825 protein-coding genes, 16 tRNA genes, 3 rRNA genes, 1 other RNA gene, 8 pseudogenes and 2 riboswitches (2 of these 855 cut by a window edge) are annotated in these 922,746 nt (G+C 62.4%); of the genes and pseudogenes, 334 read left to right on the top strand and 519 right to left on the bottom strand.

The features are described from left to right. On the bottom strand, positions 1-1,855 hold the 5' portion of the coding sequence (gene ftsK, locus PspR32_RS09435) for a DNA translocase FtsK (RefSeq protein ID WP_026001533.1). The gene continues 557 nt to the left of window position 1, outside the view; only the first 1,855 of its 2,412 coding nucleotides appear in the window; its start codon is at positions 1,853-1,855; its stop codon lies beyond the left edge, outside the window. Positions 1,856-2,181: 326 nt separating this feature from the next. Between ftsK and aat the strand changes: the two genes are divergently transcribed. The 3 genes from aat (at position 2,182) to infA (ending at position 3,950) form a co-directional block, all read left to right on the top strand. After that, complete coding sequence (aat, locus tag PspR32_RS09430; protein ID WP_010226746.1) at positions 2,182-2,862, top strand: leucyl/phenylalanyl-tRNA--protein transferase; 681 nt, start codon at positions 2,182-2,184, stop codon at positions 2,860-2,862. A 57-nt stretch (positions 2,863-2,919) separates the two neighbouring features. Then, positions 2,920-3,627 (top strand): arginyltransferase, encoded by a 708-nt coding sequence (locus PspR32_RS09425; protein ID WP_036994542.1) that lies wholly within the window; start codon positions 2,920-2,922, stop codon positions 3,625-3,627. Between the two features lie 104 nt (positions 3,628-3,731). Then, positions 3,732-3,950, top strand: coding sequence for a translation initiation factor IF-1 (gene infA, locus PspR32_RS09420; RefSeq protein WP_002553999.1), 219 nt, complete (start codon positions 3,732-3,734; stop codon positions 3,948-3,950). Positions 3,951-4,105: 155 nt separating this feature from the next. On the opposite strand, the gene clpA is transcribed toward infA, so the two are convergent. Further along, complete coding sequence (gene clpA, locus PspR32_RS09415) at positions 4,106-6,376, bottom strand: ATP-dependent Clp protease ATP-binding subunit ClpA (protein ID WP_010226749.1); 2,271 nt, start codon at positions 6,374-6,376, stop codon at positions 4,106-4,108. 30 nt (positions 6,377-6,406) lie between these two features. Further along, entirely contained in the window at positions 6,407-6,769 is a 363-nt protein-coding gene (gene clpS / locus PspR32_RS09410; protein ID WP_010226753.1) for an ATP-dependent Clp protease adapter ClpS, read from the bottom strand. Between the two features lie 225 nt (positions 6,770-6,994). Between clpS and cspD the strand changes: the two genes are divergently transcribed. After that, positions 6,995-7,249 (top strand): cold shock domain-containing protein CspD, encoded by a 255-nt coding sequence (gene cspD, locus PspR32_RS09405; RefSeq protein ID WP_026001534.1) that lies wholly within the window; start codon positions 6,995-6,997, stop codon positions 7,247-7,249. Between the two features lie 63 nt (positions 7,250-7,312). Here cspD and icd read toward each other — a convergent pair whose 3' ends face one another. Continuing rightward, entirely contained in the window at positions 7,313-8,569 is a 1,257-nt protein-coding gene (gene icd / locus PspR32_RS09400) for an NADP-dependent isocitrate dehydrogenase (RefSeq protein ID WP_010226755.1), read from the bottom strand. A 414-nt stretch (positions 8,570-8,983) separates the two neighbouring features. Here icd and PspR32_RS09395 point away from each other — a divergent pair, with 414 nt between their 5' ends. The 24 genes from PspR32_RS09395 to PspR32_RS09280 all read left to right on the top strand — a co-directional run bounded on the left by PspR32_RS09395 (position 8,984) and on the right by PspR32_RS09280 (position 38,036). Next, entirely contained in the window at positions 8,984-11,209 is a 2,226-nt protein-coding gene (locus PspR32_RS09395; protein WP_010226756.1) for an NADP-dependent isocitrate dehydrogenase, read from the top strand. 158 nt (positions 11,210-11,367) lie between these two features. After that, positions 11,368-11,802 (top strand): NUDIX hydrolase, encoded by a 435-nt coding sequence (locus PspR32_RS09390; protein WP_036994537.1) that lies wholly within the window; start codon positions 11,368-11,370, stop codon positions 11,800-11,802. A 70-nt stretch (positions 11,803-11,872) separates the two neighbouring features. After that, complete coding sequence (mnmA, locus tag PspR32_RS09385) at positions 11,873-12,997, top strand: tRNA 2-thiouridine(34) synthase MnmA (RefSeq protein WP_010226758.1); 1,125 nt, start codon at positions 11,873-11,875, stop codon at positions 12,995-12,997. After that, positions 12,994-13,614: a high frequency lysogenization protein HflD gene (gene hflD, locus PspR32_RS09380; protein ID WP_010226760.1), complete on the top strand. Its 621-nt coding sequence runs from the start codon at positions 12,994-12,996 to the stop codon at positions 13,612-13,614. The genes mnmA and hflD overlap by 4 nt, the downstream gene beginning before the upstream one ends. A 202-nt stretch (positions 13,615-13,816) precedes the next feature. Further along, a complete protein-coding gene (gene purB / locus PspR32_RS09375) occupies positions 13,817-15,187 on the top strand; it encodes an adenylosuccinate lyase (RefSeq protein WP_159388346.1) in 1,371 nt (456 codons plus the stop codon). Between the two features lie 82 nt (positions 15,188-15,269). Then, entirely contained in the window at positions 15,270-16,436 is a 1,167-nt protein-coding gene (locus tag PspR32_RS09370; protein ID WP_010226762.1) for a ribosomal protein uL16 3-hydroxylase, read from the top strand. Continuing rightward, the gene (locus PspR32_RS09365) at positions 16,429-16,863 is read left to right on the top strand and encodes a GNAT family N-acetyltransferase (RefSeq protein WP_010226763.1); all 435 of its coding nucleotides are present in this window, start codon (positions 16,429-16,431) and stop codon (positions 16,861-16,863) included. The genes PspR32_RS09370 and PspR32_RS09365 overlap by 8 nt, the downstream gene beginning before the upstream one ends. 160 nt (positions 16,864-17,023) lie before the next feature. Next, positions 17,024-17,788 (top strand): secretin N-terminal domain-containing protein, encoded by a 765-nt coding sequence (locus PspR32_RS09360; protein ID WP_159388345.1) that lies wholly within the window; start codon positions 17,024-17,026, stop codon positions 17,786-17,788. A gap of 489 nt (positions 17,789-18,277) precedes the next feature. Further along, positions 18,278-19,603, top strand: coding sequence for an isocitrate lyase (aceA, locus tag PspR32_RS09355; RefSeq protein ID WP_010220395.1), 1,326 nt, complete (start codon positions 18,278-18,280; stop codon positions 19,601-19,603). Positions 19,604-19,784: 181 nt separating this feature from the next. Continuing rightward, the gene (locus PspR32_RS09350) at positions 19,785-20,447 is read left to right on the top strand and encodes a lysoplasmalogenase (RefSeq protein ID WP_159388344.1); all 663 of its coding nucleotides are present in this window, start codon (positions 19,785-19,787) and stop codon (positions 20,445-20,447) included. Positions 20,448-20,805: 358 nt separating this feature from the next. After that, entirely contained in the window at positions 20,806-21,219 is a 414-nt protein-coding gene (locus tag PspR32_RS09345) for an NADH-quinone oxidoreductase subunit A (protein ID WP_010220397.1), read from the top strand. 10 nt (positions 21,220-21,229) lie between these two features. Beyond that, positions 21,230-21,907 carry an NADH-quinone oxidoreductase subunit B gene (locus PspR32_RS09340; protein WP_010220398.1) on the top strand — a complete coding sequence of 226 codons (678 nt, stop codon included), beginning with the start codon at positions 21,230-21,232 and terminating at the stop codon, positions 21,905-21,907. A 78-nt stretch (positions 21,908-21,985) separates the two neighbouring features. Next, positions 21,986-23,767 (top strand): NADH-quinone oxidoreductase subunit C/D, encoded by a 1,782-nt coding sequence (gene nuoC, locus PspR32_RS09335; protein ID WP_010220400.1) that lies wholly within the window; start codon positions 21,986-21,988, stop codon positions 23,765-23,767. Positions 23,768-23,769: 2 nt separating this feature from the next. After that, positions 23,770-24,267 carry an NADH-quinone oxidoreductase subunit NuoE gene (nuoE, locus tag PspR32_RS09330; RefSeq protein WP_010220402.1) on the top strand — a complete coding sequence of 166 codons (498 nt, stop codon included), beginning with the start codon at positions 23,770-23,772 and terminating at the stop codon, positions 24,265-24,267. Then, positions 24,264-25,637 (top strand): NADH-quinone oxidoreductase subunit NuoF, encoded by a 1,374-nt coding sequence (gene nuoF, locus PspR32_RS09325; protein WP_010220403.1) that lies wholly within the window; start codon positions 24,264-24,266, stop codon positions 25,635-25,637. The genes nuoE and nuoF overlap by 4 nt, the downstream gene beginning before the upstream one ends. Before the next feature lie 133 nt (positions 25,638-25,770). After that, the gene (gene nuoG / locus PspR32_RS09320; protein WP_010220404.1) at positions 25,771-28,485 is read left to right on the top strand and encodes an NADH-quinone oxidoreductase subunit NuoG; all 2,715 of its coding nucleotides are present in this window, start codon (positions 25,771-25,773) and stop codon (positions 28,483-28,485) included. Continuing rightward, positions 28,482-29,489 (top strand): NADH-quinone oxidoreductase subunit NuoH, encoded by a 1,008-nt coding sequence (gene nuoH, locus PspR32_RS09315; protein ID WP_036994526.1) that lies wholly within the window; start codon positions 28,482-28,484, stop codon positions 29,487-29,489. Before nuoG ends, nuoH begins: the two co-directional genes overlap by 4 nt. Before the next feature lie 11 nt (positions 29,490-29,500). Further along, positions 29,501-30,049, top strand: a complete 549-nt coding sequence (gene nuoI, locus PspR32_RS09310) for an NADH-quinone oxidoreductase subunit NuoI (RefSeq protein ID WP_009400993.1) — start codon at positions 29,501-29,503, stop codon at positions 30,047-30,049. A gap of 9 nt (positions 30,050-30,058) precedes the next feature. After that, positions 30,059-30,559, top strand: a complete 501-nt coding sequence (nuoJ, locus tag PspR32_RS09305; protein WP_010220408.1) for an NADH-quinone oxidoreductase subunit J — start codon at positions 30,059-30,061, stop codon at positions 30,557-30,559. 4 nt (positions 30,560-30,563) lie between these two features. Then, positions 30,564-30,872, top strand: coding sequence for an NADH-quinone oxidoreductase subunit NuoK (gene nuoK / locus PspR32_RS09300; protein WP_010220409.1), 309 nt, complete (start codon positions 30,564-30,566; stop codon positions 30,870-30,872). After that, positions 30,869-32,722, top strand: a complete 1,854-nt coding sequence (nuoL, locus tag PspR32_RS09295) for an NADH-quinone oxidoreductase subunit L (RefSeq protein ID WP_010220411.1) — start codon at positions 30,869-30,871, stop codon at positions 32,720-32,722. Before nuoK ends, nuoL begins: the two co-directional genes overlap by 4 nt. A 39-nt stretch (positions 32,723-32,761) precedes the next feature. Next, on the top strand, positions 32,762-34,294 hold the full coding sequence (gene nuoM / locus PspR32_RS09290) for an NADH-quinone oxidoreductase subunit M (RefSeq protein ID WP_010220412.1): 1,533 nt from the start codon (positions 32,762-32,764) through the stop codon (positions 34,292-34,294). A gap of 7 nt (positions 34,295-34,301) precedes the next feature. Then, positions 34,302-35,771, top strand: a complete 1,470-nt coding sequence (nuoN, locus tag PspR32_RS09285) for an NADH-quinone oxidoreductase subunit NuoN (protein ID WP_010220413.1) — start codon at positions 34,302-34,304, stop codon at positions 35,769-35,771. A gap of 210 nt (positions 35,772-35,981) precedes the next feature. Further along, entirely contained in the window at positions 35,982-38,036 is a 2,055-nt protein-coding gene (locus tag PspR32_RS09280; protein WP_159388343.1) for a TonB-dependent receptor family protein, read from the top strand. On the opposite strand, the gene PspR32_RS09275 is transcribed toward PspR32_RS09280, so the two are convergent. Beyond that, positions 38,033-39,097 carry an AI-2E family transporter gene (locus tag PspR32_RS09275; RefSeq protein ID WP_010220415.1) on the bottom strand — a complete coding sequence of 355 codons (1,065 nt, stop codon included), beginning with the start codon at positions 39,095-39,097 and terminating at the stop codon, positions 38,033-38,035. The genes PspR32_RS09280 and PspR32_RS09275 overlap by 4 nt on opposite strands. A 122-nt stretch (positions 39,098-39,219) precedes the next feature. Between PspR32_RS09275 and trhP the strand changes: the two genes are divergently transcribed. Further along, positions 39,220-40,539 (top strand): prephenate-dependent tRNA uridine(34) hydroxylase TrhP, encoded by a 1,320-nt coding sequence (gene trhP, locus PspR32_RS09270; protein ID WP_010220416.1) that lies wholly within the window; start codon positions 39,220-39,222, stop codon positions 40,537-40,539. Between the two features lies 1 nt (position 40,540). On the opposite strand, the gene pvdQ is transcribed toward trhP, so the two are convergent. Beyond that, positions 40,541-42,865 (bottom strand): bifunctional acylase PvdQ, encoded by a 2,325-nt coding sequence (gene pvdQ, locus PspR32_RS09265; protein ID WP_159388342.1) that lies wholly within the window; start codon positions 42,863-42,865, stop codon positions 40,541-40,543. Positions 42,866-43,075: 210 nt separating this feature from the next. Between pvdQ and PspR32_RS09260 the strand changes: the two genes are divergently transcribed. Further along, positions 43,076-43,462 carry a fe2+ zn2+ uptake regulation protein gene (locus tag PspR32_RS09260; RefSeq protein WP_026001149.1) on the top strand — a complete coding sequence of 129 codons (387 nt, stop codon included), beginning with the start codon at positions 43,076-43,078 and terminating at the stop codon, positions 43,460-43,462. A gap of 37 nt (positions 43,463-43,499) precedes the next feature. Here the strand turns inward: PspR32_RS09260 and PspR32_RS09255 are convergent, their stop codons facing one another. Further along, on the bottom strand, positions 43,500-43,688 hold the full coding sequence (locus tag PspR32_RS09255) for a hypothetical protein (RefSeq protein ID WP_010220419.1): 189 nt from the start codon (positions 43,686-43,688) through the stop codon (positions 43,500-43,502). 158 nt (positions 43,689-43,846) lie between these two features. Between PspR32_RS09255 and PspR32_RS09250 the strand changes: the two genes are divergently transcribed. The 4 genes from PspR32_RS09250 (at position 43,847) to PspR32_RS09235 (ending at position 46,278) form a co-directional block, all read left to right on the top strand. Next, the gene (locus PspR32_RS09250) at positions 43,847-44,311 is read left to right on the top strand and encodes a hypothetical protein (protein WP_036994521.1); all 465 of its coding nucleotides are present in this window, start codon (positions 43,847-43,849) and stop codon (positions 44,309-44,311) included. Positions 44,312-44,599: 288 nt separating this feature from the next. Beyond that, positions 44,600-44,980, top strand: coding sequence for a Mor transcription activator family protein (locus tag PspR32_RS09245; protein WP_010220421.1), 381 nt, complete (start codon positions 44,600-44,602; stop codon positions 44,978-44,980). A gap of 63 nt (positions 44,981-45,043) precedes the next feature. Further along, positions 45,044-45,613: a DUF2589 domain-containing protein gene (locus PspR32_RS09240; RefSeq protein WP_010220422.1), complete on the top strand. Its 570-nt coding sequence runs from the start codon at positions 45,044-45,046 to the stop codon at positions 45,611-45,613. A gap of 101 nt (positions 45,614-45,714) precedes the next feature. Next, positions 45,715-46,278 carry a DUF2589 domain-containing protein gene (locus PspR32_RS09235; protein WP_442967000.1) on the top strand — a complete coding sequence of 188 codons (564 nt, stop codon included), beginning with the start codon at positions 45,715-45,717 and terminating at the stop codon, positions 46,276-46,278. Between the two features lie 12 nt (positions 46,279-46,290). Here PspR32_RS09235 and PspR32_RS09230 read toward each other — a convergent pair whose 3' ends face one another. The 3 genes from PspR32_RS09230 to PspR32_RS09220 all read right to left on the bottom strand — a co-directional run bounded on the left by PspR32_RS09230 (position 46,291) and on the right by PspR32_RS09220 (position 52,421). Beyond that, the gene (locus PspR32_RS09230) at positions 46,291-49,965 is read right to left on the bottom strand and encodes a translocation/assembly module TamB domain-containing protein (RefSeq protein ID WP_159388341.1); all 3,675 of its coding nucleotides are present in this window, start codon (positions 49,963-49,965) and stop codon (positions 46,291-46,293) included. Continuing rightward, entirely contained in the window at positions 49,962-51,704 is a 1,743-nt protein-coding gene (locus PspR32_RS09225) for an autotransporter assembly complex protein TamA (RefSeq protein WP_010220425.1), read from the bottom strand. The genes PspR32_RS09230 and PspR32_RS09225 overlap by 4 nt, the downstream gene beginning before the upstream one ends. A gap of 66 nt (positions 51,705-51,770) precedes the next feature. Continuing rightward, the gene (locus tag PspR32_RS09220; protein ID WP_010220426.1) at positions 51,771-52,421 is read right to left on the bottom strand and encodes a GNAT family N-acetyltransferase; all 651 of its coding nucleotides are present in this window, start codon (positions 52,419-52,421) and stop codon (positions 51,771-51,773) included. 162 nt (positions 52,422-52,583) lie between these two features. Between PspR32_RS09220 and xthA the strand changes: the two genes are divergently transcribed. The 3 genes from xthA to PspR32_RS09205 all read left to right on the top strand — a co-directional run bounded on the left by xthA (position 52,584) and on the right by PspR32_RS09205 (position 56,098). Next, complete coding sequence (gene xthA, locus PspR32_RS09215; RefSeq protein WP_010220427.1) at positions 52,584-53,396, top strand: exodeoxyribonuclease III; 813 nt, start codon at positions 52,584-52,586, stop codon at positions 53,394-53,396. 197 nt (positions 53,397-53,593) lie between these two features. Then, positions 53,594-54,910: a substrate-binding domain-containing protein gene (locus PspR32_RS09210; protein WP_159388340.1), complete on the top strand. Its 1,317-nt coding sequence runs from the start codon at positions 53,594-53,596 to the stop codon at positions 54,908-54,910. A gap of 165 nt (positions 54,911-55,075) precedes the next feature. After that, positions 55,076-56,098 (top strand): TerC family protein, encoded by a 1,023-nt coding sequence (locus PspR32_RS09205; RefSeq protein ID WP_100783299.1) that lies wholly within the window; start codon positions 55,076-55,078, stop codon positions 56,096-56,098. Here PspR32_RS09205 and PspR32_RS09200 read toward each other — a convergent pair. Continuing rightward, positions 56,092-57,321 carry an acyl-CoA dehydrogenase gene (locus PspR32_RS09200; protein WP_010220430.1) on the bottom strand — a complete coding sequence of 410 codons (1,230 nt, stop codon included), beginning with the start codon at positions 57,319-57,321 and terminating at the stop codon, positions 56,092-56,094. The two genes, PspR32_RS09205 and PspR32_RS09200, sit on opposite strands and share 7 nt — an antisense overlap. A 138-nt stretch (positions 57,322-57,459) precedes the next feature. Here PspR32_RS09200 and PspR32_RS09195 point away from each other — a divergent pair, with 138 nt between their 5' ends. Continuing rightward, entirely contained in the window at positions 57,460-58,398 is a 939-nt protein-coding gene (locus tag PspR32_RS09195; protein WP_159388339.1) for a LysR family transcriptional regulator, read from the top strand. 32 nt (positions 58,399-58,430) lie between these two features. On the opposite strand, the gene PspR32_RS09190 is transcribed toward PspR32_RS09195, so the two are convergent. Further along, positions 58,431-59,360, bottom strand: coding sequence for an IS110 family transposase (locus PspR32_RS09190; RefSeq protein WP_159387976.1), 930 nt, complete (start codon positions 59,358-59,360; stop codon positions 58,431-58,433). 311 nt (positions 59,361-59,671) lie between these two features. Here PspR32_RS09190 and PspR32_RS09185 point away from each other — a divergent pair, with 311 nt between their 5' ends. Together PspR32_RS09185 and PspR32_RS09180 are read left to right on the top strand one after the other, a co-directional pair. Next, entirely contained in the window at positions 59,672-60,073 is a 402-nt protein-coding gene (locus PspR32_RS09185) for a MerR family transcriptional regulator (protein WP_010226535.1), read from the top strand. 19 nt (positions 60,074-60,092) lie between these two features. Continuing rightward, positions 60,093-60,992 (top strand): hydroxymethylglutaryl-CoA lyase, encoded by a 900-nt coding sequence (locus PspR32_RS09180; RefSeq protein ID WP_010226536.1) that lies wholly within the window; start codon positions 60,093-60,095, stop codon positions 60,990-60,992. 538 nt (positions 60,993-61,530) lie between these two features. Here the strand turns inward: PspR32_RS09180 and PspR32_RS09175 are convergent. After that, on the bottom strand, positions 61,531-62,052 hold the full coding sequence (locus PspR32_RS09175; RefSeq protein ID WP_010226538.1) for an MgtC/SapB family protein: 522 nt from the start codon (positions 62,050-62,052) through the stop codon (positions 61,531-61,533). A 142-nt stretch (positions 62,053-62,194) separates the two neighbouring features. On the opposite strand from PspR32_RS09175, the gene PspR32_RS09170 reads away from it, so the two are divergent. The 5 genes from PspR32_RS09170 to PspR32_RS09150 all read left to right on the top strand — a co-directional run bounded on the left by PspR32_RS09170 (position 62,195) and on the right by PspR32_RS09150 (position 69,586). Continuing rightward, a complete protein-coding gene (locus PspR32_RS09170; protein ID WP_010226539.1) occupies positions 62,195-62,437 on the top strand; it encodes a DUF3203 family protein in 243 nt (80 codons plus the stop codon). 121 nt (positions 62,438-62,558) lie between these two features. Then, the gene (gene ccoG, locus PspR32_RS09165; protein WP_010226540.1) at positions 62,559-63,971 is read left to right on the top strand and encodes a cytochrome c oxidase accessory protein CcoG; all 1,413 of its coding nucleotides are present in this window, start codon (positions 62,559-62,561) and stop codon (positions 63,969-63,971) included. 41 nt (positions 63,972-64,012) lie between these two features. Next, on the top strand, positions 64,013-65,422 hold the full coding sequence (gene mapR / locus PspR32_RS09160; protein ID WP_010226541.1) for a GntR family transcriptional regulator MpaR: 1,410 nt from the start codon (positions 64,013-64,015) through the stop codon (positions 65,420-65,422). A 65-nt stretch (positions 65,423-65,487) separates the two neighbouring features. After that, positions 65,488-67,410, top strand: coding sequence for a PoNe immunity protein domain-containing protein (locus PspR32_RS26265; protein WP_232531826.1), 1,923 nt, complete (start codon positions 65,488-65,490; stop codon positions 67,408-67,410). Positions 67,411-67,492: 82 nt separating this feature from the next. Then, positions 67,493-69,586: a hybrid sensor histidine kinase/response regulator gene (locus tag PspR32_RS09150; RefSeq protein WP_100782869.1), complete on the top strand. Its 2,094-nt coding sequence runs from the start codon at positions 67,493-67,495 to the stop codon at positions 69,584-69,586. Here PspR32_RS09150 and PspR32_RS09145 read toward each other — a convergent pair whose 3' ends face one another. Together PspR32_RS09145 and PspR32_RS09140 are read right to left on the bottom strand one after the other, a co-directional pair. Next, positions 69,587-70,333, bottom strand: coding sequence for an SDR family oxidoreductase (locus PspR32_RS09145; protein ID WP_036994508.1), 747 nt, complete (start codon positions 70,331-70,333; stop codon positions 69,587-69,589). Between the two features lie 61 nt (positions 70,334-70,394). Further along, positions 70,395-71,552: a sterol desaturase family protein gene (locus PspR32_RS09140; protein WP_010226549.1), complete on the bottom strand. Its 1,158-nt coding sequence runs from the start codon at positions 71,550-71,552 to the stop codon at positions 70,395-70,397. 175 nt (positions 71,553-71,727) lie between these two features. Between PspR32_RS09140 and PspR32_RS09135 the strand changes: the two genes are divergently transcribed. From PspR32_RS09135 to PspR32_RS09120, 4 genes are read left to right on the top strand one after another with little or no spacing between them, the layout of a single operon-like run. Beyond that, complete coding sequence (locus PspR32_RS09135; protein WP_159388338.1) at positions 71,728-73,437, top strand: copper resistance system multicopper oxidase; 1,710 nt, start codon at positions 71,728-71,730, stop codon at positions 73,435-73,437. After that, positions 73,430-74,326, top strand: coding sequence for a copper resistance protein B (locus tag PspR32_RS09130; protein ID WP_010226553.1), 897 nt, complete (start codon positions 73,430-73,432; stop codon positions 74,324-74,326). Before PspR32_RS09135 ends, PspR32_RS09130 begins: the two co-directional genes overlap by 8 nt. Before the next feature lie 14 nt (positions 74,327-74,340). Then, positions 74,341-74,769 (top strand): DUF411 domain-containing protein, encoded by a 429-nt coding sequence (locus PspR32_RS09125; RefSeq protein ID WP_010226555.1) that lies wholly within the window; start codon positions 74,341-74,343, stop codon positions 74,767-74,769. 10 nt (positions 74,770-74,779) lie between these two features. Further along, on the top strand, positions 74,780-75,214 hold the full coding sequence (locus PspR32_RS09120; RefSeq protein WP_010226557.1) for a YqaA family protein: 435 nt from the start codon (positions 74,780-74,782) through the stop codon (positions 75,212-75,214). On the opposite strand, the gene PspR32_RS09115 is transcribed toward PspR32_RS09120, so the two are convergent. The 6 genes from PspR32_RS09115 to PspR32_RS09090 all read right to left on the bottom strand — a co-directional run bounded on the left by PspR32_RS09115 (position 75,211) and on the right by PspR32_RS09090 (position 80,799). Then, entirely contained in the window at positions 75,211-75,795 is a 585-nt protein-coding gene (locus PspR32_RS09115; protein ID WP_159388337.1) for a DinB family protein, read from the bottom strand. The genes PspR32_RS09120 and PspR32_RS09115 overlap by 4 nt on opposite strands. Positions 75,796-75,805: 10 nt before the next feature. Beyond that, the gene (zapE, locus tag PspR32_RS09110) at positions 75,806-76,924 is read right to left on the bottom strand and encodes a cell division protein ZapE (RefSeq protein WP_159388336.1); all 1,119 of its coding nucleotides are present in this window, start codon (positions 76,922-76,924) and stop codon (positions 75,806-75,808) included. A gap of 189 nt (positions 76,925-77,113) precedes the next feature. Next, positions 77,114-78,262 (bottom strand): PQQ-dependent sugar dehydrogenase, encoded by a 1,149-nt coding sequence (locus PspR32_RS09105; protein WP_159388335.1) that lies wholly within the window; start codon positions 78,260-78,262, stop codon positions 77,114-77,116. A 30-nt stretch (positions 78,263-78,292) separates the two neighbouring features. Then, the gene (locus PspR32_RS09100; protein WP_100782865.1) at positions 78,293-78,613 is read right to left on the bottom strand and encodes a hypothetical protein; all 321 of its coding nucleotides are present in this window, start codon (positions 78,611-78,613) and stop codon (positions 78,293-78,295) included. A gap of 125 nt (positions 78,614-78,738) precedes the next feature. Continuing rightward, complete coding sequence (speB, locus tag PspR32_RS09095) at positions 78,739-79,698, bottom strand: agmatinase (protein WP_100782864.1); 960 nt, start codon at positions 79,696-79,698, stop codon at positions 78,739-78,741. A 21-nt stretch (positions 79,699-79,719) separates the two neighbouring features. Then, positions 79,720-80,799, bottom strand: a complete 1,080-nt coding sequence (locus PspR32_RS09090) for an extracellular solute-binding protein (protein WP_010226569.1) — start codon at positions 80,797-80,799, stop codon at positions 79,720-79,722. Positions 80,800-80,899: 100 nt separating this feature from the next. Between PspR32_RS09090 and PspR32_RS09085 the strand changes: the two genes are divergently transcribed. After that, a complete protein-coding gene (locus PspR32_RS09085; protein ID WP_159388334.1) occupies positions 80,900-81,790 on the top strand; it encodes a LysR family transcriptional regulator in 891 nt (296 codons plus the stop codon). Position 81,791: 1 nt separating this feature from the next. On the opposite strand, the gene PspR32_RS09080 is transcribed toward PspR32_RS09085, so the two are convergent. The 3 genes and pseudogenes from PspR32_RS09080 to PspR32_RS09070 form a co-directional block, all read right to left on the bottom strand. After that, positions 81,792-84,227, bottom strand: a complete 2,436-nt coding sequence (locus tag PspR32_RS09080) for a TonB-dependent siderophore receptor (RefSeq protein WP_159388333.1) — start codon at positions 84,225-84,227, stop codon at positions 81,792-81,794. A gap of 199 nt (positions 84,228-84,426) precedes the next feature. Next, on the bottom strand, positions 84,427-85,302 hold the full coding sequence (locus PspR32_RS09075) for a FecR family protein (protein ID WP_026001517.1): 876 nt from the start codon (positions 85,300-85,302) through the stop codon (positions 84,427-84,429). Positions 85,303-85,306: 4 nt separating this feature from the next. After that, positions 85,307-85,813 (bottom strand): annotated as a pseudogene (locus PspR32_RS09070) (RNA polymerase sigma factor); the annotation flags it as partial. A 135-nt stretch (positions 85,814-85,948) separates the two neighbouring features. On the opposite strand from PspR32_RS09070, the gene PspR32_RS09065 reads away from it, so the two are divergent. Beyond that, the gene (locus PspR32_RS09065) at positions 85,949-86,425 is read left to right on the top strand and encodes an LEA type 2 family protein (protein ID WP_159388332.1); all 477 of its coding nucleotides are present in this window, start codon (positions 85,949-85,951) and stop codon (positions 86,423-86,425) included. 3 nt (positions 86,426-86,428) lie between these two features. Here the strand turns inward: PspR32_RS09065 and PspR32_RS09060 are convergent, their stop codons facing one another. Then, a complete protein-coding gene (locus PspR32_RS09060; RefSeq protein ID WP_010226576.1) occupies positions 86,429-87,358 on the bottom strand; it encodes a carbon-nitrogen hydrolase family protein in 930 nt (309 codons plus the stop codon). 87 nt (positions 87,359-87,445) lie between these two features. Here PspR32_RS09060 and PspR32_RS09055 point away from each other — a divergent pair, with 87 nt between their 5' ends. Continuing rightward, the gene (locus PspR32_RS09055) at positions 87,446-88,354 is read left to right on the top strand and encodes a LysR family transcriptional regulator (RefSeq protein ID WP_159388331.1); all 909 of its coding nucleotides are present in this window, start codon (positions 87,446-87,448) and stop codon (positions 88,352-88,354) included. Between the two features lie 3 nt (positions 88,355-88,357). Here the strand turns inward: PspR32_RS09055 and PspR32_RS09050 are convergent, their stop codons facing one another. After that, positions 88,358-88,612 carry a hypothetical protein gene (locus tag PspR32_RS09050; RefSeq protein ID WP_010226580.1) on the bottom strand — a complete coding sequence of 85 codons (255 nt, stop codon included), beginning with the start codon at positions 88,610-88,612 and terminating at the stop codon, positions 88,358-88,360. 130 nt (positions 88,613-88,742) lie between these two features. Here PspR32_RS09050 and PspR32_RS09045 point away from each other — a divergent pair, with 130 nt between their 5' ends. Beyond that, complete coding sequence (locus PspR32_RS09045) at positions 88,743-89,063, top strand: DUF883 family protein (RefSeq protein ID WP_036994490.1); 321 nt, start codon at positions 88,743-88,745, stop codon at positions 89,061-89,063. A gap of 54 nt (positions 89,064-89,117) precedes the next feature. Here the strand turns inward: PspR32_RS09045 and PspR32_RS09040 are convergent, their stop codons facing one another. Together PspR32_RS09040 and PspR32_RS09035 are read right to left on the bottom strand one after the other, a co-directional pair. Then, positions 89,118-89,732, bottom strand: a complete 615-nt coding sequence (locus PspR32_RS09040) for a response regulator transcription factor (protein WP_010226584.1) — start codon at positions 89,730-89,732, stop codon at positions 89,118-89,120. A gap of 1 nt (position 89,733) precedes the next feature. Continuing rightward, on the bottom strand, positions 89,734-91,539 hold the full coding sequence (locus PspR32_RS09035; protein ID WP_269467560.1) for a PAS domain-containing sensor histidine kinase: 1,806 nt from the start codon (positions 91,537-91,539) through the stop codon (positions 89,734-89,736). 191 nt (positions 91,540-91,730) lie between these two features. On the opposite strand from PspR32_RS09035, the gene PspR32_RS09030 reads away from it, so the two are divergent. The 3 genes from PspR32_RS09030 (at position 91,731) to PspR32_RS09020 (ending at position 96,341) form a co-directional block, all read left to right on the top strand. After that, positions 91,731-93,353, top strand: a complete 1,623-nt coding sequence (locus PspR32_RS09030) for an acyl-CoA synthetase (RefSeq protein ID WP_010226591.1) — start codon at positions 91,731-91,733, stop codon at positions 93,351-93,353. Between the two features lie 24 nt (positions 93,354-93,377). Beyond that, a complete protein-coding gene (locus PspR32_RS09025; RefSeq protein ID WP_159388330.1) occupies positions 93,378-95,147 on the top strand; it encodes an acyl-CoA dehydrogenase C-terminal domain-containing protein in 1,770 nt (589 codons plus the stop codon). 192 nt (positions 95,148-95,339) lie between these two features. Then, positions 95,340-96,341: a FecR family protein gene (locus tag PspR32_RS09020; protein WP_010226595.1), complete on the top strand. Its 1,002-nt coding sequence runs from the start codon at positions 95,340-95,342 to the stop codon at positions 96,339-96,341. Between the two features lie 26 nt (positions 96,342-96,367). Here the strand turns inward: PspR32_RS09020 and PspR32_RS09015 are convergent, their stop codons facing one another. Next, complete coding sequence (locus PspR32_RS09015) at positions 96,368-97,687, bottom strand: Na+/H+ antiporter family protein (protein ID WP_010226597.1); 1,320 nt, start codon at positions 97,685-97,687, stop codon at positions 96,368-96,370. Positions 97,688-97,956: 269 nt separating this feature from the next. On the opposite strand from PspR32_RS09015, the pseudogene PspR32_RS26660 reads away from it, so the two are divergent. The 4 genes and pseudogenes from PspR32_RS26660 to PspR32_RS09000 form a co-directional block, all read left to right on the top strand. Then, positions 97,957-99,246: pseudogene (locus PspR32_RS26660) on the top strand (HAMP domain-containing protein); the annotation flags it as partial. 102 nt (positions 99,247-99,348) lie between these two features. Next, on the top strand, positions 99,349-100,104 hold the full coding sequence (locus PspR32_RS26655) for a methyl-accepting chemotaxis protein (protein WP_374045273.1): 756 nt from the start codon (positions 99,349-99,351) through the stop codon (positions 100,102-100,104). Positions 100,105-100,257: 153 nt separating this feature from the next. After that, positions 100,258-101,244 (top strand): ABC transporter substrate-binding protein, encoded by a 987-nt coding sequence (locus tag PspR32_RS09005; protein ID WP_036994483.1) that lies wholly within the window; start codon positions 100,258-100,260, stop codon positions 101,242-101,244. Then, positions 101,241-102,092, top strand: coding sequence for an ABC transporter permease (locus tag PspR32_RS09000; RefSeq protein WP_026001520.1), 852 nt, complete (start codon positions 101,241-101,243; stop codon positions 102,090-102,092). The genes PspR32_RS09005 and PspR32_RS09000 overlap by 4 nt, the downstream gene beginning before the upstream one ends. A 66-nt stretch (positions 102,093-102,158) precedes the next feature. Here PspR32_RS09000 and PspR32_RS08995 read toward each other — a convergent pair whose 3' ends face one another. Genes PspR32_RS08995 through PspR32_RS08980 form a run of 4 tightly spaced genes read right to left on the bottom strand, consistent with a single transcriptional unit; the run spans position 102,159 to position 104,765 of the window. Then, positions 102,159-103,478, bottom strand: a complete 1,320-nt coding sequence (locus tag PspR32_RS08995) for a sensor histidine kinase (RefSeq protein WP_159388329.1) — start codon at positions 103,476-103,478, stop codon at positions 102,159-102,161. After that, entirely contained in the window at positions 103,475-104,143 is a 669-nt protein-coding gene (locus tag PspR32_RS08990) for a response regulator transcription factor (RefSeq protein ID WP_010226607.1), read from the bottom strand. The genes PspR32_RS08995 and PspR32_RS08990 overlap by 4 nt, the downstream gene beginning before the upstream one ends. Next, the gene (locus PspR32_RS08985) at positions 104,143-104,445 is read right to left on the bottom strand and encodes a PepSY domain-containing protein (RefSeq protein ID WP_010226609.1); all 303 of its coding nucleotides are present in this window, start codon (positions 104,443-104,445) and stop codon (positions 104,143-104,145) included. The genes PspR32_RS08990 and PspR32_RS08985 overlap by 1 nt, the downstream gene beginning before the upstream one ends. A gap of 11 nt (positions 104,446-104,456) precedes the next feature. Next, the gene (locus PspR32_RS08980; RefSeq protein ID WP_159388328.1) at positions 104,457-104,765 is read right to left on the bottom strand and encodes a PepSY domain-containing protein; all 309 of its coding nucleotides are present in this window, start codon (positions 104,763-104,765) and stop codon (positions 104,457-104,459) included. 159 nt (positions 104,766-104,924) lie between these two features. On the opposite strand from PspR32_RS08980, the gene PspR32_RS08975 reads away from it, so the two are divergent. Both PspR32_RS08975 and queD read left to right on the top strand, forming a co-directional pair. Further along, a complete protein-coding gene (locus PspR32_RS08975) occupies positions 104,925-106,007 on the top strand; it encodes a patatin-like phospholipase family protein (RefSeq protein WP_159388327.1) in 1,083 nt (360 codons plus the stop codon). A 49-nt stretch (positions 106,008-106,056) separates the two neighbouring features. Then, a complete protein-coding gene (gene queD / locus PspR32_RS08970; RefSeq protein WP_010226613.1) occupies positions 106,057-106,413 on the top strand; it encodes a 6-carboxytetrahydropterin synthase QueD in 357 nt (118 codons plus the stop codon). A 150-nt stretch (positions 106,414-106,563) separates the two neighbouring features. Here queD and rrf read toward each other — a convergent pair. The 5 genes from rrf to PspR32_RS08945 all read right to left on the bottom strand — a co-directional run bounded on the left by rrf (position 106,564) and on the right by PspR32_RS08945 (position 111,706). Next, positions 106,564-106,679 (bottom strand): 5S ribosomal RNA (gene rrf, locus PspR32_RS08965). 137 nt (positions 106,680-106,816) lie between these two features. Next, positions 106,817-109,707: ribosomal RNA gene (locus tag PspR32_RS08960) — 23S ribosomal RNA — on the bottom strand. Positions 109,708-109,921: 214 nt separating this feature from the next. Continuing rightward, positions 109,922-109,997 (bottom strand) — tRNA-Ala (locus PspR32_RS08955). Between the two features lie 29 nt (positions 109,998-110,026). Then, positions 110,027-110,103: transfer RNA gene (locus PspR32_RS08950), tRNA-Ile, on the bottom strand. A 66-nt stretch (positions 110,104-110,169) separates the two neighbouring features. Next, positions 110,170-111,706 (bottom strand): 16S ribosomal RNA (locus PspR32_RS08945). The 16S, 23S and 5S rRNA genes sit together here with 2 tRNA genes alongside, the layout of an rRNA operon. A 609-nt stretch (positions 111,707-112,315) precedes the next feature. On the opposite strand from PspR32_RS08945, the gene rhtA reads away from it, so the two are divergent. Beyond that, positions 112,316-113,203: a threonine/homoserine exporter RhtA gene (gene rhtA / locus PspR32_RS08940; protein WP_159388326.1), complete on the top strand. Its 888-nt coding sequence runs from the start codon at positions 112,316-112,318 to the stop codon at positions 113,201-113,203. 185 nt (positions 113,204-113,388) lie between these two features. Next, on the top strand, positions 113,389-113,670 hold the full coding sequence (locus PspR32_RS08935) for a hypothetical protein (protein ID WP_010224282.1): 282 nt from the start codon (positions 113,389-113,391) through the stop codon (positions 113,668-113,670). A gap of 62 nt (positions 113,671-113,732) precedes the next feature. On the opposite strand, the gene PspR32_RS08930 is transcribed toward PspR32_RS08935, so the two are convergent. Together PspR32_RS08930 and PspR32_RS08925 are read right to left on the bottom strand one after the other, a co-directional pair. Next, the gene (locus PspR32_RS08930) at positions 113,733-115,544 is read right to left on the bottom strand and encodes an aminopeptidase P family protein (RefSeq protein WP_159388325.1); all 1,812 of its coding nucleotides are present in this window, start codon (positions 115,542-115,544) and stop codon (positions 113,733-113,735) included. 56 nt (positions 115,545-115,600) lie between these two features. After that, positions 115,601-116,761: an aminotransferase class V-fold PLP-dependent enzyme gene (locus PspR32_RS08925; RefSeq protein WP_036994456.1), complete on the bottom strand. Its 1,161-nt coding sequence runs from the start codon at positions 116,759-116,761 to the stop codon at positions 115,601-115,603. A gap of 346 nt (positions 116,762-117,107) precedes the next feature. Here PspR32_RS08925 and PspR32_RS08920 point away from each other — a divergent pair, with 346 nt between their 5' ends. Both PspR32_RS08920 and PspR32_RS08915 read left to right on the top strand, forming a co-directional pair. Then, positions 117,108-118,217, top strand: coding sequence for a DUF3182 family protein (locus PspR32_RS08920; protein ID WP_010224285.1), 1,110 nt, complete (start codon positions 117,108-117,110; stop codon positions 118,215-118,217). After that, on the top strand, positions 118,204-118,974 hold the full coding sequence (locus tag PspR32_RS08915) for an alpha/beta hydrolase family protein (RefSeq protein ID WP_010224286.1): 771 nt from the start codon (positions 118,204-118,206) through the stop codon (positions 118,972-118,974). The genes PspR32_RS08920 and PspR32_RS08915 overlap by 14 nt, the downstream gene beginning before the upstream one ends. Here the strand turns inward: PspR32_RS08915 and PspR32_RS08910 are convergent. Next, the gene (locus PspR32_RS08910) at positions 118,957-119,334 is read right to left on the bottom strand and encodes an antibiotic biosynthesis monooxygenase (RefSeq protein ID WP_010224287.1); all 378 of its coding nucleotides are present in this window, start codon (positions 119,332-119,334) and stop codon (positions 118,957-118,959) included. The genes PspR32_RS08915 and PspR32_RS08910 overlap by 18 nt on opposite strands. 88 nt (positions 119,335-119,422) lie before the next feature. On the opposite strand from PspR32_RS08910, the gene soxR reads away from it, so the two are divergent. Continuing rightward, entirely contained in the window at positions 119,423-119,887 is a 465-nt protein-coding gene (gene soxR, locus PspR32_RS08905) for a redox-sensitive transcriptional activator SoxR (protein WP_159388324.1), read from the top strand. On the opposite strand, the gene PspR32_RS08900 is transcribed toward soxR, so the two are convergent. Together PspR32_RS08900 and PspR32_RS08895 are read right to left on the bottom strand one after the other, a co-directional pair. Beyond that, complete coding sequence (locus tag PspR32_RS08900) at positions 119,884-121,302, bottom strand: FAD/NAD(P)-binding protein (protein WP_010224289.1); 1,419 nt, start codon at positions 121,300-121,302, stop codon at positions 119,884-119,886. The two genes, soxR and PspR32_RS08900, sit on opposite strands and share 4 nt — an antisense overlap. 78 nt (positions 121,303-121,380) lie before the next feature. Beyond that, on the bottom strand, positions 121,381-122,361 hold the full coding sequence (locus PspR32_RS08895) for a GlxA family transcriptional regulator (RefSeq protein ID WP_010224290.1): 981 nt from the start codon (positions 122,359-122,361) through the stop codon (positions 121,381-121,383). Positions 122,362-122,467: 106 nt separating this feature from the next. Between PspR32_RS08895 and PspR32_RS08890 the strand changes: the two genes are divergently transcribed. Continuing rightward, entirely contained in the window at positions 122,468-123,025 is a 558-nt protein-coding gene (locus PspR32_RS08890; protein ID WP_036994453.1) for a cysteine hydrolase family protein, read from the top strand. Between the two features lie 21 nt (positions 123,026-123,046). On the opposite strand, the gene PspR32_RS08885 is transcribed toward PspR32_RS08890, so the two are convergent. Continuing rightward, entirely contained in the window at positions 123,047-123,610 is a 564-nt protein-coding gene (locus PspR32_RS08885; RefSeq protein ID WP_010224293.1) for a helix-turn-helix domain-containing protein, read from the bottom strand. Positions 123,611-123,694: 84 nt separating this feature from the next. On the opposite strand from PspR32_RS08885, the gene PspR32_RS08880 reads away from it, so the two are divergent. The 7 genes from PspR32_RS08880 to PspR32_RS08850 all read left to right on the top strand — a co-directional run bounded on the left by PspR32_RS08880 (position 123,695) and on the right by PspR32_RS08850 (position 130,852). Continuing rightward, positions 123,695-124,639 (top strand): DMT family transporter, encoded by a 945-nt coding sequence (locus PspR32_RS08880; RefSeq protein ID WP_010224294.1) that lies wholly within the window; start codon positions 123,695-123,697, stop codon positions 124,637-124,639. Positions 124,640-124,788: 149 nt separating this feature from the next. Beyond that, on the top strand, positions 124,789-127,704 hold the full coding sequence (locus PspR32_RS08875) for a monovalent cation/H+ antiporter subunit A (RefSeq protein ID WP_159388323.1): 2,916 nt from the start codon (positions 124,789-124,791) through the stop codon (positions 127,702-127,704). Further along, positions 127,704-128,048 carry a Na+/H+ antiporter subunit C gene (locus PspR32_RS08870; RefSeq protein WP_010224297.1) on the top strand — a complete coding sequence of 115 codons (345 nt, stop codon included), beginning with the start codon at positions 127,704-127,706 and terminating at the stop codon, positions 128,046-128,048. Before PspR32_RS08875 ends, PspR32_RS08870 begins: the two co-directional genes overlap by 1 nt. After that, positions 128,045-129,730: a monovalent cation/H+ antiporter subunit D gene (locus PspR32_RS08865; protein WP_036994449.1), complete on the top strand. Its 1,686-nt coding sequence runs from the start codon at positions 128,045-128,047 to the stop codon at positions 129,728-129,730. Before PspR32_RS08870 ends, PspR32_RS08865 begins: the two co-directional genes overlap by 4 nt. Then, positions 129,727-130,215 (top strand): Na+/H+ antiporter subunit E, encoded by a 489-nt coding sequence (locus tag PspR32_RS08860; protein ID WP_010224302.1) that lies wholly within the window; start codon positions 129,727-129,729, stop codon positions 130,213-130,215. Before PspR32_RS08865 ends, PspR32_RS08860 begins: the two co-directional genes overlap by 4 nt. Next, on the top strand, positions 130,212-130,490 hold the full coding sequence (locus tag PspR32_RS08855; RefSeq protein WP_010224304.1) for a K+/H+ antiporter subunit F: 279 nt from the start codon (positions 130,212-130,214) through the stop codon (positions 130,488-130,490). Before PspR32_RS08860 ends, PspR32_RS08855 begins: the two co-directional genes overlap by 4 nt. Beyond that, the gene (locus tag PspR32_RS08850) at positions 130,487-130,852 is read left to right on the top strand and encodes a Na+/H+ antiporter subunit G (protein WP_036994447.1); all 366 of its coding nucleotides are present in this window, start codon (positions 130,487-130,489) and stop codon (positions 130,850-130,852) included. Before PspR32_RS08855 ends, PspR32_RS08850 begins: the two co-directional genes overlap by 4 nt. 14 nt (positions 130,853-130,866) lie before the next feature. Here the strand turns inward: PspR32_RS08850 and PspR32_RS08845 are convergent, their stop codons facing one another. Then, complete coding sequence (locus PspR32_RS08845) at positions 130,867-131,073, bottom strand: hypothetical protein (protein ID WP_010224308.1); 207 nt, start codon at positions 131,071-131,073, stop codon at positions 130,867-130,869. Then, complete coding sequence (locus PspR32_RS08840; RefSeq protein WP_010224310.1) at positions 131,070-131,540, bottom strand: hypothetical protein; 471 nt, start codon at positions 131,538-131,540, stop codon at positions 131,070-131,072. The genes PspR32_RS08845 and PspR32_RS08840 overlap by 4 nt, the downstream gene beginning before the upstream one ends. A gap of 318 nt (positions 131,541-131,858) precedes the next feature. Here PspR32_RS08840 and PspR32_RS08835 point away from each other — a divergent pair, with 318 nt between their 5' ends. After that, positions 131,859-132,071 carry a hypothetical protein gene (locus PspR32_RS08835; protein WP_036994446.1) on the top strand — a complete coding sequence of 71 codons (213 nt, stop codon included), beginning with the start codon at positions 131,859-131,861 and terminating at the stop codon, positions 132,069-132,071. A 12-nt stretch (positions 132,072-132,083) separates the two neighbouring features. On the opposite strand, the gene PspR32_RS08830 is transcribed toward PspR32_RS08835, so the two are convergent. The 7 genes from PspR32_RS08830 to exaC all read right to left on the bottom strand — a co-directional run bounded on the left by PspR32_RS08830 (position 132,084) and on the right by exaC (position 139,508). Continuing rightward, on the bottom strand, positions 132,084-132,299 hold the full coding sequence (locus PspR32_RS08830; RefSeq protein WP_036994445.1) for a hypothetical protein: 216 nt from the start codon (positions 132,297-132,299) through the stop codon (positions 132,084-132,086). A 115-nt stretch (positions 132,300-132,414) separates the two neighbouring features. Then, positions 132,415-133,635 carry a methyl-accepting chemotaxis protein gene (locus tag PspR32_RS08825; RefSeq protein WP_374045272.1) on the bottom strand — a complete coding sequence of 407 codons (1,221 nt, stop codon included), beginning with the start codon at positions 133,633-133,635 and terminating at the stop codon, positions 132,415-132,417. A gap of 543 nt (positions 133,636-134,178) precedes the next feature. Continuing rightward, positions 134,179-134,583, bottom strand: coding sequence for a TraR/DksA family transcriptional regulator (locus PspR32_RS08820; RefSeq protein ID WP_010224318.1), 405 nt, complete (start codon positions 134,581-134,583; stop codon positions 134,179-134,181). Positions 134,584-134,867: 284 nt separating this feature from the next. Then, on the bottom strand, positions 134,868-136,535 hold the full coding sequence (locus PspR32_RS08815) for a PAS domain-containing hybrid sensor histidine kinase/response regulator (protein ID WP_036994443.1): 1,668 nt from the start codon (positions 136,533-136,535) through the stop codon (positions 134,868-134,870). After that, complete coding sequence (gene ercA, locus PspR32_RS08810; RefSeq protein ID WP_010224321.1) at positions 136,519-137,682, bottom strand: alcohol dehydrogenase-like regulatory protein ErcA; 1,164 nt, start codon at positions 137,680-137,682, stop codon at positions 136,519-136,521. Before ercA ends, PspR32_RS08815 begins: the two co-directional genes overlap by 17 nt. Positions 137,683-137,805: 123 nt before the next feature. Continuing rightward, positions 137,806-137,877: a pyrroloquinoline quinone precursor peptide PqqA gene (gene pqqA / locus PspR32_RS08805; protein ID WP_009394664.1), complete on the bottom strand. Its 72-nt coding sequence runs from the start codon at positions 137,875-137,877 to the stop codon at positions 137,806-137,808. Positions 137,878-137,987: 110 nt separating this feature from the next. Continuing rightward, positions 137,988-139,508, bottom strand: coding sequence for an acetaldehyde dehydrogenase ExaC (gene exaC, locus PspR32_RS08800; protein WP_100782972.1), 1,521 nt, complete (start codon positions 139,506-139,508; stop codon positions 137,988-137,990). 206 nt (positions 139,509-139,714) lie between these two features. On the opposite strand from exaC, the gene PspR32_RS08795 reads away from it, so the two are divergent. Next, on the top strand, positions 139,715-144,226 hold the full coding sequence (locus PspR32_RS08795) for a hypothetical protein (protein WP_159388322.1): 4,512 nt from the start codon (positions 139,715-139,717) through the stop codon (positions 144,224-144,226). A 40-nt stretch (positions 144,227-144,266) separates the two neighbouring features. On the opposite strand, the gene PspR32_RS08790 is transcribed toward PspR32_RS08795, so the two are convergent. The 7 genes from PspR32_RS08790 to PspR32_RS08760 form a co-directional block, all read right to left on the bottom strand. Further along, complete coding sequence (locus PspR32_RS08790) at positions 144,267-145,040, bottom strand: enoyl-CoA hydratase (protein WP_010224326.1); 774 nt, start codon at positions 145,038-145,040, stop codon at positions 144,267-144,269. A gap of 14 nt (positions 145,041-145,054) precedes the next feature. Then, positions 145,055-146,182: an acyl-CoA dehydrogenase gene (locus PspR32_RS08785; protein ID WP_010224327.1), complete on the bottom strand. Its 1,128-nt coding sequence runs from the start codon at positions 146,180-146,182 to the stop codon at positions 145,055-145,057. An 8-nt stretch (positions 146,183-146,190) separates the two neighbouring features. After that, positions 146,191-147,384 carry an acetyl-CoA C-acyltransferase gene (locus PspR32_RS08780; protein WP_010224328.1) on the bottom strand — a complete coding sequence of 398 codons (1,194 nt, stop codon included), beginning with the start codon at positions 147,382-147,384 and terminating at the stop codon, positions 146,191-146,193. An 18-nt stretch (positions 147,385-147,402) separates the two neighbouring features. Beyond that, positions 147,403-148,170, bottom strand: a complete 768-nt coding sequence (locus PspR32_RS08775) for an SDR family NAD(P)-dependent oxidoreductase (RefSeq protein ID WP_010224330.1) — start codon at positions 148,168-148,170, stop codon at positions 147,403-147,405. Positions 148,171-148,182: 12 nt separating this feature from the next. After that, entirely contained in the window at positions 148,183-149,835 is a 1,653-nt protein-coding gene (locus PspR32_RS08770; protein WP_159388321.1) for an AMP-binding protein, read from the bottom strand. Positions 149,836-149,993: 158 nt separating this feature from the next. Then, a complete protein-coding gene (locus tag PspR32_RS08765) occupies positions 149,994-151,025 on the bottom strand; it encodes an AraC family transcriptional regulator (protein ID WP_100782969.1) in 1,032 nt (343 codons plus the stop codon). A 73-nt stretch (positions 151,026-151,098) separates the two neighbouring features. Then, positions 151,099-151,962: a LysR substrate-binding domain-containing protein gene (locus PspR32_RS08760; RefSeq protein WP_036994439.1), complete on the bottom strand. Its 864-nt coding sequence runs from the start codon at positions 151,960-151,962 to the stop codon at positions 151,099-151,101. 112 nt (positions 151,963-152,074) lie between these two features. On the opposite strand from PspR32_RS08760, the gene PspR32_RS08755 reads away from it, so the two are divergent. Both PspR32_RS08755 and phnX read left to right on the top strand, forming a co-directional pair. After that, positions 152,075-153,181: a 2-aminoethylphosphonate--pyruvate transaminase gene (locus PspR32_RS08755; protein WP_100782968.1), complete on the top strand. Its 1,107-nt coding sequence runs from the start codon at positions 152,075-152,077 to the stop codon at positions 153,179-153,181. 56 nt (positions 153,182-153,237) lie between these two features. Then, positions 153,238-154,065 (top strand): phosphonoacetaldehyde hydrolase, encoded by an 828-nt coding sequence (gene phnX, locus PspR32_RS08750; protein WP_100782967.1) that lies wholly within the window; start codon positions 153,238-153,240, stop codon positions 154,063-154,065. 65 nt (positions 154,066-154,130) lie between these two features. Here phnX and PspR32_RS08745 read toward each other — a convergent pair whose 3' ends face one another. Next, on the bottom strand, positions 154,131-154,685 hold the full coding sequence (locus tag PspR32_RS08745; RefSeq protein ID WP_010224342.1) for an NADPH-dependent FMN reductase: 555 nt from the start codon (positions 154,683-154,685) through the stop codon (positions 154,131-154,133). 150 nt (positions 154,686-154,835) lie between these two features. On the opposite strand from PspR32_RS08745, the gene PspR32_RS08740 reads away from it, so the two are divergent. After that, a complete protein-coding gene (locus PspR32_RS08740) occupies positions 154,836-155,054 on the top strand; it encodes a hypothetical protein (protein WP_010224343.1) in 219 nt (72 codons plus the stop codon). A gap of 6 nt (positions 155,055-155,060) precedes the next feature. Here the strand turns inward: PspR32_RS08740 and PspR32_RS08735 are convergent, their stop codons facing one another. The 4 genes from PspR32_RS08735 to PspR32_RS08720 all read right to left on the bottom strand — a co-directional run bounded on the left by PspR32_RS08735 (position 155,061) and on the right by PspR32_RS08720 (position 159,485). Beyond that, a complete protein-coding gene (locus tag PspR32_RS08735; RefSeq protein WP_010224344.1) occupies positions 155,061-157,316 on the bottom strand; it encodes an Orn/Lys/Arg decarboxylase N-terminal domain-containing protein in 2,256 nt (751 codons plus the stop codon). A 78-nt stretch (positions 157,317-157,394) separates the two neighbouring features. Then, positions 157,395-158,192 (bottom strand): DNA polymerase III subunit epsilon, encoded by a 798-nt coding sequence (gene dnaQ, locus PspR32_RS08730; protein WP_081492822.1) that lies wholly within the window; start codon positions 158,190-158,192, stop codon positions 157,395-157,397. A 37-nt stretch (positions 158,193-158,229) separates the two neighbouring features. Continuing rightward, complete coding sequence (gene rnhA / locus PspR32_RS08725) at positions 158,230-158,676, bottom strand: ribonuclease HI (protein WP_010224348.1); 447 nt, start codon at positions 158,674-158,676, stop codon at positions 158,230-158,232. Positions 158,677-158,726: 50 nt separating this feature from the next. Further along, the gene (locus PspR32_RS08720) at positions 158,727-159,485 is read right to left on the bottom strand and encodes a class I SAM-dependent methyltransferase (protein WP_010224350.1); all 759 of its coding nucleotides are present in this window, start codon (positions 159,483-159,485) and stop codon (positions 158,727-158,729) included. A 79-nt stretch (positions 159,486-159,564) separates the two neighbouring features. On the opposite strand from PspR32_RS08720, the gene gloB reads away from it, so the two are divergent. The 7 genes from gloB to PspR32_RS08685 all read left to right on the top strand — a co-directional run bounded on the left by gloB (position 159,565) and on the right by PspR32_RS08685 (position 169,379). After that, positions 159,565-160,344, top strand: coding sequence for a hydroxyacylglutathione hydrolase (gene gloB / locus PspR32_RS08715; protein ID WP_010224352.1), 780 nt, complete (start codon positions 159,565-159,567; stop codon positions 160,342-160,344). Between the two features lie 99 nt (positions 160,345-160,443). After that, complete coding sequence (locus PspR32_RS08710; RefSeq protein WP_010224354.1) at positions 160,444-161,865, top strand: transglycosylase SLT domain-containing protein; 1,422 nt, start codon at positions 160,444-160,446, stop codon at positions 161,863-161,865. A 126-nt stretch (positions 161,866-161,991) separates the two neighbouring features. Then, entirely contained in the window at positions 161,992-163,821 is a 1,830-nt protein-coding gene (locus PspR32_RS08705; RefSeq protein WP_050990027.1) for an extracellular solute-binding protein, read from the top strand. Continuing rightward, positions 163,818-165,671 (top strand): extracellular solute-binding protein, encoded by a 1,854-nt coding sequence (locus tag PspR32_RS08700; protein ID WP_026001399.1) that lies wholly within the window; start codon positions 163,818-163,820, stop codon positions 165,669-165,671. Before PspR32_RS08705 ends, PspR32_RS08700 begins: the two co-directional genes overlap by 4 nt. A gap of 1 nt (position 165,672) precedes the next feature. Further along, positions 165,673-166,746, top strand: coding sequence for a microcin C ABC transporter permease YejB (locus PspR32_RS08695; RefSeq protein WP_010224360.1), 1,074 nt, complete (start codon positions 165,673-165,675; stop codon positions 166,744-166,746). A 1-nt stretch (position 166,747) separates the two neighbouring features. After that, complete coding sequence (locus PspR32_RS08690; protein WP_010224362.1) at positions 166,748-167,767, top strand: ABC transporter permease; 1,020 nt, start codon at positions 166,748-166,750, stop codon at positions 167,765-167,767. Position 167,768: 1 nt separating this feature from the next. Next, a complete protein-coding gene (locus PspR32_RS08685) occupies positions 167,769-169,379 on the top strand; it encodes an ABC transporter ATP-binding protein (RefSeq protein ID WP_010224363.1) in 1,611 nt (536 codons plus the stop codon). A 110-nt stretch (positions 169,380-169,489) separates the two neighbouring features. Here PspR32_RS08685 and PspR32_RS08680 read toward each other — a convergent pair whose 3' ends face one another. The 7 genes from PspR32_RS08680 to PspR32_RS08650 form a co-directional block, all read right to left on the bottom strand. Further along, on the bottom strand, positions 169,490-171,361 hold the full coding sequence (locus tag PspR32_RS08680; protein WP_159388320.1) for a SurA N-terminal domain-containing protein: 1,872 nt from the start codon (positions 171,359-171,361) through the stop codon (positions 169,490-169,492). Positions 171,362-171,559: 198 nt separating this feature from the next. After that, positions 171,560-171,832 carry an HU family DNA-binding protein gene (locus tag PspR32_RS08675; RefSeq protein WP_010224366.1) on the bottom strand — a complete coding sequence of 91 codons (273 nt, stop codon included), beginning with the start codon at positions 171,830-171,832 and terminating at the stop codon, positions 171,560-171,562. A gap of 148 nt (positions 171,833-171,980) precedes the next feature. Then, the gene (gene lon, locus PspR32_RS08670; RefSeq protein ID WP_010224367.1) at positions 171,981-174,377 is read right to left on the bottom strand and encodes an endopeptidase La; all 2,397 of its coding nucleotides are present in this window, start codon (positions 174,375-174,377) and stop codon (positions 171,981-171,983) included. A 151-nt stretch (positions 174,378-174,528) separates the two neighbouring features. Further along, positions 174,529-175,812, bottom strand: coding sequence for an ATP-dependent Clp protease ATP-binding subunit ClpX (clpX, locus tag PspR32_RS08665; RefSeq protein ID WP_010224368.1), 1,284 nt, complete (start codon positions 175,810-175,812; stop codon positions 174,529-174,531). A 108-nt stretch (positions 175,813-175,920) separates the two neighbouring features. Continuing rightward, positions 175,921-176,562 carry an ATP-dependent Clp endopeptidase proteolytic subunit ClpP gene (clpP, locus tag PspR32_RS08660; protein WP_010224369.1) on the bottom strand — a complete coding sequence of 214 codons (642 nt, stop codon included), beginning with the start codon at positions 176,560-176,562 and terminating at the stop codon, positions 175,921-175,923. Positions 176,563-176,653: 91 nt separating this feature from the next. After that, complete coding sequence (tig, locus tag PspR32_RS08655) at positions 176,654-177,964, bottom strand: trigger factor (protein ID WP_010224371.1); 1,311 nt, start codon at positions 177,962-177,964, stop codon at positions 176,654-176,656. 271 nt (positions 177,965-178,235) lie between these two features. Next, complete coding sequence (locus PspR32_RS08650) at positions 178,236-178,538, bottom strand: DUF6388 family protein (RefSeq protein ID WP_159388319.1); 303 nt, start codon at positions 178,536-178,538, stop codon at positions 178,236-178,238. 190 nt (positions 178,539-178,728) lie between these two features. Here PspR32_RS08650 and PspR32_RS08645 point away from each other — a divergent pair, with 190 nt between their 5' ends. Next, positions 178,729-179,262, top strand: a complete 534-nt coding sequence (locus tag PspR32_RS08645) for a sigma-70 family RNA polymerase sigma factor (protein ID WP_269467559.1) — start codon at positions 178,729-178,731, stop codon at positions 179,260-179,262. Then, positions 179,259-180,215 carry a FecR domain-containing protein gene (locus PspR32_RS08640; protein WP_036994428.1) on the top strand — a complete coding sequence of 319 codons (957 nt, stop codon included), beginning with the start codon at positions 179,259-179,261 and terminating at the stop codon, positions 180,213-180,215. Before PspR32_RS08645 ends, PspR32_RS08640 begins: the two co-directional genes overlap by 4 nt. A 6-nt stretch (positions 180,216-180,221) precedes the next feature. On the opposite strand, the gene PspR32_RS08635 is transcribed toward PspR32_RS08640, so the two are convergent. The 11 genes from PspR32_RS08635 to PspR32_RS08585 all read right to left on the bottom strand — a co-directional run bounded on the left by PspR32_RS08635 (position 180,222) and on the right by PspR32_RS08585 (position 187,953). Beyond that, the gene (locus tag PspR32_RS08635) at positions 180,222-180,989 is read right to left on the bottom strand and encodes an ATP-binding cassette domain-containing protein (protein ID WP_159388318.1); all 768 of its coding nucleotides are present in this window, start codon (positions 180,987-180,989) and stop codon (positions 180,222-180,224) included. 1 nt (position 180,990) lies between these two features. After that, on the bottom strand, positions 180,991-182,001 hold the full coding sequence (locus PspR32_RS08630; RefSeq protein WP_036994424.1) for a FecCD family ABC transporter permease: 1,011 nt from the start codon (positions 181,999-182,001) through the stop codon (positions 180,991-180,993). After that, positions 181,998-182,828, bottom strand: coding sequence for a heme/hemin ABC transporter substrate-binding protein (locus PspR32_RS08625; RefSeq protein WP_036994423.1), 831 nt, complete (start codon positions 182,826-182,828; stop codon positions 181,998-182,000). The genes PspR32_RS08630 and PspR32_RS08625 overlap by 4 nt, the downstream gene beginning before the upstream one ends. Next, positions 182,825-183,745 carry a ChuX/HutX family heme-like substrate-binding protein gene (locus tag PspR32_RS08620; protein ID WP_159388317.1) on the bottom strand — a complete coding sequence of 307 codons (921 nt, stop codon included), beginning with the start codon at positions 183,743-183,745 and terminating at the stop codon, positions 182,825-182,827. Before PspR32_RS08620 ends, PspR32_RS08625 begins: the two co-directional genes overlap by 4 nt. Positions 183,746-183,770: 25 nt before the next feature. Further along, a complete protein-coding gene (locus tag PspR32_RS08615; protein ID WP_081492825.1) occupies positions 183,771-184,691 on the bottom strand; it encodes a ChaN family lipoprotein in 921 nt (306 codons plus the stop codon). Between the two features lie 11 nt (positions 184,692-184,702). After that, complete coding sequence (locus PspR32_RS08610) at positions 184,703-187,114, bottom strand: TonB-dependent receptor (protein ID WP_100782962.1); 2,412 nt, start codon at positions 187,112-187,114, stop codon at positions 184,703-184,705. A gap of 209 nt (positions 187,115-187,323) precedes the next feature. Further along, a tRNA-Leu gene (locus tag PspR32_RS08605) sits at positions 187,324-187,408 on the bottom strand. Positions 187,409-187,461: 53 nt separating this feature from the next. Continuing rightward, positions 187,462-187,537, bottom strand: a tRNA-His gene (locus PspR32_RS08600). Positions 187,538-187,621: 84 nt separating this feature from the next. Beyond that, positions 187,622-187,706 (bottom strand) — tRNA-Leu (locus tag PspR32_RS08595). A 53-nt stretch (positions 187,707-187,759) separates the two neighbouring features. Further along, a tRNA-His gene (locus PspR32_RS08590) sits at positions 187,760-187,835 on the bottom strand. Between the two features lie 41 nt (positions 187,836-187,876). Continuing rightward, positions 187,877-187,953 (bottom strand) — tRNA-Arg (locus tag PspR32_RS08585). A gap of 284 nt (positions 187,954-188,237) precedes the next feature. Here PspR32_RS08585 and folD point away from each other — a divergent pair. Further along, the gene (folD, locus tag PspR32_RS08580; protein WP_010224606.1) at positions 188,238-189,092 is read left to right on the top strand and encodes a bifunctional methylenetetrahydrofolate dehydrogenase/methenyltetrahydrofolate cyclohydrolase FolD; all 855 of its coding nucleotides are present in this window, start codon (positions 188,238-188,240) and stop codon (positions 189,090-189,092) included. A gap of 108 nt (positions 189,093-189,200) precedes the next feature. On the opposite strand, the gene PspR32_RS08575 is transcribed toward folD, so the two are convergent. The 6 genes from PspR32_RS08575 to PspR32_RS08550 are packed head-to-tail and all read right to left on the bottom strand — an operon-like array spanning position 189,201 to position 195,135. Then, positions 189,201-190,940, bottom strand: a complete 1,740-nt coding sequence (locus PspR32_RS08575) for an ABC transporter substrate-binding protein (protein WP_036994421.1) — start codon at positions 190,938-190,940, stop codon at positions 189,201-189,203. 50 nt (positions 190,941-190,990) lie between these two features. Beyond that, on the bottom strand, positions 190,991-191,263 hold the full coding sequence (locus PspR32_RS08570) for a DUF2160 domain-containing protein (protein ID WP_010224612.1): 273 nt from the start codon (positions 191,261-191,263) through the stop codon (positions 190,991-190,993). 10 nt (positions 191,264-191,273) lie between these two features. Beyond that, positions 191,274-192,074 carry a carbohydrate ABC transporter permease gene (locus PspR32_RS08565; protein WP_010224614.1) on the bottom strand — a complete coding sequence of 267 codons (801 nt, stop codon included), beginning with the start codon at positions 192,072-192,074 and terminating at the stop codon, positions 191,274-191,276. A gap of 9 nt (positions 192,075-192,083) precedes the next feature. Beyond that, complete coding sequence (locus PspR32_RS08560; RefSeq protein WP_010224616.1) at positions 192,084-192,947, bottom strand: carbohydrate ABC transporter permease; 864 nt, start codon at positions 192,945-192,947, stop codon at positions 192,084-192,086. Continuing rightward, positions 192,944-194,041: an ABC transporter ATP-binding protein gene (locus tag PspR32_RS08555; protein ID WP_159388316.1), complete on the bottom strand. Its 1,098-nt coding sequence runs from the start codon at positions 194,039-194,041 to the stop codon at positions 192,944-192,946. The genes PspR32_RS08560 and PspR32_RS08555 overlap by 4 nt, the downstream gene beginning before the upstream one ends. Beyond that, complete coding sequence (locus tag PspR32_RS08550; protein ID WP_010224620.1) at positions 194,041-195,135, bottom strand: ABC transporter ATP-binding protein; 1,095 nt, start codon at positions 195,133-195,135, stop codon at positions 194,041-194,043. The genes PspR32_RS08555 and PspR32_RS08550 overlap by 1 nt, the downstream gene beginning before the upstream one ends. 244 nt (positions 195,136-195,379) lie before the next feature. Between PspR32_RS08550 and PspR32_RS08545 the strand changes: the two genes are divergently transcribed. The 9 genes from PspR32_RS08545 to PspR32_RS08505 all read left to right on the top strand — a co-directional run bounded on the left by PspR32_RS08545 (position 195,380) and on the right by PspR32_RS08505 (position 203,989). Further along, entirely contained in the window at positions 195,380-197,191 is a 1,812-nt protein-coding gene (locus PspR32_RS08545) for a sigma-54-dependent Fis family transcriptional regulator (RefSeq protein ID WP_159388315.1), read from the top strand. Positions 197,192-197,196: 5 nt separating this feature from the next. Next, positions 197,197-197,400: riboswitch (cobalamin riboswitch) on the top strand. A 106-nt stretch (positions 197,401-197,506) separates the two neighbouring features. Next, positions 197,507-197,893: a (2Fe-2S) ferredoxin domain-containing protein gene (locus PspR32_RS08540; protein WP_159388314.1), complete on the top strand. Its 387-nt coding sequence runs from the start codon at positions 197,507-197,509 to the stop codon at positions 197,891-197,893. A gap of 210 nt (positions 197,894-198,103) precedes the next feature. Beyond that, complete coding sequence (gene ctlX, locus PspR32_RS08535) at positions 198,104-199,021, top strand: citrulline utilization hydrolase CtlX (protein ID WP_036994469.1); 918 nt, start codon at positions 198,104-198,106, stop codon at positions 199,019-199,021. Positions 199,022-199,041: 20 nt separating this feature from the next. Further along, a complete protein-coding gene (locus PspR32_RS08530; protein WP_159388313.1) occupies positions 199,042-200,088 on the top strand; it encodes an ornithine cyclodeaminase in 1,047 nt (348 codons plus the stop codon). 248 nt (positions 200,089-200,336) lie between these two features. Next, positions 200,337-201,116 (top strand): ABC transporter substrate-binding protein, encoded by a 780-nt coding sequence (locus tag PspR32_RS08525; protein ID WP_010224628.1) that lies wholly within the window; start codon positions 200,337-200,339, stop codon positions 201,114-201,116. A gap of 75 nt (positions 201,117-201,191) precedes the next feature. Next, positions 201,192-201,917, top strand: a complete 726-nt coding sequence (locus tag PspR32_RS08520; protein WP_010224629.1) for an ABC transporter permease — start codon at positions 201,192-201,194, stop codon at positions 201,915-201,917. Next, on the top strand, positions 201,914-202,627 hold the full coding sequence (locus PspR32_RS08515; protein ID WP_010224630.1) for an ABC transporter permease: 714 nt from the start codon (positions 201,914-201,916) through the stop codon (positions 202,625-202,627). Before PspR32_RS08520 ends, PspR32_RS08515 begins: the two co-directional genes overlap by 4 nt. Positions 202,628-202,630: 3 nt before the next feature. Beyond that, positions 202,631-203,482 (top strand): ABC transporter ATP-binding protein, encoded by an 852-nt coding sequence (locus tag PspR32_RS08510; protein ID WP_010224631.1) that lies wholly within the window; start codon positions 202,631-202,633, stop codon positions 203,480-203,482. 12 nt (positions 203,483-203,494) lie between these two features. Beyond that, a complete protein-coding gene (locus PspR32_RS08505) occupies positions 203,495-203,989 on the top strand; it encodes an Lrp/AsnC family transcriptional regulator (RefSeq protein WP_010224632.1) in 495 nt (164 codons plus the stop codon). 9 nt (positions 203,990-203,998) lie between these two features. Here PspR32_RS08505 and PspR32_RS08500 read toward each other — a convergent pair whose 3' ends face one another. The 9 genes from PspR32_RS08500 to PspR32_RS08460 all read right to left on the bottom strand — a co-directional run bounded on the left by PspR32_RS08500 (position 203,999) and on the right by PspR32_RS08460 (position 210,474). Further along, positions 203,999-205,051 carry an AI-2E family transporter gene (locus PspR32_RS08500; protein WP_010224634.1) on the bottom strand — a complete coding sequence of 351 codons (1,053 nt, stop codon included), beginning with the start codon at positions 205,049-205,051 and terminating at the stop codon, positions 203,999-204,001. A 12-nt stretch (positions 205,052-205,063) separates the two neighbouring features. Further along, the gene (locus PspR32_RS08495; RefSeq protein ID WP_026001403.1) at positions 205,064-205,861 is read right to left on the bottom strand and encodes a DUF4892 domain-containing protein; all 798 of its coding nucleotides are present in this window, start codon (positions 205,859-205,861) and stop codon (positions 205,064-205,066) included. 115 nt (positions 205,862-205,976) lie between these two features. After that, entirely contained in the window at positions 205,977-206,831 is an 855-nt protein-coding gene (locus PspR32_RS08490) for an alpha/beta hydrolase (RefSeq protein WP_036994415.1), read from the bottom strand. After that, positions 206,828-207,622 (bottom strand): alpha/beta fold hydrolase, encoded by a 795-nt coding sequence (locus tag PspR32_RS08485; protein ID WP_036994414.1) that lies wholly within the window; start codon positions 207,620-207,622, stop codon positions 206,828-206,830. The genes PspR32_RS08490 and PspR32_RS08485 overlap by 4 nt, the downstream gene beginning before the upstream one ends. A 92-nt stretch (positions 207,623-207,714) precedes the next feature. Beyond that, complete coding sequence (locus PspR32_RS08480) at positions 207,715-208,062, bottom strand: hypothetical protein (protein WP_159388312.1); 348 nt, start codon at positions 208,060-208,062, stop codon at positions 207,715-207,717. 91 nt (positions 208,063-208,153) lie between these two features. Next, complete coding sequence (locus PspR32_RS08475; protein WP_010224643.1) at positions 208,154-208,597, bottom strand: hotdog fold thioesterase; 444 nt, start codon at positions 208,595-208,597, stop codon at positions 208,154-208,156. 38 nt (positions 208,598-208,635) lie between these two features. Further along, a complete protein-coding gene (gene sixA / locus PspR32_RS08470; protein ID WP_159388311.1) occupies positions 208,636-209,091 on the bottom strand; it encodes a phosphohistidine phosphatase SixA in 456 nt (151 codons plus the stop codon). Then, complete coding sequence (locus tag PspR32_RS08465; protein WP_010224647.1) at positions 209,088-209,435, bottom strand: DUF4389 domain-containing protein; 348 nt, start codon at positions 209,433-209,435, stop codon at positions 209,088-209,090. Before PspR32_RS08465 ends, sixA begins: the two co-directional genes overlap by 4 nt. 13 nt (positions 209,436-209,448) lie before the next feature. Next, positions 209,449-210,474, bottom strand: coding sequence for an NAD(P)H-dependent glycerol-3-phosphate dehydrogenase (locus PspR32_RS08460; protein ID WP_010224649.1), 1,026 nt, complete (start codon positions 210,472-210,474; stop codon positions 209,449-209,451). A gap of 237 nt (positions 210,475-210,711) precedes the next feature. Here PspR32_RS08460 and PspR32_RS08455 point away from each other — a divergent pair, with 237 nt between their 5' ends. The 5 genes from PspR32_RS08455 to fabB all read left to right on the top strand — a co-directional run bounded on the left by PspR32_RS08455 (position 210,712) and on the right by fabB (position 217,528). Further along, positions 210,712-212,757 carry a TonB-dependent receptor plug domain-containing protein gene (locus PspR32_RS08455; RefSeq protein WP_232531825.1) on the top strand — a complete coding sequence of 682 codons (2,046 nt, stop codon included), beginning with the start codon at positions 210,712-210,714 and terminating at the stop codon, positions 212,755-212,757. After that, on the top strand, positions 212,757-213,650 hold the full coding sequence (locus tag PspR32_RS08450; RefSeq protein ID WP_159388309.1) for an ABC transporter substrate-binding protein: 894 nt from the start codon (positions 212,757-212,759) through the stop codon (positions 213,648-213,650). The genes PspR32_RS08455 and PspR32_RS08450 overlap by 1 nt, the downstream gene beginning before the upstream one ends. Continuing rightward, positions 213,647-215,575 carry a response regulator gene (locus tag PspR32_RS08445; protein WP_159388308.1) on the top strand — a complete coding sequence of 643 codons (1,929 nt, stop codon included), beginning with the start codon at positions 213,647-213,649 and terminating at the stop codon, positions 215,573-215,575. The genes PspR32_RS08450 and PspR32_RS08445 overlap by 4 nt, the downstream gene beginning before the upstream one ends. Before the next feature lie 205 nt (positions 215,576-215,780). Next, positions 215,781-216,296, top strand: coding sequence for a 3-hydroxyacyl-[acyl-carrier-protein] dehydratase FabA (fabA, locus tag PspR32_RS08440; protein ID WP_010224657.1), 516 nt, complete (start codon positions 215,781-215,783; stop codon positions 216,294-216,296). An 11-nt stretch (positions 216,297-216,307) separates the two neighbouring features. Beyond that, positions 216,308-217,528, top strand: a complete 1,221-nt coding sequence (gene fabB / locus PspR32_RS08435) for a beta-ketoacyl-ACP synthase I (protein ID WP_010224658.1) — start codon at positions 216,308-216,310, stop codon at positions 217,526-217,528. A gap of 170 nt (positions 217,529-217,698) precedes the next feature. On the opposite strand, the gene PspR32_RS08430 is transcribed toward fabB, so the two are convergent. From PspR32_RS08430 to PspR32_RS08425, 3 genes and pseudogenes are all read right to left on the bottom strand, one after another. Beyond that, the gene (locus PspR32_RS08430) at positions 217,699-218,757 is read right to left on the bottom strand and encodes a methyl-accepting chemotaxis protein (RefSeq protein WP_442967030.1); all 1,059 of its coding nucleotides are present in this window, start codon (positions 218,755-218,757) and stop codon (positions 217,699-217,701) included. Between the two features lie 81 nt (positions 218,758-218,838). Continuing rightward, a pseudogene (locus tag PspR32_RS26650) lies at positions 218,839-219,309 on the bottom strand (MCP four helix bundle domain-containing protein); the annotation flags it as partial. Positions 219,310-219,463: 154 nt separating this feature from the next. Further along, positions 219,464-219,928, bottom strand: a complete 465-nt coding sequence (locus PspR32_RS08425) for a DUF3859 domain-containing protein (RefSeq protein ID WP_010224660.1) — start codon at positions 219,926-219,928, stop codon at positions 219,464-219,466. 167 nt (positions 219,929-220,095) lie between these two features. Between PspR32_RS08425 and PspR32_RS08420 the strand changes: the two genes are divergently transcribed. Next, positions 220,096-220,956, top strand: a complete 861-nt coding sequence (locus PspR32_RS08420; protein ID WP_159388307.1) for a pirin family protein — start codon at positions 220,096-220,098, stop codon at positions 220,954-220,956. A gap of 103 nt (positions 220,957-221,059) precedes the next feature. Here the strand turns inward: PspR32_RS08420 and PspR32_RS08415 are convergent, their stop codons facing one another. From PspR32_RS08415 to PspR32_RS08400, 4 genes are all read right to left on the bottom strand, one after another. Then, positions 221,060-221,785 carry a dienelactone hydrolase family protein gene (locus tag PspR32_RS08415; protein ID WP_010224662.1) on the bottom strand — a complete coding sequence of 242 codons (726 nt, stop codon included), beginning with the start codon at positions 221,783-221,785 and terminating at the stop codon, positions 221,060-221,062. Between the two features lie 56 nt (positions 221,786-221,841). Further along, a complete protein-coding gene (gene htpG, locus PspR32_RS08410; RefSeq protein ID WP_010224663.1) occupies positions 221,842-223,746 on the bottom strand; it encodes a molecular chaperone HtpG in 1,905 nt (634 codons plus the stop codon). Between the two features lie 94 nt (positions 223,747-223,840). Further along, positions 223,841-224,302 (bottom strand): PaaI family thioesterase, encoded by a 462-nt coding sequence (locus tag PspR32_RS08405; protein WP_010224664.1) that lies wholly within the window; start codon positions 224,300-224,302, stop codon positions 223,841-223,843. Continuing rightward, positions 224,299-224,775, bottom strand: coding sequence for a PaaI family thioesterase (locus PspR32_RS08400; protein WP_010224665.1), 477 nt, complete (start codon positions 224,773-224,775; stop codon positions 224,299-224,301). Before PspR32_RS08400 ends, PspR32_RS08405 begins: the two co-directional genes overlap by 4 nt. A gap of 153 nt (positions 224,776-224,928) precedes the next feature. On the opposite strand from PspR32_RS08400, the gene PspR32_RS08395 reads away from it, so the two are divergent. Then, positions 224,929-225,207 (top strand): hypothetical protein, encoded by a 279-nt coding sequence (locus PspR32_RS08395; protein ID WP_026001405.1) that lies wholly within the window; start codon positions 224,929-224,931, stop codon positions 225,205-225,207. A gap of 87 nt (positions 225,208-225,294) precedes the next feature. On the opposite strand, the gene PspR32_RS08390 is transcribed toward PspR32_RS08395, so the two are convergent. The 11 genes from PspR32_RS08390 to sdhC all read right to left on the bottom strand — a co-directional run bounded on the left by PspR32_RS08390 (position 225,295) and on the right by sdhC (position 239,240). Further along, positions 225,295-226,035: a DUF599 domain-containing protein gene (locus PspR32_RS08390; RefSeq protein ID WP_010224666.1), complete on the bottom strand. Its 741-nt coding sequence runs from the start codon at positions 226,033-226,035 to the stop codon at positions 225,295-225,297. 189 nt (positions 226,036-226,224) lie between these two features. Next, a complete protein-coding gene (gene brnQ, locus PspR32_RS08385) occupies positions 226,225-227,538 on the bottom strand; it encodes a branched-chain amino acid transport system II carrier protein (protein ID WP_010224668.1) in 1,314 nt (437 codons plus the stop codon). A 354-nt stretch (positions 227,539-227,892) separates the two neighbouring features. Beyond that, positions 227,893-228,777, bottom strand: a complete 885-nt coding sequence (gene sucD, locus PspR32_RS08380; protein ID WP_038613108.1) for a succinate--CoA ligase subunit alpha — start codon at positions 228,775-228,777, stop codon at positions 227,893-227,895. Then, positions 228,777-229,943 (bottom strand): ADP-forming succinate--CoA ligase subunit beta, encoded by a 1,167-nt coding sequence (gene sucC / locus PspR32_RS08375; protein WP_010224674.1) that lies wholly within the window; start codon positions 229,941-229,943, stop codon positions 228,777-228,779. The genes sucD and sucC overlap by 1 nt, the downstream gene beginning before the upstream one ends. A gap of 175 nt (positions 229,944-230,118) precedes the next feature. Continuing rightward, a complete protein-coding gene (gene lpdA, locus PspR32_RS08370; RefSeq protein WP_010224675.1) occupies positions 230,119-231,555 on the bottom strand; it encodes a dihydrolipoyl dehydrogenase in 1,437 nt (478 codons plus the stop codon). A gap of 105 nt (positions 231,556-231,660) precedes the next feature. Beyond that, positions 231,661-232,878, bottom strand: a complete 1,218-nt coding sequence (gene odhB / locus PspR32_RS08365; RefSeq protein ID WP_010224676.1) for a 2-oxoglutarate dehydrogenase complex dihydrolipoyllysine-residue succinyltransferase — start codon at positions 232,876-232,878, stop codon at positions 231,661-231,663. Positions 232,879-232,920: 42 nt separating this feature from the next. Beyond that, positions 232,921-235,752 (bottom strand): 2-oxoglutarate dehydrogenase E1 component, encoded by a 2,832-nt coding sequence (locus PspR32_RS08360; RefSeq protein WP_010224677.1) that lies wholly within the window; start codon positions 235,750-235,752, stop codon positions 232,921-232,923. 247 nt (positions 235,753-235,999) lie between these two features. After that, complete coding sequence (locus tag PspR32_RS08355; RefSeq protein WP_010224678.1) at positions 236,000-236,704, bottom strand: succinate dehydrogenase iron-sulfur subunit; 705 nt, start codon at positions 236,702-236,704, stop codon at positions 236,000-236,002. Between the two features lie 11 nt (positions 236,705-236,715). Continuing rightward, positions 236,716-238,488, bottom strand: coding sequence for a succinate dehydrogenase flavoprotein subunit (sdhA, locus tag PspR32_RS08350; RefSeq protein WP_010224679.1), 1,773 nt, complete (start codon positions 238,486-238,488; stop codon positions 236,716-236,718). A 3-nt stretch (positions 238,489-238,491) separates the two neighbouring features. Continuing rightward, a complete protein-coding gene (sdhD, locus tag PspR32_RS08345; RefSeq protein WP_010224681.1) occupies positions 238,492-238,860 on the bottom strand; it encodes a succinate dehydrogenase, hydrophobic membrane anchor protein in 369 nt (122 codons plus the stop codon). Then, a complete protein-coding gene (gene sdhC, locus PspR32_RS08340; protein ID WP_174242293.1) occupies positions 238,854-239,240 on the bottom strand; it encodes a succinate dehydrogenase, cytochrome b556 subunit in 387 nt (128 codons plus the stop codon). The genes sdhD and sdhC overlap by 7 nt, the downstream gene beginning before the upstream one ends. Before the next feature lie 350 nt (positions 239,241-239,590). Between sdhC and gltA the strand changes: the two genes are divergently transcribed. After that, a complete protein-coding gene (gene gltA, locus PspR32_RS08335) occupies positions 239,591-240,880 on the top strand; it encodes a citrate synthase (RefSeq protein WP_010224685.1) in 1,290 nt (429 codons plus the stop codon). A 180-nt stretch (positions 240,881-241,060) separates the two neighbouring features. Here gltA and PspR32_RS08330 read toward each other — a convergent pair whose 3' ends face one another. From PspR32_RS08330 to PspR32_RS08290, 9 genes are all read right to left on the bottom strand, one after another. Then, positions 241,061-241,663 carry an START domain-containing protein gene (locus PspR32_RS08330; protein WP_010224688.1) on the bottom strand — a complete coding sequence of 201 codons (603 nt, stop codon included), beginning with the start codon at positions 241,661-241,663 and terminating at the stop codon, positions 241,061-241,063. A gap of 32 nt (positions 241,664-241,695) precedes the next feature. Beyond that, positions 241,696-241,950 (bottom strand): YkgJ family cysteine cluster protein, encoded by a 255-nt coding sequence (locus tag PspR32_RS08325; protein WP_010224690.1) that lies wholly within the window; start codon positions 241,948-241,950, stop codon positions 241,696-241,698. Positions 241,951-242,078: 128 nt separating this feature from the next. After that, a complete protein-coding gene (locus PspR32_RS08320) occupies positions 242,079-242,396 on the bottom strand; it encodes a translation initiation factor 2 (RefSeq protein WP_442966997.1) in 318 nt (105 codons plus the stop codon). Positions 242,397-242,613: 217 nt separating this feature from the next. After that, positions 242,614-244,059: an aminotransferase-like domain-containing protein gene (locus PspR32_RS08315; RefSeq protein WP_010224694.1), complete on the bottom strand. Its 1,446-nt coding sequence runs from the start codon at positions 244,057-244,059 to the stop codon at positions 242,614-242,616. A 214-nt stretch (positions 244,060-244,273) separates the two neighbouring features. Beyond that, the gene (locus PspR32_RS08310) at positions 244,274-245,083 is read right to left on the bottom strand and encodes an OmpA family protein (protein WP_036994404.1); all 810 of its coding nucleotides are present in this window, start codon (positions 245,081-245,083) and stop codon (positions 244,274-244,276) included. Continuing rightward, the gene (locus tag PspR32_RS08305; protein ID WP_010224697.1) at positions 245,080-245,433 is read right to left on the bottom strand and encodes a DUF4398 domain-containing protein; all 354 of its coding nucleotides are present in this window, start codon (positions 245,431-245,433) and stop codon (positions 245,080-245,082) included. The genes PspR32_RS08310 and PspR32_RS08305 overlap by 4 nt, the downstream gene beginning before the upstream one ends. A gap of 9 nt (positions 245,434-245,442) precedes the next feature. After that, positions 245,443-246,267 (bottom strand): substrate-binding periplasmic protein, encoded by an 825-nt coding sequence (locus tag PspR32_RS08300; protein ID WP_050990025.1) that lies wholly within the window; start codon positions 246,265-246,267, stop codon positions 245,443-245,445. Between the two features lie 115 nt (positions 246,268-246,382). Further along, positions 246,383-247,312, bottom strand: coding sequence for an electron transfer flavoprotein subunit alpha/FixB family protein (locus tag PspR32_RS08295; protein WP_010224701.1), 930 nt, complete (start codon positions 247,310-247,312; stop codon positions 246,383-246,385). Continuing rightward, on the bottom strand, positions 247,313-248,062 hold the full coding sequence (locus PspR32_RS08290) for an electron transfer flavoprotein subunit beta/FixA family protein (RefSeq protein WP_010224703.1): 750 nt from the start codon (positions 248,060-248,062) through the stop codon (positions 247,313-247,315). 544 nt (positions 248,063-248,606) lie between these two features. Here PspR32_RS08290 and PspR32_RS08285 point away from each other — a divergent pair. Beyond that, on the top strand, positions 248,607-250,271 hold the full coding sequence (locus PspR32_RS08285; RefSeq protein ID WP_036994401.1) for an electron transfer flavoprotein-ubiquinone oxidoreductase: 1,665 nt from the start codon (positions 248,607-248,609) through the stop codon (positions 250,269-250,271). A 148-nt stretch (positions 250,272-250,419) separates the two neighbouring features. On the opposite strand, the gene PspR32_RS08280 is transcribed toward PspR32_RS08285, so the two are convergent. From PspR32_RS08280 to PspR32_RS08270, 3 genes are all read right to left on the bottom strand, one after another. Beyond that, positions 250,420-251,730 carry an MFS transporter gene (locus tag PspR32_RS08280; protein WP_010224706.1) on the bottom strand — a complete coding sequence of 437 codons (1,311 nt, stop codon included), beginning with the start codon at positions 251,728-251,730 and terminating at the stop codon, positions 250,420-250,422. A 107-nt stretch (positions 251,731-251,837) separates the two neighbouring features. Then, positions 251,838-252,323 carry a hypothetical protein gene (locus tag PspR32_RS08275; RefSeq protein WP_010224707.1) on the bottom strand — a complete coding sequence of 162 codons (486 nt, stop codon included), beginning with the start codon at positions 252,321-252,323 and terminating at the stop codon, positions 251,838-251,840. Positions 252,324-252,502: 179 nt separating this feature from the next. Continuing rightward, on the bottom strand, positions 252,503-252,982 hold the full coding sequence (locus tag PspR32_RS08270) for a sigma-70 family RNA polymerase sigma factor (RefSeq protein WP_010224708.1): 480 nt from the start codon (positions 252,980-252,982) through the stop codon (positions 252,503-252,505). 226 nt (positions 252,983-253,208) lie between these two features. Between PspR32_RS08270 and PspR32_RS08265 the strand changes: the two genes are divergently transcribed. The 3 genes from PspR32_RS08265 to PspR32_RS08255 are packed head-to-tail and all read left to right on the top strand — an operon-like array spanning position 253,209 to position 257,759. Further along, positions 253,209-254,387, top strand: a complete 1,179-nt coding sequence (locus PspR32_RS08265; protein ID WP_159388305.1) for an efflux RND transporter periplasmic adaptor subunit — start codon at positions 253,209-253,211, stop codon at positions 254,385-254,387. Next, a complete protein-coding gene (locus PspR32_RS08260; RefSeq protein WP_159388304.1) occupies positions 254,388-256,355 on the top strand; it encodes a MacB family efflux pump subunit in 1,968 nt (655 codons plus the stop codon). A gap of 3 nt (positions 256,356-256,358) precedes the next feature. Then, positions 256,359-257,759 (top strand): efflux transporter outer membrane subunit, encoded by a 1,401-nt coding sequence (locus PspR32_RS08255; protein ID WP_159388303.1) that lies wholly within the window; start codon positions 256,359-256,361, stop codon positions 257,757-257,759. 45 nt (positions 257,760-257,804) lie between these two features. Here the strand turns inward: PspR32_RS08255 and PspR32_RS08250 are convergent, their stop codons facing one another. The 5 genes from PspR32_RS08250 to PspR32_RS08230 form a co-directional block, all read right to left on the bottom strand. After that, the gene (locus tag PspR32_RS08250; RefSeq protein WP_159388250.1) at positions 257,805-258,734 is read right to left on the bottom strand and encodes an IS110 family transposase; all 930 of its coding nucleotides are present in this window, start codon (positions 258,732-258,734) and stop codon (positions 257,805-257,807) included. A 254-nt stretch (positions 258,735-258,988) separates the two neighbouring features. Continuing rightward, on the bottom strand, positions 258,989-260,611 hold the full coding sequence (gene pvdP, locus PspR32_RS08245; RefSeq protein WP_159388302.1) for a pyoverdine maturation tyrosinase PvdP: 1,623 nt from the start codon (positions 260,609-260,611) through the stop codon (positions 258,989-258,991). Positions 260,612-260,891: 280 nt separating this feature from the next. Further along, positions 260,892-262,304 carry an aspartate aminotransferase family protein gene (locus PspR32_RS08240; protein ID WP_100782949.1) on the bottom strand — a complete coding sequence of 471 codons (1,413 nt, stop codon included), beginning with the start codon at positions 262,302-262,304 and terminating at the stop codon, positions 260,892-260,894. A gap of 158 nt (positions 262,305-262,462) precedes the next feature. Further along, positions 262,463-263,788: an ATP-binding protein gene (locus PspR32_RS08235; RefSeq protein ID WP_010225960.1), complete on the bottom strand. Its 1,326-nt coding sequence runs from the start codon at positions 263,786-263,788 to the stop codon at positions 262,463-262,465. Continuing rightward, entirely contained in the window at positions 263,785-264,468 is a 684-nt protein-coding gene (locus PspR32_RS08230) for a response regulator (RefSeq protein WP_010225961.1), read from the bottom strand. Before PspR32_RS08230 ends, PspR32_RS08235 begins: the two co-directional genes overlap by 4 nt. Positions 264,469-264,643: 175 nt before the next feature. Here PspR32_RS08230 and dsbD point away from each other — a divergent pair, with 175 nt between their 5' ends. The 4 genes from dsbD (at position 264,644) to PspR32_RS08210 (ending at position 268,498) form a co-directional block, all read left to right on the top strand. Further along, complete coding sequence (gene dsbD, locus PspR32_RS08225) at positions 264,644-266,347, top strand: protein-disulfide reductase DsbD (RefSeq protein ID WP_036994393.1); 1,704 nt, start codon at positions 264,644-264,646, stop codon at positions 266,345-266,347. Beyond that, the gene (locus PspR32_RS08220; protein WP_026001474.1) at positions 266,347-267,204 is read left to right on the top strand and encodes a TlpA family protein disulfide reductase; all 858 of its coding nucleotides are present in this window, start codon (positions 266,347-266,349) and stop codon (positions 267,202-267,204) included. Before dsbD ends, PspR32_RS08220 begins: the two co-directional genes overlap by 1 nt. Further along, complete coding sequence (dsbG, locus tag PspR32_RS08215) at positions 267,189-267,953, top strand: thiol:disulfide interchange protein DsbG (protein WP_010225966.1); 765 nt, start codon at positions 267,189-267,191, stop codon at positions 267,951-267,953. The genes PspR32_RS08220 and dsbG overlap by 16 nt, the downstream gene beginning before the upstream one ends. A gap of 65 nt (positions 267,954-268,018) precedes the next feature. Beyond that, the gene (locus PspR32_RS08210) at positions 268,019-268,498 is read left to right on the top strand and encodes a YkgB family protein (RefSeq protein WP_036994392.1); all 480 of its coding nucleotides are present in this window, start codon (positions 268,019-268,021) and stop codon (positions 268,496-268,498) included. A 4-nt stretch (positions 268,499-268,502) separates the two neighbouring features. Here PspR32_RS08210 and PspR32_RS08205 read toward each other — a convergent pair whose 3' ends face one another. Further along, positions 268,503-281,465 (bottom strand): non-ribosomal peptide synthetase, encoded by a 12,963-nt coding sequence (locus PspR32_RS08205; RefSeq protein WP_159388301.1) that lies wholly within the window; start codon positions 281,463-281,465, stop codon positions 268,503-268,505. A gap of 336 nt (positions 281,466-281,801) precedes the next feature. Between PspR32_RS08205 and PspR32_RS08200 the strand changes: the two genes are divergently transcribed. After that, on the top strand, positions 281,802-282,332 hold the full coding sequence (locus PspR32_RS08200; RefSeq protein WP_010225972.1) for an RNA polymerase factor sigma-70: 531 nt from the start codon (positions 281,802-281,804) through the stop codon (positions 282,330-282,332). 61 nt (positions 282,333-282,393) lie between these two features. Here PspR32_RS08200 and PspR32_RS08195 read toward each other — a convergent pair whose 3' ends face one another. After that, entirely contained in the window at positions 282,394-283,407 is a 1,014-nt protein-coding gene (locus PspR32_RS08195; RefSeq protein ID WP_010225974.1) for a GNAT family N-acetyltransferase, read from the bottom strand. Positions 283,408-283,468: 61 nt separating this feature from the next. Beyond that, the gene (locus tag PspR32_RS08190) at positions 283,469-284,281 is read right to left on the bottom strand and encodes a substrate-binding periplasmic protein (protein ID WP_159388300.1); all 813 of its coding nucleotides are present in this window, start codon (positions 284,279-284,281) and stop codon (positions 283,469-283,471) included. A 155-nt stretch (positions 284,282-284,436) separates the two neighbouring features. Between PspR32_RS08190 and PspR32_RS08185 the strand changes: the two genes are divergently transcribed. Beyond that, the gene (locus tag PspR32_RS08185; protein WP_010225978.1) at positions 284,437-284,988 is read left to right on the top strand and encodes an exonuclease domain-containing protein; all 552 of its coding nucleotides are present in this window, start codon (positions 284,437-284,439) and stop codon (positions 284,986-284,988) included. Between the two features lie 70 nt (positions 284,989-285,058). Further along, entirely contained in the window at positions 285,059-285,343 is a 285-nt protein-coding gene (gene ppnP / locus PspR32_RS08180) for a pyrimidine/purine nucleoside phosphorylase (protein ID WP_010225980.1), read from the top strand. 108 nt (positions 285,344-285,451) lie between these two features. On the opposite strand, the gene PspR32_RS08175 is transcribed toward ppnP, so the two are convergent. Next, positions 285,452-286,141: an alpha/beta family hydrolase gene (locus PspR32_RS08175; protein WP_010225982.1), complete on the bottom strand. Its 690-nt coding sequence runs from the start codon at positions 286,139-286,141 to the stop codon at positions 285,452-285,454. Positions 286,142-286,190: 49 nt separating this feature from the next. Here PspR32_RS08175 and ccoN (PspR32_RS08170) point away from each other — a divergent pair, with 49 nt between their 5' ends. The 16 genes from ccoN (PspR32_RS08170) to PspR32_RS08095 all read left to right on the top strand — a co-directional run bounded on the left by ccoN (PspR32_RS08170) (position 286,191) and on the right by PspR32_RS08095 (position 301,786). After that, the gene (gene ccoN, locus PspR32_RS08170) at positions 286,191-287,615 is read left to right on the top strand and encodes a cytochrome-c oxidase, cbb3-type subunit I (RefSeq protein WP_036994388.1); all 1,425 of its coding nucleotides are present in this window, start codon (positions 286,191-286,193) and stop codon (positions 287,613-287,615) included. A 10-nt stretch (positions 287,616-287,625) separates the two neighbouring features. Beyond that, complete coding sequence (ccoO, locus tag PspR32_RS08165; protein ID WP_010225986.1) at positions 287,626-288,234, top strand: cytochrome-c oxidase, cbb3-type subunit II; 609 nt, start codon at positions 287,626-287,628, stop codon at positions 288,232-288,234. A 5-nt stretch (positions 288,235-288,239) separates the two neighbouring features. Beyond that, positions 288,240-288,437, top strand: coding sequence for a cbb3-type cytochrome oxidase subunit 3 (locus PspR32_RS08160; RefSeq protein ID WP_010225988.1), 198 nt, complete (start codon positions 288,240-288,242; stop codon positions 288,435-288,437). Next, positions 288,434-289,381, top strand: a complete 948-nt coding sequence (gene ccoP, locus PspR32_RS08155; RefSeq protein WP_010225989.1) for a cytochrome-c oxidase, cbb3-type subunit III — start codon at positions 288,434-288,436, stop codon at positions 289,379-289,381. Before PspR32_RS08160 ends, ccoP (PspR32_RS08155) begins: the two co-directional genes overlap by 4 nt. A 487-nt stretch (positions 289,382-289,868) precedes the next feature. Beyond that, positions 289,869-291,311 (top strand): cytochrome-c oxidase, cbb3-type subunit I, encoded by a 1,443-nt coding sequence (ccoN, locus tag PspR32_RS08150; RefSeq protein ID WP_010225990.1) that lies wholly within the window; start codon positions 289,869-289,871, stop codon positions 291,309-291,311. Beyond that, positions 291,311-291,919 carry a cytochrome-c oxidase, cbb3-type subunit II gene (gene ccoO, locus PspR32_RS08145; RefSeq protein ID WP_036994387.1) on the top strand — a complete coding sequence of 203 codons (609 nt, stop codon included), beginning with the start codon at positions 291,311-291,313 and terminating at the stop codon, positions 291,917-291,919. The genes ccoN (PspR32_RS08150) and ccoO (PspR32_RS08145) overlap by 1 nt, the downstream gene beginning before the upstream one ends. A gap of 5 nt (positions 291,920-291,924) precedes the next feature. Then, positions 291,925-292,122 carry a CcoQ/FixQ family Cbb3-type cytochrome c oxidase assembly chaperone gene (locus tag PspR32_RS08140; RefSeq protein WP_010225992.1) on the top strand — a complete coding sequence of 66 codons (198 nt, stop codon included), beginning with the start codon at positions 291,925-291,927 and terminating at the stop codon, positions 292,120-292,122. Further along, a complete protein-coding gene (gene ccoP / locus PspR32_RS08135) occupies positions 292,119-293,099 on the top strand; it encodes a cytochrome-c oxidase, cbb3-type subunit III (protein ID WP_010225993.1) in 981 nt (326 codons plus the stop codon). The genes PspR32_RS08140 and ccoP (PspR32_RS08135) overlap by 4 nt, the downstream gene beginning before the upstream one ends. Before the next feature lie 341 nt (positions 293,100-293,440). Then, positions 293,441-294,856 carry a cytochrome c oxidase accessory protein CcoG gene (gene ccoG, locus PspR32_RS08130; RefSeq protein ID WP_010225994.1) on the top strand — a complete coding sequence of 472 codons (1,416 nt, stop codon included), beginning with the start codon at positions 293,441-293,443 and terminating at the stop codon, positions 294,854-294,856. Positions 294,857-294,868: 12 nt separating this feature from the next. After that, complete coding sequence (locus PspR32_RS08125; protein ID WP_036994385.1) at positions 294,869-295,408, top strand: FixH family protein; 540 nt, start codon at positions 294,869-294,871, stop codon at positions 295,406-295,408. A gap of 102 nt (positions 295,409-295,510) precedes the next feature. Then, positions 295,511-297,964 (top strand): heavy metal translocating P-type ATPase, encoded by a 2,454-nt coding sequence (locus PspR32_RS08120; protein WP_159388299.1) that lies wholly within the window; start codon positions 295,511-295,513, stop codon positions 297,962-297,964. Between the two features lie 12 nt (positions 297,965-297,976). Continuing rightward, positions 297,977-298,189, top strand: coding sequence for a cbb3-type cytochrome oxidase assembly protein CcoS (gene ccoS / locus PspR32_RS08115; RefSeq protein ID WP_010225999.1), 213 nt, complete (start codon positions 297,977-297,979; stop codon positions 298,187-298,189). Further along, positions 298,182-298,865 (top strand): sulfite exporter TauE/SafE family protein, encoded by a 684-nt coding sequence (locus PspR32_RS08110; RefSeq protein WP_010226000.1) that lies wholly within the window; start codon positions 298,182-298,184, stop codon positions 298,863-298,865. Before ccoS ends, PspR32_RS08110 begins: the two co-directional genes overlap by 8 nt. A gap of 83 nt (positions 298,866-298,948) precedes the next feature. Further along, positions 298,949-300,331: an oxygen-independent coproporphyrinogen III oxidase gene (gene hemN / locus PspR32_RS08105; protein ID WP_010226002.1), complete on the top strand. Its 1,383-nt coding sequence runs from the start codon at positions 298,949-298,951 to the stop codon at positions 300,329-300,331. A gap of 118 nt (positions 300,332-300,449) precedes the next feature. After that, positions 300,450-301,184 (top strand): Crp/Fnr family transcriptional regulator FnrA, encoded by a 735-nt coding sequence (gene fnrA, locus PspR32_RS08100; protein ID WP_010226003.1) that lies wholly within the window; start codon positions 300,450-300,452, stop codon positions 301,182-301,184. Positions 301,185-301,237: 53 nt separating this feature from the next. Continuing rightward, positions 301,238-301,786, top strand: a complete 549-nt coding sequence (locus PspR32_RS08095) for an adenine phosphoribosyltransferase (RefSeq protein ID WP_159388298.1) — start codon at positions 301,238-301,240, stop codon at positions 301,784-301,786. A gap of 78 nt (positions 301,787-301,864) precedes the next feature. Here the strand turns inward: PspR32_RS08095 and recR are convergent, their stop codons facing one another. After that, positions 301,865-302,467, bottom strand: coding sequence for a recombination mediator RecR (recR, locus tag PspR32_RS08090; protein WP_036994380.1), 603 nt, complete (start codon positions 302,465-302,467; stop codon positions 301,865-301,867). Positions 302,468-302,831: 364 nt separating this feature from the next. Here recR and PspR32_RS08085 point away from each other — a divergent pair, with 364 nt between their 5' ends. The 4 genes from PspR32_RS08085 (at position 302,832) to PspR32_RS08070 (ending at position 307,845) form a co-directional block, all read left to right on the top strand. After that, positions 302,832-303,377 carry a fimbrial protein gene (locus PspR32_RS08085; RefSeq protein ID WP_010226007.1) on the top strand — a complete coding sequence of 182 codons (546 nt, stop codon included), beginning with the start codon at positions 302,832-302,834 and terminating at the stop codon, positions 303,375-303,377. A gap of 59 nt (positions 303,378-303,436) precedes the next feature. Further along, on the top strand, positions 303,437-304,183 hold the full coding sequence (locus PspR32_RS08080; protein ID WP_100782943.1) for a fimbria/pilus periplasmic chaperone: 747 nt from the start codon (positions 303,437-303,439) through the stop codon (positions 304,181-304,183). Positions 304,184-304,369: 186 nt separating this feature from the next. After that, the gene (locus PspR32_RS08075; RefSeq protein ID WP_159388297.1) at positions 304,370-306,838 is read left to right on the top strand and encodes a fimbria/pilus outer membrane usher protein; all 2,469 of its coding nucleotides are present in this window, start codon (positions 304,370-304,372) and stop codon (positions 306,836-306,838) included. A 17-nt stretch (positions 306,839-306,855) separates the two neighbouring features. Further along, positions 306,856-307,845 (top strand): fimbrial protein, encoded by a 990-nt coding sequence (locus tag PspR32_RS08070; RefSeq protein WP_081492845.1) that lies wholly within the window; start codon positions 306,856-306,858, stop codon positions 307,843-307,845. 49 nt (positions 307,846-307,894) lie between these two features. Here PspR32_RS08070 and PspR32_RS08065 read toward each other — a convergent pair whose 3' ends face one another. Beyond that, the gene (locus PspR32_RS08065) at positions 307,895-308,221 is read right to left on the bottom strand and encodes a YbaB/EbfC family nucleoid-associated protein (protein ID WP_010226011.1); all 327 of its coding nucleotides are present in this window, start codon (positions 308,219-308,221) and stop codon (positions 307,895-307,897) included. A gap of 69 nt (positions 308,222-308,290) precedes the next feature. Further along, on the bottom strand, positions 308,291-310,300 hold the full coding sequence (dnaX, locus tag PspR32_RS08060; protein WP_159388296.1) for a DNA polymerase III subunit gamma/tau: 2,010 nt from the start codon (positions 310,298-310,300) through the stop codon (positions 308,291-308,293). Between the two features lie 113 nt (positions 310,301-310,413). Here dnaX and PspR32_RS08055 point away from each other — a divergent pair, with 113 nt between their 5' ends. After that, positions 310,414-311,163 (top strand): substrate-binding periplasmic protein, encoded by a 750-nt coding sequence (locus PspR32_RS08055; protein ID WP_036994374.1) that lies wholly within the window; start codon positions 310,414-310,416, stop codon positions 311,161-311,163. 105 nt (positions 311,164-311,268) lie between these two features. Here the strand turns inward: PspR32_RS08055 and ffs are convergent. The 11 genes and pseudogenes from ffs to PspR32_RS08005 all read right to left on the bottom strand — a co-directional run bounded on the left by ffs (position 311,269) and on the right by PspR32_RS08005 (position 325,936). Beyond that, positions 311,269-311,365: signal recognition particle sRNA small type (gene ffs / locus PspR32_RS08050), an RNA gene on the bottom strand. A 93-nt stretch (positions 311,366-311,458) separates the two neighbouring features. After that, positions 311,459-315,742: an NEL-type E3 ubiquitin ligase domain-containing protein gene (locus PspR32_RS08045; RefSeq protein WP_159388295.1), complete on the bottom strand. Its 4,284-nt coding sequence runs from the start codon at positions 315,740-315,742 to the stop codon at positions 311,459-311,461. Between the two features lie 36 nt (positions 315,743-315,778). After that, positions 315,779-316,012 (bottom strand): hypothetical protein, encoded by a 234-nt coding sequence (locus tag PspR32_RS26315; RefSeq protein ID WP_232531820.1) that lies wholly within the window; start codon positions 316,010-316,012, stop codon positions 315,779-315,781. Positions 316,013-316,034: 22 nt separating this feature from the next. Next, a pseudogene (locus PspR32_RS26645) lies at positions 316,035-316,160 on the bottom strand (NEL-type E3 ubiquitin ligase domain-containing protein); the annotation flags it as partial. 25 nt (positions 316,161-316,185) lie between these two features. Continuing rightward, a pseudogene (locus PspR32_RS26640) lies at positions 316,186-316,449 on the bottom strand (NEL-type E3 ubiquitin ligase domain-containing protein); the annotation flags it as partial. A gap of 27 nt (positions 316,450-316,476) precedes the next feature. Continuing rightward, entirely contained in the window at positions 316,477-316,941 is a 465-nt protein-coding gene (locus PspR32_RS08030) for a hypothetical protein (protein ID WP_145997587.1), read from the bottom strand. Positions 316,942-316,989: 48 nt separating this feature from the next. Next, positions 316,990-318,141, bottom strand: coding sequence for a zinc-binding metallopeptidase family protein (locus tag PspR32_RS08025; RefSeq protein WP_159388293.1), 1,152 nt, complete (start codon positions 318,139-318,141; stop codon positions 316,990-316,992). A 61-nt stretch (positions 318,142-318,202) separates the two neighbouring features. Then, positions 318,203-320,557, bottom strand: coding sequence for an NAD-dependent DNA ligase LigA (gene ligA / locus PspR32_RS08020; RefSeq protein WP_010226020.1), 2,355 nt, complete (start codon positions 320,555-320,557; stop codon positions 318,203-318,205). A 154-nt stretch (positions 320,558-320,711) separates the two neighbouring features. Beyond that, on the bottom strand, positions 320,712-321,581 hold the full coding sequence (gene zipA / locus PspR32_RS08015; protein ID WP_010226021.1) for a cell division protein ZipA: 870 nt from the start codon (positions 321,579-321,581) through the stop codon (positions 320,712-320,714). 204 nt (positions 321,582-321,785) lie between these two features. Then, complete coding sequence (smc, locus tag PspR32_RS08010; RefSeq protein ID WP_159388292.1) at positions 321,786-325,274, bottom strand: chromosome segregation protein SMC; 3,489 nt, start codon at positions 325,272-325,274, stop codon at positions 321,786-321,788. A gap of 2 nt (positions 325,275-325,276) precedes the next feature. Then, on the bottom strand, positions 325,277-325,936 hold the full coding sequence (locus PspR32_RS08005) for a GntR family transcriptional regulator (protein WP_010226026.1): 660 nt from the start codon (positions 325,934-325,936) through the stop codon (positions 325,277-325,279). Positions 325,937-326,208: 272 nt separating this feature from the next. On the opposite strand from PspR32_RS08005, the gene xdhA reads away from it, so the two are divergent. From xdhA to guaD, 4 genes are all read left to right on the top strand, one after another. After that, positions 326,209-327,663, top strand: coding sequence for a xanthine dehydrogenase small subunit (gene xdhA, locus PspR32_RS08000; protein WP_159388291.1), 1,455 nt, complete (start codon positions 326,209-326,211; stop codon positions 327,661-327,663). Further along, positions 327,656-330,052: a xanthine dehydrogenase molybdopterin binding subunit gene (xdhB, locus tag PspR32_RS07995; RefSeq protein ID WP_036994366.1), complete on the top strand. Its 2,397-nt coding sequence runs from the start codon at positions 327,656-327,658 to the stop codon at positions 330,050-330,052. The genes xdhA and xdhB overlap by 8 nt, the downstream gene beginning before the upstream one ends. A 110-nt stretch (positions 330,053-330,162) precedes the next feature. After that, positions 330,163-331,008, top strand: a complete 846-nt coding sequence (gene xdhC / locus PspR32_RS07990) for a xanthine dehydrogenase accessory protein XdhC (protein WP_010226032.1) — start codon at positions 330,163-330,165, stop codon at positions 331,006-331,008. 10 nt (positions 331,009-331,018) lie between these two features. After that, on the top strand, positions 331,019-332,323 hold the full coding sequence (gene guaD / locus PspR32_RS07985; RefSeq protein ID WP_159388290.1) for a guanine deaminase: 1,305 nt from the start codon (positions 331,019-331,021) through the stop codon (positions 332,321-332,323). Here guaD and aqpZ read toward each other — a convergent pair. Further along, positions 332,320-333,012: an aquaporin Z gene (gene aqpZ, locus PspR32_RS07980; protein WP_010226035.1), complete on the bottom strand. Its 693-nt coding sequence runs from the start codon at positions 333,010-333,012 to the stop codon at positions 332,320-332,322. The two genes, guaD and aqpZ, sit on opposite strands and share 4 nt — an antisense overlap. A 179-nt stretch (positions 333,013-333,191) precedes the next feature. Beyond that, positions 333,192-333,959 carry a GntR family transcriptional regulator gene (locus PspR32_RS07975; RefSeq protein WP_010226037.1) on the bottom strand — a complete coding sequence of 256 codons (768 nt, stop codon included), beginning with the start codon at positions 333,957-333,959 and terminating at the stop codon, positions 333,192-333,194. A 359-nt stretch (positions 333,960-334,318) separates the two neighbouring features. Here PspR32_RS07975 and PspR32_RS07970 point away from each other — a divergent pair, with 359 nt between their 5' ends. Next, positions 334,319-335,668 (top strand): NCS2 family permease, encoded by a 1,350-nt coding sequence (locus tag PspR32_RS07970; RefSeq protein ID WP_010226038.1) that lies wholly within the window; start codon positions 334,319-334,321, stop codon positions 335,666-335,668. A 960-nt stretch (positions 335,669-336,628) separates the two neighbouring features. On the opposite strand, the gene uraH is transcribed toward PspR32_RS07970, so the two are convergent. Next, positions 336,629-336,982, bottom strand: coding sequence for a hydroxyisourate hydrolase (gene uraH / locus PspR32_RS07965; protein WP_010225132.1), 354 nt, complete (start codon positions 336,980-336,982; stop codon positions 336,629-336,631). Positions 336,983-337,380: 398 nt separating this feature from the next. Between uraH and puuE the strand changes: the two genes are divergently transcribed. The 7 genes from puuE (at position 337,381) to PspR32_RS07930 (ending at position 344,363) form a co-directional block, all read left to right on the top strand. After that, positions 337,381-338,310, top strand: a complete 930-nt coding sequence (gene puuE, locus PspR32_RS07960) for an allantoinase PuuE (RefSeq protein ID WP_010225130.1) — start codon at positions 337,381-337,383, stop codon at positions 338,308-338,310. Next, positions 338,307-338,822 carry a 2-oxo-4-hydroxy-4-carboxy-5-ureidoimidazoline decarboxylase gene (gene uraD / locus PspR32_RS07955; protein WP_010225129.1) on the top strand — a complete coding sequence of 172 codons (516 nt, stop codon included), beginning with the start codon at positions 338,307-338,309 and terminating at the stop codon, positions 338,820-338,822. Before puuE ends, uraD begins: the two co-directional genes overlap by 4 nt. Positions 338,823-338,926: 104 nt before the next feature. After that, complete coding sequence (locus PspR32_RS07950; RefSeq protein WP_010225127.1) at positions 338,927-339,430, top strand: ureidoglycolate lyase; 504 nt, start codon at positions 338,927-338,929, stop codon at positions 339,428-339,430. Between the two features lie 50 nt (positions 339,431-339,480). Continuing rightward, positions 339,481-340,806 (top strand): urate hydroxylase PuuD, encoded by a 1,326-nt coding sequence (locus tag PspR32_RS07945; RefSeq protein WP_036994362.1) that lies wholly within the window; start codon positions 339,481-339,483, stop codon positions 340,804-340,806. A 130-nt stretch (positions 340,807-340,936) separates the two neighbouring features. After that, positions 340,937-342,292: a nucleobase:cation symporter-2 family protein gene (locus PspR32_RS07940; protein WP_010225113.1), complete on the top strand. Its 1,356-nt coding sequence runs from the start codon at positions 340,937-340,939 to the stop codon at positions 342,290-342,292. A gap of 135 nt (positions 342,293-342,427) precedes the next feature. After that, positions 342,428-343,213, top strand: a complete 786-nt coding sequence (locus PspR32_RS07935; protein WP_010225112.1) for an outer membrane protein OmpK — start codon at positions 342,428-342,430, stop codon at positions 343,211-343,213. Positions 343,214-343,574: 361 nt separating this feature from the next. Beyond that, the gene (locus PspR32_RS07930; protein WP_010225111.1) at positions 343,575-344,363 is read left to right on the top strand and encodes an outer membrane protein OmpK; all 789 of its coding nucleotides are present in this window, start codon (positions 343,575-343,577) and stop codon (positions 344,361-344,363) included. 107 nt (positions 344,364-344,470) lie between these two features. Here the strand turns inward: PspR32_RS07930 and PspR32_RS07925 are convergent, their stop codons facing one another. Continuing rightward, the gene (locus tag PspR32_RS07925) at positions 344,471-345,379 is read right to left on the bottom strand and encodes a DUF808 domain-containing protein (RefSeq protein ID WP_100783427.1); all 909 of its coding nucleotides are present in this window, start codon (positions 345,377-345,379) and stop codon (positions 344,471-344,473) included. Positions 345,380-345,525: 146 nt separating this feature from the next. Between PspR32_RS07925 and PspR32_RS07920 the strand changes: the two genes are divergently transcribed. Next, positions 345,526-346,134 carry a TetR/AcrR family transcriptional regulator gene (locus PspR32_RS07920; protein WP_010225109.1) on the top strand — a complete coding sequence of 203 codons (609 nt, stop codon included), beginning with the start codon at positions 345,526-345,528 and terminating at the stop codon, positions 346,132-346,134. A gap of 108 nt (positions 346,135-346,242) precedes the next feature. Here PspR32_RS07920 and PspR32_RS07915 read toward each other — a convergent pair whose 3' ends face one another. Then, positions 346,243-346,683, bottom strand: coding sequence for a GlcG/HbpS family heme-binding protein (locus PspR32_RS07915; protein WP_010225106.1), 441 nt, complete (start codon positions 346,681-346,683; stop codon positions 346,243-346,245). A gap of 257 nt (positions 346,684-346,940) precedes the next feature. Here PspR32_RS07915 and gcl point away from each other — a divergent pair, with 257 nt between their 5' ends. The 11 genes from gcl (at position 346,941) to PspR32_RS07860 (ending at position 360,745) form a co-directional block, all read left to right on the top strand. Further along, the gene (gene gcl / locus PspR32_RS07910; RefSeq protein ID WP_010225104.1) at positions 346,941-348,716 is read left to right on the top strand and encodes a glyoxylate carboligase; all 1,776 of its coding nucleotides are present in this window, start codon (positions 346,941-346,943) and stop codon (positions 348,714-348,716) included. Between the two features lie 57 nt (positions 348,717-348,773). Next, positions 348,774-349,556, top strand: a complete 783-nt coding sequence (gene hyi / locus PspR32_RS07905; RefSeq protein ID WP_010225103.1) for a hydroxypyruvate isomerase — start codon at positions 348,774-348,776, stop codon at positions 349,554-349,556. Positions 349,557-349,709: 153 nt separating this feature from the next. Next, entirely contained in the window at positions 349,710-350,603 is an 894-nt protein-coding gene (locus tag PspR32_RS07900) for a 2-hydroxy-3-oxopropionate reductase (protein WP_010225102.1), read from the top strand. Between the two features lie 172 nt (positions 350,604-350,775). Then, a complete protein-coding gene (locus tag PspR32_RS07895; protein WP_159388289.1) occupies positions 350,776-352,056 on the top strand; it encodes a glycerate kinase type-2 family protein in 1,281 nt (426 codons plus the stop codon). Further along, positions 352,046-353,461, top strand: coding sequence for a pyruvate kinase (gene pyk, locus PspR32_RS07890; RefSeq protein WP_010225100.1), 1,416 nt, complete (start codon positions 352,046-352,048; stop codon positions 353,459-353,461). Before PspR32_RS07895 ends, pyk begins: the two co-directional genes overlap by 11 nt. Positions 353,462-353,602: 141 nt before the next feature. Continuing rightward, positions 353,603-354,490, top strand: coding sequence for an urea transporter (locus tag PspR32_RS07885; protein WP_010225099.1), 888 nt, complete (start codon positions 353,603-353,605; stop codon positions 354,488-354,490). 44 nt (positions 354,491-354,534) lie between these two features. Next, positions 354,535-355,359 (top strand): ion transporter, encoded by an 825-nt coding sequence (locus tag PspR32_RS07880; RefSeq protein ID WP_010225098.1) that lies wholly within the window; start codon positions 354,535-354,537, stop codon positions 355,357-355,359. 93 nt (positions 355,360-355,452) lie between these two features. Beyond that, positions 355,453-356,454 (top strand): sulfate ABC transporter substrate-binding protein, encoded by a 1,002-nt coding sequence (locus PspR32_RS07875; RefSeq protein WP_010225096.1) that lies wholly within the window; start codon positions 355,453-355,455, stop codon positions 356,452-356,454. A gap of 159 nt (positions 356,455-356,613) precedes the next feature. Further along, positions 356,614-357,000, top strand: a complete 387-nt coding sequence (locus tag PspR32_RS07870) for a DUF2946 domain-containing protein (protein ID WP_010225094.1) — start codon at positions 356,614-356,616, stop codon at positions 356,998-357,000. A 102-nt stretch (positions 357,001-357,102) separates the two neighbouring features. Then, positions 357,103-359,271 carry a TonB-dependent receptor gene (locus tag PspR32_RS07865; protein ID WP_159388288.1) on the top strand — a complete coding sequence of 723 codons (2,169 nt, stop codon included), beginning with the start codon at positions 357,103-357,105 and terminating at the stop codon, positions 359,269-359,271. 10 nt (positions 359,272-359,281) lie between these two features. Beyond that, positions 359,282-360,745, top strand: a complete 1,464-nt coding sequence (locus PspR32_RS07860) for a PepSY domain-containing protein (protein ID WP_010225090.1) — start codon at positions 359,282-359,284, stop codon at positions 360,743-360,745. Positions 360,746-360,807: 62 nt separating this feature from the next. Here the strand turns inward: PspR32_RS07860 and PspR32_RS07855 are convergent, their stop codons facing one another. Further along, on the bottom strand, positions 360,808-361,737 hold the full coding sequence (locus PspR32_RS07855) for a class I SAM-dependent methyltransferase (protein WP_159388287.1): 930 nt from the start codon (positions 361,735-361,737) through the stop codon (positions 360,808-360,810). A gap of 167 nt (positions 361,738-361,904) precedes the next feature. Here PspR32_RS07855 and PspR32_RS07850 point away from each other — a divergent pair, with 167 nt between their 5' ends. Continuing rightward, positions 361,905-362,558, top strand: a complete 654-nt coding sequence (locus PspR32_RS07850) for a DsbA family oxidoreductase (protein WP_159388286.1) — start codon at positions 361,905-361,907, stop codon at positions 362,556-362,558. Here the strand turns inward: PspR32_RS07850 and PspR32_RS07845 are convergent. Further along, positions 362,555-363,460 (bottom strand): LysR family transcriptional regulator, encoded by a 906-nt coding sequence (locus PspR32_RS07845; protein WP_159388285.1) that lies wholly within the window; start codon positions 363,458-363,460, stop codon positions 362,555-362,557. The genes PspR32_RS07850 and PspR32_RS07845 overlap by 4 nt on opposite strands. Before the next feature lie 22 nt (positions 363,461-363,482). Continuing rightward, positions 363,483-363,784: pseudogene (locus PspR32_RS07840) on the bottom strand (methyltransferase domain-containing protein); the annotation flags it as partial. A gap of 135 nt (positions 363,785-363,919) precedes the next feature. On the opposite strand from PspR32_RS07840, the gene PspR32_RS07835 reads away from it, so the two are divergent. Beyond that, positions 363,920-364,612, top strand: a complete 693-nt coding sequence (locus PspR32_RS07835; protein WP_010225082.1) for an alpha/beta hydrolase — start codon at positions 363,920-363,922, stop codon at positions 364,610-364,612. Here PspR32_RS07835 and PspR32_RS07830 read toward each other — a convergent pair. Further along, positions 364,599-365,504 (bottom strand): DMT family transporter, encoded by a 906-nt coding sequence (locus PspR32_RS07830; protein ID WP_010225081.1) that lies wholly within the window; start codon positions 365,502-365,504, stop codon positions 364,599-364,601. The genes PspR32_RS07835 and PspR32_RS07830 overlap by 14 nt on opposite strands. Before the next feature lie 131 nt (positions 365,505-365,635). Here PspR32_RS07830 and PspR32_RS07825 point away from each other — a divergent pair, with 131 nt between their 5' ends. After that, positions 365,636-366,073 carry an Lrp/AsnC family transcriptional regulator gene (locus PspR32_RS07825; RefSeq protein ID WP_010225080.1) on the top strand — a complete coding sequence of 146 codons (438 nt, stop codon included), beginning with the start codon at positions 365,636-365,638 and terminating at the stop codon, positions 366,071-366,073. Positions 366,074-366,172: 99 nt separating this feature from the next. Here PspR32_RS07825 and PspR32_RS07820 read toward each other — a convergent pair whose 3' ends face one another. Together PspR32_RS07820 and PspR32_RS07815 are read right to left on the bottom strand one after the other, a co-directional pair. Further along, complete coding sequence (locus tag PspR32_RS07820) at positions 366,173-367,084, bottom strand: transporter substrate-binding domain-containing protein (protein WP_100783420.1); 912 nt, start codon at positions 367,082-367,084, stop codon at positions 366,173-366,175. Positions 367,085-367,119: 35 nt separating this feature from the next. After that, on the bottom strand, positions 367,120-368,361 hold the full coding sequence (locus tag PspR32_RS07815; protein ID WP_159388284.1) for a D-amino acid dehydrogenase: 1,242 nt from the start codon (positions 368,359-368,361) through the stop codon (positions 367,120-367,122). A 105-nt stretch (positions 368,362-368,466) separates the two neighbouring features. On the opposite strand from PspR32_RS07815, the gene PspR32_RS07810 reads away from it, so the two are divergent. The 3 genes from PspR32_RS07810 (at position 368,467) to PspR32_RS07800 (ending at position 370,867) form a co-directional block, all read left to right on the top strand. Beyond that, on the top strand, positions 368,467-369,369 hold the full coding sequence (locus PspR32_RS07810; RefSeq protein WP_026001418.1) for a LysR family transcriptional regulator: 903 nt from the start codon (positions 368,467-368,469) through the stop codon (positions 369,367-369,369). Between the two features lie 65 nt (positions 369,370-369,434). Continuing rightward, complete coding sequence (locus PspR32_RS07805) at positions 369,435-370,184, top strand: hypothetical protein (protein ID WP_159388283.1); 750 nt, start codon at positions 369,435-369,437, stop codon at positions 370,182-370,184. Then, complete coding sequence (locus tag PspR32_RS07800) at positions 370,181-370,867, top strand: hypothetical protein (protein WP_100783418.1); 687 nt, start codon at positions 370,181-370,183, stop codon at positions 370,865-370,867. The genes PspR32_RS07805 and PspR32_RS07800 overlap by 4 nt, the downstream gene beginning before the upstream one ends. 3 nt (positions 370,868-370,870) lie before the next feature. Here the strand turns inward: PspR32_RS07800 and PspR32_RS07795 are convergent, their stop codons facing one another. The 4 genes from PspR32_RS07795 to PspR32_RS07780 form a co-directional block, all read right to left on the bottom strand. Next, positions 370,871-371,533, bottom strand: coding sequence for a hypothetical protein (locus PspR32_RS07795; protein WP_010225066.1), 663 nt, complete (start codon positions 371,531-371,533; stop codon positions 370,871-370,873). 205 nt (positions 371,534-371,738) lie between these two features. Continuing rightward, positions 371,739-372,149, bottom strand: a complete 411-nt coding sequence (locus PspR32_RS07790; protein ID WP_010225064.1) for a hypothetical protein — start codon at positions 372,147-372,149, stop codon at positions 371,739-371,741. Positions 372,150-372,165: 16 nt separating this feature from the next. Further along, positions 372,166-372,504 (bottom strand): FKBP-type peptidyl-prolyl cis-trans isomerase, encoded by a 339-nt coding sequence (locus tag PspR32_RS07785; RefSeq protein ID WP_036994339.1) that lies wholly within the window; start codon positions 372,502-372,504, stop codon positions 372,166-372,168. 120 nt (positions 372,505-372,624) lie between these two features. Then, positions 372,625-373,557 (bottom strand): DMT family transporter, encoded by a 933-nt coding sequence (locus PspR32_RS07780; protein ID WP_010225060.1) that lies wholly within the window; start codon positions 373,555-373,557, stop codon positions 372,625-372,627. 153 nt (positions 373,558-373,710) lie between these two features. On the opposite strand from PspR32_RS07780, the gene PspR32_RS07775 reads away from it, so the two are divergent. Continuing rightward, complete coding sequence (locus PspR32_RS07775) at positions 373,711-374,604, top strand: LysR substrate-binding domain-containing protein (RefSeq protein WP_159388282.1); 894 nt, start codon at positions 373,711-373,713, stop codon at positions 374,602-374,604. On the opposite strand, the gene PspR32_RS07770 is transcribed toward PspR32_RS07775, so the two are convergent. The 12 genes from PspR32_RS07770 to ccmA are packed head-to-tail and all read right to left on the bottom strand — an operon-like array spanning position 374,597 to position 383,390. Beyond that, a complete protein-coding gene (locus tag PspR32_RS07770) occupies positions 374,597-375,004 on the bottom strand; it encodes a GFA family protein (protein WP_036994338.1) in 408 nt (135 codons plus the stop codon). The two genes, PspR32_RS07775 and PspR32_RS07770, sit on opposite strands and share 8 nt — an antisense overlap. A 47-nt stretch (positions 375,005-375,051) precedes the next feature. After that, positions 375,052-375,990, bottom strand: coding sequence for a 2-hydroxyacid dehydrogenase (locus PspR32_RS07765; RefSeq protein WP_159388281.1), 939 nt, complete (start codon positions 375,988-375,990; stop codon positions 375,052-375,054). Positions 375,991-376,037: 47 nt separating this feature from the next. Next, positions 376,038-376,451, bottom strand: a complete 414-nt coding sequence (locus PspR32_RS07760) for a hypothetical protein (protein WP_010225056.1) — start codon at positions 376,449-376,451, stop codon at positions 376,038-376,040. 10 nt (positions 376,452-376,461) lie between these two features. Beyond that, entirely contained in the window at positions 376,462-377,664 is a 1,203-nt protein-coding gene (gene ccmI, locus PspR32_RS07755) for a c-type cytochrome biogenesis protein CcmI (protein ID WP_010225055.1), read from the bottom strand. Then, on the bottom strand, positions 377,657-378,133 hold the full coding sequence (locus PspR32_RS07750; protein WP_010225054.1) for a cytochrome c-type biogenesis protein: 477 nt from the start codon (positions 378,131-378,133) through the stop codon (positions 377,657-377,659). The genes ccmI and PspR32_RS07750 overlap by 8 nt, the downstream gene beginning before the upstream one ends. Then, entirely contained in the window at positions 378,130-378,663 is a 534-nt protein-coding gene (locus PspR32_RS07745; RefSeq protein ID WP_010225053.1) for a DsbE family thiol:disulfide interchange protein, read from the bottom strand. The genes PspR32_RS07750 and PspR32_RS07745 overlap by 4 nt, the downstream gene beginning before the upstream one ends. Further along, complete coding sequence (locus tag PspR32_RS07740; protein ID WP_174242323.1) at positions 378,660-380,633, bottom strand: heme lyase CcmF/NrfE family subunit; 1,974 nt, start codon at positions 380,631-380,633, stop codon at positions 378,660-378,662. The genes PspR32_RS07745 and PspR32_RS07740 overlap by 4 nt, the downstream gene beginning before the upstream one ends. Positions 380,634-380,644: 11 nt before the next feature. Next, complete coding sequence (ccmE, locus tag PspR32_RS07735) at positions 380,645-381,103, bottom strand: cytochrome c maturation protein CcmE (protein ID WP_010225051.1); 459 nt, start codon at positions 381,101-381,103, stop codon at positions 380,645-380,647. Further along, complete coding sequence (gene ccmD / locus PspR32_RS07730; protein ID WP_010225050.1) at positions 381,100-381,276, bottom strand: heme exporter protein CcmD; 177 nt, start codon at positions 381,274-381,276, stop codon at positions 381,100-381,102. Before ccmD ends, ccmE begins: the two co-directional genes overlap by 4 nt. Beyond that, positions 381,273-382,049 (bottom strand): heme ABC transporter permease, encoded by a 777-nt coding sequence (locus tag PspR32_RS07725; RefSeq protein ID WP_010225049.1) that lies wholly within the window; start codon positions 382,047-382,049, stop codon positions 381,273-381,275. The genes ccmD and PspR32_RS07725 overlap by 4 nt, the downstream gene beginning before the upstream one ends. Positions 382,050-382,092: 43 nt before the next feature. Next, entirely contained in the window at positions 382,093-382,761 is a 669-nt protein-coding gene (gene ccmB, locus PspR32_RS07720) for a heme exporter protein CcmB (RefSeq protein WP_026001415.1), read from the bottom strand. Then, a complete protein-coding gene (ccmA, locus tag PspR32_RS07715; RefSeq protein ID WP_010225047.1) occupies positions 382,758-383,390 on the bottom strand; it encodes a cytochrome c biogenesis heme-transporting ATPase CcmA in 633 nt (210 codons plus the stop codon). The genes ccmB and ccmA overlap by 4 nt, the downstream gene beginning before the upstream one ends. 163 nt (positions 383,391-383,553) lie before the next feature. Between ccmA and fliK the strand changes: the two genes are divergently transcribed. Continuing rightward, the gene (gene fliK, locus PspR32_RS07710; RefSeq protein WP_159388280.1) at positions 383,554-385,122 is read left to right on the top strand and encodes a flagellar hook-length control protein FliK; all 1,569 of its coding nucleotides are present in this window, start codon (positions 383,554-383,556) and stop codon (positions 385,120-385,122) included. After that, positions 385,119-385,451 (top strand): EscU/YscU/HrcU family type III secretion system export apparatus switch protein, encoded by a 333-nt coding sequence (locus PspR32_RS07705; RefSeq protein WP_010225044.1) that lies wholly within the window; start codon positions 385,119-385,121, stop codon positions 385,449-385,451. The genes fliK and PspR32_RS07705 overlap by 4 nt, the downstream gene beginning before the upstream one ends. A gap of 76 nt (positions 385,452-385,527) precedes the next feature. Here PspR32_RS07705 and PspR32_RS07700 read toward each other — a convergent pair whose 3' ends face one another. The 57 genes from PspR32_RS07700 to PspR32_RS07420 all read right to left on the bottom strand — a co-directional run bounded on the left by PspR32_RS07700 (position 385,528) and on the right by PspR32_RS07420 (position 445,157). Beyond that, positions 385,528-385,920: a DUF2802 domain-containing protein gene (locus PspR32_RS07700; protein ID WP_010225042.1), complete on the bottom strand. Its 393-nt coding sequence runs from the start codon at positions 385,918-385,920 to the stop codon at positions 385,528-385,530. Between the two features lies 1 nt (position 385,921). After that, on the bottom strand, positions 385,922-386,401 hold the full coding sequence (locus PspR32_RS07695) for a chemotaxis protein CheW (protein ID WP_010225041.1): 480 nt from the start codon (positions 386,399-386,401) through the stop codon (positions 385,922-385,924). Between the two features lie 64 nt (positions 386,402-386,465). Next, positions 386,466-387,335 (bottom strand): CheW domain-containing protein, encoded by an 870-nt coding sequence (locus tag PspR32_RS07690; protein WP_159388279.1) that lies wholly within the window; start codon positions 387,333-387,335, stop codon positions 386,466-386,468. Then, a complete protein-coding gene (locus tag PspR32_RS07685; protein ID WP_010225035.1) occupies positions 387,335-388,123 on the bottom strand; it encodes a ParA family protein in 789 nt (262 codons plus the stop codon). The genes PspR32_RS07690 and PspR32_RS07685 overlap by 1 nt, the downstream gene beginning before the upstream one ends. Positions 388,124-388,168: 45 nt before the next feature. Beyond that, positions 388,169-389,056 (bottom strand): flagellar motor protein MotD, encoded by an 888-nt coding sequence (gene motD, locus PspR32_RS07680; protein ID WP_010225033.1) that lies wholly within the window; start codon positions 389,054-389,056, stop codon positions 388,169-388,171. A 3-nt stretch (positions 389,057-389,059) separates the two neighbouring features. Next, entirely contained in the window at positions 389,060-389,800 is a 741-nt protein-coding gene (locus PspR32_RS07675) for a flagellar motor protein (protein ID WP_010225031.1), read from the bottom strand. Continuing rightward, the gene (locus PspR32_RS07670) at positions 389,800-390,915 is read right to left on the bottom strand and encodes a protein-glutamate methylesterase/protein-glutamine glutaminase (RefSeq protein WP_036994331.1); all 1,116 of its coding nucleotides are present in this window, start codon (positions 390,913-390,915) and stop codon (positions 389,800-389,802) included. Before PspR32_RS07670 ends, PspR32_RS07675 begins: the two co-directional genes overlap by 1 nt. Before the next feature lie 45 nt (positions 390,916-390,960). Beyond that, the gene (locus PspR32_RS07665) at positions 390,961-393,183 is read right to left on the bottom strand and encodes a chemotaxis protein CheA (RefSeq protein WP_159388278.1); all 2,223 of its coding nucleotides are present in this window, start codon (positions 393,181-393,183) and stop codon (positions 390,961-390,963) included. A 12-nt stretch (positions 393,184-393,195) separates the two neighbouring features. Continuing rightward, complete coding sequence (locus PspR32_RS07660; RefSeq protein ID WP_010225027.1) at positions 393,196-393,984, bottom strand: protein phosphatase CheZ; 789 nt, start codon at positions 393,982-393,984, stop codon at positions 393,196-393,198. A 19-nt stretch (positions 393,985-394,003) separates the two neighbouring features. Beyond that, positions 394,004-394,378, bottom strand: a complete 375-nt coding sequence (locus tag PspR32_RS07655) for a chemotaxis response regulator CheY (protein ID WP_036990294.1) — start codon at positions 394,376-394,378, stop codon at positions 394,004-394,006. Positions 394,379-394,481: 103 nt separating this feature from the next. Then, positions 394,482-395,222 (bottom strand): RNA polymerase sigma factor FliA, encoded by a 741-nt coding sequence (gene fliA, locus PspR32_RS07650; RefSeq protein WP_010225024.1) that lies wholly within the window; start codon positions 395,220-395,222, stop codon positions 394,482-394,484. After that, positions 395,219-396,052, bottom strand: coding sequence for a flagellar synthesis regulator FleN (gene fleN, locus PspR32_RS07645; protein ID WP_016393812.1), 834 nt, complete (start codon positions 396,050-396,052; stop codon positions 395,219-395,221). Before fleN ends, fliA begins: the two co-directional genes overlap by 4 nt. 120 nt (positions 396,053-396,172) lie before the next feature. Beyond that, the gene (gene flhF / locus PspR32_RS07640; protein ID WP_036994326.1) at positions 396,173-397,483 is read right to left on the bottom strand and encodes a flagellar biosynthesis protein FlhF; all 1,311 of its coding nucleotides are present in this window, start codon (positions 397,481-397,483) and stop codon (positions 396,173-396,175) included. Between the two features lie 11 nt (positions 397,484-397,494). After that, entirely contained in the window at positions 397,495-399,624 is a 2,130-nt protein-coding gene (gene flhA / locus PspR32_RS07635; RefSeq protein ID WP_010225019.1) for a flagellar biosynthesis protein FlhA, read from the bottom strand. 169 nt (positions 399,625-399,793) lie between these two features. Then, positions 399,794-400,930, bottom strand: coding sequence for a flagellar biosynthesis protein FlhB (gene flhB, locus PspR32_RS07630; RefSeq protein WP_159388277.1), 1,137 nt, complete (start codon positions 400,928-400,930; stop codon positions 399,794-399,796). 2 nt (positions 400,931-400,932) lie between these two features. Further along, positions 400,933-401,715 carry a flagellar biosynthetic protein FliR gene (gene fliR, locus PspR32_RS07625; protein WP_036994465.1) on the bottom strand — a complete coding sequence of 261 codons (783 nt, stop codon included), beginning with the start codon at positions 401,713-401,715 and terminating at the stop codon, positions 400,933-400,935. Between the two features lies 1 nt (position 401,716). Further along, a complete protein-coding gene (gene fliQ / locus PspR32_RS07620; RefSeq protein WP_010225013.1) occupies positions 401,717-401,986 on the bottom strand; it encodes a flagellar biosynthesis protein FliQ in 270 nt (89 codons plus the stop codon). A gap of 21 nt (positions 401,987-402,007) precedes the next feature. After that, positions 402,008-402,760: a flagellar type III secretion system pore protein FliP gene (fliP, locus tag PspR32_RS07615; protein ID WP_010225011.1), complete on the bottom strand. Its 753-nt coding sequence runs from the start codon at positions 402,758-402,760 to the stop codon at positions 402,008-402,010. Continuing rightward, positions 402,760-403,203, bottom strand: coding sequence for a flagellar biosynthetic protein FliO (fliO, locus tag PspR32_RS07610; RefSeq protein ID WP_442967029.1), 444 nt, complete (start codon positions 403,201-403,203; stop codon positions 402,760-402,762). Before fliO ends, fliP begins: the two co-directional genes overlap by 1 nt. A gap of 12 nt (positions 403,204-403,215) precedes the next feature. Next, positions 403,216-403,680, bottom strand: coding sequence for a flagellar motor switch protein FliN (gene fliN, locus PspR32_RS07605; protein WP_010225007.1), 465 nt, complete (start codon positions 403,678-403,680; stop codon positions 403,216-403,218). A gap of 46 nt (positions 403,681-403,726) precedes the next feature. Continuing rightward, positions 403,727-404,695 carry a flagellar motor switch protein FliM gene (fliM, locus tag PspR32_RS07600; protein ID WP_010225006.1) on the bottom strand — a complete coding sequence of 323 codons (969 nt, stop codon included), beginning with the start codon at positions 404,693-404,695 and terminating at the stop codon, positions 403,727-403,729. Positions 404,696-404,704: 9 nt separating this feature from the next. After that, the gene (gene fliL / locus PspR32_RS07595) at positions 404,705-405,199 is read right to left on the bottom strand and encodes a flagellar basal body-associated protein FliL (RefSeq protein WP_010225005.1); all 495 of its coding nucleotides are present in this window, start codon (positions 405,197-405,199) and stop codon (positions 404,705-404,707) included. Positions 405,200-405,330: 131 nt separating this feature from the next. Continuing rightward, positions 405,331-406,641, bottom strand: a complete 1,311-nt coding sequence (locus PspR32_RS07590; protein ID WP_159388275.1) for a flagellar hook-length control protein FliK — start codon at positions 406,639-406,641, stop codon at positions 405,331-405,333. 91 nt (positions 406,642-406,732) lie between these two features. Further along, complete coding sequence (locus PspR32_RS07585; RefSeq protein ID WP_010225003.1) at positions 406,733-407,080, bottom strand: Hpt domain-containing protein; 348 nt, start codon at positions 407,078-407,080, stop codon at positions 406,733-406,735. 25 nt (positions 407,081-407,105) lie between these two features. Beyond that, positions 407,106-408,821 (bottom strand): ATP-binding SpoIIE family protein phosphatase, encoded by a 1,716-nt coding sequence (locus tag PspR32_RS07580; RefSeq protein ID WP_010225002.1) that lies wholly within the window; start codon positions 408,819-408,821, stop codon positions 407,106-407,108. Next, positions 408,818-409,123 carry an STAS domain-containing protein gene (locus PspR32_RS07575; protein WP_010225001.1) on the bottom strand — a complete coding sequence of 102 codons (306 nt, stop codon included), beginning with the start codon at positions 409,121-409,123 and terminating at the stop codon, positions 408,818-408,820. The genes PspR32_RS07580 and PspR32_RS07575 overlap by 4 nt, the downstream gene beginning before the upstream one ends. A gap of 93 nt (positions 409,124-409,216) precedes the next feature. After that, entirely contained in the window at positions 409,217-409,669 is a 453-nt protein-coding gene (gene fliJ, locus PspR32_RS07570; RefSeq protein ID WP_036994321.1) for a flagellar export protein FliJ, read from the bottom strand. Positions 409,670-409,675: 6 nt separating this feature from the next. After that, positions 409,676-411,037, bottom strand: a complete 1,362-nt coding sequence (fliI, locus tag PspR32_RS07565) for a flagellar protein export ATPase FliI (RefSeq protein ID WP_036994320.1) — start codon at positions 411,035-411,037, stop codon at positions 409,676-409,678. Beyond that, positions 411,027-411,788, bottom strand: a complete 762-nt coding sequence (fliH, locus tag PspR32_RS07560; RefSeq protein WP_010224998.1) for a flagellar assembly protein FliH — start codon at positions 411,786-411,788, stop codon at positions 411,027-411,029. Before fliH ends, fliI begins: the two co-directional genes overlap by 11 nt. A gap of 84 nt (positions 411,789-411,872) precedes the next feature. Further along, positions 411,873-412,892, bottom strand: a complete 1,020-nt coding sequence (gene fliG / locus PspR32_RS07555) for a flagellar motor switch protein FliG (RefSeq protein WP_010224997.1) — start codon at positions 412,890-412,892, stop codon at positions 411,873-411,875. Next, on the bottom strand, positions 412,885-414,666 hold the full coding sequence (fliF, locus tag PspR32_RS07550) for a flagellar basal-body MS-ring/collar protein FliF (RefSeq protein WP_010224996.1): 1,782 nt from the start codon (positions 414,664-414,666) through the stop codon (positions 412,885-412,887). Before fliF ends, fliG begins: the two co-directional genes overlap by 8 nt. 15 nt (positions 414,667-414,681) lie before the next feature. Then, positions 414,682-415,008 (bottom strand): flagellar hook-basal body complex protein FliE, encoded by a 327-nt coding sequence (fliE, locus tag PspR32_RS07545; protein ID WP_100783115.1) that lies wholly within the window; start codon positions 415,006-415,008, stop codon positions 414,682-414,684. A gap of 120 nt (positions 415,009-415,128) precedes the next feature. Next, positions 415,129-416,511 (bottom strand): sigma-54-dependent transcriptional regulator, encoded by a 1,383-nt coding sequence (locus PspR32_RS07540; protein WP_159388274.1) that lies wholly within the window; start codon positions 416,509-416,511, stop codon positions 415,129-415,131. Then, on the bottom strand, positions 416,511-417,722 hold the full coding sequence (locus PspR32_RS07535; protein ID WP_010224991.1) for a sensor histidine kinase: 1,212 nt from the start codon (positions 417,720-417,722) through the stop codon (positions 416,511-416,513). Before PspR32_RS07535 ends, PspR32_RS07540 begins: the two co-directional genes overlap by 1 nt. A 204-nt stretch (positions 417,723-417,926) precedes the next feature. Continuing rightward, on the bottom strand, positions 417,927-419,402 hold the full coding sequence (gene fleQ / locus PspR32_RS07530) for a transcriptional regulator FleQ (protein WP_010224990.1): 1,476 nt from the start codon (positions 419,400-419,402) through the stop codon (positions 417,927-417,929). A 170-nt stretch (positions 419,403-419,572) separates the two neighbouring features. After that, on the bottom strand, positions 419,573-419,869 hold the full coding sequence (locus PspR32_RS07525) for a flagellar assembly protein FliT (RefSeq protein ID WP_010224989.1): 297 nt from the start codon (positions 419,867-419,869) through the stop codon (positions 419,573-419,575). A 13-nt stretch (positions 419,870-419,882) separates the two neighbouring features. Further along, on the bottom strand, positions 419,883-420,278 hold the full coding sequence (gene fliS / locus PspR32_RS07520; protein ID WP_010224988.1) for a flagellar export chaperone FliS: 396 nt from the start codon (positions 420,276-420,278) through the stop codon (positions 419,883-419,885). 133 nt (positions 420,279-420,411) lie between these two features. Continuing rightward, positions 420,412-421,818, bottom strand: a complete 1,407-nt coding sequence (gene fliD, locus PspR32_RS07515; RefSeq protein ID WP_010224987.1) for a flagellar filament capping protein FliD — start codon at positions 421,816-421,818, stop codon at positions 420,412-420,414. Between the two features lie 76 nt (positions 421,819-421,894). Beyond that, on the bottom strand, positions 421,895-422,260 hold the full coding sequence (locus PspR32_RS07510) for a flagellar protein FlaG (protein WP_026001413.1): 366 nt from the start codon (positions 422,258-422,260) through the stop codon (positions 421,895-421,897). 71 nt (positions 422,261-422,331) lie between these two features. After that, complete coding sequence (locus tag PspR32_RS07505) at positions 422,332-423,180, bottom strand: flagellin domain-containing protein (RefSeq protein WP_010224985.1); 849 nt, start codon at positions 423,178-423,180, stop codon at positions 422,332-422,334. A gap of 440 nt (positions 423,181-423,620) precedes the next feature. After that, positions 423,621-424,550 (bottom strand): ketoacyl-ACP synthase III, encoded by a 930-nt coding sequence (locus PspR32_RS07500; protein WP_159388273.1) that lies wholly within the window; start codon positions 424,548-424,550, stop codon positions 423,621-423,623. A gap of 352 nt (positions 424,551-424,902) precedes the next feature. After that, complete coding sequence (locus PspR32_RS07495; protein ID WP_159388272.1) at positions 424,903-427,689, bottom strand: glycosyltransferase; 2,787 nt, start codon at positions 427,687-427,689, stop codon at positions 424,903-424,905. Positions 427,690-427,760: 71 nt separating this feature from the next. Then, entirely contained in the window at positions 427,761-431,315 is a 3,555-nt protein-coding gene (locus PspR32_RS07490) for a glycosyltransferase (protein ID WP_010224982.1), read from the bottom strand. Positions 431,316-431,386: 71 nt separating this feature from the next. Continuing rightward, the gene (locus PspR32_RS07485) at positions 431,387-432,955 is read right to left on the bottom strand and encodes a flagellar hook-associated protein 3 (RefSeq protein WP_036994316.1); all 1,569 of its coding nucleotides are present in this window, start codon (positions 432,953-432,955) and stop codon (positions 431,387-431,389) included. Positions 432,956-432,968: 13 nt separating this feature from the next. Then, positions 432,969-435,005: a flagellar hook-associated protein FlgK gene (gene flgK / locus PspR32_RS07480; RefSeq protein ID WP_036994314.1), complete on the bottom strand. Its 2,037-nt coding sequence runs from the start codon at positions 435,003-435,005 to the stop codon at positions 432,969-432,971. A 10-nt stretch (positions 435,006-435,015) separates the two neighbouring features. Continuing rightward, positions 435,016-436,215, bottom strand: a complete 1,200-nt coding sequence (flgJ, locus tag PspR32_RS07475; RefSeq protein ID WP_036994312.1) for a flagellar assembly peptidoglycan hydrolase FlgJ — start codon at positions 436,213-436,215, stop codon at positions 435,016-435,018. A gap of 11 nt (positions 436,216-436,226) precedes the next feature. Then, positions 436,227-437,336, bottom strand: a complete 1,110-nt coding sequence (locus tag PspR32_RS07470; protein ID WP_010224970.1) for a flagellar basal body P-ring protein FlgI — start codon at positions 437,334-437,336, stop codon at positions 436,227-436,229. 12 nt (positions 437,337-437,348) lie between these two features. Continuing rightward, positions 437,349-438,044, bottom strand: a complete 696-nt coding sequence (flgH, locus tag PspR32_RS07465) for a flagellar basal body L-ring protein FlgH (RefSeq protein WP_010224969.1) — start codon at positions 438,042-438,044, stop codon at positions 437,349-437,351. A gap of 54 nt (positions 438,045-438,098) precedes the next feature. Further along, positions 438,099-438,884 carry a flagellar basal-body rod protein FlgG gene (gene flgG, locus PspR32_RS07460; protein ID WP_010224968.1) on the bottom strand — a complete coding sequence of 262 codons (786 nt, stop codon included), beginning with the start codon at positions 438,882-438,884 and terminating at the stop codon, positions 438,099-438,101. A gap of 45 nt (positions 438,885-438,929) precedes the next feature. After that, positions 438,930-439,670 (bottom strand): flagellar basal body rod protein FlgF, encoded by a 741-nt coding sequence (locus tag PspR32_RS07455; RefSeq protein WP_010224966.1) that lies wholly within the window; start codon positions 439,668-439,670, stop codon positions 438,930-438,932. A gap of 190 nt (positions 439,671-439,860) precedes the next feature. Next, complete coding sequence (locus PspR32_RS07450) at positions 439,861-440,052, bottom strand: hypothetical protein (RefSeq protein ID WP_010224963.1); 192 nt, start codon at positions 440,050-440,052, stop codon at positions 439,861-439,863. A 72-nt stretch (positions 440,053-440,124) separates the two neighbouring features. Continuing rightward, positions 440,125-441,498, bottom strand: a complete 1,374-nt coding sequence (gene flgE / locus PspR32_RS07445) for a flagellar hook protein FlgE (protein WP_010224962.1) — start codon at positions 441,496-441,498, stop codon at positions 440,125-440,127. A gap of 31 nt (positions 441,499-441,529) precedes the next feature. Next, positions 441,530-442,252, bottom strand: coding sequence for a flagellar hook assembly protein FlgD (gene flgD / locus PspR32_RS07440; protein ID WP_159388271.1), 723 nt, complete (start codon positions 442,250-442,252; stop codon positions 441,530-441,532). A gap of 15 nt (positions 442,253-442,267) precedes the next feature. Next, positions 442,268-442,711: a flagellar basal body rod protein FlgC gene (gene flgC, locus PspR32_RS07435; RefSeq protein ID WP_010224960.1), complete on the bottom strand. Its 444-nt coding sequence runs from the start codon at positions 442,709-442,711 to the stop codon at positions 442,268-442,270. A 3-nt stretch (positions 442,712-442,714) separates the two neighbouring features. Then, positions 442,715-443,122 carry a flagellar basal body rod protein FlgB gene (flgB, locus tag PspR32_RS07430; protein ID WP_010224959.1) on the bottom strand — a complete coding sequence of 136 codons (408 nt, stop codon included), beginning with the start codon at positions 443,120-443,122 and terminating at the stop codon, positions 442,715-442,717. Positions 443,123-443,347: 225 nt separating this feature from the next. Next, entirely contained in the window at positions 443,348-444,175 is an 828-nt protein-coding gene (gene cheR, locus PspR32_RS07425; RefSeq protein WP_010224957.1) for a protein-glutamate O-methyltransferase CheR, read from the bottom strand. 52 nt (positions 444,176-444,227) lie between these two features. Beyond that, positions 444,228-445,157 carry a chemotaxis protein CheV gene (locus PspR32_RS07420; RefSeq protein WP_010224956.1) on the bottom strand — a complete coding sequence of 310 codons (930 nt, stop codon included), beginning with the start codon at positions 445,155-445,157 and terminating at the stop codon, positions 444,228-444,230. Positions 445,158-445,226: 69 nt separating this feature from the next. On the opposite strand from PspR32_RS07420, the gene flgA reads away from it, so the two are divergent. From flgA to PspR32_RS07400, 4 genes are all read left to right on the top strand, one after another. Next, positions 445,227-445,979, top strand: a complete 753-nt coding sequence (flgA, locus tag PspR32_RS07415; RefSeq protein WP_010224954.1) for a flagellar basal body P-ring formation chaperone FlgA — start codon at positions 445,227-445,229, stop codon at positions 445,977-445,979. Positions 445,980-446,147: 168 nt separating this feature from the next. Then, positions 446,148-446,465, top strand: a complete 318-nt coding sequence (flgM, locus tag PspR32_RS07410; protein WP_010224952.1) for a flagellar biosynthesis anti-sigma factor FlgM — start codon at positions 446,148-446,150, stop codon at positions 446,463-446,465. A 45-nt stretch (positions 446,466-446,510) separates the two neighbouring features. Next, entirely contained in the window at positions 446,511-446,978 is a 468-nt protein-coding gene (locus tag PspR32_RS07405; RefSeq protein ID WP_010224951.1) for a flagella synthesis protein FlgN, read from the top strand. 80 nt (positions 446,979-447,058) lie between these two features. Continuing rightward, entirely contained in the window at positions 447,059-447,802 is a 744-nt protein-coding gene (locus PspR32_RS07400) for a flagellar brake protein (RefSeq protein WP_010224950.1), read from the top strand. Positions 447,803-447,865: 63 nt separating this feature from the next. On the opposite strand, the gene PspR32_RS07395 is transcribed toward PspR32_RS07400, so the two are convergent. From PspR32_RS07395 to bkdR, 4 genes are all read right to left on the bottom strand, one after another. After that, positions 447,866-449,203 carry an MFS transporter gene (locus tag PspR32_RS07395; RefSeq protein ID WP_036994460.1) on the bottom strand — a complete coding sequence of 446 codons (1,338 nt, stop codon included), beginning with the start codon at positions 449,201-449,203 and terminating at the stop codon, positions 447,866-447,868. 137 nt (positions 449,204-449,340) lie between these two features. Next, positions 449,341-450,582 (bottom strand): glutamine synthetase family protein, encoded by a 1,242-nt coding sequence (locus PspR32_RS07390; protein WP_174242322.1) that lies wholly within the window; start codon positions 450,580-450,582, stop codon positions 449,341-449,343. A gap of 227 nt (positions 450,583-450,809) precedes the next feature. Beyond that, a complete protein-coding gene (locus PspR32_RS07385) occupies positions 450,810-454,280 on the bottom strand; it encodes a glycosyltransferase (RefSeq protein WP_159388270.1) in 3,471 nt (1,156 codons plus the stop codon). A 121-nt stretch (positions 454,281-454,401) separates the two neighbouring features. Beyond that, complete coding sequence (gene bkdR, locus PspR32_RS07380; RefSeq protein WP_010224946.1) at positions 454,402-454,893, bottom strand: Bkd operon transcriptional regulator BkdR; 492 nt, start codon at positions 454,891-454,893, stop codon at positions 454,402-454,404. Between the two features lie 201 nt (positions 454,894-455,094). On the opposite strand from bkdR, the gene PspR32_RS07375 reads away from it, so the two are divergent. From PspR32_RS07375 to vioA, 6 genes are all read left to right on the top strand, one after another. Further along, complete coding sequence (locus PspR32_RS07375) at positions 455,095-456,327, top strand: 3-methyl-2-oxobutanoate dehydrogenase (2-methylpropanoyl-transferring) subunit alpha (protein ID WP_010224945.1); 1,233 nt, start codon at positions 455,095-455,097, stop codon at positions 456,325-456,327. Position 456,328: 1 nt separating this feature from the next. Further along, the gene (locus PspR32_RS07370; protein ID WP_010224942.1) at positions 456,329-457,387 is read left to right on the top strand and encodes an alpha-ketoacid dehydrogenase subunit beta; all 1,059 of its coding nucleotides are present in this window, start codon (positions 456,329-456,331) and stop codon (positions 457,385-457,387) included. Then, positions 457,388-458,659, top strand: a complete 1,272-nt coding sequence (locus PspR32_RS07365) for a dihydrolipoamide acetyltransferase family protein (protein WP_100783124.1) — start codon at positions 457,388-457,390, stop codon at positions 458,657-458,659. 2 nt (positions 458,660-458,661) lie between these two features. After that, positions 458,662-460,047, top strand: a complete 1,386-nt coding sequence (lpdA, locus tag PspR32_RS07360) for a dihydrolipoyl dehydrogenase (protein ID WP_100783125.1) — start codon at positions 458,662-458,664, stop codon at positions 460,045-460,047. Positions 460,048-460,306: 259 nt separating this feature from the next. After that, on the top strand, positions 460,307-460,885 hold the full coding sequence (locus PspR32_RS07355; RefSeq protein ID WP_145959312.1) for a hypothetical protein: 579 nt from the start codon (positions 460,307-460,309) through the stop codon (positions 460,883-460,885). Positions 460,886-461,087: 202 nt separating this feature from the next. Beyond that, positions 461,088-462,239 carry a dTDP-4-amino-4,6-dideoxy-D-glucose aminotransferase VioA gene (gene vioA, locus PspR32_RS07350; protein ID WP_159388269.1) on the top strand — a complete coding sequence of 384 codons (1,152 nt, stop codon included), beginning with the start codon at positions 461,088-461,090 and terminating at the stop codon, positions 462,237-462,239. Here vioA and PspR32_RS07345 read toward each other — a convergent pair. Beyond that, positions 462,220-463,101, bottom strand: coding sequence for a LysR substrate-binding domain-containing protein (locus PspR32_RS07345; protein ID WP_159388268.1), 882 nt, complete (start codon positions 463,099-463,101; stop codon positions 462,220-462,222). The genes vioA and PspR32_RS07345 overlap by 20 nt on opposite strands. A gap of 118 nt (positions 463,102-463,219) precedes the next feature. Here PspR32_RS07345 and PspR32_RS07340 point away from each other — a divergent pair, with 118 nt between their 5' ends. Then, entirely contained in the window at positions 463,220-463,846 is a 627-nt protein-coding gene (locus PspR32_RS07340) for a glutathione S-transferase family protein (protein WP_010224928.1), read from the top strand. 72 nt (positions 463,847-463,918) lie between these two features. Here PspR32_RS07340 and PspR32_RS07335 read toward each other — a convergent pair whose 3' ends face one another. After that, the gene (locus PspR32_RS07335; protein WP_010224927.1) at positions 463,919-464,374 is read right to left on the bottom strand and encodes a VOC family protein; all 456 of its coding nucleotides are present in this window, start codon (positions 464,372-464,374) and stop codon (positions 463,919-463,921) included. Positions 464,375-464,660: 286 nt separating this feature from the next. On the opposite strand from PspR32_RS07335, the gene PspR32_RS07330 reads away from it, so the two are divergent. Beyond that, positions 464,661-464,876, top strand: coding sequence for an Arm DNA-binding domain-containing protein (locus tag PspR32_RS07330; RefSeq protein WP_010224926.1), 216 nt, complete (start codon positions 464,661-464,663; stop codon positions 464,874-464,876). 825 nt (positions 464,877-465,701) lie between these two features. Beyond that, positions 465,702-475,562: a VCBS domain-containing protein gene (locus PspR32_RS07325; protein ID WP_159388267.1), complete on the top strand. Its 9,861-nt coding sequence runs from the start codon at positions 465,702-465,704 to the stop codon at positions 475,560-475,562. Between the two features lie 83 nt (positions 475,563-475,645). Here PspR32_RS07325 and PspR32_RS07320 read toward each other — a convergent pair. Next, positions 475,646-475,722, bottom strand: a tRNA-Arg gene (locus tag PspR32_RS07320). Positions 475,723-476,026: 304 nt separating this feature from the next. On the opposite strand from PspR32_RS07320, the gene PspR32_RS07315 reads away from it, so the two are divergent. Further along, complete coding sequence (locus PspR32_RS07315; protein WP_010226675.1) at positions 476,027-476,218, top strand: hypothetical protein; 192 nt, start codon at positions 476,027-476,029, stop codon at positions 476,216-476,218. A 3-nt stretch (positions 476,219-476,221) separates the two neighbouring features. Here the strand turns inward: PspR32_RS07315 and phnN are convergent, their stop codons facing one another. After that, positions 476,222-476,818 carry a phosphonate metabolism protein/1,5-bisphosphokinase (PRPP-forming) PhnN gene (gene phnN / locus PspR32_RS07310; RefSeq protein ID WP_010226673.1) on the bottom strand — a complete coding sequence of 199 codons (597 nt, stop codon included), beginning with the start codon at positions 476,816-476,818 and terminating at the stop codon, positions 476,222-476,224. Between the two features lie 36 nt (positions 476,819-476,854). Beyond that, complete coding sequence (locus PspR32_RS07305) at positions 476,855-477,046, bottom strand: hypothetical protein (RefSeq protein ID WP_081492854.1); 192 nt, start codon at positions 477,044-477,046, stop codon at positions 476,855-476,857. 115 nt (positions 477,047-477,161) lie between these two features. Between PspR32_RS07305 and PspR32_RS07300 the strand changes: the two genes are divergently transcribed. Next, entirely contained in the window at positions 477,162-477,488 is a 327-nt protein-coding gene (locus PspR32_RS07300) for an Arc family DNA-binding protein (protein ID WP_010226671.1), read from the top strand. A 162-nt stretch (positions 477,489-477,650) separates the two neighbouring features. Here the strand turns inward: PspR32_RS07300 and mgtE are convergent, their stop codons facing one another. From mgtE to alaS, 8 genes are all read right to left on the bottom strand, one after another. Next, positions 477,651-479,093: a magnesium transporter gene (gene mgtE, locus PspR32_RS07295; RefSeq protein WP_010226669.1), complete on the bottom strand. Its 1,443-nt coding sequence runs from the start codon at positions 479,091-479,093 to the stop codon at positions 477,651-477,653. A 388-nt stretch (positions 479,094-479,481) separates the two neighbouring features. Next, positions 479,482-479,558, bottom strand: a tRNA-Arg gene (locus PspR32_RS07290). Between the two features lie 76 nt (positions 479,559-479,634). Further along, a tRNA-Arg gene (locus PspR32_RS07285) sits at positions 479,635-479,711 on the bottom strand. Between the two features lie 77 nt (positions 479,712-479,788). Then, positions 479,789-479,865 (bottom strand) — tRNA-Arg (locus tag PspR32_RS07280). A 108-nt stretch (positions 479,866-479,973) separates the two neighbouring features. Further along, a tRNA-Ser gene (locus PspR32_RS07275) sits at positions 479,974-480,064 on the bottom strand. 72 nt (positions 480,065-480,136) lie between these two features. After that, positions 480,137-480,325, bottom strand: coding sequence for a carbon storage regulator CsrA (gene csrA / locus PspR32_RS07270; RefSeq protein ID WP_010226667.1), 189 nt, complete (start codon positions 480,323-480,325; stop codon positions 480,137-480,139). A 185-nt stretch (positions 480,326-480,510) separates the two neighbouring features. Further along, positions 480,511-481,746: an aspartate kinase gene (locus PspR32_RS07265; protein WP_010226665.1), complete on the bottom strand. Its 1,236-nt coding sequence runs from the start codon at positions 481,744-481,746 to the stop codon at positions 480,511-480,513. 88 nt (positions 481,747-481,834) lie between these two features. Further along, positions 481,835-484,453 (bottom strand): alanine--tRNA ligase, encoded by a 2,619-nt coding sequence (gene alaS, locus PspR32_RS07260; protein WP_036994269.1) that lies wholly within the window; start codon positions 484,451-484,453, stop codon positions 481,835-481,837. A 353-nt stretch (positions 484,454-484,806) separates the two neighbouring features. Beyond that, positions 484,807-484,958, top strand: a riboswitch (FMN riboswitch). A gap of 92 nt (positions 484,959-485,050) precedes the next feature. Here alaS and PspR32_RS07255 point away from each other — a divergent pair. Beyond that, positions 485,051-485,557 (top strand): 6,7-dimethyl-8-ribityllumazine synthase, encoded by a 507-nt coding sequence (locus PspR32_RS07255; RefSeq protein ID WP_010226662.1) that lies wholly within the window; start codon positions 485,051-485,053, stop codon positions 485,555-485,557. 84 nt (positions 485,558-485,641) lie between these two features. Here PspR32_RS07255 and astE read toward each other — a convergent pair whose 3' ends face one another. The 13 genes from astE to acs form a co-directional block, all read right to left on the bottom strand. Continuing rightward, positions 485,642-486,649 (bottom strand): succinylglutamate desuccinylase, encoded by a 1,008-nt coding sequence (astE, locus tag PspR32_RS07250; protein ID WP_010226661.1) that lies wholly within the window; start codon positions 486,647-486,649, stop codon positions 485,642-485,644. A gap of 10 nt (positions 486,650-486,659) precedes the next feature. After that, positions 486,660-486,950 carry a topoisomerase II gene (locus tag PspR32_RS07245; protein WP_010226660.1) on the bottom strand — a complete coding sequence of 97 codons (291 nt, stop codon included), beginning with the start codon at positions 486,948-486,950 and terminating at the stop codon, positions 486,660-486,662. Positions 486,951-486,964: 14 nt separating this feature from the next. After that, positions 486,965-488,314, bottom strand: coding sequence for an N-succinylarginine dihydrolase (astB, locus tag PspR32_RS07240; RefSeq protein WP_010226659.1), 1,350 nt, complete (start codon positions 488,312-488,314; stop codon positions 486,965-486,967). A gap of 24 nt (positions 488,315-488,338) precedes the next feature. Further along, on the bottom strand, positions 488,339-489,805 hold the full coding sequence (gene astD, locus PspR32_RS07235) for a succinylglutamate-semialdehyde dehydrogenase (RefSeq protein WP_174242321.1): 1,467 nt from the start codon (positions 489,803-489,805) through the stop codon (positions 488,339-488,341). After that, positions 489,802-490,827, bottom strand: coding sequence for an arginine N-succinyltransferase (gene astA / locus PspR32_RS07230; RefSeq protein WP_010226656.1), 1,026 nt, complete (start codon positions 490,825-490,827; stop codon positions 489,802-489,804). The genes astD and astA overlap by 4 nt, the downstream gene beginning before the upstream one ends. 74 nt (positions 490,828-490,901) lie before the next feature. After that, positions 490,902-491,921 carry an arginine/ornithine succinyltransferase subunit alpha gene (aruF, locus tag PspR32_RS07225; protein WP_010226655.1) on the bottom strand — a complete coding sequence of 340 codons (1,020 nt, stop codon included), beginning with the start codon at positions 491,919-491,921 and terminating at the stop codon, positions 490,902-490,904. A gap of 132 nt (positions 491,922-492,053) precedes the next feature. Then, a complete protein-coding gene (locus PspR32_RS07220) occupies positions 492,054-493,274 on the bottom strand; it encodes an aspartate aminotransferase family protein (protein ID WP_036994263.1) in 1,221 nt (406 codons plus the stop codon). A gap of 305 nt (positions 493,275-493,579) precedes the next feature. Then, entirely contained in the window at positions 493,580-494,560 is a 981-nt protein-coding gene (gene argR / locus PspR32_RS07215; RefSeq protein WP_010226652.1) for a transcriptional regulator ArgR, read from the bottom strand. A gap of 98 nt (positions 494,561-494,658) precedes the next feature. Beyond that, positions 494,659-495,423 (bottom strand): ABC transporter ATP-binding protein, encoded by a 765-nt coding sequence (locus PspR32_RS07210; protein WP_010226650.1) that lies wholly within the window; start codon positions 495,421-495,423, stop codon positions 494,659-494,661. A 66-nt stretch (positions 495,424-495,489) separates the two neighbouring features. Beyond that, positions 495,490-496,188, bottom strand: coding sequence for an ABC transporter permease (locus tag PspR32_RS07205; RefSeq protein ID WP_010226648.1), 699 nt, complete (start codon positions 496,186-496,188; stop codon positions 495,490-495,492). Beyond that, positions 496,185-496,874 carry an ABC transporter permease gene (locus PspR32_RS07200; protein ID WP_010226646.1) on the bottom strand — a complete coding sequence of 230 codons (690 nt, stop codon included), beginning with the start codon at positions 496,872-496,874 and terminating at the stop codon, positions 496,185-496,187. Before PspR32_RS07200 ends, PspR32_RS07205 begins: the two co-directional genes overlap by 4 nt. 90 nt (positions 496,875-496,964) lie before the next feature. Continuing rightward, on the bottom strand, positions 496,965-497,750 hold the full coding sequence (locus tag PspR32_RS07195; RefSeq protein ID WP_036994260.1) for an ABC transporter substrate-binding protein: 786 nt from the start codon (positions 497,748-497,750) through the stop codon (positions 496,965-496,967). 576 nt (positions 497,751-498,326) lie between these two features. Continuing rightward, complete coding sequence (acs, locus tag PspR32_RS07190; protein ID WP_010226642.1) at positions 498,327-500,288, bottom strand: acetate--CoA ligase; 1,962 nt, start codon at positions 500,286-500,288, stop codon at positions 498,327-498,329. A 404-nt stretch (positions 500,289-500,692) separates the two neighbouring features. Between acs and PspR32_RS07185 the strand changes: the two genes are divergently transcribed. After that, positions 500,693-500,953, top strand: coding sequence for a DUF2790 domain-containing protein (locus PspR32_RS07185; protein WP_159388265.1), 261 nt, complete (start codon positions 500,693-500,695; stop codon positions 500,951-500,953). Between the two features lie 125 nt (positions 500,954-501,078). Here PspR32_RS07185 and PspR32_RS07180 read toward each other — a convergent pair whose 3' ends face one another. After that, positions 501,079-502,635 carry a sigma-54-dependent phenylalanine hydroxylase transcriptional regulator PhhR gene (locus PspR32_RS07180; RefSeq protein ID WP_010226638.1) on the bottom strand — a complete coding sequence of 519 codons (1,557 nt, stop codon included), beginning with the start codon at positions 502,633-502,635 and terminating at the stop codon, positions 501,079-501,081. Between the two features lie 281 nt (positions 502,636-502,916). Here PspR32_RS07180 and phhA point away from each other — a divergent pair, with 281 nt between their 5' ends. From phhA to PspR32_RS07160, 5 genes are all read left to right on the top strand, one after another. After that, complete coding sequence (gene phhA, locus PspR32_RS07175; RefSeq protein WP_010226636.1) at positions 502,917-503,705, top strand: phenylalanine 4-monooxygenase; 789 nt, start codon at positions 502,917-502,919, stop codon at positions 503,703-503,705. Positions 503,706-503,746: 41 nt separating this feature from the next. Next, on the top strand, positions 503,747-504,103 hold the full coding sequence (locus PspR32_RS07170; RefSeq protein WP_036994257.1) for a 4a-hydroxytetrahydrobiopterin dehydratase: 357 nt from the start codon (positions 503,747-503,749) through the stop codon (positions 504,101-504,103). Then, entirely contained in the window at positions 504,103-505,296 is a 1,194-nt protein-coding gene (locus tag PspR32_RS07165) for an amino acid aminotransferase (protein ID WP_159388264.1), read from the top strand. The genes PspR32_RS07170 and PspR32_RS07165 overlap by 1 nt, the downstream gene beginning before the upstream one ends. Before the next feature lie 227 nt (positions 505,297-505,523). Continuing rightward, positions 505,524-505,652: a hypothetical protein gene (locus PspR32_RS26475; RefSeq protein WP_010226630.1), complete on the top strand. Its 129-nt coding sequence runs from the start codon at positions 505,524-505,526 to the stop codon at positions 505,650-505,652. Between the two features lie 100 nt (positions 505,653-505,752). Beyond that, on the top strand, positions 505,753-506,949 hold the full coding sequence (locus PspR32_RS07160; protein WP_159388263.1) for an MFS transporter: 1,197 nt from the start codon (positions 505,753-505,755) through the stop codon (positions 506,947-506,949). On the opposite strand, the gene arfB is transcribed toward PspR32_RS07160, so the two are convergent. From arfB to PspR32_RS26515, 3 genes are all read right to left on the bottom strand, one after another. Beyond that, the gene (arfB, locus tag PspR32_RS07155; RefSeq protein ID WP_010226628.1) at positions 506,946-507,359 is read right to left on the bottom strand and encodes an alternative ribosome rescue aminoacyl-tRNA hydrolase ArfB; all 414 of its coding nucleotides are present in this window, start codon (positions 507,357-507,359) and stop codon (positions 506,946-506,948) included. The two genes, PspR32_RS07160 and arfB, sit on opposite strands and share 4 nt — an antisense overlap. A gap of 22 nt (positions 507,360-507,381) precedes the next feature. Beyond that, positions 507,382-507,588 (bottom strand): hypothetical protein, encoded by a 207-nt coding sequence (locus tag PspR32_RS07150; protein ID WP_010226627.1) that lies wholly within the window; start codon positions 507,586-507,588, stop codon positions 507,382-507,384. A 104-nt stretch (positions 507,589-507,692) separates the two neighbouring features. After that, the gene (locus PspR32_RS26515) at positions 507,693-508,352 is read right to left on the bottom strand and encodes a helix-turn-helix domain-containing protein (RefSeq protein WP_335927393.1); all 660 of its coding nucleotides are present in this window, start codon (positions 508,350-508,352) and stop codon (positions 507,693-507,695) included. A 21-nt stretch (positions 508,353-508,373) separates the two neighbouring features. Between PspR32_RS26515 and PspR32_RS07140 the strand changes: the two genes are divergently transcribed. From PspR32_RS07140 to PspR32_RS07115, 6 genes are all read left to right on the top strand, one after another. Further along, positions 508,374-509,027, top strand: coding sequence for a DUF1120 domain-containing protein (locus tag PspR32_RS07140; protein ID WP_036994252.1), 654 nt, complete (start codon positions 508,374-508,376; stop codon positions 509,025-509,027). Between the two features lie 276 nt (positions 509,028-509,303). Further along, entirely contained in the window at positions 509,304-509,939 is a 636-nt protein-coding gene (locus PspR32_RS07135; protein WP_036994250.1) for a DUF1120 domain-containing protein, read from the top strand. Positions 509,940-510,036: 97 nt separating this feature from the next. Next, entirely contained in the window at positions 510,037-510,675 is a 639-nt protein-coding gene (locus PspR32_RS07130) for a DUF1120 domain-containing protein (RefSeq protein WP_051636705.1), read from the top strand. 136 nt (positions 510,676-510,811) lie between these two features. Next, positions 510,812-511,528: a fimbria/pilus chaperone family protein gene (locus PspR32_RS07125; protein ID WP_036996288.1), complete on the top strand. Its 717-nt coding sequence runs from the start codon at positions 510,812-510,814 to the stop codon at positions 511,526-511,528. After that, positions 511,525-513,987 carry a fimbria/pilus outer membrane usher protein gene (locus PspR32_RS07120; RefSeq protein WP_159388262.1) on the top strand — a complete coding sequence of 821 codons (2,463 nt, stop codon included), beginning with the start codon at positions 511,525-511,527 and terminating at the stop codon, positions 513,985-513,987. The genes PspR32_RS07125 and PspR32_RS07120 overlap by 4 nt, the downstream gene beginning before the upstream one ends. Positions 513,988-514,067: 80 nt before the next feature. Then, positions 514,068-515,186 carry a DUF1120 domain-containing protein gene (locus PspR32_RS07115; protein ID WP_159388261.1) on the top strand — a complete coding sequence of 373 codons (1,119 nt, stop codon included), beginning with the start codon at positions 514,068-514,070 and terminating at the stop codon, positions 515,184-515,186. Between the two features lie 44 nt (positions 515,187-515,230). Here the strand turns inward: PspR32_RS07115 and PspR32_RS07110 are convergent, their stop codons facing one another. The 6 genes from PspR32_RS07110 to PspR32_RS07085 all read right to left on the bottom strand — a co-directional run bounded on the left by PspR32_RS07110 (position 515,231) and on the right by PspR32_RS07085 (position 521,763). Continuing rightward, entirely contained in the window at positions 515,231-516,652 is a 1,422-nt protein-coding gene (locus PspR32_RS07110) for an amino acid permease (RefSeq protein WP_159388260.1), read from the bottom strand. Positions 516,653-517,353: 701 nt separating this feature from the next. Continuing rightward, complete coding sequence (gene rluB, locus PspR32_RS07105; protein WP_159388259.1) at positions 517,354-518,484, bottom strand: 23S rRNA pseudouridine(2605) synthase RluB; 1,131 nt, start codon at positions 518,482-518,484, stop codon at positions 517,354-517,356. Between the two features lie 150 nt (positions 518,485-518,634). Next, the gene (gene scpB, locus PspR32_RS07100) at positions 518,635-519,414 is read right to left on the bottom strand and encodes an SMC-Scp complex subunit ScpB (protein ID WP_036994248.1); all 780 of its coding nucleotides are present in this window, start codon (positions 519,412-519,414) and stop codon (positions 518,635-518,637) included. A gap of 15 nt (positions 519,415-519,429) precedes the next feature. Continuing rightward, positions 519,430-520,128 carry a segregation and condensation protein A gene (locus tag PspR32_RS07095; protein ID WP_162471132.1) on the bottom strand — a complete coding sequence of 233 codons (699 nt, stop codon included), beginning with the start codon at positions 520,126-520,128 and terminating at the stop codon, positions 519,430-519,432. A gap of 128 nt (positions 520,129-520,256) precedes the next feature. Next, positions 520,257-520,886, bottom strand: coding sequence for an L-threonylcarbamoyladenylate synthase (locus tag PspR32_RS07090; protein WP_010223024.1), 630 nt, complete (start codon positions 520,884-520,886; stop codon positions 520,257-520,259). 13 nt (positions 520,887-520,899) lie between these two features. Beyond that, on the bottom strand, positions 520,900-521,763 hold the full coding sequence (locus tag PspR32_RS07085; protein WP_010223025.1) for a PHP domain-containing protein: 864 nt from the start codon (positions 521,761-521,763) through the stop codon (positions 520,900-520,902). A 66-nt stretch (positions 521,764-521,829) separates the two neighbouring features. On the opposite strand from PspR32_RS07085, the gene PspR32_RS07080 reads away from it, so the two are divergent. The 6 genes from PspR32_RS07080 to PspR32_RS07055 all read left to right on the top strand — a co-directional run bounded on the left by PspR32_RS07080 (position 521,830) and on the right by PspR32_RS07055 (position 525,929). Beyond that, a complete protein-coding gene (locus PspR32_RS07080; RefSeq protein WP_159388258.1) occupies positions 521,830-522,438 on the top strand; it encodes a septation protein A in 609 nt (202 codons plus the stop codon). A 1-nt stretch (position 522,439) separates the two neighbouring features. Beyond that, positions 522,440-522,739, top strand: coding sequence for a YciI family protein (locus tag PspR32_RS07075; RefSeq protein ID WP_010223027.1), 300 nt, complete (start codon positions 522,440-522,442; stop codon positions 522,737-522,739). 121 nt (positions 522,740-522,860) lie between these two features. Continuing rightward, the gene (locus tag PspR32_RS07070) at positions 522,861-523,265 is read left to right on the top strand and encodes a translation initiation factor 2 (protein WP_010223028.1); all 405 of its coding nucleotides are present in this window, start codon (positions 522,861-522,863) and stop codon (positions 523,263-523,265) included. Positions 523,266-523,272: 7 nt separating this feature from the next. Beyond that, positions 523,273-523,950 carry a response regulator transcription factor gene (locus PspR32_RS07065; RefSeq protein WP_010223029.1) on the top strand — a complete coding sequence of 226 codons (678 nt, stop codon included), beginning with the start codon at positions 523,273-523,275 and terminating at the stop codon, positions 523,948-523,950. 119 nt (positions 523,951-524,069) lie between these two features. Beyond that, positions 524,070-524,531: a Spy/CpxP family protein refolding chaperone gene (locus PspR32_RS07060; RefSeq protein WP_010223030.1), complete on the top strand. Its 462-nt coding sequence runs from the start codon at positions 524,070-524,072 to the stop codon at positions 524,529-524,531. Positions 524,532-524,594: 63 nt separating this feature from the next. Further along, positions 524,595-525,929, top strand: a complete 1,335-nt coding sequence (locus PspR32_RS07055; protein WP_159388257.1) for a sensor histidine kinase — start codon at positions 524,595-524,597, stop codon at positions 525,927-525,929. Positions 525,930-526,052: 123 nt separating this feature from the next. On the opposite strand, the gene PspR32_RS07050 is transcribed toward PspR32_RS07055, so the two are convergent. Then, entirely contained in the window at positions 526,053-526,607 is a 555-nt protein-coding gene (locus tag PspR32_RS07050; protein WP_010223032.1) for an NAD(P)H nitroreductase, read from the bottom strand. A gap of 100 nt (positions 526,608-526,707) precedes the next feature. Between PspR32_RS07050 and PspR32_RS07045 the strand changes: the two genes are divergently transcribed. Further along, positions 526,708-528,162 (top strand): TrkH family potassium uptake protein, encoded by a 1,455-nt coding sequence (locus PspR32_RS07045; RefSeq protein ID WP_010223033.1) that lies wholly within the window; start codon positions 526,708-526,710, stop codon positions 528,160-528,162. Here PspR32_RS07045 and PspR32_RS07040 read toward each other — a convergent pair. After that, the gene (locus PspR32_RS07040) at positions 528,119-529,198 is read right to left on the bottom strand and encodes an AraC family transcriptional regulator (protein ID WP_010223034.1); all 1,080 of its coding nucleotides are present in this window, start codon (positions 529,196-529,198) and stop codon (positions 528,119-528,121) included. The two genes, PspR32_RS07045 and PspR32_RS07040, sit on opposite strands and share 44 nt — an antisense overlap. 161 nt (positions 529,199-529,359) lie before the next feature. On the opposite strand from PspR32_RS07040, the gene PspR32_RS07035 reads away from it, so the two are divergent. Further along, positions 529,360-529,671, top strand: coding sequence for a DUF962 domain-containing protein (locus PspR32_RS07035; protein ID WP_010223035.1), 312 nt, complete (start codon positions 529,360-529,362; stop codon positions 529,669-529,671). A 96-nt stretch (positions 529,672-529,767) separates the two neighbouring features. Beyond that, a complete protein-coding gene (locus PspR32_RS07030) occupies positions 529,768-530,364 on the top strand; it encodes an HD domain-containing protein (RefSeq protein ID WP_010223036.1) in 597 nt (198 codons plus the stop codon). Here PspR32_RS07030 and PspR32_RS07025 read toward each other — a convergent pair. Then, positions 530,335-531,177, bottom strand: coding sequence for a UDP-2,3-diacylglucosamine diphosphatase (locus PspR32_RS07025; RefSeq protein WP_010223037.1), 843 nt, complete (start codon positions 531,175-531,177; stop codon positions 530,335-530,337). The two genes, PspR32_RS07030 and PspR32_RS07025, sit on opposite strands and share 30 nt — an antisense overlap. Before the next feature lie 135 nt (positions 531,178-531,312). Between PspR32_RS07025 and PspR32_RS07020 the strand changes: the two genes are divergently transcribed. Beyond that, a complete protein-coding gene (locus PspR32_RS07020) occupies positions 531,313-532,077 on the top strand; it encodes an AraC family transcriptional regulator (protein WP_159388256.1) in 765 nt (254 codons plus the stop codon). A 78-nt stretch (positions 532,078-532,155) separates the two neighbouring features. Next, positions 532,156-533,040 (top strand): DMT family transporter, encoded by an 885-nt coding sequence (locus tag PspR32_RS07015; RefSeq protein ID WP_100783138.1) that lies wholly within the window; start codon positions 532,156-532,158, stop codon positions 533,038-533,040. A 3-nt stretch (positions 533,041-533,043) separates the two neighbouring features. Here the strand turns inward: PspR32_RS07015 and PspR32_RS07010 are convergent, their stop codons facing one another. Continuing rightward, entirely contained in the window at positions 533,044-533,328 is a 285-nt protein-coding gene (locus PspR32_RS07010; RefSeq protein ID WP_010223040.1) for a SelT/SelW/SelH family protein, read from the bottom strand. Between the two features lie 70 nt (positions 533,329-533,398). On the opposite strand from PspR32_RS07010, the gene PspR32_RS07005 reads away from it, so the two are divergent. Next, on the top strand, positions 533,399-535,588 hold the full coding sequence (locus tag PspR32_RS07005) for a patatin-like phospholipase family protein (RefSeq protein ID WP_159388255.1): 2,190 nt from the start codon (positions 533,399-533,401) through the stop codon (positions 535,586-535,588). A gap of 6 nt (positions 535,589-535,594) precedes the next feature. Here PspR32_RS07005 and PspR32_RS07000 read toward each other — a convergent pair whose 3' ends face one another. Further along, on the bottom strand, positions 535,595-536,029 hold the full coding sequence (locus PspR32_RS07000; RefSeq protein ID WP_010223043.1) for a MarR family transcriptional regulator: 435 nt from the start codon (positions 536,027-536,029) through the stop codon (positions 535,595-535,597). 118 nt (positions 536,030-536,147) lie between these two features. Then, complete coding sequence (gene recQ / locus PspR32_RS06995; protein ID WP_010223044.1) at positions 536,148-538,286, bottom strand: DNA helicase RecQ; 2,139 nt, start codon at positions 538,284-538,286, stop codon at positions 536,148-536,150. A 245-nt stretch (positions 538,287-538,531) separates the two neighbouring features. Between recQ and PspR32_RS06990 the strand changes: the two genes are divergently transcribed. Continuing rightward, entirely contained in the window at positions 538,532-539,119 is a 588-nt protein-coding gene (locus tag PspR32_RS06990) for a UPF0149 family protein (RefSeq protein WP_010223045.1), read from the top strand. A gap of 10 nt (positions 539,120-539,129) precedes the next feature. Next, positions 539,130-539,495 carry a YbaN family protein gene (locus PspR32_RS06985; protein WP_010223046.1) on the top strand — a complete coding sequence of 122 codons (366 nt, stop codon included), beginning with the start codon at positions 539,130-539,132 and terminating at the stop codon, positions 539,493-539,495. A gap of 24 nt (positions 539,496-539,519) precedes the next feature. Here the strand turns inward: PspR32_RS06985 and PspR32_RS06980 are convergent, their stop codons facing one another. Beyond that, complete coding sequence (locus PspR32_RS06980; protein ID WP_159388254.1) at positions 539,520-547,376, bottom strand: retention module-containing protein; 7,857 nt, start codon at positions 547,374-547,376, stop codon at positions 539,520-539,522. A 518-nt stretch (positions 547,377-547,894) separates the two neighbouring features. On the opposite strand from PspR32_RS06980, the gene PspR32_RS06975 reads away from it, so the two are divergent. The 3 genes from PspR32_RS06975 to PspR32_RS06965 are packed head-to-tail and all read left to right on the top strand — an operon-like array spanning position 547,895 to position 552,823. Beyond that, positions 547,895-549,268, top strand: coding sequence for a TolC family outer membrane protein (locus PspR32_RS06975; protein ID WP_010223049.1), 1,374 nt, complete (start codon positions 547,895-547,897; stop codon positions 549,266-549,268). Positions 549,269-549,308: 40 nt separating this feature from the next. Further along, positions 549,309-551,456 (top strand): type I secretion system permease/ATPase, encoded by a 2,148-nt coding sequence (locus PspR32_RS06970; RefSeq protein WP_249684610.1) that lies wholly within the window; start codon positions 549,309-549,311, stop codon positions 551,454-551,456. Between the two features lie 11 nt (positions 551,457-551,467). Further along, a complete protein-coding gene (locus PspR32_RS06965; protein ID WP_010223051.1) occupies positions 551,468-552,823 on the top strand; it encodes an HlyD family type I secretion periplasmic adaptor subunit in 1,356 nt (451 codons plus the stop codon). A gap of 122 nt (positions 552,824-552,945) precedes the next feature. On the opposite strand, the gene PspR32_RS06960 is transcribed toward PspR32_RS06965, so the two are convergent. From PspR32_RS06960 to PspR32_RS06950, 4 genes and pseudogenes are all read right to left on the bottom strand, one after another. After that, a complete protein-coding gene (locus PspR32_RS06960) occupies positions 552,946-553,545 on the bottom strand; it encodes a tRNA-uridine aminocarboxypropyltransferase (protein ID WP_159388252.1) in 600 nt (199 codons plus the stop codon). A 78-nt stretch (positions 553,546-553,623) separates the two neighbouring features. Next, a pseudogene (locus tag PspR32_RS26635) lies at positions 553,624-554,598 on the bottom strand (methyl-accepting chemotaxis protein); the annotation flags it as partial. A gap of 279 nt (positions 554,599-554,877) precedes the next feature. After that, positions 554,878-555,183, bottom strand: a pseudogene (locus PspR32_RS26630) (PAS domain-containing protein); the annotation flags it as partial. 142 nt (positions 555,184-555,325) lie between these two features. Continuing rightward, positions 555,326-556,219 carry a LysR family transcriptional regulator gene (locus PspR32_RS06950; RefSeq protein WP_010223054.1) on the bottom strand — a complete coding sequence of 298 codons (894 nt, stop codon included), beginning with the start codon at positions 556,217-556,219 and terminating at the stop codon, positions 555,326-555,328. Positions 556,220-556,441: 222 nt separating this feature from the next. On the opposite strand from PspR32_RS06950, the gene speB (PspR32_RS06945) reads away from it, so the two are divergent. Both speB (PspR32_RS06945) and PspR32_RS06940 read left to right on the top strand, forming a co-directional pair. Beyond that, complete coding sequence (gene speB, locus PspR32_RS06945; RefSeq protein WP_010223055.1) at positions 556,442-557,392, top strand: agmatinase; 951 nt, start codon at positions 556,442-556,444, stop codon at positions 557,390-557,392. Positions 557,393-557,537: 145 nt separating this feature from the next. After that, positions 557,538-558,917 (top strand): sodium:solute symporter, encoded by a 1,380-nt coding sequence (locus PspR32_RS06940; RefSeq protein ID WP_010223056.1) that lies wholly within the window; start codon positions 557,538-557,540, stop codon positions 558,915-558,917. 54 nt (positions 558,918-558,971) lie between these two features. Here the strand turns inward: PspR32_RS06940 and PspR32_RS26470 are convergent, their stop codons facing one another. Next, positions 558,972-559,097 (bottom strand): PA1414 family protein, encoded by a 126-nt coding sequence (locus tag PspR32_RS26470; RefSeq protein WP_010223057.1) that lies wholly within the window; start codon positions 559,095-559,097, stop codon positions 558,972-558,974. Between the two features lie 123 nt (positions 559,098-559,220). Then, complete coding sequence (gene ptrR, locus PspR32_RS06935) at positions 559,221-560,114, bottom strand: putrescine utilization regulator PtrR (protein WP_010223058.1); 894 nt, start codon at positions 560,112-560,114, stop codon at positions 559,221-559,223. A 106-nt stretch (positions 560,115-560,220) separates the two neighbouring features. Here ptrR and PspR32_RS06930 point away from each other — a divergent pair, with 106 nt between their 5' ends. Further along, the gene (locus PspR32_RS06930) at positions 560,221-561,402 is read left to right on the top strand and encodes a YbfB/YjiJ family MFS transporter (protein ID WP_159388251.1); all 1,182 of its coding nucleotides are present in this window, start codon (positions 560,221-560,223) and stop codon (positions 561,400-561,402) included. Here PspR32_RS06930 and PspR32_RS06925 read toward each other — a convergent pair. The 4 genes from PspR32_RS06925 to PspR32_RS06910 form a co-directional block, all read right to left on the bottom strand. Next, complete coding sequence (locus PspR32_RS06925) at positions 561,353-562,279, bottom strand: DMT family transporter (RefSeq protein ID WP_010223060.1); 927 nt, start codon at positions 562,277-562,279, stop codon at positions 561,353-561,355. The genes PspR32_RS06930 and PspR32_RS06925 overlap by 50 nt on opposite strands. A gap of 109 nt (positions 562,280-562,388) precedes the next feature. Further along, positions 562,389-562,781: a hypothetical protein gene (locus PspR32_RS06920; protein ID WP_010223061.1), complete on the bottom strand. Its 393-nt coding sequence runs from the start codon at positions 562,779-562,781 to the stop codon at positions 562,389-562,391. A 218-nt stretch (positions 562,782-562,999) separates the two neighbouring features. Further along, complete coding sequence (locus PspR32_RS06915; RefSeq protein ID WP_159388250.1) at positions 563,000-563,929, bottom strand: IS110 family transposase; 930 nt, start codon at positions 563,927-563,929, stop codon at positions 563,000-563,002. Between the two features lie 236 nt (positions 563,930-564,165). Then, positions 564,166-565,491, bottom strand: coding sequence for a DEAD/DEAH box helicase (locus PspR32_RS06910; protein ID WP_010223062.1), 1,326 nt, complete (start codon positions 565,489-565,491; stop codon positions 564,166-564,168). A gap of 144 nt (positions 565,492-565,635) precedes the next feature. On the opposite strand from PspR32_RS06910, the gene PspR32_RS06905 reads away from it, so the two are divergent. Then, entirely contained in the window at positions 565,636-566,937 is a 1,302-nt protein-coding gene (locus PspR32_RS06905) for a mechanosensitive ion channel family protein (protein ID WP_010223063.1), read from the top strand. On the opposite strand, the gene PspR32_RS06900 is transcribed toward PspR32_RS06905, so the two are convergent. The 3 genes from PspR32_RS06900 to PspR32_RS06890 all read right to left on the bottom strand — a co-directional run bounded on the left by PspR32_RS06900 (position 566,878) and on the right by PspR32_RS06890 (position 568,993). After that, on the bottom strand, positions 566,878-567,756 hold the full coding sequence (locus tag PspR32_RS06900; RefSeq protein WP_010223064.1) for a carboxylate/amino acid/amine transporter: 879 nt from the start codon (positions 567,754-567,756) through the stop codon (positions 566,878-566,880). The two genes, PspR32_RS06905 and PspR32_RS06900, sit on opposite strands and share 60 nt — an antisense overlap. Positions 567,757-567,969: 213 nt before the next feature. Next, on the bottom strand, positions 567,970-568,569 hold the full coding sequence (locus tag PspR32_RS06895; RefSeq protein ID WP_036994222.1) for an FMN-dependent NADH-azoreductase: 600 nt from the start codon (positions 568,567-568,569) through the stop codon (positions 567,970-567,972). 109 nt (positions 568,570-568,678) lie between these two features. After that, positions 568,679-568,993 carry a hypothetical protein gene (locus tag PspR32_RS06890; protein ID WP_010223066.1) on the bottom strand — a complete coding sequence of 105 codons (315 nt, stop codon included), beginning with the start codon at positions 568,991-568,993 and terminating at the stop codon, positions 568,679-568,681. 49 nt (positions 568,994-569,042) lie between these two features. Here PspR32_RS06890 and PspR32_RS06885 point away from each other — a divergent pair, with 49 nt between their 5' ends. The 4 genes from PspR32_RS06885 to PspR32_RS06870 all read left to right on the top strand — a co-directional run bounded on the left by PspR32_RS06885 (position 569,043) and on the right by PspR32_RS06870 (position 573,241). Beyond that, positions 569,043-569,966, top strand: a complete 924-nt coding sequence (locus PspR32_RS06885; protein ID WP_010223067.1) for a LysR family transcriptional regulator — start codon at positions 569,043-569,045, stop codon at positions 569,964-569,966. Between the two features lie 14 nt (positions 569,967-569,980). After that, on the top strand, positions 569,981-570,793 hold the full coding sequence (locus PspR32_RS06880; RefSeq protein ID WP_010223068.1) for an alpha/beta fold hydrolase: 813 nt from the start codon (positions 569,981-569,983) through the stop codon (positions 570,791-570,793). Continuing rightward, on the top strand, positions 570,787-571,344 hold the full coding sequence (locus PspR32_RS06875) for a peptidylprolyl isomerase A (protein WP_010223069.1): 558 nt from the start codon (positions 570,787-570,789) through the stop codon (positions 571,342-571,344). Before PspR32_RS06880 ends, PspR32_RS06875 begins: the two co-directional genes overlap by 7 nt. A gap of 64 nt (positions 571,345-571,408) precedes the next feature. Continuing rightward, positions 571,409-573,241, top strand: coding sequence for an ABC transporter ATP-binding protein (locus PspR32_RS06870; protein ID WP_036994221.1), 1,833 nt, complete (start codon positions 571,409-571,411; stop codon positions 573,239-573,241). A gap of 66 nt (positions 573,242-573,307) precedes the next feature. On the opposite strand, the gene PspR32_RS06865 is transcribed toward PspR32_RS06870, so the two are convergent. From PspR32_RS06865 to hrpA, 6 genes are all read right to left on the bottom strand, one after another. Then, complete coding sequence (locus PspR32_RS06865; RefSeq protein WP_036994220.1) at positions 573,308-574,432, bottom strand: GNAT family N-acetyltransferase; 1,125 nt, start codon at positions 574,430-574,432, stop codon at positions 573,308-573,310. An 84-nt stretch (positions 574,433-574,516) separates the two neighbouring features. Continuing rightward, complete coding sequence (locus PspR32_RS06860; protein WP_010223072.1) at positions 574,517-575,830, bottom strand: OprO/OprP family phosphate-selective porin; 1,314 nt, start codon at positions 575,828-575,830, stop codon at positions 574,517-574,519. A 198-nt stretch (positions 575,831-576,028) separates the two neighbouring features. Beyond that, entirely contained in the window at positions 576,029-576,259 is a 231-nt protein-coding gene (locus PspR32_RS06855; RefSeq protein ID WP_010223073.1) for an anti-sigma factor family protein, read from the bottom strand. Continuing rightward, positions 576,253-576,864, bottom strand: coding sequence for an RNA polymerase sigma factor (locus PspR32_RS06850; RefSeq protein WP_159388249.1), 612 nt, complete (start codon positions 576,862-576,864; stop codon positions 576,253-576,255). Before PspR32_RS06850 ends, PspR32_RS06855 begins: the two co-directional genes overlap by 7 nt. A gap of 111 nt (positions 576,865-576,975) precedes the next feature. Beyond that, positions 576,976-578,097: a beta-ketoacyl-ACP synthase III gene (locus PspR32_RS06845; RefSeq protein WP_100783144.1), complete on the bottom strand. Its 1,122-nt coding sequence runs from the start codon at positions 578,095-578,097 to the stop codon at positions 576,976-576,978. A gap of 206 nt (positions 578,098-578,303) precedes the next feature. Continuing rightward, on the bottom strand, positions 578,304-582,209 hold the full coding sequence (gene hrpA / locus PspR32_RS06840) for an ATP-dependent RNA helicase HrpA (RefSeq protein WP_159388248.1): 3,906 nt from the start codon (positions 582,207-582,209) through the stop codon (positions 578,304-578,306). Between the two features lie 187 nt (positions 582,210-582,396). Between hrpA and PspR32_RS26155 the strand changes: the two genes are divergently transcribed. The 3 genes from PspR32_RS26155 to PspR32_RS06830 all read left to right on the top strand — a co-directional run bounded on the left by PspR32_RS26155 (position 582,397) and on the right by PspR32_RS06830 (position 585,360). After that, positions 582,397-582,561, top strand: coding sequence for a hypothetical protein (locus PspR32_RS26155; protein ID WP_167336594.1), 165 nt, complete (start codon positions 582,397-582,399; stop codon positions 582,559-582,561). Positions 582,562-582,657: 96 nt separating this feature from the next. Continuing rightward, positions 582,658-584,022, top strand: coding sequence for a glutamine synthetase family protein (locus tag PspR32_RS06835; protein WP_159388247.1), 1,365 nt, complete (start codon positions 582,658-582,660; stop codon positions 584,020-584,022). Positions 584,023-584,052: 30 nt separating this feature from the next. Then, positions 584,053-585,360 (top strand): NAD(P)/FAD-dependent oxidoreductase, encoded by a 1,308-nt coding sequence (locus tag PspR32_RS06830; RefSeq protein ID WP_159388246.1) that lies wholly within the window; start codon positions 584,053-584,055, stop codon positions 585,358-585,360. Positions 585,361-585,457: 97 nt separating this feature from the next. Here the strand turns inward: PspR32_RS06830 and fadD1 are convergent, their stop codons facing one another. Both fadD1 and fadD2 read right to left on the bottom strand, forming a co-directional pair. Continuing rightward, positions 585,458-587,155, bottom strand: coding sequence for a long-chain-fatty-acid--CoA ligase FadD1 (fadD1, locus tag PspR32_RS06825; RefSeq protein ID WP_010223079.1), 1,698 nt, complete (start codon positions 587,153-587,155; stop codon positions 585,458-585,460). A gap of 265 nt (positions 587,156-587,420) precedes the next feature. After that, complete coding sequence (fadD2, locus tag PspR32_RS06820) at positions 587,421-589,109, bottom strand: long-chain-fatty-acid--CoA ligase FadD2 (protein ID WP_010223080.1); 1,689 nt, start codon at positions 589,107-589,109, stop codon at positions 587,421-587,423. A 208-nt stretch (positions 589,110-589,317) separates the two neighbouring features. On the opposite strand from fadD2, the gene PspR32_RS06815 reads away from it, so the two are divergent. Together PspR32_RS06815 and PspR32_RS06810 are read left to right on the top strand one after the other, a co-directional pair. Beyond that, positions 589,318-590,262: an alpha/beta hydrolase gene (locus PspR32_RS06815; RefSeq protein ID WP_010223081.1), complete on the top strand. Its 945-nt coding sequence runs from the start codon at positions 589,318-589,320 to the stop codon at positions 590,260-590,262. Positions 590,263-590,297: 35 nt separating this feature from the next. Beyond that, positions 590,298-590,768: a MaoC family dehydratase gene (locus tag PspR32_RS06810; protein ID WP_010223082.1), complete on the top strand. Its 471-nt coding sequence runs from the start codon at positions 590,298-590,300 to the stop codon at positions 590,766-590,768. A 3-nt stretch (positions 590,769-590,771) separates the two neighbouring features. Here the strand turns inward: PspR32_RS06810 and PspR32_RS06805 are convergent, their stop codons facing one another. From PspR32_RS06805 to PspR32_RS06760, 10 genes are all read right to left on the bottom strand, one after another. Next, positions 590,772-592,007, bottom strand: coding sequence for an RNA polymerase sigma factor (locus tag PspR32_RS06805; RefSeq protein ID WP_159388245.1), 1,236 nt, complete (start codon positions 592,005-592,007; stop codon positions 590,772-590,774). Further along, positions 592,007-592,498 (bottom strand): SRPBCC family protein, encoded by a 492-nt coding sequence (locus PspR32_RS06800; protein ID WP_010223084.1) that lies wholly within the window; start codon positions 592,496-592,498, stop codon positions 592,007-592,009. The genes PspR32_RS06805 and PspR32_RS06800 overlap by 1 nt, the downstream gene beginning before the upstream one ends. Positions 592,499-592,517: 19 nt before the next feature. Next, on the bottom strand, positions 592,518-592,862 hold the full coding sequence (locus PspR32_RS06795; protein WP_010223085.1) for a YciI family protein: 345 nt from the start codon (positions 592,860-592,862) through the stop codon (positions 592,518-592,520). An 86-nt stretch (positions 592,863-592,948) separates the two neighbouring features. Next, on the bottom strand, positions 592,949-593,383 hold the full coding sequence (locus PspR32_RS06790) for a YybH family protein (RefSeq protein WP_159388244.1): 435 nt from the start codon (positions 593,381-593,383) through the stop codon (positions 592,949-592,951). A 660-nt stretch (positions 593,384-594,043) separates the two neighbouring features. Then, complete coding sequence (gene aac(6') / locus PspR32_RS06785) at positions 594,044-594,493, bottom strand: aminoglycoside 6'-N-acetyltransferase (protein ID WP_010223087.1); 450 nt, start codon at positions 594,491-594,493, stop codon at positions 594,044-594,046. Further along, the gene (locus PspR32_RS06780) at positions 594,490-594,975 is read right to left on the bottom strand and encodes a GyrI-like domain-containing protein (protein WP_010223088.1); all 486 of its coding nucleotides are present in this window, start codon (positions 594,973-594,975) and stop codon (positions 594,490-594,492) included. Before PspR32_RS06780 ends, aac(6') begins: the two co-directional genes overlap by 4 nt. A 298-nt stretch (positions 594,976-595,273) precedes the next feature. After that, the gene (locus PspR32_RS06775; RefSeq protein WP_026001317.1) at positions 595,274-595,933 is read right to left on the bottom strand and encodes a LysE family translocator; all 660 of its coding nucleotides are present in this window, start codon (positions 595,931-595,933) and stop codon (positions 595,274-595,276) included. A gap of 81 nt (positions 595,934-596,014) precedes the next feature. Continuing rightward, positions 596,015-596,347, bottom strand: a complete 333-nt coding sequence (locus tag PspR32_RS06770) for a type II toxin-antitoxin system HicB family antitoxin (protein WP_010223090.1) — start codon at positions 596,345-596,347, stop codon at positions 596,015-596,017. Then, positions 596,344-596,598, bottom strand: a complete 255-nt coding sequence (locus tag PspR32_RS06765) for a type II toxin-antitoxin system HicA family toxin (protein ID WP_159388243.1) — start codon at positions 596,596-596,598, stop codon at positions 596,344-596,346. Before PspR32_RS06765 ends, PspR32_RS06770 begins: the two co-directional genes overlap by 4 nt. A 57-nt stretch (positions 596,599-596,655) precedes the next feature. Beyond that, positions 596,656-597,612 carry a threonine dehydratase gene (locus tag PspR32_RS06760; protein WP_010223092.1) on the bottom strand — a complete coding sequence of 319 codons (957 nt, stop codon included), beginning with the start codon at positions 597,610-597,612 and terminating at the stop codon, positions 596,656-596,658. 87 nt (positions 597,613-597,699) lie between these two features. On the opposite strand from PspR32_RS06760, the gene PspR32_RS06755 reads away from it, so the two are divergent. The 3 genes from PspR32_RS06755 to ada all read left to right on the top strand — a co-directional run bounded on the left by PspR32_RS06755 (position 597,700) and on the right by ada (position 600,810). Continuing rightward, positions 597,700-599,043 carry an aminotransferase-like domain-containing protein gene (locus PspR32_RS06755; protein ID WP_159388242.1) on the top strand — a complete coding sequence of 448 codons (1,344 nt, stop codon included), beginning with the start codon at positions 597,700-597,702 and terminating at the stop codon, positions 599,041-599,043. Continuing rightward, positions 599,043-599,672: a DNA-3-methyladenine glycosylase family protein gene (locus tag PspR32_RS06750; protein WP_010223094.1), complete on the top strand. Its 630-nt coding sequence runs from the start codon at positions 599,043-599,045 to the stop codon at positions 599,670-599,672. The genes PspR32_RS06755 and PspR32_RS06750 overlap by 1 nt, the downstream gene beginning before the upstream one ends. Before the next feature lie 76 nt (positions 599,673-599,748). Continuing rightward, positions 599,749-600,810 carry a bifunctional DNA-binding transcriptional regulator/O6-methylguanine-DNA methyltransferase Ada gene (gene ada / locus PspR32_RS06745; RefSeq protein ID WP_010223095.1) on the top strand — a complete coding sequence of 354 codons (1,062 nt, stop codon included), beginning with the start codon at positions 599,749-599,751 and terminating at the stop codon, positions 600,808-600,810. Positions 600,811-600,816: 6 nt separating this feature from the next. Here ada and PspR32_RS06740 read toward each other — a convergent pair whose 3' ends face one another. Together PspR32_RS06740 and PspR32_RS06735 are read right to left on the bottom strand one after the other, a co-directional pair. Beyond that, the gene (locus PspR32_RS06740; protein WP_159388241.1) at positions 600,817-601,446 is read right to left on the bottom strand and encodes a lytic polysaccharide monooxygenase auxiliary activity family 9 protein; all 630 of its coding nucleotides are present in this window, start codon (positions 601,444-601,446) and stop codon (positions 600,817-600,819) included. 98 nt (positions 601,447-601,544) lie between these two features. Beyond that, positions 601,545-601,802: a DUF2790 domain-containing protein gene (locus PspR32_RS06735; RefSeq protein ID WP_010223098.1), complete on the bottom strand. Its 258-nt coding sequence runs from the start codon at positions 601,800-601,802 to the stop codon at positions 601,545-601,547. Between the two features lie 366 nt (positions 601,803-602,168). Here PspR32_RS06735 and PspR32_RS06730 point away from each other — a divergent pair, with 366 nt between their 5' ends. Further along, entirely contained in the window at positions 602,169-602,540 is a 372-nt protein-coding gene (locus tag PspR32_RS06730) for a GNAT family N-acetyltransferase (protein WP_081839619.1), read from the top strand. Here PspR32_RS06730 and def read toward each other — a convergent pair. Both def and PspR32_RS06720 read right to left on the bottom strand, forming a co-directional pair. Next, positions 602,492-603,031: a peptide deformylase gene (def, locus tag PspR32_RS06725; RefSeq protein WP_010223100.1), complete on the bottom strand. Its 540-nt coding sequence runs from the start codon at positions 603,029-603,031 to the stop codon at positions 602,492-602,494. The two genes, PspR32_RS06730 and def, sit on opposite strands and share 49 nt — an antisense overlap. Continuing rightward, entirely contained in the window at positions 603,021-604,004 is a 984-nt protein-coding gene (locus tag PspR32_RS06720; protein ID WP_010223101.1) for a YihY/virulence factor BrkB family protein, read from the bottom strand. The genes def and PspR32_RS06720 overlap by 11 nt, the downstream gene beginning before the upstream one ends. A gap of 321 nt (positions 604,005-604,325) precedes the next feature. Here PspR32_RS06720 and PspR32_RS06715 point away from each other — a divergent pair, with 321 nt between their 5' ends. Continuing rightward, the gene (locus PspR32_RS06715) at positions 604,326-604,706 is read left to right on the top strand and encodes a hypothetical protein (protein ID WP_010223102.1); all 381 of its coding nucleotides are present in this window, start codon (positions 604,326-604,328) and stop codon (positions 604,704-604,706) included. On the opposite strand, the gene PspR32_RS06710 is transcribed toward PspR32_RS06715, so the two are convergent. Further along, complete coding sequence (locus PspR32_RS06710) at positions 604,707-605,543, bottom strand: CvfB family protein (RefSeq protein ID WP_010223103.1); 837 nt, start codon at positions 605,541-605,543, stop codon at positions 604,707-604,709. It abuts the gene before it with no gap. 145 nt (positions 605,544-605,688) lie between these two features. Between PspR32_RS06710 and PspR32_RS06705 the strand changes: the two genes are divergently transcribed. Together PspR32_RS06705 and PspR32_RS06700 are read left to right on the top strand one after the other, a co-directional pair. Further along, positions 605,689-606,558 carry a DUF6279 family lipoprotein gene (locus tag PspR32_RS06705; protein WP_036994197.1) on the top strand — a complete coding sequence of 290 codons (870 nt, stop codon included), beginning with the start codon at positions 605,689-605,691 and terminating at the stop codon, positions 606,556-606,558. A gap of 451 nt (positions 606,559-607,009) precedes the next feature. Beyond that, a complete protein-coding gene (locus tag PspR32_RS06700) occupies positions 607,010-607,309 on the top strand; it encodes a DUF6124 family protein (RefSeq protein WP_159388240.1) in 300 nt (99 codons plus the stop codon). A gap of 75 nt (positions 607,310-607,384) precedes the next feature. Here the strand turns inward: PspR32_RS06700 and aceK are convergent, their stop codons facing one another. Then, positions 607,385-609,106, bottom strand: a complete 1,722-nt coding sequence (aceK, locus tag PspR32_RS06695; protein ID WP_010223105.1) for a bifunctional isocitrate dehydrogenase kinase/phosphatase — start codon at positions 609,104-609,106, stop codon at positions 607,385-607,387. Between the two features lie 186 nt (positions 609,107-609,292). Here aceK and PspR32_RS06690 point away from each other — a divergent pair, with 186 nt between their 5' ends. Further along, on the top strand, positions 609,293-610,195 hold the full coding sequence (locus tag PspR32_RS06690) for a DMT family transporter (protein WP_036994194.1): 903 nt from the start codon (positions 609,293-609,295) through the stop codon (positions 610,193-610,195). Between the two features lie 66 nt (positions 610,196-610,261). Here PspR32_RS06690 and PspR32_RS06685 read toward each other — a convergent pair whose 3' ends face one another. The 3 genes from PspR32_RS06685 to cysK all read right to left on the bottom strand — a co-directional run bounded on the left by PspR32_RS06685 (position 610,262) and on the right by cysK (position 613,615). Next, positions 610,262-611,152, bottom strand: coding sequence for a DMT family transporter (locus tag PspR32_RS06685; protein ID WP_010223107.1), 891 nt, complete (start codon positions 611,150-611,152; stop codon positions 610,262-610,264). A 391-nt stretch (positions 611,153-611,543) separates the two neighbouring features. Further along, positions 611,544-612,479 carry an aspartyl/asparaginyl beta-hydroxylase domain-containing protein gene (locus PspR32_RS06680; protein ID WP_036994191.1) on the bottom strand — a complete coding sequence of 312 codons (936 nt, stop codon included), beginning with the start codon at positions 612,477-612,479 and terminating at the stop codon, positions 611,544-611,546. A 161-nt stretch (positions 612,480-612,640) separates the two neighbouring features. Continuing rightward, positions 612,641-613,615 carry a cysteine synthase A gene (gene cysK / locus PspR32_RS06675; RefSeq protein WP_010223109.1) on the bottom strand — a complete coding sequence of 325 codons (975 nt, stop codon included), beginning with the start codon at positions 613,613-613,615 and terminating at the stop codon, positions 612,641-612,643. A 130-nt stretch (positions 613,616-613,745) separates the two neighbouring features. Here cysK and PspR32_RS06670 point away from each other — a divergent pair, with 130 nt between their 5' ends. The 3 genes from PspR32_RS06670 to PspR32_RS06660 all read left to right on the top strand — a co-directional run bounded on the left by PspR32_RS06670 (position 613,746) and on the right by PspR32_RS06660 (position 616,998). Next, positions 613,746-614,819: a DUF748 domain-containing protein gene (locus PspR32_RS06670; protein WP_010223110.1), complete on the top strand. Its 1,074-nt coding sequence runs from the start codon at positions 613,746-613,748 to the stop codon at positions 614,817-614,819. 138 nt (positions 614,820-614,957) lie between these two features. Further along, the gene (locus tag PspR32_RS06665; RefSeq protein WP_010223111.1) at positions 614,958-615,803 is read left to right on the top strand and encodes an AAA family ATPase; all 846 of its coding nucleotides are present in this window, start codon (positions 614,958-614,960) and stop codon (positions 615,801-615,803) included. A 16-nt stretch (positions 615,804-615,819) separates the two neighbouring features. After that, complete coding sequence (locus PspR32_RS06660) at positions 615,820-616,998, top strand: vWA domain-containing protein (protein ID WP_159388239.1); 1,179 nt, start codon at positions 615,820-615,822, stop codon at positions 616,996-616,998. A 96-nt stretch (positions 616,999-617,094) separates the two neighbouring features. On the opposite strand, the gene PspR32_RS06655 is transcribed toward PspR32_RS06660, so the two are convergent. From PspR32_RS06655 to PspR32_RS06640, 4 genes are read right to left on the bottom strand one after another with little or no spacing between them, the layout of a single operon-like run. Further along, on the bottom strand, positions 617,095-618,015 hold the full coding sequence (locus tag PspR32_RS06655; RefSeq protein WP_036994188.1) for a biotin-dependent carboxyltransferase family protein: 921 nt from the start codon (positions 618,013-618,015) through the stop codon (positions 617,095-617,097). Continuing rightward, a complete protein-coding gene (gene pxpB / locus PspR32_RS06650) occupies positions 618,012-618,716 on the bottom strand; it encodes a 5-oxoprolinase subunit PxpB (RefSeq protein WP_159388238.1) in 705 nt (234 codons plus the stop codon). The genes PspR32_RS06655 and pxpB overlap by 4 nt, the downstream gene beginning before the upstream one ends. Next, positions 618,713-619,465: a 5-oxoprolinase subunit PxpA gene (locus PspR32_RS06645; protein ID WP_159388237.1), complete on the bottom strand. Its 753-nt coding sequence runs from the start codon at positions 619,463-619,465 to the stop codon at positions 618,713-618,715. Before PspR32_RS06645 ends, pxpB begins: the two co-directional genes overlap by 4 nt. A gap of 25 nt (positions 619,466-619,490) precedes the next feature. Then, entirely contained in the window at positions 619,491-620,777 is a 1,287-nt protein-coding gene (locus tag PspR32_RS06640) for an MFS transporter (RefSeq protein WP_010223116.1), read from the bottom strand. Between the two features lie 142 nt (positions 620,778-620,919). Here PspR32_RS06640 and PspR32_RS06635 point away from each other — a divergent pair, with 142 nt between their 5' ends. Then, entirely contained in the window at positions 620,920-621,831 is a 912-nt protein-coding gene (locus PspR32_RS06635) for a LysR family transcriptional regulator (RefSeq protein ID WP_010223117.1), read from the top strand. Here PspR32_RS06635 and PspR32_RS06630 read toward each other — a convergent pair. Genes PspR32_RS06630 through PspR32_RS06620 form a run of 3 tightly spaced genes read right to left on the bottom strand, consistent with a single transcriptional unit; the run spans position 621,828 to position 623,651 of the window. Then, positions 621,828-622,349, bottom strand: a complete 522-nt coding sequence (locus PspR32_RS06630; RefSeq protein WP_036994182.1) for a DUF2937 family protein — start codon at positions 622,347-622,349, stop codon at positions 621,828-621,830. The genes PspR32_RS06635 and PspR32_RS06630 overlap by 4 nt on opposite strands. 11 nt (positions 622,350-622,360) lie before the next feature. After that, entirely contained in the window at positions 622,361-623,137 is a 777-nt protein-coding gene (locus PspR32_RS06625; protein ID WP_010223119.1) for a class II glutamine amidotransferase, read from the bottom strand. Between the two features lie 22 nt (positions 623,138-623,159). Next, entirely contained in the window at positions 623,160-623,651 is a 492-nt protein-coding gene (locus PspR32_RS06620; RefSeq protein WP_010223120.1) for a hypothetical protein, read from the bottom strand. 84 nt (positions 623,652-623,735) lie between these two features. Here PspR32_RS06620 and PspR32_RS06615 point away from each other — a divergent pair, with 84 nt between their 5' ends. Continuing rightward, positions 623,736-625,787, top strand: coding sequence for a S9 family peptidase (locus PspR32_RS06615; protein ID WP_159388236.1), 2,052 nt, complete (start codon positions 623,736-623,738; stop codon positions 625,785-625,787). A 137-nt stretch (positions 625,788-625,924) separates the two neighbouring features. Next, positions 625,925-626,398 carry a cyclic nucleotide-binding domain-containing protein gene (locus PspR32_RS06610; protein WP_100783162.1) on the top strand — a complete coding sequence of 158 codons (474 nt, stop codon included), beginning with the start codon at positions 625,925-625,927 and terminating at the stop codon, positions 626,396-626,398. On the opposite strand, the gene PspR32_RS06605 is transcribed toward PspR32_RS06610, so the two are convergent. Next, on the bottom strand, positions 626,395-626,667 hold the full coding sequence (locus tag PspR32_RS06605; RefSeq protein ID WP_010223123.1) for a hypothetical protein: 273 nt from the start codon (positions 626,665-626,667) through the stop codon (positions 626,395-626,397). The genes PspR32_RS06610 and PspR32_RS06605 overlap by 4 nt on opposite strands. A 126-nt stretch (positions 626,668-626,793) precedes the next feature. Here PspR32_RS06605 and PspR32_RS06600 point away from each other — a divergent pair, with 126 nt between their 5' ends. The 3 genes from PspR32_RS06600 (at position 626,794) to PspR32_RS06590 (ending at position 628,139) form a co-directional block, all read left to right on the top strand. Beyond that, positions 626,794-627,165 (top strand): YajD family HNH nuclease, encoded by a 372-nt coding sequence (locus PspR32_RS06600; RefSeq protein WP_010223124.1) that lies wholly within the window; start codon positions 626,794-626,796, stop codon positions 627,163-627,165. Positions 627,166-627,236: 71 nt separating this feature from the next. Then, the gene (locus PspR32_RS06595) at positions 627,237-627,707 is read left to right on the top strand and encodes an RNA methyltransferase (protein ID WP_010223125.1); all 471 of its coding nucleotides are present in this window, start codon (positions 627,237-627,239) and stop codon (positions 627,705-627,707) included. A gap of 66 nt (positions 627,708-627,773) precedes the next feature. Continuing rightward, on the top strand, positions 627,774-628,139 hold the full coding sequence (locus tag PspR32_RS06590; RefSeq protein ID WP_010223126.1) for a YgaP family membrane protein: 366 nt from the start codon (positions 627,774-627,776) through the stop codon (positions 628,137-628,139). Here the strand turns inward: PspR32_RS06590 and PspR32_RS06585 are convergent. Both PspR32_RS06585 and PspR32_RS06580 read right to left on the bottom strand, forming a co-directional pair. Next, positions 628,136-629,350, bottom strand: a complete 1,215-nt coding sequence (locus PspR32_RS06585) for a hypothetical protein (protein ID WP_036994290.1) — start codon at positions 629,348-629,350, stop codon at positions 628,136-628,138. The genes PspR32_RS06590 and PspR32_RS06585 overlap by 4 nt on opposite strands. A 56-nt stretch (positions 629,351-629,406) precedes the next feature. After that, positions 629,407-629,856 carry a YcgN family cysteine cluster protein gene (locus tag PspR32_RS06580; protein ID WP_159388235.1) on the bottom strand — a complete coding sequence of 150 codons (450 nt, stop codon included), beginning with the start codon at positions 629,854-629,856 and terminating at the stop codon, positions 629,407-629,409. Between the two features lie 148 nt (positions 629,857-630,004). Here PspR32_RS06580 and PspR32_RS06575 point away from each other — a divergent pair, with 148 nt between their 5' ends. After that, a complete protein-coding gene (locus PspR32_RS06575) occupies positions 630,005-630,598 on the top strand; it encodes a nitroreductase family protein (RefSeq protein WP_010223129.1) in 594 nt (197 codons plus the stop codon). 91 nt (positions 630,599-630,689) lie between these two features. Here the strand turns inward: PspR32_RS06575 and PspR32_RS06570 are convergent, their stop codons facing one another. From PspR32_RS06570 to PspR32_RS06550, 5 genes are all read right to left on the bottom strand, one after another. After that, positions 630,690-631,622, bottom strand: a complete 933-nt coding sequence (locus PspR32_RS06570) for a D-2-hydroxyacid dehydrogenase (RefSeq protein ID WP_010223130.1) — start codon at positions 631,620-631,622, stop codon at positions 630,690-630,692. Positions 631,623-631,686: 64 nt separating this feature from the next. Continuing rightward, entirely contained in the window at positions 631,687-631,980 is a 294-nt protein-coding gene (locus PspR32_RS06565) for a YcgL domain-containing protein (protein WP_010223131.1), read from the bottom strand. Next, positions 631,977-633,110 (bottom strand): ribonuclease D, encoded by a 1,134-nt coding sequence (gene rnd / locus PspR32_RS06560; RefSeq protein ID WP_010223132.1) that lies wholly within the window; start codon positions 633,108-633,110, stop codon positions 631,977-631,979. The genes PspR32_RS06565 and rnd overlap by 4 nt, the downstream gene beginning before the upstream one ends. A gap of 99 nt (positions 633,111-633,209) precedes the next feature. Next, the gene (locus PspR32_RS06555) at positions 633,210-634,844 is read right to left on the bottom strand and encodes a phosphoethanolamine transferase (RefSeq protein ID WP_159388234.1); all 1,635 of its coding nucleotides are present in this window, start codon (positions 634,842-634,844) and stop codon (positions 633,210-633,212) included. A gap of 169 nt (positions 634,845-635,013) precedes the next feature. Continuing rightward, complete coding sequence (locus tag PspR32_RS06550) at positions 635,014-635,379, bottom strand: 5-carboxymethyl-2-hydroxymuconate Delta-isomerase (protein WP_010223134.1); 366 nt, start codon at positions 635,377-635,379, stop codon at positions 635,014-635,016. 119 nt (positions 635,380-635,498) lie between these two features. Here PspR32_RS06550 and PspR32_RS06545 point away from each other — a divergent pair, with 119 nt between their 5' ends. After that, positions 635,499-635,723, top strand: coding sequence for a YdcH family protein (locus PspR32_RS06545; RefSeq protein WP_010223135.1), 225 nt, complete (start codon positions 635,499-635,501; stop codon positions 635,721-635,723). An 84-nt stretch (positions 635,724-635,807) separates the two neighbouring features. Here PspR32_RS06545 and PspR32_RS06540 read toward each other — a convergent pair whose 3' ends face one another. Further along, positions 635,808-636,611, bottom strand: a complete 804-nt coding sequence (locus tag PspR32_RS06540) for a phytanoyl-CoA dioxygenase family protein (protein WP_036994176.1) — start codon at positions 636,609-636,611, stop codon at positions 635,808-635,810. A gap of 204 nt (positions 636,612-636,815) precedes the next feature. Between PspR32_RS06540 and PspR32_RS06535 the strand changes: the two genes are divergently transcribed. Beyond that, positions 636,816-638,213: an amino acid permease gene (locus tag PspR32_RS06535; RefSeq protein ID WP_036994174.1), complete on the top strand. Its 1,398-nt coding sequence runs from the start codon at positions 636,816-636,818 to the stop codon at positions 638,211-638,213. Here PspR32_RS06535 and PspR32_RS06530 read toward each other — a convergent pair whose 3' ends face one another. The 6 genes from PspR32_RS06530 to PspR32_RS06505 all read right to left on the bottom strand — a co-directional run bounded on the left by PspR32_RS06530 (position 638,214) and on the right by PspR32_RS06505 (position 644,452). After that, on the bottom strand, positions 638,214-639,110 hold the full coding sequence (locus tag PspR32_RS06530) for a LysR substrate-binding domain-containing protein (protein WP_159388233.1): 897 nt from the start codon (positions 639,108-639,110) through the stop codon (positions 638,214-638,216). 41 nt (positions 639,111-639,151) lie between these two features. Further along, positions 639,152-639,805: a DUF1266 domain-containing protein gene (locus PspR32_RS06525; protein WP_010223141.1), complete on the bottom strand. Its 654-nt coding sequence runs from the start codon at positions 639,803-639,805 to the stop codon at positions 639,152-639,154. A 10-nt stretch (positions 639,806-639,815) separates the two neighbouring features. Beyond that, the gene (locus tag PspR32_RS06520; protein WP_159388232.1) at positions 639,816-641,036 is read right to left on the bottom strand and encodes a hypothetical protein; all 1,221 of its coding nucleotides are present in this window, start codon (positions 641,034-641,036) and stop codon (positions 639,816-639,818) included. Next, positions 641,027-643,354, bottom strand: coding sequence for a hypothetical protein (locus PspR32_RS06515; RefSeq protein ID WP_159388231.1), 2,328 nt, complete (start codon positions 643,352-643,354; stop codon positions 641,027-641,029). The genes PspR32_RS06520 and PspR32_RS06515 overlap by 10 nt, the downstream gene beginning before the upstream one ends. Positions 643,355-643,552: 198 nt before the next feature. Continuing rightward, a complete protein-coding gene (locus PspR32_RS06510; protein ID WP_159388230.1) occupies positions 643,553-643,930 on the bottom strand; it encodes a chemotaxis protein CheY in 378 nt (125 codons plus the stop codon). 144 nt (positions 643,931-644,074) lie between these two features. Beyond that, positions 644,075-644,452, bottom strand: a complete 378-nt coding sequence (locus tag PspR32_RS06505) for a hypothetical protein (RefSeq protein WP_010223146.1) — start codon at positions 644,450-644,452, stop codon at positions 644,075-644,077. Between the two features lie 210 nt (positions 644,453-644,662). Here PspR32_RS06505 and PspR32_RS06500 point away from each other — a divergent pair, with 210 nt between their 5' ends. The 7 genes from PspR32_RS06500 to PspR32_RS06470 all read left to right on the top strand — a co-directional run bounded on the left by PspR32_RS06500 (position 644,663) and on the right by PspR32_RS06470 (position 656,950). Next, positions 644,663-647,491, top strand: a complete 2,829-nt coding sequence (locus tag PspR32_RS06500) for an ATP-binding protein (protein WP_159388229.1) — start codon at positions 644,663-644,665, stop codon at positions 647,489-647,491. Beyond that, the gene (locus tag PspR32_RS06495; protein WP_010223148.1) at positions 647,478-648,671 is read left to right on the top strand and encodes an EAL domain-containing response regulator; all 1,194 of its coding nucleotides are present in this window, start codon (positions 647,478-647,480) and stop codon (positions 648,669-648,671) included. The genes PspR32_RS06500 and PspR32_RS06495 overlap by 14 nt, the downstream gene beginning before the upstream one ends. A gap of 79 nt (positions 648,672-648,750) precedes the next feature. Then, complete coding sequence (locus PspR32_RS06490) at positions 648,751-651,981, top strand: hybrid sensor histidine kinase/response regulator (protein ID WP_036994165.1); 3,231 nt, start codon at positions 648,751-648,753, stop codon at positions 651,979-651,981. Positions 651,982-652,052: 71 nt separating this feature from the next. Beyond that, positions 652,053-652,700 carry a response regulator gene (locus PspR32_RS06485; RefSeq protein ID WP_010223150.1) on the top strand — a complete coding sequence of 216 codons (648 nt, stop codon included), beginning with the start codon at positions 652,053-652,055 and terminating at the stop codon, positions 652,698-652,700. Between the two features lie 171 nt (positions 652,701-652,871). After that, positions 652,872-653,468 (top strand): fimbrial protein, encoded by a 597-nt coding sequence (locus PspR32_RS06480; RefSeq protein ID WP_159388228.1) that lies wholly within the window; start codon positions 652,872-652,874, stop codon positions 653,466-653,468. A gap of 87 nt (positions 653,469-653,555) precedes the next feature. After that, complete coding sequence (locus PspR32_RS06475) at positions 653,556-654,299, top strand: fimbrial biogenesis chaperone (protein WP_026001322.1); 744 nt, start codon at positions 653,556-653,558, stop codon at positions 654,297-654,299. 86 nt (positions 654,300-654,385) lie between these two features. Continuing rightward, positions 654,386-656,950 (top strand): fimbria/pilus outer membrane usher protein, encoded by a 2,565-nt coding sequence (locus tag PspR32_RS06470; protein ID WP_232531815.1) that lies wholly within the window; start codon positions 654,386-654,388, stop codon positions 656,948-656,950. 24 nt (positions 656,951-656,974) lie between these two features. On the opposite strand, the gene PspR32_RS06465 is transcribed toward PspR32_RS06470, so the two are convergent. The 7 genes from PspR32_RS06465 to dapA all read right to left on the bottom strand — a co-directional run bounded on the left by PspR32_RS06465 (position 656,975) and on the right by dapA (position 662,663). Beyond that, positions 656,975-657,643: a class I SAM-dependent methyltransferase gene (locus PspR32_RS06465; protein WP_010223154.1), complete on the bottom strand. Its 669-nt coding sequence runs from the start codon at positions 657,641-657,643 to the stop codon at positions 656,975-656,977. 232 nt (positions 657,644-657,875) lie between these two features. Next, on the bottom strand, positions 657,876-658,814 hold the full coding sequence (locus tag PspR32_RS06460; protein ID WP_159388227.1) for a hypothetical protein: 939 nt from the start codon (positions 658,812-658,814) through the stop codon (positions 657,876-657,878). A gap of 158 nt (positions 658,815-658,972) precedes the next feature. Next, positions 658,973-659,062, bottom strand: a tRNA-Ser gene (locus tag PspR32_RS06455). A 93-nt stretch (positions 659,063-659,155) separates the two neighbouring features. After that, on the bottom strand, positions 659,156-659,866 hold the full coding sequence (gene purC / locus PspR32_RS06450) for a phosphoribosylaminoimidazolesuccinocarboxamide synthase (RefSeq protein WP_010223163.1): 711 nt from the start codon (positions 659,864-659,866) through the stop codon (positions 659,156-659,158). Positions 659,867-659,895: 29 nt separating this feature from the next. After that, positions 659,896-660,654 carry an MBL fold metallo-hydrolase gene (locus PspR32_RS06445; RefSeq protein WP_010223164.1) on the bottom strand — a complete coding sequence of 253 codons (759 nt, stop codon included), beginning with the start codon at positions 660,652-660,654 and terminating at the stop codon, positions 659,896-659,898. Next, positions 660,655-661,767, bottom strand: a complete 1,113-nt coding sequence (bamC, locus tag PspR32_RS06440) for an outer membrane protein assembly factor BamC (RefSeq protein ID WP_010223165.1) — start codon at positions 661,765-661,767, stop codon at positions 660,655-660,657. A 17-nt stretch (positions 661,768-661,784) separates the two neighbouring features. Then, entirely contained in the window at positions 661,785-662,663 is an 879-nt protein-coding gene (gene dapA / locus PspR32_RS06435; RefSeq protein WP_159388226.1) for a 4-hydroxy-tetrahydrodipicolinate synthase, read from the bottom strand. 260 nt (positions 662,664-662,923) lie between these two features. Between dapA and PspR32_RS06430 the strand changes: the two genes are divergently transcribed. Both PspR32_RS06430 and PspR32_RS06425 read left to right on the top strand, forming a co-directional pair. Continuing rightward, complete coding sequence (locus PspR32_RS06430; protein ID WP_010223167.1) at positions 662,924-663,484, top strand: glycine cleavage system protein R; 561 nt, start codon at positions 662,924-662,926, stop codon at positions 663,482-663,484. A 10-nt stretch (positions 663,485-663,494) separates the two neighbouring features. Continuing rightward, on the top strand, positions 663,495-663,968 hold the full coding sequence (locus PspR32_RS06425) for a peroxiredoxin (protein ID WP_010223168.1): 474 nt from the start codon (positions 663,495-663,497) through the stop codon (positions 663,966-663,968). 103 nt (positions 663,969-664,071) lie between these two features. Here PspR32_RS06425 and PspR32_RS06420 read toward each other — a convergent pair whose 3' ends face one another. Together PspR32_RS06420 and PspR32_RS06415 are read right to left on the bottom strand one after the other, a co-directional pair. Next, positions 664,072-665,142, bottom strand: a complete 1,071-nt coding sequence (locus PspR32_RS06420; protein WP_010223169.1) for an AI-2E family transporter — start codon at positions 665,140-665,142, stop codon at positions 664,072-664,074. A 24-nt stretch (positions 665,143-665,166) separates the two neighbouring features. Then, entirely contained in the window at positions 665,167-665,406 is a 240-nt protein-coding gene (locus PspR32_RS06415) for a sulfurtransferase TusA family protein (RefSeq protein ID WP_010223170.1), read from the bottom strand. 124 nt (positions 665,407-665,530) lie between these two features. Here PspR32_RS06415 and PspR32_RS06410 point away from each other — a divergent pair, with 124 nt between their 5' ends. Beyond that, positions 665,531-666,964 (top strand): M48 family metalloprotease, encoded by a 1,434-nt coding sequence (locus PspR32_RS06410; protein ID WP_036994159.1) that lies wholly within the window; start codon positions 665,531-665,533, stop codon positions 666,962-666,964. 69 nt (positions 666,965-667,033) lie between these two features. Here the strand turns inward: PspR32_RS06410 and nadA are convergent, their stop codons facing one another. From nadA to PspR32_RS06390, 4 genes are all read right to left on the bottom strand, one after another. Next, a complete protein-coding gene (gene nadA / locus PspR32_RS06405) occupies positions 667,034-668,092 on the bottom strand; it encodes a quinolinate synthase NadA (RefSeq protein ID WP_115088288.1) in 1,059 nt (352 codons plus the stop codon). A 226-nt stretch (positions 668,093-668,318) separates the two neighbouring features. Next, positions 668,319-669,815 carry a YdgA family protein gene (locus tag PspR32_RS06400; protein WP_174242290.1) on the bottom strand — a complete coding sequence of 499 codons (1,497 nt, stop codon included), beginning with the start codon at positions 669,813-669,815 and terminating at the stop codon, positions 668,319-668,321. 54 nt (positions 669,816-669,869) lie between these two features. Beyond that, complete coding sequence (locus tag PspR32_RS06395) at positions 669,870-670,739, bottom strand: isocitrate lyase/PEP mutase family protein (RefSeq protein WP_010223174.1); 870 nt, start codon at positions 670,737-670,739, stop codon at positions 669,870-669,872. 53 nt (positions 670,740-670,792) lie between these two features. Next, positions 670,793-671,707: a helix-turn-helix domain-containing protein gene (locus PspR32_RS06390; protein WP_010223175.1), complete on the bottom strand. Its 915-nt coding sequence runs from the start codon at positions 671,705-671,707 to the stop codon at positions 670,793-670,795. 174 nt (positions 671,708-671,881) lie between these two features. Here PspR32_RS06390 and PspR32_RS06385 point away from each other — a divergent pair, with 174 nt between their 5' ends. From PspR32_RS06385 to PspR32_RS06375, 3 genes are read left to right on the top strand one after another with little or no spacing between them, the layout of a single operon-like run. Then, positions 671,882-673,240 carry a glutamine synthetase family protein gene (locus tag PspR32_RS06385; protein WP_100783017.1) on the top strand — a complete coding sequence of 453 codons (1,359 nt, stop codon included), beginning with the start codon at positions 671,882-671,884 and terminating at the stop codon, positions 673,238-673,240. 50 nt (positions 673,241-673,290) lie between these two features. Then, the gene (locus tag PspR32_RS06380) at positions 673,291-674,379 is read left to right on the top strand and encodes a polyamine ABC transporter substrate-binding protein (RefSeq protein ID WP_159388224.1); all 1,089 of its coding nucleotides are present in this window, start codon (positions 673,291-673,293) and stop codon (positions 674,377-674,379) included. After that, positions 674,376-675,674, top strand: a complete 1,299-nt coding sequence (locus PspR32_RS06375) for an NAD(P)/FAD-dependent oxidoreductase (protein WP_159388223.1) — start codon at positions 674,376-674,378, stop codon at positions 675,672-675,674. Before PspR32_RS06380 ends, PspR32_RS06375 begins: the two co-directional genes overlap by 4 nt. Position 675,675: 1 nt before the next feature. Here PspR32_RS06375 and PspR32_RS06370 read toward each other — a convergent pair whose 3' ends face one another. After that, the gene (locus tag PspR32_RS06370; RefSeq protein WP_010223179.1) at positions 675,676-676,368 is read right to left on the bottom strand and encodes a peptidoglycan DD-metalloendopeptidase family protein; all 693 of its coding nucleotides are present in this window, start codon (positions 676,366-676,368) and stop codon (positions 675,676-675,678) included. A gap of 48 nt (positions 676,369-676,416) precedes the next feature. Continuing rightward, positions 676,417-677,298, bottom strand: coding sequence for a LysR family transcriptional regulator (locus PspR32_RS06365; RefSeq protein ID WP_026001325.1), 882 nt, complete (start codon positions 677,296-677,298; stop codon positions 676,417-676,419). A 95-nt stretch (positions 677,299-677,393) separates the two neighbouring features. Between PspR32_RS06365 and PspR32_RS06360 the strand changes: the two genes are divergently transcribed. Further along, the gene (locus tag PspR32_RS06360) at positions 677,394-678,344 is read left to right on the top strand and encodes a DMT family transporter (RefSeq protein WP_174242289.1); all 951 of its coding nucleotides are present in this window, start codon (positions 677,394-677,396) and stop codon (positions 678,342-678,344) included. On the opposite strand, the gene PspR32_RS06355 is transcribed toward PspR32_RS06360, so the two are convergent. After that, a complete protein-coding gene (locus PspR32_RS06355; protein ID WP_036994147.1) occupies positions 678,286-678,744 on the bottom strand; it encodes a hypothetical protein in 459 nt (152 codons plus the stop codon). The genes PspR32_RS06360 and PspR32_RS06355 overlap by 59 nt on opposite strands. Before the next feature lie 148 nt (positions 678,745-678,892). Between PspR32_RS06355 and PspR32_RS06350 the strand changes: the two genes are divergently transcribed. Further along, on the top strand, positions 678,893-680,146 hold the full coding sequence (locus PspR32_RS06350) for an SMI1/KNR4 family protein (RefSeq protein WP_036994145.1): 1,254 nt from the start codon (positions 678,893-678,895) through the stop codon (positions 680,144-680,146). 168 nt (positions 680,147-680,314) lie between these two features. After that, a complete protein-coding gene (locus PspR32_RS06345) occupies positions 680,315-682,528 on the top strand; it encodes a TonB-dependent receptor (RefSeq protein ID WP_159388222.1) in 2,214 nt (737 codons plus the stop codon). Between the two features lie 134 nt (positions 682,529-682,662). On the opposite strand, the gene PspR32_RS06340 is transcribed toward PspR32_RS06345, so the two are convergent. The 18 genes from PspR32_RS06340 to PspR32_RS06255 form a co-directional block, all read right to left on the bottom strand. Further along, positions 682,663-682,738 (bottom strand) — tRNA-Lys (locus PspR32_RS06340). Between the two features lie 61 nt (positions 682,739-682,799). Beyond that, on the bottom strand, positions 682,800-683,474 hold the full coding sequence (gene queC / locus PspR32_RS06335) for a 7-cyano-7-deazaguanine synthase QueC (RefSeq protein ID WP_010223185.1): 675 nt from the start codon (positions 683,472-683,474) through the stop codon (positions 682,800-682,802). Positions 683,475-683,487: 13 nt separating this feature from the next. After that, complete coding sequence (queE, locus tag PspR32_RS06330) at positions 683,488-684,135, bottom strand: 7-carboxy-7-deazaguanine synthase QueE (RefSeq protein WP_010223186.1); 648 nt, start codon at positions 684,133-684,135, stop codon at positions 683,488-683,490. A gap of 158 nt (positions 684,136-684,293) precedes the next feature. After that, positions 684,294-685,124, bottom strand: a complete 831-nt coding sequence (ybgF, locus tag PspR32_RS06325) for a tol-pal system protein YbgF (RefSeq protein WP_159388221.1) — start codon at positions 685,122-685,124, stop codon at positions 684,294-684,296. Between the two features lie 6 nt (positions 685,125-685,130). Beyond that, positions 685,131-685,628 (bottom strand): peptidoglycan-associated lipoprotein Pal, encoded by a 498-nt coding sequence (gene pal / locus PspR32_RS06320; RefSeq protein ID WP_159388220.1) that lies wholly within the window; start codon positions 685,626-685,628, stop codon positions 685,131-685,133. Between the two features lie 52 nt (positions 685,629-685,680). Next, on the bottom strand, positions 685,681-686,982 hold the full coding sequence (tolB, locus tag PspR32_RS06315; RefSeq protein ID WP_010223189.1) for a Tol-Pal system beta propeller repeat protein TolB: 1,302 nt from the start codon (positions 686,980-686,982) through the stop codon (positions 685,681-685,683). Further along, complete coding sequence (gene tolA / locus PspR32_RS06310; RefSeq protein WP_010223190.1) at positions 686,979-688,055, bottom strand: cell envelope integrity protein TolA; 1,077 nt, start codon at positions 688,053-688,055, stop codon at positions 686,979-686,981. Before tolA ends, tolB begins: the two co-directional genes overlap by 4 nt. Continuing rightward, positions 688,055-688,507, bottom strand: a complete 453-nt coding sequence (gene tolR, locus PspR32_RS06305) for a protein TolR (RefSeq protein WP_010223191.1) — start codon at positions 688,505-688,507, stop codon at positions 688,055-688,057. The genes tolA and tolR overlap by 1 nt, the downstream gene beginning before the upstream one ends. A 14-nt stretch (positions 688,508-688,521) precedes the next feature. After that, on the bottom strand, positions 688,522-689,217 hold the full coding sequence (tolQ, locus tag PspR32_RS06300; RefSeq protein ID WP_010223192.1) for a protein TolQ: 696 nt from the start codon (positions 689,215-689,217) through the stop codon (positions 688,522-688,524). A 2-nt stretch (positions 689,218-689,219) separates the two neighbouring features. Beyond that, entirely contained in the window at positions 689,220-689,675 is a 456-nt protein-coding gene (ybgC, locus tag PspR32_RS06295; protein ID WP_045193538.1) for a tol-pal system-associated acyl-CoA thioesterase, read from the bottom strand. A 125-nt stretch (positions 689,676-689,800) separates the two neighbouring features. Continuing rightward, the gene (gene ruvB / locus PspR32_RS06290) at positions 689,801-690,856 is read right to left on the bottom strand and encodes a Holliday junction branch migration DNA helicase RuvB (protein WP_159388219.1); all 1,056 of its coding nucleotides are present in this window, start codon (positions 690,854-690,856) and stop codon (positions 689,801-689,803) included. Then, positions 690,857-691,465, bottom strand: a complete 609-nt coding sequence (gene ruvA, locus PspR32_RS06285; protein ID WP_010223195.1) for a Holliday junction branch migration protein RuvA — start codon at positions 691,463-691,465, stop codon at positions 690,857-690,859. Positions 691,466-691,573: 108 nt separating this feature from the next. Further along, positions 691,574-692,098, bottom strand: a complete 525-nt coding sequence (gene ruvC, locus PspR32_RS06280) for a crossover junction endodeoxyribonuclease RuvC (RefSeq protein ID WP_010223196.1) — start codon at positions 692,096-692,098, stop codon at positions 691,574-691,576. Positions 692,099-692,215: 117 nt separating this feature from the next. After that, a complete protein-coding gene (locus PspR32_RS06275; RefSeq protein ID WP_010223197.1) occupies positions 692,216-692,962 on the bottom strand; it encodes a YebC/PmpR family DNA-binding transcriptional regulator in 747 nt (248 codons plus the stop codon). Between the two features lie 121 nt (positions 692,963-693,083). Next, positions 693,084-694,859 (bottom strand): aspartate--tRNA ligase, encoded by a 1,776-nt coding sequence (gene aspS, locus PspR32_RS06270; RefSeq protein WP_010223198.1) that lies wholly within the window; start codon positions 694,857-694,859, stop codon positions 693,084-693,086. Between the two features lie 93 nt (positions 694,860-694,952). Beyond that, entirely contained in the window at positions 694,953-695,174 is a 222-nt protein-coding gene (locus PspR32_RS06265) for an FmdB family zinc ribbon protein (protein WP_010223199.1), read from the bottom strand. A gap of 93 nt (positions 695,175-695,267) precedes the next feature. Next, on the bottom strand, positions 695,268-695,594 hold the full coding sequence (locus PspR32_RS06260; RefSeq protein ID WP_026001328.1) for a ribbon-helix-helix domain-containing protein: 327 nt from the start codon (positions 695,592-695,594) through the stop codon (positions 695,268-695,270). 242 nt (positions 695,595-695,836) lie between these two features. Then, the gene (locus PspR32_RS06255) at positions 695,837-696,310 is read right to left on the bottom strand and encodes a Dps family protein (RefSeq protein ID WP_010223201.1); all 474 of its coding nucleotides are present in this window, start codon (positions 696,308-696,310) and stop codon (positions 695,837-695,839) included. 298 nt (positions 696,311-696,608) lie between these two features. Between PspR32_RS06255 and PspR32_RS26500 the strand changes: the two genes are divergently transcribed. Further along, positions 696,609-697,196, top strand: a complete 588-nt coding sequence (locus PspR32_RS26500) for a cold-shock protein (RefSeq protein ID WP_036994135.1) — start codon at positions 696,609-696,611, stop codon at positions 697,194-697,196. A 272-nt stretch (positions 697,197-697,468) separates the two neighbouring features. On the opposite strand, the gene PspR32_RS06245 is transcribed toward PspR32_RS26500, so the two are convergent. The 3 genes from PspR32_RS06245 to PspR32_RS06235 form a co-directional block, all read right to left on the bottom strand. Further along, positions 697,469-698,494: an IS110 family transposase gene (locus PspR32_RS06245; protein WP_159388107.1), complete on the bottom strand. Its 1,026-nt coding sequence runs from the start codon at positions 698,492-698,494 to the stop codon at positions 697,469-697,471. 120 nt (positions 698,495-698,614) lie between these two features. Further along, complete coding sequence (locus PspR32_RS06240; RefSeq protein ID WP_010224728.1) at positions 698,615-698,821, bottom strand: SlyX family protein; 207 nt, start codon at positions 698,819-698,821, stop codon at positions 698,615-698,617. Between the two features lie 3 nt (positions 698,822-698,824). Next, positions 698,825-699,250 carry an HIT family protein gene (locus tag PspR32_RS06235; RefSeq protein ID WP_159389361.1) on the bottom strand — a complete coding sequence of 142 codons (426 nt, stop codon included), beginning with the start codon at positions 699,248-699,250 and terminating at the stop codon, positions 698,825-698,827. An 807-nt stretch (positions 699,251-700,057) separates the two neighbouring features. Here PspR32_RS06235 and PspR32_RS06230 point away from each other — a divergent pair. The 3 genes from PspR32_RS06230 (at position 700,058) to PspR32_RS06220 (ending at position 704,220) form a co-directional block, all read left to right on the top strand. After that, complete coding sequence (locus PspR32_RS06230; protein WP_010224732.1) at positions 700,058-701,362, top strand: OprD family porin; 1,305 nt, start codon at positions 700,058-700,060, stop codon at positions 701,360-701,362. A gap of 170 nt (positions 701,363-701,532) precedes the next feature. Continuing rightward, positions 701,533-703,248, top strand: coding sequence for a proline--tRNA ligase (locus tag PspR32_RS06225; protein WP_010224734.1), 1,716 nt, complete (start codon positions 701,533-701,535; stop codon positions 703,246-703,248). A gap of 18 nt (positions 703,249-703,266) precedes the next feature. After that, entirely contained in the window at positions 703,267-704,220 is a 954-nt protein-coding gene (locus PspR32_RS06220; protein ID WP_036994131.1) for a lipoprotein, read from the top strand. 45 nt (positions 704,221-704,265) lie between these two features. On the opposite strand, the gene dinB is transcribed toward PspR32_RS06220, so the two are convergent. Then, a complete protein-coding gene (gene dinB / locus PspR32_RS06215) occupies positions 704,266-705,330 on the bottom strand; it encodes a DNA polymerase IV (protein WP_159388218.1) in 1,065 nt (354 codons plus the stop codon). Between the two features lie 218 nt (positions 705,331-705,548). Between dinB and PspR32_RS06210 the strand changes: the two genes are divergently transcribed. The 4 genes from PspR32_RS06210 to PspR32_RS06195 all read left to right on the top strand — a co-directional run bounded on the left by PspR32_RS06210 (position 705,549) and on the right by PspR32_RS06195 (position 709,994). Beyond that, positions 705,549-705,625: transfer RNA gene (locus PspR32_RS06210), tRNA-Met, on the top strand. Positions 705,626-705,756: 131 nt separating this feature from the next. Continuing rightward, positions 705,757-705,833, top strand: a tRNA-Met gene (locus PspR32_RS06205). A gap of 223 nt (positions 705,834-706,056) precedes the next feature. After that, a complete protein-coding gene (gene mprF, locus PspR32_RS06200; protein WP_036994126.1) occupies positions 706,057-708,699 on the top strand; it encodes a bifunctional lysylphosphatidylglycerol flippase/synthetase MprF in 2,643 nt (880 codons plus the stop codon). Beyond that, a complete protein-coding gene (locus tag PspR32_RS06195; RefSeq protein WP_010224747.1) occupies positions 708,699-709,994 on the top strand; it encodes a virulence factor family protein in 1,296 nt (431 codons plus the stop codon). Before mprF ends, PspR32_RS06195 begins: the two co-directional genes overlap by 1 nt. Positions 709,995-710,099: 105 nt before the next feature. On the opposite strand, the gene PspR32_RS06190 is transcribed toward PspR32_RS06195, so the two are convergent. Continuing rightward, positions 710,100-711,998: a potassium transporter Kup gene (locus PspR32_RS06190; protein WP_010224748.1), complete on the bottom strand. Its 1,899-nt coding sequence runs from the start codon at positions 711,996-711,998 to the stop codon at positions 710,100-710,102. 201 nt (positions 711,999-712,199) lie between these two features. On the opposite strand from PspR32_RS06190, the gene rimO reads away from it, so the two are divergent. The 5 genes from rimO (at position 712,200) to tsaA (ending at position 716,152) form a co-directional block, all read left to right on the top strand. Then, a complete protein-coding gene (gene rimO, locus PspR32_RS06185; RefSeq protein ID WP_010224750.1) occupies positions 712,200-713,537 on the top strand; it encodes a 30S ribosomal protein S12 methylthiotransferase RimO in 1,338 nt (445 codons plus the stop codon). An 89-nt stretch (positions 713,538-713,626) separates the two neighbouring features. Continuing rightward, positions 713,627-714,097 carry a GNAT family N-acetyltransferase gene (locus PspR32_RS06180; RefSeq protein WP_036994119.1) on the top strand — a complete coding sequence of 157 codons (471 nt, stop codon included), beginning with the start codon at positions 713,627-713,629 and terminating at the stop codon, positions 714,095-714,097. Between the two features lie 130 nt (positions 714,098-714,227). Continuing rightward, positions 714,228-714,938: an rRNA pseudouridine synthase gene (locus PspR32_RS06175; protein WP_010224753.1), complete on the top strand. Its 711-nt coding sequence runs from the start codon at positions 714,228-714,230 to the stop codon at positions 714,936-714,938. Between the two features lie 49 nt (positions 714,939-714,987). Beyond that, positions 714,988-715,449, top strand: a complete 462-nt coding sequence (locus PspR32_RS06170) for a DUF1456 family protein (protein ID WP_010224755.1) — start codon at positions 714,988-714,990, stop codon at positions 715,447-715,449. A 7-nt stretch (positions 715,450-715,456) separates the two neighbouring features. Continuing rightward, positions 715,457-716,152 carry a tRNA (N6-threonylcarbamoyladenosine(37)-N6)-methyltransferase TrmO gene (gene tsaA, locus PspR32_RS06165; protein ID WP_010224757.1) on the top strand — a complete coding sequence of 232 codons (696 nt, stop codon included), beginning with the start codon at positions 715,457-715,459 and terminating at the stop codon, positions 716,150-716,152. Between the two features lie 202 nt (positions 716,153-716,354). On the opposite strand, the gene fpr is transcribed toward tsaA, so the two are convergent. Then, positions 716,355-717,134 carry a ferredoxin-NADP reductase gene (gene fpr / locus PspR32_RS06160; protein ID WP_003222277.1) on the bottom strand — a complete coding sequence of 260 codons (780 nt, stop codon included), beginning with the start codon at positions 717,132-717,134 and terminating at the stop codon, positions 716,355-716,357. A gap of 119 nt (positions 717,135-717,253) precedes the next feature. On the opposite strand from fpr, the gene PspR32_RS06155 reads away from it, so the two are divergent. Further along, positions 717,254-718,180, top strand: coding sequence for a LysR family transcriptional regulator (locus tag PspR32_RS06155; protein WP_010224761.1), 927 nt, complete (start codon positions 717,254-717,256; stop codon positions 718,178-718,180). Here the strand turns inward: PspR32_RS06155 and PspR32_RS06150 are convergent. The 3 genes from PspR32_RS06150 to PspR32_RS06140 all read right to left on the bottom strand — a co-directional run bounded on the left by PspR32_RS06150 (position 718,177) and on the right by PspR32_RS06140 (position 720,239). Continuing rightward, a complete protein-coding gene (locus PspR32_RS06150) occupies positions 718,177-718,542 on the bottom strand; it encodes a diacylglycerol kinase (protein ID WP_010224763.1) in 366 nt (121 codons plus the stop codon). The two genes, PspR32_RS06155 and PspR32_RS06150, sit on opposite strands and share 4 nt — an antisense overlap. 75 nt (positions 718,543-718,617) lie before the next feature. Beyond that, a complete protein-coding gene (erdR, locus tag PspR32_RS06145) occupies positions 718,618-719,268 on the bottom strand; it encodes a response regulator transcription factor ErdR (RefSeq protein ID WP_010224764.1) in 651 nt (216 codons plus the stop codon). Between the two features lie 260 nt (positions 719,269-719,528). After that, on the bottom strand, positions 719,529-720,239 hold the full coding sequence (locus PspR32_RS06140) for a tRNA-uridine aminocarboxypropyltransferase (RefSeq protein WP_010224765.1): 711 nt from the start codon (positions 720,237-720,239) through the stop codon (positions 719,529-719,531). Positions 720,240-720,474: 235 nt separating this feature from the next. Between PspR32_RS06140 and PspR32_RS06135 the strand changes: the two genes are divergently transcribed. Further along, positions 720,475-720,891, top strand: coding sequence for a quorum-sensing-regulated virulence factor family protein (locus PspR32_RS06135; RefSeq protein WP_010224766.1), 417 nt, complete (start codon positions 720,475-720,477; stop codon positions 720,889-720,891). Between the two features lie 5 nt (positions 720,892-720,896). On the opposite strand, the gene PspR32_RS06130 is transcribed toward PspR32_RS06135, so the two are convergent. Continuing rightward, positions 720,897-721,097: a hypothetical protein gene (locus PspR32_RS06130; protein WP_010224767.1), complete on the bottom strand. Its 201-nt coding sequence runs from the start codon at positions 721,095-721,097 to the stop codon at positions 720,897-720,899. 395 nt (positions 721,098-721,492) lie between these two features. Here PspR32_RS06130 and PspR32_RS06125 point away from each other — a divergent pair, with 395 nt between their 5' ends. Continuing rightward, positions 721,493-722,611, top strand: coding sequence for an LOG family protein (locus tag PspR32_RS06125; RefSeq protein WP_036994103.1), 1,119 nt, complete (start codon positions 721,493-721,495; stop codon positions 722,609-722,611). 2 nt (positions 722,612-722,613) lie between these two features. On the opposite strand, the gene recX is transcribed toward PspR32_RS06125, so the two are convergent. The 24 genes from recX to PspR32_RS06005 all read right to left on the bottom strand — a co-directional run bounded on the left by recX (position 722,614) and on the right by PspR32_RS06005 (position 740,328). Continuing rightward, a complete protein-coding gene (gene recX, locus PspR32_RS06120) occupies positions 722,614-723,081 on the bottom strand; it encodes a recombination regulator RecX (RefSeq protein ID WP_010224769.1) in 468 nt (155 codons plus the stop codon). Positions 723,082-723,089: 8 nt separating this feature from the next. Next, positions 723,090-724,157, bottom strand: a complete 1,068-nt coding sequence (recA, locus tag PspR32_RS06115; protein WP_010224770.1) for a recombinase RecA — start codon at positions 724,155-724,157, stop codon at positions 723,090-723,092. 102 nt (positions 724,158-724,259) lie between these two features. Further along, positions 724,260-724,742 carry a CinA family protein gene (locus tag PspR32_RS06110; RefSeq protein ID WP_010224772.1) on the bottom strand — a complete coding sequence of 161 codons (483 nt, stop codon included), beginning with the start codon at positions 724,740-724,742 and terminating at the stop codon, positions 724,260-724,262. Positions 724,743-724,801: 59 nt separating this feature from the next. Next, the gene (locus tag PspR32_RS06105; protein WP_159388217.1) at positions 724,802-725,302 is read right to left on the bottom strand and encodes a lysis system i-spanin subunit Rz; all 501 of its coding nucleotides are present in this window, start codon (positions 725,300-725,302) and stop codon (positions 724,802-724,804) included. Next, positions 725,299-725,850, bottom strand: coding sequence for a glycoside hydrolase family 19 protein (locus PspR32_RS06100; protein ID WP_159388216.1), 552 nt, complete (start codon positions 725,848-725,850; stop codon positions 725,299-725,301). The genes PspR32_RS06105 and PspR32_RS06100 overlap by 4 nt, the downstream gene beginning before the upstream one ends. Before the next feature lie 74 nt (positions 725,851-725,924). Next, the gene (locus tag PspR32_RS06095; protein WP_159388215.1) at positions 725,925-726,467 is read right to left on the bottom strand and encodes a tail fiber assembly protein; all 543 of its coding nucleotides are present in this window, start codon (positions 726,465-726,467) and stop codon (positions 725,925-725,927) included. Between the two features lie 3 nt (positions 726,468-726,470). Beyond that, the gene (locus PspR32_RS06090; protein WP_159388214.1) at positions 726,471-726,662 is read right to left on the bottom strand and encodes a hypothetical protein; all 192 of its coding nucleotides are present in this window, start codon (positions 726,660-726,662) and stop codon (positions 726,471-726,473) included. An 86-nt stretch (positions 726,663-726,748) separates the two neighbouring features. After that, the gene (locus PspR32_RS06085) at positions 726,749-727,648 is read right to left on the bottom strand and encodes a phage tail fiber protein (RefSeq protein WP_232531811.1); all 900 of its coding nucleotides are present in this window, start codon (positions 727,646-727,648) and stop codon (positions 726,749-726,751) included. Positions 727,649-727,760: 112 nt separating this feature from the next. Continuing rightward, entirely contained in the window at positions 727,761-728,492 is a 732-nt protein-coding gene (locus PspR32_RS06080) for a hypothetical protein (protein WP_159388213.1), read from the bottom strand. Beyond that, entirely contained in the window at positions 728,489-728,785 is a 297-nt protein-coding gene (locus PspR32_RS06075) for a hypothetical protein (protein WP_159388212.1), read from the bottom strand. Before PspR32_RS06075 ends, PspR32_RS06080 begins: the two co-directional genes overlap by 4 nt. After that, complete coding sequence (locus PspR32_RS06070) at positions 728,782-732,615, bottom strand: phage tail protein (RefSeq protein WP_159388211.1); 3,834 nt, start codon at positions 732,613-732,615, stop codon at positions 728,782-728,784. Before PspR32_RS06070 ends, PspR32_RS06075 begins: the two co-directional genes overlap by 4 nt. A 58-nt stretch (positions 732,616-732,673) precedes the next feature. Beyond that, entirely contained in the window at positions 732,674-733,291 is a 618-nt protein-coding gene (locus PspR32_RS06065) for a tail assembly protein (protein ID WP_159388210.1), read from the bottom strand. 39 nt (positions 733,292-733,330) lie between these two features. Then, a complete protein-coding gene (locus PspR32_RS06060) occupies positions 733,331-734,089 on the bottom strand; it encodes a C40 family peptidase (protein WP_159388209.1) in 759 nt (252 codons plus the stop codon). A 3-nt stretch (positions 734,090-734,092) separates the two neighbouring features. After that, the gene (locus PspR32_RS06055; protein ID WP_159388208.1) at positions 734,093-734,845 is read right to left on the bottom strand and encodes a phage minor tail protein L; all 753 of its coding nucleotides are present in this window, start codon (positions 734,843-734,845) and stop codon (positions 734,093-734,095) included. Between the two features lie 22 nt (positions 734,846-734,867). Then, positions 734,868-735,200 (bottom strand): phage tail protein, encoded by a 333-nt coding sequence (locus PspR32_RS06050; protein ID WP_159388207.1) that lies wholly within the window; start codon positions 735,198-735,200, stop codon positions 734,868-734,870. Between the two features lie 18 nt (positions 735,201-735,218). After that, a complete protein-coding gene (locus PspR32_RS06045) occupies positions 735,219-736,241 on the bottom strand; it encodes a phage tail tape measure C-terminal domain-containing protein (RefSeq protein WP_159388206.1) in 1,023 nt (340 codons plus the stop codon). Between the two features lie 63 nt (positions 736,242-736,304). After that, entirely contained in the window at positions 736,305-736,559 is a 255-nt protein-coding gene (locus tag PspR32_RS06040; RefSeq protein ID WP_159388205.1) for a hypothetical protein, read from the bottom strand. 29 nt (positions 736,560-736,588) lie between these two features. Further along, on the bottom strand, positions 736,589-736,939 hold the full coding sequence (locus PspR32_RS06035; protein WP_159388204.1) for a phage tail assembly chaperone family protein, TAC: 351 nt from the start codon (positions 736,937-736,939) through the stop codon (positions 736,589-736,591). A 10-nt stretch (positions 736,940-736,949) separates the two neighbouring features. Next, a complete protein-coding gene (locus PspR32_RS06030; RefSeq protein ID WP_159388203.1) occupies positions 736,950-737,441 on the bottom strand; it encodes a phage tail tube protein in 492 nt (163 codons plus the stop codon). Positions 737,442-737,516: 75 nt separating this feature from the next. Beyond that, a complete protein-coding gene (locus PspR32_RS06025; RefSeq protein ID WP_159388202.1) occupies positions 737,517-737,699 on the bottom strand; it encodes a hypothetical protein in 183 nt (60 codons plus the stop codon). Positions 737,700-737,714: 15 nt separating this feature from the next. Then, a complete protein-coding gene (locus PspR32_RS06020) occupies positions 737,715-738,065 on the bottom strand; it encodes a phage holin family protein (RefSeq protein ID WP_159388201.1) in 351 nt (116 codons plus the stop codon). A 45-nt stretch (positions 738,066-738,110) separates the two neighbouring features. Then, positions 738,111-738,449 (bottom strand): hypothetical protein, encoded by a 339-nt coding sequence (locus tag PspR32_RS06015; protein WP_159388200.1) that lies wholly within the window; start codon positions 738,447-738,449, stop codon positions 738,111-738,113. Further along, entirely contained in the window at positions 738,450-739,118 is a 669-nt protein-coding gene (locus PspR32_RS06010) for a hypothetical protein (protein WP_159388199.1), read from the bottom strand. It abuts the gene before it with no gap. Between the two features lie 466 nt (positions 739,119-739,584). Continuing rightward, a complete protein-coding gene (locus tag PspR32_RS06005) occupies positions 739,585-740,328 on the bottom strand; it encodes a LexA family transcriptional regulator (RefSeq protein ID WP_026001408.1) in 744 nt (247 codons plus the stop codon). 160 nt (positions 740,329-740,488) lie between these two features. On the opposite strand from PspR32_RS06005, the gene mutS reads away from it, so the two are divergent. Both mutS and fdxA read left to right on the top strand, forming a co-directional pair. Then, positions 740,489-743,056, top strand: coding sequence for a DNA mismatch repair protein MutS (gene mutS / locus PspR32_RS06000; protein WP_010224803.1), 2,568 nt, complete (start codon positions 740,489-740,491; stop codon positions 743,054-743,056). 140 nt (positions 743,057-743,196) lie between these two features. After that, positions 743,197-743,520, top strand: a complete 324-nt coding sequence (fdxA, locus tag PspR32_RS05995; RefSeq protein WP_010224804.1) for a ferredoxin FdxA — start codon at positions 743,197-743,199, stop codon at positions 743,518-743,520. A gap of 535 nt (positions 743,521-744,055) precedes the next feature. On the opposite strand, the gene rpoS is transcribed toward fdxA, so the two are convergent. The 8 genes from rpoS to PspR32_RS05955 all read right to left on the bottom strand — a co-directional run bounded on the left by rpoS (position 744,056) and on the right by PspR32_RS05955 (position 751,253). After that, positions 744,056-745,063 carry an RNA polymerase sigma factor RpoS gene (gene rpoS, locus PspR32_RS05990; RefSeq protein WP_010224806.1) on the bottom strand — a complete coding sequence of 336 codons (1,008 nt, stop codon included), beginning with the start codon at positions 745,061-745,063 and terminating at the stop codon, positions 744,056-744,058. Positions 745,064-745,169: 106 nt separating this feature from the next. Further along, entirely contained in the window at positions 745,170-746,084 is a 915-nt protein-coding gene (locus tag PspR32_RS05985) for a peptidoglycan DD-metalloendopeptidase family protein (protein WP_010224808.1), read from the bottom strand. 179 nt (positions 746,085-746,263) lie between these two features. Beyond that, positions 746,264-746,941, bottom strand: coding sequence for a protein-L-isoaspartate(D-aspartate) O-methyltransferase (locus PspR32_RS05980; RefSeq protein ID WP_010224809.1), 678 nt, complete (start codon positions 746,939-746,941; stop codon positions 746,264-746,266). Further along, positions 746,941-747,690: a 5'/3'-nucleotidase SurE gene (surE, locus tag PspR32_RS05975; protein ID WP_010224810.1), complete on the bottom strand. Its 750-nt coding sequence runs from the start codon at positions 747,688-747,690 to the stop codon at positions 746,941-746,943. The genes PspR32_RS05980 and surE overlap by 1 nt, the downstream gene beginning before the upstream one ends. Further along, entirely contained in the window at positions 747,678-748,736 is a 1,059-nt protein-coding gene (gene truD, locus PspR32_RS05970; protein ID WP_159388198.1) for a tRNA pseudouridine(13) synthase TruD, read from the bottom strand. Before truD ends, surE begins: the two co-directional genes overlap by 13 nt. Next, complete coding sequence (gene ispF / locus PspR32_RS05965) at positions 748,733-749,206, bottom strand: 2-C-methyl-D-erythritol 2,4-cyclodiphosphate synthase (RefSeq protein WP_010224812.1); 474 nt, start codon at positions 749,204-749,206, stop codon at positions 748,733-748,735. Before ispF ends, truD begins: the two co-directional genes overlap by 4 nt. 71 nt (positions 749,207-749,277) lie before the next feature. After that, complete coding sequence (gene fghA, locus PspR32_RS05960; RefSeq protein ID WP_010224813.1) at positions 749,278-750,132, bottom strand: S-formylglutathione hydrolase; 855 nt, start codon at positions 750,130-750,132, stop codon at positions 749,278-749,280. 8 nt (positions 750,133-750,140) lie between these two features. Continuing rightward, complete coding sequence (locus PspR32_RS05955; RefSeq protein ID WP_036994083.1) at positions 750,141-751,253, bottom strand: S-(hydroxymethyl)glutathione dehydrogenase/class III alcohol dehydrogenase; 1,113 nt, start codon at positions 751,251-751,253, stop codon at positions 750,141-750,143. 106 nt (positions 751,254-751,359) lie between these two features. On the opposite strand from PspR32_RS05955, the gene PspR32_RS05950 reads away from it, so the two are divergent. Then, positions 751,360-752,256 carry a LysR substrate-binding domain-containing protein gene (locus PspR32_RS05950; protein WP_036994082.1) on the top strand — a complete coding sequence of 299 codons (897 nt, stop codon included), beginning with the start codon at positions 751,360-751,362 and terminating at the stop codon, positions 752,254-752,256. 60 nt (positions 752,257-752,316) lie between these two features. On the opposite strand, the gene ispD is transcribed toward PspR32_RS05950, so the two are convergent. The 23 genes from ispD to rpsB form a co-directional block, all read right to left on the bottom strand. Beyond that, entirely contained in the window at positions 752,317-753,024 is a 708-nt protein-coding gene (gene ispD, locus PspR32_RS05945; protein WP_159388197.1) for a 2-C-methyl-D-erythritol 4-phosphate cytidylyltransferase, read from the bottom strand. After that, a complete protein-coding gene (ftsB, locus tag PspR32_RS05940; RefSeq protein ID WP_010224820.1) occupies positions 753,021-753,299 on the bottom strand; it encodes a cell division protein FtsB in 279 nt (92 codons plus the stop codon). Before ftsB ends, ispD begins: the two co-directional genes overlap by 4 nt. A gap of 161 nt (positions 753,300-753,460) precedes the next feature. Then, entirely contained in the window at positions 753,461-754,750 is a 1,290-nt protein-coding gene (gene eno / locus PspR32_RS05935) for a phosphopyruvate hydratase (RefSeq protein ID WP_010224822.1), read from the bottom strand. Positions 754,751-754,903: 153 nt separating this feature from the next. Continuing rightward, complete coding sequence (kdsA, locus tag PspR32_RS05930; protein ID WP_010224824.1) at positions 754,904-755,749, bottom strand: 3-deoxy-8-phosphooctulonate synthase; 846 nt, start codon at positions 755,747-755,749, stop codon at positions 754,904-754,906. 3 nt (positions 755,750-755,752) lie between these two features. Continuing rightward, positions 755,753-757,381 (bottom strand): CTP synthase, encoded by a 1,629-nt coding sequence (locus PspR32_RS05925; protein ID WP_010224826.1) that lies wholly within the window; start codon positions 757,379-757,381, stop codon positions 755,753-755,755. 271 nt (positions 757,382-757,652) lie between these two features. Then, the gene (gene tilS, locus PspR32_RS05920; RefSeq protein ID WP_159388196.1) at positions 757,653-758,948 is read right to left on the bottom strand and encodes a tRNA lysidine(34) synthetase TilS; all 1,296 of its coding nucleotides are present in this window, start codon (positions 758,946-758,948) and stop codon (positions 757,653-757,655) included. Positions 758,949-759,065: 117 nt separating this feature from the next. Further along, complete coding sequence (locus tag PspR32_RS05915) at positions 759,066-760,013, bottom strand: acetyl-CoA carboxylase carboxyltransferase subunit alpha (RefSeq protein ID WP_036994080.1); 948 nt, start codon at positions 760,011-760,013, stop codon at positions 759,066-759,068. 98 nt (positions 760,014-760,111) lie between these two features. Continuing rightward, a complete protein-coding gene (dnaE, locus tag PspR32_RS05910; RefSeq protein ID WP_010224829.1) occupies positions 760,112-763,633 on the bottom strand; it encodes a DNA polymerase III subunit alpha in 3,522 nt (1,173 codons plus the stop codon). 108 nt (positions 763,634-763,741) lie between these two features. Then, positions 763,742-764,371, bottom strand: a complete 630-nt coding sequence (gene rnhB / locus PspR32_RS05905; RefSeq protein WP_010224830.1) for a ribonuclease HII — start codon at positions 764,369-764,371, stop codon at positions 763,742-763,744. Further along, the gene (gene lpxB / locus PspR32_RS05900) at positions 764,372-765,499 is read right to left on the bottom strand and encodes a lipid-A-disaccharide synthase (RefSeq protein ID WP_036994079.1); all 1,128 of its coding nucleotides are present in this window, start codon (positions 765,497-765,499) and stop codon (positions 764,372-764,374) included. Between the two features lies 1 nt (position 765,500). Then, entirely contained in the window at positions 765,501-766,277 is a 777-nt protein-coding gene (gene lpxA, locus PspR32_RS05895; protein WP_010224832.1) for an acyl-ACP--UDP-N-acetylglucosamine O-acyltransferase, read from the bottom strand. Further along, the gene (gene fabZ / locus PspR32_RS05890) at positions 766,274-766,714 is read right to left on the bottom strand and encodes a 3-hydroxyacyl-ACP dehydratase FabZ (RefSeq protein WP_010224833.1); all 441 of its coding nucleotides are present in this window, start codon (positions 766,712-766,714) and stop codon (positions 766,274-766,276) included. The genes lpxA and fabZ overlap by 4 nt, the downstream gene beginning before the upstream one ends. 110 nt (positions 766,715-766,824) lie before the next feature. Continuing rightward, positions 766,825-767,880, bottom strand: a complete 1,056-nt coding sequence (gene lpxD / locus PspR32_RS05885; protein WP_159388195.1) for a UDP-3-O-(3-hydroxymyristoyl)glucosamine N-acyltransferase — start codon at positions 767,878-767,880, stop codon at positions 766,825-766,827. A 2-nt stretch (positions 767,881-767,882) separates the two neighbouring features. Continuing rightward, positions 767,883-768,386, bottom strand: a complete 504-nt coding sequence (locus PspR32_RS05880) for an OmpH family outer membrane protein (protein WP_010224837.1) — start codon at positions 768,384-768,386, stop codon at positions 767,883-767,885. 44 nt (positions 768,387-768,430) lie between these two features. Then, positions 768,431-770,779, bottom strand: a complete 2,349-nt coding sequence (bamA, locus tag PspR32_RS05875) for an outer membrane protein assembly factor BamA (protein ID WP_100782989.1) — start codon at positions 770,777-770,779, stop codon at positions 768,431-768,433. A 74-nt stretch (positions 770,780-770,853) separates the two neighbouring features. Beyond that, positions 770,854-772,206 carry an RIP metalloprotease RseP gene (rseP, locus tag PspR32_RS05870; RefSeq protein WP_010224841.1) on the bottom strand — a complete coding sequence of 451 codons (1,353 nt, stop codon included), beginning with the start codon at positions 772,204-772,206 and terminating at the stop codon, positions 770,854-770,856. Between the two features lie 57 nt (positions 772,207-772,263). Beyond that, positions 772,264-773,454, bottom strand: coding sequence for a 1-deoxy-D-xylulose-5-phosphate reductoisomerase (gene ispC / locus PspR32_RS05865; RefSeq protein WP_010224843.1), 1,191 nt, complete (start codon positions 773,452-773,454; stop codon positions 772,264-772,266). Next, on the bottom strand, positions 773,451-774,266 hold the full coding sequence (locus PspR32_RS05860) for a phosphatidate cytidylyltransferase (protein WP_100782988.1): 816 nt from the start codon (positions 774,264-774,266) through the stop codon (positions 773,451-773,453). The genes ispC and PspR32_RS05860 overlap by 4 nt, the downstream gene beginning before the upstream one ends. Further along, on the bottom strand, positions 774,266-775,021 hold the full coding sequence (gene uppS / locus PspR32_RS05855) for a polyprenyl diphosphate synthase (protein WP_010224846.1): 756 nt from the start codon (positions 775,019-775,021) through the stop codon (positions 774,266-774,268). Before uppS ends, PspR32_RS05860 begins: the two co-directional genes overlap by 1 nt. Before the next feature lie 18 nt (positions 775,022-775,039). Then, positions 775,040-775,597 carry a ribosome recycling factor gene (gene frr, locus PspR32_RS05850; protein WP_036994076.1) on the bottom strand — a complete coding sequence of 186 codons (558 nt, stop codon included), beginning with the start codon at positions 775,595-775,597 and terminating at the stop codon, positions 775,040-775,042. Beyond that, positions 775,594-776,337, bottom strand: a complete 744-nt coding sequence (gene pyrH / locus PspR32_RS05845; protein ID WP_010224848.1) for a UMP kinase — start codon at positions 776,335-776,337, stop codon at positions 775,594-775,596. Before pyrH ends, frr begins: the two co-directional genes overlap by 4 nt. Positions 776,338-776,519: 182 nt before the next feature. After that, positions 776,520-777,383, bottom strand: coding sequence for a translation elongation factor Ts (tsf, locus tag PspR32_RS05840; RefSeq protein ID WP_010224849.1), 864 nt, complete (start codon positions 777,381-777,383; stop codon positions 776,520-776,522). A 189-nt stretch (positions 777,384-777,572) separates the two neighbouring features. Continuing rightward, a complete protein-coding gene (gene rpsB, locus PspR32_RS05835) occupies positions 777,573-778,307 on the bottom strand; it encodes a 30S ribosomal protein S2 (RefSeq protein WP_010224850.1) in 735 nt (244 codons plus the stop codon). 344 nt (positions 778,308-778,651) lie between these two features. On the opposite strand from rpsB, the gene map reads away from it, so the two are divergent. From map to dapC, 3 genes are read left to right on the top strand one after another with little or no spacing between them, the layout of a single operon-like run. Next, positions 778,652-779,434: a type I methionyl aminopeptidase gene (gene map / locus PspR32_RS05830; RefSeq protein WP_010224851.1), complete on the top strand. Its 783-nt coding sequence runs from the start codon at positions 778,652-778,654 to the stop codon at positions 779,432-779,434. Positions 779,435-779,455: 21 nt separating this feature from the next. Further along, positions 779,456-782,155 carry a [protein-PII] uridylyltransferase gene (locus PspR32_RS05825; protein ID WP_036994075.1) on the top strand — a complete coding sequence of 900 codons (2,700 nt, stop codon included), beginning with the start codon at positions 779,456-779,458 and terminating at the stop codon, positions 782,153-782,155. A gap of 23 nt (positions 782,156-782,178) precedes the next feature. Beyond that, entirely contained in the window at positions 782,179-783,372 is a 1,194-nt protein-coding gene (gene dapC, locus PspR32_RS05820) for a succinyldiaminopimelate transaminase (protein ID WP_159388194.1), read from the top strand. 68 nt (positions 783,373-783,440) lie between these two features. Here dapC and PspR32_RS05815 read toward each other — a convergent pair whose 3' ends face one another. Further along, on the bottom strand, positions 783,441-785,087 hold the full coding sequence (locus PspR32_RS05815) for a Na+/H+ antiporter (RefSeq protein ID WP_159388193.1): 1,647 nt from the start codon (positions 785,085-785,087) through the stop codon (positions 783,441-783,443). A 231-nt stretch (positions 785,088-785,318) separates the two neighbouring features. On the opposite strand from PspR32_RS05815, the gene PspR32_RS05810 reads away from it, so the two are divergent. The 4 genes from PspR32_RS05810 to PspR32_RS05795 are packed head-to-tail and all read left to right on the top strand — an operon-like array spanning position 785,319 to position 788,424. Next, entirely contained in the window at positions 785,319-785,681 is a 363-nt protein-coding gene (locus PspR32_RS05810) for an ArsC family reductase (RefSeq protein WP_010224858.1), read from the top strand. Between the two features lie 41 nt (positions 785,682-785,722). Beyond that, positions 785,723-786,757: a 2,3,4,5-tetrahydropyridine-2,6-dicarboxylate N-succinyltransferase gene (gene dapD, locus PspR32_RS05805; RefSeq protein ID WP_010224860.1), complete on the top strand. Its 1,035-nt coding sequence runs from the start codon at positions 785,723-785,725 to the stop codon at positions 786,755-786,757. A 54-nt stretch (positions 786,758-786,811) separates the two neighbouring features. Beyond that, positions 786,812-788,017: an aminotransferase class V-fold PLP-dependent enzyme gene (locus PspR32_RS05800; RefSeq protein ID WP_159388192.1), complete on the top strand. Its 1,206-nt coding sequence runs from the start codon at positions 786,812-786,814 to the stop codon at positions 788,015-788,017. After that, positions 788,014-788,424: a SufE family protein gene (locus PspR32_RS05795; RefSeq protein ID WP_159388191.1), complete on the top strand. Its 411-nt coding sequence runs from the start codon at positions 788,014-788,016 to the stop codon at positions 788,422-788,424. The genes PspR32_RS05800 and PspR32_RS05795 overlap by 4 nt, the downstream gene beginning before the upstream one ends. On the opposite strand, the gene tcdA is transcribed toward PspR32_RS05795, so the two are convergent. Then, on the bottom strand, positions 788,403-789,227 hold the full coding sequence (gene tcdA / locus PspR32_RS05790; protein WP_010224865.1) for a tRNA cyclic N6-threonylcarbamoyladenosine(37) synthase TcdA: 825 nt from the start codon (positions 789,225-789,227) through the stop codon (positions 788,403-788,405). The genes PspR32_RS05795 and tcdA overlap by 22 nt on opposite strands. A gap of 289 nt (positions 789,228-789,516) precedes the next feature. Here tcdA and PspR32_RS05785 point away from each other — a divergent pair, with 289 nt between their 5' ends. The 4 genes from PspR32_RS05785 (at position 789,517) to PspR32_RS05770 (ending at position 794,618) form a co-directional block, all read left to right on the top strand. Then, positions 789,517-792,108, top strand: a complete 2,592-nt coding sequence (locus tag PspR32_RS05785) for a glycosyltransferase (RefSeq protein ID WP_036994069.1) — start codon at positions 789,517-789,519, stop codon at positions 792,106-792,108. Positions 792,109-792,259: 151 nt separating this feature from the next. Next, a complete protein-coding gene (dapE, locus tag PspR32_RS05780) occupies positions 792,260-793,411 on the top strand; it encodes a succinyl-diaminopimelate desuccinylase (RefSeq protein ID WP_010224867.1) in 1,152 nt (383 codons plus the stop codon). Beyond that, positions 793,411-794,223: a putative RNA methyltransferase gene (locus PspR32_RS05775; protein ID WP_159388190.1), complete on the top strand. Its 813-nt coding sequence runs from the start codon at positions 793,411-793,413 to the stop codon at positions 794,221-794,223. Before dapE ends, PspR32_RS05775 begins: the two co-directional genes overlap by 1 nt. A 17-nt stretch (positions 794,224-794,240) precedes the next feature. After that, positions 794,241-794,618, top strand: a complete 378-nt coding sequence (locus tag PspR32_RS05770) for a hypothetical protein (RefSeq protein ID WP_010224869.1) — start codon at positions 794,241-794,243, stop codon at positions 794,616-794,618. A gap of 88 nt (positions 794,619-794,706) precedes the next feature. Here the strand turns inward: PspR32_RS05770 and PspR32_RS05765 are convergent, their stop codons facing one another. Next, complete coding sequence (locus tag PspR32_RS05765; protein ID WP_009395290.1) at positions 794,707-794,916, bottom strand: cold-shock protein; 210 nt, start codon at positions 794,914-794,916, stop codon at positions 794,707-794,709. Positions 794,917-795,138: 222 nt separating this feature from the next. Here PspR32_RS05765 and plsB point away from each other — a divergent pair, with 222 nt between their 5' ends. From plsB to PspR32_RS05750, 3 genes are all read left to right on the top strand, one after another. Beyond that, positions 795,139-797,625, top strand: a complete 2,487-nt coding sequence (plsB, locus tag PspR32_RS05760) for a glycerol-3-phosphate 1-O-acyltransferase PlsB (protein WP_100782981.1) — start codon at positions 795,139-795,141, stop codon at positions 797,623-797,625. Between the two features lie 84 nt (positions 797,626-797,709). Next, positions 797,710-798,108 (top strand): YbaY family lipoprotein, encoded by a 399-nt coding sequence (locus PspR32_RS05755; RefSeq protein WP_010224875.1) that lies wholly within the window; start codon positions 797,710-797,712, stop codon positions 798,106-798,108. A gap of 33 nt (positions 798,109-798,141) precedes the next feature. Beyond that, positions 798,142-798,831 carry a DUF4197 domain-containing protein gene (locus PspR32_RS05750; RefSeq protein WP_159388189.1) on the top strand — a complete coding sequence of 230 codons (690 nt, stop codon included), beginning with the start codon at positions 798,142-798,144 and terminating at the stop codon, positions 798,829-798,831. A 78-nt stretch (positions 798,832-798,909) separates the two neighbouring features. Here PspR32_RS05750 and PspR32_RS05745 read toward each other — a convergent pair whose 3' ends face one another. Together PspR32_RS05745 and PspR32_RS05740 are read right to left on the bottom strand one after the other, a co-directional pair. Then, positions 798,910-801,975 (bottom strand): efflux RND transporter permease subunit, encoded by a 3,066-nt coding sequence (locus tag PspR32_RS05745; protein WP_010224877.1) that lies wholly within the window; start codon positions 801,973-801,975, stop codon positions 798,910-798,912. A gap of 6 nt (positions 801,976-801,981) precedes the next feature. Continuing rightward, a complete protein-coding gene (locus PspR32_RS05740) occupies positions 801,982-803,082 on the bottom strand; it encodes an efflux RND transporter periplasmic adaptor subunit (protein ID WP_010224878.1) in 1,101 nt (366 codons plus the stop codon). Between the two features lie 195 nt (positions 803,083-803,277). Here PspR32_RS05740 and PspR32_RS05735 point away from each other — a divergent pair, with 195 nt between their 5' ends. After that, positions 803,278-803,910 carry a TetR/AcrR family transcriptional regulator gene (locus PspR32_RS05735; protein WP_010224879.1) on the top strand — a complete coding sequence of 211 codons (633 nt, stop codon included), beginning with the start codon at positions 803,278-803,280 and terminating at the stop codon, positions 803,908-803,910. On the opposite strand, the gene PspR32_RS05730 is transcribed toward PspR32_RS05735, so the two are convergent. Then, positions 803,907-804,689, bottom strand: a complete 783-nt coding sequence (locus tag PspR32_RS05730) for a class I SAM-dependent methyltransferase (protein WP_010224880.1) — start codon at positions 804,687-804,689, stop codon at positions 803,907-803,909. The genes PspR32_RS05735 and PspR32_RS05730 overlap by 4 nt on opposite strands. A 95-nt stretch (positions 804,690-804,784) precedes the next feature. Here PspR32_RS05730 and PspR32_RS05725 point away from each other — a divergent pair, with 95 nt between their 5' ends. After that, positions 804,785-805,405: an energy transducer TonB gene (locus tag PspR32_RS05725; RefSeq protein WP_159388188.1), complete on the top strand. Its 621-nt coding sequence runs from the start codon at positions 804,785-804,787 to the stop codon at positions 805,403-805,405. Between the two features lie 3 nt (positions 805,406-805,408). On the opposite strand, the gene PspR32_RS05720 is transcribed toward PspR32_RS05725, so the two are convergent. The 7 genes from PspR32_RS05720 to ppc form a co-directional block, all read right to left on the bottom strand. Continuing rightward, positions 805,409-806,104, bottom strand: coding sequence for an extensin-like domain-containing protein (locus PspR32_RS05720; protein WP_010224883.1), 696 nt, complete (start codon positions 806,102-806,104; stop codon positions 805,409-805,411). A gap of 6 nt (positions 806,105-806,110) precedes the next feature. Beyond that, entirely contained in the window at positions 806,111-806,941 is an 831-nt protein-coding gene (locus PspR32_RS05715) for an isocitrate lyase/PEP mutase family protein (RefSeq protein WP_159388187.1), read from the bottom strand. Positions 806,942-806,973: 32 nt separating this feature from the next. Then, positions 806,974-807,843: a DUF72 domain-containing protein gene (locus PspR32_RS05710; protein ID WP_010224886.1), complete on the bottom strand. Its 870-nt coding sequence runs from the start codon at positions 807,841-807,843 to the stop codon at positions 806,974-806,976. A 3-nt stretch (positions 807,844-807,846) separates the two neighbouring features. Next, a complete protein-coding gene (locus tag PspR32_RS05705) occupies positions 807,847-808,143 on the bottom strand; it encodes a hypothetical protein (RefSeq protein ID WP_010224887.1) in 297 nt (98 codons plus the stop codon). A gap of 129 nt (positions 808,144-808,272) precedes the next feature. Further along, a complete protein-coding gene (gene tsaB / locus PspR32_RS05700) occupies positions 808,273-808,947 on the bottom strand; it encodes a tRNA (adenosine(37)-N6)-threonylcarbamoyltransferase complex dimerization subunit type 1 TsaB (protein WP_036994060.1) in 675 nt (224 codons plus the stop codon). Between the two features lie 87 nt (positions 808,948-809,034). Next, complete coding sequence (adk, locus tag PspR32_RS05695) at positions 809,035-809,682, bottom strand: adenylate kinase (protein ID WP_010224889.1); 648 nt, start codon at positions 809,680-809,682, stop codon at positions 809,035-809,037. 257 nt (positions 809,683-809,939) lie between these two features. Beyond that, complete coding sequence (ppc, locus tag PspR32_RS05690; protein WP_010224890.1) at positions 809,940-812,567, bottom strand: phosphoenolpyruvate carboxylase; 2,628 nt, start codon at positions 812,565-812,567, stop codon at positions 809,940-809,942. Between the two features lie 155 nt (positions 812,568-812,722). Here ppc and PspR32_RS05685 point away from each other — a divergent pair, with 155 nt between their 5' ends. The 3 genes from PspR32_RS05685 (at position 812,723) to PspR32_RS05675 (ending at position 814,592) form a co-directional block, all read left to right on the top strand. After that, the gene (locus tag PspR32_RS05685; protein WP_010224891.1) at positions 812,723-813,067 is read left to right on the top strand and encodes a hypothetical protein; all 345 of its coding nucleotides are present in this window, start codon (positions 812,723-812,725) and stop codon (positions 813,065-813,067) included. A gap of 272 nt (positions 813,068-813,339) precedes the next feature. Continuing rightward, complete coding sequence (locus PspR32_RS05680) at positions 813,340-813,753, top strand: DUF4398 domain-containing protein (RefSeq protein WP_010224892.1); 414 nt, start codon at positions 813,340-813,342, stop codon at positions 813,751-813,753. 50 nt (positions 813,754-813,803) lie between these two features. Then, on the top strand, positions 813,804-814,592 hold the full coding sequence (locus PspR32_RS05675; RefSeq protein ID WP_010224894.1) for an OmpA family protein: 789 nt from the start codon (positions 813,804-813,806) through the stop codon (positions 814,590-814,592). Positions 814,593-814,740: 148 nt separating this feature from the next. Here the strand turns inward: PspR32_RS05675 and PspR32_RS05670 are convergent, their stop codons facing one another. The 16 genes from PspR32_RS05670 to PspR32_RS05595 all read right to left on the bottom strand — a co-directional run bounded on the left by PspR32_RS05670 (position 814,741) and on the right by PspR32_RS05595 (position 831,948). Further along, positions 814,741-815,670 (bottom strand): IS110 family transposase, encoded by a 930-nt coding sequence (locus PspR32_RS05670; RefSeq protein WP_159387976.1) that lies wholly within the window; start codon positions 815,668-815,670, stop codon positions 814,741-814,743. 249 nt (positions 815,671-815,919) lie between these two features. After that, the gene (locus tag PspR32_RS05665) at positions 815,920-816,246 is read right to left on the bottom strand and encodes a hypothetical protein (RefSeq protein WP_010224896.1); all 327 of its coding nucleotides are present in this window, start codon (positions 816,244-816,246) and stop codon (positions 815,920-815,922) included. After that, entirely contained in the window at positions 816,243-817,166 is a 924-nt protein-coding gene (locus tag PspR32_RS05660; protein ID WP_026001410.1) for an alpha/beta hydrolase, read from the bottom strand. The genes PspR32_RS05665 and PspR32_RS05660 overlap by 4 nt, the downstream gene beginning before the upstream one ends. Further along, positions 817,138-818,415 (bottom strand): flavohemoglobin expression-modulating QEGLA motif protein, encoded by a 1,278-nt coding sequence (locus PspR32_RS05655; protein ID WP_010224900.1) that lies wholly within the window; start codon positions 818,413-818,415, stop codon positions 817,138-817,140. The genes PspR32_RS05660 and PspR32_RS05655 overlap by 29 nt, the downstream gene beginning before the upstream one ends. 24 nt (positions 818,416-818,439) lie before the next feature. Next, complete coding sequence (locus PspR32_RS05650; protein ID WP_036994055.1) at positions 818,440-818,985, bottom strand: hypothetical protein; 546 nt, start codon at positions 818,983-818,985, stop codon at positions 818,440-818,442. A gap of 28 nt (positions 818,986-819,013) precedes the next feature. Further along, positions 819,014-819,718: a TetR/AcrR family transcriptional regulator gene (locus tag PspR32_RS05645; protein WP_010224904.1), complete on the bottom strand. Its 705-nt coding sequence runs from the start codon at positions 819,716-819,718 to the stop codon at positions 819,014-819,016. 100 nt (positions 819,719-819,818) lie between these two features. Beyond that, complete coding sequence (gene lysS, locus PspR32_RS05640) at positions 819,819-821,321, bottom strand: lysine--tRNA ligase (protein WP_010224906.1); 1,503 nt, start codon at positions 821,319-821,321, stop codon at positions 819,819-819,821. A gap of 98 nt (positions 821,322-821,419) precedes the next feature. After that, positions 821,420-822,515 (bottom strand): peptide chain release factor 2 gene (gene prfB, locus PspR32_RS05635; RefSeq protein ID WP_100782011.1). Its coding sequence is split into 2 segments (ribosomal slippage): positions 821,420-822,442 and positions 822,444-822,515, totalling 1,095 coding nucleotides; the frame shifts between segments, so codons are not numbered across the junction. Between the two features lie 153 nt (positions 822,516-822,668). Continuing rightward, positions 822,669-823,673 carry a response regulator gene (locus PspR32_RS05630; protein WP_010224910.1) on the bottom strand — a complete coding sequence of 335 codons (1,005 nt, stop codon included), beginning with the start codon at positions 823,671-823,673 and terminating at the stop codon, positions 822,669-822,671. Between the two features lie 51 nt (positions 823,674-823,724). Further along, positions 823,725-824,738: a chemotaxis response regulator protein-glutamate methylesterase gene (locus tag PspR32_RS05625; RefSeq protein WP_010224911.1), complete on the bottom strand. Its 1,014-nt coding sequence runs from the start codon at positions 824,736-824,738 to the stop codon at positions 823,725-823,727. Beyond that, positions 824,735-827,014, bottom strand: a complete 2,280-nt coding sequence (locus PspR32_RS05620; protein WP_036994051.1) for a hybrid sensor histidine kinase/response regulator — start codon at positions 827,012-827,014, stop codon at positions 824,735-824,737. The genes PspR32_RS05625 and PspR32_RS05620 overlap by 4 nt, the downstream gene beginning before the upstream one ends. Further along, positions 827,011-827,676, bottom strand: a complete 666-nt coding sequence (locus PspR32_RS05615) for a chemotaxis protein CheW (protein ID WP_010224913.1) — start codon at positions 827,674-827,676, stop codon at positions 827,011-827,013. Before PspR32_RS05615 ends, PspR32_RS05620 begins: the two co-directional genes overlap by 4 nt. Next, on the bottom strand, positions 827,673-828,941 hold the full coding sequence (locus tag PspR32_RS05610; RefSeq protein WP_010224914.1) for a CheR family methyltransferase: 1,269 nt from the start codon (positions 828,939-828,941) through the stop codon (positions 827,673-827,675). Before PspR32_RS05610 ends, PspR32_RS05615 begins: the two co-directional genes overlap by 4 nt. Next, entirely contained in the window at positions 828,938-829,468 is a 531-nt protein-coding gene (locus PspR32_RS05605) for a chemotaxis protein CheW (protein WP_036994049.1), read from the bottom strand. Before PspR32_RS05605 ends, PspR32_RS05610 begins: the two co-directional genes overlap by 4 nt. 7 nt (positions 829,469-829,475) lie before the next feature. Continuing rightward, the gene (locus PspR32_RS05600; RefSeq protein WP_159388186.1) at positions 829,476-831,098 is read right to left on the bottom strand and encodes a methyl-accepting chemotaxis protein; all 1,623 of its coding nucleotides are present in this window, start codon (positions 831,096-831,098) and stop codon (positions 829,476-829,478) included. 130 nt (positions 831,099-831,228) lie between these two features. After that, on the bottom strand, positions 831,229-831,948 hold the full coding sequence (locus PspR32_RS05595) for a tellurite resistance TerB family protein (RefSeq protein WP_010224917.1): 720 nt from the start codon (positions 831,946-831,948) through the stop codon (positions 831,229-831,231). 187 nt (positions 831,949-832,135) lie between these two features. On the opposite strand from PspR32_RS05595, the gene ydcS reads away from it, so the two are divergent. From ydcS to PspR32_RS05565, 6 genes are all read left to right on the top strand, one after another. Next, positions 832,136-833,287, top strand: a complete 1,152-nt coding sequence (gene ydcS, locus PspR32_RS05590) for a putative ABC transporter substrate-binding protein YdcS (RefSeq protein WP_100782007.1) — start codon at positions 832,136-832,138, stop codon at positions 833,285-833,287. 113 nt (positions 833,288-833,400) lie between these two features. Continuing rightward, on the top strand, positions 833,401-834,441 hold the full coding sequence (locus PspR32_RS05585; RefSeq protein ID WP_010220211.1) for an ABC transporter ATP-binding protein: 1,041 nt from the start codon (positions 833,401-833,403) through the stop codon (positions 834,439-834,441). A 1-nt stretch (position 834,442) separates the two neighbouring features. Continuing rightward, complete coding sequence (locus PspR32_RS05580; RefSeq protein ID WP_159388185.1) at positions 834,443-835,381, top strand: ABC transporter permease; 939 nt, start codon at positions 834,443-834,445, stop codon at positions 835,379-835,381. Next, a complete protein-coding gene (locus tag PspR32_RS05575; protein ID WP_010220213.1) occupies positions 835,371-836,177 on the top strand; it encodes an ABC transporter permease in 807 nt (268 codons plus the stop codon). The genes PspR32_RS05580 and PspR32_RS05575 overlap by 11 nt, the downstream gene beginning before the upstream one ends. Before the next feature lie 18 nt (positions 836,178-836,195). Continuing rightward, a complete protein-coding gene (locus PspR32_RS05570) occupies positions 836,196-837,620 on the top strand; it encodes a gamma-aminobutyraldehyde dehydrogenase (protein WP_010220214.1) in 1,425 nt (474 codons plus the stop codon). Between the two features lie 13 nt (positions 837,621-837,633). Continuing rightward, positions 837,634-839,496, top strand: a complete 1,863-nt coding sequence (locus PspR32_RS05565; RefSeq protein WP_159388184.1) for an NAD(P)-binding protein — start codon at positions 837,634-837,636, stop codon at positions 839,494-839,496. A gap of 191 nt (positions 839,497-839,687) precedes the next feature. Here the strand turns inward: PspR32_RS05565 and PspR32_RS05560 are convergent, their stop codons facing one another. From PspR32_RS05560 to PspR32_RS05550, 3 genes are all read right to left on the bottom strand, one after another. Continuing rightward, complete coding sequence (locus PspR32_RS05560; RefSeq protein WP_010220220.1) at positions 839,688-840,794, bottom strand: NADH:flavin oxidoreductase/NADH oxidase; 1,107 nt, start codon at positions 840,792-840,794, stop codon at positions 839,688-839,690. A 117-nt stretch (positions 840,795-840,911) separates the two neighbouring features. Then, complete coding sequence (gene recJ / locus PspR32_RS05555) at positions 840,912-842,621, bottom strand: single-stranded-DNA-specific exonuclease RecJ (RefSeq protein ID WP_010220221.1); 1,710 nt, start codon at positions 842,619-842,621, stop codon at positions 840,912-840,914. A gap of 57 nt (positions 842,622-842,678) precedes the next feature. Next, positions 842,679-843,221, bottom strand: a complete 543-nt coding sequence (locus PspR32_RS05550) for a YaeQ family protein (RefSeq protein WP_010220222.1) — start codon at positions 843,219-843,221, stop codon at positions 842,679-842,681. Positions 843,222-843,351: 130 nt separating this feature from the next. Here PspR32_RS05550 and PspR32_RS05545 point away from each other — a divergent pair, with 130 nt between their 5' ends. Together PspR32_RS05545 and PspR32_RS05540 are read left to right on the top strand one after the other, a co-directional pair. Continuing rightward, the gene (locus PspR32_RS05545) at positions 843,352-844,551 is read left to right on the top strand and encodes a CaiB/BaiF CoA transferase family protein (RefSeq protein WP_036994040.1); all 1,200 of its coding nucleotides are present in this window, start codon (positions 843,352-843,354) and stop codon (positions 844,549-844,551) included. Between the two features lie 44 nt (positions 844,552-844,595). Next, positions 844,596-845,483, top strand: coding sequence for a TIGR02285 family protein (locus tag PspR32_RS05540; RefSeq protein ID WP_010220224.1), 888 nt, complete (start codon positions 844,596-844,598; stop codon positions 845,481-845,483). A gap of 169 nt (positions 845,484-845,652) precedes the next feature. On the opposite strand, the gene PspR32_RS05535 is transcribed toward PspR32_RS05540, so the two are convergent. Continuing rightward, on the bottom strand, positions 845,653-845,949 hold the full coding sequence (locus PspR32_RS05535; protein WP_159388183.1) for a DUF3509 domain-containing protein: 297 nt from the start codon (positions 845,947-845,949) through the stop codon (positions 845,653-845,655). A gap of 141 nt (positions 845,950-846,090) precedes the next feature. On the opposite strand from PspR32_RS05535, the gene PspR32_RS05530 reads away from it, so the two are divergent. Continuing rightward, a complete protein-coding gene (locus tag PspR32_RS05530) occupies positions 846,091-846,750 on the top strand; it encodes a response regulator transcription factor (RefSeq protein ID WP_100782001.1) in 660 nt (219 codons plus the stop codon). 7 nt (positions 846,751-846,757) lie between these two features. Here PspR32_RS05530 and PspR32_RS05525 read toward each other — a convergent pair whose 3' ends face one another. From PspR32_RS05525 to xerD, 10 genes are all read right to left on the bottom strand, one after another. After that, positions 846,758-847,978, bottom strand: a complete 1,221-nt coding sequence (locus PspR32_RS05525) for an EAL domain-containing response regulator (protein WP_159388182.1) — start codon at positions 847,976-847,978, stop codon at positions 846,758-846,760. An 84-nt stretch (positions 847,979-848,062) separates the two neighbouring features. Then, on the bottom strand, positions 848,063-851,659 hold the full coding sequence (locus PspR32_RS05520) for a transporter substrate-binding domain-containing protein (protein ID WP_335927358.1): 3,597 nt from the start codon (positions 851,657-851,659) through the stop codon (positions 848,063-848,065). A gap of 89 nt (positions 851,660-851,748) precedes the next feature. Next, a complete protein-coding gene (thrC, locus tag PspR32_RS05515) occupies positions 851,749-853,158 on the bottom strand; it encodes a threonine synthase (protein ID WP_010220231.1) in 1,410 nt (469 codons plus the stop codon). Between the two features lie 105 nt (positions 853,159-853,263). After that, the gene (locus PspR32_RS05510) at positions 853,264-854,568 is read right to left on the bottom strand and encodes a homoserine dehydrogenase (protein ID WP_010220232.1); all 1,305 of its coding nucleotides are present in this window, start codon (positions 854,566-854,568) and stop codon (positions 853,264-853,266) included. 79 nt (positions 854,569-854,647) lie between these two features. Then, positions 854,648-855,376 carry a bifunctional protein-disulfide isomerase/oxidoreductase DsbC gene (gene dsbC, locus PspR32_RS05505; RefSeq protein WP_100781999.1) on the bottom strand — a complete coding sequence of 243 codons (729 nt, stop codon included), beginning with the start codon at positions 855,374-855,376 and terminating at the stop codon, positions 854,648-854,650. Positions 855,377-855,550: 174 nt separating this feature from the next. Beyond that, positions 855,551-856,009, bottom strand: a complete 459-nt coding sequence (locus tag PspR32_RS05500) for a hypothetical protein (protein ID WP_159388181.1) — start codon at positions 856,007-856,009, stop codon at positions 855,551-855,553. Positions 856,010-856,246: 237 nt separating this feature from the next. Then, positions 856,247-856,771, bottom strand: coding sequence for a hypothetical protein (locus tag PspR32_RS05495; protein ID WP_159388180.1), 525 nt, complete (start codon positions 856,769-856,771; stop codon positions 856,247-856,249). Positions 856,772-856,836: 65 nt separating this feature from the next. Then, on the bottom strand, positions 856,837-857,115 hold the full coding sequence (locus PspR32_RS05490) for a hypothetical protein (protein WP_010220237.1): 279 nt from the start codon (positions 857,113-857,115) through the stop codon (positions 856,837-856,839). Positions 857,116-857,125: 10 nt separating this feature from the next. Beyond that, complete coding sequence (locus tag PspR32_RS05485; protein WP_159388179.1) at positions 857,126-861,445, bottom strand: RHS repeat-associated core domain-containing protein; 4,320 nt, start codon at positions 861,443-861,445, stop codon at positions 857,126-857,128. A 105-nt stretch (positions 861,446-861,550) separates the two neighbouring features. After that, the gene (gene xerD, locus PspR32_RS05480) at positions 861,551-862,447 is read right to left on the bottom strand and encodes a site-specific tyrosine recombinase XerD (protein WP_010220239.1); all 897 of its coding nucleotides are present in this window, start codon (positions 862,445-862,447) and stop codon (positions 861,551-861,553) included. Between the two features lie 76 nt (positions 862,448-862,523). On the opposite strand from xerD, the gene PspR32_RS05475 reads away from it, so the two are divergent. Then, a complete protein-coding gene (locus PspR32_RS05475) occupies positions 862,524-864,326 on the top strand; it encodes a cation:proton antiporter (RefSeq protein WP_159388178.1) in 1,803 nt (600 codons plus the stop codon). A 136-nt stretch (positions 864,327-864,462) separates the two neighbouring features. On the opposite strand, the gene PspR32_RS05470 is transcribed toward PspR32_RS05475, so the two are convergent. From PspR32_RS05470 to ffh, 6 genes are all read right to left on the bottom strand, one after another. After that, positions 864,463-864,870 (bottom strand): acyl-CoA thioesterase, encoded by a 408-nt coding sequence (locus tag PspR32_RS05470; protein ID WP_010220243.1) that lies wholly within the window; start codon positions 864,868-864,870, stop codon positions 864,463-864,465. A gap of 95 nt (positions 864,871-864,965) precedes the next feature. After that, on the bottom strand, positions 864,966-865,316 hold the full coding sequence (gene rplS / locus PspR32_RS05465) for a 50S ribosomal protein L19 (RefSeq protein WP_010220244.1): 351 nt from the start codon (positions 865,314-865,316) through the stop codon (positions 864,966-864,968). Positions 865,317-865,358: 42 nt separating this feature from the next. Next, on the bottom strand, positions 865,359-866,111 hold the full coding sequence (gene trmD, locus PspR32_RS05460) for a tRNA (guanosine(37)-N1)-methyltransferase TrmD (protein ID WP_159388177.1): 753 nt from the start codon (positions 866,109-866,111) through the stop codon (positions 865,359-865,361). Positions 866,112-866,114: 3 nt separating this feature from the next. Continuing rightward, entirely contained in the window at positions 866,115-866,651 is a 537-nt protein-coding gene (gene rimM / locus PspR32_RS05455) for a ribosome maturation factor RimM (RefSeq protein ID WP_010220246.1), read from the bottom strand. Between the two features lie 5 nt (positions 866,652-866,656). Beyond that, the gene (rpsP, locus tag PspR32_RS05450) at positions 866,657-866,908 is read right to left on the bottom strand and encodes a 30S ribosomal protein S16 (protein WP_010220247.1); all 252 of its coding nucleotides are present in this window, start codon (positions 866,906-866,908) and stop codon (positions 866,657-866,659) included. A 238-nt stretch (positions 866,909-867,146) separates the two neighbouring features. Further along, positions 867,147-868,523 carry a signal recognition particle protein gene (gene ffh / locus PspR32_RS05445; protein ID WP_010220248.1) on the bottom strand — a complete coding sequence of 459 codons (1,377 nt, stop codon included), beginning with the start codon at positions 868,521-868,523 and terminating at the stop codon, positions 867,147-867,149. Positions 868,524-868,719: 196 nt separating this feature from the next. Between ffh and PspR32_RS05440 the strand changes: the two genes are divergently transcribed. The 3 genes from PspR32_RS05440 (at position 868,720) to PspR32_RS05430 (ending at position 872,326) form a co-directional block, all read left to right on the top strand. Then, a complete protein-coding gene (locus PspR32_RS05440; RefSeq protein WP_010220249.1) occupies positions 868,720-869,532 on the top strand; it encodes a cytochrome C assembly family protein in 813 nt (270 codons plus the stop codon). A 13-nt stretch (positions 869,533-869,545) separates the two neighbouring features. Continuing rightward, positions 869,546-870,757 carry a transporter associated domain-containing protein gene (locus PspR32_RS05435; protein WP_036994025.1) on the top strand — a complete coding sequence of 404 codons (1,212 nt, stop codon included), beginning with the start codon at positions 869,546-869,548 and terminating at the stop codon, positions 870,755-870,757. A 264-nt stretch (positions 870,758-871,021) separates the two neighbouring features. After that, positions 871,022-872,326 carry an MFS transporter gene (locus PspR32_RS05430; RefSeq protein WP_010220252.1) on the top strand — a complete coding sequence of 435 codons (1,305 nt, stop codon included), beginning with the start codon at positions 871,022-871,024 and terminating at the stop codon, positions 872,324-872,326. Between the two features lie 91 nt (positions 872,327-872,417). On the opposite strand, the gene purT is transcribed toward PspR32_RS05430, so the two are convergent. The 5 genes from purT to PspR32_RS05405 form a co-directional block, all read right to left on the bottom strand. Continuing rightward, the gene (purT, locus tag PspR32_RS05425; protein WP_010220253.1) at positions 872,418-873,599 is read right to left on the bottom strand and encodes a formate-dependent phosphoribosylglycinamide formyltransferase; all 1,182 of its coding nucleotides are present in this window, start codon (positions 873,597-873,599) and stop codon (positions 872,418-872,420) included. 97 nt (positions 873,600-873,696) lie between these two features. Beyond that, positions 873,697-874,164 (bottom strand): VUT family protein, encoded by a 468-nt coding sequence (locus PspR32_RS05420; RefSeq protein ID WP_010220254.1) that lies wholly within the window; start codon positions 874,162-874,164, stop codon positions 873,697-873,699. Positions 874,165-874,227: 63 nt separating this feature from the next. Then, positions 874,228-874,431 (bottom strand): DUF1289 domain-containing protein, encoded by a 204-nt coding sequence (locus tag PspR32_RS05415; protein WP_010220255.1) that lies wholly within the window; start codon positions 874,429-874,431, stop codon positions 874,228-874,230. After that, positions 874,431-874,955 (bottom strand): gamma carbonic anhydrase family protein, encoded by a 525-nt coding sequence (locus PspR32_RS05410; RefSeq protein WP_010220256.1) that lies wholly within the window; start codon positions 874,953-874,955, stop codon positions 874,431-874,433. Before PspR32_RS05410 ends, PspR32_RS05415 begins: the two co-directional genes overlap by 1 nt. 43 nt (positions 874,956-874,998) lie before the next feature. Continuing rightward, positions 874,999-875,598 carry a CoA pyrophosphatase gene (locus PspR32_RS05405; RefSeq protein WP_010220257.1) on the bottom strand — a complete coding sequence of 200 codons (600 nt, stop codon included), beginning with the start codon at positions 875,596-875,598 and terminating at the stop codon, positions 874,999-875,001. Between the two features lie 134 nt (positions 875,599-875,732). Between PspR32_RS05405 and PspR32_RS05400 the strand changes: the two genes are divergently transcribed. Both PspR32_RS05400 and PspR32_RS05395 read left to right on the top strand, forming a co-directional pair. Beyond that, entirely contained in the window at positions 875,733-876,287 is a 555-nt protein-coding gene (locus tag PspR32_RS05400) for an NUDIX hydrolase (RefSeq protein ID WP_100781995.1), read from the top strand. A 21-nt stretch (positions 876,288-876,308) separates the two neighbouring features. Then, entirely contained in the window at positions 876,309-876,866 is a 558-nt protein-coding gene (locus PspR32_RS05395) for a L,D-transpeptidase family protein (RefSeq protein ID WP_010220259.1), read from the top strand. Between the two features lie 6 nt (positions 876,867-876,872). On the opposite strand, the gene gspN is transcribed toward PspR32_RS05395, so the two are convergent. The 12 genes from gspN to PspR32_RS05335 are packed head-to-tail and all read right to left on the bottom strand — an operon-like array spanning position 876,873 to position 887,513. Then, positions 876,873-877,520: a type II secretion system protein N gene (gene gspN / locus PspR32_RS05390; RefSeq protein ID WP_159388176.1), complete on the bottom strand. Its 648-nt coding sequence runs from the start codon at positions 877,518-877,520 to the stop codon at positions 876,873-876,875. Next, positions 877,517-877,903 carry a type II secretion system protein GspM gene (gene gspM, locus PspR32_RS05385; protein WP_010220261.1) on the bottom strand — a complete coding sequence of 129 codons (387 nt, stop codon included), beginning with the start codon at positions 877,901-877,903 and terminating at the stop codon, positions 877,517-877,519. The genes gspN and gspM overlap by 4 nt, the downstream gene beginning before the upstream one ends. Beyond that, complete coding sequence (locus tag PspR32_RS05380) at positions 877,900-879,009, bottom strand: GspL/Epsl periplasmic domain-containing protein (protein ID WP_159388175.1); 1,110 nt, start codon at positions 879,007-879,009, stop codon at positions 877,900-877,902. The genes gspM and PspR32_RS05380 overlap by 4 nt, the downstream gene beginning before the upstream one ends. Further along, positions 879,009-879,596, bottom strand: a complete 588-nt coding sequence (locus PspR32_RS05375; RefSeq protein WP_100781993.1) for a prepilin-type N-terminal cleavage/methylation domain-containing protein — start codon at positions 879,594-879,596, stop codon at positions 879,009-879,011. Before PspR32_RS05375 ends, PspR32_RS05380 begins: the two co-directional genes overlap by 1 nt. Beyond that, on the bottom strand, positions 879,593-879,961 hold the full coding sequence (locus PspR32_RS05370; protein WP_010220264.1) for a type II secretion system protein GspI: 369 nt from the start codon (positions 879,959-879,961) through the stop codon (positions 879,593-879,595). The genes PspR32_RS05375 and PspR32_RS05370 overlap by 4 nt, the downstream gene beginning before the upstream one ends. Next, positions 879,958-880,392 carry a prepilin-type N-terminal cleavage/methylation domain-containing protein gene (locus PspR32_RS05365; protein WP_036994018.1) on the bottom strand — a complete coding sequence of 145 codons (435 nt, stop codon included), beginning with the start codon at positions 880,390-880,392 and terminating at the stop codon, positions 879,958-879,960. Before PspR32_RS05365 ends, PspR32_RS05370 begins: the two co-directional genes overlap by 4 nt. A gap of 2 nt (positions 880,393-880,394) precedes the next feature. Continuing rightward, complete coding sequence (gene gspG, locus PspR32_RS05360) at positions 880,395-880,829, bottom strand: type II secretion system major pseudopilin GspG (protein WP_010220266.1); 435 nt, start codon at positions 880,827-880,829, stop codon at positions 880,395-880,397. Positions 880,830-880,843: 14 nt separating this feature from the next. Continuing rightward, positions 880,844-882,046 (bottom strand): type II secretion system inner membrane protein GspF, encoded by a 1,203-nt coding sequence (gspF, locus tag PspR32_RS05355; RefSeq protein WP_159388174.1) that lies wholly within the window; start codon positions 882,044-882,046, stop codon positions 880,844-880,846. A 3-nt stretch (positions 882,047-882,049) separates the two neighbouring features. Continuing rightward, positions 882,050-883,498: a GspE/PulE family protein gene (locus PspR32_RS05350; protein WP_026001142.1), complete on the bottom strand. Its 1,449-nt coding sequence runs from the start codon at positions 883,496-883,498 to the stop codon at positions 882,050-882,052. 5 nt (positions 883,499-883,503) lie between these two features. Further along, positions 883,504-885,456: a type II secretion system secretin GspD gene (gene gspD / locus PspR32_RS05345; RefSeq protein ID WP_010220270.1), complete on the bottom strand. Its 1,953-nt coding sequence runs from the start codon at positions 885,454-885,456 to the stop codon at positions 883,504-883,506. Positions 885,457-885,459: 3 nt separating this feature from the next. After that, positions 885,460-885,885: a pilus assembly protein PilZ gene (locus PspR32_RS05340; protein WP_010220271.1), complete on the bottom strand. Its 426-nt coding sequence runs from the start codon at positions 885,883-885,885 to the stop codon at positions 885,460-885,462. Beyond that, positions 885,882-887,513 carry a lipoprotein UxpA gene (locus PspR32_RS05335; protein WP_159388173.1) on the bottom strand — a complete coding sequence of 544 codons (1,632 nt, stop codon included), beginning with the start codon at positions 887,511-887,513 and terminating at the stop codon, positions 885,882-885,884. Before PspR32_RS05335 ends, PspR32_RS05340 begins: the two co-directional genes overlap by 4 nt. Positions 887,514-887,749: 236 nt before the next feature. Between PspR32_RS05335 and PspR32_RS05330 the strand changes: the two genes are divergently transcribed. Next, the gene (locus PspR32_RS05330; protein ID WP_036994012.1) at positions 887,750-889,798 is read left to right on the top strand and encodes a PhoX family protein; all 2,049 of its coding nucleotides are present in this window, start codon (positions 887,750-887,752) and stop codon (positions 889,796-889,798) included. 39 nt (positions 889,799-889,837) lie between these two features. Here the strand turns inward: PspR32_RS05330 and gspK are convergent, their stop codons facing one another. After that, positions 889,838-890,803, bottom strand: a complete 966-nt coding sequence (gene gspK, locus PspR32_RS05325) for a type II secretion system minor pseudopilin GspK (protein WP_010220275.1) — start codon at positions 890,801-890,803, stop codon at positions 889,838-889,840. 143 nt (positions 890,804-890,946) lie between these two features. Between gspK and tatA the strand changes: the two genes are divergently transcribed. The 9 genes from tatA (at position 890,947) to PspR32_RS05280 (ending at position 901,583) form a co-directional block, all read left to right on the top strand. Continuing rightward, the gene (gene tatA, locus PspR32_RS05320) at positions 890,947-891,171 is read left to right on the top strand and encodes a twin-arginine translocase TatA/TatE family subunit (RefSeq protein ID WP_010220276.1); all 225 of its coding nucleotides are present in this window, start codon (positions 890,947-890,949) and stop codon (positions 891,169-891,171) included. Beyond that, entirely contained in the window at positions 891,171-891,449 is a 279-nt protein-coding gene (tatB, locus tag PspR32_RS05315; protein ID WP_036994011.1) for a Sec-independent protein translocase protein TatB, read from the top strand. The genes tatA and tatB overlap by 1 nt, the downstream gene beginning before the upstream one ends. Next, positions 891,449-892,204 carry a twin-arginine translocase subunit TatC gene (gene tatC / locus PspR32_RS05310; RefSeq protein WP_159388172.1) on the top strand — a complete coding sequence of 252 codons (756 nt, stop codon included), beginning with the start codon at positions 891,449-891,451 and terminating at the stop codon, positions 892,202-892,204. The genes tatB and tatC overlap by 1 nt, the downstream gene beginning before the upstream one ends. A gap of 70 nt (positions 892,205-892,274) precedes the next feature. Continuing rightward, the gene (locus tag PspR32_RS05305) at positions 892,275-893,006 is read left to right on the top strand and encodes a GntR family transcriptional regulator (RefSeq protein ID WP_010220279.1); all 732 of its coding nucleotides are present in this window, start codon (positions 892,275-892,277) and stop codon (positions 893,004-893,006) included. 10 nt (positions 893,007-893,016) lie between these two features. Next, complete coding sequence (gene nagA / locus PspR32_RS05300) at positions 893,017-894,114, top strand: N-acetylglucosamine-6-phosphate deacetylase (protein ID WP_036994008.1); 1,098 nt, start codon at positions 893,017-893,019, stop codon at positions 894,112-894,114. Continuing rightward, the gene (locus PspR32_RS05295; protein ID WP_159388171.1) at positions 894,104-895,126 is read left to right on the top strand and encodes an SIS domain-containing protein; all 1,023 of its coding nucleotides are present in this window, start codon (positions 894,104-894,106) and stop codon (positions 895,124-895,126) included. The genes nagA and PspR32_RS05295 overlap by 11 nt, the downstream gene beginning before the upstream one ends. Before the next feature lie 19 nt (positions 895,127-895,145). Beyond that, positions 895,146-897,686: a phosphoenolpyruvate--protein phosphotransferase gene (gene ptsP / locus PspR32_RS05290; protein ID WP_100781988.1), complete on the top strand. Its 2,541-nt coding sequence runs from the start codon at positions 895,146-895,148 to the stop codon at positions 897,684-897,686. A gap of 12 nt (positions 897,687-897,698) precedes the next feature. Continuing rightward, the gene (gene nagE / locus PspR32_RS05285; protein WP_159388170.1) at positions 897,699-899,366 is read left to right on the top strand and encodes an N-acetylglucosamine-specific PTS transporter subunit IIBC; all 1,668 of its coding nucleotides are present in this window, start codon (positions 897,699-897,701) and stop codon (positions 899,364-899,366) included. Between the two features lie 192 nt (positions 899,367-899,558). Further along, complete coding sequence (locus PspR32_RS05280) at positions 899,559-901,583, top strand: HET-C-related protein (protein ID WP_159388169.1); 2,025 nt, start codon at positions 899,559-899,561, stop codon at positions 901,581-901,583. A gap of 76 nt (positions 901,584-901,659) precedes the next feature. On the opposite strand, the gene PspR32_RS05275 is transcribed toward PspR32_RS05280, so the two are convergent. Together PspR32_RS05275 and purL are read right to left on the bottom strand one after the other, a co-directional pair. Further along, on the bottom strand, positions 901,660-901,971 hold the full coding sequence (locus tag PspR32_RS05275) for an NIF3 1 (protein ID WP_010220285.1): 312 nt from the start codon (positions 901,969-901,971) through the stop codon (positions 901,660-901,662). A 2-nt stretch (positions 901,972-901,973) separates the two neighbouring features. Beyond that, positions 901,974-905,873, bottom strand: a complete 3,900-nt coding sequence (purL, locus tag PspR32_RS05270; RefSeq protein ID WP_159388168.1) for a phosphoribosylformylglycinamidine synthase — start codon at positions 905,871-905,873, stop codon at positions 901,974-901,976. Positions 905,874-906,119: 246 nt separating this feature from the next. Here purL and mltF point away from each other — a divergent pair, with 246 nt between their 5' ends. After that, positions 906,120-907,580, top strand: a complete 1,461-nt coding sequence (mltF, locus tag PspR32_RS05265; protein ID WP_159388167.1) for a membrane-bound lytic murein transglycosylase MltF — start codon at positions 906,120-906,122, stop codon at positions 907,578-907,580. A 48-nt stretch (positions 907,581-907,628) separates the two neighbouring features. Here the strand turns inward: mltF and tadA are convergent, their stop codons facing one another. From tadA to PspR32_RS05250, 3 genes are all read right to left on the bottom strand, one after another. Continuing rightward, entirely contained in the window at positions 907,629-908,111 is a 483-nt protein-coding gene (gene tadA, locus PspR32_RS05260; RefSeq protein WP_036994000.1) for a tRNA adenosine(34) deaminase TadA, read from the bottom strand. Continuing rightward, the gene (locus PspR32_RS05255; RefSeq protein ID WP_010220146.1) at positions 908,111-909,487 is read right to left on the bottom strand and encodes a multicopper oxidase family protein; all 1,377 of its coding nucleotides are present in this window, start codon (positions 909,485-909,487) and stop codon (positions 908,111-908,113) included. Before PspR32_RS05255 ends, tadA begins: the two co-directional genes overlap by 1 nt. Positions 909,488-909,619: 132 nt before the next feature. Next, positions 909,620-912,241, bottom strand: coding sequence for a membrane-targeted effector domain-containing toxin (locus tag PspR32_RS05250; RefSeq protein WP_159388166.1), 2,622 nt, complete (start codon positions 912,239-912,241; stop codon positions 909,620-909,622). 210 nt (positions 912,242-912,451) lie between these two features. Between PspR32_RS05250 and PspR32_RS05245 the strand changes: the two genes are divergently transcribed. Beyond that, positions 912,452-915,382, top strand: a complete 2,931-nt coding sequence (locus PspR32_RS05245; protein ID WP_159388165.1) for a membrane-targeted effector domain-containing toxin — start codon at positions 912,452-912,454, stop codon at positions 915,380-915,382. A gap of 65 nt (positions 915,383-915,447) precedes the next feature. Here the strand turns inward: PspR32_RS05245 and guaA are convergent, their stop codons facing one another. From guaA to PspR32_RS05225, 4 genes are all read right to left on the bottom strand, one after another. Further along, positions 915,448-917,025, bottom strand: a complete 1,578-nt coding sequence (gene guaA / locus PspR32_RS05240) for a glutamine-hydrolyzing GMP synthase (RefSeq protein WP_010220149.1) — start codon at positions 917,023-917,025, stop codon at positions 915,448-915,450. Positions 917,026-917,151: 126 nt separating this feature from the next. After that, positions 917,152-918,621 carry an IMP dehydrogenase gene (gene guaB, locus PspR32_RS05235; RefSeq protein ID WP_010220150.1) on the bottom strand — a complete coding sequence of 490 codons (1,470 nt, stop codon included), beginning with the start codon at positions 918,619-918,621 and terminating at the stop codon, positions 917,152-917,154. An 85-nt stretch (positions 918,622-918,706) separates the two neighbouring features. Next, a complete protein-coding gene (locus PspR32_RS05230; protein WP_026001132.1) occupies positions 918,707-919,264 on the bottom strand; it encodes a hypothetical protein in 558 nt (185 codons plus the stop codon). A gap of 18 nt (positions 919,265-919,282) precedes the next feature. After that, positions 919,283-920,053 carry a sulfite exporter TauE/SafE family protein gene (locus PspR32_RS05225; protein WP_159389358.1) on the bottom strand — a complete coding sequence of 257 codons (771 nt, stop codon included), beginning with the start codon at positions 920,051-920,053 and terminating at the stop codon, positions 919,283-919,285. A gap of 114 nt (positions 920,054-920,167) precedes the next feature. Here PspR32_RS05225 and PspR32_RS05220 point away from each other — a divergent pair, with 114 nt between their 5' ends. The 3 genes from PspR32_RS05220 to PspR32_RS05210 all read left to right on the top strand — a co-directional run. Beyond that, positions 920,168-921,049, top strand: coding sequence for a LysR family transcriptional regulator (locus PspR32_RS05220; protein ID WP_036993993.1), 882 nt, complete (start codon positions 920,168-920,170; stop codon positions 921,047-921,049). 85 nt (positions 921,050-921,134) lie between these two features. Then, complete coding sequence (gene xseA, locus PspR32_RS05215) at positions 921,135-922,514, top strand: exodeoxyribonuclease VII large subunit (protein ID WP_010220154.1); 1,380 nt, start codon at positions 921,135-921,137, stop codon at positions 922,512-922,514. A gap of 3 nt (positions 922,515-922,517) precedes the next feature. Further along, a protein-coding gene (locus tag PspR32_RS05210) for a M23 family metallopeptidase (protein ID WP_010220155.1) crosses the window boundary here: on the top strand, positions 922,518-922,746 show its start. Its footprint extends 596 nt past the window's final position; the window shows 229 of its 825 coding nt (coding positions 1-229); it begins with the start codon at positions 922,518-922,520; the stop codon falls past the right edge of the window.

Here is a 922,746-nt window from a genome sequence, read left to right as displayed (position 1 = left end):
GGTGGATACCGGCAGCACGGGCCTTCTGGGCGATACGGGCAATCAGTTCTTCGACCTTCTTGCCGACAATCATCATCATGTCGGCGAACTCGTCGACGATCACCACGATGGTCGGCAGGGTTTTCAGCAGCGGCGGCACGTCGTCCATGCTTTCGCGCTTGAACATCGGGTCGTAGATCGGCTCGCCGGCCTCTTCGGCGTCCTTGACCTTGCGGTTGAAGCCGGCCAGGTTACGCACGCCCATGGCCGCCATCAGCTTGTAGCGCCGCTCCATCTCGGCCACGCTCCAGCGCAGGGCATTGGCGGCGTCCTTCATGTCGGTGACCACCGGGCAGAGCAGGTGCGGAATGCCTTCGTAGATCGACAGCTCGAGCATTTTCGGGTCGATCATGATCAGCTTGGCGTCTTCCGGGCCCGACTTGAACAGGATCGACAGGATCATGGCGTTAACGCCCACCGACTTACCGGAACCGGTGGTACCGGCCACCAGCAAGTGCGGCATCTTCGCAAGGTCGGTGATCACCGGCTTGCCGCCGATGTCGTGCCCCAGGGCCATGGTCACCGGCGATTTGGCTTCGTCGTATTGCGGCGACGACAGCACCTCGGAGAAACGCACGATCTGCCGGTCTTCGTTGGGGATCTCGATACCGACGGTGGTCTTGCCGGGGATCACTTCAACCACACGCACGCTGGTCACGGCCAGGGAGCGGGCCAGGTCCTTGGCCAGGTTGGCGATGCGGCTGACCTTGACGCCAGCGGCCGGCTGGATTTCGTAACGGGTAATCACCGGGCCCGGGTGGATCGAGTCCACCGAGACTTCGACGCCGAATTCCTTGAGCTTGATTTCCAGCAGATGGCCAACGCCGGCCAGGGACTCTGGCGAGTAGTTGACCTGCTTCTTCTCGGCAGGATCGAGGATCGAGATCGGCGGCAAGGTGCCTTCGATGGCGCTGTCGACGAACAGCGGCGCCTGTTTTTCCTTCTGCACGCGCTTGCTCGGCTCCGGCGCCTTGGCCGGGGCCGGCATGATCACCGGCGCCGGCTGCTGCACGCGCTCAGCGACGTGTTTGCTCAAGGCCTGGTCGCGCTCGATGATGCGCTCCTTGGCCTTGGCCTGCTCACGGCGATCTGGCGCTACCGGGGCGACTACCTCGTGGACCTGGTCATCGACCTCGCGCAGCTGCGCCACCAGGCGCTTGCGCTCGTTGCGCGCCTCCCACCAGCGGTTGGCGGCGCCCTGGAACAACTCGAACAGGTCGAGGGTGATCTTGCCGGTGACATCCATGACCTTGAACCACGACAGGTCGGTGAACACCGTCAGGCCGAACAGGAACAGGGCAATGAACATCAGGGTGCTGCCCTGCACGTTCAGGGCGTTCTTGGCCAGGTCGCCGAGGCTTTCGCCCAGGGCGCCACCGGCCGATGCCGGCAAGCTGGCGGCGGAATGGAAATGAATATGCGCCAGCGCCGCGCCCGAAAGCACCAGGAACACCAGGCCGATCAGGCGCCAGGAAAACAGCCAGCCGCTCCACTGCCAGGGTTGGTGGCGTTCGCGGAAGATCTGCCAGGTCTTGATCGCCAGCAGCAACGGGAAGATGTAGGCGAAATAGCCCAGGACCATGAACAGGATATCGGCGAAATAGGCACCGGCACGACCGGCGGCATTCTGCACCTGCTCGACGTTGCTGGTGTGGCTGAAGCCCGGATCGGCCTGGTCGTAGGTCAGCAAGGCCATCCACAGGTACAGGCACAGCGCGCCCACGGCGATCAGCGCACCTTCCTTGAGCCGATAGTGCAGCTGCTGGCGCCAGAGCGGCACGGGCAAGGGACTGGGTGTTGCGGTGGATTTCTTCAAAACGCGTCTATTCCTGCGCTCATTGCGCGTCCAACAGTGATTGACCCAACTGAACAGTCAACAAACCACTACTTTTAACATTACTGCCCGCCTACCGCCATGGCGGCACGCCAGAATGAAGCGTAAACGGGGGCCAATTTCCTATACAGCAATTTGAGCATGCATTTTCTTTTGTGACAAAGGCTTATGCGGTGTTTTTGTCCAAGTGTGACAACAAAGGGTCATGCAAGTTGCCTGCAGGCACCACAGCTGCAGGAGCAGGCTTGTCCCGCGAGGCTTTTTCAGGCCATGCTGGGTGCCCTCCCCTCTTCCATCACTGGACCACGATGCTGACCTGGTTGAGCCGCGACACCCTGACCTTTCCGCCGCTGGACAAAGCCCTGCGCGACCCCAACGGCCTGCTCGCCGCCGGCGGCGACCTGAGTGCCGAACGCCTGGTGCAGGCCTATCGCCACGGCTGCTTCCCCTGGTACCAGGACGGCCAACCGATCCTCTGGTGGTCGCCTGACCCACGCACCGTGCTGTTCCCCGACGAACTGCACGTGTCACGCTCACTGCGCAAGTTCATCCGCCAGGGCCACTACCAGGTCAGCTTCGACCAGGACTTTGCCGCCGTCATCAACGCCTGCGCCGCGCCCCGCGACTATGCCGACGGCACCTGGATCACCGACAGCATGCAGGCGGCCTACCTGAAGCTGCACCAGCAGGGCTTTGCCCATTCGGTCGAGGTTCGCCAGGGCGGCGAGCTGGTGGGCGGCCTCTACGGCCTGGCCATGGGCCGGCTGTTTTTCGGCGAATCGATGTTCAGTCGCGCCGACAACGCCTCCAAAGTCGGTTTTGTCGCCCTGGTCGAGCACCTGCAACAGGCAGGATTCGTCCTGATTGATTGTCAGATGCCTACCGACCACCTGCACAGCCTCGGCGCCCGCGCCATCGCCAGGGCCACCTTTGCCGACTACCTGCAGCGTTATCTCGACCAGCCAAACCGCGCCAGCTGGGTTTGCTAGGCGAGTTTTTCCAGCTGGCTTACACTTAAAACAAAAGCACCTCCCGAGGGGTTGATCATGACAGAGCTGGCGCGGTTGAAGTTTTATGCCACTCAACCCCATTCCTGCAGCTACCTGCCAGACGAACAAGCCACCACGCTGTTTCTCGATCCGAGCCAGCCGATGGACGTCAACGTTTACGCAGACCTGTCGGAAATGGGCTTCCGGCGCAGCGGCGATCACCTGTATCGCCCGCATTGCCAGAACTGTAACGCCTGCGTGCCGGCGCGGATCCCGGCTGCACGCTTTCTGCCCAACCGCCAGCAAAAACGCATCCTCAAGCGCAATGCCGACCTGACCGTCACTGCCGCCCGTCCGGCATTCAAGGAAGAGTATTTCGAGTTGTACCGGCGCTACATCGAGCAGCGCCACGCCGATGGCGATATGTATCCACCAAGCCGCGACCAGTTTTCCACCTTCCTGGTCCGCGACCTGCCGTTTTCGCGTTTTTACGAGTTCCGCCTGGGCGACCGCCTGCTCGCGGTGGCGGTCACCGACCTGCTGCCCAATGGCCTATCAGCGGTGTACACCTTCTACGAGCCGGACGAAGAACGGCGCAGCCTGGGCCGTTTCGCGATCCTCTGGCAGATCACCGAAGCCCTGCGCCTGGGTCTGGGCGCGGTCTACCTCGGCTACTGGATCAAGAACTGCAAAAAGATGAACTACAAGACCCAGTACCGCCCCATCGAGCTGTTGATCAATCAACGCTGGGTGACGTTGAACTGAAATCATTGGCTTGAAGTCCATTTTTCGGGCACAATGCACGCCACTTTTTTTGCCTGGCGCAGCTGTGCACCGGGCCATTAACTGGACACCGAGGGCTTTACTGCATGTCGAAAGAAGACAGCTTCGAAATGGAAGGCACTGTCGTCGACACCCTGCCCAACACCATGTTCCGTGTGGAGTTGGAAAATGGGCACGTCGTTACCGCGCACATCTCCGGAAAGATGCGCAAGAACTACATTCGTATTCTGACCGGTGACAAGGTCCGCGTCGAACTGACGCCCTACGACCTGAGCAAGGGGCGCATCACCTACCGCGCCCGCTAAGCGACACCAACGAAAACGCCCGGCTAAATGCCGGGCGTTTTCGTTGGTCCTGGAAAAGCATCGCTGGCAAGTCGGGTCGCCGCACCGCAGCTCCCACAGGGATTGTGTGGGAGCTGGCTTGCCAGCGATGGGCTGCATAGCAGCCCCAGCCTGCCTTACGCCATCTCAGCCGTGGTCTCGAAGTCGAACACCAGTTCGCCATCGCGGATGTCGATGTGCACCACACCGCCATGCTCGGCCAGCTCGCCGAACAGGATCTCTTCGGCCAACGGCCGCTTGATCTTGTCCTGGATCAGCCGCGCCATTGGTCGCGCGCCCATCTGCGCATCGTAACCACCGGCAGCCAGCCAACTGCGCGCCGCATCGCTTACCTCCAGCAGCACGCGCTTGTCTTCCAGTTGCGCCTGCAGTTCGATGAGGAACTTGTCCACCACGCTCTTGATCGTCTCGTGGCTGAGGCGGCCAAACTGGATGATGGTGTCCAGACGGTTGCGGAACTCCGGCGTGAAGCTCTTCTTGATCACTTCCATGGCGTCGGAGGAATGATCCTGCTGAGTGAAGCCGATGGAGGCTCGCGCAGCGGTTTCAGCACCGGCGTTGGTGGTCATGATGACGATGACGTTACGGAAGTCCGCCTTGCGCCCATTGTTGTCGGTCAGGGTACCGTGGTCCATCACCTGCAGCAGCAGGTTGAAGACTTCCGGGTGGGCCTTCTCGATTTCATCGAGCAGCAACACGCAGTGCGGCTGCTTGGTGATGGCTTCGGTGAGCAGGCCGCCCTGGTCGAAACCGACGTAGCCCGGAGGCGCACCGATCAGACGCGAAACAGTGTGCCGCTCCATGTACTCGGACATGTCGAAACGCACCAGCTCAACCCCCAGGGCCTTGGCCAACTGCCGCGCCGCTTCGGTTTTACCGACACCGGTAGGGCCGGCAAACAGGAACGAACCGACCGGTTTGTCCGGCGCCTTGAGGCCAGCACGGGACAGCTTGATGGCGGTGGCCAACGAATCGATCGCCGCATCCTGGCCGAACACCGTGAGCTTGAGGTCGCGCTCCAGGTTACGCAGTAGCTCCTTGTCGGAACTGGTCACGTGTTTTGGCGGAATCCGCGCGATTTTGGCGACGATGTCTTCGACCTGCGGCACGTCGATGCGCTTGACGCGCATCTCGACCGGTTGCAGGCGCTGGTAGGCACCGGCTTCGTCGATCACATCGATGGCCTTGTCGGGCATGTGCCGGTCGTTGATGTAGCGCGCTGCAAGCTCGGCAGCGGCGCGCAGGGCCTCATCGCTGTACTCGATGCTGTGGTGGCTCTCGAAGCGCCCTTTGAGCCCACGCAGGATGCCCACGGTGTCCTCCACCGATGGCTCGCTGACATCGACCTTCTGGAAGCGCCGCGCCAGGGCCCGGTCTTTCTCGAAGATGCCGCGAAATTCCTGGAAGGTGGTCGAGCCGATGCAACGGATATCACCCGAAGACAGCAGCGGCTTGAGCAGGTTGGAGGCATCCATTACCCCGCCGGAGGCCGCACCGGCACCGATGATGGTGTGGATCTCGTCGATGAACAGGATCGCCTGCGGACGCTTGCGCAGTTCGTTGAGCAGCGCCTTGAAGCGCTTCTCGAAATCGCCGCGGTACTTGGTGCCTGCCAACAGCGCACCCAGGTCCAGGGAATAGACCACGCTGTGGGCCAGCAGGTCCGGCACCTGGCCGTCGACGATGCGCTTGGCCAGGCCTTCGGCGATGGCGGTTTTACCGACACCGGCCTCACCGACCAGCAGCGGGTTGTTCTTGCGCCGACGGGCAAGGATCTGCGCCACGCGCTCGACTTCGAGCTCGCGACCGACCAGCGGGTCGATGCGCCCCTGACGGGCCTGTTCGTTGAGGTTGCTGGCATAGGCATCCAGTGGATTGCCCGACGATGAAGTTTCGCCGCCGTCCTCGTCCTGCATGTCCTGTTCGCCCTCGGAGTGTTCACCATGGCCCGGCACCTTGGAGATGCCGTGGGCGATGTAATTGACCACGTCGATACGCGCCACGCTCTGCTGTTTAAGCAGGAACACCGCCTGGCTTTCCTGTTCGCTGAATATCGCAACCAGCACGTTGGCACCGGTGACTTCACGCTTGCCCGAGCTCTGGACATGGAAGACTGCGCGCTGCAGTACACGCTGGAAGCCCAGGGTTGGCTGGGTCTCGCGGTCCTCGTCGTGCACGGGGATCAACGGCGTGGTGGAGTCGATAAACTCCTGCAGGTCGTGTTTGAGTTTGTCGAGGTTTGCGCCGCAGGCGCGCAGAACGGTCGCGGCGGCCTCATTATCCAATAGTGCCAGCAGCAGGTGCTCGACGGTCATGAACTCATGACGCTTCGAGCGTGCCTCCTTGAAGGCCAGATTGAGGGTGACTTCGAGCTCGCGGTTTAACATAGCTTCACCTCATACCCAAGTGGCCGGCGATTAACCGTCCTTCTCGATTTCACAGAGTAGCGGATGCTGGCTTTCCCTTGCGTATTGGTTGACCTGCATGGCCTTGGTCTCGGCGATGTCCCGGGTAAACAATCCGCACACTGCCCGTCCTTCTGTATGGACGGCCAGCATGACCTTGGTCGCCAGCTCGCGATTCAGGTTAAAAAACACCTCGAGCACTTCGACGACGAAATCCATCGGTGTGTAGTCATCGTTGAACAAAACCACCTTGTACATGGGTGGCGCCTGCAGGGCCGGCTTGGCCTCCTGTATCGCCAGGCCAGAACCATCGTCCTCATGCGATTGCGGGCGATCCTGATTGAATGTTAGTCGAATCTGGCTATGTGCATGCATGGAAAGAAATTCATCATTTCGACAGGTTGGTTTATGGGTTGACCGCACAGGCGACGCGGGACAGCCGTCGCCTCACCTTGACTATCGGCAAAACGGTGTTACAACCAATAAGAACCCACCGTGGTCGATAAAGATCCGCGCAGTCAACCAGAATTTTCGCAGGTTCATATGCGGATGGAGTGGATGATACTCCAGTGATGGAGTCCTTTGCAGAGGGATATGAGGATGGCAAGCGGTAAAGTCAAGTGGTTCAACAACGCCAAGGGCTATGGCTTCATCAATGAAGACGGGAAAACAGAGGACCTGTTCGCACACTACTCGGCTATCCAGATGGACGGTTATAAAACCCTGAAAGCCGGACAACCCGTCAGTTTCGAGATCATCCAGGGCCCCAAGGGCTTGCACGCGGTGAACATATCGAACCTCGCCGCACAAACCACCGCCTCCCCCACCCCCAACCCGCAAACGACTGAAGCCTGAGCCGGCGATCAGACATAAAAAAACCGGCCAGCCCGCAAGGACTGGCCGGTTTTCTTGTGCCGCTTACATGTGCTTGATCAAAGCCTCACCGAAACCGGAGCTGCTGACCAGCGTCGCGCCTTCCATCAGGCGCTCGAAGTCGTAGGTCACGGTCTTGGCGGCGATGGCGCCGTTGGTGCCCTTGATGATCAGGTCGGCCGCCTCGGTCCAGCCCAGGTGGCGCAGCATCATCTCGGCGGAGAGAATCACCGAACCCGGGTTGACCTGGTCCTTGCCGGCGTACTTCGGCGCGGTGCCGTGGGTGGCTTCGAACATCGCCACGGTGTCGGACAGGTTGGCGCCCGGGGCAATACCGATGCCGCCGACTTCCGCCGCCAGGGCGTCGGACAGGTAGTCACCGTTGAGGTTGAGGGTGGCAATCACGTCGTATTCGGCCGGGCGCAGCAGGATCTGCTGGAGCATGGCGTCGGCAATGGCATCCTTGACGATGACTTCACGGCCGGTTTTCGGGTTCTTGAACTTCATCCACGGGCCGCCATCGAGCAGCTCGGCGCCGAATTCGTTCTTGGCCACTTCGTAGCCCCAATCCTTGAAGGCACCTTCGGTGAACTTCATGATGTTGCCCTTGTGCACGATGGTCAGCGACTTGCGGTCGTTGTCCACCACATACTGCAGGGCCTTGCGCACCAGGCGCTGGGTGCCTTCCTTGGAGACCGGCTTGATGCCGATGCCGCAGTCCTGGTCGAAACGGATCTTGGTGACGCCCATTTCTTCCTTCAGGAACTTGATGACCTTGGTCGCTTCCGGCGAACCGGCCTTCCACTCGATGCCGGCATAGATGTCCTCGGAGTTTTCGCGGAAGATCACCATGTCGACGTCACCCGGTTTTTTCACCGGGCTCGGCACGCCTTGGAACCACACCACCGGGCGCAGGCAGACGTACAGGTCCAGCTGCTGGCGCAGGGCAACGTTGAGGGAACGGATACCACCACCGACCGGGGTGGTCAGCGGGCCCTTGATGGACACCACGTAATCCTTGACTGCGTCCAGGGTTTCCTGGGGCAGCCAGGTGTCCTGGTCGTATACCTGGGTGGCTTTTTCACCGGCGTAGACTTCCATCCAGGAAATCTTGCGCTTGCCCCCATAGGCTTTCTCTACAGCAGCATCAACCACTTTGATCATGACGGGGCTTACATCTACGCCAATGCCGTCGCCTTCGATGAACGGGATGATCGGATTATCAGGAACATTGAGAGAATGGTCCGCATTGACGGTGATTTTGTCGCCGACTGCCGGAACCTTGATTTTCTGGTATCCCATGCTGCACTCCGTTTTTTTTGGTGTGGTTCGTCATCTGGATCCCCTGAGCGTACCCCAGTTGAACGGCAACGGGAACCACGTGCGCAAATGCCCTGCAATGGGGCAGCAACGCCTACATCTTTGGTCTAAAAAAGCCCCTGCGACCGGTTGATCTTGATCAATACGACCAAGGCTTTGGTATACTCGCCCGGTGACCAAAGGGTCACTGGGGGCGAACCGTCTGAAACGAGACCTGCGGCCCCGACAAGACTGGGCTGTTACCGCAGTTCAGCCGTTTGACACTCGACTGATGCAATCCACCATCACCGCCCAGAATCTTCGACCTTCTGCTCATGGATGTGTCTGAGCGAAGCGCCTACCCTGCGCACCTCGAGATTCTGCGCACGCTCAGCAAAACAGAGAGTTAACCCGAATATGCCCACCCGATCCAAGATCATCTACACCTTCACCGACGAAGCCCCCGCCCTCGCCACCTATTCATTGCTCCCCGTCATCGAAGCCTTCACCGCTTGCGCCGACATCGCCGTAGAAACCCGGGACATCTCTCTGGCCGGCCGTATCCTTTCTGCCTTCCCTGAACAGCTCGGCGCCGACAAGCAAGTGGCCGACCACCTGGCAGAACTGGGCCAACTGGCAACCACGCCAGAAGCCAACATCATCAAGCTGCCGAACATCAGCGCCTCGGTGCCGCAACTGAAGGCCGCGATCAAGGAACTGCAAGCCAAGGGCTTCAACATTCCTGACTACCCTGAAGCCGCCGCCACCGACGCCGAGAAAGAAGCCAAGGCTCGCTACGACCGCATCAAGGGCAGCGCCGTGAACCCGGTCCTGCGTGAAGGCAACTCCGACCGCCGCGCCCCGCTGTCGGTCAAGAACTACGCACGCAAGCACCCGCACAAGATGGGCGCCTGGGCTGCCGACTCCAAGTCCCACGTGGCCCACATGAGCCACGGCGACTTCTACGGCAGCGAGAAAGCCGCGCTGATCGAAGCCGATGACAGCCTGCGCATCGAACTGCTGGACAAGAACGGCAACACCACCGTCCTGAAAGAAAAAACCGCGGTCAAGGCCGGCGAAATCGTCGACTGCGCGGTCATGAGCACCAAGGCGCTGCGTAAATTTATCGCCGCCGAGATCGAAGACGCCAAAGCCAAGGGCGTGCTGCTGTCGGTGCACCTGAAGGCCACCATGATGAAGGTCTCCGACCCGATCATGTTCGGCCAGATCGTTGCCGAGTACTACCAGGACGCGCTGAACAAGCACGCTGCGGTACTGGAGCAGATCGGTTTCAACCTGAACAACGGTATCGGCGACCTGTACGCCCGTATCAAGACCCTGCCAGCCGAGCAGCAGGCGCAGATCGAAGCCGACGTCAAAGCCGTCTACGACGTCCGCCCGGCCCTGGCCATGGTCAACTCCGACAAGGGCATCACCAACCTGCACGTGCCAAGCGACGTCATCGTCGACGCCTCGATGCCGGCGATGATCCGTGACTCGGGCAAGATGTGGAACACCGAAGGCCAGCTGCAAGACACCAAGGCAGTGATCCCGGATCGTTGCTACGCCACCATCTACCAGGCCGTTATCGACGACTGCAAGCAACATGGCGCCTTCGATCCGACCACCATGGGCAGCGTGCCGAACGTTGGCCTGATGGCGCAGAAAGCCGAAGAGTACGGCTCCCACGACAAGACCTTCCAGGCCAAGGCCGACGGCGTGATCCGCGTGGTTGACGGCAAGGGCAACCTGCTGCTGTCCCAGGACGTCGAAGCCGGCGACATCTTCCGCATGTGCCAGGTCAAAGACGCGCCGATCCAGGACTGGGTCAAGCTGGCCGTCAACCGTGCCCGCGCCAGCAACACCCCGGCGCTGTTCTGGCTCGACCCGCATCGCGCCCACGACGGCGTGCTGATCGAGAAGGTCCAGAAGTACCTGAAAGACCACGACACCACCGGCCTGGACATCCGCGTCCTGTCGCCTGTCGAGGCCATGAAGGTTTCCCTGCAGCGCATCCGCGCGGGCCAGGACACCATCTCGGTCACCGGCAACGTACTGCGCGACTACCTGACCGACCTGTTCCCGATCATGGAACTGGGCACCAGCGCCAAGATGCTGTCGATCGTGCCGCTGATGAACAACGGCGGCCTGTTCGAAACCGGCGCCGGCGGTTCGGCACCCAAGCACGTCCAGCAACTGGTTGAAGAGAACTTCCTGCGCTGGGATTCCCTGGGTGAGTTCCTGGCCCTGGCGGCTTCTCTGGAGCACCTGAGCACTGCCTACACCAACCCGAAAGCCAAGGTACTGGCGGCGACCCTGGACCAGGCCACCGGCCAGTTCCTGGACACCAACAAGTCCCCTGCGCGCAAGGTCGGCGGTATCGACAACCGTGGCAGCCACTTCTACCTGACCCTGTACTGGGCCCAGGCCCTGGCCGCCCAGAGCGACGACGCCGCCCTGCAAGCGCGCTTCGCCCCACTGGCAAAAGCCCTGGCCGAGCACGAAGCAACCATCGTCGCCGAGCTCAACGCCGTGCAGGGCAAGCCGGCCGACATCGGTGGTTACTACTACCCGGATGCCGAGCTGACCAGCAAAGTGATGCGCCCGAGCCAGACCTTCAACAGCGCGATTGCCGCACTGTAAGAGAAGCAGCTTGAAGCAGTAAACAAAAACCCCGGCCACGCACCGGGGTTTTTTTAGCTTTGAGTTTCAAGCTGCAAGCTACAAGAAAGAGCCTTGCGCGCACGGCTTTTACTTGTAGCTTGCAGCTTGAAACTTACAACTTAGGGAGAGAATCGACCGTGCGCCCCCACATCACCGTCGCCACTATCATCGAAGACCAGGGCCGCTTCCTCATGGTCGAGGAATTCAAGGCCGGCAAGCACGTGTTCAACCAGCCCGCCGGCCACCTGGAGACCAACGAAAGCCTGCTCGACGCCGCCCGGCGCGAAACCCTCGAAGAAACCGCCTGGGAGGTCGAGCTGACCGGCATCGTCGGCATCTACCTGTATACCGCCCCCAGCAACGGCGTGACCTACCAGCGCATCTGCTTCGCCGCCAGGCCGCTCAAGCACCACCCCGAGCGCGCCCTGGACAGCGACATCGTGCGCGCCGTGTGGCTGAGCCGCGAGGAGCTGCTGGCCGACCCCGAGCGCTGGCGCAGCGAGCTGGTGCCGCGCTGCATCGACGATTACCTGGCCGGCCCGCTGCACAGCCTGGCGTTGATTCGCGACTGACAGCAACGATGCCTTGCAGGCCGCAGCCTGATAGAATCGTTGTCTTTTTCCAGATACACAGCCGGTACCTATGACCAGTCCAGCACTTTACGAACCCGAAAAGACACGCGTTATCGTCGGCATGTCCGGCGGCGTGGACTCTTCCGTCTCCGCCCTCCTGCTGATGGAGCAGGGCTACCAGGTGGAAGGCCTGTTCATGAAGAACTGGGAAGAGGACGACGGCACCGAATACTGCACCGCCCGCGAAGACCTGGCCGACGCCCAGGCCGTGTGCGACCGCATCGGCATCAAGCTGCACACCGCCAACTTCGCCGCCGAATACTGGGACAACGTCTTCGAGCATTTCCTGGCTGAATACAAGGCCGGGCGCACGCCGAACCCGGACATCCTCTGCAACCGCGAAATCAAGTTCAAAGCCTTTCTCGACTACGCGCTGATGCTCGGCGCCGACCTGATCGCCACCGGCCACTACGTGCGCCGCCGCGACACTGACGGGCGTACCGAACTGCTCAAGGGCCTGGACCCGAACAAGGACCAGAGCTACTTCCTGCACGCCGTTGGCGGCAAGGAAATCGCCCGCACGCTGTTCCCGGTCGGCGAACTGGAAAAACCCGAAGTGCGCGCCATCGCCGAGAAACACGGCCTGGCCACGGCGAAGAAGAAAGACTCCACCGGTATCTGCTTTATCGGCGAGCGCCGCTTCAGCGACTTCCTCAAGCAGTACCTGCCGGCACAACCGGGCGAGATCCAGACCACCGACGGCGAAGTCATCGGCCGTCACCATGGCCTGATGTACCACACCATCGGCCAGCGCCAGGGCCTGGGCATCGGCGGCCTGAAAGACGCCGGTGACGAGCCGTGGTACGTACTGGAGAAAGACCTCACCCGCAACGTGCTGGTGGTCGGCCAGGGTAACGAACACCCGTGGCTGTTCTCGCGCGCCCTGCTCGCTTCAGAAATCTTCTGGGTCAACCCTATCGACCTGTCCAGCCCACGGCGTCTGACGGCCAAGGTGCGCTACCGCCAAAGCGATCAGGGCTGCACCCTGGAACAGACCGCAAGCGGCTACCGCGCGGTGTTCGACGAGCCACAGCGGGCGGTGACGCCAGGCCAGTCGGTGGTGTTCTATGACGGCGAAATCTGCCTCGGCGGCGGCGTGATCGAAACCGCCGAGCCGTGGAGCGCGCGCGCATGAATGCCATGCAAGAGCAGTTGGTTGCCCTGGGCGGTGTATTCCAGGCCGCGGTGCTGGTTGACCGCATCGCCCGCACCGGCCAGGCCAGCGAGGCGAACCTTGGCTGCATGCTCGGCAGCCTGCTGGTACGCGACCCCAAGGACACCCTGGAGGTGTTCGGCGGTGACGACCTGAACCTGCGCGACGGCTACCGCGCCCTGGCCAGCGCCCTGGAGCGCGACCCCGGCAGCCTGCAGCGCGAGCCGCTGCGCTATGCCCTGTCGATGCTGGGCCTGGAGCGCCAGCTGGCCAAGCGCGGCGACATGCTCGATGTGATCGGCAGCCGCCTGCCGCAAATCCAGTCCCAGGCCGAGCATTTCGGCCTGGTACATGAAAACGTCATTGCTTCCAGCGGCGCCCTGTACCAGGACACCCTGAGCACCCTGCGCCAACGCATCCAGGTGCATGGCGACATGCGCCACCTGCAGCAGCCAAGCAATGCCTCGAAGATTCGCGCCCTGCTGCTCGCCGGCATCCGCGCCGCGCGCCTGTGGCGACAGCTGGGCGGCCATCGCTGGCAGTTGGTGGTCAGCCGGCGCAAACTGCTCAAAGAGCTGTATCCGATGTTGCGTGGCTGAACACCCATTGCTGGCAAGCCAGCTCCCACAGGGTCGGCATGTACTGCACCTGTGGGAGCTGGCTTGCCAGCGATGGGGCCTTTGAAGCCACTACGATACTGAATGATTTGCTGGCATTACCTTTTGTCAGCCACCCGACCCGGGCGCGTTTTTCATGTATGATATGCGCCCTTTTCAAAGCCTGACTGTCCGAGAACACCCCATGCAGCTTTCCTCGCTCACTGCGGTTTCCCCTGTTGACGGCCGCTACGCCGGCAAAACCCAGGCCCTGCGCCCTATTTTCAGCGAATACGGCCTGATCCGTTGCCGCGCCCTGGTCGAGGTTCGCTGGCTCCAGCGCCTGGCCGCCCACCCGCAGATCGCCGAGGTTCCGGCCTTTTCCGCCGAAGCCAACGCCCTGCTCAACGGCCTGGCCGATGAGTTCGCCCTCGAGCACGCCGAGCGCGTCAAAGAGATCGAGCGCACCACCAACCACGACGTCAAGGCCATCGAGTACCTGCTCAAGGAGCAGGCCGCCAAGCTGCCGGAGCTTGCCAAGGTCAGCGAGTTCATCCACTTTGCCTGCACCAGCGAGGACATCAACAACCTGTCCCACGCCCTGATGCTGCGCGAAGGCCGCGACAGCGTGCTGCTGCCGCTGATGCGCCAGATCGCCCAGGCCATCCGTGAGCTGGCCCACCGCTTCGCCGACGTGCCGATGCTGTCGCGCACCCACGGCCAACCGGCGTCGCCAACCACTCTGGGCAAAGAGCTGGCCAACGTCGTCTACCGCCTGGAGCGCCAGATCGCCCAGGTTGCCGCCGTGCCACTGCTGGGCAAGATCAACGGCGCCGTGGGCAACTACAACGCCCACCTGTCGGCCTACCCGCAGATCGACTGGGAAGCCAACGCCCGCGCCTTCATCGAAGACGAGCTGGGCCTGGTGTTCAACCCGTACACCACCCAGATCGAGCCGCACGACTATATCGCCGAGCTGTTCGACGCGATCGCCCGCTTCAACACCATCCTGATCGACTTCGACCGCGACGTCTGGGGCTACATCTCCCTGGGCTACTTCAAGCAGCGCACCATCGCTGGCGAAATCGGCTCCTCGACCATGCCGCACAAGGTCAACCCGATCGACTTCGAAAACTCCGAAGGCAACCTGGGTATCGCCAATGCCCTGTTCCAGCACCTGGCCAGCAAGCTGCCGGTCTCGCGCTGGCAGCGCGACCTGACCGACTCCACCGTGCTGCGCAACCTGGGCGTCGGTTTCGCCCACAGCGTGATCGCCTACGAGGCCAGCCTCAAGGGCATCAGCAAGCTGGAAATCAACCAAGCGCGTATCGCCGAAGACCTGGACGCCTGCTGGGAAGTTCTCGCCGAGCCGATCCAGACCGTCATGCGCCGCTACAACATCGAGAACCCCTACGAGAAGCTCAAGGAGCTGACCCGTGGCAAAGGCATCAGCCCCGAAGCGCTGCTGACCTTCATCGATGGCCTGGACATGCCGGCAGAGGCTCGCAGCGAGCTGAAGAAGCTGACTCCAGCCTCCTACATCGGTAATGCCGCGGCTCAAGCCAAACGCGTCTGATCTGCGCCCTGCGCGTAAACGCCCGGCTCAGCCGGGCGTTTTTATTACCGAAAGAAAATTACTTTTTTTCAATAGGTTACACATGAATCCTGATACTCCTCTGCAGCTTCTGGGCGGCCTCACTGCCCGCGAATTCATGCGCGACTACTGGCAGAAGAAACCCCTGCTGGTACGCCAGGCCTTCCCGGACTTCGAAAGCCCGATCGACGCCGACGAACTGGCCGGCCTGGCCCTGGAAGAAGAAGTCGAATCGCGCCTGGTCATCGAGCACGGCGAGCGCCCATGGGAACTGCGCCGCGGCCCGTTCGAAGAAGATGCCTTCAGCACCCTGCCCGAGCGCGACTGGACCCTGCTGGTGCAAGCGGTCGATCAGTTCGTGCCGGAAGTCGGCGAACTGCTGGAGCATTTTCGCTTCCTGCCAAGCTGGCGCATCGACGATGTGATGATCAGCTACGCAGCGCCGGGCGGCAGCGTCGGCCCGCACTTCGACAACTACGATGTGTTCCTGCTGCAAGGCCAGGGCAAGCGCAACTGGAAGATCGGCCAGATGTGCGACAGCGACAGCCCGCTGCTGGAGCACGCCGACCTGCGCATCCTCGCCGAATTCGAGCAGAGCGACGAGTGGACCCTGGAGCCCGGCGACATGCTCTACCTGCCGCCACGCCTGGCCCACTACGGCATTGCCGAAGATGACTGCCTGACCTATTCGGTGGGCTTCCGCGCGCCGGGCGCCGCTGAAGTGCTGACCCATTTCACCGACTTCCTCAGCCAGTTCCTGCCTGACGAAGAGCGTTACACCGACGCCGACGCCGAGCCGGTCAGCGACCCGCACCAGATCCAGCACGACGCCCTCGACCGCCTGAAAAAGCTGCTCACCGAGCACATGGGCGACGAGCGCCTGCTGCTGACCTGGTTCGGCCAGTTCATGACCGAACCGCGCTATCCGGAGCTGGTCAGCGGCGAGCCGCTGGACGAAGTCGAGCTGATCGAGAGCCTGGCCCAGGGCGCGATCCTGATCCGCAACCCGAGCGCGCGCCTGGCCTGGTCGGAAGTCGACGACAACCTGCTGCTGTTCGCCAGCGGCCAGAGCCGCCTGCTGCCGGGCGACCTGCGCGAGCTGCTGAAACTGATCTGCGCCGCCGACGCGTTGCACATTGAAAACCTTGAGCAGTGGCTTGAAAACGATCAAGGCATTACCTTGATCTGCGAACTGGTCAAACAAGGAAGCCTGGGGTTTGCCAATGAATAAGATTCGCGTCCGTCTCGCCGACTGGCAGAAAGACAACGCTGATATCCGCCGCATTCGTGAAGCTGTGTTCATCGCCGAACAGAACGTGCCGCCGGAGCTGGAGTGGGATGCCGACGACAACACTGCCGTGCATTTTCTGGCCATGGAGGGTGACTACGCCATCGGCACCGCCCGCCTGCTGCCCGACGGCCAGATCGGCCGGGTCTCGGTGCTCAAGGACTGGCGCGGGCTGAAGGTCGGTGACGCACTGATGCAGGCGGTGATCGTCGAAGCCCAGAACCGTGACCTCAAGCAGCAGATGCTCAGCGCCCAGGTACACGCCACGCCGTTCTATGAGCGCCTTGGCTTCAAGGTGGTCAGCGAAGAGTTCCTCGAGGCGGGTATTCCGCACGTGGACATGGTTCGCGAATCGCGAGAACTGGTCTGATTGCGATTGGGGCTGCCTTGCAGCCCATCGCCGGCAAGGCCGGCTCCCACAGGCTCGATGCCAACCTGATCCTTGTGGGAGCCGGCCTTGCCGGCGATGGGCTGCGAAGCAGTCCTCAGCCTGACAACCTCGCTCCCATAACTGCTACAAATTTGCCATCATGTCCACTCCACTCGCGGAGATCATGGACATGCCGCTACGCCCCCTTCTCGCCTCCCTGCTTCTGTCGTTCAGCCTGAGTACGCTGGCCGCCACTGAAGTCCTGCCGCTGACCCATCGCACCAGCGCTGAAATCCTCCCCACCGCGCAAGCCTTCATCGGCAAGGACGGCAGCGTCAGCGCCTTCGAGAACAAACTGATCGTCAACGCCGAACCCGAGCGCATCGACGACCTGCGCTCCCTGCTGCAACAGCTGGATACCGCGCCGCGTCGACTGCTGATCAGCGTCGACAACAACGACAGCAATTTCCAGGACAACCGCGGCAATGCCCGGGTCATTCGCTACGGCACCAGCAACCGCGAAGGCGGCCTGCAGCAGGTCCAGGCCAGCGAGGGCAGCCCGGCACTGATCCAGGTCGGCCAGAGCATCCCGGTCACCAGTACCAGCACCGACAGCGATGGTCGAGTGCAGAGCGACACTGAATACCGCAACGTCACCCAGGGCTTTTACGTCACTGCCAGCGTCACTGGCGACACCGTGCACCTGAACATCAGTACCAACAATGACCGGATGAGCCAGGAACGTCCCGATGTAGTGAAGGTGCAAAGTACCGACACAAAAGTCACCGGCAAGCTCGGTGAGTGGATCACGCTGGCAGGGGTCAACCAGCAGAGTCAGTCCGAACGCAGTGCTTCGGCCCTCAGCTACAGCACCCAGCGCGGTGAAAACATGACATTGCGGGTAAAAGTCGACGCTTTGGACTGAACCCAGACAAATCAAGGCCTCGACCAAAGGCCTCGAAACTGACTGACGAGTCGTATTAGACCAAAGATGTAGTGGTGATAAAAAACCACTACAAAACATTTGACGACCCCGAAACGTCGAGGCATGATGGCCCCGCTCCCGCTGATCAGAGGCCCTGGCAAGGGCCTTCGAACCGCGCTCTAACCCACCCACCTGAGCCGGCTCGTGTCTGTACCGCCCACAAGGCAGTTTGACGAGATTGCGACTGGAACGAAGTTGTCCCGAGGGACGGAAGCGCATCAAAAGGTACCCGGCAGCACTGTTCTTTGCAGTTCGGCAACCACGAGCCACCCTGCAACGAAAACCTCGCCCACCTGCTCACTTCCCCCTTCGAGCCCCCATCGTTCGACCGTCGCATATTTCGCCCATACTGACCTTTGCCAGGCTTCTGATCTGCGCAGTAGAGAGCGCGAATTTTTACCAAAGACCGATGCGACGAGGTTTATTTCCATGGCACTGACACGCGAACAGCAAATTGCAGCCCTCGAAAAAGACTGGGCCGAGAACCCGCGCTGGAAAGGCGTGACCCGTACCTACACCGCCGCTGATGTCGTTCGTCTGCGTGGCTCGATCCAGCCTGAGCACACCCTGGCCCGCCTGGGTGCCGAGAAGCTGTGGAAGCTGGTCACCCAGGGCGCACACCCGTCCTTCCGTCCAGAGAAAGATTTCGTCAACTGCATGGGCGCCCTGACCGGCGGCCAGGCCGTGCAACAGGTCAAAGCCGGTATCCAGGCAATCTACCTGTCCGGCTGGCAAGTGGCTGCCGACAACAACTCGGCCGAGTCCATGTACCCAGACCAGTCGCTGTACCCGGTGGATTCGGTTCCTACCGTGGTCAAGCGCATCAACAACTCGTTCCGTCGCGCCGACCAGATCCAGTGGAAAGCCGGCAAGAACCCGGGCGACGAAGGCTACGTCGACTACTTCGCCCCGATCGTGGCTGACGCCGAAGCCGGTTTCGGCGGCGTCCTGAACGCCTACGAGCTGATGAAGAACATGATCGAAGCAGGCGCCGCCGGCGTTCACTTCGAAGACCAGCTGGCCTCGGTGAAAAAGTGCGGCCACATGGGCGGCAAGGTACTGGTTCCAACCCAGGAAGCCGTACAGAAGCTGACCGCTGCCCGCCTGGCGGCTGACGTAGCCGGTGTACCGACCATCATCCTGGCCCGTACCGACGCCAACGCCGCAGACCTCTTGACCAGCGACTGCGACCCGTACGACCAGCCATTCGTGGTTGGCGAGCGCACCCAGGAAGGCTTCTACAAGGTTCGCGCCGGCCTCGATCAAGCCATCGCCCGTGGCCTGGCTTATGCGCCATACGCCGACCTGATCTGGTGCGAAACCGCCAAGCCGGACCTGGACGAAGCTCGCCGCTTTGCCGAAGCGATCAAGAAGGAATACCCGGACCAGATCCTGTCGTACAACTGCTCGCCTTCCTTCAACTGGAAGAAGAACCTGGACGACGCAACCATCGCCAAGTTCCAGCGCGAACTGTCGGCCATGGGCTACAAGCACCAGTTCATCACCCTGGCCGGTATCCACAACATGTGGCACGGCATGTTCAACCTGGCGCACGACTACGCCCGCAACGACATGACCGCCTACGTGAAGCTGCAAGAGCAAGAGTTCGCTGACGCCTCGAAAGGCTACACCTTCGTGGCCCACCAGCAGGAAGTCGGCACCGGCTACTTCGACGACATGACCACCGTGATCCAGGGTGGCAAGTCTTCGGTTACCGCGCTGACCGGTTCGACTGAAGAAGAGCAGTTCCACTGATCGCTGATCGGTTGCTGACATTCGGGTAACACGCAAAACCCGGGGCCTGTGATGGGGCTCCGGGTTTTGTTTTTTATCAGGACTTGGTGGTGCCAGCGATAGGGTCCCCAGCAAATGCACAGGGCTTCCTTATTAATTGCCATTGGCTATGCTAGGTGCACAACAACACCAAGGATCGGCCATGCCCCGCCCTGTCACCCTGCTCTGCCTGGCCCTGCCGGGCGCTGCCTTCTATCTATATGCACTGGCCAGCGGCAACGCGCTGCTGGGCCTGGCGGTCAAACCGATCCCGGTGCTGGCGCTGATCTGCTGGCTGAGTAGCGCCGAGCCCACCGCCTACCGGCGCTGGATCATTATTGGCCTGGGTTTCTCACTGCTTGGCGACATTCTGCTGGCCGTGCCTGGCGACCTGTTCGTGTTTGGCCTGGCGGCCTTTCTCTGTGCACACCTGGCCTATCTGCGCGGCTACCTGGGCGAGAACCGCCAACTGGCGCCCGCTGCGCTGTTGGGTTCGGCGATTGTCGGTGCGGCGCTGCTGGGGCTGCTGATCAGTTCCGGCCTGGGTGAATTGCTGATTCCGGTCAGCGTTTATGCCCTGGCCATCAGCGCCATGCTCTGGCGCGCCCTGGCCTGCGGCGGCCTGGCGGCGCTGGGCGCGCTGGCGTTTGTGTTTTCCGACAGCCTGATCGGGATCGACCGCTTCGTCAGCCCGTTCGCTGCCGCCCAGTACCTGATTATCCTCACCTACTGGCTGGGCCAGTGGGCTATCGCCGCCTCGGCCTACACCAGGCAATCGACAAAAGCCTTGATCCAGAGCGCGGCAGGGCAAGAAAAAACAGGTTAAAACACAAGGTGTGGAAACTTGCAGGTGACGCCTATGTTGCACAACTTTGTAGTTGACTCGAACAGTAGGGCTAATCACGCACCCTCAAATGATATTAATTATCATTACGAAGTTGCAGGTTCATTACGCGTTGCAAGAAACATAATTAACAGAACCCGGGGCAATGCCCGTTCCACGTGGCCTGCAGCCTGTTACGAAAGATTTTTGTTCTTAATCTTACGAATAAATTTGCTGCAGAAATTTTACTTGCACCGGGTTTACCCATAAAATCAGCGCGATAGATTCCGCTGCGACATATCGTCACTGCTCTACTTCTTTTCAAGCCGCAGAGCCTGGTCTCTGTATAAGGATTTTCAGCATGCCCGATTCGACAGGACTCATCGCCCACAACTGGGGCTTTGCCATTTTCCTTTTGGGTGTCGTAGGCCTGTGCGCCTTCATGCTCGGTCTTTCCGCCCTGCTCGGCAGCAAGGCCTGGGGCCGCAGCAAGAACGAACCCTTCGAGTCCGGCATGCTGCCCACTGGCGGCGCCCGCTTGCGCCTGTCAGCCAAATTCTATCTGGTCGCGATGCTGTTCGTGATCTTCGATATCGAAGCCCTCTTTCTCTTTGCATGGTCTGTGTCCGTCCGCGAAAGCGGCTGGACCGGATTCGTCGAAGCACTCGTTTTCATAGCAATTCTGTTGGCAGGTCTTGTCTACCTATGGCGCGTCGGGGCACTTGATTGGGCTCCCGAAGGTCGTCGCAAGCGGCAAGCGAAGCTGAAACAATGAGGCTTTGGCAATGCAATACAATCTCACCAGAATCGACCCGGATGCTCCCAACGAGCAATATCCAATCGGAGAGCGGGAAACCGTCTCCGATTCGCTGCTAGAGGACCAGGTCCACAAGAACATCTTCATGGGCAAACTTGAAGATGTGCTCAGTGGCGCGGTCAACTGGGGGCGTAAGAACTCCCTGTGGCCGTACAACTTCGGCCTCTCCTGCTGCTACGTGGAAATGACCACGGCCTTCACGGCGCCCCACGACATCGCCCGCTTTGGCGCCGAAGTCATCCGGGCTTCGCCGCGCCAGGCCGACTTCATGGTCATCGCCGGCACCTGCTTCATCAAGATGGCGCCGATCATCCAGCGCCTGTACGAGCAGATGCTCGAGCCCAAGTGGGTCATTTCCATGGGCTCGTGCGCCAACTCCGGCGGCATGTACGACATTTACTCGGTCGTTCAGGGGGTCGACAAGTTCCTCCCCGTGGATGTCTACGTGCCTGGCTGCCCGCCTCGCCCTGAAGCCTTCCTGCAAGGCCTGATGCTGTTGCAGGAGTCGATTGGCCAGGAGCGTCGTCCTCTTTCCTGGGTTGTCGGCGATCAAGGCATTTACCGTGCCGAGATGCCGTCGCAGAAAGAGCAACGCCGTGAACAGCGCATCCAGGTCACCAACCTGCGCAGCCCCGACGAAGTCTGATCCAGCGACCTGTTGCCTGCGCATGCGCGACAGGCAGCCTGGCTTCATTCTCTACGTTGACCGAAAGCGACCGAGACCATGACAGCGGACACCGCTATTTATATCCCGCCTTACAAGGCTGACGACCAGGATGTGGTCGTCGAACTGAACAACAAATTCGGCCCCGAAGCGTTCGTCGCCCAGGAAACCCGCACCGGCATGCCGGTGCTTTGGGTTACCCGCGAAAAACTCAAGGACGTGCTGGGTTTCCTGCGCAATGTCGCCAAGCCGTACAGCATGCTCTACGACCTGCACGGCGTCGACGAGCGCCTGCGCACCCAGCGCCGCGGCCTGCCGGGCGCCGACTTCAGCGTCTTCTACCACCTGCTGTCGGTGGAGCGGAACAGCGACGTGATGATCAAGGTGGCCTTGAGCGAAGGCGACCTGAACCTGCCAACCGTCACCGGCATCTGGCCCAACGCCAACTGGTACGAGCGTGAAGTCTGGGACATGTTCGGCATCGACTTTGCCGGCCACCCGCACCTGACCCGGATCATGATGCCACCGACCTGGGAAGGTCACCCGCTGCGCAAGGACTACCCTGCCCGCGCCACCGAATTCGATCCGTACAGCCTGACCCTGGCCAAGCAGCAGCTCGAGGAAGAGGCCGCGCGCTTCAACCCTGAAGCCTGGGGCATGAAGCGCCAGGGCACCAACGAGGACTACATGTTCCTCAACTTGGGCCCGAACCACCCTTCGGCCCACGGTGCCTTCCGTATCGTCCTGCAGCTGGACGGCGAAGAGATCGTCGACTGCGTCCCGGACATCGGCTACCACCACCGTGGTGCCGAGAAAATGGCCGAGCGTCAGTCCTGGCACAGCTTCATCCCCTACACCGACCGTATCGACTACCTCGGCGGGGTGATGAACAACCTGCCGTACGTACTGGCGGTGGAGAAGCTGGCCGGCATCCAGGTGCCGCAGAAGGTCGACGTGATCCGCATCATGCTCGCCGAGTTCTTCCGCATCACCAGCCACCTGCTGTTCCTGGGTACCTACATCCAGGACGTCGGTGCCATGACCCCGGTGTTCTTCACCTTCACCGACCGTCAGCGCGCCTACACCGTGATCGAAGCCATCACCGGCTTCCGTCTGCACCCGGCCTGGTACCGCATCGGTGGTGTTGCCCACGACCTGCCGCGCGGCTGGGAAAAACTGGTGAAGGACTTCGTCGACTGGCTGCCAAAGCGCCTCGACGAGTACACCAAGGCCGCCCTGCAGAACAGCATCCTCAAGGGCCGGACCATCGGCGTTGCCCAGTACAACACCAAAGAGGCCCTGGAATGGGGCGTCACCGGTGCCGGCCTGCGTTCCACCGGTCTTGACTTCGACCTGCGCAAGGCCCGCCCTTACTCCGGCTACGAGAACTTCGAGTTCGAAGTACCGCTGGCCCACAACGGCGATGCCTACGATCGCTGCATGGTCCGTGTCGAGGAAATGCGCCAGAGTATCCGCATCATCGACCAGTGCCTGCGCAACATGCCGGAAGGCCCGTACAAGGCGGATCACCCGCTGACCACGCCGCCGCCGAAAGAGCGCACCCTGCAGCACATCGAAACCCTGATCACTCACTTCCTGCAGGTTTCGTGGGGCCCGGTCATGCCGGCCAACGAATCCTTCCAGATGATCGAGGCGACCAAGGGCATCAACAGTTACTACCTGACGAGCGACGGCGGCACCATGAGCTACCGCACCCGGATCCGTACCCCGAGCTACCCGCACCTGCAGCAGATCCCTTCGGTGATCCGCGGCAGCATGGTCGCGGACCTCATTGCGTACCTGGGCAGTATCGACTTCGTTATGGCTGACGTGGACCGCTAAGCATGAACAGCACGCTTATCCAAACCGACCGTTTCGCCCTGAGCGAAACCGAGCGCTCGGCCATCGAGCACGAGATGCATCACTACGAGGACCCGCGCGCGGCGTCCATCGAAGCCCTGAAGATCGTCCAGAAGGAACGCGGCTGGGTGCCGGACGGCGCCATCTATGCCATCGGCGAAGTGCTCGGCATTCCTGCCAGCGACGTCGAAGGCGTGGCCACCTTTTATAGTCAGATCTTCCGTCAGCCGGTTGGCCGGCACATCATCCGCGTCTGCGACAGCATGGTCTGCTACATCGGCGGCCACGAGTCGGTGGTCAGCCAGATCCAGAGCGAGCTGGGCATAGGCCTTGGCCAGACCACCGCGGACGGGCGTTTCACCCTGCTGCCGGTGTGCTGCCTGGGTAACTGCGACAAGGCCCCGGCGCTGATGATCGACGACGACACTTTTGGCGACGTGCAGCCTGCTGGCGTCGCCAAACTGCTGGAGGGTTACGCATGACCATCACTTCCTTCGGCCCGGCCAACCGCATTGCGCGTTCGGCCGAGACCCATCCGCTGACCTGGCGCCTGCGTGACGACGGCGAGCCGGTCTGGCTCGACGAGTACCAGGCCAAGGACGGCTACGCCGCCGCCCGCAAGGCCCTGGCGCAAATGTCCCAGGACGATATCGTCCAGACCGTTAAAGATTCCGGCCTCAAGGGCCGTGGCGGTGCGGGCTTCCCCACCGGCGTCAAATGGGGCCTGATGCCCAAAGACGAATCCATGAACATCCGCTACCTGCTGTGCAATGCGGACGAAATGGAGCCCAACACCTGGAAAGACCGCATGCTGATGGAGCAACAGCCCCATCTGCTGATCGAAGGCATGCTGATCAGCGCCCGCGCGCTGAAAGCCTACCGCGGTTATATCTTCCTGCGTGGCGAATACACCACCGCAGCGCGCAACCTCAACCGCGCGGTCGAGGAAGCCAAGGCTGCAGGCCTGCTGGGCAAGAACATCCTCGGCAGCGGCTTTGACTTCGAGCTGTTCGTCCATACCGGTGCCGGGCGCTACATCTGCGGTGAAGAAACCGCGCTGATCAACTCCCTCGAAGGCCGCCGCGCCAACCCGCGCTCCAAGCCGCCCTTCCCTGCCGCCGTTGGCGTGTGGGGCAAGCCGACCTGCGTGAACAACGTCGAGACCCTGTGCAACGTGCCGGCCATCGTCGGCAACGGCATCGACTGGTACAAGTCGCTGGCCCGCGAAGGCAGTGAAGACCACGGCACCAAGCTGATGGGCTTCTCCGGCAAGGTCAAGAACCCTGGCCTGTGGGAGCTGCCGTTCGGCGTCACTGCCCGCGAGCTGTTCGAAGACTACGCCGGCGGCATGCGCGATGGCTTCAAGCTCAAGTGCTGGCAGCCAGGCGGCGCCGGTACCGGTTTCCTGCTGCCCGAGCACCTGGATGCACAAATGTACGCCGGTGGCATCGCCAAGGTCGGCACCCGCATGGGTACCGGCCTGGCCATGGCCGTGGACGACAGCATCAACATGGTCTCGCTGCTGCGCAACATGGAAGAGTTCTTTGCCCGTGAATCCTGTGGCTTCTGCACCCCGTGCCGCGACGGCCTGCCGTGGAGCGTCAAGCTCCTGCGCGCCCTCGAAAAAGGCCAGGGCCAGCAGGGCGACATCGAGACCCTGCTGGGTCTGGTCGGCTTCCTCGGCCCAGGCAAGACCTTCTGTGCACACGCACCGGGCGCCGTTGAGCCGCTGGGTAGCGCGATCAAGTACTTCCGCCCTGAGTTCGAGGCTGGCATTGCCGCCCAGGCACCGGTCGCTGCCGCTGCCGGTCTGCGCCCGGACCTGGCGAAGCCGATCGTCGTCGGCGCATAACGAATAACAACGCGGGCGGTCCGTGCCGCCCGCTGCCTGCCCAGCTCGCCCGGGGACACCTGTAGCGGGCTGCAGGCACACAGATTTCCATTAGCCACGCCCGCAGACGCGGGCCAACGAAGAACTTTGAACCATGGCCACTATCCACGTAGACGGCAAAGAGCTCGAAGTCAACGGCGCAGACAACCTGTTACAGGCGTGTCTGTCGCTCGGCCTCGACATCCCCTATTTCTGCTGGCACCCGGCGCTCGGTAGCGTCGGCGCCTGCCGCCAGTGCGCGGTCAAGCAGTACACCGACGAGAACGACACCCGTGGTCGTATCGTCATGTCCTGCATGACCCCTGCCTCCGATGGCAGCTGGATCTCCATCGAAGACGAAGAAGCCAAGGTATTCCGTGCCAGCGTCGTCGAATGGCTGATGACCAACCACCCGCACGACTGCCCGGTGTGCGAGGAAGGCGGTCACTGCCACCTGCAAGACATGACGGTAATGACCGGCCACAACGAGCGCCGCTACCGTTTCACCAAGCGTACCCACCAGAACCAGGAGCTCGGCCCGTTCATCTCCCACGAGATGAACCGCTGCATCGCCTGCTACCGTTGCGTGCGTTACTACAAGGACTACGCCGGCGGTACCGACCTGGGCGTGTTCGGTGCCCACGACAACGTCTACTTCGGTCGCGTTGAAGACGGCACCCTCGAGAGCGAGTTCTCCGGCAACCTCACCGAGGTCTGCCCGACCGGTGTGTTCACCGACAAGACCCACTCCGAGCGCTACAACCGCAAATGGGACATGCAGTTTGCCCCAAGCATCTGCCATGGCTGCTCCAGCGGTTGCAACATCAGCCCGGGTGAGCGTTACGGCGAACTGCGCCGGATCGAAAACCGCTTCAATGGTTCGGTCAACCAGTACTTCCTCTGCGACCGTGGCCGCTTCGGCTATGGCTACGTCAACCGCACCGACCGTCCACGTCAGCCGCTGCTGGCCGACGGCACCAAGCTGAGCCTGGATGCCGCCCTGGACAAGGCCGCGGACATGCTGCGCGGGCGCAACATCGTCGGTATCGGCTCGCCGCGCGCCAGCCTCGAAAGCAACTATGGCCTGCGCGAGCTGGTCGGCGCCGAGCACTTCTACTCGGGTATGGAAGCCGGTGAGCTGGCCCGCGTGCGCCTGGCCCTGCAAGTACTCAACGACAGCCCGCTGCCGGTCCCGACCCTGCGCGACATGGAAGACCATGACGCGGTATTCGTCCTCGGCGAAGACCTGACCCAGACCGCCGCCCGTGTCGCCCTGGCCCTGCGCCAGTCGGTCAAGGGCAAGGCCGAAGCCATGGCCGATGCCATGCGTGTTCAGCCTTGGCTCGACGCCGCGGTGAAGAACATCGGCCAGCACGCCATGTACCCGCTGTTTATCGCAAGCCTGGCCGAAACCAAGCTCGATGACGTGGCCGAAGAGTGCGTGCACGCAGCGCCGGACGACCTCGCCCGCATCGGTTTTGCCGTGGCTCACGCCATCGACCCGAGCGCGCCAGCCGTCGAAGGCCTGGACGCCGAAGCCCTGGCCCTGGCCAAGCGCATCGCCGACGCCCTGGTTACCGCCAACCGTCCGCTGGTGGTTGCCGGTACCTCGCTGGGCTCCAACGCCCTGATCGAGGCGGCGGCCAACATCGCCAAGGCCCTGAAGCTGCGCGAGAAGAACGGCTCGCTGAGCCTGGTGGTCCCTGAGGCCAACAGCCTCGGCCTGGCCATGCTCGGCGGCGAGTCGATCGATGCCGCCCTGGATGCGGTGATCGAAGGCAAGGCCGACGCCATCGTCGTGATGGAAAACGACCTGTACAGCCGCGTCTGCGCTGCCAAGGTCGACGCTGCCCTGGCCGCTGCCAAAGTAGTCATCGTTGCCGATCACCAGAAGACCGCCACTACCGACCGCGCCCACCTGGTGCTGCCAGCTGCATCGTTTGCCGAAGGCGACGGTACCCTGGTCAGCCAGGAAGGCCGTGCCCAGCGCTTCTTCCAGGTGTTCGACCCTACCTACCTGGACAGCAGCATCCTGGTTCACGAAGGCTGGCGCTGGATGCACGCCCTGCGTGCCACCCTGCTCAACAAGCCGGTCGACTGGACCCAGCTGGATCACGTTACCAACGCCTGCGCCGCTGCCGCGCCGCAACTGACCGGCATCGTCAACGCCGCACCGTCCGCTTCGTTCCGCATCAAGGGCATGAAGCTTGCGCGTGAGCCGCTGCGCTACTCCGGCCGTACTGCCATGCGCGCCGACATCAGCGTGCACGAGCCGCGTACCCCGCAAGACAAAGACTCCGCGTTCGCCTTCTCGATGGAAGGTTACTCGGGTTCGGCCGAACCGCGCTCGCAAGTGCCGTTCGCCTGGTCGCCGGGCTGGAACTCGCCGCAAGCCTGGAACAAGTTCCAGGACGAGGTCGGCGGTCACCTGCGCGCAGGCGACCCGGGCACCCGCCTGATCGAAACCCAGGGTGACAAGCTGAACTGGTTCGCCAGCGTACCGGCGGCCTTCGCCCCGGCCCGTGGCACCTGGCAAGCGGTGCCGTTCTACCACCTGTTCGGCAGCGAAGAGAACTCCTCGCGCGCCGCCCCGGTGCAAGAGCGCATCCCAGCGGCCTACGTGGCCCTGGCCAAGTCCGAAGCCGACCGCCTGGGTGTCAACGACGGCGCCATGCTTAGCCTGACCGTGGCAGGCCAGACCCTGCGTCTGCCGCTGCGCATCAATGAAGAACTGGGCGCAGGCCTGGTTGCCCTGCCGAAAGGCCTGGCCGGCATTCCGCCAGCCATCTTCGGTGCATCCGTCGAAGGCCTGCAGGAGGCAGCACAATGACCTGGTTCACCCCTGAAGTGATCGATGTGATCATCACCGTCATCAAGGCCGTCGTGGTCTTGCTGGCCGTGGTGGTCTGCGGTGCGCTGCTCAGCTTCGTCGAGCGGCGCCTGCTGGGCTGGTGGCAGGACCGTTACGGTCCGAACCGCGTCGGCCCGTTCGGCATGTTCCAGATCGCTGCCGACATGCTGAAGATGTTCTTCAAGGAAGACTGGAACCCGCCCTTCGTCGACAAGGTGATCTTCACCCTGGCGCCGGTGGTGGCCATGAGCGCCTTGCTGATCGCCTTCGCGATCATCCCGATCACCCCGACCTGGGGTGTCGCGGACCTGAACATCGGTGTGCTGTTCTTCTTCGCCATGGCCGGTCTGTCGGTGTACGCCGTACTGTTCGCCGGCTGGTCGTCGAACAACAAGTACGCCCTGCTCGGCAGCCTGCGGGCCTCGGCCCAGACCGTGTCGTACGAAGTGTTCATGGGCCTGGCGCTGATGGGCATCGTTGCCCAGGCTGGCTCGTTCAACATGCGCGACATCGTCGACTACCAGGCCCAGAACCTGTGGTTCATCATTCCGCAGTTCTTCGGTTTCTGCACCTTCTTCATCGCAGGCGTCGCCGTGACTCACCGTCACCCCTTCGACCAGCCGGAAGCGGAACAGGAACTGGCCGATGGTTACCACATTGAATATGCCGGCATGAAGTGGGGCATGTTCTTCGTCGGTGAATACATCGGCATCATCCTGGTCTCGGCGCTGTTGGTGACCCTGTTCTTCGGTGGCTGGCACGGTCCGTTCGGCATCCTGCCGCAGATCCCGTTCATTTGGTTCGCCCTGAAGACCGCGTTCTTCATCATGCTGTTCATCCTGCTGCGCGCCTCGATCCCGCGCCCACGCTATGACCAGGTGATGGACTTCGGCTGGAAGTTCTGCCTGCCGCTGACCCTGATCAATTTGCTGGTGACCGCTGCGCTCGTGTTGCTCAACACGCCAGCTGTTGCGGCCCAGTGAGGATTTGACCCATGTTCAAGTATATTGGCGACATCGTTAAGGGCACAGGCACCCAGCTGCGCAGCCTGGTGATGGTGTTCTCTCACGGTTTTCGCAAACGTGACACCCTGCAATACCCCGAAGAGCCGGTCTACCTGCCGCCACGCTACCGTGGCCGCATCGTCCTGACCCGCGACCCGGATGGCGAAGAGCGCTGTGTAGCGTGCAACCTGTGTGCCGTGGCGTGCCCGGTCGGTTGCATCTCGCTGCAGAAAGCCGAAACAGAAGACGGTCGTTGGTACCCGGAGTTCTTCCGCATCAACTTCTCCCGTTGCATTTTCTGCGGCCTCTGCGAGGAAGCCTGCCCGACCACCGCGATCCAGCTCACGCCGGATTTCGAGATGGCCGAGTTCAAACGTCAGGACCTGGTGTACGAGAAAGAAGATCTGCTGATCTCCGGCCCCGGCAAGAACCCTGACTACAACTTCTACCGTGTTGCAGGTATGGCTGTTGCCGGCAAGCCGAAAGGCGCCGCGCAGAACGAAGCCGAGCCGATCAACGTGAAGAGCTTGCTCCCTTAAGGAAGAAAGATGGAATTCGCTTTCTATTTCGCATCCGGTGTCGCTGTGGTGTCCACCCTTCGGGTGATCACCAACACCAACCCCGTGCACGCCCTGCTCTACCTGATCATTTCGCTGATCTCCGTGGCGATGACCTTCTTCGCCCTCGGCGCTCCGTTCGCCGGTGTTCTGGAAGTGATCGCCTACGCTGGCGCCATCATGGTGCTGTTCGTCTTCGTGGTGATGATGCTCAACCTCGGGCCGGCTTCGGTCGCCCAGGAACGTGGCTGGCTCAAGCCGGGCATCTGGCTTGGCCCGGTGGTGCTTGGCGCACTGCTGCTGGTCGAGCTGCTGTACGTGCTGTTCGCCAGCGAAAGCGGCGGCGGCATTGGCCACACTACCGTTGACGCCAAGGCCGTCGGCATCAGCCTGTATGGTCCTTACCTGCTGGTGGTGGAACTGGCCTCGATGCTGCTGCTTGCCGCAGCAGTGACGGCTTTCCACCTCGGCCGCAACGAGGCGAAGGAGTAATCACATGTCTGCAATTCCTCTCGAGCATGGCCTGGCAGTCGCCGGCATCCTGTTCTGCCTCGGCCTTGTCGGCCTGATGGTGCGCCGCAACATTCTTTTCGTGTTGATGAGCCTGGAAATCATGATGAACGCCTCGGCACTGGCGTTCATTGTCGCCGGTAGCCGTTGGGCGCAGCCGGATGGACAGATCATGTTCATCCTGGTGATCAGCCTGGCAGCCGCCGAGGCCAGTATCGGCCTGGCGATCCTGCTGCAGCTGTATCGCCGCTTCCACACTCTCGACATCGATGCAGCCAGTGAGATGCGCGGATGAACCTTATCTTCCTGACGTTCGTATTCCCCCTGATCGGCTTCCTGCTGCTGTCGTTCTCGCGCGGTCGCTGGTCCGAGAACCTGTCGGCGCTGGTCGGCGTCGGTTCGGTGGGCCTCTCGGCCGCCGTGGCCGCCTACGTGATCTGGCAGTTCAACGTCGCCCCGCCGGATGGCGGCGCGTACAGCCAGCTGCTGTGGCAGTGGATGTCGGTGGACCGCTTTACGCCGAACTTCACCCTGTACGTGGATGGTCTGTCGATCACCATGCTCGGCGTGGTCACCGGTGTGGGCTTTCTGATCCACCTGTTCGCCTCCTGGTACATGCGTGGTGAAGCCGGCTACTCGCGCTTCTTCGCCTACACCAACCTGTTCATTGCCAGCATGTTGTTCCTGGTGCTGGGCGACAACCTGCTGTTCATCTACTTCGGTTGGGAAGGCGTGGGCCTGTGCTCGTACCTGTTGATCGGTTTCTACTACAGCAACCGCAACAACGGTAACGCCGCACTCAAGGCCTTCATCGTTACCCGTATCGGCGACGTGTTCATGGCCATCGGCCTGTTCATCCTGTTCGCCCAGCTCGGCACCCTGAACGTGCAGGAGCTGCTGGTACTGGCACCGCAGAAGTTCCAGGCGGGTGATTTCTGGATGGTCCTGGCGACCCTGATGCTGCTCGGTGGTGCGGTCGGTAAATCCGCCCAGCTGCCGCTGCAGACCTGGCTTGCCGACGCGATGGCCGGCCCTACTCCGGTTTCGGCACTGATCCACGCGGCAACCATGGTGACCGCTGGCGTCTACCTGATTGCCCGTACCCACGGCCTGTTCGCCCTGGCTCCCGACATCCTGCACCTGGTCGGTGTGGTTGGCGGCGTGACCCTGGTGCTGGCCGGTTTTGCCGCCCTGGTACAGACCGACATCAAGCGTATCCTCGCCTACTCGACCATGAGCCAGATCGGCTACATGTTCCTGGCCCTGGGCGTTGGTGCCTGGGAAGGCGCGATCTTCCACCTGATGACCCACGCCTTCTTCAAGGCCCTGCTGTTCCTTGCTTCCGGTGCGGTGATCGTTGCCTGCCACCACGAGCAGAACATCTTCAAGATGGGCGGTCTGTGGAAGAAACTGCCATTGGCGTATGCCAGCTTCATCGTCGGTGGTGCCGCCCTGGCTGCCCTGCCGCTGCTGACCGCAGGCTTCTACTCCAAGGACGAGATCCTCTGGGAAGCCTTTGCCAGCGGCAACAACGGTCTGCTGTACGCCGGCCTGGTCGGTGCCTTCATGACCTCGCTGTACACCTTCCGCCTGATCTTCATCGCCTTCCACGGCGAAGCCAAGACCGAAGCTCACGCCGGCCACGGGATTTCCCACTGGCTGCCGCTGGGCGTGCTGATCGTGCTGTCGACCTTCGTCGGTGCCTGGATTCATCCACCACTGGCGGGCGTGCTGCCGCAGAGCGTCGGCCATGCGGGCGGCGAAGCCAAGCACAGCCTGGAAATCGCCTCGGGCGCCATCGCCATTGCCGGTATCCTGCTGGCCGCGGTGCTGTTCCTGGGCAAGCGTCGCCTGGTCACCGCGATTGCCAGCAGCGGCATCGGTCGCGTGCTGTCGGCCTGGTGGTTCGCCGCCTGGGGCTTCGACTGGATCTACGACAAGCTGTTCGTCAAACCTTACCTGCTGATCGCCCACATCCTGCGCAAGGATCCGGTTGACCGCAGTATTGGCCTGATTCCGCGTATGGCCAAGGGCGGTCATGCCGCCATGAGCAAAACCGAAACCGGTCAGCTGCGCTGGTACACCGCTTCGATCGCCGTAGGTGCCGTGCTTGTGCTCGGTGCCGTTGTAATGGCTGCGGTCTGATATGAACCTTGCGACTTTGCGAAAGGAATTGAGCCCGTCATGATTTTGCCTTGGCTGATCCTGATCCCCTTCATCGGCGGCCTGCTGTGCTGGCTGGGTGAGCGCTTCGGCGCCACCCTGCCACGCTGGATTGCGCTGCTGACCATGTCCCTGCTGCTTGGTATCGGCCTCTGGCTGTGGGCCAACGGGGACTACACCCTGGCCCCTGCACCGGGCGCCGCGCCTGAGTGGGCGGTCGAATTCAAAGTGCTGTGGATCGAGCGCTTCGGCATCAGCCTGCACCTGGCCCTCGACGGCCTGTCGCTGCTGATGATCCTGCTCACCGGCCTGCTGGGTGTGCTTTCGGTACTGTGCTCCTGGAAAGAGATCCAGCGTCACGTCGGCTTCTTCCACCTCAACCTGATGTGGATCCTCGGCGGCGTGGTCGGTGTGTTCCTGGCCCTGGACCTGTTCCTGTTCTTCTTCTTCTGGGAAATGATGCTGGTGCCGATGTATTTCCTCATCGCGCTCTGGGGTCACAGCTCCTCGGACGGCAAGAAGACCCGGATCTACGCCGCGACCAAGTTCTTCATCTTCACCCAGGCCAGCGGCCTGATCATGCTGGTGGCGATCCTTGGCCTGGTCCTGGTCAACTACAGCAACACCGGTGTGATCACCTTCGACTACACCCAGTTGCTCAAGGCCGAACTGCCGGCTGGCACCGAATACCTGCTGATGCTCGGCTTCTTCATCGCCTTCGCGGTCAAGCTGCCGGTGGTACCGTTCCATTCCTGGCTGCCTGACGCTCACGCCCAGGCACCGACCGCAGGTTCCGTCGACCTTGCCGGTATCTTGCTGAAGACCGCGGCCTACGGCCTGCTGCGTTTCGCCCTGCCGCTGTTCCCGAATGCCTCGGCCGAGTTTGCGCCGATCGCCATGACCCTGGGTCTGATCGGGATTTTCTACGGTGCCTTCCTGGCGTTCGCCCAGACCGACATCAAGCGTCTGGTCGCCTTCTCCAGCGTTTCGCACATGGGCTTCGTGTTGATCGGTATCTACTCCGGCAGCCAGCAAGCGCTGCAAGGTGCGGTGATCCAGATGCTGGCTCACGGCCTGTCGGCTGCGGCACTCTTTATCCTCGCCGGCCAGCTGTACGAGCGCCTGCACACCCGTGACATGCGTCAGATGGGTGGCCTGTGGCACCGCATCGCCTACCTGCCGGCCATCAGCCTGTTCTTCGCCGCCGCGTCCCTGGGCCTGCCGGGCACCGGTAACTTCGTTGGCGAATTCCTGATCCTGATCGGTAGCTTTGTCGCTTCGCCATGGGTCACTGTCCTCGCCACTTGCGGCCTGGTGTTCGGTTCGGTGTACTCGCTGATCATGATTCACCGCGCCTACTTCGGCCCGGCCAAATCCGATGAAGTCCTGGCTGGCATGGACACCCGCGAAATGATCATGGTACTGGGCCTGGCTGGCCTGCTGATCCTGCTGGGCATCTACCCGCAGCCGTTCCTGGACACTTCTGCCGCCACCATGAGCGGTGTGCAGCAGTGGTTCGGTACCGCTTTCACTCAACTCGCTTCGGCCCGGTAAGAGCGCTATGGACCTGACGATTCAACACTTTATCGCGCTTGCGCCGCTGCTGATCACCACCATCACCACAGTTGTGGTGATGCTGGCGATCGCTTGGCGGCGCAACCACTCGCAAACCTTCCTGCTGTCTATCGTGGGCCTGAACCTGGCCCTGCTGTCGATCATCCCGGCCCTGAAGGTCGCGCCGCTGGCAGTCACCCCACTGCTGACCATCGACAACTTCGCCTGCCTGTACATGGCGCTGATCCTGGTCGCCACCCTGGCTTGCGTCACCCTCGCCCATGCGTATCTGGGTGATGGCGGCAAGGGCTACCCAGGCAACCGCGAAGAGCTGTACCTGCTGATCCTCATGTCGGCCCTGGGCGGCCTGGTACTGGTCAGCGCGCAGCACCTGGCAGGCCTGTTCATCGGCCTGGAACTGCTGTCGGTACCGGTCTATGGCCTGGTTGCCTATGCCTTCTTCAACAAGCGCTCGCTGGAAGCCGGCATCAAATACATGGTGCTCTCGGCCGCCGGTTCCGCCTTCCTGCTGTTCGGCATGGCGCTGCTGTATGCCGACGCCGGCAGCCTGAGCTTCGACGGCATCGGCAAGGCCCTGGCAACCACCAGCATGCCGAGCATGCTCGCCCAACTGGGCCTGGGCATGATGCTGGTCGGCCTGGCCTTCAAACTGTCGCTGGTGCCGTTCCACCTGTGGACCCCGGACGTCTACGAGGGTGCTCCGGCACCGGTCGCCGCCTTCCTGGCCACCGCCAGCAAGGTTGCCGTGTTCGCCGTCGTGGTGCGCCTGTTCATGCTCTCCCCTGCTGCCAGCAGCGGCGTGCTGACCACCGTACTGTCGATTATCGCTGTCGCCTCGATCCTGATCGGCAACCTGCTGGCGCTGACCCAGAGCAACCTCAAGCGTCTGCTCGGTTACTCCTCGATTGCCCACTTCGGTTACCTGCTGATCGCCCTGGTGGCAAGCAAGGGCCTGGCGGTTGAAGCCATCGGCGTGTACCTGGTCACCTACGTGATCACCAGCCTCGGTGCCTTCGGCGTGATCACCCTGATGTCGTCGCCATACAACGGTCGCGACGCTGACGCCCTGTACGAGTATCGCGGCCTGTTCTGGCGCCGTCCGTACCTGACCGCGGTGCTGACCGTGATGATGCTGTCGCTGGCCGGTATTCCACTGACCGCAGGCTTCATCGGCAAGTTCTACATCATCGCTACCGGCGTCGAGTCGCAGCTGTGGTGGCTGGTCGGTGCCCTGGTGATCGGTAGTGCCATCGGCGTGTTCTACTACCTGCGCGTGATGGTCACCCTGTTCCTGATCGAGCCAAACCTGCGTCGCCACGACGCCCCGCTGAACTGGGAACAGCGCACCGGCGGCGTCATGCTGCTGGCCATCGCCATCCTCGCCTTCGTGCTGGGTGTGTACCCGCAGCCACTGCTGGACATGGTCCAGCATGCAGGCCTGCAACTGATCGGTTGATCGATCAGGCACTGACAAACACCCCGCTTCGGCGGGGTGTTTTGTTTTGGGCCGCTCTGCAACCATCGCTGGCAAGCCAGCTCCCACAGGATTTGGTGATGACCCTGTGGGAGCTGGCTTGCCAGCGATGAGGCCGGTACAGATCGGCGACTGTGCTTCGTCTGATAGTTGCGACGTCAGATACCCGCTCACAGTCCCGGAACCCCCTCGATGCGCCCCACCCTACCCCGCTCCGCCCTCGCCTTGCTGATCTCCTGTGCCGCGTCGGCCCAGGCCGGCGATGGCATCGAACTCGGCCAGGTGCTGATCCAGGAACAGGAACACAGCGAGCTGCAGGACGCTCGCGAACGCCTGCAGCAGGTGCCCGGCGCCAGCAACCTGATCGACATGCAGCGAGTGGAGCAAGGCCGGGTCGCCAGTAACCAGGACGTACTGGCCTACCAGCCGGGGGTGTTCGCCCAGTCGGCCGGCAACGACGGCATCAAGCTGTCGATCCGCGGCTCCGGCATCAACCGCGCCCCCGGCGCCCATGGCTCGGGCGTGTACACGATGTTCGACGGCCTGCCGCTCACCGGCCCCGGCGGCACCCCTTATGAATTGTTCGAACCGCTGTGGCTGAACCGCGCCGAGGTGCTGCGCGGCGCCAACGGTTTCGACAAGGGTTCACTGGCCCTGGGCGGCGCCATCGACTACATCTCCCACACCGGCCGCGACGCCGCACCGCTGCAACTGCGCTACGAGCTCGGCAGCCGCGGCTACGCCAAGCGCCAGATCAGCTCCGGCCAGGTATTGGGTGACCTGGACTACTACGTAGCGCTGACCGATTCGGAATACGACGGCTACCAGGATCACAGCAGCGGCAGCAGCAAGGGCGTCGCCGCCAACGTCGGCTACCGTTTCAACCCGAACCTGGAAACCCGCTTCTACCTGCGCTACCGGGAAACCGAGAACGACCTGGCCGGGCGCCTGACCAAGGATCAGATCAAGCACCATCCGCGTGCGGCCAACCCGGCCTACCTGACACGTGATGACAGCCGTCCGCAGCCGGGCAGTACCTGGCTGGGAAACAAGACCACCTTTTATCTCGATGACGATTCGCAACTGGAAGCAGGCCTTGTCTATCACGACTATCCGATGGATCTGCGTGAAGGCCCGATGCGCCTGAAGGTCGCCTACACCGACGTCAGCGGCACCCTGAATTATCAGCGCCGCCACACCCTGTTCGGACACGCGAGCAAAACCACCATCGGCTGGCGTACCACCAAGCACCTGCCCAACAGCGGTGCTTCGCAATACTCGCGGGTCAATGGGGTATTCGGTGCGAAAACTCGTGACTTCACCTACCAGGGTTCGGACAGCGTCCTGCATGTTGGCAACGAACTGGAACTGATCCCGGACCTGTGGCTGACCAGCGGCCTGGCGGCGATCTACACTCGCCGCGAGAGCGCGGTGACCTATCCGGACAACGGCGGCAAGGTCAGCCAGAGTGACTGGGACTACGCACCGCGCCTGGGCCTGCGCTATGACATCAGCCCGCAGTTGCAGGTCTATGGCAACCTCAGCCGCTCGGTGGAGCCGCCGCACCCGTGGTCGCTGATCTGGAGCTCGACCAGCGCCACGCAACCGATTGAAATGCACAACCAGACCGCCACCACCCTGGAGCTGGGTGCCCGCGGCGAGTCGTCCATCGGTCGCTGGGACCTGGCCTGGTACTACTCGCAGGTGCGCCATGAGCTGCTGGCCGTGGAGATCGTGCAAGGCCAGCCCGCCAAGGAGTTCAACGCCAGCCCAACCGTGCACCAGGGCATCGAGGCGGGCCTCGACAGCCTGCTCTGGGAGCGCGCCGCGGTCGGCAAGCTGTCCCTGCGCCAGGCCTACACCTTCAGCGACTTCCACTACCGCGACGACGATACGTTTGGCGACAACCGTCTGCCGGGCATCCCCATGCACTACTACCAGGCCGAGTTGCGCTTCGACCTGCCCAGCGGCTTGTATGCAGGGATCAACACGCAGATGGCGTCCAAGGTCCAGGTCGACTACGCCAACAGCTACCCGGCCGACGCCTATGCCATTCTCGGCGCCACCCTGGGCTACAACTCGCCGAAACAGGACTGGCAAACCTGGCTCGACCTGCGCAACCTGACCAACAAGCGCTACGCCGCCACCGTTACCCCGGGCTACGACGACAAGGGGGCGGACGCCGCCCGCTCGACCCCGGGCGAAGGCTTCGGCGTCTACGCCGGGGTGTCGTACAGCTTCCGCTAACTGGGCAATTGCACCTGCGGCTTGGTCGAGACGAAGATCGCCCAGCTGGAGATGAACAGCGCGGCGATCAGCGGGCCGATGACAAAGCCATTGAGGCCGAATACCGCCAACCCGCCAAGGGTGGACAGCAGGATCAGGAAATCGGGCATCTTGGTGTCCTTGCCCACCAGGATCGGGCGCAGCACGTTGTCCACCAGGCCGATCACGAACACACCGTAGGCCGTCAGCACAGCGCCTTGCCAGAACGCACCGGTAGCGACGAAATACACCGCCACCGGCGCCCAGACGATCCCCGCGCCCACCGCTGGCAGCAGCGACAGGAAGGTCATCAGTACCCCCCAGATCAGGGCACTGGGGATGTCGAGAATCCAGAAAATGATGCCGCCGAGGGCGCCCTGGGTCACCGCCACCACCAGGTTGCCTTTGACCGTGGCGCGCACCACGCGGTTGAACTTCAGTTGCAGGCGACGCTTCTGCTGCTCGGCCAGCGGCACCGCCGTGCGGATCTTGCGCACCAGCTCGGCGCCATCACGCAAGAAGAAGTACAGCAGGTAGAGCATGACGCCGAAGCTGACCAGAAAATCGAAGGTGCCCTGGCCAAAACTGAAGGCCTGGGAGGCAAAGAACTGGCTGCCCTGCATTGCGCCCTTGGCGATCTTGTCGCGCAGGCCTGCCAGGTCACCCATGCCCATGCGCTCAAGAAAGTTCTGCGCGAAGGCCGGAAGGATGTTCTTGAAACGCTCGATATAACCGGCCAGGTCCAGCTCGCCGCTCTCGATGCTCTTGTACAGCGCAGCGCCTTCCTGCACCAGCAGGGTACTGATGATGATCACCGGCAAGATTGCGATCACCAGACAGATGAACAGAGTCAGCCCGGCCGCCAGGTTGCGCCGCCAGCCCAGGCGCGCCAACAGGCGGCGTTGCAGCGGGGCGAAGACGATACCGAGGATCACCGCCCAGAACACGGCGCCATAGAATGGCAGGAGAATCCAGACAAAGGCGATGGTCACCAGCACCAGCAACGCCAGTAGCGCCTTGTGTTGCATGACGGTTTCGTTCATGTGCGCTCCTTGTACGGTCTATTCGTTAGTGCGCCGGACAGTGGTAAAAGTGCCATTGATGCAGATCAATAAAAAGTCGCCACAAGCGGCGTAGCATCCGCGCCTTTTGCCGCGACCCGATCATGACCCTTCTCGCCAAACCCGAACTGCTCGCCCCCGCCGGCTCGCTGAAGAACATGCGCTACGCCTTCGCCTACGGCGCCGATGCCGTGTATGCCGGGCAGCCGCGCTACAGCCTGCGCGTGCGCAACAATGAATTCGATCACGCCAACCTCGCGCTGGGCATCAAGGAAGCCCAGGCGCAGGGCAAGCGCTTCTACGTGGTGGTCAACATTGCCCCGCACAACGCCAAGCTCAAGACCTTCTTGAAGGACCTGGCGCCGGTGATCGACATGGCCCCGGATGCGTTGATCATGTCCGACCCCGGCCTGATCATGCTGGTGCGCCAGCACTTCCCGCACATGCCGATCCACCTGTCGGTGCAGGCCAACACGGTGAACTGGGCCAGCGTCGAGTTCTGGCGCAGCCAGGGCCTTACCCGGGTGATCCTGTCGCGCGAGCTGTCGCTGGAAGAGATCGAGGAGATTCGCCAGCAAGTGCCGCAGATGGAGCTCGAGGTGTTCGTCCACGGTGCCCTGTGCATGGCCTACTCCGGCCGCTGCCTGTTATCGGGCTACCTCAACCGCCGCGATGCCAACCAGGGCAGTTGCACCAACGCTTGCCGCTGGCAGTACAAGGCCACTGCGGCCCGCGAGAATGTCACCGGCGAAATCGTTCGCGAGGTAGAACCGACCCTGGGGCTCGGCGCCCCCACCGAGCAGGTGTTCGTGCTGCAGGAAAGCAACCGCCCCGATGAAGACATGCCAGCCTTCGAAGACGAGCACGGCACCTACATCATGAACGCCAAGGACCTGCGGGCGGTGCAGCATGTCGAGCGGCTGGCGCGCATGGGCGTGCATTCGCTGAAGATCGAGGGCCGGACCAAGTCGCACTTCTACTGTGCACGCACCGCCCAGGTGTATCGCCAGGCCATCGATGACGCGGCAGCCGGGCGCGCGTTCGACCGCAACCTGATGCTCAACCTCGAATCACTGGCCCAGCGCGGCTATACCGAAGGCTTCCTGCGCCGGCATGTGCATGACGAATATCAGAACTACCAACGCGGCAACTCGGTGTCCGAGCGCCAGCAATTCGTTGGCGAGCTAAGTGGCGAGCGGGTCAATGGCCTGGCAGAGGTGCGGGTGAAGAACCGCTTTGCGGTGGGTGATCATCTGGAACTGATGACGCCCAAAGGTAACTACCACTTCGACCTGCATCAGTTGCGTGATCGCCAGGGCGGCGCAATCGAGGTGGCGCCGGGGGATGGGCATACGGTGTACCTGCCAATCCCTGAGCAGGTCGATCTGGCCTTCGGCTTGCTGCTCAGGGATTTGATTCATTGAATCAAGGCGCAGACTTCGCCAGCGCCGCCCCCTCAACCTCGTGAATCACCTGCAAGCGATACTGCGGATCGGCCTTGATCTGCGCCTCGGTGAACGGAATCACCTGCCACTGCTTGGCCGAAAACGCCCGGGTCTGGTCGCCGGCATGGGCCGAGCCCGCTTCACTGGACTCGGAGAACGCCAGCATCCCTTGGGCATGCGGCCCTTGGTCATCGAAGGTCACCAGTTGCAAGTAGCTGGTGCCGCTGACCACCAGGCGTTTGTCCGGCGCGACCGGTACGCTCTGGATCGCGTTGTACACCCCAAGGCTCGCCGGACCGCCATGTATCGGCGTGCCATCGGCAGCCTGCTGGATCTGCCCCCAGCGCGCGTCCTCGGCGAACCCGGCCTTGGTCACTTCAGCGATTGAAGCCAGGGCTGCCTCACGCAAGGCGTTGGCCACGTCGGCCTGATCAACTGCCAGCCCCCGCGGTGTGTGCAGCGGGTCGGCGGCATCGAAACCGACCCGCCAGATATCCTTGCGTCCCTGCAACGCCTGCATGATGCGCTGAAAGTGCACCAGGCCAAGACCACTGTCGAGGTTGGCGCGTTGGTCCCAGGCCTTGAGGCTGGCACACAGCACACTGAGCTGGGCATCGGCCGCTTGCCCGGCGCACCACTTGAGCAGGTCGGGCATGACCAGTTCGGCGAGATAAACCTGGTTATCCATGACCATCTGCTGCAGGTCCGCCTGGCTGATCTTGCCCTTCTCGCTCAGGCTCGCCAGGCGCTGCAAGGCAAAGCGGCTGCGCGAGCCCAGGGGTTGCCCCTCGCGGCTGATCAACGGCGAGTAGCCCTGCAACGGTTTGGCCGGGTTGACCATCCAGGCCGAGTCGTTGGAATGCTGGACGAAGTCGCTACGGCTCAGGCTCGGCTGCAGCTGCGCAGGGAAGATACCCGCCTGCGCGGCACGCGGGTCGATCTTCCAGTTGCAGGCACTGCGCGAGCCGTCGAGCACGATCATTTCCTGGCCGGCAGCCGGGTCGCTGCACTGGGTCAGCAGAGCGGCGTCGACGTACGGTACCACCGACTGGTTCAGGTACAACGCCTGGCCCTTGGCGTCCACCGCCAGGGTGTTGACCCAAGGGATGCCCTGCAGGCGCTGTAACGAAGCCTGCAGGCCTTTCAGGCTGTCGGCGCGGTTCAGCGCATCCCACTGTTGCAGCACCCGGGTGTTGTCGAGGTTGGCGTCACGCAGGCTGAAGGCGTACTGCCTGTTCCAGTCCAGGCGCCCCGGCCACTGCACGATCGGGCCGAACACCGAGCTGTAAACGTCGCGGGTCACCGGCTTGAGCTGGCCGTCCTCGCCCTTGACCGTCACGCTCAGGCGCTGGTGGGTCAAGGCCAGCGACTTGCCGTCGAGCAGGTAGCGGGTCGGGTCCTTGGGGTCCAGCTCCAGCCGGTACAGGGTGAAATGCTTGGAGGTGTCGACCGTGTGGGTCCAGGCCAGATGGCGGTTGAAACCGATATTGATCAGCGGCAACCCAGGCAAGGCTGCGCCCATGACATCGAGCGTGCCCGGCAGGGTCAGCTGCATCTGATAAAAACGCATGCCGCCAGCCCAGGGAAAGTGCGGGTTGGCCAGCAGCATGCCGCGGCCATTGAACGAGCGCTCGGCACCGATGGCCAGCGCATTGCTGCCACGCTCGACGGCAAACTGTTCCTGGCGTGCCTGGGCAACGCTGAGGTCGGGGCGCAGCTGGGCGACGACATTCGGCGGCGTTGCCCCGGCCAGGGCTTCGGCAAACTGGCCGACGCCGCCTTCGACCAGCAAGCGGCGGGTCAGCTTGACCAGGTCGAGGGGGGTGATCGGCCGCAGCCACTCAGCCTGCAGGCATTGCGCGCCCTGCCCCTGGGCCTTGAGCTCGGCCAGCGCGCGGTTGTAGCCCTTGGCATAGCCTTCAAGCCGTGCGCGCATGGCCGCCGGTTGCGCCTGCCAGAAGCCGAACACGGCGGTTGGCGTGTTCAGCCAATTGAAGAACAGGTCGCTTGGCAGGTTTTCGCGCTGCTCGAAGGTGCGCTGCCCGGGGCCGAAGTAACGCGAACGCTCGCCATTGACGGTGACCACTTCGTTCGCCAGCAGGCACAGGTTGTCCTGTGCATAGGCATAGCCAATGCCGTAGCCCAGGCCCTGTTCGTCCTTGGCCAGAATATGCGGCACACCAAAACTGGTCCGGCGGATCTGGGCAGACGCATCGCCCGCGACTACGCGCGCCTGGGCGGGAAGGCTGAGGCCGGCGAGCAGCCCGACCACACAGAGGGTTGCAAAAGGACGAGGTTTGATCACGCGTACTCCGGCTCAATCAGGGGAAAGGTCACTCTGACTGAACGAATTTCTGCGTGAAAATTTACTGGATTGGCCCGGTCAAAACGTCATTTGAGGGTGAGCTTGCAGTTTTTTTTTGTCAGGTACTGCAGTTTTGCCGCGCTCATTCGTCTTATAGGTATAGGCAAGCACTTTTGCTTATCTGGACAGACCATGAAATGGAGCATTCACATGTACAACCAGCAACATTCAGCGGCAATAGCTGAGCCTGGACGCACAAATAACCAACCTGTGGCTGAAAATACCGAAGCCGGCGAAAATGAACGCCCCGGCAATGAGCACATCCGCGAATTGCTCAAGGCCTTTGGCCTGCGCACCAGCCTGATTCGCCTGAAGGTCATCGATGCCTTGCACATGGCCGATCGCAACGGTCGCAGCATTGGTGTACGCGGTGTGCACAGCCAGCTCGAACAGCTGGATATCCCCCTGTCATTCCTCAGCGTTCGCGAAGTACTCAAGCGCTTGTGCGCCGAAGGCGTCATCAGCCTTGGCAGCGACAAGTGCTACAGCCTCAATCCCCAGGCCCGTGCCGTGCTGGAGCAAGCCAGCTCACGTTGAGCGACCGGCCGGCCCATAGCCGGCCGCGCTTAAACCCTCAGGGTTTGACCTTGCGGCGCATGACGCCATTGATCACCACCACTGCCACCGCCACACCGATGGCGATGTACTGGAACACCTGCTCGCTGATCGTCCCCTGTTTTTGCAGGTAGGACAGTCCGAGCATGATCCCCAGCACCAGCAGGGAGATCAGGATGGAGTATTTCAGGCGTTGACCTTGCGTCATTGGTAGTTCCTTGCGACATCGGCGAAAAGGCCCGAAGCGGGCCGTGCGCATGATACAACGTCCCCCGCCGGTCAGCGGACAATTTCCCGCTTCTGTTGTCGCCGCCCCGTCGCCACCATGGTGTCCCGGGCTGATGCCCAGACGAACGGAAGCTCACCATGTTGATGCGAACACTGCTGGGCAGCCTGCTGCTCCTGGGCGCCGCGCTCAAGGTTCAGGCCTTGCCCACCGAAAATCAGCCTCAGGCGCTGCTCCTGACACTCGGCGCCGAACTGGCCAACAACGCCGGCAGTAGCCAATGGCAACAGCTGTGGCAGCGGACCCGACAAGCCGGCCACCTGGGCACAGGCACCGCCACGACGCACTTCACCGTACCCCAGGCACAGCTTGCGCAACTGGTGGCACACGCCCTGGCGACAGCCGATCAAGCCCAGCCACTGAAACAGACCCAGGTCCTGTATCGCCGGGATTTTCACCCCAGCGTCATCGGCAAGGCCTCGGCCCGGGAATTTACCGCCCTGTGCGTATGGGTCGACTGGCGCAGCTTTCCCCTCCACGGCGTTACCCGTCCAGCCAGTTTCCTGGGCCAAGTCAGCCTGCTACTGGCGCGCCCGTGCGAATGAGCATGGGTCGGCCAATCAGGTCGAGTCAAAACTCTCGCATGTGCCAGCAATCAAGGCCCTGCGCGATGCCCTGAACCCCATTCCCACCGGGGTGAGCCTAACAACCTACAAACCGCGTGCAAAAAGGCCACCCTAACCGCCCCACTTGCTGCCTAGCCTGCTTTCTTCATGCTGGCCGAAAATTCAGTTCAAGCCGGTCAGGTGCGAAATGGCCTGAAATGGCTCGAGCCGCTTGGCACGGATGCTCAAGCATCTGGGTGCCAAACCATCGCCTACAAGGAAGTCATCATGGAACTGAGCGAACTGAACCGTATTGATGTCGCGCAACTGCCCCACTCGCTGCAGATGCTGATCGAGTGCCTGGGTATCGAGAATGCCTACAACCTTACCTGTGCCTTTGGTGGGCGCCCCAAGTACATCCCCAAGCATCGAGAGCGCACCGCCCTGGCACAGATCCTTCCCGCCCCGGCGCTGGATGCGCTGATCCGGCGCTTCGCCGGCATGGCCCTGGAAATCCCCAAGGTCGACCATTTCCTGCGCCAACTGCGCAATCAACAGATCCAGCAAGAAAGTGCCGATGGCCAGTCTCGTAGCATGCTGGCCAACAAGTACGGCTTAAGCCTGCGCCAGATCGGCAACATCCGTCGTCAGGAAGCTTGTCCGCGCTGAGTACGGCAAACATGAACCCCAATACTGCACACAAGGTGTGGACCCACGATAAGGAAATCACCCATGGCAACAATCGACAACGATCTGATCGGTTCGGTCATGAACTCCCTGCCCCTGGACCGGATGATTGCCGGACCGCTGCAGGCAATGGTCCAGGCACAGGTAGCCGCTAGCCAGTCCTACGCCGACTTCCTCATGGGTGTCTGTGTCGAGAATGGCAAAGCAGTTGCCATCGAGTTCAACTACGACGAAACCGTCACCGATGAGCAGGGGGCGGCCAAGGGAACCGTTTCCAAAACCATGCGCATCCCGCTGATGGCGGCGATCGCCCACCCCAACATTGTCATCGAAGAAGGTAACGTCGAGTTCGAAGTGACCATCAGCCAACAGGCTGAATCCAGTCGCGAAACCGCAGGCGAAGCGAGTACCGCTGCCTCCTTCGGCTTCGGCAAGTTCAAGATGGAGCTCAAAGGCCAGGTCAGCCACAAGTCGACACAAACCCGCAAGACCGATACCCGTGCGCGCTATGCCTTCAATACCAAAATACGCCGCCAGGAGCCGCCGGAGGCACTGATGCGGGTAATTGATGCCCTCACCGAAGCCGCCAGCAAACCGGTTGCAAGCCCCAGCTGACAGCCACCGTCCCAGCGTAGGGTAGCTGAGCGCACCCCTTCGCCACTGGCCCCTTCCACGGGAGGGGGCTTCAGCTAAAAAATCCCAGGAGTGCCCACCGCTTGGACCCTCGCCCGCCAAACAACGCACCCATCATCGCCAGCGACCTGTGCGATATCACTCGCGGCCTGCAGGAAGCCGCCGCAGCCACCAACAACCTGATTGCCCAGCAGTACATCAAGCTGTTCGACCAGTATTTCGACTATGACGCCGAGGCACTGGGCACGCCGATGAAAGCCAAGATGGTCGAAGTGGCGATGGACGATCAGCACACGATGCAGATCCCGCTGATCGCACTGGTGTCACCGCGTGGGCTGGCACTGGAGCGCATGCAGGTCGACCTGTCTTGGCGGATTCAAAACACCGAAACCACCGAGGCCTGCGAGAGCCTGCAACGCGAGCGCTTCTATGTAACGGTCGGCGGCCAGAGCAAACGCAATGGCGAAGCACCGCGCGACCCCGATGAAGTGCAGATCCGTATGCAGTTCCAGGCCTGTGAACCACCGGAAGCGCTGAACCGGCTGATCGAGGAGTACACCAAACTGATTACCCCGCTTCGCTTGTCCACCCCTGTCCAGCCCACGGACGACAGCAACGAGTTCATCGAAGCGGCGACCGTGCGCTGACACTACTGGCCTCTAGAAGTCGCGCTTGTAGAAGATATCCAGGGAGCTGGCCAGACCACTGGCCGCCTCCAGGTAGACTTTCTTGCTGAGCTTGTAACGCAGGGCAATGGTGTTGGCCGGCTCGAACACCCCAACGCCGTAACGCAGGCTCAAACGCTCGGTCAGGTTACCGCTGGCGACTACCGCAGTGCTATTGCCGCTGCCCTGGGTGTCGAGCTGGAAGTCATCGATACCCAGGCTCGAGGCCAGGCTGCCGGTGATCCCGGCGCTGCCTGCCAGGCCCAGGCCGAGCGCGGCTTCAGCGAGCATGTTGTTGTCTTCCCCGGTAGTACCCAATGGCCGCCCGAGCACCAGGTAGGACAACGCCTGCTCCTGGCTCATGGCCGGCTCCGAGAACACCTGGGTGGTGGGCTGTTCGGCACTGCCGCTCAAGCGGATACCGGCAATCACATCATCGGTCTTGCGAATGGCCTCGATGTCCAGGTAAGGCTGGTCGATGGGGCCGGCAAACAGCAAGCGCGCGCGGCGGATGGTCAGGCGTTGGCCATAGGCGCGGTAGCGGCCGTCGGCCAGGCTCAGTTCGCCGCGGGTATCGAGGTTGTCACCGATGTGCACGTGCCCCAGCAGGTTGGCGGTCAGGCCGAAGCCGCTGAACGAGAGTTTTTCCTGACCGACCTGGACGTCGATATCCATGGCCATGGCCATCGGCGGTTTGCCCTCCTCGGTCTGATGACCAAGGATCACCGTATCGTCGGAAACCTTGACCGTGGACGGCGGTAACTCACGCACGGTGATTTTGCCCTTGGGTACCCGCACCTTGCCGGTCACCGCGAGCTTGTCGTCAATCAGGCTGATTTTCAGGTCCGGAGCGACTTCCAGTGCCGCATAGGGCTCAACATTGACCGGCAGCTGCTGGCCCTGCAGCGCCAGGTTGACAGTCAGTGCCTGGCCCCAGCCAATCTGCCCGTTCAGGCTGCCCTGGCCAGCATCACCGCTTTTCCAGCGGCCGTTGAGCTGGACCTGTTCGCCAGCGATCAGTGCCTGCAATTGCAGATCCTCAAGGCTGATCGGCAGCTCCGAGCCGCTGATTTCGCCACGCGCAAGGTTCAGGCTGCCATTGACCTGGGGCGCCAGCAAAGTGCCGGACAGGCGCCCGCTGCCGTTGAGCTGGCCATTCAAGCGTTCGACCATCGGCGCGAACGGGCGGCCAATGGCCAGGTCCAGGCCACTGAGGCGGAAGTCACCGCTCAGGGGTTTGTTTTTGGCCAGCGGATCAAGCCGGGTATTGACCGCCAGCTCGCCGAGCTTGTCGCCCAGGAAATCCAGACGGGTGTCGATGCGTCGCGGGCCCAGGGTGCTTTGCAGGCGCAGGGTCTGGTAGGGGAAGTCCAGCCAGCGGTCCTTTTCGCGCACCCGCAGGGTACCGCCGCTGGCATCGATGAGGACAGTGCCCTTGGGCCCGCTGGCCGGAACATCGAGGTTGATGTCGGCATTGAGCAGGCCCTGCCAGGCAAAGTCCTTGGGCAGCCACTGCGCCAGGCTTTGCAACGGGAACTGCTTGAGGTGGTAGCGCAGGCGCGGCTCGGGCGCCAGACGCTGATCTTCGCCACACAGGCTGGCCTGGCCGGAACGCCAGCAATGGGCGCTGAAATCCACTTGCCCACTGGCCAGGCGCTGCAGTTTCGCCGGTGCCTGCAGGCGCCAGTCCTGGCCGCCGGCCTGGATTTCACCACTGGCCAGGCGACCGCGCCAGTTGCCCTTGTCCAGTTGCCCGTCCAGGCCCAGGTCCAGCTTGAGCTGCGGCCCGTCCAGGGCCAGTTGCAGCTTTTGCTGGCGAATGTCACCTGCCCCCTTGGCGGTGAGCATGCCAAGGGGGGTGTCACCCAGGCGAATGCCGCCGGCCTGCAGGTCGATAAGCGTGCGTTGCGCGTTGTCCAGACGCGCATCCAGGCTCAGGCGCTGTACACGGTTGTCGGCCTGGGCCAATTGCTGGCCCTGCAGAACGAAGCTGCCCTGGGGCGCCTGCAAGGTTCCGGTAACCTCCAGCCGCCCTTTGACCTGGCCTTGCAACTGCGGCCAGAGTTGGCCCAGGCGCGGCAGGTTGAGATCGATCTGCCCGGCCAGACGCTGTTGCAGGCTGCCGCTGCCATTGATCTGGTTGTCGCCCAGGCGGATGTCCAGGGTGCCCAGGGTCCATTGCTGCCCTGCCCCTTGTGCCACCGCCTTGAGTACGGCGGGCTGGCCGCGCAGGCGGCCCTTGAGGTCAAGGTCGGCATCCAGGCGCAACTCGCCGTTTTTCATTTCACCCTTGCTGCGCAACGGGCCCGCCAGGGTGCCGGGCAATTCGGCCAGCCAGTACGCCGGGTTCAGCGCCGACAGCTCCAGCGCCGCATCCCAGGCCAGGCCATCGGCAAACTGCACGCCGACACTGCCGGCGGCCTTGCCCTGGCCGGCACTGAGCAACAATTGCGGCAAGCTGACCTGCTTGAGGTCGCCCTTGAACGGGCTGCTCAGGCTGAAGGCGCCGGCCGGGCCGTCCAGGTCACCTTTGAACTCGCCCTGGTAGTTGCCATCACGGTACTGCACCTGGCCGTTGAAGCGGCGCAGGGTAACGTCGGGCGTTTGCTCCAGCGGATACAGGCGCAACCAGGGGAAATCCAGCCAGTCGATGCTGGCTTCAGCACTCAGGCCTTGCTGCCAGTCGGCCTTGGCCTTGAGCTTGAGCGCCTGCTCGGCGCTGGCGCTGAGGTCCAGGGTGCTGAGCTCGGCACCTTTGGCATCGACCCGGCCTTGCAGATTGAGCGCCACCGGCCCCTGCTCGGCGGGCAGGCTGGCTGAACCCAGCAACTGATAGCCGCTTTGCAGGTTACCCTTGGCGCTCAGTTGCAGCGTGTTCAGTTGCAGGGTGTCAGGCAGCTCGGCCGAGGGTTTGAAGGCCTCGCTGCTGATCTGCAGGTGCGCCGGCAGGTTGTCGGCCAGGGCTTGCAGCTCGCCGGACAGGCGCGCGTGCAGGTAACCGCTGCTGTCAGCCTTGAGCCTGAGGGTTTTCTGCAGGTCGCCGTCCACCTGCAATGCCAGTTGCCAGGGCTGTCCGTCGACACTCGGCAACTGCAGTTGCCCCTTGGCCTGCAACGGCCAATCGGCTTCGGGCTTGAGCAACCCCTGCAGGTTCAGCTTGAGCTCATCGCGCTGCAGTTGCAGGCTGTCGATCTGCAGCCCGCCCGAGGTCCAATGCGCGGCCAGTTGCAATTGGCTGAGCTGTTCATTGCCGTCCAGGCGCAGATGGCCGATACGCACCTGGCCCAACTCGATGGCCACGGGTAGCTTGAGTGCCGGCAGTTGCAACGGCCCGCTATCAGGCTTCGGCTCGCCGGGTGCGAAGGCCAGGTTGACCTGATCGGCTTGCAACTGTTCGATGCACAGGGTCATGCGCAGCAGGCAGGCCGGCGACCAGGCCAGTACCGGCGCCACCAACTCGACCCGATCGCCGCCTTGTGCCCACAGCAAGCGCTCGGCCTGCCACTGCCCGGCCAGACGCCCCTGGAAGTTATCCAGCTGCAGCCCCGGCACCTGCTCCAAGGCCCAGCGGCTGCCGGCCTGGGTACCAAGCACCAGGCCCACACCCAGCACCACCAGCATGAGCAAGGCCAGCAGGCCAAGAACGATGAATTTGATAACGCGACTCACAGTTCCGGCCCCATGGAGAAGTGCAGACGCAAACCGCCGTCGTCATCCAGCGCGCGGGCCAGATCCAGACGCAGCGGCCCGACCGGAGACACCCAGCGCACACCGATACCGACACCGGTCTTGAGGCTGGGCAGTTCCAGATTATTGAATGAATTGCCCTGGTCGATGAAGGTCGCCACCCGCCACTTTTCTGCAACCGAATACTGGTACTCGGCACTGCCGGCCACCAGGTAACGGCCGCCAATACGATCGCCGTCGGAGTTTTTCGGTGACAGGGTCTGGTAGTCGTAGCCTCGCACGCTCTGGTCGCCACCGGCAAAGAAGCGCAACGAGGGCGGAACCGAATTCTTGTAGCTGTTGGTGGCGCTGCCGCCGAACTGCACACGGCCGAGAAAGCGATGATTCTGGCCCAGGGTGGTCAGGCCCTTGAGCAGCACATTGGCATGCAGCAGGTTGGTGTCGGAGACCAGTCCCTGCTTGGCCGCCTGCACATCGAACTGCAGGCGATAGCCATTGTGCGGGTCGATGCGATTATCGCTGCGCAGGTAGGAATAGCTGATGCCGGGCATCAGCAGGTTGCTCAGGCCCGAATCGTCACCGAGCTTGTACTCTTCGCGCTGGTACTTGAGCGAAATGACCCGCTGCCAGCCGCTGGGCAGCTTGCTGTGCCATTCCGGGCCGACCGTGAGCAGCTTGCTCAAGGTATCGGTGCCGGCGATTTCTTCGTTCTGGTAACCACCGGCAAAACGCAGTTTGTCGGTCAGCGGCGGGTCGAGCGGGATGTCGTACCACAGGCCGACGTTCTGCCGTGGCGCCGACAGTTCGGTTTCCCAGCCGTAGCTGTGACCTTGCGGGTTGACCCAGTGGCGAGTCCAGTTGGCCTTGCCGCGCGGCCCGACGTCGGTCGAAAAACCCAGGCCCAGGCCCATGGTCCGCGGTTTGCGGGTGTCGAGCTGAACGGCCACCGGGATGCTCTGCTCGATAGCGGCAGTGGGCGCGGCATCGACCCGTACGCCTTCGAAGTAGCCGCTCGACTGCAGGGCATTGTTGAGCTCGGCGATCAGCTCGGAATCGTAGGGCGTGTCAGCCTTGAACGGCACCATGCGGTGCAGCAGGTCTTCATCGAGCGGCGTATCGCCAGCAAAGCTGACCTTGCCCAGGCGGTAGCGCGGACCACTGTCGTAGATCAGCTCGATATCGGCAACGCCAGCCTGGGGGTCGACCGCCAGGCGCTGGCGGACGAAGCGGCCACTGAAAAACCCGTAGCGCGAGGCCTGGTTCTGGATCAGGCGCTTGGCGTCTTCGTAGTGGCCATGGTTGAGCACCGCGCCTGAGCGCAACGCCTTGCTGTCGGGAATGCGGAAGGCCTTGAGTTCACTGGCCGGGCCATCGATGCGAATGGTCACATCACGCAAGTGCACCGGCTCGCCTGGGTCGATCGTCAATACCAGCTGCGGGCCCTTGTCGGCCTTGGCCGGCGGTTTGACCTCGCTGTCGATCTGCGCCTGGTAATAGCCCAGGGCCTGGGAGGCCTTGCGTGCCTGCTCGACTGCGCCGCGACTGAAGCGCAGCAGCGCCTCTTCATCGCGTTTACCAAGGCTGCCGATATAGCCTTCGACATTGGCCTTGAGTTCGTTATTGGCAGGTTTGACCCGGACAACCAGCTCGCTTTGCGCATACGCGCCGATGCTGGCAACCCATAGAATCAAACCGCAGGTAAATCGTCCTGAATACGTCATAGGCGCGGATGCTACCAGAGCTTGGCGGCAGCATGGAGCCCGAGGTTTTCCTCACTGCTACGCAATTCAGGCCGATACCTGCTGTGACGACTGCGGATTGGGGTGAAAGAACACGTGTTCGCGGACCGGGCCTACAGCGATCTCGCCAATTTCCTGGTAGCCCTGACGCTGGTAAAACGCCAGGTAGTGCTCGTTGCCGGTGTCCAGCACCACGCCTTGGGAATGCTCATCCACGGCACACCAGTCGTGCACAGCCTGTAACAACTGTTCGCCGTAGTGCTTGCCCTGAAACTGCGGGTGGATCCCCAGCAGCGGCAGTACATGCACCGCGTCACTGGGCAGACAGGCCGCCAGCGCAGCCTGGTAATCCAGGTAGCGGCGGGTACAGCGAAACCCGGTGCTGAGCACCATGCGCATGCGCCAGGCCCAGCTTTCGGTGATGCCCAGGCGCCGCTGCGGCGGGGCAATCAGGGCGATGCCGATCAAGCGGTCTTCAACCAGCAGGCCAATGGCGGGTAAATCCTGGAGAAAATGCTGCTTGACCCGCTCGCGCACGGTGGCGCGAATACGCTGGTCGAACCCGGGACGCTGGGCCTCGAACAGAAAGGCAAAGGTCGGTTCGTGGCGATAGGCGTGATACAACAGGGAGCGCGCCTCGCGGCTGTAGCCGCCATCGAGCAGACGGACTTCAGCCGGTGCGGCAGTCGATTCGGGCATGCTGGCAAACCTCCGGAAATGGGCATTCATTGCCTTTGAGGTGTGCGGGGTGCCAACGTTCACCTCGTGCCACAGGTTAGCAACCTCTCGAGTGGATCGCCATGCTGGCCGACGTCGCCGATGTCGGCTAGGATCCTGGGTTTTACCAGGATTGTGCTGCCCATGAAGATCGTCTCGTTCAACATCAATGGCCTGCGTGCCCGGCCCCACCAGTTGGCGGCGTTGATCGAAAAGCACCAGCCCGACGTCATCGGCCTGCAGGAAACCAAAGTCAGCGACGAGCAGTTCCCGCTCGCTGAGGTCCAGGCTCTGGGCTACCACGTGCACTTTCATGGCCAGAAGGGCCACTACGGCGTCGCCCTGCTCTCGCGCCAGGCGCCACTGAGCCTGCACAAGGGCTTCAGCACCGATGAAGAAGAAGCCCAGCGACGCTTCATCTGGGGCACCTTCGCTGATGCCGATGGCACCCCGATCACCATCATGAACGGCTACTTTCCCCAGGGCGAGAGCCGCGACCACCCAACCAAGTTCCCGGCCAAGCAGCGCTTTTACAGCGACCTGCAGACACTGCTCGAGACCCAGTTCCAGAACGACCAGCCGTTGCTGGTGATGGGGGATGTGAACATTTCGCCGGAAGACTGCGACATTGGCATCGGCGCCGACAACGCCAAGCGCTGGCTGAAGACCGGCAAGTGCAGCTTCCTGCCGGAAGAGCGCGAGTGGATGGCGCGTCTGAAGAGCTGGGGCCTGGTCGACAGCTTCCGCCACCTGCACCCGGAAGTGGCTGACCGTTTCAGCTGGTTCGACTACCGCAGCCGCGGCTTTGAAGACGAGCCCAAACGCGGCCTGCGCATCGACCTGATCATGGCCTCCCAGGGGCTGCTGCCACGGATCAAGGATGCCGGGGTCGACTATGACCTGCGCGGGATGGAAAAACCTTCGGACCACGCGCCGATCTGGCTTGAGCTGGGCTAGTTCAGACGCAGCCCCTGTGGGAGCAGCTTGCCAGCGATGAGACCCGGCTGGCCAAGCACGGTATCGGCCGTGGAAAAGCAACGCCGGCAAGCCGGCTCCCACAGGATTGGCGCAGGCTGGCAAAAACGCTGTCATCTTTTGGTCACCCTTCCGTCTTAATCTCCCGGCACACCCTTTGCCCATGAGTGCCAGACGGCATGTTGCGCCACCTCTCCCTGCTTGTGCTTTGCCTGTTCCCGCTGATTGGCGCCGCTGCCCCGCAGGCGCAATTGCGTATCCAGGGCTCCAACACCATCGGTGCCGCGTTGGCACCGGCGCTGGTCACAGGCTTGCTCGAGCAACAAGGCGCCAGTGCCATCAGCATCGTCAGTGGCGACGCCGCCAACGAACGCCAGGTCCGTGCCCGAGACAGTAACGGCCAGGCCTTGCGCATCGATATCGCCGCCCACGGATCCAGTACCGGTTTTACCGCACTCAAGTCCGGCCAGGCGGAACTGGCTGCCTCCTCCCGTCCGATCAAGCCGGTTGAGCTGAGCGAGCTGCAAGCCCTGGGTGACCTCAACAGTGCCGCCGCCGAGCAGGTCATTGCCCTGGATGGTGTCGCGGTGATCGTCCACCCCGACAACCCGTTGCCGCAGCTGACCACTGTCCAGCTGGCACAGGTTTTTTCCGGGCAAATCCGCAATTGGGAGCAATTGGGTATCGGCAGCGGCCCCATCAACCTGTACGCCCGCGATGACCGCTCCGGGACCTTCGAAACCTTCAAGGCCCTGGTGCTCGACCCGGCACAACACCCCCTGGCCGACACTGCCCGGCGCTTCGAATCGGCCGAGCAACTGGCCAGCCAGGTGCTCGGCGATCGCCAGGCCATCGGCTTCAGCAGCCTGGCCACGGTGCATGGCGCCAAGGTCGTGGCGATTGCCGACGGTGCGTCCCAGGCCATGCTGCCGACACCGGCCCTGGTGGCCAGCGAAGACTATCCGCTGTCGCGACGGTTGTTCTTTTATCTGCCGCCCGGTCAGGCCAATCCACTGGCCCGCGCCCTGGTCGAGTTCGCCCAAAGCGCCCAGGGCCAGGCCATCGTTACCCATAACGGCTTCGTCGGCCAGCAGGTGCAGAGCATCAAGGTACAGCCACGCAAGGAGATGCCCCGCCGCTACCTTGACCTGGCCAGCGATGCCCGGCGCCTGTCGGTGAATTTTCGCTTCCAGGAGGGCAACGCCAGCCTCGACAACAAGGCCCTGCGCGATGTGCAACGGGTGGTCCAGTACCTGCAGGCGCAGCACAAGCTGGCCAACAAGGTGGTGCTGGTGGGGTTTGGCGATGCCAAGGATGACCCGCAGCGCGCCGCCCTGCTCTCGCGGCTGCGAGCCATGGCGGTGCGTCGGGAACTGGCCCGCAGCGGCGTTGAACTGCGCGAGATCATCGGCCTGGGCGATGAACTGCCGGTGGCGGCCAACACCGCCGAACAAGGGCGGATCCGCAATCGCCGCGTCGAGGTGTGGGTCCACTGAGCTGCCGAAGGCTGGCCTGGGCAAACAATTGTTACAGGCTCGATTGGGCGCTCACCCTCCCCGGGGCTAGGCTTGTCCTTAGTGACGCCGGGCCCCTCTGACGGCTGCCAAGCCGCCATGTCGGAGTCACTGTTGCTCAGCAACGTCGACATCAAGGAGGGGCTCATGGCAGCTCTACAGGTATTTCTCGATAACGACTTCCTCGGCACCAGCCTGTGGTTCTGGCTGGCCTTTCTCGGCATCGTCCTGACCCTGCTGGTGCTGGACCTGGGCGTACTGCACCGCAAATTGCACGAAATCGAAATGCGCGAAAGCCTGCTGCTGTATGCCGGCTACTTCAGCGTTGGCGTGCTGTTCGGCGTATGGCTGTGGTTCGAGCTGGGCGCGCAGAAGGCCCTGGAATTCTATACCGGCTTTCTCATCGAGCAGTCGTTGTCGATGGACAACGTGTTCGTCATGGCAATGATCTTCAGCTTCTTCGCCATCCCCCGCCGCTACCAGCACCGGGTGCTGTTCTGGGGCATTCTCGGGGTAGTGGTGCTGCGGGCGATCATGATTGGCCTGGGCAGTGCGCTGGTGCAGGAGTTCGACTGGATCCTCTATGTGTTCGGTGCCTTCCTGCTGTGCACGGGAGTGAAAATGCTGTTCTCCGGCACAGAACCCCACCCGGACCTGGCGAACAATCCGGTGCTCAAATTCGTCCGCCGACACCTGCGGGTCACCGACGAGCTGCACGGCCCGCGTTTTTTCGTGCACATCACCCCGGCCGGGCAGAGCAAGGCGCTGCGCTATGCCACGCCGCTGTTCCTGGCCCTGGTACTGATCGAGCTGGCCGACCTGGTGTTCGCCGTCGACAGCGTGCCGGCAATCTTTGCCATCACCCAGGACCCGTTCATTGTCTACACCTCGAACATCTTCGCCATTCTCGGGTTGCGGGCGCTGTACTTTGCCCTGGCGGCGCTGATGCACCGCTTTATTTACCTCAAGTACGCCTTGGCGCTGGTGCTGGTGTTCATCGGCAGCAAGATTTTCTACCACGGCCTGATCGGTGCCGTGCCGCCGATGCTGTCGCTGGGGGTGACCATTGCCCTGCTTAGCGCTGGGGTGTTGTGTTCACTGTACTCGACCCGTTCGCGGGGCAAGCCCGCCCCAGGAAAAGAGACGGGCTTGCGCGGCAAGCATCAGTGACCGCTACGGAGCAGTTCCCTGGGCACGTACTTGCCGATCTCGTACTTGCCGATCGCCGCGCGGTGCACTTCGTCCGGGCCGTCGGCCAGGCGCAGGGTGCGCTGCATGGCGTACATGTAGGCCAGTGGGAAATCAGCCGAGACGCCGGCGCCGCCATGGATCTGGATTGCCCGGTCGATGACCTTGAGGGCCACGTTCGGTGCCACCACCTTGATCTGGGCGATTTCGCTGCGGGCGACCTTGTTGCCGACGGTGTCCATCATGTACGCGGCCTTGAGGGTCAGCAGCCGGGCCATGTCGATTTCCATCCGCGAGTCGGCAATCTTGTCGACGTTGCCACCCAGGCGCGCCAACGGCCGGCCGAAGGCGGTACGTTCCACCGAGCGCTTGCACATCAGTTCCAGGGCACGTTCCGCCATGCCGATCGAGCGCATGCAGTGGTGGATGCGCCCCGGGCCAAGGCGCCCCTGGGCGATCTCGAAACCGCGGCCCTCGCCGAGCAGCACGTTCTCGTAAGGCACGCGCACGTTCTCGAACAGCACTTCGGCATGGCCATGGGGCGCGTCGTCGTAGCCGAACACCGGCAGCGGGCGCACGATCTTCACCCCGGGAGTGTCGGTGGGCACCAGGATCATCGAATGCTGCTGGTGACGCGGGCCTTCCGGGTTGCTCAGGCCCATGAAGATCATGATCTTGCAGCGCGGATCGCAGGCCCCGGAAGTCCACCACTTACGACCATTGATCACCCACTCGTCACCGTCGCGCACGGCGCGGGCGGCCATATTGGTAGCATCGGACGAAGCCACATCGGGTTCGGTCATGGCGAACGCCGAGCGGATATCACCACGCAGCAGCGGCTCAAGCCATTGGCGCTTCTGTGCTTCATTGGCGTAACGCACCAGCACTTCCATGTTGCCGGTGTCCGGCGCCGAGCAGTTGAACGGCTCGGGGCCGAGCAGCGAGCGGCCCATGATTTCCGCCAGGGGGGCATACTCGAGGTTGGTCAGGCCCGCGCCCAGCTCCGACTCGGGCAGAAACAGGTTCCACAAGCCCTCGGCCTTGGCCTTGGCCTTGAGCTCTTCCATGATCGCCGTCGGCTGCCAGCGATCGCCTTCGGCAACCTGGCGCTCGAACACCGCTTCGGCGGGATAGACATAGGCCTCCATGAACGCCGTGACACGTTCACGCAGCGCCTGGACCTTGGGTGAATAGGCGAAATCCATGGGCAGTACCTTCAGTGGAAAAGGGATCTGATATCGATCCTAGATCAGCAGGCAAAATCCACCTAGTCTATTCTCAGCGTGTATAAACATTCATAACCGATATATGATCCACGGATAACACCAATAAGAGCAGCGCCCATGAACCTGAGCAAGGTCGACCTGAATCTGTTCATCGTCTTCGATGCCATCTACACCGAAGCCAACCTGACCCGGGCCGGGCAGATCGTCGGCATTACCCAGCCGGCGGTGTCCAACGCCCTGGCGCGCCTGCGCGAAACCTTCAATGACCCGCTGTTCGTGCGCACCGCCCAGGGCATGGTGCCCACGCCGATGGCGCAAAACATCATCGGCCCGGTGCGCAATGCCCTCTCGCTGCTGCGCGTGTCGGTGCAGGAGAGCCGCATCTTCAACCCGCTGCAGGCCAACAAGACCTTTCGCATCAGCATGACCGACCTCACCGAGGCGGTGATCTTGCCGCTGCTGTTCCAGCGCCTGCGCCGCCTGGCGCCGGCGGTGGCGATCGAAAGCTTTTTGTGCAAGCGCCGGGAAACCACCAAGGAACTGGCCGCCGGGCGCCTGGACTTTGCCGTCGATGCGCCGCTCAACACCGACCCGCAGGTGCGCCACGTCAAACTGATGCAGGACCGTTACGTCTGCGCCATGCGCCAGGGCCATCCGCTGTTCAAGGACCCGCTCAGCCTGGACAACTACCTGGGCATGACCCACATTCATATCTCCAGCCGGCGCAACGGCCTGGGTTATGTCGACCTAGCCCTGGGCAAGATGGGCGTGCAGCGCAAGATTGCCCTGCGCTCCCAGCATTACCTGATGGCTTCCCAGGTGCTGCAGCAGACCGACATGGTCATGACCGTTCCGGAGCGTTTCGCCCGTCGCCACCAGCTCAACCATGTCAGCCTGCCGGTGGATGTACCGCCACTGGAAACCCATCTGTATTGGCACGAAAGCACCGACCAGGACCCGGCCAACCGCTGGATGCGCGAACAGATCATCGAGCTGTGCCAGGGCGTGGTGGCGCAGGATGAGCGGGCGGCCAAGGCTGAGGTGCCGTTGCAGTGAACACAGAGCCATTGTGGGAGCAACTGTCTTGATCAGGCTGTTTGCACTCGCCAAGGGGTATTGTCCCGCAGCATTGCATTCAGCCTGACGATCAGCACCCGCATACAGGCTACGAGGGCTACCTTGGCGCACTTCCCACGCTCCCGAAGTGCTTCGTAGCGTGCTTTAAATTCTGTGTTGTGACGGATGATGATCCAGCTCGACATGTACAGCACTCGCCTTACATGGGCCCGACCACCCCATATCTGGCGGTGCCCTCGATGGCTACCGCTATCGTTGTTGTAAGGCGCTACGCCCACCAGCGCGGCGATCTGACGGCGGTCCAACTGTCCCAGTTCAGGCAGTGAGGCGAGCAGATTTGCGGCGGTTACCCGACCGATTCCGGTCACTGCCAATAACTGACGCGCCCTGGTATCGTCCAGTTGCACCATCGCCTGATCAATTTCTTCGTCGAGGCGTTTGATCAGCACTTTCAGCTGCTCTATATGCTCATCGAAGTGGGCCATCACTGTTGCCGAGCGACATTGCTGGCGACGCCGCTTGTCGTCATCACGGCTCTGCACAAATTGGGCGCGCTGCTTCACCAGCTCTCGCAGCTCTTCGCGTTCAGGGCTGACCGGTTGGCCTTGAGGGGCGCTGAGGTGTGCAGCGAAGTCCGCAAGGACTTCGGCGTCGATCTTGTCGGTTTTGGCTTTTTTACCCATGGCATCGGCGAATTTTCGGGCACGGGCTGGGTTGATGCAGATGGTTTCCAGTCCTGCTGAGGCCAGGGCGATCAACACATCTTTCTCGTAGCCGCCTGTCGCTTCGATCAGCACTCGACTGATCTTGAAGTCCTTCAGACGCTCAAGCAACGCCTCGAAGCCTGCGGAGTTGTTGGCCACTTCGAAGCGGATTTTTTGAGGTTTGATGCAGATTTCCAAAGTGGCTTTGGCAGTGTCGATTCCAACAGAAGACAACATGGCTGAACCCTCTTACACTCAGTTGTGAGAGCGCTCTGGCTTGGCCCACGCTTGTGATTCGAGAGGCGCTCAATCAACTGTTCGGGCTCGGGCCAGAGTGGAGAGGTGAATGGCAGCTTTGCTCCCACACGTGCTTTGAGCACTACCGGCGTGCAGCTTGCCATTCACCGCTCTCACTTCTGATTCTATTCCTACCTCAAGACACAAGCCGGCGTTGCCGGCGATGCAGGGCATAGCCCTGCCAATCCCTGCTTGACGTATACGTCAACCTGCAATTAGCTTAGCTCCATGCCCTTTTACCGAGCCAAGCAATGAGCAGCCAGACCTACAGCATTTCCGACCTGTCCCGCGAGCTGGACATTACCACCCGGGCGATCCGCTTCTATGAAGAACAGGGCCTGCTCAGCCCGGAACGCCGAGGCCTGGAACGGGTCTACTCGGCCCGCGACAAGGTCAGCCTGAAGCTGATTCTGCGCGGCAAGCGCATTGGCTTTTCCCTGGCCGAATGCCGTGAGCTGATCGAGCTCTATGACCCTTCCAGCGGCAACCTGAAGCAGTTGCACAGCATGCTGGCGAAGATCGCCGAACGCCGTGCCCAACTCGAACAGCAACTGCTCGACATCCAGCAGATGCAACTGGAGCTGGATACAGCCGAGGAACGCTGCGAGCAAGCCCTGGCCGCGACCCTGAACAACCAGAAAAACAGCCATTGAGCCCTGAGGAACCCTGCCCATGTCATTGCCTGAAAAAGTCCGCCTGGTCGAAGTCGGCCCGCGCGACGGCCTGCAGAACGAAGCCCAGCCCATCAGCGTGGCCGACAAGGTCCGGCTGGTCGATGACCTGAGCGCCGCCGGCCTGTCTTACATCGAGGTGGGTAGCTTCGTTTCGCCCAAGTGGGTGCCGCAGATGGCCGGTTCCGCCGAGGTGTTCGCCAATATCCAGCAACACAGTGGCGTGACCTACGCAGCCCTGGCGCCGAACCTGCGCGGTTTCGAAGATGCGCTGGCAGCCGGGGTCAAGGAGGTGGCCGTGTTCGCGGCGGCGTCCGAGGCGTTTTCCCAGCGCAACATCAACTGCTCGATCAGCGACAGCCTGCAGCGCTTCGCGCCGATCATGGCAGCGGCGCGTCAACACGGGGTGCGGGTGCGCGGTTATGTGTCCTGCGTGCTGGGTTGCCCCTATGAAGGCACGATCAGCGCCGAGCAGGTCGCCCCGGTGGCCCGCGAGCTGCACGACATGGGCTGCTATGAAGTGTCGCTGGGCGACACCATCGGCACCGGTACCCCCGGGGCCACCCGGCGCCTGTTCGAAGTGGTCGGCGCCCAGGTGCCACGCGAGCAACTGGCCGGGCACTTTCATGACACCTATGGCCAGGCCCTGGCCAACGTCTATGCCAGCCTGCTCGAAGGCATCAGCGTGTTCGACAGCTCTGTTGCGGGCCTCGGCGGCTGCCCCTATGCCAAAGGCGCCAGCGGTAACGTTGCCAGCGAAGACGTGCTGTACATGCTCCAGGGCCTGGGCATCGACACCGGTATCGACCTGGAGCGCTTGATTGCCGCGGGCTTGCGTATCAGTGCGGTACTCGGCCGTACCACCGGTTCGCGGGTGGCACGCGCGCGGAACGCACGCTGAACACAGGCGGTAACAGCCCAATCACCCCCTGGGTGTTACCGCGCCCGCACTTTTCAGGGAAATTCCGGGTAACACGGAAACAAATCGACAGAATTTCCCGGGACCGTTTTTTGATAAAACCTTCAAACCATTGATTTTATTGGGTTTTAAAAAGTTGGCACGGCACCTGCTATATCTCAGGTACAAGAACAATAAAAAGTGCGACATACCCAATAAAAATAAGACGAAACGACTCTGACATAACAAGAACAACACGACAGAGGCGCAGCTAACAGATTTTTTTGGAGAGGATGTGCTTTCCAGGGGCTTGCCCCGCAACCGGACACAAAACAATAAAACTACCCCAAGGTAGCGCAGGTCACGGTTGGATCAGCAATGATGAAGGTAGATCAGCGCTCAAAAAAATACGTTTGCTCTTGATCCCGGATGGGGATCGCCAGTGATGCAGAGGCAACGGTCACCAAAAACAACAATAGGCCGCCCTCCAATAACAAAAATGAGAGCACGCAACAATCTTTGAGGGGAGCTTAGGCTCCCCTCAGTGCTTCCCGCCCTCACCGTTTTCGTCCTCGTCCTTCTCAAAGCGATTGACCACCAACGGCATCACCCCCAATACCAGCAAGGCCAGCACGGTGCTGATCACCGCCGTAGCTTCACGCCCCATGCCCGCTGCCACGCCGATCGCCGCTGTCATCCACAGGCCCGCCGCGGTGGTCAGGCCTTTGACATTGCTGACGTCCTGGTCGTGCCCCTTGAGAATGGTCCCGGCGCCAAGAAAACCGATCCCGGCGACGATCCCCTGCACCACCCGGCTCAATGCCGCATCGTCGGCCCCGGCCATGCGCGGCACCAGTACGAACAGCGCCGCGCCGAGGGCCACCAGCATATGGGTGCGTACCCCGGCGGCCTTGCCCTTGAGCTCGCGCTCAAAGCCGAGAATGGCACCCAGCAGCGCGGCCATGACCAGGCGCACTGTCACCTGGGTAAGCTGCTTGGCATCGGTGATGTCGGCAAACTCCGCCACCAGGGTAATCCAGACTTGATGCCACCAGGCGTCCATGGGCTTTGTCCGTGCAGGAGGGATTATTCGATGGACAACGGCCGCACCTGCAAGTGCGCCACTGACCGCTGATCGGTTGCCGCCAGCATCCCGTGCGCTCGCGCGGTCCCAAACATAGGACCCCAGCAACGAGGAAGCGGCCATGCCTATTGAAATTGACCAGACCAACCAGCGCTGCACCCTGATCGGCGATCACAACGCACGCATCGAGGGCGAAGCCACGCAGGTGCGGATCGTCACCGACGAAGCCCTGCGCATGTCGGTTGCCGAGCTCAACGGCGAACGCGTACCGATCACTGAACAAGAAGCCGACGCCCTGACTGTAGCGGGTGCGGTGGATGGTCGCAGGCACCTCAAGAGCACCGAGGAGGGCTCGATAATCTGAGGCCTGCAGGCTTTTTACGGAAAATCTGATACGGTTTTTATCGAAATAGCTGAGCCTGTTATGCAAACAGATGGGGCGCCATAGTGCTCTGGCCTGATCGAGGCCTGATGAGCGACGAACCATGAGCGATAGAATCCCCGTCCAGATCGTTGAAATTGCTGAGCCTTCCACTTTCAAGAAGAAGCCTGCCAGCAGCGACAGACAGATCCACACCCGTAGTTTCACCGGCTTGTTTCGTAACCTGCGCCTGGCGGGTGCGGGTTTTCTGTTTTTGCTGTTCTTCGGCACCGTCTGGTTGAACTGGGACGGTCGTCAGGCCGTGCTTTGGGACTTGGCCGACAGCAAGTTCCACATTTTCGGCGCCACTTTCTGGCCACAGGATTTCATCCTGCTCTCGGCCTTGCTGATCATCTGCGCCTTCGGCCTGTTTGCCATCACCGTGTTCGCCGGCCGAGTCTGGTGTGGCTATACCTGCCCACAGAGTTCCTGGACCTGGATCTTCATGTGGTGCGAAAAGGTCACCGAAGGTGAACGCAACCAGCGCATCAAGCTGGATGCCGCGCCGTGGAGCCTGAACAAACTGGCCCGGCGCTCGGCCAAGCACACCTTGTGGCTGGGCATCAGCCTGCTCACCGGGCTGACCTTCGTCGGCTATTTCACCCCGATCCGCCCGCTGGCCGAGGAACTGTTCACTCTGCAACTGGGCGGTGTCAGCCTGTTCTGGATTCTGTTCTTCACCGGCGCCACCTACATCAACGCCGGCTGGCTGCGTGAAGCGGTGTGCATGCACATGTGCCCGTATGCGCGTTTCCAGAGCGTGATGTTCGACAAGGACACCCTGACCGTCGCCTACGACCCGGCCCGTGGCGAGTCCCGCGGCCCGCGCAAAAAGGAAGTCGACCACAAGGCCAAAGGCCTGGGCGATTGCATCGATTGCCATATGTGCGTGCAGGTCTGCCCGACCGGTATCGACATCCGTGACGGCCTGCAGATGGAGTGCATCGGTTGCGCTGCCTGTATCGATGCCTGTGATTCGATCATGGACAAGATGGGCTACGCCCGCGGCCTGGTCGGCTACAAGTCCGAACACACCCTGCAAGGCGGGACCACCAACTGGCTGCGGCCGCGCCTGCTCGGTTACGTCACCGCCCTGGTGGTAATGATTGGCGCCCTGGTCATCGCCCTGCAGCAGCGGCCGATGGTGTCGATGGACGTGATCAAGGACCGTGGCCTGTTCCGCGAGAACAATGCCGGGCAAATCGAGAACATCTACACCCTCAAGGTCATCAACAAGACCCAGCAAGCCCAGCACTATCGCCTGCGCCTGCTCGATGCCGAAGGCTTCGAACTGCACGGCAAGACCGAGTTCAGCCTGGCAGCCGGGGAAATGAGCGACTTGCCGGTGTCGGTGGCGATGTTGGCCGACCGTCCGCAAAGCAGCTCCCAGGACATCAGCTTCGAACTGGTCGACACCGACGAACCGGGCATCCGCAGCGTCGCCCACAGCCGTTTTGTCGCGCCTTTGAACCGCTGATCCCATACACTGCCCGAGCATCCGAAACCTTTCGAGCCATGATGAAACGCTACGAGAAATTCGCCGACGACATTGCCGAACTGATTCGCTCCGGGGTCCTGGGCCCCGGCCAGCGCGTGCCGTCGGTGCGATACGCCAGCCAGACCCACGGCGTCAGCCCGTCCACGGTGTTCCAGGCCTATTACCTGCTGGAGCGCCGCGGGCTGATCCGCGCGCGGCCGCGCTCGGGCTACTTCGTCAACGCCCACGCGCCGCGTCAGTTCAGCGAGCCGCAGATCATCGAGCAAGCCAGCGAGTCCACCGAGGTGGATGTCAGCGAGCTGGTGTTCTCGATTCTCGACTCGATCAAGGACCCGCAAACCGTGGCCTTCGGCTCGGCGTTCCCCAGCCCCAACCTGTTCCCGCTGCCGCGCCTGGCCCGCTCCATGGCCAGCGCCAGCCGCGAGATGGACCCGCGCATGGTGGTCACCGACCTGTCGCCGGGCAACCCGCAGCTGCGCCGGCAGATTGCCCTGCGCTACATGGTCGGCGGCCTGATGCTGCCCATGGAAGAACTGCTGATCACCAACGGCGCACTGGAGGCCCTGAACCTGTGCCTGCAGGCGGTGACCGAGCCGGGCGACCTGGTGGCCATCGAGGCACCGGCTTTTTATGCCTGCCTGCAAATCCTCGAGCGGCTCAAGCTCAAGGCGGTGGAAATCCCCGTGCACCCGCGCGAAGGCATCGACCTCGGGGTGCTGGCCCAGACCCTGGCCAAGCACCCGGTCAAGGCCGTGTGGTGCATGACCAACTTCCAGAACCCGGTAGGCGCAAGCATGCCGGAGGAGAAGAAACAGCAGCTTGTGGAGCTCTTGCGCGAGCATCAGGTGCCGTTGATCGAAGACGACGTCTACGCCGAGCTGTACTACGCCCAGCAGGCACCGAAACCAGCCAAGGCCTTCGACACCGACGGCCTGGTGATGCACTGCGGCTCGTTCGCCAAGAGCCTGGCCCCCGGCTACCGGATCGGCTGGGTGGCCGCCGGGCGTTATGCGCAGAAGATCGAACGACTGAAGCTGATGACCTCGCTGTGCGCCTCGATGCCGGCCCAGGCAGCGATTGCCGACTACCTGCAGCACGGCGGCTACGACCGCCACCTGCGCAGGCTGCGCTACGCCCTGGAGGAACAACAGGCGGCGATGCTCGCGGCCATTGCCCGGTATTTCCCGCCACAGACCCGGGTCAGCCATCCAGCTGGCGGTTACTTCCTGTGGCTGGAGCTGCCCGAGCAAATGGACTCGCTCAAGCTGTTCCAGATGGCCCTGGCCCAGGGCATCAGCATCGCCCCGGGGCCGATTTTTTCGCCGACCCGGCGCTTTCGCAACTGCATCCGCCTCAACTATGGCAGCCCCTGGACCGAGCAATCGGAAAAGGCCATGGAGACCCTGGGAAAAATCGTCCGTTCGTTCTGAGCGGCAGTTGAACTTCGAGCGCGCTTGCTGCACCCTGCGCGCTCGAACGCCCAGGGATGGATGAGATGTACAAGCGACAGCATTTTCTTACGCCGCAGCGTTACCAACGCTTCCTGGAAAACTACCAGGAGTCCCGGGCATTCTTGCAGGACAATCGCCTGCAGGCCAACTCCGATGAACAGGAAGCAGTGTTCCGCGCCCGGCATACGAAAGGCTGGGCCTTTGACCACGTGCTGATCAGCTACACCGCTGGCGTCTCTATCGACACCCTGCCTGCCTTGCTTGCGGTGCTGATCGATGAGTACCAACAGCTGCAACACAAGATGGCTGTCTACACCGAGGCGCCAGACGTCGCCCCGCTGAATCTGGACGATGTCGAAGAGCATCACGAATGCATGCAGGTCATCAGCCTGTGCATCCTGCTCGGCCGCCACGACCTGCTCGAACGCTTCGTCGCGCTGATGGACAACGGCGGCTACGCCGAACAAGACACCCTCTATGAAGACCTGCTGAGCCGGGTACTGCCCGACCGTTACGATGTCGATGAGTGGTACCAGGATTACGCCACGCCGTTGGTGCAAACCATCTATGCCACCAGCCCCGAGCAAGCGACCAGCCGCCTGCAGGGCTACTGCGAGCAATGGTACGAACACTTCCTGCACGCCAGCTGGTACGACACCCATGGCGACGATATAAGCGGCTACGTTGGCTACTGGTCGTTCGAGGCCGCAGCCGTGGCCCTGCTTTACGGCATCGATACCCGCGCACTGCTGCACGTGATCTTCCCCCATGACTTGCTCGAACACGCCCGCAAACTGCCGGTTTACCAAGCCATACGCTGGGAGTGCCTGGGCGACGCTGAAGACCAGCAGGAGGACGAAGAAGTTATCGACGAAGACTGCGACGATGACTTCGCCTACGACATCAAGGCTGCCGGCGTGACCCTGTCCGATGCCATCGATGCCGGCAACATCCCGCACCTGGCCCAGGCCCTTAACACCTATGACACGGTCGAGGCGATCCTGGCCCTGAACCTTGCTGGCGACGCTCAGGAGCAGGACGACGCCTATTTCGACCTGGCCCTGGCCCTGCTCGGCTGGGTACCCGGCCCCGGCCACGGGCTCAAGCGGGTGCTGCGCCTGGTCAATCGCGACCCGCAAAAACACGCCGAGCAGCTTTACGATTTGCTGCGCCATGTGCTGCTCAACTGCAAACTGAAGACCAGCCCGGATGCCCTGCTTGAAGAAAGCCTGAATGCCGAGGTGCTGCGTGCAGAGCTTGCGCAGATCATCATGGCGGTATGTGCCAGTGCGACCTTCCTGGCACTCGATGAGCAACGCCAGGCGCTGGTGCTGAGCGACCTGGAGCAGGCCGGCGAACACCTGGACGATCTGATCGAACGCATCGACGAACGCCTGATGCCGTGGCTTGCGGTGCAACGTAATAGCTCTGCCGAGGCTTCGGGCAGCAGCCTGCGCATCCCGGCGCAAACCAGCAAACCGCAGTCGCGGCGCGTCGACAGCCTGCGCGAGCACGGTACGGTCAGTACCCATCCGGCGGCCACCGATGCCGGCAAACTCAGCCGGGAGCAGATCAACCCGGCGGCCACCAGCAACTGGCTGGAGCTGAGCCTGGACGACGGCAAGCTGGGCGGGGTTCCCGGCGCGGCCTACAAGGTGATCTTCGCCGACGGCAGCATTGCTGAAGGCCATTTGAACAACCTCGGTCATATCCGCCTTGAGGGCGTACCCTTCGGCCCGGCCAAGGTGTATTACGGTGAAGACCCGCGCCCCTACCAACGCCAGCCGATCAAGGCGCTGGACAGCAGTGCAGCGCTGATCGACCGAGACCTGCGCAGCCTGGGTTTCATCCCCTCGAAACTCGACCGGGACGACCTGTATGCCGAAACCACCGGGCGGATTGCACCGTACTGCGAACTGAACGCCCTCTGGTGGGAATGGGCCAGCGCTCGCTACCACGGCCATTGATCCGCCCGACCTGCAGCCGCGCAGTTGTTGAGTGCTGCGCGGGACGCTACATTTGCCGCAGTCCCCAGGTCGGAACACGCGCATGCCGTCGAGCGAACTGCAGTCCCTGCGTCAGCAACTTGAGCAGTCAAAGCAGCAAAATAACCTGCTCAAAGCCCGGCTCGCCAAACGCAATGGCGCAGCCCCTGCACCTGTCGAGCAAGCCGAGGCCGATACCCAGCAGCGCTACCGCTTTCTGTTCGAGGCCATGGACGAAGGCTTTTGCATCATCGAGTTCTTCGACGGCCCCCACGGCCCGCTCAGCGACTACGTCCACATCGAAGCCAACGCCGCCTACGCCATGCATGCCGGGATCGACAACGTGGTAGGCCAAACCCTGCGGCAGCTGGTCCCCGATGAGGCCGAAGGCTGGATTGCCCGCTACGGTCCGGTGCTGCACAGCGGCAACCCGATCCGCTTTGAGCAAGAACTGGTGGCCACCGGCCGCCACTTGGATATCTGCGCCTTTCGCATGGAGCCGGCCAGTCGCAAGCAGGTCGCAGTGCTGTTCCAGGATGTGACTGCACGCAAGCGCGCCGAATCCGCCCTCAGGCGTCTCAACCAGGAGCTGGAACAACGGGTTGCCCAGGCGGTGGCAGAACGCAAGATCCTCACCGATGTGGTCGAAGCCACCCTGGCGCAGATCCAGGTGGTGGATCTGGACATGCGCTGGCTGGCTATCAACCGCGCTGCCCGCGATGAGTTCCAGCGGCTTTTCGGCCTGACGCCGAGCGTCGGCGACAGCTTGCCTGATCAAATGGCCAAGCATCCCGAGGACTGCGCCCGCGGCCTGCTGCTCTGGACACGGGCGCTCAAAGGTGAAGCGTTCGTCGAGATTGCCGAGTTTGGCGCAGGCGACCAGCACCGCCACTACGAACTGCGTTTCAGCCCGCTGCATGACCCGCACGGGCAGTTGATCGGCGCTTACCTGTTCGCCTACGACATCAGCGAGCGGATCCGTGAGCAAAAACGCCTGCGCAAGACCGAAGAGGCCTTGCGCCAGGCGCAGAAAATGGAAGCGGTAGGCCAGCTCACCGGCGGCATCGCCCATGACTTCAACAACCTGCTGACCGGTATCAGCGGTTCCCTGGAGCTGTCGCGCAACCTGATCGGGCGCGGCCGTCACCAGCATATCGATCCCTACCTGCGCACCGCCCAGGACGTGTGCAACCGCGCAGCGTCCCTGGTCCACCGGTTGCTGGCCTTCTCCCGGCGCCAGACCCTGGAACCGCGCACCATCGATGTCAACCGCCTGGTCAGCGGCATGACCGAACTGATCCGCCGTAGCGTCGGCCCGCATATCGAGATCGAGTTGTTTACCGCCAGCGCTACCTGCCGGGCCAGCATCGATTCATCGCAACTGGAAAACGCCCTGCTCAACCTCTGTATCAATGCCCGCGACGCCATGCCGGGCGGTGGCCGGATCACCATCGAAACCCGCCATCTGCAGGCCGATGACCAGATCGCCGCGCACCTGGACCTGCCCCCCGGTGACTACCTGGCCCTGAGCGTCAGCGATAACGGCAGAGGCATGTCGCCGCAAGTGCTGGCACGCGCCTTCGACCCGTTCTTCACCACCAAGCCGGTGGGCCAGGGTACGGGCCTGGGGCTGTCGATGGTCTATGGTTTCGTGCGTCAGTCCGGTGGCCAGGTGCGGGTCTATTCGGAGCCTGGCCAGGGCACCAGCGTGCACCTGTACCTGCCGCGCCTGGACAGCGCCAGTTTACCCGCCAGCGAGCCGCTGCCGGTTGCCCGCACGCCGCGTGGACTGCGCGACATGACGGTGATGCTGGTCGATGATGAAGCAACCATTCGCATGCTGGTGGGCGAGGTACTCAGCGACCTGGGTTACACCAAAATCGAATTCGGCGACGGCCACAGCGCCTTGGCGGCACTGCAAAACGGCGCGGCCATTGACCTGTTGATCAGTGATGTCGGCATGCCCGGCGGTATGAACGGCCAACAACTGGTGGCGGCCGCCCGCCAGTTGCGGCCCGGGTTGAAAGTGCTGTTCATCACCGGCTACGCCGAACAGGCGGTGCTGGGCGGCGGTGTGTTCGAGCCGACTACCCGGGTGCTGAGCAAGCCGTTCAGCCTCGATACCCTGGCCCAGCGTATCGAGGAGATGATCGGCTGATCAGCGCCCACCCCCCAGGTCAAGGAAACTGCCAGTGGAGTAAGAGGCTTTGTCTGACAGCAGCCAAAGAATCGCCTCGGCCACTTCTTCTGCCTGCCCGCCCCGGCCCATGGGAATGCCCGGCGCCAGCTTGCTGACCCGATCCGGGTCGCCGCTGAGCGCATGGAAGTCGGTGAAGATGTAACCCGGGCGCACGGCATTGACCCGCACACCTTCACCCGCAACTTCCTTGGCCAGGCCCAGCGTGAAGGTGTCCAGCGCCCCCTTGGAGGCGGCATAGTCGACGTACTCGTTGGGCGAACCCAGCCGTGCCGCTACCGATGAAACGTTGACGATGCTGCCGCCCTGCCCGCCATGGCGGGTCGACATGCGCTGCAGCGCATGCTTGGCGCACAGCATCGGCCCGACCACGTTGGTTTTCATCAGCTTGAGCAGGCGAAACTCCGACACTTCCTCGACCCGGCTCTTCTGGCCGATGGTGCCGGCATTGTTGACCAGTGCGGTGACCGGCCCGAGCTCGGCATCCACGCGCAGAAACAGCTGGATGATCTCATCCTCGACACTGACATCGGCCTTGACCGCGATGGCTTCGGCGCCCAGCTCGCGGACCTCGGCCAGCACCCGCTGGGCAGCCTCGTCATCGGTCAGGTAGTTGATGCAGATACGGTAACCGGCGCGTGCGGCCAGGCGCGCGGTGGCGGCGCCAATACCGCGGCTGGCGCCAGTGATCACGATAACCTTGTCCATGGATACTCCTTGCATTGACCCCTCAAGGCTAACGCAGTCAGGGGCCGGGCACAAAGCCGCTTCAGGCAGCCGGTGGCGGTGGCGGCGCCTTGGGCTCGGCCTTGCGTAGTGGGTACAGGTGCTGGCTAACGATGCCGTCTGGCAGGTCCTTGCCGAACACACCATAACGCGCCGGCCATTCCTTGGGTGGCAGCTTGAAGGTGCCGAACAGCATGTCCACCAGCGGTGTGTGGATCGCGTAGTTCTTGTAAATGTAATCCTTGTGCCGGGCGTGGTGCCAGTGGTGATAACGCGGCAACACCAGCAAGTAGTTGAGCCAGCCGCCATCGATACGCACGTTGGCGTGGGCCAGTACCGCCTGCACGCCGACCAGGATCACATAGGCGTTCATTGCCTGGGGCGAGAAGCCCAGCAGGATCAAGGGCGCCAGCACCCCGGTGCGGGTCAGGAGAATCTCGCAGAAGTGGATACGCGAACCGGCCAGCCAGTCCATGTGCGTGCTCGAGTGGTGCACCGCATGAAAGCGCCACATCCACGGCACCACGTGATACAGGCGGTGCAGCCAGTACTGGCCGAGGTCGGCGACAAACACCGCGAGCAGAAACTGCACCACGATCGGCAGGCTTTGCACCTTGGCCTGCAGGGTATCGGACACTACCCAGGCGGCCAGCCAGCTGGATGAGGCGGTGACGAAAATAAGGATGAACTGCACCAGCATGTGGCTGACGAAAAAGTAACTGAGGTCGGTGCGCCAGTGCGGGCGCAGGATGTTCTGCTGCGGGTCCTTGGCGTAGAGCTTTTCCAGCGGGATGAAGATCACCGCCGACACCAGCAGCGCCAGCACGAACCAGTCCAGGCCCAGCGAGTACGGGGTCTGGCCAATGACTTCGGTCTGGATGTTGGTACCGCCCAGAAACATCGCCAGCCCCGCTGCGCTGATGCCGGTGAAGCCCAGGCGCTTGCGCTTGTTGAGGAGGATGTTCAGGGTGCCCAGGGCAAAGGCCAGGATCAGCCCGATCAGCAGTACGGTGCGGGCGAAGTGCACGCTGTAGACCTTGCGGAACTCGGCAAAGGTCAGCCACTGCGGAAACAGGAAACACAGCACCGCCAGCAGGCTGAGCAGCCCCAGGGCAGCCGAGATGTAACCGCTGATGCGCCCTTCGCCAAGCTTGAAGGGGTCGTGGCCGTGGCGTTTGAAATAGGCCTTGATTGCCTGCATGAATCGCTGTTCCTTGATGGTGATGGGCTCCGTGCGGCGCGGAGTATACCGACCTGCGGCCGCCAGTGAACCGCCACCTGCACCAGCAACTGACAAATCTGTAATCCACTGCTCAGTTTACTGACAGTCAGCGCTGGCTAAGGTCGTGTCATCCCCGCCCCTGGAATGGCACCCTATGCTTCGACACCCGACCCGCCGAACCTTCGTCAAGGGCTTTGCCGCCGGCAGCGCCCTGGCCGGCCTCGGCCTCTGGCGCCTGCCGGCGTTTGCCGCACCTGCGGTGTTCAGCAATGAACTGAGCGGCCAGCACTTCGAGCTGTTCATCGGTCAGACGCCGGTGAACATCACTGGCCGCTCGCGCACGGCCCTGACCATCAACAACAGCCTGCCCGGCCCGACCCTGCGTTGGCGGCAAGGCGACACGGTGACCCTGCGGGTGCGCAACCGCCTGGGCGAGCCGACCTCGCTGCACTGGCACGGGATCATCCTCCCGGCCAACATGGATGGCGTGCCTGGCCTGAGCTTTGCCGGCATCGAGCCCGGTGGCGAGTACCTGTACCACTTTACCCTGGAGCAGAGCGGTACCTACTGGTACCACAGCCATTCCGGCTTGCAGGAGCAGGCCGGAGTCTATGGCGCCATTGTCATCGAGCCCAAGGTGCCCGAACCCCATCGCTATCAGCGCGACTACGTGCTGTTGCTCAGCGACTGGAGCGACCAGGCCCCCGGTGAGCTGATGGCGACCCTGAAAAAGCAGTCGGATGCCTTCAATTACCACAAGCGCACCGTTGGCGACTTCATCGACGATGTCGCCAGCAACGGCTGGCAGCAAACCGTCACCGAGCGCAAGGCCTGGGCAGCCATGCGCATGAGCCCTACCGACCTTGCCGACATCAGCGCCGCCACCTACACCTACCTGCTCAACGGCCAGCCGCCAGACGGCAACTTCACCTGCCTGTTCGAGCCCGGCGACACCGTGCGCCTGCGCCTGATCAACGGTTCGGCCATGAGCTACTTCGACTTTCGCATTCCGGGCCTGAAGCTCACCGTGATTGCCGCCGACGGCCAACCGGTGCAACCGGTCGAGGTCGACGAGTTGCGCATCGCCGTGGCCGAGACCTACGACGTGCTGGTGCGGGTCGGTGACCTGCCCGCCTACACCCTCTATGCCCAGAGCATGGACCGCAGCGGCTATGCCCGTGGCACCCTGGCCCGCCGCAACGGCCTCAGCGCCGAAGTACCGGAACCGGACCCGCGGCCGATCCTGTCGATGGCCGATATGGGCCACGGCGCCATGGCGGACATGGGCGCCATGGACCACAGCCAGATGGCCGGCATGGACCACTCGATGATGGCCGGCATGCAACAGCACCCGGCCAGCGAAAGCGGCAACCCGCTGGTCGACATGCAGACCATGAGCCCCAAGCCCAACCTCGCCGACCCGGGCATCGGCCTGCGCAACAACGGCCGTCGGGTGCTGACCTACGCCGACCTGAAGAGCACTTTCGCCGACCCCGATGGCCGCGAGCCGTCACGGGAGATCGAACTGCACCTGACCGGGCACATGGAGCGCTTTGCCTGGTCGTTCAATGGCATCAAGTTCTCCGACGCCGAGCCGCTGCGTCTGACCTATGGCGAGCGCCTGCGCATCACTCTGGTCAACGACACGATGATGGCCCACCCGATCCACCTGCATGGCTTGTGGAGCGACCTGGAGGACGAACACGGGCGCTTCCAGGTGCGCAAGCACACCCTCGACATCCCCCCGGGCAGCCGGCGCAGCTACCGGGTCAGCGCCGACGCCCTGGGGCGCTGGGCCTATCACTGCCACCTGCTCTATCACATGGAGATGGGCATGTTCCGCGAGGTACGCGTCGATGAATGAGCCGATCTTGCGACCGCTGCTCGGCGGCTTCGCCCTGCTGGCCTTGCTGGCCAGTGAAGAGGCGCGCGCCGAGGCCATGGATCACGCCGCCATGGGCCACGGCGCCATGAACCATCAAGGCATGCCCGCGCAGAACATGAACCACCAGGGCATGAACCACGGCATGATGCCGCAGACGCCACGTACACCACTAAGGCCGATTACCGACGCCGACCGCCAGGCCGCCTTCCCGCCCCTGCCCGGCCATCAGGTCCATGACCGGCAGAGCAACTGGGCGGTGATCGTCGAGCAACTGGAATACCAGAACTTTGACAGCAGCAGTGCCCTGAACTGGAACGCCAACGCCTGGATCGGCGGCGATATCGACCGCCTGTGGCTGCGCACTGAAGGCGAACGCGAACAGGGCGTGACCCACAAGGCCGAGCTGCAGGCGCTCTGGGGCCATGCCATCAGCCCTTGGTGGGAACTGGTCGGCGGCCTGCGCCAGGACTTCAAACCGGCCAGTGGCCAGACCTGGGCCGCCTTCGGCATCCAGGGCACGCCACTGTACGGCCTGGAGCTGGAGGCCACCTTGTACGCTGGCGAGCGCCAGCAAACCGCGCTGCGCCTGGAGAGCAGTTACGCTATCCTGCTGAGCAATCGCTGGATCCTCGAACCGTCGCTTGAGGCCAACTTCTATGGCCGCAACGACGCGACACGGGACCAGGGCAGCGGCCTTGCCGACAGCGAGATCGGCCTGCGCCTGCGCTACGAAATCACCCGCGGCTTTGCCCCGTACCTGGGCATCAGCTTCAACCGGGCCTACGGCAACAACGCCGAACAGATCCGTGATGAGCACGGCGATATCGGCCAGACCCGCCTGGTCGCCGGGGTTCGCCTGCGTTTCTAGAAGTGGAGAAGTACATGCTGAGCAAAAAAATTGTCGCCTTCGGCCTGCTGGCCTTGAGCACCCTGGCCCAGGCCGGGCAAACCATCGACGTGTACCGCGACCCCAACTGCGGCTGCTGCAAGCAATGGATCAAGCACCTGCAGGACAACGGCTACACGGTCAACGACCATGTCGAGCCGAACATGAGCGCGGTCAAGCAGCGCCTGGGCGTCGAGCCGCGCCTGGCTTCCTGCCATACCGGGGTGATCGACGGCAAATTCGTCGAAGGCCATGTACCGGCCGAACAGATCAAGCTGTTGGCCAAGCGCCCGGACCTCAAGGGCCTGGCCGTACCGGGCATGCCCATGGGCTCGCCGGGCATGGAAATGGGTGACCACAAGGACGCCTACCAGGTCATCGGCCTGACCGCCGAGGGCAAGGACGAAGTGGTCGCCAACTACTGATCCGGCCCTGATGCTCAGTTACTGGGCGCTGTTTCTCAGCGCCTTCGGCGCCGCGACCTTGCTGCCGCTGCAATCGGAAGCCGTGCTGGTCGGCCTGCTGCTGCGCGAGCCCGAGGCGCTGGTCAGCCTGCTGCTGATCGCCACCGCCGGTAATGTCCTCGGTTCAATCGTCAACTGGCTGCTGGGCCGTGGCATCGAACACCTGCGTGACAAGCGCTGGTTTGCGTTCAAGCCCGAGCAGCTGGAAAAGGCCCAGCAACGCTACCAGCGCTACGGCCAGTGGTCCCTGCTGCTGAGCTGGATGCCGGTGATCGGCGACCCCCTGACGCTGATTGCCGGGATCATGCGCGAGCCGTTCTGGCGCTTTGTCATGCTCGTCACTGTCGCCAAAGCCGGCCGTTACCTGGTCCTGGCGCTGCTGACCCTGGGCTGGATGCAGCACTAGCGCCCCCAGATCTGCGCCTCGGTCCAGCCCAGCTCGGCGAAGTCCTGGGCGCGCAGGTGCGCTTCATCCTCACAAAAAAACTCGTCCAACTGCGGCGGTCGCACCGAGGTGTCGTACAGCAACGCGTGCACCTGGCCACGGTGGTGGATCTGGTGCTCGAACAGGTGCGACAGCAGGCGCAGGCGTTGCTCGCGCTGCACCCAGTCGGGGCGCACGATGTTCACGTAGCGGTGTAACTGGTCGTCACGCAACTGGCGGCAGTAGGCGATCAGCCGGTGGTCGGCCTGCACCTGCTCGGCGTGCAGCTCCAGGCAGGTGGCATAGGGTTCCTCGGGCTCGAAGAAGCGCTGGCTGTCCGGGTCGGGCGCTTCGCCGCGCTGCTCGCACTCCAGGGCCTGCAGGTAAAACCAGTCGACGGTGAGGATGTGGTTGAGGGTGGCCTTGATCGACGGGAAGAAACTCGCCCGCGGGGCGACGAACTCATCCTGGCTCAGTTGCCTGCAGGCCTTGTACACCCTGTGGTTGGCCCAGCCATTCTGGTAGGCCATGGTCAGCAGGTGATGCGAGAGAGGCTCGGTCATGATCGATTCCTCAGCAGAAGCGTTGCAGTTGCATCTCCCGCAAGCGGCTGAGCGTACGCCGGAACGGGAACTCCAGATACCCTTGAGTGTAGAGCGCTTCAAGCGCTACTTCGGCTTCCAGGTACAAGGCGATGCGCCGGTCATAGCATTCATCGACCAGGGCGATGAAGCGCCGTACGCTGTCGTCATGCACCGACAGTTGCGGCAGTTCGCGGTCCCCGGCCACCACCCGCTGGGCGCCGTCTTCGGTGCCGCGGGCAATCTTCGCCGGGCGCTGGCGGGCGCCGAGGGCCGGCACCTCGCCCAGCAGGATGGCCTGGAAACTGTCGCACAAGGCCATGAAATCCATGGCGGCAAAGGGTTGCTCACAGAGGTCGGCGTAGCGACACCAGAGCACGCTGTCGCAGCGTTGCACCACGTTCAAGCTGCGCGAGCCGATCTGCAGCGGCTGGCCAGCGCTCGCTTGATCACCACGCAACTGGGCGAAGACCTGCTCAAGGGCACTGGGCCGGCCGTTGTCGCGTACCCAGTAGCGTTGCTGCGCCGCGCCCGGATGCAGGCGATGGTCCTGCTCCCCTGCTACGGCGACCACCTGCATATGCTGCTCGATGGCGGCAATCGCCGGCAGGAAGCGCTCGCGGTTGAAACCGTCGCTGTAGAGCTGCTCGGGCGGCTGGTTGGACGTGGCCACGATCACCACCCCTGCCTCGAACAGGACCTGGAACAGACCACCGAGAATGATCGCATCGCCGATGTCATTGACGAACAGCTCGTCAAAACACAGCACGCGGATCTCTTCGGCCAGGGACAAGGCCAGGGCCCGCAACGGCTCGGCCGTGCCGTTGAGCTGGAACAGGCGTTGATGCACCCAGCGCATGAAGTGGTGAAAGTGCTGGCGCCGGGCCGGTACCTGCAGGCAGGCGTGGAACTGATCCATGAGCCAGGTCTTGCCGCGCCCGACCGGCCCCCAGAGGTAGACCCCCTGCGGGGTCTCGCCACGCTGCAGGGCCGCGAAGCAGGTTTGCAGGGCGCTGGCGGCCTGCAACTGGGCCGGGTCGCTGACAAAGCCCTGGCTGGCTATGGCCTGCTGGTAGAGGGTCAGTGGGGACTGTTCGGTGAAGCAGGACATGCGTGGCGTCCATCGCAAAAGGGGGCATTCTGCGGCTGCAGCGCAGTATGGGGCAAGCCTGCATCCTGTGGGCGCTGGCTTGCCAGCGATGGGGCCAGTACAGCCTGCACATCAGCAGGCGCCTGGATTACGACCGCTGCGCGCTCGATCTCAGGCAAGCCAGCTCCCACAGGGTTCGGGCAAACCGTTCTACAAATCCAGCCCGACTTTGAGCAAAGCCCCATCACGCTCATCGGTCAGCAGATACAGGTATCCATCCGGCCCCACCCGCACATCACGAATGCGCGCCTTGAGCTGACCCAGCAGGCGCTCCTCATGCACCACCTTGTCACCCTTGAGCTCCAGGCGAATCAGCTCCTGGGCCGCCAGCGCGCCGATGAACAGGCTGTGATCCCAGGGTTTGAAACGCGGGTTGTCGTAAAACGCCATGCCGCTGATGGCCGGGGACTTTTCCCAGACATGGTGCGGGTCGACCATGCCATCGACGTGCTCGCCCTTGGCCTCCGGAATCGGCATCAGCGAATAGTTGATGCCGTGGGTGGCGATCGGCCAGCCATAGTTCTTGCCGGGTTTGGGGATGTTGATTTCATCGCCGCCACGGGGCCCGTGCTCGTGGGTCCACAGCTCGCCGGTCCAGGGGTTGAGCGCTGCGCCCTGCTGGTTGCGGTGGCCGAACGACCAGATTTCCGGGCGCACGTTGTCGCGACCGACAAACGGGTTGTCCTTGGGCACCGTACCATCCGGCAGGATGCGCACCACCTTGCCTTGCAGTTTGTCCAGGTCCTGCGAGGTCGGCCGCTGGTTGTTCTCGCCCAGGGCAATGAACAGGTAGCCATCACGGTCGAACACCAGGCGCGAGCCGAAATGGTTGCCGCTGGAGAGCTTGGGTTGCTGGCGGAAGATCACGTTGAAGTCTTCAAGCTTGGCGTTGTCGCGGGACAAGCGCCCGCGGCCCACCGCGGTGCCGGCCGTGCCGCCGTCCCCGCCACCTTCGGCATAGGACAGGTAGACCATGCGGTCCTGCTTGAAGGTCGGCGACAGCAGCACATCGAGCAAGCCGCCCTGGCCCTCGGCCCACACCTCGGGGACTCCGCCCAGAGGGGGCCCGACCTTGCCTTCGGGGCTGACCATGCGCAGGTTGCCGGCCCGCTCGCTCACCAGGATGCCCTGGCCGTCCGGCAAGAACGCCATGGCCCAGGGATTGCGCAGGCCCTCGGCGAGGGTGCTGACCTTGACGCTGCCCTCCTCGCTGTTGAAATCGCGCTCGGGCGCGGCATGGGCCAGCAGCGGCAACAGCGCCGCGGTCATCAGGGTGGGTAGCCAGGTGCGTGGGGACATCAGCGATTCCTTCCAGGGAGGGCCTGTGACTCAGGGCGTACGCGCAGGTTCGCGCGGCGGCCGGCTGGGCTCCAGGCGCGGGGTGGTCTGTTCGCGGCGGATGTTCTCGCCATTGCCGATACCGCGGTTCTCCAGGGTCGGCGGGCGCGGATTGGGCTGGGTCGAAGGGCCGCGCACGGGCGGCGTGGCTGGCACGCTGCCCTGGCGGCTGTTGGGATTGGCGCGCATGATCGGGCTGTTGTAGGGGTTGTTGCTGCTGGCCGCCAGCTGCAACGGCCCGGCAGCGGGCGCCGCCTGCAGCGGCGAGCTCAAGAGCAGGGCCATTGCCAGGCCCGACAGGGATCGGTTCACGCTATTCACCTCCGGCACCACGCGGCGCCGAAAACCAGCGCGCCCAAGCGTTGGATAGCCTAAGGCGCGACAGGTTCGCCGGGAAACCTCAATTTGCCCCGCAGGTGATTCATTTTGTTACCGGATCAGCCATCGACCTTATGCCGGGCGGCATACAGGCAGAGCATCTCCATGGCCAGGGTCGCGCCGGCCAGGGCGGTGATATCGGCATGATCGTAGGCCGGCGCGACTTCCACCAGGTCCATGCCCACCAGATTGATACCGCGCAGCCCGCCGAGGATTTCCAGGGCCTGCACCGTGGTCAGACCGCCACACACCGGAGTGCCGGTACCTGGGGCATACGCAGGGTCCAGGCAGTCAATGTCAAAGGTCAGGTACACCGGCTGATCGCCGACCCGCTGGCGGATCGCCTCGATGATCGCCTGGGTACCGCGTTGATGCACCTGACGGGCGTCGAGCACGGCAAAGCCCTGGGTCTCGTCATTGGTGGTGCGCAGGCCGATCTGCACCGAGCGCGCCGGGTCCACCAGGCCTTCGCGGGCGGCATGCCAGAACATGGTGCCGTGATCGACACGCTGGCCCTCCTCGTCCGGCCAGGTGTCGCTGTGGGCATCGAAGTGGATCAGCGCCAGCGGCCCGTGCTTGCGAGCATGAGCCTTGAGCAACGGGTAGCTGATGAAGTGATCACCGCCCAGGGTGAGCATGGCACAGCCGGCTTCGAGCATCTGCTCGGCATGGGCCTGGATGCTGTGCGGCACGGTATGCGGGCTGCCGTAATCGAAGTTGCAGTCGCCGTAGTCGATCACGGCCAGGTGATCGAACGGGTCGAACTCCCACGGCCAGTGCCGGGCCCAGGCCTGCTGCACCGATGCGGCCCGAATCGCCCGTGGCCCGAAGCGCGCGCCCGGGCGGTTGCTGGTGGCGGTGTCGAATGGCACGCCGCTGACCACCACATCGACACCGCGCAGGTCGCGGCTGTAGCGACGGCGGGAGAAACTGGTGATACCGGCAAAGGTGTTTTCGGCGATGGTGCCGTACAGGCTGTCGCGGGTGATGGCCTGGTCGTTGTCGGGGGCGAGGTCCATGGTCGGGCTCCTGGTCTGTTGTTACTGGCGGCTACGGAAGGTGGTCCACAGGCGGGTGCGCTGGCGCATGTCGGCCAGGCTCATGCTGCGGTCGGCAAACAGCCGCGCGCGCACTTCGGCCGAGGGGTAGATGTCCGGGTCGCTGCGCACCGCCTCGTCCACCAGGGGCGTGGCCGCCTGGTTGGCATTGGCGAAGAACAGCGTGTTGGTCAACGGCGCCACCGAGTCGGGACGCAACATGAAGGCGATGAAGGCGCGGGCGGCGTCCGGGTGCGGGGCGTCCTTGGGCATGACCAGGTTGTCCTGCCAGATCAGCGTGCCTTCGCGGGGAATGCGATAGATCACCTGGTACGGCTTGCCGGCCTTTTGCGCCTGATCGGCAGCCATGGCGGCATCACCGTTGTAGGTCAGGGCCAGGCACACGCTGCCGTTGGCCAGGTCGTTGATCTGCCGGCCGTTGGCGACATAGCTGATCGATGGCTGCAATTGCTTGAGCAGCGCCTGGGCGGCCGCCAGGTCGTTTTTGTCGCGACTGTAGGGATCCTTGCCCAGGTAATTCAAGGCTACGCCAATCACCTCCTGGGGCGAGTCGGACATGGCAATCCCGCAATCCTTGAGCTTGCTGGCGTACTCGGGCTTGAACAGCAGGTCGAGGCTGTCCAGCGGTGCATCGCCCAGCCGCTGGCGCACCGCTTCAAGGTTCATGCCCAGGCCCAGGGTGCCCCAGGTGTAAGGCACGGCGTACCGGTTACCGGGGTCAACCTCGGCGAGCTTGGCCAGCAGGTCCTGGTCGAGGTTGCTGTAACCGGGCATGGCCTGGGCTTGTAGCGGCTGCAAGGCGCCTGCGGCCAGGGCGCGGGCCAGCAGGCTGGCGGACGGCACGACAACGTCATAACCACTGCCACCGGTGAGCAACCTGGTTTCCAGCACTTCGGTGGTGTCGAAGGTGTCGTAGCGCACCTTGTAGCCGGTTTCCTGCTCGAAACGCTGCAAGGTCTCGGGGGCGACGTAATCGGCCCAGCTGTACAGGTTGAGGACTTTTTCCTCGGCCTGCACCGGCAAGGCCAAAGCCAGGGACAACAACCACAGGGATGTACGCATGTCGGGCACCTTTGTCAGTGGATGCCGCCAGCATGCCTGCCGGGTTACATTACTAAAATGGCAAGTCAATTAACCTGACATTCATCAGGAGCAATGTTTGATGTTGGGACAACTGCACGACCTCGACCTGCACCTGCTGCGGCTGTTCGTCACTGTAGTCGAGGCCGGTGGCTTCAGCGCCGCCCAGGGCGTGCTGGGCCTGAGCCAGCCGAGTATCAGCCAGCAGATGGCGCGCCTGGAAACCCGCCTGGGGTATCGCTTGTGCAGTCGCGGCAAGGGCGGCTTTGGCCTGACCGCCAAGGGTGAAGTGCTGCTCAAGGCCACCCGCGAACTGCTGGTGCAGATCGACGCGTTTCGCCATCAGGCCAATGGCGTGGCTGGGCGTTTGCTCGGCGAGGTGCGTATCGGCATTTCCGAAGCCCAGGAGAGCACCGTGACCTTGCGCCTGGCGCGGGCCATCGAGCGTTTTCGCCAGCGTGACGAGTCGGTGCGCCTGGAGCTGGTCAGCGCCATGCCGGCAGACCTTGAGCGCCAGCTTTTGCAGCAGCGCCTGGACCTGGCCATCGGCTATTTTTCCGGCAAGCAGGCAGCGTTCGATTACACCCCGTTATTCGAGGAAAACCAGCGCCTGTATTGCGCCAGCCATCATCCGCTGGCTGGCCAGCTTGACGTGAGCCTGGAGGCGCTGCAACAGGCCGACCAGGTCGAACACCCCTACCGTTTCCAGAGTCGCCAGGAGCCCTTTGACGGCACCAGTGGCACCGCTCGTTCCGAACAGGTTGAGGGCGCGCTGACCTTCATCCTCTCCGGCCGGCACATCGGTTACCTGCCCTGCCACTATGCCGCCCCCTGGGTCGCGCGTGGCCTGCTGCAGGGCCTGGACCCGGCGCTGGATTTCGCCGTGCCGTTCGTGCTGGTGCGCCACCGCGCCCAGGTGCCCAGCGATGCCCAGCAGGCCTTTGCCGCCGACCTGTTGGCCGCCTTCGCCTGACTCAGTAGGCCAGCGACCAGGTCAGGGTGTAGGTGCGGCCACGGCCTTGATAATCGTAGAGGTAGGCCGGGCCATAGGTCGGCGAGTAGAACAGCGTCGCACGCTGGCCCCAGACGGTGCTGTACTGCTTGTCGAGCAGGTTCTGGATACCGGCGCTGAAGGTCCCGAAACCAGTGTCCTGGCTACCCAGCAGGTCGAAGGTGGTGTAGCCGCTGATCTTGTGCTCGGCATCGTCCTTGAGGGTGAAGGCGTGGTTGGCCTGCAAGCGGGCACTTTGGCCATCGCCCTTCCAGCCAACGAAGGCGGTGGACTTGGACAGCGAAGCATAACGGGCATCGCGCTTGATCCAGTCGCCCTCCTTGTCTTGCTCTTCCGAGCGCACCAGGTGCAGGGTGCTGCCGGCTTCCCAGCCGCTTTCGAAGTGGCGGGTCAGCGCGCCTTCAAAACCGAAGTCACGGCTTTTCTGGTCTTCGACGTTGATGGTCAAAGTGGCCATGTCGGTGGTGATGATCTTGTCCGACCAGATGTAGTACACCGCCGCCTGGGCATCCCAGTCCAGGTCGGCGTAGCGCCAGCCCAGTTCCACCTGGCGGCTCTTGATCCCGGCCAGCGGGTTGTCTTCAACGTTCAGGCCAGGCTTGCCGTAGTACTTGGCCGGGTCTGGCAGGTCGAAACCTTCGCCGTAGTTGCTCCAGAGCTGGTGACCGTTCTTGAAGTCGTAGATGGCGCCAAGGTTGAACAGGTTGACCTGGTAGTCGTTGTTACCGCCGGGGACGTTCTTGAAGTCGCCGACATCGACGTCCATCTGCTGGCGACGGGCGCCGCCGGAAACGCTCAGGTTGTCGGTTGCCTTCCAGTCCAGCTGGGTGTAGGCCGAGAGGCCATCGACCCGGTAGCTGGGGTAGCGCGCCGCCTTGCTGGCTTGATCCAGGTCCAGACCGCCGCTTGCGGAGGAGGTCCGGGCATCGAAGGTGGTCTGCTCGGCGTTGAAGCGCTCGCGGTCCAGGTCCACGCCGTAGGTCAGCTTGAGGCTGTCCCACTGCTTGGCAAACAGCGCCTTGAGGCTGCTGACCTCGAAGTTCTGCTGCGAGGCGGCAAAGTACACGCCCTTGGAACCTGCCGGCTTGCCGGCGTTGTAATACGGGAACGGATAGAAGTTGTCGTCTTCCTTGCGGTACGAGGCCTGCAGGTAGAAGTCCTGGCCGAGCACATCGCTGTGGTGGTAATTGGCGTTGAACAGCAGGCGCTTGGTGCGCGGCTCAAGGTCGGTTGAGTAACCACCGCGCAGCTCGGCGTCTTCCAGGTCCGAAGGGCCGTTGTAGTTGAGGTTGGGGAAGTAGATACCGGTGCTGCCATGGTTGCCCGAGTCGTAGTACTGGGCCAGCAGGTCGAGGCTCTGCTCGTCGTTGAGCCTAAGACCCAGGCTGCCGAGCACGTCGATGGTGCGGTTGTACTGCAAGTCGGTCTGGGTGTTGTCAATGAAGATCTGCTCGCCGGCGCCATCGTAGAACGCCTCGTTCTGCTCGGCGGATACGCCCAGGCGCGCATTGATACGCTCGTTGCCGCCGCTGATCGACTGGGCGATGCGGGTCGACAGGTCGTCGCTGTTGTTGAAGCCGCTGCTGGCGCCCAACCGGGTTTCAAAGCGCGCCGCGCCCGCCTCGCCCTTCTTGGTGACGATGTTGATGATCCCGCCGGTGGCGCCGCCGCCGTAGAGGGCGCTGGCGCCGGAGAGCACCTCGACGCGCTCGACGTTGAACGGCGAGATGCTGTCGAACTGGCGCGACAGGCCACGTGAGCTGTTCTGGCTGACGCCGTCGATCATCACCAGCACGTTGCGCCCGCGCATGTTCTGGCCGTAGTTGGTCCGCCCTTCCGGCGCCAGGTCCAGGCCCGGGACCAGCTTGCCGATGGCTTCCTTGAGGCTGACGCCGCTGTCGATCTGCTCGCGCAGTTGCTGCTGGTCGACCACCCAGACGGTACCGGGGATTTCACTGATCGAGGTGCTGGTACGCGAGGCGACGCTGACTTCGATAGGCTTGAGGCTGACACTTGGCGCCGCCGCGCTCTTGCGCAGAATCACCGTGTTCTGCTCGCTGAACTGCCAGCTCATGCCGCTGCCGGCCAGCAGGCTTTGCAGGGCCTGGGCGATGCTGTAGTGCCCCTTGAGTGCCGGGCTTTGGCGGCCGGCCACGTCCTGGCTGGTGAACAGCAAATGCAGGCCGGCCTGGTCGGCGAAGGCCGTCAGGGCCTGGTCGAGGTTCTGCGCTGGCAGGTCCAGGGATACTTCACGTTCCTGCTGGGTGCCGGCAGCTTTTAGCACTTCGCCGGCGTGCACCTGCAGGGTGCCGAGCAACGCGGCAACGGCGGTCGAGGCCAACAGGGCATGTTTGAAATAACCGGTGCAACGGGCGATTGGCTTGAGCGGACCCTTCACTGTTTTCTTCCAGGCAAATGGTTGTAAATGAGAATGGATTGCTGATCAGTCTCACTACGACGATTGGGCGGGGAAGAACTTGCAGTGGGAATTTGAAAATATTTTTTGCGCAGTTACGACCCTATCGCTGGCAAGCCAGCTCCCACAGGTACGGTGCATGCAATACCTGTGGGAGCTGGCTTGCCAGCGATGAGGCCCGTCAGTACACCACCGCCAGCCAAGGCAGGTAGGTAACTTTCAGCGCATAGCGCTGCTCCAGGGTGCGCAACAACCCTTCAGGGTCATTCAGGTCAAACACCCCGCTGACCTGCAGCGCCGCCAGCTGCTGGTCAGACAGCACGATGCGCCCGTGCTGATAGCGTTCAAGCTCGGCCAACACTTCCCGCAGCGGCTTGCCGTTGAAGATCAACTTGCCGCGCTGCCAGGCAGTTTGCGCGCGAGCATCGGGCGAGGTTTCCAGCCACTGCCCGCCGACCCGCGCCTGCCCCTGGGCAACCACCACGCGGTTGCGCACACCGTCACGGCGCACGCTGAATACCGCCGCACTGCCCTGCACGGGTTCAGCCCCGGCATCGACCACGAACGGCCGTGGATCGGCGGCCGGTTCGAACAAGGCCTCACCGGCCTTGAGCACAACGCGACGCTCGCCACTGCTGAAGTCCACCGACAAGGCACTGCCACTATTGAGCGTGACCTGCGAGCCATCGACCAGGGTGATCCGCTGCTGCTGGCCAACCCCGGTGTGGTAGTCGGCAAGCAAGGCCGGCGCCTGTTGCAGGCCGCCGTATCCGAGCAGCGCCAGCACCAGCGAGGCGGCAAGTTTCGAGCCCCAGCGCCGCCGGCCTGGCGCCGTCACCGTGACCTCAGCCGCCGCTCGGGTCTGCCCGAGGTCCGCCCACAACGCCTCGGCTTCACTCGCGGCCTCGGCATGAGCCGGGCTCAGCGCGCACCAGCGCCGGTAGCGTTGTTGGTCGCTGGCGCTGGCGTTGCCCGAATGCAGCAGCACCTGCCAGTCGAGGGCATCATCGGACAAATCGCTGATCGGCTGCGGCGCGGGCATATGAGCATCAGTCATGATTGTGTTTGAGCCAGTCGCGGCAATGGCGCAGGGCCTGGCCGATGTATTTTGCCACCATGCTCTCGGAAACGCCCAGCCGTTGTGCGATCTGCGCCTGGGTCAGGCCTTCGACGCGGTTGAGCAACAAGGCCTGACGGGCGTTGGGCGACAGTTGCAGCAAGGCTTCATCGAGCTGCTCCAGGCGTTCACTGGCCAGCAACGCCGCCTCCGGCGCTGGCGCCGGGCACGGCACCTGGCGCGCCACTTCGCTGTCGTCGAGACTGCTGCTCATGCGTTGCTCGCGGCGCAGGGTATCGATCGCCAGGTTGCCGGCCACGCGAAAGATGAAACGGCGTGCATGCAGCACCGGCAGGTCCTGCTGCTCGATCTTCACCAGTTTCAGGTAGGTTTCCTGGGCGACGTCGGCGGCCCGCTGCCGATCGCTCATACGCCGGGTCAGGAACTGCAACAGGTCATCGTAATGTTCCTGGAAGCTCGCTAGCAGCCCGGACACGGGAGACGTCAACATGAAGGACTCGATGGGCCAGTAAGAGAAATTATCGGGCGTTAATGAGAACAAGTATCTTTCATAACTCACACTACTTTCAACGCCGCTGTGCATTTGCCACACTCGGGGCTGTTCTCCTGTTCTGGAGCTGTGCCCGTGACCCGATGCCTACGCTTGTGCCTGGCCCTGTTGTTGATCGGCGGCCTGAATGCCTGCGCCCTGTTCCAGCCCCGCGACCCGGTGAACATCAGCGTGATTGGTATCGATCCCCTGCCCGGCCAGGACCTGGAACTGCGCATGGCGGTGAAGATCCGCGTGCAGAACCCCAATGAAACCGCGATCGACTACAACGGCATCGCCCTTAACCTTGAGGTCAATGGCCAGCCGTTGGCGGCAGGCGTCAGCGACCAAAGCGGTCGCATCGGCCGCTTCAGCGAAGGCGTGCTGGTGGTGCCAGTGAGCATCACCGCGTTCTCGGTGCTGCGCCAGGCCGTGGGCCTGAGCCACGTGCGCAGCCTCGATGGCCTGCCGTACACCGTGCGCGGCAAGCTGGCCGGCGGCGCGTTCGGTACCCGGCGCTTCAGCGACAGTGGCCGGCTCAACCTGCCGCAACCGGCCAGTGCGCCCTGGTAACCCTCAATCCTGATTGATAAAGCGCACGCCGGGTTTGCTGCGCTCATCCACGCTCAGTTCGAAGATATCCGGCCGTGCATAGTGGCCGACGACGTCGAAGTCATAGCGGGCGCGCACCAGCTCTGCGGTGTCGATCTGGGCACACAGCAGACCGCGCTCACCGACCAATGGCCCGGCCAGCACTTCACCCAGCGGCCCGACGATCACGCTGCCCCCGGCAATCAGCTGGCGCTCGCCCGGCCAGTCGGCGACCTCGATGCCCAGCGCGTTGGGCGAGTCCTGCACCTGGCAGGCACTGATCACGAAGCAACGGCCTTCGGCAGCAATATGGCGCATGCTCATCTGCCACAGCTCGCGCTCGTCCACCGTCGGTGCACACCAGAGCTCCACGCCCTTGGCGTACATCGCCGTGCGCAGCAACGGCATGTAGTTTTCCCAGCACACCGCGGCGCCGATGCGCCCGGCACGACCTTCGATCACCGGCAGGGTCGAGCCGTCGCCACGGCCCCAGATCAGCCGCTCGGTGCCGGTGGGCATCAGCTTGCGGTGCACCGCCACCAGGCCCTGCTCGGGCTCGAAGAACAGCACGCTGCAATACAGGGTATGGCCGCTGCGCTCGATCACCCCGAGCACCAGGCTGGCGCCGGTGCGCGCCGACAAGCCAGCGAGGGCGTCGGTCTCGCTGCCGGGCACCTCGATGGCATTGGCAAAGTAGCGGGCGAAGGCTTCGCGGCCTTCGGGCAGGCGGTAGCCCAGGCGCGTGCCGAAGATCTCACCTTTGGGGTAACCCCCCAGCAGCGCTTCGGGCATCACCACCAGGCTGGCGCCCGCCTCACTGATGGCCTGCTCGTAGGCAAGGATCTGTTCCAGGGTATGGGCTTTGCCTTCAGGCGATGAACCGATCTGCAAGGCGGCGACGACGGACGTGGTCATTAGCGGGTGCTCCGGATGGGCGATGGGTGTTGCAGATTGTCGGCGCCGGGCCAATCATGAATAAAGCCCACTTCGTTTCTGAATGATATGAATCCTGCGAATATCACCGATATCGACCTCAACCTGCTCAAGGTCTTCGAAGCCCTGCATGACGAAGTCAGCGCCAGCCGCGCCGCCGTGCGCCTGGGCTTGACCCAGTCGGCCGTCAGCGCCGCGTTACGGCGTTTGCGCGAGGTGTATGGCGACCCGCTGTTCATGCGCACCGGGCGCGGCCTGGCGCCGACCCTGCGTGCCAACCAGCTCAAGCCGCTGATCAGCGAAGCGCTGAACAAATGCCGGCAAAGCCTGGCCCTGCTCGACCCGCAGGCCGAACAGTTCGAAGGCCGGGCGGTGACCCTGGGCTTGTCCGATGATTTCGAGGTCGCCTACGGCCGGGCCCTGATCGAGCAGGTGCAACGGCTGGCGCCGGGCCTGCGCCTGATCTTTCGCCAGACCCACAGCCAGATTGTCGCCCGCGCGTTACTGGATCGCAGCCTTGATCTGGCGCTGACCTCGGGCGGGTTTTCCGCCCGCCTGCTCAGCCGCCGGGTGCTCGATGAAGGGGATTACCTGTGCCTGGTCGATCCGCATAGCCTGATGCCCGGGCAACGCGGCTTAAGCCTGGAAGCGTTCGTGGCGCGCGAGCAGATCCTGGTGTCGTCGGGAGGCTTCATCGGTATCGTCGACGAAGCGTTGGCCGAGCTGGGCTTGAGTCGCCGGGTGGCGGCCTCGACCAGCCATTTTGCCGCCCTGGCCTATCTGCTCAAAGGCAGCGAGCGCCTGGCCACCCTGCCCGGCCATGCCGCCCGGGCCATTGCCGACACCGCTGGCCTGGTGGTGCTGCCTTGCCCGCTGGCCTTGCCGCAGTATCCGGTGGAACTGGGCTGGCGCACCGGCGGGCAACCGGACCCGGCGCTGGAGAAGGTGCGTGAAGCGGTACTGGCGGTGTTTGCCTGAAGCTTACTTGGCGGCGGCCATCAGCTTGTTGACTTCACTGCGGACCATATTGGCGTATTCGGGCGGCGACATGCCGTCCAGCTCTGCCCGTACCCATTCAGCCCATTTGCCCTTGCGCCGCGGCTTCTCGGCGATCAGCCGGGCGGCATCGGCCTTGGCCTTGCCCAGGTTGGTCTGCCAGAGCTCGAACAGTCGTGCTTTCTCGTCCTCGATCTGCGCCCGTTCGGCGAAGCTCTTGTTGGCCAGATTGAAACTCATGAGGGGTGTCCTGCCGCTGGAAAATAGGCGCTATCTTACACTGTAGCCGCCAGCGCTCGGCAAACCGCTGCAACTTTCCATGCCCGCTGGCATCCACTGTTCAATGCCATCAACTGACGAGGAAGCGCTCATGGCCAGGAGAACCACCGTGCAAAACGATGCCGAGCAAATCAAGGATCAGGCGTTCAGCGAACTGCAAGCGTTGATCGAAGAATCGGAAAAATTGCTCAGCGACAGCGCAGCGCTAGTTGGCGAAGAAGCCGAAACCCTGCGCGCCCAGGTCGGGCTGAAATTGAAGCAGGCCCGCAAGGCGGTCAACGGCGTGCGTAGCAAGGCGCGGCCGGTGGTGGATGCCACCGAGGACTACATCGGCGGCCATCCGTGGCAGACGGTGGCGATTTCGGCGGGGTTTGGCCTAGTGGTCGGTTTGCTGCTGGGGCGCAGGCCTTAAAAGCATCGCAGGTCCGGCTCGCTCCTGTGGGAGCGGGCTTGCCCCGCGATCAATTCAACGCAAGTTCAACGGCTGCACCAACCCACAGGCGATCGCCATCCCCACCAGCGCCGGCAAGTGCTCGGCCTGCATGCGCTTCATCACCCGCGAGCGATACAGGTCGACCGTCTTGACGCTGACCTCGAGCTGCTCGGCAATTTCCCGATTGGTATAGCCCTGCACCAGCGGCAGGAGCACGTCCCGCTCACGGGGCGTGAGGCTATCGATGCGCGCCTGCACGGCCTCCAGCGGCCCGGCATGGCGCGCTCGCCCGAGGGCATCCTGAACGCTGTCGAGCAGCAACTGATCGTTGTAGGGCTTTTCGATGAAATCGCAGGCCCCGGCCTTGAAGGCCCGCACCACGATCGGCACATCGGCATGGCCGCTGACGAAGATCACCGGCAAATCGATACCGCGGGCGCGTAACGCTTCCTGCACACTCAGGCCGCCCATGCCCGGCATGCGTACATCCAGCAGCACACAGGCCGGCAAGTCACCGTCGCAGGCGTCGAGAAACGCCTGGCCGCTGGTGAACGGCAGCGCTTGCAAGCCCACCGATTCGAGCAGCCACACGGTCGAATCGAGCATGCCCTGATCGTCATCGACTACATACACCCGCGGTTCCTGCATATCACTCCCCACTGTTGGCCACCGGCGCCAGCCGACAGCACAAGATCAATCCGCCCACCTCGCCTGGCTGGGCATGCAAAGTGCCACCAAAGCCTTCGACGATACTGCGACTCATGCTCAGGCCCAAACCCAGGCCATCCGCCTTGCTGGTGGTGAACGGGGTGAAGATGCCGTCCAGGCGCTCGGCCGCCACCCCCGGCCCTTGATCGCTGACCCGGATCATTAGCCAGCCCGCCTCAAGCGCTGCGCTGAGCAGGATACGCGAGGCCTGGCCTTTATGTTGCTCGCGGTTGGCGTCGATGGCATTGCGCAACAGGTTGAGCAGCACCTGCTCAAGCAGCACCCGGTCGGCATAGACCGACGGCAGCCCCTCAGCCACCCGCTGCTCGATCCTGACCTGGTCACGGCTGGCTTCCCAATCGCACAGGCGCACCGCTTCACCGACGACATCGACAATCGCCAAGGCCTGCAAGCGCCGCGGCTCCTTGCGCAAAAAGGCGCGCAAGCGTTTGATCACTTCGGCGGCATGGGTGGCTTGTTCGTTGATGCGTTGCAAGCCATGGGCAATGCGCTGCGCAGCCTGCGGATCGAGATCCAGCGCCTGCAGGTAGCGTTGACTGGCACTGGCGTAGTTGACCACCGCCGCCAGTGGCTGGTTGATTTCATGGGCAATCCCCGAGGCCAGCTCGCCCAGGGTGATCAGCCGGGCACTGTGGGCCAGTTCGTCCTGATGGCGACGTTGCTGGCTTTCGCGCAACTCACGCTCGGTCATGTCGCGGGCCACCAGCGAGTAGTAGCGCTCACCGCCAGTCGCGCGATGGGCCAGCAGCACCAGCGACACCGGGAACGCCGTGCCGCCCTGATGCGCGATCAGCCGCGCCTCGGCCTGCCAGACCCCGTGTTGCTCGGCACGCTGCCACCCTTCGTTGTGCAGGCGCTGCTGCAGTGCCGGGTCGAGCAACGCTTGCAGCCTGGGCAGCGGTTCTACGCCCAGCAAGCCCAGCGCCCGGCGCGCCGACTGGTTGAGGTAGCTGAGCTGGCCGTCGCGGTCGCTGAACAACACCAGGTCGGTATTGGCTTCCACCACCTCGGCGAGGCGCCGGCGGTTTTCCTGCGCCTCGATGCGCACGCTGATGTCCCGCGAGACACTGACAATCTCGACCACGGCGCCGGTGTAGGTCTCGCGGATCGCGCGGCTGGCGATCTCGAACCAGCGGTAGCGCCCATCGCGGTGCCGCACCCGGCAGGTCATGGTCTGGTAGCCGTCCTGCTCCAGCGCCTGGGACGCTTGCAGCAGTGATTGCTGGCGATCCTGGGGGTGAAACAGCGTCTGCACCGGCACCCCGCGCAACGCTTCCGGCCAGTAGCCGAGCAGGCGGTACGCGGCAGGCGAGGCATCGATAAAGCTGCCGTCAGGCGTATGCCGGGAAATCAGGTCGGTGGTGTTCTCGGTGATCAGCCGGTACAGGCGCCGGGCCCGGCTGGCCTCACGTTCACCCTGGCGCTCCAGGGTGGCATCCCGACAACGCGCCAGGACCTGTTGGCCGGCGTCATCGGGGATGAAGGTCCAGAGCAGGATCTGCCCAGCCACTTGCGCCTCGACCTCACTGATCGCCCGCGCTTGCTCCAGACAGGCCTGCACCAGTGCCTGATAGTTGCTCGGCAAGCAGAAGTCGGCGTCACGCTGCGGCCAGGGCCCGAGCATGGCCCGCAAGGCCGGGTTGCTGGCCAGCACGCTGGCCGCAGCATCCAGCAACAGACTGGGCTGTGGATCCTTGGCCAGCAGCAGGGAGAAAGGAGTATCCAAAGCGGTGCCTCAGGGCTTTTATAGTATTTATACCATATTGCTATAGTCTATCTTCCAGCTACCATAGCAATTCACGTAAAACTGCGACACCGGAAGGGCCTGCTCCTTCCCGAAACCTGATCAGAGCTAACAATCAGCCATCGGAGGTTTCAGTTCGCCACAGGCGGCTGCCTCCTGCACAGGACGACCTCATGTCGATTTTCTCCCAGGGCCTGGCGCCCGCCCCTGTCAATCATGTTGCCTTGAGCCCCTTGAGTTTCATCGAGCGCACCGCCGCCGTCTACGGCCAGTACCCGGCGGTGATCCACGGCGCCATCCGGCGCAACTGGCAGCAAACCTACGAACGTTGCCGGCGCCTGGCCAGCGCCCTGGCCGGGCGCGGCATCGGCCAGGGCGATACGGTGGCGGTGATGCTGCCGAACATTCCGGCGATGCTCGAAGCGCACTTTGGCGTGCCGATGATCGGCGCGGTGCTCAATGCCCTCAACGTGCGCCTGGACGCCGAAGCCATCGCCTTCATGCTCGAGCACGGCGAAGCCAAGGTGCTGATCACCGACCGCGAGTTCCACAAGGTCGTAGAAGCGGCCCTGGCGCTGATGAAATACCCGCCGCTGGTGATCGATGTCGATGACCCGGAGTACGGCGAAGGCCAGGCGGTCAGCGACCTGGACTACGAAGCGTTTCTCGCCGAAGGCGACCCCGCGTTCGCCTGGCACTGGCCCGAAGACGAATGGCAGGCCATCTCGCTGAACTACACCTCCGGCACCACCGGCAACCCCAAGGGCGTGGTCTATCACCACCGTGGCGCCTACCTCAACGCCCTGGGCAACCAGATGACCTGGGCCATGGGCAATCACCCGGTGTACCTGTGGACCTTGCCGATGTTCCACTGCAACGGCTGGTGCTATCCCTGGACGGTCACCGCCCTGGCCGGCACCCATGTGTTCTTGCGCCGGGTCGATCCGCAGAAGATTCTCACCCTGATCCGCGAACATCAGGTCAGCCACCTGTGCGGCGCGCCGATCGTGCTCAATGCGCTGATCAACATGCCCGACTCGGCCAAGGCGGCCATCGATCACCCGGTCAATGCCATGGTCGCCGGTGCGGCGCCACCGGCCAAGGTCATCGGCGCGGTGGAAGAGATGGGCATCAAGGTCACTCACGTCTATGGCCTGACCGAAGTCTATGGCCCGGTGACCGTCTGCGCCTGGCATGCCGAGTGGGATGAACAACCGCTGGCCGAGCGTGCCCGGATCAAGTCACGCCAGGGCGTGCGCTACCCGACCCTCGAAGGCCTGATGGTCGCCGACCCGCAGACCCTTGAGCCAGTGCAACGCGACGGCAACACCCTGGGCGAGATCTTTATGCGCGGCAACACGGTGATGAAGGGCTACCTGAAAAATCCCGAAGCCACCGCTGAAGCCTTCCGTGGCGGCTGGTTCCACACCGGCGACCTGGCGGTCTGGCATGCCGACGGCTACGTGGAGATCAAGGACCGGCTCAAAGACATCATCATTTCCGGTGGCGAGAACATCTCCACCATCGAAGTCGAGGACACCCTCTACAAGCACCCGGCAGTACTCGAAGCCGCCGTGGTCGCCCGCCCCGACGAGAAATGGGGTGAAACCCCCTGCGCCTATATCACCCTCAAGGCCGGCTGCGAGGGCACCCGAGAAGCCGAGATCATCGCCTTCTGCCGCGAGCACCTGGCCGGCTTCAAACTGCCGAAAACCGTGGTATTCAGCGAACTGCCGAAGACGTCCACCGGCAAGATCCAGAAGTACCTGTTGCGCGACTGGGCCAAGGCGCTCTGACCCCTATTGACTGCGAGAACGGCCATGCCTGAATTCAATGCTCCCCTGCGCGACATGCGCTTTGTCCTTCATGAAGTGTTCCACGGCCCGGCCTTGTGGGCACGCCTGCCAGCCCTGGCCGAACGGGTCGATGCCGACACCGCCGACGCCATCCTTGAAGAGGCGGCGAAAATCACCGGCCAGTTGATCGCCCCGCTCAACCGCAGCGGCGATGAACAGGGCGTGGCCTTCGAGGCGGGCGCCGTGCGCACCCCGGACGGCTTTCGCCAGGCCTGGCAGACCTACCGCGACGGCGGCTGGGTGGGCCTGGCCGGTAACCCGGCGTTTGGCGGCCTGGGCATGCCGAAGATGCTCGCGGTGCAATTCGAAGAGATGCTCTACGCCGCCAACTGCAGCTTCAGCCTGTACTCGGCGCTGAGCGCCGGTTGCTGCCTGGCTATCGACGCCCACGCCAGCGCAGCGCTCAAGGCCACTTACCTGCCGGCGCTGTACAGCGGCCAATGGGCCGGCACCATGTGCCTGACCGAGCCCCACGCCGGCACTGACCTTGGCATCATCCGCAGCAAGGCCGAGCCCCAGGCCGATGGCAGCTACAAGGTCAGCGGCACCAAGATTTTCATCACTGGCGGCGACCAGGACCTGACCGAGAACATCATCCACCTGGTGCTGGCCAAACTGCCGGATGCGCCGGCCGGGCCCAAGGGCATTTCGCTGTTTCTGGTGCCCAAGTACCTGGTCAATGCCGACGGCAGCCTTGGCCAAGGCAACGCGGTCAGCTGTGGTTCGCTCGAGCACAAGATGGGCATCAAGGCCTCGGCCACCTGCGTAATGAACTTCGATGGCGCCACCGGCTACCTGATCGGTGAACAGAACCGTGGACTGGCGGCGATGTTCACGATGATGAACTACGAGCGCCTGTCGATCGGCATTCAGGGCATTGGTTGCGCCGAGGCCTCCTACCAGAATGCCGCGCGCTATGCCTGCGAACGCCTGCAGAGCCGGGCGCCCACCGGCGCCCAGGACCCGCAGCGGATTGCCGACCCGATCATCGTCCACCCGGATGTACGGCGCATGTTGCTGACCATGCGCGCCCTGACCGAAGGCGGACGCGCCTTCGCCACCTACGTCGGCCAGCAACTGGATATTGCCAAGTACGCTGAAGACGCCGAGGAGCGCGACGCGGCGCAACACCAGGTGGCGCTACTGACACCTGTGGCCAAGGCCTTCTTCACCGACAATGGCCTGGAGAGCTGCGTACTTGGCCAGCAGGTGTTTGGCGGCCACGGCTATATTCGCGAATGGGGTCAGGAGCAATTGGTGCGCGATGTGCGCATTGCGCAGATCTACGAGGGCACCAACGGCATCCAGGCGCTGGACTTGCTCGGCCGTAAAGTGGTGGCCGATGGCGGCCAGGCGCTGGCTGCCTTTGCCGCGCAGATTCGCGAGTTTGCCCAGGCACAACCGCCTTTTTGCCAGCCGCTGCTTAACGCCCTGAACGAGCTGGAAGACCTGAGCCAGTGGCTATGCACGCAAGCGAGCCGCGACCCGAACGCCATTGGCGCAGCCTCAGTGGAGTACCTGCAGCTGTTCGGCTACGTCGCCTACGCCTACATGTGGTCACGCATGGCCGCCGTCGCCCGCGACGCGCTGGTGCACGACCCGGCGTTCTACGGCGCCAAGCTGGCCAGCGCCGGGTTCTTCTTCGAACGCCTGCTGCCACGCACGCTGTCGCTGCAAGCCAGTATCCGCGCCGGCAGTGCCCCGTTGTTCGAGTTGGATGCCGCGCAGTTCTGAAACCTGGCCTGCGACGCTGAACAGGCGTCGCAGGCTTACCTTCCGTCCGTGATTTTGTAAGCAATCATTGTCAGATCCGCGGTTTTACGCGGGTTTGACGGTAAAAAAGCCTACAACTGATAGTCATTCGCCATTATCTCGGTTCTCGCCCACCTACCCTGCAAGGTAGAATGGACAAAACCGGGAGTTTCAATGAATCACACCAGTCTCAGCGCCGCCGAATACGATGCCATCACCGATGCCGCCGCGCAGTGGTGCCTGCGCTTGCAAGCTGAAGACTGCACAGCCGCCGAGCGGCGCGCGTTCGAGCAATGGCTGAGTGCCAACCCGCTGCACCTGCAGGAATATCAGGCGATGCTGGAAATCTGGCAGACCGCCGACCATCTGCCCCGCAGCGTCCCGGACAACGTGGTGCCCCTGCCACAGCGCCAGCGCAACCACTGGCAGCGTTTCGCCACGGCGGCAGCCATCGCCCTGGTGGCGCTGCCAGCCGGCGCCTGGGTCGGTTGGGAGCAAGGCTGGTTGCCCAATAGCTATCAGCACCTGGAAAGCAACGGCCAGCTCAGCCGCGTTGTGCTTGGCGACGGCAGCGAGGTCGAACTGAACCTCAATACCGAGCTGCGCTTTAGCAACTACAAGGATGAGCGCCGGGTCACCCTGATCAAGGGTGAAGCCTTCTTCAAGGTCAGCCATGACAGCCAGCATCCCTTCGTGGTGCATGCGGCCAATGGCTGGACGCGGGTCACCGGTACCCAGTTCAACGTGTGGAAGTACGATGATCAGGTCAAGGTGACCCTGGTCGAAGGTTCAGTGCTGGTCAGCAGCGATGGCCAGGCCAGCGACAGCAGCTATCGTCTGGGCCCGGGCATGCAGGCCAGCTACAAGGCCGGCGACTACGAGCCACGCCTGAGCCAGACCTACAACCAGGACAACAGCCTGGCCTGGCGCAGCGGCAAGCTGATCCTCGACAACCAGAGCCTGGCCCAGGCCTTGCCAATGATCAACCGCTACCTGGACAAACCGCTGCTGCTGGCCGATGCCAGCACTGGCAGCATCCGCATCAGCGGTATCTACAACACCAGCGAAATCAAGCGCCTGGTCAGCGCCTTGCCCAAGGTGTTGCCGGTCTACCTGACCCGGAACAAAAACGGCAACATGGTGCTCAACCGCATCTCGCCACCTGCCAAAGGCTGAGCCTTGCGCTCAGCCCGTCGCCTGCGTCAGAGCATCATCGCCGCCAGCCAACCAAATGCCAGCAATGGCAGGTTGTAATGGATGAAGGTCGGTACCACGGTGTCCCAGATATGGTGATGCTGACCATCGACGTTCAGGCCCGAGGTCGGCCCCAGGGTCGAGTCCGACGCCGGTGAACCGGCATCCCCCAAGGCTCCAGCGGTACCGACGATGCACACTGTCGCCACAGGATCGAAGCCCAGTTGTACGCACAGCGGCACGAAGATCGCCGCCAGGATCGGCACGGTGGAGAACGAGGAGCCGATGCCCATGGTCACCAGCAGGCCGACCAGCAGCATCAACAGCGCACCAATGCCCTTGCTGTGATTGATCCAGGCCGCCGAGGCCTCGACCAGGGACTTGACCTCGCCGGTGGCCTTCATCACGTCGGCGAAGCCTGATGCGGCGATCATGATGAAGCCGATCATGGCCATCATCTTCATGCCTTCGGTGAACAGGTCATCGGTGTCTTTCCAGCGCACGATGCCCGAGACCGAGAAAATCAGAAAACCGGCCATGGCGCCGATGATCATCGAGTCCAGCCACAGCTGGATGATGAACGCCGCCGCAATGGCAACACCGGCCACCAGCAGGGTCAGCGGGTTGTAGCGCACCGTGACCTGCTCGACCTGCTCGATTTTCTCCAGGTCATACTCACGCTTCTTGCGATAGCTGATGAACACCGCCACCAGCAGGCCAAAGAGCATGCCCGCGGCCGGGATGGCCATGGCGTGGGTAACGTTGACGCCGCTGACATCCACGCCGCTGCGGCTGACACTGCCCAGCAGGATCTGGTTAAGGAAGATGTTGCCAAAGCCCACCGGCAGGAAGATATACGGGGTGATCAGGCCGAAGGTCATCACGCAGGCCACCAGGCGCCGGTCGATCTGCAGCTTGGTCAATACATACAGCAGCGGCGGCACCAGCAACGGAATGAAGGCGATATGGATCGGCAGAATGTTCTGCGACGAAATCGCCACCACCAGCAGCAGAGCAATCAACAGCCATTTGACCTTGCCGCCGTTGCTATGCCCCTGCCGGTCGATCATGGCCAGGGCGCGATCCGCCAAGGCATGGGCCATGCCCGACTTGGCAATGGCTACGGCGAAAGCGCCAAGCAACGCGTACGACAACGCCACCGTGGCACCGCCACCCAGCCCGCCATTGAAGGCCTTGAGCGTGCCTTCGATGCCCAGGCCACCGACCAGGCCACCCACCAGGGCGCCGACGATCAGGGCGATAACCACATGCACGCGGGACAGGCTCAATATCAGCATGATGCCGACCGCGGCAATTACTGCATTCATTCTGTGACCTCTAGAAACCAGACAAAAAGCGACCGATCCGGCGACAGACTGCTCGCAAGCAGTGGCCGAACGACAGGTATTTTTATGGAGGGCGCACACTCTGAAGCAGACCCCCGCGCTTGTCAAAAAAACGGAGTGTTGCGCCTGCGACAATAAGTCGCCTCAGCGACCGAAAACGACGCATTTCAATTGAACGTTTGAATAAAGAAAACGGCCTCGCGGCCGACATAGTCGGCAGCCTCAATCTTTCAGGATCTAAGGACTTCGCCATGTCGTTCAGACAACTTTCCATACAGTGGAAGATCACCCTGCTGGCCGGCCTGTGCCTGGCAGGCATCGTTACCCTGCTGGTGGGCCTCTCGCTGTATCGCATGGAGCACAGTACGCAACTGGTCAAGGCCAGCAGCATGCAGATGCTCACCGAAGCGGCCCAGGGGCGCATCGAATCCCAGGGCGAAGTCCAGGCCTTGAACATCCGTCGCCAGTTCATGGATGCCTACCAGTACGGTGCCGGTTTCGCCCGCCAGGTGCTGTTCCTGCGCGAACAGGCCGAGAAGCGCTTTCTCGATGCCTTCGACCTGCGCGAGGACATGACCCGCCAGGTACGCGCGGCGCTGCAGGCCAACCCCGACCTGCTCGGCCTGTCGCTGGTGTTCGAACCCAACGCGCTGGACAACAAGGACGCGCTGTTCGTCAACCAGAAAGAACTGGGCAGCAACGAGAAAGGCCGCTTTGCCCTGTACTGGTCGCAACCGACCCCGGGCCAACTGACCTCCATGGCGCTGCCTGAGCGCGACATGAACGACACCAGCATCGGCCCCAGCGGCGAGCCGGCCAACACCTGGTCGGTGTGCCCGCGCACGACCCGCAAGGTCTGCGTGATCGAGCCCTACTTCTATGAGATCAACGGCCAGCAGGTGCTGATGACCAGCATCGTGTTCCCGCTGATGGCCGCCGACAAGGTGATCGCCACCCTGTCCATCGACATCAATCTCAACAGCCTGCAGGCCTTGAGCCAACAGGCCAGCCGCAATCTTTACCAGGGCCAGACCCAGGTCGGTATCCTCAGCCCGGTAGGCCTGCTGGCCGGCTACAGCCCGGATGCCGGCAAGCTGGCCCAACGTTTCGACCAGGTCGACGCGGAAAAAGGCGCCGAGCTGATCCGCCTGCTGGGCGACAGCACGCCGCTGCACAGCCTCCACCACAACCAGCGCCTGAAGGTGCTGGCCTCGTTCGCGCCGATCCCTGGCGGCAAGCCTTGGGGCGTGTTGCTCGACGTACCGGAAAGCGCCCTGACCGGCCCGGCCGAAGCCCTCAAGCAAGAGCTCGACCAACGCAACACCAGCGGCACCCTGATGGAACTGGGCCTGGGCCTGCTGGCGGCCATCGTCGGCCTGCTGCTGATCTGGCTGATGGCGCGCACCGTGACCCGGCCGATCCTCGGCGTGGCGGCCATGCTCAAGGACATCGCCAGCGGCGAAGGCGACCTGACCCGCCGCCTGACCTACGACAAGCGCGACGAACTGGGTGAGCTGGCCGGCTGGTTCAACCGCTTCCTCGACAAGCTGCAGCCGACCATTGCCGAGGTCAAGCGCTCGGTCCAGGCCGCCCGCGATACCGCCGACCAGTCCTCGGCGATCGCCAGCCAGACCAGCGCCGGTATGGAACAGCAGTATCGCCAGGTCGATCAGGTGGCCACCGCTTCCCACGAGATGAGTGCCACCGCCCAGGACGTCGCCCGTAGCGCCGCGCAAGCCGCCCAGGCTGCCCGCGACGCCGACCAGGCCACCCGCCAGGGCCTGGCCGTGATCGACCGCACTACCAGCAGCATCGACACCCTCGCCGCCGACATGAGCACCGCCATGGGCCAGGTCGAAGGCCTGGCCGAGAACAGCGAAAAGATCGGCTCGGTGCTGGAAGTGATCCGCTCGATCGCCGAGCAGACCAACCTCTTGGCGCTGAACGCCGCCATCGAGGCCGCCCGCGCCGGTGAAGCCGGTCGAGGGTTTGCCGTGGTCGCCGACGAGGTGCGCAACCTGGCCCGGCGCACCCAGGAATCGGTTGAAGAAACCCGCCAGGTGATCGAAGAGCTGCAGGCCGGCACCCGCGAAGTGGTCGGCGCCATGGACAGCAGCCATCGCCAGGCCCAGGGCAGCGTCGAGCAGGTCGGCCAGGCGGTCACCGCCCTGCAGCAGATCGGCAATGCGGTCACGGTGATCAGCGACATGAACCTGCAGATCGCCAGCGCCGCCGAAGAGCAAAGTGCGGTGGCTGAAGAGATCAACAGCAACGTGGCTACCATTCGTGACGTCACCGAATCGCTGTCGGAACAGGCCAACGAATCGGCGCGGGTCAGCCAGTCGCTCAACAGCCTGGCCAACCAGCAGCAGGGGCTGATGGATCAGTTCCGGGTGTAACCCCGTGGGAGCTGGCTTGCCAGCGATCGAGCGCAAAGCGCTCGCAGGTGGAGCCTCATGCAGGCCTCATCGCTGGCAAGCCAGCTCCCACAAAAACCTGCCGGCTCTCCTCTACTACACTTGCCAGACTCCCTACCTTGCGAGCGAGGCACAATGAAGCCGATCACCACCCTGCTGACCAGCGCACTCCTTGCGCTGGGGCTGATTACCTGCAGCCACGCCGCCGACAAATCCATGCCCATCCACTTCGGTGACATCACCTGGGAAAGCGGCAGCCTCACCACCGAGATCCTGCGGCTGATCGTCGAGAAAGGCTACGGTTACCCCACCGACACCCTGCCCGGCAGCACCGTGAGCATGGAAGTCGCGCTGGCACGCAACGACATCCAGGTCATCGGCGAAGAATGGGCCGGGCGCAGCCCGGCCTGGGTAAAGGCCGAGCAGGCCGGCCAGGTATTCAGCATCGGCGATACGGTGAAGAATGCCGATGAAGGCTGGTATGTGCCGGCGTACGTAATCAAGGATCTGGCGCCGCACCTGCGTTCGGTGGCCGACCTCAAGCAGTACAAGGCCGTGTTCAAGGACCCGGAGTCCCCCGACAAGGGCCGCTTCCTCAACAGCCCCAGCGGCTGGACCTCCGAGACCGTCAATAGCCAGAAGCTCAAGGCCTATGGCCTGGACAACGACTACGTGAACTTTCGCAGCGGCTCGGGTGCCGCCCTCGATGCCGAAATCACTTCAGCCATCCGCCGCGGCAAACCGGTGCTGTTCTACTACTGGAGCCCTACCCCGCTCATGGGCCGCTACGACCTGGTACGCCTTGAGGAGCCGCCGTTCAATGCCGAGGCCTGGCAGACCCTGACCGATGCCAGCCATCCAAACCCGCAAGGCACGCGCTCACTGCCGGCAAAATTGTCCATTGGTGTTTCTGCGCCATTCAAAAAGGATTATCCGCAACTGGTCGAGTTCTTCGCCAAGGTCGACCTGCCCATCGACACCCTCAACAAGACCCTGGCGCAGATGAGCGAAAAGCGCGAGTCGCCCAAGGAGGCAGCACTCAGGTTCATGCGTGATAACCCGAACATCTGGAAAGCCTGGCTACCCGCCGAGATCGCGGGCAAGGTCGAGGCGAGCCTGTGAGTGGAGGCTTTCCCGAAACGTTGCACTTCTCCTTTGCCGACGCCGTTAACCGCTTCGTTGATTGGCTGGTACTGGCTTACGGCGATCAATTGCGCAATGTCTCCGATGGCCTGCTGCAGGTACTGGTCGGCCTGGAAAACCTGCTACGCCTGACGCCTTGGTGGCTGTTGCTGGTGATCGTCGCACTGATGACCTGGCACGCCAGCCGCAGTGTCGTCCGTGCCCTGGTGCTCAGCGGCCTGTTGTTTCTGATCGGCGTGGTCGGCCTGTGGGACAAGCTCCTGCAAACCTGTGCGCTGGTGCTGGTGAGCACCGGCCTGTGCGTACTGATCGGCATCCCGGTGGGCGTCCTGCTGGCCAGCCGGCCCTTGGCGCGTAAGCTGCTGATGCCGGTGCTCGACGTCATGCAGACCCTGCCCAGCTTCGTCTACCTGATCCCGGTGTTGATGCTGTTCGGCCTGGGCAAGGTGCCGGCCATCTTCGCCACCCTGATCTATGCCCTGCCGCCCCTGATCCGCCTGACCGAACTGGGCCTGAGCCAGATCGACCCGAGCCTGACCCAGGCGGCTCACGGCCTGGGGGCCAGTCGCTGGCAGCGACTGCGGCGGGTGCAACTGCCGCTGGCGATGCCGAGCATCATGGCCGGGCTCAACCAGTCGGTGATGATGGCCCTGTCGATGGTGGTGGTCGCCTCGATGATTGGCGCGCGCGGGCTGGGAGAAGATGTGCTGGCGGGGATTCAGACGCTCAATGTTGGCAAAGGCGTGGAGGCCGGCTTGGCGATTGTGGCGCTGGCGATGGTGATTGACCGGATCACCCAGGCGTATGGCCAGCCGCGTCATAGTTAGCGATTGAGGGCCTCATCGCGGGTCAAGTCGGATCGCCGCACCGCAGCTCCTACATGACCCGCGATGCTATCTGACCTTGCGCGGCAGCTCGATGCTGACCCGCAATCCACCCAGCGAGCTTTCCAGCAAACGCATCTGCCCACCCCAGGCCTCGACGATGTCGCGCACGATGCCCAGACCCAGGCCGTGACCATCGACCTGCTCATCAAGCCGGGTCCCGCGCTCAAGGACTTGCTCGCGCGCCTTCTCCGGGATGCCCGGGCCGTCATCATCGATCCACAGGCAATAGTGTTGCGCTTGTTCTTCGATGCTCAGCCGCACTTCGCTGTCAGCCCATTTGCAGGCGTTGTCCAGCAGGTTGCCCAGCAGTTCGAGCAGGTCTTCACGATCCCAGGGCAGCAACAAACCTGCGGGTACCTGCTTGCTCAGTTCCAGGCCTTCACCATGGATCATGCCCAGGGTCGACAGCAACCCCGGCAGCTCGGCATCGCAATCAAACAGGGCGCCCGGCAATGCGTCACCGGCCAAACGTGCGCGGTTGAGTTCGCGACTCAGGCGCTGCTGGATCTGCTCGAGCTGGTCTCGCAACTGGGCACGGACTTCCGGCAGGTCCCTGAGGCGTTCGCTGGAGGCCAGGCTGAGCAGCACCGCCAGAGGCGTCTTCAGCGCATGCCCAAGGTTGCCCAGGGCATTGCGTGAACGACGCAAGCTGTCTTCAGTGTGGGCCAGCAAGTGGTTGATCTGTGCGACCAGGGGCTCGAGCTCTGTCGGCACCTGGGTATCGAGCTGTGACCGCTGGCCCTGCTGCAACTGGGCGATCTGCTCGCGGGCACGTTCCAGCGGGCGCAATGAACGGGTCACGGTGATGCGTTGCAGCACCAGGATCAGCAACAGCGCGACCAGGCCCAGGCCCAGGCCGATCTGCTGCATGCGCCTGAAGCCATCGCGCACCGGGGTATAGTCCTGGGCGACACTGATGGAAATCGCCTGGCCCAGTCGCCGGTAGTCGGCTCGCAGGACCAACAGTTGCTGGCCCTCGGGTCCAAGCTGCAGCCCGGTGTGCAGGCCCGGTGTTGCCGGAGCCGGCATGTCCATGTCCCACAACGAACGCGAGCGCCAGTTGCCGCCGTCGAAGTCGATGCGAAAGTAATAGCCCGAGAACGGCCGCTTGTAGGCCGAGGAGATCCGTCGCTCGTCCAGTTCCAGCCCGGTCTGGCCGCGCACCAGGGCAACCAGCAGGTTTTCACTCTCCTTGCGCAGCCCCGTCTCCAGGTAGCGTTGCAGCCCGGCTTCGAACAGCCACAGGCTGAGCTGGGCCAGGACCAGCCCGACCAGCACCAGTACCGCAATCAGGCCAAGGCTCAAGCGTGCCTGGATCGACTTCACTCGCTGCTCCCGGCATAGCGGTAGCCCTGGCCGCGGCGGGTCTCGATCACACTGCGGCCAAGCTTGCGGCGCAGGTGGTTGACGTGCACTTCCAGGACGTTGGAATCCCGTTCGGTTTCACCGTCATAGAGGTGTTCGGCCAGGTGACTTTTCGACAGGATCTGTTGCGGGTGCAGCATAAAATATCGCAGCAGGCGAAACTCGGCAGCGGTGAGCTGGATGTCGACGCCGGCGCGGGTCACACACTGGCGGCCTTCGTCCAGCTGCAGGCCGGCGGCGTCCAGGGTCGGCTGGTTGGCAAGCCCGCGCGCACGGCGCAGCAGCGACTGGATACGCAGTTGCAGTTCTTCCGGGTGAAAGGGCTTGCTCAGGTAGTCGTCGGCGCCGGCCTTCAAGCCCTCGATACGCTCGGCCCAGGAGCCGCGCGCGGTGAGGATCAACACCGGTGTCGCCAGGCCAGATGCGCGCCACTGGGCCAGCACCTCGAGGCCCGGCAAGCCGGGCAGCCCGAGGTCGAGAATGATCAGGTCATAGGGTTCGCTGCTGCCCTGGTAGACCGCATCCCTGCCGTCGGCCAGCCAGTCGACCGCATAACCCTGGCGTTGCAGGCTCTGGGTCAGTTCATCTGCCAGCGGCACGTTGTCCTCGACCAGTAACAGGCGCATCAGTCATCTTCCTCGTCTTTGAGCAGCGCTCCATTGGTAGCGTCGAGCTTGATCTCGCGCACCACGCCTTCAGGGGTCAGCAATTCGACCTCGTACTCGTACCTGTCGTGTTTCTGTTCCAGCTCCGCCTCCAGCAATGTCGCCCCGGGATAGCGTCCCAGGGCGTCTTTGAGCAGTTGCTCCAACGGCAGGATGATGCCCCGCTCGCGCAGTTGCAGGGCTTCGTCCTGATCGAGGTCGCGGGCCGAAGCCAGCGAGCAGAGGGCCAACAGCGCAATGAGAACGGTCTGTGCTGCTCGCATGCAAGGGCTCATCAGGTGTCCTGAGCGTCCTTGAGGACTTCGCCGGTCTTGGCATCGAGATCAACGTCCCACTCGACGTTCTGGGCGTCACGCAGTTCGACCTTGTAGAGATAGCGACCGTACTCGTCTTCCAGTTCGGAATCGGTGACGGTTGCGCCTGGGTGCTTGGCGATGGCGGCGGCCTTGAGTTCGTCCAGCGACTTGATGCTCTTGGCGTTGACCAGTTTTACCACTTCATCAGGCTGTACATCTTTAGCCAGCGCGACGTTGGCGCTCAGGGCAAGGGCAGCAGTGGCGAACAGGGCAGTCAAAGTTTTCATCGTGTCTCTCCGTTGAGATCAAAAATGTTTCTACGGGGCCTAGAGTACCCAACCGAACTTAATTGAAGCTGAAAACAACTGGCGACATGATAGCGCAGCCCTGCCCCACATCTGGACCGCTGTTCTTTATAATTACCGGCTCAAGACCGCGAGGCCCGTATGAGCGCAATCCATATCAAGTACCCGGCCCTGACCCTCAAGGCCGGCAGCCGTGCCCTGCAACGCATACGCGAAGGTGGCTTGCAGGCAGCGGATGTGGGTGTGTTGCCAGGCGCTGCGGGCGGCCCCAAGGCTTTGGGCATCCAAGGGCTGGACCTGGCATTGTTCGGCCAGTGGTTACCCGGCACACCGCGTGAACGGGCGCTGATCGGTGCCTCGATCGGCTCCTGGCGCTTCGCCAGTGCCTGCCTGCCCAACCCGGCCCAGGCCCTGCAGCGCTTGGGGCAGCTGTACACCGAACAGGACTTTGCCAAGGGTGTGACCCAGGCTGAAGTCAGCCGCAGCTGCGAGCGCATGCTTGATGAATTGCTCGAAGGGCGCGACGCGCAGGTCCTCGAAAGTTCGGACTATCGCCTGAACATCATGGTGGTAAAAAGCCACGGGCTGCTTGCCCATGATCATCGCGGGCGCCTGGGCATGGGCCTGTCATCGGTGATCGCCGACAACCTGATCGGCCGCCCGCGCCTGGCCCGGCACTTCGAACGGATCATCCTTCACGATGCCCGTAGCGGTCCGCCGTTGCAGGCACTGACCGACTTCCCGTCGCGCTACCTGGCGCTGGATATCAACAACCTGCGGCATGCCCTCCTGGCTTCCGGGTCGATCCCCATGGTCATGCAAGGCGTGCGCGATATCCCCGGCGCAGGCCAGGGGACCTACCGTGATGGCGGGCTGCTCGACTATCACCTGGACCTGCCCTACGCCGGTGACGATATCGTGCTTTACCCGCACTTCACCGACAAGGTCATCCCCGGCTGGTTCGACAAGGCCCTGCCCTGGCGTCGCGGTGACGCCCAACGCTTACGTAATGTCCTGCTGCTGGCACCCTCGCCGCAGTACCTGGCCAGCCTGCCCTACGGCAAGCTGCCGGACCGCAGCGACTTCAAGCGTTTCATGGGGGATGCCGGTAGCCGCCAGCGTTATTGGCACAAGGCAATGGCCGAAAGCCAGCGCTTGGGCGACGAGCTGCTTGAGCTGATAGAAACCGGCAAGCTGCACACGCATCTGCAACCACTGAAGTGACCATGCTGGTAAACTGACAGCCAGCATTGGTTTACAGAGTCAAGACATCGTGGAAATTTTCAAAGAGTTTACATTCGAATCGGCACACCGCCTGCCCCACGTCCCTGAAGGGCACAAGTGTGGTCGCCTGCATGGTCACTCGTTCAAGGTTGCCCTGCACCTGACCGGCCCGCTCGACCCGCATACCGGCTGGATTCGCGATTTCTCCGAGATCAAGGCGATCTTCAAGCCACTGTACGAGCAACTGGATCACAATTACCTGAACGACATTCCTGGCCTGGAGAACCCGACCAGCGAAGTGATCGCCAAATGGATCTGGGATCAGGTCAAGCCGCTGCTGCCGGAGCTGTCCAAGGTACGGATTCATGAGACCTGCACCAGTGGTTGCGAGTACTACGGCGACTGAATCGGTAAATGGATGTGAAGAGACCACCCTGCGGGGTGGTTTTTTTTCGGCTGGTTTTCACTCATGTGGGAGCGGCGGTGCGACGCTCCCACAGACGCCAGAAAGACAAAACCCCTACCTGCGTACGCAGATAGGGGTTTCGGAATTTAATCTTGACGATGACCTACTCTCACATGGGGAAACCCCACACTACCATCGGCGATGCATCGTTTCACTGCTGAGTTCGGGATGGGATCAGGTGGTTCCAATGCTCTATGGTCGTCAAGAAATTCTGTTGCCAGAAGGTCTTGTTTAAGACACTCCAGCGAATCGGGTATGTGATGTTTTGTGAGTTACAAATTCTCGGCTTTGCAGTCTTCACAACACCGCAATCTGGCTTTCGCTCAAATTGCTTGGGTGTTATATGGTCAAGCCTCACGGGCAATTAGTATTGGTTAGCTCAACGCCTCACAGCGCTTACACACCCAACCTATCAACGTCGTAGTCTTCGACGGCCCTTCAGGGAGCTCAAGGCTCCAGTGAGATCTCATCTTGAGGCAAGTTTCCCGCTTAGATGCTTTCAGCGGTTATCTCTTCCGAACATAGCTACCCGGCAATGCCACTGGCGTGACAACCGGAACACCAGAGGTTCGTCCACTCCGGTCCTCTCGTACTAGGAGCAGCCCCTCTCAAATCTCAAACGTCCACGGCAGATAGGGACCGAACTGTCTCACGACGTTCTAAACCCAGCTCGCGTACCACTTTAAATGGCGAACAGCCATACCCTTGGGACCGGCTTCAGCCCCAGGATGTGATGAGCCGACATCGAGGTGCCAAACACCGCCGTCGATATGAACTCTTGGGCGGTATCAGCCTGTTATCCCCGGAGTACCTTTTATCCGTTGAGCGATGGCCCTTCCATACAGAACCACCGGATCACTAAGACCTACTTTCGTACCTGCTCGACGTGTCTGTCTCGCAGTCAAGCGCGCTTTTGCCTTTATACTCTACGACCGATTTCCGACCGGTCTGAGCGCACCTTCGTACTCCTCCGTTACTCTTTAGGAGGAGACCGCCCCAGTCAAACTACCCACCATACACTGTCCTCGATCCGGATAACGGACCTGAGTTAGAACCTCAAAGTTGCCAGGGTGGTATTTCAAGGATGGCTCCACGCGAACTGGCGTCCACGCTTCAAAGCCTCCCACCTATCCTACACAAGCAAATTCAAAGTCCAGTGCAAAGCTATAGTAAAGGTTCACGGGGTCTTTCCGTCTAGCCGCGGATACACTGCATCTTCACAGCGATTTCAATTTCACTGAGTCTCGGGTGGAGACAGCGCCGCCATCGTTACGCCATTCGTGCAGGTCGGAACTTACCCGACAAGGAATTTCGCTACCTTAGGACCGTTATAGTTACGGCCGCCGTTTACCGGGGCTTCGATCAAGAGCTTCGCGTTAGCTAACCCCATCAATTAACCTTCCGGCACCGGGCAGGCGTCACACCCTATACGTCCACTTTCGTGTTTGCAGAGTGCTGTGTTTTTAATAAACAGTCGCAGCGGCCTGGTATCTTCGACCGGCATGGGCTTACGGAGCAAGTCCTTCACCCTCACCGGCGCACCTTCTCCCGAAGTTACGGTGCCATTTTGCCTAGTTCCTTCACCCGAGTTCTCTCAAGCGCCTTGGTATTCTCTACCCAACCACCTGTGTCGGTTTGGGGTACGGTTCCTAGTTATCTGAAGCTTAGAAGCTTTTCTTGGAAGCATGGCATCAACCACTTCGTCGCCTAAAGGCAACTCGTCATCAGCTCTCGGCCTTAAGATCCCGGATTTACCTAAGATCTCAGCCTACCACCTTAAACTTGGACAACCAACGCCAAGCTGGCCTAGCCTTCTCCGTCCCTCCATCGCAATAACTAGAAGTACAGGAATATTAACCTGTTTTCCATCGACTACGCTTTTCAGCCTCGCCTTAGGGACCGACTAACCCTGCGTCGATTAACGTTGCGCAGGAAACCTTGGTCTTTCGGCGTGGGAGTTTTTCACTCCCATTGTCGTTACTCATGTCAGCATTCGCACTTCTGATACCTCCAGCAAGCTTCTCAACTCACCTTCACAGGCTTACAGAACGCTCCTCTACCGCATCACCTAAGTGATACCCGTAGCTTCGGTGTATGGTTTGAGCCCCGTTACATCTTCCGCGCAGGCCGACTCGACTAGTGAGCTATTACGCTTTCTTTAAAGGGTGGCTGCTTCTAAGCCAACCTCCTAGCTGTCTAAGCCTTCCCACATCGTTTCCCACTTAACCATAACTTTGGGACCTTAGCTGACGGTCTGGGTTGTTTCCCTTTTCACGACGGACGTTAGCACCCGCCGTGTGTCTCCCATGCTCGGCACTTGTAGGTATTCGGAGTTTGCATCGGTTTGGTAAGTCGGGATGACCCCCTAGCCGAAACAGTGCTCTACCCCCTACAGTGATACATGAGGCGCTACCTAAATAGCTTTCGAGGAGAACCAGCTATCTCCGAGCTTGATTAGCCTTTCACTCCGATCCACAGGTCATCCGCTAACTTTTCAACGGTAGTCGGTTCGGTCCTCCAGTCAGTGTTACCTAACCTTCAACCTGCCCATGGATAGATCGCCCGGTTTCGGGTCTATACCCAGCGACTAAACGCCCTATTAAGACTCGCTTTCGCTACGCCTCCCCTATTCGGTTAAGCTCGCCACTGAATATAAGTCGCTGACCCATTATACAAAAGGTACGCAGTCACCTAACAAAGTAGGCTCCCACTGCTTGTACGCATACGGTTTCAGGTTCTATTTCACTCCCCTCTCCGGGGTTCTTTTCGCCTTTCCCTCACGGTACTGGTTCACTATCGGTCAGTCAGTAGTATTTAGCCTTGGAGGATGGTCCCCCCATATTCAGACAAAGTTTCTCGTGCTCCGTCCTACTCGATTTCATGACTAAGAGATTTTCGCGTACAGGGCTATCACCCACTATGGCCGCACTTTCCAGAGCGTTCCGCTAATCTCAAAGCCACTTAAGGGCTAGTCCCCGTTCGCTCGCCACTACTAAGGGAATCTCGGTTGATTTCTTTTCCTCAGGGTACTTAGATGTTTCAGTTCCCCTGGTTCGCCTCTTGCACCTATGTATTCAGTACAAGATACTCAGCTTATGCTGAGTGGGTTCCCCCATTCAGAGATCTCCGGATCAAAGTCTGTTTGCCGACTCCCCGAAGCTTATCGCAGGCTACCACGTCTTTCATCGCCTCTGACTGCCAAGGCATCCACCGTATGCGCTTCTTCACTTGACCATATAACCCCAAGCAATCTGGTTATACTGTGAAGACAACATTCGCCGAAAATTTGTAATGACTCACAAATTTTACCTTAGCCTGAACACACACCAGTGAAAGTGCTGTCCAGTCTATCTTTCTATCACATACCCAAATTTTTAAAGAACGATTCTGAAAAAGTTCAGAAATCAATATTCGATCCGAATATTCATTTCTAAGCTTTTACGTAAGGTGGTGGAGCCAAGCGGGATCGAACCGCTGACCTCCTGCGTGCAAGGCAGGCGCTCTCCCAGCTGAGCTATGGCCCCGTATTGCTACAGGCTGCACCACATGTAATTGGTGGGTCTGGGCAGATTCGAACTGCCGACCTCACCCTTATCAGGGGTGCGCTCTAACCAACTGAGCTACAGACCCAATCGTCTTCTTCAATGAATCAAGCAATTCGTGTGGGAGCTCATAAGACAGCTGATGTCTGTCGATTAAGGAGGTGATCCAGCCGCAGGTTCCCCTACGGCTACCTTGTTACGACTTCACCCCAGTCATGAATCACACCGTGGTAACCGTCCTCCCGAAGGTTAGACTAGCTACTTCTGGTGCAACCCACTCCCATGGTGTGACGGGCGGTGTGTACAAGGCCCGGGAACGTATTCACCGCGACATTCTGATTCGCGATTACTAGCGATTCCGACTTCACGCAGTCGAGTTGCAGACTGCGATCCGGACTACGATCGGTTTTGTGAGATTAGCTCCACCTCGCGGCTTGGCAACCCTCTGTACCGACCATTGTAGCACGTGTGTAGCCCAGGCCGTAAGGGCCATGATGACTTGACGTCATCCCCACCTTCCTCCGGTTTGTCACCGGCAGTCTCCTTAGAGTGCCCACCATAACGTGCTGGTAACTAAGGACAAGGGTTGCGCTCGTTACGGGACTTAACCCAACATCTCACGACACGAGCTGACGACAGCCATGCAGCACCTGTGTCAGAGTTCCCGAAGGCACCAATCCATCTCTGGAAAGTTCTCTGCATGTCAAGGCCTGGTAAGGTTCTTCGCGTTGCTTCGAATTAAACCACATGCTCCACCGCTTGTGCGGGCCCCCGTCAATTCATTTGAGTTTTAACCTTGCGGCCGTACTCCCCAGGCGGTCAACTTAATGCGTTAGCTGCGCCACTAAAATCTCAAGGATTCCAACGGCTAGTTGACATCGTTTACGGCGTGGACTACCAGGGTATCTAATCCTGTTTGCTCCCCACGCTTTCGCACCTCAGTGTCAGTATGAGCCCAGGTGGTCGCCTTCGCCACTGGTGTTCCTTCCTATATCTACGCATTTCACCGCTACACAGGAAATTCCACCACCCTCTGCCCTACTCTAGCTCGCCAGTTTTGGATGCAGTTCCCAGGTTGAGCCCGGGGATTTCACATCCAACTTAACGAACCACCTACGCGCGCTTTACGCCCAGTAATTCCGATTAACGCTTGCACCCTCTGTATTACCGCGGCTGCTGGCACAGAGTTAGCCGGTGCTTATTCTGTCGGTAACGTCAAAATACTCACGTATTAGGTAAGTACCCTTCCTCCCAACTTAAAGTGCTTTACAATCCGAAGACCTTCTTCACACACGCGGCATGGCTGGATCAGGCTTTCGCCCATTGTCCAATATTCCCCACTGCTGCCTCCCGTAGGAGTCTGGACCGTGTCTCAGTTCCAGTGTGACTGATCATCCTCTCAGACCAGTTACGGATCGTCGCCTTGGTGAGCCATTACCTCACCAACTAGCTAATCCGACCTAGGCTCATCTGATAGCGCAAGGCCCGAAGGTCCCCTGCTTTCTCCCGTAGGACGTATGCGGTATTAGCGTTCCTTTCGAAACGTTGTCCCCCACTACCAGGCAGATTCCTAGGTATTACTCACCCGTCCGCCGCTGAATCGAAGAGCAAGCTCTTCTCATCCGCTCGACTTGCATGTGTTAGGCCTGCCGCCAGCGTTCAATCTGAGCCATGATCAAACTCTTCAGTTCAATACTGCTTGGGTTTTGAGAAAACCCTAAACTTGGCTCAGCAATCTCAAATGACTTACTTTCAAATCTTTCGATTTTCGTGTAGCCACTTGTGATGCTGATAATCTTTTTGACTATCAGTCTGAGCTCACAAGCACCCACACGAATTGCTTGATTCAGTTGTTAAAGAGCGGTTGGTTAAGAGCTTTTCGTCTCAACCGAGGCGCGCATTCTACGCTTTCCTCAGAGCCTGTCAAGCGTTTATTTTGAAGTTTTTTCAGAATTTCTCTTTCAACTTCAACCACTTGACTCGCTGCGATCTCTCGTCAGCGGGAGGCGAATTTTACAGCGTTTCAAACCGCTGTCAACTGCCTTTTTCACCGCTGTCGATCTTTCGATCGAAGCCCTTCCGGATGACCCTGGAACCGCTAACCCTTTGAAACTCAAGGAGTTTTCAGTTCCGACTGCGCCGGAAGTGGGGCGAATTATAGAGAGATTAAATCGGCCGTCAAGGGTTAATTCAGGAAACCCCGAATAAAAGAATAATGCGCAGTATATTGCTCACCTTTTAGCCTTTGCGCATCATAGGCCGCCCGTGCTTCTACTTACTATAAGGAACGCCCTCCCGCGATGAACAGCCAACCCCGCAGCCTGGCCGCCACTCTCTTCCCTATTGGCTTGCTGCTGATTGCTATGGCCTCGATCCAGTCCGGCGCCTCGCTGGCCAAGAGCATGTTCCCAATCGTGGGCGCGCAAGGCACCACCACCCTGCGACTGATCTTCGCCAGCATCATCATGTTGCTACTGTTGCGCCCATGGCGCGCCAAGCTCAGCACCCGCACCCTGCGCACCGTGATCATCTATGGCATGGCCCTGGGCGGAATGAACTTCCTCTTCTATATGTCACTGCGCACCGTGCCGCTGGGTATCGCCGTTGCCCTGGAGTTCACCGGGCCGCTGGCCGTTGCTCTGTACGCCTCACGACGGGCCGTGGATTTTCTCTGGATCGGCCTGGCGGTCATTGGTTTGCTGTTGTTGATTCCGATTGGCCAGACCAGCGCGAGCATTGACCTGGTTGGCGCCAGCTATGCCCTGGGCGCTGGCGTGTGCTGGGCACTGTACATTCTGTATGGGCAGAAGGCCGGGGCCGAGAACGGCATCCAGACCGCCGCCCTGGGAGTGATGATTGCCGCGCTGTTCGTCGCCCCCATCGGCATCGCTCACGCCGGTAGCGCGTTGCTTACCCCGGCGTTGCTGCCTATCGCGCTGGGCGTGGCGATACTTTCCACAGCCCTGCCCTACAGCCTGGAGATGGTTGCTCTCACGCGCATGCCTGCCCGCACCTTCGGTACCTTGATGAGTATCGAGCCTGCGTTCGGTGCACTTTCAGGCCTGCTGTTCCTGGGTGAGGTACTGACCGTAGCGCAATGGCTGGCTATCGCTGCAATCATCACGGCCTCTGTCGGTGCCACCCTGTCGCTGCGCAAGGAAAGCCCGGCCCTGGTTGCCGCTGACTGATTTGAGAAATATTTGCATTTAAATAGACACTGGTCATTGTGCCGGGCATCCACCATCTTTAAGCTGTAACGTAACGTCAACCTTAAAGATATCTAATTGACAAGACAGGGACGCGAAGAGGCATCAGGGACGAAGCACGGGAAATTAGACACGGGCGATAGACCCGGTACGCATTAAGGACAGGAATGAAACGAATTTTGCTCATCCTAGCCATTTTGACCATCGCGGGGTGTGCGGCGACAGCAAGCACCGAAGTCAAACGAGGCAAGAAAGGTCTGCATATCAATTGCTCCGGCCTGTCTTCATCCTGGGATAAATGCTACGCCAAGGCCGACGCCTCTTGCGGCAGCAAAGGCTACAAGGTGATTGCCCGCTCAGGTGACGGCGACGCCGAACCTGGTGACTACCCGTTTGGCCTCAATCCGGCCGGCTACACCAGTCGCAGCATGATCGTCATCTGCAAGTAACCTGATCCAATAACAAGGGCAGCCCGCAGGCTGCCCTTTTTGTTGGTGCGTGAGCTCTGAACTCAGATCGGCCCGGTTCGAACCTGCAGCCACTTCAAGGCCGCACCATCCAGCAAGGGTTCGAGGCGTTCACGAACCTGTGCGTGGTAATGATTGAGCCAGGCACGCTCCTCGGCGCTCAGCCGATCCGGCAGCAGGCAGCGGGTATCAATGGGGCACAGGGTCAGGGTTTCAAACTCCAGAAAATCACCGAACGCGCTTTTACCCACCTCACGGTTGAACACCAGGTTCTCGATACGTACGCCCCACTCGCCCGGGCGATAGGTACCCGGCTCGATCGAGGTGATCATCCCTGCTTGCATCGCCGTCTGTGGCACCGCGGCCGCCTGATAGGCGATGACCTGCGGCCCTTCATGCACATTCATAAAATAGCCGACGCCATGCCCCGTGCCATGACCGTAATCGACCTGGTCAGCCCAGATCGGCGCCCGGGCAATGGCATCGAGCAGCGGTGATGGGATGCCCCGCGGAAAACGCGCCCGCGACAATGCAATGACGCCCTTGAGCACTCGGGTGCAATCCTGCTTCTGTTCAGTACTGGGCTCACCGATGGGGACCATGCGGGTAATGTCAGTAGTGCCACCAAGATACTGTCCGCCGGAATCGATCAGTAGCAGGCCATTGCCTTCGATACGCGCATGAGACGCTTCGGTTGCCCGGTAATGCGGCATGGCGCCATTGGCATTGAAGGCGGCGATGGTCGAGAAGCTCAGCGAGACGAACCCGGGACGACGCGCGCGCGCGGCGCTGAGCTGTTCATCCACCGTCAACTCTGTGAGCGGCTCTGCACGCGCCTGGGCCGCTTCAAACCAGGCGAAGAATTCGCACAGCGCCGCGCCGTCCTGCGCCATGACCTGGCGAATGTGCTCAAGGTCGACCTTGCTTTTCTGCGACTTCGACAACGTGGTCGGATTCAACCCTTCGATCAGGCGAACCCCAGGGGTGGTATTGGCCAACAAACCACTGGTAACCCGGGCCGGGTCGACCAACAGGCTTTCACCGGCGGGAATCGCGGCCAGCGCCTGAGTCACCTGCGCATAGTCGCGCAAGGTGATGCCATCGACTTCCAGCACACGACGCAAGTGCTCGTCGACCTTACTCAAGGCAACGAACAGGGTTGCCTGGTTCTGGCTGATCAAGGCGAAGGAGACGAACACCGGGTTATAGGAAACGTCACTGCCGCGCAGGTTGAACAACCACGCAATGTCGTCCAGGGTGGCGATGAAGTGCCAATCGGCAGCGCGTTCGCGCAGGGTCAGGCGCAGGTTGGCCAACTTCTCGGCACGGCTGATGCTGGCCTCGGGTGGCAAATGCTGATACACCGGGTTGCCGGGCAATGCCGGCCGGTCATCCCAGACCTCTGCCAGCAAGTCCTTCTCGGTCAGCAAGCGCACATTGCGAGCCTTGAGCCGCTCACCCAGCTGACGCGCCGATGCCAGCGCCATTACTGCGCCATCCACCGCTACCGCACCACCTTCCGGAGCCTGATCGGCCAACCATTCCAGTGGACCAGGTTTACCCGGCTGCAGTTTCACCAGCTCGATAGTGCTGCCCGCCAGCTCCTTCTCGGCTTGCTCCCAGTAACGGCTATCCGCCCACACACCGGCGAAATCAGCGGTAACGATCAGGGTACCGACCGAACCGTGGAAACCGGACAACCATTGCCTGGCCTGCCAGTACCCGGGCAGGTACTCGGAAAGATGCGGGTCAGCCGACGGCACCAGCAAGGCATCGACCCCCTCGCGCTGCATCACTTCACGAATACGTGCCAGACGCGTATTCACCGCTCCCTGCGTTGAAGACTGTGTGCTCATGCTGACTCCTGCTACCACGATATCCATTGTTGTTGGCGCAGATAATGGATCAGCCTTCAGCCATGGGCAACCGCCCAGAAGGGTTGTGAGTGTAACGAGGCCTTTATTGCCCGAACCGCCTCATCAATATCCTGTGCCTGGGTATAGCGCCCCAGGCTCAAGCGAATGGTCTGGCGCGCCGCTTGCGGGGCAAGCCCCAGCGCAAGCAGCACATGGGAAGCAGCATTGGCCGCCGAGTTGCAGGCGGAAGTCGAGGAGAATGCCAGGGTTCGGGCCAATTGCGCGAAGTCGGGACACTCAGCGCTGAAGGTCAGGCTCAGGGTGTGGGCGATTCGCTGCCTGACACTGCCATTGAGCTGAACCCCCGGCACCGTCAATAGCTGTTCCAGCAAGCGTTGCTGCAGTTGGCGGATGCGTGCGGTTTCCTCAACGAAAAGCGCCCCGGCCACGGCAAAGGCCTCGCCCATGCCAACGATCTGATGGGTCGCCAGGGTGCCTGAGCGCAAGCCGCCCTCATGCCCGCCGCCATGGATCTGCGCCTGTAACAAGGGCCTGGCACGCTCGCCGACGTAAAGGGCGCCAATGCCTTTGGGGCCATAGACCTTGTGTGCAGAAAAAGACATCAGGTCCACCTGCCAGCACGCTAGGTCGATCGGTAGCTTGCCCGCCCCCTGGGCAGCGTCAACATGCAGCAGTGCACCATGCTGGCGAACCACCTCGGCTAACGCGGGGATGTCGTTGACGGTCCCCAGTTCGTTGTTCACCAACATCAACGACACCAGGAAGGTGTCTTCGCGCAACGCGTTGCGCAGTGCTTGCGGGCTGATCAGGCCCTGGTCATCGGGCGTCAGCAAGGTCAGGGCGAACCCGTCCTGTTCCAGCTGACGCACCGTGTCGAGCACCGCCTTGTGTTCGATCTGACTGGTAATGATATGGCCACCCCGGCGCCCCTGGGCAAGGCCCTTGAGCGCCAGGTTGTTCGATTCGGTGGCCCCCGACGTCCAGATGATCTGCTCGGCTTGCGCGCCGACAAGCCCGGCAACCTGTGCCCGGGCACGCTCCACGGCCGCACGGGCGCTCTGCCCATAGCAGTGGGAGCTGGACGCCGGGTTGCCGAAAGTGCCGGAAACGCCCAGGCACTCGACCATTGCCTGGATGACTCGCTCGTCGACCGGTGTCGTGGCGGCGTAGTCGAAATACAGCGGAAGATTATTCATGACGGCAGGCTCTCGGGTTGTTGTCGCCGTGCAAAGCAGGCGCTTCCTAAATCCGTGTAGGTAAAGTGCGATCCCATACTGCACCAGCCCTGGTTAGAACAATAAATTATTAATTTTTATACTTATATAACAAATATCGGATCCGCTAATCACCGCTGCTGAACTTCTGCCGCTAAAGGACTTCACAATCAGTAGAGCCCCGCACAGGAGAAATCGCCATGCCACTGGGAAGTAAAGCCAACTACCCCGACAAGCAGTCTGGCGGCGGTAAGCGCGCCGGTGGCTCGCGCGCCAAAACCAGCGATGCCCTGCAGCACGCCTCCTGAACCCCGCAGAGGACCTGCCCATGCTCCGCTCAACCGACCGCAAGCAAGGCGTAGTGCTGCTGGATACGCGTCAAACCACACCCGCGCACGAGCACAGCGTGCACCTGAAGCTCGCCGAACGGCTCGCGCAGCTATTTCACACCGAGGTGGTAACACCCGCACAGCCGCCCACGGCCAAGGAGAACTTCTACTACCTGCCCACCGAAACCTTGATTGGCCTTGCGCGCTATCGGGCGATGGGCATCAGTGCACCTACGGATCTGTATGGAGGCCTGGTCAGCCAGCCCTACATGGCCACCAAGGCGATCTCCCATCCGCTGCCCGCCGATGCACGCTTTCCGCTGGGCTGGACCGATGATTTTGCACGTCTGGCCAGCGACGCGCTGTTACGGGGCTATAGCGTATTCAGCCTGGACGATGCGATTCGGGCCGCCGAGCTACTCTTGCGTGAAGGGCCCCTGCGCCTGAAACCGGTGCGCGCGACCGCGGGGCGCGGGCAAACGGTGGTCAACAACATGAAGGAGCTGGAACGCGCGCTGGCCAGCATGGATGCGCAGGAGATCGCCCTCTGGGGGCTGACCCTGGAAGAAAACCTGAGCGAGGTGCAAACCTTCAGTGTCGGTCAGGCGCTGGTCGCCGGTATCCTTTGCAGTTACTACGGTACCCAGCAGTTGACCCGCGACCACCAGGGTGCAGACATCTACGGTGGTTCCGACCTGGTACTGGTGCGCGGAGACTACGACGCCCTGCTGCAACTGGCGCTGGAGGATCACCTGCGCCTGGCCATCACCCAGGCCAGGACCTACGAACAGGCTGCATTGCAGGCCTTCCCCGGTTTTATCGCTTCACGGCGCAACTATGACGTCGCGCGCGGCCTGAACAGCCAGGGCAAGCTGCGCAGCGGCGTACTCGAACAATCCTGGCGCATCGGCGGTGCCAGCAGTGCCGAGGTTCTGGCGCTGCAGGCGTTTGCCGCCGACCCGGCATTGACACGGGTACGCGCCTCGACCCACGAAGCCTTTGACGCGCCTGAACTGCCCGCCGATGCCACCGTTTTTTATCAGGGGGACGACAGTGAAATCGGAAGCGTCTGCAAATACGCCCGGATCCGCGACTATGACCATCCATAGCGAACCGATTGAAATCCCGGTTGATGGTGAAAGTATTGCCGGGACCATCGTCAGCCCCGGCGCCAAGGTTCCCGGGATCCTTTTTGTGCACGGCTGGGGCGGCAGCCAGCAACGCGACCTGGCCAGGGCCAAGCAGATCACCGGGCTGGGTTGCGTGTGCATGACCTTTGACTTGCGTGGCCACGAGAAAACCGAAAGCCAGCGCCTGAGCGTTACCCGCGAGCAGAACCTGGCTGATCTGGTCGCCGCCTACGATCGGCTGGTCAGTCACCCGGCGGTCGATACCAGCGCCATCGCCCTGATCGGCAGCAGCTACGGGGGTTACCTGGCGACCCTGCTGACGGCATTGCGGCCGGTCAAATGGCTGGCGTTAAGGGTACCGGCGTTGTACTGGGACACTGAATGGGACGTGCCCAAGCAAGCGCTCAACCGTCAACGTCTTAGCGACTACCGTCAACGTGCTCTGGGCCCGGCTGACAACCGTGCACTGGGAGTCTGCGCCGAATTTGCCGGTGACGTGCTGCTGGTAGAGTCGGAACAAGACGATTTTGTGCCACACAGCACCTTGATGAGCTACCGCTCAGCGTTCGTCAGCGCCCATTCGCTGACCCACAGGATTGTCGATGGCGCCGATCACGCGCTCTCCAGCGACCGCAGCCAAAAGGCCTACAGCTCGATACTCAGCGCCTGGATCAGTGAGATGGTCATTGGCGCCCGCCTCGATCGCTACCCACACCATTCACCCTGGTATTCCTGACGCCATCGGCAGTTGGCAGTGCAGCCCATGTTCGGGGCCGCGGGCCAGGCTGCTGAGGGTATGGAAGGTATTGAAGTTGACACTCCTGGCCTGGTGCTGACGTATCAACTGCAAAAAAGGCTCCTGTTCGAAACTGCTGACAGCAGCTTCCCAAGCGGTTCGCGACTGCCATTGCAAGTATTGCAAGACCCTGCTGCCATCATCGCTGGCCTGGATACTGGCCGTTATCAGGCCGCTGTGTTGCTCGGCCAGGCGCTCGCTGCGCACCACCAGCGCCTGAGCCAGGGCGCGTTGGCGAGACGGCGCGACTTCGAACTCGATCATCTGGGTAAAACACAGGCTGTTGTCTGAAACCAGCATGGACATGCTCCCTCTGCCGTTGCACTTGCGGTGTGATGGCAGGCAGGGTAAAACCTCGAGTTAACTAGAGGTCAAGAGAAATTCCGCGATGCCCGATTCAGCCCCGAGCGCCCTCAGTGTCGGCCAATTGTCCGCGCGCAGTGGCGTTGCCGTGACGGCCCTGCACTTCTATGAAAGCAAGGGCTTGATTCACAGCACCCGTAGCGCCGGCAACCAACGGCGCTATCCACGCGAGACCCTGCGCCGCGTAGCGGTCATCAAGATGGCCCAGCGCCTGGGCATTCCCCTGGTAACCATTCATGCGGCACTACAAACGTTACCGGTGGGACGCGCACCCAGTGTGAAGGATTGGCAGCGGCTGTCGGAGCAATGGCGCCAGGACCTGACTCGGCGCATCGACACGCTGCTGGTGCTGCGGGACCAGCTCGACGGCTGTATTGGTTGCGGCTGCATGTCACTGCAAAGCTGCCCGTTGCGCAACTGTGACGATCAACTTGGCGAACAGGGCCCGGGCCCACAATTGCTCGAGCCTGGCCTCGAACGTAGCGACTAGTCGCCAGCCCCTGCCAAACGCAGCGCCAGCGCCTTGGCTTGCAAGGCGACATCGGTGACCGCCGTGCTCTCCCACCATAGGCCGCGCAAGGGTGGCCCCATGGCAAACAGGCGACGGCTCACCTGCCCTTCGGCATCGAGCACCGCCCCTCCTTCGTCGGCAGCGATCCCAAGGGCCAGAGGCCCTGGCTGGACCAGGCGGCGCTGCAGCAGGTTCTGCGGCAACGAGCGGGCAACCCGGCGCCAGTCGTATTCGATACCGGTGGAGTTGATCAACGCGGCAGCCGTTAGCCGTTCGACCAGCGCTTGCCCGCGAAAACGCAGCGTTACCACAGGCTGCCCGTCGACACCGATTTCGACTCCCTGCAGTGATGCCGCATGGATACGCAAACGCCCTTCTTCGACCAGGCGCGCCAGCAATGCCGCGCCCTGAGGCGGCGAACGATGATGATGGCTTTCCCACCAGGGTCGGACGTGGCGTACGAACTGGCGCTTGTGACGCTCGCTGGCCTGGCTCCAGAGCCTGGCGATATGCACACGCACGGTATCGAGCGGTGCCTGCCAGTCGATCCCCTGTTGTTGGGCGGTTCGGCATTGCCCGCGCAAGGCTCGTAACAATTGCAAGGGACTGCGCAGCGTCGGGTCAGTTGCCAGAAAATCTTCCCAGGCCGGCGGTTGCCGGCGTTCATGGGGCAAAAGGCCGTGGCGGGAGAACACCTCGATCAGCCCACGATGCCCGGCCGCCTGCAGCGACACTACGGCATCGACCATGGTCAAACCGGAACCGATGATGACCACCCGGCCATCGGCGTCAATCGACTGCATGGCCTGAATGTCCCAGGGATCGACCGCTGCGGTGTTCAATGCATTGTCGCTGAGCCGCGTGGTACGCGCCGCCGCAAACATGCCGGTGGCCAGCACAGCCCTGGTTGCGCGCAAGGTGCGCCCGTCGGCCAGACTGACGCTGACGCCCTGCTCGCCCACTGTCAGGTCAAGCGCTTCGGCCTGCACATGCTCAAGTTTCGAGCCCTGTTGTGAACCGATCGCCTCAGCTTCGGCCAGGCGCTGGCGCGCATAGACGCCAAACAGCCCGCGCGGCGCAAACAGCTCAGCCACGGGTACCTGCTGCTCGGCTGACTCCGGCCAACCGCCCGCTGCAATAAAGTGGCCGAGCCAGGCGGTCAGGTCATCGGCGTTGTCCGGATCGACACTCATGCGCGCGGCATTGCCATTGAGCGTGTGGCCCAGGTGTGTGGCGCTGTAGGCTTCACCACGGCCCAGCTCGCGGCGCGGCTCGACGATCAATACGCGGCGTTGCCCCGGTTGACGCAATAACTGGGCAGCCAGCATGGCGCCACTCAAGCCACCGCCGATGATCAGGACATCGCTCGCCAGGTTTTCTCGTTGCGCGCTCATCGGCTTCTCCGTCTTGTTTGCGCGCAATAATAAGCAGCAAAACACCCATTGCGCAGCCGGCCCCGTACCAAAGTAGGATCAGCCTCCAGGCGCGCAGAGGCGTCGCCGGTAATCACTGGGGGCAAACCCGGTGACTTTGAAGAACACTTTGCGAAAGGCGCCCGGATCCTGATAACCGACGCCCCAGGCGATCTGGTCGATGGATCGGTTGGTGAACTCGAGCATTCGGCAAGCCCGCCCCACCCGCACCTGCTGGCAGTACTCGGTTGGCTTGAGGCCGGTAGCACTGCGAAAGCGACGCAGGAAGGTGCGCGGCTCAAGGCCGGCACAATCAGCCATGGTCGCCAGCGACACGTCGCGCGCGCCGCTGCCCTGCAACCAGTGCTGGACCTTGAGCACCGCCTCGTCGCCGTGATCCAGCCGTGGGCTGAAAACACTGCCGGGGCGCTGCTCGCCGCTGACCCGCTGCACCGCAAGAAAACGCGCGGTTTGCGCAGCCAGGGTCTCACCCAGGTAACGCTCTACCAGCTTGAGGCCCAGGTCGGTCCAGGCCATCAAGCCGGCCGAGGTAATAATGTCGCCATCATCAAGCAGCGGCAGGTTGGCTTCTACCTGAACCCGGGGAAAACGCTCGGCCAGTGATTGGGCAAAATTCCAGTGAGTGGTCGCCGGGCGCCCATCGAGCAAGCCGCTGGCGGCGATGAAGAACACCCCGACGCAGACCGACACCAGCAACGCACCATCGCCATGCCATTGACGCAGACTGCCACGGTAGCGCGCGAGCAATTCCGGCGACGGGGCCTGGGTCAGGCTCGGCGGAATGACCATCGCGCGAAGTTGATGAGCAATGCCCGGATGGGTGTCGAATGAAACCTGCAACTGTTGATCAGCGCCCTCGCTCCAATGGCTTACGCGCAACACCGGCCGGTCCAGCGCTCCCAGTTCATGGCACAGGCGATTGGCCACGGCAAACAGGTCGGTCAGGCCATGGACCGCAGCCAGCTGCGCACCGGGATACATCAGCACGCCAATTTCCAGAGTGTCCCGCGCTGTCGCCATTGTCAGTTTTTCCCGCCATTTTGTCGTTCGCGCCAATCCGCAAGCGCATCGCTCAAGCCTATAACTATCGCCACACCACAACCACTCTCGACACGAGGCTTTTACGATGAGCAAACAGGCACTGATCGTCATCGACATCCAGAACGATTACTTCCCCGGCGGCAAATGGACCCTGGATGGCGCCGATGCTGCGGCCGACAATGCCGCCAGCATCCTTGCAACCGCCCGTGCCCGCGGCGATCTGGTCGTGCACGTGCGCCACGAGTTCGAGTCCAGCGATGCACCGTTCTTCACCCCGGGCTCCGAAGGCGCGCAGATTCACCCCAAGGCGGCCAACCGCGCCGGTGAGCCGGTGGTACTCAAGCACAAGGTCAATGCATTTTTGGGTACCGAGCTCAAGCACCTGCTCGATGACGGGCAAATCAGCAACGTCACGGTGATCGGCAGCATGAGCCACATGTGCATCGATGCCGTCAGCCGCGCGGCTGCCGATTACGGCTATGGCGTCACGGTGGTTCACGATGCCTGCGCTACCCGCGCTCTGGAGTTCAACGGTGTCACGGTTCCGGCAGCCCATGTACATGCCGCTTACATGGCATCACTGGCCTTCGCTTACGCCCAGGTGATCTCCACCGAGGACTATCTGACCGGCGCCAACCACTAACTGCGCCGACCCGCTGCGTGCTCAGATCACCACATTGCGCACAAAGCGGGTCGCCACTTCACCGTCATTTCTATAGGCATAGCGGCGGTTGCTGGCAAAAGTGAAGAACTCGCCGGCATTGAGCAGGTGTTGTTGCCCCTCGACCTGCAAGGTCAGGCAACCTTCGAACACGAACAACTGCTCGCTCCAGCCATCGGCATCGGGCTCGCAGGGGTAGACCTCGCCAGGCTCCAGGCGCCACTCCCAGAGTTCAACTTCACGGCTGGCAGCGGAGCTGGCCAGCAACACGGCCTTGCTGCCGGGATGCACGCCGGTCCAGGCCAGTTCGTTGATCCGGCTCGGGTCGCGGTTGTCTGGCGCTTTGATCAAGTCACTGAAGGCAACTTGCAGGGCTTGGGCGATCAGATCCAGCGTGGTCAGGCTGACATTTTTCTCGCCGGCCTCGATAGCCACCAGCATGCGGCGGCTGACGCCGGACTTTTGCGCCAGGGTGCTCTGGCTCATTTCGCCAGCATGACGCAGGCGACGAATGTTCTGGCTGACGTGCTGAAGCACCGAAGCGCGTTGACTGGAATCTTTGTGCACTATATTGCTCATCAATAGGGGTTGCGCAGTATACTGCCCACTTTCGCCGCAATTGTGCGTCGACCCTTTCCCGTGTGCAAGGCCATGACCCCAACGAACGCTGCTGAACGCCCTTCCGTTTCCTTCCGGCTGAGCAAGGCCGAACTGGTGCTGGTGTTTATCACCATGCTCTGGGGCGGCACCTTCTTGCTGGTACACAACGTGATGACGGTCAGCGGACCGATGTTTTTCGTCGGCCTGCGCTTTGCCGCCGCCGCCTTGTTCGTCGGCCTGGTCTCAGCCCGTACGTTGCCCGGCCTGACCGCCACCGAACTCAAGGCCGGGGTGTTGATCGGCGTGTCGATCATGCTCGGCTACGGCCTGCAGACCGTGGGCCTGCAAACCATCAGCAGCAGCCAGTCGGCGTTCATCACCGCCCTGTACGTGCCCTTCGTGCCCTTGCTGCAATGGCTGGTGCTGGGCCGCCGCCCCGGCCTGATGCCGAGCCTGGGCATTGGCCTGGCATTTGCCGGCCTGATGCTGCTGGCGGGCCCCGGCGGCGGTTCGCTGCAGTTCAGCCCCGGCGAAATCGCCACCCTGGTCAGTGCCGTGGCCATCGCCGCGGAAATCATTCTGATCAGCCGTTATGCCGGCCAGGTCGATGTCCGCCGGGTGACCGTGGTGCAGCTGGCCACTGCGTCGGCGCTGTCGTTCATGCTGGTGGTACCGACCCAGGAACGCCTGCCGGACTTCTCCTGGCTGTTGCTGCTCAGCGCCGTGGGCCTGGGCGCGATGAGCGCGGTGATCCAGGTGGCGATGAACTGGGCACAGCAATCGGTTTCGCCGACCCGCGCCACCCTGATCTACGCCGGTGAGCCGGTATGGGCCGGCATCGTCGGACGCATCGCCGGCGAACGCCTGCCGGGCGTGGCCTTGCTCGGTGGTGTGCTGATTGTCGTCGCCGTGGTGGTCAGCGAACTGAAGTTTCGTCGCCGTGGCGAAGAGCAGTCCCTGGCGGTTGACGCCGAAGAACCTGAAGCGGGTCTCTGATCGGCAAATGCAGGCTATCCTTTGAAAAAAACTGTTATAAAAAAAAGGATTGATACAGCGTTCTTGTAGGATTCTGCGACAGCTTGCGGGTTGGTGATCGACCGGTCGCCACGTATGATCCCTTACAAACTCCTGCAGATTAGAAATCTATGTCCTTGATAGTGCTACTGCTTCTGCCGTTTATCGGCAGCTGCCTGGCGGCTGTCTTGCCGCACAACGCACGCAACAGCGAATCGCTGCTGGCCGGACTGGTCGCCCTGGTGGGCACTGTCCAGGTCGCTTTGATGTACCCGCAGATCGCCCATGGCGGTGTGATCCGAGAAGAATTCCTGTGGCTGCCGAGCCTGGGCCTGAACCTGGTCCTGCGCATGGACGGCTTCGCCTGGCTGTTCTCTTTACTGGTGCTGGGCATCGGTACCCTGGTGTCGCTGTACGCACGCTACTACATGTCCCCGCAAGACCCGGTGCCACGCTTCTTTGCCTTCTTCCTGGCGTTCATGGGTGCCATGCTCGGCCTGGTGATCTCCGGCAACCTGATCCAGATCGTGTTCTTCTGGGAACTGACCAGCCTGTTCTCGTTCCTGCTGATCGGCTACTGGCACCATCGCGCCGACGCCCGGCGTGGTGCCTACATGGCCCTGATGGTTACCGGTGCGGGCGGGCTATGCCTGCTGGCGGGGGTATTGCTGCTCGGCCATGTGGTCGGCAGCTACGACCTGGACAAGGTCCTCGCTGCCGGCGAGCAGATTCGCCACCATACCCTGTATCCCGTCCTGTTGCCCCTGATCCTGCTTGGCGCGTTGAGCAAAAGCGCGCAGTTTCCATTCCACTTCTGGCTGCCCCATGCCATGGCGGCGCCCACGCCGGTCTCGGCCTACCTGCACTCGGCGACCATGGTCAAGGCCGGGGTGTTTCTGCTGGCGCGGCTGTGGCCGGCGCTCTCCGGCACCGAAGAGTGGTTCTGGATCGTCAGCGGTGCCGGTGCCGCCACCCTGGTGCTCGGCGCCTTCACGGCAATGTTCCAGAACGACCTCAAGGGCCTGCTGGCCTATTCAACCATCAGCCACCTGGGCCTGATCACCCTGCTGCTGGGCCTGAACAGCCCGTTGGCGGCGGTCGCAGCGGTCTTTCATATCCTCAACCACGCCACCTTCAAGGCGTCGCTGTTCATGGCCGCGGGGATCATCGACCACGAAAGCGGTACCCGTGACATTCGCCGCCTCAGCGGCCTGTTCCGGCTGATCCCCTTCACCGCGACCCTGGCCATGGTGGCCAGCGCCTCGATGGCCGGGGTGCCGCTGTTGAACGGCTTCCTGTCCAAGGAGATGTTCTTCGCCGAAACCGTGTTCATCAGCTCCACGGCCTGGGTCGAAGCGGCCCTGCCGGTAATCGCCACCCTCGCCGGTACCTTCAGCGTCGCCTATGCCTTGCGCTTTACCGTCGATGTCTTCTTCGGCCCGCCGGCCACCGACCTGCCGCACACACCCCACGAGCCGCCGCGCTGGATGCGCGCGCCGGTCGAGTTGCTGGTGATGACCTGCTTGCTGGTGGGGATCTTCCCGGCCCAGTCGGTCGGCCCGCTGCTGGCCGCCGCAGCGCTGCCGGTGGTTGGCGGTACCCTGCCCGAATACAGCCTGGCCATCTGGCACGGCTGGAATGCCCCGCTGATCATGAGCCTGATCGCCATGAGCGGCGGCATCGTGCTCTACCTGCTGCTGCGCAATCAGCTCAAGCTCGGGCGCTTCCCGTCACCACCGCTGATCGAGCGATTCAATGGCAAGCGCCTGTTCGAACACGGCCAGGTGCTGATCATGCGAGCCGCCCGCCGCTTCGAACGGGTGTTCACCACCCGGCGCCTGCAGAAGCAGCTGTTCATGCTGGTGCTGATCGCCCTGTTGGCCGGCCTGCTGCCGATGTTGCACAGCGGCCTGAGCTGGGGCGACCGGCCGAAGATTCCCGGTTCCGGGGTGTTCGTCATGCTCTGGCTGATCGCCATCGCCTGCGCCCTGGGCGCCGCCTGGCAGGCCAAGTATCATCGTCTGGCGGCCCTGACCATGGTCAGTGTCTGCGGTTTGATGACTTGCATTACCTTCGTCTGGTTCTCGGCACCGGACCTGGCCCTGACCCAACTGGTGGTCGAAGTGGTTACCACGGTGCTGATCTTGCTCGGCCTGCGCTGGCTGCCTCGGCGAATCGAAGGCGTCTCGCCGCTGCCGGGGACCCAGGAACGTGCACGGCTGCGCCGTCTGCGCGACCTGCTGCTGGCAATCGGCGTGGGAGGCGGCATGGCATTGCTGTCCTACGCCATGCTGACCCGCCCGACCCCCAACGACATCTCCTCGTTCTACCTGAGCCGGGCCATGCCCGAGGGCGGCGGCAGCAACGTGGTCAACGTCATGCTGGTGGACTTCCGCGGTTTCGATACCCTGGGCGAGATCACCGTACTGGTGGCCGTGGCTCTGGCGGTGTTCGCCCTGCTGCGACGCTTCCGCCCGCCCAAGGAAAGCATGCAGTTGCCGGCCCAGCAGCGCCTGCTGGCACCGGACGTGGTCACCGACCTGGTCAACCCGCGCCACGCGGCCGACACCGCGCTGGGCTTCATGATGGTGCCGGCGGCGCTGGTGCGCCTGCTGCTGCCGATCGCCCTGGTGGTATCGATGTACCTGTTCATGCGCGGCCACAACCAGCCAGGTGGCGGCTTCGTTGCCGGCCTGGTGATGTCGGTGGCGTTCATTCTTCAGTACATGGTGGCCGGGACCCAGTGGGTCGAGGCGCAGATGAGCTTGCGGCCGCTGCGCTGGATGGGCACTGGCCTGCTGTGCGCCACCCTGACCGGCGTCGGGGCGATGTTGCTGGGCTACCCGTTCCTGACCACTCACACCGCGCACCTGCACTTGCCACTGCTGGGTGACACCCACCTGGCCAGTGCGCTGTTCTTCGATATCGGCGTGTTCACCGTGGTGGTCGGTTCGACCCTGCTGATCCTCACCGCGCTGGCTCACCAGTCGGTGCGCGGTCATCGCCCGGGCAGCCAACAGAAACCCACTCAAGCAGGAGCCGCCTGATGGAAGAAGTCATTGCAATCGCCATCGGTGTGCTCGCCGCCTCCGGGGTCTGGCTGATCCTGCGGCCACGGACCTTCCAGGTGGTGATGGGCCTGTGCCTGCTGTCGTACGGGGTCAACCTGTTCATCTTCAGCATGGGCAGCCTGTTCATCGGCAAGGAGCCGATCATCAAGGACGGCGTGCCCCAGGACCTGCTCAACTACACCGACCCGCTGCCCCAGGCCCTGGTGCTCACCGCGATCGTCATCAGCTTCGCCATGACCGCGCTGTTCCTGGTGGTGCTGCTGGCCTCCCGCGGCCTGACCGGGACCGACCACGTCGATGGCCGGGAGCCTAACGAATGAGTGCGATGAACCAACTGATCGTCGCGCCCATCCTGCTGCCGCTGCTGACTGCGGCGCTGATGTTGCTGCTCGGGGAAAAACGCCGGCCGCTCAAGGCCCGTATCAACCTGATCTCCAGCCTGCTCGGTTTGGGCATCGCCATCACCCTGCTGCTGTGGGTGCAGGGCCAGGGGCAAGCCAGCTCGATTGGCGTGTACCTGCCCGGCAACTGGCCGGCGCCATTCGGCATCGTGCTGGTGGTCGACCGCCTTTCGGCCCTGATGCTGGTGCTGACCGGCATCGTCGGGGTCAGCGCCCTGGTGTTCGCCATGGCCCGCTGGGATCGCGCCGGCGCCAGCTTCCACGCCTTGTTCCAGATTCAACTGATGGGACTGTACGGGGCGTTCCTCACTGCCGACCTGTTCAACCTGTTCGTGTTTTTCGAGGTCCTGCTGGCGGCGTCCTACGGTCTGATCCTGCACGGTTCGGGTCGTGCCCGGGTCAAGGCCGGGCTGCATTACATCGCCATCAACCTCCTGGCTTCATCGCTGTTCCTGATTGGCGCGGCGATGCTCTACGGTGTCACCGGTACCCTGAACATGGCCGACCTGGCACTGAAGATCCCGCTGGTGCCGGAGGCTGATCGCGGCCTGTTGCACGCCGGCGCGGCGATCCTGGCCACGGCGTTCCTGGCCAAGGCCGGGATCTGGCCGCTGAACTTCTGGCTGGTGCCGGCTTATTCGTCAGCCAGCGCGCCAGTGGCTGCGTTGTTCGCGATCATGACCAAGGTCGGTTTCTACACCGTACTGCGTCTATGGACGCTGCTGTTCTCCGGCCAGGCTGGTGCTTCGGCGTTCTTTGGCGGCGACTGGCTGATCTATGGCGGCCTGGCCACCCTGGGTTGCGCGGCGGTGTCGATACTCGCGGCACAGCGCCTGGAGCGCATGGCCAGCCTGAGCATCCTGGTCTCGGCCGGCACCCTGCTGGCGGCTATCGGCTTCGGCCAGGCGACCCTGACGGCAGCAGCGTTGTTCTACCTGGTCAGCTCGACCCTGGCGCTGTGTGCGCTATTGCTGCTGGCCGAACTGATCGAGCGTTCGCGCTCGGCCAACGAAATCCCCCTGGACGATGAAGGTGACGGCCTGCCCTCCTGCGTAGAATCGCTGCACCCGCCCAAAGGCATCAACCTCGATGACGAACAGAAGGCAGTGATCGGCCAGGTGATCCCCTGGACCATGGCGTTCCTGGGCCTGAGCTTCATCGCCTGCGCCCTGCTGATCATCGGCATGCCGCCGCTGTCGGGCTTTATCGGCAAACTCAGCCTGATCAGTGCGCTATTCAATCCCCAAGGCTTGGGTGTCTCGCCAGAGCAACCACTGAGCGTCGCCGGCTGGATGCTGGTGGCATTGCTGGTGCTCTCTGGCATGGCCTCGCTGATCGCCCTGACCCGCGTCGGCATCCAGCGTTTCTGGACCCCCCAGGAGCGCCCGTCGCCGTTGCTGCGCCGTTATGAGTGCATCCCCATCGTGGTGCTCCTGGGCCTGTGCGTGCTGCTCAGCCTGCGCGCCGAACCATTGCTGCGCTACACCCAGGACACTGCGGCCGGCCTGCAGGACCCTGAGCAATACGTCAGCGCCGTACTCGGTACCCGACCAGTGCCCGGGCCCACCACCCTGGCGGCCAGTAGCGAGGTGCAGCCATGAAGCGTGTGTTCCCTGCCCCGTTGCTGTCCCTGTCGCTGTGGCTGCTGTGGCTGGTCCTGAACCTGTCGATCAGCCCCGGCAATCTGCTGCTGGGTGCCTTGCTGGGCATCGTCGCGCCGCTGCTGATGGCGCCACTGCGGCCACTGCCGGTACGCATACGTCATCCAGGCACCATCGCGCGCCTGATCCTGCGGGTTGGCGTCGATGTGCTGGTGTCCAACCTGCAGGTCGCCCGCGGCGTCTGGTCAGCCAAGCGCCGGCCACCACGCTCGCGGTTCGTGCATATTCCCCTGGACCTGCGCGACGCCCACGGCCTGGCGGCGTTATCGATGATCACCACGGTGATCCCCGGGACCATCTGGTCGGAGCTGGCCCTGGACCGCAGCATCCTCTTGCTGCACGTGTTCGACCTGGACGACGAGACCCGCTTCATTGAGCACTTCAAACACACCTATGAACGCCCGCTGATGGAGATTTTCGAATGACTGGCCTGCTTGCCAATGCCATTCTCGCCAGCCTGTTCATCTTCGCCCTGGCCATGGCCCTGACCCTGGTGCGGCTGTTTCGCGGCCCCTCGGCCCAGGACCGGGTACTGGCGCTGGATTACCTGTACATCCTGGCCATGCTGATGATGCTGGTGCTGGGCATCCGCTACGCCAGCGACACCTACTTCGAGGGTGCGCTGCTGATCGCGCTGTTCGGCTTTGTCGGCTCCTTCGCCCTGGCCAAGTTCCTCCTGCGTGGCGAGGTGATCGAATGATCAATGCCAATGAACTGCCGTTTTGGGTAGAGATGCTGGTCGCCGCGTTGTTGTTGCTGAGCAGCCTGTTCGCCCTGAGCGGTGCCGTCGGCCTGATTCGCCTGAAAGACTTCTTTCAGCGCATGCACCCACCGGCGCTGGCATCGACCCTGGGCGCCTGGTGCGTGGCCCTGGCCTCGATCCTGTACTTCTCGATGCTCAAGGAGTCGCCGGTGCTGCATGCCTGGCTGATCCCGATCCTGCTGTCGATCACCGTGCCGGTCACCACGCTGCTGCTGGCCCGCGCCGCATTGTTTCGCAAACGCATGTCCGGCGATGACGTACCTGAAGAAGTCAGCAGTGGCCGCGATCGGGGCAACTAGGGTCTACCCCAGGATCAACCGCTGAGTTGCTGCAGCTCGCGGCGGACCATAGCGGCATACTCGGGCGGGCTCAGTTTGTAGAGCTCAGTGGCCACCCAATCGAACCAGGCAGCCTGCATCTGTGGGCGCTGCAATAGCCATTGTTCGGCCAGAGCCCTTGCTTGCGCCTGGTGCCGGACATGGAAGTCGGCACGACTGGGGCGTTCGACAGGCTCGCTCACTCGCTGGCCTTGAAGGTGGTCAATTCACCTTTCTGCCATTTGGCAACCTTGCGGGTCACAGCTTTGAGGGTCTTGCTCAGGCCCTCCTGCAACTGCTCATGGGCGGCGAATACCAAGGCTACGCCCTGCCCTTCTTTGAAGACGATGCCTTCGCCTTCCGGTACCGAGACAAAGGCATAATCACCCAGGCCGTACACCGTCAGCTTGATCTCGCGAAATCGAATCTCCAGCTTGCCACCTTCACGGCTGGGCAATACGGCGGCGCGAAAATGATCACCGACCTTGAGCTCCAAGCGCTGTTTGTCATCCACCACCAAGGCGGTTTCAGTATCGATCTCGGCCATGTACAGGCCCTCCGCATTCTGTTCGGTGACATAAACAAAACGCGATTGAAACTGTTTGACCAGTTTCGCCCTGAGGTCGCCCAGAACAAACAGGGCGTGTGTATCCAGATTGCTGACTGCCAAAGAAGAATTCCTCAAAACCGATTACACGCCACTCCCCCACCGGGCCACGAGACGCCCGCAAGGCAGCGGTACTTCAATTCGAAGTCTGAAAGACTAGTAGATTAGTGCGTGAAAAGTCTGTGCAGAGAGGCAAAGCAAGGTGCAGGAATACTTACCCATTGCTGCAAGCCTTGGCCCGTTTGCAGATTTTCAGCGGATTTCCTTAATCGGAAACGCTTTTTCTGACAGCACTATCGCAACAAAAGTGCGATAGATGAGAGCAAGCCCTTCGACAGGGCAGACCCCAGGAAATCATCCACCGCACACAGGGAAGCGAATATGCACGAAAACACTGAATTCCGTCGAGAGGCTAGAGGTGTTTCCTACACGGAATATGCAGCTGGGTACAACCTGAACAGGCCGCCGCGCTTTGTCGTGGTCCCCGCCGGCATCGGCTTCTTTCATATCACCGAGCAGGCAACCGGTCGGGTCAAAGGCTTTCGCCGTGAGCATACTGAAGCCTGCGCGCTGGCCCGCCACCTTGAAAACTGAACCCTGCCGGCCTCACCCGGCCTGACGCGCGACGTCAGGCCGGCCCGCAGTGCTCATCTGCTCCAGCCAGGCAGCACGGCACTCCTGGGCCTCACTGCGGCAGGCAAATGCGGTGCCGCGCCGCTCACCGTTGACCAGCACGACCCAACACACGCGCTTGCCCTGTGCCTGTAGCGCCGTCGGCACGCCGCTGCCAATCATTACCGCCACATCGACTTGGCTATTCATCATTCCCTCCGGAATTTATTAGCAACCTAACGATGTGCGCATGATAAGACCTGCCCGTCTGTGAAAAAAGCTAGCCTGTGCACAGCTGTTTTACATCGCAGGTAACAAAGCCCTGTCAGTTCTGCTGAGGCCGGTAGCCCAGGCGCAAACCACCCCAATGCCTGCCTTGTACCTGGATCGGTACCGACAGGTCGTGCATCAGCTCGCCCGTATCGCGGGTATAGGTTTGCAACAACACCGCCTGTTGATGGCTACCGCAACGAATACCGGTGCGGTCGTCGAACTTGCGCTTGCTGCGGTTGTGCGCGGTGTCCAGGGTCTGATCCCCGGTCAACGGCTGATTGAAGGCGTTGTTATGAGTAGGCACATAGCCCTGCTGGGTGCAGGCTATGGCGAACACCAGGCCTTCATGCTGCTTGAGCAACGGCTCCTGGATCGTCGGCAGGACCTGGTCGGTGTACTGATCGAAGCGGGTCCGGTAGCGTGCCGGTGAGGTCCCCGGCAGTTGCTGGTAATGACGATCAAACAGGTCTTCGAGGCTGATCCGGCCCTGAGCGATATCGTTTTCGAACTGTGCGCCAATCTGCTGTGCGCCTTGGCGGGCCAGGTCGTAAACGCGCTGGTGATAGTCATCCAGGCCGACCTCGGCCAGCCGCTCGCTGATGCTTTCAGCCTGCCCTTCCAGTTGCACGGCAGCCTGGGCCAGGCACTGGGTTTGCTGGTCGCTGACCTGCAGGTCGCTGCGCATCCGCGCGACCGCCTCGAACAGGCTGTCCAGTTGTAGCCGATTGGTCTCGGTGCCCTCGGCAATCTCGCCGATCTGCTGCTCGACCCCGGCGGCCAGCCCGGCGATGCTGTCCAGTTGCTCCCCGGTGTGCTCGACCTGGTCCACGCCGCTGTGCAGGTCATCCGACAGCTCGCGGATCTGCTCGACCACCTGAGCCGTACGTTGCTGAATGTCGGCAACCATCTGCCCGACTTCTTCGGTGGCGCTGGCAGTACGGCCAGCCAGCCCACGCACCTCGTCGGCGACCACGGCAAAGCCGCGCCCATGGTCACCGGCCCTGGCCGCTTCGATCGCAGCGTTCAAGGCCAGCAGGTTGGTCTGGCTGGCGATGGTCTGGATCACCAGGGTGACCCGGGCAATGTCCTCGCTGCGCTGGTGCAGGGCTTCGATCAACTCGCGACTGGCGGTGGCCCGTGAACTCAGGTGATGCATGCGCTGGATCGACTCGGCCAGCACCGTACGCCCGGCAGCGCTGCTTTCGTGGGCGCTGCGGGCAGCGACCAGGGCCTGCTGGCTCAACTGTGAAGTAGCCTTCTCGGTACCGATCATCACTTCGGCACTACTGACAATCTGCGCTGCCGCGCTCAGTTGCGATTGCAGCTTGTCCGCCAGTTGTTGCACCGAGAACGCCACGCCAGCTGCCGACAAAGCGTTGTGGCTGGTGGTGCGGGACAGGTCGCGGGTCAGCTCGGCCAACGGCTCGTTGGTTATCTGCGGCACGGCCGAGGCTTTGCGCAGGCGCGGCAACCACAGCGCCAGCAAGGCCAGGGGCAGGCAGATATAGAACGAAAGCTCGGCAAACGCCATGGCTGCCAGCAACCCTGCCAGCACCAGGCTCTGCAAAACCGAGTCTGACCAGCGCACATCATTGTCCGGGGCAGCTTGCCCTTCAACCACGGCGCCGGGCAGAGATCCTTCTCGCATCATGTTTTGGCTCCATCGCAACACATCTTGTTGTGCGGCCATTAAACGCCACTATTAGGCCATTAGCCATGCTTCCTTGGATGTAAGACTGCCGCTGTTGATACAGGGCAAGAAAAACAAAACCCCCGAAGATCGCTCTGCGGGGGTTTTGTCGGACACCTGCGCGGGTCAGGCCTGACGCTGGTGCTTATCGATTTGCTCGTGCCGCTCTTGAGCTTCGATGCAGTACTTGGTGGTCGGGCTGATCAGCAGGCGTTTCAAGCCAATGGGCTCACCACTGTCGTCGCACCAGCCGAAACTTTCGTCGGCAATCCGGCCCAGGGCCATTTCCAGCTGTGGCAGCAGACGCTGATCGCGCTCGATCGCGTTGACCAGCCAATGGCGCTCTTCTTCGACCGAGGCGGCGTCGGCAGGATCGGCAGGCGTGTCCAGGCTTTCGATGGTTACACGGCTTTGCTCGATGCGCTCATGGGTCTCGACCTTCATCGACTGCAGCAGATCGGTGAAGAAAGCCAATTGCTCAGCGTTCATGTAGTCATCGGCCGGCATGGCCAGCAACTTTTCCTTTGTCATTGATTTCTCTATAAAAAATACGTGCATTAAGGCGAATCGGGTGCTCCTGGCGAACAGCTCGCCAGCAGCGGAATTCTTCAAGCACCATCCGGCACTCAATTTACAGGGGGCGGCAGTCTAAGGCCGAGATTCACACTGGGCAACAGAAATGACGGTGGATTTGACCGAAAAGGCGCTAATGGCCCTCCCCCGGCGCTGGTTTATAACAAAAAAACTGCGCCGTAGGCGCTTTCCCGGGGACAAACGGTAACTCTCCGACAAAAACCTTGTAACAAAGATCCCTTTCAACTCAGCAACTGGCTCAACACCGCACGCAACTTGCCCGGCTTCACCGGCTTGTTCAACAACGGCGCACCCAGGCGTTGCATGGCACGACGGCTCTGGTCACTGCGATCGGCGGTGATCATCACGGCAAAGATACTCTGGGCGAAATGCCGGCGTAAATCTCGCACCACTTCGCAGCCGGTCACGCCGTGATCCAGATGAAAATCAGCCAGGATCAGCTCCGGCGCCCGGCCTTCGAGCACCTCCAGAGCACCGGTAAAATCGCTGGCGGTGAGCACTTCACAGCCCCACTGGCGCAGCAGTGCGGCCATGCTGTGCTGAATAGTCAATTCATTGTCCACCACCAACAGGCGGCGCCCGGGCAACGGATCGCCCACGCTGGGCTGTGCCAGCGCCGACAGGGGTGCCTCGCTCGGCGCCTCGTTCGAGAGCGGCACGTCGATACTGAACACCGAGCCGCGCCCCGGCCAGGAGCGGACCCTGACCGGATAATCGAGTATCCGCGCGATCCGTTCGACAATTGCCAGGCCCAACCCCACCCCTTTGCGGTCGGCAGCGCGGCCGACGTCCAATTGGTTGAACTCAAGGAAGATCGATTCAAGACGGTCGGCGGCAATGCCCCGGCCAGTGTCCCAGACTTCCAGACGCAGGGATTCGCCGCGCCGCCGCGCACCGAGCAGGATGCGTCCATGCTCGGTATAGCGGCAGGCATTGCTGAGGAAGTTACGCAGGATTCGCGTGAGCAGGCGCAGGTCGGTGCGTATTGCCAGGCGCGCGCTGCGCATGCGCAGGCTGAGCCCGGCGGCCTCGGCGACCGGCTGGAACTCCGAGGCCAAGGGCGCCAGCACTTCATCCAGGCGGTACAGGTCCAGGTCCGGCTTGATCGTCGCCTGATCCAGACGGGAGATGTCCAGCAGGTCGGTCAGCAGATCTTCGGCGCCCTCCAAGGCCTGATGCGCTCGCTCCACCAGTTGCTGCTCGCTCGTGGGCAGAGGCCGTTCGCGCAAGGTCGAGATCAATAGCCGTGCAGCATTAAGTGGTTGCAACAGATCGTGACTGGCCGCTGCCAGGTATTTGTCCTTGCTGCGGTTGGCCGCCTGGGCGGCATCACGGGCTTCGATCAGTTCATTGGTGCGCTCGGCGACCCGCTGTTCGAGCTGGTCGTTGAGTTGCTGCAGGCGCTCCTGGGCCAGCTTGCGCTCGGTGATGTCGGCGACAAAGCCCTCGACCACCCCCTCTTCGTCCGGACGCAACAACAGGTTCATCAGTACATCGATGCGGCTACCATCACGCCTGCGCAACTGGGTTTCATAGCCAATCAGCGCCTGCTCGCGCTGCAGCACCTGAGCGATGGCCAGTAGCTCATCCTGGCCACCAGCGAACAGATGGCTGGCCAGATCGTTGCGCGACAACACCAGTGCCTGGGCGTCCGGGTACCCCAGCATGCGCGCCAACGCCGGATTGGCCGCCCGCATGCCATCCTCGAGACTGGCCTGAAAGATGCCATGTACCGCATGCTCGAACAGCCACTTGTAGCGATTGCGTTCGGCTTCCAGCTCTTCAAGGCGCACCGCCAGTTCCGGGTAGTGGCTCTTGCGCACGGTGTGATTGCTCAGCCCCAGCAGCCCGGCCAGGGCATCGCCCGCCGGTTCAGAGGGCCTCGCCATACACCACCTCGACATCGCGCTGGCTGGAGCTGCGTGGGTTGGTCAGGATGCACGGGTCGTCCATGGCGTGCTGGGACAAAAAGGGAATGTCGGTCATGCCGACGCCATGCAGGCCAAGGGTTTCGTGAAAGCCCACGGCGTGCTTGAGCGCAATCAGGTGCTCGACCAGGCGCTGGCTGACCTGCTTGTGACTCAGGCCTCGGCAATCGATACCGAGGGTTTGCGCGATGACCTTGAAGCGCTCGGGGGCGGCGCTGTAATTGAACGCCACCACATGCTCGACCAGTACCGCGTTGCACAGTCCATGGGGCAGGTCGAGAAAGCCACCCAGGCTGTGGGACATGGCATGCACGGCACCGAGAATGGCGTTGGAGAACGCCAGCCCCGCCTGCATGCTGCCGAGCATGATCTTCTCGCGCAGGGCGATGTCGGCCGGGTTGGCGATCATCTGCACCAGGTTGCCGTTGATCAGGCGCATGGCTTCCAGCGCGTGGGGGTCGGTCAGCGGCCCGTGGCCGGTCGAGACGAACGCCTCGATGGCATGCACGAGCGCGTCGATGCCGGTACAGGCGGAGAGGAACGGGTCCATGCTCAGGGTAGTTTCCGGGTCGATCAGCGACACATCCGGCACCACCGCCTTGCTGACGATGGAAAACTTCATGCGCTCCTGTTGGTTGGAGATGATCACGAACTGGGAAACGTCGGCGGAGGTACCGGCAGTGGTCGGGATCAGGATCAACGGCGGGCTCGGCACGCGGATGGTGTCGACCCCTTCGAACTCGAGAATGTGCCGACCATGGGCAACCACGATGCCGATACCCTTGGCGCAATCCATGGGGCTGCCGCCACCGACCGCGACGATCACATCGCACTGTTCGCTACGGTAGCGCTCGGCGCCGGCCATGACCTCTTCAACCCGAGGGTTGGGCGAAACCTCGGTGTACAGGCAGTAATCAATGGCCTGCTGTTGCAGGCTGGCTTCGATATCAGCCACCCAGCCGGCGGCGATCACCCCTGGGTCGCTGACCAGCAGCACCTTGCGCGCGCCAAAGGTCTTGGCGTAATTGGCGACATGATGACGGCAACCGGCGCCGAAGATGATTTCCGGAGAGACGAACTTGCGCAACTGGCTCAGCTTCGGGCTCATGGGACGCCTCTATTCTTGTTGTACTAGCGCCAGCCTAAAGCATCCCGCCTCGATTGCAATCAGACCATCGCAGGCAGAAACAGAAGCGCCGACCGCTGCAAGCAGCGACCGGCGCAAGAGGGATCAGCGATTGGCGAAGTACATGGTCACTTCAAAACCGATACGCAGATCAGTGAACGCAGGCTTTTTCCACATAGGTCCATCCTCTTCTGGCACCACAGGATTGCGGTGCGCCTATTAATACACCGTTGCCGGTGCGGGTCGAATGCTACTTTGGAACCGTTTCTTTCAGGTTATCCGGGCCTTCAGAAGAACCCCAGCGGATTGACGTCGTAACTCACCAGCAGGTTCTTGGTCTGCTGGTAGTGATCGAGCATCATTTTGTGGGTCTCGCGGCCGACCCCGGATTTCTTGTAGCCACCGAACGCGGCGTGGGCCGGGTACAGGTGGTAGCAGTTGGTCCACACCCGCCCGGCCTGAATGCCGCGGCCCATGCGGTAGGCGCGGTTGATGTCACGGGTCCAGACCCCGGCGCCAAGCCCGAACTCGGTATCGTTGGCAATCGCCAGGGCTTCGGCTTCGTCCTTGAACGTGGTCACGCCGACCACCGGGCCGAAGATTTCTTCCTGGAACACGCGCATCTGGTTGTGGCCCTTGAGCAGGGTCGGCTGGATGTAATAGCCGCTGGCAAGGTCGCCCCCCAGGCGTTCACAGTCACCACCGGCCAGCACCTGGGCGCCCTCTTCGCGGGCGATCTGCAGGTAGGAGAGGATCTTGTCGTATTGCTGCTCGGATGCCTGGGCGCCGACCATGGTCTCGGTGTCCAGCGGGTTGCCGCGCTTGATCTGGCTGATCTTTTTCAGAACCTGGGCCATGAACGGCTCGTAGATCGACTCCTGGATCAACGCCCGCGACGGGCAGGTACACACTTCGCCCTGATTGAAGAACGCCAGCACCAGGCCTTCGGCGGCTTTTTCGATGAACGCGGGCTCGGCCTGCATAATGTCTTCGAAGAAGATGTTCGGCGACTTGCCGCCCAGTTCCACCGTCGAGGGGATGATGTTCTCGGCAGCGCATTTCATGATGTGCGAGCCCACCGGGGTAGAGCCGGTGAAAGCAATCTTGGCGATACGCTTGCTGGTGGCCAGGGCTTCACCGGCTTCGCGGCCAAAGCCGTGGACGATGTTGAGCACGCCAGCGGGCAACAGATCACCGATCAGTTCAGCGAACACGGTAATCGACAGCGGCGTCTGCTCGGCCGGCTTGAGCACCACGCAGTTGCCTGCGGCCAGGGCCGGGGCGAGTTTCCAGGCGGCCATCAGCAACGGGAAGTTCCAGGGGATGATCTGACCGACCACGCCGAGCGGCTCATGGAAGTGATAAGCGGCAGTGTGCTCGTTGATCTCGGCGGCGCTGCCTTCCTGGGCGCGGATGCAGCCGGCGAAGTAACGAAAGTGATCGGCAGCCAGTGGCACGTCGGCATTCAGGGTTTCGCGGATGGCCTTGCCGTTGTCCCAGGTTTCGCTCAGGGCCAGCACTTCAAGGTGCTGTTCGATGCGATCGGCGATCTTCAACAGGATCCGCGAGCGCTCCTGCACCGATGTGCGTCCCCAGGCTGGCGCCGCGCCGTGGGCGGCATCCAGGGCCAGGTCGATGTCAGCGGCCGCGGAGCGCGGGAACTCGGCAATGGCCTGGCCATTGACCGGCGAGCTGTTGCTGAAGTACTGGCCCGTCAACGGGGCCACGAATTCGCCGCCGATGTAGTTGCCGTAGACAGCCTTGAAACTGATCAGGGCATCAGGTGAGCCAGGGGGCGCGTAGATCATGGGGGGGCCTCATGTGCGGTGCGGGCCTGTCGGCATGACAGGCAGTTGAGCCGATGGTAAGCAGCCGCATGGCAGGCGCGAATCGGTCCTTGGCAGGTGCCGTCTCGTCAATTGGTAGTAACGCCTGGGTGGTAACCGGCTACCGCCTGCTCATGCGGGCGCAATCGTCTTATGTGGCCTCCCTTCTTTTTTGGAAGCCTCGCCAGATGACCGTCCCTTCCCTCCATCAGTCCATAGCCGAACAGGCGACCTTGAGCTGCGCGGTCGCCAAGCGCTTCGTCAAGCGTCCCGCCCTGCTCGAAATCGCCGGCCAGATCCTGCTTGAGCACTGGGCCCAACGGCAACTGCCACTGCAGCACAATCCGCTGACGCTCTATCTGATCAGCCACACCGAACCTCATGTTCTTATCCGCCAGTTGCCTCAAGTGCTGATCGAGCGATATTGCCTGGGCAGCACCTTGAACCTGAATGACGGGGAAGACTATCTCAGCCGCTACCCTCAACAAGGTGCCGATGCACACCTTGAGGTGGACCTGCATACCGTTGAACTGCTGGTCAATGACTGTGGTCCTTTGATCGTCGAGGCGTTCCTGCAGGCACTGGTCGAATTCTGGAGCCAGAGTGACGCACATGGCGAAACGCCCTGGGGCTGGTACGCCGCTTACCTGCAAAAGCTGATGAAGGATGCGATCGTTGTCGGCCTCAACGCTGGCCGGCTGACCCCGGCGCAAGCGGCTATCGCCAGCATCGTGCCGGCCTTTCCAACACCGCAGCAACGCAGCCGCTTTGACAACCTGCAGGGCTTGAGCGTCCAGCAGATAACGGTCGACCTGACCTCGGCCCAGCTCATTGATGCCGATCTGTCCAGTGCCTTGCTGGTCGAAGACTTTCCCGACCCACCCAAGGCCCAGGTGGCGATGCTGTTTACCCTGGTAGGCGCCCTGGCGCCCTTCGATTCCACCCAGGGTTTTCTCGACATGCTCACCCGGCACTGGCCAAGGTCGTTGTTATCCACACCTCCCCAGGCTCGATTCCGCGAGCCGACAACCTCGGCATTCGAAGCCCAGGCCGTCGGTTTTCTCAAGCAACAATTGCGTTTGATCGAGGTCATCGCCCAGGCATCGAGAACGCCTGAGCAAGCGGCAGCGCTCAACGCCATCATCGACCGCTCGACCTCGATGCTGGACCTGTGCACGGCTCAAGAGCTGGAACGTCAGAACAAGATCGCTTCACTATTGCCGGCATGGCTACTCGACAACGAGCTGGCCATCCGCTACAGCACCTTGCTGATCAATCAGGCCCAATCACACAAAGCGGCCGCCGGCAAAACCTGGCGTGACGGCATCGACACCGCCGAGGCCTTCGCCTGCAAGGCCCTGGACGCGAGGATTGAGCACGATCACCCTGCTGCCGGGTTCAAGGCCAGCGACGTGATAGTCACTAATCATCAGGTCATCGCCAGCGCCAGCGCCGGGCAAGACAGTGTGATCACCGACGGCGTAATCAAGGTCGTCAACTTTTCCCTCGCACAACTGGCCATCGACAATCTGGGCGTGCTGGCCGCAAACACTGTGAGCCTGCATTTGCTCAGCGGTGCCGACCTGCCCGACTGGATGAATGAAGCCTATGTGCGCACTCTGGTAGGTGAATTGGACATTGGTGGGCAATATCCGCAGACCTTGCAACGGCAATTGCTCGACGACCCCGATCAGTCGAAGACGCGGCGGACGCTGTTCAGTGCGCAGCTCAAGACCCAGTTGCCGCTCTTGGCACTGGAGCTGCATCTGCGCGACAAACGCATCAGCCTGGCGGCCTGCCAGGCGGTAGACGCCCTGTTTGGCCAGTCAGCGCCGGGGGGCTTCGTACTCAGGCCCCTGACCCTGCTGCGTGCAAGTGGCGCTACTGCCGATACGCCACTCAATGCATGGCTGATCGAACCTGGCGATGTCAGGCAAGGCCCTTGTTTGCTGTATCGTCCGTTGCATACCGAAGCGCTGCTGGAGTTTCGCGACCGGACTGCCCTGTTCGACGCGCTTGCCAGCAGCGGCCCGTTGCAGGATGACCTGCTCGATCGCCTGCCTGAACAAACCCGTCCGATCTATGCCAATGGCGGCCTGCATGAGCCACACATTCACCGCTTCGTCCCTGGTGCCGAGTTCGAACAGTTGCAGACGCCTGCACCGGCCAGCCTGGGTACGGCTCCGGCACAAGGGTCGCTACGCGAGCTGATCTACCAGGCCAGTGCCGAAGAACTGGTCGAACGGGCCAAGCGCCACTCGACCAGCACCGCGCAATCGCGCTGGAACGCCTGGAAGCAACTGGGTTGGCTGATGTTCAACACTTTGCTGCCGTTGTTCGAAGGCACCGTGGCCAAGGTCACCTGGATGATCCAGGTGCTCGACAGTGCCAAGCGCCTGCTCGAGAGTGATGAAAAGGACAGCCCGGCAGCGCATCGCCAGGCGTTCGCCGACCTGCTGATCAATATCGCCATGGTCCTGTTCGTGCACGCCACCCGCAGGCTGGGCATCCGCCCAGAAGCGCCCACGCCGCCCACCCACGCCTCTGTGCCAGCAAGAACACCCACCGCTCAGACGCTACCCGCACCGCAGGCCGAGCTGAACTTCAGCTGGGCGCGTCCTGACCACCGGCTTACAGCCCAGCAGAAAACCCACCTTGAAAGCCTGGCCAGCCCGCTATCACCCAGTACGCTCGGCTCCCCCATCGCGGACGGGACGCTGCAGGGCCTGTACCTGCACAACGAACAACTCTATTTCGCCCAGGGCGCTCGCGCCTATCCAGTGCAATTCGATGCCGCCATCGACCAACCGCGCATTATCGCCGGGCCCTGGCTGAGAAGAGATGAGGCCCTGCGCTGGACACTCGATCTGCGCTTGCGCCTGCGCGGCGGGCAGCCCCTGCGCAATCGCCTCAAGTCCGCTGACCTGGAGCAGTCGATCGACAACCTGGATCAGACATTACGCACGCAGCAAGCCGAGGCACTGGCCAGCCAGCAACGTCTGCAGGCATTTGCCCGGCAGCTCACTGACGACACCGACCCGCGCATCCTGCAAGGCTATCTGGGCAAGATGGAAACGTTGTCCCAGGACTTCGAGCGACACCGAGAGACGCTGCGTGAACGCAATGAAAAACGCCCCCTCAATCAGTACAAGACACTGCAGGCAAAAGCCCTGTTTGAACGAGCACGTTGCCAGCTGTCCATGCTTTCGACCCTGGGCAAACTGTACAAACCGTTGCGCCAGCGCTTTGTCCAGTCGGTCAGGGAAACCGACGGAGTCTTGCCTGAGCCAGGCTCAAGCAAACATTCAATGCAGGTCGATCTGCTCGACCAGATCGAGCTCCTGCTCGGCAAACTGATCAGCCATACCGAGACCCTGAGCGCTACCCGCGAGCAACTGCACAAGCTGTCCAGCATCCGTCAACCCACTATCCAGATGATGGAACTGAGCCTCAACGAACCTGCCGTCGGTCCTGCGTCGCGGCTGTACTGGTACACCCTGCGCAGCGAGGTGCTGAGCAACCGCTTGAGGCTGGTGGAGGCAGGCGAGGATGCCAGCGAAAGCGATTACTGGCTCGAGCACAGCTGGCGCAATATCGAGCAGGGCATGCTGCAGCGCATGAACCTGCAGGCCTTGAGCCGTGAGCAGGCAGAGGTTCATGCCCGCGTACTGGACAATATCCAGCGCCACTTCAGCACGGCGCTGCGCCAACTGGGCAATCTGAAAAACCTGGTGCCCGGTCAGCAGGCCGCCGACAGCCTGGTGTCCAGGCTCGAAACCGACTTGACCTTGATGCTCAAGGAGACCCGCGCCGACCTCGACGAATACCCGCAGCCGCTGCTTGAGCGCAGCAGCCTGCGTCAGTTGCACCGACAAGTGCCAGGGCTGATCGAAACCCGTGACGAGGGCGTGCTGCTAGGGCAACAGCGACGCGACAGTGAAGGTATCGTCGACATCCACAACCCACAGGACGACAGTATCCGTGCGTCCTACCGTGAAGATCCGCTTACTGGGACCTGGGAGCCCATATCCCCCGAGCAAGCGCTACCTCCACAGGTCACAGACGCCGATCTGAGTGCCCTGCTGCGTGAAGGCATGCGCCTTGCCGCACTCGCTAGGCAAGATATCCAGCGCCTTAAGAACCAGGGCAGAAGCACCTACCTGCCAATCGAAATCGAGGAAATAGCCGATCGCCGCCGGCTGGCGCTGACTGCGCAGCGCCAGGCCATCGAGCGAACCCTGACCCGCGACAACCAGACCGATCAGGCGGCTGGCAACACGGATGCAGCCCTGCAGATCAAACAGCTGGATGAAGTCGCTGGCGAACTGTTGCACACCGGCGAGCAACTGAGGATAGAGGCGGCCCTGACGCAAGCACCGAGCATGCGCGAGCTGGAGTACCTGCTGGGCAAGGGCCAGGTGAAACTCAAGCGGCTGGTCAAGCGCAAGCCGCTGGCCAGTACCCGGGGCTGGGCACAGGAGTACCTGGATGAGTACGTGGTGCTGCACGCCAACAAACCCTTGTGGTATGCGCACTTTCACTACGCGGCCGAGAACACCCCGGTCGACGACTTCAAGGCCGCGCACCTGAAGCTTGCCAGTCAGCGCTATGACCGCGGGCAGTTCGTCGAAGGCAACAAGGTGGTGCACCGCGGGCCGATAAGCCTGGCGGCGGCTCGACAATGGTTTTTCAAGGAGTGACGGTAGAAAACCGGGCGCTGGCAGCAGCGCCCGATCCATTTCAACGATCCTTGAACTGCGCCTCACGCTTGGCGATAAACGCGGCCATGCCTTCCTTCTGGTCTTCGGTGGCGAAGGCCGCATGGAACACCCGGCGCTCGAAACGCACGCCCTCGGCCAGGTTGACCTCAAAGGCACGGTTGACGCTTTCCTTGACCATCATGGTCATCGGGATCGACTTGCTAGCGATGGTCGCGGCCACTTTCAGCGCTTCCTCCAGCAACTCGGCCTGCGGTACTACCCGTGCGACCAGGCCAGCGCGCTCGGCTTCCTCGGCGCCCATCAGGCGGCCGCTCAGACACAGCTCCATGGCCTTGGCCTTGCCCACCGCACGGGTCAGGCGCTGGGTGCCGCCCATGCCTGGCAGCACACCGAGATTGATTTCCGGCTGGCCGAACTTGGCGTTATCGGCGGCAAGGATGAAGTCGCACATCATCGCCAGTTCACAACCGCCGCCCAGGGCAAAACCCGACACAGCGGCGATGATCGGCTTGCGCCGGTTGGCGATGCGATCAGCGTCGCTGAACAGGTCATCGACGTAGATCTGCGGGTAGCGCAGGTCGGCCATTTCCTTGATGTCGGCGCCAGCTGCGAACGCCTTGGCGGAGCCGGTCAGCACCACGCAACCGATGTTCGGGTCGGCCTCGAGCTGGTCCAGGGCCTGGTTGATCTCGCCGACGATCTGCGCGTTCAGGGCATTGAGCGCCTGAGGGCGGTTGAGGGTGATCAGGCCGACCTTGCCGTGGATGTCCAACAGAATGGTTTCAAATGACATGCAAGCTGCTCCCTTCAAAGATTGCGCGCAATGACCATGCGCTGAATGTCGCTGGTGCCTTCATAGATCTGGCAGACCCGCACATCGCGGTAGATGCGCTCCAGCGGAAAGTCGCTCAGATAGCCATAACCGCCGAGGGTCTGCAAGGCATCCGAACAGACCTTTTCGGCCATTTCCGAGGCGAACAGCTTGGCCATCGACGCTTCGACCAGGGCCGGACGCCCGGCATCGCGCAGCGCCGCGGCATGCAGGACCATCTGCCGGGCCACGGCAACGCGGGTGGCCATGTCGGCCAGGCGGAAGGCCACGGCCTGGTGCTCGATCAACGGTTTGCCGAAGCTCTCGCGCTCGCGGGCATAGTCACGGGCCACCTCGAAGGCGGCACGGGCCATGCCCACCGATTGCGAAGCGATGCCGATACGGCCACCTTCAAGGTTGGCCAGGGCGATCTTGTAGCCTTCGCCCTCCTCGCCCAAGCGGTTGGCCACCGGCACGCGCACGTTGTCAAAGACGATCTGGCAGGTGTCGGAGGCGTGCTGGCCGAGTTTGTCCTCGACTCGCGCCACTTGGTAACCCGCTGAGTCGGTGGGCACGATAAAGGCACTGATGCCGCGTTTACCGGCCTCGGGGTCAGTCACGGCAAACACGATCACCACCCCGGCGTTCTGCCCGGAGGTGATGAACTGCTTGCAGCCGTTGAGCACGTAGTGATCGCCATCTCGGCGGGCGCGGGTCTTCAGGCTGCTGGCATCGGAGCCGGCCTGCGGCTCGGTCAGGGCGAAGGCACCGAGCATCGCGCCACTGGCAAGCGGCGTGAGGAACTGCTGCTTCTGTTGCTCATTGCCGAACTTGAGGATCGGTACGCAGCCCACCGAGTTATGCACGCTCATGATGGTCGAGCAAGCGCCGTCGCCGGCGGCGATTTCTTCCAGGGCCATGGCATAGGCGACATAACCGGTGTCGCTGCCGCCCCACTGCTCCGGCACCAGCATGCCAAACAGGCCCAGCTCGGCCATCTCCTGGATGGCCTCCTTGGGAAAGCGGTGTTCGCGGTCCCACTGCTCGGCGAATGGCCGCAGGCGCTCCTGGGCAAACTGGCGCACCGCATCGCTGATTTGCTGTTGTTCGTCATTGATTAGCATGGTGCACCTCAGTACAGACACTCGACGGCCATGGCCGTGGCTTCGCCGCCGCCGATGCAGATGGCGGCAATCCCGCGATGCAGGCCTTTCTGGCGCAGGGCCGCGAGCAAGGTGACAAGGATGCGTGCGCCCGAAGCACCGATCGGGTGGCCCAGGGCGCACGCGCCGCCATGGACGTTGACCTTGTCGTGCGGCAGGTCCAGGTGCTTCATCGCCGCCAGGGTGACCACGGCGAAGGCTTCATTGATTTCGAACAGGTCGACCTCGGCCAGGCTCCAGCCGGTGCGTTTGACCAGCTTGTCGATAGCACCGATCGGTGCGCTGGGGAACAACGCCGGGGTGTCGGCAAATGCCGCGTGACCATGGATCACCGCCAGCGGCTTCAAGCCTTGCTTTTGTGCCTGGGAACGACGCATCAGCACCAGCGCCGCAGCACCGTCGGAGATCGAGCTGGAGTTTGCCGCGGTCACCGAGCCGCCGTCGCGAAAGGCCGGCTTGAGCTGCGGGATCTTGTCCAGGCGCGCCTTGGGCGGCTGCTCGTCGTCGCTGATCAGGCGCTGGGTCTTGCCCTCGGTCACTTCGACCGGAACGATCTCGCTGGCAAAGCTGCCGTCCTTGATAGCCTGCTGGGCGCGGGTCAGCGAGGCGATGGCGAAATCGTCCTGCTGCTCACGGGTAAATCCATTGCTCTGGGCGCAGTCCTCGGCAAAGGTGCCCATCAACCGGCCCTTGTCGTAGGCATCTTCCAGGCCGTCGAAGAACATGTGGTCGATGATCTTGCCGTGGCCCATGCGGTAACCGCTGCGGGCCTTGTCCAGCAGGTAAGGGGCATTGGACATGCTCTCCATGCCGCCGGCCACAACCACATCGGCGCTGCCGGCCAGCAGCAGGTCGTGGGCCATGATCGCCGCCTGCATGCCCGAGCCGCACATCTTGTTCAGGGTGGTGCAGGTGGTGGCCTTGTTCAGCCCGGCGCCCAGCGCCGCCTGGCGCGCCGGGGCCTGGCCCAGGCCTGCCGGCAGCACGCAGCCGAACAGCACCTGCTCGACGCTGTCGGGGGCTACCCCGGCACGCTCGACAGCGGCACGAATGGCCGCAGCACCCAGCTGCGGTGCGGTCAGGCTTTTCAGGTCGCCCTGCAGGCCGCCCATGGGCGTGCGCACGGCGCTGACGATTACAATCGGATCATTGGCAAGGGTCATGATTGAATACTCCGAAAATTATTTGGCAGCCATGCGCAAGGCGCCGTCGAGACGGATCACCTCACCGTTGAGCATGCTGTTTTCAATGATGTGGCGGGCCAGCGCGGCGTATTCCTGCGGGCGGCCCAAGCGTGGCGGGAACGGTACTCCGGCGGCCAGCGAGTCGCGTACTTCCTGGGTCATGCCGGCCATCATCGGGGTTTCGAAAATGCCCGGGGCGATGGTCATCACACGGATGCCGAAGCGTGCCAGTTCACGGGCGGCGGGCAAGGTCAGGCTGGCGATCGCACCCTTGGAGGCGGCGTAGGCGGCCTGGCCGATCTGGCCGTCATAAGCGGCGATCGACGCGGTATTGATGATCACCCCGCGCTCACCGTCGGCGCCCGCCTCGCCTTCGGCCATGGCCGCAGCGGCCAGGCGCAAGAGGTTGAAGCTGCCGATCAGGTTGACGTTGATCACCCGGCTGAAGCTGTCCAGGCCATGGGGGCCGTTCTTGCCCAGAACCTTTTCGGCGCCAACGATACCGGCGCAATTGATCAGGCCATGGAGACTGCCGAAGGCGGCAACGGCGGCATCGACCGCGGCCTTGGCGGCGGCCTCCTGACTGATATCGGCAACTGCAAAGCGTGCCTTGGTGCCCAGCGCCTGGGCCTTGGCAGCGACCGCCTCGGCATTGAGGTCGACCAGCATCACCTGGGCTCCGGCCTCGATGAGCATCTGTGCGGTGGCGGCGCCCAGGCCGGAGGCTGCGCCGCTGACGATGAAGTTCTTGTTGGCAATCTGCATGATGGTCGTTCCTCAGGCGCTGACGGTCGAAGCCTGCGCGGCTTGTTGTTTGGCAATTTCCTGGTTACGCAGGATGAAACGCTGCAGCTTGCCGCTCGGGGTCTTGGGCAGTTCGCTGACGAATTCGATTTCCCGTGGATAGGCGTGGGCGTACAGGCGCTGGCGGACATGCTGTTTCAGCGCCTCGGCCAGTTCCTCGCAGGGCTGTGTGCCGCTGGCCAGCACCACGAAGGCCTTGATCAGTTCGGTACGTTCCGGGTCGGGCTTGCCGACCACCGCGGCCTCGATCACCGCCGGGTGTTCGATCAGCGCGCTCTCGACATCGAACGGGCCGACCCGGTAGCCGGAGGTGGTGATCACGTCGTCACTGCGACCGACAAAGCTGATGCTGCCATCGCTATTGAGCTCGACGGTGTCGCCGCTCAAGTAGTACTTGCCGACGAAGGCCTTGGTCGGCAAACCGTGGTAGCCGTTAAACCAGCACAGCGGCGACTGCTCGCGATCCACGGCGAGAATCCCCGGTTGCCCTGCCGGCAGTTCACGGTGCTGCTCATCGAGCACGACGATGCGGTGGCCGGGAATGGCGAAGCCGGCCGAGCCCAGGTGCACCGGGTGCTCCAGGCCATGGTGGTTGCACAGCACCATGCCCAGCTCGGTCTGCCCGTAATGGTCGTGGATGGTCACCCGCAACTCATCGGCAAACCAGCGGATCACTTCCGGGTTGAGCGGCTCGCCGGCGCTGCTGACCACCCGCAAGCGGCCCTTGATCGGCGTGCTGAACGCGCGGCCGGCAGCGATCAGCAGGCGATAGGCGGTGGGCGAGCCTGCCAGGTTGCTGATGGCGTACTTGTTGATGACCCGGCAGGTGCTTTCGACACTGAACGGCCCATCGAAAAAGGTCGTGGCGTGCCCCAGCGCCAGGGGCCCGGTCACCGCGTAGTAAAGCCCGTAGGCCCAGCCCGGATCGGCGAGGTTCCAGAAATTGTCCTCAGGGCGCAGGTCGATGGCGTCACGCATGTAGCCCTGGAAGGCAACGATCGCCCGCAGCGGCACTTCCAGCGGCTTGGCCGGGCCGGTAGTGCCGGAGGTGAACATCAGCAGGAACGGCGCATCTGCACCGAGCAGCACCGGCGGGCAATGATCATCGGCTGCTGCCAGCGCCGTGTGAAAGTCGATATCGCTGGCGTCGTCGGCGGCACCAACACAGATGATCGTCGGGCAGTCATGGACCTCGTCGAGCTTGCTGCGATTGAGCGGCTCGGTGACCACCACCTTGGCCCCGGACTGTTCCAGCCGGTGCTCGATAGCCTTGGGGCCAAAAGCAGTGAACAGCGGTTGGTAGACTGCGCCCAAGCGCCAGGTCGCCAACACGGTGATCAGCAACTCGACCGTACGCGGCATCAAGCCGGCAACCCGGTCGCCGGCGCCTACACCCTGGGCCCTGAGCACATTGGCCAGGCGCGCAGCAGCTTGCTGCAGTTGCTCGAAGCTGTACTGGGCGCTGCTACCCTCGCGGCCTTCGCAGTTCAGTGCAATACGATTGCCGCCAACATGCCGGTCGCAGCACTCGACGCAGGCATTGAGCGCTTCAAGGCTGCCTTGCAGGGCGGCCGCAGCGGTTTGCGGGTAGTTGAATCCTTGCGCCGCGGCACGGTAATCACGCATCGCCAGACTCCTCGTTTTTTATTGTTGGAATAAAACGATTGATCTGAAGATAGTCGCGCCAGAGCCGTTACGGGACAATGGCCAAAGCTGTCAATCTGGATGACTGGTTTGGCCTCAAGGATTGCGTGGACCGTTTGCCGACGTTGCCGCAGCCGCGATCATCGCGCCGGTGGATGGGCTTCACCCTGCCCGATCAGCGTCCGATAGTGGCCGGGGTTGCAGCCATACCATTTGCGAAACGCCTTGTAGAATGAGCTGCTGTCGGCGAACCCCAGACGCTCGGCAATCTCGGCGAAGCTCACCTGCGCCTCTGCCAGCCAGGCAATCGACAGCTCTTTGCGCACACTGTCCTTGAGGCCCTGATAGGTCGTGCCTTCTTCGGCCAGACGGCGACGCAGGGTCGAGGCCGATATGCACAGCTGCTGGGCCTGGGTTTCGGTTTCCGGCCACTCGCCGGCGGGTAGCTGGCGCAGCGTTTCCTTGATCCGTCGCGCGAGGCTGGCCGGGTCACGGTACTTGACCAGAATGTTGGCCGGCGCCTCGGCCAGAAAGCGCTGCAACTCTTCCGGCGTACGTTTGAGCGGCAGGTCCAGGCAATCGGCCGCGAAGATCATCCGCGTACGCGGGCGGCCGAACTGCAGGTTCTCCGAAAACATTACCCGGTAGTCATCGCAAAATGGCGGTTCAGCGCAACGCAGCTCGATGGCCAGGATCGGAATGCGCCGCCCGGCCAGCCAGCAAGCAACCCCATGGACAATCATCCAGAAAGTGAAATAAGTGAAGGCCCGGCGCGGCTCATCCAGCGGCTCGCCGACGACGATTTCCGCCAGGCTCTGCTGGCGTACCAGGACCGGCTGCAGGTGCTCGAGCATCAGCCCGAGAAACGCCAGGGCGCTCTCCAGCGCGGCGCCCAGGGTTGGCTGGGCCATGGAAGAACGGCACAGGAAGGCCAGGCTGCCGGTGCGCAGGCCGCGCGGGTCCATGCAAAAGAATTCATCGTGGCAACGGCGAGCGAGCAAGCGCCAGAGCTGCGCGTAGGCACTGGCCGGCACCCGTGCGTCAGCTTCGTGCAGTTGCCCGGGATCGATCCCCACGCGGCCGAGCAAGGCCTGGCTGGGTGCACCCGGGGCATAACTCTGCAGCAGCGCTTCACGCACCAGTTGCATGGAGATGGTGTCTTTCTCCGTCATCAGCAGTATTTCGCCTTGCCTGTGTTATTTGATCGCCATCTTAGGAGCCTGCCGGGAAAAAACCAGCCCTGGCTCAGCGTACCGGAGCCAGGTTAAGAAAAGCCTGGATCAGGCGCAGTTCGCGGCGCCGCTGCAAGCAGCCGATCATGTGCTGGTTGACCAGCCCCGATCCGGCGATGGGCCGTGCCACCACCCGCGGGTCATGGCTGATTTCCGCCGAAGACACGATGCCGATGCCAAGCTGCGCAGCCACGGCTTCAGTCACTGCTTCACGGCTATCGAGCTCCAGCAGGACCCGCGGCTGAACACCGGCCTCACTGCAGGCCTGATCGAAGGTGCGGCGGGTGATCGAGCTGGGTTCGCGCAGCACCATGATCTGTGCGTCCAGTTCCCTCAACTGCAGCTCACCTGTACTGCCCGCCCAAACGTGCCCGGCCGGTAGCAAAGCGCAGATCCGTGAATCACCGAGGCTTTGCAGGTACAGGCCCTTGCGCGGTTCGACTTCGGTCAGGACCGCCACATCGGCATGCTCGCAGAGCAGCGCTGCCAGGGTTTCCTGGGCGTTGCCCAGGCGCAGGTTGACGGTGATGCCCGGGTAAGCCTCACGCAACTGCGCCAGCATCGGCATGACCCGGTGCGGGCCATCGGCCGCCACTTCCAGGCGCCCGGTGAGCAACTGCCGGTTGGCCTCAAGCATCACCTGCGCTTCTTCGGCCAAACCGAACATGGCGCGGGTAATCGCCGCCAGGCGAATGCCTTCCTCGGTCAGCTCGACCCGCCGGGCGGTGCGACGCAGCAAGGTGATCTGGTAATGCTCCTCCAGGGCTTTGATATGCCCGGTCACCGCTGGCTGGCTGATGAACAAGCGGTTGGCGGCGCGGGTAAAACTGCCCTCACGGGCCACGGCGTCGAAAGCGCGGAGCTGGAACAGGTTCATATCTATCGGCCTGACTTATGGCTGGCATAACAACAAACAATTTGATTGATAGCTCACGGAATTGCAACTTAGGCCCCATAGATTCAGCCCACCGCTTGTGAGGATTACCGGAATGAGTAACGCCCCTCTCCTGCTGACCCCCGGCCCCCTGACCACCTCAGCCCGCACCCGCCAAGCGATGATGGTCGACTGGGGCTCATGGGACCGCGACTTCAACCAGCTGACCGCCAGCCTCTGCGAGCAACTGCTGGCCATCGTCAACGGCGCCGACAGCCACCACTGCGTGCCCCTGCAAGGCAGCGGCACCTTTGCCGTGGAGGCCGCCATCGGCACCCTGGTGCCTCGCGATGGCAAGGTCCTGGTGCTGATCAACGGCGCCTACGGCCAACGCCTGGCGAAGATCTGCAAGGTCCTGGGGCGTGCCTGCAGCACTTTCGAAACCGCCGAAGACCAGCCGACCACCGCCGCCGACGTCGATCGCCTGCTGGCCGCCGACAGCAGCATTACCCACGTGGCGCTGATTCACTGCGAAACCAGCACTGGCATTCTCAACCCACTGGCGCAGATCGCCGAGGTCATCGCCCGCCACGGCAAGCGTCTGATCATCGACGCCATGAGCTCGTTCGGCGCCTTGCCGATCGATGCCCGCCACGTGCCGTTCGACGCCTTGATCGCCGCGTCGGGCAAATGCCTGGAAGGTGTGCCCGGGATGGGCTTCGTGTTTGCCAACAAACAGTCGCTGGCCGCCGCCGAAGGCAACTCGCCGTCGCTGGCCATGGACCTGCAGGACCAGCATGCCTACATGGCCAAGACCGGCCAATGGCGCTTCACCCCGCCCACCCACGTGGTAGCGGCGCTGCACGAGGCCTTGCTGCAATACACCGAAGAAGGCGGCCTGCCCGCCCGCCATCAACGCTATGCCAGCAACTGCAAGACGCTGCTCGACGGCATGGCCGCGATCGGCTTGCGCAGCTTCCTGCCGGCTGAGATCCAGGCGCCGATCATTGTCACCTTCCATGCCCCGCAGGATCCGCGCTACCAGTTCAAGGACTTCTACGAGCGGGTCAAGGCCAAGGGCTTCATCCTTTACCCAGGCAAGCTGACCCAGGTCGAGACCTTCCGCGTCGGTTGCATCGGCTGCGTCGGTCCGCAGGGCATGCAGGCTGCGGTCAATGCCATCGCCCACGTCCTGCAGGAAATGGAAGTGCTGGACATCTGACACCACGAATTCCTTTTACCTGACCAGCGCCACCACCCGCTCAAGGAACCCTGAACATGAACTACAGCAATCCGACCCACCTGCAAGCCGCGATTCTCGACTGGGCCGGTACCGTGGTCGACTTTGGCTCCTTCGCCCCGACGCAGATCTTCGTCGAGGCCTTCGCCGAGTTCGACGTCGAAGTGTCCATTGAGGAAGCCCGTGGCCCGATGGGCATGGGCAAGTGGGACCACATCCGCACCTTGTGCGACCAGCCGCAAATCGCCGAGCGCTATCGCAAGGTGTTTGGCCGCACCCCGAGCGATGCCGACGTCACCGCCATTTATGAACGCTTCATGCCGCTGCAGATCGAGAAGATCGCCGTGCACTCGGCACTGATTCCCGGTGCCCTCGACACCCTGACCGGGCTGCGCCAGGACGGCCTGAAGATCGGCTCGTGCTCGGGCTACCCGAAAGTGGTGATGGACAAGGTGGTGGCGTTGGCGGCGCAGAACGGTTATGTGGCCGATTACGTGGTGGCCACCGACGAAACCCCGAACGGCCGCCCGTGGCCGGCCCAGGCCTTGGCCAACGTGATTGCCCTGGGGATCGATGACGTCGCCGCCTGTGTCAAGGTCGACGACACCGTGCCAGGCATCCTCGAAGGTCGTCGTGCCGGCATGTGGACGGTAGCGCTGGTGTGCTCGGGCAACGCTCTGGGCCTGACTTACGAAGGCTACCGCGCTCTGGCCTCGGACACGCTCGAACGCGAACGCAAGCGCATTCATGCCCTGTTCGAAAGCTCGCGCCCGCACTACCTGATCGACACCATCAACGAGTTGCCGCAAGTGATTGCTGATATCAACAAGCGCCTGGCACGAGGCGAGATGCCGCAGGCGGTGTAAAACCACCCTCGCGGTGCAAGCCCGCTCCTACAGGCAGGAGCGGGCTTGCACCGCGATTAGCTGCCTCACTTCTGATGCCGCTCGACCCACACGGCAAATTTGTCGATAAAGGCCTGCAAGAACGGCCGGGTCTTCTCCGACAGTTTGCCGTGCTCATCGAACAGCGTTGCCGCCCCTGCGATATACGCCTCCGGCTGCTGCATACACGGCACATCGAGGAACACCAGCGACTGGCGCAGATGATGGTTGGCGCCGAAGCCGCCCACCGCACCGGGCGACACACTGATCACCGCCCCCGGCTTGCCGTTCCAGGCGCTCTGGCCATAGGGCCGCGAGCCCACATCGATGGCGTTCTTCAACACCCCCGGCACCGATCGGTTGTATTCCGGGGTGACGAACAGTACCGCATCACTGCTGCGAATCTGCTCGCGAAAGGTCTTGTAGGCCTGGGGCGGATTGGCATCGATATCCTCGTTGTACAAGGCCAGCTCGCCGATTTCGACACTGTGCAGTTTGAGGTTGGACGGCGCGAGCTCCGCCAGCGCACGGGCGACCTTGCGGTTGAGGGACTCCTTGCGCAAGCTGCCGACGACAACGGCGACTGAATACACCTGGCTCATGGCAATTTCCTGACGTGAAGAAGAAAGGGAGTTGTAGGTATAGATGATCCCGCCGGGGTCTGAAGTTTTTTTCCGTTCGGGCAAAACTTACCAGGCAAAACAGTGGTCTATGCCTGACAGATCCCTATTTCTTCAGAGGTTGCACGGTAAATGACAGCAGTACTGGTCGGACAGTTTCATGCACGGGACGCAGAGGGCCGCATCTATCCCGTTCATGAGTTCCAGGAAGCCACCCTGCAGGCCGACGGTAGTGGCGCAGCCCTGCCGGTTACCACCTATAAGCTGGCAATCGGCGACCGGGTCAATCATCTGGGTGAGGATCGCTTCGAGCTGGTGCAAAGCGGCGTGGAAATCATCCGCATTCCCTGACCGTGCTCACACCTTGATGCAATCGACGGTATAGATCCGCCCCTGCGCAGTCGTTTCGTGCTGCAACCCATGCACATCGGCGACAAAGCCGGGAAAGCCGCTGTCGAAGGCGGCGGCAAACGCCAGGTAATCGATGATCGAGCGGGTCGCCTCGGTAAACCGCTCCCCCGGCATGATCAACGGAATTCCCGGCGGATAGGGCACCAGCATGACTGCGGCGATGCGCCCGAGCAACTGCCCGATCGGCACCGCCTCGACCTCCCCGCGCACCATCCGGTCATAGGCATCGGCGGGTTTGATCACCACTTCCGGCAAGCGGGTAAACAGGCGCTTGAGCTGCTTGGCGATGGCATTGCTGCGGTAGCAGGCGTGCAGTTGGTCGCACAGGTCCCGCAGGCCCAGGCCCTGATAGCGCAGCGGATCGAGCTGAGCGATGCACGGCAGGCTTTCGACCAGGCTGGTATTGGCGTCGTAGTTGCGCTTGAACTCGAGCAACTCGGTCAGCAGCGTGCTCCATTTGCCCTTGGTGATGCCCATCGAGAACAGCACCAGAAAGGTATACAACCCGGTCTTCTCCACCACCAGGCCGCGCTCCCAGAGAAACTTGCTGACCACTGCCGCTGGAATGCCGTGTTCGCTCAAGGCTCCGCCGGCGCTGAGCCCCGGCATCACCAGGGTGACCTTGATCGGGTCGAGCAGCACGTAATCATCACTGACATCGCCAAAGCCATGCCAGTCGGCCTGCGGCTGCAACAGCCAGTCCTCGGTCGCTACCCGGCGTACGCCCTCCTCCAGCGGCGGCTGCCAGATGCTGAACCACCAGTCGTCCTTGTCCATATGCTCGCGCAGTTTGGCCATGGCCCGGCGAAAGCTCAGCGCCTCATCAAACATTTCCTGTAGCAGGGAGCGCCCGGCCGGGCCTTCCATCATCGCCGAAGACACATCCAGCGAGGCAAGGATGCTGTACTGCGGCGAGGTGGAGATATGCATCATGAAGGCTTCGTTGAAGCGGTCGCGGTCCAGCTGCCGGGCGCCACCGTCCTGCACATGAATCATCGACGCCTGGCTGAAGGCTGCCAACAGCTTATGGGTGGAATGGGTGCTGAACACCAGCGGGCTGCCGGCACTGCGCGAAGTACCCATGGCGTAACGCCCGCGGAAGAATTCGTGGAACGCCGCGTAGGCGTACCAGGCCTCGTCAAAATGCAGCACCTCGACACTGTTGCCCAGTTCCTGCTTGATCAGTTCGGCGTTGTAGCACAGCCCGTCGTAAGTGGAGTTGGTCACCACCGCCAGCTTGACCTTGGCCGGCCGGCCCCGGGCCAGGGGGTTGGCCTGAATCTTGGCGTGGATCGACGCCGGGCTGAATTCACTCAGCGGGATTGGCCCGATGATGCCCAGCTCGTTGCGCTCCGGGCACAGGTACAAGGGGATGGCCCCGGTCATGATGATCGCGTGCACCACCGATTTGTGACAGTTGCGGTCGACCAGCACCAGGTCATCACGGCCGACCATCGAATGCCAGACGATCTTGTTGGCCGTCGAGGTACCGTTGATCACGAAGAAGGTATGGTCAGCGCCAAAGTTTTTTGCCGCGCGGGCCTCGGCGGCGGCCAGGGGGCCGGTGTGGTCGAGCAGCGAACCGAGCTCGGGCACCGACACCGACAAATCCGAACGCAGGGTATTTTCCCCGAAGAACTGATGGAAGGCCTGGCCGACCGGACTTTTGCGGTAGGCCACGCCACCGCCATGACCGGGCGTATGCCATGAATAATTCGATTGCGCGGTGTGTTGCACCAGGGCCTTGAAGAACGGTGGCAGCAGTCCATCCAGGTAGCTGTGCGCCGCCCGTGCCACTTGCCGGGCGAGAAACGGCACGGTGTCTTCGAACAGGTAAAGAATGCCGCGCAGCTGGTTCAGCTCGCTCATCACATCGGCGGGGGCGTTTTCCAGCGTCACCTGCTCGCCAAGGGCGAAGATCGGCAAGTGCGGGGCACGCACCCGGGCCAAGCGAATCAGATCGACCATGTTCTGCAGCAAATGGGTGTTTTCGCCTGCGCCTTCGGCGGCAACCAGCATGCAGGCAAGGCCATGGTGGGTCGAGGCGACCAGACGAGCTTCGGCGTAGTCGATCGCCGGCAGGATGGTGAGACCGTCCTGGGCCAGCTCCTGGGCAATACCGCGGACACGCTCGCCGGCGACCGTATCGGCCTTGATGTCGCGATGCACGATCAGGACGGGAAACTTGAGGTCCTTGTACATGGGCGGGCGCTTCCTCCGAGTGACAGCTGCGTCAACTCAGGGTAGAAGGTCGCCAGCGCCTCTGCGCGGCAAATTGCCTCAGTTTGCGTCGGCCAGTTGCTGCCACAGTGCCGGGCCACCGGCGGACTTGGCAATCGCCTCCAGGCGAGCCATGTGCAGCTCGAGCTCTTGCTCGCTGGCGCGGATGATCCGCCCTGGCTGTCGGCTGGCGGGCAGGCGGCGGATCTCGCTGGCGCGGTTGTCTTGCCCCTCCTCCTCGCCGTCGGCACCGTGCCCGGCCAGCGACAGGCTGGTCTGGCCACCGGTCATGTTCAGGTAGACGTCGGCCAGCAGCTCCGAGTCGAGCAGCGCGCCGTGCAGCTCACGGCCGGAGTTGTCGACGCCGTAGCGCTTGCACAGGGCATCAAGGCTGTTGCGCTGGCCCGGATGCCGGGATCGGGCCAGCATCAGGGTGTCGAGAATGGTGCAGTGCTGGGTGATATCGGCGCGGTCGCGCTGACCGAGCAAGGCGAACTCGTTGTTGATGAAGCCAACGTCGAACGCCGCGTTGTGGATGATCAGCTGGGCGCCCTGGATGAACTCGAAGAATTCATCGGCGACCTCGGCGAAACGCGGCTTGTCGAGCAGGAAGGAATCGGTGATGCCGTGGACGCCGATGGCGCCTTCATCGCTCTCACGGTCCGGTTGCAGGTAGACGTGGAAGTGTCGCCCGGTCAAGCGTCGGCCCATCAGCTCGACACCACCGATCTCGATGATTCGGTGGCCGTCGGTGACCGGCATGCCGGTGGTTTCGGTGTCGAGGACGACCGACCTGTTGTTCTGAATCTCCACGCCGGGGGTCTCCTGCCGCGTACAGTCTGGTGAAAAGCCGGCCATTCTACCTCAGCTCAAGGGTGAGTGGCGGCCGCTGTGCTCAACGCAGACTACGGACCTCGTCAACGCCGCGGTTGGCCAACTGGTCGGCGCGCTCGTTGCCATGATGGCCGACGTGCCCGCGCACCCACTTCCAGGTGACCTTGTGCCGGCCCACCTGCTCATCGAGCAATTGCCAGAGGTCGGCGTTCTTCACCGGCTCTTTGGAGGCGGTCTTCCAGCCACGCTTCTTCCAGTTGACCATCCACTCGGTGATGCCTTTCATCACGTACTGGGAGTCGGTCACCAGCAGCACTTCGCATTCACGCTTGAGCGCTTCCAGGCCCTTGATCGCGGCCATCAATTCCATGCGGTTATTGGTGGTGTCGCGCTCGCCGCCCCACAGTTCCTTCTCGACGCCCTTGCAGACCATCAGCACACCCCAGCCACCCGGGCCAGGGTTACCCTTGCAGGCGCCATCGGTAAAGATCTCGACGCTATCGCTCATTTACAGCCTTTTCATCAATGATTTGACCCCGTGCCCTTGGGGCCCGGAACTCAGGGTTCGGAATGGCGCCGGTTGACCTTGGCCATCGGCAGCGGCAGCAGCTTGCCCATCGGTTCGCGGCGCTCCAGACGCAGGGGTCGCAACCCCACCACCATCTTGCGCGCCACCAGCAGGTAGACGCCGCCACCGGCACTCTGCCAGCCACCGGCAACCCGCTCCCAGCCGGCCAGGCGCTGTTGCCAGGCGGGGGATGCGAGCGGCGGACGATAGCACCCGAAGCGGCGTTTCTCCAGCGCGAAGCCCAGCAGGTTGAGCCAGTCGCCGACCCTTGAGGGGGAAATGCAGCGCGCCTTGCGCAGGGCATCATGGGCAAACACCCGACGCATGCCCCAACTGCTCCAGGGGTTGATACCGACGATCAGCAGATGGCCGCCCGGACGCACACTGCTGGCGGCCTCGCGCAACAGGCCATGGGGCGACAGGCTGAAGTCCAGGCCGTGCTGCAGCACCACAACGTCGGCGGCGTGCTCGCTCAGTGGCCAGGCCTGTTCTTCACAGACGATCTCGACCCCCGGCAGCGGCGCGCCCAAGCGCACGTTGCGCTGCACCTGCGGGGCTTTGGGCGGCGCTTCGGCGCAGGGGCCGTAGTGCACCAGGTAACCACCGAAGTAACGCCCCAGCTCCTCTTCGAGCAGGCGTTGTTCCTCCTTGAGCATGAGTTGCCCGAGGGGGCCGGCGAACCAGTCGCGGGCCTGGCTGATCAGCTCCAGCCACTGCGGATCGGCCTGGGCGAAGGCTTGATCGGTCATTGCAGTCTCCCTTGAAGGTTCTCGACAGCGCACATAGCTACTAAGATGCACCCATGTCCACCGTTTGGCGAATCGCACCATGATACAGATCGATGCCCTGCCCGCTTTCAACGATAACTACATCTGGTTGTTACAAGATTCTGCCAGCCAGCGGTGCGCGGTGGTCGATCCGGGCGATGCGGCACCGGTACTGGCCTGGCTTGAACGCCATCCCGGCTGGCACCTGAGCGATATCCTCATCACCCACCACCATCACGACCATGTCGGTGGCGTCGAGCAGCTCAAGGCGCGGACCGGCGCGACCGTCTACGGCCCCGCCCAGGAACGCATTCCCGGTCGTGACCAGGCCCTGGACGACAACGCCAGCGTGCGCGTTCTGGGCCTAGATTTCCAGGTCATCGCCGTCCCCGGACACACCCTGGGACACATTGCCTATTATTGCCAGCAAACAGCCACGCCCGTGCTGTTCTGTGGCGATACCTTGTTCGCCGCTGGATGCGGGCGCCTGTTCGAAGGCACACCGGAGCAAATGCACCATTCCCTGCAGCGCCTGGCCGCCCTGCCCGCCGAAACCCTGGTGTACTGCACCCACGAATATACCTTGAGCAACCTGCGCTTCGCCCAGGCCGTCGAGCCTGAAAACCCGCACATTGCCCAACGCTTCGCCGACGTTACCGAGCTAAGATCACAAGATCGCATCACGTTGCCTTCAACCCTGGCCCTGGAAAAGCTCACCAACCCCTTTCTGCGGACCTCCGTAACATCCGTTAAAGAAAAACTAGACGAACGGAATGGCCCGATAAACCCCACGCCAAGTGCTGTTTTTGCTGGGTTGCGCGCTTGGAAAGATCGGTTCTAAACAGCCGCTGTTGGTGACGGAAAGTTCTGAAAGGTTGACCGTTGAGGGGCCGCTTTCTAGAATCCCCCGACATTTTTGCCCGGAACTTTGTCCCAGCCAATGTCGTCCACTAGCCGCAGAACCTTCAATTCCGTCGCCCTGACGCGCCTGGCCCAAGCCAGTGCGCTGGCCCTGGCCGCCACCCTTGTGGGCTGCCAGAGCACCCGTCAAGTCGACGAATCCGACAGCGTTCGCGCGCACAACTACCAGGCTCGGGCCAAGCAGAAACCGCTGATCGTACCGGTCAAACCGGTGGAGCAAGCGCCTCAGGACGTCTGGGAACGCATGCGCCAGGGCTTCGTGCTGCAGGACGGCGTTGCAGTCAACCCACGCATCGAACAGCAACGCCTGTGGTTTGCCAGCAACCCCTCGTTCCTGGAAAACGCCGGCGACCGCGGCAGCCTGTACATCCATTACATCGTCGAACGCCTCGAAGAGCGCAACATGCCGCTGGAGCTGGCCCTGCTGCCAGCGATCGAAAGCGCCTACAACCCAATGGCCTATTCACGGGCCCATGCGGTAGGCCTGTGGCAGTTCATCCCATCCACCGGGCGTTACTTCAACCTGCGCCAGACCCGTTTCTACGATGGCCGCCGCGACATCACCGCCTCGACCAACGCCGCGCTGGACTACCTGACCCGTCTGCACGACATGTTCAACGGCGACTGGCTGCTGGCCCTGGCGGCCTACAACGCCGGCGAAGGCACCGTCAGCCGCGCCATCGAGCGCAACGAGAAGCTCGGCCTGCCGACTGACTACTGGAACCTGCCGCTGCCGCAGGAAACCCGCGACTACGTGCCCAAGCTGCTGGCCCTGTCGCAGGTGGTGATGACACCGCAGGCCTATGGCGTCAACCTTAACCCGATTGCCAACGAACCGTACTTCGAAGCGGTCGCGATCAAGGACCGCCTCGATCTGTCACGTGTCGCCGCCCTGGCCGAAATCGACGAAGACGAGCTGTTCCAGCTCAACCCGGCCTTCAAGAAGCGCATGACTGTCGACGGCCCGCAGCAGTTGCTGGTGCCGACCGCCAAGGCACAGCTGCTGACCGCCTCGCTGTCGAACATGAAGCCTGAAGAGCTACTGACCCTGCAGCCGAAAAAAGCCGTGTTCGAAGCTGCCATGGCCGAAGCCGCACCGCGCACCAGCACGACCCGCAACAGCCGCTACCGGGTCAAGCGTGGCGACAACCTGGCCAGCATCGCCAAGGCCAACAAGGTCAGCGTCAAAGACCTGCAGCGCTGGAACAAGCTCTCCGGCCAACGCCTGAAGACCGGCCAGACCCTGGTGATGCAGAGTACCCAGCCGGCTGGCGCAAAGAACCAGAAAAAATCCACCCAGTACAAGGTGCGCAAAGGCGACTCGCTGTACCTGGTGGCCAAGCGCTTCAACGTCGAGATGCAGCACCTCAAGCGCTGGAATCCACGCAGCGGCCACGCCCTCAAGCCGGGCCAGACCCTGACCGTCTACCTCAATCATTGAGGCCCGCGCTCCGGTCACTGACCGGAGCGCCCTGCAGCGCCCCATGCGGCACTCTTTTTCCAGTCGATACAAGCTGTTACTGTAGCCGGAATAAAGCCCAAGCCGCCTGGATCGGATCTCGACTTGATACGTCCCCTCCTGTTGCTGTCACTCAGCCTGGCCTTGAGCTTTCCCGCGGGCGCAACAATCAGCGAAAGCCACGGTTACGCCCAGTTCGGCACGCTCAAGTATCCAGCCAAATTCACCCACTTCGACTGGGTCAATCCGCAAGCGCCCAAGGGCGGTACCTTGCGGGCCATGGCATTTGGCACCTTCGACACCCTCAACCCCTATACCTTCAAGGGCTCAAGCCCGGTCACCACGCCGAACTTCTTGCAGTACGGGGTGAGCGAGCTGAACGAAACCCTGATGGTCGGCACCGGCCAGTACGACCCCTCCGGTGATGAGCCCACGTCCAGCTATGGCCTGATCGCAGGCTCGGTCGAGTACAGCGAAGACCGCAGCTGGGTGGTGTTCAACCTGCGTCCCGAGGCGCGCTTTCACGACGGCAAGCCGATAACCGCCAGCGACGTGGCGTTCTCCTACCGCACCCTGCTCAAGGAAGGTCACCCGATCTACCGGACCAACCTGCAGGAAGTAAAGCGCGTCGACATTCTCAACCCGCGACGTATCCGCTTCGTCTTCAAGCGCGCAGGCAACCCGCTGCTGATCCTGCGCCTGGGCGAGATGCCGGTGCTGCCGGCGCACTACTGGAAGGGCCGCGACTTCAAGGCCACCACCTTCGAGCCGCCGCTAGGCAGCGGCCCGTACCGCATCACCCAGGTCCAGCCTGGGCGGCGCCTGGTGTTCGAGCGGGTGAAGGATTACTGGGGCAAGGACCTGGCGGTCAACCGCGGCAAGTACAACGTCGACCGCGTCGAATTCGAGTTCTACCGTGACAGCGCAGTGGCCTTCGAAGCCTTCAAGGCCGGCGAGTTCGACATCTACATCGAGCACCAGGCGAAGAACTGGGCCAACGGCTACAACTTCCCGGCGGTGCGCCGCGGCGACGTGATCAAGGCGCAGATCCCGCACAAGATCCCGACCCAGACCCAAGGCCTGTTCATGAACAGCCGCCGCGCGACCTTCAGCGATGTGCGGGTGCGCCAGGCGCTGGGGTTGATGCTCGACTTCGAATGGACCAACCGCACCCTGTTCAGCAGTGCCTACCAACGTGCCAGCAGCTATTACCCCAACAGCGAGCTCGCCGCCAGCGGCCTGCCGGTGGGCAAGGAATGGCTACTGCTGGCGCCCTACCGCAAGCAATTGCCGGCGGCGCTGTTCACCGAGCCGTACAAGGTCAGCCACACCGACGGCCGCGGTATCAACCGCCAGACCCTGCGCCAGGCCCTTGACCTGCTCGGCCAGGCCGGCTGGAAGCTCAACGGCCAGCGCCTGCTCAACAGCGCCGGGCAACCCTTGAAGCTGGAGCTGCTGCTGGTCAATCCGAACCTTGAACGGATCCTGCAACCTTATGTCGAAAATCTTGCCAGCATTGGCGTCGAAGCACGCTTGCGCACAGTAGACCGGGCCCAGTACAAACAACGCCTGGACCAGTTCGATTTCGACATGATCCTGATGACCCTGAACCAGACCCTGAGCCCGGGCCTTGAACAATGGCTGTACTTCCATTCAAGCCAGGCCTCGACCAAGGGCAGCAAGAACTATGCTGGCGTGAAAGACCCGGTGGTCGATCACCTGCTCGACACCCTGCTGGCCGCCCAGAGCCGTGAGGACCAGGTGACTGCGGCACGCGCCCTGGACCGGGTATTGCTGTGGCAGTACTACATGATTCCCAACTGGTATCTCGACAACCACCGCCTGGCCTACCGCAATCGCTTTGCCTTTGTGGCCACGCCGCCCTACACCCTGGGGCTCAACAGCTGGTGGATCAAGCCTTCGGAGAAAGCCCAATGATGCCAATGTCCCGCCTGCGCCTGAAGGCCTGCGCACTGCTGCTGGCCTGCCTCGGCAGCCAGGCACTGGCTGCACCGCAACACGCCCTGACCCTCTACGATGAAGCGCCGAAGTATCCGGCAAATTTCAAGCACTTCGACTACGTCAACCCCGACGCGCCCAAGGGCGGCACCTTCCGCCAGGCCGGTTTCGGCGGCTTTGACAGCCTCAACCCGTTCATCAACAAGGGCGTAGCGGCCGACGACATCGGCCTGATCTACGACACCCTGATGACCCAGAGCCTGGATGAGCCTTTCACCGAGTACGGCCTGGTCGCCGGCAAGATCGAGAAAGCCCCGGACAACAGCTGGGTGCGCTTCTACCTGCGCCCCGAGGCACGTTTTCATGACGGCCAGCCGATCCAGGCCGACGACGTGGTGTTCACCTTCAACACCTTGATCAAGCATGGCGCACCGCTGTACCGCGGCTACTACGCCGATGTCGCCGAAGTGATCGCCGAAGACCCGCAGCGGGTGCTGTTCAAGTTCAAGCACAGCAATAATCGCGAACTGCCACTGATCCTCGGCCAGTTGCCGGTATTGCCCAAGCACTGGTGGGAAAACCGCGAATTCACCAAGGGCAACCTGGAAATCCCCCTGGGCAGCGGCCCGTACAAGGTCGCCGAGGTCAAGCCGGGGCGCTCGGTCCGCTATGAGCGGGTCAAGGACTACTGGGGCAAGGACCTGGCGGTCAACCGCGGCTTCTACAACTTCGACGAGATGACCATCGACTACTACCGCGACAGTGCGGTCACCCTCGAAGCACTCAAGGCCGGCCAGTTCGACTACCGCCTGGAAACCGCAGCCAAGAGCTGGGCCACTGCCTATGACGTGCCAGCAGTGCGGCACAAGCGCCTGATCCTCGAAGAGCTGCCCAACGGCAACCCGACCGGCATGCAGGGCTTTGTCTACAACATCCGCCGCCCGCTGTTCCAGGATATCCGGGTGCGTGAAGCACTGAGCCTGCTGCTGGACTTCGAATGGACCAACAAGCAGCTGTTCAACGGTGCCTACACCCGCACCGGCAGCTACTTCGAGAACTCCGACATGGCCGCCCGCGGCTTGCCCGACGCCGCTGAACTGAAGATTCTCGAACCGCTGCGCGGCAAGATTCCCGATCAGGTGTTCACCCAGGCCTTCGCCAACCCGGTCACCGATGGCAGCGGCATGATCCGCGAACAACAGCGCAAGGCCTACAAGCTGCTGCAGGAAGCCGGCTGGCGCATTGTCGACGACAAGATGGTCGACGCCCAGGGCAAGCCGGTATCCATCGAATTCCTCCTGGCACAGACAGAATTCGAGCGCATCCTGCTACCGTTCAAGCGCAACCTGGCGGACCTGGGTATCGACCTGGTGATTCGCCGGGTCGATGTCTCGCAATACATCAACCGCCTGCGCTCGCGGGATTTCGACATGATCGTCGGCGGCTACCCGCAGTCCAACTCCCCGGGTAACGAGCAACGCGAGTTCTGGCAGAGCGCCGCCGCCGACAATCCCGGCAGCCGCAACTTCATCGGCCTGAAGGACCCGGCCATCGACACCCTGGTAGAGCAGCTGATCAACGCCGATTCGCGACAGAGCCTGATCGAGCACTCGCGCGCCCTGGACCGGGTGCTGCAATGGGGCTACTACGTGATCCCCAACTGGCACATCAAGACCTGGCGCGTGGCCTACTGGAACCACATCGGCCACCCCAAGGTTTCGCCCAAGTACGACATCGGTATCAACACCTGGTGGATCAAGCCCGATGTCGAGCCGGTGGTGCCGCTGAACCCGGCGCCCGAAGCGCAAGCGGCCGAAGGGGCGAAATAGCATGCTGGCCTATATCTTTCGCCGTTTGCTGCTGATCATCCCGACCCTGCTGGGCATCCTGATCATCAACTTCATCATCATCCAGGCCGCCCCGGGCGGCCCGGTGGAGCAGATGATCGCCAAGCTCGAAGGCTTCGAGGGCGCCACCAGCCGCATCGCCGGTGGCGGCGCCGAAGTTTCGGTGGCCGGCTCCAACTACCGCGGTGCCCAGGGCCTGGACCCGGCCTTGATCAAGGAAATCGAGCAGATGTACGGCTTCGACAAGCCGGCGCCGGAACGCTTGTGGATCATGATCAAGAACTACGCCCACCTGGATTTTGGCGACAGCTTCTTCCGTGACGCCAAGGTCATCGACCTGATCATCGAGAAAATGCCGGTATCGATCTCCCTGGGGCTATGGAGCACGCTGATCATGTACCTGGTGTCGATCCCCCTGGGGATCGCCAAGGCCACCCGTCACGGCAGCCACTTCGATGTCTGGACCAGCTCGGCGATCATCATCGGCTACGCCATCCCGGCGTTTCTGTTCGCCATCCTGCTGATCGTGCTGTTCGCCGGTGGCAGCTACCTGGACTGGTTCCCGTTGCGCGGCCTGACGTCGAACAACTTCGATGAGCTGAGCACCACCGGCAAGCTGCTCGACTACTTCTGGCACCTGGCGCTGCCAGTCACTGCGCTGGTGATCGGCAACTTCGCAACCATGACCCTGCTGACCAAAAACAGCTTCCTCGACGAGATCAACAAGCAGTACGTGGTCACCGCCAAGGCCAAGGGCCTGAGCCCCAACCGCGTGCTCTACGGTCATGTGTTCCGCAATGCCATGCTGCTGGTGATCGCCGGTTTTCCCTCGGCGTTCATCGGTATCTTCTTCACCGGCTCCTTGCTGATCGAAGTGATCTTCTCCCTCGACGGCCTGGGCCTGATGAGTTTCGAGGCAGCGATCAACCGCGACTACCCGGTGGTCTTCGGCACCCTGTTCATCTTCACCCTGCTCGGGCTGGTGGTGAAGCTGATCGGCGACCTGACCTACACCCTGGTCGACCCACGCATCGACTTCGACAGCCGGGAGCACTGAGATGAACCTGTCACCTCTGAATCGCCGGCGCTTCGAGCGCTTCAAGGCCAACCGCCGTGGCTGGTGGTCGCTGTGGCTGTTCCTGATCCTGTTCGGCCTGAGCCTGGGCGCCGAACTGATCGCCAACGACAAGCCCCTGGTGGTGCGTTACGACGGCCAATGGTACTTCCCGGCGCTCAAGCGCTACCCGGAAACCGCCTTTGGCGGCGAATTCCCGCTGGAGGCCAACTACAAGAGCCCGTACATCCGCGAGTTGCTGGCGGCCAAGGACAGCCTGGTACTGTGGGCGCCGATCCCGTTCAGCTACCAGAGCATCAACTACGACCTCAAGGTCCCGGCCCCTGCCCCGCCGTCGACGCAGAACTGGCTGGGTACCGACGACCAGGGCCGCGACGTGCTGGCACGGGTCATCTATGGTTTCCGTATCTCGGTGCTGTTTGCCCTGACCCTGACCATCCTCAGCTCGATCATCGGCGTGATTGCCGGCGCCCTGCAGGGTTTTTACGGCGGCTGGGTGGACCTGGCCGGGCAGCGCTTCCTGGAAATCTGGTCGGGGCTGCCGGTGCTGTACCTGCTGATCATCCTCGCCAGCTTCGTGCAACCGAACTTCTGGTGGCTGCTGGGGATCATGTTGCTGTTCTCATGGATGAGCCTGGTGGATGTGGTGCGCGCCGAGTTCCTGCGCGGGCGCAACCTGGAGTACGTGCGTGCGGCGCGGGCGCTGGGCATGCAGAACGGCGCGATCATGTACCGGCACATCCTGCCCAATGCGATGATCTCGACCATGACCTTCATGCCGTTCATCCTCACCGGCGCGATCGGCACCCTGACCGCCCTGGACTTCCTCGGCTTCGGCCTGCCGCCGGGGGCGCCGTCACTGGGTGAACTGGTGGCCCAGGGCAAGTCCAACCTGCAAGCGCCCTGGCTGGGCATGAGCGCTTTTGCCGTGCTGGCACTGATGCTCAGCCTGCTGGTGTTCATCGGCGAATCCGCCCGCGATGCCTTCGACCCGAGGAAATGAGATGAGCAAGCAAACCTTGATCGAAGTCCGCGACCTGGCCGTCGAGTTCGTCACCGGCGATCAATGCCAGCGGGTGGTCGAAGGGGTCAGTTTCGACATCCGCCGCGGCGAAACCCTGGCCCTGGTCGGCGAAAGCGGGTCGGGCAAGTCGGTGACGGCGCACTCGATCCTGCGCCTGCTGCCCTACCCGCTGGCCCGCCACCCTAGCGGCAGCATCCTGTTCGAGGGGCGCGACCTGCTGACCCTCGACGAAAAACAGATGCGGCGCATCCGCGGCAACCGTGTCGCGATGATCTTCCAGGAGCCGATGACCTCGCTCAACCCGTTGCACAACATCGAGAAGCAGATCAACGAGATCCTCCTGCTGCACAAGGGCCTGCGCGGCAAGGCGGCCACCGAGCGCACCCTGGAGCTGCTGGCGATGGTCGGCATACCCGAGCCACACAAACGCCTCAAGGCGCTGCCACACGAGCTCTCAGGCGGCCAGAGGCAGCGTGTGATGATTGCCATGGCCCTGGCCAACGAGCCGGACCTGCTGATCGCCGACGAGCCGACCACCGCGCTGGACGTCACCGTGCAGCTGAAAATCCTCGAACTGCTCAAATCGTTGCAGGCGCGCCTGGGCATGGCCCTGCTGCTGATCAGTCACGACCTCAACCTGGTCAAGCGCATCGCCCATCGGGTCTGCGTGATGCAAAAGGGCCAGATCGTCGAGCAGGCCGATTGCGAAGAACTGTTCCGCAACCCCAAACACCCCTACACGCAGATGCTTCTCGGTGCCGAACCCAGCGGCGGGCCGGCCGGCAACCCGCCCGGCGCCCCGATGCTGCAGGTCGAGGACCTGCGCGTGTGGTTCCCGATCAAGAAGGGCCTGCTGCGGCGCACCGTCGATTACGTCAAGGCCGTGGACGGCATCAACTTCAGCCTGCCCCAGGGCCAGACCCTGGGTATCGTCGGCGAAAGCGGTTCGGGCAAGTCGACCCTGGGCCTGGCGATCCTGCGCCTGCTTGGCAGCCAGGGCAGCATCCGCTTTCAGGGCACGGCCCTGGAGAACCTGACCCAGCAGCAGGTGCGGCCATTGCGTCGGCAGATGCAGGTGGTCTTCCAGGACCCGTTCGGCAGCCTCAGCCCGCGCATGTGCGTCAGCGATATCGTCGGCGAAGGCCTGCGCATCCACCGCATGGGCAGCGCCGCCGAACAGGAGCAGGCAATCATTGCCGCCTTGCATGAGGTGGGGCTCGATCCGCAGGCGCGGCATCGTTATCCGCACGAGTTCTCCGGCGGTCAGCGCCAGCGCATCGCCATCGCCCGGGCGCTGGTGCTCAAGCCGGCCCTGATCCTGCTCGACGAGCCGACCTCGGCACTGGACCGTACCGTGCAGCGCCAGGTGGTGGAACTGCTGCGCTCATTGCAGAGCAAGTACAACCTCACCTACCTGTTCATCAGCCACGACCTGGCGGTGGTCAAAGCGCTCAGCCATCAGTTGATGGTGGTCAAGCAGGGCCAGGTGGTGGAGCAAGGGGTGGCGGCGGATATCTTTGCCGACCCGCAGCATGCGTATACACGGCAGTTGCTGGAGGCGGCGTTTCTGGCGCCAGCTGCCGTTCAGTAGCCTCTTCGCGGGGCAAGCCCGCTCCTACAAACCGATGGGAGCGGGCTTGCCCCGCGATGAAAACAAAAAAGGCCGCGTAAGCGGCCTTTTCTGTTTTAAGCATCCAGTACTCAGTAGCGAGTGATATCCGCTTTGGCTTCCAGCTGCTTGCGGTACGCCGCGAAGTCCTGCTGGCCGGCGCGCGAAGCGAGGAAGCGGCGGTAGGTCGCTTTCTCTTCTTCAGTGGCCGCAGCGCCTTCGTTGACGCCGTTCAGGCGCAGTACCACCAGGCTACCGTCAGCCAGGGTAACGCTGGCGTACACCGGCTTGTCCTTGGCTTCTGGCTTGCTCATGCGGAACAGCGCCTGCAGCTCGACCGGGTCGATACCTTCCTGGCTGCGCGAAACCGCTTCCTGGACTTTCCAGGCCTGACCGTCCTGGCTGGCCGCCAGGGCAATCTTGCCATCACGCAGACCGGCGATCAGGGCATCGGCCTTGGTCTTCAGGGCAGCAGTCGCCTGCTCTTTGGCCAGGTGCTTGCGGATGCTCTCGGAGACCACTTCAAGGCCCAGTTGCTCAGGCTTGCGGTGTTCCTTGACGCGCAGCACCACGATGGTTTCCGGATCCAGCTCGATCGCCGTGCTGTTGGAGCCTTCTTCCAGCACTTCGGTGCTGAATGCCGCCTGGATCACCGCACGGTTGGCAGTGATGCCTTCGCCGCCTTCACGACCGAACGCCGGCGAAGTCTGCACCTTCAGGCCCAGCTCCTGAGCCGGTTGGGCCAGGTCGGAGGCTTCGAACGCCGAGTCTTCCAGTTGCTTGGTCACTTCGACAAAGCGCTGTTCGACCTGCTGGGCCTTGAGCTCGCGGGTCAGCTTGTCTTTCAGGCTGTCGAAGCTTGGTACTTCCGGCGCCTGGACACCGAGCAGCTTGATCAGGTGGAAACCGTACTCGGTACGCACCGGCCCCGAGACCTGGTCCTTGTTCAGCGCGTACAGCGCCTCTTCGAAGGCCGGATCATAGACGCCCTGCCCGGCATAGCCGAGGTCACCGCCGTTGTTGGCCGAGCCCGGGTCCTGGGAGAATTCCTTGGCCAGGGTGGCAAAGTCTTCGCCCTTGGCCAGACGCGCCTGGATCTCTTCGATCTTGGCCTTGGCCTGCCCCTCGTTCACCTTGTCGTTGATTTCGACAAGGATATGCGCGGCATGACGCTGCTCGGCGAGGTTGGCGATTTCTTTCTCGTACAGCGCCTTGAGCTCGTCCTGGTTGACTTCAACCTGGTCGAAGAACGCGGACTTCTTCAGCTCGATGTAGTCGATGACGACCTGATCGGGGCTCATGAATTCCTTGGCGTGTTGGTCGTAGTGCGCCTTGATCTGCTCGTCGGTAACCTTGACCGCGGCCGGGTCGGCCTTGAAGGTCAGCGAAGCGAAATCACGGGTCTGTTTTTCCAGACGGGCGAAAGCGTTGACCTGGTCGTCGGTGACAAAACCGCTGCCGGCAAGGCCGGTGCGCAGTTGGCCGATGAGCATTTCCTGGGCCAGCATTTCGCGGAATTGCAGACGGCCGTAGCCCATCTGGCGAATGACCTGGTCGAAGCGCTCGGCGCTGAACTTGCCATCTTCCTGGAATTCAGGCGTTTGCAGGATCAATTGGTCGAGGGCCGCCTCGGAGAAAGCGAACTTGGCGTCTTCGGCGCCCTGGAGCAACAACTTGCGATCGATCAGCCCCTTGAGCGCGGCTTCACGCAGCATTTGCTCGTTGAGCATGGCCGGATCGAAATCCTTGCCCAGCTGTTGCATCAGCTGCCGACGTTGCATGTCGACGGCCTGGCTCAGCTCGTTCTGGCTGATCGTGTCGCCATTGACCTTGGCAGCGTCCTGGCTGTTGGTGGTGGCCTGGAAGATGGCATCGAAGCCGGTCAGTGCCATCAAGGCTACGATGACACCGATGATGGTCTTGGCAATCCAACCTTGTGAATTGTCCCTGATATTCTGCAGCATGCGTCCCCCAGAAACGGTTGTACTGAATGAACCAACCGTGGAGCGTGGGTAGAGTCCTGATAGAAGAAAGGCGCATCCGAGGATGCGCCTTCTCGTAACTGGCCGAGCGCCGGGAACCTGGTATCAGGCCTCCCGACGCTCGGCAGCCGGGCCAGGCATGAACCGGGCTCGGTTAGGCGTGTGCCTGAAGGAAGCGACTTAGTTGACGGCTTCTTTCAGAGCCTTGCCAGCCTTGAAGCCAGGCTTCTTGGCGGCAGGGATTTCCAGGGTCTTGCCGGTTTGCGGGTTGCGGCCGGTGCGCGCTGGACGGTCGGTGACGGAGAAGGTACCGAAACCTACCAGTACCACGGAGTCACCTGCCTTCAGGGCGCCGGTGACGGATTCGATTACTGCGTCCAGCGCTTTGCCAGCGCTAGCTTTCGAAATATCAGCAGATGCGGCGATAGCGTCAATCAGTTCCGACTTGTTCACTCTAAGTCCCCTTATATCTCTATTGAGTTTGTTTCTAAGTATGTAATGAAAAGCTAAACGAGCGCTGGGTGGCCTGTTGACACTTAAGTGCCGCTTTATAACAAGGGCCTGAAAATACTGTCAAGAAAGCCCCCCAGCCAAATACGTACTAATGCGTGCTGATTCTTTCCTTGGAATCGCTGTCGCGCTTTTCATCCTTGGCGACAATCTCCGGAGCCACATCGGGCAAGGGCTCCGGGGCGTATTGCAGCGCAATTTGGAGGACTTCGTCAATCCATTTGACCGGTTTAATCTGCAGATCCTGCTTAATATTCTCAGGAATTTCCTTCAAATCGCGCACATTCTCTTCCGGAATGATCACCGTCTTGATTCCACCACGGTGAGCGGCCAGTAGTTTTTCCTTCAAACCACCAATCGCCAGCACCTGGCCACGCAGGGTGATCTCACCGGTCATGGCCACATCGGCACGCACCGGAATCTGGGTCAGGGCCGAGACCAGGGCGGTGCACATGCCGATACCGGCGCTTGGACCGTCCTTGGGCGTGGCACCTTCGGGCATGTGGATATGGGTGTCGCGCTTCTCGTGGAAGTCGGCAGGAATACCCAGGCTCCGCGCCCGGCTGCGCACCACGGTTTGCGCGGCGGTGATCGATTCGACCATGACATCACCGAGCGAACCGGTCTTGATCAGTTGGCCCTTGCCCGGGATAACTGCCGCTTCGATGGTCAGCAATTCGCCGCCCACCTGGGTCCAGGCCAGGCCAGTGACCTGACCGACCTGATCCTGCTGCTCGGCCAGACCGTAGCGGTACTTGCGCACGCCAAGGTAGTGCTCGAGCTGCTCGCCCGTGACCTTCACCGCCACCTGCTTGAGGCCGGCGTGCTCTTTAACCACCTTGCGGCAGATTTTCGCGATCTGGCGCTCCAGGCCCCGCACACCGGCTTCGCGGGTGTAATAGCGAATGATGTCGCGAATGGCCGTGACATCGACCTCCAGCTCGCCCTTCTTCAGGCCGTTGGCCTTGATCTGCTTGGGCGACAGGTACTTGACCGCGATGTTGATCTTCTCGTCTTCGGTGTAACCCGGCAGACGGATGACTTCCATCCGGTCCAGCAGGGCTGGCGGAATGTTCATCGAGTTGGAGGTGCAGAGGAACATCACGTCCGAGAGGTCGTAGTCGACTTCCAGGTAGTGATCGTTGAAGTTGTGGTTCTGCTCGGGGTCGAGCACTTCCAGCAGCGCCGAGGCCGGGTCGCCACGCATGTCGCTGCCCATCTTGTCGATTTCGTCGAGCAGGAACAGCGGGTTGCGCACGCCAACCTTGGTCATTTTCTGAATCAGACGACCGGGCATCGAACCGATGTAGGTACGGCGGTGGCCGCGAATCTCGGCTTCATCACGCACGCCGCCCAGGGCCATGCGCACGAACTTGCGGTTGGTGGCGCTGGCGATCGACTCGGCCAGGGAGGTTTTACCCACACCCGGCGGGCCCACCAGGCACAACACCGGGCCACGGATCTTTTTCACCCGCTTCTGCACGGCGAGGTACTCAAGGATGCGCTCCTTGACCTCTTCCAGCCCGTAGTGGTCGGCGTCGAGGATTTCCTCGGCCTTGGCCAGGTCCAGGCGCACCTTGCTCTGGGCCTTCCACGGCACCTGCACCAGCCAGTCGAGGTAGGAACGCACGACAGTGGCCTCAGCCGACATCGGTGACATCTGCTTGAGCTTGTTCAGCTCGGCCTGGGCCTTGGCATAGGCATCCTTGGGCAGGCCGGCGGCGTCGAGGCGCTTTTTCAGCTCTTCGACTTCGTTGTGACCTTCTTCGCTGTCGCCGAGCTCTTTCTGAATGGCCTTCATCTGCTCATTCAGGTAGTACTCGCGCTGGCTGCGCTCCATCTGTTTCTTGACCCGGCCACGGATACGCTTCTCGACCTGCAGCAGGTCGATCTCGGCATCCAGCAGCGCCAGCACGTGTTCAACACGGGCCGAAAGGTCGAGGATTTCGAGGATTTCCTGCTTCTGCTCGATCTTCAGCGCCATATGCGCTGCCATGGTGTCGACCAGGCGCCCAGGCTCGTCGATGCTGTTGAGCGACGACAGGACTTCAGCCGGTACTTTCTTGCCCAGCTGAACATATTGTTCAAATTGTGACAGCAAGCTACGGACGAAGACTTCAGACTCGCGTTCGGCAGCCTGGGACTCGTCGATCAGCGAAACCTCGGCACGAATGTGCCCGTCGACTTCGTTGAAACGCTCAACGGCACCGCGCTGCTCACCTTCGACCAGCACCTTGACGGTGCCATCGGGCAGTTTCAGCAGTTGCAGGACGGTGGCAATGGTACCGACGCGGTACAGGGCGTCTTCGCCTGGATCGTCGTCAGCGGGGTTCTTCTGGGCCAGCAGGAGGATCTGCTTCTCGCCCGTCATCGCGGCCTCAAGGGCCTCGATGGACTTCTCGCGCCCCACGAACAGTGGGATGACCATATGCGGATAAACGACGACATCACGCAATGGCAGGAGAGGCAAGTCGAGGGTGGTCTTCATGATTTCGCCTCTACAGCGGCCTTATGGCCGGAAACCGATGGAATTTGAGCGTGGAGTTAATGTGGGGGCAGGCCCGCAAAAAAACAAGCGCTGCGACAGGAAAAGCAAAGGGGCCCGAAGGCCCCTTGCTTGAATCGAGCCGCAGGGCGACTCAGACGTCGGGTGCAGCCTTGGCTTGCGGCTCGCTGTTCTCGTAGATCAACAGCGGCTGCGAGGAGCCATCGATGACGCTCTCGTCGATCACCACCTTGCTGACATCCTTCTGCGAAGGAATCTCGTACATGGTGTCGAGCAGGATGCCTTCGAGGATCGAACGCAGGCCACGAGCCCCGGTCTTGCGCTCCAGGGCCTTGCGAGCCACCGACTTGAGCGCATCGCTGCGGAACTCCAGATCCACGCCTTCCATTTCGAACAGCTTGGCGTACTGCTTGGTCAGGGCATTCTTCGGCTCGGTCAGAATCTGCATCAGCGCAGCTTCGTCCAGCTCGTCGAGCGTCGCCAGCACAGGCAGACGACCAACGAATTCCGGAATCAGGCCGAACTTGACCAGATCGTCAGGCTCGACTTCACGCAGCGACTCGCCAACCTTCTTGCCTTCCTGCTTGCTGCGTACTTCGGCACCAAAGCCGATGCCGCCGCGGGTGGAGCGTGCCTGAATGACCTTTTCGAGGCCCGAGAACGCACCGCCACAGATGAACAGGATGTTACGCGTATCGACCTGCAGGAACTCCTGCTGCGGGTGCTTGCGACCACCTTGCGGCGGAACCGAAGCGACCGTGCCCTCGATCAGCTTGAGCAGCGCCTGCTGCACGCCCTCGCCCGAGACGTCACGGGTGATGGACGGGTTGTCCGACTTGCGCGAAATCTTGTCGATTTCGTCGATGTAGACAATGCCCATCTGGGCTTTTTCCACGTCGTAGTCGCACTTCTGCAGCAGTTTCTGAATGATGTTCTCGACGTCTTCACCCACGTAACCGGCTTCGGTCAGGGTGGTGGCGTCGGCGATGGTGAACGGTACATTCAACAGACGCGCGAGGGTTTCGGCGAGCAGGGTCTTACCCGAGCCCGTCGGACCGATCAGCAGGATGTTACTCTTGCCGAGTTCGACATCGTCGTTCTTCTTGTCGCGTTGATTCAGGCGCTTGTAGTGGTTGTACACCGCTACCGCCAGTACCTTTTTCGCACGCTCCTGTCCAATGACGTACTGGTCCAGGATGGTGCTGATTTCTTTCGGCGAAGGCAGTTTATGCGCGCTGCTTTCGGCCTGGGCTTCCTGCACCTCCTCACGGATGATGTCGTTGCACAGGTCGACGCACTCGTCGCAGATAAATACCGAGGGGCCGGCAATCAACTTGCGCACTTCGTGCTGGCTTTTGCCGCAGAAGGAGCAATAGAGCAATTTGCCGTTGTCCTCGCCGTTACGGGTGTCAGTCATTCGATCGATCCAATCCGGTAGGCTTGCAACACAAGATGAAGGCAATTGCGGGCTTTTTCAAGTCCGCAGGTAGGCGCAATGCGCGCCCGCCTGCTCTGGCACCCGGATTCAGGAGGCCAGTTGCCGCTTGTCGTAGACCGAGTCGATCAGGCCGTATTCGGCTGCGCGCTCGGCGCTCATGAAATTGTCGCGCTCAGTGTCACGCTTGATGGTCTCCAGGTCTTGACCTGTGTGGTAGGCCAGCAACTCGTTCAGACGCGACTTGATGGAAAGGATTTCCTTGGCGTGGATCTCGATATCCGTCGCCTGCCCCTGGAAACCGCCCAGTGGCTGGTGAATCATCACCCGCGAGTTCGGCAGGCAATGACGCTTGCCTTTTGCACCCGCAGCCAACAGGAAAGCACCCATGCTGCAGGCTTGGCCGATGCAGATGGTCGAGACGTCCGGCTTGATGAACTGCATGGTGTCGTAAATCGACATGCCGGCAGTCACCGAACCGCCCGGCGAGTTGATGTAGAGATGGATATCCTTGTCCGGGTTTTCCGCTTCAAGGAACAGCATCTGCGCCGCTACCAGGTTGGCCATGTAGTCCTCTACCGGGCCGACCAGGAAGATCACCCGCTCCTTCAGAAGGCGCGAGTAGATGTCATAGGCGCGTTCGCCACGAGCGGATTGCTCGATAACCATCGGGACCAGGCCGCCTGCGGCCTGGATGTCAGAGCTCTGCTGATAATAAGAATTGCGGGACATGTCCTGCACTCACTCCCAAATAGTCATGTCTTGAATACGCACAAGCCAGCTCGAAGGCTGGCTTGTGGTGTTTTCCTACGAAAGAAGGAAATCAGTCAGCGGCAGGTGCCTGGGCTGGCTTGACAGCTTCTTCGTAAGAGACCGATTTGTCGGTCACAGTCGCTTTCTGCAGAACAGTATCCACAACTTGTTCTTCCAGCACAACCGAACGGACTTCGTTCAGCTGCTGGTCGTTCTTGTAGTACCAAGCCACGACCTGCTCAGGCTCCTGGTAGGCCGAGGCCATTTCCTGGATCATTTCGCGAACGCGGGCGTCGTCAGGCTTGAGGTCGAATTGCTTGACCACTTCGGCGACGATCAGGCCCAGCACGACGCGGCGCTTGGCTTGCTCTTCGAACAGTTCAGCCGGCAGTTGCTCAGGCTTGATGTTGCCACCGAACTGCTGAACGGCTTGAACGCGCAGGCGGTTCACTTCGTTTTCCAGCAGGGCTTTCGGCACTTCGATCGGGTTGGCAGCCAGCAGGCCGTCCATTACCTGGTTCTTGACCTTGGTCTTGATCGCCTGACGCAGTTCACGCTCCATGTTCTTGCGAACTTCGGTGCGGAAACCTTCCAGGGTTGCTTCCTTGATGCCGAACTGGGCGAAGAACTCTTCGGTCAGCTCAGGCAGCTTTGGCTCGGCAACGCTGTTGACGGTAACGGTGAACTCGGCGGTTTTGCCAGCCAGGTCCAGGTTCTGGTAGTCCTCAGGGAAGGTCAGGTTCAGAACGCGCTCTTCACCCGCCTTGGCGCCAACCAGGCCTTCTTCGAAGCCCGGGATCATGCGGCCGGAACCCAGCACCAGCTGGGTGCCCTTGGCCGAACCACCGGCGAACACTTCACCGTCGACCTTGCCGACGAAATCGATGTTCAGCTGGTCTTCGTTCTGGGCAGCGCGGTCGGCGGCTTCGAAACGAACGTTCTGCTTGCGCAGCACTTCCAGCATGTTGTCCAGGTCGGCGTCAGCCACTTCGGCGCTCAGGCGCTCGACGGCGATCGAGTCGAAACCGGCAACGGTGAACTCAGGGAACACTTCGAAAATGGCGACGTATTCCAGGTCCTTGCCCTTTTCGAACGATTTTGGCTCGACGGCAGGGGCGCCAGCCGGGTTCAGCTTCTGCTCGACCACGGCTTCGTAGAAGGAAGCCTGTACCAGGTCGCCGAAGGCTTCCTGACGGGCGGCGTCTTCGTAGCGCTGACGGATCACGCTCATCGGCACTTTGCCAGGACGGAAGCCTGGGACCTTGGCACGACGGGCAGTCTGTTGCAGACGCTTGTTGACTTCGGTCTCGACGCGCTCGGCCGGAACGGCGATGGTCATGCGGCGCTCGAGAGCAGAAGTATTTTCAACAGAAACTTGCATGGATATTCCTCGTTGCACAGACGTTAGCCGGCGATACCCGACTCCAGAATCAAGGGCAAGCATTCTAGTGGCTCAAAGGCCAGAAGTCACCCCGTTCAAGACAACGGGAAAGCACGCCGGTCCATTTCATTCAAAGACCCCGGCAAAAATCCCGCCGAGGGCCGCTCAACACACGCAGGCCCTGGCCTGGACCCCACACGTGAACGCATGACGATCCAGCCCCGGGGCTGCAGAAAATATTGTCAAAACACTACAAAACCGAGTCGCCGCATTACGGCGCCTCCTCGATGATGTCGTTGAACGCGCAATACTCTTCCCACTCCATCCCCAGCGCCTCGGCCGCTTCGCGGTGCACCTCAAGGCGCATGGCCGCAAGCTCCCCGGGGGACTCGGCGATCAACTGCAAGGTCAACTCCCAGGGTTCCAGCCCCTGCTCCTGCGCGGCACCCTCGAAGGCCCAGAGGACCTGCTGAGCCTGCTCGTGCTCGCTGAGCGCGGCGATCTCCTCACGCATCTGCGGATGGGCCTGGAGATAGCGCTGCAGGGCAATGGCCTGACGTTCGGGTGAAATCATGGTGCTCTTCCTTTTCGCGACCGCAAACCCGGCCACTGTTTCAACCGGCTGAAATCTATCAGCTTTTGATCGCTTGTCACTAGCCATGCGCGATCAAGTGGCAAGTCAGTTTCAAGCCACCACAAAGACACTAATAACAATCATTAACATTTGATAATTAGTCTCGCTATACTGCGTTCCCGAAACCCCGATGCCGATCTCGCCCCCGATGGACACCCGCCACTCTCCAGCCGCGCTCAACACCTGCCTGAGCACACTCTACAACGACCATCACCGCTGGCTGCACCGATGGCTGCGAAACCGCATCGGCTGCCCGGAACATGCCGCCGACATTGCCCAGGACACCTTCCTGAGCATTCTCAGCTCCAAGGACCTGTTCAGCATTCGCGAGCCGCGCTCGTTCCTGTCGACCGTGGCGCGGCGGCTGATGGCCAATGTCTATCGCCGGCGCCTGGTCGAACAGGCGTATCTGCAAGCGTTGGCCAGCCTGCCCGAAACAGTGGAACCCTCACCCGAAGTCCGCGTGCTGGCACTCGAAGCACTGGCCTTGCTCGACCGCATGCTCGACGCCTTGCCGGGCAAGGTCCGCGAAGCGTTCCTGCTGTCGCACCTGCAGGGTTTGAAGATCGCCGAAATCGCTGAGCGCCTGCAGGTCAGCAGCCGCTCGGTGAAGCTCTACCTGGTTCGAGCCAACCAACACTGCTTTTTTGCCGACCTGTCATGAGCCCCTCGCCATTCAATCCGCGCACCACCCGCGAAGCTGCACAATGGCTCACCGAAACCATGGAAGGCCGGCTCAGCCCCGAGCAGCAGCAAGCGCTGGAACACTGGCGCGCCGCCCATCCGGATAACGAACGCGCCTGGCAGCACATCGAAGCGCTACGCCGCCGGATGGCCGGGCTGGAGCCGCAGGCCGGCTACAAGAGCCTGTCCCTCGGCAAGCGGAGCAGTCGCCGCCAAACGCTGAAAACCCTGGTGCTGCTCGGCCTGTTCGGCTGCGCCGGGCAACTGGCCTACCGCAACGTCTGGCGCCCTAGTCAGACTCTGACCTACAGCAACGGTGCCAGCGCGCCGCAGCACATTACCCTGGAGGACGGCAGCCAGCTGACCCTGGATGCTGACACCGAGGTAGCAGTGCAGTTCGATAGCCAGCAACGCCGCATCGAGTTACGCAGCGGGCGCGTGCTGATCAGCAGCGGCCACCCGCCGGACGCCGCCCAGCGGCCACTTGGCGTGGCAACGCCGCAGGGCCTGGTGCGGGCATTGGGGACACGCTTTTGCGTCGAACTGCAACCGGGCCTGACCCAGGTCGCGCTGTTCGAAGGGGTGATCGAGGTACGCACCGAGCAGTCGCCGGGCAGCACCCTGCGCCTGACACCGGGGCAACGCGCCCGCTTCACCCCGACGCGCATCGAGCCGGCTACCGCTAACCAGACCGAGCCAGCCTGGAGCAAGGGCTTGCTGATGGCCGACAACATGCGCCTGGATGCCTTTGTCGAGCAGCTCAGCCGCTATCGGCCAGGCCTGCTGCGCTGCAGCGACGAGGTTGCCGCGCTACGTATCTCTGGCGTCTATCCGCTGGCCGATACCGATGCGGTGCTCGACGCCCTGCCCCATTCATTGCCACTGCAGGTGCAGCGACGCTCGCGCTACTGGGTGACCTTGAGCGCTCGTTAAGCACCTTCATGGCGCCAGCTCGATGCGCACCTGGTGCCGGCCCATCGGGCTGACATGCACCTGGGCGGCAAATACCCGGGCGATACGCTGCTCGCTGAGCACCTGGGCTGGCGCACCACTGGCACAGAGCCGGCCGCTCTCCAGCAACCACAGGCGATCGCAATAACGCGCCGCCAGATTCAGGTCGTGTAGCACGCACACCACGGCAATCTGCGCGGAGCTGGCGAGCTTGCGCAAAACCCGCATCAGGTTCTGCTGCTGGCCGATGTCCAGGGCACTGGTGGGCTCGTCGAGCAACAGCAGGCAACCCTGGCCATCACGCCAGGCGTCAATCGTGGGGCTGATTGCCAGCTGGTTCATGGCCCGGGCAATGGTCACCCGCTGCAGCTCGCCACCGGACAGGGACAACACCCCGCGCCCCAGCAGATGGCGGATATCCAGGGCGTCGACAATGCCCGCGCAGGGCTCACCGGGATGCTGCTGACCGAGGCGAATGAACTCATCGACCTGCCAATCAAAGGCACTGTCCATCTGCTGGGTTACCAGGGCCCGCCTGCGCGCCAGTTGTCCGGGCAGGTAAGCAGCCAGCTCACGACCCAGCAATTCGATGCGCCCGGAATCTGGCTGCAGGTAACCAGAAATCAGCGAAAGCAGCGTGCTTTTACCTGCGCCATTGGGACCGATCAGCCCGAGCAGCTCACCGGCCTTGATCTGCGCATTGATGGGTGCCAGGGCGAACGGCTGTTCCAGGCTGACATTGATCAGTTCAAGCATCTCAGAACTCCCGCACCTTGCGACCAAGTAACAACCAGAGAAAATACGGCCCGCCAATGATGCTGGTGACCAGGCCTACGGGGATTTCCGCCGGGCTGGTCAAGCTGCGCGCCAGGGTATCGGCCACCAGCAGCAGAATCGCGCCGCAGAGCATCGAAGCCGGAATCAGCAAACGATGGCCCGGGCCGAAATACAAACGCAGGCAGTGTGGCACCAGCAAGCCGATAAAACCGATGATGCCGCTCAAGGCCACACACAAGCCTACCCCCAGCGACGAAGCCAGGACTACGCGACTCTTCAACCGGTCACCATCCAGCCCGGCAGCGTGGGCAGACACGTCCCCCAGCTGGAACAGGTCCAGGTCAGCGGCGCAACGCGCCAACACCCACAAGGTCAATGGCAGGACCAGGCAGGCCACGGCCAGGGTCGACCACTCGGCGCTGCTCAGGCTGCCCATCCCCCACAGGCTCAGTTGGCGCAGCTGTTCTTCGCTGGCGAGGTAGGTAAGGATGCCGCCCACAGCGCCCGTCAGGGTATTGATCACCAACCCCGCGAGCAGCAAGGTAATGGTCGACTCACGCCCCTTGTAACCACGACCGATACGGAAAATCACCAGGGTCACCAGCAAGGCGCCGATGAAACCGGCGAGAAACTGCCCATAGCGCTCCAACCCGGCAAAGCGGCCCTTGAACAGCACCACCCAGATCGAAACCGCAAGCCCCGCGCCGCTGGCTTGGCCCAGCAGCGTCGGGTCGGCCAAGGGGTTGCGAAACAGGCCCTGCATGGCTGTGCCGCCAGCGGCCAGGGTCGACCCCACCAGCACCGCCAGCAGCAACCGAGGCAGGCGCACTTCACTCCACACCTGCCACTCCAGCGCGCTTGGCAGCTCACCGAGCAGAATCCGCGGCGACAAGCCGATACTGCCGACCAGCGAGCACGTCGCCAGCATCGCGCACAACCCTGCCAGCATCAGCACCAGGGTCGGCAATGAGACATTCCCGGCGCCCTTCATGGGAACAGCGCTCCCGCATCCTGACGCAACTGCAACATGGCCTGCACCGTGCGCGGCCCGAGGTTGAGCAGCGCCTGGTCATCGACCAGCACCAGGCGCCGATGCTGTCCGGCGGGAGTGTGCGCCAGGCCGCCGAGCTTCCACAGGTTGTCTTCACCGCCCAATGCTGCCAGCCCGGCCTTGCTGACAATGACGAAGTCCGGTGCCAGCGCCACCATGGCTTCCGCTGCTACTTGCTTATAGGCATTGAAGCCAGCGCCGTTTTCGATACCGGCCTGCTCCAGCGCGGCCTGGGCTTCGGTACCACGCCCCATGATCAACGGCGTCATGCCGGCACGGTTGAAAATGAACACCGCCTTTGGCCCTTTCAATGCCGGCATCGTTGCCAGCGCCGCCGCTAGCTGGCGCTGCTCATCGAGCAACGGCTGAGCCTGTGCCTGGCGATTCATGGCCAGTGCAACCTGCTCGATCTTGCCCGGGATATCGCCAATACCCTTGCCTCGGGCGACACTTACGACCTCAAGCCCGAGACCGCCGAGTTGGCGCAGTACGCTAGTCGGGCGGGCGGCATCGCTGATCAGCAGCCGTTGCGGTTTGAGGGTCAGCACGCCTTCTGCCGAGAGTTGGCGCAAGTAGCCTACCGATGGCAGGTTGGCGATGGCTTCAGGATAACGACTGGAATCATCGCGGCCGACCAGGCGCGAGGTGCCGCCCAGGCGATCGACGATTTCCGCCAGGTCATTGCCGATCACCAGGGTGTCGGCAGATTCGGCCTGTACGGTCATTGCCGTACACGCCGCCAGCAGGCCGAGGAGCAAGCGCTTCATCGCGCCGCCTCCAGAGCATCCAGCCATTCACGCCAGGCCAACTGCTCAGGCTGCCCCGCCGGGCGACGGGCGAACACCTGGACGATCAGACGCTGCTCGGCGTCAAAAAACTCAAGGCTGGTGACGCCGCCGACCTGATTAGGCTTATAGACGCGCCAGATTTGCGCATCCGGCGCATCGGCGATTCTAAAGCCGGTAGGCGCCGCCTGTTCACTGGCAGGCATATCAAACAGCAGCTCAGCGCCCGCCTCGCTCATGCCCGTCAGCCGGCCCGTAAAGATCTGCACGCTACCGGCACTGTAGACGAACAGCATCAATTCCAGCGCACTGGCGGCCAATTGCCGGAACACCGCGACCGGGCTGGTTTGCGCCAGTTGCCGGGCGAACTGCGGCGCCACCAGGGCGTTACCCTCAAAGCGGGTCAGGCCGTGGCGCTTGAGCAAGGCAAAGTGCTCATGGACGTTGGCCATCGCCGCCCACTCTTCGACCAGGCCGGGCACCTGCGGATTGCGCTTGCTGAAGGAAGGTTGCACGCTGAAATCGGCCGGTTTCTCGACGCACCGTCCATACAGCGCTGCCCAGCCGGCCAGTGACGATTGCTCCGTCGAGGCCAGGCACAGCAGCAGTTTGCCGTGGCGATCGAAGACACTGAGGCTGTAGACACCCACCTCAGGATCAAGCGAGATGCCGACCCAGTGCCAGGCGCGCAGGTTCAAGCGCAGATCCAGGCCATCCTCGCCAATCACCAACCCCGCTTCGCTGATGTCGTCGGACTGCGGATAACGGCCTAGTTGCTCGATCGAGGCGTGGCTGGCCGGTGTGCGGGTGCGCACCGGGCCCAGGGTATGCAGTTGGGCGGCCACTTGCACGGCGGGCAGGTCCAGGCACTTGAACCCGCTATCAGTCAGTTGAGTCATGGATAAATTCCTTGTAGTGAAGGGTTCAATGGGCGGGCTGATCGCAGCCGCCCGCGTCGGCAACCAGGGCGGTACCGTCGGCATCCTCAGCTGGCAGCAGCCAGACATAGTCGGCATCCCGGGTCGTAAGGCTATGGCCCTGCTCGCTGATCACCAGCACTTTCAGCCCCGGATCACTCGCCCCTTGCGCCAGGTACTGCGGGGCGCCCAGGCTTTTCAGCGTGTGCAGGACGCCGGCGAACAACAGCCGGGGCGCTTCGGCGCTATCGAGCACCTGCGCCATGCGCTGGTCGCGGGCGTGCTGGATGGCAAGCAGGCCGTTCATGCGCACGGCATCGATCTGCCCGCAATGCATCTCTTTGATGTACTGGCGCTGGCGTGCGGCAATGCCGGGTGACGGGAACAGGCCGTCAGGGTCCTGTACCGCTGCCGCCATCAAGCGCTTGCGCTCAGCGGCCGGCAGGTTGCCGGCCAACAGCGTGGACGGCGCCGTCATCAGGGCCTCCATCAGGGGGCCGTACTGCTCCCAGCTCCAGCGCTCGTCCCAGTGGATGATCTGTTTCAGCCGCTGGCTGCGCACCTGGTTGCCCTGCCCCAGCCAGGCCTGGACTTCATTCACCGGGCGCTGCCGCTCACTGTCGAGCATTTCCAGCACCACCGCGCCCTGGGGCCGACGCTGCGCCAGGTGAGTGGCCAGCCATTGTTCGATCAGGTGATGGGCGAAGTTGTCGTGCACTTCGCCGACCATCACCGTCTGGGCCGGCGCCAGCTCATCGAGCAGTTGAGTGGGCGAGATCTGCTTGCCACTGCTCAGCTCGATGATCGCGCCCCATCCGGGAATGTGCGATTCGACCCGGGTGTAGGCACTGTCGGCCACCGGCGCATTGACGCTGGCGCAACCCGCAAGCAGTGCCAGCCCCATCCCTATAAAGGAAGACTTGAACATAAAGGGTCCTGTCAGTATTCGAGGGTGAAGCCGAACGAGGTCGTGCGGCCACGGCCGTTGCCTTGGTCCATCACCGCCGACATCAGGTAGTCCACCGAGGCGCTGTTGTTGTAGACCTTGTTGCCGACGTTCTCGACGTTGAAGAACAGGCTCAGGTTGTCCTGCACCCGGTAGCTGCCATACAGGTCCCAGATCACGCCGGTGGCGTTGGATTTTTTCGTCTCGTACCAGTCCCAACTGGTTTCCGACGGCCCGGCGTATTCACCACGGGCCCCCAGCACCAGGCGCTCATCGAACCAGCGGGTACCCAGGTCGAGGGTCCAGAAGCGGTCCGGCTGGCTGTTGATGTCCTCCAGCTCGATGCCGGAGGTGGTCGGCGATTTGGTCGTGGCCTTGGTCCACGACAGGTTGGCGTAGAAGAAGCCGGCGTCGTAGCGGCCTTCCAACTCGTAACCGCTCATGCGCACTTCTTCAGGCCAGTTGACCCAGTTCATCTTCGCCGACTCTTCGCCGTCGTCATCGAGGATGTCGAAGGACTGCGGCGTGATGTAGCCATCGATCTTGCTGATGAAGCGGTTGATCTTCAGTTGCCCGTAGTCGGCGTCGGTGAACAGCCCGCTGCGACTGAAATTGACCCCGAACTCGTAGTTGGTCGAACGCTCCTGGCGCAGGAACGGGTTGGCACCGACACCGTCGGCGTCGCTGGCATCGGCCTCCAGTGGCACTTTCTCGAAGAACATTTCCTGCACCCGCGGCGCCCGCGAAGTGCGCGACCAGCTGCTGTAGAGCTGCATCCAGTCGTAAGGCCTGACGGCGAAACCAACCCGTGGGTTGAAGCTGTGTTCGCGGCGGGTAATGTCTATGCCGCCACCGTCGATACCGCGGCACTGGCCAATGATCGAGCACTTGGGCACATGACCGCTGACCTTGTAGCCGTCGTAATGACCGGCCAGGGTCAGGGCATAGATGTCGTAGTTAAACTCCAGGGTGCTGAACAGGCTGTGGGTAGCCTGCTTGCCCTCGGGGTTGGCCCCGCGCTTCTCCGGGGTCTGGGCGACGAAATCATCGGTGTAGTAACGCGCGCCATTACTCCAGCTCGCCTCTACCGGCCCGAGGTTGAAACGGCTGACGTTGGTCAGGTCGAAACCGTGGGCATCGTCACGGGTCTTGCGACCGATGTAGTGGGAGTCTTCTACCGGCGGATACTCCAGCTCGGTCTTGTTCTGGTAGGCATTGACCGTCAGGTTCAGCCATTCGCTGTAGGGCGTATAGGCGTACTTGGCGCGATAGGTCTCGTTATCCAGCTGCCAGGGGTAGTTGTGATAGAACTCGTTGCGGTACTTCACCCCACTCAGGTCCAGGCGATGCATGTCGTTAGGCTGCAGGCGCAGCTTGAGCAAGCCGGAGCGCGGGCTCTGCTTGGTGGTGTCGTATTCGTTGGACTGGCCATTGGTGGTCTTGTACTCGCCGGTCTGGGTGCTGCTGACTGCCGCGACCAGGCCGTAAACGCCCTCGACATCTTCGGGGCGGGTACGGGCACCGGCGGCGAACATGCGGGTATTGCCGTAGCCATTGTTACCGGTGCGATAGGTCGTACGCAGACCTACGCGGTGGTCCGGCTTGACGATGTCATCAATATCGAAGGTACGAAAGTTCGCCGAGCCGCCCAGGGTGTTGGCCCCTTCGGCGCCATCCACCGAACCACGCTGTACATCCACCCCAGCCAGCAGGTTGGCGTCGACAAAAGCCATCGGCCCGCCCGAACCGTGGCCGGCGTTGTTACGGAAGGTTTGGGTGACGCCATCGATCATGGTATTGACCCGGCCCAACCCGGCCAGGCCGCGGATGTTCACCGACACCCCCGGCTGGCTGCGCGAATGCAGGGTATAGGTGCCCGGTATCGAGCGCACCACGCTGTTGAGGTCCTGGCGCTCGGCATGCACCTCGCGACTGCTCTGGATCGCCCCGGGCCGTTCAGCCAAAGCGCCGACCATGGTCGGCCCGACCTCCAGGGCACTATCGCTGCGCTCGTTCACGCGCAACACATAGGTGCGATCCTTCAGCCGCTCGACCCACAGGCCGGTGCCCATCAACAACAAGTCGAAGGCTTCCTTGAGCGTGTAATCGCCACTCAAGCCTTGGGTGCTGCGATTTTCGCCAAGCTGCGGATCAAAGGTGAGGGTCACCCCTGCAGCCCCAGCCAGTTGATTCAAGGCAGGTGCCAGCGGGCCTGGCGGAATGTCGTAAGGCTTGCGCAACGGCGCTTGCTGGGTCGCCGCCCTTTCAGTTGCATAGGCCAACGACCCGCCGCTACACCCGCCCACCAATGCCAGTGCGGTCAGCGCACTGCACGCAACTTTCCATGCACCGCTTTTGTTGTTGTGCTGCAGCCGCTGAACGGCGGCCGGCTGTGTGCTCTTCACGAGGCGCTCCCTTGCAGATGAAATGATCTTGCAAGAGAGGTCACGCGAAGGAATGAAAAAGGGAAATGAAAATCAGTTTTATATGAAACTAATTTCTATTTGGCGAAAAAGTAAGTCGCAGCCGTCAAACCCCAGAAACGACAAAAGCCGCACAAGGCGGCTTTTTCGAGGCTTTCAGGCGCTTCAGCGAAGGGCGGTGAAAGCGTGGATGGTGCGGACGAAGAGACTCGAACTCTTACAGCTTGCGCCGCTGGAACCTAAATCCAGTGTGTCTACCAATTTCACCACGTCCGCATGAAGCGCTTAAAACAAAGGCGCCAGATTTTCATCGGGCGCCTTCGGGAATATGGGGTGGACGATGGGAATCGAACCCACGACCACAGGAATCACAATCCTGCGCTCTACCAACTGAGCTACGTCCACCATATTGCATTTGCCGCAGGGCTTGTGTCAAAGCTACCTGCTGGCACATTCACGCGCTTCAGCGAAGGGCGGTGAAAGTTTGGATGGTGCGGACGAAGAGACTCGAACTCTTACAGCTTGCGCCGCTGGAACCTAAATCCAGTGTGTCTACCAATTTCACCACGTCCGCATGAAGCTTTTAAAGCAAAGGCGCCAGATTTTCATCGGGCGCCTTTTGGAATATGGGGTGGACGATGGGAATCGAACCCACGACCACAGGAATCACAATCCTGCGCTCTACCAACTGAGCTACGTCCACCATATTGCATTTATCGCTTTACTTGTGCCAAAGCTGCCTATTGGCGCACCCGGCAGGACTCGAACCTGCGACCATCCGCTTAGAAGGCGGATGCTCTATCCAGCTGAGCTACGGGCGCATATTTAATCTGCTTTCTGTTACGATTACAAATTAACTTTAGCCGTACTGAACAAGCTAATAAATCTGCTTATTCTGCCTGACCTTGCTAACCAGTGCTAGGCTCTGCCCGACAAGTGCGACGAATCTTATAGACGAGCGGAAAGGTCGTCAACTATTTTTTGAAAAAAATTCATTTTATTTAAGGGCTTAGGGCAATTGCCGGACCAAGCGCCTTTGCCCTCGGCCCCCTTCATGCGAGAATGCGCGCTCTTTTTATTCCCTCTCGATGGTTAATCACGCGTCATGACTGCACACCTTATCGACGGCAAGGCGATCGCCGCCAGCCTGCGCCAGCAGATCGCCCAACGTGTCGTGGAGCGTCGCCAGCAAGGCCTGCGTACGCCTGGCCTGGCGGTGATCCTGGTCGGCACCGACCCCGCTTCTCAAGTCTATGTCTCGCACAAGCGCAAGGATTGCGAAGAGGTCGGCTTTATCTCCCAGGCCTTCGACCTGCCCAGCGATACCACGCAGCAAGCGCTGACCGAGCTGATCGATCGCCTTAATGATGACCCGAACATCGACGGCATCCTCCTGCAGCTGCCGCTGCCGGCGCACCTGGACGCCTCGCTGCTGCTCGAGCGCATCCGCCCGGACAAGGACGTCGACGGTTTCCATCCGTATAACGTCGGCCGCCTGGCCCAGCGTATCCCGCTGCTGCGCCCGTGCACGCCAAAAGGCATCATGACCCTGCTGGAAAGCACCGGTCAGGACCTGTACGGCATGAACGCGGTTGTCGTCGGCGCCTCCAACATCGTTGGCCGGCCGATGGCCATGGAACTGCTGCTGGCCGGTTGCACCGTGACCGTCACCCACCGCTTCACCAAGGACCTGGCCGGCCACGTCGGCCGCGCCGACCTGGTGGTAGTCGCCGCCGGCAAGCCGGGCCTGGTCAAGGGCGAGTGGATCAAGGAAGGCGCGATCGTCATCGACGTCGGTATCAACCGCCAGGACGATGGCAAGCTGGTTGGCGACGTGGTCTACGAGACCGCCCTGCCCCGCGCTGGCTGGATCACCCCGGTGCCGGGTGGCGTCGGGCCGATGACCCGGGCGTGCCTGCTGGAAAACACGTTGTATGCGGCCGAAGCGCTGCATAAGTAAGTGCTGATGGCGGGATAAGAAACGGCACCGGTGAAGGTGCCGTTTTTTTGTGCCTGGCGTCAGGGCCTCATCGCGGGTCAAGCCCGCTCCTACACACAACCTGCGTGGTTACTTGCGTGCAGCCTCCCAGGATTTGAGCAGTTCGCTGTAGCTCACGGTCTCGCCCTTGGGCTTCTCGTTGGCCAGTTTCGGCTTCGGTGCCCCCGGCTGGTCGAACCAGTACTGGGCATCACGTTCCTTGTTCAGCTTGGGTGCGCAAGTCGCCTGAGCCTTGGAGCGCTCCAGACGTTCGAGGATGCGGTCCTGATCCTTGGCCAGGCCATCCAGCGCCTCTTGCGGGGTCTTCTCGCCACTCGCCGCTTCGGCGATATGGCTCCACCACAGCTGCGCCAGCCGCGGGTAGTCCGGCACGTTGGTGCCGGTCGGAGTCCATTGCACCCGCGCCGGGCTGCGGTAGAACTCCACCAGCCCACCGAGCTTGGGCGCAAGATCGGTCATGGCCTGGGAGTTGATGTCCGACTCGCGGATCGGCGTCAGCCCGACAATGGTCTTTTTCAGCGAGACGGTCTTGGAGGTAACGAACTGGGCGTATAGCCAGGCGGCCAGGCGCTGCTTCTCTGGCGTCGACTTGAGGAAGGTCCAGGAGCCGGCATCCTGATAGCCAAGCTTCATGCCCTCCTCCCAGTACGGCCCCTTGGGCGATGGCGCCATGCGCCACTTCGGCGTGCCGTCGGCGTTCATCACCGGCAGGCCTGGCTTGGTCATGTCGGCGGTAAAGGCGGTGTACCAGAAGATCTGCTGGGCGATGTTGCCCTGGGACGGCACCGGCCCGGATTCGGAGAAAGTCATGCCCTGGGCCTCTGGCGGCGCATAGGCGCGCATCCAGTCGACATATTTTTGCGTGGCGTAGACCGCAGCCGGGCCATTGGTGTCGCCGCCACGGGTAACGCTGGAGCCGACCGGGTGGCAGTCTTCGACGCGAATGCCCCATTCATCCACCGGCAAGCCGTTGGGCAGGCCCTTGTCGCCACCACCGGCCATGGAGAACCAGGCATCGGTGAAGCGCCAGCCCAGCGACGGGTCTTTCTTGCCGTAGTCCATGTGCCCGTAAACGCGCTTGCCGTCGATTTCCTTGACGTCCTCGCTGAAGAACTTGGCGATGTCTTCATAGGCCGACCAGTTCACCGGCACGCCCAGCTCGTAGCCGTACTTTTCCTTGAACTTGGCCTTGAGGTCGGGGCGGTCGAACCAGTCGGCGCGGAACCAGTAGAGGTTGGCGAACTGCTGGTCAGGCAGTTGATAGATCTTGCCGTCCGGCGCGGTGGTGAAGGAGATGCCGATAAAGTCCTTAAGGTCCAGGGTCGGCGAGGTGTAGTCCTTGCCTTCGTTGGCCATCAGGTCGGTGATGGATTCGGTCTTACCATAGCGAAGGTGGGTACCGATCAGGTCGGAATCATTGACCCAACCGTCGTAGATATTCTTGTCCGACTGCATCTGTGTCTGCAGTTTTTCCACCACGTCGCCTTCCTGCAGCAAGTCGTGGGTCAGCTTGATCCCGGTGATCTCGCTGAAAGCCTTGGCCAGCACCTTGGCCTCGTACTCATGGGTGGCGATGGTTTCCGACACCACGTTGATCTTCATCCCGCGAAACGGCTCGGACGCCTTGATGAACCACTTCAACTCTTCAAGCTGCTGCTCGGGAGTCAGGGTCGAAGGCTTGAACTCGCTGCCGATCCACTTCTTGGCGGCATCTTCATAGGCATCGGCCCAGGCACTGGCGTGAAAGCTGCCAAGCACCAGCAGGGCTGCCAGGGTCAAATGTCGCCGGTTCTTGTTGTTGTCGAACATTGTGATCTCCCGATTGAGTATTTTCCCGGAGCCGTGCCGATTGCCCTCGGCTAACCCCAGCGCATCACCACCAACAGCCAGGCCAGGGACAGCAGCGAGGCTACCCACAGGTTCCAGTCGCTGAGCCCGATTACCAGCAGGTGCAGGTAAGCGCTGACCAGCAAACCAATGAACAACCGGTCACCACGGCTGGTGGCGATCGGCAGAAAACCACGACGCTCGACGCACGGCCGACGCAGCTCATGCAGCGTCATGCCCAGCAGCAACAGGCCGATCGAGGCGAAGAAGATCGCTGTTGGCAAAGTCCAGGCCATCCAGTCCATAGCGCGCTCCTCAGACCCGGCCCAGGGCAAAGCCCTTGGCGACATGGTTACGGACAAACCAGATCACCAGCATGCCCGGCAGAATGGTCAGTACCCCGGCAGCGGCCAGCACGCCCCAGTCGATCCCCGAGGCCGACACCGTTCGGGTCATCACCGCGGCAATCGGCTTGGCGTTCACCGAGGTCAGGGTGCGTGCCAGCAGCAGTTCGACCCAGGAAAACATGAAGCAGAAAAACGCCGTGACGCCAATGCCGGAGCCAATCAGCGGCACGAAGATCTTCACGAAGAACCGCGGGAAGCTGTAGCCGTCGATGTAGGCGGTTTCGTCAATTTCCTTCGGTACTCCGGACATGAAGCCTTCGAGAATCCACACCGCCAGCGGAACGTTGAACAGGCAGTGGGCCAATGCCACGGCAATGTGCGTATCGAACAGGCCGATGGACGAATACAGCTGGAAGAACGGCAGGAGAAACACTGCCGGTGGCGCCATGCGGTTGGTCAGCAGCCAGAAGAACAGGTGCTTGTCGCCAAGAAAGCGGTAGCGCGAGAAGGCATAGGCTGCCGGCAATGCCACGCTCAGGGAGATCACCGTGTTCAGGCACACGTAGTACAGCGAGTTGATGTAGCCGCTGTACCAACTGGGGTCGGTGAAGATCACCCGGTAGTTGTCGAAGGTGAAGTTCTGCGGCCACAGGGTCAGGCCACCGAGGATCTCGGTGTTGCTCTTGAACGACATGTTCAGCAGCCAGTAGATCGGTACCAGCAGGAACAGGATGTACAGCAGCAGCGGCAGCGTCTTGCGCAGATTCATGGGCGGCCCCTACTGTTTGTCGGCGTGGGTCATGGCGGTATAGAACAGCCACGACACCAGCAGAATGATCAGGAAGTAAACCAGCGAGAACGCCGCCGCAGGTCCCAGGTCGAACTGCCCGACCGCCATCTGCGTCAGGGTCTGGCTGAGGAAGGTGGTGGCATTGCCCGGCCCGCCACCGGTGAGCACGAACGGCTCGGTGTAGATCATGAAGCTGTCCATGAAGCGCAGCATCACCGCGATCAACAGCACGTTCTTCATCTTCGGCAACTGGATATGCCGGAACACCGCCCAGGCCGAAGCGCGGTCGATGCGCGCCGCCTGGTAATACACGTCGGGGATTGCGCGCAGGCCGGAGTAACACAGCAGCGCCACCAGCGAGGTCCAGTGCCAGACGTCCATCACCAGCACCGTGACCCAGGCGTCCATGGTGTTGGCGGCATAGTTGTAGTTGATGCCCAGCTGGTTGAGTGAAGCACCGAGCAGGCCGATATCGGCGCGGCCGAAAATCTGCCAGATGGTGCCGACCACGTTCCACGGGATCAGCAGCGGAATGGCCATGACGATCAGGCACAAGGACGACCAGCGGCCCTTGGTCGGCATGGTCAGGGCGATAGCGATCCCCAGGGGGATTTCGATCAGCAGCACGCAGGCCGAGTAGATGAACTGGCGCAGCAGGGAGTCGTGCAGGCGCGGGTCCTGCAGCACCTGGCGGTACCAGTCGGCGCCAACGAAGTAGCGGCTGGACTGGTCGAAAATGTCCTGCACCGAGTAGTTGACCACGGTCATCATCGGTACCACGGCGCTGAAGGCCACCAGCAAAAACACCGGCAGCACCAGCCACCAGGCCTTGTTGTTGGGCACCTTGTTCATGGCCGGGCCTCCAGCAGCACGTCATCGGCATAGAGCATCAGCCACTGCGCCGGAAAACTGATCCAGGCCTGGCCTTCGGGCAGCGCACGGTCCTCGCCCAGGCGCACCTTGAGCGGCACGCCCTGCAGGTCGAGGGTGAGGATCTTGTAGGTCCCCAGGTCTTCGACATCCACCACCCTGGCGCTGAAGCCTTCGTCGAACGGCGCGTCCCAGACCTGGACGAATTCCGGGCGGATGCCCACCTGCAGGTGCGTGGTGTTGCTCGCCGCCAGGCGCTCCTGCAGATCCCCAGGCAATGGCAGATGGATGCCGGCAAAGCCGACCCCGCCGGGCTGCACCTGCACCGGGATCAGGTTCATCCCCGGGCTGCCGATGAAGTAGCCGACAAAGGTGTGGCGCGGCCGTTCGAACAACTCGCGGGGGGTGCCGAACTGGACGATCTGCCCGCCATACATCACCGCGATCTTGTCAGCGAAGGTCGAGGCTTCGAGCTGATCGTGGGTGACGTAGATCATGGTGATGTTGAACTGCTCATGGATCTGCTTGAGCTTGCGCCGCAGCTTCCATTTAAGGTGCGGGTCGATCACCGTCAGCGGCTCGTCGAAGAGGATCGCCGAGACGTCGTCGCGCACCAGGCCGCGGCCCATAGAGACCTTCTGCTTCTCATCGGCGCTGAGGTTGCGGGCTTTCTTCTTCAACAGGTTACCCAGGTCGAGCACCTCGGCGATCTCTGCCACCTTCTTGCCGATGCGCGCTTCATCCAGGTCCTGGTTGCGCAGCGCAAAGGCCAGGTTGTCGAACACTGTCATGGTGTCGTAGACCACCGGGAACTGAAACACCTGGGCGATGTTGCGTGCCTGCGGCGACAGCGCGTTGACCACCTTGCCATCAAACAATACCTGGCCCTGGGACGGGCTGAGCAGCCCGGAAATGATATTGAGCAACGTGGATTTGCCGCACCCCGAAGGCCCGAGCAAGGCATAAGCACCGCCCTGCTCCCAGACATGTTCGAGCTCGCGCAAGGCATAGTCGTCAGCGCCCTGCGGGTCACGGCTGTAGCTGTGCGCCAGCTGTTGCAGGCGAATCTCGGCCATCAGGCGACCCTCGCTTCACGCAGGCCCGGCGCCTGCACCAGTTGCCCGGCGGTGTCGAAGACAAACAGCTTGTGGGTGGGGATGAACACCCGGATCGGCGCATCGACGTGGTACTCGTGCACGCCGGGCAGGTGCAGGACCAGGCGAAAGTGCTCGTTGCGCACATGCAGGAAGGTTTCCGAGCCGCTGATTTCCGCCAGTTCCACCAGCACTGCCAGCTCCAGGTCATCGTCGTTGGACGGCACCAGGCTGATATGGCTCGGGCGCACGCCGAAGCGGTAGTCGCCATCGCCAATGCGGCGCAGATCGGCGTTCATGGCGAAATGCACGGCACCGGCAAAACTCACCTCATTGCCGCTGATACGCCCGGGCATCAGATTGATTGGCGGCTCGGAAAACAGCTCGGCGGCCAGCACTGTGCGCGGCTGGTGATAGACCTGGGCAGTGGGCCCGCTCTGCACGATGCGCCCTTCATGGAGGATGGTGGTGGTGCCGCCCAGGGCCAAGGCTTCGTTGGGTTCGGTGGTGGCGTACACGGCAATGCAATGGCGGGCGGCGAACAGCTCGCGCATCTCCTGGCGCAGCTCTTCGCGCAGCTTGTAGTCGAGGTTCACCAGCGGTTCATCGAACAGGATCAGTTCGGCGTCCTTGACCAGTGCCCGGGCCATGGCCGTGCGTTGCTGCTGACCGCCCGACAGCTCCAGCGGCAAGCGTTGCAGAAACGGCTCGATACGCAGCATCTGCGCGGTCTGCTGGACTTTCTCGCGGATCAGCGCTTCGGCCATGCGCGCCTGGCGCAAGGGTGAGGCAATGTTCTCGAACACGCTCAGGGTCGGGTAGTTGATGAACTGCTGATAGACCATCGACACATTGCGCTGGCGTACCGGGCGGCCGGTGACATCTTCGCCATTCATCAGCACCCGGCCACGGTCCGGCCGATCAAGCCCGGCCATCAGGCGCATGAGGCTGGTCTTGCCGGCCAGGGTGCGGCCGAGCAGCACATTGAACGAGCCGGGCTCGAAGCTCAGGCAGGCATCGTCGATGCACACCTGGTTATCCACGGTACGGCTGACATGTTCGAGCGTGAGCGACATGGCGCGGCCTTCTTGTTGTTATCGAGCAGGCGCATAAGGCAGAGCCAGATTCGTGCCAGCGGTTGCCAAGCCTTTGCCGGCAAAAGCATTTCAGCGAATTGACCGATGGCCAGGGTTCACACCTGAACAGAAATGAACAGCTTTCGCTGCACAGTTGAACAGCCGCGACATTGACAATGAACAGGACTGAACAACACTGGATCAGACAAAAACAACAACACTGCCACCGGCAGAGGACGGGGCCATGGCCGCATCCACCAGCGCCCATGCGCAACTGATCCAGGCCTCCTGGCAGCGCTGCCGCGCCTACGGCCTGGATCACCAGTCACAACCGCAGTTCGGCGAAGCATCCGCCGCCCAGGTCAGCGAACTGCTCGAACGCGAGCATTCACTGCTGGGCACCACCCGCGACGAGGTGCTGCCGCAATACGCGCACCTGCTCGGCAACTCCAGTTACCTGATCATGCTCAGCGACCATCTGGGCCAGTTGCTCGATGCCTGGGGCACCCGCCGCTTTATCGAGCCGCGTCAGCGCCACGGCTTTGTCGCCGGCGCCTGCTGGCGGGAACAAGGGGTGGGCACCAATGCCATCGGCACCGCCCTGGCTACCGGCGAGGCGGTGCATGTCAGCCAGGACGAGCACTTCCTCAAGCTCAACCGCTTCATGGCCAGCGCCGCCGCCCCCTTGTTCGACGCCGAGCGCCAGTTGATCGGCGTACTCGATGTGTCCAGCGACAGCTACCTGCCGGCGGCGCAAACCCAGGGCCTGGTGCGGATGATGAGCCAAAGCCTGGAGAACCGCCTGATCCTGGCGCGCTTTGCCGGGGATTACCGGCAACTGAGCTTCAATACCGGCGCCAACAACCTCGACAGCCAATGGGCCGGGCTGCTGGTGTTCGATGACCAGGGCCGGGTGCTGGCGGCCAATCGCCGGGCCGACAGTTTGCTCGGCCAGAATCCGTTGCAACTGAACCTGGAGCAGTTGTTCAGGACGCCCCTGGTGCAACTGCTCGGCCACAGCGCAGAGCAACCGTTCGCCGTGCAGGTGACCGGGCGCAACCGTTTTCATTGCCTGCTGCATGCCCCCACCCAAACCCCGCGGGCCACACCGGTCAGCCATGCACAAACCACCTGCGACCCGCGTATCGACAAGGCCCTGCAGCAGGCCGGGTTGTTGCTGGAAAAGGACATTGCGCTATTGATCGAGGGCGAAACCGGAGCCGGCAAGGAAGTTTTCGTCAATGCCCTGCACCGCGCCAGCAGCCGCGCCGGCCAGCCGTTGATTGCGGTGAACTGCGCAGCGATTCCGGCCGAGCTGGTCGAGTCGGAGCTGTTCGGCTACGAGAAAGGCGCGTTCACCGGCGCCCATCACAAGGGCAACATCGGCCTGATCCGCAAGGCCGACCGGGGCATCCTGTTTCTCGATGAAATCGGTGACATGCCGCTGCCGACCCAGGCACGCCTGCTGCGTTTTCTGCAGACCCGCAACATCCAGCCATTGGGCAGTGGTGAACCGATCCCGGTGGATATCCGCGTGGTCTCGGCGACCAACCAGAACCTCGCCGACCAAGTACGCCTGGGCCACTTTCGCCAGGACCTGTACTACCGCATCGCCGGTCTCAGCCTGATGCTACCGCCCTTGCGCGAACGCAGCGACCGCCTGGCCCTGATCGAGCAGCTCCACCAGCAGTACCGCGAGCCCGGGGCGCCGACGCAACTGCCCGGCAAGGTGCTGGAACTGCTGCTCCAGCATCCCTGGCCGGGCAACCTGCGCCAGCTGGCCAGCGTGCTTCAGGTGGCGCTGGCGCTGGCGGGCGGGCGGCCGATTGCTGTGGAGCATCTGCCGGACAGTTTCTTTGCCGACCTGCCCGCCTCCAGGCCGCAGCCCCCCGTGTTGCCGCCGCCAGCTAGCGCTGACGACCTCGGCCAGTGCCTGCAAGGCCTCAACGGCAATATCTCGGCCCTGGCCCGGGCCCTGGGCATCAGCCGCACCACCCTGTACAAGCGGCTGCACGCCCAGGGCCAGGCCGGCACAGTTGACGAACGCCTGGGCTGATGGTCAGATGCCTGCCAGTTTCAGGTGCCTGCCGCCGCCGTGCGTCAGGTGAAACGGGAAGCCGGTGCGTCGTTATCGACCAGTCCGGCGCTGCCCCCGCAACGGTAAGCGAGTGAAGCATTCAACCCGCCACTGTGCCCACAGGCATGGGAAGGCGAATGGCTTCAAGCCTCGCAAGCCCGGAGACCGGCCTGAAGCCCCACGACTGCATGCAGTCATTTAGGCAAACCTGCGGAGGGCGGGCACGAGCCGGCTGCCTGGCGCGTGTTGGCTGGGGCCCTCCTGTGCGCTTCGCGAATGTTTTTCGAGAAGTCCATGACAGCAACAACCCCCAAGCGTCGCCGCGGCCGCGTCGCCGAAGATGAAATCCAGAGCAAGCCCGAGTGGTCGCAGATCCCCGAGCATACCCGCCACGTGATGCTCTGCACCGGCCCTCGCTGCGTGCAACGCGGTGCCCTGCCGCTGTGGAAAATCCTGCGCCGCGAGCTGCTGGTGGCCAATCGTATCGAAACCACTGACGGCGTGCTGCTGACCCGCAGCCATTGCCAGTTCCCCTGCAACCTCGGCCCAGTGCTGACGGTGTATCCGGACCGTTGCTGGTACCGGGTGGCCAACGCCGAAGACGCGCAACGGCTGGTGCGCGAACACCTGATCGAGGGCCAGCCGGTGCCCGATCTGCTGCTCAATGGCCAGGTGTCATGAGGGGGTTCGGCGCCAGCTTACTGGCCGTGCTGAGCCTGGCGCGGCAGCTGCGGGCCTTTAAGCAAGACCCACCTTGAGTCGTCACAGCAGATTCCGCTGTCTAACCCACTACTTCAGCTTTACCGGCTGAGCGCCCAACGCGCTTCAGCCGGGATTTATCATTGATCAGGTCGACAATAAGCACACAGCCAACCCCGGATGCGTGCCTCGATGCAAACAACAAATACAGTCTTGATGATCCGCCCGGCGCGGTTCGCCTTCAACCCGGATACCGCCCTCAACAACCGCTTCCAGCAGGCCCTGCTCGAGCCGGAGCAGGCACAGCAGAAAGCGCTGGAAGAGTTCGATGGTTACGTCGACACCCTGCGCCAGCACGGCGTCGAAGTGCTGGTGGTGCAGGACACCCCGGCGCCGCACACCCCTGATTCGATCTTCCCCAACAACTGGTGGAGCAGCCACGCCGACGGCAGCCTGGTGCTCTACCCGATGGAAGGCCAGAACCGCCGCCTGGAGCGCAGCAAGGGCGTACTCAAGGTGCTCGAGGAACGTTTTGCCGTTCGTCAGACCATCGATCTGAGCCCCCTTGAACAGCAGAGTATGTATCTGGAAGGGACCGGCAGCATGGTCCTGGATCGCGAGCACCGGATCAGCTACGCCTGCCATTCCGGACGCACCCACACCCAGGCCCTGCGCCTGTTCGCCGAACAGCTCGACTATCGCCTGTGCCTGTTCCACGCCGTCGACCGCCACCAGGCACCGATCTATCACAGCAACGTGATGATGAGCGTCGGCCGCGGGCTCTCGGTGGTCTGCCTGCAGGCGCTGCCCGAGGCCGATGAACGCCGCGCCCTGGAGCATTCGCTGCGCGACACCGGCAAGGACATCCTGGCCCTGGACTTCGACCAGCTCGAAGGCTTCGCCGGCAACATGCTTGAAGTCCATGACAAGCAAGGCCAGCCGCTGCTGGTGATGTCGCGCAGTGCCTGGCGCTCGCTCAGGCCCGAACAACGCCGGCAGGTGGAGCAGCACAGCCACCCGGTGGTGGTGAACATCGACCACATCGAGCGCATCGGCGGCGGCAGCGCGCGCTGCATGCTCGCAGAAGTGCACCTGCCCGTCCGTCACTGATTACAACAAAGGAGTTCATCATGACCCGCTATATCGACGTTACCGACCTCAGCCGCCTGGTGGTCCGCAAAGGCCTGAGCACCTGCATCAGCGAGATGGCCGAGTACATCCGTGAGGACTACCTGCGCTGGCACGACTTCGAAAAATGCGCACGCCTGGCCAACCACTCGCCCGATGGCGTGATCGAGCTGATGCCGGTGTCCGACGCCAACCTGTACGCCTTCAAGTACGTCAACGGCCACCCGAAAAACACCCAGCGCGGCATGCTCACGGTGATGGCCTTCGGCGCTCTGGGCGACGTCGATACCGGCGCGCCGGTACTGCTCAGTGAAATGACCCTGACCACCGCCATCCGTACCGCCGCGACCTCGGCCCTGGCCGCCCGCTACCTGGCGCGCAAGGACAGCCGCAGCATGGCGCTGATCGGCAACGGCTCGCAAAGCGAGTTCCAGGCCCTGGCCTTCCACGCCCTGCTAGGCATCGACGACATCCGCCTGTACGACCTGGACCCACAAGCCAGTGCCAAGCTGGTGGCCAACCTCAGCGCCTTCCCGGCAATCAAGGTGAGCGTCGCCGGCTCCGTCGCCGACGCGGTGCGCGGTGCCGACATCGTCACCACGGTGACCGCCGACAAGGCCTACGCCACCATCCTCACCCCGGACATGATCGAGCCGGGCATGCACCTCAATGCCGTCGGTGGCGACTGCCCGGGCAAGACCGAGCTGCACCGCGAAATCGTCGAACGCGCGCGGGTGATCGTCGAGTACGAACCGCAAAGCCGCATCGAAGGCGAAATCCAGCAAATGCCCGCCGACTCGCCGACCACCGAGTTCTGGCAGGTGGTCAACGGCCAGGTGGCCGGCCGCGAGAACGCCGAGCAAGTGACCCTGTTCGACTCAGTCGGCTTCGCCCTCGAAGATTACTCGGCGCTGCGTTATGTGCTGGATGTGGCCAGGGCGCTGGACATCGGCAGCGAGATCGCCCTGGTGCCGGAACTCAAGGACCCCAAAGACCTGTTCGCGCTGCTGCGCGCACCGGTTGAAAACCTGCAGAAAAAACGCGCCTGAGGCCGACCGATTCTGCTGCGCTACGGCGCGGCAGATCGGAAACTGCTGCATGCGAAGCCTAAACAGGAGGTGCTTCAGCCGATTCGGCTGCAATACACGCGTTAACAGCAAAATCCGGCAGCCGACGCCGGCGCAAACGACACAAAAAAAACGTCGTCATCGCGCATTCTGAGCCCGACCCGAGAGTCACTAAAAGACCAGAAGCGCACCACTGCCCTACATCAACTATAAAACTCAGGGATACTCATATGACTTCGCTGCGAAAGCTCCTCAGCGTGCTGCTCCTGCCACTGTGCGCAAGTGCGGTGCAGGCCAAGGAATGGACCGAGATCCGTTTCGGCGTCTACCCCGAATACCCTCCTTTTGAATCCGTTGCCGCCGATGGCAGCCTGCAAGGCTTCGACATCGAGCTGGGCAACGCCATCTGCGCCAAGCTGCAGGTCAAGTGCACCTGGGTGCACAATGAATTCGACGGCATGATCCCGGCCCTGCGGGCACGCAAGTTCGACGCGATCATGTCGTCGATGGCGGTGACCCCGGCGCGGCAGAAACAGATCGACTTCAGCGCCCGGCTGTTCCTCAGCCCGACCTCGGTCATCGTGCGCAAGAACGCCGATTTCGGCGACACCCCAGAATCGCTCAAGGGCAAGCAGGTTGGCGTACTGCAAGGCTCGCTGCAGGAAGCCTACGCCCGCGCCAAGCTGGCGCCGCTGGGGGCCCAGGTCAAGGCCTACCAGTCCCAGGACCAGAACTATGCCGACCTGATCAACGGCCGCCTCGATGCCACTCTGACCGACAAGCTCGAAGCGCAGCTGAACTTCCTCACCAAGCCCGAAGGCACCGACTTCAAGAGCGGCCCGGCGATCAAGGACCCGACCCTGCCACTGGATATCGCCATGGGCCTGCGCAAGAACGACAGCGAGCTCAAGGCCCTGCTCGACAAAGGTATCGCCGCGGTGCACGCCGATGGCACTTTCGCCGAAATCCAGAAGAAGTACGTCGGCGACCTGGATATCTACAACGAGTAAGCCGTGCCGTCGTGATCAGTTCGCCCTGAGCTGATCACGGTCGCATTTGCCCTGCGTCCTACCGAGATTTTTCCCGTGAACGACTTCCTTCACTCCCATGGCTGGCAGGCCCTGAGCTTGCAGGGCTTCGGCCCGCTGTTGCTGCAAGGGACCTGGATGACCCTGAAACTGGCGCTGCTGTCGCTAGCCCTGAGCCTGGCCCTGGGCCTGTTCGGCGCCAGCGCCAAGCTCTCGCGGCACACGTTGCTGCGGGTGCCGGCAACCCTGTACACCACCCTGATTCGCAGCGTGCCGGACCTGGTGCTGATCCTGCTGATCTTCTACACCCTGCAACTGTGGCTCAACGACCTGACCGACCTGCTCGGCTGGGACTACTTCGAGATCGATCCGTTTACTGCCGGGGTCATCACCCTGGGCTTTATCTATGGTGCCTACTTCACCGAGAACTTTCGCGGCGCGATCCTCAGCGTCCCAGCCGGACAACTGGAGGCCGCCACGGCCTACGGCTTGAGCACCGCGCAACGCTTTCGCCTGGTGCTGTTCCCGCAACTGATGCGCTTCGCCCTGCCGGGCCTTGGCAACAACTGGCTGGTGCTGCTCAAGTCCACCGCGCTGGTGTCGATCATTGGCCTGGCCGACCTGGTCAAGGCTGCGCAGAACGCCGGCAAGTCCACCAACAACACCCTGTACTTTCTGATCATCGCCGGGCTTGTGTACCTGCTGATCACCACCCTCTCCAACCGCTTGTTCAAGCACCTGGAGCGGCGTTACAACACCGGTATCAAGGGGCTGGCACGATGATCGAACTCTTTGAGCAATACGGCCAGGCCTACCTCTACAACGATGGCGCCGGGATGTCCGGGCTGGCCATGACCCTGTGGCTGTTCGTCATCACCATGGTCCTGGGCTTTTTCCTGTCGTTGCCGCTGGCCCTGGCGCGGGTGTCGCGCAGCCTGTGGCTGCGCTGGCCGGTGGAGTTCTACACCTTCGTGTTCCGCGGCACGCCGCTGTATATCCAGTTGCTGATCTGCTACACCGGCCTGTACGGGCTGGAGGTGGTGCGCGATCACGCCCTGCTCGACCAGTTCTTTCGCAACGCGCTGAACTGCACCCTGCTGGCCTTCGTGCTCAACACCTGCGCCTATACCGTGGAAATTTTCGCCGGGGCGATTCGCAACATCCCCCATGGCGAGATCGAAGCGGCCCAGGCCTATGGCCTGCATGGCTGGAAGCTGAACCTGTTCGTGGTGCTGCCAGCGGCCCTGCGGCGTTCGCTGCCGGCCTACAGCAACGAACTGATCCTGATGCTGCACGCCACCTCGCTGGCCTTCACCGCCACCATCGCCGACATCCTCAAGGTCGCCCGCGATGCCAACGCCGCCACCTTCCTGACCTTCCAGGCCTTCGGAACGGCGGCGCTGCTGTACATGTTGCTGTCCTTCGCGCTGGTCGGGCTGTTTCGCCTGGCCGAGCGACGCTGGATGGGCTTTCTTGTTCCTGCCCGAGGCTAACTCATGACCACTACCGTACACGCCCTGGCGACCGCCGAGCACACCCACAGCAGCCGCCCCACCCCGCGCATTGCCAGCATTGGCGCCGATGCCACGGTCAAGCTGAGCGTCGCCGACCTGCACAAGCGCTATGGTGAGCATGAAGTGCTCAAGGGCGTCTCGCTGCAGGCGCGCAAAGGCGACGTGATCAGCCTGATCGGCGCCAGCGGCTCGGGCAAGAGCACCATGCTGCGCTGCATCAACTTTCTCGAGCAGCCCGATGCCGGGGTCATCACCCTCGACAACCAAACGATCGAAATGCGCCAGGGCCGGGCCGGTGCCCGGGCGCCGCACCCGGCGCAGCTGCAGAACCTGCGCACGCGCCTGGCCATGGTCTTCCAGCATTTCAACCTGTGGAGCCACATGACCGTGCTGGAGAACATCTGCATGGCACCGCGGCGGGTGCTCGGGGTCAGTAGCCAGGAAGCCGAAGCCCGGGCGCGCAAGTACCTGGACAAGGTCGGTCTGCCGGCCCGCGCCGCCGACCAGTACCCGGCGTTTCTTTCCGGCGGCCAGCAACAGCGGGTGGCGATTGCCCGGGCGTTGGCCATGGAGCCAGAAATCATCCTCTTCGATGAACCGACCTCGGCCCTGGACCCGGAGCTGGTCGGCGAAGTGCTGAAAGTCATACAGACGCTGGCCGAGGAAGGTCGTACCATGCTCATGGTCACCCACGAGATGGGCTTTGCCCGTCAGGTGTCGAGCCAGGTGCTGTTCCTGCATCAGGGCCGGGTCGAGGAACAGGGAAGCGCCGAGATACTTGACCAGCCGCAGAGCGAGCGCCTGCAGCAATTTCTTTCCAACCGTTTGAAGTGAAGCCGAACCTGCATGGATACCAAGGTCAACAGCCCACAGACCACGCCGCCCCTGGACCGGATCGACGAAGCGATCATCGATGTGTTGCGCCATAACGGGCGCATCACCTATGAAAAGCTCTCATCGCTGGTGCACCTCACCCCACGCCCGTGCCTGGAACGAGTGCGCAAGCTGGAACGGCGCGGGGTGATTCGCGGCTATGGCGCAATCATCGATGTGCAGATGGTCTCGCCGGGGTTGTCACTGCTGGTGCTGGTGGCCCTCTCCAACCAGAGCGGGCGCGCCGCGCAAAAGGCTTTTGAGGCCTGCGTGCGCGCCTGTCCGCAGGTGTTCGACTGCCAGCTGATCAGTGGCCACTTCGATTACAGCCTGCGCATGCGCTGCCGTGACATGGAGCACTACCGGGTGCTGACCGAGACCTGGATGAACAACGACGAGCTGCACATCGACAAGCTAGTCGCCCACCCGGAGCTGGCGGTGGTCAAGAACACCGCCCCGCAGCTCTAAACCCGCCAATCAGGTACGCGGCGGCGCCACCGGCCCGCTGCGCGACCAGTCCAGCAACAGGCTGTAGGCCACCGCCAGCAAGGTCGGGCCGATGAACAGGCCGATAAAGCCGAAGGCCAGCAGGCCGCCAAACACCCCGAGCAGGACGATCACCAGCGGCAGGTTGCCGCCACGGCTGATCAGGTAGGGTTTGAGCACGTTGTCGACGCCGCTGATGATGAAAGTCCCCCAGAGGCCGAGGAACACCGCCATGCCGTACTCACCCTGCCAGGCCAGCCAGGCGGTGGCCGGCACCCAGGCCAGCGGTGGGCCCATGGGGATCAGGCTGAGCATGAAGGTGACGATTGCCAGCACCAGTGCCCCCGGTACCCCGGCAATCAGGAAGCCGATCAGCGCCAGCACGGCCTGCGCCGCTGCCGTACCAATCACACCGTTGACGACCCGTTGCACTGTGCCGGCGACCAGGTCCAGGTAATACTCACCACGCTCGCCGATCAGCCGGTCCAGCAGGCGCAGCACAAACGCCGCCAGCCGTGGCCCGTCCCGGTAGAAGAAGAACACGAAGACCAGGCTCAGGGTCAGCTCGAGAATGCCGCTGCCGATCTGCGCGCTGCGCGCCAGCAGCCAGTTGCCGACCTGGCCGAGGTACGGCTTGATCGCCGTCAGTAACGCCGCGCCCTGCTGGTCGATGGTGTCCCACATGCCGACCAGACGCCCGCCCACGAACGGCACGCTACCCAGCCAAACGGGCGCATCGGGCAGGCCGTCGACCTGCACGTCGCGTACGAAGGCGGTGGCATCACGAATGTGATCGGCCAGGTTGAAGCCCAGCCACACCAGCGGCAACGCCACCAGCAGGATCCACAAACTGGTCAGCAAGCCTGCCGCCAGGGTTTCGCGGCCGCCGAGCAGGCGGGTCAACAGGCGCATCAGCGGCCAGCTGGCATAGGCCAGGATGGCGCCCCAGAGCAGCGCCGAGATAAACGGTGCCATCACCCACAGGCCGGCGCCAAGCAGCGCCAGCAGGATGATTTGCACCAACAGGCGGTCATTATTGGGCATCATGCTTCTCGATCAACGAATCAGTTCGACGTGGAAACCATCAGTCTCGGCCTGACCCACTTCCAGCCGCGCCGGACGTACCCCGGCCTTGACCAGTTGCTCGCGCCAGGCTTCGGCCTTGGCCCCGCTCAGGCTCACGCGCAAGGTGGTGCTGTTGTTCAGGCTGCGCCCGAGCAGGTTGATCCAGGCTTCTGGTGGCTCGCCATCAAGGTCAGGGTAGTCGAGCTTGCCGGTGTCGAGCAGTTCGCGCATCAAGGTTGCCGGCGTTGGCAGCAGCTCGCCCAAAGGCGCGTCGGCGACGAATTCCTCGACGTGCAGGTAGGCGCGCTTGTTACCGCGAGTGATGCTGTACAGGGCGACCAGGGTGTTGTTCTGCTCGGCGGAGCGGCGCAGCAGAATGAACGCCTGTTGCTCGTCGGCGCCCGACAGTAGGCGGTTCTTGAACACCTCGTTGGCCCACAGGCTGTTTTCGCCGCAATCGCGGGCCTGACACCAGAACAACGGGTAGCCACCGTCCTTTTGCAAGGCTTCCCGGGCGGCGGTGAAGGCTTCATTGGCGCTGCGCTCGCGCGGCAGCTCATAGGTGGTCGAGCTGACCTGGCCGCGGCTTTCGATCTTGCCTTCGACCCGCAACTGGTTGCTGATCTTGCGCAGGCCACCCAGCGGGTAGACCCGTTCCTGTACCAGCGCCGGGCGCTGATCGACCACCTTGGCGTCCAGCGGGACCGGCAAGCTGTCGGCCAGCAACGGCGCGCTGGCAAGAACGCCGAGCCCGGCCATCGCGGCTTGGATAAAAAGTATGAGCCTCATAGGCTCGCCACCGAGCGCGGGGCGTCAAGGTGGTCAACGGATGTGGCGTTGTCTTGCTCGTTCATGGTTGTCTCCCTGTTCAACCCGCCAAGCCTCGACAGTTGCCCGCCACAAGTCAAGAAATGCCAAAGAAGCGATTGAAACAGTCTGCAACAAGGGTTGCGCCGGTCTCGTCATTCAGGTGCAGGTGATGGCCGCCCGGCAGTTGTTCTCGCTCAAAGGGTAGCTGCTCAAGCAACTCGCCGTGGCGCGCGAGCATACCGTCCGCGGCCACCACCAGTTTCGCCGGGCAGGCGATGCGCTGCACGAAGCTCATCGCCTGGGCTTCGTTGAGCCGGGTCGGTGATGGCAGGGTCAGACGGCTGTCGCTGCGCCAGCTGAAGCCACCGGGTACCGGCATCAGCCCGCGCTGGGCGAGCAGTTCGGCGGCTTCGCGGCTGACCGCCACCAGGCCTTTCATGCGCGCCTCAATGGCCTGGTCGAGGGTCGGGTGCACCGCCTTGCGCTTGCTGTCCAGGCGCAGTTGCGCCTGCAGGGCCATGCCCATGCGCTCGGCGGCATCCTGCGGGCCGCTGGTGGGCGGGATCACCCCGTCGATCAGGGCCAGTCGGGTGACCCGCTCGGGCAGCGCGCCGGCCAGCACGACCGAGATGATCGCCCCCAGCGAGTGTCCGAGCAGGGCAAAACGTTCCCACTCCATCTGCTCGGCGACCCGCAGCACATCATGGGCGTAGTCGGCCAGGGCATAGCCGGCGCCGGCCGGGCGATGCTCGGAATGGCCGTGGCCAGCCAGGTCCAGGGCCAGAATGCGCAAGCCCTTGAGCCGCGGCGCCAGGCGGGCAAAGCTGTTGGCGTTGTCCAGCCAGCCGTGCAAGGCAATCACCGGCAGGCCATCGACCGGGCCGAACAGGTGCGCGGCCAGTTCGATATGGCCGAGGTTCAGGCGCACTTCTTCCATTTCGGTGGTCATGCCGACGTATCCTGCCAGCGGTCGAACAAGCCCTTGATCAGGCTCGCGGTGTCGGTTGGGTGCTCCAGCGGAAACATATGCCCGCCGGGCAGGCTATGGTACTCCCCCCGGGGCATGCCCCGTACAGCCAGGGCATGATGGCGTTTGACCACCCGGCTGTGGCTGCCACGGACCATGGCCAGGGGCAGTTCAAGCAGTTTGGCCGGGCTCGGGCTGGTGTGCGGCAGGCTGCGGTAGATGCTGATTTCGGTGGCCGGATCAAAGCGCAGGCGCAAACCGTCTCCGCCCGGCTGCAGGCCATGCTCCAGGTAGGCGTCGAGGCACTCGGGGTCGAAATGCCGGAACAGCGTCTTGCCGGCGAAATAGGCCCGGGCGCTGTCACGGTCGGCAAACGCTTCGCGGCGCCCCAGGGTACGCCCGGCCGGGGTAATGCGATCGATAAAGCCCATGCGCTTGGCCGCCTGGATCAGCCACTGATCGACCCGGGTCAACACCGGCGAATCGAGCATCACCACGCCGCGATAGTACTGCGGGCAGCGCATGGCGGCATGCAGGTGCAACACGCCGCCCAGGGAATGGCCGACGCCCCAGACCGGCCCCGGCTGTTGTTCCAGGTGATGGATCAGCTCGTCGACCAGGCTCTGCCAGTTGTCATTGACCGGAAAGCGCGGATCGTGGGCGTGTTGGGCCAGGTGGGTCACCTGATAGTCCGGCGCCAGCGCAGCAAAGAGCTTGCCGTAGGTGGCCGAGGGGAAGCCATTGGCATGGGCGAAGAAGATCTGCTGCGACATGGCCGCCAATCCAGAGGGAAGTGATGGCTCATTGTCGGCAACCGCACCCGCGGCGGCAATGTCCGGAAAAGCCATCGGCGACGGCAATCAGGTCAATACTCGCCGAAACTGGCCATCGAGCGGCGCAGGCAAGCCTGCATATAAGCCAACTGCTGCTCCAGCGCTTCGCGGGCGCGACGTCTGTCTTCGACATCGAGTTCGAGTCGGCGCAGGGCCAGGCAACTGGTCTGCAACAGATGCGACATGCGGATACTGGCCTGGCGCAGCTGTTCCAACTCGTACTGGCCTTCGAACTTGCGCAACAGGTAGTCGAGCTTGGCATCGGCGCTGTCTTGCAACATGCGGTACTCGGCAAAATCCAGTGCCTGATGCCTTTGTACCTTGTCGAGCGTGGACCGCACGTCGACCGAGTACACCAGATCCAGATGTCTACTGCTCATAGTCGAATTCCCTGGGACCCCCTGCCCCGCAACTTCAACGCACGCTAACAAGCTGCACGGGACACGACAACTGGTAAAAATGCCAGGTCGATCAGCGGCTGGGGACGTCCTGGCCGAGAGGAATCACGGCCATGGTCAAGCGTGAAATGCAGCTGGCCTTGCCCTCGTCGCTGCTCAGGCGAATATCCCAGACGTGGGTACTGCGGCCGATGTGTACCGGTTTGGCCGTCGCCGTTACCCGCCCGCCACGGATCCCGCGCAGGTGGTTGGCGTTGATTTCCAGGCCCACGCAGTAGAATTTCTGCGGGTCGATGCACAGGCAGCTGGCCATCGAACCGACCGTTTCGGCCAGCACCACCGAAGCGCCGCCGTGCAGCAGGCCGAACGGCTGGTGGGTACGGTGATCGACGACGATGCTGGCGCTCAGCGAGTCTTCGCTGAATGCTTCAAAACGGATGTCCAGCACTTCGCCAATGGTGTTCTTCTGCAAGGCGTTGAGTTGTTCGATGTCAGGCTGGGTATGCCACAGGCTCATGGGCGCAATTCCTTGTTGTGCTTGTTATTGAGGGTGACTCACGGGTGCTTGAGACTCTTGAGGGTCATCAGCCCGGCCAGCGGCCAGTCGCCTTCAAGCTGTGCCAGGCTGGCGGTACTCATGGGCGCCGGGGTGCGGTAATGGCCGTGCTCCAGCAGCCCCACAAGCGTGCCCACCAGCGGCTGGTGACTGACCAGCAGCACCTCCTCCAGGCCCAGCTTGTCCAGCTCGGCGATGACCGCTTGCGGATCGCTGTCCGGCGTCAGCCAAGGCACGGTCTGCACCGGCTTGGCAAAACCGAGGGCCTCGTGGACCAGCGCGGCCGTCTGTTGGGCGCGCACGTAGGGGCTGGCGAGGATCACCTGCGGCGGCTGGCCAAGCAGCCCCGCCGCGCTGCGCAGCACCTGCTCGCGGCCATGGGCGGTGAGCCGACGCTCGGCGTCGGTGTGGGCCCGTGGCTCGGCTTCGCCGTGACGCAAGACCCAGAGCTTCACAGCTTTGGCTCTTCGTCACGCACCGGATGCGGCGCAGGCGGCACGCTGTGCGCGGCTTCGCCTTCCGGCGCGCGCGGGGTTGGCCAATCGGCGAATGGCCAGGGTTTCTGGTCGCTGTGGAAGCTGCCGAAGCGGCCGATCTGGGCCAGGAACTGGCTGAGGCTGTCGCCGAAATTCATCAGGCTGGCGCTCGGTGCACCGTAGATCAGCCGATAGATCAGTTGCACCAGCACCAGGCCGCCGAGCAACAGTTCGGCCAGCTGCCAGACCACCAGGAACACCAGCATCCACAACACGCGCAAGATGATCGATTCGCGCTGGGTCTGGTTGGAAGATTCGTTCATGTCCTGCTCCTGCTTAGTTGAAACCGCTGGTGGAGATAAAGTCGACATCGGTTTTCGGCTCGCCGCGCATCAGCAGCTCGATCACCTGGGTCAGGGTCCGGCCTTCGAACAGGATCGCATGCAGCCCGGCCACCAGGGGCATGTAGACCTGCACTTGCTGGGCTTTGACCTTGAGCACCTTGAGCGTGTTCACCCCTTCGGCGACTTCGCCCAGGCGGCTGACCGCCTCATCCAGGCTCAGGCCCTGGCCCAGGGCGTAGCCAACTTGATAGTTACGGCTCTTGGGCGAGGAGCAGGTGACGATCAGGTCGCCGACGCCGGCCAGGCCCAGAAAGGTCATCGGGTTGGCCCCTTGGCTGACGGCAAAGCGGGTCATCTCGGCCAAGGCGCGGGTGATCAGCATGCTCTTGGTGTTTTCGCCCATGCCCAGGGCCACGGCCATGCCGGCGATGATCGCGTAGACGTTCTTCAGCGCCCCGCCCAGTTCGACGCCAAAGCGGTCGCCGCTGGCGTAAACGCGAAAGGTGCGCCCGTGCAACACGGCCTGAACGCGCTGGCACAGCGCTTCGTCTTCACTGGCAACCACGGTGGCGGTCAATGCGTGTTCAGCCACTTCGCGGGCCAGGTTCGGCCCCGACAGCACGCCGATGCGCGCTTGAGGCGCGATTTCTTCGAGGATCTGGCTCATCAGTTTGAAGCTCTGCGCCTCGATGCCCTTGGTCAGGCTGACCAGCATCTTGCCGCCCAACAGCTGGGCATGGGGCGCCAGCACGCTGCGCAGGGCACTGGAAGGCAAGGCCACGAAGATCAGCTCGCAGGCCTCGAGGGTCGCCAGCAGATCGTTGACCGGCTCAACCCCGGCATGCAGCTTGATGCCTTTGAGGTAGCGCGGGTTCTCGCGGTTGCTGCGCATGGCCTCGGCCTGCTCGGGGTCGCGCATCCATTGCCGCACCCGAACGCCGTTTTCCGCCAGTAGATTCGCCACGGCGGTGCCGAAACTCCCGCCTCCCAGAACTGCAACAGGCTGCTGTTCAGTCATATCCAATCCGTTAAAACCAATTAAAGTGGCGACTTGCGCATTATACGGAGCGCCAGTGCCAGAGCCAGTGGCAGATGACCGAATCGGCCTTGGCATCGCCTTGAGCACGACTGGAAAATACCCGTCACTCGGTTAACATGCCCGACTTGAACCCGCTACCAAGGCCGCACTGTGTCTTTTGGCCCGACCTCCACACGCCCTTTGTTGCTGCTGACAGCCCTGCTCAGCGGCCCCAGTATGGCTGACGACCTGTTCGTCGACAGCCAGGCCCTGCCACAGGTGCTCACCGCCACCCGCCTCAAGCAATCGCCAGCGGCGGTGCCGGGCAGCATGACCGTGCTCGACAGCGAGCTGATTCGCGCCAGCGGCGCCCGCGACATTCCCGAACTGCTGCGCCTGGTGCCAGGCATGATGATCGGCTATGGCGCCGGCAACCAGCCGACGGTCAACTACCACGGCAGCAACGTCAACGATGCCCGGCGCATGCAGGTACTGATCGACGGCCGCTCGGTGTACCGCGCAGGCCTGGCCACCGTGGACTGGAGCGACATTCCGCTGGCGATGGAAGACATCGAGCGCATCGAGGTGTTTCGTGGCCCCAACACCGTCAGCTATGGCGCCAATGCGCTGATGGCGGTGGTCAACATCCTTACCCGCAACCCGGCCGACAGCCATGGCACGCGCCTGAAAGTCACCCGCGGCCAGCGCGGCATCAATGACTGGTACGCAAGCCAGGGCCTGGGCTGGGACGGTGGCGACCTGCGCCTGTCGCTCTCGGGGATGCAAGACGATGGCTTCGACGAAAACCGCTGGGGCCAGGACTACCGCGACAGCCGCCGCCTCAACCGTCTGGGTTTGAGTGCCAGCCACAGCCTGGCCAACAACCAGAGCCTGGACTGGCAATTCTCGGCCAAGGAAGGCAGCGATCAACGGCCCTATACCTATAAACCGGTGTTTCCCTATGTCACTGCGGCAGGCAACAACGCCGACCTCAACGCCAAGGACTATGCCGGTTCGCTGCGCTGGAACATCGACCTCAACCCCGACCACAGCCTCTATGTGCAGGGCTCGGCCCAGCACTGGGAGCGCGAGCAAGTGTGGCGTGCCTGTGACGCGGCGCTGTCCTTCAGCCCGCAACTGACCCAGCTCTGGCGCCTGAACCCGAACTACGCAGAGCAGGTGGCCCGCAACATCACCTCTCCACTGCCTGCAGGCAGCGCCGAGGAGCGCGCCCTGGCCGAACAGGTGCAGCAGCAGTGGCGCAATGGCGGCGCGCAACAAGTATGCGGCGATATCGACCAGAGCACCCGCGAGACCCGCTATGACCTGGAGGTGCAGGACACCCTGAGCCTGTCCGACAGCCTGCGCCTGGTCAGCGGGGCCAACTACCGGTACGACCGCGCCGACTCGCAGACTTACTTCAATGGCAGCCTGGATGACAGCACCTGGCGCCTGTTTGGCCACCTGGAATGGCGCGCCGACGAGCACTGGATCCTCCAGGGCGGGGCGATGTACGAAGATACCCGCCTGTCCGGCAGCTCCCTGACCCCGCGGATGGCGCTCAACTACCTGATCACCCCGCGCCACGGCTTGCGTGCGGTGTACTCCGAAGCCGTGCGCTCCCCGGACATGTTCGAGAACAACGTCAACTGGAGTTATCGGGTCAACAACCTGGTACCCGGCGCCTTCGGCCAGCGCAACGCCGAGTACTTCGTCAAGACCCGCGGCCCCGGCGATCTTGAACAGGAGCGTATGCGCTCGCGGGAACTGGGCTATAACGGATACTTCGCCGATGCCGACCTGAGCGTCGACCTCAAGCTGTTCTACGATGAAATCACCGGCATGATCAGCGAGCCGCTGCGCAACAACCAGTACATTGCCAGCAACAGCAACAGGGCCCGCTTCAGTGGCAGCGAAGCGCAACTGGACTGGCGCCTGAGCCAGGCCGACCGTGTGCGCCTGACCTACGCCTACGTCGACGCCTGGGCCAGCAACCCGGCTGACCGCCGCCTGAGTGCGCGCAACAGCGGCTCGGCCGGCTGGCTGCGTGACTGGGGCATGGGTTGGTCCAGTGCTCTTTTCTACTACGGCGATGACGCCCTCAACCAGTACCGCTTCGAACGGGTTGATCTGCGCGTTGCCAAGCGCCTGCGCTGGGAGCGCACCAGCCTGGAGCTGGCGGGCATGCTCCAGCAGCGCCTGGACGACGAGCCGACGACCATCTACGACAACCGTTATGACAGCCGCCAGGTGCTGTCTTTCAGTGCGCAGTTGGAGTTCTGATGCGTTACCTGCGGCGCTGGCTGCTGCTGATCTGCCTGTGGCCCCTGAGTGCCCTGTCCGCCAGTGAAATCCTGCTCACCGGTAGCCAGGACAGCCCCGGCGTGCGCAACTTCGTCGAGGCGTTACGCGAACGCCGCCCGGCTGACCAGGTGCACTTCGTGCCAGTGGCCGAGCTGCCACGCCCCAGCCAGATCAAAGCCGCCACCCGCTTGATCCTGCTTGATGGCCCCAGCCTCGAATGGCGCCTGAGCGAAACCGCCGGGCCTGCGGCGCTGGCCTTGCGCGTGAGCCGGGTGCAGGCCCAGCAACGCCTGGGCAGCCTGCGCCCGGCGTACCTGAGCCTGCTGTGGAGCGACCCACCCCCGGCCCGCCAGCTGCGCCTGACCCGCTACCTGTTGCCACAGGCCAAACGGGTGGGCGTGCTCTATACCGAACATAGCCAGTTTCTCCTCGACGAGCTGCGCAAGGCGGCGCGCCCGTTGGGCCTGGAAATCATCGCCGAAGCCTGGCCCGACCTGCGCGACAGCCGGCCATTGCAAACCCTGCTGCAAAACAGCGATGTACTGCTGGGCATCGATGACCCGCAGTTGTACAACTCAAAGTCGGCGAAGAATGTTCTGCTCAGCAGTTATGGTCGACAGATGGCGTTGATCGGGCCGAATGCCGGGTTCGTCAAGGCCGGTGCCCTGGCCAGCACCCTGAGTGACCAGGACGACTGGCTGGCGGTGCTCGATCGGCTGCTCGAGCAACCACCCAACCGCTGGCCGCGAACGCTCTACCCTGATCATTTCAGCGTCCTGGGCAACCAGCAGGTGGCCCGCGCCCTGGGCATCGAAGCGATTGACCCGGCCGCCGCCGCCCTGGCCGTGGCCGAAGGAGAAAGCACACCATGAGTCGGCGCCTGAGCTGGGACATTCACACCCGCACGCAGATCATCAGCCTCGGCCCGGCCCTGTTGCTGACCCTGCTGCTGATCAGTTTCTTTACCTTCGTGCGCATCCAGGACCTGCGCCAGGAGCTCAACCACACCGGCCAACTGATCGCCAACCAACTGGCCCCGGCCTCCGAATACGGAGTGATCGCCGGCAACAACGAAGTGCTCGAGAGCCTCATGCGCGCTACCTTGAGCATCCCCCACGTGCGTTTTCTCGAGGTGCAGGACAGTAGCAACCATATTCTCGTCTATGTCGAGCAGCCGGATGAGAGCAGCAACCGTGCGCAGCAGGTGGAAGTGTTCCAGGCACCGATCCGCCTGCAGCAGATTCGCCTGGACAACGACTTTCTGCACAATAACGCGCCAACCAAGAACATCGGCGATGACTACCTCGGAAGGGTCATCGTCGGCATGTCGGACGACGCCTTCAGCGAGCGGCAACAGGAGATCGTGGTCAAGGCCGGGATCCTCGCCCTGTTCGCCCTGCTGTTCACCTTCATACTTGCCCGGCGCCTGGCCCTGAGCCTGGCCAAGCCGATCAGCGATATGGGCCATGCGGTCAAGGCCATCCAGCAAGGCGATTTCAATGCGCCGTTGCCGGTGGTCGATGACAGTGAACTGGGGCACCTGGCCCGGCACATCAACAACCTTGCCAGTGCGCTGGGCAAGGCCAGCCATGAACAGCAACAAGCCATGTCGCAACTGATCCAGGCCCGCGAGGAAGCCGAACAGGCAAACAAGGCCAAATCTGATTTCCTGGCGATGATGAGCCACGAGCTGCGTACGCCGATGAACGGCGTCATGGGCATGCTGCAACTTCTGGAAACAACCTCGCTCAACGAAGAGCAGGCCGAATACACCGCCGTGGCCAGCGAATCCACCGGGCACCTGCTCAAGGTCATCAACGACATTCTTGATTTCTCGCGCATCGAACGTACCGCCCTGGAGCTGGAACACATCGACTTCAACCTCGGCGAGCTGATCGGCAGCAGCGTCCAGTCGTTCCAGCACCTGGCCCAGCAGCGCGAGCTGGACCTGCAGTTGCACCTGCCGCCGGGCATGGAGCAACTGCAGGTAGTCGGCGACCCGACCCGCATTCGCCAGGTGCTGCTCAACCTGATCGGCAATGCACTGAAGTTCACCGAACACGGCAGTGTGCACATCGAACCACGCTGGCAGGTGCTCGACCGCCAGCTGATCTGGTTCACCTGTGCGGTACGCGACACCGGTATCGGCATCGACAACACGCGCCTGGAAATGATGTTCGTGGCATTCCAGCAGGCCGACAGTTCGATTTCCCGCCGCTATGGCGGCACCGGCCTGGGCCTGTCGATCGCCCGCACCCTGACCGAACGGATGGGCGGTACCCTGCGCGGCGAAAGCCGTGAAGGCCTGGGTTCGATCTTTACCCTGGAAATGCCCCTGGCCTTGTCCACCGCGCAAACGCCACGCCTGCCCGGTGGCCTGACCCGTGCCGAAGACGACGGCCAGGGCCGGCGCATCTTGCTGGTCGAAGACAACCCGGTGAACCAGACAGTGATCGAAGCCATGCTGCGCAGCCTGGGCTTTGAGGTGTGCGTCGCCGTCGACGGCGCCCAGGCCGTGGCCCAGGCCGGGCGCCAGCGCTTTGCCGCGGCACTGATGGACTGCCGCCTGCCGATCATCGATGGCTACGAAGCCACCCGGCGCATTCGCCAGCTGCCGCAGGCCGCCGCCATGCCGATTATCGCCCTGACCGCCAATGCCTTGCAGGGTGACCGCGAGCGTTGCCTGAACGCGGGCATGAACGACTACCTGGCCAAGCCGTTCAAACGCACTGATCTGCAGCAAATTCTGCAACGCTGGCTGCCCGGTCAGACAGCTGTGACTGGCGATAAATGCTAAATTGCGGCAGTCTTAGAGACTGGACAAGCGCCGCGAAGGGCTTGAAAATAAAATTTCAGTGCACAAGTGTACTTCTTTGCCCCGTGCGCTGTGACTTTCACTACAACGCAATAGTCTATGTGTAGGCTGCCGGCTCAAACGTACATGTTTTGGGACGGCCGGGAAGATTTGCCCCCTGCCGCACGGGGACTATTGAGGAGCTCGCATGACCAAACAAAACGCCTTTACTCGGGAAGACCTGCTGCGCTGCAGTCGCGGTGAGCTGTTCGGCCCAGGTAACGCGCAACTGCCCGCCCCGAACATGCTGATGGTGGATCGCATCACCCATATCAGCGCCGAGGGTGGCAAGTACGGCAAAGGTGAATTGGTCGCCGAGCTGGATATCACCCCGGACCTGTGGTTCTTCGCCTGCCACTTCGAAGGTGATCCGGTGATGCCAGGCTGCCTGGGCCTGGACGCCATGTGGCAACTGGTCGGTTTCTTCCTCGGCTGGCAAGGCTTGCCGGGCCGTGGCCGTGCCCTGGGTTCGGGCGAAGTGAAATTCTTCGGCCAGGTCCTACCGACCGCCCAGAAAGTCACCTACAACATTCATATCAAGCGCGTCCTCAAAGGCAAGCTGAACATGGCCATCGCCGATGGTTCGGTCAGCGTCGACGGTCGCGAGATCTACACCGCCGACGGCCTCCGGGTCGGCGTATTCACCTCCACTGACAACTTCTAAGGGTTATCCGCATGCGCCGCGTCGTTATCACTGGTCTGGGCATTGTTTCGTGCCTGGGCAATGACAAAGAGACCGTCTCCGCCAACCTGCGTGCAAGCCGCCCTGGCATCCGATTCAACCCGGAATATGCCGAAATGGGTCTGCGTAGCCAGGTTTCCGGCTCCATCGACCTCAACCTCGAAGAACTGATCGACCGTAAAGTCTTCCGTTTCGTCGGTCACGCCGCCGCCTACGCCTACCTGGCGATGGCCGACGCGATCAAGGACTCGGGCCTGACCGAAGAGCAGGTCTCCAACCCGCGTACTGGCCTGATCGCAGGCTCAGGCGGCGCGTCGACCCTGAACCAGATGGAAGCGCTGGACATCCTGCGTGAAAAAGGCGTCAAGCGCGTTGGCCCCTACCGCGTCACCCGGACCATGAGCAGCACCGTCTCGGCGTGCCTGGCCACCCCGTTCAAGATCAAGGGCCTGAACTACTCCATCGCTTCCGCCTGCGCCACCAGTGCTCACTGCATCGGTACCGCCATGGAACAGATCCAGATGGGCAAGCAGGACATCGTCTTCGCCGGTGGCGGTGAAGAAGAGCACTGGAGCCAGTCGTTCCTGTTCGACGCCATGGGCGCACTGTCCAGCAAGCGCAACGACACCCCGGAAAAAGCCTCCCGTGCCTACGACGCTGACCGTGATGGCTTCGTCATCGCTGGCGGTGGCGGTATGGTCGTGGTTGAAGAGCTGGAGCACGCCCTGGCCCGTGGCGCCAAGATCTACGCCGAAATCGTCGGCTACGGCGCCACTTCCGACGGCTACGACATGGTCGCTCCAAGTGGCGAAGGCGCCATCCGCTGCATGCAGATGGCCATGTCCACTGTCGACACCCCGATCGACTACCTGAACACCCACGGCACCTCGACGCCGGTCGGCGACGTTGCCGAGATCAAGGGCGTTCGCGAAGTATTCGGCGACAAGGCTCCAGCCATCAGCTCGACCAAGAGCCTGTCCGGTCACTCCCTGGGCGCTGCCGGCGTTCACGAAGCGATCTACTGCATGCTGATGATGGAAGGCAACTTCATTGCCGGCTCCGCCAACATCGACGAAGTGGACCCGGAAGTAGCCGACATGCCGATCCTGACCAAGACTCAGGAAAATGCCAAGATCGATACCGTGATGAGCAACAGCTTCGGTTTCGGCGGCACCAACGCCACCCTGGTGCTCAAGCGCTGGGCAGGAAAATAGGGGCTAGCCCCCCTTATGTTCGAACGCCCCGACTCGTCGGGGCGTTTTTGTTTGTGCCATCCAGGGCCGCTGCGCGCCCCATCACCGCCAAGCCCGGCGCCCACAGTTACTGCAGGCGCTAGCCCTTGTGGGAGCTGGCTTGCCAGCGATGGGCTGCACAGCAGCCCCTCCTACACCGAAAACCGCCCCACCAACCCATTGAGTTCGATCGCCAGCTGCGACAATGCCTGGCTCGCCGCGTTGGTCTGATTGGCCCCCGCCGAGGTCTGCATGGCCAAGTCGCGAATATTGGTCAGGTTGCGGTCCACCTCCCGCGCCACCTGTGCCTGCTGCTCCGAGGCACTGGCAATCACCAGGTTGCGCTCGTTGATCAGGCTGATGGCCGCGGCTATCTCCTCCAGCGCCGCACCGGCAGCATGAGCGCCCTCCAGGGTGCCGCGAGCCCGTTCGTTGGTCTGCTGCATACCTTCAACGGCGCGATGGGTGCCTTGCTGGATGCCATCGATCATCTGCTCGATTTCACGGGTGGATTGCTGGGTGCGATGGGCCAGAGCCCGTACTTCATCAGCCACCACAGCAAAACCACGCCCGGCATCACCGGCCCGTGCGGCTTCGATCGCAGCATTGAGGGCCAGCAGGTTGGTCTGCTCGGCAATCGCGCCGATCACATCCAGTACCTTGGTGATGCCATTAACCTGCTGCGCCAGTTGCCCGACCTCTTCGGCGTTGGCGGTAACACCGGCCGCCAGGCCCTCGATCGACGTCACGGTCAGGCGCACCTGCTCGCGTCCTTGACGGGCAATGCGGTCCGACTCGCGCGAAGCTTCGGAAGTGGCCACGGCATTGCTCGCCACCTCCTCCACTGCGGTGGTCATCTGGTTGACCGCGGTCGCCGCCTGCTCGATTTCCTGGCTTTGCTGCATCAGCCCACGGGTGGCATCTTCCGTCACCGCGCTGAGCTCCTCGGAGGCCGAGGCCAACTGGCTGGAGGAGTCGGAGATGCGCCCGATGGTATCGCGCAGGCTTTGCTGCATCTGCTTCAAGGCTGCAAGCAAGCGTGCCGGCTCATCCTTGCCCTGCACCGAAATCTGCGGGGTAAGGTCGCCGGTGGCCACCACTTCGGCAACCTTCAGGGATTGCGCCAACGGCCGGACGATACTGCGGGTCAGGGTCAGGGCCAGCACCACAGTGAGCACCACGGCGGCAATCAGCCAGCCAATCACCCAGATCCGCGCCTCCTTGTAGACGACTTCGGCAAGGTCGGTCGCGGTATTGGCATGCTGGTTATTGAGCGCGATCAGCTCGTTGAGGCTGGCCGTCAACTGGTCGGCCAGCTGATTCATCTCACCGTTGACCATGGCCACCGCCTCTTCGAGCCGGTGCTCGGCAGACAGCTCCATCACCTGCGCCTGCAGCTTGAGGTAACGCTGCTCCAGACTCAGGTAGCGGTCGAACAGGACCTGCTCTTCAGGCAGCACGATCAGCGCCTGGTACTTCTGCTGGGCCTTGCCCAGGCCCGCCTTGATCTCTTCGATGCGCGACTTGTTCTGCGCCAGCGCCGCCTCATCGCGATTGACCAGCAGGCGCAGGGTCAAGGCGCGGATGCGCAGCATGTCCTGGGTCATCTGGCCGACCGAAATGACGCTGGGCAACCAGTTGCTGTCGACCTGCTCGGACTGCTGGCGCATGCTGGTCATCTGCATCAGGGCAAACGCGCCCAAGGCAAACACCAGCGCCGCCACCAAGCCAAAACCCAGGCCGGCCCTGGGCGCGATATTCATGCTTCTCAAGCTCATCTTCTGGCTCCCTCCAAAAGCGCTGCACAACAGTGCAGCTGTCCTTGCTTCTAGACGGTATCGGCCTGGCGAAAATTTGCGTAAGACGAAAACGTGATATCAAAAGGCCTTATGATCGCGACGCCCCGGTGGCCCTGACTCAACGCACCGTAAAGCGCTGCTCGGCGAGCAACCGGTCCCCCTGGAAGACCATGAAATGCCACTGCCCCGGCACCATTTCGTGGTTTTCGGTGAACTCATAGGCCATCACATCCTGGGCAGCGCCCGGCACCAGCTTCTGCACGACTTCGAACTTGTCGTGGCGCTTGCCATCCGGGGTGCGCACACCCGGGGTGAGGTACAGCAGGGTCAGCGGCGTGTCTTCGGCGACCTTGCCCTGCAGCCGATAGCGCATGCCGAACTTGCTGCCCAGGCGCGCCGGGATCTCATCGGTCTGTTCAATCGTCTGGTTACTCTGGGTCAGCACCCGCTCGCCCGGCTGGAAGTTCTGGTGGCGGGTTTCAAACAGACCGTACTCGACCGGCCCTTCGAGACGAACCTCGGCGCTGGCCAGGCCACTGACCAGCAACAGCCCGCACAGGGCGCTGAAACGACGTGGAAACATAGTGAACTCCATCAGGTTGATGGCGGCAGGCTATGACGCAGGCATGACAGGCTGATGACAGCGCTGTTATTTGCCCGCCACAAACCCGGGTATAGCGCGGGCATGCGCTCGATATGGGCCACGGCAGGTTATGCTAGAAAGACGTCCCCCTTGGTCTGGAGCACACCGTGAGCCTTCCCCTGGTCATCCGCCCTCGCGCCGAATCGGTCGAAGGCCAACCTATCCTGCGCCCCCTGCCTTCGGCCCAATGCCGCAGCGTCGGGCCATTCGTGTTCTTCGACCATATGCTGGAGACCGACTACCCGGCCGGCCGTGGCATGAACATCCGCCAGCACCCGCATATCGGCCTGTCGACCCTCACCTACCTGTTCGAGGGCGAGATCCAGCACAAGGACAGTCTGGGCTCGGATCAACGGGTCAAGGCTGGCGAGGTCAGCTGGATGACCGCCGGCAGCGCGATTGCCCATGTCGAGCGCACGCCTGCCGATCTGCTGCCCGGCACGTCGCGCCTGCACGGCTTGCAGGTGTGGCTGGCCTCGCCCAAGGCGCACGAGCAAGGCCCGGGGCTCTACAGCCATCACCCGGCGGCGAGCCTGCCGGTCAGTGACAACCTCGGGGTCAGCATTCGCATGATTGCCGGCAGCGGCTTCTGCCTGCAATCGCCGGTGCCGGTGCTGTCACCGACCCTGTATGCGCTGGTGCAGATGCAGGCGGCCACCACCCTGACGGTGCCCACCGAACACGCCGAGCGCGCGCTGTATGTACTGGATGGCGAAGTCAGCCTCAACGACCAGGCGGTCGAGCCGTGCAGCCTGGTGATCTTGCCGCCCGGCGAGGAGATGAGCCTGTATGCCGATAGCGAAAGCCAGTTGGTGCTGTTCGGTGGCGCGCCATTGGACGGGCCACGGCGGATGAACTGGAACTTCGTTGCCAGTGACCCGGGATTGATCGAACAGGCGCGGGCACGCTGGGCGGCCGGAGACTGGCCGACGGTACCAGGGGAAAGTGAACGGATCGAGTTGCCTTGAGATTGATCGCCGGCAACGTCGGCTCCCACAGAGTGGATGCATGCAGGTCCAGTGTGGGAGCCAGCCTTGCTGGCGATGGGCTGCACAGCAGCCCCGCCCCCACTCAGCGCTGGAACACTTCATCGAGCAAATTGAACATCGCCCGGAACGCGCGCTTGGACGTGCGTGCGTCGTACTTCATCTTGCCGGGGATATTCGCTGCGGTATCGGTGAACGAGTGCACCGCGCCGCCATAGCTGATCAGCTGCCAGTCGACCTTGGCCGCGTCCATCTCGGCTTCGAAAGCCGGTAGCTGCTCCTTGGGCACGAACGGGTCGGCGGCGCCATGCAACACCAGCATCGAAGCCTTGACCCTGCCCTCCACGGCTGGCAGCGGCGTATCCAGGGTGCCATGGAACGATACAGCGGCCAGCAGGCGGGCATCTTCACGGGCCAGCTCCAGGGCACAGCAGCCGCCGAAGCAGAAGCCGAAGGTGGCCAGCTTGCCAGGCTCCAATACCGCCCTCGATTGGCCCAGCAACTGGTCCAGCGCCGCCTTCAAGCGCTTGCGCAGCTCGACGCGGTCATTCTTCAGCGGCGTCATCGCCGCACCGGCTTCATCCATGTCCGACGGACGCAGGGTCTGGCCGTAGATGTCGGCCAGCAACACCACATAACCCTGGGCGGCAACCTCGCGGGCGATACGTTCGGCGCCCTCGCCCACCCCCATCCAGTTTGGCGCCATCAAAAGCCCAGGCTGCTCACGGGCGCCCTGGGTATAGAACAAACGGCTCTCATAGGCTTTGCCGGCAACATGATAGACCAGCGATTCGACGGTAACCTTGCTCATGCACTCCTCCTTGCACCATGAAAAAAGCCCGCCGAAGCGGGCTTTCCTGCAACTACTTAAGCCGACAATTCGACCAGTAGCTTGTTCAGGCGACGAACGTACGCCGCCGGGTCCTTGAGGCTATCGCCCGCCGCCAGCGCGGCCTGATCGAAGAGGATGTGCGAGAAGTCGGCGAAACGGTCTTCGCTCTGCTCGTTGTCCAGTTTCTCGATCAGCGGGTGGCCAGGGTTGAATTCGAAGATCGGCTTGGAGTCCGGCACCTTCTGCCCGCTGGCCTCGAGAATCTGGCGCATCTGCAGCCCCAGGTCCTGCTCACCGATGGCCAGGATCGCCGGCGAATCGGTCAGGCGGTGCGACACGCGCACTTCGCTGACGCTTTCGCCCAGGGCCACCTTGAGGCGCTCGACCAGGCCTTCTTTCTCCTTGGCGACTTCTTCCTGGGCCTTCTTGTCCTCTTCGGAGTCCAGCTTGCCCAGGTCCAGGTCACCACGGGCGACGTCGACGAAGCTCTTGCCGTCGAATTCGCTCAGGTAGCTCATCAGCCACTCGTCGATGCGGTCGGTCAGCAGCAGCACTTCGATGCCTTTCTTGCGGAAGACCTCCAGGTGCGGGCTGTTCTTGACCTGCGCATAGGACTCGCCGGTGAGGAAGTAGATCTTGTCCTGACCTTCCTTGGCACGGGCCAGGTAGTCGGCCAGGGCAACGCTCTGCTCGCCGCTTTCATCAAAGGTGGAGGCGAAACGCAGCAGGCCGGCGATCTTCTCTTTGTTGGCGAAGTCTTCAGCCGGGCCTTCTTTCATCACCTGGCCAAAGTTCTTCCAGAAGCCCTTGTACTGCTCAGGCTCGTTCTTGGCCAGCTTCTCGAGCATGTCCAGCACGCGCTTGGTCAGGGCCGACTTCATCGAGTCGATGATCGGGTCTTTCTGCAGGATTTCGCGCGAAACGTTCAGCGACAGGTCGTTGGAGTCGACCACGCCCTTGATGAAGCGCAGGTACAGCGGCAGGAAGGATTCAGCCTGGTCCATGATGAACACGCGCTGTACGTACAGCTTCAGGCCACGTGGCGCTTCACGCTGGTACAGGTCGAACGGGGCACGGGCCGGTACGTAGAGCAGCGAGTTGTACTCAAGCTTGCCTTCGACCTTGTTGTGGCTCCAGGCCAGCGGGTTCTCGAAGTCGTGACCGATGTGCTTATAGAACTCCTGGTATTCCTCGTCCTTGATCTCGGTGCGAGGACGGGTCCACAGGGCGCTGGCGCGGTTGACGGTTTCCCATTCTTCGGCCGGCTTTTCTTCGCCTTCGGCGGCTTCGACCTGTTTTGGCAGCTCGATCGGCAAGGCGATGTGATCGGAGTATTTCTTGACGATGTTGCGCAGGCGCCAGCCGTCGGCGAACTCTTCTTCACCCTTTTTCAGGTGCAGGACGATGCGGGTGCCGCGCTCGGCCTTGTCGACCGTGGCGACTTCGAACTCGCCTTCGCCCTTGGACGACCAGTGCACGCCCTCGGCGGCTGGCAGGCCGGCGCGGCGGCTGAACACGTCGACCTTGTCGGCAACGATGAAGGCCGAGTAGAAGCCCACGCCGAACTGGCCGATCAGGTGCGAGTCCTTCTTCTGGTCGCCGGTGAGGTTTTTCATGAAGTCGGCAGTGCCGGACTTGGCGATGGTGCCCAGGTGCGCGATCACCTCTTCGCGGCTCATGCCGATGCCGTTGTCTTCGAGGGTGACAGTGTTGGTGTTCTTGTCGAAGCTCAGGCGGATTTTCAGCTCGGCGCCGCCTTCGAGCAGCTCTGGCTTGGCCAGGGCTTCGAAGCGCAGTTTATCGACGGCGTCGGAGGCGTTGGAAATCAGTTCGCGAACAAAGATTTCCTTGTTCGAATACAGGGAATGGATCATGAGGTGCAGCAGTTGCTTCACCTCGGTCTGGAAGCCCAGGGTTTCTTTTTGAGTTTCCACACTCATGGTCTTCAACACTCCGATCTGATGACAGTTGTCGCTGGGCAGGCCGACGGCCTGCTTTCACGGCGGGATGCACAACAGATGGGGGTGGCTCGGGCTATTTCAAGGGCGAGGTCATTTCTTCGATCTTGAAATGCGCCCGCGCCGTGGCAATCGGTTCGTCCGGGTCGCCTTGCCAGGCGGTGATCGCGACGTTGGTCACCCGCCGGCCCTGGCGCCACAACTGACACTGGGCGTAAGTGTCACGGTAATGGCCGGCGCGCAGGTAATCGATGGAAAAGTCGATGATTTTCGGGATCGCCGCACTCTCACTGAAAATCAGCAGGTACAGCGCCGCCGACAGCTCCATGAAGCCGGCGATTACCCCGCCGTGGATCGCTGGCAGCAACGGATTGCCGATATTGTCCTGGCTGGCTGGCAGGCAGAACAGCAGGTCGTCGCCCTGGCGGCTGCACTGGATACCAATCAATCCGGCATAAGGAATCAGCCGCAGCAAGGGTTCATAGTTGCCTTCGGCATGTGCCTGGCGCAGTTGCTGGTGCACTTCTGGCGGGATCATTGGCCGCTCCCCTTGAGCGTGTTGGCGAAATTGAGACCGCCCTTGATGCCCTTGCCCAGACGCATGAAGGTGCCGACCACCTGGGCGATCGGTTGCTCGGGATCGTCCTGGTAAGCCACCCCGCGGGTGAAGATCACATCCCGCGAGACGCGGTAGCAATAGGCGTGGCCGAAGATATCCTTGCCGGCCTCGGCCGGGTGCATGTAGTCGATACGCAGGTCTAGCGTCGGGCATACCTCGAACTCAGGCAACACGCAGAGGGTGGCCATGCCGCAGGTGGTGTCCATCAGGGTGGTGATCGCACCGCCGTGCACGGCCCCGGTTTGCGGGTTGCCAACGATCTGTGTGGAATACGGCAGTATCAGGGTCATGCCTTGCGCGTCCGCGTGATGCACCCGCATCTGTAATACCTGACAATGACGCAGTGCCGAGAGAAAGCGTTGGGCCATAGCCTGCAAAGAAGTGTCGATCATTTCAAAAAACTCTCAGGCCGTTGAGGCCATGCACAGAGAAAGGGAAATGTCCATATAGATCCATTTGTTATATATCTGTATGGTGCGCGGAACTTCTACCGGTTACTTGAGCTCAAAGGAACAAGTAACTTATTCCACAAGGAGAAACACCCCATGCGTAAACCTTTTGCTTTTGCCGTTATGCTCGCCGCTGCTCTGGGTCTGGCCGCTTGCGATAAAGCCAGCGAAAATAAAGCCCAAGATGCTCAGCAACATTCCGAGAACGCTCAAGAGAAAATGAACGAAGCTCAGGATAAAGTGAACGAGGCAGCGAAAGAAAACGTCGAAGCCGCCAAAGATCAGGCCGAAGCGCAACAAAAAGCCGCTGAAGAAGCTGCGAAAGAAGCCGCTCCTGCTGCCCCAGTTACTCCTGCTGAGCCTGCTAAACAGTAAGCAAGCCTGCCGGAATAAAAAAAACCCGACACTGTCGGGTTTTTTTATGGCTGCCGAAACTGGATTAAACGATTCAGTCGTCACTCTTCAGGCAAGGTTCTCTTTAGCCGGCTCCGGCGCAGGTGCTTCGGTAGGGGTGTAAACCATCACATCGAGCACATCCGAATGGAACTCGCGACGATAAAGCACCAACACTACCCCGGTACTCATCAGCATGAACAACCAGGGGCCGATAAACCAGCAGAGCATGGCCATCCCGAAGTAATAAGAACGCAAGCCGAAGTTGAACTGGTTGGCCGCCAGCGAAATAACCCTGGCCGCTCTAAGGGCAAATGCCTTGCGCTCCAGTTCACTGACATGGCGCTCACCAATCATCGGCGCCGAGCCCACCAGCACCGCGGCAAAGTTGTATTGGCGCATGCACCAGCTAAAGGTGAAGAAGGCATACACAAAGACCATCGCCAGGCACAGCAACTTGATTTCCGACATCCCCTGGGAAGCCTGCTGGACCAGCGGCAAATCCGCCAGTAACGATACAGCGCGGTCCGAAGCCCCGAGCACGGTGAGAATACCGGCCAGAATAATCAGGGTGCTGGAGGCGAAGAACGACGCATTGCGCTCCAGATTGCCAATCACGCTGGCATCGGCGATGCGGTTGTCACGCAACAACATGCGCCGCATCCAGTCTTCGCGGTAAAGGTGCAGTACGCTGGCCAGGCACGCAGTATCACGGCCCTTCCAGGTCGCGTAGCGGGTATAACCGCCCCAGCAGACGACAAACCAGCAGGCGGCCAGCAGGTGGATCAGATTGCTTTGAATGAAGCTCATGCAAGGTCCTGATTGAAGTTTCGAGCACAATAAAGCCCATTGACCGGCTTTCGACGCTTTACCGCAGAAAAAGACACGTCTTGCCCGCAGAAACGAAAAAGCCCCGCATCCTTTCGGACGCGGGGCTTGGAATCTGCCGTGACGGACACCCTGTTGGCTTGTGGCCGGTGTCCGTTACATGGCTAATTCTCAGGCCAGCGCTTCGCGCGGCTTGCCCAGCATGCGGTCACACAGCACCGCAACACCCAGGGTCACCACCGAAGGCACCAGCCAGGCCAGGCCCTGCTCGCTCAGCGGCAGATGCGCCAGCACGTCCGGCAGTTTGCTGGCCAGCACAGTGCCTTTGATGGCATCGATCATGCCGAACAGCAACGACACCAGCATCACTGGCGCCAGGATGCGAACTTGCGAGTTCCACAGGTCCTTGCAGAAGCTCAGGCCTACCACCACGATGCACGGCGGGTAGATAGCGGTCAGCACCGGGATCGAGAACAGGATCAGCTTGGTCAGGCCCAGGTTGGAAATCAGCAGCGAGAAGGCCGCGAGGATCACCACCAGGGTGCGGTACGACAGCGGCAGCACCTGGCTGAAGTACTCGGCGCAGGCGCAGGTCAGGCCGACGGCGGTCACCAGGCAGGCCAGGGCGATCAACACGGCGAGGAAGCCGCTGCCCAGCGAGCCGAAGGTGTGCTGCACGTAGGCATGCAACACCGCGGCGCCGTTGCTGGCACCGGCGGCGATCTCATGGCTGCCGGCACCCAGGCGGAACAGGCTGATGTACACCAGGGCCAGGCCGACACCGGCGATCAGGCCAGCGATGATCGCGTAGCGGGTGATCAGCTGCGGCGACTCGACGCCGCGCGAACGGATGGCGTTGACGATGACGATACCGAACACCAGCGCACCGAGGGTATCCATGGTCAGGTAACCATTGATGAAGCCCTGGGAGAACGGCGCGGCAACATAGGCTGGCTGTGCTTCGCCGATACCACCGGCTGGCAGCATGAACGCGGCGATGCCGAGTGCGGCCAGGGCAATGATCTTCAGCGGCGCGAGGAAGCGGCCGACAGTGTCGAGCAGCTTGCCCGGGTACATGGACACCGCCAGCACCACCAGGAAGTACACCAGGCTGTAGATGAACAGGGCCAGCGGGCTTTCACCGGTCAGCGGCGCAACACCTACCTCGAAGGATACGGTGGCGGTACGCGGGGTGGCGAACAGCGGGCCTACCGACAGGTAGCACACCGCTGCCAGCAGGCCGCCGGCGACCTTGCCGATCGGGCTGCTCAGCGCATCCATGCCGCCGCCGACCTTGGCCAGGGCGATGACAGTGATGACCGGCAGGCCCACAGCAGTGATCAGGAAACCCAGCGCCGCCATCCACACGTGTGGACCGGATTGCAGACCGACGATAGGAGGGAAAATGATATTGCCCGCGCCGACGAACAAAGCGAACGTCATAAAACCAAGTGCCAGGATGTCCTGGCCTTTCAAAACTTTCATTAAGGAAATACCACACTGCTGAAATCGGGATTTAGAGAGGGATTTCCCCTTGGGTGAGGGAAATGCTGCCTGGCTGGATGAGCCAGACCCGTTTAGCGTGTCGTTCCCTTTTGGGGAGCGGGCACAAAATGAGTGCATAGGTTAACGAATTTGTCATAGAAACGCACTGTTGCAGGGCTGCTTGTCCGATGTGTGAATATGCGTGTCGCTTGCGCGACAGCTCCAAGCCGCAAGTTACAAGCCGCAAGCTTGCCGCAACACCCTCTTGCAGCTTGAAGCTTGTCGCTTGAAGCTGCTGCCCAGTAAACAAAAAAGGCCACCCGAAGGTGGCCTTTCTTGTTTACTGGGCAGTGATTACTTCTTCACTTCCCAGCCAGTCAGCTCGGCCAGGGCCTTGCCGATGTCTGCCAGCGAACGCACGGTTTTCACACCAGCGTCCTGCAGCGCAGCGAATTTCTCGTCTGCAGTGCCTTTGCCGCCGGAGATGATGGCGCCAGCGTGGCCCATACGCTTGCCCGCAGGAGCGGTAACACCAGCGATGTAGGAAACCACAGGCTTGGTGACGTTGGCCTTGATGTAGGCAGCCGCTTCTTCTTCAGCCGAACCGCCGATCTCGCCGATCATGACGATCGCTTCGGTCTTCGGGTCTTCCTGGAACAGCTTCAGGATGTCGATGAAGTTGGAGCCCGGGATCGGGTCGCCACCGATACCGACGCAGGTGGACTGACCGAAACCGGCGTCAGTGGTCTGCTTGACCGCTTCGTAGGTCAGGGTGCCGGAACGCGAAACGATACCGACCTTGCCTGGCAAGTGGATGTGACCTGGCATGATGCCGATCTTGCACTCGCCCGGAGTGATGACGCCTGGGCAGTTAGGGCCGATCAGGGTAACACCCAGCTCGTCGCACTTGACCTTGGCATCGAGCATGTCCAGGGTAGGAATGCCTTCGGTGATGCAGACGATCAGCTTGATGCCGCCGAAGGCAGCTTCCAGGATCGAGTCCTTGCAGAAAGGAGCCGGAACGTAGATGACCGACGCGTCAGCGCCGGTAGCCGCTACGGCTTCTTTGACAGTGTTGAACACTGGCAGGCCCAGGTGGGTGGTGCCACCCTTGCCCGGGGTCACGCCGCCGACCATCTTGGTGCCGTAGGCGATGGCCTGTTCGGAGTGGAAAGTACCTTGCGAGCCGGTGAAGCCCTGGCAGATGACTTTGGTGTCTTTATTGATCAGGACGCTCATTACTTGCCCTCCGCAGCTTTGACAACTTGTTGAGCAGCGTCGGTCAGGCTGGTTGCAGCAATGATGTTCAAACCGCTTTCTGCCAGTACTTTAGCACCCAGTTCAGCGTTGTTGCCTTCCAGGCGAACAACAACCGGTACCTTGACGCCGACTTCTTTCACAGCGCCAATGATGCCTTCGGCAATCATGTCGCAGCGAACGATGCCGCCGAAGATGTTGACCAGAACGGCCGCGACATTGCTGTCGGACAGGATGATCTTGAAGGCTTCGGTAACGCGCTCTTTGGTAGCACCACCACCTACGTCGAGGAAGTTGGCTGGCTTGCCGCCGTGCAGGTTGACGATGTCCATGGTACCCATGGCCAGGCCGGCACCGTTGACCATGCAGCCGATGTTGCCTTCCAGGGCCACGTAGTTCAGCTCGAAGCTGGCAGCGTGGGCTTCACGAGGGTCGTCTTGCGACGGGTCGTGGAAGGTTTTCAGCTTAGGCTGACGGTACATGGCGTTAGCGTCGATGTTGATCTTGGCATCGAGGCAGTGCAGGTCGCCGTCGGCCTTGATGACCAGCGGGTTTACTTCCAGCAGGGCCAGGTCGTGTTCTTTGAACAATTTGGCCAGGCCTACGAAAATCTTGGCGAACTGAGCAACTTGCTTGCCTTCCAGACCCAGCTGGAACGCCAGTTCACGACCCTGGAATGGCTGAGCGCCAACCAGTGGATCGATAGTAGCCTTGATGATCTTCTCAGGAGTTTCGTGAGCGACTTTCTCGATGTCCACGCCACCTTCGGTGGAGGCCATGAACACGATACGACGGCTCGAACGGTCGACTACAGCGCCCAGGTACAGCTCTTTGGCGATGTCAGTGCAGGATTCGACCAGGATCTTGGTCACTGGCTGACCGTTGGCGTCGGTCTGGTAGGTCACCAGACGCTTGCCCAACCATTGCGCAGCGAACGCCTTGGCGTCTTCCTTGCTGCGAACCAGCTTGACGCCGCCCGCTTTACCGCGACCACCGGCGTGGACCTGGGCTTTGACAACCCACTCGGTGCCACCGATCTTGTCGCAGGCTTCTGCGGCAGCTTCAGGGGTGTCGACTGCGAAACCCTTGGAAACTGGCAGGCCGTATTCAGCGAACAGCTGCTTACCCTGATACTCGTGAAGATTCATGCTTTTTACCGTCTTCGTTAGGTACTGCGCTTCGGCGCTGCGCCCCAAAGGAGTGCCGCGCCACCTGTGACCACTTGCCCCCGGTATGCTCCGGGAGTTCGAGTCCGGCGGACTTTCCGCGGTGAGTCATGCACGCAAGACTCACGACGGGCCACCCGCCGTGGTTTCTTATTGTTTAACGCTTCTTACGGTTGGCAACGTGAATGGCACCGCCATTCACTGCCAGCGCGGCTTCATGCAGCGCTTCGGACAGGGTCGGATGGGAGAAAACCATCATGCCCAGATCTTCGGCGCTGGTGCCGAATTCCATTGCGATTGCACCCTGCTGCACCAATTCGGCAGCCGATGGGCCAATCACGTGTACACCCAGGACGCGGTCGGTCTTGGCATCGGCGATGACCTTGACGAAACCACCGGTGTCGTTGGCAGCCATCGCACGGCCGCTGGCCGCGAACGGGAAGGTGCCCACGTTAACCTCAACGCCTTCGGCCTTCAAGGTCTGTTCGGTTTTACCGACCCATGCGATTTCCGGGTGGGTGTAGATAACCGACGGGATCAGGTCGTAGTTCATCTGGGCTTTGTGGCCCTTGATGCGCTCGACAACCATGATGCCCTCTTCCGAGGCCTTGTGCGCCAGCATCATGCCACGAACCACGTCACCGATGGCGTAGACGCCCGGTACGCTGGTCGCGCAGTGATCGTCGACGAAGATGAAACCACGCTCGTCGATGGTCACGCCGCTGTCGGCAGCCAGCAGATCGGTGGTCACCGGACGACGGCCGACCGCAACGATCAGCTTGTCGAAGGTGATCTTCTGCTCGCCGTTGGCATCGGTGTAGGTCACTTCGACTTCAGCGCCATTGACCTTGGAGCCGGTCACGCGAGCGCCCAGCTTGATGTCCAGACCTTGCTTGGTCAGGGTTTTCAGCGCTTCCTTGGAGACAGCGGCGTCAGCGGCCATCAGGAAGGTGTCCAGGGCTTCCAGGACGGTGACTTGCGCACCCAGGCGAGCCCAGACCGAACCCAGCTCCAGACCGATCACACCAGCACCGATCACGCCCAGGCGCTTAGGTACGGCCTGGAATTCCAGGGCGCCGGTGGAGTCGACGATGACATTCTGGTCGACCGGAGCCGGTGGAATGTCGATCGGACGCGAACCGGAAGCCAGGATGACGTTTTCGGCTTCGATGATTTCGGTGGTGCCGTCAGCCTTGGTGACTTCGACCTTCTTGCCAGCCAGCAGCTTGCCGTGGCCCTGGATCGAGGTCACGCCGTTGGCCTTGAACAGGGTGGCAACACCGCCGGTCAGGTTCTTGACGATGCCGGCCTTGCGGCCAACCATCGCGGCGACGTCCATCTTCACTTCGCCAGTGGAGATACCATGGACGTTGAAGCTCTCTTTGGCTTCCTTGTATTTCCAGGAGCTGTCCAGCAGCGCCTTGGAAGGAATGCAACCCACGTTCAGGCAGGTACCGCCGAGGGCCAGCTTGCCTTCGCCGTCAGTGTACTTCTCGATACAGGCAGTGCTCAGACCGAGCTGCGCGGCCTTGATGGCAGCTACGTAGCCGCCAGGACCTGCGCCAATCACTACCACATCAAATTTTTGCGACATTCAGAAAATCCTCTTTAAAGCTGCAAGCGATAAGCTGCAAGCCACAAGTTCAAGCGCAAACCGTTCAGGCTTGCCGCTTGAAGCTTGCAGCTTGCAGCTGCTCAATCAGATATCCAGCAGCAGACGAGCCGGGTCTTCCAGCAGGTTCTTGATGGTCACCAGGAAGGTCACGGCTTCTTTACCGTCGATCAGACGGTGGTCGTAGGACAGTGCCAGGTACATCATCGGACGGATCACGACCTGACCGTTAACGGCCATAGGACGCTGGATGATGTTGTGCATGCCCAGAATCGCAGCCTGCGGCGGGTTGACGATCGGGGTCGACATCATCGAACCAAAGGTACCACCGTTGGTGATGGTGAAAGTACCACCGGTCATTTCGTCGATCGACAGTTTGCCGTCACGGGCTTTCTTGCCGAAGGTGGCGATGCCGTTCTCGATCTCAGCCAGGCTCATTTGCTCGGCGTTGCGCAGTACCGGTACCACCAGGCCGCGGTCGCTGGAAACGGCAACGCCGATGTCCGCATAACCGTGGTAGACGATGTCGGAACCGTCGATCGAGGCGTTGACGGCCGGGAAGCGTTTCAGCGCTTCGGTGGCCGCCTTGACGAAGAACGACATGAAGCCCAGGCGCACGCCGTTGTGGGTCTTCTCGAACAGGTCCTTGTACTTCGAACGCAGGGCCATGACTTCGGTCATGTCGACTTCGTTGAAGGTGGTCAGCATGGCCATGTTCGACTGTGCTTCTACCAGGCGCTTGGCCACGGTAGCGCGCACGCGAGTCATCGGCACGCGCTTCTCGGTACGATCGCCAGTGGCGACAACCGGGGCAGCAGCGGCGGCTGGCTTGGCGGCAGGAGCGGCAGCCGGAGCGGATTTCTTCGCTTCGATGGCAGCAACCACGTCTTCCTTGGTGATGCGACCGTCTTTGCCGGTGCCCTTGATGCTGTTCAGGGCAATGCCGTTTTCTTCGGCCAGCTTGCGGGCAGCCGGAGCGCCGATGGCGTCTTCGTCGCCAGCAGCGGCGGCGGCAGGAGCAGCGGCAGCAGGCGCGGCAGCAGCGGCAGGTGCTGCGCCAGCAACGCCACCTTCTACGATCGAGCCCAGGACTTCGTCGGACAGGACGGTGTCGCCCTCGCCCTTGACGATTGCACCCAGTACGCCGTCAGCGGTAGCCAGTACTTCCAGGACAACCTTGTCGGTTTCGATGTCGACGATCAGCTCGTCACGTTTGACGGCTTCGCCCGGTTGCTTGTGCCAGGTGGCAACGGTGCCATCGGCAACCGATTCCGGGAAAGTAGGGGCTTTGATCTCGATAGCCATTATCAGTGGTTCCTTAAATTCGGTTTCTGGTGCGCGATGGCATTAAACGGTGAAGGCATCTTGCAGCAGTTTTTCCTGCTGCTCGGCGTGCATCGAAGCGTAACCACAGGCAGGTGCTGCCGAAGCATCGCGACCGGCGTACTCGAGGACCAGGTCCTTGTTGTGACGGGTCAGGATACGACGCATGTGGTGCTGGCTGCTGTACCAGGCGCCCTGGTTCATCGGTTCTTCCTGACACCACACCACATCCTTGAGATTGGTGTACGGCGCGAGGATTTCGACCAGGTCGTCTTCAGGGAACGGATACAGCTGCTCGATACGCACGACGGCGATATCTTCGCGGCCTTCTGCACGGCGTTTTTCCAGCAGATCGTAGTAGACCTTGCCGCTGCACAGGACCAGGCGCGTGACTTTTTTCGGATCGAGGGTATCGATTTCCGGGATCACGGTCTGGAACGAGCCTTCGGCCAGTTCTTCCAGGGTCGAGATGGCCAGCTTGTGGCGCAGCAGCGACTTTGGTGTCAGCACGATCAGCGGCTTGCGCAGCGGACGGATGACCTGACGACGCAGCAGGTGGTAGATCTGAGCCGGGGTGGTCGGTACGCACACCTGGACGTTGTGCTCGGCGCACAGCTGCAGGTAACGTTCCAGACGTGCCGAGGAGTGCTCAGGCCCCTGCCCTTCATAACCGTGTGGCAGCAGCATGGTCAGACCGCACAGACGGCCCCACTTGTGCTCGCCGCTGGTGATGAACTGGTCGACAACCACCTGGGCACCGTTGGCGAAGTCGCCGAACTGGGCTTCCCAGATCACCAGCGCGTTTGGCTGGGTGGTCGAGTAACCGTATTCGAATGCCAGGACCGCTTCTTCGGACAGGAACGAATCGTACAGGTCGAAACGTGGCTGGCCTTCATAGAGGTTCTGCAACGGGATGTAGGTGCTGGCGTCCTTCTGGTTGTGCAACACCGCATGGCGGTGAGAGAAGGTGCCGCGGCCAATATCCTGGCCCGTCATGCGAATCGGGTGACCTTCGAACGCGAGGGTGGCGTAGGCCATGGTTTCGGCGTAGCCCCAGTTGATCGGCAAGCCACCGGCTTGCATCTTCTGGCGGTCTTCGTAGATCTTCGAAACCTGACGCTGAACCACGAAGCCTTCCGGCAGTTCCAGCAGCTTGGCCGACAGTTCCTGCAGGGTCTTCAGATCGAAGCGGGTGTCGTGACGCGCGGTCCAGGCGTGGCCCAGGTACGGACGCCAGTCAACGAACAGCTCCTTGTTCGGCTCTTTGACCAGGCTTTTTACGACGTGCAGGCCGTTGTCCAGCGCGTTGCGGTACTCGTCGACCTTGGCCTGGACGCGCTCGGCGTCAAGACGACCCGACTGGGTCAGGGCTTCGGCGTACAGCTCGCGGGTGGTGCGCTGCTTGGTGATCTGCTGGTACATCAGCGGCTGGGTGCCGTTCGGCTCGTCGGCCTCGTTGTGGCCGCGACGACGGTAGCAGACCAGGTCGATGACCACGTCACGCTTGAACTGCATGCGGTAATCAACCGCCAGCTGGGTCACGAACAGCACCGCTTCCGGATCATCACCGTTGACGTGCAGGATCGGCGCCTGAATCATCTTGGCGACGTCGGTGCAGTACTCGGTGGAACGCGAGTCCAGCGGGTTGCTGATGGTGAAACCAACCTGGTTGTTGATCACGATGTGCACGGTACCGCCGGTCTTGAAACCGCGGGTCTGCGACATCTGGAAGGTTTCCATGACCACGCCTTGACCGGCGAATGCCGCGTCACCGTGGATGGAAATCGGCAGTACCTTGTCGCCAACGGTGTCGTTGCGACGGTCCTGACGGGCACGTACCGAACCTTCAACCACTGGCGAGACGATTTCCAGGTGCGAAGGGTTGAACGCCATGGCCAGGTGAACTTCGCCACCGGCGGTCATCACGTTGGACGAGAAGCCCTGGTGGTATTTCACGTCACCGGAACCCAGCTCGACCTTCTTCTTGCCTTCGAACTCGTCGAACAGGTCGCGCGGGTTCTTGCCGAAGGTGTTGACCAGTACGTTCAGACGGCCACGGTGGGCCATGCCGATGACAACTTCCTTGGTGCCGTAGGAACCGGAGCGTTGAATCAGCTCGTCCAGCATCGGAATCAGGCTCTCGCCGCCTTCCAGGCCGAAACGCTTGGTGCCCGGGTATTTGGTACCCAGGTATTTTTCCAGACCCTCAGCGGCGGTGACGCGCTCGAGCAGGTGGCTCTGAATATCCGCGGAGAAGACTGGACGCCCACGTACGCTCTCCAGACGCTGCTGGAACCAGCTGCGCTGCTCGGAGTCGACGATGTGGGTGAATTCGGCGCCAATGGTGCGGCAATATGTCTGCTGCAAAGCGTCGAAGATTTCGCGTAGGCTCGCTTCCTCTTTGCCGATGAACAGGTCGCCGGCACGGAAGGTCGTATCAAGATCGGCATTGGTCAAGCCGTAATGATTGATCGACAGGTCTACTGGCGCAGGGCGCTGCCACAACCCCAGGGGGTCGAGCTTAGCAGCTTGGTGGCCGCGCATACGGTAGGCCTGGATCAGTCGCAGAACTTCAACCTGCTTCTTCTCGTGTTCACTGCTCACGCTGCCGGCGGAAACCGGTTGGGCGCGGCGCTGGTTCTTTGCCAGCAGTACGAAATGGTCGCGGATTGTAGAGTGCGATACATCGGTAGCGGTGCTGCCTTCGGCGGGCAACTTCTGGAAGTAAGTGCGCCACTCTTCTGGCACAGCGTTAGGGTCGTGCAGGTAAAGCTCGTAGAGCTCTTCCACATATGCAGCGTTACCACCTGAAAGGTGGGCGCTATCCCACATGCGCTGCATCACGCTTTCTTGCATGCTTGGTCACCCTCGGTTAGGGGACGGATCGGCAAGAGCCACAGCACGCCTGGAAAAAGTCCTAATGCAGCGACCCAACCAAGCCACCAAGGATCCTACAGATTTTCCGGGTACCAGCCCGGAAGCCCCTGCTGGTCTCATATCTTCATAGGTAAAAGCTTGGGCTTTGTGGGCCCCAGCTCGGGTTTCACCTTGGTGCGGGCAACGGCCCGCACCTTGGCGTACTACGGGTACAACACTTTTAAAATCAGGTACCGCTTTGCAGCAGCATGTTACGTACGTGACCGATGGCCTTGGTCGGGTTCAGACCTTTAGGGCAAACGTTCACGCAGTTCATGATGCCGCGGCAACGGAACACGCTGAACGGGTCATCCAGCGAAGCCAGACGCTCCTGGGTCTTGGTGTCACGGCTGTCGGCCAGGAAGCGATAGGCCTGCAGCAGTGCAGCTGGACCGAGGAACTTGTCCGGGTTCCACCAGAACGACGGGCAGGAAGTCGAGCAGCAAGCGCACAGGATGCACTCGTACAGACCGTCCAGCTTTTCACGCTCTTCCGGCGACTGCAGGCGCTCGATGGCCGGAGCCGGCGTGTCGTTCTGCAGGAATGGCTTCACCTTCTCGTACTGCTTGTAGAAGATGCTCATATCGACGACCAGGTCACGAATGACCGGCAATCCAGGCAAAGGGCGGACGATCAGCTTGTTGCGCTTGACCACGGCCGAAAGCGGCGTGATGCAGGCCAGACCGTTCTTGCCGTTGATGTTCATGCCATCGGAACCGCAAACACCCTCACGGCAGGAGCGACGATACGAGAAACCTTCGTCCTGCTCTTTGATCAGTGCCAATACATCGAGAACCATCAGGTCCTTGCCGCCGGTATCGACCTGGAACACCTGCATCTTGGGTGCCGAGTCGGTATCGGGGTTGTAACGATAAACTTCGACTTGCAACATTGTGGCCACCCTTAGTAAGTCCGGACTTTAGGCTCGAACGCCGGAACGGTTTTCGGCGCGAAGTTGACGGCGCGCTTGGCGACGCGCTTCTCACCCGGGAAGTACAGGGTGTGGCACAGCCAGTTTTCGTCGTCACGGTCTTCGAAGTCTTCACGGGCGTGCGCACCGCGGGACTCTTTACGGACTTCTGCAGCGATTGCAGTGGCTTCAGCGACTTCCAGCAGGTTCTGCAGCTCCAGCGCTTCGATACGCGCGGTGTTGAAGGCCTGGGACTTGTCGTTGATCTTGACGTTGGCGATACGCTCGCGCAGACCGGCCAATTGCTCGATACCCTTCTGCATGTATTCGCCAGTGCGGAATACACCGAAGTAGTTCTGCATGCAGCTCTGCAGCTCGCGACGCAGGGTAGCCACGTCTTCACCGGTGTTGCGCTCGTTGAGCTTGTTCAGGCGGCTCAGGGCAACATCGATGTCGGTGTCGCTGGCGTCGAGGTATTCGATACCGTCGCTCAGCGCTTTTTCCAGGTGCAGGCCGGCAGCACGACCGAAGACCACCAGGTCGAGCAGCGAGTTGCCGCCCAGGCGGTTGGCACCGTGAACCGATACGCACGCCACTTCACCTACCGCGAACAGACCCGGGATGATGTGATCAACGCCATCGGCGTCCTGGGTCATCGCCTGACCATGGATGTTGGTGGCAACGCCGCCCATCATGTAGTGGCAGGTTGGGACAACAGGAACCGGCGCGACCACAGGGTCGACGTGAGCGAAGGTCTTGGACAGTTCACAGATACCTGGCAGGCGGCTGTGCAGCACTTCTTCACCCAGGTGGTCAAGCTTGAGCATCACGTGGTCGCCGTTAGGGCCACAGCCGTTGCCGGCGATGATCTCTTTAACCATGGAACGGGCCACAACGTCACGACCAGCAAGGTCTTTGGCGTTAGGCGCGTAACGTTCCATGAAACGCTCGCCGTGCTTGTTGATCAGGTAACCGCCTTCACCACGGCAACCTTCAGTGACCAGTACACCAGCGCCGGCGATGCCGGTCGGGTGGAACTGCCACATCTCGATATCCTGGACCGGAACGCCTGCACGCAGGGCCATGCCGATACCGTCACCGGTGTTGATCAGGGCATTGGTGGTGGAGGAGTAGATACGGCCTGCACCGCCAGTCGCCAGAACGGTGGCCTTGGCTTTGATGTACAGGGTTTCGCCGGTTTCGATGCAGATTGCAATCACACCGACGAACGCGCCTTCCTGGTTCTTCACCAGGTCAACGGCGTAGTACTCGTTGAGGAAGGTGGTGCCTGCCTTCAAGTTGCCCTGGTACAAGGTGTGCAGCAGCGCGTGACCGGTACGGTCGGAAGCGGCGCAGGTACGGGCGGCCTGGCCACCTTTACCGAAGTCCTTGGACTGACCGCCGAACGGGCGCTGGTAGATACGGCCTTGTTCGGTACGCGAGAACGGCAGACCCATGTGGTCCAGCTCGAACACGGCAGCAGGGCCTTCCTGACACATGTATTCGATAGCGTCCTGGTCACCGATGTAGTCGGAACCCTTGACGGTATCGTACATGTGCCAGCGCCAATCATCGTTCGGGTCGGCCGAAGCGATGGCGCAGGTGATGCCACCCTGGGCCGATACAGTGTGCGAACGGGTCGGGAAGACCTTGGTGATCACGGCAGTCTTGTGACCGCCCTGGGCCAGCTGCAGCGCAGCGCGCATGCCGGCACCGCCGCCACCAATGATGATGGCGTCGAATGTAATCGTAGGAATGTTAGCCATGAATCAGATACCCCAGAGAATCTGCACACCCCAGACGAAGTACGCGAACATCGCGACACCACATACCGCCTGGAACAGGAAACGTACGGCAGTCGCCGACTTGCCCAGCGCCATCGGCGTCAGGTAGTCGGTGGCAATAGTCCACATGCCGACCCAGGCGTGAGCGCCCAGGGCTACAAGGGCCAGCAGACTGAAGATACGCATCGCGTTGTTGGAGAACAGAGCGTGCCACTGGGCAAACTCGATGCCCGGGTGCGCGATCAGGTATCCGATCAGGAAAATGAAATAAGCCGCGAGAACGACCGCAGAAACGCGCTGCGCCATCCAGTCATAGAGGCCCGAACGCGAGAGGTTCGTGACGTTGGTTACCATATCCAAACTCCTGCCAGCACAATCACCACCACGGAAACGGCGATGATAATTTTCGAGCCCAGTCGGCCGCCTTCCAGCGTTTCACCGATGCCCATGTCCATGATCAAGTGGCGCACACCGGCTACCAAGTGATACAGCAAGGCGGACAGGAGGCCCCATGCCACGAACTTGGCCAGCGGACTGGTCAAGCATGCCTTCACCTCGGCGAAACCTTCCTCCGAACCCAGGGATTTGCCCAATGCATAAAGCATGAAGCCAAGGCCCAGGAAGAGGATGATGCCGGAAACACGGTGAAGAAATGACGTAACGCCGGTAATGGGGAGTTTGATGGTCCTTAGGTCTAGGTTTACAGGTCGTTGGCTTTTCACGGCTTTTTTCACACTGAAGAGCCCCTAGCAAGCAGGGCAAAGTTGTTGGTAAGTGTACTGGTCAGGTACCCACCACCCAGGGAGTGACGACCCCAGCAACACGGGCTTGCAAGCCCCTGGCGGTCGGGGGCCGATTATAGACAGTTAGGCTACTAATGACAACGCAGACACCTAGCCCAAATAGCGCATTGCCTTTAATGAACAAAAGGCGTAAACGGGCGGTAATTTCGAGGAAAAACAGCGCCCAAAGCCCTTTACAACCGTGCTTTAGGCAAATTGACATTCGAATTTATCTCACTATAGTGGTGCGGGCCCTGCGTGGGGGGTCTGTCTGATGATTTCAAGCATTAATAGGAGGCCACATGGCTGACAAAAAAGCGCAGTTGGTCATCGAGGGCGCAGCCCCCGTCGAGCTGCCCATTTTAACCGGCACCGTTGGTCCCGATGTTATCGACGTTAGAGGGTTGGGGGCCACGGGTCACTTCACTTTCGACCCTGGTTTCATGGCGACCGCATCCTGCGAGTCGAAGATCACTTATATCGACGGCGACAAGGGTATCCTGCTGCATCGCGGCTATCCGATCGAACAGCTGGCCGAAAAATCCGACTACCTCGAGACCTGCTACCTACTGCTCAACGGCGAACTGCCGAATGCCGAGCAGAAGGCCCAGTTCGTCAGCACCGTGAAGAACCACACCATGGTGCACGAGCAGTTGAAGTCCTTCTTCAACGGCTTCCGCCGCGACGCTCACCCGATGGCCGTCATGTGCGGCGTGGTGGGTGCCCTGTCGGCGTTCTACCACGACTCGCTGGACATCAATAACCCGCAGCACCGCGAAATCTCCGCGGTCCGCCTGGTCGCCAAGATGCCGACCCTGGCGGCGATGGTGTACAAGTACTCCATGGGCCAGCCCATGATGTACCCGCGCAACGACCTGTCGTACGCGGAAAACTTCCTGCACATGATGTTCAACACCCCGTGCGAGATCAAACCGATCAGCCCGGTACTGGCCAAGGCAATGGACCGGATCTTCATCCTCCACGCCGACCACGAGCAGAACGCCTCGACCTCTACCGTCCGTCTGGCAGGCTCCTCCGGCGCCAACCCGTTCGCCTGTATCGCCGCCGGTATCGCTGCACTGTGGGGCCCTGCCCACGGCGGCGCCAACGAAGCGGTACTGACCATGCTCGATGAAATCGGCGATGTCTCGAACATCGACAAGTTCATCGCCAAGGCCAAGGACAAGAACGATCCGTTCAAGCTGATGGGCTTCGGTCACCGCGTTTACAAGAACCGCGACCCGCGCGCCACCGTGATGAAACAGACCTGCGACGAAGTCCTGCGCGAGCTGGGCATCAAGAACGACCCGCAGCTGGAACTGGCCATGCGCCTGGAAGAGATCGCCCTCACCGATCCTTACTTCATCGAGCGCTCGCTGTACCCGAACGTCGACTTCTACTCGGGGATCATCCTCAAGGCGATCGGCATTCCAACCAGCATGTTCACCGTGATCTTCGCCCTGGCGCGGACCGTCGGCTGGATTTCGCACTGGAAAGAAATGCTCTCCAGCCCGTACAAGATCGGCCGCCCTCGCCAGCTGTACACCGGCTACGAGTCGCGCGACATCGTCAAACTGGAAGACCGCAAGTAAGCCTTTGGGCCGAACACGAAAAAGGCTGCCTTCGGGCAGCCTTTTTTATTGGGGCCTGGGGGGGGGGGGGGGGGAACTCATCGCGGGTCAAGCCCGCTCCTACAGAACCTGTGGGAGCGGGCTTGACCCGCGATTATCTAACAGTTGACCAGCACCCCTCACCCACCACAACTGTACTGACTATTTCTCAGCCCTCTCCTTCAATGCCTTCAAGGTATTGAACGGCGCATCCACCACAAACTTGTTGGCCACCATTGACGGCACGCTACCGCCCGGTTCGGTGTGCACCTGGTAAGTTACCTCAGTGCCGCCATCTTTTGGCTGCAGCCTCCAGAAACCATCAACCTTGGCCACCCGCACGAAACCCTTCTCTTCCGGCAGGTATTTCGGCACACCTTCAAGCTTGCGGGTCAGGCTGCCATCGGCGGCCTCGGTAGTGGTGACATGCATGACCGAATCACGCGCAGTGACCGGCCACGGGGTATTGAACTGGGTGTAGGTCCAGCTCTGGTCGCCTTCGGTTTTCAGCAGCTTTTGCGACTTGCACTCATGGATCCAGGCACAGGCACCGACGACATCTTCCTGCAGGGCCCTGACCTTCGCCAGTGGTGCCTTGATAAAGGTGACGCCACGGTAGGCCTTGTAATCGGAACCGGCAACCTCGCTGAGCTCGACCTTGATCCCGTCCTCGTTCTTGGCCTGCTTCCAGTCCTCGGCATGGGCCAGCGGCACCAGTACCGCGCCAAGCCCCAACACCAGTGCCACTTGTTTAAACGATCCCATTCTCTTGTTCCTTATTGTCGAAGATCCGCGATTCAAGCTGCCGTCATTTGCTCCAGCCACCCCAGGATCCTGATTGCCTCGTCGCGGTCGTTGCCGCAGATTTCGGCCTCTGCCTTGAAACCGCCACACACCGCCGGACGCTCGGGTTTGCCGAACAAGCCACAGAGATTGGCAACCGACAGGTGCAAGCAGCGCTCGCCGGCTGGCTTGCCCTTGGGCATACCCGGTATCGGCGAGCTGATGGAGGGCGCGATGCAGCAGGCGCCACAACCTTCACGGCAGTTCATGACAACAGAATCCTCGGAGTAACAAATGATGAATGAACCCGGATAGTAACCGCTTAAACAGGCGTTTGAAATTACTGACGGGATGAAATATCAGCTGCACATGCGATGACCGAACAGTCAGTTTCGCCCTACTGCTTGAACTCGAACTCGATCGCCGCGCCCTCGACATCCTTGCGGCTTTCGTTTCGCAGCTGCAGCTGCATTTCGTTGCTGATCAGCCGGCCATTGAGCTGGAAGGGGCTGTCGGACGGAGGCTTTTCGCCGAACAGGTAGGGCAACAGCGGCTTGGGCAGCGGCGCATGTTCCTGGGTATCGGGCTTGAGCTCCTTGACCATGCCGGAGGGCAGGCTCAGGTCCAGCTTGGCCTTGGGCAATGGCTGTGGTGCCGCCTTGACGTTTTTGCGCGTGCTGCGCTGGGCGGCCTTGGTAGTCGCCTTCTTTCTCACCGGTGCCGCTTTCACCTGCTTTGGCTTGGCGGCAGGCTTGACGCTTTTCGTTGCAGGGGCCTTGCTCGCCGGTGCGGTTTCAGCCACTGCTACCGAGGTACAGGCCAATCCACCCAGCAAACACAGGGACAACCCGATACTACGCAACACTTTCATAGGCACCGACGACTATCCCTGAAAATGCTTATGCTCCCCGTTCCTGACACGACTGGCAAGTCTAGAAAAAAGCGCCCGAGGCAGATTCTTGGCATAACTGGCTGGCCAACATACCCAAGGTCATTACTGCCCGCTCCGCCTCACGGTTCCACGGGATGCCGCAGTTCAGGCGAATGCAGTGGTTGAACTGCTCGGTGTTACTGAAGATCAACCCCGGCGCAATACTGATGCCCTGCTGCAGCGCCCGTACATGCAACTCCTGGGTGTTGACCCGCCCCGGCAAGCTGACCCAGAGGATGAAGCCGCCGGTGGGCCGGGTCATCTGCGTACCTTCAGGAAAGTGCTGCTGCACCGCCAACTGATAAGCACTGAGATTCTTCCGATACTCCTGACGGATGTAGCGCAAATGCCGATCGTAGCCGCCGTTCTCCAGATAGGACGCCACCCCCATCTGGGTCACGCTGCAGGCCGAATGAGTGGTGAAGGTCTGCAAGCGCTGGATTTCCGCCTGGTACTTGCCGGCAACCATCCAGCCAATTCGCACCCCTGGCGACAGGGTCTTGGAGAAACTCGAGCAATAGATCACCCGCCCTAGCCGATCGAAGGCCTTGAGGGACTTGGTCTTGCCTTGCTCGAACATCAGCTCGCCGTAGATATCGTCCTCGACGATCTGAATATCGAAGTCCGAGGCCAGGCGCAGCAACTGCTTCTGCCGGTCTTCCGGGATGGTGCCGCCCAGCGGGTTGCTCAGGCGCGCGGTCAACACCAGCGCCTTGATCGACCACTGGTTGGCGGCCAGCTGCAAAGCCTCAAGACTGATGCCGGTGGACGGATCACTGGGAATTTCGATGACTTTCAGGCCGAGCAAATCGGCCAGTTGCAGCAAGCCGTAGTAAGTCGGCGATTCGGCGGCGATCAGGTCGCCCGGGCGGGTCAGCACCCGTAGCGACATCTGCAGGGCATCGACGCAGCCATGGGTGACCACTACTTCGCTGGGGTCGACCACCACACCGGCATCGCGCATGCGAATGGCGATCTGCCGACGCAGGGGCTCAAAGCCCGGGCTGAACATGTAGCTGAAGGCCCGTGGGCTATGAAAGCGGGTGACCTTGGCCAACTGCTGGTGCAGCGCCCGCACCGGCAGGTAATCGACATGGGGTACCGCCGCGCCAAAAGGGAACACCCCGTCGCGCCGAGCCTCGGTCAGCACCTGCTGGATGATGCTGCTGCGCGTGACCAGGCCGGGGCGCTCGACCCGGGCGATATCCGGCGTCTGCGCGGTCAGTGCCGGGGTCTGGTGCACATAGTAGCCGGACTGTGGCCGCGCGCGGATCAGGCCCTGGTCTTCGAGGTTGGCGTAAGCCTGGAGCACCGTGGCATGGCTGACATTGAGCTGCGAGCTCATCTTGCGCACCGACGGCACGCGCTCCCCTGGCTGATACACACCGCGGCGAATATCTTCGGCCAGTTGCTGGGCGATGCGCTGATAAAGCAGCAGGTTGGTCATGATCAGTTCTCGACACGCAGGCAATGTAGTTGTTTTTGTACGGCTGTTTTGAGCAAGAATACCGGAACAGTTGCGAAGTGTACTGGGACAGATTGCAGAATAGTCGACAATACAGTTGCGTGACAGAGGCTGGCGTGTGCCATTTTTCACAACCAGGCGATCGCCCATAAAAAAACCCGGAGCTGTGCGGCCTCCGGGTTTTTTCATCTATTACTCAGCGCGCCGCGCCAAGCTTGCCCTTCTCGTCGGAAAAGACGATCTCGACCCGACGGTTCTGCGCCCTGCCCCGCTCCGAGGCGTTAGCCTCGACCGGATACTGGTCGCCATAGCCTTCGACCTGGATGCGTTTTTCATCGACGCCCAGATCGATCAGCATATCTGCCACCGCCTGCGCCCGATCACGGGAGAGCTTGAGGTTGTCTTCCGGCGTACCGGTGCTGTCGGTGTAGCCCTCGATACGCACGACCCGCTTGGGGTTGAGCTGAAGGAATTGCACCAGCTTGAGCACGGTGCGGCTGGCCGAGTTCTTCAACTCCGCATGCCCGGTATCGAACAGCACGTCGCCCAAGGTCATGACCAGGCCGCGATCGCTCTGCTCGGTGGCCAGGCTGACAATCTGCGCCTCCAGCCACTTACCCTGCTGCTGCACGCTGGCAAGCTTGGCTTCGCGCAGGGCCAGCTGCAGGCGCTGACGCTCGAGCTCAAGCTTGGCCAGACGTTCCTGATTGAGCACCAGGTTGCTGTGCTCACGGGCGATGTCGCTGTAGCGCTGGCTCAAGTAAGCGTAATGACGCACATCGGCACCGGTGCCCAGATAACTGGACAGGCGCTCGGCACGGGCCAGGGATTCACCGGCACGAATCACGTCACGCGGCGCGCTGCGCAACACGTCGGAATCGTCCTTGACCGTCTGAAACTTGGCCGTAGCCTCATCCAGCGCCACCTCGCTGCGCTGGCTGGCACAACCCTGCAAGCCCACCACGCCGAGCAACAACAGTGCCACCAAAGGTTTGATCGAACTCACCGCTGCTCCCCCAACTGTTTACGCAGGCGATTGACCCGCGACTGCAGCAAGTCCAGCTGCTCCTTGCTCTTGACCGTCAGCACCCGCGCCTCGGCCAGACGCGCATCGAGCTCGGCCTGCTCGGCGCGCATGCGCGCGTCGCGATAGGATTCACTGGTCATGTTGGAACGAGCCCGGGCCAGTTTGTCTTCAGCCAGCTTCAGCTCGGCCACTTCATCGGTGGCACCGACCGCCTTGGCCTGCTCCAGCGCCTGCTCGGACAAGCGCAGCTGTTCATTGGGGGCCGGGTCATTGGCGCACCCGGCCAGGGCCAGCAACGCCAGAACGGCGAATAGTGAATGAGTTCTCACGCAATCTTCCTACTGTTTAGGGGCATCCAGCGGCGCCTGCATCTGCGCTTTCCAGCGTTCGACATTACGTTGCAGTACCGCCTGGGACACGCCGGAGGCCGGCAATTCTGTCAGTTTTTTTGCCAGTTGTCCGCGCAACCAAGCGTCATTGCACGCCGAATTATGCGACAGCGCCAGGTACAACCCCGGACGGTCCAGGGGCAAGCCGCGGGCAATCAACTCGTTGCTCATGCCCAGGGTCTGAGCCATGGCCATGCCGGCGTAGCGACCGGCCAGCACATAGTCGACCTGGCCGAGCAGCAGCTTCTGGAAGGCCTGGGTCAGGTTCTGTGCCGGCGCAAGCTGCAATTGACTCCTTGCATAGGCGGTAAATTCGGGTGTCATCCGCGCCTTTTCCGAGACGCTGCCCTGATGCTCATGCAAATCGGCCAGGGTGTTGTACACCAGCGTCGAATCGTGGCGGGTCCAGACTACATATTCATTGTTCAGCAACGCGGGGTGAACATAGTCGACCGTGGTCAGCTCGGCCACCGCGAAGGGTGAGTCGATCAGCAGGTCGACACGCCCGCTGCGCACCTCTTCCAGCGCCTGGCTGCGGCTGCCGCTGTCGAGGACTTCGACTTTGAGCCCCAACTCGCTGGCGACCTGCTTGAACAAATCAACGTTGGCACCCATCAAGTGCTTGGGATCTTGCGGGTCGCGCCACGAATAAGGCGGGGCATCGGGGCTGCCGGTGGCCACCAGCCGCTCGCACTTACCCACCGCCCAGGCTTGCAACGGCATCAACACCGCAGCGAACACAAGCGCCGTGTTTATCCGGCAACGCCTTCCCATGCAACGACTCCCTGATCTTTTTACCCCGAATGAAAAAGCCCGATCCGACGGGCTGTGCAAGGCAGGCCTGCACAGCCCGAACGGACCGGGCTCTTTTATAAGTGAAGCAGCTGGATTAAACCAGCTTCTCCAGCTCAGGGATGGCTTCGAACAGGTCAGCCACCAGGCCGTAGTCGGCCACCTGGAAGATCGGCGCTTCTTCGTCCTTGTTGATCGCAACGATCACTTTGGAGTCTTTCATGCCGGCCAGGTGTTGGATCGCGCCGGAGATACCGACGGCGATGTACAGCTGTGGTGCAACGATCTTGCCGGTCTGACCGACCTGCATGTCGTTGGGTACGAAACCTGCGTCGACCGCAGCGCGCGAAGCGCCAACGGCAGCGCCGAGCTTGTCGGCCAGGGCGTACAGGTGCTTGAAGTTGTCACCGTTCTGCATGCCGCGACCGCCGGAAACGACGATCTTGGCAGCGGTCAGCTCTGGACGGTCGGACTTGGCCAGCTCTTCGCCAACGAACGCCGACTTGCCCGCGTCGTGGGCAGCAGCGACGGCTTCAACGGCAGCCGAACCACCTTCGGCGGCAACGGCGTCAAAGCCGGTGGCACGTACGGTGATGACCTTGACGGCAGCGTTCGATTGCACGGTGGCAATGGCGTTACCGGCGTAGATCGGACGCTTGAAGGTGTCAGCCGATTCAACCGAGATGATCTCGGAGATCTGGTCGACGTCCAGCAGCGCGGCAACGCGCGGCAGGATGTTCTTGCCGTTGGAGGTGGCAGGTGCCAGCACGTGGCTATAGCCCTTGCCCAGCTCGGCGACCAGTGGCGCAACGTTCTCCGGCAGCTGGTGAGCGTAGGCGGCATTGTCGGCAACCAACACCTTGGCAACGCCGGCGATCTTGGCCGCAGCTTCAGCGACGCCAGCGACGTTTGCGCCTGCGACCAGCACGTGGATGTCACCACCGATCTTGGCGGCAGCAGCAACAGTGTTCAGGGTGGCCGGGGCAACGGCACCGTTTTCGTGTTCAGCGATAACCAGGATAGTCATTTAGATTACCTTCGCCTCGTTCTTCAGTTTCTCGACCAGTTCAGCAACCGACTTGACCTTGATGCCAGCGCTGCGAGCAGCCGGCGCTTCGACTTTCAGGGTCTTGTTGGTGGAGGCGGTGGAAACGCCCAGCGCGTCTGGAGTAACGGTTTCCAGCGGCTTCTTCTTGGCCTTCATGATGTTCGGCAGCGACGCGTAGCGCGGCTCGTTCAGGCGCAGGTCGGTGGTGACGATGGCTGGCAGGTTCAGCGCAACGGTCTGCAGGCCGCCGTCGATTTCACGGGTGACGTTGACCTTGTCGCCAGCGACTTCGACCTTGGAGGCGAAGGTGCCCTGGGCGTAACCGCTCAGTGCCGCCAGCATCTGGCCGGTCTGGTTGTTGTCGCTGTCGATGGCTTGCTTGCCAAGGATCACCAACTGCGGTTGCTCTTTGTCGACCACTGCCTTGAGCAGCTTGGCCACGGCCAGCGAAGTCAGCTCTTCAGCCGATTCGACCAGGATGGCGCGGTCGGCACCCAGTGCCAAGGCAGTACGCAGTTGCTCCTGAGCAGTGGCCGGGCCGACGGTAACGACGACGATCTCGCTCGCAACGCCCTTTTCTTTCAAGCGCACGGCTTCTTCTACGGCAATTTCGCAGAAGGGGTTCATGGACATCTTGACGTTAGCAAGGTCGACGCCGGAGTTGTCCGCCTTGACGCGAACCTTGACGTTATAGTCGACCACTCGTTTGACAGCTACAAGAACCTTCATGGATTCCTCGTTACTCTCCGGTGAAAAGAATGTCGCCTGGGACAAACCCGGCGATTGCGCGTGGGTACAAGGGCACCTCTAAAAACGATCACAGGTGGACGAATTTAACCCTGACCCAGCAGTCTCGATTCGGCCTGTCAGTTGCAAAACCCGTGGGTCATTATTTGTCGTGGCGTGTAAACTCCACTACAAAGCGGGTTGTGGCGTAACTACCCTGCTTTTCGCCTGGTTTTTAGGGGTGCTCCTGCATCCGGCGGTCAGCCTACGGCGAGCGCAAAACCGCTCGTATCTTGACCGTAACGCCCAATCCGGTCAATACGGCAAACCGGTCAGCTTCAAGCCGCGCTTCTTTGATTTTACTGGGCTGGGGCAAATTCAAACAAACGTTTGTATTGGACCCCGTGAGTGGTGTAGATATAATGCGCGGCCAAGAGAAAGCGGTGTAGTCCGTCATCGCTCGAGCTACAACCCGAGCGTCTGAAAAATGACCGCCTGACACCCGCCAACAAAGAAAAACCGATGAGCCTTGAGTAGGAGAGAACCTGTGGAACGCGAATACATGGAATTCGACGTGGTCATTGTCGGCGCTGGCCCGGCTGGCCTGTCCGCCGCCTGCCGACTGAAGCAGAAGGCCGCCGAAGCCGGTAACGAAATCAGCGTCTGCGTGGTCGAGAAAGGCTCGGAAGTCGGCGCCCACATCCTCTCCGGTGCGGTATTCGAACCGCGCGCCCTGAACGAACTGTTCCCGGACTGGAAAGAGCTCGGCGCGCCGCTCAACACCGAAGTCAAACGCGACGACATCTACGTGCTCAAGGATGCTGGCAGCTCGATCAAGGTCCCCGACCTGTTCGTGCCCAAGACCATGCACAACCAAGGCAACTACATCATCTCCCTGGGCAACCTGTGCCGCTGGCTGGCCCAGCAGGCCGAGAACCTGGGCGTGGAGATCTACCCGGGCTTCGCCGCCCAGGAGGCGCTGTTCGACGAGAACGGCGTGGTCCGCGGGATCATCACCGGCGACCTGGGTGTCGACCGTGAAGGCAACCCCAAAGAAGGCCTGTACACCCCAGGGATGGAACTGCGCGGCAAGTACACCCTGTTCGCCGAAGGCTGCCGTGGCCATATCGGCAAGCAGCTGATCAAGCGCTTCAACCTCGACAGCGAGTCCGACACCCAGCACTACGGCATCGGTCTCAAGGAAATCTGGGAAGTCGATCCGGCCAAGCACGAACAGGGCCTGGTGGTGCACACCGCCGGCTGGCCGCTGGACGTGATGAGCCCCGAAAATACCGGTGGCTCGTTCCTCTACCACCTGGAAAACAACCAGGTAGTGGTCGGGCTGATCGTCGACCTGTCCTACAGCAACGCCTACCTGTCGCCGTTCGATGAGTTCCAACGCCTCAAGCACCACCCGGTGATCAGCAAGTACCTCGAAGGGGGCAAGCGCATCAGCTACGGCGCCCGCGCCATCAGCAAAGGCGGCCTGAACTCGCTGCCGAAGATGGTCTTCAACGGTGGTGCACTGATCGGTTGCGACCTCGGCACCCTGAACTTTGCCAAGATCAAGGGCAGCCACACCGCGATGAAGTCCGGCATGCTCGCCGCCGAAGCGGTGGCCGATGCCCTGCTGGCCGGCAGCGAAGGCGGCGACCAGCTCAACAGCTACGTCGAAGCGTTCAAGGCCAGCTGGCTGCATGAAGAGCTGTTCGCCAGCCGTAACTTCGGCCCGGCCATGCACAAGTTCGGTCCGATCTTCGGCGCGGCGTTCAACTATGTCGACCAGAACTGGTTCGGCGGCAAGCTGCCGTTCACCCTGCACGACACCAAGCCGGACTATGCCTGCCTGAAGCTGGCCGCCGACTCGAAAAAAATCGACTATCCAAAACCGGATGGCAAGCTGAGCTTCGACAAGCTGAGCTCGGTGTTCCTCTCCAGCACCAACCATGAAGAAGAGCAGCCATGCCACCTGAAACTGGCTGACGCGAGCATCCCGATCGCCACCAACCTGCCGCTGTACGACGAACCGGCGCAGCGCTATTGCCCGGCCGGCGTGTACGAAGTGGTCACCCAGGAAGACGGCAGCAAGCGCTTCCAGATCAACGCCCAGAACTGCGTGCACTGCAAGACCTGTGACATCAAGGACCCTTCGCAGAACATTACCTGGGTCACCCCGGAAGGCGCCGGTGGCCCGACTTACCCGAACATGTAAGTCCGCTGGCAGCTAAAAAAAGCCCCCTCGCCGTTGTGGCCAGGGGGCTTTTTTATGCTTTGCATCAGGCCAATCTGACCTCTGCGAACAACTCAGGGTGCCCGATCAGCGGTCATTCAGCGAGTAACGATTGTCACAGCAGATGAACTCAGCAGCGTACCGCCTGATCTTCAAAGGCCAGCGCCTCGCGTGCGCCGAAGTACATCGCCGTGAGCACACCCACCGCGCCCATGACCAGACAAAAGCCGACACATACCCATGGGCTCCACGGCATCAGGGCAATCAGCAGCAACGGCGTGGTGCTCGCCCACAGGGCGTAGGCAATGTTGTAGGTAAAGGAAATCCCCGACACACGGATCTGGGCCGGGAACAGCCCGACCATCACCGACGGCACCACCCCCACCACCCCACAGGCCAGGCCTGCAAGCGCATAGGCCAGCCCGGTCCAGCCCCAACCACTGACCAGGCTGGCATAGAGACCGGCAATGCCCAGCGGCAGCAACAGGCTGTAGAACATCAGCGCCCGCCAGGCGCCGATACGGTCGACCAGCAAACCCGCCAGCACACAACCGATGTTAAGGAAGACGATACCCATGCTGCTCAAGGCAAAGGTGTGCCCGGCGCTCATGGCAAAACGCTGCTGCATCACCGTCGGGGTGATCACCACCAGCACCACCACCGCCGACGTCAGCACGCACGTCAGCAACGCAGCCGGAATCAACGCGCGGCGATGGTCACGCAGGACGGTACGCAGCGGAAAGGCCGGCGGCTGCTCACGTTGCTCGCGCAAGGCGAGAAACACCGGCGTCTCGCTCAGCCAGCGGCGCAGCCACACACCAATCACGCCAAACACACCGCCGAGCAGGAACGGGTAGCGCCAGGCGTAATCGAGAATTTCCTGCGGGCTGAACAGCTGTGCCAGCGCCGTCGCAGTCAAGGCGCCCAGCAGGTAGCCGAACGTCAGCCCCGCTTGCAGGAAGCCCAGGGCATAGCCGCGCCGCCCGGGCGGCGCATGCTCGGCGACGAAGGTCCAGGCGCTCGGTACCTCGCCGCCCACCGCTGCCCCTTGCAGGATACGCAAGGCCAGCAAGATCAGCGGCGCCGCATAGCCGATATCGGCGTAGGTCGGCATGACACCGATCAGCAGGCACGGCAGGGCCATCATCAGGATGCTCAAGCTGAACACCCGCTTGCGCCCCAGATGATCGGCAAAATGGGCCATCAGGATGCCGCCCAGCGGCCGCGCCAGGTAGCCGGTGACGAAGATCCCGAAGCTCTGCAGCAAGCGCAGCCATTCGGGCATCTGCGGCGGGAAGAACAGCTGGCTCAAGGTCAGGGCGAAGAACACGAAAATGATGAAATCGTAGATCTCCAGCGCCCCGCCCAACGCCGCCAGGCTCAGGGTCTTGTGATCGCGGCGCGACAGCTGCAACGGGCGTGCAGGGTCAGTGGCAGTCATAGAGGTATCCGCAAATGAACAGAAGCCGGCGCGACCGGGCGCCAGGGCAAACGCAAGAGGATAGCAAATGCCGACCGACCGTACCCAGCGCAAAGGCCGGGACAGGCCTAGGACTGACGGGAAAACGCGGTCTGGGCGAAGTTCATCCGCCGCGGGGCATAGCCCTGGTTGGCAGCGCGCTCGGCAACGGCGGGCAAGCGCCCAAGCACCTGCGGCGAATCGATGATGTTCATGAAGGACTGGATGGTTTCGTTGTCCGGGACCTTGGGCAGGCTGACGCTAACTGCCCGGCGCTGGCTGTCAGGAATGGCGGGGATCTTCAAATGCTGCGATTCATACAACAACGCGTGCTGAATCAACGGGTTGACCTGGCAAAAGCGCTCGAGGTCGACCCCGGCATGGCTGGCCAGGTCGATATTGCCCAGCAGCAGGTTGAACGGTTGCAATGCACTTTGCACCAGGCGCTGCAGATCTTCGAAACTCTCGACCGGGGCGATGCGGTAGTAGCCCATGCCATTGAGCATGCGCTCCAGTTGCAGCAACTGCATCGGATGTTCGTCGGCGATCAGTATTCGCAGCGATTTGTTCGGCATTGTCTATGACCAAGGCAAACAGCGTTAGCGATGTTCCTTGACCATACTGCGCCACTCATCAATTGCAGGCTATTGGCGAGCACCCGCCAGATAAAGGGTCTGTATTGATAGTTGTCGGGAATCGGGCAGAAATCAAGCAACGTCACCACGAATTTTTCACATCCGCCCCGCGCCTGGCCTTACTGCGACTCCCATTCGCGCATCCGCACCCGGCAGTGTTTCATGGCATTGACAATGTGTTTTTCCACCAGACTGCGCGAGATACCCAGGCGCTCGGCAATCTGCGGGTGCGACAGGCCATCGAGCTTGCGCAGCAGGAAACACTCGCGACAAGGCTGGCTGAGCTCGGCCAGGGCACGCTGCATCAGGTCCAGGCGCTGGTTGAGGTCCATGCTCTGGGACGGCGCCGGAGAAAAGAAACGCTCATCGGTATCGAGCACTTCAAGTGGCTCGGCCTGGCGCAGCAGCCCGCGCCGATGACCGTCGATCACCAGGTTCAGGGCCGTACGGTAGAGAAACGCGCGCGGATGCTCTATGTCATTCCCGCCAGTGCGCTCCAGTACCCGGATATAGGCATCGTGGGCAACGTCTTCAGCGGCCTGCCGGTTACCCAGGCGGGCACAAAGGAAACTCACCAGTTCGCGATAGTAGCTTTCCAACACAACACCTGGCCGCGACATCTGCGGGAATTCCCTTGGCTCTGGGTTAAGCGGGTCTGAATGATGGCAGAATGCAATAATACAAATTATAATTATTCTCAGCAAGCACCTCGCACCCCGGTAAATTCCAACGCCTTCACCTCGTTTACCTGGGAGCCTCCCGTGCCTGTCGAGTCATACCGCCAGGGTGAAGTCACGGGCCCTACCTTCTGGCTGGAACCCCTGCATGAGACGTTCTTCCACTCGCCGCCGCGCGGCCCTCTACAGCCTCGGCCTGCTAAGCCTCGGCGCCCTGCTCGCCTGGACAACCCTGCCAGCCGGCAGCGACCCGCTCAGTACCGTGGCCGTCACCCGCGGGGATATCGAAAGCAGCGTCACCGCCCTGGGCACCTTGCAACCCAGGCGCTATGTGGACGTTGGCGCCCAGGCGTCCGGACAGATCCGCAAACTGCATGTGGAGGTTGGCGACCAGGTCAAGGAAGGCCAGTTGCTGGTGGAAATCGACCCTTCGACCCAGCAGGCCAAACTGGATGCCGGGCGTTTTTCGATCGAAAACCTCAACGCCCAGCTCGATGAGCAGAAGGCCCAATACCAGTTGGCCGAGCAACAGTACAAGCGCCAGCACAACCTTGCCGCTGGCGGGGCAACCCGCGAAGAGGACTTACAAAGTGCCCAGGCCCAACTCAAGGTGACCCAGGCGCGCATCGACATGTATCGCGCACAAATCCGCCAGGCCCAGGCCAACCTGCGCAGCGATGAAGCCGAGCTGGGCTACACGCGCATCTATGCACCGATGTCCGGCACCGTGGTCGCTGTCGATGCTCGCGAAGGCCAGACCCTCAACGCCCAGCAGCAGACCCCGCTGATCCTGCGCATTGCCAAATTGTCGCCCATGACCGTCTGGGCGCAGGTCTCCGAAGCCGATATCGGCCACGTGAAGCCTGGCATGACGGCCTATTTCACCACCCTGGCCGGCGGCAAACGGCGCTGGGCCAGCAGTGTGCGGCAGATTCTACCGGTGCCGCCCAAACCCCTCGATCAAACCAGCCAGGGCGGTGGCAGCCCGGCCAGTGCCAGCGGCAGTGGCGCCAGCAGCAAGGTGGTGCTCTACACCGTGCTGCTGGATGTCGACAACCCGGACAACGCATTGATGGCGCAGATGACCACCCAGGTGTTCTTTGTTGCCGGGCGCGCCAGCAAGGTGCTGACCGTGCCGGTGGCGGCACTGGATGAACACGCCGATGGCAATGACCTGCGCATCGCCCAGGTACTCGACAGCAACGGTACGGTCAACCAGCGCCAGGTGCGCACCGGATTGAGCGACCGCCTGCGGGTACAGGTGCTCGACGGCTTGACCGAAGGCGAGCGCCTGCTGATCGGCGCACCCGCCGCGAGCGGGGGTTGAATGTCCACGCCCCTGATCGAACTGCGCGATATCCGCAAATCCTATGGCGGCATCGATACGCCCAAGGTCGAGGTGGTGCGCGGTATCAGCCTGGCCATCCACCCGGGCGAGTTCGTTGCCATTGTCGGCGCCTCCGGCTCCGGCAAATCAACGCTGATGAACATCCTCGGCTGCCTGGACCGCCCCACCTCAGGCAGCTACTACTTTGCGGGCAAGGACGTTGCCGAGCTCGACACTGACGAACTGGCCTGGCTGCGCCGGGAGGCCTTTGGTTTTGTCTTCCAGGGTTACCACCTGATCGCCTCGGGCTCGGCCCAGGAAAACGTCGAAATGCCAGCGATCTATGCCGGCACCCCCGCCACCGAACGCCACGCCCGCGCCGCCGCCCTGCTCGAGCGCCTGGGCCTGGCCAGCCGCACCGGTAACCGCCCGCACCAGTTGTCCGGCGGCCAGCAGCAACGGGTGTCGATCGCCCGCGCCTTGATGAACGGCGGGCACATCATCCTCGCCGACGAGCCAACCGGCGCGCTGGACAGCCAGAGCGGCGCCGAGGTGATGGCACTGCTCGACGAACTGGCCAGCCAGGGCCATGTGGTGATCCTGATCACCCACGACCGCGAAGTCGCGGCACGGGCCAATCGGGTCATCGAGATTCGCGACGGGCTGGTGCTCAGCGACTCGGCAGCGCAACAGACCTGCCCCGAACCCGGCACTCGCGGGCTGCGGGCCGAAGACCTGCGCCAGCGCCTGAGCCAGGGCGCGACCCTGAACGGCGCCTGGAAAGGCGAGCTGGTCGAAGCCCTGCAAGCGGCCTGGCGGATCATGTGGATCAACCGCTTGCGCACCGCCCTGACCCTGCTGGGGATCGTCATCGGCGTAGCGTCGGTGGTGGTCATGCTGGCCGTCGGTGAAGGCAGCAAGCGCCAGGTCATGGCGCAGATGGCCGCCTTCGGTTCGAACATTCTTTACCTCAGCGGTAGCGCGCCGACCCTGCGCGAACCTGCCGGGGTCGTAACCCTCAATGATGTCGCCGCAGTCTCCAGCCTGCCTCAGGTGAAGATGATCATGCCAGTGATCGGCAGCAAACTGATGGTGCGCTACGGCAGCAACAACCAACAGTTCTATGTCGGCGGCAACAACACGTATTTTCCCGAGATTTTCAACTGGCCGGTGGTCGAGGGCAGTTTTTTCACCGAAGCCGACGAACAGCACGCCGCAGCCGTCGCCGTGATTGGCCAGAAAGTACGCGAAAAGCTGTTTGGCGCCAGTACCAACCCCATCGGCCACTACATCCTGGTCGAAAACGTGCCCTTCCAGGTGATTGGCATGCTCGCCGGCAAAGGCGCCAGCTCCGGGGACCAGGACAGCGACGCGCGCATCGTGGTGCCCTACTCGGCTGCGGCAATCCGCCTGTTCGGCAGCCGCGACCCGGAGTATGTGACCATCGCCGCCGCCGACTCGCGGCGCGTGGCCGACACTGAAGCGGCCATCGACCGACTGATGCGCAAACTCCACCATGGCAAGCACGACTACGAGCTGACCAACGACGCGGCGCTGATTCAGGCCGAAGCACGGACACAGAACACCTTGTCGCTGATGCTGGGTTCGATCGCCGCCATCTCCTTGCTGGTGGGTGGCATCGGGGTGATGAACATCATGTTGATGACGGTTCGCGAGCGCACCCGCGAGATCGGTATCCGCATGGCTACCGGCGCCCGCCAGCGCGACATCCTGCGTCAGTTCCTCAGTGAAGCGGTGCTTCTGTCGATGGTCGGCGGCGTGACCGGCATTGCCCTGGCGCTGTTGATTGGCGGCGTGTTGCTCCTGGCCGATATTGCCGTGGCCTTCTCCTTGCCCGCCGTGCTCGGCGCCTTTGCCTGTGCAGTGATCACCGGCGTGGTGTTTGGTTTCATGCCGGCCCGCAAAGCCGCCCGCCTCGACCCGGTCAAAGCCCTAACCAGCGAATAATCCATGAACCTGCCCTGCCGTCTCAGTTTCCTCTCGATCAGTTTGGTGCTTGCCGCCTGCACGTCGACCGCCCCTACACTTTCAAGCGGCCTGCAGGCGCCAGCGCAGTGGCAAGGCCAGGCGACCAGCACCCCGCTGCCCCACGAGAACTGGTGGCGGCAGTTCTCCAGCCCCGCGCTTGATCAACTGATCGAACAGGCCAGGCGCAACAGCTTCGACCTGGCCGCTGCCGCAGCGCGTATTCGCCAGGCCCAGGCTTCGGCGGTCATTGCCGGCGCGCCGTTGTTGCCCGAGCTCAAGTTCGGCCTCGATGCCAGACGCCAACGCCTGCTGCATGGCAACGGCTTCGACCAGCTCGATGCCAGCAGCCGCGAACGCACCAGCACCTCGTTCGGCACCCGCTTGAGCGCCAGCTACGAAGTGGACTTCTGGGGCGGCAAGACTGCCGCACGCGACAGCGCCCTGTTCAACCTGGATGCCAGCCGTTTCGATCGCCAGACCGTCGAACTGACCCTGCTCAGCGGCGTCGCCAACAGCTACCTGCAGAGCCTGGCCCTGCGAGAGCAGGTGCATATTGCCCGCCTCAATCTGAGTAATGCCGAGGATGTCCTGCGCCTGGTCGAAACCCGCTATCAATCCGGCTCGGCCACCGCCCTGGAACTAGCCCAGCAACGCAGCCTGGTTGCCGGCCAGCAACGCCAGGTACCACTGTTCGAGCAGCAGTTGCAGGAGGCGCGCATCACCCTGGCGACCTTGCTCGGCGAGCCAGTGCAGGCGCTGCCCGCCCTTGAAGAATCGATCACCCGCCTGAACTGGCCGCAAATCGGCAGCGGCGTGCCCAGCGAGCTGCTTAGCCGCCGTCCGGATATCGCCACTGCCGAAGCCAGCCTGGCCGCCGCCCAGGCAGACGTACGGGTAGCCCGCGCGGCGATGCTGCCGAGCCTGACCCTGGGCGCCGACCTGGGTTCAGGCGCCGATACCTTTACCCAGGTGATGCGTAGCCCCTACTACACCTTGAGTGCCGGGTTGGCTGCGCCGATCTTCAACAACGGCCGCTTGCGCGCCGAACGCGACAAAGCCCGCGCTAAGCAGGATGAACTGCTGGAGAATTACCGCAGCAGCATCATCAACGGCTTTGCCGATGTCGAAAGGGCCATCAATGGCATCAGTGGCGTCGACCAGCAGCGCCAATCGCAGGATGAGGAAGTGGAGCAGGCGCAGATCGCTTTCAGACTGTCTGAGCGCCGCTACCAGGCGGGTGCCGAGACCCTGCTGACAGTACTGGAAACCCAACGCACGCTGTATCAAGCCCAGGACCAGCAGGTACAACTGCGCCTGGCCCGGTTGCAAGGCAGCGTGGCGCTGTACAAGGCATTGGGTGGCGGATGGCAGGTGGTTCGCTAAATCATTGGCCTGCCTGCACAAACCCTGTGGGAGCAACTGTCTTGATCAGGCTGTTTGCACTCGCCAAGGGGTATTGTCCCGCAGCATTGCATTCAGCCTGACGATCAGCACCCGCATGCAGGCTACGAGGGCCACTTTGGCGCACTTGCCACGCTCCCGAAGTGCTTCGTAGCGTGCTTTAAATTCCGTGTTGTGGCGGATGATGATCCAGCTCGACATGTACAGCACTCGCCTTACATGCGCCCGGCCACCCCATATCTGGCGGTGCCCTCGATGGCTACCGCTATCGTTGTTGTAAGGCGCTACGCCCACCAGCGCGGCGATTTGACGGCGGTCCAACTGCCCCAGTTCAGGCAGTGAGGCGAGCAGATTTGCGGCGGTTACCCGACCGATTCCGCTCACCGCCAACAACTGACGCGCCCTGGTATCGTCAAGTTGCACCATCGCCTGGTCAATTTCTTCGTCGAGGCGTTTGATCAGCACTTTCAGCTGCTCTATATGCTCATCGAAGTGGGCCATCACTGTTGCCGAGCGACATTGCTGGCGACGCCGCTTGTAGTCATCACGGCTCTGCACAAATTGGGCGCGCTGCTTCACCAGCTCTCGCAGCTCTTCGCGTTCAGGGCTGACCGGTTGGCCTTGAGGGGCGCTGAGGTGTGCAGCGAAGTCCGCAAGGACTTCGGCGTCGATCTTGTCGGTTTTGGCTTTTTTACCCATGGCATCGGCGAATTTTCGGGCACGGGCTGGGTTGATGCAGATGGTTTCCAGTCCTGCTGAGGCCAGGGCGATCAACACATCTTTCTCGTAGCCGCCTGTCGCTTCGATCAGCACTCGACTGATATTGAAGTCCTTCAGACGCTCAAGCAACGCCTCGAAGCCTGCGGAGTTGTTGGCCACTTCGAAGCGGATTTTTTGAGGTTTGATGCAGATCTCTAAAGTGGCTTTGGCAGTGTCGATTCCAACAGAAGACAACATGGCTGAACCCTCTTACACTCAGTTGTGAGAGCGCTCTGGCTTGGCCCACGCTTGTGATTCGAGAGGCGCTCAATCAACTGTTCGGGCTCGGGCCAGAGTGGAGAGGTGAATGGCAGCTTTGCTCCCACACGTGCTTTGAGCACTACCGGCGTGCAGCTTGCCATTCACCGCTCTCACTTCTGATTCTATTCCTACCTCAAGACACAAGCCGGCCTTGCCGGCGATGGCCTGCAAAGCAGGCCCAATACAAGGAATCAGGAAACAATCCCGCGCAATGACAGATGCCGCGCATACCAGGGCCGTTGCGGTACCCGGCGGACCAGGTCGCCAATCTTGTCGTCCTCACCAAAAGTGATACGCAAGGCCAGCTTCATGGTCTCTACATCCATTTCCACCGACTTGCCGGGGAACATCCCTGGCGTGGTACTGCAACCATGGGTCACTGGCCCCAGCCACGGGTCATCGACTTCGACCCAGCGTCCCGGGGCAAACCACTGCACCCCATTGACCTCAAGACGCCGTACTTGCCCGGCGTTGTAGCGCTCGTGGGCCCGGAACCAGTCCTCGATGCGGTCATCGATCCAGCCGTGAAAGCCCCAGAACACCGGATTCACATGGGACGAGAACGGGTCGCCGAGAAAGTCGTTTTCTGCTCCGAACCAACGCCCGGCAAAATCGGCCGGATCACGCGCAAAGGGAACCGGAGCACCGTTGACCGGGTCACGTGGCACCGAGGCCCAGCCCATGTGCAGCCAGTCGTGCAGGTTCATCTCCAGCTCCGAACCGAACGTGCCAAGGGTCAGCTTCGACAGGTACAGCGGGTCCTGGTACTGCGACTCCCAGACCTGAAAGTTACTGCAGAACGTCTCCCCGGCCTTGATCGCCGAGACCCACTGGCCATAAGCCTCATCGCCCGGCGCCCGCCACCCGGGCGGCACGCAGTAGCCATCGTGGTTATCGTAGTAGCGGGCAAAGCCCTGGCGGTCGTGCTCGACACTGGGTTGCGGCAAGGGGAAATGCCTCCAGGAAGGCAGGTCCTGCATGGAGCGGGCAGTGCCCAGCATGTGTCGGTGCATGAACAAAAAGTCCACCCCCGAGCCATTGCGATGCTTGCGCGGGCCTCGGGCATCACGCTCCCGCTCGCGCGGGCCAGGCTGCCAGCCCAGGCCGCGCAAGGCACCGTGCTTTTCTTTCGGCAAGCGGTGCCACTTGTCACGGGTGGCATGCCAGAGTTGATGGAACAACCGGTGCTCGGGGCTGATCAGCCACGCCTGCAATTGCGGTGTATAGGGCAACCGCTCACGGGCCTCGGGAAACAGACGTTTGACGGCGACGAAACGGCTGTCGGCCAAGGGCAACGCCATAGAACGATCCAGCGGCTGCAAGCGGCCACTGAGGGTACCGCTGCCGGCATTGCCGAAGTTGCCCCAGACTTCATCCAGGCTCGCCGAACATTCGTAGCCCGGCCCACCCAGGTTGCTCATCAGTCGCCAGCGCACCGTGGCCGTAGAGGCCGCCAGCAAGTCACCCAGCACCCGGTAAGCTGCCGGCCCATCACTGCGCAGGACGCTTTCGCGATCGACATAACCGCGCAGGCCACGGCCCTTGGTGGCGACGTCCAGGTACATCAGCACGCCTTCGCGAGGTAAGCCGGCCAGGCCGCCATCGACACCGTCAAAGCGCAGCTCCCAGACCCCACGCAACTGATCGGCCAATTGCTGGCCAGCGCTATCGGCCAGCTCGACGCTGGCCTCGCCGGGGGTCACGATATCGTCCTCGGGATCATGGGTCAGTTGCTTGTGCGCATAGTAGGCGGCTGGCACGGTCGCGCCCGCCACTGCCAGACCAGCTATGAATCCTCGTCGCGAAATCGTCATCGTCCTACCCGTATCAGCCATGAAGCAGGCTTTATCCAAGCTAGGACGTATCCTGAAAGGGTAAATTTAAGGTTCTTCACGGAATCCTGGGGGGCTAGGATCCTTGGCTTGGCTTGGCTTGTTCCGGCTGCGAGCTTATCCATTTGCTGTGGCGCCGCTGCCAGCAGCGGCGCCACACCGAATGGATAAGCCCACAACCTCAGCATCCCAACCCAGGACTCCGTTAAGAACCATAAAAAAGCCCGGTGCACTGCACCTGGCTTTTTTCCATAACGGAGGTTTACAAGCTCGCCACCGCCGCGCCGACGGCACGGGCAAACCGTCCGGCCACTTCATCGACTTGCTCAGCGGTGATGATCAGCGGCGGCAGGAAGCGCACCACCGCCCCCTGACGGCCACCCAATTCGAGGATCAAACCGCGCTTGAGGCATTCACGCTGCACCAGCGGTGCCAGACGCGGGCAGACTGGCGGATGCCCTTGGGTATCGAGCCGGCCATTGGGATCGACCAGCTCGACACCCAGCATCAAGCCACGGCCACGGATGTCGCCCAACTGCGGGAAGTCTTGCTGCAGACGCCGCAGATGGCCGGCTAGACGCTCACCCATTTCCTCGGCGTGCGCACACAGGTCATGCGCCTTGAGGAAATTGATCACCGCCGAGCCTGCGGCCATGGCCATCTGGTTACCCCGGAAGGTGCCGGCATGCGCCCCTGGCTGCCAGGTGTCCAGCCATTGGCGGTAAACCACCACCGCCAGCGGCAGGCTACCGCCAATGGCCTTGGACAGCACCACGACGTCAGGGGTGATGCCCGCGTGCTCGAATGCGAACATCTTGCCAGTGCGGGCAAAGCCGCTCTGAATCTCATCGACGATAAGCGCTACACCGGCTTTTTCAGTGATACGCCGCACACCGCGTAGCCACTCGATATCCGCCGGAATCACCCCGCCTTCGCCCTGGACCACTTCAACGATCACCGCCGCCGGCAATTGCACGCCGCTTTCCGGGTCGCTCAGCAGGTTTTCCAGGTAGTGCAGGTTGACCTTCACACCCGCCTCGCCGCCCAAGCCAAAAGGGCAACGGTAGTCATAAGGGTACGGCAGGAACTGCACGCCATTGGCCAGCAGGGCCGCCAGCGGTTTCTTCGGCCCCAGGCTCCCCATCAGGCTCAGCGCCCCTTGGGACATGCCATGGTAGCCACCCTGGAACGACAGTACGGTGTTGCGCCCGGTGGCGGTGCGGACCAGTTTCAGCGCCGCTTCCACCGCATCGGTGCCGGTCGGCCCGCAGAACTGGATTTTCGCTTCGCTGCGCAGTTGCTCAGGCAGCAGGCTGAACAGGTCCTGGACGAACTGGTCCTTGACCGGCGTAGTCAGGTCCAGGGTATGCAGCGGCAGTTCATCGGCCAGCACTTGCTGGATCGCTTCGATCACCACCGGGTGGTTGTGGCCCAGGGCCAGGGTGCCGGCACCGGCCAGGCAGTCGATGAACTGACGCCCTTCGACGTCCTCGACATAGAGGCCACGGGCACGCTTGAGCGCCAGCGGGATACGCCGCGGGTAGCTGCGGGCATTGGATTCCTGCTGGTTCTGTCGGGCCAGTAACGGCGATTCGTCGAATGCGTAAAGTGTTTCAGGAGCCAGGGTGTCCGAAGACACCGGGTGCGCCTGGGCAAGGCTGATAGCGACTGACATCGGGGAAAACCCTCGCAAGCAAGCGGATGTGCCCGTCACGCGCCTGTTACCAGATGGGTGCGGGTTGTTATCGCTTGAAAAACGCTTCAGCGCCGCGAGGATTTAGCCGCTTGGCTGTCACCGCTGAGGTTTTTTTCTGGCCCGCAGTACACAGCCCCTCATTGCGCGCGTGTGCGCAATGGAATCTGCAGCAGTACCCGCAAGCCATCGCTGCGGCTGTCAAAGCGCAAGCTGCCGGCGCAGCGCTGGACGATCGCCTGGACGATGGCCAGGCCCAGCCCGCAACCGCCACTCTGGCTGTTGCGCCAGAAGCGTTCGGTCAGGTGCTCAAGGTCCTGGTCGGCAATGCCCGGGCCGTGATCGCGGACCAGGAACGCCACCCGGTCCTGCTCCACCTGCACCGCCAACTCCACGGGTGCGCTTGCGCGGGTATGCCGCAGGGCGTTGTCGAGCAGGTTGCGCAAGGCCGTCACCGCCAGCGGCGTGGGCATGCCGAGGTAGACTTGGGCCGCACCGGGTGCCAGCTGCAGATCAATACGCCGGGCGTTGTCGATGCCGGTGTCCTGAATCGCCTGGCGAGCGATCTGCTCGGCATTGCATTGCAGGCCATCTTCGAACGACAGGCGACCTTCCACCCGCGCCAGCAGGAGCAATTGCTCAAGCGTCCGATGCAGGCGATCAGCGCCCTGTTCGGCATGCTCCAGCGCCTGCTCGCGGACCTCGCCGTCGGTCATCCGGGCCACCTGCAGGTGGGTCTTGATCGCGGTCAGCGGGCTGCGCAGCTCATGGGCGGCATCATCGGTCAGCCGCCGTTCGCGCTCGATGGTCTGGCCGATGCGCAGGAACAGCTGGTTCTGGGTTTCCAGCAACGGTTGCAGCTCACTGGGCAGGCCGCGCACCTGCAGCGGCTCAAGGGAATCCGGGCTGCGCCGGCGCAAGGCATCGCGCATGCGGTTGAGCGGCGCCAGGCCCTTGCCAACCCCCATCCACAGCAAACCGAGACTGCCGAGCAAGGCCATCAGCACCGGCGCCGAGGCCGCCAGCAGGATCGAACGGTTCAGGGCCTCGCGCTCCTGGTGGCGGTCGGCGGTGGTGATGCGTACATCGCCATGGGCATAGGTGAAACTGCGCCAGCGCGCACCATCGATGGTCTGGTCGTGAAAACCGCTGCGCTGGTCGTCGAGGGTCTGTTCGTTGTTGTGGCTGCGGGCGAGGATTTCACCCCGCAGCGAGCTGACCTGGCAGGCCATGCCGTCGACGCTCAGTTGATCAGCGCTCAGGCGCGTGCCCTCGCCCTTGCTCGACAACGGCTGCGGCAACTGGTCGACGAGACCTGCGACCATGCGCGCCGAGGCCACCAGGCGTTGATCGAGGGAGAACATCATCTGCATGCGCAGGTCGCGCAGCATCCACGCCGCCGCCAGCACCCAGATGACGATGAAGGCGGTACCCAGGATCAGGGTCAGGCGCAAACGCAGGGTCATGGTTGCGGCTCCTGCGGCAATTGCGCCGGCCCCAGGCGATAACCCAGGCCACGCACCGTTTCGACGATACCGTTGCCCAGCTTGCGCCGCAGGTGATGGATATGCACGTTCAGGGCATTGCTCTCGACCTCGTCACCAAAGCCGTAGACGCTGTCCTTGAGCTGCTCGCTGGACAACACCCGGCCACGGTTGTGCAACAGCGCCTGCAACAGCGCCTGCTCGCGGCGCGAGAGGTCGACCGGCTGGCCGCCCAGGCAGGTTTCACGGCTGCTGGGGTCGTAGCTGAGCGGGCCGTGTTCGATGACGTTCACCGCCCGCCCGGCCGCACGGCGCAACAAGGTGTGCAGGCGTGCGGCGAGCTCGCGCAGGTCGAAGGGTTTGAGCAGGTAGTCGTCGCCACCGGCTTGCAGGCCCTCGACCCGATCGGTGACCGCATCGCGGGCGGTGAGGATCAGTACCGGCAATGAATGACCCTGCTGACGCAAGCGCTGCAGCAGCTTGAGGCCGTCTTCGTCGGGCAGGCCCAGGTCGAGCACCATGACATCGAATGCTGCGGCCTGGAGCATGGCCTGGGCCGCGCTGGCGCTGGCCACCCGGTCGACGGTCATGCCCTGGGCGGTCAGGCCGGCGCTGATGCCGCTGGCGATCAGGTCATCATCCTCGCAGAGCAATACGTGCATGGTCGGGTCTCGGTCATGAAAGGCCTTATTCAAGCCCAGGCGGATTAACCGAGGATTATGCCGCGCCAGGCCACAGCCGTCGCGGCCTTGGCGACAATCGTCAGGCGCCGGGTTAACTTTCGGTTAATCGGGCTGGGCCAAGCTTGGCCCTTCATCGCATTGCCAAGGCGTCGACATGCGCGTTTTTCTGTTTGCCCTGATGTTCCTGCTAAGCGGCCTGAGCCAGGCCAACCCGTTTGCCCAGAGCGACTTCCTGCCGGTCAACAAGGCCTTCGTGTTCAGCAGCGAACGCCTGGAGACCGGGCAGATGCGCCTGCACTGGCAGATCACCGACGGCTACTACCTGTACCAGAAACGCCTGAAATTCGACGGCCTGGCGCCGGAGCAGCAGCCCGAATTGCCCGCCGCCCTGCCCCACAGCGACGAGTATTTTGGTGAAACCCAGGTATACCGTGGCGAGCTGGAACTGATCCTGCCCGCCAGCGCCAGCGGTGAACTGCGCATGGGCTGGCAGGGCTGCGCCGATGCCGGCCTGTGCTACCCGCCACAAACCAGCCTGGTCAGCCTGGGCGGCACGACCGTCGACACGCAAGCCAGCGACCAGGCCCTGGCCGGTGGCCTGCAGCAGTCCACTCTGGCCTGGAGCCTGCTGGCCTTCCTCGGCCTGGGCCTGCTGCTGGCCTTCACCCCGTGCTCCCTGCCGATGCTGCCGATTCTCGCCGGGCTGGTCCTGGGCAGCGGTGCCAGTGCCCGCCGCGGCTGGTTGCTGGCCAGTGTCTATGTGCTGAGCATGGCCCTGGTGTATGCCGCCCTGGGCGTGGTTGCCGCGCTGCTGGGGGCCAGCTTTCAGGCCTGGCTGCAGCAACCCTGGCTGCTGGGCACCCTGGCCGGTTTGTTCGTGCTGCTGGCCCTGCCGATGTTCGGCGCCTTCGAGCTGCAGCTGCCGGTGTGGATTCGTGACCGCCTGGAGCGGGCCGGGCACGGCACCCGTGGCGGCAACCTGTATGGCGCCGCCTTGCTCGGGGCCTTGTCGGGCCTGCTGATGGGCCCGTGCATGACCGCACCACTGGCCGGCGCCCTGCTGTACATCGCCCAGAGCGGCAACGCCGTGCATGGCGGCCTGGTGCTGTTCACCCTGGGCGTGGGCATGGGCTTGCCGCTGCTGTTGCTGGTGACCCTGGGCAACCGCTACCTGCCACGCCCGGGCGCCTGGATGAACCGGGTCAAGGGCCTGTTCGGCTTCGTCTTCCTGGCCATGGCGCTGTATACCTTGCGCGCGGTGCTAGAGCCGTCGCTGTGGCTCGGCCTTGCCGGCGCCTGGCTGATCGCCCTGGCTTGGGCCGCGTGGCCGGCGTTGCAGGCACTGCGAGCGCTGCGCGCAGCGTCGCTGCTGCTGGGGTTCTGGGGCAGCCTGTTGATCGTTGGCGCTGCCGCCGGTGGCAATGACCCGTGGCAACCGCTGCAGCCGTTTACCGCCGGCAACGGCCCGGCAACCCTCGCCGAGCACCGCGATGCCTTCACCACCGTGAGCCAGCCAGCCGACCTGCAGCGTGAGTTGGAGGCGGCCAAGGCCCAGGGCCAGTGGGTGATGCTCGACTACTATGCTGACTGGTGCGTGTCGTGCAAGGTCATGGAAAAACAGGTCTTCGCCCGTGCCGACGTGCTGGCGGCACTGAGCGGCGTGCGCCTGCTGCGTCTGGATGTAACCGCTGATGCAGCGTCCAGCCGCGAGTTGCTGCTGCGCTACCAGGTCCCGGGCCCGCCCAGCCTGATCTGGATCGGCCCGGAGGGCAGCGAACGCCGGGCCCGACGCATCACCGGTGAAATCGATGCGGCGAACTTTCTCCAACACTGGGCCGCCACCCGGAGCCAAGGATGATGCTGACTGTCGCGCTCGGGCCGCTGACCATGGCCCTGAACCACCTGCTGCTGATCTGTGCCCTGGCCCTGGCCAGCCTGGTCGGCTGGCGCGTCGCCAAGCGCGGTGGCGACAACCCGGAATCAGTGCTGTTCGGCCTGTTCTTGCTGGGCCTGTTCAGTGCTCGCGTGGGTTTTGTCATCCGCTACTGGTCAATGTACCAAGGGGACCTGCTGCAGATCATCGACCTGCGCGACGGCGGCTTCCTGCTCTGGCCAGGCCTGCTCGCGGTCGCCATCGGAGCGTTCTGCCTGGCTTATCGCCGGCCGGCCCTGCGCCGGCCGCTGGGCTGGGGACTGCTCAGTGGCGGCCTGTTCTGGCTGCTCGGCAGCCTGGCCAGCCATCTCTATGACCAGGGCACACAACTGCCCGACATGAGCCTGCGCAAGGCCAACGGCCAGGCCGTACAATTGGCCGAGTACCGCGGCAAGCCGCTGGTGATCAACCTCTGGGCCACCTGGTGCCCGCCGTGCCGGCGCGAGATGCCGGTGTTGCAACAGGCCCAGGGCGACTACCCGGACATCACCTTCCTGTTCGTCAACCAGGGCGAGGCGCCACAAACCGTGGTCACCTTCCTCGCGACCACGGGCCTGAACCTTTCCCACGTATTGTTCGACAGTGGTGGCCAACTGGCACAGAAAGTCGGCTCCATGGCCCTGCCCACGACCTTGTTCTACAACGCCGAGGGCCGCCTGGTCGGCAGCCACCTGGGCGAACTGTCGCGTGCCAGCCTCAGCCACGCCCTGCAATCTTTCGAGCGCGCGCCCGCGCCTGCCGCCCCATCCCCCACAAGGAACGTCGCATGCGATCTCTGCTAAAACTGCCCCTCACGCTGGCCCTGGGCCTGATAACCAGCCCACTGGTGCTGGCCGAAGACTTGCCCAAGGCCGTCCAGCAGCTGGAAGCCAAAGGCGCGAAAATCAAAGGCAGCTTCGATGCCCCCAACGGCCTGCGCGGCTATGCCGCCGAGTACCAGAACCGCGGCTTGGCGCTGTACCTGACCGCCGATGGCAAGCACGTGCTGGTGGGTAGCCTGTTCGACGAGCAGGGCCAGGACCTGAGCCAGGCGCCGCTGGAAAAACTGGTGTATGCGCCGATGGCCAAAGAGGTCTGGGCGAAGATGGAAAAAACCGCCTGGATCGCCGACGGCAAGGCCGATGCACCGCGTATCGTCTACCTGTTCAGCGACCCCAACTGCCCGTACTGCAATATGTTCTGGCAGCAGGCGCGGCCCTGGGTCGAGTCCGGCAAGGTGCAATTGCGCCATATCATGGTCGGCATCATTCGCGAAGACAGCCCGGGTAAATCCGCCACATTGCTGGCCAGCCATGACCCGGCCAAGGCCCTGGCGCAACATGAGCAGGCCGGCAAGGCTAGCACCCTCAAGGCCCTGGAGAAGATTCCCGAAGCCGTACAAAGCAAGCTCGACGCCAACCTGGCGGTGATGGAAGAGCTCGGTCTGTCAGCAACGCCGGCCATTTTCTACCTGGACGACCAGCAACAGCTGCAAACCCAACAGGGCGCACCGCGACCGGAGCTGCTCGGCAAGATCCTCGGCAAACGTTGAACAGCCGGCGGATGTAACAACAGGGCGGTCACGGCGTCTGGAGAATACCTGCCTCATCCAACCACATGACCCGCCCTGCCTGCCTTGACCGTTTCCTCCACTCCTCCCTCGACATCCAGCTGCTGCGCTGGAGCCTGATCCTGATCTTCTTCGGCTTTGGCTATACCAAGTGGTTCGACTACGAAGCCCAGGCGCTGATCCCGCTGATCGATAACAGCCCGCTGTTGTCCTGGCTGCACCTGGCCTTTGGCATCCAAGGCGCCAGCTATGCACTGGGCGTAGCAGAATGGGCGACTGGCGCGGCGTTGCTGGCCGGTATCTGGCAACCGCGGGTGGCAGTGATCGGAGCACTGGGTTCAGTGCTCACCTACACCACCACCCTGACCCTGATCATCACTACCCCGGGCGGCTGGGAGAACAGCGCCGGGGGCTTTCCGGCCATGGGTGGGGCGACGTCCTTCCTGATCAAGGACGCCGTATTGCTTGCCGCATCGGTCGCCTTGCTCAAGCACGACCTGCTGCGTACCCGCCCCGCCCCGGCCTGAAGCCCTACAGCGCTTCCAGCTCGGCCATCAGGTCACTGAGGCGGTCGACCTTGTCGTCGCTCAGCTCACTGGCCTTCAGGCCCTCGACATAGGTCGCCAGTTCCTCGACGGTACTGCACTCGAACATGGCCCGCAGCGGCACGTTCAGTTGCAGCACCTTCTGCACCCGCGAAGCGATCTGGGTGGCCAGCAATGAATGCCCGCCCAACTCGAAGAAGTTGTCGCGTACCCCGACCCGCTCAGCCTTGAGCACCTCGGCCCAGATACCGGCCAGGGTCGCTTCCAGTTCGCTGCGCGGTGCCAGGTAGGCCTGACGGTGCTGGGCGCCGATGTCGATGGCCGGCAAGGCCTTGCGGTCGAGCTTGCCGTTGGTATTGAGCGGCAGTTGCTGGAGCCAGGCCCAGTGTAGCGGCACCATGTACTCCGGCAGCTCGGCACGCAGACGCTGCTTGACCTGTTCCAGCTGCACGGAGGTATCGGCGCCTGCGTTGCTGGCCACCAGGTAGCCAACCAGGTGCTTGCCGTTGACCCCGTCCTGTACCCCGACCGCCGCATCACGAATCGCGCTCTGCTCATGCAGGCGTGCTTCGATCTCGCCCAGTTCGATGCGGTAGCCGCGAATCTTCACCTGATGGTCGATGCGCCCGACGTACTCGAGCACACCGTCGGTACGCCGACGCGCCAGGTCGCCAGTGCGATACAAACGTTCACCAGGCGCACCGAACGGATGCGGGATAAAGGCTTGCGCGGTGCGCACCGGGTCACCGACATAGCCACGGCCGACGCCGGTACCGGCAACGCACAGCTCGCCCACCGCCCCTAACGGCACCAGCGCCTGATCGTCGCCAAGCAGGTACAGGCGGTTGTTGTCGGTCGGCGTGCCGATCGGCAGGTAGCTGCCCCGGGTCGAGGCGGCATCGACGCGGAAGAACGCCACGTCATCCGAGCACTCGGCCGGGCCATAGGCATTGACCAGGCCAATGTGCGGATAACGCTGCAGCCACTGCGACGCCAGTTCCGGCGGCATCGCCTCACCGGTCGGGAGCATCCAGCGCAAGCCATCGAGCTGTTGGTGGTCGTTGGCAAGCATGCCCTGGATCAGCGACGGCACGCTCTCCAGCACGCTGATGCCGGTAGCCTGCACATGCACCAGCAAGCCCTGCGGGTCGTGGGCAATGGCATTCGGCACAATCGCCACCTGGGCACCAAACAGCGGTGCGGCGAGGAACTGCCAGACCGAAATATCGAAGCTCTGCGAGGCGGTCTGGGCAATCACGTCCTGCTCGTCCAGTTGCAGGTACGGCACCTTGCTCAACTGGTTATTGAGCATGCCGCGCTGCTCGACCATCACCCCTTTGGGCAGCCCGGTGGAGCCGGAGGTGTAGATAACATAGGCGAGGTTGTCCGGCCCGCTGTAGATGCCCGGGTTGCCATCCGGCCCGGCAGTTGCCTGGATCTGCTCCCAGATCAGCAGTTTCGGCCGCCCGGCACAGCTCAACTCGTCGAGCAAGGCACGCCCCTGCTCGGCACAGGCTTCACTGCACACCAGCACCGGTGTGCGGCTCAGTTCAACGATCCGTTGCAGGCGCGCACCGGGCAGGCCAGGGTCCAGCGGCAGGTAACCGGCGCCGGCCTTGAAGCAGCCGACGATCATGCCGAGCAATGGCAAGTCGCGTTCGGCCAGCAACGCCACTGGCTGATCGACCGCCACACCGGCGCCCACCAGGGCATGGCCCAGGCGGTTGGCCTGGCGGTTGAGCTCGGCATAGCTCAGCGTCTGCTCCAGGCAACGCGCGGCAATACGCTGTGGATGCGCCGCCACCCGCGCCTCGAACAATTCGGCGTAGCTCTGCTCCAGACTGTAGGCCTGCTCGCTGCGGTTGCAGTCATCGAGCAGGAAACGCCGCTCGGCTTCACCGAGCAACGGCAGTTCGCTGACATCGCCCTGGAAGCCCTCGGCCAGGGCCAGCAGCAAGCGCTTGAACTCGGCCAGCAAGCGCTCGACCGTGGCAGTATCGAAGTAACGCTGGTCGAACGACAGGTGCAGCCCCAGGTCGTCGCCTGGATAACAGACGGCGGTCAACGGGAAGTTGGTGTGGGTGCGCCCGGAATCGGAGCTGGCGTTAAGGCTCTGCGCTCGATCAAGTACGGCAACCTCCACCGGCGCATTCTCGAATACGAACAGGCTGTCGAACAGCGGCTGGCCCTTGGGCAGCTCGCTGCACTCCTGGATGCTCACCAACGGCAGGTACTCGTACTCGCGCAGCTCCATGTTGCGTTCCAGCAGGCCTTGCAGCCACTGGCGCACGCTGCAGCGCTCACCCGCTGCGGGCAGTTTCACCCGCAGGGCGATGCTGTTGATGAACAGCCCGACCGTGCGCTGCATCTGCGGCATGCTCACCGGCCGGCCGGCCACGGTAACGCCGAAGACCACGTCGCGCTCACCGCTGTAACGGCTCAGCACCAGCGCCCACGCGGCTTGTGCAAAGGTGTTGATGGTCAGCTGATGAGCCTGGGCCAACTCGCGCAGGCGGGCACCATCGACGGCATCGAGGCGGGTGTAGCAATCGCCGACGACCATGCCGGCATTCTCCACCGCGTGGTCACGCAGCAATGGCCGGTCGCTGGGCACCGCGGTGCTGCGCTCGAAGCCTTCGAGGTTGTTGCGCCACCACTGGCGCGCCTCGTCCAGGTCCTGATGCTGCAACCAGCCGATGTAGTCGCGGTAGCGCGGCGGCACCGGCAACTGCGCCTGACGGCCCTCGCCCATGGCCAGGTAGATCTCGAAGAAGTCGTTCATCAGCAGCGAACGGCACCAGGCATCGATGAGGATGTGGTGGTTGCTCATCATGAACCAGTAGCGGTCCGCGCCCACTCGCACCAGGCGCAGGTGGAACGGCGCCTGCCGGAGCAAGTCGAAACCGGCTTCGCGCTCCTGCTTGTGCAACGCTTGCAGGCGCGCTTCCTGTTCAGCTTCGGGAATAGCGGACCAGTCCTGATAGTCGACCGGCGTCGCCCCCGGCTTGTGAATGATCTGCAGCATGGCCTCGCCCGCATTCCAGCAGAACGAAGCGCGCAAGGCCTCGTGACGGCCGACCACCGCTTGCCAGGCTGCGGCGAAACGCTGCGGGTCGAGGGCGCTGTTGATCCGGTAGCGGTCCTGCATGTAGTAGATGCCGGTGCCCGGTTCCAGCAGGGTATGCAGCAGTAGCCCCTCCTGCATCGGCGTCAGCGGGTAGACATCCTCGATCTGCGCAGCGGCGACCGGCAAGGCATCGATCTGCTCCTGGCTCAACTGCGCCAGGGGGAAGTCCGAGGGTGTGAAGCTGCCGGCGCCCGGGCTCAGGCAATGCTCGATCAGGCCGATCAGTTCCAGGCGGTAGGCCTCGACCAGGGTTTCGATGGTCTGCAGGTCGTAACGCTCGCGGCTGAAGGTCCAGCGCAGTTGCAGCTCACCGCCATAGACCTGGCCATCAACGCTCAGCCAATTAGGCAGCGGCGACTCCAGGTCGTGGGCCAGCCCGGTACTTTCATCCACCGGCTGGTACAGCGCGCCGGCCTGGAACTGCTGGTCGAACTGGCCCAGGTAGTTGAAGGTGATACGCGCCTGCGGCAGCGCGGCCATGGCTTCGCGCACCGGGGTGTCGGCCAGGTAGCGCAGCACCCCGTAGCCCACACCCTTGTGCGGCACAGTGCGCAGTTGCTCCTTGATGGCCTTGATCGAAACGCCTTGCCCCGCAGCCCCTTCGACGTTCAACGGGTTCAGGCTCAGCGGATAGGCACTGGTGAACCAGCCGACGCTGCGGGTCAGGTCCATGTCCTCGAACAGGTTCTCGCGGCCGTGGCCTTCCAGTTGCACCAGCACCGAACTGTCGCCGCTCCAACGGCACAGCACGCGGGCCAGGGCGGTCAGCAGCAGGTCGTTGACCTGGGTGTGATAGGCACCGGGTGCCTCCTGCAGCAGTTGCCGGGTGCGGGTCGCGTCCAGGCGCACGCTGAGGGTTTGCGCCTGCTGGTGCAGATTGGCCCCTTGCGGATGATCACAGGGCAGTTCGCGGCTGGCGGTACTCAACTGTGCCTGCCACCAGGTTTGCTCGTCACGCAACGAATCACTGCCAGCATAGGCCACCAGCCGCGCGGCCCAGTCGCTCATGGCGCGGGTCTTGGCCGCCAGCAACTGACCGCGGTACAGCGCCTGCAAGTCTTCCAGCAATACGCGCCAGGAAACGCCGTCGACCACCAGGTGGTGGATCGCCAGCAACAGGCGCTGGCGCCCCTCGCCGTCCTCAACCAGTAAGGCGCGCAGCAGCGGCCCCTGCGCCAGATCGAGGCTGCGCTGCACATCGCTGTACAGGGCCTGGCAGTCAGCCAGATCGGTCACCGACGCTTGCCAGAGCAACTCGCGGTGGTCGGCCTGGGCGTATTCGCTCTGCCATTGCCCATCGGCCTGGGTGAAGCGCAAGCGCAAGGCATCATGCTGCTGCAGCAACTGCTGCAACGCCTGCTCCAGGTTCTTGCCATGCAAGCGTTCGACCGGCGCCAGCAGGACCGCCTGGTTCCAGTGCTGGGGTTGCGGCACATCGCTGTCGAAGAACCAGTGCTGGATCGGCGTCAACGCCGCACGTCCGCTCAGCGGGCCCTGATCGACCTGGGTGGTTTCACTGCGACTGACCACCGTGGCCAAAGTCTGGACGGTCTGATGCTGGAACAGGTCGCGCGGGGTGAAGTGCAGCCCGGCCTGACGCCCACGGCTGACCACCTGGATCGACAGGATCGAGTCGCCACCCAGTTCGAAGAAGTTGTCCTGCAGACCGACCTGCTGGACATTCAGCACTTCACGCCAGATCGCCGCCAACTGCTGTTCCAGCTCGCTGCGCGGCGCTTCATAGTGCTGACGGCCCTGCTCCAGGTCCGGCGCCGGCAACGCGCGGCGGTCAAGCTTGCCGTTGCCGGTCAACGGCATTTGCGCCAGCAGCACCAGGTGGGTCGGCACCATATAGTCCGGCAGGTGCAGGCGCAACTGCGCCTTGAGTCCGTCGCGCAGCTCGGCCTGCCCGGCGGCATCGGCCTGGGCCTGGTCGCACACTAGATAAGCGGCCAGTTGCTTGCCGCCAGGCATGTCCAGGGCCAGCACCACCGCCTCGCGCACCGCCGGGTGTTCGAGCAGGCGGGTTTCGATCTCGCCCAGTTCGATACGGAAGCCACGAATCTTCACCTGATGGTCGATACGCCCGACATACTCGACCAAACCGTCGGCACGTTGGCGCACCAGGTCGCCGGTACGGTACAGGCGCCCGCCGTTGTCGCTGAACGGGTCAGCGACAAAACGCTCGGCGCTCAAACCCGGGCGTTCGTGGTAACCCTGGGCCAGGCCGGCGCCACCGACGTACAGCTCGCCAATGCCACCTTGCGGCAACAGGGCCAGGTCGGCATCGAGGATGTACGCCGTGCGGGCACCGACCACGCGGCCGATCGGCACACTGCCGGCGCCGGCTTCAAGTTGCTCGGGAGCCAGGCACGCCAGGGGCATGACCACGGTTTCGGTCGGGCCATAGGCGTTGTAGAACTGCTGCGGCGTGAACGCCTGGCGAATTCGCTGCAGGTGCTCGCCGGTCAAGGCCTCGCCACCGGTAATCACCAGGCGCACCGGCAGGCTTTCATTGCGGCTGGCCAGCCACTGGGCGAGCTGGCTGCCATAGCTGGGCGTAAAGCCTAAGATCGACACCTGCTGCTCGCGGATCAAGCTGCAAATCTCTTGCGCCCCCCACTGCCCTTGCCCACGCAAAACTACCCGTGCACCACAGAGCAACGGCACCAGCAAGCGCTCGGTGGCAGCGTCGAAGTTGATCGAATAAAAATGCAGCTCGCAGTCGTCGCTGCGCATGCCAAAACGCTCGATCACCGCCTGGCAGTGCATGGCGATTTCACCATGGCTGACCACCACGCCCTTGGGCTTGCCGGTGGAGCCAGAGGTGTAGATCAGGTAGGCCTGATGACCCGGCAAGGTCAGCGCTGGCAAGGCTTCGCGACTGTAGGCGGCAAGCGCATCGCGGTCCTCTTCCAGGCACCAGCGGCCGACCTCGGCGGGCAACGCCCCGAGGGCCTCGAACAGTGCACGCTGGCCCAGCAGCAACGCAATGCCGCTGTCCTCGATCATGTAATGCAGGCGTTCCAGCGGGTACTCCGGGTCCAGTGGCACATAAGCGCCCCCGGCCTTGAGGATCGCCAGCAGGCCAACCACCATCTCCAGCGAGCGCTCCAGCGCCAGGCCGACGCGCACCTGCGGGCCGACGCCGCGCTCACGCAGCACGCGGGCCAACTGGTTGGCGCGGGCGTCGAGCTCAGCGTAGCTCAGGTGCTCACCGGCGAAGGTCAGGGCCAGGGCATCCGGCTGACGTGCTGCTTGTTCACTGAACAGCTGGTGAATGTTCTGCCCCAGCGCCAGGGCGCTGTCGCCCTTGAGCGAATCGCACAAGGCCCTTTGCTCGACCGCCGCCAGCAACGGCAACTCGCCCAGGCGTTGCTCGGGATCACCCAGCAGTGCCACCAGCAGGTTCTGCCAATGGGCGGCCATTTTCGCGATGCGCGGCGCGTCGAACAGGTCGCGGCTGTAGGTCAGGCAGCAACCCAGGCGGCGGTCGAGGTCGGTGACTTCCAGGTTGAGGTCGAACTTGGTCGCGCGGGCGTCGTTGACCAGGTACTCGACCTGCATCCCGGCCAACTCGCGGCTTTGCTGGAATTCCCAGCGCTGGACGTTGCACATCACCTGGAACAGCGGGTTGTAGGCACTGCTGCGAGGCGGTTGCAGGGCCTCGACCAGTTGATCGAACGGCAGGTCCTGATGGGACTGGCCATCGATCACGGTCTGGCGCACCTGCTCGATCAACTCAGCGACGCGCATTTGCCCGTCGAGCTGGCAACGCAGCACCTGGGTATTGAGGAAGGCGCCGATCAGGCCCTCGCTTTCCGGACGAATACGATTGGCTACCGGTGCACCGATACGCAGGTCGGTCTGGCCACTGTAGCGGTACAGCAACACCGCCAGCGTGGCGGTCATGGTCATGAACAGGGTCAGGCCGTGCTCGGCATTGAAGGCGCGTACCCGCGCGGCCAGCTCCGGGCTCAGGTCGAAGCGATAGAGCTCACCGCGATGGCTCTGCAGCGCCGGGCGCGGACGATCGGCAGGCAGTTCGAGCACCGGATGCTCATCGCCCAGCTGGGCTTGCCAGTAATCCAGCTGACGCTGGCGCTCGCCGTTTTCCAGCCACTGGCGCTGCCACACGCTGTAGTCCAGGTACTGCACCGGCAACGGTGGCAGCGGCGATTCGCGCTCGTCGACAAAGGCCTCGTAAAGCTCGCCCAGCTCGCGGGCGAAAATATCCATGGCCCAGCCTTCGGTAACGATGTGGTGCAGGGTCAGCACAAAGTAGTGCTCTCGCTCGCCAGCCTTGACCAGGCAGGCGCGCAGCAGTGGCCCGCGCTCCAGGTCGAAGGGCTGGTGCGCCTGCTCGTCGGCGAACGCCTGCAGGCGTTGATCGCGAACCTTCGCTGTGGCACTGGAGAAATCCAGCCAGCTCATCTGCAGGTTGCTGTCCTCGGCCACGCACTGATACGGCACGCCGTCGATGCTCGGGAAGGTCGTGCGCAGGGTTTCGTGGCGCACGATCAGCGCTTGCAGCGCCTGCTCGAAACGGCTGACATCCAGCACCCCGCTCAGGCGCGCCATGCCGCCGACGTTATAGGCCGGGCTGTCCGGCTCCATTTGCCAGAGGAACCACATGCGCTGCTGGGAGTAGGACAGCGGCACCGCCTGGCGACGGTCGATGCGCTGGATCTCGCCTTGCAGGTTGTGCGCACCGCTGCGCTGGATTGCCTCCACTGCCGCGGCAAAGGCGCCCAACTCGCTGGCCTCGAACAAGGTGCGCAGCGGCAACTCGACGTTGCAGGCCTGGCGGGTACGGGAAATGATCTGGGTGGCCAGCAGCGAGTGGCCGCCCAGGGCAAAGAAATCGTCCTGCAAGCCGACCCGCTGGATACCCAGCACCTCGCGCCAGATCGCGGCAATCTGTTGCTGCAGGGCGGTACCCGGTTCGATGTGTTCACGCGATTGCCATTGCGGCTCGGGCAAGGCCTTGCGCTCGATCTTGCCGCTCGGGCCCAGCGGCATCTGCACCAGGTGAACCAGTTGCGCTGGCACCATGTAGGCGGGCAGTTGCTCGGCCAGGGCTGCCAGCAACTGCGCGCTCGCGTCGATACCGCTGTAGTAGCCAACCAGCTGCGGGCCGGCGGCGCTGTCGCGAATCATCACCAGCGCCTGCTCGACGCCGGCCTGCTTCAATAGGCAAGCCTCGACTTCTTCGGGCTCGACCCGGAAGCCACGCAGCTTGACCTGCTGATCGAGGCGGCCAAGGTACTCCAGCGCCCCCAGGTCAGCCAGCCAGCGCGCCCGGTCGCCACTGCGGTACAGGCGCTGGCCGTCGCCATCGGGCTGCGGCACGAACCGTTCAGCGGTAAGCCCCGCACGCCCCAGGTAACCCCGGGCCAGGCCGGCACCGCCGAGGTACAGCTCACCCGGTACGCCAGGCGGCGTCGGTTCCAGCTCGGCATCGAGCACCCGGCACAGCACATTGGCCAACGGCCGACCGATCGGCGAGCGCGTGCCGTCGGCAGCGCTGCATTGCCAGTGAGTGACGTTGATGGCGGTTTCGGTCGGGCCGTAGCGGTTGTGCAGGGCCACCTGCGGCAATACCTGCTGCACCCGCTCGCGCAGGTTTGCCGACAGTGCCTCACCGCCAGAGAACAACCGGCGCAGGCTGCTGCACTGTGCGGCCAGCGGTTCCTGGACAAACACCTGGAGCAAGGCCGGAACGAAATGCAAGGTGGTCACGCCATGCTCGCGCACCAGCTCGGCGATGCGTTGCGGGTCGCGGTGCTCGCCAGGGCCGGCGAGCACCAGCTGGCAACCGTTGGCCAGCGGCCAGAAGCATTCCCACACCGACACGTCGAAGCTGATCGGCGCCTTTTGCATCAGCACGTCGCGGTCATTCAATGCATAGCGCTCCTGCATCCACTGCAGGCGCTCGGCCAGTGCCGCATGGGTGTTGCCAACGCCTTTGGGTTGGCCGGTGGAGCCGGAGGTGTAGATCACATAGGCAAGATTGTCACCGTGCAGGTGCAGGCCCGGCGGCTGGCTTGGCCAGCTGTCGAGCTTGAGGCGGTCCATGGCAATGGCGCTGACCTCGGCCGGCAGGCTCAGGCGCTCGAGCACGTCGCTGTGACTGAGCAGCAGGCTCGCGCCACTGTCGGCGAGCATGTAGGCCAGACGCTCGGCTGGATAATCGACATCCAGCGGCACATAGGCCCCCCCGGCCTTGAGAATGGCCAACAAGCCAATCAGCAGTTGCGGCGAACGCTCGGCGGCAATGGCCACGCACACATCCGGGCCGACGCCCTTGTCACGCAGGTAATGGGCCAGACGGTTGGCTTGCTGGTGCAGGCTGGCGTAGTCGAGACAGCCGCCCTGCCACACCAGGGCGGTACGCTCCGGGGTCTTGCGTGCCTGTTCGTTGAGCTGCTCGACCAGCCAATGCTGCGCCTGCGGTGCCGGGGCCTGGCCCCACTCGAGCAACCGCGCGCGGCCCTCGGCATCGAGCAATTGCAGCGCGCCAAGGGTGACGTCAGGTTGCGCGCAGACCTGTTCCAGCAAGCCGGTCAACTGTTCGATCAGGCGCTGCACGGTCGCCGCTTCGAACAGTTCCACGGCGTAGTCGAACGACAGCGTCAGCCTGCCCTGATGGTCCTCTTCACTGTGCAGTTGCAGGTCGAACTTGGCCTCGCGGCTGTGCCAGGGCAGTTCTTCGGCGAGCACCCCCGGGAGGCGGCGCAAGGCGCTGAGGTCGCGCTGCTGATGGTTGAACATGACCTGGAACAGGCCCTGCTCGCGCGCTTCGGGGAAGGCCTCGAGCAGTTGTTCGAACGGCAGGTCCTGGTGGGCCTGGGCCTCCAAGGTGGTGTGGCGCACCTGGGCCAGCAACTGCTTGAACGGCAAGCGTCCATCAAGCTGTGCGCGCAGCACCTGGGTATTGATGAAAAAGCCCACCAGGCCCTGGGTTTCCAGGCGCGGCCGATTGGCGTTGGGCACCCCGACACGGATGTCGGTTTGCCCGCTGTAACGGTGCAACAGGCTCTGGAAACCGGCAAGCAAGACCATGAACAGCGTGGCGTCATGAGCGCGCGCGAGGCTGCGCAAGGCTTCGGCCAGGCTCGGCTGCAGGCGCACGCTCAAGCGCGCGGCGGCATTGCTTTGGCGGTTTGAACGTGAGTAGTCGGTGGCAAGATCGAGCACCGCCTGCTGCTCACCGAGCCGATCCTTCCAGTACGCCAGTTGCCGGGCGCTTTCGCCCTGGGCCAGCCATTGGCGCTGCCAGCTGCCGTAGTCGGCATAGTCCAGGTGCAAAGCCGCCAGCTTGGCCTCCTGGCCCTGGCAATGAGCCGCGTACAGGCGCGAGAACTCGTCGATGAGAATGTTCATCGACCAGCCGTCGGCGATGATGTGGTGCAACGTCACCCACAGCTGATGGTCGTCGCAGTCCAGCCGCACCAGGGTCACGCGCAGCAGCGGGCCCTGGTGCAGATCGAAGGGTTGCATGGCTTCGGCTTCGCGCTGCGCCAGCACTTCCTGGTCACTGGCGCCAGACAGATCCAGGCGCTGCACGCTAAACGCCAGGCTCGGCAGGATGCGTTGCAGTGCCTGGCCATCCTCCTCGGCGAACACCGTGCGCAGGGACTCGTGACGCTCGACCAGGGCCTGGAAGCTGGCCTGCAACGCCACTTCGTCCAGTTCGCCACGCAGGCGCAGGGCACCGGGTATGTTGTATGCTGCGCTGTGCGGCTCAAGCTGCCAGGTCAGCCACAGGCGGTTTTGCGCCAGCGACTGCGGCAGGGCCTGCTCGCGGCCGAGGCGGCTGATGGCACCCCGGGCGACACCGCCATCGTTCTGCAACGCCGTCACCGCGGCGCTGAAGTCGGCCAGGGTCGGCGCCTCGAACAGCACCCGTACGCCCAACTCAAGCCCCAGTTCATCACCCAGGCGCGCACAGACCTGGGTGGCGGCAATCGAGTTGCCGCCGAGCAGGAAGAAGTGATCGTCCGCGGCAATCTGCTCCACGCCCAACTGCTCACACCACAGACGGCCGATCCGGGCCTGCATGCCGGTCGCCGACGCATCTTGCTCGGCCACGGCCGCCGCCTGCTGATCGGGGAAGCGCGCATAGCAATCGAGGCTGCCGTCGTCCATGCGCAAACGGCAGGCCGAACGCTGCAGCTTGCCGCTGGACGTCTTCGGCAATGCGCCCGGGTTGAGCAGCAGCACCACCGCCGGGGCTTGCTGGCAGGCATCGGCGATCACCTGACGCAGGGTCTTGATCAGGCTCGCCGGGGTCATGATCTTCTGCACGTTGCGGCTGATCTCGACGGCGACGCCAATACCCTCCTCGCCATTGTCATCGACCGCGAATACCGCCACACGCCCTTTGCGCAGGACCTCGACCTCGCGCTCCAGGGTCTTTTCCAGATCTTGCGGGTAGAGGTTGTGCCCGCGCACGATCAGCAGGTCCTTGAGGCGACCGGTAACGAACAGCTCGCCGTCGCGCAAAAAGCCCAGGTCGCCGGTGCGCAGCCAGGTACGCCCGCTCTGTTCGACGAAGGTGGCGGCGGTGGCCTCAGGGTTGCGCCAGTAGCCTTTGGCAATGCTCGGACCGCTGGCCCAGATCTCGCCCACCTGGTTATCGGCCAGCACGGCCAGGCTGTGCGGCTCGACAACCTGCAGCGCATGCTCGGGCTGGCTGCGCCCGCAGCTCATCTGCAGCGAGCCGTTGCCTGGCGCTGCCCGGTTGCATGCCAAGGCCTGGGTATCCAGCTCAAGCGCGCCAATCCCCTGGCCACGGGTGCTGCCGCTGACAAACAGGGTGGCCTCGGCCAGCCCGTAACTGGCGAAAAAGTGTTCCGCGACGAATCCGCAGGGCGCGAACTTGTCGGCAAAGGCCTGCAGGCTGTCCTGGCGGATCGGCTCGGAGCCGGAATAGGCCACCCGCCATTTGCTCAGGTCGAGGCTGGCCATTGCCGCGGCACTGACCCGTTCGCTGCACAGCCGATAGGCGAAATCCGGCCCACCGCTGATGGTGCCACCGTGATCGCTGATCGCCTGCAGCCAGCGCTGCGGCCGCGCCAGAAAATACGCCGGGGCCATCAACACACAAGGCACGCCGCTGAAGATCGGTTGCAGCAGACCGCCGATCAGGCCCATGTCGTGGTACAGCGGCAGCCAGCTGACAATCACGTCGTCCGGGTTTGCATCGATACCAAAGCCATGGCGAATCAACACTTCGTTGGCCACCAGGTTGCCGTGGCTGACTTGCACGCCCTTGGGCAAGGCAGTAGAGCCGGAGGTGTACTGCAGGAAGGCAATGTCATCGGCCTGCAAGGTCGGCGCCTGCCAACCGCCAGCCAGCTCCGCTGCCAGGCTATCGACCGCCAGCAATTGCGGCGCCGCGGGGTCGGCCAGCACGTCGAGGGCCTGCAGGCTGTCCTGCAAGGCGCTGATGGTCAGCAACAGGCGTGGCTCGGCATCGTCGATGATCGACAACAGGCGCTCCTGATGGTGGCGTCGTGAAGACTCCGGCGGGTAGGCCGGCACAGCAATCACACCGGCATACAAGCAGCCGAAGAACGCTGCGACGTAGTCCGGGCCACTGGGAAACAACAGGATCGCCCGATCCCCCACTGCAGTGCGCGCCTGCAAGGCAGCGGCGATGGTCCGCGCTCGCAGGTCAAGGTCGCGATAGGAAAGCACGGCTTCATCGCGCGGGTCTTCGGCCAGAAAGCGCAAGGCAACCCGATCCGGGCTGAGCGCTGCACGTTGAGCCAGTGCCTGGACCAGCGTAACCGGGAGTTCGAAGGCGTCCGTCATGGGGGTTCCTGCCAGAGTCTGTACATGAAATCAGGTCTCGGTTGGCGCGCCGGGCGGGCTTCCAGGCAGCGAAGTGCGCCTTGCCAGAGCCGAGGATGTACACAGAGGAACGGATGGCCGGAGGAAATAATTAAGCGGCGGGAACGGCGGGGGCAGCGGCGAAAAAGTGCGGAGTTTGAAGCCGGTCACAAAGCGCGAGCTTAGAAGCAAAAGGCATAGATACTTATTAACTTTCGCATTTGACAATAATTATCATTAAGAATAGCTTGTCGCACGTCGTAGGAAGCCTCCGATTCTGGAGACTTCCACTTCCCTCTTAGAGATAAGGTGATTTCCATGGCGGAACAACTATCCACAAGTAAGTGCGATTCACCGTTACTCCAGGCGTTTGTCGACAACCGCAGTATCCTGGTCAAGATTGCCGCACGCATCACCGGCTGCCGCTCGCGGGCCGAAGACGTGGTTCAGGATGCGTTCTTCCGGCTCGGCTCGGCGCCGCAGATCACGTCCTCGTTCAAGGCCCAGCTTAGCTACCTGTTCCAGATCGTGCGCAACCTGGCCATCGACCACTATCGCAAGCAGGCCATGGAGCTGAAGTACTCCGGCAGCGAAGAGGAAGGCCTGAACGTGGTGATCCAGGGGGCTTCGCCAGAAACCACGCACATCAACTTCGCCACCCTTGAACACATCGCCGATGCCTTGAACGACCTGCCGCAACGCACCCGCTATGCCTTCGAAATGTACCGCCTGCACGGCGTGCCACAGAAAGACATCGCCAAGGAGCTCGGCGTCTCGCCGACCCTGGTCAACTTCATGATTCGCGATGCCCTGGTGCATTGTCGGAAAGTCTCAAGCCAGAGGGCTTGAGAGCGACAAGCTGCAAGCTTCAAGCGGCAAGTGGGTGGTGATGCCGCTTGCCGCTTGAGGGTCAGAGCAACCTGCAACCTTCGAAGAACCGCTCCCGCCCCAGAATCATCAATGCCGCACGCTTGTGCGGAAAGTCGAATTCCTTCTCGCAATGAAAACACTGCTCGTGCATGTAGCCGATCATCTTGCCGTTGTCCGCTCGCGGCTCGGCCACTACCCGCTGGGTGCGCGGGTCGTCCAGGAACAGGTAGTGGACCAGTGCTGACAACCAGCTGGCGACCTTGTGCGGCCCGCGATGCTGCTCTTCCCCCACCAGCATGTGGATGCCGCGGTCGTAATCATCCACCGCATAGAACGGCGCGATACGGTCTTCCTTGGCCCAGTAGGCCTCGAAGTAGGCGAAGGGCTGATCATCGAAACACCCGATCAGGGTCAGGCTGTGCGGATCGGCCTCAAGCTTGCCGAGGTAGTCACGGTGTTGTTCGAGGCTGCCGCCCTCCTGCCAGAAGTTGAGCACCCGCGGGTTGTTCTGCCAGCGATTGAACCGCTCCAGGTCCTGGTCGATTTCCAGGGTGCGTAACGACACCCACGCCCCCAGCCGCGCATCGAAGCGTCGATACACCTCGCCGCGCGGCTTGGGTGCGCGCCGGGGGTGGCGCTTGCCTTCACTGATCTGCATCTGTTGCGGGTAGACGCCCGCGAACGGCTGGCCGAGCCAGGGTTGAGGCAACTGCCAGAACAAGCTGCGCTCACACAGGTACTGGCCCTGGCGCGCGGTGCTGACCAACAGGCCACTGTTCAACGCCTGCGGTGGCGGCTGATCCAGCTGCCAGGTCAGGCGCTGACAACCGGGGTCACGGGCGAACAACCAGTAGCAAACGGCCCACAGGGCTTGTTGCACACGGTCGCGGGCACAGTCTTCAAGCTGAACCTGCAAGGTCTCGCCACGTTGCAGGCGCACACGCACCAACGGGCTGCCTTCCAGCACCAGGCTCAGATGGCAATCGCCTTCATCGGCGCTGAGGCTACGCCAGCGAGGCAAGGACAAAGTCGGCGAAGCGGAATCGAATGGCATGATCTTGGCTCACAAGGGAATGATCGGCTCACCCTGGTGAACGTCGCCAACACAGACAAATTTAGTCAGCCTTGGGTGTGCTGACAGTGATGCGATAAGGCTGGAAGATTTTCAGCAACTCGCCATTGGCCCGCAAGGACTGCAACAAACCGGCAAATGCCGGGCCACTGATGGGGGCGCCGGGCCGCAACAGGGCGTAATGATGGTAGACCTGGTCAACGCGATCGGACGCCAGCAACTGCTCGGCGCTTTGCGGATTGCGCACCAGGAAGTCACTGAAATAGGAACGGGTGACCAGGGCAACCTCGGCGCGGCCGCGCTGGACCATCAGCAGGTTACTGTCATGGGAATAGGTCAGGGTCGCATTGTAGGTGTCGGCCAGGTACTTGGGGTCGGCGTTGAAATCGGCAAAGGCGTAGTGATAGCCACTGTACAGTGCCAGGCGCTTGCCCTTGAGGTCGCTGAAGTAAGCCTGGTCGCGGCCGGGCTGGCGATGAGCGACGAAGACCTCGGCGTCTTCCAGGCCCATGTCGACACTCTCATGGGGAATCTGCTGCCAGCCCCACGCGGGGTTCTCGAAGATCGCCATGTCGGTGCGCCCCTGCTGGAAGTCACCGAAGCGCCGTTGAATCGAAGTCGGCACCAGGACGAAACGATAACGTTGCTGGACGTTGTTCAGCGCCTCGACCAGTTGCGGCAGCAGGCCGGTGTCGGCGCCTTGCTCCGGGCGCACGGTGTAGGGCGGGAAGTGTGCGGCCCCGACTTTGACCTCGATCTCTGCTGCCGCCCAAGCCGAGGGGGCCAGCCATATCGCGGCAGCATTAACAACAAGGGCACCGTCTGTGGCATGGGCGCTGGACTCAAAGCAACACACTCTTTGCGGGATTAAACCGGAATCTAGCTAAGCTAGGCGTTTTCAAGGCGTTGCACAACTGTCGGTTACGCCAAGCGCAGCAGGCAAAATGCCAGGGGATACCCGGTTGGTCCGAGTTTGGCTACGCTCTTAGCAGTCTTGCATGGGAGCCTACTATGGGCCATTGGCTGGTGATCGACCTTGAAGCAACCACCGACGATGGTGGCTGGCCGGTCACAGATATGGAAATCATCGAAATCGGTGCGGCGCTGGTTGACCGCAAGGGCCGCGAAGTTGGTCATTTTCAGCGTTTCGTGCGCCCCAGGCGACGGCCGCAACTGACCCCGTTCTGCCGTGAACTGACGCACATCAGCCAGGCCAATGTCGATACAGCGGCGACCTTCGCCCAGGTGTGGGCGCAGTTCGAGCGCTGGCTCGAGCATCACGCCGGGCACCTTGAGGGTTGGGTCAGCTGGGGTGACTACGACCGCAAACAACTGTTGCAGGAATGGCAGCAGTACCAGGTCCACAGCTTGCTCGCCGAGTTGCCGCACATCAACCTCAAGCAACGCTTCGCCAAAGCCCGCCAGTTGCAACGGCCGCTGGGACTCAATGGCGCGTTGCAACTCGCCGGCCTGCAATTCAGTGGGCGCCAGCACCGGGCCCTGGAAGACGCCCGCAATACGGCCCGTCTGCTGCCCCTGTCGCTGCCGGCCAACGGCACCTGAAAGCGGATGACGACGCTGCGGGCCTTGGGCATACTGGCCTGCCTTTTTAGCCCCTTTTCAGGAGTCGCCCATGTTTAAAGTCAACGAGTACTTTGATGGCACGGTCAAGTCGATCGCCTTCGGCACCGCTGAAGGTCCGGCCACGGTTGGCGTGATGGCCCCGGGCGAATACGAGTTCGGCACTGCCCAGCGCGAAATCATGCACGTGGTGTCGGGTGCCCTGACCGTCAAACTGCCCGACAGCGACAACTGGGAAACCTTCAGCGCCGGTAGCCAGTTCAATGTCCCGGCCAACAGCAAGTTCCAACTCAAGGTAGCGGTTGATACTGCCTACCTGTGCGAGTATCGCGGCTAAGCCTGAATCAGGCGCCGACCCCATCGCTGGCAAGCCAGCTCCCACAAGTTGTTCACTGCAACCCTTGTGGGAGCTGGCTTGCCAGCGATGGGCTGCGCAGCAGCCCCCTCACTTCAGAAACGCGACAATCCTGTCCGCCGCCGTCGCCAGATGCTCGCCATGGCTGAACCCGGAAGCCTTCAGCGGCTTCAAGTCATGATCCCCCGCCTGCAGCCAGCACAGCTCAATCGCTGACGACAGCTCATAGCCTTCCACCGTTTGCCGATTGCCCAGGGCATCGCGCTCGCCCTGAACGATCAAGGTCGGTGTCTTCAGCCCAGCCAGGTGCGCCACCCGCGGCTTCTCCGGTTTGCCGGCGGCATAAAACGGATAACCCAGGCACACCAGCGCATCGGCGCCCAACTCGTCGGCCAGCAAACTCGCCATGCGCCCGCCCATGGACTTGCCGCCGATGGCCAACGCCCCAGTGACCAATGGTCGCACCTGCGCATACACCTCACGCCAGCAGTCCAGCAATTGGGCCTGCGGATTTGGCGGCCTTTTGCCACCATCGATGCGCCGCTGGGCCATGTAGGGGAACTCGAAGCGCAGCACCCCCAGCCCTTGCTCCGCCAGCCTTTGCGCGATTTCCTGCATGAACCCGCTGTCCATCGGCGCCCCCGCGCCATGGGCCAGGATCAGGCACCGCGATTGCTGGCCATCCCCCTGATTTTGCGGGGCATTCCAGCGCCAGCCGCGGCTTTCGACCAGCCGCGCCCATTGATCCCCGTCAATACCGGCCAGTTGCCCATTACTCATGCTTGCCTCGCTGTTTAGTCTGCCTATAACCGTGGATGGGAACCCATACATGAACACAACCAGCAGTACCGCCTACAACTACAAGGTGGTCCGCCAATTCGCCATTATGACGGTGGTGTGGGGAATCGTCGGGATGGGGCTCGGCGTTTTTCTCGCCGCGCAACTCGTCTGGCCTTCGCTCAACTTCGACCTCCCCTGGACCAGCTTCGGCCGCCTGCGACCGCTGCACACCAACGCGGTGATCTTCGCCTTCGGTGGTTGCGCACTGTTCGCCGCTTCCTACTATTCGGTCCAGCGCACCTGCCAGACCACCCTGTTCTCGCCACGCCTGGCAGCTTTCACCTTCTGGGCCTGGCAACTGGTGATTCTGCTGGCTGCGATCAGCCTGCCGCTGGGTTATACCAGCTCCAAGGAATACGCCGAACTGGAATGGCCGATCGACATCCTCATCACCATTGTCTGGGTGGCCTATGCCGTGGTGTTCTTCGGCACCCTGATGAAGCGCACCACCAAGCACATTTATGTGGGTAACTGGTTCTTCGGCGCGTTCATCATCACCGTGGCGATCCTGCACATCGTCAACAACCTGGAAGTGCCAGTCAGCCTGACCAAGTCCTACTCGCTGTACGGTGGCGCCACCGACGCCATGGTCCAGTGGTGGTACGGTCACAACGCCGTGGGCTTCTTCCTGACTGCCGGCTTCCTGGGCATGATGTACTACTTCGTGCCAAAACAGGCCGAACGTCCGGTGTATTCCTATCGCCTGTCGATCGTGCACTTCTGGGCGCTGATCACCCTGTACATCTGGGCAGGTCCCCACCACCTGCACTACACCGCCCTGCCCGACTGGGCACAATCGCTGGGCATGATCATGTCGCTGGTCCTCCTGGCGCCAAGCTGGGGCGGCATGATCAACGGCATGATGACCCTCTCGGGCGCCTGGCATAAGCTGCGCAGCGACCCGATCCTGCGCTTCCTCGTGGTCTCCCTGGCGTTCTACGGCATGTCGACCTTCGAAGGCCCGATGATGGCGATCAAGACCGTCAACGCCCTGTCGCACTACACCGACTGGACCATCGGCCACGTACACGCCGGTGCGTTGGGCTGGGTGGCGATGATCTCGATCGGCGCCCTGTACCACATGATCCCGAAAATCTTCGGCCGCGAGCAGATGTACAGCCTCGGCCTGATCAACGCGCACTTCTGGCTGGCAACCATCGGCACCGTGCTCTACATCGCCTCGATGTGGGTCAACGGCATCGCCCAGGGCCTGATGTGGCGCGCAGTCAACGAAGACGGCACGCTGACCTACTCCTTCGTCGAAACCCTGGTGGCCAGCCACCCAGGCTTCATCGTGCGCTTCGTCGGCGGGGCGATCTTCCTTACCGGCATGCTGCTGATGGCGTACAACACCTGGCGCACCGTGCGTGCCCCGGTGGCCGCGACTGCCCCTGCCGCCGCGCAGCTGGCCTGAGGAGACCCTGATGAAACACGAAGTAATCGAGAAGAACGTCTTCCTGCTGGTGCTGTTGATGGTGTTTGCCGTCAGCATCGGCGGCTTGACCCAGATCGTCCCGCTGTTCTTCCAGGACGTCACCAACAAGCCGGTCGAAGGCATGAAGCCCTACACCGCGCTGCAACTGGAAGGCCGCGACGTCTACATCCGTGAAGGCTGCGTGCAGTGCCACTCGCAGATGATCCGTCCGTTCCGCGCCGAAACCGAACGCTACGGCCACTACTCGGTCGCCGGTGAAAGCGTCTGGGACCATCCGTTCCTCTGGGGCTCCAAGCGTACCGGCCCGGACCTGGCCCGCGTTGGCGGCCGCTACTCCGATGACTGGCACCGTGCGCACCTGTACAACCCGCGCAACGTCGTGCCCGAGTCGAAGATGCCGGCCTACCCATGGCTGGTCGCCAACCCAGTCGACAGCAGCCACACCGAGACCAAGCTGCGCACCATGCGCACCCTCGGCGTGCCGTACACCGATGCCGACATCGGCGGCGCGGTGGAGTCGCTCAAGGGCAAGACCGAAATGGACGCGCTGGTCGCCTACCTGCAGGTGCTCGGCACCGCGATCAAGAACAAGAGGTAAGCGCCATGGACTTCACACTGGATATCGGCCAATTGCGAGGCCTGGGCACCCTGCTGGTGGCCATCGCCTTCATCGGCCTGTCGCTGTGGGTGTTCAACGGCCGGCGTGACCGTGAATTCGCCGAAGCCAGCCTGCTGCCGTTCGCCGACGACCGCCTGGCACCTGCCGCCAACGAACCCGAACCGAGGAGTAACGGGCAATGACCACCTTCTGGAGTACGTACATCAGCGTACTGACCATCGGCAGCCTGATCGGCCTGACCTGGCTGCTGCTGGGCACCCGCAAGGGTGAAACCAAAGGCACCACCGACCAGACCATGGGCCACAGCTTCGACGGCATCGAGGAGTACGACAACCCGCTGCCCAAGTGGTGGTTCTGGCTGTTCGTCGGCACCCTGGTGTTTTCGGTCGGCTACCTGATCCTCTATCCGGGCCTGGGCAACTGGAAAGGCATCCTGCCGGGCTATGAAGACGGCTGGACCCAGACCAACGAATGGCAAAAGGAAATGAACAAGGCCGACGCCAAGTTCGGACCGATCTTCGCCAAATTCGCCGCCATGCCGGTGGAAGAAGTGGCCAAGGATCCGCAGGCGCTGAAAATGGGCGGCCGTCTGTTCGCCTCCAACTGCGCGGTGTGCCACGGCTCGGACGCCAAGGGTGCCTACGGCTTCCCTAACCTCACCGACAAGGACTGGCGCTGGGGCGGCGAGCCGGAAACCATCAAGGCTTCGATCATGGGCGGTCGTCACGGGGTAATGCCGGCCTGGGCCGAAGTGATTGGCGAACAAGGCGTTGCCGACGTGGCCGCGTTCGTGCTGACCAACCTCGATGGCCGCAGCCTGCCGCAAGACGCCAAGGCCGACCCTGCCAACGGCGAGAAGCTGTTCGCCACCAACTGCGTAGCCTGCCACGGCCCGCAAGGCAAGGGCACCCCGGCCATGGGCGCACCGGACCTGACCCACCCGACCGCGTTCATCTACGGTTCGAGCTTCGCCCAACTGCAGCAGACCATCCGTTATGGCCGCCAGGGCCAGATGCCTGCCCAGGAAGCGATCCAGGGCAACGACAAGGTCCACCTGCTGGCCGCCTATGTCTACAGCCTGTCCCAGGAGGAACCTGCACAAGGCGAAACCCTGTCTGCCAAGTAAAACGATTGAGTAACTGAGCCTTGACTCAAACCGCCGCATCGGCACCCGATGCGGCGGTTCCCTTCACCCCTTGCGACCAAGTGTCGCACCCCGCCCTGCCCCCGCCTTGCACCCCCCTCGATCACAACTAAGCTTGTTGCCACAGCGACTGAAACAGCCGGCGCGCTTGCACCTTTTTGGGGCATTTTTCGTCAGCGGTTCTGCGCAAAGGCTGATGGGGCCGACTCAAGCGCCGATGTGCGAGTGATCAACGGCACTGAGCAAGCGTTCGGCAGAAGCCTTTGCCTTAGACGAAAAATCAAATTTTGGTACACATATCAATTAATTAATTGTGTACAATTTTCCCGCCGAAAAGGCTCGAAACCGCTGTGGGGCAGGCGTTGGCAAGGATCGGCGCGGGCGCCATCGCGTTGCAATAACCACACGGTTTATACATACTTGCGCCGATTTTTACCCTATAAAAACACCCAAACCGTGGAACCTTAGAATGAGCACAGCAATCAGTCCGACTGCTTATAACTATAAGGTCGTCCGCCAGTTCGCCATCATGACGGTGGTCTGGGGGATCCTTGGCATGGGGCTTGGTGTCTTCATCGCCTCGCAACTGGTCTGGCCCCAGCTTAACCTGGACCTGCCGTGGACGAGCTTCGGACGCCTTCGCCCGCTGCACACCAACCTGGTGATCTTCGCCTTCGGTGGTTGTGCACTGTTTGCCACTTCCTACTATGTCGTGCAGCGAACCTGCCAGACGCGACTGATTTCCGACAGCCTCGCGGCCTTCACCTTCTGGGGTTGGCAAGCGGTGATCGTCGGTGCGCTCATTACCTTGCCGCTGGGCTACACCACGACCAAGGAATACGCCGAGCTGGAATGGCCGATCGCCGTTTTGCTGGCCATTGTCTGGGTCACCTACGGTGTGGTGTTCTTCGGTACCATCGTCAAGCGCAAGACCAAGCACATCTATGTGGGCAACTGGTTCTACGGCGCCTTCATCGTCGTCACCGCGATGCTGCACATCGTCAACCACGCCTCCTTGCCGGTCAGCCTGTTCAAGTCCTACTCGGCTTATTCGGGTGCCACCGACGCGATGATCCAGTGGTGGTACGGCCACAACGCCGTGGGCTTCTTCCTGACCACCGGCTTCCTGGGCATGATGTACTACTTCGTGCCAAAGCAGGCCGAGCGTCCGATCTACTCCTATCGCCTGTCGATCGTGCACTTCTGGGCACTGATCACCCTGTACATCTGGGCAGGTCCCCACCACCTGCACTACACCGCCCTGCCGGACTGGGCGCAGTCGCTGGGCATGGCCATGTCGATCATCCTCCTGGCGCCAAGCTGGGGCGGCATGATCAACGGCATGATGACCCTCTCGGGCGCCTGGCATAAGCTGCGCACCGACCCGATCCTGCGCTTCCTGGTGGTCTCCCTGGCCTTCTACGGCATGTCGACCTTCGAAGGTCCGATGATGGCGATCAAGACCGTCAACTCGCTGTCGCACTACACCGACTGGACCGTGGGCCACGTCCACGCCGGCGCCTTGGGCTGGGTCGCGATGATCTCGATCGGCGCCCTGTACCACATGATTCCGAAGGTCTACGGCCGCGAGCAGATGCACAGCACCGGCCTGATCAACGCGCACTTCTGGCTGGCGACCATCGGTACCGTGCTGTACATCTCCTCGATGTGGGTCAACGGCATCACCCAGGGCCTGATGTGGCGTGCAATCAACGACGACGGCACCCTCACCTACTCCTTCGTCGAAGCCCTGCAAGCCAGCCATCCGGGCTTTATCGTCCGCGCCCTGGGCGGTGCGTTCTTCGCCTCCGGCATGCTGCTGATGGCGTACAACGTTTTCCGTACCGTACGCGCCTCGAAGCCGGCCGAAGCTGAAGCCGCCGCTCAGATCGCTGTAGTTGGAGCTCACTGATGAAGCATGAAGTAGTCGAGAAGAATATCGGCCTGCTGGCCTTCTTCATGGTCATCGCCGTGAGCATCGGCGGCCTGACCCAGATCGTCCCGCTGTTCTTCCAGGACGTCACCAACAAGCCGGTCGAGGGCATGAAGCCGCGTACCGCGCTGGAGCTCGAAGGCCGCGACATCTACATCCGCGAAGGCTGCGTGCAGTGCCACTCGCAGATGATCCGTCCGTTCCGCGCCGAAACCGAACGCTACGGCCACTACTCGGTCGCCGGTGAAAGCGTCTGGGATCACCCGTTCCTGTGGGGTTCCAAGCGTACCGGCCCGGACCTGGCCCGCGTTGGCGGCCGTTACTCCGACGACTGGCACCGTGCTCACCTGTACAACCCGCGCAACGTCGTGCCCGAGTCGAAGATGCCGGCCTACCCATGGCTGGTGGAGAACAAGCTCGACGGCAAGGATACGGTGAAGAAGATGGAAGTCTTGCGCACCCTCGGCACGCCGTACACCGATGAAGACATCGCCGGTGCCCGCGACGCGGTCAAGGGCAAGACTGAAATGGACGCCCTGGTTGCCTACCTGCAAGGCCTGGGCACCATCATCAAAAGCAAACGGTGACATTGATGGATATCGGGATGATTCGTGGCCTGGGCACCGTCGTGGTGATGGTGGCCTTTATCGGCCTGGCGTTGTGGGTGTTCAGTTCTCGGCGCAAGTCAGAGTTCGACGAAGCGACCATGCTGCCCTTCGCGGATGATCCCGAAGCCAGCAAGCACGTCGAGCAAGCGCAAGCGAAAGCGTCTAGGAGTAACAACGAATGACTACCTTCTGGAGTCTGTACGTCACCGTTTTGAGTCTGGGCACCATCTTCGCCCTGACCTGGCTGCTGCTGTCCACCCGCAAGGGCCAGCGCAGCGAAACCACCGAAGAAACCGTGGGCCACGCCTACGACGGCATCGAGGAATACGACAACCCGCTGCCCAAATGGTGGTTCATGCTGTTCGTCGGCACCATCGTTTTTGCCCTGGGCTACCTGGTGCTGTACCCCGGCCTGGGTAACTGGAAAGGCCTGCTGCCGGGCTACCAGTACCTGGACAACGACAAGAAAACCGAGTTCGCCAACGGCCAGGCCGGCTGGACCGGCGTGCACGAGTGGGAGAAGGAAATGGCCCGCTCGGACGCCAAGTTCGGGCCGATCTTCGCCAAATTCGCCTCGATGCCTATCGAAGAAGTCGCCAAGGACCCGCAAGCGCTGAAGATGGGCGGCCGTCTGTTCGCCTCCAACTGCGCGGTGTGCCACGGCTCGGACGCCAAGGGCTCCTACGGCTTCCCCAACCTCACCGACAACGACTGGCGCTGGGGCGGCGAGCCGGAAACCATCAAGGCCACCATCATGGGTGGTCGTCACGGGGTGATGCCGGCCTGGGCCGAAGTGATTGGCGAGCAAGGCGTTGCCGACGTGGCCGCGTACGTGCTGACCAACCTCGATGGCCGCAGCCTGCCCAAGGACGCCAAGGCCGATCCAGCCAACGGCCAGAAGCTGTTTGCCACCAACTGCGTGGCCTGCCACGGCCCTGAAGGCAAGGGCACCCCGGCCATGGGTGCGCCAAACCTGACCCACCCGACCGCGTTCATCTATGGTTCGAGCTTCGCTCAACTGCAGCAGACCATCCGTTATGGCCGCCAGGGCCAGATGCCTGCCCAGGAAGCGATCCAGGGCAACGACAAGGTCCACCTGCTGGCTGCCTATGTCTACAGCCTGTCGCACCAGCCTGAGAAGACTGCTGAAGCGAAGTAATTCGCGAGTGTAGCAAAAGGCCCCGTCAGTGCAGACTGGCGGGGCTTTTTTTCGAGCGCTATGCGCTCGATCGCCGGCAAGCCGGCTCCCACAAAGGACTCGCGCGCCCCTGTCGAGGCGGCTTGCCGGCGATGAGCCCGTGCGGATCACGCCTGTGCATGACCCATGTCAATTGACACGGGCCAATACACTATTACCCGCAATTCCCCAATGCGGCCAAAAGTCGCACCCCTCCCCCCTACCCGCAGGACAGGCGTATCATGCGCCCTAGAGCAGCAAGCTTCCGACTGCGGCCGGCAGGTACTGGCCGCGGCACTTCTCCACTGCCGTGGGACTCAATGATGAGCAAGCAGATTCCGGTACATGACGTCACCCCGCCTGCCAGTAAAGACAACAGCAGCGTCGACCTCTACGCCTCGCGTGAAAAGATCTACACCCGCGCCTTCACCGGCGTGTTCCGTAACCTGCGCATGGTCGGCGGCGCCGTCCTGTTCCTGCTGTACTTCGGTACGGTGTGGCTGAACTGGAGTGGCCACCAGGCCGTGTGGTGGAACCTGCCGGAGCGCAAGTTCTACATTTTCGGCACCACCATCTGGCCTCAGGATTTCATCCTGCTCTCGGGGTTGTTGATCGTCGCCGCCTTCGGCCTGTTCTTTATCACCGTGTACGCCGGCCGCGTATGGTGCGGCTATACCTGCCCGCAAAGTGTGTGGACCTGGATCTTCATGTGGTGCGAGAAAGTCACCGAAGGTGACCGCAACCAACGCATGAAACTCGACAAGGCGCCGATGAGCGGCAACAAGTTTCTGCGCAAGCTGGCCAAGCACAGCCTGTGGCTGAGCATCGGCTTTGTCACCGGCATGACCTTTGTTGGCTACTTCTCGCCGATCCGCGAACTGGTGATTGAGTTCTTTACCGGCCAGGCCGACGGCTGGGCGTACTTCTGGGTTGGTTTCTTCACCCTGGCCACCTACGGCAACGCCGGCTGGCTGCGCGAGCAGGTATGCGTGTACATGTGCCCCTATGCACGCTTCCAGAGCGTGATGTTCGACAAGGACACCCTGATCGTTTCCTACGACCCGCGCCGCGGCGAAACCCGCGGCCCGCGCAAGAAAGACCTGGACTACAAGGCCAAGGGCCTGGGCGACTGCATCGACTGCACCATGTGCGTTCAGGTGTGCCCGACCGGCATCGACATCCGCGACGGCCTGCAGATCGAGTGCATCGGCTGCGCCGCCTGCATCGATGCCTGCGACACCATCATGGACAAGATGAACTACCCCAAAGGCCTGATCAGCTACACCACTGAGCACAACCTCTCAGGGCAGAAGACCCACATGGTGCGCCCGCGCCTGATCGGCTATGCCGTCGTGTTGCTGACCATGATCGGCCTGCTTGCCAGCGCCTTCGTCATGCGCTCGCTGGTCGGTTTCGACGTCAGCAAGGACCGCGTGCTGTACCGCGAGAACGCCCAGGGGCGGATCGAGAACGTCTACAGCCTGAAGGTCATGAACAAGGACCAGCGCGATCACGTCTACGTGCTCGACGCTGGCGGCCTGCCCGACCTCAAGCTTGAAGGCGCACGGGAAATACGCGTCGCTGCCGGCGACATTGTCAGCCTGCCGGTACAACTGTCGATGGCGCCGGAACAACTGCCGTCGACCACCAACGAAGTCATCTTCACCCTCAAGGACGCTGACGACAGCGCCACCCAGGTTGAAGCCAAAAGCCGCTTCATCGGCCCGCAAATTCGATAAGAGACTGAGCCCATGCCTTCTGCAACTGCCGCTAGCCCCTGGTACAAGCACCTCTGGCCGTGGATCATCATCGGTGTACTGGCCACCTCGGTGACCCTCAGCCTGACCATGGTGACCATTGCGGTGAACAACCCGGACAACCTGGTCAACGATAACTACTACGAGGCCGGCAAAGGCATCAACCGCTCGCTGGACCGCGAGCTGCTGGCCCAGACCCTCAACCTCAAGGCCAGCGTGCACCTGGATGAGCTGACCGGCGAAGTCGACGTGCGCCTGACCGGCAACAGCCAGCCGCAGACCCTGGAGCTGAACCTGATCTCGCCGACCCAGCCGCAAAAGGACCGCAAGATCGCCCTGACCCGCAGCGACAGCGAAGCCGGCCGTTACCTTGGCCAACTCAGCGACAAGGTCGAAGGCCGTCGTTTCGTCGAGCTGCTGGGCAGCCAGGACCAGCATGTCTGGCGCCTGTTCGAGGAAGAAGAAGTCGCCCACGACAAGACCCTGGTACTCGGGGACGAGGCGCTGCAAGGGGCTGAACACCTCGAGAAATGAGTCGCCCCTATCGCTGGCAAGCCAGCGCCCACAGGTTGCACTATCCCTGTGGGAGCTGGCTTGCCAGCGATGCGGCCACCCTAAAAACCTGCGACGACTACCATGACCAGCCCCACGCCCTGCTACCACTGCGCCCTGCCCGTGCCTGCCGGCAGCCACTTCACCGCCCAGGTGCTCGGCCAGCCACGGGCGTTCTGCTGCCCTGGCTGCCAGGCAGTGGCCGAAGCCATCGTCGCCGGCAACCTGGAAAGCTATTACCAGCACCGCAGTGAAGCCAGCGCCAACCCCGACGCCCTGCCCCAGCAACTGGTCGACGAACTGGCCCTGTACGACCGCGCCGATGTGCAAAAGCCCTTCGTGCGCCACAGTGGCGAGCTGGCCGAAACCACCCTGCTGATCGAAGGCATCAGCTGCGCGGCCTGTGGCTGGCTGATCGAGAAACACCTGCGCAACCTGCCGGCGGTGGCCGAGGCGCGGCTGAACCTGTCCAACCACCGCCTGCAGGTCAGCTGGGCCGACAGCCAGTTGCCGCTGTCCAAGCTGCTCGCCGAGTTACGCCATATCGGCTACGCCGCTCACCCCTACCAGGCCGATCGCGCCGCCGAACAACTGGCCAGTGAAAACCGCACCGCGCTGCGCCAGCTGGGCGTCGCCGGGTTGTTGTGGTTCCAGGCGATGATGGCGACCATGGCCACCTGGCCGGAATTCAACATCGACCTGAGCCCCGAGCTGCACACCATCCTGCGCTGGGTAGCGATGTTCCTCACCACGCCGATCGTGTTCTACAGCTGCGCGCCGTTCTTTCGGGGTGCCGCCCGCGACTTGCGCACCCGCCACCTGACCATGGACGTCTCGGTATCGCTGGCCATCGGCCTGGCCTACGGCGCCGGGATCTGGACCGCAATCACCGGCAGTGGCGAGCTGTACTTCGACGCCGTGGGCATGTTTGCCCTGTTCCTGCTGGCCGGGCGCTACCTTGAACGCCGCGCCCGCGAACGCACGGCCGCCGCCACCGCGCAACTGGTCAACCTGCTGCCGGCCTCGTGCCTGCGCCTGGGCGCGGCCGGGCAGAGCGAGCGGATCCTGCTCAGCGAGCTGCGCCTGAAGGACTGCGTGCTGATCCAGCCCGGTCATGTGATCCCCGCCGACGGGCGTATTGTCAGCGGCCAGTCGAGCATCGACGAATCGCTGCTGACCGGCGAATACCTGCCACAACCGCGCAGCGCCGGCGACGCGGTCACCGCCGGCACCCTGAACGTCGAAAGCGCGCTGACCGTCGAGGTCCAGGCCCTGGGCCAGGACACCCGCCTGTCGGCCATCGTCCGCCTGCTGGAGCGGGCGCAGTCGGAAAAACCGCGCCTGGCGGAAATCGCCGACCGCGCCTCGCAATGGTTTTTGCTGTTCACTCTGATCGCCTCGGCCGCCATCGGCCTGCTGTGGTGGCAGCTCGACCCATCGCGGGCGTTCTGGATCGTCCTGGCCATGCTGGTCGCCACCTGCCCCTGCGCCCTGTCGCTGGCCACCCCGACCGCGCTGACCGCCGCCACCGGCACCCTGCACAAGCTCGGCCTGCTGCTGACCCGCGGCCATGTGCTGGAAGGCCTGAACCAGATCGACACGGTGATCTTCGACAAGACCGGCACCCTCACCGAAGGCCGCCTGACCCTGCGGGCGATTCGCCCCTTGAGCGATACCGATGCCGACCGCTGCCTGATGCTCGCCGCGGCCCTCGAGAACCGCTCCGAGCACCCCATCGCCCGCGCGTTTGGCCGCGCCAGCCAGGCCGCCGACGAGGTCCAGGCAATGCCCGGCCTCGGCCTGGAAGGCAAGGTTGGCCAACAGCAACTGCGCATCGGCGAAGCGGGTTTCGTCTGCGCCCTCAGTGGCACCACCGCTCCGGCGATGCCGGACGAAGCCGGGCAATGGTTGCTGCTCGGTGACCAGCGAGGCCCGCTGGCCTGGTTCGTCCTCGACGACCGCCTGCGCAGCGACGCCGCCGACCTGCTGGCCGCCTGCCGTGCCCGTGGCTGGCACACCCTGCTGTTGTCCGGCGACAGCTCGCCGATGGTCCACAGCGTGGCCGCCGAACTGCAGATCGACCAGGCCATCGGCGGCCTGCGCCCGGACGACAAGCTGGACAAACTCAAAGCCCTGCAGCAGCAAGGGCGCAAGGTGCTGATGCTCGGCGACGGGGTCAACGATGTGCCCGTGCTGGCCGCCGCCGATATCAGTATCGCCATGGGCTCGGCCACCGACCTGGCGAAAACCAGCGCCGACGCCGTGCTGCTGTCCAACCGCCTGGACGCCCTGGTCCAGGCCTTCAGCCTGGCGCGCCGCACCCGGCGGATCATTATCGAGAACCTGCTGTGGGCCACGGCGTATAATGGCGTCATGCTGCCGTTTGCCGCGCTGGGCTGGATCACGCCAATCTGGGCGGCGGTCGGCATGTCGGTCAGTTCGCTGATCGTGGTCCTCAATGCCCTGCGCCTGACCCGCGCCAGCGGCTTGCCGGCCAGCCATGCGCCAGCCACTGCCACGCATCCCGCGACGGCCTGACCAGGAGCCTCCATGCCCGCGCTTTACATCATGATCCCGGCCGCCCTGCTGATCGTCGCCATCGCCATCTACATTTTCTTCTGGGCCGTGGACAGCGGCCAGTACGATGACCTCGACGGCCCGGCCCACAGCATCCTGTTCGACGACCAGGACCCGCAGCACCAGGCCGCGATGGACGAGGCCGACGGCAAGAAACCCGACGACGGTACGCCGCCTCGTGACTGAACTTCTACCCCTGCTCAGCTCGGCTCTGATCCTCGGCCTGCTCGGCGGCGGTCACTGCCTGGGCATGTGCGGCGGCCTGATGGGCGCGCTGACCCTGGCCATTCCCAAGGAACAACGCAGCCGTCGTTTTCGCCTGCTGCTGGCCTACAACCTGGGGCGCATCCTCAGTTACGCCCTGGCCGGCCTGTTGCTGGGCCTGGCTGGCTGGGCCGTGGCCAACAGCCCGGTGGCGACGGCCATGCGCGTCCTGGCCGCACTGTTGCTGATCAGCATGGGCCTGTACCTGGCCGGCTGGTGGAGCGGCTTGACCCGCATCGAAGGCCTGGGTCGGGGCTTGTGGCGGCATATCCAGCCCGTGGCCAACCGCCTGCTACCGGTCTCCAGCCTGCCACGCGCGCTACTGCTTGGCGCCCTGTGGGGCTGGCTGCCATGCGGGCTGGTATACAGCACCCTGCTCTGGGCGGCGAGCCAGGGCAATGCCGCCGACAGCGCGCTGCTGATGCTGGCCTTCGGCCTTGGCACCTGGCCGGTACTGCTTGCCACCGGTCTTGCCGCCGAACGCACCAGCGCCCTGCTGCGCCAGCGCGGTGTGCGCATCGCCGGTGGTGTGCTGGTGATGCTGTTTGGCCTGTGGACCCTGCCAGGGCCGCACCAGCACTGGCTGATGGGCCACTGAAGCGGCGTTGATACAAATCAACACGGGTTTACCCCGCGCTCCCTAGACTCCGGACACTGCTGCTTTTTCTGGGGACTGCCCGCATGCTCGACGTTCTTCGTTGGGACTCCGACCTGATTCGCCGCTACGACCTGGCCGGCCCACGCTACACCTCCTACCCGACCGCGGTGCAATTGCACAGCGAAGTCGGCTCCTTCGACCTGCTGCACGCCCTGCGTGACAGCCGTCGCGCCGTACGCCCGCTGTCGATCTATGTGCATGTGCCGTTCTGCGCCAACATCTGCTACTACTGCGCCTGCAACAAGGTCATCACCAAGGACCGTGGCCGCGCCGCGCCCTACCTGCAACGCCTGGAACAAGAAATCCAGCTGATCGCCTGCCACCTGGACCCCAAGCAGACCGTCGAGCAACTGCACTTTGGCGGCGGTACCCCGACCTTCCTCAGCCACGTCGAGCTGCGCCAGTTGATGGCCCACCTGCGCCAGCATTTCAACCTGCTGGAGGACGACTCTGGCGACTACGGCATCGAGATCGACCCGCGCGAGGCCGACTGGTCGACCATGGGCCTGCTCCGCGAACTGGGTTTCAACCGCGTCAGCCTCGGCGTGCAAGACCTTGACCCGCTGGTGCAACGGGCGATCAACCGCCTGCAGAGCCTGGAGCAGACCCGGGCGATCATCGAAGCGGCGCGCACCCTGCAGTTTCGCTCGATCAACCTCGATCTGATCTACGGCCTGCCCAAGCAGACCCCGGAAGGTTTTGCCCGTACCGTCGAAGAAGTGATCAAGCTGCAACCGGACCGCCTTTCGGTGTTCAACTACGCCCACTTGCCGGAGCGCTTCATGCCCCAGCGGCGTATCGACAGCGCCGATTTGCCGGCCCCGGCGGCAAAGCTGGAAATGCTCCACAACACCATCGAGCAACTGACCGCCGCTGGTTACGTGTACATCGGCATGGACCACTTCGCCCTGCCCGATGACGAACTGGCGATTGCCCAGGAAGAGTCGACCCTGCAGCGCAACTTCCAGGGCTACACCACCCACGGGCATTGCGACCTGATTGGCCTGGGGGTCTCGGCCATCAGCCAGATCGGCGACTTGTACTGCCAGAACAGCAGCGACCTCAACACCTACCAGGACACTTTGTCCACCGCTCAACTGGCCACCAGCCGCGGCTTGATCTGCAGCGAAGATGACCGCCTGCGCCGGGCGGTGATCCAGCAATTGATCTGCCATTTCGAACTGGACTTCGCGACCATCGAGCGGGATTTCACCATCGACTTTCGCGGCTACTTCAACGACCAGTGGCCCGCCCTGCAGGCCATGCACGAGGATGGCCTGATCGAGCTGGGCAACGACAGCATCAAGGTGCTGCCCGCCGGACGGCTGCTGGTGCGCTCGGTGTGCATGGTGTTCGATGCCTACCTGGACCTGCATAACCGCCAACGTTTCTCCCGGGTTATCTGAGGTTTTTTGTCGCACTCCTATCCTGCCTGGCCTCGGCACAATCGTCCAAGCTGGCCGAAACACCCTAGCCTGGGTTACCCTTACGGCTTATGTGTGCTTTCCCACAAGGATTGAAGAAATGTCCGAGCCAGTCAAACTGCGCCCCCACAACCAGGCCCATTGCAAGGATTGCAGCCTGGCGCCTCTGTGCCTGCCCTTGTCGCTGAACTTGGAAGACATGGATGCACTGGATGAAATCGTCAAACGCGGGCGTCCGCTGAAAAAAGGCGAGTTTCTGTTCCGCCAGGGCGACAATTTCGGCTCGGTCTACGCGGTGCGCTCCGGCGCCCTGAAAACCTTCAGCCTGAGCGACAGTGGCGAAGAGCAGATCACTGGCTTCCACCTGCCCAGCGAACTGGTCGGCCTGTCGGGCATGGACACCGAAGCCTACCCGGTCTCGGCCCAGGCCCAGGAAACCACGTCGGTCTGCGAAATCCCCTTCGAACGCCTGGATGAGCTGTCGGTGCAACTGCCACAGTTGCGCCGTCAGTTGATGCGGGTGATGAGCCGCGAAATCCGCGACGACCAGCAGATGATGCTGTTGCTGTCGAAAAAGACCGCCGACGAGCGCATCGCCACCTTCCTGGTCAACCTCTCGGCGCGCTTCCGTGCCCGTGGCTACTCGGCCAACCAGTTCCGCCTGAGCATGTCGCGCAACGAGATCGGCAACTACCTGGGCCTGGCGGTCGAGACCGTCTCGCGGGTGTTCACGCGCTTCCAGCAAAACGGCCTGATCCAGGCCGAAGGCAAGGAAATCCATATCCTCGACCCGATCCAGCTGTGCGCCCTGGCCGGTGGCTCGCTGGAAAGCTGACCCTGCGGATAACGGGTATACTGGCGGGCATTGTTTTTCAGGATACCCGCCTCATGCCCAGCGCCGCCTTCGACCTCAAAGCCCTGATCCGTCCGGTACCGGACTTCCCCAAGCCTGGCGTGATCTTTCGCGACATCACCCCGCTGTTCCAGTCGCCGCGGGGCCTGCGCCATGTCGCCGATGCCTTTATCGAACGCTACGTCGAAACCGACTTCAGCCATATCGGCGCCATGGATGCGCGGGGCTTTCTGATCGGCTCGATCATCGCCCACCAGTTGAACAAGCCACTGATCCTGTTTCGCAAGCAAGGCAAGCTGCCAGCCGATGTGCTCGCCGAGGGCTATCAGACCGAGTACGGTGAAGCCTTCCTCGAAGTGCACGCCGACAGCCTCTGTGAAGGCGATTCGGTACTGATTTTCGATGACCTGATCGCCACCGGCGGCACCTTGCTGGCCGCTACCAGCCTGGTACGGCGCATGGGGGCGCAGGTGTTCGAGGCAGCAGCAATCATCGACCTGCCGGAGCTGGGCGGCTCCCAGCGCCTGAACGACGTGGGTGTGCCGACCTTCTGCCTGACCGAGTTCTCGCTGAGCGAGTATTGACAGCATCGCGGGGCAAGCCCGCCCCCACAGGCTAAGGTTCTGTGGGAGCGCGCTTGCCCCGCGCGTAAAGACCCAGGGTTACAGCGAGATCGGTTTGCGCCCGGCGAACGAATGCGCCAGGGTGCCGCCATCGACCAGCTCCAGCTCACCGCCCAAGGGCACGCCGTGAGCAATGCGTGAAGCGACCAGGCCTTTGTCGGCCAGCAACTGGGCGATGTAATGCGCGGTCGCTTCGCCTTCCACCGTTGGGTTGGTGGCCAGGATCACCTCGGCAAAGGTGCCCTGCTCCTCGATCCGCGCCATCAGTTGTGGAATACCGATGGCTTCCGGGCCCAGGCCATCCAGCGGCGACAGATGCCCCTTGAGCACGAAGTAGCGGCCGCGATAGCCGGTTTGCTCAACGGCATAGACGTCCATCGGCCCTTCCACCACGCACAGCAGCGTGTCGTCCCGGCGCGTGTCGGAACACTGCGGGCACAGTTCCTGCTCGGTCAGGGTCCGGCACTGGCGGCAATGCCCCACCCCTTCCATGGCCTGGTTCAAGGCCTGGGCCAGCCGGGTACCCCCACTGCGATCACGCTCAAGTAGCTGCAAGGCCATGCGCTGGGCGGTTTTCTGGCCGACACCAGGCAAGATGCGCAATGCGTCGATCAGCTGTCGGATAAGTGGGCTGAAACTCATGGGAAAAGGCCTTGATGCAAGTGAAGGCGGTTTATACCTGCCAGACTGGCCAACGTCAAATCTTACAGACATTTAGATTAGCATCGTAAGAAGATAATATTTCTATTTCTTCAGCAGGAACATTCCCTACATAACATACAGCAACTGGCACACCCTCTAACACCGGCAGAAGCACACCCCATCTAAAGTCTCCCAATCGTACAGCATCCGGCTAAATCCCCCCATTGCCACCACCCTCCTCCCTACATCCAGCCAATCAAATAAGCCGCATAATTTCCCGGCGTTCAAAAACAAGTAAATATGCCTCTACAACAACTCATTTACTTATTAACGCACAACCTTTATCAATCTAATTGGAAAACAAATGAACAAACGTACTTTGGGCTTTGCACTGTCTTTACCGCTGCTGGCCGGTATCAGTCTCCATGCCCAGGCAACTGATGGACAGATCGAATTCACCGGCAGTATCTCGGGCACCACCTGCACCATCAACGGCGGCCCTGGCGGCCAGAACTTCACCGTCCCCATGAGCCCGGCGCACACCAGCGAGTTCTCAGGGGCCGGCAGCATTGCCCAACCTCGCACCTTCGAGATCTCCCTGACCAACTGTGCCGCCGGTAGCAGCGGACAGGTAGACATCGAATTCCTGGGGGGCGCCCTGGTGCAGAACGGCCGCCTGAACATGGATGCCGGCCCTGCCAGCGCAACCAACGTGCAGTACCAACTGCTCAACCAACAAGGCGGACCGATCATTATCGGCGGGCCAACCGGTGCGCAGAACACCATCCCTGTGGCTCTGGAAGACGGCTCAGCAACCCTGCGCTACACCAGCCAGTACTACGCCACCGCCGCAACGGTCACACCGGGTGCCGCCAACTCCCGCGTTCAGTACCTGATCAATCTCCCGTAATGAACCGGCAGGCGCGCTCAGCGCGCCTGCTACCCCTAATCAGGCCGGATGTCGCTTTCATGACTCGCTTTTCCCCCTCCCTGCTGGCAGCCCTCGCGCTACTGGCGGCCAGCGTGCCCGCGCATGCCAGCGTTGTAATTACCGGTACCCGCATCATCTTTGCGGCTCAAGAGCGCGAAGCCACCGTCAACCTTGTCAACAATGGCAAAGACCCCAGCCTGGTCCAGGTCTGGGTAGACGATGGCGATACTCGTGCCGCGCCCGAGACCATCCAGGTGCCGTTTACCGTGACGCCAGTGCTGGCCCGTGTCGAACCTGCACAAGGGCAAAGTATTCGCCTGCTGCATACCGGCAGTCCAATGGCCAGTGATCGAGAGTCTCTGTTCTGGTTCAACATGCTTGAGGTCCCGCCAAAAACCAAGGACAGCAATGTCCTGCAACTGGCCTTCCGTACCCGTATCAAGCTGCTGTACCGCCCGCAGGGCCTGCCGGGCAAGGCCGAGGACGCACCGGCCCTGGTGACCTGGCACCGAGCGCCTGGACAAGACGGCAAGCCTGAGACGCTGGTTGGCCGCAACCCGTCGGCCTACTACGTCAATCTCGGTGAAATAAAAATTGAATATAACGGCAAGTCGACTTCACTGGGCACGGGCTACATTGCGCCTTATTCGCTGGGACATTTTATATCCTCGTCACCTGTCAACCCGCGCTCAACGGTCAACTTCACCAGTATCAATGACTACGGCGCCGGGAATAACCATAACCAACTATTGAGCTCTAGGCCTGCCAGTACTCCATCCCCTTAGCCCACTCTCCCTCCTCGACACTCCGGGCGTTCTCGAAGTTTTCGTGCGTGCCCAAGTTTAATATTGGCACCCCTGAAAATGACTTTAATATCATTACACTTTCGCTCGCCCCGAAAACAATCAGCCTCAACAATAAGCCGATTATCTGTTGGTCTGTCCGGTTTGTTGTCATGGCACGTTTCGGTCATGGCCGACACCGCCTTATCCGCGCAGGTTGAATTTGAACCGGCATTCCTGGGCAACGGCAGCAACCTGCCCGTGGACCTGTCGCGCTTCGAGCGGCGCAACGTCGCAAGCCCTGGAATCTACAATGTGGACGTTGTGGTCAACGACGAGTGGCACGGGCGCTTCAACCTCAGCTTCAGGGCCCGGCCCGGTAACGAAGAAGCCCTGGCCTGTTTCGACAATGCCCTGCTAGAGCGTCTCGGCCTGGATAGCAGCAAGTTTTACCCGCAAGCGCAACAGCAACTTTCTGCCGCCCAGGCCTGCATACCCATCGACGGAGCACTGGACGATGCCAGCAGCCGCCTGGACTTTGCCAACCAGCGCCTGTACTTGTCGGTGCCGCAAATCGCGGTCAAACGCAGCGCCCGCGAAACGGTTGACCCGTCACAATGGGACAGCGGCATAACAGCGGGTTTTCTCGACTACAACCTCAACACCTACAGCACCCAGCATCGCAGCCAGGGCAATTTTCGCCAGACCTACCTGGGGCTCGGTGCCGGGCTCAATATCGGGCCGTGGCGCCTGCGCCATGATGGTTCGCTGAACTGGAGCGACCAAGGCCAGCAGCGCTACCAGAGCATTGCCAGCTATGCCCAGCGTGATATCACCCCCTGGCGCTCGCAACTGACACTTGGTGAAAGCTACACCTCGGGCGGGCTGTTCGATTCATTGAGCTACACCGGCATACGCCTGGCCAGCGACGACCGCATGCTGCCCGCCTCGCTGCGCGGCTATGCACCAGTGGTGCGCGGTATCGCCAGCAGTAACGCACGAGTACTGATCCGCCAACGCGGTGTAACCCTGCACGAAACCACCGTCGCACCGGGCGCATTCGAAATCGATGACTTGTATGCAACCGGCTACGGCGGCGACCTGGAGGTCACAGTGACCGAGGCGGACGGCCGCGAACATAGTTTCTCCGTGCCTTACGCCGCCGTTCCGTTGTCCTTGCGCGCCGGTGCCAGCCGCTACAGTGCAACGCTGGGCACCTTGCGCAACCAGCAACTGAACAGCAACCCGGTGTTCGTCGAAGGCACCTGGCAATATGGCCTGAACAACCTGGTCAGCACCTACAGCGGTATGACCCTGGCATCCGGGTATGGCTCAGCCTTGCTCGGTGGTAGCCTGAACACTGAGCTGGGTGCGTTCGGCGCCGACCTTACCCAGGCCCGTACCCACCTGCCCGGGCTCGGCAGTCAGCAAGGCCAGAGCCTGCGCCTGAGCTACGCAAAGACCCTGAGCGAAACCGACACGCAGATCGCCCTGGCCACCTACCGCTACTCCACCCGCGGCTTCTATGGCCTGGAAGACGCCCAGCTCAGCCGCCAGTTCCTGCGCGATGCCGGCGATCAGCGCTACCAGCGCCATCGCAGCCGCACCACCCTGTCACTAGCCCAACCGTTGGCACTAAATTACGGCCAACTGCACCTGAGCGCCTCGGCGTCGAGCTACTGGGACCATGCCGGCAGTGATCTGAGCTACTCGATCGGCTATAGCAATCACTACAAGACCCTGGGCTACACCCTCAGCAGTACTCGGGAACGTGACCGCTTCGGGCGCGCCGGCAACACCCTCTATTTGAGCCTGTCCCTACCACTGGGCAGCGAGCGTGTGCGCAGCCTCAGCAGCAGTATTTCCAGGGACAGCAACGGCAACAGCCGGGCCCAGGCCACCCTTACGGGCGCCACCAGTGACGATCAGCACCTGAGCTACGGCATCACCGCCAGCCAGGACCGCCATCATGGCCAGAACAACCATACACTCAGCAGCAACCTACTCTACCGCGGCTCGGCCGCCGAGCTCAGCGGTTCACTCAGCCAGGGACGGCACACTTCGCAAGCCTCGCTTGGCCTGCGCGGCGCCATCGTCGCCCATGCTGACGGTTTAACCTTGTCGCAACCCTTGAGTGAAACCTTCGGCCTGATTCACGCCAAAGACGCCGATGGCGCACGAGTCACCTCCGGCACCGCGCTGAAAGTCGACAGCAGTGGCTATGCCGTAGTACCAAACCTTACGCCTTACCGGCGCAACACGGTTGCCATCGACCCCAAGGGGCTGTCGACCGACGTCGAGCTGCAATCGAGCAGCCAGCAGACCGTGCCACGGGCCGGCGCCATTCCACTGCTGGTATTCCAGACCCGCTCCGGGCGTTCGGCCGTTATTCACGCCCGCCAGGTCGATGGCCAGCCATTGCCGTTTGGCGCAGCGGTGCTGGATACCGACGGCAATGAATTGGGTGCCGTCGGACAAGGCAGCCAACTGTTCGCCCGCGGCCTTCAGGATGAAGGTGAAATCATCGTGCGCTGGGACAACGGCTCGACAGGCAATTGCCGGATTACCTATGCCCTGCCCCCCGCCGCGAAAAAAACTGCGGGCGCCGCGCCGCAAAATATTCAGTCCGTTTGCCTTGCAACGCCAGCCCACCCTTGAACCGTCGAGACCTGCCCATGCTTTGTTCTTTACCCGCGCGCATCGCCGGCGCGACAGGATTGCTGCTGCTGGCCCATAGCGGCATCAGTGCCGCCAGTTGTGTACATATCGGCTCCAGCCCTTCCCAAGCCTACATCACCATAAACTCGCAGCTGACGGTGTCTGCAATAGATCCGGTAGGCAAGGTGATTTATGACAGCGGCACCCGATACGCGACACGCATGGCCTACCGCTGCTCTGCCGCCCATGGGCAGCGAGCCGGTTTTACCGAGGTTTTCACCCACATCGGCGAAGGCATTCATCGAACCAATCTGGAGGGTATCGGTATCAAGATCACGGGCTCCGAAGCCGGCGCCAGTCGTTTTTATAGCTGGCCGGTCCCCACTATCACGCATCCGGCCGGCACTACCGATGTCACCCCTTGGTACAGACTGCAGTTGATCAAGACCGGACCGGTGAACAGCGGGCTCCTGTTTTTCCCGCAGACAATCATTAGCCACACCTTTGAGCCGCATACCCCGGCCAACACCGCCAGGCTGACGATGGTGCAAACCAGAGTCGAGGTTGTCTCAGCCGACCCCACCTGCGCCGTCGACCCGGGTTCGAAAACGATCCCCGTCAACCTGCTGGATCATCCATCAAGATTCTTTGACGCCGTGGGCAAGGTCACCGCACCCCAGCCGCTCGAGATCCGTCTCAACTGTGTCGGCGGCAGCAGTGGCAGCCGCCTCAACGTCAGCTATACCATCACCGACGCCAGCAACCCGGGCAACCAGTCCTCAACCATCAGCCTGGCCAGTCACGCTACTGCGCGTGGTATCGGTATTCGCCTGCTGCGTAACGACAACACCCCAATCGTGCTGGGCACCCGGCAACCAGGCGGTACCGTGGGTTCAGGCCCGGTGACGCACCGGATCCCCTTGCGCGCACAGTACGTACAGACCACCGCCCAGGTAACCCCCGGCTCTGCTCCAGGCCGGGCGACGTTCCTGATGAGTTACGACTGAGCACAAAAAAGCCAGGCAATAGCCTGGCTTTTTTAACCGTGCAACGACTTCAGAATGGCATCTTGAAACCTGGCGGCAACTGCATGCCGGCGGTCATGCCGCCCATTTTTTCCTGGCTGTTGGCTTCGACCTTGCGCACGGCGTCGTTGACGGCGGCGGCGATCAGGTCTTCAAGCACTTCCTTGTCTTCCTGCATCAGGCTGTCGTCCAGGCTGATGCGCTTGACGTCGTGACGACCGGTCATCACCACGCTGACCAGGCCGGCACCGGATTGGCCGGTCACTTCGGCGTTAGCCAGTTCTTCCTGCATCTTGGCCATTTTTTCCTGCATCTGCTGAGCCTGCTTCATCAGGCCGGCCATGCCACCTTTCATCATGGGGATCACCTCAAGTATTACGTTACGGGGTGCGGCGAGGGCCTGGCCCGGGCCGCTGGTGTTATTGCGTTACTCGCCCTGGGCAACCGGAGCGTCGACAGGTTCAATAGTATCGTGCCTGACCATGGCGCCGAACTGCTGGATCATCTGCTGGATCAGCGGATCATCCTGGATCGAGGCCTCTGCCTGGCCCTGGCGTTCGGCGCGCTTGCGGGCTGCGGCCTGGGCCGGGGTTTCCTGCTCAGGGCGAATCAGCTCGATGGTCAGTTTGAGCGTACGGCCCAGGTGCTGGTTCAACGCATCGTTCAGGCGCCGCTGTTGCGTGCTGTTGAACAAGGCGCTGTGGGCCGGGTCCAGGTGCAGCAGCCAATCGTCGCCTTCGGCACTGATCAGCGTACAGTTGGCGGCGATATTGCCGGTCATCCCGGAAATCGGCAACTGCGGGAACAATTCCAGCCATTTCAGCGCCAGGCCCGTGGCCGGCTGCGCGGCGGGCAATGGCTCGGCAGGCGGCGCATCAACTTCGTGAGCATGCTCGATGGCCAGCTCGTCCAGGTAACTGTAGCTGGCCGGGTCCATTTCCGGCTCGTAATAGTCTTCGTCCAGCGGCGGCTCGTCGTCGCGGTCCATGCCGGCCGGGCTGTAGCCGATGCCATCGTCGGGCGGCGGCACGTGCTGCGGCGCGACCTGCTGAGCCGGCGCAGGCGCGGGCGGCGGCTCTACGGCAACCGGCGCGGGCTCGACCTCAGGCTCAGAAGCGACGGGATCGTTCCAGGGCAGGTCGACAACCGGCTCAGGTAGCTGGGCCTCGACCGGCTCGGGTACAGGCTCTGGCTCTGGCTCTGGCTCCGCAACAGGCTCAGGCTCAGTAACCACGGGCGCAGCCGCCACGGCCGGCGCAGCCTGGGGGGCTGCTGCCACCGCGCTTGCAGAATCAGCTGTGGCCTGGCTGATCCCCACCGGCTTTAGCACCGGCTTCGGCGCATCGTCGGTATCGGCGGGACGGAACGCCAGCATGCGCAGCAGGACCATCTCGAAACCACCACGCGGATCCGGCGCCAATGGCAGATCGCGTCGACCGATCAGCCCCATCTGGTAATAGAACTGCACGTCTTCGGCCGGCAATGCCCGAGCCAGGGCCAGGACCCGGTCGCGATCGCCCTGGCCATTATCGACCGCCTCCGGCAACGCCTGGGCAATGGCCACGCGGTGCAGCACGTTGAGCATCTCGGCCAGCACGCCATTCCAGTCCGGCCCCTGTTCCGCCAGGTGCCGAACGGCTTCGAGCAAGGCCCGCGCGTCGCCTTCCAGCAAGGCCTGAAGCACGCCGTACACCTGACCGTGGTCGAGGGTGCCGAGCATTGCCCGCACATCGGCTGCCAGGACCTTGCCTTCGCCAAAGGCGATGGCCTGGTCGGTCAGGCTCATGGCGTCGCGCATCGAGCCGTCGGCCGCGCGGCCGAGCAGCCACAGGGCATCGTCTTCAAAGGGTACGTTTTCGGCGCCGAGCACATGGCTCAAGTGCTCGACCACCCGCTCGGGGGTCATGTTCTTCAGCGAGAACTGCAGGCAGCGCGACAGGATGGTCGCCGGCAGCTTCTGCGGGTCGGTGGTGGCAAGGATGAACTTGACGTAGGGTGGTGGCTCTTCCAGCGTTTTCAGCAAGGCGTTGAACGAGTGGCTGGAGAGCATGTGCACTTCGTCGATCAGGTAAACCTTGAAGCGTCCGCGGCTTGGCGCGTACTGCACATTGTCGAGCAGTTCGCGGGTGTCTTCGACCTTGGTGCGGCTGGCGGCGTCGATCTCGATCAGGTCGACAAAGCGCCCTTCGTCGATTTCCCGGCACACCGAACAGGTACCACAGGGCGTGGAGGTGATACCGGTTTCGCAGTTAAGGCACTTGGCGATGATCCGCGCGATGGTGGTCTTGCCCACGCCGCGGGTGCCGGTGAACAGGTAGGCATGGTGCAGGCGCTGGTTGTCCAGCGCATTGATCAAGGCCTTGAGCACATGGGTCTGGCCGACCATTTCGCGGAACGAGCGCGGACGCCATTTACGTGCAAGAACCTGATAACTCATCGAAAACCGTCGCGACTGCAAGCTGAAGACCGCTAATCGTAGCGGAGCGGGGGCAAAATTGCACCCCGCCGATCTCGGCTAAGCTGTCAGGCGGGCATCAGGGAGGATGCGGTGTGTGGAGAATACTGAGTGCGTTGCTGCTGGCAAGCACCGCCAGCCAGGCGGCCGACCCCGTACTGCGCTTTTCGGTGGCCGAAAGCTGGGCCATGCCACTGATACGCGTTGAACAGCAACAACCGGTCGAAGGTATTCTGCACGACCTGATGCTGGCCGTGGCCCGAGACGTCGGGCATCGCGCGCAGTTTCATGTATTACCGCGCCTGCGCTTGCAGCACGCCATGGAGAACGGCGATATCGATGTACGCTGCTATGTTGCCCAGTCCTGGCTCACTATCCCCGAGAATACCTACCTCTGGAGTTTGCCGCTGCTCCAGCAACGCGACTTGCTGGTCGGCCAGCCCGGCGAGATGCAGCCGCTGCTACCCAAGCAACTGGCACCGCAAGCCATTGGCACCGTGCTCGGCTACACCTACTCAACTATCGAGCCGCTGTTTGCCAGCGGCCAGTTGCAGCGTGAAGACAGCCGCAATCAATTGCTGGTACTGAACAAGCTGAACGCCAACCGCTACCGCTATGCAATCAGCAACCAGCTATCGCTGGACTGGTTCAACCGCGAGTTGCCTGCCGGGCAACGGCTGCGGCCTCTGGCCGTGGTCGAGGAGCAGAGCCTGGGGTGCGTTGTTCGCAATGCGCCGGACCTGCCGGTACAGGGTATTTTACGCGCGTTGCTGCACCTGAAGGCGTCCGGGGAACTCCAGCAGATCATCGAGCGTTACACTCAGCCAACCGTTGCAACGCCATAACCGCAAAAAACCGAGCGCGCGCCATCATTCGCTGGCCAATGGCAGCCAAGGGCATTCAAGGAGACAAGAGGTGATGCATGACGCACAAGGCGAGATAGGTGGCGACCCCACCAGCCACACCCCGGCACACAATGTCACCGCTGCGGCTGCTCCCTTCCAGGCCTGACCGGGTTCACGGCTGATCGTTGCGGGGGGACCGATGGGGTCACCATAACGCATGCTCATCTGGCGACGAGCCGCGCCATTGTACCGGCATCAGGCCAAGTTACAACCTTTAATTGCTAAAAACTCATCGTTACTCAATGACTTGGCGTTCCTGGCCAGCATCTGCCGGCGCTGTGCTCTCTTCGCGGGTCAGGGTTTGCACCAACGCATCGAAGGCGTTCTGCCGTGCTTCGCCGATCATCGCCGCCTGCTGCCAATAGTTGTCGTCCTCTTCGGCGGCCGCCTCCAGCGCTTGGCGATAAGGCCTCTGCATGGCGGTGAAGCGGTCCGGGTACTTGCGCCGCAGAAAGTCCTGCCAGAAATCCCGCGAACAGACGAACTTCTGCAAGGCCTCACCCTGCTCATCGGCCAACACCTGGAGCCGGGCTTGTTCCAACTGCTGCGGCCCTACCCCGGCCCAATCGTCATGGAGCATGGTGCGCGGCTGCCCCGGTAACGCCAATGCATCGGCCAGACCCAGGCGATAAGCCAGGCGCACTTCGATCTGATCCCGTGCCCGATCCACCAGCAAAGGCCTGGCGGCCAGCTCCTGGTCGGCGAAACTGTCCAACTGCTCCAGGCGAAACAATCCGCGGGCCAGTTTGAGTAATGGAGCGCTGTCGTTGGCATCGAGCGCCAGGGCGCCAACCTGATGCGCCAACATGCGGACCTCCATGGCACTGAAGTTGAGGGCCACGCTGTCGCCACAGGTAACATCACTGACCGCCAGATCGAATAACTCGCTACGCAAACCTGCGCTTGCCCAGGCCGCATCGAACAAGGCCCAGACCCGACACTCGAGATCGCCCCGTTGCAAACGGTAATCAGCGGTCTCCCCGAGACGCGCCAGCAGATCGAAAAACGCCCCGGCGCCGCTTTCGTGCTCCACCAGGGCCCACTGCAGTTCACGCTGCGCTTTCAGGGGCGCCGACAACAGGTCCAGCCAGTAGTAGGAGGCATGCCAGGTGGCCTGCTGACGCGGGGCCAACCCGCCCAGGGTAACGTTGGTACGCTGGCGATACTCCAGCAACCCTTGACGGGCAGCGCTGTCGAACGGGTTGTCACCCAGCAGCACCCGCGGCGCCAGCCGTGAATCAATTGCCAACAGCTCGGCGGGGAGCGTCACGATCGCGTTGTTGCGCAAGTCGGCCAGCTCCAGAAAGGCTCTGCCCGCCAGGCCCTCGGGGCAGGTTTGCAGCCCACAGCTTTGCAGTTGCAAGCGCCGCAGGTAGGGCATCCGTTCCAAGTTCGGCGCGGTACTCAACGGGTTGTCGGCAAGCCTCAGCTCCTCCAGTTGGGTCAGGCCGGACAGCGCCTGCGCCTGCTCCGCCGTCAAGGACAATCGGTTGTGCGACAGGTTGAGATACTTGAGATCGGTGCAGGCGCTGATCTCGGCCGTAAGCCGCTGAAGGTCATTATGATCGAGGGAAAGCCGCTCCAGATCGGGGAATGCAGCGAGAAAACCCTGGGGGATTTCGCTCAATGCCATATCGGTCAAGGTCAGTTCGACCACCAAATCAAAGTTGCAGGCTTCAAGCTCCGGCAGCCGACCGATGCGCGCGCCATGCAAATCCAGGCGAAAGCCATAGGCCTTGCCCTGAGGGTCGTAGGCGCGCTCCGCCTGACGCCCCCAGGCCCGGCGCAACTGCCGGGAAACCCGGCGCCTGGCACTGGTCGACGCCTCGCCAATGGCCTCCCCTTCCCAGTAGCGCAGGTCACTTTCAAGTTGCCTGAGCTCGGCCTTGCGCTGCACCAGGTAGCTCGCCAGCGTGGTGCCGCGAGCCTCCAGATACGCCACCAGTTGATTGATTTCACCATCCGTCATGTTCGGATATAGAGCGCGCACCTGGCCCGACCTTGAAGGGTGAATGGCCCAAAGGCGCCCCCTGCCGCTCAACGGATAGCCGAGCCGCCCCGCATCCAGACGCTGCGGTGAACGCAACCAGGCTGTCTCGTTCTGCAAACCCAGCAGTTGCGCACACCGCCTGCGCTGCAGCAATGCCGCACTGGCCAGTTCTGTACCCAGTTCAGCGGGCTCGGCGAAAGACCCTTGCAACGACGCAGAAAGCCGCTGGAAAAGCGCCGCGATGACATCCGTGTGCGGGTCGATCTGCTCGACCAGCTCTTGCGCCGTGACGGCCAGGGACTCACCTGCTGGCCAGCCCGGCAACCGCGGCAATAACCCCAGCGCCAGACGAGCGGTGTCGATGCCTGCCGATTGCCGGTGATAAAAGCCGATCAGCGCGCGATTGAGGCGCAGTTCACGCAAGGTTCGCACAGCCTTCTCGGCGAGTGCCGGCGCCACACGCTGGCGGCGGTTCATGACCTGCAGTTCAACGTCGGTTGCCGATGCGGCAATTTGTTCGGCGGCACGCACCGATAATCCGGGAAAGTCCCGCAGCAACCATTGACCGTGCACGGAGACCGGTTGCGGCCAGGGCAATCTGGCCCCACCCATCCGCTCGAAGGCATCGACAATCACCGCTGGCAGCGGCTGCTGCTCGATCAACAGCTGGCGAACGGACGCAAGATCATAGCCACAGACTCCCAGCGCCTGGTGAATCTGCTCATCGGCCAGGCCTTCGGCGCATGCCCCGAGGCGGCGTCCAAGCACGTGCAATTGCTGCCATTGCCAGGGTGACTCACCCGCGTGCAGCCAGCCGCCATCGCCGTTATGCCTAAGTGCCGGCGCAAAGGTGTGGCGCTCGTCCACTGGCTGGATATGCCAGGCATCCCCCTGATTGACCACGGCAAAATCGTGCTTCTGCATGCGCAAGTACTGGCCGCCTGAGGCCATGAACAACCCTGGGTGCTCGCCTGGCCCCTCGGCCAGGCGCAGCCCCGCCTGGCGGTATGGTGCAAGGTCGGGGTGCCATAGGCGCTGTTGGTTGCCAACAAGGCGTATTGACTGCAAGGCTTGCATAAAGCCCGAAGCCTCTGCCAGCTCTTGCAATACACGACCGCCCGCCGCCAGCGCGACAGCCCCGGCCACCTGTTCCACAGCGCGCTGCAGATGCTCGAGCGCCTCGTCCCGGTGATCATTGTGCCAAGCCTGGAAGCCTTCAAAGACTTCAGCGGCCAGTTGCACGGCCGCCACCCCCAGCATGACCTCGCCAAGCACCGGAATGAGCAAGCCGGCAACGCCCAGCAAGTCGAGGCCAGCCGTTTCGTACCATTCCCAGTTGCGTTGACGCACCCGCGCATCGACCTGGGCCGTGGGAACCGCCAGCCTGGCTGCATCTTCACGCAAGGCGGCAACTTGTGCGCGAACCATGTCGCGGAACAGGTTGGCTGCCAGCGGGGTGCCCTGGTAGCTGATGCTCAGCTCGACACTGCCAGCGGGTTGTAGACTTGCCAACTGCGCCTGCAACCTGCCGCGATCCTGCACACTGGCAAAGCGCAGCAATGAATCTGCATAGCCCGGCAGCCCGAGGCGCTGCTGCCATTCATCCCGCAGTTCGGCGACACTGGCAAACTCCTTGAGGCTGCCCTGAGCGTCGCCGGGAATGTAGAGGAACAGGCTGGCGGCCTGTTCGAGGGAGTTGCACCGCTGCGGATGCTGGCCGATAACCAGCACCTCTCGCAGGGCCACGCCCATCAGGCTGGGAACAAAGGCGCGGATGTCGATGTTCTTCAAACGCAACGGCCCGGCCTGCGCCGTGAGGTTCTGCATCAGACGGAACCCCCATTCGGTCAGGTCACCTTGAAACCAGGCCAGGTAAGCCGTTACCCGTAAGTCAAAACGGCGCTGCTCTTCGAGCATCTCGTGCACCTCACGGGCCGCTGCCCCCTGGGTTTGGCCGGGACCGTCCATAGGGGTAAAGAGCGCTTCCAGGTGCGCCTGAAAACGCCCGCCCAGGTCCAGCTCACGGCAGCGCCGGGCAAAATCCGCAGCCCCTGCCCGGGCCCGCTTGCCAACGATCAGGTAACTTTCGCCCAGCGTTTCAGCCAGGGTTTCCTCTGCTTCGAAGTTGTCCATTGCAGCCTGCAGCATACTGCGGCGGGTTTCCACGCGCTTGTAGCTGACTCTTTGCGGTGGAATCTGCAGCGAGGATTGAGCGACCCTGGTGACTCGGCAAAACTGATCACGCTGCGGGTCGAAATCCTGCCCGAAGACCGGCACCAGCGCTTTTTTCAGTTCTGCATGGGCAAAGCCCGGCAGTGCCTGCAACGTGCTCAGTAACGACTGCACCCGGGCACGGTACAGGCGGCTCTGAGCCATGCTGTAGGCAAGTTCTGCAAGATGACTGGGCTGGGCCTGAAGCAGCCAGGCGGGCAAAGTACGCTGCAAGGCTTCATGGAAGCTCAGAGCGTCTGCGGGGTCGTGGGATTCAAGCATGGCGTCTTCTCTGTATGAACAGTGGGAAAGCGCCACGCTACCGGCCGCTCGGCGGCACCTGGCGGTAGATATCTACCCGTGCAGGCGACGCAGCCTTGCAACATCCCCCAGATCCCATCGCACCGCCTCTTCGCTCAGGCTGTGGATCAGTTCGGTGGTTTTTTCCTGGAACACTTTGTAGAGGCTCGAGTACCCGGCGTAGTACTCGGCATCGCTGATCGAGGCCCGACGCTCTTCCAACGCCTGCTCCTGTTGCTCCAGCGAGTTGCGCAGGGCAAGGAATGCCTGGGTGTCGCGCTGGCGCAACCAGTCGCACCAGAACCAGGTCCGGGAACAACATTGCCGATGGCTGCCCCGGCAGGTCCAGCACTTCGGCCAGCCTGACCCGATAACCCAGGCTGACTTCCACTTCCTCGACATCGCGCCAGCGCCCCTGGGTGCTTTCCCGCCGCAGCCTGATACCCGTCCAGCACCACCTTGTCGAGCTTGTCCAGGCGGAACAGGCCCTGGCCCAGACGCAGCAGCCGGGCGGTAACCTGGGAGCTCTCGCTTACCGACAGGGCCTGAAAGACCTGGACCTGGATTTCCAGGTAGCTGAAGTTCAGCGCAATACTGTTGCCGCAGGTACGCGGATGGCCCGCCAGCCTGAACAACTTGGCACGCAACTGACTGTCGGCGCTGGCAGCATCGACCATGCGCCAGACCCTGTCGAACAACTCGGTGCGCACCGCATCGTACTCGGCGACGTGCCCAAGGGGTTGTTACTCAGGTCAAGCACCTCCAGCCCGCTGCGCGCCACTGGACTGCGGCGCAGCATCATCCTGCACCCATTGACTCAAAGACTTGCGCAAACTGGCCAGTTCCTCGGCTTTTTCCCTGAGCAGCCTGGGCACATCGACAGCATCCGTGAGCCGCGGAAACAACTGCTTGGCCTGGTCGCGATAGAACTGCCAATACTCGCCCGCCGCACCACGGCCACTCAAGGGATAGCCGATCCGCCCATCGGCCAGGCGTGCGGGTGGCCTGAACCGGTCCTCCAGCACTACCTGGCCACTCAAGCGCCGGGCGCGATTACGGTCGGTATCGCTACCCTCCTGCCCCTCGACGCTGAAATGCCCCTCGGCGCTTTTGACCAGGGTACGCACCTGGCCCCAGCGGTCTGTTCCGGCACTTGCCAGCAGCACGCCGGCAGACCAGCCCGGCAGATGTTCGAGCGGGTCATGTTGGGGCTTCACAAAAGACACGAGGCTATTGCATTGCCCGGCAGCAGTTGCACTACATAGCTATGCCACCGGCGCCAGTTGACAGTCGGCCATGCGCAGATGAATGAAGTGCAGCTTGGCCACCACCGCCGACGGCAGCACGAACGGATAGAAATCCACCTGGCCCATGCTGCGCGACAGCTCATTGAGCATCGCTGACAGCTCGACCCAGGCATTGATAAAAGCGAGAAAATCTTTTGCCCCGGGGTCATCCGGGCGATACAGGTCCTCACAGGTGAAGGGCGGGAAATCCAGCTCCAGGCTGCTGGCACTCATGCCCAAGGCCAGAGCGGTGTCGAGTGCATCGGTCATGTGCAGATAGTGCGCCCAGGTTTCGGCCCAGTCTTCCCAGGGGTGCATGGTGGCGTAGGCACTGACATGGGCGGCCGCCCAATCACTCGGCGCGCCCTGCTGATAGTGACGCTCCAGCGCCTGGCCGTAGCTTTCGCGCTCATCGCCGAACAGGTCGCGAAAGCCGTCGAGCCAATGGCTGCCAGCAATCAAACGGTCCCAATAGTAGTGGCCGACTTCGTGACGCAGGTGGCCCAGCAGGGTTCGATAAGGTTCGTGCAGTTGCACGCGTACCCGCTCGCGCCAGTCGTCATCGGCCTCGCGCACATCAAGGGTGATCAGGCCATTGGCATGACCGGTCACCGGGGCCTTGCCGTCAAGGTCGACGCCGATGAAATCGAAGGCCAGGCCCGGGCCACCCTCCTCGCCTTTCGGCTCCACCGGCAAGCCCAGGTGCAACAGCTGCGCGGTCAGCCGGCGCTTGGCGGTTTCCAGCTTGCGCCAGCGTAGGTGGTTGTCGATGATGGAAAGGTCCGGAATGGTCCGGTTCAGGCGACAGGCCAGGCACAGGCTATCCGGCTCGTGGTCGGCCAGCAGCCAGTTGCAGGCGGCCGGGGTATCGAGGTTGGCGCAGCGCCGCAGCGGGCCGGCCTCAGGCTCACCATCGAGCAGCCAGAGCCCCTCTGCAGGCCCGGGCGAGAGACTCGCCACCCGGTTGCTCGGCGGCCAATAGCCCAGCGCCGACTGGCAGGCCAGGCACTGGCTGTTGCGAAAGAACACCGACTGCCCGCATTGGCACTGCCAGACCCGATCCGGGCGTTGCGGCTGGCTGACGAAGCGCACGGCGATCCTGGCGCCCAGCTGTTCGAAAAAACGGTACATGGCGATCCCTCCCTGGCTGCCTGCCAAGACTAGACCATGGTTACCGTCGCCAGTGCCGTGTTTATACCGCGATGCCGTGACCGGCCAGGAAGCCGACGAAGGCATCTTCATCCAGCACCTTCAGGCCCAACTCGCTGGCCTTGGCCAGCTTGGAACCGGCGCCGGGGCCGGCGACCACGCAGTGGGTCTTGGCCGAGACGGAACCGGCGACCTTGGCCCCGAGGCTTTCCAGCTTGTCCTTGGCCACATCGCGGCTCATGCGTTCCAGCGAGCCGGTCAGCACCCAGGTCTGGCCGGCCAGGGGCAAGCCTTCGGCGACTTTCTTCTCGCTCGACCAGTGCATACCGAAGTCGCGCAGCTGCGCTTCGATGGCCAGGGCCAGGGTGGCGTTTTCCGCGACCTGGAAGAAGGCCCGTACCGCTTCGGCCGGCTTGGCCGCCAAGGCCTGGCGCAGGTCGATGCCGTCAGCGGCGATGATCTTCTCCAGGCTGTCGAGCTTGGCCACCAGTTTTTCCGCGCCGGTGGGCCCGACCGACGGAATATCCAGCTTGGCAATCAACCCGGCCAGGGTAGTGCTGGCGGCGAACTCGGCGCCCAGCTCCCCTTCGTCCTGCAACTGCAAGCCGCGTTCGAGCAACTGCGCGATCACTGTGCGGTTGTGCTCGTCTTCGAAGAAGCTGTGGATCTCGTGGGCGACCTCCAGGCCGATGTCCGGCAGGTAAGTCAGCACCTGCGGCAACGCCGCCATGACCCGCTGCAACGAACCCAGGGAGCGAGCCAGTACCTTGGCCGTCTCCTCGCCCACATCCGGAATGCCGAGGGCGTAGATGAAGCGCGCCAGGCCCGGTTTTTTGCTGGCTTCGATGGCCGCCAACAGGTTCTTGCTCGACAGCTCGGCAAAGCCTTCAAGGTCGACGATCTGCTCAAAGGTCAGCTGGTACAGATCAGCTGGCGAACGGATCAAGCCTTCGTCCACCAGTTGCTCGACGCTCTTCTCGCCCAGGCCTTCGATATCCATGGCGCGGCGCGATACATAGTGAATGATCGCCTGCTTGAGCTGGGCGGCGCAGGCCAGACGGCCGACGCAGCGGTACACAGCGCCTTCGCTGACGGTCTCCTTGCCCTTGCTGCGCTTGACCAGCTGGGTGCGCTCGACCTGCGAGCCGCACACCGGGCATTCGGTGGGGATGTGCACGGGGCGGGCACCTTCCGGGCGACGCTCGGTGACCACCTGCATGACTTGCGGGATGACGTCACCGGCGCGGCGAATGATCACCGTGTCGCCGATCATCAGGCCCAGGCGGGCGACTTCGTCCATGTTGTGCAGGGTGGCATTGGACACCGTCACACCCGCCACCTTGACCGGCTTGAGCCGGGCCACGGGGGTTACCGCGCCGGTGCGGCCGACCTGGAACTCGACGTCCAGCACTTCGGTCAGCTCCTCCATGGCCGGGAACTTGTGGGCAATCGCCCAGCGCGGTTCACGGGCGCGGAAGCCCAACTCGCGCTGGGAAGCCAGGCTGTTGACCTTGAACACTACGCCGTCGATCTCGTAAGGCAGCTCGTTGCGCCGCGCGCCGATGTCGCGGTAGTACTCCAGGCACTCGGCCACGCCAGCGGCATGGCGCAGCTCGCGGCTGATCGGCATGCCCCAGGCCTTGAGCTGCTCCAGGGTGCCGATGTGGGTGTCGGCAACCGGCGCCGATACCTGGCCGACGCCATAGCAGCAGAATTCCAGCGGGCGGCTGGCGGTGATCTTCGAGTCAAGCTGGCGCAGGCTGCCGGCGGCGGCATTGCGCGGGTTGGCGAAGGTCTTGCCGCCCGCGTCGATCTGCGCCTGGTTCAGGCGCTCGAACCCGGCCTTGGACATGTACACTTCACCACGCACTTCCAGCACTGCCGGCCAGCCTTCGCCCTGCAGCTTGAGCGGGATGTTGCGCACAGTGCGCACATTGACGCTGATGTCTTCCCCCGTGGTGCCGTCGCCACGGGTTGCGCCCTGCACCAGTTGCCCATCACGGTACAGCAGGCTGACCGCCAGGCCGTCGAGCTTGGGCTCGCAACTGTAGTCGACTGCGGCGCCGTCACCCAGCAGGTCGCCAGCCGGCAGGTCCAGACCTTCAACCACACGACGGTCAAACTCGCGCAGGTCATTTTCTTCAAAGGCATTGCCCAGGCTGAGCATCGGCACTTCGTGGCGCACCTGGCTAAATGCCGACAACGCCGAGCCGCCAACACGCTGGGTCGGCGAGTCAGCGGTCACCAGCCCTGGATGTTCGGCTTCCAGGGCTTTGAGTTCATTGAACAGGCGATCGTACTCAGCGTCGGGCACACTCGGCTCATCGAGCACGTAGTAGCGGTAGTTGTGCTGGTCGAGCTCGGCGCGCAGTTCAAGGATTCGGGATTCGGCGGTCATGATGTGTCGTCTCTTGCAAAGCAAAAGAGCAGCCTTGGCTGCTCTTTGGGGCATGTCTCTACATATCGGTTGAGGCTTCATCGCCGGCAAGGCCGGCTCCCACAAGGACCGCATACACCGAACCCTGTGGGAGCCGGCGTTGCCGGCGATGCTGTCAGCGCTTCTGGGTCAGCGCCCGGCGCTCGAACTCGACGATGCGCTGGCGGTAGTGCTCGATGGTCTGCGCGGTCATCACGCTGCGCTGGTCATCCTTGAGCTCACCGTTGAGTTCGTGGGCCAGCTTGCGTGCCGCCGCCACCATCACGTCGAAGGCCTGCTTCGGATGACGCGGGCCCGGCAGGCCGAGGAAGAAGCTCACCGCACGGGTGCTGAAGTGGTCGATGTCATCGAGGTCGAACACGCCCGGCTTGACCGCGTTGGCCATCGAGAACAGCACTTCGCCATTACCGGCCATGCTTTCGTGCCGGTGGAAGATGTCCATTTCACCGAAACGCAGGCCGCTTTCAAGAATGTTCTGCAGCAACGCCGGGCCCTTGAAGCCGCCTTCGTCGCGGGAAATCACGCTGATCACCAGCACTTCTTCAACCGGCGGCAGGTCCTTGCCTTCGCTGGAACCGTAGCCAGTGGTTTTCGGGCTTTCGTCGGGGAAGTCATCGTCAGCATTGCCGAACAGGTCCGGCTCACGCGGTTCGGCGGCCAGGTTCAGGTCACCCTGTTGTGGCTCGTTGCCGCGCTTGTTGCGCTTGCCCTTGCCGACCTTGGGTTCACGCTCACGCCCCGCACTCATCGACGGCAAATCGTGTTCGTCCAGCGCTGGCTCTTTGTGGGTGTCGAGCACGCGCGGCTCGCCGATCACTTCGGTGCCACCGCTGCTGTCATCGTCCGGCAGGTTGGAAAAGCTGCGGTCCAGACGGAATTTCAACTTGCCCTTGCCGCCGCGCATGCGGCGCCAGCCGTCGAAAAGAATACCGGCAATGACAATAATGCCGATGACGATCAGCCACTCGCGCAGACCGATTTCCATGTAATCCCGTGCCTCTGTAAAAAATGCTGAAAAATAAAGGGTTTAAACCCCTTTAAAACGTGGCGCCAACTCTATGTTCTGACAGGCGTTTTACCCACGCAAAAAAATAAGTGACATTAAGCTAGCACGACCAAAGATAACTTTACACCGTCTGTCGCAACTGACAGGGCCATTTACCGCTGGTTCACACCTTATTGCTTCAAATCAGGCGTCGACCATGGCCATCGCCTCCTCCACATCCACCGCCACCAGCCGTGAACAACCCGGTTCATGCATGGTAACCCCCATCAGTTGATCGGCCATTTCCATGGCGATCTTGTTGTGGGTGATATAGATGAACTGCACTGTCTGGCTCATCTCTTTCACCAGCCGGGCGTAACGCCCGACGTTGGCATCGTCCAGCGGCGCATCGACTTCATCGAGCATGCAGAACGGTGCCGGGTTCAACTTGAAAATGGCAAACACCAGGGCCAGGGCGGTCAACGCTTTCTCACCGCCCGAGAGCAGGTGGATGGTGCTGTTCTTCTTGCCCGGTGGCCGCGCCATGATCGTCACCCCTGTATCGAGTAGATCTTCGCCCGTCAGTTCCAGGTAAGCGCTGCCACCACCGAAAACTTTTGGGAAAAGTGCCTGTAATCCGGCATTTATCTGATCAAAGGTATCCTTGAAGCGGTTGCGGGTTTCCTTGTCGATCTTGCGAATGACGTTTTCGAGGGTGTCCAGGGCTTCGACCAGATCGGCGTCCTGGGCATCCAGGTAGCGCTTGCGCTCGGACTGCTGCTGGTACTCGTCGATCGCCGCCAGGTTGATCGCGCCCAGGCGCTGGATGCGCGCATCGATGCGCTCGAGCTCTTGCTCGGCTTCCTGCTCGCTGGCCTGCTCGCCCAGGGTTGCCAGTACCCCGTCGAGGTCGTAGCCGTCGGCGAGCAGTTGCTCCTGCAAGGTCTTGCGCCGCACACTCAGCCCTTGCCATTCCAGCCGGTGCTGCTCGAGCTGGCCACGCAGCAGTTGCGACTGCTGCTCGGCCTGGGTGCGGCGCTTCTCGGCGTCACGCAGCTCACGGTCGGCTTCGTCCATGTGCAGCCGCGCCTGACGCATTTCGTCATCGACGCTCATGCGTTTTTCCAGCAGTTCTTCAAGCTTGAGGCGCAGCTCTTCCAGCGGCGCCTCGCCCTCCTCCAGGTTCAGGGTCAGCTGTTCGCGCTTCTCGCTCAGGCGCTCGGACTGCAGTTCCAGACGTTCCAGGGCCTGGCGGGTGGAATCGTGCTGGGCGCGCAATGACCCCAGGCGCACCGCTAATTGATGGGCATGATCCTTGTGCTGACGGGCTTCCTGACGCACCCGATCGAGACGTTCGCGCAAGCTGTCGCGCTGAGCCAGCAGCAGCTCGCGCTGCTCGGTGTCCTGAGCCATCAGGTCGAGGGCTTCCTGCAGTTGCAGCCGTGACTCACCGAGGTTTTCGTACTCGATGCTGCGTTGTTCGAGCAGCTCGGCCAGCTCTTCTTCAAGGCGCCGGCGGCGCAGGCTCAACTGTTCGGCGCGGGCCTTGCCGGCCGAGAGCCGGGCGTTGAGCTCGCTTTGTTGGCGCGCTTCGTCCTGTGCGCGGCGGCGCAGTTGCTCGCGGCGCTCTTCAAGTTGTTGCTGCTGCTCGCGCTGCTCCTGCAGCCTGGCCTCCAGCAGTTCCAGCGTCGCTTCGTGCTCTTGCAGCTCCAGGCCCAGGCGCTCCAGCTCCTGACCTCGGGCCAGCACCCCGCCCTGGGCATCGCTGGCGCGGCTGACACGCAAAAAGTGCCGGCCCACCCAGTAACCGTCCCGGCTGATCAGGCTTTGCCCCTCGGCCAACTGAGTGCGCAGGGCCAAGGCCTGTTCGAGGCGCTCTACCGGTTTGACCTGGCCGAGCCAGGGCGCCAGATCGATGCGCCCTTCGACCTTGTCGAGCAGGCTGCCGGGCATGCGCACGCCTTGGCCGCGGCTGTCGAGCAGGCGCAGCTCGCCTTGATCAAAGGCGCTCAGGTCCAGCCCATTGAAGTCGTCAACCAGCACCGCCTGCAGATCGGCGCCCAGCACGGTTTCCACCGCCAGCTCCCAACCCGGCTCAACGCGCAAGCCTTCGGCCAGGCGCGGACGTTGCTCCAGGCCCTGCTCGCGCAGCCATTGTGCGGTGCCGGTGCCAGGATCGAGCGCTGCTTGCTGCAGGGCTTCCAGTGACGCCAGGCGACCGCCCAGGCGCTGCAATTCGCCCTGGGCTTGCTGCTGGGCCTGTACCGCCTGCTGCAGCTGTTCGCGCAGCGCTTCGAGCTGCTCGACCACCTGCAGCTCTTCTATCTGCAGTTCTTCAAGCAGCAGTTCGCTGGTCGCGACCTGCTCGCCCAGTTCGAGGATCGCGGCGTCTTCCGGGTCGGCACTGAGCTGATCGCGCTCTTCGCCAAGCTTGCGCTGGCGCTCGGCCAGGCGCTCGAGGCTGGTTTCCAGCTGCTGGATACGCGCCTGCTGCACCTCGGCCTGGCGCCGCGGCTCGGCCGAGCGGGTGTTGAAACTGTCCCACTGCTCCTGCCAGCCGTGCATGGTGGTTTCGGCGTATTCCAGGGTGGCGGCGGCCTCTTCGGCAGCGGCCAGGGTCAGCTCCTGCTCGGGCTCGAGCATCTGCAGCTCTTCGCCCAGGGTGGCGAGCATCGTGCGGTCATGGCCCAGGTGCGACTCGGTTTCCAGGCGCGAGCGTTCGGCCTCCTTGAGGTCATCCTGCAACTGGCGCAGACGCTGCTGGCCGTGCTGAATGCTCTGCTCAACCCGGGCAATATCGCCGCCGACCGAATAGAAACGCCCCTGCACCAGGTTGAAGCGCTCGGACAGCTCATGGTGGCCATCACGCAGGCGCTCAATGCTGGCATCGGCATTGCGCTGTTCGGCCACCAGGGCCTCGAAGGCCACTTCCTGGTCGCCGATCACCGCTTCGCGCTGGCCCACCTGATCGTTCAGGGCCTGCCAGCGCAGGGCCGCCAGTTGTGCCTTGAGCTGACGCTCCTCGGCCTTGTATTCCTTGTATTTCTCGGCCGCCTGGGCCTGACGATGCAGGCGTTCGAGCTGGCGCTCGAGCTCTTCGCGCAGGTCGGTCAGGCGTTCGAGGTTCTCGTGGGTGCGGCGGATACGGTTCTCGGTCTCGCGCCGGCGTTCCTTGTACTTGGAAATGCCCGCCGCTTCTTCGATGAAGTTGCGCAGGTCCTCGGGCTTGGCCTCGATCAGCTTGGAGATCATCCCCTGCTCGATGATCGAGTAGCTGCGCGGGCCCAGGCCGGTACCGAGGAAGATATCGGTAATGTCACGGCGCCGGCATTTGGCGCCATTGAGGTAATAGGTATTCTGCCCGTCGCGGGTCACCTTGCGGCGGATGGAGATTTCCGCATAGGCCGCATACTCGCCCACCAGGGTGCTGTCGGAGTTGTCGAACACCAGCTCGATACTGGCCTGGCTCACCGGTTTGCGGCTGGTCGAACCGTTGAAGATGACGTCGGTCATCGACTCGCCACGCAGGTTTTTGGCCGAGCTTTCGCCCATCACCCAGCGCACCGCATCGATGATGTTGGACTTGCCGCAGCCGTTGGGCCCGACCACGGCGGCCATGTTGCTGGGGAAGTTGACCGTGGTGGGGTCGACGAACGACTTGAACCCGGCCAGGCGAATGCACTTGAGGCGCATGCTCAGGCAGTCGCCAGCGCCGCCAGCACCAGCTCGCAGCTGCGCTGGCAGTACTCGGCCAGCACCGTGCGGATACGCTGCGGGTCACGGGCCACCACGGCCTCGAGCAGGTTGGCGAACAGCACCAGGAAGTCGTTCATGTTGGCCTTGCGCTGATCCAGCGCCAGGTAATAGGCACGACTCATGGCCGGTTGCAGGTTCTCGACGGTTTCCTGCAGGTAGGGGTTGTTGGCGAACGGATAGGCGGCGCGCATCACCGCGAAACTGTCTTCGACGAAGACGCGGATGTCCTGGCGTTCGAATGCACTGGTCAGGCGCTGCTGAATCTTGAGGAACGGCAGCAGGTCGCCCTCATTGCGCCAGTTCAGGGCCACGGCGTTGCCGAGCAACGTATACAGCTCGCCCATCAGCGTACACAGGCTGCGCACGTTGTGTTCGTCGAGCTCGGTCACATGGGCGCCACGACGCGGCAGGATGGTCACCAGGTGCCGGCGCTCGAGGATCAGCAACGCCTCGCGCACTGAACCACGGCTGACATTCAATGCCTGGGTGACCTTCTGCTCCTGGATCCGCTCGGTGGGCTTGAGCTCACCGCGAATGATCCGCTCGGCCAGGTAATGGGCAATTTGCTCGGAGAGGCTGTCCGGCGCCTTGAACGTCATGGTTTTCCTTCAAAATCATTGAACTGTGCACAAGCGCCGAATTGTAGCGCACTTGCCCCCACGCCGCGCAGTGGCCATTTGGCAGAAGTTGGCACGATTGGCGCAAAAGATTCGGATCACACAGGGCCAACTATGCTCATAACTGAGCACCTGTAAAAGGGCGGAAGCGCCACGAGAAATTTCCTGACCCGAAGGTCAGAAAATTGTTGACCTGAAAATCAAGTCTGCTTACAGTCCGCTCAACAACAATAAGTCGCTTGTGAGGCCTTCCCGTGATCCAGTTTCTACTTAACCAGGAGCTGCGCAGTGAGCATGCCCTGGACCCCAACCTGACAGTCCTCGAGTATCTTCGTGAACACCTGGGCAAGTCCGGTACCAAGGAAGGCTGCGCCAGCGGCGATTGCGGCGCCTGCACCGTGGTGGTCGGCGAGCTGGCGCAGAACGATGACGGCCGCGAGCACATCCGCTACCGCAGCCTCAACTCGTGCCTGACCTTCGTCTCCTCGCTGCACGGCAAACAGCTGATCAGCGTCGAAGGCCTCAAGCACCAGGGCAAGCTGCACAGCGTGCAGCAGGCCATGGCCGAATGCCATGGTTCGCAATGCGGCTTCTGCACCCCGGGCTTCGTCATGTCGCTGTTTGCCCTGCAAAAGAACAGCGACGCCCCCGACCTGCACAAGGCCCAGGAAGCCCTGGCCGGCAACCTCTGCCGCTGCACCGGCTACCGGCCGATCCTGGCCGCTGCCGAACAGTCCTGCTGCCAGGCCAAGCCTGATCAGTTCGATGCCAGCGAAGCCCAGACCATCGCCCGCCTCAAAGCTATCGCCCCAAGCGAAACCGGTGAGCTCAACAGTGGCGACAAGCGCTGCCTGGTGCCGCTGACCGTGGCCGACCTTGCCGACCTCTACAGCTCGCACCCCGAAGCCCGGTTGCTGGCTGGCGGTACCGACCTGGCGCTGGAAGTCACCCAGTTCCACAAGACCCTGCCGGTGATGATCTATGTCGGCAACGTCGCCGAACTCAAGCGCATCGAGACTCACGACCAGCACCTGGAAATCGGCGCCGCCACGCCATTGACCGACTGCTACGACGCCCTGAGCCGCGAGTACCCGGACTTCGGCGAGTTGCTGCACCGCTTTGCCTCACTGCAAATCCGTAACCAGGGCACCCTCGGCGGCAACATCGGCAACGCCTCGCCGATCGGTGACTCGCCGCCCCTGCTGATTGCCCTGGATGCGCAGATCGTTTTACGCAAGGGTGAAAACACCCGCACCCTGGCGCTGGAAGACTACTTCATCGACTACCGCATCACCGCGCGCCAGGATAGCGAGTTCATCGAGAAGATCGTCGTGCCACGGGCCCGTGCCGACTGGGCGTTCCGCGCCTACAAGGTGTCCAAGCGCCTGGACGATGACATCTCGGCAGTCTGCGCGGCGTTCAACCTGCGCATCAGCAACGGCGTGGTCGAGGCTGCACGCATTGCTTTCGGCGGCATGGCGGCGATCCCGAAACGGGCCCGCGCCTGCGAAGCAGCGCTAGTCGGCAAGGCCTGGAACCAGGCCAGCATCGAGCGCGCCTGCCAGGCCCTGGCAGAGGACTTCACGCCGCTTTCGGATTTCCGTGCCAGCAAAGAATACCGCCTGCTCAGCGCGCAGAACCTGCTGCGCAAATACTTCATCGAACTGCAAACACCGCACATCGAAACTCGGGTGACCGCTTATGTCTAACCATCACGTCGCCAAAAGCCAGGCAGAGCTGGCCGAACTGTTCAGCCAGGACCTGACCACCGGGGTTGGCCGCAGCCTCAAGCACGATAGCGCCGACAAGCATGTGTCGGGCGAAGCGGTGTACATCGATGATCGCCTGGAGTTCCCCAATCAGCTGCATGTCTATGCGCGGCTGTCCGACCGCGCCCATGCACGGGTGCTGAGCATCGACACCAGCCCCTGCTACGCCTTCGAAGGCGTGCGCATCGCCATCACCCATGAAGACATACCGGGCCTCAAGGACATCGGCCCGCTGCTGCCCGGTGACCCGCTGCTGGCCATCGACACCGTCGAGTTCGTTGGCCAGCCGGTGGTCGCCGTCGCTGCCCGCGACCTGGATACCGCGCGCCGCGCGGCCATGGCCGCGATCATCGAATATGAAGACCTGGAGCCAGTGCTGGATGTGGTCGAGGCCCTGCGCAAGAAACACTTCGTGCTCGACAGCCACACCCACCAGCGCGGTGACTCGGTCAGCGCCCTGGCCAGCGCCCCGCATCGCCTGCAGGGCACCCTGCACATCGGCGGCCAGGAGCACTTCTACCTGGAAACCCAGATCTCCTCGGTGATGCCCACCGAAGACGGCGGAATGATCGTCTACTGCTCGACCCAGAACCCCACCGAAGTGCAGAAGCTGGTGGCGGAAGTCCTCGACGTGCCAATGAACAAGATCGTCGTTGACATGCGCCGCATGGGCGGTGGTTTCGGCGGCAAGGAAACCCAGGCGGCCAGCCCCGCCTGCCTGTGCGCAGTGATCGCGCACCTCACCGGCCAGCCGACCAAGATGCGCCTGCCGCGGGTCGAAGACATGCTCATGACCGGCAAGCGCCACCCGTTCTACATCGAATACGACGTCGGCTTCGATGACAACGGCCGCCTGCACGGTATCAATTTCGACCTGGCCGGCAACTGCGGCTGCTCGCCGGACCTCTCGGCGTCGATCGTCGACCGCGCCATGTTCCACGCCGACAACGCCTATTACCTGGGCGATGCCACCATCCATGGCCACCGCTGCAAGACCAACACCGCGTCGAACACCGCCTACCGCGGCTTCGGTGGCCCGCAAGGCATGGTCGCCATCGAAGAGGTCATGGACCACATCGCCCGCCACCTGGCCCTCGACCCGCTGGCGGTGCGCAAGGCCAACTACTATGGCAAGACCGAGCGCAACGTCACCCATTACTACCAGACCGTCGAGCACAACATGCTCGAAGAGATCACCGCCGAGCTCGAAACCAGCAGCGATTATGCCGAGCGCCGCGAGTCGATCCGCCGCTTCAACGCCAACAGCCCGATCCTCAAAAAAGGCCTGGCGCTGACCCCGGTGAAGTTCGGTATCTCGTTCACTGCCAGCTTCCTCAACCAGGCTGGCGCCCTGGTGCACATCTACACCGATGGCAGCATTCACCTGAACCACGGCGGCACCGAAATGGGCCAGGGCCTGAACACCAAGGTGGCACAGGTGGTGGCCGAAGTGTTCCAGGTGGATTTCCAGCGCATCCAGATCACTGCGACCAACACCGACAAGGTGCCCAACACCTCGCCGACCGCCGCCTCCAGCGGCGCCGACCTGAACGGCAAGGCGGCGCAGAATGCCGCCGAGATCCTCAAGAAACGCCTGACCGAGTTCGCCGCCCGTCAATACAAGGTCAGCGAGGAAGACGTCGAGTTTCGCAACGGCCACGTGCGTGTGCGCGATGAAATCCTCAGTTTCGAAGCCCTGGTGCAACAGGCATATTTTGCTCAGGTGTCGCTGTCGAGCACCGGCTTCTACAAGACCCCGAAAATCTACTACGACCGCAGCCAGGCCCGCGGCCGGCCGTTCTACTACTTCGCCTTCGGTGCGGCCTGTGCCGAGGTGATCGTCGACACCCTGACCGGCGAATACAAGATGCTGCGCACCGACATCCTTCACGATGTGGGCGCCTCGCTGAACCCGGCCATCGACATCGGCCAGGTCGAGGGCGGGTTCATCCAGGGCATGGGCTGGCTGACCACCGAAGAGCTGGTATGGAACGCCAAGGGCAAGCTGATGACCAACGGCCCGGCCAGCTACAAGATCCCGGCGGTGGCCGACATGCCGGTGGATTTGCGCGTCAAGCTGGTGGAGAACCGCAAGAACCCGGAAGACACGGTGTTCCACTCCAAGGCCGTGGGTGAGCCGCCGTTCATGCTCGGCATTGCCGCCTGGTGCGCGATCAAGGACGCCGTGGCGAGCCTGGGCGACTACCGCGTGCACCCGCTGATCGATGCGCCGGCGACGCCGGAGCGGGTGCTCTGGGGTTGCGAGCAGGTGCGCAAAGCGGTGGCGGCGCAACAGCCTGCTACCGAGGTTGAGACAGTGACACCGTGAGTCCGCTATCGCTGGCAAGCCAGCTCCCACAGGATCTGTGTACACCGGACCTGTGGGGGCTGGCTTGCAAGCGATGAGGCCAGAACAGGCACCGTAGAGGTAACTGAATAATGCACACCTGGATCAACGCCCTGTCCGACCTGCAATCTCGCGGCGAGCCCTGCGTACTGGTGACCATCATCGAAGAACGTGGCTCGACGCCACGCAACGCCGGCTCGAAAATGGTCGTCAGCGCCGAGCAGCTGTTCGACACCATCGGCGGCGGCCACCTGGAATACAAGGCCATGCACATCGCCCGGCAGATGCTTGCCGAGCGCCGTGAAGCGCCGCACCTGGAACGCTTCAGCCTCGGCGCCAGCCTCGGCCAGTGCTGCGGCGGCGCCACCGTGCTGCTGTTCGAACCGATGGGCCAGGTCCAGGCGCAGATCGCCGTGTTCGGCGCAGGCCATGTCGGCCGCGCTCTGGTACCCTTGCTCGCCGCCTTGCCCTGCAAGGTGCGCTGGATCGATTCGCGCGAGCAGGAATTCCCCGAGCACATGCCGGCCGGGGTCAGCAAGATCGTCAGCGAAGAGCCGGTGGATGAAGTCGATGACCTGCCCGCTGGCAGCTACTGCATCGTCATGACCCACAACCATCAGCTGGATCTGGAACTGACCGCAGCGATCCTCAAACGCAATGACTTCACCTGGTTCGGCCTGATCGGCTCGAGGACCAAGCGCGTCAAGTTCGAGCATCGCCTGCGTGAACGCGGCTTTGCCGAGGAGCGCCTGCAGCGCATGCGCTGCCCGATGGGCATCGCCGAGGTCAAGGGCAAGCTGCCGATCGAGATCGCCGTGTCGATCGCCGCCGAAATCATTGCCACCTACAACGCCAGCTTTGGCCAGCACAACAACGCTGCCAACGCCGGCCCCATTGCCCAATTGCTGCCGCCGTCACGGCGCAGCCAAGCCATATGACGAGAGCCCTATGAGCGCAACCCGCAAAGCCTACCGTGCCGCCATCCTGCACAGCATCGCCGACCCAGCCGAAGTAGGCGTCGAAGCCTCCTATCAGTATTTCGAAGACGGCCTGATGCTGATCGACAACGGCAAGATCAGCGCCCTGGGCCATGCCCGCGACCTGCTGCCGACCCTGGCGGCTGACATCGAGGTTGAGCATTACCAGGATGCCCTGATCACCCCGGGCTTTATCGACACGCATATCCACTTCCCGCAGACCGGCATGATCGGCTCCTACGGCGAGCAGTTGCTGGACTGGCTCAACACCTACACCTTCCCCTGCGAGAAGCAGTTTGCCGACAAGGCGCATGCCGACAAGGTCGCGAAGATCTTCATCGAAGAACTGCTGCGCAACGGCACCACCACCGCCCTGGTGTTCGGCAGCGTGCACCCCGAATCGGTCAATGCCTTCTTCGAACACGCCGAGCGCCTGGACCTGCGGATGATTGCCGGCAAGGTGATGATGGACCGCAATGCCCCGGACTACCTGACCGACACCGCCGAATCCGGCTATATCCAGAGCAAGGCGCTGATCGAGCGCTGGCATGGCAAAGGCCGCCTGCACTACGCGGTGACCCCGCGCTTTGCGCCGACCAGCACCCCGGAGCAACTGACCCTGGCCGGCCAGTTGCTGGGCGAATACCCCGACCTGTACATGCACACCCACCTGAGCGAAAACCTCAAGGAAATCGACTGGGTCAAGGCGCTGTTCCCGGAGCGCAAGGGCTACCTGGACGTCTACGATCACTTCAAGCTGCTCGGCCAGCGCTCGGTGTTCGCCCACGGCGTGCACCTGTGCGACGACGAATGCCAGCGCCTGGCAGAAACCGGCTCGGCCGTGGCCTTCTGCCCGACCTCCAACCTGTTCCTCGGCAGCGGCCTGTTCAACCTGCCGCAGGCCGAGAAGTTCAACGTCAAGGTCGGTTTGGGCACCGACGTCGGGGCCGGTACCAGCTTCTCGCTGCTCAACACCCTGAATGAGGCCTACAAGGTCATGCAACTGCAGGGTGCGCGGCTGAGCCCGTTCAAGTCACTGTACCTGGCAACCCTGGGCGGCGCCCGGGCGCTGAGCCTGGACGACCGTATCGGCAGCCTGCGGCCCGGCAACGATGCCGACTTCGTGGTACTCGATTACAAGGCCACGGCGCTGATGGACTACCGCCTCCAGCAGTCGAACAGCATCGACGAGACGCTGTTCGTGCTGATGACCCTGGGCGACGACCGTACCGTCAAGCAGACCTTCGCCGCCGGCCGCTGCGTGCACCAGCGCTAAGGCTCGCGCGCCAGCCCCCGGTACAAGGCGCCGCCGATCACTGCCCCGATCAGCGGCGCCACCCAGAACAACCACAGCTGCTGCAGCGCCCAGCCACCGACGAAAATCGCCGGCCCCGTGCTGCGCGCCGGGTTCACCGAGGTGTTGGTGACCGGAATCGAGATCAGGTGGATCAGCGTCAGTGCCAGGCCGATGGCAATCGGTGCAAAGCCCGCCGGGGCACGGCTGTCGGTGGCGCCCATGATGATCAGGATGAACATCGCGGTCATCACCACCTCACTGGCAAAGCCTGCCGCCAACGAATAGCCGCTGGGGGAATGCTCGGCATAGCCATTGGACGCCAACCCTGCCGACAACTCAAAGCCCGCCTTGCCGCTGGCAATGAAGTAGATCAGCGCTGCGCCGAGAATCGCGCCAATCACCTGGGCGATGACGTAGGGCAGCAGGTCCTTGAGCGGAAAACGCCCGCCCACCACCAGCCCGAGCGACACCGCGGGGTTGAGGTGGCATCCGGAAATATGGCCGATGGCGAAAGCCATGGTCAGCACGGTCAGGCCAAAGGCCATGGCCACCCCGACCAGGCCGATACCGATGGGGAGCGACGCGGCGATCACCGCACTACCGCAGCCACCCAGCACCAGCCAGAACGTCCCGATCAGTTCAGCACCCATGCGTTTGCTCAGGGGCATCGACATATACCTGTCCTCAAGTAGTTGAAGTTCTACGCATAGCGCGCAAGCCCAACTGCTTGATGAAGGTTTGCGGTGGATCAGGTGAGAATCTAGCAGAGGCTGGATAACCTGCCAGTGGCCGGAAAGCATCGCGGGGCAAGTCGAATCGTCGCACCGCGATTGGGTGTTACTGGCCTTCAACCCTTGAGCGGTGCAACCCCACCACGCTTCTTGGTCTGCAGCAGGTGCGAGAACACCGCATGCAGGTCATCCGACGCGCTGTCTTCGTCGAGGTTGAGCTTGCTGTCGATGTGGTCCATGTGGTGCATCATCAGGCTCACCGCCTGGTTGACGTCACGGGCCTCGATGGCGTCGATCAGTTGCATGTGCTCGTCGTAGGAGCAATGCGAGCGGTTGCCGCTTTCGTACTGGGCAATGATCAACGAAGTTTGCGACACCAGGCTGCGCTGAAAGCTGATCAGCGGCGCATTGCCTGCAGCCTCTGCCAGCTTGAGGTGAAACTCGCCGGACAAACGAATGCCGGCGCCGCGATCGCCACGGGAGAAGCTGTCACGCTCGTCGCGGACCATCTGGCGCAATTCGTTGAGTTGCTCGGCGGTGGCATGCTCGACCGCAAGCTCGGTGATGGCGCGCTCGACCATGCGCCGCGAGAAGAACACCTGGCGGGCTTCCTCGACCGTCGGGCTGGCCACTACCGCGCCGCGGTTGGGCCGCAGCAGCACCACGCTTTCGTGGGCCAGGCGCGACAGGGCGCGGCGGATGATGGTGCGGCTGACGCCGAAGATCTCGCCCAGGGCTTCCTCGCTCAACTTGGTACCCGGCGCCAGACGCTGCTCGAGGATGGCCTCGAAAATGTGCGCATAGACGATATCGTCCTGGGTTCCGCTACGACCGGCCTTGCCGGTACGCACTGGTTTCTTGAGAGGTTGCAGCTGTTCGTTCATGGGCACTCGAGCACGGAGATCCGCCAGTCGGACCCTGACTGTAATACCAGCCAGAGGGGCGATGGCAAGTCCTGGTAAGAAAATTAAACGATTAAGGTATTGGCACATTGTACACAGCCGCAGGGATTTCTGCAGGTGGCGATAGCCTTTATAGCTGCACAGGCAAATTATCTGAGCACAACAACGAAAACATTATTTGCATTCTTTGTATACAAACGCATAATCCATCCGTGCAACTTCCTGACCCAGAAGTCAACAAACGGTCCGGTGGCCTGCCATCCCATCCGCCTCACAGAGCCCCCCAGTGCGTGCGCAGGACTGGCTCTGGAAAACAAGAAAAGACTTGAGGAGTACACGCTGTGGAAAGCCGCAAATCCGACGCCCCTACGCTGGATCTTGCCCCACCGCTCGAAACGAGCTGGCTGGAGCGGATTTTCAAACTCAAGCTACATGGCACCACCGTCAAAACCGAAATGATCGCCGGGTTGACCACCTTCATCACCATGGCCTACATCATCTTCGTCAACCCCAACATCATGGCCGATGCTGGCATCGATCACGGCGCGGCGTTCGTCGCCACCTGCATCGCCGCCGCCCTCGGCTGCCTGTTGATGGGCCTGTACGCCAACTGGCCAGTAGGCTTGGCACCGGGCATGGGGCTCAACGCCTTCTTTACCTACACCGTGGTCGGGACCATGGGCTACACCTGGGAAGCTGCGCTGGGCGCAGTGTTCGTCTCCGGGGTGCTGTTCATGCTGCTGACCTTGTCGCGGGTGCGCGAATGGCTGCTCAACAGCATTCCAGTCAGCCTGCGTCATGCCATGGGTGCCGGCGTCGGATTGTTTCTCGGACTGATCGGTCTTAAAACCGCAGGGATTGTCGTCGACAGCCCGGCGACCCTGATCAAGCTCGGCTCGCTGCACGAGCCTGGCCCGCTGCTGGCGGCCATCTGCTTTTTGATGATCGCGGTGCTCAGCTACCACCGGGTGTTCGGCGCGATCCTGATCAGCATCATCAGCGTCACCCTCGCCGGCTGGGGCCTGGGCCTGGTGGAGTACGGCGGATTGTTCTCGCTGCCGCCGAGCCTGGCGCCGACCTGGATGGCCATGGATGTCGCCGGCGTGTTCAACGTCAGCATGATTGCCGTGGTCTTCGCCTTCCTCTTCGTGCACATGTTCGACACCGCCGGCACACTGATGGGCGTGGCCCAACGGGCCAACCTGGTGAATGCCGACGGGCGCATCGAAAACCTGTCGCGAGCGCTCAAGGCCGACAGTGCATCGAGTGTGTTCGGTGCCGTGGTCGGCGTACCACCGGTGACCAGTTATGTAGAGAGTGCTGCCGGGGTCGCCGCCGGTGGCCGTACCGGGCTGACTGCCGTGGTGGTCGGCCTGTTCTTCATCGCCGCGATGTTCTTCGCCCCGCTGGCCGGGATGATTCCGGCCTATGCGACTGCCGGTGCCTTGATCTACGTGGCGATGCTGATGATGGGCAGCATGGCCCATATCGATTGGGACGAAGCCACCGACAGCATTCCGGCAATCGTCACCGCGATCATGATGCCGCTGACCTTCTCGGTCGCCGACGGCATCGCCCTGGGCTTTATCACCTATGTGGTGCTCAAGGCCGGGACCGGGCGCTACAAGGAGATCTCGGCAAGCCTGTGGGTGCTGACGGCGATCTTCATTGCCAAGTTCGTGTTCCTCTAAACACGGCACACTGCTACAACAGAGCCTCACCTTCGGGTGGGGCTTTTTGTTGTCGGCTAAACAGTGCTGATGCCTGAGTGGTCCCTGTGGGATCTCGAATGACAGGCAAAAAAAAAGGTTCTTCACGGAATTTCGGGGACTATGAGCCTTGGGGTGGGGTTGGTTGCGAGCTTATCCATTCGGTGTGGCGCCGCTGCTGGCCCCTTCCGCCCTTACGGCGGCCTACTTTTCTCTTGGGAAAAGGTAGGCAAAACCGCTTGCTCCTGCATACGGCCCTACGCTGCGCTTCGGGTCCCTTCGCTACGGCGCCCTCCGGGGCATCGCGGCCTACGACTTGCTACGCCAAGTCTACGTCTCGCGTCTTCGGCTGACGCCGAAGGTGCTGCGCACTGCCCCTACAGGCACCTCCACTCAGCCTCCTGAAGTCGCTTTTGGCGGCGCCTGGAATTACGTGCATGAAGATCAAGATCAGCATCAAGATGAAGCAGGCCAGTCCTCGCTTTGGGGTCAGTTTGGCTACGCCATAATCTGCTTTCGCAGATACGCCAGTGCAGGCGCCGCCCGTAACTTCGCGACTTCAGGAGGCTGAGTGTAGGTGTCTGGAGGGGGCTGGTGCGCAGCACCCTTCGGCGTTAGCCGAAGACGCGAGACGTAGACTTGCGTAGCAAGTCGTAGGCCGCGATGCCCCTGGAGGACACCGAAGCGAAGGAACCCGAAGCGCAGCGTAGGGCCGTATGCGGGAGCGAGCGGTTTTGCCTACTTTTCCCAAGAGAAAAGTAGGACGCCGTAAAGGCGGAAGGGGCCGGCAGCGGCGCCACAGCAAATGGATAAGCTCGCAGCCGGAACAAGCCAAGCCAAGCCAAGCCAAGGATCCTAGCCCCCCAGGATTCCATGAAGAACCATAAAAAAAGCCCGCAGTGTGAGCGGGCAAGGACCTACGAAGATTCTTCTAGCGACCAACTAGCTTCCACGGTAGGTCGAGTAACTGTACGGCGAGATCAACAACGGTACGTGGTAGTGATCCTGCTCGGCACTGATGCCGAAACGCAGCACCACCACATCAAGGAAAGCAGGCTCGGGCAATTGCACGCCGCGGGCACGGTAGTAGTCGCCGGCGCTGAACTGCAACTGGTAGACGCCGCTGCGATAATCATCGCCTTGCAGCAGCGGCGCGTCGCAACGGCCATCGCTGTTGGTCAGGGTGGTGTTCACCAGTTCCAGCTGCTGGCCTTCGACCCGGTACAGCTCGACCTTGATCGAACTGCCAGGGCAGCCATGCGCGGCATCCAGTACATGCGTGGTCAAACGTCCCATTGCTTGCTCGCCTCTGTTCTATGTGTGGGCAAAAAATACCCGCACGCCAGGCTCAGAACGCCCGACAACGTGCGGCTGTCGGATTATTAAGACATTTTTCTTAAATATTGTACACAATAATTCAGTATTCTTTCCTGACACCCCGCCCCTCCCCTGTAAATACGCCATCAGTCGCAAAACCACGCCACTGGCCGACGTGCCCGTCATTAGCTGACCGATCAGGCAGGTTTCTTGCAGGGCTCCTTATAGAGGCTGGAGTGGGTAAAAAGGCAAAGAAAAGCGAAAAAACAGGCTTACAAATCGCAAACAAAGTTGTATACAATCATTCTATCGTCGTGGCCGATACCCTACCCGGGTGCCCACGCCCTCCGCATTCACGTACAAGAAGGAAGACTGCAGTGAGCGCTGATTACCCTCGCGACCTGATCGGTTACGGCAACACCCCACCCCATCCGCGCTGGCCGGGGAATGCCCGCATTGCTTTGTCTTTCGTGCTCAATTACGAGGAAGGTGGCGAACGCAACATCCTGCACGGGGATAAAGAGTCCGAAGCCTTCCTCTCGGAAATGGTCGCTGCCCAGCCACTGCAGGGCGCGCGCAACATGAGCATGGAATCGCTCTACGAGTATGGCAGCCGCGCTGGCGTCTGGCGCCTGCTCAAGCTGTTCAAGGACACTGGTGTGCCACTGACCATCTTCGCCGTGGCCATGGCCGCCCAGCGTCATCCGGACGTGATCCGCGCCATGGTCGAAGCCGGTCACGAGATCTGCAGCCACGGCTACCGCTGGATCGATTACCAATACATGGACGAGGCCCAGGAGCGCGAGCACATGCTCGAAGCCATCCGCATCCTCACCGAACTCACCGGCGAGCGTCCGCTGGGCTGGTACACCGGCCGCACCGGGCCGAATACCCGCCGCCTGGTGATGGAGGAAGGCGGCTTCCTCTACGACAGCGACACCTACGACGACGACCTGCCCTACTGGGAACAGAACAACCCGACCGGCAAGCCGCACCTGGTGATCCCCTACACCCTGGACACCAACGACATGCGCTTTACCCAGGTGCAGGGTTTCAACTGCGGCGAGCAGTTCTTCCAGTACCTCAAGGACGCTTTCGATGTGCTCTACGAAGAAGGCGCCGAGGCCCCGAAGATGCTCTCGATCGGCCTGCACTGCCGCTTGATCGGCCGCCCGGCGCGCCTGGCCGCGCTCAAGCGCTTCGTCGAGTACGCCAAGAGCCATGACCAGGTCTGGTTCGCCCGGCGCGTGGACATCGCCCGTCACTGGCATGCCACCCACCCTTTCCAAGCCGAGAAAGCACAATGACCGCATTCAAGACCCTGAAGCCTTCGAGCCTGGATCGCACAGCGTTCGTCGAAGCCTTCGCCGACATCTACGAACACTCGCCATGGGTTGCCGAGAAGGCCTACGACCTGGGCCAGTTGCAGGAAATCGAGCAGATCGAAGCCCTCCACCAGCGCATGAGCGACATCCTCCTGAGCGCCGACCACGCCGCTCAGCTGGCGCTGATCAACGCGCACCCGGACCTCGCCGGCAAGGCCGCGATCCAGGGTGAACTGACCGAATCGAGCACCCATGAACAGGCCGGCGCCGGTATCCACCAGTGCACCGCGCAAGAGTTCGAGCGCTTCACCGAGCTCAACGATGCCTACAAAGAGAAATTCAAGTTCCCGTTCATCATGGCGGTCAAAGGCAGCAACCGGCACCAGATCCTCGCCGCCTTTGAGAAGCGCATCCACAACTCGGTCGAGGCCGAGTTCAAGGAAGCGCTGGCGCAGATCAACCTGATCGCCCTGTTCCGCCTGCTGCAGCTTTAAGGGCGTCGACCGCCGGGCTGGCCCGAGTGCGCTACGCGAGCGTACCCAGGGCCTGACCGGCGCAACAACGACACCCTCCACAACACAGAATAAAGAGAATCCGCATGCGCACTTTAGTGATTGAGCCCCTGAGCAAAGAAGCCTTCGCCCCTTTCGGTGACGTGATCGAAACCGACGGCAGCGACCACTTCATGATCAACAACGGCTCGACCATGCGCTTCCATCGTCTGGCCACGGTCGAAACCGCACAACCCGACGACAAGGCGATCATCAGCATTTTCCGCGCCGACGCGCTGGACATGCCCCTGACCGTACGCATGCTGGAGCGCCATCCGCAGGGCAGCCAGGCTTTCATTCCGCTGCTCGGCAACCCCTTTCTGATCGTGGTCGCGCCACTTGGCGATGTACCTGTATCGGGCCTGGTCCGTGCCTTCATCAGTAATGGAAGGCAGGGCATCAATTACCATCGCGGCGTCTGGCACCACCCGGTGCTGACGATCGAAAAGCGGGATGACTTCCTGGTGGTTGATCGCAGTGGCACTGGCAACAACTGCGATGAGCATTTTTTCAATGAGGATGAGCAATTGATCCTCGCCCCCCACCAATAAGAGAAGACCTGAGCACCCGGCTACAGGGTGCCAGGGTAGAGGTAAAGACTGTGGAAGCACATCTGTTGGAATGGCTGAACCTGAGCGTGCGTTGGGTTCACATGATCACTGGCGTGGCATGGATTGGCGCGTCGTTCTACTTTGTCTGGCTGGAAAACAACCTCAACCGGGCCAACCCGCGCGACGGTCTGTCCGGCGATCTCTGGGCCATTCACGGTGGCGGGATCTACCACCTGGAGAAGTACAAGCTGGCTCCGCCAAAAATGCCGGAGAACCTGCACTGGTTCAAATGGGAAGCCTACTTCACCTGGATGTCGGGTATCGCCCTGCTGTGCCTGGTGTTCTACTGGAACCCGACCCTCTACCTGCTGGCCCCTGGCAGCACCCTGAGCGGCGGTGAAGGCATTGCCATCGGTGTCGGTTCGCTGATCGCCGGCTGGTTCATCTATGACTTCCTCTGCGACTCGCCGCTGGGCAAGCGCCCTGGCCTGCTCGGCCTGGTGCTGTTCGTGCTGGTCATCGCCGCCTGCTACGGTTTCAGCCAGGTGTTCAGCGGCCGTGGCGCGTACCTGCACACTGGCGCGATCATCGGCACCATCATGGTCGGCAACGTGTTCCGCATCATCATGCCGGCCCAACGTCAGCTGGTAGCCGCCATCGAAGCCAACCAGACGCCGGACCCGCTGCTGCCGGCCAAGGGCCTGCTGCGCTCGCGGCACAACAACTACTTCACCCTGCCGGTGCTGTTCATCATGATCAGCAACCACTTCCCGAGCACCTATGGCAGCCAGTACAACTGGTTGATCCTGGCCGGTATCGCGGTGGCTGCGGTGTTGGTGCGTCACTACTTCAACACCCGTCATGACAGCAACAAATACGCCTGGACCCTGCCGGTCGGCGCCCTGGCGATGATCTGCCTGGCGTACGTCACCGGCCCAGCGCCGATGCCAAGCGCCCCTGAGCAGGCCGCCGCCAAGGTCGAGTACCAGCCGTTGCCGGAAACCGCCCTGGGTGGCAAGACCGCTGCCGAGAAAGCGGCTGAACAGGCCGCCGCCCCAGCCCAGCCTGCGGCATCTGCGCAAGCGCCCGCCGGTGCCACCGCCAAGCTCGACGATGCCGGTTTCGACAAGATCCACAGCGTCATCCAGGAACGTTGCACCGTGTGCCACTCGGCCAAGCCGACCAGCCCGCTGTTCAGCGCCGCGCCTGCCGGGGTGATGCTCGATACCCCGCAGCAGATCCAGCAACAGGCCGCGCGCATCCAGGCGCAAGCCGTGGCGACGCAGATCATGCCGCTGGGCAACATCACCCAGATGACCCAGCAGGAACGTGACCTGATTGGCGCCTGGGTCGCCAAGGGAGCACCGACCCACTGAGGCCGCCACACGCTGCCAACTGTAAGCGACAAGCAAAAAGCTGCAAGCCAAGCGCAACCTCCTGCTTCTCCTTGAAGCTTGGCGCTTGAAGCTTGCAGCTCCAAGAATAAAAACAAAACCGAGGTGTTGCATGTCCGAGTCACGCAAGGCGTACATCCCTGTTGCGCCCCCACGACAGCCACTGCCCCTGTTCCAACTGTTCCTGGTGGGTCTGCAGCATGTGTTGCTGATGTACGGAGGCGCGATTGCCGTGCCGCTGATCATCGGTCAAGCCGCCGGACTTTCTCGTGAAGAAGTCGCTTTCCTGATCAATGCCGACCTGCTGGTCGCTGGTGTCGCCACCATCGTCCAGTCGTTCGGCATTGGCGCAGTCGGCATCCGCATGCCGGTGATGATGGGTGCAAGCTTTGCCGCGGTCGGCAGTATGGTGGCCATGGCCGGCATGCCTGGCGTCGGCCTGCAGGGGATTTTCGGTGCGACCATCGCCGCCGGCTTCTTCGGCATGGTCATTGCACCGTTCATGTCCAAGGTCGTGCGTTTCTTCCCGCCGCTGGTGACCGGCACGGTCATCACCTCGATCGGCCTGTCGCTGTTCCCGGTTGCGGTCAACTGGGCCGGCGGCGGTGCCGATGCCGCGCCCTTCGGCTCCCCCGTCTACCTGATCGTCGCCGGCCTGGTGCTGGCCACCATCCTGCTGATCAACCGCTTCATGCGTGGTTTCTGGGTCAATGTCTCGGTACTGATCGGCATGGGCCTGGGCTACATCCTTGCAGGTTCCATCGGCATGGTCGACCTCTCGGGCCTGAGTGAAGCGCCATGGGTGCAGGTGGTGACCCCGCTGCATTTCGGCATGCCGACCTTCAGCCTGGCGCCGATCCTGTCGATGTGCCTGGTGGTGGTGATCATCTTCGTCGAGTCCACCGGCATGTTCCTCGCCCTGGGCAAGGTCACCGACCGCGAAGTCACCCCCGGCATGCTGCGCCGCGGCCTGATGTGTGATGCCGGTGCGTCGTTCGTGGCCGGCTTTTTCAACACCTTCACCCACTCATCCTTCGCCCAGAACATCGGCCTGGTGCAGATGACCGGCGTGCGCTGCCGCTACGTCACCGTGGTCGCCGGCGGCTTTCTGATCCTGCTCAGCCTGCTGCCCAAAGCGGCGTTCCTGATTGCCTCGATTCCGCCTGCGGTGCTGGGCGGTGCGTCGATCGCGATGTTCGGCATGGTCGCCGCCACCGGCATCAAGATCCTCCAGGAAGCCGACATCGCCGACCGCCGCAACCAGTTGCTGGTGGCCGTCAGCGTCGGCATGGGCCTGATCCCGGTAGTGCGTCCGGAGTTCTTCGCGCAGATGCCGCAGTGGATGGAACCGATCACCCACAGCGGCATTGCCATGGCCACGGTCAGCGCCTTGGTCCTCAACCTGCTGTTCAACATCCTCGGTGGCGCCGAACGCGCCGCCCACAACGATACCGTCCACCAGCACTGAGCCTTTGGGCGGCGCTTGCCGCCCGGCATCACCCAAGCAATACGCAAGGCCGTCGACCCGTGGGAGCGGGTCGGCCGGGGCGCTTCGCGCCAAAAAAAACCGAAAACCAACAATAACAAAGCCGGGAATCACAACATGAAAGGCATCACCACTTCCCTCCTGTTGGGTAGCAGTCTGCTGGCCACCTTGCCAGCTGCCGCAGGGGACTTGCTGCTCTGGCACACCAACAGCCTCACCTACCTCTACGGCAAGGACTTCCAGGTCAACCCCGCGATCCAGCAGACGGTGACCTTCGAACATGCCAACAAGTGGAAGTACGGCGACACCTTCCTGTTCATCGACAAGATCTTCTACAACGGCGGCACCGACCGCAGCAAAGGCAACAACACCTACTACGGTGAGTTCAGCCCGCGCCTGTCGTTCGGCAAGATCTTCGATCGCAAATTCGAGTTCGGTCCGATCAAGGACGTGTTGCTGGCCATGACCTACGAGTCTGGCGAAGGCGACAACGAGGCCTACCTGATCGGCCCCGGCTTTGACCTGGCGATCCCCGGCTTCAACTACTTCACCCTCAACATCATGCAGCGCAACACCGAAGGCAGCCGCCCGGGTGATCGCGTCTGGCAGATTACCCCGACCTTTTCCTACACCATCCCTGTGGGCAAATCCGACGTCCTGATCGACGGCTACATGGACTGGGTGGTGGACAACGACCAAAGCAGGCGCGGCACCTATCACGCCAACCTGCAGTTCAACCCGCAGGTCAAATACGACCTGGGCAAGGCCCTGAACCTTGGGGCCAAGCAGTTGTACGTGGGTATCGAGTACAGCTACTGGAAAGACAAATACGGCATCGAGAACAGTGGCCGGCTGGACACCAATCAGAGTGTTACCAGCGCCCTGGTTAAGGTTCACTTCTAAAAGCTGACCAAACGCACAGTTTTTGCCCCACCCGCTCCAGGACGGAGCACTTGAGGACCGGCGCGCAAGCCAGTAATCTGCGCGCCCCCTCGATCAGGGCAGGACGGATCCTGCCTGCGTTTGCTGACCGCTCAGTCAATGAATTCGGGCGGTTGGCAAGCGTCACGCCAACCTGAAATACCCTTTTCAACTGTTCAGAAAGACGTCGAGCAGGATTGCTTGTGACTGACCCGGAAGGTTGGTCCAGCTCTTGCCAAACGTCTGTGGCCAATCGAAAAAAACTGACCCTAAAGACAAGTATTTACCCAAAAGGTGCCACACCAGAGCACCACGAAGAATCCATCAAGGGAGCAACTACGCGATGCGTATTACCAACAGCCTGATCCTTGCCAGCGGCCTGCTGGCGGCCAGCACCGCCGCCACTGCCGGTGATCTGCTGCAATGGCAGAACAACAGCCTGACTTACCTGTGGGGCAAAAACTTTGCCGTCAACCCGTCGATCCAGCAGACCGTGACCTTCGAGCACGCCGATGCCTGGAAGTACGGCGACAACTTCATCTTCGTCGACAAGATCTTCTACAACGGTGGCAAGGACTTCAACAACGGCCCCAACACCTACTACGGCGAGATCAGCCCACGCCTGTCGTTCGGCAAGATCTTCGACCAGAAGCTGGCCTTCGGCCCGGTCAAGGACGTGCTGCTGGCGATGACCTACGAGTTTGGCGAAGGCGACACCGAGTCCTACCTGATCGGCCCGGGTTTCGACCTGGACATCCCAGGCTTTGACTACTTCCAGCTGAACTTTTACCAGCGCAACACCGAGGGCAGCCGTGCCGGTGACAACGTCTGGCAGATCACCCCGGTCTGGTCCTACACCATTCCCGTGGGCAAGTCCGACATCCTCATCGATGGCTTCATGGACTGGGTCGTGGACAACGACGCCACCAGCCGCCGTGGCACCTACCACGCCAACCTGCACTTCAACCCGCAGGTCAAGTACGACCTGGGCAAGGCGCTGAACTGGGGCGAGAAGCAGCTGTATGTCGGTTTCGAATACGACTACTGGAAGAACAAGTACGGCATCAAGGACAGCGACGCCTTCGATACCGATCAGAACACTGCCAGCTTCCTGGTCAAAGCGCACTTCTGATCAAAGAGGCAAAGCCCTTCGGGCTTTGATCGCCGGCAAGGCCGGCTCCCACAGGAGCGGTTCAACACCTGACCCTGTGGGAGCTGGCGTTGCCAGCGATGAGGCCATCAGCTTCTGACAGCACGCCAGAGCTTGCCGATCAGCGCAACCACTGCCAACACTGCAGCACCGGCGACAATCCCCACCCCGGCATTGAGCAGCGTACTGGTCAGCACCCCGCCGCGCCCTTCGCTGAAGGCTTCAATGGCATGGTGCAACGGCGCCACGCCGTGGACCAGAATCCCGCCGCCAACCAGAAACATCGCCGCAGTGCCAATCACCGACAGGCTTTTCATCATGTACGGCGCCGCCCGCAGGATGCCGTTGCCGATCGCCTTGGCCGCGCTCGAGGCCTTCTGGGTCAGCCACAGGCCCAGGTCATCGAGCTTGACGATGCCGGCCACCAGGCCATAGACACCGATGGTCATGACAATGGCGATACCCGAGAGCACGATGATTTGTTGAGTCAGCGGCGCATCGGCAACCGTGCCCAGGGTGATGGCGATGATCTCGGCCGACAGGATGAAGTCGGTGCGCACCGCGCCCTTGATCTTGTCTTGCTCGAAAGCCACCAGATCGACCGCAGGATCGGCCACCGCTTCCGTCAGCGCCACATGCTCGGCCTGGTCTTCTTCCTTGCTGTGGAGGAACTTATGCGCGAGCTTCTCGAAGCCTTCAAAGCACAGGAATGCACCGCCGACCATCAGCAGCGGTGTCACCGCCCAGGGAATGAAGGCGCTGATCAGCAGCGCCGCCGGCACCAGGATCAGCTTGTTGAGGAACGAGCCCTTGGCCACCGCCCAGACCACCGGGATTTCCCGCTCGGCGCGCACGCCGGTAACCTGCTGGGCGTTGAGCGCCAGGTCGTCGCCCAGCACCCCCGCGGTCTTTTTTGCCGCGACCTTGGTCATTACCGAGACATCGTCGAGTACCGTGGCGATATCGTCGATCAATACCAGAAGACTGCTTCCTGCCATGTTTGCCTGATTCCAGCGGGTTGAGAGGGCCACAGTCTAGCTCAAAGTCGCCACCTTGAGCCGCTTGCGAACGCGGTGCTACCATGCGCAACCGCCCTCCCAGGCCCGGTGCCGCCAGCGGCCAGACACGAGGAACAGCGTCAACCATGAGCAGCATTCGCGAGCGCAACAAAGAACTGATCCTGCGCGCGGCCAGTGAAGAGTTTGCCGACAAGGGCTTCGCCGCCACCAAGACCAGCGACATCGCGGCCAAGGCCGGCCTGCCCAAGCCCAACGTCTATTACTACTTCAAGTCCAAGGAAAACCTCTACCGCGAGGTCCTGGAAAGCATCATCGAACCGATCATGCAGGCGTCGACGCCGTTCAATGCCGACGGCGACCCCAAAGAGGTATTGAGCGCCTACATCCGCTCCAAGGTACGCATCTCCCGCGACCTGCCGTTTGCGTCCAAGGTGTTCGCCAGCGAAATCATGCACGGCGCCCCGCACCTGAGCCCGAGCCAGGTCGAGCAGCTCAACGACCAGGCCCGGCACAACATCGAGTGCATCCAGGCCTGGATCGACCGCGGCCAGATCGCCCCGCTCGACCCGCATCACCTGATGTTCAGCATCTGGGCGGCGACCCAGACCTACGCTGACTTCGACTGGCAGATCTCGGTGGTCACCGGCAAGGCCAAGCTCGATGACAGCGATTATGAAGCGGCGGCGCAGACCATCATTCGCCTGGTGCTCAAGGGGTGTGAGCCGGACGCTTAGGCAAATTTGCCGAGATCCCTGTGGGAGCTGGCTTGCCAGCGATGAGGCCAGCGAGCGCTTTGCGCTCGATCGCTGGCAAGCCAGCTCCCACAGGTTCCGCGATAGGCCTTAAGCCGCTACACCGGCATCCGCCGTCAACCCCGCCTCCTCGATCGCACTGATCGCGCACTGCTCGTCGATATCCGAGGTATCGCCACTGATACCGATCGCCCCCAGCACCACGCCCTGCTGATTCCGAATCAGCACCCCACCCGGCGCCGGCACCACCGGGCTCTGGCCCAGGCCATTGAGCGCGGCAAAGAATGCCGGGCGCTGTTGCGCGTCCAGCGCCAGCAGGCGCGACCCCTTGCCCAGGGCAATCGCGCCCCAGGCCTTGCCCATCGCCACTTGCGGGCGCAACAGGCTGGCGCCGTCTTCACGCTGCAGGGCCAGCAGATGCCCACCGTTATCCAGCACCGCCACGGTCAACGGCGCGGAGGAGATCTTGCGCCCGGCCACCAGCGCAGCGTTCACCAGGCTGACAGCGACTTTCAAGGTCAAAGCGTTCATGAAAAGGTCCTCTTGTTGTTAGAAGCCCTGAGGGCAGGTGTAAAAATCAATAGAACAAATAGAACACAATGGCGAACTTATTTGTATACAATATTTTCTGTGCGATGAACCAATCCTGACGAAATGCCATTTTTAAAGGCTTCCCGACGAAAGCACCGATCGCCGATGAAAATGGATTGACCAGAGTCGCTTGGCGTGAATACACTCTGGTGAAAAGCCATTTGTATACAATTACAAAATCAAAGAGGCACAAAACCATGAGCAAAATGAGAGCAATCGATGCAGCCGTTCTGGTGATGCGCCGCGAAGGTGTGGAAACCGCGTTTGGCATCCCGGGTGCAGCCATCAACCCCCTGTACTCGGCCCTGAAGAAAGTCGGCGGTATCGATCACGTCCTCGCTCGTCACGTTGAAGGCGCCTCGCACATGGCCGAGGGCTACACCCGCACCAAGGCCGGCAACATCGGCGTGTGCATCGGCACTTCCGGCCCTGCCGGCACCGACATGGTCACCGGCCTGTACAGTGCCTCGGCCGACTCCATCCCGATCCTGTGCATCACAGGGCAAGCGCCACGTGCGCGTATGCACAAGGAAGATTTCCAGGCCGTCGACATCACCAGCATCGTCAAGCCGGTGACCAAGTGGGCGACCACCGTTCTGGAGCCCGGCCAGGTGCCGTATGCGTTCCAGAAGGCGTTCTATGAAATGCGCTCCGGCCGCCCAGGCCCGGTGCTGATCGACCTGCCGTTCGACGTGCAGATGGCGGAAATCGAATTCGACATCGACGCCTACCAGCCGCTGCCCGTACAAAAGCCTGCGGCCAACCGCGTCCAGGTCGAGAAAGCCCTGGCCATGCTCGACAGCGCCGAACGCCCATTGCTGGTTGCCGGTGGCGGCATCATCAATGCCGATGCCTGCGACAAGCTGGTGGAATTCGCCGAGCTGACCGGTATTCCAGTAATCCCGACCCTGATGGGCTGGGGCATCATCCCCGACGATCACCCGCTGATGGTGGGCATGGTCGGCCTGCAGACGTCGCACCGCTACGGCAACGCCACCATGCTCAAGTCCGACGTGGTACTGGGTATCGGCAACCGTTGGGCCAACCGTCACACCGGCTCCGTTGACGTCTACACCGAAGGCCGTCGCTTCATCCACGTCGATATCGAACCGACCCAGATCGGCCGCGTCTTCACCCCGGACCTGGGTATCGTTTCCGACGCCGGCGCCGCCCTGGATGTATTCCTCGAAGTGGCCCGCGAGTGGAAAGCCGCCGGCAAGCTCAAGGACCGCAGCGCCTGGCTGGAAGATTGCCAACAGCGCAAATCGAGCCTGCAACGCAAGACCCATTTCGACAACGTGCCGGTCAAGCCACAGCGCGTTTACCAGGAAATGAACCAGGTATTCGGCAAGGACACCTGCTACGTCAGCACCATCGGCCTGTCGCAGATCGCCGGCGCGCAGTTCCTCCACGTCTACAAGCCGCGTCACTGGATCAACTGCGGCCAGGCCGGCCCACTGGGCTGGACCATCCCTGCTGCGCTGGGCGTGGTCAAGGCTGACCCGACTCGCAAGGTCGTGGCGCTGTCCGGCGACTATGACTTCCAGTTCATGATCGAAGAGCTGGCGGTGGGCGCGCAGTTCAACCTGCCCTACGTCCACGTGCTGGTGAACAACTCCTACCTGGGCCTGATCCGCCAGGCCCAGCGCGGCTTCGAGATGGACTACTGCGTGCAACTGGCGTTCGAGAACGTCAACGCACCGGAACTCAATGGTTATGGTGTCGATCACGTCGCCGTGGTCGAAGGCCTGGGCTGCAAGGCCCTGCGCGTGACCGAGCCTGGCGAGATCGCCCCGGCCCTGCTCAAGGCGCAGAAACTGGCCGAAGAGTTCCGGGTACCGGTGGTGGTCGAGGTTATCCTCGAGCGCGTGACCAACATTTCCATGGGCACCGAAATCAACGCGGTCAACGAATTCGAAGACCTGGCGCTGGTCGGCAACGACGCGCCAACCGCGATTTCCCTGCTCGACTGATCGCTGCGAAGGCCCTGATGCCGGGTGCACAGGGCCCCTTTTTGCAAGGAGACAACCATGCCACGTTTCGCCGCCAACCTGTCCATGCTGTTCACCGAGCAGGACTTCCTCGCCCGTTTCAAGGCCGCTGCCGACGCCGGCTTCAGCGGGGTCGAGTACCTGTTCCCGTACGACTTCAGCTCGGCTGAAATCAAGCAGCAGCTCGATGCTCACGGCCTGACCCAGGTGCTGTTCAACCTGCCGGCCGGCGACTGGGCCAAGGGTGATCGCGGCATCGCCTGCGACCCGGCCCGCGTTGCAGAATTCCGCGCCGGTGTCGATCTTGCCATCGCCTATGCCCAGGTACTGGGCAACACCCAGGTCAACTGCCTGGCCGGCATCCGCCCGCAAGGCCCGGACTGCGCCACGGTGCGCACGACCTTCGTCGACAACCTCAAGTTTGCCGCCGACAAGCTGCAGGCCGCCGGAATCAAGCTGGTCATGGAAATGATCAACACCCGCGACATCCCCGGCTTCTACCTGAACACCACCCAACAGGCGCTGGAGATCCAGGCGCAAGTTGCCAGCAGCAACCTGTACCTGCAATACGACATCTATCACATGCAGATCATGGAAGGGGATCTTGCCCGTACCGTGGAAAGCAACCTGGCCAAGATCAACCACATCCAGCTGGCCGACAACCCGGGCCGCCACGAGCCAGGCACCGGCGAGATCAACTATCGCTTCCTCTTCGAACACCTGGACCGCATCGGCTACCAGGGCTGGGTGGGCTGTGAATACAAGCCGCTGACCACCACCGAAGCGGGCCTTGGCTGGCTGAAGACCCATAACGCGATCTGACGCACTGACGGGCCTCGACAATCCCTGTGGGAGCTGGCTTGCCAGCGATGAGGCCCTCACAGCTACACCGCATTGTTCCCATCGCTGGCAAGCCAGCTCCCACAGGGGCCCGGCCCGCCAGCCGAGATTGAATAATTACAAGAGGCATTTCTCATGGCTAAAATCGGATTTATCGGCACCGGCATCATGGGCCGGCCAATGGCGCAGAACCTGCAAAAAGCCGGGCACAGCCTGTTCATCTCCACCCACCACGATGCCGCGCCTGCCGACCTGGTCGCCGCTGGCGCCGTGGCCCTGGCCAACCCGAAAGAAGTGGCCCAGGAAGCTGAATTCATCATCGTCATGGTGCCCGATACCCCGCAGGTTGAAGCGGTGCTGTTCGGCGACAACGGCGTGGCTCAGGGCGTGGGCCCGAACAAGGTGGTGATCGACATGAGCTCGATCTCGCCGACCGCCACCAAAGCCTTCGCCGAGAAGATCAAGGCCACCGGCGCGACCTACCTCGACGCCCCGGTTTCCGGCGGTGAAGTCGGTGCCAAGGCCGCGACCCTGAGCATCATGGTCGGCGGTTGCCCGAATGCCTTCGAACGCGCCCTGCCGCTGTTCCAGGTCATGGGCAAGAACATCACCCGCGTCGGCGGCAGCGGCGACGGCCAGACCGCCAAGGTCGCCAACCAGATCATCGTTGCCCTGAACATCCAGGCGGTGGCCGAAGCCCTGCTGTTCGCCGCCAAGAACGGTGCGGACCCGGCCAAGGTGCGTGAAGCACTGATGGGCGGTTTCGCCTCTTCGAAGATTCTCGAAGTACACGGCGAGCGCATGATCAAGGGCACCTTCGATCCGGGCTTCCGTATCAGCCTGCACCAGAAGGACCTGAACCTGGCCCTGCAAGGCGCCAAGGAACTGAACATCAACCTGCCCAACACCGCCAACGCCCAGCAAGTGTTCAGCACCTGCGCCGCGATCGGCGGCGCCAACTGGGACCACTCGGCGCTGATCAAAGGCCTGGAACACATGGCTAACTTCTCGATCCGGGACGAAAAATAAGCTGCAAGCCCCAAGCTTCAAGCGGCAAGAAAAAGCAGGCCGCGCATCGATCTGCTTTCTCTTGCAGCTTGTAGCTTGAAGCTTGTCGCTACCAGCGCCCCTGGATATGCCTGCACGGAGGCGGATCCCGGGGCGCTGTCGATTCTGAAAAACAATAAGATTGGAGCCTGCCATGTCGGTCGATCCGCAACACTTTCTGCGCGAGCTGTTCGCCACGGCCATCGATGCCGCGCATCCCCGCCAGGTCCTTGAAGCCCACCTGCCCAGCGACCGCAGCGGTCGCGTTATCGTCATCGGTGCCGGCAAGGCTGCCGCCGCCATGGCCGAAGTCGTCGAGCGTGCCTGGAAGGGCCCGGTGTCCGGCCTGGTGGTCACCCGCTACGGCCACGGCGCCAGCTGCTCGAAAATCGAAGTGGTCGAAGCCGCCCACCCGGTCCCGGACGCCGCCGGCCTGGCCGTGGCCAAACGGGTGCTGGAAATGGTCAGCAACCTCACGGCTGACGACCGGGTGATCTTCCTGCTCTCCGGTGGCGGTTCGGCGCTGCTGGCGCTGCCTGCCGAAGGCCTGACCCTGGCCGACAAGCAACAGATCAACAAGGCCCTGCTCAAATCCGGCGCGACCATCGGCGAGATGAACTGCGTGCGCAAGCACCTCTCGGCGATCAAGGGCGGGCGCCTGGCCAAGGCCTGCTGGCCGGCCACCGTTTACACCTATGCGATTTCCGATGTACCCGGGGACCTGGCCACGGTGATTGCCTCCGGCCCGACCGTGGCCGACCCGAGCACTTCGGCCGAGGCCCTGGCGATCCTCAAGCGCTACAACATCGAAGCGCCCGCAGCGGTCACCGCCTGGCTGAACAACCCGGCGTCCGAGACAGTCAAGGCCGATGACCCGGCCCTGGCCCGCAGCCACTTCCAGCTCATCGCCCGCTCCCAGCAGTCGCTCGAAGCCGCCGCGGTCAAAGCCCGCCAGGCCGGTTTCAGCCCGCTGATCCTTGGCGACCTGGAAGGCGAATCGCGCGAAGTGGCCAAGGTCCATGCCGGCATCGCCCGGCAGATCGTCCTGCACGGCCAACCGCTGTCGCCGCCTTGCGTGATCCTCTCCGGTGGCGAAACCACCGTGACCATACGCGGCAATGGCCGTGGCGGGCGCAATGCCGAGTTTCTGCTGAGCCTGACCGAAAGCCTCAAGGGCCTGCCCGGGGTCTATGCCCTGGCCGGTGACACCGACGGCATCGACGGCTCCGAAGACAACGCCGGCGCCCTGATGACCCCGGACAGCTACGCCCGCGCCGCGGCATTGGGCCTGTCGGCCAGCGATGAACTGGACAACAACAACGGCTACGGCTACTTCGCCGCGCTCGATGCCTTGATCGTCACCGAGCCGACGCGGACCAACGTCAACGATTTTCGCGCCATCCTGATTCTCGAGAGTGCCCGACATGACGCCTGATAAGAAAGTCAAAATCCTTGCCACCCTCGGCCCTGCGATCAAGGGCATCGATGACATCCGCCAGCTGGTCGAGGCCGGGGTGAACATCTTTCGCCTGAACTTCAGCCACGGCGAACATGAAGACCACGCCCTGCGCTACCAGTGGATCCGCGAGGTGGAGAGCCAGCTCAACTACCCGCTGGGCATCCTCATGGACCTGCAAGGGCCCAAGCTGCGCGTTGGCCGCTTTGCCGAGGGCAAGGTCCAGTTGCAACGCGGCCAGGCCCTGCGTCTGGACCTGGACAGCACCCCAGGCACTGCCTCGCGGGTCAACCTGCCGCACCCGGAAATCATCGCCGCGCTGGAGCCGGGCATGGACCTGCTGCTCGATGACGGCAAGCTGCGCCTGCGGGTGACCGCCAAGCACAGCGACGCCATCGAGACCGAAGTGCTCAACGGCGGCGAGCTGTCCGACCGCAAGGGCGTCAACGTGCCGCAAGCGGTACTGGAGCTGAGCCCGCTGACCGCCAAGGACCGCCGCGACCTGAGCTTCGGTCTGGAGCTGGGCGTGGACTGGGTGGCGCTGTCGTTCGTCCAGCGCCCGGAAGACATCGTCGAAGCGCGCCAGCTGATCGGTGACCGCGCCTACCTGATGGCCAAGATCGAGAAACCTTCGGCGGTGACCCAGTTGCGTGCCATCGCCGAGCTCAGCGACGCGATCATGGTCGCCCGTGGCGACCTGGGCGTGGAAGTGCCGGCCGAAAGCGTGCCGCAGATCCAGAAAAGCATCATCAACACCTGCCGCGAACTAGGTAAACCGGTGGTGGTGGCTACGCAGATGCTCGAATCGATGCGCTTCTCCCCGGCCCCGACCCGCGCCGAAGTCACCGACGTGGCCAACGCCGTGGCCGAAGGCGCCGATGCGGTGATGCTCTCGGCCGAGACCGCCTCGGGTGACTACCCACTGGAAGCGGTGCAGATGATGAGCAAGATCATCCGCCAGGTGGAGAATGGCCCGGACTACCAGGCGCAACTCGACGTCGGCCGGCCGAAAGCCGAAGCCACCGTGTCGGACGCCATCAGCTGCGCGATCCGCCGCATCAGCGGCATCCTGCCGGTGGCGGTGCTGGTCAACTACAGCGAGTCGGGGGCTTCGACCCTGCGCGCCGCCCGCGAGCGGCCACGGGCACCGATCCTCAACCTGACCCCCAACCTGTCCACCGCCCGGCGCCTGAGCGTTGCCTGGGGTGTGCACTCGGTGGTCAACGATCGCCTGCGCCAGGTCGACGAAATCTGCTCCACCGCGCTGGAAATCGCCCAGGCCCAAGGCATGGCCAGCCGTGGCGATACCCTGTTGATCACTGCCGGTGTGCCTTTTGGCAAGCCAGGGTCGACTAACACGCTGCGGATCGAGACCTTGATCTGAAGGTGAGGCCTATCGCGGGTCAAGCCCGCTCCTACAGGCCTGTGGGAGCGGGCTTGACCCGCGATGAGTGCAACACAAACCCCAGGTGGGACAACCCGGCCCAAAGAGGCGCCCCACTCCACATCAACCCAGACTGCCCCCATGTACACCAAGAATTTCGTCAACCCGTGCCCCGACTGGGCCACGGCCTTGCTCAACGGCTTCAGCCAGGTGCTGCTGCAGCGCAATCCGCTGTGTGGCCTGTGCTGCTTGCTGGCGATTACCCTGACCGCGCCCGACCTGGTCGGTGGCGCCTTGCTCGGTGCCCTCGCCGGGCTGCTGACCGCCCAGCGTCGCGGCTACAACCGCAGCGACCGCCAGGCCGGCCTGTACAGCTACAACGGCGTGCTGATCGGCCTGTTGATCAGCTATGCCCTGCCCTGGTCGGCGATCCTGCCGCCCCTGATCATCGCCGCCGGCGGCCTGAGCAGCATGCTCGTGCACCAGTGGCTCAAGCGCGCCGGGCCCCGGCAACTGCTGCCCGCCTACACGGCGCCGTTCGTGTTGCTCGGCTGGGCTGCGCTGGCCATGGCCGAACCCGCCAGCGCCGCCAGCACCAGCGTCGAGGCCAACCCGCTGTTCGCCCTGGCGCGCGGTCTCGGGCAGATCTTCTTGCTCGACCAGCCCCTGGCCGGAGGGCTGATCGCCATCGGCCTGCTGATTTCCAATCGCTACGCAGCAGTCTGGGCCCTGCTCGGCTCGGCCATCGGCGGCAGCGTGGCGTTGCTCGGTGGCGAAGCGATGGCGGCCTATAACGGCCTGTTCGGCTTCAACGCTGCCCTTGCCGCCCTGGCCTTCAGCCAAGAGCGCCAGCGGCCCTGGTTGCCGCTGCTGGCCATCGTCCTGGCGATTGCCCTGCAACCGGCGTTCAGCCTGCTGCCAGTGCCCGGTCTGACCGCGCCGTTCATTCTCGCCTGCTGGCTGCTGCACGGCGGTGGCCGCCTGCTGCGCCTGCCGGCGTCCCACAGCCGGCGTCGCTTGCACAGCTGAGGTGCAGCCCCTAGGCTCTGCCCATCTGCCTTTGGAACGAGCCTATGGACACCCCTTCGAGCTGGCGCGAGCGGCTCTACGTCATCGTTTTTCAAACCGACACGGTCGCCGGCCGGCGCTTCGACAGCATCCTGCTGCTGATCATCCTTGCCAGCCTGGTCACGGTGATCCTCGACAGCATCGACGAGGTGCACCAGCGCTATGCCGGGGTACTGGCGGCCATCGAATGGGGTTTTACCGCGATCTTCCTGGTCGAGTACCTGATCCGCCTGTACTGCTCGCCCAAGCCCTTGCGCTACGCCTTCAGTTTTTATGGCCTGGTCGACCTGCTGGCGATCGTGCCGGGGATCATCGCCCTGTACTACAGCGACGCCCAGTACCTGCTGATCATCCGCGTCATCCGTATGCTGCGGATCTTTCGCGTGCTCAAGCTCAGCCCGTACCTCAAACAGGCCCATTACCTGCTCGCGGCCCTGCGCGGCAGCAAGCAGAAGATCATCGTGTTCTTGCTCAGCGTCTCGACCCTGGTCACCGTGTTCGGCACCCTGATGTACGTGGTCGAGGGCCCCGAGCATGGCTTTACCAGCATCCCCAAGGGCATCTACTGGGCCATCGTCACCCTGACCACCGTCGGCTTTGGCGACATCGTGCCCAAGACCCCGCTGGGCCAGGTGCTGTCATCGATGGTGATGATCACCGGTTACTCGATCATCGCCGTGCCCACCGGGATTTTCACTGCGGAGCTTGCCAACGCCATGCGCGGCGAACAACTGCAGCACGACTGCCCGGTGTGCCGGAAAAACAGCCATGAACACGGCGCCGCGTTCTGCTCGCGCTGCGGCAATGCGCTGTTCAGGAAAACGCTATAAGCAAAGCACTTTTTAATCTTTTAGCGCCTAAAGCCCAACCGCTATAGTCGCTGGCATAATGCCTTTAACGCCAACTCGAACAAGGAATGCGCAGTGAAAAAACTCTTCAGTGCCTCGCTTCTGGCCGCCGGCCTCGCCTTCGGCTCCCTGGCCCAGGCCGCTCCGGCACCGTTGCTGAACGTCTCCTATGACGTGATGCGCGACTTCTACAAGGACTACAACGCCGCGTTCCAGAAGCACTGGGAAGCCGAGCACAAAGAGAAAATCACCGTGCAGATGTCCTTCGGCGGCTCCAGCAAGCAGGCCCGTTCGGTGATCGATGGCTTGCCGGCCGACGTCATCACCATGAACATGGCCACCGACATCAATGCCCTGGCCGACAACGGCAAACTGGTCCCGGATAACTGGGTCACGCGCCTGCCGAACAACAGCGCGCCGTTCACCTCGGCTACCGTGTTCATCGTCCGCAAGGGCAACCCCAAGGCCCTGAAAGACTGGCCCGACCTGCTCAAGGACGGTGTCCAGGTCATCGTGCCGAACCCGAAAACCTCCGGTAACGGCCGCTACACCTACCTCTCGGCCTGGGGCTATGTGCTGAAGAACGGTGGTGACGAGAACAAGGCCAAGGACTTTGTCGGCAAGCTGTTCAAGCAGGCACCGGTGCTCGATACCGGTGGCCGCGCCGCCACCACTACCTTCATGACCAACCAGATCGGCGACGTGCTGGTGACCTTCGAGAACGAAGCCGAGATGATCGCCCGCGAGTTCGGTCGCGATCAGTTCGAAGTGATCTACCCAAGCGTTTCCGCCGAGGCCGAGCCGCCGGTGAGCGTGGTCGACAAGGTGGTCGACAAGAAAGGCAGCCGCGCCACCGCCGAGGCCTACCTGAAGTACCTGTGGTCGCCAGAGGCTCAGGAAATCGCCGCCAACAACTACCTGCGTCCGCGTGATGCGGCGGTACTTGCCAAGTACACCGACCGCTTCCCGAAAGTCGACTTCCTCTCGGTGGAGAAGACCTTCGGTGACTGGCGCACCGTGCAGAAAACCCACTTCAACGATGGCGGGGTTTTCGACCAGATCTATACCGGGCAGTAAGGGCCTCATCGCCGGGCAAGCCCGCTCCTACTGAATGTGTAGGGGCGGGCTTGCCCCGCGACAGCTTCGCGCAATACAACCCGCCGCCGCAGAAAGTCACCGAACAACAGGCCTGATTCGGCTTTAACGCCTGCGGGCATCGGTGCTAAAGTCGCGGCCATGAACCGCACCCCCTCCGACCGCCCGCTGATTGCCTGGACCTTGTACTTCTGTGTCCTGTTCAATCTGTTCGCCTGCGGTTTCGGTCACGGGCAGATGATGGGCTTGCAGCTCAATGGCATTGGCGGCGCCTATTGCTCAGCCATGGGCACCGCCGGGCCGACACTGAAAAGCGATTTCGGCGATCAGGCAGTAGCCGGCTGGGACAGCATGCAGACCTGCCCGGTGTGCGCCGCCGCCGTGGTGTGCCTGGGCCTTGCGCTGGTTATCGGCTGGCTGCTGGCGGTCAGCCGTGTACGCCGCTATCACCGCGAACTGCGCAGCAAGGCGCCGCCGCGTTATTGCTGGCCCGCCGCCAATCCCCGCGCCTCCCCGCTTCTGGCTTGAACCTCCTGGCAGCTCCCCGGGCTGCCTGAAACCGGCCGTTTTTTTGCTGCGCCTGCCTGACAGGTGCAGGCGGCCGTTGGCTCAATTTCCAGAGTGTGATTCATGCCCTACTCCTATCGCCTGTCCGGTTGCGCGGCACTGCTGTGCGCGCTGTCCTTCAATGCTGTGGCCGAGGCGCCGCTGACCTTGCCTGACCTGCGCATCAACAGCCGCGCCGACGCCGAAGACGGCGTACTGCTCGACACCCCTTCGCAAACCGGCTCGCGCCTTGGCCTGACCCCGCGGCAAACCCCGGCTTCGGTGAACATCGTCAACCGCCAGCAGATCCAGCAGCGCGGCGCCCAGACCACCCAGGACGTGCTCAACGGCGTGCCCGGCATGACCGCCGCCTCGCCGCCCGGCTCTGCCGGCTCAGTAGCTTATCGGGGCTTTTCCGGGGCACAGATCACCCAACTGTTCAACGGCATCAGCGTGCAGTACGACTCCATCGCCGCGCGCCCGGTGGACAGCTGGATCTATGACCGGGTCGAAGCCGTCGGCGGGCCGTCGAGCTTCCTCTTCGGTGCCGGTGCCGTCGGCGGCTCGATCAACTACATCACCAAGCTGGCCAGTCGTGACGAGAACTTCAACGAAGGGCGGATCACGTACGGCTCCTACGACAGCAGCGAAACCTCGTTCGGTTTCAACCATGCGCTCAACGACGGCGACGGCATCCGCAACTACGCCCGCCTGGATTTCAGCCACAGCAAAAGCAATGGTTATGTCGATCGCGAAGAGCGCGATGCCTGGACCGTGGCGTTCTCGCTGCTAACCGACATCAACGACCAGCTGTCCCACACCCTGGCCGTGGAGTATCAGAACGAAACGGTCGACAGCCCCTATTGGGGCAGCCCGGTGCTCAACCCGCTGGGTGGCGAAATGAAGGTCGACGAGAGCCGCCGCTTCGAGAACTACAACGTCGAGGACGGCCGCTACGAACAACGCGTGCGCTGGCTGCGCTCGATCACCGACTACCGTTTCAACGACACCACCTCGCTGCGCAACACGCTCTACCACTACAACACCGAGCGGAACTTCCGTAACCTCGAAACCTACGCCTACAACGCCGACAACAGCCGGGTAAACCGCTCCAACGCGCTGCTGCAACGCCACGACCAGGAACTCAACGGCAACCGCTTCGAGCTGCTCCACGAAGGCCAGTTGTTCGGCTTGAACAGCCAGTGGTCGGCGGGCCTGGACTACAGCCACAACGTGCAGATGAGCTACCCGCGCTCGATCACCGGCATTTTCGACAGCGTCGACCCGGCCACCTTCGAACCCGGGCATTTCTATGATCTGAACGGCATGGTCCCGGGCTATCAGAAGAACCGCGAGAACACCGTCGACACCTGGGCCGCTTTCGTCGAAAACCGTCTGCAGCTGACTGAGCGCCTGTCGCTGCTCACTGGTTTGCGCTACGACCATATCGACCTCGATGTGCATAACTACCGCACGGTCGATGCCAACAACCCGCTGGACTTCCAGCGCAGTTACGAGCCTACCACCGGGCGCATCGGCCTGGTCTACGAGCTGACCCCGGCCGCCAACGTCTATGTGCAGTACAGCACCGCCGCCGACCCGCCCTCGGGCATGCTCAGCACCGCCAGTTTTGCCTCGGTACGCGACTTTGACCTGAGCACCGGCAAGCAACTGGAAGTGGGCAGCAAGTTCAGCTTCCTCGACGGTCGTGGCGCCGCCACCGTCGCCGCCTACCAGATCGAGCGCAAGAACCTGGCCACCGCCGATGCCGCCAACCCCAGCGTCACCCAGCCGGTGGGCAAGCAGTCTTCGCGCGGGGTCGAGGTGGCCGCCTCGCTGCATGTCACCCCGAAGCTGTTGGCCGAGGGTAACTTTGCCTATGTCGACGCCCAGTACGATGAGTTCAACGAGAACGTCGGCGGTCGCTCGATCTCGCGCAAGGGCAACACCCCGACCAACATCCCCGAGCGGGTTGCCAACCTGTGGCTGACCTACGACATCGACCCGAGCTGGCAAGTCGGTGCCGACAGCCGCTATGTATCTTCGGTGTATGCCGATGCAGCCAACACCCGCTATGCGCCGTCATACACGATCTTCGGCGCCTTCCTCGGCTTCAAGGTCGATGACGACACGCGCATCACCGCCCGGGTGCGCAACCTGACCGACGAGGTGTACGCCCGCTGGACCTCTGCGAGCATGCTCTACCTCGGTGCCCCGCGCACCCTTGAGCTGGCCGTGCAGACGCGCTTCTAGGACGCCACCGATGAAACGTTACCTGTACCTGTGGCACCGCTGGCTGGGCATCGGCTTGTGCCTGTTCATGGCGCTGTGGTTCTTCTCGGGCATGGTCATGCTGTATGTCGGCTACCCCAAGCTGACCCCGCGCGAGCACTTCGCCCATCTACCAGCATTGCGCCTGACAGACTGCTGCGTCGACCTCGGTACTGCCCTGCGCAGTGCCGATGCCGAACGCAGCCCCGCGAGCATCCGCCTGAGCATGGTGGCCGCGCAGCCGCGCTACCTGTTCAGCTATCCGGGCCGCGCCAGCGTGGCGGTGGATGCCCGCACGGGCCAGCGCCTGCAACCGATCGAGCGCGAACAGGCCCTGGCCAGTGCTCGTCAGTACGACGCCGTGGCCACGGCCAGCTATCGCGGCGCAGTGTTTGAGGACCTGTGGAGCCACTCTCGCGCCCTCGACGCCGAGCGCCCGTTGCAGCGGGTACAGCTCGACGATGGCGAGCGCACCCTGCTGTACATCTCCGGGCACACCGGCGAAGTGGTGCGCGATGCCAGCGCCGTGGAACGCGGCTGGAACCTGGTCGGCGCCTGGCTGCACTGGCTGTACCCGTTGCGTGGCATCGGCGTGGACGGCCTGTGGAGCAATCTGGTGATCTACCTGTCGCTGGCCGCCACGCTGATGGCAGTGCTCGGTGCGGTGATCGGCATCCTCCGTTGGCGCCTGCGCAAGCCCTATCGCAGTGGCTCGCGCTCGCCCTACCGTGGGTTTGCCCGTTGGCACCATATCGGCGGATTGCTGTTCGGCGTGCTGGCGATCACCTGGATCTTCAGCGGCCTGATGTCGATGAACCCGTGGCGGCTGTTCAGCAGTTCAGTGCCGCTGAACGTTGCGGCGTATCAAGGCGGGCCGTTGTCGGCGGCGGCTTTTCCGGTGTCTGCCAGTGAAGCGCTGATGCGCTTTGACCAACAGGGCTTCAACGCACGTGAACTTGAGTGGCGCTTGATCGCTGGCGCGGGATACCTGGTCGCTCATGACGGCGCCGGGCGCACCCGGGTGCTGTCGATGGCCGACGGCCAGGTGCTCGAGCGCCTGCCCAGGGAGCTGCTCGAGCATGCAGCGCAAGCGTTACTGCCACAGGGCCAGATGCACAGCGAGCAGCTAGAAGCCTACGACTTCTACTACTACGCCAGGGCCGAACAGAGCATGCTCGGGCACCTGGAAAAACGCTTGCCGGTGTTGCGCGTGCGCTTTGCCGACCCGCAGCAGACCTGGCTGCATCTGGACCTGTACACCGGCGAGGTACTGGGCGTGCTCGACCAGCCGCGGCGCGTGTCGCGCTGGTTGTTCTCGTTGCTGCACAGTTGGGACTGGCTGCCGCTGTTGCAACAGCGCCCGCTGTGGGATGCCTGGATGATCGCCTTCAGCCTGGGCGGGTTGGTGCTGAGTGTCAGTGGTGTGGTGCTCGGCTGGCGACGGTTAGCCAAGTAGGAGCGGGCTTGCCCCGCGATGCGCGATGGCTGACAGAATGCTATCGCGGGGCAAGCCCGCGCCTACACAAGGTCCCTGAACACCAACGCCTTGAGCCCGCCCGCCGGATCGCTATCGAGGAACTCCGGCGGGTTGGCCAGGCGTTCGACGAAAGTCAGCCCCGGCGCTTCTGCGGCCATGCCGTCGACGAGGAAGTCCGGGCCGATCGCCGGGTCGTTGACGCAGGCCAGCACCGTGCCGCCGTCGCTCAACAGTTCCGGCAGGCGCCGCAGGATCTTGCGGTAATCCTGGGTCAGGACGAAGCTGCCTTTCTGGAAGGTCGGCGGGTCGATGATGATCAGGTCATAGGGCCCGGACTTGCGCACCTTGCCCCACGACTTGAACAGCTCATGGCCAAGAAAACTCACCTTGCCCAGGTCATGGCCGTTATGCCGATGGTTGTCGCGCCCGCGGCTCAACGCCGAACGCGCCATGTCCAGGTTCACCACCTGCTCGGCACCACCGGCAATCGCCGCCAGCGAGAACCCGCAGGTGTAGGCGAACAGGTTGAGCACGCGCTTGCCCACCGCCTGCTCGCGCACCCAGCGCCGGCCATAACGCATATCGAGGAACAGCCCGGTGTTCTGCTTAAGGCCCAGGTCCAACTGATAACGCAGGCCGTCCTCATCGATCAGCCAGTGCTCACAGGGTGTGCCGAGCAACCACTGCCCGGGGCTGTCCGGCAGGTAGCGATGCTGGAGCAGAATCGCCTGGCCACTCCAGCAGGGTGCTTCGGCCAGGGCCAGGAGCATGTGCTCCAGCGCCGGCAACTGGCCCTCGGGCGGCTCGCGAAACAGCGACACCAGCAGCACGCCCTGCAACCAGTCCACCGTGATCTGCTCAAGCCCCGGCCAGCAGCGCCCGCGCCCGTGAAACAGGCGGCGGGTTTCGGCCGGCGCCGGGTCAAGGGCGGCGAGCAGGTGCTGGTGGAGGGTGTCGATCACAGAGGTCATGGGCAGATTCAATCGGGTAAAGCCACCTATTCTACTCTGCCCCGCCGGTGACAGCAGGCCGTTCGGCCATTGATGAACACGATGGGTGAGTGTGGCCGGTTTTTGTCGCTTTTTTTGCCCGCCGCCGTTGCCGATAGTGCCCGCACCTTCACTCGCGGATCTTTGCCATGTCTACCCTGAAAATCGAATTCTTCCACGATGTCGTCTGCGCCTGGTGCTTTGTCCTGGCCCCGCGCCTAAAACAGTTGCAAGCCGAGTTCGAGCTGGATATCCAGCACCGCAGTTTCATCCTGCAAAGCAGCCGCGAGGCGATGATCCAGCGCTTTGGCTCGATGCCCCAGGCCAAGGAAACCATCCTTGATCACTGGCAGGCCTGCGCCCGCGCCGAGGACGAAAAACGCATCAACATCCCGGGCATGCGCGAGCAAGACTTCGAATACCCCAACGGCCTGCTCGCCGCCACTGCCTGCCAGGCAGCCCATGCGCTGGCTGGCAATGCCGGTCACGAACTGATGTTAGACCGCCTGCAGTGGGCGCACCTGGTCAAGAACCGCAACATCGGTGACAAGGCCACTGTGCTGGCAATCGCCGCAGAGGCCGGCTTCGATCCACAGGCCTTCGCCCACAGCTTGCAGCACGATGCGCCTGCGTTGCTGGAGCGGGATCTGCGCCAGGGTCGCGAACTGGGCTTGCGCTCGGTGCCCTCGCTGGTGATCGCCGAGCGCTTTCGCTTGTCTGAATGCCTGACCCTGAAGCAGTTGCGCCAAGTGCTCAGCGACATCCGCGACAACCTGGACAAGACCGAGGCGATTTTGTCTTAAGGTGCGCAGCGGCTATTGCAGCGCTGGCATAGCTCCCCCAGCACCTGCACCAGCAGTTGCACGTCGGGGCTGTGCCGCAGCGCTTGCGGGTAGCCAATGTACAGCGGCACTTCCCGCTGGCGTTGATGCTGCAGCGCCACGCGGCGCAAACGCCCGGCAGCCAGCGATTCATTGATCGCATGCTCGGGCAGCCAGGCAAAGCCCATCCCGCGCTCGACCAGGGTGCAGGCCGCCGCCAGGCTGCTGACCGTCCAGCGCTGGGAGGTGCCGAGCCAGCCGCTGTTCTGCGGATGGCGGGTGCCCGAGTCACGAATCACCACCTGCCGATGCGGCTGCAAATCCGCAAGGCCCAGCTCGCCCTGGCTGGCGGCCAGCGGGTGATCGGCGCCGACCACGCAGACCAGTTTTACCGTCAGCAGCAATTCCTGCAGGTAACCAGCGGGCAGGCTGCTGGCAATTCCCAGCTCGACCTTGCCGTCTTCCAGCAGCTCGCCCGCACCAGACAATGCGGTTTCATACAGGCGAATACGATAGTCCGCGAAAGTTGCCGAATACCCCTGCAAAGCCTCTTGCAACAGCTCGAGCGGGAACAGTACATCGACCGCCAGCGCCAGCTCGTTGAACAACCCCGGCTGGTACTGATTGGCCAATTGTTCAAGCTTTTGCGCCGCGCCGAGCAAATGCTTGGCCTGGGACAGCAACGCCTGGCCCAAGGGGGTCAAAACCGCCTTGCGACCCTCGATGATGAACAGCTCATGGCCGAGCAGCACCTCCATGCGATTGACCGAATGACTGACCGCCGACTGGGACTTGAACAAATGCTCGGCAGCCTGCAAAAAGCCGCCGCACTCGACCGTGGCGACAAATGCACGCCACTGCTCGAGGCTGATTTTGGAAAACATGCCTACCTCCCTGTATGCGCGTTCAACGTTGCGCGGCCACCAGGCACAGCATGGGCCGTTCCTGCTCTTCGGCCAATGCCGGGCAGGCCTGGATCTGTTCAGCGCTCGGCCCCCACTCCTGCACATGGGCCAGGGTGAAGCCGGCGCCTACCAGCTGATTGAGCAAGGTGCCCGGGGTGCGGTGATACTTGATCACGCCATCGGGCGCAAGGCCGCGTGCACGTTGGCGAACAGACGCGGCAGATCGTCGATGTAATGCAGGGTCAGGGAGCTGTAGGCAAGATCGAAGGCGGCCTTGGGCAATTCCAGGGTGTCGAGGTCTGCGCGCGAGCGCCCCGGCTGGCTGTAGCCATGGAAAAAGTCCGGATTGTCGTAGATGTTCTGGGCCATCGGCGCGGTCCTTCATAAGCAGTCATAAGCATCTACACTAGCATTCCACCCCTGCACTGGAGAACGATCATGAGCGAGACCCCGTCCATTGTCCTGGTCCATGGTTTCTGGGGCGGCGCCGCCCACTGGAGCCGGGTCATCCTCGAACTGTCACGCTTGGGCCACCGTAACCTGCATGCCGTGGAAATGCCCCTGACCTCACTGGCCGACGATGCCGAACGCACACGCAAGATGGTCGCCTCGATTACGGGCAAGGTGCTGCTGGTCGGGCACTCCTACGGCGGCGCGGTGATTACCCAGATGGGCAACCAGGCCAATGTTGCGGGCCTGGTCTACATTGCCGCCTTTGCCCCCGAAAAAGGCGAAAGCCCAGGCAGCATCACTGCCAACAACCCGCCTGAAGCGGCAGCCAACCTGCAGCCGGATGGCGATGGCTACCTGTGGATCAAACCCGACAAGATGCATGAAAGCTTTTGCCAGGACCTGAGCAAGGACGAAGGGCTGGTCATGAGCGTGACCCAGAAGGCGCCGCTGGCCAGCACCTTCGGCGACACCATCGGCGACCCTGCGTGGCAACACAAACCCACCTGGTACCAGCTCTCGAGCCACGATCGGATGATCCACCCGGACAACCAGAAACTCATGGCTGAACGCATGCAACCCAAGGAGTTGCTCACGCTGGACGCCAGCCATGCCTCGCTGGCCTCCAGGGCCGCCGAAGTGGCAGCCCTGATCGACCGTGCGGCGGTCAGTCTGGCTTGACCGCCGGAGCCTTGAGCGCGGGCTTGAACCACCAGCCTTGCTGCATACCGGCCGCGGCCAGCAGGATCGCGGCCACCCCCAGCCATTGCAGCGGCTCCAGGCGATGGCCGAAGGCGAACCAGTCGACGAAGATCGCCGCAATCGGGTAGATGAACGACAGCGCCCCGGTCAAGGCGGTCGGCAGCTTCTGGATCGCCCCGTACAGCAGCACGTACATCACCCCGGTGTGAACGATGCCCAGGGTCACCAGGCTGGCCAGCGCGCCGGCATCGCCCGGCAGGCCGCGGGTGTTAGCCCAGGGCGCCAGCAAGAGGATGCCGGTGCACACCTGGATCAGGGCAATCAGGTGCGGTGGGGTGCCGCTCAGGCGCTTGATGATCAGCGCCGCCAGCGCATACAGAAACGCCGCGCCCAGGGCCAGGGCAATGCCCAGCAGGTAGTCGTTGCCGCTGCCGCCCTGGTTGCCATGGGCACTGACGATCGCCAGCATCCCGGCAAAGGAAACCGCCAGCCAGAACAGCTTCGGCACGGTGATTTTCTCGCCGAGAAACAGCGCCGCCAGACCCACCAGCATGAACGGCTGGACGTTGTATACCGCCGTGCCGATGGCAATCGAGGCCCGCGAGTAGGAGGCGAACAGCAACACCCAGTTGCCGACGATGGCCACGCCACTGAGCACCGCCAGGGCGAAGGTGGTCAAGGTCAGGAGATTGGGCTTGAGAAAACCCATGGCCAGGCAAATCAGCAGCAAGGTGCCGGCGCCGAACACGCAGCGCCAGAACACCACATCCAGCACCGGTTGCCCGGACACCAGCACGAACCAGCCAATGGTCCCGGAAATCAACATCGCGGCGACCATCTCAAGCGACCCACGGCGTATTGAACTGTCCATCACTCACCTCCTTGACGATGGGCAAATTATGACAAGGGCTTCAGGGCCCGTTCCAGTGGATAAAACAGGCTAGACTGAACCTCTACCTTTACTATCAAGGCAGATTTGGTTTTTTGCCTAACGAGGCCAGTATGACCGACGACATCGACCAGTTGTTGATCAAGGCGCTGATGGAAGACTCGCGGCGATCGCTTAAAGCCCTGGCGCAGCTCAGCGGCCTGTCATCCCCCAGCGTCAGTGAACGCCTGCGCCGGCTTGAAGAGCGTGGCGTACTCACGGGCTACACGGTGGAGATCGACCCGCGCTGTTTCGGTTACCAGTTGCAGGCGATCGTGCGGGTGCGGCCGCTGCCAGGGCAACTGCAGGAGGTGGAGCGGCAGATCATGGCCATCCCCGAATTCACCGAATGCGACAAGGTCACCGGCGACGACTGTTTTATCGCGCGCCTGCACGTGCGCTCGATGGAACAGCTCGACACCGTGCTGGACAAGCTCAACAGCCATGCCGAAACCAACACCGCGATCGTCAAGAAGACCCCGGTGAAACGACGCTTGCCGCCAATGGCCTGAAGCTGTATGCACTCGATCCTGTGCTGACCGCACTGGCCTCATCGCCGGCAAGGCCGGCTCCCACAGTGGAGTTGTGTGTACCCTGCAGGGCCGGCGGCGTTACTGCACCGGCTCACTCGACGGCCTGGCAATCAGGCCCTTCAATTCACTGGTCATCGGAAACTCCAGGTTAAGGCCATTGGGCGGGATCGGCTGCTGGAACCAGCGATTGTAGATGCCCTCGATGCGCCCGCTGCGATAGACATCCGCCAGCGCCTCGTTGACCAGCGCCAGCAGGCCCTCATCGCCCTTGCGCACCATGCAGCTGTAGATCTCCTTCGATTGTGCCTCGCCCACCACCACCCAGTCATGGGGGTTGCGCGCCTTGGCCCGCTCGCCGTACAGCAGCGCATCATCCATGTAGAACGCCGCCGCGCGCCCGGACTGCAGCATCATGAAGGCCTCGCCATGGTCCTTGGCGCTGATCACCGAGGCGCCAAGGTTGTGCTCCAGGTTGTAGTTTTTCAGGTACTTCTCATTGGTGGTGCCGGCGGTGCTGACCACGTTCTTGCCCTTGAGGTCATCAAGGCCCTGAATGCCGCTGTCCTTTTTGGTCAGCAACTGGCCTTTGACGAAGATAAAGCCATACGAGAAATCCACCTGTTTCTGCCGCTCGGCCGTGACCCCGGTGGTACCGCACTCCAGATCGACCGTGCCGTTCTGCACCAGTGGAATGCGCGTCTGCGAGGTCACCAGGTTGTAGCGCACCTTGAGCTGTGGCACTGCCAGCTTGGCCTGCAGGTGCTTGACGATTTCAGCCGCCAGGTCGACCGAATAGCCCATGGGTTTGCCGCTGTGATCGCCCACATAAGAAAACGGAATGGACGAGTCGCGATAGCCGAGGGTGATGCTGCCGGATTCGGCGATCTTCTTCAGGCTGCCGGTGAGCGGCGGCGTTTCGGCCAGAATGGGCTGCGCGAAGCACAATGACAGGACAAGCAGAGCAGGACGGTGCAAACGGGTAATCGACATCGGGACACTCCTTGCGGTTGTTGTTCTTATTCAGTTCAGGCCGCCCGTGGGGTAAGGCCGTGCAGGTCGATCGACGGCGTACGGCCGCCTATCAGTTCGGCCAGCAGCCGGCCACTGGCACAGGCCAGGGTAAAGCCCAGGGCGCCATGACCCAGGTTGAGCCACAGATTGCGGTACGCCGTGGCACCGAGCAACGGCACGCCACTGGGGGTTGCCGGACGCATCCCGGCCCACTCGCAGGCATGTTGGTAGTCGGCGGCCTCGGGCAAGGTCGCCACGGCCAACTGGCGCATGCTGGCCAGCCGCGCTGGATCGGGCGCTTCATCAAAGCCGACGATATCGACCATGGCGGCGATGCGCAGTTGGTCTTCAAGGCGGGCATAGACGATCTTGCGGTCATAGTCGGTGATGCTCACCTGGGGCGCCTGCTGCCCGGCCTTGATCGGCGCGGTCAGGCTGTAGCCTTTGAGGGGATAGATTGGCAGGTGCAACCCGGGCAGGCCGAGGCTGGCACTGCGGTGCCCGGCACACAGCACCAGGCGCTCCACCGGCAAGACCTGCTCACCCAGTTCCAGCGCCTGCACCACCGCGCCGCTGTAACGGATGCGCGTCACCGTCTGCCCGAGCCTCATGCGGCATTGCCCCGACGCCTGCAAGCGCTCGACCAGGGCCAGGCAGAAGCGGTGACAATCGGCGACCTCCTCATCGGCGGTAAACACCCCACCGATGAAAGGGGCATTGGCCAAGGCCGGCTCCAGCGCGCCGATCTCTTGCCCATCAAGCACGCGCTGGCCTTGCGGGTCGAGCAGGTGCTGGCGGGCATGCGTGAAGCTTGCGCGGTTACGAAAGGTCACCAACTTGCCGTTACGCCGCCAGGCGAACCCATCCAGTGCGTCTTCCTCGCGCCATTGCATCAACGTGCTCTGACTGTGCAGGGCCAGGCGCAGCAGGTGTGCGGCATTGGCACGATTGACCGAACTGCGGCATGCAGCCATGAAGGCCCCCATCCAGCGCCATTGCGCCAGGTCCAGACGCGGGCGCAGTTTCAGTGGCGAGTCGCGGCGCAGCAGCCAGCCCAGCGCTTGCAACGGCACCCCGGCATCGGCCAGGGGTGCGACATAGCGATAAGACAACTGCCCGCCGTTGGCAAAGCTGGCGCCGCCGGCAAGGCTGTCACGTGCCTCGATCAGGTCGACGGCAAAGCCGTCACGCACCAGGGCGTAGGCCGTTGCCAGACCAATGACGCCGCCGCCGATCACCGTTACCCGCTGTGCCATGTGCTTTCATCCGCCAATCCGAAGGCCTTCAGACTAGGCCCGGTGACAGCCTGGCGATAATGAATAAAAATGGGTAAAGCATAAACAAAGGTTATGGGCCGCCCCATGCGCTTGCGTCATATCGAAGTGTTCCAGGCCATCCGCCAGACCGGCTCCATCAGCGGCGCCGCGCAGTTGCTGCACGTGACGCAGCCTGCGGTGTCGAAGATTCTCCAGCACGCCGAAGCGCAGCTGGGCTTCCCGCTGTTTTTGCGCGTGCGCGGCAAGTTGCAGATCACCCCGGAGGCCCTGGCGCTGGAACGTGAGGTCGACAAGGTCAGCGACAGCGTTGAGGGCGTTCGCCGCCTGGCCGCCAGCCTGCGCCGACAACCGGGCATGACCCTGCGTATCGGGGCAACGCCGGCCTTGGCCCTGTCGCTGTTCCCCCCGGTGATCAGCCAGTGGGCCGAGCGCCATCCACAGTCCGAGTGCGAACTGTCGAGCTTGCACAGCCGCGAGCTGGTGCAGCAGTTGCTGATGCGCGAGATCGACGTCGCCCTGACCTTGCGCCATCCCGAACATCCCGGCTTGAATGTGCAGCCCCTGGCCCATGGCATGCTGGTGGCACTGGCGCCGAAGGGCTATTGGCGCGAAGACCGCCAGGGCGTACCGCTGGCGGTTGAAGCCCTGGCCGATGCGCCGTTGATCGGCCTGAGCAGCAGCGACCCGCTGGCCGCCCAGGTCGGCCATTACCTGAAGAGCCTGGAGCCGGCACCGCGAATCAGCATCCGCGTACAGACCTATTCCCTGGCCCGGGCCATGGTCGAAGCCGGTGCAGGGCTGGCGTTGATCGATCCGTTTACCGCCCAGGGCTCGGCGCAAACGCTGGTGCGGCCGTTGAATCCCGCCCTGCCCATTACCCTGTATGCCTTGACCCGTGCCAACGAGAGCCAGCCGCATACCCTCGACGACCTGTTGCGGCTATTCAGCGAGCGGGCCCATGAACAGATCGCCCGGGTCAGCCGCTAGCCATGCCTTGAAAAGCGCTGGCAAGCAGCCCATCCTTGCGCCCCTACCCTTGCAAGGATCGCAGCATGGTTCGCCTGTTCATTACCGTTGCCACGCTGCTGAGCAGCGCCGCCGTCCTGGCTGTGCCGCCCGTGCACGTCTATCAGGGCACCCAGGGCGACACCGAAATCGAAGTCGCCCTGACCTACGACGCCCAGCACAAGACCATCGAGGGTTACTGGCTGGAACCGCAGCGCCAATGGCTGATCCCGCTTGAGCGCACGCCCTACGACCATCGCTTGCCGCTGCTGATCAACATCCTGAACAACCCTGACCTGCCCTCCTGCGCACTGCTGATTCAGCCTTTCGTCTTTACCCATGACCGCGAGCTGCGCGGTGCCCGGGTGAACCTGCGCACCCGCGAACGGCAAACCCTGCAGCTCAAACGTGTTACGCGTTTCAGCGACCGCCAGGATTCGTCCTGGCAGGGCCAATTGCTGCAACTGCCATTGGACGGGCGCAGGCTATTTCGCGTGCACGCGCACAAGGGCGCAGGCGAGTACGTCGGCACTGTCGATAGCATCAGTATCATTGATCGCACCAGCGGCCAGACCGTGCAGGTCATCGACAACCTGGCGTTGTTCTTTCAAGGCAGTGCCAGCCTGAGCTTTGCCGACTTCAACGGCGATGGCGTGATTGACTTCAAGGCCACCCCGGTGGGCCAACTGGCCAGCGGTGGCGCTGCCGGCAAGGCCGTGCAGTACTACGTCTATCAACCGGACAGCGATCGCTACGCGCTCAAGACTGAGCAGCAAGCCATGGAGCGCAACCGATGAGCACACTACGCAAGTGCCTGCTGGCCGTCGGGCTGCTCGGCCTGAGCCTCGGCGCCCAGGCCTACCAGTCGGTGTACCACGGCACCTTGGGCACGCAAGCGATCACCCTGGTGATCGAGAAAACCAACGACTACAAGCACGGCTTCTACTTTTACGATCGCTATCGCACGCCGATCCGCCTCAAGCGCTCGGTGAACTACAGCCGCCAGTTGTTCATGGATGAACTGGACAGCGGCGGCTTGCCCACCGCTCGACTGAGGTTCTACAACCCCGATGGCAATGCCGCCAGAGAGCCCATGCTCGGCACCTGGACAGCCTACGCCAATGCCAGGCAGTTGCCCCTGGAGTTGCGCCTGGTGGCTGACTTCGGTCATCAGCAAGTCTGGCCTGCCGGCACCCCGTCATTACCCCAGGCGGCGTCCACCGAGCGCTTCTATTTCCAGATCCCGCTGGCCGATGACCATGACCGGGTGAAAACCATCGAGGTCATGGAAAAGGCCAGCGGCAAGCGCGTGCAAACCCTCGAGGTCGATCTGCCCGATTGCCACAGTCAGGGCATTGACACCCTCAAGGTGCGGCTCGAGGGCGGCAGCACCCAGGTGTTGCTGGAAGCCAGCAGCTATTGCCTGGGCAAGGTATTTGAGTGGCGCGAAGCCAAGGGCCAGTTCGAAGCACTGAACTGAGGATCAGCTCGGACAGGTGTGCTCGCCGTTGTTCAGGCCCTGCTTGTAGTTGCGGCTGAGCAGGCTGGCCTTGCCGTCGTGCCAGGTCAGGGTCAGCACATACATCGAGTCGAAATCGCCGCCGTCCCAGTCCTCGGTGATCACCCGTTTCTCCCCCAGCGCCTTGCCGGCCACGCTGTTGATCAGTTCCGGCAGGTAGCCGTGAGACCAGGCGGTGTAGACGGTGGCGTTGCGGTATTTGTCCTGCAGCAGCTCGTCGGCCAGCTCGCCGGTGTCATTGGCAGCGAAGTCGATATTGACCGGCAGGCCGAGCTTGATGGCGCTGGGGCTGATGGTCATCAGCGGGCGGATGTAACTGTAGGCGTCGTCCTTGCTGCCCTCTTCAACCTGCCGGGACGGGTTGGCGGCGAACACGTAGTCGGCCTTGCCGAATTTCTCTGGCAATAGCGTGGCCAGGTCCAAGGCACGGTTGAGGCCCTGGCAATTGAGCTGCCCCAGGCCTTCGCCGGGTTTTTCGGCGTGACGCAGGAACACCAGGGTCTGCACACCGTCCACAGGTTCGGCGCGACTTTCCACCGCCTCGACGGCCAGCAGGCCGACACCGGCAAGCAGAGCAAGGGACAACGCGGCGTGACGGTGACGCATGAACAGGGACGGCAACTTCATAGGGCTCTTCACAGCAAAAGGGTTGAGGCTGACCCGCCTGTGCCACCCCGCGGCCGAAGCCGCGGGGGGATCCCTGTCTGATGTTCCGTCCATGGAATCGGGCATGCTTCAGAGTGCAAGAATGCCGATTGGTTCGATCCCTGAAGGCTCGGCCCTGAGCCTGAGGCCACTGTAGCGTGGTGATGTTGCTGAATTAAGACGGCTGTCAGGTGCCGATGGCGATGAACCACTTCGGTTTCATCCGGCCGAAATCCTGCCGGCGGTTGTGCTTGAGGGCCTTCTTGGAGTCCAGCACGTAACACTCACCGGCCTCACGCACGAACACCACCCAATGCCAGAAGGGCCGACCGTTGTGCAAGCGCCATTTGATCGCCAGCAGTGCCCGGTTGGGCAGCGCCTGCCAGTTGCTGAACAGGGTCTGCTCGGCATTGGCGGTAATGCCCAGGTGGCTCAGCAAGCGCCGTACGTAGGTGGCGTCGGACCACAATTGCGGGTCCTCGGCATGAATACCGAGTGAATTGGCCAACTGCCGGGCCTGGGCATAATCGATCTGCGCCAGGGCGGCGCAGGCGGCAATACCGCAGCCAGAAGGCTGCTCTTGAATGACTGCATCCATGCAGGGTGCTCCTGTATCAATCGTCGCGGGTAAGGACTTCGAGCAGTTCGATCTCGAAGGTCAGGTCCGAATTGGGCGGGATCGCGCCTACGCTGCGCTCGCCATAGCCCAGATGCGCCGGCACCAGCAGCTTGCGCTTGCCGCCGACCTGCATGCCCATCAGGCCCTGGTCCCAGCCCTTGATCACCCGGCCGGTGCCGATCACGCACTGGAACGGCTTGCCGCGGCTGTGGGAAGAATCGAATTCGCTGCCGTCGGCGAGCCAGCCAGTGTACTGGGTAGTGATCAGCGCGCCCTTGACCACGGCCTTGCCATCGCCTGGCTGGATATCGATGATTTGCAGTTCGCTGCTCATGCTTGACCTCGTTGAAGCGGAATATGCCTTTGGTGGGCAGCGTTTTCGCAGGGTTGGCGGGGTTTTGCAAGGCCCATGACCATCATGGCATCGCGGGGCAAACCCGCTCCCACACGGGCCTCAGGCAGTCGCTGGCGCCCTGCCCGGCTCATGCTGGCGCATCGACCAACACACGCCGCCGATCACCAGGACAATCGCCGCCCCCTCCAGCAGGCTCGGGCCGCTCTGGCGCCAGATGAAGGCGTAGAGCAAAGCGAACAGGGTTTCGAAGACGATCAACTGGCCACTCAGGGTCAGCGGCATACGCTTGGACGCGGCATTCCACAACACCGCCGCCAGCCACGAGCCGAACACCGCGCACCCCAGGCTGTACAGCCAGAACAGCGCCCAACGCTCAGGCGGCGCCTGGACCTGCAACGGGGCCGGCTGCCACAGCGCCAGCACCGCCACCAGTACCAGGCTGAACACGCCGGTCATCACTCCGCTGAGCACCGACCACTGATGGCTATCAAAATGCCCGCACTGCTTGAGGTAACGGCTGTTGTGCACCGCGTACCAGGTCCAGCAGGCCAGCGCGCCCAGGGCATAGAGCACACCGGCAAGCTTGTCGGCCACCGCCCCGGGCTCCAGCGCAAAGGTCTGCAGGTTGATGCAGAGCATACCGGCAAGGATCAGGCCCAGCGGCAGCAACAATTGCCGCAGCGCCACCCCGCCGCTGTCGTGGCGGCCATACAGGGTGATGGTCAATGGCAGCACGCCGACGATCAACGACGCCGGCGCCACGCCCAGCCGCTGGATCGCCGCCACCAGGCAGATGAAATACAGCAGGTTGCCGATCAGGGCCAGGCGGCCGATCATCCACAGGTCGCTCAAGGTCAGACGTTTCAGGGCTTTGCGCATGGGAATCGCCAACACCAGCGTCACCAGGCCGAACAGCACGAAGCGCGCGCAACTGAGCAGCACCGGGCTGAACTCCGGCAACAGCTGCGGCACCATCAGCACCAGCCCCCACATCGCACCGGCTGTACCGGCATAGACCACACCCCGTTTCACGTGCCTGCTCCTGTTCAAAGAAGTGCGCAGGCTACCGCCTGGATAACGCCTGGACAAAAGATCATTCGGCATGCAGGCATTCTCCTGAGGAATACCTTTAACGCTGAAAGCATCGACCTTATGATTCAGCCATTCCCCAGACCGGATCGCCACATGAGCCGCTTCAGCCGTCACCTGCCACCACTGGACACCCTGATCGCCTTCGAGGCCGTGGTGCGCACCGGCAGCTTTACCCGTGCCGCCAGCGAGCTGTACCTGACCCAGAGCGCGGTGAGCAAACAGATCAAGGTGCTGGAGGAGCACCTGGGCACGGTGCTGTTCGAACGCCGTGCCCGGGGCATTGCCCTGACGCCGGCAGGCGACGGCTTCAACGCCATTGTCGAGCCCATGCTCGAAAGCCTGCTGGCCAATGTGCTGCGCCTGAAAAGCGGCCACGGCAGCCGCAACGTCAGCGTCATCTGCACCCACGCGGTGGCCCAGTACTGGTTGTTCCCGCGCTTGCTGCGCTTCAACGAGCAGCACCCGGAGCTGACGGTGAACATTCACGCCAGCAACGAAATCAGCGAGAGCGATATCGGCAACTACGACTTCGGCATTCTCTACGGCCACGGCCACTGGAGCTCGCTCAAGGCCAGCAAGCTGTTCGACGAAACCATCTACCCCATTGCCAGCGTCAAACGGGCCCTGCCCGCCGTGCATTCACTCAGCGAGTTGCAGACCTTGCCGTTGATCCAACTGGATGCCTCGGCCTGGAACTGCCTGGACTGGCAGGACTGGTTCGCCCATCAGGGCCTGCGCTACCAGGCGCCGGCAAATGCGGTGACGTTCAACCAGGTCAACCTGGTGTTCGATGCGGTCATGCAGGGAATGGGCGTGGGCCTGGGCTGGGAGTTCATGGCCCGCGAGCGGATCGACACCGGTTCGATCCGCCAGGTGTCAGCGTTTGTCGTGCACACCGGGCAAGCCGACTACCTGGTGCGAGACAAACAGGCCCTGCGCTCGCCGGCGGCCCAAGTGTTCGAGGCATGGTTACTGGCGCTTAGCTGAACATGGCCTCGACCTGCGCGGCGGTCATTTCCTCGGTCCGGTTGGCAAAACAGTAGTAGCCCGGTTTCTTGTCGACATACACCTGCAGATCGAAGATCCAGTCGGTATCGCCCTCCAGCACACCGACCGACACCGCATCGAAATTGCCAGATTTCAGCCGGTACAACAGGTGCGTGCCGCAGGTGCCACAGAAACCGCGCTGGGCCCAGTCGGATGAGTCATGGAACACCGGCTGGCCGCGGGTGAACTGCACCGGCTCAGCGCAATGCACCGACAGGAACGGCCCGCCGCCCCACTGCCGGCACATGCTGCAATGGCAGGCGTTGACGCTGGCTTTCTCCAGGCTGACGCTGAGTTTGACGGCGCCGCACAGGCAGCGGCCGTGTTTTTCCAGGGACATGGTCAAGGCTCCTTGCTGGGAGAGGTAGCCGGCAAGTCTAGCAGCTGTTATCCACAGACCGGGGTCAACACCGGCGCGCCGGCAAAGAATGCCTGCAGGTTCTTCAACACCAACTGCACGGTATCGCGCGCAGCCTGCGGCGACTGACCGGCGACGTGCGGGGTCAGCACCACATTGCCCAAGGCCTTCAAGGCATCAGGTACTGCGGGCTCTTGATCGAACACATCCAGCGCCGCGCCAGCAATCACCCCCGACGCCAAGGCCTCGACCAGATCGGCCGTATTGACCACGCTGGCACGGGCGATGTTGACCAGAAAGCCGTCCGCGCCAAGGGCTTCAAGAACCGGTTTGTCGACCAACTGGCGGGTATGGGCGCCGCCCGGGGTGGCGACGATCAGAAAGTCCGATGCGCGGGCCAATGCCAAGGGGCTGTCGCAGTAGTAATAAGCGGCATCGGTACGCGGATTTCGGTTGTGGTAACTCACCTGCATCTCGAAGCCCTGCGCCGCGCGCTTGGCAATCGCCAGGCCGACTGCGCCCAAACCGAGGATCCCCAGGCGCTTGCCGCTGACCGACGGACTGATCACCCGGTTCCACTCACCACGGCGAATCGCGGCATCAGCGCGGGGAATGTCGCGCACCACCCCCAACAGCAAGGCCATGGCATGGTCAGCGACCGCCGTGGCATTGGCGCCGGCACCATTGGTCACGGTGATGCCGCGCGCAGCAGCCGCTGTCAGGTCGACCTGCTCGTAGCCGGCGCCGATCACGCAGATGATCTTCAGTGCCGGCAAGGCGTCGATCTCGTCGGCATACAGGCCCAGCGGACCACGGGTCAGTACCGCGTCGATCTCCCCGCCATGGCGGGCAATGGCCTCGGCGCGCAAGGCCGGGGTCTGCGCGCGAATCAGGCGAAAACCGTTGTTCTCCAAGAGCGGCAGGTAGTCGTCGACCGTTTCTACCAGCACCAATACCGTCTGTGTCATGCCATGCCCCCGGGCTATTCGCGAGGGGGCATTATGCGGACTTCAGGCTACTGGGCGAAAGCCCGGCCCAGGCCGCCCGGCACGCCACTGCTGTCGGTTTCCTGCCACGGGCCGTTGAGGTTGGTCGACCAGCTCCAGCCGTTGTTCCAGCGGTAGTAGGTGCGCTGGCGGTAGAAAGTGTTGGGCTTGCCATCGAGCACGTACACGCCCAGGCGCGGGTCCCAGTGGCTGGCGCCACCGGGCGGTGGCGCAAAACTCGGTGAAGTGCGCTGCACCGGCTTGGGCACCGGGGTCACGGCTGGCTTGCTCGGCACCGCGCCCGGCTTGGGCGCAGGCTTGGTGCTCGGGCCCGGCGGCAGGGTCTCGATCGGCGGCGCGGTGGGTTCGGAGGGCTGATGAACGGTACATGCACTCAAGCCCACAACCAGGGATAGAAGGGTCAGGCGGGCGATGCTGTTCATAGTCGATCTCTTACTGGTCCGGGCGGTCGATGGTCAGGTGCTGCGCAGTGGTGGTGCTGCTGGCCAGGGGAGCACCCTGCCCGATCCATTCGCCACGGGTCGGCTGGCCAGCACGAGAGATGCGCGCAACCAGTTGGACTTCAGGGAAGCTCGACAGTTTCATGTTCGGCATCATCGCGTCGCTGTCGCTCAGCTCGACCTCGATCGGCAACTGGGCCACCGTCACCCGCTTGGCCGCCAGCGGCATCGGCGGGCCTGCACTTGCGCGGGCGAAGATGAACACGGTGTCATCGGGCCTGACCTTGTCCTTGAGCGCCGCCGCCAGCTCCACCCGTACCTTCAGGCGTGCCGTGGCCTGCTCGGCGACCGCCGGTGCGGCCTTGCCCTCGCCGGCCTTGAGCTTCTCGCTGGCGCGCTCGATCCCGCCCTGCAGCGCTGCCCGCGACGCATCGCCCTCGGGCAATTGCGCCAGCAGGCGGTTCCAGTAGCCGATGGCTTGCTGATAGTGCTCGCTCTCGAAGGCGGCGATGCCGAGCAAGCCGAGGCTGGTGACTTCGTTCGGGTCGGCCTTGAGCGCTTCGTCGGTCAGGGCCTGGGTCTGGGCATTCCACTGCTTGTTGTTGGCAAAGTACAACGCCTGGGCCCACTGCCCGAGCAGCTCCGGCTCACGTCCGGCAACCGCCACGGCACGTTCGAAAACCTTGGCCGCGTCACCTGGACGCTCCTGGGCCATGTAGGCACGACCGAGGAAGTACAGGCCTTCGGCCGAATCCGGCTGGGCCTTTACCGCCAGCTCCAGGCGACGGGTCATTTCTTCCATGGACTGCGGCGCCTTGGCAAACTGCTGGGTCAGCTCGACCTGCTCGCTGGCGCCAAAGTGCAGGTACAAGCCCAGGCCCATCAACGGCACCAGCACCGCGGCCAGCAGCGGCAAGGGCTTGCCCAGGCGGCCCAGGCGTTGCGGTTCGGCGCCCTCGGTGTCGGCCAGCAGCTCGCGCGCGGCCTCGTCGCGGCCCTTGCCGAACTGCTCGGCATCGAGCACACCCGCGGCCTGCTGGGCAGCCAGCTCGGCGACGCGCTCCTGATACAGGGCAACGTTGAGGGCGGTGCGGTCTTCTTCCTGCTGCGCACGACGGCCGCGCAACACCGGGATCAGCAAAAAGCTCAGGGCTACCAGCAACAGCAGGCCTGCAGCAAGCCAGAAATCAGTCATGGTTGTGTTCTTTGTCCAGCAATTTGGCGAGGCGCTCGCGCTCCTCGGGGGAAAGGTCGGCGTTACCTGCGCCAGCCTGGCCACGACGCTTGCGCACGATCAGCGCGAGCACGGTAAAGCCGCCCAGCAGCAACACGCCGGGGCCGAACCAGAGCAACCAGGTGCGGGCACTCAAGGCCGGCTTGTAACGGACGAAGTCGCCGTAACGATCAACCATGAAGTCGACGATCTGCTGGTTGCTTTTGCCTTCGCCGAGCATGCGGAAGATCTCCCGGCGCAGGTCGGCGGCAATCGGCGCGTTGGAGTCGGCGATGTCCTGGTTCTGGCACTTGGGGCAGCGCAGTTCCTTGGTCAGCTCGTGATAACGGGCGCGCTCGGCCTCATCGGCAAATTGATAGGTGTCGATCGCCGCCTGGGTCACCCCGGCCAGGCTCAGGCCGAGCACAGCGGCTGCCAGCCAGCGCTTCATGGCTTGGCCTCATCGACCAGGCTCTGGTATTGCGGCGCCAGTTGCTCGCGCCAGACGCTGGCATCGACCACGCCGACGTGCTTGTAGCGGATGATGCCCTTGGCGTCGATCAGGAAGGTTTCCGGCGCGCCGTACACCCCAAGGTCCAGGCCCAGGCTGCCCTGCTCGTCGCGGATATCCAGCTGGTAAGGGTTGTGGAACTCGGCCAGCCACTTGAGAGCGGCGGCGTTGTCATCCTTGTAGTTGACCCCGTGGATCACCACGCCCTGCTCGGCCAGCTTGTTCAGGTACGGGTGCTCGACCTTGCACGACGGGCACCAGGTGGCCCAGACGTTGACCAGCGCCGGCTTGCCGAGCAGGTCGGCTTCGGTCAGCGGCTTGCCGTCCACCGATTGCAGGGCAAAGGCCGGGAACGGCTTGCCGATCATCGCCGACGGCAGTTCGCTCGGGTCGAGGAACAAGCCGCGGTAGAGAAACACCGCCACCAGCAGAAACACCGCCAGCGGCAGCACCATGATCCAACGCTTCATGCAGTTGCTCCAGACATGCCCAGTGCCTCACGCACACGGGTTTTCACCTTGACTCGATAACGCCCGTCGAGCGCCGCCAGCAGGCCACCGAGGCCGGTCAACAGGCCGCCCAGCCAGATCCAGCGCACGAACGGCTTGACGTGCACCCGCACGGCCCAGGCGCCGTTGTCCAGCCGCTCGCCGAGGGCGACATAGAGGTCACGGGTGAAACCGGCATCGATACCGGCTTCGGTCATCATCGACTGCTGCACGGTATACAGGCGTTTTTCCGGGTGCAGCACGCTGATCTCGCGGCCGTTCTCGATCACCCGTACGGTGCCCTTGTCGGACGTGAAGTTCGGCCCTTCGAAGTGCTTGGCGCCTTCGAAGATGAACTGGTAACCGGCCAGCTCCACCGACTCGCCCGGCGCCAGGCGCAGGTCGCGTTCGGCACTGTTGTTGCTCGACAGCACCACGCCCAGGGCACACACCGCCAGCCCCAGGTGCGCGACATGCATGCCCCAGTAGCTGCGGTTCAAGCCCCGCAGGCCCTTGAACAGGCCTTTGTGGCGGGTCTTGTCGAGGATGTCGCGGGCACCGGCGAGGATGATCCACGCGGCCAGGGCGAAGGTGGTCAGCACCTGCCAGTCGAAATCATCCACCAGCAGGCCGCCGATCGGCGCCAGCACGGCGCTGGCGATCAGCACCGGGGTGAGCATGCCCAGCAGCCATTTGCTCGGGGTGTCTTTCCAGCGCACGATCACGCCCACCGCCATTACCACCATCAGCAGCGCCATCAACGGGATGAACAGCGCATCGAAGTACGGCGGGCCGACCGACAGCTTGGCCCCGGTCAGGGCGTCGAGGATCAACGGGTACAGGGTGCCCAGAAGGATCATCGAAGCCGCCACCACCAGCACCAGGTTGTTGGCCAGCAGCAGGGTTTCCCGCGACCACAGGGCAAAGCCGACCTGGCTCTTGACCACCGGTGCGCGCAGGGCGAACAGGGTCAGCGAACCACCGACCACGAACAACAGGAAGATCAGGATGAAGATGCCGCGCTCGGGGTCCGAGGCAAAGGCATGCACCGAGGTCAATACCCCGGAACGGACCAGGAAGGTGCCCAGCAGGCTCAAGGAGAAGGCCGCGATGGCCAGCAGCACCGTCCAGCTTTTGAACACGCCGCGCTTCTCGGTGACCGCCAGCGAGTGAATCAGCGCGGTGCCGACCAGCCAGGGCATGAACGAGGCGTTCTCGACCGGGTCCCAGAACCACCAGCCGCCCCAGCCCAGTTCGTAGTACGCCCACCAGGAACCGAGGGTGATGCCGATACCGAGGAAGGCCCAGGCGACGATGGTCCAGGGCCGCGACCAGCGGGCCCAGGCGGCGTCCAGACGGCCGCCAAGCAAGGCGGCAATGGCGAAGGCAAAAGCCACCGAGAAGCCCACGTAGCCCATGTACAGCATCGGCGGGTGGACGATCAGGCCGATGTCCTGCAGCAGCGGGTTGAGGTCGGCGCCGTCGCTCGGTACCTGCGGCAGCAGGCGCTTGAACGGGTTGGAGGTGATGATCAGGAACGACAGGAAGCCGACGCTGATCATGCCCATGACGGCCAGCACCCGCGCCAGCATCACCTGTGGCAATTGCCGGGAGAAGATCGACACGGCAAAGGTCCAGCCGCCGAGGATCATCGCCCAGAGCAGCAGCGAGCCTTCGTGGGCGCCCCACACGGCGCTGAACTTGAAGTACCAGGGCAAGGCGCTGTTGGAGTTGTTGGCAACATAGGCGACCGAAAAGTTGTCGGTCATGAAGGCGTGGCTCAGGCAGGCGAAGGCAAATGCCAGGAAGGCGAACTGGCCCCAGGCCGCCGGGCGCGCCAGGCCCATCCACAGGCTGTCGCCACGCCAGGCGCCAAGCAACGGAACGCTGGCCTGGACGCAGGCGAAGCAGATCGCCAGGATCATCGCCAGCTGGCCCAGTTCAGGAATGATCAGTGCCGCATTCATGGCTTGGCTCCGGCGTCGGTGGCGGCGGCCTGGCCGCTTTCCTTGAGGGCCTTGGTGACTTCCGGCGGCATGTACTTCTCGTCGTGCTTGGCCAGCACTTCATCGGCCACCACCACGCCTTCGGCATTGAGCTTGCCCAGGGCGACGATGCCCTGCCCTTCGCGGAACAGGTCCGGGAGGATGCCGCGGTAGGTGATCGGCACCGACTTGTTGAAATCGGTGACCACGAAGCGCACGTCCAGCGAGTCGCCAGAGCGTTGCAGCGAACCTTTCTCGACCATGCCGCCGGCGCGGATGCGGGTGTCCAGCGGTGCTTCGCCGTTGGCGATCTGGGTCGGGGTGTAGAACAGGTTGATGTTCTGCTGCAGGGCGCTCAGGGCCAGGCCCACGGCGACGCCGATGCCGGCCAGCAGGCCGAGGATGATGAACAGACGCTTTTTACGCTGCGGATTCACGGTTTGTTCTCCCGGCGCAGACGGCGCGCCTGTTCTTGCAGGTAACGACGCTTGGCCAATACCGGCGAGGCGACGTTGAAGGCCAGCACCAGCAGGCAGATGCCGTAGGCTGACCAGACGTACAGGCCGTGATGGCCCATGGCGAGAAAATCACTGAAGGAGGCAAAGCTCATCGCGCCATCTCCCGACCCAGGCTGTTCATTACTTCCTCCCTGACCCAGCTGGCGCGCGCCTCGCGCTTGAGCACTTCAAGGCGCATGCGCAGCAACAGCACGGCGCCGAAGAAGCAGTAGAAGCCCAACACCGACAGCAGCAGCGGCAGCCACATTTCGGCGGGCATCGCCGGCTTTTCGGTGAGGGTGAAGGTGGCGCCCTGGTGCAGGGTGTTCCACCACTCCACCGAATACTTGATGATCGGAATGTTGATCACCCCGACAATGGCCAGCACCGCGCAGGCCTTGGCCGCGCTCTCACGATTACTGATTGCATGGCTCAGGGCAATGAGACCGAAGTACAGGAAAAGCAGGATCAGCATCGACGTCAGTCGCGCATCCCAGACCCACCAGCTGCCCCAGGTCGGCTTGCCCCAGATGGCGCCGGTAACCAGCGCCACGGCGGTCATCCAGGCACCGATGGGCGCCGCGCACTGCAGGGCAACGTCGGCTATTTTCATCTTCCAGACCAGGCCCACCACACCGGCCACCGCCAGCATCACGTAGCAGGACTGGGCGAGCATCGCCGCCGGCACGTGGATGTAGATGATCCGGAAGCTGTTACCTTGCTGGTAGTCCTGCGGCGCGAAGGCCAGGCCCCAGACCATGCCGACGCCGATCAGCAGCAGGGCGGCAATCGCCAGCCACGGCAGCATCCGCCCGCTGATGGAATAGAACCATTTGGGTGAACCCAGTTTGTGAAACCACGTCCAGCTGATTGCGCTGCTTTTCATCACGGTACATCCAGGGTCTTTGCTGGGCAGTGCCCAGACCTCATTATTCGCCGACGCTGATCTTCAGGCCAGCCGCTATTGCAAAGGGTGCCAGAGTTACTGCCAGGGCGGTCAGGCTGCCAAGCCAGAGCAGATAACCGGTCGCCGGCATAGCTTGCAATGCCGCCTGCAAGGCGCCACTGCCCAGGATCAATACCGGGATATATAACGGCAAAATAAGTAGCGCCAGCAGCAGGCCGCCACGTTTCAAACCGACTGTCAGAGCCGCACCCACGGCGCCCAACAGGCTCAGTACCGGGGTACCGAGCAAAAGCGATGCCAGCAGTACCGGCAGGCAAGCAGCAGGCAAACCTAGCATCAGTGCCAGCAAGGGTGCCAACAATACCAGTGCCAGGCCGGAAAAGGCCCAGTGTGCCAGCACTTTCGCCAGCACCAGAAGAGGCAGGGGGTGCGACGAAAGGACCCACTGTTCGAGCGAGCCATCCTCGAAATCACTGCGGAAAAGCCCGTCCAGCGAGAGCAGAACCGATAAAAGCGCTGCCACCCAGACCAGTCCCGGAGACAAGGTTTGCAACAATTGAGTCTCAGGACCGACCGCCAACGGGAACAGGGCGACGACGATGGCGAAGAACACCAGCGGGTTGGCAAGTTCGGCGGGACGTCGGCACAACAGACGCGCTTCACGGCGCAACAACAGCACAAACACACTCATGCGGCCCACTGCCCCAGGTTCAGTTCACGGTAACCGGACGGTTTGCGTTCCAGCGTGTGGTGGGTGGTCAGCACGACCATGCCGCCCTGCTCGCAATGGGCGGCCAGGTGCGCTTCAAGCTGGGCCACGCCCTGCTTGTCGAGGGCGGTGAAGGGTTCGTCGAGAATCCACAGCGGCGGGCTGTCCAGGTACAGGCGGGCCAGGGCCACGCGGCGTTGCTGGCCGGCCGACAGGGTATGGCAAGGCACGTCTTCGAAGCCACGCAGCCCGACCGCGTCCAGGGCCTCGCGGATTGCCGCAGGCGCTGCCGGGCGATGCAGGGCGCAGAGCCAGGCGAGGTTTTCCTCGGGGCTGAGCACGTCCTTGATACCGGCGGCATGGCCGATCCACAAGAGGATGCGCGCCAGCTCGTTGCGCTGCTCGGCCAGCGGTTTGCCATCGAGGCGGATCTGCCCGGCCGTCGGGCTCATGAGGCCGGCCATCAGGCGCAGCAGGCTGGTCTTGCCACTGCCGTTGGGGCCGCTGATCTGCAGCATGTCGCCTGCGCCCAGGTGCAACTCGAGGTTTTCGAAGAGCATTCGCCAGTCGCGCTCGCAGGCCAGGCCCACGGCTTGGAGATGAGGGGTCACGGTTTCGCCTTATGCTTGGGATGCCTGTCTCAAGTCGGTCCCGGCCTTGCCGTTATACTGGCAACGACGATGTGGCCCGGCCGCGCTGATCGCCAAAGATCGGGCGGCATTATACATGTGATGTCCTACTGTAAAGAGGGCTATTTCAACAGGTTGCGAGCGGATGACAGGCGAAATCAATAACCTAGCTGCACTGATCCCGGCCAACCCGCCGCTACGCGCGGCAATGACCGCCGAACTGTTGCGCCTGCTGCAGCCGCAACAGGCGCTGCTGGCCCCGGGCGAAACCGCCAAGGCCGAAGTGCTGACCCTGCGCCAGGTCGGTCAGGACTTCCAGATGCTGCTCAAGCTCACCCTGGACAACGGCAAGCAGACCAACGTCCAGGCCAGCAGCACCCTGCCCCTGGCCCAGGGCAGCCAGCTGACGGTGAGCCAGAGCAGCAGCGCCAACCTGACCATCAGCGTGCAGCAGGCCATTGCCAGCAACGTGGCCACCCTGACCCGCATCGACACCCGCGAACTGCCGGTGGGCTCCCTGCTGCAAGGCAAGGTGCTGACAAGCCAGGCACTGCCGCAGAACGCCGGCCAACTGGCGCAGTTCCGCTCGCTGGTAACCCTGCTCGGCGGCCCCCAGGCCGGCGCTACCCTGGCCATCGACAGCCCGCGCCCATTGCCAGTAGGCAGCTTGCTCAGCGCTCGGGTGCAGAGTGATCAATCACTGAGCTTCGTACCGCTCAGCGGGCGCCAGGAGCAACTGGCGATCAGCCAGCAGCTAAGCACCCAGCAAAGTCGCCAAGCGTCCCTGCAGGGTTTGCTCAATACCCTGCAACAGCTGCCACGCGACAACAGCCAGCCCAACGAACTGCGCGCCACGGTAGATAAACTATTGGCCAGCCTGCCGGATGTGCGCCAGCTCAGCGACCCCAAGGGCCTGGCACAGGCCTTGAGCAACAGCGGCGTGTTTCTTGAGGCCAAGCTGCTGGCCGGGCTGCCAGCCGCGCTTGCCCCCGACCTCAAGGCCCAGGTGGTGCGCCTAGTGGCGCAACTGTTGCCGGGGCTGCCCGGCAACGCCACATTCAATCCGGGCGCTGCCGCCAGCACCCTGGCCCAGGTGATGCCCGGCATGGTCCGCAATGCCCTGGGCATGCTCGGCCAGGTCAGCCCGCGGCCACATCCCGGTGGCTTTCCCCTGCCCTCGCGCTTGCTGCAGAGCCAGGACGGTGAAGGTGACCTTGAGCATTTGCTGCGCCTGGCCGCTGCAACCATCTCGCGCCTGCAAAGCCATCAGCTGGCAAGCCTGGAACAGACCGGCACCACCGCCGATGGCAACCTGCAGACCACCTGGCAACTGGAAATCCCGCTGCGCACCGGTCAGGACTTCATGCCCCTGCAAATGAAACTGCAGCGCGAAGAAACCCCGGAGCAGCAAAGCGACCCGGAGCGCGAGCGCCGCGACCCGCTGGAGATGCTCTGGCGCATCGAGCTGTCTTTCGACCTGCATCCGCTGGGGCCACTGCAAGTGCAGGCGCAAATCAGCCAAGGCAGCCTGTCCAGCCAGCTGTGGGCCGAACTGCCGAGCACCGCGCAGCTGATCGAAAGCCAGCTCGGCCACTTGCGCGAGCGTCTGCTGGCGCGCGGCCTGAACGTCGGCGAACTGCAGTGCCATCACGGCACACCGCCCCAAGGACCACGCACGCACCTGGAACAACGCTGGGTGGATGAACAAGCATGATTGATAAAAGCCCACGCCAGGCCATTGCCCTGACCTATGACGGCCAGCAGGCCCCGACCCTCAGTGCCAAGGGCGACGACGAGCTGGCCGAGGCAATCCTGGCGATTGCCCGCGAGCACGAAGTACCGATCTACGAGAACGCCGAACTGGTGCGCCTGTTAGCGCGCATGGAGCTAGGCGACCAGATTCCCGAGGCCCTGTACCTGACCATTGCCGAAATCATCGCCTTTGCCTGGCAGCTCAAGGGCAAGGTGCCGGTGGGCTTTGTTGACGAGGGCCCGCAGGAGCGCGATATCACCCCTACCGACCTGAGATTGCCGGGGCCCTGAAAAGCATCGCGGGTCAAGCCCGCTCCTACACGTACCGTAGGAGCGGGCTTGCCCCGCGATCAATTCACTGCAACCCTCAGCTGCGGTGCAACTTGCTCATCAACTCCGCCTCAGCCTGGGTCAAGCCACAGGACTGGGTCAGTTCATCGACGCTGGCACCCATGCCCACCAGCCGCGCCGCTTGCGCGAACGACAGGCTGTTGGGGTCACGCTGCTCCAGTTGCAGGAGCTTGTCCGGCAAGGGGGCAACCACCGCCCGCAGCTCGTGCAAGGCTTCGCCCATGCGCACGCTGCCGTTCTGGTAGTCGTCCAGGCGTTTGCCCAGGTCCTTGATGCGCTGGTCGCGCACGGCATCGCCCTGGGCCTGTTGCGCGGCCAGCTCACGCTGGCGCTTGCTGTAGTTCAGGAAGAACCACAGGCTGACCGCCCACAGCAGCGCCAGAAATATGACTGCAACCTCAAGGATCAACTCAGATGTTCTCCAGCTCGGACCACTCTTCCTCGGTCATCATCTTGTCCAGCTCGACCAGGATCAGCAGTTCGTTGTTCTTGTTGCACACGCCCTGGATGAACTTGGCCGATTCCTCGTTGCCGACATTCGGTGCGGTCTCGATTTCCGACTGACGCAGGTAAACCACTTCGGCAACGCTGTCGACCAGGATGCCGACCACTTGCTTGTCGGCCTCGATGATGACGATACGGGTGTTGTCGGTGATCTCGCTGGACAGCAGGCCAAAGCGCTGGCGGGTGTCGATCACGGTAACCACGTTACCGCGCAGGTTGATGATGCCCAGCACGTAGCTCGGGGCCCCCGGGACCGGGGCGATCTCGGTGTAGCGCAGGACTTCCTGCACCTGCATCACGTTGATGCCGTAGGACTCGTTGTCCAGTTTGAAGGTCACCCACTGCAGGATCGGATCTTCGGAACCTTGTGCAGACGATTTTTTCATTCCCCTATCCCTCAAAATCCGCCATCGGCGGTGTGCTCAGTGCGGTCGCGGCAGATGCGGCCGATTATTTATGGTTGTCGTGCAGCTGCTTGACTGCGCCACTGGCGATCAACTCGGCCAGTTCGGCGACGTCGAGCAGCGCGCACATGTGTTCGATTACGGTACCGGCCAGCCATGGCCGCTGGCCGCGCTGGCTGCGCCATTTGATCTCGTTGGGGTCCAGGCGCAACGAGCGGCTGACCTGATGCACCGCCAGCCCCCATTCGTAGCCCTGAACCGAAATCACGTACTGCAGGCCCTGGCGAAAGTCATCCCGATAACGGTCGGGCATGACCCAGCGGGCGGTGTCCAGGACCTTGAGGTTGCCGCTCTGGCTGGGCAGGATGCCGAGGAACCAGTCCGGCTGGCCGAACAACGGTGTCAATTCGTGGCCAGCCAGCGAGTAGATCGAGCCCAGGCACACCAGCGGTACCGCCAGGGTCAGCCCCGCGACGTCGAACAACAGGCATTCGAACGGCTCGGCGGCCCAGGCCGGACGGCCGTCGATAGTGGCCGGCGGTACCGGTTGATTGGGGGCTGGCGGCAGGTGCACGTCCACCAGCGGCTCGACCGGCGCAAGCTGGGCAACCTCGGCCAGCGGCTGGGGCGCTTCGACTACGGGCTCGACTACCGGCTCGACCACCGGCGGCAAGGTCAGCGGCAACACCGGCCGCGGCGGTTCGGCAAATGGCCGTGGCGCAGGCGTCACCGCCGCCTGGGCCGCAACCTGGGCATCACGGGCCTGCTCTTCACGTACCGCCGCCTGGAATTCGTCCGGCTCGACCGATACCGGCAGCACCTCGTCGAGTTCTTCGGTGGCCTCCTGCAGCAAGCCATCGAGGTAGCTCTGCAAGGCCAGTTGTGGCCGGCTGGCAAGCTGTTGAGGGCGATTCATCAGGCCACCTGCAAGGCAAGGTTCTGCGTCAGCAGGTGCTTGAGCAACGCACGGTAGGCCACCACGCCGCGGCTTTTGCCATCGAATTGCGACGGCGTCTGCCCGGCCCGGCTGGCATCACGCAGGCGCGTGTCGACCGGGATGTAGCCCTGCCAGATATGTTCGGGGTAGGCGTCGCGCAGCACCCGCAAGGTGCCCATGGAGGCCTGGGTGCGGCGGTCGAACAGGGTCGGCACGATGTGATAGGGCAAGGCCTGCTTGCGCGAGCGGTTGACCATCGCCAGGGTGCTGACCATGCGTTCCAGGCCCTTGACCGCCAGGTACTCGGTCTGCACCGGGATCACCAGTTGCTGGCTGGCCGCCAGGGCGTTGACCATCAGCACGCCGAGCAATGGCGGGCTGTCGATGATGGCGTAGTCGAAATCCTGCCACAGCTGCGCCAGAGACTTGGCGATCACCAGGCCCAGGCCACTCTGGCCCGGCGACTGACGCTCGAGCACGGCCAGGGCGGTGCTCGACGGCAACAGCGAGATCTTCTCGTCACTGGTCGGCAGCAGCAATTGCCCGGGCAAGCCTTCGGGCACCGTGCCCTTGTGCAGGAACAGGTCGTAGCAGCTGTGCTCCAGCGCATCGGGGTTATGCCCGAAATAGCTGGTCATCGACCCGTGCGGGTCGAGGTCGACGACAACCACGCGCTTGCCCGCCTCGGCCAGCAGGCCGGCCAGGGCGATGGACGTGGTGGTCTTGCCGACTCCACCTTTTTGATTGGCTACTGCCCAGACTCTCATTGCGTTGCTTCCTCCCGGTACGGCAGCCTGCCCTGCCGGGATCGGTTATAGGGTCGGTGACGGGGAATTGACGCGATTGTCGCCCACCGTCGGTGCTACCGCTGCCGGTGCAGTTTGTGTGCCAGCCCGCTTCATGGCCGCATCCGGGGTGGCATTGGCGCTGCCAGTACCGGTCAGGCTGCGGCGAACCTCCAGGTTGCGCGAGATCACCAGCACCACCCGTCGGTTACGCGCGCGGCCTTCGGCAGAGTCGTTGGCGGCAATCGGCTGGAACTCGCCATAGCCGACCGAGGCCATGCGCGCCGGGTTCACCCCTTCCATGGCCAGCAGACGGACGATACTCGCCGCCCGCGCCGACGACAGCTCCCAGTTGGTCGGGTACTGCGCGGTACGAATCGGCAGGTCATCGGTAAAGCCTTCGACATGCACCGGGTTGGCGAACGGCTTGAGGATTCTCGCCACCTTCTCGATGATGTTGAACGCCACATCGCTGGGCATGGCGTCGCCGCTGCCGAACAGCAGCGAGGAATTGAGTTCGATCTCGACCCACAGCTCGTTGCCGCGCACGGTCATCTGGTCGGATTTGATCAGGTCGCCGAAGGCGTCGCGCACATCATCGGTGATGGTCTTGAGGGGGTCGCTGCTGGCCTGCGCCAGGCCCGCATCGACCTGCTCGCTGTCCTTGATCAACGGCTCGGCCGGCTTGACGCTGAGCGGGCGCTCGTCGCCGATGGGGATCGGCTTCATGCTTCGCTCGGGGTCGTTGAACACGCCGATCAAGGCCTGGGAAATGACCTTGTACTTGCCCTCGTTGATCGAGGAAATCGAATACATGACCACGAAGAAGGCGAACAGCAAGGTGATGAAGTCGGCATAGGACACCAGCCAGCGTTCGTGGTTTTCATGCTCTTCGGGTTGTCGACGGCGCGCCATGTGTTACTCCATGAAGCCCTGAAGCTTCAGCTCGATCGAGCGCGGGTTCTCGCCTTCGGCGATCGACAGCAAACCTTCCAGGAGCATTTCCCGGTAGCGCGACTGGCGCAGGGCCAGGGCCTTGAGCTTGTTGGCGATCGGTAGCAGGATCAGGTTGGCACTGGCGACACCATAAATGGTGGCGACGAAGGCCACGGCAATGCCATTGCCCAACTGCGACGGGTCAGCGAGGTTGCCCATCACGTGGATCAAGCCCATCACCGCACCGATGATACCGATGGTCGGTGCATAGCCGCCCATGCTTTCGAACACCTTGGCAGCCTGCACATCGCGGCTTTCCTGGGTGTAGAAGTCGACCTCGAGGATGCTGCGGATGGCCTCGGGTTCAGCGCCATCGACCAGCAACTGCAAACCTTTGCGCGCGTACGGGTCCGGCTCGGCATCGGCCACCCCTTCAAGGCCCAGCAGGCCTTCCTTGCGCGCGGTCAGCGACCAGTTGACCACCCGGTCGATGCCGCCGGCCAGGTCGACCCGCGGCGGAAAGATAATCCAGCGCACAATCTGCAGCGCACGCTTGAAGGCACTCATCGGCGATTGCAGCAAGGCTGCCGCCAGCGTGCCGCCAAGCACGATCAACGCCGCCGGACCGTTGAGCAGCGCCGACAGGTGACCGCCTTCGAGGTAGTTGCCACCAACGATGGCGACAAATGCCAGGATGATCCCGATTAGGCTCAAGACATCCATCAGACGCAGGCCTCGACCAAGTGCTTGCCGATCTCGTCCAGGCTGTACACCGCGTCTGCCAGGTTGGCTTTGACGATGGCCATGGGCATGCCATAGATCACGCAGCTGGCTTCATCCTGGGCCCACACCGTGCTGCCGCCCTGTTTGAGCAGGCGCGCGCCTTCGCGGCCATCGGCGCCCATGCCGGTGAGCACCACCGACAGCACCTTGTCGCCGTAGGACTTGGCCGCCGAGCCAAAGGTGATGTCCACGCACGGCTTGTAGTTCAGGCGCTCATCGCCCGGCAGGATCTTCACCGTGCCGCGACCATCGACCATCATCTGCTTGCCACCCGGGGCCAGCAGGGCCAGGCCCGGGCGCAGGATGTCGCCGTCCTCGGCTTCCTTGACGCTGATCTTGCACAGCTTGTCGAGGCGTTCGGCGAAGGCCTTGGTGAAGGCCGCCGGCATGTGCTGGATCAATACGATCGGCGCCGGGAAATTGGCCGGCAGCTGGGTCAGAACCCGCTGCAGGGCCACCGGGCCGCCGGTGGAGGTGCCAATGGCCACCAGCTTGTACGGCTTGCGCTTGGGCGCTGGCGACGCACTGGCCGCCGCTGCGCTGGCACGTGCCGGGGCTGCGGCGCGTGGCGCAGGCGTGCTGCCCAGGCTGCTGACGCTCGGCTGGGGGCTCGGTGCCGGGGCTGGCGCGGGGCTGGCGTAGGCGCTGAAACGACGGTTGCTGCGGGAAATGGTATGAACCTTTTCACACAGCAGTTGCTTGACCTTCTCGGGGTTGCGCGAGATGTCTTCGAAGTTTTTCGGCAGGTAATCGACCGCACCGGCATCCAGGGCGTCAAGGGTAACGCGGGCGCCCTCATGGGTCAGCGAGGAGAACATCAACACCGGGGTCGGGCAACGCTGCATGATGTGACGCACAGCGGTGATGCCATCCATCATGGGCATTTCATAGTCCATGGTGATGACGTCGGGCTTGAGCGACAGCGCCTGGTCGATCGCTTCCTTGCCGTTGGTCGCGGTACCGACGACCTGGATAGTCGGGTCCGCTGAAAGAATTTCCGAGACACGGCGGCGGAAGAAACCGGAATCATCCACCACCAGGACCTTGACTGCCATAAACACTCCATTAGGGGGCGCGGCATATGCGCCGCGCCACCAGAATCAAATACGCCGGGCGGCGTAACGCTTGAGCATGCTCGGAACGTCGAGGATCAGCGCAATGCGCCCGTCACCGGTAATGGTGGCGCCCGACATGCCCGGGGTGCCCTGGAGCATCTTGCCCAGCGGCTTGATGACCACTTCTTCCTGGCCCACCAGCTGATCGACGACGAAGCCGATACGCTGCGTGCCCACCGAAAGGATCACCACATGGCCCTCGCGCTGCTCTTCATGAGCGGCCGAACTGACCAGCCAGCGCTTGAGGTAGAACAGCGGCAAGGCCTTGTCGCGCACGATCACCACTTCCTGGCCGTCGACCACGTTGGTGCGCGACAGGTCGAGGTGGAAGATCTCGTTGACGTTGACCAGCGGGAAAGCGAACGCCTGGTTGCCGAGCATGACCATCAGCGTTGGCATGATCGCCAGGGTCAGCGGCACCTTGATGACGATCTTCGAACCCAGGCCCTTGGTCGAGTAGATGTTGATCGAGCCGTTGAGCTGGGAAATCTTGGTTTTCACCACGTCCATGCCCACGCCACGCCCGGACACGTCGGAGATCTCGGTCTTGGTCGAGAAGCCCGGGGCGAAGATCAGGTTGTAGCACTCGGTCTCGCTCAGGCGGTCGGCGGCGTCCTTGTCCATCACCCCGCGCTTGACCGCGATGGCGCGCAGCACGTCGGCATCCATGCCCTTGCCGTCATCGGAGATCGACAGCAGGATGTGATCGCCTTCCTGTTCGGCCGAGAGCACCACCTTGCCGCCGCGGGACTTGCCAGCGGCTTCGCGCTCTTCCGGGGTCTCGACACCATGGTCGACGGCGTTGCGCACCAAGTGCACCAGCGGGTCGGCCAGGGCCTCGACAAGGTTTTTGTCGAGGTCGGTCTCTTCACCGACCAGCTCCAGGTTGATCTCTTTCTTCAGCTGCCGGGCCAGGTCGCGAACCAGGCGCGGGAAGCGCCCGAAGACCTTCTTGATCGGCTGCATGCGGGTCTTCATCACCGCGGTCTGCAGGTCGGCGGTGACCACGTCGAGGTTCGACACAGCCTTGGACATGGCCTCATCGCCGCTGTTCAGGCCCAGGCGCACCAGGCGGTTACGCACCAGCACCAGCTCGCCGACCATGTTCATGATCTCGTCGAGCCGCGCGGTATCGACCCGAACGGTGGTCTCGGTTTCGCTGGCCGGGTGCTTCTCGGCAGCCGGTGCGGCCTGGCGTGCAGGTGCAGGCGCAGGTGCCGGTGCAGCCGCTTTGGCAGCCGGGGCTGGCGCAGCAGCCTTGGCGACCGCTGCCGGCGCAGGCTTGGCCGCAGCCTTGGCTGGCGCTGCGGTGGCGGCAGGTGCAGCAGTGGCTACGGCATCCGGGGCGAACTTGCCCTTGCCGTGCAACTCATCGAGCAGCGCTTCGAACTCGTGCTCGGAGATGTGCTCGCCGTCCGCGGCAGGCGCAGGGGCGGCAGCGGCGCCCGGCAGTGCATCGACGGCAAAGGTACCCTTGCCGTGCAACTGATCGAGCAGCGCTTCGAATTCGTCATCGGTGATATCGCCACTGGCGTCGCTGCCAGCAGGTGCTGCGGCGGGGGCTGGCGCGCCGGCACCGAGGTTGTCGGCGGCGAACTGGCCCTTGCCGTGCAACTGGTCGAGCAGCGATTCGAACTCGGCGTCGCTGATTTCGTCACTGCCAGGTTCGGCCACCTGGGCCTCGGCTTCGGCCTTGACCGCGTTGAGCGAGTCGAGCAGCTGTTCGAATTCGGTGTCGGTGATATCCGCCTCGGCCTCGGCCGCTGGCGCTTCAACCACCTCGGGTTCAGCCGCAGGTGCCGCCACTTCGTCTTCCCCGGCAGGCTCGGCCAGGCGCGACAGCGCCGCCAGCAGCTCGGGGGTGGCAGGTGTGATATCGGTGCGTTCGCGCACCTGGCCGAACATGCTGTTGACCGTGTCCAGGGCTTCCAGGACCACGTCCATCAGTTCGGCGTCAACGCGCCGGGCACCCTTGCGCAGGATGTCGAACACGTTCTCGGCGATATGGCAGCACTCCACCAGCTCGTTGAGCTGGAGGAAGCCGGCGCCCCCTTTTACAGTGTGAAAACCGCGAAAGATCGCATTGAGCAGGTCGGCATCATCCGGACGGCTTTCCAGCTCGACCAGTTGCTCGGACAGTTGCTCAAGAATTTCGCCGGCTTCTACCAGGAAATCCTGAAGGATTTCTTCATCGGCGCCGAAGCTCATTAAACGTGCTCCCTAAAAACCCAGACTGGACAGCAGATCGTCGACATCGTCCTGACCGGACACGACGTCTTCACGCTTATCGGCATGAATCTGCGGACCTTCACCCCGAGTCGGATGTTTTTCTTGATCTTTTTCAGCGCGCAGCTGCTGGTGGTCATGTTCGATACCGGCAAAACGGTCGACCTGGCTTGCCATCAGCACGAGCTTGAGCAGATTGCTTTCTACTTCGGTGACCAGCGTCGTGACGCGCTTGATCACCTGGCCGGTCAGGTCTTGATAGTCCTGAGCCAGAAGGATGTCATTGAGGTGCCCGGCGACCTTGCGGCTGCCCTCCTCGCTACGCGTCAGGAAACTGTCGACGCGTTTGGCCAGCTCACGGAACTCCGGTGCCGCCACTTCGCGGCGCATGAAGCGCTGCCAGTCGACGCTCAGCGCCTTGGCCTCGTCGCTCAGTTCGTTGAGTACCGGCGTGCTGGCTTCGACCAGGTCCATGGTGCGGTTGGCCGCGCCCTCGGTCAGCTTGACCACGTAGGACAGCCGTTCGGTCGCATCGGTGATCTGCGACACTTCCTCGGCCTGCGGCATGTGCGGGTCGATCTGGAAGCTGACGATCGCGCTGTGCAGCTCGCGGGTGAGTTTGCCGACTTCCTGGTACAGGCCTAGGTCACGGGTCTGGTTCAGCTGATGGATCAGTTGCACCGCATCGCCGAACTTGCCTCGTTCCAGGCTGTCGACCAGTTCCTTGGCGTGTTTCTTGAGTGTCGACTCAAACTCGCCCAAGGATGATTGTGTTTGCTCCATAGCGCCCCCGTGGCGTACCTCAGCTATTGACGCGCTCGAAGATCTTTTCGATCTTTTCTTTCAGCACCTGGGCGGTAAATGGCTTGACCACATAGCCGTTGACCCCGGCCTGGGCGGCTTCGATGATCTGCTCGCGCTTGGCTTCGGCAGTCACCATCAGCACCGGCAGGTGCTTCAGGCGCTCGTCGGCACGCACCTTGCGCAGCAAATCGATACCGGACATGCCAGGCATGTTCCAGTCGGTCACCAGAAAGTCGAAATGGCCGCTTTCAAGCATCGGCAGCGCAGTGTTGCCGTCGTCGGCTTCCTGGGTGTTGGTAAAGCCCAGGTCACGCAACAGGTTCTTGATGATCCGCCGCATCGTCGAAAAGTCGTCCACGATGAGGATTTTCATGTCTTTGTTCAATTAGACCTCCAAGCAGTCTTTAACGCGTTCAGCGCGGAACGCGCATTCAATCAATTCGGCACTACATTTCACGACTGCATCGAACCGGTGTTCAACGCGCCCGCCATTCCCCCAGGCGGCCACGCAAACGTGCCGCGCACTGGCTGTGCAACTGGCTGACACGCGACTCACTCACCCCCAGGACCTCACCGATCTCCTTGAGGTTGAGTTCTTCGTCGTAGTACAGCGCCAGGACCAGACGCTCACGCTCCGGCAGGTTGGCGATTGCATCGGCCAAGGCTGCCTGAAAACGCTCGTCCTCCAGATCGCGCGAAGGCTCGAGCTGGGCACTGGCACCGTCCTCGTGCAGGCCTTCATGTTCGCCGTCCTGCAACAGGTCGTCGAAACTGAACAGGCGGCTGCCCAGGGTGTCATTCAAAATCCCGTAATAATCATCGAGACTCAATTGAAGTTCGGCAGCAACTTCGTGATCTTTAGCGTCGCGGCCGGTTTTTGCTTCAATTGCACGAATCGCGTCACTGACCATGCGGGTATTGCGGTGTACCGAACGTGGCGCCCAGTCGCCCTTGCGCACTTCATCGAGCATGGCCCCGCGAATACGGATGCCGGCGTAGGTCTCGAAACTGGCCCCCTTGCTCGCGTCATACTTGTTGGCGACTTCGAGCAGGCCGATCATCCCGGCCTGGATCAGGTCCTCGACCTGCACACTGGCCGGCAACCGTGCCAGCAGGTGGTAGGCGATACGCTTGACCAACGGCGCGTAACGTTCGATCAACTCATACTGGGCATCACGCGAAGCCTTGCTGTACATCCGATAACCGCTGGCGTTCATAGCACCGGACCCGCACTCGTCGGTTGCACCAGACGCTCGACGAAGAACTCCAGGTGCCCCCGTGGGTTGGCAGGCAGCGGCCAGCTATCGACTTTCTGGGCAATGGCCTTGAACGCCAGCGCGCACTTGGAACGCGGAAAGGCTTCATAGACCGCTCGCTGCTTCTGCACCGCCTTGCGCACGCATTCGTCGTAAGGCACCGCACCGACGTATTGTAGGGCGACATCGAGGAAGCGATCAGTGACCTTGGTCAACTTGGCGAACAGGTTGCGCCCTTCCTGCGGGCTCTGGGCCATGTTCGCCAGGACACGGAAGCGGTTCATGCCGTAATCGCGGTTGAGCAGCTTGATCAGCGCATAGGCGTCGGTGATCGAGGTAGGTTCGTCGCACACCACCAGCAGTACTTCCTGGGCGGCGCGGACAAAACTGACTACCGAGTCACCGATACCCGCAGCGGTATCGATCACCAGTACATCGAGGTTGTCGCCGATCTCGCTGAAGGCCTGGATCAGGCCGGCGTGCTGGGCCGGGGCCAGGTGCACCATGCTCTGCGTACCCGAAGCCGCCGGCACGATGCGCACACCGCCAGGGCCTTGCAGCAGCACATCGCGCAGCTCGCAACGGCCTTCGATGACATCGGCCAGGGTGCGTTTGGGCGTCAGGCCCAACAGCACGTCAACGTTGGCCAGCCCCAGGTCGGCGTCCAGCAGCATGACCCGACGGCCAAGCTCAGCCAGCGCCAATGACAGGTTCACTGACACATTAGTCTTGCCGACGCCACCTTTGCCGCCGGTCACGGCGATCACCTGTACGGGATGCATGCTACCCATGTTTGTTCTTTACCTTGTCTTACTTAGACCGAGGCCACATGACTGGGCTGCGCTTTCAACACCTGAAAAATGCCTGGCAGACCATTGATGTAGGTACTTTGCAACGTATTCATATTCACCTCAGCCCACGCGTTTGCCGGAGCTGTGGTAGAGATCAGCGAACATGTCGGCCATGGCCTCTTCGCTGGGCTCGTCCTGCACCTGCACACTCACGGCACGGCTGACCAACTGGTGCCGGCGCGGCAGGTGCAGGTCGTCAGGAATGCGCGGGCCATCGGTAAGATAGGCCACCGGCAATTCGTGACTGATCGCCAGGCTCAATACTTCGCCGAGGCTGGCGGTTTCATCTAGCTTGGTCAGGATGCAACCGGCCAGGCCGCAGCGCTTGTAGCTGTGGTAGGCGGCGGTGAGCACCTGCTTTTGGCTGGTGGTTGCCAGCACCAGGTAATTCTTGGCCTGAATCCCGCGTCCGGCAAGGGTTTCAAGCTGCATGCGCAGCGCCGGGTCGCTGGCCTGCAGGCCGGCGGTATCGATCAACACCACGCGCTTGCGCAGCAGCGGGTCGAGGGCCTGGGCCAACGACTGGCCCGGGTCGACGTGAGTGACCGAGACGTTGAGAATCCGCCCCAGGGTCTTGAGCTGCTCCTGGGCACCGATGCGAAAGCTGTCCATGCTCACCAGGGCCAGGTTCTGCGCGCCGTACTTGAGCACATAGCGCGCCGCGAGCTTGGCCAGGGTGGTAGTTTTGCCCATGCCGGCCGGACCGACCATGGCAATGACACCGCCTTCTTCGATAGGTTCGATTTCCGGCACTTCAATCATGCGTGCAAGATGCGCCAGGAGCATGCGCCAGGCGTGGCGCGGCTCTTCGATTTCGGTGGTCAGCTCAAGCAGTTCACGGGCAATCGGGCCGGACAGGCCAATGCGCTGCAAGCGACGCCAGAGGTTGGCCTGCTGTGGCTTGTTGCCCTGCAACTGGCTCCAGGCCAGCGAGCCGAGCTGCACTTCAAGCAGTTCGCGCAGGCCCGACAACTCCGAACGCATCGAGTCGAACAGGCGTGGATCGATCGGGGCAGCCGCCGGCGCAGCAGGCACCACCGGCGCTTCGACCTGCGGGTCGATCAACGGCTCGGAGGCGGTCAGCGGCAGGCCGGCAAACAGCTGGCGGTTGGCGTCTTCGCTCTCGCTGCGACTGCTCAGTTCGGCCTGGGCGGTGACGATGCGCGACTGGGTCTTGCGCAACTCGTCCTCAAGCTCGACATTCGGCACCCGCGGCGCCAGGGCGGACAGCTTGTAGTCCAGCGCAGCCGTCAGCTCGACACCGCCAGCAATCCGTCGGTTGCCGATGATGGCGGCCTCGGCCCCCAGCTCATCGCGAACCAGCTTCATGGCCTGACGCATATCGGCGGCGAAAAAACGCTTAACTTGCATAACCCACTACCTCAGCCGTTCGGGCCCACTGTGGCGACGATGGTAACTTGCTTGTTGTCAGGTATTTCCTGGTACGCCAAAACATGCAAATTCGGTACAGCCAGGCGACCGAAGCGCGACAGCATGGCTCGTACCGGTCCTGCGACCAGGAGGATCGCCGGCTGCCCTTGCATCTCCTGACGCTGGGCGGCTTCGATCAACGAACGCTGAAGCTTTTCGGCCATGCTCGGTTCCAGAAGAACACCGTCTTCCTGGCCTTGCCCAGCCCTTTGCAAACTATTGAGCAAAATCTGTTCCAATCTTGGCTCAAGGGTGATGACAGGCAGCTCGGACTCAACGCCGACAATGCTTTGCACGATAGCGCGACACAATCCGACGCGCACCACCGCCACCAATGCGGCGGTATCTTGACTCTTGGCCGGGTTGTTGGCGATAGCCTCGGCAATGCTGCGAATATCGCGTACCGGAACCTGCTCGGCGAGCAATGCCTGCAGGACCTTGAGCAGCCCCGACAATGAAATGACGCTCGGCACCAATTCTTCGGCGAGCTTGGGCGAGGCCTTGGCCAGCACCTGCAGCAACTGCTGCACTTCTTCGTGACCGATCAGCTCGTGGCAGTGCTTGTGCAGGATCTGGTTGAGGTGGGTGGCGACCACGGTACTGGCGTCCACCACCGTGTAGCCCAGCGACTGCGCCTGGCTGCGCTGGTTGATGTCGATCCACACCGCTTCCAGGCCAAAGGCCGGGTCGCGAGCGGCAATGCCGTTGAGGGTACCGAACACCTGCCCCGGGTTGATCGCAAGCTCGCGGTCCGGGTAAATCTCGGCCTCGGCCAGGATCACCCCCATCAGGGTCAGGCGGTAAGCGCTGGGCGCCAGGTCGAGGTTGTCGCGAATGTGCACCGTAGGCATGAGAAAGCCCAGGTCCTGGGAGAGCTTTTTGCGCACCCCCTTGATCCGCGCCAGCAACTGCCCACCCTGGTTGCGATCGACCAGCGGAATCAGCCGATAGCCGACCTCCAGGCCGATCATGTCGATCGGGGTGACGTCATCCCAGCCCAGCTCTTTGGTTTCCATGGCGCGCTGTGGCGACGGCAGCAGGTCCTGCTGGCGTTGCACCTCTTCCAGGGCCTTGACCTTGGCCTGGTTCTGCTTGCGCCAGACCAGGTAGGCGCCACCGCCGGCCAGCAGGCCCAGGCTCAAGAAGGCGACGTGCGGCATGCCCGGGACCAGGCCCATGACGATCATCAGGCCGGCGGAGACCGCCAGGGCCTTGGGCGAGTCGAACATTTGCCGGTTGATCTGCTTGCCCATGTCCTCGGAGCCCGAGGCGCGGGTAACCATGATCGCGGCCGCAGTGGACAGCAACAGCGATGGCAACTGCGCCACCAAACCGTCACCAATGGTCAGCAAGGCATAGACCTTGCCGGCATCGGCAAAGGTCATGTTGTGCTGGAACATGCCGACGGCCATGCCGCCGATCAGGTTGATGAACAGGATCAGCAGGCCGGCGATGGCGTCACCGCGGACAAACTTGCTGGCACCGTCCATCGAACCGTAGAACTCGGCCTCCCCGGCCACTTCGGCGCGGCGCGCCTTGGCCTGGGCCTGGTCGATCAGACCGGCGTTGAGGTCGGCGTCGATGGCCATCTGCTTGCCGGGCATGGCGTCGAGGGTAAAGCGCGCGCTCACCTCGGAAATACGCCCGGCACCCTTGGTGACCACCACGAAGTTGATGATCATCAGGATCGCGAAGACCACGATACCGACCACGTAGTTGCCGCCGATCACCACCTCGCCGAAGGCCTGGATCACCTTACCGGCGGCTTCGTGGCCATCGTGACCATGGAGCATCACCACCCGCGTGGACGCCACGTTGAGCGCCAGGCGCAGCAAGGTTGCCACCAGCAGGATGGTCGGGAACGCGGCGAAGTCCAGCGGGCGCAAGGCATAGACGCAGACCAGCAGGACCACGATCGACAGGGCGATGTTGAAGGTGAAGAACACGTCGAGCAAAAACGGCGGGATCGGCAACATCATCATTGCCAGCATCACCAGCAGCAACAGCGGCACACCCAGGTTGCCCCGGCCTAGACCGACCAGGTTGCTACGGGCACTGTTGATTAACTGAGAGCGATCCACCGGTATTCCTCGTTAGCTCAAGCAAAACTTTGACGCCTTTGAGGCGCGCTGCGCTGCCTTTGCAAGAAGCTTTCCAACTTTGCTGAACGAGGTGGTTTGAGTGGCCCGGGGCTGCTGCGCAGCCATCGCCGGCAAGGCCGGCTCCCACAATGAATCTGCGTAGACTTGGTCAGGAGTCGCGACGCAAATCCGGCGGGATCGGCAGGTCCTTGAGCGGCTCCGGCGGCTTGCCCTTGCCGGCGCGGTACTGGCGGATCTGGTAGACATAGGCCAGCACCTGGGCCACTGCCAGGTACAAGCCGGCGGGAATCTCTTCTTCAAGCTCGGTGGAGTAGTAGATCGAACGCGCCAGCGCCGGCGATTCGAGCACCTGGATCTTGTGCTCGTTGGCGATCTCGCGAATTTTCAGGGCAATGAAGTCGGCACCCTTGGCCAGCAACAGCGGCGCCGAGCCCTTCTCCGGGTCGTACTTGAGCGCCACCGCATAGTGGGTCGGGTTGGTGATGATCACGTCGGCCTCGGGGATCGCCGCCATCATCCGCCGTTGCGAAGCCTCGCGCTGCAACTGGCGAATACGCTGCTTGACCTCGGGCTTGCCCTCGGAGTCCTTGTACTCGTCACGCACTTCCTGCTTGGTCATCAGCAGTTTCTTGTGCGCCTGCCAGAGCTGGATCGGCACATCGACGGCGGCAATGATCAGCAGGCCGGCGGCCATCCACAGGGCACTCCAGCCCACCACCTGCACGCTATGAATGATGGCCTGCTCCAGCGGTTCGTTGGCAATCGCCAGCAGGTCATCGCGATCGGCCGAGAGCACCGCCAGGGCGACGATGAGAATCATGAAGAACTTGGCCAGGGCCTTGAGCAGCTCGGACAAGGCGTTGACCGAAAACATCCGCTTGATCCCCGACAGCGGGTTCATGCGGCTGAACTTCGGCGCCAGCGAGCTGCTGGAAAACAGAAAGCCGCCCAGCGACACCGGGCCGATGATCGCGGCAATCAACAACACCAACAGCACCGGCTGGGTTGCCAGCAGGGCGATCTTGCCGGACGCCATGAGAAAGATCCCCATGGAGCGCTCATCGATGAGCACCTCGCGCGACAGTGTGAAGTTGGTGCGCATCAACTCCATCAGGGTTTGCGCCAGGCCACCGCCAAACGCCAGCAATGCACCCGCCCCGGCCAGGGTCACCGTAACAGTGTTGAGCTCCTTGGAACGGGCGATCTCACCCTTCTCGCGGGCGTCCTTCTTGCGCTTCTCGGTGGGGTCTTCTGTCTTGTCCTGACCGCTTTCGCTCTCTGCCATGCTCAGCGCGCCCGTGCCAGTTCACGCAGCCATTGCAGGGCCTCGGAGGCCAGCGAATGGTAGTGAGGAATGATATCGGCCAGGGTAATCCAGAAGATCACCAACCCCAGCACCAGGGTCAGCGGAAAGCCGATGGAAAAGATGTTCAGTTGCGGTGCTGCACGCGTCATCACACCAAAAGCAATGTTGACCACCAGCAGCGCGGTAATCGCCGGCAACACCAGCAGCATCGCCGCACCCAGCACCCACCCCAGGCGCCCGGCCAGGTCCCAGAAATGGTTGACCAGCAAGCCGCCGCCCACCGGCAAGGTGGTAAAGCTTTCGGTCAACACCTCGAAGACCACCAGATGGCCGTTGATAGCGAGGAACAGCAAGGTCACCAGCATGGTCAGGAACTGGCTGACCACCGCGACGTTGACACCGTTGGCCGGGTCGACCATGGAGGCGAAGGCCATGCCCATCTGGATCGCGACGATCTGCCCGGCAATCACGAAAATCTGGAAGAACAACTGCAGCGCCATCCCGAACAGGGCGCCAATGATGATCTGCTCGGCAATCAGCAGCAGGGCCTTGAGGTCCAGCGCATTGACCTCAGGCATGGGCGGCAGCCCAGGGACGATCACCACGGTAATCGCCAGGGCGAAATACAGGCGAATGCGCGCCGGCACCAGGGTGGTGCCAAAGATCGGCATGGTCATCAGCACAGCGGTGACGCGAAACAGCGGCAGGATGAAGCTGGCCACCCAGGTACTGATCTGCGCATCGGTGAGCTCGAGCACGGCCAGGTCAACCAATCAGTTGCGGAATGCTGCCGTACAACGACAGGATGTATTCCATGAATTTCTGCACCAGCCAGGGCCCGACCACGATCAGGGTGATCAGCATGACCAGCAGGCGCGGCAGAAAGCTCAGGGTCTGTTCGTTAATCTGCGTGGCGGCCTGGAACATGGCCACCACCAGCCCCACCAGTAGGCTCGGCACCACCAGGATGGCCACCATCAGGGTGGTCAGCCACAGCGCGTCACGAAACAGGTCGACAGCCACTTCAGGGGTCATGGACTACTTCTCCTCGCGACGTCAGACGCCGCCGAAACTGCCGGCCAGGGTACCCATGATCAGCGCCCAGCCATCGACCAAGACGAACAGCATGATCTTGAACGGCAACGAGATGATCAGCGGCGAGAGCATCATCATACCCATGGCCATCAGCACACTGGCGACCACCAGGTCGATGATCAGGAACGGGATGAAAATCATGAAACCGATCTGGAACGCGGTCTTGAGCTCCGAGGTGACGAAGGCCGGCACCAGGATGGTCAGTGGCGCCTGATCGGGGCTGGCGATGTCGGTGCGCTTGGACAGGCGCATGAACAGGTCCAGATCACTCTCGCGGGTTTGCGCCAGCATGAAGTCCTTGAGCGGCACCTGGGCCTTGCTGATGGCATCCTGGGCGCTGAGCTTTTCGCTCAGGTACGGCTGCAGGGCATCCTGGTTCACCCGGTCGAACACCGGCGCCATGATGAACATCGTCAGGAACAGCGCCATGCCGGTCAGGATCTGGTTCGACGGGGTCTGCTGCAGGCCCAGGGCCTGGCGCAGAATGGAGAAGACGATGATGATGCGGGTGAAGCTGGTCATCAGCACGACGAACGCCGGGATGAAGCTCAGCGCCGTCATGATCAGCAGGATCTGCAGGCTGACCGAATACTCCTGCTGCCCGTCTGCCCCGCTGGACAGGGTGATCGCCGGGATCGACAGCGGATCAGCCGCCAAAGCCATTGGCGCCGCCAGCAACAGCGCCAGCGTCAACATCATGCGCAACGCGCCCATTACGACCTTCCCTTCTGATCCTTGCCCATCAGCTCCATCAGGCGCTGGGCGAATTCTGGTGTTGCCTGACGCGCACTGGCGGGCACTTCAATCGGTTCGGCCATGACATGCAGGGCCTCGATGGTGCCCGGCGAATGGCCGATGAGAATCTGCTCCTTGCCAACCTGCACCAGCAGCAAGCGATCACGCGGCCCCAGCGCACGGCTGCCCAGGATCTCGATGACCTGGCCACTGCCCGGTGCGGCGTTCTGCACCCGGCGCAGCAGCCAGGCCAGGAAGAAGATCAACCCCAGCACCAGCAGCAGGCCAAGCACCAACTGCGTCAGCTGCCCCGCCGCGCTGCCGCTCGCCGTCGGCGCCACCACAGCAGCGGCCGGCTGCGTAACGGCGGCCAGGGCGACATCCACATACAGGCCACCACACAGGGCCAGGCCGTTGCGCAGGAGCCTGCTCACTCAGCGCAACTTCTTGATGCGTTCGCTTGGGCTGATCACGTCAGTCAGGCGGATGCCGAACTTTTCGTTGACCACGACCACCTCGCCGTGGGCGATCAGGGTGCCGTTGACCAGCACGTCCAGCGGTTCGCCGGCCAGGCGGTCAAGCTCGATCACCGAGCCCTGGTTGAGCTGCAGCAGGTTGCGGATGTTGATTTCGGTGCTGCCCACTTCCATGGAAATGCTCACCGGGATATCCAGGATCACATCCAGGTTCGGACCATCGAGGGTCACCGGCTCGTTGCTGCGCGGCGAACTGCCGAACTCTTCCATGGCCAGGCGGTTGGGCGATGTATTGCCGGCATCGGCAGCCAGCAAGGCGTCGATATCGGACTGCCCGGCGTCGCCAGTTTCTTCCAGGGCCGCAGCCCACTCATCGGCCAGGGCCTGCTCCTCCGGGGAGGTGATATCGTTTTCGTTAGCCATTTTGTCCTCGACGGGCAATCAATTCGGAGTTGGAACCACAAGCGCCTCAGCGGCGCTCGATCGGATCGATAATCTGCAGGGCCAGGTTGCCCTTGTGCGAACCCAGCTTGGCCTTGAACGACGGCACGCCGTTGGCCCGCAGGATCAGTTCTTCCGGCAGCTCGACCGGAATCACGTCGCCCGGCTGCATGTGCAGGATGTCGCGCAGCTTGAGCTGGCGACGGGCAACCGTGGCACTGAGCGGCACGCTGACGTCCAGCACGTCTTCGCGCAGGGCCTTGATCCAGCGCTCGTCCTGGTCGTCCAGGTCGGACTGGAAACCGGCGTCGAGCATCTCGCGCACCGGCTCGATCATCGAGTACGGCATGGTCACGTGCAGGTCACCGCCGCCGCCGTCGAGCTCGATGTGGAAGGTCGAGACCACCACCGCCTCGCTCGGCCCGACAATGTTGGCCATGGCCGGGTTGACCTCGGAGTTGATGTACTCGAAGTTGACCGGCATGATCGCCTGCCAGGCCTCCTTGAGGTCGACGAAAGCCTGGTCCAGGACCATGCGCACCACGCGCAACTCGGTCGGGGTGAACTCACGCCCTTCGATCTTGGCGTGACGACCGTCGCCACCAAAGAAGTTGTCCACCAGCTTGAACACCAGCTTGGCGTCGAGGATGAACAGCGAGGTACCCCGCAGCGGCTTGATCTTCACCAGGTTGAGGCTGGTAGGCACGTACAGCGAGTGCACGTATTCGCCGAACTTCATCACCTGCACGCCGCCCACCGCCACGTCGGCGGAGCGACGCAGCAGGTTGAACATGCTGATGCGGGTATAGCGGGCGAAGCGCTCGTTGATCATTTCCAGGGTCGGCATGCGTCCGCGGACGATCCGATCCTGACTGGTCAGGTCATAACTTTTGACACTGCCGGGTTCGGCATTGCTTTCGGTTTGCACCAACCCATCGTCGACGCCATGCAGCAAGGCATCGATTTCATCCTGGGACAGCAGGTCCTGCACGGCCATCTGGGGCTCCTACTGCAATACGAAATTGGTGAACAGCAGCTGGTCGACGACCGGCTTGCCGACTTCCTTCTGCGCCACTTCCTGGACACTGGCAGTGGCTTTCTGACGCAGCATCTCCTGACCGACCGGGCTGGCCAGGGTGTCGAACCCCTGCCCCGAGAACAGCATGACCAGGTTGTTGCGGATCACCGGCATGTGCACCTTGAGGGCATCCAGTGCAGCCTGGTCGCGGCCTTGCATGGTGATGCTCACCTGCATGAAACGCTGGCGGCCGTTCTGGTTGAAGTTGACCACGAACGCTGGCGCCAGGGGCTCGTAGATGGCCGCAGGCTTAAGGTTGGCCAGGGCCGGATCGACGGCCGGCTTGCTCTCGGACTGGTGCAGGAAGAACCAGGTGGCACCAACCGACAGACCGACGGCCAGCAACAACGCCAGTACCAACAGCAGGATCAGCTTGAGTTTGCCTTTTGCGGCGGGGTCTTTCTCTGCTTCGCTCTTCGCCATGCCAATAATCCGTCATTCATCGGAGATTTCAGTCACATGGCGAGGGTTGAGCAAGTGTTATGCCAACCTGGAAGGGCAAGGCTGCGCCTTGCATCGCTGGCAAGGCCAGCTCCCACAAAGACCGCAGCCAATCAGGCGTAGTAATCCACCGCGCTGGAGCCCACAACCGACTGCTGCTCGACCGGCATTGCGCCCGGTGCAATTTCAGCGGATTCACCAGCTTCATTGCGCCGCGCCGCCACGCCACTGAACTTCGGTGCATCCTGGGCGCCCTGCTGCTGCCCGCCACGGGACTGATCGGCGACGTTGACGTCCGGCTGCCCCAACCCCTGCTGGGCGAACATTTCCTTGAGCCGGTGCACTTGGTTCTCCAGCGCTTCGCGCACCCCGGCATGACCACTGACAAAGGTCACCTGGGCCTGTTGTTCCGGCGCCAGGTTGACGCGGATGTCCAGGCGCCCCAACTCGGCGGGCTCAAGCTTGATATCCGCCGACTTGAGGTTCTGGCTGGACAGGTACATGACCCGGTTGACCAGGCCTTCGGTCCAGCCGCCCTGGTTCATCGCCAACGGCTGGTTGAGCGGCGTCGCCACCGGCACGGCATTGGCAGTCTTGGCCGTGGCCGCCTGGGTCAGGCTGCTCAGGCGTTCGGCAAAGTTGTCGACGCGGGTATCGCTCGAAGCACTTTTCAGGTCCTTGAGCCCATCATCGATCAGGCCGCTGAAGGCTTTTTCGCCCGGCTCGCTCTGCTCGGCATCGGCACCCGGCTTGTCCAGCAGGGCCGCCAGGGTATTGACGGCAGGCTGGGCAGGCATCGCCTCAGGCTGGGCAGCAGCAGGCTTGGCCGCGTGGGTGGAGGTAGTGCCCTGGGCCTGGGCACTCTGCTCCAGGGCCAGGCGCAAGGCCGGCAGGTCGGCCAGAGGGTCTGCCTCAGGGTCAAAAGCAGCCTGCGGTTCAAGCACAGCTTCTGCTGCCGGCGACGCCACGACCGCAGGCTGTACCTGAAGCTGCGCAGCAGCCTGCACCACTGGCGCGACCGCTTCGGCCTGGGCCTGAATCAGTTGGGCGCCCGGCTGCGCATCGGTCACCTGGCCAGCCACCAGGCTGGAGTCGAGCAAGGTCGGATCTGCGCTCAGCGCCGGATCCGCTTCAGCGCCATCCTGCTCCTCAGGCAACTTTTTGCCGCTATCGGCAACCTTCGCGTCATCACCGGCGGTTTTCTTGCCGTCGTTGACGGAGGCAGGCGTGGCGCTGGCGTTTTCACGCAGCGGCGGGTCGCCAGCCGTAGCGTTCGCCTCGCGAGACTCCTTGGCATACACCTGAGAAAAGCCGCCAGCCTTGTCGTTGGAGGCCTGCGGCGATTTTTCCGGCGCGCCGGTAGCGACGCGCGATGGCTTTGCCGGCGCACTGGCTTGCAGCAGGGAATTGGAAGCGACGGGCATGTAGGCGTCTCCACTACAGGGGTCGAAAGCGTAAGTTGGCGAAATTCACGCAAAAGTCGCGCCAGGTTCCATTACTGACGCCACAATTTGCTCAGCCGATCGATACGCGCCGACGCTCTTCGCGATATAACTGACGCACCGCCGAATACTCGCGGTCGATCTGATTGATCAGATCCTCGATCCCCTGCAGCGGCCCATTATTGACCCGGTCTTCCAGCTGCCGGCACAACTCGGCCAACGCCAAGGCGCCCATGTTGCTGCTACTGCCCTTGAAGCTGTGCGCGGCATGCGCCAGCTCGTCGGCGTTTTTCGCTTCATGCAACTGGCTGAGGCGTTTTTCGGAATCGTCAAGAAAGGTTTCCAGCAAGTACAGGTAGCCATCTTCCATGACCTCCTGCAAATCGCTAAGCACCTTGCGATCGATGTGAATGTCGGACACTTGCTCACTCCTTGATCAAGTTGGATTATGCCTGAGCCTCCCAGGCGAACTCCACGCATGCGCGGCGCCCCTCGTCGGCCCATTCGGCACGCCGGCTCAAGCGGCGCACGAGATTCAGCCCGCGCCCGCACAACCCTTGCTCGGACACAGGCCTGGCCAGCACTTTACTCACATTGAAGCCCTTGCCGCTATCTTCGACCTCGATAATCAGACGCCCGCCCTGACCAAGAGGTTCAACCCGCAGGTGCACGCGGATGAAGCCTGCGCTCAGCGCCTGTAGACGCTCGTTGCGCATCTGGTAATAGCTGGCAAAGCTGCGCGCATCGCGCTTGAGCGCAGAATCCAGGCCCAGCACCCCGTGCTCCAGGGCATTGGAATACAGTTCGGTCAACACGCTGTGCAGCGCCCCGCCCTGAGCCCGCAGGCCGTGAATTTCCTGCAGTAACTGCTGCAGGTAAGGCAAGGGGTTGAAGCGCTTGAGCGTCTCGGCACGAAACTCGAACTGCAATGACCAGTCCAGCGGGCTGGACTGACCACTATCAGAATAGATCACAGGCAACGGCGACGACAGTTGCGGCTCCACCACCTCGATATCCAGCAGGCTGACGTCGTCGCGCGAGCGCCCGCGAAAGCCGTCGAGCGCCTGCAGCACCTCTTCGAACAACAGCGCCGGCTGACGATTGGCCGCCAGCACCCGGCGCAAGCGCTCGACGCCAAACAACTGGTCGTTTTCATCACTGGTATCGACCACCCCGTCCGACAGCAAGAACAACCGCTCTCCCAACGCCAGCGGCAGCACCTCGGTGGTGTCGTCGAACTGCTCAGGCGCCAGGATGCCCAGCGGCAGGTGCCGCGACACCAGCGGCTGCGGCTCGCCCCCACTGGCCGGCAACAGGTAGCCGTCGGGCATGCCGCCATTCCACACTTCGACCACCCGCCTCTGGAAGCTCAGGTTCAGCAGCAGCGCACAACAGAACATGTCCACCGGCAGAATGCGCTTGAGCTTGGCATTCATCTCCCGCAGGGTTTCGGCCAGGCCGTAGCCCTTGGCCGTCATGCCGTAGAACACTTCGGCCAGGGGCATGGCGCCGACCGCGGCCGGCAAGCCATGCCCGGTAAAATCCCCCAGCAATACATGCATGTCGCCAGCCGGCGTGTAGGCGGCCAACAGCAAATCACCGTTGAACAAGGCATAGGGCGATTGCAGGTAGCGGATGTTCGGCGCACTCAGGCAGCCGGCATGGGCCACCTGATCAAATACCGCCTTGGCTACCCGCTGCTCGTTGAGCAGGTGATTGTGATGCCGGGCAATCTGGTCACGTTGCTCAAGCACTGTTGCCTGCAGCCGGCGCAAGCGGTCCATGGCCTTGATTTTGGCGGCCAGGATCACCGGGCTGTAAGGCTTTGCCAGAAAATCGTCGCCACCCGCCTCCAGGCAGCGCACCAGCGCCTGCTCTTCGCTCAACGACGTCAGAAAGATGATCGGCACCAGCGCCTCACCCGCCAGGGCCTTGATTTGCCGGGCCGCCTCGAAGCCGTCCATCACCGGCATCATGGCATCGAGCAGGACGACATGCGGGCGCCGCTCGGCGAACAGGGCAACCGCCTGCTCGCCATTCTCGGCAGTGAGTACCTGGTGCCCCTGCTTGCGTACGATGGTGGCGAGCAGCAAGCGATCGGCCGCGCCATCTTCGGCGATCAGTACGCTGAGCGCCTCGACATCAGCACAGACCTGGTTCAACTGATGTCAAACAACTTGTCAAAGTTGGAGATAGCCAGGATTTTGCGCACGTCGGAACTGGCATTGACCACCCGCACATCCGACTCGTCACCCCCGGCATGATCACGCAGCAACAGCAGCATGCCCAGCGCTGAACTGTCGAGGTAGGTCGCCTCCTTGAGGTCTACCACTACCGAGTCCGGCCTGGCTGGCTTGTGCTCATAGGCATTGCGAAACTCCTGATGCTTGCCAAAGTCAAAACGCCCTTTGACCTTGATCGTCAGCTTTTTCCCATCCTGGGACACCACAGATTCAACTGCCATGTAGGCGATTCCTTCCGTTACGACGATTACAGACAACTAGAAGGTTTAGCAGCCCAGCCACCCAGCGGCAACCCTTGGCGACCAATACCTGCCTCAGTAGCGGTCGTGACGCGGCAAACGCTGGGACAGTTCGTCGAGCAGCTTCTGTTCACGTTTGTCTTCGGCCATTCGCGCTTCATCGATATAGCGCTGCACCAGCTTGCGCAAGCCCTCGACCCGGGCGTAAGCCTGCTGCCAGGTGCCCCGGGCGTTCTTCAGGTTGCTCTGGTGCCAGGCCAGGCTTTGGCGCTGCTGGGTCATGGCAGCTTCCAACTGACCAAGGAAGCTCTGGTAGTTGACCAGCCAGCTACCGGACACGCCCTGCCCGCCACGGTTGATCCACTGCAACTGGTAATCTTCGCGAAAGCGGTCGAGCTCACTGAGCTTGGCCTGGGCCATGTTCACCTGCTGCTGGAACTGCCCCAAGCGCTGGGCAGCCTGACGCTCAGCGTTTTCGGCCATTTCCACCACTGGCGCCAGGCGCGCGGCACGACTGGGCTGGGCCATGGCCTATCAGCCGCCAGTCGCAGGCTGGGCGAACACGCTGGCCAGATGCTCGCGGCTCTGTTGCATGCCAACGTTTTCGTTCAGGCCCTGGCGCAGGAAATGCACCAGGCGTGGCTGCAGGGCAATGGCCAGGTCGGTCTCGGCATCGCCGCCGGCCACATAGGCACCGACGCTGATCAGGTCGCGGCTTTGCGACAGGCGCGACCACAGCTGCTTGAACTGCTGCGCCTCGGTCATCTGCTCGGGGCTGACCACCTGCGGCATGACCCGGCTGATCGAAGCCTCGATATCAATGGCCGGGTAGTGTCCCTCCTCGGCCAGACGCCGGGACAGCACGATGTGGCCATCGAGGACACCCCGCGCCGAGTCGGCAATCGGGTCTTGCTGGTCATCGCCTTCGGACAGCACGGTATAGAAGGCGGTGATCGAGCCACCTCCGGCCTCGCCGTTACCGGCGCGTTCCACCAGTTTGGGCAGCTTGGCGAACACCGATGGCGGATAACCCTTGGTGGCTGGCGGCTCGCCGATGGCCAGGGCGATTTCCCGCTGGGCCTGGGCAAAACGGGTCAGTGAATCCATCAGCAACAGGACGTTCTTGCCCTTGTCGCGAAAATACTCGGCGATGCGCGTGCAGTACATGGCGGCGCGCAAGCGCATCAATGGCGCGTCATCGGCAGGCGATGCCACCACTACCGAGCGCTTGAGGCCTTCCTCACCGAGAATGTGCTCGATGAACTCCTTGACCTCACGCCCACGCTCACCGATCAGGCCGACGACGATGATGTCCGCCTCGGTGAAGCGGGTCATCATGCCCAGCAGCACACTCTTGCCCACGCCGGTACCGGCAAACAAGCCCAGGCGCTGACCGCGGCCAACCGTCAACAAACCGTTGATGCTGCGAATACCGACATCCAGCGGCTGGCTGATCGGGTCGCGATTGAGCGGGTTGATGGTCGGACCGTCCATTGGCACCCAGTCTTCGGCCTTCATTCCGCCCTTGCCATCCAGCGCCCGCCCCGCGCCATCGAGCACCCGCCCGAGCATGCTCATGCCCATGGGCAGGCGGCCACTGTCGGCCAGCGGTACCACGCGCGCACCGGGCGCGATGCCGGCAACGCTGCCAACCGGCATGAGAAATACCTTGCCGCCGGCAAAGCCCATGACTTCGGCCTCGACCCGCACCGGGTGATAGCTGTCGTCGTTGATCACCACACAGCGGCTGCCAACGGCCGCACGCAGGCCCTCGGCTTCCAGGGTCAGGCCGACCATGCGCAGCAGGCGGCCTTCGACCACCGGCTGAGACGGTAAATTGACGGCATCGGCGTAGGCGCCAAGGCGCTTGCCAAAACTGGTTCGCTCAAGGCGCATCGGCGTTGCCCAGGTCAACCTGCAGGTCTGGCGCGGCCGGGTGCAGGCCTTGGTCATGGAGCTGATCAAAGAGTTGCGCCATGGCTTTCTCGATACGGGTTTCCATGGTCGCGTCGATGCGGCTGTGATCGGTTTCGATGCGGCAGCCGCCCGGCAGCAACGCCTCGTCTTCGAGCAGCTTCCAGCGCTCTTCGTGGCGCTCACGCAGGGCCTTGGCCAACTCGAAGTCCTGCGGGTTGATATGGATGCGGATGTTCTCGGCGCCCATTGGCAGCAGTTTCAGCGCTTCACGCAGCACCTGGCTGATCTGGCTGGAATCGCTGCGCAGTTCGCGGCCAATGACCTCGCGGGCGATATGCCCGACCAGGTGCACAACGGCCTTTTCGATCTGGCTGTCCTGTTCGGCGATGGGTTCGAGCAAATGCCCCATGAGCTGTTCAAGGCTGGCCAGCTTGGCGCCCAGGGCCTCTTCGGCTTCCTGACGGACCTTGAGCTGGGTGCTGTGAAAGCCCTCGCGCTCACCCGTGGCAAAGCCTTCGTTGTAGGCTTCCTGGCGGATGCTTTCGAGCTCTTCGAGGGTCAGTGGCTGGACTTCTTCCAGCGGCACTTCTTCGATTTCTTCCTGAACCTCTTCAGGTTCCGGCTCTGGCTCCGGTTCTGGCTCGGGATCGAAGCTGGGCAGCGCCCAGCGATCGAAGCCCTCGAGATCGTTGGCGCGAATCAGCTCACTGAGGTGCTCGTTGGTTGACATGATTTCACGCACTCGTAAAGCATCGCGGGTCAAGCCCGCTCCTACAGGACCTCTGTAGGAGCGGGCTTGACCCGCGATAAGGTCTTAGATCATCTCTTCGCCGCCCTTGCCACCGAGGACGATTTCTCCGGCTTCGGCCATACGGCGGGCGATGGTGAGGATTTCCTTCTGTGCCGTCTCGACATCGCTGACCCGCACCGGGCCCTTGGCCTCGAGGTCGTCGCGCAGCAGCTCGGACGCACGCTTGGACATGTTCTTGAAGATCTTCTCCTTGACCTTCTCGTCGGCGCCCTTGAGCGACACCACCAGCACGTCGGAAGACACTTCACGCAACAGCGCCTGGATACCACGATCGTCGACATCGGCCAGGTTGTTGAAGACGAACATCAGGTCTTCGATCTGCTCGGAGAGTTCGCCGTCGATGTCGCGGATCGCATCCATCAACTGGCCTTCGACGGAGCTGTCGAGGAAGTTCATGATGTCCGCAGCCCGCTTGATACCACCCAGGGTGGTGCGCGCGGCATTGGAGTTGCCGGAGAACTGCTTCTCGAGGATCTGGTTCAGCTCCTTGAGCGCCGCCGGCTGCACGGTGTTCAGCGACGACACGCGCAGGATGATGTCCAGGCGCACCTTGTGGTCGAAGTTGCCCAGCACTTCACCGGCCTGATCCGGGTCCAGGTAGGCGACCACGATGGCCTGGATCTGCGGGTGCTCGTAGCGGATGACATCGGCCACGGCGCGCGGCTCCATCCACTTGAGGCTGTCCAGGCCGCTGGTGTTGCCACCCAGCAGGATGCGGTCGATCAGGCCGTTGGCCTTGTCCTCGCCCAGGGCCTGGGTGAGCATCTTGCGGATGTAGCCGTCGGAGCCAACGCCCAGGCTGGTCTGGTCGCCGACGATCTCGACGAACTCGCTCATCACCTGCTCGACCTGCTCGCGATGGACGTTGCCCATCTGCGCCATGGCCACGCCGACCCGCTGCACTTCCTTGGGGCCCATGTGCCGCAGCACTTGCGCGGCATCGGTTTCACCCAGCGACAGCAGCAGGATCGCGGCCTTGTCGACGCGGGTCAGTTTGGCGGTAAGGGCTCGGTTATCACTCATCGGCGTTGATCCACTCTTTCACGACCTGGGCCACACGACCCGGGTCTTCGGCCACCAGGCTCTTGATTGCATTGAGCTGTGCGTCATAACCCTCGCTCGGGCTTGGCAGCAGAATGCTTTGCGGACCACCCAGGCTGACGCGGTCGTTGGCCAGATCGCCATCCAGACCGAGCATGCCGCCCAGTTCCATGTCGCCATCGGCACCGGCGCCTTGCTTGCCATTGCCGGTGATGTTGTTGAGGACCGGACGCAGCACGCCGAACACCAGGACCAGGATGAACAGCACACCCATGACCTGCTTGATGATGTCCCAGAACCATGGCTGCGAGTAGAACGGAATTTCGCTGATCACCTCGCCACGGTCGGCGGCGAACGGCACGTTGATCACGCTGACGCTGTCACCGCGGCTGGCGTCGAAGCCCACCGCGTCCTGCACCAGGCGGGTAAAGCGCGCCAGGTCCTCGGCAGCCCACGGCGTGCGGGCGGCATCGCCGGTGGCCGGGTCGACCTTGAGCTGGTCATCGACCACCACGGCCACCGACAGGCGGGTCAGGCGCCCCTGCTGCTGACGGGTATGGCTGATGGAACGGTCCAGCTCGAAGTTCTTGGTCGACTGCTGACGCTTGTCGGCCGGGTACGGCGCGAGCATCGGCTGGCCGGTGGCCGGGTCCATGATCTGCTGGCCGTTGGCATCGAGCAGCGGCTGACCCGGCTGAATGGCGCTGGCAGCGGTTTGCGTGCCGCCGGTGGTCTGCGGCGCCGAGGCCGGGCCGGGTGGCTGGTTGCTCAGGGCACCGGGCACACCTTGCGGCCCCATGCTGCTGGAGCGTTGTTCGTTGACCGACTGCTCGCTGCGCAGCGCCGGCTGGTCAGGGTTGAACTGCTCGGAGGTCGACTCGACCGCGCTGAAGTCAACATCGGCCGACACTTCAGCCTTGTAGCGATCGTTGCCCAGCACCGGCTGGAGGATGTTGTGCACACGCTGGGTCAGCAGGCCTTCCATGCGGCGACTGTAGTCAAACTGCTTGCCAGCCATGGTCAGCTCGGAGTTTTCCGCCTGATCGGACAGCAGGTTGCCCTTCTGGTCGACCACGGTGACCTGGGACTTGTTCAGCTCCGGCACGCTGGTCGCCACCAGGTTGACAATGGCCATCACCTGACCGGCTTCCAGGGCGCGCCCCGGATACAGCTCGACCAGTACCGAAGCGCTGGGCTTGCGCTCGTCACGTACGAACACCGAACTTTTAGGAATCGCCAGGTGCACGCGGGCACCCTTGACGTTGTTGAGGCTGGAGATAGTCCGCGCCAGTTCGCCTTCCAGGCCACGACGGTAACGGGTGGCCTCCATGAACTGGCTGGTGCCCAGGCCCTGCTCCTTGTCGAGGATCTCGAAGCCGACATTGCCATCGCTCGGCGCCACGCCGGCGGCAGCCAGCTTCAGGCGGGCACGGGAAATATCGTCGGCCTTGACCAACAGGGCCCCGGAATTGGGTTCGACGTTGTAGGGGATGTCGGCAGCGGCCAGGGTGTCCATGACCTGCTTGGTGTCCATGCCGGCCAGGCTGCCGTACAGCGGCCGGTAGTCCGGCTGCTGCGACCACAGCACCACGGCAAAGCCGATCGCCACGCTCGCGGCCAGACCGACCAGCAGGCCGACCTGACGCAGCATCGGCATCTGCGAGATGTTTTCCAGGAACGACATGCCGAACAACGGCGGCTTGGGCGCTGACCCGCTGCTTTTGGCGGGCACGTTATCGACGACTGCTTCGGCCATGACTCAATCTCGCCCTTATACCGGCATCTGCATGATGTCTTGATAGGCCTGCACCAGCTTGTTGCGCACCTGGGTCAAGGCCTGGAACGACACAGTGGCTTTCTGCGAAGCGATCATCACGTCGGTGAGGTCAACGCCGCTTTTACCAATCTCGAAAGCGTTGGCCAGCTGCGAGGAAGCCTGCTGGGTGTCGCTGACCTTGTTGATGGCCTGCCCCAGCATGTCGGCAAAATTGCTCGAACCGAGCTCTGGCGCAGCCGCAGCCTTCGGCATCGACATGGCGTCCATTTGCATGGCCCGCATGTCCAACATCAATCGATTAAATTCAACACCTTGGCTCATGGACTTCTCTCTCCGACGGCCCGCATTTTTTTGACACTCACGCAGCGGATAGGCAGGACATAGCAACAAGAGTGCCAGCTCTGCCCGCGGCCCGAACAAAAACTCTAATTCAACACCCTGTCAGCTCGCGTAGAGGCTGGCCTCGACATCCATGCCGGCATCACGCATCTGCGCCAGCTTGTAACGCAGGGTGCGCGGGCTGATACCCAGGCGCTCGGCAGCCTCCTTGCGGCGGCCCCGCTCGGCGCGCAGGGTGTCGATGATCATCTGGAATTCGTGGCGGCGCATGTCATCGCCCAACCCGCCTGCGGCCTCGACCTCAGCCTCGACCGGCGCAGCCGTCATGACGGGCGCTGCGGCAAATACCGGCAAGGCACCGGCAAGACAGAAATCCGCCGCTTCGATCACCCCGCCCTGCTGCAGGATCAAGGCCCGCTGGATGGCGTTGTCCAGCTCGCGCACATTGCCCGGCCAGGCATAGCCCTGCAGGCAGGCCTGCGCCTCGGCCGACAGGCGCACCGGAGCGTGCTTCATTTTATTGACGTGGCGCGCCAGCAAACGTTCGGCCAGCGGCAGAATATCGGCGCTGCGCTCGCGCAGCGGCTTCCAGGCCAGCGGGAACACCGACAGGCGATAGAACAGGTCCTCACGAAAACGCCCCGCCGCCACTTCGCCCGCCAGGTCGCGGTTGGTGGTGGCGACCACGCGAATGTCCAGGGCAATCGGTTTGCGCCCACCGACCCGCTCCACTTCACGTTCCTGCAGCACCCGCAGCAGCTTGGCCTGCAGCCCCAGGGGCATCTCGGAAATCTCGTCGAGCAGCAAGGTGCCGCCATCGGCCTGCTCGAACTTGCCGGCCTGGGCGGCAATCGCGCCCGTGAACGAGCCTTTCTCATGACCGAACAGGGTCGCTTCGAGCATGTTGTCGGGGATGGCTGCGCAGTTAATGGCCACGAACGGCTGATTGGCCCGTGGCGACTGCTGGTGAATGTAGCGTGCCAGCACCTCTTTGCCGGTTCCGGACTCGCCCGAGATCAATACGGTCGACTCACTGCGCGCCACTCGCGCCGCCAGCTCCAGCAACTGCGCGCTGGCCGGCTCGCGCGCCACCGGCCCTTCGCTGTCAGCGGCACTGGCCACCCCCAGGGCGTGACGCGCCACCAGCTCAAGCAATGCCTTGGGTTCGAACGGCTTGACCAGGTAATCCGCCGCCCCCTGGCGCATGGCCTCGACCGCACGCTCGACGGCGGCATGAGCGGTCATCAACAGCACTGGCAAGTACGGCTGGCGAGCACGCAACAGGGCGAGCAACTGATGCCCGTCCATCCCCGGCATGTTGACATCACTGACCACCAGGCTGAACGCCTCGCTGGCGACCACCTCCAGCGCCTCCTCGGCCGAGCCCACAGCCTGGTGGGCAAAGCCGCCCAGCTCAAGCGTATCGGCCAATGCCTGACGCAGGGCGCGGTCGTCTTCGACCAGCAGCACCTTGATTGCTTTCATTACTCTGTCTCCGCCTGCTGCGCGCCGATCAGCGGCAGGCTGATCCGGGCACAGGTGCCGCGACCCGGTCGCGAACGTAATTGCAAACTGCCCTGATGGGCGCGCACCACCGCCTTGACCACCGCCAGGCCCAGCCCGGTACCGGTGGCCTTGGTGGTCAGGAACGGCTCGCCCAGGCGCGCCAGCAAGGCGCTGTCGATACCGCCACCGGCATCGCTGATGCACAGGTGCAGCACCTGCTCGCGCCGATACAGGTGAACCTTGAGCCGCGCAGGCTCGCCACTGGCCTGCACCGCGTTTTCGACCAGGTTGAGCAGGGCGCCGACCAGGGTGTCGCGATTACACAGCAACTCGCCCAGGTGGCTGTCGCACTGCCAGCGCACGGCATGCCCCTGGACATGGGTCTGAGCCGCCTGCTGCAACGCCTGGAACAGCGCCTTGGGTGTCAGCCGATCGGTCAGCGGCAACTCGCCGCGGGCAAACACCAGCATGTCACGCACCTGGTGCTCCAGTTCATGCAGGCGCTCCTTGAGGCTGCCGGCAAATCGCTGCTGGGTTTCAACCGGCAGGCTTTGCTCGGCCAGATGGCTGGCATAGAGCATGGCCGCCGACAACGGCGTGCGAATCTGATGAGCCAGGGAGGCAACCATGCGCCCCAGGGACGACAGGCGCTCGTGCCGGGACAGTTGGTCTTGCAGGCGACGGGTTTCGGTAAGGTCGTTGAGCAGCACCAGTTGCCCAGGCTCGGCATCCAGCGAGCGCGTGGCGATCGACAGGCGCCGGCCATCGCGCAGCGACACCTCATGACCGTCATCCTCGCGCGGGGCAAAACTGCGGGCAATCACCTGGCGCCACAGCTCGCCCACCAGCGGCTCGCCGAGCAGGTCACAGGCCGCTGGATTGGCCTCGCGCACACGGCCCAGGCCATCGATGACAATGACCCCGCCCGGCAACAGGTCGAGCAGGTTCTGCAAACGGTTGGCCAGGCGCTCCTTCTCGGCGAGCTCGGCCATGCGCTGGGCACTGACCACTGCCAGCTCACCCTTGAGTTCGGTGACCCGGGCTTCGAGCAGGTTATAGGACTCACTGAGCTGGGTGGACACCTGATCGAACAAGGCAAAGGCCTGCTCAAGACCGAGGCGGCTTTCCTGCTCGGCGGCGTTCGGCCCCTTCGGTTCAGGGACACAGGAGATGGTGGCGACCTGGGGCATCGTGCTCTCTCGCGTGACTGACCGTCATAAAACGGTATGGTGTCAGCGATATAGCAATAGCCGTGCCGGATAGTTTCAGAGTGGCTGCGAGCAACGCTGCAGGGCGCTGGCAAAGGCCGATAGGGCGGGCGTTACAGCCCTTTGAAAGATAGGGTTATTGGCCATGATGAGCGCGCTACGCAACTCATCATGGCGACACAGGCGTCAATCCTCCGCCTGTTCATCCCCGTCGCGACGGCTCATGCCGTACTTGCGCATCTTCTCCACCAAGGTCGTGCGGCGAATGCGCAGGCGCTCGGCGGCGCGGGCGACGATACCGTTGGCATCATCCAGCGCCTGCTGGATCAGACCCTGCTCAAGCCCACCGAGGTAGTCCTTGAGGTCCAGGCCCTCAGGCGGGAGCATGGCGTGGCTGGCGAAGTTCGGCGTATGGCCGTTGATGGCCACGCGCTCTTCCAGGTCCGAGCGCAGACTGTCGACCAGTTGCTCGTCTTCGTCGTCGACGTAGCGGAACTTCTTCGGTAGCTCCGACACACCGATGACCCCGTACGGATGCATGATCGCCATGCGCTCGACCAGGTTGGCCAGTTCACGGACGTTGCCCGGCCAGCCATGACGGCACAGCGACATGATCGCCGCCGAGTTGAAACGGATCGAGCCACGCTTCTCGTGCTCCATGCGCGAGATCAGCTCGTTCATCAGCAACGGAATGTCCTCGACGCGCTCGCGCAGCGGGGCCATCTCGATGGGGAAGACATTAAGGCGGTAATACAGGTCTTCGCGGAAGGTACCCACCTCGATCATGCTTTCGAGGTTCTTGTGGGTCGCGGCGATGATGCGCACGTCGATGCTCTGGGTCTTGTTGCTGCCCACGCGCTCGAAGGTGCGCTCCTGCAACACGCGCAACAGCTTGACCTGCATCGGCAACGGCATGTCGCCGATCTCGTCGAGGAACAGGGTACCGCCATTGGCCAGCTCGAAACGCCCGGCGCGGCTGGTGATCGCCCCGGTAAAGGCGCCCTTTTCGTGGCCGAACAGTTCGCTTTCAAGCAGCTCGGCCGGAATCGCGCCGCAGTTGACCGGCACGAACGGCGCTTCGCGGCGCTTGGAATGGTAGTGCAGATTGCGCGCGACCACTTCCTTGCCGGTCCCCGACTCGCCGAGGATCAGCACGCTGGCGTCGGTGTCCGCCACCTGCTGCATCATCTGCCGGACGTGCTGAATGGCCCGGCTGGTACCGACCAGGCTGCGGAACAGATTGGGTTCGCGCTGACGGCCGCGCTCGCGGGCCTGGTCGTACATCTCTCGATAGACCTGGGCACGGTGCAGCGAATCGAGCAACTTGCTGTAGCTCGGCGGCATTTCAAGGTTGGAGAGAACGCGACGGCGCAGGTCTTCCGGCAACTCGGCAGAAGAAATTTCGCCCAAAAGCAGAACCGGAAGGAACTCATCCCACCCAGCCACTGTCTTAAGCAAGCCCATCAGACTTGCCGGAGCATTCACGGCCCCGATCAGGACACAGAGCACTTCACGACTGGATGACAACGACTCGACAACCTGCTGCCAATCATGGCTCGAGCAGGGCAAATTTTCTTCGCCAAGAAAATTCAACACTACTGCCAGATCACGGCGGCGAGCGCTATCGTCATCGATCAGGAGAATTTTGGTTTCACGCCACATGCAATAACAACTTCCCTAGTCATCTCGGCGCCCTTGTAAGGGCAAGCTCGACATCATTCCGACTGAACGGTCAGTGTTCGGACGTCTGAAATTAGAAAACAGCCACTAGTTAAGTCAAAAAACCGTACATAGTCAAATTTATGGCGCACTGCTTTTTGTTTTGCCCAGTTTCAGCTGAACAAATGGTATACCTTTGCCGCGTTTTTGGCTTGTCGGATCTGCATCATCTCATCGACTATTGATTGACGCTCCCCGCTTGCAACCTCGATTAATTCCTTGTACACGCCCAGCAACTCTTCAAGCTTGCTGCGCAGCGTCAGCTCATCGACCGACGCCTCGGCCAGCACGTCATCGACACACAGACGGCAACTGACGTCGAGCTCGCTGATCGCCTCCCAGTCGCGACTGGCCAGGGCCCCGAGCAATGCCTCGCGGGTTTGTTCGATACGTTCGAGCACGACACTCATGGCAATCTCCTGTTCAGACGTCGGCGGGCTGCTCGCCGATAGCGTCCCAACCTTCCTTGACAGTAATCAACAACCGGGCCACCTCATTGAGGATCTCCGGGTCGTTCTGCACGTTCGCCTCGACCAGGCGCTTGCTCATGTACGAATACAGGTTGTCCAGGTCAGTCAGCGAGTCAGCATGGTTTTCCAGGTCCAGGCCTTCGCGCAGGCCGCCAACGATACCTATGGCCTTGCCGATCAGGATGCCGCGCTGGGCCACATCGTTGCGCGCCATGGCGCCCTTGGCCTGGGCAATTCGATCCAGACCACCCTGCATCAACATCTGTACCAGACGGTGCGGGCTGGCCACGGAGGTCTGGGCCACGCCGTTGACTTTCTGGTACTGCCGAAGGGCCAACATCGGATTCATGCTCTACCTCGTCACCGCAAAAAAGGTTTCATATACCGCTTGTATCGCCTGCGCGTCAAAAAACTTTAGCGCGTACGGCAAAAAGCCCGGAGTCCCCCTAGGGATACTGCCGGGCTTGTGTCACAGCGCTGAATCAGGAGTTTTTCTGCTGCGCCTCGATCGAGGCGAACATCGAGGCGATGTTCTTGCGCTGCGCCTCGAGCTTGCCGACCAGGGTATCCATGGCCACATAGCGCTTGGTCAGCGACTCGGTGAGCGAGGTGATACGACGGTCAAGCGCCAGTTGCTGATCGGACAGGTCCTTTTGCAGCTTGTCCAGGCCGGCCTTGCGCGAGTCGAGGATGCCGCCCGTCTGCAGGTACGGCTCGACAGCCTTGGTCATGTTCGCGAACACGCCATTGGTGCCGGTGAACAGCTCCTGCACGTCAGGGCCGAGCTTTTTATCCTTCATCGCCGCGTCGTACTTGGTGGAGTTGAACTCCAGGGTACCGTCCTTGGCCGTGTTGATACCCAGCTGACTGAGCGTGGTCAGGCGACCACTCCCCGACGGGGTAGACAGCTGCTTGCGCAGCTCGGACAGCAGCGAGCGAGTGGTCGGATCGCTGGTCAGCGGCCCGAGTACGGTTTTGCCGTCTGCATCCTTGGACACCGCGCTCAGCGCATTGGCGGCCTTGACCAGCGTATTGTAGGCATCGACAAAAGCCTTGACCGATGTCTTCAGGCCTTCGGTGTTTTCACCGACAGTAACCTTGATTGCCTTGTCCTTATCAAGCCCGGTGACCTGGAGCAGCTCCAGGCTGATGCCGCTGATTGCACCATCAACGGTATTGGTCTTGCTGGTAACCGGCAGACCATCGATGGTCAGCTTGGCGCTCTGGGCAACGCCGTCGATATAGCCGGCACCGTTACTCGCCATCGAGACAGTGCCGTCGATCTTCAGCTCGGCAATGCCATCGACCGAGATGTCGGTACCCTCACCGGTCTTGGTCGAACTGAACACCAGGCGCGAGCCGTCCTTGCCGTTGACGATGTTGGCACTGATGCCCTTCTCGGCCAACGAGGTGTTGATCGAGTCGCGCACCGTCTGCAAGGTCGCCCCTGGGCCAACCTTCACGGTATGGATCACACCATCCTGGGTGATGGTCAGGTCACCTTCAGGTATCGACGTGCTGGCACCGCCGGTAAAGTTCTGACTGGCCACCTTGGACGAGGTGGCGAGTTTTTCGACCAGGACCGAGTAGGTACCCGGTACTGCGGTATTGTTCGAGGTCGCCTTGACCGTGGCGTCGCTGCTGGAGGTCGCGGTATAGGCGTTGAAGGACGGAGCCTTCGGATCATTGAGTTTTTTCATCGCTTCCTGGTACACAGAAAGCGCACTCTTGAGCGACGCTACCCCGGAAAGCATGGCCGTGTTGTTGGCGGTCTGGCGCTTGATCTGATTCGCCTTGGGATTGGTTTCCGCCTTGACGAGCACATCAACGATCTTGTTGATGTCTACGCCGGAACCCAGACCGACACTCGGTAAAATTGTACTCGCCATAACTACTCCCTCATGGTTACGCGCCGCCCTAGCCTTGCCAGGCTAGCGAACTTGCCACTCAACTGCCAGGTCAGCTTCAGACCTTGGCGTTGAACAGCAGGCTGTTTACATCGCTCAGACTGTGAGCGATCTTCAACGCCTCTTCCGAAGGAAGTTGGCGGATCAGCTCTCCGGTCTCACTGGCGATGACTTTAACTACAATTCGGCCGGATTCTTCATCCGTGGAAAATTCAAGGTTACGTCGCGATGAAGCAAGGAACTTCTCGATATCCTTGACCGCGTTCTTCACCTTCTCAGCTTCGGACAAGCCTTTGTCGGCAGCATCCTTGGCCGGCGTGATGGCTTCAACACCCGCTACGGGCTTCGCCGCAGGGCGTTCGGTGGTCGCTTCGACCGGCTTCACCGTCGGGTACGACAGGTTCAGCTTGACGCTCATATCCATGTCACCACCTCTCAATGCAAAAGGCGGAGGAGCGCCGTAGTTGCACTCCTCCGCCGATAACCACTAGGAGATTAGCCCAGCAGCTTCAGTACCGCCGACGGCAGTTGGTTGGCCTGGGCCAGAACCGAAGTCGAAGCTTGTTGCAGAGTTTGCTGCTTGGTCATCTGAGCAGTTTCAGCGGCGAAGTCGGTATCTTGTACACGGCTACGAGCAGCTTCGGCGTTCTCGTTGATGTTTTGCAGGTTGTTGATGGTGCTGGTCATACGGTTTTGTACAGCACCCAGCGCAGCGCGGGAGTCACCGATGGTGCCGATAGCCTTGTCGATTGCAACCATGGCAGCCGAGAAGTTGGTTTCGGCAGTGGCGCTGTCGCTACCGGCGATGGTGATGGCGCTGGTGATACCCAGGTCGCTGGCCAGGAACTTACCGGTCAGGTCGATCTTGATCTGGTTTTCAGCACCAGTGTTGGAACCGACCTGGAAGGTCATGACGCTAGCCGAACCGTCCAGCAGGTTCTTGCCGTTCAGCTGGGTGGACTGGGCGATACGAGTCAGTTCCGCAGTCAGCTGCTTGAACTCGCCGTCCAGCGAGGTACGGTTAGTCGAGTCGTTCGAGTCGTTTCGCGACTGTTGAGCCAGTTCACGCATACGCTGCAGGATGTTGACCTGCTCTTGCATCGCGCCTTCAGCGGTCTGGGCGATCGAGATACCGTCGTTGGCGTTTTTGATTGCCATGGTCTGACCGCGGATCTGCGAGGTCATACGGGTAGAGATCTGCAGGCCAGCGGCGTCGTCTTTGGCGCTGTTGATTTTCAGGCCGGAGGACAGACGGCTCATCGAGGTGCTCAGAGCGTCGGAAGCGCGGTTCAGGTTCTTCTGAACGCCCAGAGAGGTAGTGTTAGTGTTAACGGTTAATGCCATGACGAATTCCTCGTGTTTGGGATACTGCGGCTTCCGGCCCTGGCATCCGCCGGGTGTGGCCTAGAGAACCTTCGTAATAGTTATCGTCGTCTGGCGCGGTTGCTTTAGGGCTTTTTAGAAATTTTTTAATGGCACCCTGCCACCCCAATGAAATCAAGGGTTTGACGCCAGAAAAATCGCTTACTGGCCAACACCTGGGTTGAAAAAAGGGTTCTTCACGGCATTTCGGGGACTATGATTTTGGGGATGGGATGGGATGTTGAGGTTGCGGGCTTATCCATTTTGGATGGCGCTGCTGCCGGCCCCTTCCAGAATGGATAAGTCCACAGCCTGAACAACCCAACCCAAGGATCATGGTCCCCAGGATTCCGTAAAGCCCCCCCAAAAAAAAAGCGCCACCGGTGAAACCGGCAGCGCTTTTTTTACCGCAAGGCTCTATATCAACCCTTGCGCTCGATGATCGCCGAACCCCATGACAGGCCAACGCCAAAACCACTCAGGGCAACACGCTGGTGCTGCGAACCCAGCACATGCTTCTCCAGCAGCAGCGGAATGCTCGACGACACGGTATTACCGGTTTCGACCATGTCCTTGACGAATTTGTCCGGGTCATCCTCGAACCGACGCGCCACCGCATCGACAATTGCCGCACTGCCCTGGTGAATGCAGAACAGGTCGATATCCGCCGGTGCCAACTGGCTTTCGCCCAGCAACTCATGCAGGTGCGCCGGCACCTTGAGCAAGGCGAAGTTGAACACCTGGCGGCCATTCATGAAGAACACCCCATCGCTGACCTTCAGATGCGCAGCACCACCACCATCGGTACCGAACTTGGCCTTGCCCAGCTGCCAAGGGGCGCCCTCGCCCATCCAGGTCACGGTCGCCGCATCACCAAAGAGCATGGTGGTGTTGCGATCTTCCGGATCGACGATCTTGGAGTACGGATCAGCAGTGATCAGCAGGCCGTTTTTCAGCCCTGCCGCTTCCATGAAGCCTTTCATGGCGTAGAGGCCATAGACATAACCCGAGCAGCCCAGGGAAATATCGAAGGCAGCGACAGGGGTCGGCAGGCCGAGCTTGTCCTGAACGATGGCAGCGGTGTGCGGCAACCCTTCTTCGTCGCCATTCTGGGTAACGACGATCAAGGCATCGATGGACTCAGGCGCCAGGCTCGGATTGGCAGCGAACAGGGCCTTGACCGCCTCCACACACAGGTCGGAGGTTTCCTGGCCTGCTTCTTTGCGCGGCAGAAAGGTCGAACCGATCTTGCCGAGAATGAACTCTTGGTCCTTGGCGAACTTCGCACCCTGGGCGTAGTTGTCCACACCCTCGACAGGTACGTAACTCGCAATGCTTTTGATGCCAATCATTGTGGCTTCCCGATAGATATGCGGATTTTCACGGGCACTGGAACCGGATAACCCGGGGTGTTGCGAGCCTGCGCAGCCCCCGCTCGCCAGTACCGCCCGACGACTCAATAGATTAAAGATGCCCGTTTCGACTGCCAAGTCACTGTTGCGCAATCATTACTCAATACAAAGCGACGGCCAACCGGAAAAACCAGGCCAAACAGCACGAAAAGGAAAGGTGTCGCGCAGAAGTCCAAGGCGTATGTGCAACATTGTCAGCCGGCATCTGCGCGGGGCATTGCACCCCGACTGCCTGCTGCTGCGAGCAGCAATGAAAAAGCCGGGTCTAAGACCCGGCTCCTGTACACGGCGTTCAGGCCAGTTCGGCCAACCACTCCAGCTCAGCCGGCTTGCCGACCGTTGGCGAACGCGAGATATCGACCGCGTTGCGCACATCGACCACTACCCGAGTGCTGAACGCGGCGGGCCAGCGTGCACTCAGCGCCTGTGCATCCAGGGTCGGCACACCCGCATTGAGCATTTGCGCTTGCGGTGTCCACAGGACCAGCTGACCGGCCTGGCCGACCTTCAGGCACAGATCGACATCGGCCCCTTCAATGTCATCCAGGCCAGCGCACTGCTCAAGCAACGCCTTGCCGATCATCAGGCAATCATCGGATACCGCCTGGCAACTGCGCACCGCCGCCAGCCCCAGCGCCGCCACAGCAGCCTGGCGCGCCACGCCTTGCCAGGCCCCACGCACCTGCTGGCTGGCCAACAGCTCATAGCCGCCATGGCTGATCAAGCCCTCGGCGTCATGCATCTGGCAACCCACGACCCCCACTTCAGGGCGCTGCGCCTGGTTGAGCAAAGCTTCGATCCAGGCCGGCGTGACCACCTGGCAGCGGCTGGACATCAGCACCAGGTACTCGCCCTGGGCCTGCTTGGCCGCCATCTTGACCATTTGCGCACGGGTGCCGGCGAACTCACTGGCCATCAACTTCACCCGGCCACCCAGCCCCTGGAGGTTGCCAAGGCTTGCCGCCGTCGCCTCAGCACTGGCCGCATCGGTCATGACGATCACTTCGTAGCGCGCATAGCGGGTCCGCTGGACGATGCTCGCCAAGCTGCGCTTGAGCTGCTCAAGGTCCGAGTCGATCGACAGCAGAATGCTGACCTGAGGGGTGGTCGGGTGACGGAAATCGATCTGCAAGGCGCCATCTCGCCCCTCACTGACCTGCCCCCGGTAACCGAGTACGCTCAAGTGACGCTTGAGCGTTGCCTGCGCGTCGGCCTGCATCGCCTCGCCCGCCTGCTGGCCGATGACCAGGTACTCATCCAGATGGGCCAGGCCTGCAACGCCATTGCGCTCAATCAGGCGCAGCAGGACATCGAACTCCAGCGCCGCCTGGCAGGTTTCGCTGTAGCCACCCAGCTCGACAAGGCTTTGCCGACGCACCAGCCAGTGGCGAGACATCAAGTCCGGACGCGCGCGCAACAGGTCCAGGTTGGCCCCCGGACGCACCACACTGAGCAAGCGGCCCTGCTCATCACGCTGGACTTCATTGGCACAGATGGCCTGGCAGGCTTGCGCCGCAGACAACTCCACCTGCAGACGCAACAGCCCGCCTGGTGCCAGCACATCACCCGCTTGCAGTTGCAGCAGCCAGGCACTGGACAACTGCTCCACCACCTGATTGAGGTGAGCGACCAGATTGCTGGCAGTGACGCGGATGAAATGCAGCGTATCCTTGGCAGTGGTAATGGCGGGCAACGCACCGGCCTTGAACACCACTATCTTGAAATCACGCAAACCGCTGGCCAGCAAGCTGTCGAAGGTGGCTTGCAGGGCCGCGTCGTTGTTCTCCAGATCCACCACCAGGAAGGCGATCTGTGGCGACTGGATCGAGCCCAGGTGGGCCTGAATACGCTGACGAGCGTCGCTGTCCGGGGTTGCAGCAGCAATGGCCGCGAGCACTTGCCCCGAAGGTGATGCCGCCAGTCGTGCTTGCAGATCGGTCGCCGGCAACTGATCGAGCTGCGCCACCCAGTGGTGCAGATGGGGGACGAAATCCTGCTCTTCATCACTGCCCAATGCACCGAGCAGGTTGTGGCAGACGCCCGGATTGAAAACGCCCAACTCAAAGGCCTGCCAATAACGCGCCTTGAGACTTTCGGCGCTGTCATTCGGATGCCGGACCATCAGCGCCTGCTGCTGGACCCAGACCCCCTCCAGCGCCTCAGTGTGAACCTTGCCAGCCGGCCAGGCGTGGAGGAAAAACTCCAGCTGACGCAACTGCTCGAACAGCGGCGCGGTGTAGTACGGCATCTCGACATACTGCACAGGTTCGAATACGCACTGCGGCGCAGCCACTATGCTGATCCAGCGCGAGGTGACCACGCGCGGCGCCTCGAGCCCCGCCCAGGTGCTGGCGACGAATGCCGTCAGCGCCTCAAAGCCCTTGGCGTCGGCACACACCGCGCCCTGCTGGGCATCCCACTGACGAATCTGACGCACGGCCAGGGCCTGCCGCTCTTCGCGTGCAAGCTGCGAAAGCGCAGAGGGACTGTACTCGGCGACCAGGGTGGTTTGCTCGACGACCGTGGCCACACCCTGGGCCAGCAGGCCAAAGGATACCGCCACACACCAGGCTTCGAAGCCCAGGTCGACCGGCACACTGCGCAGCAACGCTTTCAGGACCTCGACCCTGACGACCGAGCGCCAGGCCTGCAGCCCGTTGTCACCGTACAGGGCAATACGCTCGCATGCGTCGCCGACCACCGCCGCCGGCGCAATCGCGCCACCCAGCTTATGGTAGGCAACTTCACTGTTACCAGGCCGGTAACCCAGCGCATAGCCGTGGGCCATCAGGCAGTGCGGGGCATCACGCAGAGACTGCACCAGCGATGCAGTGGCAGCGGCCAGGAGAAAGTCGCTGTCTGGCGTCAATACCACGAACGGTGTGCTCAAGCGCTCCAGGGTATCGAGCAGTTGCGCCTGCCAGCCCTCGGCATCGGCGCCTTGCACCGCAACCTCGAACAGCGCATGGCCCGGGAAGTTCTGCCGGTAGTAGTAGCCGGCGCGCTCACGGTAACTGGCGTCGCCTTGGCCCAGCAGTACGATACTGAGGTCTTGCGCCCCGGCAGTCGAATCGATCATTTTTTCGCCCATAGCGCACCCAATACTCTCGTTGTTCTGGTTCGGGCCGGCACAATTGCCGGCCGCATTCATCAATCGGCCAACCAGGCGTTGGCCCAATGCTGCAGGTTGTCCTGGGTCAACACGTAGTCGCGCAACACGACCTCGCGCAGTTCATCCCCCATGCGGTAGCTGGCCTGCGGATCGGCCAGGTGCATGCGTATCGCCTCCAGCCACGCCTGCGGCGAATTACCCAACACCCGGGTGCAAGGCAGGTAGCCCTGGTACGCCTTGGTATCGGCACATACCACCGGAAAACCGCAGGCGCCATATTCAAGCAGGCGCAAGTTGCTCTTGCAGTCGTTGAACAGGTTCGACTCCAGCGGCGCCACTGCCAGGTCCAGGTTGAGGCCGGCAAGTTTTTGCGGGTAATAGGCCAGCGCGATACCGCTATGAAACTCTTTGATATAGGGCCGCAGCAGGTCCGGACACATGCCGAAGAACACCCAGTCCACCTCGTCGGCCAGCGCCTTGACCACGTCGGCGATCAGTTCCAGGTCGCCGCGGTGACTGGTGCCGCCGGCCCAGCCCACGCGCGGCTTGATCGAGGTCTGCCGGCGGCTTTTCAGTCCGCTCCACAGGTGCGAGGCGAGCATGTTCGGCACCACGCGAATATCGTGGTGCATGCTCGACAAGGCATCGGCCAGCGGCGCGGTCGACACCACTACCCGATCGCACATGGCAATCCCGCGGCTGACCATTTCACGCATGTTGCCCGGCATGTGGCGGGCGTGCGCGTTCTTCTTCGGCACATCAATGATGTAATCGTCGATCTCGTAGATGCGCCGCGCATTGGAGAAGCGCTTGATTCGCTCAAAATCCTCAAGTGAGCGCGGCATGTAGCGACACTGCAGAATCATAACGTCGGGTTGATGACGACCCAGCGCAATCGTGTTTGGCGTTCCGTAGTCCATCTGCCCCTGGATCCAGCCAGCATTCTCCAGCTCGGTAAAGGGCTGCGCGACGCGGTAATGGCCAACGGCAGTGTTGTTGATCGGCAGTGCCATCACATATGGCAGGATGCGTTTGCTGAACGGATCCCAACCGCTGCGTAACCCGGGGTCGAGGTTGTAGCTGGACATTCTCAGGCTGAGGTTGCGGTTGTAGGCACTGTCATTGGCCACATTCGGCAACCAGCGCTCATAGAAGGCGTCCTGGTCATGGTCCTTGCGCACCGGGCTCGACAGCCCAGACACAGGCAGCCGGGCGATCAGTGCATACGGGGTCCAGACCACCAGATAGCCATGGTTGCGAACCCGCAGGCACAAGTCGGCGTCGAACAGCGTGGACTCGAACGCCGCGGCATCCAGCCCCCCAAGCTCAGCGAAGATTTCCCGACGCACCAGCAGGCAGTCGGCACTCACCGCACTCAGGTTCTGCACGGCAATCAGCCGATTCATGTAGCCACTGGCATCGGACGACTGACCAACGAATGGCGTGCTGGCCGCCCCATACAAACCGAGCACCAGCCCGGCATTCGCTACAAAGCCTGCCGTGCTGACCTGCTTGGGCCCCACCACCCCCACTTCCGGGCGCTGGGCCTGGGCAAGCATTTCATTCAGCCAATACTTGTCGAAGAACACGCTGCCGACATCGGTCAGCAGCAGATAACTGCCCTGGGCGTACTCACTGGCTTGGTTGAACATCTGCGGGCCATCTTTGGCGACCACCGGCACGATCCGCAACTGATCGCTACCAAGGTGACGCATGGCCTCGAGCCATCCCTGGACATCCGCAGGCTCATCGCCAGTGACCGCCAGTAACACTTCATAGTGCGCGTAGGCGGTATGTTCGAATATCGATTCGACACAGCGTATCAGGGCACGCAAATCCTGCCCGGCAGCGATGAGGACTGACACCAGGGGGGTCTGCTCATGCAGATACTGAACCCGGGCAAGCATCGAGCCCTCGGCACTGATCACCTCGGCAGCCACCCCCAGGCGCTGCAGATGCGCCTTGAGGACCTTGGGTGCCTGGTCTATGCAGCCTGGATCGACCTGCCACTGGGCATAACCGTCACGGCATTGCACCAGCAGCTCGGCGACATGCTCGACAACGTGCAAGCCATGGGCTTCGACCAGCCGCCAGAGCATGTCTTGAGGTGCCAAACCTTCGAATTCAGTGGCAAACCCGCCCACTTCAAGCAAGCGGTTTCGCTCGAAAGCCAGCATGCGCCCGACATAGGGGAAGGTGCGCATCAGGTCGAGGTTGAAGTCCGGCTTGAAAATGGGCTGGCCAGCCTGCAGGCCATCGTCGGTACCTTCATCGGTGTACAGGCAATAGCGGTCAGCATGCAGGGCCATGCGCTCGGCCATGATCACCAGGGCATGCGGATGCAGGCGATCACCCGCTTGCAGCAGGAAGATCCAGTCAACGCCATTGGCCTGCGCGAGGCGCTGGTTGAGTTGCTCGAAAGGGTTGCCGCGCAAGGCAATATGCTCAACCCCGGGTTGCGCCAGGCCAGTACCGAAAACCCAGACCTGGCTGGCGGCATAAGACTGCTCGCCGACGCTGGCCAAGGTCGCTTTCAGCGCCGATGCATTATCCTGGGGATCGAAGACCACCACGGCGATGCGCGGCTGCAGTGGCCATTGCTCGATACGCTTGGGCAGCAAACGGGTCTGTGCCGGCGACAGCGTGCGGCAACTCAGCCACTCGCTATAGAGCTCGGCAAAGCTCGTACTGTACGTACCCACCTGCTGCTGGAACCCGGCAATCTGCCCGGCATAGAACCGCGTCAGCTCGAACTCTTCCCAGTCCTGTTCTTCACCAGCCTGATATTCCTCGATCGGCTTGAAGCGCAACCAGCCGGCCGCTGGCGCCGGTTCGCTGGTGCGCGAGAGCAGCATCTGCGAAAGCCATTCGGTTTCACTCTTGAACGCCAGGGTCATGCTCGCATGGTTGCTCAAACGCCCTGGATGCATCCGCTCCATGCTGAGTAACGAGACCAGATACCCCAGGTGACCGCGGCGCAACAGGCAGATGAACAGGGCGAAATCCAGGCGCGCCTGGAAACCACCCTCCTCGACCAGCATTGGCAAGAGCTCTTGCACCTGATCACGACGCATCAGGGCATGACTGATACCCCCGAACAGGTTCGACACGTTGGCCTCGATGGCCTCAAGCAAGTCCCCACCCTTGATCACCGCGCTGCACTGCGATAGCAGACAGTTGGCCGGACGCGGCGGCAGCAGCGTTTCATCAGCGGCGCAGATCAGCCGATGGTTGACCACCAGGCTGACTTGCGGGCAATCGATCAGCGTCTGTGCCTGCTGGCTGATACAGCCGTCGACCAGCCAGTCGTCATCGCAAAGGAACTTGATGAAGGCCCCGCGCGCCTGCGCCAGGCCGCTCAGCAAGTTACGGGCAAACCCCAGGGTGCGCGGGTTGCGTACATAGCGCAGCTCACAGCTCGCCTGCCCGGCCCACTCATCGAAAATGGCCTTGACCTCGTCGCCCGGACTGTCATCACAGACAATCACCTCAAGATTGGAGTAACGCTGGGAGATGGCACTGATCAGGGTGCGGGTCAGGAATTCGGGGTTGAAGGCGGGAATGACGATACTGACGAGAGGCAGTTGGTTCATGAGGACAGACCTGGAGAAGGCCCCGGGTGACGGCTGGCGTCACCCGGGTGAATACAACGCGAAAGGATCAATCAGAGGCGGTTGAACAAGCCAAGTCCGGCAAGCTTGCTGAAGGCCAACTGCGAGGCTTGCAGCATGTTCTGCTGAAGGTTCAGACGAATCAGCACTTCAGCCGGATCGGCTTCACGGATCGAACTCTGGGTGATGGTATTGGCCGATTGCAGCGCTTCGTTGGTCTCCGCCTGGACGTCCAGCGCCGCGCCGCGCCCACCGACCGAACTGATCGATTCAGCGACCTTGTCCGCTGCACTGGCCAGGTTGGCAATGGCCGAGTCCATCGACGCGAGGAAGTTCTGACGCGCGACCGGATCCTTATCGACCGGGCTTTCCAGCGCGGTACGCAACTGCTTGATGGTGTCCAGGACGTTCTGGTTCTGGTGGTTGTTGACCTGCACCGAGAACTGGTCGCCCGTTGCCGGTGCGCCGCTGAACGAGAAGTCGACACCCATGACCCGCGTCGGGCTGACCGTTGTATCGCCGCTGCCCAAGGGCCGGCTGTCGGCGGTCATCGGCTGAGCGTAGACATCAAAGGTGGTGGCGGTCTTGAACTTGATGACCGCGCCACCGCCTGGGAATGCGGCGTCATACTTGGCCTTGTCGCCAATCACCACGTTGCCCAGCTGGGCCATGGAGGTGTTGCCCGGGCTGCGCGAGCCGCCGATCTCGTCCGGCTTCGAGCCCAGGGTGAAGGTATGCCCGGCGATGGCGGCATCCGGATTGGCTTCATCGCCCGGCTTGAAGGTAATGCCCAGGCGCAGGTCGACACCGCGGAAGCTGATGTAGTCGTCGTCACCCTTGGGATCAAAGGTACCGCCTTTGCTGGCCTCCAGCGTCACGTCATTACCACCGGCGTCGGTGACTTTGAACTGGGTGCTGCTGGTGAATTCGATCGTGTACGGCTCACCACTGCGGAAGCGGTCGTTATAGATGGTGCTGCCCGACACCTGGCCATTGGACAGGCTGACGCGTCCGTCATTCGGGGTCGGCGCGGTCATCGTAGTCTGGCTGCGGCTGGTGTTGAGCGCTTGTTCGAAGACGCTGTAGCCGCTCTCGTTGGAAGCAACGCTGAGCATGTCGCCAACCTGCAGGCTGGTGGTGCCCTGGTCACCCTTGTACGAGTACGTGCCATCGGCGTTGCGTTCGAACGGCTTGGTATCGCCACGGGAGCCGGAGAAGATGTACTTGCCGTTCTCGTCGCGGCTGTTCATCAGGCTGAACAGCTGCTCTTCGAGCTGGGTCAGCTCTTGCGCGTTGGCCAGGCGATCCTTGTCGGTCATGTTGCCGCTGCCGGAGCTGATCGCCAGCTCCTTTACCCGCGCCAGCACGTTGGTAATGCTGGTGAGGGTGGTTTCAGAGGTGCTCAGGCTGCTGCGAAGGCTGGCGATGTTGCCGCTGTACTGGTCGATCATGTTGCTTTGCTGCTCGAGTTGCAGCAGGCGAGCAGCGCCGACCGGATCATCGGCGGCAGTACGGATGCGCAGCATGTCACTGGCTTGCTGCTGGGATTCGACAGCCTTGGCGAAGTTACGCTGATAGTTCGAAGTACTGTTGTTATAGAACTGGGCGGTAGAGATACGCACGGTCTACGTCTCCTTAAAGGCTGTTGATCAGCGTGCTGAAAGTTTCCTGGGCGATCTTGATGATCTGCGACGAGGCCGTGTAGTACTGCTGGTACTTGATCAGGTTGCCGGTCTCTTCATCCAGGTCGACACCCGACACCGAGTTACTGGCTTCGCTGGCCGACTTGCGCAGGGCACCGGTCGCATCGCTGTCGAGCTTGGCCTGGGCAGTCTTGCCGCCAACGTTCTCGACCAGCTTGCCGTAGGCATCGGTGAAACTGACGCCCCTGCCGTTATCGCCCAGGTCGATGGTCTGTTTGGTCTGCAGGTCAATGACTGCCTGGCCGTTGCGGTTGTCGGCAGAGCCGGCACCGGTCATGGCCACGGTGTAGTTGTCACCCTTCTTCGGCGCACCGGCCACGGTCATGTCGAAGCTGAAGGTCGCCGCCGGCGTGACGGCGTTGCCATTGGCATCGACGATCGGCACGTTGATCTGCAGCTTGTTTTCCTGCCCCGGAATGATGGTCCCGCTCGCGATCGGATCACCCTTGGCGTTGTGCACGGTGTAGGTCTGCGGGACGGTCTTCTCATCGCCGAACACCAGCTTGACCGGCGTCGAGTACTTCAGACCGTTCTCCAGCGCCAGGCGCTGGGTCGAATCGTAGATATCCAGCTTGGACGTCAGGTTCGGCTGGCCGATGATCCCGGTCCCCTGGTTACCCGCGCCACTGGTGGCATTGAGCGACGCCGCCAGGGCAATGCGCTTGGGATCGGTGAGCACGGTATCGATGCTGCCGGCCGCCCCGCGAGTCGGGGTGATCTTGAACGAATCGCCAGCCTGCACCGCACCGCCATTGAGGTTCAGGCTAAAGCCATCGATCACCTTGGGCGGATTGTCGTTAAGGTCGAAGGACCCCATGTCGGTACCGTCAGGCAGTTTCTTGACGCTGTAGCCGGTCGCGCTGGTGAAGGTCACCTGATAGTCGCTGGTGGTCAGCTTGCCGGTGTTCTTGATAGTCACATCAAGGTTGCCGGAGCCTGCACTGTTACCGGCCTTGGCAATGCTGCGCTGGCTGATCAGGGCCGCGCTGTTGATGTCATTGAACATCGACGCGCCGAAGTTGCCGTTCTTGTCGATCCCCTGGGCCAACTGGCTGTTGATCTGATCGGCAACCACCAGCGCGACCCGCCCCAGCTCGTTCAGGCTCGGGTCGAGCACATCGGTGCGGTAGCGCAGCACGCCGCCGATTTCACCACCGGTGACGCTGGCGGTGATATCGATCTTGGTAGTACCGCGATTGAGCTGCAGGTTCATCCGCGTCGGATCGGTCGGGCTGGCGACCGTGGACAGGGTATTGGTGCTCGTACCCAACACCAGCGACTGGCCGTTTTTCAGGTAGACATCCAGGTTGCCTTCGCGCTCGGTCACATCCACGCCCACCAGCTCGCTGAGCTGGCGCACCGCTTCGTTGCGCTTGTCGAGCAGGTCGTTGGGGCTGCCCTGCACCACCGAGACCCGCGAGATCTGGTCGTTGTACTGGGCAATGGCTGCGGTCAGGTTGTTGACCTGGGTGCTCATCGACGACAGGTTGCCGTTGAGGTTGCTGTTTTGCTGGTTGAGCTGCGCGGCGATGGTATTGAAGCGCTTGCTCAGGGCCTGGGCACTGGTCAGCAGCAACTGCCGCGAAGCATCTTCGGTAGGTTTGGCCGCGGCATTTTGCAGCGACGAGAAGAAGCTTTTCAGGGCACCGGTAATACCGGTGTCCTTGTCCGACAGGAGTTTGTCGATCGGCCCGATCTGGTCCAGATAGGCATTGCTGTCGCTGCTCAGCGACGAGGTGGTCCGCAGCTGGTTTTCCAGGAAGTTGTTGTACACCCGGCGCACGTCCGCCAGGGTGGTACCGGTTCCGATGAACACATGGCCTTCGCGAATCGAGCCTTTTGTGCTCTGGATATTCTGCTGGCGCGAGTAACCGGCGGTATCGACGTTGGTGATGTTGTTACCCGTGGTGTGCATACCTGACTGGGCATTGCTGGCACCGGATAAGCCGATATTGATCAAACTCGCCATGGTTCAAACCTTATAGTTTCGTTGTAGTACCGACAGCCGCATAGCTCTCGTACGACTTCATCTGTTTTGCGATCTGCGAAATCTTGCTGGCGTAGTCCGGGTCGGTTGCATACCCGGCCTTCTGCAGCTCCCGCACAAACTGTTCTGGCTTATCGGCCGACTTCACCGCTTCTTTATAGCGCGCGTTGTTCTGCAGCAGGCTGACCAGGTCATGGAAGCTGTCCTGGTAGGAGTCGTAGGAACGGAACGCTGCGGTCTCCTTGACGAACTGGCCGTCGCGGAACTCGCTGGTGATCGCCCGCGCCTGGCCGCCCTGCCAGTTGCCGGTGGCCTTGATGCCGAACAGGTTGTGGCTGCTGCTACCATCGGCCTGACGCATGACCGACTTGCCCCAGCCGGTTTCCAGCGCAGCCTGGGCCACCAGGTAGCGCGGATCGATACCGATGCGCTTGGCGGCTTGCTCGGCCATCGGCAGCATGGTGGCGACGAACTCATCGGAGGAGCCGAATGCGCGCTTGGCCGGCGCCAATGGCGGCTGGGCCACGGCGCGACCATAGATGCGCATCGAGCCCGGCGCGGCAAAGCTCTGCGCCGACTGCCAGTCACCCTTGACCACGGCATCGGTCATCGCCGTGGTGCGCTGCGGCAAGGCCGCGGTGTTGGTGGTGGCTGCGGCGGCACCGGCCGACGGCACGATGCCAGCCAGCAGGCGATCGGTCAGCTTGCCCGGCAGTGCCAGGCGCCGCGAATTGAGTGCGGCCATGTCGTTGCGTGCGGCCGTGGCGTGTTCACCGCGCTCAGGCTCGGCCACCTTGGCCGCCCACAACGGACGCTGCTGGATATCCACCCGCGGGAACGGGCTGTTGTTGCTCGCGGCACTGGCCTTCTGCTTGGACAACTGACGCATCAGCACTTCCTGCAAGCCGATACCACCGCCCTCGCGGGACATACTCACCGCCAGTTGCTGGTCGTACATCTGCTGGTACTGCTTGGTGGTCTCGGTGTTGAGCGGGTTGTCCTTGGCCAGCACATCGCTGGCCGAGCGCATCGACTTGAGCATCTCGTTGAGAAACAGCGACTCGAACTCCTGGGCCACCTTGCGCAGGTTGGCGTCGCTGTCGCGATCGCCGACCTTCAGCGAGTTCAGGCGATTGAGGTCGGTGTAGGCGCCACTGTCGGCAGCATTGAAGGCGCTTTTCGGCATATCCATGGTCCGCCCCCTCAGATCACGATCAGGTCGGCTTGCAAGGCGCCGGCCTGTTTCAGGGCTTCGAGGATCGCCATCAGGTCACCGGGCGCGGCGCCCACCTGATTCACCGCGCGGACGATTTCATCCAGGGTGGTACCCGGGCCGAACTTGAACATCGGCTTGGCTTCCTGCTCGGCATTGACTCGCGAGCGCGGCACTACGGCAGTCTCACCATTGGAGAACGGCCCAGGCTGGCTGACGATCGGGTCTTCGGTGATGGTCACCGTCAGGCTGCCGTGAGTCACCGCCGCCGGCGAGACCTTGACGTTCTGGCCGATGACGATGGTGCCGGTGCGCGAGTTGATGATGACTTTGGCCACGGCCTGGCCCGGATCGATTTCGAGGTTCTCGAGAATCGACAGGTAGTCGACCCGCTGGCTTGGATCGAGCGGTGCAGTGACTCGCACCGAACCACCGTCCAGGGCCTGGGCCACACCCGGGCCGAGCAGCTCGTTGACCTTGTCGACGATGCGCTTGGCGGTGGTGAAGTCCGGGCGATTGAGGTTCAGGGTCAGGCTGTTGCCCTGGTTGAAACCGCTGGGCACGGCACGCTCCACCGAGGCACCGCCAGGAATGCGGCCAGCCGACGGGACGTTGACGGTGATCTTCGAGCCATCGCGGCCTTCGGCATCGAAACCGCCGACCACCAGGTTGCCCTGAGCGATGGCGTAGACGTTACCGTCGATACCCTTGAGCGGGGTCATCAACAGGCTGCCGCCGCGCAGGCTCTTGGAGTTACCGATCGACGAGACGGTGATGTCCACCACCTGCCCCGGCTTGGCGAACGCCGGCAGGTCGGCATGCACCGACACCGCAGCGACGTTCTTCAGCTGCACGTTACCCGACCCCGGCGGCACCTTGATGCCGAACTGCGAGAGCATGTTGTTGAAGGTCTGCAGGGTGAACGGCGTTTGCGTGGTCTGGTCACCCGTGCCGTTGAGCCCCACCACCAGGCCGTAGCCGATCAGCTGGTTGGTGCGCACGCCGGAAATGCTGGCGATGTCCTTCAGACGCTCGGCCTGCACGGCGAACGCAGTGGACAGCAGAATCGTAGCGGCAATCAGCTGCTTGAAGTTGAACATGGTCATCCGAACCTAGAAAGGCCAAAGCGGGCTGATGAAGAACCGGTCAAGCCAACCCGGCTGGCTGGCATCGGCGAACGAGCCGGTGCCCGAGTAGGTAATGCGCGCATCGGCAACACGGGTCGAAGGCACGGTGTTGTCGGTGGCAATGTCATCGGCACGGATCATCCCGGCGATGCGCACCAGCTCGTCGCCGGTGTTGAGGGTCAGCCACTTCTCGCCGCGCACGGCAATGATGCCGTTGGGCAGCACGTCGGCAACGGTGACGGTGATCGAACCGGTCAGGGTGTTGCCCTGGGCCGCCTTGCTATCACCCTTGGTTGAGCGGTCGCCGCTGTAGCCGGCACTGAGGCTGAGGTCGCCATCACCAAACGGATTGTTGGTGGTCACGCTGCTGCCGAACAACGAGGTCAGGCCGAGTTCGGCCTTGCTGTTCTTGTCGATCTGCGAGTTGGCATTCTTGCTCGCCTGGGTGCGCTCGTTGAGGGTGATAGTGATGATGTCACCGACCCGGAAAGCCTTGCGGTCGCTGTACAGGTTCTGTTCGAAACCGGCCTGGTAGATCGAGCCGTTGTTGGCCGCCGCCGGCAATGGCGTGCGCGGCAATACCGGCGCGTAGTAGGGATCGTTGGGCTTGGGCGTCGGCGCGACGCAACCGGCCAGCAAGGCGACCCCACTCAGGGCTAGTATGCAAAACAAACGACTCATGACTCTGACCTCACGGTGTAACAGGCGCCGTTCAAGCGACCTCGAAGACTTCACTTACAGGTTCTGGGTAACGTACGAGAGCATCTGGTCGGCGGTGGAGATGACCTTGGAGTTCATTTCGTAGGCACGCTGGGTAGTGATCATGTTGACCAGCTCTTCCACGGTGCTGACGTTGGAGTTTTCCAGGGTCTGCTGCTGCACCACGCCAAAACCGTTGAGGCCCGGGGTACCGATTTGCGGCGCGCCGCTGGCGGCGGTTTCCAGGAACAGGTTGCTGCCCATGGCCTGCAGGCCGGCCGGGTTGATGAAGTCGGCGGTCTGGATGTTGCCGATGATCTGCGCCGCCGGGTTGCCGGCAGTGGTGATCGACACGGTGCCGTCCTGGCCGACGGTGAAGGTCTGCGCCTCGGGCGGCACGACGATCGCAGGCTCCAGGGCAAAGCCGTTGGCCGTGACGATCTGGCCATCGGAGTTCAGGTGGAAGGTACCGTCACGGGTGTACGAAACAGTGCCGTCCGGCTGCAAAATCTGGAAGAAGCCACGGCCATTGACCGCCATGTCCAGCGGGTTCTCGGTGGTCTGCAGGCTGCCGGTGCTGAAGTTCTTCTGGGTGCCGACGATGCGCACACCGGTACCGACTTGCAGGCCCGACGGCAGTTCGCTGTCCTGGGTCGACTGGGCACCCGGCTGACGCTTGATCTGGTAGAGCAGGTCCTGGAACTCGGCACGATCACGCTTGAAGCCGGTGGTCGAAACGTTGGCCAGGTTGTTGGAAATGGTGGTCAGGTTGGTGTCCTGGGCGGACAAACCGGTTTTACTGACCCAAAGAGCCGGAAGCATGCTGTTCTCCTCGCGCGCCTGTTTTACGGCGCTACGTCTGTGTAATTAGCCGATTTGCAAAACCCGAGCCATGGCTTCGTCGCCTTCCTTGGCCGTGGTCATCATCTTGACGTGCAATTCGAATTGACGGGACAGCGCCAACACCGAGGTCATTTCCTCGACCGCATTGACGTTGCTTGACTCCAGGAAACCGGAGACCACCTGGACGTTGGCATCGGCAGCGGCAGGCTGGCCGTTCTTGGTATGGATCATGCCGTCCAGGCCCTTGGTCATGTTCTTCAGGTCCGGGTTGACCAGCTTGATGCGGTCGACCTCGGCCATCACCCGCGGGCCTTCGCCCATGGCGCGAATACTGATGGTGCCGTCCTGGCCGACCTCGACCTTCTGCTCTGGCGGCACGGCAATCGGACCGCCGTTGCCCATCACCGGCATGCCGTTGCCGGCCCGCAGCACGCCCAGACCGTCAATGTTCAGGCTGGCGGTGCGCACATAGGCTTCACTGCCATCAGGGGCCTGCACGGCGATAAAACCGTCACCGCCGATGGCGATATCCAGGTCGCGACCGGTCTCCTGCATCGAGCCCGGGCTAAAATCGGTGGCCGGGCGCTCGGTCATGGCATAGGCCCGCGCCGGAAAGCTGTCACCAAACACCGGCATCGAACGCGCCTGCTCCAGGTCGCGCTGAAAACCGCTGGTGGAAATGTTCGCCAGGTTGTTGGCATGGGCCTTTTGCGCCAGCGCGTTCTGGCTGGCGCCGGTCATGGCCACGTATAGCATCTTGTCCACAGTCATCCTCCGCTGCGCTGGCGAACACTTGCCGTCCGCCGCTGCTCTGCAGTGCCTGTAGCAAGTTTCAAACCAACTTTTACAAACAACGGAAAACGCCCGGCAGACAAGGGCTTGAGCGGCGCACGAAGAGAACCGCGAGAGAAGCGCCGTCGAAAATACGGCGCCGGTTTGCCGCTAGCGGCAAGTTTCAGTAGTCACGGCAACCGGCATTGTTGAACGGCCCGGCAAACAGCTTCCAGCCCGGCCCCGGGGAAAACTGCGCGCACACCAGGCGACCGTCGGCCTGGCTTTCCCAGCGATACCATGGCGCCATGTCGGCCCAGGCCTGAGCGCCCAGCACTCCCGCAAGCAGCAAGGCAACACTTAAACGTCGCAGCATGATCCTTACCCTTGAAACGACAGACCCCTTCCGAGAAAGGGGTCTGTCCATACTCAACTCACGCCACCCGAATCAGGTCATCTGAATGATGGTCTGCATGATGGTGCTCTGGGTGGAGATGGTTTTGGCGTTGGCCTGGTAGTTGCTCTGCGCCTTGATCAGCTCGACCAGCTCGTTGGTCAGGTTGACGTTCGAGGCCTCCAGCGCGTTGGACTTGATCGCGCCCAGGGTGCCAGTGGTCGGCGCATCGATACCCGGAATGCCCGAGGCGAAGGTTTCTTTCCAGCGCGTACCGCCCATCTGCTCCAGGCCCTGCTCGTTGGCGAAGCTGGCGATGGCCACCTGGCCAATGGCGCGAGACTGCTGGTTGCTGAAGCTGGCGAACATTACACCGGTGGAGTCGATGCTCAGGCTGGAGAGAATGCCGGTGGCATAGCCGTCCTGGGACTGGGACATCCGCGCCGTCTCGGTGTTGTAGGAGGTGGTGCTGTTCATCGACAGACGCATGCCATCCGGGTTGCCGCTCGAACCGTTAGGACCCCACGTATTGGTGGTCTTGTTATACACCGCCGGAATCCAGCCCTTCATGGTGAAGGTGTTGTTGGCCACACTGAACTCGTACTGACCTGGCGGCGTGGTCGGCACACCGGCGGCACTGGTGGACATGGCCTTGATGCTGCCATCGGAGTTGAAGCTCATGGTGCCGGTCAGTGGCGTGGCGCTGGCCGGATCGTAGGGGTTGCGACCGTCGACCAGGGTGTACATGGTCCACTCGTTGGTGTCGGTCTTGCGGTAGTACTGCTCCATGACGTGCTCGTTACCCTGACTGTCGTAGACCTTGGTCGGGAACGACTTGGTGTAGGTGCTTTCGTCAGTCGGGTTGAACGGCGCGTTGGGGATAGTGGCAGCCGGGTTGCTCGGATCAGGCTTGGTCAACGGAATCGGCGATGCCGACGAGTTCAGGTTGATACCCTGGTCGATCAGCGTGGTCGACTTCGGCGCCAGCGCCGAGGTGTCGATCTTCAGATCGGTCAGCACGCCCTTGGCAATCTTGCCGGTGGAGTCAGCGGCGTAACCCTGCAGGCGGATACCGTCCGCGGTGACAACGTAGTTGTCCTTGTTGGTCTGGAACGCACCGGCACGGGTGTAGCTCAGCGAGCCATTGTCGCTGAGGACGAAAAAGCCCTGCCCCTGGATACCCATGTCCAGCACGTTGCCGGTGTTGTTGACATCACCCTGGCCAAACTGCTGCGACACCGCTGCCAGGGTCACGCCGTTACCGACGGTCTTGCTGCCGACACCGAGCTTGCTCGCCGAATAGGCGTCAGCGAACTCGGCACGGGACGATTTGAAGCCGGTGGTGGCAACGTTGGCGATGTTGTTGCCGGTCACGTCCAGTTGCTTGTTGGCTGCATAGAGACCGCTAAGGCCGATATTGAAAGACATCTTTCCACTCCTTGTGCCGCGTTAGCCGGCTCTATATACCGATGGTTTGGACTTTGGACAGGGCAACGCTGCCCAGGCCGGCGAGGTTGAGCATCAGCTCGCCACCCGTCTGACTGATAGTGACGCTGCTGACCGTGGCCGGCAGCAAGGTGTACATCTCCACCTGCTTGTCCTCGACCTTGGTCTTGGCGGCAAAGCTGTAGGTGCCCGGGTCGACTTTCTGGCCCGCGTCGTTGGTACCGTCCCAGATGAACTCGGCGTTGCCCGCCTTGGTTTCGCCCATCTGCAGGGTCTTGACCACCTTGCCATCCTTGTCGGTGATGGTGATGGTCGCGGCACTGATGCTCTGTGGCACCACCACGGAGCCGGTGAAGCTCTTGGTGGTGTCGACCACCGCCTTGTCGCTCTGGGTGATGACCGAACGGCCGACCAGCGACGAGGCCTGCAGGGCCTGGGACGACTTGTAGTTGCCGGTGATCGCATTGACCGACTCGTTCAGGCTGGTAATGCCTTCCAGGCTACTGAACTGCGCCAGCTGGGCGACGAATTCACTGTTGTCCTGCGGGTCGAGCGGGTTCTGGTGCTGCATCTGGGTAACCAGCAGCTGCAGGAACGCATCCTTGCCCAGGGTTTGCTTGTTGCCGGCCTTGGCGGCGACGGTGCTGCCCAGGGAACTGGTCTCAGTGGTCTTCTTGCCGGAAGACTTGATGACGTCGTTCAGGCTGAGCGTGCTGTCTTTGACGGTAGTAGCCATTGGCTTAGTCCTTTATCACTGACCCAGGGTCAGGACCTTCTGCATCATGGTTTTAGCCGTGTTCATCAGCTCGGCATTGGTCTGGAACGAGCGGCTGGCGGAGATCATGTCAGCCATTTCTTCCACCACGTTGACGTTCGGGTAGTAGACATAGCCGTCCTTGTTCGCCGCCGGATGATTCGGCTCGTAGCGCGCCTCGAGGTTGCTCTGGTCTTCGACCACGCCAAGCACCTGCACGCCCTGCCCTGCAGCGTCCTGGTCCTGGAACAGCGATTGGCTGACACCGGCCTGGGCCTGCTGGAAGGTGGTGGCGAATACCGGATGACGGGCGCGGTAGGTCTGGTCGATGCTCGACGAGACGGTCTCGGCGTTGGCGATGTTCGAAGCGACGGTGTTCAGACGCGTGGTCTGGGCGCTCATGCCGCTACCGGCAATGTTGAAGACACTGGCGAGGGACATGACTTACTCTCCGCGCAGGGCCGATACCAGCCCTTTGAATTTACTGTTGAGCAGCGTGAAGCTGGCCTGGAAGCCCACGGCGTTTTCCGCGTAGCTCGATTGCTCGAGCTGGGCATCGACGGTGTTCTGGTCGATCGACGGTTGCATCGGCGTACGGTACTGCAGGGACTCGTCACCCATGCTCAGGCCTTCGGCCTCGATGTGCCGGGCGTTGGTACGATCCAGCGAGAAATGGCCCTTGCTGGTCTGCTCGGCCTGGGCCGCCAGGACCGAAGCGAAGTCCATGTCGCGCGCCTTGTAGTTCGGCGTGTCGGCGTTGGCGATGTTGTTGGCCAGCACCTCGGCGCGCTGGGCGCGAAAGCCCAATGCCTTTTCGTGGATGCCGAGCGCTTTGTCGAAGCTGATGCTCATGTCGGGGAAACCTTCGAAGGTTTTTCGTTGACTGAGCTAGAGCAAGAGCCATGCCAAAAAACAAAACCCCGTAAATACGGGGCTTTGAGGTGTTTGCCGGTGGCGGCAATGCCAGAAAAGTGGCAAAAGAGCGGCAAGCGGCAAGCTTCAAGCGGCAAGAACAAGCCAGGCGGTGCACGATCTGCTCTTTCTTGCCGCTTGAAGCTTGTGGCTTGCCGCTAAGGCCTATTTGGCCTGGTAAATGATCCCCGGGCTGCACTGGACCATCTGGTAATGATCCGGCAAGCCATTGAGCGCCTCGGAAGCGCCAAGGAACAGGTAGCCACCCGGCTTGAGCGTGCCGTGAATGCGCAGGAGGATGTCCTTCTTGACCTGGGCCGAGAAGTAGATCAGCACGTTGCGGCAGAACACGATGTCGAATTTGCCCAGGCTCGCGTAGCTGTCGAGCAGGTTGAACGAGCGAAATTCGACACGGCTGCGGATCGGCGCCTTGATCGCCCAGCGCCCCGGCCCCTTGACGTCGAAGTAGCGCTGCAGGCGCTCCTGGGACAGGCCGCGGGCAATCGCCAGGCTGTCGTACTCGCCGGTCTTGCAGTTGGTCAGCATCGAGCCGGACAGGTCGGTGGCAACGATCTGCGCCCCCATCTTCAACTGGCCGATATTGCTGCGCTCGAACTCGTCGATGGCCATGGAGATGGAATACGGCTCCTGCCCCGACGAGCAGGCCGCCGACCAGATGCGCAGGCGCTGACCGGGGTTGGCCTTGATCTGCTCGGGCAATACCTTGTTCTTGAGCACTTCAAACGGATAGGTGTCGCGAAACCAGAGGGTTTCGTTGGTGGTCATGGCATCGACCACCTGCTCGCGCAAGCCACTGCGCGGCTGGCTCTGGATCCGTTGCACCAGTTCGCTCAGGGACTTGATGCCCTGCTGCTCCATCAGCTTGTTGAGACGGCTGGAGACCAGGTATTGCTTATTTTCGCCCAGCAGGATGCCACAGGCTTTTTCCAGGAAGACCCGGAACTGTTCGAAATCCAAATTACCCGTAGACAATGATGCCGCCTCTTAAATCGTATGTACCGCCAGGGGCGATCGCCCCTGGCCGTTAGTGCGTGGCCTTGATCCGATCAACAACGCGCTGGGCGAGGTCGTCCGGCCGGAATTTGGCCAGGAAGTCATCGGCACCGACCTTCTTGACCATCGCCTGGTTGAACACCCCGGACAGCGAAGTATGCAGGATGATGTGCAACTTTTGCATGCGCGGGTCGCTGCGAATCTCGGCGGTCAGGGTGTAGCCGTCCATCTCCGGCATCTCGATATCGGAGATCATCATCAGGAACTCTTCTTCCGGACGCTTGCCCTCGTCGACCAGCTTGCGCAGGTAGTCGAGCGCCTGGCGGCCATCGTTGAGCGCCACCACCTCGACGCCGACGGTCTGCAGGCAACGGCTGACCTGCTTGCGCGCCACCGACGAGTCATCGACCGTCAGCACCCGCAGCATCACCGCCTTGTCCTGCACCTCGGCATCGACCACACCGGCGGAAATCGCCTCGGAGGTCGGCGCCACTTCGGCGAGGATTTTCTCCACGTCGATGATTTCGACCATCTTGTTGTCGACCCGGGTCACTGCCGTCAGGTAGTGATCGCGCCCGGTGCCCTTGGGTGGCGGATGGATCTCCTCCCAGTTCATGTTGACGATGCGCTCCACCGAATGCACCAGAAACCCCTGGGTCTTGGTGTTGTACTCGGTGATGATGACGAAGCTCTTGCTTGTTTCTTCACTCAGACCGGGCATCCCGGTCGCCATCGCCAGATCGAGGATCGGGATGGTTGCCCCACGAATATTCGCGACCCCGCGCACTACCGGGCTGGACTTGGGCATCACCGTCAGGTTCGGGCATTGCAACACTTCCCGCACCTTGAACACGTTGATGCCGTAGAGCTGCTCGCCATTGAGGCGAAACAACAGCAGCTCCAGGCGGTTCTGCCCTACCAGTTGCGTGCGCTGGTTCACCGAATCCATTACACCAGCCATGCCAGACTCCTTCACCAAACGCTTCGAGCTTCGTACCCAGTCGGCACGCGCTTTGCTTTTTTTAATCGTATGAACACGAAAACGACATTTTTCCGACGCCTGACCCGCCACCTGCCCGGCTTCCTTGCTGCGCTGTGCCTGCTGGCCCCTGGCGTTCGAACTCTGGCTGACGCTTTCACCTTGCCTGAACAGCTTATCGGTGTCACCCAGGGGTTTCTTGAATTCACCGTAGAAGACTATCTGGCCACCAGCCAGACCGAGGGCCGCTACGAGATCCAGGTCAACAACCTCGACCCGCGCCTGCGCATGCCGCTGTGCGACCAGCAACTGGGCGCCTCGCTGGAGAGCCCGGCGCAGCCATTGGGCCGTGTCACCGTGCGGGTTCGCTGCGACGGCAGCTCACCGTGGACGGTGTTCGTGCCCGCCCAGGTACGCCTGTTTCGCAATGTCGTGACCGTGGTCCGCCCGCTCAAGCGCGACAGCATTGTCGGTGAACAGGACGTAGCCCTGCGCGAGCGCGATGTAGGCATGCTCAACCAGGGTTTTCTCGGCAACCTCGACCAGGCAGTCGGGCTCAAGGTTATCCGACCAACGGTCATGGACCAGGTACTCACCCCCCAGCACCTGGAGCAGGCCGAGGTGGTGCGCAAGGGTGATCAGGTGGTGATTACCGCGCGCAGCGGCAGCCTGGCCGTGCGCATGCCCGGCGAAGCCCTGAGCAAGGGCGGCCTGAGCGAACAGATCCGGGTGCGCAACCTCAACTCCAAACGGGTGGTCAAGGCCAGGGTGACCGGCCCGGGCCAGGTGGAAGTGGCCATGTAAGTACTTGAATCAGGAACAACACTGGCGATCAGGAACTGCTTTTCCTAAACTGTGTCCCATTGGGTGCCCAGAACTGGCCGCGCAGGCCGCCGTGCATTTGCGCCTAAAGTTTCTTTCGGGTTGGCCGAAAACAAGGCAAGCGTCCAAATACCCAGAGGTTTTCTGATCATGGTCATCGACTTCAGTCGTTTGAATAACTCCCCGTCGGTTGCCGGCGGCGTGCGCACTGGCAGCAGCCAGGAAAGTACTGCCAGCACGGCTTCGGCCAAGGCCGGCAGCGCCGTTGAGCACAGCGCCAGCGGGGAAACCGTACACCTGAGCCACGAGGCCCAGCAGTTGCAAAAGGTCAGCGACAAGCTGCGCGACCAGCCGATTGTCAACAGCGCCCGGGTGGCCGAGTTGAAACAGGCTATCGCCGACGGCAGCTACCAGGTCGACAGCAACCGCGTCGCCAGCAAACTGCTTAATTTCGAAGCCCAGCGCTAGCCCCTGGCGCGCTGACTTCAGGACGCTTGAACCAAAGAGCCAGCCATGCACGACACCACTCTGCTGCAACTGATCGAGAGCGATATTGCTCCAGCGCAAGATCTACTCGAGTTACTGCAAACCGAAGCCGCTGCCCTGCACGGTCGCGACATGCCGCTGCTGGAAAACATCCTGGCGCGCAAACAGTCGCTGGTGATCCAGCTCGATCAGCAAGGCCGCCGACGCAGCGAGCTGCTGGCCAGCCTGGGCCTTTCCCAGGACCGCGAGGGTGTTGCCCAACTGGCCAGCCAGTCGCCTCTGGGTGAACTGCTGCTGCAACAACTGGACGCACTGGGCAAATTGCTGGGCGACTGCCAGGCAGTCAATGAGCGCAACGGCCGCGCCATCCTGCTCCAGCAGAGCACCACGGCCAACCAGATCAAAATCCTCATGGGCGGCGAAACACCGTCGCTTTACGACAGCCGTGGGTCAACCTCTCCCCTTGCCAAGCCACAGGCACTCAGCCAGGCTTGATTCCCTGTATCAAGGCACGGAACATACTGGCAAAATGCCGTAACTTGCGTGTGACGTTTTTGCCTGGAGATTGATTAACCGTGTTCAATGAAGCAGAAGCTCCGCAGCCTCCGAAGGTGCTGACTACCCCTTTGGAAATTGCCGCCAACTTGCGGTCGCTGCAAGAGAGCCATGACCCGCTGATCATCACCTTCCACGAACGCAGCCAGCGTTTTCAAAGCTATGTGGTCGAAGTCGACCGCGAAGGCAATCGCCTGGCCCTTGATGAAATGATCCCCCGTGACGGCGAACGCTACCTGCAGAATGGCGAACCGTTTCGCGTCGAAGGCTTTCATGATGGTGTGCGCATCGCCTGGGAGTGCAACACCCCACTGAGCATTGTCGAGGCCGACGGCCATCGCAGCTACCGCGGCACCCTGCCCAGCGAAGTGGCCTATCACCAGCGCCGCAATGCCTTTCGCGCGGCACTCAAGCTTACCCAGCTAGTGGATGTTGTCCTCGACGGCGACAAGCTCAAGGGCAATGGTGCCCTGCGCGGCAAACTGCTGGACATTTCCGCCACCGGCTGCAAGTTGCGCTTCGAAGGCAATGTCGAAGAGCGCCTGCAACTGGGCCAGGTCTACGAAAAGTTCGCCACCGGTGTGCCGCTGGGCTTGTCTCAGGTTGAGGTGGAACTGCGCCACTTGCACTTCGAAGAGCGTATCAACGCCACCTTCGCCGGCGTGCGCTTTCACAACCTCAACGGGCAGATGCAGCGCAAGATTGAAACCTTTGTCTATCAGTTGCAGCGTGAAGCGCGGCGCTTCGATAAAGACGACTACTGAGTCGACCCCTATCGCGGGTCAAGCCTGCCCCCCGTGTGGGAGCGGGCTTGACCCGCGATGGCATCACACCTGCATCGGCTTGACCTCTTCAGCCACAACCTCAGCTTCAGCCCCCTCCTCCGCCTCGGTATCCTCTGCTGCCACCGGCGTCTGCATCTGATCCTGCACCACCTGCTCGTCAACCCGTGGGTCCAGCGCTGCCGACAATGGCGAACCGGCCGCCGGCATGGCCACGTGATGCAGCGGCGCGTCGTCGACCTGGTGCAGGCCGGTAACCGCTTTCGGACGGATGCGCCAGACCAGCACCAGGGCGAAGAAGACGAAGAAGGCATAGAGCATCTGGTTGCCCAGCACCTTCATCAGCACCCCGGCCACCAGCGGCCCGATACTCGCGCCTACGCCATAGGTCACCAGCAGCATTGCCGTCAGCGAAACCCGTCGCTCGCTCTCGACGTGGTCGTTGGAGAACGCCACCGCCAGCGGGTACAGGCAGAACTGCAGCAATGACACGGCAAAGCCGACTACGAACAGCACCTCCAGCGGCACGCTGGGCATGATCGCCAGCGGCAAGGCGACAATCGCCAGGCCCACCGCAACACTGCGAATCAGCACGGCGCGGTCGTAGCGATCGGACAACCAGCCCAGCGGCCACTGCACCAGCAGCCCGGCAAAAATACAGCAGCCCATGAACAGACCGACCTGCTCGGTACTCAACCCCTGCTTGGCTGCATACAACGGTGCCAGGCCATAGAAGGAACCGACAATGAGCCCGGCACCGAGCACCGTACTCAGCGACTGCGGCACACGCTTGATAAAGAAGCGCGGCTCCATCGGCGCAGGCCGCAGCGGCGCCGGGTGAATCCGCCGAGTGAGCGCCACCGGCACCAGGCACAGGGCAAAACACATGGCCACCAGCATCAGCAGCTCAAGGCCCAGCTGCGGGTGCGCCACCAGAATCAACTGGCCGAGCACCAGCCCCAGATACGAGGCGATCATGTAGCCACTGAATACCGCACCACGCTGCTTGGCGTCAGCCTGCTCGTTAAGCCAGCTCTCGATGACCATGTACTGGCACATCATCCCCAGGCCGACGATGACCCGCAGTACCACCCAGGCCGGCAACCAGCTGACCAGACCATGGCCGAGCACCGCCGCCCCGACGATACCGGCGCAGGTAGCGTAGGCACGGATATGCCCGACCCGGGCAATCAGCCGGTGGCCGATCTTGCCGCCCAGGGCCAGGCCGAAATAGTTGGCGGCCATCAGTGCACCGACCCAGAGGCTGTCGACATGATCGGCAGCCAGGCGCAGGGCCAGGTAGGTACTCAACAAGCCGGAGCCGATCAACATCATCAGCGCCGCGAAATACAGCGCGCGAAAAGACTTCCAGATCTGTCGCATCAGCGTCCCGATTGGCTCCTTGAGCGGATGGAAAAACTGCTTGAAAGCATAAGTGAAAAAAACCGCCTTGCCGTCGGCGAGCATAAAAAAACAGGTGGCAGAGCGTTTTCGAAAAATGTCCGCCACCTGCCTTGATGCTATGCCTGGGCGGCCAGTACGCGGCGCTCCCACGGGGTGATCTCATCGAGGAAACTGCTCAACTCCAGCGTCTTGGTGGCGATGTAGCCTTCGATGAACTCCTTGCCGAACAGTTCCCGCGCCAAGTCGCTACGCTTCAGACGCTCCAGGGCCGCATGCAAGGTACATGGCAGGCTCAATTGATCCGGCACCTCGAACTCGCCCTGGATAGCCGGGGCGGGTTCGAGCTGCCGCTCGATACCGTGCAGGCCCGCCGCCAGGCTTGCGGCGATCGCCAGGTACGGGTTGGCGTCAGCGCCCGGCAAGCGATTCTCGACCCGTCGCGCCTCCGCCGAGCTGGCCGGGATGCGCAGGCCGGCAGCGCGGTTGTCTTCGGACCAGCAGGCATTGTTGGGCGAGGCATAGGGGTGACACAGGCGCTGATAGGAGTTCACGTTCGGCGCGAACAAGGCGGTGAAATCCGCCAGGCACGCCTGCTGGCCGCCGATGAAGTGATAGAAGGCCGGCGTCGGTTTGCCCTGTGCATCGCTGAACACATTGCCGCCGCCCGCCACCTCGACCACGCTCTGGTGAATGTGCATGGAACTGCCCGGCGTGTGCGCCAGCGGCTTGGCCATGCACACCACGGTCAGGCCATGCTTGAGCGCAACTTCCTTGAGCAGGTGCTTGAACAGCAGGGTCTGGTCGGCCAGCAGCAGCGGGTCGCCGTGCAGCAGGTTGATCTCGAACTGACTGACGCCCATCTCGTGCATGAAGGTATCGCGCGGCAAGCCCAGGGCGGCCATGCAGCGATAGACCTCGTTGAAAAACGGTCGCAAGCCGTTGTTGGAACTGACGCTGAACGCCGAATGACCTTGCTCGCGGCGACCATCCTTGCCCAGCGGCGGCTGAAACGGCTGGCTGGGATCGCTGTTGGGGGCGAAGACAAAGAACTCGAGCTCCGTCGCCACCACTGGCGCCAGGCCACGGGCAGCGTAACGGGCGAGCACGGCCTTGAGCAGGCCGCGAGTGGACAAGCCCGAGCTTTCACCACTGAGCTCTAGCGCATCACAAATCGCCAGGGCCCGGGGCTCATCGCTCCAGGGCAGGCGATAAATATGGTGTGGATCGGCCACCAGCGCCAGGTCGCCGTCGTCGCTGCCATAGAAGCGCGCCGCCGGGTAACCGCCCATGATGCATTGCAGCAGAACGCCGCGGGCCATCTGCAGGCGGCGACCTTCGAGAAAGCCTTCGGCGGTCATCACCTTGCCGCGAGCAACGCCATTGAGGTCCGGGGTAATGCACTCGATTTCATCAATGCCCGTCAATCGCTCGGCGAGAGAACGTTGGCCATTGCTCGTCATGACTTGGTCCTTGTTATCTTTAACAAGCCGCGAACGGCGACCCCTCAACATAGTCTCGGGGTGTTAAAAATATCAAGCACTCACACCAGGGCAATGCCATTGGCATTGCCCTGTAGAGACAAGCCTCAGTCGCCGAGCCAGGCGCTGCGCCATGCATCCAAAGTCCCCTGGTCAAGCATCCACTCACGCTGCACCGCCGCCCGCAATTGCAGACCCGCCTGGCGCAATGCGGAGCGGTCAGCCAACTGCGCACGGATGGCCTGTACCCAGTCAGCGGGACTGTTGTTGACGCGAGTGACCGGCAACGTCGTGCGATAGCCAGGCATGTCACTGCAGACCACCGGGAAGCCGCAGGCACCATACTCCAAGAGACGCTCAGGGCCCTTGAACTCGCTGCCCAGGCTCGCCCGCAAAGGTGCCAGGGCCAGATCCAGATTGAGGCGGGCCAGCGCCTGGGCACGCTGTGCTGGCGCAACAACGGGATGAAGCTCCTTGATATGCGCACGCAGCGCGGGCGGACAGCAGCCATACATGACCCAGTCGACCTCTGCCGACAGGGCCTCGATCACCTCGGCAATCGAGGCAAGATCGTCCGCCTCCGCCGGCGCCCCAAACCAACCCACCCGCGGCCGCGCCGGACGCTGCGCCGCAGGTTCCGGCAGCAGCCACTGCTCAGGGTCCAGACGACTTTCGATCAAGCGCACATCTGCATGCAGATGCCGCCCGACCTCGGCCATCATCGAAGTCGCCACCACCACCCGGTCGACCTCAGCCAGCATTTCACGCAGCAACTGCATGTCTTCACGGGACTCGGGCAGCACATCCAGCTCGTAGACCCGGGCAGCGCTGGAGTACGCCTTGATGCTGCGCAGCGCCTGGAGCTTGGCCGGCTCTGCACGCCCGTGCATGACGATCACCTGGGCACCAAAGCGTTCGAGCTCGACAGCCCCGGGCAGGGTTCCAACCTGAGCGGTCTGAATCGTTGCCAGTTGTTGATGGCGGTGCAGCGGCTGGCCCAGACGATCCCAGGCGCTGTAGCTTTGCTGATCGACATGGGCCAGAACGACCGGCGCGCCGAGGCTGAACAACGGCCGCCAGTTCAAGGCCAGCGAGCCGAGCATGCTGGCGCTGCGATCATCCAGCGAAACATTGCCGTTGCAGGCCGGGTCGCGGGCAAGCTTCGCCAGCCAGCGCTCACACAGTGCACGCTGGGTCGTGCCGGCAAACGGCGCGAGCTCGGCAGTGTTCATGTACAGGCAGCGCGCTGCCCACACCGTCAGATAGCCATGCTGCCCCAGGCGCAGGCACAGGTCGACATCGGCGCCTTCGTCGGCGAAAGCCGACGCATCGAAGCCGCCCGCCTCGGCAAACAAGGCCGTACGCACCAACAGGCAATCCTGTGTCACCGCGCTGTAGTTCTGGTCCAGCTGCAGACGACCGAGGTAACCGGACGCTTCGCCGCTGTCACCGGCAAACACCCGGCCGGCCCCGGAAAACACCCCGGGAAGCAAACCGGCGTGGGAAATTTTGCCATCCGCCGAAAAACCCTTGCCGCCGACCACTGCCACTTCCGGGCGCAAACCGTGATTGAGCAGGTGCTGCAACCATTGCCCCTCGATCACCGCCGATTGGCTGGAGAAGAACAACAGCAACTCACCCGAGGCGTACTCGGCACCGAGGTTCCTTGCCGCACTGGCAGTGCACAGGCTCTCGGCACGCACGATGCGCAATTGCCCCGGGGTGAACTGTTCGACATCCTGCAACCACTGGCTGACCTCCTGCGGCGCGTCACCGCACTCAACCACCAGCAATTCGTAGTGCGGGTACTGCGTATGCTCCAGCACGCTGGTGAGGCAGCGCTCCAGTGCCGCCAGATCGCTGTTGGCGACGACCACGATCGAGACCAGGGGCTGATGCACATGCCCATAATCAATGGCAAAGCGGCCCTCACCGAACGCCGACACCTGGGCATCACTGTAGCCACGCGCATCCAGGTGCTGCGTGATTGCCAAGTGCCCGGTATTGGCCTCAATAACGGGCGGCCGGCTGAACAACAGCGGTTCTGGAATGTGCCCGAAACCATTGATGCCATGCTGGTTGACCAGGCGCAGAATCAGCTCGAACTCCATCGCCCCAGCGAAGCCTTCGCTAAAGCCGCCACAGGCCAGCAGTGCCTCTCGGCTGAACAGCCAGTGGCCAGCCATCACCGAAGGATTGCTGAGCAAAAAGTCCAGGTTGAAGCCCGGCCGCAACCCTACGCTGACCTGCCCCTTGGCATCACGCGTGGCGTAATCTGCGAACACCGCCGCACAGGCTGCAGCACCCGGCAGCTCGAGGGCGACGCAAGTCAGGCCGGCGGCGGTAAATTCCTCCCCTGCCCGGGCCAGCAGCACCCAATCACAGTGGCTTTGCTCAAGTAACTGGTTGAGCTGGGCGGCCAGTGCGTGCGGCTGCAGTTGCATCAACGTGCAAGACGAAGGCCCAGCCTGCACTTGCGGGTCGGCACTGAGCACCATGACCTGAGGGGTATAGGCCGAATCCTGGCGATACAGGCTGTCAAGCGTAAGCTGCAGCGCCTGGCGGTCAGCGTCAGGGTCGAGGACAATAATGCCGATGTTCGGCTGCTGTGCCCGGCCCTGCAAATGCTCGGCAAGCAACCGGCGGTGTTCAGCACCCAGCACACGCCCGTCCATCCAGTGGGCAGTGAACAGCGCCGTTTGCACACGGATCGAGTTATCGATGATCATCTTCATGAGGTTGACCGGCTGGAACAGCGAGCCGGGTTGCAGCGGTGCCACATCAACCATCACACCGCCTGAAGGATCAGCCCAGCCCAGCTCATAGACGCTGCGGGTAAAGTCCTTCTGCCCTTGGCCAGCCTCCAATTGGGCCCAATTGACCCGACTGAACTGCTGTTGCGACACCCGATAGCGGGTCAATGGCCGCTCCAGCAAGGCCAGGTTGCCCCGCTGGAACAAGCGCGCCGCCATCGCCATGTCACCGAAGCCGACGATCAGTTTCCCCTGCAGCGACATCACCTGGTCGCCGAATGCCAGCAGATCCTCGCGTCGGCACAGCATGCAGCTCGGCTCACCGATGAAGTTGAGCGGGTAGCGCGCCAGGAACGCGACCAGTTGCGGCCCATCGATCACCACATCGTCAGCGAAGGGGAACATGTACGGCAATTTCGGCGGGGTGATTTCACCTTTCTCGTTGATCACCAGCCGTCGCGAGGATGCCAGGGCGATCGAGGGATCGCGCTCCATGACCTCGACCAGCGTGGCAACGCAATCGGGCAACAGCTCGTCGTCATCGTGCAGGGTCTTGATGTACTTGCCACGCGCCGCCTCGACACAGGCGACGGCATTGGGGATCTCACCAAGCGGCTGCTCGTTGTAGATGTAATGAATCGGTACCCGGCTGCTGTCGCGATAACGCTCGACGATCGCCGCGATCGCACCGCTGCGATTATCGTCGCAGATCACGATCTCGAGATTTTCGTACGTCTGGTTACAGGCGCTCTGCAGCGCTACCTCGAAGTAGTCAGACTTATAGGCGGGAATAACAACGCTGACCAGCGGGTTCGACGTAAGCATAGGAATTCAGGCACCACCGACAAATAGACAGGACACCCGCGCCGAACAGCCAAAAAGCCGACACCGCGAGCCGCGCCTAGCGCCAAAGCAAGTTCCAAGCCAGCGCGTTATGGGCGCCTGGCTACACGGTCCCCGGCAGGGTCAGGCCATTCGCCGGTAGCGGCAAGGCGGTCTTGTAGCGCACCTGCTTCAAGGCAAAACTCGAACGGATGTTGGCCACCCCCGGCAAACGGGTGAGGTAATCGAGAAAGCGCTCCAGGGCCTGGATGCTCGGCAGCAGAACGCGCAGCAGGTAGTCCGGATCGCCGGTCATCAGGTAGCACTCCATGACCTCCGGGCGTTCGGCAATCTCCTCTTCGAAGCGGTGCAGGGATTGCTCGACCTGCTTCTCCAGGCTGACATGAATGAACACGTTCACATCCAGGCCCAATACCTCCGGCGCCAACAAGGTCACCTGCTGGCGAATCACCCCCAGTTCTTCCATGGCCTTGACCCGGTTGAAGCAGGGTGTCGGCGAGAGGTTTACCGAGCGCGCCAGTTCGGCGTTGGTGATGCGGGCATTTTCCTGGAGGCTGTTGAGTATGCCGATGTCCGTACGATCCAGTTTGCGCATGAGAGAAAGTCACCTGTTTTTTGTCTTTATAAGGAATGTTTATCCGCAAGCCGCAGCAAAGGCAACGAACTTGAGAAAAATATTCTTCAGGCGCCGGAATATCATGTAGGGCAAGACTGACTAGCTGGTCACAAGCCAGATGTCAGTAGCGACCGCTTCAAAGCTCAACAAAAACACAAGACAGAGCGAGCGTAAAAAAGCATGAACGAGTACGCCCCCCTGCGTTTGCATGTGCCCGAGCCTACAGGCCGGCCAGGCTGCCAGACTGATTTCTCCTACCTGCGTCTGAACGATGCCGGCCAGGTCCGTAAACCTCCCGTCGATGTAGACGCCGCCGATACCGCGGACATCTCCTACAGCCTGATCCGGGTGCTGGATGACAAGGGCAATGCCCTGGGCCCCTGGGCCGAGGACGTCAGCCCCGAGATCCTGCGCCAGGGTATGCGCACCATGCTCAAGACCCGGCTGTTCGACAGCCGCATGGTGGTGGCCCAGCGGCAGAAAAAGATGTCGTTCTACATGCAGAGCCTGGGTGAAGAAGCCATCGGCAGCGGTCAGGCCATGGCCCTGAACCGCAGCGACATGTGCTTCCCCACCTACCGCCAGCAAAGCATTCTCATGGCCCGCGACGTGTCGTTGGTGGAGATGATCTGCCAACTGCTGTCCAACGAGCGCGACCCGCTCAAGGGTCGTCAGTTGCCAATCATGTACTCGGTGCGCGAAGCCGGCTTCTTTACCATCAGCGGCAACCTGGCGACCCAGTTCGTCCAGGCGGTCGGCTGGGCCATGGCCTCGGCCATCAAGGGCGATACCAAGATCGCCTCGGCCTGGATCGGTGACGGCGCCACCGCCGAATCGGACTTCCACACCGCGTTGACCTTCGCCCACGTCTACCGCGCGCCGGTGATCCTCAACGTGGTCAACAACCAGTGGGCGATCTCCACCTTCCAGGCCATCGCCGGTGGTGAATCGACCACCTTCGCCGGTCGTGGCGTGGGTTGCGGCATCGCCTCCCTGCGGGTCGACGGCAACGACTTCATCGCGGTCTACGCCGCCTCGCGCTGGGCCGCCGAACGGGCCCGTCGCGGCCTGGGCCCGACGCTGATCGAATGGGTCACCTACCGCGCCGGCCCGCACTCGACGTCGGACGATCCGTCCAAGTACCGCCCGGCCGACGACTGGAGTCACTTCCCCCTGGGCGACCCGATCGCCCGCCTCAAACAACACCTGATCGCCATCGGTCACTGGTCCGAGGAAGAGCACCAGGCGGTCAGCGCCGAGCTCGAAGCCGAGATCATCAAGGCGCAGAAAGAAGCCGAGCAATACGGCACCCTGGCCGGCGGCCAGATGCCGAGCCCGGCGTCGATGTTCGAGGATGTCTATAAGGAGATGCCGGAGCACTTGCGCCGGCAGCGCCAGGAACTGGGGATCTGACATGAACGATCACAACACTTCAATCCAGTTGGAAACCGCCATGGCGACCACCACCATGACCATGATCCAGGCCCTGCGCTCGGCCATGGACATCATGCTAGAGCGCGATGACAACGTCGTGGTGTATGGCCAGGACGTCGGCTACTTCGGTGGCGTATTCCGTTGCACCGAAGGCCTGCAGGCCAAGTACGGCAAGTCGCGGGTCTTCGATGCGCCGATCTCCGAAAGCGGCATCGTCGGTACCGCCGTGGGCATGGGTGCCTATGGCCTGCGCCCGGTGGTGGAAATCCAGTTCGCCGACTACTTCTACCCGGCCTCCGACCAGATCGTCTCGGAGATGGCCCGCCTGCGCTATCGCTCGGCCGGCGAGTTCGTCGCCCCGCTGACCCTGCGCATGCCTTGCGGTGGCGGCATCTATGGCGGCCAGACGCACAGCCAGAGCCCCGAGGCGATGTTCACCCAGGTGTGCGGCCTGCGCACGGTGATGCCGTCCAACCCTTACGACGCCAAGGGCCTGTTGATCGCCTCGATCGAAAACGACGACCCGGTGATCTTCCTTGAGCCCAAGCGCCTGTACAACGGCCCGTTCGACGGCCACCACGACCGCCCGGTAACCCCGTGGTCGAAACACCCGGCCAGCGCCGTGCCGGACGGCTACTACACCGTACCGCTGGACAAGGCGGCAATCACCCGCCCGGGCAAGGACGTCACCGTGCTGACCTACGGCACCACCGTGTATGTATCCCAGGTGGCCGCTGAAGAGACCGGCGTCGACGCCGAAGTCATCGACCTGCGCAGCCTCTGGCCGCTGGACCTGGAGACCATCGTCGAGTCGGTGAAGAAGACCGGCCGTTGCGTGGTGGTCCATGAAGCCACGCGCACCTGCGGTTTTGGCGCCGAGTTGATCGCACTGGTCCAGGAGCACTGCTTCCATCACCTCGAAGCCCCGATCGAACGCGTCACCGGTTGGGACACCCCCTACCCGCACGCGCAGGAGTGGGCGTATTTCCCCGGCCCTTCGCGAGTGGGCGCGGCATTGAAACGGGTCATGGAGGTCTGAATGGGCACGCACGTCATCAAGATGCCGGATATCGGTGAAGGCATCGCACAAGTTGAACTGGTGGAATGGTTCGTCAAGGTCGGCGATACCGTCACCGAAGACCAGGTCGTGGCCGATGTCATGACCGACAAGGCCACCGTCGAAATCCCTTCGCCGGTCAGCGGCAAGGTCCTGGCCCTGGGCGGCCAGCCCGGTGAAGTCATGGCGGTGGGCAGCGAGCTGATCCGCATCGAAGTCGAAGGCGCCGGCAACGTAGGCGCGGGCTTGCCCCGCGAGGAGGCCCCGGCGATCACCGCAAAGGCCCCGGAACCTGCCGCCAAACCGGCTGCACCAGCACCTGTTGCAGCACCCGCAGCCGCAGCACACCAGCCCGCCGCTATCGTCCCGCGCGAAGCTCACGAGCGCCCACTGGCCTCGCCTGCGGTACGCAAGCGCGCCCTGGATGCCGGTATCGAGCTGCGCTATGTACACGGCAGCGGCCCAGCCGGGCGCATCCTTCACGACGACCTCGACGCGTTCCTGGCCCAGCCAACCACCCGCAGCCAAAGCGCCCCTGGCGGTTACGCCAAACGCAACGACAGCGAACAGATCCCGGTGATCGGCCTGCGCCGCAAGATTGCCCAGCGCATGCAGGATGCCAAGCGTCGCGTCGCCCACTTCAGCTACGTCGAGGAAATCGACGTCACCGCCCTCGAAGAGCTGCGTCAGCACCTGAACAAGAAGTGGGGCGACAGCCGCGGCAAGCTGACCCTGCTGCCGTTCCTGGTGCGCGCCATGGTCGTCGCCCTGCGCGAATTCCCGCAGATCAACGCCACCTACGACGACGAAGCCCAGGTCATCACCCGCCACGGCGCGGTGCATGTCGGCATCGCCACCCAGGGCGACAACGGCCTGATGGTACCGGTGCTGCGTCACGCCGAAGCCGGCAGCCTGTGGAGCAACGCCGGCGAGATCGTGCGCCTGGCCAATGCCGCCCGCGGCAACAAGGCCAGCCGTGAAGAACTGTCGGGCTCGACCATCACCCTGACCAGCCTTGGCGCCCTCGGCGGCATCGTTACCACACCGGTGGTCAACACCCCGGAAGTGGCGATTGTCGGAGTCAACCGCATGGTTGAACGGCCAATGGTCATCAACGGCCAGATCGTCATTCGCAAGATGATGAACCTCTCCAGCTCGTTCGACCACCGAGTGGTCGATGGCATGGACGCGGCACTCTTCATCCAGGCCATTCGCGGCCTGCTCGAACAACCTGCCAGCCTGTTTGTGGAGTGACCATGCAACAGACGCTCAACACTACCCTGCTGATCATCGGCGGCGGCCCCGGCGGTTATGTCGCCGCCATTCGCGCCGGCCAGCTGGGCATTCCCACGGTACTGGTCGAAGGCCAGGCCCTGGGTGGCACCTGCCTGAACATCGGCTGCATTCCGTCCAAGGCGCTGATCCATGTCGCCGAGCAGTTCCACCAGACCCAACTGCACAGCCAGCAGTCGAACCTGGGCATCAAGGTTTCACCGCCGAGCCTGGACATCAGCCAGAGCGTGGCCTGGAAAGACGGCATCGTCGATCGCCTGACCAGCGGCGTTGCCGCCCTGCTGAAAAAGCACGGGGTCAAGGTGATCCACGGCTGGGCGCAGATCCTCGACGGTAAGCACGTCGAGGTCGACGGCCAGCGTATCCAGTGCGAACACCTGCTGCTGGCCACTGGCTCAAGCAGCGTCGAACTGCCGATGCTGCCGCTCGGCGGCCCGATCATCTCCTCCACCGAGGCCCTGGCACCGAAAGCCCTGCCCAAGCACCTGACCGTGGTTGGCGGCGGCTACATCGGCCTGGAGCTGGGCATCGCCTACCGCAAGCTCGGCGTCGAGGTCAGCGTGGTCGAAGCCCGCGAGCGCATCCTGCCGACCTACGACAGCGAACTGACCGCGCCAGTGGCCGAGTCGATCAAGAAGTTGGGGATCAAGCTGTACCTCAAGCACAGCGTCGAAGGTTTCGATGCCGACAAGCAGGCATTGCAGGTACGTGATCCGCAAGGCGAACTGCTGCAACTGAGTACCGACCAGGTACTGGTCGCGGTTGGTCGCAAGCCTCGCACCCAAGGCTTCAACCTCGAGAGCCTGGCGCTGAAGATGAACGGTTCGGCGGTTGCCATTGATGAGCAGTGCAAGACCAGCATGCTCAACGTCTGGGCCATCGGCGATATCAGCGGTGAACCGATGCTCGCCCACCGGGCCATGGCCCAGGGTGAAATGGTTGCCGAAATCATTGCCGGCAAGTCGCGGCGCTTCGAACCGGCCGCCATTGCCGCGGTGTGTTTCACCGACCCGGAACTGGTGGTGGTCGGCAAGACCCCGGAACAGGTCGAGCAGGAGGGCCTGGACTGCATCGTTACGCAGTTCCCGTTCGCCGCCAACGGCCGGGCGATGACCCTGGAATCGAAAAACGGGTTCGTGCGCGTGGTCGCCCGTCGTGACAACCACCTGATCCTTGGTTGGCAAGCGGTTGGCGTTGGCGTCTCGGAGCTGTCCACCGCCTTTGCCCAGTCACTGGAAATGGGCGCCTGTCTTGAAGATGTGGCCGGGACTATCCATGCTCACCCGACCTTGGGTGAGGCGGTGCAGGAAGCGGCACTGCGTGCCCTGGGCCACGCCCTGCATCTGTAGACACTGAAGCGGCTGAGGCCGATTTGACCCGCTGCCCTGCGCAGCGGGTCCTTTTTCATTTCGCCCACCGGCGGCGATTTGAATTGACTTGCCGCAGACGGCAAGGGTTGTCCTCTTCGAGGCAAAGCATGCTCCGCATCCCTCCCTGGCGTATAGCGCCACCCCCCGAAAATACTAGCTCTTGGCCCTGCCAGAAGAGCTGGCACAAGACTTGCCACTGACCGAAGGTCAACTTGCATCCATCAAGGAGAGTGATCAGGTGAGTAGCATCAACGCAGTCGGCGCTCAGCCGCTGGCCATCAACCCGACCCGTGGCGTGGCCGAAGCAGCCGCCGCCGAACAGGCCCAGTTCCGCCCGCCCGTACCAATCAGCAGCGCCGACCGGCAGCAGCACAGCCATGCCAACACCTCGCAGCAAAGTGCCGAAGATGCCCGCGAGGAGGCCTTCGCCAAGCTCAAGGTGCAGCTGCAGAACCCGGATGTGGACATGCGTGAGCAAGCCAGTATCGGCAACAGCGAAACCGGCAAGAGCGCCGCCCAGGAATTTCGCGACTACATGGCCCTGAGCCCGGCAGAGAAGATCAAGCTCAAGCTGCTGAACGAACTGGGCATCAGCAAGGAAGAGTTCGAGGCCTTACCGCCTGCCGAAAAGGACAAGATCGAACGCAAGATCGCCGAGCAGATGAAGAAGCAAACCGAGCTGGAGTCCCTGGCCAGCCTCAACGCTCATCTGCAAGCGCCTGAGCTGTCGAGCAAACTGGTGGCCAACCTGACAGCGACCCAAGGTGCCAGCCAAGGCACTGGCGATGACCATCGGGAAAAAGACTTCAGCGCCTGACCCTCCTCCCCGCTGCTGCCGCGCGCGGCGGCAGCGCCCTACCGAGCCAATGTTGGCCGACTTCTTGCTGAGCCAGGGTAATCACAGTCAATTGTCGGATTCATGGCGCCCACGCCGGTTGATCCAGACCATGACTCGGTGCCGTGGCGTAGCCCCAGCAATGCCATGTGCCATTTTTCAGTCATCACGAGCACCCATTGCCATGGCCGAATCCGTTCCCGTCACCAGCCCGCTGCTGCCACCGCTGGAGGAGTTCATTCCCTACCTGCAGCAAATCTGGGACAGCAAGCGCTTGACCAACGGCGGCCCCTTTCATGAGCAACTGGAGCAGGAACTGGCCGATTACCTCGGGGTGAAACACATCTCGCTGTTTTCCAATGGCACCCTGGCCCTGGTCACCGCGCTGCAGGCACTGCGCATCACCGGCGAAGTCATCACCACGCCCTACTCCTTCGTCGCGACCGCCCATTCGCTGCTGTGGAACAACCTCAAGCCGGTCTTCGTCGACATCGACCCGCTGACCAACAACCTCGACCCCAAACGCGTGGAAGAAGCCATCACCTCGGCAACCACCGCGATCCTGCCAGTGCATTGCTACGGCATTCCCTGCGATGTCGAAGGCATCCAGCGGGTCGCCGACACCTATGGCCTGAAAGTCATCTACGATGCCGCCCATGCCTTTGGCGTTCGCGATAATGGTACGAGCGTGCTCAACCATGGTGACTTGTCGATCCTCAGTTTTCATGCGACCAAGGTGTTCAACACATTCGAGGGCGGCGCCATCATCTGCCCCGACGCCAAGATCAAGCAGCGCATCGATTACCTGAAGAACTTCGGCTTTGCCGATGAAGTCACGGTCATGGCGCCCGGCATCAATGGCAAGATGAACGAAGTGCAGGCGGCCTTCGGCTTGCTGCAGTTGCGTCACATCGATGATGCCCTGGTCCGCCGCCGGGCGGTGTTCGAACGCTACCGCCAGGCCCTTGAAGGCGTACCAGGCGTGCGCCTGCTGGAGCCACCGGCAGGCCTGGAATGGAACTACGCCTACTGCCCGATCCTGATCGATGCCGAGCGTTTCGGTTGCAGCCGCGACGCGCTGTACCAGCGCTATCGGGACCAGGACATCCTCGTACGCCGTTACTTCTACCCGTTGATCAACGAGTTCCCGATGTACCGGGGCCTGCCAAGCGCCGACCTCAGCGGCCTGCCTCATGCCTGGCAGGTGTCGCGTCAGGTACTGTGCCTGCCGATTCATCCGCAGCTGTCCACCGAGATACAACAGCAGATCATCGACCTGGCGCTGGCCTGCCATGCCGAACAGACCCGCTCTTCATCTACCGCGCTTGAGCTTTGATCCAGTCAATGAACGCCAGCACCTGGGGCCGCTGCAAGGCATCGGCCCGGCACACCAGGTAGTAGGCAAAGCGCGCTGGCCAGGGTTTGTCGAGGGCCAGTTGCAACTTGCCGCTGGCAAGATCCTCCTCGGCATGAGTGTCCTGCACCAGGGCGATCCCCTGGCCGGCAGCCGCTGCCCGCAGCAGCAGAAGGTCATCCTCGAAACTGGCCCCACGCATGGCCCGCGGATCATCAGCAACGCCATGGGCCTGCAACCACAGCTGCCAGTCGGCGCGATCGGCATCGTGCAGCAACGGGTACTTCAAACAATCGGCAGGCCGCTTCAATACCGGGCCCTGCGCCAGTAGCCGGGGGCTGGCCACCGGCAGCAGTACCGGCGCCATCAGCCGGATCGACTCCAGCCCCGGATACTGGCCCAGCCCATGGCGCAGGGCGACGTCAATGCGCTCACGCTGAAAATCCACCCGCTTGGCCGAGGCTTCCACACGCACCTCAATCTGCGGATGCAGAGCATTGAAATGCCCCAGACGCGGCACCAGCCAGGACGCCGCAAAAGACGGCACAGTGCTGATGGTCAAGGTCTTGCCCGGCGCCAGGTGCGCCAGCAATGCCAGCGATGCCTCGATCTGATCGAAGCCTTTAAGCAGCCCCGGATACACTCGCGCGCCGGCCTCGCTCAAGTGCACGCCATGCCGGCCGCGCACGAACAGCACCACGCCCATGCGTTCCTCGAGCAGGCGCACTTGCTGGCTGACCGCCCCCGGCGTTACCCCCATCCGTTCGGCGGCCGCCTTGAGGCTGCCCAGACGCGCCGCTTCAGTGAAGGCCCGCAATGCCAGTAACGGTAGGACCGCGCCCATTTTTACCTCTCCATGGTTTAGAAAATCTATCGCCTAAACGCAGGATTGATCGTTTTTCAATCAGCCAAGGCCCGCCTAGCATAGCCCTCATCAAAAACAGTAACCAAGGAGATGGGACATGCAGTTGATCCTTTATAGCGATAGCTCACCTAATGGCTTCAAGATCACCATCGCCCTGGCGGAACTGGAGCTTCCCTACACCCTCAAGCACGTGCAGATCGACCGTGGCGAGCATCGTCAGGCTGATTTTCTCAAGCTCAACCCCCACGGCCGCATTCCAGTGCTGGTTGACCCTGAGCACGACATCACCCTGTTCGAGTCTGCGGCGATCCTGTTGTACCTGGCACAAAAGTACGGACGCTTGCTGCCGGACAACCCGAGCGAGCGCTGGGCAGCAATCACCTGGTTGCAGTTCCACGCGGCGAGCATGGGACCGATTCTCGGCCAGCGAGTGCATTTCGAACGGTTCGCCAAACACCCCTGCCCCGATGCCATCGCTCGCTACCGGCGCCTGAGTGAAGAACTGTTCAGCACCCTCGATCAACGCCTGGCCGAACACCCCTGGCTTGCCGGCAGCGAGTACTCGATCGCCGACATTGCCACCTTCGGCTGGACCCATATCGCCCGGATCATCGAGTTTGATTTCAGCCAGTACCGGCATTTGAGCGCCTGGCACGAACGACTCGGTCAGCGCCCTGCCGTCCAGCGTGGCATCCACCTGCCGGCACCCGCCACGGGCCCCTGAAACGCAATAGAGCCGCTGTTTTGCGCCGTTGCCATTGAGGCAGGATTGGTAGATCGCTGGAAACTACAGCGCTCAATCGAACGCGGCCTGGATGAACAGTTCCAGCGCCTTTTCTTCGAGGATCTCGATAGAGAAATGCCCGAAACGCTTGGGCAGCCAGATGATGCGTGTTCCGGACGGGGATTGCAGGTCGCTACGGGCCAGTGGATTGCCGTTCTCGTCTTCTGGCTGCACGCCGTCGGCCTGCAGTTCGTCGTAGGCCTTCTCGATGTCCGGTGTCGAGTAACAGTGGCGATAAATCATGCCCTCGCCCTGGATATCCAGCAATTGCTTCAAGTTCCCTGCCGATGGCTGCACCAGCATGAAACGCTCCTGACCTATCAGCGCAATCGCGTACCGTACACTCAGGCCACCTCGCTCCCACACCAGTGTTCTGGAGATTCTGGCTTTGAGTATCTTTGCGTAGTAGGCGCAGGCTTCGTCGAGGTTCTTGACCAACACATCGACATGGCTGAACTTCAACTCCATTGCACGACTCCAGGTAAAATGACCAACAGGAACCGGGCAACTTTAGAACAGATACGCAAACCGATGTGCATCAGGCTGGTCGAGTGACAGCGGATTACGCTGCACGCCTTGAAAGGATGGTGTCCCAGGCAGGATTTGAACCTGCAACCTTCCCCTTAGGAGGGCCAAATAAACATACTCAATATCAATCGCTTACCCTTAAAAACAGACACTTATAGTTTGGTTGCATCCGGTAAAACCGCCTGATGTTGTAATTTTTGCTGCCATGCTGCTGTCACGGTGAGCCATGAAAACCAAGTTCAGCCAGAAGTTGCTCAACGGCCTGAAGCCTGAGAATAAGCCCTACCGCGTCCACGACACCAATCAGCCCGGGCTTTTCATCCGCGTGCTGCCCAGCGGGCACATGAGCTATATGGTCACCTGGGCACGGAACAAGAACGTCACCCTTGGCCGTGTCGGCAAGATGACGCTCGAGCAGGCCCGGCAGGAAGCTGCCCGCTAGTTGGCCGATGCCCACGAGCACGGCGAACAACTGGCAGTCCCCCAAGGCCGTAAAGGTGCGACCTCCCCTACCCTGCGCGCCTTCATAATATAGGCGCCGGAAGACGCCGAGTTCGACGGTATGCCACGAGAAGCCATCGAGACCGGCATGGTCGATCTGGCGCTGCCTGGTGGAAATACCGCAAAAGCAGAGACTCCGGCGGGGCTTTTCTAATAGATGAACGATGAGATTTGATGGGTACCAACGTTTTATGACTCAGCCAGCCCACGTCCCATTGGGGTTTCAGCTCATTCGAGACACGCCATTGTTGAGCGCCCACGGTCCATTCGCCAAAAACAAATCGACATAATATTGACACCAAAACACCCATCCGTCGGAATATTGGCACGCCGCACTGTTAACTGCGCTTAACACCTTTACAAAGCCTGACCCCACAACTAAACAAACATCAAACTGATATCAGGAATGGCCGTATCCCTGAGTCGGTGCTACCCAAAACACGGCCTCACCCAGCCTTTCTCCAGGAGACCCTTCCACATGGGTACTCTCAGTCTATTGCGTGCCATGCGCAGCGCAGCCCCAGGCTGGCGTCCACGTTCGCCCGACTTGTCCTGCGATGCGCGGCTCAAGCGCGGCGAACATTTCCACCCCCGCAATACCCGCGCGCCTCTGCCGGCAGCGCTTGTCCCGTCAGCTGGCCGACGATGTCCAACGGCCGCCTCGCACCGCCCAAGAACAACCTGAGCGGCGCAAGAACGGGACATCGTCCTGTTAGCAGTCCCTAGCGATTCTAAAAATAAAAAATGGCATTTTCGGGAGAAAGACATGGCTACCACCACAACGACCAGCGGCGGCACCGTTACTTCGCTTTCCAACACTCCGCAGGCGCAGGACGACATTTTCACTACCGGTGTAATTGGCGCGAGCACCGCGGCCATCACTGAAGACCTGCTGAGAGTCATATACCTGGACGTCATGTCCAATGACCTCGGCGGCAACGCAAAGACACTTTGGTCACTCGATGACGCGACCAGTCTTTCTACTGCCACCAAGATTTATGCGCCGGCCGACCTCCTGATCCAGGACACCGGCAGAATTGAGGCGACGAGTACTGACACCAGTTTCAACGGGGCAAAGATCTGGATTTCGTCGGATGGCAAGGTCGGCTACGACGCCGCTACGTTGTCGACTGCTTTCAAGGCACAACTCCAGTCGCTTGCTGCCGGAGGCTCCCTGACAGACAGCTTTACCTATGCGATTCGTCTGGGCAACGGCACGCTCAGCTGGGCCACTGCGCAGGTGCAATTCGCTGGCGTGAATGACGCTGTGACAATAAGCATCGGCGCACAGTCCGGCACGGTAACCGAAGAGGGAGCTACGACGCTGAGCCCGACCGACTCGCTGAATACGACAGGCACTATTGCTTTTAACGATGTAGACCTGAGCGACACACATACCGCCTCTTTCGTGGCTGCGGGAGGCAACACCACAGCGCTGGGCAACTTCGTCCTTGCGCCAGTGAGTGAAGCGACCAACGCGGCAAACGGCACCGTTAACTGGACTTACACCCTGAATAATGCGGCAGCCCAGCACCTGGCTCAAGGTCAGACTGCTACCGAAACCTATGTGGTCACCCTCAATGATGGGCATGGCTCGACGACAACGCGGGATGTAACTATCACCATCACCGGCACCAACGACCAAGTACAGATCACCAGTGGCGTGCAGGCCGGCGATGCCAAGGAAGACAGCGGTGACTACGCGGCCAGCGGCAGCATCACCTTCACTGACGTCGACCTGATCGACACCCATAGCGTCAGCGTCACGCCAGGTGCTTCCGGCTATCTGGGCACTTTCACCACTAACCCACTGAGCGACAGCACCGGCACGGGCAGCGGTTCTCTTGGCTGGAACTTTGCGGTGAACAACTCCGCATTGCAGTTCCTCGGCCAAGGCCAGAGCGTCACCCAAACCTATAACGTGGTAATCGGCGACGGCGCGGTGCAGACCGTGAGCATTACGATTACCGGCACCAACGACCAGCCGACGCTGACGATTGTCGACAGCACTGGAGCGATGAACGAAGGCAACGGCACGGCCACCCTGAGTGACAGCGGTGCCCTGAGCTTTGCCGATCTGGACAACGCCGACACAGTGACCGTGTCGCAGACCGCTAACAACGACATCGTCTGGAGCGCCGGCGTGCTCAATGCGGGCGTGGCCTCGGCGCTGGTAACCGGTTTCTCGGTCGACCAGAACAGCTGGGACTACAGCAGCAATCAGAACCTCGACTTCCTCGGTGCGGGTGAAACCATCGCTTTCTCGTACGCGGTGGTCGCGACCGACGATAGCGGCGCGGCTAACGCTGCCTCGTCGACACAGACTGTCACCATCACTATCACCGGCACTAACGACGCGCCCGTACTCAGCTTCGCAACGGGCGATGATGCCGGTGCAGTGCAGGAAGACACCACACTCAGCGTGAGCGGCCAGTTCAGCTCGGCCGACATCGATCACGCTGCCACCGCGACCTGGAGCATCGCCGGTACGGATACCGGCACTTACGGCTCGATCGTAGTCGACAGCACCGGAAAATGGACTTACACCTTGGCCAATGGCACCGATGGCGTCGCCAGTGCGGTGCAGTCGCTGAAGGCGGGCGAGAGTCACGATGAAGTGTTCAGCGTGCAGGTCAGCGATGGCCTGGGTGGCGTGGACACTCAACTGGTGACCGTTACCGTCAGCGGCACCAACGACGTCGCCGTACTGTCCTCGGCCAGCATCACGCTGACCGAAACCAATGCCCCACTGAGCACCAACGGCACCCTGACCATCAGCGACGTCGATAGCGCCGCGACCTTCGTCGCCCAGTCCAATACCGCTGGCAGTTACGGCCAGTTCTCCATCGGCACTAATGGCGCCTGGAGCTACGTCGCCGACTCCGCCCACAACGAGTTCGTCGCCGGCACCACCTACACCGACACCTTCGTGGTGAGCAGCGCCGACGGCACCGCGACCGCAGTGACGGTGACCATCACCGGCAGCAACGATGACGCCGTGCTGTCCGCCGACATCGCCAACCTGACCGAAACCAACGCCCCACTGACCACGGCTGGCACCCTCACCATTAGCGACGTCGACAGTGCCGCGACTTTCGTCGCCCAGACCAACACCGCCGGCAGTTACGGCCAGTTCTCCCTCGGCACCAATGGTGCCTGGAACTATGTCGCCGACTCCGCCCACAACGAGTTCATCGCTGGCACCACCTACACCGACACCTTCGTGGTGAGCAGCGCCGACGGCACCGCGACCGCAGTGACGGTGACCATCAACGGCAGCAACGATGCCGCCGTGCTGTCCTCGGCCAGCGTCACGCTGACCGAGACCGATGCCCCACTGACCACCAACGGCAGTCTGACCATCAGCGACGTCGACAGCGCCGCGACCTTCGTCGCCCAGACCAACACCGCCGGCAGTTACGGCCAGTTCTCCATCAGCACTGACGGTGCCTGGAGCTACGTCGCCGATAGCGCCCACAACGAGTTCGTCGCCGGCACTACCTACACCGACACCTTTGCGGTGAGCAGTGCCGACGGCACCCTCACCTCGGTCACCGTGCATATCCTCGGCAGCAACGACGCCGCCGTGCTGTCCTCGGCCAGCGTCACGCTGACCGAAACCGATGCCCCACTGACCACCAACGGCAGTCTGACCATCAGCGACGTCGACAGTGCCGCGACTTTCGTCGCCCAGACCAACACCGCTGGCAGTTACGGCCAGTTCTCCATCGGCACTAATGGTGCCTGGAGCTACGTCGCCGATAGCGCCCACAACGAGTTCGTCGCAGGCACCACCTACACCGACACCTTCGCGGTACTCAGTGCCGATGGCACCGCGACCGCAGTGACGGTGACCATCACCGGCAGCAATGACGCTGCCGTGCTGTCCTCGGCCAGCGTCACGCTGACCGAGACCGATGCCCCGCTGACCACCAACGGCACCCTCACCATCAGCGACGTCGACAGCGCCGCGACCTTCGTCGCCCAGACCAACACCGCCGGCAGTTACGGCCAGTTCTCCATCGGCACCGACGGCGCCTGGAGCTACGTCGCCGATAGCGCCCACAACGAGTTCATCGCCGGCACCACCTACACCGATACCTTCGCGGTACTCAGTGCCGATGGCACCGCGACCGCAGTGACGGTGACCATCACCGGCAGCAACGATGCCGCCGTGCTGTCCGCCGACATCGCCAACCTGACCGAAACCGATGCCCCGCTGACCACGGCTGGCACCCTCAGCATCAGCGATGTCGACAGCGCCGCAACTTTCGTCGCCCAGACCAACACCGCCGGCAGTTACGGCCAGTTCTCCCTCGGCACTGATGGTGCCTGGAGCTACGTCGCCGATAGCGCCCACAACGAGTTCATCGCCGGCACCACCTACACCGATACCTTCACGGTGAGCAGTGCCGACGGCACCCTCACGTCGGTCACCGTGCATATCCTCGGCAGCAACGACGCCGCCGTGCTGTCCTCGGCCAGCGTCACGCTGACCGAGACCGATGCCCCGCTGACCACCAACGGCACCCTGACCATCAGCGACGTCGACAGCGCCGCGACCTTCGTCGCCCAGACCAACACCGCCGGCAGCTACGGCCAGTTCTCCATCGGCACCGACGGTGCCTGGAGCTACGTCGCCGATAGCGCCCACAACGAGTTCGTCGCTGGCACTACCTACACCGACACCTTTGCGGTGAGCAGTGCCGACGGTACCGCGACCGCAGTGACAGTGACCATCACCGGCAGCAATGACGCTGCCGTGCTGTCCTCGGCCAGCGTCACGCTGACCGAAACCGATGCCACACTAACCACCAACGGCAGTCTGACCATCAGCGACGTCGACAGCGCCGCGACCTTCGTCGCCCAGACCAACACCGCCGGCAGTTACGGCCAGTTCTCCCTCGGCACTGACGGTGCCTGGAGCTACGTCGCCGATAGCGCCCACAACGAGTTCGTCGCCGGCACCACCTACACCGATACCTTCACGGTACTCAGTGCCGACGGCACCGCGACCGCAGTGACGATGACCATCACCGGCAGCAACGATGCCGCCGTGCTGTCCTCGGCCAGCGTCACGCTGACCGAAACCAACGCCCCACTGACCACGGCTGGCACCCTCACCATTAGCGACGTCGACAGTGCCGCGACTTTCGTCGCCCAGACCAACACCGCCGGCAGTTACGGCCAGTTCTCCCTCGGCACCGATGGTGCCTGGAACTACGTCGCCGATAGCGCCCACAACGAGTTCGTCGCCGGCACCACCTACACCGACACCTTTGCGGTGAGCAGTGCCGACGGCACCCTCACGTCGGTCACCGTGCATATCCTCGGCAGCAACGATGCCGCCGTGCTGTCCTCGGCCAGCGTCACGCTGACCGAGACCGATGCCCCGCTGACCACCAACGGCAGTCTGACCATCAGCGACGTCGACAGCGCCGCGACCTTCGTCGCCCAGACCAACACCGCCGGCAGTTACGGCCAGTTCTCCATCGGCACCGACGGCGCCTGGAGCTACGTCGCCGATAGCGCCCACAACGAGTTCATCGCCGGCACCACCTACACCGATACCTTCGCGGTACTCAGTGCCGATGGCACCGCGACCGCAGTGACGGTGACCATCACCGGCAGCAACGATGCCGCCGTGCTGTCCGCCGACATCGCCAACCTGACCGAAACCGATGCCCCGCTGACCACGGCTGGCACCCTCAGCATCAGCGATGTCGACAGCGCCGCAACTTTCGTCGCCCAGACCAACACCGCCGGCAGTTACGGCCAGTTCTCCCTCGGCACTGACGGTGCCTGGAGCTACGTCGCCGATAGCGCCCACAACGAGTTCATCGCCGGCACCACCTACACCGATACCTTCACGGTGAGCAGTGCCGACGGCACCGCGACCGCAGTGACAGTGACCATCACCGGCAGCAATGACGCTGCCGTGCTGTCCTCGGCCAGCATCACGCTGACCGAAACCAATGCCCCACTGAGCACCAACGGCACCCTGACCATCAGCGACGTCGACAGCGCCGCGACCTTCGTCGCCCAGACCAATACCGCTGGCAGTTACGGCCAGTTCTCCATCGGCACTAATGGCGCCTGGAGCTACGTCGCCGATAGCGCCCACAACGAGTTCATCGCCGGCACCACCTACATCGATACCTTCACGGTGAGCAGTGCCGACGGCACCGCGACCGCAGTGACAGTGACCATCACCGGCAGCAATGACGCTGCCGTGCTGTCCTCGGCCAGCATCACGCTGACCGAGACCGATGCCCCGCTGACCACGGCTGGCACCCTCAGCATCAGCGATGTCGACAGCGCCGCAACTTTCGTCGCCCAGACCAACACCGCCGGCAGTTACGGCCAGTTCTCCATCAGCACGGGCGGTGCCTGGAGCTACGTCGCCGATAGCGCCCACAACGAGTTCATCGCCGGCACCACCTACACCGATACCTTCACGGTGAGCAGTGCCGACGGCACCGCGACCGCAGTGACAGTGACCATCACCGGCAGCAATGACGCTGCCGTGCTGTCCTCGGCCAGCGTCACGCTGACCGAAACCGATGCCCCACTGACCACCAACGGCAGTCTGACCATCAGCGACGTCGACAGTGCCGCAACTTTCGTCGCCCAGACCAACACCGCCGGCAGTTACGGCCAGTTCTCCCTCGGCACCAATGGTGCCTGGAGCTATGTCGCCGACTCCGCCCACAACGAGTTCGTCGCCGGCACCACCTACACCGACACCTTCGCGGTGAGCAGTGCCGATGGCACCCTCACCTCGGTCACCGTCCACATCACTGGCAGCAACGACGCGCCGGTAATGACGGCTGGTGGGTCTCTGTCATACACAGAAAACCAGGTAGCGACGACGATCAACTCGGCGCTGACGGTCACCGATATCGACAGTAGCAACCTGACGGGCGCGACAGTATCGATCACCAGTAACTTCGCCACGGGTCAAGACGTACTCGCGTTCACCAACCAGAACGGCATTACCGGCAGCTACAACGCTGGCACTGGCATGCTGACACTGACCGGAGCCGCTACGGTGGCGCAGTATCAGACCGCGCTGCGCTCGGTGACCTACTCCAACAGTAGCGACAACCCTTCAACGACGGCGCGCACCATTAGCTTCCAGGTGGATGATGGGACGGCGGCCAACCATGCCAGCAATGTCGCAACAACGACCGTCACGGTGTCGGCAGTCAACGAAGCACCGACGACTTCTGGCTTGGCCATAACCGAGACGTCGATCAGCTTCGTCGCGGCCGACCCGGACAATGCGACGCTGTCGCTGCAGAGTCCATTTGCCGCAGCATTCGGCAACCCCTCGATCACCAGCGGCGCCAGCACGAATCTGTCCCCCGTGGAGCAAGGCTCCGTGGTGTCGGGTACCTTGCAGGTGAAAGATGGCAGTGTTGCGGCGAGCGTGGTGGAACTCTATCTCGGCACGAGCGCGGGCAACAACTTCCAGGCGGGCAGTTCCGATACGGCGATCTACGGCTTCGGTGGCACGGACAATCTGTCCGGCGGTGCGGGTGCTGACTGGATTTTTGGCGGCGCGGGCAACGACGTGATCGTTGGCGCGGCGAATGACCGCCTGCTCGACGGCGGCACCGGAACCGATACCCTCAATGTCGGTAGTGTCTTCATCAATACGAGCGACAGCCAGATCGCGAACATTGAAAACATACAACTCACCGCAGCGTCAGGAGTACTGATCCTGAACGCTCAAACCGAAAGCTTCACCATCTTTGGTACTTCGGGTGCCGATCAAATCGTCACGGGCAGCGGGAATGACACGATCTTTGGCACTGACAACGACACACTGCTGGATGGCGGTACTGGCACCGACACCCTGGGTACGGGTCCCAACTTCACGAGCACAAGCGACGGGCAAATTACCGGTATCGAGAATGTATTGATCGGAACGGCAGCGACCCTGAACCTCTCCAACCAGACCGAAGGCTTCACCATTACCGGTTCTTCGGGTGTCGACACCATCACCGGCGGCACAGGTGCAGACAGCATCAGCGCGGCGGGTGGCAACGACATCATCAACGGTGCGCAGAACGACACGCTGCTCGACGGCGGAACCAATACCGATACGCTCAACGTCAGCGCGAACTTCACCAGCACCAGCAACGCCCAGATCGCCAATATCGAAAACGTGACGCTGACGGTTTCAGGGCTGACGCTCAACCTGGGCAACCAGACCGAAGCCTTCAATATCAATGGCTCATCCGGCGTCGATAACATCAGCGGCGGCAGCGGGGCCGACACCATCAACGGCCAGGCGGGCAACGATACGCTGACCGGTAATGGCGGGGCTGACCAATTCCGGTTGCGCACCAACGGTGGCACGGACACGATCACCGACTACACGGACAACATCGACAAGATTGGCTTCCTGGGTGGTGCCGTGACGGGTGGTGTCGGCTTCACAACCGCAGGGAGTTCGGCCGGTACAGCGCTGCTCTCCGCCGACTTTCAAACTCGCAACAGCATCAGCAACATCAACAACAATGACGACAACAAGATTGATCTGATCGACGCGAGTTCGCAGACGACGTCACAGATCACAACCGGCACTGGCGGCGGTGCCACCAACACCTACGTGATCGTATTCAACTCGACGACCGGCAAGGGCGAAATCTGGTTTGACACAGACTGGAGCAATACGGCGAGTCGGGTACAAGTGGCAACGCTGAACAACGTTACAACGTTGGCCGGGGTCGCTAACATCACAGCCTCAGACATCGTTGTCCATGACAGTATCCTCGGTCCAGCCGGTGTTGCCGGCAGCCCGATTAACCTGGGCCTGACCGATGCGGTGACTCACGCAGATGTCACCACGGTGAGCATTTCCGGTCTTCCCGCAGGCTGGACCCTGAACCAGGGCACCGACAATGGCAACGGCACCTGGACGGTGGACCAGAGCAGCCTGGACACACTGACGGTCACAACAGCGGCGGATTTCGTGGGCGCCAGGGTTTTGCCAGTCACCATGACCTGGACCAATGCCGATGGCACGGTGGAAAGCGAAGTCATTCGTGACAACGTCGAGGCCTACGCCCCCGGCTCGCCAATCTTCGCCTTGTCAGCGGACGACAACCTCACCGGTTCCAGCAGCGCCGACCTGTTCGTGTTCGCCCAGCCGATCGGCAATAACGTCATCCATGGCTTCGATGCGGCGGCGGACAAGATCGACTTGATCGGCTTCACCGGTGTCACTGGTTATGCTGACTTGAGTATCGCTAACGACGCAAACGGCGATGCGCTGGTCAACATCGGCTACGGCCAGACGGTCACCCTGAAAGGTGTCGATGCGGCGGACTTGAGCGAAGCGAACTTCCAGTTCGATGTGGACCCGCTCACCAACAACGCCGGTACCCTCAGCATTGCCGACGGCGCGATCATGCCGTTCGGTGGCAGCATCCATAACACCGGCACGATCGAGCTCGGCTCCGCCGGCAGTGCGACCCACCTTGAGATTCTGTTTCGTGGCGCAACCTTGACCGGTGGCGGTCAGGTGCAGCTATCCGACAGCGCGCAGAACGTGATTTTCGGTGGCAGCGCCGACACCGTGCTGACCAATGCCGACAACCGCATTTCCGGTGCCGGCCAGTTGGGCGCAGGGCAGATGGTGCTGGTCAATGCGGGGCTGATCCTGGCCAGCGGGCTGAACAGTCTGGTGCTCGACACCGGCACCCACACCATCACCAACAGCGGAGTGCTGGAATCTACGGGTACAGGCGGCATGACGGTGGCCAGTGCGGTCGACAACTCCGGCCACCTGTGGGCCAATGGTGGCGACCTGCACCTGCTGGCCGACGTGACCGGCAATGGCAATGCCACCATCGACGGCGACGCAACCCTGAGCTTCGATGGCACCGCCCATACCTCAGTCGCCTTCCACGGCGAAGGTGCAGGCACGCTGGTGATCGCACAGGCCGAAGCGGCGAGCTCGCTGGTCGGCATCCTAGGTCTGGAAAGCGATGACATGCTGACCTTCGGCGATCTCGCCTTCGGCGCCAACACCCAACTCAGCTACAACGCCAACGCCTCTGGCGCCGGCGGCCTGCTGACGGTGGATGACGGTGTGCACCGGGCTGAAGTGAATCTGCTGGGGCACTACTCGGTGAATGACTTCCAGGCCACCGACGGCGGCGAGGCCGGCACCCAGGTCAGTTACCACGGCGAATCCAGCGGCACACTGGTGGGGAGTATGGCGGCGGACGTACTCAGTGGCGGCGACGGCAACGACATCATTGTGGGTCGTGGCGGGGAGGATACTCTCAGCGGTGGCGCGGAAGCCGATGTGTTCGCCTACTTCAACGTGAATGAAGGCGGCGACCATATTCTCGACTACAACTTCGCCGAAGGTGACACAGTCGACCTCTGCGCATTGCTCAGTGCCAACTTCGTTAGCGGTACCAGCCAGGTGTCCGACTTTGTCCAACTGGCGCAGTCTGGCAGCGACATCACCGTGAAGGTGGATGTCGATGGCGCAGCCAATGGTACGAACTTCGCCGATGTGGCGGTCCTTGCCAACACGGGCACGAGCGGTACCGATCTGGTGCGCACCTGGTTTGGGGAGGCTGACCATACGCTGACGGCTTGATGTTGGGCTGGAGTTGAATCCAACGCTGCAGGCAGCCACAAAAAAGCCCCACCAGATCACTCTACGTGGGGCTTTCAAATTTATGGTGTCCCAGGGCAGGTTCGAACTGCCAACCTTCCCCTTAGGAGGGGGATGCTCTATCCAATTGAGCTACTGAGACGCAAAGCGGGCAACGAGCGTCGCGCGGCAAGGACGGCGTGCATGTTAACCAGCAGGCCGGCGTTTGTCATGTCATCCGTGGGGCTTTTTGCCTGTGGGCTTTATCCGCCCGGATGCCCTGATCGTGCAATCTGCAATGAGGCAGTCAGCCATCATTGCAGTCTGCACGAAAAAGCCGACCAAAAATCAACACAACCCACTGATTTTTAAAGGAAAAAATGATAATAAAGGCTGGTATGCAGTGTGCATTGTCTACTTCATAGAAAGTGGCTCGGGGTCAGCCCTCACTTTTGCGGAGTATGCCCATGAACAGCACCCTGCTTGTGCTCAATGCGTTGGCTCTGGCCGCCCTGGTTGGCCTGATTGTGCAACCTGACGGTATTGCCGTGCCTGCGCAGGCGGCGCCATCGATGAAAGCGCAGCTGGCGGTGTTCGCTACCCAGCCCGCGCCGGTACAGAACGCACCCAGGGTCAGCAGCGAACGGCTGGTATTCTAGGGCTCAGTTCGCGCCAAGCAAGCCTTGTTCGCGCAACAGCGCGAGCAAACGCTGTACCGCAACGGCCAGCGACGTGGAGTTGTCGAGTACCTGTACCTCGCCGTCCTCTACCCTCACCTGCTGGGCACGCGCCAGACGCAGCTCGATGTCTTGCGCAGATTCCCGTGCGCGATCCAGCAAGCGCTGGCGCAATACGTGGTGATCCACCCGCAGCAGCACCGCTAACAGATCCGGGTAGCGTTCACGGGCCTGCTGCAAATGCACGCGCGAACCATTGACCAGCACCGCATGCCCCTCGGTCAGCCAGGCATCGATCTGCACCGGTATGCCATACGCCAGGCCGTTGGCCCGCCACTGCAGGGCAAAAGCGCCCTCGGTGCTCAGGCGCTCGAACTGTTCAGCAGATACACCCAGCGCATCTTCGCCTTTGGCCTCGGCCGAGCGGGTAATCACGCGCCGGGCAACGTGCACGTTATGGCGTTGAAGTTCGTTGCGCGCCGCATCAATCAGGGAATCTTTTCCGGCCCCGGAGGGTCCCATCAGGTACACCAGTCGGCCCGGGGTTGCTGTACGCTGCGTCGCGCTTGCGTCATGCTGCATAGCCACTATGCTCAATGGTAGGAAAGCACACGCATTCTAGACGCTTTCCGTGGCTGTTTCCGCTTGTTGCATGCTGTAGCCGACGAAGGTCTGAATAACCGGAAACCGAGAAAATGAAAACTTTTCAAACCAGTGCTCATTTCTGATAATTGGTACTGGCAAAACGCCTTTATCCGGTTCAATATTTGTCACAGAATTGACGCCAAGGAACCGGCGATAATGAGGCATGATTCACACCTCATTCACAATTCAGGTTGAACATTTTGACGCCGGGATGGTCGTAGTGACATCGTGCGGCCAATTTCGAGAACCGCTTCCCCCTGAACTAAAACCGGTCAATTATATGCGCCCAATGAAACAGGCTATTTACTCAAGCCGCACCGCTGACAAATTCGTCGTCCGCCTCCCCGACGGAATGCGTGAGCGCATTGCCGAGGTAGCGCGCAACCATCACCGCAGCATGAACTCGGAAATCATCGCTCGCCTGGAGCAAAGCCTTATTCAGGAAGGCGCACTGGGTGAAGAACTGAGCATGCGTCTGGACAGCCCGGAACTGTCCCTGCACGAACGCGAACTGTTGCAACGTTTCCGCCAGCTTTCCCATCGCCAGCAGAATGCGCTGGTGTCGTTGATTGCCCATGACGCCGAGATGGCCGCTGACGCTTCCTGATTCCGCGGCTCAATCCCCCAAGGCCAATGCTTGCGCATTGGCTTTTTTTTGCCTGCGGCGCGCCGATCACACGCCTGGCCAGTTGCAAAGCAGCCAGGGCAGTAAACGCCAGGCAAAAAAAACACCCCTCGCGAGGGGTGTATTTTTTTGCCTGATGGCCAATCAGAGCAGGAAGATGGTGGCAAGGCCAAGGAAGATAAAGAAGCCACCACTGTCGGTCACTGCCGTGATCATCACGCTGGAGCCCATCGCCGGATCGCGACCCAGGCGCACCAGGGTCATCGGGATCAACACCCCCATCAGCGCCGCCAGCAACAGGTTAAGAGTCATGGCGCCGGTCATCACCACGCCGAGCGACCAGCTGTCGTACAGCAGGTAGGCGACCACCCCGATCACCCCACCCCAGATCAGGCCGTTGATCAGCGACACCGCCAGCTCCTTGCGCATCAACCGCGAGGTGTTGCCGGGGCTAACCTGGTCCAGGGCCATGGCGCGCACGATCATGGTGATGGTCTGGTTACCGGAGTTGCCGCCGATACCGGCAACGATCGGCATCAACGCCGCCAGTGCCACCAGTTTTTCAATCGAGCCTTCGAACAGGCCGATCACTCGCGAGGCAACGAAGGCGGTGATCAGGTTGATCGCCAGCCACGCCCAACGGTTGCGCAGCGAGCGCCAGACCGAGGCGAAGATGTCTTCTTCTTCGCGCAGACCAGCCATGCTCAGCACTTCGTTTTCGCTCTCTTCACGAATCAGGTCGACCATCTCGTCGATGGTCAGACGGCCGATCAGGCGATCGCTCTTGTCGACCACCGGCGCGGAGATCAGGTCGTAACGTTCGAACGCCTGAGCGGCATCGTAGGCGTCTTCGTCCGGGTGGAAACTCACCGGATCGCTGGCCATGACCTCGGCGACTTTCTTCTCCGGGTCGTTGACCAGCAAACGCTTGATCGGCAGCACACCCTTGAGGATGCCGTCGTAATCGACCACGAAGAGTTTGTCGGTGTGGCCTGGCAGCTCCTTGAGCCGGCGCAGGTAACGCAAGACGACTTCGAGGCTGACGTCTTCGCGGATGGTGACCATCTCGAAGTCCATCAGCGCACCGACCTGATCCTCGTCGTAGCTCAGAGCCGAACGCACGCGTTCGCGCTGCTGGGCATCGAGGCTTTCCATCAGCTCGTGGACAACGTCACGGGGCAGCTCTGGCGCCAGGTCGGCCAGTTCGTCGGCGTCCATTTCCTTGGCGGCGGCGAGCAGCTCGTGATCGTCCATGTCGGCGATCAGGGTCTCACGGACCGAGTCGGACACTTCCAGGAGGATGTCACCGTCGCGCTCGGCCTTGACCAGTTGCCAGACGGTCAAACGATCGTCCAGCGGCAGGGCCTCGAGGATGTGGGCAACGTCAGCGGAGTGCAGATCGTCGAGCTTGCGCTGCAGCTCGACCAGGTTCTGGCGGTGAACCAGGTTTTCTACCAGGTCATGGTGATGACCTTCCTGACGGTGGGTCAGGTCTTCGACCACGCGTTGACGGTGCAGCAGTTCGACCACCTGGGCCAGGCGATCCTGCAGGCTCTCTTGCGTCTTTTTTACTTCGATTTCAGTCATAGGCGAACTCCACTCCCAGCAGCGGAGCACGCCGGGAGGATCAATCAGTCAATTCTTGATTGGCAAAACTTGCTATTGAGTAACTACTGGGTAAGTCCATGGTGGGATTCCACAAGCCCCGGCGGGGCTGACGGGCGCAATCATACACCGCTTGAGCTGTCTGAGTGCTGAAAAAATCGCGGCTAGAACAATCGTTTGCGAGACATTGTTGTGACAACGTGTGCAGCCAACAGTGCGACGGCGGCAACGCGAAAAAAAACACATCGGGGTCGGCAAAAAATGGCGCGGGGCAGGCACGGCAACGATGACAGTTTATGCATCGCGCCTTACCGGAAGATGAACGCCGGAAAGCAAAAAGCCCGCCTTGATAGGCGGGCTTTCTGTTGTATGGTGCACTCAGGAGGATTCGAACCTCCGACCGCTCGGTTCGTAGCCGAGTACTCTATCCAGCTGAGCTATGAGTGCAGGTTGGCGCTTGATGGACCAGATCACCTCTGGTTACAGCTAAAGCAACTTTCAAATTGAAAATGGCTTTGATGTATGGTGCACTCAGGAGGATTCGAACCTCCGACCGCTCGGTTCGTAGCCGAGTACTCTATCCAGCTGAGCTATGAGTGCAGGGTTGGCGCTTGATGGACCAGATCACCTCTGGTTGCAGCTGAAGCAACTTTCAAACTGAAAATGGCTTCGTCGTATGGTGCACTCAGGAGGATTCGAACCTCCGACCGCTCGGTTCGTAGCCGAGTACTCTATCCAGCTGAGCTATGAGTGCATTTGTTACCGCGCATTATAGGCCGCTAAATCATTTTGCCAACCACTTTTTCGTTTAATTTCAACGACTTAGGCGATTCAGGCAGATTACAGCGTCCTACATGAATAATGGCGGAGAAGGGGGGATTCGAACCCCCGATACCCTTGTGAGGTATACTCCCTTAGCAGGGGAGCGCCTTCGGCCACTCGGCCACCTCTCCGCAACACGGGGCGTATAATAACCAGACCCTTCCCCGTTTGCAAACTCTTTTTTGAAAAAAACTCGATAAAAATTAATGGGTTGGTTCTTCGTCCTTCTCTTTCTTGATCCGCAGGTAGATTTCCTCACGGTGGACGGCCACTTCTTTAGGGGCATTTACCCCGATCCGCACTTGGTTTCCTTTGACGCCGAGCACGGTCACGGTGATTTCGCCGTCGCCAATGATCAGGCTCTCGGCGCACCGACGAGTCAGAATCAACATAGCTTTCTCCTCACGCAATTCAGTTCAGGGATAACAGTCTGCAAAAAAAAGGGCTTCAGCCTACAACCCGTGACGGCTGCCGACCTACGCCTAAGTATTGACTAGCGCGAGCAAAAGCACAGATTTCTCACACCAGCCAGAAAAACGAAGGGCGCGGCCAAGCCGCGCCCCCTGAGGCAGTCGCCTTACTCACCCTGTCGGGCAGGGGCGTCCAGCTCGAAGGCGGTGTGCAGGGCGCGCACCGCCAGCTCCAGGTACTTCTCTTCGATAACCACCGAGACCTTGATCTCGGAAGTGGAGATCATCTGGATGTTGATGCTCTCCTTGGCCAGCGCTTCGAACATGCGGCTGGCCACACCGGCGTGGGAACGCATGCCGACGCCGACGATCGAGACCTTGGCGATGTTGGTGTCACCCACCACTTCGCGGGCGTTGAGCTCCGCGGCAGTCTTGTCCAGGACCTTGTGGGCCTTGTCGTAGTCGTTGCGATGCACGGTGAAGGTGAAGTCGGTGGTGTTATCGTGCGAAACGTTCTGCACGATCATGTCGACTTCGATGTTCGCGGCACTGATAGGGCCGAGGATCTTGAAAGCAACGCCCGGGGTATCCGGTACGCCACGAATGGTCAGCTTGGCTTCATCGCGATTGAAGGCGATGCCGGAAATGATCGGCTGTTCCATGGATTCCTCTTCATCAATGGTAATGAGGGTACCCGGACCCTCCTGGAAGCTGTGCAGCACGCGCAGCGGGACGTTGTACTTGCCGGCGAACTCGACAGCGCGGATCTGCAACACCTTGGAACCGAGGCTGGCCATTTCCAGCATCTCTTCAAAGGTGATCTTGTCCAGGCGCTGGGCCTGGGCCACCACGCGCGGGTCGGTGGTGTAGACACCATCGACATCGGTGTAGATCTGGCACTCGTCAGCCTTCAGCGCTGCCGCCAGGGCCACGCCGGTGGTATCGGAGCCACCACGACCAAGGGTGGTGATGTTGCCGTGCTCGTCGACACCCTGGAAACCTGCGACCACCACCACGCGGCCGGCCTTGAGGTCGCCACGGATTTTCTGATCGTCGATCTGCAGGATGCGCGCCTTGTTGTGCGCGCTGTCGGTGAGGATCCGCACCTGGTTACCGGTGTAGGACACCGCCGGAATACCGCGCTTGATCAGGGCCATGGCCAGCAAGGCGATGGTCACCTGCTCGCCGGTGGAGACGATCACATCCAGTTCACGCGGAACCGGCTGATCGCTGATCTTCTTGGCCAGGTCGATCAGGCGATTGGTTTCACCGCTCATCGCCGACAGTACAACCACCAGGTCATCGCCGGCTTCGCGGAACTTCTTGACCTTGTCGGCAACCTGCTCGATTCGCTCGACTGTGCCGACCGAGGTACCGCCAAATTTCTGTACGATCAACGCCATTTCAAAGCCGCCTCAGCCCATGAAGGGCACCCAATAAACATTCAAACGACGCCATGGCCCGCCACTAGACAGCGGGCCGATGTACGCCTTAAACGCCCTGCTCCACGAATGGCACGGTCAGGGCCAGCGCGTTGTCCAGCGCTGCGGTGTCTACGCCACCACCTTGCGCCATGTCCGGACGACCACCGCCCTTGCCACCCACCGCGGCAGCGGCTTGTTTCATCAAATCACCGGCTTTGAGTTGGCCAGTCAGGTCCTTGGTCACACCGGCAACCAGTACGACCTTTTCCTCATGGACACTGCCGAGCAGGATCACTGCGCGGCCGAGTTTGTTCTTCAGCTGATCGACCAGCGCCAGCAGCGCCTTGCCGTCCTGGCCATCGAGACGCGCGGCCAGGACCTTGACGCCCTTGACCTCGACGGCTGCGTTGGACAGGTCGTCGCCAGCAGCGCTGGCGGCCTTGGCCTGCAGTTGCTCCAGCTGTTTTTCCAGCTGGCGGTTGCGCTCGAGCACGGCCGAGAGCTTGTCGATCAGGTTGTCGCGACTGCCCTTGACCAGTTGCGCGGCTTCCTTGAGCTGCTCTTCGGCAGCGTTCAGGTACGCCAGTGCGGCAGCGCCGGTGACCGCTTCGATCCGGCGTACGCCGGAGGCCACGCCACCTTCGCTGATGATCTTGAGCAGGCCGATATCACCGGTACGCTTGGCGTGGATACCGCCGCACAGTTCGACGGAGAAATCGCCGCCCATGCTCAGCACCCGCACGCTGTCGCCGTACTTCTCGCCGAACAGCGCCATGGCGCCCTTCTGCTTGGCGGTTTCGATATCGGTCTCTTCGGTTTGCACCTCGGAGTTCTTGCGCACTTCGCGGTTGACGATGTCTTCCAGGGCCTTGAGCTGCTCTGGCTTGACCGCCTCGAAGTGACTGAAGTCGAAGCGCAGGCGCTGGCTATCGACCAGCGAGCCCTTCTGTTGTACGTGATCGCCCAGCACCTGGCGCAGCGCCGCGTGCAGCAGGTGGGTGGCGGAGTGGTTCAGCGAGGTGGCGTGCTGGACATCGGCATCGACGCGGGTCTGCACCTGAGTACCGACGACCAGGGTGCCGCTGGCCACCACACCGTGGTGCAGGAAGGCGCCGCCGGTCTTGGTGGTGTCGCGCACGTCAAAGCGTACGTTGCCCGCCTGCAGGTAGCCGGTGTCACCGACCTGGCCGCCGGATTCGGCGTAGAACGGCGTGCGGTCGAGGATGACCACGCCCTCCTCGCCTTCGCCCAACTGTTCGACGACTTTACCGTCCTTATAAAGAGCAACGATGTTGGCGCTGCCTTCGGTGGCGCTGTAGCCGGTGAACTCGGTGGCCACATCGACCTTGACCAGGGTGTTGTAGTCCAGGCCGAAGGCGCTGGCGGAACGGGCGCGCTCGCGCTGGGCTTCCATCTCGCGCTCGAAGCCTGCTTCGTCGATGGTCAACTCGCGCTCGCGGGCGATGTCGGCGGTCAGGTCCATCGGGAAACCGTAGGTGTCGTACAGCTTGAACACCACGTCGCCCGGTACCACGGTACCTTTGAGCTCGGCCAGGTCCTGCTCGAGGATCTTCAGGCCCTGCTCCAGGGTCTTGGCGAACTGCTCTTCTTCAGCCTTGAGCACGCGCTCGATGTTGGCCTGCTGCTGCGTGAGCTCAGGGAAGGCTTCGCCCATCTCGGCCACCAGGGCGGCAACGATCTTGTAGAAGAAGCTGCCGGTGGCGCCCAGCTTGTTACCGTGGCGGCAGGCGCGACGGATGATGCGGCGCAGCACGTAGCCACGGCCTTCGTTGGACGGCAGCACGCCGTCGGCAATCAGGAAGCTGCAGGAACGGATGTGGTCGGACACCACCTTGAGCGACGACTGCTCCTGGTTGGCGCAGCCAATGGCGGCGGCCGAAGCGCTGAGCAGGTTGCGGAACAGGTCGATCTCGTAGTTCGAGTGCACGTGCTGCATGACCGCACTGATACGCTCCAGGCCCATGCCGGTATCCACCGACGGCGCTGGCAGCGGGTGCAGCACGCCATCGGCGGTGCGGTTGAACTGCATGAAGACGTTGTTCCAGATCTCGATGTAGCGATCGCCATCTTCTTCCGGCGAGCCGGGTGGGCCGCCCCAGATGTCGGCGCCGTGGTCGTAGAAGATCTCGGTGCACGGGCCGCACGGGCCGGTATCGCCCATGGTCCAGAAGTTATCGGAGGCGTATGGCGCGCCCTTGTTGTCACCAATGCGCACCATGCGCTCGGCCGGCACGCCGATCTCTTTGGTCCAGATGTCGTATGCCTCATCGTCGCTGGCATAGACGGTGACCCAGAGTTTCTCTTCCGGCAGGTTCAGCACCTTGGTCAGGAAGGTCCAGGCGTAGGTGATGGCGTCACGCTTGAAGTAGTCACCGAAGCTGAAGTTACCCAGCATTTCGAAGAAGGTGTGGTGACGGGCGGTGTAGCCGACGTTTTCCAGGTCGCTGTTCTTGCCGCCGGCGCGCACGCACTTCTGGCTGCTGGTGGCGCGGGTGTAGGCGCGCTTTTCCTGGCCAAGGAAGCAGTCCTTGAACTGGTTCATCCCCGCGTTGGTGAACAGCAGGGTCGGGTCGTTGCCCGGAATCAAGGAGCTGGAGGCAACTCGGGTGTGTCCCTGCTCTTCGAAGAAGCGAAGGAAGGCTTCACGGATTTCTGCGCTTTTCATAGGTTCTTCCACGGAAACGGCGGCCTTAAGGCAAATGCTTGCGTCAAATTGACGAAACGACGGCAAAGGGCCGCATTATATCGGGCCTTCGGCTTGGGTGCAGTGTGTTTATGCTATAGAAACCGTCAATTGGACGGCCTGCAACGACAACGACAGCGAAAAACCGCTCACCGCCACCCCGCCGGGCCTCTACGGGCCTGATTTTGATCTGGTGACACGGTATTACTGGGGCCGCACACAGCAATTGGCAAGGTTTCCCGGATGAAATGTCATTCATCCGGGAAAAAACGTTAGCAGCCTATACGTTTACCTGACATCTGTGCTAATAATTCCCCGCCGCCGAGTATCGACGGCAACGTTCTCAGGGCGGGGTGCAATTCCCCACCGGCGGTAATTGCGCGTAACGCGCATAGCCCGCGAGCGCTTGCAGGCCAGCCTGCAAGGTCAGCAGACCCGGTGTGATTCCGGGGCCGACGGTCATAGTCCGGATAAAGAGAGAACGGGATAGGTGCAGCCGCGCCTGTCGTTGTGCACCTGCACGGCGAAATCCCCTTCGATCCAGCGCCCTGTTTCTCATACAAACAGGAGTCCGTTTCAATGCAACCCACCGCAATCGATAGCAAGAACCCTTCCCACGAGCGCATCGCCTTCATCCAGGCCTGCTGGCACAAGGAAATTGTCGACCAGGCACGCAAGGCCTTTGTCGAGGAAATGGGTAAACAAGGCTATCAGGCCAGCGACATCGACTTCTTCGAAGTCGGCGGCGCCTTCGAGATCCCCCTGCACGCCAAGCTGCTGGCCCGTGGCGGTCGCTACGCCGGTATCGTCGCCGCCGGCCTGGTGGTCGATGGCGGCCTGTACCGCCACGAGTTCGTTGCCCAGTCGGTGATCAGCGGCCTGATGCAGGTGCAACTGGAAACCGAAGTACCGGTGTTTTCGGTGGTGCTGACCCCGCACCACTTCCATGCCGGCGATGAGCACCAGAACTTCTACTTCGAGCATTTCCTGGTCAAGGGTGCCGAGGCGGCCAAGACCTGTGCCGATACTTTGCAGAAGTTGCGCGCTCTGCGCCGCAATGAAGTGCCACAGAAGATGGCCGGCTGAGAATGCCGCTGGAGGAGTGGGCTTGTCCCGCGATGCGATGCAGCAGGTAGATCGCAATCGCGGGGCAAGCCTGCCCCCACTCAATCAGCCCAGCTGTTCGGGGTTGGCGGGGACGATCAGGATCCCCGCCCGAAGGCCATTCTTGACCTTGGGGTTGGGGAAGATGATGCGGGCGCCCTGCTCCTCGACGATCCAGCGCGTATCGGCGATGTCCTCGGCCAGCAAGTAGCCTGGCTCAAGCTCGGAGAAGTTCTCGATATCCGCGGGCAGGTTCAGACGAAAGTGCTCGCTGTGCTTGATGATTTCGCGAGCCACGCTGAACAGCTGCAAACCATCCAGTGCTTCAGGCGCTTCAGGCTCAGTGCCTTCAATGATCTGTTTCAGGCGGGTTTCCAGGCGCTCGAGGTTGACCTGAGCGTTTTGCCCGAACGGCCGTGCCTTGCCCAGCTCCAGGGTAAAGGCTTCAGCCTCAAGCTGCTCATAGGTATAAGCGGTGAAGGTGATCGAGACCTTGCTTTGCAGCAGCACCGCCTCCATGCCGGCCGCGCCCAGGCGCGCCAGCTCGCGGCGCGAATGCTGGCGACCGTCCTTGTACGGATAGAGGGCGAACTGCTCGATCTTCGACCCGCGAATGGCAGTGTGCAGGTCGTAATGCAGGCGACTGCGCCCAGGGATGCTGAAGAAAGTCGCCGCCAGGCGCTCCAGTTCACAGGCACGCAGGGCTTCGGCACCACTGGTCTGATCGTGGCGGCCATTGAACAGGCGGTTGACGTCCTGCTCGATGTAACGCTCACCGCGGCGAATCGCCTCGGGGTTACCGAACAGGAAGAGAATACGGGCACAAGGCTTGAGATCGCCACGGGCGATGTCGTGCAGCAGCCGATCGAGCAACTCGATCGGTGCGGTTTCGTTGCCATGGATGCCTGCCGACAGCAGCAGGTCCAGGCCATTGTCACGGGCTTCGGGCGGGCGCACTTCGAGGGCGCCCTCACCGAGCCAGCGCATGCGTACGCCGTCGACAGTCAGCTGGGTCTTCTCTGCCGGTTCGCGACCGGCCAGGGTCAGTTCAAGCAGTTTGCCGAGGGCGAGCATGGGCTATTCCTTAGTGATGGTGGCCGCAATCAGGACCATGGACGTGATCATCATCGTCGCCGGCATCGGCCGGTTCCATTTCCAACTGCAGGCTCACCAGGTTGGTGGCCAGTGGGCGCAGCAGCAGGTTGGCGTACTCGGTGTCGTCTTCTTCGACGTCGACGCCGATCAGCAGCTGACCACGGCCATCCTGCTGAATCCATACCTCCTTGCCTTGCCAGACCACCGCAAAGCGGGTGCAGGAAGTTTCCAGCTGGGTGCCATCGTCATCTTCAAGGATCAGCTGCAGGGCGTCGGACATAGTCGAATTCTCTCTCAAGGTTGGAGTTGGAACGGATAGACCGAACCCAGTTTGAGGATCTGGGTCAGTTCATCCAATGCCGTACGACATTCCAGCAACAGCTGCGGATCGGCCAGGTCGGTTTCGCTCAGGCGATCGCGGTAGTGCTTGTCGACCCACTGGGTCAGGGTGTCGTACAGCGGTGCGGTCATGATAACGCCTGGATTGACCGCTGCCAGTTCCGTTTCATTCAATGCCACGCGCAAGCGCAGGCACGCCGGCCCGCCGCCGTTCTGCATGCTCTGCTTGAGGTCGAAGACCTTGACCTCGCCAACCGGCCCGCCGGCGCTGGTCAGGGCGCTCAAATAAGCCCAGACCCGCTCGTTGTTGCGGCACTCTTCCGGCACGATCAGCAGCATCGAACCATCGGCGCGAGACAGCAACTGGCTGTTGAACAGGTAGGAACGCACTGCGTCCTCTACCGTGACAGCCGAGCGCGGTACGCAGATCGCCTTGAAGTTACCGCCCCGTTTAGCCAGTTTAGCCTGCAGTTGGGCAAGCATCGCCTCCGTCTCGAGGAAGGCGTCCTCGTGGTAGAACAGCACTTCACCGTTACCCACCGCGATCACATCGTTATGAAACACGCCCTGGTCGATCACCGCCGGGTTCTGCTGGGCGTAGACCACACCCTCCTCACTCAGCCCGTGCAGGCGCGCGACGGCTTGCGAGGCTTCGAGGGTCTGGCGTGCCGGGTACTTCTGCGGCGCCGGATAACGGGTGTCGAAGGCGCTGCGGCCATAGACGAAGAACTCGACGCCGGCCTCGCCATAGCTGCGGCAGAAGCGCGTGTGGTTGGCCGCGCCTTCATCACCGAACTGCGCCACGGCCGGCAGCGCCGCGTGGTGGGCAAAGTGCTGCGAATTGGCGAACATGGCGCCGAGCACGCGACTGGTTGTCGGGTGCTCGATGCTGCGGTGGTATTTGCAGTTGAGGTTGGCGGCGGTGAAATGCACGCGGCCGTCAGCGGTGTCGGCACTCGGGCTGACCGTGGCGGCGTTGGCCACCCACATGCTCGATGCCGAGCAACTGGCGACCAGCAGCGGCATGGCCTCTTTGGCTGCCCGCTCGATCACTTGTGCGTCAGTGCCGGCAAAGCCCAGGCGACGCAACGCAGCCACGTCCGGACGCTCCTGCGGGGCCAAAACGCCCTGCTGGAAGCCCATCTCCATCAACGCCTTCATCTTCGCCAGGCCCTGACGCGCCGCTTCCCGCGGGTTGGACGCCTGCTGGCTGTTGCTTTGCGAAGCAACGTTGCCGTAGGACAGCCCGCCGTAGTTGTGCGTCGGTCCGACCAGACCATCAAAATTCACTTCAAACGATTTCATCGGCAAGGCTCCGTGGACCTTTTGTTATAGGGAGACGCCTGGCGTCAGTGTGGCGGGCAGGGTCAGGCTGGCGGTCTCCAGCGAGGCTACCGGGTAAGCGCAGTAATCGGCCGCGTAGTAGGCACTGGCGCGGTGATTGCCGCTGGCCCCCACACCACCGAATGGCGCGCTGCTGGCGGCGCCGGTCAACTGCTTGTTCCAGTTGACGATACCGGCACGGCTTTGCAGCCAGAAGTACTGATAGCGCGCGTGGGAATCGGACAACAGGCCGGCCGCCAGGCCGTACTGGGTGTTGTTGGCCTCGGCGATCGCCGCATCGAAATCGCTGTAGCGAATAACCTGCAGCAGCGGGCCGAAGAACTCTTCGTCCGGGCGATCCGCTACCGCGCTGACATCGATGATGCCTGGGGTCAGCAAGGCCGCCGTGGCCTGCGGCTGGATCATTTGCAGCAGCGCGATACCGCCGTTGCCCAGCAGTTGCGCCTGTGCATCGAGCAATGCCTTGGCCGCGCCCAGGGAGATCACCGAGCCCATGAACGGCGCCGGCTGCTGATCAAACGCACCGACAGAGATGTTCTTGCTCACCTCGACCAGCCGCTTGAGCAGCGCATCGCCCCAGGCGCCTTGCGGTACCAGCAGGCGGCGCGCACAGGTGCAGCGCTGGCCGGCGGAAATGAACGCCGACTGGATAATCGTGTACACCGCGGCGTCCAGGTCTTTGACCTCGTCGACCACCAGCGGGTTGTTGCCGCCCATCTCCAGGGCCAGGATCTTATCCGGACGACCGGCGAACTGCTGGTGCAGCAGGTTGCCGGTGCGGCTGGAGCCGGTGAAGAACAAGCCGTCGATGCCCGGGTTGGCGGCCAGGGCCACGCCGGTTTCGCGGGCGCCCTGGACCAGGTTGAGCACACCCGCCGGCAGGCCGGCCTCGATCCAGCACTTGACCGTCAGCTCGGCGACTTTCGGGGTCAGCTCGCTCGGCTTGAACACCACGGTGTTACCGGCCAGCAGCGCCGGCACGATGTGACCGTTGGGCAGATGGCCGGGGAAGTTGTACGGGCCGAACACCGCGACCACGCCATGGGGCTTGTGCCGCAGCACGGCGGTGGCATCGGCCAGCGGGCCGCTCTTTTCACCGGTGCGCTCGCGGTAGCTCTGTACCGAAATCGCCACCTTGTTGACCATGCTGGTCACTTCGGTCGCAGCTTCCCACAGCGGCTTGCCGGTTTCTTCACCGATGCAGCGTGCCAGTTCGTCGGCATTGGCCTTGAGCGCGGCGGCAAAGGCCTCGAGCACGCTGATGCGCGCGTCCAGCGACTGCAGCGCCCAGCCGGCAAAGGCCTGGCGTGCGGCCTTGACCGCACTGTCGACCTGCTCGGCATTGGCGCCCTGGCCTTGCCAGACAACCTGTTGGCTGACCGGATCGAGCGATTGCAGCGCTTCACCCTGCCCTGCCTGCCAGCTACCGGCGATAAAGTGAGTCGTCATTATTTGGCCTCCCGGGCAGCGGACAGTGGTACGGCACGCACCTGGTCACCGGCGCTCAGGCGCAGGCGTTTGGCGGTCTGTGGATCGACCACCAGGGTGCCGGCCGCCAGGCGCGCAGGTGCGGCGGTGATGCGGCAGTCTTCGCGCTTGCGGTTGTGGATGATGAAAGGGGTTGCGTCGTCGCCCGGGGTGCCAACGGCCAGTACCAGCGCCTGGCTGTCGTGCACGGCGCGGATCTTCGACGTTTCGCACTCCACCGCGGGGCCCGCGTCGAAGATGTCGACATAGCCCTGGTAGCTGAAGCCTTCGCTCTTGAGCATTGCCAACGCAGGCTCTGTGTCGGTATGCACCCGGCCAATCACACTGCGCGCCGCTTCCGAGAGGAAGCAGGTGTACAGCGGGAACTTGGGCATCAGCTCGGCGATGAAGGCCTTGTTGCCAACGCCGGTCAGGTAGTCGGCCTGGCTGAATTCCATCTTGAAGAAGTGCCGGCCCAGGCTTTCCCAGAACGGCGAGCGCCCCTGCTCATCGGACATGCCGCGCATTTCGGCGATGATCTTGTTGCCGAACAGCTCCGGGAACTCGGCGATGAACAGCAGGCGCGCCTTGGCCAGCAGGCGGCCATTGAGACCACTGCGGTGATCGCCACGCAAGAACAGCGAGCACAGCTCGGAGTTGCCGGTCAGGTCGTTGGCCAGGAACAGGGTGGGGATTTCCCGATAGATGTTCAGTTCCTGGGACGCGCTGACGGTCAGGCCGACCCGGTAGTTGTACCAGGGCTCACGCAGGCCCACCGCACCGGCGATGGCGGAGATCCCCACCACCACGCCTTCGTCGTTTTCCAGCACGAACAGGTAATCGGCATCGCCACGCTCGGCTTCGCCACGGAAAGTCTTCTCGGCCCAGCCGACCCGGTGTGCCAGGCGCTCTTCGTTGGCCGGCAAGGTGGTCAGGCCGGTGCCGGTGCTGCGCGCCAGCTCGATCAGCGCGGGTAAATCGCTGCTGCGTACGGGACGAACGATCATGCTATCTCCTCGGGCGGCGGCCTTGGGCCTGCCGCAAAACTCGACCTGGGTACTCGGTTATCGAACCGCAGGGATCAAACCGCGACCAGACGCACGCTGGCGCCTTCGCCGACGCCCAGGGCTTCGGCGGCTTCAAGACTCAGGCTGACCGGCTTGCCAGGTGCCCAATCGAGCTCCAGCAGCACCGCACGGTAATCCTGCAACTGGCCGTTGCAGACCAGGTACGGGCGCCCACCCTTGCTGGCGGTATCGTCCAGCTTGACCGGCATCACCCGGCTCTGGGCAATCGAACGGATCCCGGAAACCCGCGCATGCAGGGTCGGGCCGCCGTCGAAAATGTCGATGTAGTGATCGGTCTCGAAGCCTTCGCGCATCAGGATGTCGAAGGTGATCTGCGCCCGCGGGTGTACCTGGCCCATGGCCTCTTGCGCGGCATCCGGCAGCAGCGGCACGTAGATCGGGTAATGGGGCATCAGCTCGGCCAGGAAGGTCCGGCTCTTGAGACCGCACAGGCGCTCGGCCTCGGCGTAGTTGAGGTCGAAAAAGTTGCGCCCGATGGCGTCCCAGAACGGCGAATCGCCATGTTCGTCGCTGTAGCCGACGATCTCGGTCACCACCGATTCGGCAAAGCGCTCCGGGTGGGCGGCCATGAACAGCAGGCGGCCACGGGAGTTGAGCTCGGCCCAGCCGCTGCCGACCAGTTCCGGCAGCACGTAGAAGCTGGTCAGCAGGCTGTTGCCGGTCAGGTCGTGGCACTGCGACAGGACGTGAATCTTGTTGTGGATCTTCAGCTCCCGCGACGCATGCACGAAGGTCTCGTTACGAAAGCTGTAGAACGGCTCGGAATAGCCGGCCGAGGCAACGATGGCCGAACAGCCGACCAGCTTGCCGGTGCTGCTGTCTTCGAGGACGAAGAAATAGCTCTCCTCGCCATTGAAGCTGACTTCGGCAGCGAAGGACGTTTCCGAGGCGGCAATCTTGTCGCTCAGGCGACCGGCATCATCCGGCAAGGACGTGACACCAATGGGGCTGTCTGCGGCAAGACGCTGTACTTCGCCCAGATCAGCCATTTGCGCGGGGCGCATCACCAGCATGGTGTCACTCCTTTCGGGAAAACAGGCCGACATCCGCCGGCTCAGAGAAAAACAGCAGGCGCCCGCAGGCACCTGCTCTGGAATTCGGTTTCACCGGCCCCGCAGGGCCGATGAAAGGACCAAAGGCTTGAATCAGCCCTGAGTCAGTTTTGCCGCAGCACGCTCGAAACGGTCCAGGCCTTCGTCGATATCGGCATCTTCGACCACTAGGCTCGGGGCAAAACGCACCACGTCAGGGCCGGCTTGCAGCACCATCAGGCCTTCTTTCTCGGCAGCATTGAAGACGTCCTTGGCCTTGCCTTTCCAGGCTTCGGACAATACGCAACCGATCAGCAGGCCAACGCCACGCACCTGGGTGAACAGGCCGTACTTCTCACCGATCTGCTCCAGGCGCGCCTTGAACTTCTGGTGCTTGGCCTTGACGCCGGCCAGCACTTCAGGGGTGTTGACCACATCCAGCACCGCATTGGCTACGGCACAGGCCAGTGGGTTGCCGCCGTAGGTGGTGCCGTGGGTGCCGACGGTCAGGTGCTTGGCCAGTGCTTCGGTGGTCAGCATCGCGCCGATCGGGAAACCGCCGCCCAGGCTCTTGGCGCTGGAGAGGATGTCCGGGGTCACGCCGTAGTGCATGTAGGCAAACAGCTCGCCGGTACGGCCAACGCCGGTCTGCACTTCGTCGAAGATCAGCAGCGCGTTGTGCTTGTCGCACAGCTCACGGGCGCCTTGCAGGTAGGCAACGTCTGCCGGCACCACACCGCTCTCGCCCTGGATCGGCTCGATGACCACGGCGCAAGTCTTGTCGGAGATCTGCGCTTTCAGCGCTTCCAGATCGTTGTACGGCACGTGGCTGATGCCAGTGATTTTCGGCCCGAAACCGTCGGAGTACTTCGGCTGGCCGCCGACGCTGACGGTGAACAGGGTGCGCCCGTGGAAGCTGTTCACGGTGGCGATGATCTCGTGCTTCTCGGGGCCGAAACGGTCGTGGGCAACACGACGGGCCAGCTTGAACGCGGCCTCGTTGGCCTCGGCGCCGGAGTTGCAGAAGAACGCGCGGTCGGCGAAGGTCGCGTCGACCAGCTTGTGCGCCAGGCGCAGGGCCGGCTCGTTGGTGAACACGTTGGACACGTGCCACAGCTTGTTGGCCTGCTCGGTCAGGGCGCCAACCAGCGCCGGGTGGGCATGGCCAAGGACGTTAACGGCGATGCCGCCGGCGAAATCGATCAGCTCGCGGCCCGCCTGATCCCAGACGCGGGAACCCGCTCCACGGACGGGGATGAAAGCCGCCGGTGCATAGTTGGGGACCATCACCTGGTCGAAATCGGCGCGTTGCACCGGAGCTTGCTCAACGGACATCGGAGTCTCCTGAAGAGGAACGCCTGCCTGGAACTGGCGAGCGATGGGGGGATTGTAAGGACAGATCGGCGCCTGACCTTGCCGCCAAGCGACAACTTCTTATAGCGCCAAACCCTGTTTTACCAAGGCTTTCGGCAATGCGACAAATAGGATCGCAAAGGCGCAGTTTAAACGGTGTGAGGGATGCGGGGACACAACTGTATTCGGGCTGCTGCGCAGCCATCGCCGGCAACGCCGACTCCCACAAGGGACTCTGCATACACAACAACAGCGGGAGCCGGCGTTGCCGGCGATAGCAGCGGCGATCAACCGCGCTCGGCGGGCACCGAAGACAGTTCGAACGGGCTGCTGCTACGTCGCTGGTTGCGATCTTCACGCGGCGTTGCGCCAAAGAAGTTGCGATAGGCACTGGAGAAATGCGGCCCCGAGGAGAAGCCACAGGACAGCCCGATCTGGATGATCGACTTGCTGGTCTGCATCAGCATCTGCCGTGCCTTGTTCAGGCGCAGCTCCAGGTAGTACTGGCTCGGCACGCGATTGAGGTATTGCTTGAAGATCCGCTCCAGTTGACGACGCGATACACACACATGCTGGGCGATCTCGTCGGTGGTCAGCGGCTCTTCGATGTTGGCTTCCATCAGCAGCACGGCCTGGGTCAGCTTCGGATGGCTGGAGCCGAGACGGTTTTGCAGCGGAATGCGCTGGCGCTCGCCGCCTTCGCGAATTCGCTCGACCACCAGTTCTTCAGACACCGCACCGGCAAGCTCGGCACCATGATCGCGAGCCAGCACCGCCAGCAGCAGGTCGATGACCGACATGCCGCCGCACGCCGTCAAACGGTCCCGATCCCAATCGAACAAGTGGCTGGTGGCAATGACCTTGGGGAAGCGCTCGGCGAAGTCATCCTGCCAGCGCCAGTGCACCGCAGCCCGATAACCATCGAGCAGGCCCAACTGCGCCAACGGGTAAACCCCCGCCGACAGGCCGCCGACCACGCAACCGGCACGCACCAGCTGCTTGAGTGCGCTGGCCAGGCTCGACGCCACGGCCTGGGGCGGCTCGTCAGCCAGCAAAAACAGCTTCTGGCAACCTTCGAGCTTGCCGGCCCACGGCTCGCCCGGCAGGCGCCAGGCACCTTCGCCAGGTGCTTCAGCCTGCAGGAACGACAGCTCGTAGACCACTTCCGGATGAACCTTCTGGGCAACCCGCAACACCTCTTCCGCCAGCGCCAGGGTCAGGGCCTTGGTGCTGGGCCAGATGAGAAAACCGATTCGCTGGGTGGTCATGGGATGCGGTCCGAAACCTGAAAAAGGTCAAGAAGTTAGAGCCTGGTCATGCTGCGCGTACGATGCAGCATGACCCATTTTGGTGCAAAACGGCAATCTTACTTCAGGCTGCCCGAAAGGAACTGTTGCAGACGCTCCGATTGCGGGTTGACCAGCACTTCGCGCGGGTTGCCGCTCTCTTCCACCAGGCCCTTGTGCAGGAACACCAGCTGGTTCGACACCTCGCGGGCAAAGCCCATTTCGTGGGTGACCACGACCATGGTCCGGCCTTCCTGGGCCAGCGACTGCATGACCTTGAGCACATCACCGACCAGCTCCGGGTCGAGCGCCGAGGTCGGCTCGTCAAACAGCATCACCTCCGGCTCCATGGCCAGCGCCCGGGCAATCGCCACGCGCTGCTGCTCGCCACCGGACATATGCCCAGGATAGGCGTCCTTGCGGTGGGCGACACCCACCTTGGCCAGGTAATGCTCGGCTTTTTCCAGGGCGTCTTTTTTCGACATGCCCAGCACGTGCACCGGCGCTTCGATGATGTTTTCCAGCGCGGTCATGTGCGACCACAGGTTGAAGTGCTGGAACACCATCGACAGGCGCGAACGCATGCGCTGCAGCTGCTTGGGATCGGCGGCCTTGAGCGCGCCGTCCTTGTTGGCCACCAGCTTGAGTTCTTCGTTGTTGAGCAGGATCTTGCCCGCGTGCGGCTGCTCAAGCAGGTTGATGCAGCGCAGGAAAGTACTTTTGCCCGAACCGCTGGAGCCGATGATGCTGATCACGTCGCCTGCCTTGGCCGCCAGGGACACGCCCTTGAGCACTTCGTGACTGCCGTAGCGTTTATGCAGATCTTGGACTTCGAGTTTGTACATGCTGTCGATTCTCACAAAGCAGTCAGTCTTGAGCTAACGCTCAGGGCGAAATAATAGGCGCAGGCCTCAGTGCTTGCGCGGCGCCAGGTAGCCGAGCCAGCGGCGCTCGGCCAGCTTGAACAGGCGCACCAGAATGAAGGTCAGGCACAGGTAGAACACGCCGGCAGTGATGTAGGCCTCGAACGGCAGGTAGTACTGGGCGTTGACCGTGCGCGCCGCACCGGTGATGTCGATCAGGGTGACGATCGACGCCAGGCTGGTGGTCTGCAGCATCATGATCACTTCGTTGCTGTACTGCGGCAGCGCCCGGCGCAGGGCCGATGGCAGGAGGATGCGGCGGTACATCTTGACCCGCGACATGCCCATGGCCTTGGCCGCCTCGATCTCGCCGTGCGGCGTGGCCTTGAGGCTGCCGGCGATGATCTCGGCGGTATAGGCGCTGGTGTTGATGGCAAAGGCCAGGCAGGCACAGAAGGTCGCACTGGACAGCCACGGCCAGAGGAAGCTTTCCCGCACCACTGCGAACTGGGCCAGGCCGTAGTAGATCAGAAACAGCTGCACCAGCATCGGCGTGCCGCGGATCACATAGGTGTAGAGCCAGGCGCTCATGTTCACCAGCGGCTGCTTGGACACCCGCATCAGCCCCAGCGGGATGGCCGCCAGCAAACCGAACAGCAGCGACAGCGCCAGCAGCTTGAGGGTGGTCAGCAGGCCGCTCAGGTACAGCGGCAGCGCTTCCCAGATGACGTTGTAGTCGAAAATCATAGATCAGCCGCCTTTACGCCAACCGAGTAGCGCTTCTCGAGGTAACGCAGGGCCAGCAGCGAAACACTGGTGATCACCAGGTACAGCGCCGCTACCGCCAGGAAGAAGGTGAAAGGCTCGCGGGTGGCGTCGGCCGCCTGCTTGGCCTTGAACATCATGTCCTGCAGGCCGACCACCGAAATCAGTGCGGTAGCCTTGGTCAGGACCAGCCAGTTGTTGGTGAAGCCAGGGATCGCCAGGCGAATCATCTGCGGCACCAGCACCCGGAAGAAAATCTGCAGGTTGCTCATGCCATAGGCCATGCCGGCTTCGGCCTGCCCCTTGGGAATGGCCATGAACGCGCCACGGAACGTTTCCGACAGATAGGCACCAAAGATGAAACCCAGGGTGCCGATACCCGCCATCAGCGGATTGAGGTCGATATAGTCGTCAAAGCCGAGCAAGGGCGCGACGCGGTTGAGCAGATCCTGGCCGCCGTAGAAGATCAGCAGGATCAATACCAGATCGGGAATCCCGCGAATCACGGTGGAATACAGATCGCCGAGCCAGGCCAGCCAGCGCACTGGCGACAAACGCAGCGCCACACCGATCAGACCGAGCACGATGGCCAGGGCCATGGACGACAAGGCGAGCTGTAGCGTCAGCCACGCTCCGTCGAGGATGACTGCCCCGTAGCCTTTCAACATGATGAGGTCCTCGACCTTAGGGATGAAAAAATGGTGCAAACCTCAGAGTCTCTGCTGCTTGCACCATTGAACAGGTGAAACGTCGACGATTTACTTGGCTTCAGGGCCGTAGATGTCGAAGTTGAAGTACTTGTCCTGAATCTGCTTGTACTTGCCGTTGGCACGGATGGCCGCGATGGCAGCGTTGATGCGATCCAGGTTGGCCTTGTCGCCTTTGCGCACGGCGATACCGATGCCGTCACCAAAGTACTTGGCGTCGGTGAACGACGGGCCAACGAAGGCGAAGCCCTTGCCAGCGTCAGTCTTCAGGAAACCGTCTTCCAACAGCGTAGCATCGGCCACGGTGCCATCCAGACGGCCAGCGGCGACGTCCAGGTAGATTTCATTCTGGGTGCCGTAAGGAACGATGGTGGCGCCTTGCGCACCCAGCACTTCCTTGGCGAAGCGGTCGTGGATCGAGCCGCGCTGCACGCCGATCTTCTTGCCCTTCAGTTCAGTCAGGCCTTCGCTGACGGCAGTACCTTCCTTCATCACCAGGCGAGCCGGGGTCAGGTAGTACTTGCCGGTGAAGTCCACGGACTTCTTGCGATCGTCGGTGATCGACATGGACGACAGGATGGCGTCGATCTTGCGCACCTTAAGTGCCGGAATCAGGCCGTCGAACTCTTGCTCGACCCAGGTGCACTTGACCTTCATCTCTTCGCACAAGGCGTTGCCGATGTCGTAGTCGAAGCCGACGATGCTGCCGTCCGGCGCCTTCGATGCGAACGGTGGGTAGGCGGCCTCGATCCCGATTTTCAACGGTTTCTCATCAGCCAGCGCTGCCAGGGAAAACACGGACAGCGCCAAGGCGCCAAGCAGTGCGAGTTTCTTCATCTGGAACTCCATCGGTAAAGGGCAATACAAGGCAGGGTTGACGACTGCCCGATATGCGAATGGGTACAACGCGAGCTGCGCAGGGTCGGCATTGAAGCAGACGCGACGAGCGAGTGATCGGCATTTTAACGACAGCTCCGAAGCCGATATTTCTTCAATGCGACAACTAGTTACAGAAGCGCAGGAACGCAGGGCCGGAGATATTGACAGCTTTCGCGGAATATGCAAAAGCAAAAGACAAATAACCAATCAATGAAGCAATAAGCGGGCCTATTATTGGCAAAGCCTTCTAATCCGGCAAGCGTAGCGTTTCAGCAGGCCGAAAAGCACCGGCAAAACGCCCCGAAAATGCACCCTGGCGTTTCGCTTTGCCCCGCTTTTGTGCGAAAGCGGTGACAGAAGGGTTACCGATGATTGTCGAAGTAACAGAATGAACAAAGCCCCGCCGGCAGATGCCAGACGGGGCATTTGAGTAACACATGAGGGCCTCATCGCTGGCAAGCCCGCTCCCACAGTGGAAACATCACCCTGTGGGAGCCGGACTTGCCGGCGACAGGCTGCGAAGCAGCCTCAGACTCAGGCCGAAGCCTTGTTCATGTCCTTGTGGGTATCGATCAGGTGCTGCACCACACTCGGATCGGCCAGGGTCGAGATATCACCCAGGCCGTCGTACTCGGCCGTGGCAATCTTGCGCAGGATGCGGCGCATGATCTTGCCCGAACGGGTTTTCGGCAGCCCCGGCGCCCACTGGATGACATCCGGCGAGGCGATCGGGCCGATTTCCTTGCGCACCCAGTTCTTCAGCTCCAGGCGCAGTTGCTCGGTTGACTCGACTCCACCGTTGAGAGTGACATAGACATAGATGCCCTGCCCCTTGATGTCGTGCGGCACACCAACCACGGCAGCCTCGGCGACTTTCGGGTGGGCGACCATGGCGCTTTCGATCTCGGCGGTACCCATGCGGTGGCCGGAAACGTTGAGCACATCGTCAACGCGACCGGTGATCCAGTAGTAGCCGTCTTCGTCGCGGCGGGCACCGTCACCGGTGAAGTACATGCCACGGAAGGTCTTGAAGTAGGTATCGACGAAGCGGTCGTGATCGCCGTACAGCGAACGCGACTGGCCCGGCCAGGAATCGAGGATCACCAGGTTGCCTTCAGCAGCGCCCTCGATCAGGTTGCCGAGGTTATCCACCAGCGCCGGCACCACACCAAAGAACGGACGGGTCGCCGAGCCCGGCTTGAGCGCGGTAGCACCTGGCAGCGGGCTGATCAGCACGCCGCCGGTCTCGGTCTGCCACCAGGTGTCGACGATCGGGCAACGCTCCTTGCCGACGGTGTGGTAGTACCAGTTCCAGGCTTCCGGGTTGATCGGCTCGCCCACCGAACCCAGCAGGCGCAGGCTGGAGCCATCGGCACCGGCCATGGCGGCCTGACCTTCGGCCATCATCGCGCGGATCGCGGTCGGTGCGGTGTAGAGGATGTTGACCTTGTGCTTGTCGACGATCTTCGACACGCGGGTAATGTCCGGGTAGTTCGGCACGCCCTCGAACAGCACGGTGGTCGCGCCGTTGGCCAGCGGGCCATAGACGATATAGCTGTGACCGGTGACCCAGCCAACGTCGGCGGTGCACCAGTAGACTTCACCCGGGCGGTAGTCGAACACCCGCTCGTGGGTCAGCGCGGCATAGACCATATAGCCGCCAGTGGTGTGCAGCACGCCCTTGGGCTTGCCGGTGGAGCCGGAGGTATAGAGGATGAACAACGCCTCTTCGGCCCCCATTTCCTTCGGTGCACAGTGGCTGGAGGCAACCTTCATCAGGTCTTCGTACCAAATGTCGCGGTGCTGGTGCCAGGCGATGTCGCCGCCGGTGCGCTTGCAGACGATGATCTTCTGCACGCTGCTGGTTTCCGGGTTGGTCAGGGCCAGGTCGACGTTGGCCTTGAGCGCAGTACGACGGCCACCACGCAGACCTTCGTCAGCGGTAATGACGATCTTCGATTTGCAGTCGATGATGCGCCCGGCCAGCGCTTCAGGCGAGAAGCCACCGAACACCACCGAGTGGATCGCACCGATACGGGCACAGGCCAGCATGGCAACCACGGCCTCGGGGATCATCGGCATATAGATAGTGACCACGTCACCACGGTGTACATCCTGACCGCGCAGGGCGTTGGCAAACTTGCACACCTGCTCGTGCAGTTCGCGGTAGGTGATATTGCGGTGCTCGGAAGGGTCGTCGCCCTCCCAGATGATTGCAGTTTGATCGCCACGCTCGGCCAGATGGCGGTCCAGGCAGTTGTAGGACACGTTCAGAGTGCCGTCAGCAAACCATTTGATATCGACATGGTGATCGTCGAAGGAGGTCTGCTTGACCTTGGTGAAAGGCTTGATCCAGTCGAGGCGCTGAGCCTGCTCGCGCCAGAAGCCGTCCGGGTTGATCACCGACTGCTGGTACATGGCCTTGTAGGTCGCCTCGTCGGTCAACGTGTTGGCCGCGACCTCGGGACGAACGGGATACAGGGGAGCCGCACTCATCTTTGTTACCTCGGTGTAATAGTTGTTTTTGTATGACCTCGTTGTAACTGTACCAGACTGCGCCGGCCATTCGACGTTGGTAGTAACGACCTCGTCTTTTCTCCCTGCGGCCAGCAGCGAAGCGTCAAGGCCGGGCGTGCACGGCGAAAAATAAAAATATCCCGGCAGCCTGCCAGACGATTGTTACAGTTTCTGCCAACAGTGTTTATCAAAACCGTGGCTGTTTAAGCGCAGGCCGCACTCCTAGAATTCACCTCGCCAGCAACGGCACCACGATTAACTTTCTTGTAGCCCCCCACGAAGGGAAGTTAATCGGCAACTAATCGTGATAGTTGATCCTGTTGTACACGCGGCGCCACAAGCGCTGCGTGCCCCCTTACGACCTTAGACAGGTAAAAATGAAGATGAAAGCTTTACTGGTATTGGCACTGGGTAGTCTTTGCAGCGTGGCCATGGCCGAAGAAGTTGCACAAGGCGGCGCCGAGCAGATCCCGGTTGAACAGTACAGTTACTCGCAGCACCTGGACATCGCCAAAGTCATTGCCATGAGCGAAGTGCCGAATGTCTGCGAAGTGGTCCCGGCGCGCATGACCTACGAAGACTCCCAGGGCAAGCGCCACATACTCGAGTACCGGGTGATGGGCAACGGTTGCTCGAACGGCTGAGCCAACGGCTCGACCGCCTGCAGCGCCTCGGTTGTTAATCAACGAGGCGCGCTGCACTCATTGAGCCTCATGCGTGCAACTAACAACCTGCCGTTATTTCCCTTACTTTATTAACAGCGGATTAATTAATCCGATTTGCCAACGCCATGTTCACGCAACTTGTTGGCAATGGTTGTATGGGAAACACCCAAGCGTTTACCCAATGCCCGACTGCTGGGAAATTCGCTCAGCAAACGTTCCAGTACCGCTTTCTCGAAACGCCCGACTATTTGCCCCAGGTCGCCCTCAAGGGAGAAGTCACCCAGCGGCTGACGCCCACCGTACTCCGGCAAGCGAATATGTTCGCTCTTGACCACCCCGCCATCACACAGCGACACCGCCTGGAACAACACGTTCTCCAACTGCCGTACATTGCCCGGCCAGTGGTACTGGCTCAGGCGCTCCATTGCTGGCGGTGCAAGCTTGGGCAGTGAGCAACCGATCTGCCGGCTGGCCTGATCGAGAAAGTGCTCGACCAGCGGCGGCAAGCCATCCAGGCATTCGCGCAATGGCGGAATATGCAGGGAAAGAACGTTGAGACGATGGTAGAGGTCCTGGCGGAACTCGCCACGGGCACACAGCTCGGACAGGTCGACCTGGGTCGCACAGATCACCCGCACGTCCAGATATACCTCTTCATCGCTGCCTACACGACGAAAGCAGCCGTCCTGCAGAAAGCGCAGCAGTTTCACCTGTAAGCGCGGGCTCATCTCACCTACGCCATCCAGGAACAGGGTGCCGCCAGCCGTCAGCTCCAGCAATCCGAGCTTGCCCTCGGCCCGCGCCCCTTCAAAGGCGCCTGGGCCATAACCGAACAATTCGGTCTCGGCCATCGATTCGGGCAACCCCGCACAGTTGAGCGCCATCAACGGCGCCTGGCCACGGGGGCTGGCCAGGTGGCAGGCGCGGGCCAGCAACTCCTTGCCGGTACCGGTTTCCCCCTCGATCAGCAGCGGGGCATCCAGCGGCGCCATGCGCCGCGCCTCGCGGACCACCGCCGCCATGACCCGCGAGCTCTGGAAAATGCTGTCGAAGCCGCGCAGCTCCTGCTTGCGCACGTTATAAATGCGCTCACCGATGCGGTCAGCGCGGTGCAGGGTCAATACCGCGCCGGCCAGCGCCTCGCTGTCATCGTGCTCGGATTGCAACGGCGCGATGTCGGCGAGAAACACATCGCCCTTGACCTTGACCCGCAGACCATTGATACGCGACTTGTTGGCACGCACCAGTTCCGGCAGGTCGAAATCCTCGGCATAACGCGACAGCGGAATGCCCGGCACCTCATCGACCCGCACCCCGAGCAACTGCGCCGCCGCACGGTTGGCGGCAACGATGGAACCGCCCATGTCGATCGACAGCACCGGGAAATCCAGGGCGCCGAGCAGGGCATTGAGCTCCATGTGCCGGCGCTCGCTGGGCATCAGGCCTACACGCTTGACCCCGAACACCCCGGCAATCGACTCGAATTTTGGTCGCAGGGCCTGAAACTGCAGGTTGATCAGGTTCGGGCAGTGCAGATAGATGGCATTGCCATGCTCGCCGCCGACCTCGCCGCGAGCGACGTTGATGCCGTACTCAACCAGCAGGTTGAGAATGTCGCGCAGGATGCCGATGCGGTTCTGGCAATGCACTTTAATACGCATGAAATGTCCTACTAGAAGGCCTGGTACGCGGCACGACAGCGATTTTTTTTGCAGCGACCGAATAATTTTCGTAAAGATTATGTGACAGACAGCCTGACTTTCAAGGAGCAAACCCCCTGATTTATCGGGATTCTGTCAATTTCGTAAAGTTATCGTTACAAATGCGAGTAACTATCACGGCACATCAGCCGCCAGGACGCTACAACCGGCACGCTAGCAGGGTAACACTAGGGGTAATGGCTTGATCACATAACAAGAATGGCCCCCAGCAGGAGAGCAGCATGAAACAGACGCAATACGTGGCTCGCGAGCCCGATGCGCAGGGTTTTATCGACTACCCGCAGCATGAACATGCGGTGTGGAACACCCTGATCACCCGCCAACTGAAGGTGATCGAAGGCCGCGCGTGCCAGGAATACCTGGACGGCATCGATCAACTGGGCCTGCCGCACGACCGCATTCCGCAATTGGGCGAGATCAACAAGGTGCTGGGTGCCACCACTGGCTGGCAAGTTGCCCGCGTCCCCGCACTGATTCCTTTCCAGACCTTTTTCGAACTGCTGGCCAGCAAACGCTTTCCGGTGGCGACGTTCATTCGCACCGAACAAGAGCTCGATTACCTGCAGGAACCGGACATTTTCCATGAGATTTTCGGCCACTGCCCGCTGCTGACCAACCCCTGGTTCGCTGAGTTCACCCACACCTATGGCAAGCTCGGCCTGCAGGCTACCAAGGAAGAGCGCGTGTACCTTGCCCGCCTCTACTGGATGACCATCGAGTTTGGCCTGGTCGATACCCCGCAGGGTCGCAAGATCTATGGCGGCGGCATCCTGTCCTCACCGAAAGAGACCGTCTACAGCCTGTCCGGCGAACCTGAGCACCAGCCGTTCGACCCGCTGGAGGCCATGCGCACGCCATACCGCATCGATATCCTGCAGCCGCTGTACTTTGCCCTGCCTAACCTCAAGCGCCTGTTCGACCTGGCCCACGAAGACATCATGGGCATGGTCCACACAGCGATGAAGATGGGCCTGCACGCACCGAAGTTTCCACCCAAGGTCGCCGCTTGAGCGACCTTGCAAACCAATAACAACCACTTGCGGAAAACCTTATGAACGCCTTGAACCAAGCCCACTGCGAAGCCTGCCGTGCCGATGCGCCACAGGTCAGCGACGAAGAACTGCCGGTACTGATCAAGCAGATCCCGGATTGGAACATCGAAGTCCGTGACGGCATCATGCAGCTGGAAAAAGTCTTCCTGTTCAAGAATTTCAAGCACGCCCTGGCCTTCACCAACGCCGTTGGCGAAATTTCCGAGGCCGAAGGCCATCACCCAGGCCTGCTGACCGAATGGGGCAAGGTCACCGTGACCTGGTGGAGCCACTCGATCAAAGGCCTGCACCGTAACGACTTCATCATGGCCGCGCGCACCGACGAGGTCGCCAGCACCGCCGAAGGCCGCAAGTAATGCACTTCGGCGCCATTGGGCGCGTACCCGGCGATCCGATCCTCGGGCTGATGGAGGCGTATGCCAAGGACAGCAACCCGAACAAGTTCGACCTCGGTGTCGGGGTGTTCAAGGATGCCCAGGGCCTGACGCCGATTCCGGCGGCGGTCAAGCAGGCCGAACAGCGCCTGCTTGAACAGCAGACCAGCAAGAGCTACGTCGGCGGTCATGGCGATGCGGCCTTTGGCCGGCTGATCGGCGAACTGGTGCTGGGCAGTGATTCGTCGCTGCTGAGCAACCAGCGCGCCGGCGCCACCCAGACCCCGGGCGGCACCGGCGCCCTGCGCCTGGCGGCGGAGTTCATCGAACACTGCCTGCCGGGCCGCGGCATCTGGTTGAGCGATCCGACCTGGCCGATCCACGAGACCATCTTCGCCGGTGCCGGCCTCAAGGTCAGCCACTATCCCTATGTCGGCACGGACAACCGTCTGAACGTCGCCGGGATGCTGGCCGCCCTGGAAGTCGCGCCTAAGGGCGATGTGGTGTTGCTGCACGCCTGCTGCCACAACCCGACTGGCTTCGACCTGAGCCAGGACGACTGGCGCGCCGTGCTCGAGGTGGTGCGCCGCCGCGAGCTGCTGCCGTTGATCGACTTCGCCTACCAGGGCTTTGGCGATGGCCTGGTAGAAGACGCCTGGGCGGTACGGCTGTTCGCCGCGGAACTGCCCGAGCTGCTGATCACCAGTTCCTGCTCGAAAAACTTCGGCCTCTATCGTGACCGCACCGGCGCCCTGCTGGTGTGCAGCCATGATGCCGAGAAGCTGCTGGATGTGCGTAGTCAACTGGCATTGCTGGCGCGCAACCTGTGGTCGACGCCACCGGATCATGGCGCGGCGGTAGTGGCGCAGATTCTTGGCGACGCCGACCTCAAGCGCCTGTGGGTCGAAGAAGTCGACGCCATGCGCCAGCGCATTGCCGAGCTGCGGGTCGGCCTGGTCGAGGCCTTGGCACCCCACGGCCTGAGCGAACGCTTCGCGCATATCGCCAAGCAACGCGGGATGTTCTCCTACACCGGTTTGTCGCCGGAGCAGGTCAAGCAGCTGCGTGAACGGCACAGCGTGTACATGGTCGGCACTGGCCGGGCGAACATCGCCGGCGCCGATGCGGCACGCCTTGAAGCACTGGCTGCCGCCATCGCCGACGTCTGTCGCTAAAAGCATCGCTGGCAAGCCAGCTCCCACAGGTCATGCATACACCGGACCTTGTGGGAGCTGGCTTGCCAGCGATCGGCTGCGCAACAGCCCCGGAAGATCCCCTGATCGTCAACACCAATCAGCAGGAAAATTCATACTGTCATTCAGACTCCTGTATCCTGCACAGGCTTTCACAAGCCCATGCGCGCCTTGCGCAGCCTTTCCACACACTTGCGAGGAACGACGAGATGCATGAAATCCCGAATCTTCCCTTCCCAAGCCTGAACCCAGAAGAGCAGACTCCTGCCACTCACAGCGCCGAAGCAGCCCAGGCTGACCACGACGGTGACGAAACCTCCAGCGCCGACCAGGAATAATCGCGCAACGATCAGACTGTGTGAAAACGGCTGATGCAGGGACCACCCCGTCAACACGTTTTCACACCGTCAAGAATTCCTCTTCTACGAAAGCCCGCACATGCCCGACTCACCGCGCTCCCTTGCGGTCACCCTGCAAGTCGTCTCCATCGTCCTGTTTACCTTCATCGGCTACCTGAACATCGGCATCCCCCTGGCCGTGCTGCCCGGCTACGTGCATAGCGACCTGGGCTTCGGCACCGTGGTCGCGGGCCTGGTGATCAGCGTGCAGTACCTGGCCACCTTGCTCAGCCGCCCCTACGCCAGCCGCATCATCGATAATCTGGGCAGCAAGCGCGCCGTGCTCTACGGCCTGGCCGGTTGTGGCTTGAGCGGCGTGTTCATGCTGATTTCAGCGTGGCTGCAACATGCGCCATGGCTGAGCCTGGCCAGCCTGTTGGTCGGCCGCCTGGTGCTGGGCAGCGCCGAAAGCCTGGTCGGCTCGGGCTCGATCGGTTGGGGCATTGGCCGGGTGGGCGCGCAACACACCGCCAAGGTGATTTCCTGGAACGGCATCGCCAGCTATGGCGCCTTGGCCATCGGCGCACCGCTGGGCGTGGTGCTGGTGCAGCAGTTCGGCTTGTGGAGCATGGGCGCCAGCATTTTGCTGCTGTGCGTGCTGGGCCTGGCCCTGGCCTGGCCGAAAACCGCCGCCCCTGTGGTTGCCGGTGAACGCCTGCCGTTTCTGCACGTGCTTGGCCGGGTGTTCGGTCACGGCTCGGGGTTGGCCCTGGGCTCGATCGGCTTTGGCACCATCGCCACCTTCATCACCCTGTACTACGCCAGCCACAACTGGAACAACGCGGCGCTGTGCCTGAGCCTGTTCGGCGCCTGCTTCATTGGTGCCCGACTGCTGTTCGGCAACCTGATCAACCGTATCGGTGGCTACCGGGTGGCGATCGCCTGCCTGTCGGTGGAAACCCTCGGCCTGCTGCTGCTCTGGCAGGCTCCGAGTGCCGAGCTGGCCCTGGCCGGTGCGGCGTTGAGCGGCTTTGGTTTCTCGCTGGTGTTCCCGGCCCTGGGGGTCGAGGCAGTCAATCTGGTGTCCGCCTCCAATCGCGGCGCGGCCGTGGGCGCCTATTCGCTGTTCATCGACCTGTCGCTGGGGATCACCGGGCCGCTGGCTGGGGCGATTGCTGCCGGATTCGGCTTTGCCTCGATCTTTGTCTTTGCCGCTGGCGCGTCTTTCTGCGGTTTGCTGCTGAGCCTGTACCTGTATCGCCAGGCCCGTCTGCAGCCACCACGACACCTGCTTTAATAATCGATCTTGCCGCGCCCGGCCTTGATCGCTCCACGCTTGCTCTTGGTGTCCAGGCGCCGGGTTTTCGAGCCCAGGGTCGGCCGGGTCGGGCGCCGCGCCTTTTCGACCTTGGTCGCCGAGAGAATCAGTTCGCGCAGGCGCTCCAGCGCATCGGCCCGGTTCTGCTCCTGGGTTCGAAACTGCTGGGCCTTGATGATGATCACCCCGTCACGGGTAATGCGACTGTCGCTCAGCGCCAGCAGACGCTCCTTGTAAAACGCCGGCAATGACGAAGCCTGGGTGTCGAAACGCAGGTGCACGGCGCTGGAGACCTTGTTGACGTTCTGCCCGCCGGCGCCCTGGGCGCGGATGGCAGTCAACTCGATCTCGTCGTCCGGGATCTGCACCGCGTTGGATAACTGCAACATCACACATCCTTTGATCAAACATTCAGGCCGACTCAGGTATTCGGCAGCGCTCGCGCTCGGCCTCTTGCGCCCCCTGGCACAACACTTGCGCTACCCGCTGTACGCAGCCCTGATCCACCGGGGACAACTGGCGAAACAAAATCAGCAGCTCGTTTTCGACTTCACTCAAGCGTTGCACAGGCGAAGCGTCACTTTCCGTGTTGAATGCGCAGGTTTTATGCTCCGACATGATCACCCTTCCCTAGCGAGACTGAATGCATCGACGTTACGAGCAATTCTCTGCGAACCCACTAGGACCGTTCCGAGCGTTTCGTAGGAAAATTGAGATAATAGCTATACGCCACTACCTTTTGCGTCGTGCATGGCCCCGACAATTCTATGCACAACTTCTTGGTCGGCGATAGCCAATGACCGGTATTGAGCCAGCAAGCGCTGTTCCGGCTCGTTCAACGAAGCGCCGCCATCAATCGTGCGCACGCCGGTAATCACGTAGCGCACATCGACCCCTGCCCCCGCAACTGCCGCCAGGTACGCCGCGTCCGGGTTGCGCTCGCCTTTTTCATAACTGCCCTGGGTATTGCGGTTGACCCCGCCAAGCTGGGCGAAATCATCCTGACGCAAGCCCAGACGGGTACGTTCCTGGCGCAATCGTTCTCCGCTCTCTGCCGATTTCGGTGCAGAATTTGCACAATTTTTCAAACAAAACCCCTTTACACGAACATTTTTTTGGGCATAATCGGCATCCGAACACCACAGACAGCCTTGCCGAGCACTATGCTCCCGCTGTTTACCTCGGGCAAGGCCAAGCAAAGCACATAAAACCAAACATTCGCACGTTCCATCGTCTAACAAAAACGTGTGAAAAATCGTCACGGATGACACAGGATCAGGGATTCGTCCCTGGTAATTGGCAGAGCAAGCTTGCCTTGCGCTGCCTGAAGAACCATCCGCTGCCGATTCCTGCATAAGACCCACAACGGCACGGAGGTTCATTCATTTTCAAAGGACCGAACAATGAACACCAAGCCTTTGTGTACCCTGACCGCGCTGCTGACCTTCGTCAGTGCAGGCGCACATGCCAGCAGCACTGACGTCAATATCAGCGGCACCCTTACTCCGGCAGCGTGTACGCCGTCGCTTTCCGCAAACGGCCAGGTCGATTTCGGCAATATTTCCATGCCCGAACTTCCGCCCCAGCCCGTGATTCCCGATCACTCGGCCCTGCCGCCGCGCAACCTGACCTTCACCGTCGTCTGTGACCGGCCAACCCGTTTCGCCCTGATAGCCACCGGCAATCGCCGCGACAGCACCTCGATGCCAATGCCCAAGGCATTCGGCTTGGGCACCACCACCAGCGGTGAGTCCCTGGGCTTTTACAGCGCCGTATGGGCGGACAGTGATGCGACCCTCGACAATCTGCCAGCCGACACCCTCTACTCCGAAGACAAAGGCAGCACCTGGACTCGCATAGCCGGTGGCGGCTTCGAGCACCAGGGCGACAAGCCAGACTCACGCCTGGGCTTTGCCCGGCGCAGCCAGAACAGCCCATCAGCCGCAGAGCTACTGAATCTGCGACTGGAAGTCACGGGTTGGTTGCGCAACGACATAACCCACGTCGATGAAGCCCTGCTGGATGGCCACATGACCATCGAGCTTCAGTACCTCTGAAGACGGCAAAGCAGGCAAGACTCGAAATAGCCGGGAACGGCTGCCTTCGCTCGGAAAACGCCGGTGTGGTCGATCAGCACCTTCTCACCAGCCTGACCTCAAGAGGACTCGAGCTTCTACCCATAGGCACGACACCCTAATAACAGCCAAGCCTGGCCGACAAGAACCCGGCACACGCCCAAGCCACTGCCTGCCGAACGACAGGGAGCGGGCAACTGCGCGCGCAAAACGGGTCACCGCAACACTTAAAACACCAACATCCAGAAGGAAATCACTGTGAAAAAGTCCGTACTGACCCTAGCGGCCCTATTGAGCCTGGCCACCGCCAACGCCATGGCCGCCACCACCGACCTGAGTGTCACCGGCACCATTACCCCGGCGGCCTGCACGCCAACCTTGAGCAATGGCGGCGTGGTTGATTACGGCGTGCAGTCGCTGTCAAACCTTGAAGAAACCTCAACCACCTACAAGCTCCCCGCCAAAAGCCTGAACTTTGCCATCGAATGCAGTGCACCGGCCGCCATCGCCGTCATCGCCAACGACAATCGCCGCGAAAGCGCGGGGCCCAACCCTTGGCTGTTCGGCCTTGGCATGTATGAAGATCAGCCAATCGGCATCTACTACATGCATTGGGACGACGAAGAAACCCTGATCGACGGCGGCAGCGGCATGAACCTGATCTCGCGTGATGCTGGCAACACCTGGGACAGCCACCGCACCGCCACCCTCGTCGATGCCGGCCGGGGCCCGGACGAAAGGATTTCTTTCTCCAACCAGACAGTCAGCAGCCCAACAGCAGTCACCAGCGTAACCATGAACATGAATGTAACAGGCCACATAAACAAGGACTTGTCGTTCAACGACAACGTAACACTGGACGGCAGCGCAACCATCGAGATCGTCTACCTCTGAACCTTGCCCGAGCGCTTGAAACGACAGCCCGTAGCGCAGCAAGCAGACCGTTTGCCAAACGGGCGACAGCCAATACCCACACTGAAAGGAAATCGCTGTGAAAACCTCCGTCCTCTCCCTTGCTGCACTGCTTTGCCTGGCCACCACCCACGCCATGGCCGCCACTACCGACCTGACAGTCACCGGCACCATCACCCCGACCGCCTGCACACCGACCTTGAGCAATGGCGGGCAGGTGGACTACGGCGTTGTATCGCTGGCAAACCTTGGGGAAACAGGCAACTACTACCTCCTTCCAGCCAAAAACCTGTCCTTCGCCATCGAGTGCAGCGCGCCGACCAGCATTGCCGTTATTGCCAGCGACAATCGTCGCGACAGTGCGCCCTCAGAGTCGAACCGGTTTGGACTTGGCATGCATGAAGACCAGCAACTCGGCAATTTTTTTATACGCTGGATAAACGGCGGCACCCTGGTGGATGGTGAAACGGGCTACCACCTGGATTCGCTGGACGGCGGTACCAGCTGGATCCCCGCGTCGACTCTCATCCTAAGCGACTTTGGCAAGGACTCGGGCTTCCGGGCCTCTTTTGCAAACCAGCCTTCACCGTCGGCGCCCAGTGCAGTCACCAGCGTCAGTATCAACCTGGAAGTCAACGGCTTTCTCAACAAGAGCCTGACGTTAACCGACAACGCTCAGCTTGACGGCAGCGCGACCCTCGAGGTCGTGTACCTCTGATCGTCATCCGTGACCAAGGGCGCGAACACGGAACGCTCGCCGCCCACCTCTGACATCCGGCTCGCGCACTCCCCGATCACGCCTGATGGAAGCAGCCCGGGGAGCTGCGCCCGACGCCCAGCACTGAACAGCGACCATGATCAAAGCGTGCAAACTCGTTGCAGGCCCCCTGCTGCCTGCAATTCTTCTGTGCACCCTACCCCTGCCCCAGGCATACGCCGACGGTATGGTGCCCAGAACCTCAGTGGTCATCGTCGAAGAAGCCCGCGCCAGCGGCAGTGAATTCGTGGTGACCAATACCGACCCACAAGCCGCCCTGCTGGCGGTGTTCATCGAGAACCCAGCTGAAGACAACGACAACCTGCTGGTGGTCCAGCCCACGGTCGCCCGGGTGGAAGCCGGCAAGGAACAACAGGTGATCTTCCACTATGTAGGCAAGGAGCCTCTGCACAGCCAGCGCCTGCGCCGGGTGATCTTCGAAGGCATTCGCGAAACCGCTCCCGGTAGCACCCAGAACATGCGGGTCAACTTCGGCGTGCGCCAGAACCTGCCGGTCATCCTTCACCCCAAGGGCCTGGCACGCAACAGCGAGCCCTGGAAAGGGCTGGTCTGGCGCGTGGATGGCAAGCAATTGCGCGTAGAGAACAACACGCCTTACGTCGTTCGCCTGGCCCAGGAGCTGCAACTGCTGCCTGGTCAGCACTCACTGGACCTGGGCCGCAACTACGTCCTGGCCCACGAAACCATCACACTCGACTTGCCTGATGCCGCCGCCGCGGCCACTACCGTGCGCTTTCAGCCGGCCACGGTTTATGGCTTTGCGGTCGACCCCTTCGAGGCAAGCATCCTGTGAGCACCCCCGATGACGCCCTGGGCAAAAAGCGCCCGCGCGAGCAACTGATACTCGGCCTGTGCCTGACATTGCTGGGCCTGGATACCCTGAAACCTGCGCAGGCGGCCAATGAACCCGTTCACGCCGAGCACAGCGTGTTCGACCAGGAAGTGCTGCGCCAGCGTGGCATCGATCCGAAGCTGGCGGCCTTGTTCGGCCGACAAACGCGCTTCCCGCCCGGCCGCCAGCAAATCAGCCTGACGGTCAATGGCCGCGACAAGGGTGCCACCCAGGCCCGCTTCAGCCAGGACGGCAGCTTGTGCTTCGATGACGCGTTGCTGGCATTTGCCGGGATCGAGCGCCCCGCCGACTGGCCCACTACCCTGGACGAGCAGGATGCCCCGGTCGATCCGGCCTGCCTCGAACTGGGCGAGGCCTTCCCTCAGGCGCAGGTCGAGCTGCAGCCAGGGCAACACCGGGTGCAGGTCGTCGTCCCCGACCAGGCCCTGGTGCAGCACCGTCAACTGTCGCAAGACTATAACCAGGGCGGGGTTGCCGGCCTGCTGAACTACGACCTGTTCAGCTCGTTCAACCGCTACGACGGCCAGTCCAGCCGTTACGCGGCAGCCAACACCGAACTGGGATTGAACATGGACAACTGGATCCTGCGCAGCCGCCAGGTGCACAGCCGCTTCGACGGCAAGGTGCACAGCGAAATGCTCGACACCTATGTACAGCGCAGCTTCGCCGAGCATCGCAGCCTGTTCCAGGCTGGCGAAATCAGCCTGGTCAACCCGGTGCTCAACGGCGCGCAGATCATCGGGGCGCAGGTAACCCCCGAATATGGCCTGCTCTCGCAACTGGACAATGCCAGCGTGCAAGGCATTGCCAACAGTCAGGCGCGGGTCGAAATCCACCAGAACGGCGCATTGCTGTACAGCACCGTGGTCCAGCCCGGGCCGTTTACCATCAGCAACATTCCGCGCATCACTTCGCGTTCGGACCTTGAGGTCACCGTCATCGAGACCAACGGTGAGCAACGACGCTTTCGCGTACCGGCCAACCTGACCGCCAGCGTTCGCCCGCAAACCGGTTTCAGCGTCGGCGCCGGGGTTGTGCGCAGCCACGGCCATGACAGCGACGACCCAGCAGTGGTGAGCCTGGGCCAGACAGGCGCATTGGGAGATCGCTCAAGCCTGAGCAGCGGCGTGATCCTCGCCCAGGGGTACCGGGGACTAGGGGCCAGCGTGGGCACAGTACTTACCCCCCAGCTCAACGGCGAAGTCTTTACCCTCGGCTCACAAGCAACCACGCTGGACAAGAGCGGCGCCCAACTGGGCGGTCAGCTCAACTGGCAACTGAATGAGCAATGGTCGAGCCTGGTGGCCGGCAATCATCGCACCCGTGGTTACCGGGAGCTGCTCGACAGCACCAACCGGGACAACGAGGAGCACTGGTCCAGCTACCGTGATCAGCTCAGTACCAGTTTGCGCTGGACTAGCGCCGCCCTGGGCAGCTTCAACCTCGGCTACACGCAAACCACCTATTACGAGCATGACAGCAATCAACGCCTGTTTCTGTCCTGGGGCAACAGCTACGGTGGGCTGACCCTGTCAGCCACGATGGAAAAGTCCGTCGGCAGCAGCAATGGCTACAACGACGATGCCCTGTACTTCAGCGCCAGCATTCCGCTGGACGGCAAACGCCGTTTGCGCAGCAGTGTCCGCCACAGCGGCGGGCACAGCAACAGCACGCTGGCCTACAACGAACAGGTAAACGACAGCTTCGGCTATCGCCTGGGCGCCGAGCATCGTTCGGGAGATTCCAGTACGCTGGCCAGCGCCGGCCTCTCGGCCTTGCCGCGCTATACCCAGCTGGACCTGAACTACAGCGGCGACGGTGATAACAGTAACTACAACCTGGGCCTGCGCGGAGGCGTTGCAGTGCACGGCGCAGGCATCACACCAACGCCCTACCCGATCCGCGATACCTTTGCCATCCTCTCGGTCACCGATACCCCCGGGGTCAAGGCCAGCACCCCCAGCGGCCCGGTGTGGACCGACCATACAGGGCATGCGGTGATTCCCGCCCTGGCCGCCTACGGTCGCAGCCCGGTCCAGATCGATACCCAGAGCTTGCCGATCAACATCAATGTCGATGAGGGTGCCGGCGTGCTGCGCGCCCACCGTGGCGCGGTGCCGCGCCTGAGTTTCAGGGCCTGGAGCACGCGTCGGGTGCTGCTGACCCTGCTCGACAACAGCGGCCAGCCGCTGGCCAGCGGTGCTTCGGTATTCGATGACCGCGGCCGCTTCATCAACCTGGTGCAGCCCGGCGGCCTGGTGTTCATCGATAACAGCGACGACATTGGCCACCTGATCGTCAGCGACCATCAGGCCAAAGAGTGCCGGGTCACTCTGGAACCGGACACTGGCAACACCACCGAAAGCTACTACACCCAGGCTCAACGCACATGCAGTTGAGCCCCAGCGACGACCTGCCCCTGGCAATCAGACCTTGTGTCGTCAGCCTACTCGGCAGCCCGAAGAGGATGCGCCAGCACATGAACACCCTCCCCCCCATGCTATTGCTGTTCGTCTTGCCCCTGTCGGCCATGGCGGCCGAATGCCGGCTACAGGTCAGCCCTGATCCACTGGACTACGGGACGCTTGATCGAAGCCGACTGGAAGCCGGCAGCCCTGGCCTGGCATTGGCGAAAAAGACCGCGCAACTGAGCATGAGCTGCAACGACCCTGCCGACCTCAGCCTGTTCTACAGCGCCAACGGCCTGGACAAGGAGCGCTTCACGCTGGCGGGCTCGGGCCACTATCGATTGCAAGCCAGCGATGCCTTTGTCGACGGCGTGCGCGTGGACCTGGCCCGCCTCGATCAGCCCGGGGCAGTTCCGGCCCCGGCCAACGCCCACCTGAACTGGCAGCCACGCAGCGGCATCACCCCGGTGGCGGCGGGTAAACCGCTAAAAGGTCGCAACCTCAACCTGACCCTGGTGCTTGAGGGCGAACTCGATGCCCAGGCCTTTGCCGTGCGTGAGTCGACGCAGTTCAGAAGCACCGGGCAACTTCACGCCCCAGCGTCGGGCAGCACAGCCGAACTGGCCATACACTGGCAGATCATCCCAGCAGCCTGTACCCCGAGCCTGTCCCAGGGAGGCGTAGTGGACTACGGCAGGATCACCAGCCAAAGCCTGAACAGCGACCGGCGTACGCGCCTGCCCACCCGTCAATTGAACCTGTCGATCAATTGTGACAGCCCGGCGCGTTATGCCTTGCGCATGCACGACAACCGTGACGGCAGCTCGCTGGTCAACTCGCTGATTTTCTATGGCCTGGGACGCGATGGCGCCGAGAACAGGATCGGCTTGTATGAAGTACAGTTCGACCCGCAGTCGATCACTGCCGACCAGCTAGCGGCGGTTTACCTGACCCAATCCACTGCCGGCGGCATCGGCTGGAGCGATTCGGGCAGCGAGCCGAGGAGCATTGCCGATACCACCGTACTCGGCTTCAGCGATGAAGCCATGACCGCGAAGGGACCGGTGGCCATTCGCAACCTCAACGCGACAGTCAACATACTGCCGGTGATCGCCCCGACCAACGAACTGGACAACCGCCAGGATATCCAGCTCGATGGTTCAGGCACCCTCGAAATCATCTACCTGTAAAGCAAAACGCCCCGCGCAGCGGGGCGTTCGTTCAACCATTTGAATCAGCGCTTGAGCGGTGCTGAGCTGGCTGCGACCGTGGCTTTGCTGCGGTTGGTTTTCAGGCTATAGCACACGCCCATCACCAGCAGCCAGACCGGAATCGCATAGACCGAGATCTGGATGCCCGGGATCTGCAGCATGATGCCCAGGATCAGCACCACGAAGGCCAGGCAGATGTAGTTGCCATAGGGGTACCACAGCGCCTTGAACAGCGGCGTCTGGCCGGTCTTGTCCAGGTGCTGGCGGAACTTCAGGTGCGAGTAACTGATCATCGCCCAGTTGATCACCAGGGTTGCCACCACCAGCGACATCAGCAGCTCCAGTGCATGCTGCGGCATGAAGTAGTTGAGCAGTACGGCCACCAGGGTCACTGCAGCAGAGGCCAGGATCGAGCGTACCGGCACACCGCGCTTGTCGATCTTCGACAGGCTGGCCGGAGCATCGCCCTGCTCGGCCATGCCGTAGAGCATGCGGGCATTGCAGTAGGTACCGCTGTTGTACACCGACAACGCCGCAGTCAGCACCACGAAGTTGAGGATGTGCGCGGCAACATCGCTACCGAGCAGCGAGAACACCTGCACGAACGGGCTTGCACCATAAGTGCCACCGGCCGAGTCCAGGCTGGTAACCAGGCTGTCCCATGGCGTCAGCGACAGCAGTACCACCAGGGCACCGATGTAGAAAATCAGGATGCGGTAGATCACCTGGTTGATCGCTTTGGGGATCACGGTCTTCGGCTTGTCGGCTTCAGCGGCGGTGAAACCGAGCATTTCCAGGCCACCGAAGGAGAACATGATGATCGCCAGGGCCATCACCAGGCCGCTGACACCATTGGGGAAGAAGCCGCCATGTTCCCACAGGTTGCTCACCGAAGCCTGCGGGCCGCCGCTACCACTGACCAGCATCCAGCTGCCCAGGGCGATCATGCCGACAATGGCCAGAACCTTGATGATCGCGAACCAGAACTCGGCCTCGCCAAACACTTTGACGTTGGCCAGGTTGATGGCGTTGATCAGGATGAAGAAGGCTGCCGCCGAGGCCCAGGTCGGAATCTCTGGCCACCAGTAGTGCACATACTTGCCGACCGCGGTGAGTTCCGACATACCGACAAGGATGTACAGCATCCAGCAGTTCCAACCGGAGAGAAAGCCGGCAAAACCACCCCAATACTTGTGCGCGAAGTGACTGAAGGAACCGGCTACCGGCTCTTCAACGATCATTTCACCCAGCTGGCGCATGATCATGAAGGCAATGAAGCCACAGATCGCGTAGCCGAGAATCATCGACGGGCCCGCCGATTTCATCACCCCGGCCGATCCCAGGAACAGCCCGGTACCAATTGCACCGCCCAGGGCGATCAACTGGATATGGCGATTTTTCAGGCCGCGTTTCAGCTCGCCTGAATGCGTGTTTTGTCCACTCATGAACGAAGTCACCTGCTTGTTTTTATCTGTGACGGAATCGGACCCACCGCGCTCGTGGCGCAGCGGAATTAACAAGGTGGTTACCTTGAAGGTTCTTGGACGAGGGTTCAGGTCGCGGGCAAGAGCCCTGGACGCATCAACCGGGTGTCAGCAAGAGTGCGAGGTACGCATTGGGGTCACAGTTAAAACGCGGCGCATTGTATACCCCTGCAGACGCGCAGGGGTCAACACGTTGCGTGACTGTCTGACGACAAAACGCACCGTTCCTGAGGAAAGGGTCAAGCCTGGGGGGGTAATTGGCGTACATAGCGCCTCCATTTGTTCTTATCAATGCCTGGCTCTCCGGCCCGGCTACGCACCGCAATGGCGCCTATCTCACCGCTGCGCAGACCTGCGGGCAAGCTGTTGACGGTTACGTAAAGCGCCCCGCCCCGGGCGACTCGGAAAGTTCTGTTTACAGCAGAAAAAAAAATCGCAGGAACAGCCCAATAACCGGCAAGCCTTTGTAACGAAATATTTACAAGGTGGTTTAAATTCTTTCCACGCCTTACGGAAGTATCTGTAAGACAAGGAAATTTCGAGCAAAAAAAAGCCAACCCGAAGGTTGGCTTCTTCAACACTGTAGGAACGGGCTTGCCCCGCGATTACGATTTATCCGATCCAACGCAATCGCGGGACAAGCCCGCGCCTACCCACCCACCTTACGGGCGTGGTTTGTTGCGGGTGCTGCCCGGACGCTTGGGTGCCGGCTTGCCGCGCTTGTTCATGTCGCTTGGGCGCTCGGCCACCGTGCTGCTGCCACGGCCACTGTCCTTGCGCGGGGCTTCGCCACGCGGTTGGCGGGCTGGACGCTCCTCGCCCCGCGGCTGACGGGCAGGACGTTCGGCTTCACCACGGGGCTGACGTGCAGGGCGCTCACCAGCAGTGGCTGCATCCTGAGCCGGGCGCAAGGTGCGCACGCGCTCGCCACGCCCCAAAGGACGGGTGGACTTGCGCTGCAGGCGCTCGAGCTTGTCCTTGGACTTGTGGTTCAACGCCGGCATGGCCACCGGATTCAGGCCCACTTCAGCCGCGAGGATGTCGACTTCCTGCTGGCTCATTTCGCGCCAGCGGCCCATCGGCAGGTCGGAGTTGAGGAACACCGGACCGAAACGCACGCGCTTCAGGCGGCTGACCACCAGGCCCTGGGATTCCCACAGGCGACGTACTTCACGGTTACGGCCTTCCATCACCACGCAGTGGTACCAATGGTTGAAGCCTTCACCGCCAGGTGCTTCCTGGATGTCGGTGAAACGCGCCGGGCCGTCTTCGAGCACAACACCGGCCTTGAGGCGGGCAATCATGTCTTCGTCGACTTCACCCCGCACACGCACCGCGTACTCACGGTCCATTTCATAGGACGGGTGCATCAGGCGGTTGGCCAGTTCACCGTCGGTGGTGAACATCAGCAGGCCGGTGGTGTTGATGTCGAGGCGGCCGATGTTGATCCAGCGCCCTTCTTTCGGGCGTGGCAGGCGGTCGAACACGGTCGGACGGCCTTCCGGGTCGTCACGGGTGCAGATTTCGCCGTCGGGCTTGTTGTACATGATCACTCGGCGCACGGTTTCGGCGGCTTCTTCGCGCTTGATCAGGCGGCCGTCGACCGAAATCGCATCGTGCAGGTCGACGCGCTGGCCAAGGCTGGCATCGACGCCATTGACCTTGATCCGGCCCTGGCTGATCCAGGCCTCGACGTCACGGCGCGAGCCCACGCCGATACGGGCGAGCACTTTTTGCAGTTTCTCGCCTGATGGCGGCAATGGCTGGGCTTCTTGCAGGTCTTTTTCACTCATGCTGGGCACCTCCCGGTGTATTGACAAAAATCTGGTATGGCGGACAAGCGCCAAAAAGGGTCGCGAATCATACGCTGATCGCGGCGTGAACGCACCTGAGACTAGTCGAAATTGCAAAAGTTGCCGGGACTCTGCGCCCGAAGGCCGAGGTTACTGATGCGGCGCCTGCGGTTCGGTTTCCAACGGCTCGGCATCGAGGTCGAGCGGTGTTTCGTCGATCAAGTCATCGAAGTCGGTCTTGAGCCCTTCTTCCATGGCGTCCAGCTCGGTCAGCAAGCTGCGGAAGCTGGTTTCTTCCGGCGCCTCCTGCGGCTCGGCGCTCGCATCAGCCAGGGCCTGCAGGTGCGCCGGCACCGGCGCGTCGTCCAGTTCCAGCACAGGTTCCGGCGCAGGCTCCATCTCGCGCAATTCGGCCAAGGGCGGCAACTCGTCGAGGTTCTTCAGGTTGAAGTGATCGAGAAAGGCCTTGGTGGTGGCGAACATCGCCGGTTTGCCGGGCACTTCACGGTAGCCGACGATACGAATCCATTCGCGTTCGAGCAGGGTCTTGATGATGTTGGTATTGACCGCCACGCCGCGCACGTCTTCGATCTCGCCGCGGGTGATGGGCTGACGGTAGGCAATCAGCGCCATGGTCTCCAGCAGTGCCCGGGAGTAGCGCTGCGGGCGCTCTTCCCACAGCCGGCCGACCCAGGGCGCGTAGTCCTCGCGAATCTGCAGGCGGAAACCCGAGGCCACTTCCTTGAGCTCGAAGGCGCGGCCATTGCAGGATTTGCGCAGCACCTCCAGGGCCTTCTTGAACACCGCAGGCTCCGGGCGCTCAGCTTCCTCGAACAGCTCATACAGGCGCTCGAGGGATTGCGGTTTGCCCGAGGCCAGCAAAAAGGCCTCGAGCAGGGGCGCCAGGTCGCGCGGTTCATTCAGGTTCATGGGCTTGCTCAGTTGTTACTCGGCGCGGGCGCGGACATGGATCGGCGCAAAGGGCTCATTTTGCACCAGTTCGATCAAGGATTCCTTGACCAATTCGAGAATCGCCATGAAGGTCACCACCACCCCGAGCTTGCCCTCCTCGGCCGTGAACAACTCGACGAAGGGCACGAAACCGCCGCCCTTGAGACGTTCAAGCACTTCGCTCATGCGCTCGCGGGTCGACAGCGCCTCACGGCTGACCTGGTGGCTTTCGAACAGGTCGCCACGGCGCAGCACTTCGGCCATCGACACCAGCAGTTCTTCCAGGCTGACCTCGGGCAACAGTTTACGCACCTTGGCCTGTGGCGCGTCCAGGCGCGGCACGACGACCTCGCGGCCGACGCGGCTGAGGCCATCGATGCCTTCGGCGGCGGCCTTGAAGCGTTCGTACTCCTGCAGGCGACGGATCAGCTCGGCGCGCGGGTCGGCCTCTTCCTCCTCGACCTCGGCGGAACGCGGCAGCAACATCCGCGATTTGATCTCGGCGAGCATCGCCGCCATCACCAGGTACTCGGCGGCCAGCTCCAGGCGCACGGTCTTCATCAACTCGACGTAGCCCATGTACTGGCGGGTGATTTCCGCCACCGGAATGTCGAGGATGTCGACGTTCTGCTTGCGGATCAGGTACAGCAGCAGGTCCAGTGGGCCCTCGAAGGCCTCCAGGAACACTTCCAGGGCATCCGGCGGGATGTACAGGTCCACCGGCATCTCGGTCATGGCTTCGCCATACACCAGCACCAGCGGCAGTTCCTGCTGAGCCCCTGCTTGCGGATCGATGCTCGGCTCGGTGATGGTCGCCTGGCTCACGCTTCGACCATGAACGGCGCAGGATCGCCACAGCCGACGCGGATCACTTCCGGCTCGTCACCGGCCAGGCTGATCACGGTCGAGGCCTTGAGGTCGCCAAAGCCGCCATCGATGATCAGGTCGACGTGATGCTCCAGGGCCTGACGGATCTCGTAGGGGTCGGTCATCGGCTCGTCTTCGCCGGGCATGATCAGGCTCACGCTCATCAGCGGCTCACCGAGTTCTTCGAGCAGGGCCAGGGCGATCGGGTTGGACGGCACACGCAGGCCGATGGTGCGGCGCTTTTCGTGCAGCAGCAGGCGCGGCACTTCACGGGTGGCGTTGAGGATGAAGGTGTACGGCCCCGGCACATGGGCCTTGAGCAGGCGAAAGGTGGCGGTATCGATCTTGGCGAACAGGCCCATCTGCGACAGGTCGCAGCAGATCAGCGTGAAGTTGTGGTTCTTGTCCAGCTGGCGCAGGCGGCGAACCCGTTCAACGGCGTTCTTGTCGCCGATCTGGCAGCCCATGGCGTAGGAGGAATCGGTGGGATAGACCACCACACCGCCCTTGCGAATGATTTCGACGGCCTGTTTGATCAAGCGCGGTTGCGGGTTTTCCGCATGAATCTGGAAAAACTGACTCACGTTCTCTTCCTGTTCAGACTGCCGCGATAGGCTGCTCATATTTGAATCGGCGCCACAGGGGTGGCAGGTCCTCTGGCAATGGCCGGTAGACACCGATCTCGCCCCAGGTGCCCGGGCCATGGAAATCACTGCCGGCACTGGCCAGCAGACCGAATTCACGGGCCAGGATCGACAGAGTGCCTACCTGTTCAGCCGGCATCATGCCGTTGACCACTTCCAGCGCCTGGCCGCCTGCTTGAATATAGTCGGCAATCAGCCGGCGGCGCTTGCTGCGGGTTAAATCGTAGTGCATCGGATGGGCCAGGCTGACCCAGGCATCGGACTGGCGCAGGGTCTGGACGGTGTCCTCCAGGGTTGGCCAATGCAGCTTCACATCGCCCAGCTTGCCGGCCCCCAACCACTTGCGAAACGCCTCGGCGCGGTCTTTTACATAGCCTGCGCGCACCAGGTACTCGGCAAAATGCGGGCGCGCCGGGGCATTGCCGCTGTCGCCCAGCTCCTGCTGAATGGCCCGGGCACCCTCGAGCGCACCCTTCATGCCCTTGAGCGCCAACCGTCGGTCGATTTCTTCCGAACGCAGCCAGCGACCACGGTGCAGCGACTCGACCGCGGCCTGCAATGGCGCGGCGTCGAGCGGGAAGTTGTAGCCCAGCACGTGGATGGTCGCCCCGCCCCAGGTGCACGACAGCTCGATGCCGCTGACCCACTGCATCCCCAGCGCCTGGGTCGCGGCGCGCGCTTCGAGTTGGCCCTCGAGGGTGTCGTGATCGGTCAGTGAGAGCATCCGCACGCCGTGCTCATGGGCCCGGGCAACCAGTGCCGTTGGCGACAAGGCGCCGTCGGAGGCCGTACTGTGGCAGTGCAGATCAACATTCATAGGTGGCGCTTTCGCTGTCATTGATGTTTGTTATTATGCCGACACATCCTGCTTCTGGCTGCCACTGTGAAACAATTCATCGATTTCATCCCGCTGCTCCTGTTCTTCATCGTCTACAAGCTCGAACCGCGTGCCGTCGAATTCGCCGGGCACAGCGTCGAGCTCGGTGGCATCTACAGCGCCACGGCGATGCTGATCATCAGCTCGCTGGTGGTCTACGGCGCCCTGTTCATTCGCCAGCGCAAGCTGGAGAAGGGCCAGTGGCTGACCCTGGTCGCCTGCCTGGTATTCGGCGGCCTGACCCTGGCCTTTCACAGCGAAACCTTCCTCAAATGGAAGGCGCCGGTGGTCAACTGGCTGTTCGCCCTGGCCTTTGCCGGCAGCCACTTCATCGGTGAGCGGGTGCTGATCAAGCGCATCATGGGCCACGCCCTGACCCTGCCGGAGCCGGTATGGACGCGCCTGAACATCGCCTGGATCGGCTTTTTCCTGTTCTGCGGTGCGGCCAACCTGTTCGTCGCCTTCACCTTCCAGAGCATCTGGGTCGACTTCAAGGTGTTCGGCAGCCTGGGCATGACCGTGCTGTTCCTGGTGGCCCAGGGCCTCTACCTGTCCCGCCACCTGCATGACGCCGACCCCAGCACCCCGCCTTCAACCCCTAAGCACGAGGAATGACATGCTTTACGCCATCATTGCCACAGACGTAGCCGATTCGCTGGAAAAACGCCTGGCCGCCCGCCCGGCGCACATCGAACGCCTGCTGCAGCTCAAGGAACAAGGCCGTGTGGTCCTGGCCGGCCCGCACCCGGCGATCGACAGCAACGACCCCGGCGCCGCTGGCTTCACCGGCAGCCTGATCGTCGCCGAGTTCGACTCGCTGAGCGCCGCCCAGGCCTGGGCCGATGCCGACCCGTACATTGCCGCTGGCGTCTACGCCAACGTCATCGTCAAGCCGTTCAAGCAAGTCCTGCCGTAATCCCCTGGGGCGGTGGCCGAGCAGGCACACCGCCCTTTGCAGCTTTCGCTGCGCAACTGCTCATTATTCTCGCCTGATGGCCGACAACCTCCTGAACCACTCAATGGAATCAGGAGTTCCGATGCGTCAAGGTCCGTTGTCCCTGCTGCTGTGCCTGTTGCTGCTGACCCCCTTCGCCCAGGCCGAAGAGCCCGCCGGCTCCAGCACCCCGTTGTCGCTCAGTGCCGGTAGCCAGATCACCGAGCTGCAACAGCGCCTGAAGGAAAGCGAGCGCTTGCGCGAAACCCTGGTCCAGCAACTGCACAACGCCGACAGCGAACGCGAAAGCGCCCAGCTCACCCGCCTGCGCCAGGAAAACCAGCGCCTGAAACTGGCGATCAAGGAATCACAGGCCAGCGCCGCACCGAAACTCATCACCGACCAGCAACAATGGTTTTTGATTGGTGGCGCAGTTGCCCTGTTTGCGGCACTCTGCGGTATCTTTGCCAGTGGCGGACACAGAAAGCGTCGGCAATGGTTGAATTGAGTGAGTCATGAGCGAGCTGTTACTGATTGATGATGACCAGGAACTCTGCGAGCTGCTCGGCAGCTGGCTGACCCAGGAAGGTTTCGTGGTACGTGCCTGCCACGATGGCCAGAGTGCCCGCCGGGCCCTGGCTGAACAAGCGCCGGCCGCCGTGGTGCTGGATGTGATGCTGCCCGACGGCAGCGGCCTGGAACTGCTCAAGCAACTGCGCAGTGAGCACACCGAATTGCCGGTGCTGATGCTCTCGGCCCGTGGCGAGCCGCTGGACCGCATTCTCGGCCTGGAACTGGGTGCCGACGATTACCTGGCCAAACCCTGCGATCCGCGCGAGCTCACCGCCCGTCTGCGCGCCGTGCTACGCCGCAGCCACCCGAGTGCGACGCCCAGCCAGGTGGAAATTGGCGACCTGTGCTTCAGCCCGGCCCGTGGCGTGGTCAGCATCGATGAGCACGAACTGACCCTGACCCTCTCCGAAAGCCGCATCCTCGAAGCCCTGCTACGCCAGCCCGGCGAGCCGCTGGACAAGCAGGAACTGGCACAGCTCGCCCTGGGCCGCAAATTGACCCTGTACGACCGCAGCCTGGACATGCATGTCAGCAACCTGCGCAAGAAGATCGGCCCGCACGCGGACGGGCGCCCGCGCATCGTTGCCCTGCGCAGCCGCGGTTACTACTACAGCCTGTAATGTCAGCACGGCGACCAGGCGTCTTTACTCAAGCTTTACCCTTGCCTGACCGCCACTGACCTTGATCTCTCTAGACTGGGTACATCCGGTAATCACCGGCCTCAAAAAGGAGAGTTACCATGCGCAAGACCCTTATCGCCCTGATGCTCGCTGCCGCCCTGCCTACCGTCGCCATGGCCATGCCTGATGCTGGCGGCCCTCCGCACGGGGAGCATCATAGCGAGCACCAAGGCGAGTACCACCGCGGTGGCGGCGAGCACCACCGCGGTGGAGCGCCTTTCGCCCAGCTGGACCTGAGCCGCGAACAGCGCCAGCAGATCGGCAAGCTAATGGGCGAGCAGATGAAGAGCCGCCACGAAATCACCCAGCGCTACCTGGAAAAACTCCCGGCCGCCGACCAGCAGGCCCTGAAAGATGAGCTCAAGGCCAAGCGAGACAAAACCCAGGCCGAGATTCGTGCCCTGCTCAAACCCGAACAGCAAAAGCAGTTCGACGAAATGAAGAAGAAGCAGGATGAACGCCGCGCCGAATGGGCCGAGTTCAAAGCCTGGAAAGCTGAAAAAGCCAAAAAGGCCCAGTAAGCTGTCAGTCGCCCGCCCGGCCTGCCCCAGCAGACCGGGCTTTTTCCGTTAGAGGTGTCTCTTTTGCGTTCATTGTTCTGGCGCATCCTGGCCAGTTTCTGGCTGGCCATCGCCCTGGTTGCCGGGCTGTCGATCCTGCTCGGCCACATGCTCAACCAGGACGCCTGGATTCTCAGTCGCCATCCAGGCCTCAGCACCCTGGCCAAGAACTGGACCCAACGCTATGAGCAGCAAGGGCCAGAACATGCCCAGCATTACCTGGAACACCGCAAGCGCCGCTACAACATCGACGTGCAGGTACTCAATGACAGTGGCGATGCCGTGGTACCTGGGACCTTCCCGCGCCGCGCCGCCGCTTTCGAAGCACGCCGCCACAATGACGAAAGGCACCTGCCGTGGCGACGCCTGACCGAGGAGTACACCAGCCCCGACAGCGGTGAGACCTACCTGTTTATCTACCGCATTCCGCACCCGGAACTGGACGCCTGGCACCGCGACAGCCTGCTCTGGCCGCTGAGTGCGCTGGGGATTGCCTTGGTGGTGCTGACCCTGTTCAGCCTGCTGGTGACCCTGTCGATCACGCGCCCCCTGAGCCGCCTGCGCGGCGCCGTGCATGACCTGGGGCAAACCGCCTACCAGCAGAACAGCCTGGCACGCCTGGCCAACCGCCGTGATGAGTTCGGCGTGCTGGCCAATGACTTCAACCGCATGGGGGCTCGGCTGCAGAGCCTGATCGGCAGCCAGCGCCAGCTGTTGCGCGATGTATCCCATGAACTGCGCTCGCCCCTGGCACGCCTGCGCATCGCCCTGGCCCTGGCCGAACGCGCCGGACCCGAGCAGCGCCAAGCCCTGTGGCCACGCCTGACCCGCGAGTGCGACCGTCTGGAAGCGCTGATCAGCGAGATTCTGGTGCTGGCCAGGGTCGACGCCGAACAAGCACGGGCTGAGCCGGTGAACCTCGATACGCTGTTGGCGTCGGTGCACAAGGACGCGCAACTGGGCGCGCCGGAGCAGGAGATCCAGCTGCAGCATGAAACCGGGCTGCACCTGCAAGGCTGGCCGACCCTGCTTGAGCGGGCGCTGGACAACCTGCTGCGCAATGCGGTGCGCTTCAATCCTGCCGGGCAGCCGATCGAAATCACCGGGGTACGGGATAACGACAGGATTGTACTGAGCGTGCGCGACCATGGCCCCGGCGTGGCCCAGGAGCATCTGGCGCAGCTGGGCGAACCGTTCTTCCGCGCGCCCGGGCAAAGCGCCGCGGGCCACGGCCTGGGGCTGGCCATTGCGCGCAAGGCGGCGGAGCGCCATGGCGGCAACCTGAGCCTGGGCAATCACCCGGAAGGCGGGTTTGTGGCCAGGCTGGAATTGCCGCTAGTCGGGCCGGGCAAGGCTTGAGAATGCCGGGGCTGCTGCGCAGCCCATCGCTGGCAAAGCCAGCTCCCACAGGTCCGGTGCACACAGGTCCACTGTGGGAGCCGGCCTTGCCGGCGATAGGGGCGGCACAGCCCCTACAAAAACTTACCCCCAGGCACTGACGAAGTCAGCGGTCGCCAGCACCGGCGCCGTGCGCGGCTCATGCTGCGGCGTACCCAGGTACAGGAAGGCGATGATCTCTTCGTTATCCGCCAGCCCCAGCCCTTTGGCCACATGCTTGCTGTACGACAGCTCACCGGTGCGCCACACCGCACCGATACCCTGGGCATGGGCGGCCAGCAGAATGCCATGGGCCGCACAACCGGCCGCCAGGCGCTGCTCGGACTGCGGCACCTTGAAATGATCCTGCAGGCGCGCGACCACAACCACCAGCAACGGTGCCCGCAAGGGCATGGCCCGGGCCTTGTCGAGGGCCGCGTCGCTGGCGTCACCGTTGAGTTTCACCGCGTCGGCCAGCAACTGGCCAAGCTTGAAGCGCGCCTCGCCCTCGACCGTCAGAAAGCGCCAGGGCCGCAACTGGCCGTGGTCCGGCGCACGCAGGGCGGCCCGAAACAGCGCCTCGCGTTGTGCGGCATTAGGTGCCGGGTCCATCAGACGTGGAACCGAAACACGGTTGAGCAATGCGTCGAGAGCCTCCATTGGCTACCCCTTGTGAATAAATGTCAGGCTATTCTAGCGTTTACTTAAAAAGGTCCATAGGTAGAATGGCGCCCTTCCGTTTCGAGTCAGAGCAGATCACATGGCGTTGCCGACCTTAAGGATCATTGGTTTCATCATCGGCATCTTCCTGATCACCCTGGCGATCAGCATGGTCGTGCCCATGGCCACCCTGGTGATCTTCGATCGCACGGGCGACCTGCCGTCGTTCCTCTGGGCCAGCATGATCACCTTTGTTGCCGGCCTTGCCCTGGTCATCCAGGGCCGCCCCGAGCACGTGCACCTGCGCCCCCGCGACATGTACCTGCTGACGGTCAGCAGCTGGCTGGTGGTGTGCATCTTCGCTGCCCTGCCGTTCTTGCTGACCCAGCACATCAGCTACACCGATGCCTTTTTCGAAAGCATGTCCGGTATCACCGCCACCGGCGCTACCGTCCTTAGCGGCCTCGACAGCATGTCGCCAGGCATCCTGATGTGGCGCTCGCTGCTGCACTGGCTCGGCGGTATCGGCTTTATCGCCATGGCCGTGGCGATCCTGCCGCTGCTGCGTATTGGTGGCATGCGTCTGTTCCAGACCGAGTCCTCGGACCGCTCGGAAAAGGTCATGCCGCGCTCGCACATGGTCGCCAAGTCGATCGTGCTGGTGTACATCGGCATCACCACCCTCGGCGCCCTGGCGTTCTGGCTGGCCGGCATGAACGTCTTCGATGCGATCAACCATGCCATGTCGGCGATTTCCACCGGTGGCTTCTCCACCTCCGACCAGTCCCTGGCCAAATGGGACATGCCGGCGGTGCACTGGGTCGCGGTGGTGGTGATGATTCTTGGCAGCTTGCCGTTCGCCCTGTACGTAGCGACCATCCGCGGCAACCGCAAGGCACTGATCAAGGACCAACAGGTGCAGGGGCTGCTGGCCATGTTGCTGGCCACCTGGCTGGTGCTGGGCACCTGGTACTGGGCCACCACCGACCTGCACTGGCTCGACGCCCTGCGTCACGTGGCGCTGAACGTGACCTCGGTAGTGACCACCACCGGTTTTGCCCTGGGCGACTACAGCCTGTGGGGCAACTTCTCGCTGATGCTGTTCTTCTACCTGGGCTTTGTCGGTGGCTGCTCGGGCTCGACCGCCGGCGGGATCAAGATCTTCCGCTTCCAGGTCGCCTACATCCTGCTCAAGGCCAACCTGAACCAGCTGATTCACCCTCGGGCGGTGATCAAGCAGAAGTACAACGGTCACCGTCTCGATGAAGAGATCGTGCGTTCGATCCTGACGTTCTCGTTCTTCTTCGCCATCACCATCTGCGTCATCGCCCTGGCCTTGTCGCTGCTGGGCGTCGATTGGATGACGGCGCTGACCGGTGCCGCCAGCACCGTATCGGGCGTTGGCCCGGGCCTTGGGGAAACCATAGGCCCGGCGGGCAACTTCGCCACCCTCCCGGATGCGGCAAAGTGGATCCTGGCCTTCGGCATGCTCCTTGGCCGCCTGGAAATCATTACGGTGCTGGTGCTATGTATGCCGGCGTTCTGGCGTCACTGACCGATCCATTCTCCAGCGGGGCTGTCGCGGCCCCGCTCAAACGCGCCCGGTACTCGCCAGGCGTGGCGTTGAACCAACGGCGAAATGCCCTGAAGAAATTGCTCGGGTCGGCAAAACCCAACAGGTAGGCGGCTTCCAGCAGGGTCATGTTGGGTTGCGCCAGGTACTGCTCGGCAAGCTCCCGACGGGTATCGTCCAGCAACGTCTGAAAACTCGTGCCCTCTTCCTGCAAGCGCCGCTGCAAGGTGCGCTGCGACAAGTGCAGGGCCTGGGCGATGGTTTCACGCTTGGGCTCGCCCTGGGGCAGCACCCGGCACAGCACCTGGCGTGCACGGTGGGTGACGCGGCTTTCCGAGAAACGCGCCAGGTACTCGCCGGCAAAACGGTCGTGCAGCACGGCCATGGCTTCATTGGCGGTTGGCAGCGGCGCCTCCATGTCGGCGCGCTCGAACACCAGCGCATCGTGCGGCGCGCTGAATTCCAGCGGGGCATGGAAGGCAGTCTTGTAAGGTGTCAGGTCCTTGGGCTGCAACCCCTGGATCAGCACCCGGCGCGGCTGGATCACCCGCCCGCTGAGCCAGCTGCACAGCGACAGCGCGCAGGCCAGCGAGGCTTCGGCGCTATGCCGGGTAGGCGGCAGGTGATCGCCATGGACGGTAAGAATCAGCGCATAACCATCGGGCTGCAGACGAAAACTCAAGTCGGAGCTTTCAGCGATGATCCGCTGATAGCGCACCAGCCGCTCGAAACCTTCGGCCAGGGTGCGGCTCGACATCAGCGCGTAACCGACCACATGAAAGGACGCCGGGCGTACCACCCGTGCCATGTTCAGGCCGATCGCCTGGTTGCCGGAAAGATCGACCGCCAGTTGCCAGAGGCGGGTCATGGAATCCTGGGTGAAACGTGCGTCGGGGTCGTCGAGCGAAGCGAAATCCAGGCCAAGTTGCTTGAACATGGCACGGCAATCGAGCCCTTCCAGTTCGAGTGCCTTGACGATCCCTGATGCCCAGCTTGCTGAAGTGGTTCTTTCGCTCATGGCTGGCTTCTTTTCTTACCGGCAAGCCGCTCCTGCGGCGAACTCAAAGGATACTCAATTGGCGCCTATTGTCACTGCTCTGTCGTGTTACTCACTCTAGACTCAGATCAGGCTCCACGCCGTGTATCTTCGTCAGGTCGAGAAGCCTCTGGAGCAATGTCGTGAACAGCCCTCAGCAGTTTCGCAGTTTTGCCGAGTTCTACCCTTACTACCTGAGCGAGCACAGCAACCCGATGTGCCGCCGCCTGCATTTCGTCGGCACCAGCCTGGTCATCGCCGTGCTCGCCTTTGCCGTGGGCAGCGGCAGCTGGCGGTCGCTGCTGGCCTTGCCCTTTGCCGGTTACGGCTTTGCCTGGGCCGGGCACTACTTCTTCGAGAAAAACCGCCCGGCCACCTTCACACACCCGCTGTACAGCCTGATCGGCGATTTCGCCATGTACCGCGACATGTTGCGCGGCAAGATCAGCTTCTGATTTCGGCCCGCAAGGCCAGAAACCCGTCCCGCGCGGCCACTGTCCCGACCAACGGTGCGGGTAGAGTGCCTTGAAACACCGCGTCTCGGAGCGCCGATGAATCAGCAGGCTCGTTTCATTCACATGCAGGACGGTACCGAACAGGACTGGGCAATCATTGCCGATGACTTTCGGGCCTATGCCAGCCAACTGGCCAACCGCATCCTGGCGCACTTGCGCCTGCTCGATGGCGACTTTGGCGGCTTTCCCATCGACCGCCTGAGCCATTCGCTACAGACCGCCACCCGCGCCTGGCGCGACGGGCGTGACGAGGAGTACGTGGTCTGCGCGTTGCTGCACGACATCGGCGATACCCTGGGCAGCTACAACCACCCGGATATCGCCGCCGCCATCCTCAAGCCCTTCATCAGCCCGGAAAACCTGTGGATGGTGGAGAAGCACGGGATCTTTCAGGGCTACTACTTTTTCCACCACCTGGGCATGGACCGGCACCTGCGCGAGCAATTCCAGGACCATCCGCAGTACCAGCAAACCATCGAATTCTGCGCCCGCTACGATGCAGCGGCCTTCGATCCGGCCTACGACAACCTGCCCTTGAGCTTTTTCGAGCCCATGCTGCAGCGCCTGTTCGCCCACCCTCGGCAGTCAATCTACAGAGCTGCGCTACAGCAGCCCGCCGCCGCCACCGCCTGAGTCAACCAGCGCCGCAAGCCCGGCTTGGCGCCGGGCGGCTTCGGCCTGGGCATCGGCCAGGCGATAGAGCTCGATGCTGCCATCCCAGTGCTCGATCAGCGCCGAGCACGACTCGACCCAATCGCCACAGTTGAGGTAATCCACCTCGCCGACCTTGCGGATCTCGGCATGGTGGATATGCCCGCACACCACACCGTGGAAACCGCGCTTGACGCATTCATGAGCGATGGCCTCCTCAAAGTCGCTGATGAAGCTGACGGCGGTCTTGACCTTGTGCTTCAGGTACGCCGACAACGACCAGTAGCCGTAGCCATAGCGGGCACGCCAGTGGTTGAGCCAGCGGTTGAGGGTCAGGGTGAACTCGTAGGCCGAATCGCCCAGAAACGCCAGCCAGCGGTGATAGCGGGTGATCACGTCGAACTGGTCGCCATGAATCACCAGCAGGCGCCGGCCATCGGCCGTCAGGTGCTCAGCCTGGTCGACCAGCTGGATATTGCCCAGCACCAGTTTGGAGTAGCGGCGCAGGAACTCGTCATGGTTGCCGGTGACGTAGATCACTTCGGTGCCACGCTTGCTCATGGTCAGCAAGCGGCGGATCACGTTGGTGTGCGCCTGGGGCCAGTACATGCCGCTGCGCAGCTTCCAGCCATCGATGATGTCGCCGACCAGGTAGATGCGGTCGGCCTGATAGCCCTTGAGAAACTGCGACAGGTGCTCGGCCTGGCAATCCCGGGTGCCCAGGTGCACGTCCGATATCCACAAGGTGCGTACGCGCTGTTTGCGCGAGGGTCTGGCAAGCTCGGCACGGGTCATCGGCAGGCTCCGGGAAGGTTTGCGCCAGCTTGCCAAGCGGTGGTTAATCGAAAGTGACCATCAAGTGTCGATCTGATGACATGCCCGCCCCGCCGCTCAGCCTGTACACTGCGGCGATTGCCGGAGGACCTTTCGATGAGCAGCGGCCCGATTCTTTCCCTGCGCCATTATCGCCACGACCTGATCGCCCATAGCCACGAACACCCGCAATTGGTGTTCGGCCTGCGCGGGCGCCTGGAGTTCGAGGTCGAAGGCCGCGGTGCGCGGCTTGATCGCCAGGACCTGATGGTGGTCCCGGCCGGCAGCCACCACACCTGCGGCAGTGCCGCCGGCAGTGATTGCCTGGTGCTGGATATCCCCGCCGACGATTGGCTGAGCCAGCGCCTGGGCGCGCACCTGGATGCCAGTCAACGCCTGCTGGAGCGGGCCGGGTCATTGAACCTGGACCATCGCCAGCAGCAACTGGTGGACTGGCTGGCGGCAAGCCCGATCAACGACCCGCTCATTGCCCAGCAGGGCGCGGTATTGCTGCTGGCCAGCCTGAGCAGCAGCGCGGCACCGGCAACGGCGACACCGTCACTGCCGTACGCCCGCTTCGACGCCCATATCGAGCAGAACGCTGCCTACCCGCTGCAGGTAGCCGACCTGGCGCGCCTGGCCGGGCTGTCCAGCGCGCGCCTGCATGCGCGGTTCATGGCCGAATGCGGGGTCACGCCCATGGACTATGTGCGCCAGCGCCGCCTGCTGCGTGCACGCCAGTTGCTGCGCAACACCCAGTTGCCGATCGGCGAGATCGCCTGCCAGGTCGGCTACAGCTCGCAAAGCGCCTTTGCCGCCGCCATGCTCAAGGCCTTTGGCCGCTCCCCCGGCGCCTTGCGGCGAGACTCTGAAGACAATTGACGCGAGGACCGCGACAGACAGTGGCAGCGACCGGCTCGTAAACTGACGCCGCTGCCCTGCCCTACCACAAGGACCACCATGAACCACCGCACTGCCCTCGGCGCCCTGCACATTGGCGCATTGTTCTTCGGCCTGACCGGCGTGTTCGGCAAACTGGCCAGCGCCGCGCCTGCGATCATCGTCTTCGGCCGCGCCGCCTTTGCCGTGCTGGCCCTGGGGGTGTTCGCAGGCTTCGCCCGCCAGGCCTGGCACCCCCTGCAGGCGCGGGACTGGCAACGTCTGGCGCTGGGTGGTGTATTGCTCGCCGGGCACTGGGTGAGTTTTTTCATCGCAGTAAAAGTTGCCGGCGTCGCCATCGCCACCCTGGGCTTTGCCAGCTTTCCGGCCTTTACCGTGATCCTTGAAGGGCTGCTGTTTCGCGAACGCATCCGCAGCAACGAGATCATCCTGGTGCTGCTGGTGAGCATCGGCCTGGTGCTGGTGACCCCGGACTTCGACCTGGCCAGCCAGGCCACGGGCGGTCTGCTCTGGGCCCTGCTTTCAGGCCTGTTGTTTGCGCTGCTGTCGCTGACCAACCGCGCCGGTTCCGGGCGCATCCCGGCGGTGCAGGCAGCGCTGTGCCAGAACGCCGTGGTCGCCTTGTGCCTGCTGCCAGCTGCGGCGCCCGCGCTGGGCGCCGTCAGCGCCATGGACTGGCTGTGGATCGGCCTGCTCGGGGTATTCTGCACCGGCGTGGCCCACAGCCTGTTCGTCGCCAGCCTGGCGGTGATCAAAGCGCGCACCGCCGCCGTAGTGTTTGCCCTGGAGCCGGTCTACGGCATCGCCATGGCCTGGGTCATCTTTGCCGAAACCCCGACCTTGCGCATGTTGCTCGGTGGCGTGCTGATCATCCTCGCGATCGTTGTTTCCAGCCGTCTGGCGGCCAGCAACCCACCAGCCAAGACCGTGGCCGTAGAGGGTTAAGGATCAGGGCCGGTCGCTGTGACCGAGGTCGCGCTGCGGATCGATCTGGTCGCGCACGCGCTGCTTGAGCACCTTGGCTTCGGGGAAGCCGCCATCAGCCTTGCGCTCCCAGATCTGCACACCATCGCAGGTGATCCGGAAGGTGCCGCCCGTGGCAGGCTCAAGGGCCACCCGGGCCAAGTCATCGCTGAAGGTGCTCAACAGTTCCTGGGCCAGCCAGGCGGCGCGCAGCAGCCATTGGCATTGGGTGCAGTAGGTAATGACAATTTCCGCTTTAGGCGTGGACATACACTGAACGTCTCCTGACAGGTGGGCATGCTTATACTAGCGGTCTTTAGCCTTCGCTCCGAGAGCCATGATGCACCGCCTGCTGTTATCCCTGCTGCTGTTGTTCGTTTCCCTCCCGCTGCTGGCAGCCGAAGCGCCCCGACCGAAAGTCGGCCTGGTACTCTCCGGCGGTGCTGCCCGTGGCCTGGCGCATATCGGTGTGCTCAAGGCCCTGGAAGAACAGGGCATCAAGGTCGATGCCATTGCCGGCACCAGCATGGGTGCGGTGGTGGGCGGCCTGTACGCCTCCGGCTACAAGGTCGAGGAGCTGGAAAAACTGGCGCTGGGCATCGACTGGCAACAGGCGCTGTCCGACGCTCCGCCGCGCAAGGACGTGCCGTTCCGGCGCAAACAGGATGACCGCGACTTCCTCGTCAAACAAAAGCTGAGCTTTCGCGACGACGGCAGCCTGGGCCTGCCACTGGGGGTGATCCAGGGCCAGAACCTGGCGCTGCTGCTGGAAAGCATGCTCGCCCACACCAGCGACACCCGCGACTTCGACAAGCTGCCGATCCCCTTTCGCGCCGTGGCCACCGACATCGCCAGCGGCGAGAAAGTGGTATTTCGCCGTGGCCACCTGCCCCAGGTGATTCGCGCCAGCATGTCGATCCCGGCGGTATTCGCCCCGGTCGAGCTCGATGGCCGGCTGCTGGTCGATGGCGGCATGGTCGACAACATCCCGCTGGACGTTGCCCGCGAAATGGGCGTGGATGTAGCCATCGTCGTCGATATCGGTACCCCGCTGCGCAGCCGCAAGCAACTGACGACCGTGGTCGATGTCCTCAACCAGTCGATCACCCTGATGACCCGGCGCAACTCCGAGGAGCAACTGGCGGCCCTGCACCGCGACGACATCCTCATCCAGCCACCGCTGTCGAGCTTTGGCGTCACCGATTTCGGCCGCGCCCAGGACATGATCGACGTCGGCTACCGCGCGGCCCGCGCCCTGGATGCACGCCTGGCGGTGCTCAAGCGCCCGCCAACTACCGATGGTGAGCTGCTGGCCGCCCGTTCACCGAGCCAGCGCACCCCGGTGATCACCGCCATCCGCATCGAGAACGACTCGAAAGTCAGCGACGACGTAATCCGCTACTACATTCGCCAACCCATCGGCGAGCCGCTGGAACTGGGCCGCCTGCAGACCGACATGGGCACCCTCTACGGCCTGGACTACTTCGACCGGGTGCAATACCGGGTGGTGCACAAGGGTAACGACAACACCCTGGTGATCAACGCCCGTGGCCGTCGCGGCGGCACCGACTACCTGCGCCTGGGCCTGAACCTGTCGGACGACTTGCGCGGCGACAGCGCCTTCAATATCGGCGCCAGCTACCGGGTCAATGGCATCAACACGCTCGGCGCCGAATGGCTGACCCGCGCCCAGATCGGCGACCAGCAGGAGCTTTACAGCGAGTTTTATCAGCCGCTGGACGCTGGTTCGCGTTACTTCATCGCCCCATACATCGACCTGGGCTCGCAGAACATCGAGGCCACCCTGGACGACGACCCGATTGCCGAGTACCGCCTGGAACGCTACGGCTTCGGCCTCAACCTGGGGCGCCAGATCGGCAACAACGGTGAAGTGCGTTTCGGCGTTGGCCAGGCCTGGGGCCAGGCCGAGGTGCGCATCGGCGACCAGGACCTGCCCAAGGTCAACTTCAACGAAGGCTTCTATGAGCTCAAGTATTCGTTCGACACCCTCGACAACGTCTACTTCCCCCATAGTGGCGAAGACATCAACCTGACCCTGCGCCAATACGACCCGAACCTGGGCTCGGACCAACGTTACCGGCAGTGGGATTTCAATCTGGACAAAGCCATGAGCAGCGGCCCCAACACCTGGGTGGTGGGTGGCCGTTACGGCAGGACCCTGGATGATGCCGAGGTGGTCACCTCAAGCTTCGTGCTCGGCGGCGCCCGGCAACTGTCGGGTTTTCGCCAGGACTCGGTGTCCGGGCAGAACGTCAGCCTGATGCGCGTGGTCTATTACCGCCGCCTGACCCCGCGCGCCTACCTGCCGCTGGACTTCCCGCTGTACCTGGGCGGTTCGCTGGAACGCGGCCGGGCCTGGAACAACGACAACGAGTTCGACAGTGGCTACATCAATGCAGCCAGCATCTTCGTCGGTTTCGAGACGCCCCTGGGGCCGCTGAACTTCAGCTACGGGGCCAATAGCGAGAATCAGAAGGCGATGTACCTGAACCTGGGTCACACCTTCTGAGGGGGCTCAGGACTTTTCCAGGTTGGCCAGGATTCGTGCATGGACGCGCATGCAGATGCGCAGTTCCTCTTCGTCGACGCCGACAAACAGCTCGGCGCGCAGGGCGTTGGCAATGGTTTCGATCTGCTCGATCAGCGGCGTGGCCGGCGGGCAAAGGACGATCTTTTTCGCCCGACGATCCTCCAGCACCGCCTGACGGCGTACCAGGCCCTGGGTTTCCAGGCTGTCGAGCAGGCGAGCCAGGGTCGGGCCTTCGACCCCGACACTCTGGGCCAGCTCGCGCTGGGTCGGTGCTTCGTCGAATCGGGCCAGATGCAGCAGCACCAGCCAACGGGCCTGGGACAGGTTCAGCCCGGCCAGGCGGCGATCCAGTTCGGCGCGCCAGCCGCGGGACATGTGTGCCAGCTGCATCCCGAATTTGTGTTGGTCGGTCAACGGCATAGAGAAACTCATCATCAGAACTAATTATTAGTCAGCTAATCATGACCGTGAGCCGCAAGCAAGGCTCATACGGCTGGCAGTGCTTCGATAATCGTTATAAATGATGACAAAGCCGGGTTTACATCTCGAATTCAGCCGCCAGCGCAGCCCGCACGCAATACAGCACGCCTTCGGGCACCCGTGCGCCAAACTGTTCGGCAATGGCTGACACCGGCGGCAGCTCGCCTTCACCATCGAGGAAGGCATCCTGTATCTCGCCCAACAACTCTTCCGGCAGGTCCAGGGCCTGGTCCAGCGACAGTTCCTGGCGGCCGATGGCTTCGGCGAGCAAGCTGTAGACGTTCTTTTCGCTGCAGTTCAACTGCCCGGCGATCTGCATCGGGGTCATGCCGGCACGGGCCAGGCTGACCAGTTCGTGGCGCAGGTCGGTGACGATCTTCGGCGCCTCGACGCCACCGCCCAGCACTTCGAGGAAGGCTTCGCCGTAGCGCTCCAGCTTGCGCGCGCCAACACCGCTGACCCGGCCCATTTCGCTGAGGCTGGTGGGCTGGCTGCGTAGCATTTCCAGCAGGGTCGAGTCGGGGAAGATCACATAAGGCGGTACGCCGTGCTCTTCTGCCAGCTTGCGCCGCAGCGCCCGCAGGGCTTCCCACTGCTCGCGCTCGTCGCCGCGCACCAACTGGCTGGCCGGGCTGCCGCCACTGCTGGCGCCGCCCTTGCTGCTGGTTTGTGGCTTGAGGTCCTTGCGCAACTCAAGGCTGACTTCGCCGCGCAACAACGGCCGGCAGCTGTCGGACAGGCGCAGGCCACCGTAGCCTTCGAGGTCGATGTCGGCCAGGCCGCGTGCCACCAGCTGGCGGAACAGCGAGCGCCAGTCGTGCTCGGAACGGTCCTTGCCAACGCCATACACGGCGAGCTTCTCGTGGCCGAAGTTGCGGATCTTTTCGTTGTCGCGGCCCAGCAAGACATCCACCAGGTGGCCGACGCCATAGCGCTGACCGGTGCGATAGACCGCCGACAGCGCCTGGCGCGCAGGCTCGGTGGCGTCCCAGGTCTGCACGCCATCGATGCAGTTGTCGCAATGACCGCACGGCTGGGGCAACTCTTCGTCGAAGTAGTTGAGCAGGGTCTGACGGCGGCAGCGGGTTTCTTCGCACAGGGCCAGCATGGCATCGAGCTTGTGTTGCTCGATGCGCTTGTGGCGCTCGTCACCCTCGGAGTTCTGCAGCATCTGCTTGAGCATCACCATGTCCTGCAGGCCGTAGGCCATCCAGGCATCGGCAGGCAGGCCGTCACGACCGGCACGGCCGGTTTCCTGGTAGTAGGCCTCGAGCGACTTGGGCAGGTCCAGGTGGGCGACGAAGCGCACGTTGGGTTTGTCGATGCCCATGCCGAAGGCGATGGTGGCGACCATGATCAGGCCTTCCTCGTTGAGGAAGCGCCGCTGGTTGGAGGCCCGGGTCTCGGCAGGCAGGCCGGCGTGGTAAGGCAGGGCCGGGAAGCCCTGCTCACACAGGTAGGCGGCCACATCGTCGACCTTCTTGCGCGACAGGCAGTAGACGATACCGGCGTTGCCACGCCGCTCGCCGAGGAACGCCAGCAACTGCTTGCGTGGCTGCTCCTTGGGCACGATGCGGTAGAAGATGTTCGGCCGGTCGAAACTCGACAGGAAACGCTCGGCGTTCTGCAGGTGCAGGCGGGTGACGATCTCTTCGCGAGTGCGCATGTCCGCGGTGGCGGTCAGGGCAATGCGCGGCACATTCGGGAACAGTTCGGCCAGTTGCCCCAGTTGCAGGTACTCGGGACGGAAGTCATGGCCCCATTGCGATACACAGTGGGCTTCGTCGATGGCGAACAGGGCGATGTCGAGGGTGCGCAAGAAGTCGAGCATGCGCGGCTGCACCAGGCGCTCGGGGGCCAGGTAGAGCATCTTCACCTCGCCCCGGCGAATACGCCCGGCCAGCTCGCGCTGCTGCTCGGCGCTGAGGGTGGAATTCAGCGAGGCGGCGGCGACGCCCAGCTCGTCGAGGGTCGCCACTTGGTCATCCATCAACGCGATCAGCGGTGACACCACCACCGCCAGGCCCGGGCGCAGCAGGGCCGGGACCTGGAAACACAGCGACTTGCCGCCGCCGGTGGGCATCAGTACCAGCGCATCGCCACCCTTGGCCACGCACTCGATGATCGCACCCTGGCGTCCCCGAAAGCTGTCGTAACCGAAGATGTCCTTGAGGACGCGCTGAGCCTGTTCGAGCATAAAAACTCCAAAAATCGCAGAACCATCCTGGGCACAGGCTGGACGAAAAACCCGCTGGCAACACGCAAAAATGCGTAAGCGGCTTTTACCCGACCCCCGAGTTGCGAGGGCCCTGGGATAAAAACCGGGCATTATACCGGAGCCTGCGACCTTGCAGGATGCTCTGCGATAGACGTCTTCCTTTGCATCGTTTGCGCTGCAAGGTGCTAGAATTCAGTATCGTTTATTCCCAAGGTAGCCCCGTAATGTCCTTCGCCGAGCAACTGACCCGCCTGCAAGCCTTCCTCGACGCCGACGAGCTGCACGAAGAGGCGCTGGACTACGTGGCCGCTCACGGCTTCCTGACCGCGCTGTCGATTGGTGCCGAGGAAATCCCCGAGCGCGAATGGATCGATGCCCTGTTCGCCGAAGAGCCGCATTACAAGGACGACGCCCAGCGTCAGGACATCGAAGCCACGCTGATCCAGCTCAAAGCCCACGTTGCCCGCCAACTGGCCAGCGACGAGGAATTCGAGCTGCCTTGCGACCTGGACCTGGGTGACGACCCGGATGACTCCGACCTGCGCGGCTGGTGCATCGGCTTCATGGAAGGCGTATTCATGCGCGAGGAAGCCTGGTTCGAGACCGCTGAAGAAGAAGTCAGTGAAATGCTCCTGCCGATCATGGTCGGTTCCGGCTTGTTCGATGAACAGCCAGAGTTCGCCGACATCGCCAGCGACGCCAACCTGATGGACGACATGATCGTGCAGATCCCGGAAGCCCTGACTGCGCTGTACCTGTTGCTGCACGCACCGGACGAAAAACCGGCACTGCTCAAGCCTCGCCACCACTGAGTCGGCGTCAATGCGCTACCTGCTGCTGGCCACCGGCTGGCTCAGCGTTGCGCTGGGGGTGATCGGGATCTTCCTGCCGGTACTGCCCACCACCCCGTTCCTGCTCCTGGCCGCTGCGTGCTTTGCGCGCAGCTCGCCGCGCTTTCACCACTGGCTGGTCAACCACCCCAAGCTCGGGCCGTGGATTCGTGACTACCTCAGTGGCGAAGGCATTCCCCTCAAAGGCAAGGTCTACGCCATCGGCCTGATGTGGCTGAGCATCGGTTTGTCCTGCTACCTGGTGCCGCTGATCTGGGCGCGGGGGTTCATGCTCACCAGCGCGGTGCTGGTGAGCATTTACATCTTGCGGCAAAAGACCCTGCGGCGTCCGTCCTGAGCCAGCTCCCACAGGTCTACACAGTCAGACGGTGTCCACCTTCAACGAATTATCATTGAGCATGCCGTTGATGATCGTCGCCGTGTCCTGCCCTGCCGCAATCACCCCGCCGGCCCCTGCCGTCACACCATAATGCTGGGCCAGATTGACGCCCTCCAGGTCGATGGTCTGGGTTGGCGCCGCCCCCGCCACCGAGCTGACCTCGATGGTCGATACCACGCTGGCGCCACTGCCAGTGACCTTGAAGTGCAGGTAATCATCCAGCGACGCTGTCGTCGCATTCTCACCCTGCAGCAGTTGCGACAGGTCCAGGTGATCGGTGCCCGGGGTAAAGTCGGTGACCACGTCATGGCCGCTGTTGCCCTGCTGATACAGGAAGGTATCGCTGCCCGAGCCTCCCGTCAGGGTGTTGTTGCCCGGCCCGCCGATCAATACATCGTCGCCGTCACTCCCTATCAGGGTGTCGTTACCCAAGCCGCCATTGAGCACGTTGGCATTGTCGTTACCGGTCAGGCTGTCGTCGTAGTCCGAACCGATCAGGTTTTCGATCGCCGCCAGGGTGTCAGTGCCCGCGCCACCGGTATTCTGCGCACCGGCTGTACCCAGGTTGACCGTCACCGCACTGCCTGCACTGGCATAGCTGGCGGTGTCGATACCCGCGCCACCGTCGAGCAGGTCGTTGCCGGCACCACCGATCAACAGGTCGTTGCCATCGCCACCGTAGAGGAAATCGTTGCCATCCCCACCGATCAGCACATCATTGCCCGCCCCGGCATTGAGGGTGTCGTTGCCGGCACCTGCCAGCAGGGTGTCGTCGCCGCCGGTACCGGTGAGGGTGTTGCCCACCTGGTACGTGATGTCGACATTGCCGGTGCCGGTGCCGCCATGCCCGTCGCTGACGGTGTAAGTGCCGTAGGCGGTTTCGTTCTGCGTATTGGAATAGTCGACCGTCATGGTCAACGCGTAGTTCTCCGCAGCGGTGGAACCGTTACTGTTGGCCAGGTTGACCAGGTGGATGCTGTAGACACCAGCATGGCTGGCGGTGAAGGCGCCACCGTCAGCGATGGTCTGATAGCTGCCGCTGTCATCCTTCCACTCCATCAGGATGTTGCCGGCCACCAGGTTGTGATCGAGGGTCAGTGTCTCGCCTTTTTTCAAGGTGACGGTCAATACGTCCTCATCGTTGGCGTTGCCCCCGTTCACTGCCCCCAGGTAACCATTGACGATCAAAGCCGCGGTCATGCTATTGGCCGGGCCGCTGAAAGAGCTGCGCGGCAGATCCCGCAGCCGGTTGCCGCTGCTGCTGTTGGTACCGTTGAAGTTCACCGTCGGTGTACCGCTGCCCACCGTAAAGCCCGTGCCCGTGGCCTCCCAGCCGGTACTGAAGGTGGTCGTCGAAGGCACGCTGAGGCGGTCATGGTTGGCATCGCTGTCGTTGGCCAGCAACGCCTCGGCTGGCACGGTGATGCTGCTCGAAAGGATGTTGGTGATGATATGGTCGGCCCCGGCCACTGGCGCGGTATTGGCATAGACATTGATCACCAGGTTGGCGCTGGCGGTATCGCCATCGTTGTCACTGACCACGAAACCGATCTGCTCGACCTGGCTGCTGCCGCTGTCTTTAGGTGGCGTGTAGGTAAAATCGCCGGTGTCCATGTCGACCACGATGCTGCCGCCTATCGCGGTCTTCACGGTGATGCTGTTGGTACCGGTATCGAAGGTGCCGCGGTCCGCCGCACCGCTGGCGGCATAGGAACCTGCGCCGCTGTTGCCCGCGGGATCGAAGGTGTAGGTAGTGCCGTCAATCACCAACGACTTGATGAAGCCGCCGTCAGCGCCAAACTCGCCGCCACTCATCAGGCTGCCGGTGATCGGCGCGCCCTGTACGGTGCCGGACAGCACCGAATTGAGCTGGTTGAGGTCGGTGACCACGGTGGCATTGGTGTCAGTGTGGGTACTGCCATCGTACGCCAACGGATTGAGGTTGCCGGCGTTGACACCACCGCCAAGGCCAATGGCGTAGGACTTGATGCCGTTGCTGTCGAGGAAGCTCTCCCAAGCCGCTTCCCGTACCGCAGTGATGGAATGGCCCGAGGTCGGTTCGCCATCGGAGAAGAAATACACGATGTTCTGCGCACCGGTAATTTTGCCACCCGTGGTGTAGGCCGACTGCGCCGAGTTGACTGCCGAGTCGTAATAGGTCGAACCACCCGCACTCAGGCCGTTGACGATAGCCTTGGCCTGGTCGACGGTCACCCATACGGCTGAAGGCTGGCTGGCCCCCGTCGAGAACGTCACCAGCTGGACCTTCACGTCGCCCATTTCGTCGTACTTGTCGAGCAAGGCATTGATGGCCTGCTTGGCCAGTTGCATGCGCGTCAGCCCTGGCACGCCAGAGGCTTCACCCATACTGCCGGAGACGTCGATCACCAACAGCAGGTTGGAGTCCACCTGCCCCGGGGTAACCGAGCGTTCGGCCCCCACTGCACTCGGCACATCGTCGACGATCTTCACATCGATCGTCGCATTGGCTGAACTGCCATCGGTGTCGGTGGCGACGACATTGATGCTCTCGTTCAGATTATTGATGCCATTGGCGTTCGGGTGGTTTTCGCTGTCGAGCAAGGTGTAGGTGTAACTGACCACTCCGGTAGCCGGGTTGTAGCCGGTGATGGTGATGGAGTTACCCAGCGGCGTAGTCCCCGTCTGCGGGAAGCCATTGACAACGCCGCCACTGACGACGCTGACACCACCGACGGTCAGGCTCTGCAGGCCATCGGGGGCCGTCACGGTGAAACTGCCGGACTGGGTCAGGGCCGGAGAGTCGGGGCTGGTGCCGTCACTGAGGTTCTTCTCGTAGACCGTCAGCTCACCGCCATTGACGTTCAGGCCGTCAAGGGTCACCGGGTTGTCCAGGTTGCTGACATTGAGTTTCAGCGTCGCCGTGCTGGTATCACCATCGGCATCGCGCAAGGTGTAGGTGAAACTCTCGACCCCATTGCCACCGCCATGCAGGTTGATGAAGTCCTGGTCGCCAGGGTTCAGGGTGTAGGTGTAGGAGCCATCGGCTGCCAGTACCAGAGTGCCGTAGGTACCAGTGAAGGTGCCTGGGGTAATCGGTCCGGTTACGCGGTCGGCACCTTGAACGTCATTGGTCAGCACATTACCGGTCAAGGTCAGCTGCACTTCGCTGGCAGTGGCCGCGTTAGTGTCATTAACGGCGCTCGGCAGATCATCGACGATGTTGACGTCAATACTGCCTGTGGCGCTGCTGCCGTCGGTATCGGTGGCGGTTACGGTGAAACTTTCGCTGAGGCTGTTGGCACCGTTGGCCGTAGGGTGATTCTCATTGTCGAGCAAGGTGTAGCTGTAAGTCACCAAGCCGGTGGCCGGGTTGTAGCCGGTGATGGTCAGGGTGTTGCCCAGTGCAGTGGTCGCCGATTGCGGGAAGCCGCTGGCCACCCCGCCGCTGACTACACTAATGCCGCCGACGGTCAGGGTTTGCACGCCGTCCAGCGCCGTCACGGTAAAGCTGCCGCTCTGGGTCAGGGCCGCATTGCTTGGGTTGCTGCCATCGCTGAGGTTGCTCTCGTAGACGGTCAGTTCACCACCATTGACGTTCAGGCCGTCGAGGGTCACCGGGTCGTTGAGGTTGCTGACGTTGAGTACCAGGTTGGCGGTGGACACATCGCCATCGGCATCGGTCAAGGTGTAGGTGAAGGTCTCGATGCCGTTGCCGCCACCGTGCAGGTTGAAGAAGTCCGGATCAGCGGTATTAAGCGTGTAGGTGTAGGAACCGTCGGCAGCCAGCACCAGGGTGCCGTAGGTACCGACGAAGGTACCAGCAGTAATTGGCCCGGTCGGCACACGGTCAGCACCCTGTACATCATTGCTCAGCACGTTGCCGGTCAGCGTCAGTTGGTTCTCGGTGGCGATAACAGCATTGGTATCGCCCGCTGCGCTCGGCAGATCATCGACGATGTTGACGTCGATACTGCCTGTGGCGCTGCTGCCGTCGGTATCGGTGGCGGTTACGGTGAAACTTTCGCTGAGGCTGTTGGCACCGTTGGCATTCGGGTGCGCCTCGTTGTCGAGCAAGGTATAGCTGTAAGTCACCACGCCGGTTGCCGGGTTGTAGCCGGTGATGGTCAGGGTGTTGCCCAGCGCCGTGGTCGCCGATTGCGGGAAGCCGCTGGCCACTCCGCCACTGACCACGTTGATGCCGCCGACGGTCAGGGTTTGCACGCCGTCCAGCGCCGTCACGGTAAAGCTTCCACTCTGGGTCAGGGCCGCATTGCTTGGGTTGCTGCCATCGCTGAGGTTGCTCTCGTAGACGGTCAGTTCACCACCGTTGACATTTAGGCCGTCGAGGGTCACCGGGTCGTTGAGGTTGCTGACGTTGAGTACCAGGTTGGCGCTGGACACATCGCCATCGGCATCGGTCAAGGTGTAGGTGAAGGTCTCGATGCCGTTGCCGCCACCGTGCAGGTTGAAGAAGTCCGGATCAGCGGTATTAAGCGTGTAGGTGTAGGAACCGTCGGCAGCCAGCACCAGGGTGCCGTAGGTACCGACGAAGGTACCAGCAGTAATTGGCCCGGTCGGCACACGGTCAGCACCCTGTACATCATTGCTCAGCACGTTGCCGGTCAGGGTCAGTTGGTTCTCGGTGGCGATAACAGCATTGGTATCGCCCGCTGCGCTCGGCAGATCATCGACGATGTTGACGTCGATACTGCCTGTGGCGCTGCTGCCGTCGGTATCGGTGGCGGTTACGGTGAAACTTTCGCTGAGGCTGTTGGCACCGTTGGCATTCGGGTGCGCCTCGTTGTCGAGCAAGGTATAGCTGTAAGTCACCACGCCGGTTGCCGGGTTGTAGCCGGTGATGGTCAGGGTGTTGCCCAGCGCCGTGGTCGCCGATTGCGGGAAGCCGCTGGCCACTCCGCCACTGACCACGTTGATGCCGCCGACGGTCAGGGTTTGCACGCCGTCCAGCGCCGTCACGGTAAAGCTTCCACTCTGGGTCAGGGCCGCATTGCTTGGGCTGCTGCCATCGCTGAGATTGCTCTCGTAGACGGTCAGTTCACCACCGTTGACGTTCAGGCCGTCGAGGGTCACCGGGTCGTTGAGGTTGCTGACGTTGAGTACCAGGTTGGCGCTGGACACATCGCCATCGGCATCGGTCAGGGTGTAGGTAAAGGTCTCGATACCGTTACCATCACCATACAGATCAATGAAGTCCGGATCGGCAGTGTTCAGCGTGTAGGTGTAGGAACCGTCAGCAGCCAGCACCAAAGTGCCGTAGGTACCCACGAAGGTACCAGCGGTAATTGGTCCGCTCGGCACGCGGTCCGCACCCTGCACGTCGTTGCTCAGCACGTTGCCGGTCAGGGTCAACTGGTTCTCGGTGGCGCTGATGGCGTTGGTATCGCCCGCTGCCGTCGGTACATCGTCGACGATATTGACGTCGATGACGCCACTGGCAGTGCTGCCATCAGTGTCGGTCACACTGACCGTGAAGCTCTCTCCCAGGCTGTTAGTGCCATTGGCCGTGGCGTGGGCTTCGTTGTCGAGCAAGGTGTAGCTGTAGGTCACCACGCCAGTCGAGGCATCGTAGCCGGTGATGGTCAGGGTATTACCCAACGCCGTGGTCGCCGATTGCGGGAAGCCGCTGGCCACCCCGCCGCTGACTACAGTAATGCCGCCGACGGTCAGGGTTTGTACGCCGTCCAGCGCCGTCACCGTGAAGCTACCCGTCTGAGTCAACGCAGGCGCATCCGGGCTGCTGCCGTCGTCCAGGTTCTTCTCGTAGACGGTCAGTTCGCCACCTTCGACGTTCAAACCATCGAGGGTAACGGGATCGTTGAGGTTAGTGACGTTGAGCACCAGGTTGGCGGTGGACACATCGCCGTCAGCGTCAGTCAGGGTGTAGGTAAAAGTCTCGACACCATTACCGCCGCCATGCAGGTTGAAGAAGTCCGGATCGGCTGTATTGAGCGTATAGGTGTAGGAACCATCAGCAGCCAGCACCAGGGTGCCGTAGGTACCGACGAAGGTACCGGCGGTAATGGGCCCGCTCGGCACGCGGTCCGCGCCCTGCACATCGTTGCTCAGTACGTTGCCGGTCAGCGTCAACTGGTTCTCGGTGGCGATGGCGGCGTTGGCATCACCCGCTGCCGTCGGCACGTCATCGACAATGGAAACATCGATACTCATGCTCGCGCTGCTGCCATCGGTGTCGGTGGCAACCACATTGAAACTCTCACCAAGCGAGTTGCTGCCATTGGCCGTGGCATGCGCCTCACTGCCGTTCAGGGTATAGCTGTAGGTCACTTCACCGGTAGCCGGGTTGTAGCTGCTGACGGTCAGGGTATTGCCCAGTGCGGTCGTGAGCGATTGCGGGAAGCCATTGACCACCCCGCCGCTGATCACATTGATGCCGCCAACCGTCAGTGATTGCAGGCCATCCGCTGCGGTCACGGTAAAGCTGCCGCTCTGGGTCAGCGCCCCGGCATCGGGGCTACTGCCAGCCGCCAGGTTTTTCTCGGACAGCACCAGCTCGCCGCCGTTGATGCTCAGCCCGTTGAGCTCCACCGGATCATTGAGGTTGGTAACGTTCAGCACCAGGTTGGCGCTGGACACATCGCCATCGGCATCGGTCAGGGTGTAGGTAAAGGTCTCGATGCCGTTACCACCACCCTGCAGATTGAAGAAGTCCGGATCGGCAGTGTTCAGCGTATAGGTGTAGGAACCGTCGGCCGCCAACACCAGAGTGCCGTAGGTACCGGTGAAGGTGCCGGCGGTGATCGGCCCGCTCGGTACTCGGTCTGCGCCCTGCACGTCGTTGCTCAGCACATTGCCGGTCAGGGTCAGTTGGCTCTCGGTCGCGGTGACGGCATTGGTATCGGCCAGCGCCCGCGGCACATCGTCAATCACTGCGATGTCCAGTGAGCCACTGGCGACGTCGCCATCGGTGTCACTGACCAGTACCGCGATGGTTTCGCCGAACCCGTTGGCGCCAGCGCCGCTCGTGTGGGGCTCGGCACCGTTGAGGGTGTAGCTGTAGCTGACCACACCGGTCGCAGGGTCGTAGCCGGTGATGGCCAGCCCATTGCCCAGGCCGGTGGTGATCGACTGGCCGACACCCGTCACTGCACCCGCAGTAACAACGTTGATGCCACCGACATTGAGGTTGAACACCCCATCCGGCGCCTGCACCGTGAAACTGCCCACCTGGGTCAGCGCCGCCGGATCGCTGGCCGACCCCTGGGGCAGATGGGCCTCGTTCAACGACAGTTCGCCGCCCTCGACGGCGAGCCCTTCGATGCTCACCGGGTTGTCGACCACAGGCAGCGGCGGTGCGTCGTTATTGGTGTTGATCAGGCCGACGTCCAGCTCCGGCAACTCGGGAAAGCCATTGAAACCTGCAGTAGGAAAGCCAATTTGCGGATCAACGCGCCCGGCCACCTCATCGAGAATCACAAAAGTATGCCCGCCCCCCAGTGCACCCGGGGCACCGCCAGTACCTGGGCCCGCCGCAGTGGGGTCGGCGTCCTGGGTCGGGTCGGCACCGGCGGCGATGGCTTGCTGGAGTTTTTCCACGTCGCTCAGCTGGGCCTGGCTGGGGGTCAGCGCCTGCGGTGTGTCGACATGAGGCGCGTGGTTGGCCAGTAGCTCAGGGGTCAGGGTCAGACTGCTACCGCGGCCAAGGGTCAGTTCAGCACCGTTCTGCAGGTGGACGGCGACAGCGCCCGCCAGGCCTGTGTCCAACTGCTCACCGGCATACAGCCGATCGCCTTCAACCAGCGCCCGGCGGCTGCCATCGCTGCCTACAACGAAGACTTCGCCCACCACCTTGCTGACGATACCGATTAACTTAGCCATGAGCGCACTCCTCCACTGCAAGTCGGTTGATTGCAGCAAACGTGCGCTGAACATTGCGTGACTACCCCGGCGGGATTACCCCGGGCTAGCGCTGAAACAGCCCAGCAGGCGCTATGATTTCAATGAAATCAATAACTTCGCCTGCCAGTGCCGTGGTGAACGTGATTGAACGAAGTGGCCAAGTGACATGTGCCAATAAATTGTCGCCAAACTTCGCCCCGCCTCCATCCCCTCCGCTACATCCATGCCCTTTGCTGCAAAACACGGGAACTTCCTCTGACGCCCGAAAAAATGCACCCTAGCGCTGATTCCACGGGCGGTTTGATATGAACAATGTCTCGAATTTCTTAGACCGCATAAGTTTTTTTTCGCATAACTCTTATGAAAAAATCTTCTTAGCTGCACGCGTAAATGTTCTTAGCTCTGTTGTTACAAGCCTGATACGGTTTAACCTCAGGTTTTCGTCACTTTTTTGACGAATCGCAGGACCATTACTAGAAATCAGGGAGATGTAACCCATGCGCGTTTTGACCCCCATCACCAGCGCAATTCTGTTGGCCATGGCATGTTCCAGTGCCCAGGCGATGTCAATTAATGAAGCTGTGCAAAGCGCCGTGGATAACCATCCGGAAATCAATGCCAGCAGGAACAGCCGGTTGTCGGCCGATGAAGATGTGAAGTTCGCCAGAGGGGGCTACTTCCCGACGGTCGATTTGGTGGCCGGTTATGGTCGCCAGCGTTCCGACAACACCAATACCCGTGGTTTCAACACCGACGGCAGCCGCAACCATAATAAAGAGACGCTGACCTACACCCAGTCGGACCTGCGTCTGCGGCAGATGTTGTTCGATGGCTTCAACACCCCCAACGAAGTCGGCCGTACTGAAGCTGTGGTCAACTCGCGCGCCTACTACACCCAGGCCACCGCCGAGTCGATCGCCCTGCGCACCGTCGAGGTGTACCTGGAAGTGCTCAAGCGCCGCGAGCTGGTGACCCTGGCCAAGAACAACCTGCAAGCCCACTTGCGGGTCAACGATCAGATCAGCCTGCGCAGCGAGCGCGGCGTCGGCAGCAACGCTGACCGAGATCAGTCCACTGCCCGTCGCGCCCTGGCAGAAAACAACCTGTACACCGCCGAAGTCGACCTGGCCGACGCCGAAGCCAACTTCTATAGCGTCGTTGGCCGTTCCGCCGATGAGCTGGAAACCCCGGTGACCATCAAAGGCGAAGTACCTCCCGACCTGGGTGCCGCGCGCCAAGGCATGCTCGACAACAACCCTTACCTGAAGTCCGCCCAGGCCGACGTCAATGCGGCCGAGCAGCAATACGAAGTGGCCAAGTCGCCGTTCTACCCGCGCCTGGACGCGGTGCTGGCCACCGGTGCCAACAACAACACCGCAGGTCAGGTCGGCCACGACAACAACGACTGGCAAGCCGGTGTCGAGCTCAGCTACAACCTGTTCCGCGGCGGCAGCGACAAGGCCCGCCTGCAGTCCGATGCACACAAGATCAACCAGGCCATGGACATCCGCAACAATGCCCTGCGGACCCTCAACGAAAACCTGGCCCTGTCATGGAACGCCATGAACAACGCCCGCGTACAACTGCCAGCAGCGCGCGAATACGCCGAGACCACTACCCGCGTGCGGGCCGCCTACCAGGACCAGTTCGGCCTCGGCCAACGCACCCTGCTCGACCTGCTCGACAGTGAAAACGAGCTGTACAACGCCAACCGCCGCTACACCGAAGTGCGCTACACCGAAGAGTTCTCCATGTACCGGGTACTGGCCAACATGGGTGAGCTGTTGAGCAAGCAGCGCATCTCGCTGCCAGCCGAAGCGATCGCCAAGAGCGAAGTGAAGAGCGAGGCGCGCTTGCCCGATATGCGCTAATCCCCTCCACCCGCTACAGGAGTAGGCGACCGTGACCAGCATGCAATCTGCGAGCTCGGCAATAGATCCGCGCCAGAGTTTCGATGACCCGTTACTCGATGGCTTGCTGATCCTCTGCAAGCTGCACGGTTGCACCGCCAGTCGCGCCGGCCTGAGTGCCGGCCTGCCGCTGCCCGAGCAACGCCTGAGCCTTGAGCTGCTGCCCCGGGCTGCGGCACGGGCCGGGCTGCAGGCACGTGTCCTGCGCCGTGAGCTGGGGGCGATCTCGGCGCTCAACCTGCCTGTGCTGTTACTGCTCAAGGACGGCCGCTGCGCAGTGCTGCGCCGCTGGGGCGATGACGGCCGGGCGTTGATCCTGCCGTGTGAAGCCGAAGGTGGCGAGCAGTGGGTCAGCCGCCAGGAACTGCTTGAAGCCTACGCTGGGGAAGCGCTGTTCGCCCGCCCCCGCCACGAACTCGAAGACCTGCGTGCGCCGTTGATGCCGCGGGTCAACGCCTGGTTCCGCGACACCCTGAAGCTGTCCCGCTGGCTCTACAGCGACGCCATACTCGCCAGCTTGCTGATCAACCTGTTGGGGCTGATGGTGCCCTTGTTCGTCATGCAGACCTACGATCGGGTGGTGCCCAACCAGGCCACTTCGACCCTCTGGGTGCTCACTGCCGGCCTGCTCATCGGCACCCTGTTCGAATTGACCCTGCGCGTGGTCCGCGCCCACTTGCTCGACCAGGCCGGGAAAAAGACCGACCTGATTCTCTCTGCCACCCTGTTCGAACGCATCACCGGCATGTCGATGAAAGCCCGCCCCGCGACCGTTGGTGGTTTTGCCCAGAGCATTCACGACTTCCAGGGCTTGCGTGAATTTCTCACCGCCGTAACCCTGACCAGCGTCATCGACCTGCCCTTCGTGGTGCTGATGCTGGCGGTGATCGGCCTGCTCGGCGGCTGGCTGGTGGTCATCCCGCTGATCGCCTTCCCGCTGACCATCCTCTTCGCCTTGTTCATTCAGGTGCGCCTGCGCGATACCGTGCAAAAAAGCCTGGCCCTGGGTGCCGTGCGCCAGGCGCTGCTGATCGAAACCCTCGGCGGCCTGGAAACCCTCAAGGCCTGCAGCGCCGAAAGCGAGCGCCAATACCAGTGGGAAAGCACCCATGGCGCCCTCACCCGCCTCGACGCCCACGCCCGCAACCTGTCGGCCATCGCCACCAACGGCACCCTGTTCATCCAACAGTTTTGCGGCATGGCCACCATCGTTGCCGGGGTTTACAGCATCATTGCCGGCAACCTCAGCGTCGGTGCCCTGGTTGCCAGCTACATGCTCGGCAGCCGGGTACTGGCACCGCTGGGGCAGATCGCCGGGCTGATCACCCGCTACCAGCAGGCACAACTGACCATGCGCAGCACCGATGCGCTGATGGCCTTGCCCCAGGAACGCCAGGCCGGCCAGCAGCCGCTGGAACGCACCCACCTGCACGGCGCCCTCGACGTCAACCACGTGAACTTTCGCTACCACGGGCAAAACGCCGCCGCCCTCAACGACATCAACTTCAGCGTCAAGCCGGGCGAGCGCATCGGCATCATCGGCCGCAGCGGCTCCGGCAAAAGTACCCTGGCACGCCTGCTGATGGGCTTCTATGCCCCGGATGAAGGGCAAATCCTGCTCGACAACATCGACCTGCGCCAGCTGGACATCGCCGACCTGCGTCACCAACTGGGCTATGTCGCCCATGACCTGCCGCTGCTGGCCGGCAGCCTGCGCGACAACCTGACCCTCGGCGCCCGCTATGTCAGCGATGCGCGCATGCTCGAAGTCGCCGAACTGACCGGCGTCAGCGAACTGGCCCGCCAGCACCCGCAAGGCTTCGACCGCCCGGTGGGCGAGCGCGGTCAACTGCTCTCCGGTGGCCAGCGCCAGGCCGTGCTGCTGGCCCGGGCGATGCTGCTCGAACCGCCGATCATGATCCTCGACGAACCCACCAGCCACATGGACAACAGCAGCGAAGACCAACTGCGCCAGCGCCTGCATGGCTGGGTGCAGGGCAAGACCTTGCTGCTGGTCACCCACCGCACCTCGCTGCTAAGCCTGGTCGACCGCCTGCTGGTGCTGGACAACGGCAAGATCGTTGCCGACGGGCCGAAGGACGCGGTCATCGATGCACTGCGCAAAGGCCGCGTTGGCGCGGCACTCTAGGGGGTCCATCCATGTCCGTAAGCCAAGGCCTGCGCAGTTACTTTCAGAGTTTCGGCAAGACCGCCGAACGCGAGTTTATGCCCGACGTGGCGGGCGCCACGCTGCAGGATTCGCCGCGCCTGTCACGCATCACCGTATGGCTGGCCGCAGCGTTGTTGCTGGTAGCGCTGCTCTGGGCCAAGTTTGCCGTGCTCGATGAAGTGACCATGGGCGAAGGCAAAGCCATTCCGTCGAGCAAGGTCCAGGTGATCCAGAACCTTGAAGGCGGCATCGTCACCGAAATCTTCGTGCGCGAAGGGCAGATGGTGAACAAGGGCGATACCCTGCTGCGCCTGGACGACACGCGCTTTTTGTCCAACAAGGGCGAGAGCGAGGCCGACCGCTTTGCCCTCACCGCCCAGGTCGAGCGCCTCTCGGCCGAAGCCGAAGGCCGGCCGTTCCAGCTCTCCGAAGAGGTACGCAGCAAGGCACCACAGGTGGCGGAAGACGAGCTGGCGTTGTATCAGTCGCGCCAGCGCCGCCTGAACAGCGAGAAGCAGACCCTCAACGAACAACTGCGGCAGAAAACCCAGGAACTGGCCGAGTTCCGCTCCAAGGTCGAGCAGTACCGCTCGGCCCTGGCGCTGCTGCAGCAAGAGCTGAACATGTCCACGCCCCTGGTCGGCACCGGGGCAATCTCGCCGGTAGAGATCCTGCGCCTCAAGCGCAGTACTGTGGAAGCCCGCGGCTCGCTCAACGCCACCAGCCTGGCGATCCCCCGCGCCGAAGCGGCAGTGGCCGAGATCAAGAGCAAGATCGAAGAGTCTGAAGCCGGGTTTCGCTCGGAGGCCGCCAAGGAGCTCAACGAAAAACGCACCGACCTGTCGAAGATCACTGCCTCGAGCATCGCCATCGACGACCGGGTGACCCGCACCACGGTGGTTTCGCCAGTACACGGGATCATCAAGCTGCTCAAGGTCAACACCATCGGCGGCGTGGTCCAGCCCGGCAGCGACCTGCTGGAAATCGTGCCGCTGGAAGACAACCTGCTGATCGAGGCCAAGGTACGCCCACAAGATGTTGCCTTCCTGCATCCCGGGCAATCGGCGATGGTCAAGTTCAGCGCCTATGACTACACCATTTATGGCGGCCTCAAGGCCAAGCTCGAGCTGATCAGCGCCGATACCGTCACCGATGACAAGGGCAATGCCTTTTACCTGATCCAGGTACGTACTGACCGCAACCATCTGGGCGGTGACAACAAACCGCTGCTGATCATCCCGGGCATGACGGCCACGGTGGACATCATCACCGGGCACAAGAGCGTGCTCGACTACCTGCTCAAGCCGGTGCTCAAGGCACAGACCGAGGCGATGCGCGAACGCTGAGGCGTTCGGGAGCTGCTGAGTGCAGCTCATCGCCGGCAAGGCCGGCTCCCACAGTGAGTGTGTCTACCGGTCTTGTGGGAGCTGGCCTTGCCAGCGATCGAGCGCGAAGCACTCGCAACAGGTCAGCGCAAATGATTACGCTCGTACGTCTCGCGCCCCATCGCCGCGATCTGCCCCTCGATCAGCGCCTCGAACGGCTTTAACAACGCATCGAAACACTGCGGCGCCTCCAACACGTTCAATGCCTGTACCACCGCCTCCAGGGTCGACAACGCGCCCGGCTGCGGTGCCTTGCGCAGGCGATAACGCGACGGCAGCACTTGCGCCAGGGTCACCCGCGGCAATCCGCCCAGCAACGGATTCAAATGCAGCAACTTGCTCGCCTTGCGCCAGGTGCCATCCGGCACCACCAACTGCCACGGGCGATCATCCTGGCCGTCGGCATAAGCCTCCAGCGGCAACGCCTCATCCCCCGGAAACAACAACGCACTGCGATACCCCGGCGCCTCAAGCAGCTCAGGCAGGTCCTCGAACACTTCCCCCACCCGCAACTGCGCATTACGCAAGCCAAGCGCCGCCAGCTTGGCGGTATTGAGGGCATGGCGCACTTCACTGGGATGCTGCAGCAACAGCACGCGGGTGCGGCTGCCCAGGGACGGGATCAACGGACAAAGACAATGAGCTTGTGGGCGCAAACAGCGCTCGCAGTGGATTCTGGACATCGGGTTCTCCTGAGCGGGCAAAGTGTGCCACAGCAGCCCCGAAAAAAGCCCACTTCCCTGTGGGAGAGACGCAAAGCGTCAGCGGTTGAAACGTTCAGCCAGGCTGTACAGGTAATCGGCCATGCGTTCGAGGTCCTGGCTGATCTCGGCGCCCTGCTTGGCCTGCCCGGCGCTGTGATCGCAGAGCTGGGCGATGCGGGTGATCTGTTGGTTGATGTCCTCGGCGACATGGCTCTGCTGTTCCGAGGCGGTGGCCATCTGCTGACTCATACCGGTGATGCGGCTGACCGCCTGGGTGATGCCCACCAGCGCCGACTGCACCGCTTCGACGCTGTGCACACTGTCGCGAGAAATCTGCTCGCCTTTGCTGGCACTGGAGACCGCCCGCTCGGCGCCGGCGCGCAACGAGGCGATGATCTGGTGGATCTCCTCGGTCGAGGTGCGGGTACGCTGAGCCAACGAACGCACTTCGTCAGCGACCACGGCGAAGCCCCTGCCCTGCTCGCCGGCCCGCGCCGCTTCAATGGCGGCATTGAGCGCCAGCAGGTTGGTCTGCTCGGCAATCGAGGTGATGACATCGACCACGCTGCCGATCGACTGGGTCTGGTCGGCCAGGGCATTGACCGCCTGACCGATGTCGCTGACCGCCTCGGCCATGCTGCCCATGGCGCGTAGGCTCTGCTGCGCCAGGTCACTGCCCTGCTGAGCCAGGTGGTCGGCGTCAGAAGCGGCGGTGGCGGTGTTCTGCACATTGTGGGTCACTTCCTGGATGGTCGCCGCCATTTGCGCGATGGCCGTGGCCGACTGGTCGGTTTCGCTGCGCTGGCGGTCGAGCATCTGCGCCTGGGCGCCAGACAAATCGGACGACTGCGCGGCACGCGCCTTCACCCCCACGCCAGCATCCACCAGCCGGGTCAGTGCCGTTTGCAAGCGCGCTTCTTCACTGAGGATTGCCAGGTCCAACTGGCCCTGCAGGCCGCTGTTGTCGCTATAGGTCAGGGCCACCAGAGGGCTGGTGAAGGCTTTCGGGTGCTCGCCCAGGGTACGGCGGATCACCCGGTTCTGGCGTGCCTCGATCAGGTACCAGGCGCTGAGCAAACTGGCCATCAATACGCCCAGCGCAGCGTACTGCGGTAGCCACAGGTAGCTGATCGCCGAAAGCACACCCGCCGCCACCAGTGGCCAGCCATGTTCCAGGCTAGCGCCAAGTCGCGCCGCCAGCGGTACCGGGCTTCGCCCCTGGCGCAACCGCGCATACAGACTTGTCGCGCGGCGGATCTGCTCGCGGCTCGGTACCGAACGCACCGACTCGTAGCCGCTGATCCGGCCGTTCTCGTAAATCGCCGTGACGTAGGCACTGACCCAATAAAAATCGCCATTCTTCGAGCGATTTTTCACCACCCCCATCCAGGGTTTGCCCTGTTTGATGGTGTCCCACATGTGGCCGAACACTGCAGGTGGCATGTCCGGATGACGCACCAGATTGTGTGGCTGGCCGAGTAATTCCTCGTAGGTAAAACCGCTGATGGCGACAAAGGCATCGTTGCAATAGGTGATACGGCTGTTGAGGTCGGTGGTGGAAATCAGCCGTTGTTCGCTCGGAAAGGTTCTTTCATGCTCAGTGACGGGCAAATTCATGCGCATCTGGGCGATCCCTGCAAAGGAAATGATGGGAAATTTCATCAAGCCAATACAGGTTTAGCAGAGCAATTACGGGGTTGCGGCCGATACTTTCAGGATTTTTTGCAGCAGTGACTAATTTTTTCAGTGACTGTTTCGTTCAGGCAGACGTGAGTTGCGCCTTGAGCAGATCGCGGAAGGTCTGAATCAAGGGTTCGCGGCTGCGGCCACGGCGAATGATCATGGAGAACGGCGCCTGATAGCCGAAGGTCGCCGGCGATAGTACCCGCAAATCGCCCTTATCGGCCCAGGCCTGGGCATAGTGCTCCGGCAGGTAGCCGATATAGGCGCCCGACAACACCAGAATCAGCTGCGCCTCCATACTTTCCACGGTCGCCGCGCTGTGCTTGAAACCGTGGCGGGCAAGCTCTGCCTGGCTCCAGTAGCCGCGACCGACCATGCGCTGCTGGGTGATCACCTGCTCGGGAATGCGCCGCTCGTTGAACAGCGGGTGGCGGTTGCTGCAATACAGCCAGTGCTGCTCACGGTACAACGGCTGATACACCAGGCCGCTCATGCGCGTGGAAAAGGCGCCGATGGCCAGGTCCAGGCGGTTGTCCTGTACCCCCAGTTGCAGCTCGTAGGGGCTCGATACCGAGAGGTGCAAGTGCACCGCCGGGTGTTCCTGGCTGTAGGCGCCAATGGCTTCGGCCAGGGGCAAGGCCCGATCACCCACCGTGGAGTCGATCACGCCCAGGTTGAGGGTGCCGCGCAATTCGCCCTTGAGCGCCGCCGCGTACTGCTCGAAGCCGTCCATTTCCGCCAGCAGGCGCAAAGTCTCCTGGTGGAACAGTTCGCCCTTGCTGGTCAGGCTGAAACCACCGCGGCCGCGATGGCAGAGGACGATGCCCAGCGCCGCCTCCAGCTGGCTCATGTAGGTACTGATCGCCGAGGTCGACAGGTTCAGCTCGCGCTGGGCATTGGCGAAACCCTGATGACGCACGACGCTGACAAAGATGCGCAGGAGTTTCAGGTCAGGCAAGGCAGAGGCCATCTGATCGCGGTCCGCTGAGTGACAGATGGCCGGATTCTAACCCCAACACTGACATTAGTTCAGAAAAACCTGAACTAAGTATTTGCCTGTAGCGATTCTTTTCATCCACTACCTTTTGCAGACTCTGCCGCAATGCACCTGCTTGCCGGCATTTCAGGGGTTGCCCCGGGCCAGCCAGACAGGTTCCAACAACTAGAACAATCGAATCGATGAGGCCCGACCGTGGACAAGATTCTGCACCAACCACTGGGCGGCAACGAAATGCCGCGCTTCGGCGGCATCGCCACCATGCTCCGTCTCCCTCACCTGCAAAGCGCCGAAGGCCTGGATGCCGCGTTCATCGGCATCCCCCTGGACATCGGCACCTCGCTGCGCTCCGGCACCCGCTTCGGCCCACGGCAGATCCGCGCCGAATCGGTGATGATCCGCCCGTACAACATGGCCACTGGCGCTGCGCCCTTCGATTCGTTGTCGGTTGCCGATATCGGTGACGTGGCGATCAACACCTTCAACCTGCTCGACGCCGTGCGAATAATTGAAGAAGCCTACGACGAAATCCTCGAACACAACGTCATCCCCATGACCATGGGCGGTGACCACACCATCACCCTGCCAATCCTGCGGGCGATCCACAAGAAGCACGGCAAGGTCGGGCTGGTGCACATCGATGCCCACGCAGACGTCAACGATCACATGTTCGGCGAGAAAATCGCCCACGGCACCACCTTCCGCCGCGCCGTCGAAGAAGGCCTGCTGGACTGCGACCGTGTGGTGCAGATCGGCCTGCGCGCTCAGGGCTATACCGCCGAAGACTTCAACTGGAGCCGCAAGCAGGGCTTTCGTGTGGTTCAGGCCGAAGAGTGCTGGCACAAGTCGCTGGCGCCGTTGATGGCCGAAGTGCGCGAGAAAGTCGGCGGCGGCCCGGTGTACCTGAGCTTTGACATCGACGGTATCGACCCGGCCTGGGCGCCCGGTACCGGCACCCCGGAAATCGGCGGCCTGACCACGATCCAGGCGATGGAAATCATCCGCGGTTGCCAGGGCCTGGACCTGATCGGCTGCGACCTGGTGGAAGTCTCGCCACCTTACGACACCACCGGCAACACCTCGTTGCTCGGTGCCAACCTGCTGTACGAAATGCTCTGTGCACTGCCGGGCGTGGCTCGCCGCTAACGGTTGCACACCAGGAGTTGCAACAGGGCAGGAGCCATGACAGTCGGGCCGCAACGACGGCCCACTGAGTAGACGAATGACCCGGCGCCAGGCTTGCCTGGCGCCGGGGTCGATCTCACCATAATAAAGATAATTGGAGACACCCATGGCCTTGGACATATTCGTTGTTCTGATCTACGCGGCCGGCATGCTCGCGCTTGGCTGGTTCGGCATGCGCCGGGCAAAAACCCATGAAGATTACCTGGTGGCCGGGCGCAACCTGGGCCCAAGCCTGTACATGGGCACCATGGCCGCCACGGTCCTGGGCGGCGCTTCGACCGTCGGTACCGTACGCCTTGGCTATGTACACGGGATTTCCGGCTTCTGGCTGTGCGCCGCACTGGGCCTGGGCATCATTGCCCTGAACCTGTTCCTGGCCAAACCACTGCTGCGCCTGAAGATCTTCACCGTCACCCAGGTGCTGGAAAAACGCTACAACCCCATGGCCCGCCAGGCCAGCGCGGTGATCATGCTCGCTTACGCGCTAATGATCGCGGTGACCTCGACCCTGGCCATCGGCACCGTCCTGCAAGTGCTGTTCGACCTGCCGTTCTGGGGCGCGGTGCTGCTCGGTGGTGGCGTGGTAGTGGTGTACTCGACCATCGGCGGCATGTGGTCGCTGACCCTGACCGACATCGTCCAGTTCGTGATCAAGACCGTCGGCCTGATGTTCGTCCTGCTGCCCATCTGCCTGTACAAGGTCGGTGGCTGGGATCAACTGGTGGCCAAGCTGCCCGCCAGCAACTTCAGCCTGACCACCATCGGCTGGGACACCATCATCACCTACTTCCTGATCTACTTCTTCGGCATCCTGATCGGCCAGGATATCTGGCAACGGGTGTTCACCGCCCGTGACGAGAAGGTCGCCAAGTATGCGGGCACCACCGCTGGGGTTTATTGCGTGATCTACGGCCTGGTGTGCGCAGTGATCGGCATGGCGGCGCATATCCTCCTGCCGGATCTGGACAACGCCAACAACGCCTTTGCCGCAATCGTCAAATCCGCCCTGCCTGACGGCATCCGCGGCCTGGTGATTGCTGCTGCGCTGGCGGCGATGATGTCGACCGCCAGCGCCGGCCTGCTGGCAGCGTCCACGGTACTGACCGAAGACCTGCTGCCGAAACTGCGTGGCGGCAAGCAGTCGAGCCTGGGCATCAACCGCCTGTTCACCCTGCTGACCGGTATTGCCGTGCTGGGTATCGCCCTGGTGGTGACCGATGTCATCAGCGCGCTGACCCTGGCTTATAACCTGCTGGTGGGCGGCATGCTGATTCCGCTGATCGGTGCCATCTACTGGAAACGCGCCACCACCGCAGCGGCGATCACCAGTATGAGCCTGGGCTTCGTCACCGCTCTGGCGTTCATGATCAAGGACGGGATGGATGCCAACACGCCGATCTACTACAGCCTGGCGATCGGCCTGGTGAGTTTTGTGCTCGTCAGCCTGATGTCGCGCCGCCCGGTAGGCGCCGTCAACCTGGCCTGACCTGCAGATGCAGCACGGCCGTCGCATCAGCAATGATGCGGCGGCCGACGTGTTTTAGCGACGTGGCTGGCGCTTGCGCTGTTCTTCGTCGGTTGGAATCGGCACCGGCTGTAGCGGTGGCGGGATCAGGCCCAAGGCAGCGGCCAGGTCGTGGAGCCAGTTGAACAGATGGTTTCTCATAACTCCCCCTTACGGGTCAGCCTGCACGGCGAACAAATCCTGCGATGCTTCATACAGATCATAGCCCGATGTCTTACATTGCGCATGTTGAAAACATACGACCAAAGCCAAGTTTGATCTCCCTCAAGCACTGACCGCCAGCCCCGGCGCCTGTGCAACTGTTTCCCCTTGTTGCAAATCGATCCAGGCACTCAGGTTCGCCCCGCGCATGCCCTTGCGCCACATCAGCCAGGTGGTGGCCTGACCGAACGGCGCCTGCAGGCGATGCACCGCCACCCGCTCCCTGCCCGGCAGGCTGTCGAGCATCGACTGGGCCATCAGCGCCACCCCTGCTCCGGCGATTACGCAGGCGAGCATGCTTGGATATGACTCGATCTCCATGGCCCGGCCCATGGCCGCATGATCATGGGCATACCAGGCTTCCAGGCGCATCCGGTAGGAACAACCCTGACGAAAGGTGAACACCGCCCGCCCGGCGACATCGCGGGCACTGCGCACTGGCGCATGGCCGGGCTCGGTGATCAGCACCAGGGTTTCATCGCACAGCGGTACCCCATCGAGCCCGGCCAGGGCTAGCGGTCCATCAACCAATGCCGCGTCCAGGCGACCACTGAGCAAGCCTTCGAGCAACTCGCCGCTGGGCGCCGCCTGCACCTGCAGGTTCACCGCCGGATAAGCGCTGTGGTACCGGGCCAGCAGCTCCGGCAGGTGAATCGCCGCAGTGCTGTACATCGAGCCGAGGACGAACTCCCCGGCGGGTTGCCCGCCCTGCACGGCGGCAAAAGCTTCATCATGCAGGGCAAGCATGCGCCCAGCGTAATCGAGCAGCACCTTGCCCGCCGGTGATAGCTGCAAACGCTGGCGTTCACGGCGGAACAGCTCGACGCCCAGTTGCTCTTCGAGCTGGCGCAGGCGGGTCGACAGGTTCGACGGTACCCGGTGCAGGCGCTCGGCAGCGCGGGTCACCGAGCCCTCCTCGGCCACCGCCTGAAAAATCCGCAACTGGCTGAGCTCCATGAGCCATTCTCCAAAACAGAATAAGTTTCTCATCATTATTCAATTTTATTGAAAGTCAACCGGCTTTAGCCTGACGGTCATCCACGCCTGTGCAGGAATCGCCGCCATGTCGCCACTTGCCCGCCTTCTCGCCTGTGCCGTTGCCCTGATGATGGCCATGGGCATTGGCCGCTTCGCCCTGACCCCGCAGTTGCCGCACCTGATCAGCGAAGGCCAGATCAGCCTGACCGCCGCCGGCCTGATCGCCGCCGCCAACTACCTGGGGTATTTCCTCGGTGCGCTGGACGCCATGTTCGCCCGCCGCCCGGGCCAGGTCAGCGCGCGCCTGCACGCAGGGCTGTGGCTGTGTGTAGTGCTGACCCTGGCGTCGTTCTGGGCCAGCGGCTTCTGGGCCCACCTGCTGCTGCGCTTTGGCACCGGCGTGGCCAGCGCCTGGGTGCTGGTCATGCTCACCAGCTTCAGCCAGCAAGTGGCGGCGGCCAGCAACCGGCCACGGCTGGGCGCCCTGGTATTTGCCGGGCCTGGCGTGGGAATTTTGCTTACCGGCATGCTGGCGCTGGTCGCCAACCTCAAGGGCCTGGGTTCGGCACCTTTGTGGCTGATCTACGCGGCGGTTGCCCTGCTGATGCTGCTGGTCGTGCTGCCAGCGCTGCCACGTCCGCAGCCAGACATGCCTGCTGGCAGCCCGGCGCTCGCCCAGCCCGCCGCACAAGGGATGGGCCGCTTGGGCGGGGTGTATGCGCTGTACGGTATCGGTTACATCATCCCCGCGACCTTCATGTCGCAGATGGCCAGCGCGCGCTTTCACGGGCACTGGCTGGCTGATCTGTTCTGGCCCGGCTTCGGCCTGGCGGCAGCGCTGGGCGTGGTGCTGGTCAGCCTGCGCCGCCCGGGCATGGGCAGTACCTCACACTGGCTGATCGCAACCCTGTGGCTGCAGGCCGCCGGCGTGTTCGCTTGCCTGCTGGGCAACGGCCTGGGCCTGGCGCTCGGGGTGGTCCTCTGTGGCGGCCCGTTCCTGGCCTGTATGCAACTGGTAATGCAACGCTCGCGGGAGCTGGCGCCGCAGGCAAGCCAACGCAATGCCGGGTTGCTGACCGCCTGCTTTGCCCTCGGCCAGCTCAGCGGGCCGTTGCTGGCGGCGCTGAGCAATCAGTTTGCCGGCAGCCTGCAAGCCGCGCTGGTCATCGCGGCCAGCGGCCTGTTACTCGCAGGCATGCTGCTGTTGCGCGCGCAGGCTAGCCGAGCAGGCTGCGCAGGCGTCGGCGCACCCACTGCTCAGCGCTGACCAGGGTCACCCCGAGCAGCACCATGATCGCCCCGAGGACGAAGTTCAGGCTCAGCGGCTCGCCGAGCAGCAGCACCCCGAAGGTCACCCCGAACAACGGGGTAATAAAGGAGAACACCGCCAGGTTCGAGGCCAGGTAGCGGCGCAGCAGCCAGAACCAGGTCAGGTAGCTGAAGAACGACACGATCAGGCCCTGGAACAGCAGGCTGCCGATCGATAGCGGGGTGAACTGCACGTGGGTAACCTGACCACTGGCGACGGCTATCAGCAGCAAGCCGACGAAACCGACCGCCAATTGATAGAACAGCGTCAGAGTCGCCGGGGCTTCAGACAACCGCGAAGCACGCACCACCACGGTGGTTGCGCCCCAGGCCAGGCCCGCCAGCACACCGAAGGCATCACCGAGCAACATGCGCCCGTCCAACTGCGCCAACGAGATACCACCTGCAAAAGCAAAGGCAATGCCGCCAAACGCCAACAGGATGCCCAGCCACTGCAAGGGCCGCAGCCGCTCGCTCGGCAGCATGAAATGCAGGCCCAGGGCAGTGAACACCGGTGCGGTGTAAAGGAATACCGACATGTGCGCCGCCGAGGTCAGCTTCAGGCCTTCGGCGATGAACAGAAACTCCAGGCCGAACAGCGCACCGGCCAGCAGACCGCCACGCCAGGTGCTGGCTACCTGATCCCAGCCGCCGCGAAAGCACATCAGCAGGCCGACCAGCACCGCCGCCATGCCCGAGCGCATGGCCTGTTGCATGACCGGGGCGATATCCGGCGCGGCCCACTTGATCATGACCTGCTGGATACCCCAGATCAGGCACAGTACCAGCATCACTTGCAGGGCAAAGGCATCGGTATTGCGGCGGCTGACGCTCATCGGGCGCCCCCGGAATCAGGCATCGACATGGCAGGTTCTCGGCAGAAGTGGATCCATCGCCGATTATCAGCGGCAGCGGCCGCTCAATGCCAGCCTTGTGTTGCCTGCTTCAGGCAATCTGCGCCCTGGAGGCCAATTGATCGAAGGTCGTTTCGTCCAGGGGATCGTCCTGTTCATCCAGTACCTGACGCGGGTGAGCGTTGCCCGGAATGCTGCTGTCCAGCAGGCTCAACAGCCGCGAGCCGCGTTCGGTGAGGATGAAGTTCTCGCCGTTGCCGCCCTCGTCTTCCGGGCGTGACGCAAAATAACCGCGCTCGAACAGCAGCTTTTCGTACTCACATGCCTTGGTTTTCAGATGATCGAGATCGCCAGGGGCCGCACCCTCGGCCGCCAGCTGGGCCGCATGCTGCTCGGCGTAGGGCCTGGGGGTAAAACTGTGCCCGGCGCTGTTCTGCGCTTCGTGCAACAGGCGTTCGATCAGGTCCCAGTCATAGGTGGTCATTGGCATAGCCTCAATCAGGGTAAGTAAGATTGTGACCGGTGCGCGGGGCTGCGGTTCGACTGATTTTAAGCGTGCCGCCAGCCTGCTGCCCGCTGATCGACAAGCGGTTGCAGGAGCTGAAGGCAGCGGAGAAAAAGACCTGAAATCGGGGTGGGGCTATCGCTGGCAAGCCAGCTCCCACAAGGACGGCAAAGAACCTGTGGGAGCAACTGTCTTGATCAGGCTGTTTGCACTCGCCAAGGGGTATTGTCCCGCAGCATTGCATTCAGCCTGACGATCAGCACCCGCATGCAGGCTACGAGGGCCACTTTGGCGCACTTGCCACGCTCCCGAAGTGCTTCGTAGCGTGCTTTAAATTCCGTGTTGTGGCGGATGATGATCCAGCTCGACATGTACAGCACTCGCCTTACATGCGCCCGGCCACCCCATATCTGGCGGTGCCCTCGATGGCTACCGCTATCGTTGTTGTAAGGCGCTACGCCCACCAGCGCGGCGATTTGACGGCGGTCCAACTGCCCCAGTTCAGGCAGTGAGGCGAGCAGATTTGCGGCGGTTACCCGACCGATTCCGCTCACCGCCAACAACTGACGCGCCCTGGTATCGTCAAGTTGCACCATCGCCTGGTCAATTTCTTCGTCGAGGCGTTTGATCAGCACTTTCAGCTGCTCTATATGCTCATCGAAGTGGGCCATCACTGTTGCCGAGCGACATTGCTGGCGACGCCGCTTGTAGTCATCACGGCTCTGCACAAATTGGGCGCGCTGCTTCACCAGCTCTCGCAGCTCTTCGCGTTCAGGGCTGACCGGTTGGCCTTGAGGGGCGCTGAGGTGTGCAGCGAAGTCCGCAAGGACTTCGGCGTCGATCTTGTCGGTTTTGGCTTTTTTACCCATGGCATCGGCGAATTTTCGGGCACGGGCTGGGTTGATGCAGATGGTTTCCAGTCCTGCTGAGGCCAGGGCGATCAACACATCTTTCTCGTAGCCGCCTGTCGCTTCGATCAGCACTCGACTGATATTGAAGTCCTTCAGACGCTCAAGCAACGCCTCGAAGCCTGCGGAGTTGTTGGCCACTTCGAAGCGGATTTTTTGAGGTTTGATGCAGATCTCTAAAGTGGCTTTGGCAGTGTCGATTCCAACAGAAGACAACATGGCTGAACCCTCTTACACTCAGTTGTGAGAGCGCTCTGGCTTGGCCCACGCTTGTGATTCGAGAGGCGCTCAATCAACTGTTCGGGCTCGGGCCAGAGTGGAGAGGTGAATGGCAGCTTTGCTCCCACACGTGCTTTGAGCACTACCGGCGTGCAGCTTGCCATTCACCGCTCTCACTTCTGATTCTATTCCTACCTCAAGACACAAGCCGGTCTTGCCGGCGATGAGGCCGGCGCTTACTCCGCAGCCGGCGCCGGCTTGCGGCGCTTGAGCGGTGCCAGGCCATCGGCGCTGGCCAGCGGGGCGTTAGGCTTCGGCTTGGCGGTCGGCTTGCGCTTGGCTACGACCTTCTTGTCGCCTTTCTTGTCAGCTTTTTTCTTCTTCACACCGGCCGCCTTGCCCGAGGCCTTGACCTTCTTCGGCCCGGTGTACGTGCCTTTGACTTCCTTGATCACCCGACGCTCGAAGCTCTGCTTCAGGTAGCGCTCGATGCTCGACATCAGGTTCCAGTCGCCGTGGCAGATCAGCGATACCGCCAGGCCTTCGTTACCGGCACGGCCGGTACGGCCGATGCGGTGCACGTACTCGTCGCCACTGCGTGGCATGTCGAAGTTGATCACCAGGTCCAGGCCGTCGACGTCCAGGCCGCGGGCGGCGACGTCGGTGGCAACGAGGATCTTGGCGCCGCCCTGCTTCAGGCGCTCGATCGCCAGCTTGCGGTCCTTCTGGTCCTTGTCGCCGTGCAGCACGAACGCCTTGTAGTCCTTGGCCACCAGGTGCCCGTAGATGCGGTCGGCCATCACCCGGGTGTTGGTGAAGATGATCGCCTTGTCGTAGGTCTCGTTCTGCAGCAGCCACTGCACGATCTGTTCTTTGTGCTGGTTATGGTCGGCGGTGATGATCTGCTGGCGGGTGCCTTCGGCCAGCTGGCTGACGCTGTTGAGCATCAGGTGTTCAGGGGTTTTCAGCACTTTGCCGATCATGTCGCGCAGGCCGGCACCGCCGGTGGTGGCGGAGAACAGCATGGTCTGTTCACGGTTCGGGCATTCGTTGCACAAGCGCTCGACGTCTTCGGCAAAGCCCATGTCGAGCATGCGGTCGGCTTCATCGAGCACGATGACCTGGACATGCTCCAGGTGCAGGTTGCCGGCATTGAGCTGTTCGAGCAGGCGACCCGGGGTGCCGATCAGCACGTCCGGCACCTTGCGCAGCATCGCTGCCTGTTCCTTGAAGTCTTCACCGCCGGTGATCAGGCCGGCCTTGATGAAGGTGAACTGGGAGAAACGCTCGACTTCCTTGAGGGTCTGCTGCGCCAGCTCGCGGGTCGGCAGCAGCACCAGGGCGCGAATTTCGACACGTTTTTGCTTGAGGTCAACCAGGCGGTTGAGCATCGGCAGGACGAAGGCTGCAGTCTTGCCGCTACCGGTTTGCGCCGTCACCCGCAGGTCACGCCCTTGCAACGCCAATGGGATGGCCGCTGCCTGCACCGGCGTCGGCTCGACAAATTTCAGCTCGGCCACGGCTTTGAGCAGGCGTTCGTGCAGGGCGAATTGGGAAAACACGGGTGTACCTCGGGCATGTGCAAAAAATTCAGTTGCATAGGGTAACGTTTTCCGGCGTCGGAGCCGAATTTCTTTTGGCAACTTCTTGCCAATACGCGCTCTAATGGCCTTGTTTTCGACTTGCGGACCCTCTACGACACCGTTATGGACATTCAACAGCTGTGGCAAAACACCCTGGACCTCTGGGGCACCCTCGATCAACACCCGGTGCTGCACGCCGGTATCGGCCTTGGCGTCCTGTTGGCGATTGCCCTGGTGCTGGGCCGGGTGGCGCGTTTCCTGGTGCTGCACGCCGCCCGCCTGCTCGGTCGCCAGCCGGCCCTGCACTGGGTCAACGACCTGCGCGAGAACAAGGTGTTCCAGCGCTTGGCCCAGACCACCCCGTCGCTGGTGGTGCAGTTTGGCCTCAAGCTGGTGCCGGAGCTCAGCGCCACCAGCCAGCATTTCCTCGGCAACGTTGCCCTGGCCTTCACCATCCTGTTCCTGACCCTGGCCCTGAGCGCCCTGCTCGACGCCCTGCTGGACATCTACGCACGCACCGAGCACGCCCGTACCCGCTCGATCAAAGGTTACGTGCAGTTGGCCAAGATGGTCCTGTTCGTGTTCGGCGCCATCGTCATCGTCGCCACCCTGATCGACCGCTCGCCGCTGTTGCTGCTCTCAGGCCTGGGTGCGATGTCGGCCGTCATCCTGTTGGTCTACAAGGACACCCTGCTGTCGTTCGTCGCCAGCGTGCAGCTGACCAGCAACGACATGCTGAGGGTCGGCGACTGGATCGAGATGCCCCAGGTCGGCGCCGATGGCGATGTGGTGGACATCACCCTGCACACGGTCAAGGTGCAGAATTTCGACAAGACGATTGTTTCCATTCCCACCTGGCGCTTGATGTCCGAGTCATTCAAGAACTGGCGCGGCATGCAGCAATCGGGCGGGCGGCGGATCAAGCGCAGCTTGTTCATCGATGCCGGCGGCGTGCGTTTTCTGACCAGCGCCGAAGAGCAGCGCCTGTCCGAGGTGCGCCTGCTGACCGACTACATCGCCCGCAAGCGCAACGAACTGCACAGCTGGAACGAGGCCCAGGGCCCGGTGGCGGAGCTGTCGGCCAATCGCCGCCGGCTGACCAACGTCGGCACCTTCCGCGCCTACGCCCTGGCTTATCTGAAAAGCCACCCGGACATCCAACCGAACATGACCTGCATGGTCCGCCAGATGCAGACCACCGCCCAGGGCGTGCCGCTGGAAATCTACTGCTTCACCCGCACCACGGCGTGGGCCGAGTACGAACGCATCCAGGGCGACATCTTCGACTACCTGCTGGCGGTGTTGCCGGAGTTCGGCCTGAGCCTGTACCAGCAACCCAGCGGCAACGACCTGCGCGCCGGCCTGTTACCCTCGACCTTGCCCAGCCAGCAGCGGGCGCTGAGTGCCGAGACGACTGAACCATAGCGACGCCAGGATCACCGCCCCGCCGATGAACAACCGGCCCAGCGGCTCGTGCTGGTTCCAGATCAGCAGGTTGAGCAGCAACCCGACCGGTACATGCAGGTTGTTCATCACCGCCAGGGTGCCGCCTGAAACCAGGCAGGCGCCCTTGTTCCACCAGTACAAACCCAGCGCCGTCGGGCACAGCCCCAGGAACAACAGCACCAGCCATTGCACGTCGGTGCTCGGCAGGTGCTGGGTGTTGCCGAACAGCAGGAACGCCGGCAGCACCACCAACAAGGCACCCAGGTAGAAGTAGCCGAAACGCCGGTAATGCGGCAGGTCGCTGGGGTTGCGCGCGATCAGGTGGCGGTACAGCACCTGCCCGGCGGCATAGGTGAAGTTGGCCAGTTGCAGGAGCAAAAAGCCCATGAAGAAGTCCGGGCTGATGCGGTCAAAGCGAATCACCGCCGCGCCGGCAACCGCCACCAGCGCCGCCACCAGCGCCCAGGGGTTGAAACGCCGGTTCAGGGCATCTTCGATCAGGGTCACGTGCAAGGGCGTGAGAATGGTGAACAGCAGCACCTCCGGCACTGTCAGCACGCGAAAGCTCAGGTACAGGCAGACATAGGTGATGCCGTATTGCAGCGCACCGATTAGCAGCATCGAACGCATGAAGCGCGGTTCGACCTGGCGCCAGCGAGTCAGCGGCAGGAACACCAGCCCGGCCAGCAGCACCCGCGCCAGCACGGCGAAGTAGCTGTCGACATGGCCGGCCAGGTACTCGCCGATCAGGCTGAAGGAAAACGCCTGGATCAACGCGACAATCAATAAATAGCCCATGTGTGCCCCTTGCTGTGGAGGCGGCGACCTTAGCGGTTAGCGGGAGGCCCGGCAACTGCTGAAGGCCCTGCGGGCCTTATCGCTGGCAAGGCCAGCTCCCACAGTGCTTGCATGCAATCGCGAAATAAAAAAGCCCGGTCCTGCACAAGGCAGCGACCGGGCAGGCACACCCAAAGGAGCAACAGGTGTCAGGCGGGAAAATTCATTGCCGGCTCATGCCACCGCAGCAAGCTGCGCCTTGGCCTGGTTCAGGCCCTTCTCGTGGAAATCGCCGCCCATGTTCAGGCCTTCGGCGTGGATGAAGGTCACGTCATGGATACCGATAAAGGCCATGACCTGGCGCAGGTAAGGTTCCTGATGATCGCTGCTGGCACCGGCATGGATACCACCACGGGCGGTGAGGATGTAGGCGCGCTTGCCGGTCAGCAGGCCCTGCGGCCCGGTTTCGGTGTACTTGAAGGTGATGCCGGCACGCAGTACATGGTCCAGCCAGGCTTTAAGGGTGCTGGGAATGGTGAAGTTGTACATCGGTGCGGCCAGGACCAGCACGTCGGCCGCCAGCACTTCATCGGTCAACTCGTTGGAGCGGGTCAGGGCCTGCAGCTCATCGGCATTGCGCTGGGCTTCGGGCTTCATCCAGCCACCGAGCAGGTTGCCATCCAGGTGCGGCACCGGGTTGACGGCCAGGTCGCGCAGGGTGACCTGGTCGGCCGGGTGGGCGGCTTGCCACTGGCTGACGAAGTCACGGGTCAGTTGCCGGGAGATCGAGTCCTGCTGGCGGGCGCTGCTTTCGATGACGAGTACACGGGACATGGGGCTTGCCTCCATCGGCGAGTTCGGTAAGTCGATGGAGGCAAGATTAATGATTGACCTATCGATAAAAAAGCGTAAAAACTGGGTCCAACCTATCAGTTAAATTGTTTTATTCCGGTTTGCAGCTCAAGGCGATACGCAGCTTGATGATTTCCCGGTTGAACTTGGCCGTGGCATCGACGCTTTTTTTCGCCGGCACCAGTACGCGGCGCACCCGTGGCGCTTCCGGACCGTTGCGAAAGGACACCTTGCACTGCGCGGCAACGTCGCCATAGTTGTTCAGGGTGATCGAGCCAATGTCACGGTCGGTGTCGTAGGTGGTGTAGTCGACCTTGACGCCGTCGATGTCCTTTTCCACGTCGATGGGATAGGCCAGGGCCGTGAGCGGAAGCAGGGCCAGCAATACAGCACAATATTTCTTCATACGACGCTCTCCATGAAAGAGCGCCAGCTTAGGACAACAGGAGCCGAAGATGAAAGCGCCGCGCGTAACCCTGGACCAGTGGCGGACCCTGCAGGCGGTGGTCGATCATGGTGGCTTTGCCCAAGCCGCCGAGGCCCTGCACCGCTCGCAATCCTCGGTGAGCTACACCGTGGCGCGCATGCAGGACCAGCTCGGCGTGCCGCTGCTGCGCATCGACGGGCGCAAGGCCGTGCTGACCGAGGCCGGCAACGTGCTGCTGCGCCGCTCGCGGCAACTGGTCAAGCAGGCCAGCCAGCTCGAAGACCTGGCCCACCATATGGAACAGGGCTGGGAAGCCGAAGTGCGCCTGGTGGTCGATGCCGCCTACCCCAACGCCCGCCTGGTCCGCGCCTTGAGTGCGTTCATGCCGCAAAGCCGTGGCTGCCGGGTGCGCCTGCGTGAAGAGGTGCTGTCCGGGGTCGAGGAAGTCCTGCACGAAGGCGTCGCCGACCTTGCCATCAGCGGCTTCAATATTTCCGGCTACCTGGGCACGGAGCTCAGTTCGGTCGAGTTCGTTGCCGTTGCCCACCCCGAACACAGCCTGCACCGCCTGGGTCGGGAACTGAGCTTCCAGGACCTGGAAAGCCAGCTGCAGGTGGTGATCCGCGACTCCGGCCGCGCGCAGCCACGTGACGTCGGCTGGCTGGGCGCCGAACAGCGCTGGACGGTCGGCAGCCTGGCCACCGCCGCGACTTTCGTCAGCAGCGGCCTGGGCTTTGCCTGGTTGCCCCGCCACCTGATCGAACGCGAGCTGCGCGAAGGCCTGCTCAAGCCTTTGCCACTGGATCAGGGTGGCAGTCGCCACCCACTGTTCTACCTTTACTCGAACAAGGACAAACCCCTGGGCCCGGCGACGCAGATCCTCGTCGAATTGCTGCGCAACTTCGACACCGCACCGCTGGATGTGCCCTTCGCCGCGCCCGCCCAAGCCTGACAGGAATCACGCCGATGGCCTACTTCGAACATGAAGGTTGCTCGCTGCACTACGAGGAATACGGCCAGGGCGAGCCGCTGGTGCTGCTGCACGGCCTGGGTTCCAGTTGCCAGGACTGGGAAATGCAGGTGCCGACGCTTGCCCGCCAGTACCGGGTGATCCTCATGGACATCCGCGGCCACGGCCGCTCCGACAAGCCCCGCGAGCGCTACAGCATCGCCAGCTTCAGCGCCGACCTTCTAGCCCTGCTCGAGCAACTGCAGACCGGCCCGGTGCACCTGGTCGGCCTGTCCATGGGCGGCATGGTCGGCTTTCAGTTTGCCGTCGATCACCCCGAGTGGCTGCGCAGCCTGTGCATCGTCAACAGCGCCCCGGAGGTCAAGCGCCGCAGCCGCAGCGACTGGATCTGGTGGGCCAAGCGCTGGGCCCTGGCGCGGCTGCTGAGCCTTGAAACCATCGGCAAGGGCCTGGCCGAACGGCTGTTCCCCAAGCCACAGCAGGCCGACTTGCGGCGCAAGATGGCTGAGCGCTGGGCCAGGAACGACAAGCGTGCGTACCTGGCCAGTTTCGACGCCATTGTCGGCTGGGGCGTGGCGGAACGCCTGGGGCAGATTCGCTGTCCTACCCTGGTCATCAGCGCCGACCAGGATTACACCCCGGTACAACTTAAAGAGCGCTACGTGGCCCTGATTCCACACGCACGGCTGGCGGTGATCGAAGATTCCCGGCACGCTACGCCCCTGGACCAACCTGACCTCTTCAATCAGACGCTGCTGCAGTTCCTGGCGGCGTCCACCACCTCTCAAGGATCATTGAGCCCATGCTGAAAAAACTCCTGCTCGCCACCTGCTCGGTCGTCTTCGCCACCAGCCTGATGGCCGCTGAAAAAGCGCCTCATGTAATGCTGGAAACCAGCTTCGGTCAGATCGAAATCGAACTGAACGAAACCAAGGCGCCGATCAGCAGCAAGAACTTCCTGCAATACGTGGACAGCGGTTTCTACAACAACACCATCTTCCACCGGGTGATCCCGGGTTTCATGGTCCAGGGTGGTGGTTTCACTGAGCAGATGGTGCAAAAAGACACCAAGGCGCCGATTCGCAACGAAGCCAGCAATGGCCTGCAAAACGTCCGTGGCACGTTGTCGATGGCACGCACCTCCAACCCCAACTCGGCCACCAGCCAGTTCTTCATCAACGTTGCCGACAACGCCTTCCTCGACCCGGGCCGTGACGCCGGTTACGCAGTGTTCGGCAAGGTCGTCAAAGGGATGGATGTGGTCGACCAGATCGTCAACTCGCCGACCACCGTCAACAAAGGCATGCGCGATGTACCGGTCGACCCGGTGTTCATCAAGTCGGCCAAGCGTATCGACTGACCCAGGGCTTCACAGGGACGTGAACCAGGCCTGCGGGTCGAACTGAACAGGAGTTACCGTTTTCATGCTGTTTCGCCGCTTCGAAAAGCTCATCGACATCTTCCGTGAGGCGCCTACTGCGGCGCCGCCCACCACGGTATGGCCGTTCTATGTGTACTACCTGCGCCAGGTGTGGCCAAGTTTTGCCGCGCTGCTGGTGATCGGATTCATCGGCGCATTGATCGAAGTGGCCCTTTTCAGTTACTTGAGCCGGATCATCGACCTGGCTCAAGGCACCCCTTCGCTTGATTTCTTCAGCGATCACGCTGCCGAACTGCTGTGGATGCTGGTAGTGGCGCTGATTCTGCGCCCGGTGTTTCTCGGCCTGCACGACCTTCTCGTACACCAGACCATCAGCCCGGGGATGACCAGCATGATCCGCTGGCAGAACCATACCTTCGTGCTCAAGCAGAGCCTGAACTTCTTCCAGAGCGATTTTGCCGGACGCATCGCCCAGCGCATCATGCAGACCGGCAACTCGCTGCGCGACTCGGCGGTGCAGGCGGTGGACGCGCTGTGGCACGTACTGATCTATGCGATCAGCTCGCTGGTGCTGTTTGCCGAGGCCGACTGGCGGCTGATGTTGCCGCTGATGACCTGGATCGCCTGCTACATCGGCGCACTCTGCTACTTCGTGCCACGGGTCAAGGCCCGAGCCGTGATCTCCTCCGATGCCCGCTCCAAGCTCATGGGCCGCATCGTCGATGGCTACACCAACATCGCTACCCTGAAACTCTTCGCCCACACCGACTTCGAGCAGCAATACGCTCGTGAAGCGATCAGCGAGCAGACCGAAAAAACCCAGTTGGCCGCCCGCGTGGTCACCAGCATGGACGTGGTCATCACCAGCCTCAACGGCCTGCTGATCGTCAGCACCACGGGCCTGGCGCTGTGGCTATGGACCCAGTCGCTGATCACGGTCGGTGCCATCGCCCTGGCCACCGGCCTGGTGATCCGCATCGTCAACATGTCCGGCTGGATCATGTGGGTGGTCAACGGCATCTTCGAGAACATCGGCATGGTCCAGGATGGCCTGCAGACCATCGCCCAGCCGGTGAGCGTCACCGACTCGCCGAGCGCACCTACGCTCAAGGTCGATCGCGGCGGGGTGAAGTTCGACAACGTCAGTTTTCACTACGGCAAGGGCAGCCGCATCATCGACGGCCTGAACCTGGACATCCGCCCGGGCGAGAAGATCGGCCTGATCGGCCCGTCCGGCGCGGGCAAGTCAACCCTGGTCAACCTGCTGCTACGCCTGTACGACCTGGAAAGCGGGCGCATCCTCATCGATGGCCAGGACATCGCCCAGGTGACCCAGGCCAGCCTGCGCGCGCAGATCGGCATGATCACCCAGGACACCTCGCTATTGCACCGCTCGATTCGCGAAAACCTGCTGTATGGCCGCCCCGACGCCACCGAAGAAGAGCTGTGGGAAGCGGTACGCCGGGCCCGGGCCGACGAGTTCATTCCGCAACTGTCCGATGCCCAGGGCCGCACCGGCTTCGACGCGCATGTGGGTGAACGCGGGGTCAAGCTCTCCGGCGGCCAGCGCCAGCGCATCGCCATTGCCCGGGTGCTGCTCAAGAATGCGCCGATCCTGATCATGGACGAGGCGACTTCAGCACTGGACTCGGAAGTTGAAGCGGCGATCCAGGAAAGCCTGGAAACCCTGATGCAGGGCAAGACCGTGATCGCCATTGCCCACCGGCTGTCGACCATCGCCCGCATGGATCGTCTGGTGGTCCTGGAGAAAGGCCGGATCGCCGAGATGGGTAGCCACGCGGAGTTGCTGGCGCATCAAGGCTTGTATGCGCGCTTGTGGCATCACCAGACCGGGGGGTTTGTCGGGATCGACTGACAGTAACCTCATCGCGGGTCAAGCCCGCTCCCACAGTGGGAGCGGGCTTGCCCCGCGATGAAGCCCTCAGCCTTGCCGATAAGGCAACGCTAAACGCGCCTCCTCGGCATACGCCAACACCCCCGCCCGCTCCTGCTGCAGGAACTCCTCCACCGCCCGGCGCAAGCCGGGGTGCAGCAGGTAATGCCAGGAACGGGTGATCACCGGCTCAAAACCGCGAATCAGCTTGTGCTCACCTTGCGCCCCGGCATCGAAACGCTGCAGGCCTTCGGCAATCGCCAGGTCCATGCCCTGGTAGAAACAGGTCTCGAAGTGCAGCCGGTCGAACGCATCCAGGCAGCCCCAATAACGGCCATACAGGCTGTCGCCACCGACCAGGCTGAAGGCCATGGCGACATCGCGGCCGCCCTGACGGGCCATGACCACACGAATCGCTGCGGGCATGCGCTCAGCCAGCAGACTGAAAAACGCTCGGGTCAGATAAGGTGCACGACGGCGTACGGCATAGGTATTGGCATAACAGGCAAAAACGAAATCCCACTGGGCCTCGCTCAGTTCATCACCGCGAAACCAATGAAACTCGATGCCGTGCCCCACGACCTGCTCACGCTCCTTGCGCATCTGTTTGCGCTTGCGTGAACTCAAGGTGTCGAGAAAATCCTGGAAGTCGCGGTAGCCCTGATTACGCCAATGAAACTGGCAACCCAGGCGTTCCATCCAGCCTTCACGCTCGCGCATCAGCGCATCGGCGCGCTCATCGGTGAAGTTGATATGCGCGCCGGACATCCCCTGTGCAAACAGTTCGTCCGTCAGTTGATCGACCAGCTCGGCCGCCGCATGCGGGTCGCCCAGCAAGCGCGGGCCGGTCACCGGCGAGAACGGCACGGCGCAGAGCAGCTTGGGATAATAGGCAATCCCCGCCCGCTCGCAGGCATCGGCCCAACCGTGGTCGAACACGTACTCGCCGAATGAGTGGGTCTTCACATAGGCCGGCAAGGCCGCGCGCAGTTGGCCGGCACTGTCGGTGAGCAACTGATGCGCCGGGCTCCAACCGGTGTGGCGGCTGACGCTGCCGCTGTCCTCCAGGCTGGACAGAAACGCGTGGCGCAAAAACGGCTGCTCCTGTGGCACCAGGGCATCCCAGGTGGCAGGCGTGAGTTCGGCAAGGTGTTGCAAGATGAGCTTGGGCATTGACGCAGTCTGCCTCGTCGCGCAGACGAAAAAAAGCCCCGCACAAGCGGGGCTGAAGATCTAACGGATGAGGAGCGGTATTGCTTAGAACACGTACTGCGCGCGCATGACGAAACCGTCGCCGCTGTCGTCGCCGACAGCGTTCTCGGCATTGTCGACCTTGGCTTTGACGTACACGCCGCTGAGCTTGATCGACTCGTTGGCGTACCAGTTCAGACCAACGTTATGCACCTTGCCTTCGATATCGCTGACGTTGGCGAACGCGCCATTGTCGTCATCGACGCTCAGGTGGTCATAGCGGTAGAACACTTCCCAGGCACCGATCTGCTTGTTCGAGGGTTTGATGCTGTCGAACTTGCCGAGCTTGTAGCCACGGGCTTCACCGGTGATGGTGTAGGCCAGCTGACCGTAGTAGCCGTCAGCCTTGATGTCGGAGAACGCGGCGCTGTCGGCCTGGACGTCACGCTTGACGTATTCGCCCTGAACCGAGAACGGGCCCATGGCCCAGGCCGCTTCCAGCCCCCAGGCCTTGTCGGTGTCATAGGCACCGGCCGGGGTGTTGTTGCGGCCGCCCAGGGTCAGGCGGTTGCCGTTGGTACCGGCATCCTGGCCGCCGTCGGTGCTGACGCCGCGCATGCCCAGGCGGCTGCGGATACGGCCGTCGAACGCGGTGTCGGAGAGGTCGCGCTGGGCATAGTTGATACCCAAGTGCAGGACGTTGCCGGCTTCGTGCATCGGTGCGAAGACGCCGCGCAGGTTGAACTGCTTGGTGCTGTCGCCGTCCTTGTCCTGGTTGGTGGCGTCCTTGGCGAAGGCACCGACCGAGCCATACAGCGAGTCACCGGCGTTACCCGAAACCTGCAGGCCCAGGCCGCCGTTGTGGGCGTTGGTCCAGTCGACCAGGTCGTAGGCAGCGGTACGTTCCTGAGCGGTTACCCACTTGGAGCTGGTGGCTTTTTCCAGGCCGAACTCAGGGTCGAAACGACCGAACTTGATCGATACCGGGCTGAAGCCGTTGTAGGCCAGCGAGGCTTCATCGAAGTAACCGTCTTCGGAACGGTTGTCACCGCCGGAGTTGTGCGAGAAGTCGTAAGCGATCTGGTAGGCCCAGTCCTTGTACATCACGCCGCCCAGTTCCAGGTAGGCGCGGCGGAAGTAACCGGCGTCAGCGGTGTTGCCGTTGTTGGTGTAGAAACCGTCGAAACGGCTGTAGTCGGCCTGAATCCGACCGCCCAGCTTGAAGCTGAACTCTTTGTCGGTGGTAGCGACCTCGAGGCCACCCTTGGTCTTGACTACGATATCGGCGCCGTCGGTGGTCACGGTACCCGCGAAAGCCTGGGCGGTAACGGCCATGGCCAAGGCGCTGGCTGCGAAACCTGCGAAGTGCTTACGGATCATCGAAGAAGCTCCCCTACTTTATGGTCTTGATAATGTTGGAAAAACACGCGGCTCAAGCCACTTGTGCTGGGGAGGAATCTTGGCGGGGGCTTATGTCAGATCAGTGGCTTTTAGATAAATGTTTTGTGACAAGGGAACTTTTTTACTTCGAAATGAAATAAGCCGGAAAGCTCCGTTGCAGAGCCTTCCAAGCGTGATTCAGGAGTTTTTCAGCTCCCGGGCCAGACGCTCGGCCAGGGCATCGCTGTCGACCACCGGCGCCTCCGGCAAGGCCCGTACCGTCGCCTGGGCCACGCGCATCTGCTTGAGAAAGCGCCGGCAGTGGCGACAGAACAACAGGTGCTGACGCACCATCAGGCGCTCGCCCAGGGTCAGTTGTTCATCCAGGTAGTCGCTTGAGCGGGCGACGAGTTGCTTGCAGCTCAGCATTGGCCGGTTTCCTCGAAATGTTCCAGGGTCGCAAAGACCTTGAGGCGCGCCCGGTGCAGCAGCACGCGGACATTGGAGAGGGAAATCTCGAGAAGATTACAGATCTGCTCAAGCTCCAGACCCTGCCGCTCGCGCAACACCAGCACACTGCGTTGCAGTTCCGACAGGCTCAGCAAAGTATGTTCAAGGCATTCGCGCAACTGCTCACGGCTGAGCATGGCCTCTGGCGTGTCTTCGTGCCAGGCCGAGGGCCCTTGCAGCCAGTGCCCGTCGGTGGCGAAGCGCTCGTCGCCGACCGTGCCATGAGGGCCAGGCAGGTCATCGAGCAGCACTTCGCGGCGATTCTGCTTGTAGCGGGTCTTGGCCGCGTTGGCGGTAATGGTGAGCAGCCAGGTCTTGAGGCTCGAACGCTGCTCGAAGCCCTTGAGGTTACGCACCACCGCCAGCCAGGCATCCTGTACCGCCTCATCGGCGTGCCGGCTGCCGACAATCGCGTTGGCGACTGCGCGCATGGCGCCCTGATAGGTGTCGACCAGTTCCTTGAACGCTTGTTGCTCACCCTTGAGCAGCCTCTCCAGCAAGCGGGCTTGTTGTTCGCCAGTCATCGCCATCCATCCATCGTTCTGCGGGTAGAGTCCGATTAGGCGGATTTGTTACAGCCAACGCCATCAGCGAAGTGCACCAGCACGGTGGGACACTTCGCCCTTAACTGAAGCTCAGCGCTTGCGCAGGATCACGCTACCAATCGAATAACCGGCGCCGAACGAGCTGAGCACGCCCAGCGCGCCCTGTGGCAGGTCATCCTGATGCTTGTGCAAGGCGATCACCGAGCCTGCCGAACTGGTGTTGGCATAGCTGTCGAGGATCACCGGTGCCTCTTCTTCCAGGGCATCACGGCCGAGCAGTTTCTTGACGATCAAGTGGTTCATGCTCAGGTTGGCCTGGTGCAGCCAGAAGCGCTTGACGTCGCTGACGTTGAGGTTGTTATCGGTCAGGTGCTGGCCGATCAGCTCGGCAACCATCGGGCAGACCTCGCGGAACACCTTGCGGCCTTCCTGGACGAACAGCTTGTCGGGGGCGCCGATGCCCTCTTCGCCCGCGCGGTTGAGGAAGCCAAAGTTGTTGCGGATGTTGTTCGAGAACTGGGTCAGCAGCTTGGTGCTGACAATGTCGAACTGATGCTTGGAGGTCGCCAGGTCGGCGCGTTCGACCAAGACGGCGGTGGCCGCATCACCAAAGATGAAATGGCTGTCGCGGTCACGGAAGTTCAGGTGGCCGGTACAGATTTCCGGGCTGATCACCAGTACCGCGCGGGCCTGGCCCAGTTGCACGCTGTTGCAGGCGGTCTGGATGCCGAAGGTGGCCGACGAGCAGGCCACGTTCATGTCGAAACCAAAGCCGTTGATGCCCAGGGCCTGTTGCACTTCGATGGCAATGGCCGGGTACGGGCGCTGCAGGTTGGAACAGGCAACGATGACCGCATCGACGTCCGCAGCCGTGCGGCCTGCGCGTTGCAGGGCCTGTTCGGCGGCGGCCACGGCCATCTGGCAGAGGATCGACGGTTCGTCGTTGGAGCGCTCCGGCAGGCGCGGCTTCATGCGCTGCGGATCGAGGATGCCGTCCTTGTCCATGACGAAGCGGCTTTTGATCCCCGAGGCTTTTTCAATGAAGGCGGCGCTGGACTCGGCCAGGGCCTGGACCTCACCGCGCTCGATGGCGGCGGCGTTGTCGCGGTTGAACTGCTGCACGTAGGCGTTGAAGGACTCCACCAGCTCTTCGTTGGAGATGCTGTTGGCCGGGGTGTACAGGCCGGTGCCGCTGATGACGACGTTATGCACGGTCGTTCCTCTGTTCGGGGCCATTGCCAGCCCGGCAACGGCCTGTTCGGTCGGTTTGAGTTGGCACCAAAGTACCAACTTTGACTGGTAATGACCCTGACGTGCAGGGCCCCTGCGCAGTGCTGCATTCGAGAGCCGCGCACGCCCGGCAGGTAATTCCGGGGTACGCGGCGAATATCAGCCAAGTGTGCCACAACTGCAGGGGTTTAGGCTTCCACCTGACTCCACTGCTTGCTCAGTCGTTTGTCGGAAACCGGCACCTTGGTACCCAACTGCTGGGCGAACAACGACACCCGGTATTCCTCCAGCCACCAGCGGTACAGCTGCAGCTGCTCGTCGCGCTTGCCTTCCTGGGCGTGCTTGTCGAGGCGGGTCTGGTACTGGCTCCAGAGGTTGCCCAGCTCACCACTCCAGACCCGGTCCTTCTGCACCTGGGCACCGAGTTTCTCCAGGCGCAATTCGATGGCCCTGAGGTAGCGTGGCAGTTCCTTGAGCCACAGCCCCGGGGTTTCACGGACAAAGCCCGGGTAGACCAGGTTAGCCAATTGCTGCTTGATGTCGTTGAGGGCCACGGCCTGAGCCAGGTCGATCTTGCCCTTGAAGCGCTTTTGCAGGCCGTGCCAGAGCTTGAGGATCTCCAGGGTCAGACGCGCCAGGCGTTCGGCGTGCTCGGCCCAGCTTCCGCGCTTGCGCTCGGCCAGCGAGGCCAGGCCTGCGCCATCGCGCGGCAGGGTGCTTTCGCCGTCAAGGATGCAGCTGTCGAGGCTGGCCAGGAGGATATCTTCGACCAGCGCCTCGACCCGGCCCAGTTCACGGTACAACAAGCCAAGCTCGGTCAGCCCCGGCAGCTTGCTGCGCAGGAACTTGGCCGGCTCCGCCAATTGCTGCAGCAACAAGCGCTGCAAGGCACGGCGGTGCTGGAATTCGGCTTCGGCCTGGGTCGAGAAACGCCCCTCCTTGACCGTGCCGTTGTCTTCCACCAGCGCCGGATACACCGTCATCGACAGCCCGGCAAACTTCTGTTGCGCGGTCTCGGCCACCTGGGTAAAGGCCTTGGCCTGCACCGGCTGCTGGCTTTGCGCAGTCTGCGGCACCGCCAATGCCGCCTGACTGGCAGCGGCGAAGCGTGCAGTCAGTTCAGCCAGGTCGCGGCCTTCACCAAGGAACTTGCCCTGGCCATCGACCACTTCCAGGTTCATCTTCAGGTGGCTGTCGACCTGCGAAGCGGCTTCGGCCCAGGCTTCATCGCTGACCCGCACACCGGTCATGCGCAGCAGCTCGCGACCCAGCGCCTGGGGCAACGAGCCTTCGCCAAAGCTCATGCGCTGCAACGCGGCCTTGACGAAGTCCGGCACCGGCACGAAGTTCTTGCGCAGCGCCTTGGGCAGGTTGCGCACCAGGCCAATGCACTTGGCTTCCAGCAGGCCCGGCACCAGCCACTCCAGGCGCTCGCCCGGCAGGCTCGGCAACAGGGGCGCCGGCACCCGCACGGTGACGCCGTCTCGCGGATGGTTCGGCTCGAAGTGGTAGCTCAGGGCCAGGCTCAGGTCGCCCAGGCGCAAGGTGTCCGGGTACTGCGCGGCGGTGACTTCACTGGCCTCGCGGGCCAGCACGTCTTCCTCGCGCATGATCAACAACTGCGGGTCTTTCTGGCTGTTGACCCGGTACCAGCTGTCGAACGTTGCGGTCTGGTGGATCTCGGCCGGCAGGCGCGCTTCATAGAAGCCGTACAAGGTTTCTTCATCGGCGAGGATATCGCGCCGACGGGCCTTGGCCTCCAGCTCGTCGAGCTGCTCGAGCAAGCGCCGGTTGGCGCTCAGGCATTTGGCTTTGGACTGGATCTCGCCACCGACCAGCGCCTCGCGGATAAACAGCTCGCGGGACATCACCGGGTCGACCGGGCCGTAATGCACTGGCCGACGGCCGACCACGATCAGGCCATAGAGGGTGACCTGCTCGAAGGCCACCACCTGGCCGCGCTTCTTCTCCCAGTGCGGTTCGAAGTGGTTTTTCTTGATCAGGTGCCCGGCCAGCGGCTCGATCCAGTCCGAATCGATCTTGGCCACCATGCGCGCATAGAGCTTGGTGGTTTCCACCAGCTCGGCGGTCATCAGCCACTGCGGGCGCTTCTTGCCCAAACCGGATGACGGGTGCACCCAGAAGCGCCGCTGGCGGGCACCGAGGTAGTCACCGTCTTCGGTCTTCTGGCCGATCTGGCTGAGCAGGCCGGACAGAATCGCCTTGTGCAGGCGCGGGTAGTCAGCAGGCTCTTTATTGATGCTCAACTGCAGATCACGACAGATCAGGCTCAACTGCCGGTGAGCATCGCGCCATTCGCGCAGGCGCAGGTAGTTGAGGAAGTTTTTCCGACACCAATTGCGCAGCGGGCTGGCGGTCAGGGCCTGGCGCTGCTCCTCGAAGCCGCGCCACAGGTTGACCAGCGCGGCGAAGTCGGAGTCGGCATCCTTCCATTGCGCATGGGCCTGGTCCGCCGCTTGCTGGCGCTCCGGTGGACGCTCGCGCGGGTCTTGCACCGACAGCGCACTGGCGACGATCAACAGCTCGTTGAGACTGCCTTGCTTGGCGCCTTCGAGCAGCATGCGGCCCAGCCGCGGGTCCACTGGCAGGCGCGCCAGTTGCCGGCCCAGGGGCGTCAGCTGGTTCTCGCGGTTGACCGCCGAGAGCTCCTGCAACAGGTTGAAGCCGTCGCTGATGGCCTTGCCATCCGGTGGTTCGATGAACGGGAACGCGTCGATCTCGCCCAGGCGCAGGTGCAGCATCTGCAGGATGACCGCAGCGAGGTTGGTGCGCAGGATTTCCGGGTCGGTAAAGGCCGGCCGCGCGTTGAAGTCTTCTTCGCTGTACAGGCGCACGCAGATGCCCGGTTCGACCCGGCCGCAGCGGCCCTTGCGCTGGTTGGCACTGGCCTGGGACACGGCTTCGATCGGCAGGCGCTGGACCTTGGCCCGGTAGCTGTAGCGGCTGATCCGCGCGGTGCCGCTGTCGATCACATAGCGAATGCCCGGCACTGTCAGCGAGGTTTCGGCGACGTTGGTGGCCAGCACCACACGCCGCCCCGGATGGGACTGGAAAATCTTCTGCTGCTCGGCCGGTGACAGGCGCGCGTACAACGGCAGGATCTCGGTGTGGCGCAACTGGGCCTTGCGCAGCATCTCGGCGGCGTCGCGAATTTCGCGCTCGCCCGGCAGGAACACCAGCACATCGCCCGGGCCTTTGCCCAGGCTGCGCTCGTGGGCGGCAATCTCGTCGAGGGTGGCGAGGATCGCCTGGTCAACGGTGAGGTCGTCCTCGACGCGGTTGCCCTCCTCGTCCTGCTCACTGGTCAATGGCCGGTACCAGGTTTCCACCGGGTAGGTGCGACCCGACACTTCGATGATCGGCGCATCGTTGAAGTGCTTGGAGAAGCGCTCAAGGTCAATGGTCGCCGAGGTGATGATGACCTTGAGATCGGGACGGCGTGGCAGCAGGGTCTTCAGGTAACCGAGCAGAAAGTCGATGTTCAGGCTGCGCTCGTGGGCTTCGTCGACAATGATGGTGTCGTAGCGCTCAAGAAAACGGTCGTGCTGGGTTTCGGCCAGGAGGATGCCGTCGGTCATCAGCTTGACCAGGGTGTTGGCATCGCTCTGGTCTTCAAAGCGCACCTGGTAGCCAACCAGCGCCCCCAGTGGCGTGCCCAGCTCTTCGGCGACCCGGGTAGCGACACTGCGCGCAGCAATCCGCCGTGGCTGGGTATGGGCGATCAGACCATGCTGGCCGCGGCCAAGCTCCAGGCAGATTTTCGGCAACTGGGTGGTTTTGCCCGAGCCGGTTTCACCGGCGATGATCAGCACCTGGTGCTCGGCCAGGACCTTTTTGATCTCGTCACGCTTGGCCGCAATCGGCAGGCTGTCGTCGTAACGGATGCTCGGCACGCTGGCCTTGCGCGCAGTGACCTGGGCGCAGGAGGCCTGAACCTTGTCGACCCATTGCGCAAGCTTGGCCTCGTCCGGGCGCTTGCGCAGCTCGTGCAGCTGCCGGCGCAGGCGGTGACGCTCGGCAATCATGGCGTGGTCGAGGTTTTTCAGCATTTGATCAATCGCGTGGTCAGTCATGGGGGCTTTTTAGTCGTGCAGGTGAGCCTGCTTTTGCATGATCGGCTTTTTCAAGGGCTGCGATTGTCGCAGATTTGCCGACGCTCGGCACGGTTGCAGGCGGCCCGGGCATTGTTTAGTCAAGACTTACCTGAAGTTGCACAAAGGCTTATTTAATGAACCTTCCCCGGCATGGGAGTATCCAGGCATGACTTCGTCTCCCGGTTTGCCCCGTCCGCTGCTGCGTCCTTCGTTCCCGAAGGTGCGGGCACGCTCTGGGGAAAATCCGCTGGTGCACATCATTCTCGCCTTCTGGGCCTTGTGGCACTGCCGCCATGCCCGCCCACCGGACGCCCGCCTCGCTCTGCACTGAACCGTGCGGCCAGCTTCTGGCCGACCTTCCTTGTCGAAGACTGCCGCCTGACCGGCTAGGCAGTCCTGTGCGCCTGACGGCGCGAGCGAGCGCACCATGCAATTTGCCCCCATCGAGCAGGCCCGAACGTTTCTGGCCACCAACCCCGATATCGAAATGATCGAGCTGTTCATCCTCGACGCCAACGGCGTGCCGCGCGGCAAGCTGCTGCACCGCGAAGAGCTGCTGGCGGTGTACGAAAGCGGTCGGCCATTGCCCAGCACCATCCTCGGCCTGACCCTGAACGGCGACGACGTGGAAAACTCCGGGCTGGTCTGGGATGTCGGCGACATTGATTGTCGCGCCTATCCCCTGGAAAACAGCCTGGTGCGTCTGCCGTGGCGGCAGATTCCCACAGCGGCGCTGCAGGTCAGCATGCACCCCAGCGAAGGCCTGCCGGCGAGCATTGCCGACCCGCGCCATCTGCTGATCAAGGTCATCGATGCGCTCAAGGCCGACGGTTACTACCCGGTGATGGCCTGCGAGCTGGAGTTCTACCTGCTTGACCAGAAGCGCGACAGCCAGGGCCGGCCGCAACCGGCGCTGGACAGCGACGGCGGCCGCCCGCGTGGCACCCAGGTCTACGGCCTGCGCGAACTGGAACAGATCGAGCCGTTTCTCGCCGACCTCTATGCTGCCTGCAAAGCCCAGGGCATTCCGGCGCGCACGGCGATTTCCGAGTACGCCCCGGGCCAGGTGGAAATCACCCTGGAGCATGGCGACGCGCTGCTGGCCATGGACCAGGCAGTGCGCTACAAGCGCCTGGTCAAGGGCGTGGCACACAAGCACGGGATGCAGGCCTGCTTCATGGCCAAGCCGTTCGATCACCTGGCCGGCACCGGCATGCACATGCACGTGAGCCTGGCCGATGCCCTGGGCAACAACCTCTATGCCAGTGAAGACAAGGCCGGCACGCCGCTGCTGCGCCAGTCGGTGGCCGGCATGCTCAAGCTGCTGCTCGATTCGCTGCTGCTGTTTTGCCCCAACGCCAACTCCTATCGACGCTTCCAGGCCAACAGCTATGCGCCGCTGGCGCCGACCTGGGGGGTGGATAACCGCACCGTCAGCCTGCGCGTGCCAGGCGGCCCGGCCAACAGCCGGCATATCGAGCACCGCATCTGCGGCGCCGATGCCAACCCTTACCTGGCCGCGGCGGCGATCCTTGCCAGCCTGCATCACGGCATCCGCCAACAACTCGACCCTGGCGCACCGGTCGAGGGCAATGGCTATGCCCAGGCCACCGAACTGCTGCCCACCGACTGGCTGACGTCGCTGACTGCGCTGGAGCGTTCGAGCTGGGCACGGGAGGCCTTCGGCGCCGAGTTCCTCGGCGTGTACCTTGCGGTCAAGCGCGCCGAGTACCGCCAGTTCATGGCCGAAGTCGGCGAGCAGGACTGGCGCTGGTACCTGACCCAGGCCTGACTCTCTCTTTTTGCGCCAAGGATTTTTGTCATGAATGCAGCCGTAAATCCCGGCCCTGCCCAGCGCAGTGCCTCCTACTACACCGCAAGCCTCAATGACGCCACGCAGTACCCGACGCTCAAGGGCACGGTGAAGGTCGATGTGGCAATCATCGGCGGTGGCTTTACCGGTGTCGCCAGCGCCGTGGAGCTGGCCGAACGCGGCCTGAAGGTCGCCATTATCGAAACCAATCGCATCGGCTGGGGCGCCAGCGGGCGCAACGGCGGCCAGGTCACCGGCAGCCTCTCGGGCGATGAAGCGATGCGCAAGCAGATGCGCGACAAGCTCGGTGATGACGTCGATGACTTCATCTGGCACCTGCGCTGGCGCGGCCACCAGATCATCGAGCAAAGGGTGGAACGCTACGGCATCGACTGCGATCTCAAGCGCGGCCACCTGCACGCGGCGATGAAAGCTTCGCACATGGGCGAACTGCGCGCCTTTGCCGCCGAGGCCGAGCGCCACGGCATGGGCGATCAGGTCGAGCTGCTCGACCAGCATGCCATGCGCGAACACCTGCAAAGCCCGCTGTACCTGGGTGCCTTGAAGAACCGCCGCAACCTGCACCTGCACCCGCTCAACCTGTGCCTGGGCGAGGCCCGCGCCGCGCACAGCCTGGGCGCGTTGATCTTCGAGAACTCCGAGGTACTGGACATCATTCACGGCGACCAGCCGGCGGTGGTGACGGCCCACGGCCGGGTCGAAGCCAAGCAGGTTTTGTTGGCCGGCGACGTCTATCACAAACTGGAACAGCGCCAGCTCAAGGGCAAGATCTTCCCGGCCATGGGCGGCATCGTCACCACCGCGCCACTGGGTGAGCTGGCCGCGCAGATCAACCCCCAGGACCTTGCGGTGTACGACTGCCGCTTCGTCCTCGACTACTACCGGCTGACCGCCGATGGCCGCCTGCTGTTTGGCGGTGGCGCCAACTATTCCGGGCGCGACTCACGGGATATCGCCGGTGAACTACGCCCGTGCATCGAGCGCACGTTTCCGGCGCTCAAGGGCGTGCCGATCGAGTTCCAGTGGAGTTGTGCGATGGGGATTGTGGTCAACCGCATTCCGCAGCTGGGCAAGCTGTCGGATAACGTCTGGTACTGCCAGGGCTATTCCGGGCACGGTATCGCCACCAGCCATATCATGGGCGAGATCATGGCCGAAGCCCTGACCGGGACGATGGAGAAATTCGATACCTTTGCCGGCTGCAAACACATCAAGGTGCCAATGGGCGATGTGTTGGGCAATCCGTTGCTGGCGGCGGGGATGTGGTACTACCAGATGCTCGAAAAATTGCGCTGAAACCATCGCTGGCAAGCCAGCTCCCACAAGGGCCAATTACACCGTACCTGTGGGAGCTGGCTTGCCAGCGATCGAGCGCGAAGCGCTCGCCTGAAACTCAGGCGATCTTCTTAAGGCCCAGCTTCTTCAGCTCTTCATCACGCAGTTCACGGCGCAGGATCTTGCCAACGTTGGTCGTCGGCAACGCATCACGGAACTCGACAAAGCGTGGCACTTTGTAGCCGGTGACATTGGCGCGCATATGCTCCATCACCTGCTCCTTGGTCACGGTCATGCCCGGCTTGACCACGATGAAGATCTTGATCACTTCACCGGACTTCTCGTCCGGCACGCCGATGGCCGCACACTGCAGCACGCCTGGCAAGGCCGCCAGCACATCTTCGAGCTCGTTCGGATAGACGTTGAAACCGGAGACCAGGATCATGTCTTTCTTGCGGTCGACGATACGCATGTAGCCGTCCGGCTGGATCAGGGCGATGTCACCGGTCTTCAGCCAGCCTTCGCTGTCGAGGATCTCGTTGGTGGCATCTTCACGCTGCCAGTAGCCCTTCATCACCTGCGGCCCCTTCACGCACAACTCGCCGACTTCGCCCAGTGCCAGTTCCACACCGGCGTCGTCGATGATCTTGCACAGGGTCGAGGGCATCGGAATACCGATGGTGCCGATCTGGTTCTGCTCGGCCGGGTTGACCGCTGCCACCGGGCTGGTTTCGGTCATGCCGTAACCTTCGCAGATGGCGCATCCGGTCACTGCCTTCCAGCGCTCGGCGACACTCATCTGCAGCGCCATACCGCCCGACAGGGTGATCTTCAGGCCGGAGAAATCCAGCTTGCGGAAATTCTCGTTGTTGCACAGGGCGACGAACAAGGTGTTCAAACCGACAAAGCCGCTGAACTTCCACTTCGACAGTTCCTTGACCATCGCCGGTAAGTCACGCGGGTTGCTGATCAGGATGTTGTGGCTGCCGATCAGCATCATCGCCATGCAGTGAAAGGTGAACGCGTAGATGTGGTACAGCGGCAGCGGTGTGATCAGGATCTCGCAACCTTCGTTGAGGTTCGAGCCCATCAGCGCCCGGCATTGCAGCATGTTGGCCACCAGGTTGCGGTGGGTCAGCATCGCGCCCTTGGCCACCCCGGTAGTGCCGCCGGTGTATTGCAACACGGCCACATCATTACTGCCCGGATTGGCTTCCTGAACAGTCTTGCCGCGGCCTTTGCTCAAGACATCGTTGAACTTCACCGCTTTGGGCAGGTGATAGGCCGGGACCATTTTCTTCACGTACTTGATCACGCTGTTGATCAACAGGCGTTTAACCGGTGGCAACAGATCGGCCACTTCGGTGACAATAACGTGTTTGACCTGGGTCTTGGGCACCACCTTCTCGGCCAGGTGCGCCATGTTCGCCAGGCAGACCAGCGCCTTGGCGCCGGAATCGTTGAACTGGTGTTCCAATTCCCGCGCGGTATACAACGGGTTGGTGTTGACCACGATCAGGCCCGCCCGCAGGGCACCGAACACGGCAACGGGGTATTGCAGGACGTTGGGCAGCTGCACGGCAATACGATCACCCGGCTGCAGGTCGGTATGCTGTTGCAAGTAGGCGGCAAAGGCCCCCGACAACTCATACAACTCGCCGTAGGTAAGGGTTTTGCCCAGGTTGCTAAAGGCCGGTTTATCGGCAAAGCGTTGGCAAGACTGCTTCAATACCGCCTGAATATTCGGATACTCATCAGGATTGATTTGCGAGGCAATCCCGGCTGGGTACTTATCCTTCCAAAAATTTTCGATCATGGAAGCCCACTCCTCCAGCAGCAGCGAATTCTTCACCGCAGTCGATGCGATTATTATTGATATAAGATTACGGTTTATTGCAAACCTGATAATCCGAAGCGGGCCGAGAGTAGCAGCTTTGCCAAGGGCCGCCTAGAGCTAAAGTAGCCCAAACAGTCACGGAAATGACTCTTGATTATCACGTAGTCATTTTTAGAGTAAAAATTCTAAAGCCTTGGGTTTCAAGAAGCAAGCCGCAAGCTGGAGGCGTGCTTGCGGCTTGCCGTCAGGCTATATCGCGCAACTCCCTGCGCAGAATCTTGCCCACCGCCGTCATCGGCAACGACTCCCTCAATACAATGTGCTTGGGCACCTTGTAGCCCGTGAAATTGGCCTTGCAATAAGCCTTCAGCTCTTCAAGGGTCACCCCGCCCTCGCGCGGTACCACGAACAGCTTCACCGCCTCGCCCGAACGCTCGTCAGGAACGCCGATCACCGCGCAACTGGCCACCTGCGGATGGCCCATCACCACCTCTTCGATCTCGTTCGGATACACGTTGAAACCCGAGACAATGATCATGTCCTTCTTGCGGTCAACGATGCGGGTAAAGCCATCCGGGTCGATCACTGCAATGTCGCCGGTCTTGAACCAGCCTTCGCTGTCCAGCGCCTCGGCGGTCGCCTCAGGGTGCTGCCAGTAGCCTTTCATGACTTGCGGGCCCTTGATGCACAACTCGCCGCGCTCGCCAAAGGGTTGCTCGACGCCCTCGTCGTCAATGACCTTGAACGCCGTGCCCGGCACCGGAATGCCCACGGTCCCCAGGCGCGCCAGCTGGCCATAAGGGTTGGTACTGGCGACCGGCGAGGTCTCGGTCAGGCCGTAGCCTTCGACAATGCGGCAGCCGGTGATGCTCTCCCAACGCTCGGCGGTGGCGCTGACCAGTGCGGTACCACCGGAGTTGGTGACTTTCAGCGCCGAGAAGTCGAGGTTCTTGAACTCGGGGTGGTTCATCAGTGCCACGAACAGGGTGTTGAGCCCCAGCAGCGCAGAAAACTTCCACTTCTTCAGTTCCTTGATAAAGCCAGGAATGTCCCGCGGATTGGTAATCAGCACGTTGTGGTTACCGGTCACCATCATGCACATGCAGTTCGCGGTGAAGGCATAGATATGGTAGAGCGGCAGCGGTGCAATCATCACCTCCTGCCCTTCCTTGATCAGGCGCTGGCCATCGGGCCCATGCTGGGAGAAACACGCCAGCACCTGGAGCATGTTGGCCACCAGATTGCCGTGGCTCAGCATCGCGCCCTTGGCCAGGCCCGTGGTGCCACCGGTGTACTGCAGCACGGCGATGTCGTCCAGGCTCTGCGCCACCGGCTTGAGCGACTGGCCCTGGCCCTGGGCCAGGGCGCTCTTGAACGGCACTGCCTGGGGCAGACGGTAGTCAGGGACCATCTTCTTGACCTTGCTGACGATGGTATTGACCAACCAGCCCTTGGCCGTCGGCAGCATGTCGCCCATCTTCGCTTCGATGAGAAACTCGATGCCGGTGTCGGGCAGCACTTCCTGCACCAGCTTGCCGAACATGTTCAGGTACACCAGGGCCCGCGCGCCGGAATCCTTGAACTGGTGGCGCATTTCGCGGGCGGTATACAGCGGGTTGGTATTGACCACGATCAGCCCGGCGCGCAAGGCGCCGAACACGGCGATGGGGTACTGCAGCACGTTGGGCATCTGTACCGCGATGCGGTCGCCCGGCACCAGGTCGGTGTGCTGCTGCAGGTAAGCGGCAAAGGCCGCAGAATAGCGTTCGAGCTCAGCGTAGCTCAGGGTTACCCCGAGGTTGCTGAACGCCGGACGGTCAGCGAACTTCTTGCAGGAGCGTTCGAAGACTTCGACCACGGACTTGTAAGCATTTACGTCAATTTGCGAAGGAACGCCTGCCGGGCGCTTGTCATTCCAGAAATCAGCTTGCATTTATTCTTGTCCTCATACCTGAGCCGTTCCGGCCCCCTTGCCTGCTTGGCGAAGAAGGTGCTCTGCCGACGTTAGCAGGTATGTCGCAGGTGGCAAATACGCCAAGCGCTGTCATTAACATTGTGAATCTTATTGCTGAGGACCCTGCGATTGTTCGCCTGGGTTATACACTGAGCTGATTCTCCGACTTGTGTGACAAGGACTCGCCATGCACCACGACGCGTTCTGGCTTGCGGCCAGCGATCACTGCAGCCTCTACGTTTACCAATGGCTGCCGGACACGCCGATCAAAGCGGTGGTGTTGCTCGCCCATGGCATGGCCGAGCATGCCGGGCGCTATCAACGCCTGGGCGAAGCCCTGACCAACGCCGGCTATGCCCTGCTCGCCCACGACCAGCGTGGCCACGGACGCACCGCCGAACTTGGCACTTTAGGCCTGTTCGCCCGACACAATGGCTGGAACAGCGTGATCAATGACCTGGGCCTGCTCAGCCAGCACATCGGTCAGCAGTTTCCGGGCACGCCGGTGTTCCTGTTCGGCCACAGCATGGGCAGCTATATCGCCCAGGCCTACCTGATGCACCATGGCGCCAGCCTGCAGGGCGCGATTCTCAGCGGCTCGAACTTCCAGCCCCCGGCCCTGTACCGCACCGCGTGCCTGATCGCCCGCTTCGAAGCCTGGCGCCAGGGCCCGCTGGGGCACAGCGCGCTGATCGAATGGCTGTCGTTCGGCTCGTTCAACAAAGCCTTCAAGCCCAACCGCACGGCCTTCGACTGGCTCAGCCGCGACAACGCCGAAGTCGACAAGTATGCTGCCGACCCGTTGTGCGGCTTTCGCTGCAGCAACCGTTTGTGGATCGACCTGCTGATGGGCCTGGAACAAATCAGCCAGCCCCGCAACCTGGCGCAGATCGATCCGAACCTGCCGATCCTGGTAATGGGCGGCGAATGTGATCCGGTCAGTGCCGGCAAGCGTCTCAAGGATCTGGCCGGTGCCTTGCGCCTGGCCGGCAATCAGCACGTACAGTTGCAGCTCTACCCCCAGGCGCGGCATGAGCTGCTCAACGAAACCAACCGTGACGAGGTCACGGCCGCGATCATCGACTGGCTGCAGCAGGCGCTGACCATTGCTCGCCCCGCCCGCAGCGAATGACCGGCCGGCCGCCACGATAGAAGGAAAAACAAGTGATGACCCAGGTCACCAACACGCCGTACGAAGCCCTTGAAGTCGGCCAGACCGCCAGCTTCAGCAAGACTGTCGAAGAACGTGACATTCAGCTGTTTGCTGCGATGTCCGGTGACCACAACCCGGTGCACCTGGATGCCGAGTTCGCCGCCAAGAGCATGTTCAAGGAGCGTATCGCCCACGGCATGTTCAGTGGCGCGCTGATCAGCGCCGCAGTGGCCTGCGAGTTGCCTGGCCCTGGCACCATCTACCTGGGCCAGACCATGAGCTTCCAGAAGCCGGTCAAGTTCGGTGACACCCTGACCGTGCGCCTGGAAATCCTCGAGAAACTGCCGAAGTTCAAGGTGCGCATCGCCACGCGCGTGTTCAATCAGAACGACGAGCTGGTGGTCGACGGCGAGGCCGAGATTCTCGCCCCGCGCAAGCAGCAGACCGTCGACCTGGTCAGCCCGCCACCCATCACCATCGGCTGAGCCTCACAGCTCGCGCAGACGGCGCTCGATAAAGCGCCGCTCGGGGCCCTGGCGGGTCAGTTCAAGGGCGCTGCGATAGGCCTCGCGGGCTTGATCCAGCCGGCCTAGCTGGCGGCACAGTTCGGCGCGGGCCGAATGGGCCAGGTGATAGTCCTGCAACTGCCCACGAGCCAGAATCGCCTCCACCGCCGCCAATCCCGCCTGGGCACCATCGCGCCGGGCCAGGGCGGCCGCGCGGTTGAGCTCGACCACCGGCGACGGCCAGTGCTGCAGCAGCACATCGTACAGACCGACGATCTCATGCCAATCGGTTTGCTCGGCACTGTCCGCCTGCGCATGCACGGCGGCAATCGCTGCCTGCAAGCTATAGACGCCGAACTGCTGACTGCGCAGGGCCTGCTGCACCAGTTGGCAGCCTTCGGCAATCAGCTCGCGGTTCCACAGGCTGCGGTCCTGTTCATCGAGCACAACAAGCTCGCCCTGGGCATCGCTGCGCGCTTGCTGCCGCGAGGCCTGCAACAGCATCAGCGCCAGCAGGCCGAGCACCTCCGGATCGGGTAGCAATTGCTGGAGCAAACGCCCCAGGCGGATGGCTTCATCGCTCAAGTCATGGCGCATCAGGCTCTCCCCCGAAGACGCCGAATAGCCTTCGTTGAACACCAGGTAGATCACCCGCAGCACGCTATCAAGCCGCTCCGGAAGTTCGGCCAGCGACGGCACCTGATAGGGAATCCGCGCATCGCGGATCTTGGCCTTGGCGCGGACAATACGCTGGGCGATGGTCGCCGGGCTCTGCAAAAACGCGCGGGCGATTTCTTCGGTGGTCAGGTCGCAGACTTCGCGCAGGGTCAGCGGTACCTGGGCATCGGCGGCCAGCGCCGGGTGGCAACAGGTGAAGATCAGGCGCAGACGGTCATCCTCCAGCTCTTGGTCATTCACCTGAACCTCCTCGAGCGACGCCAGCGCCTGCATCAACTGCGCCTGAGAACGGTCGAAACGCGCCCGCCGGCGCAGGCTATCGATTGCCTTGAAGCGCCCGGTGGACACCAGCCAGGCCCTGGGGCTTGCCGGAATGCCGTCGCGCTGCCAACGCTCGACAGCGATGAAGAACGCCTCATGCATGGCCTCTTCGGCGAGGTCGAAGTCGCCGAGCAGGCGAATCAGCGTCGCCAGGATACGCCGCGATTCCTGCCGGTACACGGCCTCCAGTTGCGCCCGTACCTGTGCCAGCGCGGCCATCAGTCGGGCATCTGCGTGGTCACCACCGCCACCAGGCGATCCAGGCTCTCACCCCAGCCACGGTGAAAACCCATCTCTTCATGGGCCTGGCAATCGGCAGCACTCCAGTGCCAGGCGCGGGCGGTGTATTGGGTCTTGCCATGGACGTCGTCGAAGGTCACCACCGCCGTCATGAAGGCTTTGTTCGAAGGCACCCAGCCCGGGCCAAAGGCATCGGTGAAGACGATCCGCGCTGGCGGCACGATCTCCAGAAACACCCCCTGATTCGGGTACTCGCTGCCGTCGGGGGCACGCATCACCGTACGAAACAAGCCGCCCACCCACAACTGCATCTCACATTCCGGTGTGGTCATGCCGTTGGGGCCCCACCATTGGGCAAGCAGTTGCGGCTCGGTCCAGGCCCGATACACCTTGCTCCGCGGCGCGTCGATCAGGCGTGTCAATGACAGCTCGTGCTGCGCCTTGGGCTGCTCGGGGGGTAGAAGGCTCATGGTGTTGTTCTCCTTCGCTTCAGGGTTGCAACTCTCGGATCGGCCGCACCTCGACACTGCCGACCCGCGCAGCGGGAATGCCCTTGGCAATGTTCAAGGCCTCGTTCAAGTCTCGCGCATCGACCAGATAGAAGCCGGCCAACTGCTCCTTGGTTTCGGCAAAGGGGCCGTCGGTCAGGCTCATCTGCCCGCCGCGCACGCGCACGGTAGTCGCGGTCTGCACCGGCTTGAGCGCCTCGGCGGCAAGCATGCGACCACTGCCCTGGATCGATTCGGCGTAGGCCATGCACTCGGCGTCGGCCGGGCTGTCGGGCAGGCTGTGCAGCAGACTTTCATCACAGTAGACCAGGCACAGGTATTTCATCGTCGTCTCCACAGCTGGGGATACTATGGCGGCAGATCGCACCGCCTTAGAAAGCGCGATTCGGCATAACTCTCGGGTTTTTCAGCTCAAGGCTTGAGCGAGAACAGCGCGGCTCCGGACTCCATGTCGAACGGTGCCGACCAGTGCTCATGAATGACCTTCCATTGCCCGCCGATGCGCTGGTAGCCGACGGTAACCCGCATGTAGCAGCTTTGATCCTCACCGCCTTCGCTGCTGGCCGGGCCACAACGGTTGAGCCAATGCGCCAGCGCCAGCTCCGGGGTGGCCTGGATCTGCAATTGCTCGACCTCGAAGACCATCTCGCCCGGGCAATGCTCCATACAGGCCTGCCAGTGGGCGCGGTAGGCAGCCTTGCCCTTGAACTGCAGTGCCTTGACCGCATCGAAGGCGCGGATGTCATCGGCGTAAGGGGCGGTGATGGCCTCGATATCACGGGCGCGAACAGCCGGAATCCACTGTTCGATGAGTTGGCGGATTTCGTTCTCGGCGGCACTGTTCATGGTCGTGTCCTCTGCGCGATCAGGCGCCGAACCATTCGGCGCGTTCACAGATGGTCGATTGGCGGCGGCTGAAATCGACAGACAGGGAAAATGGTTGTTCACGGAATCCTGGGGCTATGATTCTTGGGTTGGGATGTTGCAGGCTGCGGGCTTATCCATTTTGTGTGGCGCTGCTGCCGGCCCCTTCCGCCTTTACGGCGGCGCCTTGAACTACGCGCATCAAGATCAAGATCAAGCAAGTCGGTGCTCGCTTTGCCAGCGAGCTTGTCCCGCTCCGGCGTCAGCTTGGCTGCGCCATAATCTGATTTCGCAGATACGCCAGTGCAGGCGCCGCCCGTAACTTCGCGACTTCAGGAGGCTGAGCGTAGGTGTCTGGAGGGGGCTGGTGCGCAGCACCCTTCGGCCCAAGCCGAAGTCGCGAGACGTAGACTTGGCGTAGCAAGTCGTAGGCCGCGATGCCCCTGGAAGGCACCGAAGCGAAGGAACCCGGAGCGAAGCGTAGGGCCGTATGCAGGAGCGAGCGGTTTTGGTTCCTTTTGCCAAGAACAAAAGGGACCCGCCGTAAGGGCGGAAGGGGCCGGCAGCAGCGCCACAGCGAATGGATTAGCTCACAGCCTCAAAAACCAACCCAAGGATCGCATCCGCGAAGCCCCCTAAAGATCAGCCCTTGGCCAAAGGCTTGAGAAAGTACACCACCCGCTCAGTTTCACTAAAGCCCAATGCCGCATGCATCGCGTGACTGCTGTGGTTGTCCAGGGCAGCATCCGAGGCCAGCTCGCTGCAACCCAGGCTGGCGCCCCACTGCTCAACCGCCGCAATCAGGTGCCCGGCAACACCCTGGCCCCGAGCCTGGGGCGCGACGAACACGCCTTCGAGAAAGGCCACCGGCGAACTGTTGCTGCCATTGACGTAATCACTGCGGATCGAGGCTTCGGCAAAACCCAAAGCGCGCCCGGCGCGGTCACGGGCCAGAAAGGCCACCAGGCGCTGGGGCTGCTCGATGATTTCGCGCACTGACTGGCGGTGCTCCTCCAGCGGGCACTGGGGCCACAGCGCCTGGCGCAGCACAAGCCAATCGTCTTGCTGTACATCGGTGCAGGTTTCGATCATTTGCTTTCCAGAGGCAGCCATATTTCCATCACGCTATTGCGGTCATCGGGGTTGAAGTCCTGGCCATAACGCTCGAACTCAGGCGCGTTGGCCACGGTTTCGCCGGACACCGGCACCCAGTCCTTCCATATGGCCTGAAAGGTGGCCTTGAGATTGTCGAGGCTGCCGTGGTGCTCAAACACTGCGTAACGTCGGGCCTTGAGTTCGACATGCTGAAAACCGGCCGGCAGCGAATCGGTGTCCTGCACCCGGACCCCGGCGATATAGTCGAAATTGCCTTGGCCATCACCGTTGCTGCACACCCCGTAGGTTTCCCCGCCTATCTGCCCGGGAACCCGGCCAATGTGCTGCTCGAAGCGTTGCCACAGGGTGGGGATTTGCTGGAGGGTGGCCTGGCCATAGCGCTCACCAAGTCCGGCAACCGTGAAGGTACGACCGTCTTCGAAACGCGCGGGTTTGATCGGGGGAGTCTGCAGAGTCATGTCCTTTGCCTCGTTCGCCAGGGTAATGGGCACAGCGTATCCGTACCCAGCGCTAGGGTAGCGGCAATTACCCATTCTCGGAATCTGCTCGAGGGCCCGCCCCTGACGAAAAGAGCCCCTTGCGGAGCTCTTGGCATTATTGCGAAAGAAAACTGCCGCCTGAGCGTTTGGCGCGTTTGGCGGCGTGTTTTTCTTTGGCGGTTTTCAGTGGTTTTTTCTTCGTCGCCTTTTTTGCATCCAGACCTTTCATCGAAGCTCCTCCTGCCTGACGGCACCTGCGCACCGGTGTCTCGAATCATTATAGACCCGGCGCGGCCGCAGGCACGGCGAGGATGAACTCGCGGTAACCGGAAAGAATCACGTAGCCGGCGAAATAGCAGAAAATGCCCGCCGACAGCAGGTACGACCAGGTCAGCAAGCGATCCCCCAACAACCGTCCGCCATGGCTGGCAATGCCGCACAACGACAGGCACCAGATCAGCCCGGCGGCAAAAAAACCGGAGAGAAACAGCCCGGCTTCGAACAGGCTGCCGCCACCGGAACGGGAAATCAGCACCCCGCCGACCGCGGCAAACCAAAGGATGGCGCTGGGCGACGACATGGCCAGGAAGATCCCGCGCATGAACTCGCGCCAGCCCGATTCCACGACCACCTCGCCACGGGTCTCCAGGTGGGCGTTGCCACGCAGCGCCGCCAGCAGCATCTTGATGGCAAACCACACCAGCAACACCGACCCGCCCAGCCACAACACCCAGCGTACCGTTTCAAATTGCAGCAGCACGGTCATCCCCGCCAATGCCGCAATGGCATACAGCAGGTCACCGACACAGGTGCCCAGCCCCAGCCAGAAACCCTGCAGGAAGCCTCGCTGCATGGCCAGGGTGATCATGGCGATATTGGCAATGCCGATATCCAGGCACAACGACAAACTCAGCAGAAATCCATTTGAAAAAGGCATCGACGTTCCGTAACCGCTGTTGAGGGCAGGCGCTATTTAAACGGTTTTTCGCCGGGCTGTATTGGAAGAAATTGCCTTTACTCAGGCTTGTGCTGCACGCTCAAACACTTCATCGGCCCATTGGTTGAGGCTCTTGCCTGCCGATTGAGCTGCGATGGTCGCCGCGGCATGGACTTCTGGCCTGATACGCAGCATGACTTTGCCGGAAGCGGGTTTTTCCGGCTTGACCCCACGCTCGGCGCAATCGGCCAGGTAGTCATCCAGCGCCAGGTGAAACGCCTCGTGCAACTGCCTGACGGCGCTGGCGTGGAAGCTGATGATGTCACGCACACCCAGGACACGACCGACGAAAATATCGTCCCGTGGATCGTATTCGACTCGGGCGGTGTAGCCCTTGTAGCTCATAGTGTTCATGGTTGAACTCCTGCCCGTAGAAGAAACTCGCGGGCTTCTTCCACCTGATATCGCTTGGCCTCTTTGCCCGGGTGCGGCCGGTGACAGCGCCAAAGCTGATCACCCAGGATCAACTTGACCCTGGAGCCCTCACGTTCCTGCACTTGCCCGCCCAGATACAGCACTAGCGCCTCGATGTCGGTAAACACCAGGCTGGCGCTGGTCGGTGTGCGGAAGATGCTGTCGAGGATCTTTCGATATCGATTGCTCATCGGAAAATGCTATCAAAATAAGATAGCACTTTTTCCAATGCTTCAATTCAGGATTTTTCAATCACCCGCCAATACCTGCGCATACCGCTGCCGATCAATATTCGCCCCGCTGAGAATCACCGCCACCTTGCGCCCCTGCTGGCGCTCGCGCTCCTGGATCAGCGCGGCAAGCCCGGCGGCCCCTGCGCCTTCGGCGGTGTTGTGGGTGTCTTCGTGGTAGATGCGCATGGCCTGGGCCACTTCCTCATCGCTGACGCGCACGATGCGCGCGGCATGCTGGCGGATGATTTCGAACGCTTCGGGCAACGGCATGCGGCAGGCCATGCCGTCGGCGAAAGTATTGGCCGTGGCGGTAGTGACGATGCGGCCCTGCTCCAGGCTCTGGGCAAATGCGTCCGCAGCACTGGACACCACGCCGACGATTTCTGTGCGCAGGCCAAGCAGGTTGCGCGCCTGGATCAGCCCGCAGATGCCCGAGCCCATGCCGATCGGCACGTAGACGCAATCGAGCGCATGCACCGCCTCCAGCAACTCCAGGGCATAGGTGGCGACGCCGCGAATCAGCTCGGGGTGAAACGGCGGCACGCTCTCAAAGCCGTGCAACTCGGCCAGGCGCGCGGCCTCTTCGCGGGCCTGGTCAAAGTCGGCGCCGTGCTCGACCAGTTGGGCGCCAAGGGCGCGCATCGCCGCATTCTTCTCCCGCGAGTTGCCCTCGGGAACCACGATGATGATCGCCAGCCCGGCAGTGCGCGCGGCCAGGGCCATGCTCTGGCCGTGGTTGCCACGGGTCGCGGTGACCAGGCCACGTACCGTGGGCTTCTGTTCCCGCAACCACTGCACATACATCAGACCGCCGCGCACCTTGAAGGCGCCAGTCGGCGCGTGGTTCTCATGTTTGACCCAGACCTCGCAGCCCAGCCGTTCGGCCAGGCGCGGCCAGGCGTATTGCGCGGTGGCGGGAACGCTGGCATGAACCAGGCGGGCAGCATCTCGCAGGGCAGGCAGGTCGAACATGAAACACCTCGGCAGGATCGGATTTGACCTGATCCTAGTCGCCGCGCATTGTATGGGTAAATTCTTATATTGCATGGCCAACAATAAATGTGGACCCCTACCCTCAGCGCCGATGCCCAGCCGCGCTACCTGGCCCTGGTCGACGCCATTGCCGCCGCCATCGAGCGCGGCGAACTGAAAGTCGGTGAACGTCTGCCGCCACAACGACGCCTGGCCTGGAACCTGGGGCTCAACCCCAGCACCACCCAGCAGGCCTACCGCGAAGCTGCAGCCCGGCATTTGGTTTCGGGGGAAGTCGGGCGTGGCACTTATGTGCTGGCCGGCAGCAAGGAGGCCACACTGTTTCGCCTCAAGCAGAAGGACCTGCAGCCGAGCCTGATCGACCTGTCGACCAATGTACCGGTGATCGACCCGGCCAACCGCGACAGCGAAACCACCTTGCAGGTGCTGTTGCAGGACGGCCAGGCGGCTTGCCTGGACCATTACCTGAGCGCCGAAGCGTTGCTGCGCGGCCGTGTGCACGGTGCCGCCTGGCTGGCCAACCGTGGCCTTGAGCTCAATGACCGGCAGTTGCTGCTGTGCGGTGGTGCCCAGCAGGGCTTGTTCACGGTGTTGCTGTCGCTGTGCCAGCCGGGTGAAGCGGTGCTGGTCGAAGCCCTCACCGCACCCGGTATCAAGGCCGCCTGCCGGCAGTTGCGCCTGCCGCTGCATGGTATCGCCCTGGACGATCAGGGCATTGTGCCAGACGACCTCGATCGGGTCGCCCGTGCCACCGGCGCGCGCATCATGGTGCTGACCCCGAGCCTGCACAATCCTACCGGTGCGTGCATGAGCAGCGCACGCCAACAGGCGATCGCCGAGGTGGTCGAGCGCCATGACCTGCGGGTGATCGAAGATGATGTCTACGGCGCGCTGACCGACCAGCCACCGCTGTGGCGGTTGCTCGGGCACCGCGGCGTGTTGATCAGCAGCCTGTCGAAAACCGTTGGCGCCGGCCTGCGCCTGGGCTGGATCGTGGCTGATCCAGCCCTGCTGGCACAGGTCGATCCCCATGCCCAGGCCACCCATTGGCAGGTGTCGCCACTGAACCTGCAGATCGCCTGTCGCTGGATTGCCGATGGCACGGCGCAGCGGCGCCTGGCCTGGCAGCGCGAGGAAGTCCGCCAGCGCTGGCGCCTGGCCTGCAGAATTCTGGGTAGCCACCTGGTCAATAGCCAGCAGCCTTCCCCACACATCTGGGTCAAGGCCGGGCACAGCGCCGCCCGCTTGACCGAGGCCTGCCGGGCCAGCGGCGTGGCGGTGGTGCCAGGCGACGTGTTTGCGGTAAAACAGCATGACCTGGCGGCGATCCGCATCAGCCTGTCGGCGGCTGGCAGCCGGGCCGAACTCAAACAGGCACTGGAGCACGTGGCAAAGGCGCTGGAGGCCTGATGAGCAAGCACGCTTTGTATGCCGAGGCGCAAACCTACCTCGCCGCCCTGGACCGACGATGGGCCGCGCACATCGAGGCAGTCGGTCCTTGCCTGCATCAACCCAAACCCACCCGCGACCCGTATCAGGCGCTGGTGCGGGCCATCGCCTACCAGCAACTGCACGCCAAGGCCGGCGATGCGATTCTCGGGCGCTTTCTGGCGCTTTACCCGGACACCGGGTTTCCCAGCCCCGAGCAGGTGCTGGCAACCACCCCTGAGCAATTGCGCGGTTGCGGCTTCTCGGCGAACAAACTGGCGACCATCCAGGGCATCGCCCGGGCACGGGTCGAAGGGCTGGTGCCGGACTATCAACAAGCCTCGGCACTGGCAGATGAAGCGCTGATCGAGCGCCTGGTCAACCTGCGTGGAGTAGGCCGCTGGACTGTCGAGATGCTGCTGATCTATACCCTGGAACGCATGGACATCCTGCCGGCCGACGACTTCGGCGTGCGCGAGGGCTATCGCCGTTTGCAGGGCCTGGAGAAGCAACCGACGCGCCGGCAGATGATCGATCTGGGCAAGCGCTGGAGCCCTTACCGGACCGTGGCCGCCTGGTACCTGTGGCGGGTACCGGCCAAGCGAGTTTGAACGCAAGACCCGGAGTTCTTCCCGTGAGCCGCAGCCGTAGCCTGAACCCATCGATCAACGCCAGGAGCACCCCGTCATGAGTACAGGCAAACCACGGATCAGCGAATCCGACCCGCGCTGGCAGGCCATACTGGCCCGCGACCCGGCCGCTGACCAGGCCTTTGTCTACGCCGTGCGCACCACCGGTGTGTACTGCCGGCCGAGCAGCACCTCGCGCCTGCCGCGCATCGACAATGTCGAGTTCTTCGACAGCGCCGAACAGGCCGAAGCCGCCGGCTACCGGCCGAGCAAGCGCCGCGGCGCCGACCAGACCCATGTCGCCGAACAGCACCGGGCCCAGGTCACCCGCGCCTGTGCCTTGATCGAAAGCGCCGACCCGGCGCCGAGCCTGAACCAGCTGGCCGAACAGCTGAAGATGAGTCCGTTCCACTTTCACCGGGTGTTCAAGGCGGTGACCGGGCTGACGCCCAAGGCCTACGCCTCGGCCCACCGCGCGCGCAAGGTACGCGTTCAATTGCAGCAGTCGGCAACGGTCACCGACGCCTTGTACGAGGCCGGGTTCAACTCCAACAGCCGCTTCTACGAATCGAGCAATGCCCGCCTGGGCATGACCCCGGGCACCTATCGTGACGGTGGCGCCAACACCGACATCCGCTTTGCCATCGGCCAGTGTTCGTTGGGGGCGATTCTGGTGGCGCAGAGCGAACGGGGGATCTGCGCAATCCTGCTCGGTGACGACCCGCAGGCGCTGCTCAATGACCTGCAAGACAAGTTTCCCAAGGCCAACCTGATCGGTGGCGACGCCGGGTTCGAAACCCTGGTGGCCAGGGTCGTGGGCTTTATCGAGGTGCCGGGCATCGGCCTGGACTTGCCACTGGACCTGCGCGGCACAGCGTTCCAGGAGCGGGTCTGGCAGGCTTTGCGGGCGATCCCGGCCGGCAGCACTGCCAGCTATGCCGAGATCGCCCAGCGGATTGGCTCCCCCAGGGCTGTGCGCGCCGTGGCCCAGGCCTGCGCGGCCAACGCCCTGGCTGTGGCCATCCCGTGTCACCGGGTGGTGCGCAGCGATGGCAACCTCTCGGGCTACCGCTGGGGCGTGGAGCGCAAGCGTGAGCTACTGGCGCGCGAGAGCCAGTGAGGCGGGTTACTGGAAGTTGACGTCGAAGGCCTGGTAGAAGGCGTTGCCGGTATCGGCGACCAGCCACAGCAGGACGATCACATGATGGCCGTGCTTGTTGCTGGGTAGCTTGACCTCATGTTCGACCTTGGCCTTGAGCTTGTCCTTATGCTCGTAATACGGCGTGTAGGGATAGAGGTCTTCGGCAAACGGCGCAGCCTCGAGCTGGGCGCGACTGACGCGCTTGTTCACATCCCAGCCATCTTTGGTAATAAACCAGCGATAGCCCCGGGTGGTATGTGCTGCGGTATATTCCCACTTCACCTGGAAGGTCTGGCCCGGCGTCACATTCAACAACGGCCAGTTAAAGGGCGTGCCGAGTTTGGCGGACATTTCCGCGTTCGTGTAATTGACGACGTCGCGAGCGTCCTGTTTGCCACCACTTAGAATATATCCATCCGCGGGTGGCACGACACTGGGGGCATCCGTCTGGAAGGGCGCAGGCACCGGCCCGGCCACCAAACTTGGGAAGTTTTTACCGCCTTCCATTTCATTGACTTGCCAGTTGCCGAGCAATCCCAGTTCAACGGTCTTGGAACCACGGCTGGCCGGTGAAATAACGCGGCCGTGCCGCAGGTTTTTCTCAGGGCTGTTCATTGCATTCACTCCATGTGAGATAGGAAAACTGTCCACCCTGGACACGATTGACCCTAGCTCAAGCCCTGCAATGCGCAACCCAGAGGTGCCGAACGGTATCAGCCGTTGCTGCAACCGTCACCCATGGCGCGGTACTCGATGGTGTGGCGCTGCCCCTGGTGGTCTTCGTAGGTCATGGTTGCCGGTACCACTTCACAAACATTGGGAATGGTCGACAAACTGATGACTTTGGCAATATCCAGGTTGCTGCTGTAGTCATACTGTTCAACAACAGGTTGCGCAGCCGCAGTATTGATTTCATCCGCCAGGGCGAACGAAGAAACAGCCACCAGGGCAAGTGCAAATAAACGTTTCATGATAATAGGCCTGCAAAGCAATCAAACTAATCGATTGACTTCATTTACCTTGAACGGCGCGGAGAAGTTGTTATATCAAACAAGGGGACATAACACGAAGTACCGACCCCACTGTAACTTTCTGCGTGGGATGTGGTTAGTCTACAAGGTACTTCGGACGGTTAAATCACGAAGCCGGACATTCACTGTTACTGCTTTTGCAACAATAGCCTCGGTACAACGCTCTCGACAGTTTTTGCCTTCCGGTGTAAAAGCCCGGTGTAGAGCCTTTGCCAGATCAAACCAGTGACCCGATTACGCTACTGCCGGCTGCTTGCGCCCGAGCGGCCCTTGCTGAATAAATTCTACCGAAACCACGGTTCGCCCATGCGCGCGGCTGCCCAGGGCCAGCTGTGGGTGGCCAGGGCCGAGGAAATCGTCGCGGCGTTGTGCCTGAGTGACGTGCCCGGCGGCCATTGGCTGACCGGCTTGTTCGTCGCCCCCGCGTGGCGCGGCCAGCAGGTCGCCCGCCAACTGATCGAAGCGGCAGCGGCCGAACTGCCAGGGAATATCTGGCTGTTCTGCCACCCGGCCCTGGAGGGCTTCTATGCCCGCCAGGCGTTCAGCAGCACCGGCGCCCTGCCCGCGCCCTTGGCCGAGCGCCTGGCCCGCTACCAGCGCAGCAAGCCCTTGTTGGCAATGCTGCGGGGTCAGTCGTCGCTGGCCGGGTCCAGCCCGGGGAACAGCACCTCGGTATAACCGAAGCGGCTGAAGTCGTGGATGCGCGAGGGATAAAGGCGGCCGATCAGGTGATCGCATTCATGCTGCACCACCCGGGCATGAAAGCCCTCGGCGTTGCGCACAATTGGCTGCCCTTGCGGGTCAACGCCTTCGTAGCGAATCCGCTGGTAGCGCGGCACCACGCCACGCAGCCCCGGCACCGACAGGCAGCCTTCCCAGCCGTCCTCGACCTCGGTGCTCAACGGCGTAATCAGCGGGTTGAGCAGAATGGTCCGCGGCACCGCCTCGGCCTCCGGGTAGCGTTCACTGCGCTCGAAACCGAAGATCACCAATTGCAGGTCGACACCGATCTGCGGCGCGGCCAGGCCCACCCCGCCGACATGTTCCATGGTTTCGAACATATCGGCGATCAGCCGTTCAAGCTCGGCGCTGCCGATCATGTGTTGCGGCACGGGCGGGGCGATGCGCAGCAAGCGCTCATCGCCCATTTTCAGGATGTCATGAATCATGGCTTCGACTCAGGGGTTCGCTGGCAGGTGTGGTTTGATGATCAAGCGAATGATCACGGCCAAGCCCGGAGACATGCTTTTTTTCATGCTCATGGGCGACGCCATCAACGTCTTTTTCGCCGGGCTCTTTGCTTTCCTCCGACATGCGTTCGATCACCGCATTCATTTCAGCCCCCAACAGCAAGACGGCAGCGGAAATATAGAAGTACAACAGCAGGACAATGATCGCTCCGATACTGCCGTACATGGCGTTGTAGTCGGCGAAGGTCTTGACGTAGTAGCCAAAACCCAGCGAAGCGATGATCCACACTACCACCGCCAGCACCGAGCCCGGGGTAATCAAGCGAAACGTCTGCTTCACATCGGGCATGACGTAATAGATCAACGCCACCGCGACCATCATCAGGATGATGATCGCCGGCCAGCGCAGCACGGTCCACAGGGTGACGATGAACTCCTGCATGCCAATCTGCGAGGCAATCCACTCCATCACCTGCGGCCCCAGCACCATCAGCGCGGCGGCAGCCAGGAGCATGCCGGCGATGCCGACGGTGTAGATCACCGACAGCGGAAAGCGCTTCCACACCGGGCGCCCCTCGACCACGTCGTAAGCTGCGTTCATCGCGCTCATCATCAGCCGCACACCGGCCGATGCGGTCCACAGGGCAATGACGATACCCACCGAGAGCAAACCGCCCTTGGACTGCTGCAACTGGTCGATTACCGGGTTGACCTGCTCCAGCGCCTGGGGCGGCAATACCAGTTCCGACTGCAGGCGCAACCAGGAGAAAAAGTCCGGTAAATGCAGGAAGCCGATCAGGGCGATCAGGAACAGCAGGAAGGGAAACAACGAAAACAGCATCTGGTAGGCCAGCGCCGAGGCATAGGTGGACATCTCGTCATCGAGAAATTCCTTGACCGTGCGCACCAGCACACGGTGCAACGGCAAGCCGCGCAGGTCGGGGAAAATCATAGCGTCTCCTTTCGCCGCTCGAGGGTCATTGGCAGGCTCCTCACAGCACTCATCAGGCAGGTACGTCCTGAAGTCTAATCGACGATCGCCTCAAAGTTGCGATTGATTACGGCAGATAGCACAACGGCCACCCGAAGATGGCCTTCGTCCTGTCCGTGTTCTCAGGGTTCAAGGCTTCTGCAGCGCATCCTTGACCTTGCCAACGTTCTCGTTAGCCATGCCTTTGGGGCAATCGATACGCCGGCGAGTAACGTCGCTTTATGTTTCATCGAGTTGCCAGCACAATAAGCGACCTTTCAAGCGTCACCCGTAGGAACCTGCATGAAACTCGACAAACCCACCGCCATTGCCCGCCGCAACCAGGAACTGGAACGACCAGTGCTCAACAGCGACAACACCCTGTTTGCCGTGCTCGACACCAAGCGCAGTCTGTGGTGGTTCGATGTGCCGGTGAAGCTGCTGCGCAAGGGCCAGCCCGACTGGGTCAACCTGCTGCTGCACACCCCGGAAACTGACGAGCTGCAGCATTTGAAGGTGCCGGTGAACTACCTGCAGGCCCATCAGGAAAAAATGGAAATCCGCCACCCGGGCAAGCGCCGCTCGACCATCAGCCTGGCGCTGAGTGCCGATCGCGATTCGCTGCTCAAAGACCTGCGCCCAGGCGGTGAGAACCTGAGTTTCGCAGGCTTCAAGCAGGTCTGATCAGGCCAGTTCGATGCGGTCGGCGTGGATGACGATGCGGCCATCCTTGTACAAGGCGCCGATGGCCTTCTTGAAGTTGCCCTTGCTGACCCCGAACAGGTCGCTGATCAACTGCGGGTCGCTCTTGTCGCTGACCGGCAGCACGCCGTTGGCGTCCTTGAGCTTGGCGAGGATCTTGTCGTGCAGGCTGTTGGCCAGGTCCTGGCCGATGGGCTGCAGGCTCAGGGCGATCTTGCCGTCGCTGCGCAGTTCCTTGATGTAGCCCTTCTCCTGCTTGCCCGAACGCAGGAACTTGAACACTTCATTCTTGTGAATCAGGCCCCAGTGCTTGTTGTTGATGATCGCCTTGAAGCCCATCGGGGTTTCTTCGACCACCAGCAAGTCAACCTCCTGGCCAACCTTGTAGTTCGCCGGCACCTTGTCCAGGTAACGGTCCAGGCGCGCGGTGGCGGTGATGCGGCGGGTGCGCTTATCGAGGTAAGCGTGCACCACGCAGTACTCGCCGGCCTTCATCTGGCGTTTTTCTTCGGAGTACGGCATCAGCAGGTCTTTGGGCAGGCCCCAGTCGAGGAAAATGCCGATACTGTTGATTTCCTTGACCTTGAGGCTGGCGAAGTCACCCACCTGCAACTTGGTCTTTTCCGTGGTGGCGATCAGCTTGTCTTCGCTGTCGAGGTAGACGAAGACGTTCAGCCAGTCTTCAACCTCGGTGGGCGTATCCTTGGGGATGTAACGGTTAGGCAGGAGGATTTCGCCGTCCGCCCCGCCGTCCAGGTACAGACCGAAGTCCGTGTGCTTGACCACTTGCAAAGTGTTGTAACGCCCAACTAAAGCCATTTCCGGAAATCCTCGTTGCGAGCGGGGCATTCTACACCTCACGCGGCGATTGCGCCCGGTTGCCGATGACGGCCCGTCAGCAAAATGAACCGTGAAGGCGCGCCCTGTTCTATAAAGACAAGCAAGCCTTCGCAAGGATCCGCTCATGTACGCCTGCCTGTCCAAGTACCTGCGCACCGTGCTGTTGCTGGTGATATCGGCCTTGCTGGTCATCGCCTGCAACCGTGTCGACCTGGCCTACCGCAACCTCGACATGCTGGTGCCCTGGTCGCTGAACGACTACCTGAGCATGAACCGCCAGCAGAAAACCTGGCTCAACGATCGACTCAAACAGCAACTGGCCTGGCATTGTCGTACGCAATTGCCCGGCTACCTGACCTGGATCGACGAAATCCAGGCGATGGTCGCCAGCAATGCGGTGACCGACCAGCAACTGCAGGTACGCACCCAGGAAGCCCGCCAGGCCATTGCCAAGGTTGCCGAGCAGATCACCCCGTCGGCCGCCGAACTGTTGCGCAGCATGGATGATGAGCAGGTGCGGGAAATGCGCGAAGCCTTTGCCGACGACATCCGCGAGCGCCAGGCCAAATATGTCAATACACCGCTGGCACGGCAAATCGAACGCCGCGCCGAGCGCATGGAAAAACGCCTGAGCACCTGGCTCGGCGAGCTCAGCGCGCAACAGAAACTGCGGGTCATGACCTGGTCACAAAGCCTGGGTGAACAGAACCGCCAGTGGATCGCCAACCGCGCCCATTGGCAGGCGCAGTTCAGCGCGGCCATGGACCAGCGTTACAGCGACAGCTTCGAGCCGCGCCTGGAAATCCTCCTGAAGAAGCGCGAAAGCCTGTGGACACCGGAGTACCGGATCGCCTTCCAGCGCACCGAGCAGGAGGCGCGGCGGTTGCTGGTGGATGTGATGGCACAGAGCAGCGAGCAACAGCGCCAGCACCTGGAGCAGAAGCTTGGCCAGGTGCGGCAGAGTTTCAGCGAGTTGAAGTGCTTGAAGGGGTAGCGGCCGCATTCAACTGTAGGAGCGGGCTTGACCCGCGATGAGGCCAGTACAGTCAGCAAACCAGGAGTTGCCTGGCATACGACCGCTACGCGCTCGATCGCGGGGCAAGCCCGCTCCCACAAGGTCCGGTGCAGGCTGCTCACACAGCGACAAATCGAAATGTTGTAAGTGTTTTCTGTCAGACCGTTCTGAATCATACTTTCGCCGCCGTTGCTCTGTTGTGCCAACCCCGTCAAGAACCTAGGCTGCTGCCGTCGTTGGAAAATCCAACGATCGGATTTAGCAGTCCGGCTCATTACTCGATGTCGACGGCACAACGCTATATGGCGGTTGTACGTGGGGCGCCTTCGGGTGCGCCGGGTTCCTCGAGTTACCGGTCTGCTAACCCGCGTACAGCTGCCACCCATCGTTTAGCAGCGAGGCGTGGTTGCTTCATAACTTGAGGTCAATCATGAAAAAGCTTGTCCCAGATCCCCCCAGTCTCGGCCTATCCAACGCAACCACCGCCAACACTCCGTTCGGCACCAACCGCATGTTCAACGTTCGCGAAGGTATTCCCGCCGAAGAAGCCCTGCTGCACGCCGGCCAACTGCTGCGATGCGCTGAAGCCACGGTCAGCGATGCGCTGGATCATCTCACCCTCAACGACCGCGCCATCGTCGCCGGTGCCGGCCAGCATATCGAGATTGCTCGTGCGCTGATCGATGCGGTGCTTGATGGGGTGGGTGTACAACGAATTTTCTCGGCCTGAAAGCATCGCGGGGCAAGCCCGCTCCCACAGATTCACCCTCATTCCTGTGGGAGCGGGCTTGCCCCGCGATGTTGTTCAGCTCTCCCGGCACTTGCGCCGATACGGGAACACATCGATCACCTTGCCGCCGCGGATCGCCGCCTGCAGGCTTTTCCAGTAGTCGGCATCGTACAACTCACCATGCAACTGGCTGAACAAGCGGCGTTGACCGCTATCGGCAAACAGGAACGGCGGGAACTCCTCGGGAAACACATCCAACGGCCCGATCGAATACCAAGGCTCGGAGGCCATTTCATCCTCGGGGAAACGCGGCGGCGGGATGTAGCGGAAGTTCACCTCGGTGAGAAAGCAGATCTCGTCATAGTCATAGAACACTACGCGCCCGTGGCGGGTGACGCCGAAGTTCTTCAACAGCATGTCACCCGGAAAGATATTCGCCGCCGCCAGTTGCTTGATGGCCAGGCCATAGTCCTCCAGGGCCTCGCGCACCTGGGCGTCGTTGGCGTTTTCCAGGTAGAGGTTGAGCGGGGTCATGCGCCGTTCGGTCCAGCAGTGGCGGATCAGCACCGTGTCACCGTGCACTTCGACGGTGGACGGCGCCACTTCCAGCAGTTCGGCCAGGCACTCAGGCTCGAACTTGCTCAGGGGGAAGCGAAAATCGGCAAACTCCTGGGTATCGGCCATGCGCCCGACGCGGTCGACGCTTTTTACCAGGCGGTACTTTTCGATCACCGTAGCGCGATCGACGCTCTTGGACGGCGAGAAGCGGTCCTTGATGATCTTGAACACGGTGTTGAAGCCCGGCAGGGTAAACACGCTCATGACCATGCCACGCACGCCCGGGGCCATGATGAAACGGTCATCGGTGCCGGCCAGGTGGTTGATCAAGGCCCGGTAGAACTCCGATTTTCCGTGTTTGTAGAACCCGATCGAGGTGTACAGCTCGGCGATGTGCTTGCCCGGCAGGATGCGTTTGAGAAAACCGACGAACTCGGCCGGTACCGGCACATCGACCATGAAGTAGGAACGAGTGAAGGAGAAGATAATCGACACCTCGGCTTCGTCGGTGATCAGCGCGTCGATCTCGATGCCGTGGCCTTCGCGGTGCAACAGCGGGATCACCAGCGGCCATTGCTCGTCCTGGGTGTACAGGCGCCCGACCAGGTAGGCGCCCTTGTTGCGGTACAGCACCGAAGAAAACAGCTCGACGGCCAGGGCCGGGTCCTTGCACACCCAGTCCGGCAGGTTCTCCCGCAGCTGCGCTTCAAGGCGCGCCAGGTCGCCGGCAAGGTCCGCGTACGGCACATCGAAGCGGTAGTCGGCGAAGACCTGCGCCAGCAACGCGCCAAGGCCGCTTTGCGGCCGATAGATTCGGGTTTGCGCCGCCCGCTCGTGACTGCGCAGCGATGGCCGGGTGGTGTGGATGAACATGCAGCCATCGCTGATCAGGTCATGGCTGAACAGGCTGCAGAAGATCGAGTTGTACCAGGTCTCCGACAGTTCATCGTCCAGGCGCGGATCGATCAGGCCGATATAGGCACTCTTGACCAGCGGCCACAGCGAGACGTCGAGCAGCACCTCGTCCTCGAAACCCTGACGCAGCCAGCCACTGACCTCGCTGACCTTTTCCTCATAGAGGTTGATGCGCGCCGCCGAGGCGCTTTGGGTCTGTTGCCACTGGGCCTGCTCGAACCGCTCGCGGGCGCCGTCGGTGATCTGCCGGAAATGTTCACGATAATCATCGAAGCCATCGAGGATCATCCGGGCGATATCGGCGGCCGGCCATTGCTGGGGCATACGTCAGACCTCTGCGGGAATGTCAAAGCCTGAGCTTAGCCAGTCGCCACGGGCAGGGAAAGCCTGTTGGCGCGGGTGTATCGGCCAAACTCGCCGAGCGCGGAATTTGAGCGCAAGAAAGGGAGAGAGCATGGCCCGGTTTGTAACGTAAACTCGCGCCCTGCCCCCAAAGGACCCGGAGAGCCCATGAGCCCCATCGCCATTACCCGCCTGTTGATACTCGCTGCTGTCTGGGGGGCGAGCTTTCTGTTCATGCGCATCATTGCGCCGGTGCTTGGCACCTTGCCCACGGCGTTTTTCCGTGTCTCCATCGCCTGCCTCGGCCTGCTGGTGATTCTTGCCCTGCTGCGGGTGCGCTGGGACTTCAACGGCAAGCTCAGGGCCTGTCTGGTGCTGGGCATGATCAACTCAGGGATTCCAGCCACGCTGTATTCAGTGGCGGCCCAAGTGTTGCCGGCCGGCTACTCGGCAATCTTCAATGCCACCACGCCGTTGATGGGCGTGCTGATTGGCGCGCTGTGCTTTCGTGAACCACTGACCCTGGCCAAGCTCAGCGGCATTTTCCTTGGTTTGTTCGGTGTCGGCATACTCAGTGGCGCGGGCCCGGTGGCGTTTGACGCGAAACTGCTGCAAGGCGCCCTCTCGTGCCTGGCGGCAACCGCCTGTTATGGCCTGGCCGGTTTTCTGGCCCGGCGCTGGCTCGATCACCAGGGCGGCCTCGACAGCCGCTTGTCGGCGCTGGGCAGCATGATGGGCGCGACCTTGCTGTTGTTACCGTTGTTCGGCTACAGCGTGCTGACCCAACCACCGGCAAGCTGGGGCGGTTGGGAGGTGTGGGGGTCGCTGCTGGGCTTGGGGCTGGTGTGTACCGCCTTTGCCTACATCCTTTACTTTCGCCTGATCAGCGAGATCGGCCCGGTCAAATCCAGCACTGTGACCTTCATGATCCCGGCCTTCGGTGTGCTGTGGGGCGCCTGGCTGCTGGATGAGCCGTTGTCGCTGGCGCATCTGTACGGCGGGCTGTTGATTGCCGTGGCGTTGTGGCTGGTGCTCAAGCCTGCGGCGGTTGGCAAGCCGGTTCGCGCCTGACAGGTTAATCCGTAGCCCTGAGGGCGCAGGTTTGCCGCCCGGCGTTTTGCCGGGCGGCAAGCAGTGCTAGTCAGCTTGCAGTTGCGCCTGCGCGGCAGCGGGCTTGCGGAACACGAACAGCAGGCCAATGACGATCAGCCCCATGCCCAACAAGCTGAGCGCCGCCAGGCGGTTACCGAAGATCAGGTAGTCCATCACCGCAGTGACGGCCGGCACCAGGTAGAACAGGCTGGTGACATTGACCAGGTTGCCCTTGGCGATCAACCGGTACAACAGCAAAGTCGCCAACAGCGACACCACCAGGCCCATCCACAGCAAGGCGCCGATGAAGCTGTCGGTCAGTTCCACCTGCAGCGGCTGAAACGGCGCAAATACTGCACACATCATCAGCCCGGCAAGGTATTGCAGTGGCAAGGTGCCCATGGGGTTACTGGTGATGCGCTTTTGCATGATCGAACCAAAGGTCATGCTCATCAGCGCCAGCAAGGCAAACAGCATCCCGGCCAGCGACACACCGCCGAGGTTGATGCCTTGGTAGACCACCATGATCAAGCCGCTCAAGCCCAGGCCCAGGCCGAACAACCGGCTCCAGGAACGCTGGCGTTCCATCAGCACCACGGTGAGGATCGGTTGCACGCCCATGACCGTGGCCATGACCCCGGGCGTGACGTGGGTGTTGAGCGCCAGCAGGTAGAAGATCTGATAAGCGCCCAGCAGCACGCAACCGGTGGCCAGGGCTTGCAACACCGCCGGGCGGGTGCGCGGCCAGTGCAGCTTGAGCAAGGGGCTGAGCAACAGCAGGCCCGCCAGGGCCAGGGCCGAACGCAGCAGCAGGAAGGCAAAGGGGCTGGCGTGAGCCAAGCCAAGCTTGGAGACGATCGCCCCGCTACTCCAGAGCAGGACGAACAGGCTGGTAGTGGCCGCCGAGACCACGGATTGTTTCGATAGAACAGACATGAATGCCACCTGTAATTCGGGCAGATAAGCCGAACGGTGCTACCCGCGAGGGGCAGCCAACCGTATTCAGTAGGGTGCAGGTGTGTGGGGACGCAGCGATTGGCCGCTTAGCCCAGCACTACCACTGCTGGCGGTGCGACGACGCACACGACCACGCTACTGACAGGTGGTGGGTAGTGACTGATCATGGCCGGCTGCTGATTCCCACGCACAACGACAACCGCGTCAGGCGCGGTAGCGAATACGGTGGATGGGCAGGACGCTGGCATGAGCAGGTCTTCGGTGAGGTGAAGTGGGGTGACTATAGACCAGCCTGTTTCAGGCTGGCAAGTCGGTGGTGAATGCAGATGCCGGCCTTGCCGGCGATGGGCCGCAAAGCGGCCCGAAACAATCAGAACAACCAGCGGTACAGCAGATAGGCAACCACCACCGCCAGCACCGGACGCAACACCCGGTAGGCCTTGGGGTTGGCCCGTTTGAACTGCTTGACCCGGTTGCTGATGACGTTGCTGAAGCGCTTGCTCCAGGCATAGGCCTGGTTGATGCCGCCCACGCGTTCGTCATCGGTGTTCTGCGGCGCGGTGGCGCGGCCGAGGAACGCACTGACCTTGCGGTTGATGCGGGTCATCAGCGGGCTGTTGAGCGGCCGCTCGACGTCGCAGAACAGGATCACCCGGGTGGTTTCGGTTTCGTTCTTGACCCAGTGCACATAGGTTTCGTCGAACATCACGTCTTCACCGTCGCGCCAGGCATACACCTGACCATCGACGTAGATCCGGCAATCGTCGGAGTTCGGCGTCGACAGGCCCAGGTGATAACGCAGGGAGCCGGCAAACGGATCGCGGTGCGGATTCAGGTGACTGCCGCCGGGCAGCAAGGCGAACATCGCGCCCTTGACGTTGGGGATGCTGTTGACCAGCTCGACGGTCTTGGGGCACAGCGCCTCGGCCGAGGGCAGCGGCTTGTCGTACCACTTCAGGTAAAAACGCTTCCAGCCCTTTTTGAAGAACGAGCCGAAGCCGGCGTCGTTGTCTTTTTCGGCTGCGCGGATGTAACCCTCGTCGAACAGGTGCATGGCCTCTTCGCGGATGACTTCCCAGTTGTCCTTGAGCACGTCGAGCTCGGGGAAGCGCTTGCGCTCCAGGTAAGGTTTGGACGGCACACCGGAAAACAGGTACATCAGGGCGTTGTAAGGGGCAAACAGCGCCGAATGGTTGACGAACTGGCGCAACAATGGCAAACGCGCCTTGCCGCGCAGGTGCACATACAACGTGCTGCCGAAAAACAGCAGCAATACACCTGCCTTGGCGACAAAGGAAAAAGTCATGCAACACTCCTTGGAATTTCGATCAGGCCATCACTGCCGAATTAATCGAACATATTAACCGATCCGGTCCCAGTGAAAACCTGCGGGACCGGGAATCAGTGTTAAGGATTGTGCAACAAACAGCGGCGCCGGTTATTGCCCGGGATCAGCACCGCCGCGACTTACTGCTGGTTTTCCTGCTCGGTGAACAGGTCGGAAAACAGCATGCTCGACAGGTAACGCTCACCAGAATCCGGCAGAATCACGACGATCGTCTTGCCCTGCATCTCCGGCTTTTCCGCCAGGCGCACCGCCGCAGCCATGGCCGCTCCGGAGGAAATACCGCAGAGGATGCCCTCTTCCTGCATCAGGCGCAGGGCCATGGCCTTGGACTCCTCGTCACTGACCAGCTCGACCTGATCGACCATGCTCAAGTCGAGGTTCTTCGGCACAAAACCGGCACCGATGCCCTGGATCTTGTGCGGGTTGGGCTTGATCTCTTCACCGGCACGGGCCTGGGTGATCACCGGCGAGACGATCGGTTCGACCGCTACCGAGAGAATCGCCTTGCCCTGGGTCCGCTTGATATAGCGCGACACCCCGGTAATGGTGCCGCCGGTGCCGACACCGGCGACCAGCACATCGACCGCGCCGTCGGTATCGTTCCAGATTTCCGGGCCGGTGGTCTTCTCATGGATCGCCGGGTTGGCCGGGTTCTCGAACTGGCCGGGCAGGAAGTAAGCCGACGGATCGCCAGCAACGATTTCATTGGCTTTTTCGATTGCACCTTTCATGCCCTTGGCCGGCTCTGTGAGCACCAACTCCGCACCCAGGGCCTTGAGCACCTTGCGCCGCTCGATGCTCATCGACGCCGGCATGGTCAGCAGCAGCTTGTAACCCCGGGCGGCGGCAACAAAGGCCAGGCCGATGCCAGTGTTGCCCGAGGTCGGTTCGACGATGGTCATGCCCGGTTTGAGCTTGCCGCTGCTTTCAGCGTCCCAGATCATGTTCGCGCCGATCCGGCACTTGACCGAATAACCGGGGTTACGGCCCTCGGTCTTGGCCAGCACGGTGACGCCGCGAGGGGCGATGCGGTTGATCTGCACCAGCGGCGTATTGCCGATGGAATGCGCGTTGTCAGCAAAGATACGGCTCATGGCGGGGTCCTTTTATGCACCGGGCGGAAAACTTCAAGGGTAAGCCTGCAGCGCCAATGCGTCCACAACCGGCGAACCCCTGAAGCTGACGGGGGTCAACCGATCACTACCCTGCCGGAAACCGTCGCCGATGAAACGTCGCTACCGCTGGCCCCTGTGGGGGCTGTTGAGCATCGCCCTGTTACTGCTGGCCCTGCACCTGACCCTGCCGCTGCTGGTACGCAACTACCTTAACGACAGGCTCGCCGACATGGGTGAATACCGCGGGCAGATCGCCGACGTCGACCTGGCCCTGTGGCGCGGCGCCTACAAGATCAACGGCCTGAACATCGTCAAGACCAGCGGCAAGGTTCCGGTGCCGTTTCTCGAAGCACCCTTGATCGACCTGTCGGTCAGCTGGCATTCGCTGTGGCACAACCAGGCGGTAGTGGCGCAAGTGACCTTCTTCAAGCCGCAGCTGAACTTCGTCGACGGTGCCAGCAAACAGACCTCGCAGACCGGCCAGGGCACCGACTGGCGTCAGCAACTGGAAAAGCTGCTGCCCATCACCCTCAACGAAGTCCGCATCGACGACGGTATCCTGAGCTTTCGCAACTTCAATTCCACGCCGCCGGTCAACCTCAAGGCCACCCGGCTCGATGCCAGCATCCGCAACCTGACCAACGTCGAGGACCGCAAGGGCCGGCGCGACGCCACGTTCGACGGCAAGGCCCGCCTGCTCGGCGATGCCAGCGTCGAAAGCAGCGCCACCTTCGACCCCTTCAGCGATTTCCAAGACTTCAAGTTTCGCTTGCGCGCCACCGATATCGAGTTGCGCCGGCTTAACGATTTTGCCAGTGCCTATGGCAAGTTCGACTTCAATGCCGGCCATGGCGACCTGGTGATCGAAGCCGAAGCCAGCAACGGCCAGCTCAACGGCTACATCAAGCCGTTGCTGCGCGACGTCGATGTATTCAACTGGCAACAGGACGTTCAGAGCAAGGACAAGGGCTTTTTCCGCTCGATCTGGGAAGCTCTGGTCGGCGGCAGCGAAACCGCGCTCAAGAACCAGCGCAAGAACCAGTTCGCCACCCGCGTAGCGCTCAGAGGCAGCGTGCATAAACGCGATATCAGCGCCTTCGAGGCGTTTTTGCAGATCCTGCGCAATGGCTTTGTCCAGGCCTTCAACGCCAATTATGAACAAACGCCACCCAAGGTTGACTGAGTCACCGAGTGACGGTCCATTCAGAGACTGAATGGGCCGTCTGCGTTCCCAGTCGCCCGGAGCCCGCGTTATAGTCGTGCATGACAATTTTTCCGCCTGGGGCCATGTACCCCCGGCGCTACGTTAGAGGATCGGTTCATGAAGTTCGAAGGCACCAGCGCTTATGTCGCTACAGACGACCTGAAACTGGCAGTCAACGCAGCGATCACCCTGGAGCGGCCGCTGCTGGTCAAGGGTGAACCGGGCACCGGCAAGACCATGCTTGCCGAGCAGTTGGCCGAATCCTTTGGCGCCAAGCTGATCACCTGGCACATCAAGTCGACCACCAAGGCCCACCAGGGGCTCTACGAGTACGACGCGGTCAGCCGCCTGCGCGACTCGCAACTGGGCGTCGACAAGGTGCACGACGTGCGCAACTACCTGAAGAAAGGCAAGCTCTGGGAGGCCTTCGAGTCCGACGAGCGGGTCATTCTGCTGATCGACGAAATCGACAAGGCCGACATCGAGTTCCCCAACGACCTGTTGCAGGAACTGGACAGGATGGAGTTCTACGTTTACGAAACCAACGAGACGATCAAGGCCAAGCAGCGCCCGATCATCATCATTACCTCGAACAACGAAAAAGAGCTGCCGGACGCCTTCCTGCGCCGCTGCTTCTTCCACTACATCGCCTTCCCCGACCGCGACACCCTGCAGCAGATCGTCGATGTGCACTACCCGAACATCAAGAAGGACCTGGTCAGCGAAGCGCTGGACGTGTTCTTCGACGTGCGCAAGGTGCCGGGCCTGAAGAAAAAGCCGTCCACCTCCGAACTGGTCGACTGGCTCAAGCTGCTGATGGCCGACAACATCGGCGAAGCGGTGCTGCGCGAACGCGACCCGACCAAGGCCATCCCGCCGCTGGCCGGGGCCCTGGTCAAGAACGAACAGGACGTGCAGTTGCTCGAGCGCCTGGCCTTCATGAGCCGTCGCGGTAACCGCTGAGCCGGGAGCAATAGCCATGCTGCTCAATCTGTTCAATGAAATGCGCGCGGCCAAGGTGCCGGTTTCGGTGCGCGAACTGCTCGACTTGCTCAATGCCCTCAAGCAGCGCGTGAGCTTCGCCGACATGGACGAGTTCTACTACTTGTCGCGGGCCATCCTGGTCAAGGACGAGCGCCATTTCGACAAGTTCGACCGGGCGTTTTCGGCCTACTTCAAAGGCCTGGAGAACCTCGACCGGCACCTGGAAGCGCTGATTCCCGAAGACTGGCTGCGCAAGGAGTTCGAGCGCTCGCTGACTGACGAGGAGCGCGCGCAGATCCAGTCCCTGGGTGGGCTGGACAAGCTGATCGAAGAGTTCAAAAAGCGCCTGGAAGAGCAAAAGGAACGCCACGCCGGCGGCAACAAGTGGATCGGCACTGGCGGCACCAGCCCGTTCGGCTCGGGCGGCTTCAACCCCGAGGGCATCCGCGTCGGCGATGCCGGCAAGCGCCAGGGCAAGGCGGTCAAGGTCTGGGATCAGCGCGAGTACAAGAACCTCGACGACCAGGTCGAACTGGGCACGCGCAACATCAAGCTGGCCTTGCGCCGGCTGCGCAAGTTCGCCCGCCAGGGTGCGGCCGAAGAGCTGGATATCGACGGCACCATCGACCACACCGCCCGCGATGCCGGCCTGCTCAACATCCAGATGCGCCCAGAGCGGCGCAACAGCGTCAAGTTGCTGCTGCTGTTCGACATCGGCGGCTCGATGGACGCCCACGTGAAGATCTGCGAAGAGCTGTTCTCGGCCTGCAAGACCGAGTTCAAGCACCTGGAGTATTACTACTTCCACAACTTCGTCTATGAGTCGGTGTGGAAGAACAACCTGCGCCGTACCTCCGAGCGCACCTCGACCCTGGACCTGCTGCACAAGTACGGCGCCGACTACAAGGTGGTGTTCGTCGGTGACGCGGCCATGGCGCCCTACGAAATCACCCAGCCGGGGGGCAGCGTCGAGCACTGGAACGAGGAAGCCGGTTACGTGTGGATGCAGCGGTTCATGGAGAAGTACAAGAAGCTCATCTGGATCAACCCCTACCCAAAGGACACCTGGGGCTATACGGCATCGACCAACATCGTTCGCGAGCTGGTCGAGGACCGGATGTTCCCGCTGACCTTGCGCGGGTTGGAAGAAGGGATGCGGTTTTTGTCCAAGTAGACACGGGGCCGCTACGCGCCCCATCGCCGGCAAGGCCGGCTCCCACAGAGGTTTGCATTCACCTGTGGGAGCTGGCTTGCCAGCGATGAGGCCCGCTCAGCCAACAAACCTCTCAAGAAATGCCCGCTGCTCAAGCCACGCCATCTCCTGCACCACCGGCCGGAACCGTACCACGTGCCCCGGCAGCATCTGCGCCATTCTCGCCAGCGCCAGCGGCGTCAACGCCCCCAAGCGCGGATAACCACCAATGGTCTGCCGGTCATTGAGCAGCACGATTGGCTGGCCATCCGGCGGCACCTGCACCGCGCCCAACGGGATACCCTCGGAGACCATCGCCGGGCCCTGGTACTGCAAGGCCGGCCCCAACAGGCGGATGCCCATGCGATCAGCGCGGCTGTCGAGGGTCCAGTCGCGGTTGAAGACCTCGAACAGGCTCAGGCCACTAAAATCGCCGATCTGCGCGCCGAGCAACAGATCAAGCGGCGCCCTGTCGGTAAAGTCCGGCCACAACGCCTCCGGCACTTCTTTGAGCGCTTTCGCCACGCCGGCATATTCCAGCGGTTGCCCCTTGGCCAGCGGCGAGCCCAAACCATCCAGCCCGCCGAGCTCTTCACGCACCACGCTGGCACAACTGCCCAGCACCTGCGGCGCCTTGAACCCGCCCGGCGCGGCGATGTATGCGCGGGCCCCGTGCAACGGCGAGTTCAAACGCAGGCGCTGGCCCTTGCTCATGCTGAAACTGCGCCAGGGCTTGAGCGGCTGGCCATCGAGGCGTGCGTCGAGGTCGGCGCCGGCCAGGGCCAGGCAGCAGTCCTGCTCGGCAATCAGGCTGAAACCACCGAGGGTGACCTCGACCACCGCAGCCTCGGGCGCGTTACCCAGCAGCCAGTTGGCCCAGCGCATCGACACCCAGTCCAGCGCCCCGCCCTGAGTCACGCCCAGGTGGCGCACGCCAAAGCGCCCGGCATCCTGCAACAGGCACAGCGGCGTGCTGGCCTCGATCGACAACCGGCTCATGCCTGTGCCTCCAGCGGCGTATCGTCGCCGCCCAGGTTAAGGAAGGTCGCACGCTCAACCGCCACGAAGCGCACCCGGTCACCCGGCTGCAGCAGGCTGTAGCCCTCGCGCTGACGGTCAAAGAGTTTGCTCGGGGTGCGCCCGATCAGGTTCCAGCCGCCAGGAGAAACCGCTGGATAAGCGGCGGTCTGCCGCTCGGCAATCCCCACGCTGCCGGCCGCCACGCGTTTGCGCGGGGTGGCCAGGCGCGGCGCGGCCAGTGCCTCTTCGACCAGGCCCATGAAGGCGAAGCCGGGGGCAAAGCCAAGGGCGAAGACCTGGTACTCACGCTCGCTGTGACGGCGAATGATGTCTGCCAGCGAGGTCTGGCAACGCTCGGCCAATAATTTCAGTTCCGGGCCGACGCTCAGGTCGTACCACACCGGGATCTCATGCTCACGACCGCCGCTGCCAGCGTCCGCTTGCAGGTCGCTGAGCGCTTCGCGGATGCAGGCCTGAGCCTCGGCTGGCGACATCTGGAGCAAGTCGAACTGCACCATCAGCGTGGTATAGGACGGCACCAGATCAACCAGACATTCGGCAAACGCGCTGCGCAAGCGCTGGCTGGCGGCGAGCATCCACGGCATGTTGCTTTCGTCGATGCGATCGAACAGGCGCACCATCAGGCAGTCGATGGCTACCACTTCAATACGGTAGTTCATGGCACCGCCTGGGCATCGAGGGCCTGACGGATCTGCCGGACGGCGGCAATCGAGCTGTCGTTGTCACCATGCACGCACAAGGTATGGGCCTGCAGCAGCAGCGCGCTGCCATCGCTGGCAATCAGCGGCTCGCCCCGGGCCAAGCGCAAAGCCTGTTCGACGATCAGCGCCGGATCGTGATGCACCGCCCCCGGCAAGCGCCGCGACACCAGGTGGCCGCTGGCGTCATAGGCGCGGTCGGCAAAAGCCTCGAACCACAGGGTCACGCCGTACTCATCACCCAGGACCTGGGCCGCGCTGTTGTCGGCGGTGGCCATCAGCATCAGCGGCAGTTGCCGGTCATAGGCGGCCACAGCTTCCAGCACGGCACGCAGCTTGAGCGGGTCGGCCATCATGTCGTTGTACAGCGCGCCGTGGGGTTTGACGTAGGCAACCTGCGTCCCCTGGGTGCGGCAAATGCCGTCCAGGGCGCCGATCTGGTAATGCAGCAGGTCGCGAATCTCTTCGGCACTGCAGGCCATGGAGCGACGGCCGAAGCCGACCAGGTCCTGGTAGGCCGGGTGGGCGCCGATGCGCACCTGGTTGGCCACGGCCAGGGCCACGGTCTTGCGCATGATCCCGGGGTCGCCGGCGTGGAAGCCGCAGGCGATGTTGGCGCAATCAACATAGGGCATGACCTGGGCGTCCAGGCCCATGGTCCAGCTGCCAAAACTTTCACCCATATCGCAATTCAGTAACAGGCGGCTCACGAGTGATACTCCTTCAGGCTCGGCCTTAACGGGCTTCAAGTTGTTTGCCGCGGGTTTCCGGCAGGCTCAGTGCTGCCAGAATTACCACTCCGTAGGACACTGCGGCAAATCCGCCGATACCCAGGCCCAGCGGAATCTTCTGGCTGAGCAAACCGATCAGCAGCGGGAAGAACGCCGCCAGGGCGCGGCCGATGTTGTAGCAAAAGCCCTGGCCCGAGCCGCGGATGCGGGTGGGGAACAGTTCGGTAAGAAACGCGCCCATGCCGCTGAAGATCCCCGAGGCGAAGAAGCCCAGGGGGAAGCCCAGCCAGAGCATCACGCCGTCACTGACCGGCATCTGGGTGTAAAGCAGGACAATGATGAACGAGCCGACGGCGAACAGGATGAAGTTCTTTTTCCGGCCCAACAGGTCGGTCAGGTAGGCACTGATCACGTAGCCGATGTAGGAGCCGAAGATCACCATCGCCAGGTAGCCGCCGGTACCCAGCACGCTCAGGCCCCGTTCGTTCTTGAGAAAGGTCGGCAGCCACGAGGTGATGGCGTAGTAACCGCCCAGGGCGCCGGTGGTCAGCAACGAAGCGCGAATAGTGGTGAAGAGCATGCCCGGAGCGAAGATCTCATAAAAATGCGAAGGTGCTTCGGTTTTCTCGGCGGCCCTGGCCTGCTGGTAGATCTCCGGGTCCTTGACCAGGCGCCGGACAAAAATCACGAACACCGCCGGTACGATGCCCAGCAGGAACAGCGCACGCCAGGCGTCTTCCGGCGGCAACAGCGAGAACAGCACGGCATACAGGATCGCCGTCAGCCCCCAGCCAATGGCCCAGCCGGACTGCACCATGCCGACCGCCTTGCCACGGTCCTGAGCGCGGATCACCTCGCCGATCAGCACTGCGCCGGCCGTCCACTCACCGCCAAAGCCAAAGCCCATCAGGGTACGGGCGATCAGCAGTTGTTCGTAGTTCTGGGCAAAGCCGCAGAGGAAGGTAAAAAATGCAAACCACAACACCGTCAGTTGCAGGGTGCGCACGCGGCCGATGCGGTCGGAGAGGATGCCGGCGATCCAGCCGCCCAGGGCCGAGGCGATCAGGGTGCTGGTGTGAATCAGCCCGGCCTCGGCGGTGGTGATGCCCCACAGGGCGATCAGGGTGGGGATGACGAAGCTGAGCATCTGCGTGTCCATGCCATCCAGGCCGTAGCCGATCTTGCAGCTCCAGAAGGTCCGGCGTTCCTGCTTGTTGATGTTGCGGTACCAGTCGAATGGTCCCGCCACTGACCTGGGTTTGACCTGTTGCTGCACGCCCGATGGGTTCATGGTTGCCTCAGCTTGTTGGTATTGTTTTAACGACGACAGCATATGTCGCGGCCTGAGGATCATTTTTCGACGGGCGCAGGTTGTCGTCCAACGAGAAAAACCAGCTGTCTGGCATAAGAAAAACTTGATCAGTGAGCGCGCCATGAACCTCAAATTCCTCGAAACCTTCGTCTGGGTGGCCCGGCTCAAGAGCTTTCGCCTGACCGCCGAAAAGCTCTTCACCACCCAGGCGTCGATCTCCAGCCGTATCGCGGCGCTGGAGGCCGACCTCGGGGTCAGGTTGCTGTTGCGCGACTCACGCGGCGTGAGCCTGACCCCGGAAGGCAGCAAGGTGCTGGAATACGCCGAACAGATGCTCGACACCGCCAAGGCCCTCAAGCAATCGCTGGACAGCGACCGGGCCAAGGTCGGGCGCATTCGCATCGGCGTGATGGACACGGTGATCCACACCTGGATGAGCCCGCTGGTGTCGGAGCTGATGGAGCGCTACCCGCAGGTGGAAATCGAACTGGTCGCCGATACCGCGCTTAACTTGCGCGAACAGCTGCAAAAAGGCTTTCTCGATGTGATTCTGCAAACCGACCTGTTGCGCCAGGAATCGATCCGCAGCCTGGACCTGGCGCGCTATCCCATGGGCTGGATCGTCGCCCGCCAGTCGATCTACAACCGCGACTACGCCTCGCTGGCGGACCTGGCCCGCGAGCGCATCGTCACCTTCTCGAAGAACTCGCGTCCGCACCAGGAAGTGCTCAGCCTGCTACAGGCCGAAGGCGTCGGCGCGCCACGGCTGAACTGCGTGAATTCGGTGGCGGCGATTACCCGCTTGCTGCGTGACGGCTTTGGCATCGGCGCCCTGCCGCCAGCGCTGGTCAGCGAAGAACTGGCCCGTGGCGAACTGATCCTGTTGCCGCTGGCCCAGCAACCACCGAGCCTGGAGCTGGTGGTGGCCTGGCAGACCGGTGTCGAGCTGGTCGATGAGGTGGTGCAACTGTGCCGCAACGTGCTGGAGCGCTACGCCCGCGATGCCGGGCCGCAGCGCATCGTGCTGGTTTAGCGCCAGCTCTCCTGCACCGCCTTGCGCCGCCCGCCAAGTGCGACCCAGCCAAGCAACAGCAGCAGGCTTTCGACCACCAGCGCCAACACCAGCGCGCAGCTCAGGCCCCAGGCCAGGGCCTCGGGATTGAGGAGGATCTGGTAGCGGTAGCCGTTGAGGGTTTCTTCGCGCAGTTGCGGGTTGGCGGTGACCAGCACATGCCAGGTTTTCGCCAGCCACGGGCCTTGCAGAATCTGCCATTCCTGCTCGAACTGGCGGTTGCGGATCAACAGGCTTTCGATGCTGTTGGCATCGCTGGTGAACACCGGGTCGTCGCTGCTGCGGTAATGGCCCAGCAGCGCCTGCAGGTCGCCGTTGAAAAAGCGTTTGGCGGTGTCTTCAAAGCCCTTGAGGCCTTCGCGCGATTCGAGCAGGTGCGCCTCGACCCGCTGGCCATAATCGACGATATAGCCCGGCACTTGCAGGCCAACCAGCAAACCGCAGGTAAACAACAGCAAGCGCAGGTAACTTCTGAACATAGGGCTGATCCTTAGCTGGCCTGACCTTCGGCGATGCACTCGCCACGGCGCCACAAGGCCCACTGGCCAGGCGCGTAGCGGTGCCAGGTTTCGTTCTCGGTGAGGGCCTCGGTGGCGATCACCGTGACCACATCGTTAGGGGTGGTTTCAGCCTGGAAGTCGACGATCATGTCGACGTCCTTCAGCCGTGCCGGGCCGAACGGCGCACGGCGGGTTATGTGCACCAGCTTGGTCGAGCAGAAGCAGAACAGCCAGTCGCCATCGCTGAACAGGCAGTTGAACACGCCCTTGCCACGGTATTCGGCGCAGGCCGCGACCAGTACCGGCAGCAGTTGCTCGACCTCAACCGGCTCGGGGAAGGCTTCGCGCACACGGTTGAGCAGGTCGCAGAACGCCGCTTCGCTGTCAGTGTCGCCGATCGGTCGGTAGAAGCTCGCCTGGCCCTTGAACTCACCGAGCTGGCCGTTGTGCGCAAAGCACCAGTTGCGGCCCCACAGCTCGCGTACGAACGGATGGGTGTTGGACAGGCTGACCTTGCCGACATTGGCCTGGCGAATGTGGCCGATCACCACCTCGCTCTTGATCGGGTAGCGTTGCACCAGGTTGGCGACTTCCGACTCGCAGCTCGCCGCCGGGTCCTGGAACAGGCGCAGGCCACGGCCTTCGTAGAAGGCGATGCCCCAGCCGTCACGGTGCGGGCCGGTGCGCCCGCCACGCTGCATCAGCCCGGTGAAGCTGAAAACGATGTCGGTCGGCACATTGGCGCTCATGCCCAGTAGTTCACACATGCTTGGCTGCTCCGGGCAAATCCTACAGACGCGGCTCGACCCGCGTGCCGCTGCCGCCCAGCGGCGCTGCAGGTGGCGGGTTACGGTAGCGGTCGCTGCGGTCGGCGGCGAACGGCTCATCGCTCACAGGCTCCTGGGCTTCACGCTGGGCGGCCGCTTCGGCCTGCTCACGGCGGGCCTTGGCGCGCCGCTCCAGCGGCCAGCGGATGAACACGAACAGTGCATACAAGGCGAAGGCGATCATGCCGTACATGGCCAGGTCGGCTGCGGCGCGCAGGGCGTTGTTGCCGACCTTGAACAGGGTATCGAGGGCGGCAATGGCGATGGCCGGGGCGAATTTTTCCTTGACCGGGTCGACGATGGTCGGGGTCAGCAGCAGTACCGCCATCAGTACCCGCAGCGGTTCACGCAGCCAGCGCCACATCCAGCCAGTCAGGCGAAAGCCCACCAGCAGGCATCCCAAGGCGGCAAGGGCATAGAGGCCCCAGGCGAGCAGATAGTCGTTCTCGGTCATGGTGTCCGTGGCAAGCTAGGCAAATAGACGCTTATGATAAACACTTTTCCGCGCGCAGGCGCCCCCCAGCCAAGAGAATCCCGCATGTCCGCAGACGCCACCGCTCCCCGTGCCCCGATTGCCCACAAGGCCGAAGGTGCCGATCCCTATGCCTGGCTGCAGCAACGCGACACCCCCGAGGTGCTGGCTTACCTGAACGCCGAGAACGCCTATCAGCAAGCGCAACTGGCCGATCAGGCGCCGCTGCGCGAACAGCTGTTCGAAGAGATCAAGGCGCGCATCCTTGAAACCGACTTGTCGCTGCCTTCGCCCTGGGGCCCGTACCTGTACTACACCCGCACCACCGCCGGTGACGAGTACGCCCGCCATTACCGCTGCCCGCGCCCGGCCGATGATGCCAATACCGTCGATGAAGCGCGCGAGGAGCTGCTGCTCGACCCCAATGCGTTGGCCAAGGGCGGCTTCCTGTCCATGGGCGCCTTCAGCATCAGCCCCGACCACCAGCGCCTGGCCTACAGCCTGGACACCACGGGCGACGAGATCTACACCCTGTACGTCAAGGACCTGGCCAGCGGCGCCATCGAGCAACTGCCGTTCGAGGACTGCGACGGCAGCATGACCTGGGCCAACGACAACCAGACGTTGTTCTTCGCCGAACTGGACGACACCCACCGCCCGCACAAGTTGCTGCGCCATCGCCTGGGCAGCGCCAGTGTCGAAGCAGTCTATGAAGAAATCGACGGTCGTTTCTTCTTGCACTGCTACCGCGCCAGCTCCGAGCGCCAATTGATCCTGCTGCTCAACAGCAAGACCACCAGCGAAGCCTGGGTGCTCGATGCCGAACACCCCGAGCAAGCCTTTACCTGCCTGGCGCCCCGGGTCGAGGGCCATGAGTACTACCCTGACCACGGCCAGCTCGAAGGCCAGTGGCGCTGGTTTATCCGCAGCAACCAGGACGGCATCAACTTCGCCCTGTACCAGGCTGTTGCCGACGTAGTGCCCACCCGCGAGCAATGGCAACTGTTGGTGGCCCATCGCGACACGGTGATGCTCGAGGGCCTGACCCTCAACGCCAGCGCCCTGAGCCTGAGCCTGCGCGAAGGCGGCCTGCCGATCATCGAGGTGCACCCGCAGGGCTTGCCGGCCTACCGCGTGGAGCTGCCGGACGCCGCCTACAGCCTGTACGTACAGGACAGCCTGGAGTTCGTCAGCACGCGCATCCGCCTGCGTTACCAGTCGCTCAACCGCCCGGCCCAGGTGCGCCAGCTGGAGCTGGCCAACGGCGCCCAGCAAGTGCTCAAGGAAACCCCGGTGCTCGGCCCGTTCGACCCGGACGCCTATGTCAGCCAGCGCCTGTGGGCAACCGCCGCCGATGGCACCCAGGTACCGATCAGCCTGGTGCAGCGCCGTGCCGACGTTGGCAAGCCGGTGCCGCTGTACCTGTACGGTTACGGCGCCTACGGCGAAAGCCTCGATCCGTGGTTCTCCCACGCCCGCCTGAGCCTGCTCGAGCGCGGCGTGGCCTTTGCCATTGCCCACGTGCGTGGCGGCGGTGAACTGGGTGAAGCCTGGTACCACGCCGGCAAGCAGGCGCACAAGCACAACACCTTCGGCGACTTCATCGCCTGTGCCGAACACCTGATCGCCCAGGGCGTGACCGGCGCCGAGCAGTTGGCGATCAGCGGCGGCAGCGCCGGTGGCCTGCTGATCGGCGCGGTGCTCAACCAGCGCCCGGAGCTGTTCAAGGCCGCAATTGCCGAAGTGCCGTTCGTCGATGTGCTCAACACCATGCTCGACCCCGAGCTGCCGCTGACCGTCACCGAATACGACGAGTGGGGCAACCCCGAAGAGCCCGAGGTGTATGAGCGGATCAAGGCCTACGCCCCCTATGAGAACGTCCGTGCCCAGGCCTACCCTGCCCTGCTGGTGGTTGCCGGTTACAACGACAGCCGCGTGCAGTATTGGGAAGCGGCCAAGTGGGTAGCGCGGCTGCGGGTGACCAAGACCGACGACAATCTGTTGCTGCTCAAGACCGAAATGGGGGCCGGCCACGGCGGCATGAGCGGGCGCTACCAGGGGCTGCGCGACGTGGCGCTGGAGTACGCGTTCGTATTTAACGTGCTGGGCGTGGTGTAAATCGGAAAATTTGTTGTCTGATCAAGCGAATCGCCGGCCAGGCCGGCTGCCACAAATCCTGTGGGAGCTGGCCTTGCCAGCGATGGGCTGCGCAGCAGCCCCAGAACAGACACCACAAAACTAAAAGAACGACGCAAATGCCTGAACCCACCCACCTCAACAACGAAATCCGCGACATGCTCATGGACTGCGGCCTGTTCGACCAGTTGCTGCCCGGCGACTTCCAGGCCGCCGCCGGCTACTTCAGCATCAGCAACATGAGCCAAGGCACCCAGATTTTTCGCGAAGGCGATGCCGGCACCTTCATGTGCATCATCCATCACGGCGTAGTTTCAGTGCGCAAGACCGACGCCGAGCAGCGCCAGGTGGAAATCGCCACCCTGCGCAAGGGCCGCGCCTTCGGCGAAATGGCCGTACTCGACGGTGAACGGCGCTCGGCCAGCTGCATTGCCGCCAGCGACTGCCAGTTGCTCAACCTGGGCAAGGACTCGCTGGAAAAGATGCTCAACGACGCCCCGAAGATCGCCGCCAAGATCATCCGCGCCCTGGCTGTGGCCCTGTCCCGGCGCTTGCGCATGCAGGACGGTCAGCGCCTGGCCCAGCAGGTCTAGTCGCCCTTGGCCTTGCTGTTGTCCGGGTTCAAACCAGGCAATGGCTGATCCTTGGGCGGGTTGGGCACCGGCATCGGCGGCAGCAATGGCGCGCCCGGTTGCGCATCACCGGCGCGCGGCGGCGTACTCGGCGTCACCTGCGGATACGGCGTTGGCGTCGCCGTGCCCGGCGCACCCGGCACCGGGGTGATCAGCCGTGGCTGCAAATCAGCGGCCATGGCAGGTTGCAGGCTGGCACAGATCAATACCGCAATGATCGCGTAACGCATGCACAGGCTCCTTGAGGGTCCTGGCTACAGGCTACTCCCACCGCGCACGGTTTGCCTGTCCGAATTGCCCGCCATCGGGCTAAACTTCAAGGCATAACCGTAACAAGCCCGAGAAAAGGTAATCCCATGAGTTCGTCATCCTCTGCCGCCGCCACCGCACGGCTAGACCGCATCCTCGCCGACGCCAAGCGCGACAAGGAAATGGGCTACCGTGACAAGGCCCTGCGCATGTACCCGCACGTGTGTGGCCGCTGCGCCCGCGAGTTCGCCGGCAAGCGCCTGAGCGAGCTGACCGTGCACCACCGTGACCACAACCACGACAACAACCCCCAGGACGGCTCCAACTGGGAACTGCTGTGCCTGTACTGTCACGACAACGAACACGCCCGCTACACCGACCAGCAGTACTTCAGCGAAGGCTCGACCAGCAGCCCGACCATCGCCAAGGCCACCCACAACCCGTTCGCGGGCCTGGCCGGCATGCTGAAAAAGGACTGACTGCCCAAGCGCGCCCCACAGGTGCCGGCAAGCCCGTATAATCGCGTCTTTTTTGCGAAGGGCCCCGGCACGTGGCGAACAAACGGTACAGCTGCATTGGTCTGTTCAACCCCAAGTCAGCAGAGAACGTAGGTTCGGTGATGCGCGCTGCGGGTTGCTACGGCGTCAACTCGGTGTTCTACACCGGCAAGCGCTATGAGCGCGCCCGCGACTTCGTCACCGACACCAAGCGTGTGCACTACGACATCCCGCTGATCGGCATCGACGACCTGCAGAAGATCATCCCCCTGGGCTGCACGCCGGTGGCGGTGGAGCTGGTCGACGGCGCCCGGCCGCTGCCCGAGTACACCCACCCGGACCGCGCGATCTATATCTTCGGCCCTGAAGACGGCTCCCTCGACCCGAGCGTGCGTGCCTGGTGCGAAGAGACCATCTACATCCCGACCAACGGTTGCATGAACCTGGCCGCCACCGTCAACGTGGTGCTCTATGACCGCCTGGCCAAAGGCCTGAACACCCGCTCCGGGCCGAAGTTCAAGTAACTCGACTGAACAGCCCGGCCTGCCCGGCGGTCTGCTGTAGACCATCGCCCCTACTGGAGAATGACCATGTCCGAGAAACAGACGCTTATCCCGGCCAACTCAGCGCAGATGGCCAGTGAACATAACGTCCACGGCTGGGAACGCGCAGGTTCCGTCGCCACCGGGGTAATCATGGTCGGCAAGGGCCTGCGCCGTGGTGGCTTGCTGGGGATGATTCAGGTGGCGGTCGGCGGGGTTGCCCTGGCCCGTGGCATTACCGGCCACAGCTCGGTGAAAAGCCTGATCGAGCGCGGCCGCAGCGATCTGGACAACCTCCGCGCCAAGGTCGAACGCAGCGGCGCCGAGCTGCAAGCACTCAAGGCCAACGCCGCAGCCGCCCCCCGTGGCACCACGGTGACCGGCAACGACGCCCTGAAAGACCCCAGGCCTTAACGCAACAGCGGGCTCTGCAGCACCTCGGAGGATTTGCCCAGCACGCTTTCGCTGAGCTGGATGAACTCCGCGGTGCTAACGCTGTTCAGGCGCATCATCGCCCGGGTGACATCATCCAGTGAACGCTGGTTGTGGGTGTGCAGGCGGATTTCCTGGTCCAGCGCCCGCAACAGCAGCACGCCACGGGCGATCACCGCGCTGTCGACCTGCTCGCCGCGCAAACTGCTGACCTTCTTGCCACTGCGCTCAAGGCTCGCCTGCTGGGCCTGATAGCGCTCCTCGGTCATGCCACCGGCACGGCGCAGCAGTTCGCTGGCGTAATACTCGGCCAGGCTCTCGCCAATCCAGTCGCTGTCCTCGCGGTCGTTGATCTGCGCAAACACATGCACCAGTTCGCGCAGCACCGGGCTTGAGCCGTTCTCGCCAACCAGCGGGCGGCTGCTGTGCAGGTAAATGGAGTGATGCCCGGCGCGGGCGCCACGCCACAGCTCATCCCGGGCGCCGACCAGTAACAGCTTGGGCGGATTGCGCGGGAACACCGCCTGCAGCTGCGGCCAGACAAAGGTCAGCAAGGTCAGGTTGTCCAGGCGGCGCATGGCCTGGCCTTGCGGCGCGGCGACGCTGACGTCGGTTTCGCCCAGGCGCGCGCGGCGGGTACCGATGGTGCCGGCGAGCATCCAGCCGGTCGGGCGGTCGAACAGCCGCGAGACGTTGTCGATGCGAAAACGGTGCTTGCCAATGCGCGGCCACGGCGTCTCGACGCTTTTCCAGCCCTTGGGCAGCTCGAAACTCAAGCGCGCCACCAGTTCGGTACCGTCGTGCTGGTCCAGGCGCGCCGGCGGCACCAGGTCGTCACCGCGAAACAGCGCCCAGCCCGGGGTCATGCGGGTTTCATAGGCGCCGCCCTTGAGCCGCTGGCTCAGGCGCACCTTATAGCTCAGCTGGCTCTTGCCTGGCGCCGGTTGCCAGTGGCCGCGCTGATCGCCGCCCTGCAGCTGCCATTGGCCGTCGGCCTTGAAGTCGCTGTAGGCGCCGTCCTTGCCCAGGTCGAAGTCCAGGCTGCGCACGCTGGCGCCGTCTGCCAGGGTCAGGCGCACTTCGGCCTGCTCGCTTTGTGGCAGCAAGCGCACGTGGTAATCCAGATCGACTTTTTTCGCCCAGGCCGGCGAACTGGCCAGCAGGCCCAGCACCAGCCACCCGTGGCAACGCACACGCATACAGAAACTCCTCGTTCCCCCAAACGCGATCCCCGACAAGCCTCTGCAGCTCAACCGGCGCGGAAAATCAGATAGTCTTCCCAGTCGTCCTCCTCGACGCTGACTTCGCTGAGCATGCGCCCGGATTGTGAAATCCGTTGCTTGTGCACCTGCTCACGGTCACCACACACCAGGTGGTGCCAGTCGGGCAGGTCCTTGCCCTCGCTGACCAGGCGGTAGCCGCAAGTGGTGGGCAGCCATTTGAACTGATCGGCCTTGCCCGGCGTCAGCTGGATGCAGTCAGGCACGATCTGCATCCGCTTCGGGTAGTTGCTGCACTGGCAGGTCTTCATGTCCAGAAGTTTGCAGGCGATACGCGTGTAATAGACGCTGTTGTCGTCTTCATCTTCAAGCTTTTGCAGGCAGCACAAGCCACAGCCGTCACACAGCGACTCCCACTCCTGCGGGTCGAGTTGCTCGAGGGTTTTACGCATCCAGAATGGAGCGGCGTTGGCAGTCATGTAGCGGGTGTCCTGTTTCAATTCGTGCGCGGCGGCGCGGCGGCGCCAGTCTAGGGCCTGTCACCGGCCATTGCCAGACCGCTTGTCAGCGCTCATATGACACAGTAGTTTGACCAGCGGTCACCACCCCAACCCTCAGGAACTCAAGATGAGTGCAAATCCTCGCGTTGCCGATCACGCCATCAACGAACAGTTCATCCAGCGCTGGTCGCCGCGCGCCTTCACCGGCGAGCCGATCGACCAGGCCACCCTGCTGAGCTTCCTTGAAGCCGCACGCTGGGCCCCTTCGGCCTACAACTCGCAGCCCTGGCGCTTTCTCTACGCCCGCCGCGACACGCCGAACTGGGAACGCTTCCTCGGCTTGCTCAACGAATTCAACCGCAGTTGGGCCCAGCACGCTTCGGCGCTGGTGATCATCATGTCCAAGACCACCTTCACCGCGCCTGGTGCCAGCGAAGAAACCCCGGCGTTGTGGCACACCTTCGACACCGGCTCGGCCTGGGGCCACCTGGCGTTGCAGGCCAGCCTGAGCGGCTGGCACACCCACGGCATGGCCGGTTTCGACCAGGAACTGACCCGCAGGGAGCTGAAGATTCCTGAAGGATATGCCCTGCACGCGGCGGTGGCGATCGGCAAGCTGGGCGACAAGTCGACCCTCGCTGAAGGCCTTCAGGCGCGGGAAGTGCCAAGCCCGCGGCGGCCATTGAGCGAGTTGGCGGCTGAGGGTGATTTCAGCCTTTGATTTTCAGGGCTGCTCTGCAGCCCATCGCTGGCAAGGCCAGCTCCCACAGGGTCAGCGGTGCCTACAAAACCTGTGGGAGCCGGCGACGCTTTTAATAGCCGCGCTGAAAGTCCACTTCCCCGCGTAACGCTTCACCTGCCTGATACGCCCGCAGATTCTCGACAAACACGCGCACCATCGCCGCCGGCGAGGTCGGTGCCGAGCTGTGCCCGGTCAACAGCAAGCCCCAGGCGGTCCAGAACGGATGGCGCTGGGGCAACGGTTCCTGGCGGCAGACATCGATCACCGCGCCGGCCAGATGGCCCTTCTTCAAGGCTTCGACCAGGTCGGCATCGACCACCGCGACGCCGCGCCCGGCATTGATGAACAAGGCCTCGGGGTTGAAGCGCTGGAACAGCGCGGCGTCATACAGGTCATGGGTCGCCGGGGTGTCGGGCAGCAGGTTGATGACATAATCGACCTGCCCGACCAGACGGCCAAGGTCCTCAAGGCCTGCCACTTCGATAAACGGCGCCTGCTCGCGCGCTTGGCTGGCAATGCCGTACAACTGTACGCCAAACGGCAGCAGGAACTCCGCCACCCGCTGACCGATATCGCCAGTGCCGACGATCAGCGCCCGGCGCCCTTCCAGGCTGCGCCCGGGGCGGTCATCCCACTTGCGCTCGACCTGGCTGACCAGCCGTGCCAGCACCTCGCGCTCGTGGCCAAGCATGTAGGTAAGCACGTACTCGGCCATGACCTGGCCAAAGATCCCCACCGCCCGGGTCAGGCGATAATTGCGCTGCAGGCCGTCAGCCAGCAACGGCGTGATCCCGGCCCAGGTCGATTGCAACCACTGGGGCTGATGGCCCTGGCGCAACAAGGTCGCCAAGAGGTCCGGCTGGCCCAGCCATACCGGGCTGTCAGCGGCCAGCCGCGCAAGTTCCGCCGAGTCGCCACTGTTCAGGACCTCCAGGTCCGGTGCCGCTTCGCGCAACAGGCGAGCGTAGAGGGCATGATCCTGTTCAGCGATCAAAACACGCATGTTCATAACAACCTTGGGTAACGGCGAAAGCCGCCAGGGGCTGGCGGCGTATCAGATAGGGAGGTCAGACCGGATCGTTGCGGCGCAGCAGCTCTTCGGGCAGGTGCTCGATGTACTCGTCCTCGGCGGGCGGCATCTGCAGGTGGTAACCCTGCTGCTCGAGGTTTTCCAGAACCTTGGCGATATCTTCGCGGGCCAGCTTGCGCTCCGGGCTCAGCACCAGGTCGAAGGCATGCACTGGGGTACCGAAGAACGGCAGCAGGCCTTCGGGCACACGCTCCAGGCCGTCAGCCTTGAGCACGTACAGATACATTTCGTTCTTGCGGGGGCTCTTGTAGATCGAGCAGATACGTTTCATGAAGGGTCTCCGGCGCCCGCCAGGCAATCGAGCAGCGCCTGCCCCATGCGCTCACGGCGCCAGCCGCGCAGCGACTCGGGGAGTTGATAGGGTCCGTTGGGGTAACCGCTCTTGAGCAGCAGTTCCAGGGGTTTCTTGCGCAGCATCAGCTCGGGGGCGATGCTCAGGCGTTCGGCCTCGGCCTGGCCGATGGCGCGCAGTTGCTTGAGCAGCACCGAGGCTTCGATCGGCAGCGGCTCGGGCACCGCTGGCGGCCATTGCTCCGGCGGCAGGCTGGCAGCCTGCTTGATCAGGCCGAGCAGGAACTCGCCATCCTGACGGATGGTGCGCGGGTGCATGTCTTCGATCTTGGCCAGCGCCGACAGCGAATCCGGCTGGGTGCGGGCCATGGGCCACAAGGCGTTTTCGCGGACGATGCGGTTACGCGGCAGGTCGCGGGCACGGGCTTCGCGTTCGCGCCAGGCGCACAGCTCGCGCAGTACCGCCAGTTGCGCGCGCGACAGCTTCCAGGCCAGCTTGGCCTCGCGGTACAGCTCGTACGGGTCGGTTTCGCGGCGCAACTGGGCAACCAGCTCGGCACCGTCCTCGAGGACCCAGGCGTGTTTGTCGGCGGACAGCTGCGGGCGCAGGCGCTCGTACAGTTCGGCCAGGTGCACGGCGTCTTCGGCAGCGTAGCTGACCTGGGTTTCCGACAACGGGCGTTGCAGCCAGTCGGAACGGGTTTCGCCCTTGGGCAGGTCGATGCCGAGCACCTCCTGAACCAGGCGCGAATAGCCCATGGAGAAACCCAGGTTGAGGTAACCGGCGGCCAGCTGGGTGTCGAACAATGGCGCCGGCAGGCTGCCGGTCAGGCGCGACAGCACTTCGAGGTCTTCGCTGCAGGCATGCAGGACCTTGATCACCTGCGGATCTTCAAGCAGGCCGGCCAGCGGCTGCCAGTCGCCGATCCGCAGCGGGTCGATCAGGTAGGCCCGCGCCCCGTCACCGACCTGGATCAAACCGGCTTTCGGATAGAAGGTATCGACCCGCATGAACTCGGTGTCGAGTGCCACGAAGGGCAGCGTGCGCCACTGCTGGCAATGCTCTGCCAGGCTGCGGTCGTCACAAATCCAGTGAATATCGATGGCCACAAGGCTCTCCCACAAACAATGGCGCGCAGTATATACGGCGCAGGCCATCGTCGGGAAACCACTCGACCGCTATCCCTGCCGCCGTTACCGCGCCTGTGATCAGTGTCTGGCCAGCATGGGCCGACAGCTGGCGAACAGGTCCAGCTGCGGCTTGTACAGGGCGGTGTGCACCTGCAGCAGGCCGAGCATGGAGTGGAACAGGTTGTCCTGGCTCAACGGCGCATTGCGGGCCTTTTGCAGGCAGTCGCTATCGACGCCGAAGCTGGCCTTGTAGCTGTCGGAAAACCACGCCAGCAGCGGCACGTGCTTCTGCTGCTCCGGTGCCAGCATGTAGGGCGTGCCGTGCAGGAACAGGTTGTATTCCCCAAGGGATTCGCCATGGTCGGACAGGTACAGCATGGCGGTGTCGACCTTGTCCTGCTTGCTGCGCAGGATGTCGATCAGCGAGGCCAGGACATGGTCGGTGTACACCAGGGTGTTGTCGTAGGCATTGACGATGCTGTCCTGGCTGCACTGGTTCAGGGCATTGCTGCGGCACACCGGGGTGAAGCGCTCGTATTCTTTCGGGTAACGCTTGTAGTAGTCCGGGCCGTGGCTGCCCATCTGGTGCAGCACCAGCACGGTGTCCTGTTGCAGGTTGTCGATGAAGCTGTCCAGGCCCTTGAGGAGGATGTCGTCGCGGCACTCGTCATCGGCGCACAGTGCCGGGTCCTTGACGTTGCTGACATTCTCGAACACAACCCGGTCGCAAGTGCCCTTGCAGCCGGACTGGTTGTCGCGCCAGCGCACCGCCAGCCCGGCCCGCTGCAGCACATCGAGCAGGCCTTCCTGGTTTTTGGCGGTGCTGGCGTCGTAATCCTTGCGGGTGAAGCCAGAGAACATGCACGGCACCGACACGGCGGTTTCGGTGCCACAGGAGTGCACGTCGGTGAAGGCGATCAGGCCCTTTTCCTTGCTCAGCTGTGGGGTGGTATCGCGCCCATAGCCGAGCACCCCGAAGTTCGGCGCGCGGGCGCTCTCGCCGACCACCAGCACGGTCAGCGACTTGCGCGTGCGTTGTTGCCAGGCCACGTCCAGTTTCGCGTCCTCGCCGATCTTGCGAAACGGCTTGGCGGCGCTGCCGACCCGCTCGCCCACATACCCCAGGGAGGCGCCGACGACATTGCTCGGCACCAGCAACAGGCGGATTTCATGGTGGTTGCGAAACAGCGAAGCCAAGCCTTGATAGTTCACCAACGCCACCGCCGCCAACACGACAATGCAGGCAACGCTGATGAGCAACTTGCCGACTAACTCACGCACCCAGTTACGGTACAGCACCGGGATGCTATACAACAATAAAGAAGGCAATACACCTAACACTACGATATATAAAAAAAGTTTCATCGAGAGCAGGTCACGTACTTCCGTGGCATTGGTCTCCATGGCATTACGGAGCATGCCCACATCAACCATCACGCCGTACTGGCTCATGAAGTAAGCCACCCCGGCGCTGACCATGAACAGGCTGATCAACAGCGGTTTGAGCACGGGCCTGAAGGCCAGCAGGGTCAACACCAGGTTGAACGCACAGAGGATCATCACGCCAAACGCCACGCGCAGCAGCAGGCCATGGCCATCGCTGGAAAGCACCGACGCCAGGTGTTGCCACAATAATGAGTTGAAGCCGATCAACAGGTACAGGCTGGCAATCAACGTGACCCATTCGGCCCGCAGGGGTTTGACCTTGAACATGATAATTCGCTTAGTTAAACGTCGGGAACAGTGCCCTTGCGGCACGGCCTGGAAACTGCCCGAACTGTAAGTAGCGAGTCATCAATTTTTTGTGAAAAAGACGCCAACAATTAGTCGACTGGCGTCTATTTAATACGCCTGTTCAGCCTGTGTTCAGCCCGGCGTCTGTTTACCCCGGCAGATGCACTTTTGAATAAGAATCGCGATCAATATCGATCACCTCGACGCACAGCTGGATGTCCAGCCCCGGGGCGCCCGGCAGCGCGTCCTTGAGCACCTCCAGCAGGCTCGCCGACAACTGGCGTTTGATCTCGGCCGAGCGGCCGCTGAGGATCGCCAGCTTGATGTGGGCGAACCCGCGTTCCACCGGCGCCACGCCGACGCGAAAGCTGGCCAGGGCCACGGCGCGGCTCTTGATGTCGAGCTCTTCAGCAAACTGGCCGCTGCCCACCAGGGCATGGTTAAGACGCAGCAGCAGGCGATCGACCTCAAGGTTTTTCAGGTTGTCGCTGTATTCCACATGAAGGTGAGGCATTGCACAAAGTCCTGGGGTGGGCAAATGTTGCAACAGACTACCCCAGCCGCGAAACCCGGCAAAGACGACTATCCTCTAAGTTCATGACTTCCACCCCACACCCCCGGAGAGGTGAAGAAATGCCGGTCAAGCACGATTTACTCGCAGACCTGAATCTGACCAAGGATCAATTTCTCGCGAAGAAACAAAGTGACCCGCGGCTGAGTCAGCTGCATGAAGAGTACAACCGCAAAGACGCCGAAGTCGTCGATGCCGAGAACAAAAGCGCCGCCGATGACACGGTCACCCGGCTACGCAAGGAACGCCTGAAGATCAAGGACGAGATCGTCGCCCACCTGAAGTAGCCCCTGTGGGAGCGGGCTTGACCCGCGATTGCGATCTACCTGCCCCATCGCATCGCGAGGCAAGCTCGCTCCTACGGGCAGCCCTTATGGCTGCGCCCACACCACCGGAAACCAGTCCTCGCGCATGCGATCGCCGGTCTTCAGGTCAATCCCCGGAAACGGCGGCGAGGTCCGCCCAGGGCGCTGGATATAGCGCACATCATCGCCCATGAAACGGGTCGAGAAGGCTCGCCGGCGATTGCTGCCGATGTTGCCGGCGGCGCCATGCACGGTACGAAAATCGAACACCACCGCGTCCCCCGGTTCCAGCTCCGGCGAGAGGATCTGGTACTCGCCGTTCTCCACGTCCGGCATGTCCATGAACAGGCTTTCGCCGGAGCCTGCATCGCTGGCGCCATAGAAATCCTTGTTGCTGGCCCAGCTCTTGGGCCGTACCGGCTTGGGCCAGCGATGGGAGCCAAGCACCACGCTCAGGGTGTTGTGGCGGGTGACCGGATCCAGCGGTATCCAGTAGCTGGCGGTCTGCAGGCCGTCGACGCAGTAGTACGGCAGGTCCTGGTGCCAGGGCGTGGGTTTGGAGGTGCCGGGTTCCTTGACCAGGATATGTTCATGGAACACCTGCACTTGCCGTGACTGCATCAACGCTCCGGCAATCGCCGCCGCCGGCGAATTGAGCACGAAATCCTTGAACGCCGGGATACGCTGCCAGTTGCAGTAATCCTCGAAGAAGCGCCCGCCTTCACCACTGCCGACGTTCTCGATGGCAAAGGCACTGGGCGCGGCCAGGTTCTGTTCAAAACCTTCGCGCAGCGGTTCGATCCAGTCACGGAACACACCACGCAGCACCACGGCACCGTCACGCTGGAACTGTTCGATATCGGCCTTCATCGCGATCACCCTCTCTTGTTGTAATGAACAAAAGTATTGGGCGGCCCCGCGCAGCCGGTAAACCACAGATTACCTATTCGCCACTATAGGCAATCTGTATGGCGCGCGGGTTGTCAGCCTCCTGCCTTTGGCCGGTTAATGGCCCTGCCTGTGTCCTACGGCGCCTTGCTATCCAAGAATAAGAACAACGAGGAGTTACCTGGGATGAACGAAAACAGCACCGCCATGCGGCGCGGTCTGAGTACCCGCCACATTCGCTTCATGGCGCTCGGTTCTGCCATCGGCACCGGGCTTTTCTATGGTTCGGCAGCGGCCATCAAACTGGCCGGCCCGTCGGTGTTACTCGCCTACCTGATCGGTGGCGCGGCGATCTACATGATGATGCGCGCCCTGGGTGAAATGGCCGTGCGCAACCCGGTGTCCGGCTCCTTCGGGCAATACGCCAGCCAGTACCTGGGGCGCTTCGCCGGTTTTCTCACCGGCTGGAGCTACGCCTTCTCGATGCTGGTGGTGTGCCTGGCGGATGTCACCGCCTTCGGCGTCTACATGAGCTTCTGGTTCCCCGACACGCCGCGCTGGATCTGGGTGCTGGGCATCGTCTTCTTCATTGGCGCCCTGAACCTGTGCAGCGTGCGGGTGTTTGGCGAACTGGAGTTCTGGCTGTCGCTGCTGAAAGTCACCGCCATCGTCTCGATGATCCTCGCAGGTGCCGCCGTGCTGATGTTCGGTATCCAGTTGGGCGGCGCCGGCGAGCCGCTGGCGGCAGTGAGCAACCTGTGGAGCCATGGCGGCTTCTTCCCCAATGGCGTGGGCGGCATGATCGCTTCGTTCACCGTGGTGATGTTCGCCTTCGGCGGCGTCGAGATGATCGGTATCACCGCCGGCGAAGCCAAGGACCCGCAACGGGTGATTCCCCGGGCGATCAACTCGGTGCCGCTGCGCATCCTGCTGTTCTATGTGTTCACCCTGTTGGTGCTGATGTCGATCTATCCCTGGACGAAGATCGGCAGCGAAGGCAGCCCTTTCGTGCAGATCTTCAGCGGCCTGGGGATCGGCTCGGCAGCCACGCTGCTGAACATCGTGGTGATCTCGGCGGCCGTGTCGGCGATCAACAGTGACATCTTCAGCGCCGGGCGGATGATGTACGGCATGGCCCACAACGGCCAGGCGCCCGCCAGCTTTGCCCAGCTGTCGCGCTTTGGCGTGCCGTGGATGACTGTAGTGGTAATGGCCGTCGCCCTGCTGCTGGGGGTGGTGCTCAACTACCTGGCCCCGGACAACCTGTTCCTGATCCTCGCCGCCGTGGTGACCTTCTCGATCGTCTGGGTGTGGCTGATGATCCTTCTGTCGCAGATCGTCATGCGCCGTGGCATGAGCGCCGACGAGGTCGCCAGGCTGCACTTCCCGGTACCGTTCTGGCCGGTCGGCCCGGCGTGTGCGGTGGTGTTCATGCTGTTCATCTTCGGCGTGCTGGCCTGGTTCCCGGACACACGCATGGCCCTGTACGTGGGCATCGGCTGGCTGGCCTTGCTGTCGTTGGGCTACTGGCTGTTCGTCGCCCGCCAACCGCTGGCAACCCTGGCAGATCCGGTCAGCCGCTGATCAGGCCGGAAACTGCTCGCTGGCCCAGTCGAGGAACGCCTGCGCCGCAGGCGACGGGCGCATGGCGCTGGACTGGGCCAGCACCACCGGCTGCGGGCTGACCGCTTCCAGCAGCGGCCTGCAAGCCAGGGGTTGGCCGTCGTAGCTGCAATCGGCCACCGGCCGGGTACAGGACAGCGCCACGCCATAACCATGGGCGACCAGCCCGCGCTGCATCTCGAAGGTCTGGGTCAGTTGCAGGCTTGCCGGTTGCAGGTCATGGGCCCAGAACAACGACAGGAAATATTCGCGGGTCCGGGCGATGTCTTCGAGGATCAGGCATTCATTGGCCAGGTCCACCAGTGAGACCCGCTCCTGCAGCGCCAGTGGATGGTCGGCCGGTAGCAAGGCATAAGGCGTCAACTGCGCCAGCACGCGTTTTTCGATCGGCGCATCGAGCCCCACGTCATAGGTCAGCGCCAACTCCGCCTTGCCATCGGCCAGACGTCGATTGACCTCGGCAAGGTCAGCCTCGAACAGGGTGATGGTGACTTCCGGATGGCGCCGGCGAAAGCCGCTCAGCAGCCGTGGCGCGTAATACGGCCCCAGGTCCTGGAAGCAGATCAGGCTCAAGGCCCCGCGCACCACCTGTTGCTCTTCGCCCTTGCCGCTGATTGCCGAGGCCAGGTTGAGCATCTCCCGCGCCTGCTCCAGCAAGGTGCGCCCTGCCGGGGTCAGTTCCAGACCGCGGCTGACCTGGCGATGAAAGAGTTTTTCGCCCAGACTCGCCTCCAGCTGCGACAGCGCCAGCGATACTGACGGCTGGGAAATATGCTTGGTGCGCGCCGCCGCACTGACGCTGCCCTGCTCGGCGGCAGCGACGAAATACTCCAACTGGCGAAAGGTGAAGCCGATCATCGCAATGCCCCTCTGGGATGCTGAAACCAACAGTCGCGCAGTTACCCCGCCAGCGCCGGGCTCAACGCCGCGGGCGTATGCCAGGGGATATCGGCCCAGGCACCGCTGCCGGGGGCCAGCAACTGGCGCAGATGCTGCTCGTGGAACGCTTCGCCCAGCGAGTCGACGCGAAACGCCGCGACCCACTGCTCGCGCCCCAGCTTATAGGCTTTGCCGAAATCTTCCCAACTGTCGAAACAGTCTTGCGCCCGCTGCGCATTGAGCAGCAGCACACGCCAGGCAAGATCAGGTTCGAGCCAGCGCATCAGCAGCGCGCAACGGGCCACAAACGCCACCCGCGCACAGGCAAAGGCCATCGCCGCACGCGGCTCATCGCTGGCCGTCAGCGCCTGCAGGTCGAGGCTGTACCATTGCTGTTCGAGGGTCGCGCTGAAGTGCGCGCGCACCGCCTCATCATCGCAGTTGCTGCGAACCCCGGCCTGGTGCAGCAACGCTGCCCGCACGATCTTCTGCGCTTGCTCGTTGAAGTGATCGCAGGCCGGCGAGTAGAAGCCCTCGACGCCCATCGCATCGGCCATGGGCCTGGCCAGCAACAGCGACCAGTGCTTGCGCTGACTGAACAACGGCGCGGCGCGCGGTCGCAACGCCCGCCACAACAACCAGGCTGAAACAACCGCCGCGATCAGTAAAAACATGCGCTTCTCCTTACCTTGCCCGGGCTTGCCAGGCCTGGATTTCCTCGCCCTCGGCCGGCGTCATGTCCGGCCACGGCACACCTTCGGTCTGATACAGAGGATCATTGAGCTGACGCTCAGCGCGCTTGCTGAGGATATGCCGGGTGGCGTACTTGACCGACACCGCTTGCGGGGCAGCCTGCAAGAACTGCTGCGGCTGACGCCCGGCCACCAGCCACTCGACCATGGCCGAAGGTGCATCGAGGCGCTCGTACAGTTGCGGGTAGCGGGCTACCAGACGGGTCTGGGCGGTAGCATCAGTGACCTCTTCGATACGCAGCCAGGCGGACTCGGTGCGCACGATGCCGATGGCGAGACAGTCAGCGGGGGTCTGCTGGTCGGTGCCCAGAGCATTCAGGCACTGCAGCAGGTCCTGGTAGTAACGCTCGACCGGCGGCCGGTTCTGCTTGCCCTTGACCTGCTCGACCGTCAAGGTGCCGTCGGCCTGGACAATCAGGCTGATGGTGATGTGCGGCTGGCCCTGGCCGTCGCGAAAACTGAGCACACGCATGCGCCGCTGTTCCACCGCTTCGGCATAGCGCTCGCCGTAGCCACCGCTCAGGGCGCGGCGGTCGGCGAACTGGCCGAGGCAATGGCGCATCACATAGCTTTCAAAGGCCATTTCGGCGCGCAACAACGGGCTGTCGGGCCGCAGCTCCTGCAATACATGTTCGCCGGTAGTCACGACCGTGGCCAAGGCCTCAGGCTGGCTCTGACGCCAGCCCTGGTCAACCCGCGCGGCCATCTGCGCGTGTTCTTTTTCCCACAGCGCCAGCGCCTGCGGGCAGTTGATCCGATCAAGCTTGCCGGCCAGCGCAGTGCCCTGGCGCGAGGTGAGAAACTCCACCAGCAAGGCCTCCTGCGCCAGCAGTGAGGCTTGCTCCGGGTCGACCCATACCAGGGGCGCAAGCACCTGCTGCGACGCTTTACCGACGTCGCTCAAGTGCCTGGCCACCCATGGCGGTGGCTCCGTTCCCAGTACCTCGACGGCCTGCTCCAGGGCCAGGATCCGGCGCGCCGGCTCGAAGTTGCCGACCAGATGACGGTAGAAATGGTTGAGCAACCATTTACTCACCTCTGGGGCATCACTGCGGGCCTTGCTGCGCTCGGCAATACCGCGTTTGAGCTGATCGGCATTGAGCGCATTGCGCGGGGCGTAACCGGACTGTCGCAGCTCCGGTGTCACTTCCATATCTGCCACCAGGCCTTGCCTGCCGTTTTTTGCGGTGCCTGCAGCTCGGCGATCATCTCGTTGAAGACTTTATTGTTTCTCTGGTCGACGGCGTTGTCCGGATCGCTGCGCAGGATGGCGCGCTGATAATAGGCCAGGGCCTCTTCCTTGCGCCCGAGGTCCTTGAGCACATCGCCAGCGCAGCCCAGCAGCGAGCTTTCGTCCCTTTCATTGACCTGCGACGCGTAACGCTGCCACAGGCCGGTGGCCGCCTCAGGCAGGCTATGAGCCAGGTACATGGCGACTTTCAGCCGGGCGAACAGCGGCGAGTATTCCAGGTCCTTGTCACTGACCCCGCGCTCTTCCTGCCACTTCAAGATACGTTCCAGCCAGATCAACATTTCCCGGTCGCGATCCAGGCGATACAGCGCAAACGTGACGTCTTGCAGGTAGTCATCCGGCTCATGGCGGCTGTAGCCGTAATCCGCCGCGTAGTGCCAGAGTTGCTCCGCCGCCTCAGCGATAGCCGCGTAATCCTTCTGGCAGATACGTGCATTGAGCACGCCGTGATAGTGCTCGGCAAACGAACTGGCGGCGATGCCGCAAGCGTGCAGTTCAAGGGCCTGGTCATACATCTGCTGGTCGTTGTAGCAGCGGTAGTTGATTGCCAGGTTGTTGCACAGCATCGAGTACAGGTGGGCGCAGCCGTCATACCGGTGGCCGCTGCCACTGGCAAAGCACTGTTCCATGCGCACCCGGCCCTGCTCGTAGGCAGCCCGCTGCAGGAAGCGCAGCAGCGACCAGGCTTCGTTCGTGGTGGCTTCATCGAGGCTTTTGACCTGCTCTTCCACCTTGTCCTCGACATACCCGGCGTACTCGTAACAGTACATGCCACTGGCCAGTTGCGGCATCGGCTGCTTGAGGGCATCGATGACGCCGAAGGCTTTGACGTGCGCGCAGAACACACTGTAGGCACTACGTCGATCCTGCAGGCCGCCGGCTTTTACGGCGTCCTGCAACATGGCCAGCTCAGTCTTGGCGTCGATCAGGCCGGCATCGCCCTCTCGCACCGCAACCAGGCGGGTGATCCATGGGTGATTCGGCGCACGGCGCTGGGCTTCTTCGCGCGCCTGGGCAAACAGCGCGTCGCGCAGTTCGGGGTTCTCCCGGGTCGCGTGCAGCGCTTCGAGCAACGGGTTCAAGGCCGGTGTCGCCTCGCTGCGCTCGGGCAGGCAGGCAACAAAGCGCTCCAGCAAAGCGGCGTTGTCGCAGGCGCGCATCACGCACAGCGGCCACCACACCGAGTTGTCCTCGGCCTCGAGCAACCGGTCGTGAATCCAGAATGGCGTGCCGGGCCACATCTGCTCGAGCATTTCATAGACATCCATGAACGCCCGTTGCCCAGCCTCCTCGATCCGCCCACTTTCGAGCAACCAGGGCAATTCGAAATTAATGAAGTTATCGCCACCATCCGAGTCCAGGCTGCGGCTCGCCACTTCACAGATCTTCAGGGCCCCGGGCAGGTCGCCCTGGGCCTGCAATGCACGGGCGGCCAGCCGCGCCAGGCGCACTTCCCACTCACGGCGCCGGGGCAGCGACAACTCGGCGATCGACTGCACGACGGGCTGCTCGAACATCGCCAGGCGCAGCGGCACGATTTCGATCAGCGCGTCGCCCAGCCACAGCCAGTCGTTAGCGTCGACGTCCTGATCCTCGCCTGCGGTGCGCAAGGCGGCAATCGCACTCAAGGCGGCTTCGCGGGCCTGCTCGTCTTGCTCGTGGGCGGCCAGCACCCGGGCCCGGCGCCGGTGCTGGTCGGCATCGTCCCAGGCCCGCAGGGCGTGGCGCCCGGGGTTGATCAGCGCCAGGGTGTGGCGCACCTCGATGGCCTTGAGCGCGACGTCGAGCGTGGTGTGTTCGAGCTCGTCGAAGATGCGATAGCGCCGGTATTGCTCGACGTCGAAGTCGAGCCGCTCGTTGCTCAGTTGCTGCAGGCTGTCGAGCCCCTGCAGCAGGCCCTCCTCGTCTTTGAGGTAGTTGGCCAGGCGCAGCTGGTAAACCAGCAGGTTGAGTTTGAGTTCGTTGCGCGCGTCGTCAGCGCAGGCCTCGAGCAGCGCCTGACCGTCTTCGGCCAGTACCGCCCTGGCGGCATCGACGTCACCGGCGTTGACCCACAGCACGTGCAGGCGGTCGATCGATTCCAGCGAAGCAGCCTTCAGCGGCTGGCCGCGCAGCTGGCTCAGCAGGTAATCGGCACCGTGTTCCTGATGCTCGACCTCAAGACGGTCCATGAATTGATCCAGCTGAATGCCGGACAGCACGGTGCTGTTTTGCGTCATTGTGAACTCCCTTTGCGAATGACTGTGCATCGCCCGATGCGTCCTGCGCCGGCGCCCTTGATGGGCCAACGGATACCCGCGTACGTCTGCCCTGGACAGGCAACGATGGCGAAAGGGATCGGGCAATACAGCGAGGTGCTGCACGCTACCAGTTGGCGTTTGAAAAAAAAAGGGCGTGCGGGGGAGCGGGATCAGTGATTAACGTGCAAACAGCGGATCGACACTGTGCAGGCATCGTTTGATGGAATCGAAGTCCGGTGCCTGTGACAGGCACAGTTGAATCCTGCCATTGACGGGCACCGACACCTGCGAAGAGTCGGCGCGCTGCCCTTCATAGATAAGCGCATGACGGATGCGCGGGTTGTCGTGGCAGAACTTCAACAGGTTGAACTGCCGGGAAGGCACCAGCACCGTGTTGACGATCAAAAGGTCGAAGGGGGTGCCCTGCGTCCGGGTAGCCGCCTGCAACGCTTGAAAGCTACTCAAGTGGGCAACGCGGCAATACCCCAGGCGGTTGAGCATGTTCTCTATCTTGCTGCGCTGATCCTGCTGCCGATCAGCGATGACGATGCGCAATGCTGTGTTTGACATTCGGTAAACCTGACAGATGGGCTCCGCGAGTCTTTATAGACACTGCGACTCGCTGAAGTATTGGCAAGGTTACCGTTGGTCGTGGGCGCAGACTCTAAGACAATTCTCAAACGCCCTTACGCCGAAGGCTTAAGGCGTGGTCAGGGTGATCAGGTAGGCGCCGGAACTGACCGCCTTGCCGGCAGCATCCACCAGCGCGTACTGCTGGTGATAATAGCGCCCGGCCTTGCCGCTATCGGCCACCAGCCTGACGTTGACCGGGGTTTGATCGGGCGCACTGACCGACGCTTGCGAGTCAACCCGCTGCAGGCCGATACGGGTACCCCGCACCTGCGCCGGGCAATCGTTGAGGTTGAAGGCACCGGCCTGGGTCGAAGGCGTGCACGGCGACTCGACAATACTGCCGGTGAAATTGATCACCCCTTGGGCGACCGGCGTGGCGGCCACACAGGCCCCGTTCAGGCCGAACAGCAACCCTGCAGCGATAGCAACATACTTCCCGTTCATGCCGACACTCCTGCGATAGCGGTTGATACCTTGAGTGTCGACCAGACGGCGCATTGTTTAAGGATTGTCTGATAGTCAAAGCCGCACTTTGCCAAGCAGGTCGCAGAACCGGGTAAATGAGCGGCGCCTGGCTGGCCAACAGGGTCGACAACGCCTATGTTTAAGGATCGTCTGATGTCTGTAGCGCACGCGACTCACTAGAGTCCGCGGATGAGATTAAAAAGCTACCTGCTGCAAATCAGCCCCCTTCTTTCCAGCCCCGAAGCCGCCCGCCGCTTGCTGCGCTTGTTCGCCGTGGTGTTGCTGATCGGCATTCTCAGCGGCGTGTACAACTTTCTGTTGTTCACCTTCAACAACGACATCTCCCAGCGTCGCGGCTACATGAGCAGCGCGATTGCCGAAGCGCACACCTTCTTCACCAATCGCGAAGCCTTGCTGGAAAGCCTGAGCCTGTCGGCGGTGCGCAAGTCGAAGCAGGCCAAGCCCCTGGTCTACCTGCCATCGACCGAAGAAGTGCACCTGCAACTGGGCAGCACCACCGACAACCGCTGGAGCATCTGGCTGACCCAGCGCATGCGCGACTACATGAAGGACAAGCAGGTCAGCCTGCTGTATGTCGACACCGGGCCGAACGCGCAAGTCAGGCGCTTGTACAACTCCGCCCCCGGCGTGCCCGGGTTCTCGCCGCGCATGCTCGAACAGTTGCAGGCGCTCAAGGACAACAACCCGTCACCCAGCGCCGAGCTGTGGCTGACCGACCAGACCGAGCAACGTTCGTACCTGTACATCTTCATCCGGCTTGATGAACGTGACGTCGAGTCGGGCTGGCTGGGCCTGGAGATGGACAGCCGCGAAGTGTCCACTGCGCTCAGTGACCAGAGCGCCGGCGAGTTCATGATGCTCAACTCCGAAGGCATGCTGGTGTTCACCAACAGCCACGACACACGATTGGGACAGATGCTGCTCAACTCGAAGGGCGAAAACTTTTTCGGCTTTGTCGGCGACGGCTGGATACCCGACCACCTGGTGATCCGCAAACACCTGCAATCGTCGGACTGGCAATTGGTGTACTCGATTGACCTGCTGGCAGTGATGACCGGGCTGTGGCAGCAACTGGTCGGCTCGCTGCTGTTCTGCCTGTTCACCGTGACCCTGGTCCTGCTGTTGATGCGCCGCATCGAGCATCGTTTCATTGCCCCGGCGATCAACCGCATCCAGGCCCTGATCGAAAGCGAGGCGTTCAGCCGCGATGTCATCCAGACCGCGCCCGTGGCCTTGTGCGTACTGCGCCGTACCGACGGCAAGGTGGTGCTGGAAAACACCCTGGCACAACAATGGCTGGGGGACGGCCTGGAGCGCGATGTGCTGTGTGCCGGTTGGATCAACCAGGCCTTCGCCAGCCAGCAACCTGAACGCACTGACTACTTTGCCACCGCCGATGGCCGTCACTTGTACCTGAGCAGCGCCCCAACCCGCTACAACGGTGAAGACGTGCTGTTTTGCGCCTTCAGCGACATCAGTGCACGCAAGCAGGTGGAAGCGGCGCTGGAAGAGGCGCGGCAATCGGCCGATGCCGCCAACGAGGCCAAGACCCTGTTCCTGGCGACCATGAGCCATGAAATCCGCACCCCGCTGTACGGCGTACTGGGCACCCTGGAACTGTTGGCGCGGACCCAGCTCGATGCCCAGCAGCGCGACTACCTGCATGCCATTGAGGGCTCCTCGGCGACCCTGTTGCAGTTGATCTGCGACGTACTGGATGTGTCGAAGATCGAAGCCGGGCAACTGGCGCTGGAACTGAGCGAATTCTCGCCGCTGGAGCTGGTTCACGAAGTCATCCAGGGCTACAGCGCCGCAGCATTGGGCAAAGACCTGCAACTGTATGCCTGCTTCGATCCACAACTGCCGGAACGGCTGATCGGCGATGTGACGCGGATCCGGCAGATTCTCAACAACCTGCTGAGCAACGCGGTCAAGTTCACCGACAGTGGCCGGGTGGTGCTGCGGGTCAAGCTGATCAACCGTGATGGCGAACGCTCGAGCCTGATGTGGCAAGTGTCGGACACCGGCAAGGGCATCGCCGAAGAAGACCATGCGTACATTTTCGAGCCGTTCTACCAGACCGAAGGCAACACCAATGTGGTGGCCGGTACCGGCCTGGGCCTGCCCATCTGCCAGCGCCTGACCCAATTGATGAACGGCCAGTTGCGCATGGTCAGTGAATTGGGCCTGGGCAGCAGCTTCACCCTGACCCTGCCGCTGGAAGAAGCGTCGGCCAGCACCGACCTGCCCGCCCAGGGCGGCCTGTTGCCCGAGACGATCTATGTGCTCTCGCCGATTCGCGAACTGGCGCAGTCGATCAGCGGCTGGCTGCGCCGCTGGGGCGCACGTGCCCAGGTCGGGCGGCCGACGCCCGCGGACTCAGCCAGCGGCTGCCTGCTGCTGGAGCTGCACCCTGGCAGCGCCGAACAGCCGCTGGTGGCCGACTGGAGCGGCCCGCTGATCCTGGCCAGCGCCCACGGTTGCTGCGAGCCACAGCTCGAAGACGGTCGCTGGCAGGTCAATCTCAACCACCTGAGCGCCTTATACCAGGCCGTCAGACAAGCCCAGGGACTGTGGATCGCCCGCACCGATAACCCGCAAAAGCGCGAAATACAGAAGCTCGACCTGCACATCCTGGTGGCCGAAGACAACATCATCAACCAACTCATCCTGCGTGATCAGCTTGAGGAGCTCGGCTGCACCGTCGAGTTGGCGGGGGACGGCAACGAAGCCCTGCAGTTGTGGAAAAACGGGCACTTCGATGTGGTCCTGACCGATGTGAACATGCCCAAACTCAATGGCTATGAACTGGCCAGAGAGCTGCGCCGCCAAGGCTGTTCGATCCCGATCATCGGGGCGACGGCCAATGCCATGCGCGGCGAAGCAGAACTGTGCCTTGCTGCCGGAATGAACCATTGCCTGGTCAAACCTTTCGCGTTGCGGGCCCTGTTCAACTATCTGGCGCCTTATCAAGAGACCTCCCATGAAGCCCTATAACATCTTGATCGTCGAGGACCACCCGTTCCAGCACATGTACCTGCAGCACCTGTTCAGCGAATTGGGCGATTTCCATTTCGAAGCGGCCCAGGACGGCAAGGAAGCGCTGGAACACCTGCAGCGGCGTGACTTCGACCTGGTGCTCACCGACCTGCTGATGCCGGGCATGGACGGCGTGCAATTCATCCAGGGCCTGGCCAGGCTGCGCAGCAAGCCGGACCTGGCGATCATGAGCGCCGCCTCCAAGCGCATGCTGATGGCCGCAAGCCTGGTGGCCAAGAACCTCGGCGTAGAAGTGATCGGTTTGATCTCCAAGCCGGTCAAGCCGGCCGCCCTGCGCAACCTCACCGAACAGCTCGGCGGCAAGAACCGCAGTGCGCCGCAGGTACCGCCGGCAGTGGCGCAGTTCGACTACCAGGCGCTGATTCACGGCCTGAGCAACGGCCAGTTCCAGGCCTGGTTCCAGCCGAAAAAATCCCTCAGCAATGGCCGCATCGTCGCCGCCGAAGCCCTGGTGCGCTGGATGCACCCCGAGCAAGGCGTGCTGTTGCCTGGCTCGTTCCTGCCGGCCTTCAAGACCTTCGAGCTGGAAGAGCGTCTGTTGTGGCTGATGCTCAAGCAGGCCATCCACGCCCAGGCGCGCTGGCGCCAGCAGGGTTACGACATTCCGGTATCGATCAACCTGCCAACCCACCTGCTCAACAGCCATGACCTGGCTGACCGCCTGCTGGAGTTCGTCCTGCATCACCAGGGCATCCCGGGCAAGATCTGCTTCGAGCTGATGGAGTGCTCGGTGCCCCAGGACATCAGCAACTTCTACGCCGGTGCCTGCCGCCTGCGCATCAAGGGCTTCGGCCTGTCGCAGGATGATTTCGGCAAGGGCTACAGCTCGTACATGAACCTGGTCTCCACGCCCTTCACAGAACTGAAGATCGACCGCGCCCTGGTTCAGGGCTGCCATGAAAACGAAGGCATGACCTCGGCGCTGACCAGCATCGTCGCCCTGGGCCGCAAGCTGGGGCTGACCGTGGTTGCCGAAGGCGTCGAGACGCCCCAGGAGCTTGCCCTGTTGCGCAAGATCGACTGTACCCAGGCCCAGGGCTTTCTGATTTCACATGCGGTGTCGTCCGAGCAGTTCCAGCAACTGCTGAACCATGACGGGCCGGCAACCTTCTATTGATGTGCCGCGCAGCCTTTAATTGCCAGCAGAGGTAAACTCCATCCAGCCACCTACATTACCGTTATTGCGGAAGTTCCTGATGAAGCACGACAACGCCCTGCTGGACAAACTCACCCGCAGCTCGTTGCGCCTGAACAAAGGGATGATGGTGCTGCTCGGGCTGGCGTTGTTGTTGGTGGGCACCAGCTATTGGTCGTTTCAGCGCCTGGTCGAAGAGGAGCACGACACCGTGCGCTTTCATTTTGCCCGGCTGATGGAAAACATCCGCGAGCAGGAAGTGTTCTTGCGCAACCTGGCGCAACGCAGCCACCAGGGCGAGTTGCTCAAGGGCGAGAATGCCGAAGTTCGCTTGTTGAAAGCCTTGCCGGAAGAAGGCCCGAATATTTATCAGGGCCAGGCGTTTTCTTACTCCATGCCCTTCAGCGCAAAAATCGACCCGCAAAAAATCGCCGCCAGCGAACATGCCAAGATCTTTTCCCTCGGCGTGCACCTGGCGACGTTCTACAGTGCCTTCTGGTCGACTTCACATTACCAGTCGCCGCATGTATTTCTGTTCAACCAGCACGGCAACTTCGACATTACCGTGCCGGCCGCCGGCCATTCACGGACCAAGACCGTACCGCTCAATGAAACCTTCATCGACATGGTCAAGACCGTGGTCGACCGCCTGCCGCGCGATCATCAGTTGCTCAACGAGGGGGAGGTCTGCTGGCAGCATTATGGCCCGAGCGCCGAGAGCCCTGGCCCGGCGCGCCTGCTGGCGTATATCGGCATCGAGCTGGCCGCAGACGAGATACACATCAAAGGCGCCGACACCCAGGTGATGATCGCCAGCGTGCTAGACCTGTCCCAGGCCAATGATTACGAACGCACCATGGAATGGTCGATCTATGACCACTTCACCCTGGTGGCGCCTTCCGGCCAGGTGCTGATTGGATCGCTGTGGCCGCAATCGCCGCTGCATGAAGGGATCAACTTCAAGCCCGAAGGCCTGGTGTTCAAGCTGGTCAACCACGCGGGCCCGGGCTGGACCGCCATTTATGCCCTCAACTACAGCAGCTTTTTCCGCTATGCCCTGTGGCCACTGGCAAGCCTTGGTGCCTTGTTGTTCGGGGTCATCGCCATGGGCTGGGGTGCCAACCGCTGGTACCGCCGGCAAGTGATCCTGCCGGCCCGCCAGGCCCATGCCAGTATCGCCGAAAGCGAAGCCTTCAGCCGCGTGGTCATCGATACCGCGCCCACCGGATTATGCGTGGTGCGCCGCACCGATAACCAGGTACTGGTGGAAAACCAGCGTGCCCAGCAATCGCCGGGCAGCGCCAAGCTGATCAATGCCCTGGAACACCGCCACGACCAGGGTGAAACGGGCGAAACCCACCTGGAAATCGACGGCCGTCACCTGCAGGTGGGCTTTGTCTCGACCCGCTACCAGGGCCAGGACGTACGCCTGTACGCCTTCAACGACATCACTCGGCACATCGAGGATGCCACCGCCCTGGAAGAAGCCCGACGCGCCGCCGATGCCGCCAACGAAGCCAAGACCCTGTTCCTGGCGACCATGAGCCATGAAATCCGCACCCCGCTGTACGGCGTACTCGGGACCCTCGAACTGCTCGGCCTGACCCGCCTGGAGCCACGCCAGCAGGAATACCTGCAGACCATCCAGCGCTCCTCGGCGACCCTGTTCCAACTGATCAGCGACGTACTTGACGTGTCGAAGATCGAGTCCGGGCAGATGGCCATCGAGGCCATCGAGTTCTGCCCCCTGGACCTGATCGAAGATACCCTGCACACCTATGCCGCCTTCGCCCAGCGCAAGGGCCTGCAGCTCTATGCCTGCACCGACGCCACCCTGCCCGAGCGCCTGCTGGGCGACCCGATGCGCATCCGCCAGATCCTCAACAACCTGGTGAGCAATGCCATCAAGTTCACCGACACCGGGCGCGTGGTGTTGCGCACCCGGGTGCTGGCCCACGAAGACGCCAGTGTCAGCCTGGAGTGGCAGGTCACCGATACCGGCATCGGCATCTCCACGGCGCAGCAGGCCAAGCTGTTCGAGCTGTTCTATCAGGTCCAGGATGCCTGCAGCGAAGGCGGTGCCGGGCTGGGCCTGCCGATCTGCTGGTGGCTCAGCGAAATGATGGGCGGGCAGTTGAAAGTGGTCAGCGAACCCGGGTTGGGCAGCAGTTTTGCCCTGCGCATGAGCTTGCCGGTGCTGCCAGCCGAAGCGACCGCCAGTACGCCAGGCGCAACCTACACAGTGCCGGTATATGTGCGCGCGCCGGTACAGGAGCTGGCGCAATCATTGCTCGACTGGCTTGTCCGCCTGGGCGTCCCTGCCACGCTGGCGCCGCAGCCGCTGGAAGCCAAACATGCGCCGGCAATTCTGGTCGATGCACTGCCGGCCGCCGCCGAGCAGGCCTGGCCCGGGCCACGGGTGCTGTGCACTGCGGGCGGGCGCAACCCGCCTGAATACAGCGCGCAGGGCTGGGACGTCGACCTGCACAGCGTGCGCGCAATCGCCGCGGCGGTCGCCCTGGCCCGGCAAGGCAAGCCGCTGGCTGAGCAGCAAACCCCGGAACAACCGGCCGACAACCTGCAACTGCGCATCCTGGTGGCCGAAGACAACCCGATCAACCAGGCCATCATCAAGGAGCAACTCGAGGCCCTGGGCTGCACCGCGGTGGTGGCCAGCAATGGTGAACAGGCGCTGCACCTGTGGCAACCCGAGGTCTTTGACCTGGTGCTGACTGACGTCAACATGCCCGTCATGAACGGCTATGAACTGGCCCGCACCCTGCGCGAGCATGACCCGCAATTGCCGATTGTCGGTGTTACCGCCAATGCCATGCGCGAAGAAGGCATGCGCTGCATTGCCGTGGGCATGAACGCCTGGATCGTCAAACCGCTGAGCCTGCAAACCCTGCGCGGCCATCTGCTCAAGCTCTGTCGCCCGGCCTTGCACAGCGCCGCCGCGAGGGTCGAGCCGGATACCCTCACCGCCCCCGCAGCCGTCCAGGCCAGTGATAACCTGCAGCTTTCCGAGAAGATGCGCCCGCTGTTTATCAGCACCATGCGCGATGACTTGCAACTGATCCGCTGCGCGCTGGAACAAAGTGACGGTAGAATCGTTGCCCAAAGGCTGCACAGCATCGCCGGTGCCCTGGGCGCGGTACAGGCCATCAACCTGGCCGAACACTGCACGGCGCTGGAGTGTCAGCTGGCGGGCGGGGTGCTCGATGCATCCCTGAACCTGAAAGTGCAGCAGATACTGAGCCGACTTGCCGCTGTTGTGGATGCGCTCGAGTAACAACAATCAGGCTTACCTGCGGCCGTATGGACACCCTCTAACCCTCTATACCGGTACTACGGACGGCCTTTATGGACAAACTCAAAGTCATCATCGCGGACGATCACCCTATCGTGCTGCTTGGCGTGCGCGAACTGGTAGAACGTGACGAACGTTTTTGCGTGGTCGGCGAGGCCGTGTGCTCGAAAGGGCTGATCGAACTGCTTGAGCAACAACCGGTGGACCTGGTGATCACTGACTACAACATGCCGGCCGATTCACCTTACGGCGACGGCCTGAAGTTGGTCGATTACCTGAAACGGCACTTTCCGCAGTTGCAGGTGCTGATTCTGACGATGATCTCCAACCACCTGATTCTCACCCGCCTGCATGAGCTGGGCGTGGTCGGGGTAATCCAGAAGAGCCAGCTGCACACGGAAATCCAGCTGGCACTCAAGGCCGTTGCCCAACAGAGCCAGTATCGCAGCCTGGAGCCGGCGAAAACCTCGGTCATCGAAACCACGGCGGCGATCGAGGATCGGTTCGCCACCCTGTCACCCAAGGAGTTCGAAATACTGCGCCTGTTTGTCGCCGGTAAAAGTGTTAGCGATATTGCCCGCAGCCAGAACCGAAGTGCCAAAACCATCAGCGCGCAAAAGATTTCGGCCATGCGCAAACTGGAGGTTAATAGTGATCAGGATTTACTGACTTATTGTTTGGAGCGCAGCATCTTCAACTAACCGGTATGGCAACAACGTCATCCGTCGACAATGGCTTTGTTGCGCAAGTAGCCGCCACTTCTTCAGCACAGACCTTATAAGAATCGTCTGATGTTCGGCAAACACCCCGCGACCTATTGTGTATTGGCATTTTCATGCAGCACTTTCCAACCAATACAAATGGACATCACCATGAAGAAGTTCTCACTGGCCCTTATCACCCTGTCCGTCATTGCCGCCTCCGGCAGTGCCCTGGCTGCCGATCCGCCCCCTGTTCAAGGTGGCAGCGGCAAGATCACCTTCACCGGCGTGATCAACAACGACGCCTGCTCGGTTGACGGCGCCAACGCCGACCGAGTGATTTCCGTCGATATGGGCACTGTGTCGATCAAGGACATGGGCACCGCCGAAAGCCCATCCTCGGGCCGTGTGACCGGTAAAGACTTCAACCTCAACGTCAACTGCAACCTGGGCACCAAAGTCTCGATGATCTTTGACGCTGCCAGCGGCGGTTCGGGCCTGGTCACCGGCAAGAAAGTCCTGGCCCTGACCAAAGGCACCGGCACTGCAGCCAACGTCGGTATCGCCCTGCTCGACAGCAACGGCGCGCTGATCGACCTGAGCTCGAAAACCACCGCCAAGATCCAGAGCGACATGCACGGTACCAGTGCTGCCGGTGGCGACGCGATCCTCAACTTCTCCGCCGCCTACGTCACCACTGGCGCAGCCGGCACCGCCACTGCCGGTCGCGGTGACGCCACCCTGCCGTTCATCCTGCAATACGAATAACGCGTAGCGCCTGAACTGCTATGTGCGAGGCCGCCCGGCCTCGCCATTGACGCTGAATCAAAAGCCCTGAATCAAACGGTACACACCATGTTGCGTCGTTCTATTCCCGCATGCCTGGGGTTGCTCGGCATGCTCATGGCCGGCCAGGCCATGGCCAGTATTTCATTGAGTGCCACGCGTATTGTCTTTGATGGCAACCACAAGGAAGCCAACGTCACCGTGCGCAATGGCAACCAGGATGTGCTGATTCAATCCTGGGTCGACGACAACGATACCCAGCGCAGCGTGCCCTTTGCCGTCACCCCGCCACTGGCACGGGTGTTCGCCCGTGAACAGCAATTGCTGCGGGTGTTGTACGAAGGCACGGGCATGCCCGCCGACAAAGAGTCGGTGGTCTGGCTCAACGTACAGGAAATCCCTCAGGCTGCGGCGGCGGCCAACACCTTGCAGTTGGCTGTGCGCCAGCGCATCAAGATTTTCTTCCGCCCCGCCGGCTTGCCAGGCAATGCCCTGCTGGCGCCGACCGAACTGCAATGGCAACTGCTTCGCCAAAGCGGCAAGACCCTGTTGCAGGTCAATAATCCGAGCCTGTATCACGTGTCGATGGCGGATATAAAACTTGAGGCGGGCAAACACAGCGAGCTGGCCGTGGATTCGACCATGGTGGCGCCCGGTGAAGTAAAAACGTTCCCGGTTAAATCGCTAAGCGCCGACAACAACGTGCGCCTGATGTTCTCCAGCATCAATGACTACGGTGCGCAAAGTCAGTACACCGCGACACTGTCCAGCGGCCACGCCAGTACTGCTGCCGAAGCGCCGACGAAACAATAACGATTGAGGCCAAGGCTTTAATCCTGCGCGTGATTGCGCCCCTCGCCGCGCCCAGTCGTCATTGACGATGATACAGGTTCCTTTGCATGTCTTTTTCTTCCGGTAACAGGCCAACTCATTGCGCCGGCCAACGCCTGCGCGCCCACACTGCAACTGCCAGCCTGTTGAAGTTGAGCGCCCTGTCGCTGGCGGTAGTTGCCGCGCTGCCGGCCCTGGCCGAACAGCACGCCAGCGATGCGCAACAACTGGAAGCCTTCAACACCACCTTTTTGCAAGGCGCGCCGTCGTCGGTTGACCTGCAACTGTTGCTGTCGGCCAACAGCGTACTGCCGGGCAATTACCGGGTCGACCTGTACAGCAACGAAGTGCTGGTGGGCCGGCGTGACGTCGACTTCAACCGCAACCCGGCCACCGGCCGCGTCGAGCCCTGCCTGACCCTGGAACTGCTGCAACAGCTGGGCATCGACATGAACAAGCTGCAGGCCCAAGGCAAGTTCGACCCAAACGCCCCGCAAAGCTGCTACGACCTGCCCGCCATGATCGAACAGGCCAGCCTGCGTTATGACGCCGCCCGCCTGCAGTTGGCGGCCAGCGTACCGCAAGTGGCGATGCAGCGTGGTATTCGCGGTTACGTCGACCCCGCGTTGTGGGACGACGGCGTGCCTGCGGCGCTTATCAACTACCAGTTCAACAGCAGCCGCAGCGCCGGCGAGACCGACACCCGCATCGCCAACAACTTGGGCCTGCGTAACGGCATCAACCTCGGTGCCTGGCGTTTTCGCAACGAGTCGAACTTCACCAGCAGCACCGGCCGCCCGAGCACCTTCAAGAGCAACCGCAGCTACCTGCAACATGACGTAACGGCGATCAAGGGCCAGTTCAGCGCCGGTGATATTTTCAGCGATACCGACCTGTTCGACAGCGTGCGCTACCGTGGCGTGAAGCTTGCGTCCGACGAAGGCATGCGCGCCGACAGCGAACGCGGCTACGCGCCGATCATCCGTGGCGTGGCGCAGACCAACGCCACCGTCGAGATCCGCCAGAACAATTACATCCTGTATACCGCCAGCGTGCCACCGGGGCCGTTCGAGATCAGCGATATCTACCCGTCCGGCTCCAACGGCGACCTGCAGATCACCATCATCGAAGCCGACGGTCGCCGCCGGGTGACCACCCAGGCGTTCTCCAGCCTGCCGATCATGGTCCGTGAAGGCCAGGTGAAATACAGCGTCTCGGCCGGCCAATACAACAGCAACACCGACGGCATGGCCACGCCGAACATTCTCAGCAGCACCCTGGCCTACGGCATCAGCAGCAACCTCACCGGCATCATCGGTGTACAGGCCAGCGACAACTACAAGGCGCTGTCGCTGGGCGCCGGCAAGAACACTGCGCTGGGCGCCGTGTCATTCGACGTCACCCACTCGAGCAGCCGCGCACAGGGGCAAACCACCCAGGGTAATAGTGTGCGCGCCCTGTACGCCAAGACCTTCACCGGCACCGACACCAACTTCACGCTGGCCGCGTACCGCTACTCCACCGAAGGTTTCCGCACCCTGACCGACCACGTCCAGGACTTGAGCAGCGACCTCGAACGGCGCCCGGGTAACTCCAAGACCCGCACCGACCTGACCATCAACCAGAGCATGGGCCGCAACCGCGAACTGGGCAGCCTGTACGTCAACGCCAGCGACCAGCGCTACTGGAACCGTGGCGGCTCGCAGAGCTTTTCGGCCGGCTACAGCAACAATTGGGGCGAAGCCAGCTACAACATCGGCGTCACCCGCAGCAAAGACCTGGGCGATGGTTTTGGCGGCTCAAGCAGCGATACCCAGCTCAACCTGTCAGTGTCCTTCCCACTGGGCAGCCGCGCCCGCGCGCCGCGTGCATTCATCACCACCAGCACGCAAAAAGGCGGCGACAGCACCCAGGTCGGCGTCAACGGCTACCTGTCCGAGACCAGCGACACGTTCTATTCGGTACAGGGCGGCAACAGCAGCTCCGGCGGCAACTCCGCGTCGGCCAACCTCAACACCCGCACCTCGGTGGCCGACATTACCCTGGGCTACAGCCAGGGCCGCGGCTACGACTCGCAGAACCTCAACGTTGCCGGATCCGTGGTCGCCCACGAAGGCGGCATCAACCTGGGCCAGACCGTCGGCGAAACCTTCGCCCTGGCCCAGGTGCCGGGGGTCAAAGGCGCCAAGATCAGCAGCTACAGCGGTGTCGAAACCGGGCGCAACGGCTACGCAGTGATCCCCAGCGCACAACCTTACCGGGTCAACTGGATCAGCCTGGACACCCGCGAGCTGGGCGGTGACATCGAAATCGACAACGCCACCCAGCAACTGGTGCCACGCCGTGGCGCCGTGGTGGTGGCCCGCTACACCGGCAAGAGCGGGCGGCGGGTACAGTTCGAGCTGTTCGACGAACAGGGCGGGATGATCCCGTTCGGCGCTTCACTGGAAGATGCCAGCGGCAAACAACTGGCGATTTCCGACCCCAACGGCAAGGCGCTGGTACTACTGGAAGAAGACCAGGGCAGCCTGACAATCAAGTGGGGGGAGCGCCAGTGCAGCGCACCATACAACTTGCCTGAGCGCGACAAGGCGCTGAACTATGAGCGACAGCGCCTGGTGTGCCAGCCCTGAGCACGGCACACCCGCCTGGATCGATTACATGCGTTGAAGCACGTAACTGTTCTCGAAGCCATGCACACAGCCCAGTACATGGAAGCCGTTGAAGTAGCCCGTGGCCCTGAGCAGGTCAACAGCCGGTCCGACCTCGGGCGAATGCTGGAAATCACCATAGTCATCGAACACGATAAAGCCGCCAGGCACCACGCTCGGTGAGTACAGCAGGAAGTCCAGCAACACGTTGCGGCCGGCATGACCACCGTCGATATGCAACAGCGCGACCTTGGGTGCGAGGCTGTAGAAGCGCTCGGCACACAGCTCCGAGAAACCGCGGATCACTTCGGCATTAGGCAACATCAGTTGCTTGTAGTGGCTGAACTCTTCGAACTGGTTTGGCAGCGCGAACGGGTCGATACCAATGATGCGGCGCTCGCGGTTGCACACCTCATTCATCAGCACCAGCGACTTGCCCTTCCACACGCCGATTTCCACCACATCACCCGGCACCTCGGCAATCAGCAGAGACAGATAGCCCAGCAGGCGCACATGATCATGAAAGGACAATTCGCGGCGCGGCATTGCCTGCTCGGCCGGCAGGGTCGCCTGCGCTTGTTCGAAGTGCTGGCCGATCAAGGCCCAGACCTGCCCGATACTGTCATTCAATTCCGGATTGCTGATGAAGTCGTTGAGCTCTTGGATGGTAATCATGTTTTCTCTGATTGCTTCGAACGAATAAAGGCACGTGTGCTGTAAAGCACGCTGAATTCAGGCCTGGGCCAATGGTGGTTGATAGTATTCTGGCGTCAGAAAAAGTAAAGCGCGGCGTAGTGGCATAATTGCCCTACCTCAAACAGCAGAAACGAAAAGCCCCTGAATCTTGCAATTCAAGGGCTTGCTCATGCATAGCAACGTCTCGCTACACCAGCCTGTCGGCAAAACGCTAGGGCGCAAGAGTCCTGGCTGTCAGGTCCATGGCCGCTGCTGTACCGGGCTCACCTTCAAACGCTTGTTGCGGTACCGCCGCTGGACGTACGCGCAACAGACGACAGGTCATCCACCAGCAAAGCGCAACGAAGACGTTGTACGGGAAGAACACCAACCAGAGAGGCATCAGCCACCATTTCTTGCCCTGCTCTTCCCCCGGCTCTCCCGTGCGCCAAGGCACGTAATGACGCAATGCCTGACGGGGTGTCAGGCAGATAGCGTTATGCGGTACAGACCACCAGTGGGGTTCTTGAGGAACGGGCAGTGTATCCGGGCCATGGGCCATGAACTGACGAATGTATTCCCACACCTGAGCAACGAAGATCGGCCGTGGATCGCTGGGTTCATTGCTGTCTATGCAGATGCTATAGGTGGGTGCCCAGGATTTGGCATTCTGCCGGGCTTGCGGGCTGTCTTGATGGCTATCGAATGCATTCAGGATTAAAGAAGTAGTACTACTGAACGACCGACCGGAAAACTCGGTTCGCCCGATTATGCCGGCGTTGACATTCCCCCAGTCACCGACAAGCAGTGTCTTGCCCTTGAGGTAGTAGATTTTCTGGGTGTGGCGATTGAAATAGAAGTTCGATTGACTGCTGATCAAGTGGATTCGGTAGAAAAGGAACAACGAAACGCCCAGCGGCATGAGCAGGGGAATGAAAAGCACCCAGACTTCAGCGGATGGCGTGTCATTGATCACGGCACAGAACATCCATACCCACAGCAGTAGCGTAATGACTATCGTGGCAGAGAACATCTTTGCCATGAACGCTGAATCCGCCGGCATGGGATTGCGCAGGCACAAAACGTTTCCGTCCATGGAAATGTACTGATCACCAATAGACGGTACCGCCTCGGCCTTGTCTTTTGCTGTCCACGTCCAACTGATGGTCATGTGTACCTCCCTGGTCGACCCGCTCACATCTTAACGTGGCGACGCTGGTTGTATCACTGCCTTGGTCGGGGCTGGCTGAGCGTGCAGACCGTCAATTCATGACAATCGAAAAACAAAAAAGCCCCTTAAACCAATGGTTTCAGGGGCTTTCATTTGTATGGCGGAGAGATAGGGATTTGAACCCTAGGTACTGTTGCCAGTACAACGGATTTCGAATCCGTCCCGTTCGGCCACTCCGGCATCTCTCCAGTGGCGCGCATGATACCAGCAGTTTGCCGAAAGGCAAAGCCTGTTTGCGAAAAAAATTCGCGTGGTATCAGGCGCTTGCGTGAACTTGTCGCTTACAGCGGCACGCCCAGGCGTTTGGCAACTTCTTCGTAGGCTTCGATAACGTCGCCCAGACCCTGGCGGAAGCGGTCCTTGTCCATCTTCTTGCGGGTCTCTTTGTCCCACAGGCGGCAGCCGTCCGGGCTGAACTCGTCGCCCAGGACGATCTCGCCGTGGAATACGCCGAACTCAAGCTTGAAGTCGACCAGCAGCAGGCCGGCGTCGTCAAACAGCTTGCTCAGCACTTCGTTGACCTTGAGCGACAGGGCTTTCATCTTCACCAACTGCTCGGCGGTACCCCAGCCGAAGGCAACCACGTGGGATTCGTTGATGAACGGGTCGCCCTTCTCGTCGTTCTTGAGGAACAGTTCGAAGGTCGAAGGCTCGAGCTTGATGCCTTCTTCGACGCCCAGGCGCTTGACCAGGCTGCCGGCAGCATAGTTACGCACGACGCATTCGACCGGGATCATGTCGAGCTTCTTGACCAGGCACTCGTTGTCACCCAGCAGCTTGTCGAACTGGGTCGGGATGCCGGCTTCTTCAAGCTTTTGCATGATGAAGGCGTTGAACTTGTTGTTCACCATGCCCTTGCGGTCGAGCTGTTCGATGCGCTTGCCGTCGAACGCCGAGGTGTCGTTGCGAAACAGCAGGATCAAGCGGTCAGCGTCGTCGGTCTTGTAAACCGACTTGGCTTTGCCGCGGTAGAGTTCTTCACGTTTTTCCATGATGGGCTCCGCTTGCTAAATGAGATGGGCTAGGCGATTTCACGCCAGTCGAGCCCGGAATCCTGATTGGCCACTTGTAGCCAGTCCGGGTCGCAGCCGAGGGTATCGACGAAGCATTGCCGGGCCAGCTGTGGCTGGTTGTTCTTGCTGCTGAGATGGGCCAGCACCAGGTGTTGCAGGTTCTGCCAGTCCAGCTCCGACACCAGGCGCGCGGCCTGATGGTTGTTCAAATGTCCGTAGTCGCCGCCCACCCGCTGCTTTAAAAACATCGGGTAAGGCCCGCGTCCGAGCAGGTCGCGACAGTGGTTGGCCTCGATCAGCAGGGCATCCAGGCCCTGGTAGCTGCTGAGCAGGGCCGCGTCATACGAGCCCAGGTCGGTCAGCACACCAAAGCGCCGGCGACCATCACCAAATACGTACTGCAGCGGCTCCAGCGCGTCGTGGGTGACGCCGACGGCAGTAACGCTCAAGTCGCCCAGCTGCAACGTGTCATTGGCGGCCAGAAAGCCTGCGGCCTCGACCGGCTTGCGCATGCCGCGCAAGGTGCCACGGCTGAGGTAGACCGGTACATTGTAGCGCCGCGACAGCAACCCGACCCCATGCACGTGGTCGGCATGTTCGTGGGTGACCAGCACCGCGCTCAATTGCGCCGCAGAAACGCCAAGCAGCGCCAGGCGCCGCTCGGTTTCACGCAGGGAAAAGCCGCAATCGACCAGGAGCAAGGTATTGCCACTGGCGATCAGCGTGCCATTTCCCTGGCTTCCACTTCCAAGTACGGCGAAGCGCACTTAACCCAGGTTGTCCTGAATCACGCTCAGCACGCGGCGGGCGACGTCTGCCGGGGCCACGGTGTTGATGTTCTTCTCGACGGTCACCTGGACGCTTTCGCCCACCTTGCTCAGGCGAACCTGATAGCGCTCGGCACGGGCTTCACGCTCTTCCTTGCTCGGTGCGCTGCCGAACAGGCGGCTGAAGAAGCCTGGCTGCTCCTTGGTCTCGGCCTTCTCGGCGAGGTTGATGTAGTACAGGCCCAGGCTGCGGTTGATGTCCTCGACGCGCCAATCACCCTGTTCCAGGGCACGGCCAACGCTGGACCAGGCGCGATCGAGGTCGGCGCCCAGGTTCAGCACCGGGTTGCCGCTGCCGTCTTCGCTGAGGCTGACGCGGCTCGGGGCGTCGAAGTCGCGAGCGGCGAGCAACGATACCGAACCACCCTTCTCGGCGCTGCGGGTCATGCTGGCGAGCATTTCGTCGACCAGGATGGCGTCGACACCGGTGTTGGCCGAACGCGCCGGGAAGTCCTGCTCGGCCGTGCTGCCGGCCGGACGCTCGACGGTAACGATGTAGACCTCACTGGTGTTGCGCTGCACGCCCGGCTCGATGCGGATGCGTGCACGGACTTCGTTGTCGCTGCTGCTCGAAGCACTGCCCAGGCGCTTGGCCATGGACGCCGAGAGCTCGTCGAAACGCTGCCAGGTGGTGTTGAATTCGCCGGTTTGTGGACGCTCTTCGGCAATCCGGAAGCCATTGTCTTCGAAGAACTGACGGGCAACCGGCCAGACTTCAGCCGGCGAACGCTGGGCCAGGACCCAACGCGCGCTGCCGCTCTTCTGCAGGCTGAAATCGCTGATGTCGGCGCCCGCGCTCAGCGGCTGCGGACGTGGCACTTCGAACTCGCCCTTGACGTTGTCGTCGGCGACGTTGCGCGGGATCGGCAGCAGCGGATCGAGCCGCTTGGCGCTGCTGACATCCGGTGGCAGCTGCATCGGCGGCTTCTGGGTGGCCTCCAGATAATCGCTGCCGCGGTCACGGAAGTAACCCTCTTCGCCCCAGAGCCAGCCACAACCGCTGGTACTGGAGATGATCAAGGCAAGGGCGGAAAGACCAGCCAATCGCTTCATGCGGTGTACGTCCTCAATTAAAACTGCAGGCCGCACTGGCGCATCGCCTGGCGTACCGTATCGTGACAGGATTCGCTCAGCCAGGTCAGTGGCAGGCGGATGCCTTGCTGCATCAGGCCCATTTCGACCAAAGCCCACTTCACCGGAATCGGGTTGGCTTCGATGAACAGGTTCTTGTGCAGCGGCATGAGTTTTTCGTTGATCGCGCGAGCCTTCTCGGCATTGCCCTCAAGGGCGGCTTCGCACAGATCGGCCATTTCCCGCGGCGCGACGTTGGCGGTCACGGAGATGTTGCCTTTACCGCCCATCAGGATCAGCTCAACGGCGGTCGGATCGTCGCCGGACAGGACGATGAAGTCCTTGCTCACTCCGTCAAGGATGGCCTTGGCGCGCGTAAGGTCGCCGGTGGCTTCCTTGATGCCGATGATGTTCGCCACGGTCGACAGGCGGATCACGGTCTCGGCCTGCATGTCGCAGGCGGTGCGGCCGGGTACGTTGTAGAGGATCTGCGGGATGTCGACGGCTTCGGCAATGTGCTTGAAGTGCTGGTACAGGCCTTCCTGGGTCGGCTTGTTGTAGTACGGCACCACCAGCAGGCAGGCATCGGCGCCGGCTTTTTTGGCGTTGCGGGTCAGGTGCACCGCTTCGCTGGTGGAGTTGGCGCCGGTACCGGCGATCACCGGGATGCGGCCGGCAACGCGCTTGACCACGAACTCGATGACCTTGATGTGTTCATCGACGTCCAGGGTGGCGGACTCGCCGGTGGTACCGACGGCGACGATGGCATGGGTGCCCTTCTCCAGGTGGAAGTCCACGAGTTTGCCGAGGCTGTCCCAATCAAGACGCCCTTGTGCATCCATGGGTGTGACCAATGCCACCATACTGCCCGCAATCATGAATCTGCTCCTGCCGGAAAAAGAGAGCGGTAATGGTACTGGCGCCATCGGCCTTGCACAAGCGAAGCAGGCGGGCGGAGCATTCCCCTCGGCGGCCATTTTCGCTACCCTTCTGTCTTTGATCGGTACATAGTGGCCCGCCGGGCTGCCGACAACGCGCGTAGCCAGCGCCCGAAGCCTCGATCCTGAGCCCCGGGCTCTTGCCTGCCGGCCTTTTTGCCACGTCAGGTACCGACCGCTCATCGCTTTAGGAATGCTGCATGTCCACCCCCACCGTTCGCGAACAATTCCTTGTCATCAGCGCCCTGGGTGCCAACCCCATGGAGCTGACCAACATCCTGTGCCGGGCCAGCAACGACAATCGCTGCTCGGTCGTCACCTCGCGCCTGACCCGCCACGGCGAGTGCAGCGCCCTGGTGCTGCAGGTCACCGGCAGCTGGGACGCCCTGGCGCGCTTCGAAGCCGCCCTGCCGGGCCTGGCCAAGAAGCACACCTTCACCGTCAACGTGGTGCGCAGCGCCGAGCTGGAGGTACGCCCGCTGTCGCTGCCGTACGTGGCCTATGTCAGCGCCGCCTATCGCCCGGACATCATCAACGAGCTGTGCCAGTTCTTCATCGACCACCACGTGGAGCTGGAGAACCTGACCTGCGACACCTACCAGGCGCCGCAGACCGGCGGCACCATGCTCAACGCCACCTTTACCGTGACCTTGCCGGCCGGTACCCAGATCAGCTGGCTGCGTGACCAGTTCCTGGACTTCTCCGATGCGCTGAACCTGGATGCGCTGATCGAACCGTGGCGCCCACAGAACCCGATGTAAGGAAGCTTTCATGGCCGTTGAACTCGACCAACCCGTCGCCGATTTCCAGGCCCTGGCCACCAGTGGCCAGAGCATCAGCCTGGCTGAGCTCAAGGGCAAGCAGGTGGTGCTGTACTTCTACCCCAAGGACAGCACCCCGGGCTGCACCACCGAAGGCCAGGGTTTCCGTGACCAGCATGCGGCCTTCGACGCGGCCAACACTCTGGTGTTTGGCGTTTCGCGCGATGGCATCAAGTCCCACGAGAACTTCAAGGCCAAGCAGGCCTTCCCCTTCGAGCTGATCAGCGACAAGGACGAGGCCCTGTGCCAGCTGTTCGACGTGATCAAGCTGAAGAAGCTCTATGGCAAGGAATACCTGGGCGTGGACCGCAGCACCTTCCTGATCGACAAGGACGGCGTGCTGCGCAAGGCCTGGCGCGGGGTGAAGGTGCCCGGGCATGTCGATGCCGTACTGGCGCAAGCGCAGGCGCTTAACAAGGCCTGATAGCGCTTTACCTGTGGGAGCTGGCTTGCCAGCGATTGCATCACCGCGCTAGCCGCAAGGGCCAATGCGCCTGTATCGCTGGCAAGCCAGCTCCCACAAAAGCTCACAGCAGCGGCGCCACCATCGGCTCGCGCCGCGGCCAGGCATCCAGCACGGCCTTGAACAAGGTCGCCAGCGGGATCGCAAAGAAAATCCCCCAGAACCCCCACAAGCCGCCAAACAGTAGCACCGCGCAGATGATCGCCACCGGGTGCAGGCTCACCGCCTCGGAGAACAGCAACGGCACCAGCACGTTGCCATCCAGGGCCTGAATGATCGCGTACACCGCCATCAGGTAGATGAACTGATCGCCCCAGCCCCACTGGAACAGCGCAATCAAGGTCACCGGCACGGTCACCACCACCGCGCCGACATAGGGCACCACCACCGACAGGCCGACCAGCAGGGCCAGCAACGCCGCATAGTTGAGCCCCAGGCTGATGAAGGCGATGTAGGTGGCCACACCACAGATCAGGATCTCGATGCCCTTGCCGCGGATGTAATTGGCAATCTGCCGGTTCATCTCTTCGGCCACCCGGGTCATCAGCGCCCGCTCCTTGGGCAGGTAACCGCTGACCCAGTGGGCGATCTGCTCGCGGTCCTTGAGAAAGAAGAACACCAGGATCGGCACCAGCACCAGGTAGATCATGATGTTGACCAGCAGCGGCAGGCTCGACAACGAGAAGGTCAGCGCCCACTGGCCGAACTTGCCGATCTCACCGCGCATCACCTCGATGGCCTGCAGCACCTGCTCGTCAGAGACCAGGTGCGGGTAGCGCTCGGGCAACAGCAACAACAGCGACTGCCACTTGCCGAGCATGCCCGGCAGCTCGTTGAACAGGGTGATCAACTGGTGCCAGAGCAGCGGCACCAGCACCAGCAGGAACACCGCCAGGGCGCCCATGAACAACGTGAACACCAGCGCCACCGCGTATCGGGTCGGCACCCGCAGGCGCTCCAGGGCATTGACCAGGCCCTGCATCAAGAACGCCAGGACCATCCCCGCCAGCACCGGGGCAAGCATGCCGCCCAGGGTCAGGACGGCGGTGAACGCCAGAAACAGCAAGACCGCCAATACCACCGCTTCTTCATCGGAGAAGTAGCGCTGCATCCAGTCGCGAAGCACCTTGAACATTGACGATCCTTTAACAGAGAAAACTCAGGCTTTCTTCAACCAGTAGGTGTACACACCGGCCTCGGCCTCTTCGAGCAGCAGCGTATGACCGGCCAACTTGGCAAAAGTGCGAAAATCGCGCTGGGAACCGGCGTCGGTGGCAATCACCTTGAGCACTGCGCCACTGTCCAGGCGGTTGAGCTCCATCTTCGCCTTGAGCAGCGGCAGCGGGCAGTTCAGCCCGCTGGCGTCGAGTTCGGCGTCATGGGTCGGGGTAGCGCTCATGGGGTTCTCCAGGCAGGAATGCGGGCACAGGTAGCATTTTGAACAAGCCCGGTAGGATACCGCCACTGGTCGCCAACGTGTGAGCGGGCTACAGTAAGGTTCTTTGTCGACCAGAGCTTCGTGCATGAATTTTCTGCGCCCTACCCTGCTGACGCTGGCCTGTTTGATGGCGCTCCCCAGCCATGCCGACGACCTGCCGTCACTCGGCGACGCCAGTTCTGCCATTGTCTCCCCGCAACAGGAACACCAGCTGGGCCGCGCCTGGCTCAGCCTGCTGCGGGGCAATGTCAACCAACTGAACGATCCCCAGCTCAAGGATTACGTCGAAACCAGCGTCTACCGCCTGGCCGAGACCAGCCAGCTACAGGACCGGCGCCTGGAGTTCATCCTCATCGACAGCCGCGAACTCAACGCCTTCGCCGCCCCCGGCGGGATCGTCGGGGTCAACGGCGGGCTGTTCCTCAATGCCCAGACCGAGGGCGAGTACGTCTCGGTATTGGCCCACGAACTGGCTCACTTGTCCCAGCGCCACTTCGCCCGGGGCGTCGAGGCCCAGCAACGCATGCAACTGCCGATGATGGGTGCGCTGCTGATCGGTATCGTCGCCGCCGCAGCAGGGGCCGGTGATGCCGGTATTGCCGCGATCGCCGGCACCCAGGCCGCCGCCATCCAGGAACAGCGGCGCTTCTCCCGGCAGAACGAACAGGAAGCCGACCGCATCGGTATCCTCAACCTCGAGAAGGCCGGCTACGATCCGCGCAACATGCCGACCATGTTCGAGCGCCTGATGCGCCAATACCGTTATGACGCCAAGCCGCCGGAATTCCTCCTGACCCACCCGGTCACCGAATCGCGGATCGCCGACACCCGTAACCGCGCCGAACAGGCGCCCAAGGGCGGCACTGAAGACAGCAAGCGTTATCAACTGATTCGTGCGCGGGTGGCATTGATCTACGAAGGCACCCCAGGGCTTGCGGCCAAGCGCTTCCAGGCGCAGCTCGACGAAAACCCGCAACAGGACGCCGCCCGTTACGGCCTGGCCCTGGCCCAGATCAAGGGCGGGCGCCTGAACGAGGCGCGCGAGAACCTCAAGCCGCTGCTGGCCAAGGCGCCCAACGACATCACCTACAACCTGGCGCAGATCGACCTGGACATCACCAACAACCGCTTGCCCGATGCCCAGCAGCGCGTCGAACGGATGCGTGGCCTGTACCCGGGCAACTACCCGTTGCAACAGGCGCGCATTGACCTGCTGCTCAAGCAGAACCGCCCCGCCGAGGCGGAAAAGGCGCTGGATGCGCTGCTCAAGAATCGCCCGCAAGACCCGGATGTCTGGTATGACGTGGCGGAAGTGCGGGGGTTGTCCGGCAACACCATTGGCCTGCACCAGGCCCGCGCCGAGTACTTCGCCTTGGTGGGCGACTTCGACCAGGCCTTGCAACAGCTCGATTACGCTAAACAGCGGGCCGGCAACAACTTTGTCCTGGCGTCGAAGATCGATGCGCGTCAGCGCGAGCTGATGGAGCAGCAGCGGATGGTCAAGGACATGATGCGCTAAGACCGCAAAAAGCATCGCGGGGCAAGCCCGCTCCTACGGTAGGAGCGGGCTTGCCCCGCGAAGGCGTCGTCAGGCGTTACCGGACAACTTCATCCGCGCCGCCTGGGTAAAGTCGAGCATACGCTTGAGCGGCTTGATCGCCTGGGGGATCAGCGCTGGCTCGACGAAGATCTCGTTGCTGCCTTCACGCAGGCACTGCAAGGTGCGCTCCAGGGTATTCATCGCCATCCATGGGCAATGCGCGCAACTGCGGCAGGCCGCGCCGTTACCGGCGGTGGGCGCTTCGATGAAGATCTTGTCCGGGCACAACTGCTGCATCTTGTAGAAGATGCCGCGGTCGGTGGCGACGATAAAGGTCTTGTTCGGCAGGGTTTGCGCCGCAGCAATCAGCTGGCTGGTGGAACCGACCGCATCGGCCAGGTCAATCACCGCCTCAGGCGATTCCGGGTGCACCAGAATCGCCGCATCCGGGTACAGCGCCTTCATGTCGGCCAACTGGCGCGACTTGAACTCTTCGTGAACGATGCAGGCACCGTCCCACAGCAGCATGTCGGCACCGGTCTGCTTCTGGATGTAGCGGCCCAGGTGCTGGTCCGGCCCCCAGATGATGGTCTCGCCGTTGTCCATCAGGCTTTCGACGATTTCCAGCGCGCAGCTGGAGGTCACTACCCAGTCAGCTCGGGCCTTGACCGCCGCCGAGGTGTTGGCATACACCACCACGGTGCGTTCGGGGTGCTTGTCGCAGAACGCCGAGAACTCTTCAACCGGGCAGCCGAGATCGAGCGAGCAAGTCGCCTCGAGGGTCGGCATCAGCACGCGCTTTTCCGGAGTGAGGATCTTGGCCGTCTCGCCCATGAAGCGCACACCGGCCACCACCACGGTCGTGGCTGCGTGGTTCTTGCCAAAGCGGGCCATTTCCAGCGAGTCGGACACGCAGCCGCCGGTTTCCTCGGCCAGGGCCTGGATCACCGGGTCGCAATAGTAATGGGCAACCAGCACCGCATTTTGTGCCTTGAGTTCGGCAGCGATGGCGGCGCGGTAGTCGGCCTCTTGCTCGGGCGTCAGCGGCTTGGGCTGCTTGGCATCGAGGTGGGCTTGGACGAGAAGGCGTTCGGAAATCTGGGTCATGATCGCTGGACCTGCAGGCGCTTGAGCGCGTAAGTCGAGTGTATCACCGAGCCCTGGCAAATCGGCTACAGGCTCCGCAGGCAGGGCAACTCAGCCTTGCACACAGAACCACGGACCAGCTGCGGCCTCGGGTTTTTATAGGATGCCGAAGGCTACAGATAATCGGATGAATTCAAAAGGTTTTTTTAGTGAAACAAGCCCGGGGCGGGCGCCCCGGGCCTGAACATCAACCGCCTGTCGCCTGCATTGCGCTGGCGTTGGCCATGATCACGCTGGCGAACTGCTCAACGGTCATCTTCTGGCCGTTGAAGTCGACCATGCCATCGGCATAATGCAGCGTGGTAACGATGTCGTTGCCCTCGACCTTGGCCATCTGGCTTTGCACCGCCATCATGCTGACCATTTCCCCGGCCTGAGCCGCTTGCTGGGAGACGATGGCAGCATCGGTCTGGCCTTCGAACTGCGCCTGCAGGGTCGCCAGGTCACCGATCATCGGCTTGGACAGCGACAGCTTGCTCTGCAGCTGGGTGATCAACTGCTTGTACAGCTCCTGCGGTGGCAACTCCAGAGAACTCGGGTTGGCCAGGTCAACGCTGAAGTTGAAACGGCTTTCGCCATTGGCAGTCTTGAACGACAGGTTCTCCAGGGCGATCTGCGGCTTGGCCGCCAGCAGACGCTGCACATCGCTGCGCACCTGGGCCGTTTCGGCCTCGGTCATCGCCAGGTCCGGCATGCCTTCACCTTCGGCAGCGGCCTTTTGGAACTCCGGCAGGCGGCTCTGGTACCAGCCGATCAGCGCTTGCATGGCCGGGATGTCGAGACGCTTGAGGCTCCAGACCATCTCGCCGGCACCGATGGCCTTGCCGTCGAAGTTGATGTCGGCAACCTTGTATTCCATGCGCACCGAGAGCTTGTCACCGTCGTTCTTGTACTCGTTGTTCTGCGCCAGGCCCTTGAGCACCAGGACCTTCTGCTCGTCGCCGAAGGTCGCGACCGTGTCAGCCACGGCCATGTCCATCTTGCCGACATAGAAGCCGAACGGCGTCTTGGTCATGTCGCCGGTCAGGCTCAGGCCCTTGATCTCGACTTTCAGCACTTTGCTGTCGGGGTCGACCAGGTTCAGGCTCAGGCCGGCCGACTGGCCGGTGAGTTGCACATGTTCGGCGCCTTCGTTGCCGTGGCCACTGACTTCAATCCCGGAGAACTTCAGCGACGAGCCGTCCTTGCTCCACTCGATCGGCGCCACCTGGAAAGCACTGTCCATCGAGCGATCGTAGCCGTAGGCGACCTGGCCTTGCAGCGGCGAAACGTCCTTGGTCAGGGCGAACCAGTCAGCGGTGGCAGCGTCTTTTTCCAGGGCGTAGTGGCTTGCAGCCATGACCGGCATCAGCTTCAGTGCCTTGACCCGCGACAGCGGAAACGGCCCGTGTTCGATCTGGTCGACAAAATTCAGCTCGAAACTTTTGCTTTCTTCACCAACCTGCAGGTTCTGCACCTTGAGGCGGTATTTGGCGGTACTGCTGAACAGACGGCTGTCCAGCGATACCAGTTGCAGCTCCATAGTGGTTTCCATGCCCAGCAGCGCCTGCTTGGTCTGGGCATTGGATTCGGCGATGGTGGTTTCGAGCACGCCGGGCAATTGCTTGCCGGTGTACCAGGCACCCGCGGTGCATGCCGCTGCCACTACCACTGCGAGGCCGAGTACGCCTGTAGATTTCTTCATGAATTGTTTCGCTTCCATTTGTAGAGAGTTGTTGCTTTGGTTAAGCCTTGTGGCTTATTCGTTGACATCCATGTACTCACGGGCCCAGACGATGTAGTCGCCCGGTACGGTGTAAGTATGGGTGAGTTCGGTGGCGCTCAGGTCCGAAGCGCTGCTGGTGATCCGCCGCTGTTCGCGCAGGCAGTCGTAGGTGGCCTTGATCGCGGCAAAGTAGGCGCCATGACCATCGACGGCGATACGCACGCCAAGCTCGGCCAGGCGCGCATCGTCGTGCAGCTGCGGGTTGCCGTAGGTCACCAGCATCAGCGGCACGCTCAGGTGCGCGGCGATCTGTTCAAGGTGGTCGAAGTCGCGGATACCGACCATGCACAGCGCGTCGGCGCCGGCGTTCTGGTAGGCCACGGTGCGGGCGATGACTTCTTCGGTCGGGATCAGCGCCGCGTTGGTGCGGGCAATGATCGACAGCTCCGGGTCGACCCGTGCCTCCAGTGCCGCGCGGATCTTGCCGACGCCTTCGGCGATGCTGACCAGGTCGGTGGACTTGCGCCCGAACTGGGCAGGCAGCAAGGTGTCCTCGATGGTCAGCGCGGCAATCCCGGCACGCTCAAGCTCGGTCACCGTGCGCATCACGTTGAGCGCATTGCCATAACCATGGTCGGCGTCGGCAATCACCGGTAACTGGGCCACCCGGCCGATCCGCGTTGCCTGCTCGGCGAATTCGCTGAGGGTGATCAGGGCAAAGTCAGGTGCGGCCAGCACCTGCAAGGATGCCACCGAGCCCCCCAGGATGCCCACCTCAAAGCCTAAATCGGCGGCAATGCGCGCCGACATCGGGTCGAATACGGAGGCGGTGTGGTAGCAGGCAGGTGAGGCAAGCAGTTGGCGGAACGCGCGACGCAGGTCTTGGTGGGAGGCTCTTGGCATGGTCTTTCCAGGCTATCGACTTCATTTAGTAGGTCGAACATTACCACTGCTGGCTATCTGACTGACAGCGCCGCGCGTTTGAGGGTCTCGCTGGGCAGCTCCCTGAACAGCTTGCGGTAGCTGTCGGAAAACCGTCCTAGGTGCCAGAACGACCAGTGCATGGCCACCTCGGCCACGGTGGTGTCGCTAGGCCCGCTACTGAGCAGTTCACGCCGGGCACTGTTGAGCCGGCGCAGGCGTAGCCACTGTGCCGGGGCCATGCCGGTGAAGGCCTTGAAGGCGTGCTGCAACTGGCGCAAGGACACCCCGGCGACCTGCGACAGCTCCAGCAGATTAAGCGTTTCTTCCGGGCAATCGGCCGCCCATTCGCCGACCTTTCGCATGATCGCGCGCTCTTCGGTACGCCGCCACAACGCCCCGCGATCGAGGCAGATGCACGCGTTATCGAGAATGAACAGACAGTCTTCGAGCAGTTGCCCGGCCAGCGCATCCTGGCTTGGCGGGTCGATGGTCTGCGAGATGCGCGTGAGCGTCCCGCTCAGCCAGCGGCTGAACAGCTCGTTCTGCATCGAGTTCAGCGGCGCCATGAACAGCCCGTCGAGGCGGGCGATGTCCAGGCCGTGGCGCTGGACGAATTCCGGGCCGAACACCACGGCTACTTCCTGGTAGTTCTCCGGGGTGATCCAGATGTTGCGGCTTTCGCCATTGAGCACGTAGAGGCTGTGGTCGCTGCGGTCGAAGCAAAACGCCAGGGAGCCGGCCGGCGCACTGAAATTCTGCTCGATCCGGGTGTTCATGCACTCTTCGTAGATCTCCACGCCCTGCAGGTCAAGGCAGCGCAACTGGCCGGCGAAATGCCCGGGAGACATCTGTTGGTAATGCTGGGTCCAGCCTGGGGTGGCGCGGACCTGTTCGGTGACATCGGCGGTGTTGAAAGCCTGGACCCGCAAAGGCGTTGACGCTGTCATGAGCTGCTCTTTATGCACTCTTTTGGTGCATTTTAGTCTTGCTGAAAGTGGATAGATCGAATGCGCACGCGTCACCCAAGATAGACCTCAACGCGCTACAGGGGAAGCCGCTCGGGTGGCAAGCCGGTCGCAACTGCCGGTCCTGGCGTGGATAAAACCAACAACGAGGTCTTTATGAATGCCCCTTTCGATCAGCTGTCTGCGTGGCTGAAAGAGCACAAGATTACCGAAGTCGAGTGCGTGGTCAGTGACCTGACCGGTATCGCCCGCGGCAAGATCGCACCGACCAACAAGTTCCTGCATGAACGAGGCATGCGCCTGCCGGAAAGTGTGCTTCTGCAAACGGTAACCGGGGACTTTGTCGACGACGATATCTACTACGACCTGCTCGATCCCGCCGACATCGACATGGTCTGCCGCCCGGATTCGGCCGCGGTGTATGTGGTGCCGTGGGCCATCGAGCCAACCGCCGTGGTCATTCACGACACCTTCGACAAACAGGGCAAGCCGATCGAACTGTCGCCGCGCAACGTGCTCAAGAAAGTCCTCAAGCTCTACACCGACAAGGGCTGGCAGCCGATCGTCGCCCCGGAGATGGAGTTCTACCTGACCCAGCGCTGCGAAGACCCGGACTTGCCGCTGCAAGCACCGCTGGGCCGCTCGGGCCGGGCCGAAAGCGGTCGGCAGTCGTTCTCGATCGATGCCGCCAACGAATTCGATCCGCTGTTTGAAGACGTCTACGACTGGTGCGAAGCCCAGGGCCTGGACCTCGACACGCTGATCCACGAAGACGGCCCGGCGCAGATGGAGATCAACTTCCGTCACGGCGACGCCCTGGACCTCGCCGACCAGATCACCGTGTTCAAGCGCACCATGCGCGAGGCGGCGCTCAAGCACAACGTCACCGCCACCTTCATGGCCAAGCCTGTGGGCGACGAACCGGGCAGCGCCATGCACCTGCACCAGAGCGTGGTCGATATCGCTACCGGCAAGCCGATCTTCGTCGACGCCAACGGGGAGATGAGCGAGCTGTTTCTGCACCACATCGGTGGCCTGCAGAAGTACATCCCCAAAGTGCTGCCGATGTTCGCCCCCAACGTCAACTCGTTCCGCCGTTTCCTGCCCGACACCTCGGCGCCGGTCAACGTCGAATGGGGCGAAGAGAACCGCACCGTGGGCCTGCGCGTACCGACCTCGAGCCCCGAGGCCATGCGCGTGGAAAACCGCCTGCCAGGCGCCGACGCCAACCCCTACCTGGCGATTGCCGCCAGCCTTTTGTGCGGTTACCTGGGCATGGTCGAAAAGATCAACCCCAGCGCGCCGGTGCAGGGCCGCGCTTATGAGCGGCGCAACCTGCGCCTGCCCATCACCATCGAAGACGCCCTGGCGCATATGGAGGACTGCCCGACCATCGAGCAGTACCTGGGCAGCAAGTTCGTGCGTGGCTATGTGGCGGTCAAGCGTGCCGAGCACGAGAACTTCAAACGGGTGATCAGCTCCTGGGAGCGTGAGTTCCTGCTGCTCAGCGTTTGAGCTCGACCTTGTAACAAGTATCGAAAACAACAATTCGAAAAGGTGTCGATATGCGTCCCATGAAAACAGTCGTTACTGCAACCCTGGCGCTGCTGGTCAGCGCCGCGGCCCAGGCCCAGCCCAGTGTCAGCGTGTACAACTGGACCGACTACATCGGTGAAACCACCCTGGCGGACTTTCAGGGCAGCACCGGTATCAAGGTCATCTACGACGTGTTCGACTCCAACGAAACCCTGGAAGGCAAGTTACTGGCCGGTCGCACCGGCTACGACGTGGTGGTGCCGTCCAACCACTTTCTGGCCCGCCAGGTCAAAGCCGGGGCCTTTGTGAAACTGGACCGCGAGCAGTTGCCGAACTGGAAGAACCTCGACCCGGTACTGCTCAAGGCCCTGCAGGAGAACGACGCCGACAACCAGCATTCGGTGCCCTACCTGTGGGGCACCAACGGCATCGGCTACAACGTCGACAAGGTCAAGCAGGTGCTGGGCGTCGATCACGTCGACTCCTGGGCAGTGATGTTCGAGCCTGAGAACCTGAAAAAACTCAGCCAGTGTGGCGTGTCGTTCATGGATTCGGCCGACGAGCTGTTCCCGGCCATCCTCAACTACATGGGCATGGACCCACGCAGCAATAACCCTGAAGACTACAAGAAGGCGGAGGCGAAACTGCTGACCCTGCGCCCCTATATCACCTATTTCCACTCCTCCAAATACGTCTCGGACCTGGCCAACGGTGATATCTGCGTGGCCTTCGGTTACTCAGGCGACGTGTTCCAGGCCGCCAATCGCGCCAAGGAAGCCAAGAACGGCGTCAACATCGCCTACGCCATTCCCAAGGAAGGCAGCAACCTGTGGTTCGACCTGCTGGCCATCCCCTCCGACGCCAGCAACCGCAAAGAGGCCTATGCCTTCATCAACTACCTGCTCGACCCGCAAGTGATCGCCAAGGTCAGCGGCGTGGTCGGCTACGCCAACGCCAACCCGCCGGCCAAGCAGTACATGGATGCGCAGCTGGTCAACAACCCCGAGGTGTACCCGCCGCAAGAGGTGCTGGACAAGCTGTATGTCTCCACCACCCCGACGCCGGCGATCATGCGCCTGATGACCCGCTCCTGGAGCAAAGTGAAGTCGAACAAATGAACCAGCACACCTATGAACACGCCCGCTCCTACTACAGCGCCACGGCCCACAACCTGGCGGCTTACCCTGCCCTGGGCGCCGAACTGCAGGCCGATGTCTGCGTGATCGGCGGCGGCTTTACCGGGGTCAACTGCGCCATCGAACTGGCCCAGCGCGGGCTCTCGGTGATCCTCCTCGAAGCCCGGCACATCGGCTGGGGCGCCAGCGGTCGCAACGGCGGCCAGCTGATTCGCGGTATCGGCCACGAGGTCGAGGGCTTTGCCCGCTACGTCGGCCAGGACGGGGTGAAGTACCTGCAACGCGCCGGCATCGAATCGGTCGAAGTAGTGGCCGAGCGCATCCGCGCGCACGGCATCGATTGCGACCTGCGCTGGGGCTTTTGCGAACTGGCCAACACCCCGGCGCAGTTTGTCGCCTTCCGTGCCGAGCAGCAGAGCCTGGCCGAGCTGAACTATCGCCATGAAACGCAATTGGTCGGACCCGAGCAAATGCACCAGGTGGTCGCCTCCGACGTCTATGCCGGCGGCCTGATCGATCGCGGTTCGGGCCATCTGCATCCGCTCAACCTGGTGCTTGGCGAGGCGCGCGTGGCCGCGTCCCTCGGCGTACGCCTCTTCGAACAGAGCCCGGTGGTGGAAATCAGCCATGGCGCCACCGTGCAGGTAAAAACCACCCACGGCACGGTGCGCGCCGGCAGCCTGGTGCTGGCCTGCAACGCCCACCTGGAGGAACTGGAGCCGCGCCTGAGCGGCAAGGTGCTGCCCGCCGGCAGCTACATCATCGCCACCGAGCCGTTGTCACAGGCGCAGGCTGAGCAATTGATCCCGCAGAACCTGTCGCTGTGCGACCAGAAGGTCGGTCTGGACTACTATCGGCTGTCTGCCGACCGGCGTCTGCTGTTCGGTGGCGCCTGCCACTACTCCGGGCGCGACCCCGTGGATATCGCCGCCTACATGAAGCCGAAGATGCTCAAGGTATTCCCGCAACTGGCGCACACCCGCATCGACTTTCAATGGGGTGGCAAGATCGGCATCACCGCCAATCGCTTCCCCCAGGTCGGCCGCCTGCAACAGCACCCGAACGTGTTCTACGCCCAGGGCTACAGCGGCCATGGCCTGAACGTCAGCCATTGGACCGCGCGGCTATTGGCCGAGGCCATTCATGCCGGGCACAGCCAGGGCCTGGATGTGTTCAGCGCCGTACCGCACCTGACCTTCCCCGGTGGCAAGGCCCTGCGCTCGCCACTGCTGGCCCTGGGGATGTTCTGGTACCGCCTGCGTGAGGTGCTGGGCTGACTCAGCCGGCCGCCGGCAACACGCTCAGCGGATCGATCGGCTTGCCGTTCTGGCGGATCTCGAAGTACAGCTGCACCCGGTCGGTATCCAGGTCGCCGGCTTCGGCGATCTTCTGGCCCTTGCTGACGGTCTGGCCTTCCTTGACCAGCAACTTGCTGTTGTGACCGTAGACGCTGGCATGGGAGGTGCCGTGCTGGAGGATAATCAGGTTGCCGTAACCACGGATGTTCGTCGCGAACGCTACCTTGCCGCCGAGGCTGGCGTACACCGGCTGGCCCGGTGTGGCGGCGATGCGGATGCCCTTGTTGAGCTTGTCGGCGGACGAGTAGCGGCGGATCACCGTGCCCTGCAGCGGCCACGCCCACCCGCGCAAGGTGACCTTGGTGGCGGGCGCCACGGGTCTTGCCTTGCTGGCGCTAGCGGTGCTCGTGGTGGTCCGTGTGGCGGTTCTTGCACCGCCAAAGCGGATGGTCTGGCCGACATTCACCGCATAGGGCGCGCTGATGCCGTTGTAACGCGCCAACTCCTTGAAGCTCCAGCCATGACGCGAAGCGATCGAATACAGGGTATCGCCGCGCTTGACCTTGTAGGTGCCGGCCACGACTTTGTTGGCAGAAGGACCGGGGCTTGGGGAATGCGAACTGCATGCGGACATCGCCAGCATTACGGCGATCAGAACAAACCTGAAAAACACACCACTTCCTTTTCCCGGAGACGCCATTGACGAGGGCGCTACTATAAATCAGTCGGCGACATTACGCGGCAAAGTCCGTGCAAGTTCGATAAAGGCGCGGGTCGCTGGCGAGATGATTCGCTCATCGACCACCGCCAGCCCCACCGTGCGCCTGACCTGCGGATCGAGCGGGCGTTGCACGTACTCCAGGGTCGTGCTCAGCGGCAGGGACGCCTGGGCCACGATGCTCAAGCCTTCACCGCTGGCGACCATCTCCAGGGTGCTGAGCAGTTGTGAGGTGCGGTAGCGAATGCGTGGTTGCAGCCTGGCGCTGAGAAACAGGCGCGAGACGATCTCGGCGGACCCGGCCTCGGTCAGCACGAAGGGATCGCGGCAAAGCTGCTGGAGGGTCACCGCCGGTTGCTGCGCCAGCGCATGATCAACAGGCAGCAGCGCGACCATCTGGTCTTCCAGCAACGGATAGGTGTCGAGCTGCTCTTCAGGCAGCACCACGAAACCGATATCGATGCGCCGCTCCTGCAACCATTGCAACACCTGGCGATCCGGGCCCTCGTCGACATGCACTTCGATGCCAGGGTAGGCCTGGCGGTAAGCCTTGAGTATCGCCGGCAACAAACGCACCGACGCCGTCGGCCCGAACGAACCGATGCGCAGCGTGCCCTGCTTCATCCCTCGCGCATCCAGGGCCTCCTGGCGCATGGTTTCGGCCAGGCCAAGCATCGCTTGCGCCCGTTGCAGCAAGCGGCTGCCAATATCTGTCAGTTCGATCCGGCCCTGCTGGCGTTCGAACAAGGCCACGCCCAGCTCCTGCTCCAGGGCGCGAATAGCGTGGGAAACACCGGATTGCGAGATGTTCAGTTGCGCCGCCGCGAGGGTAAAGCCTTTACGCGCCGCCACCACGGCGAAAATTTCCAGCTGGGTCAAGGTCATCGGTAGCAGCCCCATGAGCGTTTGCTCATTTCCCTATGAGTTGGCATTCGATCAAGTATGGCGTATCGACGCCACATCGTCAGCCAGGGCCGCCCATGCCAACTCACGCTTGCACCTTTCTGAAACTCTCACTGGTCGCGATGATCTGGGGCGGCACCTTTGTCGCCGGACGCGCCCTTGCCAGCGGTATCGACCCGCTGTTTCTCGGCAGCCTGCGCTTCATCCTCGCTAGTGCGGTGCTGGTGCTCATCCTGATGGTTTCGAAACAAGGCTTGGTGCGGGTCAACACAGCGCAGCTCGTGCACATCGTGGGGCTGGGCTTTTTCGGGATCTATGCCTATACCCTGTTCTTCTTCCACGGCTTGCAGTACACGGACGCCTCCAGAGCCTCACTGATCGTTGCGACCAATCCTGCCGTCATGGCGATCGTCGCCTACCTGTGCTTCAGGCAACGCCTGGGCAGGGCCCAACTGCTGGGCGTCGCCCTGTGCCTGCTGGGCGCCGGCTGGGTGGTGCTGGCCCGAGCCCCCGGGGCGCTCGGCCAGGGCAACGGGATCGGCGATGGGTTGATTTTCGGCTGTGTACTGAGCTGGGTGATCTTCAGTGTCTTCTGCACCCGCGTGGTGACACAGATCGGTGCGCTGCACACCGTGACCTATGCAGTGTTCGCCGGGGCGGCGATGCTCAGTGTGCACGCTACGCTCAACGGCAGCATGAGCATCGCGTCGCTACGCGCGCTGACGGCGCGCGACCTCCTCAGCCTGGCCTATCTCGGGGCTGTGGGTTCCGCGCTGGCATACGTGATGTACTACGATGCCATCGCTAAAATCGGTCCGACCCGGGCCGGCAGCTTCATCGCCCTCAACCCGCTGACCGCCGTGGTCGCCGGCGCCTTGCTGCTGGGTGAGCAACTGACCGGTGCCATGCTGGCCGGCGGCACCCTGGTGATCCTTGGCATACTGCTGGCCAACCGGGTGCCGGCGCCGCTCAGTTTACCTGGTTCCAGTGCAGGTTCACCTTGCCAGTCTGACCCGGAACAAGGGTGACTGTGCTCAACTGCTGCTCGCCATTACGCGAGGCGACCAGGTTGTATCTGCCCGGCGGCAGCTTGACGTAGACCATCGGCCCAACCTGATTCAGTTGCAGCAGGGCTTGCCCCTGCCCCCCTTGAATCGTCAGGTCGACGTCCGGCGCATACTCGTTCTGCGGGCCGGTCGAGAAGGTCAGATGCAGGTTGTAGCCCTGGACCTGCTGAATAGCCCGAGACTCATCAAGACCAATACCGCCGGTGAGGTAGCTCACGCCATTCTGCTCTTGAGGCTGCAGGTTGACCCCGGACGTGTCAATCGGCTCCTGGTACTGCGCAGCCTGCAATTGCAGAGCAGGCCAGCCCTGCAGTACCGCGGCCAGTGCAGTGATTAACGCAAGTGTGCTGAAGGATTTCATTGCCATGACTCCTGCGCTACAGCGTCGATACCATTTTACCCCGCTCATCCGTGGCGTTTAGATCGATTCGGCGTGACGGACGCGGGCAATACAATGACGGTTTAATAGCGTGCTAGAGTCTGCGGCCCAATCTGAAGGTGGACCACGAATGGACCTCTCCCCCGCCGAACGTCAGCTGTTGCAGGACCACCATCTGGCCCTGTTCGAGGGTTGCGTGATCTTCGACACTCAACCGCCCATTGACGCAGCCAACCTGGCCCGACTCGAAACCCACCTGAACGGCCCAGTGCCTGAGCAACTGCTGCGATTGTGGCAAACCTGCTTTGGCGGTCGCGTGGGCTATGACCTGGAGGTGGTCTACAACGGCCACCGTCATCCGTTTTCCTTCAGCGAACTGTTCTATCCGGGCAGCGACGGTTATCGCGACCTTTGGGGCTGGATCGAGCACGAACTGGAGCAGGCCGAAGAAGCCGCCCGCGCAGCGGGGCACCCATGGAGCGGCAAGCTGGACTACCTGCCGTTCGGTGGTTTCGAGTACCTGGAACGCCTGTACGTGTGCGTCACCCCAGGGCCCGAGTACGGCGCAGTGATTGCCTGGAGCCGTGGACTGCCGCCAGCCTGGGCCGGCAGCCTGCACCAGGACAGCCTTGCCCGCATCGCCGATGACGTCGGCGCGCTGTTGCGCCTGCTGGCCTACGAAGCAGATCCCTTCGACCCAGAGACTGAATACAGCAGCGCCAGCGAACTGCTTGAAGCGCTGGATGAACTGGACAATGACGGCGAAGCGGGCATGGCGCTCAAGGCCCGACTGGCGGCATTGCTGCGTCAACGGGTGCTGGACTGGCGCCCGGCACTGGCTGACGGCAGCCTCGCCAACCAGCCCCGCTTGCGCCAACTGGCGATGCTCGATGCCGCCGAACACGGCGACATCGAGCGTCTGGACGCCCTGCGCAAAGCCGGCTGCGACCTGAGCGAGGCGCTGCGCGGGCACGCCGCCAGCCTGGAGTGCTGCCTGCAGCACGGGCACCTGGCAGCGGCCAACTGGTTGCTCGACCAGGGCATCCCGGTGCAAGCCGACACGCTCTTGGTGGCGGCTGCCCAGGTGACTCCGGCATTGGCTTGCCGCTTGCTGGACATGGGTGCCTTGAGCGACCCCAACGCCGTGCTGAGCGCCGTTGCCCAGGGCCACATGGAAAGCGCCGAAGTCATGGCCCGACCACTGCTTGAAGCATCGCAGGCCAGTGCCGACGCGTTGCGCAAAGCGCTGGTCGAGCGCGCCGAGCAGCAGCGTCGCGACGCCAAGCGGATCAAGGCTGGCAAGCTGTACAGCAATCTCGGTTTCGAACAGTACCTGGCCGAAGCTGAACGCATGGAAACATTTCTGCGCCAGCACGTGCACTGAGGCCTTGAACGGGCCCGCGACAGCTGAAGGTCGTGGGCAGCCGTTTTTTGAAATTATTTGTTACAACTGAGCGTGAAACTGAAGCTTCAAGGGCGCTTATCATAAAAACGTATCTGTTAATAATTCTCATAAACAACAGCGTTTTTATTTGTGTAGGTAGCTCCGCCCATGACACGCGAACTCACCCCCGGTCGTTCCTCCCGCCCCTTCATGGCTTCGGCAATCGGCCTGGCTGTCGCCTCGGTCTCAAGCTATGCCGTCGCCGACAAAGCACCGTCCTCCCCCCTACAGCTGGACAACATCAACGTCGACGCCCAGGCTGGCGGTGACTACAAGACCGAACATTCGGCCTCGAGCAAGTACGCCACATCACTGCTCGACACGCCACAAACCATCACCGTGGTGCCTTCCCAGGTCATCAAGGAGCAGCAGGCCCTGAGCCTGCGCCAGGTGCTGTCCAACGTCTCCGGCATCACCTTCAACGCTGGCGAAGGCGGCGGCGGTTCGGGCGACAGCATCAACATCCGCGGCTTCTCGGCCAACAGCAACATCCAGATCGACGGCCTGCGCGACAGTGCGCAGACCAACCGCACCGACACCTTCAACATCGAGCAGGTCGAAGTCATCAAGGGCCCCAACTCGGTGTTCGGCGGTGCCGGCACTACCGGCGGTAGCATCAACATCATCAGCAAGCAGCCCCAGAACCAGGCATTTACCCGCCTGGGCGGCAGCGTCGGTACCGACAACTACTACCGCATGACCCTGGACAGCAACCAGCCGCTGGAAGGCGTGGGGCAAGACAGCGCATTTCGCATCAACCTCATGGGCCACCAGAACGATGTCGCCGGTCGCGAGCAGATCGACCGGGAACGCTGGGGTGTCGCGCCGTCCCTGCGCCTGGGCCTGAGCGAGTCCACGCTCCTGACCCTGAGCGCCTTCCACCAGGTCGATGACAACCTGCCTGACTACGGCGTACCGGCCCTGGACGGCAAACGCCTGGCAGGGGTTAACCGCGACGACTATTTCGGCTGGAGGAACCTCGACAAGGAAGAGATCGAGCAGAGCTCGCTGACCGCCAACTTCGAGCATGATTTCAACGACAACCTGCGCCTGCAGAACCTCACGCGCTACAGCCATATCGCCCGCGATACCACGGTATCCGCTTCCCACGTCAATACCACCGGCGTCCCCCCGGGCCGTTACCGCCCCGCAGGCCCGCAAGGCTATGGCCGCGACGCGACCACCGAAATGTGGATTAACCAGACCAACCTGATCAGCAACTTCAACGTGCTGGGCATGCGTCACGACCTGGTCAGCGGCATTGAAGTGTCACGTGAAACCCTGGACCTGAAAACCTACGGCTATGGGCTGAGCAACGCCCTGTACCCTGCCAACGGCTACGACCTGAGCAACCCGCCGGGGTATTGGTCGGGGCCGGCCAACAAGGCCACCAGCGGCTACACCGAGACCGAGCTGAACAACCAGGCGCTGTACGTGTTCGACACGATTGCCCTGCATGAGCAATGGGACCTGAACCTGGGGCTGCGCTACGACATGTTCAAAGGCGAGGCCCAGGGGTACGACGCCGCCCGCGTGCGCACCTCCGACTTCGAATCGACCGACGAGAAACTCAGTGGCCGCGCCGGGCTGGTCTACAAGCCGACTGAGAATGGGCGCATCTACCTGGCTTGGGGCAACTCCTTCAACCCCTCCGCCGAAAGCCTGGCCTCCACCGGTGGCGGCCTGAGTGCTACCACTGAAAACCTCGCCCCGGAGAAAAACCAGACCTGGGAACTGGGCACCAAATGGGAGTTGCTCGACAAACGCCTGGAGCTGGACGCCGCCCTGTTTCGCGTCGAGAAGACCAACGCGCGCGAAACCATGGCCGACGGCTCGACCCAACTGGCCGGCAAGCAGCGCGTACAGGGCGTGGAAGTCGGCGTGACCGGGCACATCACTGAACAGTGGGATGTGTTCGCCAACTACACCTTCCTCGACAGTGAAACCCTCAAGGCCGCCGACACCGCAGCCGGTATTGCCCGTGAAGGCCAGGCGCTGGGCAACACCCCGCCACGCTCGCTCAACCTGTGGACCACCTACGAGCTGCCTGCTGGCTGGACCCTGGGCTATGGCGCGCGCTACGTCAGCGAACGCAACGTGACCTCCAGCACCAGCGCCAAGCTTGACGCCTATTGGCTGCACAATGCGATGGTGGCGTACCGGGTCAACGAGGACCTGGATCTGCAGCTGAACGTCAACAACCTGTTCAACAAGGACTATGTCGAACGTGTTCGTCAGCAAAACGGTACCGGGGCACGTTCTTCGGCAATCGAGTATGGCGATGCGCGTTCGGCGATTCTCTCGGCGACCTACGCGTTCTGATTGGTAGGAGCGAGGGTGCAACCTGCCTCGCGATTGCGAATGTCCTTCATATCGCAATCGCGGGGCAAGCCCGCTCCCACAGAAACGAAAAAGCCCGCGACCTTTGCAGGACGCGGGCTTTCTCTTACAGCGTATGGTGGGTCGTGTAGGATTCGAACCTACGACCAATTGGTTAAAAGCCAACTGCTCTACCAACTGAGCTAACGACCCGTTGGATGGCGCGTATAATACTGATTTCTAACAGGAAATCAACACCCCATCGCAAAATAATTTAAAAATATCGGGTCGGGTCCTCTACACCGGCGGCTTTGAAGCCCTCGGCGCGCAGGCGGCAGCTGTCGCATTTACCGCAGGCACGGCCTTCACCATCGGCCTGATAGCAAGAAACGGTCAGGCTGTAATCGACCCCACGGGCCATGCCGGCCTGGACGATCTGCGCCTTGCTGAGGTTCTGCAGCGGTGCCTGGATGCGAAAGCCTCGCCCTTCGACACCGGCTTTGGTGGCAAGATTTGCCATGCGCTCGAAAGCCTCGACGAACTCAGGACGGCAATCCGGGTAGCCGGAATAATCCACGGCGTTGACGCCGATGAAGATATCGCGGGCCTCAAGCACCTCTGCCCAGCCCAGGGCCAGGGACAGGAACACCGTATTGCGCGCAGGCACGTAGGTGACCGGGATGCCCTCGCTCGGCGCCTCGGGTACATCGATGCTGCTATCGGTCAGGGCCGAACCGCCAATACCGTCCAGGTTCAGGCCAATGACCTTGTGCTCGACCACGCCCAGGTCACGGGCAACCCGCGCGGCGGCGTTCAGCTCAGCGCGATGGCGCTGGCCGTAATCGAAGCTCATGGTGTAGCAGCTATAGCCTTCGGCCTTGGCCATGGCAACCACGGTGGCCGAGTCCAGGCCGCCGGAAAGCAGAATTACCGCACGTTTCTCAGTCATTGCATCACTCCTGTCAGCGTCCCGGTTCGTCGTTCCACAGCAGCTTGTGCAGCTGCATCTGAAAGCGAACCGGCAAATTATCGGCCACGATCCAGTCGGCCAGGTCGGTGGCGTTCACCTGATGGTGGCTTGGCGAGAACAGCACTTCGCCGGCGCGTTTTTCCAGGCCGTACTGAATGAGTTTGGACACCGCCCAGTCATAGTCTTCACGGGAACAGATAACGAACTTGACCTGATCGTTGGGGGTCAGCAGTTCGATGTTCTCGTAACGGTTGCGGTGCACTTCCTCCGAGCCTGGGGTCTTGAGGTCGACGACGCGGCTGACCCGGGTGTCGACCTTGGAAATATCCAGGGCGCCACTGGTCTCCAGCGAAACGTCGTAACCGGCGTCACACAACTGCTTGAGCAAAGGAATGGCATTGGGCTGGGCCAGCGGCTCACCACCGGTGACGCACACGTAGCGCGGCTTGTAACCGGCGACCTGGTCGAGGATCGAATCGAGGGTGCGGATGCTGCCGCCGCTGAAGGCGTATTCGCTGTCGCAATACTGGCAACGCAACGGGCAGCCGGTGAGGCGGACGAATACCGTGGGCAGCCCAGCGGTACGAGTTTCACCCTGCAAAGAGTAAAAAACTTCGGTGATACGTAATGTGTCTTGCATAGTCGCCACGGGCGTAACAGCTAAACAGGCTGTCCGCCTCCGTCAGGCACCGCTGAGAACCCGTCATCGCGTAGTTCGCAGCAGCGTGTTTCATAAAAGGGCAATGATTCTAACGAAAAAACCCGCGACTAGCGCGGGTTTCTTCTAAAACGGCTGGTTCAGAGCTTTTGCAGGTCACGCTGGGCCAGTTGTGCAGCCGAGGTCCCCGGGTACTGGGTAACCACCTGCTGGAGAATGCCCTTGACCCGGTCGGTGTGACCCAGGCGGCGTTCTACATCGGCCAGCTTGTACAGCGAGTCCGGCACCTTGTTGTGCTTGGGATACAGCTGGCTGACCTTGGCGAAGGCTTGCCCTGCAGCTTGCAGGTCGCCCTTGGCCAGGTTTACTTCACCGAGCCAGTACTGGGCGTTGCCGGCGTACTGACTGTTCGGGTATTTGCGCAGGAAGGCGTTGAACGCCTGGCTGGCCTTGTCGAAATCCTTGGCTTTGATCAGGTCGAAAGCAGCGTCGTAGTAGAGCTTCTCTTTCGCCGGATCACCAGGTTCGCTGCTGGCGGCAGGCAGTTGGCCGGCGGCAGCACCGGCGGCGGCGCCTGCAGCAGCACCGGCAGCGGCTTCGCCACCGGTAGGGGAATTGGTCGGAGTCGCGGCAGGTGCTACACCGCTTCCGATACGCCGATCCAGGTCCTGGTAACGCTCCAGGCTCTCCTGTTTCATGCGTGATACATCATTTTGCAGCTCTTCAATGATGCCTTGTTGACGCGCAATCTGCTCCTGCATTTGCTGCAGTTGCATGAACAGCTGGCCCTGTGCCGAGGCAGGGGCCGTAACCCCTCCCCCGGCATAGGCGCCGTTCGTACCATAACCCGCAGGTGGATAGCTGCTTGCGCCGCTATAGCCTGCGTTGTCATCAACAACAGGAACCTCAGCCCAGGCCATGAGAGGCAGGGTGAGAGCCAGGACGGTTACAGCACGACGGCACGTTCGCATATCGAATTACTTACGCAGTTCGACGCGACGGTTCTGAGCCCAGGACTGCTCGTCGTTGCCGGTAGCAACTGGACGCTCTTCGCCGTAGGAAACCAGTTCCAGCTGGGCAGGAGAAACGCCTTGCAGAACCAGGTAGCGTTGAACGGCTTTCGCACGACGCTCGCCCAGAGCCATGTTGTATTCGCGAGTACCACGCTCGTCGGTGTTACCTTCCAGCACGACGCGAGCGCCGTTGGCTTTCAGGTCCTTGGCATGAACGTCCAGAGCGCGCATGGCTTCTGGCTTCAGGTCCGAGCTGTCGTATTCGAAGTAGAAGGTGGTGATTGCGCGCAGAGCAGCTTCTTCGCTCAGGCTGCCGTCAACAGCGCCAGTGTTGGCACCGTAGCCAGCGTTAGGATCGACTTGGCCTTGGCCAGCGTCATCACCGCCCTTGGAGGAGCAACCTACAGCTACGGCCATGGCCAGAGCCAGCGCAGCAAACTTACCAAACTTCAGCATTTCCATCGTGAAACTCCTAATGAACCCCAGTGTGTTAAGTAAAACGTAAAGCGCCGCGTCAGTTCAGGTAAGGGGACCAGGACGGTTCTCTGACTTCGCCTTGAGCGGTAGGAAGCGGGAGCCTCACGCGTCCATTGAGAGAGACGAGCATCAAGACTCCCCGGCCCTGCTGGCGGGTGGCGTAGATTAGCATGGTGCCGTTGGGCGCAACAGTGGGTGACTCATCAAGACTGGTCTCGGAGAGAATCTTTACACTACCGCGTTGCAAATCTTGTGCAGCCACTTTGAAGTTGGTGAAACCTTGTTGGCGATGAATCATCACCAGGGTCTTTTCATCCGCCGACAGTTTAGGGTTGGCGTTGTAGTTACCCACAAAAGTTACCCGCTCTGCACCACCGCCGGAAACATTGGTTTTGTAGATTTGTGGTTTACCACCACGGTCGGAGGTGAAGTAGATAGTCGAGCCATCTTTACCCCAGAACGGTTCGGTATTGATACCAGGACCTGCAGTCACGCGCGACAGCTGGCGCGAGCCCATGTTCATCACGTAGATGTCCGGGTTACCGTCCTTGGACAGCACGAACGCCAGGCGCGAACCATCCGGCGACCAGGCTGGCGCACCGTTGAGGCCTTCGAAGTTGGTGATCTGCTCACGGCGGCCGGTATCGATGTGCTGAACGAAGATGCGCGGACGCTTCTGCTCGAACGACACGTAGGCAATACGCTTGCCGTCTGGTGCAAAGCGCGGCGACAGGATCGGCTCACGCGATTGCAGCAGGGTTACCGCCCGCGCACCGTCGTAGTCCGAACGCTGCAGGGTGTAACGGGTGTTGTTGGTCGAGAAGCGCTCGGCGGTCACGTAGAGCATGCGGGTGGAGAACGCACCCTTGATGCCGGTGAGTTTTTCGAACGACTGGTCGGCGATGTAGTGCGACATGTCGCGCAGTTGATCGACGCCGCCCGAGACGCTGCCGGTCAGCACTTGCTGCTCGGTGGCGACGTTGAACAGGGTGTACTGCACCTGCAGGCGACCGCCCGCTGGCACAATGCTGCCGACCATCACGTACTGGGCGCCCAGGGCTTTCCAGTCGCGGAAGATCACTTCGCTGGCCTGGCTCGGCTGGCTGATCATGTTCTGCCGAGGGATCGGCGAGTAATAACCGGAGTTGCGCAGGTCATTACCAATGATGTCAGCCATGTCTTCAGGCAGCACGCTGCCGCCCTGCAGACCGAACGGCACGACGGCGATCGGCGTGGCGCGATCGCTACCGCTGGTGACCAGAATGTTCTTTTCATCTGCTACGGCCAACCCTGCTGCGCAGCAGAGAACGACCAGCAGTCCTCGAAGAAGGTTAATCACAAGGCTAGATCCTCAGGTGTGAATGTCATCTTGAATGAACGATAGGGATTGAATTCGCTCGGTTTCAAGCCCTGCATTTCGGTTAAACGACCAATGTTCTTGACCGCTGCCACAGCCGAGCTGTCAAACGGACCGTCACCACTGGAGCGGGCTACGCTCACCGAGGTAATGGTGCCATCCGGCAACATGCCGATCTGCAGGACCACCGTCATGTTCTTGCGCGCAGAAGGTGGACGTGCCCAACCCTCGGCCGCACGTGCACGAATCAGATCGTCGAAGTCGCCGGCTACCTGATCACCCTGCTCGTCAGCCAGGGCTTGCTGCCGTTCGGTGGTGTCGGACAGAAGCTCGGCCAGGGCCTGGGCTTTCTTGTCTTCCGCCGCCTTGCGGGCTGCATCCTGTGCCTTCTTCTTGGCCGCATCGGCTGCAGCTTTCTTCTTGGCGTCTTCAGCGGCCTTCTTCTTCGCTTCTTCGGCCACTGCTTTCTTCTTGGCATCCTCGGCCGCCTTCTTCTTGGCGTCCTCGGCTGCTTTTTTCTTGGCTTCTTCAGCCGCCTGCTTCTTGGCCTCTTCGTCAGCCTTTTTCTTGGCTTCCTCTTCGGCCTTCTTCTTGGCGATGTCGGCCTGTTGCTTCTCGGCGGCCTTTTTCGCCTCTTCGGCCTTCTTGGCTTCGGCGGTTTTCTTCGCTTCTTCAGCCTTCTCGGCTTGTTCGGCTTTTTTCGCTTCGGCTTCGGCTCGCGCCTCTTCGGCCTTTTGAGCCGCTTCTTCTTTCTTTTGTTCCGCAGCCTTCACTGCCTGCTGCTCGACCTTCTTCTGCTCCATCTGCTCTTCTTCGGTTTGACGCGAAGCAGTCTTCTTGGCTTCACCGGCAATCTTCTGATTGGTCTGAGTGGTGGCCTGACTCTTGGATTTGAGCTGGTACAGGGTTGCCTGGACAATAGGCTTGGCCGGCGGCAGTTCCGGGGTCATGGCAAAACTGACGAACAGCATGCCGAACACCAGAACGTGCAGCGCAATGGCCCAGACGCTGGGCCAGAAATAGCTTTCCGAGGCGGATGGCTCTCGCTGTTGCATCAGGGCGCCTCGGTAATCAGGCCAACGTTACCGACACCTGCCTTCTGCAACCCGCCCATGGCACCCATGACCGCACCGTAGTCGACGGACTTGTCGCCACGGATGAAGACCTGGGTCTGCTTGCCCTGGTCACGGCCGGCGCCGATGATCTTGGTCACGGCGTCGGTCATTTGCGGCAAGGTCATGGCCTTGTCCATCTGCTTGTCGGTGTCGACTTCGCTGCCAAGGTTCCAGTAGTAGGTCTTGTCAGCCTTGATCGAAATGGTCAGGACCTGGGTGTTGTTGTCCTGCGGCAAGGCTTCGCTGGAAACCTTGGGCAGGTCGACCTTCACGCCCTGGTTGAGCATCGGTGCGGTCACCATGAAAATCACCAGCAGTACCAGCATCACGTCGATGTATGGCACCACGTTCATTTCGGCGACCGGCTTGCGTTTGTGGCGAACTCGGGCCATGGGCTTTTACCTGATCACTCTTCGCTGGTGTGCACTTTACGGTGCAGGATGGCCTGGAACTCGTCGGCGAACGTGTAGTAGCGGCCGATCAAGACTTCACTGCGGGCAGCGAAACGGTTGTAGGCAATAACCGCAGGGATCGCGGCGAACAGGCCGATCGCGGTGGCGATCAGGGCTTCGGCGATACCCGGGGCCACGGTGGCCAGGGTCGCTTGCTGCGCCGAGGCCAGGCCGCGGAACGAGTTCATGATGCCCCAGACAGTACCGAACAGGCCGATGTACGGGCTGGTCGAACCGACAGTGGCGAGGAACGGCAGGCTCTGCTCGAGCTTCTCTTCCTCGCGGGAGATGGCGACGCGCATGGCCCGGCCAACGCCTTCCATGACCGCATCGGGGTCGACGCCCGGCTGCTGGCGCAGACGCGAGAACTCCTTGAAGCCGGCGCGGAACACCTGCTCTACGCCCGAATCAGGGTCCGGGTTGCTGCCAGCCTGACGGTACAGCTTGGACAGGTCGATACCCGACCAGAAGCGCTCTTCAAAGCTGTCCAGCGCACGACGACCGGCGCGCAGCATGGTGCTGCGCTGAAAAATCATGATCCATGACGTTACCGATGCGGCCACCAGAATCAGCATGACCAGCTGTACCACGATGCTGGCATTGCTGACCAAGCTCCACATGGAGGTATGGTCGACGACGTTAGCTTCCACGCTTAATCTCCTGCATTTGAATGAGTACCCGGATCGCCCGCCTCGGCAAAGGCCGCGCGCAGCGCTTGGGGGATGGCCCGGGGTTTGAAAGTATCGGCGCGCACACAGGCCACCAGGAACTGCCCCTCACAGAGCAGCGTTGCATCTTTTTCGCGCCATACCTGCTGCACGAAGCGCAGGCTGGCGCGGTTCAATTCAAGCACTTGCGCGGTAACCCGCAATTCATCGTCCAACCGCGCTGGCGCGTGATAGCGCGCCTCGCTGGAGTGGACCACGAACAGCAGGTTGTCCTGCGCCAGTGCCGACTGGGCAAAGCCCAGGTCACGCAACCGCTCGGTGCGGGCACGTTCCATGAATTTCAGGTAATTGACGTAATACACCACGCCGCCGGCATCGGTATCTTCGTAATAGACACGACAACGATGTGCGAACGGCTCTAGCTCATTTTGCGCGCGCATACTCTAGTGCTAACTCCTCAGCTTGCCAATCCGCCCCGGCAACTGTTTTTCATCGATTATGTCGTATTGCCAGCGCGACTGAGGCATGCCCGCGGTTAGGACCACAGAAACGCTGGATAAATCTGTCATTCATCGGTCTGGGCAGAAAAACCCTCGCCACTGATCGATTCGCCCAGGCGGTTGGGGATGTTCAGGCCGAAATGCAGGTAGGCGTGACGGGTAACCACCCGCCCCCGTGGCGTGCGCATGATGTAGCCCTGCTGGATCAGGTAGGGTTCGAGCACATCCTCGATGGTGTGGCGCTCCTCACTGATGGCCGCAGCCAGGCTGTCGACCCCGACCGGGCCGCCATCGAACTTCTCGATCATGGTCAGCAGCAGGCGCCGGTCCTGGTGGTCGAAGCCGCGCTCGTCGACATCCAGCAGGTTCAGCGCCATGTCGGCGACCGGCTTGGTGATATGGCCCTTGCCGCGCACCTCGGCGTAGTCGCGCACCCGCCGCAGCAGGCGATTGGCGATCCGCGGCGTGCCACGGGCCCGGCGGGCGATCTCGAAGGCGCCTTCGTCTTCGATCGGCAAGCCGAGAATGCCACCGGAACGGCTGACGATGGTCGCCAGGTCCTCGGTGTTGTAGAACTCAAGGCGCTGGACGATGCCGAAACGGTCGCGCAGCGGGTTGGTCAGCATGCCGGCCCGCGTGGTGGCGCCGACCAGGGTAAAGGGTGGCAGGTCGAGCTTGATCGAGCGCGCCGCCGGCCCCTCACCGATCATGATATCGAGCTGGAAGTCTTCCATGGCCGGGTACAGCACTTCTTCGACGATGGGCGACAGGCGATGGATTTCGTCGATGAACAGCACATCGTGAGGCTCGAGGTTGGTCAGCAAGGCGGCCAGGTCCCCCGGACGCTCGAGGATCGGCCCTGAGGTGCTCTTGATCGACACGCCCATTTCCTGGGCGATGATGTTGGCCAGGGTGGTCTTGCCCAGCCCCGGCGGACCGAAGATCAGGGTGTGGTCGAGGGAGTCGTTGCGCCCACGGGCAGCCTCGATGAACAAGGCCATCTGCTCACGCACCACCGGCTGGCCGATGTATTCGGCCAGGCGCAAGGGGCGGATCGCCCGGTCCTGGACCTCTTCACGGTCACGTCCGGTGGCGGCTATCAGGCGGTCAGCTTCAATCACTTAGATCATTCCCTTCAGACTGCGACGAATCAGCTCTTCGCTGCTCAGACCCTTGGCATCCACCGCGGCCACGGCCTTGCTGGCTTCCTGAGGCTTGTAGCCCAGGGAAATCAGCGCGCTGACGGCATCCGCTTCGGCGCTGGAGACGCTGGCAATCGGTAGCGGACCATTGGGCACAAGGGCAAACATGGCCGGAGAGGTTTCCCAGGCCTTGAAACGATCCTTGAGCTCGACCAGCAGGCGCTCAGCCGTCTTTTTACCAACCCCCGGGACCTTGACCAGGGCCGAAGCATCCTGGGCCTGGACACAGCGTACCAGTTCGTCGACCTCCAGGCCCGACATCAATGCCAGGGCCAGTTTGGGACCCACGCCATTGAGACGGATCAGCTCGCGAAACAGCTCGCGCTCGCGCTTTTCATGAAAGCCATACAACAGATGAGCGTCCTCGCGCACCACCAGGTGGGTGTGCAAGGTCACCACTTCACCGACCTTGGGCAGACGGTACAGGGTGGTCATCGGCACTTCGAGCTCGTAGCCCAGGCCGTTGACATCGACAATCAGGTGCGGCGGCTGCTTTTCAGCCAGGGTTCCGCGCAAACGTCCAATCACGTTCCGATCCTTCCTCTTGGGCACCGGCAAACGACCGGTCAACCCTAACAGCAAATGCAATGGCCGATGGCATTGCCCGGGCAAAATGTGTTTCAGCAGATGATGCTATCAGAGCCGCAAACGCCCACTGCGACTGCGCGCCGCCCCCAGGCCATGGGGCACCAGGCTTGAGCGGGTATGGGCGTGGCACAAGGCGATGGCCAGGGCGTCGGAGGCGTCGATCTGCGGTTTCTGCGTCAGTTTAAGCAGGTGCATGACCATCATCTGCACCTGCTCCTTGTTGGCGCCACCCGTGCCGGCAACCGCCTGCTTGACCTGGGTGGCGCTGTACTCGGCAATCTCCAGGCCTTCTTCGATGGCGGCGACGATGGCCGCGCCGCGGGCCTGGCCGAGCTTGAGCGCCGAATCGGCGTTGCGTGCCATGAACACCCGCTCGATGCCCATGGTCACCGGGCCGTGCTGGCGAATGATCTCGCGCACGCCACGAAACACGATCTGCAGTCGCTCCGGCAGCTCGCCCGCGCCGGTACGGATACAGCCGGACGCCACATACTCGCAGCCGCGCCCAGTATGGCGCACCACGCCATAGCCGGTGATGCGCGAGCCAGGGTCGATGCCAAGAATCAGAGTCATAACGCCTGCATACTCAATGACGCGTGATCGCGCCGTACTAAAAACAGAAGCCGGACCGGCTCGCAGGTGCAATGCATCTGCAGGCGGATCCGGCCTCGGACAAACCAGAAGCGAAGCTTAGCCGAGCTGCTCCATGACTTCGTCAGGAATTTCGGCATTGGAGTAGACGTTCTGCACGTCGTCCAGGTCTTCAAGCATGTCGATCAGCTTGAGTACCTTCTGCGCGCCGTCCAGGTCGAGTTCGGCACTGGTGGTCGGCTGCATGACGATTTCGGCGTCGGCAGCCTTGAAACCGGCCTCTTCCAGGGCATTACGCACGGCATAGAAGCTGTTGAACGAGGTGAAGACATCGAACGAGCCGTCGTCGTTGCTGACCACGTCGTCGGCATCGGCCTCCATCGCCGCTTCCATCAGCGCATCTTCGTCGACGCCAGCGGCAAAACTGATCTGCCCCTTGCGCTCGAACAGGTAGGCCACCGAGCCATCAGTACCGAGGTTACCACCGCATTTGCTGAAGGCATGACGCACCGCAGCTGCGGTACGGTTGCGGTTGTCGGTCATGGCCTCGACCATGATCGCCACGCCACCGGGGCCGTAACCTTCGTAGCTGAGTTCTTCGACGTTGTCGGCTTCGGCCGTGCCAGCACCACGGGCAACCGCCCGGTCGATGATGTCGCGGCTCATGTTCGCTCCCAGCGCCTTGTCCAGGGCCAGGCGCAAGCGCGGGTTGGAGGCCGGGTCGCCACCGCCCTGCTTGGCGGCAACGGTCAGCTCACGAATCCACTTGGTGAAGATCTTGCCTCGCTTGGCATCCTGGCGCTCTTTGCGGTGCTTGATGTTTGCCCACTTGGAATGACCAGCCATAACGCACTCCGAATCCTTTGTAACAATGCCACGCCCCGGCCGCGCTCATGCCCGACCGAGACCTTGAAATTCATGCGCCTTAACGCAAAGGCGCATCCATGTGGATGCGCCCGGGGTCCGCTTACTCAGCCTTGGGCTGTTCGCGCAGACGGATATGCAACTCACGCAGGGCCTTGGCATCGACCAGGCCCGGGGCCTGGGTCATGACGCACGCGGCGCTCTGGGTTTTCGGGAAGGCAATCACTTCGCGAATCGACTGGGCGCCGGTCATCAGCATCACCAGACGGTCCAGGCCGAAGGCCAGGCCGCCGTGCGGCGGTGCGCCGAACTTCAGGGCGTCGAGCAGGAAGCCGAATTTCTCTTCCTGTTCAGCCGCTTCGATACCCAGCAGACGGAAGACCGCCTGTTGCATCTCTTTGCGGTGAATACGGATCGAACCGCCACCCAGCTCGGTACCGTTGAGGACCATGTCGTAGGCACGCGACAGCGCGGTGGCCGGGTTGGCCTCCAGCTCTTCGGGGCTGCATTTTGGCGCGGTGAACGGGTGATGCAGGGCGGTGAAGCTGCCGTCGTCGTTCTCTTCGAACATCGGGAAGTCAACCACCCACATCGGGGCCCACTCGCAGGTGTGCAGGTTGAAATCGTTACCGACCTTGATGCGCAGGGCGCCCAGCGCCTCGCTGACGATCTTGGCCTTGTCGGCGCCGAAGAACACGATGTCACCATCGACCGCGCCCACGCGATCAAGGATCACGTTGAGGTTGGCCTCTGGGATGTTCTTGACGATCGGCGACTGCAGGCCGTCGACGCCCTTGGCGCGCTCGTTGACCTTGATGTACGCCAGGCCCTTGGCACCGTAGATGCCCACGAACTTGGTGTACTCGTCGATGCGGCTGCGCGGCATGCTCGCGCCACCCGGCACGCGCAGGGCGGCAACGCGGCTCTTCGGATCGTTGGCCGGGCCGCTGAAGACCTTGAATTCGACTTCCTTGAGCTGGTCGGCAACGTCGACCAGTTCCAGCGGGATACGCAGGTCCGGCTTGTCGGAACCGTAGCGGCGCATGGCTTCTTCAAAGGTCATGTGCGGGAATTCGCCGAATTCCAGGTCCAGGACTTCCTTGAACAGCTTGCGGATCATGCTTTCGGTCAGGCCCATGATCTCGGACTCATCGAGGAAGCTGGTCTCGATGTCGATCTGGGTGAATTCCGGCTGACGGTCGGCGCGCAGGTCTTCGTCACGGAAGCACTTGGCGATCTGGTAGTAGCGGTCGAAGCCGGCCACCATCAGCAGTTGCTTGAACAGCTGCGGCGATTGCGGCAAGGCGAAGAAGCTACCGGCATGGGTACGGCTTGGCACCAGGTAGTCACGCGCGCCCTCGGGGGTGGCACGGGTGAGGATCGGCGTTTCGACGTCGAGGAAGCCGTTTTCATCGAGGAAGCGGCGGATGCTGGTAGTGATCCGCGAGCGCAGGCGCAGCTTCTCGGCCATTTCCGGGCGACGCAGGTCGATGAAGCGATAGCGCAGGCGGGTTTCTTCGCCAACGTCGGAGTATTCGTTGAGCGGGAACGGCGGCGTTTCTGCTTCGTTCAGTACGGTCAGCTCGTAACCCAGCACTTCGATGGCGCCAGACGCCATGTTGGCGTTGACCGCACCCGCCGGACGCGGACGCACCTTGCCGGTGATCTGCACCACGTATTCGCTGCGCACGCGATCGGCGGCGGCGAAGCTTGCTGCGCGATCCGGGTCGAAGACGACCTGGGCCATGCCTTCGCGATCACGGATATCGAGGAAAATCACCCCGCCGTGGTCGCGGCGACGATGGACCCATCCGCAAAGGGTAATTTCCTGACCTTCCAGGCTCTCGTTCAGTTGGCCGCAATAATGGCTGCGCATCATGATGGTGGTTTCGCTTCTCGTCATTCGTATGTTCAGTGGAGGCCCTGCAGCCCCAAAGGGCTAATAGTGCAAGACCCTGCCGGGGCAATCAACTCAGTCGGCCTTGTCGCCGCCTGCCAGGTTCTTTTTCGCACCGGTCTTGAAGTCGGTTTCGTACCAGCCCGTACCGCCCAGGCGGAACCCCGGGGCCGAGATCAGCTTCTTCAACGCAGGCTGCTCACACGCCGGACAATCGGTCAGCGGTGCGGCACTGAGCTTCTGGAGGGCTTCCATCTGGTGGTTGCAGGAAGCACATTGATAGTCGTACATGGGCATAGGCGTGTCTCGTTAACCACAGCGCAGGCTGGTTCAGGCAGTAAAGCGCGGGATTATATATGGTTAAGGAGTGCTGTGCAGCCCGGCAACCGACTAGCGTGTCACCTTCGCCCCCAACAGGTAGACCACGCAGACCACGCGGATCAGCCCGCTGAAATTTTTAACCCCGCCATGACGCAAGTGAACCTCACGGTCTACATACGACAGCACCGCGTTGACCGTGCACTGGTTGGCCTCGGCGATGCGCTCGAGAATGGTCCAGTAGATCTCCTCAAGGCGCAGGCAGGTGGCAAAGCCGTTCAGGCGCACCGAACGCGATAACGGCTGGGCCAGGCCCATATTGAAATCTGCCTCGAACGGATCGACGCCTTCCTTGTGCGCACCACCTGTGCGCCCTGTATGGTTCATCCATGCCGACATAGTCGTACCACGCCACTGTTTTAACCAGGAAACAAACCCGCGTGCGCTGTGCACGCCGGAACATGCCCTTAATAAAGCGCCGTGCCGTCGGTCGGTGCCAGCAGACTCACTCACTCTGCCTGTAGGAAGACTCGGTAATAAACCCGGTACTTGAAACACCGGAAACCACTTCCACACGAACTAAAACGCCCGAACTCAACAACAAGTTCGGGCGTTTGCAGTGGGCTCGAGAAACGCGAAGATCACTTTCCTTCGAGCAGAGAGCGCAGCATCCAGGCGGTCTTTTCATGCACCTGCATGCGCTGGGTGAGCAGGTCGGCGGTCGGCTCGTCGCTGACCTTGTCGAGCACCGGGAAGATGCTGCGCGCCGTGCGGGTGACCGCCTCCTGGCCCTCTACCAGTTGCTTGATCATTTCGTCGGCGGCCGGCACGCCCTCCTCCTCCTTGATAGAGGAAAGCCGCGCATAGATCGAATAAGCGCCGGGCGCCGGGAAGCCGAGGGCGCGAATACGCTCGGCAATTGAATCGACGGCCAGGGCCAGTTCGTTGTACTGCTCTTCAAACATCAGGTGCAAGGTACGGAACGCCGGGCCGGTGACATTCCAGTGGAAGTTGTGGGTCTTCAAATAAAGTACATAAGTATCCGACAACAGGCGCGACAAACCCTCGACGATGGACTTGCGATCTTCTTCGCTGATACCGATATCGATTGCCATGCAGTTCCCCTTTGCTTAGTGCTTGCTGATCAAGCGGGTACAAACCACTGTACCAAGAGTTTTCAGCCCCTGCAGCCTCGTGCCTGCGACACAGGGCTGCAGGCCGCGCGACACACGGTGGGCCACTGATTTGAGAAGCCCGGGGCTTTGCTGTTAAATAGGCAGCGTGCCGCCCGCGCCGATTGTCATTGCGCGGGCGCATAGGCTGACCTTTTTCACGTTTTTGCGCTTTTTGACCCGTGCGCGCCGTGAAGTCAGCTCTTCCTGTGATCCGCCTTATCAATGTGAGCCAACCAACATGTTCAAGATCGTCCACCTGTTGACGGGCGTTGCAGCTTTGCTGCTGTCCTTCATACCCAGCCTCAGAACCGAAGCCATTCCCTTCCTGCAGCAACCGGAGGCCGTTTATCTGGCACTCTTCGGCCTGCTCAACCTGGTCATTGCTCCCGTGCTTCCCCAGCATTACCGGGGCGTACGGCAACATCTGCAGCGTGCTGCCAGCGCCTTGCTGGTGCTTGCCGTGATCCTGCAGACCGTGACCCTGCTGGCCCGTCCAGAGCTCGGCAACCTGCCAGCGCTGGCCTGCGCCCTGCTGGCCAGCGTCCTGCATCTGATTGCCGGCTTCGCCAAAAACACGGCCTCACGCAGCCAGAACACCCAGTACGACATGTCCAATCGCGATACCGGTACCGTGAAGTGGTTCAACACGTCCAAGGGTTTCGGCTTTATCTCCCGCGACTCGGGCGATGACATCTTCGTTCACTTTCGCGCCATTCGCGGCGAGGGCCATCGTGTCCTGGTCGAAGGTCAACGTGTCGAGTTCTCGGTCATGAACCGTGACAAGGGCCTGCAGGCCGAAGATGTGATTGCCGCGCCACGACGCTGATCGCCAGCCACAAAAATCTATGGTCACCCCATTTTTTGCAATACTGATTAACGGATGAAATGGTTGGCTTGCTTAAATCTATCCGGCGTCAAATTGGGGCAAGCCCCGCGCCACGATGAGAGTCGCGCCTGACGATCCTTAAAAACCGCTCGGCTTCGAGAGCCGATTTTTATGCCAGGATCTTCGCCAGGCCGGTAGGCCGTTCAGTTCATCTATTGCTCAGCTATCGCAAAACCTGAAAGGTGAGTCGTGGTACAGCAACAACCGCAGGGTCAGGCGCTCAAGGCGCCTGGCCCTGTTTCGTATTGGGTGTGGTGAGCAGAAATCGCCCAAGCTATGCGGGCGAGCTTGTTGGCCAGCGCGCAGGCGACTACGTTTGAGTGCCGCCGCGTCAGAAGTGCTCGCACCCAGTCCGCCAACGGCCCTTTCTGCCGCTCCAGGTGCTGCATGTAGACTCTGGCGCATTGCACCAACAGCCGTCGCAGATTCTTGTCGCCACGCTTGCTGATACCTAGCAAATTAGCTTTGCCGCCTGTGCTGTATTGCCTGGGCACCAAGCCTAGAGATGCCGCAAAATCTCGACTGCAGCCGTATTGCTGGCCGTCGCCCATTTCCACAGCCAGCAGGCTGGCGGTGATCGGCCCGACACAGGGCATGCTCAGCAAACGACGCCCTAGATCATCGTCGGCCAGCTGGCCTGCCAGCTCTTTATCCAGCTCCTTAATTTGCTCGTCCAGATACACAAAATGGCCGTGCAGACGTTGCAGTAGCACCGTCAGCCGAACAGGCAGCTCGTGCTCCGCCAGTACAGCAGACAGACGCTTCATGACCGCCAGCCCCTGCGGCAAGCTAATGCCGAACTCAAGCAAGAACCCATGCATCTGGTTGACGGCCTTGGTGCGGTCGCGGATTAGTGACTCGCGTAGGCGATGCAACACAGAAAGGGTCTGCTGGGCTTCGGTCTTGGGCGAAACGAAACGCATCGAGGGGCGTGAAGCGGCTTCGCAGATTGCTTGCGCATCGACGAAATCGTTTTTATTGCCTTTGACAAAGGGCTTAACGAATTGAGGCGAGATCAGCCTGACCTGATGCCCTAAGGCAGCCAGCTCGCGAGCGACGAAGTGTGCACCGGCACACGCTTCCATAACCACGGTGCACGCTGGCAAATTGGCAAAAAACCGCATCATTTGCTGTCGTGAGAGTTTCTTGCGAAACAGCTCTCGGCCGGACTTATCCTGGCCGTGCAAATGGAAGGTGTGTTTGCCTAGGTCGATACCGACCAGTGCCAAATCGCTCATGGTGATGGCCTCCGGAAATAAAACACCCTGCGAAAGCGTAGCCCTCGCAGGGTGTCGGGGTGACCATCTCATTAACCGCGACGGCATCACTGCCCATCGCGGTTTTTTTACACCCCAGAATCAGTAATGGGGCGGCGGTGCTTCTTCTTCACTGGCCTGGTACTGGCCGACCATTTCTTCGTAGCGCTTGAGCAGCGCCGCCATTTGCAACTGCAGGCGTTCAACGACCCGCTGCTGCTCGACCAGCACATCGTTCAAGGCCAGCAAGGTATCGTCCTGAAAGGCCAGCCGACTTTCCAACTCGGTCACCCGCGCTTCAAGGGTCATGATTCAAGCCTCCATGAACTGAAAATCGTCAACCAATACCTCGGCCAGGCGCAAACGAACATCGGCCAACTGTTGTGGCGAATATTCAATCGCAGGCTTATTGCCCCAAACAAGCGCCGGCCAGGCCGGATCAGTGCGACGACGAACAATGACGTGCATATGTAGCTGGCTAACTACATTGCCGAGGGTCGCCACATTCATCTTGTCGGCGGCAAAGGTATCCTTGAGCACCTGCGCCAAGGCTGTAGTTTCTTTCCAGAGTTGCTGCTGATCTTTGTCATCAAGTTGAAACAATTCACTGATATCCGCACGGCGCGGCACCAGGATAAACCAGGGATAGTTGGCATCCTTGCTCAGCAGCAGGCGACATAGTGGAAAGTCACCCAGGCACAAGGTGTCTTGTTGAAGACGTTGATCCAGAACAAACACAGCGAAATCTCCTACAACAGCACAATACCTCGCCCACGCAAGCACCGCGAGCCACAGCCAGCAGGATACTCCTGATCGGCTGCCGCGGCATTGCCTGCTGCCGTATAAATGAAGAGACGCACTGTTTTGGCCCCCAACCGGCTGAAAAAAGGCCTGCAGACGAACGGGTGTTACGGTGCCCGATCGATAAAACGCTACTTTTCGCACCAAAATGAAGCCACCCATCCCCTCCTCGCCCACCGAACATCCACAAACTACTCAGCTTTAGCCTTCAGCGGTAACGCTTTGACTTTACGGGCAACTTTTTCAGTTATTCCATGGTAAGCGCCGACGGCTAACCAAAGGTTCTTTGACCCCCGGTTTCTCGGCACCTGGCCGCCCTGCACTGCAGAAAAGTGAAAATTTCGTGAACCCTGTTCGATTTTGTGCACGCTTGTTGCATTGTCATCCACCACAGTCGGCACGCCATCTGCATTGAAGCGGTGAGCGGCGACAAATTAACAACAGCTGCATGGGGTAACCAGGGAGTTTCAGAAGGTGCGGGCTAGCGTTTTTTACCTATCCTTAAACCGCCTGAAACAGCGCTGGAGTTGTACGGCCCGCGAAAAACGGGGCGTGATTTGCGACAAGGACATAACGGTTAGCGACATGACCGTAAAGTTACCGAAAGGTTCTTTGCCCCCATATCGCCAACGATGGTCAGCGTGATATACATTTCCGCCGACACAAAAAGAAAGAGCCGCGCTGTATAAAAAAATCAAACAGCGACGGCAGTACTCTTCCTAAAAACCAAAGGAGCAAATCACGATGCGCGTGATGAAGTGGAGCATAATCGCCCTGGCTGTTGCAGCCGGCACCTCGCAGATGGCAGTGGCCTCTTCTCAGGATGAGTCCAAGGGCTTTGTTGAAGACAGCAAACTCAATGTCAAAACCCGCATGCTGTATTTTAGCCGTGACTTCCGTAACGTGCCTAATGATGAACAAAGCCGCGTTGAAGAAACCGGCCTGGGCTTCCTCGGCACCTTCCAGTCGGGCTTTACCCAAGGCACCGTAGGTGTCGGTGTCGACGCCATCGGCATGCTCGGCCTGAAACTGGACAGTGGCAAGGGTCGCGCCGGCACCGGCCAGTTCCCGCTGGGCGAGGATGGCCGTTCGCAAGACTCGTTTTCCGAAGGTGGCGCGGCGGTCAAGTTCCGCATCTCCGACACCGTGCTGAAATACGGCACCCAGTTCACCGCCCTGCCAGTTCTGGCGACCGACGACAGCCGTCTGCTGCCGGAAACCGTCGAAGGCTTCCTGGTTACCAGCAAGGAAATCAAAGGCCTTGAGCTGAACGCCGGTCACTTCACAGCACTGAATGCTCAATCGCAGTCCTACCACGACAGCATCGGTGGCAAGAACCGCACTACCTGGGTCAAGAACCCAGGCCTGACCCAGGCCGACGTATTCGGCGGCACCTATGCCTTCACCGACACCCTGAGCACCAGCCTCTACTATTCCAAGGTCGAAGACTACTGGCGCAAATACTACGCCAACGTCAACTGGGCACTGCCGATCAGCGACAAGCAAGGCCTGGTGTTCGACTTCAACATTTATGACACCAAGAGCGACGGCGCGGCCAACGTTACCGCATTCGATGGTGACAAACTTGATAACCGTGCGTTCAGCCTGTCGGGCGCCTACAACATTGGCGCGCACACCTTCACCCTGGCCTACCAGAAAGTTACCGGTGACGGCGACTATGCCTACGGCATCGACGGCGGCGGTACCATTTTCCTGGCCAACTCCATCGCCCGTTCCGACTTCAACGCCGAAGACGAGAAATCCTACCAGGCACGTTACGACCTGAACTTCGCCGAATACGGCGTTCCAGGCCTGACCTTCATGACCCGTTATGTCAAAGGTACCGGCGCCAACGTCACAGGCACCGACAACGGCAAGGAATGGGAACGCGATATCGAGGCCAAGTACGTCCTGCAGGAAGGTCCGGCCAAAGACCTGAGCTTCCGCATTCGTCAAGCCACCTACCGTTCCGGCGACGGCGTTTACTACGGTTCGCCATCGATCGACGAACTGCGCCTGATCGTCGAGTACCCGCTGAGCATCCTGTAAGCCTTAGGGTTTCAGTATCCCCAGTACGAAGAAGCCCGGCACTGCCGGGCTTTTTCTTGTCTCGATTCGGGCTGACAACGCCTTCGCGCTCCGGCATCCTGTACGTCACCGAATCGCCCCCGTACAATGCGGGGTCATTTAAAGTCTTAAGCAACCGACAACGGCCTACCATGCGCACCAGTCAATATTTGCTCGCTACCCAGAAAGAAACTCCTTCCGACGCGGTCGTCATCAGCCATCAGCTGATGCTGCGTGCCGGCATGATCCGCAAGCTCGCATCCGGCCTTTATACCTGGCTGCCGATGGGCCTGCGGGTAATGCGCAAGGTCGAAGCCGTGGTCCGCGAGGAAATGAACGCCGCTGGCGCCCTTGAAGTGCTGATGCCGGCCATCCAGCCTGCCGAGCTGTGGCAAGAGTCCGGCCGCTGGGAACAGTACGGCCCCGAGCTGCTGCGCCTCAAGGACCGTCACGGTCGCGAGTTCTGCGTGGGCCCGACCCACGAAGAGGTCATCACCGACCTGGCCCGCAACGAACTCAACAGCTACAAACAGCTACCACTGAACATGTACCAGATCCAGACCAAGTTCCGTGACGAGATCCGTCCGCGCTTCGGCCTGATGCGTGGTCGCGAGTTCATCATGAAGGACGCCTACTCCTTCCATGCCGATCCGGCTTCCCTGCAGGAAACCTACGATCGCATGCACCAGGCGTACAGCAACATCTTTACCCGCCTGGGCCTGGACTTCCGCCCAGTGCAGGCTGACACCGGCTCGATCGGTGGCAGCTACTCCCACGAGTTCCACGTGCTGGCCGAGTCCGGTGAAGACGATGTGATCTTCAGCGACAGCTCCGACTACGCCGCCAACATCGAGAAGGCCGAGGCCATCCCACGGGAAACCGAGCGCCCTGCGCCGACCGAAGCGCTGCGCCTGGTCGACACTCCGGACGCCAAGACCATCACCCAACTGGTCGAAAACTATGCCCTGGCGATCGAAAAGACCGTCAAGACCCTGATCGTCCACGCCGCCGAAGAAGGCAAGCTGATTGCCCTGATCGTCCGTGGCGACCACGAACTCAACGAAATCAAGGCCGCCAACCTGCCAGAGGTTGCCAGCCCGTTGGTCATGGCCAGCGATGAAGAACTGCGCAACGCCATTGGCGCCGGCGCCGGTTCCCTCGGCCCGCTGAACCTGCCGCTGCCATGCATCATCGACCGCTCGGTCGCCCTGATGAGCGACTTCGGCATTGGCGCCAACATCGACGACAAGCACTACTTCGGCGTCAACTGGGAGCGTGATCTGCCGGTTCCGCAAGTGGCCGACCTGCGCAACGTCGTCGAAGGCGACCCAAGCCCGGATGGCCAGGGCACCCTGGTGATCAAGCGCGGCATCGAAGTCGGGCACATCTTCCAGCTCGGCACCAAGTACAGCGAAGCACTCAAGTGCCAGGTGCTGGGCGAGAACGGCAAGCCGGTGACCCTGAGCATGGGTTGCTACGGTATCGGCGTATCGCGCGTGGTTGCCGCAGCCATCGAGCAGAACTACGACGAGAACGGCATCATCTGGAGCGATACCCTGGCACCGTTCCAGATCGCCCTGGTGCCGCTGCGCTACGAAACCGAACAGGTTCGCGAAGCCACCGACAAGTTGTATGCCGAACTGACCGCCGCCGGTTTCGAAGTGCTGCTGGATGACCGCGACAAGAAAACCAGCCCGGGGATCAAGTTCGCCGACATGGAACTGATCGGCATTCCACACCGCATCGTGGTCAGCGACCGCGGCCTGGCTGACGGCAACCTGGAATACAAGCACCGTACCGAGCGTGACGCACAGCCGCTGCCAGTGGCCGAGGTGCTGTCGTTCCTGCAAGCCCGCATTCGTCGCTAAGCCAACGCAAGAGTAATCATGTTCAAGCGAAGTACCATCAACCTGGGGGGCGCCGCACTGTGCGGCGCCCTGCTCCTCAGCGGTTGCGCCAACCAGATGTCCCAGCGCAGCGAACATGAGGAGCGCATCGAGCGCAAGCTGCTCGAACACAGCCTGCAGATCGATGTCGGAGACCCCAAGGTACTCGAACTGCCGCAGCGGCGTGTGCGCATCCATGAGCAGAAGAACTTCGAAGTCACCGAGTTCGAAGTGACTCGTCGCTACGATCGCTACACGCCTTACCAGCCCTGGCGCGAAGTCTACGAGATTCCGCTGGGCGCGGTGGCGGTGGTTGCCGGTGTCGGCGCCAACGTGGTCAACGTCTTTGCCCTGGGCAACCTGCCCGACAGCGTTACCCGTGACTGGTTGAGCTATGGCTTCGACGGCCTCAACCCGTTCATGAACGCCCAGTCCAACGGTCGTGCGCAGCAGAACCTGGCAGGCATCACCGAGGTGCAGAAGGACAAGCGTCAGGAGTACGCCAGCGTGCCATGGAGCGAGCGGCCGGTAACGGTCATGGCTGGCAAGGTGAATCACGAGCTGACCACCGACCGTAATGGCGTACTGCAGCTGAACCTGCTCGACAGCCCGTTCAGCGAGCAGAACCTGACCCATATCGGCACCCTGCACCTGCAGGTGGCGGATGAAGACACCAATGTGCGTGGCGATGCCAGCCTGCTGATCAGCAGCAACTTGCGCGGCAAACTGGTGGAAGCCCACGAACTGATTTTCGATGACCTGGAAGACGATGAAGTCAGCCAGTGGGTGCATCGGGTCAAGCGTCTGTCGGAGCTGGGCCTGGAAGAAGAAGCCAGTGAACTGGAGCAAAGCCTGATCGAGCTGACCCGCAACGATCCGGAACTGCAACAGGAATTCCTCAAGTCGCTGACCAAGGACGCTGGCCGCCTGGTTGCCGACCCCGGCGTACACTGACCTGCGCGTTACCCGGATAGCGCCAGCCTGCTGGCGCTGCCCTCCTCAGTCCTGAGTGAACAGTTCCAGCTGTTCATGGGCGCCGCGCAAATCCTGCAAGCGCACGCCGATCCCCAACAGCCTCACCGGCTTGCCACCACGGGCAAAGGCCTGGCTGAGCAATTGCTGATAGCTGCCAAGGTCACGCCCCGCCCCTGACTGTTCAAGTGTGGTCTGGCTGAAATCATGGAACTTCACTTTAACGAACGGCTTGCCCGGGCGATAACTGTCGTCGATACGGGCCATACGCCCGGCAAGGGTTTCCATCAGCTCCGGGAGTTTCTCCAGGCAGCTGGCCAGGTCCGGCAGATCGGCATCGTAGGTGTTTTCCACGCTGACCGACTGACGACGACTGTCGTTCTGTACCGGTCGGTCATCGATCCCTCGCGCCAACCCCCACAGCCGCTCACCAAAACTGCCGAATTCACGGGCCAGGGCCAGACGGCTCCAGTCACGCAGCTCCAGGCAATTGCTGATGCCCAGGCGGCCCATCTTGTCAGCGGTGACCTTGCCTACCCCGTGCAGCTTGCTGACCGGCAAGGCGGCAACAAAGTCCTCGACCTCATTGGGGGTGACCACAAACAGCCCATTGGGTTTGCGCCAGTCGCTGGCGATCTTGGCCAGGAACTTGTTCGGCGCGACGCCGGCTGACACGGTGATATGCAACTGCTGGGCAACCCGACGGCGAATATCCCCCGCAATACGGGTGGCGCTGCCGGCGAACCAGGAACTGTCCGACACATCCAAGTAAGCCTCATCCAGTGACAAGGGCTCGATCAGATCGGTGTACTCGCGAAAGATACTGTGAATTTCTCGCGAGGCTTCCTTATACGCATCCATGCGCGGCTTGACGATCAACAGGTCCGGGCACAGCTTGAGGGCATGCCGCGAGGACATCGCCGAACGCACCCCGAACGCCCGCGCCTCATAGTTGCAGGTAGCGATCACCCCACGCCGCTCCGCCGCACCGCCCACCGCCAACGGCCGCCCGAGCAGACGCGGGTCGTCGCGCATTTCGATGGCGGCGTAGAAGCAATCGCAGTCGATATGGATGATCTTGCGTTGAGACATAGGTAGCGTAAGAACAGGTTTAAAGTGATGTAAGCAGTATCTCACCCGATAGCGGCCCACGCATCACAACTAATTTATTCTCCGCCAGATACCCTGCAAGGCCCGCCCCAGCTAGCCTGCAGCCCTTTTCGGGCGCGCTAAGCGATTGAAGGAAAAAGGATTTCTGTAAATGAGCTATTGACAGCCACGGGCAAAACTGTAGAATCTCATTCCACAGGCGCGGGATGGAGCAGCCTGGTAGCTCGTCGGGCTCATAACCCGAAGGTCGTCGGTTCAAATCCGGCTCCCGCAACCAGATTCAGGAAAGGCCACTCTCACGAGTGGCCTTTTTCTTTGCCCGGAATAAAGCTCCAGGCAATTTTTTATTGTAAATCAACAATTAAGCGTTGACAGCCAAGCCCAACGCTGTAGAATCCGCCCCACAGACGCGGGATGGAGCAGTCTGGTAGCTCGTCGGGCTCATAACCCGAAGGTCGTCGGTTCAAATCCGGCTCCCGCAACCAAACAACAGAAAAGGCCACTTTGAAAAAAGTGGCCTTTTTTGCGTCTGTACCTCAAGCAATTCCCCTTACCGCGCCCTCCCCCTGCCGCTCAGGCAATATGAAACTTCTTTAACTATCCTCAAGGTGCTCAGCGGCCCGATCATACCGGCCATTACGTCTCCATAGGGATTGGTACTTTGACCGGATACACCCTGCTTGTCGCGCGCAAGCCACGAGGTGGTTGATGCGCACCCAGCCACCCGAAACACACGCTCCTGTTACTGCCGCACTGCCCAATGCCGAGCATCGCCTGCGCTGGCTCGAACGCCTGAGCAAGTACCGCCAGCCCATCGGCCTGGGCGTGACCTTGCTGCTGTTCGCTGTCGCACTGATCGCCTGCCGTCATCTGCTCAGCGAGCTGGACATTTATGCCCTGCACGATTCGCTGCTCAGCGTGCCGCCAACAGCATTGGCCGGCGCGTTGCTGGCCACGGTTGCCGGCTTCGTCATACTGCTCGGTTATGAGTGGTCGGCCAGCCGCTACGCCGGCGTTCAGTTACCGACGCGCACCCTGGTCATGGGCGGTTTCAGTGCCTTTGCCATCGGCAACGCCATCGGCCTGTCGCTGCTGTCCGGTGGCTCGGTGCGCTATCGCCTGTACGCCCGCCACGGTATCGGGGCCGCAGAAGTGGCACGGATGACCTTGTTTGCCAGCCTGTCCCTTGGCTGCGCCTTGCCGCCCCTGGCGGCATTGGCAACCTTGAGCAACCTGCCTGCCACCGCTTCAGCCTTGCACCTGTCGCCTGCGCTGCTGGCAGCGATCGCCCTGGCAGTACTTGGCCTGAGCGCGGCGCTGGTCTATGGCCTGTACCGTCGGCGACTGCCCGAACAACCATTGGCTGACAACCTGCTGGTGCAAGCAGGCCGGCGCACCTTGCGCCTGCCCGGCGCGCGCCTGAGCCTGCTGCAACTGCTGATTACCGCCCTGGACGTTGCCGCTGCCGCCACGGTGCTTTACCTGCTGTTGCCGCAGGCGCCGCCGTTTGGCGCCTTCCTGCTGGTGTATCTGCTGGCGCTGGCAGCCGGGGTACTCAGCCATGTGCCCGGCGGCGTCGGGGTCTTCGAGGCGATCCTGCTGGCGGCCTTTGCCGACCAGCTGGGGGCCGCGCCGCTGGCCGCCGCCCTGCTGCTGTATCGCCTGATCTACGTGGTATTGCCACTGCTGCTGGCCTGCGTCCTGCTGCTTGCCAGCGAAGCCAGGCGCCTGCTGTTTGCCCAGCAGGCGATCAGGGCGGCATCCGGGCTGGCAGCCCCGGTGCTGGCGGTGCTGGTGTTTCTCTCCGGCGTGGTGCTGCTGTTTTCAGGCGCCACGCCGGAAATTGATGAGCGCCTGGAACACCTGGGGTTCCTGGTGCCGCACCGATTGATCGACGCCTCGCACTTCGGCGCCAGCCTGATTGGCGTACTGTGCCTGCTGCTGGCCCAGGGCCTGCGGCGGCGCCTGTCGGCCGCCTGGATACTGACCACCATCCTCTTGCTGGTCGGCGCCCTGCTCTCGCTGCTCAAGGGCTTCGACTGGGAAGAGGCCAGCATCCTGACCTTTACCGCCTGCCTGCTGGCCGTCTTCCGGCGCTCCTTCTACCGCCCCAGCCGCTTGCTGGAACTGCCGTTCTCACCGGTTTATCTTGTCGCCAGTGCCTGCGTACTGGGCGCGTCGGTATGGCTACTGCTGTTTGCCTATCAGGATGTGCCGTACAGCCATCAACTCTGGTGGCAGTTCACCCTCGATGCCGATGCCCCACGCGGCTTGCGCTCGGCACTGGGCAGCGCGGTGCTGCTGGTGATCGTCGCCCTGACCTGGTTGCTGCGCACTGCACGGCCAGTCATCCACCTGCCCACGAGCGAAGAACTGCAACGCGCCAACGCTATCCTGCAAGCCTCCGATCAACCCGACGGCGGCCTGGCACTGACCGGCGACAAGGCCTTGCTGTTCCACCCCAATGACGATGCCTTCCTCATGTATGCCCGCCGTGGTCGCAGCCTGGTGGCGCTGTATGACCCGATCGGCCCGGCACATGAGCGCGCCGAGATGATCTGGCAGTTCCGCGACCTGTGCGACGTGCATCACGCCCGCCCGGTGTTCTACCAGGTGCGCGCGGAGAACCTGCCCTTCTATATGGACATCGGCCTGACCGCAATCAAACTGGGCGAAGAGGCCCGAGTCGACCTCAAGCGCTTTGACCTCGACGCCAAAGGCAAGGAAATGAAAGACCTGCGCTACACCTGGAACCGCGGCGGCCGCGACGGTCTCAGCCTCGAAGTGCACGAGCCGGGGCAAGCCCCGCTGGAAGAACTCAAGGCCATCTCCGATGCCTGGCTCAGCGGCAAGAACGTGCGCGAGAAAGGCTTCTCCCTTGGCCGCTTCAGCCCTGAGTACCTGCAACACTTTCGCATTGCCCTGATCCGCTTCGAAGGGCGCCCGGTAGCGTTTGCCAACCTGCTGGAAACCCGCAGCCTGGAACTGGCCAGCCTCGACCTGATGCGCGCCCATCCCGAAGCGCCGAAGCTGACCATGGAATACATGATGATCGGCTTGATCCAGCACTATAAGCAGCACGGCTATGGGCGCTTCAGCCTGGGTATGGTGCCACTTTCCGGGCTGCAACCACGGCGCGGCGCGCCACTGACCCAGCGCCTGGGCTCGATGGTGTTCCAGCGCGGCGAGCAACTCTACAACTTCCAGGGGCTGCGCCGCTTCAAGGACAAGTTCCAGCCGGACTGGGAACCTCGCTACATGGCCGTGCCGGCCGGACTCGATCCGCTGGTGGCACTGGCCGACACCGCCGCCCTGATCGCGGGCGGCCTGACTGGATTGGTGAAACGCTGATGATTCGACGTTACTGGCTGTATCTACTGGTACCCCTGCTGTTGGCCTTGCTGGCTGCCGCTTTGGGCTTCTGGCTATGGACCCGCCCGGCTCCCGAGGCGAGCCTGGAACACCTGAGCCTGAGCGATGGCAGCAGCCTGATCCGGGTCAACCCGGGCACCCGTACCAAGGCGCGAGTGGCCATCGCCGTGCCCCAGGACCAGGCCCTGAGCGAGAAGCAACTGCTCGACCTGAGCCAAAGCGGTGAAGCGCAGATGGTCCAGGTGATCCTTCCACCTGCCGATTGCAGCAAGCAGCAGCAAGCCCTGCAGCAAGCACTGCAACAACTCCAGGGTACCCCGACCCTGGTGGCCGGGATCGGTCCTGGAGCGGCCCAGGCCTGGAACTGGCTCGCCAGTCAGACCGATGACAAGGCCCAGGCAATCTCGGTGGACTTCACGCTCGAACAACCCGGCTGCGCCACGCCGCTGCCCAAGTCTGCCGCCCACGGCCACTGGAGCGTGGCCTGGAACGACAACCCGGATGACGCCAGCGCGGCGTTCGTCCGCGACCAGCCGAACGCCGAGACCAGCATCAGCGACTATGACATCCATCTGCCACAGGTGCTCAAGGCCCAACTGACCCAGGCGCTGGTGGGGGAGGATGGCAACGCCATGAGCATCCCGGTGGTCGAGGTGCCTGCCGGGCAGACCACCGATACCGTGACCCTGTTTCTTTCTGGCGATGGCGGCTGGCGTGACCTAGACCGCGACGTGGCCGGTGAGATGGCCAAGCTCGGCTACCCGGTGGTCGGCATCGACACCCTGCGCTACTACTGGCAACACAAGACCCCGGAGCAGAGCGCCATCGACCTCTCCGAGCTGATGCAGCACTACCGGCAGAAGTGGGGCACCAAACGCTTCGTGCTGACCGGCTACTCCTTCGGGGCCGACGTGTTGCCGGCGATCTACAACCGCTTGCCAGCCGAAGACCAGAAGCGCATCGATGCGGTGATCCTGCTGGCCTTTGCCCGCAGCGGCAGCTTCGAAATCGAAGTCGAGGGCTGGCTGGGCAATGCCGGCAAGGAAGCACCGACCGGACCGGAGATGGCCAAATTGCCGGCCGCCAAGGTGGTCTGCGTGTATGGCGAGGAAGAGGCGGACGAGAGCGGCTGTACCGACCATACTGCGGTCGGCGAGCGCCTGAAGCTGCCTGGCGGGCATCACTTCGACGAAAACTACCCGGCGCTGGCCAAGCGCCTGATCGGTGACATCGAAAACCGCCAGGGCAAGACCAGCGTCGCCGAGCAGGATTGAAGCGCGCCTTGGCGCGCAGCTGCAAGCTACAAGCCTCAAGCTGCAAGCTAGAGCCGTGCGCGATTTGCTCTAGCTTGCAGCTTGACGCTTGAGGCTTGCCGCTCCCTAGATCTCTACCTGCGTCCCCAGTTCGATCACCCGGTTCAACGGCAAATTGAAGAACCTCAAGTTGCCGTTGGCATTCTTCAGCAAAAAGGCAAACAACAGCCCCCGCCAACGCGCCATGCCCACCAGCCGCGACGCAATCACCGTCTCGCGGCTGAGGAAATAGGTGGTACGCATCGGGCTGAAATCCAGCCCTTCCAGATGACAGAGCTTCAACGCCGCTGGCACATCCGGCTCATCCATAAAGCCAAAGTGCAACAGCACCCGATAGAAACCCTCGCCATACGCCTCGACTTCAAAGCGCTGCTGCGCCGGCACCCGCGGGGTGTCCTCGCTGACCACGGTCAACAGCACCACCTGCGAGTGCAGCACCTGGTTGTGCAGCATGTTATGCAACAACGCGTGAGGCACGGCATCCGCACGTGCGGTGAGAAACACCGCCGTGCCTTCGACCCGATGCGGCGGCTGCACGCGAATGCTGCTGATAAACAACGGCAACGGCAGGCTGCCCTCGTCCAGGCGTTCGACCAGAATCTGCTTGCCGCGCTTCCAGGTGGTCATCAAGACAAACAGGACAATCCCCGCCAGCACCGGAAAAGCCCCGCCCTGAACGATTTTCGGCACGTTGGCGGCAAAGAACAGGCCATCGACAAAGAGAAAACCCAGCAAAATCGGCACCGCCAGCAGCGGCGGCCATTTCCACAGCAGCAACATCACCGTCGACACCAGCAGGGTGGTCATCAACATGGTGCCAGTCACCGCCACGCCATAGGCCGAGGCCAGCGCCCCGGAAGACTCGAAGCCCAGCACCAGCAGAATCACCCCGACCATCAGCGACCAGTTCACCGCACCTATATAGATCTGCCCCTGTTCGTCACTGGAGGTGTGCTGGATCTGCATGCGCGGCACATAGCCAAGCTGAATGGCCTGGCGGGTCAGGGAGAAGGCCCCGGAAATCACCGCCTGGGAGGCAATCACTGTGGCCAGGGTGGACAAACCGACCAACGGTATCAGCGCCCAGTTCGGCGCCAGCAGATAGAATGGGTTGCGCGCTGCCTCCGGGTTTTGCAGCAACAGCGCGCCCTGGCCGAAATAGTTGAGCACCAGCGCCGGCAGCACCAGGGCAAACCAGGCGCGGGCAATGGGTTTGCGGCCAAAGTGGCCCATGTCGGCATACAGGGCTTCAGCGCCGGTCAGGGCCAGCACCACGGCGCCAAGAATCGCCACGCCCATGCCCGGGTGGACAATAAAGAAGCGCACCGCCCATACCGGGTTGAAAGCCTTGAGCACCTCCGGGCTCTGGGCGATGCCATGCACGCCCAGGGCGCCGAGCACCACGAACCAGGTGACCATCACCGGACCAAAGAGGATGCCAATGCGCGCCGTGCCATGCTTCTGGATCAGGAACAGCGCCACCAGCACGATCAACGCCACCGGTATCACCCAGTGGTCGATGCCGTCGAAGGCCAGCTCCAGGCCCTCTACCGCCGACAATACCGAAATCGCCGGGGTGATCATGCTGTCGCCGTAGAACAGCGCCGCGCCGATCAGGCCGCAGCCGACCATCAGCGCCTTGAGCTTCGGGTACGGCGTCGAAGCGCGCCGGGCCAAGGCGGTCAAAGCCATGATGCCGCCCTCGCCCTGGTTGTCGGCGCGCAGGATGAACACCACGTACTTGATCGTCACCACCCAGATCAGCGACCAGAAAATCAGGCCGAGGATGCCCAGCACCCCATCATGATTGACCGGTACGCCATAACCGCCTGAAAACACCTCCTTGAGGGTATATAAGGGGCTGGTGCCAATATCGCCGTAAACCACTCCGACCGCCGCCACCAGCAGGCTCAACGGCTTTGCCACCGAATGCCCGGAATCGGCCTGACTACTTGCCTGAACCATCCATCACTCCCGCCACCAGGCCCCTTGCACCAGACACAGGCACACTGCCGCGAAGCATAGCTGAGCGTTCGTCGTATTTCTGCTGGTCAAGTGACTTTGCGCTCGCTAGAATTGCGCACTTTTTGATCAGAGGCGCCCAAAGCGCCCATCAGGTTTGCCCGCCTGCCCGGCCCCGCAAGCCCTTCAACACCGAGGTTAGTCATGTCCACCACCCCTACGCCCACCACGCCCAAGGTCGGCTTCGTTTCCCTGGGTTGCCCCAAGGCCCTGGTCGATTCCGAGCGCATCCTGACCCAGCTGCGCATGGAAGGTTATGAAGTCGTGCCCACCTACGAGGACGCCGACGTGGTGGTGGTCAACACCTGCGGCTTCATCGACAGCGCCAAGGCCGAGTCCCTGGAAGTGATTGGCGAAGCCATCAAGGAAAACGGCAAGGTCATCGTCACCGGCTGCATGGGTGTCGAGGAAGGCAGCATCCGCGATGTGCACCCGAGCGTGTTATCGGTGACCGGTCCCCAGCAGTACGAGCAGGTGGTCAATGCCGTGCACGAAGTCGTGCCGCCGCGCCAGGACCATAACCCGCTGATCGACCTGGTACCGCCTCAGGGCGTCAAGTTGACCCCGCGCCACTATGCCTACCTGAAGATTTCCGAAGGCTGCAACCACAGCTGCAGCTTCTGCATCATCCCGTCGATGCGCGGCAAGCTGGTCAGCCGTCCGGTCGGTGAAGTGCTGAGCGAGGCCGAGCGCCTGGTCAAGGCCGGGGTCAAGGAGATCCTGGTGATCTCCCAGGACACCAGCGCCTACGGCGTCGACGTCAAGTACAAGACTGACTTCTGGAACGGTCGCCCGGTCAAGACGCGCATGCTCGAGCTGTGCGAAGCCCTCAGCAGCCTGGGTGCCTGGGTGCGTCTGCACTATGTGTACCCGTACCCGAACGTCGATGACGTGATCCCGCTGATGGCAGCCGGCAAGATCCTGCCGTACCTGGATATCCCGTTCCAGCACGCAAGCCCGAAAGTGCTCAAGTCGATGAAGCGCCCGGCCTTCGAAGACCGCACCCTGGCGCGCATCAAGAACTGGCGCGAGCAGTGCCCTGAGCTGGTGATCCGTTCGACCTTCATCGTCGGCTTCCCGGGTGAAACCGAAGAAGACTTCCAGTACCTGCTCGACTGGCTGACCGAAGCCCAGCTCGACCGCGTCGGCTGCTTCCAGTATTCGCCGGTCGAAGGCGCCCCGGCCAACGACCTGGGCCTGGACGAAGTGCCGGACGACATCAAGCAGGAGCGCTGGGACCGTTTCATGGCCCACCAGCAGGCCATCAGCACCGCACGCCTGCAACTGCGCATCGGCAAGGAAATCGACGTGCTGATCGATGAAGTCGAAGAAGAAGGCTCGGTTGGCCGCAGCTTCTTCGATGCCCCGGAAATCGACGGCAACGTGTTCATCGACGGCAACCACGGCTTCAAGCCGGGCGACACGGTTCGTTGCCGGGTAACCGACGCCGACGAGTACGACATGTGGGCCGAACCGATCTGATTCGGCGCCGGTAAAAAAGCCCCGCCAGCAATGGCGGGGCTTTTTTTTGCAACTATCGTTTCCTCAATTGCCCCGAGGAGAGCACCGCCATGCGCAGGCAGATGACCGTGCAGACGCCCAGCCTCAGCGACTACCCGGAGCTGGCGCGGGTGTGGGAAGCCTCCGTGCGTGCCACCCATGACTTTCTTCCCGACAGTTACATCTGCCTGCTGCGCGAGCTGCTGCTGACCCAGTACCTGGACGCGGTGATGCTGATTTGCTGCAAAGACGCCAGGCAGCGTATCCGCGGCTTTGCCGGGGTCGCCTGCGGGCGGGTGGAGATGCTCTTCATCGACCCCGAGGCACGCGGCCAGGGCCTGGGCTCACGGCTGCTGCGGGTGGCCATTGACGAGCTGCACGCCGAGCAACTGGACGTCAATGAGCAGAACGCCCAGGCCCTTGGCTTCTACCTGCACCAGGGCTTTGAGGTGGTCGGCCGCTCGGAAACGGACGGCATGGGCCAGCCCTACCCCCTACTTCATATGAGGCTAATTCGTACGCAGTCTGCCCGCTCCGGCTGAAGGCTTGTGTAATCTTCCTCTGAAATGCCGCGAAATAGCAGATTAATGGTCGGATCGACGAATGTTCCCGGCCCCAAGCCAGCCGGGGCAGTTACAATAGGCACCTTTCCCTGTGCCTACGGCTGTCGTCATGTCTGAACCCATTCGCCTTTCCAAACGCCTCATCGAACTGGTCGGTTGCTCCCGGCGGGAGGCCGAGCTGTACATCGAGGGCGGCTGGGTCACGGTGAACGGCACCGTGATCGACGAGCCGCAGTTCAAGGTCACCGAGCACAAGGTCGAACTGCGCCAGGGTGCCAAAGCCGAAGCCCTGGAGCCGGTCACCCTGCTGCTCAACCAGCCCGCCGAACTGGACGTCGACAGCGCCTGTGCCAGCATCAGCGCCGACACCCTCTCGCAAGAGCACAGCTACAGCCGTCGCCCGCTCAAGGGCCACTTCGCCCGCCTGAGCTGCGCCGCGCCATTGCAAGAAGGCGCCAGCGGCCTGCAGGTGTTCACCCAGGACTGGCGCGTGACCCGCAAGCTCAATGCCGACCTGGCCAAGCTCGAGCAGGAATACATCGTCGAAGTCAGCGGCGAGATGATTGCCCACGGCCTGGAACGGCTGAACCGTGGCTTCAACTGGAAGGGCAATGAACTGCCAAAGATCAAGGCCAGTTGGCAGAACGAAACGCGCTTGCGCATGGTCCTGAAGAACCCGCCCGCCGGGCTCATCAACCTGCTCTGCAGCAGCGTCGGGGTCACCCCGGTGAGCATGCGCCGGATCCGCCTGGGCGGCGTCGCCATGAGCAAGCTGCCACTAGGCCAGTGGCGCTACCTGGCAACCAGCGAAAGATTCTAAGCAACACGGCGCCATCACCCGGGCGGCGCCCCTGAACAGGATTGTCCCAATGATTCACAACGATGTACTGCGCAGCCTGCGCTACCTGCTGGACGTCAACGACGCCAAGCTCACCGATATCATCAAGCTGACCGGCTTCGAGGTGTCCACTGCCGATATCGCCGCCTACCTCAAGAAGGAAGACGAAGAAGGTTTCGTGCGCTGCCCGGACGAGGTCATCGCCTATTTCCTCGACGGCCTGGTGATTTTCAAGCGTGGCAAGGACGACAGCCGCCCGCCGCTGCCGATCGAACTGCCGGTGACCAACAACATCGTCATGAAGAAGCTGCGCGTGGCCTTCGAGCTCAAGGAAGACGACCTGCACGCTATTCTCAAGGCCGCCGACTTCCCGGTGTCCAAGCCGGAACTCAGCGCGCTGTTCCGCAAGGTCGGGCACAACAATTACCGCCCTTGCGGCGACCAGCTGCTGCGCAACTTCCTCAAGGGCTTGACCCTGCGGGTTCGTGGCTGAAGCGGCGATGAACTACAGCGTCGCACCGATCGGCTACGTCCGCTCCTGCTTCAAGGAAAAATTCGCCATTCCGCGCCAGCCACAGCTGGCGCCGGCTGCCCGCGGGGTGCTGGAGCTGCTGCCACCCTACGACAACGGCGAGGCGGTGGCCGGCCTGGAGCAGGTCAGCCATGTCTGGCTGCTGTTCCTGTTCCACCAGGCCCTGGAAGACAAGCCACGGCTGAAGGTGCGCCCGCCACGGCTGGGCGGCAACAAGTCCATGGGCGTGTTCGCTACCCGTGCGACGCATAGGCCCAATGGCATAGGCCAGTCCGTGGTAAGGCTGGAGAAAGTCGAGGCAGGGCGCCTTTGGCTGTCTGGCATCGACTTGCTCGATGGCACGCCGGTGCTCGACATCAAGCCCTATGTCCCCTACGCCGACGCCGTGGCCGGGGCAGTCAACCAGATGGCCGACGCGCCGCCTGAGGCGATAGCGGTACACTGGAGTGATGCTGCCCTGCCCCAGGCCCGCGAGCACGCCTTGCGCCTTGCCGAGCCGCTGGTGGAGCTGATCGAGCAGTGCCTGGCCCAGGACCCGCGCCCCGCCTACCAGGTACCACCGCCCGAGCGCGTGTACGGGGTGAAGTTCTGGGATGTGCAGGTGCGTTGGCACTACCCGCAGCCGGATCAGATCCGGGTGCTGGAAGTGGTGATGGACCTGTAGGTAGCGTCCTGCGCTTCATTGGGCCGGGCTGGCGAGCCAGTGGGAGCGGGCTTGACCCGCGATGAGGCCAGTACAGCCAGCACATCAGGTATCGCCTGGATTGCGGGGCAAGGCCCGCGCCCACAAGTCCGCGGCATGCAGACCCGCTACTTCAGGCACAAAAAAAGCAGGCCGAAGCCTGCTTTTTTGTTTTCAGCGCCGCTTACTTCTCGACGAATGCACGCTCGATCAGGTAATCGCCTGGCTCGCGCATACGTGCCGAAATCTTCAGGCCGAAGCTATCGAGCACTTCGCTGGTCTCGTCGAGCATGCTCGGGCTACCGCAGATCATCGCGCGGTCGTCCTGCGGGTTGATCGGTGGCAGGCCGATGTCGCTGAACAGCTTGCCGCTGCGCATCAGGTCGGTCAGACGGCCCTGGTTCTCGAACGGCTCGCGGGTCACGGTCGGGTAGTAGATCAGCTTGTCACGCAGGGCCTCACCGAAGAACTCGTTCTGCGGCAGGTGCTCGGTGATGAATTCGCGGTAGGCGACTTCGTTGACGTAGCGCACGCCGTGGACCAGGATGACTTTTTCGAAGCGCTCGTAGGTTTCCGGGTCCTGGATGACGCTCATGAACGGCGCCAGGCCAGTGCCGGTGCTCAGCAGGTACAGGTGCTTGCCCGGGTTCAGGTCGTCGAGCACCAGGGTGCCGGTAGGCTTCTTGCTGATGATGATTTCATCGCCTTCCTTCAGGTGCTGCAGCTGGGAGGTCAGCGGGCCATCCGGCACCTTGATGCTGAAGAACTCCAGATGCTCTTCCCAGTTAGGGCTGGCGATCGAGTAGGCGCGCATGAGCGGGCGGCCGTTTGGCTGTTGCAGGCCGATCATCACGAACTGACCGTTCTCGAAGCGCAGGCCCGGATCACGGGTGCACTTGAAGCTGAACAGGGTGTCGTTCCAGTGGTGAACACTGAGGACACGTTCGTGGTTCATGTTGCTCATGTACGGGCTCCTGAAGAAAAACGCGGCGCTAAGCGAGAGCGCGATTGCGCAATAGTTTAGTGCCAGCGACAATATCTGTTAAATGAATTATCAAGATATGTCTTATCGGTTATATAGATATGCGATTTACCCTTCGTCAGCTCCAGGTGTTCGTTGCCGTGGCCCAGTACCAAAGCGTCTCGCGGGCCGCCGGGATACTGGCGTTATCGCAATCGGCCGCCAGTACATCGATCACTGAACTTGAGCGCCAGTCCAGCTGCCAGCTGTTCGACCGCGCCGGCAAACGCCTGAGCCTCAACGCCCTGGGGCATCAACTGCTGCCCCAAGCGGTAGCCCTGCTCGACCAGGCCAAGGAAATCGAGGACCTGCTCAATGGCAAGTCCGGTTTCGGCTCGCTGGCAGTGGGTGCAACGCTCACTATCGGCAATTACCTGGCCACCCTGTTGATCGGCAGCTTCATGCAGATCCACCCGGAAAGCCAGGTCAAGCTGCATGTACAGAACACTGCGCATATCGTGCAACAGGTTGCTCACTACGAAATTGATCTGGGTCTAATCGAAGGCGACTGCAACCACCCCGACCTGGAGGTCCAGCCCTGGGTCGAAGATGAGCTGGTGGTGTTCTGCGCGCCTCAGCACCCCTTGGCCAAACGCGGCCAGGCGAGCATGGAGGAGCTCACCCACGAGGCCTGGATCCTGCGTGAACAGGGCTCGGGCACCCGCCTGACCTTTGACCAGGCCATGCGTCACCACCGCTCCAACCTCAACATTCGCCTGGAACTGGAGCACACCGAGGCGATCAAGCGCGCGGTCGAGTCGGGCCTGGGCATCGGCTGCATCTCGCGCCTGGCCCTGCGCGATGCCTTTCGTCGCGGCAGCCTGGTGCCGGTGGAAACCCCGGAACTGGACCTGGCCCGACAGTTCTTCTTCATTTGGCACAAGCAGAAGTACCAGACCTCCGCCATGCGCGAGTTTCTCGAACTGTGCAGAAGCTTTACTGCCGGTGTCAGCCGCAGCGACGAGATCGTGCTGCCGACCATCGCTTAAAGCAGGATCACCGCCCAGACCAGGCCGACCATGCTCAGGGCGACGAGCTGGGCGGCACTGCCCATGTCCTTGGCGTTCTTCGACAAGGGGTGGCGATCGAGGGAAATACGGTCGATCGCTGCCTCTACCGCTGAATTGAGCAATTCGACAATCAGCCCCAGCAAGCATACGGCGATCAGGATCGCCCGCTCGGCGCGGCTGACATCCAGCCAGAACGCCATCGGGATCAACAAGACGTTGAGCAGCACCAGCTGGCGGAACGCTGCCTCGCCGGTGAACGCGGCGCGCAGGCCATCGAACGAATAGCCGGCGGCATTGAAAATACGTTTAAGGCCGGTCTGGCCCTTGAAAGGCGACGACATAGAAGGTCACTTCATCCACTGAAAACGCTGCAGCCTAGTGTAGGCGGGGTTAAAAAAGCGTGAAGGCCAAAGGCCTTAACCGGCTGAAACCGATTCCAGTTGTTGCAGCAGCAAGGCGGCCTGGGTCCGGGTACGTACGCCGAGCTTACGGAAGATCGCCGTGACGTGGGCCTTGATGGTGGCTTCCGAGACGCTCAGCTCGTAGGCAATCTGCTTGTTCAACAAACCTTCACAGACCATGGTCAGCACCCGGAACTGTTGCGGCGTCAGGCTCGCAAGGCCTTCACTGGCGGCCTTGGCCTCAGCAGACACATCGACTTTCTCGAAAGCCTGCGGCGGCCACCAGACTTCACCGTCGAGGACCTTCTGCACTGCGTCCTGAATCACTTCCAGGGGGCTGGACTTGGGAATGAAGCCACTGGCGCCGAATTCACGGGACTTCACCACGACCGCGGCTTCTTCCTGAGCCGAAACCATCACCACCGGAATCTGCGGATACTGACCGCGCAGCAGGACCAGTCCGGAGAACCCGTAGGCTCCAGGCATGTTCAGATCCAGCAGCACCAGGTCCCAGTCGGCCTTTTCAGTCAGGCGGGTTTCCAGTTCGGCGATGCTTGCCACTTCAACCAGACGTACATCCGGGCCCAGGCCCAGGGTAACGGCCTGGCGCAGCGCGCTGCGAAACAGCGGGTGGTCATCGGCAATCAGGATTTCGTATGTGGCCATCGATCTAATGATCCTGTTCTGTGCAGGCGCAGGAAGGAAGAATAGGCGCCTGGCGGGCAACTCGGGGCTACGGCGACGCCGTATGCCCAACAGGCACATCGAGGCCAGGAAAAACAGCGTTTCAAGCCTTCGTCGTGCCCGAATCGGCGCCAAGGATGCCGAGCCCGGACCGGGTGGTCAAGTTCAATACCCGCCGCGCTCGCCGACCCTGGCCACCAATCTGCCCATTATGCAACAAAGTCCCGCGCCTGCCCCTTGTACTATAGGAAGGTATGCAAACGCTGGTGCACGGTATCCTGCTCATCCAGCGGCAATTGATGCTTGGCACTCAGGTAATGGGTGGTAAACACATCCAGGTAGGCGTCCAGCGCTTGCGCTGCGCGCTGATCGCCAGCCAGTTCCAGGCACATGGCCGCCACTTCGGCGGTGCAGAAGTGATCGTCACGCTTGGAGCGGCGCAGGCGATAGCGCGATATCTGCTCAGGTTGCAGGCTCAGCACCGGGAAGCGGTTGAGGTACGGGCTCTTGCGAAACATCTTGCGTGCTTCGGTCCAGGTGGCATCCAGCAGAATGAACAGCGGACGCTTGCCCGGCGTACGTACCACCTCGTTGACCACCCGCCCAGGCTCGACGAACTCGCCGGGGAAGACGATGTAAGGCTGCCAGTACGGCTGATCGAGCAAGGCCAGCAGTGACTCGTCGACGGCCGTTCGCTGCCAGCCGAATGCCGAGGTGTCGGCAATCAGGTCGGCGATCAGCCAACCGGTATTGGTCGGCTTGAGTGGCTCGGTGTCATGCATCAACAGGCAAATGCCCGAGTCGGCCGGCACTTGCGGGCGCCAGGCGCACAGGCAATAGCTGAAAATGACCCGGCACTGCGGGCAGCGTGGCGCCCGAGAACCGCGGGCAACGAAGGGTTTGACACTGCGTGCCAAGCGTTCGGCGCGCAGGCGCGATACGGCATGGCTCATGACTGGGCGCAACGTAAGCAAGAAAGGGATGGCACTGCACGGACTCGGCAAGACGGGAAACCCACGCAGTTTATCAGAGCCTGCTTACGGGTTGAGGGGAATTGCCGTGCAGCTATAGCGGCGACTCCCTATAATCTTCAACCTGTCGCTACCCGCTGGCATTGCCGTTGCGCCGTGACGGAACACCGTGCGCCGTTGTTGGTCCAATTGCCAGTTACCGAACCAGGAGAGATACATGCTGCGTTTCATCGTCCCGTCCCTGAGCCTGTTGCTCGCCCTGCCCCTGGCGGCCAATGCCGCGTCCAAGCAGGAATACGAGCTGAGCCAGATGCTGCAAAAAGTTGCCACGCAGAGCAGCGTGGGCACGCCGCGGGCGATCAACGAAGACATCCTCGACCAAGGCTACACCGTTGAAGGCAAACAACTGATCAACCACCTCAGCGTACGCGCCAGCCACGCCCAGCAAATGCAGGCCAACCCGGACAAGGTTCGCGACCAGTTGGGCGCCAGCGTGTGCAAGAACAGCGGTTTTCGCCAGTTGCTGGCCAAAGGCGCGGTGTTGACCTATCGCTTCACCGAGTACAAGAGCAACCGCATGGTGGGTGAACAAGCGTTCAATGCCGCCAGTTGTGGCCTGACCGTCAAGAAGTAACCGCCTTAGGCAACCCGCTCCCTGTCGCGCCGTTGTTTTTCATCGGCGCGCAGTTCGGCCACCAGGGCCTGGATGTACCGCGAGTGCCGCTCCCCTCCCCCCAACCGCCGCAGGCACTCCTGTTCAAGGCTCAGGTTATTGGCCTGGGCTGCACGCTCCAGCAACTGGTATAGCTGCTCGTCGAGCTCTAGATCAAGCCGTTGCATATTGCAGCCTCCCTGCACCGCGACTGTCGCTCTGAACTTCAGTTAACCACCCTCGCGCAATGATTGGATCCCAGCTGACGAGCGGTCTGTGCTTAAGCGCGGCCTGACGGCGTGTCTCGCTCGTATCATTCGGCATAAACGCGTGCCAGGGTCTAGATTGATAGCAACCACCCTTCATTTTTCGGGCAAGCAAAGGGGGTTGCCCAGCGACGCTTTGCGCACATGAAGAACAATAAGTTGTATGGACCCATTACCACTGCACTGAGACCTTGCAGGTCTACTGCACTGCTCGGGGGTCACACTCGAGCCACGGCAGCCAGCGACACATGCAGTGTCGCGGCCGGGCAGCCCATTGAAGCCCGGTCAGAGGTTTTGCTGCAGAAGGAGACGCTTGAATGCCTTACCAACCGAACGAACTGCTTTCGAACCACTTCAAGGACAACGGAATCGACCTGAGCAAGATTGAAGAACAACTGGACCTGGTTGCGCCCAACAGCCCTAACCTGCCGCTGTACCGCGATATGATGCTGACGGTCCTGCGCATGGCCCACGACGACCGCAACCGCTGGAACGCCAAGATTACCCTGCAGGCCCTGCGCGAGCTTGATCACGCCTTTCGCACCCTGGAACAGTACAAGGGTCGACGCAAGGTCACGGTGTTTGGCTCGGCCCGCACCCCAATCGAACACCCGATGTATGCCCTGGCCCGCGAACTGGGCGCAACCCTGGCGCGCTCCGACCTGATGGTTATCACCGGCGCCGGTGGCGGCATCATGGCCGCCGCCCATGAAGGCGCAGGCGTGGAGCACAGCCTGGGCTTCAATATCACCCTGCCGTTCGAGCAACATGCCAATCCCACCGTGGATGGCACCGACAAGTTGCTGCCGTTCCACTTTTTCTTCATTCGCAAGCTGTTCTTCGTCAAGGAAGCCGATGCCCTGGTGCTGTGCCCGGGTGGGTTCGGCACGCTGGATGAAGCGCTGGAAGTACTCACCCTGATCCAGACCGGCAAAAGTCCGCTGGTGCCAGTGGTGCTGCTGGACTCACCAGGCGGCACCTTCTGGCAGGATGCCTTGAATTTCATCACCCGCCAGTTGGAAGAGAATCGCTACATCCTGCCCAGCGACATGAAGCTGCTACGCCTGGTGTACAGCGCCGACGAGGCCGTGGAGGAAATCAACCAGTTCTACAGCAACTATCACTCCAGCCGTTGGCTGAAGAACCAGTTCGTGATCCGCATGCAGCATCCGCTCAGCGAAGCAGCGCTGTTTGATTTGCAGGAAGGTTTTGCGGACTTGCGCCTGAGTGGCCACTTCCATCAGCACGCTTATGGCGGCGAACACCATGACGAAGCGCGCTTCAGCCACCTGACGCGTCTGGCGTTTGCCTTCAACGGTCGCGACCAGGGCCGCCTGCGTGAATTGGTGGATTACATCAACCTGTCGGAAAACTGGGCCAAGCCTGAACCCATGCACACCACCCAGCGCGCACGTGAAGCGCTGAAAGTTACCTAGGGTCAGTCATCCAGCCCTCGGCCGCTTAACAAGCGGCCGACAGCTTCCATGGAAAAACCACGGTAAACCAGAAAACGGGTTTGCTGTGCGCGGCTGCGCGGATCGGTCGGCAACTGGCCAGCGAACTTGCGTTGCCAGACGTCCAGCAACCGCGCCGACCAGTCCACACCACATTCACGCAGGGCCTGATCGATATCGCCACGGTGCAGCCCGCGCTGGCCCAGCTCTTCACGAATACGCGCCGGACCATAGCCCGAACGTGAACGGTAGCTGATGAAGCTTTCCAGATAACGGGCTTCGCTGAGCAGGCCCTCTTCCGTCAGACGGTCGAGCTCCTGGTCAATCAGTTCGGGGGGAGCACCGCGCTGACGCAACTTGCGCGTCAGCTCGACTCGACCGTGCTCGCGACGTGCGAGCAGGTCCATGGCTGTCCGCCTTACGGCGACGGGAGTATCGAGTACGGCGGACATGGGTGCGATCAATAATCAGCGTTAGCGTCAGCCAGGTCTTCCGGCTCAGCCTCGGCTACTGCCGCTTTACCGGCGGCTTCGACAGCACCGGCGTTGAGCAGCTTGTCGCGGATCTGCTTCTCAAGGGTGGCAGCGATCTCCGGGTTCTCCTGGAGGAACTTGGCCGAGTTGGCCTTGCCCTGACCGATCTTGCTGCCCTGGTAGCTGTACCAGGCACCGGATTTTTCCAGGAAGCCGTGCAGCACGCCGAGGTCGATGATCTCGCCGTTGAGGTAGATGCCCTTGCCGTAAAGGATCTGGAATTCAGCCTGACGGAATGGTGGCGCAACCTTGTTCTTGACGATCTTGACCCGGGTTTCGCTGCCGACCACTTCGTCGCCTTCCTTCACCGCGCCGGTACGGCGGATGTCGAGACGGACCGAAGCATAGAACTTCAGTGCGTTACCACCGGTGGTGGTTTCCGGGCTGCCGAACATCACGCCGATCTTCATGCGGATCTGGTTGATGAAGATTACCAGGCAGTTGGCGTTCTTGATGTTACCGGTGATTTTACGCAGCGCCTGGGACATCAGACGCGCCTGCAGGCCCACGTGCATGTCGCCCATTTCGCCTTCGATTTCGGCCTTGGGTACCAGGGCCGCCACGGAGTCGACGATGATCACGTCAACGGCGTTGGAACGCACCAGCATGTCGGTGATTTCCAGAGCCTGTTCGCCGGTATCCGGCTGCGAGACCAGCAGGTCGTCGACGTTGACGCCCAGCTTGCCGGCGTATTCCGGGTCCAGGGCGTGCTCGGCGTCAACGAAGGCACAGGTAGCGCCCATCTTCTGCGCCTGGGCGATCACCGACAGGGTCAGGGTGGTTTTACCGGACGACTCAGGGCCGTAGATTTCGACGATACGGCCTTTAGGCAGACCGCCAATGCCCAGGGCAATGTCCAGGCCCAGGGAGCCGGTGGAAATGGCCGGAATCGCCTGGCGCTCGTGGTCGCCCATGCGCATGACCGCGCCTTTACCGAATTGACGCTCGATTTGCCCCAGGGCCGCAGCCAAGGCGCGCTTCTTGTTGTCGTCCATTGAAGTCCTCACGTAATCGATAGGGCCTGACGGCCAGAACACCTGTATAAGTAGCCAGTATTATTCCACAGGGTTTTCTTCCCGCCTACCCCCGATGTGCATTTACTCTGCACCAAGCTGTAACAAGCCCTCTAGCGCGGCGATTACCGTTTGTCGGCGTACCGCATCACGGTCGCCGTCGAAGTGCCGGCGCTCGCTGCTGACATGGCTGCCGTCGGCCCAGGCCAGCCATACGGTACCCACCGGTTTTGCCGGCGAGCCGCCATCGGGCCCGGCCACGCCGCTGACCGCCACGGCAAAGCGCGCGCCGCTGGCCGCTTGGGCGCCGCGGACCATGGCCTCGACCACTTCCTGGCTGACCGCCCCGACCTGGCCGAACAACGCCTCGGGCACCGCCAGTTGGCGAGTCTTCTGGCTGTTGGAGTAGGTCACGTAACCGGCTTCGAACCACGCCGAACTGCCCGAAGTGCGGGTGATGGCCTCGGCGATGCCGCCCCCGGTGCAGGATTCGGCAGTGCTCACTTGGGCATTGAAGCGGCGCAAATGTTCCCCCAGGCGGGCGGAAAGCGCAGTGATCGGGTCCATGGCAGGCTCCTTGAAAGTCTGCCGCCTACCCTACACCAGCCGCGATCAGCTACACAGCCTCATTGCGCCAGCGCCCGCACATAGGCCTGGCAAGCGCGCAAGGCGATCAGTCCGCGGTCACCGTCGTCGGTGATGGCGACAATTCGTCGAGCATGCGCCGGGTCAAGTCGGGCGCGTACGGGGTCATGATCCAGGCTGCCGGTGCCGGCGGCGGCAGGCACGCCGGCGCAACCGGCGGCGTCGCGCTCGACCAGGACCGACAGCCGCAAGTCAGCAGTAGCCAGGCGATCACGCAGGCGTGCCTGAGTCTGTTGGCCATCGAGTAGCTCCTGATAATGTTGTTGCTCACTGAGCTCCAGCCGTTGCGCCAGCCCCTGGCGTTGCAGGCGTTCGGCGACCAGTTGCGCGGCAGCGGACTCGGCCTGGGCTTGCCACTCCCGACCATGCTGTTCGGCTTGCTCCGCCAGTTGCCGGCCCATGCGCCAGCCCTGGACCTGCCAGGTCAGCGCACAGGCCAGCAGTGTCAACAGCAGGCATGCCCCCGACTGCCAGCGGCTCAACACAGCACCTCACGGGCCCTCGCCCAGAGTTTCAGGCGATCCTCCAGGCCATTGAGCCCGCCGTTGATATGCCGGGTGATGCGGTTGAACTCGCTGCGGTCAGCCAGTTGATTGAGGCCGCGCGAGTGCCAGAACCAGGCAGCAGACTCGGCTGCCCATTGCGGTTGCTCCAGCAATTGCGGCTGCTTGAGCAAGCGCTCGTCGCCAAACAGGGCCATGCTGCAGGCCCGGTAGTTGTTGCGCCCGGTGACCTGGATCAGGCCCCGGCCGCAGTACAGTTGACCGTCGCCATCCGCCTCGGCGGTATTGCCCAGGCGCAGGGCCAGGGTGCCAGTGTCGTAGCGCGCCAGGTAGCGGTCATTGCCCAGCTCCTTGACGTAGCGTAACTGGCCGGACTCATGGCCGACCTGGGCGAGGAAGGCCGCTTGACGCCGCGGGGTATCGATTTCCCAACGGGCCATGGCGAGGTTCAAGGCAGGTAGAAAAACGCCCGCATTGAGGCGGGCGTTGGGAAATATCTGCAGTAGTTGCAGTTCATCGATCAGCATTAACGCGACCTCCTTGTTGGTCTGGCCAGATGAAATCCGCAAAAAATCAGTAAAAATAGCCGCCAGGGGGCGGTTCATGAAGGCGCTGTTGGCCAGTCTGGCTGTTCGGGAAAACCGTCCTGATCCGGCATCCGATTCAACGCGACACGGTATCTCTTCCAGGCTTTGAGCTGCTCCACCTCAACCGTGCTCGCCTCGTCGATGTCGACGGCATCCTGCAATGGCGCAATCGCTTTGTCTGCCCCATCACGCAACCTGAGCATTTCACCTTGCACCTTCTCTAGCGCGGTAGGCTCCGGTGCCTTGAGCACCTCAGCCGGCAGCGGCTCTACAGCCACGTGGAGGTCAATACGGTGCTGAAGGTCCACCGCTTTGTCTGCACGGCTGACCTGGACTATCAACAAGGGGGCGACATGACGAATAACCACTTCAACGCCGGCGTCTACCGGGTTGAGCACGTACCCCCAGCCTTCAGGGGCAGGCACCATACCTAGCGTGCCAAGCACCTGATATTCGCCTGGGCCAACACGTTGGCAGGAGATATCCGCCTTCCCCAGCGAAGTCACATTGATGACCTCACCGGTACTGCCCTGGATGTTAACTGCTGCTCGCGTCATGACTCAGATCGCCTTCAAGGTGCCGTCTGCGGCACGGGTGGTATTCCCAGTGTGGTAAATCACATGGAAGCCAGCGCTGACGTAGCTGCCGGATCGAATCACCAACCGGCTTTCCGGTACCTGGCCGAAGAACAGTTGCCCACCACGTTTCTCTCCCTGGCTGTATGGAACAGTCAGCATCGTTCCATACGACATGCCGGTAGCTTCCAGATACTGCCCCCCTGGTGCCAGCAACTTGAAGCTGCCTTCGTAGGTATTGACTGAGGCGGCGTTCTCTCCTGTCAGGTCAAGGGAGACTGTGGAAGCGCCATTGACTCTCTTGCCGGCATTTGCACCCGGACATCGATCCAGCTAAGCAAAGGCACGTCCAATGCCTGCCCCTTGACCAGTTGCATATCACCGTGGTCATCAAGCACCCAGCGTTGTTTGAACAATCGCAGAATTATCGTACCGTCCTCACGTTGCTCGCTTTCAGTTATACCCAGCATGCGCCCGCCATCCGGCGAACAAGGGTCCTGTACCCGCCAGCCTTCCCGAGCCAGGCCCAGACAGCCACTGATGCTATAGACGCCGACGTCCAGCCGTTGCACCGTGACCCCACGTGCTTCGTCATTGACAGCCCCCCATGGGCCCGCCGGCGCAAAGGATTGCTCCAACAGGTCCGCGCGCTGGCTATTGTGATTGTCGGCAATACGAACAATCGGCGACGCGGCCGACAAAGCGCCACTAGAACTACGCGTTACGTTGCCGGTGTGATAGAACTCAGCCCATGCCGTCCCACCGCCCGCTTCGGGCATGACCGAGCGAAAGAACGCTCGGTTTTCCGAAATACCAAGCGCCAGCTGCGATTGCCAGCGCATGTCTGGCCCCCATTGTGTCGACAAGGTCTGGATTGAAGGATGAGGTGCATTGGCGCCGTAGTAGGAGCCATAGATTCCTGTCTTGCGGCGGGTTAGAAGGTCACCTTGGTCACTGATCGATGCACCAAGCCAGCCACCGGCTCCAACGGCCATGACCTGACCGGCTTCAGTACCGATGTTGGCGCTGGCGGCATTACCCAACCTGCCAAGCTGCTCGTAAACCTCATTGAAATTGGCCTGGGTTTTCACCCAGGCACTGCGTGCAGTATCGCCACCCTCACCACTGGGTGCTGCGCCCAGGTTGATTGTTTGCATTGTCATTGCTAAGACTCATCCTATGTGATGGCCTTCTCGCCGTGCGCGACAATACGACCGAAGCGCGATAAACGCGATCAGCGAGAAGGTGATTGAAGTGTCGTTTAAGTACCGGTTCTCAAACTCGAATGACCGGTATAGCAGGCATGCTGTAGTACACAGCGTCAGGGATACCCGGTGCGTTACTTACGCCTGCGTACGCTCTTTGCATCAAGAGAGGCCAGCCTTCAGTGGCGAACCCCCAGCATATGTAGACCAAGGCTCGATATGGATTGCCATTCACGCGTACCATGCCCAGTTCGAGGTCCAACGCTAACCCGACTGCGAGGTAAACATCGGCTGGCCAGTTCCAGACAGCCGGGCGATAGACATCTATCCGGCCTGCCCCGGCGAACGGCTGACCGCGAATACGCACCCAGTTTTCGGGCTTGCCTTCGAGTTCACCCATGAAGGTCAAGGGCAACCGTGTCGAATCGAAAACGAGTTCCTGCTGGCTGTTGCGAATTCTCATTCCATAGCCAGTAAGCGCCGGCAGGTCATAGGCGTAAAGTCTGATCCAGACAGTACCGGAGGTGTGCGCATCCAATCCGGAAAACCCCAGAATCGCCCCGGTCCAGTTGCCTGGCTGACCTTGAAATTGAACGCTGTTGAAAAACAACCCCGGATTTTCCCAGCGTCGAACAGCTAGCACAGGCGGAGCATCGGAGGTGACAGTGGGGAAGTTGAGCGTGTAGTAAGCGGTGGTTGTAACACTGATCTGCTGCTCCAGAAGCAGCGCCATGTTGCGATAGGTCGAGTCGATGATGACGTCCCCACCGGCATTGCGAACCAGCAATCCATAAGTACTCATCGTTTAGCCACCACAAACAGTGTCCCTGAAGCCCGATCTGCCACCGGCCACCAGCTTTCAACGCCCCATGTCACCGCACCGTTTCCCATCACCGCCCAAGGAGGACGTCGATCGGATTGATGCGTCATGACATAGGCCGAGGCATTGCTTTCATTGAAACCTGGCAATGCCAGCGAACCACTGGAACCTGCCGCCAAGGCTTGCGAATGAATGACCCTGAGCATTTTGTCGGTTACCTCCACCGCCAGGGTTCCATCCTCCTTGTAGGTCCTCAACCCATATAGCGTGCTCATGTCAGCAACCCCATCTGCACACGCACGACGCCACTGCTATCACGCACCGTGAAGGATCCCGCCTTATCGAGCTTCCAGATTGGCTGCCCGCCGTTGCCCAGAAGGGTGGACTGGATGGAGTCCCCAATTTTGGCACTGGTGATGGTGCCATCTTTGATAAAAGCCGAGTTCATGAACACTTGTCCATTCTGTACGGCAAAGGGCGTAAACAACGCTCCACCTGCCTGGGTCCCGACAACCGCAAATCGATCAGCGCTCACCAGGAACTGGCTCTGGGTTGCACCTGCCGGATCTGTTTCGATGCCCAGGCCTATCCCTGCGACCACCTGTTTGTTGTCGCTGGTCACCTGCATTTTTACCGACCACATTGTCCTGAGCCGGTTATCAGTGCCCGCCTGCGCTTCGCTGATCTGCTGCACCGATGCGCTGGTATTGGCTTGTAGCACCTGAACCGTGTCGATACGTCGGCCCAGTGCCAGACCGTCCTCGATCCGAGCTGATTGTTCGGACCAGACGCCAACATAGCTTTGACTCGAGCCTGCCAGATCACCAGCGCTGCCGGCCATTGGCGGGTTGACCTGAGCGTAGATGCCATCGACCCGGTTCGCTTGACTGGTGAGCTTGCCATCTACCTGCTGGACCTTGGTATCCAGTGATGTGATTGCCGAAGCCTGGGCACTGTTGACACCTTCAGCCGATGTAATACGGTTGGTAAGGCTGGTCAGGGCACTGCCCTGGGCGGTGATCGAACTGCCTTGCTGCGTAACTTTGCTGTCGAGCCCAGAAAGTGCGGTGGCCTGGGCAGCATTGACACTCTCGGTGCCAGTAACTCTATTGGCTAGCGCCGTCAGGGCAGAACTCTGGCTATCGATCTTGCCTTGGGCTTCGGTCACTTTACTCGACAGGTTGTTGAGTGCCGATGAGTCGGCCTTGTTACTCAGCGCAGCCTGCAACCCGGTGAGCTGCGAAGCCTGGGATGTGTTTACACCTTCGGCAGCAGTCAGACGCGCTTCGCTAGAGCTGACCCGCGCTGCCAGACCATTGGAATCACGTACTACCTGGCCAATATCCAGCCAAAAACCGCTTGCCGGCGGCGGTGTATTGACCGGCACAGCCTTGAGCGCCTGGTACAGGCGCTGCTGCAGGCGAACCGTATCACCCAGAGCATAGGTTTTGCTCGGCCCATACTCCAGAGCATCGACTAATTCACCCAACGCCTCGATACGCTGCTGCACGTCTTTGTCCAGAGACTCGAGCCGCTGGTTGACCGAGCCTGGGCCGGCACCATCGATGAGTTTGATCCGATCAAACAGATGCTTACCCAATGCCGATTCCCCGATTTTGCCGGAGAAGTAAGCCTCATACTCACTCTGATTGGAACTGGACTGGACGTTGATGCCATTGCCCTCGGGGAACCAGGCACCTTCGTTACCGCTACGATCAACCAATCGAGCCCAATAGAAGAAGCTGACACCAGCGGCTAGCCCCTGAATTTCATGACTGGCTTGTGGATAGGCAAAATCACCCAGCTTTTTGGCATTAGCCCTGGACGCATTGGTGCTGAACCAGATTTCGGTGCGTTGGGTATCTGCAGAGTCCTGAGGAAACCCCCAACTCAGACCGATGCCGTAGACAAGACTTTTACCAGTCAGATGGGTGACCGCTGGCGGTACACCTTGCTTGCCCTTCAATGGGGTAAGCATCGATGTCTTCCAGATCGAGGTGATCTCGAACGTGCTGATTGCACGAACCCGTGCCAAATAAGCGCCAGCGTATATCCCGCTGACCTCGATATTACAGGCGCCCGTGCGTGGCAACCTGATCCAGTTGCCATTGTCCTTACGCCATTCAACCTCATAGGCTTGCGCCCCGGCGACCGCAGGCCAGGCAATGTTCAGAGTGCTGACGGCAATGCCTTGACTGACCGAATGCGTGGCGCTAAGCATCACGTTTTCCGGCGCCGGTACCAGGGTAATGGGGCGCACGCTGATCGGCCGCTCGGCCAACCTCGCACCGGTATCGATGTGAGCGAACTTATCCGGGTCATACTGGACGGCATTGATCTCGTAGACGCCCGGCTCTGGTCGGGTCACACCGGTGACCCGGTACAGCGGCACACTCAACTCCTCGGCATCCAGAGCCCAAACCAGTTCGGCTTCAGGCTCGACCGAGTAAGCGGTCTGCACGATCAGCACCCGATCTGCCACCGAAGCGACTGTACGAGCCTGGCAGGTACCGTTGGGTAGATTGAGTATGAGCCGATCCCCCGGCTTGGCCTGGGTATCGCGATCCAGAGTAATTTGCCGCCCCTGAGCCTCCGCGATACGGCCACCAATGGCCCGACCGGCCAGTAACTCATCCGCTACCGGGACGACATAACCAGGCAGCGGAATCCGACCGTCCAGCCCTACCCGGAAGCTGATGCTGCGATCTCGGGAATTGGTCAGCAATGCCCATTTGCCACGCCTCTGCGCCTCGGACTCACGCGTGCAGCCTATGGCGCTGATTTCCAGCGGATTGTCGCCATAGCGACGTTGCAACTTCTGATCGGTAACGACCGTGACATCGGTGTCGTAGTTGTTGAGCGGATTATCGTAGCTAACCAGCGCTCGACTGAATCGTGCCCGTTCAGAGCTACTGGAGTAACTGAATTTGCCATCGATTACATTGGCCCGGGTATAGGCAAAATCGAAGTCGGTATCGCGCTGCATGTCGGCAAGACTAAACAGCTGACCCTGTGCCCAGTAGGTCATGCCTCGATAGATTGCCGCAATATCGCGCAGCAGTGACCAAGCGTCAGCCTTGCTTTGCAGGTTAAGGTTACAAGTGAATCGCGCCTCCTCACCTCCCTTGCCGTCAGGCACGTTCATGTCACAGTACTGCGCGATGCGATACAGCTCCCACTTGTCGACCATCCAGGGTTTGATCCGACGACCAAGACCGAAACGGTCATTGGTAGTGATGCCATACGTCACCCAGGCAGGGTTGTCGGTCCACGCTTCCTTGAATGTACCGTCCCAGATCCCCGAATAGGTTCGGGTCTGCGGCTCATAGTTACTAGGTACCTGCCATTTGCGTCCGCGACATTCGACCGTGACTGCCGGAATGTTACGAAACTGCTCTGCTGAAAACTCGATGTACAACAATGCCGTGTTCGGATAGCGCAGCTTGGCATCGACCACTTCCGTGTAGCCGGCGATCTGCATGGTATCGGCAACTTTGTTGTTGTTCTGGTTGGGAGTCAGGCGAGTGACCTTGATAGTCCACTCGCCCTCAGCCTTGGGTAAGTCAATGCGACGGGTACGCTCATAGGTACTGGTGGTCTTGCCGTCCACGGCATCGCGCAGTACCTCATGAAAGGCCCCGCCATCAGTCGCTACCTCGACCAAGTAGTCGATACGATGGCCATTGATATTGCCAGCGCTGTCTACTGCCTGCAGCATAGGCCAGGCAAAGCGCAGCCGTATCGCGGACAGGTGCGGCTTTTTCAGGGTCTTTACCCAGGGCTTGTCGCTGCGCAACTCCACCCCTTCAGTGAACTCCGCGTCCACCGAAGGAATACCGGGAATGTGTTCCTGTTCAACCGAGCCACTGCGCCACTCCCAACGAACCCCGGGGAAATTATAGTTCCCTCGGGCATCGACCAGCGGCGTACCGTCCAGGTAGATGTCCTCTGCGGACGGCGCTTGGGCAAACTCACCTTCGCCCACCGCGACAAGCATTTTTGCCATCGCAACAGAGCGCAGGCTATCTGGCGCCTCCACAGGCGTCTTGGGTTTCTTTTCACCGCCTTTGCGGCCAGTGATTGCAGGCTTTTTCGATGCGCCCATATGTTCCTCCAGGCGTAAAAAAACCGCCAATAGGCGGTATGGGAAAGCTCGGCGCGCTCTACATCCGGTCCTCGGCGTATATCGCAGCGCTGATCACGGCACCACCCCAGCGACGCTTACCAATGCACAACGGCACAGGATTACCCGACGCGGTTGTGTTACGAGCGCTACCAAAGGCATAGCCAGGCGTATTCTCTGGGCCGGCACTGAGGGTCAGGCCCTTGGCCTGCGGACTGAGCATCTGCACCACGCCACCAACCGCGAAAGCAAGGCCCATGTTCGCTGCCGCGCCGGTCAGGCCGCCGGCGGAAAACGCCATGCCTGCCCCGCCCGTTGCCACACTGGCAACGACAATCAACGCCACACCAATAATGGTTTGCAGTGCACCAGCTCGTTTGCTGCCAGCAATCACGGGGGCCAGAGTGATTGCCCCGTCCCCCTGATAGTCGATTTCCTGCTCGGACAAATTACGCTTATCACGAAAAACCGCGAACTCCAGGCCACGGGCATTGGCGTTAAGTAAAAATCGCTCAAAGCCTGGTACCTGCACACACAACGCCCTCACCGCTTCTCGCGGAGTTCGCACAGCCAGCCGAAAGCTGCGACCAAACTGGCGCAACTGTCCGGTTAAACGCACAGTGGTAAGCGGGTGATACTGGGCTGCAGCAGCCGACATGGTTAACCTCCTGTGAATAAAAATAAATGGACATCCGGGTCATGACTGCGCCTTGCAATGGCGCAAAATTAGGCGCGTTCGGCTAAGCCAGGGCCCACCGAACACAATGACTTGCGAAGGCCTGCCATACAGATGATGCAACAGAAAAGGCCCGGCTCCCGTCGCGATCCAGGACTCGCCTGGTAGTGTTGGGTCATGTCCCAGATAGATTCCGGCATGATTCGGGTGCGCGGTACGGCCAACCGCCATGACGATCAGATCACCTCGCTGAGGCGTGTCCACACGTTCAAAACCTTCCACCTTATAGTGCTGTTCGTACAAGCTGGGGCCGTCATGGCGCTCCCACCAGCCATCCTCTCGCGTGTACTGCGTGAAAGTCAGCCCCCACTCTCGTTCATACCAATCCGCGCAAACCTGCCAGCAATCCCAAGCACCATGGACAAAGGGCCGTCCAAGCAACGCGGTGTGGCCCTTGGGCATGATCGTTCGCAAATCTCCCTCCGGCCAGGACAGGATGTGCCAGGGCACTCCTGTTAGCTCGCACATCGCCAGATCGCGCGCTGAAGGTCGACTACTGGCATCTGGATGCGAATGGACTATGGCTAGTACCTCGCCCAACGCTTCCGCCGCCGCATAGTCTCGCGGGTCGATGCGGAATTCTTCATGGGGTTCGCAGGCACTGTTCAGGCAAGGAACATAGTGGTGTTTACCGGCTGTCCCAATCACCAGGCCACAGCATTCATGAGGATACTCGACTGCGGCATGGTCCATGACTGCACTCAAAACTGAAGCCTCCATGGCTCAGTTCCTGGCGATCAGCGAAACCGCAGGAAAGCCGCCATAAGGCAGCTCATTATTTGCACCAAAGCGTTTTTTGCAGGACGCAAGCGAACCACCGCACTGATCCTTGGCTGGATCCGACACCTGCATATCATCCTCATCGAACAGTGCCAATCCGGTATAACCACAGTCCACTCCACGATAGCCATTTGTCATTGCCCAGTGGCAATAGGCAGTCATTTGCCGTCCTGGCAGACCATGGCTATCGATTTCGCCAGGCGATGACAACTCCCATTGCACCTGTTCGTCGTCTTCGCCCGTTTTTTGATCGACAAACCAGATTTCCAGAACTTCCTGGGTAGGATCGGCAGATAGGTTCCCTTCAACAAAGTTCTTCGCATCCAGGTATTGCGACAATGTCTGACGGATAGTCAATTTGAACTTGAGCAAGTCCTCGAAAGCCAGGCACAAGGCTGTAATACGCCCATCGACGTTACCTGCGCGAAAGGTAGGACGCGTTGCTCGACCATTACTGTTGGCGCCAATACCCTCGATCTGCACAGGCCACGCTGCATATTCCTGCCCTTGCCACCAGATGGATTTTGCCGGCAATTGACTGTCGTCCACCGCTACTGATTCCAGTTCTGCCGTTGTATGGGCAATGGCATGTCCATGGAATCGCAAGGTATTAGCACCGAACTCGCTACCGTCCAGTTCGAACAAGGTGATCTCGGCACCGGGTTCGAGTTTTTGAATGTCTCCCGTCAATGCCATGATGTGACTCCCTCATAAACCTTCATGGGTGAAAACTCTGTTCGAAGGTTGCCGCTAAGCTATACAATCCGCCGCCCTTCGCCGTCGGTTGATAGCTTTTGCAGCGATACAGGCCTTTTTCCCCCAAAGGTGCAGTCCAGTAGAATGAACGCGCTCCGGCATGACGATCGAGAAACTCGACAATAGCCTTGATTCGTTGCTCATCGCCAACGAAGGAAAGGGGCCAGGACTGCCGCTTGCTGTTGAGGCCATCCCCTACCACTTGCTGATAACCATCACCAAATTGCGACGTACGTACGCGATATTCGACATTGCCAGTAGGCTCGGTCTTCGGGCTCCAGCTAAAGGTTTCCATTGCTGTGTTTTCTCCTATCTATCGGCCATGGATCGCGGCCCAGATCTGCCCGCCGGGCATCAGTTCTCTACCGATCTGCTCAGCAGCGCCCTGGCGCGCAGCACTGGCGTAGGCGTTGGCCAGCCGCTGGCTATTCATTTCACCAGCACCAGCCGAAGGCTGGTTCTGCGGAACATTGATGGTTTGCTGAATTACCACTTCAGTACTGCTGCTGGTGCCACCAGTGCCGATTGCCCGTACACCAAGGCTGCCATCTGCCCCTCGTCTGAGCGGCATCACCGCTTCCGGTCCGGCCTCACCAAACAGGGCCATGGGCGCCAGCGTCGGTCCGGTAGCAACGCTATTGGTAAACACGCCACCCTCTGCCATTGCGGTTGTAACGGGTTGCCCATACTTCAGCCCGGTGCTATTTAGCTGGAAGAATGATTTGTCCCCACTTCCTGCTGTGGGGGCCGGCCCTTTGAAGAAACTGGAAATCGCCGTTCCGGCAAACCCGAGCAACATGCTCAAACCTTTGGACATCGCGGTTTGCGCTGCCATCTTGGCCATGTCAGCCATTACCGACTTGGCAAATGAAGAAAACGACAAGCTGCCACCCAAGGCAAACTCACCGACAGACTTGTTCATGCTTGCAAACGCGTCTTCGAACACTTTCCTGGTTTGTGTAGCCACATCGCCGGCCTTGGTCTGGTAATCATCCCAGGCTTGATCCGCGCCTTGCATCCACTGCCCGAAAACCGTGCTAGATGCCTGGGTCTTGCTACTATCACCCGCACCTTGCGCCATCGGCACACCATTATCTGGCCAGGGCATCAAGCCGCTCGTCTGGTCGGCCTGGTCAAAGCGCGCGAAAGCATCGGTCGATACCTGCAAGGTGGACTGCGCCAGAGCTGTGGAGGTTTGCAGGTACCGCTGTCCGAATGCTTCGACCCGTCGTTGCATTTCTCGCAAATTCTTGTCGCTGATTCGAGATGCCTTGGCCAGCATCTGCTCTAGGCTGGTGAAGTCGAATGTCGGGCTTGAAGCGTATGCATTTGCCATAGCCCTACTCCTCATAAAAAAACCCGCCGTAGCGGGTTTCGTGGATTAAAGGCGGCACCGACATCAGTGCCACTCACTCATTGCCTGCTCGAGCGACACGCCCAGGCGTCGCTCATGTGGCATGAAGTCGATCAACTCGGCGGTGCCTCCACTCTGACGGTGTAGCTGCAGGGCCAGCATGGCACTGCAGGCTTCCAGACGACGACCACCGTGCAGGGAGCCATAACGCTGGATGTACAGCCCCCAGGCTTGCGCTTCCTGATAGCTCAGCCGTTCCTTGGCTTCACGGATGGTGCGGCCGCCAACACCGTTAAGCACCAGCTCATGCCAGAATTCATCGGCGGCCGTCAGCGCTTTGCGGGGGTGTTACCTGTGCCGTTGACTTCATTGATGGCATTGAGGATCAGAAAACCCAGGGCCGGCTCGAGATTGAAGGCGTCGTCATAGGACATGGCCTCTTCACCTTCTTCGCCCAAACCGACCGAGGCGGCGATATAGCGTGCGTTTCGACTCTGGATCGGATCGTCTACGGCAAAAAGCCGTTCAATTACTCCGAATGAATGACGACGCACATGCAAGGTTAGGATCTCAGTGGTTTCCTCACCACTAAGATCGTCGTGCCGATGCCAACTGATCTGCTTACGCACGCGCTGGCTATCGACAATGCCACCCACAGCCTTGAGTTGATTGAGATTCATGGATGCTCCTTCAAGCCTTCTTCACCCAGCTCGAGCCGCCGGTCCGCTGGATGGTCACCGAGGTGGTCACGACGGTATTCAGAGCGAAATTGAACGGGAAGTCCGATACGTAGCCATCGAAGGCGAACCACGTACGGGTGGCAGGCAGTTCGAAAGCGTCCCCTTTGCTGTTGACGGTGGGAACGATGTCCTTGCCATCCGACCAACCAACCACCCACTTGATAGCCGTATCCCCTTTGGCTTCGGAGAGTTGGTGCAAACGAATATGGCTGGCATTGGTTGGATCGGCATTGAGCCCCAGGGTCGCAGTACCCGGGGTACGCAGGCCTTTCTTGTAGCTGCGCTCCTCGGCATCGAGACTGGTGTCTTCGATTTGCTCGGCAGGGGCGCCGCCCGGTTCGAAGGACGTGACGTGCTCGATCTCGAGTACGGTGGCGGGCCCAGTGCCGGTTACCGGTGGAACCAGCGCATAGATTTGAGTGCCTTGAGTAAGAATCGACATACAGTGTTCTCCTTGAACATAAAAAAACCCGTCGAAACGGGTCAGAGGTTTAACGCAGGTTGGGTGCTAGCGTATTCAAGCCGCCGACGTACCATCCAGATACAGCGGTGCCGATGGGTCCGGTTCAAGACTCTTGAAATGGGTGACCAACTGTTCGCTGCTCAGCGCCAGACGCTCCATGGTCTGGCTCATCAAGGTCATGACCGAAGTCTGTTGTTGCAAAGCCGTCAGCAGATCGGCCATCTGTTGCTCGCTCAATGGAATGCTCCTTTTTCAACGGTTACTATCCTGTCGCGGATCATGAGCAGACTCCCCTACCCCTAATCGTTTTGCTGCCCAGCGCTCATACAGGCCAATGGCCACATCAGCGCCGGCCATGGCAGTCAGGCAGCCAAAAGCGCTGGCACTCCAGATCGACATACCACTGGCATACAACAGCATCACCGTCGATACGCCGCAGACCATGCAAGCGCCGGAGCGCAACAGCAATCGTCTGAACAGTGCCCAGCCTCGGGCTCCGGCCTTGTCCGCCCTCCACATCTCGCCAGAGACCCCGCCCAGCAGCGCCAGGATGATTACCAGCCAGATCGGCATTTCCAGCAACGTCTGTTGCTCGTTTGTCACTGTCCTGTCTCCTTTGACGAAGTCTCGTGCACACATGGTTGAAGATCAGTCCGCGAGCGCAGGCGGCACGGGCAACTCCGGCAAGTCCGGGGCCATGACGTGAAGCATCAAGGTGCTGATCATCTGATAGGGTTGACCGTCCTTGGTCAGGTTGACATGCAATTCGCCTGAAGCATGGTCAAAGGTCACCTCTACATCTGCTTTGGCGTCCATTTGGCTCAGGGAATACCCCCAACCAACACCATGAGGCGGAAAAGGCACCAGCCCCTGACTGCCCATCACCTTGAACACACCGGTAGAGATGAGTTCGCACGTCAGCGCGGCGCCTGCCGGTGTCACGTCGTGGACCGTACCGTCGTTGAGAAGGGTAATGATTGCGCGCATTCAGGCCACCTTGATCGTGCCGTCGTTTCCGACCTTGCAGTTTGATGTATTGAGAGTATTGATAATGGTCAGAGGGGACTGGACCAGTCCGCTGGCAGGCGCTGGAAGATCACCAGTAATCGTCCAGCCCTTTTCTTCACCTAGCGGCATGTTCAGGTTGCCGGTATCGATGACGCTCAACGCAAACCTGGGCAAGTAAACCTTGAGCGGAAACTTGATATACAGATTGGTCAGGCCATTTTCGGCATAGACGATGATCTGCATCGAACTGCCAGGAAAGTAACCCAAGGTCGCCAGTGAGGGCGACGTAGCATTTACCAGGGCAAATCCGGAATTGACCACCCCCTGGTAGAAGTACCAACTCAGATCTATGGTGACCGGCGATGTGTACCCTGACGCACAGCCCTGAAGTTTGAGCAGCGGCGCACTGGCCTCACCGGCTGGAATTTTGGTCTTGATGGTGAAAGAAGTGACATACCCTAGGCCAACCTGGGCTACTTCACGTGACAAGTAGCCCTGTAGCAGGGAACCATCTGCCTGAAATGCCCGGTCCTTAAGCGAGCTGTTCAATTGCTGGAAATTACGATTGTGCTTTTCAAAGCCGGATCGAACAGTGTCCCCTCCGGTGCCCGTGGGTGCGACACCCACATTGATAGTCTCAAAGTTCATTTGATCCCCCGCATTGGCTAAACCACGCTCACTGACGTCCACCGCTGGTGAACTATTTTCAACTCGGCATTCCAAAAAGCCCGGCCTCCCCAGGCTTTTCAGTAATGCGTTGTCGAACCGCCCGCCACGACTGGTGCGCTGGGCGACTCCGCTTCAAATTGTTCCTCCGGCCGCGGCCACCTGCCCGCCGGATAACTGCTTCTGGTGCTTTACGCTGCACACCTGGGCCAGTTGCCAACCCTCTGAACAGTTCAGGCCTGTTCATCGCTGCCTTTGTCACTACCGGTGTCGACCGGCTTGAGACAAAGATTATGCATTGATGCATATGCAGTCAATGCATTTGTGGAAATATCTATGCATAGGAAAATGCACCTACGCATGTAAGCCTTGATCTGCCTGGGTTGGTGAGGTTTTCTGAAGGCGAAAAAAAACCCGCCGAAGCGGGTTTTCAGAAGGCACGGACTACTCAGCGCGCGTACATGCCCCACCAGAACACATGGCCGAGGATGCTGATCTGTTCTTCCTGCATCTGCTGGAAGCTGTAGTCTTCATCCGGGTGTTCGTCGCGGTTGAAGCTGCGCAGGCGAATGCCGGTAGGCAGGCGATAGAGCTGCTTAACCCGCAGCTGGCCATTGTGGTTGATGGCGTACAGGTCACCGTCGACGATGTCGCCAATGCCGCTCTTGCCGGCGTTGACGCCGACCGTGGCACCGTCACGCAGTACCGGCAACATGCTATTGCCGCGTACCGTCACGCACTTGGCCTGGTCGAACTGCACGCCATTGTGGCGCAGGCTGCGCTTGCCAAAACGCAGGCTGGCCTTCTCGCTTTCTTCGATGACGAATCTTCCTGATCCTGCTGCCAACTCGACCTCGCGAAGAAACGGAATGGACACCTCGTCGTCCTCGACGGGGGTGTCGTCATCCCACAGGCTGATGTCGCGCAACTCGGCGTGGCTGCGCGCGGGCGCGGCTTCGCGGCTTTCACCGAGCTCGACGCGACCGCGTAGCTGATCAGTGCTGACGCCGAAATATTCAGCAATCTTCGACACATGCTTATCGGACGGATCGACGATCTTCTCGCTGAGAATGCGCGACAGGGTGGATTGCGGCACGCCGGTACGCCGGTGCAGCTCCGTGGGGGAGAGACCGTGGCGATCGAGCAGTGCTCTGAGGACGGATGCTACGTTGCGTTTTTGCATAAAATGCATAATGCCGGGGACTTAAATAGAATGCAAACACCGTTATGCATGGATATGCACGGACAAATGGTCGCGCCCGCCCGTTTGCCCTCGGCAGCCCAGGCAAAATCCCTGTACCATTGCCCGCTTGCCTTTGGTCTACAACGACACTGCGAGCCAAGTTTTTGCAATGAGCGATCTTTCCGCACACACCCCGATGATGCAGCAGTACTGGAAGCTGAAAAACCAGCACCCGGACCAGCTGATGTTCTACCGCATGGGCGATTTCTACGAGATCTTCTACGAAGACGCGAAGAAGGCCGCCAAACTCCTGGACATCACCCTGACCGCCCGCGGCCAGTCGGCGGGCCAGTCGATCCCCATGTGCGGTATCCCCTTCCATGCGGCCGAGGGCTACCTGGCCAAGCTGGTGAAGCTGGGCGAGTCGGTGGTGATCTGCGAGCAGATCGGCGACCCGGCCACCAGCAAGGGCCCGGTGGAGCGCCAGGTGGTGCGGATCATCACCCCCGGCACAGTCAGTGACGAAGCCCTGCTCGACGAGCGTCGCGACAACCTGATCGCCGCCGTGCTGGGTGACGAGCGCCTGTTCGGCCTGGCCGTGCTGGACATTACCAGCGGCAACTTCAGCGTGCTCGAGATCAAGGGCTGGGAAAACCTGCTGGCTGAGCTCGAACGCATCAACCCGGTCGAGTTGCTGATCCCCGATGATTGGCCCCAGGGCCTGCCAGCGGAAAAACGTCGCGGCGCGCGCCGTCGTGCGCCCTGGGATTTCGATCGCGATTCGGCACGCAAAAGCCTTTGCCAACAGTTCGCCACCCAGGACCTCAAGGGTTTTGGCTGCGAGAAACTGACCCTGGCCATCGGCGCCGCCGGCTGCCTGCTCGGCTACGCCAAGGAAACCCAGCGCACCGCCCTGCCGCACCTGCGCAGCCTCAAGCATGAACGTCTGGACGATACCGTGGTGCTCGACGGCGCCAGCCGGCGCAACCTCGAGCTGGATGTGAACCTGGCCGGTGGCCGCGACAACACCCTGCAGTCGGTGATCGACCGCTGCCAGACCGCCATGGGCAGCCGTTTGCTGACCCGCTGGCTGAACCGCCCGTTGCGCGACCTGAAAGTGCTGCAGGCGCGTCAGGGCTCGATTCGTTGCCTGCTCGACGGCTATCGCTTCGAGAAGCTGCAACCGCAGCTCAAGGAAATCGGCGACATCGAGCGTATCCTCGCCCGCATCGGCCTGCGCAATGCCCGTCCACGGGACCTGGCGCGCCTGCGCGATGCCCTCGGCGCCCTGCCCGAGCTGCAGAGCGCCATGGCCGAGCTTGAGGCGCCCCACCTGGCGCGCCTGGCAGCCATCGCCGGCACCTACCCGGAGCTGGCCGACCTGCTGGCAAAAGCCATCATCGACAACCCGCCGGCGGTCATCCGCGACGGCGGCGTGCTCAAGACCGGCTACGACAGCGAGCTGGACGAACTGCTGGCCATGAGCGAGAACGCCGGGCAGTTCCTGATCGACCTGGAAGCGCGTGAAAAAGCCCGCACGGGCCTGGCCAACCTCAAGGTCGGCTACAACCGCGTGCACGGCTATTTCATCGAGCTGCCGAGCAAACAGGCCGAGCAGGCGCCAGCCGACTATATCCGCCGCCAGACCCTCAAGGGCGCGGAGCGCTTCATCACTCCAGAGCTGAAAACCTTCGAAGACAAGGCATTGTCGGCCAAAAGTCGCGCGCTTGCCCGCGAGAAGATGCTCTACGACGCGCTGCTGGAAAACCTGATCGGCCACCTGGCCCCCTTGCAGGACACCGCTGCAGCCCTGGCCGAGCTCGACGTACTGAGCAACCTTGCCGAGCGCGCGCTGAACCTGGACCTGAACTGCCCAAGCTTCGTCGACGAGCCGTGCATGCGCATCAGCCAAGGTCGTCACCCGGTGGTCGAGCAAGTGCTGACCACGCCGTTCGTGGCCAACGACCTGGCGCTGGATGACAACACCCGGATGCTGGTGATCACCGGCCCGAACATGGGCGGTAAATCCACCTACATGCGCCAGACCGCGCTGATCGTGCTGATGGCGCATATCGGCAGCTTCGTCCCGGCCGCCGCCTGCGAGCTGTCGCTGGTCGACCGCATCTTCACCCGCATCGGCTCCAGCGACGACCTGGCCGGTGGCCGTTCGACCTTCATGGTCGAGATGAGCGAAACCGCCAACATCCTGCACAACGCCACCGAGCGCAGCCTGGTGCTGATGGACGAAGTCGGCCGCGGCACCAGTACCTTCGATGGCCTGTCGCTGGCCTGGGCCGCCGCCGAGCGCCTGGCGCAGCTGCGTGCCTATACCCTGTTCGCCACCCACTACTTCGAGCTGACGGTACTGCCGGAGAGCGAACCGCTGGTGGCCAACGTGCACCTGAATGCCACCGAGCACAACGAGCGCATCGTGTTCCTGCACCACGTGCTGCCAGGCCCTGCCAGCCAGAGCTACGGCCTGGCCGTGGCGCAGCTTGCCGGTGTACCGTCGCCGGTGATCCAGCGTGCTCGCGAACATCTCGGCCGGCTGGAAACCGCCAGCCTGCCCCACGAAACACCCGCCTTGCAGCAAGGTGCGCCAGCCGTTCCGCACCAGAGCGACCTGTTTGCCAGCCTCCCGCATCCGGCCATCGAGAAGCTCGGAAAGCTGGACCTGGACAACATGACGCCGCGTCATGCTATCGAAATGCTCTATACACTGAAGACTCTGTTATAACGCGCGCCCGCACAAGCTGATAGAATCCCGCGCGGTTTGGTGGCGCCGCAGGTTACTAGCCTGGCCTGCAGCCGAACAACCAAACCGAGCGGCCCTGTCTGGAAGGGCACCGCTGCCGTCGCCTGAGGAGAGAATTAGAAATGACCTTCGTCGTCACCGACAACTGCATCAAGTGCAAGTACACCGACTGCGTAGAAGTCTGTCCGGTGGACTGCTTCTACGAAGGCCCGAACTTCCTGGTCATTCACCCGGACGAGTGCATCGACTGTGCACTGTGCGAGCCTGAATGCCCCGCCGTCGCCATTTTCTCGGAAGACGAAGTGCCTGCGGGCATGGAAAACTTCATCGAGCTCAATGCTGAACTGGCGGAAATCTGGCCGAACATCACTGAAAAGAAAGATTCGTTGCCAGATGCCGCAGAGTGGGATGGCAAGCCAGGCAAGATCGCCGATCTGGAGCGCTAAGCGCAAGGATCAACAAAAAAGGCCCTTCAAGGGCCTTTTTTCATGTTTGTTGCGGGCAAAAAAAAGGGGCGGTTTAACCCGCCCACATTTTTTCCGTAGTCCCTTTGTTCCCTTTCATCATCCTGATGAATCGCATCCTGCGATGTCCTTGGCCCTCATCCTTGAAAGCCTGTGTCAGTCCGTAGACACAGGACAAATACTAACGCGTCCAAGATTTACGACAACCGCATAAAGCTCTCAAAAAGCTGCGGTAACCATACTGTCACAAACAAAATAATCGTTATATATCAATAAGTTAAACAAAAGCGCACACTGAAAACGACAACGATTTACTACAGCGTACAGCTATGGCTTACATCACGGGTAAGCGATGACTTACACGAACTAGAACAGTACCAACATCGCCGTCGGACCTCGTCCAAACCCTGATGTTTCAAGAACGTCATCGGGAAACCATTCTCAGGTATTCCGCTTGAGCCAGATGCAAAAACGCCCCGAAAGGTCGGGGCGTTCTTCACTGCGATATCGCGGCTTTTTACTGGAAAAGCGACTCGCTGGACAACCCATTCTTCTCGAGGATCTCACGCAGGCGCTTGAGCCCTTCTACCTGAATCTGCCGTACGCGCTCCCGCGTCAGACCAATCTCCAGGCCAACATCCTCCAGCGTGCTGCTTTCGTGACCGCGCAGGCCAAAGCGGCGAATGACCACCTCACGCTGCTTGTCGGTCAGCTCGCTCAGCCACTGGTCGATGCTCTGGGACAGATCGTCATCCTGAAGCAGTTCGCACGGATCGGTTGGACGGTCGTCGGTGAGGGTATCGAGCAGGGTCTTGTCCGAATCAGGCCCCAGGGATACGTCCACCGACGAGACCCGTTCGTTGAGCCCAAGCATGCGCTTGACCTCACCGACCGGTTTTTCCAGCAGGCTGGCAATTTCTTCCGGGGACGGTTCGTGATCGAGCTTCTGGGTCAGTTCGCGGGCGGCGCGCAGGTAGACGTTGAGCTCCTTGACCACATGAATGGGCAAGCGAATGGTACGGGTCTGGTTCATGATCGCCCGCTCAATGGTCTGCCGGATCCACCAGGTGGCGTAGGTAGAAAAGCGGAAACCACGTTCCGGATCGAACTTCTCGACCGCACGGATCAGGCCGAGGTTGCCCTCCTCGATCAGGTCGAGCAGCGAAAGCCCCCGGTTGACATAACGCCGGGCGATTTTTACCACCAGGCGCAGGTTGCTTTCGATCATGCGCTTGCGCCCGGCCGGGTCGCCACGTTGCGACAGGCGCGCAAAGTGCACTTCTTCTTCCGGCGAGAGCAGTGGTGAAAAACCGATTTCGTTGAGGTAAAGCTGGGTCGCATCAAGTGCCCGAGTGTAGTCGATGTACTTGTGCTGTTTGAGCGTAGAGCTCTGTTTAGCCTTGGTCCGAACCGTAGGTACAGCAGGTTCGTCTGACATCACATCCGTTTCCAAAACAATGCCGGTCTCCATCAGGAGAACCTCATCGTCGATGTCAAACTCCGGCACTTCTTTACTGAGAGCCATTGTTATAGTCCTTTGCTGAGTTCGAACTCAGACTCAAGCGACGCCTTAATCCTTGGCAGCGCTGGAGCCCGTCCCCTCTACGCGAGGAACAGGCTGGGCCTAGCAATCAACGACGTGGCAGGAATTGCAGTGGATCGACAGGTTTGCCCTGGCGGCGAATTTCAAAATGAAGCTTCACCCGGTCTGTACCCGTGGACCCCATTTCGGCAATTGTCTGCCCTACCTTGACCTGCTGTCCCTCCCGAACCAAAAGCCTGCGGTTGTGGCCGTAGGCACTGACGTAGGTATCGTTGTGCTTGATGATTACCAACTCGCCGTAGCCCCGCAAGCCACTCCCGGCGTAGACAACCGAACCATCAGATGCAGCAAAAACAGGCTGTCCCAAATCACCGGCGATATCAACGCCTTTATTCAAACTACCGTTTGAAGCAAATTTCCCAATCAATACACCGTTGGCCGGCCAGGCCCAACCGGCCGTCGAGCGCCCTGCAGGAGGGACTTGCGCAGGCGCAGTGGTAGCCACCACCGGAGCAACGGACGGGGTGGTTGGCGTGGTTGCAGGCGTTGTGGTGGCAGGCGCGGTGGTGGCAGGGGCCGCTATCGGCTTGCCAGTGCTATCGAGCGGTCGCTTGATGATAGTGGTCTTGATTGAGGACGACGGCGTGCTGGCAACCACCGTGCTGCCCGCTACCGGCGCCGGGCCACTGGAGCGGCCGTCGAAACGGATCGCCTGTCCCGGGCGAATGGTGTAGGGCGGGGTGATGCCATTGCGTGCAGCCAGGGCCTTGTAGTCCCAACCATAGCGAAAGGCAATGGAGAACAGGGTGTCGCCGGGACGCACCACGTACTGGCCGGTGGTGACCACAGGGCGCTTAGGGGCAGCGTTGTTGCGATCGACCACCCGGACACTGTTGGAAGACGTGCTGGAGCACCCCGTCACCAGCGTACCCACGGCCAGTGCAATCAGCAGAAGCTTGAAGCGTGATGGATCCCTGCGCTGCCGAATGATTGTGTGACCCACCCGCCGCTCCCTCTAATGGTGACCGATGAAAAAAATGCAATATTGTTGCAATTATACCCGAGCGCACCGCCATGCGGACGTCAGGCAATTGCCAAAGGTGATCTGCAACAGACTATGGTAGCCCGCCAGATAGACAGGGCAATGCCGCCGAAATTCGCCCAGGCGAAAAAAAAGCCCGGTCAGGCCAGTGGCCCGGTGAGCAACGGCACAAAACGCACGGCTCCCAGTACCCGCCGCGAGAAGCCGTGCTCTTCGCGCACAATCAGCATCAAGTGCTGGGTTTCGCCGGCCGGCCCCACTGGAATGACCATGCGCCCGCCCGGGGCGAGCTGGTCGAGCAAGGCCTGTGGCACTTCTGGCGCCACGGCAGTAACGATGATGCCATTGTACGGTGCCAGCGCCGGCCAGCCTTCGCAGCCATCGCCCCAACGAAACACCACGTTGCGCAGGTTCAGCTCGATCAGGCGCTCCTTGGCGCGATCCTGCAACACCTTGATGCGCTCAACGGAAAACACCCGCTCGACCAGTTGCGCCAGTATCGCGGTCTGGTATCCCGAGCCGGTACCGATCTCCAGCACCTTGTCGAGCGGGCCGGCTTCGAGCAGCAGCTCGCTCATGTGCGCAACCATGAACGGCTGCGAAATGGTCTGGTTGTTGCCGATCGGCAGGGCCGTGTCTTCGTAGGCGCGGTGGGCCAGGGCCTCATCGACAAACAAGTGCCGCGGCGTACGGCGCAGCACGTCGATCACCTTGGGGTTGGATACCCCCTCCTCGATCAGGCGCTTGATCAGCCGTTCACGGGTTCGCTCAGAGGTAAAACCGATACCATGGCGCATCAGATCATCCTGTTCGCGCATCAGAGTAGCCCCTCCAGCCAGCCATCGAGGCGCTCGAAGGCATCGTTGAAGGTCCGGTCAAGCTGCAGCGGCGTGATCGAGACATAGCCCTGCATCACCGCATGAAAATCCGTACCCGGGCCACCGTCTTCGGCATCACCGGCCACGGCGATCCAGTAACCTTCCTTGCCCCGCGGGTTGACCACCTTGGTCGGCGCCGCCGCGCGAGCGCGATGGCCCAGGCGGGTCAACTGGATACCACGGATGTGCTCCAGCGGCAGGTTGGGGATGTTGACGTTGAGCACCGTACGCGGCGGCAGTTCGAGACTGGCGTGGGCCTCAACCAGTTTACGCGCGAAATAGGCGGCTGTCGGCAGGTTGTCGGGCAAGCGCGAGAGCAACGAGAAGGCAAACGAGGTACCACCCAGAAAGCGCCCTTCCAGCGCCGCAGCCACCGTGCCGGAATACAGCACATCATCGCCCAGGTTGGCGCCCAGGTTGATACCTGAAACCACCATGTCCGGGGTGTGCTCCAGCAGGCCATTGAGCCCCAGGTGGACGCAATCGGTCGGCGTGCCGTTGAGGCTGATAAAACCATTGGCCAGGGTTTGCGGGCACAACGGCCGGTCGAGCGTCAGCGAACTGCTGGCGCCGCTTTTGTCCTGGTCCGGGGCGATCACCACACATTCGGCATAATCCGCCAGCGCAGCATGCAGCGCGGCGAGACCGGGTGCGGTAACCCCGTCGTCGTTCGAAATCAGAATACGCATGGGCTGTCCGTCTGCCCTGCCGGCACCAGATCAACAAGCTCGCGCACCACCACGGTGGCGAAGCATCCGGCCGGAAGGACGAATTCCAGTTGCAGGATATCAGGCTCAGGATAATGCCACGTCAGCCCGCTAATGGGCAGTCGCAGAATGCGTCGTTCGTGACTCATGCCCGCCCGAGCCAGCCATTGGCACAAGGCAGCGTGCTGTTCACCGATGCGTTGCTCGAGCGCGCCGGCCGCTCCCGTGGCGCCCGACTGCCCTTCGCCCCATAGCGGGCCAGTGGGGTGCAGATCGAGAATGGCCAGGCGCGGATCGGAACATTCGGCCTCGCCTGCCGGAAAAAAGCTGCGGCTGTCGGTAAACGCCAGCAGATCACCGACCTGCGCCTGCTGCCAGCTGCCGTCGGCGACGCGCTGGGCCAGCACCTGGTTGAACAGGTAACTGCGGGCGCTGGAGAGCAGCCGCGAGCGGACGTTGCGCTGCTCCGGCAACGCCTGGCGACTGGCCCAGTCGCAGGCATCGTGAACATTGCCGCCGCCGTGACCGAAACGCTGGGTGCCGAAATAGTTCGGCACGCCCTGGCTGCGGATCTGCTCAAGCCGCGCATCCAGCGCCGCGCGCTCGGCCTTAAGGCCCGTCAGGCGCAAGGTAAAACCATTGGCCGAATGCGCGCCCCGCTGCAGTTTGCGCGAGTGACGGGTTTGCTTGAGGATGCTCAGGGTTTCGTTTTCAGCGACGCTCAGGTCCGGGTCGGCCTTGCCCGGCAAATGCAGGCTGAACCATTGGCGGGTCAGGGCCTGACGGTCCTTGAGGCCGGCATAGCTGATGCTGCGTACCGGCACACCCGCGGCGCGGGCCAGACGGCGGGCAGCCTCTTCGGTGTTGAGGTCGCGTTTTTCGACCCACAGCCACAAGTGCTCACCGGCCCCGCTCAGGGGAATGTCGAGCACTTCATCGACCTGGAAGTCTTCGGCGGTGGCCTTGAGAATCGCGCTGCCCAGCGCTTCGCCCGCGGCACGCGGGCCCAGCAGTTCGAGTTCGGTCATGCCGGCAGCAACAGCGCAACGGCGTGAACGGCAATGCCTTCCTCACGCCCGGTGAAGCCGAGCTTTTCGGTGGTGGTGGCCTTGACGTTGACCTGGTCCAGCTCGACCTGCAGGTCCTGGGCGATCAACTGGCGCATGGTGTCGATATGCGGGGCCATCTTCGGCGCCTGGGCAACGATGGTGGCGTCGATATTGCCGACCTTCCAGCCTTTGGCCTGGACGATCTTGACGATATGGCGCAACAACACGCGGCTGTCTACACCCTTGAACTGCGGATCGGTGTCGGGGAAGTGCCTGCCGATATCGCCCAGCGCCGCAGCGCCCAGCAGGGCATCGCTCAGGGCGTGCAGCAGGACGTCGCCATCGGAATGGGCCAGCAGCCCGAACTTGTGCGCAATGCGCACCCCACCCAAGGTGATGAAATCGCCTTCCGCGAAACGGTGCACATCGTAGCCGTGGCCAATACGCATAAAAAAACGCCCTGATTGAGTCAGGGCGTGATTCTACCTGCTTTGCCGGTGCTTGGGCTTGATTTGTAGGATCAGTTACCCGCACCGATCAGCGCTGCGGCATGATGACGCAAGTGGTCATCGATGAAGCTGGCGATGAAGTAGTAGCTGTGGTCATACCCCGGCTGCAGCCGCAACGTCAGCGGATGGCCCGCTGCCTTGGCCGCCTGCTCGAGCACCTGCGGCTTGAGCTGGTTGTCGAGAAAATCATCGCGATCGCCCTGGTCGACCAGCAACGGCAAGCGCTCGCTGCCCTGGGCAAGCAACACGCTGGCATCCCACTCGCGCCAGCGGGAGCGGTCTTCACCCAGGTAGCGGCTAAAAGCCTTCTGCCCCCAGGGGCAATCCATCGGGTTGCTGATCGGCGCGAATGCCGACACTGAACGATAGCGGCCGGGGTTACGCAAGGCACACACCAGCGCACCATGGCCGCCCATGGAGTGACCACTGATACCGCGCTGCGCGGACGCGGGGAAATGCGCCTCGACCAAAGCCGGCAACTCCTCAACCACATAGTCGTGCATGCGGTAGTGCTGCGCCCACGGCTGTTCGGTAGCGTTGAGGTAGAAACCGGCACCCAGGCCAAAGTCCCAGGCACCCTCCGGATCGCCCGGAACCTGCGGGCCACGCGGGCTGGTGTCGGGGGCGACGATGATCAGCCCCAGTTCGGCCGCCAGCTTGTGGGCGCCGGCCTTTTGCATGAAGTTCTCATCGGTGCAGGTCAGGCCGCTCAGCCAGTACAGCACCGGCAGCTTGCCGCCCTGCTCGGCCTGCGGCGGCAGGTAGACGGCAAACACCATGTCGCAGCCGAGCACCTGGGAGCGATGACGGTAGCGTTTATGCCAGCCACCAAAGCTCTTCTGACAGGAGATGTTTTCCAGGCTCATGGCAGACCTCAGAAGTGGATGACGCTGCGAATGCTCTTGCCTTCGTGCATCAGGTCGAATGCCTTGTTGATGTCTTCCAGGCCCATGGTGTGGGTGATGAACGTATCCAGCGGGATTTCGCCTTTTTCCGCCATTTCCACGTAGCTTGGCAGCTCGCTGCGGCCACGTACGCCACCGAAGGCAGAACCGCGCCAGACCCGGCCGGTAACCAGCTGGAACGGACGAGTGGAGATTTCCTGGCCAGCACCGGCAACGCCGATGATCACCGATTCACCCCAGCCTTTGTGACAGCATTCCAGCGCCGCGCGCATCAGTTGCACGTTACCCACGCACTCGAAGGAGAAGTCCACACCGCCGTCGGTGAGGTCGACAATCACCTCCTGGATCGGACGGTCGTAGTCTTTCGGGTTGACGCAGTCGGTAGCGCCGAGCTGTTTGGCGATCTCGAATTTGCCCGGGTTGATGTCCACGGCAATGATTCGCGCGGCCTTGGCCTTGACCGCACCAATGATCGCCGACAGGCCGATGCCGCCCAGGCCGAAGATGGCCACGGTGTCACCCGGCTTGACCTTGGCGGTGTTGAGCACTGCACCGATACCGGTGGTCACGCCGCAACCGAGCAGGCAGACCTTCTCCAGCGGTGCCTCCTTCTGGATCTTGGCCACGGAGATTTCCGGCAGCACGGTGTACTCGGAAAAGGTCGAGGTGCCCATGTAGTGGAACAGTTGCCGGCCCTTGTAGGAGAAACGCGTAGTGCCGTCGGGCATCAGGCCCTTGCCCTGAGTGGCGCGGATGGCCTGGCACAGGTTGGTCTTGCCGGAGCGGCAGAATTTGCACTGGCCGCACTCGGGGGTGTACAGCGGGATCACATGATCGCCAACGGCAACCGAGGTCACGCCCTCACCGATGGCCTCGACGATGGCACCGCCTTCATGGCCGAGGATCGACGGGAAGATGCCTTCCGGGTCGGCACCCGACAGGGTGTAGGCATCGGTATGGCAGACGCCGCTGGCAACCACGCGCAGCAGCACTTCGCCGGCCTTGGGCATGGCCACGTCGACTTCGACGATCTCCAGCGGTTTCTTGGCCTCGAAGGCAACGGCGGCACGGGACTTGATCATCAATCTTCTCCAGCAAAGGGTCAGTTCAAGCTGGCAGTGTAATTCATCGACATTTGATGAATAATCCAGACAAAGACAAAACATTATTGCCACACAGGGATAATCAATGAGCAACCGCTGGGAAGGCATCGACGAGTTCGTCGCCGTCGCCGAGTCCGGGCAGTTCACTGCGGCCGCCGAGCGCCTGGGGGTATCGTCGTCCCACGTCAGCCGGCAGATCGCCCGCCTTGAAGAACGCCTGCAAACCCGCCTGCTCTATCGCAGCACCCGGCGGGTAACCCTGAGCGAGGCCGGGCAGACGTTCCTGCAACACTGCCAACGCCTGCAAGATGGCCGCGAGGAAGCCCTGCGCGCCATGGGCGACCTGACCAGCGAACCGAAGGGCCTGCTGCGCATGACTTGCGCCGTGGCCTACGGCGAGCGTTTTATCGTGCCCCTGGTAACCCGTTTCATGGCGCAGTACCCACAACTGCGGGTGGATATCGAACTGAGCAACCGCACCCTGGACCTGGTGCATGAAGGTATGGACCTGGCCATTCGCCTGGGCCGCTTGCAAGACTCGCGGCTGGTGGCAACGCGCCTGGCGCCGCGGCGCATGTACCTGTGTGCATCGCCCGCCTACCTGGAACGCTACGGCCGGCCGCACAGCCTCTCGGAGCTGGCGCGGCACAACTGCCTGATTGGCAGCTCCGACAGCTGGGCTTTGCAACTGGATGGGCGGGAAATCGGCCAGCGGGTTCAGGGTAACTGGCGCTGCAACAGTGGCCAGGCGGTGCTGGATGCAGCGTTGCAGGGGATGGGTTTGTGTCAGCTGCCAGACTATTACGTACTCGAACACCTCAAAAGTGGCGCGCTGGTGTCGCTGCTAGAAGCTCATCAACCGCCCAATACAGCAGTGTGGGCGCTGTACCCGCAGCAGCGGCACCTGTCGCCGAAGGTGCGCAAGCTGGTGGACTATCTGCGCGAGGGGTTGGCGGGGTTGCCTGAGTATCGAGGTGCCTGAAAAGCTTCGCGGGGCAAGCCCGCTCCTACAGTAGGAGCGGGCTTGCCCCGCGAAGAGTGCTCAACCGCGCTTGGCCCAGCGCTGGCGCAGCCACTCCAGGTCTTCCGGGCGGGTGACCTTGATGTTGTCGCTGCGCCCTTCGATCAGGCGCGGCGCCTGCCCGGCCCATTCAATCGCCGAAGACTCATCGGTGATCGCCACGTCAGCCACCAGGCTGTCGGCCAGGGCCCTGTGCAAGGCACCGAGGCGGAACATCTGCGGCGTATAGGCCTGCCATACGGTACGGCGATCGATCGTGGTGCTGACCCGACCATTGGCATCCGCGCGCTTGAGCGTATCGCGCGCCGGCACCGCCAGCAGCCCACCGACCGGATCATCGGCAAGCTCGGCCAGCAGACGGTCGAGGTCACTGCGTGCCAGGTTCGGCCGCGCGGCGTCATGCACCAGCACCCAGTCGCTGTCCGCCGCGCCCTGGGCGTGCAGCAGCAGCAAGGCATTGAGCACCGAGTCGGCACGCTCCCGACCGCCTTCGGCGCGCTGGATACGTGGATCGCTGGCGCAGCGCAAACCGGGCCAGTAAGGATCGTCAGCGGCAACGCTGACCACCACCCCTTTGACACAGGGATGGTCAAGAAAACAGTCGAGGCTATGCTCGAGAATGGTCTGCCCGCCCAGTTGCAGGTACTGCTTGGGACGGTCGGCAGCCATGCGGGCGCCAACACCCGCGGCGGGAATCACGGCCCAGAAGGCCGGCAAGGTCTGGTTCATTGGGCAAGCTGGTAGAGGGTTTCACCCTCCTTGACCATACCCAGTTCGTGGCGAGCCCGTTCTTCGACGGTTTCCATACCTTTCTTCAACTCCAGCACTTCGGCATCAAGCACGCGGTTACGCTCCAGCAGACGCTCGTTTTCGGCGTGCTGGTCAGCGATTTGTTGCTTGAGTTCGGCGACCTGGGCCAGGCTGCCATTGCCCACCCACAGACGATACTGCAGGCCACCGAGCAGCAGGAGCAAGACGAGGAACAACCAATAAGGACTGCGCATCAGGGTATCCAGTGGAAAAGACCGCCATATCTGCAGGTCGCTGATGGCACGAAGCCTGGCCGAAGCCAGGCTTTGTGTTCAGACACCTGCAGCAAAGGCTTCTGAACGATCAGTATGACCGTTCGGCGCCGCTTTGCTGCGGTCTTTTTACCATCTCTTGCTTAGCCGCGAAACTCGGCACGGCCACGGTACACAGCCTTGCTGCCCAGTTGCTCTTCGATACGCAGCAGCTGGTTGTACTTGGAGACGCGGTCGGAACGGCACAGCGAACCGGTCTTGATCTGGCCGGCAGCGGTACCCACGGCCAGGTCGGCAATGGTCGAGTCTTCGGTTTCGCCCGAACGGTGCGAGATCACCGCAGTGTAACCGGCAGCCTTGGCCATCTGGATGGCTTCCAGGGTTTCGGTCAGCGAACCGATCTGGTTGAACTTGATCAGGATCGAGTTGGCGATCTTCTTGTCGATGCCTTCTTTCAGGATCTTGGTGTTGGTCACGAACAGGTCGTCGCCGACCAGTTGCACCTTGTCACCGATCTTGTCGGTGAGGATCTTCCAGCCAGCCCAGTCGGACTCGTCCAGGCCGTCTTCGATCGAGATGATCGGGAAACGCTCGGTCAGGCCTTTGAGGTAGTCGGCAAAACCGGCAGCGTCGAACGACTTGCCTTCGCCGGACAGGTTGTACTTGCCGTCTTCGAAGAATTCGCTGGCCGCGCAGTCCAGGGCCAGGGTCACGTCGGTGCCCAGCTTGTAACCGGCGTTGGCGACGGCTTCGGCGATGGCCGACAGCGCGTCTTCGTTGGATGCCAGGTTAGGCGCGAAACCACCTTCGTCACCGACAGCGGTGTTCAGGCCACGGGCCTTCAGCACAGCCTTGAGGTGATGGAAAATCTCGGTGCCCATGCGCAGCGCGTCGGAGAAGGTCTTGGCACCCACCGGCTGAACCATGAACTCCTGGATGTCGACGTTGTTGTCGGCGTGCTCGCCGCCGTTGATGATGTTCATCATCGGAACCGGCATCGAGTACTGGCCTGGGGTGCCATTGAGGTTGGCGATGTGCGCGTACAGCGGCAGGTCCTGGTCCTGGGCAGCAGCCTTGGCGGCAGCCAGGGACACAGCGAGAATGGCGTTGGCGCCCAGCTTGGCCTTGTTCTCGGTACCGTCCAGCTCGATCATGGCGCGGTCGAGGGCTTTCTGGTCAACCGGGTCCTTGCCCAGCAGCAGGTCGCGGATCGGGCCGTTGATGTTGGCAACTGCCTTGAGTACGCCCTTGCCCATGTAACGGCTCTTGTCGCCATCACGCAGCTCCAGCGCTTCGCGCGAGCCAGTGGAAGCACCGGACGGCGCGCAGGCGCTGCCGATGATGCCGTTGTCGAGCAGCACGTCCGCTTCTACGGTAGGGTTACCACGCGAATCGAGAACTTCACGACCTTTGATGTCGACGATTTTTGCCATTGTTGTAAGCACTCCAGAATTGACGAAAACAACGCAGCTGAGAAAAATCTTGCCGCTCGCCGGGCAATGTAAAACAGGCAGGCCCGGCGAAAGCAGACCCCTGACCCGAGGGTCAGAGGTTGAACGGGGGGTACTTTACCGGAGAATCGAGGATTACGCGGTTTCTACCGTCGGAAAACTCTTCACCAGGTCATCCAGTTGCTTGAGCTGGGCCAGGAAAGGCTCCAGTTTGTCCAGGCGCAGAGCGCATGGTCCGTCACACTTGGCGTTGTCCGGATCCGGATGCGCCTCGAGGAACAGGCCGGCCAGGCCCTGGCTCAGGCCCGCCTTGGCCAGGTCGGTGACCTGGGCACGGCGACCACCGGCGGAATCGGCGCGACCACCCGGCATCTGCAGGGAATGGGTCACGTCGAAGAACACCGGGTACTGGAACTGCTTCATGATGCCGAAGCCGAGCATGTCCACTACCAGGTTGTTGTAACCAAAGCTCGAACCACGCTCGCAGAGGATCAACTGATCGTTACCGGCCTCTTCGCACTTGGTCAGGATGTGTTTCATCTCCTGGGGTGCGAGGAACTGGGCTTTCTTGATGTTGATCACCGCGCCGGTCTTGGCCATGGCCACCACCAGGTCGGTCTGGCGCGAGAGAAACGCCGGCAACTGGATGATGTCGCAGACCTTGGCCACCGCGGCAGCCTGCTCTGGCTCGTGCACGTCGGTGATGACCGGCACGTTGAAGGTCTTCTTGATCTCTTCGAAGATCTTCATCCCCTCTTCCAGGCCCGGGCCACGGTAGGAGTTGATCGACGAACGGTTGGCCTTGTCGAAGCTGGCCTTGAACACGTAAGGGATACCGAGTTTCTCGGTAACCCGCACGTACTCTTCGCAGACCTTCATGGCCAGGTCACGGGATTCCAGCACGTTCATGCCGCCGAACAGGACGAACGGCTTGTCGTTGGCGATCTCGATGTTACCGACGCGAATGATCTTCTGGGTCATGTATCAGGCCTTGTTCTTTTGAGCCAGTGCCGCCTTGACGAAACCGCTGAACAGCGGATGGCCGTCACGCGGAGTCGAGGTGAACTCTGGGTGGAACTGGCAAGCGACGAACCATGGATGATCCTGGGACTCGACCACTTCGACCAGCGCGCCGTCGCCGGAACGACCGGAGACTTTCAGGCCGGCTTCGACCAGTTGCGGCAGCAGGTTGTTGTTCACTTCGTAACGGTGACGGTGACGCTCGACGATCACGTCCTTGGCGTAGCAATCGTGGACCTTGGAGCCGCTTTCCAGCTGGCACTCCTGGGCGCCCAGGCGCATGGTGCCGCCCAGGTCAGAGGCTTCGGTACGGGTTTCGACCGCGCCGGTGGCGTCTTCCCACTCGGTGATCAGGCCAACGACCGGGTGACCGCTGTTGCGATCGAACTCGGTGGAGTTGGCGTCTTTCCAGCCCATGACGTTACGAGCGAATTCGATGACCGCCACCTGCATGCCCAGGCAGATACCCAGGTACGGAACCTTGTTCTCGCGAGCGTACTGCACGGCAGTGATCTTGCCTTCGACGCCACGCAGGCCGAAACCGCCTGGAACCAGGATCGCATCGGCGCCTTCGAGCAGGCTGGTGCCCTGGTTCTCGATGTCTTCGGAGTCGATGTAGCGCAGGTTGACCTTGGTGCGGTTCTGGATGCCGGCATGGCTCATCGCTTCGATCAGCGACTTGTAGGCGTCCAGCAGCTCCATGTACTTGCCGACCATGGCGATGGTGACTTCGTGCTCGGGGTTGAGCTTGGCGTCGACGACCTTTTCCCACTCGGACAGGTCGGCACCGTTGCATTGCAGGCCGAAACGCTCGACGACGAAGTCATCCAGGCCCTGGGCGTGCAATACGGCCGGGATCTTGTAGATGGTGTCGACGTCTTCCAGGGAGATCACCGCACGCTCTTCGACGTTGGTGAACAGGGCGATCTTGCGGCGCGAGGAGACATCCACCGGATGGTCGGAGCGGCAGATCAGTACGTCAGGCTGCAGGCCGATGGAGCGCAGCTCCTTGACCGAGTGCTGGGTCGGCTTGGTCTTGGTCTCGCCAGCGGTGGCGATGTACGGAACCAGGGTCAGGTGCATCAGCATGGCGCGCTTGGAGCCCACTTCGACGCGCAGCTGGCGGATAGCCTCGAGGAACGGTTGCGACTCGATGTCACCCACGGTACCACCGATTTCCACCAGGGCCACGTCGGCATCGCCGGCACCCTTGATGATGCGGCGCTTGATCTCGTCGGTGATGTGCGGAATGACCTGGATGGTCGCGCCCAGGTAATCACCACGGCGCTCCTTGCGCAGCACGTGCTCGTAGATACGGCCAGTGGTGAAGTTGTTGTTCTGGGTCATGGTCGTGCGGATGAACCGCTCGTAGTGGCCCAGGTCCAGGTCGGTCTCGGCGCCGTCGTGGGTGACGAACACTTCACCGTGCTGGAACGGGCTCATGGTGCCCGGGTCGACGTTGATGTACGGGTCCAGCTTGAGCATGGTGACCTTGAGCCCCCGCGCCTCCAGGATGGCCGCCAATGAAGCCGAGGCAATGCCTTTCCCCAATGAAGAAACAACACCGCCCGTGACGAATATGTAGCGCGTCATGAAAAACCCTAGAAGTCTGCGTTAAAGCGGTCAGTGCCGCCGGGGAAAGCGAAGGAAGGCCGAAGCCCCCGATCACCTGCGTCAATCACAGTGCATCTTAAAAAACTGCCGCGTCTGGTCACACCGGGGGTTGGATACCCGGCTAGGAGCTCGCTAAACATTTTTAGAATCGCCCAGCAAAAAACTGCTTGGTAATCGGCAACTGCTGTGATTTCGGGGAAGCCACAGAAGCTGTATCAAGAAGGGAGCGTAGTCTACCCGAATGTGCCTTTCATCTCAAACCTTGCTCGCTCGTCGGCGCATGCCAATGCAATTGCCAGTCGCCCTGGCTCAGCCCCGGCAGGTTGGCCACCGCCAGCAATTGCTCGGCGCAATACAGCAACGGCAGGCGCGAACGGGCGAATGACGGCAGCTGCGACCCGTTGAGCAGGCGCTTCAGGTCACGCTGGCCACGGCCGCTGACTGCCAGGGTTTCGCCGCCCTGGCGGTAGGCAATGTGCAAGGGGCCCTGCGGCAACGTGCCGCTGAGGCTGACGCTGCCGTTATGGTTCAACGCCAGCGGCTGGGCCGGATCAGGCCAGATCGGCTGGCCAGCCGGCGGCTTCAGCCAATCACCGGCCAGCCACCAGATTCGTCCATTGGCGCGCTGCAGTTCACCGTCGGTCAGGCGCCACAGTGGCCGTCCGTCGGATGCCGCGTCGCGCAGGGTCTCCCAGCCGGCCCAGTGGCGGCTATCGGGCAAGCGTGTGCGCGGCGCCAGCCAGTACTGCAGGGCGTTGCGCTGGCGAGCCGGGGATAGCTGGCGCAGCACCTCGAGGTCCAGCGAGTCGAGGCCAAGCCAGGCGAACGGTGCCGGGGTCGCCGCCTGGGCCAGGTCCGCCTGCGCCAGCTCATCGAGCAGGCCCTGGGCTTCGCTCAGGTGCTCGGCGCTGCGCGCCAGGTTTTGCGCCGCCTGCGGCCAACGTTGCAGCAGCGCCGGGAACACCTGGTGACGCAGGTAGTTACGGGAGAACCGGGTGTCGCTGTTGGACGGGTCCTCAATCCAGGCCAGGTGCTGCTCCTGGGCATAGCACCGCAGCTGATGGCGCGAAACGCCAAGCAACGGCCGCACCAGCATGCCCTGCCCGAGCGGACGCCACTCGGGCATCGCGCTCAGGCCGCGCAGGCCGGCACCGCGCAACAGGCGAAACAGCAGGGTTTCGGCCTGGTCCTCGCGGTGCTGGCCGGTCAACAGGACTTCATCACGGCGCAACGAATCGGCGAGTGCGGCATAGCGCGCGTCACGGGCGCCCTGCTCGATGCTGGCACCGGGGGCGACCTTGACCCGAATGATCTGCAGATCGACGCCCAGATCGTCACACAGGCGCTGACAATGCTCCGGCCAGGCATCAGCCGCAGCTTGCAGGCCGTGATGGATGTGGATGGCGCGCAGTGGCGGCAAGCGTTGCTGGCGGGACAGGGTTGCCAGCAGATGCAGGAGGACGCTGGAGTCCAGGCCGCCGGAGAGGGCGATGCACCAGGAGGGGGCGGTTAGCCAGGGGGACAGCCTTGGGTAGAGATCGAGCATCGGATGGACCTCTTTTACGAGTGCTGCGCACTCGTTCGCTGGCAAGGCCAGCTCCCACAGGTCCGGTAGTGAACCCAATGCCTGTGGGAGCCGGCCTTGCCGGCGATGGACCTCAGATCAGAGCCCGTAGCTCATCAGGCGGTCATAACGGCGCTTGAGCAGCGCGTCGTTGTCGAACTTCTTGAGCATGTCCAACTGCTCGATCAACTCGCCGCGAACGGTGGCGGACATCTTCGCCGGATCACGGTGCGCACCGCCCAGAGGCTCGGCGATGACCTTGTCGACGATACCCAGGCCTTTCAGGCGTTCGGCGGTGATACCCATGGCTTCGGCTGCGTCCGAGGCCTTTTCGGCAGTCTTCCACAGGATCGAGGCGCAACCTTCCGGCGAAATCACCGAGTAGGTCGAGTACTGCAGCATGTTCAACTGGTCGCACACGCCAATGGCCAGCGCACCACCGGAACCACCCTCACCGATAACGGTGGCGATGATCGGGGTTTTCAGGCGCGCCATGACTCGCAGGTTCCAGGCAATGGCTTCGCTCTGGTTGCGCTCTTCGGCGTCGATGCCAGGGTAGGCGCCCGGGGTGTCGATGAAGGTCAGGATCGGCATCTTGAAGCGTTCGGCCATTTCCATCAGGCGGCACGCCTTGCGATAGCCTTCAGGGCGCGGCATGCCGAAGTTGCGGCGTACCTTTTCGCGTACTTCGCGGCCTTTCTGGTGACCGATGACCATCACCGGCTTGTCGTCCAGGCGCGCGATACCGCCGACAATGGCAGCGTCATCGGCGAAATGACGGTCGCCGTGCAGCTCGTCGAACTCGGTGAAGATGTGCTCGATGTAGTCCAGGGTGTACGGACGGCGCGGGTGACGGGCCAGGCGGGCGATCTGCCAGCTGGTCAGGTTGCCGAAAATGCTCTCGGTCAGGGTGCTGCTCTTGTCTTGCAGACGGGCGATCTCATCGCCGATGTTCAGCGAGTTGTCATTGCCGACCAGGCGCAGCTCTTCGATCTTGGCTTGCAGGTCAGCAATCGGCTGTTCGAAATCCAGAAAATTCGGGTTCATAGGCATCCGTCTTGGGTCTACGGCCAGGCGGCCGGCCGGTTGATCCGTTTGGCGCCCTACCTTAAGGGATCAGGCGCATTCAGGTCGAGATTAAAAATTCATCGATATTGCAAAAAGACGTTCTCACGTCCGAACTGGTCACGCAGGGCCTGAATCAGGCCATCGGCCGGGTCGATACGCCAGCTTTCGCCGAACTGCAGCATGGCCTTAGCATCGCTGCCGGTATATTCCATGGTGATCGGGCAGGCGCCGCGATGGCGCTTGAACAACTCGCCCAGCCAGCTCAGCCGGTCCCCCTTGAGGGCATCGGCATGCACCTTCAGGCGCAGGCTTTCGGCAAGGTTGGTGCGGGCATCTTCCATGCTCATCACCCGCTTGACCCGCAGGCGCAGGCCACCGGAGAAATCGTCGTTGCTGACCTCGCCTTCAACCACCACCATAGCATCGGTCTGCAACAGCGCCTGGGCAGCCATGAAGGCATCGGCGAACAGCGACGCCTCGATGCGCCCGGAGCGGTCGTCGAGGGTGACAAAGCCCATCTTGTCGCCCTTCTTGTTCTTCATCACCCGCAGGGCAATGATCATCCCGGCAACGGTCTGGGTGTCGCGCGCAGGCTTCAGGTCAATGATGCGCTGGCGGGCAAAGCGGCGGATCTCGCCTTCATACTCATCGATCGGGTGACCGGTCAGGTACAGGCCCAGGGTGTCTTTTTCACCGCGCAGGCGCTCCTTGAGGGTCAGCTCGCGAGCCTTGCGGTGGTTGGCATAAACGTCGGCATCCGCTTCGACGAACAACCCGCCGAACAGGTCGGCATGGCCGCTATCGGCCGTGCGCGCGGTCTGCTCGGCAGACTTGATGGCCTCTTCCATCGCCGCCAGCAGTACCGCCCGGTTGCGGTCGATATTGGCCTGGTAGGCCTTGAGCTCGTCATGGAAGTACGGGCCCAGGCGATCCAGCGCACCGCTACGGATCAGTGCGTCGAGGGTGCGTTTGTTGATGCGCTTGAGGTCGACCCGCTCGCAGAAGTCGAACAGGTCCTTGAACGGGCCAGCAGCGCGGGCTTCGACGATGGCCTCGACCGGCCCCTCACCCACGCCCTTGATCGCCCCCAGGCCGTAGACGATGCGGCCATCGTCATTGACCGTGAACTTGAAGTCGGAGGTGTTCACGTCCGGCGCATCGAGGCGCAGCTTCATGCTGCGCACTTCCTCGATCAGGGTCACGACCTTGTCGGTGTTGTGCATATCCGCCGACAGCACCGCAGCCATGAACGGCGCCGGGTGGTGGGTCTTGAGCCAGGCAGTCTGGTAGGAAACCAGGCCATAGGCGGCGGAGTGGGATTTGTTGAAGCCGTAACCGGCGAACTTCTCCACCAGGTCGAAAATGTTACCGGCGAGGTCCGGATCGATGTTGTTCGTGGCACAACCTTCGATGAAACCGCCGCGCTGCTTGGCCATTTCCTCGGGCTTTTTCTTACCCATGGCTCGACGCAGCATGTCCGCGCCGCCGAGGGTGTAACCGGCCATGACCTGGGCAATCTGCATCACCTGTTCCTGGTACAGGATGATGCCGTAGGTCGGCGCCAGAACGGGCTTGAGGCCTTCGTACTGATAATCCGAATGCGGGTAGGCAAGTTCCGCACGACCGTGCTTGCGGTTGATGAAGTCATCCACCATGCCCGATTGCAACGGGCCGGGACGGAACAGCGCCACCAGTGCGATCAGGTCTTCCAGGCAGTCGGGCTTGAGCTTCTTGATCAGCTCCTTCATGCCCCGCGATTCAAGCTGGAACACCGCCGTGGTTTCGGCTTTTTGCAGCAGGTCGTAGGTTTTCTTGTCATCCAGCGGGATGAAGTCGATGTTCAGGTCATCCAGGCCTTTCTTGGCCTGCTCGCGGTTGATGGTTTCCATCGCCCACTTGATGATCGTCAGGGTTCGCAGACCGAGGAAGTCGAACTTCACCAGGCCCGCAGCCTCAACGTCATCCTTGTCGAACTGGGTGACCAGGCCGCCGCCCTCTTCATCACAGGCAATCGGCGAAAAGTCTGTGAGCTTGGTCGGAGCGATAACCACACCACCGGCGTGCTTACCGGTACCGCGGCAGACGCCCTCGAGCTTGAGGGCCATGTCCCAGATTTCCTTGGCGTCTTCGTCGCTCTTGAGGAAATCGCGCAGAATCTCTTCCTGCTCGTAGGCCTTTTCCAGGGTCATGCCGACTTCGAAGGGGATCATCTTCGACAGACGGTCAGCCAGGCCGTAGGACTTGCCCTGCACCCGCGCCACGTCCCGCACCACCGCCTTGGCGGCCATGGTGCCGAAGGTGATGATCTGGCTCACGGCATTGCGCCCGTAGGCGTCGGCCACGTATTCGATGACCCGGTCACGACCATCCATGCAGAAGTCGACGTCGAAGTCGGGCATCGATACCCGTTCCGGGTTGAGGAAACGTTCGAACAGCAGGTCATAGGCCAGCGGGTCGAGGTCGGTAATCTTCAACACGTAGGCGACCAGCGAGCCGGCACCCGAGCCCCGGCCCGGGCCAACCGGCACGCCGTTGTTCTTGGCCCACTTGATGAAGTCCATAACGATCAGGAAGTAACCGGGGAAGCCCATCTGGATGATGATATCCAGCTCGAACTTCAAGCGGTCGAGGTAGACCTGGCGCTTCTCTTCGTAATTCGGTGTGGTGTCTTTGGGCCACAGCACCGCCAGGCGCTCTTCCAGGCCTTCGTGGGAAACATGGCGCAGGTAGTCGTCGATACCCATGCCGTTGGGCGTCGGAAAGTCGGGCAGGAAGTGCTTGCCCAGCTGTACCTGGATATTGCAGCGCTTGGCGATCTCGACGGTGTTGGCAATCGCCTCGGGCAGGTCGCTGAACAGCTCGGCCATTTCCTCAGGGCTTTTCAGGTACTGCTGATCGCTGTAGTTGCGCGAGCGGCGCGGATCGTCCAGGGCACGGCCTTCGCCGATGCACACACGGGTTTCGTGGGCATCGTAGTCGGACTGCTTGATGAAGCGCACATCGTTGGTCGCCACCAGCGGCGCGTCCAGCTTGTCGGCCAGGGCCACGGCGGCGTGCAGGTATTCTTCGTCACCGGCGCGGTTGGTGCGCTGCACCTCGACGTAAAAGCGCTCCGGGAACATCTGCAGCCAGTCGCGCAGCAACGCTTCGGCTTCATCCGGGTTGCCATTGAGCAACGCCATGCCGATGTCGCCTTCCTTTGCCGCAGACAGGGCAATCAGCCCCTCGCTGGCCTCGGCGATCCACGGCCGCTCGATGATCACCAGGCCATTGCGCTGGCCGTCGACCCAGCCGCGGGAGATCAACTCGGTAAGGTTGCGGTAGCCCTTGGCGTCCATCGCCAGCAGGCAGATGCGCGACAGCGGCGCATCCGGGTCGCTGTTGGCCAGCCACAGGTCGGCGCCGCAGATCGGCTTGATGCCGGCGCCCATGGCGTTCTTGTAAAACTTGACCAGCGAGCACATGTTGCTCTGGTCGGTGACCGCGACCGCCGGCATGTTCATCGCCACCAATGCCTTGGCCAGCGGCTTGATCCGCACCAGGCCATCGACCAGCGAGTATTCGGTGTGCAGGCGAAGATGAACGAAAGAAGCCGACATGATGATCCTATAGCAGCACAAAACAACAAGGCCCGGATTGTACCGGGCCTTGATCAAAACAACAGCCAGTGCGGGACGATCCTGACTACTGACGCCCGCCGCGCCTGGTCAGACCTCGGCAAACCCGCCATTGATGGCGTCGCGGGCTTCGAAGGCGGCGCGCACCGGTGCGAACGAGCGCCGGTGAATCGGCGTCGGCCCCAGGCGCGCCAGGGCTTCGAGGTGCACCGGCGTCGGGTAGCCCTTGTGCCCACCGATGCCATAACCGGGGTAGATCAGCTCGAACGCCGCCATCTCGCGATCACGGGTGACCTTGGCCAGGATCGATGCAGCGGCAATGGCTGGCACCTGGCTATCGCCCTTGACCACCGGCGCCGCCGGTACCGACAACTGCGGGCAGCGGTTACCGTCGATCAGCGCCAGTTTCGGCGTGATGCTCAAGCCTTCGACAGCACGCTGCATGGCCAGCATGGTGGCGTGAAGGATGTTGAGCTGGTCGATTTCCTCGACCTCGGCACGGGCGATGCAAAAGCTCAGGGCTTTTTCACAGATTTCGTCAAAAAGCTTTTCACGCTTGGCTTCGGTGAGCTTCTTCGAGTCGTTGAGCCCCAGAATCGGCCGCTTTGGATCGAGAATAACCGCAGCGGTCACCACCGCGCCGCACAGCGGGCCACGGCCCACTTCGTCGACGCCGGCGACCAGCTCCTCGACCAGGTTGAAGTCCAATCCCATTTGCATCTATCGGTTTTCCAGCAGGGCCAACACCGCGTCAGCTGCCTGGTTCGAGGCATCGCGGCGCAAGGTACGGTGAATCTGGTCAAAACCTTCGGTCTGCTGCACACCGCCATGCACCAGCGGCGCCAGGGTCTGGGCCAGGGCATCGGCAGTGGCCGCTTCCTGCAGTAACTCGGGCACCAGCATGCGCTGGGCCAGCAGGTTGGGCAGTGACACGTACGGGCTTTTTACCAGGCGTTTGAGAATCCAGTAGGTCAGCGGTGCCAATCGATACGCCACGACCATTGGCCGCTTGAACAGCAAGGCCTCAAGGGTCGCGGTACCCGAGGCGATCAGTACTGCATCGCAAGCGGCCAGGGCCTGGTGCGAACGACCGTCAAGCAGGGTCACCGGCAAGTCGCGGCCTTGAAGCATCTGCTCAAGCTGGGCCCGACGCTCGGCATTGGCGCACGGCGAGACGAAACGCACCCCGGGCACCAACTCGCGCAGACGCTGGGCGGTATCGAGAAACAGCGCGCCCAGGCGGCCGACTTCGCCGCCCCGACTGCCGGGCATCAAGGCAACCAACGGCCCTTCACCCAGCCCGAGCTGTTCGCGCGCAGCGTCACGGTCGGCGTCCAGTGGAATGCTGTCAGCCAGCGGATGGCCGACAAAGCGTACCGGCACGCCCTTCTCCTCATAGAACCTGGCTTCGAACGGAAACAGCGTGAGCATCAGGTCGCAGCCTTCGCGGATCTTCAGCACGCGCTTCTGCCGCCAGGCCCAGACCGACGGGCTGACGTAATGCACGGTCTTGATCCCGGCCTTGCGCAGGTTCAGTTCGATATTGAGGGTGAAGTCCGGGGCATCGATGCCGATGAACACATCCGGGCGTTCGGCGATCAGGGTCTGGATCAGCTCCTTGCGGCGCTTGAGCAACTCGCGCAGGCGCCCTAGCACCTCGACCAGGCCCATCACCGCCAGGCGCTCCATGGGGAAGTACGAGGTCAGGCCTTCGGCCTGCATCAACGGCCCGCCGACGCCAATGAAGCGTACCTGCGGGTGGCGTGCCTTGAGCGCACGCATCAACCCGGCGCCGAGAATATCGCCGCTGGCCTCACCCGCCACCAGCGCTACACAAAACTCGGCCATATCAGCGGGTGATGCCGCGGGTGGAGTTCTGGATCGACTGGAGGAACACGTCGACTTCCGGGTACTGGGTCGCAGGCTCCGCCAGTTCGGCAATGGCCTGCTCGATGGTCAGGCCCTGGCGGTAGACCACCTTGTAGGCCCGGCGCAGCGCGTGAATGGCGTCCTCGCTGAAACCCCGACGGCGCATGCCCTCGAAGTTCATGCTGCGCGCCTCGGCCGGATTACCGAATACAGTGACGTAAGCCGGAACATCCTTGCCGATGGCGGTCCCCATGCCGGAGAAGCTGTGGGCACCGATGCGACAGAACTGATGCACCAGGGTGAAACCGGAAAGGATCGCCCAGTCGTCAACATGTACATGGCCCGCCAGTGCGGTGTTGTTGACCAGGATGCAATGGTTGCCGATGACACTGTCATGGCCGATGTGGGCATAGGCCATGATCAGATTATGATCACCCAGGGTGGTTTCCGAGCGGTCCTGCACGGTGCCGCGGTGGATGGTCACGCCCTCGCGGATCACATTGTGATCGCCGATCACCAGGCGCGTGGCTTCACCCTTGTACTTGAGGTCTGGGGTGTCTTCGCCTACCGAGGAAAACTGGTAGATGCGGTTGTGCCGACCGATGCGGGTCGGCCCCTTGAGAATCACATGCGGACCGATAACGGTCCCCTCGCCGATCTCGACCCCGGCACCGACGATCGACCAAGGGCCTACCTCGACACCGTCGGCGAGCTTGGCCGACGGATCGATGATTGCCCGAGGGTCAATCAAACTCATAGTTTGCGTTCCGCGCAGATGATCTCGGCCGAGCATACCGGCTTGCCGTCGACCGACGCCTGGCACTCGAACTTCCAGATCTGGCGCTTGCAGCTGATGAACTTGGCTTCGAGGATCAGTTGGTCACCCGGCAGCACTGGCTGGCGGAAGCGCAGCTTGTCGGAGCCAACGAAGTAGTACAGGGTACCGTCCGCAGGTTTGACGTCGAGCATCTTGAAGCCGAGGATGCCGGCCGCCTGGGCCATCGCCTCGATGATCAGCACGCCCGGCATGATCGGATGTGCGGGGAAGTGACCATTGAAGAAAGGTTCGTTGATGCTGACATTCTTGTAGGCACGAATGCGCTGGGCCTCGACGTCCAGTTCCACCACCCGGTCCACCAACAGGAACGGGTAACGGTGAGGCAGGTATTCGCGAATCTCGTTGATGTCCATCATTTCGGGGGGAAGCCTGTAGTAAAGATAGGGAGCGCCGGTTTTCACACGGCGCTCCTTTAGCAAATCAAAGAGTCAGTCTAGGGCTGTTCACTCTTGATCAGGAAATGGTATCAGCCTTCTGATGAAGCTTTATCGCCAGAGGTCACGGCGGCGAGACGCTTTTCCAGTTGTTGAAGGCGTTTTGACATCTCGTCCAGCTGGCGAATCCGTGCGGCGCTTTTACGCCACTCGGCCAACGGCTGCATTGCCGTACCGGAAGAATAGGCGCCTGGCTCGGTGATCGAGCGCGTCACCATGGTCATCCCGGAGACGAAAACGTTGTCGCAGACATCGATGTGTCCAACCATGCCGACACCGCCGGCAATGGTGCAATGCCTGCCAATCTTGGTGCTGCCGGAAATCCCGACACATGCCGCCATCGCCGTATGATCGCCGATCTGCACGTTATGGGCGATCTGGATCTGGTTGTCGAGCTTGACCCCGTCACCGATGCGAGTGTCAGCCAGGGCACCACGGTCAACCGCAGTATTGACGCCGATCTCGACATCATCACCGATGCTCACGCCGCCAATCTGGGCAATCTTCTGCCAGACACCCTTGTCGTTGGCAAAGCCGAAGCCTTCGCCACCGATCACCGCGCCAGACTGAATAACCACACGTTTACCGATACGTACGTCGTGGTACAGGGTCACCCGCGGGGCCAGCCAGCCGCCCTCGCCGATCACGCAACGCGCGCCGATAAAGCACTGGGCACCGATGGTCACGCCCGGGCCGACCTGCGCACCGCTTTCGATCACCGCGCAGGCACCAACGCTGGCACTGGCATCAACCTGGGCATCGGCGGCAACCACGGCGCTGGGATGAATTCCCGCTACAGCCCTGGGCTTCGGATCGAACAGGTGGGAGAGGCGTGCGTAAGCGAGGTACGGGTCGGGAACGATCAGCGCGTTACCGGCAAAGCCTTCGGCGTCGGCCGGCTTGAGCAGGATCGCTGCCGCGTGGGTTTCACCCAGGTACTTGCGGTACTGCGGGTTGGCCAGGAAGCTCAACTGCCCCGGCCCGGCTTCCTGAAGGGTCGCCAGGCCAGTGATTTCCAGCTCCTCGGGGCCACTCAGGGTGGCTCCGAGGAACTCGGCCAACTGACCGAGTTTCATGGTCACGGTCATGATCAACGGGACTGATTCATGCGCTCGATGACCTGGCGGGTGATGTCGTACTGAGGTTTGACATCAATGACCGCGCCACGCTCAAGCACCAGATCGAAACCGCCTTTCTTGATCACTTCTTCAACCGCGCCGTCCAGTTTCGGCTTCAGTTGCTTGAGCATTTCGCGGTCGGCCACGGCCTTGGACTCGTTCAGTTCCTTGGACTGGAACTGGAAGTCACGGGCTTTCTGCTTGTATTCAAGCTCCAGGCGCTCGCGCTCAGGCTGGGCCATCTTGTCACCACCGGCACGGATGCGGTCGGCAATGCCCTTGGCGCTGCTTTCCAGGTTCTTCAGCTTGGTCAGCTGTGGGCCGAACTTCTTCTCGGCGTCGACGGCGTACTTCTTCGCCGCGTCCGACTCGAGCAGGGCCATTTGGTAGTTCAGGACGGCAATTTTCATTTCGGCGAAAGCCGGGGTTGCGACCAGGGCCGCAGCCAGTACTGCCAGTTGAGTCAACTTACGCACGATGCACTCCTACAGAATCCGTTGTCGTTAGCAAGGGGCAGACCTTAGAAGGTCTGACCCAGAGAGAATTGGAACACCTGGGTATCGGCTTCGTCCGGTTTCTTCACCGGCATTGCCAGGCTGAAGCTCAACGGGCCGAGAGCGGTAATCCAGGTCACGCCCAGGCCGACGGAGCTGGCCAGGCCCGACAGACCGACCTTCTCGCAGTTCGGCTTGGAACCGCAGTTGGTGTCGAAAACGTTACCCACATCCCAGAAGACCGAGGTGCGCAGCGAGCGTTGGTCCTTGACGAACGGCAGCGGGAACAGCAGCTCTACACCACCTTGGACGAGGACGTTACCACCGAACGGCAGCGGGTCCTGATCCGGGTCTTCAATGGTACCTGGCTTGTTGCCCTTGCTCGGGGTACTGCGTGGGCCCAGGCTGCTGTCCTTGAAGCCACGTACCGAGTTGAAACCGCCGGCATAGTAGTTCTCGTAGAACGGCAGACCGGAGGTCGAACCGAAGCCATCACCATAGCCCAGCTCGGTGTGCAGGCGCAGGGTGTAGTCGTTGGTGATCGGCTTGAACAGCTGACCACGGTAATCCAGCTTGAAGAACGACAGGTCGCTACCCGGAGTGGTCGCTTCCAGCACCAGGCTTTGCGAGTGACCACGGGTGGCCAGCACGCCCTTGTTCAGGGTCGACTCGGACCAGCCGGCCGAGGCCTTGAAGTTCAGGTACTTGTCGCCTTCCTTGTCGACGAAGTCAAAGATCTCGTCAACGGTGTATTTACCGGTCTTGATCTCGTCCTGCTGTACGGTCAGGCCGAAGGTCAGGCGCGAGGTCTCGCTGATCGGGTAACCGACGCTGACACCGGCACCGAGGCTGTCAACCGCATAGCTGGCGACGTCGACGTCGAGGTCATCGTAGTCGGTGGTGCGGTAGAAGGCGTTGTAGCCCAGGCTGACGCCATCGGCGGTCCAGTAGGGGTCAACGAAGCCGAAGTTGTAGCGGCTCTGGTATTCGCTGCGGGTCAGGCCGATGGAAACCTTGTTACCAGTACCGAGGAAGTTGGTCTGGCTGATCGAACCACCGAGGATCAGACCGGCGCTCTGGGCGAAACCGACACTGGCGGTAATCGAACCGGAAGCTTGCTCTTCAACGCTGTAGTTGACGTCGACCTGGTCGTCGGTACCTGGGACAGCCGGGGTCTCGACGTTGACTTCCTTGAAGAAGCCCAGGCGTTCCAGACGGGTCTTGGACTGGTCAATCAGGTAGGTCGAAGCCCAGCCACCTTCCATTTGGCGCATTTCGCGACGCAGCACTTCGTCTTCGGACTTGGTATTGCCACGGAAGTTGATGCGGTTGACATAGGCGCGCTTGCCCGGATCGACCACGAAGGTGATGTCGACCGTGTGATCGTCATCATGAGGTTGTGGCACGCCGTTGACGTTGGCGAAGGTGTAGCCTTCGTTACCCAGACGACGGGTGATCAGCTCGGACGTGGTGGTCATCACCTTGCGCGAGAACACCTGGCCTGGCTGCACCAGCAGCAGCGACTTGACCTGGTCTTCCGGCACCTTGAGGTCACCGGAGAGCTTGACGTCACGAACGGTGTACTTCTCGCCCTCGTTGACGTTGACGGTGATGTAGACGTGCTTCTTGTCCGGGGTGATCGACACCTGGGTGGAAGCGATGTCCATGTTGATGTAGCCGCGGTCCAGGTAGTAGGAGCGCAGGCGCTCCAAGTCACCGGAGAGTTTCTCACGGGCGTACTTGTCGTCATTCTTGAAGAACGACAGCCAGTTGCTGGTCTTGAGCTCGAACAGGCCGATCAGGTCTTCGTCAGGGAAGACGGTGTTGCCGACCACGTTGATGTGCTGGATTGCAGCAACGGTGCCTTCGTTGATCTTGATCTTCAGGCCCACGCGGTTGCGCGGCTGCGGCACCACTTCGGTGTCGACCTCGGCCGAGTAGCGGCCCTGGGCAACGTACTGGCGTTGCAGTTCGTTACGCACGCCCTCAAGGGTGGCACGCTGGAAGATCTCGCCTTCGGACAGACCGGACTGCTTCAGCCCCTTCATCAGGTCTTCAGTGCTGATCGCCTTGTTGCCTTCGATCTCGATGCTGGAGACCGAAGGACGCTCGACCACGGTAATGATCAGGACGTTGCCGTCCCGGCTCAGTTGGATGTCCTGGAAGAAACCGGTCTTGAACAGGGACCGGGTGGATTCCACCAGGCGCCGGTCATCGGCCTCATCGCCGACGTTCAATGGCAAGGCACCAAAAACGCTGCCCGCGGAGACCCGCTGCAGACCATTGACACGAATATCGGAGATGGTGAAGGACTCGGCGTGAACTTCAGCGATCATCAGTACGGCGAGAACCGCAGTTAGCAGCAGACGTTTCATGAAGTCCTTTCTTATTCCAACTGGCAATAAACGACCCGCCGCGGGACGCGGCAGGTTCGCAATTGAGCGAAGCTTTACAGTCGACCCAAATCGTTGATCAGGGCAAGCAACATCACCCCGACTACCAAACTGATACCGATCTGGATCCCCCAACCTTGCACCCGATCCGATAACGGACGACCACGCGCCCACTCGATCAGGTAGAACAGCAAATGCCCCCCATCCAGTACAGGAATGGGCAGCAAATTAAGAACCCCCAGGCTAATGCTCAGGTAGGCGAGGAAATTCAGGAAATCCCCAACACCGGACTGGGCCGAAGCGCCCGCCACTTTAGCAATGGTTATCGGTCCGCTCAAGTTTTTTACCGAGAGCTCGCCGAACAGCATTTTCTTCAACGATTCGAGGGTCAGGACGCTCATGTTCCAGGTGCGTGAAAGTCCCTCCCCTACAGCCTCGAGCGGCCCGTAGCTGACCTCGCGAAGCATGGCATCCGGCCACTTCACCCCTTTGACCCCGGCGCCCAGATATCCCGTGGCCGTTTTGCCCTCGCCACGGCTGGCCAGGGTTACCGGCAACTCCAGCGGCGCACCGTCGCGCTCGATGCGCAGGACGATCTTGCTGCCAGCCCGGCCACGTACGGTATCGACCACTTGCTGCCAGTTGTTCAGCGCCTGGCCATCGAGCGCCAGCAAACGGTCACCGGTTTTCAGCCCGGCAGCCTTTGCCGGCCCCTTCGGGTCGAGTTCAGCCAGCACCGGCGGCAATACCGGGCGCCACGGGCGCAAGCCCAGCGAGCGAATCGGGTCCGGATCGTCGGCGCCCTTGAGCCAGTTATTGAGGGTCAGCACGTGCGGGCTGTCGACCGACGCGCCCTCCTCGCGCACACTGATGTGCAACTGGCCGCTTTCACCCAGACGGCGGATCAGTTGCAGGTTGACTGCCGCCCAGCCACTGGTTGGCTTGCCATCAATGGAAACAATTTCCTGGCCAGCCGTGAGCCCGGCCACTTCGGCGATACTCCCCGCTTCGACCGCACCGATGACCGGACGCTCCTGCTGGGTGCCGACCATGGCCAGGATCCAGAAGAAGAAAAACGCCAGGAGAAAGTTGGCCACCGGGCCCGCCGCGACAATCGCGATGCGCTGACGCACAGACTTGCGGTTGAAGGATTGTTCGAGCTGCTCGGGGGGCACCGCACCTTCGCGCTCGTCGAGCATTTTCACGTAGCCGCCCAGCGGAATCGCCGCTACCACGAACTCAGTGCCATGCCGGTCATGCCAGCGCAGCAACGGCATGCCAAAACCAACGGAAAATCGCAAAACCTTGACGCCGCAACGCCGGGCCACCCAGAAGTGACCGAATTCGTGAAAGGTGACCAGCACACCCAATGCCACCAGGGTGCCGATAATCATGTAGAGCGCACTCATGTCTTTCTCCGAATGACGTTCAGCGGCACCGGGCCTGACGCACTGCTGCGCCAGACCTCAGCGGCCGTGATGAGCCAACCATTGTCCGGCCAGCTGCCGCGCACGCTGGTCGGCGGCAAACACCGCATCGAGCGACTCGACTGCAACCACCGGCTCTTGATCGAGCACTTGTTCGATCATACTCGCGATCTCGGGGAAGCGGATGCGCCGCTGGAGAAATGCTTCCACCGCCACTTCGTTGGCCGCATTAAGTACCGCCGGCGCGCTATTACCCGCCTCGGCCGCCTCGCGGGCCAGGCGCAGGCAAGGGAAGCGCTGTTCGTCCGGCGCCTTGAAGTCCAGGCGGGCAACCGCGAACAGGTCCAGTGGCGCCACCCCCGAATCGATACGCTCCGGCCAGGCCAGGGCATTGGCGATCGGCGTGCGCATGTCCGGATTGCCCAACTGGGCCAATACCGAACCGTCGACATAATCGACCAGCGAGTGGATCACACTTTGCGGGTGCACCACCACCTCGACCTGGCTGGGCCGTGCATCGAACAGCCAGCACGCCTCGATAAGCTCCAGGCCCTTGTTCATCATGCTTGCCGAATCGACCGAGATCTTGCGGCCCATGGACCAGTTCGGGTGGGCGCAAGCCTGTTCAGGGCTGACATCCATGAGCTCGGCCATCGGCGTTTCGCGAAACGGCCCGCCAGAGGCGGTCAACAGGATACGGCGCACGCCAACCTGGGCCAGGCCGCGGGAGTAATCACCCGGCAGGCACTGGAAGATCGCATTGTGCTCGCTGTCGATCGGCAGCAGCACGGCGCCACTGCGCCGCACCGCCTGCATGAACAAGGCGCCGGACATCACCAGCGCCTCCTTGTTTGCCAGCAGCACCTTCTTGCCTGCTTCGACTGCTGCCAGGGTCGGACGCAGGCCGGCAGCGCCGACGATCGCAGCCATCACGGCATCGACCTCGGCAGCTGACGCGACCTGGCACAAGCCCTCTTCACCGACCAGCACCTGGGTGGCCAAACCCGCTACTGCCAGGCCTTCACGCAGCTGCTGTGCAGCCTCGGCCGAAGGCACCACGGCAAACGCCGGGGCATGGCGCACGCACAGGGCCAATAGCTCTTGCAGGCGCGAGTAGCCGCTCAGGGCGAACACCTGGTAACGATCCGGATGACGAGCGATCACATCCAGGGTACTGAGGCCGATCGAGCCGGTCGCGCCCAGCACGGTAATACGCTGTACGCCGCTCACATTACGCCCCAATTGGCTGCCCAGAGCAGCACGGCAAACACCGGAATGGCTGCGGTGAGGCTGTCGATACGGTCCAGCACGCCGCCATGACCCGGCAACAGGTTGCTGCTGTCCTTGATCCCCGAGCGGCGCTTGAACATGCTTTCGGTCAGATCGCCAACTACCGAGACGAAAACCACGGCTGCAGCGCCGAACAGGCCGAGCACCAGCTCACCCGCGCTCCAGTCACGAGAGATAGCCACTACTGCGGTAATCACCAGGCTCAGGGCCAGGCCACCGTAGACGCCTTCCCAGCTCTTGCCCGGGCTCACCTGCGGGGCCAGCTTGCGCTTGCCGAAGGCGCGGCCGGAGAAGTACGCACCGATGTCCGCCCCCCAGACCAGCACCATGACCGCCATGATCAGCCAGTTGCCCAGCGGCCACTGCTTGAGCAGCACCAGGCCTTGCCAGGCCGGCAACAGGATCAGCAGACCGATCAGCAGGCGGCAGGCAGCACTGGCCCACAGCTCGCTGCTGCGCGGGTACGTCAGCACCAGCCAGGTTGCCAGCGCCCACCACAACACCGAAGCCCCCAGCACCCAGGGCGCCAGGTCCGGCATCAGGTAGAGCAGCATCAGCAGGCCGGCGACCACGGCAGCGTAAGCCACACGCAGGGCTTGGCCGACCAGGCCGGCCAGACGCGCCCATTCCCAGGCCCCCAGGGTCACCACTACGCCGATGAACAGGGCGAAGTCGCCGCCGTTCAACAGGAAGAAGCCACACAGGGCGATCGGCAGCAGGATCAGCGCCGTAATGATGCGTTGTTTAAGCATTAAGCACGGGCTCCAGCTTCGACCTGCTCGCTGGTTTTCCCGAAGCGGCGCTGGCGCGAAGCGAAATCGGCCAGCGCGGTACGCATGGCCTCGTGTTTGAAGTCCGGCCAGAACAGGTCGGAAAAGTACAACTCGGCGTAGGCCAGCTGCCACAGCAAGAAATTGCTGATGCGGTGCTCGCCACCGGTACGGATGCACAGGTCGGGCAGCGGCAGGTCGCCTGTGGCCAGGCAGGTCTGCAGCAGCTCGGGGGTGATGTCGTCCGGACGCAGGTGGCCGGCCTGGACTTCCCGCGCCAGGCGCTGGGCGGCCTGGGCGATATCCCACTGACCACCGTAGTTGGCGGCGATCTGCAGGATGAAACGATTGGCGCCGGCGGTCGCCGCTTCGGCCTCACGCATGGCAGCCTGCAGCTCAGGATGAAAGCGCGAGCGGTCACCGATGATACGCAGGCTGATGTTGTTGTCGTTGAGGCGTTTGGCTTCCCGGCGCAGGGCCGAGAAGAACAGCTCCATCAATGCCCCGACCTCTTCGGCCGGGCGCTGCCAGTTTTCACTGGAAAAGGCGAACAGGGTCAGCACCTCGACCTTGGCCTCGGCGCACACCTCGATGACCGCGCGCACTGCGTCCACGCCGGCCTTGTGCCCGGCAACACCGGGCAACAGGCGCTTCTTCGCCCAGCGATTATTCCCATCCATGATGATCGCGACATGGCGCGGCACCGATGGGGACACACCTTGCTTGGTCTTTTCCATTGAAAAAAGTCCCGACCCTTAAACGGCCATCAGGTCCTTTTCTTTTGCCTTCACAGCGACTTCGATGTCAGCTACGGCCTTGTCGGTCAGCTTCTGCACATCGTCAGCTGCACGACGCTCTTCGTCTTCGCTGATTTCTTTCTCTTTGACCAGATCTTTGAGCTGGCTCAGCGCATCACGACGAATGTTACGCACGGCAATACGGGCATCTTCAGCCGCATCGCGCGCCTGCTTGGTGAAGCCCTTGCGGGTTTCTTCAGTCAGGGCCGGCATCGAGATCAGCAGCAGTTCACCCAGGTTGGTCGGGTTGAAGCCCAGGCCCGAGTTGAGAATGGCTTTTTCCACCGCGGCCAGCATGTTGCGCTCAAACGCCACGACCTGAAGGGTACGGGCATCTTTAACAGTCACGTTGGCGACCTGGTTGATCGGAGTGTCAGCGCCGTAGTAAGGCACCTGGACACCGGCCAGGATCTGCGGGTTGGCCGCACCGGTACGAATCCGGCTGAACGCGTGCTGCAGCGATTCCAGGGACTTGACCATGCGTTCCTGGGCGTCTTTCTTGATTTCGTTGATCATTTTTGAACTTCCTCGATCAGAGTTCCTTCAGCGCCGCCATGCACGATGTTCAGCAGGGCGCCGGGCTTGTTCATATTGAAGACGCGCAGCGGCATCTTGTGATCGCGGCACAGGCAGATTGCCGTCAGATCCATCACGCCCAGCTTGCGATCCAGTACTTCATCGTAGGTCAGATGATCGAACTTCTCGGCATGCGGGTCTTTGAATGGGTCTGCAGTGTATACACCATCGACCTTGGTTGCCTTCAATACCACGTCGGCATCGATTTCGATGGCGCGCAGGCAAGCCGCGGAGTCGGTGGTGAAGAACGGGTTGCCGGTACCGGCAGCGAAGATTACGACTTCTTTGGAGTTCAGGTGGCGCATGGCTTTGCGACGATCATAGTGATCGGTAACGCCAACCATGGAGATGGCCGACATGACGATCGCGGTAATGTTGGCGCGCTCAAGCGCGTCGCGCATGGCCAGGCCATTCATTACGGTCGCCAGCATGCCCATGTGGTCGCCAGTGACGCGGTCCATGCCGGCTGCACTGAGCGCCGCGCCACGGAACAGGTTGCCCCCGCCGATTACCAAACCGACCTGAACACCAATGCCGACCAGTTGGCCGACTTCCAATGCCATGCGATCCAGGACCTTGGGGTCGATCCCGAACTCTTCCGAGCCCATCAGGGCCTCGCCGCTAAGCTTGAGTAGAATGCGTTTATAGCGAGCTTGATAACCACTGCCCTGCTGAGCCATTGCGAATCTCTCCTGCGGCGTTTGTAAAAAAATCTGGCGGGCTGTTTTCAGCCTGCGCGTAACTCTAGCGTGGCGCAGCTACTGCGCCAACGAAAGGCGGCTTTGTAAGCCGCTCCCGCTTTGACAAAGAGGCTGCGCGCGTGAGCGGGCAGCCTCTTCGGGGCGACAGAGGTGAATCTGTCTTATTGCTTGGCAGCAGCCAGCTGAGCAGCAACTTCTTCAGCGAAGTTGTCGACTGGCTTCTCGATGCCTTCGCCTACTTTGAAGTAGGTGAAGGAAACGATTTCAGCACCGGCTTTCTTGGCCAGCTCACCGACCTTGATTTCCGGGTTCATGACGAACGCTTGCTCGACCAGGCTGGCTTCGGCCAGGAACTTCGAGATACGGCCTTTGACCATGTTCTCGACGATGTTCTCAGGCTTGCCCTTGATCTTCTCTTCGTTCAGGGTCAGGAAGACGTTCTTCTCGCGCTCGATTGCTTCAGCCGAAACTTCCGACGGCAGCAGGAACTCTGGGTTGCTTGCCGCCACGTGCATGGCGATTTCTTTGGCCAGCTGGACGTCGCCGCCCTTCAGGACAACAGCAACACCGATCTTGTTGCCGTGCAGGTAGGTGCCGACAACGTCACCTTCAACGCGCACCAGGCGACGGATGTTGACGTTCTCACCAACCTTGGCAACCAGCGCTTCACGAGCCGATTCGCGGGAAGCGATCAGCGGAGCGGCGTCGGTCAGTTTCTCGGCGAAAGCTTGGTCAACGCTTTCAGCGACGAAGGTTTTGAAGTCGTCTTGCAGAGCCAGGAAGTCGGTCTGCGAGTTGACTTCCAGCAGGACGGCGGATTTGTCGTCGGCCTTGATGGCGATTGCGCCTTCAGCGGCAACGTTGCCAGCCTTTTTAGCGGCCTTGATGGCGCCCGAAGCGCGCATGTCGTCAATGGCTTTCTCGATGTCGCCGCCGGCCTTTTCCAGGGCCTTTTTGCAATCCATCATGCCTTCGCCGGTACGCTCACGCAGTTCTTTGACCAGCGCTGCAGTAATTGCTGCCATTTCAAATTCCTCTTGGATAGGTTTTCAACCATTCCACCCGATACTTGACGGGCGTTCAATTCTGTAAATCCACTCACCAGCACTCATGCAGTAACAAGGTTGCAACGGCGATGCTGACAAGAGGATTTCAAGGTGGCAAAAAGGGGGCAAAGCCCCCTTTTCGCGTGCCGAGTAGACGCCAGGCGTCAATTACTCAGCAGCTGGTGCTGCTTCTTCGGCGTACACTTCGGTACCGCCAGCAACGTTGTTGCGGCCACGGATCACGGCGTCAGCCATCGAACCCATGTACAGCTGGATAGCGCGGATGGCGTCATCGTTACCTGGGATGATGTAGTCAACGCCTTCTGGGCTGGAGTTGGTATCGACAACGCCGATGACCGGGATGCCCAGCTTGTTGGCTTCGGTGATAGCGATGCGCTCGTGGTCAACGTCGATCACGAACAGGGCATCAGGCAGGCCGCCCATGTCCTTGATACCACCCAGGCTGCGATCCAGTTTTTCCAGATCACGCGAGCGCATCAGGGCTTCTTTCTTGGTCAGCTTGGCGAAAGTGCCGTCTTCGGCCTGGGTTTCCAGGTCGCGCAGACGCTTGATCGAAGCGCGGATGGTCTTGTAGTTGGTCAGCATGCCGCCCAACCAGCGGTGATCGACGTACGGCGAACCGCAACGTGCTGCTTCTTCAGCAACGATCTTGCCAGCGGAACGCTTGGTGCCGACGAACAGAATCTTGTTTTTGCCCTGGGCCAGACGCTCTACGAAGGTCAGTGCCTCGTTGAACATTGGCAGGGTTTTTTCAAGGTTGATGATGTGAATCTTGTTGCGCGCACCGAAAATGTACTTGCCCATTTTCGGGTTCCAGTAACGGGTTTGGTGACCGAAGTGCACACCGGCCTTCAGCATATCGCGCATGTTGACTTGGGACATGATAGTTCCTTGATAAGTCGGGTTGGGCCTCCACGTATCCCAATGACCAACCCGCGATCCGTGGATCGAAGGCACCCAGGTCATCGTGTCGACACGTGTGTGGGTTTAGTGCTTCCGGAGCTATCCCCGGAAAGCGGCGCATTTTATACCACACAAGCCCGCCAAGCGAAACCAGAATTACCATTGAACGTCACAGGCTTTTGCACACATCGCCCATTAGCGCCAGAATGGCCCTTATATAAAGGCTGTATCAGCGCCATGGCCGCCTGAATCGGGCCTGGCTCTGTTAGAATCCGGCCTTTCCCCAGATTATTTGCGCCTTGCTGCGCCGTAGAGAGCCTGTAATGACCGTTACCATCAAAACCGCCGAAGACATCGAAAAGATGCGCATCGCCGGCCGCCTGGCCGCCGAAGTCCTGGAGATGATCGAAGAGCACGTCAAGCCCGGTGTCACCACCGAGGAGCTCGACCGCCTGTGCCACGACTACATCGTCAACGTCCAGCAAGCGATTCCGGCGCCGCTCAACTACAAGGGCTTCCCCAAGTCGATCTGCACCTCGGTCAACCACGTGGTCTGCCATGGCATCCCGGGCGACAAGCCGCTCAAGGACGGTGACACCCTGAACATCGACGTCACCGTGATCAAGGATGGCTACCACGGCGACACCAGCCGCATGTTCCACGTCGGCACCGTACCGGTATGGGCCGAGCGCCTGTCCCAGATCACCCAGGAGTGCATGTACAAGGCCATCGAACTGGTCAAGCCAGGCTGCCGCCTGGGCGACATCGGCGAAGTGATCCAGAAGCACGCGGAAAAGAACGGTTTCTCGGTGGTGCGCGAGTTCTGCGGCCACGGCATCGGCAAGGTGTTCCACGAAGAGCCGCAGATCCTGCACTACGGCCGCGCCGGCACCGGCATGGAGCTCAAGGAAGGCATGACCTTTACCATCGAGCCGATGATCAACCAGGGCAAAGCCGACACCAAGGTGCTGGGCGACGGCTGGACCGCCATCACCAAGGACCGCAAGCTCTCGGCCCAGTGGGAACACACCCTGGTGGTGACCGCGACCGGTTACGAAATCTTCACCCTGCGTAAAGACGACACCATTCCCCGCACGTCGGCCTGATTGTCACAGGAAAGCCTCTCGATGCCCCAGGTGGATCCCGAGCTGTTCGATCGCGGTCAGTTCCAGGCGGAACTGGCCCTCAAGGCAAGCCCTATCGCTGCCTTCAAGAAAGCCATCCGCCAGGCCGGCGAGGTGCTCGACAACCGCTTTCGCAGCGGCCGCGAGATCCGCCGGCTGATCGAGGACCGCGCCTGGTTCGTCGACAACATCCTGCAACAGGCCTGGAACCAGTTCACCTGGAGCGAAGACGCCGATATCGCCCTGATCGCCACCGGTGGCTACGGGCGCGGCGAACTGCACCCCTACTCCGACATCGATCTGCTGATCCTGCTCGACAGTGCCGACCACGAGGTTTTTCGCGACTCGATCGAACGCTTTCTGACCCTGCTCTGGGACATCGGCCTGGAAGTCGGCCAGAGCGTGCGCTCGGTCGATGAATGCGCAGAACAGGCCCGCGCCGACCTGACGGTAGTCACCAACCTGATGGAAAGCCGCACTATTGCCGGCCCCGAGCACCTGCGCCAGCGCATGCTCGAGGTCACCAGCACCGCGCACATGTGGCCGAGCAAGGAATTCTTCCTGGCCAAGCGTGCCGAGCAAAAAGCCCGGCACCACAAGTACAACGACACCGAGTACAACCTGGAGCCCAACGTCAAGGGCTCGCCAGGCGGCCTGCGTGATATCCAGACGGTACTGTGGATCGCCCGGCGCCAGTACGGCACCCTCAACCTGCACGCTCTGGCTGGCGAAGGCTTCTTGCTGGAAAGCGAGAACAACCTGCTGGCCTCGTCCCAGGAATTTCTCTGGAAAGTGCGCTACGCCCTGCACATGCTGGCCGGGCGTGCCGAGGACCGCTTGCTGTTCGACCACCAGCGCAGCATCGCCGCCCTGCTCGGGTTTGGCGACGAAAACCCCAAGCGCGCCATCGAGCAGTTCATGCAGCAGTACTACCGGGTGGTGATGAGCATCGCCGAGCTCAGCGACCTGATCATCCAGCACTTCGAAGAAGTCATCCTCGACGACGACAGCGCCAGTGCCCAGCCGCTGAACGCACGTTTCCAACTGCATGACGGCTATATCGAGGCAGTACGCACCAACGTCTTCAAGCGCACGCCGTTCGCCATGCTGGAAATCTTCGTGCTGATGGCCCAGCACCCGGAAATCAAGGGCGTGCGCGCCGACACCATTCGTCTGCTGCGCGAGCACCGGCACCTGATCGACGATGATTTTCGTAATGATATCCGCAACACCAGCCTGTTCATCGAGCTGTTCAAGTGCGAGATCGGTATCCACCGCAATCTGCGGCGGATGAACCGCTACGGCATTCTCGGCCGTTATTTGCCGGAGTTCGGCCTGATCGTCGGGCAGATGCAGCACGACCTGTTTCACATCTATACCGTCGATGCGCACACCCTTAACCTGATCAAGCACCTGCGCAAACTGCAGTACACCCCGGTTTCGGAAAAATTCCCGCTGGCCAGCAAGCTCATGGGCCGCCTGCCCAAGCCAGAGCTGATTTATCTCGCCGGGCTTTATCACGACATCGGCAAGGGTCGTCAGGGTGATCACTCCGAGTTGGGCGCGGTGGACGCCCAGGCCTTCTGTGCGCGTCATCAGCTACCGAGCTGGGACAGCCGGCTGATTGTCTGGCTGGTGCAGCATCACCTGGTGATGTCGACCACCGCCCAGCGCAAGGACCTGTCCGACCCGCAGGTAATCTACGACTTCGCCCAACTGGTGGGCGATGAAACCCGCCTGGATTACCTTTATGTACTAACGGTGGCCGACATCAACGCCACCAACCCGAGCCTGTGGAACTCTTGGCGCGCCAGCTTGCTGCGCCAGCTCTACACCGAGACCAAGCGTGCCCTGCGCCGCGGCCTGGAAAACCCGTTGGACCGCGAAGAGCAGATCCGCCAGACCCAGAGCGCAGCACTGGACATCCTCATTCGCGAGGGCACCGACCCGGACGACGTCGAGCAACTGTGGTCGCAATTGGGTGACGATTACTTCCTGCGCCATACCGCCGCCGACGTGGCCTGGCACAGCGATGCCATCCTCCAGCAGCCGGCCGACGGCGGGCCGCTGGTGCTGATCAAGGAAACCACCCAGCGCGAATTCGAAGGCGGCACCCAGATCTTCATCTATGCCCCCGACCAGCACGACTTCTTCGCCGTGACGGTGGCGGCCATGGACCAGCTCAACCTGAACATCCATGACGCGCGGATCATCACCTCGAGCAGCCAGTTCACCCTCGACACCTATATCGTGCTCGATAACGATGGCGACTCGATCGGCGACAATCCCGTGCGGGTCAAGCAAATTCGCGACGGTCTGACCGACGCCTTGCGCAACCCCGACGACTACCCGACCATCATCCAGCGCCGGGTACCGCGCCAGCTCAAGCACTTCACCTTTGCCCCGCAGGTGACCATCCATAACGATGCCCAGCGCCCGGTGACCATCCTCGAACTCAGCGCCCCCGACCGCCCCGGCCTGCTGGCGCGGATCGGCAAGATCTTCCTGGAGTTCGACCTGTCGCTGCAAAATGCCAAGATTGCCACCCTCGGCGAACGGGTCGAAGACGTGTTCTTCATCACCGACGCCGACAACCAGCCCCTGTCCGACCCGCAGTTGTGCAGCCGCCTGCAGGATGCGATCGTCGAGCAACTGCGCGTCGACCAGGCGACCGGGGTGCCTTTGACCCGCCTGACCATTTGACCGTTTGACGAGACCTTGCGCCGATGAACAACGCTTTGAACCAGCTTCAGCCCTACCCGTTCGAGAAACTCCGTGCGCTGCTCGGCAGCGTGACGCCTGCGGCGGACAAACGCGCCATTGCCCTGTCGATCGGTGAACCGAAGCATGAGTCGCCGGCGTTCGTCGCCCAGGCCCTGGCCGACAACCTGCAGCAGATGGCCGTGTACCCGACCACCGCCGGCCTGCCGGCGCTGCGTCAAGCCATCACTCGCTGGTGCGAACGCCGTTTCGGCGTCCCGGCCGGCTGGCTGGATGCCGACAAACACGTACTGCCGGTCAATGGCACCCGTGAAGCGCTGTTTGCCTTCACCCAGGCGGTGGTCAATCGCGCCGAGAACGGCCTGGTCATCAGCCCCAACCCGTTCTACCAGATCTACGAGGGCGCAGCGCTGCTGGCCGGCGCTACCCCGCACTACCTGCCCTGCCTGGACAGCAACGGCTTCAACCCGGACTTCGACGCCGTGCCGGCCGAGACCTGGCAGCGCTGCCAGATCCTTTTCCTCTGCTCCCCAGGCAACCCGACCGGCGCCCTGGTGCCAATGCAGACCCTGAAAAAACTGATCGCCCTGGCCGACCAATACGATTTCGTGATCGCCGCCGACGAGTGCTACAGCGAACTGTACTTCGACGAACAAAGCCCACCGCCCGGCCTGCTCAGCGCCTGCGTCGAGCTTGGGCGCAGCGACTTCAAGCGTTGCGTGGTGTTCCACAGCCTGTCCAAGCGTTCCAACCTGCCGGGCCTGCGCTCGGGCTTCGTGGCCGGCGACGCCGAGATCATCAAGCCGTTCCTGCTCTACCGCACCTACCACGGCTGCGCCATGCCGGTGCAAACCCAGCTGGCGAGCATTGCCGCCTGGAACGACGAAGAACACGTGCTGGCCAACCGCGACCTGTACCGCGAGAAGTTCGATGCAGTACTGAAGATCCTCGCCCCGGTACTGGATGTGCAGCGCCCGGACGGTGGTTTCTACCTGTGGGCCAAGGTGCCAGGCGATGACGCCGAGTTCACCCGAGACCTGTTCGAAGCCCAGCACGTGACCGTGGTGCCGGGTTCGTACCTGTCGCGCGAAGTGGATGGCGTCAACCCGGGTGCCGGGCGGGTGCGCATGGCATTGGTAGCGCCATTGGCCGAGTGTGTAGAAGCAGCCGAGCGGATTCGCGCGTTCTTGCAGAAGTAAACGGCCCCATCGCGGGGCAAGCCCGCTCCCACAGATGATGGTAGGAGCGGGCATGGCCGGTGATTGCCTTACTTTACCGGCCCCAGATTCGCCTCACTCATATCCAGCTCCCCCAGCACCTGACGCACCACGTCATCGCCGATCTGGTGCTTACGATGCAGGTTGTACAGCTCCAGGCGCTGGGCCCGCAGCGCGCGCAGGCGCAAGCGCCGCTCAAGGTGGTCCATCTGTGCGGCCAGGGCCTGGGCTTCGGCGCTGTCGTTGAAGGTATCGAGCTGATGCCGGTACTCGGCCATCAACCGCGCCTTGAGCTCGGCCGCCAGCGCCGCCTGGGAGGCATCCAGCGGCGTACCGGCCTCGCTCAGGTCTTCTGCCTCAAGGGCGTGAATCGCCGCTTCAGCGGTGCGCCGCCAGGCGTCCTGGGCCTCTTGGCGCAGGGCGTCGTCGGGGCTCTTGGTAACACCGCGCAATAGCAGTGGCAAAGCGATACAGGCAGCGACCAGCGACAGCAGAATGACCCCGGCCGCGATGAAAATCAGCAAGTCTCGCTCGGGGAAGTCCTTGCCGGCGCTGATCAGCAGCGGCACCGACATGACACCGGCCAGGGTCACCGCCCCGCGCACCCCACCAACCGTCAACAACCAGCAGGAACGGGCGTTGGGCACCAGCACCAGGTCTTCCTTGCCGCGCCAGCGGCGGATCACCCCGATCAGGCGCCAGATGCTCTGCACCCAGATAAAACGCAAGGCCAGCAGCACGGCGAAGATCGCCACCACATCCATGCAGCGCCACAGCAAGGTCGGCCACAGCGAGGCTTCGTGGCTGGTCACCGCCTTGATGATGTCGGGCAACTGCAAGCCCAACAGCAGAAAGATCAGACCGTTGAAGGCGAACTCCAGCAACGACCAGACGCTGCGGTTGAGCAGGCGCGTGCTGGTCTGGCGCGGCAACAGGTCGAGCCAGCTCTGCATCATCCCCGCCGCCACCGCCGAGAGAATGCCGGAGGCGCCCAGGCGCTCGGCCAGCACATAAGCGGCAAACGGCAGCAGCAACATGAACACCACGTGAGTGGCCGGGTCGTCCCAGCCGCGGGCGATCATCCAGGCGCGCAAGCGCCCGACCAGCCAGCTCAGGGCCACACCAATGGCCAGGCCGCCGACAGCGACCAGAACAAAGGTCAGGCTGGCCTCAGCGAGGGAGAACACCCCGGTGATCGCCGCCGCCAGGGCGAACTTGAAGGTCACCAGGCCCGAGGCATCGTTCATCAGCGCCTCGCCCTGGAGCATGTGCATCAAGGGCGTCGGCAGGCGGTCCTGGGTGATGGCCGAGACCGCTACGGCGTCGGTCGGCGACAGCACCGCGGCCAGGGCAAAGGCCACCGGCAACGGAATGCCGGGCAGGATCCAGTGAATGAAATAGCCGGCACCGACCACGGTAAACAGCACCAGGCCGACCGCCAGGGTCAGGATCGGGCCGCGCAACCGCCAGAGGTCACGCTTGGGCATCCGCCAGCCATCGGAAAACAGCAACGGCGGCAGGAACAAAAACAGAAACAATTCCGGGTCCAGGGCCACGTGCAGGCCCAGGGTAGGCCATGCCAGCAAGGCGCCGGCGGCAATCTGCACCAGCGGCAAGGGCAGCGGGATCATCCGCCCGACCAGTTTGGAAACACTCACCAGCATCAGCAGGATGAGAACGGTGTAGGCTGATTGCATTCGGCGAGTCCTGTTCAATTCAAACGCATTCAACGACTTATGCTGGCCTGGGCACGGCATTGCCATTGAAACGACATATTAGCCGCTTAGGCTGCCGGCGCACCGCTGCACAAAAGTCGCAGAACCGCCCAGAACCTGTAACACAATGCTACAAAGAGCCATGGCAACGGCAACCCAAAGCCGCCGACCATGGCATAATCCTTCACCATTTTTTCCCAGGAGGGGCAAGACATGACCAAACGCGACACGCCATTGCACCTTTATGGAATCAAGGCCTGTGACACCATGAAGAAAGCCCGTACCTGGCTTGAAGACCAAGGCCTGGGCTACGATTTCCACGACTACAAGACCCAGGGCATCGACCGTGCGAGCCTTGAGCGCTGGTGCGATGAACATGGCTGGCAAACAGTACTCAACCGTGCTGGCACCACCTTCCGCAAACTCGAAGACGCCCAGAAGGCCGATCTCGACCAGGCCAAGGCCATCGAACTGATGCTGGCCCAACCGTCGATGATCAAGCGCCCTGTGCTCGACCTCGGTAAGCGGACCCTGGTCGGCTTCAAGCCTGATCTGTACGCGGCCGCCCTTCAGTAAACCGGCGCCGAGCTTTCATTCAATTCGCAAGAGGTAACTGCATGTCCACTACCCTGTTCAGCCTGGCCTTCGGTGTCGGCACCCAGAACCGTCAAGGCGCCTGGCTGGAAGTCTTCTACGCACAACCGTTGATCAACCCGGCTGCCGAACTGGTTGCGGCCATCGCCCCGGTCCTGGGCTATGAAGGCGGCAACCAGGCGATCGCCTTCAGCACCAGCCAGGCCGCGCAGCTTGCCGAAGCCCTCAAGAGCGTCGACACCGCCCAGGCCGCACTGCTGACCCGCCTGGCCGAAAGCAACAAGCCACTGGTCGCCACCCTGCTGGCCGAAGACGCCGCACTGACGTCCACCCCGGAAGCCTACCTGAAGCTGCACCTGCTCTCGCACCGCCTGGTCAAGCCGCACGGCCTGAACCTGGCCGGCATCTTCCCGCTGCTGCCGAACGTGGCCTGGACCAGCCAGGGCGCCATCGACCTGGCGGAACTTGCCGAGCAGCAACTGGAAGCGCGCCTGAAGGGCGAGCTGCTGGAAGTGTTCTCGGTGGACAAGTTCCCGAAAATGACCGACTACGTGGTCCCTGCCGGCGTTCGCATCGCCGACAGCGCCCGTGTGCGCCTGGGTGCCTACATCGGCGAAGGCACCACCATCATGCACGAGGGCTTCGTCAACTTTAACGCCGGCACCGAAGGCCCGGGCATGATCGAAGGCCGCGTCTCCGCGGGCGTCTTCGTCGGCAAGGGTTCAGACCTGGGCGGCGGCTGCTCGACCATGGGCACCCTGTCCGGTGGCGGCAACATCGTCATCAAGGTTGGCGAAGGCTGCCTGATCGGCGCCAACGCCGGTATCGGCATCCCGCTGGGCGACCGCAACACCGTCGAAGCCGGCCTGTATATCACTGCCGGCACCAAGGTAAACCTGCTGGACGAGAACAACCAGCTGGTCAAGGTGGTCAAGGCCCGCGACCTGGCCGGTCAGACCGACCTGCTGTTCCGCCGCAACTCGCTCAACGGCGCCGTGGAGTGCAAGACCCACAAGTCGGCCATCGAGCTGAACGAAGCGCTGCACGCCCACAACTAAGTGGTACCATCGGGTCTGGCCTAACGCCAGGCCCGATTTTCAGGTCCGATCATCATGTTCCAGCCCTCCCCCTGGCGCGCTGACTTTCCAGCCATCGACGCCCTGCAACGCCAGCACCAGACCTACCTGGACAGCGCCGCTACCACGCAAAAACCGCAAATCCTGCTCGATGCCTTGAGCCACTATTACGGTCATGGTGCTGCCAACGTGCACCGTGCCCAACACCTGCCCGGCGCCCTGGCTACCCAAGCCTTCGAACGCAGCCGGGAAAAGGTCGCCGGCTGGCTGAATGTCGCCGACAGCCAGCAGATCGTCTTCACCCATGGCGCCACCTCGGCCTTGAACCTGCTCGCCTACGGGCTTGAGCCACTGTTCGAAGCCGGCGACGAAATCGTCATCAGCGCCCTGGAACACCATGCCAACCTGCTGCCCTGGCAACAGCTGGCGCAGCGCCGCGGGCTGAAGCTGGTGGTCCTGCCACTGGACAGCCGCGGCCTGATCGATCTGAACATCGCCCTGCAACTGATCGGCCCACGTACCCGGGTGCTGGCGGTCAGCCAGCTGTCCAACGTGCTCGGCGCCTGGCAGCCACTGGAGCCCCTGCTGGCCCATGCCCAGGCCCAGGGCGCGCTGACTGTGGTCGATGGCGCCCAAGGCGTGGTCCACGGCCGTCACGACGTACGCCAGTTGGGTTGCGACTTTTATGTATTCTCCAGCCACAAGCTCTACGGCCCTGACGGCGTCGGCGTGCTCTACGGCCGCGGCGAAGCATTGGCGCGCCTGCGTCATTGGCAGTTCGGCGGCGAGATGGTGCAAATCGCCGACTACCACAGCGCCAGCTTTCGCCCGGCACCCCTGGGTTTCGAAGCCGGTACCCCGCCGATTGCCAGTGTGATCGGCCTCGGTGCCAGCCTCGATTACCTCGCAGGTCTCGATGCCAATGCGGTCGCCGAGCATGAAGCCGGCCTGCACCGGCATCTGCTGCGCGGCCTCAACGACCGCGAAGGCATCCGCCTGCTCGGCCAACCGCAACTGGCCCTGGCCAGCTTCGTGGTCGAGGGGGTGCACAATGCCGATCTCGCCCATATGCTCACCGAGCAAGGCATCGCCGTGCGCGCCGGCCATCACTGCGCCATGCCGTTGCTGAAAAGCCTCGGCCTGGATGGCGCGATCCGCGTGTCCCTGGGCCTGTACAACGACTCCGACGACCTGCAGCGCTTCTTCGAAGCCCTGGACCAAGCCCTGGAGTTGCTGAGATGAGCCTGCCCCTGGCTGCGCAGCAAGCGCTGGATGTTTTCGAACAGGCGACTGGCTGGGAACAGCGCGCACGCTTGCTGATGAAATGGGGCGAGCGTCTGGCGCCCTTGAGCGCAGAGGAACAGTCCGAAACCAACCGTGTACACGGCTGCGAAAGCCAGGTCTGGCTGGTGGCCGAGCAGCAGGACGGCCAGTGGCGCTTCAAGGGGGCCAGTGATGCACGGATCATCCGCGGCTTGCTGGCACTGTTGCTGGTGCGGGTCGAAGGGTTGTCCAGCACTGAGCTGACGCAACTGGACCTGCCCGCCTGGTTCAATCAGCTGGGCCTGGGCCGCCAGCTCTCGCCTTCACGCAGCAACGGCCTGAACGCCGTCCTGCAACGCATGGCTCAGCTTGCCGCCGGTGCCTGAGCCTTGCTGCGCTCGGACGGGCGGCGGGCGCCAGCCACAAGCTTTTCCACCGCCTTGCTGGCGGCGACCATGCCGAAGGTCGCGGTGACCATCATCACCGCGCCGAAGCCGCCGGAGCAGTCCAGCTTCACCCCCTCGCCAACAAAACTCTTCTGCAAGCAGACGCTGCCGTCACCTTTGGGATAGCGCAGCTGTTCAGTGGAGAACACACAGGGCACGCTGTAGTTGCGGGTCACCGTGCGAGAAAAACCGTAATCGCGGCGCAACGTCGAACGCACCCGCGAGGCCAGCGGGTCATTGAAGGTCTTGTTCAGGTCGGCAACGCGGATCTGGGTTGGGTCGATTTGCCCGCCGGCACCACCGGTGCTGATGATGGTGACCTTGTGGCGCTTGCACCAGCCAATCAGCGCGGCCTTGGCCATGACGCTGTCGATGCAGTCGATCACGCAATCGATGTGCTCGCCGATGTACTCGGGCAGGGTTTCCTTGGTGACGAAATCCACCACTGCATGCACTTTGCAGGCCGGGTTGATGGCCCGCAGGCGCTCAGCCATGACCTCGGCCTTGGCGCGGCCGATATTGCCCTCCTGGGCATGCAACTGGCGGTTGGTATTGCTGACGCAGACATCATCGAGGTCGAACAGGGAGATTTCGCCGACGCCACTACGGGCCATGGCTTCGGCCGCCCAGGAGCCGACCCCGCCGATACCGACGATGGCCACATGGGCCTCGCGCAGGCGCTGCAGGCCGTTGTCACCGTATAACCGGGCGACACCGGCAAAGCGTGGATCTTCTGTACTCATGGCCCAACCCCGAAAAAACCGGCGCGCATTATAGGCCTCTTGCGGCGCGATGGCACCCTGCAGTACCTGCCGCCCGAGCCATGCATTGGTAAAGGTAGTTGTAATCCTGCTTTAATGTCCTATGCAATCCAAAGACTTGGACGACAAAAGTACGGGCTAAGAACTTCAGCGCCTGAAGCTAATCCAATCTTCTGCCACCGACCTGTTCCCACACTGCCTGGGCAGGAAGTACGCAGGATTCGCGCCCTCTGGCGCCCGCCCGTTCCACCTTTCGGAACCCGAACTATCTATGTCATCGCGTAAATTTGGTATCAACCTGGTGATAGTCATGGCAATCGCCGCGCTATTCACCGGGTTCTGGGCGCTGATCAACCGCCCGGTTTCCGCCCCCAACTGGCCGGAGCAGATTTCCGGCTTTTCCTATTCGCCGTTCCGCCAGGGCGAGAGCCCGCAAAAGGGCCAATACCCGAGCGAGGACGAGCTGCGCCAGGACCTTGAGCAGCTCAGCAAGCTGACCGACAGTATCCGGATCTATACCGTGGAAGGCACCCAGGCGGAAATCCCGCGCCTGGCCGAAGAGTTCGGCCTACGCGTGACCCTGGGGGTGTGGATCAGCCCGGACCTTGAGCGCAACGAGCGGGAAATCGAGAAAGCCATCGAACTGGCCAACAGCTCGCGCAGTGTCGTGCGGGTCATGGTCGGCAACGAAGCGCTGTTCCGCAAGGAGATCACCCCGCAGGCGCTGATCCAGTACATGGACCGGGTACGCGCCGCGGTAAAAGTACCGGTGACCACCAGTGAGCAGTGGCACATCTGGAAGGAACATCCGGAGCTGGCCAAGCATGCCGACCTGGTCGCCGCGCACATCCTGCCGTATTGGGAGTTCATCCCGATGAAGGATGCCGGCCAGTTCGTTCTGGACCGTGCCCGCGACCTCAAACAACAATTCCCACGCAAACCCTTGCTGTTGTCTGAAGTCGGCTGGCCGAGCAACGGCCGCATGCGTGGCGGCGCCGAGGCCACCCAGGCCGACCAGGCCATCTACCTGCGCACCTTGGTCAACAAGCTCAACCGCCAGGGCTACAACTACTTCGTCATCGAAGCCTACGACCAGCCATGGAAAGCCAGTGACGAAGGCTCGGTGGGCGCCTACTGGGGCGTGTTCAACGCCGCCCGCCAGCAGAAGTTCAACTTCGAAGGCCCGGTAGTGGCCATTCCGCAATGGCGCGTACTGGCGGTCGGTTCGGTGGTACTGGCGATGCTCTCGCTGACCCTGCTGCTGATCGACGGCTCGGCCCTGCGCCAGCGCGGCCGCACCTTCCTGACCTTCATCGCCTTCCTCTGCGGCTCGGTACTGGTATGGATCGGTTACGACTATAGCCAGCAATACAGCACCTGGTTCAGCCTGACCGTGGGCTTTTTGCTCGCCCTTGGCGCCCTTGGCGTGTTTATCGTGCTGCTGACCGAGGCCCATGAACTGGCCGAAGCTGTATGGATTCACAAGCGCCGCCGGGAGTTTTTGCCGGTACAGGCCGACGCCGCCTACCGGCCGAAAGTCTCGGTGCATGTGCCGTGCTACAACGAGCCGCCAGAGATGGTCAAACAGACCCTCAACGCCCTGGCGGCGCTGGATTATCCGGACTACGAAGTCCTGATCATCGACAACAACACCAAGGACCCGGCGGTCTGGGAGCCGATCAAGGCCCACTGCGAGATGCTCGGCGAGCGCTTCAAGTTCTTCCATGTCGCGCCCCTGGCCGGCTTCAAGGGCGGTGCGCTGAACTACCTGATCCCGCATACCGCCAAGGACGCCGAAGTGATCGCGGTGATCGACTCGGACTACTGCGTCGACCGCAACTGGCTCAAGCACATGGTGCCGCACTTCGCCGACCCGAAAATAGCCGTGGTGCAATCCCCCCAGGACTACCGCGACCAGAACGAGAGCACCTTCAAGAAGCTGTGCTACAGCGAGTACAAGGGCTTCTTCCATATCGGCATGGTCACCCGCAACGACCGTGATGCGATCATCCAGCACGGCACCATGACCATGACCCGGCGCTCGGTGCTCGAAGAGCTGGGCTGGGCCGACTGGTGCATCTGCGAAGACGCCGAGCTCGGCCTGCGCGTGTTCGAGAAGGGCTACTCAGCGGCGTATTCCCACGAGAGCTATGGCAAGGGCCTGATGCCCGACACCTTCATCGACTTCAAGAAGCAGCGCTTCCGCTGGGCCTACGGCGCCATCCAGATCATCAAGCGCCATGCCGCAAGCCTGCTGCGCGGCAAGGACTCGGAGCTGACCCGTGGCCAGCGCTACCACTTCCTGGCCGGCTGGCTGCCGTGGATCGCCGATGGCATGAACATCTTCTTCACTGTCGGCGCCCTGCTGTGGTCGGCGGCGATGATCATCGTGCCGCAACGGGTCGACCCGCCGCTGCTGATCTTCGCTATTCCGCCACTGGCGCTGTTCGTGTTCAAGGTCGGCAAGATCGTGTTCCTCTACCGCCGCGCGGTGGGCGTGAACCTCAAGGACGCTTTCGCCGCGGCCCTGGCGGGCCTTGCGCTTTCGCACACGATTGCCAAGGCGGTGCTGTACGGTTTCTTCACCAGCAGCATTCCGTTCTTCCGTACGCCGAAGAACGCCGACAGCCATGGCTTGCTGGTGGCGCTTTCCGAGGCGCGTGAGGAGCTGTTCATCATGTTGCTGTTGTGGGGCGCGGCGGCCGGGATCTACCTGGTCCAGGGCCTGCCGAGCAACGACATGCGCTTCTGGGTGACGATGCTGCTGGTGCAGTCGCTGCCGTACCTGGCGGCGCTGATCATGGCCATGCTGTCGTCGCTGCCTAAGCCTGTGGATGCAGCGCAGCCGGCCCAGGCCTCCTGATCCTGAGATAACCTGTAGGAGCGGGCTTGCCCCGCGATGCGATGCCGGCCGAAAGTCCGCAATCGCGGGACAAGCCCGCTCCTACAGGGCTCTGAATTGCTATAAGATAACCCCCCTCGAATTCGTGCCCTGTCTTGCCCCGGAGTTCCTCATGACGGCCCCAGCCGACCTCTCGCCTACCCTTGAACTGGCCTGCGACCTGATTCGCCGTCCGTCGGTAACCCCGCTGGACTTCGACTGCCAGAAACAGATGATGCAGCGCCTGGGCGATGCCGGTTTCATGCTCGAACCGATGCGGATCGAAGACGTCGACAACTTCTGGGCCACCCATGGCACCCAGGAAGGTCCCGTGCTGTGCTTCGCCGGCCACACCGACGTAGTCCCGACCGGCCCGGTGCAGGCCTGGCAGAACGATCCGTTCGACGCCCTGATCGATGCCGACGGCATGCTCTGCGGGCGTGGCGCTGCCGACATGAAAGGCAGCCTGGCGGCCATGGTGGTGGCCACCGAGCGCTTCGTCGCCGACTACCCCAACCATCGCGGCAAGGTCGCCTTCCTGATCACCAGCGATGAAGAAGGCCCGGCCCACCACGGCACCAAGGCCGTGGTCGAGCGCCTGGCGGCACGCAACGAGCGCCTGGACTGGTGCATCGTCGGCGAGCCGTCGAGCACCAGCCTGGTCGGTGACGTGGTCAAGAACGGCCGCCGCGGCTCGCTCGGCGCCAAGCTCACCGTGCGCGGCGTCCAGGGCCATGTGGCCTACCCGCACCTGGCGAAGAACCCGATCCACCTGGCAGCTCCGGCCCTGGCGGAACTGGCAGCCGAACACTGGGACGAAGGCAATGCGTTCTTCCCGCCGACCAGCTTCCAGATCTCCAACCTCAACTCCGGTACCGGTGCCACCAACGTGGTGCCAGGCGAGCTGACTGCGCTGTTCAACTTCCGTTTCTCTACCGAGTCGACGGTCGAGGGCCTGCAACAGCGGGTTGCCGCCATCCTCGACAAACACCAGCTGGACTGGCACGTGGACTGGGCACTGTCGGGCCTGCCGTTCCTCACCGAGCCGGGCGATTTGCTCGACGCGGTATCGGCCAGCATCAAGGCGGTTACCGGCCGTGAGACCAAGGCATCGACCAGCGGCGGCACTTCCGACGGGCGCTTCATCGCCACCCTCGGCACCCAGGTGGTCGAGTTGGGCCCGGTCAACGCCACGATTCACCAGGTCAACGAGCGGATCCTGGCCAGTGACCTCGATGTGCTGACCGAAATCTACTACCAGACCCTGACCCGGTTGCTTGCCTGATGCTCACCTGCCCGATCTGTAGCGCCGCGCTGAGCACGCTCGACAATGGCGTGGCCTGCCCGGCCGGCCATCGTTTCGACCGTGCTCGCCAGGGCTACCTGAACCTGCTGCCAGTGCAGCACAAGAACAGCCGTGACCCGGGCGACAACCAGGCGATGGTCGAGGCCCGCCGCGACTTTCTCAACGCTGGCTATTACGCCCCGGTAGCCCGGCGCCTGGCCGAGCTTGCCGCTGAACGCGCACCCGAGCGCTGGCTGGATATCGGTTGTGGCGAGGGTTACTACACCGCACAGATCGCCCAAGCGCTGCCCAAGGCCGATGGTTACGCCCTGGATATCTCCCGCGAGGCGGTCAAGCGGGCCTGTAAGCGCAACCCGGCGGTGACCTGGCTGGTGGCGAGCATGGCCCGGGTGCCGCTGGCCGATGCCAGCTGTCAGTTCCTGGCCAGTGTCTTCAGCCCGCTGGACTGGCAAGAGGCCCTGCGCCTGCTGAGCCCCGGCGGCGGCCTGATGCGCGTTGGCCCGACCAACGAGCACCTGATCGAGTTGCGCCACAAGCTCTACGATGAAGTGCGCGACTACGCCGACGACAAACACCTGGCACTGGTGCCAGCGGGCATGCAGCACGCCCATAGCGAAACCCTGAAATTCCACCTCAGCCTTGCCGATAGCAAGGCCCGCGCCGACCTGCTGGCCATGACCCCGCATGGTTGGCGCGCCAGCGCCGATAAACGCGCGCGCGTCATCGACCAGGCCGAGCCTTTCGAGGTCACGGTATCGATGCGTTACGATTACTTTGTGCGCCAAGACTGAGCGCACCCGGAGCCCCTATGCGCCAACCCGATATCGAGATTTACCTGAAAGACGCCGACGTCGACCACAAGCAGATCGCCGCCTGGCTCACCGAGGCACTCGGCCCGTGCAGCGATTGGCAACAGAAAGGCCAGACCTACAAGTGCAAGGCCGGTAACATTCCAGTTACCTGGTTACCGAAAGCTGTGGGCAAATGGAACAGTCTTTACCTGGAAAGCGACCAGACGCCGTGGGCAGACGACATTGAATGCGCTCGCGCCGCCTTTGCCGCGCTAAACGTCGAAGTGCGTTGCGCACCGGGCAGTTGGGTCGAGGAAGAAGGTGAAGAGGACGCCGATCGCTGGATCCGCATCAGTGCCGACGGCGAAGAAGAAATCACCTGGCGCACCAGCTGAAACAACTTTTTCGAAAAGGCCCGCCCCGGTCGTCCGGCGGCGGGCCTTTTCGCTTCTGGGCCCAGGCTCGAGGCTTGTGGCCCGGCGCTTACAGCCCGACTACGTCTTCTGCCTGCAGGCCTTTCTGGCCCTGAGTCAGACTGTATTCGACCTGCTGCCCCTCGAGCAGGGTGCGATGCCCCTCACCCCGGATGGCACGGTAGTGAACGAACACGTCCGCGCCACCTTCACGCTGAATGAAGCCGTAACCTTTGGCGTCATTGAACCACTTTACACTTCCAGTCTCACGAGACGACATCTGAACTACTCCGGATTTTTATTTTGGAATCGCCTTGCATGCAGAGAGGTCACCACCCCCTGCCGACGCAGCTTGCCGAAATCTCTTGCAAGCGGCGGACCGAGTATATGACACACTTAAATTAATTTTCATGACCGGGGCGCTTTTTGCTGAACTTGCGCAGATACGGCACACTAGCCCACTGAGCAATTACTCGAAAATCTCATCCAGAGCACACACCGTATGACCCGTTCTCCCCTGCGCCGCCTGATCTTCGGCGCCCTGCGTCGCCTGTTGTACCTGTGGGTTCGCTCCGAGACCATCAACCAGTCATCCTTCACCTTGAACCTGGATCGCAGCCGGCCAGTGTTTTACGCCCTGCAATCGCCATCGCTGACCGACCTTGCGGTACTCGATCGCGAGTGCACCAAAGCCGGGCTGCCTCGCCCGGTACTGCCCGTAGCCGTCGGGACCCTGCAAGAACCTGCCGCGTTCTTTTACCTGACCCCGGAGCCAGACTGGCTTGGCCGTCACGACAAGCGCGGCGCCCCGCCCACCCTGGCACGGCTGGTCAACGCCATCAGCCAGCATGCCGAGGAAGACGCGCAGATCATCCCCGTCAGCGTGTTCTGGGGCCAGTCGCCGGCCAGCGAATCCAGCCCCTGGAAGCTGCTGTTCGCTGACAGCTGGGCGGTTACCGGGCGCCTGCGGCGCTTGCTCACCGTGCTGATCCTTGGGCGCAAGACCCGCGTGCAGTTCTCGGCGCCGATCCATTTGCGCGAGCTGGTGCAGCACAACAAGGGCCACGAGCGCACCATGCGCATGGCCCAGCGCCTGCTGCGCGTACATTTTCGCAACCTCAAGACCGCCGTCATCGGCCCGGACATCTCCCACCGCCGTAACCTGGTCAAAGGCCTGATCCACGACCCGCTGGTGCGCCAGGCCATCGCCGATGAGGCCGAGCGCGAGAAGATCCCGCTGGCCAAAGCCGAAGCCCAGGCCCTGCGCTACGGCAATGAGATCGCCTCGGACTACACCTACACCGCCATCCGCTTCCTGGAAGTGGTGCTGAGCTGGTTCTGGAACAAGATCTACGACGGCATCAAGGTCAACCACATCGAGCAGGTGCAAGGCATCGCCCCGGGCCATGAAGTCATCTACGTGCCTTGCCACCGCAGCCATATCGACTACTTGCTGCTCTCCTACCTGCTGTTTCGCAACGGCCTGACCCCGCCGCATATCGCCGCCGGGATCAACCTCAACATGCCGGTGATCGGCGGCCTGCTGCGCCGCGGCGGGGCGTTCTTCATGCGCCGCACCTTCAAGGGTAACCCGCTGTACACCGCAGTGTTCAACGAATACCTGCACACGCTGTTCACCAAGGGTTTTCCGGTCGAGTACTTCGTCGAAGGTGGGCGCTCGCGCACCGGACGCATGCTGCAACCGAAAACCGGCATGCTCGCCATTACCCTGCGCAGCTACCTGCGCTCTTCGCGCACGCCAATCGTCTTTGTCCCGGTGTACATCGGCTATGAACGCGTGCTCGAAGGCCGCACCTACCTGGGCGAGTTGCGCGGTGCGAGCAAGAAGAAAGAATCGATCTTCGACATCTTCAAGGTCATCGGCGCGCTCAAGCAGCGCTTCGGCCAGGTCGCGGTCAACTTCGGCGAGCCGATCCGCCTCGGCGCCTTCCTCGATCAGCAGCAACCTGGCTGGCGCGAACAGGAACACGGCCCGCAGTTCCGCCCGGCCTGGCTCAACGAGACCACCTCGCGCCTGGGCGAGAAAGTCGCCCAGCACCTGAACGAGGCGGCGGCGATCAACCCGGTCAACCTGGTGGCCCTGGCGCTGCTCTCCACCAGCCGCCTGGCCCTGGATGAACGTGCTCTGGCGCGGGTGCTGGACCTGTACCTGGCGCTGCTGCGCACGGTGCCCTATTCGCCGCACACCACCTTGCCCGAAGGTGATGGCCTGGCCCTGATCAGCCACGTCAAGGGCATGGACCTGCTGGCCGAACAGAGCGATGCGCTGGGCAAGATCCTCTACCTGGACGAGCAAAATGCTGTCCTGATGACCTACTACCGCAACAACGTGCTGCACATCGTCGCTCTGCCGGCCTTGCTGGCGAGCTTCTTCCAGAGCAGCTCGCGCATGAGCCGCGAGCTGATTCTGCAGTACACCCGGGCGCTGTACCCGTACCTGCAATCGGAGCTGTTCATTCGCTGGGAGCTCGATGAGCTGGACGCGGTCATCGACCAGTGGCTGGAGGCTTTCGTCGAGCAAGGCCTGCTGCGCTTCGAAAACGGCGTGTACCTGCGCCCGGCACCGAGTTCGCGGCAGTTCGTGCTGCTGACCCTGCTGGCCCGTGCCATCACCCAGACCCTGCAGCGCTTCTACATGGCCACCGCCCTGCTGCTCAACAGCGGCCAGCACACCCTGAGCGCCGAAGAGCTGGAAGACCTGTGCGTGATCATGGCCCAGCGCCTGTCGATTTTGCATGGCCTGAACGCCCCGGAGTTCTTCGACAAGACCCTGTTCCGCCACTTTATCCAGACCCAGATCGAGCAAGGCGTATTGCACCCGGATACCAACGGCAAGCTTGGCTATCACGCGAAGCTCAGCGAGTTGGCCGAAGGCGCAGCCAAGCGGGTGCTGTCGGCAGAGGTGCGCCTGTCGATCCGCCAGGTGGCCCTGCATCGCAGCGAAGAAACCACCGAGACTGCGGCATAGGCCATACTGGCCTGTGCCTTTGGAGCTATACCCATTGACCCGGTTGGCGACCGCCCCAGCGGCGCCACCGAAAAGGAGCTACTGATGAAAAAACTGTCCCTGATCCTTCTGGGCAGCCTGCTAGCCGCGTGCAGCAGCACCCCTGAAGCGTCCAAGGCCAGCCTGGATGGCGAAGTGTTCTACCTGCAGCGCATCGCCCTGCCGCCCGCCGCCACCCTGAGCGTCGCCCTGCAGGACGTGTCGCTGATGGACGCCCCCGCCGTCACCCTGGCCAGCCAGAGCGGCCCGGTCAAAGGCAATGTGCCGCTGCCCTTCCACCTGAGCTACGACCCGGCGCAGGTCAAGCCCGGTCACCGCTATGCAGTCAGTGCGCGGATCGAACTAGATGGCAAGCTGCTGTTCATCAATACCGAGCATCACGGCGTACAGCTCGATGGCAACGACCCGCAGCCGGTGCGCATCAAGGTCGATGCCGTTCGTTGATTGATTGTTTTTCCTTCGCATAAGGATGCTGCCATGTTTCGCCCAGCTCTAACCTTCACCGGCCTGTGCGCCGGCCTGCTGCTGTCGGCAAGCGCCCTGGCGCTGTCGCTCGGCGACCTCTCGCAAAAAGATGCCTCCACTGGCCTGAAGGACGCCCTGACCCAGGGCGCCCAGGTCGCGGTCAAACAACTGGGCACCCCCGGTGGTTTCAGCAATAACCCGGATGTGCGTATCGAGTTGCCGGGCAACCTTGGCAAAGCCGCCAAGAAGATGAAGGCGTTCGGCATGGGTGCCCAGGTCGAGCAACTGGAAACCAGTATGAACAAGGCCGCTGAAGCTGCCGTGCCGCAGGCCCAGGCGCTGCTGGTCGATGCCGTGAAGAAGATGACCGTGGAAGATGCCAAGGGCATCCTCAGCGGCGGCAATGACTCGGCCACCCAGTACCTGAGCAAGACCAGCCGCGAACAGATCCGCGCCAAGTTCCTGCCGATCGTCAAGAAGGCCACCGACCAGGTCGGCCTGGCCCAGCAGTACAACAACTTTGCCGGGCAAGCGGCGACCCTGGGCGTGCTGGATGCCAAGAATGCCAACGTCGAAGGTTACGTCACCGAACAGGCGCTCAACGGCCTGTTCGAGATGATTGGCAAGCAGGAACAAACCATCCGCCAGAACCCGGCTGCTGCGGCTACCAGCATCGCCAAGAAGGTGTTTGGCGCGCTTTGAGCCTCTCGCTCCAAAGGGCTGCTTGCGCAGCCCATCGCCGGCAAGGCCGGCTCCCACAATAGATCTGTGTCACCGCCCTCAGGCTTTCTTGACCCTGAACCACGCCGCATACAAGGCCGGCAGGAACAACAGCGTCAACGCCGTCGCCACGATCAGGCCGCCCATGATCGCCACCGCCATCGGCCCGAAGAACACGCTGCGTGACAGCGGGATCATCGCCAGCACCGCCGCCAGAGCGGTCAGCACGATCGGCCGGAAGCGCCTTACCGTCGCCTCGATAATTGCCTGCCAGCGGTCAAGCCCAGCGGCGATGTCCTGCTCGATCTGGTCGACCAGGATCACCGAGTTGCGCATGATCATGCCCGACAGGGCAATGGTCCCGAGCATGGCGACAAAGCCGAACGGCTGGCGGAACACCAACAGGAACAGGGTCACGCCAATCAGCCCCAGGGGCGCGGTGAGGAACACCATCACCGTGCGCGAGAAGCTGCGCAATTGCAGCATCAGCAGGGTCAGCACCACGACGATGAACAACGGCACCCCGGCGTTCACCGACTTCTGCCCGCGGGTAGAGTCTTCCACCGTGCCGCCTACCTCCAGCAGGTAGCCATCGGGCAGTTCGGCACGCACCGGGTCCAGGGTCGGCAGGATCTGCTGGACCAGGGTCACCGGTTGCTCTTTGCCGTAGATGTCGGCGCGCACGGTGACATTGGGCAGGCGGTTGCGGTGCCAGATGACGCCCTCCTCAAAGCCGTATTCCAGGGTCGCCACCTGAGACAGCGCCACACTACGGCCATTGTCGGTCGGCACCGCCAGGCTTGGCAGGTTGGCAAGCTCGCTGCGCTCCTGCTGGGTACCGCGCAGGAGGATCTCGATCAGCTCGTTGTCCTCACGGAACTGGCTGACCGCAGAGCCGGTCAGCGAGCTTTGCAGAAACTTCGCCAGGTTCGCCGTGCTCACTCCCAGGGCGCGGGCGCGGTCCTGGTCGATGTTCAGGTAAACCACCTTGCTCGGCTCTTCCCAGTCGAGGTGGACGTTGACCACATGGGGGTTCTCACGAACCTTGGCCGCCACTTTGCGGGCCAGGGCGCGGACTTGCTCGATATGCTCGCCGGTGACCCGGAACTGCACCGGGTAGCCCACGGGCGGGCCGTTTTCCAGGCGCGTGACCCGCGAGCGCAGGTCGGGGAATTGTTCATCGAGGGTGGCGATCAGCCAACTGCGCAGTTGTTCACGCTCCTCGATGGTTTTCGCCAGCACCACGAACTGGGCGAAACTTGGCGCCGGCAGTTGCTGGTCCAATGGCAGGTAGAAGCGTGGCGAACCCGTGCCCACATAGGCTACATAGTTGTCGATGCCGGCGCGTTCCTTGAGCAGTGCTTCCAGACGTTTGACCTGCTCGGCGGTGTTACTCAACGAGGCGCCTTCGGCAAGCTTGAGGTCGACCATCAGCTCCAGGCGCCCGGAGGCCGGGAAGAACTGCTGGGGCACGAAGCGGAACAACAAAATGCTGCCGATAAACAGGGCGATGGTTGCCAGAATCACCGTCTTGCGCCGCTCCACGCACCAGCCGACCAGGCGCCGCACGCGCTGGTAGAACGGTGTGCCATACGGATCTGGTCCACCTTCGGCAGTGCCATGCTTGGCCGCGTGCAGCTTGGCCAGGTCCGGCAGCAGGCGCTCGCCCAGATAGGGCACGAACACCACCGCGGCAATCCACGAGGCGAGCAAGGCGATGGTTACCACCTGGAAGATCGAGCGGGTGTATTCACCGGTGCCGGACTGCGCGGTGGCAATCGGCAAGAAGCCTGCGGCGGTGATCAAGGTGCCGGTCAGCATCGGGAAGGCGGTGCTGGTCCAGGCATAACTGGCGGCCTTGAGCCGGTCGAAGCCCTGCTCCATCTTGATCGCCATCATTTCCACGGCAATGATCGCGTCATCCACCAGCAAGCCCAGGGCCAGCACCAGCGCGCCAAGGGAAATCTTGTGCAGGCCGATGCCGAAGTAGTACATGGCGGCAAAGGTCATCGCCAGCACCAGCGGGATCGCCAGCGCCACCACCAAGCCGGTGCGCATGCCTAAGGAGAAGAAGCTCACCAGCAAAACGATGGCCAGCGCCTCGACCAGCACCTGGACGAACTCGCCCACACCGGTCTTCACCGCCGCTGGCTGATCGGACACCTTGCGCAGCTCCATGCCGGCCGGCAGGTTGTGGGCGATGCGGGCGAACTCGGCTTCTAGGGCCTTGCCCAGCACCAGGATATCGCCACCGGCCTTCATCGACACCGCCAGGCCAATGGCGTCTTCGCCCATGAAGCGCATGCGCGGTGCCGGTGGGTCGTTAAAACCTCGGCGCACATCGGCGACATCGCCGATACGGAAGGTCCGGTCGCCGACCCGGATCGGGAACTGCTGGATCTGCTCAACCGTGGTGAAACGCCCACTGACCCGCAGTTGCAGGCGCTCGCTCGGCGTCTCGAAGAAGCCTGCAGTGCTCACCGCATTCTGCTCTTCCAGCGCCTGCTGCACCGTGGCCAGGGGCAGGCCAAGGGTGGCCAGCTTGAGGTTGGACAGCTCGATCCAGATCTTCTCGTCCTGCAGGCCCAGCAGCTCGACCTTGCCGACGTCCTTGACCCGTTGCAGCTGGATCTGCACGCGGTCGGCGTAGTCCTTGAGCACGGCGTAGTCGAAGCCGTCGCCGGTCAGCGCATAGATATTGCCGAAGGTGGTGCCGAATTCGTCGTTGAAGAACGGCCCCTGGATACCCTGGGGCAAGGTGTGGCGGATATCGGCGACCTTCTTGCGGATCTGGTACCAGAGCTCGGGGATGTCGGCCGAATGCATCGAGTCGCGGGCCATGAAGGTGACCTGCGATTCACCAGGCCGCGAGAACGAGACGATCCTCTCGTACTCGCCGGTTTCCATCAGCTTCTTTTCGATGCGTTCGGTGACCTGGCGCGAGACTTCCTCGGCGCTGGCGCCGGGCCAGAGGGTGCGAATGACCATGGCCTTGAAGGTAAAGGGCGGGTCTTCGCTCTGCCCCAGTTTGGTGTAGGACAGTGCGCCGACCACGGCCAGCAAAATCATCAGGAACAGCACGATCTGCCGATTGCGCAGGGCCCAGGCGGAAAGGTTGAAACCCATCGGGACTTACTCCTTGACCGCCAGATTCACCACACGATTGGACCGATCCACCGGACGCACCTGTTGCCCCTCCTGGAGCACATGCACGCCGGCCGCTACCACCCAGTCCGAGGCATTCAGGCCTTCGAGCACTGGCACGCTGCTTTCACCGTAAGCACCGACCCGCACCGGCACGCGCTTGAGGGTGTTGTTGGCATCGACACGCCAGACGTAGGTCTGGCCGTTCTCTGCGGTCAGGGCCGAGAGCGGTACCGCCAGGGGAATCTGCTCGGTGTGCTGGATGAACACCCGGGCGCTCTGGCCAAGCTCGGCCGGCACCTTGCCGGCGGTAAAGGCGATACGCGCCGCAAAGGTTCGCGAGCGTGGATCGGCCGAAGGTGACAGCTCACGAATACGGCCATTGAAGCGTTGATCCGGTTGCGACCAGAGCTCCACCGACACCGGCTGACCTACCTTGAAACGGCCGAAGTGCTGTTCCGGCAGGCCGATCAGCACTTCACGCTCGCCATCGGTGGCCAGGGTGAACACCGTCTGGCCAGCGGACACCACCTGCCCCACTTCGACCTGGCGCTTGGCAATCACCCCATCCTGCGAGGCCCGCAGCACGGCGTATTCCGCCTGGTTGCCGGCCACATCAAACTCGGCGCGCACCTGTTTGAGCCGGGCCAGGCCCGCGCGGTAAAGGTTTTCAGCATTGTCATATTGCGAACGGCTGACCATCTGCCGGTCGAGCAGGGTCTTGTAGCGGTCGCGTTCGGCCTTGACCAGGCTCAGGTTGGCTTCGGCGGCGGCCAGTTGTGCACGGCTGGCTTCCAGTTGCAGGCGCACATCCTGAGGGTCAAGCTCGGCCAGCGCCTGCTCGGCCTTGACCCGCTGCCCTTCCTCGACCAGGCGCTTGCTGACCTTGCCACCGATACGGAATGCCAGCTCCGGCTCGAAGCGCGCACGCACCTCGCCGGGGTAACTGTCGGCAGCGGCGCTGGCCGGCTGCGGCTGCACCACCATGGCCGGACGAAGGGAAGTCTGCGGTGCGCTTTCCTGCCCACAGGCAGCAAGCAGCAACACAAGACCGACGGGCAAAGCGAGGGGCAAGGCATGGCGCAACATGATGAATGACCTTTCGCGAATGGCGCTTTGAATATTTATACTGATGGGTATATTAAATCAGGGAGCCGGACCGGGGAAGCAGGCGTACGAGAGAATTCCGACATTTATGCCGGGCGCAGCACGTCGATATTTGCCCGCCGAAATACCGGTCGCGATGTACCATGTGCACTTACTGGAATATGTAACTTTTCACTCATGCCCAAAGTCACTGCTGCTACCGGCCCCGGCCGGCCCAAGGACCTGGCAAAACGCCAGGCCATTCTCGAGGCAGCCAAGACGCTGTTTCTAACCCTTGGCTATGCCAACACCAGCATGGATGCGGTCGCGACAGCGGCAGGTGTGTCAAAACTCACGGTCTACAGCCACTTCACCGACAAGGAGACGCTGTTCTCTTCGGCGGTGGTCGCCACCTGCACGGCACAATTGCCCGAACTGATCTTCGAGCTGCCTGAAGGTGTGCCGCTGGAGCAGGTGCTGCTGAAGATCGGTCGCGGTTTTCAGGCGCTGATCAGCAGCGACCTGTCGGTCAAGCTGCATCGGCTGATCATGGCCCTGGGCAATCAGGACCCGAAGCTCAGCCAGATCTTCTTCGAGGCCGGCCCGATGCGGGTCCTGCATGAGATGGAGGCGCTGCTGCGCCAGGCGGATGCGCGCGGGTTGCTGCGCATCGAGCTGCCGGCCAACGCCGCCGAGCACTTCTTCTGCCTGCTCAAGGGCGCGGCCAACTTCCGCCTGTTGCTCGGCTATGCCCCGGCGCTGGATGCCGAGGCCGCCGAGGCCCATGTCCAGGAAGTGGTGGCGCTGTTCATGCGCGCCTACCGCCCCTAAGGCTTGAGGGCTTTTTTCGGGTAGATGTCGTAGCGGCTGGATTTGCCTTCCAGGCAGTGGCTGGGCTTGGGCCCGTCGATGATCGGCGCCTTGCGCGGGCGCTTGACCACCACCCGGTGGCTGGCCAGGGCCAGGGCGGCGGCGAGCAGCGCCGGGGCGTCGAGGTCGTCACCGACCAGCGGGCGGAACACGCGCATTTCCTTTTTCACCAGGGCGCTCTTGTCGCGGTGCGGGAACATCGGGTCGAGGTAGATCACCTGCGGCGGTTCGCCCTGCCAGTTGTGCATGTGCTCGATGGCATTGCCGGTGAGCAGGTGCATGCGCGCGACGATCGGGCCCACCTCGGCATCATTGCGGGCGCGGGCCAGGCCATCTTCGAGCAAGGCCGCCACCAGTGGCTGGCGTTCGATCAGGGTCATCTGGCAGCCAAGGCTGGCCAGCACGAAAGCGTCCTTGCCCAGCCCCGCCGTTGCATCGAGCACCTGTGGGCGTACGCCTTGAGCAATACCCACGGCCTTGGCGATCATCTGCCCGCTACCGCCGCCGAACACCCGCCGGTGGGCCGCCGCGCCTTCGACGAAATCCACCCGCACCGGCCCCGGCGCCTGCGGGCCGAGCTGCTGGATCTGCAGGCCACTGGCACCGACCTGCACGGCAAAGCCTGCGCTATCGTCGCTCAGCGGCAACTCCAGGCGCTGTGCCCACTCGACAGCCTGGGCCTGAAAATCGGCCGTCAATGCCTCGACCCGGATGCCGCCGTCCGCCAGTTGCTCCACCATCAAATCCTGTACTCAAAAAAATTAAATGATCGTCGGCCACGGCCGATATACGAAGTATTCGCTATTTTGCCAGACCAGAACCCTCTGCGACTGCCATGACCGACATTCTTCAGCTCAACTCAGGTTATATCTCGCCCGTCGGCGACTATGGCCGGCACAATACCCAGGCACTGGGCGGCGTCAGCCACCTGTGGCAGGACTTTTTTGCCCGCGCCCTGGCTGAGCAGCAAGGTCAGGAAGACGCAGCCAAGGCCATGGCCGCCGAGCAATTCGACAAGGTCACCGGCGAACCGCTGGGCGGCAGCCAGGTGCTGGCGCAGATTCACAGCCAGCGCCTGTGCGATGTGCATGACACCGAACTGGCCCCGCCCGAGCCGCTGTTCATGCCGATTGCCGAACTCGAACCTGAACTGCTGGAAAAACTCGCGCCGCCGTTCAGCGCCGCCGAACTGATCGAGCAGCAGCGTCAGTTGGACATCAGCAACACCTGGGTACGCCCGATCGTCATGAGCCAGGGTCAGCCATTGCCTGAGCCAGGCCCGGCACCACAGGCCAAGCCGCTGTACCTGCCGATCGCCGAATTCGAGATGGACCTGCTGGACAAGGCACCCGAACCTTTCGACGAAGCCACCATGGCCGTGCAGCAATCGCAGCTGGACTTCGACAATCGCTGGGCCCGCCCGGTGGTGCTGAACAACGTGCGCATCGCCGCCTGAGCCTCAGCGGCAGATCTGCCAGAAGCCCATGTCCAGATGAAAGTGATTACGGTGCGCGCCGTTGTAGTCGGGCCCCAGCACCGTATTGAAGCTGTCGCAGGCACTGGCGTGCACATCCCTTAAGAACTTCGCTTTGACGCCCTCCCCCGGCCAGTCCTTGAGCAACTGAATACGCTGCCCGTCGGCCAGGCGAAAGCCGGCGATGTCCAGGGCGTTGGCCGTGGCGTGCTGGCTGAGGCGGCCATTCTTGCGGTTGTACATGTTGCGACAGGCGAAGCTGCCCAGGTGATCGACCTGCACCACCGGTTGGGCAAAAGCACGCTGCGCCGCCGGTTGCAGGGCATGGCGCTCGAACAGCGCATAAGCCACCGCCATCGGGCAACTGGCGAGAAAGCTGCTGCTCAGGCGCACCGAGGAGCCTTCGACCCGCACCACGTTTTCCAGCGGGCACGGCGCGTTGGCCGGGCTGTCGGACTGCCTGCGATAGCGCAGGTTCGAGGTTGCCAGGGCCTGCTCGCACAGCTGCGGATCATCCTGCAGACGGCCCAGCTTATACGGTGTCAGCAGGTTCGGCGGCTGGCGCACATCCAGCGCCGCCCAGGGGTTCCAGGCATCCGGCAAACGCCAGCCCATGCGCCAGGCAACGACGCTTACGGCAATCGACATCAGGCACAGCACAGCGAGCAGTCCTTTGCGCATGGTCGATCAACGCCTGAATAACTGGTTGAGCTGGTCGAACGACAACGCCTGGTCGGCGTAGTCGAAACGGCCTTGATCGTGAATCCGTTGCGCGGCGTAGAAAAACGCCCCGTAGGCCGCCCGCGCCAGCGACGAGCCAACACTGATGCGCTTGACACCAAGGGCCTGGACATCGGCAAAACTCAGCTGCACACCGCTCAGGCCCATCAGTACGTTGACCGGCTTGGGCGCTACCGCCCGCACCACACGGCGGATCTCTTGCGCGGTGCGCAGGCCCGGGGCATAGAGCACATCGGCGCCGGCTTCGGCGAAGGCCTGCAGGCGGGCGATGGTGTCATCCAGGTCCATGCGCCCGTGCAGCAGGTTTTCCGCGCGGGCACAGAGCATGAACGGGAAGTCCAGGCTACGGGCGGCGGCCACCGCCGCTTCGACCCGCTCCACGGCGTGATGAAAGCTGTAGATCGGGTCTTCGGCGTTGCCGCTGGCATCCTCGATGGAACCGCCGACCAGGCCGACGGCGGCGCCCTGCAGGATCGCCTCGGCGCCCCCCTTGGGATCGTCGCTGAAGCCATTCTCCAGGTCCGCGGCCACCGGCAACGCCGTGGCGTCGACAATGCAACGGGCGTTATCGAGGGTTTCATCCAGGCTCATGGCCCCTTCGGCATCCGGACGCCCCAGGGAGAACGCCAGCCCGGCACTGGTGGTGGCCAGCGCCTCGAAGCCGAGGCTGGCCAGCAACTTGGCGGAACCGGCATCCCAGGGGTTGGGAATGACGAAGGCGCCATCGCGTTCATGCAGGGCTTTGAAGGCTTCGGCACGCAGGGTTTGCACATCCATGATCATGACTCCCGGGCAGGCGGCAGGGCAGGTCAGAGCAAGCCGAGTTGTTCGGCTTCTGGTGTCCTGTCCAGTTCAGGCAAGGCTGCAAGCCCCGGCAGACGTTCCATCAGGCCCTGATGGAAACGCTGGGCCAGGGCGGCGGCCAGGCGGTTGTCGGCAGTATGCAAGAAAACGTAGGGGCTGCGCCCCTCCTCGATCCAGGCCGCGACTTTGTCCAGCCACGGCTGCAGGAACGGCTCGTTGGCAGCAAGCTCGGGGTGGCCGATGAACCGTATCTGCGGGTGCTGGGTGAAGGCGGTCGGGCGTGGCGGCACGCGCGGCTTTTTCGACTGGGCGTGAAGCACCTCGGGGCTGCGCGACGTGCAGCTGAACAGCGCCCGGGGATCAAGACAGATGCGCTCGACGCCGCGATCGAGCAGCAAGCGGTTGAGCATGCGCTCTTCATCGCCCTTGCTGAAGAACGCCGCATTGCGTACCTCCACGGCGATGGGCACAGCGGCCTCGTCGAGGAAATTCACCAGCTCACCGAGGCGCGCCGGACCGAAGGTTGCCGGCAACTGCAGCCAGTAAGGGGCTACGCGTGTGCCCAAGGGCTTGAGCAAGTCGATGAAGGATTGCGCAGCCGCCAATTGACCGTGCAGGTCACCACTATGACTGATATCGCCGGGGAACTTGGCGGTAAAACGAAAGTGCGCGGGCATTACCTGCGCCCAGCGCTCGATCGTCGCCGGTGCCGGGCGGGCATAAAAGGTGGTGTTGCCTTCTACGGCATTGAAGACCTGGCTGTAGAGGCCGAGAAACTCGCCGCTTTTGGCGTCAGCCGGGTACAGGTACTCGCGCCAGGCGTTTTCACTCCAGGACGGACAACCGACAAAATAGGGAAGCGTGGACAGACTCATCCATCAAATGTACAGGTCCAGCCCCAGTACTTCCATCTCCCAGTCAACGAAACCGGCAGTGGTCAGGTAGCTGGCCAGGGCATGGGCGGTGCGTTTGTTGCGGGCCCGCGGGAAGATCATGTCCTGGGGCCGTGCCGGCAGGCCGCCAGGGCGCGCCTGGCCGTGGCTGGCGCTGGCTTGCGGCTGCACTTCGAACTCGCCCGGCAGATCCTCGTCGTCCACATCATCGCTGCGCACCGGCGCTTTGCGCGGGGCACGCTTGATGGGGTAGGACTGCGAGGAAAAACCGTCGATACGCATGGCGATTACTCAAGAGCAATGATGGCAATTTAGCAGCATCGTTGATCCTTCGCTAATGCCCGATTGATAACTGGACCACAGTTCGGGCAAAAGGTTTTACTTGGCCTGGGAATAGTCGACGAGTTGCACTCAGCGCGCTTTCGGCGTGGCCACTTTGTCGCGCAGGTACACAGGCTGCGCAAGGTCTGCGGCAATGGCCTCGCCACGCTGCCAGGCGAACGTCGCCAGGCTCAGCAGGTCCTGGGCATGGGGCAGCAGGCTGGCATCCTGAGCGTTGACCTTGACCGCCAGGCGGTCGGCATAGCCCCAGCCGGTGCCGGCACCGAACCAGTCGCCGCTGGCGCCAAGCGGCAGCGCAACCTGCTCCGGTGGCAGCACTGCCTCGGTGCCCTGCAGGCGCATTTCGCCGTCGACATTCTGATAGCAGCCCCAGTAGACCTCGTCCATGCGCGCATCGATTGCCGCCGCCACTTGCTGTACGCCCTGCTCGCGCAGGGCACGCTGGGCCAGCACGGCCAGGTTGGACACCGGCAATACCGGCCGTTGCAGGGCAAACGCCAGGCCCTGGACCACGCCAATGGCAATGCGCACGCCGGTGAAGGCACCCGGGCCACGGCCAAAGGCGATGGCATCGAGCTGTTGCAGGGTGACACCGGCATCGGCCAGCAGTTGCTGGATCATCGGCAGCAGCTTCTGCGCGTGCAGGCGCGGGATCACCTCATAATGGCTGGAAACCTTGCCGTCATGCAGCAAGGCAACGGAGCAGGCTTCAGTGGCGGTATCGAGGGCCAGCAAGGTGGTCATCGGGGGTTCCAGGGGCAAGAAAAAAGAGCGGCATTATAAACAACAACGGCCCGCAAGCGGGCCGTTGTCTGCACTACCGAGCGTCGATCAGCTCAGTGCGGCCAGGACCTTGGCGGTGATCGCATCCACCGAGCCGACGCCTTCGATATGGCTGTACTTCGGCTTGCCTTCCGCGGCCGCCAGCTTCTGGTAGAAGTCAACCAGAGGCTTGGTCTGGGTGTGGTAGACCGACAGGCGATGACGTACGGTTTCTTCCTTGTCGTCATCACGCTGGATCAGGTCTTCGCCAGTGGCGTCATCCTTGCCTTCCACCTTCGGTGGGTTGTACTGGATATGGTAGGTACGACCCGAAGCCAGGTGCACGCGGCGACCGGCCATACGACCCACGATCTCTTCGTCGTCTACGGCGATTTCCACAACATTGTCGATGGTCACGCCCGCTTCCTTCATGGCTTCAGCCTGAGGAATGGTGCGCGGGAAGCCGTCGAACAGGAAGCCGTTCGCGCAGTCAGCCTGGGCAATGCGCTCTTTGACCAGGCTGATGATCAGTTCGTCGGAGACCAGCTGACCGGCGTCCATGACCTTCTTCAGTTCCAGGCCCAGCGGGGTGCCGGCCTTGACTGCGGCGCGCAGCATGTCGCCAGTGGAAATCTGTGGAATACCGAACTTCTCGGTGATGAACTTTGCCTGAGTACCTTTACCGGCCCCGGGAGCTCCCAGCAGAATTACGCGCATCTCGTGCTCCTCATTTTTTTGTAAGCAAATCAGTGGGTTTGCCACGCAGGGCCAATCCCGGAATTTGGGTGATGATCGTAATTTCGATCAAAAGGCTGCTCAAGATACACAGCGCCCGCAAGCCACACAAGCGGTCGAAAGTCGGAAAAACCCGTGCACAGTGGCCGTCTTGAGCACAGGTTGCGCTGGGCGCAACCTGTTGCTTTACAAGCATTCTGCCCGCCCTGTGCAACGGATCGGCGGGCCGGGTTTTGCACTCACCCGGTATTGCGCAAACCCGCCGCGATACCGGCCACGGTAACCAGCAAGGCCTGTTCCAACGGGCTATCCAGAGCGGCTTCGCGCCCGCGCGAGCGCGCCAGCAGTTCGGCTTGCAATAGATGCAGCGGGTCCAGATAGGTGTTGCGCAAGCGGATGAATTCCAGGGTCTCGGGGCTGTGTGCCAGTAGCACCGGCTGCCCGGTCAGCCCCAGTACCACCTGGCACGCCTGCGACAATAGGTCGCGCAAATGTGCACCCAAAGGTCGCAGTTCTGGTTGCACTAGACGTTCGTCGTAGGAGCGGGCGATATCGGCATCGGCCTTGGCCAGGACCATTTCCAGCATGTCGATGCGTGTGCGGAAAAACGGCCACTGCTCGCGCATCTCGGCCAGCAACGGCCCCTGGCCACGGGCCAGGGCATTGTTCAGTGCCGCTTCCCAGCCAAGCCAGGCCGGCAGCATCAGGCGCGTCTGGGTCCAGCCGAAAATCCACGGGATCGCCCGCAGGCTTTCAATCCCGCCGGCGCGACGTTTGGCCGGGCGGCTGCCCAGCGGCAGGCGGCCCAACTCCTGCTCCGGGGTGGATTGACGGAAGTACTCGACGAATTCGGGGTTGTCACGCACCACGCCACGGTAAGCCTTGACGCCGTCGGCGGCCAACTGGTCCATCAGCGCGCGCCAGGCCGGTTGTGGCGGCGGCGGTGGCAGCAAGGTCGCCTCCAGCACCGCGGCCAGGTAGAGGTTGAGGTTCTGCTCGGCGATGTCCGGCAGGCCGAACTTGAAGCGGATCATCTCGCCCTGCTCGGTGGTACGGAAACGCCCCGCCACCGACCCCGGCGGCTGCGACAGGATCGCCGCGTGGGCCGGGCCGCCGCCACGCCCGACGGTACCGCCGCGACCGTGGAACAACAGCAACTCGACCTGTTGCTCGCGGCAGATGCGCACCAGGCTTTCCTGGGCGCGGTACTGGGCCCAGGCCGCCGCCGTGGTACCGGCATCCTTGGCCGAGTCGGAATAGCCGATCATCACTTCCTGCGGGCCATGCAAGCCGGCGCGGTAGCCCGGCAGGCCGAGCAGGCGCTCCATCACCGGCCCGGCGTTGTCCAGGTCGGCGAGGGTTTCGAACAGCGGCACCACGCGCATGGGCCGCAGTACGCCGGCTTCCTTGAGCAGCAGTTGCACCGCCAGCACATCAGAGGCGGCACCGGCCATGGAGATGACATAGGAGCCCAGCGAGGCCGCTGGCGCTGCGGCAATCTCGCGGCAGGTGGCAAGCACTTCGGCGGTGTCGGCCTGGGGCTTGAAGTAGCTTGGCAACAGTGGCCGACGGCTGTTGAGTTCCTGCTGCAGGAAGGCGACGCGTGCGTCTTCATCCCACTCGGCATAGCGACCAAGACCCAGGTATTCGGTGATTTCGCTGAGCGCCGAGGTGTGCCGGGCGGCGTCCTGGCGCACATCCAGGCGTACCAGGAACAGGCCGAAGGTCACCGCCCGGCGCAGGCAGTCAAGCAGCGGGCCATCGGCAATCACGCCCATGCCACAGGCGTGCAGCGACTCGAAGCACAACTGCAAGGGCTCGAACAGTTCGCGGTTGTCCTGCAGCACTTCGGGGGCAGGAGCCTGCGCGGCGGTCAACGAGGCGTGGGCCCAGGCACGGGTGATCCGCAAGCGCTCACGCAACTGCTTGAGCACGGCCCGATAGGGCTCGGCGGAGTCACCCACTTTGGCCCTGAGCGCCTCGCTGGCCTGCTGCATCGACAGCTCGGCAGCCAGGGCATCGATATCACGCAAGAACAGGTCAGCGGCCATCCAGCGCGCCAGCAACAACACTTCGCGGGTAACCGGCGCGGTGACATTGGGGTTGCCATCGCGGTCGCCGCCCATCCACGAAGCAAAGCGAATCGGCGCCGCCTCCAGTGGCAGGCGCAGGCCGGTGGCCTGGTGCAGGGCCGTGTCGACCTTGCGCAAATGATGCGGGATCGCCTGCCACAGCGAATGCTCGATCACCGCAAAGCCCCATTTGGCTTCGTCCACCGGAGTTGGCCGGGTGCGGCGGATTTCTTCGGTGTGCCAGGCTTCGGCGATCAGGCGTTGCAGGCGTTCGCGGATCTGCTCGCGCTCGGCGGGGATCAGGTCGCGGTGATCCTGGGCGGCCAGCTGCGCGGCAATCGCGTCGTACTTCTGGATCAGGGTGCGCCGGGCCACTTCAGTCGGGTGAGCGGTCAGCACCAGTTCAATGCTCAGTTTGCCCAGTTGCCGGGCCAGGGCATCGTCGCTGTGGCCGGCAGCCTTGAGCCGCGCCAGCAACTCGGGCAGCACACGGGCTTCGAAAGGTTCGGGCTGGCCGGCGTCGCGGCGGCGGATCAGCTGATACTGCTCGGCGATGTTGGCCAGGTTGAGAAACTGGTTGAAGGCCCGGGCCACCGGCAGCAGTTCGTCTTCGGCCAGGTCGTTGAGGGTCGAGCTCAGTTGCTCGGCACTGCCGCTGCGGTCGGCCTTGGCACTGCGGCGAATGTCCTCGATGGTCTGCAAAAACGCTTCGCCGTGCTGCTCGCGCACGGTGTCGCCCAACAACTCGCCCAACAAATGAACATCTTCACGCAAGCGCACATCGATATCAGTCATCAGCCCTGTCTCCGGCATTCGGGAAAACCGCTCTGGGCCCAGAGTGCCCCAGTAGTGGTCGAGCTTCAAGGCAGAGCCACGGCTGAACTACGCTCAACTTAGGGCTCAACTTCGGACTCAGCTCAGCGCTCAACTCAGGCCCACAGGAGAACATCATGAAAATCCGTGATCTTGCCCAGCATTGGGAACAGAACGCCAAAGGCCCGTTGAGCCCCACTGGCCATGTCCTGCACCTGGACATGGAAGCAGCGGCGCGCCTGGCGGCCCTGGCCGAAATGTACCCCAAGCGCCAGCCCGAAGAGCTGCTCGGCGAGCTGCTGGGGGCAGCGCTTGAGGAGCTGGAAGCGAGCTTCCCCTATGTCCAGGGCTCGCAGGTGATTGCCACCGATGAAGAAGGCGATCCGCTCTACGAAGACATCGGGCCGACCCCGCGTTTTCTTGCGCTGTCTCGCCGTTACCTACAGGAAATGAGCAGCGCCAAAGGCGACATCAGCGCTTGATTCACCCCGTCTGCAGCTGCGTTCCGAGCGCCTGCGCAGGCGCTCGCGTACCGCGGACACAGCTGAAAGTTCAACGAAAAAACCACTGACCGATCAGTCAGAAAAAACCGTAACCACGCGGCACATTTTTCTGAACTATTGAAAAAACGCTTCGGTCACAGCCAATAGCCATTACGGCAAAACCCTCTCAGAACCGGGTAAAAGCACTCCCGACGCTGATGGGGCACGCCGATGGACTGTTATGGAATTCGTTGTTCATCAGGAGTGATCCAATGGAGTTGACCACCATGCAGACCCGTACCGCAAACACCTCATCCACTCACCTGCGCGGGCTCAAACTGGCCGCGCTGGCACTGGGCAGCAGCCTGGTCCTGGCCGGCTGTGCCGGCAATCCACCCAGCGAGCAGTACGCTGTGACGCAATCGGCGGTCAATTCCGCTGTCAGCGCCGGCGCTACCGAGTTTGCCGCCGTTGAAATGAAGGCCGCGCAGGACAAGCTCAAACAGGCGGAAATCGCCATGCACGACAAGCAGTACGACGACGCCAAGCGCCTGGCCGAACAGGCCGAGTGGGACGCCCGCGTCGCCGAGCGCAAGGCCCAGGCCGCCAAGGCCGAGAAAGCCGTACAGGATGCCCGCCAGGGCGTTCAGGACCTGCGTGAGGAAGGCATGCGCAGCGTCGAGTGACGCCCGCCCGCCGACCCGTGCATTCGTAATCGATCAAAGGATGAACCATTATGCGTAATCACGTGATGATCCCAGCCCTTCTGGCCCTGAGCGTTGGCCTGGCCGCCTGCGCGACGCAGCCGAACGCCAACCTGGAGTCGGCCCGGAGCAACTTCTCCGCCCTGCAGAGCAATCCGCAGGCCGCCAAGGTCGCGGCCCTGGAAACCAAGGACGCCCAGGACTGGCTGAACAAGGCCGACCAGGCCTACATGGACAAGGAAGACCAGAACAAGGTCGACCAGCTCGCCTACCTGACCAACCAGCGAGTTGAAGTGGCCAAGCAGACCATTGCCCTGCGTACCGCCGAAGGCAACCTGAAGAACGCTGCCGCCCAGCGTGCCCAGGCCCGTCTTGATGCCCGCGATGCGCAGATCAAGAAGCTGCAGGATAGCCTCAATGCCAAACAGACCGACCGCGGCACCCTGGTGACCTTCGGTGACGTGCTGTTCGACTTCGACAAGGCCAACCTCAAGAGCAGCGCCTACCCGAACATCACCAAGCTGGCGCAGTTCCTTCAGGAGAACCCTGACCGCAAGGTGATCGTCGAGGGCTACACCGACAGCAAAGGCAGCGCCAACTACAACCAGTCGCTGTCCGAGCGTCGCGCCGCCGCCGTGCGCATGGCGCTGGTACGTGCCGGGGTGGATCCGGCGCGGATCGTCGCCCAGGGGTACGGCAAGGAGTATCCGGTTGCCGAGAACACCAGCAACTCGGGCCGTGCCCAGAACCGGCGGGTGGAAGTGACCATTTCCAATGACAACCAGCCAGTGGCACCGCGCTCGGTGAGCCAGCTGAACTGATGTTCGCTGCGCAGTAACAAAAATCCCGCCGAGTCTGGCGGGATTCTTGTTTGTGTTGCGGGCCTCATCGCGGGTCAAGTCGAGGCGTCGCACCGCCGCTCCCGCAGAGGGCCTGCATTTACCCCTCCTGTGGGAGCAACTGTCTTGATCAGGCTGTTTGCACTCGCCAAGGGGTATTGTCCCGCAGCATTGCATTCAGCCTGACGATCAGCACCCGCATACAGGCTACGAGGGCTACCTTGGCGCACTTCCCACGCTCCCGAAGTGCTTCGTAGCGTGCTTTAAATTCTGTGTTGTGACGGATGATGATCCAGCTCGACATGTACAGCACTCGCCTTACATGGGCCCGACCACCCCATATCTGGCGGTGCCCTCGATGGCTACCGCTATCGTTGTTGTAAGGCGCTACGCCCACCAGCGCGGCGATCTGACGGCGGTCCAACTGTCCCAGTTCAGGCAGTGAGGCGAGCAGATTTGCGGCGGTTACCCGACCGATTCCGGTCACTGCCAATAACTGACGCGCCCTGGTATCGTCCAGTTGCACCATCGCCTGATCAATTTCTTCGTCGAGGCGTTTGATCAGCACTTTCAGCTGCTCTATATGCTCATCGAAGTGGGCCATCACTGTTGCCGAGCGACATTGCTGGCGACGCCGCTTGTCGTCATCACGGCTCTGCACAAATTGGGCGCGCTGCTTCACCAGCTCTCGCAGCTCTTCGCGTTCAGGGCTGACCGGTTGGCCTTGAGGGGCGCTGAGGTGTGCAGCGAAGTCCGCAAGGACTTCGGCGTCGATCTTGTCGGTTTTGGCTTTTTTACCCATGGCATCGGCGAATTTTCGGGCACGGGCTGGGTTGATGCAGATGGTTTCCAGTCCTGCTGAGGCCAGGGCGATCAACACATCTTTCTCGTAGCCGCCTGTCGCTTCGATCAGCACTCGACTGATCTTGAAGTCCTTCAGACGCTCAAGCAACGCCTCGAAGCCTGCGGAGTTGTTGGCCACTTCGAAGCGGATTTTTTGAGGTTTGATGCAGATTTCCAAAGTGGCTTTGGCAGTGTCGATTCCAACAGAAGACAACATGGCTGAACCCTCTTACACTCAGTTGTGAGAGCGCTCTGGCTTGGCCCACGCTTGTGATTCGAGAGGCGCTCAATCAACTGTTCGGGCTCGGGCCAGAGTGGAGAGGTGAATGGCAGCTTTGCTCCCACACGTGCTTTGAGCACTACCGGCGTGCAGCTTGCCATTCACCGCTCTCACTTCTGATTCTATTCCTACCTCAAGACACAAGCCGGCCTTGCCGGCGATTGGGCTGCAAAGCAGCCCCGGGGCTTACTGGACTTCTTGCGGGGTCTCCTGCCCCAGGCAGCGCACGGCCTGCTTCTTGTTGTTCACCAGAACGCCGGTCAGGCCCTTCTGCGCGGTGTCGAACAACACCAGCACACCATCAACGCATTGCGCCACCTGGTTGGCCGGCTGCAGGGAGATCTTGTAGTCCTCGCCCGGAATGGTCTTGAGCATGGTGAAATCGGACAACAGCAAGGCATCCTCAGGCTTGGCGAAATGCAGGTAACCGTAGTACCACAGGGCCGCGACGGTACCGATGATGCTGCAGACACCGGTAATGATCAGCGGGATGGCGTTGCGTTCTTCACTCATTGCGACTTCTCGTCAGGGTAATTGGGGACTTCGGCCAGGCGCCGCAGCCCGTTGAAATGGCTCGGGTCGTCCAGAAAGCGCAACATGACCTGGCGCCAGGTCTTGTCGGCAAAGGTCTGCACATGCCCGCCACGGGTCAGCTGCAACACCCTCGGTGGTGGCGCAGCCTGGTACAACTGGATGCCGTTGGCCAGCGGCACGATGGGGTCGTCGATGCTGTGGAAAAACAACTTGGGCGGCGCCTTGATCCGAGCAATCGAATGGATCGCACTGTCGCCATCGGGCACCAGCCACGACAACGGCACCTGTAGCGGCCAAGTCATCCAGGAGTTGCTCAGGGCAAACCGCCCGACCTGGCGATAGCTGGCCGGCACGCCATCGAAGACCATGGCCTTGAAGCGCTCGGCCTGCCGGGGATGCTCGGCCAGGTAGTGAATGGCCATTGAACCGCCCAGGCTTTGACCGAGCAGGACCTGTGGTTTGCCCTGCACCTCGGGCGCCTGGTCCAGCCAGTCCAGCGCTGCGGCGATGTCCTGGTAGACCTCGGGCAACTGCGGTTTGCCCTCGGACAGGCCGTAACCGCGGTAGTCGAGCAACAGCACCTGATAACCCTGCTCCGGCAACCACCAGCTGCCACCCAGGTGCCAGGCCAGGTTGCCGCCATTGCCATGCAGGTGCAGCACCGTGCCCTTGACCTCGACACCGGCCTTGGCCGGCAGCCACCAGCCGTGCAGGCGGGTGCCGTCGGCCGCGGTCAGGGTAACGTCGCGGTACTCGAGCCTGGCTTTTTCCGGGGTGAACGGCTGGCCAGGCTCGGGAAAGAACAACAGTGAACTGCAGCCGCCCAGACTCAGCAGCACCAGCAGCAGGCCCAGGGGCCTGCGCCATGCATCAGAGAATGTTCGAATAATCGGCTTCAATCCGGTCCAGGCTCAGGTGGTTGAGGAAGTTGGAGAAACACATCCAGGCCGACAGCGCGTTGAGGTCGCGAAACTGCTCCGGCAGGTACTTGGGCGGTTCCACCAGGCCTTCATCGACCAGTTGGCGCAAGGTGCGCATGTCTTCAAGGGTGGTCTTGCCGCAGAACAACAAGGGGATCTGTTCGAGCTTGCCCTTGCGCACGGCCAACTGAATATAGTTGTAAACCATGATAAAGCCCTTGAGGTAGGACAAGTCCTTGGTAAACGGCAGGCCGTTGGGCACCGACCCGCGGAATACCCGGCTGGCGTTGCCGTAGCTTTCGGCCATCTCGAAGCCCTGGGCGCGGAAAAACTCATAGACCTGCATGAAATCCGCGCCCTCCTCGACCATATGGATGGCCCGGGTACGGTTGGTCAGCTTGCGCAGGCGGCTGGGGTAGGAGGCAAAGGCGATCACCTCCATGAGGATCGCCAGGCCCTCCTGGGTCACGGTCGATGAGGGCGGGCCCTTGGCCAGGAAGGTGCAAATCGGCTGGTTGAGGCCGTTCAGGGTAGTGCCGACGTGCACCAGGCCTTCATGCACCTCCAGCGCCCGTACGTCGCGGCTGTTGAACATGGCGTCGGCGCGGATCTTGATGTAGTCGGCACCGGCGGCGGCGTCGGCGACGATACCGTCGGACTCGAACACGCGGATGGTGTCTTCAGCCTCATTGAACACTTTGTTCAGGCGGCCCTGGAGCATCTCCACGGCCTGCTTGGCGGTGAGGTTCTTCGGCTCGTCCTTGAGGTCGCCGCGGCCGTCGATGTTGTTCAGGTAATCCGAGAGCATCAGGCCCAAGTCGGCCAGGGTCGGGTCACCGGCATGGAAGGCGTCGGAGGCGGCGCCATACAGCTCTTGGGAGATCAGGCCGAAATCCTCGGTGCCACGCGCTTCGAGCATGCGCACCACCATGCGGTATTCCTTGCACATGCGCCGCATGATCTGCCCGACCGGGTTGAACTGGCCAAGCTGGCGAGTGATGTCGCGCTCGATGTTCTGGAACTCGAGCTTGACCGCCGCCGAATCGAACGACAAGGGCCGGCCCTGGTAATAGGCGCGGTCTACCGCTGGCGGCTCCTTGCCTTTGGACATGAGGAAACCCTGGCGAATGCTGTCGTCCCACTTCACCGCATCGAGCACGCGAATGGGCGTTTGCGCCAGGACAATGCGATCAGACAGGGCGCGTATCGTCTGCTGGTACTCGTCCACCCTACACTCCTTGAGTTGCAACTATCACTTGCCGGCCCGCGTGAAGCGCGCCACTTCGATGAACAGGTCGGAGTTGGCCGGGTCGTCCAGATAGGCCAGGACACGCTCGGCCGGGCTGTCGATCAGGATGCCTTCGCCGTTGTCTTCCGGCACCTCGATGGTGCGGCCACTGAGTTCTTTCTTGCGTACGGCCTGGTTGACCTGCTCGACATCGAGGTTGTAGACCACCAGTTCCTTGTTATCGAGCACTTCGAAACCGCCGATCAGGAAATTGCCGCCCAGGCGTTTGGGCACGCCGGCCGAGAGGTACCAGCGATTGCCGTGCTGGGACACAGTGAAGGCGTACTCGTCGCGCTTCTTGTCCTTGCCGATGGCCACCGCCTTGTAGGCGTTGCCACCGCTGCGGCTGATCTGCAGGGTCAATGGTTCACCCCAGGCGTCCTTGCTCGTCCATGTGCCCAACAGGGCCTTGGGCGCGGGCTTATTGGCCGGGATCGGCTCGTTGAAGGTGACCAGACAACCGCCAAGCAGCAAGAACGACAATGCCAACAGCAGGGTTCTGGCTTTCATCAACCTCTCCTTGAATTAGGTTCGCGCCTTACACCGACGCCAATACCAGATGCAGGTACCGGGTAAGAATAGCGAGCATCGGCGCTTCAGCCTGGGCGTGTTCGCCGTCGAGCAGGCCCTGATATTCCATCTGCTCGATAATCGCCGTCAACACCAGGGCATCCTGTTGCGGCTGATGCGAGCCTACCACTTGCAGCATCTGCACGGCGCCGCGCAGGAGGATCTGCTCGTGTGACTTGACCAGTTCGGCCAGCCGCGGGCACAACAGCGCCTCCTGGCGGAAGGCCTGCTCGGCCATGAGAAAGTCACGGCGGTTGTGCAACTGGCGCTGCACGTAGTCGGTGGTCATCTTCGCCACTTCGTCGGCCAGGCGCGCCCGCGACTGCGGGCTGCCATCGCCCTGGGACAACAACTGGCGCAGCACCACCTCGGTGTTTTCCCAGAGTTTGGCCAGGTAGGCCGCGCTGCGTTCGACATACTGGGCGAAGGTGTCGGTGAGCAGGTCTTCGATGTCCTTGAAGTAATAGGTGGTCGCCGACAGCGGCACCCCGGCCTCGGCGGCCACCGCACGGTGACGTACGCCACGCACGCCATCACGCACGACGATGCGCATGGCCGCATCAAGGATTTGCTGGCGGCGAAGTTCGCTACCTTCGCGGCTGGCCTTGCGGCCCTGGTACTGCACGCTTTCGGCCACCGCTGTAGCCACGCCGGCGGCGCCTTGTTGAGTCATTGCGGGAGTCACTGCTGGTCTACCCCAAACGTTGGATCCGATCGAAGAATTTATTGCAGGCATGAAAAAGCCGCCCCGGAAGGCGGCTTGTTCAGTTCGCTCAGGCCTGAGGGCGCATGTGCGGGAACAGGATGACGTCGCGAATCGATGGCGAGTTGGTCAGCAGCATCACCAGACGGTCGATGCCGATGCCTTCACCGGCGGTTGGCGGCATGCCGTATTCCAGGGCACGGACGAAGTCGGCATCGTAGTGCATGGCTTCGTCGTCACCGGCGTCCTTCTCGGCCACCTGGGCCATGAAGCGCTCGGCCTGGTCTTCGGCATCGTTGAGCTCGGAGTAGGCGTTGGCGATTTCGCGGCCACCGATGAACAGCTCGAAGCGGTCGGTGACGTTCGGGTTCTCGTCGTTGCGGCGGGCCAGCGGCGAGACTTCGAACGGGTACTGGGTAATGAAGTGCGGCTGCTCCAGCTTGTGCTCGACCAGCTCTTCGAAAATCATCACCTGCAGCTTGCCCAGGCCTTCGAAGCCGAGGACCTTGGCACCGGCGTTCTTGGCGATTGCGCGGGCCTTGTCGATGTCCTGCAGGTCGGCCGCGCTGATCTCAGGGTTGTACTTGAGGATCGAATCGAACACCGACAGGCGCACGAACGGCTCGCCGAAGTGGAACACCTTGTCGCCGTACGGCACGTCGGTAGTCCCCAGGACCAGCTGGGCCAGCTCGCGGAACAGCTCCTCGGTCAGGTCCATGTTGTCTTCGTAGTCGGCGTGGGCCTGGTAGAACTCGAGCATGGTGAACTCGGGGTTGTGCCGGGTCGATACGCCTTCGTTACGGAAGTTGCGGTTGATTTCGAAGACTTTCTCGAAACCGCCCACCACCAGACGCTTGAGGTACAGCTCCGGGGCGATACGCAGGAACATCTGCATGTCCAGCGCGTTGTGGTGGGTTTCGAACGGCTTGGCGGCGGCACCACCGGGGATGGTTTGCAGCATCGGCGTCTCGACTTCGAGGAAGTCGCGGGCCATCAGGAAATTGCGGATGTGCGCAATGACCTGCGAGCGGACGCGGAAGGTGTGACGGGTCTCTTCGTTGACCATCAGGTCGACGTAGCGCTGGCGGTAGCGCTGTTCGGTGTCGGTCAGGCCGTGGTGCTTGTCCGGCAGCGGGCGCAGCGACTTGGTCAGCAGGCGCACGCTGGTCATTTCGACGTACAGGTCGCCCTTGCCGGAACGCGCCAGGGTGCCTTCGGCGGCAATGATGTCGCCCAGGTCCCAGGTTTTGACTGCGGCCAGGGTTTCTTCCGACAGGGTCTTGCGGTTGACATAGACCTGGATACGACCGGTCATGTCCTGGATCACCATGAACGAGCCACGGTTGAGCATGATGCGCCCGGCAACCTTGACCGGAATCGCTGCAGCTTCCAGCTCTTCCTTGGTCTTGTCGACATACTGTTTCTGCAGGTCGTTGCAGTAGCTGTCACGGCGGAAGTCGTTGGGGAAGGCATTACCCTTGGCGCGCTCGGCAGCAAGTTTTTCCTTGCGCAGCGCGATCAGGTTGTTTTCTTCCTGTTGCAGGTCTTGCGGGTCGAGTTGTAAGTCGCTCATGTCGTCACATTTTCCATCACGGGTTCATTGTCCCTCGCCTTGGGCAAGGGATCGCGGGGCAAGCCCGCCCCGACAGGGAGCGGGCCGGGGCCGCGCGGTTACAGCCCTTGCTTGAGGCTGGCTTCCAGGTATTCGTCGATATCGCCATCGAGCACCTTGTCGCAGTCGCTGCGCTCGATGTTGGTGCGCAGGTCCTTGATCCGCGAGGCGTCGAGCACGTACGAACGGATCTGGTGACCCCAGCCGATGTCCGACTTGCTGTCTTCCAGGGCCTGGGAAGCGGCGTTGCGCTTCTGCATTTCCTGCTCGTACAACTTGGCCCGCAGCATTTTCATGGCGGTGTCCTTGTTGGCGTGCTGGGAACGTTCGTTCTGGCAGCTGACCACGGTGTTGGTCGGTACGTGGGTGATACGCACGGCCGAGTCGGTGGTGTTTACGTGCTGACCACCAGCGCCCGAGGAGCGGTAGGTGTCGATGCGCAGGTCTGCCGGGTTGATCTCGATCTCGACCTTGTCGTCGATCTCTGGCGACACGAACACCGCCGAGAACGAGGTGTGGCGACGGGCGCCGGAGTCGAACGGGCTCTTGCGCACCAGGCGGTGCACACCGATCTCGGTACGCAGCCAGCCAAAGGCGTACTCGCCCTTGATGTGCACGGTGGCGCCCTTGATGCCGGCGACTTCACCCTCGGACAGCTCCATGATGGTGGCGTCGAAGCCACGCTTGGCGGCCCAGCGCAGGTACATGCGCAGCAGGATGTTGGCCCAGTCCTGGGCTTCGGTACCGCCGGAACCGGCCTGGATGTCCAGGTAGGCGTTGTTCATGTCCATCTCGCCGCTGAACATGCGTCGGAATTCGAGCTTGGCCAGGGATTCTTCCAGGCCCTGGAGCACTTCGACGACGTCGTTGACGGCGGCTTCGTCGTTCTCTTCGACGGCCATGTCGAGCAGCTCGCGGGAGTCGACCAGGCCACCGGACAGTTCATCCAGGGTCTCGACGATCTGCGCCAGCATGGCGCGTTCGCGGCCCAGTTCCTGGGCGTACTCGGGCTTGTTCCAGACGTTCGGGTCTTCGAGCTCGCGGTTAACTTCGATCAGGCGGTCATGCTTGTGATCGTAGTCAAAGATACCCCCGAATGGACTCGGAGCGCTCGGTCAGGTCCTTGATGGTGTTCAGGATCGGTTGGATTTCCATGGGCGGGCAGCTCTCGTGCGTATTCTGTAGAAAAGCCGGAGAGTATAGCTGAGTTACAGCTTCAAGCGGCAAGCTACAAGCGACAAGAGGCCGGAGAAATGCCGGGCGCTGCGGTTTTTCTTGCCGCTTGAAGCTTGCCACTTGTGGCTGCTGTCAATCCACCCCAACCTGGTTGCGCCCATTGTTCTTGGCCAGGTACAGGCCCTTGTCCGCCGCCGAGATCAACTGCCGGCAATGGCTGCCGATGCCTGGGGTCAGGGTCGCCAGGCCGATGCTCACGGTCAGGACCGAATCGGGGTTGGGCATGGTATGGGCGATGTTCATGGCCTCTACGGTCTGGCGCAGTTTCTCCGCGACCAGGCGTGCACCGCCCGGCGAGGTGTTGGGCAGCACCAGGGCGAATTCCTCGCCGCCGTAACGGGCCGGCAGGTCGCTGGGGCGCGCGCAGGAGGCGCGAATGGCTTCAGCCACCTTGCGCAGTGCTTCATCCCCGGCCAGGTGGCCGAAGGTGTCGTTGAACAACTTGAAGTAATCGACATCGACCATCAGCAACGACAGCTGCGCCTGTTCACGCATGGCCCGGCGCCACTCCAGCTCCAGGTACTCGTCGAAATGGCGGCGGTTGGAAAGCCCCGTGAGGCCATCGGAGTTCATCAGCCGTTGCAGCACCAGGTTGGTGTCGAGCAACTGCTGCTGGCTGACGCGCAGGGCCCGGTAGGCCTCGTCGCGTTGCAGCAGGGTCAGGTAGGAGCGCGAGTGGTAGCGGATGCGCGCCACCAGTTCGATGTTGTCCGGCAGCTTCACCAGGTAGTCGTTGGCCCCGGCGGCAAAGGCCGCGCTCTTGACCAGCGGGTCTTCCTTGGTCGACAGGACGATGATCGGGATGTCCTGGGTGGCCGGGTTGTTGCGGTATTCGCGCACCAGAGTCAGGCCGTCCAGGCCGGGCATGATCAGGTCCTGGAGGATCACCGTGGGCTTGATCCGCACCGCCTGGGCCACTGCTTGGTGCGGGTCGGCGCAGAAGTGGAAGTCGATGTTCTCTTCGTGAGCCAGGCCACGCCGCACCGCTTCGCCGATCATTGCCTGATCGTCGACCAAGAGGACCATCGCCGAATTTTCATTCATGGTCGGAAAACCGTCGAGCGGTAAATCATTCATGCGCTGTCACCTGGTCACTGCCGGCCAGCCGGCATGGCTCAATACATATCGTCATTTTGGAAAAACTTCCATCAATCGCGAGGCGATTCGCTCCAGCGGGCGAATCTCCACGGCGGCGTCTATCGCGGCGGCTGCCTTGGGCATGCCGTACACCGCGCTGCTGTGCTGATCCTGGGCAATGGTCAAAAAGCCCTGTTGGCGCATCAGCTTCAAGCCCTGGGCGCCATCGCGGCCCATGCCGGTGAGCAACACGCCGACCGCGTCGCCGCGCCAGTAGCGGGCCACGCTTTCGAAAAATACATCGATGGAGGGCCGGTAGATCTCGTTCACCGGCTCCGCGGTATAGGCCAGGTTGCCGTTCTTGAGCAGGCGGATGTGGTGGTTGGTCCCGGCCAGCAACACCTGCCCCGGCTGTGGCGGCTCGCCTTCGCTGGCCAGGCGCACCGCCAGGCCCGACGCACTGCTGAGCCACTCGGCCATGCCGGCGGCGAACACCTGATCAACGTGCTGAACCAGCACGATCGCTGCGGGAAAGCTCTTGGGCAAGGCTTTGAGCAGCACTTCCAGGGCGGCCGGGCCACCGGCCGAGGAGCCGATGGCAACCAGGCCCTGGCGCTGGGCAGCCTCACGGACCGGCGCGGCCATGGCCCGGGTCGGGCTGCTGCGCTGCTGGCCGATCAGCCAGCCGATGTTGAGGATCTTGCGCAGCAGCGGCGCGGCGGCCTCGCGCGGGTCGCCAGCCCCCAGGGCCGGGGTGTCGACCACGTCGAGAGCGCCATGGCCCATGGCCTCGAACACCCGGTGGACATTCTGCTGGCGGTCGACGGTAACGATAACGATGGCGCAAGGGGTTTCAGCCATGATCCGCCGGGTTGCCTCGACACCGTCCATGACCGGCATGATCAGGTCCATGAGGATCAGGTCCGGCAGTTGCTCGGCACACAGCTTGACCGCCTCGGCGCCATTGCTGGCGACCCAGATCACCTCATGGGCCGGTTCGAAGGCCAACGCCCGGCGCAAGGCCTCCACGGCCATGGGCATGTCGTTGACGATGGCGATTTTCATCCCTGCGCTCCCCCGATCAACTCGACGACGGCGTCGAGCAAGGCATCATCGTGAAAACTGGCCTTTGCCAAATAGTAGTCGGCCCCGGCGTCCAGTCCACGGCGACGATCTTCTTCGCGGTCCTTGTACGAAACCACCATCACCGGCAGCGATTGCAGGCGGCTGTCACGGCGCAGCAAGGTGACCAGTTCGATACCGTCCATGCGCGGCATGTCGATGTCGGTGATCAGCAGGTCGAAGTCCTCGCTGCGCAAGGCGTTCCAACCGTCCATGCCGTCTACTGCAACGGCCACTTCATAGCCTTTGTTGCTGAGCAACTTGCGCTGCAATTCGCGCACGGTCAGCGAATCGTCGACCACCAGCACGCGCTTGCGCGCCGCCTCGCGCACGCTGCGCTGGCCGCGTTCGATACGTTCCAGGCGACCGGTGCTGAGGAGCTTTTCCACCGAGCGCAGCAGGTCTTCGACGTCGATGATCAGTACCACCGCGCCATCGTCGAGCAAGGCCCCGGCGGAAATGTCCTGGACCTTGCCCAGGCGCGCATCCAGCGGCATCACCACCAGCACCCGCTCGCCGATCAGGCGTTCGACCGCCACGCCATAGAGCATCTCGCGCTCGCGAATCACCACCACTTTGATGCTCTGCCCTTCGCCCTGGCTCGGCGGGCGATTGAGCAGCTGGCTGGCCGAAACCAGGCCGATATGCCGGCCCTCATGCCAGAAATGCTGACGGCCTTCGATCTGCACGATGGCCTCGGCCGGTAGCTCCAGCGTGCGTTCGATGTGCGCCAGCGGGAAGGCATAGGCCTCGGCGCCGACCTCCACCACCAGGCTGCGCACCACCGACAGGGTCAGCGGTACTTCAAGGTGAAAGCAACTGCCCTGGCCGCTGGCCTGGGTCAGCTCGATCGAGCCGCGCAGCTGGCGAACCATGTGTTGCACGGCATCCAGGCCGACACCGCGCCCGGAGACTTCAGTCACCCGGTCACGCAGGCTGAAACCTGGCAGGAACAGGAAGGTCAGCAGCTCGGCCTCGCTCATCTGCGCCACGGTCTCGGCAGGCGACAACTGGCGTTCAACGATGCTCTGGCGCAAATGCGCCAGATCGACGCCGCCACCATCGTCGCTGATCTCCAGCACCAGCAGCCCGGCCTGGTGCGAAGCGCGCAGGCGGATCAGCCCTTCCAGCGGCTTGCCGGCCACCAGGCGCCGTTCGGGCGACTCGATGCCGTGATCGACGGCATTGCGCAGCAGATGGGTCAAGGGCGCTTCGAGTTTTTCCAGTACGTCGCGGTCGACCTGGGTCTTCTCGCCTTCGATTTCCAGGCGCACCTGCTTGCCCAGCGAGCGGCCAAGGTCACGGACCATGCGGCTTTGCCCGGTCAGCACATCGGCAAACGGGCGCATGCGACAGGCCAGCGCGGTGTCATACAGCAGTTGCGCGCGTTGGCTGGCTTGCCAGCCGAACTCGTCGAGGTCTGAGGCCTGCTGCAACAGAATCTGCTGGGTTTCCCCGAGCAAACGTTGAGCCTGGGCCAGGGCATCCTGGACTTCCGGGCTCTGGCCGCTGCTTTCCAGTTGCTGCTTGAGGCCGTCCAGGGCGCGGATGCTTTGCCCGTGCATGCGCTTGAGGCGCTGCAGGGTGGCCAGATAGGGTTTCAAACGCTGGGTTTCGACCAGCGATTTGCTCGACAGGTCGAGCAGACTGTTCAGGCGCTCGGCAGTGACGCGCAAGACCCGCTCGCCGCCCTCACTCGTGCGCTTGCCGCTGCGCACAGGCGCTGCTTCGACCTCCGGCTCGGGTTCCAGCATGGCCGGCTCGACCAGCAGGGGTTCGGGTTCCGGCAAGGCAACGGCTGGCGGCGCCATAGCCGGCGGCGGTGCCGCGCCCGGGTCGAGCAACGCGGCCATCTGCACCAGAAAGGCTTGCACCGCGGCATCGATGCTGACGTCACCGGGGGTGGCGATACGCATCAACAGGTCAGTACCTTGCAGCAAGGCATCGATATGTTCCGGGCGCAGCAGCACGCGGCCTTCCTGGGCGCCGACCAGGCAGTCTTCCATCACATGGGCGACGCTCACCCCGGCGTCGACGCCAACAATCCGCGCCGCACCCTTGAGCGAGTGGGCCGCGCGCATGCAGGCTTCAAGCTGATCGGCCTGGGTCGGGTTGCGCTCCAGCGCCAGCAACCCGACGCTGAGCACCTGGGTCTGGGCTTCGGCCTCCAGGCTGAACAGCTCGAGCAACGAGGCATCGCGCATTTGCTCTGGGGTCATGACAGGCTCCGGTTCACGGCAGACAGCACTTGTTCTTCATCCAGCACGCGGACACTGCGCCCGCGCCATTGCAGCACCGCTGCGGTAAAACGTGTTTCACCCTGCTCCACAGCCAGGCGGTCGGGGTCCAGGCCATGGATACCATCCACTTCATCGACCTGGACCACCACCGAACCACCCGCAGCGGCAATGATCAGCATGCGCGGCATGACCCGCGCCGAGGTCGCCGCCGCGGCCTGGGGTTCAAGGCCGAGCAGATCGCTCAGCGACAGGCACGGCACCAACGCACCACGTACATTGGCCACCCCATGCAGCACCCGCGAGCGCTGGTGCGGCAGGGAATGCACCTGCTGCAACGGTGCGACTTCGACCAGGCAACGGGTGGCCAGCGCCAGCCACTCCTCGCCCAGGCGAAACAGCAACAACGAGCGGCCACTGCTGGCTTGCTCGAGGGCCGCGCTTTGCTCGTGGGCTTGCTGGGACAGCGAGTAACGGTCCAGCAGGCGCGTGGCTGCGGCCGCATACACCTCGCAGTTTCGGCAATGGATATGCGCCTCGAGCAGCGGGCAGCGCTTGTCGCCATGGACCCCGATACGGTTCCAGCAGTCGTCGATGCTGGCGGCGTCACTGGCGACCAGTTGCACGTCGTTGTCACCCATCATTGTTCAGACTCCCGGTCGGCGCGCCGTGCGGCCCGTTCCTGCAGGCGCCGGGCGCCTGCGACATCACCTTGAGAAGCCAGCAACGCGGCCAGGTGCACCAGTGCCTCCGGATGCTGGGGGTCGAGGTACAACGCCTTGCGGTAATGGCTCAACGCATCGCTGCTGTCGCCGGCGGTGTCACTGAGCAAGCCCAGCCAGTAGAACACCTGGGCATTGGGCGGGTACTGCTGCAAATAACGTGCGCAGGCAGCCTGGGCCTGGGCGCTGCTACCGGCATTGGCCAGTTGCGCAATCTGCGCCAGCAATTCGCTCGCCGACTCTTGTGCGGCGGGCCTGGCAGGCGGTGGGGCAAAAGGCTTGATCCTGCGCACCAGGGCAGGCGCCGGGCGCGGCACGCTGGCCACCGTCAGCGGCACCGTCAAGGGCACTGGAATGGCCAACGGTTTGCTCGGCGGCGCAGGCTCCATCTCGGTTTGGCGCACATAGGCAAAAGACTGGGCGATACCCACCGGGCGCATGCCCATGCGCGCCAGCAGGCTGCCCTCGGCCGGGCCGATAAACAGCACGCCCTGTTCGTGAATCAGGTTTTTGAGCACCTTGAACACCCGTTGCTGGGTGGGTACGTCGAAGTAGATCAACAAGTTGCGGCAAAAGACGAAATCGTAGCTGCCTTCGCGGGAATTCAATGCCGGATCGAGCACGTTGCCCACCTGCAAGTTGACCTGCTGGCGAACCCGATCATCGAGGCTATGGCCCTCGGCGCTCTCGCTGAAATGCCGCTCACGAAAGTCCAGGTGCACACCGCGAAACGAGTTGCGCCCATAAAGCGCCTGTTCGGCCCGGCCAATGGAGTTGGGGCTGATGTCCATCGCATCGACGCGAAAGCTGTGGGCGGCAAAGCCGCCGTCGAGCAAGGCCATAGCAATCGAATACGGCTCTTCTCCGGTGGAGCACGGCAGGCTGAGGATGCGCAGCGGGCGCAGGCCGCCAAGCTCGGCCAGGCGTTTGCGCGCCAGGGTCACCAGGGCATTGAAGGACTCCGGGTAGCGGAAGAACCAGGTTTCCGGGACGATCACCGCCTCGATCAGTGCCTGCTGCTCCTGATTCGACTGCTGCAGGCGCAACCAGTAGTCATCCAGGTCCCGGGCCTCCAGGATCGCACATCGCTGGCGCAAGGCGCGCTCGACCATCGGTGCGCCGACCGAGGCAACGTCCAGGCCGATGCGATCCTGCAAAAAGCGAAAAAAGCGCTGCTCGCCACTCATGCTTGCCCCTCGCCACCTGCCGTAACGTCGGGCGGGTACAGCAGCTCGCGTACTTCGATGCCGAGCAGGTCCTGCACACCGATACGCTGCAGCAAACCATGGGCATCCTCGCGCACCGGGCCCAGGTACGGTGCCTGCCGATTGTCCAGGCCATAAGGCTGGAACTCGGCAGGGTCGCAACGCAGGGTATCGGTGGCCTGCTCAAGGATCAGCCCCAGTAACAACGCCGGGCGCAACGGGTCGGCGCGGTAGTGCACCAGCACCAGGCGCGTGCTGGTGCGCACCGGCGCCGGCAAGCCAAAACTCAAGGCGCCGACATCGATCACCGGCACCAGCGCGCCGCGATGGGCCAGCACCCCGGCAACCCATGGCGGGGTTTGCGCAATGGGCTTGAGCGGCAGGCGCGGCAGCACCTCGGCGACTTCATGGGCGTCCAGGGCAAAGCGCTGCTCGCCGATACGGAATACCAGGTACAGAGTGCCGTGGGAGGCCGCGTCCTGGTTGCGGCGGGGCTGAAGGTCGTTCATCGGCAGGTCAGACTTTGAACCGCGACACGCCGCCACGCAGGCCGGTGGCCACCTGGCTCAGTTCGTCGATGGCAAAGCTGGCCTGGCGCAGCGACTCGACGGTCTGGCTGCTGGCATCGCCCAACTGCGCCAGGGCATGGTTGATCTGCTCGGCGCCGGTGGCCTGGGCCTGCATGCCTTCGTTGACCATCAGCACCCGCGGCGCCAGGGCCTGGACCTGATGAATGATCTGGGTCAGTTGCTCGCCGACCTGCTGCACTTCGAACATGCCACGGCGCACTTCCTCGGAGAACTTGTCCATGCCCATGACCCCGGCCGATACCGCCGACTGGATCTCGCGAACCATCTGCTCGATGTCATAGGTGGCCACGGCAGTCTGGTCAGCCAGGCGCCGCACCTCGGTGGCGACCACGGCAAAGCCGCGCCCGTACTCACCGGCTTTTTCCGCCTCGATGGCGGCATTGAGCGACAGCAGGTTGGTCTGGTCGGCGACCTTGACGATGGTTACCACCACCTGATTGATGTTGCCGGCCTTCTCGTTGAGGATCGCCAGCTTGTTGTTGACCAGGTCCGCCGCGCCCATCACCTGGTGCATGGTCTCTTCCATGCGCGCCAGGCCCTGCTGGCCGGAACCGGCGAGGATCGAAGCCTGGTCGGCAGCCGAGGTAACTTCGGTCATGGTCCGCACCAGATCGCGGGAAGTCGCCGCGATTTCCCGGGAAGTTGCGCCAATTTCAGTGGTGGTGGCAGCGGTCTCGGTGGCGGTCGCCTGCTGCTGCTTGGAGGTGGCGGCGATTTCGGTCACCGAGGTGGTGACCTGCACCGACGAGCGCTGCGCCTGGGACACCAGGTTGGTCAGCTCGCCCATCATCTCGTTGAAGCCGGTTTCGACGGCGCCGTACTCGTCCTTGCGGTCCAGGTTCAGGCGCACGCTGAGGTCGCCGCCGCTGAGCTTGTCCAGGGCATGGACAATCCGCTGCATTGGCGCGGTGATGGCGCGCATCAGCACCAGCCCGCAGGTGGTCGCGGCAAAAATGGCCAACAGCAGCGAGATGACCATGCTGAACTTCGCCGTGGACACGGCGCTGACGATCGACTCGGTCGCATTTTCGGCGGCATGACGATTGCGCTCGATCACCCCGTTCAAGTGCTTGCGTCCGTTGATCCAGGCAGGCGTGAGGACCTCGGCGAGCAGGCGCTGGGCTTCGGGGTAATCCTTCTTGCGGTAGGCATCCAGCACGATGTCCACCGCTTTGAGGTAATCCGTCTCAAGCTGGGTGAATTGGTCGAGGGTGGCCAGATCGTCCTTGTCGCGGATGGTCGACCGGTAGCTGGCCATGTGCTGCTTGAGGCGCTCTTCAAAACCCTTGTACAGCTCCATGTCGGCCGAGCTGATCTCGCGATGATCGCTCAAGCCGACCAATTGCTGGGTCAACACGTAGCTGTCGACCCAGGCGCTGCGGATCATGGAGCTGTAGTAGACCCCGGGAATGCTGTCGGTTCGCACCGCTTCCTCGCCGGCCTCAATTGCCACCAGTCGCGAATAGGCGGCGACCACCATCAGCGACATGATGGCGATAATCACGGCGAAACTCGCCAGGATCCGTTGGCGCAAGGTCCAGTTTTTCACAGTCAGCCCTCAAATGTTCTACGCGAGCAGGAAAAATGGGCAGAGTATAGCCCAGCGGCTGCGCGCATTTGCGGCTGACTTAACCGCTGGACCAGGCCAAACGGGCTAGATACTGGCCTTTAGCCCGATTTCATTGACTGGCGGCAAGTTTTACCTGGCTTTCCAGCTCGCTCTTGAGCGCAGGATCAAGCTTGAGCTGGCGCGCCAGTTCGTCCAGGTAGGCGCGTTCCATGAAATGTTCCTCGTCCACCAGCATGACACTGGCGATGTACATCTCGGCGGCCATTTCCGGGGTGCTGGCAGCGCGGGCAACGTCAGCCGGGTCCAGGGGTTTGTTCAGCTCGGCGTGCAGCCAGTGCTGCAGCGCCTGGTCGCTGGACAGCTTGACGAACTCGCCCTCGATCAGCGCCCGTTCGCGCTCATCGACGTGGCCGTCGGACTTGGCCGCGGCCACCAGGGCCTTGAGGATCGCCTGGCTGTGCTGCTCGACCTGGGCCGGCGGCAGGCGGTCGAGGGTCTGCGGCTCGCCCTGCACGGCGGCCCCCTGCTTGGCCTGCCAGTTGCCGTAGGCCTTGTAGGCGATCACCCCAAGGGCCGCCAGGCCACCATAGGTCAGGGCCTTGCCGCCGTATTTGCGAGCCTTTTTGCTGCCCAGCAGCAAGCCCATCGCCCCGGCTGCCAGGGCACCACCTCCGGCACCGGAAAGCAGGCTGCCCAGGCCACCGCCGCCCTTGCCGCCGAGCAGGTCGCCAATACCGCCGGCTTTGTCGGCGGAACCTTTGCCGGCCTGGTTCTGCAGCAGGTCCTGGCCGGATTTGAGCAGTTGATCGAGCAAGCCTCGGGTGTTCATCGGGCATCTCCAAGGGAGGAAAGAAACCCCAAGAGTACTGCCGCTGGCTGAAGCGAAGCTGAATGCATTTGCTTCCAGATGTTGCCCAAGACCGGGCTACGCTGGACCCAGGCAACAGCAACTACGCTTAAAGCAGCTATACCTGCACTTTCACTGCCCCGAGATAATTTCAACAAGAGGGAACACCATGTTCGTGCACAAGACCGCCACGCTCTGCGCCCTGAGCACCGCCCTGCTGGCCAGCGCCGGCCTGCAGGCCGCCGATCCCTTGAAAGCCGTGGGCGCCGGCGAAGGCCAGCTGGATATCGTCGCCTGGCCGGGTTACATCGAGCGCGGCGAAAGCGACAAGGCCTACGACTGGGTGACCGGCTTCGAGAAGGACACCGGGTGCAAGGTCAGCGTCAAGACCGCCGCCACCTCCGACGAAATGGTCAGCCTGATGACCAAGGGCGGCTATGACCTGGTCACCGCCTCCGGCGACGCCTCGCTGCGGCTGATCGCCGGCAAGCGCGTACAGCCGATCAACACCGCGCTGATCCCCAACTGGAAAAACCTCGATCCACGGCTCAAGGATGGCGCCTGGTACGTGGTCGATAAAAAGGTCTACGGTACGCCCTACCAGTGGGGCCCGAACGTGCTGCTGTACAACACCAACGTGTTCAAACAGGCGCCTTCCAGTTGGGGCGTGGTGTTCGAGCCGCAGAACCTGCCGGACGGCAAGCCGAACAAGGGCCGGGTCCAGGCCTACGACGGGCCGATCTACATCGCCGATGCGGCGCTGTACCTCAAATCGGTCAAGCCTGAGCTCGGCATCCAGAACCCCTATGAACTGAACGAAACCCAGTACAAGGCGGTGCTCGACCTGCTGCGCCAGCAACAGCCGCTGATCCACCGCTACTGGCATGACGCCACGGTGCAGATGAGCGACGTCAAGAACGAAGGCGTAGTCGCCTCCAGCTCCTGGGGCTACATGGTCAATGGCCTGCAGGCCGACAAGCAACCGGTGGCCTCGACCATTCCCAAGGAAGGCGCCACTGGCTGGGCCGACACCACCATGCTGCATAGCGAGGCCAAACACCCCAACTGTGCCTACAAGTGGATGGACTGGTCGCTGCAGCCCAAGGTCCAGGGTGATGTAGCGGCCTGGTTCGGCTCGTTGCCAGCGGTGCCGGCGGCCTGTACCGGCAGCGAGCTGCTGGGCGCCGAAGGCTGCAAGACCAATGGCTTTGACCAGTTCGACAAGATCGCCTTCTGGAAAACCCCGCAGGCTGAAGGCGGCAAGTTCGTGCCGTATAGCCGCTGGACCCAGGACTACATTGCGATCATGGGTGGGAGGTAAGGCCCTATCGCCGGCAAGGCCGGCTCCCACCATGGACCGGTGTACACCAGCCTGTGGGAGCTGGCCTTGCCAGCGATGGGTTTCGCCCCCACTGACCTGTGGAGCACCTGAGCATGACCCTTGCAGTCCAGTTCACCAATGTCTCGCGCGCCTTCGGCGAGGTCAGGGCCGTTGACCAGGTGTCGATCGACATTCACGACGGCGAGTTCTTCTCGATGCTCGGCCCCTCGGGTTCGGGCAAGACCACCTGCCTGCGCCTGATCGCCGGTTTCGAGCAACCCAGTACCGGTTCGATCCGCATCCATGGCGCAGAGGCTGCGGGCTTGCCGCCCTACCAGCGCGACGTCAACACGGTGTTCCAGGATTACGCGCTGTTCCCGCACATGAACGTGCGCGACAACGTCGCCTATGGCCTGAAGGTCAAGGGCGTGGCCAAGGCCGAGCGCCACACCCGCGCCGAAGAAGCCCTGGCCATGGTCGCCCTGGGCGGTTACGGCCTGCGCAAGCCGGTGCAGCTTTCCGGCGGCCAGCGCCAGCGCGTGGCCCTGGCCCGGGCACTGGTCAACCGCCCGCGGGTGCTGCTGCTCGACGAGCCCTTGGGCGCGCTGGACCTGAAGTTGCGCGAGCAAATGCAGGGCGAGCTGAAAAAGCTGCAACGCCAACTGGGCATTACCTTCATCTTCGTCACCCATGACCAGACCGAGGCGCTGTCGATGTCGGACCGGGTCGCGGTGTTCAACCGCGGCCGCATCGAGCAGGTCGATACCCCGCGCAACCTGTACATGAAGCCGGCGACCACCTTCGTTGCCGAGTTCGTCGGCACCTCCAATGTGCTGCGCGGCACACTGGCGCAGCAGCTCAATGGCAGCGAGCTGCCCTTCTCGATCCGCCCGGAACACATCCGCCTTGGCGACCAACCGGCCGCCAGCAACGAAATCCAGGTCAGCGGCCTGCTCCACGATATCCAGTATCAGGGCAGCGCCACCCGCTACGAGCTGCAACTGGACAACGGCCAACTGCTCTGCATCAGCCAGGCCAACAACCAATGGCAGGAACACGCCGCGCCCTGGCAGCCCGGCCAACGCCTGCAGGCACGTTGGGCCCGCGAGGCGATGACCGCGCTGCTGGAAACCGTGCCCGGCGAGGGCCGCTGAGATGAGCCAGGCCCCGGCAACAGCCGCGCCGACAGCCATGCGGCGCTTCTCCAACCTGCTCTACCGGCGGCCCAACCTGTACCTGGCGCTGCTGCTGGTGCCGCCACTGACCTGGTTCGGCGCGATATACCTTGGCTCGCTGCTGAGCCTGCTGTGGCAGGGCTTCTACACCTTCGACGACTTCACCATGGCGGTCAGCCCGGAGCTGACCCTGGCCAACTTCAGCGCGCTGTTCAACCCGTCGAACTTCGACATCATCCTGCGCACCCTGAGCATGGCCATCGCCGTATCGATCGCCAGCGCCACCCTGGCCTTCCCCATCGCCTACTACATGGCCCGATACACCAGCGGCAAGACCAAGGCGTTCTTCTACATCGCGGTAATGATGCCGATGTGGGCCAGCTATATCGTCAAGGCCTACGCCTGGACCTTGCTGCTGGCCAAAGGCGGCGTGGCCCAGTGGTTCGTCCAGCAACTGAACCTGGGGCCAGTGCTGCTGTTCATCCTCGGTATTCCCGGGGTTGGCGGCAGCACCCTGTCGACCTCGCACCTGGGGCGCTTTCTGGTGTTCGTCTACATCTGGCTGCCGTTCATGATCCTGCCGATCCAGGCCTCGCTGGAGCGATTGCCGCCCTCGCTGCTGCACGCCTCGGCGGACTTGGGCGCCAGGCCGCGGCAGACCTTCATGCAGGTGATCCTGCCGCTGTCGGTGCCGGGCATTGCCGCCGGCTCGATCTTTACCTTCTCGCTGACCCTGGGCGACTTCATCGTCCCGCAACTGGTCGGCCCGCCCGGCTACTTCATCGGCAGCATGGTCTACGCCCAGCAGGGCGCCATCGGCAACATGCCCATGGCCGCCGCCTTTACCCTGGTGCCGATCGTGCTGATCGCCATCTACCTGTCCATCGTCAAACGCCTGGGGGCCTTCGATGCACTCTGAGCGCGCCTCGATCGGCCTGCGCCTGGCGGCCTGGGGCGGGCTGGTGTTCCTGCACTTCCCGATCCTGATCATCTTCCTCTATGCCTTCAACACCGAAGACGCCGCCTTCAGCTTTCCACCCCAGGGCTTTACCCTCAAATGGTTCAGCGTGGCGTTTTCGCGCCCGGACGTGCTGGAGTCGATCAAGCTGTCGCTGCAGGTCGCCTGCCTGGCCACGCTGATCGCCCTGGTGCTCGGCACCCTGGCCTCGACGGCGCTGTACCGGCGCAGTTTTTTCGGCAAGGAAAGCATCTCGCTGATGCTGATCCTGCCTATCGCCCTGCCTGGGATCATCACCGGGATCGCCCTGCTCTCGGCGTTCAAGACCCTCGGTATCGAGCCCGGGATTTTCACCATCGTCGTCGGCCACGCCACCTTCTGCGTAGTGATCGTCTACAACAACGTCATCGCCCGCCTGCGACGTACTTCACAGAGCCTGATCGAGGCGTCGATGGACCTCGGTGCCGACGGCTGGCAGACCTTTCGCTACATCATCCTGCCCAACCTCGGCTCGGCATTACTGGCCGGCGGCATGCTGGCGTTTGCCTTGTCGTTCGATGAAATCATCGTCACCACCTTCACCGCCGGCCACGAACGCACCCTGCCGATCTGGCTGCTCAACCAGTTGAGCCGGCCGCGCGATGTGCCGGTGACCAACGTGGTGGCCATGCTGGTGATGCTGGTGACCATGCTGCCGATCCTCGGCGCCTATTACCTGACCCGCGGCGGCGAAAGCGTCGCCGGAAACGGCAAATAACTCCTGGAGGACTAGACCATGCAAACCCGACTGTTGATCAACGGCCAACTGGTTGAAGGCGAAGGCGCAAGCTGTGCGGTACTCAACCCGGCGCTGGGCAGCGTGCTGGTGGAAGTCAACGAAGCCAGCGAGGCCCAGATCGATACCGCCGTGCGCGCTGCCGACCACGCCTTCCAGAGCTGGTCGCAGACCACACCCAAGGAGCGTTCGCTGCTGCTGCTCAAACTCGCCCAGACCATCGAGGCCCACGGTGAAGAGCTGGCCCGGCTGGAATCGGACAACTGCGGCAAGCCCTACGCCGCCGCACTCCACGACGAGATCCCGGCCATCGCCGATGTGTTTCGCTTTTTTGCCGGCGCCACCCGCTGCCTCGGCGGCTCGGCCGCGGGTGAATACCTGCCGGGGCACACCTCGATGACCCGCCGCGACCCGCTGGGCGTGGTCGCCTCGATTGCGCCATGGAACTACCCGCTGATGATGGTGGCCTGGAAGATCGCCCCGGCCCTGGCCGCCGGCAACACCGTGGTGCTCAAACCGTCGGAGCAGACGCCACTGACGGCGTTGCGCCTGGCCCAACTGGCCAGCGACATATTCCCGGCCGGCGTACTGAATATCCTCTTCGGCCGTGGCCCAAGTGTCGGCACGCCGCTGGTGAACCACCCGAAAGTGCGCATGGTGTCGTTGACCGGTTCAATCCCCACCGGGGCCAACATCATCGCCAGCACCGCCGACAGCGTGAAACGCATGCACATGGAGCTGGGTGGCAAGGCACCGGTGATCATTTTCGATGATGCCGATATCGACGCCGCGGTCGACGGCATCCGCACCTTCGGTTTCTACAACGCCGGCCAGGACTGTACCGCCGCCTGCCGGATCTATGCCCAGAGCGGCATCTACGAGCCATTCGTTGAAAAACTCGGCAAGGCCGTGGCCAGTATCAAGCATGGCCTGCAGAACGACCCGAACACCGAACTCGGCCCACTGATCAGCGCCCAGCACCGCGACCGGGTGGCGGCCATGGTCGAACGGGCGATTGCCCAGCCACATATCCGCCTGGTGACCGGTGGCAAGGCAGTGGCCGGTGACGGCTTCTTCTTTGAACCGACGGTGCTGGCCGATGCCCAGCAGGATGACGAGATCGTGCGTCGCGAAGTGTTCGGGCCTGTGGTCTCGGTGACCCGTTTCGACAACGAAGCTCAGGCCCTGGCCTGGGCCAACGATTCCGACTACGGCCTGGCGTCGTCGCTGTGGACCGCTGACGTCGGCCGCGCCCACCGCATCTCGGCGCGCCTGCAGTACGGCTGTACCTGGGTCAACACGCACTTTATGCTGGTCAGCGAAATGCCCCACGGCGGTCAGAAACTGTCCGGCTATGGAAAGGATATGTCCATGTACGGGCTGGAGGACTACACCTGCATCCGGCATGTGATGTTCAAACATTAAGGTAAGGACACCCATGGAAATCACCCGACGCGACTTCATCAACGGAGTCGCCATCGGCGTTGCAGCGGGCTTGACCCCGTTGCAACTGCTTCAGGCTGCCCCCAGCGGGCACTACTACCCACCGGCGTTGACCGGCTTGCGCGGCAGCCATGTCGGCGCCTTCGAAGTCGCCCACCAGATGGGCTGGGAAAAACAGACCTTCGCCACCGACGCCTTGCCGATCAGCGAGGCGTACGACCTGGTGGTGGTCGGCGGCGGCATCAGCGGCCTGTCGGCAGCCTTCTTCTACCGCGAGAAGCACCCCGCAGCGAAGATCCTGATTCTCGAGAACCACGATGACTTCGGCGGCCATGCCAAGCGCAACGAGTTCAGCGCCGGCGGGCGGATGATCCTCGGTTATGGCGGCAGCGAAGCCTTCCAGTCGCCCAACCACCTGTACAGCAAAGAGGTCAACGGCCTGCTAGCAAAACTCGGGGTGGACATCAAGCGTTTCGAGAGCGCCTTTGACCGCAGCTTCTACCCGGACCTGGGCCTGTCGCGCGCGGTGTTCTTCGACCGCGAGACCTTCGGCGAAGACAAGCTGGTCAGCGGCGACCCAACGCCAATGGTCGCCGATGACATTGCCCCCGCGCAGCTAAACGCCCGCTCGATCGGCGATTTCATCAACGATTTCCCCCTGCCCGAAAGCGACCGCAAGGCCCTGATCGACCTGCACGAAGCGCCCCGGGATTACCTGGCCGGCAAATCGCTGGAGGACAAGAACGCCTACCTTGAGCGCACCAGCTACCGCGATTTCCTCCTCAAGGACGTCGGCCTGTCGGCCAAGGCAGTCAAGTACTTCCAGGGCCGCACCAACGACTTCATGGCCCTGAGCATTGATGCAGTGGCCGCCGCCGACGCCTACAACACCGGCTTCCCGGGCTTTGGCGCAATGAACCTGGAACCCATCAGCGAAGAAGCCAAGGCGGAGATGGAAGAGCCGTACATTTACCACTTCCCCGACGGCAACGCCTCGCTGGCGCGCCTGCTGGTGCGCAGCCTGGTGCCGACGGTGGCGCCGGGCAAGGACATGGAAGACATCGTCCTGGCCAACTTCGACTACAGCCAGCTCGACCGCGCCGGGCAACCGGTACGCCTGCGCCTGAACAGCACGGCGGTCAGCGTGCGCAACGTCGACGGCGGCGTAAATATCGGCTTCAGCCGTGGCGGGCAGCTGGCCCAGGTGCGTGGCAAGCACTGCATCCTGGCCTGCTACAACATGATGATCCCCTACCTGCTGCGCGACCTGTCGGCCGACCAGGCCCATGCCCTGAGCCAGAACGTCAAATTCCCGCTGGTGTACACCAAGGTCATCGTGCGCAACTGGCAGGCCTTCAAGAAGCTTGGCGTGCACGAGATCTATGCCGCGACCCAGCCCTACAGCCGGATCAAGCTCGACTACCCGGTAAGCCTGGGTGGCTACGAGCACCCGCGCGACCCGGCGCAGCCTATCGGCTTGCACATGGTCTACGTGCCGACCAGCCCCGACAGCGGCATGAACAGCCGCGACCAGGCCCGCGCCGGGCGTGGGCGCCTGTACGGTACCTCATTCGAGGTGCTGGAGAGCCAGTTGCGCGAACAGTTGCAACGCATGCTGGGCCCGGGCGGCTTTGACCACAACCAGGACATCCTGGCGATCACCGTCAACCGCTGGCCCCACGGCTACGCCTGCTTTACCAACACCCTCTACGACGATCCCGAGCAGATCGAGCAATGGCAGGAACTGGCGCGCAAGCCCGTTGGCAAGGTCAGCATCGCCAATTCGGATGCGGCCTGGAGTGCTTATGCCCATGCAGCGATTGATGAGGCCTGGCGGGCGGTGGGGGAGCTGGTTTAAGTAAATCGAATCATCGCACTGCCGCTCCCACAGTTGATACACCCGCCCTGAGAACGGTGCCTAACCTGTGGGAGCGGGCCTTGTCCCGCGATCGAGCGCAAAGCGCTCGTAATCCAGTCTGCGCCTGATGTGCCGGCTGCACTGGCGTCATCGCGGGACAAGCCCGCTCCTACAACCCGCGATGGGTTGCTTCAATCGCGCAAATCAGACTCGTGAATCGGCTGCTCGCGACTGGTCGCGCGTTGATACTGCGCCGGCCACACCGCTTTGTTGCCCCCCAGGTCGTCGTCGGCGTGCAGCGGCCAGTACGGGTCGCGCAGCAGCTCGCGGGCGAGGAAGATGATATCGGCCTGCGCCGTTCGCAAGATGGTTTCAGCCTGCATCGGGTCGGTAATCAAGCCCACCGTCCCGGTGGCAATCCCCGATTCTTCCCGGACTTTTGCCGCAAACTGTGTCTGATAGCCAGGCCCGGTGGGAATCTCGGCCTTCGCCGAGGTACCGCCGGAGGACACATCGATCAGGTCCACGCCCAACTGTCTCAAGCGCTTGGCCAGCTCGACAGTCTCATCGGGATTCCAGCCATCCTCGACCCAATCGGTGGCCGACAGGCGCACGAACACCGGCAGTTCAGCCGGCCAGACGTCACGCACCGCTTCGCTCACTTGCAGGGTCAGGCGAATGCGGTTTTCGAAACAGCTGCCGTACTGGTCACGGCGCTGGTTGCTCAATGGCGAGAGAAACTGGTGCAACAGGTAACCGTGGGCGGCATGCACTTCAACGACTTTGAAACCCGCCACCAGGGCCCGCCGGGCAGCATCGACAAACGCCTGGATGATCTCGCCGATCTGCGCTTCGGTCAGTTCGGTCGGTGCCGTGTGCTCCGGGTCGAAGGCAATCTTCGAGGGCCCCACCGGTACCCAGCCGCCATCGCTCACCTTGACGCTGCCATGCTTGCCCAGCCAGGGCCGATGGGTGCTGGCCTTGCGCCCGGCATGGGCCAACTGGATGCCTGGCACTGCGCCCTGGGCGGTGATGAAGCGGGTGATGCGTTGCAGCGGCGGGATCTGCGCATCGTCCCATAAGCCCAGGTCCTGCGCGGTAATGCGCCCATCGGCAGTCACGGCGGTGGCTTCAGTGAAAATCAGGCCGGCGCCGCCCACCGCGCGGCTGCCCAGGTGCACCAGGTGCCAGTCGTTGGCCAGGCCGTCGACACTGGAATACTGGCACATGGGTGACACGGCAATACGGTTGGGCAGGATCAAGTGGCGCAAGGTGTACGGCTCAAGCAGCAGGCTCATGGGGCACCTCTCAAATCAAGTGGTAAGGCTCCAGATAGTTGACAGGCCGACTACTGAATCTTCCCCGCAGGTTCTTCGACCGATCATTCGAAGCCTAGACCACTTTGCCCCGTGAGTTCAGCGCGGCTCGATATGGGCGATCATCAGTTGCACGCTTTCCTGGCCGCGGAACTCGTTGACGTCGAGCTTGTAGGCCAGTTCGACCCAGCGCACGGTCGGATTGGGCCAGACTTCGCGGTCAATGCCAAAGGCGATGCCATCGAGCTTGAGCGAGCCGCATTCGCTCTTGAGCACCACCTTCAGGTGCCGCTCACCCACCACCCGCTGCTCGACCAACTGGAACACGCCATGGAACAGCGGCTCGGGGAAGTGCTGCCCCCAGGGCCCGGCATGGCGCAGGGCGCGGGCCAGTTCCAGGTGAAACTCCTCGACCGCCAGGGTGCCGTCGGACAGCAAGCGCCCGGTCAGGTCCTCTTCACGCAGTTGACGCCGGGTTTCTTCGTCGAACGCCTGGGCAAAGGCCGGGAAGTTCTCGGCCGGCAGCGACAGGCCGGCAGCCATGGCGTGGCCACCAAACTTGCTGATCAGTTGCGGGTGACGGGCGGCCACGGCATCCAGCGCATCACGAATATGAAAGCCCGGCACCGAACGCGCCGAGCCCTTGAGCATGCCCTCGCCAGCATCGGCAAAGGCAATGGTCGGGCGGTGATAACGCTCTTTGAGGCGCGAAGCGAGGATGCCGATCACGCCCTGGTGCCAATCCGGCTCGAACAGGCACAGGCCGAACGGCATCGATTCCAGCGGCAAGTCCTTGAGCTGGGCCAGGGCTTCGCGCTGCATGCCCTGCTCGATGGACTTGCGGTCCTGGTTCAGTTCGTCGAGCTGGCCGGCCATTTCCCGTGCCAGGTTGGCATCGTCACTGAGCAGGCACTCGATGCCCAGGCTCATGTCGTCCAGGCGACCGGCGGCATTGAGCCGTGGGCCGAGGATAAAACCAAGGTCGGTGGAGGTGATGCGCGCGTGATCGCGCCGGGCTACTTCGAGGATTGCCTTGAGCCCCGGCCGTGCCCGCCCGGCGCGGATCCGCTCGAGGCCCTGATGGACCAGGATGCGATTGTTGGCATCCAGCGGCACCACGTCGGCCACGCTGCCCAGGGCCACCAGATCGAGCAACTCGCCGATGTTCGGTTGCGCTGCATTGTCGTAGTGGCCCAGGCTGCGCAACCGCGCGCGCAAGGCCATCAGTACATAAAAGATCACCCCGACCCCGGCCAGCGCCTTGCTGGGAAACTCGCAGCCCGGCTGGTTGGGGTTGACGATGGCATCGGCCGCCGGCAGTTCATGGCCTGGCAGGTGGTGATCGGTCACCAGCACTTTCAAGCCCGCCGCCTTGGCGGCTGCCACGCCTTCGACGCTGGAGATGCCATTGTCGACGGTGATCAGCAGTTGCGGCTGGCGCTGCAGGGCCACCTCGACGATCTCCGGGGTCAGGCCGTAGCCGTACTCGAAGCGGTTGGGCACCAGGTAGTCGACATGGGCGGCACCGAGCAGGCGCAAGCCGAGCACGCCGACGGTGCTGGCCGTGGCGCCGTCAGCGTCGAAGTCGCCGACGATGAGGATGCGCTGACGTTCGGCCAGTGCGGTCACCAGCAGGTCGACCGCCGCCTCGATGCCCTTGAGTTGCTGGTAAGGCAGCAAGCGCGCCAGGCTCTTATCCAGCTCGGCTGCCGATTGCACGCCGCGGGCGGCATACAGGCGGGTCAGCAACGGCGGCAGGTCGCCAAGGAACGGCAGCGTGGACGGCAACGGGCGGGGATCGATACGCATGGGGCGATTGAGGCTTCTCGTGAATCAGGAAAATGTGATGGCGGTGCAATCGCGGCTTCAGCCGCGCTCGCCCATCAGCCATTGAAGCTGGACTTCATGCTGGCCGCGATCGTCGGTAACGAACACCGTGCCTTCGCTGATCATCACATCCCACTTGATCGCGCGCGGCATATCCTTGGCCAGGGTTTCCAGGACTTCCTGGGGCACGGCGGCGATGTTCAGGTTTTTCAGGTTCTTGACCGCCGGCACCACCTTGGTTTCCCACACGCGCAGGCTGCCATAGGCCAGCAGGCTGGTGCGTTCGGTACGGCGCGAACACCAGGTCAGGCGATCGGCATCCGGTTGGCCAACTTCGATCCAGTGCAGGATGCGGTCGTCCAGGCTCTTTTCCCACACAGCAGCTTCGTCTACATCCGACAGACCGCGGCCAAAAGCCAGTTGTTCGTTGTACCACAGGGCGTAGGCCAGCAAACGCACGGCCATGCGCTCTTCGGTTTCCGAGGGGTGACGGGCGATGGTCTGCTTGACGCTTTCGTACACGCCGCGGTCAAGGTCGGTGAGGTTCAGTTCAAACTTGTAGGTGGTGGACGGCTGGGCCATGGACGGGCTTCTTGCGGCAAGGAAAGTCGCCCAGTCTAACCGATCCGCATGTTCGTTGCGCCGCGGCAGTATCTGAGCGGCCCCAGCTATGATAAAAACGGGGGCCCTGACCCGCTGCCACGGACGCCTCATGCCTACGCCCAGCAAACCTCTCGCCGGCCTCAAAGTCATCGAACTCGGTACCCTGATCGCCGGCCCGTTCGCCTCGCGCATCTGCGCAGAATTCGGCGCCGACGTGATCAAGGTCGAGTCGCCCGATGGCGGTGACCCGCTGCGCAAGTGGCGCAAGCTGTACGAAGGCACGTCGCTGTGGTGGTTCGTGCAGGCCCGCAACAAGCAGTCGCTGACCCTCAATCTCAAGCATGCCGAAGGGCTGGAGATTCTCAAGAAGCTACTGGCCGAAGCCGACATCCTGATCGAGAACTTCCGCCCCGGGGTGCTGGAAAAGCTCGGCCTGGGCTGGGACGTGCTGCACGCCCTCAACCCGAAACTGGTGATGGTGCGCCTGTCCGGCTTCGGCCAGACCGGGCCGATGAAGGACCAACCGGGTTTCGGCGCGGTTGGCGAGTCGATGGGCGGGCTGCGCTATATCACCGGCTTCGAGGACCGCCCGCCGGTACGTACCGGGATATCCATCGGCGACTCGATTGCTGCGTTGTGGGGTGTCATCGGCGCATTGATGGCCCTGCGTCATCGCGAGGTCAACGGCGGCCAGGGCCAGGTGGTGGATGTGGCCCTGTACGAGGCGATCTTCGCCATGATGGAGAGCATGGTGCCTGAGTTCGACGTGTTCGGTTTTATTCGCGAGCGTACCGGCAACATCATGCCCGGCATCACCCCCTCCTCGATTCACACCAGTGCCGACGGCAAGCATGTGCAGATCGGCGCCAATGGCGATGCGATCTTCAAGCGCTTCATGCAGGCCATCGGCCGCAACGACCTGGCCGACGATCCGGCCCTGGCCAGCAACGACGGCCGCGACGTGCGCCGCGATGAACTGTACGGGGTGATCGACCGCTGGGCCCGGACCCTGCCGCTGGACGACCTGATGCAGGTGCTCAATGACGCGCAAGTGCCAGCCAGCCGCATCTACAGCGCCGAGGACATGTTCAGCGACCCGCAGTTTCTCGCCCGCGAGATGTTCCTCCAGGCCAAACTGCCGGACGGCAAGCCGTTCAAAATGCCGGGGATCGTCCCCAAGCTCTCGGATACTCCGGGCTCCAGTGAGTGGGTCGGCCCGCAGCTGGGAGCACACACCGATCAATTGCTTGGCGGGCTGGGTTACGACGCCGCCGCTATTGCCCGGCTACGCAGCCAAGGGGCGGTCTGAACAAGGCCTTGCCTGAATCCCGTGGCAATGGTGGAGAGCCGAACATGACCTTTCACTGGCAAACCAGCCTGCGTCGTGGCTGGCCGTTGTTGCTGGGTTTGCTGCTGAGCCTGGGCATGCCGACTTCGGCCTGGGCCAAGGAGCGCTTGTTCTGGCTATTGCGTGACCTGCCGCCGCTGACCATTTTCGAAGGCACCGGCAAAGGCCAGGGGGCGATCGACCAGTTGCTGGCGCTGCTGATCGACCAGATGCCCGAATACGATCACAGCATTGTCCGGGTCAACCGCGCCCGGGGCATCCAGATGCTTCAGGAGCCCACCTTCACCTGCGACCCCACCTTGCTGTGGACGCCCGAGCGAGCGCGTTACGTGCACTTCTCGATTCCCAGCCTGGGCGTGCTGAGCAGTGGCCTGGTGGTTCGGCGCAAAGACCAGCACCTGCTCGAACCCTATCTGCAGGGCAATCAGGTCGACCTGCCGGCGTTGCTGGGCAACACTGCACTCAAGCTCGGTGTGGTAGCCCAGCGCAGCTATAGCACTGCGGTTGATGAACTGCTCAAGACTCTGCCTGACACTACCCTCAGCCGCCACTACGGTAACGATGCAGTCACCAGCCTGTTGCAGATGCAGCAGCATGACCGCCTGCAACTGGTGCTTGGCTACTGGCCAGAGGTGCGCTACTTGCTGCAACAACAAGGCTGGCCGACCGATGACTACACCTTCTTCCCGATCCAGGGCGTCGAGCAATACCAGTTGTTACGGGTAGGCTGCTCCGACACGCCGCTAGGCCGCGAAGCCATCAGCCATATCAACAAACTGCTGCTGCCGTTGCGCAACGATACCTTGCCCGACCTCTACGCCCAGTGGCTGGCCCCGCAAATGCGCGAGCAGTACGTGCATGACAGCCTGCGTCTGTTTGGCGAGCACGACTGACCCGGGCCAAGACAAATCCCGGGCAAAAAGAAACCCCGAACGGTGGGGAGGCCGCCCGGGGCTAAACAGAAGCCCATCGGGGCTTCGCACGACAGCATCACGACATCGGAGCAAAATCCCGATCAGCTGTCCTTGTAAGATCTGATTGCGCTCATCGGCAAAGGTTCCGTCACACCCGGGCGCTGATCGACCGCCCTTGCTGCAAGTGGCGCTGGGCCGCTATCACGCAGGGCTGCAAACGCCCCTCGACGATGAGCAAGTCGCGCTGCAAACCATCGACCAGGTCGACCAGCAGGCGCTGGTCCTGCAACTGGCTGGGTTTTACCGTACGCTGCAGCACGGTGCGGTTCGCTTCATCGCTCAGGCACAGGTCAAAATCACAACCGGTGCTCAGGCGCACCAACCTGACCCGGTAAGGTGCCAATGCTTCGCCGAGCAACAATCTGATACATTCCATCTCATTCATTGTTCACCTACCTGTCGAGAAGGGGTCTTTCACTGACCCTGCGGCAGCCGGAAAAGTTCTCACTGTGCGATTTCCTCGACCCAGCATGCCCGGCAAAAATGACAGATTGAAATCCAGCCGATTGATCGGAGCCTGCCTGTGATGGATCCTGCCTCTGGCGAACTGCGCATCATCCTTGCCGATGACCACCCGATCTTTCGCATTGGCCTGCGCGCCGTGCTCGAACAGATTCCATCGGTACGCGTGGTCGCAGAGGCCGGTAGCCCGCTGGAGCTGATGCAGCTGGTGCAGTCGCAGGATTGCGATGTGCTGGTGACCGATTTCATGATGCCCGTCGAGCAGCAGAACGATGGTCTGAAACTGCTCGAGCAGCTACGGCGGCACTCTGCGCAGTTACCCATCCTGGTGGTCACGATGCTCAACAACGCCGGCTTGTTCCGGGCAATGCTGGCCCAGGGCGTCAATGGCCTGCTGAGCAAAGCCAGCCTGGCTGACGAGTTGCCCCAGGCCATCGCACGCTTGCAACGCGGCAAGATCTACCTGGCCGACTCGGTGCAGCAGTTACTGCTGCAGGAGGGCGCGGTGCGCGAAGACCTGGCCCGTGCCCAGACGGCCTTGTCGCCGCGGGAACTGGAAGTTTCCCGCCTGCTTGCCGCCGGCCACACGGTCGGCCAGATCGCCGCCCTGCTCAACCGCAGCAAGCAGACGGTGAGCAGCCAGAAGGTCAGTGCCATGCGCAAGCTGGGCCTGGCCAATGATGCTGCGCTGTACCTCTATATGCAGGAACATGGCCTGGGCTGAAAGTGGCTCACGCCCTGCGCCGCTGCTTGGCTTCGCCCGGCTCACGCTCCAGCATCCATTGGCAGAGTTCTACCCCTGCCATCGGCCGGGCAATGAAGTAACCCTGCATGACTGGGCTGCCCAGGGCCTTGATCGCCATCAGGTCGTCAACCGTCTCGACCCCTTCGACCACCACCTTGAGGTCCATGCGCCGGGCCATGATCAGGGCACCAGCGACCACCGCCGCCTTGCGACCATCGTCGGCCATGCCACGGACGAACTCGCTGGGCAGCTTCAGTTCGCTGAACGGCAGTTCGAGCAGGCGCTGGAGGTTGGATACGCCCATGCCGAAGTCATCGATCGACAGTTGGCAGCCCTGAATGCGCAGGTGCAGCAAGCCTTCGAGCTGGTTGCTGTCGAGCTGGCAGCCATGGGTTTCAATGACCTCCAGGGTCAGGGCGCTGGCCGGCACGTCATGACGTTTGAGGGCAGCGACGACCCGCTCGGCAAAATCGTCGTGAACCAGCATCTGCGGGGCAATGTTGACCGCCACCGGCAGTGGCTGGCCACTGTGCCGCCTGACCTTGGCGCTGAAAGCCAAGGCCTGGTCGAGCACATGCCAGCTCAGCGTCTCCAGCAAACCGGCGCCCTCGACCAGCGGGAAGAACTGCCCCGGGCCGAGCAAGCCAAGGCTCGGATGCTGCCAGCGCACCAACGCCTCGACCCCGGCCAGGGTGCCGTCGAAAGCGACCTTGGGCTGGTAATGGACCACCCATTGCGCTTTGCTCTGCGCCACTTCGGCCGGCGACATGGCCAACAGTTCGGCATGGGCCGGTGCGGCGACCGCCTGGGGGGGAGCACCGGGCTCATCCAGGTAGCGGCGCAGCAACTTGTGCAGAGAAACGCTGCAGGCTGGTTTCTGCAAGCTGCCGAGAACCCGCAAGCCCAGTTGCCGAGCCAGGTCGGCAACACTATCGAGCACCCCGCGTTCGGCACTGCTGAGGATAATCAGCGCTGCAGCAAGCCCGCTGTCGGCCAGGTGGCGGATCAGCTCCAGGCCGTCCTGACCGTCCATGTGCAGGTCGCAGATGGCGATGTCGACACGTCCGCGACGCGACAAGGTCTGCCGGGCACCCTCGACCGACTCCGCCGTCAGCACATCGAAGACGCCATTGGCGTTGAGCATCTGATGCAAGGCCATCAGTTGAAAAGGATGATCCTCAAGGATCAGAACCTTAAGTGAGCGCATGAAAATTTCCCCGCAGTAGCCGATCTGAACGACAGCACTGTGCAACTCTAGGAAAATCGACCTGAAACGCCCATAGGACATGTCCTAAAGTTCAGGCAATAATTTCCACAGCTCCTGTTCAATATCCTGACTCAACTGGCCGATCACCACCTGCAACGCTGACCACGCCGAGTGCGCCGCCTGCGTAGAACAAGCCTGGCTGGCGCTTTCAAGTTGCCGACAGGCCTGTGCCAGGGGCAGCGCATCGATCAGGCAGGCCACGCCCTTGAGACGGTGCAATGACACCCCGATTCGCTCCCAGCCCTGCGCCTCAACGGCCGCTGCCAGCAGGATCGATTCTTCGGCCAGATTTTTCCGTAATTCTTCCAGCATGCGTTGCAGCACTGCAGGTTTGGCCTGGGTCATCTTCTGCAGGGTCTGCATCTTGAAGCTGTGGCGGGGAGCCAGCTTCTCGATAACAGCCACCAGCTGGGCGAGCGCAACCGGCTTGACCAGGCATTCGTCCATACCGGCCTCAAGGCAGCGAGCACGTTCTTCCTTCATGGCGTTAGCGGTGCAGCCGACGATGGCGATGGCTGGCCGCTGGCTGCTGCGCTCCAACCGGCGAATGCCACGGGCCAGTGCATAGCCGTTCATCACCGGCATGTTGCAGTCGCTGAGCACCAGGTCGAACGCCCCGTTCTGCCAGGCCTGCAGCGCGCTCTGGCCGTTCTCCACGGCCAGCACTTCATGGCCGAGAAACTCAAGTTGCTGGCTGAGTACCAAGCGACTGGCAGACAGGTCGTCGACCACCAGGATCCGCCGCGCTGGCCCACCGGACAGGCCGGCGGCATCCTCCGTCGGTGCAGGCTCGGCGGCCAGGGCTTCCAGGGTCAGCTCGACACAGACCTCGGTGCCCTTGCCCAGCACACTGTGCAAGGTAATGCTGCCGCCCATCAACTCGACCAGTTGCCGGCAAATACTCAAGCCCAGGCCCGAGCCGCCATAGTCGGCGCCAGCATCGGCCTGTGAGAACGGCTGGAACAGTTCGCTCTGCTGTTGCGCACTGATGCCGATGCCGGTATCGCACACACACAGCCTGAGGCCAACGCCGTGCAAGCTGTCGTGCCCGCTGCGGCCGACCTGCAACTCCACCAGCCCCAGGTGGGTGAACTTCAGGGCGTTACCCAGCAAGTTGGTCAATACCTGGCGCAAGCGTAGCGGGTCGAACCAGTACACCCCATCCACATCGCTTGCCAGTTGCAGGCGCAAATCCAGGCCCTGGCCCTGGGCCTGGGCGTGAAACTGCTCAACGATTGCGCTGAGAAACGGCTTGAGCGCCCGTGCCTGGGGCTCCAGTTGCAGGCTACCGGCCTCAATGCGAGCGAGATCCAGGCTGTCGCCGATCAGGGCAATCAGCTCACGGGCCGACTGATGGGCCGTTTCCAGTCCTTGGGAAGGTTGCGCGCCGCGGGCAAGGGTGGTTTCCCGTTCAAGTTCGAGCAAGCCGATGATGACCGCCATGGGGGTGCGAATTTCGTGACTCATGGTGGCCAGAAACGCACTTTTGGCCTGGTTGGCCTGTTCGGCCTGCTGCCGGGCATGCACCAACGCTTCTTCCAGTTGCTTGCGCTCAGTGATGTCGATCCAGCCACCGAGCAAGCCCTGCAGCTGTCCATCGGCACGGTAGAACGGCACGGTCCACTGGTAGGCATCGGTACGCTGGCCTTGGAACTCAATATGCCGATCGACGAATACCGGCTTGGGATCCTTGAGTAGCTCCAGGTAATCGCCATGCAGCTGCTCGGCCAGTTCGACGGGAATGACCTCGATATCGGTCAGACGCTGGCCCTTGACGTCTTCCAGGCGCAACGAGAACACCTGTTCATAGCTCTTGTTGCAGGTGATCAGCCGCCCTTCCAGGTCGCGTACATAGATGGGGTTGGGGATGCCGTCGAGCAATGCGCGCTTGAAGGCCAATTGGTCGTTGAGGGCTTCTTCAGCCTTTTGCCGCTGGCTGATCTGCGCACGCAGGCGGCTGCTCCAGACCAGCGACACCAACCCGAACAACACAGCAGCAGCCACGGTCCAGTAGATCCATGGCGCAATCCGCTGCCAGGCGGGTGCGGGCGGTGCCAGCGCACCCAGCCACTTCATGCGCACGGCGCGCAACTCGGCGACCGGGAACGCTTCCAACGCCTTGTTCAGGATGCTCTCCAGCTCCGGCGCAGTGCGCCGAACCGAGAAGCGGTCCGGCGCCCACTTGCCCTCCACCCCCCGCCCGACCTTGAGCACCGGGTCATTGCCGACCACGCTGTAGGCACCGATTTCACTATCGATGGTCGCCAACGCTTCGCCGCTGCGCACCTTTTCCCGAGCTTGCTCCAGTGATTCCACCAACATCAGGCGAATACCGGGGTGATCCTGGCGAATGGTGTTTTCCAGCGCGTGCTGCGCTGGCAGTGCCAGGGTCTGCCCGGCCAGTTCATCCAGCGACGCCAGGCCCAGTTGCGGCTTGCGCACGATGAACACCCAGCTCTGGCCACCAATGGAATGGGTGAAGTCGAGAAACTCGCGACGTTCCGGGGTCTCGCTCAGGGTCGTGCTCATGTCAGCCTGCCCGCTCTTGAGCAGTTCCAGGCTCTGGGCAATCGACGAGGATGGCGCGTAGACAAACCGCAGCCCGGTCATCTGCGCGATGGTCGCCAGCACATCACTGTTAAGGCCAACCCAGGCCCCCTGGCGCGTGCGGAACAGGTAAGGCGGGTACTGGCTGCCGACTACGCTCACGCTCGGGTGGTTGGCGATCCATTGGCGCTCGGCCACGCTCAGTTCAACCCGGTTATGTGCCACGTCCGAGCCTAGCCCGGAGGTCCAGCGGCCGAGAATTTCGCGGCGCACCGACTCATCAATGCTGGCCAGCGCGTCGTTGAACATTGCCTGTAGCAGCCGGTCCTCGTTGCGCACGGCAAAGGCAAAGCCGATCGGCGGCAAGGCACTGGGGCCGACCACCTGCAACCCCAGGTACGGGCGCAGGGCATTGAAAGCGCGGATGATGATTTCGTTGCCGATAAACGCATCCACTTCGCCCTGATTGAGCGCTTCCAGTGCGCTACTCAGGTTGGGTGCCAGCAGCACCTGACTATCGGGATAAACCCGGTGCATAACCTGGGTGTCGGCGTAACCGTCGAGCAGGACCACCTTCATGCCCGCCAGTGAGGCCGGCGGAATCGGCGCACCGCCGCGCACCACGACCATGGAGCGGTCCGGAATGTAATCGTCGGAGAACGCCAGGCCCGGCACGCTACGCTCGAAGCCATTGGCGCTGGTCAGTACATCGATATCGCCCTGGCGCAGGGCCTCGATGGCCTGCTCGCGCTTGGCAAAGGCCAGCACCTGGGTTTTCACCCCGAGGCGTTCAGCGACCAGGCTCAGGTAGTCGGCGCTGATACCCTGGTAGCGATTGCGGTCGATGGTGATATCCACCGGCTCGTAATCGGCAAACGAGATGCCCACCCGCAACACCCGTGCCGGGCCCAGCCACTGTTGTTGGGCGGAGGTCAGCGGCATTGGACCAAGCTCGGTAAACGGCGGCACCAGGGTAAAGGGCAGGCTCTGGGCGGCCTGGGCCCATTGTCCGGTACATAGCCCCAGCAGGCAAACCCATAGCAGCCCTGCTGCGCGACGACGTCCTGTGCTCATTGATACCCCTGATCCGTTGCTGCAAACCAATGCCAGTGTAGAAACAAAAAAGCCCGTCAGAGACGGGCTTTCATGTGCCGATCAGTCGATCAGAGCGGCTTTCCGCGATTACCGTGCTGGCTGACGAAGGCCTGAACGGCTTTCAGGTCGTTGGCCAGGACCGTGCACTTCTCGTCACGGGCAAACAGGTCGCTCAGGTGTGCAGGCAATTCCAGGGCCTTGCCGACACCGGCCTTCTCCACCGCTTCCGGGAACTTGACCGGGTGCGCGGTACCCAGCACCACCATCGGCGTGTCCAGGCTGCGACGGCATTCGCGGGCGGCCTTGACGCCGATTGCGGTGTGCGGGTCGAGCACCTCGCCCGTCTGGGCGAAGACTTCGGCGATGGTTTCGCAGGTTTGCGCATCATCGACCGCCAGCGAATCGAACAGCTTGCGTGCTTCGGTCCAGCGGTCCTGTTCGACGCTGAAACCGCCGCCCTGCTTGAAGTTGTCCATCAGGCCGGCGATGGCCGCGCCGTTGCGACCGTGCAGGTCGAACAGCAGGCGCTCGAAGTTCGACGAGACCATGATGTCCATCGACGGCGACAGGGTCGCGTGCAGGGTTTCCTTGACGTACTGGTTGCCGCTCATGAAGCGGTGCAGGATGTCGTTGCGGTTGGTGGCGACGATCAGTTGGCTGATCGGCAGGCCCATGTTGCGCGCCAGGTAGCCGGCAAAGATGTCGCCGAAGTTGCCGGTCGGTACCGAGAACGCCACCGAACGAGCCGGGCCGCCCAGCTGCAGGGCTGCGTGGAAGTAGTAGACGATCTGGGCCATGATCCGCGCCCAGTTGATCGAGTTCACCGCGACCAGGCGGGTGCCCTTGAGGAAGCCCTGGTCAGCGAAGCTGGCCTTGACCATTTCCTGGCAGTCGTCGAAGTTGCCTTCGATGGCGATGTTGTGGATGTTCTCACCGAAGAGGGTGGTCATCTGCCGGCGCTGAACTTCCGACACGCGCTGGTGCGGATGGAGGATGAAAATGTCGACGTTGTCGCAACGGCGGCAGCCTTCGATAGCGGCAGAGCCGGTGTCGCCACTGGTGGCGCCGATGATCACCACGCGCTCGCCACGCTTGGCCAGCACGTGGTCGAGCAGGCGGCCGAGCAGTTGCAGGGCGAAGTCCTTGAACGCCAGGGTCGGGCCGTGGAACAGCTCCAGTACCCATTCGTTGCTGTTCAGCTGACGCAGCGGCGCGACCGCGGCGTGAGCGAACTCGCCGTAGGTTTCTTCGAGAATCTTCTTGAAATCGGCATCGGCGATGCTACCGGTGACGAACGGGCGCATCACCCGGAAAGCCAGCTCGTGGTACGGCAAGCCGGCCCAGGAAGCGATTTCTTCCTGGGTGAAGCGTGGCAGGTTTTCCGGCACGTACAGGCCGCCGTCGCTGGCGAGACCTGCCAGCAGCACGTCTTCAAAATTCAGGGCCGGTGCCTGGCCGCGAGTACTGATGTAGCGCATTTTTGCAAACCTTCGGTTTGAGCTTCAAGCTTCAAGCTTCAAGCTGCAAGTCACCGCAGTCCCGCTGTGATCTTGCAGCTTGTAGCTTGCCGCTTGCCGCTGTTGTCAATTGAGTTGTTCGACGCGGATACGCACGACGTTGCCGACCACATCCTGCAAGGCTTCCAGGGCGGTGATGGCATCGTTCATGCGCTGCTCGATCACTCGATGAGTGAGCAGGATCATGGGCACCAGGCCGTCCTGTTCCTCGGCTTCCTTCTGCATGATCGATTCGATGTTGATGCCGCGCTCGGAGAGAATGCTCGCCACCTGGGCCAGCACGCCCGGGTGATCCTTGGCCTGGATGCGCAGGTAGTAGGCGCTTTCGCAGGCTTCGATCGGCAGGATCGGGTGGGCCGACAGCGAGTCCGGCTGGAAGGCCAGGTGCGGTACGCGGTTCTCCGGGTCGGACGTCATGGCGCGAACCACATCGACCAGGTCAGCCACCACCGACGAAGCGGTAGGCTCCATGCCGGCGCCGGCACCATAGAACAGGGTGGAGCCGGCAGCGTCGCCGTTGACCATCACCGCGTTCATCACGCCATTGACGTTGGCGATCAGGCGGTCGGCCGGGATCAGCGTCGGGTGCACACGCAGTTCAATGCCGTTGGCCGTGCTGCGGGCCACGCCCAGGTGCTTGATGCGGTAGCCCAGTGCTTCGGCGTAATTCACGTCAGCGGTGGTCAGCTGGGTGATGCCTTCGGTGTAGGCCTTGTCGAACTGCAGCGGGATACCGAAGGCGATGGACGCCAGGATGGTCAGCTTGTGCGCGGCATCGATGCCTTCGACGTCGAAAGTCGGGTCGGCTTCGGCGTAACCCAGGGCCTGGGCTTCGGCCAGCACATCGGGGAACGCACGACCTTTCTCACGCATTTCAGTGAGGATGAAGTTGCCGGTGCCGTTGATGATCCCGGCCACCCAGTTGATGCGGTTGGCCGACAGACCCTCGCGGATCGCCTTGATCACCGGGATGCCGCCGGCCACGGCCGCTTCGAACGCGACGATGACGCCCTTCTCGCGTGCCTTGGCGAAGATCTCGTTGCCATGCACGGCAATCAGCGCCTTGTTGGCGGTGACCACGTGCTTGCCGTGGTCGATGGCCTTGAGCACCAGTTCGCGGGCGATGGTGTAGCCGCCGATCAGCTCGATGACAATGTCGATTTCCGGGTTCGTGGCAACCTCGAACACATCAGCGGTAATGGGGGTACCGGTAATCTGGCAATTCGGGTTTGGCGAACGCATGGCAATCTGTGCCACTTCAATACCACGCCCGGCACGGCGGGCGATCTCCTCGGCGTTACGCTGAAGTACATTGAAGGTACCGCCACCGACGGTCCCCAACCCACAGATGCCTACTTTGACCGGTTTCACTGTGAACTCCCCATGAAACGACCGGCTGGCAGCCGATCGTGAAACTGCCGCCACCCCAAGGTGGCGGCTTCAGATTGAATTACTTGGCCAGGGCCAGCTTGGCCACCTGCGGCGCCGGCTGGTAGCCCGGAATCACCTGGCCGTTTTCCAGGACGATGGCCGGCGTGCCGTTGACACCGATCGACTGGCCCAGGGCGAACTGCTTGCCGACCGGGTTGTCGCACTTGGCGGCCTTGATTTCCTTGCCGTCGATCATCTTGTCCAGCGCCGCCTTGCGGTCGCTCGAGCACCAGACCGCCTGCAACTGCTCGTCACCCGGCGAACCCAGGCCCTGACGCGGGAAGGCGACGTAGCGCACTTCGATACCGCGACGGTTGAGCTCAGGTACCTCGGCGTGCAGCTTGTGGCAGTACGGGCAGGTGGTGTCGGTAAACACGGTGATGTGCGACTTGGTTTCGCCCTTGGCAGGATAAACCACCATCTCCGCCGCTGGAATGGCATTGATGGTCTTGGCGATGGCCTGCCGTTCGGTCTTCTCGGTCAGGTTGACCGGCTTGCCGTCCTGGATCTGGAACAGGTAGCCCTGCATGACGAACTGGCCATCGGCGCTGGCGTACAACACCCGGCCGCCTTGGAGCTTGACTTCATACAGGCCGTTCAGCGGGCTGCTGGCAACGCTGTCGACCGGCACGCCCAGTTCCAGGGATTGCAGGGTCTTGCGGATCGCCTGCTCGGCGTTGTCGGCGGCAGCGGCAAAGGTACTGACCAGCGCCAGGGCGGCGGCGGCGAAAATCTGGGTCACGCGCATGGGAACTCCTGAAGGCGGACAGGGGGCCGGATGCAGCACGCCCGTCCTGAAAAACGGGGTGTCATTGCGGCCCTCGGTGCAAACCGCCCAAGCCTACCACAGAAGCGGCGGCGGTCGGAGGCGTGCTCGATCGGGAGAACAAGGCAGATAGCGCCAGGTGTCGGTGATCGACATTTACCGACAAATCTTGTCCAGATGGCCCAAGGCATAGCTGCACGTACCTTGGGCGCCGGGTTGTATGTTCTGTAAGTGGATGAAGAATTTGCGCGCGTGCTCGCTCATGACCCTGACAAATTCATCTTTATCGGCGGCGACAGACACCTCGCGGTGGCAATTGACGCTCACCTGCAGACGACCATTGGCAGGGGTCAGTTTGACTTCGATTGGCTGGTCCGGAAAAAAGCAGCTGAACGATTGACCCTCGCTGACCTTCAGCAGTCCTTCTGACAAATAGCTCCACAGGTCGTCGACGTAATCAAACATGCTTTGATCAATAAGACGTTTACCATTGATAGATAGAACCAAAGCCCCTTCAATTTGATCCAGGTGGCGTACCTCGCCTTGAAACTCAAAAAAGTCAACGAAACCGTCGGCGATTTTAATGTAGGTTTCAACGATGATTCTATTTTTCATGTTCACCCTTGAATGTAATCACCGACTGCAAGCATCTAGAGCGGATATTCACCAGCCGTTACAGATGAAACAGCTAAACCACCTCAACCACTGCAACGTACCGCCTGCCTTCATACACGTTTAAAGAATACCCTTTTCTTAGTAAAGAGGATGGCGCGCTCTCCACCGTCCTTCTCATATCTCCAGCCTCCACAGGCTATCTGGCAAGCCCGCTTTGGTTCGACTTTTGAGCAGCGCTCAGGTCGATTGGGCGCGGCGTAGAATAGCGCGCAGTTGATTCGCCAATTCATCTACTTCCCGGTAGCTAAAGTCGCCACTGCAAACTGCACGGGAGGCGCCCTTCAAGCCGGCGAAAACCAGATCCTGTTCAGGAGTTTCCAACCTCCAAATGACGCGTCCGAAGGTGTGATTACGTCGATGAGAAAACACCAGGAAATCGTCGAACAAAGTGCCACAGGTTAGAAAAAACGGCCTGGCGCGCTCACTGAAATCCTCAGTTTCTTCCTCATCGAACGAAGAAAGATCCTTTTCCAGCAAGGCGAAAGTCTGCGAGACACTTAGGGAGTCATAGCACTCAGGCAGGTCTGGTTTATGCAGCAGGTCCTCAAGGCAACCCAGCAGATAACCTTCGAAGTAGATCAAATCCTCCAGAGAGCCCAGCGGCTGAGAACTGAACCAGAATCGAGCATACCCCATCAGTTCGACACTATCGGTCAGGACATATTCGATGGCGATTGATGTTTTGTTGCCGATGACGTTCATCAGAGTGCGCAGCCTTTGAGGTTTCTGGCAAATTTCGGAACACCTCACCTATCTACGGCACCCTATCAATCACCGTCTGCCAGCAAAACCTCATCTGCCTCACTGGCAGTTTTCAAAAATTCAATAAAAAGAAGCACACTGCCATCTGCATCCTTCGACAGGAGCGTGACGAGTATTTTTTGATGTTCAGGATAAATTCTTGTTCGACCATAAGGATCAATATAAATACCCGTCTTTTCGCGCAACCCAGCAAAGGCATCATGGACGCGTGCGACGTCAGCATCACTTAGCTGAAGAAAAGGCTTATCGCCTCGTTTGTCTGACAAATAAGAGAAGTCCAACATCAAAAACACCTTAAAAGTGAGAGGGGTAAGAGGTTACTACTTTATCCTTCACTGGGTCATAGATTGTGACATGACCTTTCTCACCCCGTGTACCGATCACCCTACCATAATCACGCTCATAACGAATTCGCCCATCATTCTGACGAACAACTCGGGTGGGGTGGTTCATGGTTTTGTCCTCTAGCTTCTTGTATTGGCTCGGCTTTCTGTACTTGCTTTTTGCTTGTAGCTTTCTATGTTCCGCAGGCGTGAATTTACTTTTGCCTACATCATTGTGCCGCCTGACATGCCGATTCGGAACGTGCCGGGTCCTTCTAGGTCCACAGGAGAGTCCCAGTGGATCGATCCACTCAATCGGGTTCGCACTGTACTGATAGAGGTTTATACCACCGGCCAGACTGATCGGGTCCGTCTGGATAAAGCGACCGATATCCGGATCATAGAACCGAAACGTGTTGTAGTGCAGACCCGTCTCACGGTCGAGGTACTGGCCCTGGAACCTGAGGTTCTGCTCTTCGATGAAATGCGCCTCACGCACTTCCTGCAGGGTATTGCCCCAGACCTGATAACGCGCCAGCCAGACCGCTTCGCCACTGTCATCCGTCAGTTGTTCGGGTAGGCCGTTGAGGTCATTGTGGTAGTAGCGCACCTGCTGGTGCTGCCCCGTACCGTCAACCCGAGCCAAGGGTTCGTGGCTGTCTTCGACATACAGGTACAGGCTGGTCTGGCTGTATCGATGCTCCTGCAGCAAGCGCAGGCCATCCCAGGCAAAGCGGGTCTGGTCGAGCAGATTGCCCTGATCGTCGTGCTCGCTCTTTTCGATACGCCGCCCCAGCGGGTCGTAGCGCATGTTCAGTACCCGTTCGCGCCCACCGTGCTGGCTGCGCACCTGGATCAGGCGGTGCTCGGCGTCGTAGCTGAAGTGCTGGATGCCACGCCGGCTGCTGCGTTTCTCGATCAGACGGCCGAAGCCGTCGTAGCGATAGCGTTTGTCCTGATAGGTGAGCACGCGGTTATGGCGCACCAGGCCGATGCCGGCTTGCGGCCCATCGAGCAGGTTGGCGGCGGCGTCGTAGGCGAAGGCTTCACTTTGGCCCTGGCCGGCGTCCTGGCTGGCCATGATCCGCCCGCTGGCATCGTAGTGCAGCAATTGCTGGTACTGGCTGCCGGGCTGCTGGTTGTAGCGGCTGATCAGGTTGTCTGCCGGATCGAAATCGAAGCGTTGCTGTACCTGAGCCGGTAGTTGTGGCGGTTGGTGGCTTGGGCGGCGCAGGCGCGAGCGCAAACGGCCGCAGCGGTCGTACTCGCTGCGGGTGCTGATACGGCCCTGGCTGCGCAGCACTTCGCGGTGCAGGCGGTCGCGCTCGAAGTCGCTGATCACCTTGCCGTCGAGGTTGAGCTGGTGCAGATGACCGCTGCCGTAGTACAGGCGGTTGAGCCAGCGACCATCGGGCAGCTGGGTCTGGATCAGGTTGCCGAGTTCGTCGTAGTGATGCTGCAGCACTCCGCTGGCGCTGTGTTCCTCCAGCAGTTGGCCAAGGGCGTCGTAAGCGAACGCCAGCTGTTCGGTGTTGCCCGCATTGTCGGTGAAGCTGATGGCCGTCAGTTGATCGAGAGGATCGTAGCTGTACAGGGTTTCGCCATCGTCGGTGTGCTTTTTGATCAAGCGCCCGACGGCGTCCCGGTGCAATTGATGGATGATCACTTCAGCACCGCCTCGCGGGGTGGGGAGGTACTCAACGCAACTGAGGTTATCCAGCCGGTCGTAGTGATAGCGGCTTGCGCTACCGTCCAGGTCCTGCTGTTCAGCCAGGCGATCAGCCAGGTCCCAGCTGAACCTGTAGCTCTCGCCATTTTCGTTGCTTAGCGCCTGTAGGCGGCCGTAGGCGTCATAACTGAACTGCACCCGCCGACCATGCGGGTCGATGCGCTGATGCACCTGACCACGCCGGTTATAGCGGTACTGGGTAGTGTGCCCGGCGGGGTCGGTATAGCTGCTGAGCTGGCCGTTGCGATCATGCTGATAGTGCTGGTTGCGCCCGTCCGGCAGTTGCGAACCGAGCAGGCGGCCCTTCGAGTCGTGTTGATACTCGGTGCGTTCGCCGAGGGCATCGGTGACAGCCTGCAGATGCCCGCGCCGGTCATAGCTGAAGCGGGTCGGATACCCTGAGCAATCGACCTGCTCAATCAGCAGGCCCAATTCGTTCCAGCGCAGGTGCTTGTGCTTGCCCGCCGCATCGATGATCTCCACCACCTGGCCGCGTTCGTCATGGCGGTAGCGAGTGGTGTGGCCCAGCGGGTCGGTTTCGCTGCTGCAGTTGCCGCGTTGATCGTAGCGATAGCTCCAGCGCTTGCCGGCCTTGTCGGTCTGTACCCGGGGCAGCGACCAGTGTTCCAGCCATTGGGTCGCCTCGCTGCGACCCAGTGGGTCGATGCTCTCGCAGAGGTTGCCGGATTCATCGTACAGATACTGCCATTGCCCGCCCTGCGGGTCGGTAGCGGCCAGCAGCTGGCGTTCGTCGTTCCACTCGAAATGCCAGGTGTGGCCGAGGGCGTCGGTGTACTGGGTGATCTGGTACTGCGGGTTCCAGTGGCGGCTGCTGACCCGCTGCAGGCCGTCGGTGACCCGGGTGATGCCCGCCTCGATGTCGTAGTCGAAGCGGTATTCGTCGCCGTCGTCGGTCCAGTGCCGGGCCACGCGCCAGTCGTCTGCAGCACGAGTCCATTCGTAGAAGCAGCGCAGGCCGCTGGGCAACTGGTGCTCGACCATGCGCCGGCCCTGGTCGTAGGCGAAGCGCCGTTGCAGCTGGCCGCTGGCGTCGCGCACTTCGGCCAGGTCGCCGTTGCTGTCATAGGCATAGCTAACCAGCAGCTCGTTCGACTCGTCGCTGTACCATCGCTCGATATGGCTGACCCGGGCTGGCCATTGGCTGCTGTAAACCAACTGCACCTGGACCACATCGAAGGTATCGCGCAGCCTGAGCAAGCGGCCGTTGGTGTCGTAGTCCAGGTAGATGCGGTTGTCGTTGCGGTCACCCAGTTGCGCCAGGCGCAGGCGCTGCGGGTCGCCCGGGGTTGGCTGGAACAGGCGATAGAGGCCGTCGACGCTTTCGATCAGCAACTCGCCATTGTGCGCGCGCCGCACGCTCAGGCCTTCGCCAGCACTGAATACCGCATCACCCCGGGGAATGTTGCCCATGTCGACGACCCGCGCCTGTTCGTCGGTGAACAGCAGGCGCTCGCCGCCTTCAGGATGCGCTTCGATGGCGACGAAGACTTCGTAATCGACGCTCCAGCCAGCACCGAACAGGCCGTCGCGGCGCTCATCCCGGTTGTTGTAGTAGCGTTGCCAGTCCAACGGGATCAGCCCCGGCAGGCTGAAATCGAGTTCTTCCTCGCCGCTGAGAATCTTCGCCCCGGTGGGTACATGCACCGGGTTGGGTGAGCCGGCAATAGCGCTGGTGATCGCCCCGCTCACCTGGCTGGTGACCGCGCTGGCAATGCCACCGATCACCATGCAGCCGAACTTGCTGTAGAACTTGCCGCCGCGCCCGCGCAGCATCATCAAGGCGGTAATCGCCAGGCCGATGCCCGGGGTCTTGCCGCTGCGAATCTCGCGGACCACGATCGAGCCGCCGCCGATGCGCACGTTATCGGAGATCAGCCCGGCGTCGACGATCACCGCCTCGCAGGTGCTGCGATCGCCGCTGCGGCAGGCCGGATGGCCGTTGATGGTGACCTTGCTCGAACCTTCGGCCAGGTACTGGGGCGGCATCGGCGGGTGCTTGCTGCAGAGGATCTTGTCGTCGTCGGCAGGCTCGGTGTTCGGCGCCGGGCTGGCGACGGTGGGCCGCCACATCTGCGAGAAAAAACCCTTGGCCATGTCGAGGAAGCTTTCTTCCTCCTCCTCGGCCGGCGGCTGAGCGGCATCACTGCCAGCGGGCGCCGCGGCGGCAACGATGACACCGGCGGCGCGGGCGGCCGGCTTGCCATTGGTGTGGGTGTTCTTCGAGCCGGTGAGGATGTTGGCCTGCACCGAGGGCGGGAACAAAAAGTTGCCGATGCCCTCGCATAAACTGCTCAAGCCTTTGTCGGCGCCGGTCTTGCTCATGGCCACGCCGACCACGATGCCCACCACTGCACCGAGCACGAAGCAACCCAAGCCACCGGTGGCCACGGTCAGGCCCAGCGCCGCGGTCACCGCGGCGGTGGCCAGGACGCCGATGGCGACGTTGGCGGCCACCTCCAGCACGCCGCTGACGATGTCGGCCATCATCGAGGTGTGCATCAGGGCGTCGCCCTGGCGGGCGGCCCACAAGGCGTCAGACATTACTGACCTGCAACGGCACGGCTACAGGGCACTTGAACCTGGTCATGCTTGATTTCCATATCGAGCGTTTGAGGTGTCGGAATCTGCTGGATGATCGCCCGAGCGTCAACCCCGGGGGTGATGCAAAGCGTGTAGTTCCTGCAGCCGCGCACGGGCCACATGGGTGTAGATCTGGGTGGTCGACAGGTCGCTATGGCCCAGCAGCATCTGCACCACCCGCAGGTCGGCGCCGTGGTTGAGCAGGTGGGTGGCGAAGGCGTGGCGCAGGGTGTGCGGCGACAGGCTCTTGTCGATACCGGCCACCAGCGCCTGGTGCTTGATGCGGTGCCAGAAGGTCTGGCGGGTCATTTGCTCGCCACGCTGGCTGGGAAACAACACATCGCTGGGGCGCCCACCGAGCAGCTCGTTGCGCCCGTCACGCAGGTAGCGCTCGATCCACACCACCGCCTCTTCACCCATGGGCACCAGGCGCTCCTTGCTGCCCTTGCCCATCACCCGCAGCACGCCCTGACGCAGGTTGACCTGGTCCAGGGTCAGGCTGACCAGTTCGGTGACGCGCAAGCCACAGGCGTACAGCACTTCGAGCATGGCGCGGTCGCGCTGGCCGATCGGCTCGCTCAGGTCCGGCGCCTGCAACAACGCCTCGACGTCGGCTTCCGACAGGGATTTGGGCAACGGCCGACCCAGTTGCGGCATTTCCACCTGCAGGGTCGGGTCGAGGCCGATCAGCTTTTCCCGCAGCAAGTAGCGATAAAACCCTCGCACACCGGAGAGAAAGCGTGCCGTCGAACGCGGCTTGTAGCCCTGTTCCAGGCGCCAGGCCAGGTGATCGAGGATCAGTTCGCGCCCGGCATTGGGCAACTCGACGCCCTGCTCCTTGAGCCAGCCGTTGAACAGCGCCAGGTCGCTGCGGTAGGCATCGCGGGTGTTGTCGGCCAGGCCCTTTTCCAGCCATAGGGCGTCAAGAAACTGATCGATAAGCGGATGTTCAATAGCGGGCATGACAACTCTGCGGCAGGCGACGAAAACGAAGAATTGCCGCTAGTCTTCCATAACACTGCCGGCATAGGGAGCCCGAATGAACGAACAACAGATATTGCTGGCATTTGGCGGGATAGGTCTGGCGGCGCTGTGCTGCCAATGGCTGGCCTGGCGCCTGAAGCTGCCGGCAATCCTTTTCCTGCTGCTCAGCGGCATTCTCGCCGGCCCCGTGCTCGGCTGGCTCGCCCCACAGGAACTGTTCGGCCCGCTGTTGATGCCACTGGTATCACTGGCAGTGGCGCTGATCCTGTTCGAAGGCAGCCTGACCCTGCACCTGTCGCAGTGGCAAGACATCGGCAGCGTAGTGCAGCGCATGGTCACCCTCGGCGCGCTATCGACCTGGCTGGTGATCACCCTCGCGACCCACTGGCTGCTGGATTTCGACTGGCTGCTGGCGACCCTGTTCGGCACCCTGACCCTGGTCACCGGGCCGACGGTGATCGTCCCGATGCTGCGGGTGGTGCGACCGAAAGCGGCCATCGCCAACATCCTGCGCTGGGAAGGCATCGTCATCGACCCGATCGGCGCACTGCTGGCGGTAGTGGTCTACAGCTTCATCATTGCCAGCGCCGCCGGTGATGGCCTGAGCCATAGCCTGGTGACCTTTGCCGGGGTGATTGTCTGCGGTAGCGCTTTCGGTGTGGCCGGCGGCTGGCTGCTGGGCCAGGTAATGCGTCACCAGTGGTTGCCCGAGTATTTGCACAATCTGGCTTCGTTGGCGGCGGTGCTGGGGATCTTCATTGCCGCCAACCAGGTGATGCATGAGTCCGGGCTGTTGGCGGTCACCCTCATGGGCATGTGGCTGGCCAATATGAAAGGGGTGGATGTCCGGCAGATCCTGCACTTCAAGGAGAACCTCAGCGTGCTGCTGATCTCCGGGCTGTTCATCCTCCTGGCCGCACGCCTGGACCTCGATGCCTTGATTGGCTTGGGCCCGGCGGTACTGGCCTTGTTACTGATCATCCAGTTCATTGCCCGCCCCTTGAACGTCGCGCTCTCGACTGCGGGCTCGCACCTGAACTGGCGTGAACGCGCCCTGCTCGCCTGGATCGCCCCGCGCGGCATTGTAGCGGCGGCGGTATCGGCGATTTTTGCCATTCGCCTGGATCAAGCCGGGCATGAAGGCGCCCTGCTGCTGGTGCCGCTGACCTTCGCGGTGATCATCGGCACCGTGGTGCTGCAGAGCGCCACCTCGCGACCATTGGCGCGCCTGCTCAAGGTCGCCGAACCCGCGCCCAGCGGCTTTCTGATCGTCGGCGCCAACCCGCCGGCCCGCGCCCTGGCCAAGGCCCTGCAGCAACTCGATTGCCGAGTGTTGCTGGCTGACTCCAGCTGGGAGAACATCCGCGCCGCACGCATGGAGGGCTTGCCGACTTACTTTGGCCACCCGGCCTCGCAACATGCCGATGCCCACCTGGACCTGGTCGGGCTGGGCCATCTGCTGGGGCTGTCACCTGCAGGCGAGCTCAATACCCTGGCCTGCACCCGCTTTCGCCATGACTTTGGCGCACAGCGGCTGTTCGTCCTGGCCAGCGGCCTGGAGGCCAAGCGCAGCGACAAGCACCGGGCCAGTGATGAACATCGCGGGCAGACGCTGGGGAACCAGCCGCTGACCTACGGGCAGTTGGCCGGCTTACTGAACAAAGGTGCCGAGCTGTATAGCACCAACCTGACCGAGGCCTTTGGCTGGACCGATTATCAGGCGCTGCATGGCGAGCGGGCGAACCTGCTGTTTGCCCGCGATGGTAGTGGCTGGGTGCATGTGTTCGGGCCGGACACTGCGCTGAAACCTGGGCCTGGGTGGACGTTGGTGGCGTTGATTCAACCAGATCAAGGCTAACCTCAAGGGCCTCATCGCTGGCAAGGCCAGCTCCCACAGGGGCCGGTGCAAGCCGATCCATTGTGGGAACAACTGTCTGTCATCTGGTTAACGGTGGGAGCCGGCCCTGCCGGCGATGAGGCCTGACCTGCTGACGTCAGAACCCGGGCAACACCGGCACCGGGCGCTTGTCTTCATCAATGGCGACAAAGCTGAACAGGCCGTGAATGGCCTTCTCGCGGCTGTCACAGCTCATGCTTTCGACAAACACCTCGACCTCGACCTTGAGGCTGGTGTTACCCACAGTCGCTACCCGCCCGACCAGTTCGACGATGGAACCTGCGGCAATCGGGTGTTTGAAGTCGATGCGGTCGGTCGACACGGTCACCAGCGGCAAGCGGCAGAAACGCGTGGCGGCGATGAACGACACTTCGTCCATCCAGGCCAGCGCGGTGCCGCCGAACAGGGTGTTGTGGTGGTTGGTGGTGGACGGGAATACCGCCTTGGTCACGCGGGTCACCGACAGTTCGGTGCGGCGTTCGATTTCCTGCTCTCTGGGGCTCATGGGCTTCACATAGGACGACAAAATTCAGACAACAAAAAAGCAGCCCGAAGGCTGCTTTTTTCGCATGGTGGCCGCAGCCACCGGTCAAGCTGTCCTCAGGACAGTTTTTCCTTGATGCGAGCGGCTTTACCGGACAGGTCGCGCAGGTAGTACAGCTTGGCTTTACGCACGTCACCACGACGTTTCACGGCCAGGCTGTCGATTTGCGGGCTGTAGGTCTGGAAAGTACGCTCAACGCCAACACCGTTGGAGATCTTGCGAACAGTGAAAGCACTGTTCAGACCACGGTTACGCTTGGCGATTACAACGCCTTCGAAAGCCTGCAGACGCGAACGATCGCCTTCCTTCACTTTCACCTGAACGACGATGGTGTCGCCCGGGGCAAAGGTCGGGATCTCTTTGGACATCTGCTCAGCTTCGATCTGCTGAATGATTTTGTTGGTCATGCTGTGCTCCTAAGGTAAATCGTCGGATCTACCATCGATACGTTAACTATCGTCCCGCTCTCGGAGGTACTCCTCGAGCAGCTTCTTCTCTTCTCCAGAAAGTGAGCGACTTTCCAGAAGATCGGCGCGTCGTTCATAGGTCCGCCCAAGGGACTGCTGTAAACGCCATCGCCGGATGTGTGCATGGTTGCCACTAAGCAACACGTCGGGAACACGCTGATCCGCATACACCTCAGGTCGGGTGTAATGCGGGCAATCCAGCAGACCATCGGTGAAGGAGTCTTCCTCCGCCGAGTCCGCATGCCCTAAAGCTCCAGGCAGCAGTCGTGTAACCGCATCGATCAGGACCATCGCCGGCAGCTCGCCGCCAGACAGGACATAGTCTCCAATCGACCACTCTTCATCGACATGAGCTTCAATAAAGCGCTCGTCGATGCCTTCATATCGACCGGCTATCAGAATCAACGATTCATGCTTCGCCAGGTCTTTGACCGCCGACTGGGTCAGCTTGCGGCCTTGTGGGCTCAGGTAAATCACCTTCGCCGCCTCTCCGGTTGCCTGCCTGGCACTCACCAGGGCGTCTTCCAGAGGCTTGATCTTCATCACCATGCCCGGACCACCGCCAAACGGCCGATCATCCACCGTATGGTGACGATCTGCGGTGTAGTCCCGCGGGTTCCAGCAGGTCAGTTGCAACAACCCCTGTTTCACCGCGCGGCTGGTAATGCCGTACTCACTGATGGCCGAGAACATCTCGGGGAACAGCGTGATGACGTCTACGCGCAGGCTGGCCATTGCTTAGAAGTCCGCATCCCATTCGACCCTCATTTCGCCTGCAACCAGGTCGATCTTCAACACGCATTGCTCGGTATAGGGCAACAGGCGTTCTCGATCATCCAGGCTGCCCGCGCAGGGCTTGACCACCATTACATCGTTCGCGCCGGTCTCCAACAGGTGATCAATCTTGCCGAACAGCTGTTCGTCCTGATTGATGACTTTCAGACCCACCAACTGGTACCAGTAGTACTCGTCAGCAGACAGGTTGGGCAAAAGGCTACGCGAGATACAAATCTCATAACCGCTCAGAAGACGGGCTTCATCACGATCATCGAGGCCTTTGAGCTTGGCGACCAGGTCCTTTTGAGTGGAACGGCCACTGACCAGCTCGACCTGTTTTACCTTCCCTTCGTGCCGAAGCGTCCAGTGACGGTAATCCAACAGGTTTTCAATCGGATCGGTAAAGGAAAAGACCTTCACCTCGCCGCGAACGCCGTGAACCGAAAAAATCTTGCCGACGACGATCAGGTCATCTGCATTTTCTGGCGTCGCGTTCATACTGTTCAGGCAGCAGCCTTGGCAGCTTCCTTCAGCAGCTGAGCAACGCGCTCAGACGGCTGTGCGCCAACGCTCAGCCAGTGAGCAACGCGGTCTTCTTTAACGGACAGGCGAACTTCCTGGCCACGAGCGATAGGGTTGAAGAAACCAACCTGCTCGATGTGCGAACCGGTAACCGGGTTACGCGAGTCGGTCACGGTCAGGGTGTAGAATGGGCGCTTTTTAGAGCCACCACGGGCAAGACGGATGGTTAGCATTGAACATCGTTCCTGTAGTCGGTGCTGCAAATCATAATGCACAGCGGGCACACGGGTGCCCGAAAGGCCGCATATTCTCAAGGAATACACGGACTTTTGCAAATGCCTTTTTACGCCGGGTAAAAAGGCCAGCCTGCCGATCTGCGGTTTGTGCAGCCTTTATATAAAGGCTGCGGCGTTCCCGCCGAGGCGGGGTTCCGATCGTCGGCCCGTTTCCAGGCCGCCGATCCGAATGGGGTTACAGCTTGGGCATGCCGCCGCCGGGCATCATGCCACCCAGGCCGCGCATCATCTTGGCCATGCCGCCTTTGGCAGAAAACTTCTTCATCATCTTCTGCATCTGCTTGTGCTGCTTGATCAGACGGCCGATGTCCTGCACCTGGGTGCCGGAACCGAGGGCGATACGGCGTTTGCGCGAACCGCTGATCAGGTCAGGGTCGCGGCGCTCGGCCGGGGTCATCGAGTTGATGATCGCTTCCATCTGCTTGAACTGCTTCTCGGCGGCGCCCTGGGCGCTGCCCATCTGGGCCAGGTTGACGCCGCCGATACTCGGCAGCTTGTCCATCAGGCCGCCCAGGCCACCCATGTTCTTCATTTGTTGCAGCTGGTCACGGAAGTCTTCGAGGTCGAAGCCCTTGCCCTTCTTCAGCTTCTTGGCCAGCTTGTCGGCCTTTTCCTTGTCGAGGGTCTGCTCGGCCTGCTCGATCAGGCTGAGCACGTCGCCCATGCCGAGGATGCGCGAGGCGATGCGGTCCGGGTGGAACGGTTCGAGCGCATCGCTCTTCTCGCCCATACCGATGAACTTGATCGGCTTACCGGTAATCGCACGCACCGACAGCGCGGCACCGCCACGGGCATCACCGTCGACCTTGGTGAGGATCACACCGGTCAGCGGCAGCGCATCGCCAAACGCCTTGGCGGTGTTGGCGGCGTCCTGGCCGGTCATGGCGTCGACCACGAACAGTGTCTCGATCGGCTTGACCGCGGCGTGCAGGTCCTTGATCTCGGTCATCATTTCGGCGTCGATGTGCAGACGACCTGCGGTGTCGACGATGACCACGTCGATGAACTTGAGCTTGGCCTCGCGGATCGCCGCTTCAGCGATGGCCACTGGCTTCTGGCTGATATCGGACGGGAAGAAGGTCACGCCGATGTCGCCCGCCAGGGTTTCCAGCTGCTTGATCGCCGCCGGACGGTAGACGTCGGCCGACACCACCATCACGGTCTTCTTCTTGCGCTCTTTAAGGAAGCGCGCCAGCTTGCCGGCGGTGGTGGTCTTGCCCGCGCCCTGCAGACCAGCCATCAGCACCACCGCAGGCGGCGCGGCGTTGAGCGCCAGGTCTTCGTTGGCGGCGCCCATCAGGCCTTCGAGCTCGGCCTGGACGATCTTCACGAACGCCTGGCCCGGGGTCAGGCTGCGTGACACTTCGGTGCCGACCGCACGCTCCTTGACCTTGTTGACGAAATCCTTGACCACCGGCAGGGCGACGTCAGCCTCGAGCAACGCCATGCGCACTTCGCGCAGGGTGTCTTTGATGTTGTCTTCGGTCAGCTTGGCCTTGCCGGTGACATGGCGCAGCGTCTGTGACAGACGGTCGGTCAGGTTTTCAAACATGGTGATCCTTTCGGGCTCTGTAGAACCGAGGTTTATCAGCTGCCTCTGGCGTATTCGGCCGGCCTTGGGCAGGGGCAGGCCGGCGATTATAACGAAGACTTGGCCCAGCGCACACCATGCCGTCGGCTGGCAGTCTTCCTAGGCGGGCGCGATCTATGCCAAACTCAGTCCCTTTCGGGCTTGCCTAACAGGACTTATGCTCCCCTTGTCACCCAGCTTGCTACCCAATCTCATCGCCGCCTGCCTGTATGCCGCCGCGACCTTCTATCAAGGCTCACGCCTGGCCCAGGGCACCAAGGCCGACAAACGCCTGCTCGGCCTGCTTGGCGCGCTGGCGGTCATTGCCCAGGGCACCGCGCTGTTCTGGCAGTTGCTCACGCCCCTGGGCCTGAGCCTGGACTTCTTCAGCGCCGCCAGCCTGATTGCCACGGCGGTGATCGCCCTGACCCTGCTGGCCTGCCTGCGCATCCCGGTGGAGAACCTGCTGCTGTTGCTGTTCCCGCTAGGCACCGCCACGGCCCTGATCGCCCAGTTTGCGCCGTCCGGCACGGTACCGCTGATCAACGAAGAGCCGGGCATCCTCGCCCATATCCTGCTGTCGATCCTGGCCTACGGCATGTTCACCATCGCCGTGGTCCAGTCCTTGCTGCTGCTGTTGCAGGATCACCAGCTCAAGCACAAGCACCCGTCCGGGCTGATCAAGAACTTCCCGCCGCTGCAGACCATGGAAAGCCTGCTGTTCGGCTTCCTCTGGGCTGGCTGGGGCCTGCTGTCGCTGTCGCTGATTTCCGGCTGGCTGTTCCTTGACAACCTGTTCGCCCAGCACCTGGTGCACAAGACCCTGCTGGCTTGCCTGGCCTGGATCGTCTTCAGCGTGCTGCTGTGGGGCCGTACGCGCCTGGGCTGGCGCGGGCACAAGGCGATTCGCTGGACTCTGGCCGGTTTCTGCCTGCTGATGCTGGCCTATTTCGGCAGCAAGCTGGTACGCGAATTCATCCTGCATATCTGACGGGCACAGGTAAATGGACGCTCTGCCGTTAGGACCGCTACTCGGCGTATTGGCACTGGCACTGCTCTGGTCGGCGCTGTTCACTGCGGTGGACACCGCCCAGCAGCTGAACGGCGCACGGCGCAACGCCCAGAGCGGCGAACACCCGGAACTTGCCGTTCCCCCCCAGGCCCTGGTGCTGTGCTCGACCCTGGGCAAGCTGCTGGTGCTGGCCCTGGCCTGCCTGATGGGCCAGCGCTACAGCGGCGAACATGGCTTCTGGCTGGCCGGCCTGGGCGCCGCAGCCGTGCTGCTGATCGTCGCCGAATACCTGCCGCGGCAACTGGCCCGGCGCAACCCCCAGGCCTTTATCGGCCTGGGCAACAGCCTGCTCAAGGCGCCGCTCAAGCTGCTGCAACCCCTGGCCTGGCTGCTCGATGGCTGCGCGCGCCTGCTGCTGCGCCCGTTTCGCGTACAAAGCCATGCCGTGGCGGTGCACGACAACGACGCTGCCGACCGCTATGACACCGATGCGCCTGACACCGAACAGCGCCTGAACCTGCCCGAAAGCCTGCTGGCGCTGGACAAGATCACCGTCAACGACATCCTGGTGCCGCGCAACGATGTTGACGGCATCAACCTCGATGAGCCGATCGAGGCGATCATCGAGCAGTTGATCATCAGCCGTCACACCCGCCTGCCGGTCTACCACAGCGACATCAACCAGGTTGAAGCGATCCTCAACACCAAGCAGATCAGCCACCTGCTGCCCAATGCCGAGCTGACCCGCGAAACGCTGCAAGCGGCCTGCTACGAACCCTACTTCGTGCCGGAAAGCACCCCGCTGCAGCTGCAATTGCTGAATTTCCACAAGCAGCAGCGGCGCCTGGGGGTGGTGGTCGACGAGTACGGTGAAGTGCTCGGTATCGTTACCCTGGAAGACATCCTCGAAGAAATCGTCGGCGAATTCGAAGACGAGCACAGCCTCGACAACCCGCACATCCACCCCCAGGCCGACGGACGCTTCGTCATCGAAGGCAACGTGTCGATCCGCGAGCTCAATCGCACCCTGGGCTGGCACTTGCCCAGCGACGGTCCAAAAACCCTCAACGGCCTGGTCACCGAAGCCCTGGAAAGCATCCCGGAAAGCGCGGTATGCCTGAAAATCGGCCGTTATCGCCTGGAAATCCTCGAAACCGAGGACAATTGTGCCAGTCGCATACTGGTCTGGACGCTCAAGCGCTAGCTATACTGAGGCTCGCTTACCCAGCCCCAGCCGTCTCGCCCGCTACCCGCACCGGCGTCACACGGCCCGTCAGCCTGGCTGCACATTGCGCGCAATAGCGGTACTGGTTCACACCCCGAACCTTGCCCGCGCCCGCCCCTATCCCAAAAAGGCGTATGTTCAGCCACGCGACCATAACAATTCGCTTCGGCGCGCGCCTTTGCCTGCCTGTTCAAACAGGCTGGGGCCATGCCCATGGAGCATTCGACTGTCAGGGATAATCGTATGACAACCAGCAGCACCTACTCCGAAACCGCCCAGGCCAGCCCCGGCAATTCGCCGGCGCGGGTCGCCACCGCCAGCTTCATCGGCACTGCCATCGAGTTCTACGACTTCTACGTGTACGCCACCGCCGCCGCGCTGGTAATCGGTCCGGTGTTCTTTCCGCAGACCTCCGGCACCGCGCAGATGCTCTCGGCATTCCTGACCTTCGGTATCGCCTTCCTCGCCCGGCCCCTGGGCTCGGCGCTGTTCGGCCACTTCGGCGACCGCATCGGGCGTAAGTCGACCCTGGTGGCCTCGCTGCTGCTGATGGGTGTCTGCACCACCCTGATCGGCGTACTGCCCGGCTACGACAGCATTGGTGCCTGGGCGCCGATCCTGCTCTGTGTATTGCGCTTCGGCCAGGGCCTGGGCCTGGGCGGCGAATGGGGCGGCGCGGCCCTGCTGGCCACCGAGAACGCGCCCAAAGGCAAGCGCGCCTGGTTCGGCATGTTCCCGCAACTGGGCCCGTCCATCGGTTTTCTGGCGGCCAACGGCCTGTTCCTGACCCTGGCCATGGTCCTGAGCGACGAGCAGTTTCGCAGCTGGGGCTGGCGCGTCCCGTTCCTGCTCAGTGCCGTCCTGGTCATCGTCGGCCTGTATGTGCGCCTGAAGCTGGAAGAAACCCCGATCTTCGCCAAGGCCGTGGCCCGTCACGAGCGGGTGAAAATGCCGGTGGTCGAGTTGTTCGCCCAATACTGGGCCCCGACCCTGCTGGGCGCTGCGGCCATGGTGGTGTGCTATGCGCTGTTCTACATCTCGACGGTGTTCTCGCTCAGCTATGGCGTCTCGACCCTGGGTTACAGCCGCGAGACCTTCCTCGGCCTGCTGTGCTTCGCGGTACTGTTCATGGCCCTGGCCACGCCACTGTCGGCCTGGCTCAGCGACCGCTACGGGCGCAAGCCGGTGCTGATTGTCGGCGGCGTGCTGGCGATTGCCTCGGGCTTTACCATGGAGCCGCTGCTGACCTCGGGATCGACCACCGGCGTGGCGCTGTTCCTGGCTATCGAGCTGTTCTTGATGGGCGTGACTTTCGCGCCGATGGGGGCGCTGCTGCCTGAGCTGTTTCCGACCCACGTGCGTTACACCGGGGCGTCGGCAGCCTATAACCTGGGCGGGATTGTCGGGGCCTCGGCGGCGCCGTTCTTTGCCCAGAAGCTGGTGGCCATGGGCGGCCTGAGCTGGGTCGGCGGGTATGTGTCGGCGGCGGCTGTATTGAGCCTGATTGCGGTGCTGTGCCTGAAAGAGACGCGGCACTCGGAGCTTTGACAAGCGGGGCTGCTGCGCAGCCCATCGCTGGCAAGGCCAGCTCCCACAGGGTTCGCGCAATGCAGATCCATGGTGGGAGCCGGCCTTGGGTTTAGAACTCTACCGTGACCGCCTGCGAAGCACGGGTCGCCTTGGCCCGGGCGGCTTCGATCGACTCGTCACGGGCCAGGCACACGCCCATGCGCCGCTGGCCGTTGACCTCAGGCTTGCCGAACAGGCGAATGGCGGTATCCGGCTCGCTCAGGGCGGCGCCCAGGTTGGCGAACGCGGTCTGCTGCGACTGGCCTTCCACCAGAATCACCGCCGAAGCCGACGGGCCGAACTGGCGGATCAGCGGGATCGGCAAGCCCAGGATTGCTCGCGCATGCAGGGCGAACTGCGACAGGTCCTGGGAAATCAGGGTCACCAGACCGGTGTCGTGCGGGCGCGGCGAGACTTCGCTGAACCACACCTGATCGCCTTTGACGAACAGCTCGACCCCGAACAGGCCACGGCCACCCAGCGCCTCGGTCACCGCCTTGGCCACCCGCTCGGACTCGGCCAGGGCCACCGGGCTCATGGCTTGCGGCTGCCAGGATTCCTGGTAATCGCCCTTTTCCTGGCGATGACCGACCGGCGCGCAGAAGGTGGTGCCGCCGACATGACGAACGGTCAGCAGGGTGATTTCGTAGTCGAAATCGATAAAGCCTTCGATGATCACCCGGCCCTTGCCGGCACGCCCGCCTTCCTGGGCGTAGTCCCAGGCCTTGCGCACATCGTCAGCGCTGCGCAGCAGGCTCTGGCCCTTGCCCGACGAGCTCATTACCGGCTTGACCACGCACGGGAAACCCAGGTCTTCGACGGCCTTGGAGTACTCCTCGAAGGTATCGGCAAAATGATACGGCGAGGTCGGCAGGTCCAGCTCTTCGGCGGCCAGGCGACGGATGCCTTCGCGGTTCATGGTCAATTGCGCGGCACGTGCGGTCGGCACCACGGTGAAGCCTTCGTTTTCCAGTTCGACCAGGGTCGCGGTGGCGATGGCTTCGATTTCCGGGACGATGTAGTGCGGCTTCTCGGCTTCGATCACGGCCCGCAGGGCGGCGCCGTCGAGCATGTTGATCACGTGGCTGCGATGAGCCACCTGCATGGCCGGGGCATTGGCGTAACGGTCCACGGCAATCACTTCAACACCCAGGCGTTGCAGCTCGATCACCACTTCCTTGCCCAGCTCGCCGCAGCCACAAAGCAGTACGCGGGTCGCGGTCGGCGACAATGGGGTTCCGATACGGGTCATTTCAGGTCCTCAGAGGGAAGAACATCCTGGGCCGCCCCGTACTCGGTGCAACCCGGTGAAAAGGAGCGCCATTTTACATGAACCGTGGCCGTCGGCCTCAGCCGGTGACCACCCGCTTGCGCGCGCGCCAGGCCATGGCCAGCCAGACCACGGTAACCCCGGCGAATTTCGACGCCAGGGCGGTGCCGACCACAGCCGGGGTCAGGGCGCCGATAATGCCGAAGAAGATAAAGGTGTCGATCGGGATACTCAGCGCCGAGCTCAACCACAGGCGATCATGCAACGGCCGCTTGGTCAGGGTGAACACCAGCCAGTCGATGCATTCGGACACGGCAAAGGCTGTGGCACTGGCCAGGGCGATGGCCGGCTCCGAGGTGATATAGGACAGCACCAGGGCCGCCAGCATGGCAATCAGCGCGCCGTGGCCGAAGCGGGTCTGGACCATGTCACGGAGGATGAACACCAGCCCGCCCCAGGCGGACCAGATGACGTCCAGGTGCGGGGCACTGGAGAAGGCGTAGTTGATCAGCACTACGCTGCTGATATAGGCAATCAGAAAGAACATGGGATCGACCGCTGGGCAAGCGCTACAGGGTACTGCAGCGACTGTCGGCGGCCAAGGGGCGGATCACGCGCCGACGCTGAAGACCAGCCCGGCGGCGACTGCCCGCTCATGGCACAGCGTGAGCACCTGGCGGCGCTCGCTGTTGTCCATCCGCCCCCAGCGAGTGATTTCAGCGGCGCTGCGCTGGCAGCCGGTGCAGATATCAGCGTCGTCCAGCGCGCAGATCTGCACGCAAGGCGAGGCAACCGGACGTTCAGGGCTGCTCATCAATCCTCCTGGGGCGCCAGGTCGCTGGCATAGCGCTCGGCATTGTGCACATAGTGCGCGGCGCTGGCTTCGAGCATTTTCTTCTGCGCGTCGCTCAGTTCGCGCACCACCTTGCCCGGCGAGCCCATGACCAGCGAGCCGTCGGGAATCTCCTTGCCCTCGGGGATCAGCGCATTGGCGCCGATGATGCAGTACTTGCCGATGCGTGCACCGTTGAGGATCACCGCGTTGATGCCGATCAGGCTGTAATCATCGACCGTGCAGCCGTGGAGCATGGCGTTGTGACCGACGGTCACGCCCTTGCCCAGGGTCAGCGGCGAGCCCATGTCGGTGTGCATCACCGTGCCATCCTGGACGTTGCTGTTCTCGCCGATATCGATCAGCTCGTTGTCGCCGCGCAGCACCGCGCCGAACCAGACGTTGGCCCCCGCCTGCAGGCGGACCTTGCCGATCAGCGTGGCGGTCGGCGCAACCCAGCTGCGCGGATGGGTTTCGACCCGCAGGTCGCCCAGACGGTATTTCATGCGTGGTTCCTCACGGTACGGCGTGGCTGGCGGGTGCACCCGCTCAAATGGGGGTGAAACGTTCAGGTGGCTGATGCAGGCTGATGTTGGCATCGTAAAGCAAGTTGACCAACTCGACGATCATGATCGCCGACAGGCCCCAGATCTTGTACTCGCCATAGCGGTAGCTGGGCACGTACCAGCTACGGCCCTGGTAATCGATACGGTGGGTATGGTCGCGCGGGTCCTGGCGGAAGAACTCCAGCGGTACGGTAAACACCGCGGCGATCTCGGCATCGTTGGCCTGGTACTCGACAAAATCCGGGATCAGGCCAACGAAAGGCGTGACCTTCAGGCCGTGCAGGGAGATCAGCGGGCTCAGCGGACCGATGATTTCCACCAGGCCTGGCGGCAGGCCGATCTCTTCTTCGGCTTCACGCAGGGCGGTGAAGATCAGGTCGGGGTCTTCCGGGTCGCGGCGACCGCCCGGGAAGGCCACCTCGCCACCGTGGGTCGACAGCCCCTTGGCGCGCAGGGTCAACACCAGTTCCGGCTCTTCGCTGCGGGTGATGGGCAATAACACAGCGGCCTCGGGAAAACGTCGGTCCGTCTCCAGGGTACTCGGCGTATGACTGCTCACGCGGCGAAGTAGCTCGTCCAGCATTGCTCTCTCTCGATTCCAAAGCCTGTCCTGCATGATGCACCAAAGCCGCGAACCGCCCAAGCCCCGACGACGATCCGGCTTGCGGCGGCGGTGACAGTGGCGCCAAGATAGGCGCACCTAACAGGAATAAAAGCATGAAATTCTGCAGCGCGTGCGGCAATCCGGTGATTCAGCGTATTCCCGAGGGCGATACCCGCCTGCGTTTTGTCTGCGATCACTGCAAGGCCATTCATTACCAGAACCCCAATATCGTCGCCGGGGTGCTGCCGACCTGGGGCAGCCAGGTGCTGTTGTGCCGCCGCGCCATCGAACCGCGCCGTGGTTACTGGACCTTGCCGGCCGGCTTCATGGAGAACGGTGAAACCATGGACCAGGCCGCCCGCCGGGAAACCATCGAAGAAGCCTGCGCCCGGGTCGGGACCATGAGCCTGTATCAGCTTTTCGACCTGCCGCACATCAACCAGGTGCACGTGTTCTTTCGCGCCGAACTCGCCGACCTGGACTTCGCCGTCGGCGTCGAGAGCCTGGAAGTGCGGCTTTTCGACGAAAGTGAAATCCCTTGGGACGAGCTGGCTTTCCGCACCGTCAGTCGTACCCTAGAATGCTATTATCGTGACCGCATCGAGCAACGCTTCCCGATTGGCAACGAATGCCTTTCGCCCATGCTCGTCTTGTCACCCAACACCTAGCATTTTCAGGGATATCGTTTCATGCGCTGGTTGCTTGCCCTTTTCTGCCTCAGTGTGGCTTCGATGTCCCAGGCGGGTTTCACCGAAACCATCATTACCCGGCCGGTCGACAAGACCGCGCCTTCGCCACTGCAACCGCAACAGCCGAAGCCTGCGATGATCGACAAGATCCTGGTGATCAAGTCCGAACGCCGCCTGCAGCTCATCAGTGACGGCGCGCCGCTGAAGACCTACCGCATCTCCCTGGGCAAGCAGCCCAAGGGCGCCAAGGTGCAGGAAGGCGACAAGCGCACCCCCGAAGGTTTCTACTGGATCGATTGGCGCAAGCAGAGCGATCGCTACAACCTGGCCATGCATGTGTCCTACCCGAACATCAGCGACGCCGCCCGCGCCCGTCGTGAAGGCGTCCCGCCGGGCGGCATGATCATGATCCACGGCACGCCCCTGAGCGAGGAGTACCCGGAAGAGGTGTTCCACACCCTGGACTGGACCGAAGGCTGCATCGCCATGACCAACCGCGACATGCGCGAGGTGTGGAACATGGTGCCGGACGGCACCATGATCGAAATCCGGCCCTGAGCTCCGTCACCATTTGAGCCTGCGGCTCAGCCTCGAATCATCGGGCTTGAGCCACTGGGCGCTGAGCAGCACCGGTGCCAAGGTTGCGCCGGGTTCGACAGCGCCTTGCAAACGCCCGCGGCGCTGGCGCAGGTCGGCGTCCAGTTCGAACTGATGCTGCCCCTGCAACTGCAATTGCGCCAACAGGTGCATGCCGACCGAGCAATCAACCCGCACCCGGGTGGCGCCCAAAGGCACTGACCATGGCGCAACCAGTGCCAGGTTGTGGCCAGCGATCTCACCCTGGCTGACCTGGCACTGCCGACCGCTACCCTGCACTTCGATCCGGCCTGTCCACTCGCCCGTCAGGCGATAGGACAAAGGCATTGCCAACGTGCGCTGCAACGGCTCGACAGCGGCGGTCCAGTTCCACGGCCAGCCAGCCACCTTGAGCTGCCAGTCCTGCCCCTGAAACCCGAGGTTGACCTGCGCCTGCAAACGCCAGGGCTGCCAGTGCCAGGCAAGCGGCCCCACCTGCCCCAGTCGCTGAGCCTGGCCTTGCCAGAGGCTGCCGGAGACACCCTGGGCGGCCATGGGCGCGAGCAACCAGTTCGCCGGTAACCCGGCCAACACGCTCACCAAGAACACCAGGCTGAACCAGCCGATGCGCTTCATTGTTGCAACTCCAGCTCGAAGGTCATGGCGGACTCAGCCTGCTCCAGTGACCAGCGCAGCGGGCGCAGGCCTTCGCCCTGCACGGCCAGTAACCAGCGCTGCAAACCTTGCTCATCGGCTGCGCGGCCCTTGATCTGCCAGCTGTGATTTTCCGCCAGTACCTGGTTGAGGACGATGCTGTTTGCCTGGGCTGATTGTTGCAGTTGCTCGACACTGAAGCGCGCGTCGACCGGCACGCTGGCCGCCGACCGCGCCAGCGCCTGCCACTGCTGCGCGGCCTGCCAGCGGGCCATGCCTTCGCGCATCACCAGGGTCAGCAGTAACAACGCGACCGTTGCCCAGGCGGCCGGCAGTAACCAGCGGCGCTGTATCCACTCACTCATGACGCCGCTCCCAGGTCGAAGACCAGTTGCAATTGATCTTCGCCACCGACGACTTCAACCAGCACACCGACCTGCTTGGCGATGGCCTCCCAGGTCGCGGCCGCAGGCGGCTGATCGCCACGAAGGCGCAGCGTCCAGCGTTGCCCGTCGAAGCCGGTGGCGGTCATGTGCCAGGCAGGCTGCGCTTGCAGCCATTGCTGCAACGCCGCCTGCAGCTGCTCGATCTGGCGCAGGCGCAGTTGGCGATCTTCCTCGGCCTGACGCAGGCGCTTGAGGACCTGGGCGGCCTGCCGCGGTGAAGTGACCGGCCCGGTCACGGCGACCACCTGCGCCTTGTAGACCTCGCTCTGGCGCCATTGCTGGGTCAGCCACAAGCCACTCCAGAGCAGGCCCAGTAGCGCGCACGCGCCAATCAGTCGCCATTGCCCGGGGGCCATGGGAAGCCGCAGCCGCAGCTCACGTGCCGGGCGCAGGTCAAACAGGCTGGGCAAACGCTCCAGCGCGACCAGTCGGGATGGCCAGGCACCCTCGAACTGTTCGCGTTGCAGGCCCGGCCAAGGTGCCGGCAGGTTCGGCCCGAGCAAGGTCGGCCAAGCCAGCCAGTGCTGTCGGGACTGTTCGGTTACGCCCTTGAGCAACAACAGATCAGGGCTGCGCTGCCAGCACAGGGACGTGCCTGCCGGCGTATCCGCCATCAACTGAAACTCGGCCCAGCAACGCTCCACGACTAGCCCCCAGTCCGTACACTGGGCCAACCACTGGCCGAGCAGCGCCTGATCGACGCTGACCAGCTCCAGCTGATTGCCCTGACGCGACACACAGCCACAACGGATGGACTCGGCGGGCTGCAGCAAACGCTCTTCAAGCAGCAGCGGCCACTCGTCACGCTTGAGCCCCGGTGGCGCCGCAAGCTGGCAATGGCTGCACTGGTTGCCCGGCAGGACCAGCGCCACGCAAGCGCCGTCAGGGCTGGGTGGCGGTCCCTCGCCGGCTTCGCGCCTGCCGTCTGCCAGGCGCAGCCAGCTCCAGGGCGCGTGCCCAAGACCAGGCCGTAGCAGCAGCCAGTTGCTCACGCGTGGAGATTGCCAGCGCTCAAGCCATTTCATCAGGGCGCCTCCGGCAGGGCGAAGGTACAGACATAAGGTGCTCCATCACGCTTGAACTCAAGCCGTATGCCGCGATCCGGGGCGGATCGCTCGGCAGAAGGAAAGGCCAGCCAGCGGCCCGAGTGAAAAAAGGAGAAGCTCGGCGCCGCAACCTGATCGAGCTGATCGCGCTCATGCCACTGCGGTTTCCCCACCGCATACAGGTCGGCGGAGGTTTCCAGCAGCAGGCGTTGGCCGCGTGGGTCGTAACTGAGGCGCTGGCGCTGCACGCGTGAACCGCCTTCAGCTTGCGGCCAGGCACTGCGGGCCACCCAGTGCAGTTGCAAGGCGGCGGGTTGCCAGTCCAGCCAATTGATTGCCAGAGGCAGGCGCTGCTCGTAGAGCTGACGCAACACCGTCGAGTCGAAACGCCGCTCCAGGGCCAGGCAAAAATTCAGTACCGGCGAGGCCTGGGCAGGTTGTTGCAGGCGTTCGCGCACACCCACCCAGGCATTGACCAGCGCTGCCAGCAAGATCCCCAGCACAGCAGTCAGGGCCAGGGCCACCAGCAGTTCGAGCAAGGTCAGGCCCTGCTGACGGCGCTTCATGGGCGCACCAGGAAGATGCGGTACTGGCCAAGGGGGTCGCGCCCGTCACGGTCGGCAAACAGGCGCAACTCGCCACGGCGCAGGTTGCGCACGCCCGTGGACGTCAGTTGCAGCTGCCAATGACAGAGGCCATCGCCCTGCTGCAATTGCCCGCCAACGCTGTTGTCCATCGGCCAGTACTGCTCGACGGCAAAACGCGCCTGCAGCTCCCGGGCACAGAACACGCCCAGGCGGTGTTGCTGCACGCTCTGCTGCACCGCCAGGCGCTGGCGCAGCACCTGGCTGGTCATGATGGCCAAGGCTGCGGCAATCCCTAAGGCCACGGTCACCTCCAGCAGGGTGAAACCTCGCTGTGCGCGCCTCACCGCGGTGCCCTGTGCAACTGGCCGGCGCCGTTCCACTGCCAACGCTGGGCCCCCTCCGGCCAATGCCAGTTCAAGGCAGCACTGCGGGCAACACCGGAGGGGGTGAACACCAGGCGTGGCTCGCGGCTGGCTGGCCAGTCGGCTTGCAAAACTGGCGGCCAGTCGCCCAAGGCAACGGGCTCGGTCTGCCAACGCTCATCGATCAGGCGGACAAATTCGGGACGGCTGCCATTCCAGCGCAGGCCACGAATCTCCCCGCCATGCAGCGCCAGCTCCGCCTGCTGGCGACTGGCACTGGCCAGGCGCTCAAGGGCCTGGTGCACCGGCGCCTTGCCGCTGTCGAGCCAGGCAATGCTCAAGGTGCTCATCAGCCCGGCAATCAGCAGCACCACAAGCATTTCCAGCAGGGTAAAACCACGCTCGGCGCGCATGCCTAGAGTTCCCAGTTACCCAGGTCGGCATCGATGCCTTCGCCGCCCTCGACACCATCGGCGCCCAGCGAGTAAATGTCGATGCGCCCGTGCTGGCCGGGGGCACGGTACTGATACGCCGTGCCCCACGGGTCTTGCGGCAGGCGGCGGATGTAACCGTCGGCGCGCCAGGCGCGTGGCAGCGGCTCTAGCGTCGGTTTGCTGACCAACGCCGACAGGCCTTGCTCGGCCGACGGGAAACGCAGGTTGTCGAGGCGGTACATGTCCAGCGCCTGCTCCAGGGTCGACAGGTCGGCCATGACCTTCTGCTTCATGGCCTTGTCCTGGCTGCCGAGCACGCTGGGGGCGACCACGGCGATCAACAGGCCGATGATGAAGATCACCACCATGATTTCCATCAGGGTGAAACCGCGCTGACGCGCGCGTGGGCTGTGCATGGTCTTGCTCCTTTTCAAAGTGTCAGGCCCTGGTTGAGCTGCATGATCGGCAACAGCACGGCGAGGACGATGAACAACACCACCGTGCCCATGACCAGAATCATCAGCGGTTCGAACAGCGCCATGGCGCTGTCCACCTGGCGGGCGAAGCCGCGCTCCTGGTTGTCGGCGACCCGTTCGAGCATGTCCGGTAGCGTGCCGCTGGCCTCGCCACTGGCGACCATGTTCAGCAGCAACGGCGGGAAGTGGCCGCTGGCATCCAGCGCCCGGTGCAGGCTGACCCCGCCCTGCACATCAGTGCTGACCCGTTGCAGGGCCAGGTGAATGCGCCGGTTGTTGACCGTGGCCGTGGCCACTTGCAGGGCTTCGAGCAACGGTACGCCGCTGCCGGCCAGAATCGCCAGGCTGCGCGACAGGCGCGCGCTCTCCAGCACCGCCAGCAGGTTGCCGATCCGTGGCAGGCGCAGCAGCAGGTCGTCGCGGCGCAAACGCCAGTGCGGGCGGCGCAACAGCCAGGCGCCGAGCAGGGCCGCCAGCGCCCCGCCGATCAGCAACCACGGGCCGAGCAGCACCAGCAGGTCGCTGATGCCGATCAGCAGCGAGGTGATCCACGGCAGGCTCTGCCCCGAGTGGGCAAACTGTTCAGTGAGCTTGGGCACCACGAAAGTCATCAGGCCAACCACCACCGCCAGCGACACGCCCATCAGCACACAGGGGTAGATCAGTGCCGTACGTGCCTTGTGCTGCTGGCGCTGGACCTGCTCCAGGTGTTCGGCCAGCCGTTCCAGCACCTGGGCCAGGCGCCCGGAGCGCTCGCCAGCCTCGACCAGCGCGCAATACAAACCGGAAAACAAGCCCCCCTGGCGCGCCAGGCTGCGGGCCAGGCTAAGGCCTTCGGCGAGCGAACCGCGCACCGCTACCAGCACGTTGCGCAAGGCCGGCTCCACCAGTTGCCGCTCCAGGGTCGCCAGGGCATCCACCAGGGGAATGCCGGCGCCGGTCAGGGTCGCCAGTTGCCGGGTCAGTTCACACAACTGGGCGCGGTTGACGCGCTGGCGTCGCGGCTGGGCGTTGCCGGTTTCGTGGCGTTGCAACTGCCGGGTGAACAGCCCCTGCTCACGCAATAACTGGCGGGCATGGCGCTCGCTGTCGGCCTGGATACTGGCCTTGTGCGCCCGCCCGCTGAGGTCCACTGCCTGGTAGCGAAAGGTCGGCATGGCTCAGCCCTGCACCGCGCGCAGCACTTCGGCGAGGCTGGTGTCGCCGCGGCGCAGGCACTCGCTGGCCATGCCGGCCAGGCTCTGCCGACGCCCGGCCAGGTGTTCGTGCATGGCCACTTCGCTGGCGCCGTCGTAGAGCAAGGCGATCAAACCGGCGTCCAGTTCGATGAATTCATAAAGGCCGAGCCGACCACGATAGCCCGTGCCCTGGCACTGCTCGCAGCCCACGGCATGAAATGTCTCACTCAACTCGGCCAGCTCCGGCCACAGCTGCCGCTCGGCCGCCTGTAAGGGCTGCGCTCGGGCACACGGGCACAGACGCCGGACCAGACGCTGGGCCATGACCCCGCGCAGGCACGAGGCAATCAGGAACGGCTCGATGCCCATGTCGCGCAGACGCGTCACCGCGCCGACGGCGCTGTTGGTGTGCAGGGTCGAAAGTACCAGGTGGCCGGTAAGGCTGGCCTGCACGGCGATCTGCGCGGTCTCGCGGTCGCGGATCTCGCCGAGCATGATCACGTCCGGGTCCTGGCGCAGGATCGCCCGCAGGCCGGTGGCAAAGGTCAGCCCGGCGCGCGGGTTGATTGCGGTCTGGCCGATACCGGCAATGGCGTATTCGACCGGGTCCTCGACGGTGAGGATATTGCGGCTGCCGTCGTTGAGGCTGTTGAGGCTGGCGTAGAGGGTGGTGGTTTTACCCGAGCCGGTCGGCCCGGTGCTCAGGACGATGCCATTGGGCCGCGCCAGGCAAGCGCGCAAGCCCTGCTCCACGGCCTGCGGCATACCGAGGTTGGCCAGCGCCAGCAAGCTGGCCTGCTTGTCGAGCACACGCATCACCACCCGCTCGCCATGGATGCCCGGCAGGGTCGACACCCGCACGTCCACTTCACGCCCAGCCGAGCGCAGGGTGATACGGCCATCCTGGGGCTGGCGCTTCTCGGCGATGTCCAGCCGGGCCATGACCTTGATCCGCGACACCAGCATCGCCGACAGCGCTCGCGGTGGGCGCAGCACTTCGCGCAAATGACCGTCGACGCGCAGGCGCACCACCAGGCTCTGCTCGAAGGTCTCGATATGAATGTCCGATGCCTGCAAGCGCAGGGCCTGGGCGAACAGGCCATTGATCAGGCGGATTACCGGCGCTTCGTCATCGCTTTCGAGCAGGTCTTCAATGCGCGGCATTTCGCTCATCAGGCCGTCGAGGTCGACCTGCTCGCCGATGCCTTCGATCAGCGCTGCGGTGGCGCCTTCGCCGGCCTGGTACAGCTGCCCCAGCTGGCTGTCGAAACTGGCGCTGTCCAGGTGGCAGACCTGATCCGGTTGGCCCTGTACGCGCAGCAGTTCCTGCAATTGATCGCTATCGGCATCACTGCGCAGCCACAAGCTCCAGCCAGTCGCCGAAGGCGCCACGGCAAGGCCGGCCTGGCGGGCCAGGCGATAGGGCAACAGTTCCATCACCAGACACCCTCGTCCAGGCGCTGGCGGCTGGCCGGGAAGGCCTGCAACAGCTTGCCGTCGTCACTGATGGCCGGCAGCTTGAGGGCGGTGTCCTGTTGCAGGTTGCGGTACTTCTCGGTGCTCAGGCTGGCCAGGCTCGGGCCGTCACGCAGGATCCGCGGGCGAATGAACACCATCAGGTTCTGTTTCACGCCCTGGTGCCCGGAGGAGCTGAACAGCCGCCCCAGCCAGGGAATATCGCCGAGCAACGGCACCTTCTGTTTGCTCGACGTGACCTCGTCACTGATCAGGCCGCCGAGGATCACCAGGCCGTTGTCCTCGACCATGACCTTGGTCTTGATCTCGCGCTTGTTGGTAATCACGTCGCTGGCCGAGGCGTTGTCGGCAATCGAGGAGACCTCCTGGACAATATCCAGGCGCACGGTGTTGTCGATGTTGATCTGTGGCTTGATACGCAGCTTGACCCCGACCTCCTTGCGCTCGATGGTCTGGTAGGGGTTGGTGTTGTCCTGGGTCACGGAGCCGGTGACGAAGGGCACCTCCTGGCCAACCAGGATCGAAGCCTCGGCGTTGTCCAGGGTCAGCAAGGTGGGGGTCGACAGCAGGTTGAAACCGCTTTTGCTTTTCAGCGCGTTGACCAGCACGGCGAAGTTGAAGCCGCCGCCGAAGTTGCCAAAGCCTGCGGTCAGGCCGTTGGTCCCGGACAGCAGCTTGCCCAGTGCGGCATTGTCCTTGGCTGCGGCGGCGCCCGCGATGGCGGCGATACTCGCGCCGCCGGTGCCGAAATTGACCGTGCCGGCGCCGAAGTGCTCATCGGCGAACAGCCACTGCACGCCCAGCTCTTCGGCGCGTGAATCCGAGACTTCGGCAATGATCGCCTCGACCACCACCTGCGCCCGGCGCACATCCAGTTGCTCGACGATGTTGCGATAGGCCGCCAGCTCACTGTCGGGGCCGACCATGACCACGGCGTTGGTGCCTTCTTCGTACTCCAGGCGGATACCCGAGCTGCTCACTGGCGGCGGCGCCTTGTCATCCTTGCCACCTTCGCCCGTTCCGGCTGGCAGGCTGTCCTGGCTGAGGCTACGCAGCACCTTGACCACTTCGCTGGCGTTGGCGTGGCGCAGGTAGATCACCTGGGTGTTGGAACTGCGCAGGTTATCGCCGGGGCGATCCAGTTGCGCGAGCAAGGCCCGCACCCGCTCACGGCTGTCGGCACTGCCGCGCACCAGCAAGGCATTGCTGCGCGGATCGGCCACCACCTGGGCGCTGTCGGCGCCCTGCTCGCGGGCCAGCAACTGGCTGATCAACTTGCTGGTGTCGTTGGCGCTGGCATGTTGCAGCGGCATCACCTGCATCGGTTCGTCACTGACCTGGTCGAGCTGCAGCAACAGGCTGTCGATGCGCTCCAGGTTGCTGCGCCAGTCGGTGATCACCAACAGATTGGCCGCCGGATACGGAGTGATCACCCCAACCCGTGGATCGATCAGCGGCTTGAGAATCCCCAGCAGTTGCTCGCTGGCGGCATTGCGCACATTGAACACCCGGGTGGCGACACCGTCGCTGCCTTGCGCCGATTTGCCCGCGCGCTCCACCGGTACCGGCTCAAGCCGTGCAGCCTGGTCGGGGACGATCTTGACGCTGCCGTTGGGCAGGTCGACGGCAGCAAAACCCTGGGCCCGCAGCTGGGCCAGGAAAATGTCGTAGATCGCTTCGCTGTCGTGACGATCGACGGTGCGCACAGTGACCTTGCCCTTGACCCGCGGATCGACGATGAAGGTGGTGCCGGTGATCTGCGAAACACTGTCGATGAACTCGCTCAGTTCGGTGTCGACGAAATTGACTTCGTACAACGGCGTCTCGTTGTCATCCAGCGCCACCGGCTCTTCGGCCCATGCCAGGTTGAGGCCCAGGCTCAGCACGCTGGCCAGGCAGAGTCTTGCGATCATCATTCATCCTTGGCGCTTGAAGCCGGTCACGGCGGGCCGTGGCGGCCAGGGCAGGCGTTCGCGCCGCCCCTGGTTGTCGAAAATCAGGCCCTGGTCGTCGATGCTCTCAAGGACGATGCCCGGGGCCAGGCGCTGGCCACGGCGCACGGTGCGCGTGGCCTGGCCGTAACGCAGCACCACCACGGTGGCGCTCAGCGGCACGGCCCTGAGGCCGCCCAGGTACTGCAGCGGTAAACGGGTCAGCGGCACGCCGCCGCTGTCGGCCTCGGCCTGCCAGTGGCCGAGCATCAGGCCCGGCAATGGCGTAGCGTCCTGTACCTGGGCCACTGCCGGCACAGGTGCCCGGCTGAGCTGCAGCACGCACTGGGCGGCGAGCCAGGCGGCCAGGGTCAGCAGTGCGCCGCTGAACAGGCGCGAGACGCTGATCACGCGTTCAACTCACGCGGATGCCAGCCGGGATGGCCCTGGACATAGCGCAGCTGCGGCAATTGCAATGCCGGCAGTTGCCAGTCGGCTGGCTGTTTCGACAGCCAGGCTTCGACCCGTTGCCACAGTGGCTCGCCGCTGCTGGAGGCGTACTGCAGGCCGAAGGTGCGGCACTGTCCTTGCACTTCGCTGAAACCGGACACGCGCTTGCCGCTCGGGCTGTAGCTGAGCTGCCAGGGCTGGCCCAGCCAGCGCGGCAGGTCCTGGCTGTTGTCGAGTAACAGCGGGTCGCCAAACAGTTGCTCGGCGGCGTTTTCCAATACCTGTTCGACTTGCCGGGCGGGCGCTTCGACCACCGGCGCCGGGTAGCTGCCGGTCAGGCTGATCAGGTGTTCGCGAGTGATGGCCTGGCCGGCGGCCAGGGGGCTGTCGTAACGCAGGCCTGGCAACAGCACCGGGTAGTCGCTGTCGGCCGACAGCGCTTGATGTAGCACGCGGTCCCAACTGCCGCCACGCGTATCGCGGCGCCACAGTGCCTGCGGTGCCCGGGCCAGGGGTTGATCGAGCCAGGCGGCGTGACCGGCGCGTTGCTGCGCCAACAGCCCACGCAACTGCGCCGCACGGGCCTGGGCGGTGGGCGTCAGGCTGCTGTCGAAAGCTGGGTGAAAGTGAGCGCTGAACTGCCATTGCCCGCCAGCGCGTTGGCAGCGGACTTGAAAGGCGCCGCTGGCCCGGCTGCCGGCAAACAGCACTGGCACCCGCTTGCCACTGGCTTGCAGCACGCTGACCGGTTCGGGCCAGAAGTCCTGGCCACGGGCGCAGAGCAACAGGTCGGCGTCGCTCAAACGCTCGGCCAGCCACAAGCCCGGGCCGGTGCCGACATCGGCCAGGGCGATCACCAGTTCGGCTTGGCCGCGGGCCTGCTCGAAGGCCGGCAACAGCGATTGGTACCACTGTTTGAGCGAGGCTTTCTGGTCCTGGGCATAGGGGTCGGTGATGCCGACCACTGCAACCCGTACCCCGCCACGGCGAATGACCGTCAACGGCGTAACACCCAGCGCAGCGGACTGCTCCGGGGCAAGACCTGCGCCCAGCACAGCCTGCCCATATTGCCGATAAAGCCCGCTGCAACGCTGCGGCCAGAGCACCCGCTCATCGCTGCTGACGCGCACGTCGCTGGCCAGCAATTGGCTGCCTTCAACACCACTGCCACCCTGGGTCAGGTAGGCCAGGCCACTGCCGTTCCAGCCCTGGCCGTTCTCCAGGGTCAGGCAGTTCCCGGCCCCGGCGGTTTGGCGCAGTTGCTCCAGCACAGCCGCCAGCACCGCATAGCCACCGGTGCGCACGCCATCGGCCAGATTGGCATCGAGCAGCGGGTTGAGTTCGGCTCGCGCCTGGCGGGCGCTGGCGCCGGTCATCCAGGGTGCCTGGCCCAGGTGGGTCACCGGCCCCAGGCGCGTGGCCGGGACCACCGGTTTGCCCGCCTGGCGGGCGTCGAGGGTGTCGGCGAAATACAGCACATCCAGCCAAGCATCGTTGCCGGTCGACGTCCCGCCCAGACCCGCACAGGCCGTGAGCAGCGGCGCCGCAGCGCCAACGCCAATCCAGTTCAACACTTCCCGTCTGTGCATGTTCAGCCTGTCCCGTCGCCTTCGCGCTTGTTGGTTGTCGGGCCGGGATATTGGGGCGCCTGGATTACAGTTTGATGGCAGTTAATCGACAGCCCAGGCAAAACCTCAGGCAAATCAGGTGGTAACGATTTATTTCTTCAACGCCTTTTAACAAAACTGCCAATCAATCATCACACTTGCTCACTAAAGTCCCGGTTTCTTTCACGCCGCATCATTGAACAAAAGGAACTGAACTGATGAGTCGAGACACCGGCGACAACCTGAACCGCAACCCAAGTGGCAACCTGCCCATGGACAGCGTTCTGGAGTCTTACCTGAGCCGCCGCAGCGTGGTACGCGGTGGCCTGGGCGCCGCGATCGCGATGATTGCCGGGACTGGCCTGACGGGCTGCTTTGACAGCAGTGATTCGGATGACGACGATCCGGTGGTCGAGCCGCCAACCCCGCCGAAACTGAAACTGGGCTTTACCTCCATCCCCGGCTCGCGCACTGACGCCTGCGTGGTCGCCGCCGGTTACACCGCCTATGTCCTGGCGCCCTGGGGCACACCGCTGAACACCAGCGCCAACCCGTGGAAAGCCGACGGCAGCAACACCGCCGCCGACCAGGCCAACTCGGTGGGCATGCACCATGACGGCATGCATTTCTTCCCCATCAACGGCAGCTCCGAAGACGGTCTGCTGGCGATCAACCACGAGTACATCGACGCCGACGCCCTGCACCCCAACGGCCCGACCAGCGACGGCAGCGGCAAGCGTCCGGTCGAGGAAGTACGCAAGGAGATCAACGCCCACGGCGCCGGGGTGATCCGCCTGAAGAAAGTCAGCGGCCGCTGGCAGGTGGTCGACAATGACCCACTGAACCGCCGCTTCACTACCGCCACGGTGATGAACATCGCCGGCCCCCTGCGCGGCAGCGACCACGTCAAGACGCGCTTCTCGAAGAGCGGCACCCAGGCCCGCGGCACCAACAACAACTGCGGCAACGGCTACACCCCGTGGGGCACCTACCTGACCTGCGAAGAGAACTGGCCGGGGATTTTCGTCAACACCAGCACCCCCCTGCCGGCCGACCAGAAGCGCATCGGCGTAAGCACCAAGGCCGGTAACTACAAGTGGGAAAGCGTGGCGGGCGATCCGACCGAAGTGGATGGCGAATTCAGCCGCTTCAACGTCACCCCGAGCGGCGCCAGCGCCACCGACGACTTCCGTAACGAGGCCAGCACCTACGGCTACATTGTCGAGATCGACCCGTACAACGCCAGCACCCTGGCGGTGAAACGCACGGCGCTCGGCCGTTTCCGCCATGAAGGCTGCTGCCCGGGCCTGCCGGTAGTGGGCAAGCCGCTGGTCTGGTACATGGGCGACGACTCGAACAACGAATATTTGTACAAGTTCGTCTCCACCGCGCTGTGGGAAGCGGCCGATGCCACCCCGGCCGACCGCCTGGCCACCGGCAACAAGTACATGGACCAGGGCAAGCTGTATGTCGCCCGCTTCAATGCCGACGGCTCAGGGGTGTGGTTGCTGCTCGACGTCAACACCCCGACCAGCAGCGGCAAGACCCTGGGTTCGATCTACGGCGACCTGCCGGGCATTATCCTCAACACCCGCGGCGCTGCCGACGCGCTGGGCGCAACGCCGATGGACCGCCCGGAATGGACCACGGTCAACCCGCTCAATGGCGACGTCTACCTGACCCTGACCAACAACAGCGCGCGCACCGCCGCCAAGGTCGATGCCGCCAACCCGCGCGGGCCGAACCGCCATGGTCATATCATCCGCTGGCACGACAGCGACAATCACCTGAGTTTCACCTGGGACATCTTCGTGTTTGGTGCCAACGCCGCCGGTACCGCCGACATCAACCGCTCGGGCCTGACCGAACTCAACCAGTTCGCCAGCCCCGACGGCATGAGTTTCGATAGCCGCGGCATCCTCTGGTTCCAGACCGACAACGGCGAAAAAACCCTGACCGACTACACCAACGACCAGATGCTGGCGGTGATCCCTACCGACCTGGTGAATGCCGCTGGCAAGCAGGTCCCGGTCAACGCCCAGAACCAGGTCGACCTGCGTCGCTTCTTCGTCGGCCCCAACGGCTGCGAAGTCACCGGCATTGCCTTCACGCCGGACAACAAGTCGATCTTCGTCAACATCCAGCACCCGGACAACTGGCCGTCCACCGATGTTGCCACCACCGTTACCCCGGCCGGCACCAAGGTGCGCCCACGGGCATCGACCGTGGTGATCCAGCGTGCCGATGGCGGTGAGATCGGCGTGTAACTCCAGAGCGGGTAACCTAAGCGTTGCGCAGCGCAGCCCTTACCAGGGCTGCGCTGTACGGCTGATCACCTGCACCTGCTGGGCCGGCACCAGCGCGTGCCATTGCACGATCCCTCGTGCCCGCAGCTGAAACTCGCTGCGCATCTTCTGCCCGTCCTGTTCGAACTCCAGTTGCAAGGCAAAGTCACCGCTGTTAAGCAACAAGCCTTCGCTCAACCGCGCGAATGTTGCGTCGTCCATCGCCCCCAGTGCCTGGCGCAACGCCCCTGCATCGTGATAACCGCCAGCAGGCCGGCCAGTGATAATCCGGGTCAGCAGCGAACGCGACACCTCGCCTTCGTACAGCGCTTCAAGCAATGGCAACTGCTCCAGACTCAAGGCATTGGCGTTAAGGCGCCAGCCGCTGGTCTGAGGCAAGACGCACAACTGCGGATAGCGTTGCTGCCGGCTGGCATCGGGCTCAAGCAAAAGGTTCAGTTCACTCATGTCGACCATCATCTGGTTGGCCGCCAGGCGCGCAGGTGACTGGCGCAGGTACTGGTCGCTCTCGGCGCCGCTGAGTCGGGCTTGCCCGTCGCTGTCGATCCAGTCGGCCAGGGCATCGGTCAAGCGTTGCGCGGCCATGTCATCGCCAAGCAGGTAGCGCAATTGCCGCGCGGCACGTTCGCTCTCTTCGCCAATCAGCGCGTTGACGTTGAAGCAGCTGTGCAGGTCGCGGATGCGCAAGGCCGCCGAACCGCCGGCAAAGGCATAAGACAACGGCTGCCCGCGCAGCGCTTGCCAGAACAGCGGGCTGGCGCGCCAGGCCGGGTCTTTCAGCGCCTGCTCGGCAAAGGCCAGGCCGGCGGTTTCCATGGCCCTGGCCTGCACCCGTTGCTGCACCAGGCGCACGCTGTCGATCTGCTGACGGCCGTCCTGCACCAGCCAGGTCAGGCCGCCTGCGAGCATCGCCAGCACCACCAGCACCATCAACAGCGCCGCCCCTTGTTGCCGCTTCGCACTCATGAACTGCACATCCCGAACCAATGAGCCGTCAGTCAACACAACGGATGTTGCAGGCACATGGCAAATACATCTGCACGTCACTTTTGCGTCACAAAGCGCAGGCAGGATAAGGCCTTCTTTTTCATGAGCTTGGAGCGTTTTTCATGGGTGGTATCGGGATCTGGCAGTTGCTCATCGTTTTGGTGATCGTGTTCATGCTGTTCGGCACCAAGCGCCTCAAGGGCCTGGGTGCGGACGTCGGCGATGCGATCCAGGGTTTTCGCAAATCCATGGGCAACGGCCCGGCCACGGACGAAGCCGTAAGCCCGGTCAAACCCCAGGCGCCGCTGCAGGCCGACAGCGTGCAGCACACGGAACGCCAGCGCTGATGTTCGAAGTCGGTTTTACCGAGCTGCTGCTGGTGGGCATCGTCGCTTTACTGGTGCTCGGCCCCGAGCGCCTGCCGACGGCGGCGCGCACCCTGGGCCGCGGCCTGGGCCAGGCTAAGCGCACCATGGCTGCGATCAAGGCCCAGGTCGACCGCGAACTGGACACCCAGGCCTTGAGCCAGGAACTCGATGCCGTGGCGTTGCAGCGCCTTGAGCAGGACCTGCGCCGCGGCGTCAGCCTGCAGCCGGACCACAGCCCAACCAGCGGAAACCCCTGATGAACACAGCAAGCCAAGACCCGGGCATGCCGCTCACCGCTCACCTGCGCGAACTGCGCAGGCGCCTGGTGCGCTGCCTGCTGGCCATCGCCGTGGTATTCCTCGGCCTGTTCCCGTTTGCCCAGACCCTGTATACCCAGGTCTCGGAACCGCTGCGCCGCTACCTGCCCGAAGGTGCGAGCATGATCGCCACCAGCGTCACCTCGCCGTTCCTGGCGCCGTTCAAGCTGACCCTGATGGCGGCGCTGTTCGTGGCCATGCCGGTGCTGTTGCACCAGGCCTGGAGCTTCATTGCCCCGGCGATGTACCGCCAGGAACGGCGCATCGCCCTGCCGTTGCTGGTGTCGAGCATCGTGCTGTTCTACTCGGGCATGGCCTTCGCCTTCTTCGTGGTCTTCCCGATGATGTTCGGCTTCTTTGCCAGCGTCACCCCGGATGGCGTGGCGATGATGACCGACATCGGCCTGTACCTGGACTTCATCCTCGCCCTGTTCCTGGCCTTCGGCCTGGCGTTCGAAATCCCGGTGGCGACTTTTATCATCGTCTGGGCCGGGGTCACCGACGTCGGTACCCTGCGCAAAAGCCGCCCCTATGTGATCGTCGGTTGTTTCGTGGTTGGCATGCTGCTGACCCCGCCGGATGTGTTCTCGCAAACCCTATTGGCGGTGCCGATGTGGATATTGTTTGAAGTCGGATTACTGGCCTGTGCTGCGGTCGAGCGCAAGGGCAACCAGGAAATCGTCTGCAACAACTGACAAGTGGTATTGACGTGGTATTTAAGTGGTATTAAATTTTTAATACCACTCGCCACCTGAAGCCACCGCCATGCCTCCGTTGACCGCCCTGCGCCCCGACGACACCCTGGCCACCCCGCTTTACCTTCAGTTGGCGCGCAATCTGGAACAGGCCATCCACGCCGGGCAGTGGAAAGCCGAACAGGCCCTGCCTTCGGAAAGAAGCCTCAGCGAAGCCCTGGACATCTCCCGGGTTACCGCGCGCAAGGCCCTGGAAGTGCTGCTCGAACAAGGCTTGATCCGCCGCATCCAGGGCTCTGGTACGTTCATCACCCCGCGCCTGGAACAACCGCTCTCACGCCTGTCGAGCTTCAGCGAAATGCTCCGCCTGAAGGGCTTTACCCCAAGCTCGCAGTGGCTGGAGCGCAGCGTCGACGCGCCGTCGGCCGATGAGCTGGTGCGCCTGGGCCTGTCGCCCAACGAACAGGTGGTACACCTCAAGCGCCTGCGCAAGGCCGATGACATCGTCATGGCCGTCGAATACAGCACCCTGCCCGCGCACTTGCTGGGCAACCCGGAAGCTATCGGCGATTCGCTGTACCAGTACCTCGACCAGATCGGCAAGCCGGTGGTGCGCGCCCTGCAACACATTCGCGCGATCAATGCCAGCGCCGAGCTGGCGGCGCGGGTCGGCATCGAGCCCGGCACCGCCATGCTGCTGATGACCCGGGTCGGCTACCTCGACGACAACACCCCCATCGAACTGACCGACACCTACTGCCGGGACGACTACTACGACTTTGTCGCCGAGCTGCGACGCTAGCGGAGCCCCCATGAGCGAACACAACATACTCACCCCGACGGGCTGGGTACGCGGACGCCTGTTGCTGCGTGACGGCCGCGTCGCCGCCATCGACGGCCAGCCGTGCGACCCGCAGAGCAACGATCTGCCCTACCTGCTGCCGGGTTTCATCGACTTGCACGTGCACGGCGGCGGTGGCAGCGACATCATGGAAGGCGCCGCGGCGTTCGCCACCATCGCCCGTACCCACGTGCGCTTCGGCACCACGTCGTTGCTGGCCACCACCATGACCGCGCCGAAGGAAGAGCTGACCCAGGTGCTCGCTGCCCTCGGTGAGTACGTTCGCCAGCCGCGCAGCGACGGCGCCCGGGTCCTCGGCGTGCATCTGGAAGGCCCGTACATCAACCCCGGCAAACTCGGCGCGCAGCCGAACTTCGCTCACCTGGGGCTGCTCGAAGAGGTCGACGCCTATATGGCCCTGGCTCCGATCAAGGTCATCACCATCGCCCCGGAAGTCGCCGGCCACCTGCCGTTGATCCGCACCTTGAGCGAACGCGGCGTACGCCTGCAGATCGGCCACACCCTGGGCAGCTACGAAGAAGGCGTGGCGGCCCTGGAAGCCGGCGCCACCAGTTTTACCCACCTGTATAACGCCATGAGCCCGCTGCACCACCGCGAACCGGGCATCGTCGGCGCAGCCCTGGCTCACGCACGCTTTGCCGAGCTGATTCCCGACCTGCTGCATGTGCACCCCGGCGCCATCCGTGTGGCCCTGCGCTCGATCCCCTGCCTGTACTGCGTAACCGACTCCACCGCCGCCGCGGGCATGCCCGATGGCGAGTACAAGCTTGGCAGCCACACCGTGACCAAATGCCTGGGCGGCGTGCGCTTGCCCGACGGCACCCTGGCCGGCAGCACCCTGACCATGGACCAGGCCCTGCGCAACCTGGTGAAGATCGGCCTGCCCCTGGCCGAAGCCTCCCAGCGCCTGTCGCAGTTTCCCGCCGACTACCTCGGCCTGCAAGCGCGCGGGCGCCTGCAGCCCGGTAGCTGGGCCGACGCCGTGACCCTGGATCGCAACCTCAACCTGATCGGCGTAATGGTCGAAGGAGAACACCTTGAGCTCTAAGATGCTTGCCGAAGCCCTGGCCTCTGCCACCGTTGTGCAGACCCAGTTGCAGCGCTGCGACGCGCGTATTGCCAGCGTCGCCGAACAGCTGCGTAGCCTCGCGCCGCAGGTAGCCCTGACGGTCGCCCGTGGCAGCTCGGACCACGCCGCCAGTTACTTTGCCTACCTGACCATGCAGCAGCTTGGCCTGCCGGTGGCCTCGCTGCCGATGTCGGTGGTGACCCTGCAGAACTCGCCCCTGCAGGTGCGCGGCCAAGTGGCCCTGGGCTTCTCCCAGTCGGGCCAGAGCCCGGACCTGGTCAACAGCCTGCGCACCCTGCGCGAACGCGGCGCCACCACCCTGGCGCTGGTTAACGCCGAGGACTCACCACTAGAGCATGCCTGCCAGTACCACCTGCCGCTGTGTGCCGGCCCCGAGTTGAGCGTTGCCGCGACCAAGAGCTTTATCGCCACCCTCAGCGCCAGCGCCCGTCTGATCGCCCACTGGCAGCAAGACCCGGCGCTGCTCGAAGCCGGCCTCGCCCTGCCCGGGCAACTGCGTGAAGCGGCAGAACAGGACTGGAGCCTGGCCATCGAGCGACTGCGCGATTGCCAGCGGCTGATGGTCATCGGCCGGGGCGCCGGCTTTGCCGTCGCCCAGGAAGCGGCGCTCAAGTTCAAGGAAACCTCGGCAATCCAGGCCGAAGCCTTCAGCAGCGCCGAAGTGCGTCACGGCCCGATGGCACTGATCGATGCCCATTACCCGTTGCTGGTATTGGCGCCTCGTGGCGTGGAGCAGGCGGGCCTGTTGCAACTGGCCGAAGACATGCGCCAGCGCGGCGCCACGGTGCTGCTGGCGGCGCCGGCGGACGTCCCCCAGCGCAACCTGACCTTGAGCAGCGCCGCCCACCCGGGCCTTGATCCGTTGCTGGCGATCCAGAGCTTCTATGTCATGGCTGCAGGCCTGGCCGAGGCACGTGGCATGGACCCGGATCAGCCCTGTCACTTGAGCAAAGTGACCCGAACTCACTGAGGCACCGAGGACCTTGCGCATGCCCGACAACAAGAACATCACCCTCCATGCCCCCCTCGAAGGCCCGCTGCTGCCACTGGACCAGGTGCCCGACCCGGTGTTCGCTGGCGGCACCCTGGGCAACGGCATCGCCATCGACCCGCTCAACGACTGCTTGCAGGCCCCCTGCGCCGGCACCGTCATCCACCTGGCGAAAACCCTGCACGCGCTGACCCTACGTGCCGACAACGGCGCCGAGATCCTTATGCACATCGGCCTTGATACCGTGCAGTTGCAGGGCCGCGGCTTCGAAGCGCTGGTGGCCAATGGCGAGCGCGTCGAACGGGCTCAGCCGCTGATTCGTTTTGACCTGGACCTGGTCGCACAACACTGCACCAGCCTGATCACCGTCATAATCCTGAGCAATAGCAGCGAATACCGATTGCTGCCGCGCACGACCCGTTCGGTGGCCCTGGGTGCGCCATTGCTGGATGTCATTCCCAACGCTGGCGTCGGCGCAGTCAAAGCTGCCAGCGCAGGTGAGACAGTGCGCGGTAGCACCAAGGTAGCCCATCACGGCGGCCTGCATGCGCGCCCTGCAGCATTACTGCGACAGACCGCCCAAGGTTTCGCCAGCCACGCCGAACTGCACTTCAACGGCCAGGTCGCCGCGCTCAACAGCCTGGTGGCGATCATGGGACTGGGGGTGGGTGAGCAGGATGAAATCGAAATCGTCTGCAGCGGTGCCGACAGTACGCCAGCCTTGCACGCCTTGTTGGCGGCAGTCGCCACAGCGACCGTCGGTGAACAGCATGCCGGCCCTGCCGTCAGCGTCCAGGCCAAACCCGTCGCCAACCTGGAGCCCGGCATTCTCAATGGTGTATGCGCATCACCTGGCCTGGCCAGCGGTCCGTTGGCGCGCCTGGATGCCATTCGCCTGCCGCACGACTCCGGCGGCCATCAACCCGGCCCGCAGCATCAAGCCCTGAACGCCGCGCTAGCCAGCGTCAAGGCCGCCATTGAAGCTGACCTGCAGCACCTGCAACAGGGCGATGCCGCGGCCATCTTCGAAGCGCACCTGGCACTGCTCGACGATCCGTCGCTGATCGACGCTGCGCGCCAGTGCATCGACCAGGGCAGCGCTGCCAGCCACGCCTGGAGCCAGGCCATCGACGCCCAGTGCGCAATCCTCAAGGCACTCGACAAGCCGCTGCTGGCCGAGCGCGCCAACGACCTGCAGGATTTGCAGCAACGGGTATTGCGCGACCTGCTCGGCGAAACCCGAGAGCTGAACCTGCCACCTTCGGCAATTGTCGTCGCCCATGAACTGACGCCCTCGGACCTGCTGCTGCTCGACAAGCACGCGGTAGCCGGGCTGTGCATGGTCGCCGGGGGCGCCACTTCGCACGTTGCCATCCTCGCCCGCGCCCGTGGCCTGCCGTGCCTGGTTGCCCTGGGCCCGGAGCTGCTGAACCTGCAAGCCGGCCAGGTTCTGGTGGTGGACGGCGAGCAGGCCCGACTGGAAACCGCACCGGATGCCGAACGCCTGGCCGAAGTCGCGCAGCTTCGCCAGCACCAGCAGCAACGCCGCCAACAGCAACAAGCCGCCGCCCAGGGCAGCGCCCAGACCCGTGACGGGCGCCTGATCGAAGTCGCCGCCAATGTCGCCTCGGCGGCCGAAGCTGCCCAGGCCCTGAGCCTGGGCGCTGACGGCGTCGGCCTGTTACGCACCGAGTTCCTCTTCGTCGACCGTCACACCGCCCCGGATGAACAAGAGCAGCGCGGCGCCTATCAGGCCGTGCTGGATGCCATGGGCGATCGTCCGGTAATCATCCGTACCATCGATGTCGGCGGCGACAAGCAACTGGACTACTTGCCCCTGCCCCACGAAACCAACCCGGTGCTCGGTCTGCGCGGCATTCGCCTGGGCCAAGTGCGCCCCGAACTGCTCGACCTGCAATTGCGTGCCCTGCTGCAGGTCAGCCCGCAGCGCCGCTGCCGGATCATGCTGCCGATGGTCAGCGAGGTCGATGAGCTGCTGGAAATCCGCCAGCGCCTGGACCACCTGACCAGCGAACTGGGCATCAACCAGCGCGCCGAACTTGGGGTGATGATCGAAGTTCCGGCCGCCGCCCTGCTCGCCGAGCGCCTGGCCGAACACGCCGATTTTTTCTCGATCGGCACCAACGACCTGTCCCAATACACCCTGGCCATGGACCGTGACCACGCGGGCCTGGCCGCCCGCGTCGACGCCCTGCACCCGGCGCTGCTGCGCCTGATTGACCTGACCTGCCAGGGCGCCGCCCGCCATGGCCGCTGGGTCGGGGTGTGCGGCGCCCTGGCCTCCGAGCCGCTGGCCACCGCAGTGCTGGTTGGCCTCGGGGTCAGCGAGCTGTCGGTCAGCGCCCCGCAGGTCGGCGAGATCAAGGAGCGCGTGCGCCAGCTCGACAGCAGCGAATGCCGCACCTTCAGCCAGCAGCTGCTGGGCCTGTCCAGCGCCCGCGCCGTGCGCCAGGCCTGCCGCGATTTCGCCGCACGCCCGCTACACCACCGCCACTCCCCACTTAGCACAGAACAATAACCGGAGAGCACCATGTACCAGCACTTCATCCAGGGCCTGCAACGGCTCGGCCGCGCCCTCATGTTGCCCATCGCCATCCTGCCGATTGCCGGCCTGCTGCTGCGCCTGGGCGATACCGACCTGTTGAACATCGCCCTGATCCACGATGCCGGCAACGCGATCTTCGCCAACCTGGCGCTGATTTTCGCCATCGGCATCGCCGTCGGCTTTGCCCGCGACAACAACGGTACGGCGGGCCTGGCCGGAGCCATCGGTTACCTGGTACTGGTCTCGACCCTCAAGGTCATCGACCCGCACATCGACATGGGCATGCTCGCAGGGATTATCGTAGGACTGCTGGGTGGTGCGCTGTACAACCGTTTCAAGGACATCAAACTGCCCGAGTACCTGGCCTTCTTCGGTGGCCGGCGTTTCGTGCCGATTGCCACCGGCTTGTCGGCGGTGGGCCTGGGCCTGCTGTTCGGTTTGATCTGGCCGCATGTGCAGGATGGCATCAATAGCCTGGGCAAGCTGATGCTCGACAGCGGCAGCATCGGCGCGTTCTTCTTCGGCGTGCTCAACCGCCTGCTGATCGTCACTGGCCTGCACCATATCCTCAACAACCTGGTGTGGTTCGTGTTCGGCAGCTTCCAGGGCGCCAACGGCTTGGTTGTAACCGGTGACCTGACCCGCTACTTCGCCGGCGATCCGCAAGCCGGGCAGTTCATGGCCGGGATGTTCCCGATGATGATCTTCGGCCTCCCTGCCGCTTGCCTGGCCATGTACCGTCATGCCCTGCCGGGGCGGCGCAAACTGATTGGCGGCATCCTCCTGTCGATGGCCCTGACCTCGGCCCTGACCGGCGTTACCGAGCCGATCGAATTCGCCTTCATGTTCCTCGCGCCGTTGCTGTTCCTGATTCATGCCGTGCTCACCGGCCTGGCCATGGCCCTGTGCGACCTGCTCAACATCCGCCTGGGTTTTACCTTCTCCGGTGGCGCCATCGACATGGCCCTGGGCTGGGGTCGCTCGACCAACGGCTGGATGGTGCTCCCGGTAGGGCTTTTGTATGCGCTGGTGTACTACTTCGTTTTCGACTTCTGTATCCGCCACTTCAACCTGAAAACCCCGGGCCGCGAAGACCAGCCCAGCGAAGAAGCTCCAGTCCAGGACGCTAGCGCACCACGCGGCACGCGCTACATCGATGCCCTCGGCGGTGCCGGCAACCTGCTGTCGGTGGACGCCTGCACCACGCGCCTGCGCCTGCTGCTCAAGGACCGTGGCCTGGCCCAGGACGGCGTGCTGAAAACCCTCGGCGCCATGGCCGTGGTGCGTCCGGGTTCAGGTGGCAGCCTGCAGGTAGTGGTCGGGCCGCTGGCCGACACCATTGCCGACGAGATCCGCAACCAGTTGCCCCATGCCCTGGCGAATGTCGTCGAGCAGCCGCAGGTGAAAGCCGAGGCGAGCGAAAGCATGGCTGCTGAAGACTGGCTGAGTGCATTGGGTGGCAAGGACAACTTGTTGAAAGTGGATTGCGTGGCTCTGACCCGGGTGCGGGTCGAGCTCAAGGATGCGCGCAAGGTGGCGCGCGAGCGCCTGCTGGCGTTGGGGTGCCAGGGGGTCAGTCCGCTGGCGGACGGGACCTGGCATTTGCTGCTGGGCAAGCGTGCTGCTGCCTTGAGCCAGGCGTTGCAGGGCTGAAAAGCATCGCGGGGCAAGACGGTGCTAACCGGTGACGGCCCGCTGCGGCTGGGTATTCCCCGAGACCGGGATGGCAGGCCGTTATCGGCCCACCCACACAAAATCTGACAGCCCCAGCGGGAGGCGTTGCCCGCTCCAACAGGAGCGTGAGCGCTAGCATGCTGGGGGCTCCATCCTCGATGAGCCCCCGCCATGACCTCTTCACCCACGACCCTGACAACCACCTTCGCGCTGGATCGACTGACCGAAATTGCCGAGTCGCTTTCACCGCAAGCCTTGCGCTCGATGCTCGCCCCGGTATTCGGAGACGACCTGCCAGAGACCTGCTACCAAAGATTGCACGACGCACTGCGCGACGGCGCGCTGGCCAGCCCTGACCACCAGATCGGCCCACAGGCGTTAGGCAAAGCCAGCTACGACAATGCCACCCGCATCATCCACCTGCACCCCGAGGTGATCGAGAACGCGCTGCGACAACCGCAGGCCGCCTGCGAGCTGGCCACCATCCTGCTGCACGAGTTCGGCCACCACCTGGACAACGTCCTGCGCCAAGACTTCGCACCTCGCCTGGCCGATGGCCGTGCCAGCGTCGCCGAAGACGCCCAGGGCGAAGAGGGTGCCCGCTTTGCCTACCTGTTCTGCAACGTCGCGCCCCTCGAGCCGGGCAAGCTGACAGTCGCCAGGCTGTGCGCGGGTGTTCGAGATACCCACTTGCAGGTGGACCACCCTGCGCTACGACGCTTCATCCGCCTGAGCCAGGGCGAGGATGCCCAACGCGCCGATAGCCACAACGCCCGCCACGAAGGCTTTTCTGCGGGGGGCGGTGACAAGCGGCATCCCGAGCGGTCCTGGGGCCACGGGTCGATCGAGGAGGATCTCAAGTACGCAGGCTTCAACGAACAGCAACGCAAGGCGATCTATTTTGGCAACTGGTTGCGCGACTATTCGCAGTTGCTCGACCCCAAGCTGGTCCGCGCACCCGACGCGCCGAAAGACTTCCCCGCCAAGTTTTCAAGGGAGGTCCTGACACAGCTCGTCGACCTGCTGGCGCTGAAGACCTTCCCCAGCCTGCAAGGCACACCGCAGGAGCGCAGCCACTATGTGGTCACCCCGCAGATGCTTGGGGTGTATCGGCCGAGCGAACACATCGACAACCCCTACAACCCTAGCGCATCGACCTTCGACCCACGCACCATCGACCCGGATTTCGAAGCGCCAGTCGCCCACGACGACCCGCTGCTTCAGGTCGACCCGAAAACCTCCATGAAGCGCCACATCTTCACCTCGGTCGACTACATGTGCGAGCGCCTGCGCGATGCCATGGCAACGGGCCCCACCCCCAAAGGCCTGCGCGAGTTTGGCGCGGCCCTGCACGTGCTGGAGGATTACTTCGCTCACTCCAACTACGCCGAACTCAGCCTGCGCAAACAGGGGCACAAGGCGGTGTTGCCATGGACCGGGAAAACCGATTGCAGGCACGCTTGGCCCGTCGTCACGGGCATGTTCGCCGGCACCGACGTGATCGCCAGCCTGGCCGAGCCGATGGCGAAGGTGTTGTTCAAGACTTCCGGCAGTTTCGAGAGCATCACACCCGGGCAGCGCGCGGACTCGGAGCTCGCCCTGCTGATCCTGCTACGCGACCATCCCGACCCGAAGTGGCAGGCGTATCTGCAGACGTCTCTGGAAGTGCGCGACGCCCTGGCGGACATTCCCGGGTTCAATGGGCTGAGGCGGGTCTCCTGGATCAGCAGCTCGCCCATTCGCCATACGCAGGACCTGATGAAGATGGGCTACCAGGCCGTCCTCAACCTGATCGGCAACACCGTCGACGACCTGCAAACCCTGCGTAAAGACAACCCCAATACATCCGGTTCGACCAACCCGACCCATTCCCAGCTCGCCAAGGACCATGACGTCCACCCCTTGCATACCCTGGCCAGTCTGATGGCGCGCGTTGCGGTACGGAACGTGGGCCTTGCCATGTACAAGCACTGGGAAGGCGGGCGGCTCCTCGACCCGGTAAAGGTCGCACGCAGTTACTTCACCCACCCCAACGACAGCGACTGGCAGGACGAACTGGTCAGCGTATGGGCAAGCGAGCACAGCGCAGAGATAAAGCGGGCCGGCAAAGCCTCCGTGTTCGACACGCCGCACGGGCATGAGCACCCGGACATCGACACCAGCGTCTGGGAGCGCATCCGTGGGTTGTTCAGATAAGCGCCTGTAAAAACGACAAGCCCCGGCAGGAGGCTGCCGGGGCTTGTCGTTTTGTAGCAGCGAGGCGTCAAGGCCCTCAGAAGTCAGCCAGCGGCCAGACCTCGTACGCCGGGGTCTCGTAGGGGTGGCTCTGCTTCAATGCAGTGACGACCTGCCCAACCAGCCCATCGGCCACTACCAGTTCGACCTTCCACTCCTCCACCACCTCGACCTGGCCGGCCTGCCCGAGAAACGGCTGGCTGCCGTCCAGCGGGCGGAACTGGCCCTGGCCCAGCACCTGCCAGGCGCAGCAGTCATAGTCGCCGATGCGCCCGCCGCCGGCGGCGAACACTGCGGCCTTGACCACCTCCACATGGCTTGGCGGGACGAAGAAGGCGAGCTTGTACACCCTTAGTTCACCCACGCCCGAGCGTTGCGGAACATGCGCATCCACGCCGCGTCTTCGTTCCAGTCATCCGGACGCCAGGAGTTCTGCACGGCACGGAAGACCCGCTCAGGGTGCGGCATCATGATGGTGACGCGACCGTCGCGGCTGGTCAGGCCGGTGATCCCGCGCGGCGAGCCGTTCGGGTTGGCCGGGTAGCTCTCGGTGACCTTGCCGTGGTTGTCGACGAAGCGCAGGGCCACGCAACCGGACAGGTCAGCTTCGAGCAGGGCTTCTTCGCTGGCGAACTCGGCATGGCCTTCACCGTGGGCGATGGCGATCGGCATGCGCGAACCGGCCATGCCCTGCAGGAAGATCGAGTTCGACTTCTGCACCTCGACCATGGCCACACGGGCCTCGAACTGCTCGGAACGGTTACGCACGAAGTGCGGCCAGAACTCGCTGCCCGGAATCAGTTCGTGCAGGTTGGACATCATCTGGCAACCGTTGCACACACCCAGGGTGAAGCTGTCGGTACGCTCGAAGAAGCCCTGGAACGCATCACGGGCACGGGCGTTGAACAGCGCCGACTTGGCCCAGCCCTCACCGGCGCCGAGCACGTCACCGTAGGAGAAGCCGCCACAGGCCACCAGGCCCTTGAAGTCGTTGAGGTCAACGCGACCGGCAAGGATATCGCTCATGTGCACGTCGATGGCGTTGAAGCCGGCACGGTCGAAGGCTGCCGCCATTTCGACCTGGCCGTTGACGCCCTGCTCGCGCAGCACTGCCACCTGCGGGCGCACGCCCTTCTTGATGTAGGGCGCGGCGATGTCCTGGTTGACGTCGAAGCCGAGCTTGACGCTCAGGCCAGGATTGTCTTCTTCCAGCAGCACGTCGAACTCTTGGTCGGCGCAGTCGGCGTTGTCGCGCAGACGCTGGATCTGGTAGCTGGTCTCGGCCCACTGGCGTTGCAGCAGGCGACGGTCGCCCTTGAACAGCTCTTCACCGGCCAGCTTGATCAGCACTTCGCCGTTGTTGATCGGCTGGCCGATCACCGCGACGCAGTCTTCGCCAAGGCCAGCAGCGCTGAACTGGGCCAGCACGTCCGGGGTGGCGTCCTGACGCACCTGGATCACCGCACCCAGCTCTTCGTTGAAGAGGATGGCGGCGATTTTCTCGCGCTTGCTGGTCAGGGTGTCCAGTTCCAGGTCCAGGCCGCAGTGGCCGGCGAAGGCCATTTCCAGCGCGGTGGTCAGCAGGCCGCCGTCGGAACGGTCGTGGTAGGCCAGCAGGTGGCCGTCGGCGTTCAGGCCCTGGATCACGGCGAAGAAGGCCTTGAGGTCTTCGGCATCGTCGACGTCTGGCGCTACGGCGGCCAGCTTGCCGTGGGTCTGGGCCAGGATCGAGGCGCCCATGCGGTTCTTGCCGCGGCCCAGGTCGATCAGGATCAGGTCGGTCTCGCCCTTGTCCATGCGCAGTTGCGGGGTCAGGGTCTTGCGCACGTCGAGGACCGGGGCGAAGCCGCTGACGATCAGCGACATCGGCGAGGTGACGCTCTTCTCCGCGCCCTCTTCGCTCCACTTGGTCTTCATCGACATCGAGTCCTTGCCCACCGGAATGGTCAAGCCCAGCTCCGGGCACAGTTCCATGCCGACAGCCTTGACGGTGTCGTACAGACGGGCATCTTCACCCGGGTGGCCGGCAGCGGACATCCAGTTGGCCGACAGTTTGATGTCGGACAGCTTGCCGATGTGCGCGGCGGCCAGGTTGGTCAGGGTCTCGCCGATTGCCATGCGCCCGGACGCCGGGGCGTCGAGCAGGGCCAGCGGGGTGCGCTCGCCCATGGCCATGGCTTCGCCGGTGTAGACGTCGAAGCTGGTGGCGGTGACGGCGCAGTCGGCCACCGGTACCTGCCACGGGCCAACCATCTGGTCACGGGCAACCAGGCCGGTAATGGTGCGGTCGCCGATGGTGATCAGGAAGCTCTTGCTGGCAACGGCCGGGTGACGCAGGACGCGCTCGACCGAGTCGTTCAGTTCCAGGGTGCTTGGGTCGAAGTCATCGCCCAGCTCCGCTTCGCGGGTCACCGAACGGTGCATGCGCGGCGGCTTGCCCAGCAGCACGTCGAGCGGCATGTCCACCGGGGTGTTGCCGAAGTGGCTGTCGGTCACGGTCAGGTGCGGCTCGGCAGTGGCCTCGCCAACGACCGCGAACGGGCAGCGCTCGCGCTCGCAGATGGCCTGGAAGCGCTCGAAGTCGCCGGCGCTGACCGCCAGCACGTAACGTTCCTGGGATTCGTTGCTCCAGATCTCGTGCGGGGCCATGCCCGGCTCGTCGTTGGGCACGTTGCGCAGCTCGAAGCGGCCACCGCGGCCACCGTCGTTGACCAGTTCCGGGAAGGCGTTGGAGATACCGCCGGCGCCGACGTCATGGATGAAGGCGATCGGGTTGTTGTCACCCAGTTGCCAGCAACGGTCGATAACCTCCTGGCAACGGCGCTCCATTTCCGGGTTCTCGCGCTGCACCGAGGCGAAATCGAGGTCGGCGGAGCTGGCGCCGGTATCCACCGACGAAGCCGCGCCGCCACCCAGACCGATGAGCATGGCCGGGCCACCGAGCACGATCAGCTTGGCGCCGACGGTGATCTCGCCCTTTTGCACGTGGTCTTCGCGGATGTTGCCCAGGCCACCGGCCAACATGATCGGCTTGTGGTAACCGCGTACTTCTTCACCGTGCGGGGTGTTGATCGACTGCTCGAAAGTACGGAAGTAGCCAGTCAGGGCCGGACGACCGAATTCGTTGTTGAACGCGGCGCCGCCCAGCGGGCCTTCGACCATGATGTCGAGGGCGGTGACAATGCGGTCCGGCTTGCCGTAGGCCTGCTCCCATGGCTGTTCGAAGCCCGGGATGCGCAGGTTGGAGACGGTGAAACCGGTCAGGCCAGCCTTGGGCTTGGCACCGCGGCCGGTAGCGCCCTCGTCACGGATTTCGCCACCGGAACCTGTGGAAGCACCGGAGAACGGCGAGATGGCGGTCGGGTGGTTGTGGGTCTCGACCTTCATCAGGATGTGCACCGGCTCCTGCACCGCGCCGTACTGGCGGGTTTCAGGGTTCGGGAAGAAGCGCCCGGCCACGGAACCGACGATCACCGAGGCGTTGTCCTTGTAAGCCGACAGCACGCCTTCGTTGTGCATCTGGTAGGTGTTCTTGATCATGCCGAACAGGCTTTTTTCCTGGCTCTGGCCGTCGATGTCCCAACTGGCGTTGAAGATCTTGTGGCGGCAGTGTTCGGAGTTGGCCTGGGCGAACATCATCAGTTCGATGTCGTGCGGGTTGCGCTTGAGGCCCTGGAAGCTGGTGACCAGGTAATCGATCTCGTCTTCGGCCAGGGCCAGGCCCAGCTCGACGTTGGCTTTTTCCAGGGCGGCGCGGCCACCACCGAGGATGTCGACGGCGGTCAGCGGCTTGGGCTGGGCGTGGCTGAACAGGCTGGCGGCCTCTTCAAGCTTGGCCAGCACCAGCTGGGTCATGCGGTCGTGGAGGATGTCGGCAACGATGGCGGCGTCGGCGTCGCTCAGCTCACCGCTGACGTAGTAGGCAATGCCCCGCTCCAGGCGCTGGATGTTTTCCAGGCCGCAGTTGTGGGCGATGTCGCTGGCCTTGCTCGACCAGGGCGAGATGGTGCCGAAACGCGGAACCACCAGGAACAAGCGCCCGCTTGGCTCCTGGACCGGTACGCTCGGGCCGTACTTGAGCAGGCGCGCGAGCACTTGCTGTTGGTCGGCACTCAGATCGCCGTCAACCTCGGCGAAATGCGTGAATTCAGCATACAAACCACTAACAGCGGGGACTTTCTGGCTCAGTTGCTCGATTAACTTACCGTGGCGAAAGGCAGAAAGGGCAGGAGCGCCGCGCAGGATCAACATCGTCGGGACAGCCTCAGGAAGGGGGTGTGCTTAGAGGCCGTGCATTCTAGCCTAATTCCAGCGCTTCCGGCACCCGAAACACAGCATTGCGACACCTGGACATGTCGGCCCGGCAAAGCGGACTCAGGGGTCAAAAAAAACCGCCTGTTTCGACCTGCATTTTGCCTTTAACGCAAAGATCGCTAGCAGACAAGCAAACCGTTGTCGAGATATGGCGCAACCGGTCCTTTGCGTATACTGCAACCTATGTTCGCCCAAACCGCTTTGCGCCAGCGGTGCGCCAGATGGCTCATCGCAACCGGACTCTTCCTGATGCTCGGTGCCTGTGTTGAAAAACCCAGCACCCTCGAGCGCGTCAAGGAGGATGGCGTGCTGCGCGTGATTACCCGCAACAGCCCGGCCACCTACTTCCAGGACCGCAACGGCGAAACCGGCTTCGAGTACGAGCTGGTCAAGCGTTTCGCCGACGATCTGGGCGTGGAGCTGAAGATCGAGACCGCCGACAACCTCGACGACCTGTTCAACCAGCTCGGCCAGCCTTCCGGCCCGGTGCTCGCGGCAGCGGGCCTGGTCAGCAGCGAGCAGCGCAAATCGCAGGTGCGCTTTTCCCACCCGTACCTGGAAGTCACCCCGCAAATCATCTACCGCAACGGCCGCCCACGGCCCACTGACGCCAAGGACCTGGTCGGCAAGAAGATCATGGTGCTCAAGGGCAGTACCCATGCCGAGCAGATGGCCGAGCTGAAAAAGCAGTATCCGGCGCTCGAATACGAAGAATCTGACGCCGTTGAAGTGGTCGACCTGCTGCGCATGGTCGACGAAGGGCAGATCGACCTGACCCTGGTCGACTCCAACGAACTGGCGATGAACCAGGTGTATTTCCCCAAGGTACGGGTGGCCTTCGACCTCGGTGACGCCCGCGACCAACGCTGGGCCGTGGCCGCAGGCGAAGACAACAGCTTGCTCAACGAGATCAACGAATTTCTCGACAAGGTGCAGAAGAATGGCACCTTGCAGCGTCTGAAAGATCGCTATTACGGGCACGTCGATGTACTGGGCTACGTAGGCGCTTATACCTTTGCCCAGCACCTGCAGCAGCGCCTGCCGCGCTACGAGAAGGCCTTCCAGGCCTCGGCCAAGAAGGAGCAGGTCGACTGGCGCCTGTTGGCTGCGATCGGCTACCAGGAATCCATGTGGCAGGCCGAGGTCACCTCCAAGACCGGTGTGCGCGGCCTGATGATGCTGACCCAGCGCACCGCCCAGGCCATGGGCGTGTCCAACCGCCTGGACCCGGTGCAGAGCATCCGCGGCGGCGCCAAGTACTTCATGTACGTCAAATCCGAGCTGGATGACAGCATCAAGGAGCCGGACCGCACCTGGTTTGCCCTGGCCGCCTACAACGTCGGCAGCGGTCACCTGGACGACGCGCGCAAGCTGGCCAAGCGCGAGGGCCTGAACCCTGACAAGTGGCTGGACGTAAAGAAGATGCTGCCGCGCCTGTCGCAGAAGCAGTGGTACAGCAAGACCCGCTACGGTTATGCCCGCGGCGGCGAGCCAGTGCACTTCGTCGCCAACATCCGCCGCTACTACGACATCCTCACCTGGGTGACCCAGCCGCAGCTTGAAGGCAGCCAGGTGGCCGAGAGCAACCTGCATGTGCCGGGTGTAAACAAGACCAAGCCGAGCGAGCAGACTCCGCCGTTGTGAGACTGGGGGCCGCTGCGCGCCCCATCGCCGGCAAGGCCGGCGATGGGCTCAGGCCTTCGCCCGCCGCGCCTTGAAGAACTCGGACAGAATCGCCCCGCACTCCTGCGCCAGCACGCCCCCCTCGAACATCACCCGGTGATTGAGAAACCCCTGGGTAAAGAACTGCCCCTGGCTTTGCACCACGCCCGCCTTGGGCTCCAGCGCGCCATACACCACCCGGCTGATCCGCGAATGGACAATCAGCCCGGCGCACATGCTGCACGGCTCCAGGGTCACATAGAGCGTACTACCCGGCAGGCGGTAGTTGCTCGCTGCCTGGGCGGCGGCACGAATGGCGACCATCTCGGCGTGGGCGCTGGGATCGCTGCCGCTGATCGGGCAGTTGAAGCCACGGCCAATCACCTGACCGTGCTGAACCACTACCGCGCCCACCGGCACTTCGCCCATGGCCGCGCCTTGCGCTGCCAACTCCAGCGCCAGGCGCATGAATTGCTGATCGCGGCTGCGATCGATGATCTGCGGCTGGCGCATCACGCCACCTCGATCGCGGCCATCAGGCCGGTTTCCATATGGTCGATCACGTGGCAGTGGAACATCCAGGTACCCGGGTTATCGGCCACCAGCGCCACCCGTGCGCGCTCGTTCTTGCCCAGCAGGTAGGTGTCGGTGTAGTACGGTTCGATCTTGCGCTTGTTCGAGCCGATCACCTTGAAACTCATGCCGTGCAGGTGAATCGGGTGTTGGTACTGGGTCATGTTCTTCAGCTCGAAGATGTAGCTCTTGCCCTTTTGCAGCGTGGCGATCGGCCGATCGGCACAGGTCTTGTCGGTGATGTCCCAGGCCTTGCCGTTGATCTGCCACAAGCTTGGCGGCTTGCCGTTCTCGGTGTTCACCGAGACCGAGCCGACCCACTCGAAATTGAAGTTGAGCTTCTCGGCATTGGCCAGGTCCGGCTCGGCAATCGGATTGGCCGGCAGCGCCGGCGGCCAGTCGCCCGGCCCTTCGCTGCTGGCCACCGAGCGCAGGGTCCCCAGGCGCACCGGACCATCGCGCAACGACAGCTCTTCACCGGCCGGCGGCATCTTGATCGCCAGGCAGATACGCATGCCCGGGCCCAGCCAGTAGTCCTTGCCCAGCGGGCGCGGGGTGATGGGATTGCCGTCCAGCGCGTAGACCTTCGCCTCGAAGTTGCCCTTGAGGTTGATGCGATAGGTCAGGGTGTTGTCGAGGTTCAGCAAGCGCACCCGCACGATTTGTCCGGCAGGCATGTCGACCACGGCGTTGGCCTGGCCATTGATGGTGATCAGCCGGCCCGCAGTGCCGCCACGGGCGGCCTCGCGCGGGATGCTGAAGGGCAGGTACGCGCCCTGCTCGTCCACGTGCCAGTTCTTCAGGCTCAGGGTGCGTTCATGCTTGAAGCCGGTAGGCTCGCGCTCCTCGACAATCAGCGGGCCGACCAGGCCGCGGCCGAGTTCCTCGGAGCTGTTCACATGCGGGTGGTACCAGTAGCTGCCGGCATCCGGCACGCGGAACTTGTAGTCGAAGTACTCGCCCGGCAACACCGGCAGCTGCGAGACGTATGGCACACCGTCCATCTCCAGCGGCAGGCGGATGCCATGCCAGTGGATGGTGGTGGCCACCGGCAGGTGATTGATGAAACGTACCCGCAACCATTCGCCCTGGCGCACCCGCAGTTCGGTACCCGGCGCCGACGGACCGAAGGCCCAGGCCTCGGTCTTGAACCCGCAGACCAGCTCGACATCCAGCGGTGCGGCGATCAGCTCGTAGTCATGCCCGGCATTCGGATCGGTGCGCCCCAGCCAGTAACGGGACGCACCACCCGCGCCCAGGCCAATCGCCACCAGGCCGCTCAGGCCACCGAGAATTTGTCGCCGGGTAAAGGACATGCAGCAGGTACCTCGTAATGCCAGGAACAACATGCCGGCACCCGGCGAAAAAAGCGCCAAGGTACCGGCGATGAAGGGCGAATACGATACACCTGCAATTGAGAAATATTAAGTGAAGAGTTGCCGCAGGGCCTACTCACCTGGCCTTATCACGCCTGGCGGGGCAGTAATGGCGTCACGAAACGCAACGGGCTGATCCTGCGTCTGCAATGCCAGGCGCAAGTCACCCTGTACGATACCGTCGGGGTTGCCCATGCTCGGCAAGTAGTATTCACCCGCATCCAGGGTAATGCCGGTCGCCTGCCCCGGCCCGGCATCGACCAGGCGCAAGCCTGGCACCCCTTGCAGTTCCGCCAGCCCTGGTACGCGCTTGTACAGGTTGCTGTGGGTGTTGCCGACCAGCGCCACCCATTTGCCTGCGCCAGGCTCCGCTTGCCTGGCGGTAATAACCCAGTTGGCATAGTAGTTCATGACTTTCTGGCGCAGCGGATTGAACGGTTGCTCAACCTCAAGGCCCTCCAACTGATAGCTCGCCACACAATCCACAGCCTGTACCCTGATACGGTTGGCCCGGGCTTTTCTTACCAGTTCAAGGAAGGTGTAGCGGCCAGTGGGATCGGTACGATGCCCGACATCCAGCCGCTCCAGATAGCGCCGCAATTTCGCACTCATGCGCCCGCTGCGATGGAACAGGTCCAGGTCCGCCTGGTGCAGATCCGTCATCAGGTGCTCGAGATAAAGCGTGCGTACGCCTTTGGCATACATCGGCGTGAGGTTTTCCAGCAGCCAACGCTTGCTGGCGATCGAGGCGTGTGATTCGCCAATGACCACGCCGGCGTGCTCGTCGAACAATTCGATGAATGCCCGCTGCGGGCTGATCGAGGCCGCTGGCGGGTGAATCCTGAACCTGGGCAGGGTTATCCGGGTGAAGAAAGTCTCGGCATCGGTGCGCAATTGCTGCCGAATCTGCTCCAGGCTATCGCGCACTTCCATCAGCGGCGACTCCGGGTCGTAGTAATCACCGCCGATTGCCCGCCGGTTCCTCGCACTGAGCAGTTCCAGCACCGCAGGCCGGGCCGGTTCGGGGACTTCATAGCGGCCTGGAACGGCCTCGAAGGGCGAATAATCCACCATCGCGACCGCCGGCTCGGGCGTCAGCCCTCCCAGGCACTGGCCGCCCCCGCGCAAACAGGCGGACTCAAGCACGATCCACTGCCCCTGCTCGTCCAGGCGCACGGGTATTACGCCATTGAAGGCAAACGGATTGTCTTCAGGAACAATCAACCAGGTACGCAAGGCCTGGTCATAGCGAACCCGGTAGGGCACCCCCTCGAGCTCGATGTACTGGGCACCATCAGCCAGGCTACTGACACCTTGCAAGGGGCCGCTCGTGGCCGCTGGCACATCGATGATCACATTGCCTTCAAGCGGGCCCAGCCCTTGCGCCGCCCCCCGCCCCAGTGGCAGCAGAAACGGCAGGTTGAGCAGCAGATCGACACCGGCAAGGATGGCCCCAAGCAAGCCCGCCCGACGCTCTTCGGGGTTGTCGCCATCGACCGCCTGCTCGATGTTCAACGCAAGGCTGGCAGTACCTACAGCCACCGCCAGCAGTGCCAACGGCCAACCGGCAGGCGCCACGGCACCGAGCAGGCGCGAAGCCACGCCCAGGTAGCCCACCCACAACTGCGCACGCAGTTCGGCATTGGTGCGCAGGGCCGCATCGGTTTCAAGTTCCATGTGCTGCCGGGCGTTGTCGCGCATCCAGGTGAAGACCTCGCCGTTGATCGGCGCACACTGCACCTGAGCGGCAAATGCCTCTACCGAGCCTTGCGCCCAGGAGGCGAGTTGATCACGCAACCCCTGCACCTGCTGCGGAGCGCTGGAGAAATAAGCCAACAATTGCTCGCGGCTGGCGGCCACCTGCAGCCAGCCAAACAGCCATTCGAACAGTTCCCGCTGGCTACTGAAAACCTGGAACGACGGCACCGCACCGGGCATGTAGAGCACATGCTGTGGCTGTGCCCCCGGCCCCTGCAACCACACCAGCGCCGACGACACCTGCCCGGCCAGGCTCAAGGTCGCAAGCTGAATGCCGGCAGCAGGTTGCTGCACTTGATCAAAATGCTGCAGATGCACAGCAACGCTGCTGTCGAAGCCGACAGCGTCGAACACCAGTTGCAACTGCTGCTCGTTCAGATGCCCACCGAGGCCTGCCTGCAACGCTTGCGCCAGGTAATTGAGCTTGCTGAGCGCGCGCACGTCAGCACCGTGCTCGACCCAGAACGCCGTACGCTGGCGCTGGAACCCGGCGCCAAAGTCCATCTCCCACAAGGCGTTAAGGACTTTTTGCGGATCCAGACGCACTTCATTGCTTTCATCGAAACGCCGCGCCTCTGGCCCCTCGGTGTAGAAACCGCCGTACAACTGCAGAAGGTCGGCGTTGTCCTGGTCACTGACGCGAAAGCGGCGCATGACTAACTCGGTCAAGGTCCAAGACTGATAAGGCGTTCCATAGTGCTCCCAACCGGTGTAGCTGCGGTCGTTGCTGGCGGCGTGGGAAAAACGATTCCAGTAGATCTTGTCCGGATCCCCGTGCTGGTTGGTTTGTGTGACCAGCAGTTGCATCGCCGCCAAGCGAGCGCTGGCATGCAGGTCCGGGAAGGCATTGACCACCGTTTCGGCAAGCTGGCGCAGCGATGCACGCGCCGCCTCAAGGTGCAGGTTGGACTGATCAACAGACTGCAAATGTTCCATGACATGAGTTCCTTTGCATAAGAAGCCCTCAGCCTGGGTTATACGTCGATGTCATCAGTCCTAAATAAGTATCCCTGACAGCCATCAGCTAGACAGCGAAACGGCTCAGTGCAACGCCAGAAAAATCTATTTCGTTGTATCAACAAATACCTATGACAGCAGGTACGACGCAGACCTCCTCAATGGGCATTCGTCTACAAGGAGATGCACATGCCCTATCAATTAAATGTCCATTCCAATTCGCTGGCCTCCAGCCAAGCTCAGAAGCAAGCGCTCAACACGATCGCCACCACGCTGGTGACTAAATGCCCGGACATGTGGGAAATGGCCCGCGAGGTTGCCCGAAATCTGTTGCTCAAATTCACCGGAAAGACGCCGGAACCAGACACAATCTACTGGCACCGCTTCGCTGGCGCGGTGAGCAGCATCCGAAGTTTCACCGGCTGGGAACATTACGGCCCACCGCTTGAGTCGATGACCTTGCCGCAGTTGGTCATGCGCCGTTTCAACAGCCACGACCAGGACAACAGCGATCTGCTGCAACAGAACGGTGGCTTTTATCGGGCCGGGCCACACAGCCCGGTTTTCAACGAAACCAATGAAATACGTATGCTGGGCCAGGATGTGCTCAATGAATTCTGGCAGATCGACTTCAGTACGCTGTTCAACCACAAGCTCGATGCCTTCTGGCAAGCCCATGCCGATGATTTTCGCCTGATGGCCAAGGTCAATTTTCTCGCCAAAGCGTATGAGGATTATCAAAGCGGCACTCTGTACCCGCAGCACTGCCAGGCGATCTTCAAGGCAGTGGCAGGCGACTTGCGCGCCCCGATAACCCGCAAGCAACTGGCGGTTGAAGTGCAGGCGGCGCAAGGCTGGAGCGTTCGAACATTCGACATTGGCGGCTACCTGGCCAGCGATATCGTGCGTATTGTCTCCCCTGAAGGCCATCAGTTTGTCTATATGCCCGGGGAAACAACCAGCCTGCACAGCTTCGAAACCAACAACGACCTGCACATCTGGGTACTGCAACAGGCCTGTACCGACCTGGTCAGCCTCGCCCGCTTCGAATCGCATTTTCCATTGTCGGCCCACCCGCCACGGGGCTCGGGTGTCGGCCTGAACAGCCTTATCGAACTGTTAGTAACCAGTTACGGTCATGGTGACCATTCGTTGATCAACCAGCTCGACCGGCCAATCGCCGGAGATCTGTTCAGCTACCTGCGAGACCAGGCCCGCGAACGCATGTATGCCGACGCTGATACGGCACTGCGCTCGAACACCGAACTGCGCAAACAGATGTGGATCGGGTATCTCAATGCCTTTACCAACACCTTTGGTGTCATCGGTGCGATGTGCTGGCCAGTGGCATTGGCGGTGGTAGGCGCGGACCTGGCCAGCCTGGGCCTGAACATCGATCAGGCGGTGAACGGCGACACCACGGCGCAACGCAAGGCCGGTGTCACTGGCGCCATCGTCAGCGCGGTCAGTGCCGCCTTCGACGCCACCTTGGTATTCGGCGCCAGCCCCGCCGGCGAAGTCGCGGAAATCATCGACCCACTCGAAGCCGAACGCAGCGCCAGCGCTGCAGGCACACCTCGACCGCCCTTCGCCAGTGAAACCCGTCCACTGCCGCAGGTGCTGGAACTGCCCCTGGAGCGGCCGATCGCCAACGTCATTGTCGATGGGCAACACCCACAACTGGAGGGCAAGCTGCGCGGCACGTACCTGCTCAATAGGCAGACCTACATCACCCTCAACGGTGATCCTTATGCAGTTCGCTACGTTGGTGAAATGAAAACCTGGGTGATCGTCGATGAACAGAACCCGTACGCGTTCTACCGCAGTCAACCCGTGAGGCTCAACGCCAATGGCCAGTGGGAACTGCCACCCAGGCCCGGCCTGCGAGGGGGAGGCAAGTTCTGGAGCAAACATCCCTGGGGCTCGAGCCCCGTAGCGCCAACACCCGTCGTACTGCCCCCGTCGCCCTACGAAGTACCCGTCGAATTACGCGCAAAACTGCAAAACGCCGCCAACAAGCCGGGCGACCGGTTCCTCAGCGGCTACACAGACATGGATGATCGCGAGCTCAACGCAGCGGCCGCCTCTTTCACTCGGATACGCCAGCAGTTGGCTGAGGAAAGCCGTACGTACCTTCGTAGGGTGCAGGTGCCGCCCCGTGTAGAGATCCCGTCGCTACCGACAAACAGCACGCCCAAGTCAATTATCAAGGAGGCTTTTCAGCGCGCCGAAGGGCTGGTGATTGGCGAGCGTCACAGCTCGATTGCGAGCAAGAAGTTCCTGATCGAGAACATGGAGGTGCTTGCCAAGCAAAAAGTCCGCACACTGTACATGGAGCATTTACTAACCGACTTCCATCAGGCCGACCTGGATACTTTCATGCGCACAGGGACGATGCCCCAAGGCCTGAACAAATACCTGGAGAGCCTTGATAGCGGGTTCAGAACCGACCCGTCAGGCCAGTTCACCTTTCTCAACCTGGTCAAGACCGCGCAGCGCAACCACCTGCGTATCCAGGCAATTGACTGCATGGCCAGCTACCGTCAGACGGGCCTGGTGGATCCGAAAGACACCCTGCGCATCGAAATGATGAATCGCTATGCCACTTCAATCATCAGTGCTGTAGAACAGCAAAGCCCGGGACGCTGGATTGCACTGGTAGGCGAAGCCCACGCCAATACCTTCGAGCAGGTGCCAGGGCTCAGTGAGTTGAACCAGGCCATTGGCCTGCGGGTAGCCGATGCCGAGGCAGGAACCACTGTCGGCCTGTTTGTCGATGAAGGCAGGTTTGGCGAGCTGTCCAAAAACGGGCCACCACGCTTCATCAAGAACGACCTGGTCCTGCGAATGGTGACTCCGGGCTCGTGGGCTGCCGATGTAGTGGCTACCCACGAAGCTCGCCTGCCGCGGACCGGTATGTTCCTGATCGAACGCCAGGGCGACCAAACCCTGCTGTTCCATCGCAGCATCGACCGTTCGATCGTACGCACCGTTATTCGCGTTACCGAGGACCATGTCTCAATCGACCGACCCTCCTGGCCGCGCGTCCACAGGCGGCGCTTCAACGACCTGCGCGAACTGGCCGCGGCGCTCAAGCTCATGGGGATGACCGAGGCCTGAAAAAACAAACGCCCCGACATGTCGGGGCGTTTGCTTCACGCGCTACAGCGGTTCACGCAGCGGGATCATTCCCACTCGATGGTCGCTGGCGGCTTGCTCGACACGTCGTAGGTGACGCGGGAGATGCCTTCGATCTCGTTGATGATCCGGCCGCTGACGGTTTCCAGCAGCTCGTAAGGCAGGTGCGCCCAACGGGCGGTCATGAAGTCGATGGTCTCGACCGCACGCAGGGCCACGACCCAGGCGTAACGACGGCCGTCACCGACCACGCCCACCGATTTCACCGGCTGGAACACCACGAAGGCCTGGCTGACCTTGTGGTACCAGTCGGCCTTGCGCAGTTCTTCGATGAAGATGTGGTCGGCGCGACGCAGCAGGTCGGCGTATTCCTTCTTCACTTCACCGAGGATGCGCACACCCAGGCCCGGGCCCGGGAACGGATGACGGTAGACCATGTCGTACGGCAGGCCCAGCTCCAGGCCAAGGCGGCGAACCTCGTCCTTGAACAGCTCGCGCAGCGGCTCGACCAGCTTGAGGTTCATCTCTTCCGGCAGGCCACCGACGTTGTGGTGCGACTTGATCACGTGGGCCTTGCCGCTCTTGGCGCCAGCCGACTCGATCACGTCCGGGTAGATGGTGCCCTGGGCCAGGTACTTGATGTTGTGCAGCTTGTTCGACTCGGCATCGAACACGTCGATGAAGGTGCGACCGATGATCTTGCGCTTCTTCTCAGGGTCAGCCTCGCCGGCCAGGTTGGTCAGGAACTGCTCTTCGGCGTTGGCGCGGATTACCTTGACGCCCATGTTCTCGGCGAACATGGCCATCACTTGCTCGCCTTCATGCAGGCGCAGCAGGCCGTTGTCGACGAACACGCAGGTCAGCTGGTCGCCGATGGCCTTGTGCAGCAGGGCTGCGACCACCGAGGAGTCGACGCCGCCGGACAGGCCGAGCAGGACGTTGTCGCTGCCAACCTGGGCGCGGATCTGGGCGATGGCGTCTTCAGCGATGTGCGACGGCGTCCACAGTGCTTCGCAGCCGCAGATGTCGAGGATGAAGCGCGAGAGGATGCGACCGCCCTGCTTGGTGTGGGTCACTTCCGGGTGGAACTGCACGCCGTAGTAGCCACGGGTGTCGTCGGCCATGCCGGCGATCGGGCAGCTCGGGGTGCTGGCCAGGATGTGGAACTCTTCCGGGATGCGGGTGACCTTGTCACCGTGGCTCATCCACACGTCCAGGCCGAGGACGCCGTCGGCATCGACGTGGTCTTCGATGCCATCGAGCAGGCGGCTCTTGCCGACTACATCGACGCGGGCATAGCCGAACTCACGCAGCTCGGAGCCTTCAACCTTGCCGCCCAGCTGTTCGGCCATGGTCTGCATGCCGTAGCAGATACCGAACACCGGTACGCCCAGGTCCCAGACGGCCTGTGGCGCGCGCGGGCTGTCGGCTTCGTGCACGGACTCGGGGCCACCGGCGAGGATGATGCCGCGCGGGGCGAATTCGCGAATCGCTTCATCGTCCATGTCGAACGGGTGCAGTTCGCAATACACGCCGATTTCGCGCACGCGGCGGGCGATCAGCTGGGTGTACTGGGAACCGAAGTCGAGGATCAGGATGCGGTGAGCGTGAATGTCGAGGGCCATGACTCAATCTCTGATGCAGTTGCAAGCTTCAAGCTGCAAGCTGCAAGTTGTTCGGGAATTACGCGGTAGCCGCTGCAGAGCAACTACCGCTTGGAGCTAGAAGCTTGTCACTTGCCGCTGGAGGCGTTAGCCGACCCGATAGTTTGGCGCTTCTTTGGTGATCTGTACGTCATGCACGTGGGACTCGGCCATGCCGGCACCGGTGATGCGCACGAACTCAGGCTTGGTGCGCATCTCTTCGATGTTGGCACTGCCGGTGTAACCCATCGAGGAGCGCAGGCCGCCCATCAGCTGGTGGATGATCGCGGTCAGGGTGCCCTTGTACGGCACGCGGCCTTCGATACCTTCCGGTACCAGCTTCTCGGCGCCGGCCGAGGAGTCCTGGAAGTAACGGTCGGAGGAACCCTGGGCCTGGGACATGGCGCCCAGCGAACCCATGCCGCGATAAGCCTTGTAGGAGCGACCCTGGAACAGTTCGATCTCGCCCGGAGCCTCTTCGGTACCGGCGAACATCGAGCCCATCATCACGGCCGAAGCACCGGCAACGATGGCCTTGGACAGGTCACCGGAGAAGCGGATGCCACCGTCGGCGATCAACGGGATGCCAGTGCCTTCAAGGGCCGCAGCGACGTTGGCGATGGCGCTGATCTGCGGCACACCGACACCGGCGACGATACGGGTGGTGCAGATCGAGCCCGGGCCGATACCGACCTTGACCGCGTCAGCGCCGGCTTCGGCCAGGGCCTTGGCGGCAGCGCCGGTGGCGATGTTGCCGCCGATGACCTGAACCTGCGGGAAGTTCTCTTTGACCCAGCGAACGCGATCGATCACGCCCTTGGAGTGACCGTGCGCAGTGTCGACCACCACCACGTCAACGCCAGCGGCAACCAGCGCCGCAACGCGGTCACCGGTGTCTTTGCCGGTACCGACCGCAGCACCGACGCGCAGGCGACCCTGGTCGTCCTTGCTGGCCAGCGGGTAGGCCTTGGCTTTTTCGATGTCGTTGACGGTCATCATGCCCTTGAGGGCGAAGTTGTCGTCGACGATCAGCACGCGCTCGATGCGGTGCTTGTGCAGCAGCTCGCGGGCTTCGTTCTTGTCGGCGCCTTCCTTGACCGTGACCAGGCGCTCTTTAGGCGTCATCACTTCACGGACGGTGGCATCCAGACGGTTTTCGAAGCGCACGTCACGGGAGGTGACGATGCCGACCAGGTCGCCATCGTGCAGCACCGGTACGCCGGAGATGTTGTTCAGCCGGGTCAGGTCGAACAGGTCACGTACCGTGGCGTCGGCCTCGATGGTGATCGGGTCCTTGACCACGCCAGCCTCGAACTTCTTGACCTTGCGCACTTCGGCAGCTTGCTGCTCGATGGTCATGTTCTTGTGAATGATGCCGATGCCGCCTTCCTGGGCCATGGCAATGGCCAGACGGGCTTCGGTCACGGTATCCATGGCGGCGGAAACCAACGGAATATTCAGCTCGATGCCACGGGTCAAACGGGTCTTGAGACTGACTTCATTGGGTAGCACCTCTGAATAACCAGGCACTAGGAGAATGTCGTCGAAGGTCAGGGCTTCTTGGCTGATACGCAGCATCGCGGGGGCTCCCGGGCGGGAAAAATGGAAGCGCGCCATTATACTCATCCAGTGCCCTTCGCTCAATGCAAAGATGGGCCTTCGGTCAGTTGCCTGCGCGAGTTACCTGCACCACGGCTACCGGGTGGTCCAGCCAATCGGCGAAGTTATCCAGAAAAGCCTGCTTGAACCCCGCTGCGCTCCAGTTATTGAAGATGAAACCGAGATTGGAAAATGCGCACGGTTGCAGGAACAGAAAGCCGTTGATGTCGTCTTCATGACCACACAATGGGCAGATGAAGTTTTCCGTTCGCCCGGGCATCCAGTCCTCCAGGCTTTCGAACAGCGCCACGCCGACTTCCTTGCGGCACTCGGCGCAGCCGGCTTCTTCGAGAAACCCTTCGGTCGGGGTATAGATGCAGCGCTTGGTAATGACCTCAAGGCCATTGACCGGCTGACCATACGGCAGCAACTCGGGATGCTCGACCACTTTGCGCGCACCTTCGGCGATGGCGTAGGCCATGCGGTTGCCGGTGCTGCCGCAGGTGCTCAGTTGCTCCTCGACGACCTTCTCGCGCACCAGCCAGCGCAGGATTGCCCGGGCGCGGGCCTCATGCACGGGGACGGTGGAAATCTTCGGGACAATAATGCTCTGGGTTGTCATGACAGCGGCCAAACAGGTTCAAAGGTACCAGTTTACCGCACTCAGGTAGCGGCCGATCAGGGCAATGCCGCTGGCCAGCACCAGCCAGGTGACCAGGCGTACGAAGGTGTCGCGCGACATGTTCAGGGTCAGGCGCCGGCCCAGGTACACCCCGAACGCCATCATCGGCAACAAGCACAGCGCCAGCAGCAACAGCGGCCGGTCGGCATACACACCGGCAATCAGGAACAGGCTCAGGCGCACCACCGTGCTGCAACTGATCAACGCGCTCTGGGTTGCCCGCGCCTGTTCCTTGGAAGGCAGGCGGGCATTGAGGTAAAGGGCGTATAGAAAGCCACCGCTGCCGAACAAGGCACCGAACAGGCCGCCTGCCGTCCCCATCGGCACCGACCAGGCGGCAGACAACTGCGCCGGCTTGACCTTCACCGCCAGGCTGTACAGGGCATAGGCGCTGATAAACAAACCCATCAGCAACAGCAACAGGTCGGACTTGAGGTTGAGCAAAAACACCACGCCCAGGGTGCAGCCCAACGCCATGCACGGCAGCAGGCGCATCAGTTCCGGGCGCGCCACCGCTTTGCGCGCCGGCAGCCAGTTACCGAAGGCGGCGACAAAGTCCAGCAACACCAGCAAAGGGATGATCCGCGACAGCGGCATGAAGTTGATCAGCACGGGGCCGGCCACCAACGCGGTGCCGAAACCGGCGATGCCGAAGACGACATAGGCTGCGGCCACGCCGAGCAGGATCGGCAGCCAGTCGAGGGAGGTAAAGGGCAATTGGGCAAACAGGGTCGGGATCATGGCGGCTTTCATCAGAGGAGGTCGGGAAACTTTAGCCAGAGGCAAGCCATGCCGACTAATATGCAATTACCTGATCAGCCATCTTGAAACGGCATAGCACCAATGATTTCTACCCGTCAGCTGCGTTACTTCGTCGAAATCGCCGAAAGCGGTAGCTTCAGCGCTGCGGCCGAACGCCTGTTCATCGCCCAGTCGGCCCTGAGCCGGCAGGTCAAGGAGCTGGAATCGCAGCTCGACACCCTGCTGTTCGAGCGCACCGCCCGCCAGCCGCGCCTCACCGCAGCGGGCCAGGCCTTTTTGCCCAGGGCGCGGACCTTGCTGGTGGACCTGGAAAAAGCCGAACGCCTGGCCCGTGAGGTTGGCCAGGGCGTGCGTGGCAGCCTGCGCCTCAACCATTCCAGCACCGTACCATTGACCGGGCAGTTGCTGGCACGGCTCAGCGGCTATCTGCACGACAACCCGGGCGTGTCCATGGAAATCGCCCAACAGTCGTCCGAGGCGCAGTTGGTGGAATTGGCTGAAGGTCGCCTGGAAGTCGGCCTGCTGCGCTTGCCGGTCCTGCGTCAACATGAAGGCCTGTGCGTGCAACCTCTGTTCGAAGAGCCGTTGCTGCTGGCGGTCGCCGAGGATCATCAATTGGCGCGGGAAACCAGCGTGCGCCTGGCGCAGTTGCGTGAGCAGGCGTTTATTTCCATCCCCCATCGCCAGCGTGGCGGCCTGAGTTACCTGTCAGCCGAACTGTGCATGCGTGAAGGGTTCTTTCCCAGGGCGGCGCGGGTGGTGTCGCGCAAGACCACCCAGTTGCAGTTGATCCAGGCAGGCTTTGGGGTGGCCTTGCTGCCGCAATGCATGGCGCAGATTGCCCCGCCTTCGCTGCGCTTCATTGCGCTGGCCGATGAGGGTTGCCGCAGCACGGTGGCGATGGCCTATCGGCGCGATGCAGGGGCTTTGGTTGAGCAGTTTGTGAGTCATATTCAAGGCTAAGGGCCCCAATCGCTGGCAAGCCAGCGATGCAGACACCACTGCCCCCACTGACACCCCCAAGCCACAATCCTTTATGATGCAGCCCATGATCAAAGACCCCTTCGAAAGACTCGGCCTGGACCGCGAAGTCCTGACCGTCAGCCAACTCAACGGCCGCGCCCGGGTGCTGCTGGAAGACGTGTTCCGCAATGTCTGGGTCGAAGGCGAGATTTCCAACCTCGCCCGCCCGGCCTCCGGTCATGTCTACTTCACCCTCAAGGACAGCGGCGCCCAGGTGCGCTGCGCACTGTTCCGCCAGAACGCCGCTCGGGTCCGCCAGGCCCTGCGTGACGGCCTGGCGGTCAAGGTGCGCGGCAAGGTCTCGCTGTTCGAAGGCCGTGGCGACTACCAACTGATCCTCGACACCGTCGAGCCGGCCGGCGACGGTGCCCTGCGCCTGGCCTTCGAAGCGCTGAAGGAAAAGCTCGGTGGCGAAGGCCTGTTCAGTGCTGAAAACAAGCTCGCCCTGCCCGCTCACCCGCAGCGCATCGGCATCGTCAGCTCGCCCACCGGCGCGGTGATCCGCGACATCATCAGCGTGTTCCGACGCCGTGCGCCACAAGTCGAGCTGACCCTGATCCCCACCGCCGTGCAGGGCCGCGAAGCCATCAGCCAGATCGTCCGCGCCCTGCAACTGGCCGACAGCCGCGGCTTCGACGCACTGATCCTGGCCCGCGGCGGCGGCTCGCTGGAAGACCTCTGGTGCTTCAACGAAGAGGCCGTGGCCCGCGCCATCGCCGCCTGCAAGACCCCCATCGTCAGCGCTGTCGGGCATGAAACCGATGTCTCGATCAGTGACTTCGTCGCCGACGTCCGCGCCCCGACGCCGTCTGCCGCCGCCGAGCTGCTGGCGCCGGACAGCAGCGACCTGCAACGGCGCATCGACAGCCTCAAGCGCCGCCTGCTGCTACGCATCCAGAGCCGCCTGCTGCACGAGCGCCTGCGCCTGGACAGCCTGACCCGGCGCCTGCGTCATCCGGGCGAACGCCTGCGCCAGCAGGCCCAGCGCCTGGACGATCTGGACATGCGCCTGCGCCGCGCCTTCGCGCAGCGCCTGAACCAGCGTCGCGAGCACCTCGCGCGCCTGGACACACGCCTGGCCGCGCAACACCCCGGGCGCACCCTGGCCCTGCTCAAGCAGCGTCTGGACAGCCTCGCCGAACGCCTGCCGCGGGCCATGCGCGAGACGCTCAAGGATCGTCGCCAACGCCTGCAAGCGCAGGCCCAGACCCTGCACGTGGTCAGTCCCCTGGCGACCCTGGGCCGTGGCTACAGCATCCTGCTCGATGAGCGTGGCCAGGCCATCCGCACTGCCACCCAGACCCACAATGGCCAGCGCCTGACCGCCCGCCTGGGCGAAGGCGAACTGCAGGTGCGGGTCGAAGACAACCACCTGACTCCGGTCACGCTCTCTTTACTGGACTGAATCATGCGCCGTCTGTTTGCCCCACTGTTACTGCTATGCCTGATGTTCGCCAGCAATGCCCAGGCCAGCTACATCACCCGCCAACTGAACAAGCCGGTACCCGGCGGCGTCGCCGTGATCGATCTGGGCCCGGCCGCCACGGCACCCAGCGCCCGCTTCGATGGCAAGCCGGTGCTGGTGGTCAGGGAACAGGACACCTGGCTGGCCATCGTCGGCCTGCCGCTGACGCAAA

The sequence above is a fragment of the Pseudomonas sp. R32 genome (assembly GCF_009866705.1).
Taxonomy (GTDB): domain Bacteria; phylum Pseudomonadota; class Gammaproteobacteria; order Pseudomonadales; family Pseudomonadaceae; genus Aquipseudomonas; species Aquipseudomonas donghuensis.
The sequence above is the reverse complement of the archived record's forward strand: the minus strand, read 5'-3'. Positions and strand labels throughout refer to the sequence as shown.

Coding starts and splice junctions, on each gene's coding strand:
- PspR32_RS08475 (WP_010224643.1), bottom strand. CDS start 208,597: ATGAGCCTGTGGCATACCCAGCCTGACATCGAACAACTCAACGCCTTG.
- fabZ (WP_010224833.1), bottom strand. CDS start 766,714: ATGATGGACATCAACGAGATTCGCGAATACCTGCCTCACCGTTACCCG.
- fadD2 (WP_010223080.1), bottom strand. CDS start 589,109: ATGCAAGCTGATTTCTGGAATGACAAGCGCCCGGCAGGCGTTCCTTCG.
- PspR32_RS06640 (WP_010223116.1), bottom strand. CDS start 620,777: ATGAACCCATCGGGCGTGCAGCAACAGGTCAAACCCAGGTCAGTGGCG.
- PspR32_RS06970 (WP_249684610.1), top strand. CDS start 549,309: ATGCAATCTGCGAGCTCGGCAATAGATCCGCGCCAGAGTTTCGATGAC.
- PspR32_RS08070 (WP_081492845.1), top strand. CDS start 306,856: ATGCTTTGTTCTTTACCCGCGCGCATCGCCGGCGCGACAGGATTGCTG.
- fabA (WP_010224657.1), top strand. CDS start 215,781: ATGACCAAACAAAACGCCTTTACTCGGGAAGACCTGCTGCGCTGCAGT.
- PspR32_RS09365 (WP_010226763.1), top strand. CDS start 16,429: ATGAATAAGATTCGCGTCCGTCTCGCCGACTGGCAGAAAGACAACGCT.
- PspR32_RS08315 (WP_010224694.1), bottom strand. CDS start 244,059: ATGACCAACCTGCTGCTTTATCAGCGCATCGCCCAGCAACTGGCCGAA.
- PspR32_RS26475 (WP_010226630.1), top strand. CDS start 505,524: ATGCATGAAATCCCGAATCTTCCCTTCCCAAGCCTGAACCCAGAAGAG.
- PspR32_RS05435 (WP_036994025.1), top strand. CDS start 869,546: ATGGACGCTCTGCCGTTAGGACCGCTACTCGGCGTATTGGCACTGGCA.
- brnQ (WP_010224668.1), bottom strand. CDS start 227,538: ATGAAAGTTTTGAAAGGCCAGGACATCCTGGCACTTGGTTTTATGACG.
- recJ (WP_010220221.1), bottom strand. CDS start 842,621: ATGCGTATCGATCCCCGCCCGTTGCCGTCCACGCTGCCGTTCCTTGGC.
- PspR32_RS06225 (WP_010224734.1), top strand. CDS start 701,533: ATGCGCACCAGTCAATATTTGCTCGCTACCCAGAAAGAAACTCCTTCC.
- mutS (WP_010224803.1), top strand. CDS start 740,489: ATGAGCGATCTTTCCGCACACACCCCGATGATGCAGCAGTACTGGAAG.
- PspR32_RS07830 (WP_010225081.1), bottom strand. CDS start 365,504: ATGGACAGTTCAATACGCCGTGGGTCGCTTGAGATGGTCGCCGCGATG.
- PspR32_RS06515 (WP_159388231.1), bottom strand. CDS start 643,354: ATGACGCAAAACAGCACCGTGCTGTCCGGCATTCAGCTGGATCAATTC.
- adk (WP_010224889.1), bottom strand. CDS start 809,682: ATGCGCGTAATTCTGCTGGGAGCTCCCGGGGCCGGTAAAGGTACTCAG.
- PspR32_RS09185 (WP_010226535.1), top strand. CDS start 59,672: ATGAGCAGCCAGACCTACAGCATTTCCGACCTGTCCCGCGAGCTGGAC.
- hflD (WP_010226760.1), top strand. CDS start 12,994: ATGAATGCCATGCAAGAGCAGTTGGTTGCCCTGGGCGGTGTATTCCAG.
- PspR32_RS06130 (WP_010224767.1), bottom strand. CDS start 721,097: ATGCAACGGCTTGATCTAGAGCTCGACGAGCAGCTATACCAGTTGCTG.
- pvdP (WP_159388302.1), bottom strand. CDS start 260,611: ATGACGATTTCGCGACGAGGATTCATAGCTGGTCTGGCAGTGGCGGGC.
- PspR32_RS07950 (WP_010225127.1), top strand. CDS start 338,927: ATGCGCACTTTAGTGATTGAGCCCCTGAGCAAAGAAGCCTTCGCCCCT.
- guaB (WP_010220150.1), bottom strand. CDS start 918,621: ATGCTGCGTATCAGCCAAGAAGCCCTGACCTTCGACGACATTCTCCTA.
- PspR32_RS09090 (WP_010226569.1), bottom strand. CDS start 80,799: ATGCGTACATCCCTGTGGTTGTTGTCCCTGGCTTTGGCCTTGCCGGTG.
- PspR32_RS08565 (WP_010224614.1), bottom strand. CDS start 192,074: ATGAATCTGCGCAAGACGCTGCCGCTGCTGCTGTACATCCTGTTCCTG.
- PspR32_RS07010 (WP_010223040.1), bottom strand. CDS start 533,328: ATGTCCACGCCTAAAGCGGAAATTGTCATTACCTACTGCACCCAATGC.
- PspR32_RS06865 (WP_036994220.1), bottom strand. CDS start 574,432: ATGCCCAAGCTCATCTTGCAACACCTTGCCGAACTCACGCCTGCCACC.
- PspR32_RS08695 (WP_010224360.1), top strand. CDS start 165,673: ATGCTGGCCTATATCTTTCGCCGTTTGCTGCTGATCATCCCGACCCTG.
- ispF (WP_010224812.1), bottom strand. CDS start 749,206: ATGCGTATTGGCCACGGCTACGATGTGCACCGTTTCGCGGAAGGCGAT.
- PspR32_RS05485 (WP_159388179.1), bottom strand. CDS start 861,445: ATGTCTGACGCCTTGTGGGCCGCCCGCCAGGGCGACGCCCTGATGCAC.
- PspR32_RS08920 (WP_010224285.1), top strand. CDS start 117,108: ATGCTCCGCTCAACCGACCGCAAGCAAGGCGTAGTGCTGCTGGATACG.
- PspR32_RS05405 (WP_010220257.1), bottom strand. CDS start 875,598: ATGCTGGACGAGCTACTTCGCCGCGTGAGCAGTCATACGCCGAGTACC.
- PspR32_RS09020 (WP_010226595.1), top strand. CDS start 95,340: ATGAATCACACCAGTCTCAGCGCCGCCGAATACGATGCCATCACCGAT.
- PspR32_RS05280 (WP_159388169.1), top strand. CDS start 899,559: ATGACCTCTTCACCCACGACCCTGACAACCACCTTCGCGCTGGATCGA.
- PspR32_RS07655 (WP_036990294.1), bottom strand. CDS start 394,378: ATGAAAATCCTCATCGTGGACGACTTTTCGACGATGCGGCGGATCATC.
- PspR32_RS05580 (WP_159388185.1), top strand. CDS start 834,443: ATGAGCCAGGCCCCGGCAACAGCCGCGCCGACAGCCATGCGGCGCTTC.
- pyk (WP_010225100.1), top strand. CDS start 352,046: ATGACGCCTGATAAGAAAGTCAAAATCCTTGCCACCCTCGGCCCTGCG.
- PspR32_RS08495 (WP_026001403.1), bottom strand. CDS start 205,861: ATGAGGCTCATACTTTTTATCCAAGCCGCGATGGCCGGGCTCGGCGTT.
- PspR32_RS05740 (WP_010224878.1), bottom strand. CDS start 803,082: ATGTTGCGCCATGCCTTGCCCCTCGCTTTGCCCGTCGGTCTTGTGTTG.
- PspR32_RS06395 (WP_010223174.1), bottom strand. CDS start 670,739: ATGCCAAGAGCCTCCCACCAAGACCTGCGTCGCGCGTTCCGCCAACTG.
- PspR32_RS08900 (WP_010224289.1), bottom strand. CDS start 121,302: ATGAGCGCGCAACGAGAAAACCTGGCGAGCGATGTCCTGATCATCGGC.
- PspR32_RS09240 (WP_010220422.1), top strand. CDS start 45,044: ATGGCAACAATCGACAACGATCTGATCGGTTCGGTCATGAACTCCCTG.
- ccoP (WP_010225993.1), top strand. CDS start 292,119: ATGACTACCTTCTGGAGTCTGTACGTCACCGTTTTGAGTCTGGGCACC.
- PspR32_RS07835 (WP_010225082.1), top strand. CDS start 363,920: ATGAGCGAGACCCCGTCCATTGTCCTGGTCCATGGTTTCTGGGGCGGC.
- PspR32_RS07870 (WP_010225094.1), top strand. CDS start 356,614: ATGAACCGCACCCCCTCCGACCGCCCGCTGATTGCCTGGACCTTGTAC.
- PspR32_RS07020 (WP_159388256.1), top strand. CDS start 531,313: ATGAGCAGCGGCCCGATTCTTTCCCTGCGCCATTATCGCCACGACCTG.
- tolR (WP_010223191.1), bottom strand. CDS start 688,507: ATGGCCCGAGTTCGCCACAAACGCAAGCCGGTCGCCGAAATGAACGTG.
- PspR32_RS09190 (WP_159387976.1), bottom strand. CDS start 59,360: ATGTTGTCTTCTGTTGGAATCGACACTGCCAAAGCCACTTTGGAAATC.
- PspR32_RS08065 (WP_010226011.1), bottom strand. CDS start 308,221: ATGATGAAAGGTGGCATGGCCGGCCTGATGAAGCAGGCTCAGCAGATG.
- PspR32_RS06345 (WP_159388222.1), top strand. CDS start 680,315: ATGACACGCGAACTCACCCCCGGTCGTTCCTCCCGCCCCTTCATGGCT.
- gspM (WP_010220261.1), bottom strand. CDS start 877,903: ATGAGTGAGTGGATACAGCGCCGCTGGTTACTGCCGGCCGCCTGGGCA.
- PspR32_RS08395 (WP_026001405.1), top strand. CDS start 224,929: ATGCGTAAACCTTTTGCTTTTGCCGTTATGCTCGCCGCTGCTCTGGGT.
- PspR32_RS07705 (WP_010225044.1), top strand. CDS start 385,119: ATGATTGATAAAAGCCCACGCCAGGCCATTGCCCTGACCTATGACGGC.
- tsf (WP_010224849.1), bottom strand. CDS start 777,383: ATGGCAGCAATTACTGCAGCGCTGGTCAAAGAACTGCGTGAGCGTACC.
- PspR32_RS07070 (WP_010223028.1), top strand. CDS start 522,861: ATGCGTCAAGGTCCGTTGTCCCTGCTGCTGTGCCTGTTGCTGCTGACC.
- nuoC (WP_010220400.1), top strand. CDS start 21,986: ATGACAGCGGACACCGCTATTTATATCCCGCCTTACAAGGCTGACGAC.
- PspR32_RS09115 (WP_159388337.1), bottom strand. CDS start 75,795: ATGACCGAGCCTCTCTCGCATCACCTGCTGACCATGGCCTACCAGAAT.
- ppc (WP_010224890.1), bottom strand. CDS start 812,567: ATGACTGATATCGATGTGCGCTTGCGTGAAGATGTTCATTTGTTGGGC.
- PspR32_RS08710 (WP_010224354.1), top strand. CDS start 160,444: ATGTCGTCCACTAGCCGCAGAACCTTCAATTCCGTCGCCCTGACGCGC.
- ccmB (WP_026001415.1), bottom strand. CDS start 382,761: ATGAGTGTGTTTGTGCTGTTGTTGCGCCGTGAAGCGCGTCTGTTGTGC.
- guaD (WP_159388290.1), top strand. CDS start 331,019: ATGAGCGCAACCCGCAAAGCCTACCGTGCCGCCATCCTGCACAGCATC.
- PspR32_RS05255 (WP_010220146.1), bottom strand. CDS start 909,487: ATGTCCTTTACCCGGCGACAAATTCTCGGTGGCCTGAGCGGCCTGGTG.
- flgC (WP_010224960.1), bottom strand. CDS start 442,711: ATGTCCCTCGCCAGTGTCTTCAACATTGCCGGTAGCGGCATGAGCGCC.
- clpS (WP_010226753.1), bottom strand. CDS start 6,769: ATGCATGCACATAGCCAGATTCGACTAACATTCAATCAGGATCGCCCG.
- fliQ (WP_010225013.1), bottom strand. CDS start 401,986: ATGACCCCTGAAGTGGCTGTCGACCTGTTTCGTGACGCGCTGTGGCTG.
- icd (WP_010226755.1), bottom strand. CDS start 8,569: ATGGGATACCAGAAAATCAAGGTTCCGGCAGTCGGCGACAAAATCACC.
- PspR32_RS06735 (WP_010223098.1), bottom strand. CDS start 601,802: ATGAAACGTTTATTTGCACTTGCCCTGGTGGCTGTTTCTTCGTTCGCC.
- PspR32_RS07495 (WP_159388272.1), bottom strand. CDS start 427,689: ATGATCGATTCGACTGCCGGGGCGCAAGACCTCAGTATCGTACTGCTG.
- PspR32_RS08195 (WP_010225974.1), bottom strand. CDS start 283,407: ATGCCATTCGATTCCGCTTCGCCGACTTTGTCCTTGCCTCGCTGGCGT.
- PspR32_RS07140 (WP_036994252.1), top strand. CDS start 508,374: ATGAACACCAAGCCTTTGTGTACCCTGACCGCGCTGCTGACCTTCGTC.
- mltF (WP_159388167.1), top strand. CDS start 906,120: ATGTTCGCCCAAACCGCTTTGCGCCAGCGGTGCGCCAGATGGCTCATC.
- PspR32_RS05560 (WP_010220220.1), bottom strand. CDS start 840,794: ATGAGCCTGCTGCTTGAGCCGTACACCTTGCGCCACTTGATCCTGCCC.
- PspR32_RS07975 (WP_010226037.1), bottom strand. CDS start 333,959: ATGAACGAACAGCTGCAACCTCTCAAGAAACCAGTGCGTACCGGCAAG.
- PspR32_RS06670 (WP_010223110.1), top strand. CDS start 613,746: ATGAAACGTCGCTACCGCTGGCCCCTGTGGGGGCTGTTGAGCATCGCC.
- PspR32_RS07060 (WP_010223030.1), top strand. CDS start 524,070: ATGCGCAAGACCCTTATCGCCCTGATGCTCGCTGCCGCCCTGCCTACC.
- PspR32_RS08930 (WP_159388325.1), bottom strand. CDS start 115,544: ATGAGCACACAGTCTTCAACGCAGGGAGCGGTGAATACGCGTCTGGCA.
- PspR32_RS06100 (WP_159388216.1), bottom strand. CDS start 725,850: ATGCTGATCGATGAACTGCAACTACTGCAGATATTTCCCAACGCCCGC.
- PspR32_RS09275 (WP_010220415.1), bottom strand. CDS start 39,097: ATGAACGAAACCGTCATGCAACACAAGGCGCTACTGGCGTTGCTGGTG.
- PspR32_RS08650 (WP_159388319.1), bottom strand. CDS start 178,538: ATGATTTCACCCGAACGTCAGGCCATTGCCCTGCAGCGCTATCTCCAG.
- PspR32_RS08455 (WP_232531825.1), top strand. CDS start 210,712: ATGGCTGACGACCTGTTCGTCGACAGCCAGGCCCTGCCACAGGTGCTC.
- gcl (WP_010225104.1), top strand. CDS start 346,941: ATGAGCAAAATGAGAGCAATCGATGCAGCCGTTCTGGTGATGCGCCGC.
- PspR32_RS08275 (WP_010224707.1), bottom strand. CDS start 252,323: ATGCCGAACAAATCGCTGCGAATACTGATCGCCGACGAACATCCGATG.
- aceA (WP_010220395.1), top strand. CDS start 18,278: ATGGCACTGACACGCGAACAGCAAATTGCAGCCCTCGAAAAAGACTGG.
- ctlX (WP_036994469.1), top strand. CDS start 198,104: ATGCAAACAACAAATACAGTCTTGATGATCCGCCCGGCGCGGTTCGCC.
- PspR32_RS08855 (WP_010224304.1), top strand. CDS start 130,212: ATGACTGGCCTGCTTGCCAATGCCATTCTCGCCAGCCTGTTCATCTTC.
- PspR32_RS07675 (WP_010225031.1), bottom strand. CDS start 389,800: ATGGATGTCTTGAGCCTAATCGGGATCATCCTGGCATTTGTCGCCATC.
- def (WP_010223100.1), bottom strand. CDS start 603,031: ATGATTCATGACATCCTGAAAATGGGCGATGAGCGCTTGCTGCGCATC.
- ruvC (WP_010223196.1), bottom strand. CDS start 692,098: ATGACTCTGATTCTTGGCATCGACCCTGGCTCGCGCATCACCGGCTAT.
- PspR32_RS08460 (WP_010224649.1), bottom strand. CDS start 210,474: ATGACTGAACAGCAGCCTGTTGCAGTTCTGGGAGGCGGGAGTTTCGGC.
- PspR32_RS08755 (WP_100782968.1), top strand. CDS start 152,075: ATGAGTAACGCCCCTCTCCTGCTGACCCCCGGCCCCCTGACCACCTCA.
- PspR32_RS07185 (WP_159388265.1), top strand. CDS start 500,693: ATGAAAGCTTTACTGGTATTGGCACTGGGTAGTCTTTGCAGCGTGGCC.
- queE (WP_010223186.1), bottom strand. CDS start 684,135: ATGCAAGACACATTACGTATCACCGAAGTTTTTTACTCTTTGCAGGGT.
- fliJ (WP_036994321.1), bottom strand. CDS start 409,669: ATGGCCCAGCCCAGTCGTGCCGCGCGCCTGGCGCCAGTGGTGGAAATG.
- PspR32_RS06960 (WP_159388252.1), bottom strand. CDS start 553,545: ATGTCCAGAATCCACTGCGAGCGCTGTTTGCGCCCACAAGCTCATTGT.
- PspR32_RS07110 (WP_159388260.1), bottom strand. CDS start 516,652: ATGAGTGGACAAAACACGCATTCAGGCGAGCTGAAACGCGGCCTGAAA.
- PspR32_RS05545 (WP_036994040.1), top strand. CDS start 843,352: ATGCCTACGCCCAGCAAACCTCTCGCCGGCCTCAAAGTCATCGAACTC.
- PspR32_RS07170 (WP_036994257.1), top strand. CDS start 503,747: ATGAACGCCTTGAACCAAGCCCACTGCGAAGCCTGCCGTGCCGATGCG.
- PspR32_RS07865 (WP_159388288.1), top strand. CDS start 357,103: ATGCCCTACTCCTATCGCCTGTCCGGTTGCGCGGCACTGCTGTGCGCG.
- astA (WP_010226656.1), bottom strand. CDS start 490,827: ATGATCGTTCGTCCCGTACGCAGCAGCGATTTACCCGCGCTGATCGAG.
- PspR32_RS06155 (WP_010224761.1), top strand. CDS start 717,254: ATGCGATTTACCCTTCGTCAGCTCCAGGTGTTCGTTGCCGTGGCCCAG.
- PspR32_RS05675 (WP_010224894.1), top strand. CDS start 813,804: ATGCGTAATCACGTGATGATCCCAGCCCTTCTGGCCCTGAGCGTTGGC.
- ccoN (WP_010225990.1), top strand. CDS start 289,869: ATGAGCACAGCAATCAGTCCGACTGCTTATAACTATAAGGTCGTCCGC.
- PspR32_RS07125 (WP_036996288.1), top strand. CDS start 510,812: ATGATCAAAGCGTGCAAACTCGTTGCAGGCCCCCTGCTGCCTGCAATT.
- PspR32_RS06070 (WP_159388211.1), bottom strand. CDS start 732,615: ATGGGCGCATCGAAAAAGCCTGCAATCACTGGCCGCAAAGGCGGTGAA.
- PspR32_RS26470 (WP_010223057.1), bottom strand. CDS start 559,097: ATGAGAAACCATCTGTTCAACTGGCTCCACGACCTGGCCGCTGCCTTG.
- PspR32_RS09130 (WP_010226553.1), top strand. CDS start 73,430: ATGAATGAGCCGATCTTGCGACCGCTGCTCGGCGGCTTCGCCCTGCTG.
- dapD (WP_010224860.1), top strand. CDS start 785,723: ATGTCCACTACCCTGTTCAGCCTGGCCTTCGGTGTCGGCACCCAGAAC.
- PspR32_RS09005 (WP_036994483.1), top strand. CDS start 100,258: ATGAAGCCGATCACCACCCTGCTGACCAGCGCACTCCTTGCGCTGGGG.
- nuoJ (WP_010220408.1), top strand. CDS start 30,059: ATGGAATTCGCTTTCTATTTCGCATCCGGTGTCGCTGTGGTGTCCACC.
- PspR32_RS09245 (WP_010220421.1), top strand. CDS start 44,600: ATGGAACTGAGCGAACTGAACCGTATTGATGTCGCGCAACTGCCCCAC.
- PspR32_RS06045 (WP_159388206.1), bottom strand. CDS start 736,241: ATGGCAAATGCATACGCTTCAAGCCCGACATTCGACTTCACCAGCCTA.
- PspR32_RS07850 (WP_159388286.1), top strand. CDS start 361,905: ATGTCTACCCTGAAAATCGAATTCTTCCACGATGTCGTCTGCGCCTGG.
- PspR32_RS08295 (WP_010224701.1), bottom strand. CDS start 247,312: ATGACTATCCTGGTTATCGCTGAACACGAAAACGGTGCCGTTGCCCCG.
- PspR32_RS07340 (WP_010224928.1), top strand. CDS start 463,220: ATGCAGTTGATCCTTTATAGCGATAGCTCACCTAATGGCTTCAAGATC.
- PspR32_RS07805 (WP_159388283.1), top strand. CDS start 369,435: ATGGTTCGCCTGTTCATTACCGTTGCCACGCTGCTGAGCAGCGCCGCC.
- PspR32_RS05250 (WP_159388166.1), bottom strand. CDS start 912,241: ATGGAACATTTGCAGTCTGTTGATCAGTCCAACCTGCACCTTGAGGCG.
- dnaQ (WP_081492822.1), bottom strand. CDS start 158,192: ATGGCCGGCTTTTCACCAGACTGTACGCGGCAGGAGACCCCCGGCGTG.
- gltA (WP_010224685.1), top strand. CDS start 239,591: ATGGCTGACAAAAAAGCGCAGTTGGTCATCGAGGGCGCAGCCCCCGTC.
- PspR32_RS07330 (WP_010224926.1), top strand. CDS start 464,661: ATGAAAACCAAGTTCAGCCAGAAGTTGCTCAACGGCCTGAAGCCTGAG.
- sucD (WP_038613108.1), bottom strand. CDS start 228,777: ATGAGCGTCCTGATCAATAAAGACACCAAAGTCATCTGCCAGGGCTTC.
- lpdA (WP_100783125.1), top strand. CDS start 458,662: ATGCAACAGACGCTCAACACTACCCTGCTGATCATCGGCGGCGGCCCC.
- PspR32_RS06005 (WP_026001408.1), bottom strand. CDS start 740,328: ATGCATTTTATGCAAAAACGCAACGTAGCATCCGTCCTCAGAGCACTG.
- dnaE (WP_010224829.1), bottom strand. CDS start 763,633: ATGTCGGCTTCTTTCGTTCATCTTCGCCTGCACACCGAATACTCGCTG.
- PspR32_RS05860 (WP_100782988.1), bottom strand. CDS start 774,266: ATGCTTAAACAACGCATCATTACGGCGCTGATCCTGCTGCCGATCGCC.
- PspR32_RS06535 (WP_036994174.1), top strand. CDS start 636,816: ATGAACGAAAACAGCACCGCCATGCGGCGCGGTCTGAGTACCCGCCAC.
- PspR32_RS05495 (WP_159388180.1), bottom strand. CDS start 856,771: ATGAACGTCATCGGCAACAAAACATCAATCGCCATCGAATATGTCCTG.
- sdhD (WP_010224681.1), bottom strand. CDS start 238,860: ATGGTAACCAACGTCACGAACCTCTCGCGTTCGGGCCTCTATGACTGG.
- PspR32_RS08870 (WP_010224297.1), top strand. CDS start 127,704: ATGGAAGAAGTCATTGCAATCGCCATCGGTGTGCTCGCCGCCTCCGGG.
- PspR32_RS09150 (WP_100782869.1), top strand. CDS start 67,493: ATGCCGTCGAGCGAACTGCAGTCCCTGCGTCAGCAACTTGAGCAGTCA.
- PspR32_RS06530 (WP_159388233.1), bottom strand. CDS start 639,110: ATGATCGGCTTCACCTTTCGCCAGTTGGAGTATTTCGTCGCTGCCGCC.
- PspR32_RS06975 (WP_010223049.1), top strand. CDS start 547,895: ATGCGCGTTTTGACCCCCATCACCAGCGCAATTCTGTTGGCCATGGCA.
- nuoI (WP_009400993.1), top strand. CDS start 29,501: ATGTTCAAGTATATTGGCGACATCGTTAAGGGCACAGGCACCCAGCTG.
- soxR (WP_159388324.1), top strand. CDS start 119,423: ATGCCCGATTCAGCCCCGAGCGCCCTCAGTGTCGGCCAATTGTCCGCG.
- PspR32_RS06900 (WP_010223064.1), bottom strand. CDS start 567,756: ATGGGCTATTTATTGATTGTCGCGTTGATCCAGGCGTTTTCCTTCAGC.
- PspR32_RS05415 (WP_010220255.1), bottom strand. CDS start 874,431: ATGAGCAGCCCTGAACGTCCGGTTGCCTCGCCTTGCGTGCAGATCTGC.
- dsbG (WP_010225966.1), top strand. CDS start 267,189: ATGCGATCTCTGCTAAAACTGCCCCTCACGCTGGCCCTGGGCCTGATA.
- PspR32_RS09180 (WP_010226536.1), top strand. CDS start 60,093: ATGTCATTGCCTGAAAAAGTCCGCCTGGTCGAAGTCGGCCCGCGCGAC.
- PspR32_RS07895 (WP_159388289.1), top strand. CDS start 350,776: ATGTCGGTCGATCCGCAACACTTTCTGCGCGAGCTGTTCGCCACGGCC.
- PspR32_RS05925 (WP_010224826.1), bottom strand. CDS start 757,381: ATGACGCGCTACATATTCGTCACGGGCGGTGTTGTTTCTTCATTGGGG.
- PspR32_RS08465 (WP_010224647.1), bottom strand. CDS start 209,435: ATGAACGAATCTTCCAACCAGACCCAGCGCGAATCGATCATCTTGCGC.
- PspR32_RS08140 (WP_010225992.1), top strand. CDS start 291,925: ATGGATATCGGGATGATTCGTGGCCTGGGCACCGTCGTGGTGATGGTG.
- PspR32_RS06905 (WP_010223063.1), top strand. CDS start 565,636: ATGGACATTCAACAGCTGTGGCAAAACACCCTGGACCTCTGGGGCACC.
- PspR32_RS08685 (WP_010224363.1), top strand. CDS start 167,769: ATGAGCAAGCAAACCTTGATCGAAGTCCGCGACCTGGCCGTCGAGTTC.
- PspR32_RS06800 (WP_010223084.1), bottom strand. CDS start 592,498: ATGAGCCTTCTACCCCCCGAGCAGCCCAAGGCGCAGCACGAGCTGTCA.
- PspR32_RS07915 (WP_010225106.1), bottom strand. CDS start 346,683: ATGAACGCTTTGACCTTGAAAGTCGCTGTCAGCCTGGTGAACGCTGCG.
- PspR32_RS05395 (WP_010220259.1), top strand. CDS start 876,309: ATGCGCTGGTTGCTTGCCCTTTTCTGCCTCAGTGTGGCTTCGATGTCC.
- PspR32_RS06890 (WP_010223066.1), bottom strand. CDS start 568,993: ATGAAGAAATATTGTGCTGTATTGCTGGCCCTGCTTCCGCTCACGGCC.
- PspR32_RS06550 (WP_010223134.1), bottom strand. CDS start 635,379: ATGCCTCACCTTCATGTGGAATACAGCGACAACCTGAAAAACCTTGAG.
- PspR32_RS09030 (WP_010226591.1), top strand. CDS start 91,731: ATGTCGATTTTCTCCCAGGGCCTGGCGCCCGCCCCTGTCAATCATGTT.
- uraD (WP_010225129.1), top strand. CDS start 338,307: ATGACCGCATTCAAGACCCTGAAGCCTTCGAGCCTGGATCGCACAGCG.
- PspR32_RS07800 (WP_100783418.1), top strand. CDS start 370,181: ATGAGCACACTACGCAAGTGCCTGCTGGCCGTCGGGCTGCTCGGCCTG.
- PspR32_RS06795 (WP_010223085.1), bottom strand. CDS start 592,862: ATGAAATACCTGTGCCTGGTCTACTGTGATGAAAGTCTGCTGCACAGC.
- clpX (WP_010224368.1), bottom strand. CDS start 175,812: ATGACTGACACCCGTAACGGCGAGGACAACGGCAAATTGCTCTATTGC.
- gspG (WP_010220266.1), bottom strand. CDS start 880,829: ATGCACAGCCCACGCGCGCGTCAGCGCGGTTTCACCCTGATGGAAATC.
- PspR32_RS08500 (WP_010224634.1), bottom strand. CDS start 205,051: ATGCCCAATAATGACCGCCTGTTGGTGCAAATCATCCTGCTGGCGCTG.
- flgD (WP_159388271.1), bottom strand. CDS start 442,252: ATGGCTACTACCGTCAAAGACAGCACGCTCAGCCTGAACGACGTCATC.
- PspR32_RS06375 (WP_159388223.1), top strand. CDS start 674,376: ATGAACCAGCACACCTATGAACACGCCCGCTCCTACTACAGCGCCACG.
- PspR32_RS06090 (WP_159388214.1), bottom strand. CDS start 726,662: ATGTCGTATGGAACGATGCTGACTGTTCCATACAGCCAGGGAGAGAAA.
- PspR32_RS05680 (WP_010224892.1), top strand. CDS start 813,340: ATGGAGTTGACCACCATGCAGACCCGTACCGCAAACACCTCATCCACT.
- rimM (WP_010220246.1), bottom strand. CDS start 866,651: ATGAACGCGACGCCAGAAAATGCAGATGACCTGATCGTCGTCGGCAAG.
- PspR32_RS07810 (WP_026001418.1), top strand. CDS start 368,467: ATGCGCTTGCGTCATATCGAAGTGTTCCAGGCCATCCGCCAGACCGGC.
- PspR32_RS07660 (WP_010225027.1), bottom strand. CDS start 393,984: ATGGAGCAAACACAATCATCCTTGGGCGAGTTTGAGTCGACACTCAAG.
- fliE (WP_100783115.1), bottom strand. CDS start 415,008: ATGAGCCAAGGTGTTGAATTTAATCGATTGATGTTGGACATGCGGGCC.
- PspR32_RS05685 (WP_010224891.1), top strand. CDS start 812,723: ATGAAAATCCGTGATCTTGCCCAGCATTGGGAACAGAACGCCAAAGGC.
- PspR32_RS06705 (WP_036994197.1), top strand. CDS start 605,689: ATGTACGCCTGCCTGTCCAAGTACCTGCGCACCGTGCTGTTGCTGGTG.
- PspR32_RS06625 (WP_010223119.1), bottom strand. CDS start 623,137: ATGTGTGAACTACTGGGCATGAGCGCCAATGTGCCGACCGACATCGTT.
- PspR32_RS05815 (WP_159388193.1), bottom strand. CDS start 785,087: ATGCAATCAGCCTACACCGTTCTCATCCTGCTGATGCTGGTGAGTGTT.
- PspR32_RS07855 (WP_159388287.1), bottom strand. CDS start 361,737: ATGACCTCTGTGATCGACACCCTCCACCAGCACCTGCTCGCCGCCCTT.
- rnhA (WP_010224348.1), bottom strand. CDS start 158,676: ATGAGCGATAGCGTCGAGATCTTTACCGATGGCGCCTGCAAGGGTAAC.
- PspR32_RS26655 (WP_374045273.1), top strand. CDS start 99,349: ATGGAACAGCAGTATCGCCAGGTCGATCAGGTGGCCACCGCTTCCCAC.
- flgM (WP_010224952.1), top strand. CDS start 446,148: ATGGTCATCGACTTCAGTCGTTTGAATAACTCCCCGTCGGTTGCCGGC.
- PspR32_RS06525 (WP_010223141.1), bottom strand. CDS start 639,805: ATGTTTTTACTGATCGCGGCGGTTGTTTCAGCCTGGTTGTTGTGGCGG.
- PspR32_RS08265 (WP_159388305.1), top strand. CDS start 253,209: ATGAGACGTTCTTCCACTCGCCGCCGCGCGGCCCTCTACAGCCTCGGC.
- PspR32_RS08780 (WP_010224328.1), bottom strand. CDS start 147,384: ATGACCCTTGCCAATGATCCGATTGTAATCGTCAGCGCCGTGCGCACG.
- aqpZ (WP_010226035.1), bottom strand. CDS start 333,012: ATGCCCCTGAGCAAACGCATGGGTGCTGAACTGATCGGGACGTTCTGG.
- phhA (WP_010226636.1), top strand. CDS start 502,917: ATGAAACAGACGCAATACGTGGCTCGCGAGCCCGATGCGCAGGGTTTT.
- bamA (WP_100782989.1), bottom strand. CDS start 770,779: ATGAAACGTCTGCTGCTAACTGCGGTTCTCGCCGTACTGATGATCGCT.
- PspR32_RS05710 (WP_010224886.1), bottom strand. CDS start 807,843: ATGAGTCTGTCCACGCTTCCCTATTTTGTCGGTTGTCCGTCCTGGAGT.
- gspF (WP_159388174.1), bottom strand. CDS start 882,046: ATGCCGACCTTTCGCTACCAGGCAGTGGACCTCAGCGGGCGGGCGCAC.
- PspR32_RS06685 (WP_010223107.1), bottom strand. CDS start 611,152: ATGTCTGTTCTATCGAAACAATCCGTGGTCTCGGCGGCCACTACCAGC.
- PspR32_RS07345 (WP_159388268.1), bottom strand. CDS start 463,101: ATGGGCGCGGTCCTACCGTTACTGGCATTGCGGGCCTTCACTGAAGCG.
- PspR32_RS05785 (WP_036994069.1), top strand. CDS start 789,517: ATGTCATCGCGTAAATTTGGTATCAACCTGGTGATAGTCATGGCAATC.
- purB (WP_159388346.1), top strand. CDS start 13,817: ATGCAGCTTTCCTCGCTCACTGCGGTTTCCCCTGTTGACGGCCGCTAC.
- fghA (WP_010224813.1), bottom strand. CDS start 750,132: ATGAGCCTGGAAAACATCTCCTGTCAGAAGAGCTTTGGTGGCTGGCAT.
- nuoH (WP_036994526.1), top strand. CDS start 28,482: ATGACCTGGTTCACCCCTGAAGTGATCGATGTGATCATCACCGTCATC.
- PspR32_RS05745 (WP_010224877.1), bottom strand. CDS start 801,975: ATGGGTTTCAACCTTTCCGCCTGGGCCCTGCGCAATCGGCAGATCGTG.
- PspR32_RS06835 (WP_159388247.1), top strand. CDS start 582,658: ATGCAATTTGCCCCCATCGAGCAGGCCCGAACGTTTCTGGCCACCAAC.
- PspR32_RS05620 (WP_036994051.1), bottom strand. CDS start 827,014: ATGACCCCAGAGCAAATGCGCGATGCCTCGTTGCTCGAGCTGTTCAGC.
- PspR32_RS06080 (WP_159388213.1), bottom strand. CDS start 728,492: ATGAGTACTTATGGATTGCTGGTTCGCAATGCCGGTGGGGACGTCATC.
- PspR32_RS06605 (WP_010223123.1), bottom strand. CDS start 626,667: ATGCGTTACGCGATCATTGCGGTATTGATCTGTGCCAGCCTGCAACCT.
- PspR32_RS06570 (WP_010223130.1), bottom strand. CDS start 631,622: ATGCGTGTTTTGATCGCTGAACAGGATCATGCCCTCTACGCTCGCCTG.
- PspR32_RS07065 (WP_010223029.1), top strand. CDS start 523,273: ATGAGCGAGCTGTTACTGATTGATGATGACCAGGAACTCTGCGAGCTG.
- PspR32_RS08210 (WP_036994392.1), top strand. CDS start 268,019: ATGACCCGCCCTGCCTGCCTTGACCGTTTCCTCCACTCCTCCCTCGAC.
- PspR32_RS05955 (WP_036994083.1), bottom strand. CDS start 751,253: ATGATCAAGTCCCGTGCCGCCGTTGCCTTCGAGGCCAAGAAACCGCTG.
- PspR32_RS08120 (WP_159388299.1), top strand. CDS start 295,511: ATGACCAGCCCCACGCCCTGCTACCACTGCGCCCTGCCCGTGCCTGCC.
- fliK (WP_159388280.1), top strand. CDS start 383,554: ATGACAGGCGAAATCAATAACCTAGCTGCACTGATCCCGGCCAACCCG.
- PspR32_RS07040 (WP_010223034.1), bottom strand. CDS start 529,198: ATGAGCGAAAGAACCACTTCAGCAAGCTGGGCATCAGGGATCGTCAAG.
- vioA (WP_159388269.1), top strand. CDS start 461,088: ATGGCCGAATCCGTTCCCGTCACCAGCCCGCTGCTGCCACCGCTGGAG.
- PspR32_RS06085 (WP_232531811.1), bottom strand. CDS start 727,648: ATGACAATGCAAACAATCAACCTGGGCGCAGCACCCAGTGGTGAGGGT.
- flgG (WP_010224968.1), bottom strand. CDS start 438,884: ATGCTTCCGGCTCTTTGGGTCAGTAAAACCGGTTTGTCCGCCCAGGAC.
- PspR32_RS07180 (WP_010226638.1), bottom strand. CDS start 502,635: ATGCGTATTAAAGTGCATTGCCAGAACCGCATCGGCATCCTGCGCGAC.
- phnX (WP_100782967.1), top strand. CDS start 153,238: ATGAACTACAGCAATCCGACCCACCTGCAAGCCGCGATTCTCGACTGG.
- PspR32_RS06815 (WP_010223081.1), top strand. CDS start 589,318: ATGCACCACGACGCGTTCTGGCTTGCGGCCAGCGATCACTGCAGCCTC.
- PspR32_RS06350 (WP_036994145.1), top strand. CDS start 678,893: ATGGACCTCTCCCCCGCCGAACGTCAGCTGTTGCAGGACCACCATCTG.
- mnmA (WP_010226758.1), top strand. CDS start 11,873: ATGACCAGTCCAGCACTTTACGAACCCGAAAAGACACGCGTTATCGTC.
- PspR32_RS08770 (WP_159388321.1), bottom strand. CDS start 149,835: ATGCGTGATTACCGTGCCGCGGCGCAAGGATTCAACTACCCGCAAACC.
- gloB (WP_010224352.1), top strand. CDS start 159,565: ATGATACAGATCGATGCCCTGCCCGCTTTCAACGATAACTACATCTGG.
- PspR32_RS09220 (WP_010220426.1), bottom strand. CDS start 52,421: ATGCCCGAATCGACTGCCGCACCGGCTGAAGTCCGTCTGCTCGATGGC.
- PspR32_RS06895 (WP_036994222.1), bottom strand. CDS start 568,569: ATGTCCCGTGTACTCGTCATCGAAAGCAGCGCCCGCCAGCAGGACTCG.
- fliN (WP_010225007.1), bottom strand. CDS start 403,680: ATGGCTAACGAAAACGATATCACCTCCCCGGAGGAGCAGGCCCTGGCC.
- PspR32_RS08640 (WP_036994428.1), top strand. CDS start 179,259: ATGAGCCCCTCGCCATTCAATCCGCGCACCACCCGCGAAGCTGCACAA.
- PspR32_RS08720 (WP_010224350.1), bottom strand. CDS start 159,485: ATGACCGATCAAGCCTTCGCCCAGGCCGATCCGCAGTGGCTGGAGCTG.
- PspR32_RS07590 (WP_159388275.1), bottom strand. CDS start 406,641: ATGCCCGTCGCTTCCAATTCCCTGCTGCAAGCCAGTGCGCCGGCAAAG.
- PspR32_RS06500 (WP_159388229.1), top strand. CDS start 644,663: ATGAGATTAAAAAGCTACCTGCTGCAAATCAGCCCCCTTCTTTCCAGC.
- PspR32_RS07405 (WP_010224951.1), top strand. CDS start 446,511: ATGCACGACACCACTCTGCTGCAACTGATCGAGAGCGATATTGCTCCA.
- PspR32_RS06755 (WP_159388242.1), top strand. CDS start 597,700: ATGTGGACCCCTACCCTCAGCGCCGATGCCCAGCCGCGCTACCTGGCC.
- PspR32_RS05645 (WP_010224904.1), bottom strand. CDS start 819,718: ATGACTCAACAAGGCGCCGCCGGCGTGGCTACAGCGGTGGCCGAAAGC.
- fliM (WP_010225006.1), bottom strand. CDS start 404,695: ATGGCCGTGCAGGACCTGCTGTCCCAGGATGAAATCGATGCCTTGCTG.
- frr (WP_036994076.1), bottom strand. CDS start 775,597: ATGATCAACGAAATCAAGAAAGACGCCCAGGAACGCATGGTCAAGTCC.
- pal (WP_159388220.1), bottom strand. CDS start 685,628: ATGGAAATGCTGAAGTTTGGTAAGTTTGCTGCGCTGGCTCTGGCCATG.
- PspR32_RS06600 (WP_010223124.1), top strand. CDS start 626,794: ATGAGTTCGTCATCCTCTGCCGCCGCCACCGCACGGCTAGACCGCATC.
- gspK (WP_010220275.1), bottom strand. CDS start 890,803: ATGAGTGCGAAGCGGCAACAAGGGGCGGCGCTGTTGATGGTGCTGGTG.
- clpP (WP_010224369.1), bottom strand. CDS start 176,562: ATGTCCCGCAATTCTTATTATCAGCAGAGCTCTGACATCCAGGCCGCA.
- fliP (WP_010225011.1), bottom strand. CDS start 402,760: ATGGGCGCGTTGCGCATGATGTTGACGCTGGCGCTGTTGCTGGCGGCG.
- PspR32_RS05535 (WP_159388183.1), bottom strand. CDS start 845,949: ATGAATGAGATGGAATGTATCAGATTGTTGCTCGGCGAAGCATTGGCA.
- PspR32_RS06690 (WP_036994194.1), top strand. CDS start 609,293: ATGAGCCCCATCGCCATTACCCGCCTGTTGATACTCGCTGCTGTCTGG.
- PspR32_RS07000 (WP_010223043.1), bottom strand. CDS start 536,029: ATGCCGTTGACCGACCAACACAAATTCGGGATGCAGCTGGCACACATG.
- nuoE (WP_010220402.1), top strand. CDS start 23,770: ATGAACAGCACGCTTATCCAAACCGACCGTTTCGCCCTGAGCGAAACC.
- lon (WP_010224367.1), bottom strand. CDS start 174,377: ATGAAGACCACCCTCGACTTGCCTCTCCTGCCATTGCGTGATGTCGTC.
- kdsA (WP_010224824.1), bottom strand. CDS start 755,749: ATGACCCAGAAGATCATTCGCGTCGGTAACATCGAGATCGCCAACGAC.
- fliA (WP_010225024.1), bottom strand. CDS start 395,222: ATGAACGCCAGCGGTTATCGGATGTACAGCAAGGCTTCGCGTGATGCC.
- PspR32_RS06920 (WP_010223061.1), bottom strand. CDS start 562,781: ATGACCACCTATGACTGGGACCTGATCGAACGCCTGTTGCACGAAGCG.
- PspR32_RS07770 (WP_036994338.1), bottom strand. CDS start 375,004: ATGTCCCTGGAAAAACACGGCCGCTGCCTGTGCGGCGCCGTCAAACTC.
- PspR32_RS06485 (WP_010223150.1), top strand. CDS start 652,053: ATGGACAAACTCAAAGTCATCATCGCGGACGATCACCCTATCGTGCTG.
- PspR32_RS05800 (WP_159388192.1), top strand. CDS start 786,812: ATGTTCCAGCCCTCCCCCTGGCGCGCTGACTTTCCAGCCATCGACGCC.
- PspR32_RS09045 (WP_036994490.1), top strand. CDS start 88,743: ATGGCCAGGAGAACCACCGTGCAAAACGATGCCGAGCAAATCAAGGAT.
- PspR32_RS06035 (WP_159388204.1), bottom strand. CDS start 736,939: ATGAATCTCAATCAACTCAAGGCTGTGGGTGGCATTGTCGATAGCCAG.
- flhF (WP_036994326.1), bottom strand. CDS start 397,483: ATGCAAGTTAAGCGTTTTTTCGCCGCCGATATGCGTCAGGCCATGAAG.
- PspR32_RS07685 (WP_010225035.1), bottom strand. CDS start 388,123: ATGAGAGTCTGGGCAGTAGCCAATCAAAAAGGTGGAGTCGGCAAGACC.
- mapR (WP_010226541.1), top strand. CDS start 64,013: ATGAAACGCTACGAGAAATTCGCCGACGACATTGCCGAACTGATTCGC.
- PspR32_RS05665 (WP_010224896.1), bottom strand. CDS start 816,246: ATGAGTGAAGAACGCAACGCCATCCCGCTGATCATTACCGGTGTCTGC.
- PspR32_RS09135 (WP_159388338.1), top strand. CDS start 71,728: ATGCTTCGACACCCGACCCGCCGAACCTTCGTCAAGGGCTTTGCCGCC.
- PspR32_RS09360 (WP_159388345.1), top strand. CDS start 17,024: ATGTCCACTCCACTCGCGGAGATCATGGACATGCCGCTACGCCCCCTT.
- PspR32_RS06810 (WP_010223082.1), top strand. CDS start 590,298: ATGACCCAGGTCACCAACACGCCGTACGAAGCCCTTGAAGTCGGCCAG.
- PspR32_RS06355 (WP_036994147.1), bottom strand. CDS start 678,744: ATGAAATCCTTCAGCACACTTGCGTTAATCACTGCACTGGCCGCGGTA.
- PspR32_RS08830 (WP_036994445.1), bottom strand. CDS start 132,299: ATGAATAGCCAAGTCGATGTGGCGGTAATGATTGGCAGCGGCGTGCCG.
- PspR32_RS07690 (WP_159388279.1), bottom strand. CDS start 387,335: ATGAATCGCCCTCAACAGCTTGCCAGCCGGCCACAACTGGCCTTGCAG.
- PspR32_RS06190 (WP_010224748.1), bottom strand. CDS start 711,998: ATGGTTCAGGCAAGTAGTCAGGCCGATTCCGGGCATTCGGTGGCAAAG.
- PspR32_RS07315 (WP_010226675.1), top strand. CDS start 476,027: ATGAACAGCACCCTGCTTGTGCTCAATGCGTTGGCTCTGGCCGCCCTG.
- PspR32_RS07540 (WP_159388274.1), bottom strand. CDS start 416,511: ATGAAAGCAATCAAGGTGCTGCTGGTCGAAGACGACCGCGCCCTGCGT.
- PspR32_RS06700 (WP_159388240.1), top strand. CDS start 607,010: ATGAAAAAGCTTGTCCCAGATCCCCCCAGTCTCGGCCTATCCAACGCA.
- rpsB (WP_010224850.1), bottom strand. CDS start 778,307: ATGTCCCAAGTCAACATGCGCGATATGCTGAAGGCCGGTGTGCACTTC.
- recA (WP_010224770.1), bottom strand. CDS start 724,157: ATGGACGACAACAAGAAGCGCGCCTTGGCTGCGGCCCTGGGGCAAATC.
- lpdA (WP_010224675.1), bottom strand. CDS start 231,555: ATGTCGCAAAAATTTGATGTGGTAGTGATTGGCGCAGGTCCTGGCGGC.
- PspR32_RS08360 (WP_010224677.1), bottom strand. CDS start 235,752: ATGCAAGAAAGCGTGATGCAGCGCATGTGGGATAGCGCCCACCTTTCA.
- PspR32_RS06140 (WP_010224765.1), bottom strand. CDS start 720,239: ATGAGCCATGCCGTATCGCGCCTGCGCGCCGAACGCTTGGCACGCAGT.
- PspR32_RS07845 (WP_159388285.1), bottom strand. CDS start 363,460: ATGTTTTCCAAAATCAGCCTCGAGCAGTGGCGTGCATTTGTCGCCACG.
- PspR32_RS07885 (WP_010225099.1), top strand. CDS start 353,603: ATGTACACCAAGAATTTCGTCAACCCGTGCCCCGACTGGGCCACGGCC.
- PspR32_RS06490 (WP_036994165.1), top strand. CDS start 648,751: ATGAAGCACGACAACGCCCTGCTGGACAAACTCACCCGCAGCTCGTTG.
- PspR32_RS07490 (WP_010224982.1), bottom strand. CDS start 431,315: ATGAACCAACTGCCTCTCGTCAGTATCGTCATTCCCGCCTTCAACCCC.
- recR (WP_036994380.1), bottom strand. CDS start 302,467: ATGAGTTTCAGCCCACTTATCCGACAGCTGATCGACGCATTGCGCATC.
- PspR32_RS07900 (WP_010225102.1), top strand. CDS start 349,710: ATGGCTAAAATCGGATTTATCGGCACCGGCATCATGGGCCGGCCAATG.
- PspR32_RS06790 (WP_159388244.1), bottom strand. CDS start 593,383: ATGAACAGTGCCGCCGAGAACGAAATCCGCCAACTCATCGAACAGTGG.
- PspR32_RS07075 (WP_010223027.1), top strand. CDS start 522,440: ATGCTTTACGCCATCATTGCCACAGACGTAGCCGATTCGCTGGAAAAA.
- PspR32_RS06410 (WP_036994159.1), top strand. CDS start 665,531: ATGAATTTTCTGCGCCCTACCCTGCTGACGCTGGCCTGTTTGATGGCG.
- PspR32_RS08865 (WP_036994449.1), top strand. CDS start 128,045: ATGAGTGCGATGAACCAACTGATCGTCGCGCCCATCCTGCTGCCGCTG.
- PspR32_RS08700 (WP_026001399.1), top strand. CDS start 163,818: ATGATGCCAATGTCCCGCCTGCGCCTGAAGGCCTGCGCACTGCTGCTG.
- PspR32_RS06740 (WP_159388241.1), bottom strand. CDS start 601,446: ATGAACAGCCCTGAGAAAAACCTGCGGCACGGCCGCGTTATTTCACCG.
- PspR32_RS08445 (WP_159388308.1), top strand. CDS start 213,647: ATGAGTCGGCGCCTGAGCTGGGACATTCACACCCGCACGCAGATCATC.
- gspD (WP_010220270.1), bottom strand. CDS start 885,456: ATGATCGCAAGACTCTGCCTGGCCAGCGTGCTGAGCCTGGGCCTCAAC.
- PspR32_RS08330 (WP_010224688.1), bottom strand. CDS start 241,663: ATGGGATCGTTTAAACAAGTGGCACTGGTGTTGGGGCTTGGCGCGGTA.
- PspR32_RS08575 (WP_036994421.1), bottom strand. CDS start 190,940: ATGTTCGACAACAACAAGAACCGGCGACATTTGACCCTGGCAGCCCTG.
- zapE (WP_159388336.1), bottom strand. CDS start 76,924: ATGTCCTGCTTCACCGAACAGTCCCCACTGACCCTCTACCAGCAGGCC.
- PspR32_RS07925 (WP_100783427.1), bottom strand. CDS start 345,379: ATGGCAGGAAGCAGTCTTCTGGTATTGATCGACGATATCGCCACGGTA.
- PspR32_RS06965 (WP_010223051.1), top strand. CDS start 551,468: ATGTCCGTAAGCCAAGGCCTGCGCAGTTACTTTCAGAGTTTCGGCAAG.
- PspR32_RS09340 (WP_010220398.1), top strand. CDS start 21,230: ATGCAATACAATCTCACCAGAATCGACCCGGATGCTCCCAACGAGCAA.
- PspR32_RS08895 (WP_010224290.1), bottom strand. CDS start 122,361: ATGGCGACAGCGCGGGACACTCTGGAAATTGGCGTGCTGATGTATCCC.
- PspR32_RS05825 (WP_036994075.1), top strand. CDS start 779,456: ATGCCCCAGGTGGATCCCGAGCTGTTCGATCGCGGTCAGTTCCAGGCG.
- PspR32_RS06095 (WP_159388215.1), bottom strand. CDS start 726,467: ATGACGCGAGCAGCAGTTAACATCCAGGGCAGTACCGGTGAGGTCATC.
- dsbD (WP_036994393.1), top strand. CDS start 264,644: ATGCGCGTTTTTCTGTTTGCCCTGATGTTCCTGCTAAGCGGCCTGAGC.
- ccoG (WP_010226540.1), top strand. CDS start 62,559: ATGAGCGATAGAATCCCCGTCCAGATCGTTGAAATTGCTGAGCCTTCC.
- nuoF (WP_010220403.1), top strand. CDS start 24,264: ATGACCATCACTTCCTTCGGCCCGGCCAACCGCATTGCGCGTTCGGCC.
- alaS (WP_036994269.1), bottom strand. CDS start 484,453: ATGAAAAGCGCAGAAATCCGTGAAGCCTTCCTTCGCTTCTTCGAAGAG.
- xdhC (WP_010226032.1), top strand. CDS start 330,163: ATGCACACCTGGATCAACGCCCTGTCCGACCTGCAATCTCGCGGCGAG.
- PspR32_RS06425 (WP_010223168.1), top strand. CDS start 663,495: ATGGCCGTTGAACTCGACCAACCCGTCGCCGATTTCCAGGCCCTGGCC.
- dapE (WP_010224867.1), top strand. CDS start 792,260: ATGACGGCCCCAGCCGACCTCTCGCCTACCCTTGAACTGGCCTGCGAC.
- PspR32_RS06420 (WP_010223169.1), bottom strand. CDS start 665,142: ATGTTCAAGGTGCTTCGCGACTGGATGCAGCGCTACTTCTCCGATGAA.
- PspR32_RS05795 (WP_159388191.1), top strand. CDS start 788,014: ATGAGCCTGCCCCTGGCTGCGCAGCAAGCGCTGGATGTTTTCGAACAG.
- PspR32_RS05475 (WP_159388178.1), top strand. CDS start 862,524: ATGAACGAACAACAGATATTGCTGGCATTTGGCGGGATAGGTCTGGCG.
- aruF (WP_010226655.1), bottom strand. CDS start 491,921: ATGCTGGTGATGCGCCCCGCGCAAATGGCTGATCTGGGCGAAGTACAG.
- PspR32_RS07005 (WP_159388255.1), top strand. CDS start 533,399: ATGCACCGCCTGCTGTTATCCCTGCTGCTGTTGTTCGTTTCCCTCCCG.
- PspR32_RS06870 (WP_036994221.1), top strand. CDS start 571,409: ATGCTGTTTCGCCGCTTCGAAAAGCTCATCGACATCTTCCGTGAGGCG.
- PspR32_RS09120 (WP_010226557.1), top strand. CDS start 74,780: ATGCTCAGTTACTGGGCGCTGTTTCTCAGCGCCTTCGGCGCCGCGACC.
- PspR32_RS05330 (WP_036994012.1), top strand. CDS start 887,750: ATGAGTCGAGACACCGGCGACAACCTGAACCGCAACCCAAGTGGCAAC.
- PspR32_RS06360 (WP_174242289.1), top strand. CDS start 677,394: ATGCCAACTCACGCTTGCACCTTTCTGAAACTCTCACTGGTCGCGATG.
- PspR32_RS07255 (WP_010226662.1), top strand. CDS start 485,051: ATGCAACCCACCGCAATCGATAGCAAGAACCCTTCCCACGAGCGCATC.
- PspR32_RS06245 (WP_159388107.1), bottom strand. CDS start 698,494: ATGAGCGATTTGGCACTGGTCGGTATCGACCTAGGCAAACACACCTTC.
- aat (WP_010226746.1), top strand. CDS start 2,182: ATGCTGACCTGGTTGAGCCGCGACACCCTGACCTTTCCGCCGCTGGAC.
- PspR32_RS06430 (WP_010223167.1), top strand. CDS start 662,924: ATGTCCACCCCCACCGTTCGCGAACAATTCCTTGTCATCAGCGCCCTG.
- fleN (WP_016393812.1), bottom strand. CDS start 396,052: ATGGGTAGCATGCATCCCGTACAGGTGATCGCCGTGACCGGCGGCAAA.
- PspR32_RS08450 (WP_159388309.1), top strand. CDS start 212,757: ATGCGTTACCTGCGGCGCTGGCTGCTGCTGATCTGCCTGTGGCCCCTG.
- PspR32_RS08835 (WP_036994446.1), top strand. CDS start 131,859: ATGCACGAAAACACTGAATTCCGTCGAGAGGCTAGAGGTGTTTCCTAC.
- PspR32_RS05625 (WP_010224911.1), bottom strand. CDS start 824,738: ATGAAAATCGCCATCGTCAACGACATGCCCATGGCCGTGGAGGCCTTG.
- PspR32_RS06805 (WP_159388245.1), bottom strand. CDS start 592,007: ATGGCCGCGCTGGCACAGGTACGGGCGCAACTGGAGGCCGTGTACCGG.
- PspR32_RS06780 (WP_010223088.1), bottom strand. CDS start 594,975: ATGACTCTGCAGACTCCCCCGATCAAACCCGCGCGTTTCGAAGACGGT.
- PspR32_RS07535 (WP_010224991.1), bottom strand. CDS start 417,722: ATGCCCCAGGTCGCCACCATCTCCTGTGTCCCTGAACCGAAGGGGCCG.
- PspR32_RS06030 (WP_159388203.1), bottom strand. CDS start 737,441: ATGTCGATTCTTACTCAAGGCACTCAAATCTATGCGCTGGTTCCACCG.
- purT (WP_010220253.1), bottom strand. CDS start 873,599: ATGACCCGTATCGGAACCCCATTGTCGCCGACCGCGACCCGCGTACTG.
- PspR32_RS08235 (WP_010225960.1), bottom strand. CDS start 263,788: ATGACCCTGCGTTTGCGCCTGACCCTGATCCTGGGTACCGCCTTCATC.
- PspR32_RS06580 (WP_159388235.1), bottom strand. CDS start 629,856: ATGACTGCCAACGCCGCTCCATTCTGGATGCGTAAAACCCTCGAGCAA.
- PspR32_RS09025 (WP_159388330.1), top strand. CDS start 93,378: ATGCCTGAATTCAATGCTCCCCTGCGCGACATGCGCTTTGTCCTTCAT.
- PspR32_RS06680 (WP_036994191.1), bottom strand. CDS start 612,479: ATGACTTTTTCCTTTGTCGCCAAGGCAGGTGTATTGCTGCTGTTTTTC.
- cspD (WP_026001534.1), top strand. CDS start 6,995: ATGGCAAGCGGTAAAGTCAAGTGGTTCAACAACGCCAAGGGCTATGGC.
- PspR32_RS06135 (WP_010224766.1), top strand. CDS start 720,475: ATGCTGCGTTTCATCGTCCCGTCCCTGAGCCTGTTGCTCGCCCTGCCC.
- PspR32_RS09225 (WP_010220425.1), bottom strand. CDS start 51,704: ATGACGTATTCAGGACGATTTACCTGCGGTTTGATTCTATGGGTTGCC.
- PspR32_RS07385 (WP_159388270.1), bottom strand. CDS start 454,280: ATGCTTACGTCGAACCCGCTGGTCAGCGTTGTTATTCCCGCCTATAAG.
- tsaB (WP_036994060.1), bottom strand. CDS start 808,947: ATGACCACCTTGCTGGCCCTCGATACCGCCACTGAAGCCTGCTCCGTT.
- PspR32_RS05500 (WP_159388181.1), bottom strand. CDS start 856,009: ATGAAAAATAGAATCATCGTTGAAACCTACATTAAAATCGCCGACGGT.
- PspR32_RS09170 (WP_010226539.1), top strand. CDS start 62,195: ATGCCTATTGAAATTGACCAGACCAACCAGCGCTGCACCCTGATCGGC.
- uppS (WP_010224846.1), bottom strand. CDS start 775,021: ATGGAAAAGACCAAGCAAGGTGTGTCCCCATCGGTGCCGCGCCATGTC.
- PspR32_RS07305 (WP_081492854.1), bottom strand. CDS start 477,046: ATGCCTCATTATCGCCGGTTCCTTGGCGTCAATTCTGTGACAAATATT.
- PspR32_RS06470 (WP_232531815.1), top strand. CDS start 654,386: ATGTCTTTTTCTTCCGGTAACAGGCCAACTCATTGCGCCGGCCAACGC.
- PspR32_RS09140 (WP_010226549.1), bottom strand. CDS start 71,552: ATGCAGGCAATCAAGGCCTATTTCAAACGCCACGGCCACGACCCCTTC.
- PspR32_RS08560 (WP_010224616.1), bottom strand. CDS start 192,947: ATGAACAAGGTGCCCAACAACAAGGCCTGGTGGCTGGTGCTGCCGGTG.
- PspR32_RS07795 (WP_010225066.1), bottom strand. CDS start 371,533: ATGAAGTTGCCGTCCCTGTTCATGCGTCACCGTCACGCCGCGTTGTCC.
- PspR32_RS05735 (WP_010224879.1), top strand. CDS start 803,278: ATGCCCAAAGTCACTGCTGCTACCGGCCCCGGCCGGCCCAAGGACCTG.
- tcdA (WP_010224865.1), bottom strand. CDS start 789,227: ATGAGTACAGAAGATCCACGCTTTGCCGGTGTCGCCCGGTTATACGGT.
- PspR32_RS08525 (WP_010224628.1), top strand. CDS start 200,337: ATGACTTCGCTGCGAAAGCTCCTCAGCGTGCTGCTCCTGCCACTGTGC.
- PspR32_RS07525 (WP_010224989.1), bottom strand. CDS start 419,869: ATGAGTGTCGTGCTCGAACGTATCGAACAAACCCGCGAGGCATTGCTC.
- astE (WP_010226661.1), bottom strand. CDS start 486,649: ATGCTCGCCCTCGGCAAACTGCTTGAACTGACCCTGGCCGGTCGCGAA.
- PspR32_RS08250 (WP_159388250.1), bottom strand. CDS start 258,734: ATGTTGTCTTCTGTTGGAATCGACACTGCCAAAGCCACTTTAGAGATC.
- PspR32_RS08625 (WP_036994423.1), bottom strand. CDS start 182,828: ATGAAGCGCTTGCTCCTCGGCCTGCTGGCGGCGTGTACGGCAATGACC.
- PspR32_RS26265 (WP_232531826.1), top strand. CDS start 65,488: ATGTACAAGCGACAGCATTTTCTTACGCCGCAGCGTTACCAACGCTTC.
- xerD (WP_010220239.1), bottom strand. CDS start 862,447: ATGCCCGCTATTGAACATCCGCTTATCGATCAGTTTCTTGACGCCCTA.
- folD (WP_010224606.1), top strand. CDS start 188,238: ATGACTGCACACCTTATCGACGGCAAGGCGATCGCCGCCAGCCTGCGC.
- nuoM (WP_010220412.1), top strand. CDS start 32,762: ATGATTTTGCCTTGGCTGATCCTGATCCCCTTCATCGGCGGCCTGCTG.
- PspR32_RS07365 (WP_100783124.1), top strand. CDS start 457,388: ATGGGCACGCACGTCATCAAGATGCCGGATATCGGTGAAGGCATCGCA.
- PspR32_RS08790 (WP_010224326.1), bottom strand. CDS start 145,040: ATGTCATTTGAAACCATTCTGTTGGACATCCACGGCAAGGTCGGCCTG.
- PspR32_RS08815 (WP_036994443.1), bottom strand. CDS start 136,535: ATGGCGAGGCCCTCTGAACCGGCGGGCGATGCCCTGGCCGGGCTGCTG.
- ispD (WP_159388197.1), bottom strand. CDS start 753,024: ATGAACCAGACCTTGCCGGCCTTCTGGGCCGTGATTCCCGCCGCGGGT.
- PspR32_RS06610 (WP_100783162.1), top strand. CDS start 625,925: ATGCCTGAACCCACCCACCTCAACAACGAAATCCGCGACATGCTCATG.
- ccoO (WP_010225986.1), top strand. CDS start 287,626: ATGAAACACGAAGTAATCGAGAAGAACGTCTTCCTGCTGGTGCTGTTG.
- PspR32_RS06990 (WP_010223045.1), top strand. CDS start 538,532: ATGTCCTTCGCCGAGCAACTGACCCGCCTGCAAGCCTTCCTCGACGCC.
- pxpB (WP_159388238.1), bottom strand. CDS start 618,716: ATGAACTACCGTATTGAAGTGGTAGCCATCGACTGCCTGATGGTGCGC.
- PspR32_RS05610 (WP_010224914.1), bottom strand. CDS start 828,941: ATGAGTGGCGAGCAGCGCTTTTTTCGCTTTTTGCAGGATCGCATCGGC.
- PspR32_RS08325 (WP_010224690.1), bottom strand. CDS start 241,950: ATGAACTGCCGTGAAGGTTGTGGCGCCTGCTGCATCGCGCCCTCCATC.
- PspR32_RS08795 (WP_159388322.1), top strand. CDS start 139,715: ATGACCGTCCCTTCCCTCCATCAGTCCATAGCCGAACAGGCGACCTTG.
- PspR32_RS06380 (WP_159388224.1), top strand. CDS start 673,291: ATGCGTCCCATGAAAACAGTCGTTACTGCAACCCTGGCGCTGCTGGTC.
- PspR32_RS05750 (WP_159388189.1), top strand. CDS start 798,142: ATGTTTCGCCCAGCTCTAACCTTCACCGGCCTGTGCGCCGGCCTGCTG.
- PspR32_RS08775 (WP_010224330.1), bottom strand. CDS start 148,170: ATGCAGATTGCCAACAAGAACTTCATCGTCAGCGGCGCAGCCTCCGGC.
- PspR32_RS07930 (WP_010225111.1), top strand. CDS start 343,575: ATGCGTATTACCAACAGCCTGATCCTTGCCAGCGGCCTGCTGGCGGCC.
- PspR32_RS05755 (WP_010224875.1), top strand. CDS start 797,710: ATGAAAAAACTGTCCCTGATCCTTCTGGGCAGCCTGCTAGCCGCGTGC.
- PspR32_RS05730 (WP_010224880.1), bottom strand. CDS start 804,689: ATGGTGGAGCAACTGGCGGACGGCGGCATCCGGGTCGAGGCATTGACG.
- PspR32_RS26515 (WP_335927393.1), bottom strand. CDS start 508,352: ATGAACCTCCGTGCCGTTGTGGGTCTTATGCAGGAATCGGCAGCGGAT.
- PspR32_RS05630 (WP_010224910.1), bottom strand. CDS start 823,673: ATGAATGATTTACCGCTCGACGGTTTTCCGACCATGAATGAAAATTCG.
- flhB (WP_159388277.1), bottom strand. CDS start 400,930: ATGGCAGAGAGCGAAAGCGGTCAGGACAAGACAGAAGACCCCACCGAG.
- PspR32_RS08200 (WP_010225972.1), top strand. CDS start 281,802: ATGGCGGAACAACTATCCACAAGTAAGTGCGATTCACCGTTACTCCAG.
- PspR32_RS07665 (WP_159388278.1), bottom strand. CDS start 393,183: ATGAGCTTCGGCGCCGATGAAGAAATCCTTCAGGATTTCCTGGTAGAA.
- fliS (WP_010224988.1), bottom strand. CDS start 420,278: ATGAATCCGATGTTGGCCCTTCGGCAGTACCAGAAAGTCAACGGCGTG.
- ada (WP_010223095.1), top strand. CDS start 599,749: ATGAGTACAGGCAAACCACGGATCAGCGAATCCGACCCGCGCTGGCAG.
- PspR32_RS06110 (WP_010224772.1), bottom strand. CDS start 724,742: ATGGACCCGATCACTGCGCTTTCCGCCCGCCTGGGGGAACATTTGCGC.
- PspR32_RS08825 (WP_374045272.1), bottom strand. CDS start 133,635: ATGATCGGTACCGAGAAGGCTACTTCACAGTTGAGCCAGCAGGCCCTG.
- PspR32_RS09050 (WP_010226580.1), bottom strand. CDS start 88,612: ATGAGTTTCAATCTGGCCAACAAGAGCTTCGCCGAACGGGCGCAGATC.
- PspR32_RS05550 (WP_010220222.1), bottom strand. CDS start 843,221: ATGGCCCAGCCGTCCACCACCTACAAGTTTGAACTGAACCTCACCGAC.
- tatB (WP_036994011.1), top strand. CDS start 891,171: ATGTTCGAAGTCGGTTTTACCGAGCTGCTGCTGGTGGGCATCGTCGCT.
- PspR32_RS06555 (WP_159388234.1), bottom strand. CDS start 634,844: ATGTTCAAGGTCAAACCCCTGCGGGCCGAATGGGTCACGTTGATTGCC.
- flgE (WP_010224962.1), bottom strand. CDS start 441,498: ATGTCTTTCAATATCGGCCTTAGCGGTCTCTATGCAGCCAACAAGCAA.
- PspR32_RS06075 (WP_159388212.1), bottom strand. CDS start 728,785: ATGAGCACGCTATATGGGTTGAGGACCTACAAGGAGGATGGAACCCTG.
- arfB (WP_010226628.1), bottom strand. CDS start 507,359: ATGTTGCAGTTATCCAACGCGGTGCAGATCCCGGACGACGAGATCGAG.
- PspR32_RS06770 (WP_010223090.1), bottom strand. CDS start 596,347: ATGAACACTATGAGCTACAAGGGCTACACCGCCCGAGTCGAATACGAT.
- PspR32_RS06985 (WP_010223046.1), top strand. CDS start 539,130: ATGCGCTACCTGCTGCTGGCCACCGGCTGGCTCAGCGTTGCGCTGGGG.
- PspR32_RS05615 (WP_010224913.1), bottom strand. CDS start 827,676: ATGATGGGTGACAACGACGTGCAACTGGTCGCCAGTGACGCCGCCAGC.
- PspR32_RS07765 (WP_159388281.1), bottom strand. CDS start 375,990: ATGACACAGACGGTATTGGTGCTGGTAGAAACGGTCGACGACTACCTG.
- PspR32_RS05950 (WP_036994082.1), top strand. CDS start 751,360: ATGAGCAACCGCTGGGAAGGCATCGACGAGTTCGTCGCCGTCGCCGAG.
- PspR32_RS05570 (WP_010220214.1), top strand. CDS start 836,196: ATGCAAACCCGACTGTTGATCAACGGCCAACTGGTTGAAGGCGAAGGC.
- erdR (WP_010224764.1), bottom strand. CDS start 719,268: ATGGCCACATACGAAATCCTGATTGCCGATGACCACCCGCTGTTTCGC.
- PspR32_RS06915 (WP_159388250.1), bottom strand. CDS start 563,929: ATGTTGTCTTCTGTTGGAATCGACACTGCCAAAGCCACTTTAGAGATC.
- PspR32_RS06055 (WP_159388208.1), bottom strand. CDS start 734,845: ATGGCATTGACGGGAGACATTCAAAAACTCGAACCCGGTGCCGAGATC.
- PspR32_RS05400 (WP_100781995.1), top strand. CDS start 875,733: ATGAAATTCTGCAGCGCGTGCGGCAATCCGGTGATTCAGCGTATTCCC.
- PspR32_RS08185 (WP_010225978.1), top strand. CDS start 284,437: ATGGGCCATTGGCTGGTGATCGACCTTGAAGCAACCACCGACGATGGT.
- PspR32_RS07820 (WP_100783420.1), bottom strand. CDS start 367,084: ATGTCGATTACCCGTTTGCACCGTCCTGCTCTGCTTGTCCTGTCATTG.
- PspR32_RS07420 (WP_010224956.1), bottom strand. CDS start 445,157: ATGGCTGGTGTAATGGATTCGGTGAACCAGCGCACGCAACTGGTAGGG.
- PspR32_RS06630 (WP_036994182.1), bottom strand. CDS start 622,349: ATGTTCAGAAGTTACCTGCGCTTGCTGTTGTTTACCTGCGGTTTGCTG.
- PspR32_RS06620 (WP_010223120.1), bottom strand. CDS start 623,651: ATGACCGAGAACGACTATCTGCTCGCCTGGGGCCTCTATGCCCTTGCC.
- acs (WP_010226642.1), bottom strand. CDS start 500,288: ATGAGTGCGGCTCCCCTGTATCCCGTTCGTCCCGAGGTCGCGGCCAAC.
- nuoL (WP_010220411.1), top strand. CDS start 30,869: ATGAACCTTATCTTCCTGACGTTCGTATTCCCCCTGATCGGCTTCCTG.
- PspR32_RS06260 (WP_026001328.1), bottom strand. CDS start 695,594: ATGTCGGCATGGATGAACCATACAGGGCGCACAGGTGGTGCGCACAAG.
- PspR32_RS07505 (WP_010224985.1), bottom strand. CDS start 423,180: ATGGCATTAACCGTTAACACTAACACTACCTCTCTGGGCGTTCAGAAG.
- PspR32_RS07725 (WP_010225049.1), bottom strand. CDS start 382,049: ATGAAAAGCAGCGCAATCAGCTGGACGTGGTTTCACAAACTGGGTTCA.
- PspR32_RS06520 (WP_159388232.1), bottom strand. CDS start 641,036: ATGGAAGTGACACCGGAGCTGCGACAGTCCGGTTACGCCCCGCGCAAT.
- bamC (WP_010223165.1), bottom strand. CDS start 661,767: ATGAAGCGATTGGCTGGTCTTTCCGCCCTTGCCTTGATCATCTCCAGT.
- PspR32_RS05595 (WP_010224917.1), bottom strand. CDS start 831,948: ATGAACACCCGAGGCTTGCTCGATCAACTGCTCAAATCCGGCCAGGAC.
- fleQ (WP_010224990.1), bottom strand. CDS start 419,402: ATGTGGCGTGAAACCAAAATTCTCCTGATCGATGACGATAGCGCTCGC.
- nuoK (WP_010220409.1), top strand. CDS start 30,564: ATGTCTGCAATTCCTCTCGAGCATGGCCTGGCAGTCGCCGGCATCCTG.
- PspR32_RS05585 (WP_010220211.1), top strand. CDS start 833,401: ATGACCCTTGCAGTCCAGTTCACCAATGTCTCGCGCGCCTTCGGCGAG.
- PspR32_RS08615 (WP_081492825.1), bottom strand. CDS start 184,691: ATGTTCAAGTCTTCCTTTATAGGGATGGGGCTGGCACTGCTTGCGGGT.
- PspR32_RS07815 (WP_159388284.1), bottom strand. CDS start 368,361: ATGGCACAGCGGGTAACGGTGATCGGCGGCGGCGTCATTGGTCTGGCA.
- fadD1 (WP_010223079.1), bottom strand. CDS start 587,155: ATGATCGAAAATTTTTGGAAGGATAAGTACCCAGCCGGGATTGCCTCG.
- PspR32_RS05380 (WP_159388175.1), bottom strand. CDS start 879,009: ATGAAATGGCTTGAGCGCTGGCAATCTCCACGCGTGAGCAACTGGCTG.
- PspR32_RS07200 (WP_010226646.1), bottom strand. CDS start 496,874: ATGTTGAAAGGCTACGGGGCAGTCATCCTCGACGGAGCGTGGCTGACG.
- PspR32_RS08540 (WP_159388314.1), top strand. CDS start 197,507: ATGACAGCAACAACCCCCAAGCGTCGCCGCGGCCGCGTCGCCGAAGAT.
- purL (WP_159388168.1), bottom strand. CDS start 905,873: ATGTTGATCCTGCGCGGCGCTCCTGCCCTTTCTGCCTTTCGCCACGGT.
- PspR32_RS07940 (WP_010225113.1), top strand. CDS start 340,937: ATGTCCGAGTCACGCAAGGCGTACATCCCTGTTGCGCCCCCACGACAG.
- PspR32_RS08555 (WP_159388316.1), bottom strand. CDS start 194,041: ATGGCCGAGATTCGCCTGCAACAGCTGGCGCACAGCTACAGCCGTGAC.
- astB (WP_010226659.1), bottom strand. CDS start 488,314: ATGAAATCGTTTGAAGTGAATTTTGATGGTCTGGTCGGACCGACGCAC.
- PspR32_RS08915 (WP_010224286.1), top strand. CDS start 118,204: ATGACCATCCATAGCGAACCGATTGAAATCCCGGTTGATGGTGAAAGT.
- PspR32_RS06220 (WP_036994131.1), top strand. CDS start 703,267: ATGTTCAAGCGAAGTACCATCAACCTGGGGGGCGCCGCACTGTGCGGC.
- gspN (WP_159388176.1), bottom strand. CDS start 877,520: ATGAAGCGCATCGGCTGGTTCAGCCTGGTGTTCTTGGTGAGCGTGTTG.
- pyrH (WP_010224848.1), bottom strand. CDS start 776,337: ATGGCTCAGCAGGGCAGTGGTTATCAAGCTCGCTATAAACGCATTCTA.
- PspR32_RS09280 (WP_159388343.1), top strand. CDS start 35,982: ATGCGCCCCACCCTACCCCGCTCCGCCCTCGCCTTGCTGATCTCCTGT.
- lpxA (WP_010224832.1), bottom strand. CDS start 766,277: ATGAGTTTGATTGACCCTCGGGCAATCATCGATCCGTCGGCCAAGCTC.
- PspR32_RS06730 (WP_081839619.1), top strand. CDS start 602,169: ATGCGCGCGGCTGCCCAGGGCCAGCTGTGGGTGGCCAGGGCCGAGGAA.
- PspR32_RS07860 (WP_010225090.1), top strand. CDS start 359,282: ATGAAACGTTACCTGTACCTGTGGCACCGCTGGCTGGGCATCGGCTTG.
- nagA (WP_036994008.1), top strand. CDS start 893,017: ATGAGCGAACACAACATACTCACCCCGACGGGCTGGGTACGCGGACGC.
- trmD (WP_159388177.1), bottom strand. CDS start 866,111: ATGGCCAGCCTGCGCGTAGACGTCATCACGCTGTTCCCCGAGATGTTC.
- mprF (WP_036994126.1), top strand. CDS start 706,057: ATGCGCACCCAGCCACCCGAAACACACGCTCCTGTTACTGCCGCACTG.
- PspR32_RS08260 (WP_159388304.1), top strand. CDS start 254,388: ATGTCCACGCCCCTGATCGAACTGCGCGATATCCGCAAATCCTATGGC.
- flgH (WP_010224969.1), bottom strand. CDS start 438,044: ATGAGTCGTTTGTTTTGCATACTAGCCCTGAGTGGGGTCGCCTTGCTG.
- PspR32_RS08125 (WP_036994385.1), top strand. CDS start 294,869: ATGCCTTCTGCAACTGCCGCTAGCCCCTGGTACAAGCACCTCTGGCCG.
- PspR32_RS05575 (WP_010220213.1), top strand. CDS start 835,371: ATGCACTCTGAGCGCGCCTCGATCGGCCTGCGCCTGGCGGCCTGGGGC.
- ccmI (WP_010225055.1), bottom strand. CDS start 377,664: ATGACTGATTTCTGGCTTGCTGCAGGCCTGCTGTTGCTGGTAGCCCTG.
- PspR32_RS06950 (WP_010223054.1), bottom strand. CDS start 556,219: ATGGCCTCTGCCTTGCCTGACCTGAAACTCCTGCGCATCTTTGTCAGC.
- PspR32_RS08765 (WP_100782969.1), bottom strand. CDS start 151,025: ATGACGGAGAAAGACACCATCTCCATGCAACTGGTGCGTGAAGCGCTG.
- rhtA (WP_159388326.1), top strand. CDS start 112,316: ATGAACAGCCAACCCCGCAGCCTGGCCGCCACTCTCTTCCCTATTGGC.
- PspR32_RS06830 (WP_159388246.1), top strand. CDS start 584,053: ATGAATGCAGCCGTAAATCCCGGCCCTGCCCAGCGCAGTGCCTCCTAC.
- PspR32_RS09345 (WP_010220397.1), top strand. CDS start 20,806: ATGCCCGATTCGACAGGACTCATCGCCCACAACTGGGGCTTTGCCATT.
- PspR32_RS07220 (WP_036994263.1), bottom strand. CDS start 493,274: ATGTCCGTTGAGCAAGCTCCGGTGCAACGCGCCGATTTCGACCAGGTG.
- PspR32_RS06720 (WP_010223101.1), bottom strand. CDS start 604,004: ATGATTTTCCCCGACCTGCGCGGCTTGCCGTTGCACCGTGTGCTGGTG.
- rimO (WP_010224750.1), top strand. CDS start 712,200: ATGTCCACCACCCCTACGCCCACCACGCCCAAGGTCGGCTTCGTTTCC.
- xseA (WP_010220154.1), top strand. CDS start 921,135: ATGATCAAAGACCCCTTCGAAAGACTCGGCCTGGACCGCGAAGTCCTG.
- htpG (WP_010224663.1), bottom strand. CDS start 223,746: ATGAGTGTGGAAACTCAAAAAGAAACCCTGGGCTTCCAGACCGAGGTG.
- PspR32_RS08280 (WP_010224706.1), bottom strand. CDS start 251,730: ATGACTGCCACTGACCCTGCACGCCCGTTGCAGCTGTCGCGCCGCGAT.
- PspR32_RS09145 (WP_036994508.1), bottom strand. CDS start 70,333: ATGGACAAGGTTATCGTGATCACTGGCGCCAGCCGCGGTATTGGCGCC.
- plsB (WP_100782981.1), top strand. CDS start 795,139: ATGACCCGTTCTCCCCTGCGCCGCCTGATCTTCGGCGCCCTGCGTCGC.
- PspR32_RS06505 (WP_010223146.1), bottom strand. CDS start 644,452: ATGAACGGGAAGTATGTTGCTATCGCTGCAGGGTTGCTGTTCGGCCTG.
- PspR32_RS06415 (WP_010223170.1), bottom strand. CDS start 665,406: ATGAGCGCTACCCCGACCCATGACGCCGAACTCGACGCCAGCGGGCTG.
- PspR32_RS05520 (WP_335927358.1), bottom strand. CDS start 851,659: ATGAGCACAGGACGTCGTCGCGCAGCAGGGCTGCTATGGGTTTGCCTG.
- PspR32_RS07165 (WP_159388264.1), top strand. CDS start 504,103: ATGCACTTCGGCGCCATTGGGCGCGTACCCGGCGATCCGATCCTCGGG.
- sucC (WP_010224674.1), bottom strand. CDS start 229,943: ATGAATCTTCACGAGTATCAGGGTAAGCAGCTGTTCGCTGAATACGGC.
- hemN (WP_010226002.1), top strand. CDS start 298,949: ATGCTCGACGTTCTTCGTTGGGACTCCGACCTGATTCGCCGCTACGAC.
- PspR32_RS08230 (WP_010225961.1), bottom strand. CDS start 264,468: ATGCACGTATTGCTCTGCGAGGATGATGACCTGATCGCCAGCGGCATC.
- PspR32_RS08880 (WP_010224294.1), top strand. CDS start 123,695: ATGACCCCAACGAACGCTGCTGAACGCCCTTCCGTTTCCTTCCGGCTG.
- dapA (WP_159388226.1), bottom strand. CDS start 662,663: ATGATTGCGGGCAGTATGGTGGCATTGGTCACACCCATGGATGCACAA.
- ercA (WP_010224321.1), bottom strand. CDS start 137,682: ATGAGCCCGAAGCTGAGCCAGTTGCGCAAGTTCGTCTCTCCGGAAATC.
- fnrA (WP_010226003.1), top strand. CDS start 300,450: ATGTCCGAGCCAGTCAAACTGCGCCCCCACAACCAGGCCCATTGCAAG.
- trhP (WP_010220416.1), top strand. CDS start 39,220: ATGACCCTTCTCGCCAAACCCGAACTGCTCGCCCCCGCCGGCTCGCTG.
- PspR32_RS05770 (WP_010224869.1), top strand. CDS start 794,241: ATGCGCCAACCCGATATCGAGATTTACCTGAAAGACGCCGACGTCGAC.
- PspR32_RS06465 (WP_010223154.1), bottom strand. CDS start 657,643: ATGATTACCATCCAAGAGCTCAACGACTTCATCAGCAATCCGGAATTG.
- PspR32_RS07390 (WP_174242322.1), bottom strand. CDS start 450,582: ATGACCGCCGAAGGCTTTCTCGAAGGTCGCCGCCTGCAGATGGCCCGC.
- PspR32_RS06265 (WP_010223199.1), bottom strand. CDS start 695,174: ATGCCCATGTACGACTATCAATGTGCTTCCTGCAACCACCAGATGGAA.
- PspR32_RS07790 (WP_010225064.1), bottom strand. CDS start 372,149: ATGGATGCAGTCATTCAAGAGCAGCCTTCTGGCTGCGGTATTGCCGCC.
- nuoG (WP_010220404.1), top strand. CDS start 25,771: ATGGCCACTATCCACGTAGACGGCAAAGAGCTCGAAGTCAACGGCGCA.
- PspR32_RS05720 (WP_010224883.1), bottom strand. CDS start 806,104: ATGCGCAAAGGACTGCTCGCTGTGCTGTGCCTGATGTCGATTGCCGTA.
- ptsP (WP_100781988.1), top strand. CDS start 895,146: ATGCCCGACAACAAGAACATCACCCTCCATGCCCCCCTCGAAGGCCCG.
- PspR32_RS05230 (WP_026001132.1), bottom strand. CDS start 919,264: ATGACAACCCAGAGCATTATTGTCCCGAAGATTTCCACCGTCCCCGTG.
- PspR32_RS07085 (WP_010223025.1), bottom strand. CDS start 521,763: ATGAATGTTGATCTGCACTGCCACAGTACGGCCTCCGACGGCGCCTTG.
- fliD (WP_010224987.1), bottom strand. CDS start 421,818: ATGGCGAGTACAATTTTACCGAGTGTCGGTCTGGGTTCCGGCGTAGAC.
- PspR32_RS08925 (WP_036994456.1), bottom strand. CDS start 116,761: ATGAATAATCTTCCGCTGTATTTCGACTACGCCGCCACGACACCGGTC.
- PspR32_RS06060 (WP_159388209.1), bottom strand. CDS start 734,089: ATGGAGGCTTCAGTTTTGAGTGCAGTCATGGACCATGCCGCAGTCGAG.
- queC (WP_010223185.1), bottom strand. CDS start 683,474: ATGACTGAGAAACGTGCGGTAATTCTGCTTTCCGGCGGCCTGGACTCG.
- PspR32_RS08980 (WP_159388328.1), bottom strand. CDS start 104,765: ATGAAAACTTTGACTGCCCTGTTCGCCACTGCTGCCCTTGCCCTGAGC.
- lpxB (WP_036994079.1), bottom strand. CDS start 765,499: ATGGCCGAGTTTTGTGTAGCGCTGGTGGCGGGTGAGGCCAGCGGCGAT.
- PspR32_RS06980 (WP_159388254.1), bottom strand. CDS start 547,376: ATGGCTAAGTTAATCGGTATCGTCAGCAAGGTGGTGGGCGAAGTCTTC.
- PspR32_RS06855 (WP_010223073.1), bottom strand. CDS start 576,259: ATGCTGAGCTGCAAGCAACTCGTCGCCCGCTCAAGCGACTACCTGGAT.
- PspR32_RS08645 (WP_269467559.1), top strand. CDS start 178,729: ATGCCGATCTCGCCCCCGATGGACACCCGCCACTCTCCAGCCGCGCTC.
- PspR32_RS09075 (WP_026001517.1), bottom strand. CDS start 85,302: ATGACTGATGCTCATATGCCCGCGCCGCAGCCGATCAGCGATTTGTCC.
- PspR32_RS05305 (WP_010220279.1), top strand. CDS start 892,275: ATGCCTCCGTTGACCGCCCTGCGCCCCGACGACACCCTGGCCACCCCG.
- PspR32_RS07325 (WP_159388267.1), top strand. CDS start 465,702: ATGGCTACCACCACAACGACCAGCGGCGGCACCGTTACTTCGCTTTCC.
- tatA (WP_010220276.1), top strand. CDS start 890,947: ATGGGTGGTATCGGGATCTGGCAGTTGCTCATCGTTTTGGTGATCGTG.
- PspR32_RS09125 (WP_010226555.1), top strand. CDS start 74,341: ATGCTGAGCAAAAAAATTGTCGCCTTCGGCCTGCTGGCCTTGAGCACC.
- PspR32_RS07760 (WP_010225056.1), bottom strand. CDS start 376,451: ATGAACAGCATCGCCCGCCTGACCCTTCTATCCCTGGTTGTGGGCTTG.
- lysS (WP_010224906.1), bottom strand. CDS start 821,321: ATGAGCGACTTACAACTCGACCCGCAAGACCTGCAACAGGAAGAAAAC.
- PspR32_RS06575 (WP_010223129.1), top strand. CDS start 630,005: ATGAGTGCAAATCCTCGCGTTGCCGATCACGCCATCAACGAACAGTTC.
- PspR32_RS06655 (WP_036994188.1), bottom strand. CDS start 618,015: ATGAGCCGGTTGTCGATCGAGGCCAGCACGCCGCTGTGCCTGTTGCAG.
- PspR32_RS08220 (WP_026001474.1), top strand. CDS start 266,347: ATGCTGACTGTCGCGCTCGGGCCGCTGACCATGGCCCTGAACCACCTG.
- ccoO (WP_036994387.1), top strand. CDS start 291,311: ATGAAGCATGAAGTAGTCGAGAAGAATATCGGCCTGCTGGCCTTCTTC.
- PspR32_RS07015 (WP_100783138.1), top strand. CDS start 532,156: ATGAACCACCGCACTGCCCTCGGCGCCCTGCACATTGGCGCATTGTTC.
- flgA (WP_010224954.1), top strand. CDS start 445,227: ATGAACACGAAAACGACATTTTTCCGACGCCTGACCCGCCACCTGCCC.
- PspR32_RS06880 (WP_010223068.1), top strand. CDS start 569,981: ATGGCCTACTTCGAACATGAAGGTTGCTCGCTGCACTACGAGGAATAC.
- PspR32_RS09425 (WP_036994542.1), top strand. CDS start 2,920: ATGACAGAGCTGGCGCGGTTGAAGTTTTATGCCACTCAACCCCATTCC.
- PspR32_RS08505 (WP_010224632.1), top strand. CDS start 203,495: ATGGATACCAAGGTCAACAGCCCACAGACCACGCCGCCCCTGGACCGG.
- PspR32_RS05430 (WP_010220252.1), top strand. CDS start 871,022: ATGACAACCAGCAGCACCTACTCCGAAACCGCCCAGGCCAGCCCCGGC.
- PspR32_RS08990 (WP_010226607.1), bottom strand. CDS start 104,143: ATGCGCCTGTTACTGGTCGAGGACAACGTGCCGCTGGCAGATGAACTG.
- fpr (WP_003222277.1), bottom strand. CDS start 717,134: ATGAGCAACATGAACCACGAACGTGTCCTCAGTGTTCACCACTGGAAC.
- PspR32_RS08530 (WP_159388313.1), top strand. CDS start 199,042: ATGACCCGCTATATCGACGTTACCGACCTCAGCCGCCTGGTGGTCCGC.
- rplS (WP_010220244.1), bottom strand. CDS start 865,316: ATGACCAACAAAATCATTCAGCAGATCGAAGCTGAGCAGATGTCCAAA.
- PspR32_RS07880 (WP_010225098.1), top strand. CDS start 354,535: ATGGACACCCCTTCGAGCTGGCGCGAGCGGCTCTACGTCATCGTTTTT.
- PspR32_RS06390 (WP_010223175.1), bottom strand. CDS start 671,707: ATGACAGCGTCAACGCCTTTGCGGGTCCAGGCTTTCAACACCGCCGAT.
- flgJ (WP_036994312.1), bottom strand. CDS start 436,215: ATGGATATGCCGAAAAGCGCCTTCAATGCTGCCGACAGTGGCGCCTAC.
- PspR32_RS09255 (WP_010220419.1), bottom strand. CDS start 43,688: ATGACGCAAGGTCAACGCCTGAAATACTCCATCCTGATCTCCCTGCTG.
- PspR32_RS07575 (WP_010225001.1), bottom strand. CDS start 409,123: ATGGCAGTTGAATCTGTGGTGTCCCAGGATGGGAAAAAGCTGACGATC.
- clpA (WP_010226749.1), bottom strand. CDS start 6,376: ATGTTAAACCGCGAGCTCGAAGTCACCCTCAATCTGGCCTTCAAGGAG.
- phnN (WP_010226673.1), bottom strand. CDS start 476,818: ATGCAGCATGACGCAAGCGCGACGCAGCGTACAGCAACCCCGGGCCGA.
- aspS (WP_010223198.1), bottom strand. CDS start 694,859: ATGATGCGCAGCCATTATTGCGGCCAACTGAACGAGAGCCTGGAAGGT.
- PspR32_RS06765 (WP_159388243.1), bottom strand. CDS start 596,598: ATGAGCAATCGATATCGAAAGATCCTCGACAGCATCTTCCGCACACCG.
- PspR32_RS09250 (WP_036994521.1), top strand. CDS start 43,847: ATGTTGATGCGAACACTGCTGGGCAGCCTGCTGCTCCTGGGCGCCGCG.
- rluB (WP_159388259.1), bottom strand. CDS start 518,484: ATGAGTGAAAAAGACCTGCAAGAAGCCCAGCCATTGCCGCCATCAGGC.
- PspR32_RS06385 (WP_100783017.1), top strand. CDS start 671,882: ATGAATGCCCCTTTCGATCAGCTGTCTGCGTGGCTGAAAGAGCACAAG.
- fabB (WP_010224658.1), top strand. CDS start 216,308: ATGCGCCGCGTCGTTATCACTGGTCTGGGCATTGTTTCGTGCCTGGGC.
- PspR32_RS05565 (WP_159388184.1), top strand. CDS start 837,634: ATGGAAATCACCCGACGCGACTTCATCAACGGAGTCGCCATCGGCGTT.
- PspR32_RS08005 (WP_010226026.1), bottom strand. CDS start 325,936: ATGACGTTCAAGGCGCCGGACAGCCTCTCCGAGCAAATTGCCCATTAC.
- smc (WP_159388292.1), bottom strand. CDS start 325,274: ATGCGCCTCAAGTGCATTCGCCTGGCCGGGTTCAAGTCGTTCGTCGAC.
- ccoP (WP_010225989.1), top strand. CDS start 288,434: ATGACCACCTTCTGGAGTACGTACATCAGCGTACTGACCATCGGCAGC.
- PspR32_RS06940 (WP_010223056.1), top strand. CDS start 557,538: ATGGCCTTGGACATATTCGTTGTTCTGATCTACGCGGCCGGCATGCTC.
- PspR32_RS08570 (WP_010224612.1), bottom strand. CDS start 191,263: ATGGACTGGATGGCCTGGACTTTGCCAACAGCGATCTTCTTCGCCTCG.
- PspR32_RS06775 (WP_026001317.1), bottom strand. CDS start 595,933: ATGCCTTTTTCAAATGGATTTCTGCTGAGTTTGTCGTTGTGCCTGGAT.
- nagE (WP_159388170.1), top strand. CDS start 897,699: ATGTACCAGCACTTCATCCAGGGCCTGCAACGGCTCGGCCGCGCCCTC.
- PspR32_RS08975 (WP_159388327.1), top strand. CDS start 104,925: ATGAGCGCAATCCATATCAAGTACCCGGCCCTGACCCTCAAGGCCGGC.
- PspR32_RS08735 (WP_010224344.1), bottom strand. CDS start 157,316: ATGTACAAGGACCTCAAGTTTCCCGTCCTGATCGTGCATCGCGACATC.
- mgtE (WP_010226669.1), bottom strand. CDS start 479,093: ATGACTGAAATCGAAGTAAAAAAGACGCAAGAGAGCCTGCAGGATCGC.
- PspR32_RS07300 (WP_010226671.1), top strand. CDS start 477,162: ATGCGCCCAATGAAACAGGCTATTTACTCAAGCCGCACCGCTGACAAA.
- PspR32_RS07030 (WP_010223036.1), top strand. CDS start 529,768: ATGAATCAGCAGGCTCGTTTCATTCACATGCAGGACGGTACCGAACAG.
- PspR32_RS07245 (WP_010226660.1), bottom strand. CDS start 486,950: ATGTCCGACGCCCTGCAGCTGATCCTTGAAGATGACGATGGCACCCAG.
- PspR32_RS05220 (WP_036993993.1), top strand. CDS start 920,168: ATGATTTCTACCCGTCAGCTGCGTTACTTCGTCGAAATCGCCGAAAGC.
- PspR32_RS05715 (WP_159388187.1), bottom strand. CDS start 806,941: ATGGATGTGCAAACCCTGCGTGCCGAAGCCTTCAAAGCCCTGCATGAA.
- PspR32_RS09195 (WP_159388339.1), top strand. CDS start 57,460: ATGAACCTGAGCAAGGTCGACCTGAATCTGTTCATCGTCTTCGATGCC.
- PspR32_RS05540 (WP_010220224.1), top strand. CDS start 844,596: ATGACCTTTCACTGGCAAACCAGCCTGCGTCGTGGCTGGCCGTTGTTG.
- PspR32_RS06460 (WP_159388227.1), bottom strand. CDS start 658,814: ATGACCATCAGTTGGACGTGGACAGCAAAAGACAAGGCCGAGGCGGTA.
- PspR32_RS09015 (WP_010226597.1), bottom strand. CDS start 97,687: ATGAATGCAGTAATTGCCGCGGTCGGCATCATGCTGATATTGAGCCTG.
- PspR32_RS08850 (WP_036994447.1), top strand. CDS start 130,487: ATGATCAATGCCAATGAACTGCCGTTTTGGGTAGAGATGCTGGTCGCC.
- PspR32_RS06930 (WP_159388251.1), top strand. CDS start 560,221: ATGTCGCCACTTGCCCGCCTTCTCGCCTGTGCCGTTGCCCTGATGATG.
- PspR32_RS09040 (WP_010226584.1), bottom strand. CDS start 89,732: ATGCAGGAACCGCGGGTGTATGTAGTCGATGACGATCAGGGCATGCTC.
- tolA (WP_010223190.1), bottom strand. CDS start 688,055: ATGCAACAGCGAGAGCCATCCGCCTCGGAAAGCTATTTCTGGCCCAGC.
- surE (WP_010224810.1), bottom strand. CDS start 747,690: ATGCGTATTCTGATTTCGAACGACGACGGGGTTACCGCACCCGGTCTC.
- dapC (WP_159388194.1), top strand. CDS start 782,179: ATGAACAACGCTTTGAACCAGCTTCAGCCCTACCCGTTCGAGAAACTC.
- PspR32_RS05980 (WP_010224809.1), bottom strand. CDS start 746,941: ATGCGCGAACAGGATGATCTGATGCGCCATGGTATCGGTTTTACCTCT.
- PspR32_RS07195 (WP_036994260.1), bottom strand. CDS start 497,750: ATGAAGAAACTCGCACTGCTTGGCGCCTTGGCGCTGTCCGTGTTTTCC.
- fliI (WP_036994320.1), bottom strand. CDS start 411,037: ATGCGCCTTGAGCGAACCAGTTTTGGCAAGCGCCTTGGCGCCTACGCC.
- PspR32_RS06750 (WP_010223094.1), top strand. CDS start 599,043: ATGAGCAAGCACGCTTTGTATGCCGAGGCGCAAACCTACCTCGCCGCC.
- PspR32_RS05410 (WP_010220256.1), bottom strand. CDS start 874,955: ATGAAATACCGTCTGGGCGACCTGCGGGTCGAAACCCATCCGCGCAGC.
- PspR32_RS06885 (WP_010223067.1), top strand. CDS start 569,043: ATGAAAGCGCCGCGCGTAACCCTGGACCAGTGGCGGACCCTGCAGGCG.
- PspR32_RS08490 (WP_036994415.1), bottom strand. CDS start 206,831: ATGACCACCGAAATGGAAGAAGTGCGCCTGAACCTCGGCCATATCGAA.
- PspR32_RS08510 (WP_010224631.1), top strand. CDS start 202,631: ATGACCACTACCGTACACGCCCTGGCGACCGCCGAGCACACCCACAGC.
- hyi (WP_010225103.1), top strand. CDS start 348,774: ATGCCACGTTTCGCCGCCAACCTGTCCATGCTGTTCACCGAGCAGGAC.
- PspR32_RS09085 (WP_159388334.1), top strand. CDS start 80,900: ATGTTGGGACAACTGCACGACCTCGACCTGCACCTGCTGCGGCTGTTC.
- PspR32_RS05705 (WP_010224887.1), bottom strand. CDS start 808,143: ATGCGTATCGACGGTTTTTCCTCGCAGTCCTACCCCATCAAGCGTGCC.
- PspR32_RS05335 (WP_159388173.1), bottom strand. CDS start 887,513: ATGCACAGACGGGAAGTGTTGAACTGGATTGGCGTTGGCGCTGCGGCG.
- PspR32_RS09210 (WP_159388340.1), top strand. CDS start 53,594: ATGTTGCGCCACCTCTCCCTGCTTGTGCTTTGCCTGTTCCCGCTGATT.
- PspR32_RS09105 (WP_159388335.1), bottom strand. CDS start 78,262: ATGTCCCCACGCACCTGGCTACCCACCCTGATGACCGCGGCGCTGTTG.
- PspR32_RS07265 (WP_010226665.1), bottom strand. CDS start 481,746: ATGGCGTTGATCGTACAGAAATTTGGCGGTACCTCGGTCGGCACAGTC.
- eno (WP_010224822.1), bottom strand. CDS start 754,750: ATGGCAAAAATCGTCGACATCAAAGGTCGTGAAGTTCTCGATTCGCGT.
- PspR32_RS08515 (WP_010224630.1), top strand. CDS start 201,914: ATGATCGAACTCTTTGAGCAATACGGCCAGGCCTACCTCTACAACGAT.
- PspR32_RS08290 (WP_010224703.1), bottom strand. CDS start 248,062: ATGAAGGTTCTTGTAGCTGTCAAACGAGTGGTCGACTATAACGTCAAG.
- speB (WP_100782864.1), bottom strand. CDS start 79,698: ATGGACCTCGCCCCCGACAACGACCAGGCCATCACCCGCGACAGCCTG.
- PspR32_RS09200 (WP_010220430.1), bottom strand. CDS start 57,321: ATGGATTTCGCCTATTCACCCAAGGTCCAGGCGCTGCGTGAACGTGTC.
- PspR32_RS07500 (WP_159388273.1), bottom strand. CDS start 424,550: ATGATTGGCATCAAAAGCATTGCGAGTTACGTACCTGTCGAGGGTGTG.
- ybgF (WP_159388221.1), bottom strand. CDS start 685,124: ATGCGAACGTGCCGTCGTGCTGTAACCGTCCTGGCTCTCACCCTGCCT.
- PspR32_RS06230 (WP_010224732.1), top strand. CDS start 700,058: ATGCGCGTGATGAAGTGGAGCATAATCGCCCTGGCTGTTGCAGCCGGC.
- PspR32_RS05470 (WP_010220243.1), bottom strand. CDS start 864,870: ATGAGCCCCAGAGAGCAGGAAATCGAACGCCGCACCGAACTGTCGGTG.
- PspR32_RS09175 (WP_010226538.1), bottom strand. CDS start 62,052: ATGGACGCCTGGTGGCATCAAGTCTGGATTACCCTGGTGGCGGAGTTT.
- odhB (WP_010224676.1), bottom strand. CDS start 232,878: ATGGCTATCGAGATCAAAGCCCCTACTTTCCCGGAATCGGTTGCCGAT.
- PspR32_RS07205 (WP_010226648.1), bottom strand. CDS start 496,188: ATGATTTTCGACTACAACGTCATCTGGGAAGCGCTGCCGCTGTACCTG.
- cysK (WP_010223109.1), bottom strand. CDS start 613,615: ATGAGCCGTATCTTTGCTGACAACGCGCATTCCATCGGCAATACGCCG.
- exaC (WP_100782972.1), bottom strand. CDS start 139,508: ATGATCTACGCGCCCCCTGGCTCACCTGATGCCCTGATCAGTTTCAAG.
- ligA (WP_010226020.1), bottom strand. CDS start 320,557: ATGACCGCCGAATCCCGAATCCTTGAACTGCGCGCCGAGCTCGACCAG.
- PspR32_RS06010 (WP_159388199.1), bottom strand. CDS start 739,118: ATGAACTTTGAGACTATCAATGTGGGTGTCGCACCCACGGGCACCGGA.
- PspR32_RS06545 (WP_010223135.1), top strand. CDS start 635,499: ATGCCGGTCAAGCACGATTTACTCGCAGACCTGAATCTGACCAAGGAT.
- PspR32_RS06860 (WP_010223072.1), bottom strand. CDS start 575,830: ATGATCCGTAAGCACTTCGCAGGTTTCGCAGCCAGCGCCTTGGCCATG.
- PspR32_RS07160 (WP_159388263.1), top strand. CDS start 505,753: ATGCCCGACTCACCGCGCTCCCTTGCGGTCACCCTGCAAGTCGTCTCC.
- PspR32_RS08355 (WP_010224678.1), bottom strand. CDS start 236,704: ATGTTGCAAGTCGAAGTTTATCGTTACAACCCCGATACCGACTCGGCA.
- dinB (WP_159388218.1), bottom strand. CDS start 705,330: ATGTCTCAACGCAAGATCATCCATATCGACTGCGATTGCTTCTACGCC.
- PspR32_RS06480 (WP_159388228.1), top strand. CDS start 652,872: ATGAAGAAGTTCTCACTGGCCCTTATCACCCTGTCCGTCATTGCCGCC.
- PspR32_RS05670 (WP_159387976.1), bottom strand. CDS start 815,670: ATGTTGTCTTCTGTTGGAATCGACACTGCCAAAGCCACTTTGGAAATC.
- PspR32_RS06925 (WP_010223060.1), bottom strand. CDS start 562,279: ATGAGCGTCAGCCGCCGCAATACCGATGCCTTTGCCCTGCAAGTGATG.
- PspR32_RS06715 (WP_010223102.1), top strand. CDS start 604,326: ATGAAACTCGACAAACCCACCGCCATTGCCCGCCGCAACCAGGAACTG.
- tadA (WP_036994000.1), bottom strand. CDS start 908,111: ATGCGCCAGCCGCAGATCATCGATCGCAGCCGCGATCAGCAATTCATG.
- zipA (WP_010226021.1), bottom strand. CDS start 321,581: ATGGAAATCGGTCTGCGCGAGTGGCTGATCGTCATCGGCATTATTGTC.
- PspR32_RS08485 (WP_036994414.1), bottom strand. CDS start 207,622: ATGTCGCAGCAGATCTTCTTCGCCCATGCCAATGGCTTCCCCTCGGCC.
- PspR32_RS07825 (WP_010225080.1), top strand. CDS start 365,636: ATGACCGACGACATCGACCAGTTGTTGATCAAGGCGCTGATGGAAGAC.
- PspR32_RS08860 (WP_010224302.1), top strand. CDS start 129,727: ATGAAGCGTGTGTTCCCTGCCCCGTTGCTGTCCCTGTCGCTGTGGCTG.
- ptrR (WP_010223058.1), bottom strand. CDS start 560,114: ATGGAGCTCAGCCAGTTGCGGATTTTTCAGGCGGTGGCCGAGGAGGGC.
- PspR32_RS07375 (WP_010224945.1), top strand. CDS start 455,095: ATGAACGAGTACGCCCCCCTGCGTTTGCATGTGCCCGAGCCTACAGGC.
- PspR32_RS06255 (WP_010223201.1), bottom strand. CDS start 696,310: ATGGCAATCGATATCGGTATCAGCGAAGAAGATCGCAAGTCCATCGTC.
- PspR32_RS08405 (WP_010224664.1), bottom strand. CDS start 224,302: ATGATCCCGCCAGAAGTGCACCAGCAACTGCGCCAGGCACATGCCGAA.
- PspR32_RS08745 (WP_010224342.1), bottom strand. CDS start 154,685: ATGAGCCAGGTGTATTCAGTCGCCGTTGTCGTCGGCAGCTTGCGCAAG.
- sdhA (WP_010224679.1), bottom strand. CDS start 238,488: ATGGCTAACATTCCTACGATTACATTCGACGCCATCATCATTGGTGGC.
- PspR32_RS08635 (WP_159388318.1), bottom strand. CDS start 180,989: ATGCTTGAACTGATCAATGTCAGCCTGGAACAGCCGTTCGCCCTGGCA.
- ccmD (WP_010225050.1), bottom strand. CDS start 381,276: ATGAGCTTTGCCTCCTTCAGTGATTTTCTCGCCATGGGCCATCACGGC.
- infA (WP_002553999.1), top strand. CDS start 3,732: ATGTCGAAAGAAGACAGCTTCGAAATGGAAGGCACTGTCGTCGACACC.
- PspR32_RS08875 (WP_159388323.1), top strand. CDS start 124,789: ATGTCCTTGATAGTGCTACTGCTTCTGCCGTTTATCGGCAGCTGCCTG.
- PspR32_RS07745 (WP_010225053.1), bottom strand. CDS start 378,663: ATGAAGCGTTGGATCATGGTGCTGCCGCTGGCGGTGTTTCTGCTGGTG.
- PspR32_RS08095 (WP_159388298.1), top strand. CDS start 301,238: ATGCCCAGCGCCGCCTTCGACCTCAAAGCCCTGATCCGTCCGGTACCG.
- PspR32_RS05775 (WP_159388190.1), top strand. CDS start 793,411: ATGCTCACCTGCCCGATCTGTAGCGCCGCGCTGAGCACGCTCGACAAT.
- tilS (WP_159388196.1), bottom strand. CDS start 758,948: ATGCTCGATCTCTACCCAAGGCTGTCCCCCTGGCTAACCGCCCCCTCC.
- PspR32_RS06050 (WP_159388207.1), bottom strand. CDS start 735,200: ATGGAAACCTTTAGCTGGAGCCCGAAGACCGAGCCTACTGGCAATGTC.
- PspR32_RS06125 (WP_036994103.1), top strand. CDS start 721,493: ATGCCTTACCAACCGAACGAACTGCTTTCGAACCACTTCAAGGACAAC.
- PspR32_RS06195 (WP_010224747.1), top strand. CDS start 708,699: ATGATTCGACGTTACTGGCTGTATCTACTGGTACCCCTGCTGTTGGCC.
- aceK (WP_010223105.1), bottom strand. CDS start 609,106: ATGCCCCAGCAATGGCCGGCCGCCGATATCGCCCGGATGATCCTCGAT.
- PspR32_RS26155 (WP_167336594.1), top strand. CDS start 582,397: ATGACTTCGTCTCCCGGTTTGCCCCGTCCGCTGCTGCGTCCTTCGTTC.
- map (WP_010224851.1), top strand. CDS start 778,652: ATGACCGTTACCATCAAAACCGCCGAAGACATCGAAAAGATGCGCATC.
- PspR32_RS05915 (WP_036994080.1), bottom strand. CDS start 760,013: ATGAACCCGAATTTTCTGGATTTCGAACAGCCGATTGCTGACCTGCAA.
- PspR32_RS05375 (WP_100781993.1), bottom strand. CDS start 879,596: ATGAAGCGCCGTCAGCAGGGCCTGACCTTGCTCGAACTGCTGGTGGCC.
- PspR32_RS06540 (WP_036994176.1), bottom strand. CDS start 636,611: ATGAAGGCCGATATCGAACAGTTCCAGCGTGACGGTGCCGTGGTGCTG.
- PspR32_RS09370 (WP_010226762.1), top strand. CDS start 15,270: ATGAATCCTGATACTCCTCTGCAGCTTCTGGGCGGCCTCACTGCCCGC.
- PspR32_RS08890 (WP_036994453.1), top strand. CDS start 122,468: ATGAGCAAACAGGCACTGATCGTCATCGACATCCAGAACGATTACTTC.
- ydcS (WP_100782007.1), top strand. CDS start 832,136: ATGTTCGTGCACAAGACCGCCACGCTCTGCGCCCTGAGCACCGCCCTG.
- PspR32_RS05365 (WP_036994018.1), bottom strand. CDS start 880,392: ATGCGCGCCGAGCGTGGTTTTACCCTGCTGGAAATGCTTGTGGTGCTG.
- PspR32_RS07370 (WP_010224942.1), top strand. CDS start 456,329: ATGAACGATCACAACACTTCAATCCAGTTGGAAACCGCCATGGCGACC.
- motD (WP_010225033.1), bottom strand. CDS start 389,056: ATGGCGCGCCGTCGACAACCCGAAGAGCATGAAAACCACGAACGCTGG.
- PspR32_RS07395 (WP_036994460.1), bottom strand. CDS start 449,203: ATGCGACAGATCTGGAAGTCTTTTCGCGCGCTGTATTTCGCGGCGCTG.
- PspR32_RS08630 (WP_036994424.1), bottom strand. CDS start 182,001: ATGAAGGGCGCCGGGAATGTCTCATTGCCGACCCTGGTGCTGATGCTG.
- ccoS (WP_010225999.1), top strand. CDS start 297,977: ATGCCCGCGCTTTACATCATGATCCCGGCCGCCCTGCTGATCGTCGCC.
- csrA (WP_010226667.1), bottom strand. CDS start 480,325: ATGTTGATTCTGACTCGTCGGTGCGCCGAGAGCCTGATCATTGGCGAC.
- PspR32_RS08025 (WP_159388293.1), bottom strand. CDS start 318,141: ATGTACCGTTTTTTCGAACAGCTGGGCGCCAGGATCGCCGTGCGCTTC.
- fliG (WP_010224997.1), bottom strand. CDS start 412,892: ATGAGTGATAACCGAGCCCTTACCGCCAAACTGACCCGCGTCGACAAG.
- PspR32_RS06170 (WP_010224755.1), top strand. CDS start 714,988: ATGATTCACAACGATGTACTGCGCAGCCTGCGCTACCTGCTGGACGTC.
- fdxA (WP_010224804.1), top strand. CDS start 743,197: ATGACCTTCGTCGTCACCGACAACTGCATCAAGTGCAAGTACACCGAC.
- PspR32_RS09260 (WP_026001149.1), top strand. CDS start 43,076: ATGTACAACCAGCAACATTCAGCGGCAATAGCTGAGCCTGGACGCACA.
- PspR32_RS07150 (WP_010226627.1), bottom strand. CDS start 507,588: ATGTCGGAGCATAAAACCTGCGCATTCAACACGGAAAGTGACGCTTCG.
- thrC (WP_010220231.1), bottom strand. CDS start 853,158: ATGCGCTACATCAGTACTCGCGGCCAGGCACCGGCCCTGAATTTTGAA.
- PspR32_RS08240 (WP_100782949.1), bottom strand. CDS start 262,304: ATGTCAGTCGCTATCAGCCTTGCCCAGGCGCACCCGGTGTCTTCGGAC.
- PspR32_RS05530 (WP_100782001.1), top strand. CDS start 846,091: ATGGATCCTGCCTCTGGCGAACTGCGCATCATCCTTGCCGATGACCAC.
- PspR32_RS07935 (WP_010225112.1), top strand. CDS start 342,428: ATGAAAGGCATCACCACTTCCCTCCTGTTGGGTAGCAGTCTGCTGGCC.
- PspR32_RS07750 (WP_010225054.1), bottom strand. CDS start 378,133: ATGAAGCGCTGGCTGGCAGCCGCTGTGCTCGGCCTGAGCCTGGCCGGG.
- PspR32_RS05605 (WP_036994049.1), bottom strand. CDS start 829,468: ATGAACGACCTTCAGCCCCGCCGCAACCAGGACGCGGCCTCCCACGGC.
- PspR32_RS05810 (WP_010224858.1), top strand. CDS start 785,319: ATGACCAAACGCGACACGCCATTGCACCTTTATGGAATCAAGGCCTGT.
- PspR32_RS06065 (WP_159388210.1), bottom strand. CDS start 733,291: ATGTCGGCTGCTGCAGCCCAGTATCACCCGCTTACCACTGTGCGTTTA.
- PspR32_RS08620 (WP_159388317.1), bottom strand. CDS start 183,745: ATGACTCAACTGACTGATAGCGGGTTCAAGTGCCTGGACCTGCCCGCC.
- PspR32_RS08480 (WP_159388312.1), bottom strand. CDS start 208,062: ATGAGCAGTAGACATCTGGATCTGGTGTACTCGGTCGACGTGCGGTCC.
- PspR32_RS06275 (WP_010223197.1), bottom strand. CDS start 692,962: ATGGCTGGTCATTCCAAGTGGGCAAACATCAAGCACCGCAAAGAGCGC.
- PspR32_RS08935 (WP_010224282.1), top strand. CDS start 113,389: ATGAAACGAATTTTGCTCATCCTAGCCATTTTGACCATCGCGGGGTGT.
- ppnP (WP_010225980.1), top strand. CDS start 285,059: ATGTTTAAAGTCAACGAGTACTTTGATGGCACGGTCAAGTCGATCGCC.
- PspR32_RS07670 (WP_036994331.1), bottom strand. CDS start 390,915: ATGGCAGTCAAGGTCCTGGTGGTGGATGATTCCGGTTTCTTCCGCCGC.
- PspR32_RS07025 (WP_010223037.1), bottom strand. CDS start 531,177: ATGACCCGTGCCGAGCTTGCCAGACCCTCGCGCAAACAGCGCGTACGC.
- PspR32_RS06590 (WP_010223126.1), top strand. CDS start 627,774: ATGTCCGAGAAACAGACGCTTATCCCGGCCAACTCAGCGCAGATGGCC.
- PspR32_RS05420 (WP_010220254.1), bottom strand. CDS start 874,164: ATGTTCTTTCTGATTGCCTATATCAGCAGCGTAGTGCTGATCAACTAC.
- nadA (WP_115088288.1), bottom strand. CDS start 668,092: ATGACCCAGATTTCCGAACGCCTTCTCGTCCAAGCCCACCTCGATGCC.
- recQ (WP_010223044.1), bottom strand. CDS start 538,286: ATGCTCGAACAGGCTCAGCGCGTCCTCAAGGACATCTTCGGTTACGAC.
- ccoN (WP_036994388.1), top strand. CDS start 286,191: ATGAACACAACCAGCAGTACCGCCTACAACTACAAGGTGGTCCGCCAA.
- PspR32_RS08820 (WP_010224318.1), bottom strand. CDS start 134,583: ATGACAAAGGAAAAGTTGCTGGCCATGCCGGCCGATGACTACATGAAC.
- PspR32_RS08680 (WP_159388320.1), bottom strand. CDS start 171,361: ATGCTGCAGAATATCAGGGACAATTCACAAGGTTGGATTGCCAAGACC.
- PspR32_RS06240 (WP_010224728.1), bottom strand. CDS start 698,821: ATGACCCTTGAAGCGCGGGTGACCGAGTTGGAAAGTCGGCTGGCCTTT.
- PspR32_RS09055 (WP_159388331.1), top strand. CDS start 87,446: ATGAATCCTGCGAATATCACCGATATCGACCTCAACCTGCTCAAGGTC.
- PspR32_RS08985 (WP_010226609.1), bottom strand. CDS start 104,445: ATGCGAGCAGCACAGACCGTTCTCATTGCGCTGTTGGCCCTCTGCTCG.
- PspR32_RS08550 (WP_010224620.1), bottom strand. CDS start 195,135: ATGTCGCTCACGCTCGAACATGTCAGCCGTACCGTGGATAACCAGGTG.
- fliH (WP_010224998.1), bottom strand. CDS start 411,788: ATGTCAACCAACGAGCACCTCAGTGAGCTGATTCGCGCCAACGATCTC.
- PspR32_RS06150 (WP_010224763.1), bottom strand. CDS start 718,542: ATGTCGTCGCCTTTCAAGGGCCAGACCGGCCTTAAACGTATTTTCAAT.
- PspR32_RS08400 (WP_010224665.1), bottom strand. CDS start 224,775: ATGATCGACACTTCTTTGCAGGCTATGGCCCAACGCTTTCTCTCGGCA.
- PspR32_RS07775 (WP_159388282.1), top strand. CDS start 373,711: ATGAGCCGCTTCAGCCGTCACCTGCCACCACTGGACACCCTGATCGCC.
- PspR32_RS07785 (WP_036994339.1), bottom strand. CDS start 372,504: ATGAGCAGCGAACTGCAAATCATCGATATCCAGCCAGGCGATGGCAAG.
- PspR32_RS07695 (WP_010225041.1), bottom strand. CDS start 386,401: ATGAAAAAATCGTCTGCACAAGGTTCCGAAGATCCGATCCTGCAGTGG.
- PspR32_RS07045 (WP_010223033.1), top strand. CDS start 526,708: ATGGCGTTGCCGACCTTAAGGATCATTGGTTTCATCATCGGCATCTTC.
- ffh (WP_010220248.1), bottom strand. CDS start 868,523: ATGTTTGAAAACCTGACCGACCGTCTGTCACAGACGCTGCGCCATGTC.
- PspR32_RS06615 (WP_159388236.1), top strand. CDS start 623,736: ATGTCCGCAGACGCCACCGCTCCCCGTGCCCCGATTGCCCACAAGGCC.
- tsaA (WP_010224757.1), top strand. CDS start 715,457: ATGAACTACAGCGTCGCACCGATCGGCTACGTCCGCTCCTGCTTCAAG.
- PspR32_RS07510 (WP_026001413.1), bottom strand. CDS start 422,260: ATGGATATGAGCGTCAAGCTGAACCTGTCGTACCCGACGGTGAAGCCG.
- PspR32_RS06365 (WP_026001325.1), bottom strand. CDS start 677,298: ATGACCTTGACCCAGCTGGAAATTTTCGCCGTGGTGGCGGCGCGTAAA.
- PspR32_RS05765 (WP_009395290.1), bottom strand. CDS start 794,916: ATGTCGTCTCGTGAGACTGGAAGTGTAAAGTGGTTCAATGACGCCAAA.
- ybgC (WP_045193538.1), bottom strand. CDS start 689,675: ATGCGCGCGCAAAATGAGCTAGAGCCGTTCGCACATCGTTGTCGTGTC.
- PspR32_RS08080 (WP_100782943.1), top strand. CDS start 303,437: ATGACTCGCTTTTCCCCCTCCCTGCTGGCAGCCCTCGCGCTACTGGCG.
- xthA (WP_010220427.1), top strand. CDS start 52,584: ATGAAGATCGTCTCGTTCAACATCAATGGCCTGCGTGCCCGGCCCCAC.
- PspR32_RS06565 (WP_010223131.1), bottom strand. CDS start 631,980: ATGAAACGTATCTGCTCGATCTACAAGAGCCCCCGCAAGAACGAAATG.
- PspR32_RS06635 (WP_010223117.1), top strand. CDS start 620,920: ATGAACCTCAAATTCCTCGAAACCTTCGTCTGGGTGGCCCGGCTCAAG.
- PspR32_RS08390 (WP_010224666.1), bottom strand. CDS start 226,035: ATGAGCTTCATTCAAAGCAATCTGATCCACCTGCTGGCCGCCTGCTGG.
- PspR32_RS07450 (WP_010224963.1), bottom strand. CDS start 440,052: ATGCTGCGACGTTTAAGTGTTGCCTTGCTGCTTGCGGGAGTGCTGGGC.
- PspR32_RS06665 (WP_010223111.1), top strand. CDS start 614,958: ATGAAGTTCGAAGGCACCAGCGCTTATGTCGCTACAGACGACCTGAAA.
- tatC (WP_159388172.1), top strand. CDS start 891,449: ATGAACACAGCAAGCCAAGACCCGGGCATGCCGCTCACCGCTCACCTG.
- PspR32_RS05525 (WP_159388182.1), bottom strand. CDS start 847,978: ATGCGCTCACTTAAGGTTCTGATCCTTGAGGATCATCCTTTTCAACTG.
- PspR32_RS08740 (WP_010224343.1), top strand. CDS start 154,836: ATGACAGCAGTACTGGTCGGACAGTTTCATGCACGGGACGCAGAGGGC.
- PspR32_RS08255 (WP_159388303.1), top strand. CDS start 256,359: ATGAACCTGCCCTGCCGTCTCAGTTTCCTCTCGATCAGTTTGGTGCTT.
- PspR32_RS07470 (WP_010224970.1), bottom strand. CDS start 437,336: ATGTTCAACTTCAAGCAGCTGATTGCCGCTACGATTCTGCTGTCCACT.
- PspR32_RS09060 (WP_010226576.1), bottom strand. CDS start 87,358: ATGACCACGTCCGTCGTCGCCGCCTTGCAGATCGGTTCATCGCCTGAA.
- PspR32_RS05650 (WP_036994055.1), bottom strand. CDS start 818,985: ATGAAAGCCAGAACCCTGCTGTTGGCATTGTCGTTCTTGCTGCTTGGC.
- PspR32_RS07050 (WP_010223032.1), bottom strand. CDS start 526,607: ATGGAGGCTCTCGACGCATTGCTCAACCGTGTTTCGGTTCCACGTCTG.
- PspR32_RS08300 (WP_050990025.1), bottom strand. CDS start 246,267: ATGGGAAGGCGTTGCCGGATAAACACGGCGCTTGTGTTCGCTGCGGTG.
- PspR32_RS06850 (WP_159388249.1), bottom strand. CDS start 576,864: ATGACTGGCGAACAACAAGCCCGCTTGCTGGAGAGGCTGCTCAAGGGT.
- tig (WP_010224371.1), bottom strand. CDS start 177,964: ATGCAAGTTTCTGTTGAAAATACTTCTGCTCTCGAGCGCCGCATGACC.
- bkdR (WP_010224946.1), bottom strand. CDS start 454,893: ATGCGCAAACTGGATCGTACGGACATCGGCATACTCAACAGCCTCCAG.
- fliL (WP_010225005.1), bottom strand. CDS start 405,199: ATGGCGAAGAGCGAAGCAGAGAAAGACCCCGCCGCAAAAGGCAAACTC.
- PspR32_RS05245 (WP_159388165.1), top strand. CDS start 912,452: ATGCCCTATCAATTAAATGTCCATTCCAATTCGCTGGCCTCCAGCCAA.
- lpxD (WP_159388195.1), bottom strand. CDS start 767,880: ATGACCGTGACCATGAAACTCGGTCAGTTGGCCGAGTTCCTCGGAGCC.
- PspR32_RS08425 (WP_010224660.1), bottom strand. CDS start 219,928: ATGTTTCCACGTCGTTTCAGCGCCCTGTGCGGGCTGTTGCTGGTCAGT.
- PspR32_RS06760 (WP_010223092.1), bottom strand. CDS start 597,612: ATGTTCGACCTGCCTGCCCTGCGAGATGCTGCCCGCCTGGTTCATGCC.
- uraH (WP_010225132.1), bottom strand. CDS start 336,982: ATGGGACGTTTGACCACGCATGTACTGGATGCCGCGCATGGCTGCCCT.
- PspR32_RS05490 (WP_010220237.1), bottom strand. CDS start 857,115: ATGTTGGACTTCTCTTATTTGTCAGACAAACGAGGCGATAAGCCTTTT.
- recX (WP_010224769.1), bottom strand. CDS start 723,081: ATGTCCGCCGTACTCGATACTCCCGTCGCCGTAAGGCGGACAGCCATG.
- PspR32_RS06400 (WP_174242290.1), bottom strand. CDS start 669,815: ATGAAGAAATCTACAGGCGTACTCGGCCTCGCAGTGGTAGTGGCAGCG.
- PspR32_RS08415 (WP_010224662.1), bottom strand. CDS start 221,785: ATGAGCAAGGTTACCGTCGAATCGCTGGTCTATCATGTTGCCGGCAAA.
- PspR32_RS05725 (WP_159388188.1), top strand. CDS start 804,785: ATGACCGACATTCTTCAGCTCAACTCAGGTTATATCTCGCCCGTCGGC.
- PspR32_RS07210 (WP_010226650.1), bottom strand. CDS start 495,423: ATGTACAAACTCGAAGTCCAAGATCTGCATAAACGCTACGGCAGTCAC.
- PspR32_RS05440 (WP_010220249.1), top strand. CDS start 868,720: ATGCTCCCCTTGTCACCCAGCTTGCTACCCAATCTCATCGCCGCCTGC.
- rnhB (WP_010224830.1), bottom strand. CDS start 764,371: ATGCAAATGGGATTGGACTTCAACCTGGTCGAGGAGCTGGTCGCCGGC.
- PspR32_RS08175 (WP_010225982.1), bottom strand. CDS start 286,141: ATGAGTAATGGGCAACTGGCCGGTATTGACGGGGATCAATGGGCGCGG.
- rseP (WP_010224841.1), bottom strand. CDS start 772,206: ATGAGTGCGCTCTACATGATTATCGGCACCCTGGTGGCATTGGGTGTG.
- PspR32_RS09395 (WP_010226756.1), top strand. CDS start 8,984: ATGCCCACCCGATCCAAGATCATCTACACCTTCACCGACGAAGCCCCC.
- PspR32_RS08545 (WP_159388315.1), top strand. CDS start 195,380: ATGGCCGCATCCACCAGCGCCCATGCGCAACTGATCCAGGCCTCCTGG.
- dsbC (WP_100781999.1), bottom strand. CDS start 855,376: ATGCGCGTGACCCAGATTTTCGCCGCCGCCGCCCTGGCGCTGGTCAGT.
- PspR32_RS26500 (WP_036994135.1), top strand. CDS start 696,609: ATGTTCAAGATCGTCCACCTGTTGACGGGCGTTGCAGCTTTGCTGCTG.
- PspR32_RS08690 (WP_010224362.1), top strand. CDS start 166,748: ATGAACCTGTCACCTCTGAATCGCCGGCGCTTCGAGCGCTTCAAGGCC.
- PspR32_RS08160 (WP_010225988.1), top strand. CDS start 288,240: ATGGACTTCACACTGGATATCGGCCAATTGCGAGGCCTGGGCACCCTG.
- flgK (WP_036994314.1), bottom strand. CDS start 435,005: ATGGCGAGTTTGATCAATATCGGCTTATCCGGTGCCAGCAATGCCCAG.
- PspR32_RS08760 (WP_036994439.1), bottom strand. CDS start 151,962: ATGAACCTGTTCCAGCTCCGCGCTTTCGACGCCGTGGCCCGTGAGGGC.
- guaA (WP_010220149.1), bottom strand. CDS start 917,025: ATGGCCCTCGACATTCACGCTCACCGCATCCTGATCCTCGACTTCGGT.
- PspR32_RS07115 (WP_159388261.1), top strand. CDS start 514,068: ATGAACACCCTCCCCCCCATGCTATTGCTGTTCGTCTTGCCCCTGTCG.
- PspR32_RS06710 (WP_010223103.1), bottom strand. CDS start 605,543: ATGGCTTTAGTTGGGCGTTACAACACTTTGCAAGTGGTCAAGCACACG.
- ccoG (WP_010225994.1), top strand. CDS start 293,441: ATGAGCAAGCAGATTCCGGTACATGACGTCACCCCGCCTGCCAGTAAA.
- ftsB (WP_010224820.1), bottom strand. CDS start 753,299: ATGCGCAGTCCTTATTGGTTGTTCCTCGTCTTGCTCCTGCTGCTCGGT.
- PspR32_RS06875 (WP_010223069.1), top strand. CDS start 570,787: ATGCTGAAAAAACTCCTGCTCGCCACCTGCTCGGTCGTCTTCGCCACC.
- PspR32_RS09350 (WP_159388344.1), top strand. CDS start 19,785: ATGCCCCGCCCTGTCACCCTGCTCTGCCTGGCCCTGCCGGGCGCTGCC.
- PspR32_RS06180 (WP_036994119.1), top strand. CDS start 713,627: ATGCGCAGGCAGATGACCGTGCAGACGCCCAGCCTCAGCGACTACCCG.
- hrpA (WP_159388248.1), bottom strand. CDS start 582,209: ATGACTGACCACGCGATTGATCAAATGCTGAAAAACCTCGACCACGCC.
- PspR32_RS06015 (WP_159388200.1), bottom strand. CDS start 738,449: ATGCGCGCAATCATTACCCTTCTCAACGACGGTACGGTCCACGACGTG.
- nuoN (WP_010220413.1), top strand. CDS start 34,302: ATGGACCTGACGATTCAACACTTTATCGCGCTTGCGCCGCTGCTGATC.
- PspR32_RS06175 (WP_010224753.1), top strand. CDS start 714,228: ATGTCTGAACCCATTCGCCTTTCCAAACGCCTCATCGAACTGGTCGGT.
- PspR32_RS08785 (WP_010224327.1), bottom strand. CDS start 146,182: ATGCTAATCAATGACGAACAACAGCAAATCAGCGATGCGGTGCGCCAG.
- PspR32_RS08085 (WP_010226007.1), top strand. CDS start 302,832: ATGAACAAACGTACTTTGGGCTTTGCACTGTCTTTACCGCTGCTGGCC.
- PspR32_RS08075 (WP_159388297.1), top strand. CDS start 304,370: ATGGCCGACACCGCCTTATCCGCGCAGGTTGAATTTGAACCGGCATTC.
- dnaX (WP_159388296.1), bottom strand. CDS start 310,300: ATGAGTTATCAGGTTCTTGCACGTAAATGGCGTCCGCGCTCGTTCCGC.
- PspR32_RS08205 (WP_159388301.1), bottom strand. CDS start 281,465: ATGACGGACGCCTTCGAACTCCCGGTTACGCTGGTCCAGGCACTGGCT.
- PspR32_RS06475 (WP_026001322.1), top strand. CDS start 653,556: ATGTTGCGTCGTTCTATTCCCGCATGCCTGGGGTTGCTCGGCATGCTC.
- scpB (WP_036994248.1), bottom strand. CDS start 519,414: ATGAACCTGAATGAACCGCGCGACCTGGCGCCCCTGCTCGAGGCCTTT.
- truD (WP_159388198.1), bottom strand. CDS start 748,736: ATGACCGAACTCGAACTGCTGGGCCCGCGTGCCGCGGGCGAAGCGCTG.
- PspR32_RS06495 (WP_010223148.1), top strand. CDS start 647,478: ATGAAGCCCTATAACATCTTGATCGTCGAGGACCACCCGTTCCAGCAC.
- argR (WP_010226652.1), bottom strand. CDS start 494,560: ATGACCACCCAGCGAATCGGTTTTCTCATCTGGCCCAGCACCAAGGCC.
- purC (WP_010223163.1), bottom strand. CDS start 659,866: ATGGAAAAACGTGAAGAACTCTACCGCGGCAAAGCCAAGTCGGTTTAC.
- xdhB (WP_036994366.1), top strand. CDS start 327,656: ATGTCTAACCATCACGTCGCCAAAAGCCAGGCAGAGCTGGCCGAACTG.
- flgB (WP_010224959.1), bottom strand. CDS start 443,122: ATGAGCATCAGCTTCGACAAAGCGCTCGGCATCCACGAAAAGGCATTG.
- rpoS (WP_010224806.1), bottom strand. CDS start 745,063: ATGGCTCTCAGTAAAGAAGTGCCGGAGTTTGACATCGACGATGAGGTT.
- PspR32_RS07335 (WP_010224927.1), bottom strand. CDS start 464,374: ATGGAGTTGAAGTTCAGCCATGTCGATGTGTTGGTCAAGAACCTCGAC.
- PspR32_RS06660 (WP_159388239.1), top strand. CDS start 615,820: ATGCTGCTCAATCTGTTCAATGAAATGCGCGCGGCCAAGGTGCCGGTT.
- PspR32_RS07920 (WP_010225109.1), top strand. CDS start 345,526: ATGAGCAGCATTCGCGAGCGCAACAAAGAACTGATCCTGCGCGCGGCC.
- fliF (WP_010224996.1), bottom strand. CDS start 414,666: ATGGCCGAAGCAGTCGTCGATAACGTGCCCGCCAAAAGCAGCGGGTCA.
- PspR32_RS08910 (WP_010224287.1), bottom strand. CDS start 119,334: ATGCTGGTTTCAGACAACAGCCTGTGTTTTACCCAGATGATCGAGTTC.
- rpsP (WP_010220247.1), bottom strand. CDS start 866,908: ATGCTAACCATCCGTCTTGCCCGTGGTGGCTCTAAAAAGCGCCCATTC.
- PspR32_RS09205 (WP_100783299.1), top strand. CDS start 55,076: ATGGCAGCTCTACAGGTATTTCTCGATAACGACTTCCTCGGCACCAGC.